Annotated in this window: 822 protein-coding genes, 35 tRNA genes, 10 rRNA genes, 4 pseudogenes, 3 CRISPR repeat arrays and 2 riboswitches (2 of these 876 cut by a window edge); of the genes and pseudogenes, 521 read left to right on the top strand and 350 right to left on the bottom strand. The window is 63.7% G+C overall.

What is annotated here, in order from left to right:
- The 24 genes and pseudogenes from rpsS to rplQ all read left to right on the top strand — a co-directional run.
- On the top strand, window positions 1-27 hold the 3' portion of the coding sequence (gene rpsS, locus U6115_RS21585; protein ID WP_011137729.1) for a 30S ribosomal protein S19. It extends 252 nt beyond the left edge of the window; the window shows 27 of its 279 coding nt (coding positions 253-279); its start codon lies beyond the left edge, outside the window; the stop codon is at window positions 25-27.
- A 9-nt stretch (window positions 28-36) separates the two neighbouring features.
- Window positions 37-366, top strand: a complete 330-nt coding sequence (gene rplV, locus U6115_RS21580) for a 50S ribosomal protein L22 (RefSeq protein WP_021478358.1) — start codon at window positions 37-39, stop codon at window positions 364-366.
- Window positions 367-376: 10 nt separating this feature from the next.
- Window positions 377-1,078 (top strand): 30S ribosomal protein S3, encoded by a 702-nt coding sequence (rpsC, locus tag U6115_RS21575; protein ID WP_043579382.1) that lies wholly within the window; start codon window positions 377-379, stop codon window positions 1,076-1,078.
- A complete protein-coding gene (gene rplP / locus U6115_RS21570) occupies window positions 1,062-1,478 on the top strand; it encodes a 50S ribosomal protein L16 (RefSeq protein WP_043579384.1) in 417 nt (138 codons plus the stop codon). Before rpsC ends, rplP begins: the two co-directional genes overlap by 17 nt.
- A complete protein-coding gene (gene rpmC, locus U6115_RS21565; RefSeq protein WP_021478360.1) occupies window positions 1,478-1,666 on the top strand; it encodes a 50S ribosomal protein L29 in 189 nt (62 codons plus the stop codon). The genes rplP and rpmC overlap by 1 nt, the downstream gene beginning before the upstream one ends.
- A 1-nt stretch (window position 1,667) precedes the next feature.
- A complete protein-coding gene (gene rpsQ / locus U6115_RS21560; protein ID WP_011137724.1) occupies window positions 1,668-1,931 on the top strand; it encodes a 30S ribosomal protein S17 in 264 nt (87 codons plus the stop codon).
- A 203-nt stretch (window positions 1,932-2,134) separates the two neighbouring features.
- Window positions 2,135-2,503, top strand: a complete 369-nt coding sequence (gene rplN, locus U6115_RS21555) for a 50S ribosomal protein L14 (protein WP_043579386.1) — start codon at window positions 2,135-2,137, stop codon at window positions 2,501-2,503.
- Window positions 2,504-2,512: 9 nt separating this feature from the next.
- Window positions 2,513-2,827: a 50S ribosomal protein L24 gene (gene rplX / locus U6115_RS21550; protein WP_043579388.1), complete on the top strand. Its 315-nt coding sequence runs from the start codon at window positions 2,513-2,515 to the stop codon at window positions 2,825-2,827.
- A 9-nt stretch (window positions 2,828-2,836) separates the two neighbouring features.
- The gene (rplE, locus tag U6115_RS21545; RefSeq protein ID WP_043579390.1) at window positions 2,837-3,376 is read left to right on the top strand and encodes a 50S ribosomal protein L5; all 540 of its coding nucleotides are present in this window, start codon (window positions 2,837-2,839) and stop codon (window positions 3,374-3,376) included.
- A 4-nt stretch (window positions 3,377-3,380) separates the two neighbouring features.
- Window positions 3,381-3,686, top strand: coding sequence for a 30S ribosomal protein S14 (gene rpsN / locus U6115_RS21540; RefSeq protein ID WP_076098371.1), 306 nt, complete (start codon window positions 3,381-3,383; stop codon window positions 3,684-3,686).
- A 14-nt stretch (window positions 3,687-3,700) separates the two neighbouring features.
- Window positions 3,701-4,096 (top strand): 30S ribosomal protein S8, encoded by a 396-nt coding sequence (rpsH, locus tag U6115_RS21535; protein WP_043579394.1) that lies wholly within the window; start codon window positions 3,701-3,703, stop codon window positions 4,094-4,096.
- Window positions 4,097-4,105: 9 nt separating this feature from the next.
- The gene (rplF, locus tag U6115_RS21530) at window positions 4,106-4,639 is read left to right on the top strand and encodes a 50S ribosomal protein L6 (RefSeq protein ID WP_043579396.1); all 534 of its coding nucleotides are present in this window, start codon (window positions 4,106-4,108) and stop codon (window positions 4,637-4,639) included.
- 13 nt (window positions 4,640-4,652) lie between these two features.
- Complete coding sequence (gene rplR / locus U6115_RS21525) at window positions 4,653-5,006, top strand: 50S ribosomal protein L18 (protein ID WP_043579398.1); 354 nt, start codon at window positions 4,653-4,655, stop codon at window positions 5,004-5,006.
- A gap of 13 nt (window positions 5,007-5,019) precedes the next feature.
- Complete coding sequence (rpsE, locus tag U6115_RS21520; protein WP_043579400.1) at window positions 5,020-5,538, top strand: 30S ribosomal protein S5; 519 nt, start codon at window positions 5,020-5,022, stop codon at window positions 5,536-5,538.
- Window positions 5,531-5,716 carry a 50S ribosomal protein L30 gene (rpmD, locus tag U6115_RS21515; protein WP_011137715.1) on the top strand — a complete coding sequence of 62 codons (186 nt, stop codon included), beginning with the start codon at window positions 5,531-5,533 and terminating at the stop codon, window positions 5,714-5,716. The genes rpsE and rpmD overlap by 8 nt, the downstream gene beginning before the upstream one ends.
- A gap of 3 nt (window positions 5,717-5,719) precedes the next feature.
- Complete coding sequence (rplO, locus tag U6115_RS21510; RefSeq protein WP_043579401.1) at window positions 5,720-6,151, top strand: 50S ribosomal protein L15; 432 nt, start codon at window positions 5,720-5,722, stop codon at window positions 6,149-6,151.
- An 11-nt stretch (window positions 6,152-6,162) separates the two neighbouring features.
- On the top strand, window positions 6,163-7,482 hold the full coding sequence (secY, locus tag U6115_RS21505) for a preprotein translocase subunit SecY (RefSeq protein WP_043579403.1): 1,320 nt from the start codon (window positions 6,163-6,165) through the stop codon (window positions 7,480-7,482).
- Between the two features lie 17 nt (window positions 7,483-7,499).
- Window positions 7,500-7,713, top strand: a pseudogene (locus U6115_RS21500) (S1 domain-containing protein).
- Window positions 7,714-7,750: 37 nt separating this feature from the next.
- Complete coding sequence (gene rpmJ, locus U6115_RS21495) at window positions 7,751-7,864, top strand: 50S ribosomal protein L36 (RefSeq protein ID WP_011137711.1); 114 nt, start codon at window positions 7,751-7,753, stop codon at window positions 7,862-7,864.
- A gap of 70 nt (window positions 7,865-7,934) precedes the next feature.
- Complete coding sequence (gene rpsM / locus U6115_RS21490) at window positions 7,935-8,297, top strand: 30S ribosomal protein S13 (protein WP_043579405.1); 363 nt, start codon at window positions 7,935-7,937, stop codon at window positions 8,295-8,297.
- Window positions 8,298-8,315: 18 nt separating this feature from the next.
- Entirely contained in the window at window positions 8,316-8,711 is a 396-nt protein-coding gene (gene rpsK, locus U6115_RS21485) for a 30S ribosomal protein S11 (RefSeq protein WP_011137709.1), read from the top strand.
- Window positions 8,712-8,729: 18 nt separating this feature from the next.
- Window positions 8,730-9,350 carry a 30S ribosomal protein S4 gene (gene rpsD, locus U6115_RS21480; protein ID WP_043579407.1) on the top strand — a complete coding sequence of 207 codons (621 nt, stop codon included), beginning with the start codon at window positions 8,730-8,732 and terminating at the stop codon, window positions 9,348-9,350.
- A 23-nt stretch (window positions 9,351-9,373) separates the two neighbouring features.
- Window positions 9,374-10,357, top strand: a complete 984-nt coding sequence (locus U6115_RS21475) for a DNA-directed RNA polymerase subunit alpha (protein WP_043579524.1) — start codon at window positions 9,374-9,376, stop codon at window positions 10,355-10,357.
- Window positions 10,358-10,382: 25 nt separating this feature from the next.
- Complete coding sequence (gene rplQ / locus U6115_RS21470; protein WP_043579409.1) at window positions 10,383-10,778, top strand: 50S ribosomal protein L17; 396 nt, start codon at window positions 10,383-10,385, stop codon at window positions 10,776-10,778.
- A 79-nt stretch (window positions 10,779-10,857) separates the two neighbouring features.
- On the opposite strand, the gene U6115_RS21465 is transcribed toward rplQ, so the two are convergent.
- Both U6115_RS21465 and U6115_RS21460 read right to left on the bottom strand, forming a co-directional pair.
- Window positions 10,858-11,772 carry a glutaminase gene (locus U6115_RS21465; RefSeq protein ID WP_043579411.1) on the bottom strand — a complete coding sequence of 305 codons (915 nt, stop codon included), beginning with the start codon at window positions 11,770-11,772 and terminating at the stop codon, window positions 10,858-10,860.
- A 33-nt stretch (window positions 11,773-11,805) separates the two neighbouring features.
- Complete coding sequence (locus tag U6115_RS21460) at window positions 11,806-12,603, bottom strand: MOSC domain-containing protein (RefSeq protein ID WP_043579413.1); 798 nt, start codon at window positions 12,601-12,603, stop codon at window positions 11,806-11,808.
- A 419-nt stretch (window positions 12,604-13,022) separates the two neighbouring features.
- Between U6115_RS21460 and U6115_RS21455 the strand changes: the two genes are divergently transcribed.
- Window positions 13,023-14,900 (top strand): methyl-accepting chemotaxis protein, encoded by a 1,878-nt coding sequence (locus U6115_RS21455; RefSeq protein WP_043579415.1) that lies wholly within the window; start codon window positions 13,023-13,025, stop codon window positions 14,898-14,900.
- A gap of 177 nt (window positions 14,901-15,077) precedes the next feature.
- Complete coding sequence (locus U6115_RS21450; RefSeq protein ID WP_230623427.1) at window positions 15,078-16,715, top strand: methyl-accepting chemotaxis protein; 1,638 nt, start codon at window positions 15,078-15,080, stop codon at window positions 16,713-16,715.
- Here U6115_RS21450 and lnt read toward each other — a convergent pair.
- The 10 genes from lnt to U6115_RS21400 form a co-directional block, all read right to left on the bottom strand.
- Window positions 16,712-18,202: an apolipoprotein N-acyltransferase gene (lnt, locus tag U6115_RS21445; protein ID WP_043579419.1), complete on the bottom strand. Its 1,491-nt coding sequence runs from the start codon at window positions 18,200-18,202 to the stop codon at window positions 16,712-16,714. The genes U6115_RS21450 and lnt overlap by 4 nt on opposite strands.
- Window positions 18,203-18,272: 70 nt before the next feature.
- Window positions 18,273-19,124, bottom strand: coding sequence for an HlyC/CorC family transporter (locus tag U6115_RS21440; protein ID WP_043579420.1), 852 nt, complete (start codon window positions 19,122-19,124; stop codon window positions 18,273-18,275).
- Between the two features lie 3 nt (window positions 19,125-19,127).
- Window positions 19,128-19,631, bottom strand: a complete 504-nt coding sequence (gene ybeY, locus U6115_RS21435) for an rRNA maturation RNase YbeY (RefSeq protein ID WP_043579422.1) — start codon at window positions 19,629-19,631, stop codon at window positions 19,128-19,130.
- The gene (locus tag U6115_RS21430) at window positions 19,618-20,577 is read right to left on the bottom strand and encodes a PhoH family protein (protein WP_043579424.1); all 960 of its coding nucleotides are present in this window, start codon (window positions 20,575-20,577) and stop codon (window positions 19,618-19,620) included. The genes ybeY and U6115_RS21430 overlap by 14 nt, the downstream gene beginning before the upstream one ends.
- Window positions 20,574-21,245, bottom strand: coding sequence for an HAD family hydrolase (locus tag U6115_RS21425; protein WP_052258315.1), 672 nt, complete (start codon window positions 21,243-21,245; stop codon window positions 20,574-20,576). Before U6115_RS21425 ends, U6115_RS21430 begins: the two co-directional genes overlap by 4 nt.
- Window positions 21,242-21,529, bottom strand: a complete 288-nt coding sequence (locus tag U6115_RS21420) for a YciI family protein (RefSeq protein ID WP_043579426.1) — start codon at window positions 21,527-21,529, stop codon at window positions 21,242-21,244. The genes U6115_RS21425 and U6115_RS21420 overlap by 4 nt, the downstream gene beginning before the upstream one ends.
- Before the next feature lie 82 nt (window positions 21,530-21,611).
- Complete coding sequence (gene miaB / locus U6115_RS21415; protein ID WP_043579428.1) at window positions 21,612-22,946, bottom strand: tRNA (N6-isopentenyl adenosine(37)-C2)-methylthiotransferase MiaB; 1,335 nt, start codon at window positions 22,944-22,946, stop codon at window positions 21,612-21,614.
- Between the two features lie 27 nt (window positions 22,947-22,973).
- Window positions 22,974-23,351, bottom strand: a complete 378-nt coding sequence (locus tag U6115_RS21410) for a hypothetical protein (RefSeq protein WP_043579433.1) — start codon at window positions 23,349-23,351, stop codon at window positions 22,974-22,976.
- A gap of 85 nt (window positions 23,352-23,436) precedes the next feature.
- Window positions 23,437-24,639 (bottom strand): cation:proton antiporter domain-containing protein, encoded by a 1,203-nt coding sequence (locus tag U6115_RS21405; protein WP_052258316.1) that lies wholly within the window; start codon window positions 24,637-24,639, stop codon window positions 23,437-23,439.
- A 233-nt stretch (window positions 24,640-24,872) separates the two neighbouring features.
- Window positions 24,873-25,574, bottom strand: coding sequence for a S4 domain-containing protein (locus U6115_RS21400; RefSeq protein ID WP_043579435.1), 702 nt, complete (start codon window positions 25,572-25,574; stop codon window positions 24,873-24,875).
- A 302-nt stretch (window positions 25,575-25,876) separates the two neighbouring features.
- Here U6115_RS21400 and U6115_RS21395 point away from each other — a divergent pair, with 302 nt between their 5' ends.
- From U6115_RS21395 to U6115_RS21365, 7 genes are all read left to right on the top strand, one after another.
- A complete protein-coding gene (locus U6115_RS21395) occupies window positions 25,877-26,398 on the top strand; it encodes a hypothetical protein (protein WP_043579437.1) in 522 nt (173 codons plus the stop codon).
- Window positions 26,399-26,434: 36 nt separating this feature from the next.
- Window positions 26,435-28,771 (top strand): glucosaminidase domain-containing protein, encoded by a 2,337-nt coding sequence (locus tag U6115_RS21390; RefSeq protein ID WP_052258318.1) that lies wholly within the window; start codon window positions 26,435-26,437, stop codon window positions 28,769-28,771.
- 107 nt (window positions 28,772-28,878) lie between these two features.
- Complete coding sequence (locus U6115_RS21385) at window positions 28,879-29,472, top strand: hypothetical protein (RefSeq protein WP_146008416.1); 594 nt, start codon at window positions 28,879-28,881, stop codon at window positions 29,470-29,472.
- A gap of 11 nt (window positions 29,473-29,483) precedes the next feature.
- Window positions 29,484-30,443 carry an XVIPCD domain-containing protein gene (locus U6115_RS21380; protein ID WP_146008417.1) on the top strand — a complete coding sequence of 320 codons (960 nt, stop codon included), beginning with the start codon at window positions 29,484-29,486 and terminating at the stop codon, window positions 30,441-30,443.
- A 143-nt stretch (window positions 30,444-30,586) separates the two neighbouring features.
- Window positions 30,587-31,453: an AraC family transcriptional regulator gene (locus U6115_RS21375; protein ID WP_043579442.1), complete on the top strand. Its 867-nt coding sequence runs from the start codon at window positions 30,587-30,589 to the stop codon at window positions 31,451-31,453.
- A gap of 138 nt (window positions 31,454-31,591) precedes the next feature.
- Complete coding sequence (locus tag U6115_RS21370; protein ID WP_043579444.1) at window positions 31,592-33,295, top strand: hydrogenase maturation protein; 1,704 nt, start codon at window positions 31,592-31,594, stop codon at window positions 33,293-33,295.
- Window positions 33,296-33,476: 181 nt separating this feature from the next.
- Complete coding sequence (locus tag U6115_RS21365; protein ID WP_043579446.1) at window positions 33,477-35,129, top strand: acyl-CoA dehydrogenase family protein; 1,653 nt, start codon at window positions 33,477-33,479, stop codon at window positions 35,127-35,129.
- Window positions 35,130-35,137: 8 nt separating this feature from the next.
- Here U6115_RS21365 and sbnB read toward each other — a convergent pair whose 3' ends face one another.
- From sbnB to U6115_RS21350, 3 genes are all read right to left on the bottom strand, one after another.
- Window positions 35,138-36,169 carry a 2,3-diaminopropionate biosynthesis protein SbnB gene (gene sbnB, locus U6115_RS21360; RefSeq protein ID WP_043579454.1) on the bottom strand — a complete coding sequence of 344 codons (1,032 nt, stop codon included), beginning with the start codon at window positions 36,167-36,169 and terminating at the stop codon, window positions 35,138-35,140.
- The gene (gene sbnA / locus U6115_RS21355; RefSeq protein ID WP_043579456.1) at window positions 36,162-37,151 is read right to left on the bottom strand and encodes a 2,3-diaminopropionate biosynthesis protein SbnA; all 990 of its coding nucleotides are present in this window, start codon (window positions 37,149-37,151) and stop codon (window positions 36,162-36,164) included. The genes sbnB and sbnA overlap by 8 nt, the downstream gene beginning before the upstream one ends.
- A gap of 70 nt (window positions 37,152-37,221) precedes the next feature.
- The gene (locus U6115_RS21350; protein WP_052258320.1) at window positions 37,222-37,653 is read right to left on the bottom strand and encodes a ParB N-terminal domain-containing protein; all 432 of its coding nucleotides are present in this window, start codon (window positions 37,651-37,653) and stop codon (window positions 37,222-37,224) included.
- Window positions 37,654-38,039: 386 nt separating this feature from the next.
- Between U6115_RS21350 and cysC the strand changes: the two genes are divergently transcribed.
- From cysC to U6115_RS21310, 8 genes are all read left to right on the top strand, one after another.
- Entirely contained in the window at window positions 38,040-38,657 is a 618-nt protein-coding gene (gene cysC, locus U6115_RS21345) for an adenylyl-sulfate kinase (RefSeq protein ID WP_080509572.1), read from the top strand.
- Between the two features lie 30 nt (window positions 38,658-38,687).
- Window positions 38,688-39,971, top strand: coding sequence for an MFS transporter (locus tag U6115_RS21340; protein ID WP_065202871.1), 1,284 nt, complete (start codon window positions 38,688-38,690; stop codon window positions 39,969-39,971).
- The gene (locus tag U6115_RS21335; protein WP_219945918.1) at window positions 39,968-41,419 is read left to right on the top strand and encodes an FAD/NAD(P)-binding protein; all 1,452 of its coding nucleotides are present in this window, start codon (window positions 39,968-39,970) and stop codon (window positions 41,417-41,419) included. Before U6115_RS21340 ends, U6115_RS21335 begins: the two co-directional genes overlap by 4 nt.
- A gap of 50 nt (window positions 41,420-41,469) precedes the next feature.
- On the top strand, window positions 41,470-47,013 hold the full coding sequence (locus U6115_RS21330; protein WP_193603933.1) for a non-ribosomal peptide synthetase: 5,544 nt from the start codon (window positions 41,470-41,472) through the stop codon (window positions 47,011-47,013).
- Window positions 47,003-47,785, top strand: coding sequence for a sulfotransferase family protein (locus tag U6115_RS21325; RefSeq protein WP_043579458.1), 783 nt, complete (start codon window positions 47,003-47,005; stop codon window positions 47,783-47,785). The genes U6115_RS21330 and U6115_RS21325 overlap by 11 nt, the downstream gene beginning before the upstream one ends.
- Window positions 47,772-48,641, top strand: coding sequence for a TauD/TfdA dioxygenase family protein (locus U6115_RS21320; protein WP_043579461.1), 870 nt, complete (start codon window positions 47,772-47,774; stop codon window positions 48,639-48,641). The genes U6115_RS21325 and U6115_RS21320 overlap by 14 nt, the downstream gene beginning before the upstream one ends.
- Window positions 48,642-48,726: 85 nt before the next feature.
- A complete protein-coding gene (locus U6115_RS21315; protein WP_043579463.1) occupies window positions 48,727-49,581 on the top strand; it encodes a class I SAM-dependent methyltransferase in 855 nt (284 codons plus the stop codon).
- Between the two features lie 46 nt (window positions 49,582-49,627).
- Complete coding sequence (locus U6115_RS21310; protein ID WP_052258324.1) at window positions 49,628-50,626, top strand: sulfotransferase family protein; 999 nt, start codon at window positions 49,628-49,630, stop codon at window positions 50,624-50,626.
- Between the two features lie 73 nt (window positions 50,627-50,699).
- Here the strand turns inward: U6115_RS21310 and U6115_RS21305 are convergent.
- The 3 genes from U6115_RS21305 to U6115_RS21295 all read right to left on the bottom strand — a co-directional run bounded on the left by U6115_RS21305 (window position 50,700) and on the right by U6115_RS21295 (window position 52,133).
- A tRNA-Met gene (locus U6115_RS21305) sits at window positions 50,700-50,776 on the bottom strand.
- A gap of 35 nt (window positions 50,777-50,811) precedes the next feature.
- Window positions 50,812-50,888, bottom strand: a tRNA-Met gene (locus tag U6115_RS21300).
- A gap of 87 nt (window positions 50,889-50,975) precedes the next feature.
- Complete coding sequence (locus tag U6115_RS21295) at window positions 50,976-52,133, bottom strand: class I SAM-dependent methyltransferase (protein ID WP_043579465.1); 1,158 nt, start codon at window positions 52,131-52,133, stop codon at window positions 50,976-50,978.
- An 81-nt stretch (window positions 52,134-52,214) separates the two neighbouring features.
- On the opposite strand from U6115_RS21295, the gene U6115_RS21290 reads away from it, so the two are divergent.
- The 19 genes from U6115_RS21290 (at window position 52,215) to U6115_RS21200 (ending at window position 70,387) form a co-directional block, all read left to right on the top strand.
- Entirely contained in the window at window positions 52,215-52,973 is a 759-nt protein-coding gene (locus tag U6115_RS21290; RefSeq protein ID WP_043579467.1) for a pteridine reductase, read from the top strand.
- 75 nt (window positions 52,974-53,048) lie between these two features.
- Window positions 53,049-54,020 (top strand): tRNA 2-thiocytidine(32) synthetase TtcA, encoded by a 972-nt coding sequence (gene ttcA / locus U6115_RS21285; protein ID WP_043579469.1) that lies wholly within the window; start codon window positions 53,049-53,051, stop codon window positions 54,018-54,020.
- 46 nt (window positions 54,021-54,066) lie between these two features.
- Window positions 54,067-54,810: a polyamine aminopropyltransferase gene (locus tag U6115_RS21280; RefSeq protein WP_047236471.1), complete on the top strand. Its 744-nt coding sequence runs from the start codon at window positions 54,067-54,069 to the stop codon at window positions 54,808-54,810.
- A gap of 233 nt (window positions 54,811-55,043) precedes the next feature.
- Window positions 55,044-56,348 (top strand): nucleotide sugar dehydrogenase, encoded by a 1,305-nt coding sequence (locus U6115_RS21275; RefSeq protein ID WP_043579544.1) that lies wholly within the window; start codon window positions 55,044-55,046, stop codon window positions 56,346-56,348.
- A gap of 3 nt (window positions 56,349-56,351) precedes the next feature.
- Entirely contained in the window at window positions 56,352-56,933 is a 582-nt protein-coding gene (locus tag U6115_RS21270; protein WP_043579472.1) for a YdcF family protein, read from the top strand.
- The gene (locus U6115_RS21265) at window positions 56,934-57,992 is read left to right on the top strand and encodes a Gfo/Idh/MocA family protein (protein ID WP_043579474.1); all 1,059 of its coding nucleotides are present in this window, start codon (window positions 56,934-56,936) and stop codon (window positions 57,990-57,992) included.
- A gap of 57 nt (window positions 57,993-58,049) precedes the next feature.
- Complete coding sequence (locus U6115_RS21260) at window positions 58,050-58,580, top strand: DUF4337 domain-containing protein (protein ID WP_043579476.1); 531 nt, start codon at window positions 58,050-58,052, stop codon at window positions 58,578-58,580.
- Between the two features lie 17 nt (window positions 58,581-58,597).
- Window positions 58,598-59,164, top strand: a complete 567-nt coding sequence (locus U6115_RS21255) for an acyltransferase (RefSeq protein WP_043579477.1) — start codon at window positions 58,598-58,600, stop codon at window positions 59,162-59,164.
- Between the two features lie 52 nt (window positions 59,165-59,216).
- Window positions 59,217-60,314, top strand: a complete 1,098-nt coding sequence (locus U6115_RS21250; RefSeq protein ID WP_043579479.1) for a DegT/DnrJ/EryC1/StrS family aminotransferase — start codon at window positions 59,217-59,219, stop codon at window positions 60,312-60,314.
- 4 nt (window positions 60,315-60,318) lie between these two features.
- On the top strand, window positions 60,319-61,590 hold the full coding sequence (locus tag U6115_RS21245; protein ID WP_043579481.1) for a lipopolysaccharide biosynthesis protein: 1,272 nt from the start codon (window positions 60,319-60,321) through the stop codon (window positions 61,588-61,590).
- The gene (locus U6115_RS21240; RefSeq protein WP_047236473.1) at window positions 61,587-62,168 is read left to right on the top strand and encodes an acyltransferase; all 582 of its coding nucleotides are present in this window, start codon (window positions 61,587-61,589) and stop codon (window positions 62,166-62,168) included. The genes U6115_RS21245 and U6115_RS21240 overlap by 4 nt, the downstream gene beginning before the upstream one ends.
- Window positions 62,161-63,252, top strand: a complete 1,092-nt coding sequence (locus U6115_RS21235; protein ID WP_043579483.1) for a glycosyltransferase family 4 protein — start codon at window positions 62,161-62,163, stop codon at window positions 63,250-63,252. The genes U6115_RS21240 and U6115_RS21235 overlap by 8 nt, the downstream gene beginning before the upstream one ends.
- Window positions 63,249-64,358, top strand: a complete 1,110-nt coding sequence (locus U6115_RS21230; RefSeq protein WP_043579485.1) for a glycosyltransferase family 4 protein — start codon at window positions 63,249-63,251, stop codon at window positions 64,356-64,358. Before U6115_RS21235 ends, U6115_RS21230 begins: the two co-directional genes overlap by 4 nt.
- Window positions 64,355-64,786, top strand: coding sequence for a hypothetical protein (locus U6115_RS21225; RefSeq protein WP_043579486.1), 432 nt, complete (start codon window positions 64,355-64,357; stop codon window positions 64,784-64,786). Before U6115_RS21230 ends, U6115_RS21225 begins: the two co-directional genes overlap by 4 nt.
- A 5-nt stretch (window positions 64,787-64,791) precedes the next feature.
- Window positions 64,792-66,021 (top strand): glycosyltransferase family 4 protein, encoded by a 1,230-nt coding sequence (locus U6115_RS21220; RefSeq protein ID WP_043579488.1) that lies wholly within the window; start codon window positions 64,792-64,794, stop codon window positions 66,019-66,021.
- 190 nt (window positions 66,022-66,211) lie between these two features.
- On the top strand, window positions 66,212-67,375 hold the full coding sequence (locus tag U6115_RS21215) for a DegT/DnrJ/EryC1/StrS family aminotransferase (protein WP_043579490.1): 1,164 nt from the start codon (window positions 66,212-66,214) through the stop codon (window positions 67,373-67,375).
- Window positions 67,372-68,040 carry a sugar transferase gene (locus U6115_RS21210; protein WP_080509629.1) on the top strand — a complete coding sequence of 223 codons (669 nt, stop codon included), beginning with the start codon at window positions 67,372-67,374 and terminating at the stop codon, window positions 68,038-68,040. Before U6115_RS21215 ends, U6115_RS21210 begins: the two co-directional genes overlap by 4 nt.
- Window positions 68,037-68,504 (top strand): GNAT family N-acetyltransferase, encoded by a 468-nt coding sequence (locus tag U6115_RS21205; protein ID WP_043579491.1) that lies wholly within the window; start codon window positions 68,037-68,039, stop codon window positions 68,502-68,504. Before U6115_RS21210 ends, U6115_RS21205 begins: the two co-directional genes overlap by 4 nt.
- Window positions 68,501-70,387 (top strand): polysaccharide biosynthesis protein, encoded by a 1,887-nt coding sequence (locus U6115_RS21200; RefSeq protein ID WP_425331985.1) that lies wholly within the window; start codon window positions 68,501-68,503, stop codon window positions 70,385-70,387. Before U6115_RS21205 ends, U6115_RS21200 begins: the two co-directional genes overlap by 4 nt.
- A 35-nt stretch (window positions 70,388-70,422) precedes the next feature.
- Here the strand turns inward: U6115_RS21200 and U6115_RS21195 are convergent, their stop codons facing one another.
- A complete protein-coding gene (locus U6115_RS21195; protein ID WP_043579495.1) occupies window positions 70,423-70,980 on the bottom strand; it encodes a hypothetical protein in 558 nt (185 codons plus the stop codon).
- 140 nt (window positions 70,981-71,120) lie between these two features.
- Here U6115_RS21195 and U6115_RS21190 point away from each other — a divergent pair, with 140 nt between their 5' ends.
- From U6115_RS21190 to U6115_RS21165, 6 genes are all read left to right on the top strand, one after another.
- Window positions 71,121-72,029, top strand: a complete 909-nt coding sequence (locus tag U6115_RS21190) for a LysR family transcriptional regulator (protein WP_043579497.1) — start codon at window positions 71,121-71,123, stop codon at window positions 72,027-72,029.
- A 151-nt stretch (window positions 72,030-72,180) separates the two neighbouring features.
- Entirely contained in the window at window positions 72,181-73,584 is a 1,404-nt protein-coding gene (aspA, locus tag U6115_RS21185) for an aspartate ammonia-lyase (protein ID WP_043579499.1), read from the top strand.
- Window positions 73,585-73,722: 138 nt separating this feature from the next.
- A complete protein-coding gene (locus U6115_RS21180; protein WP_043579501.1) occupies window positions 73,723-74,082 on the top strand; it encodes a hypothetical protein in 360 nt (119 codons plus the stop codon).
- A 229-nt stretch (window positions 74,083-74,311) separates the two neighbouring features.
- Window positions 74,312-75,283 carry a hypothetical protein gene (locus U6115_RS21175; protein WP_197465980.1) on the top strand — a complete coding sequence of 324 codons (972 nt, stop codon included), beginning with the start codon at window positions 74,312-74,314 and terminating at the stop codon, window positions 75,281-75,283.
- Window positions 75,284-75,378: 95 nt separating this feature from the next.
- The gene (locus U6115_RS21170; protein WP_043579552.1) at window positions 75,379-75,618 is read left to right on the top strand and encodes a DUF2164 domain-containing protein; all 240 of its coding nucleotides are present in this window, start codon (window positions 75,379-75,381) and stop codon (window positions 75,616-75,618) included.
- A gap of 81 nt (window positions 75,619-75,699) precedes the next feature.
- Window positions 75,700-76,299, top strand: coding sequence for a YdcF family protein (locus U6115_RS21165; protein WP_043579503.1), 600 nt, complete (start codon window positions 75,700-75,702; stop codon window positions 76,297-76,299).
- Between the two features lie 102 nt (window positions 76,300-76,401).
- Here U6115_RS21165 and U6115_RS21160 read toward each other — a convergent pair whose 3' ends face one another.
- Window positions 76,402-76,761 carry a YggL family protein gene (locus U6115_RS21160; protein WP_043579506.1) on the bottom strand — a complete coding sequence of 120 codons (360 nt, stop codon included), beginning with the start codon at window positions 76,759-76,761 and terminating at the stop codon, window positions 76,402-76,404.
- A 219-nt stretch (window positions 76,762-76,980) separates the two neighbouring features.
- Here U6115_RS21160 and U6115_RS21155 point away from each other — a divergent pair, with 219 nt between their 5' ends.
- From U6115_RS21155 to U6115_RS21145, 3 genes are all read left to right on the top strand, one after another.
- Window positions 76,981-78,660, top strand: a complete 1,680-nt coding sequence (locus U6115_RS21155; RefSeq protein ID WP_047244248.1) for a M30 family zinc metallopeptidase — start codon at window positions 76,981-76,983, stop codon at window positions 78,658-78,660.
- Entirely contained in the window at window positions 78,657-78,980 is a 324-nt protein-coding gene (locus U6115_RS21150) for a hypothetical protein (protein WP_146008419.1), read from the top strand. The genes U6115_RS21155 and U6115_RS21150 overlap by 4 nt, the downstream gene beginning before the upstream one ends.
- A 133-nt stretch (window positions 78,981-79,113) precedes the next feature.
- The gene (locus U6115_RS21145) at window positions 79,114-79,680 is read left to right on the top strand and encodes a HutD/Ves family protein (protein ID WP_052258325.1); all 567 of its coding nucleotides are present in this window, start codon (window positions 79,114-79,116) and stop codon (window positions 79,678-79,680) included.
- 54 nt (window positions 79,681-79,734) lie between these two features.
- Here U6115_RS21145 and ubiD read toward each other — a convergent pair whose 3' ends face one another.
- Entirely contained in the window at window positions 79,735-81,210 is a 1,476-nt protein-coding gene (ubiD, locus tag U6115_RS21140; protein ID WP_043579512.1) for a 4-hydroxy-3-polyprenylbenzoate decarboxylase, read from the bottom strand.
- A 144-nt stretch (window positions 81,211-81,354) separates the two neighbouring features.
- Here ubiD and U6115_RS21135 point away from each other — a divergent pair, with 144 nt between their 5' ends.
- From U6115_RS21135 to U6115_RS21110, 6 genes are all read left to right on the top strand, one after another.
- The gene (locus U6115_RS21135; RefSeq protein WP_043579514.1) at window positions 81,355-81,945 is read left to right on the top strand and encodes an OmpW/AlkL family protein; all 591 of its coding nucleotides are present in this window, start codon (window positions 81,355-81,357) and stop codon (window positions 81,943-81,945) included.
- 15 nt (window positions 81,946-81,960) lie between these two features.
- Window positions 81,961-82,317 (top strand): hypothetical protein, encoded by a 357-nt coding sequence (locus tag U6115_RS21130; RefSeq protein WP_146008420.1) that lies wholly within the window; start codon window positions 81,961-81,963, stop codon window positions 82,315-82,317.
- A 146-nt stretch (window positions 82,318-82,463) separates the two neighbouring features.
- A complete protein-coding gene (locus tag U6115_RS21125) occupies window positions 82,464-83,549 on the top strand; it encodes an ABC transporter ATP-binding protein (protein ID WP_043579516.1) in 1,086 nt (361 codons plus the stop codon).
- A 3-nt stretch (window positions 83,550-83,552) separates the two neighbouring features.
- On the top strand, window positions 83,553-84,446 hold the full coding sequence (locus U6115_RS21120; protein WP_172670362.1) for an ABC transporter permease: 894 nt from the start codon (window positions 83,553-83,555) through the stop codon (window positions 84,444-84,446).
- On the top strand, window positions 84,439-85,233 hold the full coding sequence (locus U6115_RS21115) for an ABC transporter permease (protein WP_043579518.1): 795 nt from the start codon (window positions 84,439-84,441) through the stop codon (window positions 85,231-85,233). Before U6115_RS21120 ends, U6115_RS21115 begins: the two co-directional genes overlap by 8 nt.
- 94 nt (window positions 85,234-85,327) lie before the next feature.
- Window positions 85,328-86,392, top strand: coding sequence for an ABC transporter substrate-binding protein (locus tag U6115_RS21110; RefSeq protein WP_043579519.1), 1,065 nt, complete (start codon window positions 85,328-85,330; stop codon window positions 86,390-86,392).
- Window positions 86,393-86,471: 79 nt separating this feature from the next.
- Here U6115_RS21110 and U6115_RS21105 read toward each other — a convergent pair whose 3' ends face one another.
- A complete protein-coding gene (locus tag U6115_RS21105) occupies window positions 86,472-87,152 on the bottom strand; it encodes a pyrimidine 5'-nucleotidase (protein WP_047236487.1) in 681 nt (226 codons plus the stop codon).
- 355 nt (window positions 87,153-87,507) lie between these two features.
- On the opposite strand from U6115_RS21105, the gene U6115_RS21100 reads away from it, so the two are divergent.
- The 5 genes from U6115_RS21100 (at window position 87,508) to rrf (U6115_RS21080) (ending at window position 92,705) form a co-directional block, all read left to right on the top strand.
- A 16S ribosomal RNA gene (locus tag U6115_RS21100) occupies window positions 87,508-89,043 on the top strand.
- A 92-nt stretch (window positions 89,044-89,135) separates the two neighbouring features.
- A tRNA-Ile gene (locus tag U6115_RS21095) sits at window positions 89,136-89,212 on the top strand.
- Between the two features lie 3 nt (window positions 89,213-89,215).
- Window positions 89,216-89,291 (top strand) — tRNA-Ala (locus U6115_RS21090).
- 282 nt (window positions 89,292-89,573) lie between these two features.
- Window positions 89,574-92,465: ribosomal RNA gene (locus U6115_RS21085) — 23S ribosomal RNA — on the top strand.
- A gap of 125 nt (window positions 92,466-92,590) precedes the next feature.
- Window positions 92,591-92,705: ribosomal RNA gene (gene rrf / locus U6115_RS21080) — 5S ribosomal RNA — on the top strand.
- The 16S, 23S and 5S rRNA genes sit together here with 2 tRNA genes alongside, the layout of an rRNA operon.
- A 211-nt stretch (window positions 92,706-92,916) precedes the next feature.
- Here the strand turns inward: rrf (U6115_RS21080) and U6115_RS21075 are convergent.
- Window positions 92,917-93,423 carry a 2-thiouracil desulfurase family protein gene (locus tag U6115_RS21075; RefSeq protein WP_043579845.1) on the bottom strand — a complete coding sequence of 169 codons (507 nt, stop codon included), beginning with the start codon at window positions 93,421-93,423 and terminating at the stop codon, window positions 92,917-92,919.
- Window positions 93,420-94,874: a MocR-like pyridoxine biosynthesis transcription factor PdxR gene (gene pdxR / locus U6115_RS21070; RefSeq protein WP_043579846.1), complete on the bottom strand. Its 1,455-nt coding sequence runs from the start codon at window positions 94,872-94,874 to the stop codon at window positions 93,420-93,422. The genes U6115_RS21075 and pdxR overlap by 4 nt, the downstream gene beginning before the upstream one ends.
- A gap of 94 nt (window positions 94,875-94,968) precedes the next feature.
- Here pdxR and U6115_RS21065 point away from each other — a divergent pair, with 94 nt between their 5' ends.
- From U6115_RS21065 to U6115_RS21050, 4 genes are read left to right on the top strand one after another with little or no spacing between them, the layout of a single operon-like run.
- A complete protein-coding gene (locus U6115_RS21065; protein WP_043579848.1) occupies window positions 94,969-95,361 on the top strand; it encodes a rhodanese-like domain-containing protein in 393 nt (130 codons plus the stop codon).
- Window positions 95,351-96,094, top strand: a complete 744-nt coding sequence (locus U6115_RS21060) for a GNAT family N-acetyltransferase (RefSeq protein WP_101527488.1) — start codon at window positions 95,351-95,353, stop codon at window positions 96,092-96,094. Before U6115_RS21065 ends, U6115_RS21060 begins: the two co-directional genes overlap by 11 nt.
- Window positions 96,091-96,912 (top strand): GNAT family N-acetyltransferase, encoded by an 822-nt coding sequence (locus tag U6115_RS21055; RefSeq protein ID WP_076097961.1) that lies wholly within the window; start codon window positions 96,091-96,093, stop codon window positions 96,910-96,912. Before U6115_RS21060 ends, U6115_RS21055 begins: the two co-directional genes overlap by 4 nt.
- A 12-nt stretch (window positions 96,913-96,924) precedes the next feature.
- Window positions 96,925-98,370, top strand: coding sequence for a hypothetical protein (locus U6115_RS21050; RefSeq protein WP_043579852.1), 1,446 nt, complete (start codon window positions 96,925-96,927; stop codon window positions 98,368-98,370).
- Window positions 98,371-98,417: 47 nt separating this feature from the next.
- Here U6115_RS21050 and U6115_RS21045 read toward each other — a convergent pair whose 3' ends face one another.
- The gene (locus tag U6115_RS21045; protein ID WP_043579854.1) at window positions 98,418-99,773 is read right to left on the bottom strand and encodes an aldehyde dehydrogenase family protein; all 1,356 of its coding nucleotides are present in this window, start codon (window positions 99,771-99,773) and stop codon (window positions 98,418-98,420) included.
- A 248-nt stretch (window positions 99,774-100,021) separates the two neighbouring features.
- On the opposite strand from U6115_RS21045, the gene U6115_RS21040 reads away from it, so the two are divergent.
- Window positions 100,022-100,675 carry an acyl-homoserine-lactone synthase gene (locus tag U6115_RS21040; RefSeq protein ID WP_047238289.1) on the top strand — a complete coding sequence of 218 codons (654 nt, stop codon included), beginning with the start codon at window positions 100,022-100,024 and terminating at the stop codon, window positions 100,673-100,675.
- On the opposite strand, the gene U6115_RS21035 is transcribed toward U6115_RS21040, so the two are convergent.
- Window positions 100,596-101,393 carry a LuxR family transcriptional regulator gene (locus tag U6115_RS21035; RefSeq protein ID WP_052257945.1) on the bottom strand — a complete coding sequence of 266 codons (798 nt, stop codon included), beginning with the start codon at window positions 101,391-101,393 and terminating at the stop codon, window positions 100,596-100,598. The two genes, U6115_RS21040 and U6115_RS21035, sit on opposite strands and share 80 nt — an antisense overlap.
- Window positions 101,394-102,134: 741 nt before the next feature.
- Here U6115_RS21035 and U6115_RS21030 point away from each other — a divergent pair.
- Window positions 102,135-103,100, top strand: a complete 966-nt coding sequence (locus tag U6115_RS21030; RefSeq protein WP_043573269.1) for a LysR family transcriptional regulator — start codon at window positions 102,135-102,137, stop codon at window positions 103,098-103,100.
- A gap of 42 nt (window positions 103,101-103,142) precedes the next feature.
- On the opposite strand, the gene U6115_RS21025 is transcribed toward U6115_RS21030, so the two are convergent.
- The 10 genes from U6115_RS21025 to U6115_RS20980 all read right to left on the bottom strand — a co-directional run bounded on the left by U6115_RS21025 (window position 103,143) and on the right by U6115_RS20980 (window position 110,666).
- Window positions 103,143-103,904 carry a GGDEF domain-containing protein gene (locus U6115_RS21025; protein WP_052257946.1) on the bottom strand — a complete coding sequence of 254 codons (762 nt, stop codon included), beginning with the start codon at window positions 103,902-103,904 and terminating at the stop codon, window positions 103,143-103,145.
- 69 nt (window positions 103,905-103,973) lie between these two features.
- Complete coding sequence (gene ubiT, locus U6115_RS21020) at window positions 103,974-104,402, bottom strand: ubiquinone anaerobic biosynthesis accessory factor UbiT (RefSeq protein WP_043573272.1); 429 nt, start codon at window positions 104,400-104,402, stop codon at window positions 103,974-103,976.
- On the bottom strand, window positions 104,389-105,321 hold the full coding sequence (locus tag U6115_RS21015) for a U32 family peptidase (protein ID WP_043573326.1): 933 nt from the start codon (window positions 105,319-105,321) through the stop codon (window positions 104,389-104,391). Before U6115_RS21015 ends, ubiT begins: the two co-directional genes overlap by 14 nt.
- 23 nt (window positions 105,322-105,344) lie before the next feature.
- The gene (ubiU, locus tag U6115_RS21010; protein WP_043573275.1) at window positions 105,345-106,361 is read right to left on the bottom strand and encodes a ubiquinone anaerobic biosynthesis protein UbiU; all 1,017 of its coding nucleotides are present in this window, start codon (window positions 106,359-106,361) and stop codon (window positions 105,345-105,347) included.
- Window positions 106,362-106,442: 81 nt separating this feature from the next.
- A complete protein-coding gene (locus U6115_RS21005) occupies window positions 106,443-106,811 on the bottom strand; it encodes a type IV pilus modification PilV family protein (protein WP_043573278.1) in 369 nt (122 codons plus the stop codon).
- On the bottom strand, window positions 106,808-108,619 hold the full coding sequence (locus U6115_RS21000; RefSeq protein ID WP_043573281.1) for a DUF4097 family beta strand repeat-containing protein: 1,812 nt from the start codon (window positions 108,617-108,619) through the stop codon (window positions 106,808-106,810). Before U6115_RS21000 ends, U6115_RS21005 begins: the two co-directional genes overlap by 4 nt.
- Window positions 108,616-109,224: a hypothetical protein gene (locus tag U6115_RS20995; protein WP_043573283.1), complete on the bottom strand. Its 609-nt coding sequence runs from the start codon at window positions 109,222-109,224 to the stop codon at window positions 108,616-108,618. The genes U6115_RS21000 and U6115_RS20995 overlap by 4 nt, the downstream gene beginning before the upstream one ends.
- Window positions 109,215-109,724: a GspH/FimT family pseudopilin gene (locus U6115_RS20990; RefSeq protein ID WP_043573286.1), complete on the bottom strand. Its 510-nt coding sequence runs from the start codon at window positions 109,722-109,724 to the stop codon at window positions 109,215-109,217. Before U6115_RS20990 ends, U6115_RS20995 begins: the two co-directional genes overlap by 10 nt.
- Entirely contained in the window at window positions 109,721-110,164 is a 444-nt protein-coding gene (locus U6115_RS20985; RefSeq protein WP_052257947.1) for a type IV pilin protein, read from the bottom strand. The genes U6115_RS20990 and U6115_RS20985 overlap by 4 nt, the downstream gene beginning before the upstream one ends.
- A gap of 115 nt (window positions 110,165-110,279) precedes the next feature.
- Window positions 110,280-110,666 (bottom strand): SirB2 family protein, encoded by a 387-nt coding sequence (locus U6115_RS20980; RefSeq protein WP_043573289.1) that lies wholly within the window; start codon window positions 110,664-110,666, stop codon window positions 110,280-110,282.
- 279 nt (window positions 110,667-110,945) lie between these two features.
- Here U6115_RS20980 and recC point away from each other — a divergent pair, with 279 nt between their 5' ends.
- The 8 genes from recC (at window position 110,946) to U6115_RS20940 (ending at window position 125,215) form a co-directional block, all read left to right on the top strand.
- Window positions 110,946-114,143 carry an exodeoxyribonuclease V subunit gamma gene (gene recC / locus U6115_RS20975; protein ID WP_043573292.1) on the top strand — a complete coding sequence of 1,066 codons (3,198 nt, stop codon included), beginning with the start codon at window positions 110,946-110,948 and terminating at the stop codon, window positions 114,141-114,143.
- 5 nt (window positions 114,144-114,148) lie between these two features.
- Window positions 114,149-117,706 (top strand): exodeoxyribonuclease V subunit beta, encoded by a 3,558-nt coding sequence (recB, locus tag U6115_RS20970; RefSeq protein ID WP_043573331.1) that lies wholly within the window; start codon window positions 114,149-114,151, stop codon window positions 117,704-117,706.
- A gap of 84 nt (window positions 117,707-117,790) precedes the next feature.
- On the top strand, window positions 117,791-119,275 hold the full coding sequence (gene pap / locus U6115_RS20965; RefSeq protein ID WP_043573295.1) for a polyphosphate:AMP phosphotransferase: 1,485 nt from the start codon (window positions 117,791-117,793) through the stop codon (window positions 119,273-119,275).
- Window positions 119,268-119,981 carry a substrate-binding periplasmic protein gene (locus U6115_RS20960; protein WP_043573297.1) on the top strand — a complete coding sequence of 238 codons (714 nt, stop codon included), beginning with the start codon at window positions 119,268-119,270 and terminating at the stop codon, window positions 119,979-119,981. Before pap ends, U6115_RS20960 begins: the two co-directional genes overlap by 8 nt.
- Before the next feature lie 39 nt (window positions 119,982-120,020).
- Window positions 120,021-121,715 (top strand): exodeoxyribonuclease V subunit alpha, encoded by a 1,695-nt coding sequence (gene recD / locus U6115_RS20955; RefSeq protein ID WP_043573299.1) that lies wholly within the window; start codon window positions 120,021-120,023, stop codon window positions 121,713-121,715.
- 112 nt (window positions 121,716-121,827) lie between these two features.
- On the top strand, window positions 121,828-122,709 hold the full coding sequence (locus U6115_RS20950) for an NUDIX hydrolase (protein WP_047236620.1): 882 nt from the start codon (window positions 121,828-121,830) through the stop codon (window positions 122,707-122,709).
- Between the two features lie 275 nt (window positions 122,710-122,984).
- Window positions 122,985-123,194 (top strand): hypothetical protein, encoded by a 210-nt coding sequence (locus U6115_RS20945; protein WP_043573301.1) that lies wholly within the window; start codon window positions 122,985-122,987, stop codon window positions 123,192-123,194.
- 158 nt (window positions 123,195-123,352) lie between these two features.
- Window positions 123,353-125,215: an ABC transporter ATP-binding protein gene (locus tag U6115_RS20940; RefSeq protein WP_043573303.1), complete on the top strand. Its 1,863-nt coding sequence runs from the start codon at window positions 123,353-123,355 to the stop codon at window positions 125,213-125,215.
- A gap of 663 nt (window positions 125,216-125,878) precedes the next feature.
- On the opposite strand, the gene U6115_RS20935 is transcribed toward U6115_RS20940, so the two are convergent.
- A tRNA-Arg gene (locus U6115_RS20935) sits at window positions 125,879-125,955 on the bottom strand.
- Window positions 125,956-126,164: 209 nt separating this feature from the next.
- Between U6115_RS20935 and U6115_RS20930 the strand changes: the two genes are divergently transcribed.
- The gene (locus U6115_RS20930; protein WP_369816071.1) at window positions 126,165-126,824 is read left to right on the top strand and encodes a c-type cytochrome; all 660 of its coding nucleotides are present in this window, start codon (window positions 126,165-126,167) and stop codon (window positions 126,822-126,824) included.
- A 284-nt stretch (window positions 126,825-127,108) separates the two neighbouring features.
- Here the strand turns inward: U6115_RS20930 and U6115_RS20925 are convergent, their stop codons facing one another.
- Window positions 127,109-129,133: a UvrD-helicase domain-containing protein gene (locus U6115_RS20925; protein ID WP_043573308.1), complete on the bottom strand. Its 2,025-nt coding sequence runs from the start codon at window positions 129,131-129,133 to the stop codon at window positions 127,109-127,111.
- Window positions 129,134-129,251: 118 nt separating this feature from the next.
- Here U6115_RS20925 and U6115_RS20920 point away from each other — a divergent pair, with 118 nt between their 5' ends.
- From U6115_RS20920 to U6115_RS20905, 4 genes are all read left to right on the top strand, one after another.
- Window positions 129,252-130,085, top strand: coding sequence for a symmetrical bis(5'-nucleosyl)-tetraphosphatase (locus tag U6115_RS20920; protein WP_043573311.1), 834 nt, complete (start codon window positions 129,252-129,254; stop codon window positions 130,083-130,085).
- Window positions 130,086-130,161: 76 nt separating this feature from the next.
- Window positions 130,162-131,562, top strand: coding sequence for an MBOAT family O-acyltransferase (locus U6115_RS20915; RefSeq protein WP_043573314.1), 1,401 nt, complete (start codon window positions 130,162-130,164; stop codon window positions 131,560-131,562).
- Between the two features lie 9 nt (window positions 131,563-131,571).
- Entirely contained in the window at window positions 131,572-132,558 is a 987-nt protein-coding gene (locus U6115_RS20910; protein WP_043573316.1) for an SGNH/GDSL hydrolase family protein, read from the top strand.
- The gene (locus U6115_RS20905; protein WP_052257948.1) at window positions 132,555-133,712 is read left to right on the top strand and encodes an SGNH/GDSL hydrolase family protein; all 1,158 of its coding nucleotides are present in this window, start codon (window positions 132,555-132,557) and stop codon (window positions 133,710-133,712) included. Before U6115_RS20910 ends, U6115_RS20905 begins: the two co-directional genes overlap by 4 nt.
- A 1-nt stretch (window position 133,713) precedes the next feature.
- Here U6115_RS20905 and U6115_RS20900 read toward each other — a convergent pair whose 3' ends face one another.
- Window positions 133,714-134,532 carry a lysophospholipid acyltransferase family protein gene (locus U6115_RS20900; protein ID WP_043573319.1) on the bottom strand — a complete coding sequence of 273 codons (819 nt, stop codon included), beginning with the start codon at window positions 134,530-134,532 and terminating at the stop codon, window positions 133,714-133,716.
- A gap of 41 nt (window positions 134,533-134,573) precedes the next feature.
- Window positions 134,574-135,389 (bottom strand): bifunctional DNA-formamidopyrimidine glycosylase/DNA-(apurinic or apyrimidinic site) lyase, encoded by an 816-nt coding sequence (gene mutM, locus U6115_RS20895; protein ID WP_047258355.1) that lies wholly within the window; start codon window positions 135,387-135,389, stop codon window positions 134,574-134,576.
- Between the two features lie 89 nt (window positions 135,390-135,478).
- Here mutM and U6115_RS20890 point away from each other — a divergent pair, with 89 nt between their 5' ends.
- The 11 genes from U6115_RS20890 to U6115_RS20840 all read left to right on the top strand — a co-directional run bounded on the left by U6115_RS20890 (window position 135,479) and on the right by U6115_RS20840 (window position 144,765).
- The gene (locus U6115_RS20890; RefSeq protein ID WP_047236614.1) at window positions 135,479-137,236 is read left to right on the top strand and encodes a tetratricopeptide repeat protein; all 1,758 of its coding nucleotides are present in this window, start codon (window positions 135,479-135,481) and stop codon (window positions 137,234-137,236) included.
- On the top strand, window positions 137,233-137,775 hold the full coding sequence (gene lolB, locus U6115_RS20885) for a lipoprotein insertase outer membrane protein LolB (RefSeq protein ID WP_172670367.1): 543 nt from the start codon (window positions 137,233-137,235) through the stop codon (window positions 137,773-137,775). The genes U6115_RS20890 and lolB overlap by 4 nt, the downstream gene beginning before the upstream one ends.
- A gap of 42 nt (window positions 137,776-137,817) precedes the next feature.
- A complete protein-coding gene (gene ispE, locus U6115_RS20880; protein WP_043579356.1) occupies window positions 137,818-138,672 on the top strand; it encodes a 4-(cytidine 5'-diphospho)-2-C-methyl-D-erythritol kinase in 855 nt (284 codons plus the stop codon).
- Window positions 138,673-138,678: 6 nt separating this feature from the next.
- Window positions 138,679-138,753, top strand: a tRNA-Gln gene (locus tag U6115_RS20875).
- Window positions 138,754-138,843: 90 nt separating this feature from the next.
- Window positions 138,844-139,827 (top strand): ribose-phosphate pyrophosphokinase, encoded by a 984-nt coding sequence (locus U6115_RS20870; protein WP_043579354.1) that lies wholly within the window; start codon window positions 138,844-138,846, stop codon window positions 139,825-139,827.
- Window positions 139,828-139,886: 59 nt separating this feature from the next.
- Window positions 139,887-140,174, top strand: a complete 288-nt coding sequence (gene rplY, locus U6115_RS20865) for a 50S ribosomal protein L25 (RefSeq protein WP_043579352.1) — start codon at window positions 139,887-139,889, stop codon at window positions 140,172-140,174.
- Window positions 140,175-140,265: 91 nt separating this feature from the next.
- Window positions 140,266-140,847: an aminoacyl-tRNA hydrolase gene (pth, locus tag U6115_RS20860; protein WP_043579351.1), complete on the top strand. Its 582-nt coding sequence runs from the start codon at window positions 140,266-140,268 to the stop codon at window positions 140,845-140,847.
- Window positions 140,848-140,917: 70 nt separating this feature from the next.
- Window positions 140,918-142,009, top strand: a complete 1,092-nt coding sequence (gene ychF / locus U6115_RS20855) for a redox-regulated ATPase YchF (RefSeq protein WP_043579349.1) — start codon at window positions 140,918-140,920, stop codon at window positions 142,007-142,009.
- Window positions 142,010-142,260: 251 nt separating this feature from the next.
- Window positions 142,261-143,097 (top strand): GumC domain-containing protein, encoded by an 837-nt coding sequence (locus tag U6115_RS20850; protein ID WP_146008421.1) that lies wholly within the window; start codon window positions 142,261-142,263, stop codon window positions 143,095-143,097.
- A gap of 147 nt (window positions 143,098-143,244) precedes the next feature.
- Complete coding sequence (locus U6115_RS20845) at window positions 143,245-144,030, top strand: transporter substrate-binding domain-containing protein (RefSeq protein ID WP_043579342.1); 786 nt, start codon at window positions 143,245-143,247, stop codon at window positions 144,028-144,030.
- Between the two features lie 72 nt (window positions 144,031-144,102).
- Entirely contained in the window at window positions 144,103-144,765 is a 663-nt protein-coding gene (locus U6115_RS20840; RefSeq protein ID WP_043579340.1) for an amino acid ABC transporter permease, read from the top strand.
- 65 nt (window positions 144,766-144,830) lie between these two features.
- On the opposite strand, the gene U6115_RS20835 is transcribed toward U6115_RS20840, so the two are convergent.
- Window positions 144,831-146,585 carry an AMP-dependent synthetase/ligase gene (locus U6115_RS20835; protein ID WP_043579338.1) on the bottom strand — a complete coding sequence of 585 codons (1,755 nt, stop codon included), beginning with the start codon at window positions 146,583-146,585 and terminating at the stop codon, window positions 144,831-144,833.
- A 232-nt stretch (window positions 146,586-146,817) separates the two neighbouring features.
- On the opposite strand from U6115_RS20835, the gene U6115_RS20830 reads away from it, so the two are divergent.
- Window positions 146,818-147,963 (top strand): trans-sulfuration enzyme family protein, encoded by a 1,146-nt coding sequence (locus tag U6115_RS20830; protein WP_043579333.1) that lies wholly within the window; start codon window positions 146,818-146,820, stop codon window positions 147,961-147,963.
- A 71-nt stretch (window positions 147,964-148,034) separates the two neighbouring features.
- Window positions 148,035-149,090 carry an NAD(P)H-dependent flavin oxidoreductase gene (locus U6115_RS20825; RefSeq protein ID WP_043579331.1) on the top strand — a complete coding sequence of 352 codons (1,056 nt, stop codon included), beginning with the start codon at window positions 148,035-148,037 and terminating at the stop codon, window positions 149,088-149,090.
- Here the strand turns inward: U6115_RS20825 and U6115_RS20820 are convergent.
- A complete protein-coding gene (locus U6115_RS20820) occupies window positions 149,087-150,022 on the bottom strand; it encodes an isoaspartyl peptidase/L-asparaginase family protein (protein WP_043579330.1) in 936 nt (311 codons plus the stop codon). The genes U6115_RS20825 and U6115_RS20820 overlap by 4 nt on opposite strands.
- An 82-nt stretch (window positions 150,023-150,104) precedes the next feature.
- Here U6115_RS20820 and U6115_RS20815 point away from each other — a divergent pair, with 82 nt between their 5' ends.
- Together U6115_RS20815 and U6115_RS20810 are read left to right on the top strand one after the other, a co-directional pair.
- Window positions 150,105-150,509 carry an NUDIX domain-containing protein gene (locus U6115_RS20815; RefSeq protein WP_052258311.1) on the top strand — a complete coding sequence of 135 codons (405 nt, stop codon included), beginning with the start codon at window positions 150,105-150,107 and terminating at the stop codon, window positions 150,507-150,509.
- A gap of 30 nt (window positions 150,510-150,539) precedes the next feature.
- Window positions 150,540-151,331, top strand: coding sequence for a ferredoxin--NADP reductase (locus U6115_RS20810; RefSeq protein WP_043579325.1), 792 nt, complete (start codon window positions 150,540-150,542; stop codon window positions 151,329-151,331).
- Window positions 151,332-151,391: 60 nt separating this feature from the next.
- On the opposite strand, the gene U6115_RS20805 is transcribed toward U6115_RS20810, so the two are convergent.
- Window positions 151,392-151,946, bottom strand: coding sequence for a GNAT family N-acetyltransferase (locus U6115_RS20805; protein ID WP_043579323.1), 555 nt, complete (start codon window positions 151,944-151,946; stop codon window positions 151,392-151,394).
- Between the two features lie 136 nt (window positions 151,947-152,082).
- Here U6115_RS20805 and U6115_RS20800 point away from each other — a divergent pair, with 136 nt between their 5' ends.
- The 3 genes from U6115_RS20800 to U6115_RS20790 all read left to right on the top strand — a co-directional run bounded on the left by U6115_RS20800 (window position 152,083) and on the right by U6115_RS20790 (window position 154,422).
- On the top strand, window positions 152,083-152,712 hold the full coding sequence (locus U6115_RS20800; RefSeq protein ID WP_043579321.1) for a LysE family translocator: 630 nt from the start codon (window positions 152,083-152,085) through the stop codon (window positions 152,710-152,712).
- 13 nt (window positions 152,713-152,725) lie between these two features.
- Complete coding sequence (locus U6115_RS20795) at window positions 152,726-153,400, top strand: hypothetical protein (RefSeq protein WP_043579319.1); 675 nt, start codon at window positions 152,726-152,728, stop codon at window positions 153,398-153,400.
- 98 nt (window positions 153,401-153,498) lie between these two features.
- Window positions 153,499-154,422 (top strand): sensor domain-containing diguanylate cyclase, encoded by a 924-nt coding sequence (locus tag U6115_RS20790; RefSeq protein ID WP_043579317.1) that lies wholly within the window; start codon window positions 153,499-153,501, stop codon window positions 154,420-154,422.
- A gap of 54 nt (window positions 154,423-154,476) precedes the next feature.
- On the opposite strand, the gene U6115_RS20785 is transcribed toward U6115_RS20790, so the two are convergent.
- The gene (locus tag U6115_RS20785) at window positions 154,477-156,735 is read right to left on the bottom strand and encodes an arginine/lysine/ornithine decarboxylase (protein ID WP_043579316.1); all 2,259 of its coding nucleotides are present in this window, start codon (window positions 156,733-156,735) and stop codon (window positions 154,477-154,479) included.
- Window positions 156,736-157,136: 401 nt separating this feature from the next.
- Complete coding sequence (locus tag U6115_RS20780; protein ID WP_043579314.1) at window positions 157,137-158,657, bottom strand: phospholipase D-like domain-containing protein; 1,521 nt, start codon at window positions 158,655-158,657, stop codon at window positions 157,137-157,139.
- Window positions 158,658-158,939: 282 nt separating this feature from the next.
- On the opposite strand from U6115_RS20780, the gene gltB reads away from it, so the two are divergent.
- Both gltB and U6115_RS20770 read left to right on the top strand, forming a co-directional pair.
- Window positions 158,940-163,388 (top strand): glutamate synthase large subunit, encoded by a 4,449-nt coding sequence (gene gltB / locus U6115_RS20775; RefSeq protein WP_043579312.1) that lies wholly within the window; start codon window positions 158,940-158,942, stop codon window positions 163,386-163,388.
- A gap of 65 nt (window positions 163,389-163,453) precedes the next feature.
- Window positions 163,454-164,872, top strand: a complete 1,419-nt coding sequence (locus U6115_RS20770) for an FAD-dependent oxidoreductase (RefSeq protein WP_043579310.1) — start codon at window positions 163,454-163,456, stop codon at window positions 164,870-164,872.
- A gap of 55 nt (window positions 164,873-164,927) precedes the next feature.
- Here U6115_RS20770 and U6115_RS20765 read toward each other — a convergent pair whose 3' ends face one another.
- From U6115_RS20765 to rfbF, 26 genes are all read right to left on the bottom strand, one after another.
- A complete protein-coding gene (locus U6115_RS20765) occupies window positions 164,928-165,593 on the bottom strand; it encodes a sugar transferase (protein ID WP_047238203.1) in 666 nt (221 codons plus the stop codon).
- 1 nt (window position 165,594) lies between these two features.
- On the bottom strand, window positions 165,595-166,785 hold the full coding sequence (locus tag U6115_RS20760; protein WP_043579309.1) for a UDP-N-acetylglucosamine 4,6-dehydratase: 1,191 nt from the start codon (window positions 166,783-166,785) through the stop codon (window positions 165,595-165,597).
- Window positions 166,786-166,928: 143 nt separating this feature from the next.
- Window positions 166,929-167,783: a GT-D fold domain-containing glycosyltransferase gene (locus U6115_RS20755; protein ID WP_080770318.1), complete on the bottom strand. Its 855-nt coding sequence runs from the start codon at window positions 167,781-167,783 to the stop codon at window positions 166,929-166,931.
- 33 nt (window positions 167,784-167,816) lie between these two features.
- Window positions 167,817-168,761, bottom strand: a complete 945-nt coding sequence (locus U6115_RS20750) for a glycosyltransferase family 2 protein (protein WP_080770317.1) — start codon at window positions 168,759-168,761, stop codon at window positions 167,817-167,819.
- A gap of 21 nt (window positions 168,762-168,782) precedes the next feature.
- The gene (locus U6115_RS20745; protein ID WP_122983733.1) at window positions 168,783-170,030 is read right to left on the bottom strand and encodes a lipopolysaccharide biosynthesis protein; all 1,248 of its coding nucleotides are present in this window, start codon (window positions 170,028-170,030) and stop codon (window positions 168,783-168,785) included.
- A 7-nt stretch (window positions 170,031-170,037) separates the two neighbouring features.
- The gene (locus U6115_RS20740; protein WP_080509335.1) at window positions 170,038-170,853 is read right to left on the bottom strand and encodes a polysaccharide deacetylase family protein; all 816 of its coding nucleotides are present in this window, start codon (window positions 170,851-170,853) and stop codon (window positions 170,038-170,040) included.
- Between the two features lies 1 nt (window position 170,854).
- Window positions 170,855-171,967 (bottom strand): hypothetical protein, encoded by a 1,113-nt coding sequence (locus U6115_RS20735; protein WP_146008422.1) that lies wholly within the window; start codon window positions 171,965-171,967, stop codon window positions 170,855-170,857.
- Window positions 171,964-172,656 carry a BUD32 family EKC/KEOPS complex subunit gene (locus tag U6115_RS20730; protein WP_146008423.1) on the bottom strand — a complete coding sequence of 231 codons (693 nt, stop codon included), beginning with the start codon at window positions 172,654-172,656 and terminating at the stop codon, window positions 171,964-171,966. Before U6115_RS20730 ends, U6115_RS20735 begins: the two co-directional genes overlap by 4 nt.
- On the bottom strand, window positions 172,653-173,354 hold the full coding sequence (locus U6115_RS20725; RefSeq protein ID WP_076097956.1) for a glycosyltransferase family 32 protein: 702 nt from the start codon (window positions 173,352-173,354) through the stop codon (window positions 172,653-172,655). Before U6115_RS20725 ends, U6115_RS20730 begins: the two co-directional genes overlap by 4 nt.
- A 26-nt stretch (window positions 173,355-173,380) precedes the next feature.
- Window positions 173,381-174,526, bottom strand: a complete 1,146-nt coding sequence (locus tag U6115_RS20720; protein ID WP_146008424.1) for a hypothetical protein — start codon at window positions 174,524-174,526, stop codon at window positions 173,381-173,383.
- Between the two features lie 79 nt (window positions 174,527-174,605).
- Window positions 174,606-175,538 (bottom strand): UDP-glucose 4-epimerase family protein, encoded by a 933-nt coding sequence (locus U6115_RS20715; protein WP_047238276.1) that lies wholly within the window; start codon window positions 175,536-175,538, stop codon window positions 174,606-174,608.
- Window positions 175,535-176,662, bottom strand: coding sequence for a glycosyltransferase family 4 protein (locus U6115_RS20710; protein WP_043579305.1), 1,128 nt, complete (start codon window positions 176,660-176,662; stop codon window positions 175,535-175,537). The genes U6115_RS20715 and U6115_RS20710 overlap by 4 nt, the downstream gene beginning before the upstream one ends.
- A 908-nt stretch (window positions 176,663-177,570) precedes the next feature.
- Entirely contained in the window at window positions 177,571-178,347 is a 777-nt protein-coding gene (locus U6115_RS20705; protein WP_080509334.1) for a formyltransferase family protein, read from the bottom strand.
- A 71-nt stretch (window positions 178,348-178,418) separates the two neighbouring features.
- Entirely contained in the window at window positions 178,419-179,504 is a 1,086-nt protein-coding gene (locus tag U6115_RS20700; protein ID WP_146008425.1) for a hypothetical protein, read from the bottom strand.
- A 34-nt stretch (window positions 179,505-179,538) separates the two neighbouring features.
- Window positions 179,539-180,579, bottom strand: a complete 1,041-nt coding sequence (locus U6115_RS20695; protein WP_043579303.1) for a glycosyltransferase family 2 protein — start codon at window positions 180,577-180,579, stop codon at window positions 179,539-179,541.
- 5 nt (window positions 180,580-180,584) lie between these two features.
- A complete protein-coding gene (locus U6115_RS20690) occupies window positions 180,585-181,058 on the bottom strand; it encodes an acyltransferase (protein WP_197465973.1) in 474 nt (157 codons plus the stop codon).
- A gap of 115 nt (window positions 181,059-181,173) precedes the next feature.
- Window positions 181,174-182,337 (bottom strand): glycosyltransferase family 9 protein, encoded by a 1,164-nt coding sequence (locus U6115_RS20685; protein ID WP_052258306.1) that lies wholly within the window; start codon window positions 182,335-182,337, stop codon window positions 181,174-181,176.
- Window position 182,338: 1 nt separating this feature from the next.
- Window positions 182,339-183,376: a glycosyltransferase family 9 protein gene (locus tag U6115_RS20680; protein WP_160310658.1), complete on the bottom strand. Its 1,038-nt coding sequence runs from the start codon at window positions 183,374-183,376 to the stop codon at window positions 182,339-182,341.
- Window positions 183,377-183,413: 37 nt separating this feature from the next.
- The gene (locus U6115_RS20675; RefSeq protein ID WP_255361858.1) at window positions 183,414-184,379 is read right to left on the bottom strand and encodes a glycosyltransferase family 2 protein; all 966 of its coding nucleotides are present in this window, start codon (window positions 184,377-184,379) and stop codon (window positions 183,414-183,416) included.
- A 1-nt stretch (window position 184,380) separates the two neighbouring features.
- Window positions 184,381-185,730 carry a hypothetical protein gene (locus tag U6115_RS20670; RefSeq protein ID WP_052878081.1) on the bottom strand — a complete coding sequence of 450 codons (1,350 nt, stop codon included), beginning with the start codon at window positions 185,728-185,730 and terminating at the stop codon, window positions 184,381-184,383.
- The gene (locus tag U6115_RS20665) at window positions 185,730-186,602 is read right to left on the bottom strand and encodes a transketolase family protein (protein ID WP_043579299.1); all 873 of its coding nucleotides are present in this window, start codon (window positions 186,600-186,602) and stop codon (window positions 185,730-185,732) included. Before U6115_RS20665 ends, U6115_RS20670 begins: the two co-directional genes overlap by 1 nt.
- A complete protein-coding gene (locus U6115_RS20660) occupies window positions 186,595-187,407 on the bottom strand; it encodes a transketolase (RefSeq protein ID WP_043579297.1) in 813 nt (270 codons plus the stop codon). Before U6115_RS20660 ends, U6115_RS20665 begins: the two co-directional genes overlap by 8 nt.
- A gap of 5 nt (window positions 187,408-187,412) precedes the next feature.
- Complete coding sequence (locus U6115_RS20655) at window positions 187,413-189,191, bottom strand: bifunctional GNAT family N-acetyltransferase/PLP-dependent aspartate aminotransferase family protein (RefSeq protein WP_043579295.1); 1,779 nt, start codon at window positions 189,189-189,191, stop codon at window positions 187,413-187,415.
- 10 nt (window positions 189,192-189,201) lie between these two features.
- The gene (gene rfbH / locus U6115_RS20650) at window positions 189,202-190,518 is read right to left on the bottom strand and encodes a lipopolysaccharide biosynthesis protein RfbH (protein WP_043579294.1); all 1,317 of its coding nucleotides are present in this window, start codon (window positions 190,516-190,518) and stop codon (window positions 189,202-189,204) included.
- 57 nt (window positions 190,519-190,575) lie between these two features.
- Window positions 190,576-191,661: a CDP-glucose 4,6-dehydratase gene (gene rfbG / locus U6115_RS20645; protein WP_197465974.1), complete on the bottom strand. Its 1,086-nt coding sequence runs from the start codon at window positions 191,659-191,661 to the stop codon at window positions 190,576-190,578.
- A complete protein-coding gene (gene rfbF / locus U6115_RS20640; protein ID WP_043579291.1) occupies window positions 191,658-192,431 on the bottom strand; it encodes a glucose-1-phosphate cytidylyltransferase in 774 nt (257 codons plus the stop codon). Before rfbF ends, rfbG begins: the two co-directional genes overlap by 4 nt.
- Before the next feature lie 1,932 nt (window positions 192,432-194,363).
- Between rfbF and U6115_RS20635 the strand changes: the two genes are divergently transcribed.
- The 9 genes from U6115_RS20635 (at window position 194,364) to U6115_RS20595 (ending at window position 202,496) form a co-directional block, all read left to right on the top strand.
- Entirely contained in the window at window positions 194,364-195,470 is a 1,107-nt protein-coding gene (locus U6115_RS20635) for an MraY family glycosyltransferase (RefSeq protein WP_043579290.1), read from the top strand.
- A gap of 156 nt (window positions 195,471-195,626) precedes the next feature.
- The gene (gene groES, locus U6115_RS20630) at window positions 195,627-195,914 is read left to right on the top strand and encodes a co-chaperone GroES (RefSeq protein ID WP_043579289.1); all 288 of its coding nucleotides are present in this window, start codon (window positions 195,627-195,629) and stop codon (window positions 195,912-195,914) included.
- Window positions 195,915-195,963: 49 nt separating this feature from the next.
- Entirely contained in the window at window positions 195,964-197,607 is a 1,644-nt protein-coding gene (groL, locus tag U6115_RS20625) for a chaperonin GroEL (protein WP_043579288.1), read from the top strand.
- A gap of 121 nt (window positions 197,608-197,728) precedes the next feature.
- Window positions 197,729-198,475: a Nif3-like dinuclear metal center hexameric protein gene (locus tag U6115_RS20620; RefSeq protein ID WP_043579287.1), complete on the top strand. Its 747-nt coding sequence runs from the start codon at window positions 197,729-197,731 to the stop codon at window positions 198,473-198,475.
- 114 nt (window positions 198,476-198,589) lie between these two features.
- A complete protein-coding gene (petA, locus tag U6115_RS20615) occupies window positions 198,590-199,174 on the top strand; it encodes a ubiquinol-cytochrome c reductase iron-sulfur subunit (protein ID WP_043579286.1) in 585 nt (194 codons plus the stop codon).
- A gap of 14 nt (window positions 199,175-199,188) precedes the next feature.
- On the top strand, window positions 199,189-200,532 hold the full coding sequence (locus tag U6115_RS20610; RefSeq protein ID WP_043579285.1) for a cytochrome b: 1,344 nt from the start codon (window positions 199,189-199,191) through the stop codon (window positions 200,530-200,532).
- 17 nt (window positions 200,533-200,549) lie between these two features.
- Complete coding sequence (locus U6115_RS20605) at window positions 200,550-201,314, top strand: cytochrome c1 (protein WP_043579284.1); 765 nt, start codon at window positions 200,550-200,552, stop codon at window positions 201,312-201,314.
- Window positions 201,315-201,464: 150 nt separating this feature from the next.
- On the top strand, window positions 201,465-202,067 hold the full coding sequence (locus U6115_RS20600; protein ID WP_043579283.1) for a glutathione S-transferase N-terminal domain-containing protein: 603 nt from the start codon (window positions 201,465-201,467) through the stop codon (window positions 202,065-202,067).
- A 9-nt stretch (window positions 202,068-202,076) separates the two neighbouring features.
- Entirely contained in the window at window positions 202,077-202,496 is a 420-nt protein-coding gene (locus U6115_RS20595; RefSeq protein WP_043579282.1) for a ClpXP protease specificity-enhancing factor, read from the top strand.
- Between the two features lie 121 nt (window positions 202,497-202,617).
- On the opposite strand, the gene U6115_RS20590 is transcribed toward U6115_RS20595, so the two are convergent.
- Both U6115_RS20590 and glnK read right to left on the bottom strand, forming a co-directional pair.
- Window positions 202,618-203,928 (bottom strand): ammonium transporter, encoded by a 1,311-nt coding sequence (locus U6115_RS20590; RefSeq protein WP_043579281.1) that lies wholly within the window; start codon window positions 203,926-203,928, stop codon window positions 202,618-202,620.
- A gap of 27 nt (window positions 203,929-203,955) precedes the next feature.
- Window positions 203,956-204,294, bottom strand: a complete 339-nt coding sequence (glnK, locus tag U6115_RS20585; RefSeq protein WP_021478498.1) for a P-II family nitrogen regulator — start codon at window positions 204,292-204,294, stop codon at window positions 203,956-203,958.
- A 337-nt stretch (window positions 204,295-204,631) separates the two neighbouring features.
- Between glnK and U6115_RS20580 the strand changes: the two genes are divergently transcribed.
- The 11 genes from U6115_RS20580 (at window position 204,632) to cyoE (ending at window position 213,949) form a co-directional block, all read left to right on the top strand.
- On the top strand, window positions 204,632-204,919 hold the full coding sequence (locus tag U6115_RS20580) for an accessory factor UbiK family protein (RefSeq protein WP_043579280.1): 288 nt from the start codon (window positions 204,632-204,634) through the stop codon (window positions 204,917-204,919).
- Between the two features lie 6 nt (window positions 204,920-204,925).
- Window positions 204,926-206,428, top strand: coding sequence for a YifB family Mg chelatase-like AAA ATPase (locus U6115_RS20575; protein ID WP_043579279.1), 1,503 nt, complete (start codon window positions 204,926-204,928; stop codon window positions 206,426-206,428).
- A gap of 63 nt (window positions 206,429-206,491) precedes the next feature.
- Window positions 206,492-207,250, top strand: coding sequence for an SPOR domain-containing protein (locus tag U6115_RS20570; RefSeq protein ID WP_043579278.1), 759 nt, complete (start codon window positions 206,492-206,494; stop codon window positions 207,248-207,250).
- 28 nt (window positions 207,251-207,278) lie between these two features.
- The gene (locus tag U6115_RS20565; RefSeq protein ID WP_043579277.1) at window positions 207,279-207,890 is read left to right on the top strand and encodes a thiol:disulfide interchange protein DsbA/DsbL; all 612 of its coding nucleotides are present in this window, start codon (window positions 207,279-207,281) and stop codon (window positions 207,888-207,890) included.
- 144 nt (window positions 207,891-208,034) lie between these two features.
- Window positions 208,035-208,111: transfer RNA gene (locus U6115_RS20560), tRNA-Met, on the top strand.
- Window positions 208,112-208,235: 124 nt separating this feature from the next.
- Window positions 208,236-208,312: transfer RNA gene (locus U6115_RS20555), tRNA-Met, on the top strand.
- An 824-nt stretch (window positions 208,313-209,136) separates the two neighbouring features.
- Window positions 209,137-210,030 carry a ubiquinol oxidase subunit II gene (gene cyoA / locus U6115_RS20550; RefSeq protein WP_230623425.1) on the top strand — a complete coding sequence of 298 codons (894 nt, stop codon included), beginning with the start codon at window positions 209,137-209,139 and terminating at the stop codon, window positions 210,028-210,030.
- Window positions 210,031-210,036: 6 nt separating this feature from the next.
- Window positions 210,037-212,082 (top strand): cytochrome o ubiquinol oxidase subunit I, encoded by a 2,046-nt coding sequence (gene cyoB, locus U6115_RS20545; RefSeq protein ID WP_043579275.1) that lies wholly within the window; start codon window positions 210,037-210,039, stop codon window positions 212,080-212,082.
- Between the two features lie 15 nt (window positions 212,083-212,097).
- Window positions 212,098-212,709 carry a cytochrome o ubiquinol oxidase subunit III gene (cyoC, locus tag U6115_RS20540; RefSeq protein ID WP_043579274.1) on the top strand — a complete coding sequence of 204 codons (612 nt, stop codon included), beginning with the start codon at window positions 212,098-212,100 and terminating at the stop codon, window positions 212,707-212,709.
- Window positions 212,709-213,029 (top strand): cytochrome o ubiquinol oxidase subunit IV, encoded by a 321-nt coding sequence (gene cyoD, locus U6115_RS20535; RefSeq protein ID WP_043579273.1) that lies wholly within the window; start codon window positions 212,709-212,711, stop codon window positions 213,027-213,029. Before cyoC ends, cyoD begins: the two co-directional genes overlap by 1 nt.
- Before the next feature lie 11 nt (window positions 213,030-213,040).
- Window positions 213,041-213,949, top strand: coding sequence for a heme o synthase (cyoE, locus tag U6115_RS20530; protein ID WP_043579272.1), 909 nt, complete (start codon window positions 213,041-213,043; stop codon window positions 213,947-213,949).
- Window positions 213,950-214,016: 67 nt separating this feature from the next.
- On the opposite strand, the gene U6115_RS20525 is transcribed toward cyoE, so the two are convergent.
- From U6115_RS20525 to tssJ, 9 genes are all read right to left on the bottom strand, one after another.
- Window positions 214,017-215,258, bottom strand: coding sequence for a hypothetical protein (locus U6115_RS20525; RefSeq protein ID WP_146008426.1), 1,242 nt, complete (start codon window positions 215,256-215,258; stop codon window positions 214,017-214,019).
- A gap of 72 nt (window positions 215,259-215,330) precedes the next feature.
- Window positions 215,331-215,906 carry a hypothetical protein gene (locus U6115_RS20520; RefSeq protein ID WP_146008427.1) on the bottom strand — a complete coding sequence of 192 codons (576 nt, stop codon included), beginning with the start codon at window positions 215,904-215,906 and terminating at the stop codon, window positions 215,331-215,333.
- A 9-nt stretch (window positions 215,907-215,915) separates the two neighbouring features.
- Window positions 215,916-216,446 (bottom strand): hypothetical protein, encoded by a 531-nt coding sequence (locus U6115_RS20515; protein WP_146008428.1) that lies wholly within the window; start codon window positions 216,444-216,446, stop codon window positions 215,916-215,918.
- Window positions 216,439-217,977, bottom strand: coding sequence for a peptidoglycan DD-metalloendopeptidase family protein (locus U6115_RS20510; RefSeq protein WP_080770315.1), 1,539 nt, complete (start codon window positions 217,975-217,977; stop codon window positions 216,439-216,441). The genes U6115_RS20515 and U6115_RS20510 overlap by 8 nt, the downstream gene beginning before the upstream one ends.
- Window positions 217,970-220,852 carry a type VI secretion system Vgr family protein gene (locus U6115_RS20505; protein ID WP_101527490.1) on the bottom strand — a complete coding sequence of 961 codons (2,883 nt, stop codon included), beginning with the start codon at window positions 220,850-220,852 and terminating at the stop codon, window positions 217,970-217,972. The genes U6115_RS20510 and U6115_RS20505 overlap by 8 nt, the downstream gene beginning before the upstream one ends.
- 19 nt (window positions 220,853-220,871) lie before the next feature.
- Window positions 220,872-221,351: a type VI secretion system baseplate subunit TssE gene (gene tssE, locus U6115_RS20500; RefSeq protein ID WP_043581363.1), complete on the bottom strand. Its 480-nt coding sequence runs from the start codon at window positions 221,349-221,351 to the stop codon at window positions 220,872-220,874.
- A complete protein-coding gene (gene icmH / locus U6115_RS20495) occupies window positions 221,348-222,049 on the bottom strand; it encodes a type IVB secretion system protein IcmH/DotU (RefSeq protein ID WP_043581360.1) in 702 nt (233 codons plus the stop codon). Before icmH ends, tssE begins: the two co-directional genes overlap by 4 nt.
- Before the next feature lie 7 nt (window positions 222,050-222,056).
- Window positions 222,057-223,403: a type VI secretion system baseplate subunit TssK gene (gene tssK / locus U6115_RS20490; RefSeq protein WP_043581355.1), complete on the bottom strand. Its 1,347-nt coding sequence runs from the start codon at window positions 223,401-223,403 to the stop codon at window positions 222,057-222,059.
- A 44-nt stretch (window positions 223,404-223,447) separates the two neighbouring features.
- On the bottom strand, window positions 223,448-223,981 hold the full coding sequence (gene tssJ, locus U6115_RS20485) for a type VI secretion system lipoprotein TssJ (protein WP_080770377.1): 534 nt from the start codon (window positions 223,979-223,981) through the stop codon (window positions 223,448-223,450).
- Window positions 223,982-224,426: 445 nt separating this feature from the next.
- On the opposite strand from tssJ, the gene U6115_RS20480 reads away from it, so the two are divergent.
- From U6115_RS20480 to tssA, 18 genes are all read left to right on the top strand, one after another.
- Window positions 224,427-225,008, top strand: a complete 582-nt coding sequence (locus tag U6115_RS20480) for a M15 family metallopeptidase (RefSeq protein ID WP_230623467.1) — start codon at window positions 224,427-224,429, stop codon at window positions 225,006-225,008.
- Window positions 225,009-225,041: 33 nt separating this feature from the next.
- On the top strand, window positions 225,042-228,839 hold the full coding sequence (gene tssM, locus U6115_RS20475; protein WP_043581352.1) for a type VI secretion system membrane subunit TssM: 3,798 nt from the start codon (window positions 225,042-225,044) through the stop codon (window positions 228,837-228,839).
- A gap of 15 nt (window positions 228,840-228,854) precedes the next feature.
- A complete protein-coding gene (gene tagF / locus U6115_RS20470; protein WP_043581350.1) occupies window positions 228,855-229,874 on the top strand; it encodes a type VI secretion system-associated protein TagF in 1,020 nt (339 codons plus the stop codon).
- A 36-nt stretch (window positions 229,875-229,910) separates the two neighbouring features.
- A complete protein-coding gene (gene tssB / locus U6115_RS20465; protein ID WP_043581348.1) occupies window positions 229,911-230,426 on the top strand; it encodes a type VI secretion system contractile sheath small subunit in 516 nt (171 codons plus the stop codon).
- Complete coding sequence (gene tssC, locus U6115_RS20460; RefSeq protein ID WP_043581347.1) at window positions 230,423-231,901, top strand: type VI secretion system contractile sheath large subunit; 1,479 nt, start codon at window positions 230,423-230,425, stop codon at window positions 231,899-231,901. The genes tssB and tssC overlap by 4 nt, the downstream gene beginning before the upstream one ends.
- 62 nt (window positions 231,902-231,963) lie before the next feature.
- Complete coding sequence (locus U6115_RS20455) at window positions 231,964-232,461, top strand: Hcp family type VI secretion system effector (RefSeq protein WP_043581346.1); 498 nt, start codon at window positions 231,964-231,966, stop codon at window positions 232,459-232,461.
- 77 nt (window positions 232,462-232,538) lie between these two features.
- Window positions 232,539-232,976: an OmpA family protein gene (locus U6115_RS20450; protein WP_157889412.1), complete on the top strand. Its 438-nt coding sequence runs from the start codon at window positions 232,539-232,541 to the stop codon at window positions 232,974-232,976.
- Between the two features lie 104 nt (window positions 232,977-233,080).
- Window positions 233,081-235,855 (top strand): type VI secretion system Vgr family protein, encoded by a 2,775-nt coding sequence (locus U6115_RS20445; protein WP_101527491.1) that lies wholly within the window; start codon window positions 233,081-233,083, stop codon window positions 235,853-235,855.
- Window positions 235,856-235,892: 37 nt separating this feature from the next.
- Window positions 235,893-237,164, top strand: coding sequence for a hypothetical protein (locus U6115_RS20440; protein WP_146008430.1), 1,272 nt, complete (start codon window positions 235,893-235,895; stop codon window positions 237,162-237,164).
- Window positions 237,142-237,618, top strand: coding sequence for a hypothetical protein (locus U6115_RS20435; RefSeq protein WP_146008431.1), 477 nt, complete (start codon window positions 237,142-237,144; stop codon window positions 237,616-237,618). The genes U6115_RS20440 and U6115_RS20435 overlap by 23 nt, the downstream gene beginning before the upstream one ends.
- A gap of 245 nt (window positions 237,619-237,863) precedes the next feature.
- On the top strand, window positions 237,864-238,331 hold the full coding sequence (locus U6115_RS20430) for a hypothetical protein (RefSeq protein ID WP_146008432.1): 468 nt from the start codon (window positions 237,864-237,866) through the stop codon (window positions 238,329-238,331).
- Window positions 238,332-238,568: 237 nt separating this feature from the next.
- Window positions 238,569-240,428, top strand: a complete 1,860-nt coding sequence (gene tssF / locus U6115_RS20425; RefSeq protein ID WP_047236374.1) for a type VI secretion system baseplate subunit TssF — start codon at window positions 238,569-238,571, stop codon at window positions 240,426-240,428.
- Window positions 240,392-241,408 (top strand): type VI secretion system baseplate subunit TssG, encoded by a 1,017-nt coding sequence (gene tssG / locus U6115_RS20420; protein ID WP_047236394.1) that lies wholly within the window; start codon window positions 240,392-240,394, stop codon window positions 241,406-241,408. The genes tssF and tssG overlap by 37 nt, the downstream gene beginning before the upstream one ends.
- Window positions 241,409-241,423: 15 nt before the next feature.
- Window positions 241,424-242,131 carry a tetratricopeptide repeat protein gene (locus U6115_RS20415; RefSeq protein WP_059184244.1) on the top strand — a complete coding sequence of 236 codons (708 nt, stop codon included), beginning with the start codon at window positions 241,424-241,426 and terminating at the stop codon, window positions 242,129-242,131.
- Window positions 242,132-242,167: 36 nt separating this feature from the next.
- A complete protein-coding gene (tssH, locus tag U6115_RS20410; RefSeq protein ID WP_047236376.1) occupies window positions 242,168-244,810 on the top strand; it encodes a type VI secretion system ATPase TssH in 2,643 nt (880 codons plus the stop codon).
- Between the two features lie 12 nt (window positions 244,811-244,822).
- On the top strand, window positions 244,823-246,256 hold the full coding sequence (locus U6115_RS20405) for a hypothetical protein (protein WP_059184243.1): 1,434 nt from the start codon (window positions 244,823-244,825) through the stop codon (window positions 246,254-246,256).
- Window positions 246,253-246,516: a PAAR domain-containing protein gene (locus U6115_RS20400; protein ID WP_059184242.1), complete on the top strand. Its 264-nt coding sequence runs from the start codon at window positions 246,253-246,255 to the stop codon at window positions 246,514-246,516. The genes U6115_RS20405 and U6115_RS20400 overlap by 4 nt, the downstream gene beginning before the upstream one ends.
- Before the next feature lie 40 nt (window positions 246,517-246,556).
- Entirely contained in the window at window positions 246,557-247,648 is a 1,092-nt protein-coding gene (tssA, locus tag U6115_RS20395; protein WP_047258038.1) for a type VI secretion system protein TssA, read from the top strand.
- Window positions 247,649-247,725: 77 nt separating this feature from the next.
- Here tssA and U6115_RS20390 read toward each other — a convergent pair whose 3' ends face one another.
- Together U6115_RS20390 and U6115_RS20385 are read right to left on the bottom strand one after the other, a co-directional pair.
- The gene (locus U6115_RS20390) at window positions 247,726-248,718 is read right to left on the bottom strand and encodes a M14 family metallopeptidase (RefSeq protein ID WP_231882432.1); all 993 of its coding nucleotides are present in this window, start codon (window positions 248,716-248,718) and stop codon (window positions 247,726-247,728) included.
- Entirely contained in the window at window positions 248,706-250,298 is a 1,593-nt protein-coding gene (locus U6115_RS20385) for an ABC transporter substrate-binding protein (RefSeq protein WP_059184224.1), read from the bottom strand. The genes U6115_RS20390 and U6115_RS20385 overlap by 13 nt, the downstream gene beginning before the upstream one ends.
- Window positions 250,299-250,452: 154 nt before the next feature.
- Between U6115_RS20385 and U6115_RS20380 the strand changes: the two genes are divergently transcribed.
- Both U6115_RS20380 and U6115_RS20375 read left to right on the top strand, forming a co-directional pair.
- Complete coding sequence (locus U6115_RS20380; protein ID WP_047249334.1) at window positions 250,453-251,064, top strand: M15 family metallopeptidase; 612 nt, start codon at window positions 250,453-250,455, stop codon at window positions 251,062-251,064.
- A 438-nt stretch (window positions 251,065-251,502) separates the two neighbouring features.
- On the top strand, window positions 251,503-252,792 hold the full coding sequence (locus U6115_RS20375) for a hypothetical protein (RefSeq protein ID WP_146008433.1): 1,290 nt from the start codon (window positions 251,503-251,505) through the stop codon (window positions 252,790-252,792).
- Between the two features lie 236 nt (window positions 252,793-253,028).
- On the opposite strand, the gene U6115_RS20370 is transcribed toward U6115_RS20375, so the two are convergent.
- The 11 genes from U6115_RS20370 to U6115_RS20320 all read right to left on the bottom strand — a co-directional run bounded on the left by U6115_RS20370 (window position 253,029) and on the right by U6115_RS20320 (window position 258,827).
- Window positions 253,029-253,298 carry a pyocin activator PrtN family protein gene (locus U6115_RS20370; protein ID WP_059184221.1) on the bottom strand — a complete coding sequence of 90 codons (270 nt, stop codon included), beginning with the start codon at window positions 253,296-253,298 and terminating at the stop codon, window positions 253,029-253,031.
- Window positions 253,295-253,570, bottom strand: coding sequence for a hypothetical protein (locus tag U6115_RS20365; RefSeq protein WP_047258045.1), 276 nt, complete (start codon window positions 253,568-253,570; stop codon window positions 253,295-253,297). The genes U6115_RS20370 and U6115_RS20365 overlap by 4 nt, the downstream gene beginning before the upstream one ends.
- Window positions 253,567-253,914, bottom strand: coding sequence for a hypothetical protein (locus U6115_RS20360; RefSeq protein ID WP_059184220.1), 348 nt, complete (start codon window positions 253,912-253,914; stop codon window positions 253,567-253,569). Before U6115_RS20360 ends, U6115_RS20365 begins: the two co-directional genes overlap by 4 nt.
- A 120-nt stretch (window positions 253,915-254,034) precedes the next feature.
- Window positions 254,035-254,316 (bottom strand): hypothetical protein, encoded by a 282-nt coding sequence (locus U6115_RS20355; RefSeq protein WP_059184219.1) that lies wholly within the window; start codon window positions 254,314-254,316, stop codon window positions 254,035-254,037.
- Window positions 254,303-254,632, bottom strand: coding sequence for a hypothetical protein (locus U6115_RS20350; protein WP_059184218.1), 330 nt, complete (start codon window positions 254,630-254,632; stop codon window positions 254,303-254,305). The genes U6115_RS20355 and U6115_RS20350 overlap by 14 nt, the downstream gene beginning before the upstream one ends.
- A complete protein-coding gene (locus U6115_RS20345; protein ID WP_193603934.1) occupies window positions 254,629-255,381 on the bottom strand; it encodes a nucleotide-binding protein in 753 nt (250 codons plus the stop codon). The genes U6115_RS20350 and U6115_RS20345 overlap by 4 nt, the downstream gene beginning before the upstream one ends.
- A 506-nt stretch (window positions 255,382-255,887) precedes the next feature.
- Window positions 255,888-256,067, bottom strand: coding sequence for a hypothetical protein (locus U6115_RS20340; RefSeq protein WP_043581370.1), 180 nt, complete (start codon window positions 256,065-256,067; stop codon window positions 255,888-255,890).
- Window positions 256,068-256,523: 456 nt separating this feature from the next.
- Window positions 256,524-257,051, bottom strand: coding sequence for a hypothetical protein (locus U6115_RS20335; RefSeq protein WP_043581371.1), 528 nt, complete (start codon window positions 257,049-257,051; stop codon window positions 256,524-256,526).
- Window positions 257,048-257,836 (bottom strand): hypothetical protein, encoded by a 789-nt coding sequence (locus U6115_RS20330; protein WP_043581373.1) that lies wholly within the window; start codon window positions 257,834-257,836, stop codon window positions 257,048-257,050. Before U6115_RS20330 ends, U6115_RS20335 begins: the two co-directional genes overlap by 4 nt.
- Window positions 257,833-258,162, bottom strand: a complete 330-nt coding sequence (locus U6115_RS20325; RefSeq protein WP_043581374.1) for a helix-turn-helix domain-containing protein — start codon at window positions 258,160-258,162, stop codon at window positions 257,833-257,835. Before U6115_RS20325 ends, U6115_RS20330 begins: the two co-directional genes overlap by 4 nt.
- 47 nt (window positions 258,163-258,209) lie before the next feature.
- Window positions 258,210-258,827 carry a hypothetical protein gene (locus U6115_RS20320; protein ID WP_059184217.1) on the bottom strand — a complete coding sequence of 206 codons (618 nt, stop codon included), beginning with the start codon at window positions 258,825-258,827 and terminating at the stop codon, window positions 258,210-258,212.
- Here U6115_RS20320 and U6115_RS20315 point away from each other — a divergent pair.
- The 30 genes from U6115_RS20315 to U6115_RS20170 all read left to right on the top strand — a co-directional run bounded on the left by U6115_RS20315 (window position 258,826) and on the right by U6115_RS20170 (window position 280,744).
- Window positions 258,826-259,065, top strand: coding sequence for a helix-turn-helix domain-containing protein (locus U6115_RS20315; RefSeq protein WP_059184216.1), 240 nt, complete (start codon window positions 258,826-258,828; stop codon window positions 259,063-259,065). The two genes, U6115_RS20320 and U6115_RS20315, sit on opposite strands and share 2 nt — an antisense overlap.
- A gap of 111 nt (window positions 259,066-259,176) precedes the next feature.
- The gene (locus U6115_RS20310) at window positions 259,177-259,749 is read left to right on the top strand and encodes a hypothetical protein (protein WP_146008434.1); all 573 of its coding nucleotides are present in this window, start codon (window positions 259,177-259,179) and stop codon (window positions 259,747-259,749) included.
- Window positions 259,746-259,922 carry a hypothetical protein gene (locus tag U6115_RS20305; RefSeq protein ID WP_155294758.1) on the top strand — a complete coding sequence of 59 codons (177 nt, stop codon included), beginning with the start codon at window positions 259,746-259,748 and terminating at the stop codon, window positions 259,920-259,922. Before U6115_RS20310 ends, U6115_RS20305 begins: the two co-directional genes overlap by 4 nt.
- 321 nt (window positions 259,923-260,243) lie before the next feature.
- On the top strand, window positions 260,244-260,684 hold the full coding sequence (locus U6115_RS20300) for a hypothetical protein (protein WP_043581387.1): 441 nt from the start codon (window positions 260,244-260,246) through the stop codon (window positions 260,682-260,684).
- Complete coding sequence (locus U6115_RS20295; RefSeq protein ID WP_146008435.1) at window positions 260,656-261,468, top strand: hypothetical protein; 813 nt, start codon at window positions 260,656-260,658, stop codon at window positions 261,466-261,468. Before U6115_RS20300 ends, U6115_RS20295 begins: the two co-directional genes overlap by 29 nt.
- Complete coding sequence (locus U6115_RS20290; protein ID WP_146008436.1) at window positions 261,468-262,379, top strand: hypothetical protein; 912 nt, start codon at window positions 261,468-261,470, stop codon at window positions 262,377-262,379. The genes U6115_RS20295 and U6115_RS20290 overlap by 1 nt, the downstream gene beginning before the upstream one ends.
- Window positions 262,369-263,181: a hypothetical protein gene (locus tag U6115_RS20285; protein WP_059184214.1), complete on the top strand. Its 813-nt coding sequence runs from the start codon at window positions 262,369-262,371 to the stop codon at window positions 263,179-263,181. Before U6115_RS20290 ends, U6115_RS20285 begins: the two co-directional genes overlap by 11 nt.
- A 153-nt stretch (window positions 263,182-263,334) precedes the next feature.
- Window positions 263,335-263,868, top strand: coding sequence for a hypothetical protein (locus tag U6115_RS20280; RefSeq protein ID WP_146008437.1), 534 nt, complete (start codon window positions 263,335-263,337; stop codon window positions 263,866-263,868).
- A gap of 219 nt (window positions 263,869-264,087) precedes the next feature.
- A complete protein-coding gene (locus tag U6115_RS20275; RefSeq protein WP_155294759.1) occupies window positions 264,088-264,258 on the top strand; it encodes a hypothetical protein in 171 nt (56 codons plus the stop codon).
- A gap of 1,373 nt (window positions 264,259-265,631) precedes the next feature.
- Window positions 265,632-266,228 carry a hypothetical protein gene (locus U6115_RS20270; RefSeq protein WP_043581400.1) on the top strand — a complete coding sequence of 199 codons (597 nt, stop codon included), beginning with the start codon at window positions 265,632-265,634 and terminating at the stop codon, window positions 266,226-266,228.
- Window positions 266,229-266,250: 22 nt separating this feature from the next.
- A complete protein-coding gene (locus U6115_RS20265) occupies window positions 266,251-268,206 on the top strand; it encodes a phage terminase large subunit family protein (RefSeq protein WP_043581401.1) in 1,956 nt (651 codons plus the stop codon).
- 1 nt (window position 268,207) lies between these two features.
- A complete protein-coding gene (locus U6115_RS20260) occupies window positions 268,208-268,408 on the top strand; it encodes a phage head-tail joining protein (RefSeq protein WP_043581402.1) in 201 nt (66 codons plus the stop codon).
- Window positions 268,409-269,857, top strand: a complete 1,449-nt coding sequence (locus U6115_RS20255; RefSeq protein ID WP_043581403.1) for a phage portal protein — start codon at window positions 268,409-268,411, stop codon at window positions 269,855-269,857.
- A 9-nt stretch (window positions 269,858-269,866) separates the two neighbouring features.
- Entirely contained in the window at window positions 269,867-270,976 is a 1,110-nt protein-coding gene (locus tag U6115_RS20250; protein WP_043581404.1) for a head maturation protease, ClpP-related, read from the top strand.
- Window positions 270,973-271,311: a head decoration protein gene (locus U6115_RS20245; RefSeq protein WP_043581406.1), complete on the top strand. Its 339-nt coding sequence runs from the start codon at window positions 270,973-270,975 to the stop codon at window positions 271,309-271,311. Before U6115_RS20250 ends, U6115_RS20245 begins: the two co-directional genes overlap by 4 nt.
- Window positions 271,312-271,373: 62 nt before the next feature.
- Window positions 271,374-272,366, top strand: a complete 993-nt coding sequence (locus tag U6115_RS20240) for a major capsid protein (protein WP_043581408.1) — start codon at window positions 271,374-271,376, stop codon at window positions 272,364-272,366.
- Window positions 272,363-272,704: a head-tail joining protein gene (locus tag U6115_RS20235; protein WP_052258460.1), complete on the top strand. Its 342-nt coding sequence runs from the start codon at window positions 272,363-272,365 to the stop codon at window positions 272,702-272,704. The genes U6115_RS20240 and U6115_RS20235 overlap by 4 nt, the downstream gene beginning before the upstream one ends.
- A 10-nt stretch (window positions 272,705-272,714) precedes the next feature.
- Entirely contained in the window at window positions 272,715-273,233 is a 519-nt protein-coding gene (locus U6115_RS20230; RefSeq protein ID WP_043581409.1) for a hypothetical protein, read from the top strand.
- Window positions 273,230-273,718, top strand: a complete 489-nt coding sequence (locus U6115_RS20225) for a hypothetical protein (protein WP_146008438.1) — start codon at window positions 273,230-273,232, stop codon at window positions 273,716-273,718. Before U6115_RS20230 ends, U6115_RS20225 begins: the two co-directional genes overlap by 4 nt.
- Entirely contained in the window at window positions 273,715-274,362 is a 648-nt protein-coding gene (locus U6115_RS20220) for a phage baseplate assembly protein V (protein ID WP_052258462.1), read from the top strand. The genes U6115_RS20225 and U6115_RS20220 overlap by 4 nt, the downstream gene beginning before the upstream one ends.
- Window positions 274,363-274,436: 74 nt before the next feature.
- Entirely contained in the window at window positions 274,437-274,754 is a 318-nt protein-coding gene (locus U6115_RS20215; protein WP_146008439.1) for a hypothetical protein, read from the top strand.
- Between the two features lie 53 nt (window positions 274,755-274,807).
- Window positions 274,808-275,005, top strand: coding sequence for a hypothetical protein (locus tag U6115_RS20210; RefSeq protein WP_146008440.1), 198 nt, complete (start codon window positions 274,808-274,810; stop codon window positions 275,003-275,005).
- Between the two features lie 4 nt (window positions 275,006-275,009).
- Window positions 275,010-275,345, top strand: a complete 336-nt coding sequence (locus U6115_RS20205; protein WP_172670401.1) for a GPW/gp25 family protein — start codon at window positions 275,010-275,012, stop codon at window positions 275,343-275,345.
- The gene (locus tag U6115_RS20200) at window positions 275,342-276,208 is read left to right on the top strand and encodes a baseplate assembly protein (RefSeq protein WP_043581411.1); all 867 of its coding nucleotides are present in this window, start codon (window positions 275,342-275,344) and stop codon (window positions 276,206-276,208) included. The genes U6115_RS20205 and U6115_RS20200 overlap by 4 nt, the downstream gene beginning before the upstream one ends.
- Complete coding sequence (locus U6115_RS20195; protein WP_043581413.1) at window positions 276,205-276,765, top strand: phage tail protein I; 561 nt, start codon at window positions 276,205-276,207, stop codon at window positions 276,763-276,765. The genes U6115_RS20200 and U6115_RS20195 overlap by 4 nt, the downstream gene beginning before the upstream one ends.
- The gene (locus U6115_RS20190; RefSeq protein ID WP_052258463.1) at window positions 276,766-278,025 is read left to right on the top strand and encodes a phage tail protein; all 1,260 of its coding nucleotides are present in this window, start codon (window positions 276,766-276,768) and stop codon (window positions 278,023-278,025) included. It begins immediately after the preceding gene.
- 10 nt (window positions 278,026-278,035) lie between these two features.
- A complete protein-coding gene (locus U6115_RS20185) occupies window positions 278,036-278,653 on the top strand; it encodes a tail fiber assembly protein (RefSeq protein WP_052258464.1) in 618 nt (205 codons plus the stop codon).
- A 55-nt stretch (window positions 278,654-278,708) separates the two neighbouring features.
- Entirely contained in the window at window positions 278,709-279,890 is a 1,182-nt protein-coding gene (locus U6115_RS20180) for a phage tail sheath C-terminal domain-containing protein (RefSeq protein ID WP_043581417.1), read from the top strand.
- 14 nt (window positions 279,891-279,904) lie between these two features.
- Entirely contained in the window at window positions 279,905-280,408 is a 504-nt protein-coding gene (locus U6115_RS20175; protein ID WP_043581419.1) for a phage major tail tube protein, read from the top strand.
- Window positions 280,409-280,480: 72 nt separating this feature from the next.
- Window positions 280,481-280,744 (top strand): phage tail assembly protein, encoded by a 264-nt coding sequence (locus U6115_RS20170; protein ID WP_181243171.1) that lies wholly within the window; start codon window positions 280,481-280,483, stop codon window positions 280,742-280,744.
- Between the two features lie 99 nt (window positions 280,745-280,843).
- On the opposite strand, the gene U6115_RS20165 is transcribed toward U6115_RS20170, so the two are convergent.
- A complete protein-coding gene (locus U6115_RS20165) occupies window positions 280,844-281,026 on the bottom strand; it encodes a hypothetical protein (RefSeq protein WP_043581421.1) in 183 nt (60 codons plus the stop codon).
- Window positions 281,027-281,065: 39 nt separating this feature from the next.
- Between U6115_RS20165 and U6115_RS20160 the strand changes: the two genes are divergently transcribed.
- The 7 genes from U6115_RS20160 to U6115_RS20130 all read left to right on the top strand — a co-directional run bounded on the left by U6115_RS20160 (window position 281,066) and on the right by U6115_RS20130 (window position 287,588).
- Entirely contained in the window at window positions 281,066-284,152 is a 3,087-nt protein-coding gene (locus U6115_RS20160) for a phage tail tape measure protein (protein ID WP_043581422.1), read from the top strand.
- Between the two features lie 8 nt (window positions 284,153-284,160).
- A complete protein-coding gene (locus tag U6115_RS20155; protein WP_052258465.1) occupies window positions 284,161-285,045 on the top strand; it encodes a phage tail protein in 885 nt (294 codons plus the stop codon).
- On the top strand, window positions 285,020-285,226 hold the full coding sequence (locus tag U6115_RS20150; RefSeq protein WP_043581423.1) for a tail protein X: 207 nt from the start codon (window positions 285,020-285,022) through the stop codon (window positions 285,224-285,226). The genes U6115_RS20155 and U6115_RS20150 overlap by 26 nt, the downstream gene beginning before the upstream one ends.
- 43 nt (window positions 285,227-285,269) lie before the next feature.
- A complete protein-coding gene (locus U6115_RS20145; RefSeq protein ID WP_052258466.1) occupies window positions 285,270-286,271 on the top strand; it encodes a phage late control D family protein in 1,002 nt (333 codons plus the stop codon).
- 63 nt (window positions 286,272-286,334) lie between these two features.
- Window positions 286,335-286,613, top strand: coding sequence for a phage holin family protein (locus U6115_RS20140; RefSeq protein ID WP_043581444.1), 279 nt, complete (start codon window positions 286,335-286,337; stop codon window positions 286,611-286,613).
- 52 nt (window positions 286,614-286,665) lie between these two features.
- The gene (locus U6115_RS20135) at window positions 286,666-287,190 is read left to right on the top strand and encodes an N-acetylmuramoyl-L-alanine amidase (RefSeq protein WP_080770379.1); all 525 of its coding nucleotides are present in this window, start codon (window positions 286,666-286,668) and stop codon (window positions 287,188-287,190) included.
- Window positions 287,190-287,588, top strand: coding sequence for a hypothetical protein (locus U6115_RS20130; protein WP_059184213.1), 399 nt, complete (start codon window positions 287,190-287,192; stop codon window positions 287,586-287,588). Before U6115_RS20135 ends, U6115_RS20130 begins: the two co-directional genes overlap by 1 nt.
- 144 nt (window positions 287,589-287,732) lie before the next feature.
- Here the strand turns inward: U6115_RS20130 and U6115_RS20125 are convergent, their stop codons facing one another.
- From U6115_RS20125 to U6115_RS20110, 4 genes are all read right to left on the bottom strand, one after another.
- Window positions 287,733-288,797: a hypothetical protein gene (locus U6115_RS20125; protein WP_146008441.1), complete on the bottom strand. Its 1,065-nt coding sequence runs from the start codon at window positions 288,795-288,797 to the stop codon at window positions 287,733-287,735.
- A gap of 110 nt (window positions 288,798-288,907) precedes the next feature.
- Window positions 288,908-289,426: a hypothetical protein gene (locus U6115_RS20120; protein WP_146008442.1), complete on the bottom strand. Its 519-nt coding sequence runs from the start codon at window positions 289,424-289,426 to the stop codon at window positions 288,908-288,910.
- Window positions 289,423-290,004 carry a lytic transglycosylase domain-containing protein gene (locus U6115_RS20115; protein ID WP_059184212.1) on the bottom strand — a complete coding sequence of 194 codons (582 nt, stop codon included), beginning with the start codon at window positions 290,002-290,004 and terminating at the stop codon, window positions 289,423-289,425. Before U6115_RS20115 ends, U6115_RS20120 begins: the two co-directional genes overlap by 4 nt.
- 2 nt (window positions 290,005-290,006) lie before the next feature.
- Window positions 290,007-290,558: a PAAR domain-containing protein gene (locus tag U6115_RS20110; RefSeq protein WP_080770335.1), complete on the bottom strand. Its 552-nt coding sequence runs from the start codon at window positions 290,556-290,558 to the stop codon at window positions 290,007-290,009.
- Between the two features lie 321 nt (window positions 290,559-290,879).
- Here U6115_RS20110 and U6115_RS20105 point away from each other — a divergent pair, with 321 nt between their 5' ends.
- Window positions 290,880-291,974, top strand: coding sequence for a competence protein CoiA family protein (locus tag U6115_RS20105; RefSeq protein WP_122983730.1), 1,095 nt, complete (start codon window positions 290,880-290,882; stop codon window positions 291,972-291,974).
- Between the two features lie 33 nt (window positions 291,975-292,007).
- Here the strand turns inward: U6115_RS20105 and U6115_RS20100 are convergent, their stop codons facing one another.
- The 3 genes from U6115_RS20100 to U6115_RS20090 all read right to left on the bottom strand — a co-directional run bounded on the left by U6115_RS20100 (window position 292,008) and on the right by U6115_RS20090 (window position 294,330).
- Window positions 292,008-292,322 carry a HigA family addiction module antitoxin gene (locus U6115_RS20100; RefSeq protein ID WP_197465988.1) on the bottom strand — a complete coding sequence of 105 codons (315 nt, stop codon included), beginning with the start codon at window positions 292,320-292,322 and terminating at the stop codon, window positions 292,008-292,010.
- Between the two features lie 181 nt (window positions 292,323-292,503).
- Entirely contained in the window at window positions 292,504-292,782 is a 279-nt protein-coding gene (locus U6115_RS20095; RefSeq protein ID WP_080770345.1) for a type II toxin-antitoxin system RelE/ParE family toxin, read from the bottom strand.
- 120 nt (window positions 292,783-292,902) lie between these two features.
- A complete protein-coding gene (locus tag U6115_RS20090; RefSeq protein ID WP_043580237.1) occupies window positions 292,903-294,330 on the bottom strand; it encodes a tyrosine-type recombinase/integrase in 1,428 nt (475 codons plus the stop codon).
- Window positions 294,331-294,479: 149 nt separating this feature from the next.
- Between U6115_RS20090 and dusA the strand changes: the two genes are divergently transcribed.
- From dusA to recG, 9 genes are all read left to right on the top strand, one after another.
- Window positions 294,480-295,469 (top strand): tRNA dihydrouridine(20/20a) synthase DusA, encoded by a 990-nt coding sequence (dusA, locus tag U6115_RS20085; RefSeq protein ID WP_043580239.1) that lies wholly within the window; start codon window positions 294,480-294,482, stop codon window positions 295,467-295,469.
- Between the two features lie 103 nt (window positions 295,470-295,572).
- On the top strand, window positions 295,573-296,646 hold the full coding sequence (locus tag U6115_RS20080; protein WP_080770336.1) for an ABC transporter substrate-binding protein: 1,074 nt from the start codon (window positions 295,573-295,575) through the stop codon (window positions 296,644-296,646).
- A gap of 67 nt (window positions 296,647-296,713) precedes the next feature.
- Entirely contained in the window at window positions 296,714-297,307 is a 594-nt protein-coding gene (rdgB, locus tag U6115_RS20075; protein WP_021476482.1) for an RdgB/HAM1 family non-canonical purine NTP pyrophosphatase, read from the top strand.
- Window positions 297,304-298,494 carry a radical SAM family heme chaperone HemW gene (hemW, locus tag U6115_RS20070; protein ID WP_043580242.1) on the top strand — a complete coding sequence of 397 codons (1,191 nt, stop codon included), beginning with the start codon at window positions 297,304-297,306 and terminating at the stop codon, window positions 298,492-298,494. Before rdgB ends, hemW begins: the two co-directional genes overlap by 4 nt.
- On the top strand, window positions 298,494-298,874 hold the full coding sequence (locus U6115_RS20065; protein WP_043580245.1) for a RidA family protein: 381 nt from the start codon (window positions 298,494-298,496) through the stop codon (window positions 298,872-298,874). Before hemW ends, U6115_RS20065 begins: the two co-directional genes overlap by 1 nt.
- Before the next feature lie 150 nt (window positions 298,875-299,024).
- Window positions 299,025-299,495 carry a DUF4124 domain-containing protein gene (locus tag U6115_RS20060; RefSeq protein ID WP_160309807.1) on the top strand — a complete coding sequence of 157 codons (471 nt, stop codon included), beginning with the start codon at window positions 299,025-299,027 and terminating at the stop codon, window positions 299,493-299,495.
- Window positions 299,495-300,334: a PhzF family phenazine biosynthesis protein gene (locus tag U6115_RS20055; RefSeq protein WP_043580248.1), complete on the top strand. Its 840-nt coding sequence runs from the start codon at window positions 299,495-299,497 to the stop codon at window positions 300,332-300,334. Before U6115_RS20060 ends, U6115_RS20055 begins: the two co-directional genes overlap by 1 nt.
- A 95-nt stretch (window positions 300,335-300,429) precedes the next feature.
- A complete protein-coding gene (locus U6115_RS20050) occupies window positions 300,430-300,861 on the top strand; it encodes a DUF2147 domain-containing protein (RefSeq protein ID WP_043580250.1) in 432 nt (143 codons plus the stop codon).
- 84 nt (window positions 300,862-300,945) lie between these two features.
- Window positions 300,946-302,994 carry an ATP-dependent DNA helicase RecG gene (gene recG / locus U6115_RS20045; RefSeq protein ID WP_047258077.1) on the top strand — a complete coding sequence of 683 codons (2,049 nt, stop codon included), beginning with the start codon at window positions 300,946-300,948 and terminating at the stop codon, window positions 302,992-302,994.
- Window positions 302,995-303,192: 198 nt separating this feature from the next.
- Here recG and U6115_RS20040 read toward each other — a convergent pair whose 3' ends face one another.
- From U6115_RS20040 to pstS, 5 genes are all read right to left on the bottom strand, one after another.
- Window positions 303,193-304,647: an inorganic phosphate transporter gene (locus U6115_RS20040; protein WP_043580252.1), complete on the bottom strand. Its 1,455-nt coding sequence runs from the start codon at window positions 304,645-304,647 to the stop codon at window positions 303,193-303,195.
- A 250-nt stretch (window positions 304,648-304,897) separates the two neighbouring features.
- Window positions 304,898-305,671 carry a phosphate ABC transporter ATP-binding protein PstB gene (gene pstB / locus U6115_RS20035; RefSeq protein WP_197465989.1) on the bottom strand — a complete coding sequence of 258 codons (774 nt, stop codon included), beginning with the start codon at window positions 305,669-305,671 and terminating at the stop codon, window positions 304,898-304,900.
- A 3-nt stretch (window positions 305,672-305,674) separates the two neighbouring features.
- Window positions 305,675-306,568 carry a phosphate ABC transporter permease PstA gene (gene pstA / locus U6115_RS20030; RefSeq protein ID WP_043580254.1) on the bottom strand — a complete coding sequence of 298 codons (894 nt, stop codon included), beginning with the start codon at window positions 306,566-306,568 and terminating at the stop codon, window positions 305,675-305,677.
- 34 nt (window positions 306,569-306,602) lie between these two features.
- Complete coding sequence (gene pstC, locus U6115_RS20025) at window positions 306,603-307,565, bottom strand: phosphate ABC transporter permease subunit PstC (protein WP_043580256.1); 963 nt, start codon at window positions 307,563-307,565, stop codon at window positions 306,603-306,605.
- An 85-nt stretch (window positions 307,566-307,650) separates the two neighbouring features.
- The gene (pstS, locus tag U6115_RS20020) at window positions 307,651-308,688 is read right to left on the bottom strand and encodes a phosphate ABC transporter substrate-binding protein PstS (protein ID WP_043580258.1); all 1,038 of its coding nucleotides are present in this window, start codon (window positions 308,686-308,688) and stop codon (window positions 307,651-307,653) included.
- 167 nt (window positions 308,689-308,855) lie between these two features.
- On the opposite strand from pstS, the gene tpiA reads away from it, so the two are divergent.
- From tpiA to U6115_RS19925, 19 genes are all read left to right on the top strand, one after another.
- The gene (tpiA, locus tag U6115_RS20015; protein WP_043580260.1) at window positions 308,856-309,605 is read left to right on the top strand and encodes a triose-phosphate isomerase; all 750 of its coding nucleotides are present in this window, start codon (window positions 308,856-308,858) and stop codon (window positions 309,603-309,605) included.
- Window position 309,606: 1 nt separating this feature from the next.
- Entirely contained in the window at window positions 309,607-309,957 is a 351-nt protein-coding gene (secG, locus tag U6115_RS20010) for a preprotein translocase subunit SecG (RefSeq protein ID WP_043580262.1), read from the top strand.
- A gap of 20 nt (window positions 309,958-309,977) precedes the next feature.
- Window positions 309,978-310,062, top strand: a tRNA-Leu gene (locus tag U6115_RS20005).
- A 91-nt stretch (window positions 310,063-310,153) separates the two neighbouring features.
- Window positions 310,154-310,510 carry an NADH-quinone oxidoreductase subunit A gene (locus U6115_RS20000; protein WP_043580265.1) on the top strand — a complete coding sequence of 119 codons (357 nt, stop codon included), beginning with the start codon at window positions 310,154-310,156 and terminating at the stop codon, window positions 310,508-310,510.
- Entirely contained in the window at window positions 310,501-310,977 is a 477-nt protein-coding gene (locus U6115_RS19995; protein ID WP_019103471.1) for a NuoB/complex I 20 kDa subunit family protein, read from the top strand. Before U6115_RS20000 ends, U6115_RS19995 begins: the two co-directional genes overlap by 10 nt.
- Before the next feature lie 11 nt (window positions 310,978-310,988).
- A complete protein-coding gene (locus U6115_RS19990; protein ID WP_043580268.1) occupies window positions 310,989-311,585 on the top strand; it encodes an NADH-quinone oxidoreductase subunit C in 597 nt (198 codons plus the stop codon).
- Window positions 311,578-312,831, top strand: coding sequence for an NADH-quinone oxidoreductase subunit D (locus U6115_RS19985; RefSeq protein ID WP_043580271.1), 1,254 nt, complete (start codon window positions 311,578-311,580; stop codon window positions 312,829-312,831). The genes U6115_RS19990 and U6115_RS19985 overlap by 8 nt, the downstream gene beginning before the upstream one ends.
- Window positions 312,831-313,331 (top strand): NADH-quinone oxidoreductase subunit NuoE, encoded by a 501-nt coding sequence (gene nuoE, locus U6115_RS19980; RefSeq protein ID WP_043580273.1) that lies wholly within the window; start codon window positions 312,831-312,833, stop codon window positions 313,329-313,331. The genes U6115_RS19985 and nuoE overlap by 1 nt, the downstream gene beginning before the upstream one ends.
- Window positions 313,331-314,626: an NADH-quinone oxidoreductase subunit NuoF gene (gene nuoF / locus U6115_RS19975; RefSeq protein WP_043580275.1), complete on the top strand. Its 1,296-nt coding sequence runs from the start codon at window positions 313,331-313,333 to the stop codon at window positions 314,624-314,626. The genes nuoE and nuoF overlap by 1 nt, the downstream gene beginning before the upstream one ends.
- 3 nt (window positions 314,627-314,629) lie before the next feature.
- Window positions 314,630-316,981 (top strand): NADH-quinone oxidoreductase subunit NuoG, encoded by a 2,352-nt coding sequence (gene nuoG, locus U6115_RS19970; protein ID WP_043580277.1) that lies wholly within the window; start codon window positions 314,630-314,632, stop codon window positions 316,979-316,981.
- A gap of 3 nt (window positions 316,982-316,984) precedes the next feature.
- Window positions 316,985-318,034 carry an NADH-quinone oxidoreductase subunit NuoH gene (gene nuoH, locus U6115_RS19965; protein WP_043580280.1) on the top strand — a complete coding sequence of 350 codons (1,050 nt, stop codon included), beginning with the start codon at window positions 316,985-316,987 and terminating at the stop codon, window positions 318,032-318,034.
- A gap of 29 nt (window positions 318,035-318,063) precedes the next feature.
- A complete protein-coding gene (nuoI, locus tag U6115_RS19960) occupies window positions 318,064-318,543 on the top strand; it encodes an NADH-quinone oxidoreductase subunit NuoI (RefSeq protein ID WP_197465992.1) in 480 nt (159 codons plus the stop codon).
- Between the two features lie 9 nt (window positions 318,544-318,552).
- Window positions 318,553-319,194 carry an NADH-quinone oxidoreductase subunit J gene (locus U6115_RS19955; RefSeq protein ID WP_043580283.1) on the top strand — a complete coding sequence of 214 codons (642 nt, stop codon included), beginning with the start codon at window positions 318,553-318,555 and terminating at the stop codon, window positions 319,192-319,194.
- 27 nt (window positions 319,195-319,221) lie between these two features.
- Window positions 319,222-319,527 (top strand): NADH-quinone oxidoreductase subunit NuoK, encoded by a 306-nt coding sequence (gene nuoK, locus U6115_RS19950; RefSeq protein WP_043580285.1) that lies wholly within the window; start codon window positions 319,222-319,224, stop codon window positions 319,525-319,527.
- 32 nt (window positions 319,528-319,559) lie between these two features.
- A complete protein-coding gene (gene nuoL / locus U6115_RS19945) occupies window positions 319,560-321,611 on the top strand; it encodes an NADH-quinone oxidoreductase subunit L (RefSeq protein WP_043580287.1) in 2,052 nt (683 codons plus the stop codon).
- 41 nt (window positions 321,612-321,652) lie between these two features.
- Entirely contained in the window at window positions 321,653-323,152 is a 1,500-nt protein-coding gene (locus U6115_RS19940; RefSeq protein ID WP_043580289.1) for an NADH-quinone oxidoreductase subunit M, read from the top strand.
- A 20-nt stretch (window positions 323,153-323,172) separates the two neighbouring features.
- On the top strand, window positions 323,173-324,627 hold the full coding sequence (gene nuoN, locus U6115_RS19935; protein ID WP_043580291.1) for an NADH-quinone oxidoreductase subunit NuoN: 1,455 nt from the start codon (window positions 323,173-323,175) through the stop codon (window positions 324,625-324,627).
- 13 nt (window positions 324,628-324,640) lie between these two features.
- Window positions 324,641-324,937, top strand: a complete 297-nt coding sequence (locus U6115_RS19930) for a DUF2818 family protein (RefSeq protein WP_043580293.1) — start codon at window positions 324,641-324,643, stop codon at window positions 324,935-324,937.
- Window positions 324,938-325,091: 154 nt separating this feature from the next.
- Window positions 325,092-325,826, top strand: coding sequence for a ribonuclease T2 family protein (locus U6115_RS19925; RefSeq protein ID WP_043580295.1), 735 nt, complete (start codon window positions 325,092-325,094; stop codon window positions 325,824-325,826).
- Window positions 325,827-325,896: 70 nt separating this feature from the next.
- Here U6115_RS19925 and U6115_RS19920 read toward each other — a convergent pair whose 3' ends face one another.
- Both U6115_RS19920 and U6115_RS19915 read right to left on the bottom strand, forming a co-directional pair.
- Window positions 325,897-326,763 (bottom strand): lipid A biosynthesis lauroyl acyltransferase, encoded by an 867-nt coding sequence (locus U6115_RS19920; protein WP_043580297.1) that lies wholly within the window; start codon window positions 326,761-326,763, stop codon window positions 325,897-325,899.
- Complete coding sequence (locus U6115_RS19915) at window positions 326,760-327,653, bottom strand: lysophospholipid acyltransferase family protein (protein ID WP_043580300.1); 894 nt, start codon at window positions 327,651-327,653, stop codon at window positions 326,760-326,762. The genes U6115_RS19920 and U6115_RS19915 overlap by 4 nt, the downstream gene beginning before the upstream one ends.
- Before the next feature lie 78 nt (window positions 327,654-327,731).
- Here U6115_RS19915 and metK point away from each other — a divergent pair, with 78 nt between their 5' ends.
- Window positions 327,732-328,901: a methionine adenosyltransferase gene (gene metK, locus U6115_RS19910; RefSeq protein ID WP_043580302.1), complete on the top strand. Its 1,170-nt coding sequence runs from the start codon at window positions 327,732-327,734 to the stop codon at window positions 328,899-328,901.
- Between the two features lie 61 nt (window positions 328,902-328,962).
- Here metK and U6115_RS19905 read toward each other — a convergent pair whose 3' ends face one another.
- Window positions 328,963-330,558 (bottom strand): histidine kinase N-terminal 7TM domain-containing diguanylate cyclase, encoded by a 1,596-nt coding sequence (locus U6115_RS19905; RefSeq protein ID WP_052258386.1) that lies wholly within the window; start codon window positions 330,556-330,558, stop codon window positions 328,963-328,965.
- 89 nt (window positions 330,559-330,647) lie between these two features.
- Window positions 330,648-330,746, top strand: a riboswitch (S-adenosyl-L-homocysteine riboswitch).
- 72 nt (window positions 330,747-330,818) lie between these two features.
- Here U6115_RS19905 and ahcY point away from each other — a divergent pair.
- The 3 genes from ahcY to U6115_RS19890 all read left to right on the top strand — a co-directional run bounded on the left by ahcY (window position 330,819) and on the right by U6115_RS19890 (window position 333,790).
- Window positions 330,819-332,219: an adenosylhomocysteinase gene (gene ahcY, locus U6115_RS19900; protein ID WP_043580304.1), complete on the top strand. Its 1,401-nt coding sequence runs from the start codon at window positions 330,819-330,821 to the stop codon at window positions 332,217-332,219.
- A gap of 134 nt (window positions 332,220-332,353) precedes the next feature.
- Complete coding sequence (gene metF, locus U6115_RS19895; RefSeq protein WP_043580555.1) at window positions 332,354-333,190, top strand: methylenetetrahydrofolate reductase [NAD(P)H]; 837 nt, start codon at window positions 332,354-332,356, stop codon at window positions 333,188-333,190.
- A gap of 54 nt (window positions 333,191-333,244) precedes the next feature.
- The gene (locus tag U6115_RS19890; protein WP_043580306.1) at window positions 333,245-333,790 is read left to right on the top strand and encodes a TIGR00645 family protein; all 546 of its coding nucleotides are present in this window, start codon (window positions 333,245-333,247) and stop codon (window positions 333,788-333,790) included.
- A gap of 63 nt (window positions 333,791-333,853) precedes the next feature.
- On the opposite strand, the gene U6115_RS19885 is transcribed toward U6115_RS19890, so the two are convergent.
- Window positions 333,854-334,339 carry an Lrp/AsnC family transcriptional regulator gene (locus U6115_RS19885; protein ID WP_043580308.1) on the bottom strand — a complete coding sequence of 162 codons (486 nt, stop codon included), beginning with the start codon at window positions 334,337-334,339 and terminating at the stop codon, window positions 333,854-333,856.
- A gap of 426 nt (window positions 334,340-334,765) precedes the next feature.
- Here U6115_RS19885 and hppD point away from each other — a divergent pair, with 426 nt between their 5' ends.
- The 6 genes from hppD (at window position 334,766) to U6115_RS19855 (ending at window position 339,202) form a co-directional block, all read left to right on the top strand.
- On the top strand, window positions 334,766-335,842 hold the full coding sequence (gene hppD / locus U6115_RS19880; RefSeq protein ID WP_043580310.1) for a 4-hydroxyphenylpyruvate dioxygenase: 1,077 nt from the start codon (window positions 334,766-334,768) through the stop codon (window positions 335,840-335,842).
- A 121-nt stretch (window positions 335,843-335,963) separates the two neighbouring features.
- Entirely contained in the window at window positions 335,964-337,097 is a 1,134-nt protein-coding gene (locus U6115_RS19875) for a homogentisate 1,2-dioxygenase (RefSeq protein ID WP_043580311.1), read from the top strand.
- Between the two features lie 175 nt (window positions 337,098-337,272).
- Complete coding sequence (locus U6115_RS19870; RefSeq protein WP_043580314.1) at window positions 337,273-338,250, top strand: fumarylacetoacetate hydrolase family protein; 978 nt, start codon at window positions 337,273-337,275, stop codon at window positions 338,248-338,250.
- Window positions 338,243-338,887 carry a maleylacetoacetate isomerase gene (maiA, locus tag U6115_RS19865; RefSeq protein WP_043580316.1) on the top strand — a complete coding sequence of 215 codons (645 nt, stop codon included), beginning with the start codon at window positions 338,243-338,245 and terminating at the stop codon, window positions 338,885-338,887. The genes U6115_RS19870 and maiA overlap by 8 nt, the downstream gene beginning before the upstream one ends.
- A 156-nt stretch (window positions 338,888-339,043) precedes the next feature.
- Window positions 339,044-339,119, top strand: a tRNA-Phe gene (locus U6115_RS19860).
- 7 nt (window positions 339,120-339,126) lie between these two features.
- A tRNA-Phe gene (locus U6115_RS19855) sits at window positions 339,127-339,202 on the top strand.
- 97 nt (window positions 339,203-339,299) lie between these two features.
- Here the strand turns inward: U6115_RS19855 and U6115_RS19850 are convergent.
- The 6 genes from U6115_RS19850 to U6115_RS19825 all read right to left on the bottom strand — a co-directional run bounded on the left by U6115_RS19850 (window position 339,300) and on the right by U6115_RS19825 (window position 346,010).
- The gene (locus U6115_RS19850) at window positions 339,300-340,835 is read right to left on the bottom strand and encodes a WD40/YVTN/BNR-like repeat-containing protein (RefSeq protein WP_146008443.1); all 1,536 of its coding nucleotides are present in this window, start codon (window positions 340,833-340,835) and stop codon (window positions 339,300-339,302) included.
- 428 nt (window positions 340,836-341,263) lie between these two features.
- The gene (locus U6115_RS19845; RefSeq protein WP_043580319.1) at window positions 341,264-342,451 is read right to left on the bottom strand and encodes an MFS transporter; all 1,188 of its coding nucleotides are present in this window, start codon (window positions 342,449-342,451) and stop codon (window positions 341,264-341,266) included.
- Window positions 342,452-342,608: 157 nt separating this feature from the next.
- The gene (locus U6115_RS19840) at window positions 342,609-343,997 is read right to left on the bottom strand and encodes a protein-tyrosine phosphatase family protein (RefSeq protein WP_052258388.1); all 1,389 of its coding nucleotides are present in this window, start codon (window positions 343,995-343,997) and stop codon (window positions 342,609-342,611) included.
- 70 nt (window positions 343,998-344,067) lie between these two features.
- Window positions 344,068-344,472: a CesT family type III secretion system chaperone gene (locus tag U6115_RS19835; RefSeq protein WP_043580321.1), complete on the bottom strand. Its 405-nt coding sequence runs from the start codon at window positions 344,470-344,472 to the stop codon at window positions 344,068-344,070.
- A 112-nt stretch (window positions 344,473-344,584) separates the two neighbouring features.
- Window positions 344,585-345,568, bottom strand: coding sequence for a hypothetical protein (locus tag U6115_RS19830; RefSeq protein ID WP_043580323.1), 984 nt, complete (start codon window positions 345,566-345,568; stop codon window positions 344,585-344,587).
- A gap of 1 nt (window position 345,569) precedes the next feature.
- The gene (locus U6115_RS19825) at window positions 345,570-346,010 is read right to left on the bottom strand and encodes an InvB/SpaK family type III secretion system chaperone (RefSeq protein WP_052258389.1); all 441 of its coding nucleotides are present in this window, start codon (window positions 346,008-346,010) and stop codon (window positions 345,570-345,572) included.
- Between the two features lie 194 nt (window positions 346,011-346,204).
- Between U6115_RS19825 and U6115_RS19820 the strand changes: the two genes are divergently transcribed.
- A complete protein-coding gene (locus U6115_RS19820) occupies window positions 346,205-347,002 on the top strand; it encodes a Cof-type HAD-IIB family hydrolase (protein WP_043580325.1) in 798 nt (265 codons plus the stop codon).
- Between the two features lie 76 nt (window positions 347,003-347,078).
- On the opposite strand, the gene ptsG is transcribed toward U6115_RS19820, so the two are convergent.
- The 3 genes from ptsG to U6115_RS19805 form a co-directional block, all read right to left on the bottom strand.
- The gene (gene ptsG / locus U6115_RS19815; RefSeq protein ID WP_043580327.1) at window positions 347,079-348,842 is read right to left on the bottom strand and encodes a PTS glucose transporter subunit IIBC; all 1,764 of its coding nucleotides are present in this window, start codon (window positions 348,840-348,842) and stop codon (window positions 347,079-347,081) included.
- A gap of 172 nt (window positions 348,843-349,014) precedes the next feature.
- Complete coding sequence (gene ptsP, locus U6115_RS19810) at window positions 349,015-351,528, bottom strand: phosphoenolpyruvate--protein phosphotransferase (protein ID WP_043580329.1); 2,514 nt, start codon at window positions 351,526-351,528, stop codon at window positions 349,015-349,017.
- A 445-nt stretch (window positions 351,529-351,973) separates the two neighbouring features.
- A complete protein-coding gene (locus U6115_RS19805) occupies window positions 351,974-352,372 on the bottom strand; it encodes a DoxX family protein (RefSeq protein WP_043580331.1) in 399 nt (132 codons plus the stop codon).
- A 102-nt stretch (window positions 352,373-352,474) separates the two neighbouring features.
- Between U6115_RS19805 and U6115_RS19800 the strand changes: the two genes are divergently transcribed.
- From U6115_RS19800 to U6115_RS19790, 3 genes are all read left to right on the top strand, one after another.
- Window positions 352,475-353,359, top strand: coding sequence for a LysR family transcriptional regulator (locus U6115_RS19800; RefSeq protein WP_043580333.1), 885 nt, complete (start codon window positions 352,475-352,477; stop codon window positions 353,357-353,359).
- Window positions 353,356-353,739, top strand: coding sequence for a hypothetical protein (locus U6115_RS19795; protein ID WP_146008444.1), 384 nt, complete (start codon window positions 353,356-353,358; stop codon window positions 353,737-353,739). The genes U6115_RS19800 and U6115_RS19795 overlap by 4 nt, the downstream gene beginning before the upstream one ends.
- A 124-nt stretch (window positions 353,740-353,863) precedes the next feature.
- Entirely contained in the window at window positions 353,864-354,184 is a 321-nt protein-coding gene (locus U6115_RS19790; protein WP_052258394.1) for a hypothetical protein, read from the top strand.
- A gap of 28 nt (window positions 354,185-354,212) precedes the next feature.
- On the opposite strand, the gene U6115_RS19785 is transcribed toward U6115_RS19790, so the two are convergent.
- From U6115_RS19785 to aroQ, 5 genes are all read right to left on the bottom strand, one after another.
- Window positions 354,213-355,301, bottom strand: coding sequence for a DUF3426 domain-containing protein (locus tag U6115_RS19785; protein WP_043580335.1), 1,089 nt, complete (start codon window positions 355,299-355,301; stop codon window positions 354,213-354,215).
- Window positions 355,298-356,194 carry a 50S ribosomal protein L11 methyltransferase gene (gene prmA, locus U6115_RS19780; protein WP_043580337.1) on the bottom strand — a complete coding sequence of 299 codons (897 nt, stop codon included), beginning with the start codon at window positions 356,192-356,194 and terminating at the stop codon, window positions 355,298-355,300. Before prmA ends, U6115_RS19785 begins: the two co-directional genes overlap by 4 nt.
- The gene (accC, locus tag U6115_RS19775) at window positions 356,194-357,549 is read right to left on the bottom strand and encodes an acetyl-CoA carboxylase biotin carboxylase subunit (RefSeq protein WP_043580339.1); all 1,356 of its coding nucleotides are present in this window, start codon (window positions 357,547-357,549) and stop codon (window positions 356,194-356,196) included. Before accC ends, prmA begins: the two co-directional genes overlap by 1 nt.
- Window positions 357,550-357,670: 121 nt before the next feature.
- On the bottom strand, window positions 357,671-358,138 hold the full coding sequence (gene accB, locus U6115_RS19770; protein WP_043580341.1) for an acetyl-CoA carboxylase biotin carboxyl carrier protein: 468 nt from the start codon (window positions 358,136-358,138) through the stop codon (window positions 357,671-357,673).
- A gap of 36 nt (window positions 358,139-358,174) precedes the next feature.
- A complete protein-coding gene (gene aroQ / locus U6115_RS19765; RefSeq protein ID WP_173427798.1) occupies window positions 358,175-358,645 on the bottom strand; it encodes a type II 3-dehydroquinate dehydratase in 471 nt (156 codons plus the stop codon).
- 269 nt (window positions 358,646-358,914) lie between these two features.
- Here aroQ and queA point away from each other — a divergent pair, with 269 nt between their 5' ends.
- From queA to U6115_RS19725, 8 genes are all read left to right on the top strand, one after another.
- Window positions 358,915-359,937 (top strand): tRNA preQ1(34) S-adenosylmethionine ribosyltransferase-isomerase QueA, encoded by a 1,023-nt coding sequence (queA, locus tag U6115_RS19760; protein ID WP_043580346.1) that lies wholly within the window; start codon window positions 358,915-358,917, stop codon window positions 359,935-359,937.
- Between the two features lie 62 nt (window positions 359,938-359,999).
- On the top strand, window positions 360,000-360,371 hold the full coding sequence (locus tag U6115_RS19755) for a gamma-butyrobetaine hydroxylase family protein (RefSeq protein ID WP_043580565.1): 372 nt from the start codon (window positions 360,000-360,002) through the stop codon (window positions 360,369-360,371).
- Between the two features lie 2 nt (window positions 360,372-360,373).
- The gene (gene ubiE, locus U6115_RS19750; RefSeq protein WP_043580348.1) at window positions 360,374-361,108 is read left to right on the top strand and encodes a bifunctional demethylmenaquinone methyltransferase/2-methoxy-6-polyprenyl-1,4-benzoquinol methylase UbiE; all 735 of its coding nucleotides are present in this window, start codon (window positions 360,374-360,376) and stop codon (window positions 361,106-361,108) included.
- The gene (locus tag U6115_RS19745; RefSeq protein ID WP_043580350.1) at window positions 361,108-361,623 is read left to right on the top strand and encodes a M15 family metallopeptidase; all 516 of its coding nucleotides are present in this window, start codon (window positions 361,108-361,110) and stop codon (window positions 361,621-361,623) included. The genes ubiE and U6115_RS19745 overlap by 1 nt, the downstream gene beginning before the upstream one ends.
- A gap of 13 nt (window positions 361,624-361,636) precedes the next feature.
- Window positions 361,637-362,221, top strand: coding sequence for a ubiquinone biosynthesis accessory factor UbiJ (locus U6115_RS19740; protein WP_043580352.1), 585 nt, complete (start codon window positions 361,637-361,639; stop codon window positions 362,219-362,221).
- A gap of 8 nt (window positions 362,222-362,229) precedes the next feature.
- On the top strand, window positions 362,230-363,756 hold the full coding sequence (ubiB, locus tag U6115_RS19735; protein ID WP_043580353.1) for a ubiquinone biosynthesis regulatory protein kinase UbiB: 1,527 nt from the start codon (window positions 362,230-362,232) through the stop codon (window positions 363,754-363,756).
- A gap of 175 nt (window positions 363,757-363,931) precedes the next feature.
- Complete coding sequence (locus U6115_RS19730; protein WP_043580355.1) at window positions 363,932-365,248, top strand: NAD(P)/FAD-dependent oxidoreductase; 1,317 nt, start codon at window positions 363,932-363,934, stop codon at window positions 365,246-365,248.
- 575 nt (window positions 365,249-365,823) lie between these two features.
- Entirely contained in the window at window positions 365,824-367,140 is a 1,317-nt protein-coding gene (locus U6115_RS19725) for an MFS transporter (RefSeq protein WP_230623444.1), read from the top strand.
- On the opposite strand, the gene U6115_RS19720 is transcribed toward U6115_RS19725, so the two are convergent.
- Window positions 367,137-367,505 carry an Mth938-like domain-containing protein gene (locus tag U6115_RS19720; RefSeq protein WP_043580357.1) on the bottom strand — a complete coding sequence of 123 codons (369 nt, stop codon included), beginning with the start codon at window positions 367,503-367,505 and terminating at the stop codon, window positions 367,137-367,139. The two genes, U6115_RS19725 and U6115_RS19720, sit on opposite strands and share 4 nt — an antisense overlap.
- 236 nt (window positions 367,506-367,741) lie before the next feature.
- Here U6115_RS19720 and U6115_RS19715 point away from each other — a divergent pair, with 236 nt between their 5' ends.
- The 4 genes from U6115_RS19715 (at window position 367,742) to thrC (ending at window position 372,138) form a co-directional block, all read left to right on the top strand.
- Entirely contained in the window at window positions 367,742-368,974 is a 1,233-nt protein-coding gene (locus U6115_RS19715) for a pyridoxal phosphate-dependent aminotransferase (RefSeq protein ID WP_043580360.1), read from the top strand.
- Window positions 368,975-369,093: 119 nt separating this feature from the next.
- Window positions 369,094-370,404 carry a homoserine dehydrogenase gene (locus U6115_RS19710; RefSeq protein WP_043580363.1) on the top strand — a complete coding sequence of 437 codons (1,311 nt, stop codon included), beginning with the start codon at window positions 369,094-369,096 and terminating at the stop codon, window positions 370,402-370,404.
- Window positions 370,397-370,732: a hypothetical protein gene (locus U6115_RS19705; protein ID WP_043580365.1), complete on the top strand. Its 336-nt coding sequence runs from the start codon at window positions 370,397-370,399 to the stop codon at window positions 370,730-370,732. The genes U6115_RS19710 and U6115_RS19705 overlap by 8 nt, the downstream gene beginning before the upstream one ends.
- A complete protein-coding gene (gene thrC, locus U6115_RS19700) occupies window positions 370,729-372,138 on the top strand; it encodes a threonine synthase (protein WP_043580368.1) in 1,410 nt (469 codons plus the stop codon). Before U6115_RS19705 ends, thrC begins: the two co-directional genes overlap by 4 nt.
- 68 nt (window positions 372,139-372,206) lie before the next feature.
- Here the strand turns inward: thrC and U6115_RS19695 are convergent, their stop codons facing one another.
- Window positions 372,207-374,330, bottom strand: a complete 2,124-nt coding sequence (locus U6115_RS19695) for an autotransporter outer membrane beta-barrel domain-containing protein (protein WP_080509617.1) — start codon at window positions 374,328-374,330, stop codon at window positions 372,207-372,209.
- Window positions 374,331-374,489: 159 nt separating this feature from the next.
- Between U6115_RS19695 and flgA the strand changes: the two genes are divergently transcribed.
- From flgA to U6115_RS19665, 6 genes are all read left to right on the top strand, one after another.
- Complete coding sequence (gene flgA / locus U6115_RS19690; protein WP_047236274.1) at window positions 374,490-375,152, top strand: flagellar basal body P-ring formation chaperone FlgA; 663 nt, start codon at window positions 374,490-374,492, stop codon at window positions 375,150-375,152.
- Between the two features lie 76 nt (window positions 375,153-375,228).
- Window positions 375,229-375,525, top strand: coding sequence for a flagellar biosynthesis anti-sigma factor FlgM (flgM, locus tag U6115_RS19685; RefSeq protein ID WP_043580371.1), 297 nt, complete (start codon window positions 375,229-375,231; stop codon window positions 375,523-375,525).
- 42 nt (window positions 375,526-375,567) lie between these two features.
- The gene (locus tag U6115_RS19680) at window positions 375,568-376,032 is read left to right on the top strand and encodes a flagella synthesis protein FlgN (protein WP_043580373.1); all 465 of its coding nucleotides are present in this window, start codon (window positions 375,568-375,570) and stop codon (window positions 376,030-376,032) included.
- A gap of 143 nt (window positions 376,033-376,175) precedes the next feature.
- A complete protein-coding gene (locus tag U6115_RS19675) occupies window positions 376,176-377,096 on the top strand; it encodes a CobD/CbiB family protein (RefSeq protein WP_043580375.1) in 921 nt (306 codons plus the stop codon).
- 124 nt (window positions 377,097-377,220) lie between these two features.
- Window positions 377,221-378,576 carry a DEAD/DEAH box helicase gene (locus tag U6115_RS19670; protein WP_043580378.1) on the top strand — a complete coding sequence of 452 codons (1,356 nt, stop codon included), beginning with the start codon at window positions 377,221-377,223 and terminating at the stop codon, window positions 378,574-378,576.
- A gap of 107 nt (window positions 378,577-378,683) precedes the next feature.
- Window positions 378,684-378,950, top strand: coding sequence for a hypothetical protein (locus U6115_RS19665; RefSeq protein ID WP_043580380.1), 267 nt, complete (start codon window positions 378,684-378,686; stop codon window positions 378,948-378,950).
- Window positions 378,951-379,014: 64 nt separating this feature from the next.
- On the opposite strand, the gene U6115_RS19660 is transcribed toward U6115_RS19665, so the two are convergent.
- The 3 genes from U6115_RS19660 to U6115_RS19650 all read right to left on the bottom strand — a co-directional run bounded on the left by U6115_RS19660 (window position 379,015) and on the right by U6115_RS19650 (window position 380,745).
- Window positions 379,015-379,296, bottom strand: coding sequence for a hypothetical protein (locus U6115_RS19660; protein ID WP_043580383.1), 282 nt, complete (start codon window positions 379,294-379,296; stop codon window positions 379,015-379,017).
- Between the two features lie 121 nt (window positions 379,297-379,417).
- Window positions 379,418-380,350, bottom strand: coding sequence for a cation diffusion facilitator family transporter (locus U6115_RS19655; protein ID WP_043580385.1), 933 nt, complete (start codon window positions 380,348-380,350; stop codon window positions 379,418-379,420).
- 134 nt (window positions 380,351-380,484) lie between these two features.
- The gene (locus tag U6115_RS19650) at window positions 380,485-380,745 is read right to left on the bottom strand and encodes a hypothetical protein (RefSeq protein WP_043580388.1); all 261 of its coding nucleotides are present in this window, start codon (window positions 380,743-380,745) and stop codon (window positions 380,485-380,487) included.
- Between the two features lie 125 nt (window positions 380,746-380,870).
- On the opposite strand from U6115_RS19650, the gene U6115_RS19645 reads away from it, so the two are divergent.
- A complete protein-coding gene (locus tag U6115_RS19645; protein WP_230623445.1) occupies window positions 380,871-381,848 on the top strand; it encodes a serine/threonine protein kinase in 978 nt (325 codons plus the stop codon).
- A 4-nt stretch (window positions 381,849-381,852) separates the two neighbouring features.
- Here U6115_RS19645 and U6115_RS19640 read toward each other — a convergent pair whose 3' ends face one another.
- From U6115_RS19640 to U6115_RS19595, 10 genes are all read right to left on the bottom strand, one after another.
- Window positions 381,853-383,031, bottom strand: a complete 1,179-nt coding sequence (locus tag U6115_RS19640; protein WP_043580392.1) for an EAL domain-containing response regulator — start codon at window positions 383,029-383,031, stop codon at window positions 381,853-381,855.
- An 11-nt stretch (window positions 383,032-383,042) separates the two neighbouring features.
- Window positions 383,043-384,140 (bottom strand): protein-glutamate methylesterase/protein-glutamine glutaminase, encoded by a 1,098-nt coding sequence (locus U6115_RS19635; protein ID WP_043580393.1) that lies wholly within the window; start codon window positions 384,138-384,140, stop codon window positions 383,043-383,045.
- Complete coding sequence (locus U6115_RS19630) at window positions 384,137-384,727, bottom strand: chemotaxis protein CheD (protein WP_052258398.1); 591 nt, start codon at window positions 384,725-384,727, stop codon at window positions 384,137-384,139. The genes U6115_RS19635 and U6115_RS19630 overlap by 4 nt, the downstream gene beginning before the upstream one ends.
- Window positions 384,728-384,819: 92 nt before the next feature.
- Entirely contained in the window at window positions 384,820-386,445 is a 1,626-nt protein-coding gene (locus U6115_RS19625) for a methyl-accepting chemotaxis protein (protein ID WP_052258400.1), read from the bottom strand.
- Window positions 386,446-386,497: 52 nt separating this feature from the next.
- Window positions 386,498-387,043, bottom strand: a complete 546-nt coding sequence (locus U6115_RS19620; protein ID WP_047236267.1) for a chemotaxis protein CheW — start codon at window positions 387,041-387,043, stop codon at window positions 386,498-386,500.
- Between the two features lie 19 nt (window positions 387,044-387,062).
- Window positions 387,063-388,655 (bottom strand): methyl-accepting chemotaxis protein, encoded by a 1,593-nt coding sequence (locus U6115_RS19615; RefSeq protein WP_043580396.1) that lies wholly within the window; start codon window positions 388,653-388,655, stop codon window positions 387,063-387,065.
- Window positions 388,652-390,787: a chemotaxis protein CheA gene (locus U6115_RS19610; RefSeq protein WP_043580398.1), complete on the bottom strand. Its 2,136-nt coding sequence runs from the start codon at window positions 390,785-390,787 to the stop codon at window positions 388,652-388,654. The genes U6115_RS19615 and U6115_RS19610 overlap by 4 nt, the downstream gene beginning before the upstream one ends.
- Window positions 390,788-390,801: 14 nt before the next feature.
- Window positions 390,802-391,077, bottom strand: a complete 276-nt coding sequence (locus U6115_RS19605) for an STAS domain-containing protein (RefSeq protein ID WP_043580400.1) — start codon at window positions 391,075-391,077, stop codon at window positions 390,802-390,804.
- Between the two features lie 25 nt (window positions 391,078-391,102).
- Window positions 391,103-391,471 carry a response regulator gene (locus tag U6115_RS19600; protein WP_043580402.1) on the bottom strand — a complete coding sequence of 123 codons (369 nt, stop codon included), beginning with the start codon at window positions 391,469-391,471 and terminating at the stop codon, window positions 391,103-391,105.
- A gap of 19 nt (window positions 391,472-391,490) precedes the next feature.
- Entirely contained in the window at window positions 391,491-392,405 is a 915-nt protein-coding gene (locus U6115_RS19595; protein ID WP_043580403.1) for a hypothetical protein, read from the bottom strand.
- A gap of 228 nt (window positions 392,406-392,633) precedes the next feature.
- On the opposite strand from U6115_RS19595, the gene U6115_RS19590 reads away from it, so the two are divergent.
- From U6115_RS19590 to U6115_RS19575, 4 genes are all read left to right on the top strand, one after another.
- Window positions 392,634-393,860: an aspartate kinase gene (locus U6115_RS19590; protein WP_043580405.1), complete on the top strand. Its 1,227-nt coding sequence runs from the start codon at window positions 392,634-392,636 to the stop codon at window positions 393,858-393,860.
- A gap of 61 nt (window positions 393,861-393,921) precedes the next feature.
- Window positions 393,922-394,015 (top strand) — tRNA-Ser (locus U6115_RS19585).
- A 6-nt stretch (window positions 394,016-394,021) separates the two neighbouring features.
- A tRNA-Arg gene (locus U6115_RS19580) sits at window positions 394,022-394,098 on the top strand.
- Between the two features lie 4 nt (window positions 394,099-394,102).
- Window positions 394,103-394,177 (top strand) — tRNA-Glu (locus U6115_RS19575).
- Window positions 394,178-394,332: 155 nt separating this feature from the next.
- Here the strand turns inward: U6115_RS19575 and U6115_RS19570 are convergent.
- Both U6115_RS19570 and U6115_RS19565 read right to left on the bottom strand, forming a co-directional pair.
- Window positions 394,333-396,996: a TonB-dependent receptor plug domain-containing protein gene (locus tag U6115_RS19570; RefSeq protein ID WP_230623446.1), complete on the bottom strand. Its 2,664-nt coding sequence runs from the start codon at window positions 396,994-396,996 to the stop codon at window positions 394,333-394,335.
- A gap of 227 nt (window positions 396,997-397,223) precedes the next feature.
- On the bottom strand, window positions 397,224-398,642 hold the full coding sequence (locus tag U6115_RS19565; RefSeq protein ID WP_043580409.1) for an aminotransferase-like domain-containing protein: 1,419 nt from the start codon (window positions 398,640-398,642) through the stop codon (window positions 397,224-397,226).
- Window positions 398,643-399,042: 400 nt separating this feature from the next.
- Here U6115_RS19565 and U6115_RS19560 point away from each other — a divergent pair, with 400 nt between their 5' ends.
- Both U6115_RS19560 and U6115_RS19555 read left to right on the top strand, forming a co-directional pair.
- Window positions 399,043-399,450: a hypothetical protein gene (locus U6115_RS19560; RefSeq protein WP_146008445.1), complete on the top strand. Its 408-nt coding sequence runs from the start codon at window positions 399,043-399,045 to the stop codon at window positions 399,448-399,450.
- A 124-nt stretch (window positions 399,451-399,574) separates the two neighbouring features.
- Complete coding sequence (locus tag U6115_RS19555) at window positions 399,575-400,192, top strand: LysE family translocator (RefSeq protein ID WP_043580411.1); 618 nt, start codon at window positions 399,575-399,577, stop codon at window positions 400,190-400,192.
- 61 nt (window positions 400,193-400,253) lie between these two features.
- Here U6115_RS19555 and U6115_RS19550 read toward each other — a convergent pair.
- From U6115_RS19550 to U6115_RS19535, 4 genes are all read right to left on the bottom strand, one after another.
- Window positions 400,254-400,328, bottom strand: a tRNA-Glu gene (locus tag U6115_RS19550).
- 8 nt (window positions 400,329-400,336) lie between these two features.
- Window positions 400,337-400,413, bottom strand: a tRNA-Arg gene (locus tag U6115_RS19545).
- A 5-nt stretch (window positions 400,414-400,418) separates the two neighbouring features.
- Window positions 400,419-400,493 (bottom strand) — tRNA-Glu (locus tag U6115_RS19540).
- 9 nt (window positions 400,494-400,502) lie between these two features.
- Window positions 400,503-400,579 (bottom strand) — tRNA-Arg (locus tag U6115_RS19535).
- A 184-nt stretch (window positions 400,580-400,763) separates the two neighbouring features.
- Between U6115_RS19535 and U6115_RS19530 the strand changes: the two genes are divergently transcribed.
- The gene (locus U6115_RS19530; RefSeq protein WP_043580413.1) at window positions 400,764-402,179 is read left to right on the top strand and encodes an exonuclease domain-containing protein; all 1,416 of its coding nucleotides are present in this window, start codon (window positions 400,764-400,766) and stop codon (window positions 402,177-402,179) included.
- Window positions 402,180-402,248: 69 nt separating this feature from the next.
- On the opposite strand, the gene U6115_RS19525 is transcribed toward U6115_RS19530, so the two are convergent.
- The 6 genes from U6115_RS19525 to flhB are packed head-to-tail and all read right to left on the bottom strand — an operon-like array spanning window position 402,249 to window position 409,416.
- A complete protein-coding gene (locus U6115_RS19525) occupies window positions 402,249-402,998 on the bottom strand; it encodes a flagellar motor protein (RefSeq protein WP_043580415.1) in 750 nt (249 codons plus the stop codon).
- Between the two features lie 59 nt (window positions 402,999-403,057).
- Window positions 403,058-403,798, bottom strand: a complete 741-nt coding sequence (locus U6115_RS19520) for an RNA polymerase sigma factor FliA (protein ID WP_043580417.1) — start codon at window positions 403,796-403,798, stop codon at window positions 403,058-403,060.
- Window positions 403,795-404,664, bottom strand: a complete 870-nt coding sequence (locus U6115_RS19515) for a MinD/ParA family ATP-binding protein (RefSeq protein WP_043580578.1) — start codon at window positions 404,662-404,664, stop codon at window positions 403,795-403,797. The genes U6115_RS19520 and U6115_RS19515 overlap by 4 nt, the downstream gene beginning before the upstream one ends.
- A 5-nt stretch (window positions 404,665-404,669) precedes the next feature.
- Entirely contained in the window at window positions 404,670-406,148 is a 1,479-nt protein-coding gene (flhF, locus tag U6115_RS19510; protein ID WP_043580419.1) for a flagellar biosynthesis protein FlhF, read from the bottom strand.
- 13 nt (window positions 406,149-406,161) lie between these two features.
- On the bottom strand, window positions 406,162-408,243 hold the full coding sequence (gene flhA / locus U6115_RS19505; RefSeq protein WP_043580421.1) for a flagellar biosynthesis protein FlhA: 2,082 nt from the start codon (window positions 408,241-408,243) through the stop codon (window positions 406,162-406,164).
- Window positions 408,244-408,249: 6 nt separating this feature from the next.
- Window positions 408,250-409,416 (bottom strand): flagellar biosynthesis protein FlhB, encoded by a 1,167-nt coding sequence (flhB, locus tag U6115_RS19500; protein ID WP_043580423.1) that lies wholly within the window; start codon window positions 409,414-409,416, stop codon window positions 408,250-408,252.
- A gap of 138 nt (window positions 409,417-409,554) precedes the next feature.
- Here flhB and U6115_RS19495 point away from each other — a divergent pair, with 138 nt between their 5' ends.
- Window positions 409,555-410,349, top strand: coding sequence for a thymidylate synthase (locus tag U6115_RS19495; RefSeq protein ID WP_043580579.1), 795 nt, complete (start codon window positions 409,555-409,557; stop codon window positions 410,347-410,349).
- The gene (locus U6115_RS19490) at window positions 410,346-410,843 is read left to right on the top strand and encodes a dihydrofolate reductase (RefSeq protein WP_043580425.1); all 498 of its coding nucleotides are present in this window, start codon (window positions 410,346-410,348) and stop codon (window positions 410,841-410,843) included. Before U6115_RS19495 ends, U6115_RS19490 begins: the two co-directional genes overlap by 4 nt.
- Before the next feature lie 82 nt (window positions 410,844-410,925).
- Here the strand turns inward: U6115_RS19490 and U6115_RS19485 are convergent, their stop codons facing one another.
- The 3 genes from U6115_RS19485 to U6115_RS19475 all read right to left on the bottom strand — a co-directional run bounded on the left by U6115_RS19485 (window position 410,926) and on the right by U6115_RS19475 (window position 413,981).
- Window positions 410,926-411,594 carry a GntR family transcriptional regulator gene (locus U6115_RS19485; protein ID WP_043580426.1) on the bottom strand — a complete coding sequence of 223 codons (669 nt, stop codon included), beginning with the start codon at window positions 411,592-411,594 and terminating at the stop codon, window positions 410,926-410,928.
- A 361-nt stretch (window positions 411,595-411,955) separates the two neighbouring features.
- Window positions 411,956-412,657: a bifunctional 2-polyprenyl-6-hydroxyphenol methylase/3-demethylubiquinol 3-O-methyltransferase UbiG gene (ubiG, locus tag U6115_RS19480; protein WP_043580428.1), complete on the bottom strand. Its 702-nt coding sequence runs from the start codon at window positions 412,655-412,657 to the stop codon at window positions 411,956-411,958.
- A gap of 4 nt (window positions 412,658-412,661) precedes the next feature.
- Entirely contained in the window at window positions 412,662-413,981 is a 1,320-nt protein-coding gene (locus tag U6115_RS19475; RefSeq protein WP_043580430.1) for a TRZ/ATZ family hydrolase, read from the bottom strand.
- Between the two features lie 257 nt (window positions 413,982-414,238).
- Here U6115_RS19475 and U6115_RS19470 point away from each other — a divergent pair, with 257 nt between their 5' ends.
- Entirely contained in the window at window positions 414,239-417,049 is a 2,811-nt protein-coding gene (locus U6115_RS19470; RefSeq protein WP_043580433.1) for an EAL domain-containing protein, read from the top strand.
- Window positions 417,050-417,202: 153 nt separating this feature from the next.
- Window positions 417,203-421,543, top strand: coding sequence for an EAL domain-containing protein (locus U6115_RS19465; RefSeq protein WP_052258402.1), 4,341 nt, complete (start codon window positions 417,203-417,205; stop codon window positions 421,541-421,543).
- 1 nt (window position 421,544) lies between these two features.
- On the opposite strand, the gene U6115_RS19460 is transcribed toward U6115_RS19465, so the two are convergent.
- The 3 genes from U6115_RS19460 to U6115_RS19450 form a co-directional block, all read right to left on the bottom strand.
- Window positions 421,545-422,552 carry a transporter family protein gene (locus tag U6115_RS19460; RefSeq protein WP_043580435.1) on the bottom strand — a complete coding sequence of 336 codons (1,008 nt, stop codon included), beginning with the start codon at window positions 422,550-422,552 and terminating at the stop codon, window positions 421,545-421,547.
- A 287-nt stretch (window positions 422,553-422,839) separates the two neighbouring features.
- Window positions 422,840-423,265 (bottom strand): hypothetical protein, encoded by a 426-nt coding sequence (locus U6115_RS19455; RefSeq protein WP_043580438.1) that lies wholly within the window; start codon window positions 423,263-423,265, stop codon window positions 422,840-422,842.
- Between the two features lie 213 nt (window positions 423,266-423,478).
- Entirely contained in the window at window positions 423,479-424,456 is a 978-nt protein-coding gene (locus U6115_RS19450; protein WP_043580440.1) for a hypothetical protein, read from the bottom strand.
- Window positions 424,457-424,733: 277 nt separating this feature from the next.
- Between U6115_RS19450 and U6115_RS19445 the strand changes: the two genes are divergently transcribed.
- From U6115_RS19445 to U6115_RS19425, 5 genes are all read left to right on the top strand, one after another.
- A complete protein-coding gene (locus U6115_RS19445; protein ID WP_043580442.1) occupies window positions 424,734-425,117 on the top strand; it encodes a c-type cytochrome in 384 nt (127 codons plus the stop codon).
- Window positions 425,114-426,496, top strand: coding sequence for a D-arabinono-1,4-lactone oxidase (locus tag U6115_RS19440; RefSeq protein WP_043580444.1), 1,383 nt, complete (start codon window positions 425,114-425,116; stop codon window positions 426,494-426,496). Before U6115_RS19445 ends, U6115_RS19440 begins: the two co-directional genes overlap by 4 nt.
- Window positions 426,493-427,782 (top strand): alanine racemase, encoded by a 1,290-nt coding sequence (locus U6115_RS19435; protein ID WP_043580446.1) that lies wholly within the window; start codon window positions 426,493-426,495, stop codon window positions 427,780-427,782. Before U6115_RS19440 ends, U6115_RS19435 begins: the two co-directional genes overlap by 4 nt.
- Before the next feature lie 78 nt (window positions 427,783-427,860).
- Entirely contained in the window at window positions 427,861-428,442 is a 582-nt protein-coding gene (locus U6115_RS19430; RefSeq protein WP_181243266.1) for a DUF3304 domain-containing protein, read from the top strand.
- Between the two features lie 25 nt (window positions 428,443-428,467).
- Entirely contained in the window at window positions 428,468-429,070 is a 603-nt protein-coding gene (locus U6115_RS19425) for a DUF3304 domain-containing protein (protein ID WP_146008446.1), read from the top strand.
- Here the strand turns inward: U6115_RS19425 and U6115_RS19420 are convergent.
- A complete protein-coding gene (locus tag U6115_RS19420) occupies window positions 429,067-430,035 on the bottom strand; it encodes a LysR family transcriptional regulator (RefSeq protein WP_076098058.1) in 969 nt (322 codons plus the stop codon). The two genes, U6115_RS19425 and U6115_RS19420, sit on opposite strands and share 4 nt — an antisense overlap.
- A gap of 95 nt (window positions 430,036-430,130) precedes the next feature.
- Here U6115_RS19420 and U6115_RS19415 point away from each other — a divergent pair, with 95 nt between their 5' ends.
- On the top strand, window positions 430,131-431,354 hold the full coding sequence (locus tag U6115_RS19415; RefSeq protein WP_043580449.1) for an MFS transporter: 1,224 nt from the start codon (window positions 430,131-430,133) through the stop codon (window positions 431,352-431,354).
- A 29-nt stretch (window positions 431,355-431,383) separates the two neighbouring features.
- On the opposite strand, the gene U6115_RS19410 is transcribed toward U6115_RS19415, so the two are convergent.
- Window positions 431,384-431,851 carry a GNAT family N-acetyltransferase gene (locus U6115_RS19410; protein WP_052258405.1) on the bottom strand — a complete coding sequence of 156 codons (468 nt, stop codon included), beginning with the start codon at window positions 431,849-431,851 and terminating at the stop codon, window positions 431,384-431,386.
- A 255-nt stretch (window positions 431,852-432,106) separates the two neighbouring features.
- On the opposite strand from U6115_RS19410, the gene U6115_RS19405 reads away from it, so the two are divergent.
- Window positions 432,107-434,074 (top strand): flagellar assembly protein A, encoded by a 1,968-nt coding sequence (locus tag U6115_RS19405; protein ID WP_080770339.1) that lies wholly within the window; start codon window positions 432,107-432,109, stop codon window positions 434,072-434,074.
- A gap of 16 nt (window positions 434,075-434,090) precedes the next feature.
- Here the strand turns inward: U6115_RS19405 and U6115_RS19400 are convergent, their stop codons facing one another.
- The 5 genes from U6115_RS19400 to U6115_RS19380 form a co-directional block, all read right to left on the bottom strand.
- Window positions 434,091-435,707 (bottom strand): methyl-accepting chemotaxis protein, encoded by a 1,617-nt coding sequence (locus U6115_RS19400; RefSeq protein ID WP_052258407.1) that lies wholly within the window; start codon window positions 435,705-435,707, stop codon window positions 434,091-434,093.
- Window positions 435,708-436,047: 340 nt separating this feature from the next.
- Window positions 436,048-436,665 carry a hypothetical protein gene (locus U6115_RS19395; RefSeq protein ID WP_080509403.1) on the bottom strand — a complete coding sequence of 206 codons (618 nt, stop codon included), beginning with the start codon at window positions 436,663-436,665 and terminating at the stop codon, window positions 436,048-436,050.
- A gap of 253 nt (window positions 436,666-436,918) precedes the next feature.
- Window positions 436,919-437,332 (bottom strand): GFA family protein, encoded by a 414-nt coding sequence (locus tag U6115_RS19390; protein WP_043580451.1) that lies wholly within the window; start codon window positions 437,330-437,332, stop codon window positions 436,919-436,921.
- A 490-nt stretch (window positions 437,333-437,822) separates the two neighbouring features.
- Complete coding sequence (locus tag U6115_RS19385; protein WP_181243305.1) at window positions 437,823-437,966, bottom strand: DUF1484 family protein; 144 nt, start codon at window positions 437,964-437,966, stop codon at window positions 437,823-437,825.
- Between the two features lie 150 nt (window positions 437,967-438,116).
- A complete protein-coding gene (locus U6115_RS19380) occupies window positions 438,117-438,533 on the bottom strand; it encodes a DUF1484 domain-containing protein (RefSeq protein WP_043580453.1) in 417 nt (138 codons plus the stop codon).
- 270 nt (window positions 438,534-438,803) lie between these two features.
- Here U6115_RS19380 and U6115_RS19375 point away from each other — a divergent pair, with 270 nt between their 5' ends.
- Window positions 438,804-439,067, top strand: a complete 264-nt coding sequence (locus U6115_RS19375) for a helix-turn-helix domain-containing protein (RefSeq protein WP_043580455.1) — start codon at window positions 438,804-438,806, stop codon at window positions 439,065-439,067.
- A gap of 377 nt (window positions 439,068-439,444) precedes the next feature.
- On the opposite strand, the gene U6115_RS19370 is transcribed toward U6115_RS19375, so the two are convergent.
- The 7 genes from U6115_RS19370 to U6115_RS19340 all read right to left on the bottom strand — a co-directional run bounded on the left by U6115_RS19370 (window position 439,445) and on the right by U6115_RS19340 (window position 446,331).
- Entirely contained in the window at window positions 439,445-439,780 is a 336-nt protein-coding gene (locus tag U6115_RS19370) for a hypothetical protein (protein WP_146008447.1), read from the bottom strand.
- 405 nt (window positions 439,781-440,185) lie between these two features.
- Entirely contained in the window at window positions 440,186-441,211 is a 1,026-nt protein-coding gene (locus tag U6115_RS19365; RefSeq protein WP_146008448.1) for a hypothetical protein, read from the bottom strand.
- Between the two features lie 382 nt (window positions 441,212-441,593).
- A complete protein-coding gene (locus U6115_RS19360; RefSeq protein WP_080770340.1) occupies window positions 441,594-442,004 on the bottom strand; it encodes a helix-turn-helix domain-containing protein in 411 nt (136 codons plus the stop codon).
- A complete protein-coding gene (locus U6115_RS19355) occupies window positions 442,001-442,354 on the bottom strand; it encodes a type II toxin-antitoxin system HigB family toxin (protein WP_197465990.1) in 354 nt (117 codons plus the stop codon). The genes U6115_RS19360 and U6115_RS19355 overlap by 4 nt, the downstream gene beginning before the upstream one ends.
- Before the next feature lie 181 nt (window positions 442,355-442,535).
- Window positions 442,536-444,044: a lysine--tRNA ligase gene (gene lysS, locus U6115_RS19350; protein WP_043580457.1), complete on the bottom strand. Its 1,509-nt coding sequence runs from the start codon at window positions 444,042-444,044 to the stop codon at window positions 442,536-442,538.
- 84 nt (window positions 444,045-444,128) lie between these two features.
- Window positions 444,129-445,236, bottom strand: a protein-coding gene (prfB, locus tag U6115_RS19345) for a peptide chain release factor 2 (protein ID WP_101527493.1) whose coding sequence is annotated in 2 segments (ribosomal slippage) — window positions 444,129-445,151 and window positions 445,153-445,236 — 1,107 coding nt in all. Because the reading frame shifts where the segments join, the coding sequence is not laid out codon by codon here.
- A gap of 114 nt (window positions 445,237-445,350) precedes the next feature.
- Entirely contained in the window at window positions 445,351-446,331 is a 981-nt protein-coding gene (locus tag U6115_RS19340) for a malate dehydrogenase (protein ID WP_043580459.1), read from the bottom strand.
- Between the two features lie 198 nt (window positions 446,332-446,529).
- On the opposite strand from U6115_RS19340, the gene U6115_RS19335 reads away from it, so the two are divergent.
- The 13 genes from U6115_RS19335 to sucD all read left to right on the top strand — a co-directional run bounded on the left by U6115_RS19335 (window position 446,530) and on the right by sucD (window position 460,474).
- Window positions 446,530-447,264: a GntR family transcriptional regulator gene (locus U6115_RS19335; RefSeq protein ID WP_043580461.1), complete on the top strand. Its 735-nt coding sequence runs from the start codon at window positions 446,530-446,532 to the stop codon at window positions 447,262-447,264.
- Window positions 447,265-447,484: 220 nt separating this feature from the next.
- Window positions 447,485-447,862 (top strand): succinate dehydrogenase, cytochrome b556 subunit, encoded by a 378-nt coding sequence (gene sdhC, locus U6115_RS19330; protein ID WP_043580463.1) that lies wholly within the window; start codon window positions 447,485-447,487, stop codon window positions 447,860-447,862.
- The gene (sdhD, locus tag U6115_RS19325) at window positions 447,856-448,200 is read left to right on the top strand and encodes a succinate dehydrogenase, hydrophobic membrane anchor protein (RefSeq protein ID WP_043580465.1); all 345 of its coding nucleotides are present in this window, start codon (window positions 447,856-447,858) and stop codon (window positions 448,198-448,200) included. Before sdhC ends, sdhD begins: the two co-directional genes overlap by 7 nt.
- Complete coding sequence (gene sdhA / locus U6115_RS19320; RefSeq protein WP_043580467.1) at window positions 448,200-449,975, top strand: succinate dehydrogenase flavoprotein subunit; 1,776 nt, start codon at window positions 448,200-448,202, stop codon at window positions 449,973-449,975. Before sdhD ends, sdhA begins: the two co-directional genes overlap by 1 nt.
- Before the next feature lie 14 nt (window positions 449,976-449,989).
- Window positions 449,990-450,700, top strand: a complete 711-nt coding sequence (locus U6115_RS19315; protein ID WP_043580469.1) for a succinate dehydrogenase iron-sulfur subunit — start codon at window positions 449,990-449,992, stop codon at window positions 450,698-450,700.
- Window positions 450,697-450,945: an FAD assembly factor SdhE gene (locus tag U6115_RS19310; RefSeq protein ID WP_043580471.1), complete on the top strand. Its 249-nt coding sequence runs from the start codon at window positions 450,697-450,699 to the stop codon at window positions 450,943-450,945. The genes U6115_RS19315 and U6115_RS19310 overlap by 4 nt, the downstream gene beginning before the upstream one ends.
- Window positions 450,946-450,995: 50 nt before the next feature.
- Window positions 450,996-452,285, top strand: a complete 1,290-nt coding sequence (gene gltA, locus U6115_RS19305; protein ID WP_043580473.1) for a citrate synthase — start codon at window positions 450,996-450,998, stop codon at window positions 452,283-452,285.
- 129 nt (window positions 452,286-452,414) lie between these two features.
- Window positions 452,415-455,243, top strand: a complete 2,829-nt coding sequence (locus U6115_RS19300) for a 2-oxoglutarate dehydrogenase E1 component (RefSeq protein ID WP_043580476.1) — start codon at window positions 452,415-452,417, stop codon at window positions 455,241-455,243.
- Window positions 455,244-455,295: 52 nt separating this feature from the next.
- On the top strand, window positions 455,296-456,540 hold the full coding sequence (gene odhB / locus U6115_RS19295; RefSeq protein WP_043580478.1) for a 2-oxoglutarate dehydrogenase complex dihydrolipoyllysine-residue succinyltransferase: 1,245 nt from the start codon (window positions 455,296-455,298) through the stop codon (window positions 456,538-456,540).
- 53 nt (window positions 456,541-456,593) lie between these two features.
- Entirely contained in the window at window positions 456,594-456,779 is a 186-nt protein-coding gene (locus U6115_RS19290; RefSeq protein WP_043580479.1) for a hypothetical protein, read from the top strand.
- A 15-nt stretch (window positions 456,780-456,794) separates the two neighbouring features.
- Window positions 456,795-458,228: a dihydrolipoyl dehydrogenase gene (lpdA, locus tag U6115_RS19285; protein ID WP_043580481.1), complete on the top strand. Its 1,434-nt coding sequence runs from the start codon at window positions 456,795-456,797 to the stop codon at window positions 458,226-458,228.
- A gap of 161 nt (window positions 458,229-458,389) precedes the next feature.
- Window positions 458,390-459,562, top strand: coding sequence for an ADP-forming succinate--CoA ligase subunit beta (gene sucC / locus U6115_RS19280; protein ID WP_043580483.1), 1,173 nt, complete (start codon window positions 458,390-458,392; stop codon window positions 459,560-459,562).
- Between the two features lie 27 nt (window positions 459,563-459,589).
- Entirely contained in the window at window positions 459,590-460,474 is an 885-nt protein-coding gene (gene sucD / locus U6115_RS19275; protein ID WP_043580485.1) for a succinate--CoA ligase subunit alpha, read from the top strand.
- Between the two features lie 109 nt (window positions 460,475-460,583).
- Here sucD and U6115_RS19270 read toward each other — a convergent pair whose 3' ends face one another.
- Window positions 460,584-461,228 (bottom strand): TetR/AcrR family transcriptional regulator, encoded by a 645-nt coding sequence (locus tag U6115_RS19270; RefSeq protein ID WP_052258408.1) that lies wholly within the window; start codon window positions 461,226-461,228, stop codon window positions 460,584-460,586.
- Window positions 461,229-461,271: 43 nt separating this feature from the next.
- Window positions 461,272-462,777 (bottom strand): MFS transporter, encoded by a 1,506-nt coding sequence (locus U6115_RS19265; protein ID WP_043580487.1) that lies wholly within the window; start codon window positions 462,775-462,777, stop codon window positions 461,272-461,274.
- Between the two features lie 87 nt (window positions 462,778-462,864).
- On the opposite strand from U6115_RS19265, the gene U6115_RS19260 reads away from it, so the two are divergent.
- From U6115_RS19260 to U6115_RS19245, 4 genes are all read left to right on the top strand, one after another.
- On the top strand, window positions 462,865-463,824 hold the full coding sequence (locus tag U6115_RS19260; RefSeq protein WP_052258409.1) for a LysR family transcriptional regulator: 960 nt from the start codon (window positions 462,865-462,867) through the stop codon (window positions 463,822-463,824).
- A gap of 112 nt (window positions 463,825-463,936) precedes the next feature.
- The gene (locus U6115_RS19255; protein WP_047236503.1) at window positions 463,937-465,823 is read left to right on the top strand and encodes a methyl-accepting chemotaxis protein; all 1,887 of its coding nucleotides are present in this window, start codon (window positions 463,937-463,939) and stop codon (window positions 465,821-465,823) included.
- Between the two features lie 308 nt (window positions 465,824-466,131).
- The gene (locus U6115_RS19250; RefSeq protein ID WP_043580604.1) at window positions 466,132-468,015 is read left to right on the top strand and encodes a methyl-accepting chemotaxis protein; all 1,884 of its coding nucleotides are present in this window, start codon (window positions 466,132-466,134) and stop codon (window positions 468,013-468,015) included.
- Between the two features lie 162 nt (window positions 468,016-468,177).
- A complete protein-coding gene (locus U6115_RS19245) occupies window positions 468,178-468,618 on the top strand; it encodes a hypothetical protein (RefSeq protein WP_043580490.1) in 441 nt (146 codons plus the stop codon).
- A 3-nt stretch (window positions 468,619-468,621) separates the two neighbouring features.
- Here U6115_RS19245 and U6115_RS19240 read toward each other — a convergent pair whose 3' ends face one another.
- From U6115_RS19240 to iscR, 18 genes are all read right to left on the bottom strand, one after another.
- Window positions 468,622-469,074: an LEA/WHy family protein gene (locus U6115_RS19240; RefSeq protein WP_043580492.1), complete on the bottom strand. Its 453-nt coding sequence runs from the start codon at window positions 469,072-469,074 to the stop codon at window positions 468,622-468,624.
- An 84-nt stretch (window positions 469,075-469,158) separates the two neighbouring features.
- A complete protein-coding gene (locus U6115_RS19235) occupies window positions 469,159-469,434 on the bottom strand; it encodes a hypothetical protein (protein WP_043580494.1) in 276 nt (91 codons plus the stop codon).
- A gap of 125 nt (window positions 469,435-469,559) precedes the next feature.
- Window positions 469,560-470,174, bottom strand: coding sequence for a uridine kinase (udk, locus tag U6115_RS19230; protein WP_043580607.1), 615 nt, complete (start codon window positions 470,172-470,174; stop codon window positions 469,560-469,562).
- Window positions 470,175-470,264: 90 nt separating this feature from the next.
- The gene (locus tag U6115_RS19225; protein WP_043580495.1) at window positions 470,265-470,900 is read right to left on the bottom strand and encodes a glutathione S-transferase family protein; all 636 of its coding nucleotides are present in this window, start codon (window positions 470,898-470,900) and stop codon (window positions 470,265-470,267) included.
- A 92-nt stretch (window positions 470,901-470,992) separates the two neighbouring features.
- Window positions 470,993-472,255, bottom strand: a complete 1,263-nt coding sequence (locus U6115_RS19220) for an ATP-grasp domain-containing protein (protein ID WP_052258411.1) — start codon at window positions 472,253-472,255, stop codon at window positions 470,993-470,995.
- Between the two features lie 118 nt (window positions 472,256-472,373).
- Window positions 472,374-473,951 (bottom strand): MBL fold metallo-hydrolase, encoded by a 1,578-nt coding sequence (locus U6115_RS19215; RefSeq protein WP_043580497.1) that lies wholly within the window; start codon window positions 473,949-473,951, stop codon window positions 472,374-472,376.
- A gap of 110 nt (window positions 473,952-474,061) precedes the next feature.
- Window positions 474,062-474,955: a DMT family transporter gene (locus tag U6115_RS19210; RefSeq protein WP_076098360.1), complete on the bottom strand. Its 894-nt coding sequence runs from the start codon at window positions 474,953-474,955 to the stop codon at window positions 474,062-474,064.
- 53 nt (window positions 474,956-475,008) lie between these two features.
- Window positions 475,009-476,127 (bottom strand): aspartate-semialdehyde dehydrogenase, encoded by a 1,119-nt coding sequence (gene asd, locus U6115_RS19205; RefSeq protein ID WP_043580501.1) that lies wholly within the window; start codon window positions 476,125-476,127, stop codon window positions 475,009-475,011.
- A 163-nt stretch (window positions 476,128-476,290) separates the two neighbouring features.
- Window positions 476,291-477,322 (bottom strand): fatty acid desaturase family protein, encoded by a 1,032-nt coding sequence (locus U6115_RS19200; protein ID WP_197465991.1) that lies wholly within the window; start codon window positions 477,320-477,322, stop codon window positions 476,291-476,293.
- A gap of 215 nt (window positions 477,323-477,537) precedes the next feature.
- Window positions 477,538-478,821, bottom strand: coding sequence for a type III PLP-dependent enzyme domain-containing protein (locus U6115_RS19195; RefSeq protein ID WP_043580503.1), 1,284 nt, complete (start codon window positions 478,819-478,821; stop codon window positions 477,538-477,540).
- A 305-nt stretch (window positions 478,822-479,126) separates the two neighbouring features.
- Complete coding sequence (gene iscX, locus U6115_RS19190; protein ID WP_043580506.1) at window positions 479,127-479,321, bottom strand: Fe-S cluster assembly protein IscX; 195 nt, start codon at window positions 479,319-479,321, stop codon at window positions 479,127-479,129.
- 15 nt (window positions 479,322-479,336) lie between these two features.
- Entirely contained in the window at window positions 479,337-479,678 is a 342-nt protein-coding gene (gene fdx / locus U6115_RS19185; protein WP_043580509.1) for an ISC system 2Fe-2S type ferredoxin, read from the bottom strand.
- Window positions 479,679-479,690: 12 nt separating this feature from the next.
- Window positions 479,691-481,550, bottom strand: coding sequence for a Fe-S protein assembly chaperone HscA (hscA, locus tag U6115_RS19180; RefSeq protein WP_043580511.1), 1,860 nt, complete (start codon window positions 481,548-481,550; stop codon window positions 479,691-479,693).
- A gap of 48 nt (window positions 481,551-481,598) precedes the next feature.
- Window positions 481,599-482,126 carry a Fe-S protein assembly co-chaperone HscB gene (gene hscB / locus U6115_RS19175; protein ID WP_043580513.1) on the bottom strand — a complete coding sequence of 176 codons (528 nt, stop codon included), beginning with the start codon at window positions 482,124-482,126 and terminating at the stop codon, window positions 481,599-481,601.
- A 95-nt stretch (window positions 482,127-482,221) separates the two neighbouring features.
- Window positions 482,222-482,545, bottom strand: coding sequence for an iron-sulfur cluster assembly protein IscA (iscA, locus tag U6115_RS19170; RefSeq protein ID WP_043580516.1), 324 nt, complete (start codon window positions 482,543-482,545; stop codon window positions 482,222-482,224).
- Between the two features lie 14 nt (window positions 482,546-482,559).
- Entirely contained in the window at window positions 482,560-482,943 is a 384-nt protein-coding gene (gene iscU, locus U6115_RS19165; protein WP_043580517.1) for a Fe-S cluster assembly scaffold IscU, read from the bottom strand.
- 60 nt (window positions 482,944-483,003) lie between these two features.
- Window positions 483,004-484,221, bottom strand: coding sequence for an IscS subfamily cysteine desulfurase (locus U6115_RS19160; RefSeq protein ID WP_043580519.1), 1,218 nt, complete (start codon window positions 484,219-484,221; stop codon window positions 483,004-483,006).
- Window positions 484,222-484,251: 30 nt separating this feature from the next.
- The gene (gene iscR, locus U6115_RS19155) at window positions 484,252-484,734 is read right to left on the bottom strand and encodes a Fe-S cluster assembly transcriptional regulator IscR (protein WP_043580521.1); all 483 of its coding nucleotides are present in this window, start codon (window positions 484,732-484,734) and stop codon (window positions 484,252-484,254) included.
- A 253-nt stretch (window positions 484,735-484,987) separates the two neighbouring features.
- Between iscR and U6115_RS19150 the strand changes: the two genes are divergently transcribed.
- The 18 genes from U6115_RS19150 (at window position 484,988) to U6115_RS19065 (ending at window position 503,629) form a co-directional block, all read left to right on the top strand.
- A complete protein-coding gene (locus U6115_RS19150) occupies window positions 484,988-486,109 on the top strand; it encodes a beta-ketoacyl-ACP synthase III (RefSeq protein WP_043580523.1) in 1,122 nt (373 codons plus the stop codon).
- 172 nt (window positions 486,110-486,281) lie between these two features.
- On the top strand, window positions 486,282-487,877 hold the full coding sequence (locus U6115_RS19145; protein WP_043580525.1) for an ABC transporter substrate-binding protein: 1,596 nt from the start codon (window positions 486,282-486,284) through the stop codon (window positions 487,875-487,877).
- A gap of 412 nt (window positions 487,878-488,289) precedes the next feature.
- A complete protein-coding gene (locus U6115_RS19140; protein ID WP_043580527.1) occupies window positions 488,290-489,318 on the top strand; it encodes an ABC transporter permease subunit in 1,029 nt (342 codons plus the stop codon).
- A gap of 13 nt (window positions 489,319-489,331) precedes the next feature.
- Entirely contained in the window at window positions 489,332-490,246 is a 915-nt protein-coding gene (locus U6115_RS19135) for an ABC transporter permease subunit (RefSeq protein ID WP_043580528.1), read from the top strand.
- A gap of 11 nt (window positions 490,247-490,257) precedes the next feature.
- Window positions 490,258-491,238 carry an ABC transporter ATP-binding protein gene (locus U6115_RS19130; protein WP_043580530.1) on the top strand — a complete coding sequence of 327 codons (981 nt, stop codon included), beginning with the start codon at window positions 490,258-490,260 and terminating at the stop codon, window positions 491,236-491,238.
- Window positions 491,231-492,202, top strand: a complete 972-nt coding sequence (locus tag U6115_RS19125; RefSeq protein ID WP_043580532.1) for a peptide ABC transporter ATP-binding protein — start codon at window positions 491,231-491,233, stop codon at window positions 492,200-492,202. The genes U6115_RS19130 and U6115_RS19125 overlap by 8 nt, the downstream gene beginning before the upstream one ends.
- A gap of 112 nt (window positions 492,203-492,314) precedes the next feature.
- Window positions 492,315-492,722: a VOC family protein gene (locus U6115_RS19120; RefSeq protein ID WP_043580534.1), complete on the top strand. Its 408-nt coding sequence runs from the start codon at window positions 492,315-492,317 to the stop codon at window positions 492,720-492,722.
- A gap of 100 nt (window positions 492,723-492,822) precedes the next feature.
- Window positions 492,823-493,344 (top strand): pantetheine-phosphate adenylyltransferase, encoded by a 522-nt coding sequence (coaD, locus tag U6115_RS19115; protein WP_043580536.1) that lies wholly within the window; start codon window positions 492,823-492,825, stop codon window positions 493,342-493,344.
- Between the two features lie 77 nt (window positions 493,345-493,421).
- Window positions 493,422-494,366 (top strand): class I SAM-dependent methyltransferase, encoded by a 945-nt coding sequence (locus U6115_RS19110; protein WP_043580538.1) that lies wholly within the window; start codon window positions 493,422-493,424, stop codon window positions 494,364-494,366.
- A 235-nt stretch (window positions 494,367-494,601) separates the two neighbouring features.
- On the top strand, window positions 494,602-495,804 hold the full coding sequence (gene gltS, locus U6115_RS19105; protein WP_043580540.1) for a sodium/glutamate symporter: 1,203 nt from the start codon (window positions 494,602-494,604) through the stop codon (window positions 495,802-495,804).
- A 126-nt stretch (window positions 495,805-495,930) separates the two neighbouring features.
- The gene (gene trxA / locus U6115_RS19100; protein WP_043580541.1) at window positions 495,931-496,293 is read left to right on the top strand and encodes a thioredoxin; all 363 of its coding nucleotides are present in this window, start codon (window positions 495,931-495,933) and stop codon (window positions 496,291-496,293) included.
- A 114-nt stretch (window positions 496,294-496,407) separates the two neighbouring features.
- Complete coding sequence (locus tag U6115_RS19095) at window positions 496,408-496,956, top strand: glutathione peroxidase (protein WP_043580543.1); 549 nt, start codon at window positions 496,408-496,410, stop codon at window positions 496,954-496,956.
- A 387-nt stretch (window positions 496,957-497,343) separates the two neighbouring features.
- Window positions 497,344-498,879 (top strand): 16S ribosomal RNA (locus U6115_RS19090).
- A 92-nt stretch (window positions 498,880-498,971) separates the two neighbouring features.
- Window positions 498,972-499,048, top strand: a tRNA-Ile gene (locus U6115_RS19085).
- 3 nt (window positions 499,049-499,051) lie between these two features.
- Window positions 499,052-499,127 (top strand) — tRNA-Ala (locus U6115_RS19080).
- Window positions 499,128-499,409: 282 nt separating this feature from the next.
- Window positions 499,410-502,301 (top strand): 23S ribosomal RNA (locus U6115_RS19075).
- A 125-nt stretch (window positions 502,302-502,426) separates the two neighbouring features.
- A 5S ribosomal RNA gene (rrf, locus tag U6115_RS19070) occupies window positions 502,427-502,541 on the top strand.
- A gap of 173 nt (window positions 502,542-502,714) precedes the next feature.
- Complete coding sequence (locus U6115_RS19065) at window positions 502,715-503,629, top strand: ion channel (RefSeq protein ID WP_043580888.1); 915 nt, start codon at window positions 502,715-502,717, stop codon at window positions 503,627-503,629.
- Window positions 503,630-503,665: 36 nt separating this feature from the next.
- On the opposite strand, the gene U6115_RS19060 is transcribed toward U6115_RS19065, so the two are convergent.
- Both U6115_RS19060 and pssA read right to left on the bottom strand, forming a co-directional pair.
- Window positions 503,666-505,456: an ATP-binding protein gene (locus tag U6115_RS19060; protein ID WP_043580886.1), complete on the bottom strand. Its 1,791-nt coding sequence runs from the start codon at window positions 505,454-505,456 to the stop codon at window positions 503,666-503,668.
- 103 nt (window positions 505,457-505,559) lie between these two features.
- Window positions 505,560-506,900 carry a CDP-diacylglycerol--serine O-phosphatidyltransferase gene (gene pssA / locus U6115_RS19055; protein ID WP_043580884.1) on the bottom strand — a complete coding sequence of 447 codons (1,341 nt, stop codon included), beginning with the start codon at window positions 506,898-506,900 and terminating at the stop codon, window positions 505,560-505,562.
- A 187-nt stretch (window positions 506,901-507,087) separates the two neighbouring features.
- Here pssA and U6115_RS19050 point away from each other — a divergent pair, with 187 nt between their 5' ends.
- Together U6115_RS19050 and parE are read left to right on the top strand one after the other, a co-directional pair.
- On the top strand, window positions 507,088-507,612 hold the full coding sequence (locus U6115_RS19050) for an RNA pyrophosphohydrolase (protein ID WP_043580902.1): 525 nt from the start codon (window positions 507,088-507,090) through the stop codon (window positions 507,610-507,612).
- A 115-nt stretch (window positions 507,613-507,727) separates the two neighbouring features.
- On the top strand, window positions 507,728-509,692 hold the full coding sequence (parE, locus tag U6115_RS19045) for a DNA topoisomerase IV subunit B (protein ID WP_043580881.1): 1,965 nt from the start codon (window positions 507,728-507,730) through the stop codon (window positions 509,690-509,692).
- A 63-nt stretch (window positions 509,693-509,755) separates the two neighbouring features.
- Here the strand turns inward: parE and U6115_RS19040 are convergent, their stop codons facing one another.
- From U6115_RS19040 to U6115_RS19030, 3 genes are read right to left on the bottom strand one after another with little or no spacing between them, the layout of a single operon-like run.
- Entirely contained in the window at window positions 509,756-510,469 is a 714-nt protein-coding gene (locus U6115_RS19040) for a substrate-binding periplasmic protein (RefSeq protein WP_043580879.1), read from the bottom strand.
- A 55-nt stretch (window positions 510,470-510,524) separates the two neighbouring features.
- Window positions 510,525-511,121: a short chain dehydrogenase gene (locus U6115_RS19035; RefSeq protein ID WP_043580877.1), complete on the bottom strand. Its 597-nt coding sequence runs from the start codon at window positions 511,119-511,121 to the stop codon at window positions 510,525-510,527.
- Between the two features lie 28 nt (window positions 511,122-511,149).
- A complete protein-coding gene (locus tag U6115_RS19030) occupies window positions 511,150-511,746 on the bottom strand; it encodes a short chain dehydrogenase (RefSeq protein WP_043580875.1) in 597 nt (198 codons plus the stop codon).
- Window positions 511,747-511,851: 105 nt separating this feature from the next.
- Here U6115_RS19030 and U6115_RS19025 point away from each other — a divergent pair, with 105 nt between their 5' ends.
- The 12 genes from U6115_RS19025 to U6115_RS18970 all read left to right on the top strand — a co-directional run bounded on the left by U6115_RS19025 (window position 511,852) and on the right by U6115_RS18970 (window position 522,335).
- Window positions 511,852-512,736 (top strand): LysR family transcriptional regulator, encoded by an 885-nt coding sequence (locus U6115_RS19025; protein WP_043580873.1) that lies wholly within the window; start codon window positions 511,852-511,854, stop codon window positions 512,734-512,736.
- A 68-nt stretch (window positions 512,737-512,804) separates the two neighbouring features.
- Entirely contained in the window at window positions 512,805-513,362 is a 558-nt protein-coding gene (locus tag U6115_RS19020; protein ID WP_043580872.1) for a chromate transporter, read from the top strand.
- Window positions 513,359-513,874 (top strand): chromate transporter, encoded by a 516-nt coding sequence (locus tag U6115_RS19015; RefSeq protein ID WP_043580870.1) that lies wholly within the window; start codon window positions 513,359-513,361, stop codon window positions 513,872-513,874. Before U6115_RS19020 ends, U6115_RS19015 begins: the two co-directional genes overlap by 4 nt.
- Before the next feature lie 54 nt (window positions 513,875-513,928).
- The gene (locus U6115_RS19010) at window positions 513,929-514,765 is read left to right on the top strand and encodes a transporter substrate-binding domain-containing protein (RefSeq protein ID WP_230623456.1); all 837 of its coding nucleotides are present in this window, start codon (window positions 513,929-513,931) and stop codon (window positions 514,763-514,765) included.
- Window positions 514,766-514,811: 46 nt separating this feature from the next.
- Entirely contained in the window at window positions 514,812-515,876 is a 1,065-nt protein-coding gene (gene hemE / locus U6115_RS19005; protein WP_043580866.1) for a uroporphyrinogen decarboxylase, read from the top strand.
- 11 nt (window positions 515,877-515,887) lie between these two features.
- The gene (locus U6115_RS19000; RefSeq protein ID WP_146008449.1) at window positions 515,888-516,109 is read left to right on the top strand and encodes a hypothetical protein; all 222 of its coding nucleotides are present in this window, start codon (window positions 515,888-515,890) and stop codon (window positions 516,107-516,109) included.
- 309 nt (window positions 516,110-516,418) lie between these two features.
- The gene (locus tag U6115_RS18995) at window positions 516,419-518,602 is read left to right on the top strand and encodes a primosomal protein N' (RefSeq protein ID WP_043580864.1); all 2,184 of its coding nucleotides are present in this window, start codon (window positions 516,419-516,421) and stop codon (window positions 518,600-518,602) included.
- 7 nt (window positions 518,603-518,609) lie between these two features.
- Entirely contained in the window at window positions 518,610-520,001 is a 1,392-nt protein-coding gene (gene dacB / locus U6115_RS18990) for a D-alanyl-D-alanine carboxypeptidase/D-alanyl-D-alanine endopeptidase (RefSeq protein WP_047244442.1), read from the top strand.
- A 52-nt stretch (window positions 520,002-520,053) separates the two neighbouring features.
- Entirely contained in the window at window positions 520,054-520,311 is a 258-nt protein-coding gene (grxC, locus tag U6115_RS18985; protein WP_043580863.1) for a glutaredoxin 3, read from the top strand.
- A 111-nt stretch (window positions 520,312-520,422) separates the two neighbouring features.
- The gene (gene secB / locus U6115_RS18980; RefSeq protein ID WP_043580861.1) at window positions 520,423-520,875 is read left to right on the top strand and encodes a protein-export chaperone SecB; all 453 of its coding nucleotides are present in this window, start codon (window positions 520,423-520,425) and stop codon (window positions 520,873-520,875) included.
- Between the two features lie 8 nt (window positions 520,876-520,883).
- On the top strand, window positions 520,884-521,324 hold the full coding sequence (locus tag U6115_RS18975) for an SH3 domain-containing protein (protein WP_043580858.1): 441 nt from the start codon (window positions 520,884-520,886) through the stop codon (window positions 521,322-521,324).
- A 9-nt stretch (window positions 521,325-521,333) separates the two neighbouring features.
- Window positions 521,334-522,335, top strand: a complete 1,002-nt coding sequence (locus U6115_RS18970; RefSeq protein ID WP_043580856.1) for an NAD(P)H-dependent glycerol-3-phosphate dehydrogenase — start codon at window positions 521,334-521,336, stop codon at window positions 522,333-522,335.
- 90 nt (window positions 522,336-522,425) lie between these two features.
- Here the strand turns inward: U6115_RS18970 and U6115_RS18965 are convergent, their stop codons facing one another.
- The 3 genes from U6115_RS18965 to U6115_RS18955 form a co-directional block, all read right to left on the bottom strand.
- Window positions 522,426-523,568 carry an alpha/beta hydrolase family protein gene (locus U6115_RS18965; RefSeq protein ID WP_197466007.1) on the bottom strand — a complete coding sequence of 381 codons (1,143 nt, stop codon included), beginning with the start codon at window positions 523,566-523,568 and terminating at the stop codon, window positions 522,426-522,428.
- A gap of 76 nt (window positions 523,569-523,644) precedes the next feature.
- Window positions 523,645-524,835 (bottom strand): FAD-dependent oxidoreductase, encoded by a 1,191-nt coding sequence (locus tag U6115_RS18960; protein ID WP_043580854.1) that lies wholly within the window; start codon window positions 524,833-524,835, stop codon window positions 523,645-523,647.
- A gap of 45 nt (window positions 524,836-524,880) precedes the next feature.
- The gene (locus tag U6115_RS18955) at window positions 524,881-525,846 is read right to left on the bottom strand and encodes a LysR family transcriptional regulator (protein WP_043580851.1); all 966 of its coding nucleotides are present in this window, start codon (window positions 525,844-525,846) and stop codon (window positions 524,881-524,883) included.
- A gap of 96 nt (window positions 525,847-525,942) precedes the next feature.
- Here U6115_RS18955 and U6115_RS18950 point away from each other — a divergent pair, with 96 nt between their 5' ends.
- The 6 genes from U6115_RS18950 to U6115_RS18925 all read left to right on the top strand — a co-directional run bounded on the left by U6115_RS18950 (window position 525,943) and on the right by U6115_RS18925 (window position 533,292).
- Window positions 525,943-526,080, top strand: coding sequence for a hypothetical protein (locus U6115_RS18950; protein WP_155294755.1), 138 nt, complete (start codon window positions 525,943-525,945; stop codon window positions 526,078-526,080).
- On the top strand, window positions 526,077-526,493 hold the full coding sequence (locus U6115_RS18945) for an ester cyclase (RefSeq protein WP_043580849.1): 417 nt from the start codon (window positions 526,077-526,079) through the stop codon (window positions 526,491-526,493). The genes U6115_RS18950 and U6115_RS18945 overlap by 4 nt, the downstream gene beginning before the upstream one ends.
- Before the next feature lie 90 nt (window positions 526,494-526,583).
- A complete protein-coding gene (locus U6115_RS18940) occupies window positions 526,584-527,447 on the top strand; it encodes a DMT family transporter (RefSeq protein WP_230623455.1) in 864 nt (287 codons plus the stop codon).
- A 118-nt stretch (window positions 527,448-527,565) separates the two neighbouring features.
- Complete coding sequence (locus tag U6115_RS18935) at window positions 527,566-528,624, top strand: carbonic anhydrase (protein WP_052258432.1); 1,059 nt, start codon at window positions 527,566-527,568, stop codon at window positions 528,622-528,624.
- Window positions 528,625-528,974: 350 nt separating this feature from the next.
- Window positions 528,975-531,638 carry a bifunctional acetaldehyde-CoA/alcohol dehydrogenase gene (gene adhE / locus U6115_RS18930; protein ID WP_043580844.1) on the top strand — a complete coding sequence of 888 codons (2,664 nt, stop codon included), beginning with the start codon at window positions 528,975-528,977 and terminating at the stop codon, window positions 531,636-531,638.
- A gap of 262 nt (window positions 531,639-531,900) precedes the next feature.
- Entirely contained in the window at window positions 531,901-533,292 is a 1,392-nt protein-coding gene (locus U6115_RS18925) for an amino acid permease (protein WP_043580841.1), read from the top strand.
- A gap of 47 nt (window positions 533,293-533,339) precedes the next feature.
- Here the strand turns inward: U6115_RS18925 and U6115_RS18920 are convergent, their stop codons facing one another.
- Window positions 533,340-534,242 carry a LysR family transcriptional regulator gene (locus U6115_RS18920; RefSeq protein ID WP_043580839.1) on the bottom strand — a complete coding sequence of 301 codons (903 nt, stop codon included), beginning with the start codon at window positions 534,240-534,242 and terminating at the stop codon, window positions 533,340-533,342.
- Window positions 534,243-534,341: 99 nt separating this feature from the next.
- On the opposite strand from U6115_RS18920, the gene U6115_RS18915 reads away from it, so the two are divergent.
- Complete coding sequence (locus U6115_RS18915) at window positions 534,342-535,331, top strand: aldo/keto reductase (protein ID WP_043580837.1); 990 nt, start codon at window positions 534,342-534,344, stop codon at window positions 535,329-535,331.
- A gap of 26 nt (window positions 535,332-535,357) precedes the next feature.
- Here the strand turns inward: U6115_RS18915 and U6115_RS18910 are convergent, their stop codons facing one another.
- Complete coding sequence (locus U6115_RS18910) at window positions 535,358-535,732, bottom strand: hypothetical protein (RefSeq protein WP_043580835.1); 375 nt, start codon at window positions 535,730-535,732, stop codon at window positions 535,358-535,360.
- 359 nt (window positions 535,733-536,091) lie between these two features.
- Here U6115_RS18910 and U6115_RS18905 point away from each other — a divergent pair, with 359 nt between their 5' ends.
- Window positions 536,092-537,297 (top strand): sensor domain-containing diguanylate cyclase, encoded by a 1,206-nt coding sequence (locus tag U6115_RS18905; RefSeq protein ID WP_160309863.1) that lies wholly within the window; start codon window positions 536,092-536,094, stop codon window positions 537,295-537,297.
- Here U6115_RS18905 and U6115_RS18900 read toward each other — a convergent pair.
- The 5 genes and pseudogenes from U6115_RS18900 to mfd form a co-directional block, all read right to left on the bottom strand.
- Window positions 537,294-537,791: pseudogene (locus tag U6115_RS18900) on the bottom strand (DinB family protein). The gene U6115_RS18905 and the pseudogene U6115_RS18900 sit on opposite strands and share 4 nt — an antisense overlap.
- 95 nt (window positions 537,792-537,886) lie before the next feature.
- Window positions 537,887-538,678: a substrate-binding periplasmic protein gene (locus tag U6115_RS18895; RefSeq protein WP_043580833.1), complete on the bottom strand. Its 792-nt coding sequence runs from the start codon at window positions 538,676-538,678 to the stop codon at window positions 537,887-537,889.
- Window positions 538,675-539,445 (bottom strand): substrate-binding periplasmic protein, encoded by a 771-nt coding sequence (locus U6115_RS18890; RefSeq protein ID WP_052258430.1) that lies wholly within the window; start codon window positions 539,443-539,445, stop codon window positions 538,675-538,677. Before U6115_RS18890 ends, U6115_RS18895 begins: the two co-directional genes overlap by 4 nt.
- Window positions 539,446-539,507: 62 nt before the next feature.
- Window positions 539,508-540,137, bottom strand: coding sequence for a Clp protease ClpP (locus U6115_RS18885; protein ID WP_043580831.1), 630 nt, complete (start codon window positions 540,135-540,137; stop codon window positions 539,508-539,510).
- A 1,325-nt stretch (window positions 540,138-541,462) separates the two neighbouring features.
- Window positions 541,463-544,858, bottom strand: coding sequence for a transcription-repair coupling factor (gene mfd, locus U6115_RS18880; RefSeq protein WP_043580829.1), 3,396 nt, complete (start codon window positions 544,856-544,858; stop codon window positions 541,463-541,465).
- 287 nt (window positions 544,859-545,145) lie between these two features.
- On the opposite strand from mfd, the gene U6115_RS18875 reads away from it, so the two are divergent.
- Window positions 545,146-548,415, top strand: a complete 3,270-nt coding sequence (locus tag U6115_RS18875) for a sensor domain-containing protein (protein WP_047244440.1) — start codon at window positions 545,146-545,148, stop codon at window positions 548,413-548,415.
- Window positions 548,416-548,474: 59 nt separating this feature from the next.
- Window positions 548,475-549,224 carry a 23S rRNA (guanosine(2251)-2'-O)-methyltransferase RlmB gene (gene rlmB / locus U6115_RS18870; RefSeq protein WP_043575725.1) on the top strand — a complete coding sequence of 250 codons (750 nt, stop codon included), beginning with the start codon at window positions 548,475-548,477 and terminating at the stop codon, window positions 549,222-549,224.
- Window positions 549,225-549,300: 76 nt separating this feature from the next.
- On the opposite strand, the gene U6115_RS18865 is transcribed toward rlmB, so the two are convergent.
- Window positions 549,301-550,191 carry a LysR family transcriptional regulator gene (locus U6115_RS18865; RefSeq protein ID WP_043575861.1) on the bottom strand — a complete coding sequence of 297 codons (891 nt, stop codon included), beginning with the start codon at window positions 550,189-550,191 and terminating at the stop codon, window positions 549,301-549,303.
- 104 nt (window positions 550,192-550,295) lie between these two features.
- Here U6115_RS18865 and U6115_RS18860 point away from each other — a divergent pair, with 104 nt between their 5' ends.
- Together U6115_RS18860 and U6115_RS18855 are read left to right on the top strand one after the other, a co-directional pair.
- Window positions 550,296-550,739 (top strand): CidA/LrgA family protein, encoded by a 444-nt coding sequence (locus tag U6115_RS18860; protein WP_043575722.1) that lies wholly within the window; start codon window positions 550,296-550,298, stop codon window positions 550,737-550,739.
- On the top strand, window positions 550,729-551,412 hold the full coding sequence (locus U6115_RS18855) for an LrgB family protein (protein ID WP_043575719.1): 684 nt from the start codon (window positions 550,729-550,731) through the stop codon (window positions 551,410-551,412). Before U6115_RS18860 ends, U6115_RS18855 begins: the two co-directional genes overlap by 11 nt.
- Window positions 551,413-551,484: 72 nt before the next feature.
- On the opposite strand, the gene U6115_RS18850 is transcribed toward U6115_RS18855, so the two are convergent.
- The gene (locus U6115_RS18850; RefSeq protein ID WP_043575717.1) at window positions 551,485-551,991 is read right to left on the bottom strand and encodes a Cd(II)/Pb(II)-responsive transcriptional regulator; all 507 of its coding nucleotides are present in this window, start codon (window positions 551,989-551,991) and stop codon (window positions 551,485-551,487) included.
- A gap of 80 nt (window positions 551,992-552,071) precedes the next feature.
- Between U6115_RS18850 and U6115_RS18845 the strand changes: the two genes are divergently transcribed.
- Window positions 552,072-554,507, top strand: coding sequence for a heavy metal translocating P-type ATPase (locus U6115_RS18845; RefSeq protein WP_230623374.1), 2,436 nt, complete (start codon window positions 552,072-552,074; stop codon window positions 554,505-554,507).
- Here U6115_RS18845 and U6115_RS18840 read toward each other — a convergent pair.
- Entirely contained in the window at window positions 554,498-555,205 is a 708-nt protein-coding gene (locus U6115_RS18840) for a putative metalloprotease CJM1_0395 family protein (RefSeq protein WP_052258090.1), read from the bottom strand. The two genes, U6115_RS18845 and U6115_RS18840, sit on opposite strands and share 10 nt — an antisense overlap.
- Window positions 555,206-555,301: 96 nt before the next feature.
- On the opposite strand from U6115_RS18840, the gene U6115_RS18835 reads away from it, so the two are divergent.
- Together U6115_RS18835 and U6115_RS18830 are read left to right on the top strand one after the other, a co-directional pair.
- Entirely contained in the window at window positions 555,302-555,781 is a 480-nt protein-coding gene (locus U6115_RS18835) for an acyl-CoA thioesterase (RefSeq protein WP_043575715.1), read from the top strand.
- 82 nt (window positions 555,782-555,863) lie between these two features.
- A complete protein-coding gene (locus U6115_RS18830; RefSeq protein WP_043575713.1) occupies window positions 555,864-556,538 on the top strand; it encodes a TIGR01621 family pseudouridine synthase in 675 nt (224 codons plus the stop codon).
- A 7-nt stretch (window positions 556,539-556,545) separates the two neighbouring features.
- Here U6115_RS18830 and U6115_RS18825 read toward each other — a convergent pair whose 3' ends face one another.
- From U6115_RS18825 to U6115_RS18800, 6 genes are all read right to left on the bottom strand, one after another.
- Window positions 556,546-557,346, bottom strand: a complete 801-nt coding sequence (locus U6115_RS18825; RefSeq protein ID WP_230623373.1) for a ChbG/HpnK family deacetylase — start codon at window positions 557,344-557,346, stop codon at window positions 556,546-556,548.
- Between the two features lie 66 nt (window positions 557,347-557,412).
- Window positions 557,413-557,802 (bottom strand): GtrA family protein, encoded by a 390-nt coding sequence (locus tag U6115_RS18820; protein ID WP_043575709.1) that lies wholly within the window; start codon window positions 557,800-557,802, stop codon window positions 557,413-557,415.
- Complete coding sequence (locus U6115_RS18815) at window positions 557,799-558,812, bottom strand: glycosyltransferase family 2 protein (protein WP_052258089.1); 1,014 nt, start codon at window positions 558,810-558,812, stop codon at window positions 557,799-557,801. Before U6115_RS18815 ends, U6115_RS18820 begins: the two co-directional genes overlap by 4 nt.
- Window positions 558,813-558,829: 17 nt before the next feature.
- Complete coding sequence (locus U6115_RS18810; protein WP_043575707.1) at window positions 558,830-560,299, bottom strand: ArnT family glycosyltransferase; 1,470 nt, start codon at window positions 560,297-560,299, stop codon at window positions 558,830-558,832.
- 125 nt (window positions 560,300-560,424) lie between these two features.
- On the bottom strand, window positions 560,425-561,801 hold the full coding sequence (locus U6115_RS18805) for a peptide MFS transporter (protein ID WP_052258088.1): 1,377 nt from the start codon (window positions 561,799-561,801) through the stop codon (window positions 560,425-560,427).
- 142 nt (window positions 561,802-561,943) lie between these two features.
- Window positions 561,944-562,222: a hypothetical protein gene (locus U6115_RS18800; RefSeq protein ID WP_146008450.1), complete on the bottom strand. Its 279-nt coding sequence runs from the start codon at window positions 562,220-562,222 to the stop codon at window positions 561,944-561,946.
- Window positions 562,223-562,375: 153 nt separating this feature from the next.
- On the opposite strand from U6115_RS18800, the gene U6115_RS18795 reads away from it, so the two are divergent.
- Complete coding sequence (locus U6115_RS18795) at window positions 562,376-563,764, top strand: tryptophanase (RefSeq protein WP_043575703.1); 1,389 nt, start codon at window positions 562,376-562,378, stop codon at window positions 563,762-563,764.
- Between the two features lie 48 nt (window positions 563,765-563,812).
- Here the strand turns inward: U6115_RS18795 and U6115_RS18790 are convergent, their stop codons facing one another.
- Window positions 563,813-564,433, bottom strand: coding sequence for a glutathione S-transferase family protein (locus U6115_RS18790; RefSeq protein WP_043575700.1), 621 nt, complete (start codon window positions 564,431-564,433; stop codon window positions 563,813-563,815).
- A gap of 122 nt (window positions 564,434-564,555) precedes the next feature.
- Window positions 564,556-565,131, bottom strand: a complete 576-nt coding sequence (locus U6115_RS18785; RefSeq protein ID WP_047257970.1) for a class I SAM-dependent methyltransferase — start codon at window positions 565,129-565,131, stop codon at window positions 564,556-564,558.
- 150 nt (window positions 565,132-565,281) lie between these two features.
- Here U6115_RS18785 and U6115_RS18780 point away from each other — a divergent pair, with 150 nt between their 5' ends.
- Together U6115_RS18780 and U6115_RS18775 are read left to right on the top strand one after the other, a co-directional pair.
- Entirely contained in the window at window positions 565,282-565,758 is a 477-nt protein-coding gene (locus tag U6115_RS18780; protein WP_043575698.1) for a YbaK/prolyl-tRNA synthetase associated domain-containing protein, read from the top strand.
- Window positions 565,758-566,102 carry a hypothetical protein gene (locus U6115_RS18775; protein WP_052258087.1) on the top strand — a complete coding sequence of 115 codons (345 nt, stop codon included), beginning with the start codon at window positions 565,758-565,760 and terminating at the stop codon, window positions 566,100-566,102. The genes U6115_RS18780 and U6115_RS18775 overlap by 1 nt, the downstream gene beginning before the upstream one ends.
- Window positions 566,103-566,108: 6 nt before the next feature.
- Here the strand turns inward: U6115_RS18775 and U6115_RS18770 are convergent, their stop codons facing one another.
- Entirely contained in the window at window positions 566,109-567,785 is a 1,677-nt protein-coding gene (locus U6115_RS18770; RefSeq protein ID WP_043575696.1) for an SgrR family transcriptional regulator, read from the bottom strand.
- A 90-nt stretch (window positions 567,786-567,875) separates the two neighbouring features.
- Here U6115_RS18770 and U6115_RS18765 point away from each other — a divergent pair, with 90 nt between their 5' ends.
- Window positions 567,876-569,081, top strand: a complete 1,206-nt coding sequence (locus tag U6115_RS18765) for an MFS transporter (protein WP_043575694.1) — start codon at window positions 567,876-567,878, stop codon at window positions 569,079-569,081.
- Window positions 569,082-569,118: 37 nt separating this feature from the next.
- Here U6115_RS18765 and U6115_RS18760 read toward each other — a convergent pair whose 3' ends face one another.
- The 6 genes from U6115_RS18760 to ccoN all read right to left on the bottom strand — a co-directional run bounded on the left by U6115_RS18760 (window position 569,119) and on the right by ccoN (window position 574,387).
- Window positions 569,119-569,649, bottom strand: a complete 531-nt coding sequence (locus U6115_RS18760; RefSeq protein WP_043575692.1) for a FixH family protein — start codon at window positions 569,647-569,649, stop codon at window positions 569,119-569,121.
- A gap of 3 nt (window positions 569,650-569,652) precedes the next feature.
- Complete coding sequence (ccoG, locus tag U6115_RS18755) at window positions 569,653-571,086, bottom strand: cytochrome c oxidase accessory protein CcoG (RefSeq protein WP_043575690.1); 1,434 nt, start codon at window positions 571,084-571,086, stop codon at window positions 569,653-569,655.
- Between the two features lie 122 nt (window positions 571,087-571,208).
- On the bottom strand, window positions 571,209-572,138 hold the full coding sequence (gene ccoP / locus U6115_RS18750; protein ID WP_043575688.1) for a cytochrome-c oxidase, cbb3-type subunit III: 930 nt from the start codon (window positions 572,136-572,138) through the stop codon (window positions 571,209-571,211).
- Window positions 572,135-572,326, bottom strand: coding sequence for a cbb3-type cytochrome oxidase subunit 3 (locus U6115_RS18745; protein ID WP_043575686.1), 192 nt, complete (start codon window positions 572,324-572,326; stop codon window positions 572,135-572,137). Before U6115_RS18745 ends, ccoP begins: the two co-directional genes overlap by 4 nt.
- Window positions 572,327-572,329: 3 nt before the next feature.
- Entirely contained in the window at window positions 572,330-572,944 is a 615-nt protein-coding gene (gene ccoO / locus U6115_RS18740; protein ID WP_043575683.1) for a cytochrome-c oxidase, cbb3-type subunit II, read from the bottom strand.
- Window positions 572,945-572,962: 18 nt separating this feature from the next.
- Window positions 572,963-574,387 carry a cytochrome-c oxidase, cbb3-type subunit I gene (gene ccoN, locus U6115_RS18735; protein WP_043575681.1) on the bottom strand — a complete coding sequence of 475 codons (1,425 nt, stop codon included), beginning with the start codon at window positions 574,385-574,387 and terminating at the stop codon, window positions 572,963-572,965.
- A gap of 456 nt (window positions 574,388-574,843) precedes the next feature.
- Here ccoN and U6115_RS18730 point away from each other — a divergent pair, with 456 nt between their 5' ends.
- Window positions 574,844-576,637: a M61 family metallopeptidase gene (locus tag U6115_RS18730; protein ID WP_043575679.1), complete on the top strand. Its 1,794-nt coding sequence runs from the start codon at window positions 574,844-574,846 to the stop codon at window positions 576,635-576,637.
- Window positions 576,638-576,731: 94 nt separating this feature from the next.
- Window positions 576,732-579,350, top strand: a complete 2,619-nt coding sequence (gene pepN, locus U6115_RS18725) for an aminopeptidase N (RefSeq protein ID WP_043575677.1) — start codon at window positions 576,732-576,734, stop codon at window positions 579,348-579,350.
- Between the two features lie 134 nt (window positions 579,351-579,484).
- On the opposite strand, the gene U6115_RS18720 is transcribed toward pepN, so the two are convergent.
- Both U6115_RS18720 and U6115_RS18715 read right to left on the bottom strand, forming a co-directional pair.
- Window positions 579,485-579,910, bottom strand: a complete 426-nt coding sequence (locus tag U6115_RS18720; protein ID WP_043575675.1) for an Hsp20/alpha crystallin family protein — start codon at window positions 579,908-579,910, stop codon at window positions 579,485-579,487.
- 115 nt (window positions 579,911-580,025) lie between these two features.
- Window positions 580,026-581,684, bottom strand: coding sequence for an SgrR family transcriptional regulator (locus U6115_RS18715; RefSeq protein WP_043575673.1), 1,659 nt, complete (start codon window positions 581,682-581,684; stop codon window positions 580,026-580,028).
- A 118-nt stretch (window positions 581,685-581,802) separates the two neighbouring features.
- Between U6115_RS18715 and U6115_RS18710 the strand changes: the two genes are divergently transcribed.
- Together U6115_RS18710 and U6115_RS18705 are read left to right on the top strand one after the other, a co-directional pair.
- A complete protein-coding gene (locus U6115_RS18710; RefSeq protein WP_047237287.1) occupies window positions 581,803-583,011 on the top strand; it encodes an MFS transporter in 1,209 nt (402 codons plus the stop codon).
- Between the two features lie 58 nt (window positions 583,012-583,069).
- On the top strand, window positions 583,070-583,990 hold the full coding sequence (locus tag U6115_RS18705) for an alpha/beta fold hydrolase (RefSeq protein ID WP_043575671.1): 921 nt from the start codon (window positions 583,070-583,072) through the stop codon (window positions 583,988-583,990).
- 167 nt (window positions 583,991-584,157) lie between these two features.
- Here U6115_RS18705 and U6115_RS18700 read toward each other — a convergent pair whose 3' ends face one another.
- Window positions 584,158-584,559 carry a hypothetical protein gene (locus tag U6115_RS18700; RefSeq protein ID WP_146008451.1) on the bottom strand — a complete coding sequence of 134 codons (402 nt, stop codon included), beginning with the start codon at window positions 584,557-584,559 and terminating at the stop codon, window positions 584,158-584,160.
- Between the two features lie 127 nt (window positions 584,560-584,686).
- On the opposite strand from U6115_RS18700, the gene U6115_RS18695 reads away from it, so the two are divergent.
- Window positions 584,687-585,961, top strand: a complete 1,275-nt coding sequence (locus tag U6115_RS18695; protein WP_043575848.1) for a RidA family protein — start codon at window positions 584,687-584,689, stop codon at window positions 585,959-585,961.
- Between the two features lie 227 nt (window positions 585,962-586,188).
- Window positions 586,189-586,818 (top strand): 2OG-Fe(II) oxygenase, encoded by a 630-nt coding sequence (locus U6115_RS18690; RefSeq protein WP_043575669.1) that lies wholly within the window; start codon window positions 586,189-586,191, stop codon window positions 586,816-586,818.
- Window positions 586,819-587,261: 443 nt separating this feature from the next.
- On the opposite strand, the gene eutC is transcribed toward U6115_RS18690, so the two are convergent.
- The 4 genes from eutC to eat are packed head-to-tail and all read right to left on the bottom strand — an operon-like array spanning window position 587,262 to window position 590,852.
- Window positions 587,262-588,059: an ethanolamine ammonia-lyase subunit EutC gene (gene eutC, locus U6115_RS18685; protein ID WP_043575667.1), complete on the bottom strand. Its 798-nt coding sequence runs from the start codon at window positions 588,057-588,059 to the stop codon at window positions 587,262-587,264.
- Window positions 588,056-589,438, bottom strand: coding sequence for an ethanolamine ammonia-lyase subunit EutB (locus tag U6115_RS18680; RefSeq protein WP_043575665.1), 1,383 nt, complete (start codon window positions 589,436-589,438; stop codon window positions 588,056-588,058). Before U6115_RS18680 ends, eutC begins: the two co-directional genes overlap by 4 nt.
- Window positions 589,435-589,602: a hypothetical protein gene (locus U6115_RS22860; RefSeq protein WP_230623372.1), complete on the bottom strand. Its 168-nt coding sequence runs from the start codon at window positions 589,600-589,602 to the stop codon at window positions 589,435-589,437. Before U6115_RS22860 ends, U6115_RS18680 begins: the two co-directional genes overlap by 4 nt.
- A 14-nt stretch (window positions 589,603-589,616) precedes the next feature.
- The gene (gene eat, locus U6115_RS18670) at window positions 589,617-590,852 is read right to left on the bottom strand and encodes an ethanolamine permease (RefSeq protein WP_230623371.1); all 1,236 of its coding nucleotides are present in this window, start codon (window positions 590,850-590,852) and stop codon (window positions 589,617-589,619) included.
- A 211-nt stretch (window positions 590,853-591,063) separates the two neighbouring features.
- Between eat and aroC the strand changes: the two genes are divergently transcribed.
- From aroC to galE, 3 genes are all read left to right on the top strand, one after another.
- Window positions 591,064-592,164, top strand: coding sequence for a chorismate synthase (gene aroC / locus U6115_RS18665; protein ID WP_043575663.1), 1,101 nt, complete (start codon window positions 591,064-591,066; stop codon window positions 592,162-592,164).
- 52 nt (window positions 592,165-592,216) lie between these two features.
- Complete coding sequence (locus U6115_RS18660; protein WP_043575661.1) at window positions 592,217-593,638, top strand: EAL and HDOD domain-containing protein; 1,422 nt, start codon at window positions 592,217-592,219, stop codon at window positions 593,636-593,638.
- Window positions 593,639-593,830: 192 nt separating this feature from the next.
- Complete coding sequence (gene galE, locus U6115_RS18655) at window positions 593,831-594,853, top strand: UDP-glucose 4-epimerase GalE (protein WP_043575659.1); 1,023 nt, start codon at window positions 593,831-593,833, stop codon at window positions 594,851-594,853.
- A gap of 93 nt (window positions 594,854-594,946) precedes the next feature.
- Here galE and fumC read toward each other — a convergent pair whose 3' ends face one another.
- Window positions 594,947-596,332 (bottom strand): class II fumarate hydratase, encoded by a 1,386-nt coding sequence (gene fumC, locus U6115_RS18650; RefSeq protein ID WP_043575657.1) that lies wholly within the window; start codon window positions 596,330-596,332, stop codon window positions 594,947-594,949.
- Window positions 596,333-596,529: 197 nt separating this feature from the next.
- On the opposite strand from fumC, the gene U6115_RS18645 reads away from it, so the two are divergent.
- A complete protein-coding gene (locus U6115_RS18645) occupies window positions 596,530-597,315 on the top strand; it encodes a 4'-phosphopantetheinyl transferase family protein (protein ID WP_052258085.1) in 786 nt (261 codons plus the stop codon).
- Window positions 597,316-597,372: 57 nt separating this feature from the next.
- On the opposite strand, the gene U6115_RS18640 is transcribed toward U6115_RS18645, so the two are convergent.
- From U6115_RS18640 to apbC, 6 genes are all read right to left on the bottom strand, one after another.
- Window positions 597,373-597,462: transfer RNA gene (locus U6115_RS18640), tRNA-Ser, on the bottom strand.
- A gap of 119 nt (window positions 597,463-597,581) precedes the next feature.
- The gene (locus tag U6115_RS18635) at window positions 597,582-598,826 is read right to left on the bottom strand and encodes a dicarboxylate/amino acid:cation symporter (protein ID WP_043575656.1); all 1,245 of its coding nucleotides are present in this window, start codon (window positions 598,824-598,826) and stop codon (window positions 597,582-597,584) included.
- 403 nt (window positions 598,827-599,229) lie between these two features.
- On the bottom strand, window positions 599,230-599,508 hold the full coding sequence (locus U6115_RS18630) for a barstar family protein (RefSeq protein ID WP_043575654.1): 279 nt from the start codon (window positions 599,506-599,508) through the stop codon (window positions 599,230-599,232).
- On the bottom strand, window positions 599,499-599,948 hold the full coding sequence (locus U6115_RS18625) for a ribonuclease domain-containing protein (RefSeq protein ID WP_043575652.1): 450 nt from the start codon (window positions 599,946-599,948) through the stop codon (window positions 599,499-599,501). Before U6115_RS18625 ends, U6115_RS18630 begins: the two co-directional genes overlap by 10 nt.
- A gap of 70 nt (window positions 599,949-600,018) precedes the next feature.
- Complete coding sequence (gene murI / locus U6115_RS18620) at window positions 600,019-600,795, bottom strand: glutamate racemase (RefSeq protein ID WP_043575650.1); 777 nt, start codon at window positions 600,793-600,795, stop codon at window positions 600,019-600,021.
- Window positions 600,796-600,803: 8 nt separating this feature from the next.
- Window positions 600,804-601,955 carry an iron-sulfur cluster carrier protein ApbC gene (gene apbC / locus U6115_RS18615; RefSeq protein ID WP_080770240.1) on the bottom strand — a complete coding sequence of 384 codons (1,152 nt, stop codon included), beginning with the start codon at window positions 601,953-601,955 and terminating at the stop codon, window positions 600,804-600,806.
- Window positions 601,956-602,228: 273 nt separating this feature from the next.
- Between apbC and U6115_RS18610 the strand changes: the two genes are divergently transcribed.
- The 5 genes from U6115_RS18610 to U6115_RS18590 all read left to right on the top strand — a co-directional run bounded on the left by U6115_RS18610 (window position 602,229) and on the right by U6115_RS18590 (window position 607,465).
- Complete coding sequence (locus U6115_RS18610) at window positions 602,229-603,488, top strand: MFS transporter (protein ID WP_043575648.1); 1,260 nt, start codon at window positions 602,229-602,231, stop codon at window positions 603,486-603,488.
- Window positions 603,489-603,631: 143 nt separating this feature from the next.
- A complete protein-coding gene (gene metG / locus U6115_RS18605; RefSeq protein ID WP_369816060.1) occupies window positions 603,632-605,701 on the top strand; it encodes a methionine--tRNA ligase in 2,070 nt (689 codons plus the stop codon).
- A gap of 293 nt (window positions 605,702-605,994) precedes the next feature.
- Window positions 605,995-606,180: a hypothetical protein gene (locus U6115_RS18600; RefSeq protein WP_043575644.1), complete on the top strand. Its 186-nt coding sequence runs from the start codon at window positions 605,995-605,997 to the stop codon at window positions 606,178-606,180.
- A gap of 130 nt (window positions 606,181-606,310) precedes the next feature.
- Complete coding sequence (locus tag U6115_RS18595; protein ID WP_043575642.1) at window positions 606,311-606,931, top strand: VC0807 family protein; 621 nt, start codon at window positions 606,311-606,313, stop codon at window positions 606,929-606,931.
- Between the two features lie 457 nt (window positions 606,932-607,388).
- Window positions 607,389-607,465 (top strand) — tRNA-Met (locus tag U6115_RS18590).
- A 177-nt stretch (window positions 607,466-607,642) separates the two neighbouring features.
- Here the strand turns inward: U6115_RS18590 and U6115_RS18585 are convergent.
- Window positions 607,643-608,107, bottom strand: coding sequence for a GTPase family protein (locus U6115_RS18585; protein ID WP_052258083.1), 465 nt, complete (start codon window positions 608,105-608,107; stop codon window positions 607,643-607,645).
- A gap of 13 nt (window positions 608,108-608,120) precedes the next feature.
- Window positions 608,121-608,351, bottom strand: a complete 231-nt coding sequence (locus U6115_RS18580) for a DUF932 domain-containing protein (protein WP_174459582.1) — start codon at window positions 608,349-608,351, stop codon at window positions 608,121-608,123.
- A gap of 134 nt (window positions 608,352-608,485) precedes the next feature.
- Between U6115_RS18580 and U6115_RS18575 the strand changes: the two genes are divergently transcribed.
- Window positions 608,486-608,716, top strand: coding sequence for a hypothetical protein (locus U6115_RS18575; protein WP_043575638.1), 231 nt, complete (start codon window positions 608,486-608,488; stop codon window positions 608,714-608,716).
- A 38-nt stretch (window positions 608,717-608,754) separates the two neighbouring features.
- Here the strand turns inward: U6115_RS18575 and U6115_RS18570 are convergent, their stop codons facing one another.
- Window positions 608,755-609,165 (bottom strand): hypothetical protein, encoded by a 411-nt coding sequence (locus tag U6115_RS18570; RefSeq protein ID WP_043575636.1) that lies wholly within the window; start codon window positions 609,163-609,165, stop codon window positions 608,755-608,757.
- A gap of 365 nt (window positions 609,166-609,530) precedes the next feature.
- Here U6115_RS18570 and U6115_RS18565 point away from each other — a divergent pair, with 365 nt between their 5' ends.
- The 4 genes from U6115_RS18565 to U6115_RS18550 all read left to right on the top strand — a co-directional run bounded on the left by U6115_RS18565 (window position 609,531) and on the right by U6115_RS18550 (window position 613,862).
- A complete protein-coding gene (locus U6115_RS18565) occupies window positions 609,531-610,826 on the top strand; it encodes an MFS transporter (protein ID WP_080770239.1) in 1,296 nt (431 codons plus the stop codon).
- Window positions 610,827-610,856: 30 nt separating this feature from the next.
- Window positions 610,857-611,552, top strand: coding sequence for a helix-turn-helix transcriptional regulator (locus U6115_RS18560; protein ID WP_080509639.1), 696 nt, complete (start codon window positions 610,857-610,859; stop codon window positions 611,550-611,552).
- Window positions 611,549-612,298: a class I SAM-dependent methyltransferase gene (locus U6115_RS18555; protein WP_076098378.1), complete on the top strand. Its 750-nt coding sequence runs from the start codon at window positions 611,549-611,551 to the stop codon at window positions 612,296-612,298. Before U6115_RS18560 ends, U6115_RS18555 begins: the two co-directional genes overlap by 4 nt.
- 70 nt (window positions 612,299-612,368) lie before the next feature.
- A complete protein-coding gene (locus U6115_RS18550; protein ID WP_043575634.1) occupies window positions 612,369-613,862 on the top strand; it encodes an aldehyde dehydrogenase in 1,494 nt (497 codons plus the stop codon).
- Window positions 613,863-613,936: 74 nt separating this feature from the next.
- Here the strand turns inward: U6115_RS18550 and U6115_RS18545 are convergent.
- A pseudogene (locus U6115_RS18545) lies at window positions 613,937-614,691 on the bottom strand (IS3 family transposase); the annotation flags it as partial.
- A 356-nt stretch (window positions 614,692-615,047) separates the two neighbouring features.
- Between U6115_RS18545 and U6115_RS18540 the strand changes: the two are divergent.
- Window positions 615,048-616,364, top strand: a complete 1,317-nt coding sequence (locus U6115_RS18540; protein ID WP_052258080.1) for an esterase/lipase family protein — start codon at window positions 615,048-615,050, stop codon at window positions 616,362-616,364.
- Here the strand turns inward: U6115_RS18540 and U6115_RS18535 are convergent.
- Both U6115_RS18535 and yaaA read right to left on the bottom strand, forming a co-directional pair.
- Complete coding sequence (locus U6115_RS18535) at window positions 616,282-616,809, bottom strand: GNAT family N-acetyltransferase (RefSeq protein ID WP_047243812.1); 528 nt, start codon at window positions 616,807-616,809, stop codon at window positions 616,282-616,284. The two genes, U6115_RS18540 and U6115_RS18535, sit on opposite strands and share 83 nt — an antisense overlap.
- Before the next feature lie 54 nt (window positions 616,810-616,863).
- Complete coding sequence (gene yaaA / locus U6115_RS18530; protein ID WP_043575632.1) at window positions 616,864-617,637, bottom strand: peroxide stress protein YaaA; 774 nt, start codon at window positions 617,635-617,637, stop codon at window positions 616,864-616,866.
- Between the two features lie 114 nt (window positions 617,638-617,751).
- Between yaaA and dtd the strand changes: the two genes are divergently transcribed.
- Together dtd and U6115_RS18520 are read left to right on the top strand one after the other, a co-directional pair.
- The gene (gene dtd, locus U6115_RS18525; RefSeq protein ID WP_043575630.1) at window positions 617,752-618,204 is read left to right on the top strand and encodes a D-aminoacyl-tRNA deacylase; all 453 of its coding nucleotides are present in this window, start codon (window positions 617,752-617,754) and stop codon (window positions 618,202-618,204) included.
- 4 nt (window positions 618,205-618,208) lie between these two features.
- A complete protein-coding gene (locus U6115_RS18520; protein ID WP_052258079.1) occupies window positions 618,209-619,264 on the top strand; it encodes an FUSC family protein in 1,056 nt (351 codons plus the stop codon).
- A gap of 81 nt (window positions 619,265-619,345) precedes the next feature.
- Here the strand turns inward: U6115_RS18520 and U6115_RS18515 are convergent, their stop codons facing one another.
- Window positions 619,346-621,124: a lytic transglycosylase gene (locus tag U6115_RS18515; RefSeq protein WP_230623370.1), complete on the bottom strand. Its 1,779-nt coding sequence runs from the start codon at window positions 621,122-621,124 to the stop codon at window positions 619,346-619,348.
- Between the two features lie 201 nt (window positions 621,125-621,325).
- Entirely contained in the window at window positions 621,326-622,093 is a 768-nt protein-coding gene (gene gloB, locus U6115_RS18510; protein WP_043575628.1) for a hydroxyacylglutathione hydrolase, read from the bottom strand.
- Between the two features lie 13 nt (window positions 622,094-622,106).
- Between gloB and U6115_RS18505 the strand changes: the two genes are divergently transcribed.
- From U6115_RS18505 to U6115_RS22835, 11 genes are all read left to right on the top strand, one after another.
- Window positions 622,107-622,874: a class I SAM-dependent methyltransferase gene (locus U6115_RS18505; RefSeq protein WP_043575626.1), complete on the top strand. Its 768-nt coding sequence runs from the start codon at window positions 622,107-622,109 to the stop codon at window positions 622,872-622,874.
- An 11-nt stretch (window positions 622,875-622,885) separates the two neighbouring features.
- Window positions 622,886-623,329, top strand: coding sequence for a ribonuclease HI (gene rnhA / locus U6115_RS18500; protein WP_043575624.1), 444 nt, complete (start codon window positions 622,886-622,888; stop codon window positions 623,327-623,329).
- Window positions 623,330-623,378: 49 nt separating this feature from the next.
- The gene (gene dnaQ / locus U6115_RS18495; RefSeq protein ID WP_043575825.1) at window positions 623,379-624,098 is read left to right on the top strand and encodes a DNA polymerase III subunit epsilon; all 720 of its coding nucleotides are present in this window, start codon (window positions 623,379-623,381) and stop codon (window positions 624,096-624,098) included.
- 2 nt (window positions 624,099-624,100) lie between these two features.
- On the top strand, window positions 624,101-624,787 hold the full coding sequence (ispD, locus tag U6115_RS18490; protein WP_043575622.1) for a 2-C-methyl-D-erythritol 4-phosphate cytidylyltransferase: 687 nt from the start codon (window positions 624,101-624,103) through the stop codon (window positions 624,785-624,787).
- A gap of 22 nt (window positions 624,788-624,809) precedes the next feature.
- Window positions 624,810-625,286, top strand: a complete 477-nt coding sequence (ispF, locus tag U6115_RS18485) for a 2-C-methyl-D-erythritol 2,4-cyclodiphosphate synthase (RefSeq protein ID WP_043575620.1) — start codon at window positions 624,810-624,812, stop codon at window positions 625,284-625,286.
- Window positions 625,287-625,387: 101 nt separating this feature from the next.
- On the top strand, window positions 625,388-626,047 hold the full coding sequence (gene rpiA / locus U6115_RS18480; protein WP_043575618.1) for a ribose-5-phosphate isomerase RpiA: 660 nt from the start codon (window positions 625,388-625,390) through the stop codon (window positions 626,045-626,047).
- Window positions 626,048-626,148: 101 nt separating this feature from the next.
- Window positions 626,149-626,853 (top strand): phosphate signaling complex protein PhoU, encoded by a 705-nt coding sequence (gene phoU, locus U6115_RS18475; RefSeq protein ID WP_043575616.1) that lies wholly within the window; start codon window positions 626,149-626,151, stop codon window positions 626,851-626,853.
- Between the two features lie 138 nt (window positions 626,854-626,991).
- Window positions 626,992-628,485 (top strand): exopolyphosphatase, encoded by a 1,494-nt coding sequence (gene ppx / locus U6115_RS18470; RefSeq protein ID WP_043575614.1) that lies wholly within the window; start codon window positions 626,992-626,994, stop codon window positions 628,483-628,485.
- A 7-nt stretch (window positions 628,486-628,492) separates the two neighbouring features.
- Complete coding sequence (gene corA / locus U6115_RS18465; RefSeq protein WP_043575612.1) at window positions 628,493-629,557, top strand: magnesium/cobalt transporter CorA; 1,065 nt, start codon at window positions 628,493-628,495, stop codon at window positions 629,555-629,557.
- A 78-nt stretch (window positions 629,558-629,635) separates the two neighbouring features.
- Window positions 629,636-629,869: a DUF1902 domain-containing protein gene (locus tag U6115_RS18460; protein ID WP_043575610.1), complete on the top strand. Its 234-nt coding sequence runs from the start codon at window positions 629,636-629,638 to the stop codon at window positions 629,867-629,869.
- Window positions 629,862-630,056 carry a type II toxin-antitoxin system HicA family toxin gene (locus U6115_RS22835; RefSeq protein WP_076098250.1) on the top strand — a complete coding sequence of 65 codons (195 nt, stop codon included), beginning with the start codon at window positions 629,862-629,864 and terminating at the stop codon, window positions 630,054-630,056. The genes U6115_RS18460 and U6115_RS22835 overlap by 8 nt, the downstream gene beginning before the upstream one ends.
- 46 nt (window positions 630,057-630,102) lie before the next feature.
- Here the strand turns inward: U6115_RS22835 and pncA are convergent, their stop codons facing one another.
- Window positions 630,103-630,735 (bottom strand): bifunctional nicotinamidase/pyrazinamidase, encoded by a 633-nt coding sequence (gene pncA / locus U6115_RS18450; protein WP_043575607.1) that lies wholly within the window; start codon window positions 630,733-630,735, stop codon window positions 630,103-630,105.
- 129 nt (window positions 630,736-630,864) lie between these two features.
- On the opposite strand from pncA, the gene U6115_RS18445 reads away from it, so the two are divergent.
- The 3 genes from U6115_RS18445 to U6115_RS18435 all read left to right on the top strand — a co-directional run bounded on the left by U6115_RS18445 (window position 630,865) and on the right by U6115_RS18435 (window position 634,593).
- On the top strand, window positions 630,865-633,204 hold the full coding sequence (locus tag U6115_RS18445) for a heavy metal translocating P-type ATPase (RefSeq protein ID WP_043575605.1): 2,340 nt from the start codon (window positions 630,865-630,867) through the stop codon (window positions 633,202-633,204).
- 35 nt (window positions 633,205-633,239) lie between these two features.
- Complete coding sequence (locus U6115_RS18440; protein ID WP_043575603.1) at window positions 633,240-633,449, top strand: heavy-metal-associated domain-containing protein; 210 nt, start codon at window positions 633,240-633,242, stop codon at window positions 633,447-633,449.
- 124 nt (window positions 633,450-633,573) lie between these two features.
- Window positions 633,574-634,593, top strand: coding sequence for a linear amide C-N hydrolase (locus tag U6115_RS18435; RefSeq protein WP_052258078.1), 1,020 nt, complete (start codon window positions 633,574-633,576; stop codon window positions 634,591-634,593).
- Here U6115_RS18435 and U6115_RS18430 read toward each other — a convergent pair.
- Together U6115_RS18430 and U6115_RS18425 are read right to left on the bottom strand one after the other, a co-directional pair.
- Entirely contained in the window at window positions 634,590-634,907 is a 318-nt protein-coding gene (locus U6115_RS18430; protein ID WP_043575820.1) for a DUF190 domain-containing protein, read from the bottom strand. The two genes, U6115_RS18435 and U6115_RS18430, sit on opposite strands and share 4 nt — an antisense overlap.
- A gap of 26 nt (window positions 634,908-634,933) precedes the next feature.
- Window positions 634,934-635,701, bottom strand: a complete 768-nt coding sequence (locus U6115_RS18425) for a 3',5'-cyclic-nucleotide phosphodiesterase (protein ID WP_043575601.1) — start codon at window positions 635,699-635,701, stop codon at window positions 634,934-634,936.
- A 182-nt stretch (window positions 635,702-635,883) separates the two neighbouring features.
- Between U6115_RS18425 and U6115_RS18420 the strand changes: the two genes are divergently transcribed.
- Complete coding sequence (locus U6115_RS18420; RefSeq protein WP_043575599.1) at window positions 635,884-637,749, top strand: S9 family peptidase; 1,866 nt, start codon at window positions 635,884-635,886, stop codon at window positions 637,747-637,749.
- Window positions 637,750-637,799: 50 nt separating this feature from the next.
- Here U6115_RS18420 and chrA read toward each other — a convergent pair whose 3' ends face one another.
- The 5 genes from chrA to lgt all read right to left on the bottom strand — a co-directional run bounded on the left by chrA (window position 637,800) and on the right by lgt (window position 642,407).
- Window positions 637,800-638,993, bottom strand: coding sequence for a chromate efflux transporter (gene chrA, locus U6115_RS18415; protein WP_043575598.1), 1,194 nt, complete (start codon window positions 638,991-638,993; stop codon window positions 637,800-637,802).
- A 60-nt stretch (window positions 638,994-639,053) separates the two neighbouring features.
- Window positions 639,054-639,761 (bottom strand): amino acid ABC transporter permease, encoded by a 708-nt coding sequence (locus tag U6115_RS18410; RefSeq protein WP_230623369.1) that lies wholly within the window; start codon window positions 639,759-639,761, stop codon window positions 639,054-639,056.
- Complete coding sequence (locus U6115_RS18405; protein WP_052258077.1) at window positions 639,743-640,483, bottom strand: amino acid ABC transporter permease; 741 nt, start codon at window positions 640,481-640,483, stop codon at window positions 639,743-639,745. Before U6115_RS18405 ends, U6115_RS18410 begins: the two co-directional genes overlap by 19 nt.
- 76 nt (window positions 640,484-640,559) lie before the next feature.
- Window positions 640,560-641,363, bottom strand: coding sequence for an ABC transporter substrate-binding protein (locus tag U6115_RS18400; protein ID WP_043575594.1), 804 nt, complete (start codon window positions 641,361-641,363; stop codon window positions 640,560-640,562).
- A gap of 192 nt (window positions 641,364-641,555) precedes the next feature.
- Window positions 641,556-642,407, bottom strand: a complete 852-nt coding sequence (gene lgt / locus U6115_RS18395; RefSeq protein WP_043575592.1) for a prolipoprotein diacylglyceryl transferase — start codon at window positions 642,405-642,407, stop codon at window positions 641,556-641,558.
- Between the two features lie 194 nt (window positions 642,408-642,601).
- Here lgt and ilvD point away from each other — a divergent pair, with 194 nt between their 5' ends.
- Window positions 642,602-644,455: a dihydroxy-acid dehydratase gene (gene ilvD, locus U6115_RS18390; protein WP_043575590.1), complete on the top strand. Its 1,854-nt coding sequence runs from the start codon at window positions 642,602-642,604 to the stop codon at window positions 644,453-644,455.
- 281 nt (window positions 644,456-644,736) lie between these two features.
- Here ilvD and U6115_RS18385 read toward each other — a convergent pair whose 3' ends face one another.
- From U6115_RS18385 to U6115_RS18375, 3 genes are all read right to left on the bottom strand, one after another.
- A complete protein-coding gene (locus tag U6115_RS18385) occupies window positions 644,737-645,057 on the bottom strand; it encodes an SMR family transporter (protein ID WP_043575588.1) in 321 nt (106 codons plus the stop codon).
- A complete protein-coding gene (locus U6115_RS18380) occupies window positions 645,054-645,422 on the bottom strand; it encodes a DMT family transporter (protein WP_043575585.1) in 369 nt (122 codons plus the stop codon). The genes U6115_RS18385 and U6115_RS18380 overlap by 4 nt, the downstream gene beginning before the upstream one ends.
- 165 nt (window positions 645,423-645,587) lie before the next feature.
- Window positions 645,588-646,676 (bottom strand): AAA family ATPase, encoded by a 1,089-nt coding sequence (locus U6115_RS18375; protein WP_043575582.1) that lies wholly within the window; start codon window positions 646,674-646,676, stop codon window positions 645,588-645,590.
- An 813-nt stretch (window positions 646,677-647,489) separates the two neighbouring features.
- Here U6115_RS18375 and U6115_RS18370 point away from each other — a divergent pair.
- The gene (locus U6115_RS18370) at window positions 647,490-648,572 is read left to right on the top strand and encodes a hypothetical protein (RefSeq protein WP_043575580.1); all 1,083 of its coding nucleotides are present in this window, start codon (window positions 647,490-647,492) and stop codon (window positions 648,570-648,572) included.
- Window positions 648,573-648,631: 59 nt separating this feature from the next.
- Here the strand turns inward: U6115_RS18370 and U6115_RS18365 are convergent, their stop codons facing one another.
- The gene (locus U6115_RS18365; RefSeq protein WP_043575578.1) at window positions 648,632-649,561 is read right to left on the bottom strand and encodes a LysR family transcriptional regulator; all 930 of its coding nucleotides are present in this window, start codon (window positions 649,559-649,561) and stop codon (window positions 648,632-648,634) included.
- A 168-nt stretch (window positions 649,562-649,729) separates the two neighbouring features.
- Here U6115_RS18365 and U6115_RS18360 point away from each other — a divergent pair, with 168 nt between their 5' ends.
- Window positions 649,730-650,431, top strand: a complete 702-nt coding sequence (locus tag U6115_RS18360; RefSeq protein ID WP_043575576.1) for a pirin family protein — start codon at window positions 649,730-649,732, stop codon at window positions 650,429-650,431.
- Window positions 650,432-650,555: 124 nt separating this feature from the next.
- Window positions 650,556-651,803 (top strand): serine hydroxymethyltransferase, encoded by a 1,248-nt coding sequence (glyA, locus tag U6115_RS18355; RefSeq protein WP_043575574.1) that lies wholly within the window; start codon window positions 650,556-650,558, stop codon window positions 651,801-651,803.
- Between the two features lie 63 nt (window positions 651,804-651,866).
- Here glyA and U6115_RS18350 read toward each other — a convergent pair whose 3' ends face one another.
- The gene (locus tag U6115_RS18350; RefSeq protein WP_043575572.1) at window positions 651,867-652,553 is read right to left on the bottom strand and encodes a hypothetical protein; all 687 of its coding nucleotides are present in this window, start codon (window positions 652,551-652,553) and stop codon (window positions 651,867-651,869) included.
- A gap of 169 nt (window positions 652,554-652,722) precedes the next feature.
- Between U6115_RS18350 and nrdR the strand changes: the two genes are divergently transcribed.
- The 5 genes from nrdR (at window position 652,723) to U6115_RS18325 (ending at window position 657,317) form a co-directional block, all read left to right on the top strand.
- Window positions 652,723-653,181 carry a transcriptional regulator NrdR gene (gene nrdR, locus U6115_RS18345; protein ID WP_043575570.1) on the top strand — a complete coding sequence of 153 codons (459 nt, stop codon included), beginning with the start codon at window positions 652,723-652,725 and terminating at the stop codon, window positions 653,179-653,181.
- 83 nt (window positions 653,182-653,264) lie between these two features.
- Window positions 653,265-653,798 (top strand): GNAT family N-acetyltransferase, encoded by a 534-nt coding sequence (locus tag U6115_RS18340; RefSeq protein WP_080770238.1) that lies wholly within the window; start codon window positions 653,265-653,267, stop codon window positions 653,796-653,798.
- Window positions 653,795-654,898: a bifunctional diaminohydroxyphosphoribosylaminopyrimidine deaminase/5-amino-6-(5-phosphoribosylamino)uracil reductase RibD gene (gene ribD / locus U6115_RS18335; RefSeq protein WP_043575567.1), complete on the top strand. Its 1,104-nt coding sequence runs from the start codon at window positions 653,795-653,797 to the stop codon at window positions 654,896-654,898. Before U6115_RS18340 ends, ribD begins: the two co-directional genes overlap by 4 nt.
- Window positions 654,899-655,016: 118 nt before the next feature.
- Entirely contained in the window at window positions 655,017-655,697 is a 681-nt protein-coding gene (locus tag U6115_RS18330; protein WP_047237551.1) for a hypothetical protein, read from the top strand.
- Between the two features lie 132 nt (window positions 655,698-655,829).
- Window positions 655,830-657,317, top strand: coding sequence for a carboxypeptidase M32 (locus tag U6115_RS18325; protein ID WP_043575565.1), 1,488 nt, complete (start codon window positions 655,830-655,832; stop codon window positions 657,315-657,317).
- Between the two features lie 40 nt (window positions 657,318-657,357).
- On the opposite strand, the gene U6115_RS18320 is transcribed toward U6115_RS18325, so the two are convergent.
- Complete coding sequence (locus tag U6115_RS18320) at window positions 657,358-658,224, bottom strand: alpha/beta fold hydrolase (protein WP_043575563.1); 867 nt, start codon at window positions 658,222-658,224, stop codon at window positions 657,358-657,360.
- Window positions 658,225-658,941: 717 nt separating this feature from the next.
- Here U6115_RS18320 and U6115_RS18315 point away from each other — a divergent pair.
- From U6115_RS18315 to U6115_RS18300, 4 genes are all read left to right on the top strand, one after another.
- Entirely contained in the window at window positions 658,942-659,469 is a 528-nt protein-coding gene (locus U6115_RS18315; protein ID WP_043575561.1) for a fimbrial protein, read from the top strand.
- Window positions 659,470-659,539: 70 nt separating this feature from the next.
- Window positions 659,540-660,289 carry a fimbrial biogenesis chaperone gene (locus U6115_RS18310; RefSeq protein ID WP_043575559.1) on the top strand — a complete coding sequence of 250 codons (750 nt, stop codon included), beginning with the start codon at window positions 659,540-659,542 and terminating at the stop codon, window positions 660,287-660,289.
- A gap of 48 nt (window positions 660,290-660,337) precedes the next feature.
- Complete coding sequence (locus tag U6115_RS18305) at window positions 660,338-662,914, top strand: fimbria/pilus outer membrane usher protein (protein ID WP_052258075.1); 2,577 nt, start codon at window positions 660,338-660,340, stop codon at window positions 662,912-662,914.
- A gap of 41 nt (window positions 662,915-662,955) precedes the next feature.
- Entirely contained in the window at window positions 662,956-663,918 is a 963-nt protein-coding gene (locus tag U6115_RS18300) for a fimbrial protein (protein ID WP_157889399.1), read from the top strand.
- Window positions 663,919-663,992: 74 nt separating this feature from the next.
- Here the strand turns inward: U6115_RS18300 and U6115_RS18295 are convergent, their stop codons facing one another.
- From U6115_RS18295 to U6115_RS18285, 3 genes are all read right to left on the bottom strand, one after another.
- Window positions 663,993-664,295, bottom strand: a complete 303-nt coding sequence (locus U6115_RS18295) for a fimbrial protein (RefSeq protein ID WP_043575557.1) — start codon at window positions 664,293-664,295, stop codon at window positions 663,993-663,995.
- Between the two features lie 383 nt (window positions 664,296-664,678).
- The gene (locus tag U6115_RS18290) at window positions 664,679-666,295 is read right to left on the bottom strand and encodes an MFS transporter (protein ID WP_043575556.1); all 1,617 of its coding nucleotides are present in this window, start codon (window positions 666,293-666,295) and stop codon (window positions 664,679-664,681) included.
- Window positions 666,292-667,944 carry a GMC family oxidoreductase gene (locus U6115_RS18285; protein WP_099049682.1) on the bottom strand — a complete coding sequence of 551 codons (1,653 nt, stop codon included), beginning with the start codon at window positions 667,942-667,944 and terminating at the stop codon, window positions 666,292-666,294. The genes U6115_RS18290 and U6115_RS18285 overlap by 4 nt, the downstream gene beginning before the upstream one ends.
- 131 nt (window positions 667,945-668,075) lie before the next feature.
- Here U6115_RS18285 and U6115_RS18280 point away from each other — a divergent pair, with 131 nt between their 5' ends.
- Both U6115_RS18280 and U6115_RS18275 read left to right on the top strand, forming a co-directional pair.
- Window positions 668,076-669,032: a LysR family transcriptional regulator gene (locus U6115_RS18280; RefSeq protein ID WP_230623368.1), complete on the top strand. Its 957-nt coding sequence runs from the start codon at window positions 668,076-668,078 to the stop codon at window positions 669,030-669,032.
- A 9-nt stretch (window positions 669,033-669,041) separates the two neighbouring features.
- Window positions 669,042-669,905, top strand: coding sequence for an AraC family transcriptional regulator (locus U6115_RS18275; protein WP_043575553.1), 864 nt, complete (start codon window positions 669,042-669,044; stop codon window positions 669,903-669,905).
- Between the two features lie 67 nt (window positions 669,906-669,972).
- Here the strand turns inward: U6115_RS18275 and guaB are convergent, their stop codons facing one another.
- Window positions 669,973-671,436: an IMP dehydrogenase gene (gene guaB / locus U6115_RS18270; RefSeq protein WP_043575552.1), complete on the bottom strand. Its 1,464-nt coding sequence runs from the start codon at window positions 671,434-671,436 to the stop codon at window positions 669,973-669,975.
- A 146-nt stretch (window positions 671,437-671,582) separates the two neighbouring features.
- Here guaB and U6115_RS18265 point away from each other — a divergent pair, with 146 nt between their 5' ends.
- The 8 genes from U6115_RS18265 to U6115_RS18230 all read left to right on the top strand — a co-directional run bounded on the left by U6115_RS18265 (window position 671,583) and on the right by U6115_RS18230 (window position 675,093).
- Window positions 671,583-672,014, top strand: coding sequence for a DUF4124 domain-containing protein (locus U6115_RS18265; RefSeq protein ID WP_052258074.1), 432 nt, complete (start codon window positions 671,583-671,585; stop codon window positions 672,012-672,014).
- A complete protein-coding gene (gene uvrC, locus U6115_RS18260; RefSeq protein ID WP_043575551.1) occupies window positions 672,015-673,820 on the top strand; it encodes an excinuclease ABC subunit UvrC in 1,806 nt (601 codons plus the stop codon).
- Between the two features lie 92 nt (window positions 673,821-673,912).
- Entirely contained in the window at window positions 673,913-674,494 is a 582-nt protein-coding gene (gene pgsA / locus U6115_RS18255) for a CDP-diacylglycerol--glycerol-3-phosphate 3-phosphatidyltransferase (RefSeq protein WP_043575550.1), read from the top strand.
- Window positions 674,495-674,596: 102 nt separating this feature from the next.
- Window positions 674,597-674,672: transfer RNA gene (locus U6115_RS18250), tRNA-Gly, on the top strand.
- Window positions 674,673-674,694: 22 nt separating this feature from the next.
- Window positions 674,695-674,770: transfer RNA gene (locus tag U6115_RS18245), tRNA-Gly, on the top strand.
- Between the two features lie 30 nt (window positions 674,771-674,800).
- A tRNA-Gly gene (locus U6115_RS18240) sits at window positions 674,801-674,876 on the top strand.
- Window positions 674,877-674,899: 23 nt separating this feature from the next.
- Window positions 674,900-674,975, top strand: a tRNA-Gly gene (locus U6115_RS18235).
- Between the two features lie 44 nt (window positions 674,976-675,019).
- Window positions 675,020-675,093: transfer RNA gene (locus U6115_RS18230), tRNA-Cys, on the top strand.
- A gap of 115 nt (window positions 675,094-675,208) precedes the next feature.
- On the opposite strand, the gene U6115_RS18225 is transcribed toward U6115_RS18230, so the two are convergent.
- Window positions 675,209-675,586: a hypothetical protein gene (locus U6115_RS18225; RefSeq protein WP_043575548.1), complete on the bottom strand. Its 378-nt coding sequence runs from the start codon at window positions 675,584-675,586 to the stop codon at window positions 675,209-675,211.
- 100 nt (window positions 675,587-675,686) lie between these two features.
- On the opposite strand from U6115_RS18225, the gene U6115_RS18220 reads away from it, so the two are divergent.
- The 7 genes from U6115_RS18220 (at window position 675,687) to U6115_RS18190 (ending at window position 682,081) form a co-directional block, all read left to right on the top strand.
- Window positions 675,687-676,007, top strand: a complete 321-nt coding sequence (locus tag U6115_RS18220) for a helix-turn-helix domain-containing protein (protein ID WP_043575546.1) — start codon at window positions 675,687-675,689, stop codon at window positions 676,005-676,007.
- 667 nt (window positions 676,008-676,674) lie between these two features.
- Window positions 676,675-676,759: transfer RNA gene (locus tag U6115_RS18215), tRNA-Leu, on the top strand.
- Window positions 676,760-676,939: 180 nt separating this feature from the next.
- Window positions 676,940-677,383 carry a ProQ/FINO family protein gene (locus U6115_RS18210; RefSeq protein ID WP_043575544.1) on the top strand — a complete coding sequence of 148 codons (444 nt, stop codon included), beginning with the start codon at window positions 676,940-676,942 and terminating at the stop codon, window positions 677,381-677,383.
- Window positions 677,384-677,502: 119 nt separating this feature from the next.
- Entirely contained in the window at window positions 677,503-679,398 is a 1,896-nt protein-coding gene (gene htpG / locus U6115_RS18205; protein ID WP_043575541.1) for a molecular chaperone HtpG, read from the top strand.
- A 103-nt stretch (window positions 679,399-679,501) separates the two neighbouring features.
- Window positions 679,502-679,918, top strand: coding sequence for a VOC family protein (locus U6115_RS18200; RefSeq protein WP_043575539.1), 417 nt, complete (start codon window positions 679,502-679,504; stop codon window positions 679,916-679,918).
- Between the two features lie 61 nt (window positions 679,919-679,979).
- The gene (locus tag U6115_RS18195; RefSeq protein ID WP_047238473.1) at window positions 679,980-680,579 is read left to right on the top strand and encodes a cysteine hydrolase family protein; all 600 of its coding nucleotides are present in this window, start codon (window positions 679,980-679,982) and stop codon (window positions 680,577-680,579) included.
- Between the two features lie 98 nt (window positions 680,580-680,677).
- The gene (locus U6115_RS18190) at window positions 680,678-682,081 is read left to right on the top strand and encodes a hypothetical protein (protein ID WP_047238472.1); all 1,404 of its coding nucleotides are present in this window, start codon (window positions 680,678-680,680) and stop codon (window positions 682,079-682,081) included.
- On the opposite strand, the gene U6115_RS18185 is transcribed toward U6115_RS18190, so the two are convergent.
- Window positions 682,076-682,501 carry a hypothetical protein gene (locus tag U6115_RS18185; protein ID WP_043575535.1) on the bottom strand — a complete coding sequence of 142 codons (426 nt, stop codon included), beginning with the start codon at window positions 682,499-682,501 and terminating at the stop codon, window positions 682,076-682,078. The two genes, U6115_RS18190 and U6115_RS18185, sit on opposite strands and share 6 nt — an antisense overlap.
- Before the next feature lie 101 nt (window positions 682,502-682,602).
- Between U6115_RS18185 and U6115_RS18180 the strand changes: the two genes are divergently transcribed.
- The 5 genes and pseudogenes from U6115_RS18180 to U6115_RS18160 all read left to right on the top strand — a co-directional run.
- A complete protein-coding gene (locus U6115_RS18180) occupies window positions 682,603-683,442 on the top strand; it encodes a segregation and condensation protein A (RefSeq protein ID WP_369816059.1) in 840 nt (279 codons plus the stop codon).
- Window positions 683,439-684,248: a carbon-nitrogen hydrolase family protein gene (locus U6115_RS18175; protein ID WP_146008452.1), complete on the top strand. Its 810-nt coding sequence runs from the start codon at window positions 683,439-683,441 to the stop codon at window positions 684,246-684,248. The genes U6115_RS18180 and U6115_RS18175 overlap by 4 nt, the downstream gene beginning before the upstream one ends.
- Before the next feature lie 68 nt (window positions 684,249-684,316).
- A complete protein-coding gene (locus U6115_RS18170; protein WP_043575532.1) occupies window positions 684,317-684,784 on the top strand; it encodes an OsmC family protein in 468 nt (155 codons plus the stop codon).
- 14 nt (window positions 684,785-684,798) lie between these two features.
- Entirely contained in the window at window positions 684,799-685,260 is a 462-nt protein-coding gene (locus tag U6115_RS18165) for a thioredoxin family protein (protein WP_043575530.1), read from the top strand.
- 78 nt (window positions 685,261-685,338) lie between these two features.
- A pseudogene (locus U6115_RS18160) lies at window positions 685,339-685,659 on the top strand (NUDIX hydrolase); the annotation flags it as partial.
- Window positions 685,660-685,663: 4 nt separating this feature from the next.
- On the opposite strand, the gene U6115_RS18155 reads toward U6115_RS18160, so the two are convergent.
- The 5 genes from U6115_RS18155 to U6115_RS18135 all read right to left on the bottom strand — a co-directional run bounded on the left by U6115_RS18155 (window position 685,664) and on the right by U6115_RS18135 (window position 691,494).
- Window positions 685,664-686,488, bottom strand: coding sequence for an undecaprenyl-diphosphate phosphatase (locus U6115_RS18155; RefSeq protein ID WP_043575528.1), 825 nt, complete (start codon window positions 686,486-686,488; stop codon window positions 685,664-685,666).
- A 153-nt stretch (window positions 686,489-686,641) separates the two neighbouring features.
- On the bottom strand, window positions 686,642-688,270 hold the full coding sequence (locus tag U6115_RS18150; protein ID WP_043575526.1) for a methyl-accepting chemotaxis protein: 1,629 nt from the start codon (window positions 688,268-688,270) through the stop codon (window positions 686,642-686,644).
- Between the two features lie 128 nt (window positions 688,271-688,398).
- On the bottom strand, window positions 688,399-689,820 hold the full coding sequence (sbcB, locus tag U6115_RS18145) for an exodeoxyribonuclease I (protein ID WP_043575524.1): 1,422 nt from the start codon (window positions 689,818-689,820) through the stop codon (window positions 688,399-688,401).
- Window positions 689,821-689,889: 69 nt separating this feature from the next.
- Window positions 689,890-690,678, bottom strand: a complete 789-nt coding sequence (locus U6115_RS18140) for an enoyl-CoA hydratase-related protein (protein WP_043575522.1) — start codon at window positions 690,676-690,678, stop codon at window positions 689,890-689,892.
- Between the two features lie 27 nt (window positions 690,679-690,705).
- Window positions 690,706-691,494: an alpha/beta fold hydrolase gene (locus U6115_RS18135; protein ID WP_043575520.1), complete on the bottom strand. Its 789-nt coding sequence runs from the start codon at window positions 691,492-691,494 to the stop codon at window positions 690,706-690,708.
- A gap of 157 nt (window positions 691,495-691,651) precedes the next feature.
- Between U6115_RS18135 and U6115_RS18130 the strand changes: the two genes are divergently transcribed.
- The 3 genes from U6115_RS18130 (at window position 691,652) to U6115_RS18120 (ending at window position 696,399) form a co-directional block, all read left to right on the top strand.
- Window positions 691,652-693,478, top strand: coding sequence for a GGDEF domain-containing protein (locus U6115_RS18130; RefSeq protein WP_043575518.1), 1,827 nt, complete (start codon window positions 691,652-691,654; stop codon window positions 693,476-693,478).
- 394 nt (window positions 693,479-693,872) lie between these two features.
- Window positions 693,873-695,048 carry an ABC transporter ATP-binding protein gene (locus tag U6115_RS18125; RefSeq protein WP_052258072.1) on the top strand — a complete coding sequence of 392 codons (1,176 nt, stop codon included), beginning with the start codon at window positions 693,873-693,875 and terminating at the stop codon, window positions 695,046-695,048.
- A 61-nt stretch (window positions 695,049-695,109) separates the two neighbouring features.
- A complete protein-coding gene (locus tag U6115_RS18120; protein ID WP_043575516.1) occupies window positions 695,110-696,399 on the top strand; it encodes an NAD(P)/FAD-dependent oxidoreductase in 1,290 nt (429 codons plus the stop codon).
- A 59-nt stretch (window positions 696,400-696,458) separates the two neighbouring features.
- On the opposite strand, the gene U6115_RS18115 is transcribed toward U6115_RS18120, so the two are convergent.
- The 7 genes from U6115_RS18115 to tgt all read right to left on the bottom strand — a co-directional run bounded on the left by U6115_RS18115 (window position 696,459) and on the right by tgt (window position 704,621).
- Complete coding sequence (locus tag U6115_RS18115; protein ID WP_043575795.1) at window positions 696,459-697,400, bottom strand: alpha/beta hydrolase; 942 nt, start codon at window positions 697,398-697,400, stop codon at window positions 696,459-696,461.
- Between the two features lie 102 nt (window positions 697,401-697,502).
- A complete protein-coding gene (gene mutL, locus U6115_RS18110) occupies window positions 697,503-699,398 on the bottom strand; it encodes a DNA mismatch repair endonuclease MutL (protein ID WP_043575514.1) in 1,896 nt (631 codons plus the stop codon).
- Window positions 699,399-699,468: 70 nt separating this feature from the next.
- Entirely contained in the window at window positions 699,469-700,113 is a 645-nt protein-coding gene (locus U6115_RS18105) for a DedA family protein (protein WP_043575512.1), read from the bottom strand.
- Between the two features lie 81 nt (window positions 700,114-700,194).
- The gene (gene secF / locus U6115_RS18100; RefSeq protein ID WP_043575510.1) at window positions 700,195-701,130 is read right to left on the bottom strand and encodes a protein translocase subunit SecF; all 936 of its coding nucleotides are present in this window, start codon (window positions 701,128-701,130) and stop codon (window positions 700,195-700,197) included.
- A 3-nt stretch (window positions 701,131-701,133) separates the two neighbouring features.
- Window positions 701,134-702,984: a protein translocase subunit SecD gene (gene secD, locus U6115_RS18095; protein ID WP_043575508.1), complete on the bottom strand. Its 1,851-nt coding sequence runs from the start codon at window positions 702,982-702,984 to the stop codon at window positions 701,134-701,136.
- 66 nt (window positions 702,985-703,050) lie between these two features.
- Entirely contained in the window at window positions 703,051-703,374 is a 324-nt protein-coding gene (gene yajC, locus U6115_RS18090; protein WP_043575507.1) for a preprotein translocase subunit YajC, read from the bottom strand.
- A 131-nt stretch (window positions 703,375-703,505) separates the two neighbouring features.
- Window positions 703,506-704,621, bottom strand: a complete 1,116-nt coding sequence (gene tgt / locus U6115_RS18085; RefSeq protein ID WP_043575505.1) for a tRNA guanosine(34) transglycosylase Tgt — start codon at window positions 704,619-704,621, stop codon at window positions 703,506-703,508.
- Window positions 704,622-704,745: 124 nt separating this feature from the next.
- On the opposite strand from tgt, the gene U6115_RS18080 reads away from it, so the two are divergent.
- The 13 genes from U6115_RS18080 to U6115_RS18020 all read left to right on the top strand — a co-directional run bounded on the left by U6115_RS18080 (window position 704,746) and on the right by U6115_RS18020 (window position 715,585).
- Window positions 704,746-704,822 (top strand) — tRNA-Val (locus tag U6115_RS18080).
- 193 nt (window positions 704,823-705,015) lie between these two features.
- On the top strand, window positions 705,016-706,917 hold the full coding sequence (gene thrS / locus U6115_RS18075) for a threonine--tRNA ligase (protein WP_043575503.1): 1,902 nt from the start codon (window positions 705,016-705,018) through the stop codon (window positions 706,915-706,917).
- Window positions 706,918-706,950: 33 nt separating this feature from the next.
- A complete protein-coding gene (gene infC / locus U6115_RS18070; protein WP_080509618.1) occupies window positions 706,951-707,478 on the top strand; it encodes a translation initiation factor IF-3 in 528 nt (175 codons plus the stop codon).
- A 154-nt stretch (window positions 707,479-707,632) separates the two neighbouring features.
- On the top strand, window positions 707,633-707,830 hold the full coding sequence (rpmI, locus tag U6115_RS18065) for a 50S ribosomal protein L35 (protein ID WP_011134904.1): 198 nt from the start codon (window positions 707,633-707,635) through the stop codon (window positions 707,828-707,830).
- Window positions 707,831-707,843: 13 nt separating this feature from the next.
- Window positions 707,844-708,203 carry a 50S ribosomal protein L20 gene (gene rplT, locus U6115_RS18060; RefSeq protein ID WP_043575501.1) on the top strand — a complete coding sequence of 120 codons (360 nt, stop codon included), beginning with the start codon at window positions 707,844-707,846 and terminating at the stop codon, window positions 708,201-708,203.
- Window positions 708,204-708,345: 142 nt separating this feature from the next.
- A complete protein-coding gene (locus U6115_RS18055; protein ID WP_043575498.1) occupies window positions 708,346-709,332 on the top strand; it encodes a phenylalanine--tRNA ligase subunit alpha in 987 nt (328 codons plus the stop codon).
- An 18-nt stretch (window positions 709,333-709,350) separates the two neighbouring features.
- A complete protein-coding gene (gene pheT / locus U6115_RS18050) occupies window positions 709,351-711,708 on the top strand; it encodes a phenylalanine--tRNA ligase subunit beta (RefSeq protein ID WP_043575495.1) in 2,358 nt (785 codons plus the stop codon).
- Window positions 711,709-711,777: 69 nt separating this feature from the next.
- The gene (locus U6115_RS18045; RefSeq protein WP_011134908.1) at window positions 711,778-712,080 is read left to right on the top strand and encodes an integration host factor subunit alpha; all 303 of its coding nucleotides are present in this window, start codon (window positions 711,778-711,780) and stop codon (window positions 712,078-712,080) included.
- Window positions 712,049-712,414, top strand: coding sequence for a MerR family transcriptional regulator (locus U6115_RS18040; protein ID WP_230623367.1), 366 nt, complete (start codon window positions 712,049-712,051; stop codon window positions 712,412-712,414). Before U6115_RS18045 ends, U6115_RS18040 begins: the two co-directional genes overlap by 32 nt.
- A 30-nt stretch (window positions 712,415-712,444) precedes the next feature.
- Window positions 712,445-712,521: transfer RNA gene (locus U6115_RS18035), tRNA-Pro, on the top strand.
- A gap of 182 nt (window positions 712,522-712,703) precedes the next feature.
- Window positions 712,704-713,084, top strand: coding sequence for a DUF1289 domain-containing protein (locus U6115_RS18030; protein WP_043575490.1), 381 nt, complete (start codon window positions 712,704-712,706; stop codon window positions 713,082-713,084).
- Window positions 713,085-713,099: 15 nt separating this feature from the next.
- On the top strand, window positions 713,100-713,705 hold the full coding sequence (locus tag U6115_RS18025; RefSeq protein ID WP_043575488.1) for a methyltransferase domain-containing protein: 606 nt from the start codon (window positions 713,100-713,102) through the stop codon (window positions 713,703-713,705).
- Between the two features lie 80 nt (window positions 713,706-713,785).
- Window positions 713,786-715,585 (top strand): methyl-accepting chemotaxis protein, encoded by a 1,800-nt coding sequence (locus U6115_RS18020; RefSeq protein ID WP_043575486.1) that lies wholly within the window; start codon window positions 713,786-713,788, stop codon window positions 715,583-715,585.
- Window positions 715,586-715,635: 50 nt separating this feature from the next.
- On the opposite strand, the gene U6115_RS18015 is transcribed toward U6115_RS18020, so the two are convergent.
- From U6115_RS18015 to U6115_RS17990, 6 genes are all read right to left on the bottom strand, one after another.
- Entirely contained in the window at window positions 715,636-716,202 is a 567-nt protein-coding gene (locus tag U6115_RS18015; RefSeq protein WP_043575484.1) for a TMEM165/GDT1 family protein, read from the bottom strand.
- A gap of 29 nt (window positions 716,203-716,231) precedes the next feature.
- Window positions 716,232-716,380, bottom strand: a riboswitch (yybP-ykoY riboswitch).
- Between the two features lie 31 nt (window positions 716,381-716,411).
- Complete coding sequence (gene mscL / locus U6115_RS18010) at window positions 716,412-716,873, bottom strand: large conductance mechanosensitive channel protein MscL (RefSeq protein ID WP_043575482.1); 462 nt, start codon at window positions 716,871-716,873, stop codon at window positions 716,412-716,414.
- 55 nt (window positions 716,874-716,928) lie between these two features.
- Window positions 716,929-717,786, bottom strand: a complete 858-nt coding sequence (locus U6115_RS18005) for a DMT family transporter (RefSeq protein ID WP_043575480.1) — start codon at window positions 717,784-717,786, stop codon at window positions 716,929-716,931.
- Window positions 717,787-717,871: 85 nt separating this feature from the next.
- A tRNA-Asn gene (locus tag U6115_RS18000) sits at window positions 717,872-717,947 on the bottom strand.
- A 26-nt stretch (window positions 717,948-717,973) separates the two neighbouring features.
- Window positions 717,974-718,049 (bottom strand) — tRNA-Asn (locus U6115_RS17995).
- 35 nt (window positions 718,050-718,084) lie between these two features.
- Window positions 718,085-718,160, bottom strand: a tRNA-Asn gene (locus U6115_RS17990).
- A gap of 220 nt (window positions 718,161-718,380) precedes the next feature.
- Between U6115_RS17990 and ygfZ the strand changes: the two genes are divergently transcribed.
- From ygfZ to U6115_RS17975, 3 genes are all read left to right on the top strand, one after another.
- Window positions 718,381-719,406, top strand: a complete 1,026-nt coding sequence (gene ygfZ, locus U6115_RS17985) for a CAF17-like 4Fe-4S cluster assembly/insertion protein YgfZ (protein WP_052258071.1) — start codon at window positions 718,381-718,383, stop codon at window positions 719,404-719,406.
- A gap of 96 nt (window positions 719,407-719,502) precedes the next feature.
- Complete coding sequence (locus U6115_RS17980; RefSeq protein ID WP_043575478.1) at window positions 719,503-719,808, top strand: H-NS histone family protein; 306 nt, start codon at window positions 719,503-719,505, stop codon at window positions 719,806-719,808.
- Window positions 719,809-719,969: 161 nt separating this feature from the next.
- The gene (locus U6115_RS17975; RefSeq protein WP_043575477.1) at window positions 719,970-721,691 is read left to right on the top strand and encodes a hypothetical protein; all 1,722 of its coding nucleotides are present in this window, start codon (window positions 719,970-719,972) and stop codon (window positions 721,689-721,691) included.
- 60 nt (window positions 721,692-721,751) lie between these two features.
- On the opposite strand, the gene U6115_RS17970 is transcribed toward U6115_RS17975, so the two are convergent.
- Window positions 721,752-722,885 carry a M14 family metallopeptidase gene (locus tag U6115_RS17970; protein ID WP_043575475.1) on the bottom strand — a complete coding sequence of 378 codons (1,134 nt, stop codon included), beginning with the start codon at window positions 722,883-722,885 and terminating at the stop codon, window positions 721,752-721,754.
- Window positions 722,886-723,015: 130 nt separating this feature from the next.
- On the bottom strand, window positions 723,016-723,570 hold the full coding sequence (locus U6115_RS17965) for a phasin family protein (protein ID WP_043575474.1): 555 nt from the start codon (window positions 723,568-723,570) through the stop codon (window positions 723,016-723,018).
- Between the two features lie 183 nt (window positions 723,571-723,753).
- On the opposite strand from U6115_RS17965, the gene phaR reads away from it, so the two are divergent.
- The 4 genes from phaR (at window position 723,754) to U6115_RS17945 (ending at window position 729,636) form a co-directional block, all read left to right on the top strand.
- Window positions 723,754-724,314, top strand: a complete 561-nt coding sequence (gene phaR, locus U6115_RS17960) for a polyhydroxyalkanoate synthesis repressor PhaR (protein ID WP_043575473.1) — start codon at window positions 723,754-723,756, stop codon at window positions 724,312-724,314.
- An 82-nt stretch (window positions 724,315-724,396) separates the two neighbouring features.
- The gene (locus U6115_RS17955) at window positions 724,397-725,719 is read left to right on the top strand and encodes a tetratricopeptide repeat protein (RefSeq protein WP_052258070.1); all 1,323 of its coding nucleotides are present in this window, start codon (window positions 724,397-724,399) and stop codon (window positions 725,717-725,719) included.
- A gap of 161 nt (window positions 725,720-725,880) precedes the next feature.
- Entirely contained in the window at window positions 725,881-726,972 is a 1,092-nt protein-coding gene (locus U6115_RS17950) for an RICIN domain-containing protein (RefSeq protein WP_181243264.1), read from the top strand.
- 141 nt (window positions 726,973-727,113) lie between these two features.
- Window positions 727,114-729,636 carry an EAL domain-containing protein gene (locus U6115_RS17945; protein ID WP_043575472.1) on the top strand — a complete coding sequence of 841 codons (2,523 nt, stop codon included), beginning with the start codon at window positions 727,114-727,116 and terminating at the stop codon, window positions 729,634-729,636.
- Window positions 729,637-729,685: 49 nt separating this feature from the next.
- On the opposite strand, the gene serS is transcribed toward U6115_RS17945, so the two are convergent.
- The 4 genes from serS to earP form a co-directional block, all read right to left on the bottom strand.
- Window positions 729,686-730,969: a serine--tRNA ligase gene (gene serS, locus U6115_RS17940; protein WP_043575471.1), complete on the bottom strand. Its 1,284-nt coding sequence runs from the start codon at window positions 730,967-730,969 to the stop codon at window positions 729,686-729,688.
- 15 nt (window positions 730,970-730,984) lie between these two features.
- The gene (locus U6115_RS17935; protein WP_043575470.1) at window positions 730,985-732,304 is read right to left on the bottom strand and encodes a replication-associated recombination protein A; all 1,320 of its coding nucleotides are present in this window, start codon (window positions 732,302-732,304) and stop codon (window positions 730,985-730,987) included.
- 210 nt (window positions 732,305-732,514) lie between these two features.
- Window positions 732,515-734,130: direct repeats of the CRISPR family, unit length 29 nt; unit sequence GTGTTCCCCACGCGAGTGGGGATGAACCG.
- A 69-nt stretch (window positions 734,131-734,199) separates the two neighbouring features.
- Window positions 734,200-734,763, bottom strand: coding sequence for an elongation factor P (gene efp, locus U6115_RS17930; RefSeq protein WP_031296347.1), 564 nt, complete (start codon window positions 734,761-734,763; stop codon window positions 734,200-734,202).
- A 61-nt stretch (window positions 734,764-734,824) separates the two neighbouring features.
- Window positions 734,825-735,970, bottom strand: coding sequence for an elongation factor P maturation arginine rhamnosyltransferase EarP (earP, locus tag U6115_RS17925; protein WP_043575469.1), 1,146 nt, complete (start codon window positions 735,968-735,970; stop codon window positions 734,825-734,827).
- 123 nt (window positions 735,971-736,093) lie between these two features.
- Here earP and U6115_RS17920 point away from each other — a divergent pair, with 123 nt between their 5' ends.
- From U6115_RS17920 to cas2e, 11 genes are all read left to right on the top strand, one after another.
- A complete protein-coding gene (locus tag U6115_RS17920; protein WP_236686526.1) occupies window positions 736,094-738,337 on the top strand; it encodes a glycoside hydrolase in 2,244 nt (747 codons plus the stop codon).
- A gap of 143 nt (window positions 738,338-738,480) precedes the next feature.
- Window positions 738,481-739,424: direct repeats of the CRISPR family, unit length 29 nt; unit sequence GTGTTCCCCACGGGCGTGGGGATGAACCG.
- A gap of 111 nt (window positions 739,425-739,535) precedes the next feature.
- The gene (locus U6115_RS17915; protein ID WP_052258067.1) at window positions 739,536-740,009 is read left to right on the top strand and encodes an antitoxin Xre/MbcA/ParS toxin-binding domain-containing protein; all 474 of its coding nucleotides are present in this window, start codon (window positions 739,536-739,538) and stop codon (window positions 740,007-740,009) included.
- Window positions 740,006-740,449 (top strand): RES family NAD+ phosphorylase, encoded by a 444-nt coding sequence (locus tag U6115_RS17910; RefSeq protein WP_043575468.1) that lies wholly within the window; start codon window positions 740,006-740,008, stop codon window positions 740,447-740,449. The genes U6115_RS17915 and U6115_RS17910 overlap by 4 nt, the downstream gene beginning before the upstream one ends.
- A gap of 211 nt (window positions 740,450-740,660) precedes the next feature.
- Entirely contained in the window at window positions 740,661-743,378 is a 2,718-nt protein-coding gene (locus U6115_RS17905) for a CRISPR-associated helicase/endonuclease Cas3 (RefSeq protein WP_043575780.1), read from the top strand.
- Entirely contained in the window at window positions 743,375-744,922 is a 1,548-nt protein-coding gene (gene casA, locus U6115_RS17900) for a type I-E CRISPR-associated protein Cse1/CasA (RefSeq protein WP_043575467.1), read from the top strand. Before U6115_RS17905 ends, casA begins: the two co-directional genes overlap by 4 nt.
- Window positions 744,915-745,448 (top strand): type I-E CRISPR-associated protein Cse2/CasB, encoded by a 534-nt coding sequence (gene casB, locus U6115_RS17895; RefSeq protein ID WP_043575466.1) that lies wholly within the window; start codon window positions 744,915-744,917, stop codon window positions 745,446-745,448. Before casA ends, casB begins: the two co-directional genes overlap by 8 nt.
- Before the next feature lie 27 nt (window positions 745,449-745,475).
- Complete coding sequence (gene cas7e / locus U6115_RS17890) at window positions 745,476-746,612, top strand: type I-E CRISPR-associated protein Cas7/Cse4/CasC (RefSeq protein WP_043575465.1); 1,137 nt, start codon at window positions 745,476-745,478, stop codon at window positions 746,610-746,612.
- A 1-nt stretch (window position 746,613) separates the two neighbouring features.
- A complete protein-coding gene (cas5e, locus tag U6115_RS17885; RefSeq protein ID WP_043575464.1) occupies window positions 746,614-747,300 on the top strand; it encodes a type I-E CRISPR-associated protein Cas5/CasD in 687 nt (228 codons plus the stop codon).
- Entirely contained in the window at window positions 747,275-747,874 is a 600-nt protein-coding gene (gene cas6e / locus U6115_RS17880) for a type I-E CRISPR-associated protein Cas6/Cse3/CasE (protein WP_043575463.1), read from the top strand. Before cas5e ends, cas6e begins: the two co-directional genes overlap by 26 nt.
- Window positions 747,875-747,884: 10 nt before the next feature.
- Complete coding sequence (gene cas1e, locus U6115_RS17875) at window positions 747,885-748,802, top strand: type I-E CRISPR-associated endonuclease Cas1e (RefSeq protein WP_043575462.1); 918 nt, start codon at window positions 747,885-747,887, stop codon at window positions 748,800-748,802.
- Window positions 748,783-749,085, top strand: a complete 303-nt coding sequence (gene cas2e, locus U6115_RS17870) for a type I-E CRISPR-associated endoribonuclease Cas2e (protein WP_043575461.1) — start codon at window positions 748,783-748,785, stop codon at window positions 749,083-749,085. Before cas1e ends, cas2e begins: the two co-directional genes overlap by 20 nt.
- Before the next feature lie 101 nt (window positions 749,086-749,186).
- Window positions 749,187-752,265: a CRISPR direct-repeat array (repeat unit 29 nt; unit sequence GTGTTCCCCACGCCCGTGGGGATGAACCG).
- 120 nt (window positions 752,266-752,385) lie between these two features.
- Here cas2e and U6115_RS17865 read toward each other — a convergent pair.
- Window positions 752,386-753,267, bottom strand: coding sequence for a LysR family transcriptional regulator (locus tag U6115_RS17865; protein ID WP_043575460.1), 882 nt, complete (start codon window positions 753,265-753,267; stop codon window positions 752,386-752,388).
- Between the two features lie 231 nt (window positions 753,268-753,498).
- Here U6115_RS17865 and U6115_RS17860 point away from each other — a divergent pair, with 231 nt between their 5' ends.
- Both U6115_RS17860 and U6115_RS17855 read left to right on the top strand, forming a co-directional pair.
- Window positions 753,499-753,906, top strand: a complete 408-nt coding sequence (locus U6115_RS17860) for a DUF2000 domain-containing protein (RefSeq protein WP_043575459.1) — start codon at window positions 753,499-753,501, stop codon at window positions 753,904-753,906.
- Between the two features lie 12 nt (window positions 753,907-753,918).
- On the top strand, window positions 753,919-754,506 hold the full coding sequence (locus U6115_RS17855; protein ID WP_043575458.1) for a LysE family translocator: 588 nt from the start codon (window positions 753,919-753,921) through the stop codon (window positions 754,504-754,506).
- 3 nt (window positions 754,507-754,509) lie between these two features.
- On the opposite strand, the gene U6115_RS17850 is transcribed toward U6115_RS17855, so the two are convergent.
- The 3 genes from U6115_RS17850 to U6115_RS17840 form a co-directional block, all read right to left on the bottom strand.
- Window positions 754,510-755,175, bottom strand: a complete 666-nt coding sequence (locus U6115_RS17850) for an HAD family hydrolase (RefSeq protein ID WP_043575457.1) — start codon at window positions 755,173-755,175, stop codon at window positions 754,510-754,512.
- A gap of 138 nt (window positions 755,176-755,313) precedes the next feature.
- Window positions 755,314-756,714: an L-serine ammonia-lyase gene (locus U6115_RS17845; protein ID WP_043575456.1), complete on the bottom strand. Its 1,401-nt coding sequence runs from the start codon at window positions 756,712-756,714 to the stop codon at window positions 755,314-755,316.
- Between the two features lie 208 nt (window positions 756,715-756,922).
- On the bottom strand, window positions 756,923-758,221 hold the full coding sequence (locus U6115_RS17840; protein WP_043575455.1) for an HAAAP family serine/threonine permease: 1,299 nt from the start codon (window positions 758,219-758,221) through the stop codon (window positions 756,923-756,925).
- 1,095 nt (window positions 758,222-759,316) lie between these two features.
- Here U6115_RS17840 and U6115_RS17835 point away from each other — a divergent pair.
- The 4 genes from U6115_RS17835 (at window position 759,317) to U6115_RS17820 (ending at window position 764,462) form a co-directional block, all read left to right on the top strand.
- Entirely contained in the window at window positions 759,317-760,099 is a 783-nt protein-coding gene (locus U6115_RS17835) for a formate transporter FocA (protein ID WP_047258338.1), read from the top strand.
- Between the two features lie 270 nt (window positions 760,100-760,369).
- The gene (pflB, locus tag U6115_RS17830; RefSeq protein WP_043575453.1) at window positions 760,370-762,697 is read left to right on the top strand and encodes a formate C-acetyltransferase; all 2,328 of its coding nucleotides are present in this window, start codon (window positions 760,370-760,372) and stop codon (window positions 762,695-762,697) included.
- Between the two features lie 116 nt (window positions 762,698-762,813).
- A complete protein-coding gene (gene pflA, locus U6115_RS17825; RefSeq protein WP_043575452.1) occupies window positions 762,814-763,593 on the top strand; it encodes a pyruvate formate-lyase-activating protein in 780 nt (259 codons plus the stop codon).
- A 125-nt stretch (window positions 763,594-763,718) separates the two neighbouring features.
- Window positions 763,719-764,462: a copper homeostasis protein CutC gene (locus tag U6115_RS17820; RefSeq protein WP_043575450.1), complete on the top strand. Its 744-nt coding sequence runs from the start codon at window positions 763,719-763,721 to the stop codon at window positions 764,460-764,462.
- 8 nt (window positions 764,463-764,470) lie between these two features.
- Here the strand turns inward: U6115_RS17820 and U6115_RS17815 are convergent, their stop codons facing one another.
- Complete coding sequence (locus U6115_RS17815; protein WP_043575447.1) at window positions 764,471-765,661, bottom strand: EAL domain-containing response regulator; 1,191 nt, start codon at window positions 765,659-765,661, stop codon at window positions 764,471-764,473.
- Window positions 765,662-765,866: 205 nt separating this feature from the next.
- Here U6115_RS17815 and ggt point away from each other — a divergent pair, with 205 nt between their 5' ends.
- From ggt to U6115_RS17800, 3 genes are all read left to right on the top strand, one after another.
- Window positions 765,867-767,540, top strand: a complete 1,674-nt coding sequence (ggt, locus tag U6115_RS17810) for a gamma-glutamyltransferase (RefSeq protein ID WP_043575446.1) — start codon at window positions 765,867-765,869, stop codon at window positions 767,538-767,540.
- Window positions 767,541-767,599: 59 nt separating this feature from the next.
- Window positions 767,600-768,034: a GNAT family N-acetyltransferase gene (locus U6115_RS17805; protein ID WP_043575444.1), complete on the top strand. Its 435-nt coding sequence runs from the start codon at window positions 767,600-767,602 to the stop codon at window positions 768,032-768,034.
- Between the two features lie 177 nt (window positions 768,035-768,211).
- A complete protein-coding gene (locus U6115_RS17800) occupies window positions 768,212-769,861 on the top strand; it encodes a methyl-accepting chemotaxis protein (RefSeq protein WP_052258066.1) in 1,650 nt (549 codons plus the stop codon).
- 3 nt (window positions 769,862-769,864) lie between these two features.
- Here the strand turns inward: U6115_RS17800 and U6115_RS17795 are convergent, their stop codons facing one another.
- The 5 genes from U6115_RS17795 to U6115_RS17775 form a co-directional block, all read right to left on the bottom strand.
- Complete coding sequence (locus U6115_RS17795) at window positions 769,865-770,611, bottom strand: LytR/AlgR family response regulator transcription factor (RefSeq protein ID WP_043575442.1); 747 nt, start codon at window positions 770,609-770,611, stop codon at window positions 769,865-769,867.
- A gap of 29 nt (window positions 770,612-770,640) precedes the next feature.
- Entirely contained in the window at window positions 770,641-771,543 is a 903-nt protein-coding gene (locus tag U6115_RS17790) for a sensor histidine kinase (protein WP_052258065.1), read from the bottom strand.
- A complete protein-coding gene (locus U6115_RS17785; RefSeq protein ID WP_146008454.1) occupies window positions 771,536-771,775 on the bottom strand; it encodes a hypothetical protein in 240 nt (79 codons plus the stop codon). The genes U6115_RS17790 and U6115_RS17785 overlap by 8 nt, the downstream gene beginning before the upstream one ends.
- Window positions 771,768-772,031 (bottom strand): hypothetical protein, encoded by a 264-nt coding sequence (locus U6115_RS17780; protein ID WP_043575438.1) that lies wholly within the window; start codon window positions 772,029-772,031, stop codon window positions 771,768-771,770. The genes U6115_RS17785 and U6115_RS17780 overlap by 8 nt, the downstream gene beginning before the upstream one ends.
- Window positions 772,032-772,186: 155 nt before the next feature.
- Entirely contained in the window at window positions 772,187-772,705 is a 519-nt protein-coding gene (locus tag U6115_RS17775) for a methylated-DNA--[protein]-cysteine S-methyltransferase (RefSeq protein WP_043575436.1), read from the bottom strand.
- Window positions 772,706-772,863: 158 nt separating this feature from the next.
- On the opposite strand from U6115_RS17775, the gene U6115_RS17770 reads away from it, so the two are divergent.
- The 3 genes from U6115_RS17770 to U6115_RS17760 are packed head-to-tail and all read left to right on the top strand — an operon-like array spanning window position 772,864 to window position 774,794.
- Entirely contained in the window at window positions 772,864-774,075 is a 1,212-nt protein-coding gene (locus U6115_RS17770) for an MFS transporter (RefSeq protein ID WP_043575434.1), read from the top strand.
- A gap of 38 nt (window positions 774,076-774,113) precedes the next feature.
- Entirely contained in the window at window positions 774,114-774,464 is a 351-nt protein-coding gene (locus U6115_RS17765) for a DUF1304 domain-containing protein (protein WP_236849613.1), read from the top strand.
- A gap of 39 nt (window positions 774,465-774,503) precedes the next feature.
- A complete protein-coding gene (locus U6115_RS17760) occupies window positions 774,504-774,794 on the top strand; it encodes a hypothetical protein (protein WP_146008455.1) in 291 nt (96 codons plus the stop codon).
- 10 nt (window positions 774,795-774,804) lie between these two features.
- Here U6115_RS17760 and U6115_RS17755 read toward each other — a convergent pair whose 3' ends face one another.
- Window positions 774,805-775,713 (bottom strand): LysR family transcriptional regulator, encoded by a 909-nt coding sequence (locus tag U6115_RS17755; RefSeq protein ID WP_043575426.1) that lies wholly within the window; start codon window positions 775,711-775,713, stop codon window positions 774,805-774,807.
- Window positions 775,714-775,812: 99 nt separating this feature from the next.
- Between U6115_RS17755 and aptA the strand changes: the two genes are divergently transcribed.
- From aptA to U6115_RS17735, 4 genes are all read left to right on the top strand, one after another.
- Window positions 775,813-777,150: an omega-aminotransferase AptA gene (aptA, locus tag U6115_RS17750; RefSeq protein ID WP_043575425.1), complete on the top strand. Its 1,338-nt coding sequence runs from the start codon at window positions 775,813-775,815 to the stop codon at window positions 777,148-777,150.
- A gap of 32 nt (window positions 777,151-777,182) precedes the next feature.
- On the top strand, window positions 777,183-778,676 hold the full coding sequence (locus U6115_RS17745; protein ID WP_043575421.1) for a CoA-acylating methylmalonate-semialdehyde dehydrogenase: 1,494 nt from the start codon (window positions 777,183-777,185) through the stop codon (window positions 778,674-778,676).
- An 82-nt stretch (window positions 778,677-778,758) separates the two neighbouring features.
- Window positions 778,759-779,331, top strand: coding sequence for a GNAT family N-acetyltransferase (locus tag U6115_RS17740; RefSeq protein ID WP_052258064.1), 573 nt, complete (start codon window positions 778,759-778,761; stop codon window positions 779,329-779,331).
- 55 nt (window positions 779,332-779,386) lie between these two features.
- The gene (locus U6115_RS17735) at window positions 779,387-779,830 is read left to right on the top strand and encodes an SRPBCC family protein (protein ID WP_043575419.1); all 444 of its coding nucleotides are present in this window, start codon (window positions 779,387-779,389) and stop codon (window positions 779,828-779,830) included.
- Window positions 779,831-779,897: 67 nt separating this feature from the next.
- Here the strand turns inward: U6115_RS17735 and U6115_RS17730 are convergent, their stop codons facing one another.
- Window positions 779,898-781,019 carry an MBL fold metallo-hydrolase gene (locus tag U6115_RS17730; RefSeq protein ID WP_043575418.1) on the bottom strand — a complete coding sequence of 374 codons (1,122 nt, stop codon included), beginning with the start codon at window positions 781,017-781,019 and terminating at the stop codon, window positions 779,898-779,900.
- A 149-nt stretch (window positions 781,020-781,168) separates the two neighbouring features.
- Here U6115_RS17730 and U6115_RS17725 point away from each other — a divergent pair, with 149 nt between their 5' ends.
- Complete coding sequence (locus tag U6115_RS17725) at window positions 781,169-781,729, top strand: murein L,D-transpeptidase catalytic domain-containing protein (RefSeq protein ID WP_052258063.1); 561 nt, start codon at window positions 781,169-781,171, stop codon at window positions 781,727-781,729.
- 42 nt (window positions 781,730-781,771) lie between these two features.
- Here the strand turns inward: U6115_RS17725 and U6115_RS17720 are convergent, their stop codons facing one another.
- Window positions 781,772-782,755 carry a zinc-binding dehydrogenase gene (locus U6115_RS17720; RefSeq protein WP_043575417.1) on the bottom strand — a complete coding sequence of 328 codons (984 nt, stop codon included), beginning with the start codon at window positions 782,753-782,755 and terminating at the stop codon, window positions 781,772-781,774.
- A gap of 100 nt (window positions 782,756-782,855) precedes the next feature.
- Between U6115_RS17720 and U6115_RS17715 the strand changes: the two genes are divergently transcribed.
- Complete coding sequence (locus tag U6115_RS17715; RefSeq protein WP_043575416.1) at window positions 782,856-783,764, top strand: LysR family transcriptional regulator; 909 nt, start codon at window positions 782,856-782,858, stop codon at window positions 783,762-783,764.
- A 138-nt stretch (window positions 783,765-783,902) separates the two neighbouring features.
- Here U6115_RS17715 and U6115_RS17710 read toward each other — a convergent pair whose 3' ends face one another.
- Both U6115_RS17710 and U6115_RS17705 read right to left on the bottom strand, forming a co-directional pair.
- Complete coding sequence (locus tag U6115_RS17710; RefSeq protein WP_043575761.1) at window positions 783,903-784,790, bottom strand: substrate-binding periplasmic protein; 888 nt, start codon at window positions 784,788-784,790, stop codon at window positions 783,903-783,905.
- Between the two features lie 127 nt (window positions 784,791-784,917).
- Window positions 784,918-785,916 carry an MBL fold metallo-hydrolase gene (locus U6115_RS17705; RefSeq protein WP_047258329.1) on the bottom strand — a complete coding sequence of 333 codons (999 nt, stop codon included), beginning with the start codon at window positions 785,914-785,916 and terminating at the stop codon, window positions 784,918-784,920.
- Between the two features lie 94 nt (window positions 785,917-786,010).
- Here U6115_RS17705 and U6115_RS17700 point away from each other — a divergent pair, with 94 nt between their 5' ends.
- The gene (locus tag U6115_RS17700; RefSeq protein ID WP_230623363.1) at window positions 786,011-786,940 is read left to right on the top strand and encodes a LysR family transcriptional regulator; all 930 of its coding nucleotides are present in this window, start codon (window positions 786,011-786,013) and stop codon (window positions 786,938-786,940) included.
- Between the two features lie 33 nt (window positions 786,941-786,973).
- Here the strand turns inward: U6115_RS17700 and U6115_RS17695 are convergent, their stop codons facing one another.
- The 3 genes from U6115_RS17695 to U6115_RS17685 all read right to left on the bottom strand — a co-directional run bounded on the left by U6115_RS17695 (window position 786,974) and on the right by U6115_RS17685 (window position 793,951).
- Complete coding sequence (locus tag U6115_RS17695) at window positions 786,974-787,252, bottom strand: hypothetical protein (RefSeq protein WP_043575415.1); 279 nt, start codon at window positions 787,250-787,252, stop codon at window positions 786,974-786,976.
- Between the two features lie 366 nt (window positions 787,253-787,618).
- Window positions 787,619-790,474, bottom strand: a complete 2,856-nt coding sequence (locus tag U6115_RS17690; RefSeq protein WP_043575413.1) for an adenosylcobalamin-dependent ribonucleoside-diphosphate reductase — start codon at window positions 790,472-790,474, stop codon at window positions 787,619-787,621.
- A gap of 165 nt (window positions 790,475-790,639) precedes the next feature.
- Complete coding sequence (locus U6115_RS17685; protein ID WP_047258328.1) at window positions 790,640-793,951, bottom strand: DUF748 domain-containing protein; 3,312 nt, start codon at window positions 793,949-793,951, stop codon at window positions 790,640-790,642.
- Window positions 793,952-794,313: 362 nt separating this feature from the next.
- Between U6115_RS17685 and U6115_RS17680 the strand changes: the two genes are divergently transcribed.
- Window positions 794,314-795,654: a glutamine synthetase family protein gene (locus tag U6115_RS17680; protein WP_043575411.1), complete on the top strand. Its 1,341-nt coding sequence runs from the start codon at window positions 794,314-794,316 to the stop codon at window positions 795,652-795,654.
- Window positions 795,655-796,116: 462 nt separating this feature from the next.
- The gene (locus U6115_RS17675; protein ID WP_076097984.1) at window positions 796,117-796,320 is read left to right on the top strand and encodes a cold-shock protein; all 204 of its coding nucleotides are present in this window, start codon (window positions 796,117-796,119) and stop codon (window positions 796,318-796,320) included.
- Between the two features lie 91 nt (window positions 796,321-796,411).
- Here U6115_RS17675 and U6115_RS17670 read toward each other — a convergent pair whose 3' ends face one another.
- Entirely contained in the window at window positions 796,412-796,564 is a 153-nt protein-coding gene (locus U6115_RS17670) for an H-NS histone family protein (RefSeq protein WP_080770242.1), read from the bottom strand.
- Window positions 796,565-796,963: 399 nt separating this feature from the next.
- Window positions 796,964-798,079, bottom strand: coding sequence for an agmatine deiminase family protein (locus tag U6115_RS17665; protein ID WP_043575399.1), 1,116 nt, complete (start codon window positions 798,077-798,079; stop codon window positions 796,964-796,966).
- Between the two features lie 127 nt (window positions 798,080-798,206).
- On the opposite strand from U6115_RS17665, the gene U6115_RS17660 reads away from it, so the two are divergent.
- Window positions 798,207-799,097, top strand: a complete 891-nt coding sequence (locus U6115_RS17660) for a LysR family transcriptional regulator (protein WP_043575397.1) — start codon at window positions 798,207-798,209, stop codon at window positions 799,095-799,097.
- Here the strand turns inward: U6115_RS17660 and U6115_RS17655 are convergent.
- Window positions 799,089-800,474 (bottom strand): aminotransferase-like domain-containing protein, encoded by a 1,386-nt coding sequence (locus tag U6115_RS17655; RefSeq protein WP_043575394.1) that lies wholly within the window; start codon window positions 800,472-800,474, stop codon window positions 799,089-799,091. The two genes, U6115_RS17660 and U6115_RS17655, sit on opposite strands and share 9 nt — an antisense overlap.
- 19 nt (window positions 800,475-800,493) lie before the next feature.
- Entirely contained in the window at window positions 800,494-801,834 is a 1,341-nt protein-coding gene (gene ccoG / locus U6115_RS17650; protein ID WP_043575392.1) for a cytochrome c oxidase accessory protein CcoG, read from the bottom strand.
- 244 nt (window positions 801,835-802,078) lie between these two features.
- Here ccoG (U6115_RS17650) and U6115_RS17645 point away from each other — a divergent pair, with 244 nt between their 5' ends.
- From U6115_RS17645 to U6115_RS17635, 3 genes are all read left to right on the top strand, one after another.
- Complete coding sequence (locus U6115_RS17645; RefSeq protein WP_043575390.1) at window positions 802,079-802,618, top strand: hypothetical protein; 540 nt, start codon at window positions 802,079-802,081, stop codon at window positions 802,616-802,618.
- A gap of 186 nt (window positions 802,619-802,804) precedes the next feature.
- A complete protein-coding gene (locus tag U6115_RS17640; RefSeq protein WP_043575389.1) occupies window positions 802,805-803,350 on the top strand; it encodes a hypothetical protein in 546 nt (181 codons plus the stop codon).
- 66 nt (window positions 803,351-803,416) lie between these two features.
- Window positions 803,417-804,082, top strand: a complete 666-nt coding sequence (locus U6115_RS17635; protein ID WP_043575386.1) for a tetratricopeptide repeat protein — start codon at window positions 803,417-803,419, stop codon at window positions 804,080-804,082.
- 6 nt (window positions 804,083-804,088) lie between these two features.
- On the opposite strand, the gene U6115_RS17630 is transcribed toward U6115_RS17635, so the two are convergent.
- From U6115_RS17630 to U6115_RS17605, 6 genes are all read right to left on the bottom strand, one after another.
- Complete coding sequence (locus tag U6115_RS17630; protein WP_043575383.1) at window positions 804,089-805,429, bottom strand: methyl-accepting chemotaxis protein; 1,341 nt, start codon at window positions 805,427-805,429, stop codon at window positions 804,089-804,091.
- Between the two features lie 328 nt (window positions 805,430-805,757).
- Complete coding sequence (locus U6115_RS17625; RefSeq protein ID WP_043575381.1) at window positions 805,758-806,387, bottom strand: MarC family protein; 630 nt, start codon at window positions 806,385-806,387, stop codon at window positions 805,758-805,760.
- A gap of 135 nt (window positions 806,388-806,522) precedes the next feature.
- Window positions 806,523-807,656 (bottom strand): succinyl-diaminopimelate desuccinylase, encoded by a 1,134-nt coding sequence (dapE, locus tag U6115_RS17620; RefSeq protein ID WP_043575379.1) that lies wholly within the window; start codon window positions 807,654-807,656, stop codon window positions 806,523-806,525.
- Window positions 807,653-808,003, bottom strand: coding sequence for an arsenate reductase (locus U6115_RS17615; RefSeq protein ID WP_043575377.1), 351 nt, complete (start codon window positions 808,001-808,003; stop codon window positions 807,653-807,655). The genes dapE and U6115_RS17615 overlap by 4 nt, the downstream gene beginning before the upstream one ends.
- A 9-nt stretch (window positions 808,004-808,012) precedes the next feature.
- Window positions 808,013-809,143, bottom strand: coding sequence for a PilT/PilU family type 4a pilus ATPase (locus U6115_RS17610; RefSeq protein ID WP_043575375.1), 1,131 nt, complete (start codon window positions 809,141-809,143; stop codon window positions 808,013-808,015).
- A gap of 117 nt (window positions 809,144-809,260) precedes the next feature.
- Window positions 809,261-810,940, bottom strand: coding sequence for a long-chain-fatty-acid--CoA ligase (locus U6115_RS17605; RefSeq protein WP_043575373.1), 1,680 nt, complete (start codon window positions 810,938-810,940; stop codon window positions 809,261-809,263).
- A 311-nt stretch (window positions 810,941-811,251) separates the two neighbouring features.
- On the opposite strand from U6115_RS17605, the gene rimP reads away from it, so the two are divergent.
- From rimP to U6115_RS17555, 10 genes are all read left to right on the top strand, one after another.
- A complete protein-coding gene (gene rimP, locus U6115_RS17600; protein WP_043575371.1) occupies window positions 811,252-811,677 on the top strand; it encodes a ribosome maturation factor RimP in 426 nt (141 codons plus the stop codon).
- Between the two features lie 51 nt (window positions 811,678-811,728).
- Window positions 811,729-813,207, top strand: coding sequence for a transcription termination factor NusA (gene nusA / locus U6115_RS17595; RefSeq protein ID WP_043575369.1), 1,479 nt, complete (start codon window positions 811,729-811,731; stop codon window positions 813,205-813,207).
- A 39-nt stretch (window positions 813,208-813,246) separates the two neighbouring features.
- Window positions 813,247-816,132, top strand: coding sequence for a translation initiation factor IF-2 (gene infB, locus U6115_RS17590; RefSeq protein ID WP_043575368.1), 2,886 nt, complete (start codon window positions 813,247-813,249; stop codon window positions 816,130-816,132).
- 169 nt (window positions 816,133-816,301) lie between these two features.
- Window positions 816,302-816,718: a 30S ribosome-binding factor RbfA gene (gene rbfA / locus U6115_RS17585; RefSeq protein WP_043575366.1), complete on the top strand. Its 417-nt coding sequence runs from the start codon at window positions 816,302-816,304 to the stop codon at window positions 816,716-816,718.
- Window positions 816,715-817,638, top strand: coding sequence for a tRNA pseudouridine(55) synthase TruB (truB, locus tag U6115_RS17580; RefSeq protein ID WP_043575364.1), 924 nt, complete (start codon window positions 816,715-816,717; stop codon window positions 817,636-817,638). Before rbfA ends, truB begins: the two co-directional genes overlap by 4 nt.
- 94 nt (window positions 817,639-817,732) lie before the next feature.
- Complete coding sequence (gene rpsO / locus U6115_RS17575; protein WP_043575361.1) at window positions 817,733-818,002, top strand: 30S ribosomal protein S15; 270 nt, start codon at window positions 817,733-817,735, stop codon at window positions 818,000-818,002.
- 195 nt (window positions 818,003-818,197) lie between these two features.
- Window positions 818,198-820,342: a polyribonucleotide nucleotidyltransferase gene (gene pnp / locus U6115_RS17570; RefSeq protein WP_043575359.1), complete on the top strand. Its 2,145-nt coding sequence runs from the start codon at window positions 818,198-818,200 to the stop codon at window positions 820,340-820,342.
- 191 nt (window positions 820,343-820,533) lie between these two features.
- A complete protein-coding gene (locus tag U6115_RS17565; protein ID WP_155294744.1) occupies window positions 820,534-820,695 on the top strand; it encodes a hypothetical protein in 162 nt (53 codons plus the stop codon).
- 158 nt (window positions 820,696-820,853) lie between these two features.
- A complete protein-coding gene (locus U6115_RS17560) occupies window positions 820,854-821,231 on the top strand; it encodes a hypothetical protein (RefSeq protein WP_043575357.1) in 378 nt (125 codons plus the stop codon).
- Window positions 821,232-821,418: 187 nt separating this feature from the next.
- Window positions 821,419-821,742: a hypothetical protein gene (locus tag U6115_RS17555; RefSeq protein WP_146008456.1), complete on the top strand. Its 324-nt coding sequence runs from the start codon at window positions 821,419-821,421 to the stop codon at window positions 821,740-821,742.
- Window positions 821,743-821,841: 99 nt separating this feature from the next.
- On the opposite strand, the gene U6115_RS17550 is transcribed toward U6115_RS17555, so the two are convergent.
- The 11 genes from U6115_RS17550 to U6115_RS17500 form a co-directional block, all read right to left on the bottom strand.
- Window positions 821,842-822,948, bottom strand: a complete 1,107-nt coding sequence (locus U6115_RS17550) for a 3-deoxy-7-phosphoheptulonate synthase (protein ID WP_043575354.1) — start codon at window positions 822,946-822,948, stop codon at window positions 821,842-821,844.
- A 145-nt stretch (window positions 822,949-823,093) separates the two neighbouring features.
- Window positions 823,094-823,858 (bottom strand): 2,3-dihydro-2,3-dihydroxybenzoate dehydrogenase, encoded by a 765-nt coding sequence (dhbA, locus tag U6115_RS17545; protein WP_043575351.1) that lies wholly within the window; start codon window positions 823,856-823,858, stop codon window positions 823,094-823,096.
- A 2-nt stretch (window positions 823,859-823,860) separates the two neighbouring features.
- Window positions 823,861-824,739 (bottom strand): isochorismatase, encoded by an 879-nt coding sequence (locus U6115_RS17540; RefSeq protein WP_043575349.1) that lies wholly within the window; start codon window positions 824,737-824,739, stop codon window positions 823,861-823,863.
- Between the two features lie 5 nt (window positions 824,740-824,744).
- Complete coding sequence (locus tag U6115_RS17535) at window positions 824,745-826,352, bottom strand: (2,3-dihydroxybenzoyl)adenylate synthase (RefSeq protein ID WP_043575347.1); 1,608 nt, start codon at window positions 826,350-826,352, stop codon at window positions 824,745-824,747.
- A complete protein-coding gene (locus tag U6115_RS17530) occupies window positions 826,349-827,527 on the bottom strand; it encodes an isochorismate synthase (protein ID WP_043575345.1) in 1,179 nt (392 codons plus the stop codon). Before U6115_RS17530 ends, U6115_RS17535 begins: the two co-directional genes overlap by 4 nt.
- 209 nt (window positions 827,528-827,736) lie before the next feature.
- Entirely contained in the window at window positions 827,737-831,639 is a 3,903-nt protein-coding gene (locus U6115_RS17525; protein WP_043575343.1) for a non-ribosomal peptide synthetase, read from the bottom strand.
- Between the two features lie 156 nt (window positions 831,640-831,795).
- Window positions 831,796-832,563: an ABC transporter ATP-binding protein gene (locus tag U6115_RS17520; protein WP_043575341.1), complete on the bottom strand. Its 768-nt coding sequence runs from the start codon at window positions 832,561-832,563 to the stop codon at window positions 831,796-831,798.
- Window positions 832,560-833,627, bottom strand: coding sequence for a FecCD family ABC transporter permease (locus U6115_RS17515; protein ID WP_047250105.1), 1,068 nt, complete (start codon window positions 833,625-833,627; stop codon window positions 832,560-832,562). Before U6115_RS17515 ends, U6115_RS17520 begins: the two co-directional genes overlap by 4 nt.
- Window positions 833,624-834,733, bottom strand: a complete 1,110-nt coding sequence (locus U6115_RS17510; protein ID WP_043575338.1) for an ABC transporter substrate-binding protein — start codon at window positions 834,731-834,733, stop codon at window positions 833,624-833,626. Before U6115_RS17510 ends, U6115_RS17515 begins: the two co-directional genes overlap by 4 nt.
- Before the next feature lie 10 nt (window positions 834,734-834,743).
- Complete coding sequence (locus U6115_RS17505) at window positions 834,744-835,025, bottom strand: DUF2218 domain-containing protein (RefSeq protein WP_043575337.1); 282 nt, start codon at window positions 835,023-835,025, stop codon at window positions 834,744-834,746.
- A 116-nt stretch (window positions 835,026-835,141) separates the two neighbouring features.
- Window positions 835,142-837,253, bottom strand: coding sequence for a TonB-dependent receptor domain-containing protein (locus U6115_RS17500; RefSeq protein ID WP_043575335.1), 2,112 nt, complete (start codon window positions 837,251-837,253; stop codon window positions 835,142-835,144).
- A 421-nt stretch (window positions 837,254-837,674) separates the two neighbouring features.
- Here U6115_RS17500 and U6115_RS17495 point away from each other — a divergent pair, with 421 nt between their 5' ends.
- The 4 genes from U6115_RS17495 to U6115_RS17480 all read left to right on the top strand — a co-directional run bounded on the left by U6115_RS17495 (window position 837,675) and on the right by U6115_RS17480 (window position 842,508).
- Window positions 837,675-840,311 carry a family 20 glycosylhydrolase gene (locus U6115_RS17495; RefSeq protein ID WP_043575749.1) on the top strand — a complete coding sequence of 879 codons (2,637 nt, stop codon included), beginning with the start codon at window positions 837,675-837,677 and terminating at the stop codon, window positions 840,309-840,311.
- 334 nt (window positions 840,312-840,645) lie between these two features.
- On the top strand, window positions 840,646-841,092 hold the full coding sequence (locus tag U6115_RS17490; RefSeq protein WP_043575333.1) for a lipocalin-like domain-containing protein: 447 nt from the start codon (window positions 840,646-840,648) through the stop codon (window positions 841,090-841,092).
- Between the two features lie 101 nt (window positions 841,093-841,193).
- Window positions 841,194-841,946, top strand: coding sequence for a substrate-binding periplasmic protein (locus tag U6115_RS17485; protein WP_052258061.1), 753 nt, complete (start codon window positions 841,194-841,196; stop codon window positions 841,944-841,946).
- A 208-nt stretch (window positions 841,947-842,154) separates the two neighbouring features.
- The gene (locus tag U6115_RS17480; protein WP_146008457.1) at window positions 842,155-842,508 is read left to right on the top strand and encodes a hypothetical protein; all 354 of its coding nucleotides are present in this window, start codon (window positions 842,155-842,157) and stop codon (window positions 842,506-842,508) included.
- An 83-nt stretch (window positions 842,509-842,591) separates the two neighbouring features.
- Here the strand turns inward: U6115_RS17480 and U6115_RS17475 are convergent, their stop codons facing one another.
- The 6 genes from U6115_RS17475 to U6115_RS17450 all read right to left on the bottom strand — a co-directional run bounded on the left by U6115_RS17475 (window position 842,592) and on the right by U6115_RS17450 (window position 850,401).
- Window positions 842,592-843,707: an ABC transporter ATP-binding protein gene (locus U6115_RS17475; protein WP_047258317.1), complete on the bottom strand. Its 1,116-nt coding sequence runs from the start codon at window positions 843,705-843,707 to the stop codon at window positions 842,592-842,594.
- Window positions 843,695-845,311, bottom strand: coding sequence for an ABC transporter permease (locus U6115_RS17470; RefSeq protein WP_047244331.1), 1,617 nt, complete (start codon window positions 845,309-845,311; stop codon window positions 843,695-843,697). The genes U6115_RS17475 and U6115_RS17470 overlap by 13 nt, the downstream gene beginning before the upstream one ends.
- A 76-nt stretch (window positions 845,312-845,387) precedes the next feature.
- Entirely contained in the window at window positions 845,388-846,389 is a 1,002-nt protein-coding gene (locus tag U6115_RS17465; protein ID WP_043575331.1) for an iron ABC transporter substrate-binding protein, read from the bottom strand.
- A gap of 51 nt (window positions 846,390-846,440) precedes the next feature.
- A complete protein-coding gene (gene efeB / locus U6115_RS17460) occupies window positions 846,441-847,721 on the bottom strand; it encodes an iron uptake transporter deferrochelatase/peroxidase subunit (protein WP_043575329.1) in 1,281 nt (426 codons plus the stop codon).
- On the bottom strand, window positions 847,718-848,836 hold the full coding sequence (locus U6115_RS17455; RefSeq protein ID WP_043575327.1) for an NHL repeat-containing protein: 1,119 nt from the start codon (window positions 848,834-848,836) through the stop codon (window positions 847,718-847,720). Before U6115_RS17455 ends, efeB begins: the two co-directional genes overlap by 4 nt.
- A gap of 56 nt (window positions 848,837-848,892) precedes the next feature.
- Complete coding sequence (locus U6115_RS17450) at window positions 848,893-850,401, bottom strand: carbohydrate porin (protein ID WP_080770230.1); 1,509 nt, start codon at window positions 850,399-850,401, stop codon at window positions 848,893-848,895.
- 466 nt (window positions 850,402-850,867) lie between these two features.
- Between U6115_RS17450 and U6115_RS17445 the strand changes: the two genes are divergently transcribed.
- The 9 genes from U6115_RS17445 (at window position 850,868) to U6115_RS17405 (ending at window position 861,434) form a co-directional block, all read left to right on the top strand.
- Entirely contained in the window at window positions 850,868-852,082 is a 1,215-nt protein-coding gene (locus U6115_RS17445; protein ID WP_043575325.1) for an aspartate aminotransferase family protein, read from the top strand.
- Between the two features lie 142 nt (window positions 852,083-852,224).
- Complete coding sequence (gene aruF, locus U6115_RS17440) at window positions 852,225-853,244, top strand: arginine/ornithine succinyltransferase subunit alpha (RefSeq protein WP_043575323.1); 1,020 nt, start codon at window positions 852,225-852,227, stop codon at window positions 853,242-853,244.
- A 12-nt stretch (window positions 853,245-853,256) separates the two neighbouring features.
- Entirely contained in the window at window positions 853,257-854,294 is a 1,038-nt protein-coding gene (astA, locus tag U6115_RS17435; RefSeq protein WP_043575321.1) for an arginine N-succinyltransferase, read from the top strand.
- A complete protein-coding gene (astD, locus tag U6115_RS17430) occupies window positions 854,291-855,751 on the top strand; it encodes a succinylglutamate-semialdehyde dehydrogenase (RefSeq protein WP_043575319.1) in 1,461 nt (486 codons plus the stop codon). The genes astA and astD overlap by 4 nt, the downstream gene beginning before the upstream one ends.
- A 151-nt stretch (window positions 855,752-855,902) precedes the next feature.
- The gene (gene astB, locus U6115_RS17425) at window positions 855,903-857,249 is read left to right on the top strand and encodes an N-succinylarginine dihydrolase (RefSeq protein ID WP_043575317.1); all 1,347 of its coding nucleotides are present in this window, start codon (window positions 855,903-855,905) and stop codon (window positions 857,247-857,249) included.
- 668 nt (window positions 857,250-857,917) lie between these two features.
- A complete protein-coding gene (locus U6115_RS17420; protein ID WP_043575315.1) occupies window positions 857,918-858,847 on the top strand; it encodes a branched-chain amino acid ABC transporter permease in 930 nt (309 codons plus the stop codon).
- A gap of 15 nt (window positions 858,848-858,862) precedes the next feature.
- Window positions 858,863-859,954: an ABC transporter permease subunit gene (locus U6115_RS17415; protein WP_043575313.1), complete on the top strand. Its 1,092-nt coding sequence runs from the start codon at window positions 858,863-858,865 to the stop codon at window positions 859,952-859,954.
- 2 nt (window positions 859,955-859,956) lie between these two features.
- Window positions 859,957-860,727: an ABC transporter ATP-binding protein gene (locus U6115_RS17410; protein WP_043575311.1), complete on the top strand. Its 771-nt coding sequence runs from the start codon at window positions 859,957-859,959 to the stop codon at window positions 860,725-860,727.
- Complete coding sequence (locus tag U6115_RS17405) at window positions 860,724-861,434, top strand: ABC transporter ATP-binding protein (RefSeq protein WP_043575309.1); 711 nt, start codon at window positions 860,724-860,726, stop codon at window positions 861,432-861,434. The genes U6115_RS17410 and U6115_RS17405 overlap by 4 nt, the downstream gene beginning before the upstream one ends.
- A gap of 119 nt (window positions 861,435-861,553) precedes the next feature.
- Here U6115_RS17405 and U6115_RS17400 read toward each other — a convergent pair whose 3' ends face one another.
- Window positions 861,554-862,270, bottom strand: a complete 717-nt coding sequence (locus tag U6115_RS17400; protein ID WP_181243176.1) for a substrate-binding periplasmic protein — start codon at window positions 862,268-862,270, stop codon at window positions 861,554-861,556.
- Between the two features lie 195 nt (window positions 862,271-862,465).
- Between U6115_RS17400 and U6115_RS17395 the strand changes: the two genes are divergently transcribed.
- On the top strand, window positions 862,466-863,236 hold the full coding sequence (locus U6115_RS17395) for a substrate-binding periplasmic protein (protein WP_043575305.1): 771 nt from the start codon (window positions 862,466-862,468) through the stop codon (window positions 863,234-863,236).
- 42 nt (window positions 863,237-863,278) lie between these two features.
- A complete protein-coding gene (locus U6115_RS17390) occupies window positions 863,279-864,037 on the top strand; it encodes a YdcF family protein (RefSeq protein WP_043575303.1) in 759 nt (252 codons plus the stop codon).
- On the opposite strand, the gene U6115_RS17385 is transcribed toward U6115_RS17390, so the two are convergent.
- Window positions 864,013-865,161 carry a Bcr/CflA family efflux MFS transporter gene (locus U6115_RS17385; RefSeq protein WP_043575300.1) on the bottom strand — a complete coding sequence of 383 codons (1,149 nt, stop codon included), beginning with the start codon at window positions 865,159-865,161 and terminating at the stop codon, window positions 864,013-864,015. The genes U6115_RS17390 and U6115_RS17385 overlap by 25 nt on opposite strands.
- Window positions 865,162-865,256: 95 nt before the next feature.
- On the opposite strand from U6115_RS17385, the gene U6115_RS17380 reads away from it, so the two are divergent.
- On the top strand, window positions 865,257-866,033 hold the full coding sequence (locus tag U6115_RS17380; protein WP_043575298.1) for an AraC family transcriptional regulator: 777 nt from the start codon (window positions 865,257-865,259) through the stop codon (window positions 866,031-866,033).
- Here the strand turns inward: U6115_RS17380 and U6115_RS17375 are convergent.
- The 7 genes from U6115_RS17375 to U6115_RS17345 all read right to left on the bottom strand — a co-directional run bounded on the left by U6115_RS17375 (window position 866,012) and on the right by U6115_RS17345 (window position 876,789).
- Entirely contained in the window at window positions 866,012-866,665 is a 654-nt protein-coding gene (locus U6115_RS17375; protein WP_043575296.1) for a hypothetical protein, read from the bottom strand. The genes U6115_RS17380 and U6115_RS17375 overlap by 22 nt on opposite strands.
- 63 nt (window positions 866,666-866,728) lie before the next feature.
- The gene (locus U6115_RS17370) at window positions 866,729-868,087 is read right to left on the bottom strand and encodes an alkaline phosphatase (protein WP_043575294.1); all 1,359 of its coding nucleotides are present in this window, start codon (window positions 868,085-868,087) and stop codon (window positions 866,729-866,731) included.
- Between the two features lie 20 nt (window positions 868,088-868,107).
- Complete coding sequence (locus U6115_RS17365) at window positions 868,108-869,532, bottom strand: alkaline phosphatase (protein ID WP_101527497.1); 1,425 nt, start codon at window positions 869,530-869,532, stop codon at window positions 868,108-868,110.
- Window positions 869,533-869,683: 151 nt separating this feature from the next.
- Window positions 869,684-870,751: an HD-GYP domain-containing protein gene (locus U6115_RS17360; RefSeq protein ID WP_160310656.1), complete on the bottom strand. Its 1,068-nt coding sequence runs from the start codon at window positions 870,749-870,751 to the stop codon at window positions 869,684-869,686.
- Between the two features lie 145 nt (window positions 870,752-870,896).
- Entirely contained in the window at window positions 870,897-874,832 is a 3,936-nt protein-coding gene (gene hrpA / locus U6115_RS17355) for an ATP-dependent RNA helicase HrpA (protein WP_043575288.1), read from the bottom strand.
- A 75-nt stretch (window positions 874,833-874,907) separates the two neighbouring features.
- Complete coding sequence (zigA, locus tag U6115_RS17350; protein ID WP_043575286.1) at window positions 874,908-876,119, bottom strand: zinc metallochaperone GTPase ZigA; 1,212 nt, start codon at window positions 876,117-876,119, stop codon at window positions 874,908-874,910.
- Between the two features lie 31 nt (window positions 876,120-876,150).
- Complete coding sequence (locus tag U6115_RS17345) at window positions 876,151-876,789, bottom strand: DUF1826 domain-containing protein (protein WP_043575284.1); 639 nt, start codon at window positions 876,787-876,789, stop codon at window positions 876,151-876,153.
- A gap of 121 nt (window positions 876,790-876,910) precedes the next feature.
- Here U6115_RS17345 and U6115_RS17340 point away from each other — a divergent pair, with 121 nt between their 5' ends.
- The 3 genes from U6115_RS17340 to U6115_RS17330 are packed head-to-tail and all read left to right on the top strand — an operon-like array spanning window position 876,911 to window position 879,364.
- Window positions 876,911-877,780, top strand: coding sequence for a metal ABC transporter solute-binding protein (locus tag U6115_RS17340; RefSeq protein ID WP_047258310.1), 870 nt, complete (start codon window positions 876,911-876,913; stop codon window positions 877,778-877,780).
- Window positions 877,777-878,571, top strand: coding sequence for a metal ABC transporter ATP-binding protein (locus tag U6115_RS17335; protein WP_052258059.1), 795 nt, complete (start codon window positions 877,777-877,779; stop codon window positions 878,569-878,571). Before U6115_RS17340 ends, U6115_RS17335 begins: the two co-directional genes overlap by 4 nt.
- Complete coding sequence (locus U6115_RS17330; protein WP_043575280.1) at window positions 878,564-879,364, top strand: metal ABC transporter permease; 801 nt, start codon at window positions 878,564-878,566, stop codon at window positions 879,362-879,364. The genes U6115_RS17335 and U6115_RS17330 overlap by 8 nt, the downstream gene beginning before the upstream one ends.
- Before the next feature lie 32 nt (window positions 879,365-879,396).
- Here the strand turns inward: U6115_RS17330 and U6115_RS17325 are convergent, their stop codons facing one another.
- Window positions 879,397-880,059 (bottom strand): hypothetical protein, encoded by a 663-nt coding sequence (locus U6115_RS17325; RefSeq protein ID WP_146008458.1) that lies wholly within the window; start codon window positions 880,057-880,059, stop codon window positions 879,397-879,399.
- Between the two features lie 315 nt (window positions 880,060-880,374).
- Here U6115_RS17325 and U6115_RS17320 point away from each other — a divergent pair, with 315 nt between their 5' ends.
- The 3 genes from U6115_RS17320 to U6115_RS17310 are packed head-to-tail and all read left to right on the top strand — an operon-like array spanning window position 880,375 to window position 883,414.
- A complete protein-coding gene (locus tag U6115_RS17320; protein WP_160310655.1) occupies window positions 880,375-881,649 on the top strand; it encodes a sensor histidine kinase in 1,275 nt (424 codons plus the stop codon).
- Complete coding sequence (locus U6115_RS17315) at window positions 881,646-882,776, top strand: histidine kinase (RefSeq protein WP_080509613.1); 1,131 nt, start codon at window positions 881,646-881,648, stop codon at window positions 882,774-882,776. Before U6115_RS17320 ends, U6115_RS17315 begins: the two co-directional genes overlap by 4 nt.
- Window positions 882,773-883,414, top strand: coding sequence for a response regulator (locus U6115_RS17310; RefSeq protein WP_043575278.1), 642 nt, complete (start codon window positions 882,773-882,775; stop codon window positions 883,412-883,414). Before U6115_RS17315 ends, U6115_RS17310 begins: the two co-directional genes overlap by 4 nt.
- An 18-nt stretch (window positions 883,415-883,432) precedes the next feature.
- On the opposite strand, the gene U6115_RS22830 is transcribed toward U6115_RS17310, so the two are convergent.
- The 3 genes from U6115_RS22830 to U6115_RS17295 form a co-directional block, all read right to left on the bottom strand.
- Window positions 883,433-884,077, bottom strand: coding sequence for a methyl-accepting chemotaxis protein (locus U6115_RS22830; RefSeq protein WP_407934673.1), 645 nt, complete (start codon window positions 884,075-884,077; stop codon window positions 883,433-883,435).
- A gap of 1,087 nt (window positions 884,078-885,164) precedes the next feature.
- On the bottom strand, window positions 885,165-887,240 hold the full coding sequence (pta, locus tag U6115_RS17300) for a phosphate acetyltransferase (protein ID WP_043575275.1): 2,076 nt from the start codon (window positions 887,238-887,240) through the stop codon (window positions 885,165-885,167).
- 15 nt (window positions 887,241-887,255) lie between these two features.
- Entirely contained in the window at window positions 887,256-888,449 is a 1,194-nt protein-coding gene (locus tag U6115_RS17295) for an acetate kinase (RefSeq protein WP_043575727.1), read from the bottom strand.
- A gap of 634 nt (window positions 888,450-889,083) precedes the next feature.
- On the opposite strand from U6115_RS17295, the gene U6115_RS17290 reads away from it, so the two are divergent.
- The 12 genes from U6115_RS17290 to putA form a co-directional block, all read left to right on the top strand.
- Entirely contained in the window at window positions 889,084-890,193 is a 1,110-nt protein-coding gene (locus tag U6115_RS17290; protein ID WP_043575273.1) for an aromatic ring-hydroxylating oxygenase subunit alpha, read from the top strand.
- A gap of 88 nt (window positions 890,194-890,281) precedes the next feature.
- On the top strand, window positions 890,282-890,809 hold the full coding sequence (locus U6115_RS17285) for a hypothetical protein (RefSeq protein ID WP_043575271.1): 528 nt from the start codon (window positions 890,282-890,284) through the stop codon (window positions 890,807-890,809).
- A gap of 92 nt (window positions 890,810-890,901) precedes the next feature.
- Window positions 890,902-891,714: a DMT family transporter gene (locus tag U6115_RS17280; protein ID WP_043575269.1), complete on the top strand. Its 813-nt coding sequence runs from the start codon at window positions 890,902-890,904 to the stop codon at window positions 891,712-891,714.
- Between the two features lie 42 nt (window positions 891,715-891,756).
- Window positions 891,757-892,113 carry a SpoIIAA family protein gene (locus tag U6115_RS17275; RefSeq protein WP_043575267.1) on the top strand — a complete coding sequence of 119 codons (357 nt, stop codon included), beginning with the start codon at window positions 891,757-891,759 and terminating at the stop codon, window positions 892,111-892,113.
- Window positions 892,114-892,172: 59 nt separating this feature from the next.
- Entirely contained in the window at window positions 892,173-894,485 is a 2,313-nt protein-coding gene (locus tag U6115_RS17270; protein WP_043575265.1) for a Tex family protein, read from the top strand.
- A 442-nt stretch (window positions 894,486-894,927) separates the two neighbouring features.
- Window positions 894,928-896,463: ribosomal RNA gene (locus U6115_RS17265) — 16S ribosomal RNA — on the top strand.
- A gap of 92 nt (window positions 896,464-896,555) precedes the next feature.
- Window positions 896,556-896,632: transfer RNA gene (locus tag U6115_RS17260), tRNA-Ile, on the top strand.
- 3 nt (window positions 896,633-896,635) lie between these two features.
- Window positions 896,636-896,711, top strand: a tRNA-Ala gene (locus tag U6115_RS17255).
- A gap of 282 nt (window positions 896,712-896,993) precedes the next feature.
- Window positions 896,994-899,885 (top strand): 23S ribosomal RNA (locus U6115_RS17250).
- Window positions 899,886-900,010: 125 nt separating this feature from the next.
- Window positions 900,011-900,125: ribosomal RNA gene (gene rrf, locus U6115_RS17245) — 5S ribosomal RNA — on the top strand.
- 81 nt (window positions 900,126-900,206) lie between these two features.
- Window positions 900,207-900,321, top strand: a 5S ribosomal RNA gene (rrf, locus tag U6115_RS17240).
- A gap of 408 nt (window positions 900,322-900,729) precedes the next feature.
- Window positions 900,730-903,282 carry the 5' portion of a trifunctional transcriptional regulator/proline dehydrogenase/L-glutamate gamma-semialdehyde dehydrogenase gene (putA, locus tag U6115_RS17235; protein ID WP_043574141.1) on the top strand. The gene runs 1,041 nt beyond the window's last position, so the window shows 2,553 of its 3,594 coding nt (coding positions 1-2,553); it begins with the start codon at window positions 900,730-900,732; its stop codon lies off the right edge, out of view.

Below are 903,282 nucleotides of genomic sequence, written 5' to 3'. Positions count from 1 at the left end.
GCCGATAAGAAGGCGAAGAAGAAGTAAGGTGAAGCGATGAGAGTATCTGCAAATCTGAAAAGTGTTCGCCTGTCGGCTCAAAAGTGCCGTCTGGTGGCCGATCTGGTCCGCGGTCAATCCGTAGCCCAGGCGCTGAATATCCTGGCCTTCTCCCCGAAGAAGGGCGCGGTAATCATCAAGAAAGTGCTGGAATCTGCAATCGCTAACGCCGAGCACAACGAAGGCGCTGACATCGACACCCTGCGTGTCACCAGCATCTTCGTTGACAAGGGCGCTAGTCTGAAGCGTTTCACTGCCCGTGCTAAGGGTCGTGGCAACCGCATCGAAAAGCAGACCTGCCACATCTCGTTGACCGTTGGCAATTAAGGGGTAAGAAATGGGTCAGAAGATTCATCCGACGGGATTCCGTCTTGCCGTTAACAAAAACTGGTCTTCCAAGTGGTTCGCGTCCTCGCAGAACTTCCCGGAAATGCTGAAGCAGGACATCGAAGTTCGCGAATTCCTGAAGAAGCGTCTGGGTCATGCTTCGGTTGGCCGCGTCACCATCGAGCGTCCGGCCAAGTCCGCCCGCATCACCATTCACAGCGCCCGTCCGGGTGTTGTGATCGGTAAGAAGGGCGAAGACATTGAAGTTCTGAAGCAAGAACTGCAAAAGCGCCTGGGCGTCCCGGTTCACGTGAACATCGAAGAAGTTCGCAAGCCGGAACTGGACGCGCAAATCATCGCCGACGGCATCGCTTCCCAGCTGGAGAAGCGCGTGATGTTCCGTCGCGCCATGAAGCGCGCCATGCAGAACGCCATGCGTCTGGGTGCCGAAGGCATCAAGATCATGTCGTCCGGCCGTCTGAACGGTATCGACATCGCTCGTAGCGAATGGTACCGCGAAGGCCGCGTGCCGCTGCATACCCTGCGCGCCGACGTGGATTACGCTACCTCGGAAGCCAAGACCACCTACGGTATCATCGGCATCAAGGTATGGGTATACAAAGGCGAGCTGAAGCCGGGCCAAGTTGTGGCCGCGCCGGCAGCTCCCGAGAAGAAAATGAGAAAGGGTGCCCGCAATGCTGCAGCCAACTAGACTCAAGTACCGCAAACAGCACAAAGGCCGTAACACCGGTATCGCCACTCGTGGCAACAAGGTGAGCTTTGGCGATTTCGGTCTGAAGGCTATGGGTCGCGGTCGCTTGACGGCGCGCCAGATCGAAGCTGCGCGTCGCGCGATGACCCGTCACATCAAACGTGGCGGTCGCATCTGGATCCGTATCTTCCCGGACAAGCCGATCACCTCCAAGCCTGCCGAAGTCCGTATGGGCGGGGGTAAGGGCTCTCCGGAGTACTACGTGGCTGAAATTCAGCCTGGCAAGATGCTGTACGAAATGGATGGCGTATCCGAGGAACTCGCTCGCGAAGCTTTCCGTCTGGCCGCAGCTAAGTTGCCGATCGCCACTGTGTTCGTAACCAAACAGGTAGGTCAGTAATGAAAGCGTCCGAACTGAAAGCCAAAACTGTTGATGAGCTGAAGGTGGAACTGCTGAGCCTGCTGAAGGCCCAGTTTGCGCTGCGCATGCAGCACGCTACTCAGCAACTCGCCAAGACCTCTGAACTGAAGAAAGTGCGTCGCGACATCGCTCGCGTTCGCACCGTTCTGAAAGAAAAGGCAGTTTAAGATGAGCGAAACCAAAGTAGTACGTACGCTGACCGGCGTTGTGGTCAGCGACAAGATGGATAAGACTGTAACCGTTCTGGTCGAGCGCAAGGTTAAGCACCCGATCTACGGCAAGATTATCCGTCGCTCCAAGAAGTTCCACGCACACGACGAGAACAACGAGTTCAAGGCAGGCGACCTGGTAGTCATCAGCGAGTCCCGTCCGCTCTCGAAGACCAAGTCGTGGGTGGTAACTGGCCTGGTTGAGAAATCTCGCCAGGTATAAAGCTTGCAGAGGACTTCGGTCCTCTGTATAATGGCCACCTCTTGCATCTACTTTGCAAGAGTTCCGCCCTTACGGGGTCCAAAACTGGCCGTTTGACACGCCACAGGTTGTCTGTGGCGTTTCGTCTGTTTGGTCTTGCTCTTATGCGAGAAACCGGCAGGTGAAAGTGACGGATAAAGTTGGATTAGAAAGGTAATCATCAAATGATCCAAATGCAGACCATGCTTGAGGTCGCTGACAACACTGGTGCGCGTCACGTTATGTGCATCAAGGTGTTGGGTGGCTCCAAGCGTCGCTATGCTAGCGTAGGTGACATTATCAAGGTGAGCATCAAGGATGCCGCTCCGCGTGGTCGCGTCAAAAAAGGCGACGTCTACAATGCGGTCGTGGTTCGCACTGCCAAAGGCGTGCGCCGTCCGGATGGCTCTTTGATCAAGTTTGACAGCAACGCTGCTGTTCTGCTCAACAACAAGCTTGAGCCGATCGGCACTCGTATCTTCGGGCCCGTTACGCGTGAACTGCGTACCGAACGCTTCATGAAGATCGTTTCGCTGGCTCCTGAAGTGCTGTAAGGAGGTCACATGCGCAAAATTCGTAAAGGTGATGAAGTCGTAGTAATCACCGGCAAAGACAAGGGTAAGCGCGGCACCGTCCTGCGTGTTCTGGATGAGAAGCTGGTTGTTGAAGGCGTTAACGTCGCCAAGAAACATCAGAAGCCGAATCCGGTACGTGGCGTGGCTGGCGGCATCGTTGAAAAAACCATGCCTGTGGACGCATCGAACGTCGCGATTTTCAATCCGGCAAGCCAAAAGGCTGACCGCGTGGGCTTCAAGGTTCTTGAAGACGGCCGTAAGGTACGCGTGTTCAAGTCCAGCGGCGAAGTTATCGGCGCCTAAGGAGCAAACATGGCACGTCTCTACGATTTCTACAAAGACAGCGTAGTGCCGGAACTGATGAAACAGTTCGGCTACAAGTCGATCATGCAAGTTCCGCGTATCGAGAAGATCACCGTGAACATGGGCGTGGGCGAAGCCGTTGCCGATAAAAAGGTAATGGAATTCGCCGTGGGCGATATGGAAAAGATCGCCGGTCAAAAGCCGGTTGTCACCACCGCTCGCAAGTCCATCGCCGGCTTCAAGATCCGCGACAACTACCCGGTAGGTTGCAAGGTAACTCTGCGTCGCGAACGCATGTACGAGTTCCTGGACCGCCTGGTAACCATCGCGCTGCCGCGCGTTCGCGATTTCCGTGGTGTATCCGCCAAGTCCTTCGACGGCCGCGGCAACTACAACATGGGCGTCAAAGAACAGATCATCTTCCCGGAAATCGAGTACGACAAGATCGATGCTCTGCGTGGTATGAACATCACTGTCACCACTACGGCGAAGACTGACGAAGAGGCCCGCGCACTGCTGGCCGCGTTCAAGTTCCCGTTCAAGGGTTAAGCACATGGCACGACTTGCACTGATTAACCGTGAAGAAAAGCGCGTCAAGCTGGCTGAGAAGTTCTCCGCCAAGCGTGAAGCCCTGATCGCCACCATCAACAACCAGAGCCTCTCGGAAGAAGAGCGTTTCGCCGCCCGCCTGCAACTGCAGCAACTGCCGCGCAATGCTTCCCCGGTACGCCAGCGTCGTCGCTGCGCCATCACCGGTCGTCCGCGTGGCGTATTCCGCAAATTCGGTTTGGGTCGCAACAAGCTGCGTGAGATCGCCATGAAGGGCGAGATTCCGGGCGTTGTGAAGGCCAGCTGGTAATAGGAGACACATAAATGAGCATGCACGATCCTATTTCCGATATGTTGACCCGCATCCGCAACGGCCAACGCGCTTCCAAGGTGGCTGTTTCCATGCCGTCTTCCAAGCTGAAGGTTGCGCTGGCGCAGGTGCTGAAAGAAGAAGGCTACATCGAAGACTTCGCCGTTGCCGGCGAAGCCAAGAAGCCTGTTCTCGATATCCAGCTCAAGTACTATGCTGGCCGTCCGGTGATTGAGCGCATCGACCGCGTTTCCCGTCCTGGCCTGCGCGTGTACAAGGGCTCCACCGAAATCCCGAAGGTCATGAATGGTCTGGGCGTGGCGATCCTGTCCACTTCCAAGGGCATCATGACTGACCGTAAGGCACGCTCCACCGGCATCGGTGGCGAGCTGCTCTGCGTCGTGGCTTAAGGGGGTCAAATGTCTCGCGTAGCTAAGAATCCCGTAGCCATTCCGGCTGGCGTTGAAGTTAAGTTCAATGCTGCAGAAGTGACTGTGAAGGGCGCCCTGGGCACCCTGAGCACCGCTCTGTGCGAAGAAGTTGAAATCAAGCTGGACAACGGCCAGCTGACTTTCGCTGCCAAGAACGACAGCAAGTTCGCACGTGCCATGTCCGGCACCCTGCGCGCCCTGTTGAACAACATGGTTAACGGCGTATCCAAGGGCTTCGAGAAGAAGCTGCAGCTGGTAGGCGTGGGCTATCGTGCCCAAGCCCAAGGCGACACGCTGAACCTGTCTCTTGGTTTCTCCCACCCGGTGGCCCACAAGATGCCCGAAGGCATCAAAGTGGAAACCCCGACTCAGACCGAGATCCTGGTTAAGGGCGCTAACAAGCAGCTCGTAGGCCAGATCGCAGCTGAAATCCGCGCTTACCGCGCTCCCGAGCCGTACAAGGGCAAGGGCGTTCGCTACGCTGATGAAGTTGTGGTTCTGAAAGAAACCAAGAAGAAGTAACTGAGGCACTGATATGGACAAGAAACAAGCTCGACTCCGCCGCGCACGTAAAACCCGTGCCCGGATCGCGGAGCTCAAGATGGTGCGTCTCACTGTGTACCGCACCAACAGCCACATTTACGCCCAGATCGTTGACGAGACCGGCAGCAAGGTACTGGCTAGCGCTTCCTCGCTGGAAGCCGACGTACGCGCTGAACTCTCCAACGGCGGCAACGTGGCAGCTGCGGCCGTGATCGGCAAGCGCATTGCCGAAAAGGCAAAGGCTGCTGGCATCGAGAAAGTGGCTTTCGATCGTTCCGGTTTCAAATACCACGGTCGCATGAAGGCACTGGCTGACGCCGCTCGCGAACACGGCCTCGTATTCTAATTCGGAGTGAAGAATGGCTAAGCACGAAATGGAAGATCGCGGCGACGGTCTGGTCGAGAAAATGATCAGCGTCAACCGCGTCACCAAAGTGGTCAAGGGCGGCCGTATCATGGCTTTCTCTGCCCTGACCGTAGTTGGTGATGGCGATGGCGGTATCGGCATGGGTAAGGGCCGTTCCAAGGAAGTTCCGGTTGCCGTACAAAAGGCAATGGAACAAGCCCGCCACACCATGGTCAAGATCCCGCTGAAAAACGGCACGCTGCAGCACACTGTAGTGGGTAAGCACGGTGCTACCACCGTCTTCATCCAGCCGGCTAAAGAAGGTACCGGCGTGAAGGCCGGCGGCCCGATGCGCGCGATCTTCGACGCAATGGGTGTTCACAATGTTTCGGCCAAGATTCATGGTTCCACCAACCCGTACAACGTGGTTCGTGCAACTCTGAACGGCCTGAGCAACATCAACACTCCGGCGCAAATCGCCGCCAAGCGTGGCCTGAGCGTCGAGGACATCCTGGGGGTGGGTCATGAGTAACGCCAAGACTGTCAAGGTCACTCTGGTAAAGAGCCTGATCGGTCGCCTGGAGTCTCACAAGGCCTGCGCCCGTGGTCTGGGTCTGAAGAAGATTCGCCAGACTGTTGAAGTGCTCGATACCCCTGAAAACCGTGGCATGATCAACAAGATCAGCTACCTGCTCAAATTCGAGGGCTAAGAGATGCTGCTGAACACCGTACAACCGGGCGTCGGCGCCAAGCATGCCAAGCGCCGTGTAGGCCGTGGCATCGGTTCCGGCCTGGGCAAGACTTGCGGCCGCGGCCACAAGGGTCAGAAGAGCCGCGCTGGTGGTTTCCACAAGGTCGGCTTCGAAGGCGGTCAAATGCCGCTGCAACGTCGTCTGCCGAAGCGCGGCTTCAAGTCGCTGACGGCTCGCTTCGTTTGCGAAGTTCGCCTGTCCGAACTGAACCTGCTGCCGGTCGATGAAATCGATCTGCTGGCTCTCAAGCAAGCCGGTCTGGTATCTGCCCAGGCACATGTTGCCAAGGTAGTGCTGTCCGGTAAGGTTGAGCGCGCGGTCAAACTGCGTGGTATCAGCGTTACCGCTGGCGCCCGCGCTGCCATCGAGGCTGCCGGCGGCAGCATTGAATAAGGCATAAATTTGTGGCGAATACTTCTCTAGTGGCAAATGCCAATAAGTTTGGTGATCTGAAGCGTCGAATCTGGTTCCTGATTGGAGCATTGATCGTTTACCGTATCGGTGCGCACATTCCGGTGCCGGGTGTCAGCCCTGCCGAGCTAGCGAAGTTGTTCCACACACCGCAGACGGGCCTGCTCGACATGTTCAACATGTTCTCGGGCGGCGCCCTGTCGAGGTTCACGGTGTTTGCCTTGGGCATCACGCCGTACATCTCGGCCTCCATCATTCTGCAGCTTGCGGCCGAGGCATTGCCCAGCCTGAAGCAGTTGAAGAAGGAAGGTGATGCGGGACGTCGCAAAATAACCCAGTACACGCGCTATGCAACCGTGCTGCTCGCGACTTTCCAAAGTTTCGGCATCGCGGCAATGTTGTATAGGCAGCCCAACCTGGTGATGACCGCTCAGTGGGAGTTTTACCTGACGTCGGTGGTGTCGCTGGTCACCGGAACGATGTTCCTGATGTGGCTCGGCGAGCAAATCACCGAGCGGGGCATCGGCAACGGTATCTCGCTGATCATCTGCGCAGGTATCGCTTCGGGCGTGCCGGGCGCCATCGGCAAAACCCTGACTCAAACGAGCCTGGGTGCGATGAACGCTCTGGTCGCCATCGCGCTGTTCGTCGGCGTGATCCTCGTCACCTACGTGGTGGTGTTTGCGGAGCGCGGCCAGCGCAAGGTGTTGGTGAACTATGCCAAGCGTCAGGTCGGCAACCGCGTCATGCAGGGTCAGAGCACGCATCTGCCGCTCAAACTCAACATGGCGGGCGTGATCCCTCCGATCTTCGCGTCGAGCATCATCCTGTTCCCGGCCACCATTCTTGGTTGGTTCGGTCAGGGCGAACATATGTCGTGGCTGAAGGGCGTGGCTGACAAGCTGCATCCGGGTCAGCCGATCTATGTGCTGCTGTATGCCGCCGCGATCGTCTTCTTCTGCTATTTCTACACGGCGCTGGTATTCAGCCCGAAGGAAACGGCGGATAACCTGAAGAAGAGCGGGGCGTTCATTCCCGGCATCCGTCCGGGTGAGCAGACTTCTCGGTACATCGAGAAGATCATCCTGCGGTTGACGCTGATCGGTGCGATCTACATCACGCTGGTCTGCCTGCTGCCTGAGTTCTTGATCTTGAAGTGGCACGTGCCGTTCTACTTTGGTGGTACGTCGCTGCTGATCATGGTGGTGGTAACCATGGACTTCATGGCGCAAGTGCAGTCCTATGTGTTGTCGCATCAGTACGAGAGCTTGTTGAAGAAGGCTAACTTCAAAGGCAACGCTCTCACCCGCTGACACATACACTGGGTTACATGGCTAAGGAAGACACTATCCAGTTTCCGGGCCCGGTTTGGTAGATTCGCTTCACGCGATTTTCCGGTCGGTTCGAAAGTGGACACGTGGTTCTGGGGCATATCTCCGGCACGGTGCGGATGCCTGGCATCCGCATCCTGTCCGGCGACAAGGCTGGCGCGGGGAAGCCCGCGCGATCCGTCCCAGGCATGGATTGTGTTCCGTGCGAAGTAACGCATTCGCTCTTTTTTGGATTTGAAAGGATCTGAACATGCGAGTACAGCCTTCTGTAAAGAAGATTTGCCGTAATTGCAAAATCATTCGTCGCAATCGCGTAGTACGCGTGATCTGCACGGACCCGCGTCACAAGCAAAAACAAGGCTAACATTTGTTAGACCTGGATTTGCGTGATACAATCGCAAACTTTTCAAGGTCTTAAGGCTTAAGGAAAGAGTATGGCCCGTATTGCAGGGGTAAACATCCCCAATCATGCGCATGCCGTTATCGGCCTGCAGGCAATCTTCGGCGTCGGTCAGACTCGCGCTCAGCACATCTGTGCTGCAGCCAGCGTGAATCCCTCCACCAAGGTGAAGGATCTGACTGAAGCTGAAATGGAAGCTCTGCGTGATCAAGTTGCGAAGTTCACCGTTGAAGGTGACCTGCGCCGCGAAATCACCATGAGCATCAAACGTCTGATGGACATGGGCTGCTACCGCGGCATGCGCCATCGTCGTGGCTTGCCGTGCCGCGGTCAGCGCACTCGCACTAACGCTCGTACCCGCAAGGGACCGCGTAAGGCGATCGCCGGCAAGAAGTAATCTTAAGGAACACAGAGAATGGCTAAAGCAAACACAGCTGTCCGTGTACGTAAAAAAGTGCGCAAGTCTGTTAGCGAAGGTATCGTGCACGTTCACGCTTCGTTCAACAACACCATCATCACTATCACCGACCGTCAAGGCAATGCACTGTCTTGGGCTACCTCTGGCGGCGCTGGTTTTAAGGGCTCGCGCAAGAGTACACCCTTTGCCGCTCAGGTAGCTGCAGAGCACGCTGGTAAAGTTGCCCAAGAATACGGTGTGAAGAACCTGGAAGTTCGTATTAAAGGCCCGGGCCCGGGTCGTGAATCCGCTGTTCGCGCACTCAACTCGCTGGGCTTCAAGATCACCAGCATCTCCGACGTGACGCCGGTACCGCACAACGGTTGCCGTCCGCCCAAAAAACGTCGTATCTAATTCGGAGAGTGTGAGAACATGGCACGTTATATTGGCCCGAAGTGCAAGCTCGCTCGTCGTGAAGGCACCGACCTTTTCCTGAAGAGCGCGCGTCGTGCACTGGATTCCAAGTGCAAGCTGGATACCCCTCCTGGTCAGCATGGCGCCCGTCGCGGTCGCCTGTCCGACTACGGCGTCCAGCTGCGCGAAAAGCAAAAAATCCGCCGCATCTACGGCGTACTCGAGCGTCAGTTCCGCAACTACTTTGCGGAAGCTGTGCGCCGCAAGGGCTCCACGGGCGAAAACCTGCTGAAGCTGCTTGAGTCCCGCCTGGACAACGTTGTATATCGCATGGGCTTTGGCTCCACTCGCGCCGAAGCGCGCCAGCTGGTTAGCCACAAGGCTATCGTTGTGAATGGCCAGGTTGTGAACATTCCGTCCTACCAGGTTAAAGCCGGTGACGTAGTGTCCGTCCGCGAAAAGGCCAAGAAGCAGGCCCGTATCGCTGAAGGCCTGGCTCTGGCCGAGCAAGGCGGCTTCCCGTCTTGGGTGTCGGTTGACTCCAAGAAAATGGAAGGCGTCTTCAAATCCGCACCGGAACGTTCCGAACTGTCTAGCGATATCAACGAACAACTCGTTGTGGAATTCTACTCCAAGTAATCGCTAGCTCTTAGGGAATGACTATGCAAAACAGCGCTTCGGAATTTCTGAAACCCCGTCTCATCGACGTACAGCCGGTTTCCGCAACTCACGCTCGTGTGTCGATGGAGCCGTTCGAGCGCGGCTATGCCCATACCCTGGGCAACTCGCTGCGCCGTATTCTGCTGTCGTCGATGCCGGGCTACGCTCCGACCGAAGTGACTATCGCTGGCGTTTTGCATGAGTATTCCGCGCTTGATGGCGTGCGCGAGGATGTCGTCGACATCCTCCTCAACCTCAAGGGCGTAGTGCTTAAGCTGCATGGTCGCGACAGTGTCGTGCTGACCTTGAAAAAGGACGGTGAAGGCGCTGTCTTGGCTAGCGATATCGAGCTGCCGCATGATGTGGAAGTGATCAATCCGGAACACGTGATTTGTCACCTCTCCTCCGGCGGCAAGATCGACATGGAGATCAAGATCGAAAAGGGCCGCGGCTATCAGCCGGTGTCCGTTCGATCCAGCCATGATGACAACCGTTCCATCGGTACCATCCAACTGGACGCTTCCTTCTCGCCGGTTCGCCGCGTGAGCTTCGCTGTGGAAAGCGCCCGTGTGGAACAACGTACCGACCTCGACCGCCTGGTTCTCGACATCGAGACCAATGGCGTCATCGAGCCGGAGCAGGCTGTGCGCAACGCAGCCCGCATCCTGATGGACCAGCTGTCGATCTTTGCTGATCTCCAGGGCACAGCGGTTGAAGAAGTCGTTGAAAAGGCGCCGCCGATCGATCCGATCCTGCTGCGTCCGGTAGACGATCTTGAACTGACGGTTCGTTCGGCCAACTGCCTGAAAGCTGAGAACATTTATTACATCGGCGATCTGATCCAGCGTACTGAAACCGAGCTTCTGAAAACTCCGAACCTCGGCCGCAAGTCGCTGAACGAGATCAAGGAAGTTCTCGCTTCCAAGGGCCTGACTCTCGGCATGAAGCTGGAGAACTGGCCGCCTGCTGGCCTCGAAAAGCCGTAAGGTTTGAGATAAAAGGACATTAACAATGCGTCATCGTTACAGTAATCGTAAACTGAACCGCACGACCAGCCATCGTCTGGCGATGCTGCGCAACATGGCTAACTCGCTGCTGAAGCACGAAGTAATCGTGACCACGCTGCCGAAAGCCAAGGAACTGCGTCGTGTGGCCGAGCCGCTCATCACGCTCGGCAAAAAGCCTTCGCTCGCCAACCGTCGTCTGGCGTTCGACCGCACCCGTGACCGCGATATCGTGGTTAAACTCTTCGACGTGCTCGGCCCGCGCTTCTCCGCCCGCAATGGCGGTTACGTGCGTATCCTGAAGTATGGTTTCCGCAAGGGCGACAACGCCCCGATGGCTCTGGTAGAGCTGGTGGACCGCGCTGAAGATGCCGTTGCCGTTGTAGACGACTCCGCCGAGTAATCGGCAGGGTTGAGAGAAAAGCCAGCTCGCAAGAGCTGGCTTTTTTCATTTGCGGCCGCTGCCGGCCGCGAGAATCAAATCAAAAGATGGATAGCCCGGTGCGGGTGGTGAAGCGATCCAGCGCCTCCAGCCCCAATACCGAATTGCCGCGCGAATCCAGTTGCGGGCTCCACACCGCGATGCTCATCTTGCCCGGTATCACCGCCAGCAAACCTCCTCCCACGCCGCTCTTCACCGGCAAGCCCACCCGATAGGCGAATTCGCCGGCCGCGTCGTAGGTGCCGCAGGTCAGCATGACCGCGTTCACCTGTTTGGCCTGGCTGCGGCTCAGGTATTGTCGCGTGGTGACGGGCGAGACGCCATGGTTGGCCAGGAACAGGCCGGCGCGGGCCAGCTGTCGGCAACTCATTTCGATGCTGCAGTTATGGAAGTATTGCTCCAGAACCTGCTCAACCGGATGTCGCAGATTGCCGTAGCTCTTCATGAAGTGCGCCAGCGCGGCGTTGCGGTCGCCGTGCTCGCGCTCGGAAGCGGCGATGCGCTCGTTGGCCGCCAGCCCGGGCGCGCCGCTTTCCTCGCGGAGCCAGTCCAGCAGCTGGCGGTGGGCGTCGCCGAAGTGGCGGATGGCGCGGTCGGTCACCACCAAGGCGCCGGCGTTGATGAAGGGATTGCGCGGAATGCCGTGCTCGTACTCCAGCTGCACCAGCGAATTGAACGGATTGCCGGAGGGCTCCTTGCCGACGTGCTGCCACAGCGCTTCGCCATCGACCTGCAGCGTCAGCGCCAGCATGAAGGCCTTGCTGATGCTCTGGATGGAGAATGGCTGTTCGGCGTCGCCGCAGGCGTAGTGCCGGCCATCCAGCGTGCTGATGGCCATGCCGAATTGGTGCGGCGGCACCGATGCCAGCGCCGGGATGTAGTCGGCCACCTGGCCGTGGTCGTAGAACGGCAGCGTCTGCTGCCGGATATCTTCAATGAGTGCTTGCAGATTCATTCAATGATTGTAAGCAGCGGCGATGGCATCAGTCTAGAAGCTATAGCGCTCCTGCAATACCTCCAGCGGCGCGCCGATTTCCAGCATGCCCTCGTTGCGGGCGCGCAGGTTCATGCCGAAGCAGACACCTTCTTCCAGCCTGCGGGTGCGCACCAGCGTGCGCAACGGTTCGCCGTCGGCATCCTTGCTGCCGGTGTCGGGGTCTACCGTAGTCAGCACGCAGCGGGTGCAGGGCTTCATCACATCGAATTCCACTTCGCCGATGCGGATGACTTGCCATTCGTCCTCCATCCACGGGTAGTCGCCGTCTATCACCAGATTGGGGCGGAAGTGGCGCAGCGTGACCGGGCGTTGCAGCTGGCGGTTCAGGTCGTCGAGCGAAGCCTGGTTGACCAGCAGGAAGGGGTAGCCGTCGGCAAAGCTCATTTTCTCCGCGCCGCCTTTGAAGGCGCGGCCGGATTGAGCGCCCAGCCACAACAGCCGGCACTCCTGGCCCAGTATGTCGGCGAACCAGGCATCCAGCCGTTGGTCGCCGTGCCAGGCCTGGAATTCGTCCTTCCATACCTGGGCGCGATGCGGTCGGGTGTAGGCGGTGGCCATCGCGAAGATCGGCGCCTTGCCCTCGTAATGCAGCAGGATGCCGCCAGGCATCAGCTCCACGCCGACGCGAACCAGCTGCGGGTGGGAGCGGGCGGTGATCTGGTCGCCGTCGGGGGTGGTCAGTATCCACTCGCGGTCGTGCAGCAGGCCGAGCTTGCCGGCGAAGGCGCGCTCGAAGGCGATGCCGCGGGTCGATTTGAGAGGATGAACGAACATGCTGGTCAATTGCATTGCTATCTCCACATTGCATTCCAGCGGGATGCTACCACCGCAAGGCCGTGGAGTGTTGCCGAGTGGGCGCCGAGTTGTCCGACGAAGCGGTTTTTAAGCGCTGGCCACAGTAAGCGCTGCGCTGTTTGTAAGGGGGCCATTGCATATATTCGCCCGGCAATTTAAATTGATTACCCAGCTGCTTATTGTCGGATTGTTTTGATGTTGTCCGAAATGCCGTCTCGCGCGGCGGCTTCGTGATCGGGATCAAACGTCGATGGCTGATGCCCTGGCAATGTGGAGGCGCGATGGAATTGGGCGTTGAGCTTTGTTTGGATAGAGACTACAACCTGAGTAGCAATACATCATAACAGTGCCTGACGCAGCGACGCTGGAGCTGTGATGGCGTCGCAAGTGATTGGGGATGAGGAGAAAGTGCTATGCGCTCTTTGCGTGTGAAACTGATTGCTTTTATTGCCTTGTTGTTGGTGGTGCTGGGCGTGGTGATTACGATTCTGGTCTACGGTCAGATGCGTAACGAGATCATCCATGGCGTGGAAAACGAGCTGGACGGCACTTCGAAAGGGTATGCCAGCCTTGTGAGCGGCTGGTACAAGAGCAAGGTGGGGGTGGTGATCGCGGCCAATCCTTTGGTTGGCGAAACCGACCCGCGCCAGACCCTGGCCCGGCTGAGCCAGGCTGGCGGCTTCGACATGACCTATATCGGCACCGCGCAGCACGTGATGCTGCGCTCCGACATGAAGCCGCAACCGCAAGGCTACGACCCGGTGGCGCGGCCGTGGTACCAGCAAGCGGCTGCCAGCGGCAATCCCGGCGTGTCTGACCCCTATGTCGATTTCGACACCAAGAAGCTGGTGGTGACCTTCGTGTCGCCGGTGAAAGACGGCAGCGGCCTGAAGGCGGTGGTCGGCGGCGACATCTTCATCGATGATCTGGTCAAGACTGTGCTGTCGGTGAAGTTGCGCGGCAACGGCTACGCCTTCCTCACCGACAAGAGCGGCAAGGTGATCGCCCACCCCGACAACAGCCTGACCTTGAAGCCGCTGACGGAGAAAGTGCCCGAGCTGACCGCAGACCGCCTGACGCAGCTGGCCAACAGCAACGAAATGGGCCGCATCAGCGTCGGCGGCGAAGAGAAACTGGTGGAAGTGCAGCCGGTTGACGGCACCAACTGGCTGCTGGGCGTGGTGACCGACGAGTCGGTGGTGTCCAGCCCGCTGCACACCTTGCTGATGACCATCGTCGGCCTGGGCGCGCTGTGCGTGCTGATTCTGATCCCGGTCGCCAGCGTGATGCTGAGCAAGATGCTGGCCGGCCTCGGCCGCCTGCGCAGCGCGATGCTGGAGATTTCCCAGGGCGAGGGCGACCTGACCCGCCGCATCGAGGTGACCGGCCAGGACGAGATCGCCGAAACCGCCACCGCCTTCAACCGCTTCATCGGCCAACTGCAGAAGATGTTCATCGCAGTGAAGGAAGAGGCCGAGAAAGTCACCGGCGGGGTGGAGAGCGTCACCCAGACCGTGGACAAGGTGGCGCACGATTCGCGCCAGATCGCCGACGTGTCCAGTTCCAACGCCGCTACGCTGGAGCAGATCACCGTCAGCATCTCGCACATCGCCGACGCCGCGCGGGAAGCGGACGGCCTGGTGACCCATACCGGAGACGTGTCCAGCGAGAGCGCCAGCGGCATGCAGCGGATCTCCAGCGAGATGAACAGCACGGTGGAGGCGGTGAAGGGCTTGTCCGGCATGCTGTCGTCGCTGGATCAGCGTTCGCAGCAGATCAGCGGCATCACCAATGTGATCAAGGACATCGCCGACCAGACCAACCTGCTGGCGCTGAACGCGGCGATCGAAGCAGCGCGCGCCGGCGAAATGGGCCGCGGCTTCGCGGTGGTGGCCGACGAAGTGCGCAAGCTGGCCGAACGCACCGGCCAGGCCACGGTGGAGATCTCCGGCATGGTCAGCACCATCCGTGAGGAAACCAGCCAGGCGGTCAGCAATATGCAGCGCACCGTCAACTCGGTGGATGGCGGCGTCGAGCTGACGATGGGCGCGGTGGAGCGCATCGAGCAGATCCAGAAGGCGATGGAAGAGGTGATGGCCAAGATGAACGAAATCACCTTGTCCACCAGCGAGCAGCACAAGGCCACCACGCTGATCGCGCAGAGCACCGAGCAGATCAACGGCCGCATCGTCGACAGCGACGATGCGCTGCAGACCGTCCGTGACACGCTGAGCGAGTTGTCGCATTCGGCCAGCAGCATGCGCCAGCTGTTCTCCAGCTTCCGCGTGTAAGCCAGCAGGAAATCCCCCAGCCCGGCAATGCCGGGCTTTTTATTGCGCGCCGCGGCCAATTCGGCATGGCGGCGGGGGGAGGCGCTTTCTAGAATAAGTCCATAGTAGAACTATCAGAATGAGCACATCTTAGACATGTGCCAGGGGAAGGAGCGGGAAATGGGAAGCATGGCGGGAATGAGCCTGAAGACCAGGCTGTTCGGCTTGATGGCGCTGGTGGTGCTGGTGGTGTGCGCATTGGGGGTGGCGACGGTGTTCAGCCAGCGCCAGGCGATGATGCAGGACCGCCAGGACAAGGTGCGCAATCTGGTGGAGAGCGCGGTGACCCTGGTGTCCACCTACGAGCGCTTGGCGCAAAGCGGCAAGATCAGCGAGGCCGACGCCAAGCGCACGGTGTCACAGGTGCTCAGTTCGATGCACTATGACCAGCGCGAGTATTTTTTCGCCTATGACGCCGACTGGAACTATGTCGCCCACGGCGCCAAGCCGGAATTGATAGGCAAGAACCTGGCCGGCGTCAAAGACCCCAACGGCGTGGAGCTGAAGGATCTGTTCGCCAGGGCCATCGCCTCGCCGGGCGGAGGCGGTTTCGGCGAATACGTGTGGAACAAGCCAGGCTTCGACAAGCCGCAGCCCAAGATGTCATACGTCACCACCACGCCGGGTTGGCATTGGGTGGTGGGCACTGGCATCTACCTGGACGACGTCAACGCGGCCTTCCGCGATCAGCTGCTGACCCTGGGCGTGGTGCTGGCGGTGGCGTTGCTGCTGCTGTTGGGGCTGGGCGGCCTGGTGCTGCGCAATGTGCTGGGGCAGCTGGGGGCCGATCCCTTGGAGACGGTGGCGGTGGTCAAGCGCATCGCCTCCGGCCAATTGGCCGAGCCGGTCAGCCTGAAGCGCGGCGACCAGACCAGCCTGATGGCCGCGGTCAGCGGCATGCAGGAGGAGCTCAGGCGGCTGGTGCGCGACATCGTCGCCGACGCCAACCAGCTGTCGCGGATGAGCGGCGAGGTGACCAGCGAAGCGGCGGTGGTCGGCAAGGGCTCGGAACAGCAGAGCGAGGCGGCCACCGCGATGGCAGCATCGATCGAGCAATTGACGGTCAGCGTCAATCACATCGCCGATCGTTCGCAGGACGCGCGCGACCTGGCCAGCGAATCCGGCAGCCGCTCCAAGAGCGGCAGCGCGGTGATCGCCGAGGCGGTGAGCGAGATGCGCCGCATCAACGAGGCGGTGGACCAGACCTCCGGCATCATCACCAGCCTGGCCGACAAGACCGATACTATCTCCAGCATCATGCAGGTGATCCGCGACATCGCCGACCAGACCAATCTGCTGGCCTTGAACGCGGCGATCGAGGCGGCGCGCGCCGGCGAGATGGGCCGCGGCTTCGCGGTGGTGGCCGACGAGGTGCGCAAGCTGTCGGAGCGCACCGCGCAGGCGACGCAGGAAATCGCCACCATGATCCAGGACGTGCAGCAGGGCGCGCAGAATTCGCGCAGCAGCATGGAGGAGGCGGTGGCGCGGGTGAAGGCGGGCTTGGGGCTGGCCGAACAGGCCGGCGACGAGATCGCCCGCATCCAGGACAGCGCCAACGGCGTGATCGCGGTGGTCGGCGACATCTCCTTCGCCTTGCAGGAGCAGAGCGTGGCCAGCCAGACCATCGCCCAGCATGTCGAGCAGATCGCCCACAGCGCCAGCAGCAACGCCGTCGCCACCCAGGCGGCGGCGCGCGCCATCCACAATATGGATCAGCTGGCATCGAATCTGCGCCAGCTGGTGGCGCGCTTCTCGGTGGGCGAGCGCTCCGCCTAGTGCTCGCCGCGGCGGCGCCAGCCCAGCGCCAGCGCCGCCAGCAGCAGCAAGCCGCAGCCCAGCGCCACCGGCAGGTTGCCGACGCGCATGTATGGGGTCAGGCCCTGGCGGCTCTGGGCGAAGCCGGTCAGCACCTGGGCGGTGAACGGCGCGGCGATGGCGGAAATTTCGCCGTCCGGCCGGATGATGGCGGTCATGCCGTTATTGGTGGCGCGCAGCATGTAGCGGCCGGTTTCCAGCGAACGGGCCTGCGACAGCTGCAGGTGCTGGCTCATCGCCTCGCTCTTGCCGAACCAGGCCAGGTTGCTGACGTTGGCCAGCATGCCGGCCTGCGCCGCCGGGCCGGACAGCTCTTCGCCGAAACTATCCTCGTAGCAGACGTTGAAGGCCACTTTCTGGCCGGCCAGCAGCAGCGGCGGCTGGTTGGCGCCGCCGCGGCTGAAGCCGGACAGCGGCATGTTCATATACTGGTAGATCCAGCCTATCAGGCCGGGCAGCGGGATGAACTCGCCGAACGGCACCAGGTGGTCCTTGGCGTAGTACGGCATTTTCGGATCGGACAACGCCACCACCGCGTTCAGATAGCCGCGGCCATCGTTGGTGCGGCGCGGAATGCCGCTGGCCAGCGCCATGCCGGCGCGGCTGGCCTCGCCGCGCATCATCGACAGATAGCCGGAAGGCAGGTCGTCCAGGAATAGCGGCAGCGCGGTTTCCGGCAGTATCATCAGATCGGCGCGGGTCATCGCCACCTGGCGGTAGTAAGTGAGCAGCGACTGCTCCAGGTTTTCCGGCGTCCACTTCAATTCCTGGGCGATATTGCCCTGGGCCAGCGCCACGCTGATCGGCTTGCCCTGCGGCGCGGTCCACTCCACATCGCGCAGCCAGAAGCCGCTCAGCCACAGCAGCGAGGTGGCGATCACGATGCCCAGCCGCAAGCGCATGCCGCTGCGCGCCAGCATCATCAGCGCGCCGGCGGACAGCGCCACCAGATAGCTGACCAAGTGGATGCCGCCGATCGGCGCGTAGCCGGACAGCGGGCTTTCGGTGATTTGCGAATAGCCGGCGGCGGCCCAGGGGAAGCCGGTCATCACCCAGCTGCGCAGCCATTCGCCCAGCTCCCAGGCGGCGGGGAAGGCCACCAGATAGCGCACCCAGGGGCGAGGGTCGACGCGGCAGGCCACCCAGGCGGCCAGGCCCGGGTACAGCGCCAGATAGGCCGGCAGCAGCAGCACCAGCGGCGCGGCGATCAGGGCCGGCAGGCCGGCGACATCGTGCAGGCTGGCGTACAGCCAGTGGAAGTTGCTGGTGTAGGCGGCCAGGCCCCAGACATAGCCTATCCAGAAGGCGCGGCGCGGCTCGCGCTGTATCAGCTCCAGCAGCGCGGCCAGGCACAGCGGCATCAGCCAGAACAGCCGGTAGGGCGCGAAGGAAAACACGGTGAGGGCGCCGGCTAGCGCGGCGGCCAGGAGCAGGATCAGTATTCGCATGGCTAGCGTGTCGTTTGCGGTAGTGGGAGGGCGGCAGCCGGCGCGGCGCAGGCTGCCTTCAGCATAGGCCTTATTCGGCCTGGCCGGCGCTCAGCTGGATGCGTTCCACCAGCAGGCTGTCCAGGCGGCGGCTGTCGGCGCGCAGCACGGTGAAGCGCAGGCCGGCGGCCTCGATTTTTTCGCCGCGCTTGGGCAAATGGCCGGTGAGCGAGATCACCAGGCCGCCGACGGTGTCGACATCGTCGTCGGCGTAGTCGGTGCCGAAGTAGTGATTGAAGTCTTCGATCTCGGTCAGCGCCTTGACGCGGTAACGCTCGTTGCCGCGCACCGGCACGATGTCGTCCTCGTCGTCCTCGATGTCGTATTCGTCCTCGATGTCGCCGACGATCTGTTCGATCACGTCTTCGATGGTGACCAGGCCGCAGACGCCGCCGTATTCGTCGACCACCACCGCCATGTGGTTGTGGGTGGCGCGGAAGTCGCGCAGCAGCACGTTCAGCGGTTTCGATTCCGGCACGAACACCGCCGGGCGCAGCACGTTCTTCAAATTGAAGGTGGCGGGCGCATGGAAGTAACGCAGCAACTCCTTGGCCAGCAGGATGCCTTGCACGTCATCCTTGCTTTCGCCTATCACCGGGAAGCGCGAGTGGCCGGAGTCGATGACGGTCGGCAGGAAGCGGGAGATCGGGTCGTCGATGTTGAGCACGTGCATCTGGCTGCGCGGGATCATCACGTCCCGGACGGTCAGTTCGCTCACTTCCAGCACGCCTTCTATCATGCCGAGGGCCTCGGCATCCAGCAGGTTGCGCTCGAAGGCGTTGTGCAGCAGCTCGATCAACTCCTCGCGGTCTTCCGGCTCGCGCAAGAGCATGGTGGACAGGCGTTCAAGCCAACTGGGCCGCGGTTTACTGGGGTCTTCCATTTCTTAGAACTGCTCCTCGTGGTAGGGGTCGGGATATCCTAGCTGTTTAACGATGACGGTTTCAAGCGCTTCCATCGCCTCGGCTTCGTCGTCTTCTTCGTGGTCGAAGCCTTGCAGGTGCAGCATGCCGTGCACCAAGAGGTGCGCGTAATGGGCCATCAGGTCCTTGTTCTGCTCTGCGGCTTCCTTCTCCACCACCGGCGCGCACAGCACCAGGTCGCCGAACAGCGGCAGGCCGGCCACCGGCTCGCCTTCGTTCAGCGCGAAGGACAGGACATTGGTCGCATAATCCTTGCCGCGGTAGTCGTTGTTGAGCTGACGGCCTTCAGCGGCGTCGACGATGACGATGCTGATCTGCGCTTTTTCGACGCCGCGCTGCAGCGCGGCCTGGCAGGCGCGGCGGATCAGCGCCGGCGGCGGCAGCGCGGCATCGCTGCGCACGTCCAGGGTCAGCTCCAGCCGCGCGCGCAGGCGGGCCAGCAGGGGGTGGCGTTTAGCTTGTTTCATCTTGCTTGCTTTGGTAAGTGTCGTAGGCGTCGACGATTTTCTGCACCAGCGGGTGGCGCACCACATCTTGGCTATTGAAATGATGGAAATGGATGCCGCGCACCTGGCCGAGGATGCGCTCCACCTCGACCAGGCCGCTCTTCTGGTGGCGGGCCAGGTCGATCTGGGTGACGTCGCCGGTGATCACCGCGCGCGAGCCGAAGCCGATGCGGGTGAGGAACATTTTCATCTGCTCCGGCGTGGTGTTCTGCGCCTCGTCCAGAATGATGAAGGCGTGGTTCAGCGTGCGGCCGCGCATATAGGCCAAGGGCGCGATCTCGATCAGGTTCTTTTCGAACAGCCGGGTGACGCGGTCGAAGCCCATCAGGTCGTACAGCGCGTCGTACAGCGGGCGCAGGTAAGGGTCCACCTTCTGCGCCAGGTCGCCAGGCAGGAAGCCCAGCTTCTCGCCTGCCTCCACCGCCGGGCGCACCAGCACGATGCGCTTGACCGCGTCGCGCTCCATCGCGTCCACCGCGCAGGCGACGGCCAGATAGGTTTTGCCGGTGCCGGCCGGGCCGATGCCGAAGGTGACGTCGTGTTGCAGAATGGCCTTGATATAGCGCGCCTGATTCGGCGTGCGGCCCTTGAGGTCGCCGCGGCGGGTGGCCAGCACCGGCGACTCTTCCTGCTCGCCGCTGGTCTGGCGCTGGCGCAGCTCCACCAGCGACAGCTGCACGTCGTCTATCGATACGTCCTGCTGGGCGGCCAGCAAGTAGAGCCGGGTCAGCGCCTCCACCGCCAGCTTGGCCTGTTCGCCCTGTACGCGGAAGGTTTCGCCGCGGCGTTGCACCACCACGTCCAGGCCGGTTTCGATCTGTTTCAGGTTTTCGTCCAGCGGGCCGGCCAGGCGGGCCAGCCGTTCGTTGTCCACCGGATTGAAGCTCAGGGGTTCGGTTGTGCTCATGCGTTTCGCAGCTGTTGGCTAAGCGTTGCAAAAATGGCGGCGTGGCTGCCGGGCGCGACATGGCGCACTGCCATGCCCAGCCGTCGCGCCGGTTCTATGTCGCGTTCGAGGTCGTCGCCCACCATCAGGCAGGCGCGCGCTTCTTGTCCAGCCAGCTCCAGCGCCCGGCGGAAGATGCGCGCGTCGGGCTTGGCGGCGCCGACGGCGTCGCAGGTGAGCAGGTGGCGGAAATGATGGGCGATGCCCAGGTGCTCCAGCTTGGCGCGTTGCTGCTCGGCGCCGCCGTTGCTGACCACGATGCGGACCAGGTGGCGGGTGGCGTCGAGAAAATCCGCCGCGCCGGGGGTGAGCCGGCGGTGGCGGCGGTAGGCGTCCATATAAGGCTGGAACAGTAGGGCGGCTTCGGCTTCGCTCATGTCCGGCTCGCCGAGGAAGTCGCGCAGGCGCTCGTGGCGTTGCTGCGCGAGGCTCAGTTCGCCCAGCTCGAAGCGGCGCCAGTGGCGGTCGATGCAGCCGCGCCAGCGCGCCTGCAGCGCGTCGGGCGGTTGGGAGAAGCGCGAGGCATGCGGGCCGATGAACGCTGCGAACGCCTGCGCGCTGGCGTAAGCGTCGTCGAACAGCGTGTCGTCCAGATCCAGCAGTATCGCCCGGATGCCCTGCGGCTTCATGCTTCCTTCAATCCTTCCAGTCCGGCGGCGGTCATGCTCGGGACGAATTCGGTGATGTCGTAGCGGGCCACGCCGGCTTTGGCGAACGGGTCGTCCGCCAGGCGGGCTTCCAGCGCAGCGCGCTCGCCACGGGCCAGGATCACGCCGCCGCTGCGCGGCACCTTGCGGCCGGAGGCCAGGAACAGCCCGTCGGCGTAAGCCTGGTTCAGCCATGCCACGTGGGCGGGCAGCAGCGCGTCGATGTCGGACAGCGAGGCGGTGTAACTCAGCGAGACGACGTACATCACGGTTTCTCCATGGCGGGACGATGCACAGCATACGCCCGGCGCCGCGCCGGCGATAGCATGGCGATGGTATGCACGCGGCTCAAACGCTTTCGTGAACCAGCGCCTCGCCGGCCAGCGAGTGCGGCCGCGCCTCGGTGATGCGCACGTCGATCATCTGGCCCAGCAGCCGCGGATGGCCGGCGAAGTTGACCACGCGGTTGTTGGCGGTGCGCGCCGCCAGCATGGCGTCGTCCTTGCGCGACACGTTTTCCACCAGCACCCTCTGCACGCTGCCGACCATCGCCTTGTTGATTTCGAAGCCGCGGGCTTCGATGACGGCGTTCAAGGCTTCCAGCCGGCGCACTTTCTCCGCGTGCGGGGTGTCGTCCGCCAGATTGGCGGCCGGGGTGCCGGGGCGCGGGCTGTAGATGAACACGTAGCTGAAGTCGAATGCCAGGTCGGTCACCAGCTTCAGCGTCTGTTCGAAGTCGGCCTCGGTTTCGCCGGGGAAGCCGACGATGAAGTCGGACGACAGGCACAGGTCCGGGCGGATCGCGCGCAGCTTGCGGATGATGGATTTGTATTCCAGGCTGGTGTAGCCGCGCTTCATCGCCATCAGCACGCGGTCGGCGCCGGACTGCACCGGCAGGTGCAGGTGGGAAACCAGTTTGGGCAGTTTGGCGTAGCAGTCGATGATGCGTTGGGAAAATTCGCGCGGATGGCTGGTGGTGAAGCGGATGCGCTCCACGCCCGGCACCTCGTGCACGTATTCCAGCAGCAGCGCGAAGTCGGCGATCTCGCCGTCGGCCATCAGGCCGCGGTAGGCGTTGACGTTCTGGCCCAGGAGCGTGATTTCCTTGACCCCCTGCGCCGCCAGGCCGGCGATTTCGGTCAGCACGTCCTCGAACGGCCGCGACACCTCCTCGCCGCGGGTGTAGGGCACCACGCAGAACGAGCAGTATTTGGAACAGCCTTCCATGATGGACACCATGGCGGCGGCGCCGTCTACCTTGGCCGGTGGGATATGGTCGAATTTCTCGATTTCCGGGAAGGAGATGTCGACCTGAGCGCGGCCGCTGTCGCGCTTGGCGCGGATCATTTCCGGTAGGCGGTGCAGCGTCTGCGGGCCGAACACCACGTCGACGTAGGGCGCGCGCTTGACGATGGCGTCGCCTTCCTGGCTGGCCACGCAGCCGCCCACGCCTATGATCAGGCCGGGTTTGGCTTCCTTCAGCGGGCGCACGCGGCCCAGATCGGAGAACACTTTCTCCTGGGCCTTCTCGCGCACGCTGCAGGTGTTGAACAGGATGATGTCGGCGTCTTCCGGAGTATCCGTCTTGACCATGTCTTCGGTGCTGCCCAGCACGTCCGCCATCTTGTCGGAATCGTACTCGTTCATCTGGCAGCCGAAGGTCTTGATGTATACCTTCTTCATTGCTACTCGGGTTTCCTGCGGTTCGGTTTAAGGGGTGGTCCGGGCCTGGCGCTGCTTCAGCGCCTCGATCTCATCGTCGCCCAGCACCCAGATGCGGTTGATGCTGCCTTGCGGATCGAAGGTCACGCCTACGGTTTTGCCCCTGAGATCATTCAATTGCCCGCTCAGCAGAAAGCGGTTGCCGCCATCGAAGATGCGCAGGCCGGGGGCCAGCGCGAAACGCGGCGGCGGCACGGCGATCAGCCCCCCTAGCCGCTGCAGGAAGGTTTGGTCGGCGCGGACGAAGGCGATGCCGGCGGCGTTCTGGTCGCCCAACTTGCCCATCACCAGGCTGTCGGGCAGCAGCCTGCCGGCGGCTGCGGGCAGGGCGAGGCATAGACAGAGGGCGGCGATGGGCTTTTTCATAGCAATTTGAACGCTTTGCGCGCGATTCTACCATAGACGGCCCGACTGGTCGGGCGGGGCCAGATGTTTATAGCATTTTTTCCGGCTACTCGGCCGCCAGCGCCGCAGGCCGAAAGCGTTCGGCCAACGCGAACATCATCGGGTTGAGCAGGATGGAAACGATGGAGCCGGCCAGGATCAGCGCCTGGCCGCGCGGGCTGAGCAAGCCCAGCGACATGCCCAGCCCGGCCAGGATGAACGAGAATTCGCCGATCTGCGACAGGCTGGCGGCGATGCGCAGGCTGGTGGCGCGGCCGCGGCGGAACAGCCGCACGATGCCGTAGGCGGCCAGCGATTTGCCCAGCACGATGATCAGCACGGTGGCCAGCAGCGTCGGCGCGTCGTTGAGCAGCACTTGCGGATTCAGCAGCATGCCGACCGACACGAAGAACAGCACCGCGAACGCCTCTCGCAGCGGCAGCGACTCCTCGGCCGCGCGGTGGCTGAACGGCGATTCCGCCATCACCATGCCGGCGAAGAAGGCGCCCAGCGCGAACGAAATCTGGAACAGCTGGGTGGCGCCGTAGGCCACGCCCAGCGCGGTGGCCAGCACGCCCAGGCGGAACAGCTCGCGGCTGCCGGTGTGGACGACGCGCTCCAGCATCCAGGGAATGAAGCGGCGCCCGACCACCAGCATCAACGCGACGAAGGCCGCCACCTTGCCCACCGTCAGCATCAGCGTCCAGCCCAGTTGCTCGAGCGACGGCGCGGCCTGGGCGCCGCCCAGCGCGCCGGCCACCGCCGGCAGCAGCACCAGGGTCAGCACCATCACCAGGTCTTCCACCACCAGCCAGCCGACGGCGATCTTGCCATCCTCGGTTTCCAGCCAGCCGTGCTCTTCCAGCGCGCGCAGCAGCACCACCGTGCTGGCCACCGACAGCGCCAGGCCGAACACCAGGCCTTCGCCCAGCGGCCAGCCCAGGAAGTGGGACAGCCCCATGCCCAGCAAAGTGGCCACCGCGATTTGCGCCAGCGCGCCCGGCACGGCGATGGCCTTCACCGCCATCAGGTCCTTGATCGAGAAGTGCTGGCCGACGCCGAACATCAATAGAATCACCCCCAGCTCGGCCAATTCCGGCGCCAGCGCGGTGTCGGCCTGGAAGCCGGGCGTGAACGGCCCCACCAGGATGCCGGCGCACAGATAACCCACCAGCGGCGGCAGGCGCAGGCGCAGCGCCAGCATGCCGAAGGCGAAGGCGAATACCAGGCCGCCGACGATGGTGGTGATCAGGGGGGTGTCGTGGGGCATGGGCGGAATTCCGGTTGAATGGCTGGATGGTATAAAGACGGAATATCAGGAACCGAGTTCCGATAAATTTATTATTTCATTCAGCTTTCATCATGGCGCGAAGCCAGGCCGCGAGCCTTGATCTGCTCGCGATGAGGCGTCCGCGGCGGCGGAGCAAGGCGCAGCGCCATCAAATGGAAAGCCGGAGGCGCCAGCCCGCGCGGCGGAGTCGGGCTGGCTGGCGCGGGCAAGGGTCAGAAGCGTTCGAACGGCTGCAGATAGCGCCATTGTCCCGGCTGCAGTCCGGCCAAGGCCAGGCGGCCGATGCGGATGCAGCGCGCGCTTTGCAGGCGGACGCCGAGCTGGCGGCTGATTTCGGCGAAGAAACCGGCGCGCGGCGCGTAAACCGCGCAGCGCAGCTGATGGTCGCTCTGGCGGCTGATCTTGCATTGGCGCAACGGTTTGCCGTCCAGGCGGATGGCTGCGACGCGCGCTTTAAGCTCGTCGGCCGCCGGCGCCTGCTCCACTTGCAGCAGGAATTCCATCTCGCACTCGGCCAGATGGCGGGGCAGTTTTTTATCCTGGGTCAGCACCAGCAGGCCGTGGCATTGCTCATCCACGGCGCCGAAGGCGCTCAGGTGCTGGCGGTGGCGCGCCAGCCAGACTTGCTCCGACGCGTCCTGCGGCGAACGGCTGTCTTGCCCCAGCAGTTGCGCCGGCGGCGCGTCCTCGCCTGCCGGGCGGTGCAGCAGCATCGTCACCGGCAGCGCGGCCAAGGCCTGCGGCTTGCCGGCCAGCGTGATCTCTTGCTCCGGCCGCACCCGCGCGCCCAGCGTATTGACGACTTTGCCATCCACTTTCACCAGGCCCTGCTCGATGCAGGCATCGGCCTCGCGGCGCGAGCACAGGCCCAGTTCCACCATGCGCTTGGACAGGCGCACGCTTGTATCATCCATTGGCTACATCCTTGCGTATGTGGCCGGCGATTATCCGTTGCCGGCGCGCGGCTGACAAATCCAGTGTAGCGGGCTGGGCAGGCCGGAGGATGGCTGGCGCGGCCGACTGCGGGGTAAAGGTAATTTGCCTTTTAAAATATTTGATATAATATATACTTTGATAAACATTTTATCAATTGGGTCGCGGTGGGCTCCTGCACGGAGCGTGAGGGCTGCGGCAGTCATGGGGGGGCACGATGTCGTGCGGGAAAGTTTTGTTGGCAGCGGCGGTATGCGCTGGGTTGTTGAGTGGGCAGCAGGCGATGGCCGCGGAGAATGAGGGGCCGGAAGTCACTTTCACCTCTCTGGGGCAGACGGCCTTGGCTGATGGCAGCGTTTGCGTGGCGGGCGGCGAAACCGAGGACTTCGTCGACAGCAAGTCGGTGGTGCTGGTGAAAAAGAACGGGGCGGTCCGGCAGAGAATCGCTCTGCCGTTGCCGGATCCCAATTACAGCGATGGGAGGGCCATGGCCTGCTTGCAGAAAGGCGCGGCCTTGTACGTCGTCGAAGAGCTGGATACCAGTTCCATCATGACCGACAAGCGGACATTGCTGTTTGTCGATCGCATCGAGCATGGCCGCCTGCAGAAGCGGGTCATGTTGCCGGTGCGATACAGCAGCCAGAATTTCGGCGTGGCCAGAGTGGGGGAGGGGCCTGCCGCCTTCATGTGGGACGGCGCGGGCCAACTGGTGGTGCGCGGCAAAGTTTATCGAGACGCGATGGGCGGCAAGCCGGGCAAGGCATTCTCCGTGAAATTGCAGGCTGATCTGACGGTCGCCAAGTAATCAGGCTGTCATTCGAACAATTTTAAGGAAACCGTGATGGCAGAAAAGAAGCATTACTCTCAACAGGACAAGATCAATTTCATCGTTTCCCTCTATCCGGCGGCGAGAGAGGCCTCGCGCAAGAGCGGCATGTCGTGGGAGCTGATTCTTGCCCAGGCGGCGCAGGAGACCGGCTGGGGCGAGAAGGTGCTGCCGGGCAGCAACAACGTCTTCAATATCAAGACGGGGTCGTCCTGGAAGGGCGACTCCAAGGTTTACCATGTCTGGGAAAAACAGAACGGCAAGAAAGTTTGGGTGGATGATGCTTTCCGCGTTTATCCCTCGGTAACGGATTCTCTGGCAGACCGGATGCAAATGTTGCAGAACAGCTCGCGTTATGCCAAGGCGGGGCTGATGGATCCCGGCGTGAAGGGCAATATGGAGAAGGAAGCCCATGCGTTGAAGAAAGGCGGCTACGCTACTGCAGAAAATTACGCGGAAAGCATGATCGAACTGTTCCATGGCCGCACCATGCGCCATGCGCTGGCTGAAGCCCGCAAGCGGCATCCGGAGTTTGACGCGGCGGGCCAGGCAAAGCCGGCCGTCGCCTCGCAGGCGCCGCATTCCAGCGCCGCGCAGGCCTCCCCGCCGCCGGCCAAAGCCGTTTCGGCATCTGTCGCGCATGATAAGCCGGCCCAGCCTGTCGCCGCGCATGCTGCTCAGCAGCAAGCGCAGCAACCGAAACAATCGCAGCCATCCGCCGCGGCGGCTTCCGCGCCCAGCGCGGAGCGGGTGCAGACCCTGTTGCCGGAGGCGCAGCAGCATCTGGTGCAGGAAGCCAAAAACGCCGTGCAGGCGCTGCAACAGCGCGACGCCCGCCTGCAGAAGCTGGACGCCGCGCAACTGGACAATCTGAGCGGCCAACTGGCGGTCGACGCCGCGCGCCAAGGCATGGCCAAGATCAACGGTGCGGTGGTCAACGCCGCCGATCCGGGCAAGATCAGCCTGGTGGGGCAGGATGCCGGCAACAAGCTGCAACAGGTCAGCGCGGAATTCGGCGCGGCGCCGGCCGCGCCCTCGCCAAACCAGCCGGCATCGACGGTCGCTGCCCAGCCCCAGTCCGGCGCCAGTCCGGCGCAGCCTACGCCAGCCAAGCCTGTGGAGCAGGCCGCGGCGGCCAAGCCGCAGATCGAGCAGGCGAAGCCCGCCGCGCCGCAGGCGGCTCATGTTTCGCATCCGCCAGCACAGGGTGCCCATGGCCCAGCCAAAGCGACGGCGCCTGCCGGGCCGGCGCAATCGGCTCACGCTCAGCATATGCCGGCACAGGCAGCCCATGCTCAAGCCAAAGCGGCGGCGCATGCCGGCCAGGACAAGTCGCAGCATCCGCAGCCGGTTGCCGGCAACGACCGCGGCTCGCGCATGGTCAACGCCGCGCTGGAGCATTTCGGCGACGGCACTTTTGAATATGGCCGCGCCGACATGGCGGGCCAGTTGGCCAACAAGAAGAAACCCAACGGCAATCGCATCGATGGCAGCCGGCTGGAGGCGGACACGGATCACGATGGCAAGAAAGGCGTGGATTGCTCATCGCTGGTATGGCGCACGCTGCAGCTGGGCAATACCAAGGTGACCGATGATTTCAAGAGCGCGGCGAACTTCACCACTCACACCTTGTTCAACGGCGGACACGGCGGCCAGCATCCCCACGCCAATATAACCGACTACGCCAAGCGCAACTTCAATGTGATCGACAACAAGAAAGACCTGCAGCCGGGCGACATCCTGATGTTCAAGATGGCGGGCGGCGGCCAGCACGTGGCGGTCTACAAGGGCAAAAACGAGAAGGGCGAGCAGATGTTCTACGGCTCGCAAACCTCCACCGGCCCGGCGGAAGTCAATCTGAGCAGCAATCCTTACTGGAGCAAGCAGGCCTTCCTGGGCGCGCTGCGGCCCAAGGATGACTTCTACAAGCCTGACGCCGCGCCGCAGGCGGCCCAGCACGCGGGCCTGTCCGACGGCAAGCAAAGCCTGCTGGAGCAGACGCGGCAGCACGTGGGTTCGCTGCAGCAGCGCGACGGCCGCTTGAAAGACCTGGCGTCGCACCAGGTGGACAACCTGAGCGCCGCCCTGGCGGTGGAAGGGTGGAAAAAGGGCATCGAGAAGGTGGGCGCGGTGATGGTGAACGCCGTCGACCCCGGCAAGATCAGCATGCTTTACAAGAGCGCGGCCAACAAGGTCGAGCACGCCGCGGTGGAGCTGAGGGATGCGATCAAGCAGTCGGCGCAGCACTCGCTGTCGCTGCTGGCGGCGGCGCCTGAGCATGGCCAGCCAGCGGCCAAGGCGCAGGCGCACCAGCCGCCGGCGCGCGCCAAGCAGCCGGCGATGGGGATGTGAGGGCGCGCATTTCGGGATTTTTGCAGCTTGTGCCGGATGGCTGCCGTGCTTGAGCATGGCGGTCTGTCACCAGCTCGCACCGGATGTGCGAAATGAAGGAGCGTTGAGTGTCCCATCCCCAAAGTCGTCGTGTTCTTTTGCTGATGATTTTTGTGCTGGCCATCGGTTTGGCGGTCAGCATGTTTTTCTATTGGCGGGAGCGCACGCAAGACCGCTATTGGTTTGTCCAGCCTCAGGCGCCGATGAGTTTTGACTTTCCAATGGATAGGCCTGGCCAAAAAGTAAGTTCAGTTTTTTGGATTGTTCCTGGAAAGTTTAACCCACACCTTAACCGCTATGGCGTGATTGCCCGGTTTGTTTTCAAACGGCCAGAGGATGTGGTTCCCGATTTGCTGGAGCAAGTTAAACTTGAGTTTCGGGTGCATGTCTCCCGTTTCGATGGGGTGAAGTGGTCGCCAGTTGTCTTATATGGCGAGAAACCTGAGAAAGGAGAGAGCGCTGTCGGAGATGTTTATCTGTCTGGGGACTTGTCCGGCAAGGGCAGCGAGGATGAAAAACAGGTGTATATTGATCTGGATGTGCTTGATTATAAATTTGAACCAGGCCAGTATCATGCCAGTGTCGAACTTGTGAAGGGCGATGCTCGTTTGAAGGGCTTGGACTCCAGAGTTGTATTTGATCATATTGTTTATGGGAAGTAGCGGGGAGAATCATGCCTTACACATTGAGCATTTATGTGGCAGCGCCAGGCACCAAGCTGATGGGCGACAAGAATGACCCGAATGCGACTTCTGCGGCTGGGCATGTGTGGTTTGGAATTTCTGATGGGAAAAAGGTTGATGATTATGGCTTCGCCCCTAAAAATCATGGAAGCACGCATGGGGCTGGCATAGTTGAGCATGGCGATACGAAGAGATATAGTTCTCCGTACTATGTCCGTACTATAGAAATAACTAAAGAGCAGTATGAAAAGCTGAAAGAGTATGGTGAGGCCGCTAAGAATCATTCTAACAAGTATTTCGACTTGAATTATAATGGACTTACCAATAGCTGCATCGACTTTACGTGGAAAGGTTTGAACCATGCAGGTTTGAATATGCAAGCGTATGGCCTGGCAGGCCAGCAAGCGCTTCCCAAGTACGAAGGCTCTCTCAAGCCGGTCAACAATGCCAATGATTTTGACTCCATTCCTGCACCTATTCCACATAGCCGATTGAATCATCGGCAAACCAACCCCTTGCCGGAAAACCGGACGTTGCTGCAGAAGCTGCTGACCGAAAACGACGCGCTGTCGCCGGAAAAGCAGAAATTCGCCACGCAAACCGCGCAGGCGGTGGAGGCGCTGCAGCGGCGCGAGCCCAAGTTGGCGGCGCTGCAGCCCGGGCAGATAGACAATCTGAGCGCGTCGCTGGCGCACAGCGGCTGGAAAAACGGCATGGCCAAGGCCGATGGCGCGGTGCTGAACGCCGCCGATCCGGGCACGGCCACGCTGATCGGCCGCGACGGCGGCCAGAAAATCCAGCATGCCAGCGTGGAGGTGGACAGCGCGATCCGGCAGCCGGCGGCGACGGCGCTGGCAGCGCTGGCGGCGACGCCGGACAAGGCAGCGCCCGCGCCGGCCCAGGCGGTGCGGACCGCCTCCCGTTCGGCTGGGGGCATGAGCCTGGGCTGAGCGCCGGCATTCTTTTTCTCTACCCTATTGGTCCGCGGTTTTACCCGCGGACTTTTTTTGCCTGCGGATTTGCCGCATCCAGCATTTCCGGTCAGGACGGCGATTGCCGTTTTTGGCATAGTCGGCGTGGCGAAGGAGGTGTCATGGGCAGATCCAGGGCCGGCGACTATGCGCGGCGTTTCACGCGGGTTTTCGATCATATCGATCAACATTTGCAACAGCCGCTCAATATCGAGCGGCTGAGCCAGGTCGCGCATTTTTCCCGCTTTCATTTTCAGCGCCAGTTTGCCGCTTATTGCGGCGTCAGCGTGGCGCGCTACATCCAGCTGCAGCGCCTGCGGCGGGCATCGTATCAACTGGTGTTCCAGCCCTTGTTGCGGATCACCGACATCGCGCTGGATGCCGGCTTTGAAAATCCGGAGTCGTTTTCCCGGGCTTTCAAGCACGCTTTCGGCCAGACGCCCAGCGCCTTTCGCCGCGCGCCGGATTGGGCGCATTGGCAAACCCGGTTTCCTGTTCCCGTCAGAGAGAGGATGGAGGATATGGACGTGAAGATCATGGTCGTGGATACGGTGCGGGTGGCCGCGCTGGAGCATCGCGGCGCGCCGGAGCGGGTAAACGACAGCGCCAGCCGCTTCATTGAGTGGCGCAAGGAGAGCGGCCTGTCGCCGTTGACCAGCAGCCAGACTTACGGCATCGCTTACGACAACCCGGATACCACCGCGGCGGCGGATTTCCGCTTCGACATTTGCGGCAGCGTGGCGGGGCCGGTGCCGGCCAACCGCCAGGGGGTGGTGGCCAAGGAGATTCCCGGCGGCCGCTGCGCGGTGCTGCGCCATGTCGGCTCGCATCAGCGGCTGGGCGAAAGCGTGTACTGCCTGTACCGGCAGTGGCTGCCGTCCAGCGGCGAGAGCCTGCGCGACTTCCCGGTGTATTTCCTGTACCTCAACCTGGTCGGCGCAACACCGGAACATTTGCTGCAGACGGACATTTATTTGCCCTTGAGCTGAGGGCGGCATCGACGCACTGGTATTTTGGCCAGGGCATGGTTCTCAACAGGATGAGACTTGGCGTCAATCAAATGTCATTGCGATGGCCCGGCCTAGCATCCCCGGTTTCGACTGATCGATCCCGTGGGGAAGAACGCAATGCAAGCCTTGAGAATCGTCCTGTTGTCCTCGGCCTTCAACGGCCTTACCCAGCGCGCCTGGTTGGAGCTGCGCGAATCGGGCCACGAGCCCAGCGTGGTGCTGTTCAACGATGCGGACGATGTCTGCCGGCAGATAGAGGCGGCGGCGCCGCAGCTGGTGATCTGCCCGTTTCTGAAAGACCGGGTGCCGGCGCGGCTGTGGCGCGACGCGCCTTTTCCGGTGGTGATCATTCATCCGGGCATCGTCGGCGACCGCGGCGCGTCGGCGCTGGACTGGGCGATCAGCCTGCAGCAGAAGCGCTGGGGCGTGACCGCGTTGCAGGCGGTGGAGGAAATGGACGCCGGCCCGGTGTGGTCCAGCAGCGAGTTCGATCTGCCCGCGGGGCTGCGCAAGTCCGAACTTTACAACGGCCTGGTCAGCGACGCCGCCATCTATTGCCTACGCGACGTGGTGGAGAAGTTCGTCGGCGGCTACCAGCCGCAAGCGGTCGACTATGCCGATCCGGCGGTGCGCGGCCGGCTGCAGCCGAATATGAAGCAGGCGGATCGGGCATTCGACTGGCGCGAGCCGGCGGAGGCGATCAAGCGCCGCATCGACGCCGGCGACGGCCAGCCCGGAGTGCTGGCGGATCTGGCCGGCGGCCGCTACTACCTGTACGACGCCCACCTGGATCATAGGCGCGGCAGCCCGGGCCAGATTCTGGCGGTGCATGACGACGCGGTGCTGGTGGCAACCGGCGACGCCAGCCTGTGGCTGGGCGCGCTGCGGCGCGCGCCCGAGGCCGGCGAAGAAACTTTCAAATTGCCGGCGCGCCATCTGCTGGCGGACCTGCTGGATGAGGTGCCAAGGCTGGAATGGTCTATCGCCACCCATCCGCATTGCGAAGAATCCTATCAGCCTATCCGCTACCGCCGGGTCGGCAAGGTGGGCGAGCTGACCTTCGAGTTCTACAACGGCGCGCTGAGCACCGAGCAATGCCGGCGCCTGCAGCGGGCGCTGCAATGGGCCAAGCGGCAGGATTGCGAAGTGCTGCTGCTGCGCAGCGGGCGCGGCAGCTTTTGCAACGGCATCCATCTGAACGTGATCCAGGCGGCGCAGGACCCGGGCGCCGAGGCCTGGCGCAATATCCAGGCGATAGACGATGTCTGCCTGGAGATATTGACCGCGCCGCAACTGGTGGTGGCGGGCGTGGCCGGCAACGCCGGCGCCGGCGGCGCGATGCTGGCGTTGGCCGCCGACGTGGTGCTGGCGCGCCAGGGCGTGGTGTTCAATCCGCATTACCAGACCATGGGGCTGTACGGCTCCGAGTACTGGACCTACACGCTGCCGCGCGCGGTGGGGGCCGAAACGGCGGCCAAGCTGTGCAACGACTGCCTGCCGCTGGGCGCCCGCCAGGCCTGGCGGCTGGGCATGGTGCAGGACATCGGGCCGCGCGACGAGCAGGAGTTCGGCCGCTGGCTGCTGCAAGCGGCGAAGCAGGCTTTGTTGACGCCGGCCTGGCAGGCCTGGCGCGAGCGCAAAGAGACGCTGGATCTGGCGCAGCTGGAGCGATGCCGGCAGGCGGAGCTGGGCGAAATGCGGCTGGACATGTTGCGCAACCGCCGCCAGTTCATCGAGAAATGCGGCAACTTCGTCCACAAGCGCCGGGCCTGCGGCACGCCGCAGCGCTTGGTCGCGCCATGGGCGCGGCAGGGAGGCTAGCTGGCGGAAAGCTTGGCGCGGACAAGCGGACTGCTCGTTTTTGCCGCGCGGACGCGCGATTCGCCTGGGCGGGAAACTGGCCTGAATCATGGATTTTCTGGCCGGACGACGCCCTTATACTGTGCGCATCGCCAGTTTGGCGGCGGCCAGCGCAGGCTGGCATTCATCTAGGAGTCGGGACATGGGCTGGCAAACGCATGAAGTGAGCAATCAGTTCGACGAACTGACGGACTACAAGCTGCTGGACAGCGACCCGGCCTTGGGCGAGGCGCTGAGTCGGGCCGGCGCCGAGTGGGCCGTGCCCTGGCTGCGGGGCTACGGCGAGACGCTGGGCCGCGCCGAAACCTTTGAACTGGCCGAGGAGGCCAATCTTTTCCCGCCGCGGCTGCGGGCGTTCGACCGGCGCGGCCGACGCGTCGACCAGGTGGATTTCCACCCGGCCTGGCACCGGCTGCTGCAGATGTACCGCGGCCAGGGGCTGGTGTCGCTGCCTTTCGCCGAGGAGCGGGGCGGGCGCTGGGCGGCCACGCTGGCCGGCAGCTATCTGCACGGCCAGGTGGAGGCGGGCACGCTGTGCCCGGCCACCATGACGCAGGCGGCCATTCCGCTGCTGCGCAGGGAGCCGGCGTTGTGGGAGGCGCTGCGGGACAAGCTGTTCAGCCATGTCCATGACGGCCGCGACCTGCCGCTGGCGCAGAAGGCCTGCGCCTGGATCGGAATGGGGATGACGGAAAAGCAGGGCGGTTCGGACGTGCGCGCCAACACCACCCGGGCCGAGCCGCTCGGCCATGGCGGCCGCGGCGGCGAATACCGGCTGCGCGGCCATAAATGGTTTTTCTCCGCGCCGACCAGCGATGCCCACCTGGTGGTGGCGCAGTTGGCGGACAGCGGGCCGTCGTGCTTTTATGTGCCGCGCTGGCTGCCGGACGGCAGCCGCAACGCGGTGGCGATCCAGCGCCTGAAGGACAAGGTGGGCAACCGCAGCAACGCCAGCAGCGAAGTGGAACTCCAGGACGCCTGGGGCGTTCTGCTGGGCGAGCCCGGACGCGGCATTCCCACCATCATCGAAATGGCCACCTATACCCGTCTCAATTGCGTGATCGGCAGCGCGGCGCTGTTGCGGCAGGCCGCGACGCAGGCGTTGGCGTACACCCGCCGGCGCATGGCCTTCGGCAAGGTGTTGGCGGAGCAGGCGGCGATGCGCGCGGTATTGGCCGACCTGGCGCTGGAAAGCGAGGCGGCGCTGGCGCTGGCGATGCGGTTGGCGCAGGCTTTCGAGCGTGACGGCGAGCCGGCCGAGCGGGCCTGGAAGCGCATCGTCACGCCGGCCGCCAAGTTTTGGGTGTGCAAGCGCGCGGTGGAGTGGAGCGGCGAGGCGATGGAGATCTTCGGCGGCAACGGCTATGTCGATGCCGGGCCGATGGCGCGCTTGTTCCGCGAGGCGCCGGTCAACTCCATCTGGGAAGGTTCAGGCAATGTGATGTGCCTGGATGTGGCGCGCGCGGTGCGGCGCGAGCCGGAAGCCTGGGAGCGGCTGCTGGCGGATCTGGCGGCGATGGCCGCGGGCGAGGCCGGGCTGACGGATGCGATCGGGGATTTGCGCGCGCAGGCGCAGGCGGGGCCGGAGCAACTGGAGGCGCGGGGCCGCCGTTTTGCCCAGCTGCTGGCCCTAACCGCGCAGGCTTGCCTGCTGCGCGCGCAGTCGCCGGCTTTCATCGCCGACGCTTTCATCGCCAGCCGCCTGCGCGACGCGGCATGGGGCCGGGTGGCTGGCGCGCTGGATGCCGGCGGGATGGATATGGAATCCATCCTGCGGCGCAGCCTGCCGGTTTGAGCCGCCGCTCAGCCGTTCCAGCGCTGGGTGTCGGCGAAGAAGCCCGGCACCGGATGGCTGGCGCCCTCGGTTTCGCTTTTCCGGTACAAGAACATCGCCAGGCACAGGTCCAGCACGCCCAGGCCGAAGGGCGAGAAGATGGTCGGTTTGGCGGGATCCAGGCGGATTTCGCCCTGCATCACTTGCGCCAGCGTGCCGTCGATGAAGCCGCGATGGCCGTAGCGCTGCTCCGCCAGGTGCGGCGAGGTGTTGGCTTTCATGCAGTGCTCGACGTCGTCCAGCACATTGTTGGCGCCGACGATGGTTTCCGGCGCCAGGTCGCGCAGCGAGACGTTGAGGATCAGCTGCGACGGCGCGAAGGCGTGGCCGGCGGGAATCCACGGCGTGCCGGCGGTGGTGGCGAGCACCACGATGTCGGCTTGCAAGGCCTCGTCCCGGCTGGCGGCGCGGATCGGGTAGCGCAGGCTCGCGCCCATATTGCGGGTGAAAGCCGCCAGGTGCGCATCGTTGATGTCGTAGGCGCGCACGTCGTCGAATTGCCAGCCGGCGGCATCGAAGAAGGACAGGATGCTGCCGGCGATCACGCCGCCGCCGATGATGGCCAGCGAGCCGGCGCGCCGGCCGTGGGGCCATAACTGCTGCGCGGCCAGCACCGCCGACGCCGCGGTGCGCGCCGAGCTGATCTGGGACGCTTCCAGGCAGGCGAACGGATAGCCGGTGCGGTAGTCGTTGAGCAGCACCACCGCCGAAGCCCGCTGCAGGTTGGCGTCGACATTGCCCGGATAGCTGGCTATCCACTTGATGCCGGAGACTTCCAGCGCCGAATCGGCGTCGCGGATCGCCGCCGGTAGCGCGATGATGCGCGCCTCGGGCCTGTCGGCGAAGCGGAGGAAATAGCTGTCCGGATTGACCGTCTTGCGCTGGTGGTGCAGCAAATAGGCCTGGCGGATGATGTCGATCACCTCGGTTTTGGCCTGCGCCAGCGCGCCATGGATGAAGTCGCCGGTGATCACGCTGAAATTCGGGGCGGAGTTATGCATAGGTCAGATTCTCGTTGAGCGGTTGGGAGGCTTGGCGCCATGCCGGGCCGAAGCGTTGATCGCACCAGTCGTCGTCGTAGACCGTGTCCAGGTAGCCGTTGCCCAGATCGGGCGAGATGGCCACCACCACGGCGTCGGCCGGCAGTTCGGCGTGCAGGCGCCGCACCGCGGCCAGCACCGTGCCGGTGGACGCGCCGCCCAGATAGCCGTAGCGCAGCGCGACATCGCGGCAGGCGGCGATGGTTTCGGCTTCCGGAATCTGGATCAGCCGGTCCACCGCGGCGGCGTCGAAGAAGTGGGGCTGCACGCTGGAGCCCAGTCCAGGCAGATAGCGCGCCTGCCCCGGCGTGCCGAAAGTCACCGAGCCTACCGAGTCGACGGCGATCAGCCGGGTTTGCGGCGAATGGCCGCGGAAGAACGCGGCGCAGCCCATCAGGGTGCCGGTGGTGCCGGCGCCGACGAACAGATAGTCGACGCTGCCGAACTCGTTCAGGATGGCGCGCGCGGTCATGTCGGCATGGACCGCCGGGTTGGCCGGATTCTGGTACTGGTTCAGCCAGATCCGCTCGGGGTCGCGCGCGATGGCCTGGCGGATGTAGGCGAGCCGGTTGCCCAGATAGCCGTTGTGCTCGTCGCGCTGCTCGATCACCACCACGGTGGTGCCCAGCGCGCGCATCATGCCGATGTTCTGGGCGCTGGTGTTCTTGTCGACGACGCAGACGAAGTCATAGCCGCGCGCCGCGGCGATCTGGCTTAGCGCCAGGCCCAGATTGCCGGAACTGGACTCTATTATCTTCTTGCGGGCCGCGAGCTGGCCGCGCTCCTCGGCGTCGCGGATCAGCGCCATCGCGGTCTTGATCTTGATCGATCCGCCCGGATTGAAGCCTTCTATCTTCAAGTGCACGTCGCCCGATGGGGAAAATTGCTCGAGCCTCAGGAAAATATCGTCGGAGACGGCTTGTTCGATGGAGTCGTATCGCATGCAAGATTCCTGCTGCAGGTGAAAGGAAAATACCGCCGGCAGGCGGGAAGGGCGCGGCCGGGCGCCTGGCTCAGGCCCGCGGCGGCAGCAGCTCGTCCAGCGCGAACCAGCAGCTGCAATCCAGCGCCGCCGCCGGCGTGTGCCGGGTGGATTTGGGCGGGTACGGCCGGCCTTCCAGGCCGCGCGCGATCACCTCTTCCGGCGTGACCAGCAGGTCGTCGCGGCGGGCCTCCAGCGCGACGTCGGCGTAGTCCAGCAACAGGCAGGGCACCAGCATCAAGCCGTGGCGCAGCGCGAATTCGCGGCGATGATGGCCGTCCATCACCACCAGCGTGCGGCGCTCGACCAGGATCGGCGTCTTCCATCCGCCATCGGCCAGCACCCGCGCGGCCACCTCCCCCAAGCGTTCCGGCAGGAACTCCTCGGTCGGCTTCAGCCGGTCCGGCGGCAGCAGCGCAAGCTTGGGCTTGGCTGCGGCGGTCTCGATTGGCCTCGGATTCATGTCACCCCTTGTGCGGAATATCTAAACCACCGGCCGGCCCCGCATGCGCTGGGCGGCCATGGATTGATCAGGGAAAGCGCTTATATGTTTTTTGCATAATCAAATGACATTAGACAATGCAGGTATGAGATTGTCAACTTAAGCTCACGCGCGTGATGCGCGATCGGGAATCCCTGCTAATGGCCAGTTCGAAGCTGCTCTTTGGGATGAATTTCCGGATTGAATTGTTTGAGGAAATTTTTATTCATAATGAATTGAATTTTTGATATATGTAATGTATAAGTTCGTCATATACCAAAGTCATTTGTTCATTTGCTGTGGCGAGGCGGCTGGTCCGGCGGCATCGCGGCGCCTTGCCCAGCCAAACCGAAATTTGCGAGGCATGGATGGGCAACCGCATTTCTCCCGATTACGCCACTCCCCACTCTCCCCAGCCGCTTACCGGCGCGCCGGCGGTGTTGTGGCTGACCGGCATTTCCGGCGCCGGCAAAACCACCATCGCCAGCCATCTCAAGCAATTGTGCCTGGCATCCGGCCATGCGGCGGCGATGCTGGACGGCGACGAGCTGCGCGGCCGGCTGAACGCCGATCTGGGTTTCTCTGAGAGCGACCGGGCCGAGAACGTGCGGCGCATCGCCGAAGTCGCGGCGCTGATGGCGGACGCCGGCCTGCTGGTGATCGTGTCCTGCATTTCGCCGCTGGCGTCTTTCCGCCTGGCGGCGCGCGACATCGTCGGCGCGCAGCGCTTCGTCGAGGTTTACATCGACACGCCGATCGATGTCGCCGAAGCCCGCGATCCCAAGGGCCTGTACCGGCTGGCCCGCGCCGGCAAGATCACCGGCTTCACCGGCCTGCACGCGGCTTACGAGCCGCCGCGGGAGCCGGCGATCCGGATCGATACCACGGTCACCGGCGTGGAGGCGGCGGCGGAGCGTCTGCTCGGCCATTACCAGGCGATGGCGCGCGCGGCGGCCACCCGCGCCGAGGCTGGCGTTTGTGGCTGAGCGCGGCGCCGGAACGAGGGAGCGCCGGCGATGGCCTTAGCTGCGCTGCGCGCCTGGTGGGCGGATCTGTCAGGCCCGTTCGCGTACCGAACCTTCACCGTCGTCTGGCTGACCAGCCTGGCTGCCAATGTCGGCTATACGGTGCAGGGCGTGGGCGCGTCCTGGGCGATGGCGTCGATGGCGCCGACGCCGACGATGGTGGCGCTGGTCCAGACCGCGGCTAGCGTGCCGATCGCCCTGTTCGCATTGCTGTCCGGCGTGGCGGCCGACGCCTGGGACCGCCGCGCGGTGATGCTGGCGTCGCAGGCGCTGGTGTTCGCCGTCGCCGCGGCCTTGACCGGCTTCAGCGCCGCCGGCTATCTGGCGCCGGCGATGATTCTGGCCTGCACCTTCCTCAATGGCTGCGGCGCGGCCTTGTTTCAGCCGACCTGGCAGTCGTCGGTGGCCGAACAGGTGCCGCGCAGCCAGCTGTCCGCCGCGATCGCCCTGGACAGCTTTTCCTTGAATTTCGCGCGCGCCGCCGGGCCGGCGTTCGGGGGACTGATCGTGGCCAGGTTCACCCCTGGCGCGGCGTTCTTGATCAGCGCACTGGCCGGCGCGGTGATGATCGCGGCGCTGTTGTCGTGGAAACGGCCGCCGCCGCGCCGGCACCCGCGCGAGAAGCTGTTGGCGGCGCTGGCCGGCGGCGTCGCTTATTGCTGGCGCGCGCGGCGGATGCGCGACGCGCTGTTCCGCAGCGCGCTGTTCGGTTTTCTCGGCAGCCCGGTCTGGGCGTTGCTGCCGCTGTTCGCCAAGCAGCAGTTCGGCGGCGCCGCCGGCACCTACGGCATGCTGCTGGCGGCATTCGGCGTCGGCGCCACCGCCGGCGCGCTGGGCGGAGCCGCGCTGCGGGCGCGCCACGCCAAGGAAACGGTGGTGCGCGGCGGCGCTTTCGCCTTTGGCCTGGGCATTATCGCCGCCGCCGTGAGCCCGGCGCTGCCGGGCACGCTGCTGGGCCTGTCCGTCGCCGGCGCCAGCTGGGTGGCGTCGGTGTCCACTTTCAATCTTTCGATTCAAACCGGCGCGCCCGACCGGCTGGCGGGCCGGGCATTGTCCCTGTTCCATTCCTGCATCATCGGCGGCATGTCGCTGGGCAGCTTCGCCTGGGGCTGCGTGGCGGAGCCGCTCGGCGTGGGGGCGGCGCTGCTGATGTCGGGCCTGTTGATGTCGGCGTCGTGCCTGCTGGGCTGGCTGCTGCCGCTGGCGGAGGCGGACGAGCCGGACGCGGTCCTGGCGGTGAGCGGCGCCGGCGGAATGGACGGCCACTGCAAATGAACAAGAGCGAAGCGATGAAGACGATTGCGATTATCGGCGCCGGTTTTTGCGGCGCGACTCTGGCGGCGCGGCTGTTGCGGCAGCCGCCGGCCACGCCGCTGCGGGTGGTGCTGATCAATCGGTCCGGGCCGATGGCGCGCGGCGTGGCGTATGGCAGCCGCACCGCGACCCAGGTGCTGAACGTGCCGGTGGGCAGGATGGACGCGCTGTCGGAGCGGGGCGACGGGTTTTACCGTTATGTCCGCCAGCGGATCGCCGACGCCGCGCCCGGCAGCTTCGTCGCGCGCAGCCTGTACGGCGATTACCTGGAGCAGCTGTTGCGGGACGCCGAGCGCGACGCGCCGGCGGGCGCGAGCTTGCGCACCGTGGTTGGCGGCGTGGCGGCGTTGCGGCCGCGCGCCGATGGCGAGGGTGCGCGCTTGACGCTGGATGATGGCAGCGTGCTGGACGCCGACCGGGTGGTGCTCTGCGTCGGCAACTACGCGCCGCTGGATCCGCCCATCGCGGCGGCGCAGCGCGGGTTTTACGCCAGCCGCCGCTACATCCGCGACCCCTGGGCGCCGGGCGCGCTGGCGCGTGTCGCGCCGGAGCGGCCGGTGCTGGTGATAGGCAGCGGCCTCACCATGCTGGACATCCTGCTGGAGCTGCGCGAGCGCGGCCATCGCGCGCCCATCCACGCGATATCGCGCCGCGGCCTGGCGCCGCAGGCGCACCGGGCGCTGGACAACCCGCCGCATTACGACGAGTCGCTGTTGCACGCGATGCTGAGCGAGCCGACCGCGCGCAATTACCTGAGCCTGGTGCGCGGCGCGGCGGCCCGCCATGCGCGCGGCGGCGGCGACTGGCGCGACATCGTCGGCGGCTTGCGCGCCCGCACCCCGGAGCTATGGCAGGCCTTGCCGCTGTCGGAGCGGCGCCGCTTCCTGCAGCGGCTGCGGCCGTTCTGGGAGGTGCATCGGCACCGCTGCGCGCCGCAACTGGGGGAAAGGCTGCGCGCCGAACTGGCGAGCGGCTCGCTGCGCCTGCTCGCCGGCCGGGCCATCGCCTACCGCGAGACCGACGACGGCGTGGAGGCGACGCTGCAGCCGCGCGGCGGCGGCGAGGCGCTGCGCCTGCAAGTGGGGGCGGTGATCAATTGCACCGGCCCGCGCGGCGATGTCCGCCGGCTGGACGAGCCGCTGCTGGACAGCCTGCAAGCCGACGGCCTGCTGGTGCCGGACGCGCTCGGCCTGGGGTTCGAGCTGGACGAGCGCTACGCGCTGCGCGACAGCGCCGGCGTCGCTTCCCGCTGGCTGCACTACGTCGGCCCTTTCCTGAAGGGCCGTTACTGGGAGGCGACCGCGGTGCCGGAATTGCGCGTTCATGTCGCGCGGCTGGCCGAGGCCTTGAGCCTGGACTGCGGCGATGAAACGCGGCTGCGGCAGCCGGCGCAACCGGCAAGCGCGTGAGCGCCGCCGACGACATTTTCCGAAGAGCGGCGATGAATTCAAGAATAGAGATGAGAGAGCCGATGCCGGCGCGGGAGGAAGCCCCGCCGGCGGACGCGGCCTGGACGCCGTTGCGCGCCGGCGCCGACGGCGTGCCGCGCGCCTGCGACATGACCGCGGACGACTGGCTGCTGGCTTACGACGTCGATGCCCAGCTGGCCGACGGCGGCGCGCCGGCAGCCGCCGGCCTGGAAAGCGCGCTGCGGGAGATCTGGCAGTCGGTGCTCGGCGTCGAGGGACTATCGGCGACCGACAATTTCTTCGCCGCCGGCGGAGACTCCATCGCCTCGGTGCAACTGGCGGCGCAGGCGCGCGCCAAGGGCATAGCCTTGTCGGCGCAAGACCTGCTCCGCCACCAGACCATCGCGGCGCTGGCTGCGAGCGCCAGCCAGGCTTCGCCCGAACGGCAGCCCAGCCAGGGGCGGTTGGCGCTGCGGCCCGCGCAGCTGGCGGCGCTGGATGGCGGCGCGGTGAGCCGCCGGTTGCTGCAAGTGCCGGAAGAGATGGACGAGCGTTTTCTGCAGGCCTGGCTGCGGGCGCTGCATGCCGGCCACGATGCGCTGCGGCTGCGGTTTGCGCGCCAGGGCGGCGAATGGCGCGCGGAATTCCGCGCCGATGCCGACGCGCTGGCGCGCGAGGCGCGGGATGGCCGCGCGGCGTCGTCGATGCCGCCGCAGCCGCAGGCCGATGCCGGTCCCGTGTTGATGGCGGCGCTGGAAAAGGGGCGCGATGGCGCGCGGCTATGGCTCAGCGCCCGGCAGGCGGCGGTGGATGCCGCATCGTGGCGCACGATTCTGGCCGACCTGCGCGCGGCCTTCGACGAATGGCGGCGGCGCGGCGCCATTTCCGCGCGCGGCGCAGCCGGGTTTGGCCGCTACCAAGAGTGGTGTGAGAAGCGGGAAGGCGAGCCGCGGCAAGCAGCTTGGCCGGCGGCGGGCGGCGAATGGGTCTTAGCGCCGGTTGCCGAGCTGGATGCGGCGCGCAGCGCCGCCATGCTGGAGAGCGGTTTGCGCAAGCATCGGGCGCGGCCGGAGGAGCTGTTGCTGGCGGCCGCGCTGTTGGCGGCTTGCCGCTGGTCGGGCGAGAGGGCGCTTACTCTGCGGCTGGCGCAAGATGGCCGCGCGGCCGACGCCGAGCTGGCGGCCACGGTCGGCCAGTTCGATGTCGAACGCGGTTTGACGCTGGCGCTGGCGGCCGGCGAGCTTGCGCCGGGGGCGGCGATCCTGGCGGCCAAGGAAGGCTGCCGCGCGCAGACCCAAGAGCTGGGCGACGCTGGCCGAACCGCGCGCCTGGCATTCCGTTACGACGGCGATTTCGACGCGCCGGCAGCGGCGCGCGCCGGCATCGCGCGGCTGGCGCTGCCGAACGACGATGACGACGCCGGCGGGCCGCCGTTGCGGCTGCGCGGCGAGCGGCGCGACGGCTGCCTGCGGCTGACGCTGAGCTGCCGCGCGGCGGCCGTGCCGGCGCAAGGGCTGGACGCGCTGGCGGCGCGGCTGGACGAGGCGCTGCGCGAACTGGCGGAGCACTGCGCCGACCCGGCGCAAGCCGCCAGCCTGAGTCCGTCCGACTTCCCCGGCCTGGGCCTGACGGCGGCCGAACTGGCCGGCTGGCGTCAACGCTTTCCGGCGCTGGAGCAGCTGAGCCCGGCCACCGGCATGCAGATCGGCATGGTTTTCCACAGCCAATTGCCCGGCCATGCCGACGCTTATACCAACCAGGCCTATCTGACCCTGGAGGGCGAGCTGGATGCCGGCTGGTTCCGCGAGGCTTGGCGCATCGTCATCGAACGCCACCCGGCGCTGCGCGCCGGCTTCGTCGGTTTCGAGCGCGAGCAGCCGCTGCAGCTGGCGGTGGCGGCGCCGGCGCTGGACTGGCGCGAGGAAGACCTCCGCGGGCAGGCGCCGGACGCGTTCGAGCGCTGGCGCCAGGCCGATCGCCAGACGCCGTTCGATTTCGGGCGGCCGCCGTTGATGCGCTTCCTGCTGGCGCGGGTGGACGAGCAAAGCCATCGTTTCTGCTGGACCCATCACCACAGCATCATCGACGGCTGGAGCGTGACGCTGGTGTGGGACGAGGTGTTCGAGGCTTACCGCGCCTTGCGGGCAGGGCAGGAGCCGGCGCTGCCGCCGGCGCCGTCTTTCGCCGAGGCGGCGTTCTGGCGGCATGGCCAGCCGCGGGAAGAGGGCTTGCGCTACTGGCGCGAGACGCTGGCCGGCATCGGCCCGCGCGCGGCGCTGCGGATAGAGCAGCCGGGCCTGCCGCCGCTGGGCGGCGAGGCGTCCAAGTCGCGGCGCCGGCTGAGCGAGCAGGCGACCCGCCGGCTGACGGAGATGGCGCGCGCCGGCCAGACGACGCTGGCCGCGACGATGCAGGCGGCCTGGGCGTTGCTGCTGGCGCATTACAGCGGCCAGTCCGACGTGGTTTTCGGCGTGACTTCGGCGGGGCGGACCATCGATCTGCCCGGCGTCGAGCGCATCGTCGGGCCGCTGATCAACACCGTGCCCGCCCGATTTGCGCTAGATCCCGGCGCCAGGCTGGGCGACTGGCTGCGGACCGTGCGCGACATGCATCTGCTGCGCGACCGGCATGCCAGCATCGACCTGATCGACATCCAGCGCCAGAGCGGCCTGCGCGCCGACCAGCCGCTGTTCGACAGCGTGGTGATCGTAGATAACTACCCGGCCGCCGATTACGGCGCGGCGACGGCCCTGCGCGTATCGGAACGCGGCTACGCCGGAGAAACCCATTACGGGCTCACCTTGTCGGTAATGCCCGGGGCGCGGCTGGCCTTCGACATTGAATTTGACTCATCGCGGTTTCACAAAAAGGACATTGACGCCATGGCCGATAAACTCGAATCGGTGCTTACCCGCATGCCCCAGAACCTGGCCGAGCCGCTGAGCGCGGCGGTCGGCGCCGCCGCGCGCGCTGAAGCCGCAAGCGACGCCGCCGGCCTCAGCATGGCGCGGCGCCAGGGCGACCTGCGGCTGGGACGGGATCTGGTGCCGCATCTGGTGGAAAACCACGCCCAGGACACGCCGAAGCAGATCGCGCTGATCTGCAACGAGCGCAGCTACAGCTACGAACAGTTGAACCGCGCCGCCAACCGGCTGGCCAATCACCTGCTGGAGCAGTTTCCGCAGTTGGGCGCGGACAGCCTGGTGGGCGTGCGCATCCCGCGCGGGGACAAGCTGGTCATCGCCATCCTGGCCTTGTGGAAGGCCGGCGCCGCCTATATCCCGCTCGACCCCGTCCTGCCGGCGCAGCGGGTGCGGGACATGCTGGAAACCGCCGGCGCGGCGTTCGTGATCGCCGACAGCGTCGAGGCGGCTGCCGACAACGCCGCCGCGCTGGGCATGCGCACGGTGTCTTACGACGCCGTCGAACAGTTGCCGGGGCTGGACGAGCGCAATCCGGATGTGCACATCTCCGGCAACGACCTGAGCTACGTGCTGTACACCTCGGGCTCCACCGGCAAGCCCAAGGGGGCGATGGTCGAGCATATCGGCATGCTCAACAACATCGTCAACAAGGCGATCGACTGCAAGGTGACCGAATCCAGCCGGGTGGCGCAGAACGCGTCGATGAGTTTCGACGTGTCGGTCTGGCAGATGTTCATCGCGCTGGCGCGCGGCGGCGCCACCGTGGTGTACGACGACCGCGCGGTCAACGATGTCGCCGGCCTGCTGGCGCGGCTCGCCGCCGACCGGGTCACCGTGCTGGAAGTGGTGCCGACCTATCTGTCGGTGCTGGTCGAGCATATCGAGGACAAGCACCCGGGCGGGCTGGCGCTGAGCGTCCAGTACCTTTTGGTGACCGGCGAGACGATAGAGGCGTCGCTGCTCAAGCGCTGGTTCAAGCTGTTCCCGCACACTCACGCGGTGAACGCCTACGGGCCGACCGAGGCGTCGGACGACATCACCCATCACCTGATGTCGGCGGGCGACGCGCTGGAGAATCCGGTGCCGATCGGCCGCGCGCTGGCCAACTTCGACGTGTACATCGTCGACGACGAATTGCGGCCGCTGCCGTACGGCGAGATGGGCGAAATCGTCGTCACCGGCGTCGGCGTCGGTCGCGGCTACGTCGGCATGGCCGGCGCCACCGCGCAGGCCTTCCTGGACAGCCCGTTCCCGGACAAGTACCGCGGCCGGCTGTACAAAACCGGCGACCTGGGCGTGATGCGGCCGGACGGCGTGCTGCTTTATCACGGCCGCAAGGACAAGCAGGTCAAGATCCGGGGTATGCGCATCGAGCTGGAAGACGTGGAGCTGGCGCTGCAGGCCTTGCCGGCGGTGCGGCAGGCGGCGGTGCTGGAAATCCGCCCGGCGGGGCGCGAGGCTTTCCTGTGCGCCTTCGCGGTGGCTCGCGCCGACGGCGAGCGCGAAGCCATCGTCGCCGAACTGAAGGAAAAACTGCCGCCCTATATGGTGCCGTCGGTCTTCCGCTTTGAAAGCGAGCTGCCGCAGCTGCCCAGCGGCAAGATAGACCGCCGCGCGCTGCTGGCCGGTTACGAAGAGACGGCGCCGCGCGCCGCCTGCGTCGAGCCGACCAACGAGGTCGAGCGCCGGCTGGCGGATATTTGGCGCGAGGTGATCGGCAGCCAGGCGATAGGCATCGGCGACGACTTCTTCGATGTCGGCGGCGACTCCTTCAAGGCGATCCGCATCGCGGCCAAGTACGGCGCGCCGCTGGAGGTCACCCATCTTTACGACTACCCGACGATAGCGGCGCTGGCCGAACATTTGGCCGGGCTGGACGGCGACGCGCAAAAGACGCTGACGCTGATAGCCGGCGATCCGGCGCAAGCCGAGGCGATGCTGCTGTGCATCGCCAATTCGGGCGGCGGACCGGTCAGCTTCATCGAGATGGGCCGGGCATTCTCCGCCGCCGGCGCGCCGCTGGCGGCATGCGCGGTGAACCTGCCGCGCAACGAGGTGGACGACGACGCCGCGATGGTGGCGGAGGTGGAGCGGCTGGCGGCGGAGGTCTGCGACGAATTGGGCCGGATGTCGTCTTTGCCGCTGATGGTGTTCGCGCAGTGCAACGGTTCGGCGCTGGCGCTCGGCGTCGTGCGCGAATGGAAGCGGCGCGGCGCCGACCTGCGCGCGCTGTGCATAGGCGGGGCCTTGCTGCGCACCGAGCCGACGCCGAAGGATGTGCGCAGCGACGAGCAGATCGTGGCCTTTCTCGGCTCCATCGGCTCCACGCTGCCGGCCGAGGCCGACGAGCGGGCGTTCTTCCTGCACGACTTCAGCTACGACTGCCACATGGCGGACAGCTACTACAACCACTTGGTGCGGGAGCGGGCCGCTGAGGCCGGCGAGCGCATCGGCGCGCCGGTGTTCTGCCTGGTGGGAACCGAGGACCCCATCGTGTCCGGCTACGCCGAGCGTTATCGCGACTGGGGCCTGCTCTCCGACGAGGTGAGCCTGATCGAGTATCCGGGCATCGGCCATTACCTGCTGCGCGATTGTCCGGCCGAACTGGCCGCCTCGCTGGCCGACATCTGGCGCCGCGTCGGCGGCAAGGAGGCGAGAAATGGCCGCTGAGCTGCCGAAACTGGCGTTCGTGCATATTCCCCGCACTGCCGGCACCGCGTTCGGCCATGCGCTGGACCAGCTGTACCAGGGCCGCCGGACGGCGAAGTTCTACGCCGACGAGGAGGTCAAGGTGGCCAATGGCAAGATCGAGGCCTTCTGCCGGCTGGATGGCGCGGACAAGCAGGGCTTCGATCTGCTGCGCGGCCATTTCGTCCACGGCTTCGACCCGGCGCTGCGCGGCTTCGACTACGTCGCGCTGCTGCGCGAGCCGGTGCGGCGGCTGATTTCCTATTACTTCTACGCGCTGAAGGACAAGCGCAACTACCTGCATTCCTATCTGCTGAAGCGGCGGCTGGGCCTGGAGCCCTTCCTGCTCAGCGACGCCAGCATAGACCTGGACAACTACCAGGTGCGGGCGATATCGGGCGCGCAATTCGCCTCGGTGCGCGAACCGGTGTCGCAGCGGCATTGTGACGAAGCCAAGCGCAAGCTGGCCGAGGAGTTCGCCGCCTTCGGCCTGACCGAGCGCTTCGACGAGTCGATGGTGCGCTTCGCGCGCAAGTTCGGCTGGAACTTGCCGGCGCCCGGCAAGATGAACGCCGGCAGCTACGGCCCCGAACTGGAGCTGTCGGCCGCCTGCAGGGAGCGGGTGCTGGAGAAGAATCGTTTCGACGTCGAGCTGTACCAGTTCGCCTGCCGCCTGTTCGAGGCCGGCGGCGCGGCGGCGGAACAGGCCGGGATACCCATTGCACAGGAGAGGACAGAAGATGGCTACGCTTGAAATTCGCCCGCTCAGCGGCACCATAGGCGCGGAAGTGCGCGGCTGCGACGTCAGCCTGACGCCGTCGCCGGAGTTGGCCGGCGAAATCCGCCGCGCGCTGCTGCAATACAAGGTGCTGCTGTTCCGCGGCCAGCCGGCCTTGTCGATGGCGCGGCAGATCGCCTTCGCCCAGGCTTTCGGCGAGATCGAGACCGAGTTCCCGTCGTTCGCGCCCAAACTGGCCGAGAACCCGGAAATCACGCTGTTCGACAGCCGCAACGGCAGCGGCCGCGCCGAAATGTGGCATACCGACCTGACGGTGTCGGAGACGCCGACCGCTTTCGGCGTGCTGTGCGTGAAGGAGCGTCCGGCGCGCGGCGGCGACACGATGTGGGCGGATTCCGAGGCCGCCTACGCCTCGCTGTCGCCCGGCATGCGCGCCTTTCTGGAAGGCCAGCGCGCGGTGCACGACATGTACTCGCCGGAGTACGCCGCGCGGCCGGGCGGCAACAAGCGCACCGATCTCGACATGTCGCGGATTTCCCGCGCCGAGCATCCGCTGGTGCGGGTCCATCCGGAAACCGGCCGCAAATGCCTGTTCGTCAATCCCTTCTTCACGTCCCACATCGTCGGCTTCAGTTCGGAAGAGAGCGCCAACATCCTCAACTTCCTGTACGCCCGGATGGAGCGGCCGGAGTTCATCGTCCGCTGGCATTGGTCGGAAGGCGATGTCGCGATGTGGGACAACCGCTGCACCACCCACGTGGCGGTCAACGACTACGGCGACGCGCATCGGCTGGCGCAGCGGGTGTGCGTGAAGGGCGACGCGCCGTTCGGCGTGGGCGAAGCCCGGCGCGCCGCGCTGGAAACGGCCTGACGGCCGGCGGCGCCGCCGCGGATAAAGAGCGGCCGGGCATCGCGCCGGCCGCGTGGTTTTCACTCACTTCAATATGGGTAGCAAGATGTCGAACCAAGCAGGCGTGGCAGTCGTTGACTTCAATGGATCGATATTCCTCGAATCCAGCAATGTGCGGGCGCAGGCCAATCGGTTGAATTGGCGCTCCGAGGTGTTGATGGGCCGCAACCCCGATTGTTTCAAGGGCAAGCGCGTGCTCGACCTGGCCAGCCATGACGGCCGCTTCATGCACGCGGCGCTCAAGCACGGCGCCAGCAAGGTGATAGGGGTGGAGGCGCGCGAAGAGCACGTGATCCACGCGCGCCACAATCTGAGCCGCGCCGGACACGCGCCGGACAGCTACCAGGTGCTGTGCGGCGACCTGGTCGAGCACCTGAAGCAGATCGAGACCGGTTCGGTGGACACCGTGCTGTGCTTCGGCGTGTTCAGCCACCTGATCGAGCAGGTGGAGATCATTCGCGAGATCCGCCGCATCGCGCCGGGCGCCTTCATTCTGGACACCTGGGTGGCGAAGGAGCAGTGGAACCTGCGCGAGCGGCTGCGCAACCACAAGGTCAACCTGTGGGTGCGCGACACCCAGCAGGGCGGCGACCGCGGCCTGTCCTTGCTGGCGCGCTTCAAGCGGCTGATGGCCAGCGTGTTGCCGGGGCCGGGCAGCAAGGTGGGCAGCATGGTGCTGCTGTACGAGGACCCGCAGGCGCCGGGCGCGACGGTGCGCCCCAGCGGGCTGATGGCCTGGGCCAACCGCTCGGCGCTGGAAATGCTGTTCGAGCACTTTGGCCTGGAGCATGCGCGGGTGGACTGGATGGCGCAGCGGGTCAGCGACTGGACCGACCTGGAAGACTACCGCAACGGCTCGCGCGAGAGCTGGGTGGTGCGGCCGGGACGCCGCGCGTCCTGAAGCGTTTGCCGCGCCCGCCGGGCGCGGCGCTTGAAAGAGCGATGGCATGAGAAAGATATACCTGCGCCGCGTGAGCGGCGTGACGCATGGCGAGAGCACCAGGATGGTGCGGCCGGACGATTTCGCCAGCGATATCATCGCCGCGGTGGATGCGGCGGCGCAGATAGAGGACTTCGGCCGCTACCTGCCGCTATGCGTGGACTGGCGCGCCGAGCGCCTGCGCTACAGCCGCTGGGAGGACGCGTCGCCGCTGTCGGACGCGCCGTTCCTGTACCAGCGGCAGCGGCGGCAGGCGGCCATGCTGGCCGACATCCCGTTCGAGCGGCTGCCTGAGCTCGGGCAGGCCGAAGGCATGACGCCGACCTTCATTTTCTCGATCGGCCGCTGCGGCTCCACGCTGCTGTCCAGGATGCTGGCCGCGGTCGGCGAGCAGGCGGTGTCGGAGCCGGACGCGCTGACCAATATCGCCCTGGTCGACAACGCCGAACAGGGCCGGCAGGCGGCCGAGGCGGGCGAGCTCATCGTGCGCAGCTGCGTCGAGGCGTTGCGCCGCGCCTGCGGCCCGTCGCCGGTGATCAAGCTGAGGGCGGTGTGCAATCTGGCGGCGGCGGCGTTTGTCCGCGCGCTGCCCAACGCCCGCTATGTGTTCATGTTCCGCGGGCGGGAGGACTGGGTGCGTTCCTATTCGCGCGCGTTCGGCGACAGCGCGGCCGAGCTGGAGGCCCTGCTGCGGCAGTCGGCGCAGGCGTTTCAGCACCTGCGCGCGGCCGGGGCCGAGCCGGAGCTGGTGTGGTACGAGGACCTGCTGGCCGACCCGGCCGCCGCGCTGCGGCGCATCTTGCCGCACCGCGCCGACCTGGCGGCGTTCGAGGCGCCATTGGCGGAGGCCTTGCGCGCCGACGCGCAGCAAGGCTCCATCCTGGCGCGCTCGACGCTGGCGGCGCGCCCGGTGGCGGATGGCATCGTCGAGGAGTTCGAGGATTTGTGGCGGCAGTCGCGGCCGGAAGGCTTGTTGCGGGAGGCGGGGCTCGCGCGCCTGCTGTGAGGGCGGGCCGGCTTGGAAGCTGGCCGGCGGAAAAGCAAAAAGCCAGCTCGGAGAGCTGGCTTTTTGACTGCGCTGGTGGCGAATCAGGGACTCGAACCCCGGACCTGCGGATTATGATTCCGTCGCTCTAACCGACTGAGCTAATTCGCCGCGAGAAATCGCTTGCGCGTTTTCTCATCAAACTGTGGTGGCGAATCAGGGACTCGAACCCCGGACCTGCGGATTATGATTCCGTCGCTCTAACCGACTGAGCTAATTCGCCACATTTCGATGCCTTCGCACCGAGACGCGAACTATACTTAGGCCCCCTCGGGCTGTCAAGCGCCTTTTGCGAGATTGTGGCGAAGCCTCACAGCGTGTAGCAGCGGTCGCCGCGGGCGAAGCCCTGCCAGTCTATGTCCACGCCCTTGCCGAAGCCTATCGCCTTGAAGGTTTCGCCCATTTCCTGCGGCGACAGCAGCCGCTGCACGGCCTTGGCCACCGGCAGGTAGGCCTTGACGTCGTTGGGATCCAGCCGCTGCAGCACCTCGACGATGCCGCAGTTAAGCAGGAACTGCGCCTGGCTGGCGTAGCCTATCAGGTCCAGCCCGGCGTCGATGCCGCTTTGCGCGACCGCGCTGAAGTCGACGTGGCAGGTCAGGTCCATCAGGCCGGGCAGGTAGAACGGGTCCTGCACCGTGTGGTGGCGGTAGTGGCCCAGCAGCGTGCCCATGCTGCGCTCCGGGTGATAGTACTCGGACGCGGCGTGGCCGTAGTCGATCAGCAGGATGGCGCCGCGACTCAGCGCGCCGGCCACGGTGGCGACGAAGGCGCGGTTGGCCAGGCTGATTTCGGTTTCGTAGCGCGGAATGTCCGGCACCAGCTGCGCGGCCAGCTCGGCCAGCCGGGCGTCGGCGAAGTCGCGGTCCTCGTAGGCCAGCGCGCCGTCGCGGACGGTGACGCCGCGCTGGCGCAGCCGGCGGCTTTCATCGCGGAACACCATTTCGCAGGGCATCGCGTCCAGCAGCTCATTGCCGATGACGACGCCGTCGATCGCGTCCGGCAGGCGGCTGGCCCATTCGACGCGGTCGGCCAGGTGAGGCAGCGCGGCGCGGATGTTTTGCCGTTGCCGCTCGATCAGGTCCGGCGACAGGTCTAGGATCACGTATTTTTGCGGCAGGCAGCCCAGCGCCTCCAGCTCGGCGAGCACGTCTATCGCCAGCTTGCCGGTGCCAGCGCCGAATTCGTAGATCGCGCCGGCGGTCTGCGGCAGCAGCTCGGCCAGCTGGCGCGCCAGCGCCTGGCCGAACAGCGGCGTCAGCTCCGGCGCGGTGATGAAGTCGCCGGCCTCGCCCAGCTTGCTGCTGCCGGCGGCGTAATAGCCCATTCCCGACGCGTACAGCGCCAGTTCCATATAATGCGAAAAAGGTATCCAGCCGCCGGCGTCGGCGATGGCCTGGCTGATGCGGCCGCTCAGGGCCTGGCTGATGGCCAGCGCCTCGGGGCTGGCGGCGGGTAGGGTGCTCATGGTGGTCGTCCTGCTACAATGTGGCGCGATTGTGGTGCAAAGCGCCGCGCCCGTGAAGAGGCAATTCTAAACGAGGAAACAATGCTGACAGAGCGACAACAAGATGAGCGCGTGATTCTGGTCACCGGCGCCGCGCGCCGGGTGGGGGCGGGCATTGTCAGGCTGCTGCATGCGCGCGGCTTGAGGCTGGTATTGCACTACCGCGGCTCGCAGGCCGATGCCGAGGCGCTGGCGGCGGAATTGAACGCGGCGCGGCCTGGCAGCGCCAAGCTGGTCCAGGCCGATCTGCTGGACACCGCGGCGCTGCCGGAGTTGGCGGCGCGCGCGCTGGCGGCGTTCGGCCGCATCGACGGCCTGGTCAACAACGCCTCCAGCTTTTCCCCGACCGAGGTCGGGCGGATAGACGAGGCCGCCTGGCACGACTTGATGGGCAGCAATTTGAAGGCGCCGCTGTTTCTCAGCCAGGCGTTGGCGCCGGAGCTGGCGCGCCGCGGCGGCGCCATCGTCGGCATCGCCGACATCCATGCGGAGCGGCCGATGGCGCGCCACGTGGTGTACAACCTGGCCAAGGCCGGCCACGCCCAGTTGATCCGCAGCCTGGCGATAGAGCTGGCGCCGGCGGTGCGCGTCAACGGCGTGGCGCCGGGCGTCAACCTGTGGCCGGAAGACGAGACGTCGTTCAGCGCCGAGGCCCGCGCCAGGATAGAGGAAACCATCCCTTTGCGGCGGGCCGGCGTGCCGGAAGACATCGCCCGGGCGGTGGCTTTCTTGCTGCTGGACGCGACGTATGTCACCGGGCAGATCCTGGCGGTGGACGGCGGCCGCGGCATCGTGTTGTGACGGTTTTGCGCCGGCATGGCTTTTGCCGGCGGGAAACGGTAAAATCGCCTGTTTTTCAATTTCTTAGCCGTACCCATGTCCGAACTGAACGCCGCGCTCGACGACAAGGCCAAGAAGGCCGCGTTTGAAGGCAACAAACTGGCCAAGCGCCTGCGCCACCATGTCGGTGACGCCATCAATGATTTCAACATGATCGAAGAGGGCGACCGCGTGATGGTCTGCCTGTCGGGAGGCAAGGACAGCTACACCCTGCTCGACATCCTGCTGGGCCTGCAGAAGTCCGCGCCGATCGACTTTTCCATCGTCGCGGTCAACCTCGACCAGAAGCAGCCGGGCTTCCCCGAGCATGTGCTGCCCGAATACCTCAAGTCCATCGGCGTCGAATACCGCATCGTCGAGGAAGACACCTATTCCATCGTCAAGCGCCTGGTGCCGGAAGGCAAGACCACCTGCAGCCTGTGCTCGCGCCTGCGCCGCGGCATCCTGTACCGCGTGGCGGACGAACTGGGCGCCACCAAGATCGCGCTGGGCCACCACCGCGACGACATCCTGCACACGCTGTTCCTGAACATGTTCTACGGCGGCAAGCTGAAGTCCATGCCGCCCAAGCTGGTGTCCGACGACGGCCGCCACATGGTGATCCGCCCGCTGGCCTACTGCCGCGAGAAGGACATCGAACGTTACGCCCAGCTGCGCGAATTCCCGATCATTCCGTGCAATCTGTGCGGCTCGCAGCCCAATCTGCAGCGCCAGGTGGTGAAGGAGATGGTCAACGACTGGGACAAGCGTTTCCCCGGCCGCGTCGAGAGCATGTTCCGCGCGCTGCAAAACGTCGTTCCGTCGCATCTGGCCGACACCAAGCTGTACGATTTCGCGTCCTTGACGACCGGCGACGCGCCGTTCGCCGGCGGCGATACCGCCTTCGACAAGGAAGAGTTCCGCGATCCGGCGCCGCACGAGGACGACGCGGCCGAGGCCGCGCCCAAGAAGCGCACCATCAGCATTCTGGACTCGCGCAAGCCGGAGGGCAGCGGCTGTGGCGCGTAGGGCGCTGCACCCGTTCCGCCGCCGCGTGAGGCCGGCGGTGGAGGCGATGCCGGAGGTGGAAATCTCGGAAGAGGGCAATATCCGCTCGCTGCACCTGGGGTCGGAAACCATCCAAAGCTCGATGGATCTGGACGATCCGCCGGAGCTGGTGCTCAGCTACAGCCGCGCGATGATGGGTTTCCTGCTGTGGAACGACGATCCCAAGCATATCCTGCAGATCGGCCTGGGCGGCGGATCGTTCGCCCGCTTCATCGACGAATACCTGCCGGACGCGGTCAGCGTGGCGGTGGATATCAATCCGCAGGTGATCGCGGTGGCGCGCGCCTTCTTCCAGTTGCCGGAGGAGGGCGATTTCTTCGAGATCGTCGAGGCCGACGGCGCCGACTATGTGAAAATTTTCCGCGGCTCCACCGACGCCATCCTGGTCGACGGTTTCGACGGCCTGCAGATCGTCGACGCGCTGACCACCGAGGACTTCTTCGAGGACTGCAAGCGGGCCTTGAGCCCCAAGGGCGTGTTCGTCACCAACTGGTGGAGCGGCGACAAGCGCTATCAGGCTTTCATCGAGCGTTTGTTGAACGTTTTCGAGGGCCGGGTGATCGAACTGCCTGCGGCCACCCATGGCAATGTCGCGGTGATCGCCTTCCGCCAGAGCCCGAGCCTGACGCAGTGGGAGGCGCTGAAAAAGCGCGCCGACGAGCTGGAATATCGCTTCGGCCTGGAGTTCGGCGAGTTCGTCAACCGCATCAAGCAGACCAACCAGCAGACCGCCGGCCACTTGCTGATCTGAGCGGCGGGCGGAATCCGGCGCGGAATCGTCGATGCGGTTACGTTTGCTTACCCAAAAACCGCGGCGACGGAGCGTATAATGGCCAGTTGCGCGCGCTTTGGGCGCTGTTGCGGGCTTAGGCTCCGGCGGCGGCGTCGCCGGGCGGCATCGAAGCTGGCGCAGTACCGAGTTACCGGGCGGCAGACGGGCGTCTGCCGCTCAAGCTTTTACATCCTGTTGGGACATTCATCGTGATCAAGCAGCAACTGCTCAATCGTATCGCGGACAAATCCGCTGTGATCGGCATCGTGGGCCTGGGCTATGTCGGCCTGCCCCTGATGCTGCGTTTCGCCGAAGTCGGCTACAAGGTGCTGGGTTTCGACATCGACCAGAGCAAGGTCGATGCCCTGATGGCCGGCAAAAGCTATATCGAGCACATTTCCGCCGACAGCATCGCCACCGCGCTGGAGCGCGGCTTCGAGGCCACCACCGACTTCAGCCGCGTGCCGGAAGCCGATACCCTGATCCTGTGCGTGCCGACGCCGCTGAACAAGTACCGCGAGCCCGACCTCAGCTTCGTGCTGGACACCATGGACAGCCTGGTGCCCTACCTGCGCGAAGGCCAGCTGGTGTCGCTGGAATCCACCACCTACCCGGGCACCACCGACGAAGAGCTGCTGCCGCGGATGGAGTCGCGCGGCCTGAAGGTCGGCGACAACGCCTTCCTGGTGTTCTCGCCGGAGCGCGAGGATCCGGGCAACCCGAACTTCACCACCCGCACCATTCCCAAGGTGTGCGGCGGCGTGACCGAGGCCTGCCAGGAAATCGGCGTCGCGCTCTACAGCGCGGTGATCGACAAGGTGGTGCCGGTATCGTCCACCCGCGCCGCCGAAATGACCAAGCTGCTGGAGAACATCCACCGCGCGGTCAACATCGGCCTGGTCAACGAGATGAAGATCGTCGCCGACAAGATGGGCATCGACATCCACGAAGTGATCCGCGCCGCGGCCACCAAGCCGTTCGGCTTCGTGCCCTACTACCCGGGCCCGGGCCTGGGCGGCCACTGCATCCCGATCGACCCGTTCTACCTGACCTGGAAAGCGCGCGAATACGGCGTCAACACCCGTTTCATCGAACTGGCCGGCGAAGTGAACAGCAATATGCCCGACTACGTGGTGTCCAAGGTGGCCGCCGCGCTGAACCAGCGCAAGAAGTCCATCAACGGCAGCCGCGTGCTGGTGCTGGGCATCGCCTACAAGAAGAACGTCGACGACATGCGCGAGAGCCCGTCGGTGTTCCTGATGGAAAAACTGCGCGACCTGGGCGCCGAAGTGGCGTACAGCGATCCGCACGTGCCGGTGTTCCCGAAGATGCGCGAGCACAAGTTCGACCTGAAGAGCGTGGCGCTGAACGCCGAAACCGTGGCCGGCTACGACTGCGTGCTGCTGGCCACCGACCACGACAAGTTCGACTACGCGATGCTGAAGGCCAACGCCCAGTTGCTGGTGGATAGCCGCGGCAAGTACCTGGAGCCGGCCGAGCACATCGTCAAGGCCTGATCCATGTGGCAGCGCTTTCCCCGTCTGGGCGCGTGGCTGGCGGCAGTGGGCGGCATCGCCCTGCTGGCCGCGCTGGCGCTGGCGCCGCTGATCCGCTATTCCAAGACCCTGCTGGTGGCGGAAACGCCGCAGCAGCGCGCCGACTGGATCGTGGTGCTGGGCGGGGAGAGCGGGCAAAGGGTAATCGGCGCGGCGGAACTGTTTCATCAGGGCCGCGCGCCGTTCGTGTTTGTCAGCGGCGAGGGCGATTGCAGGCTGATCGTCAAGCGGCTGGTGATGGCGGGCGTGCCGCGCTCGCGCATCGGCTACGAGTGCCTGTCGAAAAGCACTTACCAGAACGCGCAGTTCACCCGGCATTACCTGGCCGCGCAGCAACCCAGGCGCATCACGCTGGTGACCTCGTGGTTCCATTCCTGGCGCGCGCTGGAAACCTTCCGCCAGGCCTGGCCCGGGGTGGAGTGGGGCATGCACGCGGTGTACCCCGGCGACGACCTGTACCACAGCCTGGCGCTCAATGAAGCCGGCGCGGTGCTGTCCGAATATTTGAAGATACTGGTGTATTCAGTACGTTACTGGACTTTCTGAATGTTAGTGACTCCTCCGATTACCGATCGCAAGATCCGCTTCGCCCTGGTGGGCTGCGGCCGCATCGCCAACAACCACTTCGGCTCGCTGGAAAAGCACGCCGACCGCGCCGAGCTGGTAGACGTCTGCGACATCGACCCGGCCGCGCTGCGGGCCGCTGTCGAGCGCACCGGCGCCCGCGGCCACGACAACCTCACCGCGATGCTGGCGCAGACCAACGCCGACATCGTCATTCTCACCACGCCGTCCGGCCTGCACCCGCGCCAGAGCATCGAGTGCTCGGAAGCCGGCTTCCACGTGATGACCGAAAAGCCGATGGCCACCCGCTGGGAAGACGGCCTGGAAATGGTCAAGGCGGCCGACAAGGCGCAGAAGCACCTGTTCGTGGTCAAGCAGAACCGCCGCAACGACACGCTGCAGCTGCTCAAGCGCGCGATGACGGAAAAGCGCTTCGGCCGCATCTACATGGTCAACGTCAATGTGTTCTGGACCCGTCCGCAGGAGTATTACGACGCGGCCGGCTGGCGCGGCACCTGGGAATTCGACGGCGGCGCCTTCATGAACCAGGCCAGCCACTATGTCGACCTGCTGGACTGGCTGATCGGCCCGGTTGAGAGCGTGCAGGCCTACACCGCCACTTTGGCGCGCAATATCGAGGTGGAAGACACCGGCACCGTCAGCGTCAAGTGGCGCTCCGGCGCGCTGGGCAGCATGAACGTCACCATGCTGACCTACCCGAAGAACCTGGAAGGCAGCATCACCATCCTGGGCGAAAAGGGCTCGGTGCGCGTGGGCGGCATGGCCGTCAACGAAATCCAGCACTGGGAATTCGCCGAGCCGCACGCGATGGACGACGAAATCAAGAACGCCAGCTACGCGACGACCAGCGTGTATGGCTTCGGCCACCCGCTGTACTACGACAACGTGATCAAGACCATGCGCGGCGAAGCCACGCCGGAAACCGACGGCCGCGAAGGCCTGAAGTCGCTGGAGCTGCTGATCGCGATGTACCTGTCGGCGCGCGACGGCCGCCGCGTCAGCCTGCCGCTGGATTATTGATGATGGCATCCGGCCGGCCCGACTGGGCCGGCCTTGTTACGTGGATATTGGCTAGCGATGGCTGAAGAGAAAAAAGAACCCTGGCTTAACTATTTGGCGCTCACCACGGTGATACTCGCGGTGTGCGCCACGCTGTCGACCTTCAAGGGCGGCGGCTATTCCACCCGCAGCGTCATCGCCCAGGCCCAGGCATCGGACCAGTGGGCGTATTACCAGGCCAAGGGCATCAAGGGCAATCTGTACGAGATGGAGCGCGACCGGCTGCAGTTCGAGCGCGACAACCTGCCGGCGGGCGATGCGCAGCGCCGGCGCTACGATGCGGCCATCGACCAGGCGGCCAAGCGCGCGGAGCGCTACAGTGCAGAGCGCAAGGCGATCGAAAAGAGCGCCCGCCAGCTGGAGGACGAGCGCAACCAGGCGCAGCGCCAGGGCAAGCCGTTCGGCATGGCGGTGATCTTCCTGCAGGTGGCGATCCTGATTTCGTCGATCGCCGGCCTGTTCAAGCGCAAGCGCATCTGGCTGGCGGCGTTGCCGGTGGCCGGCCTCGGCCTGGTGTATTTCGCCGACGGCTTTTTCCTGTTTTTCTGAATTAGAGGTTTCGCACCATGGAATACACGGTCCATAGCTCCGCCATCGTCGACGAAGGCGCGCAGATCGGCGCCGGCACCCGCGTCTGGCACTGGGTCCACATCTGCGGCGGCGCCAGGATCGGCGCCGGCTGTTCGTTCGGCCAGAACGTGTTCGTCGGCAACGACGTGCTGATCGGCGACAACGTCAAGGTGCAGAACAACGTGTCGATCTACGACGCGGTGACGCTGGAAGACGACGTGTTCTGCGGCCCGTCCATGGTGTTCACCAACGTCAACAATCCGCGCAGCCACGTCAACCGCAAGAACGAATACCGCCGCACCGTGGTGAAGAAGGGCGCGTCGATCGGCGCCAACGCCACCATAGTCTGCGGCCACACCGTCGGCGAGTACGCGTTCATCGGCGCCGGGGCGGTGGTGACGCGCGACGTGCCGGCCTACGCGCTGATGGTGGGCGCGCCGGCCAAGCGCATCGGCTGGATGTGCGGCTGCGGCGAGCGCCTGCCCAACGACATCGGCACCCATTCCTGCGCGTCTTGCGGCATCCATTACGAAGTCGGCGGCAATCACTGCACGCCGGTGTGAGTTTTGTCCGGGCGGCCCGCCTGGCCGCCCTCATCCGAATATCGAGAAGACCATGTCCATCCAGTTTATTGATCTGAAAGCGCAGTACCAGCACCTGAAGGCCGACATCGACGCGCGCATCCACGCGGTGCTGGACCACGGCCAGTACATCATGGGGCCGGAAGTGAAGGAATTGGAGGAGCAACTGGCGGCCTACACCGGCGCCAAGCACGCCATCGGCGTCTGCGACGGCACCAAGGCGCTGCTGATCGCGATGATGGCGCTGGACATCGGTCCGGGCGACGAAGTGATCACCACGCCGTTCACCTTCATCTCCACCGGCGAGATGATCGCGCTGTTGGGCGCCAAGCCGGTGTTCGTCGATATCGACCCGATCAGCTACAACCTGGACCCGAACCTGCTGGAAGCGGCGATCACGCCGGCCACCCGCGCCATCATGCCGGTCAGCCTGTACGGCCAGGCCGCCGATTTCGCCGCCATCAACGCCATCGCCGCCAAGCACGGCATCGCGGTGATCGAGGACGGCGCGCAAAGCTTCGGCGCCAGCCAGCATGGCAAGAAGTCGGGCAATCTGTCCACCATCGCCACCACCAGCTTCTTCCCGAGCAAGCCGCTGGGCTGCTACGGCGACGGCGGCGCCTGCTTCACCAACGACGACGCGCTGGCGAAGAAGATGCGCGAAATCCGCATCCACGGCCAGGACCGCCGCTACCACCACCCGTCCATCGGCATCAACGGCCGGCTGGACACCATCCAGGCCGCGGTGTTGCTGGCCAAGATGCCCAGCTTCCCCGACGAAGTGGCCGCGCGCGAGCGCATCGGCGCGCGCTACAGCCAGCTGTTGAAGGATGTGGCCCGGGTGCCGGTGATCGGTGCGGGCAACACCCACGTCTACGCCCAATACACCATAGAAGTGGACGACCGCGACGCGGTGCAGGCGCGCTTGAAAGAGCTGGGCGTGCCCACCGCCGTGCATTACCCGATTCCGCTGCACCTGCAGCCGGCTTTCGCCCACCTGGGCCAGGGCGAGGGCAGCTTCCCGCTGGCCGAGGCCGCCGGCAAGCGCGTGATGAGCCTGCCGATGCATCCGTTCCTGACGGAAGCCGCGCAGGACGCCATCGTCGCCGCGGTAAAGCAGGCGCTGGGTTGAGGGGATGCTGACGCTGGCTTCCCTGCGCATGCCTAAAAGCGGCTTCATCCGCCACATCATCACCCTGGTCACCGGCGCCGCCGTGGCCCAGGTGGTGCCGCTGCTGGCGTCGCCGCTGATCACCCGGCTGTACAACCCGCACGAGGTGGGCATCCAGACCGTGTACGTGTCGTGGATGTCGACGCTGGCGGTGCTGGCCACCGCCCGTTACGAAATGGCCATCGTGCTGCCGGCCGACGAGAAGCGCGCCAGCAACCTGATGGGCCTGTCCTTGCTGTGCGCCAGCGCGCTGGCCCTGCTGATCGGCCTGGTGGTGCTGCTGGGCGGGCATTCGCACATCGCCGCCCATCTGGGCGCGCCGGAGCTGGAGTCCTGGCTGCTGTTGCTGCCGCTGTCGGTATGGCTGGCCGGGCTGATGCAGGCCTGGACCAACTGGAACAACCGCCACCGCCGCTACCAGGCCAACGCCAACGGCCGCATGACGCAGTCGCTGGGCATGGCCGGCACCCAGGTGCTGGCCGGCTGGCTGGGCGCCGGCGCTGGCGGGTTGATCCTGGGCCAGCTGGCGGGGCAGCTGGGCTCGCTGCTGTCGCAAGCCTGGGCCGACTTCAAGTCGCGCATGCCCTGGCGCCGCGAGCTCAGCCGCCAGGGCATGCGCGAGGCCGCCGCCGCCTATATCGAGTTTCCCAAGATCAACGCGCCGCACGCGCTGAGCACCGCGATGCTGGATTCGGTCACGCTGGTGGTGCTGGCGATGCTGGCCAGCACCTCGGCCGTCGGCTTTTACGGGCTGATGATGCGGGTGCTGAAGCTGCCGGCGGCGCTGATCGGCCAGGCGGTGGCTCAGGTGGCCTACCGCGAGCTGGCCGAGGCGCGGAACCTGGGCAAGCCCTTGCGCCCCATCCTGCGCAAGATGATGCTGACGCTGTTTGGCATGGCGCTGTTTCCCTTCCTGGTGATCCAGATCTTCGGCGAGCCGCTGTTCACGCTGGTGTTCGGCCACAATTGGTCCGACGCCGGCCGCTACGCCGAGGCGATGTCGCTGTACATCCTGTTCCACTTCGTCGCCTCGCCGCTGGGCATGGTGCCGCCGGTGATCAATCGCCAGCGCTTCGCGTTTTTCCTGTCCCTGGTGCAGGCCGTGCTGTTCCTGGGATCGCTGTGGCTGGGTTTCCACATCTGGCAGGATGCCGTACCCACTTTCCAGCTGGTGTCGGTGGTGATGGCCGGCTATTTCATTGCATATTTCACCTGGCTTTATAAGGCAGCTCGATGAACTGGAATGGATTTTTCAGCCGCATCCGCTTTCGGCTGTCGGCGTGGGTGCGGCCGCGGATGGTGTACGGCTTCCAGCGCGGCGACGGCGTTTTCCTCAAGCGCACCCGCGTCTCCAACATGACGCGGATCGAACATATCGACAAGCTGATGGTCGAGGACAATGTCTATATCGGCCATTTCAACCTGATCGACTCTTCCGGCGGCCTTTACATCGGCGAGGGCTGCCAGATCACCAACTACGTGTCTTTGCTGACCCACTCCAGCCATGTCGCCATCCGGCTGTACGGCCGCGAGTATCTGGACCGCGGCAACCACGCCGGCTACCTGAAAAAGCCCACCAAGCTTGGCAAGTACAGCTTTGTCGGCCCGCATTCGGTGCTGATGCCGGGCGTGACGCTGGGCAAGGGCAGCATCGTATCGGCGTACAGCTTCGTGCCGGCCGGCGAGTATCCGGATTTCGCCATCCTGGCCGGCAATCCGGCGCGGGTGGTCGGCGATACCCGCGACATGGACGCCGAATGGCTGGCGCAGCACCCGGACCTGCATCCGCTGTACGAGGCCTGGGCCGATGAGTGAAGCGATACGCCGCCTGCTGGTGGTGGGCTCGGCCTCGGTGCATACCTGGCGCTTCCTCGCCGGCATCGCGCCGCGCGTGGGCGAAATCTACCTGGCCTGCAACGGCGAGCCGCCGGCGGACAAGCGCCCGGCCAATCTGAAGGGCGAGCTGCGCGTCGATTTCAGCCTGAAGGCGCTGGGAAGCGCCGGCAAGCTCAAAGCCTGGATCCAGCAGATCCAGCCGGACGTGGTTCATGTCCACCAGGCCAACAGCGTGGCCTGGCACGCGCGCCGCGCGCTGGCGGGCTCGGACGTTCCGACGCTGCTGACCGCCTGGGGCTCGGACGTGCTGCTGCTGCCGCGGCAGAACCGGCTGCTGCGCGCGATGGTGCGCGGCAACCTCCAGGCCGCCGCCGCGGTGACGTCGGATTCGCTGTACATGGCGGCGCAAATCCGCGAGCTGGCCGGCGACTGCCGCATCGCGCTGCTCAATTACGGCATAGACGCGCTGCCGCCGGAACCCGCTGTCGCCGCCAAGAAAAAGCAGGTGCTGTCCTGCCGGCTGCACAAGCCGCTGTACCGGATAGACGCCATCCTCAAGGGCTGGGCCGAAGTGGAGAGGAGCGGCCGCTGCGCCGACTGGAACCTGGTGGTCGCCGCCAGCGGCGGCGAGACCGACAATTTGAAACAACTGGCGGCGGCGCTGGGGCTCAAGCGGGTCGAGTTCGCCGGTTTCGTCGACAGCGCCACTCTGGGCAAGCTGTACGCCGATTCCCGCGTGTTCGTCAGCGTGCCGCGCTCCGACGCCACCAGCATCAGCCTGCTGGAGGCGATGGGCCATGGCTGCCTGCCGCTGCTGTCCAATCTGCCGGCCAACGGCGAATGGGTGATAGACGGCCTCAACGGCGCCATCGCCGAGGACGTGAGCCGGCTGGGGCCGGAACTGCTGCGAGCGATGGCGCAAGCCGAAGACGACGCCGCCCTGCAAAGCCTGGCGGCGACCAATCGCGGCCTGGTGGCGGCCAAGGCGCTGCACCAGGCCAATATGGCCGGTTTCGCCGATCTGTACCGCGAGCTGGCCGCCGACAAGGGTAGAAAAATATGAAGATAGCCCATCTGACCTCCGCCCATCCGCGCCACGACATCCGCATCTTCGTCAAGGAGTGCAGCTCGTTGGCGGCGGCCGGCCATGAGGTGACCTTGATCGTCGCCGACGGCCAGGGCGAGGAAATCCGGGGCGGCGTGCGCATCCACGACGTCGGCCCCAAGACCGGCGGACGCCTGTCGCGCATGACCGGCACCGTCAAGCGCGTCTACCAGGCCGCGTTGAAGCTGCGTCCGGACGTGGTGCATTTCCACGATCCGGAGCTGATTCCGGCCGGCGTGCGCCTGAAGCAGGCCGGCATCAAGGTGGTGTACGACGTGCACGAGGATGTGCCGCGCCAGATTCTGGCCAAGCACTGGATACCCGGCGCGGTGCGCCCGCTGGTGTCCGGCGGCTTCGAGACGCTGGAGGACTGGGCGGCGCGCCGCTTCGACGCCATCGTCACCTCCACCCCGCACATCCGCAAACGCTTCGAGAAGCTGGGGGCCAACGCGCTGGACGTGTGCAACTTCCCGATACTGGAAGAGCTGGTGCGCGACACGCCGTGGGAAAGCCGCCGCAACGAGGTGTGCTATATCGGCGGCATCAGCCGCATCCGCGGCATCGAACCCATCGTCGCCGCTTTGCCGGGCACCGCCACCCGGCTGAATCTGGCCGGGCCGTGGAGCGAGAGCGATCTGCGCGCCAAGGTGCAGGCCGAGCCCGGCTGGGCGCGGGTCAACGACCTGGGCGTGCTGGACCGCAAGGGCGTGGCCGAGGTGCTGGCGAAAAGCAAGATCGGCCTGGTGACCTTGTTCCCCACGCCCAACTACGTCGACGCGCTGCCGATCAAGCTGTTTGAATACATGGCCGCCGGCATGCCGGTGATCGCCAGCGACTTCCCGGTGTGGCGCGAGATCGTCGACGACGCCGGCTGCGGCGTGCTGGTGGACCCGCAGGACGCCGCAGCCATTTCCGCCGCCATCAACGAACTGCTGGGCGACGAGGAACGGATGCGCGCGCTCGGCGAAGCCGGCAAGCAGGCGGTGCTGGGCAAATACAGCTGGGCGGCCGAGGCGGAAAAGCTGGTCGGCCTGTACCGCCAGCTGGAAGGCCGCGCGCAATGACGTGGCGTACCGCCGCGCTGAGCTTGCTGTTGGCGCTGCCGTTGGGCGCGCTGATGGCGGCGATCAACTGGCAATTCAAGGGCACGCCCTTTTCCGCGCAGACGGTATGGCTGCACAGCCTGGTGGCCTTGCTGGCGGCGGCGCCGCTGTTGGCGCAGAGCGTCTGGCTGCGAAGCATGCTGGCCAGCGGTCGCTGGCCGCAAGTGGCGGCGGGCGGGCAAATGCGCTTTTTGCTGCTGCATGGGGCGATAGGCCGGGGCGGACCGATGCTGGCTTTCGTGCTGGGTATGGAGTGGCTGGGCAGCGGGCGTTTGCCGTTGTTGAACGGCTCGCTGTTCACCCTGGCGTTCTGGATGGCCTTCGGCGCCTATTTCGCCAGCCGCGACTGGCGGCGGCTGCAACGCGCCGCAATGGAAAACAAGCAATAGAAACTATGCGCATTCTCTACATCAATCACTACGCCGGCAGTCCGCGCCACGGCATGGAATTCCGTCCCTATTACCTGGCGCGCGAATGGGTGCAGGCCGGGCACGAAGTCAACATGCTGGCGGCCGACGTGTCGCACCTGCGGCAGACTCATCCGCAAGTGGACGGCAAGTACCGCGACGAGGACATCGACGGCATCCGCTACACCTGGTGCAAGACCCGTCCCTACGCAGGCAACGGCTTGGGCCGGGTGTTGAACATCTTCAGCTTCCTCGCCAAGGTGATGGGCCTGTCCGGCCGCTATTTGAAACAGTGGAAGCCGGACGTGGTGATCGCCTCGTCCACCTATCCGCTGGACACCATCCCGGCGGCCTGGATCGCCGGCAAGACCGGCGCGCGGCTGGTGTACGAGGTGCACGACCTGTGGCCGCTGACGCCGGTGGAAGTGGGCGGCATGTCGCCGAAACACCCGTTCATCCGCCTGCTGCAGTGGGCGGAGGACTTCGGTTACAGAAAAGCCGACACCGTGGTGTCGATGCTGCCCTGTGCCAGGGACTACATGATGGCGCACGGCATGGCGCCGGAAAAATACGCGGTGATCCCCAACGGCGTGGATGTGGGCGAATGGCAGGGCGAGGCGCAGCCTTTGTCCGCCGAGCACCGGATGCGGCTGGCGGAGCTGAAGTCCCACGGCCGCTTCATCGTCGGCTACGCCGGCGGCCACGGCCTGGCCAACGCGCTGGATTACCTGCTGGAAGCGGCGGCCTTGATGCAGGACGCGCCGGTGACTTTCGTGCTGGTTGGCGACGGCCCGGACAAGGCAGCGCTGGTGGCGCGCGCCGCCGAGCTGAAATTGAACAATGTGATGTTCCTGCCCGCCATCGCCAAGCGCAGCGTGCCGGCCTTCCTGGCAGAATGCGACGCGCTGTACATAGGCTGGCGCAAGCTGCCGATCTACCGTTTCGGCATCAACCCGAACAAGCTGTTCGACTACATGATGGCCGGCAAGCCGGTGATCCACTCGGTGGAGGCCGGCAACGACATGGTGAAGGATGCCGGCGCGGGCTTGAGCATAGGCGTGGAAGACCCAGCCGTCATCGCCGACGCGGTCAAACGCATGGCGGTGCTGCCCTTGGCCGAGCGCGAAGCGATGGGCGCGGCCGGCAAGGCCTATGTGCTGGCCAACCACGATTACGCGGTGCTGGCGCGACGCTTTCTGGCGGCGGTGAAGCTGTGATTTTGGCGTAGGGCGGAAGCCCGCATAGCGGGCGTTCCGCCTCTGCCGTTGCAAGAGATAAATGGAATGGCGGAACGCCCCTTTGGGGCTTCCGCCCTACGCAAGATTTTGCAGGCCGCGCGCGCGAGGCGCGCGGCGATGGACATGGACGGCGGCCATGCTAGGCCGCGCTAAGACGAAAGACTGAGAAATGAGCGAACAGAAATTTTTGCCGTTTGCCTTGCCGGACATCGGCGAGGAAGAGATCAACGAAGTGGTCGACGCGCTGCGTTCCGGTTGGGTCACCACCGGCCCCAAGACCAAGCAGTTCGAGGCTGACTTCGCGCAATTCCTCGGCGACGGCGTCGAGGCGATCGCGGTGAACTCCGCCACCGCCGGCCTGCATCTGGCGCTGGAGGCCATCGGCATCCGCGAGGGCGACGAAGTGATCGTGCCGTCCTATACCTTCACCGCCACCGCCGAAGTGGTGCGCTATCTGGGCGCGCACCCGGTGTGCGTGGACGTGGACGCGGCCACCTTCAACATCCGCCCGGACGCCATCCGCGCGGCGATCACCGGCAAGACCAAAGCCATTATCCCGGTTCACTTCGCCGGCCTCGCTTGCGAGATGGACGAAATCATCGCCATCGCCCGCGAGCATGGCCTGAAGATCGTCGAGGACGCCGCCCACGCGATGCCCACCTACTACAAGGGCAAGCTGGTGGGCACGCTGGATTCCGACGTGACCGTGTTCAGCTTCTACGCCAACAAGACCATGACCACCGGCGAAGGCGGCATGGTGGTGTCGAAGAACAAGGACATCATCGCCCGCTGCAAGGTGATGCGCCTGCACGGCATCAGCCGCGACGCCTTCGACCGCTATGTGTCCAAGACGCCGGCCTGGTTCTATGAGGTGGTGGCTCCAGGCTACAAGTACAATATGCCGGACACCGCCGCGGCGATGGGCATTCACCAGCTGAAGAAAATCCGCGGCTTTTACGACAAGCGCGAAGTCATGGCCCAGCGCTTCGACCGCGAGCTAGCCGGCCTGCCGCTGATCCTGCCGGCGCGCGCCAAGGACGAGGGCAGCAACCACGCCTGGCACTTGTACCCGGTGCGGATCAAACCGGAAGCCGGCGTCAGCCGCGACGACTTCATCGCCAAGATGGCGGAGAAGGGCATCGGCTGCTCGGTGCACTTCATCCCGCTGCACCGCCAGCCGGTATGGCGCGACGGCTACCAGCTGACGCGCGAGCAATTCCCGGTGGCTGACGCCGCGTTCGAGGCCGAGGTGACGCTGCCGCTGTACACCAAGATGACCGACGACGACCAGACCCGCGTCATCGCCGCGGTGCGCGAGATCCTGGGCGCATGAGCGATCGGTTGGAAAAAGAGGGCGGCGAGTTGTTGCCGCCTTGCTGCCAGCCGCGCCGCCATGGCTCGCGTTTGCTGAAGCGGCTGTTCGACATCGCCGCTGCCGGCGCGGGTCTCGCCGTGCTGGCGCTGCCGCTTATGGCGGTGGCGCTGTGGGTGAAGCTGGATTCGCCGGGGCCGGTGTTTTTCCGCCAGGTGCGGGTGGGGCGCGGCGGCGCGCTGTTCCGCATCCACAAATTCCGCACCATGCAGGTGGATACCGAACGCCATGGCCAATTGACGGTGGGCGCCGACAGCCGCGTCACCGGCGCCGGCCGAGTGCTGCGCAAGACCAAGCTGGACGAGCTGCCGCAGCTGCTGGACGTGCTGTTCGGCGACATGAGCCTGGTCGGCCCGCGGCCGGAGGTGCCCAAATACGTCGCGCACTATCCGGCCGAGGTGAAGGACATCGTGCTGTCGGTGCGCCCAGGCATCACCGACTGGGCGTCGATAAAGATGATCGATGAAAACGAGATACTGGGCCGCGCCGCCGATCCGGAGCGCGCCTATATCGACGAGGTGCTGCCGGAGAAGCTGGGCTATTACGTCCGCTACGCCGAAACCCATAGCCTGCTCGAAGACATCCGCATCATTGTCGCCACCCTGATGAAGATCGTCAGCCGATGACCATCACGATTCGCGGCGCCATGCCCGCCGACGCCGAGGCGTTGGCCGGCATCTACCTGGATTGCCGCCGCGCGATGCCCTATGCGCCGTTGGCGCATGGCGAGGCCGCCGCGCGGACCTGGTTCGCCGAGGCCTTGCTGCCGGCGGGCGATGTCTGGCTGGCGGAGCGGGGCGGCGAGATCGCCGGCTTCGCCGCCTGTTCGGCGCAAGATGGCCTCAGGTGGCTGGATCAGCTGTATGTCGCCGCGCGGCATCAAGGCGCGGGCATAGGCGCGGCTTTGTTGCAGCGGGTTGTGGTGGAGCGGGCGCAGGCCTGCCGCCTGCATGTGTTCCAGGCCAATGCCGGCGCGCGGCGCTTTTACGAGGCGCATGGCTTCGCATTGCTGAGCCTGGGCGATGGACTGGATAACGAGGAACGCTGTCCGGACGCGCTGTATCAATGGCGGCCGGATAGGAAAGAATGACCATGTTTGAAAAACTGCTAGCCTTCTCCCGACACAACAAGATGGCGATGCTGGCGCTGATGGACGCGCTGCTGCTGCCGCTGGCGTTGTGGAGCGCGGTATTCCTGCGCCTGGGCGGTTATTGGGACCCCAAGCTCAATCCGCACCTGTGGATCTTCATCGTGCCGCCCTTGTGGGCGATTCCCATCTTCATCAAGCTGGGCCTGTACCGCGCGGTGCTGAAATACCTGGACGACAAGATCATCTTCACCGTGTTTAGCGGCGTGACGCTGTCGGTGCTGGTATTGCAGGCGGTGATCCAGATGGCCCACGTCTGGGCGATGCCGCGCGCGTCGGTGATCATCTTCTGGGTGTTCGCGATGGCCTATATTGGCGGCAGCCGCTTCCTGCTGCGCGGTCTGGTCAGGCGCATCGACGCCACCGAGGCGCCGCGCGATCCGGTGATCATCTACGGCGCCGGCCAGGCCGGCGTGCAGCTGATGCTGGCCTTGCAGGCCGGCCGCGAGTACCGGCCGATGGCCTTCGTCGACGACAACCCCGAGCTGCGCCGCCGCACCTATCGCGGCGTGGCGGTGCATGCGCCGGACGAGCTGCCGGCGCTGGTCAAGGATACCCAGGCCAAGTGCATCCTGCTGGCCATGCCTTCGGTCGGCCGCGGCCGCCAGCGCGAAATCCTGGAGTCGCTGGAGCGGCTGCGGGTGCCGATCAAGCGCCTGCCCGGCATGGCCGACCTGGTGTCCGGCGAAGCGCGGGTGGAGGAATTGAAGGAGGTGGAGATCGAGGATCTGCTGGGCCGCGATCCGGTGCCGCCGAAGGCCGAACTGTTGGCGCGCAACATCCGCGACAAGGTAGTGCTGGTCACCGGCGCCGGCGGCTCCATCGGCTCCGAACTGGCGCGCCAGATCGTCAAGAACCGCCCGGCGCGCATCGTATTGTTCGAGTTGTCGGAATTCGCGCTGTACAGCATAGACCAGGAACTGGCGCAGATCGCGCCGCGCATCCCGCGCACGCCGATATTGGGCTCGGTCACCGACTATGCGCGGCTGACCCAGGTGATGCGCGCCTTCCAGGTGGAGACGGTGTACCACGCCGCCGCCTACAAGCACGTGCCGATGGTGGAGCACAATCCGGTGGCCGGCATCGTCAACAACGCCTTCGGCACCGACACCACCGCCCGCGCGGCGGAGGACTGCGGCGTCGACACCTTCGTGCTGATTTCCACCGATAAAGCCGTGCGCCCCACCAATGTGATGGGCGCCACCAAGCGGCTGGCCGAGCTGACCCTGCAGACCCGCCACGCCCGCGGCAGCCGCACCCGTTTCGTCATGGTGCGCTTCGGCAATGTGCTGGGCAGCTCGGGATCGGTCGTTCCGCTGTTCCGCCGCCAGATCAAGGCCGGCGGCCCGATCACGCTGACCCATGCCGACATCACCCGCTACTTCATGACCATCCCGGAAGCGGCGCAGCTGGTGATCCAGGCTGGCGCGATGGGCGACGGCGGCGACGTGTTCGTGCTGGACATGGGCGAGCCGGTGAAGATCATCGATCTGGCGCGGCGCATGGTGCACCTGTCCGGCCTGGAGGTGAAGGATGCGGATCATCCGGGCGGCGATATCGAAATCCGCGTCACCGGCCTCAGGCCCGGCGAGAAGCTGTACGAGGAGCTGTTGATCGGCGACAACGTGCTGGCCACCGACCACGCCCGCATCCTGCGCGCGCAGGAGTACCACCTGTCCGACGCCGAAATGGCATCGTTGCTGCAGCGGCTGGCCGACGCCTGCCAGCGGCTGGACGCGCCGGCCGCCTTCGCGCTGATGCGGGAGGCGGTGCATGAGTTCCAGGCCGCCGAGGCCACCCAGGACTGGGTGACGCTGCAGCGCTGATCGCGCGCCTTCCCGCCCTTATCGACGGCTGCAAGCTACCACTTGCAGCCGTTGTCTTTATCCAGCGCGTCCTTCAGCAGCATCGGCGCGGCCAGCAGGCCCAGGCCGGCGTAGGCATGCTTGCAATCGGCGCGTTCCGCCTGCGCGATGCCGCGCGCGAGGCGGGCTTGCTGCGGATTTTCCGGCAAGGGTCTGGCGGTCGGGTTTTCCGGTTCGAGGTTTCGCATCTGCCGGTGCAGCCCCTCCAGGGTGAGGCGCGGCGTTTGGCCGGCCGCGCTGGCGCTCGCCTTGCCGGCGCGTTGCGGCGCGAGCGCGATCCGGGAGCGATGAGCGTCGGCGTGGACGGCTGGCGCGCGCGTGGCGGCTTGGCGGGTCGGCGCCGGGACGGGCGGCATCCTTGTGGCCTGCGCCGCGTCCGGCGTGATGGGCAGGATCCGCACCCGCAACGGTTGCGGCGGCAGGGGCGTGCGGACGGCAGTGGCGTCGAGCCGCAAGCAGAGCAGGGCCAGCAGGTGCAGCAAGGCGCTGATGGCCAAGGCGATGGCGCGGCCCGGCCGGCGCGCCGGCGGCGGGAGGGGGACGGCAATGGTCATCGTTTGAGTCTGAAAGGCCGACCGCCGGATAGCAATGGCGCGTTTGTTTGCGTTCTGTAAATCCATTGTGGCGGCCCGGGCTGCGGCGCAAGACGCCGCGCCGGTGTAACATCGGGCATCCGCAATCTGGACCTTGAGCGATGGAAACCCGCTGGCTGGAAGACTTTCTGGTGCTGGCCGATACCGGCAGCTTCACCCGCTCCGCCGAGCTGCGCCACCTGACGCAGCCGGCTTTCTCCCGGCGCATCCGCGCGCTCGAGAGCTGGCTGGGCGCGGACCTGATAGACCGCACCACTTATCCGACCAAGCTGACCGCGGCCGGCAAGCTGCTGCAGCAGCAAGCGGTGCCGCTGTTGGCTCAGCTCAACACCACCCGCACCATGCTGCGCGGCCTGCAGCCCTTGCCGCAGGGCACGCTGGAGTTCGCGGTGCCGCACACGCTGTCGTTCTCGTATTTTCCCAAGTGGCTGACCGCGGTGGAGGACGGTTTCGGCCAGTTGTCCTGCCGACTGCAGGCCAGCAATGTGCACGACGCGGTGCTGGCCTTCGTCGAAGGCGGCAGCGATTTCCTGATGTGCTACCACCATCCCAAGCAGCCGGTGGAGTTGCATGACGCGCGCTACGGCGGCTTGCGGCTGGGCGTCGAGCGCCTGCGGCCGTACGCCATCGCCGCGGACGGCGCGCCCGTGTATGCCCTGCCGGGGCGGCAGGAGGCGCCGCTGCCGTTTTTGGGTTACGCCAGCAACGCCTATTTCCGCTTGATGAGCGATTTGCTGCTGGTCAGCGGGCCGCAGCCGGCGCACCTGTCGCTGCGCTACGAAACCGATATGGCCGAAGGGCTGAAGCAGATGGCCTTGGCCGGCCACGGCCTGGCCTTCCTGCCGGAGAGCTCGGTGGCGGCGGAGTGCCAGGCCGGCTTGCTGCTGCCGGCCGGCGGCGACGAATGGAGCGTGGAAATGGAGATCCAGCTGTATTGCGATCTGCGCCACGCCAAGCCGGAGCAACAGGCTTTGTGGGCATATCTGGCGGCGCGCCACCCGGCGGTGTGAGGCGGTAAGCCCGCGCGGGCCAGGCTGTCGCAAGGTTATGCAATTCCTGCATAACCCCATCCCGATTCGGAATTGGCCAAGCAGGCGGGGCAGGCATACAGTGCGGGGCATTCCAGGCCGCGCATGACGGCCGCCCTGAGGAGACCCGCAGATGACCACCCGCATCGAACACGATTTGCTTGGCAACCGCGACGTGCCGGCCACCGCCTATTGGGGCGTGCACACCTTGCGCGCCATCGAGAATTTCCCGATCACCGGCCAGACCATAGGCAGCTATGGCGACCTGATCCGCGCGCTGGCCTGCATCAAGCAAGCCGCCGCCCAGGCCAACCGCGACCTCGGCATCCTCGACCCCAAACTGGCCCAGGCCATCGTCGATGCCTGCGAGGAAATCCGCGCCGGCAAGCTGCATGAGGAGTTTGTCGTCGACGTGATCCAGGGCGGCGCCGGCACCTCCACCAATATGAACGCCAACGAGGTGATCGCCAACCGCGCGCTGGAGCTGCTGGGCCACGCCAAGGGCGAGTACCAATACCTGCACCCGAACGAGCACGTCAACCTGTGCCAGAGCACCAATGACGTCTACCCGACCGCGCTGCGCCTGGCCGCCTTCTGGGGCGTGCTGAAGCTGGTGTCGCGGATGGAAACGCTGCGCAAGGCTTTCGAGGACAAGGCCGGGGAGTTCAAGGACATCCTGAAGATGGGCCGCACCCAGCTGCAGGACGCGGTGCCGATGACGCTGGGCCAGGAATTCCAGACCTACGCCGTGATGCTGGGCGAAGATGAACAGCGCCTGAAAGAAGCCAGCGCGCTGATGCTGGAGATCAACCTCGGCGCCACCGCCATCGGCACCGGCATCACCGCCCATCCGGATTACGCCAAGCTGGTTTGCCTGCATCTGTCGGAGCTGGTGGGCAGCCAGCTGATCACCGCGCCGAATCTGATCGAAGCCACCCAGGACTGCGGCGCCTTCGTGCAGCTGTCCGGCGTGCTCAAGCGCGTGGCGGTCAAGCTGTCCAAGACCTGCAATGACCTGCGCCTGCTGTCGTCCGGCCCGCGCGCCGGCTTCGGCGAGATCAATCTGCCGGCGCGCCAGGCCGGTTCGTCCATCATGCCGGGCAAGGTCAATCCGGTGATTCCGGAAGTGGTGAGCCAGGTGGCCTACGAAGTCATCGGCAACGACATGACCATCACCATGGCCGCCGAAGCCGGCCAACTGCAGCTGAACGCCTTCGAACCGGTGATCGCCTACAGCCTGTTCCGCAGCGCCGGCCACCTGGCCAACGCCTGCGACACGCTGACCGAGCATTGCGTGAAAGGCATCACCGCCAACCGCGAGCGCTTGCGCCAAAGCGTGGAGAACTCCATCGGCCTGGTGACGGCGCTGAACCCGGTGATCGGCTACGAAGCCGCCACCCGTGTGGCCGCCGAAGCGCACGCCAACGGCAGCAGCGTGGCCGAGGTGGTGCTGGCCCATGGCCTGCTGACCCGCGAGCAGTTGGACGACATCCTGCAGCCCGACATGTTGACCCGGCCGCGCTGGGTGACGCTGTAAACCGTTTCTCCTTTGTTTGACTCGTGATTCCCGGCGCCTGGTGCGCCGGTTTTTTTTTGCGCGCTCACATGCGGCTGGCGATGGCGTCCAACAGCGGGTATAACTTCATTGTGCACTGCACAAAAAAAGGAGCGCGCGATGAATCCGATGCTGTGGTGGAGCTGTGAATTCCCGGCCTGCGCCTGGTCCTGCCTGCAGGACGGCTGGCGCTGCCAGCAGCGCTATTGGCGCTCCAGCCTGTTTCACGGCGCTCGCGTTTGGCTGAGTCCGGCGCCCTTGCCGGACAAGCTGGCGCGTTTGGCGCGGCGCGGCTGCGCCGACGGCATCGCGTTATGGCACGACAGCAGCCCGGCTGGTTTCGCATGGCTGGAGCAGGCCGGCGCGCATGCGCTGCCATACGAAGGAGCGCGCCGCCAATGGCGGGACTGCCTGCGGCACAGGCAGCGGGTCTGGCAGCGCGGCTTGCTGCTGCTGGGGCGGGAATGGTCGAGGATATAGCGGCAGGTCGCCCGCGGCTTGTTTCCGGAAGCCAAGTCGACTGAAAATGTCAATGAGGTTAAAATTTTTAAAAATTAGCGTGTTCGCATCGTCAGCATTGTTATATGATGTTTGAATAATTTCTGAGAGAGAAAGTCTGTCGAAGACCACTCAGTCCGCCTGCGCGCCGATCCGGCGCGCGGGCGTTTGTCCACTTGAGGAAATATTCATGATGCGCAAGGCGTTTTTTGTGATTGGACTGTTTGCCGCTGGCTGCGCGCACGCTGATTGGTCGCCAACACTGGTGTCGGACCAGTATCGGGCAACCATCAATTACGGCGGCGGGTCGCTCAGCTACAGCGAGGATGCCAAGTCGATGGGGCAATTGCGGCAGACCGCCATAGATCTGCAAAGCGTGCCCTATACCTTGCAGCAGGGCTTGAACGGACGAGTGTCGCAACTGGTGGCGCAGAACGGCGCGGCCTTTCTGGGCGGGGTGGTCAGCGGCAACGCGTTGGCAACGATACGCCCGGATGCCAGCGGCGTGGTCTACATGACCTTGTCCGGGCTCAGTTACCAGGTGCGTAACCAGTATTCCGGCCATAAATGGGGCGTAATCAGCTATACCTGCACCAACACGCTGACGCTGAGCAATATTGTCATTACCGGCCAGTACGGAGCCGCGAATGGCGCCATCGCCGGCGACAAGACCGGCATGACGGCGACTTCCAGTTCGTCCACCGATTGCGACTCGAACTTGAGCTGGATTCTGCCGGTATTGGGCGACGCGCTGATCAGCAAGGCCGAAGGCAAGATAGACAGCACGGTGCAGAGCAGCGTGCAGGCGGCCCTGGCCAAGGTCAAGGATACTTTGCTGTACAAGCCCGACCAGAACTTGCTGATTGGCCTGAACCGGCTGGTTCCGCCCGGCAAGGTGGTGGCCTTGCCCGGCGGCGGCAGTTTTCCGTTGGGTCAGTACATCCAGAACAATATCGCTTACCTGCTGGCCAACAGCCAGTTGAGCATACAGCTGGGCAGTCCGATCGCGCTCAAGACGGTGGCCGGCACCAGCGAACCGATGACCACGAGCTTCAGCAGCGATTTGGCGACGATTTCCTTGTCATCGCCGGCGATGGCGTTTTCTATCAAGTTGGCTGAGACTGCCGAGGTCAACTGGTTGTGGCGTTGCCCGGCTGGCGCGCCGAGGTGCCAAATCCCCTAGACCTTCGGCCCAGGAGAGGGCGCGGGCGGTTTTTGCCTGGCTATCCGGCAGATGGCCGCCGCGCCATAATCACCCCTTTTGATCCGGACGCGACGATGGCCACCCAATTCCTTCTCAGCGAGCAGCAACTGCAACACCTGGCCCCGCAAGTGCAGGCTTATCTGGCGGACCAGCTCGGGCTGGAGATCGGCAGCTTCGACGCCCGCTTCCTGCTGGATTTCCTGGCCGACAAGATGGGACGCGACATCTACAACAAGGCCTTGCAGGATGCGCAGACCGCGCTGGCGGCGCGCATGGAAACCCTGCAGGCGGCGATCTGGGAGCTGGAGCGCTAGCGCCGCCGTTTGACGGCGGCTGCCGGCCGCCGCCGATTGCGGTTACAATCATTCATCCTTCCCCCTGATGCCGTTGTGCCGATGCTCTATTTGCGTTTGATGATGAAAGGCTTTTTGCTGGCGGTGCTGCTGGTGGTGCTCGGTTTCGCCTACATCGCCTGGACCATCGTCGACTACGGCGACGGGGACGAGCAGAACGGCGCCGACGCGGCGCTGGTGCTGGGCGCCGCGGCCTGGGGCAACAAGCCGTCGCCGGTGTTCCGCGAGCGCATCAACCACGCGGTGAAGCTTTACCAGGGCGGCAAGGTGCGCTGGATCGTGTTCACCGGCGGCACGCCGCAGCCGGGCTATCCGTCCGAGGCCGATGTCGGCCGCGAGTTCGCCGCGCGCCAGGGCGTGCCGATGACGGCGATGCTGGTGGAGACCGAGTCGCGCACCACCTGGCAGAATCTGTCCAACGCCCGCGATCTGGGCCGCCAGTTTGGCATCCGCTCCTATCTGCTGGTCAGCGATCCGCTGCATATGCGCCGGGCGGTGCTGATGGCCGCTGATCTGGGCCTGCGCGCCTACCCGGCGCCCACCCAGTCCAGCCGTTTCCGCACGCTGTCCAGCTGGTCGCGCTTCCTGGCGCGCGAGACCTGGCTATACGTCGGTTATCGGGCGTTTCGCCAGTTGTCGTGAAGATTGTGGATAAAAGCGAATTTTGCCGATGGCTGTGGATAAGCCGGGTGGGCAAGAAAAAAGCCGGCGTCAGCCGGCTTTTTTTCTGGGCAGCGTCCGCGTTCAGGCGGCGTGCCACAGATCGATCAGCTCGCTGGCTTCCAGCGATTGCACCTCGGCGCGCGCCTGCAGCCAGGCGACCAGCTCGCCGCGCACCGCATCGGTGATTTGGCTGCCGCTCACCGGGAAGGCCACGCCTTCCAATCGGCTCTTGCCGTCGAAATGGCCGCCGAAGCTGATGCCGGCTTCGTCGAAGCGGGTCAGCCAGCCATCCAGCAGCGCGTCGGTGTCCACGCCTTCGCGCAGTTGGGCCACCAGGTGGAAACCCAGTTCGCGGAACTCGCCGACGCGCATTTTCTTGCGCTGGCGGTTGTTGAGGCGTTTCAGGCGTTGGACGGAGTTGGGATTGCGCGGGAAGGCCATGTTCGATCCTTATTTCTAAACAACCGGATGATAGCAGGGGGCGCGGCCAGTGTCTGGAAAAAGGAAGCGCGGGCGGCAGGACAGGCGGGTAAATTGACTGGACGGATATTCCGTCTTTATTCTTGGCAATGTTGCGATCATTTTACAAATCCACGGTTTAATTTACACTTAATTAATAAAATGTTGAATAACAAGCAAAACATTCTCGTTCTGTCCGTGATGGCTGCGCTGCTTTCCGCCTGCGGCGGCGGCGGCGGCGACTCCTCTTCTTCCACGACGTCCGGCAATCAGGTGGCGACGACCCTCAATCCGCCGCAGAAGGCCGCCGTCACTGGCGACCTGAGCTGCCAGGCCGGCGTTTGCGCGCTGCCTGCCAGCGCCAACGCGGATGCGGTCGGCAAGGTATACCAGCTGCAGAACAATACCGGCCAGGACATGCAGATCACCGTCAACGGCCCGCTGACAGCCCGCTGGGACGCGGTGATGACCCAGGTGGACAGCGATCCCCTCGGTTACGGCGGCAGCAGCGGCGCCGCGCGCGGCAACAATGCGGCGGCGGAGGCAGTGCTGGAACAGAAGATGCAGCAGTTCTACGCGCATGCGGCAAGCTACGGCGCCGTCGCCAGCCGGGCGCAGGCGCGGATGCGCCTGGAGAAACGCGTCCAGATCGCCGCGCGGAGTTACGCGCTCAACGATAGCCGTTCGTGGTATGACAGCATCGGCAGCCGCGCGTTGAACGCCACGATGAAGGCAAGCCAGGCGCTGCCGAATGGCGGAACCGTCTATGTCTGGGCGCAAAACGACGCGGCCGCGGTGACGCAGCAGCAGGCGGCTTTCCTGGCCGAGCGCTTCGCCAACAGCGTGTTCCCGATCGAGGCGGCGGTGATCAGCGAGCCGTGGGGCCCGGTGCATTCGACCTGGCAGGGCATCACCCTGGATGCCGGCACCAAGGATGTGCATCTGGTGCTGGCGCAGCTGAATCAGCCGGCCAACGCTTTCCAGGGCTTGCTGGGCTATGCGTACCCTCTCAACGCCATCCTGAAGTCCGCTGCGTCGGACCCCACTTGCGGCAGCGATTGCAGCGAGTTCGCCAACAGCAATGAAGCGCTGGTGACCTTCCTCAACGTGGACACGCTGGTGGCCGCCGACGATGGCCAGAGCTGGAGCCCGAGCGGCAAAGGCCCGGCGCTGACGCTGTCGACGCTGGGGCATGAGTACCAGCACTTGCTGTACAGCTACAATAAGCTGTTCCGCCGCATGGTGGGCTCCCCGCGCACCACGACTTGGGAGAACGAGCTGGCGGCGCAGACCATGGGCTACCTGGTGGCGGCCGATACCTATGGCGGCGGCCGCGGCGACAGCGCGACCTCGCATCCCGATTTGCGCTCGGGCGGCGACTTCAGCCAGTTCCTGAAGCAGCCGGCTTGCGATTTGAAGCGCTGGTCGGCGATGAGCGGCGACAGTTTCGGCACCACTTGCTATCCGAAAGCGCTGGCCACTGGCATGTTGATGCTGCATCAGTACGGCGCCGGCGTGATGAAGCCCTGGGTCACCGGCGCCAATGTCGGCGAGCGGGCGTTGGACGACGGCCTGGCGGCGGTAGGCGGCGGCGACTACGGCAGCCTGATGCAGCAGCTGTATACCAGCCTGGCGCTGGCGGACTTCTCCACCTGGCCTGCCGGCTACGGCTTCCCGGCCAAGCAGCTGGGCTTGCCAGCCAGCCGCTATTTCCCGGCCGGCAAGACCATCGCGCTGCCGCAGATCAACATTAACCCCAGCGAAGTCCAGCTGTCGGCAGACTCCGCTCAGGAAGCATACCGCTTGACCCTGGCGCCGGTAGCCGGCCAGGTGAGCATCACGGTGCCTGCCAACTCGCGTCTGAGCCTGGTGAAGCGATGAGACGGCTGTTGGCGGGCGTCTTGGCGGCCTGCGGCCTGCTGGCCTCGCTGGCCTCGCTGGGCATGGCCAAGGTGCCGTGGGAACACGGCAAGCTGGTCAGCGTCGGCAACGCGCCGTTCAACCAGCTGGCGATCCAGCGCAGCGACGGCGCCTTGCTGACCATACTGCCGAGCGATGAAACCGGCGCGCTGGATAAGCGCCAGCTGGCGCCGTTCGCGGCGCGCGCCGGCGACAAGGTGCGCTTTCGCGCGCTGCGCAGCGCGCAGAGCAAGCTGTCGGGCGAAATGGTGGTCTTGAGCCAGATGGAGCTGGAGCGCTAGCCGCGTTTCTGGCGGACCAGCCCGGCATCGGCGACGATGCCGGGCTTTTTTCATCGGCGCGCCGCCGGGGTGTGGACGGCGGCGGCGCGTCTCTGCAATATGGCTGTCTTCAGCCTGGACAGGAGCTTGCCGCATGCGGCTATACACCCAAGATGCTTTCCGCCCGATGCCGTGGGCCAATGGCGGCGGCCAGACCTGCGAATTGTTCCGGCTGCCGCACCCGCGCCGGCAGGACGCCTTCGCCGCGCGGCTGTCCATCGCCGATGTGGCGCGGGGCGGGCCGTTTTCGCATTTTCCCGGCGTCGACCGGCTGCTGGGCCTGCTGGAGGGCGAGGGCATGGAGCTGCGCTTGGACGATGGCCGCCTGTTGCGGCTGGCGCAGGCCGGCCAGGTGGCGGCCTTTCCCGGCGAGGCCGGGGTGGATTGCCGTCTGCTCGGCGGGCCGCTGCGCGATTGCAACCTGATGCTGGCGCGCGACTGGGGCCGGGGAGAGCTGGAGCGCTTGCAACTGCCGGCCGGCGGCGTGTTGCGGGCGCCGGCGGCCGACTTGACCCTACTGTATCTGCAACAAGGGGAATGGCATTGCGACGGAAGCGCATTGCCGCCGGGCTGCCTGCTGGCGGCCGAGGACGAAGCGATGGAGTTGCGCGCCAGCGGCGGCGGCGTCGCCTGGCTGGCGCGGGTCAGCCGGCTGGATTGAGGACGAAAAAAAGCCAACCGCGAGGTTGGCTTTCGGGCCGCGTCGGCACGGCGCTTACAGCCCCAGTTCGCTCCAGATGGCGTCGACGCGCTGGCGGGTGGCGGCGTCCATCACGATAGGGGTGCCCCATTCGCGATTGGTCTCGCCCGGCAGCTTGTTGGTGGCGTCCAGGCCCATTTTGCCGCCCAGGCCGGAAATCGGGCTGGCGAAGTCCAGGTAGTCGATCGGCGTGTTGTCGATCAGCGTGGTGTCGCGCACCGGGTCCATCCGGGTGGTGATCGCCCAGATCACTTCCTTCCAGTCGCGGGTGTCGACGTCGTCGTCCACCACCACGATGAACTTGGTGTACATGAACTGGCGCAGGAAGCTCCAGCAGCCCATCATCACCCGCTTGGCGTGGCCGGGGTACTGCTTCTTGATGCTGATGATGGCCATCCGGTAGCTGCAGCCTTCCGGCGGCAGGTAGAAATCGACGATCTCCGGAAACTGCTTTTGCAGGATGGGCACGAACACCTCGTTCAGCGCCACGCCCAGGATCGCCGGCTCGTCAGGCGGCTTGCCGGTGTAGGTGCTGTGGTAGATGGCATTCTCGCGCATCGTGATGCGGTCTATGGTCAGCACCGGGAAGCTGTCCTGCTCGTTGTAATAGCCGGTGTGGTCGCCGTACGGGCCTTCCATCGCCATATCGTTCGGGTGGATGTGGCCTTCCAGCACGATTTCGGCGCGCGCCGGCACTTGCAGGTAGGAGCCGATGCATTTGACCAGCTCGGTGCGGCTGCCGCGCAACAGGCCGGCGAACTGGTATTCGGACAGCGTGTCCGGCACCGGCGTCACCGCGCCCAGTATCGTCGCCGGATCGCAGCCCAGCACCACCGCCACCGGGTAAGGCTGGTCCGGGTTCTGCTGGCGGAATTCGCGGTAGTCCAGCGCGCCGCCGCGGTGGGCCAGCCAGCGCATGATCACGCGGTTCTTGCCTATCACCTGCTGGCGGTAGATGCCCAGGTTCTGCCGTTTCTTGTTCGGGCCGCGGGTGACGGTGAGGCCCCAGGTGATCAAGGGCGCGACGTCGCCGGGCCAGCAGTGCTGGATCGGCAGCTTTCCCAGATCGACCGCGTCGCCTTCCCAGACGATGTCCTGGCACGGCGCCTTTTTCACTTCCTTCGGCGCCATCGACAATACCTGCTTCAACAACGGCAGCTTGTCCCAGGCGTCTTTCAGGCCCTTCGGCGGCTCCGGCTCTTTCAGGTAGGCCAGCGTTTTGCCTATCTCCCTGAGCTGCATCACCTCGCTGGCGCCCATGCCCATCGCCACGCGCTCCGGCGTGCCGAACAGATTGGCCAGCACCGGGAAGTCATAGCCCCGGTCCGGGCTGCGCGGCTGTTCGAACAGCAGCGCGGGGCCGCCGGCCTTCAGCACGCGGTCGCCGATTTCCGTCATTTCCAGATGAGGGGATACCGGCGAGGCGATGCGCTTCAGCAGCTGTTTTTGTTCAAGTTGGGCGATGAATTCCCGTAGATCGGCATATTTCATGATTTTTTCATGATCTGGCGCAAAGTGTGGAAGAGGGGGCTTGGATAATCTGCCTTCGAACGCCGCACGCTACTGCCGGCAGGGTTCGCTGTCAACGCCGGCAGGCCGCACGGCTGTTTTTTCAGCCCCATTGGAGAACAGAAAATGAAGAAGCTCGCTCTCGCCGCCGCGATCGGCATGATTTCCGCCAGCGCTTTTGCCGCCCAGGGCGACATTCTGGCCCGCTTCCGCGTGATCGACGTGGACCCGTCCGCCAGCTGGAGCAACGGCGCGGCCGGCACCCATGTGGACGCCAAATCGTCCGCCGCGCCGGAGCTGGATTTCACCTATATGATCACCAACAATATCGGCGCCGAGCTGATCCTGGGCACTTCGCGCCACAAGATCACCAATAACGGCGTCGATATCGGCAAGGTGTCGGTGCTGCCGCCGACCGTGACCGTGCAATACCACTTCGCGCCGGAAGCGACTTTCCGTCCGTACGTCGGCGCCGGCCTCAACTACACCCGTTTCTACAATGACGGGCTGGCCAACGGCGCGATCACCGTGAAGAAGAACAGCTTCGGCCCGGCGCTGCAAGCCGGCGCGGACATCGCGATCAACAAGAGCTGGTTCGTCAACTTCGACGTGAAGAAGCTGTGGGTGCAGACCGACGTCAGCGCCGGCAACGTCAAGCTGGGCACGCTGCATGTCGACCCGTGGGTGTTCGGCGTGGGTGTAGGCACCAAGTTCTGAACGAGACGTTCCATCGTGCAAAAAGGCGCCGCGAGGCGCCTTTTTCTTTTGCCGGCGGTCGGGATTCCGGCATTTGATGGCTTTGGCATGGCGCTGGCGATGACCGCCGCGCTTGATGCCGTCATAATGCGGCAAAAGGTGAATTTTTCCCGGCGGCGGCGGTCGATCCTGCAGGGCGCGAGGGCAGCAGCCTGCGCCAAAGCGCGGCTATCGCGCCATGCCATGGCGCCGAAGGCCGCCGCAAAAGCAGCTTTCGGCGCCGGAAAAGCCGTGCTGGGACAAGCTTGTTGTCAAAATACATCATTTGCAACAATGACAGTCCTGATATTTTTCACCGCGCCAGCCCTTGTCCATAAACGTTTTTTTCATTGAAAAGAGCAACTTATCCAGATGGCTTGCCAGCTTGGCGCGGCTAGGTGGGAAAATGCGCTGAGGTCTTGAATTTACAAGGGATTTCAGCGGACCCGGAAATTGTTTTTTTGTTAAACTGGCGCCCTTTTTCGTGGTGGGGAAGATCAATGGCTCTCCTTGAAATCAAAAACGTGGTCAAACGCTTCGGCGACTACACGGCGGTCAACGACGTCAGCCTGTCGGTCCAGGCGGGCGAGTTCTTCACCCTGCTGGGGCCGTCCGGTTGCGGCAAGACCACCTTGCTGCGCATGCTGGCCGGCTTCGAACAGCCGGACGCCGGCCAGATTCTGCTGGATGGCCAGGACATGTCGCAGGTGGCGCCGGAGAAGCGCCCGGTGCATACCGTGTTCCAGAGCTACGCGCTGTTCCCGCACATGACGGTGCGCGAGAACATCGCCTTCCCCTTGAAAATGGCCAAGTGGGACAAGGCGAAGATCGAGGCGCAAGTGGACAAGCTTCTGGCCGACGTGCGCCTGACGCCGTTCGGCAGCCGCTACCCGCACGAAATGTCCGGCGGCCAGCGCCAGCGCGTGGCCATCGCCCGCGCGCTGGTGGACCGCCCGCGCCTGCTGCTGCTGGATGAGCCGCTGTCGGCGCTCGACGCCAAGCTGCGCGAGGAGATGCAGATCGAACTGATCAATCTGCAGAAGGAAGTGGGCATCACCTTCGTCTACGTCACTCATGACCAGGGCGAGGCGCTGGCGCTGTCGCACCGCATCGCGGTGATGAGCCACGGCCAGGTGGAGCAATTGGATGCGCCGGAGCAGCTGTACAGCTACCCGAAGAATCGTTTCGTCGCCGACTTCCTCGGCCAGTGCAATGTGCTGGAGTCCACGGTCAAGTCGCTGGACGGCGGCGCGATGACGGTGGACATCAAGGGCTGCGGCGAGGTGAAGTGCCTGGCGGTCGACGGCGTCAAGCCCGGCCAGCAGGGCTGGCTGGCGCTGCGGCCGGAGAAGGTGCGGCTGGACAAGTCGCTGGCCGCGCAGCCGGACGAGGCGCATCTGAAGGGCCGCGTGCATGATTGCCTGTACCTGGGCGACGTCACCCTCTACGTGGTGGAAGTGGCCGACGGCGTGCGTATCGAGGCGATGCAGGCCAACAACATCCCCGGCGTCGCCAAGTTCTTCGACGACGGCGACATCGTCGAAATCGCCTGGCGCTTCGACGCCGGCAGCTTCCTGACGGAGTAAGCGATGGCCATCCGTGATCGTTTCGGCAAGTGGGCGCTATCCTGGCCCCCCTTGCTGTACTTGGTATTGTTCTTTCTGATTCCGTCGCTGATCATGCTGGTGGCCGCTTTCCGCCAGCCCGGCGACTACGGCGGCCTGGCGCCCCTGTTCACCATCGAGGACGGCCAGCGTGTCTGGCAGCTGACGCTGGACAACTTCCACCGCCTGGTGGAGGAGCCGCTGTACCTGGAGCTGTTCGTCAAATCGGCCGGCTACGCCGCCATCACCACCGCGGTGTGCCTGGTGATGGCTTATCCGCTGGCCTGGCTGATCGCGCGCTCCGGCAAGAAATACCGCGACCTGATGCTGCTGCTGGTGATCCTGCCGTTCTGGTCCAACTTCCTGATCCGCATCTACGCCTGGATGATCATCCTCGGCCCGCAGTCGGCGTTCACCAAGGCGCTGAACCTGGTGCTCACTTCGCTGGGCTTCGAGCCGGTGCGCTTGCTGTTCACCTCGTTCGCGGTGATCGTCGGCCTGGTCTACGTGCATCTGCCCTTCATGGTGCTGCCGCTGTACGCCAATCTGGAAAAGCACGACATGGCGCTGCTGGACGCCGCGCAGGACCTGGGCGCCAACGCCTGGCAGCGCTTCTGGCGCGTCACCTGGCCGCAGTCGCTGCCCGGCGTGTTCGCCGGCTCGGCGCTGGTGTTCATTCCGGCGCTGGGCATGTTCGCCATCCCGGACATCCTGGGCGGCACCGAATCCATCATGATAGGCAACCTGATCAAGCAGCAGATTCTGGATACCCGCGACTGGCCGTTCGGCTCGGTGCTGTCGATCATGCTGACCGGCGGCGTGCTGCTGATCGCCGCCTTGGGGGCCGTGGTGGCCAGAAGGGGGAAGGGCCGTGGCTAAGAAACAATCGAAGTGGCTGTGGGCGTCGGCTATCGTCACCTACCTGTTCCTGTACCTGCCGCTGGTGATCGTGGTGCTGTACTCGTTCAACGATTCGCGCCTGAACGCCGAGTGGGTGGGCTTCACGCTGAAGTGGTACGACAAGCTGTTCCATAACCAGAAAATGTTGACCGCCGCCGGCAACTCGCTGCTGATCGGCGTCATCGCCAGCTTCTTCGCCACCATTCTGGGCACGCTGGCCGGCGTCGCGCTGCATCGCTACAAGCTGAGGCTGCTGCCCTTCCTGGTGCTGACGCCGATCGCCATCCCCGAATTGCTGATGGGCGTGTCGCTGGTGATTTTCTTCGTCATCGTCAACCAGCTGATCGGCATTCTGGAGCTGGGCTTCATCACTATCCTGCTGTCGCACATCGCCTTCTGCATCGGCTTTGTCGCCATCGTGGTGCGTGCGCGGATGCAGGGCATGGACGACAGCCTGGTGGAGGCGGCGCGCGATCTGGGCGCCCCCCCGTTCCAGGCTTTCCGCCTGATCACGCTGCCGGTGATCAAGCCCGGCATCATCGCCGGCGCCTTGATGGCGTTCACGCTGTCGATCGACGACTTCGTGATCACCTTCTTCACCGCCGGCGCCGGCGCCAGCATGCTGCCGCTGGAGATCTACTCGATGATCAAGATCGCGGTGACGCCGGAAGTGAACGCGGTATCCAGCTTGCTGATGCTGCTGACGCTGGCGCTGATCGTCATCGCCTCCCGGGTGTCGCCCAGCGCGCTGCGCGCCAACGGCTGAGACGCGGGGCAAGACGGGGTTGGGCAGTCCAGAGGGGCGCTGCCCGGTCTTTCTCGTAGTACCACCATGCTGTGCAATACAAAGGAAGCAAAATATGAAGAAGATTCTCGCGATGCTGGCGCTGGCGGCCTCCACCCAGGCGTTCGCCGCCGATGAGCTGCATCTCTATAACTGGAACAACTATTTGTCCGAAGCGGCAGCCAAAAACTTTGAAGCCTACTGCAAGTGCAAGCTGGTGCAGGACTACTACGGCGACAACGAAGAAATGCTGGCCAAGCTGGCCGCCGGCGCCAAGGGCTACGACATGGTGGTGCCCACCGGCTTCGCGGTGGACGCGCTGATCAAGCAGGGCAAGGCCCAGCCGCTGGACAAGACGCAGCTGCCCAACTTCAAGAACCTGAACCCGGGCTATCTGAACAGCTTCTTCGACAAGGGCAACAAGTACTCCGCCCCGTACGCGTTCACCACCACCCTGATCGGCTACAACGAAACCAAGCTGAAGCAGCTGGGCCTGGGCGACAAGGTCAACACCTGGGCGCTGATCTTCGATCCGGCGCTGCTGGCCAAGATCAAGGGCAAGGTCACCGTGCTGGATTCACAGCGCGAGCTGGTGTCCGCGGCGCTGATGTACCTGGGCAAGCCGGCCAACTCCACCAATCCGGCGGACTGGAAAGCCGCGCGCGACGTGATCCTGAAGGCCAAGCCGTACTGGGCCGCCTTCAACAACCAGTCGTACATCAAGGAGCTGACTGTCGGCAACATCTACGTCGCCTTCGGCTACTCCAACGATATGTTCCAGGCGCAGCAGGACGCCAAGAAGGCCAAGCGCAACTTCGCGCTGAACTTCAGCCTGCAAAAAGAGGGCAACACGCTGTCGCTGGATAACTTCGTGGTGCTGAAGGACGCGCCGCGCAAGGACCTGGCCTACAAGTTCATCAACTTCATGTTGGACGGCAAGAACGCCGCCGGCCTGACCAACGAGCTGGGCAACGGCAACCCCAACGCCGCCGCCGGCAAGTTCGTCAAGACCGAGCTGACCAAGATCCCGGCCATCTTCCCGAGCGCCACCGATCTGCCGCGCCTGCAGCAGCTGCATGACCTGAACGCCAAGGACCGCCGCGAACTGAACAAGGTGTGGTCGGAGATCAAGCTGAAATAAGCTTACTCTATCGTGTGGCGCCAAAAGAAAAGGCCGGGAATCCCCGGCCTTTTTCGCGTCCGCATCTATATAGAGCGTTTCAGCCCAATTGCAGCCGCTTCAACTGGCTGATGCGCTCGATGCGGAAATCGACATGCGCCGGCCGGCGCGGCTCCTTGCTGACCCAGATCGTCGTCATGCCCAATTCCTTGGCGGTCAGCAGATTGGGCAGCGAATCCTCCACCATGATGCAATGCTCGGCGCGCAGCCCCTCGCGGGCCAGCACCGTATGGAAAGCGTCTACATGAGGCTTGGGCACGTAATTGAGATTGTCGACGCCGTATACCGATTCGAAATGATGGCGAATGCTCATTCGCTGCAAAATGCCTTCCACGTAATGGTTGGGGCCGTTGGACAGGATGATCTTGCGGCCGGGCAGCGCCGTCAGGCTGTCGGCCAGCCGGTCTTCAAACTGCAGCCATTGAGCCAGCACATCCACCGGGTGGGTATCCACCAGGAACTGCTGCGGGTCGATGCCGTGGTGGGTAGTCAGCCCGTGCATGGTGGCGCCGTACTGCGCCCAGTAGCGCGAGCGCAGCGCGCAGGCTTCTTCTTCGCCCACGCCGAGGTGGCGCATCATGTATTCGGTCATCAGCTTGTTGATGTGGTCGAAGATGCCGCCGCTGGCGTGGTGCAAGGTGTCGTCGAGATCGAAAATCCAGGTTTTATGGTTCACGTTGGGACTGCATGCGGTGATGAAGGTGGGACGCAGATTATCCATTCCCGGCGGCTCGGGGGCCAGAGGGAGACTTTTTGCGGCCTGCTGAAGTTATGGTTTTGTTACATATCAGCCACTTAGCGATTTCCGCCGAAAATCTTTCAATTTTTGTCGCGAAAGGTGTTGACGGGTGCGGGTCCCGGGCGTATAGTTCGCCTCCTCAGCTGACGCAGCGAACGAAACAGCGGAAACGAAACGGTTCCGCTGATGGCGACGCAGCGATCGGCATCGCTCTTTAACAGACAGAATAACCGATAGGTGTAAGTGTTTGGCGAAAGCCAAAAACTTGCACTGCAAGAGACAAGAGATACTTGTTTATTTCTTTGAACTTGCGTGCCAGAAAATTTGCTATGAGATTGAACTGAAGAGTTTGATCCTGGCTCAGATTGAACGCTGGCGGCATGCTTTACACATGCAAGTCGAACGGTAACAGGGTGCTTGCACCGCTGACGAGTGGCGAACGGGTGAGTAACGCATCGGAATGTACCGTGTAATGGGGGATAGCTCGGCGAAAGCCGGATTAATACCGCATACGCCCTGAGGGGGAAAGTGGGGGACCGTAAGGCCTCACGTTATACGAGCAGCCGATGTCTGATTAGCTAGTTGGTGAGGTAAGAGCTCACCAAGGCGACGATCAGTAGCGGGTCTGAGAGGATGATCCGCCACACTGGGACTGAGACACGGCCCAGACTCCTACGGGAGGCAGCAGTGGGGAATTTTGGACAATGGGCGCAAGCCTGATCCAGCCATGCCGCGTGTCTGAAGAAGGCCTTCGGGTTGTAAAGGACTTTTGTTCGGGAGGAAATCCCGCTGGTTAATACCTGGCGGGGATGACAGTACCGGAAGAATAAGCACCGGCTAACTACGTGCCAGCAGCCGCGGTAATACGTAGGGTGCAAGCGTTAATCGGAATTACTGGGCGTAAAGCGTGCGCAGGCGGTTTTGCAAGTCTGATGTGAAAGCCCCGGGCTCAACCTGGGAACGGCATTGGAGACTGCAAGACTAGAGTGCGTCAGAGGGGGGTAGAATTCCGCGTGTAGCAGTGAAATGCGTAGAGATGCGGAGGAATACCGATGGCGAAGGCAGCCCCCTGGGATGACACTGACGCTCATGCACGAAAGCGTGGGGAGCAAACAGGATTAGATACCCTGGTAGTCCACGCCCTAAACGATGTCAATTAGCTGTTGGGGGTTTGAATCCTTGGTAGCGTAGCTAACGCGTGAAATTGACCGCCTGGGGAGTACGGCCGCAAGGTTAAAACTCAAAGGAATTGACGGGGACCCGCACAAGCGGTGGATGATGTGGATTAATTCGATGCAACGCGAAAAACCTTACCTGCTCTTGACATGTACGGAACTTGGTAGAGATATCTTGGTGCCCGAAAGGGAGCCGTAACACAGGTGCTGCATGGCTGTCGTCAGCTCGTGTCGTGAGATGTTGGGTTAAGTCCCGCAACGAGCGCAACCCTTGTCATTAGTTGCCATCATTTAGTTGGGCACTCTAATGAGACTGCCGGTGACAAACCGGAGGAAGGTGGGGATGACGTCAAGTCCTCATGGCCCTTATGAGCAGGGCTTCACACGTCATACAATGGTCGGTACAGAGGGTCGCTAAGCCGCGAGGTGGTGCCAATCTCATAAAACCGATCGTAGTCCGGATCGCACTCTGCAACTCGAGTGCGTGAAGTCGGAATCGCTAGTAATCGCAGATCAGCATGCTGCGGTGAATACGTTCCCGGGTCTTGTACACACCGCCCGTCACACCATGGGAGTGAGTTTCACCAGAAGTGGGTAGGCTAACCGCAAGGAGGCCGCTTACCACGGTGGGATTCATGACTGGGGTGAAGTCGTAACAAGGTAGCCGTAGGGGAACCTGCGGCTGGATCACCTCCTTTCTAGAGAAGGCGATCGCCAAGCACTTACAGCCTATCGGTTATTCGCGTTAAGGGCAGCTGGATCGAAGAGATTCAGTGCTGAGAAGTTGACTGGGTTTGTAGCTCAGCTGGTTAGAGCACTGTGTTGATAACGCAGGGGTCGTAGGTTCGAGTCCTACCAGACCCACCAGTTGGGGGATTAGCTCAGTTGGGAGAGCACCTGCTTTGCAAGCAGGGGGTCGTCGGTTCGATCCCGTCATCCTCCACCACTTACAGTGCAAACAAAAACGAACTTGATCGAGTTTGATTCTGTTTGCGTTGTTCGCGTGCAGCGAAAGCTGCTCAGCAATACGCCCGATCTTTAACAAACTGAAGAAGCCGAATATATTAAGACGGCGAAACAAACAGCGAGAGTTAAGTCTTTCGTTGAATGAATCGTCATCTTGGGTATTTGATTGTATCAAAGGCTGCGTCGCCATATCAAAAGGGGCGGTGCAGTCGTCGCACAAACACACTTGTTGTTTTAGTGGCTTAGGCTGCTGAAATGATAGGGTCAAGCGACTAAGTGCATCTGGTGGATGCCTTGGCGATCACAGGCGATGAAGGACGTGTAAGCCTGCGAAAAGCGCGGGGGAGCTGGCAATAGAGCTTTGATCCCGCGATATCCGAATGGGGAAACCCGGCCCTTAGGGGTCATCCCTGACTGAATACATAGGTCAGAGGAAGCGAACTCAGCGAACTGAAACATCTAAGTAGCTGAAGGAAAAGAAATCAACCGAGATTCCGTAAGTAGTGGCGAGCGAACGCGGAACAGCCTGTATGTGATAGAGATTGCGTTAGTGGAAGGTTCATGGAAAGGACCGCCGTAGTGGGTGATAGCCCCGTACACGAAAACGCATTCTTGGTACTAAGCATACGAGAAGTAGGGCGGGACACGCGAAATCCTGTCTGAATATGGGGGGACCATCCTCCAAGGCTAAATACTCGTGATCGACCGATAGTGAACCAGTACCGTGAGGGAAAGGCGAAAAGAACCCCGGGAGGGGAGTGAAATAGAACCTGAAACCGGATGCATACAAACAGTGGGAGCGGACTTGTTCCGTGACTGCGTACCTTTTGTATAATGGGTCAGCGACTTACGTTCAGTAGCAAGCTTAACCGAATAGGGGAGGCGTAGGGAAACCGAGTCCGAATAGGGCGCTTTAGTTGCTGGGCGTAGACCCGAAACCGAGTGATCTATCCATGGCCAGGATGAAGGTGCGGTAACACGCACTGGAGGTCCGAACCCACTAGTGTTGCAAAACTAGGGGATGAGCTGTGGATAGGGGTGAAAGGCTAAACAAACTCGGAGATAGCTGGTTCTCCCCGAAAACTATTTAGGTAGTGCCTCATGTATCACTTCCGGGGGTAAAGCACTGTTATGGCTAGGGGGTCATTGCGATTTACCAAACCATGGCAAACTCTGAATACCGGAAAGTGCAAGCATGGGAGACAGACGGTGGGTGCTAACGTCCATCGTCAAGAGGGAAACAACCCAGACCGCCAGCTAAGGTCCCAAATGATCAGTTAAGTGGTAAACGAAGTGGGAAGGCATAGACAGCCAGGATGTTGGCTTAGAAGCAGCCATCATTTAAAGAAAGCGTAATAGCTCACTGGTCGAGTCGTCCTGCGCGGAAGATGTAACGGGGCTCAAACTGATAACCGAAGCTGCGGATGGGCGCGTAAGCGTCCGTGGTAGGGGAGCGTTCTGTAGGTCTGTGAAGGTGTCTCGTAAGGGATGCTGGAGATATCAGAAGTGCGAATGCTGACATGAGTAGCGATAAAGCGGGTGAAAAGCCCGCTCGCCGAAAGCCCAAGGTTTCCTACGCAACGTTCATCGGCGTAGGGTGAGTCGGCCCCTAAGGCGAGGCTGAAAAGCGTAGTCGATGGGAAACGGGTTAAAATTCCCGTACTTTTGTGCAGTGCGATGTGGGGACGGAGAAGGTTAGGTCAGCAGACTGTTGGAATAGTCTGTTCAAGCCGGTAGGCGTGAAGAGTAGGCAAATCCGCTCTTCTTTAACGCCGAGACGTGATAACGAGGGTCTACGGACCTGAAGTGACTGATACCACGCTTCCAGGAAAAGCCACTAAGCTTCAGCTGCACAAGAACCGTACCGCAAACCGACACAGGTGGGCAGGATGAGAATTCTAAGGCGCTTGAGAGAACTCAGGAGAAGGAACTCGGCAAATTGATACCGTAACTTCGGGAGAAGGTATGCCTGTTGAGGTGTAGGACTTCGCGTCCGAAGCTTTGACAGGTCGCAGAGAATCGGTGGCTGCGACTGTTTAACAAAAACACAGCACTGTGCCAACACGAAAGTGGACGTATACGGTGTGACGCCTGCCCGGTGCTGGAAGGTTAAGTGATGGGGTGCAAGCTCTTGATCGAAGCCCCAGTAAACGGCGGCCGTAACTATAACGGTCCTAAGGTAGCGAAATTCCTTGTCGGGTAAGTTCCGACCCGCACGAATGGCGTAACGATGGCCACACTGTCTCCTCCTGAGACTCAGCGAAGTTGAAGTGTTTGTGAAGATGCAATCTACCCGCTGCTAGACGGAAAGACCCCGTGAACCTTTACTGTAGCTTTGCATTGGACTTTGAAGTGGTTTGTGTAGGATAGGTGGGAGGCTTTGAAGCCAGGACGCTAGTTCTGGTGGAGCCGACCTTGAAATACCACCCTGACCCCTTTGAGGTTCTAACCTTGGTCCGTGATCCGGATTGGGGACAGTGCATGGTAGGCAGTTTGACTGGGGCGGTCTCCTCCCAAAGTGTAACGGAGGAGTTCGAAGGTTACCTAGGTACGGTCGGAAATCGTGCTGATAGTGCAATGGCAAAAGGTAGCTTAACTGCGAGACCGACAAGTCGAGCAGGTGCGAAAGCAGGACATAGTGATCCGGTGGTTCTGAATGGAAGGGCCATCGCTCAACGGATAAAAGGTACTCCGGGGATAACAGGCTGATACCGCCCAAGAGTTCACATCGACGGCGGTGTTTGGCACCTCGATGTCGGCTCATCACATCCTGGGGCTGTAGCCGGTCCCAAGGGTATGGCTGTTCGCCATTTAAAGTGGTACGTGAGCTGGGTTCAAAACGTCGTGAGACAGTTTGGTCCCTATCTGCAGTGGGCGTTGGAAGTTTGACGGGGGCTGCTCCTAGTACGAGAGGACCGGAGTGGACGAACCTCTGGTGTACCGGTTGTCACGCCAGTGGCATCGCCGGGTAGCTAAGTTCGGAAGAGATAACCGCTGAAAGCATCTAAGCGGGAAACTTGCCTGAAGATGAGACTTCCCTGGAGGCTTGACCTCCCTGAAGAGTCGTTCGAGACCAGGACGTTGATAGGTCGGGTGTGGAAGCGCTGTGAGGCGTGAAGCTAACCGATACTAATTGCTCGTGAGGCTTGATCCTATCATTTGAGTGGCTTGGGAAACTGAGACACAAGAGAGTGGATGTGCGACGTACGTCAAATACCGAATATATGCGAATCTGTCTGAGAGACGGGTTCGGGCTTCTTTAAGTTTGTACAGTTTATGTCTGGTGGCCATAGCGAGGTGGTCCCACGCCTTCCCATCCCGAACAGGACCGTGAAACGCCTTAGCGCCGATGATAGTGTGGCATTCGCCATGTGAAAGTAGGACACCGCCAGACGCCCCATACAGAACCCCAGCTCGATGAGCTGGGGTTTCTGCGTTTCTGCCCCGCCCGCCGGGCGGCGCCGTTTCGGCCTTGCCGCCCCCTCCCCGAACCCGCGCGGCGACCGTCCGTCGCCGCTGCCCATCCGCCAGTCCCCGCGAGGGGGCGCATCCCGCTGCCCGCCAGGCGCCTGGCGGGCTTGTGTTGGGAGGTGGTTCGGAGGACTTCAGGGCGCGGAAAGAGAGCCGCCTGCCTGCCATGCGAGCAAGTCTCCCATTTGGGTTTCGTTCCAGACGCGGATGCCGTGCTGTTCCAGCAGGCTGGCGGCCACGCCTTGGCCGTCGCTTAGTACGGCGGCAAAGCTGCCATCATAGATCTGAAGGTTGCCGCAGGATGGGCTGTTGGCTTTGAGGAGGGCGGCTTGGCAGCCTTGTCGGCGCGCGATCTCCAGCGCGCGTCGAGCGCCGTTTACGAAAGCCTGGCTGACATCCTGGCCCTGTCGGGTCTGAACGCTGGCGAGCCCTTGCAACACCGCGGTGCCATCGCCATGACGGATTTCGGCCGGTGGCCGTGGTGTCGGCAGGCCGCCCAGGCACTCGGGACAGGCCGGGACGATCTCGAAGCGCTGGCGCAGGGCTTCCCAGTCGGAGGGGGCCATGGCTTTGGCCTGGCCATCGTAACGGACTGGCTGCCCCAGCAGGCAGGCGCTGACCAGCAGGCGCGGTTTTTTCATTTCAGTCTTGTCTCCAATAACGCTGCCAATTGGCGCACGGCCGGGTGGATGGTGTGGTCGGCGATGCCGGCATAGCCCAGCACCAGGCCGTTGCGGTCGGGCATTTCCAGGAAGTGGCGCGCCAGCGGCCGCAGCCATAGCTGTTGTTCCGCCGCCGCCTGCTGCAATTCCCATTCGTCGAACCCCCGTGGCAGATCCGCCAACAGGTGCATGCCGGCTTCGCCGCCATGCAGAGGCAACGCCTCGCCCAGATGCTGTTGCAGCGCGAGGCGCAGCAGCTGCTGCCGGCGCAGATAGAGTTCGCGCATATTGCGGATGTGGCGCGCGAAGTGGCCTTGCTCGATGAAATCGGCGACGGCGGCCTGCTGCAGATAATTGCTTTCGCCCTGCAGTCTGGCCTGGCAGCGCCGGTACGGGTCGACCAGCTCCGGCGGCAACACCAGATAGGCGAGCTTCAGGCCGGGAAACATCACCTTGCTGAAGGTGCCGACATAGATCACCCGCTTGTCCTGATCCAGCCCTTGCAGCGCGGCCAGCGGCGCGGAGGTGTAGCAGAATTCGCTGTCGTAATCGTCTTCGATGATCCAGCTGTCGTGGCGGGCCGCCAGCGCCAGCAACTCCAGCCGGCGCGGCAGGCTCATCACCGCGCCGGTCGGATATTGATGCGAGGGGGTGACGTAGATCAGCCGCGGCGGCGGCGCGGCGCTATCCAGCACCATTCCCTGTGGGTCAACCGGCACCGGCTGGCAGCGCAGCGCCGCCGCCTGCATGGCGGCCTGCGCGCCGGTGTAGCCGGGCTCTTCCAGCCAGGCGGTGTCGCCGGGCTCGGCCAGCAATTGGGCTAAAAGGGTCAAAGCGTTTTGCGCGCCTGAGGTGATCACCAGCTGCTCCGGGCTGCAGTTGACCGAGCGGGTCAGGTGCAGGTATTGACTCAGGACGCGGCGCAACTGGGGCAAGCCGCCCTGATGCTGGTAATGCAGCCATTCCAGCGGCGCCTGTTTTTGCCGCCGGCTTAGGCATTGCCGCCATTGCCGATGCGGAAACTGCTCCAGTTCCGGCAGGCCGGGCACGAAGGCGCCCAGGCGGCCGGTGGGCAGCCGGCTGGCTTCGGCTAGGCGTTGGCCGCGCGCCGATAGTTGCCTCATTTGAGTGCGGGGCTGCGCGAGAGGAATGGCAGCGGCGCTGAAGGCTTGGCCGACATAGGTGCCTGAGCCATGGCGGCTTTCCAGATAACCTTCGGCGGCCAGCTGATCGTAGGCTGCCAGTACGGTATTGCGGCCGATCGCCAGATCGGCGGCCAGCGCCCGGCTTGCCGGCAGCGCGCTGCCGCTGGCCAGTTTGCGCTGGCGTATCAGTTCGCGCAGCAGCCGATAGAGCTGGCGCGCCAGATGGTCGCCGCCATCGCGGCGCAAGCGAGGCTGCAGGTACTCGCAGATCCAGGCGGAGTTCAAAGTGGTTCTATCCAGTGAATGAAAGTGGAGCTGTTTGGATGATGACTTTCTCCGTAGCATATCAGCATTGCTATCTGGAAAAGGAGACCGCAGCATGTTGAGCCAACAAGCGTTTTACGCCGCCAAGCTGGCGTATGAGATCGATGCCGCCGACGTGGCGCAGGCGCTGGCCAGCGGCGATCCATCCTTGGTGCTGATCGATACCCGCAGCGCCGGCGCGCATGCCGAGGAAACGATACCCGGCGCGCTCAGCCGCCCGCACCGCCTGATGACTGAGGAGAGCTGCGCCGATCTGCCGCGCGATGCGACGCTGGTGGCTTTCTGCGACGGCATCGGCTGCAATGGCTCCACCAAGGGCGCGCTGAAGCTGTCGCAACTGGGCTTCAAGGTGAAGGAGCTGCAGGGCGGGCTGGACTGGTGGAAACGGGACGGCTACGCCACAACCCGGGACGCCGGTTGCGGCAAGGAGGTGTGCGATGCTTGCTGATGCGCGCCAATTGATGCAGCCGGCCGAGCTCAATGCGCTGGGGCAGTCGGTGGGTTTGCCGGTGCCTGGCTGGGATGGCGCCTTGCATCCGCCGCGGCGCACGCTGGCCGGCGCTTGCTGCCGGGTGGAGCCGCTGGATGCGGCCAAGCATGCCGGCCAGTTGTTCGATGCCTTGCACCAGATGCCGGGCGGCGCCAACTGGACTTATCTTGGCCATGGACCATTCTTGGTCTTCGAGGACTGGCTGGCGTGGCTGGGCGACAACGTCGAACGCGACGATCCGCAGTTTTACGCCATCGTCGATCAGGCCGACGGCGTGGCGGTGGGCCTGGCCAGCTATCTGCGCATCGCCCCGGCCGATGGCTGCATCGAGGTGGGGTTTCTCAATTTCTCGCCGCGGCTGCAGCGCAGCCGGCAAGCGACCGAGGCGATGTATCTGATGATGCGCGAAGCGTTCGCGCTCGGCTACCGCCGCTACGAATGGAAGTGCGACGCGCAGAACGAGCCGTCTATCCAGGCCGCCCTGCGGCTGGGCTTCACTTTCGAGGGGCTGTTCCGCCAGGCGCGGACCAATAAGGGCCGCAATCGCGATACCGCCTGGTTCTCCATCCTGGACCACGAATGGCCGGCGCGGCGACAGGCGCTGGAGCGTTGGCTGGCTGCGGACAATTTCGATGAGCAGGGCCGGCAGCGTCAGTCTTTGGCCGACATCGCCGCTGGCGGCGGCGCATGAACGCGCAGGCCTGGCCGCGGGCCGAGTGGCGGGAGCTGTCGGCAGCCCGGAAGCGGAATGCGCTGGGGCAGGCGGTTGGCTTGCCGCTGCCGGATTGGGCGGGCGCCGCGCCTCTGCCGGGCGGCACCCTGGCTGGCCGTTACTGCCGGCTGGCGCCGCTGGATGCGGCGCGCCATGGCCGGGATTTGTTCGATGCCTTGTGCCGGAGCGAGGAGGCGGCCGGCTGGACCTATCTGAACCAGGGGCCGTTCGCCTGCCTCGAGGATTGGCTGGCCTGGCTGCGCGGGCAGCCGGCGCGCGTCGACGCCCGTTACTACGCGATTGTCGATGCGGGGGATGGGCAGGCGCTTGGCCTGGCCGGTTTTCTCGGCATCGCGCCGGCGGATGGCTGCATCGAGCTGGGCGGCTTGCATTTCTCCGCGCGCCTGCGGCGCAGCCGGCTGGCGACCGAGGCGATCTACCTGATGCTGCGGCATGTTTTCGAACTGGGCTATCGCCGTTGCGAATGGCGCTGCGACGCGCAGAACCAGGCTTCGCTGCGCGCGGCCCTGCGGCTGGGCTTCACGTTTGAGGCCTTGTGGCGGCAGCGGCGGGTGGCTAAGGGGCGCAACCGCGACGCCGCCTGTTTTTCCATCATCGACCAGGAATGGCCGGCGCGTCGGGCGGCGCTGGCGGCCTGGCTGCGGGAGGACAATTTTGACGGCGGCGGCGCGCAACGTTGCACTCTGGCGCAGATTGTTGCAATGCAGGAGCGAAATCGCGCCGCGGGCTTCATGCCGGCGGTGGGCGGCGCTACAATGGGTGCCTGTAACCGTTGATAGTGTCGCCTGATGAAATCTTTGCCGCGCAATGCCCGTATCCGGGGAGAGCCTTTCCTGCCCAACCGCTTCATTTTCGGCGACGCCGTCGATGAGCAAGGGTTGGAAGGCGCCGAGTACCTGGTGCATACCGAGTCCCCCGCCTTCATCTGCAGGCTGGTGGGCAATGACGATACCGACTTCCCCGGCCGCGAACGCGACGGCCTGGCGAGCGCGGTATTGTTCGATGAGGCGGAGAACCTGACCGTCTATGTCTGCAATCTGCGCTTGCGCCTGTTCGATTTCAATTTCTATGGCGAGATCGAGCCCAGCGTCGGTGAGTTGCAGGAAATCTGCGACGAGGCGATGCGGACCTACCAGAAGCTGCACAAGGCTTACGCCGAGCGCGACGCCGCCGGCCCGGAGCCGCGCGAGATGCGCACCGGCCCGACCAAGCCCTTGCCGCCGGCCGAGCGCCAGCAGGCTATCAGCCAGTTGGTGGACAAGGCGCGCCAGGCGGTGGGCAAGCCGATGGAAGGCATGCAATTGGCCGCCGCGGTGCAGATGGCCTTGATGGCCGGCGACCAGGCGGTGTTCACCGAGGCGCAGCTTTCCTTGCTGGCCGAGCCGGCTGCGCGCCAGCTGCTGGTGGACAGCGCGCGCGACGCGGTGGCCTTCCCCGAGGTGATCCGCCAGGATGGCACCGTGGTGTCGTTCGAGCTGTGGGCGCTGCCGTTCGCGTTTTCGCGCAGCCAAGGCGGCGTGTGGTGGCATTTCCCGCGGCTGGAGCAGCTGGAGGTGGCGCTGGCCGACGCGCTGGAAGTGCCGGAGAAATCGATATTGTGGATTTCGCCCACCTTGTTCACCGTGGACATGCTCAATGAGCGCGCCTGCCAGGACATGGTGCAACTGGCGCCCATCATGGATGCCGGCTGCGATTTCGCGCCGCTGAATCCCGAAGCTTCGCGCGCCACCTACGAGGCTGCGCGCAAGACCAGCGAGCCGCAATTGGTGATGGCCTGGATTCCCTTCCTGGTGGAGCGCGGCGCGCTGCCGCCGGACCGGGCGCGGCGCTTGGCGCGCAAGGCGCTGGACGCGTCGATGCCGCTGGTGCAGCAGGCGATCGCCGCCGAAATGGAATACGGCGAGGCCGAGCTGTTCGCGCCGCTGCCGTGGTGGGATGCCTTGGCCAGCGGCATGCACGCGTGGAACCGCAAGCGCCTGGGCGTGTCGGCGGCCTTGCTGGCCACCAGCCAGGGCGGCATAGACAAGCTGGAGGCGGTGGCCGAATACCAGCCGGAAATCCAGGGCTACGAAGTGGCGCTGCGGGTGAAGGGCAGCGAAGAGATCGCGGCGCGGGTGCCGTGGCTGCTGGTGCCCGATGTGGCGCCGGACCGTGACGCCAGCTGGAAGGATTTGTCCGACTGCCTGCGCGAGGCCGGCGTGCCGCTGTCGCAAAACGTGGCGCGGCTGCACTAGCGGCAGCATATGAAAAAGGGGCCTTGAGCCCCTTTTTTTCTTGCCGGCTATTTCTGCCAGTAGGTTTTCACGTTGACGAATTCATATAGGCCGAATTCGGACAATTCCCGGCCATAGCCTGAGGCCTTGACGCCGCCGAATGGCAGGCGCAGGTCCGAACTGGTGTGGCGGTTGATGAATACGCTGCCGGCTTCTATCTGGCGGGCCAATTGCCAGGCGCGCTCGCTGTCGGCGCTGTAGATGCTGGCGCCCAGGCCGAAAGGCGTGTCGTTGGCCAGGCGCAGCGCATCGGCTTCGTCGCGGGCGCGCAGAATGCTGGCCACCGGACCGAAGACTTCCTCGTGATAGACGCGGCAGGATGGGTTGACATGGTCTAGCACCGTGGCCGGGTAGAAGAAGCCCGGGGTATGCGGCATCTGGCCGCCTAGTTTCAGTTCCGCCCCATGCGCGCAGGCATCCAACACCTGCGCGTGCAGCGCTTCGCGAAGGTCGGCGCGGGTCAGCGGCGACAGCGTGGTGGCGGGGTCGTGCGGATCGCCGGCGCGGAGTTGGGCGGCTGCGGCGCAGAAGGCTTCGACAAACGCTTCGGCGACTTCCGGCACCACGATCATCCGCTTGGCGGCGTTGCAGCTCTGGCCTGCGTCGCGGAAACGGGAGTTGGCGGCATCGCGCGCGGCGGCGGCGATATCGGCGTCGGCCAGCACGATGAAAGGATTGCTGCCGCCCAGTTCCAGCACGGTTTTCTTCAGATGCTTGCCTGCCAGCGCGGCGATGACGCGGCCGGTGTGGGTGGAGCCGGTGAAGGCGACGGCATCGCAGCCGCGTATCGCCTCTTCCACCAGGTCTGGTTCAATCCAGGCCATCTCCAGCACCGACAGGCCGGCTTCGCGCGCGATATCCAGCAACAGCTGGCTGCATTGCGGCACCGAGGGGGCGGGTTTGACCAGGCAGGCATTGCCGGCCATCAGCGCGGGAATCGCGAAGCGCAATACCTGCCATACCGGGTAGTTCCACGGCATCACGGCAAGCACCAGCCCCAGCGGCTCAAACGCCACGCCGCTGCGGCTGGCCTGGGTGGGAATCAGCTGGGACTTGAGCAAAGATGGCGCCAATTCGGCGTAATAACGCACTAATTGCACGGACTTGTCGATTTCAGCCAGGCACTCGGGCGTGCGCTTGCCCACTTCCTGGGTGACGAGCTCGGCCAGGGCCTCGCGCTGGAGCGATAGCCGGTCGGCGAAGTGCAGCAGTTGGTCGGCGCGCTGGTCCACCGTCATGCGCGCCCAAGTTTGCTGGGCCCGGCGCAGCGCGGCCTGGCTGTGTGCCAGGGTGGTTTCGCTCCAGGCGGGGCGGGTGAAGGAGACTTCTCCGGTGGCGGGATTGCAGCTAGTGAAGGCGGTCATGGCCCTGCCGTAGGCAAAGAACTAAATGTAACAAAAAAAACGCTGCGGGACAGCCATTGCGGGGGATTTACGCCTGCTGCGGCATCGGCCGGCTAGAGAGCGGAATCACTAGGGGGATATTTTGGCAAATTTAATATTTATAGATTTATTTAATAGGGCAATAACTGTCCGATAGGACAGATTCAGTTCTTTCGTACTAGTTTTACATTTGCTCCTGCCTGACGGACAACCAAAATTAGGAGGCTTGAGTGAAAAAGTTCTACTCGTTGCAATTGGATGGTTTGGTGTTGGACCGGGTCGAAGACGAAAGCACGATGCTCGACCTGCTGGCGTTCAGACACAAGATTTTCCGGGAGAATCTGCGTTGGCTGCCGGTGTGCGGCAATGGCTTGGATAGGGATGAATACGACGCCATTTCCGATAATCTGGCGATCTGCCTGGATGGCCAGGTGGTGGGGTCGGTCAGGTTTACTCCGGGAACCGAGCGTTATATGTTGGAAAAGGACTTTTCCAGGCTATTGGTGCCGGACGAGATTTTGTACAAAGGGGGGGCAAGCGCGGAGATCTCGCGTTTCGCGGTGGACACGGAAACGCTGGGCAGGAAACTGACCGCTTCCGCTTCCCGATTGCTGTATCTCAGCTTGTGGCAATGGGCGGAGTGGAACGAGATCCGCTGGATGTATTTCGTGGTAGAGCCGTCTATGTACCGCCGGCTGGTCGCGCTTGGTTTCCCCATCCGGCCCGTGGGGGTCCCGCGACCGCTTGACGGCGGAGTGCTGTCCATGGCCGGCTATTTCGACTGGGGCCAGATCCGCGGCGAGGTCATTCGTTCGCTACGGTCGAGGGTGGCATTGCCAGATGCATGCCCAGCACAATGGCGTGAGTACGATTATTCGCATTGAGCTTGCGTATCACGTTGGCGACGTGAAACTTCACCGTCCTTTCGCTGATGTCCAGGATGGTGGCGATTTCCCAGTTGGTTTTGCCGCGGCTCATCCAGTGGAAAATGTCGTATTCGCGCTGGGATAGCGGCATGTTGCTGGGCGAGGCCGGCGGCAGGTTGGCGACGCGGATCGCCGCCTGGTGCAGATGGGGCGTCAGGCAGTTGAGCATGGCGACCAGCGCGGCGTTGCGGCCGGGCTCGCGTCCGGCGATGGACAGGATGCTGCCGATGTTGTTGCGTTCCGACGCGGCGCTGAAGGTGATACCGCTGCCCATGCCGTTTTGGGTGGCTTCGGCGATGAAGCGCTTTTCCTCGGCGCCTTTCGCGCGGTTGAAGCGTTCTTCCCACATGACCGGTCCCTGGCCGAGATGGATTCGCAGTATCGGGTCATGCTGGGCGTAGTTTTCCTTCATGTACTGGTCCAGCCAGTCGCTGGGGTAGCTGACGTTCAGCACGCGTTCCAGCCGCTGGATCTGGTTCTGGTTGTTGAGGCGGCCCAAGGCCAGCAGCAGCCGCTCGGAAGGGGCTTGGGACAACACCTGATCAAGGAAGGCCTTGAGTTCGTTCTCGGTCTCGATGTGACCGGCCATGTGGATCCACTCCAGCAAAGTCCATTGCTGCGACGCGGTCAGGCCGGCCGGGAGCGGTCTTGCGTTGATGGGTTTCGAGATCACCATGAGCGAGTCTTCCTTGGTCTTGTGGGTTTACACACGCAGATAGTAGCTTACATGCTCCTTGCATGTAAGACCGGGCTCATCAGAAGTCATTTGAATTGTTGTTTTTTTTCGTCATTGAGTATACCAAACTTGCAGCCGTAAAAATCCTAGGAAAATTACTGATAATTCATCATTTTATTTGTCATAAATTCATCCGTTACAAATGGAAACATGCGAATGGAGTAAATGATTTGACTTTTTGGATGAGTTTCGGCCTGGAAGAGGCATCTGGGGACAGGTTGCGGGGCCGCGGCTGAGAAGCCGCGAGCCGTTGTGATTGTGATTTCAGATGTTGAACTTTGTTCCAGATGAGGGGCTGCAAACGCGCTTATTCAGTGCAATTTCCATTATTGTCGCATGCCGTGCAACGCAACTGGCATAAATTGTAAGCAAAGGCTAATAAATTCTGGCAAGCAAACGCTTAAAAGCGCATAATTGCATCGCATAAAATATCGATAAAGCAGGGTCTGAGGCCGGTCTGCGCGACAGATCGGATGGCGGACCGGGGATGTGGGATTTGCAGATGGTGCGACCGGAGTTTTTGATCACGGTTTGTTTAAATATATCCTTTAATACTGTACAGAATTGATGTAATCTTTTTAAAGAAAATACATATAATTCTGCGGACGGTTGTGCTTGCCGCCCTCCGGCCATGCCCGGATACGCGCAGGCATACACGCCAGTTCAGGAATCGCCCCGCTTATGGATACCTTAAAAGCACTCATGGTCTTCATGACCACGGCCGAAAACGGCAGCTTCTCGGACGCCGCGCGCAAGCTCGGCGTCTCGCCCGCCGCCATCAGCCAGAGCATTGCCCGCCTGGAACAGGAGCTTGAAGTCCGCCTGTTCAATCGCACCACCCGGCAGTTGACGCTGACCGAGGACGGGCGCCGTTTCTACGCGCAATGCCGCGGCCCGGTCAACAATCTGGACTCGGCGATCAACCAGCTGAAGGCCAGCCGCGACGAGCCGGCCGGCCATCTGCGGGTCAGCATGCCGAACTCCTTCGGCCGCCGCTTCATTCTCCCCATCATGGGCGAATTTTGCGAGCGTTATCCCAAGGTCAGGGTGTTCTTCGGCCTGGACGACCATTTCAGCGACCTGATCGAGGACGGCTACGATGTCGGCGTGCGCACCGGCATGATGCCGGACAGCCGGATGGTGGCGCGCAATCTGGCGCAGATGCCGCTATACGTGGTGGCGTCGCCGGAGTATTGGGACCGCCACGGCCGGCCGTCGTCGCCGGAGGAGTTGGGCGGCTACGACTGCATCAACTTCCAGTTTCCGACTTCGGGCCGGCTGTTCAAGTGGGAGTTCGACCGCAAGGGCGAGCGCATCCCGCTGGAGGTCAACGGCACTTATACGCTGAACGACATGGAGGCGGTGGCCGAGCTGGCCCGCCTGGGCATGGGGGTGGCGCAGCTGCCCGGCCACGAGGTGGTGCACCTGATCCGCAGTGGCGAACTGGAGCCGGTGTTGACCGACATGGTGTCGCTGGAACGGTCGATCTACATCTGCTTCCCGCACCGCGACCACATCGCGCCGCGCACGCGGGTGTTTGTCGATTTCGTGGTGGAAAAGCTGGCCGATCATCCGGACATCATGGCCGATCTGCCAGGCCTGGATTTGTCGGCCAAGCGCAGCGCGCTGCTGCAGACGGTGGCCTGAACCAACCTCAAGCTGACGAAGCCGGCCCTGCGCCGGCTTTTTTCATGCCTGCAGCGGCGCAGAGGCGGTTTGGGCGTCGCCGACCACCCGGTTGCGGCCGGCCTGCTTGGCGGCGTAAAGATACATGTCGGCGCGGTGCACCAGGCTGTCGGGGGTGTCGTCGTCGGACAGCGTGGCCACGCCTATGCTGGCGGTGACCTGCGGCACCGGCGCGAAGTCGGTTTCCTTCAGCAGCTGGCGGATGCTTTCCGCCAGCGTCAGCGCGCCGGGCTGCTCGGTTTCCGGGCAGATCACGATGAATTCCTCGCCGCCCCAGCGAGCAATGGTGTCCAGCTGGCGCGCCCGCTTCTGCAGCACCTTGCCGAAGCGCTGCAGCACCGCGTCGCCTATCTGGTGGCCGTGGGTGTCGTTGATGCTCTTGAAATGGTCCAGGTCGATCAGCAGCACCGAATACAGCCGGTTGGAGCGATAGCTGCGCTCGGTTTCCCGCTGCAGCATCTGGTTGGCGCGGCGGCGGTTGGCCAGGCCGGTGATGTCGTCGCGCTCGGCCTGGCGGCGCAGCGCCTTGAGCAGGATGAGCGCCTCCCGCAGGCGACGCGCGGCGAACACCGACATGGAGATGGCCAGCGTGAATCCCACCAGCAGCACTTCGTCCAGCGCGCTGTCCGGATGGCTGTGGAACCAGTCGTCCAGCTTGTCGAACAGTTCGAAGTGCACGAACAGCAGGAAGCTGAGCAGATTGAAAAGCACGACCCAGGCCAGTTCGATCTTTACCCGCCGCGTGCTGAACGGCCAGTGCTTCATGGCGCCCCAACTTTGATGCCGGTCTTGCTTCTTGCTAGTCCATCCGGCGGCCCGGGGCAAGCGGCGGCCTCAGTTGGCCATCATGCCGGCCAGCGGGGTCTGGCTCCAATCTATGCTGTCCAGCAGGTTTTTGACGATCAGCCCCAGCTCGGTGTCGCCCTCGATGCGCAGTTTGCGGTGGAAAAACAGGGTGTCTGGATCTTCTTCCCGCAGCAGCATGCGCGCGAAATCACAACAGTTGGCGGCCAGGCTGAGGTCGGGCTCGCCGCGACTGGGGTGAAAGCGCCCCCCATCGGCGCGGAAGTCCAGCTGCAGCCCGGCGTCTTCCAGCCGGACGCGGAAACGCTTGCCGGCCAGCAGCGCCATATCGGCAGGCAGGATGCCGCGCCGGAGCAGCTGGTTGAGGCCGGCGGCCAGCAGCCAGGCGGGCGGCGCGGCGGGCAGCCGCGACAGCAGGGCGGCGGTGCCTGCGGGCAGGGTCAGTTCAGGGATGCGCATCGGAAGTCTCCAGGGGAAGGATGCCGGCCAGGCCGCGCCAATAGCCGTCCACCGGTGCGCCGGGGGCCTGCGGGGCCAGTTCGGCCATCAACGCCGCGGCGTCGCCGTGGCCGTCCAGCATGCGGCGGAAGGCGCTGACCACCGCGGCGGTTCCCTGCGCCTGCGGGCTGATCCGCACCCGGTCCACGCCCAGGGGCGGCATGGCGGGGAGGTGCGGCAGCAGCGCCTGGCAGCCGTCGGACAGCGTCTGGGTGCCGTTGATGGCGAGAAAGCCCTGGCCGTCGCGGGTGGCTAGCCGCAGGCCGTCCGGGTGTTCCAGGCAGCGGAAGCGGCAGTCGTCCTTGTTGAGGTTGTAGTGGCGGGCGGTGAAGCAGCGCGAGGACAGCGCCAGCGGCAGCCGGCCCCAGGCGAACACCTCGGTTTCGATGTCCAGTTGCCGACGCGCGGCTTCTGCCAGGACGGCCGCCAGCGCGTCGCGGCCCATTTCCACCGGCGGCAGCCAGCGGCGGGCGCCCAGGCGGCGCATCAGCGCCAGCGTGTCGGTGTTGTAGATATTGAGGTGATGGCCGGCGACGAAGGGCAGCTTGCGCTCGCTGGCCAGCCGCGCCGCGCCCAGGTCGTTGGCTTCGATCGTGAGCTGGCCGTTGTCGGCCAATCTGGCCAGCCGCTTGAGGTCGGATTCGCTCTCTATCAGCGCCTGGCAGGACAGCACCACTTCATGGCCGGCGGCGGCGAGGTCGGCGGCCAGCGCGATCCAGTCCTGGCCGCGCAGCTGCTGGCGGCGGCCGCACACCACTTCGCCCAGGTAGATGGCGTCCAGCGGCCATTCTGCGGCCTCGGCGTAAAAGCGCAGGATCTCGTCGCGGCTCCAGAAAAACAGCACCGGGCCGAGCGAGAGTTTCAACGGGAGGGGGGGCATGACGGTTTCCATGATGGGTGCGCTCATTTCCATGGCCGGTCGTAGGCGCCCAGCGTCTGCTGCCGCCCTTCGGCGACCTTGGCCAGGCCCTGCTGCCAGGACGGCTGCGGCGTGAAGCGCTGGCGCTCGCGGCCGGCGGCGTCCAGCGCCTCGCGCATGATGCGGGTGACCTGGGCGACATAGGCCGGGCTGCGTTGGCGGCCTTCCACCTTGATGGCGGCCACGCCGGCATCCAGCAGTTGCGGCAGCATGGCCAGCACGTTCAGGCTGGTGGGCTCTTCCAGCGCGTAATAGGTATCGCCCTGCACCGCGAAGCGGCCCTTGCACAGCGTCGGGTAGCCGGCAGGCTGGTCCGGGCCGTACTGGTCGATCAGGATGCCGGACAGCCGGGCGTCCAGACTGGCCGGCGTGTGCCGCCATTCGACGAATTTGGCCGGCGAGCAGACACCGTGGGAATTGGGCGACTCGCCGGTGGCGTAGCTGGACAGCAGGCAGCGGCCTTCCACCATCACGCACAGGCTGCCGAAGCCGAACACCTCGATTTCGACCTCGCTGCGCGCGATCACCTGGCGCACCTGTTCCAGCGTCAGCACGCGCGGCAGCACCGCGCGGCGGATGCCGAACAGCTCATGCGCCAGCCGGATGGCTTCGTGATTGGTGGCCGAGCCCTGCACCGACAGGTGCAGGCGCAGCGCGGGATGGCGGCGGCGGGCGTAGTCCAGCAGGCCGAGGTCGGCCAGGATCACCGCGTCGACGCCCAGGTCGGCGGCCTGGTCCACCGCGCGCTGCCAGCGGCTGATATCGCCGCCCTGCGCATAGGTGTTGATCGCCATCAGCACCTGGCGGCCGCGCTCGCGCGCGTAGCGGATGCCGATGCGGGCGGTATGGTCGTCGAAGTTGAGCCCGGCGAAGTTGCGGGCGTTGGTATCGTTCTTCAGGCCGAAATACACGGTGTCGGCGCCGTTGTCTACGGCGGCCTTCAGCGCGGGCAGGCTGCCCGCCGGGCACACCAGTTCCGGCAGTCGCTGACTGGCAGGCATGGGAAGTCGCTGGTTGAGGAAATGCGGCGACAGTAGCAGATGCGCCGCCGCCGGCCCTTGCTCTGGGTCAAGCGCGCCGGCTCAGTCTCCGGCCAGATGCTGCGGCGCGCTCAGGCTGAGGGTTTCGCCATCGCCTTGGCTGTCCCGCCATTGCACGTCGACGCTGACCGTGCCGCTGGCGACGCGGCTGCGGCACTGGAAGCGCGCCAGCGTGCCGCTGGCGGCGGCCGGGGCGAAGTCCGCCCGGCGGCAGTCGGCGCCGCCGCCGACATGCTGCTGCTCCAGCGCGGCCTGGGCCAGATTGGTGGCGGTGTTGTAGTCGTTGGCGGCGATCTGGCTGTGCAGCAGCTCGGTCTCCAGCCGCAGCAGGCCGAGCACGCCCACCGCCAGCACCAGCAGGCTGATCATCATTTCCAGCAGCGTGAAGCCGCGGTGCCGGCGCGCGCTCACGAGTCGGCTCCGCTGTCCATCCAGCTGTAGGGCAGCGCCTCCACGCCGCGCTTGCCGCTGCTTCCCGGATCGCCGGGCTGGCTGCCGGGCTGGAAGGTTTCGGGCAGGTCGCGCAGGTCTATGGTGGTGCTGGCGCCCCAGCGGTGAGGCTCGGCGGCGCTGGCCGCGCCCTGCAGCGCGGCGGCGACGTAGCCGTGTATAGTGGTGCTGCCGCCGGAAAACAGCATATTGCCGGCCCAGACGTTGCCGTGGATCTGGCTGGACGCGCCCAGCGTGATGTTGCCGCCCTGGTAGCGCCCGGCGGAATAGCCGCCGGCCAGCAGCGCCGCGTTGCCTATCGGCCGGCCCTTGAACAGGCCCTGGCGGCAGTCGTCTTCCGGATAGAGCGCGGGGAAGTCGCTGTTGCGGCAGATGCCCACCGCGCCGGCGTAGTTCACCGCGTAGCTGACATGCTGGCCGCTGGTGGCGATGTCGCCGCTGGAGAGGAAGCTGTTGTGGTAGACGCCGCTGCCCACCTCCAGATCGCCGTCGAACCACAGCACGCCCGGCGCCATGGTCTGGCCGTCCAGCTTCCAGTGGCCGGGGCGGCTGCCGGCGAAGCAGTCGTTCTGCGGCGAATGGCCCTTGCAGATCAGCTGCGCCGGCGCGCCGGCTTTGCAGCGGCCCTGGCTGTCGGCGTCGCGGCACAGGTAGTTGGGCAACTGGCTGTCGGGCGACAGCCCCAGCCGGTAAGCGCCGTCGGCCAGGCCGTGTATCTTGCGCACCGTCACCAGGATGCGGCCGGCGCGGTCGAACTCGAAGCGGTAATGCGCTTCGTTTTTGAAGTTGAACGCGTCGATGCGCGGCCGGCCCACCTGCAGCAGCGGCACCGGTTCCAGCTTCAGATGCAGCTTGGGGTCCTGATTGACGCGGATTTCCGGATTGTTGGCGTTGAAGTTGGCGCGGCCGGCGACGACGCCGGACAGCGGCGCGCCCCAGCCCTGGATGCTCAGGTCGCCCAGCGCCTGCAGCGCCTCCATGCCGCCGAACTGGCGGATGTCGACCTTGCCTTCGGTGTCCAGCCGGCCGAAGCGGGCGCCGCCCATATTGATTTCCACGTCGCCCTTCACCTCGGCCGCGCGCACGGCTGGCTCCGCGCCGGGGCTGGAGAAAAAGCGGGCGTTGCCGTTGACCCGCGCCAGCCGGGCGACGGCGGCGTCGCCGCGCAGCGTCAGGTCGCCCACCGCCGTCACCGTCTGATAGCTGCCGTTGGCCAGCTCGATATTGCCGTTGGAGTGCAGGATGCCGATGGTCTGCGGGCCGCTGACGAAGATGTCGCCGGTGCTTTGCAGCGTGCCGATGCCGTTGACCGAGCCGCTGAGCCTGACCTTGCCGTCCACCGTCATGTCCACCGGCTTGTCGCTGAGCAGATTCACCGCGCCGCTGAGGTCGAGATCGCCGACGATGGCCAGCGCCACCGGGGAGTCGCCGCCAGCGCGGCCCAGGCGGAGCATGCGCTGCACCGTGACGCGGTGCTGATCGTACAGGCCGGTGCTGGCCAGGCGCACCAGGTCAGGCGCGATGTCGGTCCGCTTCAGTTGGTAGCGCGGCGTGTCGAGCAGCGGCGCGCCGGCGGCCAGCGCCGCTTGCGCCTGGTTCAGCCCTTCTTCGGCGTAATCCAGCGCCTGGTGGTAGCGGTGCTGGTTCTGCGCGTTGGCGTGGGCCAGCAGCAGCTGGCGCGAAGCGGCGATCAGCGCCAGGCTGGCGATGGCCAGCAAGGTCAGCACGGTGAACAGCGTGGCTAGGCCGCGCTGGCGCGGGGCGGTCATTGGTTTTCCACCGCGGGATGGTTGCGCAGCGCGATGCTGGTGTGGATGTTCAGCGTTTCCTCCTCGCCGCCCGGCGGGGTGCGCGCCGCCACCTCCAGCGCGATGGCCTGGCCGGCGCCGTCCCGGCGGAAGCGCAGCGTGTCGATCACGCCGATGTCGGGTTTGCTCAGGTCGTCCCAGCCGGCGGCGTCGGCATCGCAGCTCCAGCCGGCCGCGTTCGACGCGCGGCGCTGGATGCGGCCGCGACCGGCGCTGTCGCTTGTTAGCCGGAAAGCGAAGTAGCGAGGGCCGCCGCCGGTCTGTCCCGGCGGGGTGTCGTAGCCGTAGCGCAGGCAGCCGCCTTTTTGCTCGATATAGATGCGGCCGTAGGGATTGACGCCGGTTTCGCCATTGCTGTTCCAGTAGCCGGCGCGGCGCAGCTCCATCGCCATCAGCGACAGCGAGGCGTCCATCATCGCGCCCAGCCTGGCCTGGCGCCGTTCGCGCGCCTGGTTGCCCAGCAGGCCGGCCAGCAGGCTGGACATCGCCAGCAGCAGCAGCAGGCTGACGGTCATGCCCACCAGCAGCTCCAGCAGGCTGATGCCGCGCGCAGGTTTCAGGAGCATGAGCCGGCCTCGCTGCTGATCAGCCCGGTGGCCAAGAGCCGCAGCCGGGCGGGGCGGCAGGCCGGCCGGCCCAGCTGCAGCACGGTTTCGCTCAGCAGGGTGCCGTCGGGGTTTTGCGGCAGGCCGCGCATCGGCGAGAAGGCCAGCTTCAGCGCCAGCGGCTTGCCCGGCAGGCTGAGGGCGATGCCGGCATGCTGGGCGCTGCCGACGCAGCTCAGGTCGCGGCCCGGCTCGCAGCCTTTGCCGTCGCGCAGCTCCGACACCCGCATCATCCAGCCGGGGCCGTCCTGGCTGAACTCCACCCACACCCGCTGCTGGCGGGTGGTGGCGGTTTTGCGCGCCAGCTCCAGCTGGCTGCCTACGTCGTCCAGCGCGCCCTGCAGCTGTTGGCCGGCGATCCAGCGCCCCAGCGCCGGCAGCGCCAGCGTCAGCAGCAGCGAGGCCAGGACGATCACCATCATCAGCTCGATCAGGGTGACGCCGCGCGCGGCCGCCCTCATCGCTTGCCCCAGCAGGGCAGCGGCGTCAGGCTCAGCGTGTGCTTGCGCTGGGTGAGGACGATCTGCCGGCACTCCCCGTCGCCGGCCTGGGCGCCGCCGGCGCGGACGGCGGCCTGGACGAAATAGCCGGAGGCGTCGTCGTCGACGATGCCGGTGCTCAATTGGTAGTAGCCCTGGCGGCTGAGGCCATTTCCGAACGGGGTGTTCAGTTCCGCCAGGCTCTTGGCGTAGCCGGGATGGAAGCCGCGGTAGCGCAGTTGCGCCTGCTGCAGCTGGTACAGCGCCTCCAGCGCGTCGCCGCGCCGGCTGCGCTGCATATGGCTTTGGTAGCCGGGCACGGCGAAGCCGACGATCAGCGCGGCCAGCGCCAGCGCGATCAGCAATTCCAGCAGCGAAAAACCGCGCGCGGGGGGAAGGAAGGGGCGTGCCGGGGAAATCATCTGGCCGCGGGCTCCGACGTCGATTACCGGGACGGGGCGCGGGATGGCCGGCGCGGACGCCGCGCCCCTACTGTGTCCTAGCGTCCGCATCGGGCACAGTCAAGGGCGGCGGCGCTTACAGCGTGGGCAGCGCCGTTTTGGTGGCGGCCACCAGCAGGATGTAGGCCACCACCGCCAGCGCGGCGACAAAGGCCAGCCAGCGGGTCTTGGGCGTGGCGCCGTAGCGCAGCGCGATGCTGCCCAGCGCGATGTAGGCGACTAGGCCGGCGATCTTGGCCAGCAGCCACGGGCTGTGCAGTATCGGCCAGCCGCCCATCACCACCAGCGCGATGGCGCAGGCCAGCAGCAGGGTGTCGATCAGGTGCGGCAGAATGCGCAGCGGCTTGGCCGCCAGCAGCTGTTGCCGGCCGCTCAGCACCAGTCCGCCGCGGGCAGCGAACAGCAGGATGGACAGAAAGGCGAAGCCCATGTGGGCGTGTTTGACGATCAGGTACGGATACATGGCCAGGAGCCCGGGGAGGCGCCGAGGGCGCCGATGCCCGCCATGGTACACGGCGGCGGCGGCGATTTATAGCCGAGGCGGCTGAGCTGCCGCGCATTGGATATGACTTTGGCATTTCCATCCGCCTATTGAATGCTTTCCGGCGCGGGCGGGCATTGATGGCCGTCAAGCGGCAAGCCCGATGGCATGGAAGGGCCGCCAGCGATGCGATGCGGGCGCGGGCGGCGCGCGATGCTACAATCGGGCCATATCCGCATCCGATGACTGCCGCCACCTTCCATGCTGTTTCTCTACCAATCCAACCGTCTGGAGCAACTGGGCGAGCTGTTCTGCGGCATGACCCAGGCGATGCCGCTCGCCGACCCGTTCGCGGCGGAGACGGTGATCGTGCAAAGCCGCGGCATGGGGCGCTGGATCACGCTGGACCTGGCGCGCAAGGCCGGGGTGGCGGCCAATGTCGATTTCGTGCTGCCGGCGGCCTTCGCCTGGCGGCTGATGCAGAAGGTGATGCCGGATTTGCCGAGGAAATCCGCCTTCGTGCCCGAAGTGCTGGCCTGGCGGCTGCTGGCGCTGCTGCCGACGCTGGACGGCGAGCCCTTCGGCCCGGTGCGCCATTACTTGGAAGGCGGCGAGAGCGCAGCTTTCGAGCTGGCCGGCAAGATCGCCGACATTTTCGACCAATACCTGGTGTTCCGCCCCGACTGGATCCGGGCCTGGGAGAGCGGCGCGCTGCTGGGCCTGGGCGAGGACGAAGCCTGGCAGGCGGCGCTGTGGCGTCGGCTGGCCGAGAGCGACCCCGGCCGCCACCGGGTGCGGATGCTGGACGAATTCTTCTCCCAGCTCAAAAGCGAGCACCTGCCGGCACGGGTGACGCTGTTCGGCATCGCCAGCCTGGCGCCGATGTACCTGGCGCTGGTCAAGCGGCTGTCCGAGCTGACTGACGTCTGCCTGTTCACCCTCAATCCCTGCGAGGCCTACTGGGGCGACATCGTCGACGCCCGCCGCAAGCTCAGGCTGCGCCAGGCCGGCGACCTGTTCGCCAGCGAAGGCCACCCGCTGCTGGCCTCGCTGGGCAAGCAGGGGCGCGATTTCTTCGAGCTGATCGCCGAGGACGCCGAGCTGGATGCCAAGCCGCTGTTCGCCGCGCCCAAGGGAAGCAGCCTGCTGGCGCGGCTGCAGCGCGACATCCTGGAGCTGAACGACCCGGCCGCCGCGCCAGCGCCGATGGCGGCGGACGATCACTCGGTGCAGCTGCACGCCTGCCACGGTCCGATGCGCGAGCTGGAGGTATTGAAGGACCGGCTGTTGGCGATGTTCGCCGACGACCCCAAGCTCAGCCCGGCCGACGTGGCGGTGCTGACGCCGGACATCAACCGCTACGCACCGTATATCGACGCGGTGTTCGGCCGCCGCGACGACGCCCCCAATATCCCCTACAGCATCGCCGACCGCCGGGTGGAGCGCGAGCAGCCGCTGCTGTCCACCTTCGCCGCGGTGCTGCGGCTGGCCGATTCGCGCTTCGCCGCCGACGCGGTGCTGGCATTGCTGGACAGCCCGGCGCTGCTGGCGCGTTTCGACCTCTCCGAAGCCGATCTGCCCTTCATCCAGGACTGGGTGCGCGACGCCGGCATCCGCTGGGGTCGCGACGCCGGGCACAAGGCGCAGCTGGGCCTGCCGGCCGACCCGCTCTACACCTGGCGCTGGGGGCTGGATAGGCTGCTGCTGGGCACGGTGCTGCCGCCGGCGCTGGCCGGCGACGCCGCCGGCCTGTTCGCCGGGCTGCTGCCCCACGGCGGCGCGCAGGGGCAGTTGGGCGAGGCGCTGGCGCGTTTCGCCAACTGCTACGACGCGCTGGACGCGCTGGCGCGCGAATGGCAAGCCCCGGCTTCGCCGCGGCAATGGGCCGAGCGCCTGCACCAGGCCTGCGAGCGGCTGTTCCTGGCCGATGGCGACGACGAGGCCGCGCTGGAGACGCTGCGCGGCGTCTTCGCCGAACTGGCCGAAGACGCCGAGCTGGCCGGCTTCGACGCCGCGGTGGGCTTGCCGGTGGCGCGCGACTGGCTGCTGCGCCAGCTGGGCGTGGCCTCGGCGCAGGGCTTCCTGTCCGGCGGCGTCACTTTCTGCGCGATGGTGCCGATGCGCTCCATCCCCTTCAAGGCGCTGTGCCTGATCGGCATGAACGACGGCGCCTACCCGCGCGACGAGCGCCCGGTCAGCTTCGACCTGGTGGCGCGCCACCCGCGCCGCGGCGACCGCTCGCGCCGCTTCGACGACCGCTACCTGTTCCTGGAAGCCATTCTGTCGGCGCGGCAGACGCTGTACCTGTCTTATGTCGGCCAGTCGGCGCGCAGCGGCGAAACGCTGCCGCCGTCGCCGCTGGTGGCGGAGTTGATGGATAGCCTGTCGGCGATGTGCGGCGAGGACCTGGCCGCCAGGCTGACGCTGCGCCATCCGCTGCAGCCGTTCGCGCCGCAAGCCTATGACGGCGCCGACGCGCGGCTGGCCAGCTTCGAGCCGGCCTTCGCCGCCGCGCTGGCGGCGCCGCAGGCCGAGCCGCGGCCCTTCCTCGCGCCGCTGCCGCCGGAGGAGCCGGCCAGTGTGCTCAACCTGCACGATTTCATCCGTTTCTGGAAACATCCGCCGCGCGCCTGGCTGGCCGAGCGGCTGGCGATCCGGCTGTCCGGCCGCGAGGACGAGCTGGCCGCGCGCGAGCCGTTCAGCATGGAGGCCGACGCCAGCCGGGCGCTGCGCCAGCAATTGGTAGAGGCGATGCTGCACCGCCGGCCGCAGGCCCCGCTGCGCGAGCGGGCCGCCGCCGCCGGCCTGCTGCCCTGCGGCGAGCTGGGCCAGGCCTGGCTGCAGGAGGAAGGCCGCGCCAGCGTGCGGCTGGCCGGCAGGCTGCCGCGCGCGCTGGCGGAGGAAACCCTGCCGCCGCAGTCGGTGCACCTGAGCCTGGGCGGCTTCACCCTGGTGGGGGAGCTGTACGGGCTGCGGCCGGAGGGCCGGCTCAGCTTCATCGTCGGCAAGCTCAACGCCGCCCAGCGCATCGAATTGTGGCTGACTCACCTGATCCTGTGCGCGGCGCGGCCGGCGGGCATCGCCTGCCACAGCGCGGTTTACGACGACGCCGGCAGCACCGCGCTGGCCGATGAGATCGACGCCGCCGGCCTGCTGGCGCCGTGGCTGGCGCGCTGGCGCCAGGGCCAAGCGCAGCCGCTGCCCTTTTTCGGCCGCACCAGCTGGGCCTACGCCGAGGCGCTGGCCAAGGCGCCGGACGCGCGCGAGGCGGCGCTGGCCGCCGCCTGGCAGAAATGGCAACCCGGCTTCGTGCTGGAGGGCGGCATGGCGCAGCGCGACGAGCCGGCGCTGGCGCTGGCCTTCCGCCATCAACAGCCGCTGGACGACCCGCTGTTCGCCCAGCTGGCGGAAACCCTGTTATTGCCGCTGGCCGAGCGCCTGGGCGGAAAAGAGCGATGACGAAGATGGAAGCCACGGCGCTGGACGCGCTCAATTGTCCGCTGGGCGGCGTCAACCTGATCGAGGCCTCGGCCGGCACCGGCAAGACCTGGACCATCGCCGCGCTGTTCGCCAGGCTGCTGTTGGAGGACAGCGACGGCCAGCCGCCGCCGACGATAGACCGGCTGCTGGTGGTGACCTACACCAAGGCCGCCACCGCCGAGTTGCGCGAACGCCTGCGCCGCCGGCTGGGCGAGATGCTGGCGGCGCTTGAGGACAAGGCCGGGGGCGACGACTTCCTGCGGGCGCTGGCCGCGCGCTTTCCCGCCGGCGCCGCGCGCGAACTGGCGCGGCAGCGGCTGGCCGCCGCCATCGCCGGTTTCGACGCCGCCGCCATCTATACCATCCACGGCTTCTGCCAGCGGGTGCTGACCGACGCGGCCTTCGAAAGTGGCCAGACCTTCCAGGCCGAACTGATGGAGGACGACGCCGGCCGGCTGGTGGAGATCGTCGACGACTTCTGGCGCCGCCGCATCGTGTCGAAGCCGCTGCTGGCGCAGGTGCTGGTGGAACAGCGCGCCACGCCGGAGCAGTGGTTGGCGGAAATCCGCCCCTATCTGTCCAAGCCCTACCTCAACTTGCAGGCGCCGGACGCCGCCGGCCTGGAGGCCGCGCAGCGGCTGGCGCAAAGCCGCTGGCAGGCGTTGGCGGCCGAACCCGAGCTGGCGGAGGAGGGGCTGCGGCTGTTCGCCGGACATGACGGCTACAAGGGCAATGTCTACAGCGCCGCCATTCTCGAACGCGCGGCGGCGGCGCTGCGCGGCTGGCTGGCGCAGCCGGATGGCCTGCCGGAGCTGGACAGCGACAGCCGCAAGACGCTGGACAAGCTCAGGCCGGAGGCGCTGGCCAAGGGCATGAAGAAGGATTGCGCGCCGCCGGCCCACCCTTTGTTCGAGCGGGTCGACGCCTGGCTCGCGGCCTGGGACGGCTATATGGCGCAGGTGGCCAACTCGCTGGCCGGCCTCAAGCTGGAGCTGATCGCCTGGGCCGATGAAGAGCTGGCGCGGCGGCGCGGCGTCGAGCGCAGCCGCAGCTTCGACGACCTGCTCACCGACCTGGGCGCGGCGCTGGCGCATCCGGACAGCGGCCCGCTGCTGGCGGCACAGGTGGCGCGCAGCTTCAGCGCGGCGCTGATCGACGAATTCCAGGACACCGACCCCACCCAGTACGCGATCTTCCGCCGCTGCTTCGTCGAGCAGGCGCGGCCGGTGTTCCTGGTCGGCGACCCCAAGCAGGCGATCTACAGCTTCCGCGGCGCCGACATCTTCGCCTACCTGGCCGCCCGCGGCGACGCCGAGCGCCATTACACGCTGGACACCAACCGCCGTTCCGACGCGCCGCTGGTGTCCACCGTCAACGCGCTGTTCGGCCGCGAGCTGCCTTTCCTGATCGAGGGCATCGCCTACCAGCCGGTGGCGGCGCAGCCTTCATCCGGCGGCCGCCTGGAGGTGGAGGACGACCGCGCGCCGTTCAACGCGCAATGGCTGGCCGCCGGGGACAAGGCGTTGAGCAAGGAGGCGGCCGAGGAGGCCGCCGCCGTCGCCTGCGCCAACGAGATCGCCCGCTTGCTGAGCCTGGCAGTCGCCGACCGCGCTTCCATCGTCAAGGGCGATGCGCGCCGGCGCTTGAAGGGCGGCGACATCGCGGTGCTGGTGGCCACCCACAAGCAGGGCGACCGGATCCGGCTGGCGCTGCGCGAACGCGGCGTGGCCAGCGTGGCGCTGACCCAGGAGAGCGTGTTCGCCAGCGTCGAAGCCGGCGAGATGCTGGCGCTGCTGCACGCCTGGGCAGAGCCGGCCAGCGAGTCGCGGCTGCGGCTGGCGCTGGCCACCGAGCTGGGCGGCCTGGATGCCGCCGAACTGAAGGCGCGGCTGGAGGACGAAGCCAGTTGGGAGGCGGAGCTGCTGCGAAACGCCGGCGACCATCAGCGCTGGCGCGAACACGGCTTCATGGCCGCCTGGCGCCATTATTTCGCCCGCGAACAGCTGGCGGCGCGGCTGCTGCCGCTTCCCGACGGCGAGCGCCGGCTGACCAATCTGGGCCACCTGGCCGAGCTGATCCAGCAGGAAAGCGAAAGCCGCCAGGGCATGGCGCCGCTGCTGGCCTGGTTCGCCGCGCGGGTGGCCGACCCGCCGCGCGGCGAGGAGGCGGTGCTGCGGCTGGAGAGCGACGCCGCGCTGGTGAAGATCGTCACCGTGCATACCTCCAAGGGCCTGCAGTACCCGGTGGTGTTCTGCCCCTTCCTGTGGCACGGCGCGCTGGAGCGGCGCGGCGCCAGCTTCTGGAGCTACCACCGCGGCGACGCGCCCTGGCTCGCGCCGGACGTGGTGGCGAACGAGGGCGTGCGGCTGGCGGCGCGCAGCGAGATGCTGGCGGAGAAGCTGCGCTTGCTGTACGTGGCGCTGACCCGCGCGCAGTACCGGCAATACCTGGGCTGGGGCTGGGTCAAGGACATGCAGACCGCGGCGCTGTCCTGGCTGCTGCACGCGCCGGGCGCGGCGGACCTGGCCGCGCTGGAGCAATTGAAGCTGGATGGTCCGGAGGTGGAGGGCCAGCTGCGCGCTTTCGCCGCCGGCCGCGGCGGCGCGATGGCGGTGCTGGCCGACGAGGGCTGGCACGCGCTGGCGGCTGCGGAGGCGGCCGAGCGTCGCTACGCCGCGCGGCCGTTTGCGCGCAAACTGTATACGCCGTGGAAAATCGCCAGCTTCACCTCGCTGACCCACGCGGCCGGCGGCCACCTGGCCGAAGCGCCAGACCACGACCGCGAGCCGCGGCCCGAGCCGGCGTCGCCGACCGAGGCGCCGGCGCGCGACCGCTTCAGTTTTCCGCGCGGGGCCAAGGCCGGCATCTGCCTGCACGAAATCTTCGAGCGCATCAGCTTCGGCGCCGATCCGGCGGCCATCCGCGAGGCGGTGGCGACGGCGCTGGCGCGCCATGGCTTCGGCGAGGAATGGCTGGACGCCGGCTGCGAGCTGATCGTTTCCACGCTGGAGGCGGAGCTGGCGCCGGGCGCGCGCCTGCGCGAGGTGGCGGACGGTAAGCGGCTGATCGAACTGGAATTCACGCTGCCGGTGACGCGGCTGGACGTGGCGGCGCTGATCGCGGCGCTGCAGGACCCGGCGCACGGCCTGGCGGAGCCGCTGCGCCAGGCGGCGGCGGGGCTGGATTTCGCCGCCGTGCAGGGTTTCCTCAAGGGTTTCATTGACCTGGTGTGCGAGATGGGCGGGCGCTTCTACCTGATCGACTACAAGTCCAACCACCTGGGCGGCGAGTTCGGCGATTACCGCGGCGACAGCCTGGCCGCCGCGGTGGCGCGCGAGCACTACTATCTGCAGTACCTGATCTACCTGGTGGCGCTGCGGCGCTACCTGCGCGCGCGCGGCGTCGATTGGGACAGCCGCTTCGGCGGCGTGCGCTACCTGTTTTTGCGCGGCATGGGCGCGGAGGGCGGCGGCGGAATATGGGCCGATGCGCCTTGCGCCGCGCTGCTGGACGCGTTGGACGGCCTGCTGGGCGGGCATTGAATCGTGGAAGGCTCGGTAGTTCTACGCAGTGTGGCCTACCGGGGACTGCAACTAAGCTAAGCAAGGGGATAAGGATGGTGACGCATGTTTGAATCCGCCGAGATCGGCCACCGCATCGACAAGGAAACCTTTCGCAAGATGATGCCCTCGCTGCGAGAGGCATTGCTGGATGTGCAGTACGATTTGAAGGAAAAGGCCGACTTCCCGGTATTGATCCTGATCCACGGTTTCGACGGCGCCGGCCGCGGCGAGACGATGAATTTGATCAACGAGTGGCTGGACCCGCGGCTGATCCATACCGTGGCCTTCGACGCCCCGAATGACGAGGCGCGGGCGCGGCCGTGGATGTGGCGCTACTGGCGCGAGCTGCCGGCCAAAGGCCGCATCGGCATGTTTTTCGGCTCTCATTATTCCGACACCCTGTTCGACCGGGTGTTCAATCGCAGCGACCGCGACGCCTTCGACCGGCAGATCTTCGACATTCTGCGCTTCGAGCGCATGCTGACGCTGGACGGCGCGGTGGTGTTGAAGTTCTGGTTCCACCTGAGCCGCGACAAGCAGAAACAGCGGCTGAAGCAGCTGGAGCAGGACCAGGCGACTAGCTGGCGCGTCACCAAGAGCGACTGGGAGCACTACGAGCGCTACGACAAGATACGCAAATACGGCGAGCACATGCTCAGGCTGACCAATACTTCGCACGCGCCGTGGATCGTGATAGACGGGGAGGACGCCAATTACCGCAGCCTGACGGTGGCCAACACCATCCTGGAAGCGATGCGCAACCGCATCGGCCAGCCGATGCTGAGCACCGACCGCGTCGAGGCGCCGCCGCTGCTGGCGCCGATAGACAACAAGCTGGTGCTGGACGCGCTGGAGCTGGACCGCAAGCTGGACAAGGACGCCTACCGCGCCAAGCTGGAGCAGCTGCAGGGCCGGCTCAACAAGCTGACGCGCGACGCCCGCTTCGCCCGCCACTCGCTGGTGCTGGTGTTCGAAGGCAACGACGCCGCCGGCAAGGGCGGCAGCATCCGCCGCATCACCCAGGCGCTGGACGCGCGCCGCTACCGGGTGGTGCCGGTGGCGGCGCCGACCCAGGAGGAAAGGGACAAGCCGTGGTTGTGGCGCTTCTGGCGCAATGTGCCGGGCAAGGGCGGCATCACCATCTTCGACCGCAGCTGGTACGGCCGGGTGCTGGTGGAGCGGGTGGAGGGCTTCGCGCCGGAAGCCGATTGGCTGCGGGCGTATTACGAGATCAACGATTTCGAGCACCAGTTGTCGGAAAACGGCGCTATCGTGCTGAAGTTCTGGCTGGCGATCAGCAAGGACGAGCAGCTGCAGCGTTTCAAGGGCCGGGAGGAAACCGGCTTCAAGCGCTTCAAGATCACCGACGAGGACTGGCGCAACCGCGACAAGTGGGATCTTTACCGCCAGGCGGTCAGCGACATGGTCGACCGCACCAGCACCAGCAAGGTGCCGTGGACGCTGGTGGAGGCCAATAACAAGTATTTCGCGCGCATCAAGATATTGACCACCATCTGCGACGCGCTGGAGGCGAGACTGAGTGAATAGGCTGTGCGGTCTGCTGCTGCTGTTGTCGTGCGCGTCGGCGCCGGCGCAAACCCTGCGCGCCGGCGTGGCCAACGACACCACCGAACCCCTGCGTCAGGCGGAGGAGGGCGGCTTGCTGCAAACCTACCGCCAGGCGCTGGCGCTGATCGCCCAGCAAAGCGGCATCCGCTTCCAGCTGGATTACTATCCGACCCAGCGGCTGGAGCAGCTGTTCCAGGTGGGGCGGCTGGACATGGAGGCCGGCGTCAATCCGGCCTGGCGCGCGTTGTCGCCGGTGGCCGGCTTCTACACCCAGCCGTTCGGCGAAGTGGAGTTCGTGTTGTGCCTGCCGCTGGCCAAGGGGAGGACGCCGGCCGCGGAGCTGAAAAGCGGAACGGTGGGCACCTTGCCCGGCCAGCAGTACCCTCTGCTGGAGCCGGCCTTCCAGAGCCAGCGTTTGCGGCGCGACGTGTCCGGCAACGAAGAGGAACTGCTGGACAAGCTGCGCGAAGGCCGGGTGCAGGCGGTGGTGCTGGAGCGCGGCCGCGCGCGCTACTGGAGCCGCCAGACCGAAGGCCGGCGCTGCCAGCCGGGCGAGTCGGCCGGCAGCCTGCCGGTGATGCTGCGCCTGCATCCGCAATACCGCGAGCTGCTGCCCAGGCTGAACCGCGCCATCCAGACCCTGAACGGCCAAGGCAAGCTCAAGCCGCTGTTCGCCGCGAAATAACCGACGCCTGCGCGCAGGCCGCCAACCGCTGACCGCCATATGAATTCCCCCATCTCCCTGTTGCCCGACCAACTCTCCAGCCTGTTCCTGCGGCTGTTTCCCGACGCCGACGACGCGGTGCTGGCGCTGGTGCGCGAGTTGAGCGCCGCCAACCAGGCCGGCCACGTCTGCCTGCCGCTCGCGCATCGCGCCGAGCGCAAAGCCCTGCAGCGCAGCCAGCTGGTCGGCAGGCCCGGCGATTACGCGCCGCTGATCCTGGACGACGCCGGCCGGCTGTATTTCGCCCGCCATTGGCACGATGAAGACATCCTGGCGCGGGACCTGGCCCGGCTGGCCGAGCCGCTGCCGCCGCCGGACGAGTCCGCGCTGGCGGCGCTGCTGGCGCGGCTGTTTCCCGGCGGCGACGCCGGGCCGGACCGGCAGAAGCTGGCCGCCGCGCTGGCGGCGCGGCAGCGGCTGATGGTGATTTCCGGCGGGCCGGGCACCGGCAAGACCACGACCGTGGTGCGCTTGCTGGCCCTGCTGGCGGCGCTGTCGCCGCGGCCGCTGGTGATGGCGATGGCGGCGCCCACCGGCAAGGCGGCGGCGCGGCTGTCCGAATCGGTGCGCGGCGCGCGCGACCGGCTGGACGTCGACGAGGCGGTGCGGCGCCAATTGCCGGCGCAGGCGGAAACCCTGCACCGCCTGCTGGGCCTGCGTCCCGGCGCGGAGGCGCCGCGCCATCACGCCGGCAATCCGCTGCCGCTGGATGTGCTGGTGGTGGACGAGGCGTCGATGATAGACCTGGCGCTGATGGCGCGCGCGGTGGCGGCGCTGCCGTCGCAGGCGCGGCTGATCCTGCTGGGCGATCGCGACCAGCTGTCGTCGGTGGAGGCCGGCGCGGTGTTGGGCGAGTTGTGCGGCCGGATCGCCTACCGCGAGGAGACGCGGCAATGGCTGCGGCGGGTGTGCGGCGACAGCCTGCCGGACGACGGCGCGGAAGGCGGACGGCTCACCGATTGCGTGGCCTTGCTGACCCACAGCCACCGCTTCGGCGCCGATTCCGGCATCGGCGAACTGGCGCGCCTGGTCAACGCCGGCGACGGGCGGGGCTCGCTGGATTTGCTGCAGGTGGGCGGCCATCCGGACATCGGCCTGCAGCCGGCGGTGGCGGCCGCGGCGCTATTGGACAAGCGCCGCGGCTATCTGCAGGCGGCGACCGCCGGCGCCGAGCCGGACGCGGTGCAGCGCGCCTTTTCCGCCTTCATGCTGCTGGCGGCGGAGCGGCGCCAGGTGGCGGACTGCAACCGCGAGCTGGAGCGGCAGCTGGAGCTGGCCGGATTGAAGCAGCCGGGACGGGACTGGTATGCCGGCCGGCCGGTGATGATAGGCGAGAACGATTACGGCCTGGGCCTGTTCAACGGCGACATCGGTTTCGCGCTGCCGCGCGCCCAGGGGCTGCGGGTGGTGTTCCCGGCGGGCGACGGAGGCTGGCGCGAATTCGCCCCCGGCCGGCTGCCGGCGCACGACACGGTTTTCGCGATGACGGTTCACAAGAGCCAGGGCTCGGAGTACGACGAAGTGTGGCTGCAATTGCCGTCGCAGCCGGGCGCGCTGCTGAACCGGGCCTTGTTGTACACCGCCATCACCCGGGCGCGCCAGCGCTTCGCCGCGGCGGGAAGCGGGGAGGTGTGGCTGCGCGGCGTCGAGCTGGCGCCGCAGCGCCATTCCGGCCTGGCCGACCGCCTGCGCTGAGGCGCGATGGCCGGAATGCAACACTTGCCGGCTTTGTGCGCCCAAGGATAGTCAAGCCGGATCAGACATCCTAATATGCAGCCTTCCCGGAAAAACCGCAGGGGGAGTCGTCATGCAGGTGGATGCCGTATTGGGCTATCTGGACAAGGTAAGCCGTTTCGATGCGCAACAGTTCACGCCGCTCTACATCGGCACCGAGCGCATGGGTTGCGTCAACGCGCAATGGAAGGAGCGCTTGCTCCGGCACGAGGCGGCGCTGTTCGAGGAAAACTATCAGGGCATGCTCTGCCGGCTTGACGGCAGCTACCGCAGCATCAGCCATGCGCTGGCGCAGGCGGCGCGGCGCTGGCAGCAGGCCGGCTGGCTCAACGGCTGGCGCAACGAGAATTTCACCGCCTTTCGCCATGACGGCTCCGCTTATTTCGAGCTGGAGCGCGCGGCTTTCCGCCCGCTGGGCCTGACCAGCCGCGCGGTCCACGTCAACGGTCTGTGCCGGCTGGACGATGGCGAAATCCGGATGTGGGTGGGGCGGCGCAGCCCGCACAAGGCGGTGGACCCCAACCGCATGGACAATCTGGTGGGCGGCGGCGTGGCCGCCGGCGAGACGCTGGAGCTGGCGTTGGAGCGCGAGGGCTGGGAAGAGGCCGGCATCGCGCGCGAGGCGTTGCTGGGCTTGCGGCCGGAGTCGCTGCTGCTGGCCGAGCGGCCGGTGGCGCGCGGGCTGCACCGGGAATGGCTGCATGCCTACGATCTGTGGCTGCCGCAGGGGCAGCGGCCGGCTTGTCAGGACGGCGAGGTGGCCGAGCATCTGTTGCTGCCGCTGGCCGAGGTGGAGCAGCTCTTGGTGGCGGAGCGCTTCATGATAGACGCCGCGCTGGTCAGCCTAGACTGTTTGTGCCGGCTGGGTTACTGGCAGCAGGGCAACGGCCAGGTGGCGGCGGCGCTCGCGCGGATACGCCACGGGCAGTCACGCGATCTGGCGACGCCGGCCTAAACGGCGCTTGTTCGGCGCGGTGTGATGCGCAACGAGAAAACCCGGCCGAAGCCGGGTTTTCGCTTATTCGGGCCTGGCATGCGCTTTGCTCACTTCCCCTGTAGGCAGGCGGGTTCGCCATCTCGCTGTTATGTATGAATTATTGACGTATTTTTCTGGTTTTTTACAGAAACATGACAATAGTTTCTGTCAAATAAACTCATGTAGAATGGGCTTGAGGAAATGCATTTAGTATAAAAACTTCAATCACGCCGTTTTATCTTGAGACAATAATAATGTATCGGTTGAAACTGATCTCTCCGGATTTCGGCATAGACGACAGCGGTCCGCTGCACCCCACCCAGGAGCAGGCGCGCAGGGCCGCCGAATTGATGCTGCAGGTCTACAAGGGGCGCGTGCGGGCCGAGGTGCACAAGGTGGACCTGAAGGCCAGGACCTCGGAGAAGCTGGAGGAGGTCTACGTCAAAATGGTGCCGATGGCATGATGCGCCGGAATGCGCCGCCGCCCAGCCGGAATCGGCGCTTTTTTTCGGCTCAAGGGCAACTTTCCCATTGCGAACCAGGCTAGGATACGCTACCGTCATCGCTCCACTTGAACCCCTTATCCGGAACCGGCTTGGTTCCAGACAATGGAGCGATCTTTATGTTTTCCTGGTTTGAACGCCGGATATCTCCCTATCCGGACACGCCTCCGGCCCAGCCTCCGCAGGGCTTCTTTTCCTTCATCTGGTTCTGCACCCAAGGTTTGCGCGGCCTGATCCTGTGCATGACGCTGCTGACCGCCTGCATCGGCGCTTTCGAAGCCTTGCTGTTCTCGATGCTGGGATCGGTGGTGGATTGGCTGTCCAAGGTCCCGCCTGATCAACTGCTGCAACGCGAGAGCGGCCACTTATGGCTGTTGGCGGCCATCCTGCTCGGCAGCGTGCTGCTGGTGGCGCTGCAGGCGATGAGCAAGTACCAGGGCCTGTTCTCCAACTTTCCGATGCGGCTGCGCTGGAATTTCCACCGCCACCTGCTGGGGCAGAGCCTCAGCTTCTACCAGGACGAATTCGCCGGCCGGGTGTCGGCCAAAGTGATGCAGACCGCGCTGGCGGTGCGCGACACCGTGCTGATCATCACCGACATCCTGGTGTTCGTGGTGATCTACTTCGTCACCATGATCGCGGTGCTCGGCCATTTCGACGCCCACCTGCTGCCGCCTTTCCTCGGCTGGCTGGCGTTCTACGTCGCCACGCTGTGGTTCTTCGTGCCGCGGCTGGGCAAGGCCGCCAGCCGCCAGGCCGACGCGCGCAGCCTGATGACCGGCCGCATCACCGACGCCTACACCAATATCGCCACCGTGAAGCTCTTTTCGCACGGCCAGCGCGAGGCGCGCTTCGCCAAGGGCGCGATGCAGGAGTTCCTGGCCACCGCCTACCGCCAGATGCGCCTGGTCAGCGGCTTCGAGATCGTCAACCAGCTCAGCAGCATGCTGCTGATCGGCGTCACCGCCGGCTCGGCCTTGTGGCTGTGGAGCCAGGGCCAGGTCGGCATCGGCGCGGTGGCCGCCTCCAGCGCGATGGCGCTGCGGCTGAACGGCATCTCGCACTGGATCATGTGGGAGATGTCCAGCCTGTTCGAGAACATCGGCACGGTGCAGGACGGCATCTCCACCTTGTCGCGCAAGGTGGCGGTGGTGGACAAGCCGGACGCGGTCAAGCTGCAGGTGCCGCGCGGCGAGATCCGCTTCGACAATGTCGACTTTGCCTATGGCGGCGCCAGGAACGTGATCAGCGGGCTGAACCTGACGATACGGCCGGGCGAGAAGATCGGCCTGGTCGGCCGCTCCGGCGCCGGCAAGTCCACCATCGTCAATCTGCTGCTGCGCTTCTACGATCTGGACGGCGGCCGCATCCTGATCGACGGCCAGGATATCGCCGACGTCACTCAGGACAGCCTGCGCGGCAAGGTGGGCATGGTGACTCAGGACACCTCGCTGCTGCACCGCTCGGTGCGCGAAAACCTGCTGTACGGCCGTCCCGACGCCGACGACGCGGACATGGTCGCCGCGGCGCGCCGCGCCGAGGCCGACGATTTCATCCAGACGCTGACCGATCCGAAGGGCCGCGTCGGATACGACGCCCATGTCGGCGAGCGCGGCGTCAAGCTGTCCGGCGGCCAGCGCCAGCGCATCGCCATCGCCCGGGTGATGTTGAAGGACGCGCCTATCCTGCTGCTGGACGAAGCCACCAGCGCGCTGGACTCCGAAGTGGAAGCGGCGATCCAGAGCAGCCTGTACCGGCTGATGGAAGGCAAGACCGTGGTGGCGATCGCCCACCGGCTGTCCACCATCGCGGCGATGGACCGCTTGATCGTGCTGGACCGCGGTTGCGTGGTGGAGGAGGGCAGCCATCAGCAGCTGCTGGCCCGCGGCGGCCTGTATGCCAGGCTGTGGTCGCACCAGAGCGGCGGCTTCCTCGGCGAAGAGGACGACGATCAGGACGAGCAAGTCTCGTTGATGGGATGATGTGAACCGACCCCTGCCGCAGCCGCCGCAGGGGTTTTTTCTGCATGGTCGAGAGGGGCGCGCGATGGACGGCGCGGGCTGAATGTGCCGGGGGAGAACATGTCGATCCTTGGTTCGAGGTCTGGAAACAGAAGTGAAGCTGCCGGACGCTAGCCTGATCGATGACTTTTCTACTCGGCGCCCGCGCCTGGCCGGCGCAACCACGCTGACGGGGGAAAGGGATTTTTTGCGGGGGACGGGTCATGCCGCCTGTCGCTTATGGCGATTCATCGCCTATCATCCGACATATGGCGGCAGCGATTAGCGCGTCGAGTTTTTCTGGCGGTGAGGGCCGCGTCGCAGCGCCGATGGCGGGATGTCGGACGATTTTTCGCTGGCGTCTGCCTGGCTGGTGACGACGCAAGGTTTGTCCAATGGGGCGGGGGGGCAAAAAGCGTTGCAGAACGACATCATTTAAGTTGGCGAATCGCGACGCCAAGCTGATCCAAATCAAGTTTCCGCTCAAAAAAAAGCTTGATGCGGATGCGTCAAGGCCGCTTCTGGCCAAAAGACCGGTGCTTCCGGCAATTTTGCGGTTTATGGACGGAAAGGGAAATGAAATGCGAAACGATGCGGAAAAAATAAAAGGTTTGCAGCGGTACGCTTGCAAACCCTTGATTTTGTTGGCGCACCCGACAGGGATCGAACCTGTGACCTTCAGCTTCGGAAACTGACACTCTATCCAACTGAGCTACGGGTGCGCTGCAGAACTGCTATCAACCGACGCATCATACCTCAATTAGTTAATCCGAGTCCAGAGTATGGTTTTTTGCCTTGCGTACATGCATACCTTATAATCAACCGGTTTTAATTGTCATTTTTTCAGGCGAGGCTTGGGATGAGTAATGAGAACGGAATGGCCCCCGGCCAGATCATAAAGGTTCTGGTCAGCATCGTTGTCTTTCTTGTCGTGGCGATTTGGCTTCTGGCCAAACTGGCGACCAGTGGTTTCAATGTGGATGCCGAGGTGATGACCAAGGAGGCGGTCGCCGCTCGTCTGAAGCCTGTCGGCGAATCCAGAGCCAGCGACGCGCCGCCGGGCATGCGCACCGGCGAGCAGGTGTACAAGGGCATCTGCATTTCCTGTCATGGCGCGGGCTTGGCGGGTTCGCCCAAGTTCGGCGACGCCGGCGCTTGGGCGCCGCATATCGCCAAGGGCTGGGAGACGCTGGTGGATCACGCGCTGCACGGCTTCAACGCGATGCCGGCCAAGGGCGGCGCAACCGACCTGACCGATGACGAAGTGAAGCGCGCGGTCGCCTATATGGGCAATGCCGGCGGCGCCAAGTTCACCGAGCCTGCGGCGGGCGCCACGGCCGCCGCCGACCCGGCGGTGGTGGGCAAGAAGATTTATGACACCGTGTGCACCACCTGCCATGCGGCAGGCATAGCCGGCGCGCCGAAGTTCGGCGACAAGGCGGCCTGGGCGGTCAGGCTGAAGCCGGGTTTGGACGAAGCGGTGAAAATCGCCACCAAGGGCCTGAACGCGATGCCGCCGAAGGGCGGCTACACCGGCAGCGACGCCGAGTTTCGCGCCGCGGTGGAGTATATGGTCAACAACTCCAAGTAAACCCGGCCGCCAGACGCGAAACACCCCGCCGCAGCGGGGTGTTTTTTTATGTCCGCTGGTTGGCGGAGAAATGTCAATAAATGTGACCGGATAGAAAGGACAGGTGGCAACCGGCCGGAGTTGCGGCATCATTAGCTCATCTGATTGACCGGTTAGCGGTTCAGGCTTGCCAGTCAGGTGAGGTTCCCCAGCCTCGCTTCACCCAGAGATGTTCCTCATTCTTCTTTATGGCGCCTTTCGGCGCCATTTTTCTTTTGGCGGACGCTGCGCGCTTCTGTTGGGGCTCACTGTGCCGGCGGCTCCCCGGACTTGTCCTTGCTGGCCAGCATCGCGGTCAGGCTGGCCAGCTTGCTCTTGCCCTCGCTCTTGCTGACCAAAGGCTCGGCGCCGGGCTTGCCGAAGTGGCGCAGATCCTCGCCGTCGATTTCGTTGATGAAGCGCGACGGTTCGATGAACTGCCATTCGCCGGCGCGGCGGCGCTTGACGCAGTAGCTCAATGTCAGGCTGCGCTGCGCGCGGGTGATGCCGACGTACATCAGCCGCCGCTCTTCCTCCACCATGCCGTTGTCCACCGATTCGCTGTGCGGCAGGATGCCTTCCTCGCAGCCGACCAGAAACACATGCGGGTACTCCAGCCCCTTGGACGCGTGCAGCGTGGACATCTTCACCGCGTCCACCTCGCCTTCGTCGCGGCCTTCCAGCATGGTGATCAGCGCGATGGTCTGGGTCAGCTCGATCAGGTTCTTGCCGTCGGCCTCGCCCTTTTTCGCCAGCCAGCCCACCATGTCCAGCATGTTCTTCCACTTGGTTTCGGCGATCTTGGGGCTGTCCTCGCTGTCGTACAGCCAGGCTTCGTAGCCTATCGCCTGCAACAGCTCCAGCGACAGCTGGCCTGCCGGCTCGCGGGTGGCGCGGTACTGCAGCTGGTTGATGAATTCGCAGAATTGCTCCAGCGGCGCCAACTGGGCGGCCTGGATCTGCACCCGCAGGCCGGCATCATGGGCGGCGGCGAACAGGCTCTTGCCGTACTGGCCGGACCAGGCGCCCAGCTTTTCCAGCGTGCCGGCGCCGACGCCGCGCTTGGGCGTGGTGATGGCGCGGATGAAGGCCGGGTCGTCGTCGGGGTTGGTGATCAGGCGCATGTAGGACAGCAGGTCCTTGATCTCCGGCTTGTCGAAGAAGCTCTGGCCGCCCGCCATCTGGTAGGGGATGCGTTGGTTGCGGAGCGATTGCTCGAAGATGCGCGCCTGGTAGTTGCCGCGGTAGAGGATGGCGTAGTCCTTGAAGTCGGTGCGGTGCTCGAACTTGTGGGCCAGCAGGCGCTGCACCACGGTTTCCGCCTCGTGCTCCTCGTCCTTGCATTGCACCACGTGTATTGGCTCGCCCAGGCCCAGCTCGCTCCACAGCTGCTTTTCGAACAGCTTGGGGTTGTTGGAGATCACGCTGTTGGCGGCGCGCAGGATGCGGGCGGTGGAGCGGTAGTTCTGCTCCAGCTTGATCACCTTCAATGCCGGGAAGTCCTGCTGCAGCAAGCGCAGGTTTTCCATATTGGCGCCGCGCCAGGCGTAGATGGACTGGTCGTCGTCGCCCACCGCGGTGAACAGGCCGCGCACGCCGGCCAGCAGCTTCACCATCTGGTACTGGCAGGTGTTGGTGTCCTGATATTCGTCCAGCAGCAGGTAGCGCAGCTTGCCCTGCCATTTCAGCAGCACTTCAGGGTGGGTGCGGAACAGCTGCACCGGCAGCCGGATCAGGTCGTCGAAGTCCATCGCCTGGTAGGCGGTGAGGGTGTCCTGATAGGCGAGGTAGGTGCGGGCGCAGACGCTCTCCCACTGGCCATCCGCGCTCACCATCATGTCGTCCGCGGTTTTCAGGTCGTTTTTCCACAGCGAGATCTGGCTTTGCACCTTGCGGATCTCGTCCTTGGAAGTGGTGTTCAGGATGTCGGCGATGATCTTGCCGGCATCGTAGGCGTCCAGGATGGAGAACTGGGTCTTGTAGCCCAGGTGCGGCGCCTCCTGCCGCAGGATGTGCATGCCCAGCGAGTGGAAGGTGGAGACGGTGATGCCGCGGATCTCGGCCGGCGTCATCAGCTTGCTCACCCGCTCCAGCATTTCGCGCGCGGCCTTGTTGGTGAAGGTGATGGCGGCGATGTGTCGCGCCGGGATGCCGCCTTCGCGCACCAGATGGGCGATCTTGTAGGTGATCACCCGGGTTTTGCCGGATCCGGCGCCGGCGAGCACCAGCAGCGGGCCGTCTAGGTAATGGATGGCCGCGCGTTGCGGCGGATTGAGCAGGGGTGCGGACATGGCGGTGGCGCCCGGGCGGGCGTAGCAAATCGGTAATCAGGACCGTGCATTGTAGCATGCGGTATCATGGCTCATCGCGGATGGGCGGCAATCCCGATCCGCTTCTCAGGGAAAGAACATGGCCATCTACGCAATCGGCGACATCCAGGGGTGTTTCGCGCCGTTCCAGCAGCTGCTGCGGCAAATCGACTTCAATCCCGGCAAGGATACCTTGTGGCTGACCGGAGACCTGGTCAACCGCGGCCCGCAGTCGCTGGACGTGCTGCGCTGGGTCTATCAGCACCAGGACCAGGTGGAGATGGTGCTGGGCAATCATGATCTGCATCTGCTGGCGGTGTCGGAAGGCTTCGGCAAGCTGCATCGCGACGACACCATAGGCGATATTCTCAATGCCGCCGACGGCAAGGTGCTGCTGGACTGGCTGCGTTGCCAGCCGATGATGCTGGAGGGACAGGGCTATGCGATGGTGCACGCCGGCCTGTTGCCGGAGTGGAGCATCTCCAAGTCGCTCCGGCTGGCGGAGGAGGTCGAGTTCGGCTTGTCCGGCGCGCGCCACCGCGAGTTTCTCGGCCGTTTGTACGGCAACAAGCCGGTGCGCTGGAGCGATGATCTGAAAGGGGCTGACCGCTTGCGGCTGATCGTCAACGTGATGACGCGGATGCGTTTCCTGACCCGCGACGGCGAGCTCGACCTGAGCTACAAGGGCGAGCTGGACGGCGCGCCGGCCAATCTGATTCCGTGGTTCGAGGCGCCGAACCGCCGCCATGGCGGCACGCCCATCGTCTGCGGCCACTGGTCGGCGCTGGGGGTGCATCTGGACGATGATGTGCTGGCGATAGACTCCGGCTGCCTGTGGGGCGGCAGCCTGTCGGCGCTGCGGCTGGATGACAGGCAGCTGTTTTCTCTGCCATGCCCGGCTTACCGGGAGATTTTGCTTCCCGCCGGCAGATAAATAAAGTTTTACGGAAGCTGGTGCGAGGCTGGCCTTGTTGTCATAATTGCGCCCTCCGCCAGCTTTCACCTTCAGCATGAGCTATCTGTCCATTGAATTCGCCCTGGCATTTGTCGGCTTTTTCGCCGCCTACTGGGGCTGCCGCCGCATGCCCAGCTTGCAGAACTTGCTGCTGCTGGTCGCCAGCTACCTGTTCTACATCAAGCTGGACTGGCGCTTCGCCGCCATCCTGGCCTGCTACACGCTGGTCCAGCATGCTCTGAGCCGCAAGATGCTGGCCTCGGCCCATCCGCGGCGCTGGCTGCAATTGGCGCTGGCCCTGGCGGTGTGCAATCTGGCCCTGTTCAAGTATTTCGACTTTTTCCGCGAAAGCGCGCAGGCCGGCCTGCACGCGCTGGGGATATCGGCGATGCTGCCGGCGCTGGACATCCTGATGCCGGTGGGAATCTCCTTCTATACCTTCCAGTCGGTCAGCTATCTGGTTTCGGTGTACCGCAAGGAGATGGCGCCGGCGCGCCTGCCGCAGTTCGCGCTGTTCCTGGTGTTTTTCCCCACCTTGCTGGCTGGGCCGATCTGCCGCGCGCGCGACCTGCTGGAGCAATTGCGCAGCCCGGCTCTGCGCCAGGCGGCGAATTTCGACCGCGCGCTGGGCCTGATCGTGCTGGCCTTGCTGAAGAAGCTGTGGCTGGCCGGCTGGCTGGCCAGCGCCTGGGTCGACCCGGTATTCGCCGCGCCGGACACTTTCCATACGCTGGAGGTGTGGGCGGCGTTCTACGCCTACGCGCTGCAGATCTACCTGGATTTCTCCGGCTATACCGACCTGGTCACCGCGCTGGCGCTGCTGCTGGGCATCCAGCTGCCGCGCAATTTCGACAGTCCCTACCTGGCGCTCAACCTGCGCGATTTCTGGCGGCGCTGGCATATTTCGCTGTCCAGCTGGATCCGCGACTACATCTATATCCCGCTGGGCGGGAACCGCGGCGGCTTCGCCCGCGGCCAGGCCAATCTGCTGGCGGCGATGCTGCTGTCCGGCCTGTGGCACGGCGCCAGCCTGAAGTATCTGGTGTGGGGCGCGATGCATGGCCTGGGCGTGGTGGGGCTGAACATCGGCGACAAACTGTGGCGGCGCGACGGCGTCAGCCAGCGCTGGCCGTGGCTGGCGCGGCTGATCACCTTCCACTACGTCTGCCTGGCCTGGGTGTTCTTCCGCGCCCAGTCGCTGGATGAGGCGATGGACTTTCTGCGCGCGATGGCTGGCACCGGCCAGACGCTGACGCTGAACGCGCCGGGCCTGCTGTTGCTGCTGGCCTTGTGGCTGGCGGCGCTGCCCAGGCTGGCGCCGCTGCGCGAGCGCTGCATCGTCCAGTTGGCGGCCTTGCCCTGGTGGGGCAAGCCGCTATTGCTCAGCGCCTGCGCGCTGCTGGTGATTTCGCTGGCGCCGTCGGGCATTCCCGCCTTCATTTACTACCAATTCTGATCGTCAGCCATGCTAGCCGCCTATCCGCACCGCCGCATCCTCGTCATCCTGCTCAGCTCCATGCTGCTGCTGTTCTGGGTGGAGCAGGCCGCCATCAATGCTTATTGGCGGCAGACTTTCCATAGTCCCAGCCTGCTGGAGAAGCTGGAGGAACTGTCGCCGTGGCGCGAGGGCGGCGAATTGGGCGGCGGCCTGCGCCAGCAAAGCGTGGCTTTGCAGCAACAGGTGGGCATGTGGGACCGCCGGATGGTGGAGCGCTTGAACGCCTGCTGCCTGGCCCAGACGCCGGCGCCGGTTGCCGCTGCCGCCAAGAAGCCGCCGCAGGCTTCGGCGCCGGCCGCCGCCGCCAAGGCGCTGGATCCCCGGCTGGCGTTGCAGCCGGGCCTGCCGGTGTTGCTGGCCGGCGATTCCATGATGCAGGGGGTGGCGCTGCATTTGCTGCCGCCGCTGTTCCGCCAGCACCAGGTGAAGGCGATAGACGTCAGCAAGCAGAGCACCGGCCTCACCTATCCGGACTTCTTCAACTGGCCGGCTACCATAGAGCGGCAATTGACGGCCAATCCCAAAGTACAGCTGCTGGTGATGTTCATCGGCGCCAATGATACTTGGGACATGGTAGGCGGCAGCCATTACATCCGCTTCGCCTCGCCGGAGTGGGAGCAGCGCTACCGCGAGCGCATCCGCAGCATTTACGCGAGCGCGAATAAACGCAAGATCAAGGTGTTGTGGCTGGGCCTGCCCAATATGGGCCGGGACAAGCTGAACGACGGCGCGCACTACTTGAACCGCTTGTACCGCGAGGAAGCCGCGGCCGCCGGCCAGCGCTTCATCGCCACCCGCGAGGTGCTGGGCAGCCGCGACGACAGTTTCAACAAATTCATGACATTGCCCGACCAGGGCGAGGTGGCGGTGCGCACCGCCGACGGCGTGCATTTCACCCGGCAAGGCCAGCTGCTGCTGGCGCGCCGCGTCCTGGCGGAATTGAGGTTTGAATGACAGCTAAATTCATTGCGGGCTGGCTGCTGGCCGGCGCGCTGGCGGGCCAGGCCCAGGCCGCGCCGGTGCAGGATTTCGGCGAACCCAACCTGAGCCGGCTGGCGGCGCGCCTGAGCTTGCAGGCTGATGCGCAGCAGCCAGTGCGCATCATCCAGTTCGGCGATTCGCATACCGCCGCCGACTACCTCAGCGGCGAGTTGCGCGCGCGGCTGCAAGCCCGTTTCGGCGACGCCGGCATAGGCTGGCTGCCGCCGCTCAACGTGCCGGGCCAGCGCAACGCGCTGGGGCTGGTGCGCAGCGAGGGCTGGAGCCTGCGTAACAGCCGCCGCGACGACGACCCCGACTTTCCGCTGGGCGGCTACATCGGCGCGGCGCAGCGTCCGGGCGCGCTGGTGAGCGTGCAGGCCCGCGCCGCGGACAATAGCTTGTGGCGGGTGCGGGTCTGGCTGCGCCAGGCAAGCGACGCGGCATCGCTGACTGTGGACGACGGCAATGGGCCGCGGCGCATCCAGGCCGCCGCCGGCGCCGGCTGGCAGCGGGTGGAAATGAAGCTGAAGCTGCCGTTCACGCTGCGGGCGGACAGCCTGCCGGCGCCGGAACTGGGCGGGTTCGAACTGGAAAAGCTGGCGCCGGGAGTGGTGCTGGACAGCGTAGGCAGCAATGGCGCCGAACTGGCGCTATGGCGGCGCTGGGGCGGAATATGGGGCCGGCAGATGGCAGCGCGCGACGCCGACCTGGTGATCCTGGCCTACGGCACCAACGAGGCTTTCGACGCCAAATTGGACCTGGACGAATACCGCACCACCTTGCAGGGCGCCATCGGCCTGGTGCGAGCGCAGCTGCCGCAGGCTGCCATTCTGCTGCTGGGCGCGCCTGACTCCGCGCGCCGCAAGGGCGGGGCGGTCAGTCAGGAATGCGCGGGGCCCAAGCGTCCGCTGATGCTGGCAGCGGTGCAGCAGACGCAGCGCCAGTTGGCGCGCGACAATCATCTGTTGTATTGGGATTGGGAGCAGGCGATGGGCGGGCCGTGCAGCATGCGGCTGTGGCAGCAGCACCAGCTGGGCCGGCCCGATCTGGTGCACTTCACCGCGCCGGGCTACACCCGCCTGGCTGACGACCTTTACCTGAACCTGATGCAGCGCCTGGGGCGCTGACTCAGGCCCGGCTGGTTTCCGCCGGCGCGGCGGCCTGCGGCGCGTCTTCCAGGCTGATGCGCAGGCCGCGGGCCACTTCGCGCCGGGCCTGTTCGGCCAGCAGGAAGCGGTTGTCGAGGCCGGCGTCGCCGGCGCGCAGCGCCTGGCCGTAGCAAATCTCCACTTCGATCTGCGGCACGCTCAGCACCTTGCCTATGCTCTGGAACAGCGAAATCTGGCCGATATAGGCCGCCTCCAGCAGCAGGCTGCCGTCTGGCCGCTGGTAGCGCAGCGACACCGGCTGCACCGTGCCGCCGGACAGCAGCGCGGCTTCGAACAGCGAGGCCTTGAACGGCAGCAGGCTGCTGCCGTCCGAGGTGGTGGACTCCGGGAACACCGCCATGCAGCCGCCGTTGCTCATCGCGTCGGCCAGGATCTGGTTGACGCGACTGGCGTCGCGGCGGTTGCTGCGATCGATGAACAGGGTGCCGGCGACATAGGCCAGCCAGCCTATCAGCGGCCAGCTGCGGATCTCGCGCTTGGCGACGAAGCGCGACACCGTGCAGCTGTTGAGCGCCGCGATGTCCAGCCAGGACACGTGATTGGCCACCAGCAGGGTGTTGGGCGGATAAAAGCCCGGATTGACGCCCTGCACCTTGATGCTGACGCCCAGGATCTTCAACGCCTGCTGCGCCCAGCGGCGGGTGACCACCGCGCGCTCGGCCTGGGCCAGGCGGGAGTAGCGGGTGGCGACGATGAGCACGCCGACGGCCAAGTGGCTCAGCAGGCGCAATACGCGGCCGCAGCGGGTTGGAAACGAGGTTGTGGCGGGTGACTTCAAGATTTTAAGATTTCATGTCTGAGAGATGACAGCCCGCCACTCTAACATGGCTGGCACAGTGGGCAATAGTAAGTGCTGCGCTGTCCCTGGCGAATTTGCCGGATCGGCGTGCCGCACTGGCGGCAGGGCTCCTCCTGGCGGTTGTACACCATATAGCTTTGCTGGAAGTAGCCGGGCTTGCCTTCGCTGTCGACGAAGTCGCGCAGCGTGCTGCCGCCAGCCTCGATGGCGCGGGCCAGCACCGCCTTGATTTCGGCCGCCAGCCGCTCGCATTCTTCGCGGCTGAGGCTGGAGGCCGGGCGGGTTGGGGCGATGCCGGCGTAGAACAGCGATTCGTTGGCGTAGATATTGCCGACGCCCACCACCACATGGTTGTCCATCAGCGCCAGCTTGATCGGGCTGCCGCGCTTGCCGATGGCCTGGTGGAGGGTGGCGCCGTCGAAATCGGCGGACAGCGGCTCCGGCCCCAGCGCTTGCAGCAGCGGATGCGTTTCTATCGGGCCGATGTGCCACAGCACCGCGCCGAAGCGGCGCGGGTCGCGGTAGCGCAGCAACTGCCCGTCCAACAGCAGGTCGATGTGGTCATGTTTTTGCGCCGGGGTGTCCGCCGCCAGGATGCGCAGACTGCCGGACATGCCCAGGTGGATCAGCAAGGTGCCGCTGTCGCACTCCAGCAGCAGGTATTTGGCGCGGCGGCTGACCGCCCGCACGGTTTCTCCGGCGAGGCGCGCGGACAGGTCCGGCGGCACCGGCCAGCGCAGGCTGCCGTTGCGCACTATGGCGCCGCGCAGGGCGCGGCCCTCAAGATGGGATTGCACGCCGCGGCGGGTGGTTTCGACTTCTGGCAGTTCTGGCATCGGGAAGCGTGGCTCGCAAATGGTGTAAAGATGAAAACCGGACATGCTATTCTACGCGTTCAACAGGCTTTGAGCAGGCAACTTACTCCATGCGAATGAAACCGCTGAAACGAACTCTCCCGTTGCTGCTGGCGCTGCTGCTGCCGGCTTGCGCCAGCGTCAAGCCGCCGCTGCCCCAGCCTGTCGCCGCCGCGCAGGACAACGCCGACGGCGATGCCTCCGCCAAGGCCGACGAGGCCAAGCTGCCCAAGCAGGAACTGACGCCCGAGATCCTTTACGGCGTGCTGGCCGGCGAGGTCGCCGCCCGCCGCGGCGGCGCCGGCTCCGCCGGCCTGACCTATCTGGACCTGGCGCGCCAGACCCGCGATCCGCGGATGGCGCAGCGCGCCGCCGAATTCTGCCTGCTGTCCGGCCAATTGAAGGAAGCCGCGGAGGCCTTGTCGCTGTGGATCCAGCTGGATCCGGATTCGCTGCCGGCGCGCGAGCAGCTGTTCATTACGCTGATGCGCGGCGGCAAGCTGGCCGAAAGCAAGCCGCTGATCGAGGACCTGCTGCAAAGGGAACCGGCGCGCGCGCCGGCCATCTTCGTGCAGCTGGCCAGGCTGAGCGCCCGCCAGGACGGCGGTTCGGCCGAGTCCTACAAGCTGGTGGCCGACCTGGCCAGCCGCTATCCCGACCTGCCCGAGGCGCGCTTCGCGGTGCTGGCCGCGGCGGCGGATAATAACGATCAAAAGGCGGTGGACCGCGAGTTCGACCGCCTGGCGCAGATCGCGCCGAAATGGGATCTGCCGGTGGCCTGGCAGGTGGATCGGCTGCGCCGCCAGGACATCCCGGGCGCGGCCGACTTCCTGCGGCGCGAATTGGCGCGCCGCCCGGACGCCGGCCTGGAGCTGCAGGCGGCCTATCCGCGCCTGCTGGTCGGCGCCAAGCGCTTCGTCGAGGCGCGGGTGGCTTTCGAGGCGCTGCTGAAAACCCATCCCGACAATCCGGACCTGCTGTATGCGACCGGCCTACTGGCCTACCAGATGCGCGACCTGAAGGTGGCGGATCAGCGGCTGCAGCGCGCGCTGGCGCAGCAATACCCGGACCAGGATTTTGTCCGCTACACGCTGGGCCAGATCGCCGAAGACGATCACGACGCGGCGCGCGCCGAGGGTTGGTACCGCCAGGTCGGGCAGGGCCAGCAATACCTGCCGGCGCAGTCGCGGCTGGCGCTGCTGGAAGCGGGCGAAGGACAGCTGGACCAGGCCTTGAGCCGGCTGGGCCAGCTGGGCGGCACCGAGCAGGAGCGGGTGTCGTTGGCGCTGCTGCAGTCGCAGCTGGCGCGCGACGCCAAGCAGCCGCGCAAGGCTTACGAATTGCTGACCAAGGCCTTGCAGAGCCATCCCAAGTCGGGCGAGCTGCTGTACGAGCGCTCGCTGGTGTCCGACCTGCTGGGCAATGCCGGCAACGCCGAGCGCGATCTGCGCTTGGTGCTGAAGGACAAGCCGAACGACACCCAGGCGCTCAACGCGCTGGGCTACACGCTGGCCAACCGCACCACCCGCTACAAGGAAGCTTACGGCTATATCGAAAAGGCGCTGAAGGCGGAGCCGGACAATCCGGTGATCCTGGACAGCATGGGCTGGGTGCAATTCAAGCTGGGCCGGCTGGAAGCCGCCCGCAAGAATCTGGACAAGGCCTACCAGGCGATGCCGGACCCGGAAGTGGCCGCCCACCTGGGCGAGGTGCTGTGGCGGCTGGGCCGCCAGGACGAGGCGCGCGCGCTGTGGAACAAGGAGCTGGCGGCGCATCCCGGCCATGAAGTGCTGACCGAAACCGTGCAGCGCCTGGGCGTCAAGCTATGATGGCGAGGTGCCTGGCCTTGCTGCTGGCGCTGCTGCTGGCCGGCTGCGCCAACGAGGCGCTGTTTCGGCCGCCGCAGTCGCCTGCCGCGGCGGCGGATCAGCCTTTCAATGTCAGCGGCAGGCTGTCGGCCAATCTGGACGGCAAGGGCCATGTCGCCAACTTCGATTGGCGGCATGAGCCGCCGCGCGACGAGGTGGCGATCAATTCGCCGCTAGGCAACACCGTGGCCAAGGTGCTGCGGGAGCCGGGCGGCGTCACGCTGCTGGCCGATGGCAAGAGCTGGCAGGCCGACGATGTTGAAAGCCTGACCCAGCAGGTGATGGGCTGGCCGCTGCCGCTGTCCAACCTGGTGTGGTGGATACGCGGCCTGCCGGCTCCCGGGGTCGACAGCAGCGTCGATGCCGACGGCAATCTACAGCAGCAGGGTTGGCATATCCGCTTCATCCGCGACGCCGATGTCGAGGCCGACCATCCCAAGCGGGTGGAAATGCAGCGCGAAGGGCTGACAGTGAAGGTCGTGGTGCAAAGCTGGCGCTAGCCGGCCGCGCGATTCCGCATTGCAAAGGTAATCATTCAGATCATGTCGTTCCAGTTTCAATCGTTCCCGGCGCCGGCCAAACTCAATCTGCTGCTGCACGTGGTCGGCAAGCGCGCCGATGGCTACCACCTGCTGGAGACGGTGTTCCGTTTCATCGATTTCGGCGATACGCTGGAGATCGCCGCGCGCGGCGACGGCATGATCGAATTGCTGACGCCCACCGACGGCGTGCCGGCTGAGCAGGATCTGACCGTCCGCGCCGCGCGGCTGCTGCAGCGCGAGAGCGGCTGCGCGCTGGGCGCCAGCATCCGCCTGGACAAGCGCATTCCGATGGGTGGCGGCTTGGGCGGCGGCAGTTCCGACGCCGCTACGGTGCTGATCGCGCTGAACCGGTTGTGGGGGCTGGGTTGGCCGCGCGAGCGGCTGCAGGCGCTGAGCCTGCAGCTTGGCGCCGACGTGCCGGTTTTCATCTTCGGCCGCAGCGCGCTGGCCACCGGCGTCGGCGAGGTTTTGGCGCCGATCGCCTTGCAGCCGGCCTGGTATTTGGTAATTCACCCACAGGTTCATGTGCCGACCGCGGCGATATTCCGCAATTTTTCGCAGAGCATGTTGACAGAGGTAGGGGTCGACGGCATAATGCGAATCCTCGAAACAACGCAGCAGCGACGAAACGATCTGCAAAACGTTGTTTCAGGCATGTTTCCAGCGGTGAATGAAGTACTGAGCGAGCTGAGAAAATATGGTTCGCCGCTGATGACTGGTTCCGGAGCCTGCGTGTTCATGGAATTCAAGTCGAAAGACGAAGCCGATAAAGTTTACCGGGTGTTGTCGGAAAAGTATCAGGGATTTGTAGCGCAAGGACTCGATGTCCACCCCCTGTTCGACAGCGCTGAATAAAGTTACTGGGGAGTCGCCAAGTGGTAAGGCACCGGATTTTGATTCCGGCATTCGTAGGTTCGATCCCTACCTCCCCAGCCAGGACTTTCTCCTTATGAAGAGAGAGCATGAAAAAAGCGTGTAAGAGTCCCTTACACGCTTTTTCTTTATCCAGCTAAGGCAAAGCGAATCATGGCGGCATACGACAGTTTGATGGTATTTACCGGTACGGCTAATCCGGAACTTGCTCAAAACGTAGTCAAACATTTGGATATCTCGTTGGGGCGCGCCGACGTCGGCAAGTTCAGCGATGGCGAAGTGGCGGTTGAGTTGCTGGAAAACGTGCGCGGCCGCGACGTTTTCATCCTGCAGTCCACCTGTGCGCCGACCAATGACAACCTGATGGAAATCCTGACCATGGCCGACGCGCTCAAGCGCGCTTCCGCCGGTCGTATCACCGCAGCGATTCCCTATTTCGGCTATGCCCGCCAGGACCGTCGTCCGCGTTCCGCACGGGTGCCGATTTCCGCCAAGCTGGTGGCCAATATGCTGACCAGCGCCGGCATCGACCGCGTGCTGACCGTCGATCTGCACGCCGACCAGATCCAGGGCTTTTTCGACATCCCGGTGGACAACGTCTACGCGACGCCGGTACTGTTGAAGGACATCCGCGCCCAGCGCTTCGACGATCTGATCGTGGTGAGCCCCGACGTCGGCGGCGTGGTGCGCGCCCGCGCGGTGGCCAAGGCGCTGAACACTGATCTGGCGATCATCGACAAGCGTCGCCCCAAGGCCAATGTGGCCGAGGTGATGAACATCATCGGCGACGTGTCCGGCCGCACCTGCCTGATCGTCGACGACATGATCGACACCGCCAACACGCTGTGCAAGGCGGCTTCCGCGCTGAAAGAGCGCGGCGCCCAACGCGTGCTGGCCTATGCGACCCACCCGATCTTCTCCGGTCAGGCGGTGGACCGCATCAAGAATTCCGACATCGATATGGTGGTGGTGACCGACACCATCCCGTTGACCGCCGCGGCCAAGGCCTGCCCGAACATCCGGGTGGCTTCGATCGCCGGCCTGCTGGCGGAGACGCTGCGCAGGATCAACAACGAAGAATCGGTGTCCTACCTCTTCAATGAGGAACTGGTTGCGACGGGCGCCTGCCTGCCGTAAACATCTGGCCTGCTGGTCGCGGCGGGCCGGGTGCTTCTAACTGAAACTGGAGTTTTACAATGTCTTTTGAACTGATTGCTAGCAAGCGTGTTGATCTGGGTACGGGTGCGAGCCGCCGCCTGCGTCACGCTGGCCAAGTGCCGGCCGTGGTTTACGGCGCCGGCAAAGAAGCCGTTTCCCTGGTGCTGGATCACAACACCATGTACTACGCTCTGAAGAACGAAGCCTTCCACGCCTCCGTGCTGGATCTGGTCATCGACGGTCAGAAAGAGCAAGTCAAAGTGGCTGCATTCCAGATGCACCCGTACAAACAGCAAGTCATGCACATCGACTTCACTCGTGTGTGATCCCTGCTGCCGTGCCGCCTGGCGGTAACGGTGAAGAGCCCGTTGTGCGCCCAAGTGGCGGGCAGCGGGCTTTTTAATTTGGAATGACGATATGTCCGGCATTCGCCTGATTGTCGGCCTGGGCAACCCGGGCCCCGAATACGAAAAAACGCGCCACAACGCCGGTTTCTGGCTGGTGGACGAATTATGCTGGCAGTTCAAGGGCAACTGGCGCAGCGAAGGCAAATTCCATGGCGACGTCGCCAGGGTGGACATCAACGGCCAGGACGTCTGGCTGCTGAAGCCGATGACCTATATGAATCTGTCGGGCCAGGCCGTGCTGGCGCTGGCGCAGTTTTACAAGATCCTGCCGGACCAGATCCTGGTGGTGCACGACGAACTGGACCTGCAGCCCGGCACCGCCCGCTTCAAGCAGGGCGGCGGCCATGGCGGCCATAACGGCCTGAAGGACATCGCCGCTCGTCTGAGCTCGCCGGCATTCTGGCGCCTGCGCCTGGGCATCGGCCATCCCGGCGACCGCAACGAAGTGGCCAACTTCGTGCTGAAGAAGCCGCGCGGCGAAGAGCAGCAGGCGCTGGACGAGGCCATCCTGGCATCGTTGCGCGAATTGCCGCGCGCGATCGCCGGCAAAATGGCCGAGGCGATGAAGGCCCTGCATACCGAGGCCAAGTGAAATCAGGGCGGGCGGCCCGCGCGGCCGCCGCCATAATGGATTGACTGTTTAGAAATTCAAGGAAGCGGACATGAGTCTGAAATGCGGTATCGTCGGTTTGCCCAATGTCGGCAAGTCCACCCTGTTCAATGCGCTGACCAAGGCCGGCATCGAAGCCGCCAACTACCCGTTCTGCACCATCGAGCCCAATGTCGGCATCGTGGAAGTGCCGGACCAGCGCCTGGCTGAACTGGCCAAGATCATCAATCCGCAGAAGATCCAGCCGGCCATCGTCGAATTCGTCGATATCGCCGGCCTGGTGGCGGGCGCCTCCAAGGGCGAGGGCCTGGGCAACCAGTTCCTGGCCAACATTCGCGAGACTGACGCCATTGTCAACGTGGTGCGCTGCTTCGAGGACGACAATATCGTCCACGTCGCCGGCAAGGTCGATCCGATCGCCGATATTGAAACCATCCTGACCGAGCTGGCGCTGGCCGACCTGTCCGCGGTGGAAAAGGCGATGCAGCGCGAAGGCAAGAAGGCCAAGTCCGGCGACAAGGACGCGCGCGCGCTGATCGAGGTGCTGGAAAAGCTGGCGCCGCATCTGGACCAGGGCAAGCCGGCGCGCTCGCTGGATCTGTCCGATGAGGAAAAGACGCTGATCAAGCCGCTGTGCCTGCTCACCATCAAGCCGGCGATGTATGTCGCCAATGTGGCCGAAGACGGCTTCAGCGGCAATCCGCTGCTGGAGCGGGTGCAAGCGCTGGCCGACAGCGAAGGCGCGCCGGTGGTGGCGCTGTGCGCGGCCATCGAGTCCGAAATCGCCGAGCTGGACGACGCCGACAAAGCCGAATTCCTGGAGACGCTGGGCCTGGAAGAGCCGGGACTGGACCGCCTGATTCGCGCCGGCTACAAGCTGCTGGGCCTGCAGACCTACTTCACCGCCGGGGTGAAGGAAGTGCGCGCCTGGACCATCCATGTGGGGGATACCGCACCGCAGGCGGCCGGCGTGATTCACACCGACTTCGAACGCGGCTTCATTCGCGCGCAAACCATCGCCTACGCCGACTTCATCGCGCTGGGCGGCGAAGCCAAGGCCAAGGAGGCCGGCAAGATGCGGGCCGAGGGCAAGGACTACGTCGTTCAGGATGGCGACGTGATGAACTTCCTGTTCAACGTCTAAAGCGGCAGATAAAAGTGGTGGCGATGAGCCGCCACTTTTGTTATATGCTCTGCCGTGGGCGACAGCTGTCCATCGCCGTTCATTCTTTTGTTTGACTACATGTTTGAATCGTTGCGGGTGATCATCTGGTGGAACGTGAAGAAAACGAAATTGCCTTGTTGAAAATCGGCCAGTTCGGTTCGCGCAATTGGCGAGTTTTGCTGGCCGGTTTTTGTTTGTCCGCGTTGTCGGGCTTGGCCGCGAGTCTGGCAATGCCCAATCTGTATACCGCCAGAACCTTGCTGACGATCGCCGCGCCGATCGGCGCCCAAGGGGGCGCCAGCGTGTTGCAGAGCGATGGCGTGCTGCAGCGGATGGTGGATAAGTTTGCTTTGGTCGATCATTATCAGTCGGCTTCGCCGCGGGAAGCCAAGCTGGAGTTGGTGAACAGCCGGCTGAAGCTCTCCCCGACCAAGGAAGGGCTGCTCGAGGTCTCGGTGACCGATGCCAGCCCGGAATTGGCGGCGCAATTGGCCAACGGCCTGGCGGAGATCAGCAGGCAGCAGATACTGGACGCGCATATTACCGAGCAAGGCCGGAAGCAGTATGTGCTGCAGGAGAAGCTGGCTGCGGCGCGGGCGCAACTGAAGCAGGCCGAAGCGGAAGTGGCGGCCAGGGTGCCGGGCGGCGAAGCGTCGCTGGACATGGCCACAGTCGGCATCATCAGCGGGTTCGCAGGACTGGAAGGGCAGCTGGAGGGCGGCCAGTCCAGCAATCTGGGCAGCGCGATCCTGCAAATGCGCAAGGAGCTGGAGGGAAGCAACCGCGTGATACGGCAGTTGCCGAGCGGGCAGATGCTGGCCCTGCGCAATCTTTACTTCAATCGGGCGCTGATCCGCGAGCTGCAGCAGCAGCTTCAGGTTGCCCGGGTGGTGGCGTCGCAGGATGTGCAGGTGGTGTTGCCCGCGGCGCCGCCGCTGGAAAAGTCGGCGCCGAAACGGATCATCATTGTCCTGTTGTCCGGCATGGCCGGTTTGCTGCTTGTCGCATTGGCCGTCATCGCGCTGCAGCACCGCGGCAGGAGTTTCAGCAGAAGAGCCGGCGCGTAGGCTGGTTTGGGGACGTGTCGTCGCGACGGTCCGCGCGGTTGGCGCCGCGCGGACCGTCGCGCATTTAGGCTTGTCTGATATCACGAATTACTGATATTCTTGCATCCAATATTTTTTCAATTCTAAATTCTTTTGGGTTATATTGATATGCGCAAGCTGATGACGGTATTGCTGCTGGCGGGGCTGAGCTGCCAGGCGCTGGCGGCGGATCTGCTGGATGCGGTGAAGCAGCGCGGCACGCTGAAGATCGCGCTGGAGGGAACCTACCCGCCGTTCAACTTCAAGGACGCCAAGCAACAGCTGACCGGCTTCGATGTCGAGATCGCCAGCGAGATCGCGCGCCGGATGAAGGTGAAGCCGGAGTTCACCACCGCGGAGTGGAGCGGCCTCTTGGCCGGCCTGCAAAGCGGCAAGTTCGATATCGTGGTCAACCAGGTGGGCGTGACCGAGCAGCGCAAGGCGGTGTTCGACTTCAGCCAGCCTTACACCTATTCCAGCGCGCAGCTGATCGTGCGCAAGAATGAAAGCCGCGCCTTCAAGGGCCTGGCCGACCTGAAGGGCAAGAAGCTGGGTGTCGGCCAGGGCAGCAACTACGCCGACATGGCCAAGGCCGCGGCCGGCGTGGAAGTGAAAACCTACCCGGGCGCGCCGGAATACCTGCAGGACCTGGCCACCGGCCGCCTGGACGCGGCGCTGAACGACAGCCTGCTGATCCCATTCGCCATCAAGCAGGCCAAGCTGCCGTTGAAGGCGGGCGCGCCGGTCGGCGAGGTGGCGACGATGGCGATTCCATTCGCCAAGGGCAATCCGCAGTTCAAGGCGGCCATCGACCAGGCGCTGTCCGGCATGAAGGCCGACGGCACCTTCAAGAAGATTTCGGTCAAGTGGTTCGGCATCGACGTATCCAAGGCGCCGGCGGCGGCCAAGAAGTAATCTGTATTGGAATCAGGATGGGAAGACGCCCCTGCCGCAGCGGGGGCGTAGTATTTTCAGGGAAGGGATGGCATGAGCGATTGGATGACGCTGTTCGAGTCGGCGTTGCCGGTGCTGCTGAAGGGCGCGGGCTACACGCTGGCCTTCGCCTTGGTGGCGATGGTGCTGGGGCTGGCCTTGGGCTTTGCGGTGGCGATGGTGCGGGTGGCGAAACTGCCGCTGCTGTCGCAGCTGGCCGCGTTCTACGTCAGCGCGATGCGCGGCACGCCGCTGTTGGTGCAGATTTTCGTCATCTACTACGGCCTGCCGGGCGTGGGGCTGGAATTGGATCCGGTGCCGGCCGGGGTGCTGGCGCTGACGTTGAACGTCGCCGCCTACCTGTCGGAAAGCCTGCGCGGCGGCATCGCCGGCGTTGCCAAGGGGCAGTGGGACGCCGCGTTCTCGCTGGGCCTGTCGTGGTGGCAGACCATGCGCCACATCATCGCGCCGCAGGCGCTGCGCTTGTCGGTGCCCAGCCTGTCCAACAGCCTGATCTCGCTGATCAAGGATACCTCGCTGGTGTCGGTTATCACAGTCACCGAGCTGATGCTGGCGACCAAAGAGGTGATCGCCCAGACCTTTCAGCCCTTGCCGCTGTACCTGGCCGCCGCCGCCATCTACTGGCTGCTGAGCGCCGCTTTCGAGCGCATCCAGCGCCGGGTGGAGGACAGGCTGGAGTTGGCGCACCGGCGCTGATCCTGGTTCGCGCGGCAAGAAAAAAGCCCCGCATCGGCGGGGCTTTGTCACATCTGGCGGCGGGCTCAGGCGTGCACGTACAGATTGTCGATCAGCGCGCGGCAGCGCTCGGCGATGACCTTGCGGCGCAGCTTCAGCGTCGGCGCCAGCTCGCCGGCGTCCACGCACCAGGGCTTGTCGACCAGCGCGAACTTCTTGATGTGCTCCCAGCTGCCGAAGTAGCGGTTGAAACGTTTCACCTCGCGGTCTATCAGATCGACGATCTTGGGGTGGCTGCGCATCTCGCTGTCGGTGGTGTAGGCGATGCCGTGTTCGCTGCACCATTCCTTCAGCTTTTCGTACAGCGGCACGATCAGCGCGGCCGCGTATTTCTGGCCGTCGCCCACCACCATGATCTGGTCGATGAAGGCTGATTCCTTCAGCTTGTTCTCCAGCGCTTGCGGCGCGATGTATTTGCCGTTGCTGGTCTTGAACATTTCCTTCTTGCGGTCGGTGATGCGCAGGTAGCCGTTTTCCAGCACGCCGATGTCGCCGGTGTGCAGCCAGCCATCCTGCAGCGCTTCCGCGCTCAGCTGCGCTTCCTTGTAATAGCCGACCATCACGTTGTCGCCGCGCACCAGGATTTCGCCGTCGTCGGCCAGGCGCACTTCCACGCCGGGCAGCGGCAGGCCGACGCTGCCGATGCGCACGCCGCGGGCGTTGAACGGATTGGCGGAAATCACCGGCGAGCTCTCGGTCATGCCGTAGCCCTCGGCCACGGCCACGCCGGCGGCCCAGAACATCCGCGCCAGCCGTGGCTGCAGCGCGGCGGAGCCGACGTTGATCGAGATCAGCTGGCCGCCCATCGCCGCGCGCCATTTGCTGTACACCAGCTTGTCGGCCAGCGCGTGCTTGATCGCCTCCAGCGGCGACAGCTTGCGGTTGGGATTGAAATTCTCGGCGCGAGCGACCGCCCACAGGTAGATGCGGCGCTTGGCGCCGGACAGGTCGCGGGCCTTGGCCACCAGCTTTTCATGCACCTTCTCCAGCACGCGCGGCACGGCGCTGAAGGTGTGCGGCTTGACGTCGGCCATCGCCGACGACAGGCACTCCACGCTGGAGAAGTAGATGCCGGTGCCGCTGTACAGATAGTAGTAGACGCCTGCTCGCTCGAAGATGTGCGACAGCGGCAGGAAGCTCAACGCGCGGCAACTGCCATGGGGCAGGCCGGTGAATTCGGCGGTGGCGGTGACGGTGCTGACCACATTGCGGTGCGACAGCATCACGCCTTTGGAACGGCCAGTGGTGCCGGAGGTATAGATAATGGTGTAGACATCGTCGGCGCGGATGCCGTCGCGCAGCGCTTCCAGTTCGGCCATGCGCTCGATGCGGCCCAGATCGCGGATTTCGCGCCAGGAGGGCACGCCGTCGATATCGGCCAGGCCGTAAATGGGGCAAGCGAGCTTGCCCAATGCCTCGTGCAGTTTTCGTTGCAATGCAGCACTGCCGGCAAAAGCCAGCTTGACCTCGGCATGAGACAGGATATAGCGTGCATCATCGAGGGTGATGGTGGGATACAGCGGCACGCTGACGGCGCCCACTTGCTGCAGCGCCAGGTCCGCCAGCACCCATTCGATGCTGTTGTCGGCTGCGATGGCCACCTTGTCGCCGGGGCCTATGCCCAGCTCAAGCAAGCCCAGACTGACGCGGTTGACCGTGTCCCGTACCTCGGTGGTGGACAGTTGCCGCCATGCCTTGCCGGATTTGGCGGCCAGGCAATCCTGGCGGGGATGGGTGGCCAACTGGTGATACAGGATGTCGAAAACGCGTTTTGTCTTCATGCAAACGTTAGTTTTAATGCGAAACGCAGCAAAATAGCCCTAAAGCGCGTCGGTGTAAAGTAAAAATCCGTGCAGGCTTGGCGAAGATCATAGCAATTTGCTGATATTTGTTCGCAATTGCGTTGAAGTTTTAGCTTTGTGATGAAATGGTCATGGCAAATGCATGCTTTGCCGGCCGTTTGCGTTCGATTGTCGGGCAATTTGCCCAAGTTGATGATTTTGAGGAGTTTTTGTGAAATTCGCGACCCGCGCCATCCATGTCGGCTACCACAGCGCCGATCACAACCGGGCGGTCATGCCTCCGCTGTACCAGACATCGGCGTTTGCGTATGAGCACATCGGCGAGAGCATGCCTTATGTCTACGCCCGCAGCGGCAACCCCACCCGCAGCGCGCTGGAGAGCTGCCTGGCCAGCCTGGAGGACGCCAAGCACGGCCTGGCTTTCTCCAGCGGCATGGCGGCGATAGACGCGGTGTTGCGGGCCTGCCTGAAACCGGGCGACGAGGTGGTGGCGGTGGCCGACCTCTACGGCGGCGCCTACCGGCTGCTGACGCGGCTGCTGGCGCCGGCTGGCGTCAAGGTGACCTTCGCCGACCTGCGCGAGCCGGCCGAACTGGAGGCCGCCATCACTGCGCAGACGCGCCTGCTGTGGCTGGAGTCGCCGACCAATCCGCTGCTGGGCATGGTCGACATCGCGGCCTTGTCGGCCATCGCCCATCGCCATGATGTCAAGGTGGCGGTGGACAATACCTTCGCCACGCCTTACCTGCAGCAGCCGCTGTCGCTCGGCGCCGACATCGTCGTGCATTCGGCCACCAAGTATCTGGCCGGCCATTCCGACGTGCTGCTGGGGCTGGTGGCGGTCAGCGACGACAAGCTCTACCACGATATCCGCTTCGTGCAGAACGCCGCCGGCGCGGTGCCGGGGCCGCAGGACTGCTTCCTGACCTTGCGCGGCATCAAGACGCTGGCCTTGCGGATGGAGAGACACTGCGACAATGCGGAAAAAGTGGCTGCCTGGCTGTGCGGCCAGGAGCGGATCGCCCAGGTGTTCTATCCGGGCTTGCCCGGCCACCCGGGCCATGAGCTGGCCAAGACGCAGATGAAGCGTTTCGGCGGCATCATCAGCATCCGCCTGCGCGACGACAGCCGCGAGGCCGCCAGCCGCTTCGCCAGCCGGCTGCGGCTGTTCGTGCTGGCGGAGTCGCTGGGCGGAGTGGAGTCGCTGATCAACCACAGCTATACCATGTCGCACGGCAGCATGCCGGCCGACAACAAGGCCGCGCTGGGCATCGTCGAGGGCGGCTTGCGCCTGTCGATAGGCATCGAGGACATAGACGACCTGCTGGCCGACCTGGAACAGGCGCTGCGCGACTGAGCCCGGCCAGCGGGATTGGCGGCACATCCGACACCACAGGCCGGCGCGGTGCCGGCGACAAGGAGAGCGTGATGTCTTCAGCATTCTGGCAGAAGTCGCAGCTCAAGCTGCCGGTGATACAGGCGCCGATGGCGGGCGGCGCGACCACGCCGCAATTGGTGGCGACGGTGTCCGGCGCCGGCGGCCTGGGCTTTCTGGCCGGCGCCATGCTGTCGCCGGAGCAGATCGGCGAGGAGACGGCGCGCATCCGCGCCCTGACCGACCGGCCGTTCGGCATCAATCTGTTCGTTCAGGCCCCTCCGGCGCCGGCGGTGGCCGAGCTGGAGCCGGCGCTGAAGCTGCTGGCGCCGTGGCATGCGGAGCTGGGGTTGGCGCCGCCATCGGTTCCGGCCAGTTTCTGCCAGCCGTTCGATCGCCAGTTCGACGCGCTGCTGGCGTTGCGGCCGGCTTTCGCCAGCTTCACTTTCGACATTCTGGACGCCGCGCGGATGCAGGCGTTGAAGCAAGCCGGCATCCAGGTGATAGGCACCGCCACCAACCTGGCCGAAGGGCTGGCCTGGGCGCAGCTGGGCGCGGACGCGGTGTGCGCGCAAGGGCGCGAGGCGGGCGGCCACCGCGGCACCTTCATCGGGCCGCAGGAGCAGTCGCTGCGGCCTATGTTGTCGCTGGTGTACGAGCTGGCGCAAAACCTGCCGGTGCCGGTGCTGGCCGCCGGCGGCATCATGAACGGCAAGGACATCGCCGGCGCGATGCGCCACGGCGCGCAAGCCTGCTTGCTGGGCACGGCTTTTCTGCGTTGCCCGGAGTCCGGCATTTCCGCGCCGTGGAAGCAGGCGCTGGCGGCGGCGCAGAGCGGGGCGACCCGGCTGACGCGCGCTTTTTCCGGCCGGATGGCGCGCGGGCTGGACAACCGCTACATGGAAGAGATGGCCAAGTCGCAGGACCAGTTGCCGGCCTATCCGGTGACCAACGCGCTGACCGGCCCGCTGCGCGCCGCCGCGGTCCAGGCCGGGCGCCGGGACCTGATGTCGCTGTGGGCCGGCGAAGGCGTGGCCCTGGCGCGCGAGCTGCCGGCGGCGGAATTGGTCGCCCAGCTGCTGGCCGAATGGCAGGCGGCTTACCGCTAGCCTTCCCCGCGGTAGATGGCCAGCGTGGCGCGGCCCTGGCCGTCGATGGCGGCGCGGTACATGCCTTCGCAATTGAAGGGCAGCGCCACCCGGCCGTTCTTGTCCACCGCCACTACCCCGCCGGTGCCGCCCAGCCGCGGCAGGTCGTCTTGCACCACCGCGGCGCAGGCTTGTTCCAGCGTTTCCCCCAGATAGCGGATCCGGGCCGAGATTTCATGGCCGGCGGCGGCGCGGACGAAGTATTCGCCATGGCCGGTGGCCGATACCGCGCAGTCGCCGTCGGCCCAGGTGCCGGCGCCTATCACCGGCGTGTCGCCGATGCGGCCCGGCCACTTGGCGGTGCGGCCGCCGGTGGAGGTGGCGGCGGCCAGGCGGCCCTGGTCATCCAGCGCCACCGCGCCCACCGTGCCGTGTTTGCGGTCTTCGGGAATGTCCTCGTCCTTGCCGCCGCTGGCCAGCCGCTCTTTCTCCAGCAGCAGCGCTTGCCAGCGCTTGTCGGTGTGGAAGTATTCCGGCGGCCGCATGTCCAAACCTTCCCGGCGGGCGAAGTCTTCGGCGGCGGCGAAGCCCAGCGTCACATGGGGGCTGCGCTCCATCACCGCGCGCGCCAGCAGCACCGGGTTTTGCACGCAGCCAAGGCCGGTGACGCTGCCGGCATCCTGGCGGCTGCCGTCCATCACCGCAGCCTCCATTTCCTGCTTGCCGTCCAGCGTGTACACCGAGCCGCGGCCGGCGTTGAACAGCGGATCGTCCTCCAGCGCGCAGACGCTGGCGCACACCGCGTCGAGCGCGCTGCCGCCGGCGCGCAATACCGCATGGCCGGCCTCCAGCGCGCGGGCTAGGCCGGCGCGGTAAGCTTGTTCGGCGGCGGCGTCCATTTCGCTGCGGCGCAGGGTTCCTGCGCCGCCGTGCAGGGCGATGGCGATGGGCATGGCTGGCTTCCTTGTCGGGTGGTTGTCTGCATGACATCCGCCTGGCAGGATGTGACGCTTTGCGCGACAGCATGGAGACAAGATGGATGTTGCAGCCACCAGTGTACTGATTTTCCTGCGCGACGATAGCCAATGCTGGTGGCAGCGCCGCGCCTGGGACGACGACAGCCATCCGGGGCGGCTGGATTTCGCCGCCGGAGGCGGCATCGAGGCTGGCGAGACGCCGGCGGCGGCCGCGGCCCGCGAATTGGAGGAGGAACTGGGCATCGCGGACCTGCCGCTCAGGCCTTTGGGGCGGATGAAGCTGGACGGAGAAGTCTGCGAATTGTTCGACGCGCCGCTGCCGGCGCGCTGGCGTCTCGGCCCGGAGGTGGCGGCGCTGCTGCCCTTGCCGCTGGCGGCCTTGACGGCGCTGGCGGCGGACGAGCTGCATCCGCAGCTGGCGGACTGGCTTGGCAGACAGGAGCCGGCGGCGCATAATTGTTGAGTAAATCACTCAACTAATGGTCGCCCTGAGATGAATGCCGAACTGGAAGCCGAGATCCAACAAAAATACACCACCGAAACCATACTCGACATGCGGCGCTGGACCGACAAGCTGATCAGCTTCCGCCTGACGCGGCCGGCCGGCTTCCGCTTCGCGGCCGGCCAGTTCGCCCGGCTCGGCCTGCCGCTGGCGAACGGCGGCCAGGTGTGGCGCGCGTATTCGATGTGTTCGGCGGTGTACGACGAGCATCTGGAGTTCTACTCCATCGTGGTGGAGGCCGGCCAGTTCAGCCCCTTGCTGGCCAAGCTCGCGCCCGGCGGCCAGGTGATGCTGGACAAGAAGGCGCTCGGCTTCTTCCAGGAGGACAGGCTGCCGGCCGGCCGCGACCTGTGGCTGCTGGCCACCGGCACCGGCATCGCGCCCTATCTGTCGATATTGCGCCAGCCGGACGCCTGGCAGCGTTTCGAGCGCATCATCCTGTCGCACTGCGTGCGCGATGCCGCGGAGTTGTCGTTCCAGCGCGAAATCGCCGAACTGCGCGAGCACCCGCTGTGGCGCGAGCACGGCCACAAGCTGCACTACCTGCCGGTGGTGACCCGGGACGCGCCGGCGGACATGCTGGACGCCCGCTACCCGCAATTGCTGGCCGACGGCCGGCTGGCGCGGCGGGCCGGGGTGGAGATGTCGCTGGAGCATAGCCGCTTCATGCTGTGCGGCAATCCGCAGATGGTGGAGGACACCCACCGCCAGTTGATGAAAATGGGCTACCGGATGACCCGGCAGAACGCGCCGGGCCACATCGTGCTGGAAAACGGCTGGTAGGCTGGCAACGCTCCGCGGCGGGACGCCGCCAGCCAAGCGAATCGTGATCGCTCGTCGCCGTTACGCGGTGGCCAGCGCGCTGTCCTCTCGCAACAGCGAGTGTGTGATCAAGTCCTGATGGCGGCCCAGCCAGAAGCCGGCCTGGCGCGCGCGGCCTTCCACCTTGAAATCCAGCCGTTCCAGCAGCGTGAGCGAGGCCTGGTTGTCGGGGTGCACCTGAGCCTCGATCCGGTTCAGCTCCATATGCTCGAAGCCCCAGGCCAGCGCGGCGCGCAGCGCCTCGCCCATCAGGCCCTGCCCTTGGCAGGCGCGCGCCAGTTCGTAGCCCAGCGTGCAGCTGCGCCAGCCCCGGTTCCATTTGAACAGGCCGAGGCTGCCGATCAGCGCGTCATCCTCCCGGCGCGCCAGTCCCCAGCGCACGCCGGGCGCGGGCAAGCTTCTCCAGCCGGCGAATGTCTCCACCATCGCGCGCGCTTGCTCCAGGCTGGAAATCGGGTCGGTGCCGTACCAGCGCATCGCATCGGCGTCGCCGTGGATGGCCAGCAGCGCGGGCGCGTCGCGCTGCGTGATCTCGCGCAGCGTCAGGCGTTCGGTGCGAAGCGTGGGAAAGTCCATCGTGGGCTCCATCTGGTTAGGACAAATAGCTATACCGGAAATGGCGATGCGTTTCAAACCGTATGCTCACGGTTGTTCGACTCCTGACGATGTCGGTATGATGAATGCCTTCGTGACCGATTGCGGAGCCTCGCCCATGCCCACCTTGTCCACCCTGCTGCTATTCTCCCTCGCCTGTCTCGCGTTGGCCGCCACGCCAGGCCCCGACATGCTGCTGATCGCCAGCCGCAGCGCCGGCCAGGGGCTGCGCGCCGGCTTCGCCACGCTGTTCGGCATTCAGCTCGGCACCTATTGCCACGCCCTGTTGGCGGCGCTGGGCCTGGCCCAGCTGTTCGTGCTGGTGCCGATGGCCTATGACGCGGTGCGCATCGCCGGCGCCGCCTATTTGCTGTACCTGGCCTGGACCACCTTGAAAAGCAAGAGCGTGCTGCGCGCGGCCGGCTCCGCCGAACCCGGCCGGCCGCTGGCGCGCATCGCGCTGCAGGGGCTGACCACCAATTTGCTCAATCCCAAGATGGCGCTGTTCGTGCTGGCGCTGTTTCCGCAGTTCGTGCAGCCGCAGGCCGGCCCGGTGGCGCTGCAGATCATGCTGTTGGCCACGGTGCTGAACGCGGTGGGTTTTGTCGTCAACGCGCTGGTGATCGTCGCCAGCAGCAGGATGGGCAGGGCCTTGTCGGGCCAGGGCGCGGGGCGCTGGCCGCAATACCTGCTGGCGACGGTGTTCGGCGGGCTGGCGCTGCGCTTGCTGGCGGCCGGCCAGCGTTGAGCTTGGGGGCGATATGGAAGAAGTCGAACGGCGCGAGCCGGCGCTGACGCCGCAGGACAAGGCGAAGCGGGCATTGCTGGCCGCCGCCACGGCTGGCTACGCCGGTTTCAGCTGCTGGCAGCGCGATTTCTACGTGCCCGGCAAACATGGGCCTGGCGTGCATCTGCATGGCTGGGCCAGCTATATGCTGGAGGCGGCCTTGCTGATCGCCGCGCTGCTCTTGCTGCTGCCCTTGGCGACGCGGCGGCCGGACGCGATGCGCTGGCGGCGGCCGTTGAGCACCCTGGCCTGGGGTTTGTTCCTGTACGGGCTGTTCGGCGGTTTGCTGCTGCAAGGCTTGTCCGGCAACGGCGCTTACGGCGTCAAGGCGCTGCTGCTGGTCCTGGCCCTGTTGCCGGGCGCGCTGGCCGTGCTGCTGGGACGGCTGCCGACGATTGAGGCGTATCGCGACACGCGCAAACGGATAGGGCAGCAGTCGAAGTCGGCGCAGACGCCGCTGCCGGCGGCGCTGGGATGGCTGGCTGCGGCGTTGCTGGGCCTGCTTGGCCTGATATTGACGCTGGCGGCGCTGCTGCTGTTGCTGGGAGGGACATTCGTCGCAGCCGCGGTGCTGCTGCTGATCGGCGCCGCGACGCTGGCGTGGACCTACTTCATCATCCAGCGCTTGCGCGCCGGCGCGCGCCGTTAGCCGCCGCGGTTTTGCGCTACCATGGCTTATGAGCGCCGTCCGCAACGGGCGGCGGCGGGCCGCGCCGCGCCGGCCCGGGTATTGCCGGATGCCAGTGTATGAAGCCTGCCGATGAAGACCAAGACATCGCCGCCCGCCTGCTGTCGTTGCAGCTGGACAGCCCGTTGCTGATCGCCCTGTTCGACGAACGCGATGGCCTGCGTTACGCCAATCCGGCCTTCTGCGCCGCGCTGGATGTGGCGCCGGACGAGCGCATTTGCTGGGTGGAGCTGATGCGGCGCAATTACCGCAACGGCCGCGGCACCTTGATCCAGACCCGGGACTTCGAAGCTTGGCTCGCTTCGGCGAAATCGCGGCGCGCCAAGCTGCCGTTTCGCGCCTTCGAGACCGACCTGGCCGACGGCCGCTGGATCTGGATGACCGAAACCACCCAGCCGGGCGGCTGGATGCTGTGCGTCGGCAGCGATATCACCGACCTGCGCGTCGGCGAGCGTGAGCTGAGGCAGGCGCGCGACCTGGCGCAGCGCGCGGCGCTGACCGACCCTTTGACCGGCCTGGGCAACCGCGGCCACATCCTGCAGCAACTGGAAGGCATGCTGGCGCAGTTTGGCCATGGCGCCTGCCAAGCGGCAGCCATTGCCATCCTGGACCTGGACCATTTCAAATTGATCAACGACGTGCAGGGCCATCTGGCCGGCGACGCGGTGCTGCGCGATTTCGCGCACCGGCTGCAGCCGCTGCTGAAGCCGCACGACAGCCTGGGCAGGCTGGGCGGCGAGGAGTTTCTGCTGCTGGCCCCGGGCAGCGGCCTGGAGCAGGCGGAGGCGCTGCTGCAGGCGATCTTGATCGAGGTGCAGGCCTCGCGGCCGTTGGCCGAGGCGCCGGCCTTTACCTATACCTGTTCGGCCGGCATGACCCTGCTGCGCGGCGGCGACGACCTGATGGCGGCGCTGGCCAGGGCCGACGAGGCGCTGTACCAGGCCAAGGCCGGCGGCCGCAACACCTGGCGCGTGCGGCTGTAGCGGGCATGAAAAAAGGCGGGATCGCTCCCGCCTTGGTCGTTTCTCGCCGCAGCCTTATTGCTTGACGCAGTCGACGCAGTAAACCTTGCGGTCCTGCACTTCCACCGCCACCAGGCCGTGGACATCGGTTTCGAAGCCCGGCAGCTCGCGGTTGAAGGCCTGGGCGAAGCGCAGGTAGTCGACGATGGTCTTGTTGAAGCGTTCGCCCGGGATCAGCAGCGGGATGCCCGGCGGATACGGGGTCAGCAGCACCGCGGTGACGCGGCCTTCCAGCTGGTCCACCGGCACCCGTTCGATCTCGCGGTGCGCCATCTTGGCGAAGGCGTCGGCCGGGCGCATCGCCGGCTCCATGTCGGACAGATAGATGTCGGTGGTCAGCCGCGCCACGTCGTGCTTGGCGTACAGGCCATGGATGCGCTGGCACAGATCCTGCAGGCCGACGCGCTCGTACTGCGGGTATTTGGCGATGAATTCCGGCATCACGCGCCACATCGGCTGGTTCTTGTCGAAATCGTCCTTGAACTGCTGCAGCAGCGAGATCAGCGTGTTCCAGCGGCCCTTGGTGATACCGATGGTGAACATGATGAAGAAGCTGTACAGGCCGGTTTTCTCCACCACCACGCCGTGTTCGGTCAGGTACTTGGTGACGATGGCGGCCGGGATGCCCATTTCCTCGAAGCTGCCGTCCACGTCCAGGCCCGGCGTCAGCACGGTGGCCTTGATCGGGTCCAGCATATTGAAGCCGTCTTCGATGCCGGCGAAGCCGTGCCAGCGCTCGTCGGGGCGCAGCGTCCAGTCGGTCTGGTCGCAGATGCCGTCGTCGGACAGATCGTCCGGGCCCCACACGCTGAACCACCAGTCGCGGCCGTATTCCTCGTCCACCTTGCGCATGGCGCGGCGGAATTCCATCGCCTCCACCAGCGATTCCTCCACCAGCGACTGGCCGCCCGGCTGCTCCATCATCGCGGCGGCCACGTCGCAGCTGGCGATGATCGAGTATTGCGGGCTGGTCGAGGTGTGCATCAGGTAAGCCTCGTTGAACCAGGCGGTGTCCAGCTGGCGGTTCTGCGGGTCCTGCACCAGGATTTGCGAAGCCTGGCTGATGCCTGCCAACAGCTTGTGGGTGGACTGGGTGGAAAACACCAGGCTGTCTTCGCAGCGCGGACGGCCTTCGCCGATGGCGTGGAAGTCGCGGTAGAAATCATGGAAGCAGGCGTGCGGCAGCCAGGCTTCGTCGAAGTGCAGCGTGTCCACCTCGCCGTCCAGCAGGCCCTTGATCTCCTCGACGTTGTACAGGATGCCGTCGTAGGTGGACTGGGTCAGCGTCAGGATGCGCGGCTTGCGGTTGGGGTGCTTTTCCAGCATCTCGCGCGCGAACGGATTGGCCAGGATCTTGCGCTTGATGGTGTCCGGCTGGAATTCGGACTTCGGGATCGGGCCGATGATGCCGTAGTGGTTGCGCGTCGGCATCAGGAACACCGGGATGGCCCCGGTCATGATGATGGCGTGCAGGTTCGACTTGTGGCAGTTGCGGTCCACCAGCACGATGTCGCCGGCGGCGACGCAGCTGTGCCAGACGATCTTGTTCGAAGTCGAGGTGCCGTTGGTGACGAAGAACAGGTGGTCGGCGTTGAAGATGCGGGCGGCGTTGCGCTCGGAGGCCGCGATCGGGCCGGTGTGGTCCAGCAGCTGGCCCAGCTCGTCCACCGCGTTGCAGACGTCGGCGCGCAGCATGTTTTCGCCGAAGAACTGGTGGAACATCTGGCCGACCGGGCTCTTCAGGAAGGCGACGCCGCCGGAGTGGCCGGGGCAGTGCCAGGAGTAGGAGCCGTCATGCGCGTAGTCGACCAGCGCGCGGAAGAACGGCGGCGCCAGGTTGTCCAGGTAGCTCTTGGCTTCGCGGATGATGTGGCGGGCGACGAACTCCGGCGTGTCCTCGTGCATGTGGATGAAGCCGTGCAGCTCGCGCAGGATGTCGTTGGGGATGTGGCGCGCGGTGCGGGTTTCGCCGTACAGGTAGACCGGGATGTCCGGATTGCGGCGGCGGATCTCGGCGACGAAGCCGTACAGATTGCCCAGCGACTCTTGGGCCGAGTCCTCGGTCTGGAATTCTTCATCGTCTATCGACAGGATGAAGCCGGCGGCGCGGCTTTGCTGCTGGGCGAAAGAGGTGAGGTCGCCGTAGCTGGTGTAGCCGATCACGCTCATGCCTTCCGCCTCCATGGCGGCAGCCAGTTCGCGGATGCCGGAGCCGCTGGTGTTTTCCGAGCGGAAATCCTCGTCGATGATCACGATGGGGAAATGAAAACGCATACCTGAGTCCTTGTTGCTGTTAACTCGGACACTGCGGCGGGGCCGGGTGGCGTCACCTGGCGGCCTGCATCGCTGCAGCGTCACTCGGTGCGCGTGGGGCGCAGATTCTGTACGCACGGGCTGAAGAACGGGTCTTCGCCGCCGCCCTGGAGGCTGGCCTTGAGGCGCGAATAAAACGGGTCGCTTTGCGCCGCGGTCCGTACATGGCGACCGTAGGTCGCTTCACGTCAGCCGGCCTGGAGAACATCCCAAGAAGCGCGCATTGTAGACCTTTTGCCTGTCATGTTGTTATGCAGCATGGCCGGATGCGCAAAAAACTTCGGGGTGTGACCAATTAGCCGCTTGCCGAAGCGGGGCGGCTGCCCGCCGCGGCGATCCTCTGGTCGGGTAAGCGGCTGTTTTCATTGGCAGTCGGGCGGCGGCGGCGATTGCGTTTGATCTGTGCCGGCGCGCGGCGCGGACTGTTGTTTTTTTCTCCGCTTGGCCAGGTACAGGCCGATGGCGCGGAATACCACCCCCAGGCCGCCTATGCCCAGCAGCAGGGTGAGCGGCGCGGCCGCCAGCCAAGGGAAATAACCTATCGCCAGCGCCAGCAGGCACAAGGCCAAGCCTATGCTGAGGAAGGCCGGCGCCTCGCTGCTTTCCACCATGCGGCTGCCGTGCACCACCGCGCCCAGCGCGTCGCCGATGCGCATCGCCTGGCGGGCGGCGGCGCTGGCGCCGCTGAGCGCCATCTCCTTGGGCGTGCCGCGGGGGCGTTTTTCCGGCTTGCCCACCGGCCGCGGCACCGGCCGGCGGCGCTCCTGGCGCAGCACGATTTCGGTGGATTGCTCCAGATCCCGCAGGAAGCGCTCCGCCAGCTCGCCGGCCAAGCCCTCGTCTTCCAGCGCGATGTCCAGCTCGCGGTTGACCAGCCAGCTCGACAGATTGAGGTTGGTGGAGCCGATGCGCGCCCAGCGGCCGTCGGCGACGGCGGTCTTGGCGTGGATCATCGGCCCGTTCCATTCGAACACCCGCACCCCGGCTTCCAGCAGCGGTCGGTACTGGGTGCGCGACACGGCGGCGATCCAGCGGATGTCGCTGGAGCGCGGCACCAAGAGGCGCACGTCGACGCCGTCGCGCGCCGCCTGCTTCAGCGCCGACAGATACAGGCTGGTGGCCATGAAGTAGGCGTCGGTCAGCCACAGCGTGCGGCGGGCGAAGCTGGCGACCAGCAGGTCCAGCCGCATCATCTTGGCGGTGGACGGCGTGGTGGCGATCAGCCGCGCCGCCGCCGCGCCGCCTTCGGCTTCCACCGCCAGCGGTTGCAGCCAGCGGTTGTCCAGCGCGGCGCCGCAGCTGGCCCAGCTGTCGGCGAAGGCGGCCAGCGCCGGCGCGAGCAAAGGGCCGCGCAGCGCCAGGCCGGTGTCGCGCCAGGGCGCCAGCCCCTTGTCCGGCCGGCCGCGCCAGCTGTCGCTGATGCACAGGCCGGACACGAACAGCAGCCGGCGGTCGACGATGATCATCTTGCGGTGGTTGCGTCCCAGGAGGCTCAGTCCGCCGCCCAGGCTGGGCGGATGATAGGCGCGCACCTCGGCGCCGGCTTCGTGCAAGGGCTTGAAAAAACTCGACAGATGCGCGCGCCAGCTGCCCAGCCAGTCGTAGAGCAGGCAAATTTGGATGCCTTGCTTGGCTTTATCTATCAGGATATTTCTGATTTTTCCGCCAAATTGGTCATTGGCGAAAATATACATTTCGATGAACACCGAATCCTGGCTGGCGGCGATGGCGTTTTCCCAGGCCGGGAAGTTGTCGGCGCTGTCGTACAGCAAATCCACCTGGTTTCCGCCGATCAGCGGCGCGCCGGCGGAGCGGGACAAGGCCTGTTCGGCCAGTTGGCGGACGAATTGCAGCGTGGATGCGGAGGCGTCGTCGTGGTTCATTTTATTTTCGAATTTTGTCTGACAAAATACAAAATATTGCGAAAAATACCAGTTTGTATCTGCTTTCAGACCTGATTGACTGTCGTTTTTTTGAAAATTCACGTCTCAAAAAATCAAGAATGCAGCTGTTTTTTGGTAGTGAAATTACATTTAAAATCAATCAATTGTTGATTAAGTGGTTGAAATTGAATGCTTGTTGCGCTGCGCCAAACGCGGTTGCGGCTGTCGCGATCTTGCCCTTAGAATCGAAGCCATCACTACAAAGTATAAATGGGCAGAGAAATGGACAGACAGAGCCGCCTGCAAGGCACATTGTATAAACCGGAGTTCGAGCAGGACAGCTGCGGCTTCGGCCTGATCGCCCAACTGGACGACAAGCCCAGCCACTGGCTGGTGGCCACCGCCATTTCCTCGCTGGCCAAGCTGACCCACCGCGGCGCGGTGGCCGCGGACGGCAAGTCTGGCGACGGCTGCGGCCTGCTGTTCAAGAAACCGGACGGCTTTTTGCGCGAGGTGGCCCTGGAGGCCGGCATCGCGCTGAAGTCAGTGTACGCCGCGGGTCTGGTGTTCCACCACCCGGAGCGGGCGCTGGGCGAACGCAGCCTGGCGCGTCTGCGCGAACAGCTGGAAGCTCAGCAACTGGAAGTGGCCGGTTTCCGCGTGGTGCCCACCGACGTGAGCGCCTGCGGCGAGGCGGCGCTGGCGTCGCTGCCGGCCATCGTCCAGGTGTTCGTGAACTGTCCGTTCGGCATGGACGAGCTGGCTTTCCAGCGTCGGCTCTACATGGGCCGCCGGCTGGCGGAGAAGGCCAACCGCCAGGACGACCCGCATTTCTATTTGCCCACGCTGTCGCCGCATACCATCTCCTATAAAGGCTTGGTGACGCCGGATCACCTGGCAGTGTTTTTCCCCGATCTCGCCGACCCGCGCTTCGAGTCCAGCCTGGCGGTGTTCCACCAGCGCTTCTCCACCAACACCTGGCCGCAATGGAAGCTGGCGCAGCCGTTCCGCTTCCTCGCCCACAACGGCGAGATCAACACCGTGCAGGGCAACCGCAACTGGGCGCGCGCGCGCGAGCGCATCATGGCTTCGCCGCATCTGGACATGGACGCGGTGCGGCCCATCGTCCAGACCGACGGTTCGGACTCGATGAGCCTGGACAATATGCTGGAAGGCTTGCTGATGGGCGGCATCCCGCTGTTCCGCGCCTTGCGCCTGTTGGTGCCGCCGGCCTGGCAGAACGTCGATAGCACCGACAAGGACCTGCGCGCCTTCTACGAATTCAACTCGATGCATATGGAGCCCTGGGACGGTCCGGCTGGCATCGTGCTGACCGACGGCCGCTACGCCGCCTGCATGCTGGACCGCAACGGCCTGCGCCCGGCGCGCTGGGTGCTGACCAAGGACAATATTCTCACCATCGCCTCCGAAGTGGGCGTGTGGGACTACCGCGCGCAGGACGTGGTGAAGAAGGGCCGGGTCAAGCCGGGCCAACTGTTCGGCGCCGACCTGGCCAACGGCGAATTGCTGCTGCCGGAAGAGATAGACGCCCAGCTGAAAAGCGCCAAACCCTATCGGCAGTGGATCAAGGACAGCGCCAAGTACCTGGAGCTGTCGATAGAGGACGACGCCGGCGTCGAGCCGCTGTCCAAGGATGAGTTGGCGCGGCTGCAGAAGATGTTCAACTTCAGCCGCGAGGAGCGCGACCAGATCCTGCGCGTGCTGGCCGAGGACGGCCAGGAGGCGGTGGGCTCGATGGGCGACGACACGCCGATGGCGGTGCTGAGCCAGAAGGCCCGCTCGCCGTTCGATTACCTGCGCCAGCAGTTCGCTCAGGTGACCAACCCGCCTATCGACCCGATCCGCGAGGCGGTGGTGATGTCGCTGAACACGGTGTTCGGTCCGGAACGCAATATGTTCGAGGAGAGCGCCGAACACGCGAAGCGGCTGGAGGTGCGCAGCCCGGTGCTCAGCCACGAGAAATTCACCCGCGTCACCACCCGGCCGGAGAGCTATCTGAAGGCCACCAATTTCGACCTGTGCTACGACCCGGGCGAGACCACGCTGCGCGAGGCGCTTTCCTGTCTGACCCGGCACGTGGTGGAGGCGGTGCAGGAGGGCACGGTGGTGGTGGTGCTGTCCGACCGCCACGCCACCGGCCAGCGCCTGCCCATCCACGCCTTGTTCGCCACCGGCGCGGTGCACCACGCCTTGATTGACGCCGGCCTGCGCTGCAAGACCAATATCGTGGTGGAAACCGCGGCGGTGCGCGACGCGCACCAGATGGCCTGCGTGCTGGGCTATGGCGCCACCGCGGTCTACCCCTACCTGGCCTACCAAAGCATCATCGACCTGGTGAACAGCGGCGAGGTGGCGCTGAAGGCCAACGAGGCGCTGCAGCACTACCGCAAGGGCATCAACAAGGGCCTGCTCAAGGTGCTGTCCAAAATGGGCATCTCCACCATCGCCTCCTACCGCGGCGCGCAGCTGTTCGAGGCGGTGGGCATTCACGAGGACGTGGTCGCGCAGTGCCTGAAGGGCACGGTGTCGCGGGTGTCCGGCGCCAATTTCGAAGACTTCGAGGCCGACCAGAAGCAACTGGCGCGGCTGGCTTTCAATCCGATGCGCGGCATCGCCCAAGGCGGCCTGCTCAAGTACGTGCACGGCGAGGAATACCACGCCTACAACCCCGACGTGGTGCAGCTGCTGCAAAAGGCGGTGCAGAACGACGACTACGACGCCTACCTGCAATACGCCGAAACGGTGAACACCCGCCCGGTGGCGATGCTGCGCGACCTGATGAGCCTGAAGCTGGCCGAGCAAGCGCTGGAGATCGACGCGGTGGAGCCGGTGGAGGCCATCGTCAAGCGCTTCGATTCGGCCGGCATGTCGCTGGGCGCGCTGAGCCCGGAAGCGCACGAGGCGCTGGCCATCGCGATGAACCGGCTGGGCGGCCGCTCCAATTCCGGCGAGGGCGGCGAGGACGCGGCGCGCTATGGCACCGAGAAGATGTCCAAGATCAAGCAGGTGGCGTCCGGGCGCTTCGGCGTCACACCGCACTATCTGGTCAACGCCGAGGTGCTGCAGATCAAGGTGGCGCAGGGCGCCAAGCCGGGCGAGGGCGGCCAGTTGCCCGGCGACAAGGTGTCCGGCCTGATCGCGCGGCTGCGCCATGCCAAGGAGGGCGTCAGCCTGATCTCGCCGCCGCCGCACCACGACATCTATTCCATCGAAGACCTGGCGCAGCTGATTTTCGACCTGAAGCAGGTGAACCCGACGGCGCTGGTGTCGGTGAAGCTGGTGGCCGAGCCGGGGGTCGGCACCGTCGCCGCCGGCGTGGCCAAGGCCTATGCCGACTTGATCACCATCTCCGGCTACGACGGCGGCACCGGCGCCTCGCCGCTGACTTCGGTCAAGTACGCCGGCTCGCCGTGGGAGCTGGGCTTGTCCGAGGCGCAGCAGGTGCTGCGCGCCAACGGCCTGCGCGGCCGGGTGCGGGTGCAGACCGACGGCGGCCTGAAAACCGGCCTGGATGTCGTCAAGGCCGCCATCCTGGGCGCCGAGAGCTTCGGCTTCGGCACCGGGCCGATGGTGGCGCTGGGCTGCAAATACCTGCGCATCTGCCACCTGAACAACTGCGCCACCGGCGTGGCGACACAGGAAGTCAAGCTGCGCTCCAAGTACTTCACCGGCTTGCCGGACATGGTGGTCAACTACTTCCTGTTCATCGCGCGCGAAACCCGCGAGTGGATGGCCAAGCTCGGCGTGCGCAGCATGGAAGAGTTGATCGGCCGCATGGATCTGCTGGAATTGCTGGAGGGCGAGAGCGACAAGCAGCACAAGCTGGACCTGCGTCCGCTGCTGTCGCAAGGCACGGTGCCGGACAGCGAGCCGCGCTTCTGCGTAGCGGACAACAATCCGTCGTTCGACAAGGGCGAACTGGCCGAGCAGATCCTGCAAGACGCGCTGCCGGCCATCCGCAACAGGCAGATGCTGGAGCTGGAATACCCGATCGAAAACACCCACCGCTCGATAGGCGCGCGGCTGTCCGGCGAGATCGCCCGCGTCCACGGCGCGGCCGGCTTGCCGTTCGGCTGTCTGAAAGTGAAATTCACCGGCAGCGCCGGCCAGAGCTTCGGCGTGTGGAACGCGGCCGGCCTGCACCTGGAGCTGGAGGGAGACGCCAACGATTACGTAGGCAAGGGCATGGCCGGCGGCCGCGTCACCATCTATCCGCCCAAGGATGCCGGCTACAAGGCCAGCGAATCCATCATCATCGGCAATACCTGCCTGTACGGCGCCACCGGCGGCCAGCTGTTCGCCGCCGGCATCGCCGGCGAACGCTTCGGCGTGCGCAACTCCGGCGCCTTGGCGGTGATCGAGGGCGCCGGCGACCACTGCTGCGAATACATGACCGGCGGCACGGTCGTGGTGCTGGGCGAAACCGGCTACAACTTCGGCGCGGGGATGACCGGCGGCTTCGCCTTCGTCTACGACCCGGGCGAGAAGTTCGCTTACCGCTACAACAACGAGCTGATCGACATCCACTTGATCAATGGCGAGGCGATGGGCATGTATCGCGCCTTCCTGCTGGAGAAGATCGCCAAGCACGTGGAACTGACCGGCTCGGAAACCGGCCGCGCGATGCTGCAGAACTTCGACGACTACGTCGACTACTTCTGGCTGGTGAAGCCCAAGGCCGCCAAGCTGGAAAGCCTGCTGAAAGACTAAGCGCCGGTTGAATCGATACGCGGCGGCGCAAGAAGGCGCCGCCCATCCCCGCGGGAGAGAACAAGATGTCCGATGTATTCCAGTTCATGAAGTTGTCGCGCAATCCCGGCGACAAGGTTGAAGCATCCGTGCGCAAGATTGAATTCAAGGAAATCTACCAGCCGCTGCACGTTGTGGACGCCGCCGACCAGGCCGGCCGCTGCCTGTCTTGCGGCAACCCCTATTGCGAATGGGAATGCCCGGTGCACAACTACATCCCCAACTGGCTGAAACTGGTGGAGGAGGGCCGCTTGTTCGAGGCGGCGGAGTTGTCGCACCAGACCAACAGCCTGCCGGAGATCTGCGGCCGCGTCTGCCCGCAAGACCGTTTGTGCGAAGGCGCCTGTACGCTGAACCAGGGCGGTTTCGGCGCGGTGTCGATCGGCAGCATCGAAAAGTACATCACCGACGAGGCGTTCAAGGCCGGCTGGCGGCCGGACATGTCCAGGGTGGTATGGACCGACAAGACGGTGGCGGTGATAGGCGCCGGGCCGGCCGGCCTGGCCTGCGCCGATGTGTTGGCGCGCAACGGCGTGAAGCCGGTGGTGTACGACCGCTATGAAGAGATCGGCGGCCTGCTGACATTCGGCATCCCGGAATTCAAGCTGGAGAAGGACGTGGTCCGCCGCCGGCGCGAGATACTGGAGGGCATGGGCGTGCGCTTCGTGCTCAATACCGAAGTCGGCAAGGATATTTCCATCGACAAGCTGCTCAAGCAGCACGACGCGGTTTTCATGGGCATGGGTGCCTACCAGTACATGAAGGGCGGTTTCCAGGGCGAAGACAGTCCGGGGGTGCTGGAGGCCTTGCCTTACTTGATCAATAACGTGCGGCAGAATCTGGGCACGCTGCCCAAGGGCGAGGCGCCGCTGTCCATGCGCGGCAAGCGGGTGATGGTGCTGGGCGGCGGCGATACCGCGATGGACTGCAACCGCACCGCGATCCGCCAGGGCGCCAAGCGCGTGATCTGCGCTTACCGCCGCGATGAGGCCAATATGCCCGGCTCCAAGCGCGAAGTCGCCAACGCCAGGGAGGAGGGGGTGGAGTTTCTGTGGAACCGCCAGCCCATCGCCATCGAACCGATGATAGGCGGCACGTTGGCGGTCAAGCTAGCGGAGACGCGCCTGGGCGCGCCAGATGCCAAGGGGCGGCGAAAGGCGGAGGTCATTCCCGGCTCGGAAGAAGTGGTGGAGTGCGATCATGTGCTGATTGCCTTTGGCTTTCAGGCTTCCGCGGCGCCATGGTTCTCCAGCCAGGGGATCGAGGTTGATGGCAGCGGACGGACGATGGTGTCGTCGCGAGTAGCCAAGGGCTTCAAATATCAGACAGCCAACCCCAAAATTTTCGCTGGCGGCGATATGGTAAGAGGCGCGGACTTGGTGGTGAGAGCGGTGTTCGAAGGCAGGGAGGCTGCTGAGGGCATCTTGGCCAGTTTTGAAAAGTGAGTTGTTCCGCGTAAAAAGGCTATGCCTGTATGGGCATAGCCTTTTTTTGATTAAATTAAATAAACTCTTTCAGCTCTTGCGGTGGTAAAGGCAAGTCTGGGAAGGTTTTCCAGATTATCTTTGAATTCGGAAATAATACGACCCACACGGTAAGGAAAATCAAAGTAAAGTATAAAATCCCATTCTTTTTCTCGGTATACCAGCGTTCCAGCTCGCCTTTGTAAGGAGCGATGAATTTACAGTAGTAATCCCGTGGATCTTCTCGATTGTCCAGCATGTTTTCTTCAGCTCGGAACACGATTGAACCAATTCCTGAAAGACCTGGCCGTATTTTATATAAGGCGGATTTTACCGACACAGGGTAAATATCAAAATTATCTTTAGTCAAAGGGCGAGGGCCGATAACACTCATGTCTCCAGTCAAAATATTAATTAGTTGAGGCAGTTCATTGATTTTTGTTTTTCTGAGAAAATTCCCCATCGGCAGCACTCTCGGATCATTCTTGAGAGTTATATTGCCTGAACCTATATTAGGGCTATTCTTCAACATGGTTGCAAACTTCAACAGGCCAAAGCTTTTCCCGCCGTGACCTATTCGGTTTTGCTTGTAAAAAATCTCACCTTCGCCTGTCAGCCGCAAAGCGATCATGATGGGTATCAGCAAGGGAGATAAAATCAGCAATGCTATTGCTGAAAAAAATATGTCAAAAAAACGCTGCATATTACATTCTTCCGTCCAGATATTTCCCAGTCTCCAAGTGTGAAAACTCAGGCAGGATTGCTTCAAAAAGCGATACGATTTCAATTTTTTCCCAGCGGCCGTTTTGATTCAATTTCTGGATACCATCCAGGAATGAATTCAGTGCCTGCTCATCGAAAGCGGGGTCATTTTTAATAATCCCAATGTTTTGGAATCGTGCCATGTCGAGAATTTCTCTTTCAGTGAAAAATTCTTCATAACTCTTTTCTCCGGTCGTATCGCTAGAGAAAAAGTAGCAGGGCCATTTCTTGTCAGCAATTAGCGCGGAGGCTTTCTCTCTGGCTTCTTCTTCCGAGCTGCATGGGTAGGGGGTGTATCCCAGCTGCTCCAGATATCGGCTTGCGATATCAGAAAAACTAGTCAGCTGAAGATCATGACTTGGTTTGGGAAAGAAAATCTCCCGGTTTTGACCTAGCAAGCAAGACATCAAGCAAAGCTCCCCAGATTCTTGCGGCGTGACGAAATATCGCTGAATATCGCTAGGTGCAGAAATAGGCTGGCGTTTTGTAAAGCGCTGATTGAATCCGTGCAGTAGCGACCCATCCGAAAATGCTACATTGGCAAAGCGGGCGGTAGAAATAGCTAGGTCAAGGCTCTCGCGCATCAAAAATTTTTCCATGATGCGCTTGCTGGCCCCCATCATATTGACTGGGTTAGCGGCCTTATCGGTGGACACGCAGAAATATTTTTTGGCGCCACTATTTTTAGCATGTTTCAACGTGCTGATAGTATTGAGGATATTGACCTTTATCAGCCTCATCAAGGTGAATGGGTCTTTTTCGCTACGGACATGCTTCAATGCCGATAAGTTGAGCACATAATCGTAGCCCTTTCCCCAAGACATCAAGGCATCAAATTCCGGCCCATTGCAGTCGATAGAGAAGGTGCGGAAGTCCCCATCGATATACCCAAGGGTGCTGCGTAGATCACGTACGAGCTCGACCATGTTGTTTTCACTGATATCGACAACATGCAATACTTTTGGATTACGTTTGAAGATCTCGCGTACTACGGCTTGGCCAATAGAGCCAGCTCCACCGATGACCAGAAAACTGCTTTCAGCAACGATTTCTTCCAAATCCTGCTTATGTTGAGTGATGTCCGCACCAAATAATGGCGCGGTACGTCCAATCAATTTTAGAGTGCTATCCATAGGAGTTGTCTTCTATAAATTAAGTTAGCACGCAGCTAAAATCACTTCCAAACCGGTTTGATTTTTATGCAAAACAGAGTGGTAGTGCATTATTTAGTGTTGGCAATTTTCTTTATTTGTTCGTTAAGAAATTAATTCACATGTCACGCAGAAAATTTTTTAGCTGCAAATTTAAACATATGACCGGTATCCCAAGCACAAATGTCATCATCAATAAATTCACGCGCCAAAATGCCAGCAGTGGGTCCTAGGCTCAATAAAACAAGTACATTATTTTTATCAAGCCCATTGTTCTTGATAAGATTCGATATATTATCTTTTATGATAGATTTTCGCTCGTAGGCATTTTCTGTGCCGCACTCTACGAAGTATGTTTTTAACCCTAAGTTAAGATCGCTTATTTTGTCGGTATTTCCTGTGGCAACAATGACATGTTTTTCGCGTAAATGGTCTTTAAATTGCGCCCAATTAAAGTCTGGGGAGTTGGCCTCTATGAATAAATGGCTATGGCCATATGACCTTCCCGGGCAGAGGAATGTCCACATCAGCCGGCGCATATCTACCCACATATTGTATTCAAAGCGAATGCTGTGAGTTGAATCCCGCGTCCCAAGGAATGTCGATGGTGGGTCTACGGCAACAAGTAAGCGATCATCCTCAGAGGAAAGGGTTTTCAGCATGTCATCAATTAATGGCTTGGACCATTTTTGACACCAGTCAGAATCAGGGGGGTACTCACCAGCGCCGACAATCTGTTCAAATTCACCATCGCTGAAACGTGCTAAACTTTTCTTATTTTTTATCAAGTCCTCAAGTGATTCTTGCCCACTCATAAAAGTGAATGCTGAATATTTATCGGTGTAGTCAATCTTGGATCTTTTATAAATTAAGTTTTTTTTAATTATGTGCAACAGATAGCGCGGGTTGTCGATTACTTGTATGAGTCTTACGAAGGGGAAGCGACCGAAGACGCTGATGCTGCGGAATAACAAACTCATGAAAAACTCCAATTAAAAGCAAATAAATATAACTTATTTACCAAAGATAAAATCATTGGCATGTTGCCAGGATATTTTTGGATTGCGATAAATAAATATCAATGACTGAAAGCACTCGTGCGCTACCCATAATGCACGCTCTTGTTTCAACATTAACAAGAGGTTTGCAACCATTCCGACTAAAAATGCAGGTAGAGATGGGGTGCAAACGCCATCAAGAAAATCACGCCAAAAAATATAGCGATATAATATACGCATACGTAGCGTTGATTTATTTATACTGCCAAAACTTGCTGGAGGAGCATGTCTCACTGCAAGAGTTGGCAATATTCGCAAGCACATGCCGTAATTTCGAGTCAGCATGGCTCCAAGTACGGCATCCTCTAGAAAAGACCATGTTGCCATATCTTTTTGAATGGATACTGAAGGAACTTTAAAAGCATCCGCGCGATATGCACCATTGCAACCAAACAGCCATTGCGCAGGCGTAATATCGTTTAAATATCCAGATCGAACATAATCAGCCCAACCAGACTTGAGAATGCGGTTACTGTGGCCATCTGCGTAAATGCCAAGCAGGCGGCCAACCCATAAACTTTTATCTACACGCTTGGTGACATTTTCGTCCGTGTATGTGCCACCTACACCCATTATATCTTGGTTTTCCAGCATGTAGGATGCGACATCTTCAATATAGGTATTAGGTATGATAATGTCGTCATCAAAGAAGACGATTACATCGCCTGTAGCGGTTTTTCTTCCAGACTCTCTAGAATAGGCAAGAGATGCTTGATATGGGTAAATTGTAACGATCAACTCTCTAATTGAGACTGGAATATCAGATGGCCCAAGATTTCCTGATCCAGCCTCTACAATTACAATTTCTTCTGGTAACCGTGTTTGCCGGGAGATGTTTTCTAGTAAACGAACTAGTGTTTCTTTTCGGCTGAGTGTTGAAATAATAACAGACAGGCGCATCAATAGCTCACTGTTTCAATATTAGAAAAATTTTCGACTGTCGAAATGCAACTTCGAGGTAATAGATACCCCAGAGTAGTAAAAAATAGGGAGTAGCAATTGCTTGAAGAGCAAAGCAAGCAGAAGGCCACTTAGACCGCCAAGCTTTATACCAATCGGGATGAAAATAGAACATAGAGCCAAGTTAAGCAATGTGTAAATAAATTGGCCACGAGATCCATGATGGGCAAAAATTTTATGGCTATTAAAGTATTCAAAGGCTTGCCCAAATATCAACATCCCGGATAATAAGCATAAATAAAATGGGTAACTATACTTTTCCCCGAATATCCATGGTGAAAAAAATTTGAACGTATTTGCGTAAAGAAGCAGCACAACTATCGCGGTTAGCAAGGAAAAAAACGCGCGTCCGATATGAATTTTCCTCTTTTCCGTATTTCGATCAAAAAATAAGCGTTTATAATACAAGGGAAAAGAGGTATCACATAATTTCGCTAATTCTTGAGGGACCATAACCAAAATAGAATATATGGCCAAGGCTTGCGCGCCGGATAAATTACGTATCCAGAGCTTATCCATCGAATAAGCGTATGTGTACGTTAAACTAGCTATGGTTGAGACAGCTGCTGGTAAAATGAGTGCGTGCCATTTTATCGGGAAGAAATTCTCCGCATGTCGGATTTTCCGAGCGATCAGGGAAAAAGTCCAGATAGTAGGCAATATAATAGCAAGCAAGTAGGATGGATAGATCCACAGAGGACTAAGGTAATGGGAGTAAATCAATAGTCCTAGCAAGAGGAACAGCAACATGCTAGTAAGCCTAGAAAAAAATACTAGGTTCAAGCTTTGATTACGTAGTCCAATGCCTATCAAGTAGTTTTTATATCCTGTTGCAGTTTCAAAGAAAGGCAAAAGTAGGGCGGTAATGAGGAGGAGAAATTTCAATGACGCACTGAGTGCAGGCGAAAAGAAGTACAGTGCAACGGAAACACTCAGTGCACCGACGCAACCTGTAACCAAGCGGATATAGAATATATTCCGCAATGGAACCTGCTCACGCAGGTTGGCTTTTCTAAGTATGATCGAATCGAATCCTGGCAGAGTACAAGCCATCAGTAATGGAAGTAATGTCATCATATAGCGAAGTTCGCCATAATCAGCCAAGCTCATCAAACGTGCGCCAGCAATAGTAAATACTAGGCCAAGTAAGGTATTTAGACCTTGCGCGGAAAAATTTTTGACAAGTAATTTCAAGCTGCCGGTTCTCATCAATTCATTATCTTTTTTTAATATACGCAAAAATGTCGGTTATCACTTCAAGCCAGCCTTCTGCTGCAGCGCATATGGCAATCGGAGGACGCATCCCGATATTCGTCCGCGGCAGCCGTAGCGGATCCACGGCATCTTCTAGATAGCCTGCTTCACAGGTAAATCCATACTGGTAGCCAATCTTGCTGACGCTCGCCACGCTTTCCGGTGTGTATCTGCCAAACGGATACGCAAAGCTTCGGATGTCATGATTTAGATTTTTCTCTATTCGGACTTTATCATTTTCAATTGCGCTATGTGCAGTTGCACCAGTTGAAATGGCGGACAAGTCAAGGTGCAGTTCGCAGTGTCCGCCAATCTCTGCTCCATAAGAAAATAGTTCTTGTACATCCTTCCAAGTAAGAGACGGTTCCGCCCATGTATGGATGACATTTTCACAATAGCGATGAGCATCTTCAATACCCAAATCTACAAAATCTGAATTCAGAAAAAATAAAGGCCGTACACAGTATTTTTTTAACACGGGGTAAGCATTAGTTTTCCATGACAAGTAGCCGTCGTCAAACGCCAAGATCAAATTCAGTTTTGATGGATTTTTTTTACCAGCCAAGTAATCATCAAATCCAATAAGGTTGTATTTTTCAGATAGTTTTTTTACAATTTTTTCAAACTGACGCTGCGTGTCTATGTGATGAAACAAAATCACTCTAGTTTTTCCTTTATACTCTTTCGAGTAAAAAGGAATAATTTTTGCAAGCGTGAAAAGTACTAGTGAAAGAAATACACGCAACCTGCTTTTAATGATACTGGGTTTGATAAACACATCATACCTCTATAAATTTTAATAGCTGATTCAATGCAGGATCCAGCTGTTCTGTATCTAGAAATAAATGCGGAGTATCTTTAAGCAATAGCTGTAGTTGATTTTGCATCTCTCGAATTTCTTCAACGGTCAGCTCCTGCTTTCTTGCATATACAACCTCAGGGCGAGCCAGCAATAATACGATCAAGTTTGGTTTGGGAAAAATTTTAAATGTAATTCGATTGATTTTCCCTAGTACACCTTGGTGAACGACATTGCGGTTTGTGCCTGGGAATCTGTCAATAAGAACTAACTTTCCAATCGATCGGAAAAAGAGAACCTTTAATGTCCTTAAATAATTCTCAATAGGATATATTAAATATACAACCCGGTTGTAAGGGGATGGTATTTTTATCAAAAAGCTATAAAATTTTTGAAAGAAGAAAAACCAATCCCCCATATAAATTTGTTTGCTAGAGGCTGCCTGGGATAGCTTGTCTATGATAAAAGACTTTCCAGAACCATCTGGTCCAACAAACGCTATAGAGAGACCTCTTCCAATCCTTTTATACCTCATGAGTATCGGATTTATTAACTTGGCGCGGATGAAATCTCGCGAGGTGTATCTGCCAAGCAATGAGCAGGCGAATACTTGGATCAGAGCTTCCGCTGAACCTGATGCAGCGCTGTTCAACACTTTGGGATGAAGCCATTCAAAGTTTGAAGTTTCTCGTAAAAAAGCAGCTATTTGAGTAATGTGCTGCTGTACAAAGTCAAATTTATCAATTCGATTGAGGCAAAGATATTTAAACGCTTTGTGCAGAACTGGCGATTTCCCTATCGCCTCATTACCGTTATTATTTAATTTTAAACATGTGATATAGCGCGTATAAACTTGAAATTCGCTTAATAGGTCAAGGATATACAGTTTTCCATCTTCATAAAGACGATAATCTAATTGGCCATGATCAACACCGCAGCGAATAAAACCATAAGCCTCTACTTTTCTGGCTACAGCATCACGATGCTCTATTGGCACAAAAATATCAATATCAGCAGGAGCAGGCCCGATCTCTGATAATAGCCGGCAGCCGAATTCACGCTGCAAGAGAGTACACAAGTCTTGGGCAATCATAATGCCTTCCATAAAACGAGGAGCGTCAGTATACTACCGGAAACACAATGCAGAGTCGCGTGTGTTAAAGGAAAACCTGCTCGTCGTTTCAATATATAGCTATCCTTGCACTTATAAAAAATAGGTCGGAAAAAATTGTGTATTCTTAGATTACTTTTCCCATATCCATCAAAAAAACTACTAGCATGGCTGACGTTCAGACCTAGCTTGGTTATTGAACGTTTAAAACCAACATCCGACATTAAGCAAAATATGAAATCCACGATTTCAGAATAGGGATTTCCATACAAACGGTCTGTAGAGAAATCAAGCTTCTCCGGCGGATGTGGATCAATCAGAGTAATTTTCGTTCCAGATATAAAAATATTATGCGGAACAAAATCACTATGAAGCAGGCTCCGAGTATTTTCGCTTAGTTGATATGAATGGATAGCTTTAAGCGCTTTTCCAATTCTAAATAGATAGTCATTGCTGTCCGTGTCGCCTGATAGTACATGGTGGAATGAATCACCTAATTCGAGATACTGATAATGTATGGATAGCCCGTCACATGCCAGAACCCGAGGGGTGGTTATATCACTAATACCATCGATGGATCTTTCAACGGCTAGACTATGGCGGTACAAGTGTTGCACATCATCAGGGTTAAGATAAGGAAAACTCTTTTCAAAAACTTCTGGCTTACTCACGCTAATGGGCCTGAATGAATGTGAAGATTAGATTTCAGGATACCCTTTTTCCGGGTGAATTTGTGATATATGCCCATAAGCCCGATTCTGCGTAGTACGCGGCGAAGGTGGACGTATGATCTCCAACTTTCACCCCAGTGATGAATTGTATATGATTCGATAAGTGACTGCTTTGTAATTTTTTCGCCTTCTTCAGTCGGGTAGAATGCTTGGGCTGGGTAAATTAAAAATGAGCTTTCCTGGATTTCTATATATGCTTGGGTTAAAATATCGGGTGATGTAGGATTAACTCCATCTGGAAGCTGATCATACTTTTTCAGTACGGCTGTCATCAATGGAAGACCCTTCATGCATCCTATTATTCCGCAATAAATTGCACTTTCTTGTCGATTGAGTCCAGCAAAGCCTGAACAATCCAATAGTTCATCAAAATTTTTTAGAACTTCCATATCGGTGTCTAGATAAATTCCACCTTCTTCGGAAAGTATTTTGAACCGAACATAATCAGAAACAAAGGCCCAGTTTTTAGCGGCATAATTTCTTTTTACAAATGGACTCTCTAAGTCGATATTACTTTCATTCCAGAGTTTAAATTCATAATCGGGCAATAGTTCACGCGCATCATCGATAAATTTTTTAAACTGAGCTGGTAAATCATTATCGCCAAGCCAGATATGATGAATGATCTTTGGGATCATGATGGTGCCCTCGACTTTTTATGAGCTTAATAGTTTTTTTGTAAATCAAAGTCAGTTAGCGAGTAAATAAGAAGCGAACTGAAAATAAGCGTGGCAGTGACTAGTTCTCCTTTGACGCTGGATAGCAATAACGCAAGCATCAACACCTTATTCACGAGTCCTTTTTTACTGCCAATTTTTAGACAAATTAATAGTGTTAGTAAGCTAACTAAAATAGCTGCTGGAGCACCTGATTGCTTTAGCCATCTACTTAGCATAGTGTCTAGGCCTCCTTCTTTAGAATACCTCGGCATACCATTTCCAAGTAGCAGCTGTTTATAAGGAAATTTATTCCCGGCTGCTATTGTATTCTCTACAGCCTCAGATTTTTTGTTTATGTCCTGAGGGGTTATTTGGTATTGGGTAAATGTGTCACTTGCGCTCTCGCTTATACCGGGGCGCAGAGTGTATACAGCATCCATTGCCGGGAAAACTCTGGTTTTTAAATGGGATACCATCATTTTCACATAAGCATGGCTGTCTAAAATGTTTGTCGTACCTAACAGCGCTATGTTAATGAATACAAAATAAGCTAAAATTCTTCTATTTATTAATGCAAACGCTGGTAGGAAAACAAGAAAAGTCCTTGCGCCAAAAAAAATTGTGAAAAAATTTATGGCTCCAAATATTCCAGTCTTGCTTTTTTCATACTGAATTAACAGTACAATTGCCATGAATGAGATATACGATGATGATTGAAATCCACTAAATAGCCCTGGCTTCCGGCTATATTCGTTTACTGGGAGTTTCCAAACATCCGTAATAATCTTGCTGAAGCCGATATCCAGATAGTTTAGGCCTTCCATTATCTGGAAAACAACAATGATACCATTGATAGTGCCAAGCCAGATTATGAATTTAAAGCACCATCTTGGCGTATTTTGTGGCTGAAATTTAATCAACGCAAAAACTAGCGAGGTTTCAACAAGCAATCGCGACGCGCTAATTATAGCTTCTTTTGACGATTGGAACGGACTTAGTAGTAAACACCACGTGAATAATGCAAGAGCAAGATATATGCAGTTGCGGCGGAAAATTTTATCGTCACGAAATAGCGGAGCTATCCATTTGTTAGCATAAAAAATGCTTTGTTTGTAGAGCTTATGGCCAGTACTATACAAAAAAACGCCCATTTATTGATTTCCATGTGGCAATGTGTGCGTTAATTGAAAGTAAGGTGCAATTTCTGTATTGATATAAATTCGCTACAGTTTATTTTTTTATTTGATTTGTGATCTGGTGAAGCTGCTGATCCATTGTCGCTATAGGCTGCCAGCCCAGCATAGATCTAGCTTTCGTAATATCTACTTGCAATGACCCGAGGAGGCGATCTGCAGCTGATTTTCTTCCCATAAATACCGCTACGAGCCTTAATAGGCATGGAGGAAAGCAAATCAACCTTGGTTTTAGCTGACATGCGGCGGATACCTTTTTTATCAACTCAGGAGTTGAAATGTCCGAGCCGTCAGAAATTAAAAAAACTTGGCCGGCGGCTTTGGGCGAGCGATTTCTATCAGCGCACAATATAATAAAATCGACTAAATTCGATAAGCCGATGAGAGAGCGGAGGTTTTTGATGGATTTAAATGGCAGCGGGATTCCATATTTTACTATTTGGATCAGTGAAGAAAAATTACCCTTTACGCCGGGGCCGTAAACTAGTGGCGGCCGGATGATAACAATCTCCATCGTGCTGTCTTTGGCAAGTTGAAGCAGGCCCTGTTCCGCTTCCCATTTGGATAAAGCATAAGGGTCTGATGGCTGTGGAGGGCTATTTTCGGAATAAGGTATGGCACTTTCCTCGCCATTCACCTTGATCGTGCTAATAAATACAAACCGTTTAACACCCGCAGAAATCGCTTGCTTCGCAAGATGAAGGGTTCCGCTAGTGTTGACGCGTCTAAATTCACTAAGAGGATCAGGTGCGGTATCGTGCATTTGATGCACTCGTGCAGCAAGATGGATAACGACGTCGCAATCAGCCAATATCTGATACCAGTTATAGTCTTCAGATAGATCTCCTGTTGCGATGCAGCCATTGTTCCCGTTTCTGGAGGTGGGAATGACTTCGTTATTTATATGCAAGAGATTTTGGACAAGGTGACGGCCAACGAAACCATCGGCTCCTGTAATTAGCGCTTTCATAGTTCTAGCAATTCTTTATATAGACATATGGTGTCTTTGATAACTATTTCCGAAGAAAATTCAGTTACTAGCCGTTCGTATCCACGTAGCCCCATTTTATGGCTTAATTCATGGTTTAGCAGCAAGGTTTCAATGGCCTTTGCTAAAGCGGCAATATTTTTTGGAGGAACCAAAAGACCATTGTCATTATGCCTGACAGCTTCACGACATCCCGGCACATCCGTTGTTACGCATGGCAACTTTGCTGCCATTGCTTCTATTAAAGATTTTGGTAAGCCTTCTCGATAGGACGGCAGGCACATGATGCTGGATTGAGCCAGAATATTCGGAATGTCTTCGCTAAATCCCCAAAGTTCTACGGCTCCTTCCTGGTGCCAGCTTGATAAAGTCTCTTGGTCGATAGATGCACGATTTCCTGGATCTTGGCCGCCAACGATGACAAAGCGCGCGTTGATGTTGCGCTGTCGCAGCAAGCGGGCAGCTTCAACAAACTCTCCAATGCCTTTATCCCAGAGAAGCCTAGCGGTAAGAAGAACGATAGGCTTAGAGGGCTTTGTTCGGTTGGTATGGAAAAGATTTGGATCCACACCTGCACCACGAATCAAGACGGCACAGTCTCTACGCACTTGACCAGATTTTGTAAACGTATCTAAATCATCGGTATTTTCAAATACTACTTTACTGCCAGCGGGATTAAGCAACTTGCCCAATGTAAAACGAATAATGGGGCGGAGCATTCTCATCGATATATCATTTGAGATGAATGCATAGCCACCGCCTACAATGGCGTTGATTACATTTCTAGTACTGGACATTCTGGCAGCCAAGCTGCCTAGTAAAATTGGTTTCAGCGCTATGTGATGAACGATGTCTGGTTTTACAGTGCGATAGACTTGGTAAACTTTTAATAAGGTTTGTAGCCACGAAAATGGATTTAAAGTCTTTCTATCAGTCTTTATATCAATAATATTTAATCCTGCAGCCAATATTTTGTCTTTATGTTTGTCAATATTGGTCAGTACATAGACTTCATACCCTTGTGCTTTTGCGGCGACTGCTCTAGCAAGAAAATGTGAACAAAAAAACCAATCAACTGTGACGAAATAAATAATTTTTTTATTCATTTATTGTTGGTCTATCCTGTCGGAAAATATCAAAAAATGACTATGGGATTGTATTTTTTATCAAATTACTAGGATCGATTAAATGGCCATTTCGATCAAATAGGGGTACTGCAATCGGCTAGCGTGATAGTACCGGAATGTGGCGGTGTTGCCCAACTTGACATGGTCAACTTGATGCTGTTCGTGACAAATGGGCTGCACAGTACCACTGCAATGCTTAAGGTTCGGCGCGACATCGCTGCGCTAAACCGTTCAGTCCGGCATCCGCTGGACGGCATCGCTTGGGCAGGCGTTGCGGGAAGCTGGTTCCCGCACTTGGCGAGCCCAGGCGTAGAGGCGTGTAGCCTGCGCGGTACGTGGATATGTAACGGGGGGTGAGCATGATGGTTGACTGTTGTTATCAGTCAGGAATGAACTTAGCTTGCACTTGCGTGGTGTTGCGCTGCAGATGCTCAGGATGGACCGCTGTCGTGCGGCGAGCTGCAGGATGGAAGAGCGCTGCGCCGACAGGGAGGGCCTGTTCGCGGAGTGCCAAGCGGGCAGGGCATTCGGCTGCAATGCAGGGTGCTCTGGTTGATGGTCGCCGGGGCGAGTCGTAGCGCTGCGATAAAACGCAATCGGCAAGGTCTGGCGATCATGCTAGCGGGCGCTAGCGTCGCGAAAGCGGGGTGATCAGTTCGGCGCGATGGTTTTGCTGTTGCACGTCGGTTTGCGGCGAGTTGAGCCTGATGACGGCAGACTGAGAGGCTATAGCATCTGAGTTGCCGCCTTGCGTGCATAAACATGAACCGTAGCGGTGCTGGCGACCGTGCATGGGGTGATCGCTAAGCAGCGATCCCTTAGAGCCTGTTTGACAAAACTGAGGTCCCTTGCAGGGGAGTGCAAGGGTCTCAGTTCTGTAAGCGCTGCTAAAATTTACTAGTACGCGATAGCGAAATCTTGATATAAACTTTTTCGCCATTTTCTTCATAATATGCAAAGCCTCGATTTCCGAATGTTCTGGCTCTTAGCTTATTAATCAACTCGCGAGCACTGTATTCCTTTTCAAGTTCAATAAAGTCTAGTTGTTCAATCTCTTTTTTTGCATGGTAGACTGCTTTTGATTCATCTTGTATCAAGGGAGTAATTCTCCCATTCTTGATGTCTGGCCATTTTTCCTTAAACAAATCAACAATTTCAAACTGCAATTTATCATAGATATCTTTTGCGGTATCCAGCGCTTGAATCGGGATTTCTTTTTGCGCCCAGATTGCACCGGTGTCGGCGCCATCCTCAATTTTATGCAATGTAACCCCAGTTTTGCTGCCATCTATCAGGCTATGAACGTGAGGGAACCAGCCGCGATTGATTGGCAGTAGTGCCGGGTGAAAATTTACAGTGATTGGTGATGCACTAAATATTTCTTTGTTCAGCAGCCATGGCCAATAGACAGTTATGATCGCGTCAAAGTCTTGTTCTCGGAACCATTGTATGTGGTCTGGATCTTTTACTATGTCTTTTCCTCGGAATATTCGATCTCTTGGCACATTTAAAGAGTTTATTATCGCTTGGTCATTTTCTTTTTGTTCATCGCTGATGTAAAGCGCGCTTACAGAATCCGTTGCCGCGCAACTGGAGAGATATTGAGCAATATGCAATCCAGGAGCATGGTTTGCAAATAGGGCAATCTTGAAATTGTTTTTCATGATTCAACCTCATGGCTGGTTGGGAAATGTATGCCGCTGTAATCAAAAATAAATCTTTGATAAATTTGTATTTATATGGGCTGAACGGAACTGTTTTGCTCAGATTTTTTAGCAATAAGCGTAGGTTTCGCTTCCTTTTCAGTTTGGTATATTTTGCTGAGTAGAAACAGAATGGCAAAACTAGGAAATGGAAACAAGAAGGGGGTGAAGATGCCCTGCAATAGTCCCAGCGCCAAAAAGATATCGATACCCAGTGCCAGGATGGCTAGCAGAAAAAGAGCCAATCCAAATAAACCGTGTTGCGAAATAATATTCAAATAGTCGCTTTCCGAAGTCAGCGTGGTGCCGAACAGCGCATTGCCAAGCGATGCATTGAAAGAGCGCCATATCAGCTGGATGTTTTCGAGGCGGTCGCTGAAGGTGCCGATGGTTTGCGAGTTATTGCTGAATAGATTGGCGAACTGCTCGACTTTGAACGAGATGAAGTCGCTGATGAAGTTCGCGGCGATCGCGGCGGGCGGCACCAATAGCAACAGTCGCGGCGACAGCGAAATCATGCAAAGCAGGAAAGCGATCAGTGCGCTCAGTGACCCGGTGAGCAGCACCAGCACCGAGCAGGCCAGGAAGTGGAGTAAATCGGCGATGCTGCGGGTTTTCCGCAGCTGCATGAAATGGTACAGCGCAAAACCGGATAAGATGATCGCGGCGTTATTGGGTCCGCCGAAAGTCGCGACGATGCGCAAGGTGCCGTCGTAGGAGTGAGGCGAAACGACAATCCCCAATATCTCGAGCAGAGCGGTCAGGTAGCCGATGCCGCTGGCTATGCCGATATGGCGTCTCCAATTGACGGCGCGGATATCGATTTTCAGGCAGATGGCGATGCAGACGATGAAGGTGATGGCATTGGTGATCGTGACGATATCCGGCGCGGAAAAGATGCAGTACAGCGCGAAAAGCAGCGGAAAGGCGATTTTCTTGCTGATGCTTGGCCGCGCGGCCAGCAATAGCAGCAGCAGCGCGACCAGGATCACGCGCAGGAGCTTGAACCATATGGGAGTGCTCTCTTCCACTGCGCCATAGCTGCCCCATTGCATGACGGTGACCGGATACCAGTACAGGCTGACGAAGTAGAAGTAGAACAACGCGATTTTTCTCATTTGCAGAGATCCTGATCGTGATGGTCGCGGGGCTTTACAGCTTTAGGCCGGCATGCTGCTCGATAGCGAATTGCAGGCGTCTGCTAAGGGCGAAGCCGATGCGGGCGTAGGGACCGAAAACCAGAATGTAGCTGGTTAGAAGCCACGGCATCGCCTTGTGGGTCAGCTTCAGTCTCCGGAGCTCGTGAAACAGGTCCAGGGTGGCCGCGCGGCCTTGCGCCGGCATCATTTCGAATATGTGGTAGGCCTGCCTGCCGGCTAGCTCGTTGCGGATGTAGGGATAAATGTTCGAACCATGGGCCTTGTCGATGTCCGCCGCGATGGCCAGCAGTCCCTGCCACATTTTGGCGCGGCCTTTGGGGCGGTACGACCCGGGAATATGGGTGTCCTTTTCGCTGTCGGCCGAGCCGAACAGAGGCGGATTGCCGGCGCGGCCGCCGACGATGGCGGCCGAGATATAGCCTATGCCATCGCCCAGGTAGGCGAGGCAGGCAAGATAGAACTGGTAGTACAGGTAGCCGTCGTATTCCTCTGTCGCCAGCTGCGATGCCCAGCGGCGATTGATCACCAGCCCCCCGACGAAGCCGCATAGGCGGAAGATGATGTTCGGATCGGCGTCGTCGCGTTTGATGACGCAATCGCTCGTGCGTATCCAGGTGGTGTTGATGATGTTTTGCGGTTGTTCGGCGAAGCGGCTGAAGGTGCGGGAGATGAAATTCGCTTGCGGATGCTGCTGCACGAACGCGCGTATTTTGGGGATGGCTTCCTTGAACAGGACGTCGTCGTCGCCCAGGATCAGCACGTAGTCCGAAGCGGACGAGGTGATGATCTTGCGGATATTGCCGTCATAGCCGAGGTTTTCCTCGTTTTCGATGTAAGTCAGCGCGCAGGCGCCGGCGGCGAAGCGCGGGCGCATGCTTTCAATCACGGCTCGGATCTCCGCGCGGCGAGGCGACTTGTCTTCGCAGATCAGCAATTCATCGGGCAGGACATCGGCGGACAGGACCGAATCGATCAGTTGGCCCAGCTCATCGGGGCGCGAATAGGCGGGCACGGCGACGGTTATTGTATTCATTATGCTTACCTGAAATAGTGTATGACTTTGGCCGGGTTGCCGGCGATCAACGCGGCTTCGTCGGTCTGCAAGCGGACGACGGCGTTGGCGGCGACGATGGAGCCCGGATGAATGCGGCTGCCGGCCAGGATGACGGCGCCGTCGCAGATCCAGCAGTTGGCGCCGATGTCGATTTCGGCGATGTTGGCTAGCGGGCGCTGCCCCGGCGGGGTCTGCAGCGATGCGGTGTCCAGCCGGCCGGTGCCATGCGAATGGTCGCCGATGTAGATGCGGCTGCCGAGCAGGCAATTCTCGCCGATGACGATGCGGGCAACCGCGCTGATGTGGACGGCGTCGGACAAGCTGGTCCCGGCGCGCAATTCCAGCCGGGGCGCGAATTGCTGGCCGCCATAGCGCTCGACGGCCTCCAGCCAGCAGAAGTCGCCTATCGATACCCTGCTGCCCAAGTGGATGTTTTCAACGCCGTAAACCTTGTTCATCCGGCCCATCCGAAAAAAGCGCAGCCCGGTCAGGCAATGGAACCAGCATGGCCGCAGCCTGGGCAGAGCGCGCCTGAGAAAGCGGGATAAGGGCAGATAGATTCTTTTCATGTCGTCAGGGACTGATCAGCATGTGTTGGCGCTGTTTCTTTTCCAGCATGCTTTCCATATTGGCAATGATGGTGGCCACCTCGATGGCGTCCAGGCATTTGACCGTGGAAAACTGGCAGCGGGTCGGAACGATGCCGAGATAGTTTTTCAGACATGGCCTGCACGGCAGATCGGTTTCGATGCCGCGCGATTCCGGGTTGATCGATCCCCATTTGCGGAACAGGCTGGGGCCGAAGATGGCCAGCATCGGCGTGGACTGGCTTTCCGCGACGTGCAGCAGGCCGCCGTCGTTGCCCAGCAGCAGGTCGGCGACATGGCGGAACAGCCAGGCCCACTCCAGCAGGTTCAAGCTGCCTATCAGTTCGTACACGTTTGGGTGCTGAAGCTGGAAATGCGTTTTCAGCGCCAGTTCATCCGGTCCGCCGGCGATCACGAAGGTATGGCGGTTGCGGGTCTGCTCGATGATGGCCAGATATTTGTCTATGTCCAGGCGCCGGAATGCGGCGTTGGCGCTGGAGCCGGCGTAGAGAACCACCACCGGCAATTGGTGTGTCTTGATCTCCGCTGCCAATTGCTGCAACGGCAATGAAGGAGTGAACGCATCCAGCAATTCGGGTAGATAAAAGTCGCGGGGAGGCGCGTGGGTCACGCCATAATGCTCCATCACGCGCTCGGCAAGCTTGTGGAACAGGACTTTTTCATTGAGCTGCGGATCATAGGGGATGGAGAGGGAAAACGTTTTCCCTTTCAGCGCGGTGCTGAAGCCCGCGCTGGTTTTGCCGCAGCGGGAGAGCAGTTCGGATAAATGGTAGTACTGATCGAAGTCCATCACGATGTCGTACTTGCGTATCGCGAAGAGCAGCCTGGGCAGCCATGCCAGCAAGGCGCGGACCTGGGTGGGAACAATCAGCGTGTCGTGCAGAAACGGCAAATTCCGGAATAGGCCAGGATTGGAGCGGCCGGTCGTCAGCCAGTCGATGCTGGCGGCGGGAAAGGCCGCGGCCAGCCTGCGGGCGACGGGGTGCAGGCAGAACGCGTCGCCCATCGCGGATAGTTTGATCAGCAATATCCGGCGAGGAGCTTGAGTCGATGGCTTGCGGCGGCGCGGCAGCCAGGCGATTGTGGTGGATAGCAGCTTGTCCAGGAATTTCAGCGTCTGTAATTTCATGTCAGGCCTGCTTTCCAAGGGTCAGGAGCTGTCTGGTTTTGGCCAGGACTTGTTCGGTGGAAATGCCTTGCATGCAAATATTGTTCACACATGAATACATAGGCGAGCGCGCGCCCTCCAGCGAGCTGTAGCATGGGGAGCACTCGGTTTTGCCGCTGAGATGATGCAATGGTCCGCCCAGCGGGAGAAAAGCATCAGCCGGGGTCGGCCCGTACAGGCCGATCAGCGGCACATTCAGCGCGGCGGCGATGTACAGCAAGGCGCTGTCATTGCCTATGTAGAGCCGCGATTGGCGAATGGCTTGCGCCGCTTCGTGCAGGTTCAGCCGATTGACCAGATTGACGGCGCGCGTGCCGCAGGCGCGGGCGATGGACGCGCAGATTTCCTGGTCCTTGCCGCCGCTGCCCAGCAATACGACCGGCAGGTCCAGCGCCTGTATCAGCCGGATATAGTTGTCGGCCGGCCAGATCTTGTTGTCGGCCGGCGCATGGGGATTGCCGCCGCCCGGGTTGATCGCGATGTAGTCGCGCGGCAGGCCGGCAAGCTTTTCCCGATCCACTTTGCCGGCGGCCAGATGAAACTCCAGACGATCGGGCATTTTGTCGATCAGGCCGGCGCGCTGCAGCAGGCGGGCTTCTTGCAGCGTGCGGTTGCCCTGCATCGTGAACGCCTGCCCATGTTGCAGCAGATCGAGCCGCGGCGCGGTGAAGCCCACCAGTTTGCCGATGCCCGCCGCTTTGCATAACAGTTGGAACAGAGCGTTGCGATGCAGGATGACGGCGATGTCGTAGCCGCCGGTCAGCAGCCGCCACCATAGCCGCAGCAGGATTCGGGCGTCCTTCAGGCGATTGCCGGACGGGATCAGATCGATGACGATCTGCCGGTCGATATGCGGGTTGCTTTCGGATGCCGCCGCGCATTGCCGCATCACCAGATGATGGATTTCGCATCCGGGATTGGCCTCCTTGATCAGCCGAAACAAGGGGCTGGTGGCGAGGATATCTCCCAACGCCGATAGTTTGATGACCAGTATCTTCATGGCGATATGCATCCTGCTGGTCGGTTGCGCGTGGCCGTCATGCTTGCTGCAGTATGTTTTTTCTAAAACGGCAGATCGTTTTTACGCATAGCTTGGACATGAGGTTCTGGTAGGTCAGCAAGGGGCGGACGATCAAACGGTAGACGCGCAATTCTCCAAAGGCCTGGTCGAATGCCGGTTTTGGGTTTTCCTGCTTGAAGTTGCCGCGGTTGCCATAAAAAAAGCTTGCCAGAAACCACATCGACGAACTGAGGATGGCTTTTCTCAGCCGGGGTTGGTCCGGCAGAAACGCGTCCACCAAGGCGCGCAGGTTGATGCCGAAAACCTCGAACAGCTTGTAGCCGGTGGTGTTGTTGGGTTCGGCCGCGATCAGGCAGGCCTGGCTGCTGGCGAAATGCTTGCCCTGTTTCAACAAAGGCAGCACCCAGGCCAGCTGGGGAATGAAGGTGCCATAGCGGATATTCGCGCAAAGCGCGTCATCCTGCATGGCTTGCTGCTTGTTGAATATGATTGCCGAGATGAATGTGAAGTAAATCCCTATCTTGCGGGAAAATTCCACATTGGACGTGTAATAAGACAGGGCTTGGCTGCGCGGTTTTTTTTGCGCGATGGCGCTGGCGGTGCAGGGCTCGCTTTTCAGATACAGCAAGGCCAGAGGCTGTTTGGTCAAGGTGGCGATGATGGTGTCGACGGTTTGGCCATAGACATATTCATCGTCGCCTAGTATCCAGCCATATATCCCGTTTACACATTCGAATGCTCGAACCGCATTGGCATCCGCGCCGATATTGCTTTCATTGCGGACGTAGTTCAAGGCATGGCCGGCTTGGATATAGCTATCGCACAACGCCGCCGTCTGATCGGTGGAGGCGTTGTCGATGATGAAAATGTTGATGAGTTGATGATGGCGCGCAATTGCCGGCAATAGATCGTCCAGCAACCTTTTCAAATAGGATGCCCGGTTGAACGTGGGGATGCATATCGATAATAACGCTTGGTTCATTTCATTGCCCCGCCATTTTTCTTTTATTGAAGCTTGCATAGATATAGCTGGAATATCCAACGCCTACCGTCCCGCAAATGATGGCGTAGAGGGCGAGCATTTCCCGGATCGAGTAATGCTGAATCAAATAATAGCTGGAACTGGAAATCAGCAGCGCCAACAGAATCGCATGCTTAAGATAGGGCTCGATCTTGTGGGCGCGGATATAGGCGGCCTGCAAAAACACGATGTGGCAGGCTTGGGCGGCGAGCAGCAGCCACAAGATGTCGATAGGCTCCAGCAGGCGGCTGGCGAAGGCGAACTGGTAATGGCGCATGGCCAGCAGCAGGATGAAAAACAGGCTGTGTTGGGCCAGCAGCACAGCGATGGACTGCAAGCTGCTCTTGCGGAACAGCGCCATCAATTGAGCGGCTTGGCGGCCGGCAATCAGCATGCCGAAGCTTGGCAGCTTGGTGGTTAGCCAGGCGCTGGCGACGGTGGACATAGTGGTGACGATGCTGAGCGACATGCCGAGCTGGCCGGCGGCTTCGGTGCCCTGGTAGCGGAAGGCCAGCGGCGTGAACAACTGGGAGATGAAGTAGCCGCTTAGCCAGCTCAACGCGATCCGCCATTGCATCGGCCAGATTTCGCGCCGCCAGCAAATGCCGGCATCGTCTTTGCCAGGCAGGTTTTGCAGCAAGGATTTGAGAAAGGCGCCGTAATGCTTGCCCAGCCAGTAAAACCCGACGGCGGCGGTCATGATGGAAATGGCCGCCGCGGTATACAGCTTGCCGTCATTGAGCAGCAACAGCCAGCCGCTGCTGTAGGCGACCATCGATTGCATCAGGCGCAGCGCGCTGACATTGGCGACCAGGCCGCTGCCTTCGAACAGCGCCAGCAGCGGGCTGAGAAACAGGTTCAAGGTCGCGCCCAGCGTCAGCAGCATCCAGGGAAGGTGCCAGTCGACGCCGGACTGCCTGGCGGAGCTGCTGAAGAAATAGAAGCCCGCGGTATTGAGCAGGAAAACGGTGAGCAGCGAAATCACGCCATACCATTTGATCGCCAGCCGGAATAGCGACAGCAGGCGCTGGCGGGACTGGGAGTCGCCGACGATGTCGCCGCCGCGCCAGTGGAGCTTCGCCATCTCGTGGCTGGCGAATTGGGCGATGATGCCGCTGAAGCCCAGCTCGAAAAAGATCTGCAGCGCCAGAATGCTGGAGAAGGTGTAGTAGTAGCCCTGTTCCGCCTTGCTCATGGTGGCGGAGATCAGATAGAGCGTGACGAAGCCGGCCAGCAGGGTCCAGCCGCGGTTGAGCAATACATACAGTATCGCCCTGTCCAGCCCCAGCGTCTTTTTCAGTGCCAGTATCACTACAGCCCACCCAGCTTGTTGAGGGTTTTTTGGCTGCCGACCTTGCCGAATATCTCGGTCGACAGCGCGCGGTTGCGTATCTTGCCGCTCATGCCGGCCGGCGCGGCTGCCTCCATCAGCCAGCTGCCGAAGCCGGCGTCGTGGATATGGTCTTCAACGGTGACGACCAGATCCCAGTCGGACAGCTGCTGCGGCTGCTTTTGTTTGGCGGCCATGCCCCACAGCGGCATCGTGTATAGCGAATGGGCGGCGAAATCAGGCGTGTCCAGCCATTCGATGGCGCTGCTGACGGCGGCTCCGGTGGTGAGCAGGGCGGCGGCGCTGTCGCGTTGTCTGATGGGCAGCCATTGGCCGGGGACGACATCCGGCACCTGCGGGTGCAGGCAGGGTTCGCCGGCCTTGCCTAGGCGCAGGTAGGACGGGCCGGGGTGGCTGGCCAGGTAACGCAGGCAGGCGCGGACTTCCATCGGGTCGCCGGGGGCGGCGATAGTCATGTTCGGCATCATCCGCATCAGGCCGTAATCCTGCACCGCATGATGGGAGTAGCCGAGGTTGCCGTAGGCCAGGCCGCCGCCGACGCTGACCACGGTCACCGCCAAATTGTGATAGTCGACATCGTTGCGTATCTGTTCCGCGCAACGGAAAGTCGGGAAGTTGGCGATGCTGTAGGTGAAGACGTGGCAGCCCTCGGACGCCATGCCTGCCGCCATGCCCATCATGTTCTGTTCGGCGATGCCGGCGTTGATGAAACGGTCGGGAAACCGCTCGGCGAACGGTTCGACTACTCCGTATCCCAGGTCGCCTACCATCAGCACGATGTCGGGATGGACGGCGGCGAGTTTGACCAGCTCATCGATGAAAGCGTTACGCATGCTGGACTCCCAGTTCTTCCAATGCCTGCCGCAGCTGCTGTTTGTCCGGGCTGCGGTAGTGCCAGTCCACGCTGTTTTCCATGAAGCTGACGCCTTTTCCCTTGACGGTGCGCGCGATCAATACCGACGGTTGGCCGCGGACCTCGGCGATGGCAAGCAAGGCCTGGTCCAGCGCCTGGTGGTCGTGGCCGTCGGCCTCGAATACGCGGCAGCCGAAGGCGGCCAGCTTTTGGTCCAGCGGCTCGATATTCAATGTCGCGCGCACGGTGTCCAAGCTTTGCAGATTGTTGCAGTCGATGATGGCCACCAGATTGTCCAGGCGGTGGTGGGCGGCGAACATCAGCGCCTCCCAGTTGCTGCCTTCGTCCATTTCGCCGTCGCCAAGCAGCACGTAGTTTTTCCAGGGCTGTCCTCGCAGCTTGGCGGCCATGGCCTTGCCGGCGGCGAACGGCAGGCCATGGCCGAGCGAACCGGTGGAAAACTCGACCCCATTCACCTTGTGGCTGATATGGTTCATCAGCGGCGAGAAATCCTGGCCGTAGCTGGCAATCTCCTCCGGACTCAGCGCGCCCAGCGCGCCCAACGCGGCGTAGAGCGCGACGCAGGCGTGCCCCTTGCTGAGAATGAAGCGGTCGCGCAGCGGATCCCGAGTCGCGGCGGGGTCGAAGCGCAGATGATTGCGATACAGCACCGCCAGGATGTCGGCGATCGACAGCGCGCTGCCGATGTGCGAAGCCCGCGCGTCATGCACCATTTGCAGGGCGGTGGCGCGGATGGCGCGCGCCAGCGTGATCGAGTTTTCCATTCGGCTTACCCCAGCAGAATGCTTCTGATCTGCTTGCAGGCGTAAGCCACTTCGTCGCGGCTCAAGCAGACGCCGCTTGGCAGATTGATCGCCTGCAGGCCGACATGCATCGCGTTGGGCTGCGGTTGCTGCTGCCTGGGCCAGATCGGATACTGGCTGATGGCGGGAAAGACCGGCCGGGTGTCGACGTTTCTGGACTTCAATTGCTGCATCAATTGATCGCGGCTGATGCGGGCGTCCTTGTCCAGCAGGATGCTGCTCATCCAGTAGATGCTGCGGGCGCCTTCCACTTCGCGGTTGAGGCTGAGATGAGGCACACCTTCCAGGCCTTCCTGGTACCACTCGAAAATGCGGCGCTTCATCTCGATCAGTTCGTCGACGCGCTCCAGCTGGCCCAGGCCGAGCGCGGCCTGGATATTGGACATCTTGAACTTGACGCCGTCCTCGTCGATCCAGAAGGTGCGCGACGGGTTGCGCCCTTGGTCCCAAACCTTGTAAGCCTTGGCGTACAGCGCGTCGTCATCGGTGACCAGCATGCCGCCTTCGCCGGTGACCATCAGCTTGGCGCCTTGGAAGCTGAAGGCGGCGAAGGAGCCGAAGCTGCCGCAACGCTTGCCCTGCCATTCGGCGCCGATCGCGGGGGCGGCGTCTTCCACCACCTTCAGGCCGTATTTCTCCGCCACCGCCAGGATGGCGCTCATGCGGGCCGGGTGGCCATACATGTGGACGGCGACAATGGCCTTGGTCTTGCTGGTGATCAGCGACTCCACCGAACGGGCGTCGATGTTCCAGGTGTCCAGCTCGATGTCGGCGAACACCGGGATGGCGCCGGTATAACGGACGGCGTTGGCGGTGGCGACCCAGGTCTGGTCCGGTACGATCACTTCGTCGCCGGGGCCGATGTCCAACGCCATCAGCGCGATCTGCAGCGCGCCGGTGCAGCTGGAGGTGGCCAGCGCGTATTTGACGCCGACATATTCGGCGAAGCTTTTCTCGAAGCGAGTCAGATATTTCGACCAATCGCTGTTCCAGCCGTTGAGCGCGGCATCGAACGAATAGGCGGCCTCCTTGGCGGAGATCGACGGACCCGCGGTGAGGATCATCTTCTCGCCCACCCCTTGCGACGGGGCTTTGTACGCCATGCGGACGAATTGTTTGCTGGCGGTTTCCGTCGGCAGCGCCTCGCGGTACTGGAGGCTGTCGCCGTTTTTCACCGCCACCAGCGGAATATTGGATTCGACCGTGAAATGGTTTTTCTTGTAGAAGGCGATCGCGTCGGGATTGTCGTCCAGCACGCGCAGGAAAAAGCCGTTGACGTTGATGGTTTTCCTGGCCCATTCGATCAACGCGGCCAGCGCGCGGGAGAACAGGCCCGGTTCGGCGTCGGCGGCGCCGCGCACCATATTGTCGATCTCGAACATCATGTCGGAATTATGGCAGCGGGTGAAGCCCAGGTGGCCCAGCGTCGCGCCGGTGGCGCTCACCACCAGGAACAGCATCCGGTCGTTGACGGCCAGCAGCTGCTGCTCCAGCCAGTCGCGGGTGCTTTGCTCAGTGGCGATGAATTGGGTCGGATAGGCCTGGACATTGCGGTTGCGCCATTCGGTCAAGAGCCGGATCAGGGCGGCATCCTGCTTGTGCATTTCGCATACCGGCAGCAGGTAGCCGCCGCCGGCGATCGGAATCGCGCGCAGGTAGGCTTCCTGAATGGTGGCAGCCCGCTTCAGGAAGGAGAAGTTTTCGCTGACCGCCGCGGTGTAGACAGAGAGTCTGGTCTTTTCCATTGCCTGCTCCTTAAAAATTCACGCCAATGATGGTTTCGATCTTCTCGACGGCGTAGTCGAGCATGTCGCGGGTCAGGCCTGGGTGCACGCCGATCCAGAAGGTGTTGTTCATGATCAGGTCGGTATTGACGAGTTCGCCGTGCACGCGGAAATTCTGCCCGTGCATATAGGGCTGGCGGGTCAGGTTGCCGGCGAACAGCAGCCGGGTGCCGACCTTGTGTTCGTCCAGGTACTTCAGCACGTCCACCCGTTCGATGCCGCTGCCGGGGCGGATGGTGATCGGGAAGCCGAACCACGACGGGTTGGCGCGCTCGGTCGCCTTGGGCAGGATCAGGAATTCCTCACAGGTCTTCAGCCGCTCGCTGAGGTAGCCGAAGTTGCTGCGCCGCGCGGCGATGAACTGTTCGAGCTTGCCAAGCTGCGCCAACGCGCAGGCGGCCTGCATGTCGGTGATCTTCAGGTTGTAGCCCAGGTGGCTGTAAGTGTATTTGTGGTCGTAGCCGTGCGGCAGCGAGCCGAGCTGCCAGTTGAAACGCTTGCCGCAGGTGTTGTCGCAGCCGGGCGCGCAGTAGCAGTCGCGGCCCCAGTCGCGGAAGGACTCCACGATTTTCTTCAATTGGTCGCTGTTGGTGAAGACCGCGCCGCCTTCGCCCATGGTGATGTGATGCGCCGGATAGAAGCTGAGCGTGCCGATATCGCCGAAGGTGCCGACCAGTTGGCCGTCGTAGGTGGAGCCCAGCGCGTCGCAGCAGTCCTCGATCAGCCATAGTCCGTGGCGGTTGCAGATGTCGCGCACCACTCGCAGGTTGTATGGGTTGCCCAGGGTGTGGGCCAGCATGATCGCCTTGGTTTTGTCGGTGATCGCCGACTCGATGCGCGCCGCGTCGATGTTGTAGGTGGGGATGTCTACATCGATCAGAACCGGCACTGCGCCGAACTGGATGATGGGGTTGACGGTAGTGGGGAAGCCGGCGGCCACGCCTATCACTTCATCGCCTTTGCGGATGGCGCGCTCGCCCAGCTGCGGGGAGGTCAGCGCGGTAAAGGCCAGCAGGTTGGCGGAGGAGCCGGAGTTGGTGGTCAGCAGGTGTTTGACGCCCAGGAATTCCGCCAGTTGTTTTTCGAATTGGGTGTTGAAGCGGCCAGTGGTCAGCCAGCCGTCCAGCGACGCCTCGACCATGTGCTGCAGCTCGGCGCCGTCTATCACCTTGCCGGACGGCGGAATCACGGTCTTGCCGGGCTCGAAGGGCTTGGGGGCGAGCGCGATTTCCGCGTATTCGGCCACCAGTTGGGCAATTTGCTGACGAAGCTGTTGAGTCTTTTCCATATCGCATCCAGATTCGGTGAAACTCCGCGCGCCAACTGTCCGCGCGGAAGGATCGTGTTATTCGGCTATGACGGTTTCTTGATAAGCGCGTATCTGCTGCAGGCATACCGCGCGCATGTCGGCGCCTGCCCGGTGCTGCAGGTGCCAGTCGCAGATGCGCTGCAAGGCCTCCCGCAGCGACCAGCGCGGTCGCCAGCCCAGTTCTTGATTGGCCTTGGAGCAATCCAGCTTCAGGTAGTGGGCCTCATGCGCGGCTCCGGCCTCGCGCTGCACCTGGTAACGGCTGCCTTGCCCCCACAGCTGGGTCATCTGCGCGGCTATCCATTCGACCGGACGCGCGTCTTGCTCATGCGGGCCGAAATTCCAGGCGGAAGAGAAGCTTGGGCCGGATTGATGCAGTTTTTCCGCCAGCAGAAGGTAACCGGCCAATGGCTCAAGCACATGCTGCCAGGGACGAATGGCGTTCGGATTGCGGATCGCCAGCGCTTCGCCGGCGGCCATGGCGCGGATGAAATCGGGAATCAGCCGGTCTTGCGCCCAATCGCCGCCGCCGATGACATTGCCAGCCCGAGCGGTGGCCAGCGCCACGCCGTGCCGCTCGTGGTCGGCCGGATTGAAAAAGGAATTGCGGTAGGCGCCGGCGACCAACTCGGCGCAGCCTTTGCTGCTGCTGTATGGATCGTAGCCGCCCATGGCCTCGTTCTCGCGATAGCCCCATGGCCACTCTCGGTTTTCGTAGCATTTATCGCTGGTGACGCACACCACGGCGCGTACTGTCGGCGTGGCCCGCACGGCTTCGAGCAGGTGGACGGTGCCCATCACGTTCGCGGCATAGGTTTCCACCGGATCGGCATACGAGCGGCGCACGATCGCCTGCGCCGCCAGGTGGAAGACGATATCCGGACGAGCGCGGTCAAGCGCGGCGCGCAGGCGGTCGGGGTCGCGAATGTCGCCGATGAACGAGGAGTGCATGGTTTGCGCGAGGCCGGCGGCGGAAAACAGGCTGGGCTCGGTCGCCGGTTCGCGCGCATAGCCGGACACCTCGGCGCCGAGCGCTTGCAGCCACAGCGTGAGCCAACTGCCCTTGAAGCCGGTATGACCCGTGAGAAAGACCCGCTTCCCCTTCCAGAAGTCGCGGTTCATTCCCATACTTTCCATGGCGCCTGGCCGGATTTCCACAGGTTTTCCAAGTGAAGCTTGTCGCGCAGCGTGTCCATCGGTTGCCAGAAGCCTTCATGGGAGAAGGCGGCCAGCTGGCCGCGCTGGGCCAGCGTTTCCAGAGGCTCCCGCTCCCATACGCAGCCATCGTCTGGGATCAGGTCGATGACCGACGGCGACAATACGAAAAAGCCGCCGTTGATCATGCCGCCATCGCCCTGGGGTTTTTCCTGGAAGTTCGACACCAGGTTGTCCTTGATGTCCAGCACGCCGAAACGGGCGGGCGGATAGACGGCGGTCAGCGTGGCTGCTGCGCCATAGGTTTTGTGGAAGTCGATGAGTTGGCCGATGTGGATGTCAGCTACGCCATCGCCATAAGTGAAACAGAACGCGTCCTCGCCCTGCAGGTATTTCCTCACACGTTTCAGGCGGCCGCCGGTCATGGTGTGTTCGCCGGTGTCGACCAGGGTGACGCGCCATGGTTCGGCGTAGCGTTGATGCACTTCCATGTGATTGCTCGACATGTCGATGGTGACATCGGACATATGCAGGAAGTAGTTGGCGAAGTACTCCTTGATCACGTAGCCCCGATAGCCGCAGCAAATGATGAAATCGTTTATCCCGTAGTGGGAATAGATTTTCATGATGTGCCACAGAATGGGCTTGCCGCCGATTTCCACCATCGGCTTGGGCCGAGCGGTGGTTTCTTCACTGATACGGGTACCCAATCCACCTGCAAGAATGACGGCTTTCATTTCAATATTTCCTCTTTGGCAAGCGTCCAAGAGACGGAGTGATTGAGGCGGCACATGGCCTGCGCTTTAGTCTTGCTGGCGCGAAGAAGAAGGTCGGGCGCTCAAGCAGCCGGCTGAATGCTGGGCAGCCGCGATGGCGCCGGTGCAGGCGGGCTGCGGCCGACGGTTTTTGGCGCGCGGACCGGCAGATCCTGCGCTACTGGGGCGAAGATGCGGCCGAGCGGCAGGCAGGCTTTGCGAAGCCGAGTGGAAAAGGGGAGCTAGCCCATGCCGCGACAGAGCGGATGCGGCTGAGAGTTTCGAGAGTTTTTTCGACGCGTGGTGCTGACCGACTGGCATTTTTTGCAAATCCCCCCTGTACTATTCAAGAAATCAGGCATTGGGTTCGTTGCCTCTCCGGGCAACGGGTAGTCGGGATGACCCGTTATATTTGCAACTGGTAAACCGTATCGTACTGCGCCGACCTTGCCGGGACTGCTGTGCCGCAGTTCTGAGGTGGGCGGATATCGCTTTCGCTGTCGAGACTTTCAAGTGTAGGGTCATGCTGCGCTGCGCCGGCAAGCGCCGCGACTTACTTCAATCTATAGTACCTATTGCGTTGTCTGTCAGCCGAACGTTACGGCTACATTTCAAAAAAAGGCCTTGCTGGACTGCCTGGGGCGCGTATCTCGAATTTTATCGCAGCTTGACCCAAAACACCGCCGCTTTGCAAACCGTGATTGTTAATGTTGATTGTCGCTCATTTGGCCGATGTTTCTTAATATCAACTGATCGCAACTGACTATTCCGATTCTCCATCTTGTTCCGGGTTGTTAATCTTTCCATTTGAAACAAAGTCGGAGGTGGGTGCCATTTACGACTTTGATGCGAAAGTCAGCTATCCTGTCCAGTGTTTTTATTTAACGACATGGCGAATCGCATTCTGCTTTTCGACGTGCCGGCAAGCTGAATTTTTTGGGCTCTTCTTTAAGAATCGCATCGCTCTCATGCCCAGATAGTGAACGGCGCGAGGCGAGTGCAACATCGTTAAATATTAGGCCTTGCTGATGGCTTCTGTCGTGGAGCTTCGCTGTCCGCTTGAATCCGCTCGTGAAGACCGGCGAAGCGGGATTAGAATAAATCGAGTCGGCGAGAAAGCGCAAGGGCGATATGGGGCTTGCGTTACGATGCCGGGCGGCGGTGCTGGACCAAGCGTTGCCGGTTTTCCGCATCGATATATTTGGGACAAGTTTTGTGACCTAAAGGGCGGGGGATGCGGGGGATTGCGGCAAGACATGTCGGGTTTTGCTATGTCTATTTGGCATTGCGGTCGCGCAAGGTCCGCAACAATGTTGCCCTGTTTCGCGAGCTATGGCAGTGTTTGACATGTTTCGGCCGGAGCCGTAGAGATATGAAATTAATGTGACGGTGCCGTGTCGTTGAATAAAAAATCACACAAAGAATTGACGGAAGGTTGATATATTTATAGTGAATGGTGATTTCTCCGACATTATTTTTTGTGATTTTAATTCTATGGGCGTGGACGCTTTTCGCATGATATTTTGTAAATGGCACGAGATTGGCTTTGGCCTGGCGTCGAGCCAGATGCCGATGGTTTGACGGCGGAATGGGGCGCAGCGTCTAGGCCGCAAGCTGCCGGCATCTGCGGCTGTGGGCGCAGCGCTTGGATTCTGTATGTTTTTTTCTCATCAGTTTGGCTTGGCTGCGACGCGGCTGGGCGTTCCGCGTGACGCATGCGGAGCGGGGGGGCGGGGCATCTTGCGATTGCTTTGAGATGGCCTGAGGCAGTGGTTGGCGTGGCAGTTTAAGTATCGATGTAACTGGTCATTGCCAAGAGCATGGCTTGGCAATGTGTTTGGGTGTTCGGCCCCCGGCGGCTCCGGCGAGGAGACTTCCGGTCTGGCGTTCTCAATCAAACAGTTGGCGAGGATTATGCTGCAGATCTTGATAATTTCAACTTTCCTGTCTCTGTTCATGGCGATGTTCCTGATCCACTTCAGCCATTTGCATGAGCGCTTCACGTCTGATCACGATCTTGGAGGAGTGCAAAAATTCCATGCGATGCCGGTTCCCAGGGTGGGAGGGGTTCCCCTGGCGGCGGGCTTGTTGGCCGGATGCGGTGTGCTGTCCTGGTCGCTGTCGGATGCCACGGCGCTGTTGCTGTTGTTGGTGTCCGTACCGGCGTTCGCGGCTGGACTGATGGAGGACATGACCAAGCAAGTGGGACCGCTGCCGCGTCTGCTCGCCACTTTTGTGTCGGCGGGACTTGGCTATTTTTCGTTGCAGGCTGGGCTCCATCGGCTGGACATCCCGGTGATTGACAGCCTTCTGGTCAATTTCACCCTGTTTTCCTTCGTCTTGACGGTGATAGCCGTAGGCGGCGTGGCGCACGCGGTCAACATCATAGATGGCTACAACGGCCTATCCGGTGTGGTCGCCGTCTTCATTTTCCTGGCGATGGCCTATGTCGCTTTCAAAGTGCAGGATACGATGCTGCTGGGGGTTTGTTTTGCGATGATCGGCGCCATCGCCGGTTTCCTGTTTTGGAACTTCCCGCGCGGGCTGATTTTTGCCGGCGACGGCGGCGCCTATCTGGTCGGTTTCATGATCGCCGAAGTGGCGGTGCTGCTGGTGACGCGGCATCCGCAGGTGTCGCCTTGGTTTCCCTTGCTGTGCGTGATCTATCCGGTGTTCGAAACCCTGTATTCGATCTACCGCAAGAAGATTCTGCGCGGCATGTCGCCTGGCCTGCCCGACGGCCTGCATCTGCACATGCTGGTGTACAAGCGGTTGGTGCGCTGGATGGTGGGTTCGAAGGATGCCGGCCACCTCACCTTGCGCAACAGTCTGACTTCTCCCTACTTATGGGCGCTGTCATCGGCTTCGGTGGCGCCGGCGATGTTGTTCTGGCGTCACACCTATGTGCTGATGGGGTTCTGCCTGCTGTTCGCCGTGGCATACGTGATGGTGTACCGGATGATCATCCGCTTTCGCACGCCGCGCTGGCTGGTGTTGCGCCGCTCGGCTCCCTCCCGTTGACTTTGCCTTGCGAGAGGGGCTTGTCCCCTCTTGAAAAGCCTCCCTGTCGTCCCTATTATTAGCACTCGCAAGCGGTGAGTGCTAATCCACCTATCCGCACACTTGAATATTTCTGGTTTTCAACTCTCAAACAGCCACTGTATTAGGAGAGATCTAATGGCAATCCGTCCCCTGCACGACCGTGTTGTTATCAAGCGCCTCGAGGCTGAAGAAAAGACCGCTTCCGGCATCGTTCTGCCGGGCGCCGCTGCAGAGAAGCCGGACATGGGCGAGGTTCTCGCTGTCGGCAACGGCAAGATCCTGGAGAACGGCGAGCGTCGTTCGCTGGATCTGAAAGTTGGCGACAAAGTGATTTTTGGCAAGTATTCCGGTCAGACCGTCAAGGTCGACGGCGACGAAGTCCTCGTGATGCGCGAGGAAGACGTAATGGGCATCGTTGAGTAAATCCGACCCTTACCCCCACTTCATATACTGAGTTCTGGAGAGTTAGAGAATGGCTGCTAAAGACGTAAAATTCGGTGATTCCGCGCGTAGCAAAATGGTTGCTGGCGTCAACATCCTGGCCGACGCCGTCAAGGTTACCCTGGGCCCGAAAGGCCGCAACGTGGTGCTGGACCGCTCGTTCGGCGCGCCGACTATCACCAAGGACGGCGTATCCGTCGCCAAGGAAATCGAACTGAAGGACAAGTTCGAGAACATGGGCGCGCAAATGGTTAAGGAAGTGGCTTCCAAGACTTCCGACGTGGCCGGCGACGGCACCACCACCGCCACCGTGCTGGCGCAAGCCATCGTGCAGGAAGGCATGAAGTACGTTGCCGCCGGCATGAACCCGATGGATCTGAAACGCGGCATCGACAAGGCTGTGGTATCGCTGGTCGGCGAAATCGCCAAGATCGCCAAGCCCTGCTCCACCTCCAAGGAAATCGCCCAGGTCGGCTCCATTTCCGCCAACTCCGACAGCGACATCGGCGAAATCATCGCCAACGCGATGGACAAGGTCGGCAAGGAAGGCGTGATCACCGTTGAAGACGGCAAGAGCCTGAACAACGAGCTGGACGTGGTGGAAGGCATGCAGTTCGACCGCGGCTACCTGTCCCCGTACTTCATCAACAACCAAGACAAACAGATTGCCGCTCTGGACAATCCGTTCGTGCTGCTTTTCGACAAGAAGATCTCCAACATCCGCGATCTGCTGCCGGTGCTGGAGCAAGTGGCCAAGTCGGGCCGCCCGCTGCTGATCATCGCTGAAGACGTCGAAGGCGAAGCGCTGGCCACCCTGGTGGTCAACACCATCCGCGGCATCCTGAAAGTGGTTGCCGTCAAGGCTCCGGGCTTCGGCGACCGCCGCAAGGCCATGCTGCAGGATATCGCCGTGCTGACCGGCGGCACCGTCATCGCCGAAGAGCTGGGCCTGACTCTGGAAAAAGCCACGCTGGACATGCTGGGCCAAGCCAAGCGCATCGAAGTGGGCAAGGAAAACACCATCATCATCGACGGCGCCGGCGAAGCTGCCGCCATCCAGACCCGCGTCGGTGAAATCCGCCGCCAGATCGAAGAAGCTTCTTCCGATTACGACCGCGAAAAGCTGCAAGAGCGCGTGGCCAAGCTGGCTGGCGGCGTTGCCGTGATCAAGGTTGGCGCCGCCACCGAAGTGGAAATGAAAGAGAAGAAGGCTCGCGTCGAAGACGCGCTGCACGCCACCCGCGCCGCGGTTGAAGAAGGCGTGGTAGCCGGCGGCGGCGTGGCTCTGCTGCGCGCCCGCGCTACGCTGGACAGCCTGAAGACCGACAACGCCGAACAGGAAGCCGGCGTGAAGATCGTGCTGCGCGCCATCGAGGCTCCGCTGCGCCAGATCGTCAAGAACGCCGGCGACGAGCCGTCGGTCGTGGTCAACAAGGTGCTGGAAGGCAAGGGCAACTTCGGTTACAACGCCGCCACCGGCGAATACGGCGACATGCTGGAAATGGGCGTGCTGGACCCGGCCAAGGTGACCCGCTCCGCTCTGCAGCATGCGGCTTCCGTAGCCGGCCTGATGCTGACCACCGACTGCATGATCGCCGAACTGCCGGAAGACAAGCCGGCTGCCGGCGGCATGCCGGACATGGGCGGCATGGGTGGCATGGGCGGCATGATGTAAGCTCGGCTTTTCCTGCTGAAAAACGAAACCCCGCCTTGAGCGGGGTTTTTTGTTTTTCGGCGGGAAATCGGCATGCATCTGGCAAAATAGGCGAAATGGTAGATATTGAAAGGAGAGCGCGATGTTGTTGAGCGAAATGCAGAGTCTGCTGGACGGCTGGCTGGAGCCGTGGCGTTACAAGGATTACGCGCCCAATGGCTTGCAGGTGGAGGGCAGGGCGGAAGTGGCCAAGGTCCTGACCGGCGTGACGGCGTCGCAGGCATTGATCGATGCGGCGGCGGCGCGCGGCGCCGACGCGATCCTGGTGCACCACGGCTATTTCTGGAAAGGCGAAGACGCGCGCGTTTGCGGCATGAAGAAGCAGCGCATCCGCACCCTGCTGCAGCACGACATCAGTCTGCTGGCCTACCACCTGCCGCTGGATGGGCACCTGTCGCTGGGCAACAACGCGCAGCTGGGGCAGGTGCTGGGGCTGGAGCCCGTCGGCCAGGCGGGGGAGCAGGGCCTGCTGTGGCATGGCGACTGGCGCGGTGGTGGCGCTGCCCAGGCCTTCGCCAGCCATGTTTCGGCGGCTCTGGGGCGGGATGCGCAGCTGTTGGGGCGCGGCGACAAGCCGGTGCGCAAAGTGGCCTGGTGCACCGGCGGCGCGCAGGGATTTTTCGCCGACGCCATCGCGCTGGGGGTGGACGCCTTCATTACCGGGGAGGCGTCGGAACAGAATTACCACATGGCGATCGAGTGCGATGTCGCATTCATCGCAGCCGGGCATCATGCCACGGAACGCTTCGGCATCCAGGCGCTTGGGCAGCATTTGGCGCAATTCTCTGGCATAAATGTCGAATTTATTGATGTTTTAAACCCAGTTTAAGCAAGTTGCTGGCGTCCTGGTCAATTTATTTGCATAGAAGCTTCAAGTCCCTACTAGTAATCGGGTAAAATCCAGCGGTTAAGGGCTCGATTTCCACGATTGAGGATGACTGTAATGAGTGAACAGCAAGTCGATACGGGGCGCCGTCGTTTTCTGACGGTGGCTTCCAGCGCTGTTGGGGGTGTGGCGGTGGTCGGCGCGGCCACGCCGTTTTTCCTGAGTTTCTTCCCGTCCGAGCGGGCCAAGGCGGCCGGCGCGCCGGTCGAGGTCGACATCGGCAAGATCGAAGCGGGACAGAAGATCAACGTCGAATGGCGCGGCAAGCCGGTATGGATTCTCAACCGCACGCCAGAGCAGCTGAAGAACCTGCCGAAGAACGACCCCAAGCTGGTCGATCCGCAATCCGAGGTGGATCAGCAACCTAAGTACTGCCAGAACGAGCATCGCTCGATCAAACCCGAATACCTGGTGGCTGTGGGCATCTGCACCCACCTGGGCTGTTCCCCCACTTTCCGTCCCGATCTCGCGCCCGCGGATCTGGGGCCGGAATGGCTGGGCGGCTTCTACTGCCCCTGTCATGGTTCCAAGTTCGACCTCGCCGCCCGCGTGTTCAAGGGCGTGCCGGCGCCGAAGAACCTGGAAATCCCCCCGCACAAGTATCTGTCCGACACCCGCCTGTTGATTGGCGACGACAAATAAGCTGAGGGCGAAAAATGAACAAAGCACAAAAGCTGCTCAACTGGGTGGATGCGCGGTTCCCGCTGACCGCCCTGTGGGAAAGTCAATGGGGCAAATACGTCGCCCCCAAGAATTTCAACTTCTGGTACTTCTTCGGCTCGCTGGCGATGCTGGTGCTGGTGCTGCAAATCGTCACCGGCATCTTCCTCACCATGAACTACAAGCCGGACGGCACGCTGAACGCCGCCGGCATCCCGGTCGCCTTCGCCTCGGTCGAATACATCATGCGCGACGTGGCGGGCGGCTGGATCATCCGCTACATGCACTCCACCGGCGCTTCGATGTTCTTCGTGGTGGTGTACCTGCACATGTTCCGCGGCCTGATCTACGGCTCGTACAAGCAGCCGCGCGAACTGGTCTGGGTGTTCGGCACGCTGATCTTCCTGTGCCTGATGGCGGAAGCCTTCATGGGCTACCTGCTGCCCTGGGGGCAGATGTCGTTCTGGGGCGCGCAGGTGATCGTCAACCTGTTCGGCTCCATCCCGGTGATCGGCCCCGACCTGTCGGTATGGATCCGCGGCGACTACGTGGTGTCCGACGCCACGCTGAACCGCTTCTTCGCGCTGCACGTGATCGCGGTGCCGCTGGTGCTGCTGGCGCTGGTGGTGGCCCACCTGATGGCGCTGCACGAAGTGGGCTCCAACAACCCGGACGGCGTGGAAATCAAGCAGCAACCCAAGGATCCGAACACTGGCCTGTATCTGGACGGCATCTACTCCCATCCTTATTACTCGATCAAGGACATCCTGGGCGTGGTGGTATTCATGATCGTGTTCTCCGCGATCGTGTTTTTCCTGCCGGAAATGGGCGGCTACTTCCTCGAGCACCCCAATTTCGACCAGGCTGACCCGCTGAAAACCCCGCCGCACATCGCGCCAGTATGGTATTTCACCCCGTTCTACGCCATTCTGCGCGCGGTGCCGTCGTTTGCCGGCACCCAGGTGTGGGGCGTGTTGGCGATGGGCGCGGCGGTGGTGCTGATCGCCTTCCTGCCGTGGCTGGACCGCTCGCCGATCAAATCCATCCGCTACCGCGGACCCAAGTTCAAGATCGCGCTGGCGCTGTTCATCGCCGCCTTCATCGGCCTGGGCATCCTGGGCGCGATGCCGCCGACTGGTTTGCGCACCGCGCTGTCGCAGATTTTCTCGGTGGTCTACTTCGCCTTCTTCCTGGGCATGCCGTTCTACACCAAGAACGATGTCGGCAGCATCCCGGTGCCGGAGCGCGTCACCGACACCAACGCCAAGCGGCAGATCCAGTTCGTGGTGCTGGTGCTGCTGACCGTGTTCCTGGCGGCGCTGTTCGCCATGAACGTGTAAGCAAGGGGATAAGGAAAATGAACAACACGATCCGCAACCTGATCGCCGCCGCCGCGCTGGCGCTGCCGTTGGCGGCGCCTGCGCTGGCCAACGAGGGCGGCCCGGCGCTGGCCAAGGCCGACATCGACATCCAGGACACCGAAAGCCTGCAGCGCGGCGCGCAGATCTTCGTCAACTACTGCCTGTCCTGCCACTCGGCCAGCATGCTGCGCTACAACCGGCTGCAGGACATCGGCCTGACCGAAGAGCAGATCAAGGCCAACCTGCTGCCGGAGGGCGCCAAGATCGGCGACCAGATGAATATCGCGATGGACAAGAAGGACGCCAAGAACTGGTTCGGCGCCACGCCGCCGGATCTGTCGCTGATCGCCCGCTCGCGCGGCGCCGATTACCTGTACAGCTATTTGCGCAGCTTTTATCGCGATCCATCCCGCCCCACCGGCTGGAACAATCTGGTGTTCGACAAGGTGGGCATGCCGCACGTCTTCTGGGAATGGCAAGGCGAGCAGGTGCTGAAGACCGAGAAGGACGCCGAGGGCAACGAGGTGCACAAGCTGCAGTTGGTGAAAGCCGGCACCCTGACCAAGCTGGAAAACGGCAAGGCCAACACCGTCGAGTACGACAAGCGGATGACCGATCTGACCAACTTTCTGGTGTTCATGGGCGAGCCCGCCCAGGTGCAGCGCCAGCAGATCGGCTACGTGGTGCTGATGTTCCTCGGCCTGCTGCTGTTCCCGCTGGTTTACCTGCTGAAGAAGGAATACTGGCGCGACGTGCATTAAGCGCGCGGCGGTAGAAGGAAAGGCGGAAGCGATTCCGCCTTTTTTCTTTTGTAATCATGATGTTGTATTGAAAAGCTGGCAAATGGGGGTGGGAAGGTGCTAGAATGCCCTGCTACATCAATTCATTGTTAGTCAAGGATTATTTCCGCCATGATGACCCTCTACTCCGGAATCACCTGCCCCTTCAGCCAGCGCTGTCGTATCGTGCTCTTCGAAAAGGGCATGGATTTCGAAATCATCGACGTGGATATCCACAACAAGCCGGAAGATCTGGCCGTGATGAACCCGTACAACGAAGTGCCGGTTCTGGTGGAGCGCGATCTGATCCTGCACGAATCCAACATCATCAACGAATACATCGACGAGCGTTTCCCGCACCCGCAGCTGATGCCGGCCGACCCGGTGATGCGCGCGCGCGCGCGCCTGTTCCTGCACCGCTTCGAGAACGAGCTGTTCATCTACGTGAAAACGCTGGAAGCCGGCGCCACCGGCAAGGAAGCGACCAAGGCGCGCGAAGCGATTCGCGACGGCCTGACCACCATCGCGCCTATCTTCTCCAAGCAAAAATTCATGCTGGGCGACGATTTCTCGATGATAGACGTGGCCATCGCGCCGCTGATGTGGCGTCTGGAGCACTACAACATCGATCTGGGCAAGAGCGCCGCGCCTATCCTGAAATACGCGGAACGCATTTTCCAGCGCCAGTCCTTCATCGACTCGCTGACTCCGTCCGAAAAGGCCATGCGCAAGTAAGGTGACGCGATGAGCTCCAGCACCAAGCCCTACATGATCCGCGCGCTGCACCAATGGTGCGGCGACAACGGCTACACCCCCTACGTGGTGGTGTGGGTCAACGAGCGCACCGACGTGCCGCTCGAATACGTGAAGAACAACGAGATCGTGCTGAACATCGCCGAAGGCGCCACCAAGAATCTGCGGATCGACAACGACTGGCTGTCGTTCTCGGCGCGCTTTGGCGGCGTGTCGCGCGATATCTGGGTGCCGATCGGCAACGTGATGTCGATTTTCGCGCGGGAAACCGGCGAGGGCATGGGGTTCGAGGTCGAGCCGTCGCCCGAGGCCGAGCAGGACGCCAAGTCGGCCGACGCCGATCCGCCGACGGGCGGGGACCCGGGGCCGGACCGGCCCAGCGGCAGGCCCAGCCTGCGCATCGTCAAATAAGCGGGCGTTTCGCCTGCGACCAAACCGGCCGCCGCGCCGGTTTTTCTTTGCTCGCGCAAAAAAAACGGGGCACGAATGCCCCGCAAGTCCCTTACACAACAATCTTGGCTTGGCCGGCGGCTTACTCCACGCGCTCGCCGTGCAGCACCAGGTCCAGCCCTTCGCGTTCTTCGTCTTCCGCCACGCGCAGGCCGATCACCAGGTTCACCAGCTTCAGCAGGATGAAAGTGACGATGCCGCAGTAGACGATGGTGACGCCGACGCCCAGCGCCTGGGTGGCCAGGCTGCCGTCGGCGCCGCCGATGTCCTTGACCGCGAACACGCCGGTCAGCAGCGCGCCCAGGATGCCGCCGACGCCGTGCACGCCGAAGGCGTCCAGCGAGTCGTCATAGCCCAGCGCGTGTTTCAGGCCGGTGGCGCCCCAGAAGCACACCACGCCGGCGGCTAGGCCGATGATCAGCGCGCCCTTGACATCGACGAAGCCGGCGGCCGGGGTGATGGCCACCAGGCCGGCCACCGCGCCGGAAGCGATGCCCAGCACCGACGGCTTCTTCTTGGTCGCCCATTCGGCGAACATCCAGGCCAGCGCGGCCATCGCGGTGGCGACCTGGGTGGTCACCATCGCCATCCCGGCGCGGCCGTCGGCGGCGCCGGCCGAACCAGCGTTGAAGCCGAACCAGCCCACCCACAGCATCGAGGCGCCCACCAGCGTCAGGATCAGGTTATGCGGCGGCATGGCCTCCTTGCCGAAGCCGACGCGCTTGCCCAGCACCAGCGCGGTCACCAGGCCGGCCACGCCGGCGTTGATGTGCACCACGGTGCCGCCGGCGAAGTCCAGCACGCCCTTGTCGCCCATCCAGCCGCCCGGCGCCCACACCCAGTGCGCCACCGGCACGTATACCAGCAACGACCACAGCGCCATGAACACCAGCATCGCCGAGAATTTCATCCGCTCGGCGAAGGCGCCGGTGATCAACGCCGGGGTGATGATGGCGAAGGTCATCTGGAAGGTCATGAACACCGATTCCGGTATGGTGCCGGCCAGCGGGTGCACGGCCAGCTTGCCGGCGTCCTTCATGTACACCATGCCGTCCAGCATGAAGCGCGACAGATCGCCCAGGTAGGGCGTGCCGACGGTGAAGGCCAGGCTGTAGCCGATCACCGCCCACAGCACAGTCACCAGCGCGGTGATGGCGAAGCTTTGCATCAGGGTAGCCAGCACGTTCTTCTTGCGGACCATCCCGCCGTAGAACAGCGCCAGGCCGGGAATGGTCATGAACAGCACCAGGGCGGTGGAGGTCAGCATCCAGGCGGTGTCGCCGGAATTGATCACCTTGGCGGCGGCCACGGCCGGGCCGGCGGGCGCGTCGGCCAGGGCCGGCAGAGACAGGGCGGCAAGGCCGCCGCACATTGCAGCGAGTATCTTTTTCATTATGGTTTCCCCAGTTTCACACAGCGGTCAGACCGCGTCGGCGCCGGTTTCGCCGGTGCGGATGCGGATCACCTGCTCCAGGTCGTAGACGAAGATCTTGCCGTCGCCGATTTTGCCGGTGCGGGCGGACTTTTCGATGGCTTCCACCACCTGGTCCAGCAGGGCGTCGTCAATGGCGATTTCCAGCTTTACCTTGGGCAGGAAGTCCACGACGTATTCGGCGCCGCGGTAGAGTTCGGTATGGCCTTTCTGGCGGCCGAAACCCTTTACCTCGGATACGGTGACGCCTTGCACGCCAATGGCGGACAGGGCTTCGCGGACTTCGTCAAGCTTGAACGGCTTGATCACGGCTGTGACGAGTTTCATGGCGGCTCCTTCTCGGACGATCAAGTGAGGGACAACGATTTGGCTGCCTGGCTGTTATGCATGAATCGTGCCAGGCGAGCGCGGGCGCAGATTGAATTGTTGTGCGCCGCAAAAAAAGCCGCTCTGGCCTTTCTGGCACTTTCCTTGTGCGCAGAGGCTGTTTAGTCTGCCCCGTTTTGGTGCGCCGTTGCGCCGCAGCATGCCTGCCTGCTGAGGGAGGGCGAGCCACGGCCAGCGGAAAGAGGGAATCGATGCCCATGGGGACAGGAAGACGCGAGTTCGGCGCGGCTTTTTGCTACACTCGCCATAGATCAAGACACACGCAGGAGCCGTCACCATGTTGAGCCAGAAACTGTTTGAAGAAATCAGCGCCAAGATCAGCGAAACCATCGCCGCCAGCCCGGCCAAAGACCTGGAAAAGAACGTGAAGGCCATGATGGCTTCCACCTTTTCCCGGATGGATCTGGTGACGCGCGAGGAATTCGATGTCCAGCAGGCGGTGCTGGCGCGTACCCGCGAGCAGCTGGCGGCGCTGGAAGCGCGCCTGGCGCGCGTCGAGGCGGCGGCCTTTCCCGATGAGGCGGCTGCCCGGGTGGAGGAGCAGTCGGAACTCGGCCACTCCTGAGTCGCCATGACATTGGCGGTGGTGGCGAGCAGGGCGCTGTCCGGGCTTGACGCCCCGGAGGTGGCCGTCGAGGTCCACCTCGCCAATGGCCTGCCGGCGTTCAATATCGTCGGCTTGCCCGATACCGAGGTCAAGGAAAGCCGCGACCGCGTGCGCGCCGCCATCTTGACCTCGGGCTTCGAATTTCCCGCGCGCAAGATCACGGTCAATCTGGCCCCGGCCGATCTGCCCAAGGATTCCGGCCGTTTCGACCTGCCGATCGCCATCGGCATCCTGCTGGCGTCCGGCCAAGTGCAAAATCCTGACATTTCCCGCTATGAATTCGCCGGCGAGCTGGCGCTGAGCGGCGCCGTGCGCCCGGTGCGCGGCGCGTTGGCGATGGCCTGCCAGTGCCATGCGGCCCGCCGCGCCTTCGTGCTGCCGGCTGCCAGCGCGGCAGAGGCCGCGGTGGTGGCGGAGGCGCAGATTTACGGGGTGCGTTCGCTGCTGGAGGCCTGCGCGTTTCTCAACGGGCTGCAAACCTTGCAGCCCTCGGTTCCGGCTGACGGCGGAGCCTGGCCGAACTATCCGGATCTGCAGGATGTCAAAGGCCAGTCAGCGGCTCGCGGCGCGCTGGAGATCGCGGCCGCCGGCGGTCACAGCCTGCTGCTGATGGGGCCGCCGGGCACCGGCAAGTCGATGCTGGCGGCGCGGCTGCCTGGCTTGTTGCCGCGGCTGTCCGAACAGGAGGCGCTGGAGTCCGCTGCGCTGCTGTCGTTGGGCTCGCAAGGGTTTCTGGCCTCGAACTGGCGTTTGCGTCCGTTTCGGGCGCCGCACCACACCGCTTCCGCGGTGGCGCTGGTGGGCGGCGGCAGCGACCCGCGGCCTGGCGAGATCAGCCTGGCGCACCACGGCGTGCTGTTTCTCGACGAGTTGCCGGAGTTCGACCGCCGCGTGCTGGAAGTGCTGCGCGAGCCGATGGAAAGCGGGGTGATCCATATCTCGCGCGCGGCGCGCCAGGCCAGCTTTCCGGCGCGCTTCCAGCTGGTGGCGGCGATGAACCCATGCCCCTGCGGCTATCATGGGCACCCATCGGGGCGCTGCCAGTGCACGCCCGAGCAGGTGGGGCGATATCGCGGTAAAATCTCCGGCCCCTTGCTGGACAGAATCGACCTGCATATAGAGGTGCCGGCGCTGACGGCGGCCGAATTGCAGTCGGCCAGTCCGGGCGAAAGCAGCGAGCAGGTGAGGTTGCGTGTGCATGCCGCCAGGACTTGCCAGCTGGGACGCCAGGGCGGCCTGAATTCGGCCTTGCAAGGCGCGGAGCTGGAGCGGCACTGCGAGGCGAGCGCGGATGCCTTGGCCGTGCTGGGCAAGGCTTTGCAGCAGCTTGGCTTGTCGGCGCGCGCTTATCATCGGATACTGCGGGTTTCGCGCACCATCGCGGACTTGCAAGGCGAGGCGAAGATAGGCCGCAGCCATGTATTGCAGGCGATCCAGCTCCGACGCGTGATGCAGGGCAACGCCTGATAGAATTCTCAATCCAACCCGGATGGCATGCTTGCCGTCCGTTTGACATAGCGGTAGTGGTGAATGGCTAATCGAGATCTGAAAAACTCCCCCCGTCCCTCTCGCGGACGCAGCAGTTCGTCCTCGTCGCGCAGCGGCGGCGGCGGCATGATGGCGGGCATCATCATCGGCCTGATCGTGGGCGTGGCGGTGGCGGTGGGGTTGGCGATGTATCTCAACCGCTCGCCGGCGCCGTTCCAGGCCAAGGGCGAGCGCAAGCCGGAGGCGGCTTCGCAGGCGCCGACCGAGCTGCTGGCTCCGGGCACCCGCATTTCCGATGCCGCGTCGGCTACCGCGCCCGCTGCCGCGCAGCCGCAGCCCAAGCAGGCGACGCTGGACTCCGACACTGTGGCGTTGCCGCCGCCGGCCGCGCCGGCGCCCGCGCCGCATGAGGCCAAGCCCAAGGCGGCGCCCGCCGGCCAGCAGGCCAAGAGCGACAAGAACGATCAGCGCTTTGATTTCTACAAGATATTGCCCGGCCAAGTGGATGCGGTGACGTCCGATGCCAAGGGCAGCCGTGCCGCGGAACCTTCCGCGTCGGCGCCTGCCAAAAAGGTCTATCTGCAATTGGGCGCGTTCCAGAACCAGGACGACGCCGACAACCTGAAAGCCAAGCTGGCGTTATTGGGGGTGGAGGCGAAGATCCAGTCCGTCAATGTGCCGGACAAGGGGATGGTGCACCGGGTGCGAGTGGGCCCGCTCAGCCGGCAGGATGAGGTGGATCGCGTGCGCGCCCAATTGAAACAGGACGGCATCAACGCCAATGTGGTGAAAGCCGAGTAGTCGTTATCTCCCAATACAGGAAAACAAAATGAAGAAATGGTTGCTGATGGTGTTGCTGGCGGTGAGCGGCGCGGCGAATGCCGCCATCGAGCTGGGCAAGGATTACACGCTGCTGAGCACGCCTCAGCCGGTGGCCAATCCCAAGAAGGTGGAAGTGATCGAGTTCTTTTCCTACCACTGCATTCACTGCTATGACGATGATCCGGCTTTCCAGGCCTGGGCGGGCAAGCTGCCTGCCGACGTAAGCTTCCGCAAGGAGCAGATCGTATGGCAGAAGTCGATGGAAGGCTTCGCGCGGATGTTCGCCACCTTCAACGCCACAGGCACCTTCGACAAGCTGCACCGTCCGGCCTTCGACGCGCAGATCAAGCAGCGCATCGATTTGTCCAACCCGGAGCAGTTCACCAAGTGGGTCAAGCTGCAGAAGGGCGTCGACAGCGGCAAGCTGCTGCAGACCTACAACTCCTTCGGCATCAATGCCCAGGTGGCGCGCGCGACCAAGATCACCCGCGATTACCAGATCCAGGGCACGCCGACCGTGATCGTCAACGGCAAGTACGTGGTGACCACCAGCACGCCGGAGCGGATGATCGTGGTGATGAACGAGCTGATCGCCAAGGCGCGCAGCGAGAAGAAGTAAGCGGCGCGGCCGCACTGTGGAAGGGGCGGCGATGGCCGCCCTTTTTCATTGACGGCGGCCCAGGCTTGCCGGTGCTGATTTTGCAGTTATTTTTAAATAAGTCTTGACGGATTTGAAGAGCCCGTTTAATATTGGTTCCTCTGACGCGGGGTGGAGCAGTCTGGTAGCTCGTCGGGCTCATAACCCGAAGGTCGTAGGTTCGAATCCTGCCCCCGCAACCAGGTTTCAGAAAAAGCCGAATCGAAAGCGATTCGGCTTTTTTCATGGCAGTTCGCTGCGAGTGAAAATATTTGGTCCAGGCTATTGACGCCGGCAAATGATTTCATTATTATTGCATCTCTCTGACGCGGGGTGGAGCAGTCTGGTAGCTCGTCGGGCTCATAACCCGAAGGTCGTAGGTTCGAATCCTGCCCCCGCAACCAAGTTTCAGAAAAAGCCGAATCGACAACGATTCGGCTTTTTGCATTTCAGGGCTGCCTTTCGAACACGGCCTCCGTGTGGCGCGGCTGGTTTTGCGCTGAAATATTGTTGCGTCATTTGCTGGATTTTCATGGGAAAGTTGTGTTGGCGCGGCGCAATTTTCTTTCTCGTTTTCCTGATTCTGTGCAATGAATAGCGATGCCCCCCCAGCGATTGTTTGAGCGAGAATATTTTTTGTAACAATTTGCAACGCCGCGCCGCGGCGGTTCATGTTAAGCACATTGTCCTAAACCATTGTCGCGGCTATAGATTTGCCGATCCGGCGTCCTTGATTACGGTCAATCATATTGCATATCAGATGGCGGGGCGGGCTTGATCCTGGTCAAGGGTCTTGAAATATCAGGCAAAACTGTTTTTAATACGCCCGCCCGGTGCATGTTGCCGGGCAGATGTTTGTGTTGCCGAATTCCTGTCTTCCCGCGCCTTTGCCGGCGTTTCACTCGGACAGTGAGCATTCAGCTGTCACGTCATCGTCCGGAAGCGATTGTGGAGTCGCTTCCATCCGGAGCGCAGCCGCCGTGGAAACGGATGCGGTCTGGCCAATCGCGGTTCCCGCGAGCCCTGAAAGTCTGTTGTTTTGCCGGGCGGTTCGACCGCCTCCCCGCCGACGGGAGGTTTGGGCCGGTTGGCGTGAACATTTCGCTGGCGTTGGAGCGTGGCTCGCAACGCCTGTTGCGCATCGGCGCGTTGAAGGATTTTTAACCCGAAAAGTCGTAAGATGAGAAACCATAGACCCTCCCGCTTGATGTGGGGGCTCTCTCCTGTGGTGTTAGCCCTGCTTTCGGGATGCCAAGGCGGCATTCTCGATCCCAAGGGCCATATCGCCGCTGAGCAGAAGTCCCTGATCCTGACGGCAACCGCGCTGATGCTGCTGGTGGTGATCCCGGTAATCGTGATGACCCTGGTATTCGCGTGGAAGTACCGCGCCAGCAACAAGGATGCCGCTTACGAGCCGAAATGGTCGCACTCGACCAAGATCGAGATCGTGGTATGGCTGATCCCCTGCATCATCATCGCCTTCCTGGCCGCGCTGACCTGGAAGAGCACCCATGAACTGGATCCGTATCGTCCGCTGCAGTCGGAGAAGAAGGCGATCCAGGTGCAGGTAGTCGCGCTGAACTGGAAATGGTTGTTCATCTATCCGGAGCAGCAGATCGCTTCCGTCAACGAACTGGTGTTCCCGGCCGATACGCCGGTGAGCTTCAAGATCACCTCCGACGCGGCGATGAACTCCTTCTTCATTCCGCAGCTGGGCGGCCAGATCTACGCGATGGCTGGCATGCAGACGCAACTGCACCTGATCGCCAACGAGCCGGGCACCTACAAGGGCTTCTCGTCCAACTACAGCGGCGCCGGCTTCTCGGGCATGAAATTCAACGCTATCGCCACCAAGACCCCGGCCGAGTTCGACGCCTGGGTGGCCAAGGTGAAGGCTTCCGGCCAAACCTTGGACGCGCCTGCCTACCTGAAGTTGCTCAAGCCTAGCGAGAACAACCCGGTGGCTCACTACGCTTCGACCACGCCTTACCTGTTCGAAGCCGTTGTGCACAAGTACATGGCCGCCCGTCCGTCGCTGGCTGACAGCGACGACGCCATCAAGCTGGCCAAGATGACCAAAGAACTGTGCGCCGCGATCACCCCGCCGGTTGTCAAGGAGTAACGATTAATGTGGTTAGGTAAACTGACTCTGGACGCGATCCCGTACCATGAGCCGATCATCATGGGGGCGCTGGGAGGCGCCGGCCTGATGGGGCTGATGCTGTTCGCGCTCATCACCAAGTTCGGCAAGTGGGGCTATCTCTGGAAAGAGTGGCTGACTTCGGTCGATCACAAGAAAATCGGCGTGATGTACATCATCGTCGCCATGATCATGCTGCTGCGCGGCTTCGCCGACGCGCTGATGATGCGTACCCAATTGGCAGTCGCCACCGGCGGCGGCCACGGCATTTTCCCGCCGGAACACTATGATCAGATCTTCACCGCCCACGGCGTGATCATGATCATCTTCATGGCGATGCCGTTCATGACCGGCCTGATGAACATCGTGGTGCCGCTGCAGATCGGCGCGCGCGACGTGGCCTTCCCCTTCCTGAACTCGCTGAGCTTCTGGCTGCTGGTTTCGGCGGTGATCCTGGTCAACCTGTCGCTGGGCGTCGGCAACTTCGCCCGCACCGGCTGGGTGGCCTATCCGCCGCTGGCCGAACTGGGATTCAGTCCTGACGTGGGGGTGGATTACTACATCTGGGCCTTGCAGTTGTCAGGCTTGGGCACGACGCTGACGGCCATCAACTTCCTGGTGACCGTGATCAAGATGCGCGCCCCGGGCATGAAGCTGATGGAAATGCCGATCTTCACCTGGACCTGCACCTGGGCCAACGTGCTGATCGCCACCTCGTTCCCGATCCTGACCGGCGCGCTGGCGATGTTGACGCTGGACCGCTACCTGGACTTCCACTTCTTCACCGCGGAAGCCGGCGGCAACGCCATGATGTACCTGAACCTGTTCTGGGCCTGGGGCCACCCCGAGGTTTACATTCTGGTTCTGCCCGCCTTCGGCATTTTCTCGGAAGTGGTGTCCACCTTCTCCGGCAAGCGCCTGTTCGGCCACAAGTCGATGATCTACGCCAGCGGCGCGATCTCGATCCTGGGCTTCATGGTTTGGCTGCACCACTTCTTCACGATGGGCTCCGGCGCCAACGTGAACGCCTTCTTCGGCATCGCGACAATGATCATCTCGATCCCGACCGGCGTGAAGCTGTTCAACTGGCTGTTCACCATCTACAAGGGCCGCCTGCGCTTTGAAACCCCGATCCTGTGGACGCTTGGCTTCATGGTGACCTTCTCCATCGGTGGCATGACCGGCGTGCTGCTGGCGGTGCCGGGCGCCGACTACGTGCTGCACAACAGCTTGTTCCTGATCGCCCACTTCCACAACACCATCATCGGCGGCGCGGTGTTCGGCTACCTGGCCGGCTTCGCCTTCTGGTTCCCGAAAGTGTTCGGCTTCAAGCTGGAGCCCAAGCTGGGCAAGGCTGCTTTCTGGTTCTGGCAGATCGGCTTCATGTTCGCCTTCATGCCGCTGTACGTGCTGGGCTTCATGGGCATGACCCGTCGCCTGAACTACACCACCAACCCGGAATACGAGCCGTGGCTGTACGTGGCCTTGTTCGGCGCGCTGCTGATCGCCGCCGGCATCGGCTGCCAGCTGCTGCAGATCGTGGTGAGCGTGATCAAGCGCAATGAGCTGAAGGACGAAACCGGCGACCCGTGGAACGGCCATACCCTGGAATGGTCCACTTCGTCCCCGGCGCCGTACTACAACTTCGCCAAGCTGCCGCAGGTGCACGACATCGACGCCTTCACCGATATGAAGGAAAAGGGCGTGGCTTACGCGGTGCCGAAGTCCTACGAACCCATCCACATGCCGAGAAACACTTCGGCCGGCGTCTTCATCGGCCTGTTCTCCACCGTGTTTGGCTTCGCGATGATCTGGCACATCTGGTGGCTGGCCATCGTCGGCCTCGTCGGTATCATCGGCTTCATGCTGGCGCGCGCCTACGACAACGACCTGGACTACTACGTGCCGGTTGACGAAGTGGAGGCCATCGAGCGCGCCCGCTTCGAGAAGCTGGGCATCGATGTCGACAACTACACCGAGCGTGATCAGCAGGCCAAGCCGAAGAAGGCCGCCCGTCCGACCACCACCGTGTAACAGGCTGGATCAAACATGACGACTTATGTAGAGCAAGCGCACGACGCGCATGACGACCATGAGCACCACGACAGCGGCAAGCAGACTGTCCTGGGCTTCTGGTTCTATCTGATGACCGACTGCATCCTGTTCGCGACGGCGTTCGCGGCTTATGCAGTGCTGTTCCGTAACGTGGCCGAAGGCGTTTCCGGCAAGGAAATCTTCGAGCTGCCGTACGTGCTGGTGGAAACCGCGGCGCTGCTGCTGTCTTCCATCACCTACGGCTTCGCGATGATCGCCGGCCACAAGGGCAACAAGTCGGCCGTTCTCGGCTGGCTGGCCGTCACTTTCCTGTTCGGCGCGGCGTTCATCGGCCTGGAAATCAATGAATTCCACCACCTGATCGCCGAGGGCCACGGCCCGCAGAAGAGCGCCTTCCTGTCGGCCTTCTTCGGCCTGGTGGGCCTGCACGGCCTGCACGTGACCGCCGGCCTGCTGTGGATGGGCGTGATGATGCTGGAAGTGGCCAAGACCGGGCTGACCGGCCGCGCCATGACCCGCCTGAACTGCCTGTCGCTGTTCTGGCACTTCCTGGACATCGTGTGGATCTGCGTGTTCACCGTTGTGTATCTGAAAGGAGCCATGTGATGAGCCAAGCGCATGAGCACAACAGCCACGGCAGCGTGAAAAGCTACGCCATCGGTTTCCTGCTGTCGGTGATCCTCACCGCTATCCCGTTCTGGATGGTGATGGGCGGCGCCTTCACCAAGCAGGCCACCTTCTTCGGCATCTTCGCGCTGGCGGTGGTGCAGATCATCGTGCACCTGAAGTATTTCCTGCACCTGGACTTCAGCAAGGAAGGCAAGCTCAACAGCATTTCCTTCCTGTTCACCGGCATGGTGATCGTGCTGCTGGTCGGCCTGTCGATCTGGATCATCTACACCGCCGACGCGCTGATGATGCGCTGAGTGAGAACGTCTTGAAGCTCAAGCGTTATCTTCAGGTCACCAAGCCCGGCATCATCTTCGGCAACCTGATCTCGGCCGCCGGCGGTTTTCTGCTGGCGGCGCAGGGGGCGATAGACTGGTGGCTGCTTGCGGCCACCGTCATCGGCCTGTCGCTAGTGGTGGCCTCCGGCTGCGCGATCAACAACTGCATCGATCAGGACATCGACGCCAAGATGGCCCGCACCCAGAAACGGGTGCTGGTCACCGGCGCGATGAGCACCAAGGCCGCGCTGGCGCACGGCGTGGTGCTGGGCCTGGCGGGCTTCGCCCTGCTGTGGTTCGGCACCAATCCGCTGGCCACCGGCTGCGTGCTGTTCGGCTTTGTGATCTATGTCGGCGTGTACAGCCTGTACATGAAGCGCAACTCGGTGTACGGCACCCTGGTGGGCAGCCTGTCCGGCGCGGTGCCGCCGGTGGCGGGCTACTGCGCCGTCACCGGCCGCTTCGACATGGGCGCTGCCATTTTGCTGGTGATGTTCAGCCTGTGGCAGATGCCGCACTCGTACGCGATCGCCATTTTCCGCTTCAAGGACTACGAGGCGGCCGGCATCCCGGTGCTGCCGGTGGTGAAGGGCATCTCCGCCGCCAAGCAGCAGATCGTGCTCTACATCCTGGCTTTCGCCGCGGCGACCGTGATGTTGGTGTACGGCGGCTACGCCGGCTACGGCTACCTGGCGGTGGCGGTGGCCACCAGCCTGTGGTGGCTGAAGATGGCGCTGTCCGGCTACAAGCGCGAAACCGACGACAGGGCCTGGGCGCGCCAAGTGTTCTTCTTCTCCATCATCACCATCACCTCGCTGAGCGTGATGATGGCGGTGGATGGGCAGACGCCGCCGCACAGCCGCGCGGTGGCTGCCGCGAATGCGGGCCACTACGGCTAAGATCGATACCGTCTGATGGCAAACGGGGAGCGGCGCAAGCGGCTCCCCGTTTTTGTTTGGCTGTTCGTCAGCGCGGCGGCCAGGCGACGTCTTGCCGGCCGGCGGGGCCATACACGCTGGGCCGATATCCGGCAGGGGAGAGGGCTAGCTGCAAGCGGGCGTAAGCGAAGAAGAAGTAAGCGCTGTCCTGCGGTTGCAGATAGGCTTTCTCCATGCCGTCGCGGCGGTTGGCCAGGAAGGCTTGGGTCAACGCCATCCCGGACCAGGCCCGCAACGCGCCCTGGCTGTCCCGGGTCAGTATCCATTCCTGATTCTGTAGATCGGCGGCGCTGACGCGCAAATGCCGTTCGCCGTTTGTTATTCGCGTCTGGCCATCGCGCAACGCGGTGGCGAAAGGAATTTGGTATTCGCCGCTGAGCGGGTCGCGGCGAGTGAAAAGGATATCGTCTTGCCCGTCATCAGCATGCTCGATCTGCACCCGGGGAGCGGAGCAGGCATGCCGCATCAGCATCGGCCATGGCTTCTGAGTCGAGTAGGTGAGGCACAGCGGGCTGCCATTGAGTCTCTGCAGCTGGGTATCCAGGTCGCGCTCAATATATTGCGCCAGCCGATACTCCGCCGACTGACCATCGGCCTGCCTATCCAGCAGCCTCAGCTTGCTGATGGCGGTATCGGTGTATTTGGCGCCAGCTTCAATCACCGAGACGCTCAACTCTACCTTGGCAACGGGCTCGTCGCCTGGGTTGATCAGCAGCAGCCGTTCGGCGGTGTTGAGCGCGCTATCGGACTTTCCGGTGATGAAGTCGTCGGTCTGATCGATAAAAGCGGTGTCGCCTAGCTGCCGGCGCAGCTGGGCAAGCGGATATTGGCGCGCATGGTAGGCCAGCTTGAACAGGCGGGCTTCAAACGGTTTGGCTTCTCCCGCGCGGTATAGGCTGATCTTGACCAGCTTGGGCGAGGCATTCTGAAACTGGGTGGCCGCCGACTTGGCGTAGCCCGGCGTCAGCGCGATGGCAAACAGCGAGCTTGGCCGCGTCAGTGTCAGCGTAAGCGCTACTGGAGTGATCTCTTCTGATTGCGTGTATCGCTGCTGGGCATGAAACACCCAGGCTTTAGCTGGATTCGGATCAAACAGGTTCTTTGCCGAGTACTGGCCGGCATTGGCGCCGGCCAGCGTTTGATCAGCATGCAAGTGCAGCGTGTTCCAGCTTAGAGCGATATTGGCATCCTCCTGATGGTCGGATGCCTCTGTTTGTGCGGCGGCGAAAAGACTGCCCAATAGTAGCAGCTGATAGCGTTGGATTCGCATAATGGCTTCAGTGCAGCATACGTGAATATATGGCACGTTTCGATGTGTGAGTTACATTAAGCGAAGAATATTCTATTTTTCACCGCAGGATTTGATGATTTTATGCTGAGCATCTTGGCCATTTTTTTGTGTGTAGTTCAACTGCAGCGTGCCATCCTGGTCGAATTTCGCATGAATGGTTGAAAAAATGACCGCGGACTGGGTGAAAAAATTGAATTTTCTATCATTGTATTTGGCATGCCAGAGAGAAGGCTCTTGGGTTTTGCCAAAAATTGAATAAGTGGCAATGCCATCCTCTACCGGGATGAGTACACATGATCGTTTGGGATTGACAGCCAAGACATCATGAATATCTTTTGAAACGCCTTTCCCCTTTGTATAGAAAAAGCTGACTGAGCAAGGGCTTCCGCAAGAAAATGAGACTTGGGCAAGATTTGGCGAAAGCCATTTCGCTGAAACTGTGTTGGTCGGGACGTCCTGAAAGAAAAAGTGCTTTTCTCCTCCAGTTTCAACCCATGCCGAGCAACTTGTGTCACCGCAGTTGTAAACAATAGTTTCTTTTCTATCAGGCGATGGTGTTCTATTTTCCTCTGCGAAAGCTGAGAAAGATAGCAATAGCATCATTGAAAACATTACTAGCGTTTTCATGTCCTCTCCTTATGGCGCGCCGCTGTCTTCTAGGTAAGATTGAAGAAATAACTTATTCTCTGCAACCAAACTCCCTATTTCAATACTGATGTTATTGTCGCTGTTTAAAGGTTTTGTCCATCCAACTCGTTTTGTCGTCGACTTTGTGCTGTCTAGCGCATAACCTTTTCCACTTGTCTTTTGTATGCTTTTTAATAGCACGAGATATTTATTGCTTGGGGCAAGTAGGCCAAAGTAATTGCTTGTGATTTTCTTGTTATTTCCTTCTTCATTGAATCCTAGCGTGTAGTCTTCATTGTTGATAGTGCAGTGGTAGATGTTTTGGTAGTTTTTTTGAGATAGATAACTATCTTTCCCGCTATCTGCTTTGCAGTTTTCTTTTATTTTTCTGATGAAGCTGCTGCTGGATTTTCCAACAGTGTTTTTCGACTGTGCGACTAGGGAGTAAAATTCTCCCTGGCTGAAATCAGCTGCCATTGACATGGTTGATGCTGAGAAAGTGGCGATTGTAATAAGGTAGGAGGTTATTTTGTTAATCATCTGCGGCATCCAGGGTTGCTGTTGGGTTAATTAAATCGCTTCTTCTGCGGAATGGTTTAGAGCTATTGGAGAGTGTCGCTTTGATAACAGAATCTGAGGAGTTATACATTTCAAAATGCAGCATGCATTGTTTGTATTTTTCTCCGCTCGGCATGATTAATTGGCCAACTTTGGCTATGGTTTGTCCACGTTTAACGGTGTCTCCAACTTTGACTGCAATACTTTCTGGATCCACCTCGCCATATCGTACGATGAAACCATCATGGTCAATACTGACTTCGTTGGTCTTCCAGTAAAAACCGTGAGTAAAGACTACCTTCCCGTCGGCCACTGCTCGAATTGGTGTTCCAACGGCTGCGTATATATCACAACCCGCGTGTTTTCTAGAGTTTGGTCGATTATGACCAAATTCTCCAGGAGTGCCTGGCTTGTAGCTTTTTCTATTGTGGCCAGCGATGGGGAATAGAATTTTCGCGATCGAGGTCGAGTCGGGTTTGGTTTTCCCGACAGTTTCATTCGGATGACCATCCTCATTTCGATGAGATAGCACCTCATGAGTGCTATGCGCAGTAGAAGGAGGGGCTATCTTCGCAGACTTTTTCTCTGGTGTTTCTTTATTTTTCTTCTGCGGTAGTTTTAGTTCTTGCCCAACTGCGATGCTATTCGGATTCTTGATTTTGTTTGCTTGGCATATCTCAGCAATGCTGGTGCTATATAACATAGCTATCTTGGAAAGCGTTTCTCCCTTTTTCACGATGTGCGACGTAGTGCTTTTAGGAATGGGCTTGCCAATGTGTTTTTCTGTTTGAGAATTGTGTGCAATTTTATTGCGAATGATGTCTATCGCAATTTCTGCCGCTGTGATGGCTTCATCATAAACTTTTACAAGCTCACCTTTTGAGTTTTTAACCCAAAGCTTGAATTGTTCGCCAATCTTGTCAGTCAGGATAACTGGCAATTCCCCATCTTTATTTGTCTTAAGATGTTTTTCAACCTTTCCGACGGTAAATTTTACCTCACGGTTGGCGATGGGATGGTCAACTCGACGGACGCGGACCTTTAACTTCGCGACATCTTTGTATCGGAAGAATTTGAAGTCGTCTTTTTCCGCGCCGGAGACTTGTACTTCTTCTAATAGTGAAAAATTCCAGGATGGAGCCTTTTTATAAAGCTTCTCTTGTGCTTTGGGACTGTAGTATAAAACTGCTCTTTGCGCGTTGTCTGCAGCATTGCCTGTATAGATAGGGGCAACTGTCGATTTTAGTAAATCAATCTTGCCAGAGTGCGGTGTAGACGTGCCATTGGCAAGATAGTTATATGCTTCTTGGTACGGTTTGTTTTTCTGAGTATAGGCATCAAAACCGGTGTTTTTGACAATGTCTGCGGGGGTTTTATATTTTTTCCACTCGCGGCCTTGCTTTATGCGGTTCATTATCACATTGGCTATGGCTTGCCATGATGCTGTACTTTGTCCGGCAGCTTCACCATAGATGGTGGCAACAAACACATGAAAGTCGTTATCTTCAGTCATGGCTATCAATCAGGTTAATGACTTCGTCTTCATCAGTATCTTCGGCAAAATAATGATGGTCTTTGATCACCGACCAGGGTTCTTTTACATTTTCGACAATGAGAGTGAGGTTCTGGTGTAGTTCTGAATAGACCCTGTCGGTTTCGCCGGTTTTGGAAAGCGTGCCTGTCAACAGCGTCTTATTGTTCGAGGGGTCGATATAGGTGTACTTGAGACTATCTGAATGATTGGAGCCGGATAGTTGATTCGTCATCAATTGGTTGATGGAAATTTGCTTGCTGGTTTTTTGCTCCTCCGCAAGCGACATGGCCGGGAATGGCATTTTCAACTGCGCAGGGCCGTTCAGAGAGTGGCTTGCTCCTTTCACCGTTACCGTTCCCGGACAGTGAACTTCGATATTGCCGCCCGAAATGCGAATGTAGCCGCCGCCGGCAGTCAGCAGGATTTCATTTTTGGCGTTGACGACAACTCTTTCCTTGCAGGACGTGATGGTCACATCCTTATCCGCCGTCAGCTCCATCGCGTCGCTCTGCGCCTGCACTTGCACCTTCCCCTTCGCCGCGATCAGCTTCAGCGCCACCCTGTCCTTCACCCCCGCCACGAACAGGCTGAGGTGCTGGCCGACGTTGTGGATCCAGCGCCGGCCGGTGGTGTGGTTGGCGTCGCGTTGGGCGATCAGGTTCAGGTTTTGCCCGGCGGAGACGGTTTGGCTCTGCTCGGTCAGGGAGGCGATGCCGGCCGGGCCGGACAGCACCAGCAGCGGCTGTTGGCCGGCTTGGTCCTGGGCGGTTTTGCCGTCTTTGTCGGTGTTGCTGCCGGCTTCCCAGGCCTTCAGCGCGTCGGCGTGGTGTTGCAGGTGGCCTTGGGATTTCTTGCCGGTTTTGGCGTTGTCCGCGCTGATTTCGTCGGGGCCGGTTTCCATGCTGTCGGCCAGTTGGCCGCTGGCGGTTTCGGCCAGCGCTTGGGATAGGCTGAGGGCGGCGTCGAGCTGGCTTTGGGCGTGCTCGCGCGCCAGCTGTTTGCCGGATGCGCCGTTTTGCGCTTCGGTGGACAGCAGCAGGCCGTGGGCGGCGCGGATGGCGCCGTGCTGGTCGGTTCTGAGTTCGAAGCCGTCGCCGCGCGGCTGGGCTTTGCCGTTGCTTCTTGGGTGGGCGAGGTAGCCCTGGTTGAGCTGGGTCTTGCCCGCTTCGCTGGATAGCTTGGCGCGCACTTCGCCGGGGGTGTCGTCGAACAGCAGTTCGTTGTAGCCGCCGCCCTGGTGTTCCTTGGATTTGATGCCGGACAGGGTCTTGTTGGCGGGCAGGCTGCCGGCGCTGCTGAAGTCGGGCGTGGGGTGGCTGCCGTTGTACAAGACGCCGGTGATGACGGGGCGGTCGATGTCGCCTTCGATGAAGTCGACCAGCACTTCCTGGCCGATGCGCGGGATGAACTGGTGGCCCCAGCCGGCGCCGGCCGAGGGCATGGCGACGCGCAGCCAGCAGGAGGATGTGTCGTCCATTCCGGCGCCGATGGTCGGGTGTTCGTCCGGCCGCTGCCAGTGGAATTGCACCTTGATGCGGCCCTGGGCGTCGGTGTGGACTTCTTCGCCGGCGGGGCCGACCACGGTGGCGGTCTGCACGCCGAGGCTGGTGGGCTTGGCCGATTCGGTGCCGGCGTAGGCCGGCGTCAGCGGGATGCCGCGGCGCTGCGCCTGGATCTGGCTGGCGAAGGGGGCGGCCTGGCTGTCGCTGTCGGCCAGCAGGCTGGGGGCGAGGGCGCGCAGTTGCTGGGTCAGCTCGCTGGGCAGGTTGTTGCGCGCTTGCAGCGTCTGGCCGGTGACGACGAATTCGCGCTGTTCGTGGCTGTCGGCTTCGTGCGCCGGGTGGTCGTCCAGGCGGAACCATTGGCCGGCGGTGAGGCCGCGGACGGCGCCGCCGCCTTCGAATTGTTTGGCCTGCAGGTCGTGCGCCTGCTGGCGCAGCCGGGCGTAGTGGCTCAGTTGGTCGGCGTCGCCGGCGTAGTACAGGCCCTGCGGGTCGTAGTCCTGCAGGCTGGATTGCAGCGCCTGGCCGCCCTGGCCCTGGTCGATCTGGCTGCTGTCGCCGCTGTGCTGGGTGGACACCGGCTGGTAGTCGAAGCTGGCCAGCGCGACGTTGCCGGGGACGATCTGGCGGCTGGCGTGCCAGGCGGTGAGGCCATCCTCGTCTTCGGTGGCGTCGCTGCGGTGGAAGCGCACGCGTTCCACCTCGGCCGGCGGCAGACTGTAGGCGTCGTCGAACACCACCAGCTTGACCTGGGGCGTGTCGCCGTCGACATGCTCGAAGCGCCAGGCGTAGCCTTCCTCGTGCAGCAGGCGGACGATGAAGTCATAGTCGCTTTCGCGGTATTGCAGGCAGTAGCTGCGCGGCTGCGCCGGGCCGACCTGGATTTCGATGGCCTGGCCGCGGGCGAAGGCCGGGTTGGCGGCCTGGTGCTCTTGCAGGATCTGCTGGACGATGTCGGGCACCGTCAGGTCCTGGAACACCCGCGAGGTGCGGCGGTGGCGCAGCAACGCGAACGGCGGCTCGATGGTCAGTTCGTAGCGGGCGAAGCCGCCGTCGGCGCCCAGCTGCCGGGCCTGGGACACCACGCCGCAGCGTATCGTCTCCTGGCCCTGGGCGTCGGCGATGCCGAGGCGGGCGGATTGACCGAGCAGGGTCTTGAGTGCGATGGCGCCGTCGGGCGACAGGCAGGTCAGGGTGAAGCGATAGGGCCGGGACACGCCTTCCTCGCCGTCCAAGCTTTGCGGCAGCAGCTGCTCGGCCGCGACATGGCCGTCGCCCAGTTGCAGGGTGAGCTGGCGGCGGTCCTGGGTGAAGGCGGAGGCGAAGGAGGACAGCAGGTTGGTGAGGTCCATGATCGAAAGAAGAGGGCGTTCAGCCCTGCACCTTGTAAACGTTGGAGGATAGTTGCAGGGTGGCGTCGAATGTCACCGGCGGCCGGTGCGGGTGCACTTTCAGCACCGCGTCCACGCGAAAGCGCAGGTGGCGCTCCAACTCGCGCGGCGCGTCCAGGTTGACGCGCACGCGCGACAGCCTGGGCTCGTGCAGTTCTATCGAGCGGCGCAGCTGTTCGCGCAGCGTTTCGCGGTCGTCCGGGTTGAGCAGGCTGATGCCGGACAGGTCGGGTATGCCGTAGCTGAGCAGGCTGTCGCGGGCCCGCGGGAAGGGCTCGAACAGCTCGTCCAGCGGCATCAGCCGGGTGTTGAGCAAGGCTTCCAGGTCGCGCGCCAACGCCTGCTTGAACTGCGAGAGCTCAAACAGGCTGATCGCTTCGATGTGGCTCAGGTCCGGAGCGTCGTCCAGCAAACGGTCCAGCACCGATGGCAGAATCTGCGCGTGGCGGTTGCTGCTCATAAGCCGAATACGGAAGCCGCCTGGCGCGCCAGCATCCAGCGGAAGGCGATGAAGATGCCGGCGCCTGCGACGGCCAGCAGCGCGAAATACAGCCACAGCGGCAGCTCATGGCGGACAAAGGCCTGGAAGCGTTGCGGCAGCTGCCAGTTGGGCGCGAAATCGGCCTTGCCGCCGCGGATTTGCTGGATTTCCTGGCCGAGCTTGTGCAGCAGGTAGCCCAGTTTCTCCTCGCCTTCCAGCAAGTACTTGCCCTGGAAGCCCAGCAGCAGGCAGGTGTAGAACACCTCCAGCGCCTCGATGTTTTCAGCCGGCGCGTCGCGCAGCTGTTCCAGGCGATTGAAGAAGCCCTCGCCGGCCAGGTGTTCGCCGAACAAGCGCAGCTGCAGCGGCATGCGTTCCCATTCGTCGCGCAGCGCGAAATCGGACGACAGGATGATTTCGTCCATCAGCGCGCAGAACGCGTATTTGGAATGGCTGATGGCGTTGCCGTCCTTGCCGAAATTGCGCGCGTTGCGCTCGAACTGGCCGAGGAAGTGGTCGACGCGGCGGTTGAACTCCACGGCGCTGCTGGGGGCGTTGCCTTCCTTCAGCAGGAACAGCAGATAGATGCCGTCTTCCAGCATTTCGCGCAGGCTGGGCGCGGCGGGGGCGGCTACGCTCAAGGCGCGTTCCGCGGTTTGGATGCTTGCTTGGTTCATGTCGATATCAGCGGAAGACCGCTATCAGTTCTATGGAAATATTGGCCAGCGTCTGCGGCACGTAGATGCAGATGCTGCGGGACTGCAGCATGCGGCTGTAGATCTCGCTGCCCGGCTCCAGCGCGAAGTAGTGGTTGCCCACGCGCACCGGGATGGCCGACGGCGTTTGCGCCGAGTGCGCCAGGCTGACGCCGCGCATCGCCGAGTTGAGGATGCGTTCGACATCGTCCGGCGCGCCGATCTTGAGCTTGAGCGGCACGTTGTCGAGGATGTAGCTGGCGGGTTGGTCGCTTTGCACCGACAGGTAGAAGTCGACATTGTCCAGCAGCCGGTCGCTTTCCAGCCGGCCGATATGGAAGGAGGGCCGCGGCGAGTGCAGCGGAATCACCTTGTAGCGGGCCGATACCACGGTTTCCAGCAGTTCGCGGATTTGCAGGTCCAGCGGCGGGAATACCAGGTGCAGCTGGTCGTGGCGGTAGGCCGGGATGTCGGACAGCGTGTACAGCGTGGCGAAAGTCTGCAGTTCGCCGCAGAACTCGGCCAAGGCCATGTACAGCTCTTCCGGATGCAGCGGCTGGCATTGCGACAGGTGGCGCAGGCGGGCGAAGTTGCGATTGACGGTGTGCAGCAGCCAGAACGAGCTGATGTCGGCCGAGCCGAACTCCATCACGCTCTTGGCGCGCTCGCGGTGGGCACCGGACAGTGCCTGGCTCTTCACCAGCAATATGTCGAGCAGCCGGCGCAGCATCTGCATCATTTCGCCGGAACCCTCGATCGCCAGCAGCGGCGGCAGGAACTCCTTGCCTACCGTCCATTGGCCGGTGGCGTCCTTTTCCAGCTGGCACAGCGGGATGGAGTCGTAGCCGTCGCGGTTTTCCTCCTCCAGCATCAGTTTGATGTCGAGCTGCAGGGTGGAGAGGTCGGCCGCCAGCGCCTGGGTGTACAGATCGGAGACTTCGCTGTGGTCGCTGTGGAAGCGGGTCGGCCGGGCGCTGGCCTCGCCGCCGCGGGTGTTGCCGCCATAGGGCTGCAGTTGCGCGAGACAGGCGTACAACGTGGTCTTGATGCCGATCTGCGGCATGGAGGCGAGGTCGCGGCTGAGCGGCAGCGGGGCGCTGGCGGGCGCCTGGCACAGCGAGCCGTCGCGGAACAGCGCAGTCAGCTCGTCGACGCGGATGATGCCGCCTTTCAGCGCCGCTTCATCCAGCGACAGCTTTTGGATGCCCCAGGCGTGGCGATGGGTCAGCCGCAGCAGGCTGGATTGGGCTTGCTCCAGAAATAAAGCCTGTTGCTGAAAGTGCTGCGGGCGAAGGAACATGCCTTCGCCCCATAATATTCTCTGTGCATGAAGCATTGCTGCTTGAACCTTGGCTGAATTGGGAGGTGATGGCCGCTATTCTAGTTGCGCGCGGTGGAACAATCGACTGCGCCGGTATTGGGCTGGTCTGGCAGCTGAATCGCTTCGGGTTTGATCGCCTGCAAATAGCAGTCGTCGACTTTGAATTTGAGGTCCTTGCTGCGCACGCGGCCGGCATCATAAAGCAAACGCCAGAAGTGGGGATTCGGCTGACGGAAATAACCGATTACGCCAACATAATTGGCGTCTTCCAGGATTGTCATATCCAGTTCCTGCTTGCCGCCCGGAACGAATATCAATTCTTTGCTGGATATTACCGAAGCGCCTAACACATCTGCTATCGGCTTTCCACTGGCCAAAAGGTCAGGTGTGAGTAGTTTAAATCCTTGGTCCGATTTCAATTGATAAACTTGTACTACCACAGACAATGGTTTGCCATGCTTGTCGCGGTTCAGCGCGGTGGTGGCTTCGCTGCTGAGAGTGATGTTTTTCGGGCCTGCGCAGCCGCCCAGCAGCGGCAAGGCCAGCGCCGCGATCATCAAGCAAGTTTTTTGCCAGCGTTTAGTTAAATCCATATAATCGGCACCTGAAATAAGACGGCATACAACGGTTCATTCTAAAGAATACGCTTGTCTCTGCTTGCATGTGCCGTATCGAATTCGACCCCGGCACTTGACTTCTTTGCAAATCAAATCAAGCATATCGCGTAATTTGCCGGTTCATCAATCGTTTGTATAAAAAATTCCAATGACGTTAATTGTGCCACTGGCGGTGGCTTGCATCTTATTGCTCATGTTGTGGTTGGGGTGGCGTTATTTTCTTGGCGGGGCAAGGCTTCGGGTGGTTCAGGCGCCGATTGAGATTCCTCAAAATCCGGCCTTTGCCGCAGTTGAGGAAAGCCGGAATGACGAGGCGTCTTCGCGTTTGTCCGGAACGGTTTCGGCTGCGCGCGGCTGGGTGAATAGACGCTCGCTGACGTTGTTTCTGCCTTTGTTGTCGCTAATGTTGGTCGGGGCCGTTGTGGCAATTACGCTGCACTTTGGCGGCTATCATCAGGACCCCCAATTCACCCCGAATGAATATGCCCACGGCAGCCAGATCCGGCAGGCGCTGCTGGAGGAAAAGCTCGTGCCGCCGCCGCCGCTGCCGCCCAGCGCCTTTGTCGACGCGGTGGCCGAGAAGCCGCAATTGGCGCTGGACAAGGCCGACCGCGATTGGAGCCGGATGGACCCCGCTTTCGTACAGGATGTGCTGCGGGTGATGGAAAAGATGAAGGCCCGCGGTTTTCCGATGGTGCTGCTGGAGGGCTATCGCAGCGCCGAGCGGCAGAACCGCCTGGCCGGCGGCAGCGCCAAAGTGACGCAGGCCAAGGGCGGGGAGAGCAAGCACCAGTACGGCCTGGCTGCCGACCTTGCCCCGGTGAGAAACGGCAAGGTGGTGATCTCGGAGCGCGATCCGTGGGCGATGCAGGCCTATACCGCGCTGGGCGAGGAGGCCAAGGCACAGGGGCTGGGCTGGGGCGGCGTGTGGAGCTTCCGCGACTACGGCCATATCGAGCGCACCGGCTCCTTGCGGGCATTGCTGGCGCACAAGAACAAATGATTGTCTTTTAGCTTCTAAGGGAAGGTAAATTCGGTGTTTAACAAAGGTTGGCTACGCAATGCCAAGGTGGCGTCCGCCATCGGGTTTTTGATCCTGATCGCCTTGATCTGGTGGCTGGGACCCTGGCTGGGCCTCAAGTCGCTGGAGGCGCGCTTGGGGTGGATCGTCGTGGTGATGATCGTATGGGTGCTGGCCTTGCTGGTCGGCCAGGTGTTGGCGCGCCGGGCGGGCGGGCTGCTGGAGGGCATGTTGCGGCGCCAGGCGGATGAGGCGGTGATCAACGCCAGCGCCGACAAGCGCGCCGAAGTGACCTTGCTGCGCCAGCGCATGCTGGGCGCGATCGACACGCTGAAAAAGTCGAATATCGGCAACGCGCGCGGCAGCGCGGCGCTGTATGAGCTGCCTTGGTACATGATCATCGGGCACCCGGCGGCGGGTAAAAGTTCCGCGATCCTGCAATCCGGCTTGAGTTTCCCGTTCAGCGACAAGAGCGGCATCCAGGGCGTGGGCGGCACCCGCAACTGCGACTGGTTCTTCTCCACCGAGGGCGTGCTGCTGGATACCGCCGGCCGCTACGCCACCGAGAGCGAAGACCGCGGCGAGTGGCTGGCCTTCCTCAAGCTGCTGAAGCAATACCGCGCCAAGGCGCCGGTCAACGGCATCATGGTGGCGATCAGCCTGCCGGAGCTGGCGCAGCACAATAGCGAAGGCTTCGTGCTGTACGCGCGCCAGGTGCGCGAGCGCATCCACGAAGTGTGCAATACCTTCGGCCTGATGGTGCCGATCTACCTGGTGTTCACCAAGCTAGACCTGTTGGGCGGCTTCGCCCAGTTCTTCAACGAGGCCGGCGAGGAGGAGCGCTCCCGCGTCTGGGGCGCCACGCTGTCGGCCGACCAAGGCACCGGCTTCGATGCCTCCGCCGTGGTGTCGCAGCAGTTCGAGCAGTTGTACCGCGGCTTGGTGCAAATGGGCGAGGAGCAGCTGTCGCAGGCGCGCGGCGACGCGGTCAAGTCGGCGCACTTCGCCTTCCCGATCGAGTTCCATGGCCTGCAGGAGGCGGTGGTCAAGTTCGTCCGCCTGCTGTTCGAGGAAGACCCGTACCATTCGCGCCCGTTGCTGCGCGGCTTCTATTTCACCAGCGCGCTGCAAGAAGGCGTGCCGCGCATCGTCACCGCCGGCCGCGTGCAGGGGCAGTTCGACCTGTCCGCCGGCGGGTTGGACAAGCATCAGGCGCCGGCTTCATACAGTTACTTCCTGCGCGGCCTGTTCCGCGAAGTGCTGTTCCCCGACCAACACCTGATTTTCCAGCAGACCAAGCCCAGCGGCAGCCGCTGGCGCCTGGCCGGCATGATCGCCGGCGTGGTCAGCCTGGCGGCGGTGGCCGGTCTGTGGACCTGGTCGTTCGTCGGCAACCAGCAATTGATCGCGCAGGTCAGCGCCGAGCGCGCGCAGGCGCAGAAACTGGCCGCTTCCGGCCAGCTGTACGACCGCCTGAAGGGCCTGCTGATCCTGCAGAACCGGCTGGAAGAGCTGCAGAACTACCGCCGCAACGGCGAGCCGTGGCAGATCGGCATGGGCCTCTACCAGGGCGAAGAACTCGAGCGCAATCTGCGCAAGGCCTACTTCGCCGGCGTCAAGGACGTGATGCTGCGCCCGGTGCAGAAAAACCTGGAAACCACGCTGGCGGCGCTTAAGCCCGGCGTGCCGCAGCCGGTGGCGGTCAGCGAGCCGCCGAAGCCGCAGCCCAAGCCGGAAGCCAAACCCGAGCCCAAGCCGCAGCCGGCCAAGCCGATCAAACAGTACAAGCCGCGTCCGAAGGGCCATGCGCTGCCCAATATCAACCTGAGCGCGCTGGAGCTGCCGCAACGCGCGACCACCGCCAAGCTGGACGCCTCGGCGCCGGCCATCGGCGGCGAAACCGCCGGCAAGCCGCAGAATCCGCAGCAGCTGGATGTCGGCTACAACGCGCTGAAAACCTATCTGATGCTGCATGAGCAGCGCCGTATGGAAGAGGCGCAGCTGGCCGACCAACTGCCGCGCTACTGGCGGCCGTGGCTGGAGAGCCAGCGCGGCGAGTACCCGGTCAACGAGGTGATGGGCCAGGCCGAGAAGCTGGTGGCGTTCTATGTCAGCCAGATCAAGGAGCCGGACCTGCCGCTGATCGACAACGATCCCAAGGTGGTGGCCGACGCCCGCGACGTGCTGCGCGGCTCGTTCAAGCGCCTGTCGGCGCAGGAGCGCGTGTTCAGCGAGATCAAGGCGCGCGCCAACACCCGTTTCGCGCCGTTGACCGTGGCCCGCATCCTCGACAACCGCGACATGGACATCATGGCCAGCAGCCAGATGGTGGAGGGCGCCTACACCCGCGAGGCGTGGAACACCTATGTGCGCGCCGCCATCGACGAGGCGAGCAAGGGCGAGATCCGCAGCGACGACTGGGTGCTGGCCTCCAGCAGCCAGGACAACCTGGGCAAGGACGGCGACGCCGAGAAGAACCGCGCCGCGCTGGAAGCGCTGTACCGCGCCCAATACATCGCCGCCTGGCACAAATTCCTGCAGGGCGTGGTGGTGCGCGACATCACCAATCCGGCGCAGTCGGCGTCGGCGATGACCCGCCTCTCCGACAAGCAGAACTCGCCGATCAGGCTGATCCTGGCGCGCGCGGCGCAGGAAACCGCCTGGGACAATCCGTCCGAGCTGAACCGCTCGCTGGAGACCGCCAAGCGCTCGGTGCTGGAAAAAACCACCGAACTGTTCAAGGGCGCGGATAGCCCGGCCGACGCCAAGAGCGACAAGCAGTTCGGCGTGGTGGGCGCGCAGTTCGCCGGCGTGGCCGCGCTGGTCAAGGGCGACAATCCGCCGATCAACGGTTACCTCGACCAGCTGGCCAAGCTGAAAGTGAAGATGGCGGCCATCGCTACCACCGACGAGCCCGGCCCGCAGGCGCGCACCGCGCTGCAGTCGACGTTGAACGGCTCCGGTTCCGAACTGGGCGACACGCTGTCCTATGTCGACAACACCCTGCTGAACGGCGCGACGCCGGACACCATCGAGATGGTGCGGCCGATGCTGGTGCGGCCGCTGTCGCAGTCGTACAGCGCCTTGCTGGGCCCGGTGGCGCAGGACATCAACCAGGCCTGGGCCAACGAAGTGCTGCCGCAGTGGAAACAGCTGGCCGGCAAGTACCCGTTCAGCGACTCCAGCAGCAGCGCCTCGGTGGCGGACATCAACCGCTTCGTCAAGGCCAATGACGGCACGCTGGACAAGTTCGTCAACAAATACCTGAACGGCCTGGTGCAGAAGAAGGGCGACAGCCTGGTGCCGCGCGCCTGGGGCAACCAGGGCGTGCGCTTCAATCCGGAATTCCTCACCGGCGTCAGCCGGCTGATGGCGCTGGCCAACAGCCAGTTGCAGGATGGCGAGAACAGCCGCTTCGAGCTGCAGCCGCTGCCGACCCCGGGCCTGTCCGAAACCGTGCTCAGCATAGACGGCCAGGAGCTGCGCTACCGCAACGGCCCGCAGCCGTGGCAGCCGTTCAACTGGCCGGGCAGTGGCGGCGGCGAAGGCGCCCGCATCCAGGTGGTCAACTACGCCGGCGCCAGCACCGTGGTGGGCAACCAGTCTGGCCGCATGGGCCTGATGCGCCTGCTGGCCAGCGCCAAGGTGCAGGACGGCGGCGACGGCTCGGCCCAACTGAGCTGGAACCTGCCCAAGGGCAGCGGCGCCGAGGCGCAAACCGTGCGCTTCAATTTCCGCATGCTGGGCGGCGTCAATCCGCTGCAGTTGAACCGGCTTTACAAACTGACGTTGCCCGAACGCGTGACGTTGTAATTGGAGATAAGCGGCATGGCGTTCAATTTCAAGCGCACCCAGGAAGTGCCCCCGCAGTTCTGCATTTTCGGCAAGCTGCCGCGGCGCGCCGACTTCGTGCGGGTCAATGCCACCCACCCGGCGGCGATGCAGCTGGATCAACTGCTGGCGCAGAGCCTGCAGCGGATGGAGTTCAACGAGGACAGCACCCGCCGCTATCTGGCGATGCCGGCCACCTCCTTCGTGCTGCAAAGCCGCGACCAGAACTGGCTGTCGCTGGGCGTGATCCAGCCCAGCCGCGATGAAGGCGGCCGCAACTATCCGCTGGTGGCGGCGTCGCTGGTGGCGATAGACACCGCCTTGCCGCCGACGGCGATCCTGCTGCTGGCCAACGAGCTGTTCTTCACCGGCCTGAAGGACCAACTGGCCAGCGCCATCGACAATTCGGTGGAGATGCTGGCCTGCAAGCAGTTTCTGGAAGAGCAGCTGCGCTTCGGCGCCTCGTCGGTGGCCGACATCGATCTGGCGCAGCAACTGCTGGAAAAACACCTGGCGGTGACGCCGGCGTCGGAGCTGGGGCGAAGCCTGAGCCAGGCGGGCAGCGGCGATCTGGAGTCGGTGCTGCTGGCCTTCGTGTTCCATCACCGCCTGCTGCGCAAATTCCGCGACAGCCTGCCGGTGCAGGCCTACTTCCTGCCGCTGCCGGCGGTGGAGGGCGAGAACGTGTTGGCCGCCGTCACCTGGCTGGCGCTGTATCACGCCGCCACTTACGACAACGGCGACGCGCAGGAGCAGTGCCTGATCCTGCGCCGGCCGGAAGGCCATTTCCTGGTGCTGCTGCCGGCCGGGCTCAACGAGCAGATCGCCAGCCAGTGCTGGGGCAGCCAGCCGGACGCCAAGTTCGTCGTCGACATCAACGACGCCAAGGCGCCGTGGCGCAGCCACCAGGCCTATGCCGAGGCGGCGTACGTGCTGGGCCGGCAACTGAACGATCCGGGCCTGTCGCTGGCGCAGCTGCGGACGGTTTTAACCAGTCTGTCGCGCAATATCGCGTAGTCATTTTTGAACCTTTTGAACATCTAGAGAAAAACCATGGGTAAAGAAAGCACTCAGAAAAAACTGTCGAGGGTACGTCCGCCGCGCGTGCAGATCACCTATGACGTCGAAATTGGCGACGCGATCGAAACCAAGGAACTGCCGTTCGTGCTGGGCGTGCTGGGCGACTACTCCGGCCACAGCAAGGAGCCGCTGCCGAAGATGAAGGAGCGCAAGTTCGTCCAGATCGACCGCGATAACTTCGACGAAGTGCTGAAAGGCATGGCGCCGCGCCTGACCATGAAGGTGGACAACGCGCTGAAGGACGACGGCAGCCAGCTGTCGGTGGAGCTGAATTTTGACAACCTGGCCGACTTCGAACCGCAGAACGTGGTGCGCCAGATCGACCCGCTGAACCAATTGCTGGAAGCGCGCACCCGCCTGGCCGACCTGCGCAACAAGCTGGCCGGCAACGACAAGCTGGAAGAACTGCTGGACGAAGTGGTGCGCGATACCGAGAAGCTGCGCCAGATCGGCCAGCAGGCCGGCAAGCAGGAAGGGGGCGAGCAATGAGCGCGGAACTGCAGCAACAGGCGGCTCCGGCCGCGGCGGAAGGCGGTAGCCTGCTCGACAGCATCATCGAGCAAAGCCGCATCGCCACCAATGACAGCGAAAAGAACCATACCCGCGACCTGATCGGCGAACTGGTCGACCAGGTGCTGAAGGGCAGCGTGACGGTATCGCGCGACCTGTCCGCCAGCATTGACGCCCGCATCGCCGAGATCGACCAGCTGATCACCGACCAGCTGAACAATGTGATGCATCATGGCGACTTCCAGAAGCTGGAAGCCTCCTGGCGCGGCCTGAAGTACCTGGTGATGGAGTCGGAAACCAGCACCCAGCTGAAAATCAAGGTGCTGAACGCGTCGAAGAAGGACCTGGTCAAGGACTTCAAGGCGGCGGCCGAGTTCGACCAGAGCGCGCTGTTCAAGAAAATCTACGAAGAAGAGTACGGCACCTTCGGCGGCGCGCCCTACGCCGCGCTGGTCGGCGATTACGAATTCACCCGCCATCCGGAAGACTTCTACCTGATGGACGAGCTGTCGCACGTGGCGGCCTCCGCCCATGCGCCGCTGATTTCCGCCGCCGCGCCGGGCCTGTTCGGCCTGGAAACCTTCGCCGACATCGGCAAGCCGCGCGATCTGGCCAAGATCTTCGACACCGTCGAATACGCGAAGTGGAAATCGTTCCGCGAATCCGAAGACTCCCGCTACGTCGGCCTGGTGCTGCCGCACGTGCTGGGCCGCCTGCCGTACGGCAAGGACAATGTGCCGGTGGAGGAGTTCGACTTCGAGGAAAACGTCGATGGCAGCAACCACGACAAATACCTGTGGACCAACGCCGCCTACGCCTATGCGGCGCGCCTGACCGACGCCTTCGCCCAGTACGGCTGGCTGGCGGCCATCCGCGGCGTGGAAGGCGGCGGCTTGGTGGAAGGCCTGCCGGCGCACACCTTCAAGACCGACGACGGCGAAGTGGCGCTGAAGTGCCCGACCGAAGTGGCGATCACCGATCGCACCGAAAAACTGCTGTCCGATCTGGGCCTGATCTCGCTGGTGCACTGCAAAAACACCGACTACGCGGCCTTCTTCGGCGGCCAGTCGGTGCAGAAGGCCAAGACCTACAACACCGATTCGGCCAACGCCAACGCGCGTCTGTCCACCCAGCTGCCGTACATCTTCGCGGTTTCCCGCATCGCGCATTACATGAAATCCATCATGCGCGACAAGATCGGCAGCTTCGCCTCGCGCCAGAACGTGCAGGACTACCTGAACACCTGGCTGGCCCAATACGTGCTGCTGGACGATTCCGCCAGCCAGGAAGCCAAGGCCAAGTATCCGCTGCGCGAAGCGCGCGTCGACGTGGTGGAAGTGCCGGGCAAGCCGGGCGTCTACCGCGCCGCCGCCTTCCTGCGTCCGCATTTCCAGCTGGACGAGCTGACCATTTCATTGCGTCTGGTAGCCGAGTTGCCGCAACCGGCGGGCTGACGCTTTGCTAGCTAGGGGGGTGGAACGCCCCCGTTTATCGACCCATGTAAGGAGAAGTACTAATGGCTTTTGATGCATTCCTGAAAATTGATGGCATTCCTGGTGAAAGCGGCGACGACAAGCACAAAGACTGGATCGAAATCCAGTCGTTCAGCCACAAGCTGGAACAACCGGCCCAGGCTTCCGCCAGCACCGCCGGCGGCGCGACCGCCGAGCGCGTGAACCATGGCGTGTACGAAATCACCCACTTCCTGGACAAAGCCAGCCCGAAGATCTACGAAGCTTGCTGCACCGGCAAGCACATCAAGGACATCACCATCGAGCTGTGCCGCGCGGGTGGCGACAAGGTGAAGTACATGGAAATCAAGATGGAACAAGTCCTGATCTCCAAGGTTGAGCCGCAAGGTTCCGCTACCGATTCCGGCTTCCCGTCGGAGAAGGTTAGCTTCAGCTACGGCAAGATCAAGTGGACCTACACCCAGCAGAAGCGCGCCGACGGCGCCGGCGGCGGCAATGTCAGCGCCGGCTGGGACCTGACCGCGAACAAAGTTATCGCCTAATTCCAGCGATGGAATGCCGACCCGCCCGTTCTCGGGCGGGTTTTAAGCCTTTTTTAGTCACTTGGGGAAGTGTAGCTATGAAACGTTTGTTGATAACCGTGGCTGTCGCCGTGCTGTGCAGCGCTTGTCAGACGGCACCCACCAAGGCTCAACAGGCCGAAATGCAGGCTGCAGCCGCCGCCAATGAGGCCAAAGCTGAAATCGCCAAAGCCGCCGCCGCCAATTACGCCGCCGACTCCACGCTGGTTCCGTTTGAGAAAATGAGCGGCAAGCTGACTCCCGTGGGCGAAGCCCAGCTGGACCTGCTGCTGCCGAGCTTGAAATCCGCCAAATCCATCATCATTCGCGGCCACTGCTACCGCAACGATATCGGCAACGCCAAGGCCGCCGCCCAGGCGCGCGCCGCCGCGGTAAGGCAATACCTGCTGATGGCCGACATCCCGTCCAGCAAGATCACCGTGCGCTTCGACACCGAACGCCCGCTGCACGCCGTCCGCCTGCTGGTCAGCAACTAAACGCGGTTGATCCGCACTGAAGCCGCTCCGTTGCCTATCGCCCCATCAGCCTGGCAAGCGATAGCCGGCGCGGCTTGTCATTATCGATTCGCACAAGAATGCCCATGGACCTCCTCGCCAGCTTCGCCTCCGCCTTCACCCAGGACCGCCGCCAGCTCACCCTGCAACTGGGCGACGGCCATGTCGCGGCCGAGCAGCTGCTGCCGCAAAGCCTGGACGGCGAGGAAGGCGTGTCCCGGCCCTATCGCTTCACCCTGACCTGCCTGTCGCCCGACGGCGCCATCGCACTCAAGACCCTGCTCGGTCAATCCGCCCGCCTCGGCATCGCCGACGCCCAGGGCCAGGAGACGATACGCTGCGGCGTGGTGTCCCAGGCCCGGCAGCTGGGCGCCGACGGCGGCTTCGCCCGCTACGAACTGACCATCGAGCCGCCGTTCGCGTTGCTGCGCCACCGCCGCACCTCGCGGGTGTTCCAGGACCTGACGGTGCCCGACATCGTCCAGCAGATCCTGCAAGAGCACCAGGCCGCCAACCCGGCCTTCGCCCGCGGCCAGGCCATCGAAATCCAGGTCGGCCCGGCGCAGCCGCGCAGCTACTGCCTGCAATACCGCGAAAGCGACTATGACTTCATCGTCCGCCTGCTGCACGAGGAAGGCTACGCCTGGCGCTTCGAGCATGTCGACGGCGACACGCCCCAGGTCAAGCTGGTGGTGTTCGACGACGCCTACAGTCTGCCGCCGGCCGAGGTGGAACGCGTGCGCTTCCACCGCAGCGACGCCACCGAAGACGAGGATGGCCTCACCGCCTGGCACGCCAGCCGCCAGATCGTCCCCGGCAACGTCGCGCTGGCCAGCTTCGACTACCAGCCGGTGTCCACCCAGCACAGCGGCGACAGCAGCCAGATCGACCAGGGCCAGGGCGGCCAGGCGCTGCAATCCAGCCTGCAGGACTACGACCCGCAGGGCCTGTACTACGCCGGCGACGCCGACCAACTGAGCCACTACGCCCGGCTGCGCCAGCAGGCGCACGACCTGCAGGCCAAACAATTCGAAGGCGGCGGCGCCGTCCGCGGCCTCACCGCCGGCCAATGGTTCCGCCTGGACGACCACCCGGCGCACGAAGCCGACAGCCACGAACAGCGCGAATTCGTCGTCACCGGCCAGACGCTGCAAGCGCGCAACAACCTGCCCAGCGAGCTGACCCAGCAACTGCGCGCCCTCGCCCCCAGCCTGCTGGCCGACAGCGACAGCCAGGCCGCCCCCTTCGCCAGCCAGATCCAGGCGCAGCGCCGCGGCATCCCGCTGACGCCGGCCTACGCCGGCACCGAATCGGCCAAGCCCACCAGCCTCGGCGTGCAGACCGCCACCGTGGTCGGCCCCGCCGGCGAAGAAGTCCACACCGACGCCCAGGGCCGCATCAAGGTGCAATTCCACTGGCAGCGGCCGGACGAACACCCGACCATCGGCGCCGGAATGGACGACACATCCTCCTGCTGGCTGCGCGTCGCCATGCCCTCGGCCGGCGCCGGCTGGGGCCACCAGTTCATCCCGCGCATCGGCCAGGAAGTGCTGGTCGACTTCATCGAAGGCGACATCGACCGCCCCGTCATCACCGGCGTCTTGTACAACGGCAGCCACCCCACGCCCGACTTCAGCAGCGCCGGCAGCCTGCCCGCCAACAAGACCCTGTCCGGCATCAAATCCAAGGAACACCAGGGCGGCGGCTACAACGAACTGCTGTTCGACGACACCCCCGGCGAAGTGCGCGCCAAGCTATCCAGCGAAGCGGGCAAGACCCAGCTCAACCAGGGCTACCTCGCCCACCCAAGAAGCAACGGCAAAGCCCAGCCGCGCGGCGACGGCTTCGAACTCAGAACCGACCAGCACGGCGCCATCCGCGCCGCCCACGGCCTGCTGCTGTCCACCGAAGCGCAAAACGGCGCATCCGGCAAACAGCTGGCGCGCGAGCACGCCCAAAGCCAGCTCGACGCCGCCCTCAGCCTATCCCAAGCGCTGGCCGAAACCGCCAGCGGCCAACTGGCCGACAGCATGGAAACCGGCCCCGACGAAATCAGCGCGGACAACGCCAAAACCGGCAAGAAATCCCAAGGCCACCTGCAACACCACGCCGACGCGCTGAAGGCCTGGGAAGCCGGCAGCAACACCGACAAAGACGGCAAAACCGCCCAGGACCAAGCCGGCCAACAGCCGCTGCTGGTGCTGTCCGGCCCGGCCGGCATCGCCTCCCTGACCGAGCAGAGCCAAACCGTCTCCGCCGGGCAAAACCTGAACCTGATCGCCCAACGCGACGCCAACCACACCACCGGCCGGCGCTGGATCCACAACGTCGGCCAGCACCTCAGCCTGTTCGTGGCGGGGGTGAAGGACAGGGTGGCGCTGAAGCTGATCGCGGCGAAGGGGAAGGTGCAAGTGCAGGCGCAGAGCGACGCGATGGAGCTGACGGCGGATCAAGACCTCTCCATCACCTCGGTGAAACAGAAGATCCACCTCAACGGCAAACAGGAAATCTTGCTGACCAGCGGCGGCGCTTACGTGCGGATCAAGGACGGCAAGATCGAGCTGCATGCGCCGGGCACGGTCAGTTTCAAGGGCGGCAGCCATGATTGGAGCGGAGGGACGAGCCTGGGGAAAATGTTTAACTCTATGCCAGATGCCAAGTTTGATAACAAATATCAAGTTCTTGACGAGCACACAGGCCAGCCATTGGCCAAGCAGAAGTACAAAATAATCCGCGAGTCAGGTGAGGTGGAACTGGGTATTACGGATGGTAGTGGTTTTACTCATGTCGTCAAAAATCCTGATGCGGCAGAGAAGTTGCATTTGCATTTGATTACGTCAAAAAGAAGAGTTAAATGCTAGATGCCTAGCATCGGTAAGCCATAAAGGAATCAATTGGATGAGTGCCACTACCGCTGAAGGACAGAGCTTGTATCAAGATTCTCTTAAGTCTTCTAACTCTGAAAAGCCTAACGTAACTGTTATTAGGGTCCCGCGTAAAATAACTCTGCTGACGCCACTATGTGACGGTTCAAGTAATGATGGGTCTGGAGAAAAGACTCAGAAGGCTATGATTTATGGAGAAAAGTATGAGTTTGCTATTACTTTGATGAATGGTGATGAGCCTGCTAATGGTAGCCAATATTGCTGGGCTATTGAGTATGAAAGTCCTGATACATCAAGAGATCAGATGGTTAGGAAAGATCTGGGTAACTTAGGTAGCAGGGCAAAGATAGAAATAGATAATCCAGATTTTTGTGGTTGTGATTTAAAGGTTAAAGCTTATTTGGATGATCCAGATCAGAGCTGTGAGTTAGTGCAGTTTGTGCATAATAGATTTCGTTGGTTTGATGCCAAGCGGGTGGAGTCCCAGGTTAAAGATAGAATGCAAGAACCATGGCGTATTGACCAAGGGCGTAGCAGTTTATGTGGGATGGCAGCGTTGTACTATGTGACGATTAAGCGAAGTCCTGATCGTTACAGAAGAATTGCACATGAGTTACATCGAACAGGCTTGTGCAAAATAGACGATTTTTCTATTGAACCGTCTAGTTCGATGTATGAGGTTAAGCCGAATAGTAGCAATTATGAAAATATGAGCATGTGGGAGGCCGATTGGATTGTGCTTGCAGGTACAAGAAGCTCGGAAAGTAATTTAGGATATCATGGTATTGAGACGGGAAATTGGGATCAGTTTACAGCGATTAACTGGCCTGGAATGATGGAAGGGCTCGTCAAAAAAATTGCTGGGTACGAGAATGTGAGTGCTGTTGGTATTAGCCTAATTGGAACTGTTGTGAAAAAGGCGCTCTCTTACAAGGGGGAGGATGTGCTATCAGCACTTGCTGATTTGAAAAGTATTGATGACATTAAAAACAAAGGACATCAGATTCTTTTAATGATAGATGCCAGAATGATTAAGAATGAATCAGGGTATAGCGTTGGTAATCTTAAAGACTCGCATTGGGTTGTATATGAGGGAGGTCTTTTGGATGGATCTGATCAGGTAAGTTTTAAATTATATACTTGGGGCTATAACCCTGAAACCATTAGGAAGTACAATTTGGATGGAGAGTTGGGGCGGCCGGCAAGTAAAACGGTGATGACTCCTAGTGGTATTGATAATAGTGCCTTTGAGAGTAATTATTATGGCTATATTGAAGCTTTCTAGATGGGTGATGTTTTGCTGCGGCAGCCTGTTGATGTCTTGTTGCGCTGAGGCTAGTGAGTGCGAAAATTTGGTAAATAATTTTTTCATCCAGCATTGGAAGGGAGAGGTGCCGAAAAAGGCAGTGTTATACCGCTATCCGGCAAATGGAAATTTTACTAATCCTATCCAGGTCAGCAAGGAGACTTATCGAGCCGATATTTGGTGGCCAAAGGAAAACAAGGCACCTACTTTAATTGTAAAATTTTCTGATTATGGTGAAAAAAATTTACCTGTTGATGCAGATTATAAACTGATACTGGGAGAAGGGTATCAATTTAAAATCTCGAAATTAGAAAAAACAAGAGTGTCGTTGGGATGTCAGCTTGGAGGGGGAAGAGTGAATAGCTGTAAAACAATATTCGGCGGTGAAGGGATAGCTTTTAATCGGGAATGTGCGGAGATGATTAAGGAGTAAGGCGCGGTGTTGGTGTCGGTTTGTAAGTAGTAGTTTGGATGGGTGTGTCCAGCGTGGAGTTGTTTTATGAATAGAACTCACGGATCTCAGGTATTGATTGCATTGTGTTTTGGTGAGTGTTGAACTTCGCAGACTTATCCTGAATTATAGTCTTTTCAGATTTTAGGGCTTAATCGGGTATTCTGCGGTGAAGAGCGAAATTGTCATTGTTGTTGATGCTTTAATTTTCTTCGAAAGTAATCGCTGTGAGTATGTTGAAATTTGCTAGCCATGTTTTAGTAGTTTCAATTACTTTTTTATTGGGGCATGCTCATGCGGAATCTTGTAAATACTTTGGAAATAGTGTGAATGTTGTCGGCTGGCACGGAGTATTGCCTCATCGAGTTGTTTTGTATCGATATGGAAAAGGTGGTGGTTTCATTGACCCGATTCAGATTAGCAGTAAGTTTAATTTGCATATATTTTCTCCACTAGAGAATACCGCACCCACTTTGATTATTCGCTTTGCTGATTATGAAGCGCATGGTCTTTTTTACGATGCGGATTACAAGCTTGTGGTGGATGACCAGTACGTCTATGAAATAAGCGAAATAGAGCCTTCGGAACCCAGGTGGGGTTGTCTGCTGTATGGCGGGAAAGCCAATGAGTGCAGGTTGTATGAAGGGATAGCAGGGTTGGGATTTAACAGTAAGTGTGCGGCGGTGCTGCAATAGGATGAAAATGGCTGCATATGGATAATGCTGCGGAAGTTATGCTTGGAGCTCGTCCATTTCGCACTCTTTGTACGGATGGAAAAGATAAAGAGTAAATTTCGATTGCGAGTGACTGGTTTGAAAAGGCTTGTTGCGAAGGAAGATATGCAATTTAGTTTGGCGGCTTGTGAGTATGAAATTGTTGCATTGCCACGGATAGGCTTGTAGGTTCACAAGTCAATACAATATAGAAATCATATGCTCGAATCCTTACTCCCCTACTACGAACGCGAGCTCGGCCACCTGCGCGAGCTGTCCGGCGAATTCGCGCGCCGCTATCCGAAGATAGCCGGCCGGCTGCAGATGGAGGGCGACCAGTGCGCCGACCCGCACACCGAGCGGCTGATCGAGGCGTTCGCGCTGCTGGCTTCGCGCGTCCACAAGAAGCTGGACGATGAATACCCGGAGGTGGCGGAAAGCTTCCTCGACGTGCTCTACCCGCACTATCTGCAGCCGATTCCGTCGGCCACCATCGTGCAGTTCGAGTGCGATCCGGCGCGGCCGGAGATCGCCAAGCGCTACCGCGTGGAGCGCGGCCAGCCGGTGCATGCGCCGGCCATCGGCGGCGTGGTGTGCAAATTCCGCAGCGCCTACCCGGTGGACCTGTACCCGCTGTCGCTGGAAAACGCCAAGCTGGAGCTGACCAGCGGCTCGCCCTACCTGCGCCAGCTGGCGCCGGACGCGGCGGCGCTGCTGACGCTGGAATTCCACACCCACGGCGGGCTGGCGGTGAGCGACATCGGCCTGGAGTCGTTGCGCTTCTTCCTGGACGGCGAACCGGCGCTGATGCATCTGCTGTACGAACTGCTGTTGTCCAAGGTGCTGCGCATCCGCGTCGGCGACGGCAGCGAGGATCCGGCGCGCAGCGCGCTGCTGCCGGCCTCGGCCATCCGCCCGGTGGGCTTCGGCCGCGACGAGGGCATGCTGGAGTATGACGAGCGCTCGTTCATGGGCTACCGGCTGCTGACCGAATACTTCTGCTACCCGGAAAAATTCCTGTTCGTCGATATCGGCGAACTGGCCAAGGCGGCGCCGCGGCTGACAGGGGAGAAGCTGGTGCTGCAACTGGTGCTGGCCGACTATCCGGACAGCGAGCGCCACCACCGGCTGCAGGCGCAGTTGCAGGCCCATCATCTGAAGCTGGGCTGCGCGCCCATCGTCAATCTGTTCAACCACCCGGCCGAGCCCATCCGCGTCAGCCACCAGAAGGCCGGCTACGCGGTGCTGGCGGATTCGCGCAAGCCGCTGGCCTACGAGGCGATCCAGATCCGCCGCGTGGTGCGGGTGGAGAAATCGGGCGAAGGCGAAAGCAGCGAGGAGGTGCCGCCGTTCTACGCCACCCGCCACGGCAGCGAAAAGCAGGCGCCGCGCTTCTACTGGCACGCCAGTCGCGAGGGCTCGCCGCGCGCCGGCGACAAGGGCACCGACCTGGAGCTGCACCTGGTGGACCTGGCGTTCAATATGGTGCGCCCGGCGGCCGAGGTGCTGAGCCTGGACCTGCTGTGCAGCAACCGCGATTTGCCGGAGCAGATTCCGTTCGGCGGCAGCCAGTCCACCCAGCGCACCGATTTTTCGCTGCCGGGCCATTCGGTGGTGAAGCGGGTGAGGCTGCTGCGCAAGCCGTCCGCCAGCCAGCGCAGCCCGCTGGGCCGCGCCGTGCAGTGGCGGCTGATCTCGCACCTGTCGCTGAATTACATGTCCATCGTCGACTCCGGCTGCGCCGCCCTGCAGGAAATGCTGGCGCTGTACAATCTCACCGCTTCTCCGGTGAACGTGCGGCAAATCCAGGGCATAGTAGGCATTCACAGCGAGGCGGCGGTCACCCGCGTCAGCGGCCGCGATTTCGCCGGCTTCGTGCGCGGCAGTGAAATCCGCCTGAAACTGGACGCCGATTATTATGTCGGCGGCAGCGTTTACCTGTTCGCGTCCATCCTGGAGCGTTTCTTCGCGCTGTACTGCGCGCCCAACAGCTTCACCCGGCTGCGGGTGGAAACCGTGCAACAAAACGAGGAGGTGGCGGTATGGCCAGCCCGAGCCGGCGAAGCCCTCGTGATCTGACGCGCGAGCTGGCCGCCGACGCCAGCCAGTTCGGCTTCTTCCAGGCAGTGCGCCTGCTGGGGCTGGCCGGGCGCAAGCGCGGCGCCAAGCGCGGCCGTTTGCCGGATGCGCTGCGTTTCCGCACGCTGGCCTCCTTGTCGTTCCCGGCCAGCGAGCTGACAACTTACCGCCAGGCGGAAGCGGGCAGCGGCGGCCAGGACGAGATGACCATCAGCTTCCTCGGCCTGACCGGGCCGAGCGGAGCCTTGCCCACCGCCTATACCGAGCTGCTGCTGGAGCGCAAGCTGCGCCACCGCGACAGCACCATGCATGCTTTCTTCGATCTGTTCAGCCACCGCGCCGGCGCGCTGTTCTTCGAAGCCTGGTGCAAATACCGCAGCTGGGTGAATGTCGAAGCCGGCGAGCGCGACGGCTTCACCCGCAATCTGCTGGACCTGGGCGGAGTGGGCCTGGGCCAGCTGCGCCAGCAGATGGGGCCGGGCGCCGAGCTGGACGAGCGCATGTTCGTCTACTACGCCGGCCTGCTCAGCCAAAAGCCGATGTCGGCGCAAGCCTTGACCACGTTGGTGGAGGGCTTCTTCGGCGTGACGGCCAGCCTGGAGCAGTTCGTCGGCCAATGGCTGCCGGTGCCGCGCGCCGAGCAGAGCCAGCTGGGAATGGAAGGCTGCGAGCTGGGTTTTTCCGCCTTTGCCGGCGAGCGCATCTGGGATAGGCAAACCAAACTCAAGCTGCGGCTGGGGCCGTTGCGGCGCGCGCAGTTCGACGCGCTGCAGCCGCACGCCGCCGGCGCGCAGGCGCTGCGCGCGCTGATGAAGTTCGCGCTCGGCCACGCGCTGGCGGTGGAGGTATGCCTGGTGCTGGACAAGCGCGACGTCGCGGCGGCGGTGCTGGGCGACGCGTCGCTGCGCCTGGGCGGCGATGGCTGGTTGGGCAAGCCGGCGGGCCATCCCGACGATATGCGTTACACCCTGTTGTCCTGATCGGAAAGAAACGCCATGAGCATTCTGTCGCGCATCCTGGGCCGCAAAGCGATGCCCATCCAACTGGCCGAGCCGCAGGATGCGCCGCCGCAGCTGCGCGCCGCGCTGGACGCGCTGCAACGCGAGGAATGGCAGCAGGCGTTGAAGCTGGCGCAGCCCCACCTGGAGGCGAAGTCCGCCAGCTTGCGCGCCGACGCCTACCGCTTGTGCGCGCTGGCCAGCAGCCGGCAGATGCAGTGGAGCACGGCGCTTTCCTGCTGGCAGAAGCTGTTCGAGCTGGAGCCGTCAGCCCGCAATGCGTTGCAATTGGCCAGTTGTTCGGTGATGGCCGGCGAGGTGGCGCGGGGCAAGGCCTGGTTGATGAAGTTCGATGAACTGAACCACGCCAGCCGCGAGGTGCCGTGCGCGGCGGCTTATGTCAATTTCATCGCGGCGCTGGCTCAAGCCGGCCATGCGCGCGAAACGCTGCCCTACCTCGCCTGGCTGCGCGAGCTGTACCGCCAGCTGAAGATCACCGACGACCAGTTTTTGCAGCAGCGCGGCGTGCCGTTTTTCCCGGTCTTCCTGGAGAACAGCTGGCCCTTGCTGCGGCAATGCTTGGATGACCAGGCGCTGCTCAACTGGTACGCGCCGATGCTGGCCGACCTGGACGAAAACGGATGCGCAGCGCTGCGAGGCTGGCTGGGCGAGATGATGCCGGCCGCAGCCGCCAACGACGAATGATTTGAATCCATACCTTTAGAAGACGAGTACAAGCCTATGTCCGTATCGCTGAAATCCCTGATAGGCCGACTGACGCCGACCGCGCGCCAGGCCATCGAGCAGGCCGCCAGCCGCGCGCTGGCCCGCACCCACTTCGAGATCGAGATCGAGCATGCGCTGCTGGCGATGTTCGATCAGGACGACAACGCCGCGCTGGCGGCCTTGCGCGCGCTGGGCGCCGATCTGGCCCGCGTCGAGCGCGAGCTGGACGCCGCGCTGGACAATTTCCGCAGCGGCAACACCCGCAATCCGGTGTTGTCGTCCTGGCTGCCCAAGTGGCTGGAGAAGGCCTGGTTGCTGGCCAGCGCCGAGCATGGCCAGGACAATGTCTCCACGCTGGACCTGCTGCTGGCGCTGTGGCAGGACGACGCCTTGCGCGGGGCGCTGCAATCCGGCGCGCCGGCGCTGGCGCGCCAGGATGCCGGCAGGCTGCAGGGCGCTTACGCGGCGCTGCGCCAGCACGGCGGCGAAACGGGCAACGGCGGCGCGCAGCCTGAGGCGGCGGATGACGCGGATGCCGGCGAGCAGCCGGCCGCGCCGCAAGGCAAGCGCGGCAGCCCGGCGCTGGACAAGTACACCATCGATCTGACCGCGCAGGCGCGCGCCGGCAAGATCGACCCCATCCTGGGCCGCGACGTCGAAATCCGCCAGATGATAGACATCCTGATGCGCCGCCGGCAGAACAACCCCATCCTCACCGGCGAGCCCGGCGTGGGCAAGACCGCGGTGGTGGAAGGCCTGGCGCGCAAGATCGTGCTGGGCGAAGTGCCGCCGGTGCTGGCCGGCGTGACGTTGCGCACGCTGGACCTGGGCCTGCTGCAGGCCGGCGCCAGCGTCAAGGGCGAGTTCGAGAACCGCCTGCGCCAGGTGATAGACGAGGTCAAGGCCAGCCCGGTGCCGATCATTCTGTTCATCGACGAGGCGCACACCCTGATCGGCGCCGGCGGCGCGGCCGGCCAGAACGACGCGGCCAATCTGCTGAAGCCGGCGCTGGCGCGCGGCGAGCTGCGCACCATCGCGGCGACGACCTGGGCCGAATACAAGAAATACTTCGAGAAGGACGCCGCGCTGGCGCGCCGCTTCCAGGTGGTGAAGGTGGAAGAGCCGGCGCCGGAGATCGCCGTGCAGATGGTGCGCGGCCTGACCGGCGCGATGGCCGGCCACCACCAGGTGGAAATCCTCAACGAGGCGGTGGCAGCCGCCGTGCATCTGTCCAGCCGCTACATCGCCGGCCGCCAACTGCCGGACAAGGCCATCAGCGTGCTCGACACCGCCTGCGCCCGCGTCGCGCTGTCGCGCGCCGGCAAGCCCGGCCCGATCGAGGACGTGTCGGTGCTGATCGAAAACATCGACCGCGAAACCGCGGCGCTGGAGCGCGAAGAAGGCCACGCCGAGCGCATCGCCGAGCTGCAGGCGCGGCGCGCCGAGCTGGAACAGGACCTGGCCGCGCTGCACCAGGCCTGGGAGGCGCAGCAGAAGCTGATCGCCGAGATCGACGCATTGAAGGCGGCCCAGGACGAAGCCAAGCCGGCCAAGGGCAAGAAGATCAGCCCGCTGCAGGCCAAGCGCAAGGAATTGCGCGAGCTGCAAAAGCACCAGCCGCTGGCTTTCGAATGCGTGGACGAGAGCGTGATCGCCGACGTGATTTCCGGCTGGACCGGCATCCCGCTGGGCCGCATGGTCAGCAACGAGCTGGAGCAGGTGCAGAAGCTGGCCCAGCTGCTGGGCGAGAGGGTGATCGGCCAGGACCACGCGCTGGAGCAGATCGCCGAGCGGGTGCAGATCGCCAAGGCCGGCCTGGAGGACCCGGGCAAGCCCAAGGGCGTGTTCATGCTGGTGGGCCCGTCCGGCGTCGGCAAGACCGAAACCGCGCTGGCGCTGGCCGAGGCGCTGTACGGCGGCGAGCGCAACCTGATCACCATCAATATGTCCGAATACCAGGAAGCGCACAGCGTGTCCGGGCTGAAGGGCTCGCCGCCGGGCTATGTCGGTTACGGCGAGGGCGGCGTGCTGACCGAGGCGGTGCGCCGCAAGCCGTATTCGGTGGTGCTGCTGGACGAGGTGGAGAAGGCCCACCCTGACGTGCTGGAGCTGTTCTTCCAGGTGTTCGACAAGGGCGTGCTGGAGGATAGCGAAGGCCGCGAGGTGGACTTCAAGAACACCATCATCCTGCTGACTTCCAACGCCGGCACCGATCTGGTGATGCGCGCCTGCGAGCACGGCGTGACGGTGGAGGATGTCAACCGCGACCCGACGGCGGAAGACCTGGTGGAAATCCTGCGGCCGACGCTGCAGAAGGCGTTCAAGCCGGCTTTCCTCGGCCGCCTGACCATCGTTCCTTATTTCCCTATCGGCGACGAGGTGCTGCGCGCCATCGTCGGCCTGAAGCTGGAGAAGATCCGCCAGCGCATCGCCGACAACCACGGCGCGCAGGTCGAGTTCCCGGCCGATCTGGCCGAGCAGATGGCGTCGCGCTGCCTGGATGTGGACAGCGGCGCGCGCAACGCCGACGCCATCCTCACCCGCACGCTGCTGGCGCAGATTTCCAACGACCTGCTGGCGCGGATGGCAAGCGGCCGTGCGGTGAAGAAAATCGCCGTCTCGCTGAAGGGCGAGCAGGTGAAAGTGCGCTTGAGCTAAGGAGTTATCCACATGTGGAGAATGTTGGGCCTGTTCGGCGGCATCACCCTGGGTTGGTGGGCTTTGCTGTGGCTGGTGCTGCCGGTGAGCTGGCAGCGCATCAGCCCGTCCGCCATCCTGATGCTGCACCTGGCGCCGCCGATGCTGCTCAGCGTCGGCATCAAGCTGTGGGCGCATCTGAAGGAAACGCGGGCCAAGGCCGAAGCGCTGCGGCAGGAGGAGGCGGCGCAGAGCGAGCGCGACGGCAAGCGCGCAGCGGCGCGCGCCCAGCATGAGGCGGCGCTGCGGGAGCGCCAGCGCGCGGTGAGTTGCCGCTGGCTGTGGGCCGCCGCGGTGCCGGCCAAGGACGAGCCGGCCTGGCTGGCCGAGACCGCCGACGGCAGCTACTGGCTGGCGCTGGCCAAGGACGAGGTGGAGCCGGGCGAAGCGCTGGACGCGCTGGAGCCCCATCTGGCCGAGCTGCTGGCCAGCCTATACGCCGAAGCGCCGGGCGCGGCCTGGCTGCCGTTATACCTGGAAGCGATGCCGCTGGTGCCCGGCGTGGAGCAGCTGAACCGGGTCAAGGCCTTGAAGCAGGCCGCGGTGGCCGACGCGCTGGGGGCCGATTGCCATGTCGCCGGCGATTGCCGCTTCCTGCCGGGCAGCGGGCCGATCGCCGACCGGGTGCTGCAGGCATTGCAGCAAGATCCGGAGCTGCCGGGCCTGTTGGTGCTGGCCGCCGACGCGCCGCTGGCGCAGCGCGACGATGACGAGGATTGGGGCGATGTCGACCCAGCCTTGCAGGCGCACCGCCGTTGGCATGGCGAGCCGGGCATGGCGGCGGTGGCGATGCTGTTCCTGCGCGATGGCCTGCCGCTGCCGCAGGAGATGCGGCAGGACGAGGGCGCCGACCCCTACCAGCCGTATTGGGAGAAGGAGTTTTCCGGACCGGCGGCGGGCTGGGGCGCGGTGCCGGCCAGCCGCCAGGCCAGCCTGGCGCAGTTGCCGCTGCTGGCGGTGATGGCGCAGTCCAGCTCGGCCGACCTGTCGCAGGACCGGGCGCTGCAACTGGCGCGCCAGCTGCAGCCGGTGCTGGACAACGCGCTGGTCAATGCCGGTTTGCTGGACTATCCGTTCAGCCCGGAAGAGGCCAAGCCGGATGGTGGCCAGGCCGCCACCCTGGCCTGGCTGTGCCACAACAGCGGGCAGATCGACGTCGGCGGTGTCAGGCTGGCGGCCATCGCCACCGCGTTGTCGCGGCACGAGGTGGAGCTGCACCCGATAGACGAGGCCAGCAACGTGGTGCGCGAATGGGGCGACGCCGGCGCGGCGACGCCGATGCTGCTGGCGGCCGTGGCTGCCAGCCACTGCGCGCGCCTGCAGGCGCCGGCCGTCCTTACCCAGTTTCAACACGACAGGGTGTCGCTGGCGCTGGCCAGGCCGCCCCTGGAGGAGGTTAGCGAATGAAAGCGGCAATCCGTTTGGGCGACCCCACCGACCACGGCGGCAAGGTGGTGAGCGCCGCCTCGTCCACCACGCTGTTAGGCAAGCAGGTGGCTTGCGTCGGCGACTCCGTCAGCTGCCCGCAGCAGGGCCACGTCAACTGCACCATCGTCGAAGGCGACGGCGGCTGGCTGGTGGGCGGCAAGGCGGTGGCGCTGGATGGCCACAAGGTCAGCTGCGGCGCCACCCTGATTTCCACCCTGCCGCAAGTCAGCAAGGGCTAGCCGGCATTGGGGCGCAGCCCCGCATAACAAAGACAGAGTCATGGAACACGAAATCGAACACTTGCTGCAGCCGATAGGCGGCGGCGCTCCGGCCGGCGAAGACCTGGCCTATTCCGCCACTTTCGACCAGATCCGCGAAGCGCGCCGCAGCGACGATCCGTCGCTGTCGCAGGGCGACTGGGAGCAGACGCTGAAAACGGCGGAATGGCCGCTGGCGATCCGGCTGTGCGAAGACGCGCTGCGGAACAAGAGCAAGGATCTGCAACTGGTGGCCTGGTACGCCGAGGCGCAGGTGCAGGCCAACGGCGTGGCCGGCCTGGCGCGCGGCCTGGCGCTGGCCGCCGGCTGGCTGGAACGCTATTGGGAAAACGGTTTTCCGGAGCTGGACCCGCAGGATCTGGACGAACGGGTGGCCAAGCTGGAGTGGCTGAACCAGCAGCTGGGCGGCGCGCTGCGCAATGTGCCGTTGATCAAGCCGGAGTTCGGCGCCTACAGCTGGAACCAGTGGCAGCAGTCGCGCGAGGTGGAAAACCTGGGCTTGAAGGACAGCTACGCCCGCGAGGCCGCCATCGCCGAAGGCAAACTCAGCGGCGAGGTGTTTGAAAAGGCCGCCACCCAGTCCGGCCACGGCTGGTTTCAGGCCAAGGCCGAGGAGCTGGTCAGCGCGCTGACCGCCTACGAGGCGCTGGACGCCCAGGTGGATCTGCGCTTCGGCGCCGCCGCGCCCAGCCTGGCCGACATCCGCAACGCCATCTACGCCTGCCAGGACCTGGTGCTGCGCTATCGCCAGCAGTTTGCCGTCAACAAGCCGGCCGCGGCTCCGCAGCCGCAGCCCGCCGCAGAGGAAAGCCGAACCGTGAGCCACGCCGCCCCCAGCCCGGTGTACACCGCCGCCCCCGCCAGCGCGTTTGATGGCCAGATCCGCAGCCGCGACGAAGCCGTGCGCATGCTGGGCGAGGTGGCGCGCTATTTCCGCCACAACGAGCCGCACAGCCCGGTTTCGCTGCTGGCGGAGCGCGCCGCGCGCTGGGCCGAGATGAGCCTGGAAGAGTGGCTGCAGCATGTGGTGAAGGACAGCGGCACGCTCAGCCAGCTGCAGGAGCTGCTGGACGTGCGCCAGGACCAGGACTAAGCCGTCAGGCTGGTCCGCGCAGCCCGGCCCGCCCCGTTGATCACGGCGCGGGCTTTTCTTGCGCCGCCGCGCCCCGCTCAGGCGGCCGGCGCCGATAGCCGGGACGAGGGGCGAGCCAGGTAGAACCATTCCTGGCCGACCGGCGCGCCGGGGCTGGGAAACACGATGCGGCCAGGGGCTTGGGCGCGCACCGGGCTGCCGTCGGCGCGCCAGCCTATCAATTCGTCCCGCTCCACCGGGTCGAAGCTGGCCCAGGCGCGGGCGAAGCGGTCGCCGTCGTCCAGCTTGTCCACCACCTCGTATAGGCTCAGCCATTCTTGCGCCCGCGGGGGCGGCGGCGCGGCGTCGCGCATGCCCAGGTGCGCCAGGGTGTCGAGAATGGCCTGATAGGCGATCTGCGGCGCGGCCGGGTCGGCGTGCTGGCCGCATTCCAGCGTCAGCGCCCAGCCGCCTTGCGAGCGCATGTATTCGGTGGTGCCCACGCCATAGCGCGGGTCGGCCCCCAGCGCGGCCAACTGCGGGTCGCCGGCCGGCGCCTGGCGGCGGCGCGCCACGCCCAGCGCGTAGGTGGCCAGCCAGCCGTCCACGGCGCGGCCCACGCCCAGCCGGCGCGCCAGCGCCTCTTCCTTGGCGGCGTGGACAAAGGGCTCCAGCTCGCCGGCGTTGTCGCGCGGCCCGAGAAACACGAAGGGTTGGCCGGGGGATTGGAAGGAATGCAGGTCGAGCAGCGCGTCGTGCTCGGCCAGCAACGGGCACAGCCAGTTGGCGACATGGTCCTCGTAGTCCTGCGGCGAGGCTGCCGGGGCGAGGTTGCGGTTCAGATTGCGCTCGCCGCCGCGCCGGCCCAGCTGGTAAGCCAGCGGGTTGGCCACCGGCACCAGGGTCAGCCGGCCGGCGGCAAGCGACAACGCGCCTTGCTCCAGCTCCGCCATCACGCGGCGGATGGCTTGGGCGCCGCAGGTTTCATCGCCATGCACCGCGCCGGTGACGATCAGCCGCGGCCCCGACCGCAACGCTTGGTAGCGGTGGCTGGCGAAGCCAGGCGGCCAGGCCGGGTTCATTTCAGCCATACATCCTCGAAATCGAATGAGCCATTCGGATTCATGATGAAGCCCTGCACATTGGCGCGCAACGGGATATAGATGCGCGAATGGGCGATGGTGATCCACGGCCGCTCGCGTTTGAAGATGTCCTGCGCCTGCAGATAGTACTGCGCGCGTTTTTTCTGGTCGGTGGTCTGGCGGCCTTGTTGCAGCAGGCGGTCGAACTCGGCGTTGCAGAAGCGCTGGCCGCCCTTGCTGACGCTGCAGGACAGGCTGTTCCACAGGAAGTCGTCCGGGTCGCCGGAGTTGCTCGTCAGGCCGGACATGTAGACGTCGTGTTCGCCGGCGCCGGCGCGTTTCAGGTATTCGCCCCATTCATAGGACTGGATATTGGCCTTGACGCCTATCCTGGCCCAGTCCTGCTGGATCATCTGCGCCATCAGCTTGCCGTTGGGATTGGTGGGGCGCTGCACCGGCAAGGCCCACAGGTTGACGGTGAAACCGTTGGGGTAGCCGGCCTGGGCCAGCAGCGCGCGCGCCTTGGCCGGGTCGTACTCGTTGCGGGTGCGCGGGTTCCAGCTCCAGGTGGACGGCGGGAAGGGATTCACCGCCTGGGTGGCGCCGCCCTTGGGGAACAGCGCCTTGAACAGCGCGTCGCGGTTGATGGCGATGTCCAGCGCCACCCGCACCTCGCGCTTGGCGAATTGCGGCCGCTTCAGGTTGTAGGCGAGGTAGGAGATGTTGCTGGCGCCGGTGGAGGCGATCTTGACGTTTTTGTCGGAGGACAGCGCGTCGAGGTCGGACTCGCGCACCGCGGCGGCCACCTGGCATTCGCCGGCCTTCAGCTTTTGGATGCGCACCTGCGGGTCGGCGACGATGGCGAAGATCAGGTCGCGGGTTTTCTGCGGTTTGCCCCAGTACTGCGGATTGGCCTCATAGCGGATGATGGAATCCTTGGCGTAGCTCTTGAAGCGGTAGGGGCCGGTGCCTATCGGCAGCTGGTTGATCTGTTGCGGCTTGCCGGCTTTCAGCAGCTGCTCGGCGTATTCGGCCGACTGCATGCCGGCGAAACCCATCGCGAAGAAGGTGAGGAAGGTGGCGTTGCGCTCCTTCAGCCGGATTCGCACGGTGCGGGCATCGACTTTCTGCACCGACTCTATCAGCTTGGACAGGCCGTAGCCGTCCGGCCCGGTCAACGGCGTTTTGAACGCCTGGTTGAACGGCAGGTCGGGGCGGATCCAGCGGCTGATGGTGAACACCGCATCGTCGGCGGTGAAGTCGCGGCTGGGGGTGAAATAGGCGGTCTGGTGGAACTTGACGCCGCGGCGCAGTCTGAAGGTGTAGTTCAGCCCGTCCGGCGACACGGTCCAGCTTTCGGCGAGGCCGGGGCGCAGCGCCACGCCGCCGCGCTGGAACTCGAACAGGCCCTGGAATACCGGCTTGGTGATGTTGTAGGTGGTGGCGCTGTCCCACAGCGCGGGGTCGAAGCCTTCCGGCGAGGCCTCGGCGCAGAAGACCAGCGGTTTGGCCGCCGATGCCGCCGCGGGCAGCGCGCCGGCCAGCAGCGCCGCCAGACACAGGGTTTTGAGGAGGGGGGGCAGGGTCATTTCCGCTTCCTGTTCAGGTTTCGCTTGCCGCGGATTATCATGATTTTGGCCTGCGGGTTTGCGCCCGGCATGGCTTGACGGCGCATCCGCATCGAATGCGCATGGAATTATCGCATACTACGCAATCGGGTTCGACTGGCGGGAGCGGAGGAAAATGACGGAAACGATGGCGATGGAAGCGCTGGCGGCGCATCCGGAATATGTGTCGATTGCCGGCATCGACGGTTTGAGCCTGGACCTGCGTTATGCCGGCAGCGACAACTTCGTGGGGCGCGATCTCTACGGCGGGACGGCCTGCGCGCTGTTGCACCGCCGCGCCGCCGGCAAGCTGGCCGCAGCCGCGCGCGAACTGCGGCGCCGGCTTCCCGGCCATAGGCTGCGCATTTTCGATGCCTTGCGCCCCGGGCGGGTGCAGCGCGTGCTGTGGGAGATCGTCAAGGACACGCCGCAACGCATTTACGTCGCCGATCCGGCGCGCGGCTCCATCCACAGCTTCGGCATGGCGGTGGATCTGAGCATCGAGGACGGCGAGGGGCGCGAGCTGGACATGGGCACCGGTTTCGACGATTTCACCGAGCTGGCGCAGCCGCAGCGCGAAGCCGAAATGCGGGCGGCCGGCCGCCTGAGCGAGGCGCAGCTGGCCAACCGCCTGCTGCTGCGCGGCTGCATGGAGGCCGCCGGCTTCCGCGCCATCGCCACCGAGTGGTGGCATTTCGAAGCGGACGACCGCGACTGGGTGCGCGCCCACATGCGGCTGATCGAGTGAGCGCGGGGAGATTTCGCCTTGACCCTGCCTTGGCGTAGGTAGGATAATTCCCAGTTTGATCAAACGCTTATGCGTCGCAGCGTGTCCGGCCAGGCCGCGCGTTTTGCCGCTGCGAAGAATTGGTTTTCCCGGATGAATCAAACGCTTGCCACCCGCCGCGCGTTGCCGCCGCGGCGTCTGTCCGTCGCTCCGATGCTGGATGGGATGGACTGGTTTTTAATCCGTTGAATTTTTTGGGAAATTATTAGAAGAAGCTTTTTTTCTGCATCAATGGTTGTGGATAACCGTTGTATCGCTGGTTGGTCGAGCATTGACCAGTGAGCCGACTCAGCGAAAAGTGGCCCCCCAAGAGCTGTTGGTAGTTCACATGAAGAATCCGACTGGAGTGCTATATAGCAGCCACCCAACGTACTACTCCTAACTACGTTAAGGTTTGAGATGAATACGTTCAAATCAACTACAGGAAAAGAAATCCCATTCGCATCATCAGAGGGGCAGTTGAAGATCGAGCACCTTCTACAAAGCCGGCGTGATGTGTGGAAAATCATTCCGACGTATCCTTACCTCGCTATTGACTGGGAGCGTGTGCAGTCGGAAATGCCTTCTCTAAAGACTTTTGTAGTGTTTTCTGAAGGGCAACTGTTGCAGAACATGCGAACCCAAGATCTAGGGGCTCGGATATTGGGTATGTTGGTTGGAGGGGGGGCGAACGCTGGCTTCGGGACGAACAGCAATGCATTCGTACGCGGCAAGGCCAACGCGAAGGCATGGCATCTCCACAACTGGAACCCCCTTCTATACATTGGAGCAAGCCCTTGGATTGCGGCAGGAACACATTTCATCATGGTGGATGACGATAGTATCTTTCAACACGAGTTTGCCGAACTGATCACTGTGAATGCTTACTCTCGTCCCCAGTCTGCACACTTCGACTTCACGGCACTGTGCGACCTGAGGGACGAGTACAATACGAAGTACCTCAACAATCGATCAGCGAGCGAGGCGGAACTGCACGCACTGGCCTTGTCACTGGACCGCGCGTTTCGAGAGAACAGTCGCGTACTCGCAGAGGCTGAGACACTCCACAATCGCTTATCAGTAGGTATGACATCGGTCGACTACGATGCTCCGACCCTCACAAAATACGACCGGCTCATCCATAACGCGGGAGGGGTGCCGCAGGTGGAAATCGCTTACGCCTTGCTTCACTACGAACGGGCGATAAAGGACTTCAACAGCCTGAAAGCGAGCCATGCTGCCGGAAATGTGGACGATGCGCTGTCATTGGGAATTAACTGTGTAGTGTCAGCAGCAGCTTGTGTAGAGGCTATTGCGAATCGCTTGGTTTATGAAGCTACCGGTATGCATCCCGATCGCAGAGACAAGCGCGAGCCCGTGTCTAAAATTAACGATGCTGGAGCCGCGTTAGCGATGTTGGATGGCAACTCCTTCAGTCCCTTGACGAGAGGTACACCTGTCTTCAGCTCATTGGATGAAATCCGCATTTTACGCAACGCATTCATGCACGCTAAAGAGCAGGAGACAGACATAGATCCCACCACGTCCACCTCCGAGATGCTCAACAAGGTAGATGAGGCTAACTGCCGGCGCTTTCTGGCTAGCGTTCGGGAATGTGCCGACAAAGTGTATTCTCAGCTTCCCAAGCTCACTCCACCCATTGTCATAATGAGAAATGTGACTTGGATGGGTGACTTGGAAGTGCCTTGAGAGATGCGATCGAGCAAATGAACCCTCATGTTGTGAACGCGACGTAGGTAGTTGCTGAAAGCATCGGAACTGCAGTTTGGCGAGCACTCGATCGCTGATCTTGTCGAGAGAAATGCGGTGCTTGCGTATGAGGTTTTCCAGCATGGCCACTGCATTCTCCTTCTCGCCGCCTATTCCCTACTGAGCGAGCTTGGAAATTCTCCTCTTCCTGCGTATTTGAGATTCATGGGGTGAACTCATGCTGCGTTTCCTTTCGGCTGGCTGCGGCTCCATGTGCTGGTTGCGGCTGCTCGCTGTTTGTCGATGTAGTCGGCCAGGTCGCTGATGTGGACCAGCCGCGGCGCTTTCTGGCTGTCGTTCATGCGGAACGTGGGGAAAGGTAGACGGTTGAGGCTGGCCATCTCCTGGGCCTTTTTGGTGGTGAGGTTCAGGTAGTCAGCGCACACTTTGTCCAGCGGAACCGCTGGCGATTCGTAGCGCGCCATCAGCAAAAAAATGGTATTCACGGCGTTTCCAGATTGAGCATGCCCTGATCCTGCGTACCTGGTGCAATCAGGTCGCAAGCTTGGGCGATGATGGTTTGATGGTTTGGCGCGTCGGTGAGGAGCATTGACACGCCATCAGGGAAAGCAAAGCCGCCATTGCGGCGGCGTGTTACCGGCTGGCCGGCGAGGTGTGGCCAGTCGCCAGCGGCGCCAATGACGAAAATCGTGTCAAACGGCAGCGCGCGGGCATCCTGGGCAGCGGCGGCCAGTTGCTCGCTGGTGCCGGGCGTCATGCGGGTGGGTGGCTGTGCATCACTCCGTCCAGCTGCAGCATGCTGGCGGTATGGTTGTATACGAAGACACACGGGTATGTTTTCGATGGGGATATGCGAAGCCCGCGGCGCTTGGCGAATTCGTCCAGTTCGTTCAATCGAATGCCGGCGACGATGGCCTTGATGTGCGCGCACGGTTCCGGCAACGAGGTCAGATACACGTTTTCTCGTTCGACGACTGAGTGCGGGTGGTTGTTGATGTCGTGGAGCAGCTCTACGAACTCGGCGCAGTCGCGTTTGATCTGCTCTTGCGCGTCGTGTATCGCGCCGGCCCGGCTGGTGATGGTGGCGAGGATGTCCATCATGCCCCCCTGATCTGGCGGCAGCGGCGGCCGCGCTGCGGTGGGTGGCTGGAGTGGATGACGCCATGTGCCAGGGTTGCCATGGTGGAGTTGCACAGCAGGACAAGCAGAGTCATAACCATTTCATTTTCTCCAATAGGTGGCGGTGGCATTGGCGTGGTAGACGCGTTCGGTGCGCAGCGCGCCAATCATCATCAGGCGGGCGATGTCGTTGCGGGTTTGATCCTGTTTGGGGTTGCCCGCCAGCGCATGCAATTCCACAAATTTGTATTTCTGCCGCGGCTCCATCCGGTCGAGCAGGGCCGCTTGTCGCTCGGACATTTGGCCGCGCAGCGGGTCGGCGGCCTGGCATGCGGCCAGCTGCTTGGCGAGGCCAGCCAGCGGCCGGAAGTTATGGGCGGGCATCGCGCGCCCTTTCAAACTCTTCGCTGAGCTGGTCCAGTGAAACGGGTTTGCTGTCTAGCTTCACGGCGTCAAGGGGGTCCCTGAACTCGTACCACTCTTCTTTAATGGTCAGAATTTGGCCGTCGCCCATGTCGATCACATCATCATGTTTCATGTTCGCGGCGCTGCATGCTTCGCCGTAGGCATTCAGGCCGGAGGTGATTCTTTCGCGGGCGGCCTCTTTGGTCTTTTGCAGCTGGCGTTCTGCGGCCAGGACGTCAGTCAATGCATTGCGGACGGTTTGCAGGTTGGTCGTGATGGGGTTTTGCGCGCTCATGCGGTGATGCCCTCCTGATTAGTGGCCCTGGCCACGCTGTCGATGATCTGGTTCCAAACTCGCAGAATGCGGAAGCCCGGCATGCCGGCAAATTGGGGATGCGCCATGGCCTCCTCGTAGGTCAGGCCGCGCTCTTTCATTTCGGCCAGGTCGCGGCCGGTGGTGGCGGGATCGTGGCGCGGCATGGTGACGATGCCGAAGATTTGCGGGGCGAACTCTTGATAGATGGCCGACTCTTCAAAGGTCTTGCCGTGCTTGATGACGGGGCCGAAATGCTCATTCAGCCAGACCACTGCGGGGGCGTTTACCAGGCGCATCATGGTCGCCAGTCCGGCGGATGTGTCCGTCAGCTCGTCGCCGCCGGCGACGATGATGTGCAGCAGTACGCGCACGCCGTTCATGGCCAGGAATTCGATAGCGCCGGATGTGGCCAGGTAGTGCATCAGCGGCAAAAATCCATTGCTGCCCACGTCGATGACTGCATCTATGTCGCGTTCAATCAGGTGGACCATCAGCGTGTCGAAGTTGCGCGGATTGATTTGCATGCCTTCGTCCAGCAGTTCAATGGCGACGGCGTTGAGGTCGCGGGTCCGGCTGAGGGTGCGGTTCACCGCGTCGGTGTCGTAGGCGGTGATCCTGCCTTTCAGGTGGCGCAGTGCTTGTGCCAGGTCGGCAGCGGCTTTGCTTTTGCCGACGCCACCCTTGCCTTGGGTGACGATGTGGGCGGTTCGGGTGTAGGTGTTCATCATGGTTTCCTTACCAGTTTGGCGGGTTGTCTCGGGTTTGCAGCCATAGCTCGGTGGTGCTGGCGGGGTGGCTGCTTGCTGGGGAAGGTGTTGTGCTATGCGCTGGCGCTGGCTGGGGCCGCGGCTGCGCGGGGGCTTGGGGTGTCTCATGCTGTGCCTTTCTCTGCTGGCGGCGTGCGCGGTATAGCGCGTTGCGCAGCTCGTCGAGCGTCATGTGAATCCCCGCGTTGGCCAGGGCGTTCACAATGTCGCTTTGGGTTATCCCTCGCTGCATCGCGCTTTCGATGTCTGGCAGTAGTTGCCGGATACGGCCCGCCTTGCTTTCGGTTGAGGATTGCGGTCGCAGGCTGCTGAGCTGCTGCCGCGCCTGCTCATTGCTTGCTGTTGTGTTGCTCATTTGGCGCTAACGTCCTGCTCATGGCTTGCTCATGTGTTGCTCATGAGCAGTGCGGGCAAAAAAATCAGCCAGGCGGGTTTGCGGCTGGCTGGTGGGGGGGGGTGGGTCGGGTTTAGCTCCACCCGTTGACAGTGTCTGCGCGTTGGTGCATTCGCTCGGCGCGGTCGTTGAGGCGTTGCCGGGTGCGGTTCTGGCGCGCGGCCATTTCAGGCGGCAGCGTCGGGGTGACGATGGCGCGCATCTGCTGGTCGCGGCGGTGCATCTGTTGTGTGATGTGTTGTCGCAAGCTCATGGGTTTCTCCTGTATGTGCATCCGACAGCGCCCGGCGTGGGCGCTCTTGGATGCAGCCCGCGATGACGGTTTCAGAGGGCGCGCAGACTGGTTGATCTGTGCGGCCATCGCGGGCGGCAGGGCTGTTGCCGCGTCGGGACGGACGCGGCTACGTGTTGCGGGTTGTTAAGGATCAATGGTTGGCGCTTGGTAACCAACTGGTATGTGGCAAAGAATAACCAAAAGGGTTTTTGATGTAAATACCCGGATGGTTATTTTTTTGGGGGGTGAGCTATCGGGAGGGGAGGAACGCGATTTGGTGGGATTGGTTGACGCAAAAACTGTACTTTTGGTCAGGGTAAGGGTTTTTACTTAGGAACTAGTTCTAACGAGTAGTTTAAAATTTCGTTATGAAACAAAAACAAAAAGCACCGCTCAGGGTGCCATTGTCTGTAAAGCAGCAGGTCAAGGAACTGGTCAGCGTGGTTGCGTCTCCCCGCCGCGTGTCGGGGGTATTAGCGCCTCCCCGCGTTGGGAGTGCATGACTTCATCGTGTTCTGGAAAAAAGCCCACTTCGCCGTCATGCGGTAAGTGGGCTTTTTTTTTACGCAGTGTCAGGGCGGGGCCGTGTCGCCATAGGTAGGCTAGGATTTCTGAGATGTTGTTGCCGGCGCTTTCACGCTCGTTGCGCAGAGACATGCCCATAGGCGCGGAGAGAGCGCCTGTTGTGAGCCTGTAGGCTAGTGCGTCGAGCTGGCTAGTCAGCATTTGCCGCTCTGCCACTGGCCACGCAAGCAGCATGTCCGGGCTGGGCAGGTTCCAGTAGAGCTTGTCGGCTATTTTCATAACGACGCCTACGCATTCGGTGTCATCGCTGGCCAAGTCATATTGCCAGTAAACCTGCCAGGATGTAGCGCGAATCATCGGCTGCTGATCGGTTTCGGGGGTGAGCCGTTTGCTTAGCTTGTTGACCAGTTTGGACTCTGGTTTCTTGCTCTTGCTCATGCCACTTTTCCTTTGATCCAATCCGCGCTGCTGCGAGACTCAATAAATTCGGCGGCGGCAGCTGCTTCCTTGCGCTTTAGAAGGTCGTCCCACCAGTCAATGATAGTTCCCTTTTCCTGCGCCCACGCCTGGCTTGCGAATTGGTGGCTTTCTTCTATGGCGTTTGCTGATGCCGGATCTGGCACGCCGCCATAGGCTAGATGCAGCAATTTGTTGTGGAGATAGCCGGCGGTTTTTAGGCTGTCGGCTGTCCAGTCTTGCCCGCCTAGTATATCCGCATAGTCAATTAGGGCGAAGTCGCTTTCCCCTAGCCATAGCAGGTTGCCCGCGTTGGCATCGATATTTTGCAGCCATTGATGGAATGTAATGGCGGCGGGTAGCTGGGTCCACTGTTGTACGCGCTGGCGCCAGGCAATGGCGTCCGCTTCGCTGACCAGCGTCAGTTTGCTGTCTTGCAATTCCTCTGTCGCCCATGTGGGGAATAGGTCGTCATCGCCACCCGGCCAGGTGTATTCAGGGAAAAGCTTGCGCAGCTTGCGGACATGGATGAGCAGAATAAAGGCGCGCGGGGCAGTGGAAAGGCCGCAGGCCCGTGCAAGCAGATAGCCGGCTATTTCGTTCGCCAAAGCTTTGCTTTCCTTGCTGGAGGGGAAGGCCTTGACGTAGGCGGTCAAGGTTCCGCCGTCCGGGGCGCGCAATTCTGCTCGATGGACGCAGGATGAATAGCCGTCGATTCGTCGCGCGGCGTGCAGGTGGTGGCCTGCGCCGAGCAGGGTAATACTCATTTGGTGTCGGACAGTAGGTTCAACAAGCTGGCGATAGTAGCAGCCAGGGCCGGGCTTGGCGACGAGCGGATAAATTGCTCCAAGCTGTCGCGCAAGGGGCTGGGGTCAAGCTGTTGCGGGGGGTGGGTAATATCCATCCAGCCGTTAGGCAGCGGGAGGGATTGCTCGATATGCCGGGCGAAGTTATGGCCAATCCTGCATCTGCCGCGCAAATACCTGGAAATCTGCGACTCGTCACGGTCAAGGGCCGTGGCGAAGGCTTGCTGGCTTTCGTAGTTGCCCGCAAGTGTCGTCAGGTTTCGTTGGCGAATGGCGAAGATGTCCATGGCTGGATGCTGTCGCATCTAGACTCAAGGTGGAATGACGCGAGAAGTCAATTCGCGTCAAGATCGCCGTTTTTATCGTCCTTGGGTGTCGGGGATGCCGGATTTACTCCGGACGGATTGTCCAGCTGCTTTGCCAAGCGGGAGGCAATCGACAGATTCCCCGCATGAACCGGCGCCGCCTTGTCGCTGGATGCGTGGCCGAAACTTTGGGTTAGGGTCCGCATGGTTTCTATCAGCTTGGGGCTCAAGGATTGGGCAAGGTAAGCCCTGTACAGGTCTTTGACCAGTTCTTGCAGCTCTGCCGGCAAGGCTTGCAGGTTGATATCTGCGTCGGCGCCGTCTCCGGCGGCGTCGCCTTCAAGTGGCTGGTCGAGCTGGAATTTGGCAAGGCCGACTTTCTCTTCAATCTCGCGTGCCATGTCCTCGCCAATGTCCCGGCGGTGTTCGCCTTCCGAAAACAAGCGATAGATCTGTGGCCGCGCTTTGCCCATGAAGTCGGCGAACTTGCCCTTATTGCCATTGAAGCGCTCGTTAATGAGCTGCTGCAGGCGTTCGCGTCTGATGGTGTGCTTCATGAGGGTGATTGAACCGCATGCATAACCCTTTGGTAAGTCTCCGTTGGGGTATTGATTATAAGAATCCATGTGGTTATCATCCTCTTCCATGACACTCAAAGACTTTTTGCGCGGCCTTGGCGATGACCAATGCCGTTCCGAATTTGCCGCCCGATGCGGCACGTCGCTGAACTACCTGAAGTCGATCGCCTACAACCGCAACGGCAATGGCAAGAGTGCCAAGGCCTGGCTTGCCGTTGCGGTTGATCGAGAGAGCCAAGGGGCTGTTTCGATGGAGGTGTTATGCCCCGAATTTGATTGGGGCTACTTGCGTCAGCGATTGAAATGATTTCCCCGCGCCCCGTCCCCCACGACGAGGTGCTTGGCCGGTTTTCCGGCGCTTTTTATTCGTTTCCGCCCGGTCTTATGCCGGGTGAGTCCAACTATAGCGAGGCCCAAAATGAAAAGCATGCGAAACAGTTCGCAGAAAACCGTGATTGGTGCGATTCGGGAGCATGTAGACCTCTGGCGTCGTCAGCAGGGCATGACGCATCAGGTTGCGGCGGCATGCGTGGTCGAGGCCTATTTTGCCGGGCGGTTTGACCGGGTATGGCCGATGGACTTTGTGATTGATGGCGATGATTACCGCCATTTGAAGAACAATTCTGATCGGGTTTGGCGCTGGCTGGATGACCAAACCAAAGGGACGGTATTGCTGCCCGCCAATCTGATTCCGGCGGTGTTGATGGCGCTGCCGCAAAACTTGCGCTTGCAGTGCGTGGCCGAGTTGCTGGCGCCGCTTGGCATGGCTCCGACGCTGCTGGTCCAGCAGGAAACCGATTCTTGTCACTCGGCGCTGATGGCTTCGGCGTGCAAGGAGTCGGGGGAGGGGCTGGCGGCATTTGCGCAGTTGTCCGAGGGCATGACGCCGGGGCAGTTGCGCGCGGCGTTGGCGGAGGTGGAAGAGTCGATCAGCGCGCAGCAAGAGCTAGTCCACTTCGTAAAAAGCCGCTTAGGCGAAGTCGCGGCATGACGGTCAGCGTCCGCCAAATGGTATTGCAGCGGCGCGCCTGGCGCGTGCGCAAGACGTCGCCAGATCGGCGGCGCGAAGAGGGGCGCGCTTTCCTGCAAGACCTGGCGCGGATGCTTGGCGAGATGGAGATAAGGCGGCGTGTGGACGGGGATGTGGTGCAAGGAGAGCGGTGATGTTTCCGCGGATGCGAGATATATCCGCCAGTTGCCGACCCCGGCAATGCGCCGCGCGGAACGGGCGCGCTTGGCTCTGGTGCATGGCAAGGGCTATTGCTGGGACGTCGAGCGGGCCGAGAAAGAAGGCGGGCTGGGCTCTGAGGCGAGTTTGCCGCCGTTGGTGTTGGAAACGCATGAAAACCCGCGTGAGGCCGCTTTGGCGGCGGCGCGCAGACGAGTGTAGGTGGCTTTGCAAGTTGTTGTAAGAAATGGCTTTGATTTGTGGAACTTGAACGGGATAATTACGCCCCCTTCGTTCTTGCAAATGGAATTAAAAAAATGAAAGAGCTTCATCAATTTTACGGAAATAGCGCGGCGAACATTCTGGATGTCACGCTTTCAGGCCGCGAGCTCCGCTTTTTGTTTTGTCGTAAGCCTTATGACGTGAAGGTCTATTTGGGGCTGCGGGCTTTCGCTCTGGACGGCGGAGAGGTGGTGGTTCGATACGGTGAGTTGGCGAATAAGGTTCGGGGCTGGCTCCGGTATTGCGAAGTGACCGGCGACCGTCTGGTGATGCGGAACTCGCTGGGTGAATCCAGCGCGCCACGTTATGCGGACGATAAAGAGCTGGAAGAGGTCCGAAAAGCGATGAAGCGACTTGAGGCTGACGGCTTGATTGCTGTTGGCCGACGTGAGGGGGCGGATGGCAGGCAGAGAGCCTTCTGCACCTTCCCGATGAGGGAAATGGAAAATGAACCAGCAGGGAACGAGTACCCATAAGGGATATCAGAAGGGCGGCGAGTGCGGTAAAATCGCGTCCCCTACATTGAGCGCGGCGATTGGCCGCGCTTCCGATCCATGCCGGGCGGCGGTTGCCATGCAAGACCCGAAAGGGGAAAGCAATCGGCCGACTCGTGGCGGCGTTCAACCGCCCGGCGCCCATGCATTGCGCGGCTGGGATGGCCTGCGCATTGATCGCAATTACGCAAACCCTTATACTGCTGAGCAGGTGCTGAACACACCTACTCGTAGCAGTGCCCCGCGACTGAATCGCGGTATTTTTGCGCCCACGTTTTCCAGTGAGGCGGCTTTGCGCCGCCTTGCCTCCGGTCAATGTCGGGTGGCGGTTGCCATGCAAGACCCGCAAGGGAAAAGCAATCGGCCGTCTACGAGCGGTGTTCAACCACCCGGCACCCTTTTGCCCTTGAACAAGGCAGAGGGGGACTTGAACAAATCTCGTAGGAGGACAGACATGTCCGCTATCTCCCCGCGCGCGTCTTCGGACGCCGACATTCTGGCGCGCCTGCGCCGTTTCCCTTCCATTGCTCCGCTGATCGACGCCGCTTTGCGCCCCGATACCTGCGCAGCGAATGCCCATGCCTTGAATACCGCAGCCGTCCGTTTGCAAGAGGCGCGGATGCTGCTGACGCTGGCTATGTCGTCCGGCGAGCTGCTGGCAGAAACGCCGGCCTGCAATGCCTTGATCGTGCTGGAGAGGCTGCTTGAGCAGGTGGATGACTTGCTGATGGTGGCTCTGGTAGATGGTCGGAAAGGCGGTGTGTGATGAAACGACCATCTTTCCAGTTCTACCCGGCGGATTGGCTGGGCAATTCAAATCTACGCCGCTGCACTCACGCCGAAAAAGGCGTGTGGATGGATATCATGTGTTTGATGCACGACTCCGAGGAGTACGGCATTCTCCGTTGGTCTTTAAAGGAGATCGCGCAGGCGGTTGGTTGTAAGTTGGCCGACCTCAAGTCGCTACAGGCCAAGGGTGTGCTCAAAGGCAGCGATACGTTGCTGGATGAAGCCCTCACTTATACCCCGGTATCAGGCCGCCGGAAAGGCCCAATGGTGACGCTGATCGACATCACTAAAGGCCCGCTTTGGTACTCATCGCGTATGGTGATTGATGAGCACAAGCGCATGGCAAGATCAGGTACTGAAGGCTCACCATCTGATGCACCAAAGCCCCCCTTTGGTGAAGACATAGGTGATGCACCAAACCCTTCACCCTCTCGTGCGCGTCCCCGCGCCGGCGGACGTCCATCTTCTTCTACATCTTCTTCTCTCTCTCAAGAACCTAGCGGTTCTTTCGCGAGAGAGGGTTTTCAAGAGCGAGCGGATGAGGCCGGCCTCACCTCTGCCCCTGTGGATTTAACGCCGAGCCTGCTGCACCGCGGTATCGCGGCAAACCAGCACCTAGACCTGGGGAATGAGTTGGCGATGTTCCTGGCCAATGCCCGCGCCAAAGGCCTCATGTCGGCTGACTGGGATGCTCAATTTGAATTGTGGCTGCGTCGAGCTCGTAGTTTCGGAAGCGGGAAGGACCAGCAGCAAGCTGGCCAGTGGTCTGGTGCTGGCCATTCCGGCGCGAAGCAAGCCGCCCTTGGCTCGGTTCTGAATCCCCCGCCGCGCGGCCTGCCCTCGTCCGAACGCGAAATCCACGGAGAGGTGATCCAGCATGCATCCTGACTTGATCCTGAATGCCACATGCAGCATTCCGTTGCGCTGGGTGGACGAAATTTTCCGTCGGCTGTCTGGTCGTTTTGGCGCGCAGTTCACCGAGAAATTTCGCAGTGGCGTGCTTGTCGACCATGGAGGCAATCTCATCTCGCTAGGCGGCGACATGTCCAGCGCGGTGGATGCGGGCATAGAGGCCGCCAAGCAGGTTTGGGCGGAGGAGTTGGATTTTGCTGGTATCACTCCGGACCAGATCAAGCGTGGGCTGCAAGAGCGCTATCAGTACCCGCCTAGCTGCGACGAGTTTATCCGCGGTTGCCAAGGCGGTGGAGGAGTAGGCCGCGACCCGGAAACGCTGTTCTATCGCGCTCAGGCTGAGATGGGAAATCGCCGTGCACGCAAAGCGCAGAATTGGCCCAATCGGCCCTTGTTTTGGGCTGCTGCAGCAATGGGTCAAGAACTTTTGAAACATGACTATCGTAATCAAGCAGGACGGTGGAGGGCCATGCTGGATGCAAATGCCGGAAATGAGCAAGCCATTCCGGATGTGTCGGATGAGAATGCCCTTCCGGCGCCGACTGCGGAGTTGAGTCGACAGGATGCTGAAAAGCGTCTGCAGAAATTGGGTGGCACTGTGAAGTCTATGTCTTCCGGGAACGCGAGCGGCATTGCATGGGCGCGCCGGATTGCGGTTGAGGTGGCAGAAGGTCGTTCTTCCACAAATGGATATGGCCGCAAGCTGGCAGCTGAGGCATTTATCGGACTGCACTTGGAGGTTCCTGATTCGTTGAGTGGATATTTGTCCAAGGCTTGACCTTGCCGTTGGCGGGCAGGTTTGTATAAAGGGTTTGGCAATCCCTTCGGGTTTGCCAGCCTTTACATGGTAAAATCGCGGCTTAAATAAAGCCTGGCGGTATGGCCGACCGGGCTAGGGGATTCCTCAGTGGGTTAATGAGGGGTTCATAAAGTGATTGAATGCGAAGTTGTGAATCAAAAAGTTGATGTGGTTTCTGTTGTACGCAAAGCATTGGAAGTTTTGTCTGCTGTTGGTGGTAAGGCCATCGATTACGGCAAGCAATCTGGAGGCGGCGAGTTTGCAGGTGCTGCGGTGATGGATTATGAGGCGGCGGTAGCCATTAACTTGGCCATGATCGAACTCAAGCCGGAATGGAACCTGGCGTTGATGTGGAAGGTGCTGAGCAATGACCCCCGCGATGGATGGGTGGTGTGCCAGGATTTGGCGTGCTTTGCATCGAACCACCTTGGTCCGTCTGGCGATAAGTTTGGCCGCGACGGCTTGCTTTATTGGGTGCGACACTGGGCGCGACGTGATGGTAGCTCACGCGAGGCGGCGTGGAAGTTTGGCCATGGGTACGATACGCACCAGCGATATTATCGAGAAACCGTTGAACCGTTGTTGTCTGGTTGGTTCATCGCCGCTAAGGGTAAGCTGGAGCCGGTTATCGCATGCTACTTTGAAAATCTTGTGGAGGCCGCTTGACAGGATGAAAATCGGTCACTAACATGTGTTTTGCAGCGACCCAAATTGCGTCCAAAGCCCAAGTTTAACGACTTGGGCTTTTTGCATTTCTAATGCTTCGGCGCTGGGTTGTGTGGTTGTTGTGCTTGATTTGACGTGCCTTGAGCGCCCTGGCCTTGCAGCCGGGGCGTTTCTTTTTGGGGGATGGGGATGCAAAGAAGCGTTGAGCGGATCGGGGAAATGTTCGGCGTGCTGCCGGAAGCGTTTCGCAGCGAGGTCAAAGAGACGGCCGGCCAGATCGCGGCCATTCTGGATGCGTTGCCTGAGTGTCAGCGTGGCTGGGTCGAGGCGTTGGTGATGGCGGATCGGCTGGGGCTGGAGCTGGAGGGTGGGGAGCCTGGCAAAGTCTGAGGCCTTCCGGGGCGAAGTGATTGGAGGTGGAAAGGGCTGTCGGGTCAGGGATCGACAATTGAGGGAGGGAAAATGGGTAAACGGCAGAGTTGTCAGGCGGCAGTCCTGGCACACAAGAAGGCCAGTGTAAATGCAGGCATGGTCTAGAGAACTGCCTGCATTGCGCTGCTATTTTTAGGTTATCGGAAATGCTAACGCATAACGTACACCATTCCCAAGTGCGCAGGGCCGCCAGAGGGAGGGGAGCATGCTCCACCTGAGCTAGCCCAAGCTCCTCCAACAAGCGAACCAATCATGGAGCCAGCATAGCCTACCAATACGGAGCCTGCAGGGCCGCCGAGCAGGCCTATTGCGGCTCCGGCCGAGGCACCAAAGCCCATCCCAAATGCTGCGCCGATCATGACTTGATTTCCGCAATCGGTAGCGCGACTGCCGCCCGAAACCTCTTCAACTTCACTTAATGACATTTCTTTCATTTTCGATCCCTTTTTTTTAAGAAAAAGAAAAGTGCTATGGTTGGTAAAATTGATGCTGGTATGGACTTTATAATTACATTGGAGATGTCAATCGCTGCATCATGTGGAGAGTAAAAGACAACGGTAAAGTAGAGAATGGTCGAAAATATTGCTAGTGAAACTAAAAAGGAAGCGACGGCTTTAATGATTAGTAATGCCACGATTGCTCCTGCTTTTAATTAAATATCCTCACGGGCTATTTGTATGCGTAAGGTAGTGCTCTTGTCAGCTATGTTGGATGGTGGGCGGGAGTCGTTACCCCGCTTTTAGACTCGCAAATAAGTAATTTGGTGTCAATATGACGATGATATTTTTATGGGATTGTGACGTTTAAGTAACAGCTTTGTTTGATTGGTGATGGTTGAAGGCGAGTCAATGTTGAATTGGTGGTGGCGTTAAGTTGTGGAATTTTCTGTCCCAAATTTCTTGCTTCAAGGTTTGATATTTCAGTTTTTTGAGATGGAGTGGTGGTAGTGAATAAGGGAGAGCGATCTGTACTGACTGTACTATACGTAGTTTCGGTCCTTGTTCGGTGCTTGAGTAATTCCTCACTAACATGCCGTCAACGCCGCCACGGGTACGTCTGAAGCTCAAGCAAACCGCTTTGGCTTTTTTGCATTGGCGGAGTTAGTCATCACAGTTTTCTTTTAGCAGCGCCCCGGTCTTTGGCCGGGGCGTTGTCGTTTTGGGGGGATGGCAACAACGGGGCGGGTGAGACGGTCAGTGGCAAAACGCGGGGGACCCTGGCAAAGTCTGAGGCCTCACGGGGCGGTGGACCCTCGAGACTTTTTTAGCGGCAGGTTCTGAAAGTTAGTGAAATTTCACCGGATGGGGGGTGGGTGAAATCGAGGTGAAAAAATGACTTACCTGAGCAAAAAGGCCTTTGCGGATTCGCAGGGTTGGGCGCCCAGCTACGTCAGCAAGCTGGGCAGTCAGGGCCGGCTAGTGATGGCGCCGGACGGCAAGAAAGTGGATGTAGAGGCCACGTTGGCCAAGATCGGTAAGACGGCGGACCCGTCGAAGGCCGGGGTGGCGGATCGCCACCGAGCTGCGCGGGTAAAGCGCGAGGTCTATGCGAGCGAGGACGATGAAGCGCCGCAGGATGCCGCGCCGGTTCAGCCTACTGGTGGCTCGCCGCCACCGCTGACGGGGGCGGTAGATTTTCAGGCCGCGAGGGCGGCAAAAGAATACTACTCGGCGCTGACGATCAAGGCCGAGTATGAGCGCACTTGCGGCAATACGGTGGAGCGCCAGGCGGTGGAGGCGGCGGCGTTTCGCGGCGGGCGTATGGTGCGAGACTCGCTGTTGGGCTTGCCGCCGCAGATCGCCAGCGAGCTGGCGAACATGACGGACTCTTGGCAGATCGAGCGCTATTTGGCGGATCGCCTACGCCAGGTGTTAACCGATGCGACCCGACTAGGGGAGGACGAATTGAAGAAGGCCATGACGGCCTGACGAGTGACTAGGAGTAACCGCCATGTATGCAGACGGACACGCCGCCTACATGGCGGGTTGGCGCGCCGGGATGACGCCTGATCCGGCGCTATGGGTCGATGACTGGTCGGAAGAATTCCAGCGCATCAGCCCGGAAGCCGGCGCCGCCGAGCCCGGCAAGTACCGCGTAGAGCGGACGCCGTATGCGCGGGAAGTGCTGCGCAAGCTGTCGCCTGAAGATCCGTGCCGCCGCGTGGTGGTGATGGGCGCATCGCAGATGCTCAAGACGCAGGTGGCCTTGAACTGGATAGGCGCCTTGATCCACATGGCGCCCGGCAACATCCTGGCGCTTGAGCCGTCACTGAGTGTGGCCAAGCGGCTGTCAGACCGGATCGAAAAGAACATTGACTGTGTTCCGGAGCTGCGCGCCAAGGTGCCGCCGGCCCGCTCGCGCGATAGCCGCAACACGATGGACACCAAGCAGTTTCCCGGTGGCTCGCTATTCATCACCACGGCCGGCAGCGCCGCCAACCTGGCGGAAGTCTCGGTGCGCTATCTGTATGGTGACGAGGTGGATCGCTGGGATGGTGACGTCGGCGGCGAGGGCGACCCGGTCGAGCTGGCCGAGGCCCGAACAACCACGTTCGGCCGCAATGCCAAACTCTACTATTCCAGCTCGCCCACGGTGGAAGAGGCGAGCCGGATTCACAAGCTGTTTCTCGATGGCGACCAGCGTTATTACAACGTCGCCTGTCCGCATTGCGATGAACGCCAGGTGCTGGAGTTCGAGAACTTGCGTCGGTCGGAAGATGACCCGAGCGCAGCGGTCTACGTCTGCAAGCATTGCGGCGTCCATATCGACGAGCATCACAAGACAGCCATGCTGGCCGGTGGCCAGTGGGTGGCCACCGCCAAAGGCGACGGCAAAACCGTGTCCTATTGCATCAGCGCGCTCTATAGCCCGCTGGGCTGGCTGAGCTGGGGAGAATTGATGAGTCAACACGACAAGGCAAGTATTGCTTTGAACGCGGGCGATCCTGGCCCGATGCAGGTTTTCTATAACACGCGCCTGGCCAGGCTGTGGAGCAACACGCAGGAGCGGACGCGCGGCGCGGATCTGAAGGCCCGTGCCGAGGACTACGCCTTGCGCAGCATCCCCAGGGGGGTCTTGATGCTGACTGCGGCGGTGGACACGCAGCATAACCGGCTGGAAATGCTGGTGAGGGGCTGGGGCGTGGGGCTGGAAAGCTGGGTGATCGATCATCAGGTCATCATGGGCGACCCGGCCGAGGAGCAGACGTGGCAGGCGCTTGATGAGGCCTTGCTGTCGGAGTTTGTTCACCCTCACGGGCAGCGGATGAAGATCGCGGCGGCGGCGGTTGACTCGGGCGGCCATCACACGCAAGAGGTCTACCAGTTCTGCCGCGTGCGGCGCTGGCGCAATGTATTCGCGGTCAAGGGGGCGAGCAAGCCGGGTAAGCCAGTGATCGCCGCGGCCGCGAGCAAGGTCGATGTGACCTGGCAGGGGCGGACAGAGGCCGGCGGCGCTGAGCTGTGGCATGTCGGAACCGACACGGCAAAAAACTGGATCTACAACCGTTTCCAATTATTGGAAGGTCCGGGCGCGATGCACTTCAGCCGCGACTTGCCCGACGATTTCTACGATCAGCACACGGCTGAGCGCAAGCTGGTTCGCTTCGTGAAGGGCCGCCGCGTCGAAGAGTGGGTGAAGCCCAACGCCGCGCGTAATGAGGTGCTGGACCTGTCCGTCTACAACCTGGCGATGGCGCATTACATGGGCCTGCACAAGTATGGCCTGGCCGATTGGGAGCGGCTGCAAATGCGCTATGCGCAAACCGGGCTGTTCGATAGCGGCCCGCCTGAAACCGACAACACGGCAATATCCAATGAAACCCCGGCCTCAAGCGCCGGGGTTTCTGTTTCTAACCCTGTCCCGCCGCGCCGCGTCGCGCGGTCGGGCTATTTGAAGCGGCGCTGACATGGCATTTTCGCAAGCAGATTTGACGGCGGTAGAGACGGCGCTGGCGCTTGGAGAGCGCGTGGTGCAGTACCAAGACCGCCGGGTTGAGTATCGCAGCGTGGACGAACTGATGCGGGTAAGGAACCAGATTCAGCACGAGCTGACGCGACGAGCCGGCGGCGGCTATGTCCGTTTCTATCACGCCGGCAAGGGGTTCTAAATGGCTTATCCGACTCTGGCCGGGCGCGGCTTTCAGCTGCCTGTCCGGCTTAAGGCCGCCTATGACGGCGCAGGCCAGGGCCGGCGGTCTATCAACTGGCAGCCCAGCGGCGGCGGGCCGGCGCAGGCCAGCACAACCGGCTTGCAGACGTTGCGCAACCGCAGCCGCCACGCGGTGCGCAATGATCCCTATGCCGGCGGCGCCATCGACAAGCAGGTATCGAACCACATTGGGACCGGCATCGTGCCGCGGCCCAGCAATGCCAATCCGGCTATTCGCGCCGCCATCAGCGAGCTGTGGGAGGACTGGTGCGAGGAGTCGGACGCTGACAACGTGCTGGACTTCTACGGGCAACAGGCATTGGCTGCGCAGGGTACTTTCGAGGGCGGCGAGGTGTTTGCGCGGCTGCGGCCCCGCCGGCTTGAGGATGGTTTATCCGTGCCGCTGCAAGTGCAGCTGCTGGAGGCGGAGTTTGTGCCGCACGACAAGAGCGGCCAGGCGCCGAATGGCAACCGCATCCGGCAGGGCATCGAGTTCAACGGCATCGGCCAGCGGGTGGCCTACTGGATGTATCGCAGCCATCCCGGGGAGGGGGCTGGCAGCGGCGAATATAACAGCCTGGTGCGGGTGCCGGCGGAGCAGGTCTTGCACGTTTACGATCCGACCCGGCCGGGCCAGCTGCGCGGCGTGCCGATGCTGCATCGGGTGTTGCATCGCCTGAAAAGTCTGGATGAGTTCGACGATGCGGTGCTGTTCCGTCAGGAAGTGGCCAATCTGTTCGCTGGTTTCATCCGCCGCAACCCCAGCGCCCAGCAGTATCCGGGTGAGCCTGGCATGCAGGGGGAGCGGGACTTCGCGCCCATGGTCGGGCTGGAGCCCGGCACGATGCAGGAGCTGGGACCGGACGAGGATGTGGTATTCAGCCAGCCGCCGGACGCCGGCAACAACTACGACGAGTTCATGCGCCAGCAACTAGCCGCCGCCGCTGTCGGCAGCGGCGTGCCTTACGAGCTGTTGACCGGCGATCTGCGCAACATCAATGACCGGGTGATTCGCGTCATCCTCAACGAGTTCCGGCGCCGAGTGGAGCAGCGGCAGCATGCCGTTTTCGTGCATCAGTTCTGCCGGCCGGTGTATCAGGCCTGGCTGCGGATGGCGGTGTTGTCCGGCGCGTTGGATCTGCCTGGCTTCGCTACCAATCCGCGACGCTATCAGCGCGCGCGCTGGGTGCCGCAGGGCTGGGCCTACATTCATCCGGTTCAGGATGTGCAGGCCGACCGGATGGCGGTGCGTAGTGGTTTCGACAGCCGGACCGGCGTGCTGCTGCGGCGTGGCCGCGATCCCGACGCGATAGACCGGGAGGCGAAAGAAGACAACGACCGCGCGGATGCGCTGGGGCTGCATTACGACTCCGACCCGCGTGAATTGGGGCAAGAGCGGCTTATCTGAGGAAGAGAAATGACGAGACAAGCGAGAGTGGTGAATATGGCCACGCCATCGGCGCACCCCGAAGGCGATGGCTGGTATCGAATCAGCAATCAGGCGGCCGGGGCCGGCCAGCCGCTGGAGGTCGAGCTATACGACCAAATCGGCTTCTGGGGCATCCGCGCCGCCGACTTGCTGCGCGAGCTGAAGGCGGCCGACGACGGCCTGCGGCCCATTGAGGTCGGCATCAACAGCATCGGCGGCGACGTGTTCGACGGCCTGGCGATTCACAATGCCTTCCGCCGTTACGGCGAACGGGTGACGGTGCGGATTGACGGCGTGGCCGCCAGCATTGCTAGCGTGATCGCGGTTGGCGCGCATCGCGTGGTGATGCCGGCCAACGCCATGATGATGATCCACAACCCCGGCATCGAGTACGCCAGCGGGGAAGCCGACGACCTGCGCACGCTGGCCGACATGATGGACAAGGCCAAGGCCAGTTTGATCGCAGCATACCGCGCCAAGGCGCCGAGTCTGGCTGAAGACGAGTTGAGCCGGATGATGGACGCCACGACCTGGCTCACGGCGCAAGAGGCGTTGGCGCTGGGCCTGGTGGATGAGGTGACGGACAGCGTCAAGCTGACTGCCAGCGCCGGCCAGCGCGCCAGCATCGGCCGCATGCGCAATGCGCCAGCGGCTTTACTGGCGGCGCTGCAAGGCGAAACGCCGCCGGCGCCGGTTGTGCCGGCAGATCCGGCGGCGGGCGGTGTCGAGCTGGTCAACCTGCTGGCGCGGCTGTGCCTGGAGGCGAAGTTGCCGACCGAAGCGGTGGCGGCGGTGGCAAGTGCCAGCCGCATGGCCAATGAGGCTGAGATTCGCCGCGGCGTAGAGCAGGCGGTGGCGGTACGCAATCTGTGCTTGACCGCCAAGCTGCCGGAGCTGGCCAACAGCCTGATCGCGTCCGGCGTGTCGGAGGATGCCGCGCGGGCGCGGTTGTTCGACAAGCTGGTAATCAATGCCGGTGAGGAGTTGGACAACGTAGTGCCGGAGGCCTCGCCGTCGCCGGTTGCCGTCAACCGCGGCCCGTCCGCATCGCAGATTTACGCAAAGCGCCAAGGCGCAAACAACAAGGTGTCACGATGATTGCAAAGAACCAAGCGCCGCGAGCCGGCGAGTTTCTGTTGTCCACGGTGGGCAATCTCAGTATGGACATGGTGAAGCTGGCCGCCGGCCCGGCGTTGCCTGCCGGCCAGCTGCTGGCGCAAAACCCCGATACCAAGGAGTTCGAGCCCTACGATTCGGCCAAGGCGAAAGCCAAGCCGGCGGCGGCCGTGCTCTATGCCCCGCAGCCGGAACGCGGCGTGGCAGAAAATGCCGGCGCCGTGGCGCGGCTGGCCGAAGTGGTCGGCGCGCAGCTGACCGGCCTGGATGCAGCGGCCACGGCTGCGCTGGCCGCGCTGTTCATCGTCATTCGCTAAGCGCGCATTTCCCGACATTCCAAGCCCCGCCCTGGCGGGGCTTTTTCATTGGAGCCTGACACATGGCCAGTATCGATATTTTCAACGACGACGCATTTTCCATGGCCAGCCTTACGGCCGCCATCAACGAGCTGCCGCACACGCCGAGCCGGCTGGCGAGCCTGGGCCTGTTCCATGAAGAGGGCATCACCACGCTGACTGCGCAGATCGAAAAGGATGGCGACACGCTGGCGCTGGTTTCGGCTGGCGAACGCGGTGTGGCTGGCCAGGTGGTCGGCGGTTCCCGCCGTACCCTGATCCCGGTCAACACTATCCATTTGCCGCAACAGTCCACCATCAAGGCGGACGAGGTGCAGAGCTTGCGCCAGTTCGGCAGTGAAACCGAACTTGAGTCGGTGCTTGGCATGGTAGGCAAGCGCCAGGCCAAGCATCGCCGCCAACTTGATGTGACCAACGAGTATCACCGCATCGGCGCCATCAAGGGGCAGATCCTGGATGCGGACGGTAAAACGGTACTGCTGGACGTATACCAAACCTTCGGCCTGAAACAGCGATCCATCGAGCTGGACCTGGGGAAGGATACGCTGCGCATTCAGTCACTGGATGTGCATGAAGCTGTCGAGGATGCGTTGGGCGCGACGCCGCATACCGGCGTGCGCGCGTTGTGTGGCAAGACCTTTTGGGCCAAGCTTCAGGGGAACAAGGCATTTTCCGATTCGGCGCGAGACGCGGCGCTGGCAGCGGCGTTGCGTGGCGATCCGCGCGATGCTGTCGAATACGCCGGCATCGTGTGGGAGCGCTATCGCGGCAAGGTCGGCTCGGTTGGTTTCATTGGCGATGATGAGGCCTATGCGATTCCGGAAGGCGTGCCGGAGCTGTTCATTACCCGTTATGCGCCGGCCGACCATATCGACACGGCTAACACCAACGGCCTGCCGTATTACACCAGTCAGGAAGTCATGAAGCACGGCAAGGGCGTGGAAATCGAATCGCAGTCCAATCCCATCAACCTGTGCACCAATCCCGGCGCCGTCATCAAGCTGACCGCGAAATGACCGATTTTCGCGCGCTGGTGGCCGGCATGGACGCGGTGGTGCTGGATCGGCTGGGGGATGTCGCCTATGTCGGCGCGCGCGAGCTGCGCGGCATGTTCTATGCGCCGTGGCTGGCGCCGGCCTTGGGCGGTAGCCGCGCCAGCATCCGCGAACCGCATTTCAGCGTCCGCGACGGCGATGCGGCCTTTGCCCCGCAAAAGGCGGTGTTGATGGTGCCGCGGGAAGGTGAGTTTGATGTGGTGAACCATCACCCGGATGGGTCGGGCTGGACCGCCTTGATACTGCGGCAGCGCGGCCCGGCCGGTGCCGAGGATGGTTCAGTCTACAACCTGAAATAGTGAGGGCGCGATGCTGAGCATGAAATCAGAGTTCGACATTCGGCCGGTGCTGGTCCTATCGGCCGGCTTGCGTGAAGAGGCCATCCGCCAGGCTTGGCGGCGGGCCTTACGCAAAACGGGCGAGTGGATCAAAACCCACGTTGCTCGCCAGCTGTCCGGCGAACTCAAGATTCCGGCCAAGGTGCTCAAGCAGCGCCTTTACTTTTTCTTGCGCGGCCTGATGCAAGGCAAGGTCTGGTTGGGCATCAATCCACTGGAGGCGGCCCGCCTGGGGCGGGTGCGGCAGACGCGAACCGGCGTTACTGCTGGCCGCCATCGCTTCCCTGGCGCCTGGGTGATGAAGTACCGCGATCCGAATGGCGTTTATCGTCGGACGGGGCGTGATCGCGGCGAATACGCGAAGGTGATGTTCGAGTGGGATGAGGCGGCGGAGCGCGTGTTTCGGCAGGTGGCGGCACAAGCGGAAGCTCGCCTGCTGGTGGTGCTGGAACAAGAAATCCGCTGGGAACTACACAAGGTGACGGGATGATTGCACTTCAAAAAACGATAGAAGACCGGTTGCGGGTGGCATTGGCGCCGGCCGTCTCGGTGGCGCTGTATCCGGCGTTGGAAGATGGCATGCAGTTGCCTATGGTGTCGCTGGAGCTGGACGAGTTTGCGCCGGGCATCGATCCTGGCAACAACCAACTAGGCTTGGTGGCCACCATGCAGGCCCGCGTCATTCTGGACCCGAATCTGGTGGATGCGGAATTGCTGATTCGCCAGTTGGCGGCGCGGGTGGCGCTGGAGGTGCATCGAGCCCATGGCTTCGGTCTGGAGTCTGTTGCGCCGGCCAAGATTCGGCGCCTGGTGCCGGACGGCTTCAGCCGGCCGGAGCTGGAAGGTTATCTGGTGTGGCTGGTGGAGTGGACCCATGAAGTCGACATTGGCGAAGAAGCGGATTTGACCGAGCCGCGGGCGCCAGTGTGGGGCGGCGGCCCGGCCGGCGATACGCCGCCTGCGGAGGGGGTATGAGCTACGAGATGTCGGAGCTGGACCGCCAAATGTCTAATCTGGTGATGCCGGGTTCGGTGTGCGCGGTACAGCTGAAGCCGCCGCGCGTGCGGATCGAGGCGGACGGCTGGGCATCGGATTGGGTACCGTGGTTGGCGTTGGCCGCAGGCAAGGCCCGCCACTGGCGCCCGCCCAGCGTGGGAGAGCAGGCGGTTTTGCTCAATCCGTCCGGCGATCCGGCGCAGGGCTTCGCCCTGGTCGGTTTTTACACGGACGCCTTCCCGGGTGACGGTCGGCCGGATGTGGTGGGCTGGCTGATGCCAGATGGCGCGGTGCTGGAGTACGACCACGCCGCCGGCTCGCTGCTGGTCAACGGGACCAAGACAGTGACGCTGAAGAATGCCGAGGCGGTGGATATCGAAAGCGGCGGGGCGGTGACGATCAAGGCAGCAAGCATCAAGCTGGATGCCCCAGAAGCGGAAGTGACCGGCAATCTGAAAATCGGCGGTGGTTTGTCGCAGGGCGCTGGTGGCGGCGGTGGAAATGCCTCGTTTGGAGGATCGGTGCAGGCGGCTGGAGATGTGACGGCTGGCGGCATCAGCCTGCAAGGCCATACGCATATGGAACAGGGGGATGGGGAGAGGACGAGTGCTCCTGTTGGGTGAGGCGGAGTGTTGATACTAGTTTACTAGTCCATACTGTAACGGCATGCATTTGCATGAAGTTAGGAGGGCTGCGTATGTCTGGGACTTTGCAGTGTAGTGATTCAGTAACCATGACTAATGAAAAGGGTACTGGAGAGGATGACTGTCCGTGTGGTTCCTGGATAGAGCATTGGAGTAATCATTCCGGGGTCTCTGGTGTTATTACTTGCTTTGTTTTGGGCTGTAAGAAAGTCGCAACAGATGGCGCGCACGTTACATTAGATCATGTCGCCAAGAAAAGTGGTGGATTTCGGACGTTTATTGCGCCAATGTGTCATGAGCACAATTGCCAATTTGGACAAGATTTTCAGGCTAAACCAAATTCTGTATTTGTTAGAGTTGGTAGTGATTGATAGATTTATTCTAAAAGGCCCCGCAGGTGCGGGGCTTTTTTATTGGGGGTGTCGTGAGTAAAGTCAAAGGTCAAGTTGTATCTCTGCCGGTGGTTTTTAAAGACTTGGTTTTTAAATCGCGAACGTTGGTAATGCCAAGTGGTGAAGTGCTGAGTGTGTCGGGTGGTCAGGCTGTAGCCATGACGGATGAGGCGTTGCAATTCCTAACGGATCATGCGGATTTTGAATCTGTAGCCGTTCCGGTGGGGTAAGGCTATGTCGCTGCTGGGAATGAATCGTGAAACCGGCCAGCCGCTTTCCGGCATCGCGCATTTGCAGCAGTCGATAGCGGACATTCTTTCTACGCCGCTTGGCACGCGGCGCCAGCGGCCAGACTACGGCAGCCAGTTGCCGCGCATGGTTGACCAGCCTGGCGGCGCCGGCTGGGTGGCCGCGGTGCAGGCTGAGGCGGCCCGGGCATTGGCGAGGTGGGAGCCGCGGTTGAAGCTGCGGCGCGTGGTGCTGGTTTCGATTCTGGATGGGCGGTTCACGGTGCGCATCGAGGGCGATTATCAGGACATTGGCGAAGTGACGGTTGAGGTGACCACATGATTGATTTGCCGCAGTTGCCGCCGCCGCAGGTGGTTGAGGCGTTGGATTATGAGGCGATCTACGCGGCCAAGTTGTCGAGGTTTCAGGCGCTGTATCCACAATATACGGCGGTCTTGGAGTCCGACATGGTGGTCAAGTTGTTGGAGCTGTCCGCCTATGACGAGTTGATGGGCCGGGCGCGGATCAACGACGCAGCCACGGCGAGCATGCTGGCCTATGCGCGCGGTGACGACTTGGACCATCGGGCGGCTGACTTCGGCGTGTCGCGGCTGCTGGTGCAGCGCGGCGACCCGGACGCGGAACCGCCGACCGATGATGTGTGGGAAGACGACGAGCGCTTGCGCTATCGGACACAGATGGCGCCCGAAGGCTTGGCGGTTGCCGGCCCTCGCGGCGCGTATCGCTATCACGCGCTGAGCGCGTCGGCTGAAGTGGAGGATGTCGAGATTGAGACGCCAGAGCCTGGCCGGGTGCGTGTCTGGTTGCTGGCAAGAGATGGTGTTGCCGGCCCTGCGTTGCTGGGGGCGGTGGAGGCGGCGCTCAATGCCGAGAATGTCCGGCCGCTGTGCGATACGGTCGAGGTAGCCGCCGCGCAGCCGCGGCCATACGCCATTGTCGCCAGCATTGTTTATCAGCCGGGCGGCGAGGCCGTGAGTGGCGGGCTTGCCGGCGCGCGCAAGCGCCTGGCCGAGGTGCAGGCCAAGCGCCGAAAAATCGGAGGCAGCATGCCGCGGTCGGCCATTAGCGCCGCCCTGCATGTCGCGGGCGTGGACCGCGTCAACATCGTGAGCCCGGCTGAGGATGTGATGTGTCAGGTTGGCCAGTATCCCGACTGTGCGTCGGTCGAGGTGACGCCGCCATGAGCCGTCATCTGTTGCCACCGAATAGGACGGCGTTGGAGGCAGCGTTGGCCGATGCGTTGGCGCTGAATCTGGATGCGTCGGCATTGCGTGGTTTGGCTGACAGCGCGCGCTGTCCTGCTGTGGTGCTGCCGTGGTTGGCCTGGGCGCGCAGTGTCGAGCAATTCGACGCGGCACGGACGGAAGCGGAGCAGCGGGCGCTGATTGCCTCGTCGTTCGATGTGCATCGCCGGAAAGGGACTATTGCCGCCGTGCGCCAGGTGTTCCGGGATTTGGGCTTGGGCGAGGTGGCGATTGACGAGGGGACGGGCGGCTACCGCTATGACGGCACTGGCGCATATGACGGTTTCGCCAGCTACGGCGATCCGGATGGCTGGGCGGAATACCGCGTTCGCATCGACAAGCTGCTGAGTGTTGAGCAAGCCGGCGTGGCCCGCGCGCTTTTGGCGGATATCGCGCCCGCGCGCTGCGTGCTGTTCGGCCTGGACTTCTCTGCGGCGGATCTGATTTACAACGATATGGCGTCCTATGACGGCGCTTACACCTTCGGAGTAGCATAGATGGCTGACCTAATAGAGCCTGCTAACCCGGGATTTCCCGGTGTCTATCAGCTGGAATTGACCGATCGCGTCAAGGCTGGCGCTGGTGGTATCTCGAACCGTCAGGCTGAGCAGTTGGTGGAAAGGACAGGGTTTCTCAAGAAAAAAGTTGACGACCTGGTATCCGGCGCGCTGACTGCGAAGAGCGCCGAGCACCTGGCCGCGCCGCGCAATCTGGCCATGACGGGCGATGGCGCATGGTCCGTGACGTTCGACGGCAGCGGCAATGCCAGTGCCGCAATGACGCTGGCCAATACCGGTGTGGGCGCCGGCAGCTATGGCGTGGTGACGGTCGATGCCAAGGGCCGTGTCATCGCCGGCCGGCCGCTGGAGGCGGCGGACGTGCCATGGCTACGCGAGAAATTTGCGGCGGCATCGGCGGTAAACGAACTGGCGGCCCAGGTTGCAAACAAGGCTGACAGAGGTGCCACCCTGGCCGGATATGGCATTACGGATGCACTGCAACTGCAGCCAGATATTGCGGCGCCGGTGGATCTGGACACCATCATCGCCAGTGGCAGCTATCCCAACCCGGCCAACGTCAACGCCGCCAATGGCAAAAACTGGCCCTGCCCGCAGGCTGGCAATTTAACGGTGCGCCAGGCCGGCGAATTCGTTTATCAGGTCTATCAGGCGTTTGCGGATGGCGGCTTCTGGCACCGCTGCCGCTATCAGGGGCGATGGAACCCCTGGCGGCGCCTGGCAGATGCGGCCGCCATTCAGGATGGCATTGCCGCCGCGACGCCGCCTGGTCAGATCGCCTATTTCGCCCGCGATACGCCGCCGCCTGGCTGGCTCATCTGCGCCGGCGCTCAGGATGTCGCGCGGACTGCCTATGCCGCGTTGTTTGCGGCCATTGGTGATAGGTTCGGAGCCGGCGATGGCCGGACTACGTTTGGCGTCCCTGACCTGCGAGGGGAGTTCGTCCGCGGTTGGGATGCTGGGCGCAACGTCGATGCCTCCCGTGTGTTCGGGTCCGGCCAGGCGTCTCAAAACCTCTGGCACGATCACGCCATCCCGACACCCGGCTCGACAACGGGTGGGGATACCGTGCGCACCGACAACGGCGGCACCGGCTTGGATGCCGGCGCCAGGCACACATCCAATGAATTTTTGACCGAATTCGGCACGGGCCGGCAGCTTCGTTATGCCACGTATGGCTCCGGCGGCAGTGAGTCCCGCCCCCGCAATATCGCGCTCCTGGCCTGCATCAAAATCTGAGGAGAACCCCATGGCTGATAAAAAAATCGTGTATTGCTATAGCGCCGATACTGGCGAATATGTCGGGCAAACGACTGCGCAACGCTCGCCGCTGGAGCTGGAGGAGGAGGTCTATCTTGTCCCTGCCTGGGCTGCTGCGGATGCGCCGCCGCCGGCCGCCTCACGTCAGGCGGCGGTGTGGCGTACCGACGATGGCCGCATCCCCGCCCATTGCATCCTGGGCGGCAGCTGGCAGCTGCTGCCGGACTGGCGCGCGGTACCGCTGTGGGATACCGCCACGGCGCAGCCGATTGCCGCGCAGCTGGGCGACACGCCGGAGGCGCTGGGCGCGACTGAGTTGGCGCCGCCGCCGTTTGGCGTGTGGGATGGCGCAAGCTGGCGCGTTGACCACGCCGCCGAGGCGGCCGCACAGCGCGCCGCGGTGGAAACGGAAATCGCCGCCCGGCGCGGCCAGGCGGACGCCGCCATCGTGCCGCTGCAAGACGCCACCGATCTGGACATGGCGACGCCGGCCGAGTCCATGCTACTGGCAGCCTGGCGACGCTATCGGGTGGAGTTGTCCCGAGTGCCGCTGCAGCCTGACTACCCTGCGACGATAGCCTGGCCGCCGGAGCCATCAGCTCAATAACAAGCCCCGCAAATGCGGGGTTTGTCGTTTCTATTTCCTTGAACTGGAGTAAGTAATGCCCAAGTCTGATCTTTACCATGGTGTCACGGTAACGCTGGTGGAAACCGGGCCGCGCACCATTGCGCTGCCGTCGTCGTCCATCATTGGTCTGGTGGATCTGTTTGAGCCCGGTGCCGGCCTGGCGCAGCCGAATACGCCGGTCAAGCTGACCAACAAGCGAGAGGCGGCTGAAGCCTTTGGCGAAAACAGCCCGATTTTCCGCCAACTCAAAACCATCTTCGACAAGACCGCCGCCGCGGTGGTGGCGGTCGGGGTGACTAAGGCCAAGACCGATGCTGAGCAGATGAGCGCGGTGATTGGCGGCGAGTTGGCCGGCGGCGGCCGGACCGGCTTGCAAGCGCTGCTGAGCGCCAAGAGCGAGCTGGGTTTGCATCCGCGTCTGCTGGTGGCGCCGGGCCATTCGTCCAAGCAGCCTGTCGCGGCGGCGCTCGATGTGCTGGCGAACCGGCTGCGGGCCGTCGCCATCATCGATGGCCCGAACACGACCGACGACGAGGCGATCAAGTATGCCCAGCTGTTCGGCAGCAAGCGGCTGTACATGGTGGACGCGGGCGGCATCAAGGTATGGGACAGCATCACCAGTTCCGAAACCCTGCTGCCGGCGTCGGCCGCCGTCGCTGGCCTGTTCGCCGCCAAGGATGGCCAGCGGGGCAGCGGCAACGGCGGTTTCTGGTGCTCGCCGTCGAACACCGAGTTCGCCAATGTGCTGGGAACCGGCCGCGCTATCGAGTACCTGTACGGCGACGAAACCTGCCGCGCCAATCTGCTGAACCGCGAGAGCATCAGCACCATCATCCGTGAAGGCGGTTTCCGGCTGTGGGGCAACCGCACGCTTAGCGCCGACCCGAAGTGGTCCTTTGTCACCCGCGTCCGAACCACGGACATGGTGATGGACGCGATCCTGGCCGGCCATCAATGGGCGGTGGATCGGGGCATTACCAAGACCTATGTGCAGGACGTGACGGAAGGCCTCAATGCGTTCATGCGCGATCTGAAGGCGGAAGGCTGCGTGATTGACTTCGAGGTGTATCCGCACCCGACCAAGAATACGGTCAGCCAGCTGGAAGAAGGCAAGGTGCGCTGGGTGATCCGCTTTACCGACGTGCCGCCGGCCGAGAACCCGATTTTCGAGGTGGAAGTAACCAATCAATGGCTGACCGAAGTGTTGGCGGCCTAAGCGAGGATGACTGAATGATTCCGCAAATTCTGACGAATATGAATCTGTTCTTGGCCGGCGACAGCTACGCCGGCCGGGTGGCCAAGCTGACTTTGCCGAAGCTGAAGCGCAAGACCGAGGCGCACCGCGGCGGTGGTATGGATGCTGAAATCGATATGGCGGTAGGCCTGGAAAAGCTGGAAGGGGATTTCTCCCTGGTCGGCTTCGATGTGAAGTCGCTGTCCTGGTTCGGCATCGCCGATGGCAGCGCCTTCAATGGCAGTTTCCGCGGCAGCTTTACCGACCGCAAGGGCAAGGTGCTGGCTGCGACGGTTCACTTCCGCGGCATGCTGACCGAGCTGGATATGGGCAGCTGGGAGGCCGGCAAGAAGGATGAAACCAAGTACGCCATCGGCCTGGACTATTACAAGCTGGAAGCAGACGGCCAAGTCGTGTTTGAAATCGATCCGGTCAACTGCATTCGCATCATCGATGGCAAGGATGAGTTGGCGGCCGAGCGCGCGGCGCTGGGCATCTAATCACTACTCAACATCAAACCGGCGGCCCCGATTGGGGCCGTTTTTCATTGAAAGAAGACCATGAACCAAACCGTGAAACTGACCAGCGCCATCACGCTGAATGGCGTCAAAACCGACACCATGACTATGCGAGAGCCCACTGTGGGCGATCAGCTGTCTGCCCGCAAGGTGGCCGGCGCCGATGATGGCGAATACGAATTGCACATGTTCGCCAGCGTGCTGGGTTGTGCGCCGAGCGATCTGCATCAGCTGACGATGTTCGATTACGCGGAGCTGCAAAAGGCCTGGTTTCGGCTGGTTAGCCGCGATGAATCTGCCGGAGGCGAGCCACGCTGAATGGTGGCGGGCGGCGCGCGGCTTGGCGAGGCGCTACGGCTGGAGCCCGGACGTGATCCGCGCTTTGCCAGTGTCAGAGTTGGCGAACTGGCTGGCGGATTAGCGGACGCGCTTGCTGCAGATGGCCATCAGGATGGCAAACACCAGAATCGGCACGCAAAACACCAAGATGCCGGCGATGGCGCCATAGAACAGGTTGGCCAGGCTGAGGCCGTGCGTGTAAGCCGAATGGCCGGCGCCAATGGCGGCAAAGCTGAAAACGACCGCCAAGCCGAAGGCCATGAATTTATCTTCTGTGGAAAGATGCATTTGAGGTGAATTATGTCCCGTGATGTTGCGATTGGTATTGTAATCGGTGGGGCGGTTTCTGCAACCCTGGGGCATGCGGTCGGCAAGGCCAAGCAGTCTATCGACGGGCTGCAAAAGGGGCTGGGCGATACCAAGTCTATCAAAGCGTTGATTGGCGAGACGCAGCGGCTACAGCGCGAGCTGGCGGCGGCTGACAAGGTGACGCGGCGCGCCGGCCTGGAGGGCGTTCGTCAGATGCGGGGCGAGGTGCGCCAGCTGGAAGGCGATTGGAAGCGCGCGACAGATCGGGTTGGCGATCTGACGCGGCAGCTGTCCAAGGCCAAGGCTGAGGCGGCCAAGGCGGGCGGCGCGCTGCCGGATATGGAGCAGGCGTTGCGCCGGCAGCAATCTAGCGTCAAGGCTGCCGAGGATGAGGCTGCCAGGAAGCGGGCGCATTGGCAGGATGGGAAGGCGGGTGGTTTACCTCGCCAGCAGGTCTTGCAGTTGAAGGCGGAGGCGGCTGCGGCTGGCGAAGCCGCCCGGGCGGCGAGGGCCAAGGCCGCGGAGCAGCGCGGCGAGATTGCTACGCTGAAGGCCTCGATGTCGGCCGAGGCCGGGCTGGCCAGCGAGTTGAAGAAGGCGGCGGCTGAAGCTGGCCGCGCCAAGCGCGCATTTCAGGATAAGCGCGAGGCGGTGCAGCAGGCGCGCGCCAGCCTGCAAGGTGCGGCCGGCGCCGCTGAGGTGACGGCGGGGAAGCTGGGGCAGGCGGCTAAGCAGGCTGACGGCCTGGGCGGCGCGGTGCGTAAGGCAGCGCAGGCCCAGCAGCAGCTTGCAGGCAGTCCGCTGCGGACGGCGCTGGATGCCAATATCGCCCAGCTCAAGGCGATGGGCATTCACGTTGGCGATCTGGACCGCGCGATGCGCAAGCTTCAGCAAACCGAGAAGGGTATGCAGTGGAAGGATGCCGGCGCCGCGCGGATGAAAGAAGGTTTGCAGATGGGCGCGACGGTTGGAACCAGCGTCATCGGCACGACGGCCATTCCGACCAAGATCAGCGGCGATTTTCAGGCGGAGATCCGTGATATCGCCATCAAGGCCGGCATTGCGGGCAAGGGCGACGAGGCCGAGCTGAGCGCGACGATTCGGCGCACGGCCGCCGATGAGAAGATGGACCGCACCGCGCTGGCGCAGGCAATCAATGGCCTGGTGACGCAGGGCATGGACGCGAAAGAGGCGACTGGCCACGGTCAGTTGCTGGCGCAGCTGATAAAGGGCCAGCAGATGGACCCGGGCGACGCGGCCAAGCTGATTTTCTCGTTTGGCCAGAATGGCGTCTCGCCCGAGCAGATGATAAAGGCGATGGGAAGCGTCGCCATTGCCGGCGACATGGGAGCGTTCGAGGCCAAAGACATGGCCAAGCATATGCCCGGGCTGTTGGCCGCGTCGGGGGCGATGGGCTTCAATGGGCCGAAGGCGGTTGAGTACATCGCCGCCAGCTTGCAGGCGCAGCAGAAGCTGACTGGCAATGCGGATGAAGGCGCCAACAACTTCAAGAACCTGCTGGCCAAAATCGTGGCGCCCGATACTACGAAGGCCTTTAAAGATGCCGGCGTGGATCTTCAGGCCTCGATGCAGGAATACATCAAGGCCGGCTACAACCCGATTGAGGCGTTTATCTCGCTGACGGAGCGCTTGCAGGCGGATAAAGACCCGGCCAAGGGCAAGAACCTGCAAGGCCTCAAGCAGAAGATCAAGAGCAGCAAGAAAGGCTCTGCGGAGGAAAGCCAGGCGCTGGAGGCCTATCTGAAGATGGCGGGGCTGTCCGAGCTGCTGGGCGACCAGCAAGCGCGGATGGGCGCCCTGGCGCAAATCAAGTATGGCGGCCAGATCAAGGAAGATCTGGACACCATGCATAAGAAGGACGGGGCGGCCAAGCTGAAGCAGGACAAGCAAGACCGCGATGCCACGTCTAACGCGAAATGGGCTGCGGCTTCGGCTGACTTCAATGCCGCGATGATAAGCGTGGGCGATGCAATCCGGCCGGTGACGGATCGAGCGGCGGAGCTGGCGAGCGCGGTTTTGCAGATCGGCGCCAGCTTCTCCAGCGCGCACCCTGAAGCCGCCATGTTGGGCTTGGCGGCCGGGGCGGCGACTATGGCTTATGCCGGCGCGAAAGTGGTGTCAGGGGCTGGGCAGTGGATCGGCGGCAAGGCGCTGGGGCTGCTGGCTGGCCGCTTGCCAGGCGGCGCTGTTGCCAAGGCGGCGGCGTCGGCCGGCGGTAAGTCTGGTGCGGGTGGCAAATTAGCCTCGTTGCTGGCCGGCGAGGTCGGTGTGCAGCGTGTGTTCGTTACCAACTGGCCGGGAGGTGGTTTGCCGGGCCTGGATGTTGATGGCCCGGGCAAGTCTTCGGGTAAAGGCCGCGCGGCGGCGAAGGGCGGACGCTTGGCGCGCATCGGCCAGGCAGTCAGGGCTGGAGGTGGGCGCCTGGGTGATTTGGCGCGGGGTGTCCGTGGTGCGGGGTGGGCTGGAGCCGCCCGAGGGGCGGTGGGAGTGGCGGGCCGCCTGGGCGGTGCGGCGTTGGCCGTTGGGACGGCTGGCGTGATGGCTTACGACACGTACCGGCATGCCAAAACCGGCGAGGAGAAAGGCGCAGGCTACGGCGGCGCCGCGGGTGGTTTGGCTGGCGGTTTGGCGGGGGCAAAGCTGGGCGCGCTGGTTGGCACGATGGTGATGCCTGGCGTGGGGACGGTGGTTGGCGGCTTGATCGGGGGCGCGGTGGGCTCGTTGGCCGGCGTCGCGCTGGGCAAGTCGGCGGGTGGCGCGGTGGGGCGGACCATATCGCCAGGCGCCAGCCAAAGCCCCTTGCCGGGCCGTCCGGCGGCTGACGCCGCCGCGGTGGCGCCGGCATTGGCGGGTGTCGGAAAGCCAGGCAGTCCCGCCGCGCCGCCCGTGCAGCATTTCACGTTTTCGCCGCAGATTAACGTCAAGGTCTTGGGCGATGTCAAAAACCCGGCGCAACTCGCCCAAGAGTTGCAGCCGCATCTGAAACGGCTATTCGATCAGTGGGCTATGCAGAGCCGGCCGGCGGGCGGTGGCCAGCTATATGACCCGGTGGGCTAAGGAGAAATATGGAAGCAGTGGATTGGCTGAGGTTGGGGGCGGAGGGGGCTGCGCGTGCTGCCGGCGTGGCTCGTCTGCCCGGGGCGGCCATCGATGTGGCGGGCGCGGTCAAAGAGGCCGCATCGGCCGGCGAGATGGTGGGGAAGGCCGCGGCGTTGCTTAGCGCGGGCGCGCCGTTGATCGGTGGCCAAGTGCGGACGGTGCAGCGCTTGGCCGGGGTGCTGTCCATGGCGTCGAAAGACATGACGGGTTCCAGTCATGAGCTGCTGCGGGAGGCCGGCCGGGAGTTGACGCAAAGCCATAGCCGTTTGGTGCAGGCGGTAGGGCATACCGTTAACAGCTGGTTGAGTCAGGCGCCGCAAGCCACGAAGCAGGTCACGCAGCAAGTCAAGGCGTTGGCTGGCAAGGGGGCGGTGCCGGTGGTGTCGTCGGGGGCGTTGTTGGCGGGTAAGGCGCTGAAACTGGCGCCGCATGTCGGCGGCGGCGGGTTCCTACTGGAGGTCTCAGGGCCGCGGGGCGTCACCTTCCGCTTTGCCATTCGTCGCGCTAGTTACGACAGCCTGGTGCGCGATACCAGCTTCAATATCGCGGATCAAGAGCGCTTGACGCGGCGGCCGGCGGAGCAGGCTGTTGCCAAGGGTAAAGACGCTATCACGCTCAAGGGCGCGATCTACCTGGCCAAGCATGGCGCCGGCCATATCGACAAGTTGCGCGCCATTGGCGATGCGATGGAACCGGTGATTTTGACGACCGGTTACGGCGAGCACCTGGGGCGCTGGTATTTAACGCGGGTGCAGGAAGAGCAGAGCCATTTGTTTGCGGATGGCGCGCCACGCAAACAGGGATTCACTTTGGAGTTTACGCGCTATGGCGAGGATTATCGTCACGTCTGATGGCGACATTTTGGACCAGCTATGCCACGCCAATTACGGCCATTTGGCCGGCGTGGTCGAGGCGGTGCTGGCGGAGAATCCGGGGTTGGCAGAGCGGCGCCAGCCATACACAACCGGCATTGCCATTTTGATGCCGGATCTGGAAGCGCCGGATAACGAAACGGTGACATTGTGGGAGTGAAGAAATGAGGCCGGATTTCAAGATACTGGCGAATGGGGCTGATATGACCCAGTTGCTGCGGGACCGCTTAATCGGCATCCGGGTAACGGATAAGGCGGGTGTCGATTCCGATGAGCTGGAAATCACGATTGACGACCGCGATGGCGCCGTTGCGCTGCCGCCGCTGGGCGCCATGCTGCAGGCCTGGCTGGGATACCGGGAAACCGGTTTGACCCGCATAGGTGTTTATCGCGTCGATGAGGTGCAATCCAGCGGGCCGCCGCAGCGCATTGTTGTGCGTGGGCGGCCGGCCAATATGGCAGGCAAGATCAAGCAGGCGCGCCGTCATGCCTGGGAGGGGGTGACGCTGGCGCAAATCGTCAAGGACATCGCCGGGCGCAACAAGCTGAAGGCGGTTTGCAAGGTCAAGGCCACCGTCGCCCGGGCGGACCAGATGAATGAATCAGATCTGCATTTTTTAACCCGTATCGCGGCGCAGTACGACGCCACGGCCACGGTCAAGGGGGGGCAAATTCTGGTGCTGCCGCGCGGCGGCCAAGCGGCCAGCGCCAGCGGCAAGCGTCTGCCTACCCTGGTGATTCATCGGCGGGATGTGTCGAGCTGGGATTACAAGAACGGTGATCGTCAGGCGGCCGGCGGCGCGGTAGCGCGTCATCACGATAAGAATACCGGCAAGACGCTGGCTACCTATATCCCTAATCCGGATAACCCGGATGCGCCGCCGCGCGTGGTGCGGCATCCGGTTGCGAGTAAGGGCGGGGCCGCCGCCAAGGCAAAAGCGGCCGGCGCGGCGGCGAAGCGGGCGGAGCGCACGCTATCGCTCAACCTGCCCGGGCGCGCGGATGTTGTGGCTGAGCGGCTGCTGAGAACGCAAGGCATCAAGGCGGGCGTCGATCATCTGTGGTCGGTGGATAGCGTCACGCACGACTTCAGCGCCAGCGGCTGGCAGACGTCGCTTGAGCTGGTGCTGAACAAGAAAGCGAAAGGCAAGAAGGGGAAGAAAGGCAAACAAGCCAAACCTACGCGGGTGCTCAAGCCGGAGTAAGCCGCGAGCAAACAAGGAAATGACAACGAGGACCGAGCGGTCCTTTTTTATTTGGAAGAAGGCATGCAGGAACACGAGAAGGGGCTGGCGGCGCTGCTGGTGGTGGGCGCCGCAATCGGGCTGGGCAAGTTGCTAGTGAGTCAGGAGCGCATTACCACGCGCTTGGCAGTCGGGCGCGCGATCTTAGGCGGCGCCACATCCGCGGTGGCCGGCGTCGCGCTGACGCAGTTCCCCGAGTTGCCGCTGCCGGCGCTGGTCGGCGTCGGGGCTGGTCTGGGCATCCTGGGCGCGCAGTACCTGGAGGCCTGGTTGAAGCAGAAGGCCGACAAGATCGGCCGATGAGTCGGATGAATAACAAGCCTGCAGCCGCGGGCTTTTTTTATGGGGTGAGGATATGAAGATTTTGGTTTCGGCTGGGCATGGTGGTGGTGATCCGGGCGCGGTGGCGAATGGCTTCCGTGAGGCAGACATTGCGCTGGAGTTTCGCAACCTGGTTGCCGAGCGATTGCGGGCCGCTGGGCATGAGGTGGTGACGGATGGCCAGGGGCAGGAAAACAAGCCGCTGGTCGAGGCGCTGCGCTTCATTCCTGGCCGGGATATCGCCGTTGAGTTCCATTGCAATGCCGCCATCAATCCGCTGGCGCGCGGCGTGGAGTCGATTGCGCTGCCGGCGCTGCGAGGCCTCAGCCAGCGCATCAGCGCCGCCGTCGCGGCTGTGCTGGGCAGTCCGCTGCGTGGCGCGGGCGGCTGGATCGATCAAAGCGCCAGCGCGCGCGGCCGGCTGGCCTTCGTCAATGCCGGCGGCGTCATCGTGGAATTGTTCTTCATCACCAATCCGGCCGAGCTGGCCGCGTATCAGTTGAGCAAGGGGCAGCTGGCGCAGGCGGTGGCCGATGCTATCGCCGCGGGGCGGCCGTGATGCCGGGGCGTATTTATGCCCTGGGCTGTCTGTTGCTGGCCGCGTTGTGGGGTGGGTCGGCTTGGTGGGCGTATGGCCACGGAGTGGACGTTACGCGCCGGGAGTGGGCGCTGGCGGATGCCCAGCGAGGCGCGACGGAGGCGCGCACCGATCTGGCCGGCTACCGGGCGGAGGTCGAGCGCTTGCAGGCGCTGTCGGTGCTGATCGAAAACAAGCTGGATGCGCTGCGCCAGGCGCAGCCAAAAATCATAGAGAGGTATAACCGTGTTGTTGAAAACCAGCCTTTGCCCGCTGATTGCCGCCCTGGTCCTGAGCGGCTGCGCGAACTCAACGCCGCCATCGAGGCCGTTAATGCCGCCATTGCCGGTAAATATGGTGAGGGAATGCAAGCAAATTGATAGAGTGGTGACTGATGATTGGGATCAAATTATGCGCGCTTATATCATGCTGATTTTTCAATATGGACAATGTTCTGTAAGAAAATAAATGATAGAGTGGCGGGCGTAATTCGCCCTGCCACTCTATAGGTTATTGGTGGATGGCTATTTTTTTATGAAATAGAATGCAATCATTAGTAGGATGCTGGTTATGCAAATTGCTATTGTTAGCATCTCTTTTTGCTTTTTCAAATCCTCATTTTGTTTTTTTAATGTAAGAATATCACCCTCGTAGCTATCGTTTCTTTGGGTGAGCATCTTTGTCGATGAGGCATTTTCTTTTTCTATTTTTTTTGATGCATTAATTTGGTCTTCTAGCTGTTCTTTTAGTTCTTTCTCTTTGGAGATTTGTAGTGCTATCTTTCTATTTTTATCTGATATTTCTTCGGTTAGCTTATGTAGTGCACTGTCCCTGTCTTTGATCGTTGTTTGTAGCTTTTCATTCAGTTCTTCTAGGTATTCGATTGAGCTTGGGTTGCTTATTATTGTGGCAGAAAGAAACCCATTTTGGCTTTCTGCAATTCTTTTTACTCTTTGGAAGTATTCAGCGATGTCTTTGTCGGTTGCTTGCTCTTCAGGAATGTTAAATCTATAGATATCATTTATAGATATTTCTATGGTGGGGAGTCTTTCTTTTATAAGCCTGTCTCGTTTTTCTTTTTCAACTAGGTGTGTATTGTGTACTTCGATATAAATTCTCCCGGACCATTTTTTTTCCAAGAAGGTTTCTGATTGGAAGTTGCGGAATGCATCTATCTTGTATTCGTTGTTTCCAACGACTACTTCAGTATCTCCCCCGTGGAAAGATACACGAAAATCCCCTAGGTTCTTTATCTTCAATGTGGTTTCATTTATTTGTAATAGCGCATCCTTAAAAAGACGGTGAGCTAAGGACTCCCCCCCGCCACCTCCCTCCCTATCGGCTGCATTTATGTAAGAGAAAAATGGGACTCCATTGGCAGATATTTTGTGAGACATTCTTTTTCTGGGCCATCCGGAACTATAGTAAATGTCGCCAAGTGGGTTGCCATCATTTTCATTGTCGCGTCTTCTTTTAATCGTCTCGGCAGAAACCCAATCTTTTCCGGTTGGATTGATATATGCCCATCTTTTAGTTTCTGCTTCAGTTGATTTTTCTTTTTTATCTATTGATTTCTTGGTCGTGTCCATCATTTCTCCTGCGGATTTTAAGTTTTGTGGAATTGTTTTTATGCGTTTGGGTTGTGCTGCGCACTTAATCCAGCTATGGATGATGAGTATCTTTCTTTGTGCTGGTTAAGTTATTCTTTCAAGCTGCTTACTTCGTAGTCATTATTTTTTGGTATCTCGTTGGTGCCATAGCTTTCATCTGTATGCATCTTTCCTTTTTCTAGCTTGTATATGGTGTATATGGTATTTGAATCCCATTTTCTGTTTGTCTTGAAAATCACCATCGTTGAGCTTGCATTACTGTATATTGTGGAAGGGCGTATTTTTTCTGAAAAATCTATCCTGCCTAAATTGTTCAGTGTAAACCCTTGCATGAAGTTGGATGAGAATTCTCCTGAAAGCACAGTCGTTTTCCACTTTATTCCAGTGCATGCAACCTTGACATTACTTCCTCTTGAACTTTCTTCTGTGCCGAATATGGGTACTGGTTTTTTTTTGTTAATTTGCAGGTGGTAGATATAGGTGTCTGCGATTTTTTGATTGCGACTGATGGTGATTTTTTCGTTGGCGTTGGTCTGGCAGGTTGAAATTATTTCGGCATTGGCAACGCCCGGAATCAAGAGCATAGCCAGTAAGATTGTTGACTTCATTTGACGCCGTCCCTGAGAATTTGCATTGAGTCAGGATTGTTTTTTAGTTGATCTGCCATTGATTTTATTTTCTTATAATAAATGCCGTTTCTAACGCCCCTGTAGTCCTTGTAAGCTTCCGCTACGGGGTCCGCTGCACCTTTCTTTTTCTCATTGTCGATGAGTAACTGTAAGTATTTTGTCCCTGTTTGGATGTTGATGGCTTCGTTTAGTAGTGAGGGGCTGTCATGGAAGCTGTCGGCTTTTTTGAATACTTTATCGTCTGTTAGTTTTTCGCTTCGCGGTTTTTTTAGATTCTCAATTCGATACATTTCTCGTATCGGGGCTTTGAGTAGCTGCATAAGCCCTTTGGCAGAGCTGCCGCTGGTATGAGGATTGGCGTCGAAGCGTGACTCCATGTAAATGTGGCAGATGATTAAGTCTGTTGGCATGGATGACTGGTTGTTTTCTTCGACTAGTTTTCTGATTTCTTTTAACCGAGCGGAGTCATCTACCTGGACTTTTTCGGGCGATGTTTTCGACTTCGGTGTTAGCTTTCCGTTATGGGTGTGAATCTTCTTTTTCTGAACGGTAGCCATCGCTATTGATCCCAGAATGGATTAATCGGAACCGGGGCTGGCTCATATACATGTAGGGTGGCGGTGTCTGCGGTGTCGGATGAAACCTTCGCAGTTTTACCATCTTTGTCCGTTTTGCCGTTGATTGTTTTTCCGCCGGGCAGCTCTATCGTATACGGCCAGTTTGCAAGGGGCTTCCCGTCTTTGTCATGGACGACAAAGTGCTGGTCAAAAAGCTGGGCAATAGTGCTGGCCGCGGCCAGGGCAGGGGCTGCTATGGCTGTTGCGCTGGCCCCGGCAGAGCCGCCCGCGACGTCTATTGTTGCTTGCCCTTGTGATGCAATGAGCTTGGCGCCGCAAGAGGTTGTCATGCCTTCTATGGCGACATTCTTGCCCATGAAAGTTGTGTTTGCTGCGCCTTCGACGATGACGAAGGTGCCTTTGCACTTGGGGCAGCTGACTTTATGACCAACTCCGGCGGCAGGTTTGCCAAAGACGATAGGGGAGGAGAACGCTTCAAGTACCGTTCCACCATGGTCGGTTTTGTCGCCTAGGCGGATGATTGGTTTGCTCATGATCTAGATGGTGAGAGGCAAGCGAGGTGACTATTTTCATTCAAGTCAGACAGAGTATTGCCTGTTCTTTTGTTCAGGTTGCGTAGGTTTTGTATGCCTGAGCCCGCGTGCGTGGGGTGCTGCGGGTTTGGTCGACTTGTTAGTTATACGGTCATGGTAACGAGGGGCCGTAAGGATTCATGCAAAAATCGGCAGTACACCTGTTTCCCGCACGGCCTTGGGGTCGATCAATGAAGTATCGTAACCTCACTGTACACAGCATAATCGTGGTCATTACTATTCGTCACCACTAGACTGCATCTTCTTGACAGGCATAGTTCTATGAATAACGTACGCCTTTCGTTTGCCAGGAACCAGTTTGGTCGCGTTGCCAGCATTCACGAAGTGCCGAATGGCCTGGCTTGTAACTGTAATTGCCCTAGTTGTGGTGCCCGACTTGTCGCCAAGCAGGGGGCTGAGAGTGCTTGGCATTTCGCACACTACGGAGTTACTCCCTGTGCTACCGGCTATGAGACCGCGTTACATTTGGCCGCCAAGCAACTCATCGCAGACGCCTCGACATTGCAGTTGCCGCCGTGCTGGATCGCCCGCTATCCAAAAGGCACGCGCGCTCCGGACTCGACCATAGCAGGGTACTGGTATCTCCATGGTCTGCCGAGTAGCGAATATATCGCTATGTGGCGCGAAGCCTATGTTGGCTTTGCCAATGCCGAGGCGGCGTCGGTACGATTCGACCGGGTAGAGTTGGAAACTGCACTGGGAGACATTCGGCCGGATCTGATTGGCTACTGCGGCGGTCGCCGCTTGCTGATAGAAATTGCTGTCTCACACAAGGTGGACGCTGCCAAGCTAACGAAAATCCGTGCGCTGGGCCTGCCGGCGATTGAGATTACGTTGCCGCAGGATGGCGATATGCTTGATTGGGACAAGCTACGCGAGCGCATATTCGATTCGACTAGCTATACCCGCTGGCTCTACCATCCCAAGCTCGAAGCTCTGGTTGATGCTGCTTTGGAGAGGGCAACGGGTGAGAAGGCGGTGGCAGAGCGGCGGCGCAGGGAGCGCGAGGCATTCTACCGTGACAATTACGCCCCAACGCATGAGGTGCGTTTCTTCCTCGGCAATTGCCGCAGTAACTCAAAAGTCTACCTGCGCTTATGCCCAAGTCACGTGAGCATCAGCCTGTGGCCTGAGCAGAGTGACGAAGTAATGCGCATAGTCAAGGAGGCGCTCGCGGTTGCTCCTGACAAGCTTTATAATCAACGCCGACAGCAATGGACAATACCCACGGAGCTTCCTCGGTTCTTAGTGTTGGCGAAAGCACTGAGGGAGCAGGGATTCTTTCCTGACCGGATAAAGGCTCCTCCAGTTGATGAGCTGGCGCTCTTTGCTGCATTAGGTTTTGTGTTGCAATGAAGAAAGCCCCGCATAAGCGGGGCTTTTCTCAGTTCAAGCTACCATTCTATGTGTTTCGATTCTTTCCAGAATGGCGGATAGCGCTTCTTTTTCCATTTCTAAATCATAATGGCTTTGAAGGTTTACCCAGAACTGAGGATCTACGCCAAAGAATGTTCCAAGGCGAAGCGCGGTGTCAATCGATATGGCGCGCTTTCCATGTACGATTTCATTAATTCGACGAGGTGGAACTTCTGTCGCTTGTGCTAAGGCGTATTGGCTAATTCCCATTGGTTCCAGCCAGTCGAGTAACAAGATTTGGCCGGGATGTACGAGAGCGACTTCGCGTGCCATAACTTTACCTTCCATTAAATTTCGATTCATTAGGTGCTTTATTTAAAAGACGTAATAGTGCAAGCTTTATTATTGAATAATATTTTTGAATATAAAATTGCACGAATGTATTTATTCGCGCGAGATTACCACTTGTGCTTGGCGGGACGTCCGAATTATGCCTAGGCAAATAGCCGGGACTTTCGTCCCGGCTTGGTCAGTGGTAATCAACAATTTCAACGTCTTGGGCATTGCCCCCCTGGAATTTAAAGCAAACGCGCCACTGATCATTTATACGTATGCTGTATTGGCCAAGGCGATCACCCTGTAGAGGTTCCAGCCTGTTGCCTGGAGGGATTCTAAGGGCTTGTAGATTGGTTGCTGCGTGAAGCTGCTGCAACTTTCTGACCGCGACGCTCTCGATGTTTTGAAATCGAGGGACTCTGATGCCGTTGAGTAGAGCCTCAGTGTCTCGACAGAGAAACGATGTGATCATGAGAAGGATAGTAACGTGCTGCGTTATTAACGTCAAGCGTTATCAAGTGGCGGGGCTTGCGGAGGTGGCTAAGTTCCGCATGTTGTTGAAGAGAGCGACCGGCTGTAACGGCCTGTTCGTTCAGCTTGCGACCATCTGAGCAATGATTTCCACCAGCTGGCGGGCATATGTGTTTGTCCCATCTGGTCGTTTGCCGATTCTCCCTGTCATTGCTCGGTGACGCAGTTTATTTGCATTGGTAGGCTCGGGGAGCCAATCGCGAGCAGCGCCTGGGCAGATGGAGGCGAACAGGCTCCCATTGTCGACGAAGACCACGCATGAGCCATCCTCGCCGCAGTCGGCCGCGAAAATTACATCCACTCCGGCGAGGTCGTCATTGTCTAAATGAAATGCGGCAGCCATATCATGAGCGTTTTGCCATCCGCCCATGTAGAGCGCGCCGCTAGAGTGACTCGTGATTAGCGGCAGCCGTGAGGGTTCTGCGCTGGCCCTGGGTAGTTTGTCGTGTAACGACTCCGGCCGAAGGTTGGTGTAGCGCTTTAGATTGGTCCATGTCTTGTGTCCCGAAACCATCGCAACTTCTTGAATGGCTAGACCCTGTTCAAACAGTATGGACACGCCATGGTGCCGAAGGTCGTGGAATCGTAGGTTATTGATCCCTAGCGCTTTGCATCCGCGCTCCCATGCCGCGCTGACGGACTGCATGTTGTAGGGGAAAACCCGCTCGTCAATGCGTGGCTGTGCTTGCAGGATGTCCCACGCAACGCCCAGCAGCGGCAACCATTGGTCGTTGGTGTACTTGTTGGATGGGTCTTTGCGCTCACGCACCAGCACCAGGCGTTTTTGCTCGTCCACGTCTGCCCAGCATATGCGGCCGATTTCAGACAGGCGCATGCATGTTGCAATGGCAAAGCGCACAATGTCGCAGTGCGGGATGTGGCCGTTCTGATGGGCCTGGCGGCTGGCCAACCATTCCAGCATTTTCAGCAGCTCGTCTTCTGTAGGGCGGCGGTCGCGTTGGCGGCTCTTGCCGACTATGCCAGCGCTGCGCAGCTGGGCGAGGGCGGCTTCTAGTCTGGTGGTGTCTATCGGCATGCGCCAACTGGTTTTGGCATGGGTTAGAGCAGTCTGGATAGCGCTGAAGTCTTGAAATATCGTGGCCGGGCTGACGCCTTCGGCTTGTCTGGATCGGCCATAGTCCAGATAGTCTTCAGTTTCGATTTCTGCTGGAGGGCTATCTGCAAGGGATGTCCGGAGCAGGGATTGCAGGGTGTAGCCTTTTGAGCGGCCCAATCGCTCGCTTCGTTCCATCTCGTCTCTATACCTGGCCAGTATCTCGCCCAGCGTGATGCCAGCCGCTGCTTGCTGCTCAATGAAGCCGGGTGCGGCGGCGGCGATTTCAGTCCGTTTTGCCCAGTCCTTGGCCAAACTTTCCTTTGGAAATGAACGAGATGCGGAGAAAACAACCTTGCCGCCTTGCTTGACCCGGACGGTGGCAGAGTAGGATAATTCCCCGTTTTTCTTGCGGTACTTTGTGATGGTGGCCATGTGGTGCAGAAATCCATTTTTGGCGGTGCAGAAACGCGAAAATTCTGCACTATTTTTTGCACTGAGGCCAGAAAAACAAGGTTAAATGGGGTGTGATGGTGGGAAATGTTTTGCATAGTAGTCAGGCGGAAAGCCTTGCCAGTCAAGGAATGTCGATGAAATTGCCGCCGCGCCGTCTGTCCGTCGCCCCGATGCTGGACTGGACCGACCGCCACTACCGTTATTTCGCCCGCCAGATCACCCGCCACACCTGGCTGTATACCGAGATGGTGACTACCGGCGCCTTGCTGAACGGCGATGTCGCGCGCCATCTGCGCTTCGACGAGGCCGAGCATCCAGTCGCGCTGCAGCTGGGCGGCTCCGAGCCTGCCGAGTTGGCTGCCTGCGCCAAGCTGGCGGAGCAATGGGGCTACGACGAAGTGAACCTTAACGTCGGCTGCCCGTCGGAAAGAGTGCAGAAGGGCGCTTTCGGCGCCTGCCTGATGGCTGAGCCCAAGCTGGTGTCCGATTGCGTGAAGGCGATGCGAGATGCCGTGGACATCGACGTCACCGTCAAGCACCGCATCGGCATCGACCAGATCGAGCATTACGATTACCTGCGCGAATTCGTCGACACCGTGGCCGAGGCCGGCTGCCGCACTTTCATCGTCCATGCGCGCAACGCCATCCTGAAGGGCCTGAGCCCGAAGGAAAACCGCGAGATCCCGCCGCTGAAGTACGACTACGTCTACCGGCTGAAGCGGGAGCGGCCGGACCTGGAAATCCTGATCAACGGCGGGGTGAAGACCAATGCCGAGATCGCCGAGCACCTGCAGCACGTCGACGGCGTGATGGTGGGCCGCGAGGCGTATCACAACCCGTGGTTGATGGCCGAGTGGGACGCGCAGTTCTACGGCGACGCGGCCGCCGGCCCCGAGCGCGCGGCGGTGGTGGAGGCGATGATGCCCTATGTGGCGGCGCGTCTGGGCGACGGCAGCAATGTCCGCCATATCGCCCGCCACATCCTGGGCCTGTTCCAGGGCCTGCCCGGCGCGCGCAACTGGCGCCGCATGCTGTCCGATTCCAAGCTTTTGGACGGCGCCGACGCCGGCCTGCTGCGTCAGGCTTACGAGGCGACGCTGGCGGGCCGTCGCGCCTGATTAGCCGACGGCCGCCGACGGGCGGCTGTCTTTGCCAGGCGGCCCCGGCCGCCTTTTGTCATTGTTGTCATGCCCGGCCTGACCGTCTGGAGGTGAGTCCCAAGTGAAAAAGTTGCAAAAGTTGATGCTGGCCCTGAGCATGTCCACCAGCCTAGCTTACGCCGGGCCTAGCGACGTGCTGCACATCTACAACTGGAGCGGCTCGCTGTCCGACAACATCGTCAGACAGTTCGAGAAGCGCTGCGGCTGCAAGGTGGTGCAGGACTACTACGGCGACAACGAGGAAATGCTGGCCAAGCTGGCCGCCGGCGCCAAGGGCTACGACATGGTGTTTCCCTCCAGTTTCGTCGTGCAGGCGATGACCAAGCAGAAGCTGCTGCAACCCTTGGACCACCGCCAGATTCCGAATCTGAAAAACGTGGCGCCGGCGTATCTGTCGCAAAGCTACGATCCAGCCAATCGCTACACCATTCCCACCGTGCTGTCGCTGACGTCGGTGGGATACAACGTGGAGAAGCTGAAGCAGTTGGGCGTGGACCCAACTAGCTGGTCGGTGATCTTCGATCCCAAGGTGCTGCGGAAGATCAAGGGCAAGGTGACGGTGCTGGACAGCTCGCGCGAGGTGTTCGCCGCCGCCTTGTTCTACCTGGGCAAAGATCCGAATACCGCGACTGACGCCGACATGCGCGCCGCGCGCGACGTGATCAAGCAGGCCAAGCCGTACTGGGCCGCCTTCTCCAACGCCAGCTATCTGAAGCAGCTGGCGGTCGGCAATATCTGGGTGGCGCTGGGTTATTCCACCGAATTCTTCCAGGCCAGCGAGGACGCGCGCCAGACCAAGCGGCCCTTCCATATCGGCAATGCGCCGCAGCGCGAAGGCAACGAGATTGGCGTGGACACCATGGCGATCACCGCCAGCGCCAAGCGGCCGGATTTGGCGCACCAGTTCATCAATTTCATGCTGGACGGCCAGAACGCGGCGCAGTTGACCAACCTCAATGGCGCGACCAACCCGGTGGCCACCGCCAGCGGCTACTTCCGCGCCGATCTGAAGGCCAGCCCGGTGATCAATCCGACGGCCGAACAGGCGAAGAGATGGACGGTCTTGCGCGAACTGACGCCGAAAGAACGTCGTTCCTTGGCGCGGATGTGGACGGAAGTGAAGGTCAGCCGCTAAGCTGGCGTCCTGGCCGGACGCCATTGGGCTGGTTCGGCCGCACCCACAAGATAGAAAGAGCGAAGAAATGTTCGATCAATTGGTTCTCGCCAGCAATAACGCCGGCAAGCTGAAGGAGTTCGGCGCGCTGTTCGCCGAACTGGGCGTCACCGTGCGCCCGCAGCGCGACTTCGATGTGCCGGAGTGCCCGGAGCCGCATCACACCTTCCTGGAGAACGCGCTGGAGAAGGCGCGCCACGCCAGCCGGCTGACCGGCCTGCCGGCGCTGGCCGACGATTCCGGCATCTGCGTCGAGGCGCTGGGCGGCGCGCCGGGCGTGTACTCGGCCCGCTTCGCCGGCGAGCCCAAGTCCGACGCGCGCAACAACGCGCTGTTGGTGGAAAAGCTGCAGGGCGAGGCCAACCGCCGCGCCTGGTACTACTGCGTGCTGGTGTTGGTGCGCCATGCCGATGACCCGCAACCGCTGGTGGCCGACGGCATCTGGCTGGGCGAAGTGCGTGACGAGGCGGCCGGCGAAGGCGGCTTCGGCTACGACCCTTACTTCTTCCTGCCCAGCCACGGCGTATCGGTGGCCGAGCTGGACGCCGCCGAAAAGAACCGCGTCAGCCACCGCGGCCAGGCGCTGGCCGCACTGATGGCCAAGCTGAAGGCGCTGGCATGAGCGTGATCGATCTGTCGGCGCTGACGGGCGGCCTGCGCGAGCTGCCGCCCCTGGCGCTGTACGTCCACTTCCCGTGGTGCATCCGCAAGTGTCCGTATTGCGACTTCAATTCGCACGAGCCGAAGAACGGCTTCGATGAGATGGCCTATGTCGACGCGCTGTTGCGCGATCTGGAATTCAGCCTGCCCGAGGTATGGGGCCGGCCGCTGACCAGCATCTTCATGGGCGGCGGCACGCCCAGCCTGTTCAGCCCGCAGGCGATGGATGCCTTCCTGGCCGGGGTGCGCGCGCGGATGAAGCTGCATCCGGACGCCGAAATCACGATGGAGGCCAATCCCGGCACTTTCGAGATCGAGCGCTTCCGCGGCTACCGCGAGGCCGGCATCAACCGCTTGTCCATCGGCATCCAGAGCTTCGATCCCAAGCACCTGCAGGCGCTGGGCCGCATCCACGACGGCGACGAAGCCAAGCGCGCGGTGGAGATCGCGCTGAGCCACTTCGACAACGTCAATCTGGACCTGATGTACGCGCTGCCGGGCCAGACCCTGGACCAGGCGCTGTCCGACCTGAACACCGCGCTGTCCTACGGCATCACCCATCTGTCGGCCTACCATCTGACGATAGAACCGAATACGATGTTCGCGGCGCAAACGCCGAAGAACTTGCCGGACGACGAGGTGTCGGCCGATATGCAGGAGGCGATAGAATCCCGCCTGGCCTCCGCCGGTTTCGATCACTACGAAACCTCGGCCTTCGCCAAGCCCGGCCGCCACAGCCGCCACAATCTCAACTACTGGCAGTTCGGCGACTACGTCGGCATCGGCGCCGGCGCCCACGGCAAGATCAGCAGCCACGCCGGCATCGTCCGCCAGATGCGGCACAAGCAGCCGGCCGCCTATCTGAAGGCGGTGGCGGATGGCGCGCCGTTGCAGAGCAGTCAAAAGGTTGCCCGCGCCGACCTGCCGTTCGAATTCATGATGAACCTGCTGCGCCTGACCGGCGGCTTCGAGAGCCGCCTGTTCCAGGAGCGCACCGGGCTGCCGCTGGCGTCGATCCGCCGCCAGCTGGACGAAGCCCAGGCGCAAGGCCTGCTGGACGATGACGGCGCGATCCTGCGCCCGACGCTGAAAGGCCAGCGCTTCCTCAACGATTTGCTCACCCTGTTCCTCAAAGAAGGAGATGAATAATGGCTAAAGAAATCATCCACACCGACAAAGCCCCGGCCGCCATCGGCGCTTACTCGCAAGCCGTCAAGGCTGGCAATACCGTCTACCTGTCCGGCCAGATCCCGCTGGACCCGGCCAGCATGACCGTGGTGGAAGGCGGCTTCGCCGCGGAAACCCACCAGGTATTCAAGAATATGAAAGCCGTGTGCGAAGCCGCCGGCGGCAGCCTGGACCAGATCGTCAAGCTCAACGCCTACCTGACCGACCTGTCCAACTTCGGCACCTTCAACGAAATCATGGCGCAATACTTCAGCCAGCCTTACCCGGCGCGCGCCGCCGTCGGCGTGGCCAGCCTGCCCAAGGGCGTGCTGGTGGAAGCCGAAGCGGTGATGGTGCTGTAAGCGTTTCCTTGATCCGCAAGTCTCGAGCCCCGGGCCAACGGTCCGGGGCTTTTTGCTGTCCGGATGGCCTGGCGGCCTTGACCGAGTAGCCAGTGTCCGACGCCGCCGGGATTTGGCATGTTGCCCGGAACGAATAGCCGGGAGCGCGCGATGAAAGCAGTCTTGCTGGTTTGCCTGGGATGGACGGCGGTGTGCTGCCAGGCGCAGGTATTCAAGTGCCGCGATGCGGACGGCGGCACCAGCTACAGCCAGCAGCCATGTCCGGCGGGCAGCCGCAGCTTGGCGATGGATGGCAGCGCGCCGCTCAGCGTGATCGACGGCGGCGACAGCCAGCGCGCGGCGCGGCAGCAATACCGCCAGTCGCTGCGGGATTGGTCAGGCCGGCGCGACAAGGCGCGCCAGGCGGAAGAGCTGGCCGCGCAGCGCGAGAGGCTGGCCGGGCGCAAGAAATGGCTGGCGGAGCGCCAGCATTGCCAGCGCTTGGCGGGCAAGCAGGCGTCGTTGCGGCAAGGCCTGCGCCAGGGGCAGACGGCTAGCGAACTGGAGCGCTTGAAGTTCCGCCTTGCCAAGGTGGAAGATCAGATGCAGGATCGCGCATGTCATTTATATAAGGACGATTGATGGCGACTTACCGTTTCGAGTTGGTCAATGTGTTCGCCGAGCAGCGCTTCGGCGGCAATCCGCTGGCGGTGTTTCCCGAAGCGGCCGGGCTGTCCGACCAGGACATGCAGCTGATCGCGCGCCAGTTCAACCTGTCGGAAACCGTGTTTCTGTTTCCCGGCGACGCCGAAGCCGCCGCCAGCCTGCGCATCTTCACGCCCAGCTACGAGCTGCCCTTCGCCGGCCACCCGACGCTGGGCAGCGCCGCGGCGCTGCACGCCCGCGGCGGGCTGGGCGACAGCTTCGCGCTGCGCACCCGTTCCGGACTGATCCCCATCCGGCATCAGGACGGCCTGTTCCGCCTGAGCGCGCTGCCCGCCAGCGCGCGGGCCGCCGGCTTCGGCAGCGACACGGCGGCCGCCATGCTGGGTTTGGCGCCGGAGGATATCGCCCAGCAGCCGCAATGGCTGAACGCCGGCAGCGAGCAGCTGCTGATCGGCCTCTCCAGCCGCGAGGCGGTGCTGCGCGCGCGGCCGGAGCCGGAGCTGTTCCGCCGCCACGCCACCTTGCACCCGGGCCGCAGCATCGCCTACCTGTGGCACCAGCAGGGCGGCGTCGCCACCGTGCGCTTGTTCTTCGACCAGCAAGGCTCGGTGATAGAAGACCCGGGCACCGGCAGCGCCTGCGCCAACTTGGGCGGCTGGTGCGCGCTGAACGGCCTCGCGCCGCTGTCCTGGCGGCTGGAGCAGGGCGAGGCGATAGGGCGGCCCAATGTGCTGTACCTGGATGTCGACGCCGCAGGGCGGGTCGAGGTGGGCGGCCGGGCGCAGGCGGTCGGCAGCGGCGAATTCACGCTGTGAAGCGCGCGGCGGCTTGACGATGCGGCCGGCTGTTGGCATCCTAGAGCCGCTGCTCCAAACTGCTGTTTCATAACAAACAAGACGAGGAAAACATCATGATTCGAATCGCCAAAGCCGCTTGCCTGGCTAGCGCGCTGGGCCTGGCCAGCCAATTGGCTCTGGCTGGCAGCGCCGCCGGCCTGTGGAAGACCATAGACGACGAGACCCACCAGGCCAAGGCGCTGGTGCAGATCAACGAAAGCCCCAACGGCGAGCTGACCGGCAAGGTGATCAAGCTCTACCTGCACCCGGAGGCGGTGTGCGACAAGTGCGACGGCGCCAACAAGGGCAAGCCGGTCAACGGCATGCAGATCCTGTGGGGTCTGAAAAAGAGCGGCGACGAATGGAGCGATGGCCAGATCCTGGACCCGAAGTCCGGCAAGATCTACACCTCCGGCGCCAAGCTGATGGAAGACGGCAAGAAGCTGCGCGTGCGCGGCTACATCGGTCCGTTCTTCCGTTCCCAGGTGTGGGAGCGTCAGCAATAAGCTGACGGCTTGCTGGCCAAACGACAAGGCGGAAGCGGCGCGAGCCGCTTCCGCCTTTTGCATTCTTGAGTACAATCTGTCCTCATGACTCCGCCGATCGATCTCGCCAACCAGCCGCCCGCGGTGCCGGCTGCGTTGGCCAAAAAGCTGGAGAAGCTGGGCATACGCCGCCGCTTCGACCTGGTGCTGCATCTGCCGCTGCGCTATGAGGATGAAACCCATCTGTACCCGATCGCCGACGCGCCGTACGGCCAGCCGGTGCTGGTGGAGGGCACCGTGGTGTCGCACGAGGTCAGCTTCCGGCCGCGCAAGCAGCTCAGGGTGCAGATCGAGGACGGCAGCGGCGCGCTGCTGTTGCGCTTCATCCATTTTTATCCCAGCCAGATCAAGCAGTTCGCCGAAGGCAGCCGGGTGCGGGCGCTGGGCGAGATCCGCCGCGGCTTCGCCGGCGACGAGATGGTGCATCCGAAGACGCGGGAGGTGCGCGAAGGCGCGCCGCTGGCGGAAAGCCTCACCCCGGTCTACCCGACGGTCAACGGCCTGACCCAGCCTATGCTGCGCAAGCTGGTGCACGGCGAGCTGCGCCTGCAGACGCTGGACGAGCTGCTGCCGCAGCCGCTACTGGAGCCGCTGGCGCTGCAGCCGTTCGCCGAGGCGATCCGCCTGCTGCATCAGCCGCCGCCGGAGTGGTCGGCGCAGCAACTGGCCGATCCGCGGCTGCCGGCCTGGCAGCGGCTGAAATTCGACGAATTGCTGGCGCAGCAGCTGTCGATGCGGCTGGCCTACCGCGCGCGCCGGCTCGGCAGCGCGCCGCGCGTCGTCGGCGACGGCAGCCTGAGCGAGCGCCTGCTGCGCAATCTGCCGTTCCCGCTTACCGGCGCGCAGCGCCGGGTGCTGGCGGACATCCGCGCCGACCTGGCGCTGCCGCACCCGATGCACCGGCTGTTGCAGGGCGATGTCGGCAGCGGCAAGACCATCGTCGCGGCGCTGGCGGCGCTGTCGGCGATCGAGGCCGGCTACCAGGTGGCGCTGATGGCGCCGACCGAAATCCTGGCCGAGCAGCACTATTTGAAGCTGTCCGGCTGGCTGGCGCCGCTGGGCATAGGCGTGTCCTGGCTGTCCGGCAGCCTGCGCAAGAAGGCCAAGCAGCAAGCGCTGGATGAGATCGCTTCCGGCCAGTGCCGGCTGGCGGTGGGCACCCACGCGCTGTTTCAGGACGACGTGGCGTTCCAGAAGCTGGGCCTCGCCATTGTCGACGAGCAGCACCGCTTCGGCGTCGGCCAGCGGCTGGCGCTGCAGGACAAGGGCGAGGAGCCGCACCAACTGATGATGTCGGCCACGCCGATTCCGCGCACGCTGGCGATGAGCTTTTACGCCGATCTCGACGTGTCGGTGATAGACGAATTGCCGCCGGGGCGCACGCCCATCGTCACCAAGCTGATCGGCAATCCGCGCCGGCCCGAGGTGGTGGGGCTGGTGGAGCGCACCTGCGCCGAAGGGCGGCAGGCGTATTGGGTATGCCCGTTGATCGAGGAATCGGAGGCGCTGCAGCTGCAGACGGCGGTGGACAGCCACCAGCAATTGCAGCAGGACTTGCCGGGGCGGCGCATCGGCTTGGTGCACGGCCGGATGAAGGCGGCGGAGAAAGCGGCGGTGATGGCGGCCTTCGCGGCGGCGGAGCTGGACGTGCTGGTGGCCACCACGGTGATCGAGGTGGGCGTCGATGTGCCCAACGCCAGCCTGATGGTGATAGAGCACGCGGAAAGAATGGGCCTGGCCCAGCTGCACCAGCTGCGCGGCCGGGTAGGGCGGGGCAGCGCCAGGAGCGTGTGCGTGCTGCTGTTCGACAGCCCCTTGTCCGACCTGGCCAAGGCCAGGCTGAAGGTGATCTACGAAAACGTCGATGGTTTCGAGATCGCGCGCCAGGATCTGCAGATCCGCGGTCCCGGCGAGTTTCTCGGCGCGCGCCAGAGCGGCCTGCCGATGCTGCGCTTCGCCGACCTGGAGCAGGACCAGGCGCTGCTGGAGGCGGCGCGCGATCTGGCGCCGCAACTGCTGGAGCGTTGGCCGCGCGAGGCGGAGGCGCATCTGGAGCGCTGGCTGGCTGGCCGCGAGCAATTTCTCAAGGCATGAAAAAATCCGCCGCGATTGGGGGAAATCGCGGCGGCGAGGGAGGGTTGCTGCAAACAAAAGAAACCATTAATGAAGCCGAATCATATTAGCAATTTATGAATTAATGGCTCAAGCGCAGCCAGCGCTCCCCTTGACGCAGATCAAGCATGAAAAAAGCCGACGCGGGCGCGTCGGCTTTTTGTCGGACATCGGCGGGGATCAGAACCACTGCGCCGCCAGGTAGTACAGGCCGCCGGCCAGCGCCATCGACGCCGGCAGCGTGAACAGCCAGGCCAGCGCGATCGAGCGGATGGTGCCCATCTGCAGGCCGGCCTTGTCGGCGATCATGGTGCCGGCCACGCCGCTGGACAGCACGTGGGTGGTGGACACCGGGAAGCCGAACCAGCTGGCCAGGCCGATGGACACCGCGGCGGTGGCTTGCGCCGCCACGCCCTGGGCGTAGGTCATGTCCTTCTTGCCTATGCCTTCGCCGACGGTCTTCACCACGCGCTTCCAGCCGATCATGGTGCCGATGCCCAGCGCCAGCGCCACGGCGACGATCACCCAGGTGGGCGCGTATTCGGTGGTGGTGGTCAGGTCCTTGCGCAGATTGTCCAGCAGCTGCTTGTCGTCCGAGCTCAGCTTGGGCAGGGTGGACGCCTTCTTGGCGGCGTCATCCAGGCACAGCAGCTGGGTGCGCACGTCCCAGCGTTGCGAAGCGCTCAGCTTGTGGTAGTCGGAACCGTCGCCCATCAGGGTCAGCAGGTTCTGCGCGGTGGCCACGGTTTGCTGCGGGTGGCATTCGTACTGGCTGGTGCTGGTGGATTTGACGATGATCTTGGACAGGTCCGCCTCGTGGCGTTGGTAGAACTGCTGCAGATGCTGCGCCGCGTCGCGGGTGCGCTCCAGCTGGTACGGGGTGCTGTCCAGGTTCAGCACGAACTTGGCGGGCACGATGCCGATCAGCACCAGCATCACCAGGCCGACGCCTTTCTGGCCGTCGTTGGAGCCGTGGGCGAAGCTGACGCCCATCGCCGACACGATCAGCATGAAGCGGGTCCAGAACGGCGGATGCTTGCGGCCTTCCACCTGCTGGCGCTGGTACGGGGTTTTGTGCACGTTGCTGTGCGGGCGGAAGCGCCGCAGCAGGATGACGATCAAGCCGGCGACCAAGGCGCCCACCAGCGGCGAAACCAGCAGCGAGGCGCCGACGTCCACCGCCTTGCCCCAGTTGATGCCGTGCGACAGCGAGGTGTGGTTGATCAGGCTGTTGGCCACGCCGACGCCCAGGATGGCGCCGATCAGCGTGTGGCTGCTGGAGGCCGGCAGGCCCAGATACCAGGTGCCCAGGTTCCACAGGATGGCGGCCGCCAACAGCGCGAACACCATCGACATGCCGCGGGTGGTGTTCACCGAAATCAGCAGATCCACCGGCAGCAGGTGGACGATGGCGTAGGCGACGGCCAGGCCGCCGCTCATCACGCCGAGGAAGTTGCAGATGCCGGAATAGAACACGGCAAGGCGCGGCTTCATCGACTGGGTGTAGATGACGGTGGCGACAGCGTTGGCGGTATCGTGGAAACCGTTGATGAACTCAAATGCGAGCACGAAGCCCAGCGAAAGCATCAAAGTGATGGCTACATGGGTGTCGAGCCCGGAGAACAGGTCCAGCATGGCGAGTCTGCGATAATCGTAAAGGCGGGATTGTTGTGTTCCAGGCCAGTGGCGTCAAGTGTTTATAAAAAAAAAATAAACCGTGTGGTTTTGCCTGCGAAAACGGCAAAATCAACTTGACAGCGCGGGCTTGCCAGCCGGCTAAGTCCATGATTTTTCATCATGTCGCTGGCATTGCGCGCGGGCCTGGGCGTAGGGTAGGCGGCGGGCGGCATGGCGATTCGTCATGCGCGTCCCGCCGCCTGCGGCATCAGCCGAACTTGCCGGTGATGTAGTCTTCGGTCGCCTTCTGCTGCGGCGTGGTGAAGATGGTGTCGGTCTTGCCGAACTCCACCAGTTCGCCCAGGTACATGTAGGCGGTGAAGTCGGACACCCGCGCCGCCTGCTGCATATTGTGCGTGACGATGGCGATGGTGTAGTCCTCTTTCAATTCATGGATCAGCTCTTCGATATGGGCGGTGGAGATCGGGTCCAGCGCCGACGTCGGCTCGTCCAGCAGCAGCACTTCCGGCTTCGATGCCACCGCGCGGGCGATGCACAGCCGTTGCTGCTGGCCGCCGGACAGCGAGTGGCCGGACTGCTTGAGCTTGTCCTTCACCTCATCCCACAGCGCGGCCTTGCGCAGCGCCCATTCCACCCGGTCTTCCATCTCGCCTTTGGACAGCTTTTCGTACAGCTTCACGCCGAAGGTGATGTTGTCGTAGATCGACATCGGGAACGGGGTGGGCTTCTGGAACACCATGCCCACCTTGGCGCGCAGCAGGTTGACGTCGATGTCGCGCGCCAGGATGTTCTGGCCATCCAGCAGGATGTCGCCATCGGCGCGCAGGCCGGGGTAAAGCTCGTACATGCGGTTGAAGGTGCGCAGCAGCGTGGACTTGCCGCAGCCGGACGGGCCGATGAAGGCGGTGACCTTGTGCGGCGCGATTTCCAGCTGGATGTTTTTCAGCGCGTGGAAGTTGCCGTAGAAGAAGTTGAGGTTGCGGACCTCGAGCTTGGTGGAGGGGCTTGCCATGGTCGTCATGCCTTAATTCGATTGATTTTTGCTGCCGCCCATCCAGCGGGCGACGATGTTCAGGGTCAGCACGCTGAAGGTGATCAGCAGCGAACCCGCCCAGGCCAGTTTGTGCCAGTCCTCGTAGGGGCTCATGGCGAACTGGAAGATCACGATGGGCAGGTTGGCCATCGGCTGGTTCATATTGCTGTTGAAGAACTGGTTGTTCAGCGCGGTGAACAGCAGCGGCGCGGTCTCGCCGGAAATGCGCGCCACCGCCAGCAGAATGCCGGTGAGCACGCCGGCCTTGGCCGAGCGCAGCGTGACGGTGAGGATCACCTTCCATTGCGGCGCGCCCAAGGCGATGGCCGCTTCGCGCAGGCTGTTCGGCACCAGGCGCAGCATGTTCTCGGTGGTGCGGACCACCACCGGGATCACCAGGATGGCCAGCGCGAAGGAGCCGGCCCAGCCGGAGAAGTGGCCGACCGACACCACATACACCTCGTAGACGAACAGGCCGATGACGATGGACGGCGCCGACAGCAGGATGTCGTTGATGAAGCGGGTGGCCGGCGCCAGCCAGCCGCGCTGGCCGTACTCGGCCAGGTAAATGCCGGCCAGGATGCCGATCGGTGTGCCGAACAGGGTGCCGAAGCCGGTCATCACCAGGCTGCCGTAGATGGCGTTGGCCAGGCCGCCGGCGCTGCCCGGCGGCGGCGTGCTTTCGACGAACACCCGCCATTCGATGCCGGACAGGCCGTATTGCAGCAGGGTGGCCAGGATCCAGAACAGCCAGAACAGGCCGAAGGCCATGGTGAACATCGAGCAGGCCATGGTCACCCGGTTGACCAGCCGGCGGCGGCGGTAGGTGAGGCTGTCCTGCTTCAGGCTGACGGGCGCGCTGGCGCGCGGAAGGGCTTCGCTCATGGGGCTTGGACTCATCGGTGTGGCGTCTTTCATATCAGGAAGGCTGGCCTTCCTGCTTCTTCAGGCGCAGCAGCAGCAGCTTGGAGCAGGCGAGCACCACGAAGGTGATGAAGAACAGGATCAGGCCCAGCTCGATCAGCGAGCCCATGTACAGGTCGCCGTTGGCTTCGGCGAATTCGTTGGCCAGCGACGAGGCGATGGAGTTGCCCGGCTCGAACAGGCTGGCGGCGAAGCGGGTGGAGTTGCCGATCACGAAGGTGACCGCCATGGTCTCCCCCAGCGCGCGGCCCAGGCCCAGCATGATGCCGCCGACCACGCCGGTCTTGGTATAGGGCAGCACCACGTAGCGCACCACTTCCCAGGTGGTGGAGCCCAAGCCGTAGGCGGATTCTTTCAGCATGGTCGGCACTACTTCGAACACGTCGCGCATCACCGAGGCGATGAACGGAATCACCATGATGGCCAGGATCAGGCCGGCGGTGAACAGGCCGATGCCCATCGGCGCGCCCTGGAACAGGAAACCCACCAGCGGGAAGGCGCCGAGGTGGTCTATCACCCACGGCTGAATATGGTCGGCGAAGAAGGGCGCGAACACGAACAGGCCCCACATGCCGTAGATGATGGACGGGATGCCGGCCAACAGTTCGATGGCGATGCCCAGCGGCCGCTTCAGCCAGGTGGGGCATAGCTCGGTCAGGAACAGCGCGATGCCGAAGCTGACCGGTACGCCAATCAGCAGCGCGATGATGGAGGTGGCCAGCGTGCCGAAGATGGGCACCACCGCGCCGAATTTCTGCTGGACCGGATCCCAGTCGGTGCTGGTCAAAAAGCCCAGGCCGAAGCCTTTGATGGCAGGCATCGCGCCGATCAGCAGCGAAATGAGGATGCCCACCAGCAGCGCCAGCACCAGGAAGGCGAAGCAGCGGGTGGTGATGCGGAACAGCTTGTCCAGCAGCATCTGGTAATTCATCTGCTGCTCATTGCTCAGTTTTTGCATGTGTCGATTCTTGATGGTTCAGACACAAGGCCGGAGAGAGTCGACTCTCCCCGGCCTGGGTGACAGCTAGTATGGTTTCGGCTTGTCAGTTCCAGACAGTCTTGCCGCTGGCGTCGGTGATCTGCTTCCAGCTGGTGCGGATGACGGTCTTGACGTTGTCCGGCATCGGGATGTAGTCCAGCTCCTGCGCGGTCTTGTCGCCGTTCTTGTAAGCCCAGTCGAAGTATTTCAGCACTTCGGCGGCCTGGGCCGGTTTGTCCTGCTTCTTGTGCATCAGGATGAAGGTGGCGCCGGCGATCGGCCAGCTGGCCTTGCCCGGCTGGTTGGTCAACAGCAGGTAGAAGCCCGGGGCCTTTTTCCAGTCGGCGTTGGCGGCGGCGGCCTTGAACGATGCCTCGTCCGGCTTCACGAAGGCGCCGGCCTGGTTTTGCAGCAGGCCGTAGGCCAGCTTGTTCTGCTTGGCGTACGCGTATTCGACGTAGCCGATGGCGCCCTTGATGCGCGACACGTAGTTGGCGACGCCTTCGTTGCCCTTGCCGCCGACCGAGCTGCCCTTCCAGCTGACGGCGGTGTTGGAGCCGACATCCTTCGCCCATTCCGGCGAAACCTTGGACAGGTAGTTGGTGAAAATGAAAGTGGTGCCGGAGCCGTCGGAGCGGCGCACCACCGAGATGCGCTGGTCAGGCAGCTTGACGCCCGGGTTCAGCTTGGCGATGGCGGCGTCGTTCCACTTGGACACCTTGCCCATGTAGATGTCGGCCAGCAGCGGGCCGGTGAACTTGATCTGGCCGGCGGCGATGCCCGGGATGTTGTACACCGGCACCACGCCGCCCATTACGGTTGGGAATTGGGTCAGGCCGGATTTCTCCAGCTCTTCGGGTTTCAGCGGCATGTCGGACGCGCCGAAGTCTACAGTCTTGGACTGGATCTGCTTGATGCCGCCGCCGGAACCGATGGACTGGTAGTTCATGTTGTTGCCGGTGTTGCCCTTGTAGGTGGCGGCCCACTTGGCGTACAGCGGGTAGGGGAAGGTCGCGCCGGCGCCGGTGATGTCGGCCGCATAGACCGAACCCGCGATCATGACGGAACCAAGAGCCGCTGCCAGACGTACAGACTGTTTCATGCTTAACTCCCGAACGATGTAATGGGACTGCTGTTGTGATGGCCGCCATCGTATAGCCGAAATCTTGCAGTAATATTACAAGTCGTAAATAGCTTGAGCTGAAGACGTTGGTGCGCTTTCCGCGGCGAGGTATAATCCGCCCCGACAACCATTTCGTGGAGATTTCGATGTCCGGCAAGTTGGTGATTGGCAACTGGAAGATGAATACCCGCGGCGACAGCGCGGGCCGGCTGGCGGCGGAGCTGCTGGCGGATCAGGACACCAATCGCGAAGGCGTCGGCATCGCCGCGCCGGCGGTTTACCTGGCCGCGCTGGCCGCGCAGCTGCGCGGAAGCCACATCGCCTTGTCGGCGCAGGATGTCAGCCGCTACGACGCGGACGGCGCCTTCACCGGCGAGGTGAGCGCCGCGATGCTGGCCGACGTCGGCTGCCGCTATGCGCTGGTGGGCCATTCCGAGCGCCGCCAGTATTTCGCCGAGGACAACGCCTCGCTGTTGAAGAAGATGCGCCACGCGATCGCCGCCGGCCTAGTGCCTGTGCTGTGCGTGGGCGAAACCCTGGAACAGCGCGAGGCGGGGCAGTATCTGGAAGTGGTGCGCGGGCAACTTGCGCTTCTGGCTGAGATCGGCCATGGTGATGAATACGTCGTGGCTTATGAGCCGGTATGGGCGATCGGCACCGGCAAGGTGGCAACCCTGGAGCAGATCGCCGAGATCCATGCATTCATCAAAAATTGGTGCTTGCAAAACGCGGGAGGCTCGGCTAAGATTCGCGTCCTCTACGGCGGCAGTGTCAAAGCAGAGAACGCCGAGTCCATCCTGGCGACGGAAAACGTCGACGGAGCATTGGTCGGAGGGGCCTCTCTGGACGCCCGTTCATTCAGAGTGATTTGCCAAGCCGCAGGAAAAATGATATAGTATGGAACTTCTCAAGACGCTTATTTGGATTGTAAACCTTCTGTCCGCAGCGGGTATCATCGTCCTTGTTCTGATGCAGCACGGCAAGGGCGCCGATATGGGCGCGGCTTTCGGTAGCGGATCGTCCGGCAGTCTGTTCGGTGCGTCTGGTTCTGCGAATTTCTTGAGTAGAACAACCGCGATTGCAGCGGTGGTGTTCTTCTCGACGTCCATGGCGCTGGCTTATCTTTCCGGGGGTGGAAAAGATAATCTGGGCGTGATGGGTGGCAAGATTGAACAGGTTGCGCCGCAAATCCCGGCAGGCGCGCCTAATAACAAAGCTTCGGGCCCAGCTTCCAAGATCCCGGAGTAACAATTTAAAAGCTTTGCTGTGCCGACATGGTGAAATTGGTAGACACGCTATCTTGAGGGGGTAGTGGCGAAAGCTGTGTGAGTTCGAGTCTCACTGTCGGCACCACCATTCAAAAACAGGCCACCGGGACTCCGGTGGCCTGTTTTATTTGGAGCCTAGGGGGGGTGACCCCTCTTTTTTTGGGGGTGTACGGGAAATGCTGCAAAACTACTTTCCCATTCTGATGTTTGTCATTGTCGGACTTCTGGTCGGCGTGGGCCCTATCGCATTGGGCAAATTGCTGGCGCCGAATCGTCCCGACTCTGAGAAACTTTCTCCATACGAATGCGGCTTCGAGGCCTTCGAAGATGCCCGCATGAAGTTTGACGTCCGCTATTACCTGATCGCCATTCTCTTCATCCTGTTCGACCTGGAAATCGCCTTCCTGTTTCCGTGGGCCGTGGTGTTGAAGGATCTGGGCGTCTATGGTTTGGGCGTGATGGTCGAATTTCTCGCCGTGCTGACGCTCGGCTTCGTCTACATGTGGAAGAAGGGAGCTCTGGAATGGGAGTAGAAGGGATTCTGGAGAAAGGCTTCGTCACCACGACGGCCGACAAACTTATCAACTATACCCGCACGGGTTCCTTGTGGCCGATGACTTTCGGCCTCGCCTGTTGCGCGGTGGAAATGATGCACGCCGGCGCGGCGCGCTACGACCTTGACCGCTTCGGCATCGTGTTCCGCCCCAGCCCCCGCCAGTCCGACCTGATGATCGTCGCCGGCACGCTGTGCAACAAGATGGCGCCGGCGCTGCGCAAGGTCTACGACCAGATGGCCGAGCCGCGTTGGGTGATTTCGATGGGCTCCTGTGCCAACGGCGGCGGGTATTACCATTATTCCTATTCTGTAGTTCGCGGCTGCGACCGCATCGTGCCGGTCGATGTCTATGTGCCGGGCTGTCCTCCGACGGCCGAGGCGCTGCTGTACGGCATCATCCAGCTGCAGAACAAGATCAAACGTACCAATACCATCGCCCGCTAAGGTAGAAACTTATGGCCTCCAAGAAAATGGAAGCGCTGGGTTCGGTCGTTGCCGCGGCGCTGGGCGACAAGCTCGTGCGCAGCACGCTGGCCCTGGATGAGCTGACCATCGTGTGCAAGGCCGCGGACCTGCTGTCCGTGGCCGAGACGCTGCGCGATCACGCCGAACTCGCTTTCGAGCAGTGCATCGACTTGTGCGGCATGGACTACAGCGCCTACCGCGACGAGCCGTGGGACGGTCCGCGCTTCGCCGTGGTCTATCACCTGCTGTCGGTCAAGCTGAACCACCGCATCCGCCTGCGCGTCTTCGCCGAAGACGACTCCTTCCCGGTCGTCGCGTCGGTCAACGGCATCTGGAACGCCGTCAACTGGTTCGAGCGCGAAGCGTTCGACCTGTACGGCATCGTGTTCGAAGGCCACCCCGACCTGCGCCGCCTGCTGACCGACTACGGTTTCGTCGGCCACCCGTTCCGCAAGGACTTCCCGCTGTCCGGCCATGTGGAAATGCGCTACGACCCGACTCAGCAGCGCGTGATCTATCAGCCTGTCACCATCGAACCGCGCGAAATCACGCCGCGCATCATCCGCGAGGAGAACTACGGTGGCTGAGATCCGTAACTACACCCTCAACTTCGGCCCGCAGCACCCGGCCGCGCACGGCGTATTGCGCCTGGTGCTGGAGCTGGACGGCGAAGTCGTCCAGCGCGCCGACCCGCACATCGGCCTGCTGCACCGCGGCACCGAGAAGCTGGCCGAGCACAAGACCTTCATCCAGTCGCTGCCGTACATGGACCGTCTCGACTACGTGTCGATGATGTGCAACGAGCACGCCTACTGCCTGACCATCGAAAAGCTGATGGGCATCGAGGTGCCGGAGCGCGCGCAGTACATCCGCGTGATGTTCGCCGAGATCACCCGCGTGCTGAACCACCTGCTGTGGATCGGCGCCCACGCGCTGGACATCGGCGCGATGACCATGTTCCTGTACGCGTTCCGCGAACGCGAGGACCTGATGGACTGCTACGAGGCGGTTTCCGGCGCGCGGATGCACGCGGCTTACTTCCGCCCGGGCGGCGTGTACCGCGACCTGCCTGACAGCATGCCGCAGTACACGGTGTCCAAGATCAAGAACGCCAAGGAGCTGGCGCGCCTGAACGAAGGCCGCAAGGGCTCGATGCTGGACTTCATCAGCGATTTCACCGACCGTTTCCCCGGCTACATCGACGAATACGAAACCCTGCTGACCGACAACCGCATCTGGAAGCAGCGTACCGTGGGCATCGGCGTGGTGACGCCCGAGCGCGCGCTGAATCTGGGTCTGACCGGCCCGATGCTGCGTGGTTCCGGCATCGCCTGGGATTTGCGCAAGATGCAGCCGTACGACGTGTACGACAAGATGGACTTCGACGTGCCGGTGGGCGTGAAGGGCGACTGCTACGACCGCTACCTGGTGCGCGTGGAAGAAATGCGCCAGTCCAACCGCATCATCCAGCAGTGCGTGGCCTGGCTGCGCGCCAACCCCGGCCCGGTGATCACCGACAACCATAAAGTGGCGCCGCCTTCGCGCGAAGGCATGAAGTCCAATATGGAAGACCTGATCCACCACTTCAAGCTGTTCACCGAAGGCATGCACGTGCCCGAAGGCGAGGCCTATGTCGGCACCGAACACCCGAAGGGCGAGTTCGGCGTCTATCTGGTATCCGACGGCGCCAACAAGCCGTACCGCCTGAAGATCCGCGCGCCGGGCTACGCCCACCTGGCGGCGCTGGACGAGATGGCCAAGGGCCACATGATCGCCGACGTCGTCGCCATCATTGGTACCCAGGACATCGTATTTGGGGAGATCGACCGCTGATGCTGTCCGCACAATCGTTAGCATTGATAGACCGCGAGGTCGCCAAATATCCCGCAGACCAGAAGCGCTCGGCCGTGATGGGCGCGCTGCGCATCGCGCTGGAGGAACGCCGCGAGAGCGGCAGCACGCCGGAAGAGCGCTGCCTGAACACCGGGATCATCGAGTTCGTCGCCAACTACCTGGGCATCGCCCCGGTGGCGGCCTACGAAGTCGCCACGTTCTACAACATGTACGACATGAAGCCGGTGGGCCAGTACAAGATCACCGTCTGCACCAATCTGCCCTGTGCCTTGCAAGGCGGCGTCAACGCCGCCCAGTACATTTCGCAGAAGCTCGGCATCGCCATCGGCGAGACCAGCGCGGACGGCAAGTACACGCTGCTGGAAGGCGAATGCATGGGCGCCTGCGGCGACGCGCCGGTCTTGCTGGTCAACAACCACAAGATGTGCAGCTTCATGACGGCCGAAGCCATCGATAAAAAACTGGCGGAGTTGAAATAATGGCAGTCTTCGTCAATGGCGTAATTTTCGACGGCGTCGATACCAGCCAGCCCGACTGCTGGCGTCTGGACGCCTATGTGGCCCGCGGCGGCTACCAGGCGCTGCGCAGCATCCTCGAGCGCAAGATGGCGCAAGAGGACGTGATCGCCGAAGTGAAGAACTCCGGCCTGCGAGGCCGCGGCGGCGCTGGCTTTCCCACCGGCCTGAAGTGGAGCTTCATGCCGCGCTCGTTCCCGGGCGACAAGTACGTCGTCTGCAACACCGACGAGGGCGAGCCGGGCACCTTCAAGGACCGCGACATCATCCGCTACAATCCGCATTCGCTGATTGAAGGCATGATCATCGCCGGTTACGCGATGGGCACCAAGGCCGGCTACAACTACATCCACGGCGAAATCTTCGAAGACTACGTGTTGTTCGAAGAAGCGCTGGAAGAGGCGCGCAAGGCGGGCTTCCTCGGCGAGAACATCCTGGGTTCCGGCTTCAGCTTCGACCTGTTCGCCCACCACGGCTACGGCGCCTACATCTGCGGCGAAGAAACCGCGCTGCTGGAGTCGCTGGAAGGCAAGAAGGGCCAGCCGCGCTTCAAGCCGCCGTTCCCGGCCAGCTTCGGCCTGTACGGCAAGCCGACCACGATCAACAACACCGAGTCGTTCGCCTCGGTGCCGTTCATCATCCGCGACGGCGCGCAGAAGTTCCTGGAAGCCGGCAAGCCGAACAACGGCGGCACCAAGCTGTTCTCGGTGTCCGGCCACGTCAACCGTCCGGGCAACTACGAAGTGCCGCTGGGCACGCCGTTCAGCGCGCTGCTGGAAATGGCCGGCGGCATGAAGGACGGCAAGAAGCTGAAGGCGGTGATCCCGGGCGGCTCGTCCGCTCCGGTGCTGCCCGCCGACGTGATGATGCAATGCACGATGGATTACGACAGCATCGCCAAGGCCGGCTCCATGCTCGGCTCCGGCGCCGTCATCGTAATGAATGAAGACGTGTGCATGATCAAGGCGCTGGAGCGCCTGGCCTACTTCTATCACGAGGAATCCTGCGGCCAGTGCACGCCGTGCCGAGAAGGCACCGGCTGGCTGTACAAGGTCATCCACCGCATCGCCAACGGCCAGGGCCGCAAGGGCGATCTGGAGCTTCTGGATTCCGTGGGCAACAACATGGCCGGCCGCACCATCTGCGCGCTGGCCGACGCCGCGGTGTTCCCGGTTCGCAGTTTCACCAAGCATTTCCGCGAGGAGTTCGAGTACGCGATCGAACACGGAAAGACCTTGGTGGACCACAAATGGTGTTGAGCGATGCTTGAAATCGAAATCGACGGTAAAAAACTGACGGTGCCGCAAGGCAGCACCGTCATCGAGGCGGCCCACTCGGTGGGCACCTACATTCCGCACTTCTGCTACCACAAGAAGCTGTCCATCGCGGCCAACTGCCGGATGTGCCTGGTGGAAGTGGAAAAGGCGCCGAAGCCGCTGCCGGCCTGCGCCACGCCGGTGACCGACGGCATGAAGGTCCATACCGCGTCGCCGCTGGCCAAGAAGGCGCAGCAGGGCGTGATGGAATTCCTGCTGATCAACCACCCGCTGGATTGCCCGATCTGCGACCAAGGCGGCGAATGCCAGCTGCAGGATCTGGCGGTCGGCTACGGCAACTCCACCTCGCGCTACGAGGAAGAGAAGCGCGTGGTGGTGGGCAAGGACATGGGGCCGCTGGTCTCCGCCGAGGAAATGTCGCGCTGCATCCACTGCACGCGCTGCGTCCGCTTCACGGAAGAAGTGGGCGGCTTCCAGGAAATCGGCATGGCCAACCGCAGCGAATTCTCGGAAATCCTGCCCTTCCTGGGCAAGACCGTGGATTCGGAAATCTCCGGCAACGTCATCGACCTGTGCCCGGTGGGCGCGCTGACCTCCAAGCCGTTCCGCTACAGCACCCGCGCCTGGGAGCTGTCGCGCCGCAAGTCGGTCAGCCCGCACGACGGCCTGGGCTCCAACCTGGTGGTCCAGGTGAAGAGCAACGAAGTGATGCGCGTGCTGCCGCTGGAGAACGACGCCATCAACGAATGCTGGATCGCCGACCGCGACCGCTTCTCGTATGAAGGCCTGAACAGCGCCGAGCGCCTGCAAAAGCCGATGATCAAGTTCGACGGCAAGTGGCACGAGACCGACTGGGAAACCGCGCTGGAATACGTGGTGAAGGGCCTGAACGGCGTGTCCGCCGATCACGGCAAGGACGCCATAGGCTTCCTGACCAGCCCTCACTCCACCGCCGAGGAGCTGTTCCTGGCCCAGAAGCTGGCGCGCGCCTTCGGCGTCAACAGCATCGACTACCGCCTGCGCCGCAGCGACTTCTCGGCCGACAGCGCCAAGCAGGGCGCCGAATGGCTGGGCTCCACCATCGCCGAACTGGCCGCCGCCAAGTCGGTGCTGGTGGTCGGCTCCACGCTGCGCAAGGAACAACCGCTGCTGGCTTCCCGTCTGCGCCAATCGGTGAAGAAGGGCGGCGAGCTGAACATTATCCATGTCGCCGACGACAATCTGCTGACCCAGATCAAGGGTAAGCTGATCGTGTCGCCGCTGGCGCTGGTGAACGCGCTGTCGCAGGTGCTGAAGGCCGTGGCCGAGATCAAGTCGGGTTCGACCGGCATCGATCTGGCCGCAGTTGAAGCATCGGCCGAAGCGCGCCGCATCGCCGAAAGCCTGACCGGCGCGGAAACCGCGTCCGTCGTGCTGGGCAACGTCGCCCAGCATCATCCGGCTTACGGCCAGCTGCTGTCGCTGGCGCAGGAAATCTCCCGCCTGTCGGGCGCGCGTTTCGGCATTCTGGCCGAAGCCGCCAACAGCGTGGGCGCCGAACTGGTCGGCGCGCTGCCGACCCGCGGCGCGCTCGGCTCCGCCGTCAACGCCGGCGACAACGCCGCCGCGATGATCGCCAAGCCGCGCAAAGCCTATGTGCTGCTGAACACCGAAGTGGAATTCGACAGCTACGACAGCCAGGCCGCCGTGGCCGCGATGAAGCAGGCCGCCACCGTGATCGCGCTGACCGCCTATAAGGGCCAGGGCCTGCTGGATTACGCCGACGTGCTGCTGCCGATCGCGCCGTTCTCCGAGACCGCCGGCTCCTTCGTCAACATGGAAGGCAAGCTGCAGACCTTCAATGGCGTGGTGCGTCCGCTGGGCGAAACCCGCCCGGCCTGGAAGGTGCTGCGCGTGCTGGGCAATATGCTGAGCCTGCCGGGCTTCGACTACAACAGCGCCGAAGAAGTGCGCGCCGAGTTCGCCGCCGGCAACCTGGCGGCCGCGCTGAACAACGCGCTGTCGGCAGTGGCCGCGCAACCGGCCGCCGCGGCCGGCATCGTCCGCGTCGGCGAAGTGCCGATGTACCAGGCCGACGCCATCTGCCGCCGCGCGCCGTCGCTGCAAGCCACCAACGAGGCCAAGGCCCCGGTGGCACGCGCGCACGGCAGCCTGCTGCAGAAGCTGGGCATCGCCGCCGGCAGCACCGTGGTGCTGAAGCAGGGCGCGGGCGAGGCGCGCGTCGCGCTGGAAGCCGACGACAGCCTGCCGGCCGACGTGGTACGGGTGGCCACCGCGCACGCAGCGACGCTGCAGCTCGGCGGCATGTTCGACGCAATCGAGATCAAGCAGGGGTAAGCCATGGAGTTCTTGCAAGGTATTCTTGGCAATGAAGCGGGGCTCCTGGTCTGGACCCTGCTGAAGATTGTCGCCATCGTTCTGCCGATGTTGGGCTGCGTCGCCTACCTGACGCTGGCCGAGCGCAAGGTGATCGGCTACATGCAGATCCGTATCGGCCCCAACCGGGTCGGTCCGTTCGGTCTGCTGCAGCCCATCGCCGACGCGGTCAAGCTGCTGATGAAGGAAATCATCCTGCCGACCAACTCCAGCAAGGGCTTGTTCCTGCTGGCGCCGGTGCTGGCCATCGGCCCGGCGCTGGCGGCCTGGGCGGTGATTCCGTTCACCGAGCATCTGGTGGTGGCCAACGTCAACGCCTCGCTGCTGTACATCCTGGCGCTGACCTCGATGGGCGTGTACGGCGTGATCATCGCCGGCTGGGCGGGCAACTCCAAGTACTCCTTCCTCGGCGCGATGCGTTCCGCCGCCCAGATCGTTTCGTACGAGCTGGCGATGGGCTTCGCCCTGGTCGGCGTGCTGATGGTGTCCGGCAGCCTGAACCTGGTCGACATCGTCAAGCAGCAGTCGTTCGGCATGGGCGGCGGCTCCATCGTGTCCTGGAACTGGATTCCGCTGTTCCCGCTGTTCATCGTCTACCTGATCTCCGGCGTGGCGGAAACCAACCGCGCCCCGTTCGACGTGGCGGAAGGCGAGTCGGAAATCGTCGCCGGTTTCCACGTGGAATACTCGGGCATGGCCTTCGCCATCTTCTTCCTGGCCGAATACGCCAACATGATCCTGGTCGCCGCGCTGACCGCCATCCTGTTCCTGGGTGGCTGGCTGTCGCCGTTCCCGGCTTCGTGGGGCCTGCTGGGCGCCGGCGGCTTCCACTGGCTGGCGATCAAGGTGTCGCTGGTGCTGTTCTGCTTCCTGTGGTTCCGCGCCACTTTCCCGCGCTACCGCTATGACCAGATCATGCGCCTGGGCTGGAAGGTGTTCATCCCGGTGACCCTGGTGTGGATTCTGGTGGTGGGCGTGTGGATGTTTACCCCGCTGTCCATCTGGACTCATTGAGACAGGGGATAGGTGAAAAAATGAATTCGATCCGCAACTTTTTCAAGACCTTCCTGCTGGTGGAGCTGGTCAAGGGCCTGATGGTCACTGGCCGCTACTTCTTCGCCCGCAAGATCACGGTGCAGTTCCCGGAAGAGAAGACCCCGTTGTCTCCGCGCTTCCGCGGCCTGCACGCGCAGCGCCGCTACGCCAACGGCGAAGAGCGCTGCATCGCTTGCAAGCTGTGCGAGGCGGTGTGCCCGGCGCTGGCCATCAGCATCGAATCGGAGCAGCGCGAAGACGGCACCCGCCGCACCTCGCGCTACGACATCGACCTGACCAAGTGCATCTTCTGCGGCTTCTGCGAGGAAGCCTGTCCGGTGGATGCGATCGTGGAAACCCACATCTTCGAATACCACGGTGAAAAACGTGGCGACCTCTACTACACGAAGCCGATGCTGCTGGCGATCGGCGACAAGTACGAGGCCGAGATCGCTGCCAACAAGGCAGCCGACGCCAAGTATCGCTAAGGGGAGGCCATGAACCTTACAACGGTAATTTTCTACGTTCTGTCCGCCATTCTGATCTTCGCCGCGCTGCGCGTGGTGACGGCCAAGAACCCGGTGCACGCCGTGCTCTACCTGGTGCTGGCTTTCTTCACCAGCGCCGGCCACTGGCTGCTCTTGGAGGCGGAGTTCCTGGCGATCACGCTGGTGCTGGTATACGTCGGCGCGGTGATGGTGCTGTTCCTGTTCGTGGTGATGATGCTGGACATCAATATCGAGAAGCTGCGCGAAGGCTTCTGGAACAACCTGCCGGTGGCCGCCCTGGTCGGCGCCATCATGGTGTTCGAGATGGCGCTGATCCTGATGAGCCCGGCAACCGGCCTCGGCCAGTTCAAGGCCGCCGCGCCGCTGGCCGCCGACTACAGCAACGTCAAGGTGCTGGGCCATCAGCTCTACACCACCTACCTGCTGCCGTTTGAAATCGCCGCCGTCGTGCTGCTGCTGGCCATGGTGGCCGCCATCGGCCTGACCATGCGCGCGCGCAAAGACAGCAAGGCGATCGATCCGGCCATCCAGGTGAAGGTCCGCCGCGAAGACCGCGTGCGCATCGTCAAGATGGACGCCGTAAAACAAGTGGAAGAGGCCGCGGCCGATTCCGGTGAGCAACAGGCCTGACGGCCAATCAACCACAAGGGAGGAAACGTGCTGACACTGACTCACTTTCTGGTGCTGGCCGCCATCCTGTTCGCCATCAGCGTGTTGGGGATTTTCCTGAACCGGAAAAACCTGATCGTGCTGCTGATGGCCATCGAGCTGATGCTGCTGGCGGTGAATTTCAACTTCATCGCGTTCTCGCATTACCTGTCGGATTCGGCAGGCCAGATCTTCGTATTCTTCATCCTGACGGTTGCCGCCGCCGAGTCCGCCATTGGTCTGGCGATTCTGGTGGTGCTGTTCCGCAACCTGCAGAGCATCAACGTTGAAGACTTGGGCAGCCTCAAGGGCTAAGGCAAACCGGAACCTTTAAAAAGCACAAAAGCATGGATATGAAGAGCTTATACCTGCTGATTGCACTCGCTCCGCTGGCGGGTTCCATCATTGCAGGCCTGTTTGGATGGGCGATCGGACGGCGCGCTTCGCACGTCGTCACGATAGCCGGCGTGGCGGTTTCCGCCGCGCTGTCGCTCAAGGTGCTTCTGGGCTTCCTCAATGGAAGCGCGGAAGTGTTCAACGGACCGGTCTACACCTGGCTGACGGTAGGGGGCTACGAGTTCTCGGTAGGCTTCCTGGTGGACGCGCTGACCGCGATGATGCTGGTGGTGGTCACCAGCGTGTCGCTGATGGTGCATATCTACACCATCGGCTACATGCAGGAAGACCCGGGCTACCAGCGCTTCTTCAGCTACATCTCGCTGTTCACCTTCTCGATGCTGATGCTGGTGATGAGCAACAACTTCGTCCAGCTGTTCTTCGGCTGGGAAGCTGTGGGCCTGGTGTCCTACCTGCTGATCGGCTTCTGGTTCAAGCGCCCGACCGCGGTGTTCGCCAACCTGAAGGCCTTCCTGGTCAACCGCGTCGGCGACTTCGGCTTCCTGCTGGGCATAGGCATGGTGCTGGCCTACTTCGGCGGCTCGCTGAACTACAGCGATGTGTTCGCCGCCGCTCCGGCGCTGGCGCACAAGACCATCGAAATCATCCCGGGCCACGAATGGTCGCTGCTGACCGTCACCTGCATCCTGCTGTTCATCGGCGCGATGGGCAAGTCGGCGCAGTTCCCGCTGCACGTGTGGCTGCCTGACTCGATGGAAGGCCCGACCCCGATCTCGGCGCTGATCCACGCGGCCACCATGGTGACCGCCGGCATCTTCATGGTGTCGCGGATGAGCCCGCTGTTCGAGATGTCCGACACCGCGCTGAACGTGGTGATGGTGGCAGGCGCGATCACCGCGCTGTTCATGGGCTTCCTCGGCATCGTCCAGAACGACATCAAGCGCGTGGTGGCTTACTCCACGCTGTCGCAGCTGGGCTACATGACCGTTGCGCTGGGCGCGTCCGCCTACTCGGTGGCGATGTTCCACGTGATGACCCACGCCTTCTTCAAGGCCCTGCTGTTCCTGGGCGCCGGTTCCGTGATCATGGGCATGCACCACGATCAGGACATGCGCAATATGGGCGGCCTGCGCAAGTACATGCCCATCACCTGGATCACTTCGCTGGTGGGTTCGCTGGCGCTGATCGGCACGCCGTTCTTCTCCGGCTTCTACTCCAAGGACTCGATCATCGAAGCGGTCGCCACTTCGCATCTGTCCGCGGCCGGTTTCGCCTATTTCGCCGTGGTGGCTGGCGTGTTCATCACCGCCTTCTACTCGTTCCGCATGTATTTCCTGGTCTTCCACGGCAAGGAACGCTGGATGCAGAACCATGGTTCGCACCACGAGCATCATGGCGACAGCGATGAAGAAGAGGTGTCGCATGACCACCATCATGGCCTGGGCCCGAACGACAAGCCGCACGAAAGCCCGTGGGTCGTGACCCTGCCGCTGGTGCTGCTGGCCATCCCGTCGGTGTTGGTAGGCTTCTTCGGCATCGACAAGCTGGTTTACGGCGACTTCTTCAAGGGCGTGATCGCAGTCAACGAGACGCTGCACCCGGGCATGGAAGAGCTGCACAACGAGTTCCACGGCGCCGTCGCCATGGCGCTGCACTCGTTCACCACCTTGCCGCTGTGGCTGGCCATCGCCGGCGTCGTGGTTGCCTGGTACTTCTACATGAAGGCGCCGCACATCCCGGCCGCCATCAAGGAAAAGTGCGCGCCGATCCACAAGCTGCTGGAAAACAAGTACTACCTGGACGAGATCTACTTCGCCGTGTTCGCCAAAGGCTCGCGCGCGCTGGGCACCTTCTTCTGGAAGATCGGCGACATGCTGCTGATCGACGGCCTGCTGGTGAACGGCACGGCCAAGCTGGTTGGTTGCTTCTCCGCCGTGATCCGCCGCCTGCAGACCGGTTTCATCTACAGCTACGCCACCGCGATGATCATCGGGGTGCTGGCGCTGATGACGATATCGTTCTGGCAGCTGATCTGGCGTTGAGCGCTGGCCCTCGCGATTGAAATAACAATATAGGTTTGATTATGTTCACAAATCTGTTAAGTCTGGTGATCTGGACGCCGATACTGGCCGGCTTGGTAGTGCTGGCCACTGGCGGCGACCAGCGCGCGCCGCTGGCGCGCTGGCTGGCGGTGGCGGGCGCCCTGGCGGGCTTCCTGCTGTCGGTGCCGCTGTTCACCGAATTCAACAACCTCAACGGCGGCATGCAGTTTGTCGAAAGCAAGCCGTGGATCGCCTCGCTGGGCATCAACTACCGCCTGGGCGTGGACGGCATCTCGATGCTGTTCGTGGTGCTCAACAGCTTCACCACCTTGCTGGTGGTGATCGCGGGCTGGGAAGTGATCCAGAAGCGCGTCGCGCAGTACATGGCCGCCTTCCTGATCATGTCGGGCCTGATCAACGGCGCCTTCGCCGCGCTGGACGCGATCCTGTTCTATGTCTTCTTCGAAGGCATGCTGATCCCGATGTACCTGATCATCGGCGTCTGGGGCGGTCCGCGCCGCGTGTACGCGTCGATCAAGTTCTTCCTGTACACGCTGCTGGGCTCGCTGCTGATGCTGGTGGCGCTGATCTACCTGTACTTCCTGGCCGGCAAGAGCTTCGACATCCAGGCTTTCCATCAGATCGCCAAGATCCCGCTGACCGCGCAGCTGCTGCTGTTCGGCGCGTTCTTCCTGTCGTTCGCGGTGAAGGTGCCGATGTGGCCGGTGCACACCTGGCTGCCGGACGCCCACGTCGAAGCGCCGACCGGCGGCTCGATGGTGCTGGCCGCGATCACGCTGAAGATCGGCGCTTACGGCTTCCTGCGGTTCGCGCTGCCCATCCTGCCTGACGCCTCGCGCGAACTGGCCCCGGTCATCGTCGGCCTGTCGCTGGTGGCGGTGGTCTACATCGGCCTGGTGGCGCTGGTGCAGTCGGACATGAAGAAGCTGGTGGCTTATTCGTCCATCTCCCACATGGGCTTCGTCACCCTGGGCCTGTTCATGTTCACCGGTTCGGAGATGAACCAGTGGGCGGTGGAAGGCGCGCTGGTGCAGATGGTGTCCCACGGCTTCGTCTCCGCCGCGATGTTCTTCTGCATCGGCGTGATGTACGACCGCGTGCACAGCCGCAACATCGCCGACTACGGCGGCGTCGCCAACAAGATGCCGATCTTCGCCGCCTTCATGATGCTGTTCGCGATGGCCAACTCCGGCCTGCCGGCTACTTCCGGCTTCGTCGGCGAGTTCATGGTGATCATGGGCGCCGTGCAGGTGAATTTCTGGTTCGCCTTCGCCGCCGCCACCACGCTGATCTTCGGCGCCGCCTACACCCTGTGGATGTACAAGCGCGTGATCTTCGGCGATGTGGCCAACAGCCACGTGGCCGAGCTGTCCGACGTCAACAAGCGCGAGTTCCTGGTGCTGGCCATCCTGGCGCTGATGGTGCTGGGCATGGGCCTGTATCCGCAGGCCTTCGTTTCCAAGATGCACCTCGCGGTGAATGATCTGATCGCGCATGTTGCGCAGACCAAGCTGCCGTAAGGACGGAAGGAATAAACACAATGAATTGGGCTGATCTCAACCTGATACCCGCCTTGCCGGAGCTGTTCCTGATCGGCGCGCTGCTGGTGGTGCTGATGCTGGATCTTTTCATCCCCGATGAAAAGCGCTGCATCACCTACGGCCTGACGCTGCTGACTCTGGCCGGCACCGCCGTCGCGCAGGTCTACACCTTTACGCCGTACCCGGTGACCACCTTCTCCGGCATGTACGTCGCCGATCCGCTGGCGGCGCTGGTCAAGCTGGCGATGTACGGCGCCACCGCGGTGGTGCTGGTCTACAGCCGCCAGTACACCGCCGACCGCGGCCTGTACAAGGGCGAATACTTCTCGCTGGCGCTGTTCGCGCTGCTGGGCATGAACCTGATGGTGTCGGCTTCGCACTTCCTCAGCCTGTACATGGGCCTGGAGCTGCTGTCGCTGGCGCTGTACTCGCTGATCGCGCTGCAACGCGATTCGGTGGCCGCCACCGAGTCGGCGATGAAGTACTTTGTGCTGGGCGCGCTGGCTTCCGGCCTGCTGCTGTACGGCATCTCGATGATCTACGGCGCCACCGGCACGCTGGAGCTGGCCGGCGTGGCCAAGTCCATCAAGTTGCACGCCGCCAACCCGATGCTGCTGCTCTTCGGCCTGGTGTTCATCGTGGCGGGCCTCAGCTTCAAGCTGGGCGCGGTGCCGTTCCACATGTGGGTGCCTGACGTCTACCAGGGCTCGCCGACTTCCGTCACGCTGATGGTCGGCGCGGCGCCCAAGCTGGCCGCCTTCGTGTTCGTGCTGCGCATCCTGGCCCAAGGCCTGGACGTGCTGGTCGGCGACTGGCAGGGCATGCTGGTGATCGTGGCCGTGCTGTCGATGGCCATCGGCAACATCACCGCCATCGTGCAGACCAATATCAAGCGGATGCTGGCCTACTCCACCATCTCGCACATGGGCTTCCTGCTGCTGGGCGTGCTGTCCGGCACCCAGCAGGGCTACTCCGCCGCGCTGTTCTACGCGGTGGTGTATGTGGCCATGTCGATGGTCGGCTTCGGCATCATGCTGGCGCTGTCGCGCAAGGGCTTCGAGTGCGAGAAGATCGACGACCTGAAGGGCCTGAACAGCCGCAACAGCTGGTACGCGCTGTTGATGCTGCTGGCGATGTTCTCGATGGCGGGCATCCCGCCGCTGGCCGGCTTCTACGCCAAGTTCGTGGTGATCAAGGCCATCCTGGACATCGGCATGGTCAAGCTGGCGGTGTTCTCGGTATTGATGTCGGTGATCGGCGCGTTCTACTACCTGCGCGTGGTGAAGGCCATCTACTTCGACGACGCGGCTGACAACAGCCCGATCGCCGTGCGTGCCGACATGAAGCTGGTGCTGTCGCTGAACGCGCTGGCGCTGCTGGCGGTGGGCGTGCTGCCGGAATCGCTGCTGGAGCTGTGCCTGCAAGCGATGCGCCAATCGCTGACCGTGATCTGACAGGACAAGACCCATGCAAAGCAGCATCACCATTCTGCTCCTGCTGGCCTTCGCGGCCGCCAACCTGCCGTTCATCACCACCCGTGTGGCCGGCTTCGTCAAGGTGGCGCGCAAGCATTTCGGCTGGCAGGCGCTGGAGCTGGCGGCGCTGTTCTTGCTGATGGGCGGCCTGGCCAGGCTGCTGGAGTCGCGGCAGATGCCGGTGCACGAGCAGAACTGGCAGTTTTACGTCACCACCTTCTCGCTGTTCCTGGTGGCGGCCTTTCCGGGCTTCGTCTACCGCTACTTCTGGCGCAAGCCAGGCCAGTAGATCCGTTCGCCCCCACAAAAAAGCACTGCCTCGGCAGTGCTTTTTTATTCAGATTTGTTGCCGCCGCTTGCGTGGCGGCCGGATATGGTTGACATTGGCATGCCTTGTGCGCGCCGCCCGCACGCGATGCGGGCCAACTTCATCCACAGATCCCATGCTCAAATTCCTATTGTCTTCCCTTGCCGCGCTGCTGTTGGCCGGCGCGGCGCAGGCCAAGCCGCTGCAGCCCGCCCGGCACGGCGATTTCGCCCATTACACCTTCGCGTTGACCTGGCAGCCCGGCTTTTGCGCCATCGGCGACGGCTGTCTGCCGGAGCAGCCCAAGCAGCCGCTGATCGGCCTGCACGGCTTGTGGCCGTCGCTGCCGCAAAGCCTGATTCAGCAGGGCGTGCCGGTGCAGCAGTGGTGGGCCAAGGGCTGCGCTTTCTTCCCGCACGCGCTGGCCATCGCGCTGCCGCCGACCGAGCTGCGGCAGCGTTTGAGCCAGGTGATGCCGCAGCTGAAGGATGATTTGTACACCCACGAATACGTCAAGCACGTGCAGTGTTTCGGCTACAACGGCGTCGACTTCTTCTCGACGGCGATGGACATGCGCCAGGCGGTGGCCGACAGCGGCTTCGGCGCCTATCTCTTGGCGCAGGCCGGCCAGGTGCGGCGGCGCGAGGAGTTGGAAGAGGCCTTCGTCAAGGCCTTCGGCACCGATCAGGCGCGCTCGCTGCAGCTGCAGTGCGGCAAGGACAAGCAAGGCCGCAATGTGCTGACCCAGGCCTGGTTCACGTTGAAGGCGGACAGGCTGGCGGACTTCCCGAAGGCCGGGGCTTTTGTGAATACGCCGGACGGCGAGTACGAGGATACCTGCAAGGAGCCTTTCCTGTTGCCTGCTTGGTAGCCGAGGAGGGGCTGATGGCAAATAGGCCGTCCGGCATCGGGCGGGACGGCCTGCGGCTGGCGGGCGGCGCTCAGTAGAAGCGAGGCTCGCCTTGCGGGCGGTTCTTGAAGCGCTTGTGCAGCCAGAAATACTGGTCGGGGATTTCGCGCACGCGCTCTTCGAGGAAGGCGTTCATGCGGCGGGTATCGGCTTCGATGTCTTCGCTCGGGTAGTTGTCCCAGGGGGGATAGAACTCCAGCTCGAAGCGGTCGCCGACGCGGCGGGCGATGGCGGGCACCACTTTGGCGCGGGCCAGCTTGGCGATGCGCGACATGCCGGTGATGGTGGCGGCCTTGACGCCGAAGAAGTCGACGAACAGCGAGTCGCGCACGCCGAAGTCCTGGTCCGGCAGATACAGGAAGGGCGCGTGGTCCTTGCGCATCGCCTTGATGATCGGGCGCAGGCCTTCCTGGCGCGACACGATGTAGGCGTTGTCGTAGCGCTGGCGGCCGGCGTAGATCTGGCGGTCCAGCGTGTCGTTTTTCTGGTGCGAATAGACGCTGACCAGCGGAATGTATTGGTTCAGCGCGTACACGCACATCTCGAAGCCGACGAAATGCGGATAGAACAGGATCACGTCCTCGCCCTTGTCGCGCAGTTCGGTGACGTAATGCAGGTTCTTGATGTCGACCAGATTGTCGATGCGCTTGGCGGAGCTCCACCAGCAGACGCCGTATTCCAGCACCAGCCGCATCATGTGCTGGCAGTTCTTGCGCACCAGCCGCCTGCGCTCGGCCAGCGGCATGTCGGGGAAGCAAAGCCGGAGGTTGATCAGGCCGACGCGGCGGCGGCCGCCGGCCAGCAAGTAGGCGATATTGCCCAGGCCGGCGGCGATCAGGCCGATGGCCCGCATCGGCAACAGGCGGATCAGCCACAACAGGGCGAAAGCGAGTCTCATGCGTGTCCTTGTGCATCGTCCGGCCGGGTGACGCCGGCCGGGCATTTATAACGGTTGTAGCTCCACAGGTACTGGCTGGGGAAGCGGCGGATCAGGTTTTCCACCTGGGCGTTCATCAAGGCGCAATCCGCTTCCTTGTCGCCGGTGAACGGCTGGGCCAGCGGTTCGATGTGGACGGCGAAGCCCTGGCCGCGCGGCAAGCGCTCGCCGACGAAGAACAGCGTGGCCACGCCGCTCATCTGCGCCAGCCGCGGCACCAGCGTCATGGTGTAGGCCGGCCGGCCGAAGAAGGGCGCCCAAGCGCCTTCGCCGTTGCCGGGGGCCTGGTCGGGCAGGATGATGGTGGCTTCGCCGGATTTCAGCGCCTTCATCAGCACCCGCACGCCGGCGGCGGTGGCCGGCGCGGTCTTGCCCTTGCCGCGCGAGCGGCCGGCTTGCATCACCGGCTCCAGCCAGGCGAGCTTGGGCGGGCGGTACATCGCGGTCAGCGGGAAGGGCAGACGCGAACTTATATAACGTCCGGCGATATCGTAGCTGCCCAAATGCGGAGTTACGAATATAATGCCATTGCCTTGAGCCAGCGCCGACTCCACGTGATGCCAACCGTCGCAGCTTTTGACCATCGCGGCGATGTCTTCCGGACTGCGGCACCAGGCGATGGCCAGCTCCAGCGCGCCTTTGCCGGTTTCCGCCGCGCTGCGTTTGACTTCGCGTGGTAAAACCTGATAGTTTTCGAAGATTTTACTAGAACTTAGATTCTCCCGCAGCCGCATCGCGAAGCGGGGGGATGCATGATAAGTCAATCGTCCGAGAACGGCACCCAAACCTTGTAGCCAGGAGAGGGGTAGGTGCGCCAGGAAAGACAGCAGTAAATGGACTAGCTTTGACATATGGAAGCGCAGTCTTGGTCTCAAAGCGGCCTATTTTATCATCACAAGGTTTTGTATTTTTTTGGGAACGCAGAATAAATGAGTGAATACCTGTTTACCTCGGAATCCGTATCCGAAGGCCACCCCGACAAGGTCGCCGACCAGATCTCCGACGCCATCCTCGACGCGATCCTGCGCGAGGACAAGCACGCGCGCGTAGCGGCCGAGACCCTGGTCAATACCGGCCTGGTGGTGCTGGCCGGCGAAATCACCACCACCGCCAATGTCGACTACATCAAGGTGGCGCGCGAAACCATCAAGCGCATCGGCTACGACGACTCCGAACTGGGCTTCGATTTCCGCGGCTGCGCGGTGATGGCCTGCTACGACAAGCAGTCTCCGGACATCGCCCAGGGCGTCAACGAGGGTGAGGGCATCGACCTGAACCAGGGCGCCGGCGACCAGGGCCTGATGTTCGGCTACGCTTGCGACGAAACTCCGACGCTGATGCCGTTCCCGATCTACTACGCGCACCGCCTGGTGCAGCGCCAGGCCGAACTGCGCAAGGACGGCCGCCTGCCGTGGCTGCGCCCGGACGCCAAGAGCCAGATCACCTGCGTGTACGATGCCGCCACCGGCCTGCCCAAGCGCATCGACACCGTGGTGCTGTCCACCCAGCACAGCCCGGACATCGACCACAAGACGCTGACCGACGCGGTGATCGAGGACATCATCAAGCCGGTGCTGCCGCCGGAGATGATCACCCCGGAAACCAAATTCCTGATCAACCCGACCGGCCGCTTCGTCATCGGCGGCCCGATGGGCGATTGCGGTCTGACCGGCCGCAAGATCATCGTCGACACCTACGGCGGCGCGGCGCCGCACGGCGGCGGCGCGTTCTCGGGCAAGGATCCGTCCAAGGTTGACCGTTCGGCGGCGTATGCCGGCCGCTACGTGGCGAAGAACATCGTCGCCGCCGGCCTGGCGCGCCAGTGCCAGATCCAGATCTCCTACGCCATCGGCGTGGCCGAGCCGACCTCGATCGCAGTCGACACCTTCGGCACCAACAAGGTGCCGAACGAGAAGATCGTCGAATTGGTGAAGAAGCATTTCGACCTGCGGCCGAAAGGCATCATCCAGATGCTGGACCTGCTGCGTCCGATCTACGGCAAGACCGCCGCTTACGGCCACTTCGGCCGCGAAGAGCCGGAATTCAGCTGGGAGCGCACCGACAAGGTGGAGGCGCTGCGCGCCGACGCCGGTCTGTAAGGACTCGGGCATCGCCAGAAAAACCGCCGGTTTCGACCGGCGGTTTTTTCATGGGCGCGGCTCAGGCGGGGGCGCGCACGCTGCAGTTCTTGCCGGCGGCCTTGGCCTGGTACAGCGCGCGGTCGGCATGATGGTAAAGTTCGGACAGCGCGCGGCCATGGCGCGGCAGCGCGGCGATGCCGCAGGAGAAGCTGGCCTGGAATGGATGATCGCGGCCGGCATGGCTAAGCCGGGCGAAGCCGCCGCGCCAGCCCTCCACCCTCGCCTGGGCCTGTTCGGCGTCGCTGCCGGGCAGCAATACCAGGAACTCCTCGCCGCCCAGCCGGCAGACGATGTCGGTGGCGCGGCATTCGCGCTGCAGCAGGCGGGCCAGCGCTTGCAGCACCCGGTCGCCGACCTGGTGGCCATGGCTGTCGTTGATCTGCTTGAAGTTGTCCAGATCGAGTATCGCCATCGCGATCGGCTGGCTTTCGCGTTCGGCGCGCCGGCTTTCGCGCTCGAAGGTTTCGTCCAGGTAGCGGCGGTTGTACAGGCCGGTCAGCGGATCGCGCAGCGCCTGTTCGCGCAGCGCCGCCTGCAGCTGTTCGATCTGAGCCAGCCGTTCCACCAGTTGCTGGTTGGCGTTTTTCAGCGCGTCCTCCGCCTCGCGGCGCTGGGTGATGTCGCGCATCACCAGCATCAGGGTGTGGCCGGGATGCCGGCCTTGGTCGATGGCGTAGGCGCGGATATCCAGGATCTTGCCGCTGGCCGGCGCCATCATCTCCAGCAACTGGCCTTCGCGCCGCAGCCTGGCGCTGTCCAGCCAGGGCGCGGGCAGCGCACTGCCTTGCAGCTGTCCGGCCGGCTGGCCCAGCATCCGCGCGCCGGAAGGATTGATGTCGAGAATGCGCAGTTGCTGATCCACCACCACGATGCCGTCGCCCATCGCCTCGAAGGCGCGGGCGCGCGCCACCGGCACCAGATAGAGCTGGCGCAGGTAGAGCAGGTCGATCGCGAAGACGATGCCGGTGAAGGCGAAGGAGTGCGGGGTTGGATCCAGCCCCTGCAGGGGGAACAGGCCGCTCAGGTAGAGGATGTTGCCCAGCCAGGGCGCCAGCGCGCTGAGCATCAGCGTGATGGACTGGCCGCGGAAATGCGGCGGGTAGTAATGCAGCGAGCGGATCAGCAGCAGGCTGCCCAGCAGCATCATCAGGTAGGAATAGCCGGCGACGCCCAGCCAGAACGCCGGTCCGTGGCCGTAGATCAGCAAATTGTAACCGGACGGGCTGGGGCGGTAGCTGGTCCAGACCAGCTGGTGGTATTCGTTGCTGGCGGCCAGCAGCAGGCATAGCGCGGGAATCGCGAACAGCACCGGCAGCCAGCGGCGGCGGCGCATCAGGTCGATGTGGTTGTAGTCGAGCGCCAGCAGCAGGAACAGCACCGGGGTGGAGAGGGTGCCCAGATATTCCACCTTGGACCACAGCACTTTGGCGGACAGGCTGGTGGCCGACAGTTCGCACATCGCGCCGGCGGCCCAGAACGCCACCGAGGCCATCAGCAAGGCCAGCCAGCGCACGCCGGCGAACTGCCTGCGGTTCCAGGCGATGACGCTGATGGCGGCGGACAACAGCGCGGCGAGGCCGGACAGCGCGGCCAGCGGTGTGAACACGAAGGGCATGGGCGGCGGCGGGATGGAAAGACCGCCAGTTTATCGCCTTGACATGACTTGTCCTATCCTTTCTCGCCTGACTAGGTATAATTACTCGGCATCCCGAGGAGCGCTGCGAGGAGCGGTTCAGCAACCGCATCCCCAGGCTCGGGAAGCGTGGAGACGCAAAGTCTGCGACACAACGGCGCTCACCTGACTCATGACCGTGGCTGGCACGGAATGGCGGGTGAGCCCCATTCCTCCTGCCGCGTGAACAAGGATGGCTCACGATGGCTGATTTTTCCGATTTTCACGTAGCTGACATCAACCTTGCCGGCTGGGGCCGCAAGGAACTGAACATCGCCGAGACCGAAATGCCCGGTCTGATGGCGACCCGCGACGAATTCCGCGCCAGCCAGCCGCTGCGCGGCGCCCGCATCGCCGGCAGCCTGCACATGACGGTGCAGACCGCGGTGCTGATCGAAACCCTGACCGCGCTGGGCGCCGAAGTGCGCTGGGCGTCGTGCAATATCTTCTCCACCCAGGACCACGCCGCCGCCGCGATTGCCGCCGCCGGCATTCCGGTATTCGCCTTCAAGGGCGAGAGCCTGGACGAGTACTGGGAATTCAGCCACAAGATCTTCGAATGGCCCGAGGGCCAGCCGGCCAACATGATCCTCGACGACGGCGGCGACGCCACCTTGCTGCTGATGCTGGGCAGCAAGGCGGAAAAGGACATCGGCGCGATCGCCCATGCCACCAATGAGGAAGAGACCGCGCTGTTCGCGTCGATCAAGCGCCACCTGGCCATCGATCCGCACTGGTATTCGAAGCGCCTGCAGCACATCCAGGGCGTGACCGAGGAAACCACCACCGGCGTGCACCGTCTGTACCAGCTGGAAAAGGACGGCCACCTGCCGTTCCCGGCGATCAACGTCAACGATTCGGTCACCAAGTCCAAGTTCGACAATCTGTATGGCTGCCGGGAATCGCTGGTCGACGGCATCAAGCGCGCCACCGACGTGATGATCGCCGGCAAGGTGGCGGTGGTGCTGGGCTATGGCGATGTGGGCAAGGGCTGCGCGCAAAGCTTGCGCGGCCTGGGCGCCACGGTGTGGGTGACCGAGATCGACCCGATCTGCGCGCTGCAGGCGGCGATGGAAGGCTACCGCGTGGTGCGGATGGACGAGGTGGCCGGCGAAGCCGACATCTTCGTCACCGCCACCGGCAACGTCGGCGTGATTTCCCACGAGCACATGAAGAAGATGCGCAACAACGCCATCATCTGCAATATCGGCCACTTCGACAGCGAGATCGAAGTCGCCTCCCTGCGCCAGTACCAGTGGGAGAACATCAAGCCGCAGGTCGACCACATCATCTTCCCCGACGGCAAGCGCGTGATCCTGCTGGCCGAAGGCCGCCTGGTGAACCTGGGTTGCGCCACCGGCCACCCGAGCTTCGTGATGTCCAACAGCTTCACCAACCAGGTGCTGGCGCAGATCGAACTGTTCGCCAACGGCCAGAAGTACGACAAGAAAGTGTATGTGCTGCCCAAGCATCTGGACGAGAAGGTGGCGCGCCTGCACCTGGCCCGCATCGGCGCGCGGCTGACCGAGCTGTCCGATCAGCAGTCGGCCTACATCAGCGTGCCCAAGCAAGGCCCTTATAAGCCGGATCACTATCGTTATTGATTATTGAACCAAGGCGAAACGGACAGCCCCCATAGAATGGAGCTGTCCGTTTTTTTCGGGCAGCGGCAAACGCGCAACGGCACAAAGAGGCCGGCGACGACAAGATAGCCAGGACAGCGATAGAGAGGATCATGATGACGCAGACGCCACGCACCTTCAGTTTCGAGTTTTTCCCGCCCAAGACGCCGGAAGGCATCGCCAAGCTGCGCACCACGCGCCAGCAGCTGGCCCAGTTCAAGCCGCAGTTTTTCTCGGTGACTTTCGGCGCCGGCGGAACTACCCGCGACGGCACCTTGTCCACCGTGCTGGAGATCCGCAGCGAGGGGCACGCGGCGGCGCCGCACCTGTCCTGCATCGGCTCGACCCGCGAGAACATCGCGGCGATCCTCGACGAATACCGCAACAACGGCATCCGCCACTTGGTGGCGCTGCGCGGCGACATCCCGTCCGGCATGGTGGCGGCCGGCGAATTCCGCTACGCCAACGAGCTGGTGTCCTTCATCCGCGAGCAGCACGGCGAGCACTTCCACATCGAGGTGGCGGCCTATCCCGAATTCCACCCGCAGGCGCGCTCGGCCGAAGACGACATCAACAACTTCGTGCGCAAGGTGCGGGCCGGCGCCAACTCGGCGATGACCCAGTATTTTTTCAACGCAGACGCCTATTTCCGCTTCGTCGACGAGATCCAGGCGCGCGGGGTGGACATTCCGGTGGTGCCCGGTATCATGCCGATCTCCAATTTCGGCCAGCTGTGCAGATTTTCCGACATGTGCGGCGCGGAAGTGCCGCGTTGGCTGCGGCAGCGGATGCAGGCCTATTATGACGACACCGCTTCCATCCGCGCGCTGGGGCTGGATGTGGTGACCGAGCTGTGCGACCGCCTGTTGCAGGGCGGCGCGCCCGGTCTGCATTTTTACACTTTGAACCAGGCGGGCCTGGTCTCCACCATCTGGCAGAGGCTGGGCCTGTGACGGCCGGAGGCGTTCCCGCGGGAGCGCCTCCGGCTTGCAACATCAGGAAGCCTCATGCAAGAAAACATAACGAATCGCCGGGAGCCCAGGAAGTCGCTGCTGGGCCAGGTCATCTTCAGCAGCCGCTGGCTGCAGCTGCCCATCTATCTGGGCCTGATCGTGGTGCAGGGCGTGTACGCGTGGAAATTCCTCGCCCAGCTGTGGGAGCTGCTGGAGGGGCTGGACCACCTGACCGAGACCGACATCATGCTGGCGGTGCTCGGCCTGATCGACGTGGTGATGATCGCCAACTTGCTGGTGATGGTGACGGTGGGCGGCTACGAGACTTTCGTGTCGCGGCTGCGCATCGACACCCACCCGGACCAGCCGGAGTGGCTGGACCATGTCAATGCCTCGGTGCTGAAGGTGAAGCTGTCGATGGCCATCATCAGCATCTCGTCGATCCACCTGCTGCAAACCTTCATCAACGCCAGCCGCATCGACGAGCACACCATCAAATGGCAGCTGTTCCTGCACCTGGCCTTCCTGCTGTCGGCGGCGGCCATCGCCTATACCGACAAGCTGCTGTCCAGCACCGCCGCCCACCATCAGGGGCATTGAGGCGGCGCGCTTCTCCATGAAAAATGGCCCTCTCGGGCCATTTTTTCCGTCTTCCGCCAGCGCTTACATGCTGCGCAGCTGTCCCAGCGGCAGCGCGGTGGTGCGCTTGATCTCCTTCAGCACGAAGCTGGACTTCACGTCTTCCACGCCCGGGTGCTGCAGCAGTTCGTCCATCACGAAGCGCGAGAAATGCTCCATGTCTTCGAAATACACCTGCAGCAGATAGTCCATCTCGCCGGTCATCGCGAAGCAGTTGATCACTTCCGGCCAGCTCTGCACCGCCTCGATGAAGCTTTGCAGATGCAGATTGCCGCGTTTTTCCAGCGTCACGCGCACCCAGGCCTGCAGGCCCAAACCGATATGCGCAGGATCCAGCAGGGCGACATATTGGCGGATCACGCCCGACTCTTCCAGTTGCTTCAGCCGGCGCAGGCAGGGCGATGGCGACAGGGCCACGCGCTCGGCCAGCTCGACGTTGGTCAACCGGCCGTCAAGCTGCAGCTCGGCCAGAATACGCAAGTCTGTCTTGTCCAATGTGAGACTTGGCATATTTTCTCCTGATTATCGGTTAGTTGAGACATTTTATTCTTCAATATTGCTTAAGTTAAGCCATTTAGCAAGATAATTGCTGCGGGCTTTCCATAGAATAAAAAGCCTAAATCAAGCAAACGGCAGCATCAGACTGCCGATGCGTGTCGATGGTGTGTGACAGCAGATAACGATTCGTTCGGAGGAGAGTTTGCCGTGCCGCCATCGGCGTCCGGCGCCAGTTCGCGTGTCCCTGCGCGAGCCGCGGTTTTCCTCTCCCTGCCTCGTCCCGCCCTGTCGAAACTGCCATCCTCCCGCCGCGCGGGAGGGAAGGCGGCCTGCTTACATAACGCGGTCCGCCTGCAGACGTTTACAAGTAGCGCTCATGCCGAGTCGATTGTCTGCGCAAGAAAATTCTTTCGCCAGACTATAACAGAGGAGAAACTGATGAAAATGGAAGCCATGCTGCAAAATCCGCTAGCCACCGACGGTTTTGAGTTCGTCGAATACACCGCCCCCGACGCCGAGGGCGTGGAGAAGCTGAACCAGCTGTTCCTGTCGCTGGGCTTCACCGAGGTTGCCCGCCACCGCAGCAAGGACGTGCGCCTGTATCGCCAGGGCGACATCAATTTCATCCTGAACGCCGAGCGCAGCCAGCCGGCCAGCGAGTTCGCCAAGGCGCACGGCCCGTCCGCTTGTGCGATGGCCTGGCGCGTCAAGGACGCCGCCAAGGCGTATGAATACGCGCTGTCGCACGGCGCCAAGCCGTATCAGCGCCCGGTCGGCGCGATGGAGTTGAATATCCCGGCGGTGCAGGGCATCGGCGGTTCCGCCTTGTACTTCGTCGACCGTTACGGCCAGGGCAAGGACATCTACGAGATCGACTTCGTGCCGCTGGAAGGCGTGGACCAGCACCCGTTCGGCGTCGGCCTGACCCTGATCGACCACCTGACCCACAATGTGGCGCGCGGCAATATGGCCACCTGGGCCGACTTCTACACTGGCATCGCCAACTTCCGCGAAATCCGCTACTTCGACATCGAAGGCAAGCTGACCGGCCTGGTGTCCAAGGCGATGACCAGCCCCTGCGGCAAGATCCGCATCCCGATCAACGAGTCGTCCGACGACAAGAGCCAGATCGAGGAATTCCTGCGCCAGTACAACGGCGAAGGCATCCAGCACATCGCGCTGACCACCGACGACATCTACGCCACGGTGGAAACGCTGAAGGCGCGCGGCACCCGCTTCCTCGATACGCCGGACACCTATTACGAAAAGGTGGACACCCGCGTGCCGAACCACGGCGAGGACGTGGCCCGCCTGAAGAAGAACAGCATCCTGATCGACGGCGCGCCGGTGGAAGGCATCCTGCTGCAGATCTTCACCGAAACCGTGATCGGGCCGATCTTCTTCGAGATCATCCAGCGCAAGGGCAACGAGGGCTTCGGCGAAGGCAACTTCAAGGCTCTGTTCGAGTCCATCGAGGAAGATCAGATCCGCCGCGGCGTGCTGAAGGCCGATTGATCCTACGCTTTGCCGCGCCAGCCCGTCCGGGAGCCTCCCCGACGGGCGCGCGGCGTCGCGCCGCTTATACCTTGCAATGCGCCGGCCAACGCGGCATGGCCGGACGGACAGGACATCAAACATGCGTAAATGGATCAGTTACCCGCACCGCGAAGGCACCATCTCGCGGCAGGCCCACGCCGACTTTCCGGCCGAGGCCATATACGAGCGCGAAGTCGGCCGCAGCGGCTTCTTCGGCCCGGCCACCCATCTGCACCACAAACACCCGCCGACCGGCTGGAGCGCCTGGGAAGGCCCGCTGCGTCCGCGCGCCTTCGACCTGAACGAGCTGCCGCACGGCGCGCCGGCGCCCTGGGACGCGCCGCTGGTGTTGCACAACGCCCAGTGCAAGCTGCGGATCTGGCGCTGCGAGCAGGCGATGAGCCAGCTGTTCCGCAACGCCGACGGCGACGACCTGCTGTTCATCCACGCCGGCAGCGGCGAGCTGTTCTGCGACTACGGCCACCTGAGCTACCGCGACGGCGACTACATCCTGGTGCCGCGCTCCACCAGCTGGCGCATCGAGCCGGCCAGCCCGACCACCATGCTGCTGGTCGAGACCAGCAACGGCGCTTACCAGCTGCCGGAAAAAGGCCTGGTCGGTCCGCACGCGATCTTCGACGAGGCGGTGCTGGACGTGCCGGCGATCGATGATGTCTTCAAGGCGCAGCAGACGGAGGACGAATGGCAGGTGGTGATCAAGCGCCGCGGCGCGCTGTCCATCGTCACCTATCCGTTCAATCCGCTGGATGCCATCGGCTGGCACGGCAACAATTCGGTGGCGCGCGTCAACTGGCGCGACATCCGCCCGCTGATGAGCCACCGCTACCATCTGCCGCCGTCGGCCCACACCACCTTCGTCGCCGACGGCTTCGTGATCTGCACCTTCGTGCCGCGGCCGATCGAGTCCGACCCGGGCGCGCTGAAAGTGCCGTTCTATCACAACAACGACGATTACGATGAAGTGATCTTCTACCACGCCGGCGACTTTTTCAGCCGCGACAACATCAAACCTGGCATGCTGACCTTCCACCCGGCCGGCTTCACCCATGGCCCGCACCCGAAGGCCTTCGCCAAGGCGATGACCGAGCCGAAGAAATTCACCGACGAAGTGGCGGTGATGATAGACGCCCGCGACGCCCTGGAGCAGGGGCCGGGCCTGGCCAGCGTCGAGTGGCAAGGATACGTGGACAGCTGGAAGCCCAAGCCGGTTTGAGGCCAGCGCCGCAGAGCGGCCCGACCTTGGCGCCGAGAGGCTTGCGGTACGATGGCTACCGCTGAGCTTCTCCCGCCGACCGAGGCCCGCTCGCGGCGCAAGCGCGCTCAGGCCAAGCCGGAAAATGGATATAGAGGAACGGCCCGCAGCGGCCGCTAGCAGAAAGAACATCAAGATGAAATTAGCCACTTATCACAACCACACCCGCGACGGACAGCTGATGGTGGTCAGCCGCGATCTGACCCGCGCGGTGGCCGTTTCCGCCATCGCCGCCACGCTGCAGGGCGCGCTGGACAACTGGGCGCAGGCCGCGCCGCGCCTGCAGGAAGTCTACGCCGCCCTGAACCAGGGCAAGGTGCCGGACGAGGTCGCCTTCGACTCCGGGCGCTGCCTCAGCCCGCTGCCGCGCGCCTACCAGTGGGCCGACGGCAGCGCCTACCTGAACCACGTCGAGCTGGTGCGCAAGGCGCGCGGCGCCGAGGTGCCGGAAAGCTTCTACACCGACCCCTTGATGTACCAGGGCGGCTCCGACGCCTTCCTCGCCCCGACGGCCGGCATCCCGCTGCGCGACGAGGCCTGGGGCCTGGATTTCGAGGGCGAGGTAGCGGTGGTCACCGGCGACGTGCCGCTGGGCGCGCCAGCCGATGAGAAGCACATCCGCCTGCTGATGCTGGTCAACGACGTGACGCTGCGCAATCTGATCCCGCCTGAGCTGGCCAAGGGATTCGGCTTCTTCCAGAGCAAGCCGGCCACCGCCTTTTCACCGGTCGCCGTCACGCCGGACGAGCTGGGCGACGCCTGGCAGGGCGGCAAGGTGCATCTGCCGCTGTTGGTCGACTACAACGGCGCGTTCTACGGCAAGCCCGATTGCGGCGTGGAGATGCAGTTCAGCTTCCCGCAGCTGGTGGCGCACGTCTCCAAGACCCGCGAGCTGGTCGCCGGTTCCATCGTCGGCTCCGGCACCATCTCCAACAAGGACCGCAGCGTCGGCTCCTGCTGCCTGGCCGAGCAGCGGATGATAGAAACCATCGAGCAGGGCGCGGCGAAGACGCCGTTCATGAAGGTGGGCGACACGGTGCGCATCGAGATGAAGAGCGCGGCCGGCGACAGCATCTTCGGCGCCATCGAGCAAACCGTGGTCGCCCATGGCTGAACGCGTCCTGTACGGCTACTTCCGCTCCAGCGCCGCATACCGCGTCCGCATCGCGCTGAACCTGAAGGGACTGGCTTACCAGTATCGGGCGGTGAACCTGCTCAAGGGCGAGCAGCGCAGCGCCGACTATCTGGCGATCAACCCGTACGGCCTGGTGCCGCTGCTGGACGATGGCGGCGTGCAGATCACGCAGTCCTTGGCGATCTGCGAATACCTGGACGAAGCCTATCCGGACACGGCGCGGCTGCTGCCGGCCGAGCCGGCGGCGCGGGCGCGGGTCCGTTCGATCGCGCTGGCCATCGCGGCGGACATCCACCCCTTGCAGAACCCTAGGGTGGGCAAGTTCCTGCAGGCCGAGCACGGCGCGAGCGAAGAGGGCAAGACCGAGTGGATCCGCCACTGGATCCGCACCGGCTTCGACGCGCTGGAGCGGCAGCTGGCGCAGACTGCCGGCCGTTATGCGGTAGGCGACGTGCCGACGCTGGCTGACGTGTGCCTGCTGCCGCAGGTATTCAGCGCGCGCCGCTTCAGCGTGGACCTGGCGCCGTATCCGACCATCGTCCGCATCGCGGAGGCGTTGGAGGCGTTGCCGGCATTTGCCGACGCGCATCCTGCCAAGCAGCCGGACGCGGTGTAAGTGTTTGATCCGGCAGCCCGGGCGCGTTGAGCGGCCGGGCTGTTTGTGTTTTCAGGCGGAGGGCGAGCCGTTTTTTGCAATTATGCCTTGACTCAAAAGCCGTCCTCTGATTAAATGCATGGCTCTGACAGCGCGACAGCGCGGGCAGACAGATGTGGCCAGTTAGCTCAGTTGGTAGAGCAGCGGATTGAAAATCCGCGTGTCCGTGGTTCGATTCCGCGACTGGCCACCACAACTTAGGCCAGTTAGCTCAGTTGGTAGAGCAGCGGATTGAAAATCCGCGTGTCCGTGGTTCGATTCCGCGACTGGCCACCAGATTACGACGCCCAGCAAGCAATTGCTGGGCGTTTTCCATTTGGGATCGGCTTAATTCGAGGCGGACCGAAACGGTCCGCTTGGCGCTGCTTAACGGTCAGTCCTTTGTGTTATTTTGCCTTGAGTCGTAGCTCGTGACTTCAGTACTCCAGGTAGCTCCTCCATCATTCGAATATTGGATGTCCTCAACTCCGTTAATGCTATTCGATACGCTGATCAGGCCTGCCGTCGGCATGACCCAGATGTGATCGCGCAATATCAGCTGATCGCTGTAAATCTTGCTCCAGTTGCTACCATCGTCACTGCGGTAAATGCCGGTATCGCCGAATACGCCACCGCTTTCCAAAATCTGGCCTGATGGCAGAATGATGGGAGCGGAAGCTTTGACGGTATAGGGGGAGTGAGTTTCTTTCCAGTTGGCTCCGCAATCTGAGCTGTAATGGGTTTTGGCGAATACTCCCGCAATTCCTAAGCCTACCTGAGTTAGCACGCCGACCGACTTTGTCGGTCCACCGGCCACTGCGATGATATAACGCTTTTCAGGAGTATCATTTTGGCACCATTGCTTTTGCGCATAGTCATAGCAGGCAATCACTCGGACCGAGCTTGATGCATAACCAATACCGCCAGGATAGTGCCATAGCCATAATATTCCTGCCGGATTTTCTCTTGCAATTTTCCAGTTTCCATTTTCCAATTGATTGGATTCATACAAGGATACTTTTCCAGGCAGCTGGACTCCGACAAACCAGTGTTTTTGATCTGGAGAACTGTCTATGAAGAAATAATTTCCAAGAGGAAGATTTCCTCGGTCGATAGGCAAGGTTTTGCCATCCATGCGCACTTTGAAAAAACTACCGAACTCACCGACGGCAACCGCCATATAGGGCTGGATGGGATAGGGAGTGGTGAATAGAATGGAATTGAGTTCGCCAGTTCTTCCAATCAGTTTCCAGTGGCCAGAATCTTGGCGTACCAATATGCTGCCAAACCTTGACCCGCCTATTATCCTATGATCAGCTAATTCGCTAAAGCCGCCAGCCCCTTGCGGTCTGCTGAGCGCGTATGCCTCAATGCGGTCTGTTGGCTCGGTTTTCAGCCAGCCTGTTGATGAGGCTTGTTGATAGAGACTTTGGTATGACGGCGCCGCAAGCGCTACTAATTTTCGGTTGTCTTTTTCATGAAGACTGCGTCCAAAGGCTACTTTGTAGTTGATCGCTGTCAGAATAAGTCGACCAAGATCTGAGGTTTTCCCTGGTTCAACGCGAAAATCTCCAACTAGCTCTCGCTGTCCTGGAGATACTGACAAAAATTTCAATTGAGCACGCAAGTAGTCAAGCTTATAGGTTCCAGCTGGAAGGGTGCCAATATAAAGTGCAGTATCTTTTGAGAGGCCTGGAACGATATTCTTGAGCTGATATTTTTTATTAAATCCTGATGTGGGATCCTCATTTCTGGTCAGTTCAATAAGCTCAATGGGCGGTACTTCACCAGTATTGATTGTGAGCGATAAGATGACAGTTCCAGATTGGCTATCTGGTTTTTCATTTAAAGGATCGCCAGCGAGCTGTGTGCTTGTGCATGCGCTCAATAAGGTTAGAGTCAGAAGACTGGCTAATAAACGGGTTTGCATGTCAATATCGCTTTCTTCTATGTTTTGACTAGCATGGATAGGCTAGTCTGATGTGCGAATTCACGGTTATGGGCTACACGCTACTGGAGTAGTCCGCTGAGTGGATGAAATCCCGCGGTTTAGGAGTTTCATGAAAATTGTATCGTATTGTCGCATCGGATTGCGGGGCAGATCCGAGGTGATATCGAGTGGTCCACGTGTCGGTCGTGAGTATGGATATTCGTGAGGGATTGGACGTATCGATGCAATGTGTAAGCGAGGACGGAGCTGTATGCGCCTCGTGGGCTGCAAACTATGCTTGTGCAGGCTTGTGAGAGCATTAAAATTTCTCAGTGTGAAATTCTATATACAGACAGGATGGATTTGCCAGAGTCAAAAAGCCACAACTCATGCGGGTTCGGCCTTTAACATTGCTTCAGGCAGGACTTTCAGCAAGCGCTTTTCGTGGGTACTACGCGCGGTTGCAAGGCTGCGATCGATAGCGAGGCGAGGCCAGCCGCCAGCGCCAGGCTCAGGCCGGCCCGGGCGCCGTAGGCGTCGGTCGCCAGGCCGCACAGCGAGGCGCCGCCGGCGACGCCCAACTGGATGCCGGTGACCAGCCAGGTCAGGCTTTCGGTCAGACGCGCGCGCGGCACGGCCTTTTCCACCATTTCCATCGCGACGATCAGCGTCGGCGCGAAGGACAATCCCGACAACAGCATCACCGCCGCCAGCCATATCACATTCGGCGCCAGCGCGATCAGGGTGGAACTGGCCGCGGTGGCCAGGCAGCAGCCCAGCAGCAGCCTACCCAGCGGCAGAGCCGGCTTGAGCGCGCCGAAGGCCAGTCCGCCTATGCCGGAGCCCAGCGCGTACAGCGCCAGCACCCAGCCGGCTGCGGCGGGCTGGCCCTGCGCCTTGGCGAAGGCCACCGAGGCGACGTCTATGGTGCCCGCGATGGCGCCCAGCGTGCCCATCAGCAAGGCCAGAACCGGCACCGGCCGCAGGAAGAGCGCCGGACGGCGGCTGTCCGACGTGATGGGATGGGGCGGCGGCTCGGTGGCTTTCTGGCGTAGCAGCGCGGAAACACTGAACAGGATCAGCAGCGCGGCCAACAGCGGGCCGGCTTCGGGAAACCAGGCCATGCACAGGCCTATCGACAACGGCGGACCCATGACGAAGGCGGTTTCGCTCAAGACGCTGTCCAGCGCGAACGCTGTCGGCAGCAGCGGCTGGCCTTCCAGCAGTCGCGCCCAGCGCGCGCGGGTCATCGCCGGGATGCTGGGCAGGCAGCCAGCCGGCGCCGCGCACAGGTACAGCGTCCACGCCGGCGCGTGCAGATGGTTGCACAGAATCAGCGCCAGCAGCGCGCAAGCGCCGATGCCGGTGGCCGGCGGCAGCACCCGGCTTTGGCCGTAGCGGTCGGCCAGCCGCGATACCTGCGGCGCCAGCAGCGCGGAGGCCAGCGTCAAGGTGGCGGCGACCGCGCCGGCGAGGCTATAGCTGTTACGGCTCAGCGACAGCATGGTGATGACGCCGACGGCCACCATGGTGCCGGGCAGGCGCGCCACCCAGCCGGCCAGCGCAAGCTCGGCGACACCCGGCGTGCGGAACAACTGGCCGTATCGATTGCTCATGGATTCTCCTTGCGGCGCGGCGGCGGGATGTGGGGGGCAATGGGTCAAGCTATCCGTCCCTTATGTCTTTGTCAATTTGCGGATGATAGGCATTAGGCTGCCGGCAGCCATGAAAAAAGCACGCCAACAGGCGTGCTTTTTCCGTTTGCCGGCAGGCTTAGCGCGGATGGCGGGGCGGCAGCGGCGGGGCGGTATTGGCGTATATCGGCTGATTGCCGGCGGCGGCCGGCTGGGAGGCGACGACGGCGCGGCCCTGTTGTTGGGCCAGGTCGGCCAGCGTATTCAGCTGCTCCGCCGTCTGCACCATCAGGTGGTTGCGGCTGCGGCGCATGTCGCCGACGATGGACTCCAGACTGGACGCGCCGGGCTTCAGCAGCTCGGTGGCGGCGATCAGCTGGCCGGTACGGCCGACGCCGGCGCGGCAGTGGATCACCGGCAGCAGCTTGTCCGGGTCGTTCAGCGCGCTGCTGTTGCCGCGCTGGTAGACGCCGATCTGCTTCTCCTTCACCGCGTTGACGTGTTCGGCCAACGCTTTCAGAGCGACCGGGCCTTGGGCGCCGAAATCAGCCCAGTTGGGCACGTGCAGCACCGGGATGGAGATTTTCTTGCCGCCGCCGTCCTGCACCGCCAACTGGTAGGCGCGCACTTCCAGGCCGCCCGCCAGTTGGCTATGGCTGCCTTCGCGCGCGCTGACGGCCACCTTGCCGTATTGGCCGCTTTGCGAGAAGTAAGGCGGCAGCGGATTGCCGCCGCCCTGGCTCTTGGCGATGTCGTGGTCGGAGGCCAGCACCACCAGCACCGGAGTGCGGTTGGCGGCCAGCATGCCGAAATAGCTCTCCAGCTGGCCCGCCGTCGGATATTGGCTGGCGATGGCGACATTGGCGCCGCCCACCTGCACGCGGTTGGCCGGCAGCTGCGCGCCGTCCGGCGCCCGCACCAGGGTGGCGGCGGCGGTGGGGATGTCGCGGAAGCGCGCGCCGGCCAGGTCATTGATGAAGGCCGCGCCGCTGGCGGCCGGGCCGGCTTGCTGTTGCAGCTGGCTGAACAGGCCGACGCGGTTGTCGCTGCTGCCCAGCGCGCGCGCCAGCGCGGCCTGCGGGTTTGCCGGCGCGGCGGCGGGCTGCGGCGCCAGTTTCAGATGCTGCAGGCCGCGGCGCTGGCTCAGCGAGGCGGCTTCCTGGCGCGGCGGCTGCTGGTCAGCCCAGCGCAGATGCGGCTTGGCGCCGGCGTCGGTCCGCTGCGCCAGATCCTGCGGGCTGGGACGGGTGTGGCTGTTGGCGCGGGTGTTCAGCCGCGTTACCAGGTCGAGCAGGCGGATGTCGCGCGGGCGCTCTTGCGGCTCCAGCAAGTGGTTCTGGCGCAGGAACTGCTGCGCGCGGCGGGTCTGGTCCGGGTGCAGCAGGTAGGAGCGGCCGGTGTAGACCACCAGGCTGCCGTCCTTGCGGATGCCGATGCGGGCGCTGTCGGCCTGCAGGCCGGCGCCCAGTTCGTTCAGCTGGGACAGGTTGGGTCGGATCATGTGAATGCCGGTGTGGATGGTGCTCATCTGGCTTCTTTCTTAGCGGATTGCCCAAAGGGCTTATGGCGGCGCGGGCGAGCGGCCCGGCGCCGGAGATTCAGCGCGCGGCGGCGGCGCTGTCCAGCAGCGCTTCGGCGCGGGCGATCAGCGCGTCGAAGGCGGCGGCGAGCTGCGGCAGGTCGAGGCCGCGGCACGGCAGGCGCAGCCAGCAACACAGCCGCTGTTCGGCATCCAGCGCCGCTACCGGCTGCCAGGACTGGCCGCACAGCTGGTTGCCGCGCAAAGCCTGCGCCAGCAGCGGGTCGGCGTCACGCAGCGGATGTTCGCCCAGCTCGGCCTGCATGAACCAATGGTCTTGGTCGATGGCGCCCAGGTGGACGGCGAAGCGCTGCTCCACGGTCAGGCTGATCACTTCCTGATGGCTGGCCGGCACGATGGCGTCGAAGCCCAGGTGTTGCAGCAGTTCATTGGCGCAATGGTGGAAGGCGGCGAGGTCTGGCATGGTGCGGAATCCTGGCCCGGTACTGGCGGGCGTTATCATGTAAATGAGCGAATTCTTATTCAGCCGACCAAAGCCGGCTTCCAGAATTCGCTCATGACGACGCAGACGCGGCTTATTTGCGCGGAGTGAATACCTGCTTCAGCTCCGACGCCCGGCTATCGGCGGCGCCAGGCAGGCGGCGCGAGCTGTGGCCGATCTGGCTGAAGGTCACGCCGGCGCCGTGGTAGCCGGCGACCTCCGGCTGTTTGAAGCCCTGCTTGGCCAACTCGTCGCTCAGCGATTGGGCGAAAGGCTGGCTCAGCACCGGCCGTTTGCCGAACAACTGCAGGAAGCCCGGGCGCGGTCCCAGCGCCGGCGCGGCGGCGCGGCCCAGGTCTGCCGGGTGGAAGGAGGTCGGCTCGCGGGTGTCGGCGCTGAAGCAGGCGGTGGCGCGGAAATCGCGGAAGGCGCGGTCCAGGCCGCCGGCCGCCAGCTGTTGCGCCACATCGGCGGACGTGGCCTTGCCCTGGGTCACCTGCTGGTCGGCCGCCAGGATGTCCATGCCCGGGCCGCCGTGGCCGACGATGTAGATCTTGTCGCGCTGCGGCTGCAGCCGGCCCAGCTCCGCGCCGTGCTCGTTGCTGCGGATCTCCATCCGCTGCAGCACGTCGGCCTGGCGGGCGAAGGTGGCAGAGGCCTGCATCGCCTTGTCGAATTCGGCCGGGCCGATATGCTGGCGCAGGACGTCTTGCGACAGATTGTGCTGTTGCTGCAATTTGCGGATTTGGTCGGGAAACAGCGAGCCCTTGCCGCGCAGATCCTGAACCTGCTGCTGCTGCAGCTGCTGCAGCCGGACCTGGGCCTGGTCGTCCTGCGCGATCAGCGGCAGCAGTGGTTTGCCGTTTTGCTCGCGCACCAGGTTCTTGCCCAGGCTCTGGGTCACCACGTCGCCGGCGGCGAACGGCGCGTAGATCACCGCCTGGCGCGACGATGTCGGGCCGGGGAGCGGGCTGCTTGTCAGCCCGGTTGGCTGGCCGGCGCGCGGCGCGGCCGGGGTGGAGGGCGAGGCGGCGCGCTGGGCGCCGCCGGCGTGGGAAATCGTGGTGATGCCCGGCATGTCATTCTCCCGTCAGGTTCAGCGTCTGGTACAGCGCGCGCAGCCGCTCGATGAAAGCGGCCAGCACAGGCTGCAGCCCGCCATCGCGGCTCAGGCAGTCCAGCCTCACCAGCGCTTTCAATTCATAACCGTGCTCGCCGCGTCCCAGCGCGAGCTGGCCGCTTTCCACGTCTTCCACCGGCTCCAGCAGGATGGCCAGCGTCTCGGCCGCCATCGCGTGCAGCCTGGCTTCGGACAGGCCGGGCAGAATGCTCCATACCCACAGGCGGTCGTCCAGCGCCGACACCATCACGTCGGGCAGCGCTTGCAGCTGGATGGCGAGGGTGGCGTGCTGGTCCAGGTCGGCCAGCCGTTCTTCGGGGCAGCCAAGCTGGATCACGGCCTGGCGCAGCAAGGCGTCCAGGCTGGCACCGCTGTGGGCGGCAAGGGAAAGCGGGTTCATGCGGCGGGCTCCTGGCCGGCGCGAAAGGGCCGGCACGGTTGCCAGCTTGCCCGCGGCGGCGGGCGCCGGCTTGCAAAAAACGTCCGCGCCAGAATGGGCCGCATTGGCGTTTACGCAACTCGCGGCGCTGCCGTCAGTCTGATTGTTAGCGCTATCAGCGTATAATCAAACACTTCCGCCGCACCGGAGTTCGCATGTCTTACCGTTTCATCGCTTCAGATCTCGACGGCACGCTGCTGGACCAGCACCATGCCGTCAATTCCCTCACCGCCGCCACCTTGCAGAGCCTGGAAGCCCGCGGGGTGCAATTCGCGCTGGCCACCGGCCGCCATCACCTGGATGTGAAGGGCATCCGCGACGCGCTGGGCGTGCGCGCCCACCTGATCACTTCCAACGGCGCCCGCATCCACGACCCGGACGGCAGGCTGATCCACCGCCAGGACATCGCGCCGCAGCTGGTGCGGGCGCTGGCGCAGCCGGAATACGCCGCCGGCTCCATCCTCAATTTCTATCTGGACGACGAGTGGCTGATCGATCAGCCCTGCCAGTCCTTCCTCGACATGCACCGCGATTCCGGCTTGAGCTACCGGGTAGACAATCTGGCCGAGCATGACGGCGTCGGCGTCGGCAAGGTGCTGTACATTGGCGAGCACGCGCACCTGCTGCGGGTGGAGGAGGCGTTGCAGCGGCGCTTCGGCGACCAGCTCTACATCACCTTCTCGCTGGAGAACTGCCTGGAAGTGATGGCGGCGGACGTCTCCAAGGGCCACGCGCTGCGGCTGGTGCTGGGCCGGCTGGATATCGATCCGGCGCATTGCCTAGCTTTCGGCGACGGCCAGAACGACGTGGAGCTGCTGCGCGCCGCCGGGCATCCGCGCCTGATGGGCAATGCCCATCCGCGGCTCAGCAGCGAAATGCCGGACGCCCATCGCATCGCCAGCAACGCTGAATCCGGCGTGGCGCAGCACCTGCGCGAATTGTTCGCGCTGTGATCCCGTCCGCGCCGGCCGGCGCGGCAAAAAAAACGCCAGCGCGAAGCTGGCGTTTTTGTTGGCGCTAAGACCGGTTTCAGGCTAGCAGCGCTGCGGCCAGCGCGGCCGCCTGATCGCCGACGATCAGGTGCAGCGTGCCCGGCGCGACCTGCATCACCGCCATGACGCCGGCGGAGCGGGCCGCGGCTTCGTCGAAGCGGGCGGCGTCCTTCAGTTCCACCCGCAGGCGGGTGTGGGCGATGGCTTCCACCTTGCCGAGGTTGGCGTTGCCACCCAGCGCCTGCTTCAGCGCGGCGATATCTGCCTTGGCGGCAGCCGCCGGCGCGGCGGGAGCCACCGCGACAGGCGCGGGGGCCGCAAGCGGGGCGGACGACAGCTCGGCATCGCTGCCGGCGCTGCGCAGATATATGTCCATATCGGTTTTCAGGTTTTCCGACAGCGGCCCGAAAATGGCCTGGATGCCGTTGCCGACCACCACCACGCCGGAGGCGCCCATGGCTTTGAGCTTGGCTTGGTCAACTTTGGCGGTGTCCTGCACCGAGATGCGCAGACGGGTGATGCAGGCGTCCAGCGTGCGGATGTTGGAGCGGCCGCCGAAGGCCAGCACCAGTTCGCGCGCGCGCTGGTCTTCGCTGACGGCGCCGGCGGTTTCCAGGCTTTCATCTTCGCGGCCCGGGGTTTTCAGGTTGAACTTGGCGATCACGAAGCGGAACACGCCGTAGTAGATCACGAAGTAGATCGGGCCGAGGATGAACACATAGCCGGCGTGCTTGGCCTTGTCGCCGATCAGGTTGAACAGCACGAAGTCGATGCCGCCTTGCGAGAAGGTGAAGCCCATGTGCATGTCCAGCGTGTTGGCGATGAACTGGGCCGAGGCCACCAGGCAGGCGTGGATGAAGTACAGCACCGGCGCGACGAACAGGAAGGAGAATTCGATCGGTTCGGTGATGCCGGTGAGGAAGGACGCCAGCGCGGCGGAAATCATCATGCCGCCGACCTTGGCGCGGTTTTCCGGCTTGGCCGAATGCCAGATGGCGATGGCGGCGCCGGGCAGGCCGAACATCTTGAAGAAGAAGGCGCCGGCCAGTACGCCGGCGGTGCTGTCGCCGGCGAAGAAGCGGTTGATGTCGCCATGCACGTGCTTGCCGGTGGCGTCGACGAAGTCGCCCATTTCAAAGAAGAACGGCAAATTCCAGATATGGTGCAGGCCGAAAGGGATCAGCATGCGCTCGACGAAGCCGTACACGGTGGCGGCGGTGCGCGGGTCGCTGACGGCGGCCCAGTGCGAGAAGGTGGCGATGCCTTCGCCGATCGGACGCCAGATCACCGACAGCACCGCGCCCAGGCCGATGGCGCTGATGGCGGTGATGATGGGCACGAAGCGCTTGCCGGCGAAAAAGCCCAGGTAGGTGGGCAGATTGATCCGGTAGAAGCGGTTGAACAGATAGGCCGCCATGCCGCCGGCCAGGATGCCGCCGAACACGCCGGTCTGGATCGACGGCAGGCCCATGATGGTGGCGGTTTTCACGCCCATCAGGCCGGCCATCACGCCCAGGGTGACGGTGGTGACCAGGTGGCCGATCACCGCGGCGATGGCGGCGACGCCATCGTTCTCGGTGAAGCCGAGCGCCACCGCGACAGCGAAGATCAGCGGCAGGTTGCCGAAGATCACGTCGCCGGAGTTCTTCATCAAGGACAGGATCGCCAGAGCGACGCTGTTCGTGGTGTGGAAGTCGGTCGCGCCGATGCCGAGCAGCAGGCCGGCGACAGGCAGCACCGCGACCGGCAGCATCAGCGATTTGCCTATCTTCTGCAGAAAAGCGAATGATTGACTAAACATGATTATTATCCTGCTTTGACATGCTTATGGAATGTCGAGCGGCTGTGACGCCGTCCCCTCTATAAAGCCCTAGGCGCGCCAAATCCGCTGGCATGGCGCCGGACGGCACCGGGTCGCCCCGATGGTCTCCCCGTCCGGCGCCGCGGACTTTGCCGCGCCGAGGCTTATTCTTTTAACGAGCGTGTTGGTTCAGGTGGTGGCGGACGTCGGTGACGGTGGACAGCGCCAGCACGGCGCGGGCCAGCTCGCGGCACTCGTCCAGGCTCCAGCGCGCCAGCGTGGCTTTCACCGAGGCGACGGCCGGAGTGCTGACCGACAGCTCGGTGACGCCCATGCCCACCAATAGCGGCGCGGCGCGTTCGTCGGAGGCCAGGCCGCCGCAGACGCCCACCCACTTGCCGTGGGCGCGCGCGCCGTCGCAGGTCATCGCTATCATGTTCAGCACCGCCGGGTGCAGCGCGTCGGCCTGCTTGGCCAGCTGCGGATGGCCGCGGTCCATCGCCAGCACGTACTGGGTCAGGTCGTTGGTGCCGATCGAGAAGAAGTCCACCTCGGGCGCGAAGCGCGCGGCCAGCACCGCGGCGGAAGGCACTTCCACCATGATGCCGACCTTGACGTCGGCGACGCCCAGCGCGGCTTGCTCTTCGGCCAGCACCGCCTTGGCGGCGCGCAGCTCTTCCAGCGAGGCCACCATCGGGAACATGATGTGCAGCTGGGTCAGCGGAGCCGCTTGCAGAATGGCGCGCAGCTGGGTGCGCAACAGGTCGGGACGATCCAGGCTGACGCGGATGCCGCGCAGGCCCAAGAAGGGGTTGTCTTCCTTCGGCAGCGGCAGGTAGGACAAGGGCTTGTCGCCGCCCACGTCCAGCGTGCGCACCACCAGCGGACGTTCCTTGCCCAGCGCCTCGGCCACCGCGCAGTATTCGGCGGCCTGCTCGGCCTCGGTCGGCGCGGTGTCGCGGTTGTCGAACAGGAATTCGGAACGCAACAGTCCCACGCCCTCGGCACCCTTGGCCACCGCTTCGCGCGCGTCGGCGGCGTTGCGGATATTAGCCACCACGTCGATGCGCGCGCCGTCGCGGGTTTGCGCCGGCTGCATCGAGCCCTTGGCTTCGGCGGCGCGGCGCTCGGCCAGGCGGGCGATCTCGCGCTCGGCGGCGGCCAGGTCGTCGGCGCTAGGCGCGATGGCCAGCGTGCCTTCGCTGCCGTTGAGAATGACCTGGCGGCCTTCCGGCAGTTTCAGCGCGGCCTGGGAGATGCCGCAGATCGCCGGAATGCCCAGCGAGCGCGCCAGGATGGCGACGTGGCTGGTGGCGCCGCCGGTGCGGGTACAGAAGCCCATCACCTTGGACGGATCCAGCGCGGCGGTGTCGGAGGGCGCCAGATCCTCGGCGATCAGGATGGAGCCGGCCGGCAATTCCAGCGCGGCCTGCTTGACGCCGGCCAGCAGCGCCAGCACGCGGCGGCCGACGTCGCGGATGTCATTGGCGCGTTCGCGCAGCAGCGGGTTGTCCTGCGCCTCCAGGCGGGCGGAGTAGGCGCTGAAGGCGGCGCGCCAGGCCCAGCCGGCTGACTTGCCTTCGGCCAGGCCGGTATAGGTCAGCGCCAGCAGGTCGGGGTCCTGCAGCAGTTCCTGGTGCATGGACAGGATGGCCTGCTTGGCCGGGTCGGACAGCTGGGCCTTGACCAGCTCGATCTGGGCCGCGGCCTCTTCGGCGGCGCGGGCGAAGGCCTGCTGCTCGACATTGCCGCCCTTGCCCTGCTCGGGCACGTCGAATTCCTGCAGACGGTGATGGACGATGCGGCCGATGGCGATGCCGGGCGAAGCGCCGACGCCGGCCAGCTGGCTATCGCTATCCTGTTGCTGGATGGCGATCGGCGCGGCGGCCGGGGCGGTCGGCGCCTCGTCGGCCTTCTCGCCGCAGCGCTCGTTGAGCAATTGGGTGAGTTCGGCGATGGCGATGGCGGCGTCGGTGCCCTGCGCGCGGATGCGCACCGCGTCGCCCAGCTTGGTGGCCAGGCCCATCACGGCCACCACCGATTTGGCGTTGGCCTCCTTGTCGGCGAGGATCAGCTGGATGTCGGAGGAGAAACTCTTGGCCTTGCTGGCGAACACCGCGGCCGGGCGGGCGTGCAGGCCGGCCGGGTTGCCGATGGCGATGGCGGCCGACAGCTGCGGCTCGCCGCTCTGGACTTGCGCCGCGGCCTGGCCATTGGCCAGCGTCAGGCTGAGCACCACGTCGCGGCCGGCGTTCACCATGCCCTGGGCCGGCTGCATGCTGTGCACGCTGTCGCCATTGGTGACGATGATCTGGGTCAGCAGGCTGGCGGCGCGGCGGCCCACCTGGTCGATGTCGAAGTCGATCACGGCCTGGCCGGCGCTGACCTGCTGGCCCTGCTCGACCAGCGGGAAGAAGCCTTCGCCCTTCAGCATCACGGTGTCGATGCCGATGTGCACCATCACTTCCACGCCTTCGGCGGTGGTGATGGTCAGCGCGTGATGGGCGGAATGCAGATTGCTGACCACGCCGGCCACCGGCGCCAGCAGGCTGCCGGAGGTGGGGTCGAGCGAGATGCCGTCGCCGACCATTTTGCCGGCGAATACCGGGTCCGGGACGCTGTCCAAGGGGACCAGCCACCCGGAAAGGGGGGCCAGAACGTCGAGTCTTGGTGCGGTGGTGCCCATGAGTCACTCCTCAATTCGTGGATAATTCCAGTCGTTTTATTACGAGCGTCAATCAAGCCGATTAGTTTTGTTCCAGCGGGCGGCCCCTTGAGCTTCTACTGGGGCCTTGGCTTGTTCTGACAAGATTCCGACAATTATATACAGGCTTTCGCCAGGCAGCCGCGGCGACCTGGCTGATGCGTATCTTGCCAACTTTGTAGTTAAACTACAGACAAATCACGCAGCAGCTTGATGGCAATCAAGAAAATGTGCAAGTCAGAATTGTCCGGATTGCATGCTGCGGCGCAACATCCATTTCGGCTCTATGGAAATAGCGCTTGATTCTTGCGGGCTTGGCGAAAATGCGGGTCGGGAAGGCGTTGTTGCATTTTTGTATGGCAACTCTAAAACGGCGGCGGCAATGCGAAAAGCCCGCCTGGACGGCGGGCCTTGGGGGATGGATTGCTTATCGGGCGGCGGATTGGCTGCGGGCCGGTTCGCCCAGCAGGAACAGCGCCAGCGACGCGGCGATCAGGAAGGCGGGATATTCCCAGCCGCCGCCCTCGTTGGTGAACATCCAGCCCTTGGCGCCGTGCACCAGCGCGATGGCGCCGAGCAATTGCGGGATCAACAGCAGCGCGACCCAGCGCGCCTTGACGCCTGCCAGCAGCAACAGGCCGCCGCCGATTTCGATCACGATGGCGACATAGCCGAAGAAGCCGGGCAGGCCCAGGCTGGCGAAGTACTCGGCGGTGCCGGCGGGAGTGAACACGAACAGCTTCAGCGCGCCGTGGGCGAGATACATCAGGCCGAGGGACAGGCGCAGCAGCAGGGCGGCGAGCGCGGGGTTTTGCAGTCGATTCATGAAAAGCTCCAGGTCAGATTGGGTATGGCGTTATTTGACCATCGGCTTTATATTCAATAAATACGGCAAATTGAAAATCATTGTTCATTTTTAAGAAATAATATGGACCGCTTCTCTGAAATCCGCGCCTTCGTCGCGGTGGCCGAGCTGGGCAGCTTCGTCGCCGCCGCCGACAGGCTGGAGCTGTCGCGAGCGATGGTGACCAAGCTGGTGGCTTCGCTGGAAAACCGGTTGGGCGCTCGGCTGATGCACCGCACCACCCGCAAACTGTCGCTGACCGAGGCCGGCGAAACCTATCTGTCGCAGGCGGGCAGCCTGCTGGCGGAGCTGGACGAACTGGACGCGCTGCTGTCGCACGGCGCCAGCGAGCCGGTGGGGCGGCTCAGGGTGTCGGCGCCGGTGTCCTTCGGCATGCGCTACCTGGGCCGCATCATCGGCGGCTTCCACCAGCGCCATCCGCAGATAGAAGTGGAGCTCAGCCTCAACGACCGGCGGGTGGACCTGGTGGAAGAGGGCTTCGATCTGGCGCTGCGGGTGTCCAACCTCAGCGACTCCACGCTGGTGGCGCGCCGGCTGGCGCAGATCGACGATCTGCTGGTGGCTGCGCCGTCCTACCTCGCCCGCCACGGCGCGCCGGCGCATCCGTCGGAGTTGGCCGCGCATCAATGCCTGCTGTACGCGCTGACGTCGCAGCCCAATGTCTGGGACTACCAGGCGCCGGATGGCAGCCGCGACAAGGTGAGGGTGAAGGGGCCGCTGAAGGCCAATAACGGCGATGTGCTGACCGATGCGGCCATCAACGGCATGGGCATCGTGCTGCAGCCGCGCTTCCTGGTGGAGCAGGCTTTGGCCGAGGGCAGCCTGGTAGCCATCCTGCAGGACTACAACTGGCATTGCCTGGACCTGTCGGTGGTTTACCCGGTGCGTCGGCATGTGCCGGGCAAGGTGCGGGTGTTTGTCGATTATCTGGCGGAGTTCTTCGCTTGAAAGGCCGAGGAGGCCGCGAGCAAGGCAGGAAAGGAAGGACGGCGGTGCGCAGGTTTTGCTTGTTGGCGGTGGCCGCGGCGGGCTTGAGTCTGCCGGCATTCGCCCTTGAGGCGAATTGCCGGCACATGGCGGCGCCGGCGTATCCGATACGGGCCGAGATGGACAAGATCGCAGGCGACGTGACGCTGGTTTTTCACACCGATGCCCGCGGCCGTTACGACGGCCGGGCAAGCATGGTGTTTTCCGCGACGATTCCCGAGGCTTACCGCGAGGATTTTCGTTTGGCGCTCGACGCCATGCTGGAGGAATATCGATGCCGGCCCAATGCCAACCTTCAACTCAAGTTGAGATTCGTGCCGGATGACGGCGCGCAGCGATAGCCGGCTCGCCGCGACTGCGGGAGGGGCGGGGTGTTGAAAATGTTCTAATAGAAAATATCCATATCAGTTCCATAACGGAAGCCGGCGCGGCGATTGCGCCGGACGGTATGGGAAGGAGATGGATATGCGGAAAACGAAATGGCTGGCCGGCCTGTTGGCCGCCGGAATGGCGGCCGGCGCCGTTGCGGCGGGCTGCTCGCATCAGGAGGCGCCGGATTACCCGTTGAAGGCATTGCGCGACGAGGTGGGCGGCGTGGTCAAGGTGATGTTCCAGACCCGGGCCGACGGCACGGTGGCCGGCATCCAGAGCGCGGATTGGCGCCAGATTCCGCCGCAGTACCGCAGCGGCTTTCGCTACGAGATCAATAAAGCCTTGCGCGAATACCGCTGCACGCCGGGCGCCAGCCTGACGCAGGAGTTCGCATTCCGGATGGAGGAGGAGTGAGGCCTGGCGGCGCCGGGAGGCGCCGCTGTCAGGGATAGAACCAGTACAGGCTGTAACCCATCGCATGCACCTTGCCGGCATCCAGCCGCATGGTGATCTTCGCCTCGCTGTTGGGGTTGAAGCGTCCCAGCTTCAGATCGTCCGGCTTCAGATATTCCTTGGGCGCGAACACTTTGCGGATCAGCACCTGGTCGTCGCTGTCCTTCAGCGTCACCTCCAGCATCGGGAAGGCTTGCGCGTACTGGGCGTGGTTTTTCAGCGTGGCCGACAACTGGATCAGGTTGGGGTAGTCCGGCACGAAGGCGAGCTCGGACCATTCGGTGCGGATCAGCGCGATGTCGGTCGGCCAGGGCACCTGGCAATCCAGCGCGCGGCACATGCTTTCCAGCGCCGGCCGCATTTCCGGCACTTCGGCGGCGATGCGGGTGCGGTTGATGTAGACCAGCTGCGCGGCGAGGAACAGGATGCCGATCACCGCCAGCACCGCCAGCACGCCGTTGAGCCAGGGGCCGGCGGGTTGGTGGCTGGCGGCTTCCGCTTCTTCCTCGGCGTCGGCGTCGGTGAACAGCGGCTCTTCTTCGATAGGCGCGCGCGCCGGCTTGCTTTCCGGCTCCGGCAGCGCTTCCGCGCGGCGGCGGCGGCCGAAGACTTCCGGTTCGGCGGCGGCGATCGGCTGCGGATCGTCGAAGGGGTTGCCTATCGGCGCGGTGGCCTGGCGGTTTTGCATCGCCTCGGCCAGCGCGCGCTGGAATTCTTCCATTTCCGCCTGCGGCGCCGCTTCGGGTTCAGGCTCGGCCGCCGGCATCGCGGACGGCGGCGGGGCGATCAGCGGATTGTCGGCGGGGATGTCGATGTCGGGATGATTGCCTTGCGGATCGAAATCCGGCACTTCCAGCTCGAAGTCGTCGATGGGGTCGCGTTCGGCGGCCGGCTCCGGAGCGGGCGCCGGCTGGGCGACAGCCGGCTCGGGAGCCGGCTGCGTGACGACGAAATGATCCGGCGCCTTGAACACATGCGAACAGCGCCCGCACCGCACCAGGCCGTTGGCAGCGGCTAGCTGGTTGTCATTGACCTTGAAACGGGTCTGGCAGTTGGGGCACTGTGTCGTATATGTCATACCGTGGCGCGTCGGGTTCCTGTCAATCGAGTCCATCCTTCGTCGAACACCGGCGCGTCCATCTCGAACCACTGGCTGTAGATGGCGGACAGTTCGTCGGCCTGTTCGGCGAGGATGCCGGAAAGGACGATTCTACCACCGGTTTTGACATGGCTAGACAGCAGCTCGCCCAACATGCGCAGCGGATTGGCCAGGATGTTTGCCAGCACCACGTCGTACTGGGCTTGCGGATTGGCGTCCGGCAGGAAGAAATCGGCCTTGACGCCGTTTTGCGCGGCGTTGTCGGCGCTGGAGCGAACCGCCTGGGCGTCGATGTCGATGCCGACGGCGGAGGCCGCGCCCAGCTTCAGCGCGGCGATGGCCAGAATGCCGGAGCCGCAGCCGTAGTCGAGCACGCTTTCATTGCCTTGCAGCTGCTTGTCCAGCCACTGCAGGCACAGCCGCGTGGTGGGGTGGCTGCCGGTGCCGAAGGCGAGGCCCGGGTCCAGCTGCAGATTGACCGCGTCGGGCGCCGGCGCGTCGTGCCAGGTCGGGGTGATCCACAGCCGGTCGGAGATGCGGATGGGTTCGAACTGCGACTGCGTCAGGCGCACCCAGTCCTGCTCTTCGACGCGCTCCACGCTGTAGCCGGGCATCGCCAGCTGGCAGGCGTTGGCGGCGGCGGCGATCAACAGCGCGACGTCGGCGTTTTCGTCGAACAGGGTGATGATGCGGCTCTGGCTCCACAATTGGTCCACCGGCTCGCCGGGCTCGCCGAAGATCGGCTGCTCGCGGTCGGTGCCGGCCCAGGCGTCTTCAATCGCGGTGGACAAGGCGCCTGCGTCCATCAGCGCGTCGGCCAGCTTTTCCGCGACGGCGGAGTCGGAATCAATGGTGGCTTGCAACCAGGCCATCAGGCTTCCCCTTTTTTCTGCTGCAGGCGGTGCTCCAGATAATGGATGCTGGTGCCGCCGCGCTGGAAGGCCGCATCGAGGAACAGCTCCTGGTGCAGCGGGATATTGGTCTTGATGCCGGAAATCGCCATTTCCGACAGCGCCACGCGCATCCGCGCCATCGCCTGCTCGCGGGTGTCGCCGTAGGCGATCAGCTTGCCCACCATCGAATCGTAGTGCGAGGGCACGGTGTAGCCCTGGTAGATGTGCGAATCGATGCGGATGCCGGGGCCGCCGGCCGGGTGGTAGCTCTCGATCTTGCCCGGGGAGGGCACGAAGGTGAACGGGTCCTCTGCATTGATCCGGCATTCCATCGCGTGGCCGTGCAAAACGATGTCTTTTTGCTTATAGCGCAGTTTTTCGCCAGCGGCGATGCGGATCTGTTCCTGGACGATGTCGACGCCGGTGATCATTTCGGTTACCGGATGCTCCACCTGCACGCGGGTGTTCATCTCGATGAAGTAGAACTCGCCGTTTTCGAACAGGAATTCGAAAGTGCCGGCGCCGCGATAGCCGATGCGGCGGCAGGCTTCGGCGCAAGCTTCGCCGATCTTCTCGCGCTGCTTGTCGGTGATGCCCGGGGCCGGCGCTTCTTCGATGATCTTCTGGTGGCGGCGCTGCATCGAGCAGTCGCGCTCGCCCAGATAGATGGCGTTGCCGTATTCGTCGGCCAGAATCTGGATTTCGATGTGGCGCGGTTCCTGCAGGAACTTTTCCATGTATACGGTGGGGTTGCCGAACGCGGCGCCGGCTTCGGTGCGGGTCATCTGCACCGAGTTGATCAGCGCGCCTTCGGAGTGGACCACGCGCATGCCGCGTCCGCCGCCGCCGCCGGAGGCCTTGATGATCACCGGGTAGCCGATCTTCTTGGCGATCTTGGAAATTTCAGCCGGATCGTCCGGCAGCGCGCCGTCGGAGCCGGGCACGCAGGGCACGCCGGCTTCAATCATCGCGTGCTTGGCCGACACCTTGTCGCCCATGGCGCGGATGGTTTCCGCGCGCGGGCCGATGAACACGAAGCCCGATTGCTCGACGCGCTCGGCGAAGTCGGCGTTTTCCGACAGGAAGCCGTAGCCGGGGTGGATGGCCTGGGCGTCGGTCACCTCCGCCGCGGCGATCAGCGCCGGCACGTTCAGATAGCTCTTGCCGCTGGGCGCGGGGCCGATGCAGACGGATTCGTCTGCCAGCTTCACGTATTTGGCTTCGCGGTCGGCCTCGGAGTGCACGACCACGGTCTTGATGCCCATTTCACGGCAGGCGCGCTGGATGCGCAACGCGATTTCACCACGGTTGGCGATCAGAATTTTTTCGAACATGGAATTTCTCCGCGATCTGGCCCCGGCCGGACGCTTGCCCGGGGAGCCGTTGCTGTCACGTCAAACGACAAGGGCACAGACCTTGGCCGTGCCCTGAATCTCGCGATGTCGTCCGAGGGTTTTACTCGATGACGAACAGCGGTTCGCCGTATTCCACCGGCTGGCCGTCTTCCACTAGGATGGCTTTCACCACGCCGGAGCGGTCGGCTTCGATCTCGTTCATCAGCTTCATCGCTTCGATGATGCACAGAGTGTCGCCGGCGTTGACGCTCTGGCCCACTTCGACGAAGGACTTGGAGCCCGGGCTAGGCGAGCGGTAGAAGGTGCCGACCATCGGCGACTTCATCGCGTTCTTGTCGCTGGCGGCGGCGGGAGCCGCGGCCGGGGCGGCATCGGTTGCGGCGGCGGCGGCGGGAGCCGCGGCGGCCGGGGCGGCGTACATCTGGGGCATCGGCTGCGCGTAAACCTGCTGTTGGCTGGCGGATACGCGGGTGATGCGGACTTTTTCCTCGCCCTCGGTCACTTCCAGTTCGGCGATGCCGGACTCTTCGACCAGGTCGATCAGTTTTTTCAGTTTACGCAGGTCCATTGTCAATCCTTCGAATGGGATGTTCTGTAACGGTGGTCAGGCTTGCGCGGCAAGATGCCGTACGGCGTGCGCAAGCGCCAGCTCGTAACCGTGGGCGCCCAGCCCGCAGATGACGCCGACCGCCAGGTCGGAAAAATAGGAATGCTGGCGGAACGGTTCGCGGGCGTGAACGTTGGATAGATGTACTTCAATGAACGGCAGCTTGACCCCGGCCAGCGCGTCTCGCAGCGCGACGCTGGTGTGGGTGAACGCCGCCGGGTTGATCAGGAGGAAGGCGGTGCCGTCATCCAGACATTGGTGTATGCGTTCTATCAATACATGTTCGGCATTGCTTTGCAGCGCCGACAGGGAAAAACCGGCGGCCTTGGCCTGTTTGGCCAAGCGCTGGTTGATGTCGTCAAGGGTGTCCCGGCCATAGTGTTGAGGTTCCCGCACCCCGAGCAGATTGAGGTTAGGGCCGTGCAGCACAAGGATGGATCGGCTCAAAGCCTGACTCCTGTTTTTCATCTTGGCCGCGAGTTTGCCGCAATTCGCCGCAAAATGTCCAGCATTTGCGGAATTTAAAACGGCTGTTTAAGCGAGGCGGACAACGGCCGAGAACTGGTTTTAGAGTGAAAGCATTAGATTTTAAGGGGAAAATCGGTGTGGCATGTTTGCAATATGTAAATGGAATATCGGCATGGGTCAAGCTGTGTGCGTCGGCGATGTGACGCGCGGCACTGTGCCGGGAAGGTGGGCGCGGGTATAATTTGCCGATTCTGATTGATTGTTTCCGTATGCAGCTCTCCGACTTCGATTATCACCTGCCTGAGGCATTGATTGCCCAGCATCCGCCCGCGGTGCGCGGCGCCAGCCGCCTGCTGCACGTGGACGGCATGAACCTGTCCGACCAGACCTTCGCCGATCTGCCGACCAAACTGCAGGCCGGCGACCTGTTGGTATTCAACGATACCCGCGTGATCCGCGCCCGCCTGTTCGGCGAAAAAGCCAGCGGCGGCAAGATAGAAGCGCTGATCGAGCGCGTGCTGGACGACCACACCGCGCTGGCGCACGTGCGTTCGTCCAAATCGCCTAAGCCGGGCAGCCGGCTGATCTTCGCCGGCCGCTGGGAGGCCGAAATGCTGGAGCGCCAGGGCTCGCTGTTCAAGCTGCGCTTCCTGGCCGAGGACAAGCTGTTCGACATCCTGGAGGCTTCCGGCAAGTTGCCGCTGCCGCCTTATATAGAACGCAGCGCCGAGGGCGACGACGACGAGCGCTACCAGACCGTTTACGCCCGGGAACAGGGCGCGGTGGCGGCGCCGACCGCCGGCCTGCACTTCACCGACGCGCTGTTGGAGCAGCTGCGGGCGCAGGGCGTGGAAACCGCCTTCGTCACGCTGCACGTCGGCGCCGGCACCTTCTTGCCGGTGAAGGTGGAGAACGTGGCCGAGCACAAGATGCACAGCGAGATCTATGAGATCCCGCAAGCGACGGTGGACGCCATCGCCCGCGTCCGCGCCCGCGGCAACCGCGTGGTGGCGGTGGGCACCACCAGCGTGCGCGCGCTGGAATCGGCGGCGCGCGGCGGCGAACTGGCCGCCGGCCGCGGCGAGACCGACATTTTCATCACGCCGGGCTACCGCTTCCGCGTGGTGGACCGCCTGCTGACCAATTTCCACCTGCCGAAATCGACGCTGCTGATGCTGGTGTCGGCCTTCGCCGGCTACGACGAAATTTTCCAGGCTTACCGCCACGCGGTGGAGAAGGAGTACCGTTTCTTCAGCTACGGCGACGCGATGCTGCTGGAGAAAAAGGGCTAAGGTTTCCTTGTATGCAAAGCGCGGCGCCTGGCGCCGCGGCAGAACCCATAGAAAGCAAGACCATGTCCGGAGTCGCCCCCCAAGCCGCCCAGCCGGTGGAAATCCAGCTGCACCAAGTGTCGAAGATGCTGGAAATCGCCTTCGACGACGGCGCCCGTTTCGAATTGCCCTGCGAATACCTGCGCGTCCATTCGCCGTCGGCGGAAGTGCGCGGCCACGGCGTCGGCCAGGAAACGCTGCAGGCCGGCAAGAGGCAGGTCGGCATCACGGCGCTGGAGCCGGTCGGCCACTACGCGCTGAAGATCACCTTCGACGATGGCCACGACAGCGGCCTCTACAGCTGGACTTATCTATACGAACTGGGCGCCAAGCGCGACCAGTACTGGCAGGAATATCTGGACAAGCTCGCCGCCGCCGGCGCGAGCAGGGAGTGAGCATGGACAAGACCACGCATTTCGGTTTCAAGACCGTCGATGAAAGCGAGAAGGCCGGCAAAGTGGCCGAAGTCTTCCATTCGGTGGCTGGCAAGTACGATGTGATGAACGATCTGATGTCGGGCGGCCTGCACCGGGTGTGGAAGCATTTCACGCTGACCACCTCCGGCGTGCGCGCCGGCGACAAGGTGCTGGACATCGCCGGCGGCACCGGCGATTTGGCGCGCGGCTGGGCCAAGCGCGTCGGCAAGACCGGCGAAGTGTGGCTGACCGACATCAACAGCTCGATGCTGACCGTGGGCCGCGACCGCCTGCTGGACGAAGGCGTGATCCTGCCGGTATCGCTGGCCGACGCCGAGAAGCTGCCCTTCCCCGACAATTACTTCGACGCGGTGTCGGTGGCCTTCGGCCTGCGCAACATGACCCACAAGGATGCGGCGCTGCAGGAAATGTGCCGGGTGCTGAAGCCGGGCGGCAAGCTGTTCGTGCTGGAGTTCTCCAAGGTGTGGAAGCCGCTGTCGCCCCTCTATGACTTCTACTCGTTCAAGGCGCTGCCCATCATGGGCAAGCTGGTGGCGAACGACGCCGACAGCTACCAGTACCTGGCCGAATCCATCCGCATGCACCCGGATCAGGAAACGCTGAAACAGATGATGCTGGACGCCGGCTTCGGCAAGGCCGACTACCATAATCTGACCGGCGGCGTGGTGGCGCTGCACAAGGGCTTCAAGTTCTGATGCAGGCCGAGCTGGCGGCGCGTCTGGCTGAACTGGGGATAGATCCCGCCAGCTTGCTGGCGCGGGGGCTGGAGACGCATCCCGAGCCGGCGGAGCTGGCGCTGGCGGAAACCAATGCCGAGGGGCGCGAGTTTCACCTCACGCCCGCGGCGGCGCAAGCTTGGACGGCGATGCGACGCGCGGCGGCTGAGGATGGCGTGGAGATGTTTCTGCTGTCCGCTTTCCGCAGCGTGGCGCGGCAGCATGAAATCGTCGCCGCCAAGCTGGCGCGCGGCTTGAGTTTGGACGATATCCTGCAAGCCAGCGCCGCGCCGGGTTTCAGCGAGCACCATACCGGCTGCGCCGTCGATATCGGCGCGCCGGGATCGCCGCCGCTGGAGGAAACGTTCGAAACCACCGCCGCTTTCGCCTGGCTGAACCGCCGCGCCGCGGTTTTCGGCTTTCATCTGAGCTACCCGCGCGACAATGCCTGCGGCTATCTGTACGAGCCCTGGCATTGGCGCTGGCGGGTTTAGCGGGAGGATATCCATGGCACTGACCATCGCCGCCTTCAATCATCTTTTAAACCAGCATCCGGCGCGGCGCGCCGAGCTAGCCGCCCATGCCGGCCGCCGCGTGACGATCGCCTTGCCGCCCTTGCATGTGGCAGGGGTGATCACCGACGATGGCTGGCTGGCCGCCTGCGAGGGCGAGCCGGAGGCTAGGCTGAAGCTGCGCCACGGCGCGGTGCTGTCGCAACTGAGCGGGCAGCCGCCGCAACTGTCCGACATCGCGCTGGAGGGCGACGCCGAGCTGGCCGCCGCGCTGGGCCGCATCGTCGGCCAGTTGCATTGGCATGCGGGCGAAGACCTGTCGCGCCTGTTCGGCGACGTGGCGGCGCAGCGGATGGAAACCCTGGCGCGCGGCCTGTTCGGCGTCAAGGGCCAGCTGGCTTTCCGCCTGGCGGAAAACTGGGTGGAACACCTGCGCGAGGAAGCGCCGGTGCTGGCCAGCCGCCGCCTGGTGCAGCGCTTCGTGTCCGAAGTGGACCATCTGCGCGACGACGCCGGCCGGCTGGATAAGCGGCTGGCGCGGCTGGAGGCCGCGCTCAATAAACCGAATACCCCGACCTGACGGACTTTATGTCGATATCGCGTTCGCTGAAGATAGTTGCCACCCTGTACCGCTACGGTCTGGACGATTTCCTCGAGGGCCATTCCAAACTGGCCTTTTTGCACCGCTTGTTCGCGTTGTGCCCGGTGGGCCGCGACATCCGCGCCCCGCTGCCCGAGCGGGTGCGCTTGGCGCTGGAGAGCCTGGGGCCGATCTTCGTCAAGTTCGGCCAGGTGCTGTCCACCCGGCGCGACCTGCTGCCGCCGGAGTACGCCGACGAACTGGCGCGGCTGCAGGACCGGGTGCCGCCGTTCGACGGCGACATCGCCCGCCAGGTGGTGGAAAACAGCCTGGGGCGCAAGGTGGAGGAGCTGTTCGTCGATTTCGACCTCAAGCCGGTGGCCAGCGCCTCGGTCGCCCAGGTGCACAAGGCCTGGCTGCGCCAGCCCGATGGCAGCCGCGGCCGCGAAGTGGCGGTCAAGGTGCTGCGGCCGGGCATCCTGCCGGTGATCGAGCAGGATCTGTCCTTGATGCGCACGCTGGCCGGCTGGGTGGAGAAGCTGTTCTCCGACGGCAAGCGTTTGAAGCCGCGCGAAGTGGTGGCCGAATTCGACAAATACCTGCACGACGAGCTGGACATGATGCACGAGGCGGCCAACGCCTCGCAGCTGCGGCGCAATTTCAAGGGCTCGCAGCAGCTGATCGTGCCGGAAGTGTTTTATGACTACTCCAGCCGCGACGTGCTGACGCTGGAGTGGATGCACGGCATCCCGGTGGGGCAGGTGGAGCGGTTGCGCGAGGCCGGCGTGGATCTGCAGAAGCTGTCCCGCTTCGGCGTGGAGATCTTCTTCACCCAGGTGTTCCGCCACGGCTTCTTCCACGCCGACATGCACCCGGGCAATATCTTCGTCGCGCCGGATGGCCGCTACATCGCGCTGGATTTCGGCATCGTCGGCAGCCTGACCGACACCGACAAACATTATTTGGCGGTCAACTTCCTGGCCTTCTTCAACCGCGACTACCACCGCGTCGCCACCGCCCACATCGAATCGGGCTGGGTGCCGAAGGATACCCGCGCCGAAGAGCTGGAAGCGGCGGTGCGCACCGTGTGCGAACCGATCTTTGAAAAGCCGCTGAGCCAGATTTCGTTCGGCATGGTGCTGCTGCGCCTGTTCGAGACCAGCCGCCGCTTCAATGTGGAAATCCAGCCGCAGCTGGTGCTGCTGCAAAAGACGCTGCTGAACATCGAAGGCCTGGGCCGCCAGCTGGATCCGGAGCTGGACTTGTGGGACACCGCCAAGCCCTTCCTCACCAAGTGGATGAACGAACAGGTGGGTTGGCGCGGCCTGCTGCGCACGCTGAAGAATGAAGCGCCGCAATGGGCGACCACGCTGCCGACGCTGCCGCGCAAGTTGAATGAGGCGCTGGGTTCGGCCAAGACCGAGCTGTTGGTGGAGGGCTACATCCAGCTGATGCGCGAACAGAAGCGGCAGAATTTCCTGCTGATGCTGATCGCCATTTTGCTGGCGGGATTGCTGGCCAAGGTATTGTGGTAAACCTGCCATGCCGACCGTGAACAAGCCGTCCATTCCGCGCCGAATGGGCGGCTTTTTCTTTGGGATGGATCGGCAGGATACTGCCATGGCGACGCGCTAATTATCGCGGTAGGCGTCTGGCGATGGGGAAAATGCGGTAACCTTGGCAAAAAATACCACTAATAAGGAGTTGCTTATGCTAAGCCGAAACGCGGCGCTGCCGCGCATCGTCATCGTCGGCGGCGGGGCCGGGGGGCTGGAGCTGGCCACCCGGCTGGGCCGCACGCTGGGCGCCCGCCACCGCGCGCAGGTCGTGCTGGTGGATGGCTCGCCCACCCATATCTGGAAACCGCTGCTGCACGAAGTGGCCACCGGCGCGCTGAACACCGGCGAGGACGAGGTCAACTACTTCGCCCACGGCTACCGCAACGGCTACGACTTCGAGTTCGGCTATATGCAGGGGCTGGACCAGGCGCGCCGCAGCATCCGCCTGGCGGCGATACCGGGCAGCGACGGCCAACAGCTAAGCCCGGAGCGCGAGATAAGCTATGACTGGCTGGTGATCGCCGTCGGCGCCGAGGCCAACGATTTCGGCACCCCGGGCGTGGCCGAGCACGCGATGTTCCTGAACACGCCCAACGACGCCGAAAAGCTGCGCCACCGCGTGTTGGAGCAGGCTTTCCGCGCCAGCAGCGGCGATGCGCCGGCGCGCGCGCTGTCCATCGCCATCGTCGGCGGCGGCGCCACCGGCGTGGAGCTGGCGGCCGAGCTGAACCACACCATGTGCGAATTGCACCACTACGGCGCGCGGCTGCAGCCGGAGCGGGTGAGGATCAGCGTGATCGAAGGCGCGGAGCGCATCCTGGCCGCCGCGCCGGCGACGCTGTCGGCTTACGCCGAGGAGCAGTTGGCCGGCAAGCGCATCCAGGTGCTGACCAACAGCCGGGTGGCGGCGGTGGAGGCGGACGGCGTGGCGCTGGCAGACGGCCGCAAGGTGGACGCCGACATCACGGTGTGGGCGGCCGGGGTGAAAGCTCCGGGCTGGCTGGCCGGCCTGGACGGCCTGGAGACCAACCGCGTCAACCAGCTGGTGGTGGATACCCGGCTGCACTGCGCCGGCGGCGACTGCGTATACGCGATGGGAGACTGCGCGGCGGCGCCGGACGGCGACAGCGGCCGCATGCTGGCCGCCACCGCCCAGGTGGCGCACCAGCAGGCGCGCTATCTGGCCGACGAATTGGCGCGCAGGCTGGACGACAAGCCGGCGCGGCCGTTTGTCTTCAAGCCGCAGGGCATGATGGTGTCGCTGGGCAAGCACACCGCGGTGGGCAGCCTGGCGGCGGTGGTGGGGCCGAAGCGCGACTACCACGTGGAAGGCCGCGGCGCGAAGCTGATCTACGCGTCGCTGTACCGGATGCACCAGGCGGCGGTGCACGGCTGGGCGCTGGCGATCCTGCTGTTCATCGGCGACAAGCTGCGGCGCGCGGCGCGGCCGGCGTTGAAGCTGCACTGAGGCTGATCCGAGGAGGGGGGCGGAGCCCGTCTGCATCGATGCCGTTTGCCTATTTGGCGAGCGGCATTTTCTTTGGCGACAAAGCAGCGGACGTTTGCCGGTTTTGGCGTTCGGGTAGATGGCTGATCGGCGACCATACCCCCTTCGGCACGCGCCGGCAAAAAAGCGTCTGGCCAGGTTTTAAGCCGCCGATTTGTTCGACGCCGCGCGACGTTAGCGCGTACCGCTGAGCGAATCAAAGATGCGCACGCATGTAGTTTCGGCGGCTCCTGGCCAGGCGTTTTTTGCCGGGGGTTCGCGGACTGAGGGGCGGCCTGGGATCGCCTCTGCGTGCGAATCTTCGATTCGCTCAGCGACAGGGCTGGCCGCACAGCCCCTGGCCTGTTTGGCGGGCGGAACCGCCACCTAAAATATTATCCGCGCAGCGGATGCAACTGATGATTTGCGATGGCGTGGCCATTGCTTTGTCATTCATGCATGGATAGCATCCGCTTGAGTGTGTGCTGCGCCGCAACTTGACCCATCCTCGCCTTTCTTCGATGCTGCTTTGACATTCGCATATTGAAGGGGCGGGCATGGAGATGGAGTTGGGCAAGTGGCTGGACGAGCGGCCGCTGGGCGGGTTTCAGTACCGGCTGTTGGTTTTGTGCGGGCTGTGCATGATCCTGGACGGTTTCGATGTGCAGGCGATGGGTTATGTCGCGCCCGCGCTGCTGGAGGACTGGGGCATCGCCAAATCGGCGCTGGGGCCGGTGTTCGGCGCCGGCTTGCTTGGCTTGATGCTGGGCGCCTTGCTGTTCGGCGCCTTGGCCGACCGCATTGGCCGCCGCCCGGTGCTGCTGGGCTGCGCGCTGCTGTTTTCCGCCGGCATGCTGCTGACCGCGGGTGCCGCCAATCTGCCGCAGCTGATTGCGCTGCGCTTTGTCACCGGGGTGGGACTGGGCGGCATCATGCCCAACGCGATGGCGCTGGCCGGCGAGTACAGCCCGGCGCGGCGGCGCGCCAGCCTGATGATGCTCATTTCCTGCGGCTTCACCGCCGGCGCCTTGCTGGGCGGCTTGCTGGCGGCCTGGCTGATTCCCGCGCACGGTTGGCGCTCGGTGTTCATCGTCGGCGGCGTCGCGCCGCTGCTGCTGTGGCTGCCGATGTGGCGCGGCTTGCCGGAGTCGGCCAAATTTCTGCTGCTGCGCGATCGGACCGGTCAGGCCGAGGCCTGGTTGCGCAGGATGGAGCCGTCGCTGCCGGCGGGTATTCGGCCATGGCTGGCGGAGCGGCCGGCCCGCAGCAATCCGGTGGCCGAGCTGTTCCGCAACGGCTTGGCCCGGCGCACGCTGCTGTTGTGGCTGCTGAGCTTCCTCAATCTGATCGTGCTGTATTTCCTGTCCAACTGGATGCCGTCGCTGTTGCGCGCGCAGGGGCTGGACATGCGCCATGCCTTGCTGGCGGGCAGCATGCTGCAACTGGGCGGGGTGATAGGCACGCTGGCCTTCGGCTATTGGATAGACCGGGCCGGGTTTCGCCGCGCGCTGCCGCCTTGCTTTCTGTTGGCCGCGCTGGGCTTATGGCTGTTGGGCAGGGCGCAAGGCGAGGCGCTGTGGCTGCATATGCTGCTGTTCGGCGCCGGCTTCTGCATCATAGGCGCGCAGCCGGCGGTGAACGCGCTGGCGGCCAGCGCTTATCCGACCAGCCTGCGCGCCACCGGCGTAGGCTGGAGCCTGGGCATCGGCCGCATCGGTTCGGTGCTGGGGCCGTGGCTGGGCGGGGTGCTGATCGGCCTGGCCTGGAGCCAGGCGGCGCTGTTCGCGTTGCTGGCGCTGGTGGCGCTGGCCGCCGCCGCCGTGGTGCTGGCCTACCACCGCGAGCCGGCGCGGCGGGTAGGGGAAGCGGTTTAGATCGCCAGCAGCGCGGCGACCACGCGGCGGTCTTCGGCCAGCAGGATGTTGAAGGTGCGGCAGGCGGCCTGGGTGTCCATGCATTCCACGCCGATGCCGGCCTCGGTCAGCGCCGCGTACAGCCGCGGGTGGACGAAGCGCTGGCTTTCGCCGGAGCCGAACAGCACCACTTCCGGCTGGTAGGCCAGCAACGCGTCGAAGTGCGCGGCGGCGAGGCCGGAAAAGTCCGGCGCGGCCCAGGCGGCCACCTCGTCGGCGCTGACGATCAGGTTGCCGTCGTGGCGCTGGGCATTGATCAGCACGTGGCCGTCGCCGTAGCCGGTGAACAGGTTTTTGCCCTGTCCCAGCGACTGGTGCATTTTCATCGGAATGGCTCCCTTGGCAGTGGTTGGCGGCCACCGCGCGGCGCATCGGGCGGCGCTCGTGCAGTGCACCAAAGATTGGGATAGGATTATACCCAGACCCGGGGCTCAAGCGACCACGCCCTGAATGTGGCTTTAGCCGCCGGGCGGAATACAGAGATCCCATGAAACAGCAACCACACCGCCACAAGCATGCCGTCCCATCCGGCGGGCGGCCTGAAACGGAAGCCGTCGCCGCCATGCAGCCAGTCCACAAATCGCAGAAACTCGCCAACGTCTGTTACGACATCCGCGGCCCGGTGCTCGAGCACGCCAAGAGGATGGAGGACGAAGGCCACCGCATCATCAAGCTGAACATCGGCAATCCGGCGCCGTTCGGCTTCTTCGCCCCGGACGAGATCATCGAGGACGTGATCGTCAATCTGCCGGCGGCGTCGGGCTATTCCGATTCCAAGGGCCTGTTCGCGGCGCGCAAGGCCATCATGCATTACGCGCAGCAGAAGCATCTGCCCAATGTGGCGATGGACGACATCATCGTCGGCAACGGCGTGTCCGAGCTGATCGTGATGGCGATGCAGGCGCTGCTGGACAATGGCGACGAAGTGCTGGTGCCCGCGCCGGACTACCCGCTGTGGACCGCCGCGGTGGGGCTGGCCGGCGGCAAGGCCGTGCACTACCTGTGCGACGAGGAGCAGGGCTGGTTCCCCAGCATCGCCGACATCCAGGCCAAGATCACGCCGTCGACCCGCGCCATCGTCATAATCAATCCCAACAACCCGACCGGCGCGGTGTACCCGCCGGCGCTGCTGCAGCAGATCGTCGAGGTGGCGCGCCAGCACCAGCTGATCATCTACGCCGACGAAATCTACGACAAGGTGCTGTACGACGCCGCCAGCCACACCTCGATAGGCTCGTTGGCGCCGGACCTGTTCGTGGTGACCTTCAACGGGCTGTCGAAGAATTACCGCGCCTGCGGCTACCGCGCCGGCTGGATGGTGCTGTCCGGCGAGAAGAAGCACGCCAAGGACTACATCGAAGGCCTGAACATGCTGGCCTCGATGCGGCTGTGCGCCAACGTGCCGGCGCAGTACGCGATCCAGACCGCGCTGGGCGGCTACCAGAGCATAGACGACCTGGTGGCGCCGGGCGGCCGGCTGGCGCGCCAGCGCGACCTGGCCTACAAGCTGCTGACCGATATTCCGGGCGTGTCCTGCGTCAAGCCGCAGGGCGCGCTTTACCTGTTCCCCAAGCTCGATCCCAAGATCTATCCGGTGGGCGACGACCAGCAATTCATCCTGGAATTGCTGCAGCAGGAAAAGGTGCTGCTGGTGCAGGGCAGCGGCTTCAACTGGATTGCGCCGGATCACTTCCGCGTGGTATTCCTTCCTAATACGGATGATCTGGTGGAGGCTATCGGCCGCATCGCCCGTTTCCTGGAGAACTACCGCAAGCGTCACGGCAGCGCCGACTAAGCGCCGGCAGCGGCGGCGGGACAGATTCCCGCCGCCCGAGGACCGCCCGGACAGGACGCGCCTGTCCAGACGGCCTTTGGCCTGAATAAAAAATCAAGGGACTGAACGGAGACAGATTTATGAAACCGATCCATATCGGCCTGCTAGGCGTCGGCACCGTCGGCGGCGGCACCGCCACCGTGCTGAAGCGCAACGCCGGCGAGATTACCCGCCGCGCCGGCCGCGAGATTCGCCTGATCCAGGCTGCCAGCCGCGACCTGGCCAAGGCGCGCGCCGCGCTGGGACCGGAGGTGGCGCTGGTGGACGACGCGCGGCGGATCGTCGACAACCCGGACGTCGACATCGTGGTGGAGCTGATCGGCGGCGACGCCATCGCCAAGGAGCTGGTGCTGAAGGCGATCGAGAACGGCAAGCACGTGGTCACCGCCAACAAAAAGCTGCTGGCGCTGCACGGCACCGAGATCTTCGCCCGCGCGCAGGAAAAGGGCGTGATGGTGGCGTTCGAAGCGGCGGTGGCCGGCGGCATCCCCATCATCAAGACCCTGCGCGAAGGCCTGGCGGCCAACCGCATCGAGTGGATCGCCGGCATCATCAACGGCACCTCCAATTTCATCCTGACCGAGATGCGCGACAAGGGCGCCAGCTTCGCCGACGTGCTGGCCGAAGCGCAGAAGCTGGGTTATGCCGAGGCGGACCCCACTTTCGACATCGAGGGCCATGACGCCGGCCACAAGCTGACCATCATGGCGGCGCTGGCCTTCGGCATTCCGATGCAGTTCGACCAGTGCTATCTGGAAGGCATCAGCCAGCTGGACGGCCGCGACATCCGCTACGCCGAGGAACTGGGCTACCGCGTCAAGCTGCTGGGCCTGACTCGCCGCACCGACAGCGGCGTGGAGTTGCGCGTGCACCCGACGCTGATCCCGGAAGGCCGGCTGATCGCCAATGTCAACGGCGTGATGAACGCGGTGCTGGTCAAAGGCGACGCGTTGGGGCCGACCTTGTACTACGGCGCCGGCGCCGGGGCTTTGCCCACGGCCTCCGCGGTGGTGGCCGACATCGTCGACGTCACCCGCCTGCTGACCTCCGATCCGGAACACCGGGTGCCGCACCTGGCCTTCCAGCCGGACCAGTTGCAGGACTTGCCGATTCTGCCGATCTCCGAGGTCACCAGCTCCTACTATCTGCGCATCGGCGCGATAGACCGCGCCGGCGTGCTGGCCAGCATCACCCGGCTGTTGGCCGAGAACGGCATCTCGATCGAAGCGCTGATCCAGAAAGGCTCGGTGTCCGACGGCACCGCCGAAGTGGTGATCCTCACCCACCGGGTGCAGGAGAAGGCGATCAACCATGCCATCGCCGGCATCGAAGCGCTGGACAGCGTGGCCGGCAAGGTGGTGCGACTGCGCATGGAAGAATTGAATGACTAGGCATTGGCAAGCCGGCCTGTGCGCCGCGCTCTTCACCGGTTTCGCGGCGGCCACGCCGCTCAGCCCCGGCCAGCACCAGCTGCTGCAGGGCTTCTTGATGCGCGGCTGCGTCAAGCGCACGCCGGCGTCCGACGGCGTCGGCCTGCCCGGCAACGAGCAGGTGCAGCGCTACTGCCAGTGCGCCAGCGAGAAGCTGGCCAGCACTTTCACCGCGGAAGAGGTGATGGGCGTGGTGACCGGCCAGATCAAGAAAGACGATCCGCGCGGCAAGCAGCGCCTGAAGGAAGCCTCCGCCGCCTGCGGCCAATACCTGGAACCACAGCAATGAAATATGTCAGTACCCGCGGCGGCATGGCGCCGCTGCCGTTTTGCGAAACCGTGCTGATGGGCCTGGCGCCGGACGGCGGCCTGCTGCTGCCGGAGCGCTATCCCCGGATAGACCGCGCCACGCTGGACGCCTGGCGGCAGCTGGGCTACGCCGAGCTGGCGTTCGAGATCATCCGCCTGTTCGCCGACGACATTCCGGCGGATGATCTGAAAGGCATCGTTTCGCGCGCCTACCGGGCCGAGACCTTCGGCAGCGAAGCCATCGCGCCGCTCAAGCGCCTGCATGACGGCCTGGCCATCCTGGAGCTGTCCAATGGCCCGACGCTGGCGTTCAAGGACATGGCGATGCAGTTCCTCGGCCAGCTGTTCGAATATGTGCTGGAGAAGCGCGGCGAGAAGCTGAACATTCTGGGCGCCACTTCCGGCGACACCGGCTCCGCCGCCGAATACGCGATGCGCGGCAAGCGCGGCATCAATGTGTTCATGCTGAGCCCGGACGGCAAGATGAGCGCTTTCCAGCGCGCGCAGATGTACAGCCTGCAGGACGAGAACATCCACAACATCGCCATCCAGGGCATGTTCGACGACTGCCAGGACATAGTGAAGGCGGTGCAGAACGACCACGTTTTCAAAGCGCGGCACAAGATCGGCACCGTCAACTCGATCAACTGGGCCCGCGTCGTCGCCCAGGTGGTGTACTACTTCCACGGCTATTTCCGCGCGACGGCCAGCAATGACGAAACCGTAAGCTTCTGCGTGCCGTCCGGCAATTTCGGCAATGTCTGCGCCGGCCACGTGGCGCGGCAGATGGGCCTGCCGGTGGAGCGACTGATCGTCGCCACCAATGAAAACGACGTGCTGGATGAGTTCTTCAAGAGCGGCCGCTACGCGCCGCGCGGCAGCGAGCGCACCTACGTCACCTCCAGCCCGTCGATGGACATTTCCAAGGCATCCAACTTCGAGCGTTTCGTGTTCGACCTGGTCGGCCGCGAGGGGGCGAAGGTGAAGCAATTGTGGGCCGAGGTGGACGCGGGCGGCGGTTTCCAGCTGGATGGAGAAACCATGCGCCAGGTGCGCGACGCGTTCGGCTTCGTCTCCGGCAAAAGCGCGCATGCCGACCGCATCGCCACCATCCGCCTGGTGGACGCCGACGATGGCGTGGTGGTGGACACCCATACCGCCGACGGCATCAAGGTGGCGCGCGAACTGCGCCGCGAAGGCGAAACCGTGGTGTGCCTGGAAACCGCGCTGCCGGCCAAGTTCGCCGAAACCATACGCGAGGCGCTGGACCGCGAACCGCCGCGTCCGGCGGGCTTCGAGCGTCTGGAGTCGCTGCCGCAGCGGGTAGTGACCTTGCCAGCGGATGCCGGCCAGGTGAAGGCGTTGATGGAGAAGGCGCTGGGCTGATCCGCTCCGCGCCGTTCAGGCAAAAAAACAGGCTCCCTCGGGAGCCTGTTTCGTTATGGCTGCAACGATCAGAACGACACGGCCACGCCGAGGTTGCCGCCGGTCTGATTGCCGCCGCTCCTGCCGCTGGTGACCGAGAACTGGCCGTAGGCGGTGACGGTTTTGCTGAAGTTGGCGCTGACGCCGGCGGTCCACTCCATCCAGTTGGCGTCGGCCTTGCCGATGTTGGTGGTCCAGTCGCCCAGCGTGCTGGTGAGGCCGGCGGTGATGTTGCGGTCGTCTTGCTGGAACTCGTGGGCGAAGCTCACCTTGGCGTAGGGGCTGAACTTGCCGACGTCGGCGTCAAGCTGCCAGCCGACGCGTCCCACCAGCGAGCTGGCGTTCTGGCCGCCGAAGGCCATGCTGCTGCTGCCGCCTTGCTCGGCGAAGCCGGCCACCTTGACGTGGGCGTAGTCGAGGCCGGCCACCGGGCCGGTGGTGAAGTTGCCGTACTGCAGCCGGTAGCCGCCGCCGATGCGCAGGCCGTACTGGGTCTGGCGGGTGCTGCCGTTGATCTGCACCTGGGTCGGCCCCAGGGTGACGGCGCGGCTGGTGTCCAGATCGCCGGAGCCGATGTGAACGTCGCCGTCGATCCAGAACTTGTCCTGGTTGTAGCTGACCAGGCCGGACATCAGCGTGGTGCGGTCGTCCACGCTGCCCGGGGTGCCTGTGCTGGAGATGTCGGTCTTGCCCTGCTGGCGCGACATCGCCACGCCTATGCTCAGCGCCGGGCTGGCCTGGTAGTCGAGGCCCAGCGTGTACAGCTGGCCCTTCGGTTTGGCGGCCAGGTTGTTGTAGCCGATCTTGTCGTCGTTGAAGGCGCCGTCGACAAAGGCGCTGACGGTGCCGACCGCGCGTTTTTGCGAGCGGATGGCCTGGTAGCGGCTGTCCAGCGCGCCGCCCAGCTGGCGGGCGTTGTTCAAGGCGGAGTCAGGCAGCGCCGCGGCGTAGTAAGGCGCTTGAAGCAGGCCGTAGACGTAGTCGCCGATGATTTGCTGGGCCGCCGGAGTGGGGTGCAGCTGGTCGGTGAAGACGTAGCTTTGGCCAGGCAGCGTATTGGCCGCGCACTGGATGGCGGAGGTGGCGCAGGCGGAGCCGATGGTATTGGTGAAGCCGTATTGACCGGGGTTGGCCAGGATTTCCTGGAACAGCAGCGAGATATTCGGGCGAACGATATTGTGCTGCACGCCGGCGCCGGACAGCGTCATGTCGGTGAGCTGGTTGTAGCCGGCGGCCAATTGCTGCAGGCTGGGCTGGACGCCGGGGTTGGCAGCCGTGCCGTTGCCATTGTAGGCGGTGGCCACGCTGCCGGCCGGCACCGCGCCGCCGGTGGCGGTGGAGAGCGAGGTGTTGGCGGCGGTCAGCGCGGCCTGGATGACGGCGGCGGAATTGCTGGGGCCGACATTCTGCGCGCTGATGACTTGCCAGGCCGCTACCCAGGCGTTGTTGACCGCGGTGGTGGTGACGAGGCCTGGAACCTGCGCGTTGACGGTTTGCTGGACTGCGGTCAGCGAAGCGTAAATCGCCAGCGGCGCGGCGCCCATATTGGGAAGGTTGGGCACGATGACGGTTTTGGCGCCGGCCTTGACCAAGGCCTGCACGCTGGCGGCGGTGTACTGGGCCGAAGCGCCGAGCAGTTGCTGGCCGCTGGTGCTGGAGGCCGTGCCAAGCGCGGCGATCACGTCGTTGCCGCCGATCCAGACCGAATAAACGGCGTTCGGATCAGCCTTGCCGCCGGTGCTGGCGAGATAGGCCGCGGTCTGTTGCGGCAGTTCCTGGATCAGCAGGGTGCCGCCCGGGCCGTATTGCTCGACAGAGCCGCTGCTGCCGGAGGTGTTGGGATACTGGGTGATGGCCTGGTAGGTTTGGGCGACGGCGCCGCCCTGGGCATAGTTGTTGCCGCTGCTGCTGGTAGTGGCGTTGAGCGGGTTGTTGGCGACTGATTGCAGGCCGAAATGGCCGCTCAGCACATTGGTCCAGTTGGGACCGTAGCCGGTGGTCCAGCGGGCGCCGGCGGGCAGGCCGGATTGGCCGCCGAAGGCGCCGACATCGGACAGGCTGTCCCCAAAGTAATAGATGTTGCTGTAAGCGTTGGCTGCGGCCGGCAGGGCAAGGGCGGTGGCCAGGGCGAGAGCGGTCAAGCGACTACGCATTGTGTTTCTCCTCGGGCGAACGATTTATGTTTGCGTATTATTTAGTGTCAAGAGTCTAAGCTCTATTCAAACGATTATTCGAATCTTGCCGGCGCTTGTCAATCGCCATCGCTGCATTGGCTCGCCTTGCGCTAAAATGCAGGGATGCGAAGATCAATTATGTGGTTTTGCGGCTTGTTGGCGGCCATGCCGGCCTGTGCCGACGGCATCCAGAACCTGGCCCAGTTGGAGCGGCTGGCCGATCAGTTTCTCAAGCATGAGCTGGAGTTGCGCGCCGCCACCTGGCGGCTGGGACAGTTGGACAGGAGGCTGGCGCTGCCCGCCTGCAGCCGTCCCAAGGCGGATTGGGCGACGCCGGGCGTCACCACCGGAGCGACTTTCGTCGCGGTGTCCTGCCCGGATCTGGGCTGGTCGCTGCGGATTCCGGTCAGCATCAATGAAAAGCGGATGGGTGTGGCGCTGAGCCGGCCGATGGCCGCCGGCGAGACGATAGGCGCCGCCGACGTCCGGTTGGTGGATATCGCCAACCCCGCGCTGGCGAGCAATGTGCTGGACGATCTCAACCTGGCGGTCGGCCAGGTGTTGCGGACCGGCGCGCCGGCGGGCGCGTGGCTGCGCACTTTCATGGTGCGCGCGCCGTATCTGGTGCGCAGCAACCAGCAGGTGAAGGTGCTGGCGCAGGGCGACGGCTTTTCCGCCGAAGCCGAGGGCATGGCGATGGGCAACGCCGCCCAGGGCGAGCAGGTGATGGTCAGATTGAGCAGCGGCAGGGTGGTGCGGGGCACCGTGCAGGCCGATGGCAGCGTGGCCGTGATTTTTTGATGAGAAAATAGTTCAAGAGATTGTTTTTTCGGTCGATAATAGGATCAGTTGAGATTAGCTACGGGAAGGCCAGGCCATGAAGATCGACAATTCGGGCAAGCTGTCGGGAACCTACAGCACCCAGAGCAAGACCACTGCCCGTGCGCCGTCCAGTTCGACCAGCAGCCAAGGCAGCAGCAGCGACAGCGTGCAGATCAATTCCGTCGCCAGCCGTCTGAGCGCCATCGGCAATGATCCCAGCCAGCAGCCGGCCTTCGATGCGGCCAAGGTCGAATCGATCAAGTCCGCCATCGCCAATGGCAGCTTCAGCATCAATCCGGACAAGATCGCCGACGGCCTGATTTCATCGGCCCAGGAGCTGTTGCAGGGTTGAGCCTGAGCCGGAAGTGGACAAGCAGCGCAAAGAAGCAGGGATATGTCTGTCATTGATGAGTTCGCACAGCTTTGCCGGGACGAGGCCGACCTCGTGTCCCGGCTTGTCGTTTTGCTGGAGCAGGAGCAGGCCCTGCTGATACAGGGCGAGGAGCACAAGCTGGAGGCGCTGGCCGACAACAAGAGCGCCGTGCTCGACGAACTGGCGCGGCAGTCCTCCGTCCGCGGCCGGCTGATGACCACGCTGGGCGTGCAGGACCGCGACACGCTGTATATCTGGCTGGCGGACAAGCCTCCGGCCTGCGAGGCCTGGACCAGTCTTGAGGACGCGGTCAACCGGGCGCAAAGCATCAATCAGCTGAACGGCAGTTTCGTCAGCGAGCGGCTGGCCATGGTGGAGGAGTCGTTGCTGGTGCTGCGCACTGCCGCGGCGTCCACGCTGGGCTATGACCGTGGCGGCAACCAGCCGGAGGTGGTGACAGGCCGCCGCCTGCTGGGTTCGGCTTGATCCGGCCGCTCAAACAGTCCGCAAGGGCGCCCATCGGGCGCCTTTCGCCATTTTGGCGGCGCGCCGGCATCACTTCGGTGGGCGGGGCGAGCGCCTTTATGGTATCTTCCCCAGCGGTCCCGTGAAAATCACATCCAGAAACCATGACCCTGATTTCCCTGATTCTCGCTCTGGCTTTGGAGCAACTGCGACCGCTCGGCAATCGCAACCGGGTGTGGTTGTTGTTCACCCGCTACGCCAACCATCTTGAGCGCAACCTGAATGCCGGCGCCGAGCGCCATGGCGTGCTGGCCTGGCTGGTCGCCATCGTGCCGGTGCTGCTGCTCAGCCTGTTGCTGTTCTATTCGCTGAAAGCCGCGAGCCCGCTGCTGGCGCTGGCGCTCAATGTGCTGGTGCTGTATCTGACCATGGGCTTCCGCCATTTCTCCAGCGCATTTTCCGAGATATCGCAAGCATTGGCCGAGGGCCGGGATCTGGATGCGAGAGTGGCGCTGTCCAACTGGACCGGCCTGCCGACGGCGGAGCTGTCGGTAGAGGAGATCTCGCGGCTGGCGATCGAGCAAGGCGTGCTGGACAGCTACCGCCATGTGTTCGGCACCATGTTCTGGTTCGTGGTGCTGCCGGGGCCGTCGGGAGCGTTGTTGTTCCGCCTGTGTTCGATGCTGAACCAGAAGTGGGGCAGCCGCAATGCCGCGGAAGACCCGTTCGGCGTGTTCGCCGCGCGCGCGGCGGCCTGGCTGGACTGGATTCCCGTCCGGCTGACGGCGGCGGCTTTCGCCATCATGGGCGACTTTGAAGACGCGATCTATTGCTGGCGTTCGCAAGCCAGGACTTGGGGCAACTACGCCAACGGCATCCTGCTGGCGTCTGCCGCCGGCGCCTTGGGCGTGAAGCTGGGCGACCCGCTGCGGCAGGACTATTCGGTGAAATACCGGCCGGAGCTGGGCCTGGGCGACGATGCCGATCCCAGTTTCCTGAAAAGCGCGGTCGGCCTGGTATGGCGTTCGGCGCTGCTGTGGCTGGCCGTCACCCTGTTGATCAGCGTGGCCAGCCATATGGGCTGACGATGGAGCTGCCGCCCGCCCCGGGCGGCATTTGATTTATCTGCCGCCGGTTTACTTAATGAACATCGGGGCGCGTTGACGGATAGACCGCAACGTGCCCCTACGTATTGCAGGAGTGTGTTACATGTTGTTTTCCGAACTCGGCCTGTCGCCGGAAATCCTGCGCGCCATCGAAGAGCAGGGCTATAGCCAGCCGACGCCGATCCAGGGGAAGGCAATCCCGCTGGTGCTGTCCGGCCGCGACCTGCTGGCCGCCGCGCAGACCGGCACCGGCAAGACCGCGGCCTTCATGCTGCCTATCCTGGAGCGCTTGAAGAAATTCGCCAATACCAGCGTGTCGCCGGCGATGCACCCGGTGCGCGCGCTGGTGATTTCGCCGACCCGCGAGCTGGCCGACCAGATCGGCGAGAACGTCAAAAGCTATACCAAGTATCTGCCGCTGCGCGCGACCACCGTCTACGGCGGCATGAATATGGATCCGCAAACCCAGGAGCTGCGCCGCGGCGTGGAAATTCTGATCGCGACGCCAGGCCGCCTGCTCGACCACATCCAGCAGAAGAACGTGCAGCTGGGCAAGGTGGAAGTGCTGGTGCTGGATGAGGCCGACCGCATGCTGGACATGGGCTTCATCCAGGATATCCGCAAGATCATGGGGCTGCTGCCCAAGGAGCGCCAGACGCTGCTGTTCTCGGCGACGTTCGCGCCGGAGATCAAGCGTCTGGCCGCCGATTTCATGCATTCGCCGCAGACGGTCGAGGTGGCGCGCCAGAACGCCACCAACGACCAGGTGGAGCAGCTGGTGTTCAAGGTGGACGCCTTCCGCAAGCGCCAGGTGCTGGCGCAACTGATCCGCGCGCGCGACATGAGCCAGGTGATCGTGTTCTGCAAGACCAAGATCAGCGCCGACCAACTGGCGCGCGACCTGAAGCGCGATGGCCTGGATGCCGAGGCCATCCACGGCGACAAGACGCAGGGCGCTCGCCTGGAGACGCTGGCGTCGTTCAAGGACGGCGAACTGCGCGTGCTGGTCGCCACCGACGTGGCGGCGCGCGGCCTCGACATTTCCGAGCTGCCCTACGTGGTCAACTACGAAATGCCGAACTCCCCGGAAGACTACGTGCACCGCATCGGCCGCACCGGCCGGGCCGGCGCCAAGGGCGTGGCCATCTCGCTGATGAGCCCCGATGAAACCCGCCAGCACGAGGCGATCGAAAAGCTGACCCGCCAGACGCTGACGCCGCAAAGCGTGGACAGCTTCATGCCGGCGCAGCCGCCTGCGCGCGCCAAGCCGGCCGCGCGTGAACGCGAACAGGGCGGCGCCCGCGAGCCCGCAGCCATGCGCGAGCGCGAAGTGCCGGCTCTGACTGGCAATGGCGAAGGCCTGAAGCAGGCCCGTCCCGCCAGGCGCAACCGCAAGGCCCGGCGCGAGGTTCCGGCATTGTTGTTGCCGCCGCGCTACAAGGTGGAAATCATCCGCTAAGTTTGTTAACAAACCCCGCCGCCGGCGGGGTTTGTTTTGGCTGTCGTTGCGCTAATCTTGCAGGGATGAGACCTGCCGGCACCATGGCCGGCAAAGGAGAGTCGACGATGAAAAGAAAATGGATCGCCGCGCTGGGCGCGGGCGGCGCGATGCTGGGAGTCGGTGCGATTTGCCAGGCCTCGCCGCTGCCGATGTCGGCGGGCGAGCCGACGCTGGACAGCCACGGCAGCGCCAGCCTGGCGCAGGGCAAGCAGGGAGCGCAAGGCGAGGCCGACAGGCTGAGCCGGCTGCGCGCGCTGGTGCACAATAGTTCGATCCACTGCAGCAATCCCGGCTGCCCGATCTGCCACCCGCAGCCAAGCGCGTCGCTGTAAGCCGCGCGCGCAAAGAAAATGCCGGCCTGTGGCCGGCATTTCGCATTCAAGACCGGGGGGGCGCTCAGCTGGCGTCGCTGGGGCGCGGCATGGCGGCGACATCGCGGACCGGCGTGCCGGCATCGCGTTTGGCGTCTGCGTGGCGCAGCTGGTCGCGCACTTCCTGCACCAGCAGGAAAGGCGTTTCCGCCGGCCAGTGTTCGGTCCAGGTGCTGATGGTGGCGGGCTGGGGGTTGCCGTTGAACGGCGCGCGGCTGACGGCGTAGTTTTCAAACTGCCACAGCAGCGGCAGCAACAGCAGGGCGTGCAGCAGCCAGCGCGGAATGGATTGAAATGGTATCGTCATAGTATGTGTAGACTACGCCGACTATGGAAAAGTTGCACGTAAAAACTTCATTTACGTACAAAAGCAGCCGACAAGGCTATTTGGCGGCTGCATTTATCTGAAATATCGCGCCTGCGCGCGCTTAACCGGCAACGGGCATGTTGCCGTCGCGGTAATGCTCGGCCGGGTCGACGTGGGTCATCACGTCCAGCACAGGGTGCTGGCGCAGCACGCGCTGCTGCGCTTCTTCGGTGATGGCGTGGGCCTGGTAGACATTGATGTTGCCGTCCACTTCCAGGTGCACGTCGACCAGGATCAGGTCTCCCATTTTGCGGGTGCGCAGATCGTGGATGCCGACGATGCCCGGGGTGGCGAGCAAGGTGGCGCGAATGGCGGCGATGTCGTCCTCGCTGGCGGCGCGATCCATCAGGTCGCTCAGCGCGTCCCAGGCGAAGCGCCAACCCATGCGGCCGACCAGCAAGCCCACCACCAGCGCCGCCACCGGATCCAGTATCGGATAGCCCAGCAGATTGCCCGCCACGCCGGCGGCCACCACCAGCGAGGAGGCGGCGTCGGAGCGCGCATGCCAGGCATTGGCCACCAGCAGGCTGGAGCGCACTTTCTGCGCGGCGGCCAACATGTAGCGGAACAGGCTTTCCTTGGCGACCAGCGCCAGCGCGGCGATCCACAAGGCCAGGCTGTGGACTGCCGGAATATCGGCGGGGTGGATGAATTTGTTGGCTGCCGAATACAGCATGCCGGCGCCGACGGCCAGCAGCAGCAGGCCCAGGGCCAGCGAGGCGGCGTTTTCGTAGCGCTGATGGCCGTACTGATGGTCGTGGTCGGGACCCTTGCCGCTGTGGCGGCCGGCGACCAGCACGACGAAGTCGGAAAGCAGGTCGGACAGCGAGTGGATGCCGTCGGCTATCAGCGCGGAGGAATGGGCCCAGACGCCGGCGATGATCTGCAATGCCGACAGCAGCACATTGACCGCCACGCTGACCAGCGTGCTGGCGCGCGCGGTTTTCTGGCGTTCAGCGCTGTCTCCGCTTTCTGTTGCGTGTGGGTGTTTCATCGCGGACTTCCGGTCTAGGGGGGACAGCCGCCATTTTCTCATTATTTTCGCTATTGGTCATTAAAAGTTGATTGCAAAAGTAAATGATAATGAAAACGAGAATGAGCTGCAGAGTCCCTGCCCGGACAAGGGGATTACCAACGCGTGGAAACCAGATAGAGCAGGTAGGCCAGCGCGAGCAGCACCAAGCTGCCGCTCAGCCAGCAGGCGAATCCTTGCAGCAGCTGCCGCGCGTTCAACCGGTGTTCAAGCAGGCGCCGCCAAGCCTGGCGGCGGGCGCCGCGGTCCAGCAGCACCAGCCAGCCTTGCAAAGTCAGGTCGGCCCAACGCTCGGAGCCGTGCCGCAGCTGGTCTCCATCGAGGTGGAAGGAAAGAGGGGGGAGGAGCGGTTTCATGGCTTTCCTTTCCTGCGCCGGCGGTTTTCACTTTAGGCTTAGCAGATGGCGCGGGCGTTTGCGGGCTTATCTGCCGCGCTGAACGCCGGCCTCGTTGCGCGTATAATCGGCGGATGGATACCACCTTGCCTCCCCCTTTCGCCGCGCTGACGCCGGACGCCATTCTCGACGCGGTCGAGAGCCTGGGCCTGCGCGCCAGCGGCAGCCTGCTGGCCTTGAACAGCTATGAAAACCGCGTCTACCAGGTCGGCATCGACGACGGCGCGCCGCTGGTGGCCAAGTTTTACCGGCCGCAGCGCTGGAGCGACGACGCCATCCTGGAGGAGCACGCCTTCTCCTGGCAATTGGCCGAGCGCGAAATTCCGGCGGTGCCGCCGTTGCGGCTGCAGGGACGCACGCTGCACGAACACGGCGGCTTCCGTTTCGCGCTGTTCGAGCGCCGCGGCGGCCGGGTGCCGGAACTGGACCGCGACGACACCTTGCAGTGGATAGGCCGTTTCCTCGGCCGCATCCACGCGCTGGGACGGGTGGAGGATTACCGCAGCCGCCCGACGCTGGACCAGCAAAGCTTCGGCCGCGAGCCGGCGGACTTTCTGCTGCAGGGCGGATGGCTGCCGCCGGAGCTGGGCAATGTCTACCGCGGCGTGTTGGAGCAGGCCTTGGAAGGGGTGGCGCGCTGCTTCGAGCGGGCGGGCCAGGCGAGCCAGTTGCGCCTGCATGGCGACTGCCATGTCGGCAACCTGCTGTGGACCGACGCCGGCCCGCATTTCGTCGATTTCGACGACAGCCGCATGGGGCCGGCGGTGCAGGACTTGTGGATGCTGCTGTCCGGCGAGCGCGCCGAGCAGTCGCGGCAACTGGCCGAGGTGCTGGCCGGCTATGAAGACTTCTGCGAGTTCGACACGCGCGAGCTCTATTTGCTGGAAGGCCTGCGCACGCTGCGGCTGATCCATTACAGCGCCTGGCTGGCGCGGCGCTGGCACGACCCCGCGTTTCCGGCTGCTTTCCCGTGGTTTGGCGGCCAGCGCTATTGGGAGGAGCAGATTCTGGCGCTGCGAGAGCAGATCGCGCTGATGGACGAGCCGCCGTTGTGGTCTTGCTGAGCTTTCATTTAGACGCCGCGGCGGTGCGGGCGCGGCTCCAGGCCAGGAGTTCGTCCGGCGGCAGCGCTTTGGCGAAATAGCGGCCCTGGCCCAGCTGGCAGCCGCGCTCGGCCATCAACTGGCAGTCTTCCTGGCTTTGCACGCCCTCGGCCACCGTCGCCAGCTTCAGCCGGCGCGCCAGCTCGACGATGCTGTTGAGCACCGCTTGCAGATGGGGTTTGCCGCCGATCGAGCTCACCAGCGAGGGGTCGATTTTCAATTCGGTGAATGGAAAGCGCTCCAGTTGCTGCATGGCGGCGAAGCCGGTGCCGAAATTGTCCACCGCCAGGCCTACTCCGGCCATGCGCAAGCGCACGGCGCAGCCTATCGCCCGCGACAGATTGTCCGCGATCGCAGTTTCCGTCACTTCGAAGCTGATGAAGCGGACCGGCACATGGCTGTCGGCGATGATGCGCTCGATCTGCTCGACCAGGCCATCCTCTTGCAGCGAGCGCGGCTCCAGATTGAGGGACAGCGGCAGGCGCAGACCCTGGCGCGCCCATTCCCGCCATTGCCCCAAGCCTTGTGTCAGCATCTGCATGGTCAGTTCGGTGGCCCAGCCGGATTGTTCTATGACCGGCAGAAAGCTGTCGGCGTCGATTGCGCCCAGTTGCGGGTGCCGCCAACTGGCCAGCACCTCGGCGCCTTTGAGCGCGCCGTCGGCCAGATCGACCTTGGGCTGGTAGCTGGGGCGGATCTGGTCCGCGTCCAGTGCCGCGCGCAACTCCGCCGGCGCGAACTCGCGGCCGTCCATCCGCGCATCCGGCGTCCAGGCTCTTTGCGCCAGGTCGCGCAGCGCATCCAGCCGCAGCGGTTTTTGCAGCGCGCCCAGCACCGGCAGGCCCAGCTCGCGGCCCATCATCTCCACTGTGGAAATCAGCAGGTAGTCCTTGCTGGAGGCGACCACCACTGGCGTATGCAGGCCGGAGGCGGCCATGCCCTGCATCACCCGCACGCCGTCCATGCCGGGCATCTCCAGATCCAGCAGCACCAGGCTGGGGAGGCGCTCCCGCATCATGGCCAGCCCTTGCCCGCCGTCGGCGGCCTCGCGCACGCTGGCGGCGCCCAGCGCGCGGCACAGTTCCAGCGCATGCTGGCGCTGCACCTTGCTGTCGTCGATCACCAGGATGTCGTCCAGTTCCATGGGCGGCCCGATCAGCGGCAGATGGCCTTGGCTATCATGTCCAGCGCCATCACTTCGTCGGCGGCGCCCAGCTTGATCGCTTCCTTGGGCATGCCGAACACCACGCAGCTTTCTTCGTCCTGGGCGATGGTTTTGGCGCCGCAGTCGTGCATTTCCTTCAGACCCTTGGCGCCGTCGTCGCCCATGCCGGTCATGATGATGCCCAGCGCGTTCTTGCCGGCGAACTTGGCGGCGGAGCGGAACAGCACGTCCACCGACGGCTTGTGGCGGCTGACCAGTGGGCCGTCGACGACTTCCACCTGGTAGAAGGCGCCGCTGCGCTTGACCATCATGTGCTTGCCGCCGGGGGCGATCAGCGCGCGGCCGGGCAGGATGCGGTCGCCGTTGCTGGCTTCCTTCACCTCGATCTGCGACAGGCTGTTCAGCCGTTCGGCGAAGGAGCGGGTGAATTTCTCCGGCATGTGCTGGACGATGGCGAGGCCGGGACAGGTGCGCGGCAGCTCGGTCAGCACGGTTTCCAGCGCCTGGGTGCCGCCGGTGGAGGTGCCGATGGCGATGATGCGCTCGGTGGTGGCGAAGACATTGCTGCCGGTGGGCGCGGACAGGATGGCGTCGGCCGACAGCTTGGGACGGGTTTCCAGCGGATTGGAGCCGGACGGCGCGGCCGTGGGCGAGCCGCTGGCCGACGGCATCACCCGCACCCGGTTCATCCGCGCGGCGGCGGCGCTGCGCACCGCCATCACCAGCTGGGCCGAGCTTTCCTCCAGGAAGCCCTTGACGCCGGAAGTCGGTTTGGCGATCACCTCCACCGCGCCCGCCGCCATCGCCTGCATGCTGATGTCGGTGCCCTTTTGCGTCAGCGATGAGCAGATCACCACCGGGGTGGGGCGGCTGCTCATCAGCTGCTTGAGGAAGGTGATGCCGTCCATGCGCGGCATTTCCACGTCCAGCACCACCACGTCGGGCCAGCGCAGCTTCATCTTGTCCATCGCCATGTAGGGATCGTTGGCGACATCCATCACCTCTATGCCGCTGGCCTCGGTGAACACCTGGCTCAGCACCTGCCGGACCACGGCGGAGTCGTCTACGATCAGAACCTTGATACTCATGTTCGCATCCTTGTATTTTTGGGCGGAACCAGTTCCAGCTCGGCCTCTTGCGATTGCTTGATCCAGACGTTGCCGCTGGCGACATCGAACAACACCAGGCGCGGACAGTTGCCGCCCAGGTCTTCCGCCTGCAGGCGCAGGCCAAGCTGCTTGACCATGGCGCGCGCCAGGCTGATGTTGCGCGCCGGCACGTCATGGGTGAGTTTGCGTTCGCGGCTGATCAGCATCGAGGCGCCGCCTATCAGCCGGGCGTGGAACTCCTGCAGCGGCAGGCCGCAGGCCAGGATTTCGCGCAGCAGCAGCAGCATGGCCTCGTCGCCGTAGCGGCCGGACAGGGCTTCGCCGCGGCGGTTGGTGCGCTGGGCCAGCAGGTAGTGGCACATGCCGCCCACCTGGGCCTGGGGATGCCAGAGGATGATGGAGACGCAGGAACCCAGCAGCGTGCGGATGCGGGTGCCGCGGCCGCCGAAGTGCCAGTCGCCTGGGTGGAGGAAGATGGCGTCGCCGGCGGCGTCGGCGGCCGCCGTTGCGCTTGGCCGGCTGTCGGGCGCGGGCGCCGCCGCCGGTAGCGGCGGAGTCAATGCCATGGTCTTGGCTTTCCTTAATCAGCGCCGGGCGGACTGCCGGCGACATTCACATGTTTCAATCTAGTACAGTGCGCCGGCGCCGCGCGCGGCTTTCAAAAGCGGAACATGTCGTCCAGCTGTTCCTGATCGTGGGCCGGAGGCTCGGCCGGCAGCGGCGCCGAGTCTGCGCGGGCTGCGGGCGCGGCCGCAACGGGCAGGGCGGCGGTGCCGGCCGCCAGCCGGAAGAAATCCATTGCCTGCTGCAGCCGGTTGGCCTGCTGGGTCATTTCCTCGGCCGTCGAGGCCAGCTCCTCGCTGGCGGCGGCGTTCTGCTGGGTGGAGTGGTTCAGGTGCAGGATGGCCTGGTTGATCTGGCCGATGCCGCCGGCCTGCTCCTTGGTGGCGGCGGCGATCTCCTGCACCAGGTCGGCGGTGCGGCCGCTGGAGCGGACGATCTCCTTCAGCAGCCGCCCGGCGTGCTCGGCCACGGCGACGCTGCGCTCGGCCAGCTCGCCTATTTCCTGCGCCGCCACCTGGCTGCGTTCGGCCAGCCTGCGCACTTCGGCCGCCACCACCGCGAAGCCGGCGCCGTGCTTGCCGGCGCGGGCGGCCTCGATGGCGGCGTTCAGCGCCAACAGGTTGGTCTGGTAGGCGATTTCATCGATGATGCCCACCCGGTCGGCGATCTGGCGCATCGCCTGCACCGTCTGCTGCACCGCCTGGCCGCCTTCGGTGGCTTCGGCCGAAGCCTGTTCGGCGATCGCTTCGGTGGTGTGGGAGTTGTCGCTGGTCTGGTTGATCGACGCCGATACCTGCTCTATCGAGGCCGAGCTTTGCTCCAGGCCGGCGGCGGAAGAGCTGGCTCCCTGCGACAGCGCCAGCGCGGTGGAGCTGATCTGCTGCGCGGCGCTGGCCACGCCGTCGGAGGCGGTCTTCACTTCGCCGATGATCGCCCGCAATTGCAGGCACATCAGCCGTATCGCTTCGCTGAGGCTGCCTTCCGGCGCCGGCGCCAGCTCGATGTCCAGCCGGCCCGCTGCCACCTCGCGGGTGGCGCGCGCCACGTCGCGGGGCTCGCCGCCCAGCCGGAGGATCAACTGGCGGTAGATCAGCAGCAGGAAGCCGGCCAGCAGCAACAGCACCGTCAGGCTGACGCCGGCCAGCCAGGCGAAGGTCTGGCTGGTGATGCGCTGCGCTTCGTCCTCCATCTGCCGTTGCATCCGGCTGGTTTGTTCGATCAGCGGCAGGATGGTCTGATGGTTGCGGTCGTACTGGGCGGCCAGCCGGTCGAAGGACAGATTGATGGCCAGTTGGTCGTGCGCGTCCAGCGCCGGCAGGAAGCGGGTGTCCACTTCCTGGAAGAAGGCGTCGCCGCTGGGCTGCACCTTTTGCGCCAGGGTGGCGCGCATCTCGGCCGGCAACGGATTGGCTTCCCATTTTTTCAGCCCGTCGTAGAATTCGGCGCGTTGCGCCTGCATCTGGTTGAGCAGTTGCTGGCGGATGGATGGATCCATGGCGCCGCGCAGCTGGTTGGCCAGCAGGAAGCTGGCTTGCAGCTCCAGCGTCGGCGGATCCAGGTCGTTGATGAAGTCCTTGCCAAGCACCACCTGGCGGTACATGTCGCCGTTGATCATCACCGTGCGCAAGCCCTGCCAGGCGGTGGCGGTCAGGCAGCCCAGGCCCAGCAGCACGCCGGCGGTCAGCAGGATGAACTGGTGTCGAATGCTGAAATGCTTCATCGGGATTCTCCGCGGCCGTCGCCGGTTTGCCGGCGCGCATGGCGTGCCGTCATCATTCCTCCTCCGCCTCTTCCTGCCGGCTCAGCTCCGACAGCAGCGACATCTCGTGCACCGACAGCACCTTGTCCACGTTCAGCAGCACCACGAAGTGGTCGTCCAGCCGGGCCATGCCCTCGATGAAGTCGACGCGGATCTTGCTGCCGAACTGCGGCGGCGGCTCGATGGCGTCGTCGGGAATCGCCAGCACCTCGTGCACGGCGTCCACCAGCACGCCGATCAACTGCCACTGCTCCTCATGCTCCACTTCCATGATGACGATGCAGGTGCGGCGGTGGATCGCGGTTTCGTCGCGGGCGAAGCGCAGCGACAGGTCTATCACCGGCACCACCGCGCCGCGCAGGTTCATCACGCCGCGGATGAACGGCGGCATCAGCGGCACCGAGGTCGGCCGGATGTATTCGAGGATTTCCCGTATCCGCAAAATGCCGATGGCGAAGGTTTCCCCCGCCAGCTGGAATGTCAGGAACTGCCGGAGTTCCGCCGCTTCCGCTTCGGCGGCGTCGCTATCGGCGCGGCGCAGGATATTGAGTGCGGCCATATTGATGTCTCCCGCCGGTTCAGAATGGCATTCGGCCGCGCGCGGCGGCTTCCGGCGCCGCCGGCGTCCCGCGCGCGTCCACGCCGGCGCGCAGGGCGCCCAGATGAAAGAAGCCGATCAGGTCGTGCAGGTTTTCGGCCTGGCGGTTCATTTCCTCGGCGGTGGCGGCCAATTCCTCGCTGGCGCTGGCGTTCTGCTGGGTGGTCTGGTTCAGCTGCTGCACCGCCAGGCTGATCTGGCCGACGCCGTCCGACTGCTCGTTGGACGCGGCGGCGATTTCCTGCACCAGGTCCGAGGTGCGGCGGCTGGAGCGGACTATCTCTTCCAGCAGGCCGCCGGCTTCGTCCACCAGCAGCACGCTGTCGCGCGCCAGCGCGCCGATTTCCCGCGCCGCGACCTGGCTGCTTTCGGCCAGCTTGCGAACTTCGGCCGCCACCACCGCGAAGCCTTTGCCGTGCTCGCCGGCGCGGGCGGCCTCGATGGCGGCGTTCAGCGCCAGCAAGTTGGTTTGGTAGGCGATGTCGTCGATGATGCCGATCCGCTCGGCGATCTCGCGCATCGCGCGTATGGTCTGCTGCACCGCCTCGCCGCCCTGGCCGGCCTCCCGCGACGCCTTTTCCGCCATGCTTTCCGTCAGCCGGGCGTTGTCGTTGGTCTGGTTGATCGACGCCGACATCTGCGCGACCGACGACGAGGTCTGCTCCAGGCCTGCGGCTTGCTCGCTGGCGGAGCGCGCCAGCATCTGCGAGGTGGCGTGGATGTGCTGGGAGGCGACGGACAGGCTTTCCGAGCCGTTCTTCACCTCGCCGATGATGGCGCCCAGCGTCTGGATGGTTTGGGCGATGGAGGCGGCCAGGCTGGTCTGATCGTCGGGGCGCAGCGCGATGCCGCACTGCAGGTTGCCGTTGGCCACTTCGCGCATCACGCCGGCCACCGCCTGCGGCTCGCCGCCCAGCGTGCGCAGCAGATTGCGGCGGATGGCGGCGGCGATCAGCAGGCTGGCGGCGACCGCCAGCGCGGCCAGCAGCAGCATCCGGCCGCGGCTGGCCTGGTAGGCGGCCGCGCTTTGCCGCGCCAGCTCCTCGTTGAGTCCGTCCTCGACATCGGCCAACGCGCTGATCTGCTCGTTCAGCCGGCCGCCCTTGCCGGCCAGCAGCGCGCGCGCGTCGCGGGGTTTCTGCTGTCCGACCAGCGCCAGCGCCTGCAGGTAATCCTGATGGGCGTCGCGGCTGCCGTTCTGGATGGCGGCCATCAGCTCCCGCTCGCGCGCGTTGGTGCCGGCTTCGCGCTGGAACATCTGCGCCAGTTGCCGCTCGGCTTCCTGGTAGCGGCGCAGCGCGTCCTGCAGATTCCGTCCGGCGCGTTCCAGCTCGCCGCGGTTGCCGGCCAGCAGGCCGTTGCGTATTTCCAGCCGCGCCAGCTGGTTGGACTCCAGCAGTTGGTGGGCGAGGCGGGCTTCGACATTGTTGACCCGGGTGATGTTGTGGACGGCGCTGTTGATATTGCCGAAACCCTGCAGCGCCACCGCGATGCACAGCAGCATCAGCAGGATGACGGCGCCGTAGCCCAGCGCCTGCCGGGTGGCGATGCGCATGCCGGAGAAGGCGGTCATCGCGCGTTTCCCGGCAGCGGGGCGTGGGAGCGGGCCGCCGCGCCATCGGGCGGCGGAAAATGCTCAGCCTCCTTGCGGCAGGCATGGCGGAGCAGCGACGGCACGTCCAGGATCAGCGCCACCTCGCCGCTGCCCAGTATGGTGGAGCCGCTGATGGCCTTCAGCGTGCTGAACAACGCGCCCAGCGGTTTGATCACGGTCTGGAATTCGCCTTGCAGCGCATCCACCACCAGGCCCGCCTTGCGGTCGTCGTAGTGGACCACCACCACGTTGCGGCGCGGCGCGGCCTTGGCGGGCAGTTCGAAAAAGGACGACAGGTGCAGCAGCGGCAGCAGCTCGCCGCGCAGATTGATCCAGTCGTGCACGCCGTTGGCAGGCAGGCCGTCCGGCAGTTCTATGCATTCCACCACCGCTTCCAGCGGCAGCACGAAGGTGGAGGCGGCCACTTCCACCAGGAAGCCGTCGATGATGGCCAGCGTCAGCGGCAGGCGGATGCGGAAGGTGGTGCCGCGGCCGGGCTCGCTGTCGATGTCTATCGTGCCGTGCAGCTGCTGGATGCTGCGTCTGACGACGTCCATGCCGACGCCGCGTCCGGACAGATTGGTCACCTGTTCCGCGGTGGAGAAGCCCGCCGCGAAGATTTGCTGGAACACCGCGCTGTCAGGCGGCTCGTCGTCCGGGCCCAGCAGGCCGCGTTCGCGCGCCTTGGCCAGGATGCGCCGCCGGTCCAGGCCGCCGCCGTCGTCGGCCACCTCGATCACCACGCTGCCGGATTCGTGATAGGCGTTGAGCCAGAGGTTGCCCTGGGCCGGCTTGCCGTGGGCCTGGCGCAGATCGGTGGCCTCTATGCCGTGGTCGATGGCGTTGCGCACGATGTGCAGCAAGGGATCGCCCAGTTTTTCCACCATGGACTTGTCCAGTTCGGTTTCGGCGCCGACGATGTGCAGGTGGATGTCCTTGCCCAGCTCGCGCGACACATCGCGAACCACCCGCGGGAAGCGCTGGAAGATCTCGCCTATCTGCACCATCCGCATCGACAGCGTGCCGGCGCGGATCTGCTCGATCAGGCTGGCGATGGTCAGCGTCGCCTCCACCAGCGGCGTTTGCTGCGCGCGGCGGGCGATCAGGTTGGCCGCCGCGCCGGCGATCACCAGCTCGCCGATCAGATTGATCAGGTTGTCCAGCTTGCCGGCCTCCACTTTGATGAAACGGCTCTCCGCCGGTTTGGCGCTGCGGGCTTCGCCGTCCGCTGCGGTTTCGGCGGCCGCCGGGAGCGGGGCATGGCCGGGCGGTTCGGGCTGGGCGTCAGCCGCCGCGTCGATGGGCTCCAGAACGCCGAAGCGCGTCCAGGCCTGCCGCACCGCCGCCGTCTCTTCGGCGCCGGCGTTCGCGCAGGCGTCGGGCAGGCTGGGCTGGACGAGCGCCAGCGGCCAGAGATGGATGGCGCTGTCTTCGCGCGCGAATTCGAATACGTCCAGCAGGCTTTTCTCATCCTGCTCGCCGTGATACAGCGCCTCCAGCCGCAGATAGTTGGATTCGGGGTCGAAGGCGTCGCCGTCAGGCAGCGCGCAGCAGATGGCCTCGATCTGCTCGATCCGGCCTATCGAGGCCAGATAGCGGATGAAGGACGAGGGATCGAGGCCGTTGCGCAGCGCGTCGGGGCCGAAACGCAGCGATAGCAGCCAGCGGCTGCTGGCCGGCGCCGGCGGCGGCTCAATGTCGGCAGAGTCGGCCGCGGGCGGCGCCTGCGGATGCGCCAGGTAGTCCCGCAGCGCCGCCAGCAAGCCTTCGTCGCGCAGCGCCGTCAGATCCTGCTTGGCGGCCAGCGCCTGTATCATCAGCTTCACATGGTCGTGGCAGCGCAGCAGCAGGCCGACCAGCTCGTCGTCCAGCCTCAGGTGGCCGTCGCGCAGTTGATCCAGCAGGTTTTCCGCCTGGTGGGTGAAATTGACGATTTCCTCCAGGCCGAACAGGCCGGCGGAGCCCTTGATGGTGTGCATGGCGCGGAACAGCGCGTTCAGCTGCTCGGCGTCGGCATGTTCGGCCTCGATGTCCAGCAGGGTGCTTTCCATGTCGGCCAGCAGTTCGCGCGATTCCTCCAGGAAGGTTTGCAGCGCCTGTTCCAGATCCATCGCCTCTCCTCTAGTCAGGGCTCCAGCCGCAGTTCGCGCTGCAGCCCCATCAGCTGGACAAAGTCGCGCACGGCCCGGCTGGGCGACAGCAGCGCCACCGGCTGTCCCAGGCGGATGCCTTCGCGCTGCAGCCATAGCAGGACCTGGGCGCCGGCGCAGTCGATCTCCTCCACGGCCGACAAGTCCAGCGTAACGCCGGCGCCGTCCCGCAGCGCGCCGGCCAACTGCGCGCGCAACTGGGCCGCCTGGTAGATGGTTTGCTCGTGGCCGGCGCGGATCGCAAGCGGCATGTCGGCTCCTGGCTGCGGCGCCCGCTCAGGGCAGGATCAGCTTGGCGACCGCCGTCAGCAGCACCGGGGGTTGGAAGGGCTTGACCACCCAGGCTTTGGCGCCGGCCTCCTTGCCTTCGCGCTTTTTCTCTTCGGCCGACTCGGTGGTCAGCATGATCACCGGGGTGAACTTGTAGCTGGACAGCTGCTTGATGTGCTTGAGCAGGCCGATGCCGTCCAGCAGCGGCATGTTGACGTCGGAGATGATCAGATGGATTTTGCGCCCATCCAGGATGTCCAGTGCCTCCTTGCCGTTTCCGGCCTCCAGCACTTCATAGCCGGCGCCGGCCAAGGTCATTCTCACCACCTGCCGCAAGGTGGTGGAGTCGTCGACTATCAATATGGTCTTGGCCATCTGCCGCGTTCCCAGTGATTCAGAAGAAGGTGATGTCGCTAGGCCCGGGAGGGCGGTCGCCGCCGTCCCGGTTGTGCAGCGCGCGCTGCTCGTGCGTGGTGTAGCTGCTTTTGAGCGCGCTGAGCCAGGCTTCGGTATCCGGCGGGGCCGGCAGCTCGTCCTCGCTGCTCAACGCCTCGTGCAACATGGCTTCCAGCTGCCAGATATCGTTCTGGACGTGGGACAGGATCTGGTTGACCCGGTCCTGGAACTGCAACTGGGTCAGCGTGTCCTCGGCGGCGGCCCGCAGATCGAAGCCGGCCGCGTTGCCGTCGCGCTTCTGGCCGGGCGGAGGCTGGGAGTCGCGCTCCAGCGTTTCCAGCTGCCGCAGCAGATTGCCGACCTGGCTGGCGATCTGCCCATCCGGCTGGCTGTTTTCCCGCGCCTGAGCCAGCGCTTCCAATTGCAGGGCCGATTGCTGCAGTTGCTTGAGCATGGGCATCAGCATCCTGTCCGGCGGCGATAGGCCGCTTGGCGCGCCCAGCAGGGGGGCGTCGGCCGTTTTCTGCTCCGCGGCGGCATCCGCCGGCTCCGGCGCCTGGTATCCAAGCTGGCGCAGCATATTGTCGCAGTGCCCGGTCAGCCGGCCGGCGGCCTCGTCTATCTGTTCGCGCCCCAAGGCGATGTGGCCGGCCCACAGCGGCAATAGCGCGTAAACATGGCCGGCGACATCGCGCCAGTATTGCGCCTGCGAGCCGATGTCGCGCGGCGGCGGGCGGGAGGCGGCGGGCAGGCTGCGCGGCCACAGCAGCAACAGCAGCAACAGCAGGGTGGTAAGGCCGAGAGCCGGCCAGAACAAGGGATGGTCGATGAACAGCGCGTACTGGATTCCCCCGTTGACGACCAGGCCGATTTCCAGCCGGATCCAGCGCCAGGGTTGAACAGGGGCAGTCATGCATGGGTCCCGTCAGTCGGATCGTGATCTCTCTCTGTTTTGTAGCCTTTAGGCTTAGGGGATGCAAACAGCCAGCCAGTTGTCTTAGCGCGATGGCGTGCGCCAGGGGATGCGAGGCGCGGCGTGGGCCGGCATGTTCGACTTTGCCAATTCAGCCTTGCATTTATCGACATTCTGTGGTCAGAATCGAAGCTCGACATTTCAACCATTTTGAAACAAGAAGCACGTATGGCACTCATCGTACAGAAGTACGGCGGCACCTCGGTCGGGACAACCGAGCGCATCAAGAATGTGGCCCGTCGCGTCGCCAAATGGAAGGCCCAGGGGCATGATGTGGTGGTGGTGGTTTCCGCGATGAGCGGCGAGACCAACCGCCTGATCGCCCTGGCCAAGGATATTCAGGATTACCCGGACCCGCGCGAGCTGGACGTGATCGTTTCCACCGGCGAACAGGTCACCATCGGCCTGTTGGCGATGGCGCTGAAGGAAATCGGCGTGCCGGCCAAGAGCTATTGCGGCTGGCAGGTGAAGGTGGTGACCGATCAGTCGCACACCAAGGCCCGCATCCAGTCGATAGACGAGGAGGTGATGCGTTCCGACCTGAAGGAAGGCCGCGTGGTCATCGTCGCCGGCTTCCAGGGCGTGGATGAGGAAGGCAACATCACCACGCTGGGCCGCGGCGGCTCCGATACTTCGGCGGTGGCGCTGGCCGCCGCGCTGAAGGCCGACGAGTGCCAGATCTACACCGACGTCGACGGCGTCTACACCACCGATCCGCGCGTGGTGCCGGAGGCCCGCCGCCTGAAGACGGTCACTTTCGAAGAGATGATCGAAATGGCGTCGCTGGGCTCCAAGGTATTGCAGATCCGCTCGGTGGAGTTCGCCGGCAAGTACAAGGTACGCTTGCGCGTGCTCTCCAGCTTCGAAGACGAAGGCGAGGGCACCCTGATTACGTTTGAGGAAGATGAGAGCATGGAAAAGGCGGTAGTGGCAGGCATCGCATTCGATCGCAACGAGGCCCGCATCAATGTCAAGGGCGTGCCGGACAAGCCGGGCATCGCTTACCAGATCCTGGGCCCGATCGCGGATGCCAACATCGAAGTGGACATGATCATCCAGAATGTCGGCGAAAACGGCACCACCGATTTCTCCTTCACCGTGCCGCGCGGCGAGTTCCAGCGCACGCTTGCCATCCTGCGCGAGGTGCAGACCCATATCGGCGCGGCCAAGATCGATGCCGATGACAAGGTGGCCAAGATTTCCATCGTCGGCGTCGGCATGCGTTCGCACTGCGGCATCGCTTCCACCATGTTCCGCACGCTGGCCGAAGAAGGCATCAACATCCAGATGATCTCCACTTCGGAAATCAAGGTTTCGGTGCTGGTGGACGAGAAATATCTGGAGCTGGCGGTTCGCGTTTTGCATAAGGTTTTCGGCCTGGACCAGGCGGCATAAATAATTTTGCATTTATGCTTGACAGCAAGAGCGCCCCTATTTAATATGGCGCTCTCTGAACGGAGAAATGGCCGAGTGGTCGAAGGCACTTCCCTGCTAAGGAAGCATACGGGCTTAAACCTGTATCGAGGGTTCGAATCCCTCTTTCTCCGCCAGAAACTGCACCCGTAGCTCAGTTGGATAGAGTATCTGGCTACGAACCAGAGGGTCGGGCGTTCGAATCGCTCCGGGTGCACCAAGACGTCCCTATAGTTTAGCGGTTAGAACACCGCCCTTTCACGGCGGTAGCCGGGGTTCGATTCCCCGTGGGGACGCCAGGATTCAGAAAAAGCCCAGCATGAAAATGCTGGGCTTTTTCTATTTTCTTCCATCGCATTCAGGCCGCCTTTTCCACGGGAAGCGGCTTGAATGCCGATTCATGCAAAACGGGATGCAATGCATCCCGTTTTTTCATTTTCCGCGCGGTGCGATTTCAGAAGTGGTGATTCAGCTCCAGCCAGGCCTGGCGGCCGTAGGGTAGGTAGGTGCCGACCGGATAATACGGCGCGCCGTCGCTGTAGTCTTTCTTGATGAAGTCCTGCAGGTTGTTGACGATCAGGCCTAGCGAAGTCTGCTTGCTTAGCTGATAGCCTAGGCTCAGATTGGCCAGGATGGTGGGCGTCAGGTAGCCGGTTTGGGCGTTGTTGGGCACCTTGCCGTAGCGCGTCAGTTGCAGGGTGGACGACCAGTTGCCGATGCTCCAGCCCAGGCTGGCGCTCAGCTTGTTGCGCCAGTCGCTGTTGCTCAGGTCTTGCAGCCTGTCCTGGGTGGGGTCGCCGGCGAATTGCTGATAGGTGAAGGTCAGCACCTGGGAGTAGCTGGCCTGCAGCTGGAAGCGGCCCCATTTCGCGGTCCGCCAGCGCAGCTTGCCGTTCAGGTCTATGCCGCTGGTGCGTTCGTTGGCGGCGTTGATCGGATTGGTCAGGATCTGGTTGATGGCGCCCGGGTCCAGCACGGCGTTGGCCGGGTTGCGCTGCACCCGTCGCAGCGCGTCCTGGCACAGGCTGGAGTTGCTGTCCAGCTGGCCGCTGCGGCAAGCCGCCTCGTCGCGCAGAATCTTGTCCTGATCCAGGTCGGTCACCAGGTCGTTGATGCTGATGTTCCAGTAGTCCAGCGACAGGTCGGCGTCGGCGCTGGGCGACCAAACGAAGCCGAAGCCGTAGGATTTGCCGTTTTCCGGCTTCAGGTCCGGATTGCCGCTTTTGACGAAATTGGCTGTCAGGTCCTTGTAGTCGCAAGTGGCGGTGGGCTGGCCCGCCTGCTGGCAGCGCCAGTAGTCGGTCACGCTGGGATAGTAGCCGCGGCTTTGCGTCAGAAACAGGTAGTTCATGTCCGGCGCGCGGAAGCTGGTGGCGTAGTTGCCGCGCAGCAGCAGCGTGTCCAGCGGGCGGAATTCCAGGCCGCTGCCATAAGTGAACTTGCCGACGCTGCTGTCGGCGATGGCCAGGCGGTCGTAGCGGCCCGATAGGGTGACGTTCAGGCGCTTATGCAGCGGAATGAACAACTCCGCGCCGGCGGCTTGGCGCGCGCGGGTGCCGCCGGCATGGCTGCCGGGCGAGGCTCGATAGAACACGCCTTGCCCCAGCTGGATGTCGGGATCGTTGCTGAAGCCCTGGCTGCCCCATTCCAGCGCCCCGGCCAATTTGACCGCGCCTGCGGGCAGCTTGAACAGGTCGCCGCTGCCGCTGAGGCTCAGCGCCTGCAGCCAGGACTTGTCCTGCTCGAAGCTTCTGCCGACGATGCTGTTGAATTGGGCCGGCGTGATCGGGGCGGCGAAGTGCGCCGCGTTGGGCGCGTAGATGCCTATGCCGTTGCTATCGGTGCCAAGCTGCGGGCCAAGGAAGAAGCTGTCGACGTTGGATAGCAGCCTCGGCGCGGCCTGCTGGCTGGTGTAGATCGAGGCGTTGTACGCGGCTTCATAGTTCCAGCTGGTGCCGGGCAGGTCGCCGCGCACGCCGAAGGTGAGGTTGGCGGACAGGTCGTCCCATTTGCGGTTGTAGACGGTGGCGCCGCCGATTTCCTCCGGCGCCAGCCGTCGGGTCCATTGCTCGTATTGGCCGGTGTTCTGGTTGAGGAAGTATTGGCTGGATCCGCCCAGCGAAGTCCAGGCCGGGCCGCGGGTGTTGTTTTCGGTGTGATTGAAGCCGAGCAGGGCATCGCTGAACAGCTCGGCGTGCTCGTTGAGCTGGTAATTGGCGCTCAGGTAGCCGTTCTGGCTCTGGTTGGCGGTCTGGATGGTCCAGTAGTCCGGGCTGGCCTGGCCGCTGGCGCAGACCACGCCGTTGCCGGTCCGGCTATTGATCGTGTAGGGGCGGACGCTGCCGTTGAACAGGCTGGAAAAAGCGCTGCAATCGCCTGCGCCTATGTATTTCCCCTTGTTCGGCCCCTGTTTGATCTGTTGCGACCAGATGGTGGTTGGGGCGGAGCCGTCCGAGCTGTTGTCGGCCATGAAGCCGCGCTGGTTGCTCCAGATGGCGTTGCGCTGGCTCAGCTCCAGCCCGTAGACCAAGCTGAGTTGATCCCAGCTGTGGCCGCCGCTCAATTGCAGCCTGCCATTCTCGCCGCCATGGTGCTCGCTGGCGCCGACCTTGACGTTGACGTCCACGCCATCGGTCTTCTTTTTCAGGATGACGTTGACCACGCCGGCGATGGCATCGGAGCCGTAGATGGCGGAAGCGCCGCCGTTGAGGATTTCTATCCGGTCTATCATCGCGGCCGGAATATTGGCCAGATTGACGAAGTTGACCGAGCCGTCGTACGCCGTCGGGTAATCGGCGACCCGGCGGCCGTTGATCAGCGTCAGCGTGTGGTTGGGCCCCAGGCCGCGCAGGCTGATGGCGTTGGCTGCCGGTGTGAAGGTGTTGCCGAAGTCGGCGCCCTGGGTAAAGCCGGTGTTTTGCGGCAGGCTGTTCAGCGCGTCGTAGACATTGGTGTAGCCCTGTTTTTCGATGTCGCTGCCGGTCAGCACGGTGACGCTGGTCGGGCCTTCCTGGGCGGAGCGGGAAATGCGCGAGCCGGTAACGGTGACGCGCTCCAGCGCCGCGCTGTCGGCATCGCCGGCAGCGGCCATCGCCGGAGCGGCCACGAGGCCGAGCAAGGCGGGAATGACATATGTGTTTATCTTGTGTTGGATTCTCACAGAAATTCATCAGACAGGGTCTGATCCCATAGAAATTTCGGAGAATACAATCTAACACCATGTCATTTTCATGCTTTCAAGAAAAACAGAAGTATTAATGCTTTAGGCATATATGCCGGTCGCGGGGTGTGGCATCTTTGCCGGGAGGGTTGAAGGGCGGCGCTTCCTGACCGCTCGGCGGAACGTCAGACCCTGCTGGCGGCGCGGGCTTGGCTCAGCAGCATGGCGAATCTGTGGGCGACGCCGGCATCGTCGCTGCTGGCGACATTGAAGCGCATGAAGCGGCGCGCGTCGGGATTCCGGCTGAACAGCGTGCCCGGCGCGAGCACCAGATCTTGTTCCAACCCGCGTTGCGCCAGTTCTTCCGCATCGATGCCGGCGGGAAGCCGCGCCCAGATGAACATGCCGCCGTCAAAGGAGTGGGCCGGCTCGCAGCCGCTCTGCCGCAGCCACTCGGCCACCCGGGCGCCGGACTCCAGCAGGCGAACCACCAGGCGATTGCGGTGCTTGCCGTAGCTGCCCTCGGTCAGCATGCGGCAAAGCAGTTGTTCCAGCAGCTCCGACGTGATGCCGCCGCTCATCAATTTCAAATGGCACAGCTTGGCCGACAGGTCGGGCGTGGCCACCACGTAGCTGGCTCGGGTGTTGGCGCTCAGCACCTTGGAAAAGCCGGATAGGTAGCTGACATGATCAAAGCCGGCCAGGGCGGCCAGCCGCGGCGGCGGCGAGCTGTGCAGGTCGCCGTATAGGTCGTCTTCCACGATGTGGCAGCCGTATTGCTTGGTCAGCTGCAACAGGCGGTAGGATTGGGCGGGTGTGAAAGAGTGCCCGGTGGGATTGTGCAGCAGGGAGGTGGTCAGGTAGATGCGCGGCTTTCGGGCGGCCAGCAGCGTTTCCAGCTGATCGAAATCGATGCCGCCGGTGTTGCGGGCGATGGTGACGACGCTGGCGCCATGCAGCGCCAGATTGGCGTGAAAGTTGAAATAGCAGGGATCGTCCAGCAGCACGGTGTCGCCGGGGCGCAGCAGCAGGCGCAGCAGCATGTCTATCGCTTGCACGGTATTGGCGGTAGTGACGATCTGCTCCAGTTGGACGGTCATGCCTTGCAAGCTCAGCCGCTGCTGCAACGCTTGCCTCAGCGGCAGATAGCCGGCCGGGCTGCCGTAGCCGGATATCCTCAGCAGCGGCGAACGCACGGTTGCGCGCATCGCCTGGCGGTAGGCGTCGGTATCCAGCCAGCTTTCCGGCAGGTGGCCGCTGCCGGGGCGCATGGCGCCGTTGTCGGCGATCAGCGAGCGGCGCAGGATGCTGATCAGGTCTTGCGGCATCAAGTCGGCCAGCGGCGCCGCAGTCGGCGCCGCGTTGAGCGGGGAGACGAAAAAGCCCCGGCCTTGCCGGGATGACACCAGATGGCAGCCGCGCAGCCTATCCAGCGCGTCGATGACCGTGAATTTCCCCACTCCAAATAGGCGCGTCAGCTCGCGGATCGATGGCAGCTTGCTGCCCGCAGGGATGGTGCCCTGCAGGATGGCTTCGCTCAGGGATTCGACGATTTGCTGAACCTTGGGACTGCCTGGATGAAAGGCGATCGGGGAGATTGGCATCGTGGTCCTTTTGACTTTGCCGGGGATTTTACCGGTAAAGTCCTGTCATTTGAAGCCAGGCTTTATCTGTTATGAATCAATCCCGAGACCTATTCTGTGCGCATGTGATCGCTGATGGACTGCTTCGTCTTGTCTGGGTCAATTCTGAGTAGGTCATTAAAAATCTTTAGCTAAATATTTTCCGCTGCAGTACGTGGGAGAAATTAATCAGATCATGTGGAGCGTTATGCCATTTTGAATGGTATTCATTCTTTCAGGCGTGCATGATAGCTGTGTTTTGATCTAAAAGTAACGCTTGCTCAGAATTTATTCTACTTCGTGTGAATTTGGGGTTTGTGGTTAATCTGATTTGCGGAGATCAATCGGTTGGCGGGTTGAAATTAATAAAACGAGGTGAGCAATGAGTACGCAGGAGCTTAACTTAACAAGCGAGCTGGCAAGGCTTTTGTACTATGCGGCTCACGTTGCAACTACGATTCGGCAGCGCAGCGAGAAAATAGATAGCCGGGGCTGTCGCTTGCTGAATGGCAAGGGTATTTTTCAGCTGGCTGATGCTTTGCATAATTTTGACCTGTTGGGGCATGCTGTCCTGACTAATAATCCAAGAGCAATGTTGCGAGTTTGCAATTTGCTGCTAAAGGATTATCAACGCTATATTCAACGCTATGCGATTCCGCTTGATGATACGAAGACTTCCGGGTTTGGAAAGCCTGGGATTCATATGGTGGATTTGCAAGAGGGAGTGAAAATCATTACAGAAATACAAACCAGAGTTAGACTTTTAACTAAAGCAGCATGTGTGAGTTAAGATGAAAAGATTGGATTTACTTCACCGGCACTCAGAATTTGGCAGCTAAAACATACTACCCTTTCTACCCTTTCCCCATTGCCATGCATGGGGTTTTTTTCAAGCTTACCATTTTGAGAGGCAAGTGCAGCAATTTTCTTATTTCCTGATTTTCTGCGCGACGATGACGTTCAGTCCTGGTCCCATGACGGTTTTCTTGATGAGTCTTGGGTTGAGGAATGGATTGCGTAGCTCCATTCCCGCGCAGTTGGGTGCTTCGGCTTCGTACCTGGTTTCCATTTTGATATTCGCCATCGGCTTGTCCGAACTGCTGAAAAACGACCCGTTTGTCATGCGTGCGATCCAGATCGCCGGCGTGGGCTATATTCTTTACCTCGCGTATCGGCAATGGACCAGCAAGGGCGTGCGGATGGAGGTGGCGGGCTTGTCGAGTGATATGAGATTCGGCCAGTTGTTCATCAAGGGCATGCTGACCGGATTTTCGAATCCCAAGACGATTCTGATGTTCAGCGCGGTTTTCCCGCAGTTTGCCGGGCGGGCGGGCAGCCGGGCGGCAGACATCGCCATCTTGGGGCTGACTTTTCTGCTGCTGCAGTTCGCCAGCGGGTGTTCCTATTGTTATTTCGGGCAGCGGATCAAGCATGTGCTGGATCAGCCGAGAAGACAGCGCCTGATGCAGAGGGTCACGGCGCTGCTGCTGCTGGGAGTGGCGGGAATGCTGGTGAATAGCTTTGCCGCCTAGAACGGCGGATCGGGAATGAAGAAAGCCCGTCATGCTGAGATGACGGGCTTGCTTTTCATGCTGGCGTCCCCACGGGGAATCGAACCCCGGCTACCGCCGTGAAAGGGCGGTGTTCTAACCGCTAAACTATAGGGACTGAAACTGTGGTGCACCCGGAGCGATTCGAACGCCCGACCCTCTGGTTCGTAGCCAGATACTCTATCCAACTGAGCTACGGGTGCAGCTTTGGCGTCCCCACGGGGAATCGAACCCCGGCTACCGCCGTGAAAGGGCGGTGTTCTAACCGCTAAACTATAGGGACGCTGATTTTTGGTGCACCCGGAGCGATTCGAACGCCCGACCCTCTGGTTCGTAGCCAGATACTCTATCCAACTGAGCTACGGGTGCACTGCCTTGCGAGACGTTGTGTCTTGCGAGGAGGTGAATAATATAGAGGGCCATTTGGCCTGTCAACACCTCGTGGGACTTTTTTTTGCAAAGCCGGTAAACTGGCCCGCAATTGCTGTCGCGGCCTTCCAACATGGCCTGGCGAATGGCATGTCCGGCGCGCGGCGCCGCACGACTGAAAGCGATGGATAGATTGAATACCCTGTTTGAACAACCCTGCGCCATCGTCGATCTGGAAACCACCGGCGGCAATATCAGCCGCGACCGCATCACCGAGGTGGGGGTGATCCTGATCGACGGCGAGCGGGTGGAGCGCCATGCCTGGCTGGTCAATCCCGGCCAGCCGATTCCGCCGTTCATCGAAAACATGACCGGCATCAGCAATGAGATGGTGGCCGCGGCGCGGCCATTCGCCGAACTGGCCGAGGAGCTGCTGGCGCGGTTGCAAGGCCGCCTGTTGTTGGCGCATAACGCCCGCTTCGACTACGGGTTGCTGAAGAACGAATTTCGCCGCCACGGCCTGCGCTTCCAGACGCGGGCGCTGTGCACGGTCAAGCTGTCGCGCCGGCTGTATCCGCAGCATTTCAAGCACAGCCTGGATAGCCTGGTGGCGCGTCACGGCATAGACATGCCGGAGCGGCACCGCGCGCTGGCCGATGCCGAGGCGGTGTACCGCTTCCTGCGGATCGCGGAAGGGGAGCTGGGACAGGGGCGCCTGGCGCATGAGGCGGAGCAACTGTTGTCGCAGCCGGCCGAACTTGGCGATCTTGCGCCGCAGTTGCAGCAACAGATCGAGGAGCTGCCTGATTCGGCTGGCGTCTATGCGCTGTTCGGCGCGGCGGGCGAGGCGCTGTATGTCGGCCGCGCCGCCAATCTGTACCGCAAGGTGCTGGGGCATTTCGCCAAGGCCAAGCCCGGACACAAGAGCCACGAGGTGCGCATCGACGAGCCGGTGGCGCGGGTGGAGTGGCGGGAGAGCCTGGGCGAATTCGGCGCGCATCTGCAGGAGCTGCAGTGGCTGCGCGCCTATCAGCCGCTGCATAACCCGCGCGCGCGGATGTTGAGCGAGGCCTGTTCGCTGCAACTGCGGGTGGAGGAGGACGGTTTCGCGCGGCTGCGCGCGGTGTCGGCGCAGGATATCGATTTCAGCCGCACCACCGATCTTTACGGCCTGTTCCGCCACGCGCGCGAGGCGCGCAAGGCGCTGGCGCAGATCGCGCTGGCGCAGGGGCTGTGCCAGGCGGTGCTGGGGGTGGAGCAGGTGACCAGCCGCAAGGGCGTAGCCTGCAACGCCTACAGCCTGAATCGCTGCCGCGGGGCCTGCGTCGGCAAGGAGGGCGCGGACAGCCATAATCTGCGCCTGGTGTCGGCCTTGCAGCGCCTGAAGGTCAGGCAGTGGCCGTTCGAAGGGGCGGTGGCGGTGGTGGAGCGCGACGAGGTGTGCGGCGACGTGGTCGAGCATCTGTTCGACCGCTGGTGCTACCTCGGTTCGCGCCGCAACGGCGGCGAACTGGATGGCGAGCCGGCTTTCGATCTGGACTACTACAAGTTGCTGGAGAGCGAGCTGCGCAAGCCGGAGCGGGAACTGGCGGCGCAGTGAGCTGACAGCGCAAAGCCAAAAGGCAAGCCCCCTTGGCTTGCCTTTTTTGCGAGCTAACGCGGGAGCGGTTTATTCATGCATCGCCAGGAAGCCGCGCAGCCGGCTTTCGATGATGCGCGGGTTTTCGCCGTTGGCGATGGCGACTATGCCCTCCACCACCAGCTCCTTCATCGCCAGCTCCGACGCCACCAAGTGTTTGAGCTTGTTGCCCACCGGCAGGAAAAACAGGTTGGCCGAACCGACGCCGTAGACGGTGGCGACGAAGGCCACCGCGATGCCGCCGCCCAGCTTGGATGGGTCGGAGAGGTTTTCCATCACGTGGATCAGGCCCAGCACCGCGCCCAGAATCCCCATGGTCGGCGAATAGCCGCCGGCCGATTCCCAGATCCGCGCCGCCTGCTTGCGGGCGTGCTCGAACATGCTGATTTCCACGTCCATCACCGCGCGCAGCGTGTCCGGCTCGGTGCCGTCCACCAGCATCTGCAGCGCTTTCTTGGTGAAGGGATCGCGTTGCTGGTTGATCACCCCTTCCAGCGCCAGCAGGCCGCCCTTGCGCGAGGTCTGGCTCCAGTTCACCACTTCGCGGATCATTTTCTCGTGGTCGAAATTGGGCGGGCGGAAGATCCAGCGCACCATGCGCAGGCCGGCCATGAACTGCTTGGGCGTGCTTTGCAGCATCACCGCGCTGGTGGTGCCGCCGATGACGATCATGAAGGCGGTCAGCTGCATCAGCGAGCCGAGGCTGCCCCCTTCGATGGCCTGGCCGGCGACGATGGCGGTCAGGCCCAGGATGATGGCGATAAGACTGATCTTGTCCACAAGGTGTTTCCGTTATTGATCTGGTCTGAAGCCCGGCATCACGCAAACCGGGCCTTCCCTTACAGCCAGTCTTTCAGTTTTGCCCGCAGCCTGGCGATGGCCTGGCTGTGCAGCTGACAGACCCGGGACTCGGTGACGCCGAGCACCGCGCCGATTTCCTTCAGGTTCAGCTCCTGCTCGTAGTACAGCGCCATCACCAGCTGGTCGCGCTCGGGCAGGAATTTGATCGCGCTGATCAGATGCTGGCGGAAGCTGTCGTCGGCCAGCGTCGCCAGCGGGTCCGGCGAATCGTCGTCGGCGACGTTGGCCACCGGGTTGTGCGGGTTCTCGTCGTCGCTGGCGAAGTCCTCGAAGTGTAGCAGGGTGGTGCCCTTGCATTCTCCCAGCATGTCCTGGTACTGCTCCAGCTCCACGCCCAGCTCGGCGGCGATTTCCGACTCCAGCGGCGCGCGGCCGAGCTGCTGTTCGAGCCGGGCTATCGCTTCTTCGATCTGGCGGGCCTGGCGGCGCGCTTGGCGCGGCAGCCAGTCCTCGCGGCGCAGTTCGTCCAGCATCGCGCCGCGGATCCGTTGGCTGGCGAAAGTTTCGAACATCACGCCCTGCGCCGGGTCGAACTGGCGCGCGGCTTCGATCAGGCCGATCATGCCGACCTGGATCAGGTCGCCCAGATCCACCGAGGCCGGCAGCCGGGCGATCATGATGCTGGCCAGTTTGCGTACCAGCGGCGCGTGGGCCTCCACGTCTATCTCGACGCTGGGGGCCGCATTGGCGTAGCCCGATCGGCGAAAGGACGGGTTCATAGGGGTTTGGCTCCATCTGCCTCGGCCCAGTCGCGCGAGGCGGCAATCAGCAAGTCCATGTATCCGGTATTGTCACGTGTGGTTTCCGGCGCGTCCCAATGCAGCAGCACCGCCGCCAGCTGGGAAAACGCCGCGGCGGCCTCGCTGTCGGGGAAGGCTTCCATCATCGGACGGTGCAGCGTCTGGCTGCGGCGCACGGCGCTGTCCTGCGGCACGAAGCCCACCCAGCGCAGCGACACCGTCAGGAATTCGCTGGTGACGGCCGACAGCCGGGTGAACAGCTCGCGCGCCTCGTCCAGATGGCGCGCGCGGTTGATCAGCACATTGAAGCGCTGGCGGCCGTACAGGCTGGCCAGGCGCTTGATGTTGGCGTAGGCGGCGGTCAGCGATTCGGCGGCCGGGGTCAGCACCAGCACCAGGTTGTCGGCCACGCTGGCGGGGATGGCGTCCAGGCCGGGGTTGGGCACGTCGATCAGCAGCGCCGAGGCGTCGCGCTCCTGCGCGCCGAATTCGCTGCCTAGCCTGAGCCACAGTTGGGCGGAGAACAGCGCGCGCTGTTCCGGCCGCGCATAGAGATTGACCAGCTGTACCCCCTGGCGCGAGGTGATCATCATGTCGTCCAGCCCGCCGGCGTTGACCACCTGGCTTTCCAGCGTGGCGGTGGCGGGGACGCCCAGGCGGCGCGTCTGCACCTGCCCCAGGCAACAGTCTACCACCAGCGGCCGCAGCCCGGCATAGGCCAGGCCCAGCGCCAACTCGGTCACCACGGTGCTGGTGCCGGAGCGCTCCGAGCCGATGAAGGCGAAGCTGGGAGCGCGGTTCTGCTGCGCGGCGAGCAGGCGGAGGCTGGCGGCTTGATCCGTCATCGCGTTCACAGCCATCCGGCCTGAGCCGCCTGCATGATGGGCAATTCATCGGCCTGCAGCGAAAACGGCGAGCCTATCTGCTGCGCGCGCATCGCGCGGTCCACCAGGAAGGCGGCGTTGGCCGAGTGCAGGTCTTCCGGCACGCGCTGGCCGTTGGTGATGAAATACAGCTTGAGCCGGTTGCGGATGATCACATCCAGGCTGGGACCTTGCGCCACCGCTTCGTCTATCTTGGACAGGATGCAGCCGGCCAGGCCGTCGCCGCGGTAGCGTTTCACCACGTCTTCCAGCGTATGGCCGTCGGTGTTGGCGGCCAAGAGCAGCAGCCGCTCTATCGGCCGGCCGGCGGTGCGCAGCATGTCGATCTGCGCCAGCACGCGCGCGTCGCGCTGGCCCATGCCGACGGTGTCGATGAACACGATGTGGCGGTTGGACAGGTCGGCCAGCGTCAGCTGCAGGTCGCCCTCGTTCTGGATGGAAAATACCGGCACGCCCAGGATCTTGCCGTAGATGCGCAACTGGTCCTGCGCGCCGATCCGGTAGCTATCTGTGGTGATCAGCGCCACGTGCTGGGCGCCGAAGCGCATCGTCGCGCGGGCGGCCAGCTTGGCCACGGTGGTGGTCTTGCCGACGCCGGTGGGGCCGACCAGCGCGAAGATGCCGCCGCGGTCCATCACCTCGCGGTCGGCGTCGGCGCATTTCAGATTGTGCACCAACGCCGAGCGCGCCCATTTCACCGCCACTTCGGCTTGGTATTGCGCCGGCATTTTTTCAATCAGTTGGCGGATCAGCTGCGCGGAGAAGCCCATCGCCAGCAGGTGCTTGAACAGCTCGATGCGATTGGGCGCCTTGCCCTCCATGTCGGACCAGGCGAAGCTGGCCAGCTGGCTTTGCAGCAGGCTTCTGAGCAGCTTGATCTCGTCGCCTATCTGTCTGAGTTCCTGCGCCATTTGTTCCGGCTCCTCGCCATTGGCGTGGGACAGCGTCGGCGGCGGCGACGCCGGCATTTGCGGCGGCCGCGCCGCCGGGCGCGCTTGGGCCGGCTGGGGCGCGGCGGCTGGACGGACCGGTTGCGCGCTTTGGCGCGGCGGGGCCTGCGCCGGCTCGGGCGGCGCGTAGACCGGCTCCATCCGCGGCCGAGGGGCGCTTTCCAGACGCGGCGCCGCCGGGCTTTCCAGCGGCTCCACCGGCATCGCGTAGGTGCGGGCGATGGCGCGGTTCACCGCGCTGCCGTTGGGCGGGATGGGCGCGGGCTGCTGCGGGCGGTTCACCGCCGGCGGCGCGTTGCGCGGCGGGTGCTTGCTGCTGGAGGTGGAAAGCGTGCTGGCCAGGTTGGCGACGTCGGCGTCGGCCACCGCCATGATTTCGACGCCGCCGCCCATGGTGGGCCGATTGGACAAAATGAGGGCGTCCGCCCCCAGTTCTTCGCGAACTTGCCTGAGTGCGTCTCGAGTGGTCTTCCCGAAGAACTTTTTCACCACCATTATTGATTAGCCCTTAGCCCTTGCTGCCGCCGATTACCGCAATTATACGAATGGATTTATTGTCCGGAATCTCATTATGCGAAATCACACGCAGCTGCGGCAATGCCCGGCGCAGGAAACGCGCCAGCAGCGGCCGCAGGCCGGGTGCGGTCAGCAGTACCGGATTGTAACCCTGAATCTCCACCTGTTCGGTCTGTTGCGCCGCGCTGGACAGCAGGTTTTCCGCCAGGCCGGGCTCCAGTCCGCCGCCGGCCTTGGACTGCACCGCCTGCATCAGCACGTTTTCAAGCTGAGGCTCCAGCGTCATCAGCGGCAGTTCGGCTTCGCCCGGGAAGAGCTGCTGCACGATCACCCGCGACAGCGCGGTACGGACGGAGCCGGTCAACTCGTCCACATCCTGGGTGACGCCGATATGGTCGGCCAGCGTTTCCACGATGGTGCGGAAGTCGCGGATGTGGATGCCGTCGTTCAACAGCTGTTGCAGCACTTTCTGCAGCGTGCCGACCGGCACCACCTTGGGCACCAGGTCTTCTATCAGTTTCGGCGATTCCTTGGCCTGGTGGTCTATCAGCGCCTGCACTTCTTCGCGGCCCAGCAGCTCGGCTGAGTGGGTTTGCAGCAGGTTGGAGATATGGGTGGCCACCACGGTGCTGGCATCCACCACGGTATAGCCCAGAGATTGCGCTTCTTCCCGCTTGCCGGCCTCTATCCATACCGCCGGCAGGCCGAAGGCTGGGTCGGTGGTGGCGTTGCCGGCGATCTCCTTGCTGACCCGGCCGGGGTTGATCGCCAGGAACTGGCCGATATAGGCCTCGCCCTTGCCCAGCTCCACGCCCTTGAGCAGGATGCGGTAGGCGTTGGGCTTGATTTCCAGATTGTCGCGGATGTGGACCGGCGGCACCAGGAAGCCCAGATCCTGCGCGATCTTCTTGCGGATGCCGCGGATGCGGCGCAGCAGCTCGCCGTCCTGGGTGCGGTCCACCAGCGGAATCAGCCGGTAGCCCACTTCCATGCCGAGCTGGTCGACGTGCTGGACGTCGTTCCAGCTGACTTCCGCGCCTTGCTGCTCCGGCGGCGCCGGCGGCTGGGCGGCCTGCTGTTCGCGGGCCAAGTCGCGCAGCCGGCGTTGCTCCATCATCCGGGCCAGGAGCAGCAGCGCGCCGGCGATCAGCAGGAAGGACAGATGGGGCATGTTGGGGATCAGGCCTATCATGCCTATCACCGCCGAGGTGATGTACAGCACCTGAGGCTTGGTGAACAGCTGGGTCAGGAACTGCTCCGACATGTCCTGTTCGGTGCCGACGCGCGACACCACGATGCCGGCGGCGGTGGAGATGATCAGCGCCGGGATCTGCGCCACCAGGCCGTCGCCTATGGTCAGCAGCGTATAGGTTTCGGCCGCCTGGCCGGCCGGCAGGTCGTGCTGCACCACGCCGACGATCAGGCCGCCGATGATGTTGATCAGGATGATCATGATGCCGGCCATCGCGTCGCCGCGGACGAATTTGGAGGCACCGTCCATCGCGCCGAAGAAGTTGGCTTCCTCGGCGATGGTGGAGCGGCGCTTGCGGGCCTCGTCCTCGCCGATCAGGCCGGCGTTGAGGTCGGCGTCGATCGCCATCTGCTTGCCCGGCATCGCGTCCAGGGTGAAGCGCGCCGACACTTCGGCGATCCGGCCGGCGCCCTTGGTGATCACCACGAAGTTGATGATGGTGATGATGACGAACACCACGATGCCGATGGCGACGTTGCCGCCCACCAGGAAGTGGGAGAACGATTCGATCACCTTGCCGGCGGCGTCCGGGCCGGTATGGCCTTCCAGCAGCACTACCCGGCTGGAGGCGACGTTCAGCGACAGCCGCAGCAGCGTGGTGACCAGCAGCACCGAGGGAAAGGACGAGAAATCCAGCGGCTTCCTGACATTGATGCCGACCAGCAGCACGATCACCGACACCGCGATGTTGAAGGTGAAGAAGATGTCCAGCAGCACCGGCGGCAGCGGTAGCACCATCATCGTCAGGATCAGGATGATGAGCACCGGCCCGGCGAGCTGGGAGATCTTGAGGCTGCGGAGGATCTGTAGGATGGAGTCCATGCTGGCTTATAGGCTTTCTTCAGGCGCCGAATCTTGCGGACGTTTGCTGTAGGGGTCAAGCTCGGCGGGCACTTCCAGCTTGTCCGGGAACACCGGCGCGAGGCCGCCGACCGCCTGGTATTGCTGCAGCTGGAAGATATAGGCCAGCACTTGCGCCGCCGCCGCGTATAGCGGCGCCGGAATGTCCTCGCCCAGCTCGGCGTTGAAGTACAGCGCCCGCGCGAAGCTGGGGGAGCGCATCACCGGCACATGGCTGCCCTTGCCGGTGTCGACGATTTTTTCCGCCAGCTTCAGCGAACCCTTGGCCACCACCTGCGGCGCGCGCATGGTGTCGTCGTATTTCAGCGCCACCGCGAAGTGGGTCGGGTTGGTGACGATCACGTTGGCCTTGGGCACCTCCTGCATCATTCGCTTGCGCGCCGCCTCGCGCTGCATCTGGCGGATGCGGCCCTTCACTTCCGGCGAGCCTTCGGCTTCCTTGTATTCCTGCTTGACCTCTTCCTTGGTCATGCGCAGCTTCTTGTAGTAGCTCCACAGCTGGTAGGGCACGTCTATCGCCACCAGCAGGATCATCGCCGAGGCGACGATGAAGAAGGTGTGGATGATCAGGTCGGTCATCTTCAGGATGGCCGATTCCAGCGGCATCGCCAATAGACCGATGACTTCGCCGCGCTCGCGCCAGATGTACCAGGTGGCGATGCCGCCTATCAGCAGGCTTTTCAGAATGGCTTTGAAGCCTTCGGTGACGGCGTTCAGCGAAAACAAGCGCTTGATGCCGGGCAAGGGGTTGAGCTTGCCGAAATTGGGGCCGATCGCTTTCAGCGTCAGGTTCCAGCCGCCTACCAGCATCGGCGTGAACAGCGCCACCAGCGCCAGGCCGGCGAAGAACGGCGCCAATTGCCACAGCGCGCCGAAAATGGCTTCCTTGAAGCGCAGCAGCACCGGCTCGGTGCTTTGCACCGTGCTCTGGTCGAAGGTCAGCAGGTGGCGCATGGTGTCGCCGAGGAAGGTGCCGATCTTGCCGCCCAGGTTCATCAGCAGCGATACCCCGGCCATGGTGACGGCGAACGTCGACAACTCCCGCGAGCGGGGGATGTTGCCGTCTTCCCGCGCCATGGACAGCCGTTTGGCTGACGCGGGTTCGGTGCGTTCGAGGTCGGAATCTTCTGCCATGGGCTCGCTTTAATAATGCTTTTGTCTTGATTTTAAACTGAATGGTAGCCTATGCCGGGCTGTTCCGGCCAGCGCCGCAGCCTCGCCTGCCGGCGGCGCAGGCGGTACAATGCAGCGATTATCGATGGGATCGCCAACATGCAACAGTACCTCGACCTGATGCGCCATGTGATGGAGCATGGCCACGACAAGGCCGACCGCACCGGCACCGGCACGCGCTCGGTGTTCGGCTACCAGATGCGCTTCAACCTGGCCGACGGTTTTCCGCTGGTCACCACCAAGAAGTGCCATCTGCGCTCCATTATCCATGAACTGCTGTGGTTCCTGTCCGGCGACACCAATATCCGCTATCTGAAGGAAAACGGCGTGTCGATCTGGGACGAGTGGGCCGACGAAAACGGCGACCTCGGCCCGGTGTACGGCTACCAGTGGCGTAGCTGGCCGGCGCCGGACGGCCGCCATATCGACCAGATCAGCCAGCTCCTGGACATGATCAAGAAGAATCCGGACTCGCGCCGCCTGATCGTATCGGCATGGAACCCGGCTTTGGTGGACCAGATGGCGTTGCCGCCGTGCCACAGCCTGTTCCAGTTCTACGTGGCCGACGGCAAGCTGTCCTGCCAGCTGTACCAGCGTTCGGCCGACATTTTCCTCGGCGTGCCGTTCAATATCGCCAGCTACGCCTTGCTCACCATGATGGTGGCGCAGGTATGCGGGCTGCAGGCCGGCGATTTCATCCACACGCTGGGCGACGCCCACCTGTACAGCAACCATCTGGAGCAGGCGCAATTGCAATTAACGCGCGAACCGCGTCCGCTGCCGACAATGAAGCTCAATCCGGCGGTGACGGATCTGTTCGCCTTCCGTTTCGAAGACTTCGAGCTGCAAGGCTACGACCCGCATCCCCACATCAAGGCGGCGGTGGCGGTATGACGGCGCAGAATAAACCGCGGCTGACCCTGGTGGCGGCGATGGCGTCCAACCGCACCATAGGCGTGGACAACCAGCTGCCCTGGCATCTGCCGGAAGACCTGAGGCATTTCAAGGCGGCCACGCTGGGCAAGCCGGTGATCATGGGCCGCAAGACCTGGGACTCCATTGGCAAGCCGCTGCCGGGCCGGCGCAACATCGTGGTGACCCGCCAGGCCGATTGGCGGGCGGACGGCGCGGAAGCCGCCCACTCGCTGGAGGAGGCGCTGGCGCTGGCCGGCGCGGTGGAGGAGGTGTGCCTGATCGGCGGCGCCGAGCTGTACCGGCAGGCCATCGCCGTGGCCGACCGCTTGTGCCTGACCGAAATCGCCGACGCCTACGACGGCGACGCCCACTTCCCTGAATTTTCCGCCGCCGACTGGCGGCAGGCCTCGCGCGAGGAAGCGGTCAGCGCCGGCGGCCTGGCTTACGCCTTCGTCGATTACCTGCGGCGTTGAGCCGCAGCGACAAAAAGCCGCCGGTTTCCCATTGGAAGCCGGCGGCTTTTTTCATGGGCGGCGGGTGCCGGCAAGCGGTGCCTTAGCGGCGGCCTTCCAGCGCCTCGGCCGCGGTTTGCGCCAGCTGGCTGTATTCCTGGCCGAAAGTGGCCACCATTTGCTTGAGCCGGCTGGTGTCGCGCGCGATCAGCGTCTTCAGCAGGCTTTCCAGGAAACGGTAGGTGTTGTCCATCTGGCTCTTGCCGGCGCGCAGTATCGCGTACAGGCAGCGCTGGGTCAGCGGCAGCATGTCGTTCAGGGTATCGGTCAGGTAGCGGTTGTCGGCATGGTTGTACAGCGCCGACAGGAATTCGATGCCGTGCTCGTAGAAGGCCTGCAGGTCATCGCGGCGGTTGTCTTCCTCCAGCTGGGCCATCAGCTCGATGAAGCGCGCCAGGTCGTCGTTCTGCCAGCCAGCGGCCAGGTTTTGCGCCACCCGATCCAGCAGCAGGAACCACAGGTCGAAGAAATCGCGCACGTCGCGCGCGCCTATGCTGGCCACCACCGCGCCGCGGCGCGGGAAAATGTCCACCAGATGGCGGCGCTGCAATATCAGCAAGGCCTCGCGCACCGAGCCGCGGCTGACCTCCAGTTCGGCGGCGATCCGCAATTCCTGGATGCGCTCGCCCGGTTGCATGTCGCCCTGGATGATCTGTTTGCCTAGGTATTGGGCGATCTGCTCGGTCAGCAGGTCGTTGGCCTTGAAAGTCATGAATCATCTCCGGAAAGCGTTTTTTTCGTTTTCATAAGTATTGTACGGCATGGCCATGCAGGATTGTCCGGCAATATTTTGTTGGTCAGCCTGTTTGTATCCAAATGCCGCGGCCAAGCCTGGCCCGCGGCACTGCCATGCCGCCGGGCGCGTGTCGAGCCGCCTGGCTTGGGGCGGTCATGATATCAACCAGAGGGTTAAAACGCATGTTTTGATGTTGTGTTGACGGGCTGGCCTGGATTTTTATGCTGTTTGACACGCTTTTTGCGAAAAAGCCTGCCTGAGGGCAGAAAAAGCCAAACTTGGACGCGGAATGAAGAAAGCCCGGCGCGGGGCCGGGCTTGGCGGAGTCGGTCCCGTTTCAGGCGGCCGGCAGGCGGGTGGCCATCAGGTAATTGACAGCGGTGTCGTCGTTCAGCGAGTAGATGCGGGTGAGCGGGTTGTAGCCCATGCCGCTCAGCGTCTGCAGGCTGAGGCCGGCATGGCGCGTCATCCGGCCCAGCTCCGACGGCTTGAGGAAGCGCGCGTACTCATGGGTGCCGCGCGGCAGCATGTTGAGCACGTACTCGGCGCCGACCACGGCCAGCAGATAGGCCTTGGCGTTGCGGTTCAGCGTGGAGAAGAACACCCAGCCGCCCGGCTTCACCAATTGGGCGCAGGCGCGCACCACGCTTTGCGGATCGGGCACGTGCTCCAGCATTTCCATGCAGGTCACCACGTCGAAGGCGCCCGGCATCTCCGCTGCCAGATCCTCCACCGCCACGCAGCGGTAGTCGATGGGCACGCCGGACTCCAGGCTGTGCAGCTGCGCTACCTTCAGCGATTTCTTGGCCAGGTCGATGCCGGTCACCTGCGCGCCTTTTTGCGCCATGCTCTCGGCCAGGATGCCGCCGCCGCAGCCGACGTCCAGCACTTTCTTGCCGGCGAGGGAGGCGTGGCGGTCGATGAAGTCCAGCCGCAGCGGGTTGATCTCGTGCAGCGGCTTGAATTCGCTGTCCTTGTCCCACCACTTGTGCGCCAGCTGGCTGAATTTGTCGATTTCGAGTTCGTCTACATTGCTCATGCGTTTACTTCGCCAGGATGCGGTTGCGCCAATCGTCGGCGCGGGCTTTCAAGTTGGATTCGTCCAGGGTGGTCAGCTTGCGGCCGGCGAGCAGCGCGCGGCCCTTGACCCAGACGTGGCTGACCTGCTCGCGGCCGGCGGCGTACACCACGTGCGAGATCGGATCGAAGGCCGGCGCGGTCTCCAGCGCCGACAGGTCGATGGCGATCAGGTCGGCGTCCTTGCCTTCCTTGACCGAGCCTGTCTTGTCGGCGATGCCGAGCGCGCGCGCGCCGTTCAGCGTGGCCATGCGTATGGCGGCGGCGGCCGGCACCGAGGTCGGGTCCAGCGTGCCCACCTTGGCCAGCAGCGCGGCCAGGCGGGTTTCCGCCAGCATGTCCAGCTTGTTGTTGGAGGCGGCGCCGTCGGTGCCGATGCCGACCGCGATGCCGGCCTGCAGCATCTTGGGGATGGGGGCGATGCCGGAGGCCAGCTTCATGTTGGAGGCCGGGTTGTGGGCGGTGGAGAGACCGTGCTTGGCCACCAGTTCGATCTCGGCGTCGTTCAGGTGCACCATGTGGGCGGCCACCAGGCGCGGCGACAGCAGGCCCAGCTGCTGCAGGCGGGCCAGCGGGCGCTGGCCGTGTTCCTTGACGCTGTTGTTCACTTCGTCCGCGGTTTCGTGGATGTGGCAGTGGATCAGCATGTCTTCTTGCTCGGCCAGCGTCACAACCTTGCGGAAGGTGTCGTCCGATACGGTGTAGGGCGCGTGCGGCGCCAGGGTGAAGGTGACCAGGTCTTCGCCCAGGAACTGGCTGCGTTCGGCCATGCCCTTGGCGATGTAGTCGTCGGCGTTGGCCGCGTAGTTGGTCGGGAATTCCAGGATGGAACAGCCGACGAAGGTGCGCATGCCGGACGCCAGGCCGGCGCGCGCCATCGCGGCGTTGTAGAAGTACATGTCGTTGATGGTGGTGGTGCCGCCGCGTATCATCTCGCCCATCGCCAGCAGCGCGCCGTCGAACACGAAGTCGTCGTGGACGTGCTTGCCTTCGGCCGGCCAGATATGGTTGGTCAGCCAGTCCATCAGCGCCTTGTCGTCGGCCAGTCCGCGCAGCAGCGTCATCGCCGAGTGGCCGTGCAGGTTGACGAGGCCGGGCATCAGCACGTGATCGGGCAGCTCCAGCCGTTCGTCCGCATCCAGGCCGGCGGCCTGCGCCGCTGGAATAATGGCGGCAATCCTGCCATCCTTGATCGCGACTGCGTGGTTTTCCAGGACTTCGCCGTCAGTTTCCACGGTGATGATCCAGCGGGCGGAGATAATCTTTTCATAACGTGACTGCGGCATGGTTCATATCCTGAATGCTTGGTCAAAAAGTGTCGTGGATTTTAGGCCCAGCGGCAAGGCAAGGCAATGCGCGGCGCCGATTCCTTAATATCCGCCGCGCGCCGGCCGCGGATGTGCTTGAAAATGGCGAGGAGCGATGACTGGTGAATATTCCGGCCAAAAGCCGGCGGCGGCCGGTGTATACTGCTGATTGCACAAACGAATTCAACTCAGGGCATTCGATCACCGACTTTTCGGCGAACAAAGACTAGCGCGACATGGCTCAACAAGCAGACGATAAATCCACCGCCAGCTCTGGCTTGAATCTGAGGGATGTGTTTCTCATCGCCGTGATACTCGGCTTGCTGATTCCGGCCTCCATCATCAGTTATCTCAGCTTCAACATTCAGAAGGACAACCTGACCACCCAGCTGGAAACCGACCAGCGCCGTCTGCTCGACATCGTCGCGCTGGGCATGCAGGAGCCGCTGTGGAACCTCAGCCGCCAGGCCGGCAATCCGCTGATCTCGTCGGTGATGGAAGACCCGCGCGTGATTTCCATCCGCGTCACCGACACCCAGTCCAACCAGGTATTCCTGTCCTCGGTGCGCAGCGAGCGCCGCATCGGCAGCGTGTCCTACGTCGAGAAGCCGGTGATCTACCGCGGCGAGGCCATCGGCCAGGTGACGATGGAGTTCGACAACGAGAACCTGGCCATCGCGCTGAGCAACCAGGTGAAGAACATCCTGATGATACTGGCGGCGCAGCTGGTGCTGTCCATCATGCTGATCATGAGCATCCTGCACTCGCGCTTCCTCAGTCCGATGCGGCTGTTGACCGAGCAGGCGCGGCTGTTGGCCGAGCTGAAGCTGGATACGCCGTTCGAGTGGTCGCGCCGCGACGAGCTGGGCCGGCTCGGCACCCACCTGGAGTGGACCCGCTCCGAATTGAAGCGGCTGGTCGACGAATTGCGCGCCAAGACGCTGGCGCTGGAGGCCGACATCGCCCGCCGCCGCGAGGTGGAGGACGCGCTGCGCCGCTCGGAGAACAAATACCGCGAGCTGTTCTGGTCCAATCTTGACGGCATCGTCATCAGCTCGCTGGACGGCCAGGTGATAGACGCCAACCCGGCCTTCCTCAATCTGATGTGCTACAGCCTGGACCAGCTCAAGCAGCAGAACTTCTGGAGCCTGGTGGCCGAAGAGAGCGAGGCGCTGGAGCGCTTCAACCTCGACAACAAGGTGCTGCGCTTCGGCTATTGCGACGAATTCGAAGCCACCTATCTGAACCGCTTCGACAACCAGGTGCCGGTCAGCGTCAAGACGGTGGCGATGCGCGACGCCTTCGGCCGCATCAACGCGGTGTGGCGGATGGTGCGCGACATCTCCGAGAAGCGCGCCGCCGAAGAGCGGGTGCAGCTGGCGGCCAAGGTGTTCGAGAACACCGTCGAAGGCATCATGATCACCGACGCCGACCGCCGCATCCGCAGCGTCAACCGCGCCTTCACCGAAATCACCGGCTACACCCAGCACGAGGTGCTGGGGCAGAAGACCAGCATCCTGTCGTCCGGCCGCCACGACCAGCCCTTCTACGACCAGATGTGGCAGGCCATCGCCGAGGACGGCTCCTGGCAGGGCGAACTGTGGAACCGCCGCAAGAACGGCGAAGTGTATCCGGAATGGCTGGCGATCAACGCGGTGCGCAACAGCCTGGAGGAAATCACCCATTACGTGGCGATCTTCAGCGACCTGACCGAACGCAAGGCCGCCGACGAGCGCATCCAGTTCCTGGCCCACTTCGACGTGCTGACCAGCCTGCCCAACCGCATGCACATGCAGGACCGCGTCGAGCTGGCCATCCACAACGCGGTGCGCGACAACCAGCGGCTGGCGCTGCTGCTGCTGGATCTCGACCGCTTCAAGACCGTCAACGAATCGCTGGGCCACTCGGCCGGCGACACCTTGCTGCAGGTGGCGGCCGACCGCATCCGCACTGTGCTGGGGCCGGGCGAAATGCTGGCGCGCCAGGGGGGCGACGAATTCATCGTGCTGCTGCCGCTGGTGTCCGATCCGGGCGAGGCGGCGCTGGCGGCCGAGCGGGTGCGCGAGGTGTTCGCCAACCCGATCGAGCTGCACAACCATGTGATCACCATCACGCCGTCCATCGGCATCAGCGTCTACCCGGACGACGGCCGCGACTACGAGACCCTGGTGCGCAACGCCGACGCGGCGATGTACCACGCCAAATCGTCCGGCCGCAACAGCTACAAGTTCTACACCGCCGATCTCAACGCCCGCGCCCGCGAAATCCTGGCGATTGAAAGCCAGCTGCGCTTCGCGCTGGAGCGCGACGAGTTCGTGCTGCACTACCAGCCGCAGGTGGAGATGCAAAGCGGCCGCATCGTCGGCGCCGAGGCGCTGATCCGCTGGAACCATCCGTCGCTGGGCCTGCTGGGCCCGGTGCGCTTCATCCAGGTGGCGGAGGAGCGCGGCTTCATCGTGCAGATCGGCAACTGGGTGATCGGCGAAGCCACGCGCCAGCTGGTGGCCTGGCGCCAGGCCGGCCTGCCGGAGCTGACGCTGGCGGTCAATCTGTCGGCGCTACAGTTCCGCCAGCCCGATCTGGCCGAGCAGCTGCAGCACGCGCTGGCCTCCAGCGGCCTGCCCGGCCACGCGCTGGACATCGAGGTGACCGAGAGCATCATCATGGAAGACGCGCAGGCCACGATCCAGGCCATAGACAATATGAAGAACATGGGCCTCAGGCTGTCCATCGACGACTTCGGCACCGGCTACTCCAGCCTGTCCTACCTGAAGCGCTTCAAGGCCGACAAGCTGAAGATCGACCGCTCCTTCGTGCGCGACATCCCGCAGGACGCCGACGACAGCGCCATCGCCCGCGCCATCATCAATATGGCCAAGAACCTGAACATGCAGGTGGTGGCCGAAGGCGTGGAGACGATGGAGCAATGGCAGTTCCTGGAGCAGGAGGGCTGCGATTTCGTCCAGGGCTACCTGATCGCCAAGCCGCTGCCGGCCGACGACTTCGCCGCGCTGCTGACGCGAGACAGCTTGCTGCCGCAAAGCTGACGTCATCAGGCATCCGCCTGCCCGCCCGCGGCTAGCCCCCGCGGGCTTTTTCATGCGGGAAATCGCGCGTGGAACCAGTGAAATTGCGCAGCTCTGGCCGGCAATGCTTGCCATACTCAGAAAGACCTATCAACGGACGGGTATGGGGGGAGGATGACGGCGCGCAAGGACAGGTTGAACTGGGTGGCCACGCTGGCTTATGCATTGATCGCCTCGATCTGGGTCATCGTGCCCGACCTGCTGGTGGATACCGACAGCGCCAGAGGGGGGCAAGCGGGCGGCCTGGCCTGGGACGCGCTGTTCACCTTCGTCTCGGCGGCGCTGCTGTATCTTGCCTTGCGGCAATTGCCGGAAGAAAGCCTGTCCAGACTGGCCGCTCCTGGCCGCTTGCCGCGCTGGCTGGCCGCGCGCCCGGGCCATCAGCCGGCGGCGCTGGCGCTGCTGTATGCGTTGTTGACTCTGCTGATGATGACCGCGCCGGATTGGTTGCTGGGCGGGATGGCGAGTCGGCAGTGGCAAGTCTGGTTGATCCTGTGCTGGGGCGGGCTGTATGTGGCGGCCACTTCCATTCTGCTGTTCCATGGCTTGCGCCGCCTGCGGCTGCCCGGCGATGAGGAAGCCGGGCGTCGCCATGGTTCCGATTATCTGTTCGCCATCGTCAGCTCGCTGCTGGTCATCGGCATGCGCGGCCAATTGCATCCGGAATTCGGCAAGCACCATCTGATGTTGCTGTTCCTGATTCCGATAGGCTTGAGCGCGCTGCTGGGCGGGCTGGGCCCCGGCTTGCTGTCCACCGGGCTGATCACCGCCATCATCGGCTGCCTGTTTTTCACCTCGACTCCGGATATGGCGGGCAGCCCGGTGTCGTTTCTGCTGTCGCTCAGCCTATTGGCGCTCAATGGCGTGCTGCTCAGCCTGATCAGCGAGATCCACCTGCTGGCGAAGGCCAAGCTGGAGGCAGCCTTGCGCCGGCAGAACCATGACGCCGAGGCGCTGCGGCAAAGCGACGAGCGCTTTCGCGCGCTGTTTGAGGGCAGCCCGGTGGCGATGGCGATTTCGCGGCAGGCCGACGGCCGCCTGGAGGAGGTCAACCAGGCCTTCCTGGACATGTTCGGCCTGGAGGCTGCTTCGGTGCTGGGGCATGGCACCAGCGAGCTTGGCATCTGGCAGAATGTGGACGACCGCGAGGTGGTGTTGTCCTTGCTGAAGACGCAAGGCTGCGTGCAAGGCGCGCCGGTGCGCTTGCGCCGCGCCGACGGCAGCGAGCTGCACGCGCTGCTGTCCTTTCGCCAGGTGCGCTTTGGCGAGGAGGAGCACATACACGGCGTGGTGCTGGACATCAGCGCCCAGCACCATGCGCAGCAGGCGCTGTTGCGCATAGAGCATGAATTCCGGCTGCTGATCGACTCCATTACCGACTACGCTTTTTTCCTGTTGTCGCCGGAAGGCCTGGTGCTGAACTGGAGCAACGGCTCGCAGGGAATCAAGGGGTATACGACCGAGGAAATCGTCGGCCGTTCTTTCGATTGTTTCTATACCGCAGAAGACCAGGCGGCCGGCGTGCCGCAGCATTTGCTGGCCACCGCGGCGCAGCAGGGCCGCGATGTGCACGAGGGCTGGCGGGTGCGGCGCGACGGCAGCCGTTTCTGGGCGCGCGCCATCCTGTACGCGATCCGCGGCGACGACGGCGAGTTGCAAGGCTATGCCAAGATTACTCAGGACCTGACGCAGCAACGGGCGGCGGAGCGGGAATTGCGCGACAGCGAGGCGCGCTACGCCGGCATGATACGTTCGGCGATGGATGGGGTGATCAGCATAGATTCCTCTCAGCGCATCACTTTGTTCAATCCGGCCGCCGAGCGGATGTTCGGCTATCGCGCCGAGCAGATGCTAGGCCAGCCGCTGGACAGCCTTATGCCGTCAGCGGTGCGGTCGCCGCACAGCCAGAAGGTGGCGGCGTTTGTCGATAAGGGCTTGTCCAGCCGAAGGATGGGGCGCTTGGGCAAAGTGCAGGGCGTGCGGGCGGATGGCGCCGCTTTCGACCTGGAAGCCTCCATTTCCAAACAGGAACTGGGCGATGACTGGTCTTGCACGGTGATTTTGCGCGACATCAGCGAACGCGAGAAGATGCTGGCGGCGCTGCAGCGCAATGTGCAGCAGCTGGAGTCGCTGAACGAGCTGGCGCGGGCGATCCTGTCGGCGGTCACGCCGGTCCAGGTGGCGCAGATCGGCCTGCGCTACATGCGCCGGCTGGTGCCGTTCTGGAGCGCGGTGGCCTTGATCATAGACTGGGAATCCTTCAGCGCCAGGGTGCTGGCGATCGAGCGCGCGCCCGGTTCGAACAGCGACCCTGGGCAAAGGATGAGCCTGATCGGATATGGCCTGGACGACCTGGAAAAACTCAAGCAGGGCAAGGTGTGCCGGGTGGATGACCTCAGCCTGCTGCCCAAGCGCTCGTCTACGCTGGAGCGCCTGTACCAGCAGGGCATGCGTTCGTATCTGCGGATTCCGATGCTGGCGGAGGGGAAGCTGCTCGGCATGCTGAATCTGGGAGCGGATCACGAGAACGCCTTCAGCGACGAGCAGCAAGAGGTGGCGGAAATCTACGCGCAGCAACTGACGATAGCCATGCAGCAGTCGCTGCTGCGCCAGCAGGTGGAGCGGATGAGCCGCGTGTATGAGGTGCTGAGCCGGGTCAATGCCTTGATCGTGCACTGCCGGCAGCGCAAGGAGTTGTTCGACGGCGTGTGCCGGATCGCGGTGGAGGACGGCGCCTACCGCATGGCCTGGGTCGGGGTGATCGATCCGCAAAGCGGCGACGGCGAGGTGGCGGCTTTTTGCGGCGAAGACAGCAGCTACCGGGCGCAGATCCGCCTGAGCGCGCGCGCCGATTCTCCGTTTGCCGACAGGCCGGCTTGCCGGGCGGCGCGCGAGCGGGAAATGGTGGTATGCAACGATGTGCAGGAGGACGCGTCGTTGGGGGCGTTGATGCCGGAGCTGATGGCGCGCGGCCTGCGCGCGGTGGCCTGCCTGCCGATTGTGATAGACGGGCAGGCGCAGGCGGTGTTGGCGTTGTTCGCCGAGGAAGCCGGCGCTTTCGACCGCCAGGAGGTGCAGCTGCTGCGCGAGTCGTCCGGCGATATCGCCTTCGCGCTCAGCCACATCGGACAGTCGGAGCGATTGGACTACCTGGCCTATTACGACAGCCTGACCGGACTCGCCAACCGCGGGCTGCTGGCGGAGCGGCTGGCGCAGCGCATCACCGACGCGGCGGAACGCCGCTTCGCCATCGCGTTTCTCGATCTGGAGCATTTCAAGTCCATCAACGACGTGTTCGGCCGCGTTATCGGCGACCAGGTGCTGCAGTGTTTCGCCGACCGTCTGCGCCGCCATGTGCAGGATGCTTCGCAGCTGTCGCGCATCGGCGCCGACCAGTTCGCGCTGATTCTGCCGCAGGCGGCTGGGGAGGAGGAGGCTGCCCGCCAGTTGCAGAAGCTGCAGCTTGAATGCCTGGACGCCCATATGGAAATTGGCGGCGCCGAGCTGCGGCTGTCGGCCAAATTCGGCATCGCCATGTACCCGGACGATGGCGCCCAAGCCGCGGATCTGATGGAGCATGTCGAGTCCGCGTTGAAGCGGGCCAAAGCCGCCGGCGCCAAGAGCCTGTTCTACCGGCAGGAGATGACGGAGCGGGCGGCGGCGGCGCTGGAGTTGGGCAATCTGCTGCATGCCGCGTTGGAGCGCGGGCAGTTCGAATTGCACTACCAGCCCAAGGTCGAAGCCAACAGCCATCAGCTGGCGGGGGTGGAGGCGCTGCTGCGCTGGCGCCATCCGGAACGCGGCCTGGTGTCGCCGGAGCAGTTCGTGCCGTTGCTGGAGGAACTGGGCATGATTGTCGAAGCAGGGCGCTGGGCGCTGGAGCAGGCCGCGCGCGACCATCGCGGCTGGCGCGAGGCGGGGCTGGCGTCGCCGCGCGTCGCCGTCAACGTTTCGCCGCGGCAGCTGGAGCAAGCGGACTTCGTGGCGATGCTGGCGCAGGCGCTGGCGCCGTATGGCGCCGACCACGGCATAGATCTGGAAATCACCGAAAGCCAGATCATGGCCGATGTCGATGGCAGCATCGCCAAGCTGCGCCAGGCGCGCGAACTGGGCGTGGCCATCGCGGTGGATGATTTCGGCACCGGCTATTCGTCGCTGGCCTATCTGGCGCGCCTGCCGGTGCAGGCGCTGAAGATAGACCGCGCCTTCGTCAGCGGCATGCTGGACGAGCCCGAGTCGATGACGCTGGTGGAAACCATCATTTCCCTGGCCCACGCGATGCAGCTGGAGGTGGTGGCCGAAGGCGTGGAGAACGCCGAGCAGGCCAGGGTGCTGGCCGGCCTGAATTGCGATGTGCTGCAGGGCTACTGGCTGAGCCGCCCGCTGTCCGCCGACCAACTGGCGGACAAGCTGCGGCAGGAGCGGCGCTGGGCCAGCCCGCTTAAGCGCGGATGACTCAGAACGCGTAGCGCGCGCCTATCGACGTGGTGTAGCGCGGCGCCAGCTGCACGCCGTTGACGTGCTGGTACAGCGGCAACTGCACGAAGCCATAGACCGAGGCCTGTCTGGTCAGCGGCACGGTCAGGCCGGGGCTCAGGTAGACCAGCGTGCCGCCGGTGCTGACGGTGTCGGCGTTGTCGCCGACGTCGTGCTGCACGTAGCGGGCGTTGAGCTGCAATTGCGGCATCCAGCCGGAGAAGCCGGCATAGCGCACGCCCAGGTTCAGGTTGACGCCGGTGCCGGGCCGGTACTGGTTGGCGCTGTCCAGCGCGCTTTGCACGGTGGCCTGGGTGAAGTAGCTCCAGCTGCGGCCAAGGTCGCCGAAATAGTAGGCGCCGACGATGGCGTCGGTGGTGCCGGTGCCCGGCTGCAGGCCGCGGTCTATCGGCGCGGCGGCGCCCGGATTGGCCGGATCGGTGGAGACGCCGGTTTCGCTATGGCTGCCGGTGGGCAGCTTCAGGCCGAACAGCAGGCCGAAATTGCGCGCGGCGGCGAAGCCCTGATAGCGGCCTATCACCTTGATGTCGCCAAGGCCGGAGGTGCTGGAGTCGTACGCGCCGCCGCCGCTGGCCGCGTTGGCGCCGTCGGAGCCGGTGCCCAGCGTGCTGTGGCTGCGGTCTATGTACGGGACCTGCACATTGACACCCCAGGCTGGAGAGAAGGCATAGTCGAAACCCAGCGTCAGGTAATGGTTGCGGGTGTACTGCTCCACTTCCTGATTGCCCTGGTTCAGCTGGCTGGCGGCTGCCGGCGTGATGGTGCCGCTGCCGCTGCGCAGCTGGTTCTGGTTCAGGTAGTCGTAGCGGATATCCATTTTCAGCCCGGGTTGGGTGGCGAAGCCCTGGCTTTCCCAGTCGGAGCTCAGCGTGCAGCCGCAACTGGCGCAGGCCAGCGCGGACGCGGAAGGCGCCAGCAACAGCAGCGCGGGCAGCAGGCGGCGATGGACAGCATGGCGAGTCGGCATGGTTTTCCCCCTTTTTAGATGTCATGCGCAGCGCAAGTATGCGCATCTGTTCCAGCGCCGGCCTGCGGCAAAACGCCGCACTCCCGCCGTCGGCAGCGGCGGTTTGGCATGAACTCGGCGATGGCGGCGCGGATTGGGCGCGATGCTTCGGCTTTGGCGCGCTGGCGGCGGGTTCATGCCAATGCGGCGTGGTTAATTTCTATGAAGCGCGCGCCGTCCGTACGATGAAAAGCCGGACGGCCGCCAGCGGGACTGGGCGGCGGTCCGGCTGGACGGCGCGGCGGGGCTTAGCGGTCGCGCGGGTAGTCGCGATGTTCGTCGCGATGCTCTTCGTGGTGGTCGCGGTGCTCGTAGCCGTCATGATGCGGGAAATGGCGCTGCTGGTAGTGCGGCACGTAGACGCGGTTGTACCAGTCGTCGCGGACGAAGAAGACGCGGCGGCCGCAGGCATGGTATTCGCGGCAGTAGCGGCTCCAGTGCTGCATGTGGCCGGGCGGCACTCGCAGGTACAGCGGCGGCAGGCCGACTGGCACCGGCTGTATGATTACCGGCTGCGGATAGACCACTTGCGGCGGCGGGTAGCCGCCGATGTCGATCTGGCCGTAGAAGCCGGGCTGGCCGACGCTGATGGAAACGCCGACATCGGCGGCCTGGCTGGGCAGGCTGGTCAGGGAGGCGGCGATCAGCGCCGCGGCTGTCATCACGTGTTTCATGGCATGCTTCCTTTTGTTGGAACGCGCATTGCGTATGCTTGCACTATGGCGGCATTTTGTTTCGCAGCCGCAAAGAAACCGCGACGACTGATTGCTGTTTGTATCTGTTCATAACCGTAACAGCATGTACGGCGGCGCGGCCGCGCCGGCTTTTAGGGATGGGGGACGGACACGGCGGCGCTCGACCCGGCCCCGGGCGGGGCCGGATGCGGCTCAGCGCGACAGGTGGGGGCAGACGGCGGTGCCGCCCGCGCCTTCGGCGATGGCTTTTTCAATGGCTTGCGACAGCAGGTCGCGCTTGGTGGACAGCGAATAGATGTTTTCCTTCTCGGTCTCGGTGCCGTGCGGCGAGAACACCATCTCCGCCATGATGCGGTCGCCGACGATGCGGCCCAGCAGCGCCTGGGCGTCGTCCACCGAATGCGGCGTCTCCGAAACAATCATGTGGGTTTCGCGGCGGTCTTCGTCCATGAAGGCGCCGATGATCTCCTCGTGCGCGCTCTCCTGCGACAGCGTCCACAGCGCCGACACCACCACGTAGAGATCGCGCCACCGGTCGCCCAGCATCGCCTTCCATTCGCGCAGCGTGTCGGACATCACCCGCACCTGGTTCTGCGCGGCGGTGGTCTGGTTCAGCACGATTTGCGCGGTGAGCTTGCGCGAGTAGTGGCTGAACTCCTCCATATCGTAGCGGCCGCGCTCCAGCGTGTGGCGGATGAAATGCAGCGACGCGTGCAGGATCTCGCGGTTGGCCTGCCTGATGCCGGCATCCGGCCATTCCAGCTCGTCCAGATGGTCGTGCACATGCTGGATCTGGTCATGGTAGGCGGCCAGCGCCGGCGCCCACTGCTGCAGGGTGGAGTCGCACTGGTAGGCGGACAGGATGGAGTAGATGCCCAGCGGAATGTGCGAGATCGCCTTGCACTGGTCGTAGATCGGACAGACGTTTTCCTTGACGTGGCGGATGTCGGGATTCACCACCAGCGTGTAGCGGCCGCCGTCGAAGGTGGATTCGGCGAACAGGATGGGATAGATGTTGCGGCCTATCGCTTCGATATTGGCGGAATAGTTGGCGCGCATCGCGGCGTCGATGTCGCGGACGAACTGGAAGCACTGCCTGGCCCGGTCGCCGGCGGAATAGGCGTAATGCTTGCTGGTGTGCGGGTAGCCGTCTGCGGGATGGATGGTCATGGCGCGGGATCCTTTGCATGGTGGTGGCGGCGACGGAGGAGGCTGGCCCGGCTGGCCGCCGGAGCCGGGCAAAAGGGCGAGGGTGGGCGATGTTAACTGGAGTGTAAGCGGCGGCCTGCGGATTGTTATCGGCGTATCTACCTAGGACGAATACGGGGTGGACGGGCCGGGAGGCGGACGGACCTGTCCCTTGTGCTGGGGGCCGGCTGGCGCGGATGCGCGATGCTCTGGTTTTTTCAGGGAGCGCTGCGCTCCCGCCATCCGGAGCGAGTTCGATATGCCCATTCCATTCGCGCTTGATGCGCGGCGCGCGCTGTCCGTCGGCGCGCTGCTTTGCCTGGGGGCCTGCCAGGACGGCAAGCCGCAATCGGCGGATCTGCAAAAAGCCGAAACGCTGCGCCCGGCCGATGCCCGGCTGGCCGAAAAGTACGAGCGCTCCTGCCTGGGCTGCCATGGCGCGGCGGCCAGCCAGGCGCCGCTGACCGCCTTCGCCGCGGCCTGGGCGCCGCGGCTGCGGCAGGGCATGCCGGTTTTGCTCGCGCACGCGCGCGACGGTTTCAAGACGATGCCGGCGATGGGGTATTGCAACGACTGCAGCGACGAGGAGCTGCGGCGCCTGATCGTCTTCATGGCCGGCGCGGCGGCGGGAGCGCGTTCATGAAGCCGGCCGCCGTCACTCGCCGCCGCTGGCTGCAGCTGGGCGGCGCCGCCATGCTGGCCGGGCTGACGGCTCGCCCCGGCGCGCCAGCCGCGGCCAAGCCTGCCGGCGCTTATCTGTGGCGCAGCTGGAGCGGCCTCAACCAGTGCCGGGCGCAGGCGCTGGCCACGCCGGCCGACGAAGCCGAACTGGCGGCGCTGCTGCGCGGCGGCGGCCCGCTGCGCTGCGTCGGCTCCGGCCATTCGTTTTCGCCGCTGGTGCCCACCGGCGGCCGGCTGGTGTCGCTCGACCGGATGTCCGGCCTGAAAACGCAGGACCAGCAGGCGCTGACCGCCACCGTGCTGGCCGGCACCCGGCTGTCGCAGTTGTCGCGCCAGCTGGATGGCCATGGCCTGGCGCTGCGCAATCTGCCGGACGTGGACGCGCAGACTTTCGCCGGCGCCATCAGCACCGCCACCCACGGCACCGGCGCGCAGCTGCCGGCGCTGCATGCCGACGTGCTGTCGCTGCGGCTGCTGACTCCGGCCGGAGAGGCGCTGGCATGCAGCCTGGAGCGGCAGCCGGAGCTGCTGCAGGCGGCGCGGGTGTCGCTGGGCTGCCTGGGGGTGATAGTCGAGGCCGGCATCCGGGTGGTGCCGGCGTATTCGCTGCGGCGCCGGCTCTGGCTGAAACCGGTGGGCGAGATGCTGGAGGCGGCGCCGGAACTGGCGCGGCGGCACCGCCATTTCGAATTCTTCTATCTGCCCTTCACCGGTTACGCCGCCGCCATCACCCACGACATCAGCGCCGATGGCGCGGTATCGCATCCGGATTCGCAGGATGAAGACATGCTGCGCGAATTGCGCCGGCTGCGCGACTGGCTGGGCCGCGCGCCCGAGCTGCGGCGCTGGGTGGCGCGCAAACTGATAGACCCAGGGCTGGTCGAGCAGGCGCAGGACAAGTCCTGGCGGCTGCTGTCCAGCGCCCGGCCGACGCTGTTCAATGAATCGGAATGCCACGTGCCGCGCGAGGACGGCATCGCCTGCGCGCGCGAGGTGATCAGCCGGCTGGAGCGTCGCAACGAGGTGTTCTTTCCCATGGAGTTTCGCTTCGTCCAGGCCGACGACGCCTGGCTCAGCCCCTTTTACCAGCGCGACTCCTGCTCCATCGCCGTGCACGCGGCGGCCGGCGAGGCTTGCGACTACCTGGTGAGCGACATCGCGCCCATCTTCCGCCAATACCAGGGCCGGCCGCACTGGGGCAAGCTGCATGCGCACCAGGCGGCGGATTTCGCCGCCCTCTACCCGCGCTGGAACGACTTCTTGCAGCTGCGGCGTGAGCTGGACCCGGACGGACGGCTGCTCAATCCGCACCTGCGCCGGGTGTTCGGGATAAGGGCATGAAGCCGCCGCAGTGGAGCCGGCGCCAGCTATTGGCCGCAGGCGGCGCGGCCGGCGCGGCGGCGTTGCTAGGTTCGTTGCGCCCCGGCGAGCGCGGCAGCCCGCACGATGGTTATTTCCGCCAGTTGCCGGCCGCGTTGCGCGCGGCCGGCATCGCCACGCCGACGCTGGTGCTGGACCGGGAGCGGCTGCGCGCCAACGTCGGCCAGGTGCTGCGCAATCTGAACGGCCGCATCCCGCTGCGGCTGGTGGTGAAATCGCTGCCGTGTCCGGCGCTGTTGCGCGAGGCGGCGGCGCTGGCCGGCACTCGCCGGCACATGTTGTTCAGCTTGCCGCAGCTGTTGGCGATGGCGGAGGGCGACCACGACATTTTGCTGGGCAAGCCGCTGCCAGCCGCCGCCGCGCTGGCCTTCTACCGCGGTTTCCCGCCCGGCGCTTTTCAGCCCGAGCGGCAGCTGCAATGGCTGGTCGACACCCCGCAACGGCTGGCGCAATACCGCGAGCTGGCGCGGGCGCAGCGGCTGCGGCTGCGCGTCAATTTCGAGATAGACGTCGGCCTGCACCGCGGCGGCATCGCCGGCGGCGACGAGATGCGGGCGATGCTGGACATCCTGCGTTCCGAGCCCCGGCTGCAATGGGCCGGGTTGATGGGCTACGACGCCCACGTCGCCAAGCTGCCCGATCTGCCCGGCCTGCGCGCTCGGGCGCACGCCCATGCGCGGCAGGCGTACGCCGGCTTCGCCGAGCAAATCAAGGCCTGGCCGGGGCTGCTGGCCGGCTCCGGCAGCCCTTGCTTCAATGCCGGCGGCTCGCCGACCTACCGGCTGTACGACGGCTCCGGGGTGGAGAACGAGGTGGCGCTGGGCTCGGCGCTGGTGAAGCCCGGCGATTTCGACAGCGCGCTGCTGGCCGACCTGCTGCCGGCCTGTTTCATCGCCGCGCCGGTGCTGAAGGCGTTGCCGCGTTTCCAACTGCCCTACGGCGTCGAGTGGCTGGGCGGGCTGCTGCGCGCCTGGGACGTCAACGCGCGGCGCGCCTACTTTCTCTATGGCGGCAACTGGCTGGCCGATCCGGTTTCGCCGCCGGGGCTGGCCGGCAGCGCGCTGTATGGCGCGTCGTCGAATCAACAGGTGTTGCTGGGTTCCGGCCGGCAGGCGCTGAAGGTCGACGACACGGTGTTTTTCCGCCCGCGCCAGAGCGAGGCGGTGCTGCAGCAGTTCGGCGCCATCGCCGTGTACCAGGACGGCCGCATCGTCGAGATGTGGCAGCCGTTTCTGGCGACGGCGTGACGGTGCCGCCAGCGGCGCTTTGGATTATCATCGGGCGCTGGTTTCAGCCGGCTGGCGGCGATGAAGGGGAGGGCGGTTTTGCCTGATTGGAAAGCGTTTGCGAAAAAACTATTGTGGCTGACGGTCTGCGCCGGCCTGGCGGCGTGCCAAACGCCGGAATCGGCCAAGCGCAAGCTGGTTTCCGCCACCTTCGTCAATGTCGATCCGTCTTCCCAGGTGCGGTTCGCCAGCTTCGACGGCAACAGCGTGTGCAGCAGCAGCGGCGACACCTGCAGCGTGTGGCTGCCCGAGCAGTGGCAGCCGGGTCGGCGCGCCATCGTCAAATGGACGCAGGACCCCAGCCCCGAACGCAATGCGGATGGCAGCAAGCGCCCGCCTTACGGGCCGGGCGGCACGACCACCCGCGAGCTCGATCACTGGCGCGATATGCATGACAACAACCGCGTGCTGCTGGCGCTGAATGTCGAGGTGCCGCGCTACGCCAGCCCGTATGATTTGGAGCTGGTGTTCCTGCCATGCAAGCGCGTCGCCGTGCTGATCGACGCCGCAGACATTCGCCGCGTGATGGGGAATTTGCCCGGCGGCCAGGAGTATGAGGCGGAAATCCGCCGCCGCTTGGGCGCGGCCGGCGATTGCCAGCCGCCGCGGGTCGGCGAGTGATAGGGAGCTTGGGCGAGGAATGAGCATGCGATTCGGATGGGTGGTTTGGTGTTTGACGCTGTGGCTGACCGGCTGCGTCGGCTGGCCGGCGGATGGCGGCGGCTATATCGTGATAGCCGACAAGGAGATCGCCCCCGGCGAGATCGGGGTGGGCGGCGCGGCGATTTCAACCGACCCCGAGGTGTGGATCCGCGATGTCTATTTCAACGGCTCCTACATGATGGTGGTCAACCGCTACGCCGATGAGCAAGAGAACGCCGACGTCTACGATATCCGCGACAGCAAGTCGTTCAACGGCTCCACTTTCCAGCGCATCCACACCGACACCTGCTGCTACGGCCTGCCCCGGCAGTGGCGCCCCGGGCTGCAGGCGCTGGTGGAGTGGACGCAGAGCCCGGCGCGGCCGGGCTGGCAGCCGCAGGCGCCCACCCCGCACCGGGTATTGTTGAACTTGCCCAAGTACGACGATCCGGCCTCATTGCGGCTGGTGTTCCTGCCCTGCGGCGACCTCACCGCGGTCATCGATTACCAGCTGCGCGCGCGGGTGTTCCTGACCGATCCGCCGAAGGGGCCGGCCGAGCTGGCCAGGCGGCTGGGCGGCCGGACGCGCTGCGAGGCGGGCGGCTAATCGCGGATCGCGTCGGGCAGCGCGGCGCGCATCACCTCCACGAAGCCGCGCAGCCGCGCCGGATAAAAACGGCTGTACGGATACACCAGGCTGACCGGCAGCGGCGCGGCCTGCCAGTCCGGCGTCAGCTGGATCAGGCGGCCGGCGGCCAGGTCTTCCGTCATCACCCAGGCCGAACCCACGCCGACCCCCAGCCCCATCAGCGCCGCGCTGCGCAGCGCGTACAGGCTGTCGGTGCTCAGGCGCGGCTCTATCGGCAGGCGCGCCTCTTCTTCGCCGTCGACGCGGCGCAGGCGGATTTCGTGGCGGTAGTAGGTGCGCAGCGCCAGCCACGGCAGGCCGGCCAGCTCGGCCGGGGTTTGCGGGATGGGTCCGCCCGCCAGCAGCGCTGGCGACGCCACCACGATGCGCGGCACTTCCGCCAGCTTGATCGCCACCAGCGACGAATCGGTCACCTCGCCGACCTGGATCGCGCAGTCTATGCCGGCGGCGATGAAGTCCTGCGCCGCGCTGTCGTCGTGCAGCAACCACTCCACCTTCATGCGCGGATAGCGCTGCAGATAATCGGCCAGCGGCCGTACCAGCCTTTCCTGGCCGAAGGCGTGCGGCGCCACCACCCGCAGCATGCCCTCCGGCTCTTCGCGCGCGCCCCTGAGGTCGGATTCGAAGGCGGCCCAGCCGGCCAGCAGCTCCTTGGCGCGGGCGAAGCAGCGTTCGCCGTCGTCGGTCAGCCGCATGCTGTGGGTGGAGCGCTGCAACAGCTTCATTCCCAGCGATTTTTCCAGCGCCTGCAGCCGGCGGCTGATGGTCGGCTGGGTGGTGCCCAGTTGCTGGGCCGCCGCCGACAGATTGCCGGCCTCGACGATGCGGACGAAGGTCTGCATCAGTTCCAGCCGGTCGCCGGCGCTGGCCGGCAGGCTGACGCCCGGCTGCGGGTACAGATCGCTGATGATGGGTTTTTTCATACGTAAAATGTATAACAAATCTGCGCGGCGGCCCACTACCATCGCAGCGCGGCGGCATGCACACTGCGGGCATTCGTGAAACGGAGCCCACCCCGATGACTTCCATCCAAAAAACGCATGACCAGATTTTGGCCGCCGCGCCGTCGCGCGCCGACCAGCCTGGCAAGGCGCTGACTTTCCTGCTGGCCGCCGGCGCGGGGCTGTCGGTGGCCTCGTTGTATTACAGCCAGCCCATGCTGGGCATTCTGGCCGCCGACATCGGCGCCGGCAGCCGTGAGATCGGCCTGGTGCCGACGCTGACGCAGCTGGGCTACGCCTTGGGGATTTTGCTGCTGGCCCCGCTGGGCGACCGCCACGACCGGCGCGCCATCATCCTGGCCAAGGCGGCGCTGCTGGTGCTGGCGCTGCTGGCCTGCGCAATGGCGCCGTCGCTTCCTTGGCTATTGGCCGCCAGCCTGGCCATCGGCCTGACCGCCACGCTGGCGCAGGACATCGTGCCGGCGGCGGCTACCCTGGCGCATGAACAGCGGCGCGGCAAGGTGGTGGGCACGGTGATGACCGGCCTGCTGATGGGGATCTTGCTGTCGCGGGTGGTGAGCGGCGTGGTGGCCGGGCATTGGGGCTGGCGCAGCATGTTCATGCTGGCGGCCGGCGGGGTGGCGCTGATCGGCGTGTCCGCCTGGCTGTGGCTGCCGAAGTTCGCGCCGACCACGGCCCTGCCTTATCGCCAACTGCTGGCTTCGCTATGGGCGCTGCTGCGCCGCCACGCCAGCCTGCGGCAGGCGGCGCTGGCGCAGGGCTTGCTGTCGATGGGCTTCAGCGCCTTCTGGTCCACGCTGGCGGTGATGCTGCACGCCGCGCCGTTTCATCTGGGCAGCGCCGCCGCGGGAGCGTTCGGCCTGGCGGGCGCCGCCGGCGCGCTGGCCGCGCCGATGGCCGGCCATCTGGCCGACCGCCGCGGCCCGGCGGTGGTGGCCCGGCTGGGCGCGGGGCTGAGCGCGCTGTCCTTCGCCGCCATGTGCCTGATGCCGCTGCTGGATCCGGTCGCCCAGTTGTGGCTGCTGGGCCTGGGCACCGTGGGTTTCGACCTCGGCGTGCAGGCTTCGCTGATCGCGCACCAGACCATCGTCTACGGCATCGACCCCGGCGCGCGCAGCCGCCTGAACGCGGTGCTGTTCGTCAGCGTGTTCATCGGCATGGCGGGCGGAGCGGTGTGCGGCAGCATGTTGCTGGCGCAATGGGGCTGGCTGGCTGTGACCACGCTGGCCGCGCTGCTGGCGCTGGCCTCGCTGGCGGTACGCTGGGGGCGCTGGCAGTAAAGCGAGCGGCGGGGGAGGGCCGGCGGCGCTTAGGCCGGCAGCTCCAGGCCGTAGATGATGAAGCCCTTGTTCTCGCCCATCTTGTCGTACAGCGCGCGCGCCGCGCGGTTGCTGTCGTGGGTTTGCCAGTAGACGCGGTTGCAGCCGCGCGCGGCGGCCTGCCGATACACCGCCTCGATCAGCGCGCGCGCCGCGCCGCGGCCCCTGGCCTCCGGCGCGGTGAACAGGTCTTGCAGATAGCAGACGTCCGCCAGCCGGGTGGTGCTGCGGTGGATGACGGTGTGGACCAGGCCGATGATGTTGCCGTCTTGCTCGGCGAGCAGCGCGTCCACCGGCTCGGCCGGGTCGAAAAAGCGCGCCCAGGTCTGCGCGGTGATGGCCTCCGGCAGCGCGGTGTCGCCGGCGCGGCCGTAAAACGCGTTATAGCCGTCCCACAATGGCCGCCAGCCGGCGTAATCGCCTGTTTGCGCGGCTCTGATGACAAAATCCTGTTTCATGCGATACCTCAATCCCTGGTGATGGGGTTGGCCAGCCTGGCGGCGTCTGCGCGGACTGTGCGCCTGATGATCATTTTAATGCAAAAGGAATGCCGCAGGCTGGCGAGGTGGACGGCGCCGCGCGCCGGGCGCGCAAAGCCGGCATGAGTTTGCTACCTTGGTAGAAAGGGGGCGCGGCTTCCTTTCTCCGCGGGCCGTGCTTGCGCGCAAGCCGGGGGCTGCGGCCGGCAATCAGCTGTTCAGGCAGGCGCGATCATGGCAAGCACGACAGATCTCCCGCAATACCCGCCTTCCGGGTCCGGCTCGGCGCCTGAGCCCGGCCAGCCGTTCACTCTGCCGGATTTCATTCAGCTGCGTGCCGATGGTTTTTTCGTCGCGACCGAACTATTGAGCGGGGCCGAAGCCTTCCGCCAGGCGATAGACCAGATCTTCGCCGCCGGTTTTTTCCTGTCCGGCCTCGATTACCCGAAACTGTGTTACTACCTGTACGACTTCGATGCGGCCAACGCCGGCCCTGGGCAGCGGATCGCGCAATGCATCCTGTCTTTCGCCGAGGAACGGCGCGCGCTGTATCACGCGGTGATCCAGGTGGAGGCCGGCGTTGAATACCTGTTCGAGCAGGTGTTCCTGACCAGAAACGTCGCGACGCCGGTCTACGGCCGCGACCCGGCGGGCCAGCCGACTGTCGTCGGCCAGCGCGAAGAGTCGCAAACCCTGCCTTCCCGGCTGGAGTTCGACGAGATGGTCGCCCATCTGTGGCAGCAGGGCATTCGCTTCGGGCTGAACCGCGCCGTCATCGACGACTGCCTGGCCCAGCGCAAGGTGGGGCGTTTTCTGATCGCCTGTCCGCAGCCGCCGGTGCCCGGGGTGGACGCCGGCGTGCAGGAGAAGACGGCGGCGATCCGCCGCGACGACCACCCGCGCAAACTGTCCGGCGGCCGGGTGGACCTGACCCAGTTCCAGAACCGCTACCCGCAGATCAAGGCCAATACGGCGCTGCTGATGAAGACGCCCAGCGTGCCCAGCCGGCCGGGGCGCGGCCTGGATGGCTGCGTGATTCCCATCGCCGCCCCGCGCGATTTCGACCTGGCCACCCTGGCCGGCGAAGGCACCGAGGTGCGGGAAATGGAGGGCCAGGAGTTCATCGTCGCGGTGCGCGACGGCTTTCTCAGCATCGATGGCGAAACCAACCTGATCGCCATCGTCGACAAGATCGTCAACCGCGAAGGCGTCAGCGTCCGCACCACCGGCGACCTGGCCTTGCAGGGCGACGAATACGAAGAGCACGGCGAGGTGCAGGAACGCCGGATCGTCACCGGCAAGAACCTGACCCTGTGCAACGACGTGTACGGCACGGTCCGCTCCACCGGCGGCCGCATTCTGCTGAAGCAAAACCTGGTGGGCGGCGCCGCGCTGAACGACGATGGGCCGATCGGCGTCGAGGGCATGGTGTCCAACGCCCAGGTGCGCGCCGAGCGCGGCGACATCACCATCCAGCGCGCGGAAAACGCGCTGGTGATCGGCCGGCAGGTGCGCATCGCCGAGGCCAGCCGCTGCGTGATCGTCGCCGATGAAGTCGATATCGACAGCGCGATGGGTTGCGCCATCGCCGCCAGGTCGGTGCGCATCGCCCGCGTCGGCGCGCGCGCCAGCCAAGAGACGGCGATTTCCATCTTGCTGCCGGACTTGTCGGCTTTCGCCGCCCGGCAGGACTGGCTGGAAAAGCGGCAGCAGGAGGGGGCGCAGAAAACGGCGACGGCGCAGCAGGCGGTGGCGGCGCTGATGGGGGATGAAACCGTCAAGCGTTACGTGGGCCTGGCGGCGCGGCTGAAAAAGGGCGAACTGCAGCTATCGGCCGAGCAGCAGGCAGGCTGGAAGCGGTTGTCGGAACAGGCCGCCCCCAAGCTCAAGCAGCTCAACCAGCTGAACGCGATGCTGAAAGCGCTGCAGGACGAGCAGGCCGACTTCCGCGGCCAGGTGGGCGCGCTGGCCGAGGAGCGCAATGACGCGATTTCCGGCATACGCTGCCGACTGGAGGAGCTGAGCGGCGAAACCGTGGTGCGCTCGCTGATCCGTCCGCTCAACGCTCCGGCGCTGGCATCGCTGCCGCTGGAACAACTGCGCACCCGGCTGCGGGCGGCCGACGACCAGACCAAGGAGTTGTTTTCAGACAGCAGCGGCTGCTTCACCTGGCAATACTCGGCGCGCTTCGCCAGCCCTTGACGCCGGCCGCCTGGCCTCACAGCGTGTAGCGTTTGACCGCCTCGTTCATCGCCAGCACCGCCTTGTCCAGCTGTTGGGCGGTGGTGGCGGTTTGCTGCGCGGCCGCGCTGGACTGGGTGGCCATCTGGGCGATCTTTTCCACCTGGTTGGCGATGCTGTTGCAGGCATTGGCCTGTTCGCGGATGGCGTCGGCGATTTCGCTGACCATCTGCATGGCGGTGCCGGATGATTTGCCTATTTCGTCGATGGCTGTCATCGCCTCGTCCGCGCACACCACGCCGGAAGCGACCAGTTGCTGGGTTTCGCTCATCCGGCTGGTGGTTTGCCGCGAGGTGTCGGTGACGCCGCGTATCACTTGGTCGATCTCGCTGGTGAGGATGGCGGTGCGCTCGGCCAGTTTTCTCACTTCATCCGCCACCACGGCGAAGCCGCGCCCGGTTTCGCCGGCGCGCGCCGCTTCTATCGCGGCATTCAGCGCCAGCAGATTGGTCTGATCGGCGATGTCCTTGATGCTGCCCACCGAGTTGGCGATGCGGCTGTTTTGCGCCTCCAGTTCGGTGAGGCTGGTATTGGCGTGGCCGACGGTATCGGAGATGGAACGGATTTCCTCCACGGTCTTGGCGATCACCTGGTGGCCGTTGCCGGCGTGGCGGCTGGCCTCTTCGCTTTGCTGGTTGCTTTGCTCGGCGCGGTCGCCGACGTGGTTGATGCTGACGGTCAGCTGCTCCATGGTGGCGGCGATGGAAGCGGAGGCCTGGTTCTGGTTTTCCGCCGCGGTCTGCACGTGGTTGGCGGCCTGGCCGAGGTCGGCGCTGTAGCCCGCCACTTTGCCGCAGTTGTGCAGGATGTCGCGCAGGCTGTGGCGGATGCGCTGCACCAGCTGGTTGAAGGCGGCGGCGGTATTGCCGATTTCGTCCTTGGCGTTATGCACCTTGACCTGGCGGGTGAAGTCCAGGCGCTCGCCGATCTGGTTCATCGCGTGGTTCAGCTCATGCAGCGGGCGGGTGATGGATAGGTAGGTGCGCAGGCCCAGCGCCCCCAGCAGCAGGGTGAGCACCGCGGTGGTGGCCAGCGTGATGACGCGGGTGCTGCCGATCAAGGCCTGGGCCTCGGCCACTTCCTTTTCGACATAGCGCTTGTTGTAGTCGATGTGGGCGCTGATCGCCTTGGTCAGCGCATTGCCGGCCGGCGTCACCGCATCGGCGCGAATCTTGAGCGCGTCTTCCAGATTGTTGCGCTCCGCCGCTGCCAGCATAGGCTGCATTGCCGCGTAGTATTGGTCCAGCAGGCGGCCATCGTCGTTGAAGTGCCCGCGGTCTTCATCGTCGTTGATCATTTTCTGGTATTCGCCCAAGGCCGCCTTGGCGCTCTGGTAGGCGTCGCCGACTTTGCTTCTGGCCGCTGCGCGGTCGGCGGCGGTGGTGGAGGTCAATTCGTGCAGGCCGGCCAAGCGCAGCGTTCCCACCGCATTGCTGAACTGCCCTAAGTTAATCAGGCTGGGATAGTCGACGTTTGCGAAGCTGGTGGCGGTGTCGGCCAGCTGGGACTGGGTATGGAGGCTGTAAGCGCTGATGCCGATCTGGGCCAGGATGGAGAGCAGAATCAGCAGAAGGATTTTCTTGGACACAGTCATGGCGATGAGTTCCGTCAGTAGGCTGGCTGAGATTTGAGTATTAGTGTTGTTTTTTTATATTTCACCCTTTTTTGAATAAAAACTAAGTGTAAATACGGATTATTTTCAATAGCTTATGATGGTTTGCCATATGTCGGAGGGAGAGGCTTGGCATGAATCGATAAAATTAAGCGTAAATACGAATGATTCGACATTACCAATAAGAAGGCGTCTTAATTTGATTCGCAATGCGTGGAAATATCGCGCGGTTGATTATTTCCGATTGGATCACGGCGACTGCGGGGCGGAATGGCGGCTAGAAAACACGGCGGGATGGCGCAGGCCATCCCGCCGTCTGCGGCTAGTTGGGGCCGGGGCAGGCCGTGCTCTGGCCGTTCAGGCCCTGGGCCTGGATGGAAAACGAGGCGGTGCGGCGGCTGCCGGAGCTATTGATGGTGATGACGTAGATGCTGTCGAAGTCCGATCCCGACCAAGCCGGAATATTGGCGGATTGGTTGAGGTTGGCGAAGATCTGCTTGGCCAGCGTGACGATCTTCTTGTGCTCCCAAGCCACGAACACGGTGGAGCCGGCATAGTCGGAGGCCAGCAGCCGCGAGGCCAGGTCGGCGGTCTGGGTGAAGCCGTAAGCGGTGTTGACCGGCAGGCCCAGGCTGATGGCGGTGGGCTCTATCGTCGCCAGCGGCCGCACATAGTAGTAGTTGGCGCCGGAATCGGACACCTGGGTGGCGGGATCGGGCGCGAAGATGGCGTCGGGCGCGCCGAAGGCGCTGGTCAGCACCCGCGGCAACGCCAGCGCGCGGTTCAGGCCCTGGCAGGTCAGCTGGCCGAGGCCCTGGTCCGGTTTTTCGCCGTGGCGGATCATCACGATGGTTTCGGTGGCGGCGCCGGCGTGGGCTGCCAGCAGCAATAAGGCTGCCGGCGCGAGGCGGCGCATCCAGGCCGCGAATGGCATGTTCATTGGACTTCTCCTGGGGGTGGGCAATCGCGCGCCTGGTGCATGGCGCGTCAGCCGGCTATTTATAAAGCCGATTGATGTCATTGGCATTAATAGGCGAGTGGAGAGCCTGCCGCTGACGGTGAGGCCGGCAGGAAAAGCGTGCTCATGGCCAGGCGCTGCCACGGCGCTGGAAAGGCTGCGAATGAAAACAGCCAGCCGGGGGCTGGCTGTTGATTGAGGCTAAGAGGCCGGGTGTGGACTGGTTATTGGCTTGTTAGCCTTGCGCCGGCCCCGGCTTCTTCGGCAACTGCGGATTCATGTAGTCCCAGGCCGCGGCGCTGGCCACGTGAAAATCCAGCTTGGGCGCGTAGCGCGAGGTGTCGTGCAGCGTGCCGGCCTTGATGCCCAGCAGGCCGGGCATGGCGCTGAATCTGGCGAACAATTGCGAGCCGCAGTTCGGACAGAAGCCCCGGCTGTGGGTATTGCCGCTATCGGCGGTGGTTGCGAAGTATTTGGCCTGGCCGACAATTTCCACCGCCGCTTCGGGAAAAACCATGGCTGGAATATAAGCGCCGCCCGAGCTGCGCTGACAATCCTGGCAGTGGCAGTTGCCGGTGAACAGCGGTTCGGCGGCGACGGCATACTGGATTTCGCCGCAAAGGCACTGCCCGGTGTATTTCTCGCTCATCTGCATCTCCATGTGGCGCCAAGAAGCGCAGCCGCGCGCGGCGCGGCGACCGGCAGACTATATCCATACGGAATGGATGTGTGAAGCGCTTTGACCTGGCGCGGGGCAGGGCGGCAGGCGCATGGCGGGATTGGCGTACCGGCTTCACCACCGGCGCATCGGCATGATGCTCCCGCCACGGCCCGCCATAGCTTGCGCGCGGCATGGAGTCCGCTGCGCGGACGATGTTTAAGTGCCGGTTCCGCCCGGCAAACGGGAAAGGGGGCTGCGCGGCCAGCCCCCTTTCGACCCCAGGCCGCCCCAGCAGCCCGCGAAACCCCGGCCAAAAAGCGCCGGGCGAGGAGCCGCCGGAACTAGCCACGCGCGAATGTCGCGCGGCGTCGAACCGCCGGCGTCTTAAAACCCCGCCCAACGCTTTTTGCCCGGCGCGTGCTGAAGGGGAATAGGGCGCATCGTATACGTTTTAATGCTTGTGCGAGATATGTAGGGCTTACAGCACGCGGGTGAGCAGTGTCAGCGACTCGTGCATGCGCTTGCCCAGCGGCATCAGCAACTCGGTGATACGGCTGGAGGGCTGGCGGGCGTCGCAAGCGTAGGGTGCAATACCCGGCTTGAAATGATTGGATGCAGCCATTGTTCAGCCGGGCATTGCACCGCCATATCGCAGTGAATCGCATTGCGGTGGAACTCCCGGCTTTGCCGGGATTCCACCCTACAAAATCCGCCGAATCCAAAACAGCCTGCCGCTGGGCAGCGGACAGGCTGTTGGCTCATGGAGCAGGGCTTACAGCACGCGGGTGAGCAGCGTTAGCGACTCGCCCATGCGCTTGTCCAGCGGCGACAGCAACTCCGTGATGCGGCTGGAAGGCAGGCGTACATCGTCGCCCAGGCAAGCCAGCAGCTCGATCACGGACTGCAAACCCAACTGGCCATGGGCGAGGTGGCAGATGGACTCCACCACCGCCTGCTCGATGTCCTGGCACAAATGCGCGACGCGCGCGGCCGGCTCTCTTACCTTTGCTTGGTCCTTGTTGGCCAATTGCTCCTGCAAGGCGGCAAAGGCTTCGTGCAGCCGGGTCATGGCCAACAGGCTGGGCGGATGGGTGGGGACTTGCTTGTTCAGCAGCCAGCGGCTGCGGGCGGGATGACGGTTCTTCAGGGAAACGGCAAGGTGAGACGAACTGCGGGTGATGCTAGGCATGGCAAAACCCTCATTTTGATTGAGCGTTGTCGTGGTCGGGTGGGCAACGCTCTGGATATGGTCAAGGCAGAGCGGCAGCGGCAGAGCGCCGTAGATCACGGAATGGGAATTTTCTGTATAAGCACCTCCATGTGTGGCTCTCAAAGCAGCGCATAGCACATAATGAGTGTCATGAAGATATCAATAATAATCAAAAAGTCACTTATAGTTAACATTTTGCAAATCATACCGTGTGGCTTGAGCGCTAGCAAGCGCTGATGCTATCGGGGTATGGAAAACACAACAAAACCCTTAACCGCGCGAGCGGTTTTCGCCCGCAACCTGCGGATTGCCAGACGCCTGCACGATGTGTCGCAGGAGGCATTGGCCTTGCAGGCGGGTATGAGCAGAACCTATGTGTCGGAGATCGAACGCGGGGAGCGCAATGTCTCCATCGACAACATGGGCGCACTGGCTGACGCCTTGGGCGTGGCGCTGAGAGACTTGGTTGACCCGGAGATGTTTGGCGGCTTGCTGGAGAAAACAGGCAAGTAGGCAGGCAAGCGGTGCGTCGCCCCTGCGGGGTGACGGCACCCTACGCTTAGAACCGAACCGATTTGCCAATATCCCATCAGCGCAAGCCGACTCCGAAGCCCTTTCCAAGGTTTTAAGCCGCCGCCTGTTTGAGCGGAGCGACGTTAGCGCCCCGCGAGTTCGGCGGCGCCTTGGAAAAGGCTTTGGAGGCGGGGTTACGCAGCGCTGCTGGGTCGCCTTTTCTTTCGTCTATTTCTTTTGGCGAGGCCAAAGAAACGGACCCGTCTCGCCGGGCGGAACCGGCACTTAATGATCTGTCCGCGAAGCGGACACAAAACCAATCAGCATTGCTCGGTAAGCGTAGGGCTTCGCGTGAATTTTTCCAACTTACGGTTCTATTAAATAATGCGGGGGACGCCGGGTGTCCTGTCCGCCGGCTCCTCATTTATCGCAATCATCTCAAGCAAAAATAGGAATTTATTAGCTAAGTCAATGTTTTTATGTGCATCAATATTTGTCGAGGAGTTGTTTTCAATGGTTTGTTTCGCCGAAAGTATTGTTGCAATAACCTGCTTAGAAACAACGTGTTCGCTTCTGATTTCTACAGCCTTTTGACAAAGATATTGATAGAGGTCATTAAACGCAGTTAAGGAGAAGTCTTCTCTGCATAGTAATCGGTCAACAGAGTTCTTTTTGAGTTGATCTAGATGAAGGTCGTAATCTGATGGTTTCATGGAGTATTTTATATGCACAAGGTTGTATAGATTTTTTTCATGTCACTTCTGAATTAAAACTAGATAGTGGGTTAGATTCGAACCGACTTGCCCCTATCCCATCAGCGCAAGCCGACTCAAAAGCCCTTTCCAAGGTTTTAAGCCGCCGTCTGCTTGAGCGGGGCGACGTTAGCGCCCCGCGAGTTCGGCGGCGCCTTGGAAAGGGCTTCGGAGGCGGGGTTTCGCAGCGCTGTTGGGTCGCCTTTTCTTTCGTCCATTTCTTTTGGCGAAGCAAAAGAAATGGACCCGTCCCGCCGGGCGGAACCGGCACTAAAATATCTGTCCGCGGAGCGGACACAAAACCAATCTGTATTGTTTGGTAAACGTTGGGCTTTTCGTGGTTAAACTCAACGGGTCTATTCAATTTTATTTTGCCAACTCTTGCAAAATAAATCGTCCACGTTCAGCTAGAGATGGGGAAGAGTCTGATGCCAATTGCTCCGCAAGAGGTAGGGCCGCATCGCCGAGTCTGTCTAGATTGAAAATAAGAATTTCGCCGGCTACGCGCCTGACTATTGGCGAGCGATCTACAGATGCGGACTGCAAGGTTTCCAAGAATGGTGTTACGATAGTTAAGGTTCGATGACATAGTATGGGGTTGAGTCGTCTCTTTCCGTAGCGCTGATCGATCCATTGCCATTCTTTGCCAGTGCACCAAGTAATCTTTCCTTCGAGTAAGCAGCGATAGGCTTTTGCTCGAACAGATGGTTGTAAGGCTTTTTTTGCAATGTCGTTGAGGTGACTGTCAAACGCACTCCTGCGGCCTAACTGTGTCAGTACAGATGCCATTGGGCCAGATGTGGCTGATATGATTTTTTCTTTGAGGGATTCGCTCACCTGATTGATAGAGGCTATTTCCAGTAGAACTTGTCTGTCTCCCTCTTCTATGCGTCCCCAAGAAACCCAATTCGGCAAGGTGGCACATAGAACATCTGCCACAAATTCTGGATTTGTATTTTCTGCTATAGCGGGCAGTCTTTCACGGGCTGCCTCTCTAACTTTGGGAGCCCAGTCATTAAGCCGACGCGTGGCAATAGCAAAGAGAAAAGCATTGGGGGCGGGGCCAAGTGGAGCGCGTAAAGCTTTTTCTCGCTGAAACCCACTTCCGTGACATAAATCCAACCAGCTTAAAGGACAGCTAATTGGTTTGACAGCACTTGAGTGAGGTGTCGTGGGTGTTTCGATTATTTCAGAGTAGCCCCAGCGGATAGTCCGCTCTAACCTCTCCAGGTTTGTTAGTGAGAGCTTGGATGTTGCAGTAATCAGTATCGAGATGTCGATCTGGCTGGTTCCATCTAAGGAGGTGGATTGGGGAGGCTGCCTTATTATGGATAGCAATTCTTTTTCATGGTTTTTTAGAGGCATAATTTTAATGTCATCATTGTAAAACAATGTGGGAATGCTGTCTGAGAGACTGTTACGAGATTTGAATAATGTTAATCCTAATATTTTACAGAGAATATATTTGAGAGTAATATTTACTCTCTTTGTGAGCTTTTAGTATTAATTCGCGCGGCCATTTCTATTGGCTGAGTCGAACCGGCATATCTATGTTTATCAGCTCAAGCTGGTCTCGGAAGCTAGCTCAAGGTTTTAAAATATCAGTTACTCGGCGCTGCGTGGAGTGGAAATTTAGTAGTTTTCCACAGACAGAGGGCGTACTTGCATGTCTTGTGTGTAAGTTTTAAGAATTGTATAACTTAGACTTGTCAGTCTATAGTTAAATTTAAATAAAAATGCTTCCTGTCATGGAAGCATCTCAAGAGGCACTTTATTAGCTAATGAACGTATCAGTGCTAACTCCAAAACGTTCTGCTAAGTTTTTCACTTGGCGCAAGTTAAGTTCACGGTGACCGTTTAATATTTCAGATACTACACCTTGGCTTCCAATTTCAGGTAGATCACCTTGGCAGAGTCCATGCTCTTGCATAAGAAAGCGAAGAGCATCAACTCCTGACGCTTCGGGAATTGGATGATGCTCAGTTTCATAGCAATGCACAAGCTCACTCATTAACTCGGCAAGCTCCCACAGTGGGTGGTTTTCGTCACCATTAATACTGGTTAGAGATTCATCGAGTTTTGATAGCATTGATTCGTAGTGCTGCTCATCTCGAATCGGACCGATTTGAGTTTCTTTGGCAAAAACTTCCCATGCGGTTTGAATTTTTTTAAGGTAGGCGCTCATGATTTCCAGCCTCCTTGGTCATATTCTCTATGAGTTAAAATATGCTTTACGTATATCGTTTGTTTTTTAAACATGACAAAGGCGATGAGTCTATATTTGTTGCCTCCAATGTTGAAAACATAAAGTTCATCTACTTTATCGACACTATTGAAGGTGTTCTTAAGTTCAGAATGGTTTGCAAATGAGTTCTTCTCGATGATGCGCCGCCATGCTTGCAATTGGATGCGTGCACTCGGATGATGAGTTGAAAAATCGAGCAGTTTTTTGTTGCTGATCAGGCGCATGGCGTCATCGTATCTCAAGTTGAGATATTTGCAAGGATTCTTGTGATCATAGAGGAAGGTACGCATGAATGCACTCAACAGATGCACCCATTGTTACTTGATTGTCGTATTGAGTGTGGCCGTAGTCACAGACACTGTTGGCCTAGTGCTGACCTGCAAGGTTTCTGTTGAGTATGGGGCAGGGGGATAGAAAAAGCCGCCCACCTTGCAGTGAGCGGCTTTTCTGTATCAAGAGCAAGATAAACGCTTACTCAGGCCTCATATGCGGGAAGAGGATAACATCGCGAATGGAAGGCGCATCCGTCAACAACATCACCAAACGGTCGATGCCGATGCCGCAACCGCCGGTCGGCGGCAGGCCGTATTCCATCGCGCGGATGTAGTCGGCGTCGTAGTGCATCGCCTCATCATCGCCCGCATCCTTCTGCGCCACTTGCGCCTGGAAGCGCGCGGCCTGGTCTTCCGGATCGTTCAACTCGGAGTAGCCGTTGGCGTGCTCGCGGCCGACGATGAACAGCTCGAAACGCTCGGTCAGGCCCGGCTGGGTGTCGGAGCCGCGCGCCAGCGGGGACACTTCCACCGGGTAGTCGATGATGAAGGTCGGGTTCCACAGCAGGGACTCGGCGCATTCTTCGAACAGCGCCAGCTGCAGGCTGCCCAGGCCGGGGGCCGGGGGCAGCTTGCCGCCCAGGCGCTTGATTTCGCTGGCCACCCAGGCGGCGTCGGACAGCTGCGCGTCGGTGTATTGCGGGTTGTAGTGCTTGATCGCTTCCACGATGGTGAAGCGGTCGAACGGCTTGCCCAGGTCCACTTCCTTGCCTTGATAGGTCACGGTGGTGGCGCCGCAGGAAACCAGCGCGCATTCGCGGATGATGGTTTCGGTCATCTCCATCATGCGCTGGTAGTCGCTATACGCTTCGTAGAACTCGATCATGGTGAACTCGGGGTTGTGGCGTGTGCTCATCCCCTCGTTGCGGAAGTTGCGGTTGATTTCGAACACGCGTTCCAGGCCGCCGACCACCAGGCGCTTCAGGTACAGCTCCGGGGCGATGCGCAGGTAGAGCGGCATGTCCAGGGCGTTGTGGTGGGTGACAAACGGCTTGGCCGACGCGCCGCCCGGGATCGGGTGCATCATCGGGGTTTCCACTTCCAGGTAGCCTTCGCCCACCATCACGTCGCGCACCTTTTGCACGATCTTGGAGCGCTTGACGAAGGTGTCGCGCGTTTCCTCGCTCATGATCAGGTCGGCGTAGCGCTGGCGGTACTTGGTCTCCTGATCGGCGATGCCGTGGAATTTTTCCGGCAGCGGACGGATGTTCTTCGACAGCATGCGCACTTCGGTCGCCTGCACCGTCAGTTCGCCGGTCTTGGTCTTGAACAGCACGCCCTTGACCGCGATGATGTCGCCCAGGTCCCAGCGCTTGAAGTCGGCGTAGACGTCTTCGCCCACGTTGTCGCGGGAGATGAAGGCCTGGATGCGGCCGCTCACGTCCTGCAGGGTGGCGAAGCTGGCTTTGCCCATCACACGTTTAAGCATCATGCGGCCGGCGACGGCGACTTCGATTTTCTCGGCTTCCAGCGCTTCCGCTTCTTTGGCGGCGTGGTCGTCCTGCAGCGGTTTGGCGAAGTGGCTGCGTTTGAAGTCGTTGGGGTAGGCGATGCCTTTTTCGCGGATCGCCTGCAGTTTCAGGCGGCGTTCCGCCATGATCTGGTTTTCGTCTTGGCTTTGCGCCGGTGCTTGTTCGTGATCAGACATGATGACTCCGTGCCGGGTTGGGTTCCTGCGGCAAAACAATAAAAACGGCTTGGCCGGCTCCCGCGGGGAGCCGGCCGGTTTGGCTTAGACGCCGTGCTTCAGGCTGGCTTCGATGAAGCCGTCCAGGTCGCCGTCCATGACGCCCTTGATGTTGCCCACCTCGTGGCTGGTGCGCAAATCCTTGATGCGGGACTGGTCGAACACGTAGGAGCGGATCTGGTGGCCCCAGCCCACGTCGGTCTTGGTGTCTTCCAGCGCCTGCTTGGCTTCGTTGCGTTTTTTCAGTTCCAGCTCGTACAGCTTGGCGCGCAGCATCTGCATCGCCTCGTCGCGGTTGCGGTGCTGCGAACGGTCGTTCTGGCACTGCACCACGGTGTTGGTGGGGATGTGGGTGATCCGCACCGCCGAGTCGGTTTTGTTGATGTGCTGGCCGCCGGCGCCGGAGGCGCGGTAGGTGTCCACGCGCAGGTCGGCCGGGTTGATGTCGATCTCGAAGCTGTCGTCCACTTCCGGGTAGACGAAGACGGAGGAGAACGAGGTGTGGCGGCGGGCGTTGGAGTCGAACGGCGACACGCGCACCAGGCGGTGCACGCCCACTTCGGTGCGCAGCAGGCCGTAGGCGTATTCGCCTTCGATCTTCAGCGTGGCGCTGGTGACGCCGGCCACTTCGCCTTCGGACACTTCCAGCACGTCCACCTTGAAGCCCTTGCGCTCGGCGTAGCGGGTGTACATGCGCAGCAGCATGCCGGCCCAGTCCTGGGCTTCGGTGCCGCCGGCGCCGGCCTGGATGTCCAGGAAGCAGTTGTTGGGGTCCATCGGGTCGTGGAACATACGGCGGAATTCCATCTTCGCCACTTTCTCTTCCACGCCTTCCAGGTCGGCTTGCACGGCGAGGATGGTGTCGTCGTCGTTCTCGCTCTTGCCCATGTCGAACAACTCGCGGCTATCGGCGATGGTGGCGTTGATGCTGTCCAGCACCAGCACCACGTCTTCCAGCTGTTTGCGCTCGCGGCCCAGGTCCTGGGCTTTTTTCGGGTCGTTCCAGATATCGGGATCTTCGGTCAGGCGGCTGACTTCTTCCAGACGGTCTTTTTTGCCGTCGTAGTCAAAGATACCCCCGAATATCGGCGGCGCGGGCGGCCAGGTCTTCGATCTTGGCCGCGATTTGGTTCAGGACTTCAACTTCAATCATGCTCTACTCCAAATGGCAGTCGATGGTAATCAATAAATGCAAATGCGGAATGGCGGTTTGACCAAAGACAAAAAGCGCACCTTGCGGTGCGCTTTCTTCGATCCGGCTCGGGTATCAGCCAAACAGGTGAGCGATGGCTGCGCGCTCTTCTTCCAGTTCGGCCAGGGTCAGGTCCATCCGCTCGCGGCTGAACGCGTCGATTTCCAAGCCTTCAACTCGTTTGTATTCGCCATTTTCGCATACTACCGGCACGCCGTACATCACGCCTTCCGGGATGCCGTAGGAGCCGTCGGACGGCACGCCCATGGTCACCCACTTGCCATTGCTGCCCAGCACCCAGTCGTGGATGTGGTCGATGGCGGCGTTGGCGGCGGAGGCGGCGGAGGACAGGCCGCGCGCTTCGATGATGGCGGCGCCGCGCTTGCCCACGGTGGGCAGGAACACGTCGCGGTTCCACACATCGTCGTTGATCAGGGTTTTAACCGATTGGCCGTCGATGGTGGCGAAGCGGTAGTCGGCGTACATGGTCGGCGAGTGGTTACCCCACACGGCCAGCTTCTCGATCGCGGCCACCGGCTTGCCGGTTTTGGCGGCGATCTGCGACAGCGCGCGATTGTGGTCAAGACGCAACATGGCGGTGAAGTTTTTCGGATCCAGGTCCGGAGCCGATTTCATCGCGATCCAGGCGTTGGTGTTGGCCGGGTTGCCGACTACCAGCACCTTGACGTCGCGGGCGGCGTGGTCGTTCAGCGCCTTGCCCTGCACGGTGAAGATGGCGCCGTTGGCTTCCAGCAGGTCCTTGCGCTCCATGCCCTTGCTGCGCGGGCGGGCGCCGACCAACAGGGCAACCTTGACATCCTTGAAGGCCACGTTCGGGTCGTCGGTGGCCACCATGCCGGCCAACAGCGGGAAGGCACAGTCTTCCAGCTCCATCATCACGCCCTTCAGCGCGGTTTGGGCTTGCGGCAGATCCAGCAGATGCAGAATGACCGGCTGGTCCTTGCCCAGCATTTCGCCACTGGCGATACGGAACAGCAGGCTATAGCCGATCTGGCCGGCAGCGCCGGTTACGGCAACGCGAACGGGGGCTTTCATTGGCGGACTCTCCTTTGACTTATCCGATAATGAGCTGCAGATGTTGCCCTGCAGTATAGGTGTGGCCTGAGTGTATCACGGCTGTTTATCGATTTGGACTAATCAGTCAAGAATATGGCATCAAACACTCGTTTGAGTCTTATGTCTTATATAAGACTTGACTTTACGCTTGATTTGTTTGGTGTTAAAACACAGACCATGACGGCCAATACCCTGAAAAGACAGCCGCTTTATGCTCAGGTCAAACAGCTGCTGCTGGAAAGAATGGGCGAGGGCGAGTGGCAGGCGCATGAGGCGCTGCCCAGCGAATGGGAGCTGGCTGGCGAGCTGGGCGCGAGCCAAGGCACGGTGCGCAAGGCCTTGTCCGAACTGGAGGCCGCCGGCCTGCTTTACCGGCAGCAGGGGCGCGGCACCTATGTGGCCCCGGTGCCGGGCGACTGGGGCGACGCCGCCTTGCTGACGCCTGGCTTGTTTTCCGAGCGGCCGGACGAACTGGTCAGGGAGTTTCTCGGCATGTCCAGGCTGAACGCCAGCGAAGACATCGCCGACGCGTTGCAATTGCGGCGCCTGGCGCCTTTATTGAGAATTCGCCAGCTGTGGCGCTGGCACGGCGCGCCGGTGGCGCTGGACGACGTGCTGCTGCCGGCGGAAAGATTCGATGGCATGGAGGCGCGCTGGCTGCGCAATTCGGCCGGCGTCTACGCCACCTTGCAGCAGCGCTTCGGCGTGCGCGTGCGCGTGCGCAGCGAGCAGTTCCGCGCCGAGATGCTGCCGCGGGAAGAGGCGGGGCTTCTGGGCGTGACCGGCATGGTGGCCGATGTGCCGGCGCTGTGCCTGCTGCGCTTGTCCGAAGGCATGGACGGCAGTCCGCTGGAATGGCGGCAGCGCTACTGCCTGACGCACCAGCTGGCTTATACAGTGAAACACGGCTGAAGGTGGGCCGCTTTGACGCAGATTAAAAGACTCGGAAGCAGTACGGGGTAGTCCGAGATTTGTTAGAATCCCCGGCGCATATTGCAAATGAATCGTCGGCAATGTGCCAGGTAAAGGCAGGCATCGCCCGACACAAGGGCAGAGCCGGCCGGGCGGCCTCCCGTGGTGGGCGGTCGCCATGTAACCCTCTTGGTCACAAAAAACATCCAAGGAAAGCCTTATGCAGAAGCAAAGACCGAAGCATCTGGACTTGGCCAGGATCAGACTGCCCGTGCCGGGCTTCGTCTCCATCCTGCACCGGGTCAGTGGTGTGGCGCTGTTCTTCTCCCTCCCGCTGTTGATCTATCTGCTGCACGGTTCGCTCAGTTCGGCCGAATCGTTTGAAACCTACCGCGCCGTGGTCGCCCACCCGCTGATGAAGCTGGTGCTGCTGGGCCTGATCTGGGCTTACATGCATCACTTCTGCGCCGGCATCCGCTTCCTGTTTCTCGATATTCACAAAGGTCTGGAACTTGAGACCGCCCGCGCCACCGCCAAGACCGTGCTGGTCGTCAGCCTGGCGCTGACCCTGGTTCTGGGAGGCATCGCTCTATGGTAAACCGCAATGTTGTCGGCGCCGGCTACGGCCTGCGCGATTGGGTGATGCAGCGCGTCACCGCCGTGGTGATGGTGATCTACACCGTGGCCCTGGCGCTGTTCCTGTTGGCGCTGCCGTCCGGCTATGAAGGCTGGAAAGACCTCTTCAGCCATACCTGGGTGCAGGTGCTGACCCAGACCACGCTGCTGGCGCTGTTCCTGCACGTATGGGTGGGCATCCGCGACGTGTGGATGGACTATGTGAAGCCGGTGGGCATCCGCCTGGCGCTGCACATGTTCACCATCGTCTGGCTGGTTTCCTGTTTCATCTATTCCGTTAAAGTGGTTTGGGGGCTGTAATGGGTATTCCTGTTCGTCATTTTGATGCGGTAGTCGTGGGCGCCGGCGGCGCCGGCATGCGCGCCGCGCTGCAACTGTCGGAAGCCGGCCTGAAGACCGCCGTGCTGTCCAAGGTTTTCCCCACCCGCTCCCATACCGTGGCCGCCCAGGGCGGCGTGTCCGCTTCGCTCGGCAACTCCGAGCCGGACAACTGGCACTGGCACATGTACGACACCGTCAAGGGTTCGGACTGGCTGGGCGACCAGGACGCGATCGAATTCATGTGCCGCGAAGCCCCGAAAGTGGTGGTGGAGCTGGAGCACTACGGCATGCCGTTCGACCGCAATCCGGATGGCACCATCTACCAGCGTCCGTTCGGCGGCCACATGTCCGACTTCGGCGAAGGCAAGCCGGTTCGCCGCGCTTGCGCCGCGGCCGACCGCACCGGCCACGCGATGCTGCACGCGCTGTACCAGCGCAATGTGCGCGCCAACACCCACTTCTTCGTCGAGTGGATGGCGCTTGACCTGATCCGCGACGCCGAAGGCCGCGTGCAGGGCGTGGTCGCCATGGAAATGGAAACCTCGGAAATCGTGGTGTTCCAGGCCAAGGCCACCTTGTTTGCCACCGGCGGCGCCGGCCGCATCTTCGCTTCCTCCACCAACGCCTTCATCAACACCGGCGACGGCGTGGGCATGGCGGCGCGCGCCGGCATCCCGCTGGAAGACATGGAATTCTGGCAGTTCCACCCGACCGGCGTGGCCGGCGCGGGCGTGCTGATCACCGAAGGCGTGCGCGGCGAAGGCGGCATTCTGCGCAACGCGCAGGGCGAGCGCTTCATGGAGCGCTACGCGCCGAACGCCAAGGACCTGGCTTCCCGCGACGTGGTGTCGCGCGCGATGGTGACCGAGATCAACGAAGGCCGCGGCTGCGGTCCGAACAAGGATCACGTGCTGCTGGACATCACCCACCTCGACCCCGAGGTGATCATGTCCAAGCTGCCGGGCATCCGCGAGATCTCGATCAAGTTCGCCGGCGTGGACCCGATCAAGGCACCGATTCCGGTGGTCCCGACCTGCCACTACCAGATGGGCGGCATCCCCACCAATTACCACGGCGAAGTGGTGATCCACGGCGAGGCGGTGCATGGCTTCTACGCCGCCGGCGAATGCGCGTGCGCGTCGGTGCACGGCGCCAACCGCCTGGGCACCAACTCGCTGCTGGACTTGCTGGTATTCGGCAAGAGCTCGGCCAACTCGATGATCGAATTCATCAAGCAGCATCCGGAAGACCTGCCGGAGCTGGCTATGGCCGACGTCGAGCGTTCGGTCGCCCGCGTCGCGCGTCTGGACAACCAGACCAACGGCGTGCAGGTGCACGAGGCTCGCGCCGCGCTGCAGCGCACCATGCAGGCCCACTGCGGCGTGTTCCGCTTCAAGGACATGCTGGCCGAAGGCGTGGAAAAGATCCTGGAAGTGGCCGACATGGTCGCCAAGACCGAAATCGGCGACAAGTCCAAGGTGTTCAACACCGCCCGCATCGAGGCGCTGGAGTTGGAGAACCTGATCGAAGTGGCTAAGGCCACCATGGTTTCCGCCAATGCCCGCACCGAAAGCCGCGGCGCCCACGTCCGCGACGACGCGCTGGACACCGAGGCCACCCCGAACGGCCGCGACGACGTCAACTGGCTGAAGCACACGCTGTGGTTCCGCGACGGCAACCGCCTGGAGTACAAGCCGGTGAACATGCAGCCGCTGACCGTGGACACGATCAAGCTGAAGGCCCGCACCTACTAAGGGTTGAACCAGAGATGACTACCGAAACCATCAAATTCCGCATCTACCGCTACAACCCGGACCAGGATGCCAAGCCGTACATGCAGGACATCAGCGTGGAGATGGACGCCACCGAGCACAAGCTCTTGGACGCGCTGGTCAAGCTGAAGATCAAGGACGACACGCTGAGCTTCCGCCGTTCCTGTCGCGAAGGCGTCTGCGGCTCCGACGCGATGAACATCAACGGCAAGAACGGCCTGGCCTGCGTCACCGACTTCCGCGGCCTGAAGCAGCCGATCGAGCTGCGTCCGTTGCCGGGCCTGCCGGTGGTGCGCGACCTGATCGTGGACATGGCGCTGTTCTTCAAGCAGTACCACTCGATCAAACCGTACGTGATCAACGACACGCCGCCGCCGGAACGCGAGCGCCGCCAGTCGCCGGAGGACCGCAAGGAGCTGGACGGCCTGTACGAGTGCATCCTGTGCGCGTGCTGCTCGACGTCCTGCCCGTCGTTCTGGTGGAACCCGGACAAGTTCGTCGGCCCGGCCGGCCTGTTGGCCGCCTACCGCTTCATCGCCGATACCCGCGACGAAGCCACCAGCGAGCGTCTGGACAATTTGGAGGACCCGTACCGCCTGTTCCGTTGCCACACCATCATGAACTGCGTCGACGTCTGCCCGAAGGGCCTTAACCCGACCAAGGCGATCGGCAAGATCAAGGACCTGATGGTCAAGCGCGCGGTATGACGACTTACGATCCGATAGAACTGAAGCGGATGCGCTGGCGCTCGCGCCGCGGCCTGCTCGAACTGGACCTGGTGCTGGAGAAATTCCTGGCCGGGCCGTTCGGGCGGCTGGCCCCGGCCGAGATCGAGGCCTACCGCCGTCTGCTGGATCTGGCCGACACCGATTTTCTGGATATCGTCAGCGGCAAGGCCGATCTCGAGGATCCGGAAGAGATGGCCATTGTGGCGATCCTCCGATCGCTGTAAGGCCGAAACCACTCCAACAACAACGATATAAACCGACTGGGAGTATTGCTGTGGAAACTAATCGCAAAGTCACGCTCAGCTACAACGAGGGTAAGGACTCCATCGACCTGCCGGTCCTGGGGGGCTCGCTGGGTCCGGACGTCGTAGACATCCGCTCTTTCGGCAAGACCGGGATGTTCACGTTCGACCCGGGCTTCCTCGCCACCGCCAGCTGCGAATCCGGCATCACCTTCATCGACGGCGACCTCGGCCATCTGTACTACCGCGGCTACCCGATCGAGCAGCTGGCCGAGAAGAGCGACTATCTGGAAGTGTGCTACCTGCTGCTGAACGGCGAGTTGCCGACCGCGGCGCAGCGCAAGGAATTCGAACGCGGCGTGATGCGCCACAACATGCTGCACGACCAGCTGATGAGCCTGTTCAAGGGCTTCCGCCGCGACGCGCATCCGATGGCCGTGATGGTGGGCGTGGTGGGCGCGCTGTCCGCGTTCTACCATGACTCGCTGGACATCTCCAATCCGGAACACCGCCGCATCTCGGCCCACCGCCTGGTGGCCAAGCTGCCGACCATCGCCGCCCAAGCCTACCGCTACAACAAGGGCCTGCCGTTCTCCTACCCGAAAAACGGCCTGAACTACGCGGAAAACTTCCTGCACATGATGTTCTCCACCCCGTGCGAAGAGTACAAGGTGAACCCGGTGCTGGCCCGCGCGATGGACCGCATCTTCACCCTGCACGCCGACCACGAGCAGAACGCCTCCACCTCCACCGTGCGTCTGGCCGGCTCCTCCGGCGCGAACCCGTTCGCATGTATCGCCGCCGGCATCGCCTGCCTGTGGGGCCCGTCGCATGGCGGCGCCAACGAAGCCGTGCTGAAGATGCTGGACGAGATCGGCTCGGTGGACAATGTGGCCGACTTCATGCAGGGCGTGAAGGACAAGCGCTACAAGCTGATGGGCTTCGGCCACCGCGTGTACAAGAACATGGACCCGCGCGCCGCCATCATGAAGCAGACCTGCGACGAAGTGTTGAAGGAACTGGGCCTGGGCGACAGCCCGAAGTTCAAGCTGGCGATGGAGCTGGAAAAGATCGCCCTGAACGACCCGTACTTCATCGAGCGCAAGCTGTACCCGAACGTGGACTTCTACTCCGGCATCGTGCTGTCCGCGATCGGCATCCCGGTTTCGATGTTCACCCCGATCTTCGCGCTGGCCCGCACCGTGGGCTGGATCGCGCACTGGAACGAGATGATCGGCGACCCGGGCATGAAGATCGGCCGTCCGCGCCAGCTGTACACCGGCGCTCCGCGCCGCGACTTCGTGGAAGTGGCGAAGCGCTGATGTGAAACACCAGGGTTGGTTGAAGCGGGGGCTTCAGCCAGCCCTTTTTTACAGAGCGCTGGGGCAAGGCCGCCTTGCCCAAGCGCTTTGAGTGAATGCTGCAACGTAAAGACAAAGGGTAGCCAGATCATGATGCAATCCATGTACAGCCATTCTTACCTGTTCGGTGGGAATGCACCGTTCATCGAGGAGCTGTACGAACAGTACCTCGCTGACGCCAATTCGGTTCCGAACGAGTGGCGCGACTACTTCGACAAGCTGGCGCAGGCGCCGGGCGCCGCCGAGCGCGACGTGCCGCACCAGCCGATCCAGGAGTCGTTCATCCAGCTGGCCAAGAAGCCGCTGTCCGGCCAGCGCAGCAGCGCCGCCGCCGACTGGGACGCGATGCAGAAGCAGGTGGGCGTGCTCAAGCTGATCTCGGCCTACCGCGTGCTGGGCTCGCGCCAGGCCAACCTCGACCCGCTGAAGCGGATGGACCAGCAGACGCTGCGCGAACTGGATCCGGCCACCCACGGCCTGACCGACGCCGACATGGCGGTGCAGTTCAACGTCGGCTCGCTGGTGGGCCCGCAGAAGCTGCCGCTGTCCGACATCCTGGCGCGCCTGAAGCAGACCTACTGCGGCAATATCGGCGTCGAGTTCATGCACATCACCCAGTCCGATGAAAAACACTGGGTGCAGAAGCGCTTCGAGGGCGACCTGTCCACCCCGCGCTACGACGCGGCCAAGAAGCAGCGCATCCTGAAGCAGATCACCGCGGCGGAAACGCTGGAACGCTACCTGCACACCAAGTACGTCGGCCAGAAGCGCTTCTCGCTGGAAGGCGGCGAATCCGCGATCGCGGCGCTGGACCACCTGATCCAGAACGCCACCGCGCAAGGCGTGCAGGAACTGATCATCGGCATGGCCCACCGCGGCCGCCTGAACGTGCTGGTCAACACCCTGGGCAAGCAGCCGCGCGACCTGTTCGCCGAATTCGAAGGCAAGGCCGCCCAGCAGATGGCTTCCGGCGACGTGAAGTACCACATGGGCTTCTCGTCCGACATCCCGACCGCCAACGGCCCGATGCACGTGTCGCTGGCGTTCAACCCGTCGCACCTGGAAATCGTCAACCCGGTGGTGGAGGGCTCGGTGCGCGCGCGCCAGGAGCGCCGCAAGGACGCGGAACGCAAGACCGCTGTTCCGGTGCTGATCCACGGCGACTCCGCCTTCGGCGGCCTGGGCGTCAACCAAGGCACCTTCAACCTGTCGCAGACCCGCGGTTACGGCACCGGCGGCACCATCCACATCGTCATCAACAACCAGGTGGGCTTCACCACTTCGGACACCCGCGACATCCGCTCGACGATGTACTGCACCGACGTGGCCAAGATGATCGAAGCGCCGATCCTGCACGTGAACGGCGATGATCCGGAAGCCGTCTGCTACGTGATGCAGGCCGCGCTGGATTACCGCATGACCTTCAAGAAGGACGTGGTGATCGACCTGGTGTGCTACCGCAAGCTCGGCCACAACGAAGGCGACGATCCCTTCCTGACCCAGCCGATGATGTACAAGAAGATCGCCAAGCACCAGGGCGTGCGCGCGATGTACGCCGAGCGCCTGGTGCAGGAGGGCGTGCTGAAGGCGGAAGAAGGCGACGCGCAGATCCAGGCCTACCGCGACGCGCTGGACAAGGGCGAGCATGTCGAACAGACCGCGCTGACCAACTACCGCCGCGAACACGCGCTGGACTTCAGCCAGTACCTGGGCACCCACTGGGCGCACCCGACCGACACCTCGCTGCCGCAGGCCGACATCCAGCGCCTGACCGACAAGTTCACCTCGCTGCCGGAAGGCTTCAAGCTGCACCCGACCGTGCAGAAAGTGCTGGCCGCGCGCAAGGCGATGGCCGCCGGCGAGCAGAATGTCGACTGGGGCATGGCAGAGACGCTGGCCTACGCCAGCCTGGTGACCAACGGCTTCGGCGTGCGCATCTCCGGCGAAGACTCCGGCCGCGGCACCTTCAGCCACCGCCACGCGGTGCTGCACGACCAGAACCGCGAGCGCTGGGACCAGGGCGCCTATGTGCCGCTGCGCAATATGTCCGACAACCAGGCCGATTTCCTGGTGATCGACTCCATCCTGAACGAGGAAGCGGTGCTGGCCTACGAATACGGCTACGCCTGTTCCGCTCCCGACCAGCTGGTGATCTGGGAAGCCCAGTTCGGCGACTTCGCCAACGGCGCTCAGGTGGCCATCGACCAGTTCATCTCTTCCGGCGAAACCAAGTGGGGCCGTCTGTGCGGCCTGACCACCATCCTGCCGCACGGCTACGACGGCCAGGGCCCGGAGCACTCCTCCGCCCGCCTGGAGCGCTGGCTGCAGCTGTGCGCCGAGCACAATATGCAAGTGGTGATGCCGTCCGAAGCCGGCCAGATGTTCCACATGCTGCGCCGCCAGGTGCTGCGCCCGTACCGCAAGCCGCTGGTGATCTTCCTGTCCAAGCGCCTGCTGCGCTTCAAGGATTCGATGAGCCCGATCGAAGACCTGACCAGCGGCAGCTTCCGCCCGGTGATCGGCGACGCCATCGTCAAGGATCCGAAGAAGGTCAAGCGCGTGGTGCTGTGCGCCGGCCAGGTGTATTACGACCTCGCCGCCGGCCGCAAGGAACGCGGTCTGGAAGATGAGATCGCCATCGTCCGCATCGAGCAGCTGTACCCGTTCCCGACCGAGCAGGTGGCCGCCGAGCTGGCGCGCTACACCCAGGCCAAGGAAGTGATGTGGGTGCAGGAAGAGCCGCGCAACCAGGGCGCCTGGTACCAGATCCGCCACCGCCTGGAAGGCCTGTTGTCCGCCAAGCAGCAACTGTCGTTCGCCGGTCGCCCGTCGTCGGCGTCGCCGGCGGTCGGTTATATGAGCAAGCACGTCGCCCAGCTGAAAGCCTTCGTCGAAGAAGCGATGTCGGTCGCCCGCTGAGCCAACGAGAAAGTCAGGGGCGGCCGGCCGCCGTCCCGCCATGGAGAAGAACATGCTGATTGAAGTCAAAGTCCCGCAACTGCCGGAATCCGTATCCGAAGCCACGCTGATGAGCTGGCACAAAAAGGTCGGCGAATTCGTCAAGCGCGACGAAAACCTGATCGACCTGGAAACCGACAAGGTGGTGCTGGAGCTGCCGGCCCCGCAAGCCGGCGTGCTGGTTGAGATCATCGAGCAGGACGGCGCCACCGTGGTGTCCGGCCAGCTGATCGCCAAGATCGACACCGCAGCCCAAGCCGGCGACGCCGCTCCTGCCCCGGCAGCCGCCGCTCCGGCAGCCGCGCCGGCTCCGGTTCAAGCTCCGGCCGCCGCGCCGGCGGCAGGCGCCGCCGCCATGCCGTCCGCCGCCAAGCTGGCCGCCGAAACCGGCGTGAACCTGGCGAATGTCGCCGGTTCCGGCCGCGACGGCCGCATCCTGAAGGAAGACGTGCAAGCCGCCGCCAAGCCGGCCGCCCCGTCGCAAGCCGGCCCGGTGTCCTCCGGCGCGGCGCTGTCGTCGACCCCGGCCGCCGTCAACATCGCCGGCATCCTGTCCGGCCGTCCGGAACAGAGCGTGCCGATGTCGCGCCTGCGCCAGCGCGTGGCCGAGCGCCTGGTGATGAGCCAGCAGACCAACGCCATCCTCACCACCTTCAATGAAGTGAACATGAAGCCGGTGATGGACCTGCGCAACAAGTACAAGGACAAGTTCGAGAAAGAGCACGGCATCAAGCTGGGCTTCATGGGCTTCTTCGTCAAGGCTGTGGTTTCGGCGTTGAAGAAGTACCCGATCGTCAACGCCTCCGTCGACGGCAACAACATCATCTACCACGGCTACTTCGACATCGGCGTGGCGGTAGGCAGCCCGCGCGGCCTGGTGGTGCCGGTGATCCGCAATGCCGACCAGCTGAGCCTGGCGGACATCGAGAAGCAGATCGCCGACTTCGGCAAGCGCGCCCAGGAAGGCAAGCTGACCGTGGAAGAGCTGACCGGCGGCACCTACACCATCTCCAACGGCGGCACCTTCGGTTCGATGATGTCCACCCCGATCATCAACCCGCCGCAATCGGCGATCCTGGGCATGCACGCCACCAAGGAGCGCGCCGTGGTTGAGAACGGTCAAGTCGTGGTGCGCCCGATGATGTATCTTGCCCAGTCCTACGACCACCGCATCATCGACGGCCGCGAAGCGGTGCTGTCCCTGGTGGCGATCAAGGACGCCATCGAAGATCCGGCCCGCCTGATCCTCGACCTGTAACGACAAGGGCCGGCGCGAGCCGGCCTGTCTGAATCTGCAAGAACGGAGCGAGAATGAATCTGCCTGACTGGTTTTACGGCGTGGCCTCGGTGCTGGCCGGCGTGGTGCTGCTCTTCCTGACCTGGAAGAAGCATCAGCGCGGCGTGCGTGAGGACAGCTACAGCCGGGTGGGCAAGATCGTCATCGCGCTGTTCATGATCGCTTTCGGGGCCTTGCTGTTCAAAGTCGGCAAGGCCTGATCCCAAGGGAATACCATGAGCCAACAGTTTGATGTGGTAGTGATCGGCGGCGGCCCAGGCGGTTACGTTGCCGCCATCCGCGCGGCCCAGCTGGGCTTCAGCGCCGCCTGCGTAGACGCGTTCAAAAACCCGGAAGGCAAGCCCAGCTTGGGCGGCACCTGCCTGAACGTAGGCTGCATTCCGTCCAAGGCGCTGCTGCAGTCGTCGGAAAACTTCCACGCGGTGCAGCATGATTTCGCCAAGCACGGCATCAGCGTGTCCGGCGCCAAGATGGATGTCGGCCAGATGCTGGCCCGCAAGACCGACATCATCACCAAGAACGCTTCGGGCATCAGCTTCCTGTTCAAGAAGAACAAGGTCGCCAACATCCACGGCCTGGCCGCCTTCAAGGGCCGCCAGGGCGACAAGTGGGTGATCGAAGTCACCGACAACGGCGCGGTGGTGGACACCCTGGAAGCCGGCCACGTGATCGTGGCCACCGGCTCCAGTCCGCGCGCGCTGCCGGGCCTGGCCACCGACAACCAGCTGGTGCTGGACAACGAGGGCGCGCTGGCGCTCTCCGCCGTGCCGAAGCGCCTGGGCGTGATCGGCGCCGGCGTGATCGGCCTGGAAATGGGCTCTGTCTGGAAGCGTTTAGGCGCTGAGGTGACCATTCTGGAAGCGATGCCGACCTTCCTGGCGGCCGCCGACCAGCAGATCGCCAAGGAAGCCTTCAAGACGCTGACCAAGGATACGGGCCTCGACATCAAGCTGGGCGTGAAGATCGGCGAAGTGAAGGCTGGCAAGAAGAGCGTCACCGTCAATTACGAATTGAACGGCGAAGCGGTGAAGGCCGAATTCGACAAGCTGATCGTCTCCATCGGCCGCGTGCCGAACACCCAGGGCCTGGGCGCCGAGACTGTTGGCCTGCAACTGGACGAGCGCGGCTTCGTCGCGGTGGACGAGCACTGCCACACCAATCTGCCCAATGTCTGGGCGATCGGCGACGTGGTGCGCGGCCCGATGCTGGCGCACAAGGCGTCGGAAGAGGGCGTGGCCGTGGCCGAGCGCATCGCCGGCCAGAAGCCGCATGTCGATTTCGGCGTGATTCCGTGGGTGATCTACACCTCGCCGGAAATCGCCTGGGTCGGCAAGACCGAAGAGCAGCTGAAGGCCGAGGGCGTCGAGTACAAGAAGGGCACCTCCGGCTTCGGCGCCAACGGCCGCGCGCTGGGCCTGGGCCAGGCGCAAGGCACGGTGAAGATCCTGGCCGACGCCAAGACCGACCGCATCCTGGGCCTGCACATGATCGGCCCGATGGTGTCCGAGCTGGTCAGCGAAGGCGTGGTGTCGATGGAGTTCAAGGCCGCCAGCGAAGACCTGGCGCGCATCGTCCACGCTCACCCGTCGTTGTCCGAAGTGATCCACGAAGCCGCGCTCGCCGCCGACAAGCGCGCGTTGCACGGTTGAGTGAACACGGGTCGTGTACAATGCGCACGACCCGACCGGTAACGGACCGTAGCTCCAGCCGGGGGGCTGGAGCGGTCCGAGCCAACCAAGGTTTGGCAAGCGATCAAGGAATAGAGGCAGAGGCGCATGCCCGCCATCATTTCCCCGAAAGGAAACCATAGATGAACCTGCATGAATACCAAGCGAAAGAGCTGCTGAGCCGTTACGGCCTGCCGGTGCAACAAGGCATTCTGGCCAAGTCGCCGGAAGAAGCGGCTGCCGCTTACGACAAGCTGGGCGGCAAATTCGCCGTCGTCAAGGCCCAGGTGCACGCCGGCGGCCGCGGCAAGGCCGGTGGCGTCAAAGTGGTGAAGAGCCGCGAAGAAGCCGCCGAAGTCGCCAAGACCCTGATCGGCACCAACCTGGTGACCTACCAGACCGACGCCGCCGGCCAGCCGGTGAACAGCGTTCTGGTCTGCGAAGACATGTACCCGGTGCAGCGCGAACTGTACCTGGGCGCCGTGGTGGACCGCGGCAGCCAGCGCGTCGTGTTCATGGTTTCCACCGAAGGCGGCGTGGAAATCGAGAAGGTGGCTGAAGAAACCCCGGAAAAGATCATCAAGATCGAAGTGGACCCGCTGGTCGGCATGCAGCCGTTCCAGGCGCGCGACGCCGCGTTCGCGCTTGGCCTGTCCGGCGCGCAAGTCGCCGCGTTCTCCAAGCTGATGCTGGGCTCCTACCAGGCCTTCGTCGAAAACGACTTCGCCCTGTTCGAAGTGAACCCGCTGGCGCTGCGCGAAAACGGCGAGCTGGCCTGCGTCGACGGCAAGATCAACCTGGACTCCAACGCCCTGTACCGCCACCCGGAACTGCTGGCCCAGCGCGACAAGAGCCAGGAGAACGAGCGCGAAGTGAAGGCTTCCGAGTTCGACCTGAACTACGTGGCCCTGGAAGGCAATATCGGCTGCATGGTGAACGGCGCCGGCCTGGCGATGGCCACCATGGACATCATCAAGCTGAAGGGCGGCCAGCCGGCCAACTTCCTGGACGTGGGCGGCGGCGCCACCAAAGAGCGCGTGATCGAAGCGTTCAAGCTGATCCTGGCCGACACCTCGGTGCAAGGCGTGCTGATCAACATCTTCGGCGGCATCGTCCGCTGCGACATGATCGCCGAAGCGATCATCGCCGCCGTGAAGGAAGTGAACGTGACCGTGCCGGTGGTGGTGCGTCTGGAAGGCAACAACGCCGAGCTGGGCGCCAAGATCCTGGACGAATCCGGCCTGAAACTGACTTCCGCCCAGGGTCTGAACGACGCTGCCGAGAAGATCGTCGCCGCCGTCAAGGCCGTGGCCTGAGACCCGCACTGAGCTGAGGAATACAAAATGAGCGTATTGGTAAACAAAGACACCAAAGTGCTGGTGCAAGGCTTCACCGGCAAGAACGGCACCTTCCACGCCGAACAGGCGCTGAAGGTCGGCACCAAGGTCGTAGGCGGCGTGACCCCGGGCAAGGGCGGTTCCGAGCACCTGGGCCTGCCGGTGTTCAACACCATGAAGGACGCCGTGCGTCAGACCCAGGCCGACGCCTCGGTGATCTACGTGCCCGCAGCCTTCGCCAAGGATTCCATCCTGGAAGCCATCGACAGCGGCGTGAAGCTGATCGTCTGCATCACCGAAGGCGTGCCGACTCTGGACATGCTGTACGTGAAGAAGGCCGTCGACGAAGCCGGCATCCGCCTGATCGGCCCGAACTGCCCCGGCATCATCACCCCGGGCGAGTGCAAGATCGGCATCATGCCGTGGCACATCCACAACCCGGGCCGCATCGGCATCGTGTCCCGCTCCGGCACCCTGACCTACGAAGCCGTGGCGCAAACCACCGCGCTGGGCCTGGGCCAGTCCACCTGCATCGGCATCGGCGGCGACCCGATCCCGGGCACCAGCCACATCGACGCCTTGCGCCTGTTCCAGGATGATCCGGACACCGACGCCATCGTGATGATCGGCGAAATCGGCGGTTCCGCCGAGGAAGAAGCGGCCGAGTTCGCCAAGTCCTACGTGACCAAGCCGGTAGTCGGCTACATCGCCGGCGTCACCGCGCCGAAGGGCAAGCGCATGGGCCACGCCGGCGCCATCATCTCCGGCGGCAAGGGCACGGCGGAAGAGAAGTTCAAGGCTTTCGAGAAGGCCGGCATCGCCTACACCCGCAGCCCGGCCGAAATCGGCAAAACCATGTTCGAACTGCTTAAAGCTAAAGGCATGATCTAAGCCCGGTTTTCCTGGCCTGAGCGAAAACACCCCGCGAGCGATCGCGGGGTGTTTTTTTATTGGCTACGCCGTAGCGCCGTGGCGCGGGTTTACCGGCGGCGAGGCCGTGTCAGGCGAAGCGCGCGCAGGCGCGCTCGAACGGCGACTGGAAGCGCGGGCTGACGTAGGGCGTCAGCAGATACATCAGGCTGCGGCAGCCGGACTGGATCAGTTTTTCCAGCTCGGCCGGGCTGGCGTTCTGCTTGATGGTGTTGATCCAGCCGGTCTGCACCATCTGGAAATGCTGGACCAGGTGCTGCAGCTGGCTGTCGTCGCCTTGCAGCATGCCCTGTTCGCGCAGGCGGGCGAACAGCTGGGCCAGCTTGTCGCTGAGCTGGCCACGCGAAATCTGCTGGTGGTTCTCGGCCAGCGTCGGGTTGACGCAAAACAGGCTGGGCAGGCTTTGCGGCAGGAAGCGGAAGCTCCAGATGTGGCGCAGCGTCTTTTCCATCGCGCCCACCATCGCCTCTATCGAGTTGCAATGGTTGATGGCGGCGGACAGTTGTTCACCCATGCCTTTCACGTAGCGCTGGTACAGCTCATTGACTATCTCTTCCTTGTTGCGGAAGTGGTAGTAGAGCTTGCCGGTGCTGATGTTCATCCGCTCGGCGATGTGGTTGGTGGTGATCACCCGCTCGCCCTCCTGGTTGAACAGCTGCAGGCTGGCTTCGATGATCTTGTCAAAGGTCGGCGATTGGCTGCCGCTTTTACGCATGATGATTCTTCCTGATGACACGGACACAGTCGGGAGCCGGCGCTCACATCCGCTTGCGCAGGCAGGCGATGGCAGCGGCCAGGCCCAGCGCGATGCCGCTTTCCAGCCGGAAAAAGTCCAGGCAGGACAGCAGCGTGGCCTGCCGGGCGAGTTCGCCGGCCAGCACTCCCAAGCGTTGAGTATCGCTCAATTCGGGCATCAATTGTCGCATTTGATGCAAAACCTCGACAAACTGTGGCGTATTCCAAGAAAAATTCTCGCCCAGCCGGCTGTAGTGCAGCGCGTTGCGCGCCTGCAGGAACACGGTGGCCAGCGCCACGCCGGCGGAGATGGACACCTGGCGCACGATGTTCTTGGTTTGATACGCGTGGCCGAAGGCGGCCGGCGCGATGTCGCGGAACGCGCGTTGCGCGGTGGCCATGATGAACAGCGACATGAAGCCGCCGTTGAGCAGCAGCGTCAATGTCAGCCGCAGCTGGCTGGCTTCGGCGTTCAGCGCGCTCATCCGCCAGCCGTACAGCGCCAGCAACAGGCAGCCGCACAGCATGGCGGCGGCGAGGCTGGGCGGGCGGCGCGAGCGCAGCAGGACGGCGTACAGCAGGGACGCGGCCATGCCGGCGAAGAAGCTGACGGCCAGCAGCGCGCCGCTGGTCGGCACGTCGAAGCCCAGCGCCTGGATGGCCACCGCCGGCAGGATGTAGCTATTGGCCGAAACCAGCAGGTAGCAGCAGGCGTAGCAAAACAGACCCAGCAGGTAGCCCGGCTGCTTCAGCGCCCGCCAGCGCTCGCGGTCGCTGGCGCCGCCGGGATGGCGCAGGCGCAGGGCGGCGCAGCAAGCCAGCGCGGCCGCCAGCAAACCCAGCAGCCATTGCGGATGGCCGAACAGCTGGTAGGGCAGTTGCTGGATCAGCCACTGCAGCAGAAAGGCCGCAGCCACCAGCCAGATGAAAGCCGCGGGGTGATAGCGCGGCGCTTGCGGCGCCGGCGGGCGCAGGGGCAGTTGCCGCGCCGCCCACCAGGCGGCCGGCAGGCAGGGCAGGATGGCCCAGAAGATGCCGCGCCAGCTGCCGGCGCGCAATATCATGCCGCCCAGCAGCGGCCCCAGCGCCGAGCCGAGCAATAGCGCCTGGCCGAAGGCCACCAGCCCGGCCGCGCGCCAGGCCGGCGGCAGCTGGGCAGCCTCCAGCCTGGCGGCGGTGAAGAAGGCCGCGCCGCCCAGGCCCTGCACTGCCCGCCCGGCGATGAAGGCGGCCGGAGTCTGGGCATTGGCGGCCAGGAGCGCGCCCAGGCCGAACAGCAGCAGGGAGATTTGCAGATGGCGGCGCGAGCCCAAGCGCTCGACGCACCATTGGTGGTTGAACAGCGCCACCACCGCGCACAGCGCGTAAGCCATGGCCGCCAGGCTGAACTCCTCCGGCCCGGCGCCGACGCCGCCCATCACGTGGGAGGAGGCGAAATTGAGCATGCCGTTCTGCAGGAATTCCAGCCAGGCGATCAGCATGATGGCGAGCAGCCGCGGCAGCGGGCGGGCGGAGGGGGCTTGGGACATGAAGGCGAATCCGGCGATGGGGATGCGCCCAGTGTAGAAAGCCCGATTTATTTAATAAAATCGATGTTTTTCATCTAAAATATTACTGTGAATAATATTGATGCGGTCCAGCTGCGCAAGCTGGACCTGAACAGCCTGGTGGCGCTGCATGCGCTGCTCAGCACCCGCAGCGTCAGCCAAAGCGCCGAGCGGCTATGCCTGGGCCAGCCGGCGGTCAGCCACATCCTCAAGCGTCTGCGCGCGCTGACCGGCGACGAACTGTTGTGCCGACATGGCCGGCGCATGGAGCTGACGCCGCTGGCGGAGGCCTTGCTGCCGCCGCTGGAGGCTTGGCTGGAGCAGGGGCAGCGGCTGTTGCGGCCGCAGGTTTTCGATCCGGCCGCGCTGCGGGCCGAATACCGGCTGGCGATGCCCGATTTGCTGGAGGCGGCCTTGCTGCCGGCGCTGATCGTCGCCCTGCAGGGGCAGGCGCCGGGATTGAGCCTGCAAGTGGTGGCGATGCCGGCCGGCGAGGTGGAAGACGCGCTGGAGCGGCGGCGGATAGACGGCGCGATAGGCTATTTTCCGCATGCCTCCGCGCGGCTGGGCCGGCAGGCGCTGTTCGTCAGCCGCTTCGTCTGTTTCTACCACGCCGCGCAAATCCGGATGCCGCAGACGCTGCGGGCCGAAGACTTGGCGCGGCCGCCGCACATCCATACTTCCTACGCCGGCGACAGCGCCAGCTTGGTGGATGATTATCTGAGCGGGCAGGGGCTGAAGCGGCGGGTGATCGCCTCCACCGCCAGCCTGTTGGCGATTCCGGCCGTCCTGGCGCAGCTGCCGGCGGTGGCGGTGCTGCCGGACCTGATCGCCGGGGTGTTGCGCAGGGGAGACAACGGCCTGGCCGCGCAGCGGCTGGCCGACGCCGAATTGCAGATCGGCATCGAGCACTTGTGGCATCCGCGCCGCAATGCCGATCCGCTGCAAAACTTCTTCAACGCGCTGGTGCGGGATCAATCCGCGCGGCTGGCCGAGCGCTGGCAGCAATCATTCGGCGATATTTTCTGAGTAATTTGATTTAAAGACCGCAATATTATTTAAATATAATGTTATTTTTAACGATGCATGTTGTTGGCTATGACGGATAATAGCCCTTTTATCAGCATCGGCTAATCATCTTATGCGCTCCATCCGACACAAGCTCATCTTGCTGACGGCGGTTTCCATCCTGGTCGCCACCCTAAGCGTCGCCATCATCGCCTGCCTGAATATCCGCAACCACGCTTACGACGAAGCCAAGCGCGAAGTCACCCAGGTGCTGCAACTGCAGGGCGGACTGGTATCGGAATGGCTGGGCGTGCGCAAAAGCCTGATCAGCGCCAGCCTGTCGAAGGCCGGCGATCCGCAGGCCAGCTACTATCTGCAACAGATCGCCAAGGGCGGCGGCTTCAACATCATCTACGCCGGCCATGGCGACAGCGGCGAGATGTTCTACTCTGTGCCGGGCCGGGTGAAGCCGAGCGCCGACTATCAGCCGGCGCAGCGCCCCTGGTATCAGCAGGCCAAGGCGCAGGGCGGGCTGATCGTCACCGATCCGTATAAGGATTCCGAGCCGGAAACCAAGGACAAGCTGGTGATCACCATCGCCGACAAGGCGCAGGGCCAGGAGATCGTGGTCGGCGGCGACATCCTGATCGACAAGCTGGTGAAGTCGGTGCTGGACATCAAGCTGGCCGGCGACGGCCATGCCTTCCTGCTGACCCGCCAGGGCAAGGTGATCGCCTATCCGAAGCCGGGCCAGGAGTTGAAGCCGGTGAGCGAGCTGATCCCGGCGCTGGACGACAACCGCTTCCAGCAATTGGTGGCCAGCGGCGATGTGACGCCGATGGAGATCGATGGCAAGACCTTCCTGGTGGACCTGCGCCAGGTGGAAGGCACCGATTGGGTGCTGGGCGTGGCCGCCGACGAAGACGCGGTGCTGGCGCCGGTGACCCAACTGATCTGGCTGATCGCCGGCGGCGTGGCGGTGGTGCTGCTGGTGCTGGTGGCGCTGAGCTCCGGCTACCTGACCCGCCTGCTGCGCGGCCTGATCCAGGTGCGCGACGCGATGCGTGAAATCTCGCAGGGCGAAGGCGACCTGACCCGCCGCATCGAGGTGCATGGCGAAGACGAAGTGGCGCAGACCGCCGAGGCCTTCAACCAGTTCGTCGGCCGCCTCAACGGCATGTTCCGCGAACTGCGCGGCGAGGCCGAGCAACTGGCGCACGGCGTGATCGAAGTGGGCGGCGCGGTGAAGCAGGTGGCCAACGATTCGCACCGGCTGGCCGACATCTCCAGCTCCAATGCCGCGGCGATCGAGGAAGTGACCGTCAGCATCTCGCACATCGCCGAAGCGACGCGCGAAACCGACACGCTGGCGCGCAACACCGGCGAGCATTCGCGCGAGAGCGCCGGCGACATGCAGCGCATCAGCAGCGAAATGGAGCAGACCAGCCAGGCGGTGGGCGAGCTGTCCGGCCTGCTGGCGTCGCTGGAGCAGCGTTCGCAGGAGATATCCAAAATCACCAATGTGATCAGCGACATCGCCGACCAGACCAATCTGCTGGCCTTGAACGCGGCGATCGAAGCGGCGCGCGCCGGCGAGCAGGGCCGCGGCTTCGCGGTGGTGGCCGACGAGGTGCGCAAGTTGGCCGAGCGCACCGGCAAGGCGACGGTGGAAATCAGCCAAATGGTGGAGAACATTCTGTCCGAAACCGGCAAGGCGGTGGGCAATATGCAGCGCACCGTGTCGGCAGTGGATACCAGCGTGGACCTGACCAGCCAGGCGCGCGGCCGCCTGATCGCCATCAGCGACGCGATGCAGCAGGTGATAGACAAGATCGGCGACGTCGCCTTGTCCACCAGCGAGCAGCACAACGCCACCACCGCGATGGCGCAAAGCACCGAATCCATCAATAACCAGATACTGGATTCCGACTCGGCGCTGCAAGGCGCGATGCAGACGCTGGAAGCGTTGAATCAGCTGGCGCGCAGCATGCAGGGCGCGTTTGGCCGCTTCAAGCTATAAAGACCAGGCAGGCGGATTTGCCGCGCCGGCTGTGGCCGGTGTGGCGAAAATGCCATGTCGGGTCACTATTATTGGTATGACAATCAGGCTGTTCGAGTATTTGTGTTTTAATCTATCGCGGTATTTGTAAGCGTTGTTTACAATCCCTCGGTCTAAAAACGCCAACTCGCCAAACGACAGTCTATCAAGCTCCAGGCATGGACTTGGCCCCCAGCGATGCGTGGGCGGTTTGCTGCGAAAAGGGCCTGGCGCACCGGCCCTGTTTCGCGCGCAGCGGGTTGGCAACAGTCGATGAGAAGCTGATTGCCATGAAATCCATCCGTAGCAAGATCGCCCTGCTGCTGGCGCTGGCCATCCTGGTGGCTACCTGCAGCACCGCCGTCAGCGCCTATTACAAATTCCGCGACAGCCTGTCCGACAGCGTGGATACCCAACTGGACCTGGCCATCACCGGCCAGCAGCGCTTCGTGTCGGCCTGGCTGGAACAGCGCCGGCAGATCATCTCCAGCGCCTTGCGCCACGGCAACGAAGCCGATCCCACTCTCTATCTGCAGCAGCTGGCCGAGGCCGGCGGCTACACCCAGCTCTTCGTCGGCGACGGCGACACCAAGGGCATGGTCTACTCCATTCCCGGCAAGCAAAAGCCGACGCCGGAGTACGATCCCGCTTCACGCGGCTGGTTCAAGATGGCCAAGGCCAGCGGCCAGACCATAGTCACCGCGCCTTACCAGCCGGCCAGCGCGTCGATCAAGGATCTGGTGATCACCATCGCCCAGGCGCTGCCGGGCGGCAACAAGGTGGTCGGCGGCGACATCGCCATCGGCCAGTTGGTGAAGTCGGTGCTGTCGGTATCGCTGCCGGGCAACGGCTTCGTGTTCCTGATGGGCAAGGATGGCAAGCTGATCGCCTACCCGAAGGCCGACACCGCGCTCAAGCCGCTGTCCGACCTGATGCCCGGCATGGACGCCGACCGCATCGGCAGCCTGCTGGACAAGCAGCAACTGGCGACGGTCGAGCTGGAGGGGAGCAGCCGGTTGCTGCGCCTCAGCTCGGTGGCCGGCAGCGACTGGGTGCTGGGCGTGGTGGTGGACCGCGAATTGCTGGACGCGCCGCTGCGCCAGATGATGGTGGACATGCTGCTGGCGCTGCTGGCGGTGCTGGCGCTGACCCAGCTGCTGGCCGGCGCCTATCTGCGCCGCCTGCTCAAGGGCCTGCTGCAGGTGCGCGACGCCTTGCGCGAGATCGCCCAGGGCGAAGGCGACCTGACCCGCCGCATCGAAGCGGCCGGCGACGACGAAGTGGCGCAAATGGCCGAAGCCTTCAACCAGTTCGTCGGCCGCCTGAACCGCCTGTTCCGCGAATTGCGCAGCGAGGCGGTGCAGCTGGCCGACGGCGTGATCGCGGTCGGCGGCGACGTGGAGCGGCTGGCTGAGGATTCCCACACGCTGGCCGACATTTCCAGCTCCAACGCGGCGGCGATCGAGCAGGTGACGGTGAGCATCTCGCACATCGCCGACGCCACCCGCGAAACCGACGAACTGGCGCGCGACACCGGCGCCAACTCCCAGGCCAGCGCCGAGGAGCTGCAGCGCATCAGCGGCGCGATGGCGCGCACCAGCCAGTCGGTGGGCGAACTGTCCGGCCTGCTGGCGTCGCTGGAGCAACGCTCGCAGGAGATCTCCAAGATCACCGGCGTGATCAGCGACATCGCCGACCAGACCAATCTGCTGGCCTTGAACGCGGCGATCGAAGCGGCGCGCGCCGGCGAGCAGGGCCGCGGCTTCGCGGTGGTGGCCGACGAAGTGCGCAAGCTGGCCGAGCGCACCGGCTCGGCGACGGTGGAGATCGGCAAGATGGTGGAAAACATCCTGTCCGAAACCGGCAAGGCGGTGGGCAATATGAACAGCACCATCGGCGCGGTGGACAGCAGCGCCGCGCAGACCGAGGCGGCGCGCGAGCGGCTGGTGGACATCACCCGCGCGATGCGGCAGGTGGTGGAGAAGATCGGCGACGTGGCGCTGTCCACCGGCGAGCAGCATAACGCCACCACCGCGATGGCGCAGAGCACCGAATCCATCAACAACAAGATTCTGGATTCCGACGCCGCGCTGCAAAGCGCGCAGCAGACGCTGAAAACCCTGGACGGCGTGGCGCGCAGCATGCAGGAGGCCTTCAGCCGCTTCAAGCTGTAAGCGCTTGCCGATGTCTTGCCCAACCCCGCTGCCGTCAGGCGCGGGGTTTGGTTTTGGGCGGCGCCGTCGACGCCGGCGGCAGCGATGGCGGATTGCCGGCGCTGGCGTTTTCGCGCAACAGACGTGACAATGGCCGAATCTGCTAATCAGACGAGGCAAACGATGAAGAAGCTGTGCTTACCGCTGCTGGCTTTGCTGGCGGCCGGCTGCTCGATGATTCCCACCCAGCAGGGCTATGCGCAAAAGGTGTACCGCTGGCAAGGCCGCGACGTCAACGAACTGCTGGCCGAGTGGGGCGCGCCCAGCAACAGCCTGAAGATGCCCAACGGCAACACGCTGTATACCTATGTGAAGGAAAGCACCCAGCAGCAGCCGCTGACCCAGAACACCCGCTACGAGCCCGGCACCAAGCTGAGCGTGACCGACAGCAACGGCCAGACCAAGGTGGTGGAAACCCCGGGCCGTTGGGTCAGCGACGGCGTCAGCGGCGGCGGCACCATTCACTACAAGTGCACCACCAATTTCGTGGTGGACAAGAAAACCCAGGAAGTGCTGAGCGTCAGCTTCGACGGCAACGACTGCGTGGCGTTGCCGCGCCAGTGAGGTTTAGCGGCCCAGGGCTGGCAGCTTCCATTCGCCCTTGTTGTCGAAGGGCAGGGTGGCCAGGCCGTTCAGGCCTTGCAGCTCGCCGCGGATTTGGTAATCCAGCTTGCCGTCGGGCAGCTTTTGCCAGTTGGCGAGCTGACGGATCCAGGCGGCCAGCGAGGTGTGAACCTGCAGCGGCACCAGGCTCTCGCCCTGGGCCGGCACGCTGAAGGCCTGGTTGCTGGCGCCGCCGCCCAGTTTTTCGCCGCCCAGCATCAGTTCGAAATTCAGCCCGCTGGCGCTGAGCGGTATCGGATTGGGGTTGCGGATGCGCAGGGTTACGGTGAAGTTCTGTTCGAATAGCGTGCTGTTGCCGGGTTCGATATTGCTGAGGCCGACTTGCGGCTTCTTCAGGCCCAGCGAGCCGCAGCCGGCCAGCAGCAACATCAGCAGGGTGGTGGCGATCCATTTCATGGCGGTATGTCCATCTTGAATGAGGCGATGCCGCATTTTACCGGCGCGGCGTGTGATTCTGTGTAAACGAAGTGTGCCGGATTGTCAGGCGGCATGCGCCCAAAAGAAACAGGCCATCTTGCGATGGCCTGTTTCTTTTGGGGCTTGGCGCGGCGAAAAAGCCTCGTCGGCGTCTTGGCCGGCGCGAGCCGCGAGCGGCGATGGCGGAAGATCGGCTTCCAGATTCCAGTCTTGATCCAGTTCGGCCCATAGCGCCTGTTTTTGCGATTGGCGCTGGCCGGAGCGGCTGCGGCCGTGGGCGCCGCCCTTTTTCAGGATGGCGGCGCAAGCCAGCGGATTGCGCGGTTTGATGGTGTGCATGTTTGTCTCGGTGTGGAAGCGCCGGATGGCGCGAGCGGCGATTGTCCGCCTGCGCGGCCCGCGGCGTCAATCGGGCAAGCAAAAAGCCGCCCTTGGGCGGCTTCATGGCTTGGCGCGCGGGGCCGTCACACCATCAGGCTGGCGACCTTGGTGGTGATGATGTCCACCGCCGGATCATTGGCGCCGTGCGGCAGGATCACGTCGGCGAAGCGCTTGGTCGGCTCGATGAACTGGTTGTGCATCGGGCGCACGGTAGACAGGTATTGCTCGATCACGTTTTCCATGGTGCGGCCGCGCTCGGCGATGTCGCGTTTCAGGCGGCGGATGAAGCGCACGTCGGAATCGGTGTCGACGAAGATCTTCAGCGACATCATTTCGCGCAGCGCGGCGTCGTACAGCGGGAACAAGCCTTCGATCACGATCACCGGCGCCGGCTGCACGGTGATGGTCTGGTCGGAGCGGGTGTGGTTGGCGAAGTCGTACACCGGCATCTCGATGGCGCGGCCGTTGCGCAGATCGTCGATGTGCGAGATCAAGAGCGGCCAGTCGAAGGCTTGCGGATGGTCGTAGTTGGTGCCGAGCCGCTGTTCGAAGGTCAGGTGGCTCTGGTCGCGATAGTAGTAATCCTGGATGATCACCGCCGCCATCTCGGAACCAATGGTTTCCAGCACCTTGTTGGTAACCGTGGTTTTGCCGCTGCCGCTGCCTCCGGCCACGCCAATGATGAAGGGGGTGCTCATGTCGGATTCCTCGGTGTAATGAAAAAATAAAAAACGCGCCATTCTAATGACTTATGGCGCGTTGTTCCACTCGATTTGCGACAGAATTGACTAAGCTTGCCGCTGCCTTTCCTGGCGGGCAGCCCGATACCATTCCTGCATGGCGGGCAGCGACAGGATATGGCGGACGTAGGCCTGCGATACCGGCGGCAGCTTGACGTTGTAGGTTTCGAAGCAGGTGCAGATCGGCGCGAAAAACGCGTCGGCGATGGAAAAGCGGCCGAACAGGAATTCGCCGTCAGCCACATGCCGCTGTCTATGCTCTTCCCAGAGCGACACGACGCGCGCGATGTCCGATTCCACCGCGGGCGAAGTTTCGTAGTCTATTTGCCTGAGCGAGATGTCCATCGACAAGGAATGCCGCAAAGCGGCGAATCCGGAGTGGATTTCCGCCATGATGGACCGGGCGACGGCGCGCAGCTTGCCGTCGTCCGGCCATAAGCCGGCGGCGGGAAAACATTCTGCCAGGTATTCGCAGATCGCCAGCGAGTCCCAGACCCGCAGCTTGTCGTCGACCAGCACCGGCACCTTGCCGGCGGGGTTGGCGGCGAGAATGCGGGCCTTGCTGTCGGATAGGTAAAGATCGATCTGCTGTTCCTTGAACGGTTCGTCCAGCATTTTCAGCACCAGCCAGGGGCGCAGCGACCAGGGCGAGAAGTTCTTGTTGCCTATGACCAGCGTGAACATGTCCACCTCCGCAGGGCTATCCGGCCATTTGACGCCAATTCCCGGGCGGGAGCAAGAGGCGCGCCGGGCGGCCCCTTGCGCCAGATCATCGCCTAGGCAAACTGCAGATGCCGCGCGAGCAGATGCTGAATGTGCTGGTAGTCGGCCTGCAGCGTGGCCTGGTCGTCCGCGGCGAGGTGGACGATGCCCAGCGAGCTGCTCAGATCTATCGTTTTCGCCAGCGTATCGCCTACCTTGGGTTTCAGGTTGTAGTTCACCACGCTGGCGATCCGCGACAAATGTTCCGGGAAGTCGAATGCCGTCACGACGCCGGCCTGGCTGGACGACAGGAACAGCTGCAGCCCATGCTTGCGGATCTGGTAGCGCTGGCCGATGCGCTGCAGGAAGGCGTCCGGCCGCAGATAGCTTTCCAGGGTCAGCGTGATCTGGTCATGGCTCAGGCAAAGCTGGTTGAATTCCGGATCGACGCCGCCGCTGATGCGGGAAGCCACTTCCACCAGCACCGGCCCGTCCGGCGTGATGATGACCTCGGCGTGGGCGGGGCCATAGCGGATATCCAGCGCGTCCAGCACCGTGAAGACGTAGTCGCGCAGCAGCGCGTATTCTGCCGAGCCGCTGTCGATCAAGTGGTTTTTGTCGTAGATGTAGGCATAGCCGGAGATCCGGGTCTTTTCGGCAAACCAGATATCCGTTATCAGGTGCCGGCCGTCGCGGCTGACGGTGTTGACCATGTACTCCTTGCCTTGCAGGAAGCTTTGCACCAAGACCGCCTGGTTGATCAGGCCCATATTGTTCTCGGCGCCCATCACTTGATCGAAGGCGTGGGCCAGTTCCTGTTCGGAATGGCAGAAGAACACCCCGTTGGTGCCCGCGCTGTCCAGCGGTTTGAGCACCAGCGGCCATTGCTGGCCGCGGGAAAACGCCAGCGCCTCGTCTAGGCTGGCGGTGCGGCAATACGATGGCACCTTGACGCCGGCGGCGGACAGGACATCCGCCATGACGGATTTGTCGCGCCGCGCCAGGCTTTTCGCGATGCCGTTGCTGCGCAGCTGGAAGCGATGGCTGAGCTGGTCCGCCAGCAGCACTCCGGGTTCCACGCCCGGCAGAATCTCCTGCAGTTCCGCATCCAGTTCCTGCGCCAGCTCCTCGATGCGCCGCGCGGTGGCGGCGAGGTCGCCGTGATGGATCAAGGCCGCATCGTAACGATCCAGCTCGGTGAGCTTCAGCCGCGGCAGCGGTTGGGGGGTGCCGAGCAGGTGCGCGCACAGATAGCCCTGCTGCTGCAAGTAGTGGCGGAAGTGGCGGGCGGGGCCATAGGCATCCACGATAATGACGAGTTTGTTGCGTTGAGGCATGGGCAACTCCTTATTGTTTTGTGGAAGTGCGGAAGCGTTTCCGTCGCGGCCGCGCAAAGCGTCCGTCAGCGAGCCAGGCCCGACCGGGCCCGGCGGGCCGCCGTGGCAGGTGAGGCCGTCAGGAGAACAGCCACTCGTCCTTGCCGAACAGGCGGCGTGAGTGCAGCCCGTTCTGCTGGTTTTGCCGGATGAAACGGTCCGACTCGATGATTTGCAGTGCTTCCGGGGAGTAATTGATGTTCATGATGTAGTTCAGCCAGGGCTCCTCTCCCATGGAGTAAACGTAGGCATGCTTGGCGCCTATGCTTTCGATGAGCGCGCTGGCTTTGGCGCAGTCGGAGCCGGACAGCGTGCGGCTGCGGGTGGCTTCCTTGTCATAGCCGCGGGTGATCAGCGGCCCGTACAGCCAGTGGATCGGGCCGCCGTCGCACTCCATGCCGATGAAGACGACTTCTATCTCGCCCAGCTTGCGGAACGAGCGGCGGTAGACATCGCCGTCGAAATTGTTCAAGTCCGCGCCGGCGAAGTAGGAGCGGCCATGCAGGCGGACGTTGTAAACCAGCTTGGTCTGGATATCCAGTTCGGCGTGCTCGCCGATGAACGGTATGGCGGTAATTTCGCCATGCGGCAGCGGCACCTGGTCCATTTCCTCCAGTTCGATCACATTGGCGAAGCCCATGTGCTGCAGGATGCGCTTCAGCGACGGATCGACCAGGTCGCCGCGGTTGTTGCGCGGCACCACGATGTTCTTCACGCGGTGGCGGATCTTGAGCAAGGTCTCGATGGAGAAATGGTCCTGGTGGGCATGCGTGATCAGCACGTAGTCGATCTGATCCGGCAGGTCGCTGTAAGTGAAGCGCTCGATCTCGGCCGGGTAGTCATAACTGATCAGCGGGTCGATCAGGATGGCGGTGTCCTTGCTCTCGATCAGCAAGCAGGCGTGGCCGTAATAGCGCACTCGCACGCCTTCGCCGTCGTAGCGCTTGTGGCGGGTGGCGATCGGCTCGGTGCTGAAAAAGCGCAGCAAGGAGTCCAGCTGGGAGGGATCGAGCTGCAGCTGGTCCAGCAGCGTCTGCCGCTCAATGCCGTGCTGGGTGGAGCGCTGGATGTCGTCGATGATGGACGAGGCGAACGGCAGCGGCAGAACGAGATTGTCCGCGGTTGACAGCACCGGCGTGCCGAGGATGAAAGGACGCCGGTCGGAGTGGATCTGGGAGAGGGCGATCGCCTGCGGCTGGGTGGAGTAATAGTCTTGCCACACCAGTGATTCGTAAAATTTCAGGCCAGGCTGGAAGTCGAGGTTGTATACCAGCTCCAGCAGGCCTTTGACCGCCGGCTGCAGCGAGTCGTACAGCGGCTCCAGGGTTTTCCCGGCGGGCTCCAGCACTTTTTGCGACGCGTCTTCGATGCCCTCCGCCAGCGCGATCAGGTCCTGGCATTCGTCCAGGGTCTTGTTCAGCAAGCGCTCCACATCGCGGGCAAAGGAGCCATCCAGCTGCACGACTGGGCCGCCTTCGAATTTCTGGTTCTTGACCTGGGGCTTGCTGCCGGTTTCGACAAAGCGCTGCATGATGCGCAGATGGCGGTTTTTGATGTGCATGGAGGCGGTCAGCGGGCTCATCAGATGCGACCATGCGTGCCAGTTCCACAGCAAGGGTTCGAGGATGGTATTGGGCTTCAAATACAATTTCGACATTTACGGCATCCTTTGCGACGATAAGAGAATCATCCGGGGCCGCCGAGCCCGCATCGTCTTGACACTGCGGTCTGGCGAGTCGCCTGGTTTGCGCCAGGCGTTCGGAACGGTCAGTTTTTCTGCATGGCCCAATAGGTGCCCAACGATACGAGCAGCCAGGTGGCCAGCGCGGCGCCGATGGCGGCGGCGGAAAGGGCGGCGATATTGCCATACAGTTGCATCAATACCACCAGCACCGGCATCAGCGGCGAGATGATGGCGACGCGCAGCGGATCCAGCTTTTTCAATGCGATCTGCAGCAGGATCAACGGCACCACCACGAATACCAGCGTGGTTTGCAGGATGGAAACCGCCAGATCCTGATTGAGCGCCACCTGATGGCTGGAGAAGCCTATGACGCCGGAAATCAGGATGGTGAAGTAAAAACGCATGCACATCACATCGATGATGCCGAAAGCATTCGACATGATTCTTTTGGTCAGGATGTTGTTGACCGAGGTGGCGATGCCGGAGAGCACGCAGCACAGCAGCGAGAGCGCGATTTGCTGGTGAGGCGTGCCAGGGATGCTGTTTTCGCCTTGCCAACTGCGGTAGGAAAGGAAAACGATCACCGCGAACAGGGCCAGGCTGGTGACCACCAGCTTGTCCGGCGAGCGCTGTTTGAGAAACAGGCGGGTAATCAGGGCGGTAGCCAACGGATTGATGCCGAGAATCATGGTGGCGACCAAGGTGGGCTGCAGATAGGTGAGCGGGTAGATCATCAAGCCCCAGCTGGCGAAGCTGCTCAGATTGATGGCCAGCACCGGGCCCTGCACGCGTTTTTCGCGGATGCGGCGCCAGAGGGATCCGAGATGGCGCGCGTTGTAGGACAGGAAAATGGCTGTCGCCAGCGCGAAAGTGAAAAAGCAGACGATGAAAGGACTCAGCCGCTGGCTGACTTCGCCGGTCAACAGCATCGAAAAGGCGGTAACCAGGCACCATCCGTAAGCAGCGAGGTATCCCATGAAGATAATGCTTCCTTAAGCGGGCGGCGCGGCAGGCGCCGCCCTGGTTGTCATCACGCGCGGCCGAGGAGGATGTTCAGCATGCGGCGCAGCGGCTCCGCTGCGCCCCACAGCAGCTGGTCGCCGACGGTGAGCACCGAATAGATAGGCTCTTGTCCAAGCGACATTTTCTTGTAGCGGCCGATGCCCACCTTGAGCGAACCGCTGATCGCGGCAGGGGTCAGCTGCGTGACGCTCTGCTGCTTGTTATTGGGCACGTAGCTGACGAACGGATGCGCGTCCTTCACCAGCGCGGCGAATTCCTGTTCATTGACCTCGCGCTTCAACTTCATGGTGATGGCCGCGCTGTGGCAGCGGATCACGCCGACGCGCACGCACAGGCCGTTGACCGGAATCGTGCCGGGCGCCAGGCCGAGAATCTTGTTGGTCTCCACCTCGCCCTTCCATTCCTCGCGGCTATTGCCGTCGCCAAGATCGCTGTCGATCCAGGGGATGATGCTGCCCATCAGCGGCGCTCCCAGCGCTTCGGTCGGGAGCTCCGGGCTGGAGATCAGTTCGCAGACGCGTTTGACCAGCGGCAGAATCGAATCCTGCTTCGTCAGGCCTTCCTGCTCCAGGCGAGAGCTGATGTAGCCGCTCTGGGCGATCAACTCGCGGACCTGTTTGGCGCCGGCGCCGGAGGCGGATTGATAGGTCATCAGGCTCATCCATTCGATCAAGTCGGCCTTGATCAGGCCGGCAAGGCCCATCAGGCTCAGCGTGATCGAACAGTTGCCGCCGACAAACAGTTTGAGGCCATCTTGAATGGCTTGGTCAATCTGCGGACGGTTGACCGGGTCGAGGATGATGCAGGAGTCTTTGTCCATGCGCAGCGCCGAGGCGGCGTCGATCCAGTAGCCTTGCCAGCCGCTGGCCTTGAGCTCCGGGTAGATTGCCTTGGTGTAGTCGCCGCCCTGGCAGGTGATGATGATGTCCATTTCCGCCAGCGATCGGATATCGTTGGCGTCCTTCAGCAGGTGGGTGGCGCCATGGATGGCGGGACCCGCGGCGCCGGCGTTGGATGTGCTGAAAAAGTGAGGATCAATGCCATGGAAATCGTTCTCTTCCTGCATGCGTTGCAGCAGGACCGAGCCGACCATGCCTCGCCAACCGACCAAACCAACTTTCTTCATGAGCCTGTTTCCATTCAAGTTAGGGTGTTGCGAATTATTCAACTCAACTTCTTATACCTCAGCACCCGATCGACTGTCATTAGTCATCGGGCGCCGGGCAAAGTTATTTATAAGAAATATTCATTGAGCCGAGTTGCATGATCGGCAACGCTAACCATCATCCTCATCTGGCCATGCAAGTCGCGTCGTAGCGGTGGCTGATTCGTCCGCGGATCACATCGCAATAAAACGCGAAGTACGAGGTTTCCACGACTTGCAATTGCGGCTTGATCAGCGCGTTCAGCTTTTTGACGTTGCACATGGGCACGCCTTGGTGAAAGTGGTGGGCGGTGTGGGTGTGGTTGCCGTTCACGTACCAGGCGATGATGGGGTTGGTGCGGATGGTGCGGGTGTTTTCCAGCACATCGGGCGCGGTTTGGGTATTCAGCCCGTAGTGTTCGGGCATCTCGATCATGAAGTGGGCGCCTTCGGCGATGATCAGCGTCGGCAGCCACCAGGCCAGGGCGAATAGCCAGGTGTGGAAATGCAGCGAGGCGATCACGCTGGCAACGAAGGCCAGCGCGTAGATCAGATACTCCTGCTTGATGTGGCGTTGGGCTTCCTCTTTGGCGACCCCGGCTATCGGCTTGCCGGTCAGGGCGGCGGCCAGGATGTTGAATACGCGCTTGTAACGGTTCAAGTCGAAGAAGGCGATGGCGAAGCCGGTCAGCGAGTTGAGATCATTGAAGCGGTAGTCGAAGTGCTCCAGATTGCGTTCCGTGCCAAGGTAGGCATGGTGGCGCAGATGGTCGTAGCGGTAGTGCGAATGGGAGCTGAACATGAATACGCCGGCGAGAGCGCCGAACAGACGGTTGAGCTTCACCGACTTGAAGGCGTGGCAGTGCAGGCATTCGTGCTGCAGCTCGATCAGGTGGGCGTAAATCAGGCCGTTCAGGAAAAAGCCGCCAACCGCCGCCAGTATCGAAACGGTGGTGACGGGTGTGGTCAGCGCGTACCAGACGCCGTACCAGCCCAAGGCGATCAGGGCGAAGGCGAACAGGATTTTGGCGGTGAACAGGGCGGGGCGCTTAACGAAGTATTCGCGCGGCAGGTTGCGGCGCAAATCCTGGCCCTTGACCGGCGCGAGCTGCACATCGGTGCTGCCTTCCAAATCGCCGGCCAGAAGATCGTATGCGGTCGTATTCGTCGTACTCACATTTGCTCCTAAAGTGACAGCGTTTCCTGAACCTGAACTCTCCGCGAGGGAGTGGGGGAAACTGAGTTGGGCCATGCAAAACTAAGTTGCGGGTGTGAAACCGGATCCGCCGGGCAACAGTCTCCCCGCCGCCGGCGATGCCTGGCTTGCCGGCGGCTCATAGGCAAGCTTGGCGCTTGCCTGGAAAGGGAGGGGTTGTTGGCGGCTGGGCGGGCTCAACGCTCCAGAGGCAGGTCGCGCTCGTTCTGCGTCATCTGCTCCAGGGTCTGGCGTTCCCGAATCTTGTGATAACTGCCTTTGCCGGCGCGGCAGACCTCGGCGGCCTCAGGATAGGAGTTGAAATTCTTCACGCTCATGCTGGCGGCGTAGCCGCCGGTGCGTTCCACCACCAGATAGTCGTTGATTTCCGCGCGGGCCAGCGGCACCGGCGTGAAATCTTCCGTATTGCCCGCTACCGGCGTCAGGCTGTCTCCGGCGATGCAGCAGTGGCCGCAGACCATCTGCGGAGTGACGTCATGGGTTCCCAGCGAGCCATCCTTCTTGACCACGACCAATGGGTGCAGCGCGCCGTAGTAAGACGGGCGCATCAGTTCGGTGAGGCCGCCGTCAATCTTGATGAAGCGATAGCCATCGCCGCCGGTGTTGACCACGTCGATGACCCGGGTGATCAGTGAGCCGGCCAATGCCATGGCGAAGGTGCCGGGCTCCATTTCCAGATGCAGTTGGCGTCCGGTTTCGCGGTGGAACTGCTCCAGCGAAGCGCTGATGCGAGCGCCTACCGCGTGGTGATCGTATTGGGGGTCGCTGTTCAGCGCGGTGACCTTGTAGCCGCCGCCCAGGTTCAGATGGGTGACGCCAGGCGCGCGGGCGCATAGTTCCAGCGCGCGATTGACCGTTTTTTCCAGGATGCCGGAATCATGGCCGGAGCCGATGTGCAGGTGGATGCGCTTGATGGAAAGGGAATAACGCTCGGCCAGCGCGAGGGCTTCGTCAAACTGGGCGTACCACAGGCCGAAGCTGGAGTGGTCGCCTCCGCTGGTGAGCTTCTTGACCAGGCCGGAGCCAAAGCCCGGATTGATGCGCAGGGAAACCTGGCCGCCCGGGAATTTCTCGCCGTAAGCGCGCAGCTGCTGCAGCGAGCCGGCATCGAATTCCATCCCCGCTTCGCACAGTTCTTCCCAGCCTGCGGACACCTCCTGCGCCGTGATCAGGATTTTGCTCGCATCAATGCCGGCATTGACGCAGCGGCGGGCTTCCCACACCGAGCTGACATCGAACGAGGCGCCCAGCCGGTTGAAATAGGCCAGGATGGCGCGAGTCGGATTGGCCTTTACGGAATAGCGCACGGTAAGGCCGTACGGCGCCGGTATTTGGCTGAAGTAGTCGTAGTTTCTCTTGATGGTGTCCAGATCGTACACAAAAAGAGGCGTGCCATAGCGTTCTGCCAGATGAGGGATTTCTTCCGGCGACAAGAATTTCAATGCTTCAACTGTTTCCACAGAGGTTCTCCGCTTGCGTCACTATGAATTTGTCATTTTAGACAATGTTTGACATTGGTCAATCCAAATTAATATTTATTTTGGATTTTTTAGAGAGCGGATTCGGCGCGCAGGAGCGGAGCGCGAGCGCTGACGCTGCCGGAGGGCGGGGCGGGAGTCGGCTGACAGGAGAAACTTGGGTTGGTGGCGTGGCTGCGGCGCGCTGCGCGATGCGGAAAGGGGAGTGTCGAGCGGGAAGGGAAGGCGCCGGCGCGAGCTATGGCTGGGGCGGGGAGCGCCGCTCGCGGCCGGTCAGGAGGATGGGATTATTCCGCCTCGTCTATCCAGGCTTGCTGGATGGCTTCCAGCACGCGTTCTCCGCCGCGGCTGTGGTCGTCATCGAAACCGGGCAGCTCCACCACCCAGTTGTGCAGGTCGACGAAGCGGACGGTTTTCGGGTCCACTTCCGGATGGGCATCGGCCAGCTCGATGGCGATGTCGTTGACGTCGGTCCATTTCATTGCGCGTCTCCTGGCTCAGTGATGTTCGCGGGCGTGGTTGATGGTGTAGCGCGGAATCTCGATCACCAGGTCCTCGTCGGCGACGATGGCCTGGCAGGACAGGCGCGACTGGGCTTCCAGGCCCCAGGCCTTGTCCAGCAAGTCTTCTTCCAGTTCGTCGGCCTCGTTCAGCGAGTTGCCGCCTTCGCGCACGATGCAGTGGCAGGTGGTGCAGGCGCAGGACATCTCACAGGCGTGCTCGATCTCGATGTCGTGGGCCAGCAGCACGTCGCAGATGCTCTGGCCGGTTTCGGCGTTGTCTATCACGGCGCCTTCCGGGCATAGGTCGGCGTGGGGCAGTACGATGATGCGCGGCATGGGGGCGTATCCTTACAAATCGGTAATCTTGTGGCCCTTCAGCGCGCGCTGGATATTGCGGTCCATGCGGCGGGCGGCGAAGGTTTCGGTGGCGTGGTTGAGCGCGGCGGTGGCCTCGTTGATGCGGCGGGTCACATTGCCGGCGATCGCCTGGGCGATGGCGGCGACCGCGGTTTCCACCTCGGCGCGCTCGGCGTCGGAGAGCAGGTCGCCGTCGGCGGCCAGCGCGTTGCGGGTGGCTTCCGCCAGGCTGTCGGCGTCGACGATGGCTTCGCGCAGCTTGCGCGCTTCGATGTCTTCCTGCACATGGCTCATCGATTCGGTCAGCATGCGGCTGATCTCGTCGTCGGACAGGCCGTAGGACGGCTTGACCTCGATGCTGGCCTCCACGCCGGAGGTTTGCTCGCGCGCGGTGACGGCCAAGAGGCCGTCGGCGTCCACCTGGAAAGTGATGCGGATGCGCGCGGCGCCCGCCACCATCGGCGGAATGCCGCTGAGCACGAATTTGGCCAGGCTGCGGCAGTCGGACACCAGTTCGCGCTCGCCCTGCAGCACGTGGATCGACATCGCGGTCTGGCCGTCCTTGAAGGTGGTGAAGTCCTGCGCGCGCGCCACCGGGATGGTGCTGTTGCGCGGGATGATCTTTTCGGTGAGGCCGCCCATGGTCTCGATGCCCAGCGACAGCGGCAGCACGTCGAGCAGCAGCCACTCGTCGTCCTGCTTGTTGCCGGCCAGCACATTGGCCTGGATGGCGGCGCCCAGCGCGACAACCTTGTCCGGGTCCAGATTGGTCAGCGGCGCGCGGCCGAAGAAGTCGGCGACGGCTTTTTGCACGTGCGGCATGCGGGTGGCGCCGCCCACCATCACCACGCCTTGAATGTCTTCGGGCGTGATCTTGGCGTCGCGCAGCGCCTTGCGCACCGGCAGCAGCGTCTTGTCCACCAGCGTTTTGGTGATGGCGTGCAAGGTGGCTTGGTCCAGTTCCAGATCCAGCGTCTGGCCGTCGGACAGTATCGCGGTGATGCGGGTGCCGGCGTGGTCGGTCAGCGCTTCCTTGGCTTCGCGGGCGCGGGTGTGCAGCAGGCGCATGTCGTGAGCGGACAGGCCGGACAGGCCGGCGCTTTCCAGCACCCAGCAGAACACGCGGTGGTCGAAGTCGTCGCCGCCCAGCGCGGAGTCGCCGCTGGTGGCCAGCACTTCGAACACGCCGCGGCTGAGCTTGAGAATGGACACGTCCAGCGTGCCGCCGCCCAAGTCGTACACCACATAAGTCCCTTCGCTGCCGTTGTCCAGGCCGTAGGCGATGGCGGCGGCGGTCGGTTCGTTCAACAGGCGCAACACGTTGAGGCCGGCCAGGCGGGCCGCGTCCTTGGTGGCCTGGCGCTGGGCGTCGTCGAAATAGGCGGGCACGGTGATCACCGCGCCGGTCAGCTCGCCGGCGAGGCTCGCTTCGGCGCGGACCTTCAGCGCGCGCAGGATGTCGGCCGACACTTCCACCGGGCTCTTCACGCCGGCGCGGGTGTGCAGTTGCACCATGCCGGGGGCGTCGACGAAGCGGTAGGGCAGGCTGCCGGCGTCTTTCAGGTCGGACAGGCCGCGGCCCATGAAGCGTTTGACCGAGACGATGGTGTTGTGCGGATCGCGGTTTTGTTCGCGCTGCGCCTCGTAGCCCACTTCCGGCTCGCCTTCGTCGACGTAGCGCACCACCGACGGCAGCAGGCTGCAGCCGTGCTCGTCCGGCAGCACGACGGCGGAGCCGCTTTTTACGGTGGCGACCAGCGAGTTGGTGGTGCCCAGGTCTATGCCCACGGCCAGACGGTGTTGGTGGGGAGCGGCGGAGAGGCCGGGTTCGGCGATTTGCAGTAGAGCCATGTCGTGGTGGTCTTTGTGTCGTTGCTCAGGGCGGCGTCGCGGCCGGTTTCAGTCCAGCAGGCTTTCGATGGCGTCGCCGATTTCCTGGTCCAGCTTTTCCATGAATCGCAATTTTCGCACCAGAACCGTGGCGCCGTCCAAGTCGGCGCGGCTGTCCAGCGCCTGTGCCAGCGCCGCCTGCAGCGCATTGGCTTCGGCGCGCAGCCGGCTGGACAGCGCTTCCAGCCGGGCGAGGTCGCGGCGGGCATCGTCTATGTCTTCGCGCCACTCCATCTGGGCCATCAGGAAGTCGCCCGGCATTGCGGTATTGCTCTCTTCCTGTGTGTCCACGCCGGACAGTTGCAGCAGGTAGCGGGCGCGCGACAGCGGCGATTTCAGCGTGCGGTAAGCCTCGTTGACGCGGGTGGACAGCATCAGCGCGCTGCGCTTCTCGGCATCGGGGCTGGCGGCGTAGCGGTCGGGATGCACCTGGGCCGCGGCGGCGCGCCAGGCGTTGTCGAGCAGGGCGCTGTCGATGGCGAAGCGGCGCGGCAGGCCGAACAGGCTGAAGAAGTCTTGGCTGAAATCGGTGTTCATCAGGCTTCCAGAAAGGCAGGGGGCTGGGCGGCCGGCAAAAGCGCAAGGCGGAGGATGACGCGTGCCGCGCCAACGCTCCGCCCGGCCGCGAGGGGTCAGACGTTGAAGCTCTCGCCGCAACCGCACTCGTTCTTGACGTTGGGGTTGTGGAACTTGAAGCCCTCGTTCAGGCCTTCCTTGGCGTAGTCCAGCTCGGTGCCGTCCAGGTAGGCCAGGCTCTTGGCGTCGGTGAAGATCGAGACGCCGTGGCTGTCGAAGCGCACGTCGTCGTCGCTGGCGACATCGACGAATTCAAGCTTGTAGGCCATGCCGGAGCAGCCGGAGGTTTTCACGCCCAGGCGCACGCCCAGGCCTTTGCCGCGCTTGGCGATAAAGGCGCTGATGTGGGCGGCGGCGCGTTCGGAGAGAGTAAGTGCCATGACCGTTCCCCGGTTTACTTGCCGTGTTTCTGTTTATAGTCTTCCACCGCGGCCTTGATCGCGTCTTCGGCCAGGATGGAGCAGTGGATCTTCACCGGCGGCAGCGCCAGTTCTTCGGCGATGGCGGTGTTCTTGATGGTCAGCGCCTCGTCCAGCGACTTGCCCTTCACCCACTCAGTCACCAGCGACGAGGAGGCGATGGCGGAGCCACAGCCGTAGGTCTTGAACTTGGCGTCTTCGATCACGCCGTCCGCGCCCACCTTGATCTGCAGCTTCATCACGTCGCCGCAGGCCGGCGCGCCGACCATGCCGGTGCCGATGCTGTCGTCGCCTTTGTCGAAGGAACCCACGTTGCGCGGGTTCTCGTAGTGGTCCATTACCTTTTCGCTATATGCCATGTCTTTTCTCCTGCGGGCCGCGGCGGTTGGAGTTGCCGCGGCCGATAATCCGTTATCGGCTCAGTGGGCCGCCCATTGAACGCTATTCAGGTCCACGCCGTCCTTGAACATCTCCCACAGCGGCGACAGCTCGCGCAGCTTGCCGATCTTGGACTTCAGCAGGGCGATGGTGAAGTCGATCTCTTCCTCGGTGGTGAAGCGGCCCAGCGTGAAGCGGATCGAGCTGTGCGCCATCTCGTCGTTGCGTCCCAGCGCGCGCAGCACGTAGGACGGCTCCAGCGAGGCGGAGGTGCAGGCCGAGCCGCTGGACACGGCCAGATCCTTGATGGCCATGATCAGGCTCTCGCCTTCGACGAAGTTGAAGCTGACGTTGAGGTTGTGCGGCACGCGCTGGTCGATGTCGCCGTTGATGTAGACCTCTTCCATGTCCTTGATGCCGTTCCACAGGCGGTCGCGCAGCATGCGGATGCGTTCGCATTCGCCGTCCATTTCCTCGCGGGCGATGCGGAAAGCTTCGCCCATGCCGACGATCTGGTGGCTGGCCAGGGTGCCGGAGCGGAAGCCGCGCTCGTGGCCGCCGCCGTGCATCTGCGCTTCCAGGCGCACGCGCGGCTTGCGGCGCACGTACAGCGCGCCGATGCCCTTGGGGCCGTAAGCCTTGTGCGCGGACAGACTCATCAGGTCCACTTTCAGCGTGTTCAGGTCGATCTTGACCTTGCCCGGCGCCTGGGTGGCGTCGACGTGGAGGATGATGCCTTTTCCGCGGCAGATTTCGCCGATTTGCGGAATATCCTGGATCACGCCGATTTCATTGTTCACATACATCACCGACACCAGGATGGTGTCCGGGCGGATGGCGGCCTTGAAGGCTTCCAGGTCGAGCAGGCCGTTTTCCTGCACGTCCATATAGGTGACTTCGAAGCCCTGGCGCTCCAGTTCGCGACAGGTGTCCAGCACCGCCTTGTGTTCGGTCTTGACGGTGATGAGGTGCTTGCCCTTGCTCTTGTAGAACTGGGCGGCGCCCTTGATCGCCAGGTTGTCGGACTCGGTCGCGCCGGAGGTCCAGACGATTTCCTTGGGATCGGCGCCAATCAGCTTGGCCACTTCCGCGCGCGCGTTTTCCACCGCTTCCTCCGCTTCCCAGCCGAAGCTGTGGCTGCGCGAGGCGGGGTTGCCGAACTTCCCGGTCAGGTAGGGAATCATTTTTTCGGCGACGCGCGGGTCCACCGGCGTGGTGGCAGAGTAATCCAGATAGATCGGCAGCTTGGGCTGGCTCATTTGCATAATCTCCACAAGATTTCGGGGCGCTTACAGGGCTCGGCTGGCAGCGGCAAGGTGAGGGGTGCTACAGCTATCGCGCTTGTCCTGCACCACGCTGGTCTCCTTGGCGTGCTGCTCGGCGACCAGGCTGGCCAGGCTCACCTTGGAGAGGTAGTCGAATATGGTGACGTTGAGGTTGGTCCACAAGTCATGGGTCATGCAGCGCTGGCTGCCGCGGCAGTTTTCGCGTCCGCCGCACTGGGTGGCATCCACCGGTTCGTCCACGGCGACGATGATGTCGGCCACCGTGATTTCGTGCGTCTCCTTGGCCAGCGTGTAGCCACCGCCGGGACCGCGCACGCTGTCGACCAGCTCGGCGCGACGCAGCTTGCCGAACAGCTGCTCCAGATAGGACAGCGAGATGCTTTGGCGTTCGCTGATGCCGGCCAGCGTGACCGGGCCGCCTTCCTCGCGCATGGCGAGGTCCAGCATGGCTGTGACGGCAAAACGTCCTTTGGTGGTGAGGCGCATGATGTTTTTCGTTCCGGTGGGTGGTGGTACTGTACGGATTATACCCAATATCCGACTAAATTAGTCAAGTATTTGTCAGGCGCAACCGCCACCGCATGCCGCAAAGTCGAGCATTTTACTAGGTTTAACTTGTTGCGGGCTATGGATTTCTTACTTTTTGCGGGGGCTTGTGTAAAATCGCGGCAATATTCGGCCGCATAGGCTGGCCGCCATGTTTGCTCCCGCGCCCGCGGGTGAAAAAGGACAAATCAACATGCATAAGGTTGTTATCAGCGGGACTGGCCTGTTCACCCCGCCCCATGCCGTCGGCAATGCCGAGCTGGTGGAGGCGTTCAACGCCTACGTCCGCGACTTCAATGCCGCCAACCGGGCGGCCATCGACGCGGGAGAGGTGGCGGAACTGGCCGAATCCAGCGCCGAATTCATCGAAAAGGCCTCCGGCATCAAGCAGCGCTTCCTGATGGACAAGGGCGGCGTGCTGGATCCGGCGCGGATGGCGCCGCATCTGCCGGAGCGCGGCAATGACGAAGTGTCGCTGCAGGCCGAGATGGCTGTGGCCGCCGCGCGCCAGGCGCTGGAAGCCGCCGGCCGCGCCGCCGCCGACATCGACATGGTGATCGTCGCCTGCTCCAATATGCAGCGCCCGTATCCGGCGATGGCGATCGAGGTGCAGCAGGCGCTGGGCATCGCCGGCTTCGCCTTCGACATGAACGTCGCCTGCTCGTCCGCCACCTTCGGCATCCAGACCGCGGTCGGCGCCATCGCCACCGGCCAGGCGCGCGCGGTGCTGATGGTGAACCCGGAGATCTGCTCGGCCCACCTGAACTTCCGCGACCGCGACAGCCACTTCATCTTCGGCGACGCCTGCACCGCGGTGGTGCTGGAGCGCGCCGACGCGGCCACTTCGGCGCAGCGTTTCGAAGTGCTGGGCTGCAAGCTGGCCACGGTGTTCTCCAACAATATCCGCAATAACTTCGGCTTCCTGAACCGCTGCGACGAGGCCGGCGTCGGCCAGCCGGACAAGCTGTTCATTCAGCAGGGACGCAAGGTATTCAAAGAGGTGTGTCCGATGGTGGGCGAGCACATCGTCGCGCATCTGGGCAGCCTGGACATCGCGCCGGAGGGCGTGCGCCGTTTCTGGCTGCACCAGGCCAACCTGGCGATGAACCAGCTGATCGCCAAGCGAGTGCTGGGCCGCGAGGCCGACAATGTGGAGGCGCCGGTGATTCTGGATCGTTATGCCAACACCAGTTCGGCCGGCTCCATCATCGCCTTCCATCTCCATTCGCATGATCTTGCGGCTGGGGATGTCGGCGTCATTTCTTCTTTCGGCGCGGGCTATTCCGTCGGGTCGGTGGTGCTGAAGAAGCGATAGTCCGCCGCCTTGGCTGCCGCGATCGCGGCTGCCGTCCGCATAAAAAAGCCAGAGGGCGCTTGTCAAAAGCGCCCTCTGTGCATAATGTATCCCCCACCAGCCAAGTCTCAAGGCTCAGGTTGACTATCAGAAAAAGACTTTAACGGTCTGTACAAAGGAAAAGGGAAACATTATGCAAGCTTTCAAGAAGCTGCTGGTTGCTGGCGTGGTCGCGGGCTCTTCATTGGCGGCGCATGCCGCGGGTACTCTGGTGTTCTGCTCGGAAGGCAGCCCGGCGGGTTTCGACCCCGGCCAGTACACGACCGGCACCGACTTCGACGCCTCGGCCGAAACCGTATTCAACCGGCTGGTGCAATTCCAGCGCGGCGGCACCAAGGTAGTGCCGGGCCTGGCCGAAAAATGGGATGTTTCCGCTGACGGACTGTCCTACACCTTCCATCTGCGCAAGGGCGTGAAGTTCCAGACCACCGACTACTTCAAGCCGACCCGCGATTTCAACGCCGACGACGTGCTGTTCACTTTCAACCGCATGATCGACAAGAACCATCCGTTCCGCAAAGCCTACCCGACCGAGTTCCCGTACTTCTCCGACATGAGCATGGACGTGAACATCGTCAAGATCGAGAAGCTGGATCCGTATACCGTCAAGTTCGGCCTGAAAAAGGTGGATGCCGCCTTCGTGCAGAACATGGCGATGAGCTTCGCCTCCATCCAGTCGGCCGAGTATGCCGACAAGCTGCTGAAGGACGGCAAGCCGCAGCTGATCAACCAGCAGCCGGTCGGCACCGGCCCGTTCATCTTCAAGCGCTACCAGAAGGACGCGCAGATCCGTTTCGTCGCCAACAAGCAGTACTGGGACAAAGTGGATGGCCCCAAGGTTGACAACCTGGTGTTCGCCATCACCACCGACGCCTCGGTGCGCTACCAGAAGCTGAAGGCCGGCGAGTGCCAGATCACCACCTTCCCGCGCCCGACCGACATCCCGGCGATGAAGGCGGATCCGAAAATGCACGTGATCTCGCAAGCAGGCTTCAATCTGGGCTATCTGGCTTACAACGTCCGGCATAAGCCGATGGACAAGCTGGAAGTGCGCCAGGCGCTGGACATGTCCATCAACAAGAAGGCCATCCTGCAAGCGGTGTACCAGGGCGCCGGCCAAGCCGCGACCAACCCGATGCCGCCGACCCAGTGGTCGTACAACAAGAGCCTGAAGGACGCGCCGTACGATGTGGCCAAGGCCAAGGCGCTGCTGGCCAAGGCCGGCTACCCCAATGGTTTCGAGATCACCTTGTGGGCGATGCCGGTGCAGCGCCCGTACAATCCCAACGCCAAGCTGATGGCCGAGATGATCCAGTCCGATTGGGCCAAGATCGGCGTCAAGGCCAAGATCACTTCCTATGAATGGGGCGAATACATCAAGCGCTCCAAGGCGGGCGAGCATGACGCGATGCTGATCGGCTGGACCGGCGACAACGGCGATCCGGACAATTGGCTGAGCACCCAGCTGGGCTGCGAGGCGCTGAACGGCAACAACTTCACCAAGTGGTGCTACAAGCCGTTCGAAGACCTGATCCAGAAGGGCAAGACCACCGCCAACGTCGCCGAACGCACCAAGCTGTACATGAAGGCGCAGGAGATCGTGAAGCAGCAACTGCCTTACACCACCATCGCGCACTCCACCGTCAACCAGCCGATGCTGAAGTCGGTGCAGGGCTTCAAGGTCAGTCCGTTCGGCATGAACTCCTTCTACGGCGTCAGCATCAAGTAAGGCTGGCCTGAAAAAGGCGTTATTTCAGAACGAGGCGGCGGGGAGCGCGCTCCCCCCGCCTGGCGACAAGTGTAGGCGTTGACAGCCGTCCGGCAGAGAGGGCGCCGGCGCCGACATGGCAGTATCTGCACAGGAATGGAGTGGAACGCGGGAGGGGCGGCTTGCAGCCGGCTTGACCTGCGTCAAGCCGCGGGAAGAGGGACGCTGATATCGTTTTCCTCGCCGCGGCAGTGGCTGCAGCTAAGGCTGGTGGGTGGTTTAGTTGCCTGTCCGCTGCCCGGCACCCTTTTTTCTCCCTTCGCCGAGAGGCGATCCGTTTTCCTTTCCTGTGTCGATTCCTTGCACGCGATGTCTGGGTTAGATGGCGCGCGCGGCGTTCGAGGCCGCGCCTGCGTCCAGGAGAGGTTTATCCATGTTTGCATTCATTCTGCGGAGGCTGGGCTTGCTGGTGCCCACCTTCTTCGGCATCACGCTGCTCACGTTCGGCCTGATCCGCATGATTCCCGGCGACCCGGTGGAAGTGATGGTGGGCGAGCGCACGCTCGATCCCAAACTGCACGCCGAGGCGCTGCATCGTCTGGGGCTGGACAAGCCTTTGTACGCGCAATATTTCGACTATGTCACCAACCTTCTGCACGGCAATCTGGGTGAATCGCTGGTGACCAAGGTGGGCGTCTGGACCGAGTTCAAGACCCTGTTCCCGGCCACGCTGGAGCTGGCGCTGTCGGCGCTGTTGTTCGCCGTCGTCTGGGGCTTGCTGGCCGGCGTGCTGGCCGCGATCAAGCGCGGCTCGCTATTCGATCACGGCGTGATGGGCATTTCGCTGACCGGTTTCTCGATGCCCATCTTCTGGTGGGGCCTGATCCTGATCATGTTCTTCTCGGTCAAGCTGGGCTGGACGCCGGTGTCGGGCCGCATGGACCTGATGTTCGACATCCATCCGCGCACCGGCTTCATGCTGATCGACAGCTATCTGGCCGAGATGGCCGATCCGGAAGGCAACGCCGGCGCGTTCAAGAGCGCGCTGAGCCACCTGATCCTGCCGTCCATCGTGCTGGGCACCATTCCGCTGGCGGTGATCGCGCGGATGACCCGCTCGTCGATGCTGGAAGTGCTGCGCGAGGACTACGTCCGCACCGCGCGCGCCAAGGGCCTGTCGCCCGCCCGCGTCATCTTCATCCATACGCTGCGCAACGCGCTGATCCCAGTGCTGACCGTGATCGGCCTGCAAGTGGGCACGCTGATGGGCGGCGCGGTGCTGACCGAGACCATCTTCTCCTGGCCCGGCATCGGCAAATGGCTGATCGACGCCATCGCCCGCCGCGACTACCCGGTGGTGCAGAACGGCATTTTGATGGTGGCCACGCTGGTGATCGTCACCAACTTCATCGTCGACATCCTGTACGGCATCGCCAACCCGCGCATCCGTCACGCCAAGTAAGCAGGGACGCATTATGAGCCAAACCAAGCAAAACGCGGCCCCGGCCGACCTGGCGCTGTCTTATCCGTCTCCGCTGAAGGAGTTCTGGCAGGGCTTTTCCCACAACAAGGGCGCGGTCGCCGGCCTGATCTTCGTGCTGTTCATCGTCGCCTGTGCGCTGCTGGCGCCTGTCATCGCGCCATACAGCCCGATCGAGCAGTACCGCGACCACATGCTGACCCCGCCGGCCTGGGAGGCCGGCGGCAGCGTGCAGTTCCTGTTCGGCACCGACGAGTTGGGCCGCGACATCCTGTCACGCTTGATCCACGGCGCCAGACTGTCGCTGTTCATCGGCCTGATGTCGGTGCTGATGGCGCTGATCCCCGGCGTGGTGCTGGGGCTGTTGGCCGCCTTTTTCCCGAAGGCGCTGGGCGCTTCCATCATGCGCTTGATGGACATCATGATGGCGTTGCCGTCCCTGCTGCTGGCGGTGGCCATCATGGCCATCCTCGGCCCCGGCCTGACCAACGCGATGATCGCCATCGCCACCGTGTCGTTGCCGGCTTACGTGCGGCTGACCCGCGCCTCGGCGATGACCGAGCTGAACCGCGACTACGTGGTGGCTTCGCGGGTGGCGGGCGCCGGCCTGTTCCGGCTGATGTTCGTCACCGTGCTGCCCAACTGCATGGCCCCGCTGATCGTGCACGCCACCATGAGCTTTTCCTCGGCCATTCTCGAAATCGCCGCGCTGGGCTTCCTGGGCCTGGGCGTGCAGCCGCCGACCGCCGAGTGGGGCACCATGCTGGCCTCGGCCCGCGATTACATCGAGAGCGCCTGGTGGGTGGTGACGCTGCCAGGCCTGACCATTCTGCTGTCGGTGCTGGCGATCAACCTGATGGGCGACGGCCTGCGCGACGCGCTGGATCCGAAGCTGAAGCGCGCCGCCTGAGGATAAGAAACATGAGTCTGTTGCGAATCAAGAATCTGTCGGTGGAGTTCGGCGCCGAGAAAAATCCCTTCCGCGCGGTGGAGGGGCTGGACCTGACTGTGGCGCAAGGGGAAATCGTCGGCATCGTCGGCGAGTCCGGCTCCGGCAAATCGGTCACCATGATGGCGATGATGGGCCTGTTGGAAGGCCAGGGCCGCATCGTCGCCGACGAGCTGAGCTTCGACGGCAAAGACTTGCTGACCATCTCCGCGCGCGGCCGCCGCAAGATCGTCGGCAAGGATATCTCGATGATCTTCCAGGATCCGATGACGGCGCTGAATCCCAGCTATACCGTCGGCTACCAGATCATGGAAGTGCTGAAAGTGCACCAGGGCCTGCGCGGCGCCGCCTTGAAGGCGCGCGCGCTGGAACTGATGCAGCAGGTGGAGATTCCGGCCGCGGCTTCGCGGCTGGACGCCTATCCGCACCAGCTGTCCGGCGGCATGAGCCAGCGCGTGGCCATCGCGATGGCCATCGCCTGCAACCCCAAGCTCCTGATCGCCGACGAGCCGACCACCGCGCTCGACGTCACTATCCAGGCCCAGATCATGGAGCTGCTGGTGAGTCTGCAGAAGAGCCAGAACATGGCGCTGATCCTGATCACCCACGATCTGGCCGTGGTGGCCGAAGTCGCGCAGCGCTTGGTGGTGATGTACGCCGGCCAGTCGGCGGAGGTGGGCGGCGTGCCCGGCATTTTCCGCCAGCCGGCCCATCCGTATACCGAGGCGCTGTTGTCGTCGATTCCGGAGCACAGCAAGGGCGCGCGCCGGCTGGCGACGTTGCCCGGCATCGTGCCCGGACAATACGACCGTCCGAGCGGCTGCCTGTTGTCGCCGCGTTGTCCGTATGTGCAGGAGAACTGCCGCAGCCAGCGGCCGGGACTCACGCCGCAGCCGAATGGCGCGGTGCGTTGCCACTACCCGTTGCTGGCCAAGGAGAAGCAGCATGACTAGCGTTTTGCAAGCGCGGGACCTGACCCGTTACTACGATGTGGCGCAGGGCTGGCTCAAGCCCAAGGCGCAGGTGAAGGCGCTGGGCGGCGTATCGTTCGAATTGTCGGCCGGCCGCACGCTGGCGGTGGTCGGCGAGTCAGGCTGTGGCAAGAGCACGCTGGCGCGCCAATTGACGCTGATCGAGCAGCCGACTTCCGGTTCGCTGATCCTCGACGGCCAGGATGCGGCCAAGGCCGGCGGCGCCGAGCTGAAGGCGATGCGGCGCAAGGTGCAGATGGTGTTCCAGAACCCGTACGGTTCCCTGAACCCGCGGCAGAAAATCGGCGACCAGCTGTCCGAGCCGCTGCTGATCAATACCGAGCTGTCGGCGAAGGAGCGGGAAGAGAAGGTCAGGGGCATGATGGCCCGCGTCGGCCTGCGTCCGGAGCACTACTTCCGCTATCCGCACATGTTCTCCGGCGGCCAGCGCCAGCGCATCGCCATCGCCCGCGCCATGATGCTGAACCCGAAGATCGTGGTGGCGGATGAGCCGACTTCGGCGCTGGATGTATCCATCCAGGCGCAGGTGTTGAACCTGTTCATGGACCTGCAGGAAGAGTTCAACACCGCCTATGTGTTCATTTCGCACAACCTGGCGGTGGTGGAGCACGTGGCCGACGACCTGATGGTGATGTATCTGGGCCGCGCGGTGGAGGTGGGCGCCAAGGACCGCGTCTACGACCGGCCGCTGCACCCGTACACCCAGGCGCTGCTGTCGGCGACGCCGTCCATCCATCCGGAGGACCGCCGCGTCAAGATCAAGATCGAGGGCGAGCTGCCCAGCCCGCTCAATCCGCCGTCCGGCTGCGCCTTCCACAAGCGCTGCCCGCATGCCAACGAGCGCTGCAAGAGCGAGGTGCCGCAGCTGCGCGAGCTGGATGCGCGGATGGTGGCCTGCCACCGCGCCGAGGAGATCAACGGCTAGGCCTTGGCCCTGCCGACAAGCAAGCCCGCGCGGCCAAGGCGCGGGCTTTTTTCATTTCATTGTCGTAAGCGCGGGCGTACACTGGCTTTCCCACCACTGACGGAGGCTTGCCATGCATGTGTATCCGTATCTCAATTTCAACGGACGCGCCGAAGAGGCGCTGCAGTTCTACCGCGAGGCCCTGAACGGCGACATCGCGATGCTGATGCGTTATTCGGACGCGCCGAAGGACACGCCGCCGATGGGCGATATCGACCCGAACTGGGTGATGCACGCCCGGCTGGCGTTCGGCGCCAATGTGCTGATGATTTCCGACACCGACCGGCCGGCGCCGCCCAGCCAGCAGATTGTGCTGTCGATCAACCTGGACGGCGACACCGCGGCGGCGGAGAAGGCTTTCGCGGCGCTCAGCGCCGGGGGGCAGGTGACGGTGCCGCTGGGCAAGACTTTCTGGAATGCGCTTTTTGGCTGTTTTAGTGATAAATTCGGCGTCAACTGGATGATCAACTGCCAGTTGTGACAGAATTTTGACAATGTGGGCGGTGCGGCGCCGTTTTGCCGCATCGCACAAATATTCCTTTACCCTCCCGCCTTCGCAAGATACATTCGCCATGGAACTCATGCCAAAATCCAAAGGAAAACGTCAATTGAAGAGAGCCGTGTATGCCGGAAGCTTCGATCCGGTGACCAACGGCCACCTGTGGATGATTCGCGAAGCCGTGGAACTGTTCGACGAACTCATCGTGGCGGTCGGGGTGAACCCGGACAAGCATTGCACCTTCGATGTCGAACAGCGGGTGGAGCTGCTGCGCGAAGTCACCGCCGGCTTCAGCAAGCTGCGGGTGGACGTGTTTGAAAACCAGTTTCTGGTCAACTACGCGCAAAGCGTGGGAGCCAATTACATCGTGCGCGGCATCCGCACCGCCAGCGACTATGAATATGAACGCACGATGCGCTACATCAACTCCGACCTGCACCCGGACATCACCACGCTGTTCCTGCTGCCGCCGCGCGAATACGCCGAGGTGTCGTCCACCATGGTCAAGGGCCTGGTGGGGCCGCGCGGCTGGGAAGGGATGATCCGCCAATATCTGCCGGAGCCGGTCTATCGCAAGATGCTGGCGATGTATTCGCAGCAATAGCGCTTATAATGCAGTTTTGAATCACCAGCCGCGCCAGACTCGTCTGGCGCGTTTGTTTTGCCGTCTCGAGGATAGCCATGCAGGATGTCAGCGCCTTCGCCAACCGTCTGGCCAAGAATTACAAGCATTACGCCAAATGGGCGCGCCGCCAGGGGCTGGACGCCTGGCGCGCCTACGACAAGGACGTGCCGCAGTTCCCGTTCGCGGTCGACATCTACGGCGGCAAGGTTCACCTGCAGGAGTACGACACCGGCTGGGACATGGCCGACGACGATTACCGCGCCTGGATAGACGCGGTGGTGGCGGCCATCGAGCAGGTGACCGGCATTGCCGCCGCCGCCGTCACGCTGAAGAACCGCCGCCGCCAGAAGGGCGTCAGCCAATACGAAAAGGTGGGCCGCGAGGGTGACGATTTCATCGTTGAGGAATTCGGCCAGCGCTTCATCGTCAATCTGGACCGCTATCTGGACACCGGTCTGTTTCTCGACCACCGCAACACCCGCAAACGGGTGCGCGAAGAGGCGGCCGGCAAGCGCTTCCTCAATCTGTTCGCCTATACCGGCAGCTTCACCGTCTACGCCGGCGCCGGCGGCGCGGCGTCGTCCGAGACGGTGGACATGTCCAATACCTATCAGGACTGGTCGCGCCGCAATTTCGAGCTGAACGGCCTGGACTCGTCCCGGCACAAGCTGGTGCGCGCCGATGTGTTCCAGTATCTGGAAGAGGCGGTGGACGCCGGCAAGCAGTTCGATCTGATCGTGATGGACCCGCCCACCTTTTCCAACTCCAAGAAGATGCGCGACATCCTGGACGTGCAGCGCGACCACGTCTGGCTGATCGACTACGCGATGGCGCTGCTGGCGCCGGGCGGCAAGCTGTACTTCTCCAACAACCTGCGCAGCTTCGCGCTGGACGAGCGTCTGCGCGGCGATTATCAGATCCGCGACATCAGCGAGCAGTCGGTGCCGGAAGATTTCCGCAACCGCAAGATCCACCAGTGCTGGCAGATCAGCCGCGGCTGACGAACGCATGCCGCTGATTGTAAAAAGTTTTTACGCGAACTTTTTCTCCGCTTCCGCTCTCCTATAAGAAAGCGCGTTTCCGCATGGAGTCGCCGACCAGCCAGCCGGCGGCCTTCGCGCCGCCTCGCCGCGCCAGCGGCGGGATGTGGAGCGCCTCCATGCCTTCCTGATTCATCGGTTTGTCTGCGTTGCGCCGCGGACGCGTTTTCGCTCGAAAACGATAAAGGGAGAACCGATGATCCAACTCGACTTCTACGGCACGCTGGTGGCCGCCTCGCTGGTCCTGCTGCTGGGGCGCAAACTGGTCGCCCATAGCGGCGTGCTGCGCACCTATAACATCCCCGAACCGGTGGCCGGCGGCCTGGTGGTCGCGGCAGCTTTGCTGGCCTGGCGGCAGTTTTCCGGCGTGGAAGTGCGCTTCGACGCCTCGCTGCAAACGCCGCTGATGCTGGCCTTCTTCGCCGCCATCGGCCTGACCGCCAACCTTGCCAGCCTGAAGCAGGGCGGCAGGGCGGTAGGCATCTTCCTTGGCGTGGTGGTGGGCCTGCTGCTGGTGCAGAACACCTTGGGCGTGGCGGTGGCCAGCGCGCTGGGGCTGGACCCGCTGATGGGCTTGCTGGCCGGATCGATCACGCTGTCCGGCGGCCATGGCACAGGCGCCGCCTGGAGCGGCACCTTCGCCGCCAAGTACGGCCTGGCCTCCGCCGCCGAACTGGCGATGGCCTGCGCCACCTTCGGCCTGGTGTTGGGCGGCCTGATCGGCGGGCCGGTGGCGCGCTTTTTGGTCAAGCGGGTGAATACGCCGGGCGCCGAGCACAACGCCGACCAGCCGCCGCAAGGCTTCGAGCAGCCGGACGCGCAGCGGCTGATCACGCCGCATTCCTTCATCGAAACGCTGGCATTGATCGCGGTCTGCCTGTTGGGCGGCACGTTTCTTGGCGGCTTGCTGAAAGGCACGGCTTTCGAGCTGCCGACTTTCGTCTGCGTGCTGTTCGTCGGCGTGCTGATCAGCAACGGCCTGGCGGCGCTGGGTTGGTACAAGGTTTTCGAGCGCGAGGTATCGGTGGTGGGCAACGTCAGCCTGTCGCTGTTCCTGGCGCTGGCGCTGATGTCGCTGCGGCTGTGGGACCTGGCGGCGCTGGCCTTGCCTATCTTTGCTCTGTTGCTGCTGCAGACGCTGGCGATGGCTTTGTACGCCGTGTTCGTCACCTTCCGCGTGATGGGGCGCAACTACGACGCAGCGGTGCTGGCGGCCGGCCATTGCGGCTTCGGCCTGGGCGCGACGCCCACCGCCATCGCCAATATGCAAGCGGTGACCGAGCGCTTCGGCCCCTCGCATCTGGCCTTTCTGGTGGTGCCGATGGTGGGCGCTTTCTTCATCGACATCGTCAACGCCATCGTGATCAAGCTGTACCTGGCTTTGCCCTTCGTCGGCTGAGCGGGCTATCGGCCGGATTGAAAAATACAACCGGGGCCATGGCTTGCAATGGCCCGGGGCCGCTCATATCTTGATGGCAGACAGCCCGCCGCTGGCGGGCCACCCAGATTACGAAAGAGAGCCGCCATGTCTTATATCAATCTCACCGCCGACAACTTCAACGCCAATATGAAGGAAGAAGGGTTGGTCATCCTGGACTTCTGGGCGCCGTGGTGCGGCCCGTGCAAGATGTTCGGCCCGGTGTTCGAGGCGGCGGCGGAAAAGCACGCCGACATCGTGTTCGGCAAGATCAATACCGAAGACGAGCGCGACCTGGCCGCCCACTTCAATATCCGCTCCATTCCGACGCTGATCGCCATCAAGGATGGCATCATGGTCTTCAACCAGGCCGGCGCGATGATGGGCGCGCAGTTCGAGCAGCTGCTGCAGAGCCTGCGGGACTTGGACATGGACAAGGTGCGCGCGGAAATCGCCAGCCAGCCGGAATGACAGGCCGGCGGCGCGTGCCGCCGCGATGTGAGACGATGGGGCAGTGCGCGGGCGCATTGCCCTATTCTTATATCTGGAGCAAAGCCGGGTGGCGCATCCGGCGGGGAGGTCGTCATGAAACGTTGGGGATATCTGCTGTTGCTATGGGGGCAGGCCGCCTTGGCCGCGTGCCCGCCATTGCTCAATTACAAGGTGCCGGGCTTGATGGGCGGCGAGATCAATCTGTGCCAGTACGCGGAGCAGCCGGTGCTGGTGGTCAACACCGCCAGCCATTGCGGCTTCACGCCGCAGTTCACCCAGCTGGAGTCTCTATATAAGCAATACGGTCCGCGCGGCCTGGTGGTGATCGGTTTTCCCAGCAACGATTTCTTCCAGGAACTGGACCAGCCCAGCGAGATCGGCGCGTTCTGCCAGGCCAATTACGGCGTGACCTTTCCGATGGCCGGCAAGGGCCACGTGCGCGGCGGCGACGCGCAGCCTTTCTTCAAGGCGTTGATCGCCGCCACCGACGACGCGCCGGTGTGGAATTTCCACAAGTACCTGATCCTGCCGGGCGCGAGCAAGGTGGTGAGCATCTCCACCCGCACGAAACCGGACGCGCCGGAAGTGGTGGACGCTTTTCTGCCCTATCTGAAGCCGCCGGCCGCTCCTGCGCAGCCTTGAGGCCGCGTAGCAGGGGACGGAGTGCAGCGAAAACGCCGCGGATCGCGGCGTTTTTCATGAAGAGCTGAAATTCTTTTTGCGCCATATTGATGGTTTATCAATGGTTTGCGTGTTCTTCCGCCATCTTTTTGCATTTTTTGTGGCGAAAGGTGTTGACGGGTGTGGGTCCCGGGCGTATAGTTCGCCTCCTCAGCTGACGCAGCGAACGAAACAGCGGAAACGAAACGGTTCCGGTGATGACGACGCAGCGATCGGCACCGCTCTTTAACAGACAGAATAACCGATAGGTGTAAGTGTTTGGCGAAAGCCAAAAACTTGCACTGCAAGAGACAAGAGATACTTGTTTATTTCTTTGAACTTGCGTGCCAGAAAATTTGCTATGAGATTGAACTGAAGAGTTTGATCCTGGCTCAGATTGAACGCTGGCGGCATGCTTTACACATGCAAGTCGAACGGTAACAGGGTGCTTGCACCGCTGACGAGTGGCGAACGGGTGAGTAACGCATCGGAATGTACCGTGTAATGGGGGATAGCTCGGCGAAAGCCGGATTAATACCGCATACGCCCTGAGGGGGAAAGTGGGGGACCGTAAGGCCTCACGTTATACGAGCAGCCGATGTCTGATTAGCTAGTTGGTGAGGTAAGAGCTCACCAAGGCGACGATCAGTAGCGGGTCTGAGAGGATGATCCGCCACACTGGGACTGAGACACGGCCCAGACTCCTACGGGAGGCAGCAGTGGGGAATTTTGGACAATGGGCGCAAGCCTGATCCAGCCATGCCGCGTGTCTGAAGAAGGCCTTCGGGTTGTAAAGGACTTTTGTTCGGGAGGAAATCCCGCTGGTTAATACCTGGCGGGGATGACAGTACCGGAAGAATAAGCACCGGCTAACTACGTGCCAGCAGCCGCGGTAATACGTAGGGTGCAAGCGTTAATCGGAATTACTGGGCGTAAAGCGTGCGCAGGCGGTTTTGCAAGTCTGATGTGAAAGCCCCGGGCTCAACCTGGGAACGGCATTGGAGACTGCAAGACTAGAGTGCGTCAGAGGGGGGTAGAATTCCGCGTGTAGCAGTGAAATGCGTAGAGATGCGGAGGAATACCGATGGCGAAGGCAGCCCCCTGGGATGACACTGACGCTCATGCACGAAAGCGTGGGGAGCAAACAGGATTAGATACCCTGGTAGTCCACGCCCTAAACGATGTCAATTAGCTGTTGGGGGTTTGAATCCTTGGTAGCGTAGCTAACGCGTGAAATTGACCGCCTGGGGAGTACGGCCGCAAGGTTAAAACTCAAAGGAATTGACGGGGACCCGCACAAGCGGTGGATGATGTGGATTAATTCGATGCAACGCGAAAAACCTTACCTGCTCTTGACATGTACGGAACTTGGTAGAGATATCTTGGTGCCCGAAAGGGAGCCGTAACACAGGTGCTGCATGGCTGTCGTCAGCTCGTGTCGTGAGATGTTGGGTTAAGTCCCGCAACGAGCGCAACCCTTGTCATTAGTTGCCATCATTTAGTTGGGCACTCTAATGAGACTGCCGGTGACAAACCGGAGGAAGGTGGGGATGACGTCAAGTCCTCATGGCCCTTATGAGCAGGGCTTCACACGTCATACAATGGTCGGTACAGAGGGTCGCTAAGCCGCGAGGTGGTGCCAATCTCATAAAACCGATCGTAGTCCGGATCGCACTCTGCAACTCGAGTGCGTGAAGTCGGAATCGCTAGTAATCGCAGATCAGCATGCTGCGGTGAATACGTTCCCGGGTCTTGTACACACCGCCCGTCACACCATGGGAGTGAGTTTCACCAGAAGTGGGTAGGCTAACCGCAAGGAGGCCGCTTACCACGGTGGGATTCATGACTGGGGTGAAGTCGTAACAAGGTAGCCGTAGGGGAACCTGCGGCTGGATCACCTCCTTTCTAGAGAAGGCGATCGCCAAGCACTTACAGCCTATCGGTTATTCGCGTTAAGGGCAGCTGGATCGAAGAGATTCAGTGCTGAGAAGTTGACTGGGTTTGTAGCTCAGCTGGTTAGAGCACTGTGTTGATAACGCAGGGGTCGTAGGTTCGAGTCCTACCAGACCCACCAGTTGGGGGATTAGCTCAGTTGGGAGAGCACCTGCTTTGCAAGCAGGGGGTCGTCGGTTCGATCCCGTCATCCTCCACCACTTACAGTGCAAACAAAAACGAACTTGATCGAGTTTGATTCTGTTTGCGTTGTTCGCGTGCAGCGAAAGCTGCTCAGCAATACGCCCGATCTTTAACAAACTGAAGAAGCCGAATATATTAAGACGGCGAAACAAACAGCGAGAGTTAAGTCTTTCGTTGAATGAATCGTCATCTTGGGTATTTGATTGTATCAAAGGCTGCGTCGCCATATCAAAAGGGGCGGTGCAGTCGTCGCACAAACACACTTGTTGTTTTAGTGGCTTAGGCTGCTGAAATGATAGGGTCAAGCGACTAAGTGCATCTGGTGGATGCCTTGGCGATCACAGGCGATGAAGGACGTGTAAGCCTGCGAAAAGCGCGGGGGAGCTGGCAATAGAGCTTTGATCCCGCGATATCCGAATGGGGAAACCCGGCCCTTAGGGGTCATCCCTGACTGAATACATAGGTCAGAGGAAGCGAACTCAGCGAACTGAAACATCTAAGTAGCTGAAGGAAAAGAAATCAACCGAGATTCCGTAAGTAGTGGCGAGCGAACGCGGAACAGCCTGTATGTGATAGAGATTGCGTTAGTGGAAGGTTCATGGAAAGGACCGCCGTAGTGGGTGATAGCCCCGTACACGAAAACGCATTCTTGGTACTAAGCATACGAGAAGTAGGGCGGGACACGCGAAATCCTGTCTGAATATGGGGGGACCATCCTCCAAGGCTAAATACTCGTGATCGACCGATAGTGAACCAGTACCGTGAGGGAAAGGCGAAAAGAACCCCGGGAGGGGAGTGAAATAGAACCTGAAACCGGATGCATACAAACAGTGGGAGCGGACTTGTTCCGTGACTGCGTACCTTTTGTATAATGGGTCAGCGACTTACGTTCAGTAGCAAGCTTAACCGAATAGGGGAGGCGTAGGGAAACCGAGTCCGAATAGGGCGCTTTAGTTGCTGGGCGTAGACCCGAAACCGAGTGATCTATCCATGGCCAGGATGAAGGTGCGGTAACACGCACTGGAGGTCCGAACCCACTAGTGTTGCAAAACTAGGGGATGAGCTGTGGATAGGGGTGAAAGGCTAAACAAACTCGGAGATAGCTGGTTCTCCCCGAAAACTATTTAGGTAGTGCCTCATGTATCACTTCCGGGGGTAAAGCACTGTTATGGCTAGGGGGTCATTGCGATTTACCAAACCATGGCAAACTCTGAATACCGGAAAGTGCAAGCATGGGAGACAGACGGTGGGTGCTAACGTCCATCGTCAAGAGGGAAACAACCCAGACCGCCAGCTAAGGTCCCAAATGATCAGTTAAGTGGTAAACGAAGTGGGAAGGCATAGACAGCCAGGATGTTGGCTTAGAAGCAGCCATCATTTAAAGAAAGCGTAATAGCTCACTGGTCGAGTCGTCCTGCGCGGAAGATGTAACGGGGCTCAAACTGATAACCGAAGCTGCGGATGGGCGCGTAAGCGTCCGTGGTAGGGGAGCGTTCTGTAGGTCTGTGAAGGTGTCTCGTAAGGGATGCTGGAGATATCAGAAGTGCGAATGCTGACATGAGTAGCGATAAAGCGGGTGAAAAGCCCGCTCGCCGAAAGCCCAAGGTTTCCTACGCAACGTTCATCGGCGTAGGGTGAGTCGGCCCCTAAGGCGAGGCTGAAAAGCGTAGTCGATGGGAAACGGGTTAAAATTCCCGTACTTTTGTGCAGTGCGATGTGGGGACGGAGAAGGTTAGGTCAGCAGACTGTTGGAATAGTCTGTTCAAGCCGGTAGGCGTGAAGAGTAGGCAAATCCGCTCTTCTTTAACGCCGAGACGTGATAACGAGGGTCTACGGACCTGAAGTGACTGATACCACGCTTCCAGGAAAAGCCACTAAGCTTCAGCTGCACAAGAACCGTACCGCAAACCGACACAGGTGGGCAGGATGAGAATTCTAAGGCGCTTGAGAGAACTCAGGAGAAGGAACTCGGCAAATTGATACCGTAACTTCGGGAGAAGGTATGCCTGTTGAGGTGTAGGACTTCGCGTCCGAAGCTTTGACAGGTCGCAGAGAATCGGTGGCTGCGACTGTTTAACAAAAACACAGCACTGTGCCAACACGAAAGTGGACGTATACGGTGTGACGCCTGCCCGGTGCTGGAAGGTTAAGTGATGGGGTGCAAGCTCTTGATCGAAGCCCCAGTAAACGGCGGCCGTAACTATAACGGTCCTAAGGTAGCGAAATTCCTTGTCGGGTAAGTTCCGACCCGCACGAATGGCGTAACGATGGCCACACTGTCTCCTCCTGAGACTCAGCGAAGTTGAAGTGTTTGTGAAGATGCAATCTACCCGCTGCTAGACGGAAAGACCCCGTGAACCTTTACTGTAGCTTTGCATTGGACTTTGAAGTGGTTTGTGTAGGATAGGTGGGAGGCTTTGAAGCCAGGACGCTAGTTCTGGTGGAGCCGACCTTGAAATACCACCCTGACCCCTTTGAGGTTCTAACCTTGGTCCGTGATCCGGATTGGGGACAGTGCATGGTAGGCAGTTTGACTGGGGCGGTCTCCTCCCAAAGTGTAACGGAGGAGTTCGAAGGTTACCTAGGTACGGTCGGAAATCGTGCTGATAGTGCAATGGCAAAAGGTAGCTTAACTGCGAGACCGACAAGTCGAGCAGGTGCGAAAGCAGGACATAGTGATCCGGTGGTTCTGAATGGAAGGGCCATCGCTCAACGGATAAAAGGTACTCCGGGGATAACAGGCTGATACCGCCCAAGAGTTCACATCGACGGCGGTGTTTGGCACCTCGATGTCGGCTCATCACATCCTGGGGCTGTAGCCGGTCCCAAGGGTATGGCTGTTCGCCATTTAAAGTGGTACGTGAGCTGGGTTCAAAACGTCGTGAGACAGTTTGGTCCCTATCTGCAGTGGGCGTTGGAAGTTTGACGGGGGCTGCTCCTAGTACGAGAGGACCGGAGTGGACGAACCTCTGGTGTACCGGTTGTCACGCCAGTGGCATCGCCGGGTAGCTAAGTTCGGAAGAGATAACCGCTGAAAGCATCTAAGCGGGAAACTTGCCTGAAGATGAGACTTCCCTGGAGGCTTGACCTCCCTGAAGAGTCGTTCGAGACCAGGACGTTGATAGGTCGGGTGTGGAAGCGCTGTGAGGCGTGAAGCTAACCGATACTAATTGCTCGTGAGGCTTGATCCTATCATTTGAGTGGCTTGGGAAACTGAGACACAAGAGAGTGGATGTGCGACGTACGTCAAATACCGAATATATGCGAATCTGTCTGAGAGACGGGTTCGGGCTTCTTTAAGTTTGTACAGTTTATGTCTGGTGGCCATAGCGAGGTGGTCCCACGCCTTCCCATCCCGAACAGGACCGTGAAACGCCTTAGCGCCGATGATAGTGTGGCATTCGCCATGTGAAAGTAGGACACCGCCAGACGCCCCATACAGAACCCCAGCTCGATGAGCTGGGGTTTCTGCGTTTCTGCCCCGCCCGCCGGGCTGTGTCGTTTCGGCCTTGCCGTCCTCTCCCCGTTCCCCCGCGGCTTGCCATTGACCACTGCGCGCATCCCGCACAAAATCAGCCCTTTACCGACTGGAAGGTGGCAGCCGATGGTTTCTCGCAGCAGCAAGCCCGTCCGGCGAATTCTGGCGGGCGATCGCAGCCTGTTCATCCACAGCATGCCGCGGCATTCGCTGCATGACCTATACCATTACTGCATGACCATCAGCTGGCCGCGTTTTTACCTGTTCATCGCGGCGGCTTTCCTGGCCTTGAACCTGTTGTTCGCCGGCTTTTACCAGTTGCAGCCAGGCGGTATCGCCAACCAGTTTCCACAAGGTTTTCTCGGAGCATTCTTCTTCAGCGTCGAGACGCTGGCCACCGTCGGCTATGGCGACATGCATCCGCAAACCCTGTATACCCACTGGATTTCCATGCTGGAAATCTTTATCGGCATGATGAGCATAGCCTTGATCACCGGCGTCACCTTTGCTCGCTTTTCGCGGCCTAGGGCGCGCATCGTTTTCACCAGCCTAGCGGTGGTGAGGCCGTTGAACGGCGAGCCGGCGCTGATGCTGCGCGCGGCCAATGCCAGAAACAATGTGATCATCGATGCCAGCGCCCGTCTGCGTTTGTTGCAACATGAAGTTACGGCGGAAGGGACGGCGTTTCGCAAGCTCTACGACCTGGAACTGGTGCGCGACGAGCACCCGATGTTCGTGCTGGGCTGGACGCTGGTGCACAAGCTGGATGAGCGCAGCCCGCTGTATCGGCGCGATGCCGAGTCGCTGGCGGCGGTGAAGGCGCAGTTGATCCTGTCCATCAGCGGCATAGACGAAACCACCATCCAGCCCATGGTGGCGCGTCATACCTTCTCGCATCTGGATATCCGCTGGAATCATGTTTTCGCCGACCTGATCTATACCGACGAAGAAGAAAACGACCATGTCGATTATCAGTTGTTGCAAGAGGTGAGGCCGCTGCGCGCCGATGGCGGCCAATCGGACGAGGCTGAGCGGCGCTAGGCTGCATCCGGCCGGCATTCGAAACCATGCCATCCGTCAGGCGGGATTCGGCGGGAAGGTGATGATGAAGGCAGTGTTGTGGCCCGGCTCGCTTTCCAGCCGGATCTGTCCCTTCAGGATCACCTGCACGATATTGTGCACCATCGCCAGGCCCAGCCCCACGCCGCCTTGCCCCATGCGGGTGGTGAAAAAGGGATCGAACACCTTGCCGTGCAACTCCGCCGGAATGCCTTTGCCGTCGTCCTCGTAGCGCAGCGTGATGTCGCCCTGCGATTGGCTGATGGTGATGGCTATGCAGCCCTGGTTGCGCCCTTCGAAGCCGTGGGTCAGCGAGTTGGCGACCAGGTGCGAAACCAGCTGCTCCAGCGCGCTGGGATAATTTTCTATCATCAGGTGGGCCGGCGCGTGCATCTCCACCAGCAGATGCGGGTGATGCTCGGGCGGCAGCAGCGCTTTCAGCAGCTGGCCGATGACTTCGCCGGGGCTGAACACGCGTTTGGGCTGGTCCAGCTGGTCGACGGCAATCTGCTTGAAGCGGCCGATCAGATCGCCGGCCTGTTCGCTGTTGCGTTGCAACAGTTCACAGGTTTCGCCGGCCTTCAGCAGGAAATCCTGCAGTCCCTTGCGCGACAGCTGCTTGTCGGCGTCGGCGCGGGCGATGTCGGCCACGTCGGCCTGGATCTGCGACGAGCATAGAAGGATGTTGCCTATCGGGGTGTTGAGCTCGTGCGCCATGCCTGCCACCATCCGGGCCAGCGCCGTCTGCTTTTCGGCGATGCTGATTTGGTGCATCGCTTTCTTCAGCTCGGCGGTGCGGCTGGCCACCCGTTCTTCCAGATGGCTGTTCAATAGCTGCAGCTCGCCTTCCGCGTGCTTGCGGCGGCTGATGTCGGAGTAGGTGCCTATCATTCGCAGCGGCTGGCCTTGGGCGTCGTGGCTGACCACCATGCCGCGGCCCAGCAGCCAGATCCAGTCCTGGTCCTTGCGGAAGCGATGCTCGGTGACGAAGGAACCCTGGGGTTGGCGCAGATAGCTGGCCAGGTCGGCCAGCACGGTCGGCAGGTCGTCGGGGTGGATGCCGGTTTGCCAGAGCTGGAAATCGGCGATGTCGGCCGGCCGCGACAAGCCCAAGAGTTGCTGGCAGCGGCTGGAGAAAAAGATTTCGCCATTGGCGATGTTCCAGTCCCAGACGCCGTCGCCGGCGCCTTCCAGCGCGAAGTGCCAGCGCTCCTCGCTCTCGCGCAGCGCGCGCAAGGCTTTCTGCTCGCCGGCGCGCAGCAGTTCGAACTCGCGGCGCACCCGCTCGGCCTCGTCGGCGCGCAGGGCGGCGTCTTCCTGCGCGCGGGCCTTGTCGTTGTAGATCTGCTTGAGGTCGCGCTCCACCATGCTGCGGAACTGCGCCAGCAGCTGCCGGTAGATGGGGGTGTAGGCGTTTTCGACGCGGTCGAGTATGCAGATGGTGCCGAAGATGTCCTGATTCGGCCAGGTCAGCGGCATGCCCATATAGGAGATCATGCCCAGCTTGATATCGGGGTTGTCGCACCAGTCCGGATCGGTCAGCGCATTGGGCACGGTCAGCTCGTTGCGGGAGCTCATCACGGTTTCGCAGTACAGGCCGGTGCCGAGGTCGGCCATTTCGTCTTCCTCGTAGGGGTTGCCGGCGCTGTGGCTGGAGAGGAAGACCTTGATGCGCGGCGGCTGCACCTGCATGATCAATGCCGCCGGAATGCTGACTATCCTGGCCAGCAGGTCCAGCACTTGCTGCCATTTTTCCGCGTAATCGTGGCTGACGTCTAGATTGCGGGTTTCTACCTTGGGGGTGGCCATGCGGCAACTCCGCTGCGTGCATATGCTTAGTAGTTTTAGCATATGGCGGCGCGGCGTTGGGCAATGAAAAAGCCCCGCGGCGGCGGGGCTGGGAAGCAAGGTCTTACAGCATCAGGTTCAGCATGCGGTCTATCCGCACCCGGCTCAGGCGGGTCAGCAGCTTCTTGATCTGTTCCGGGTAGTGGCGGACGTCTTCCAGCTGGCGATAGTGCTTGAGCAAGGTGGTGTGGCGCAGGATGCTTTGTTGTTCGGCCTGGCTCTGAGCCTGCAGCTGGCGCTGCGGATCGCGCAGCAGCAAGGCGTTTTCCAGATCCAGCCGGAAGGCGCGCGGATTGAGGTTGTTGCCGGTCAGCAGGATGTAGCGCTCGTCGCCCCACATGCCCTTGAGGTGGAAGGTGTTGTCGCCGTCCTTCCACAGGTGGACGCGCAGTTCGCCGCGGTTGACGAACTGGCGCTGGCGCTTGGCGAAGCGGCGCAGGTTCATCTCGTACAAATAAGGCAGAGCGCCGATCACCCGGAACGGCTGTTCGGGCGGGATGTAGAAATCGTTGGCGGTCTTGTCGCCGACCACGATGTCGATCTCCACGCCGCGGCGCAGCGCGCGGTTGATTTCCAGCACCACCGAGCGGGGGAAGTTGAAATAGGGCGTGCAGATGAAAAGCTTGCGCTCGGTGCTGGCGATGACGTCCAGGATGGCGCGGTTCAGGCGGTTGCCCTTGCCTATGCCGACGATGGGGCTGACGCTAAGCTGATCGGGCGCCGCCTGGCCGCCGGCCAGCCGGTATTGGCTATGCACCAGCTTGTCGCGCAGCTGGCGGATTTCCTTGCGTATGCTGCGGGTGGACGGCGCCGGCTTGTCCAGGCGGAACACCGCCGGGTCGTTGAAGAACTGTTCGGCCATGAAGCCGGCCATCGCGTCGGCCAGCTCCGGATTGCGGATCAGGTGGTAGCGGTCGAAACGGTATTTGTCCAGCTTGTGCAGGTAGACATTGTTGAGGCTGGCGCCGCTGTAGTAGACGGTATCGTCGATGACGAAGCCCTTCAGGTGCAGCACGCCGAACAGCTCGCGGGTTTGCACCGGCACGCCGTAGATCGGGATGTCCAGCTCCCGGCGCGCCGCCTCGTCGCGATACCAGGCGGCGTTGCAGTGCGACTGGTCTTCGCCGATCCTGCCGCGCTGGGCGCGGTGCCAGTCCACCATCACCCGGATGTCCAGGCTTGGGCGGCGCTGCTTGGCTTGGTAGAGGGCGTCCAGTATTTCGCGGCCGGCTTCCTCGTTCTCCAGGTAGAGCGAGCACAGATAGATGCGTTGCTCGGCGGCGGCGATGCCGGCCAGCAGGCGCAGGCGGAACTCGCTAGTTTGCAGCAGCGTGGAGAAGTCTTCCGGCCGCAGAGGCAGCCAGGGCAGACGGGAAAGCGTTGGTCGGGTAAGCAGAAATGCCATGAATGCGCAGTTGAATGACGTTCAATCGACGCATCGTAGCACCGTTTGGCTGGTTTGGGGGAGACGGCGGCGCGCGGGCGGCGGCGCTCAAGTTTTTAAAGTGTCGGCGGGCCGGAGTTTCGCGCATGGCAAGGCAGACGGAAATGTGCAAAAATTCCGGTAACTAGACGAATTGCAGGTTTTTTCCATGCTGGACCGGGACGGATACCGCCCAAATGTCGGAATCATCCTCACCAACTCCAGGAATGAGGTGTTCTGGGGCAAGCGCGTGCGCGAACACTCTTGGCAGTTTCCGCAAGGCGGCATCAAGCCGGGCGAAAGCCCGGAAGCGGCGATGTACCGCGAGCTGCTGGAGGAGGTGGGCTTGCTGCCTCAGCACGTGAAGATCCTGGGACGCACCCGCGACTGGATGCGTTACGAGGTGCCGACGAATTGGGTACGCCGCGAATGGCGCGGCAGTTACAAGGGCCAGAAGCAGATCTGGTTTCTGTTGCGGCTGGTCGGGCGCGACAGCGACGTCTGCCTGCGCGCCACCAGCCATCCGGAGTTCGATGGCTGGCGCTGGAATGATTACTGGGCGCCGGTGGACGCGGTGATCGAATTCAAGCGCGACGTGTACGAGCGGGCGCTGTCGGAATTGTCGCGCTTTTTGCGCGGCGTGGAGAGCCACCACGCCTACCAGGCGCGCACCGGCGCGCAGAGCGAGCATTGACGGCGGCGCCGTTTCAGCTATACCCACACGGCGGGCCGATGCCCGCTGTCTTTTTTCCCGCCGCTCTTGCCGGAGCGGCGCAGGCGCGAGTCGCGGATAAAGCAAGACCAAGAATATGAGCCAACAATACGACGAATCCTCGGTACGGGTGCTGAAGGGGCTGGAGCCGGTGAAAGAGCGGCCCGGCATGTACACCCGCACCACCGACCCCACCCACATCTGCCAGGAAGTGATAGACAACGCCGCCGACGAGGCGCTGGGCGGCTACGCGCGCAAGATCGCCGTCACCGTGCATCAGGACGGCTCGCTGACGGTGGAGGACGATGGCCGCGGCATTCCGGTGGGCCTGCATCCGCAAGAAGGCGTGCCGGTGGTGGAACTGGTGTTCACCCGGCTGCACGCCGGCGGCAAGTTCAACAAGAAGGACGGCGGCGCCTACGCCTTTTCCGGCGGCCTGCACGGCGTAGGCGTGTCGGTGACCAACGCGCTGTCCACCCGCCTGGAAGTGGAGGTCAAGCGCGAGGGCGGCGTGCATCGCCTGGTGTTCTCGGGCGGCGATGTGATCGAACCCTTGGCCCGCATCGGCGACTGCGGCCCGCGCACCAGCGGCACCCGGGTGCGGGTGTGGCCGGACGGCAAATATTTCGAAAGCCCGCGCTATTCGATGCAGGAGCTGGAGCGCCTGCTGCGCGCCAAGGCGGTATTGCTGCCCGGCGTGGCGGTGACGCTGACGGTGGAAAAGTCCAGCGGCGACGAGGTGAAGGTGTGGCAGTACCCGGAAGGCCTGAAGAGCTATCTGGCGGAGCTGTGCGGCGACGACGAGCCGGTGGCGCCGCTGTTCGCCGGCGAAGCGTATATCGGAGACGACCACGAGCAATTCGCCAAGGGCGAGGGCGCGCAGTGGGCCATGGCCTGGTTCGAGGACGGCGCCAGCGGCGAGAGCTACGTCAACCTGATCCCCACCCCGGTGGGCGGCACCCACGAGGCCGGCTTGCGCGCCGGCGTGTTCGACGCGGTGAAGAGCTTCGTCGATCACCACAACCTGTTGCCGCGCGGCGTCAAGCTGATGGCGGAGGACGTGTGGAGCCGCGTGCGCTTCGTGCTGTCGGCCCGGGTGCTGGACCCGCAGTTCCAGGGCCAGACCAAGGACAAGCTGACCAGCCGCGACGCGCTGAAGCTGATTTCCGGCCTTGCCCGCGATCCGGTGGAGCTGTGGCTGAACCAGCACGTGGAAGCCGGCAAGAAAATCGCCGAGCTGGCGATCCGCCAGGCGCAGAGCCGTCTGAAGTCGGTCAAGAAGGTGGAGAAGAAGAAGGGTTCCGGCGTGGCCGTGCTGCCGGGCAAGCTGACCGATTGCGAGAGCGAGGACATCGAGCGCAACGAGCTGTTCCTGGTAGAGGGCGACTCCGCCGGCGGCTCGGCCAAGCTGGCGCGCGACAAGGAGTACCAAGCCATCCTGCCGCTGCGCGGCAAGGTGCTCAACAGCTGGGAGACGGACAAGGACCAGCTGTTCTCCAATGCCGAAATCCACGACATTTCCGTGGCGATAGGCGTCGACCCGCATGGCCCGAACGACGCGCCGGACTTGTCCGGCCAGCGCTACGGCAAGATCGCCATCCTGTCCGACGCCGACGTCGACGGCTCGCACATCCAGGTGCTGCTGCTGACGCTGTTCTTCCGCCATTTCCCGCGGCTGGTGGAGAACGGCAATGTCTACATCGCGCAGCCGCCGCTGTTCCGCGTCGACGTGCCGGGCCAGGGCAAGACCCGGCCGCCGCGCAAGCTGTACGCGCTGGACGAAGGCGAAATGGCGGCCATCCTCGACCGCCTGCGCAGCGAAGGCGTGCGCGAGAACGCCTGGAGCATTTCGCGCTTCAAAGGCCTGGGCGAGATGAATCCGGAGCAGCTGAAGGACACCACGATGAACCCGGACACCCGCCGGCTGAGCCAGGTGCGGGTGCGCGAGGGCCAGCTGCAGCAGACGCTGGACACTTTCGTGATGCTGATGGGCAAGGGCGAGGCGGCCAGCCGCCGCAGCTGGATGGAAGCCAAGGGCAACGAGGTCGAGGCCGACATCTGATCCGGTCCGTGCCGATGCCCGGCAGACCCGCCCGCCTGCGAAGGCCGGCGGGTTTTTTCATGGCTAATCGTAGCGCGCCAGCAGCGCCGCCATCTCGCGCCGGCCGGCGGCGGAAACGCAGGCCGCGCGCAGTTTTTCCAGCGTCGCCGCATCGCGCGCCAGCGGGTGGGCGCGCGACACGTATACCGCCATCGGCTCGCTGCTGATCGGCAATTCGGTCCATTTGTCGGCGGGGGAGGACAGTTCGCGCAGCACGCGGCCGCAGCCGGGCCGCACGCACATCATCGCGTCCAGCCGGCCGATGCGCAGCATGCCGAAGCCCTGGCGCATGTCGGCCACCCGCACCGGGGCGGCGGCGGAAGCCGTCAGAAAGGCGTCCAGCGTATGGGTGCCGCGCAGTATGCCCACCGGTCGTCGCCGGAAGTCCTCGGGCCGCAGCGGGCGGCTGGCCTGGCGGTGGATCAGCGACAGCCGGATGGCGGCGGGACGACACAGCTCCAGGCCGAAGGCGTCGCGCTCCGGCGAGGCGGTGATCAGCGCCAGCGCGTCGCGGCCGGCTTTCAGGTCTTCCACCAGGCGCGGCAGCGGCCGGGTGTCCTGCGCCAGCCGCAGCCCGCTTTGCGCGGCCAGCCAGCCGAGAAAGCGCGGCGTCAGGCCGTCGCCGCTGGCCGGATCGCCCCAGGGCTCTATCGCCTGGCTGTACGCCGGTATCGGCTCGGCATGGGGAAAGAGCGGGCATAGCAGCAGCGCCAGCCCGCCCCACAGGATAGCTTTCATCGCGGCGTCCGGTGTTTGGCGGCTGTTGCAGTATAGGTTGGCCGCGCGCCGGGCCTTACCAGACCTTGAAGACTTGTCCGGTCTCCACGCCTTCGACGCTGCGTTGATAGGCGCGCGCGGCTCTGGCGGCCGGCACGGCCTCGAAGCCAGGGAATAAGTCCTTCAGAGCTTCCCAGGACTCTTGCAAAACGCCGGGGCTGACGACGTTGATCCTTTGGCCGGCTGCCAGCTCCACTGCGGCACCCCGGACGAAGCCTTCTATCGCGGCATTGACGGCGCAGGCGTTGCTGCCGTGTCGGATCGGTATTTCATTGCCCATGCCGCTGGTCAGCGTGATCGAACCGCCATCGCTGAGAAAGTGCTGGCCGATCAGGGCCAGGTTCACCTGCCCCAGCAATTTGCCGTCCAGGCCGATGCGGAACTGCTCGGACGACATTTCGGTCAGCGGGCCCAAGTGCAGGCTGCCGGCCGCGCTGACGATGGCGTCCACCTTGCCGATGCGTTCAAACAGCGCGCGGATGCTGGACGGCTCGGAGAGGTCGACGCGGACCTCCCCGCCGCTGCGGCTGGCTGCGATGACTTGATGATGTGACAGCGCTTGCGACACGGAACGTCCTATGGTTCCGCCGGCGCCGACTAGCAGTATCTTCATGGCCTGTCTCCTGCCCTGGTTTGGGGAATCACCACACGGTCAGCGTCTGGCTGTTGGCGATGCCCTCCACGCTGCGCACATAGGCCAGCGCCGCGCGCGCGGCCGGCACCGGCTCGAAGCCGGGGAAGAAGGGCGCGTAGCCGTCCCAGGACTCTTGCAGCGCGTTGGGGCTGACCACATTGATGCGGCGGTCGCGGCCCAGCTCCAGCGCAGCGGCGGCGGCGAAGCCTTCCAGCGCGCGGTTGACCGCGGTGGCGTTGGCGCCCTGGCGGATGGGTTGGGCGCTGATGATGCCGCTGGTCAGGGTGATGGAGCCGCCGTCATTCAGATAATGCTGGCCGGTCAGCGCCAGGTCGATCTGGCCCAGCAGCTTGTCGTTCAGGCCGATGCGGAAGTCGGCGGCAGTCATCTCGGCCAGCGGGGCGAAGTGCACGCTGCCGGTGGCGCTGACGATGGCGTCGAGGCGGCCGGCCTGCTCGAACATCCGCTGCACGCTGGCGCTGTCGGTGATGTCGACGCGCAGGTCGCCGCTGCCGCGGCCGGCGGTGATGACTTGATGGTGGGACAGCGCTTGATGCACGGCGCGGCCCAGCGTGCCGCTGGCGCCTACGAGCAGAATCTTCATGGATGTTCTCCGTTATGGGTTGCGATGTCCGCAGTGTGCATGGATTCGCTGGTTTGATTAATCCGCTATGATGAACAAAATTGATAACTTGGAGTTTCTAATCTCGTGGACCGGCTGCTCAGCATGGAATTGTTCGTCGCGGTGGTGGAGAAGGGCAGCTTCACCGCGGCGGCCGACGCCCACCGGTTGTCCCAGCCCATGGTCGGCAAGCATATCGCGGCTTTGGAGGCGCGGCTGGGCGGCAAGCTGCTGGTGCGGACCACGCGCCGGCAGCAGTTGACCGAGCTGGGCCAGCATTACTTTCAACGCTGCCGCGCCATCCTGGCCGAATTGGCGGCGGCCGAGGACGCGGCGGCGCTGCTGCGGGCGCAGCCGCGCGGGGTGCTGCGGATCAATGCCTCGGTTACGTTCGGCACGCTGAGGCTGGCGCCGCTGTTGGCCGATTTCATGGCGCGCTATCCGGATATCGGGGTGGAGCTGGAACTGAGCGACCAGCTGGTGGATCTGGTGGCCGACGGCTATGACGCGGTGTTCCGCATCGGCCATCTGGCCGATTCCGGCATGGTGGCGCGGCGTTTGCGGCCGTACCGGATGATGATCGCCGCCTCGCCCGCCTATCTGGCCGCGCGCGGCACGCCGGCGACGCCGGCCGATCTGGCGGAGCATGACTGCCTGGGCTTCAGCCGCTGGCGGCGCGACGACGGCTGGGAGGCGCTGGCGCAGCGGCATGGCCTGCGGATGCGCGCCAGCCGCTTCCTGTGCAATCAGGGCCAGGCTTTGCGCCAGCTGGCGCTCTCCGGCGCAGGCATCGCGCTGCAGGCGGAGGCGTTATTGGCCGGGGATGTGGCGGAGGGCAGGCTGGTGTCGCTGCTGGACGGCTATCTGCCCGATCCCAAGCCCATGCACCTGATTTACCCGGCCGACCGCCAACCCTTGCCCAAGCTGCGGGTTTTCGTCGATTTCATAGCCGAGCGGCTGGGCGAACTGTGAGGGCAGGTGACCGCCCCTGTCAGAATTTCTCGTTTGTATAGTCCTGCGGCGGCGAGTAGTGTCAAGGCATGAATAGCGATCTGATTCTTCCCAGCCGGCGCGAGCTGTTCGCCGGCTTCTTCTCCATCGGCGTCAGCGGTTTCGGCGGCGTGCTGCCGCAGGCGCACAGCATGCTGGTGCTGAAGCGGCGCTGGCTGTCCGAGGCCGACTTCGCCGAGCAGCTGGGGCTGTGCCAGGTGCTGCCCGGTCCCAATATCGTCAATATGGCGGTGTCGATAGGCGCGCGCTTCCACGGGCCGAGCGGCGCGCTGGCGGCGGTGTGCGGCCTGCTGTTGGCGCCCATGGTCATCGTACTGTTGTTGGCTTCCGTTTACGGCCGCTACCGCCAGCTGCCGCTGGTGGAGCATGTGATGCATGGCCTGGCGGCGGCCGCCGCCGGCCTGTTACTGGCGATGGCGCTGCGTTTGCTGTCCAGGCTGGAGCGGCGTGTCTGGAGCGCGCTGGTGGTGGCCGCCACCTTCGCCGCCATCGCGGTGTTCCGCCTGCCTTTGCTGTGGGTGCTGCTGGCCTCGGCGCCGTTGGCGCTGGCGCTGGCGTGGCTGAACAGAGGGAGGGCGGCGACATGATTCTGTTGGTGCTGCTGTGGCATTTCAGCCTGATGTCGCTGCTGGCGGTGGGCGGCGCCAATGTGCTGTTGCCTGAGCTGCAGCGGCTGGTGGTGGCCGAGGGCTGGATGAGCGCCGGCCAGTTCGCCGAGCTGTTCGCCATCGCCCAGGCCGCGCCGGGCCCCAATGTGCTGGTGGTCAGCCTGATAGGCTGGCATGTGGCCGGCCTGGCCGGGGCGCTGGTCTGCATGCTGGGCATGTGTCTGCCGTCGTCGCTGCTGAGCTTCTATGTCTCCCGCTGGTGGGAGGCCAACCAGGGTGGCGAACTGGCCCGGCTGCTGGCGCGCGCCTTGCTGCCTCTGACGGTGGGCCTGGTCGGCGCCAGCGCCTGCCTGTTGCTACAGGCGGCCAACCGCGACGCCGCCGGCTGGGGCGTGAGCCTGGCGGTGGCCTGGATCGCCTGGCGGCGCAACTGGAATCCGCTGTGGCTGCTGCTGCTGGGCGGGCTGGCGGGCAGCTTGGGCTGGCTCTGATCCGCGGCCATAATGGAGGCATCGGGGCGACGGGGTGCTTCCATCATGGCGAGGGTGTTGAGCATATGGCTGCTGTGCTGCCTGCTGCCGATGGCGCAGGCGGCCGGCATGTCCATCAACTACGCGCTGGTGTCCGGCGACAACGACCCGCACTGGCCCTACATGCAGGCGCTGTTGCAGCTGGCCTGCAGCCAGATGCGCGAGCGTTGCGTGCTCTTGGCGGCGCGCGACATGAACCAGGGGCGCGCCACCGAGCAGATGCTGCGCGCCGGCGGCAGCGTCGACTTGTTCTGGGGGATGACCAGCCGCGAGCGCGAAAGCAAGCTGCTGGCGGTGAAGGTGCCGCTGGACAAGGGGCTGATAGGCTGGCGGGTGCCGCTGATCAGCGCCGACCGGCCGCAGCTGTTCAAGGGCGTGAAAACCCGGCAGCAATTGATGGCGTTTCGCGCCGGGCAGGGACAGGACTGGCCGGACACCCAGATCCTGCAGCATGCCGGCCTGCCGGTGGTGACCAGCGTCGATTATCCCAACCTGTTCTCCATGCTGCGCCAGCGCCGCTACGACTACTTTCCGCGCAGCGTGATCGAGGTGCGGCAGGAGCTGGAGTCGCCGAACAGCAAGGGGCTGATGCTGGACCCCTACCTGCTGCTGCACTACCCCACCGCCTTTTATTTCTTCGTCTCGCCGAAGCGCCCGGAGTTGGCCAGGATGCTGGAGCAGGGCCTGGAGAGGAGCGTCGCCGACGGCAGTTTCGAGCAGCTGTTCAAGTCTTTCAACGGCGATCATCTGCGCGGACTCAATCTGGCGGCGCGCACCATCATCGAACTGGACAACCCGCTGCTGCCGGAGGACACGCCGCTGCGGCGGCGCGAGCTGTGGTTTCACCCCTGAGGCCGGGTGGGTATAATGCCGGCTGATTCCCATAGCGTGTGCCGACATGACCCAGCTGAGCAACGATACCTTCCTGCGGGCCCTCTTGAAGGAGCCGGTTGAATACACCCCGATCTGGATGATGCGCCAGGCCGGCCGCTACCTGCCGGAATACCGCGCCAGCCGCGCGCGCGCCGGCAGCTTCATGGACTTGTGCACCAGCCCGGCCTTCGCCACCGAAGTGACGCTGCAGCCGCTGGACCGTTTTCCGCTGGACGCGGCGATCTTGTTTTCCGACATCCTCACCGTGCCCGACGCGATGGGCCTGGGCCTGTATTTCGCCGAAGGCGAGGGGCCGAAGTTCGAGCGCCCGCTGCGCGACGAAGCCGCCATCCGCGCGTTGCGCCCGGCGCCGCTCGACAAGCTGCGCTACGTGTTCGACGCGGTGGCCAGCATCCGCCAGGCGCTGAACGGCCGCGTGCCCTTGATCGGCTTTTCCGGCAGCCCGTTCACGCTGGCCTGCTATATGGTGGAAGGCGGCGGCTCGGATGACTTCCGCCATGTGAAGGCGATGCTGTACAGCCGTCCGGAGCTGCTGCACCACATCCTGGAAATGAATACCCAGTCGGTGATCGCCTATCTGAACGCGCAGATCGACGCCGGCGCGCAGGCGGTGCAGATTTTCGACACCTGGGGCGGCGCGCTCAGCCATGCCGCCTATCGCGAATTCTCCCTCTCCTACATGCAGCGCATCGTCGCCGGCCTCAAGCGCGAGGCCGACGGCCGGCGCGTGCCGGTGATCGTGTTCACCAAGAACGGCGGCCAGTGGCTGGAAGACATCGCCGGCATCGGCGCCGACTGCGTCGGCCTGGACTGGACCACCGACATCGGCCTGGCGCGCGCGCGCGTCGGCGCCAAGGTGGCGCTGCAAGGCAACTTCGATCCCAACGCCTTGTTCGCCTCGCCGGAAGCCATCGAGCGCGAAGCGGGGCGGATCCTGGCCAGCTACGGCCAGGGCAGCGGCCACGTGTTCAATCTGGGCCACGGCATCTCGCAGTTCGTCGACCCGGCCCACGCCGGCGCGCTGATCGAGGCGGTGCACCGGCTGTCGCGCCCCTATCATTCCCAGTGAGATCCCGGACTATGCTGGTGCCGCGCCCGGTGCGCGGCGCACCAGCGTGGTGCGCGCGGATGTTGCTGAATGAATTCTTGTTTCTGTTTAAACAGAATTCTTATCTTTTATGCAGAAAACCTGTGGAAAAAAACCGCGGTTTTTTAAGAATTTATTGCGCTTGTCGTATCGAAGCCTTGGGCGGCCGCCAGGGTATCGACGCCCGTCAGACCGGCTTTCGTTTCTGTTTTTAGATGGATATTTGCAACTTGAAAAATGTCTATTGACAGCGGACGCGGCTGGTGTTTCTGAAGTTATGCACACGGCCTAGTCGCTGTGGCTTCTCTTGTCAAGCGCGCAAGGCAAAAAATAAATAACTTTATAAGCCATTGAAAATAAAAGAGTTTTACATTTGATTAATTTTTGTGCAATCCAACGGAAACACTGATTTCATGGCTTTTTGCCAGCGATCAGCATGGTTGTTCACAAAGTTATCCACAAGATCTGTGCACAGCGGATGCAAAGCCTTGTCGCAGCAGGGTTTGCCTGAGGAAGGCATGTAAATGGATGGCAAGGACTTGGTCCAGGTGGTGGTGGATCTGCCATTGCCCGGAACGTTCAGTTACCTGACTCAATCACCCGTCATGGCGGGCGCGAGAGTCTGCGTACCCTTCGGCAATCGGCGGGTGTGTGGCGTGGTTGTCGCGCCGATACCGGGGGAGGGTGTCGCCGAGGTCGACGCCGCCAAGCTGCGATGCATCGAAAGCGTGCTCGACGGACTGCCGGCGCTGCCGGAAGAGTTTCTGGCGCTGGCGCGCTTCGCCTCCGGCTATTATCACTATCCGCTGGGACCTACGCTGTTCACCGCGCTGCCCACCGGCTTGCGCGAGCCGCGCGACGTCATCCGCCCCGACCGCCGGTCATTCCTCCTGACCGCCGCGGGCTTGGCCGAGGCGCCGCCGGCGCGGCAGCGGGCCAGGCTGGCGTTGTGGCAGGCGCTGCAGGACGGGCCGCTGGACCTGGCCGCGGCCAAGGCGGTGACGCCGCAGGCCGGCAAGCTGCTGGCCGATTGGCTGGCCGAGGGCAAGGCGGCGCGCGCGACGCCGGAGCCGGCGCCGCTGCGGCTGGGCGAAGCGCCGGCGCTGAACGCCGAGCAGCAGGCGGCGCTGGACGCGCTGCGCGCCAGCCAAGGTTTTCAGCCCTGGCTGTTGCACGGCGTGACCGGCAGCGGCAAGACCGAAGTCTATCTGCAGCTGATCGCCGATCATCTTGCCGCGCGGCGGCAGGTGCTGGTGCTGGTGCCGGAAATCAATCTGACGCCGCAGCTGATCAACCGTTTCGCCGACCGCTTTCCCGGCAGCCGCATCGTGGTGCAGCACAGCCACCTGGCCGATGGCGAACGGATGCACGGCTGGCTGGACGCCTGGCATGGCGACGCCGAGGTGGTGATAGGCACCCGGCTGTCGGTGTTCACGCCGCTGCCCAGGCTGGGCTTGATCGTGGTGGACGAGGAGCACGACGGCTCGTTCAAGCAGCAGGACGGCCTGCGCTACCACGCGCGCGATCTGGCGGTGTGGCGCGCGCGCCGCGCCGGCATTTCCATCGTGCTGGGCTCGGCTACTCCCTGCCTGGAAACAGTGGCCAATGTCGAGGCCGGCCGTTACCGCAAGCTGGCGCTGATCCGGCGCGCCCACGGCGCGGCGCGGATGCCGGACGTGCGGCTGGTGGACACCCGGCGCCGGCGTCTGGCCGAGGGCCTGGACGAAGGCGTGGTCGAGGCGTTGCGGGCGCGGCTCGCGCGGCGCGAGATGAGCCTGGTGTTCATCAACCGCCGCGGCTTCGCCCCGGTGGTGGCCTGCACCGCTTGCGGCTGGCTAAGCGGCTGCCCGCATTGCTCGGCCAAGCTGGTGGTGCATTTGCTGGAGCGCAAGCTGCGCTGCCACCATTGCGGCTGGGAAGAGCCGGTGCCGCGCGCCTGCCCGGATTGCGGCGACCCCGACATCAAGCCGCTGGGCGAGGGCACGCAAAGGCTGGAGGCGGCGCTGCAGCGGATGCTGCCGGAGGCGCGGGTGCTGCGGATAGACCGCGACACCACCAGCCGCAAGGACGCCTGGGACGAGGTGTACCGCAAGGTGCATGGCGGCGAGGTGGACATCCTGGTCGGCACCCAGATGCTGGCCAAGGGCCACGATTTCGGCACCCTGTCGCTGGTGGCGGTGCTGGGGGCTGACGGCGGCCTGTATTCGGCCGACTTCCGCGCTTCCGAGCGCCTGTTTTCGCAGTTGATGCAGGTGGCGGGGCGCGCCGGCCGCGCCGAAGCGCCGGGCGAGGTGCTGATCCAGACGCAATGGCCCGAGCATCCGCTGTACCAGGCGTTGGCGGCGCATGACTTCGACGGTTACGCCTCCAGCCTGCTGGACGAGCGCCGCCAGGCCGGCTTCCCGCCCAGCGTGTTCCAGGCGCTGCTGCGCGCCGACAGCCCGGAGTTGGCGCAGGCCGCCGCCTTTCTCAAGGAGGCGCGCGCGCTGCTGGAGCCCTTGGCCGACGGCGTATTGATTTCCGGCCCGGCGCCGGCGTTGATGGCGCGGCTGGCGCAGCGCGAGCGCGCGCAGCTGGTGCTGGAGGCGCCGCGCCGCGCCGCGCTGCACAGCCTGCTCGCGCAGGCGCAAGCCTTGCTCGACCCGCTGGCGCGCCGCCATGGCCGCGGCTTGCGCTGGTCGCTGGATGTCGATCCGCAGGAATTATGAGGTGAACATGACGGGTAAACTGATTCTGCTGGCTGCTTTGACGGCCAGCGCCGCGCCGGTCCAGGCGCTGGACCTGCATGGCTTCCAGCCGGATGAGATCGCGGTGTGGGCCGCGCCGGTGGAAGGCGGCAGCCCGGTGGCCGAATACCGCGCCGACCAGGCGGTGAATCCGGCCTCCACCATGAAGCTGCTCACCGGCTGGGCGGCGCTGAACCAATTGGGGCCGGACTACCGCTGGAAGACGGCGCTGCTGTCCGAAGCGCCGGTGCGGGGCGACACGCTGAAAGGCGATTTGTATTGGCTGGGAGGCGGCGATCCGCGCTTCGACAACGGCAATCTGCTGAGCCTGCTGTACAGCCTGCGCCTGCGCGGCATCCGCCAGCTGGACGGCAGGCTGCTGCTGGACAAGCGCGCGTTCAGCCGGGTGGGCGGCGCCGACGACTTCGCCGGCGACGCCGGCAAGGCCTTCATGGTGAGCGCGGACAGCCACCTGACCAATCTGAAAGTCGCCTGGCTGACTTTCTACAACGACGACAAGGGCGCGCGGGTGGTGCTGGACCCGCCGCTGGCCGGCGTCAGCCTGCAGGCCGAGCTCAAGCCCGGCGGCGACGAGCCCTGCCCGGACGTGCGCCGTTTCGTCGCCATCCGCAACGATGGCCGCCATGTCGGCGTGCAAGGCAGCGTGCCGGCGGCCTGCGACGGCGCTCGCGCCTTCGTCAGCGTGCTGGAGCACGATGACTTCGCTGGCCAGGATTTCACCGCGCTGTGGCGGGCGCTGGGCGGCGTGGGGCCGCTGGCGGTGGGACTGGGGACGGCCCCGGCTGCCGCGCGCGAACTGGCGGTCTGGCAGTCGCAGCCGCTGACGGTGGCGCTGTCCGACACCAACAAGTACAGCAACAACACCATGGCGCGCACGCTGTTCCTGACGCTGGGCCGGGAGGCGGGCGGCGAGGACACCGCCGCCGCCGCCGAACGCGCGCTGCGCGGGCAATTGGCGCAGAAGGGCATAGCCGACGCCGGCGCGCTGGCGCTGGAGAACGGCTCCGGCCTGTCGCGGCGCGAGCGGGTAAGCGCCCGCCTGATGGGCGAGGTGCTGCTGGACGCCGCGCGCGGGCCTTACGCCGGCGAGTTTCTGGCCAGCCTGCCCATCGCCGGCGAGGACGGCACGCTGAAGAAGCGTTTCGCCGGCCTGGGGCCGCGGCTGCGCTTGAAAACCGGCACGCTGCGCGACGTGAGGGCGGTGGCTGGCTACTGGCTGGCGGCGGATGGGCACCGGCTGGCGATCGTCGCCATCGTCAACAGCCCGCGCGCGCCGGAGATGGCCAAGGCGCTGGACGCGGTGGTGGCCGACGTGGTCGGCGCTTTCGACGCGGCGGCGCGATCCAGCGCAAACCGCTGAGCGCCAGACTCAGGCTATAATCGACCCCGACAGACCCCATCAGGCGAGGAATATGAAACCGGTTACCATGTACACCACCGCGGTATGCCCGTACTGCGTGCGCGCCAAGCAGTTGCTGGCGAGCAAGGGCGTGAGCGGCATCCAGGAAATCCGCATTGATCTGGACCCGGAGCAGCGCGACAAGATGATGGCCATCACCGGCCGCCGCACCGTGCCGCAGATCTTCATCGGCGACACCCATGTCGGCGGCTGCGACGACCTGGTCGCGCTCAACCACGCCGGCAAGCTGGACACGCTGCTGGCCGACTGAAACCGGGGCGGGCCGCGCCGGTTGGCCGCCGCCGGCTTTCATGCGATGATGCCCGCCGCTGTATCCAAACAATTCAACCGTCATCCAGGCGGTTATTAGCGAGAAAGAATCATGAGCGAACAACAAGAGCTGCAACCGGCGTTTTCCATCGAGAAAATCTACGTAAAAGACCTGTCGCTGGAGGTGCCGAACGCGCCGCAGGTATTCCTGGAGCAGGCTCAGCCGGAAATCGACATGCAGCTGGCCAGCGCCGGCCAGCAACTGGACGATGGCTTCTACGAAGTGACCCTGACCGTCACCGTGACCGCCAAGCTGCCGGAAAAAACCATGTTCCTGTGCGAAGTCGCCCAATCCGGCATCTTCCAGATCCGCAACGTGCCGGGCGAAGACCTGGATCCGATCCTGGGCGTGGCTTGCCCGAACATTCTGTTCCCGTACGCCCGCGAAGCGGTGTCCAGCGTGGTGAACCGCGCCGGCTTCCCGCCGGTGCTGCTGGCGCCGATCAACTTCGAAGCCCTGTACATGCAGCAGCGTGCGCAGCAGGCTGAAGCCGGCAACGCCTGAGGCATCGCATGAAGCGCCTCGTCATTACGCTGCTGTTGGCCCTGGGCGTTGCCCAGGCCGCCCAGGCCCTGGAATTCCGCTCGGTCAAGGAAACCGGCGTCGCACTGTACGAGGCGCCGGCGCTGTCCGCGAAGAAGCTGTTCGTGGTCAGCCGCTATTACCCGGTGGAAGTGCTGCAGAGCCAGAAGGAATGGGCGCGCGTGCGCGACGCCACCGGCGGCATCGCCTGGATTCCGGCCGCGGCGCTGTCCAAGCAGCGCTGGCTGCTGGTGGTGTCGACTCAGGCCGGCGTGCGCGACAAGGCCGGCGAAGACGGCAAGCTGCTGTTCACCGTGCCCAAGGATGGCGTGCTGGAGCTGATGGAAGCGCCGCAGGCCGGCTGGGCCAAGGTGCGCCACCGCGACGGCAGCGTCGGCTATGCTCGTATTACCGATTTGTGGGGTTTATAAGGGCCTGGCATGAAACTGGCGATATTGGGAGCCGGCGCCTGGGGAACCGCGCTGGCGATAGCTTTTGCCCGTCACCATCAGGTGACGCTGTGGGCGCGCGACGCCGGCCAGGCGGCGCAGATGGGCGAGGAGCGCGTCAATCGGCGTTATCTGCCCGACTGTCCGTTTCCCGAAGGCTTGGCGTTGACCGCCGATCTGGCGGCCGCGCTGCAGGACGCGGAGCTGGCGCTGATCGTCACGCCGATGGCCGGCCTGCGGCCCACGCTGAAGGCGTTGAAGGCCTTGAAGTCGCTGCCGCCGGTGTTGTGGGCCTGCAAGGGCTTTGAGGCCGGTTCCAGCCTGCTGCCGCACCAGGTGGTGGCGGAGGAGTTGCCGGCCGACCATCGCTGCGGCGTGCTGTCCGGCCCCAGCTTCGCCCGCGAAGTGGCGCAGGGCCTGCCGGCCGCGGTGACCATCGCGTCGGACGACGCCGAGTTCGCCGCCCGCGTGGCGCGCGAGCTGCACAGCCCGCTGCTGCGCCTGTACGCCAACGACGACCTGGTGGGCGTCGAGGTGGGCGGCGCGGTGAAGAACGTGATGGCGATCGCCACCGGCGTCGCCGACGGCCTGGATTTCGGCCTGAACGCCCGCGCGGCGTTGATCACCCGCGGCCTGGCCGAGATCAGCCGGCTGGGCGTCGCCCTGGGCGCCAGCCCGCAAACCATGATGGGCTTGTCCGGCATGGGCGACTTGATCCTCACCTGCACCGGCGCCTTGTCGCGCAATCGCCAGGTGGGCCTGAAACTGGCCGAGGGCAAGCCGCTGGAACAGGCGCTGCGCGAGCTGGGCCATGTCGCCGAAGGGGTGGCCACCGCCCGCGAAGTGCTGACCATGGCCGAGCGTCTGGAAGTGGACATGCCCATCACCGCCGCGGTGTGCGGCCTGCTTTACCAGGGCAACGACCCGCAGCAGGTGGTGGCCGGCCTGCTGGGCCGCTCGCCCAAATCCGAATCCGGCGCGATGCTGGATTGATCCCTCCCGCGGCGACGGCGCGCCGCCGCCGCGGAACATCCTGTCTTTCCCGTTTGCTTCATGCGCCTGCTTGGCCCGCTGCCGGGCCGCTCAAGGCTGGCCGCCCGGCCACACCACGTCCTGGTCCACCGCGTACAGCGAGCAGGGGCTGGGGCTATGGTTCTGGCAGAAGCCCAGCGCCCGGCCGGCGGCGTCGCCGCCGTGGGCATAGCCCCAATGGCCGTCCGGGCTGATGGCGAAGGCGCGCGGAAAGGGGCTGGACAGAAAGCGGGCGTAAGCGTCGCGCCTGTCCTCGGGCTTCAGATAGGGAATGCGTTCGCTGTCGTTCAGTGCGGCGAAGCCGTTGGGCGCCGGCCGCGGCGGGATGTCGGGTTGGCGAAAGCCCAGGCTGCCCAGATAGGCCTCCAGCAGCGGCATCCAGATGTCCGGACCGTCGGCGAACAGCAGGTGGCCGTTGTCGCCGAAGGCCGGCAGCAGCCGGTAGTCCAGCCGGGCGCCCGCCTCGCGGTAGGCGCGCGCCCATTCCTGCGTGTATTCCGGGCCGAAGAAGCGGTCATTGCGGGTGTAGACCCACAGCATCGGCGTGCGGGACTGCGCGCCGAACTCGGCGAACAGCCGCCGCAGCTGGGGCTCGGCGCAGGGGATGCCGGGATGGCTGGCCGGGTCGCCGCCGGCGCCGCCGGCGAAATTGATGGCCGCCATCACGCCGGGAGGGTTTTCGGCGGCGGCGGCCACCGTGCTGATGCCGCCGACCGATTGACCCAGCAGCAGCATGCGCTGGCTGTCCACTTCGTCGAGGCGGCGGCCGTAGTCTAGCGCGGCCAGGATTTCGCTCACGGCGGGGCGCAGCGAGTCGGCATAGTCCTTGTCGCGGCAGGGGCCGGAGTCTTCCGGATCCGCTCCGCCGGCGCTGGCGCCGTAGCCTTGCCGGGTCGGCACGATCACCACGAAGCCTTTGCGCACGAAATAGCGGGCGGCGTCCAGCATGCGCACCCGGGATGGACGGGCGCGCTCCGCCGGGGTCGTGGCGCGGCCGTGGCTGAGCACCGCCAGCGGGTGGGGGCCGGGGCCGGACGGATGGTAGACGGTGATGGTCATGGCGTGGATGCCGCCGGGCAGGCGCACCGGCAATTGCAGCACTTCTTCGCCCAGATCGCGCGCCAGCGTTTCATCTGCGCGGACGCCGCCGGCCAGGACAAGGGCCAGCAGGGCCGGCAGAATGGGAAGTTTCATCGAGGCCGCTTTCCAACGGAGGTGGTCGCAAGCGGAGCCGCCCGCGGCGCGGCCGACTGCCTCGATGCTTCAGGCCTCAGCGGCGCAGCGGCCCCAGTCCCAATGCGTAACGGATCGCCCCGCGCTTGAGCGGGCCGGCCTTGTCGGCCAGCCGCAGCCCCAGGCCGCGCAGCAGCCTGAGCGGGGCGATGTCGTTGGAGAAACCATAGCAGAAGGCGTCCATGCCCGCCTGCATCGCCAGATTGGCCGGCTTGCGGGCGCGGGTGTAGCGGGCCAGCGCGGCGGCGGCGGCCCAGTCCTCGCCTTGGCCGCGGGCGGACAGGATGACGTCGGCCAGCGCGGCGGCGTCCTGGAAGCCCAGGTTGACGCCTTGCCCTGCCAGTGGGTGGATGGTGTGGGCGGCATCGCCGGCCAGCGCCACGCCGTCCCGGACATAGCGCTGGGCATGGCGGCGGGTGAGCGGGAAGCTGCCGCGCGCCGCGATGCGGACGATGCCGGGCAGCTTGCGCGGAAAGGCCTGGGCGACGGCGGCGATCAATTCCGCCTCCGGGAGCGCGAGCAGGCGCTTCACTTCCTCCGGGCGGTGATACCACACCAGCGAGGCAGCGTCGCCGCACAGCGGCAGGAAAGCTTGTGGGCCGTCCGGCGTGAAGCGCTGCCAGGTGATGTCCTGCTGGCCGCCATCGGTTCGGCAAGCCAGCACCAGCGCGTGCATCGGGTAGTCCCAACCGGTGATGCCGATGCCGGCCGCCTCGCGCACCAGCGAGCGCGCGCCGTCGGCGGCGACGACCAGCCGCGCCTGCAGTTGGCTGCCGTCGCTCAGCGTCAGTTGCGTGGCCTGCGGGCGGTAGACGATGCCGCTCACCGCCGCCGGGCAGCGGTAGTCGACATCGCCCTTGTCCCGCAGCGCCGCGGTGGCGGCCAGCTGCGCCACGCGGTTTTCCACGATATGGCCCAATTGTTCGACATCGGCCTCGGCGGCGTCGAACAAGGCGGCGCGGTTTTCCTCCCCCTCCCACACCTGCATGCGGCGGTAAGGCGCGGCGCGCATCGCCAGCACCTTGTCCCAGGCGCCGATTCCGGCCAGGAAGCGCGCGGAGGCGGGGCTGATGGCCGATACGCGCAGGTCGGGGTCTTGCGCCGGGTCGAAGGGCGCCGGCGCTTCGCGCTCCAGCACGCAGATCGACAGGCCGTTGCCGGCCAGCGCCGCCGCCAGCGCGCTGCCGACCATGCCGCCGCCGACGATGACGATGTCGCGGTGTTCCATTGAGTTCTCCTTGTCAGGCCGGGCCAGCGCCGGCGCGAATGGCCGTCATTCTGACGATGGCGCCGCCGCGCCGCCTTGGCCTGGATCAAGGCTGTTCTCCAGCAGCGCGCGCATCCGCGGCACCACGTGCTGGATGAAGGCCTCGTATTTGCGCGGCAGCGGATGGCGGTAAGGGTAGACCAGGAATACCGGCCAGCAGTCGTGGCTCCAGCCCGGCAGCACCGGCGCCAGCCGGCCGGACTTCAGGTGCTCGGCCGCTACGTAGGGGGGCAGCAGGGCGATGCCGCTGCCGGCGATGGCGCCGGACAGCAGCGGCGCGTACTGGTGGCTGGACAGCACCGGCTGCACCCGGATCAGTTTCTGCGCGCCGTCCTTTTCCAGCAGCCATTCCGGCGCGTCGCGCAGCTTGGGGCGGCTGGTGTCCAGCAGGATGCGGTGGTGGATCAGGTCGTCCGGCGCTTCCAGCGGCGGCGCCTTGGCCAGATAGTCCGGCGAGGCGAACGCCCATTCGCGCACGAAGCCCAGCGGTTTGGCCACCAACGCGTCGTCATGGACGTTGCGGGTGCGGATGCAGAAGTCCAAGCCTTCCGCTATCGGGTCCTGCAGCCGGTTCTCAACTTGCAGCTTCAACTGCAGGCCGGGCTGCAGCACCGCCAGCTCGGCCAGGATGGGCGCCAGCAGGTATTGCGCGAAGGAGGTGATGGAGCTGATCACCAGCGGACCGCTGACTTCGCCCTCGGTTTCGTTGACATCCAGGCGGGCCCGCTCCAGCAGGCCGCGCAATTCGCGCGCGTGCGCGGCCAGCCGCTGCCCGGCCTCGGTGAGCGCCACGCGGCGGGTGTTGCGCAGCACCAGCACGCTGCCCAGGTCTTTTTCCAGCGCTTTCACCAGTTGGCTGACCCGGCTCTTGGTGCAGTCCAATTCTTCGGCGGCCGCAGTGAAGCTGCCGCGCCGCACCAGCGCGTCGAAGGCCAGCATCGCCTGGGCATCGGGTAGGTGATTTGTTCTCATTTCATGAACAGTGTGTCATGACGAATGGGCTTTTTCAATAAAACCAGCGTGTATACGATACGCCTCATGATGAATGATTGAACAGTGGAGGCGAAAATGAGCACGTTGCTGATCATGCTCAGACAGTGGCGGGACTGGTGGTGGCAGGGCATGGCCATCCATGCCCGGCATGTCTGCCGGGATGAGATGGAAGCGCTGCAGCGCATCCGCAACCTTATGGAGGGAAGGCGATGAGTCGGGAGGAAACGAGGGCGGTGGTGCTGGGTTTTTTGCAGGAGGTGCGTTCGGGCGTCAATCCTGACGCCGTCAGCCGCTATATGGCGACCAGCGTCGCCGCGCATCAGCTGGAGTCGGAAAATCCGCGCACCCTGGCGCGCAGCCCGGCCAATTACGCCGAGCACGTGCGCGAATTCAAGCGCCTGTTCGGCGATTTCCAGCTGCGGATAGACGAACTGCTGGTGGATGGCGACCGCGCTTATGCGCGCTGGACCCAGCTTGGCCGCCATTTGGGCGAGCTGGACGGCCATGCGGCCAGCGGCAGGCCGCTGGCATTGGTGGACAGCGCCTGCTATCGGGTGGCGGACGGCAAGATCGTCGAGTACTGGATACAGGCCGACCGCATGGGGCTGGCGCGGCAATTGGAATGACGCGGCGTTCGACAGCCGCCGTCTTCTTCTGAAACAATGTCTGCCGCATAGGGCCGCGCAGACGGCCCGCCAACCGCATCGGGAGACATCTTGCCTTATCTCGCCCTGACGCTGGCCATGTTCCTGTGGTCCAGCGCCTTCATCGTGCTCAAATACGTATTCCAGTTCTATCATCCGCTGGCGGTGCTGTTCGCCCGCATGCTGATCGCCAGCCTGTGCCTGTTGCCGCTGGCGATGAGCGGCCGCATCCGTTGGCGCTACCGCCGCGGGGACTGGCGCTGGTTGTTGGCGATGGGGCTGGCCGAGCCCTGCCTGTATTTCCTGTTCGAAGCCAATGCCTTGACCTATACCAGCGCGTCGCAGGCCGGAGTGATCACCGCCACGCTGCCGATGCTGATGGCGGTCGGCGCCAGCCTGTTCCTCGGCGAGCGCCAGCCGCGCCAGGTATGGTTGGGCATCGCGCTGTCTTTCGCCGGCGTGATCTGGCTGAGCATGGACAGCCGCGCCGGTCCGGGCGCGCCGGACCCGCTGCTGGGCAACGCGCTGGAGTTTTGCGCGATGGTGTGCGCCTGCGGCTATGTGCTGATCGCCAAGCGGCTGTCGACGCGCTACTCGCCGCTGGCCATCACCGGCATTCAGGCGCTGGCCGGCAGCGCCTGGTTCGGTTTGGCGATGCTGACGCCATGGGGGCAGTGGCCGCAGCGGCTGCTGCTGGCGCCGAGCTTGTGGGTGCTGTACCTGGGCGCGGTCATCACGCTGGGCGCTTACGGCCTCTATACCTGGGCGGTGTCGCGGATTCCAGTGGCTCGGGCAGGCGCCTTCAACAATCTGATCCCGGTTTTTACCGTCCTGCTGGCCTGGTGGCTGTTGGGAGAGCGCTTCGAGGCCTGGCAGGGTCTGGCCGGCGTGCTGGTGTTCGCCGGGGTGTGGCTGAGCCAGCGCAAGCAGGCTTGAGCCGGCGCATGCCGACTGGTGCCTTTTCCGGCTATAGTCGATGATGCAGAATAGAATGAATATTTCCTTTGATGACCTTAAGGACTCGAGCATGAACTCTCGGCATATCAGATCGTGCATGGCGTTGCCGCTGCTGCTGGCGTTGCAGTCTGCATGGGCGGACGATGCGCCGGGAGCGCCGGAGCCGCAGGTGCAGCAGGTGATCAAGCTGCCGTTGCGGCCGGGCAAGCCGGCGCAGGCGCCGGATGGCGCCGCCGCCGCGCCGCCGCAGTCGGCGTCGCCATCCGGCGCGAATTCGCCCAAGCCGGGCAAGCCCGCGGAGGCTGGCAAAAAGATGGATGCGGGCAAGGGCGGCGCCAAGGCTGACGTCCAGGCGGCGCCGGAGAAAATGGCGCCGTCGGTGCCGATGGGCAAACCGCCGGCGCGCGACCTGAGCCAGCCCAGTCCGGAAGTGACGGCGCCGGGAGGCAGGCCGCACGCCGCCCGCAAGGCGCGCGCCAAGGCCAGGCATCCGGCGCGCGCGGCGGCGGCGGTCGCGGCAGGGGAGGCCGGCCAGGTGAAAAGCGTGGTGGGCAGCATATTGAAGGCCAACGGCGCCTATATCGCCAAGCATTCGCCGGGCTATCTCGCCAAGCTGGGCGGCCGCCAGACGCCGCGCGCCACGGTGGTGACCTGCTCCAATCCGGGCGGCCAGGTGGGCATGCTGGGCGGCGACGCCGACGGCGAACTGTTCGTGATCAGCAATCTGGGCAACCAGCTGGCCACCTCCGAGGGCTCGGTGGAGTACGGCGTCCGCCATCTGCACACGCCGCTGCTGATGTTCATCAGCCATACCGGCTGCGGCGCGATCAAAACCGCCGCCGGCGATTACAGCAATATGGAGCCGGCCATCCAGCGCGAGCTCGACAATATCGAAATTCCCAAGGGCATCGACGCCACCAACGGCGCGCTGATCAACATCAACAACCAGGTGGAAGGCTCCATCCTCAAGTTTTCCGGCGAGGTGGAGGCCGGCCGGCTGGCGGTGCTGGGCGGTTATTACGACTACAACAACGATCTGAAGCAGGGCCGCGGCCGGCTGGTGATCACCAATATCAACGGCGAGACCGATCCGGCGCGCATCCGCGAGCTGACCCGCAGCGGCCAGTATTTCAAGTACGGCTTCATGGGCCGGTAGCATCGTCGTTACAGATGTTTTGACCAGGACCTTTTGCAGAGCGCCTAAACGGCGCTCTTTTTGTTGGCGAAGCGGCAATTGTTTGGCTAGGCGCAAAAACGAATATCCGAAAACAGACTAGCATGGTGGTGAGTCTGGCGAGGCCGGGGCAAAAAGCTTGAAAAGCCCCAATTTTTATAAGGTTATCTGAGTCGCCTTGTAATGGCCGCGCTACACAAGCTTGAATGGCGTCCGCGCCGTTTGCGCGTCGGCAGCTGGTTTTTCTGCCAATTTTTTCGTTTTCGAAAATAAATAGCTGAAAACGAATAAATAGATGCCCGGCAATTTCATTTGGTTTCTGGAGAGACACTATGGCCGTTAGCAATCAAATCGAACTCGACGCCCTGGTGGCGCGCGTCAAGAAGGCGCAGCAGGCCTTCGCGCAGTTCACGCAAGAGCAGGTCGACCACATTTTCCGCAGCGCCGCGCTGGTAGCCGCCGACGCACGCATCCCGCTGGCGCGGATGGCCGTGGCCGAAACCGGCATGGGCGTGATGGAAGACAAGGTGATCAAGAACCACTTCGCTTCCGAATACATCTACAACAAGTACAAGGACGAGAAGACCTGCGGCGTGCTGTCCGAGGATGACACTTTCGGCACCATCACCATCGCCGAACCGATAGGCGTGCTGTGCGGCATCGTGCCCACCACCAACCCGACCTCCACCGCCATCTTCAAGGCGCTGATCTCGCTGAAAACCCGCAACGGCATCATCTTCTCGCCGCATCCGCGCGCGCGCCGCTCCACTTGCGAAGCCGCCCGCCTGGTGCTGGAAGCCGCCGTCGCCGCCGGCGCGCCGCAAGACATCATAGGTTGGATAGACGAGCCGTCCGTCGCGCTGTCCAACCAGCTGATGCACCACCCCGACGTCAACCTGATCCTGGCCACCGGCGGCCCGGGCATGGTGAAGGCGGCTTACTCTTCCGGCAAGCCGGCCATCGGCGTCGGCGCTGGCAACACGCCGGCGGTGATAGACGAAACCGCCGACATCAAGCGCGCCGTGGCCTCCATCCTGATGTCCAAGACCTTCGACAACGGCGTGGTGTGCGCGTCCGAACAGTCGGTCATCATCGTCGATGAAATCTACGACGCGGTGCGCGAACGCTTCTCCAAGCATGGCGGCTACATCCTGTCCAAGAGCGAAGCCGAGGCGGTGCGCAAGGTGATCTTGAATGACGGCAGCCTGAACGCCGCCATCGTCGGCCAGAGCGCCGCCAAGATCGCAGCGATGGCCGGCATCGAAGTGCCGCCGACCACCAAGGTGCTGATCGGCGAAGTGACGGAAGTGTCCGAAAACGAAGCCTTCGCCCACGAGAAGCTGTCGCCGACCCTGGCCATGTACCGCGCGAAGGATTTCCTCGACGCCTGCGACAAGGCGGCCGCGCTGGTGACCATGGGCGGCATCGGCCACACCTCGGCGCTGTACACCGATCAGGACCTGCAGGAAGAGCGCGTGCGCTACTTCGGCGACAAGATGAAGACCGCCCGCATCCTGATCAACACCCCGTCCTCGCAGGGCGGCATCGGCGACTTGTACAACTTCAGCCTGGCGCCGTCGCTGACGCTGGGTTGCGGCTCCTGGGGCGGCAACTCCATCTCCGAGAACGTCGGCCCTAAACACCTGATCAACAAGAAAACCGTCGCCAAGAGGGCCGAGAACATGCTGTGGCACAAGCTGCCGAAGTCCATCTACTTCCGCCGCGGCTCCCTGCCGGTGGCGCTGGAAGACCTGGCCGGCAAGAAACGCTGCCTGATCGTCACCGGCCAGTATCTGTTCGAGAACGGCTTCGTCGACGAGCCTATCCGCCTGTTGAAGAAGATGGGCCTGGAAGTGGAAACCTTCTTCGAGGTGCCGGCCGATCCGACGCTGGCGGTGGTGCGCAAGGGCACCGATCTGGCCCACGCCTTCAAGCCGGACGTGATCATGGCGATAGGCGGCGGCTCGCCGATGGACGCGGCCAAGATCATGTGGGTGATGTACGAGCATCCGGAAGTGCATTTCGCCGACCTGGCGCTGCGCTTCATGGACATCCGCAAGCGCATCTACCAGTTCCCGAAACTGGGCCAAAAAGCCATGATGGTGGCGGTGCCGACGACTTCCGGCACCGGTTCCGAAGTGACTCCGTTCGCGGTGGTGACCGATGAAGTGACCGGCGTGAAGTATCCGATCGCCGACTACGAATTGACGCCGAACATGGCCATCGTCGACGCCAATCTGGTGATGGACATGCCCAAGTCGCTGACCGCTTTCGGCGGCATCGACGCGGTGACCCACGCGCTGGAAGCGTATGTGTCGGTGATGGCCAACGAGTACTCCGATCCGCAGGCGCTGCAAGCCTTGAAGCTGCTGAAGGAATACCTGCCGTCGTCCTACCAGAACGGCGCCAAGGACCCGAAAGCGCGCGAGCAGGTGCACAATGCCGCCACCATCGCCGGCATCGCCTTCGCCAACGCTTTCCTGGGCGTCTGCCACTCGATGGCGCACAAGATCGGCGCCGAGTTCGGCTTGGCGCACGGCCTGGCCAATGCGCTGCTGATCAGCAACGTGATCCGCTACAACGCCGCCGATGTGCCGACCAAGCAAACCGCCTTCAGCCAGTACGACCGGCCGAAGAGCGTGGCGCGCTACGCCGAGATCGCCCGCCACCTCGGCCTGGAAGCCAGCCGCGACCACGAAAGGGTGGAAAAGTTGATCGAGTGGGTGGATGAGCTGAAGAAGACCTTGGGCATCCCGGCGTCGATCCAGGCCGCCGGCGTGGCCGAATCGGACTTCCTGGCCAAGGTGGATGAACTGGCCGAAGCCGCCTTCGACGACCAGTGCACCGGCGCCAATCCGCGCTATCCGCTGATCAGCGAGCTGAAGCAGCTGCTGCTGGACAGCTTCTACGGCCGGCCGTACAAGGAAGCCTGGGAGCGCGAGGAAGATGCCGCGGAAGCCAAGCCGGCCAAGGGCAAGAGCAAAGCCAAGGCCTGACCGCCGCGCGGAATGCCGCATCAGCCAAGCCCGGACGCGAGTCCGGGCTTTTTTGCGTCCGCCGCTTAGGCATGTGCGTCATTTCTATTGACGCTTATGGCGAGTGGTTTGAATTTTTATGCGCTTGAAAATGTTGAATCAAGGTTTTAATGTGCTCAAATATTCATATTGATATGAATATATGTAAAATGCTTTGTCATTAACCGGTAAGAAAACAGCAAAACGGCAACCGGGATTTCCACGCTTACACAAGGAGCATTGCATGCCAGGAGAACAACAGACCCTGCACCGCGGGTTGGAGGAGAGGCATATCAACCTGATGGCGCTGGGCGCGACGATAGGCGTCGGCCTGTTCCTGGGGTCGGCCACCGCGATCAAGATGGCCGGCCCGGCCATCATGCTGGCCTACGGCATCGGCGGCCTGGCCATTTTCATGATCATGCGCGCGCTGGGCGAAATGGCCATCCACAATCCGGTGGCCGGCTCGTTCAGCCGCTACGCGCAAGACTACCTCGGCCCCTTGGCCGGCTACCTCACCGGCTGGAACTACTGGTTCCTGTGGCTGGTGACCTGCATGGCGGAAATCACCGCCGTCGGCGTCTACATGGGCATCTGGTTTCCGGACGTGCCGTCCTGGTACTGGGTGCTGGCGGCGATGCTGGCGATGGGCGGCGTCAACCTGATCGCGGTGAAGGCCTATGGCGAATTCGAGTTCTGGTTCGCGCTGATCAAGATCGTCACCATCGTGCTGATGATAGCCGGCGGCTTCGCCATGATTATTTTCGGCTTCGGCAATCACGGCGTCGCCACCGGCATCGCCAATCTGTGGGCGCACGGCGGCTTCATGCCGCATGGCTTCTCCGGCGTGCTGATGTCCTTGCAGATGGTGATGTTCGCCTACCTGGGCGTGGAAATGCTGGGCCTGACCGCCGGCGAGGCGAAGAACCCGAAAAAGGCGCTGGCGCGCGCGGTGGATTCGGTGTTCTGGCGCATCCTGATCTTCTACATCGGCGCCTTGTTCGTGATCCTGTCCATTTACCCGTGGAACGAGCTGGGCACCCGCGGCAGCCCCTTCGTGATGACTTTCGAGAGCCTGGGCATTCCGGCCGCCGCCGGCATCATCAACTTCGTGGTGCTGACCGCCGCGCTGTCCTCGTGCAATAGCGGCATCTACAGCACCGGCCGCATGCTGTTCAACCTGGCCGAGCAGAAACAGGCGCTGCCGCTGTTCGCCAAGGTTTCGAAAAGCGGGGTGCCGCTGCCGGCGCTGCTGCTGTCCATCGCCGCGCTGCTGTTGGGCGTGCTGCTGAATTACCTGGCGCCGAAGGAAGTGTTCACCTGGCTGACCGCCATCTCGACCTTCGGCGCGGTGTGGACCTGGCTGATCATCCTGCTGGCGCAGCTGCGCTTCCGCCGTTCGCTGTCGGCCGAGCAACTGGCCGGCATCAGCCATCGCATGCCGCTGTGGCCGTATGGCTCCTATCTGACGCTGGGCTTCCTGGCGCTGGTGATAGCCCTGATGGCCTACTTCCCGGACACCCGCGTGGCGCTGATCGTCGGCCCCGGCTGGCTGGTGTTCCTGGTGGCGGTGTACTACTTGCTGGGCTACCACAAGCAGGATGCCGCCTGGCGGCTGGCGCAGCAGGGGCGCTAGCTTCAGGCTTGCCGCGCGCAACCCGCCGTTTGGCGGGTTTTGTCATTTCAGACGACGCCGTTGGCTTCGCGCAGAAAGTCTATCAACACCCTGAGCCTTGCCGGCAGGCGGCGCTGCTGCGGGTAGAACAGGTACAGCGCCTCGGCCGGCGGCAGGTAGGACTCCAGCACCGGCAGCAGCCGGCCGGCGGCGATGTCATCCCTCACCAGCGTTTCGGCCAGGTAGGCGATGCCGATGCCGCCGCGCGCGCCCAGCAGCCGGGCCTGGTTGTCGTTGGTGAGCAGCGGGCCGCGCAGCGCCAGCTGGCGCGGCTGGCCGTCCTCGACGAACTGCCAGCGGTACTGCGGCCCGCTGGCGCCGAAGCGGTAGCCTATGCAGGCGTGCCGCAACAGATCATCCGGCCTTTGCGGCGCGCCATGGCGCGCCAGGTATTCGGGCGTGGCCACTGCGACGAAGCGGAGCGGGCGGCTGATCTGCGCCGCCTGCATGCCGGGTTGCAAGCGGTCGCTGAAGCGGATGCCGGCGTCGAAGCGCTGGCCGACGATGTCGACCAGGCCGTCGCTGATGTCCAGCTCCAGCGCCACGGCCGGATGGCGGCGCTGAAAGCCGACCAGATGGGGATAGAGCGCGATTTGCGCCGCGCTGTGCGGCAGCGTCAGCCGCAGCGTGCCGGCGGGCTGGCCCTGCAGCTGGCGCGCATCTTCCAGCGCCTGGCGGATTTGCTCCAGAGCCGGCGCCAGCCGCTCCAGCAGCGCGTCGCCGGCCTCGGTCGGCGCGACTTGGCGGGTGGTGCGGATCAGCAGCGGCACGCCCAGCTCCGCCTCCAGCTGGCGCATGGTCTGGCTCAAGGCGGAAGCGGTGACACCCAGTTCGGCGGCGGCTTGGGTGAAGCTGCGTAGGCGGGCGATCAGGGCGAAAGTTTGCAGGGCATCGTGCTGGGGACGCGACATTGTTAAGCTCAGCTACATAATGTTTGTCATTTTGGCCCATTTATCGGCGGCTGGCCATCCCTTATGCTGATGTCACTTTCCACTTCAGGAGCGATGGCGATGCAAAAACGCACTCTGGGCCGCAATGGCCCGCAGGTTTCCGCGCTGGGCCTCGGCTGCATGGGCATGAGCGCTTTTTACGGCCCGCATGACGACGCCGAGTCGCTGGCGACGCTGGACGCGGCGCTGGATCTGGGCGTCAATTTTCTCGATACCGCCGATATGTACGGCCCGCACACGAATGAGCGGCTGTTGGCCAAACTGCTGGCCCGCCGCCGCGGCGAGGTGGTGCTGGCCACCAAGTTCGGCATCGTGCTGGACCCGGCCGATCCGATGAAGCGCGGCGTCAACGGCCGGCCGGAATACGTCCGCGCCAGCTGCGAAGGCAGCCTGCAGCGGCTGGGCGTCGATCATATCGACCTTTATTACCAGCATCGCATCGATCCCGCGGTGCCGATCGAGGAAACCGTCGGCGCGATGGCCGACCTGGTGCGCGCCGGCAAGGTGCGCTATCTGGGCTTGTCCGAAGCCTCGCCCGCCACGCTGCGGCGCGCGGCCGCCGTCCATCCCATCCACGCGCTGCAGAGCGAATATTCGCTGTGGACGCGGGATCCGGAAGACGGCGCGCTGGCGGCTTGCCGCGAAGTGGGCGCCAGCTTGGTCGCCTACAGCCCGCTGGGGCGCGGCTTTTTGACCGGCGCCATCCAGAGCCCGGATGATTTCGCGCCTGACGATTTCCGCCGCCACAACCCACGTTTCCAGGGCGAAAACTTCCAGCGCAACCTCGACCTGGTGGCCAAGGTGAAAGCGCTGGCCGCCGACAAGGGCTGCAGCCCGGCGCAGCTGGCGTTAGCCTGGCTGCTGGCGCAGGGCGAGGACATCGTCGCGATTCCCGGCGCGCGCAAACAGGCCAATCTGCGCGACAACCTGGGAGCCTTGTCTGTCAGCCTGGATGGCGGCGAGCGGGATGCGCTGGCGGCGGTGTTCGCCGACGGCGGGGCCAGCGGCGCGCGCTACGCGCCGGACGTAATGCAGTTGATCGACCGCTGAGCGCGCCGGCCGCTTGCGCGTGGCGCTCAGCGGCCGGGCAGCTTGGGCAGCTCGTGCATCGGGATGGCGCGGGGTTTGCCGGTTTGCGGGTCGAAGCGCGGCAGCGGCTGGGGGCGCTCCCAGGGCGCGCGCGGCGGCTGGCCGGGCAGCGCCTGCGGTTGCCGGTTTTCCATCCGCTGCAGCATTTCCTGCTGTTGGCGCGGCGTCAGCTGGAGCGGGGCGTCCAGATCGCGCAGCTGCAGCGCGGGCTGGACTTGCAGCGGCTTGGCCGGCGCGGCCATATTGATGCGCGGCGCCGCCGCCGGCTTGGCCTGCAGCGCGAAATCATAGGAAGGCAAGGTCTTGGCTGCCAGCGGCGCGCTGCAAAACGCCATGGGCAGCAGGAAACGGCGAAAGCGCATAAGGATTCCTGCGGCGCCGGCCAAGGCGGCCGGACGATGGTTTGGGAAGAAAAGCTGGCTGGCGCGGCCGATTAAGAGGGGCCGCGTGGCTGGCAAGGGCCGGCGCGGAGCTAGCCGCGCGCAAGCGCCTGAAGAGATGGATATTTTATCCAATATGCGGCAGCCAGGGCAAGCCGGCTGGCCGCGGGCGGCGTTGCGGCGACGCCACTAGGCCTGTTTTTTCATGCGCAAGGCATCATTCAACGCCATGCGGGACGGCGGCGATCTGCTATGGTGTCTGCGATTCCATGGCCGACAATCCCGCGGCGCCGTGGCGGGCCGAGCCCGCTGGCGCGGCGGCAGCGCTGCACCCGACCTCCATGTCAAACCAAACCATACAAAACATACAAAGCATTCTGGATTTCAAGGCGACCTTGCTCAGCACCACCGGCTACACCGTCATGCTGACGGGCGTGGCGGTGTTGTTCTGGTTATACAACCGGAAGGAGCGCGCGCTGCTGACTCTGGGCATGGGCGGCGCGTTTGCCGTGTGTGGAACCCTGCTGGCCTACCTGCCGCCGATTTTGCCGCCCTGGCCGATGCTGATGCTCGACACCCTGTTGCTGCTGCTGTTCCACCCGCTGGCGTTGATCGCCACGCAGCAGATGTTAGGCCGCTCCGGCAGTTGGGGATACGCCGCCTTGTCGGTGGCGCTGGTGATGGCGGCGTTCGCGTACTGGGGTGGGGTGGAGAACTATGGCCGCCGGGTGATGGTGACTTCCGGCTCGCATTTGTTGTACTGGGGGCTGATTTTCCGCTTGCTGCTGCAGGAGAGGAAGCAGGGGACGCCGGCCGGCCACCGGTTGGCGATGGGCTTGGCCGCGGTGATGCTGACGATTTCGGCCAGTCGCTGGAGCGTGGCCTGCTATGCCGGCGATCCGGATTTTGGCCGGCATTGGTCGATGTTCAACCTCTTCAGCAGCCTTGGATTGTTCTGGTGCACGTTCTGCTTCAGCCTCAACATGCTGCTGATCAGTTACGAGCGCCTGCTGCTGCAGGTCCGGCTGCAGGCCCAGCAAGACGGGCTGACTCGGCTGTACAACCACCGCGCCTTCCATGAGAAGGCCGAAGGCCTGTTTCTGCGCGCGCTGGAGAAACGCGCTGAATTGGCATTATTGCTGATAGACCTGGATCATTTCAAAAGCATCAACGACCGCCACGGCCATCAGGCCGGCGACGAAGTGCTGCGCCAGCTGGCCGACTGCCTGCGCGGAGAGGCGCGGCATGGCGACCTGCTGGGCCGGCACGGCGGCGAGGAGTTCGTGGTGCTGCTGCCGCAGACCGGCCGGATCGACGCCTACAACACCGCCGACCGGCTGCGCGGCGCCATCGCCAACCTGGCGCCCCAGGTGAATGGCCAGCCGCTGCGCATCAGCGCCAGCATAGGGGTGGCCTGCCTGCGTCCCAGCGAACATTCCAACCTGGCCAGCTTGTTTCTGGAGGCAGACGTGCTGCTGTACCAGGCCAAGCACAAGGGCCGAAACCGGGTGGAAATCGAGCGCGAACGGGTGGTTGAACCGCTTTAGCCCAGGAGCCCGGCTTCATCATGGGCATCGCGCAGATAGACCGGCAGATCGGTGGCCGGCGGCGGGGCGGGAATCTGGTACAGCATGTCGGCGACGAAGCCGCGATGGTAGTTCTTGTGGTTGACGATGTGCAGCAGCATGTCGCCGCGGCGCATGCTGCCCCTGCCGCCGTCGACGAAGGCGAAATCCACCACCTGGTCGTGGGCTGCCGGGTCCAGCGCGTCGGCGTAATCGATCTACCAGCGGTCCAGCTCGGCCTGATCGACGGCAAGTTCGGCGAGGCTGGGCGTGCGCTCGGTGTTGCGGCTGGCGTAGCCGTGCGCGCGTCCCTGCAGATGGGCCTGCCAGATGCGGTCCACCACCAGATTGTGGTTGAGGGTGCTGAGTATGTTGCCGAAGACGGTGGCGCGCGGTTTGAGCAATTCGGTTTCGGGCAGCGTGGCCAGCGCGCCCAGCAGGCGCTGGTTGGCCCAGGCGCTGTAGCGGACCAGCATGCGGATATCGCGTAGCGGCATGGCGGTGGCGGGTCGGAACGATGATATGCCAGTGTATGGATAATGACTGTCGGCCGCAATGCTTTCGACATGGCTCAGTCGCGCTCGCCGGAGCGATAGCGTCGCTCGATGCGCTGGTAGTCGCCGTTTTGCCGCAGTTGCCGCAGCGCCAGGTTGAAGCGGTCGCGCAGCGCGCGGTCATGGAAAACCGCCGGATAGCCGGTGGTTCGCGGGAAGATGTCGTAATACCTGACTGCCTCAGCGGTGGGCAGGCTGGCGGCGAGCTTGCCGCGAAACCAGTCGAACACCGCGCGGTCGATGATCAGCAGCTCCACCCGGTTGGCCCAGAACATCCGGCACTGGTTTTCCTGGCTGGCGCTCTCGTGATAGTTGTGGCGGAAGCGCCCGGAAGGGTCGGGCTGGTAGATGGCCTGGAACACGGGGCCCAGATCGCGCCAGCCGTTCTGCCAGATGGCGAAGCTGTGGCCGCCAAGGTCCAGCAGCGAGCGGATATCCAGCTGCCGGCCCTGCTTGCCGATGGCGACATTGCGGTATTCGATGAAGTCGTCCGAATAATAGACGCCCTTGCCGTCGGGGCCGCGCTCGTGCACCGCCGAGGCGATGTCCGCGCTGCCGGCGGCGACGGCGCGCCGCAGCCGCGAATTGGGCACGATCATGATTTTCATCGCATAGCCCATCCGCTCCAGCGCCGCCCGCATCAGGTCCACCTCGATGCCGGTGTCGCCCAGCTTGTCGTCGTGGAAGGAAAACGGCGGCCGGCTGGAGGAAAAGGCGACGCGCAATTCGGCCGCGCCGGCCTGGGCCGTCAGCAGCAGGGCGCACGTCAGAACCGGCAGGCTGGCAAGGCGGGCGGACAGGGTTTTCATCGGCTGGGGGGCTGCTCGCGGTATTGCCGCAGCAGCAGCTGATAGCGGCCGCTGTCGCGCAGCGCCGCCAGGCCCTGGTTGAATTGGCGGATCAGCCGCTCGGCGTCGGGGCGGCGGCGGCTGACGATCAGGTACAGTTCGCTGCTCTGCGCCTTGCCGATATCGGCGATGGCGAAGGGCGCGCGCGGGCCGAATAGCCGGCGCATCGCGTAATCGGCGACGAAGTCGTTGCAGGACACCAGGTCCACGGTGTCGCTGTTCAGCATTTTCAGGCAGTTTTCCAGCGTCGGCGGCCGCTCCAGCCGCAATTGGTATTTGCGCACGTCGGCGTCGACATAGGCGGTGGTCCAGCCCAGCGGCAGGCACAGGCGTTTGCCTTGCCAGCGTCCCTTGCGCGCATCCTCGTCGTCCTGGCGGGCGAAGTAAGAGAAGCGGTCCTGATGCAGCGGTTCGGAATACAGAAAGGCTTTCTCGCGGTTTTCATCGCGGGTATAGGGAAAGCTGGCGGCGAAGCGGCCCTGCTCGGTTTCCGAATAGGCTCGCTTCCACGGCAGGAAAACGATGCTGGGGGCGGGCTGGCCAGCCGCCAGAAAGGCTTCGCGCACCAGCACCGCGCTGATGCCGCCCTGGGGCAGGGCCGCGCCGGTATAGGGCGGAAACTCGCCGGTGACCAGCGCGAGCGCATCCGCGTCCGGCTCGGAGAAACCGTAGCCGGCTGCGCCGCAGGCCAGCAGCGCGGCGAAGGCAAACTTGGGAATGGCGCTCATCAAGACAGGCCGGAGTGGGTGTGTCTTGATTATCGGCCAAGCCCGAGGCAAGGCAAGGCGGCTCAGCCGGCGTCCGGCTCTGCCCGGCCGCCGCGTTTGGCTGGTTTGCGCGGCTGCGCGGCCGGCTCGCCCTTGCGGATGTGGTTGAGGCGGCGGCGGATGTTGTCGCTGTCCAGCCAGATGTCCTCGCCTTTCTGGATGCGGTCCAGCTCCTCGTCGGTGAGGAAGGGGCGGCAGATGTGGCGCATCACCTTCTCGAACCACTTGCCGCTGGCCATCACCTGGGCCTGTTGCTCATTGCCCTTGCCTATCAGTGCCGATGAATAGTTGTGGAACATCAATTGGCAGGTGTCGTGGACGATCAGCTCGTCGCCGGCGAGGAAGATCAGCGCGCCCATCGAATAGGCTCGCGCTTCCAGGATGGTGACCACGTGGGCCGGGCTGGCGGTGATGTTGTTGATGATCTGCAGGCCGGCGTCGAAATTGCCGCCCGGGGTGTTCAGATGGAGGAACACGATGTCGGTGCTGCTGGCGGTGCGCAGCGTGTACAAGAGGTCGGTGTAGTGGATGGCGGCGCCGATCTCGTCGGACAGGTAAAACGATATCTGCCGCACCGTGCCCTGGGTTTCGTATTGGCGATACAGCGGGACGGGCTTGTCGTCGTCGTCCGCGTCGGGGTTGTGGCGAGGCATGGCGTTTCTTCCTTGTGCTTGTCTTTCCAATCTAGCCGGGGAGAGGAGGGCTTGCCTTGCAATGGCGCAAGTTGAGGGGCCAAGGAATCCGCTTCGCGGATGATGATTCGCATGGCGGGGCTGCCCGCCGGGCAGGTCAGGGAGCTGTCTCGCCAGCTCCCCGACACCCCTAGGCGACCCCAACAGCGCGGCGAAACCCCGTCTTCCAAGCCATCTCCGGGGAGCTGCCGGAACTAGCGGGGCGCTACCGTCGCCCCGCGTCGAACAGCCGGCAGCTTAAAATCCCGGAGATGGCTTGCAAGCCGGCTTGCGCTGATGGGGAAGGGCGAGTCGGTTCGGTTCCACGCGATTGGTAGAGGGTACGCCACATGGGGTTCAAGGCAAATTCAAGAGGCAAAGCCAGGTAAGGCTATGGATGGTGGAATGCGGGGAAAGGCCGGGCTTCCTCCCTACAAGAGGTTGAGCGTGAGTGACGCGCCCCTTCCCCTTTCAGCACGCGCCGGCAAAAAAGCGCTGGGCAAGGTTTTAAGCCGCCGCTTGTTCGACGCCGCGCGACGGTAGCGCGTACTGCTGAGCGAATCAAAGATTCGCACGCATGTAGTTTCGGCGGCTCCTGGCCCAGCGGTTTTTTGTCGGGGTTTCGCGGGCTGCAGGGGCGGCCCGGGGTCGTGAGGGGGCTGGCCGCGCGGCCCCCTCACCCGTTTGCCGGGCGGAACCGGCATCTAAATCATTATCCGCGGAGCGGATTCAAGAGCGTGAGAAGGTATTAGTTTTAATTTTGAGGGTAAACTAAGCGAGTAATTGGCTTGCGGCCTGCGGTATATATACGTATGAATATGCGTCGGCCTCGTAAGGATGTCGCTCCCCAGTCAAAGTGGCTAATGTCAGAAAATGTTAATGTGTGTGAGGAGTTTGCTTTTATTTCTATATCGTTGAAATCATATTCAGGACTGGCCATGGGTGTGTAATGACGAGTTGGCCATTTTCCCGAAACATAAATCAAGCTCCAATGTGTCAGAGTGATTGATTTGGGAGACAAGTTGCGAATGGTAATGTCGTTGCCAATGTGAGGTAAACTTCTGAAGTTATAAGATATTTCAATGCGAAACCTATCTCTCCACATTTCATATAACTTAATAATGGCTGAGGCTGATACTGAAATGGTCAAGAAGGATACTCCAATTTGGATGGAGGATGGCATAGGGTTGATTGGGTAGCGATTTACCTTCATTACAGCAAAAATAGGATATGGGACGCCTGAAGCAAAGGAAAAAGGCCAACTCCGAGGTGGCCTTTTGTTGAGTGCGTTATGAAAGTCGTTGAGCCTACGCGCTCAACTCCTTCAACACCTCCTTCACCTTCACGATCCGCTGCGCCACCTCCGGCAGCGCCTGCTCCACCCGCAACTTGTCCTGCCCGGCCAGGCGGTAATTCTTCTTGCTCTGGATCAGCATGATGATCTTCACCGGATCGATCGGCGGATTCTTGATGAAGGCGATCTGCACCGCCACCTCGCTGGCGTCCAGCTTTTGCACGCCCAGCTCCTTGGCCACCAGGCGCAGGCGGTGGCTTTCGATCAGCGTCTTCACGCTCTGCGGCGGCAGGCCGAAGCGGTCGATCAGCTCTTCGTGGATGCCGTCGATCTCGGCCTCGGTCTCGCAGCTGGCCAGGCGCTTGTAGATCAGCAGCCGTTCGTGCACGTCCGGGCAGTAAGCGTCCGGCAGCAGCGCCGGGCTGTGCAGATTGATCTCGGTGGTGACGCCCAGGGGGGCGTCCAGGTCGGGCGCGCGGCCCTTTTTCAGGTCGCGCACCGCCTGTTTCAGCATTTCGGTGAACAGGCTGAAACCCACTTCCTGCATCTCGCCGGACTGGCCTTCGCCCAGCACTTCGCCGGCGCCGCGGATTTCCAGGTCGTGCATCGCCAAATAAAAGCCCGCGCCCAGCTCGCCGGACAGCTGGATCGCCTCCAGCCGCTTCTGCGCGTCGCGGGTCATGCCGTCCGGCGTCAGCAGGTAGGCGTAGGCCTGGTGGTGGGAGCGGCCGACGCGGCCGCGCAGCTGGTGCAGCTGAGCCAGGCCGAACTTGTCGGCACGGTTGATCAGGATGGTGTTGGCGTTGGGGATGTCGATGCCGGTTTCGATGATGGTGGAGCACAGCAGCAGATTGAAGCGCTGCTGCAGGAAGTCGCGCATCACCTGTTCCAGCTCGCGCTCGCGCAACTGGCCGTGGGCGACGCCGATGCGCGCCTCCGGGATCAGCTCGGCCAGCTTTTCCCGCATGTTTTCGATGGTGTCGACTTCGTTGTGCAGGAAGAACACCTGGCCGCCGCGCTTCAGCTCGCGCAGCACCGCCTCGCGGATCACGCCGTTGGAGAGCGGGCTGACGAAGGTTTTCACCGCCAGCCGGCGGCTGGGGGCGGTGGTGATGGCGGAAAAGTCGCGCAGGCCTTCCAGCGCCATCGACAGCGTGCGCGGGATCGGCGTGGCGGTCAGCGTCAGTACGTCGACATTAGCGCGCAGCCGTTTCAGCTGCTCTTTCTGGCGCACGCCGAAGCGGTGTTCCTCGTCGATGATGACCAGGCCCAGATTCTTGAATTCGATATCCGGCTGCACCAGCTTGTGGGTGCCGATGACGATGTCGACGCTGCCGTCGGCCAGGCCGGCCAGCGCGGCCTTGGTTTCCTTGCCGCTACGGAAGCGCGACAGCTCGGCGATGCGCACCGGCCAGTCGGCGAAGCGGTCGGAGAAGTTCTGGAAGTGCTGTTCGGCCAACAGCGTGGTGGGCACCAGCACCGCCACCTGTTTGCCGCCCATCACCGCGACGAAGGCGGCGCGCAGCGCGACTTCGGTCTTGCCGAAGCCGACGTCGCCGCAAACCAGCCTATCCATCGGCTTGCCGGAGCACATGTCCTGGATCACCGCCTCGATGGCGCCGGCCTGGTCGGGGGTTTCCTCGAAGCCGAAGCCGGCGGCGAAGGCGGCGTAGTCGGCGTGGGACAGCTGGAAGCTGTGGCCCTCGCGCGCCGCGCGCTGCGCGTACAGGTTGAGCAGCTCGGCCGCGGTGTCGCGCGCTTTTTCCGCCGCGCGCTTCTTGGCCTTTTCCCAGGCCGGGTTGCCCAGCCGGTGCAACTGGATGTCGTCGGTGGCGCCGCCGGCGTAGCGCGAGATCAGTTGCAGCTGCGATACCGGCACGTACAGCGTGGCGCCGTCGGCGTACTCCAGCTGCATCAGTTCGGTTTCGCCTTCGCCCAGGTCCATGGTCACCAGGCCGACGTAGCGGCCGATGCCGTGCGCCTCGTGCACCACCGGGTCGCCGGCTTTCACCTCGGCCAGGTCGCGCAGCATCGCGTCGGAGCCGGCGCGGTTGGCCTTGCGGCGGGTGTGGCTGCGCGCCACGTGCTGGTACAGCTCGCTTTCGGTCACCACCGCGATGCCCTGCTCGGGCAGGGCGAAGCCGGAATAGAGCGGGGCGACGGCCAGCGCCAGCGCGGCTTTGCCGCCGGCGAAGTCGGCCCAGTTGTCGACCGGCGTCGGTTTGATGCCGTTGTCGGCCAGGAAGGCCAGCATGGTTTCGCGCCGGCCCAGGCTTTCCGCCGCCAGCAGGATGCGGCGTCCGCCCTGGGCGATATAGCCTTGCAGCCGGTGCAGGGGGGCGTCGGCGCGGCGGTCCACCGCCAGGTCGGGCAGGGCGAGGCCGGGGGCGGCTTCGTCGGCGGACAGTTCGATGCGGGCGTAGGGCTTGAGCCTGGCCATCAATTCGTCCGGGCGCAGGAAGATGTCGGCCGGCGGCAGGATGGGGCGTTCCAGATCGCCGCGCGCCATGTCGTAACGACCTTGGGCGTCGCGCCAGAAGGTTTCGGCCGCGTCCTGCACGTCGTGGTGCAGCACCAGCAGCGCGTCCTCGCCCAGGTAGTCGAACAGGGTGGCGGTTTCGTCGAAGAACAGCGGCAGGAAGTATTCGATGCCGGCCGGCCACAGGCCCTGCGACACGTCCTTGTAGACGCGGCTCTTGCTCGGGTCGCCTTCCATCTTTTCGCGGTAGCGCTGGCGGAAGGCGGTGACGCCGCTTTCGTCGGCCGGGTACTCGCGCGCCGGCAGCAGGCGGATTTCCGGCACCGGGTACAGCGTGCGCTGGGTGTCGGGGTCGAAGGTTTTCAGGCTGTCGATCTCGGCGTCGAACAGGTCGATCCGGTACGGCAGCGGCGAGCCCATCGGGTAGAGGTCGATCAGGCTGCCGCGCACCGAGAACTCGCCCGGCGCCATCACCTGGGTGACGTGCTGGTAGCCGGCGGTGACCATGTCGCCGCGCAGCTTTTCCACGTCCAGCTGCTGGCCGGCCTTGAGGAAGAAGGTGCGGCCCAGCAGGTAGCTCACCGGCGCCAGCCGCCCCAGCGCGGTGGACACCGGCGCGATCACCACCTGGCATTCGCGCTGGCGGATCTGCCACAAGGTCGCCAGCCGTTCGCTGACCAGTTCGCCGTGCGGCGAGAAATGGTCGTAGGGCAGGGTTTCCCAGTCGGGGAACAGCGCGATGGAGAGTTCCGGCGCGAAGAAGGGCAGCTCGGCCTGCAGCCGCTGCGCGGACTGGGCGTCGGCGGTGAGGATCAGCAGCGGCTGGCGTTGGCGCGCCAGCGCGGCGACGGTCTGGCTGTCCAGCCCGTCCGGCAGGCGAACGCAGCGGGTTTTCTGGCCGCGGGGCGGAATGATCGGGAGCGTATCCAACTTGATCTGGCTTCTACGAGGTTGAGCTTGCCGCGATTATAACAGTCCGCCGGCCATGCCCATGGGCTTTACCTGCGATCGGAAGCTGGCGGGCGGCGGGAATCCCGGCTATCGTATGCGTTTGGCTCAAGCTCGCTGTATTTTGGCATGAAGAAATACAAAGTGTAATGCCATTGTGGTATCAAAAATAAGAATGTATCCATGGCGGCCGCCCGCGCGGCGGCGGCGGTGGAGCGGCGATCGGCAAGATCCGGCATACCGGACGACAAGAAATAGAAGGATGGAGCGTGAGAGCCACACCTTGGGTGGAGGAGTTGCTGGTTTTCCTGGGGTTTGCCGCCTGCCTGGCCCTGTGGCCGCGCAGTCCGCAGGCCGTGTTGTCTTTGGCCAGCTTCGCGCCGCACGGCCTGTTCTGCTGGCAGCTGCTGGCCCGCGGCGCGCGGCGCAGCTGGTGGTGGCCGCTGGCGGCGGCGCTGATCGCCAGCGAGGCGGCTTCGCCGCTGTGGGCGCTGGCGCTGGCCGGCTCGCTGTTTCTGATTCTGCCGGGTTTGCGCCTGGGCGGCTTGCTGCGCGCGCGCGCGCGGCCGGCCACGCCCGGCGAGCTGAGGCATCTGCTGCTGACGCTGATAGCGTACCCGGCTTTGCTGGTGGCGTTGCTGCTGGGCGCCGGCGCGTGGCTGGCGGGCGGGCAGCGGCTGCCGCCCTGGTCGTGGACCTGGCAGTGCTGGGCGGCGGCGAGTTCGGCGCTGTTCCTGTGTGCGCCGCTGGCCTGGCCGCCGCGGCAACGCTTGGTCCTGCCGCTGCGCATCGAGCTGGCGCTGATCCTGGCGTTGGTGGCGGGCGGCGCCATGCTGTTGCTGTCCAGCCAGGCGGCCTTGAACATTCCCAGCCAGCTGCTGTTTTTCCCCCTCATCCTGTGGGCGGCCTGCCGCACCGGCCTGGGCGGCGCCGCGCTGACCGCAGGCATGGTGACGCTGGCCTTGTCGCTGGCGGCGCTGTCGTCGGACTGGCCGCTGCATCCGGGCATGGGCAACGCCTCCACCGATCTGCTGTTGGCGCTGGCGCTGAACGTGTCCGGCCTCCTGGTGGCGATCCTGATGGACGGCCACCGCGCGGATGAAGAGACGCTGCGCACCTTCCGGGCGCGGATCGAGTCGCTGGTCAACAACAGCCCCACCATGATGTCGTTGAAGGACATGGAGGGCCGCTACTTGCTGGTGAACGCCGCCTATGCGCGCCGGGTGGGCGTGTCGGCGCAGTCGCTGCTGGGCCGGCGCCCGGAGGACGTGTTCGACCGCGCCGACGCCGCCCAGATCCGCGAGCAGGACCAGCAGGTGCTCAACTTGCTGGCGCCGCGCCAGTTCGAGGAGCATTTCAGCCTGAACGGCCTGGAAACCTATCTGCTGGCCTCCAAGTTTCCGCTGTTCGACGCCGCCGGCCGTCCGGCCGGCGTGGGCAGCGTCGATACCGACATCACGCTGAGCAAGCGCGAACAGAAAGCCAAGCGCGAAGCCGAGGAGCGCTATCTGGCGCTGGTGGAGCAGTCGCTGGTGGGCATCTACATCCTGCAGGACGAGCGGCTGGTCTACGTCAATCCCAAGCTGGCCGACATCCTCGGCTACGAGCAGGAGCAGATGACGGGCATGACCATGGGCCAGGTGCTGGCGCCGGGAGAGGCCAACCGGCTGCGCCAGCAGGTGCTGCGCCGCTTCCGCGACAATATCGCGGTGATGCACTACTCCACCCGGGCGCTGCGCCGGGACGGCGTGCTGGTGGACATGGAGGTGCACAGCCGCCTGTTCGAGCTGGAGGGGCGCAAGGCCATCATCGGCGTGGTGATGGACATTTCCGAGCGCCTGCTGGCCGACACCAACCTCAGGCTGGCGGCCAAGGTGTTCGAAAACTCGGCCGAAGGCATCCTGATCCTGGATGCGGCGGCGCGCATCATCGCCGTCAACGACGCCTTCACCCGCATCACCGGCTATGCCGAGGAGGAGACGCTGGGCCGGGCTTCGCGCATTTTCAGCCTGGGCCAGCGCGAACGCGAGGCGATGCAGGAGGCCCTGGCCACGCTGGGCCACTGGCAGGGCGAGATGCAGGACCGGCGCAAGAACGGCGAATGGTATCCGGCGGAGCTGTCGATCTCGGCGCTGCGCGATGAAGATGGCCAACTGTCCAATTACGTGGCGGTGTTTTCCGACATCACCCAGCGCAAGGAGGCGGAGGAGCGGCTGCAGTTCCTGGCCAACCACGACCCGCTGACGCGGCTGCCCAACCGAAGCAGCCTCACCGCCAGGCTGGACGAGGCGCTGGCGCAGATGGCCAGCCAAGGCGGCCAGCTGGCGGTGATGTTCATCGACCTGGACCGCTTCAAGCTGATCAACGACTCCTTCGGCCACCAAGCCGGCGACCAGCTGCTGTGCGAGATCGCGCTGCGGCTGTCGCGGGTGGTGGGCGAGCGCGGCCTGCTGGCGCGGCTGGGCGGCGACGAGTTCACGCTGTTGATGAGCGGCTTCGACAAGCACAAGCAGCTGGCCGAGATGGCCGGCGACATCCTGGCCGAATTGGGGCGGCCGCTGAGCCTGGAAGCGCACGAGGTGTTCATCACCGGCAGCATAGGCATCAGCGTGTTCCCGCACGACGGCCAGGACGCGCGCACGCTGCTGAAGAACGCCGACGTGGCGATGTACCGCGCCAAGGATTCCGGCAAGAACACCTATCAGTTCTTCGACATCGGCATGAACACCCAGACCTTCGAGCGCCTGCTGCTGGAAAACGGCCTGCGCATGGCGCTGGAGCGCGGCGAGTTCGAGCTGCACTTCCAGCCGCAGTTGGGCGCCGGCAGCCGCCGGCTGGAGGGCGCCGAGGCCTTGATCCGCTGGCGCCATCCGCAGCTGGGCCTGGTGCCGCCGGTGCGCTTCATCGCGCTGGCCGAGGAAACCGGCCTGATCAAGCCGATAGGCGACTGGGTGCTGCACGAGGCCTGCCGCCAGCTGGCAGCCTGGGACCGAGAAGGCGTGCGGGTGCCCAGGCTGGCGGTGAACCTGTCGCCGCGCCAGTTCGGCCAACCCTCCTTGCCGGCCAAGGTGGCCGGCGCGCTGCAGGCGGCGGGCCTGGCGGCGGAGCGGCTGGAGCTGGAAATCACCGAGAGCATGATCATGCAAAGCCCGACCGAGGCGGTCAGCCTGCTGTCGGAACTGAAGGCGCTGGGGGTGTGGCTGTCCATCGACGACTTCGGCACCGGCTACTCGTCGCTGTCGCACCTGAAGCGTTTCCCGCTGGACACGCTGAAAATAGACCAGTCCTTCGTCGACGGCCTGCCGGCGGACGAGGACAACGCCGCCATCGCCGAGGCGATACTGGCGATGGCCAAGAAGCTGAAATTCCACGTCGTCGCCGAAGGGGTGGAAAACGAGGAGCAGGCGGCATTTTTGCAGAACAAGGGCTGCCACACGCTGCAGGGCTATCATTTCAGCCGGCCGCTGCCGGCGCAGGAGTTCGCGGCGCTGGCCGCCGGCTGGCAGCTGCGCGACCAGGCGGCCGGCATTCCGGCGTGAGGCTGGGCCTGGGCCCGGCTTGGCGCTAGAATGGCGGGATTCTGAATCGAGACCCCGCCATGAGCAACAAACGCCTGATACACGGCTTCCACGCCATCAACGCCCGCCTGTGGCAGAACCCGAAGAGCCTGCTGGAAATCTGGCTGGCCGGCGGCCGCCACGACGCCCGCGCCAAGGCGGTGCTGGACAAGGCCGGCGAGGAAAAGATCAAGCTGCACATCGTCGACAAGGAACGCCTGGACAGCATGAGCGGCAACGCCCGCCACCAAGGCGTGGTGGCGATGATAGACGCCAGCATGAACTACGTGGACCTGGACGACGTGCTGGAAAACCTGTCCGAGCCGCCGCTCTTGCTGATCCTGGACGGCGTCACCGACCCGCATAATCTGGGCGCCTGCCTGCGGGTGGCCGACGCGATGGGCGCGCACGCCGTCATCGCGCCGAAGGACCGCTCCGCCACGCTGAACGCCACCGTCTCCAAGGTGGCCTGCGGCGCGGCCGAGGTGGTGCCTTACATCACCGTCACCAATCTGGCGCGCACGCTGCGCGAGCTGAAGGACCATGGGGTGTGGATCGCCGGCACCACGATGGAAGCCGATACCGACCTCTACCATTTCGAAGCCGCCGGCCCGCTGGCCTGGGTGATGGGCGCCGAAGGCGAGGGCATGCGCCGACTGACGCGCGAGCACTGCGACGTGTTGGTGTCGATCCCGATGTTCGGCACCGTCGAAAGCCTGAACGTGTCGGTATCGTCCGGCATGGTGCTGGCGGAAAGCCGCCGCCAGCGCGTGGTCAAGGCGCAGGGCTGATTCGATCCGGCGCCTGCCGCCAGGCGATGCCGCTCCCCCGCTTGCGGGCGGGCGGCATTTTTCATTCGGTCGCGGGCTACTCTTGTCCGCCCAGCACATCCCGCGTCAGCGCGAGCCAGGCGCGCGCCGCGTGCGACAGATAGCCGCCGCGCTGCCAGATCAGCGCCAGGTGCCAGTACAGCTTGGGGTCGTACAACGGGATCACGTCGTACTGCTCCGGGTTGAGGCGGCTGACGATGCAACGCGGCAGCAGGGTGATGCCCAGGTTGGCCGCCACCAGCTCGACGATGAAGTCCCAGTGCGCGCTGCGGCCGACGATGTTGAGCGGCTTGCCCAGCTCGCGGAAGGCGTCGCCGATGCGGCGGCTCAGCGTGAAGTCGTCCGGGTACAGCACCAGCGGCTGGTCGGCGATGTCGGTCAGTTGCACCAGCGAGCGGCCATGCCAGCGCGAGCCGGCCGGCGCCACCAGGCACAGCGGGTCGCGCACCACCGAATAATGGTCGAACAGCTGGCTGTCCACCGGCAGCACCGCCACGCCGATTTCCAGGTCGCCGCTCTTGATCCGGCTTTCTATGCCGAGCGCGCCGTCCTCCACCATTTTCAGCTCGATCTGCGGGTAGCGGCGGCGGAAATGGCTGACCACCGGCGCGAAGAACGCCACGCCCACCATGGGCGGCAGGCCCACCACCAGTTCGCCGCTGCTGAGCGAGGCCAGGTCGGCCAGCTCGTGTTTGAGCTGGTTCATCGCCGACAGCACGTCCAGGCCGCGCTCGTAGGTGACGCGGCCGGCATCGGTCAGGCGGAAGCTGCGGCCTTCGCGCAGGATCAGCGGCATGCCCAGCTCCTCCTCCAGCTGCTTCACCATCTTGCTGATGGTGGGCTGGGTGACGAACAGCGCGTCGGCGGCCTTGGTGAAGCTATGGCATTTCACCAGTTCGACAAAATAACGCAGCGCGCGGATGTCCATTTCCATTCCTGTTTGGAATCATGTCGATAATTTTAATTCATTTTTAGAATGCATGCCGGCTGGCTATACTTTCACCAACTCCTAAGTTTTGATGGAAGCCGATCATGGCCAGCCGCTTGTTTCACCGCCTCGCGCCCTTGCTGCAGACTTTCAGCCAGGTGTTGCTGCTGAGCCTGGTGTGGCTGGCGGCCAGCCAGCTGAGCCAGCGCTTTCTGCCGGCGATGCCGGCCGGCGTGCTGGGCATGCTGCTGGTGCTGGCCGGATTGTGGTCTGGCCTGCTACCGCTGAAATGGTTCAAGCACGGCGCGCGCTGGCTGCTGGCGGAGATGCTGCTGTTCTTCATCCCGGCGGTGGTGGCGGTGGTGCAATACCCTCAGCTGGTGCTGAGCTCCGGCCTGCGCATAGTGCTGGTGATCGGCCTGTCCACCATGCTGGTGATGGCGGTGACCTCGCTGGTGGTGGACCGCTGCTACCGGCTGGAACTGATGTTGCGGCGGCGCGGCAGCAATCGCAAGGCGCAGCTGAAGGCGGAAGTCCATGGAGCATGAAATCGCATTGGTCTCGTTCGTACTGACGGTGGTCTTGTACGGACTGGTGAAAAAGTATTACCTGAAAACCCGCAGCTGGTGGAGCACGCCGATTCTGGCGGTGCCGTTGCTGGTGATCGGCCTGGTGGTGCTGGCCCGCGTGCCTTATCCCACCTATTTCGCCGATACCCGCTGGCTGACCTGGCTGCTGGGGCCGGCGACGGTGGCGTTCGCGATACCGATCTACGAGCAGCGCGCCTTGATCCGGAAGCACTGGCTGTCGCTCAGCTGCGGCGTGCTGGTGGCGATTCCGGTGGCGGTGTTCAGCTCGGTGTGGCTGGCGCGCTGGCTGGATCTGTCGGAAATGATGCAGAAAAGCCTGGCGCCGCGTTCGATCAGCACGCCGTTCGCGCTGGCGGCCTCGCACACGCTGGGCGGCTCGGCCGACCTCACCGCCTTGTTCGTGGTGGTGACCGGGGTGTTCGGCATGATGGCCGGGCAGCTCATGCTGGCGGTGTTGCCGGTGCGCTCGGCATTGGCCCGCGGGGCCTTGTTCGGCGCCGCCGCCCATGCGGCGGGCACGGCCAAGGCGGCGGAGCTGGGCGCGGAAGAGGGCGTGGTGGCCAGCCTCACCATGATGCTGGCTGGCGTGGCCACGGTGTTCGCCGCGCCTTTGATCGGATATTGGATTTAACGGTTCTTGTTGTGAGCCGGCCGTCGGTGGGGTGGCGGTCGGTGGGTTTCTCCTCCCCGAAACGAGCGTTGATTAGGGCCGGCCCTTGTGGGGTCGGCCGTTTTTTTTGCCCGCGTGGTCGTAATCGTGGCTGTGGCCGTGATTGTCCTGGCCGAACGGCGTGTGGCAGACGCAGGGCGAGCCTTCGGCGGCCTCCACCAGTGTCTGCAAAATGCCGCAGTCGGCGGCTGGATGGCTTTCGTGGCACTTGTCGCGCAGGGCCAGCAATTGCTGCTCCAGCAGGCGCAGCGCCTCCACTTGCTGGTGCACCTTGACGATCTGCTGATCGATCAGCTGGTTGATGTCCTCGCAATCGTGCTGGTGGTCGGCCTTGAACGCCGCCAGGTTGCGGATGTCGGCCAGCGACATGCCCAGCGAGCGGCAGTGCAGGATGAAGTTCAATTCGCCCAGCTGCTCCGCGGTATAGCAGCGGTAGCCGGAAGCCGAGCGCAGCGGCGCCGACAGCAGTCCCTCGCGTTCGTAATAGCGTATGGTTTCCACTTCGCAGCCGGTCTGGCGCGCTAGTTCCCCGATCAACATGATGCCTCCCGATAGAATCCGCTTGACCCTGTAGTGGCTACAGGGTGTGCAATGTGCCCAGACTATCAATGGAGGCGCATATGTCAAGCGCGACGCGTTACCGCAAGGCTGCACCGCACCAGAACCGCCAGCATGCCCACGGCGGCGATTGCTGCTCGGCCAAGGCCGAAGCCGCGCTGGCTTTGGAACCCAAGACGCATGGCCACGCTGGTGGCGCTTGCGGCCAAGATCATGGCAAGCAAGCGCCTCAGCCCGGCGCGGCGTGTTCCCACGATCACGGCGATTCGCATGATCATGCCCACGACCACGACCACGACCACGACCACGACCACGACCACAAACACGCCGCGGGCTGCTCGCATGGCCATGGTCACGCCGCCCCGGCGCGCGTGCAATTGGGCCAGGGACGCGGCGCCATGCGCTCTCGGCTGCAGATCCAGGCGATGGACTGCCCGACCGAGGCGAAGCTGATCGAAAAGGCGTTGGCCGGCATGGACGGCGTGGTGGCGCTGGAGTTCAACTTCATCGAGCGGGTGTTGCTGCTGCGCCACGACCTGCCGCAACTGGACGAAGTGAAGCGGGCGATCGCCAAGGTGGGCATGCAGGCGATGGAGTTGGAAGCCGACGCCAAGATGCTGGCGCCGCAAGGCCACGGCCGCCGCGCCAACCTGCTGCTGCTGGTATCCGGCCTGAGCGCCGCCGCGGCCGAAGCCGCCGCCTGGAGCCTGGGCGACGGCAAGCCGGTGGTGGCCGCGCTGGCGCTGGCCTCCATTCTGCTGGGCGGCATTCCCACCTTGAAGAAGGGCTGGATCGCGCTGTCCACCCGCACCCTGAACATCCATTTCCTGATGTCGGTCGCCGTGATCGGCGCGATGCTGATCGGCCAGTGGCCGGAAGCGGCGATGGTGTTGTTCCTGTTCGCCATCGCGGAAAGGCTGGAGGCGATGTCGCTGGCCAAGGCCGGCGAGGCGGTGCGCGCGCTGATGGCGCTGGCGCCGGAAACCGCCTGGGTGGCGGCGGCTGGCGGCTGGCGCGAAACGGCGGCCGCCGAAGTGGCGGTTGGCAGCCGGGTGCGGGTGCGCCCGGGCGAGCGGGTGCCGCTGGACGGCCGCATTGCCGACGGCCACAGCAGCTTCAACGAGGCTAGCATCACCGGCGAGAGCCTGCCGGTGGACAAGGGACCCAGGGATGCGGTGTTCGCCGGCAGCATCAACGGCGCGGGGGTGGTGGAAATCGAAACCACGGCGCCGGCGTCCGGCTCGGTGCTGGCGCGCATCATCGCCACCGTGCGCGACGCGCAGGCGTCCAAGGCGCCGACGCAGCGCTTCATCGACCGCTTTGCCGCGGTCTACACCCCGGTGGTGCTGGTCTTGGCAGCGCTGTTCGCCGTCGCCGCGCCGCTGTCGGGGCTGCAGCCCTGGCACCAGGCCATTTACAGCGCGCTGGTGATGCTGGTGATCGCCTGCCCGTGCGCGCTGGTGATCGCCACGCCGGTGACGGTGGTCAGCGCGCTGGCTTCGGCCGCGCGCCACGGCTTGCTGGTGAAAGGCGGCGCGCCGCTGGAGATGGCTGCCCGCATCGACACGGTTTGCCTCGACAAGACCGGCACGCTGACGCAGGGCGAGCCGCGCGTCACCCGGGTGACGGCGCTGGCCGGCCAGGATGAAGACACCGTGCTGGCCTGGGCGGCGGCGCTGGACGGCCATTCCACCCACCCGCTGGCGCGCGCGGTGCTGGATGCCGCCGCGGCGCGCGGCGTGAGCGCGCCGGCCGCCAGCCAGGTGAGCGAGCTGATAGGCCGGGGCGTCAGCGGCTGGGTGGCGGAACGCCATTTGCAACTGGGCAGCCGCCGGCTGGCGGACGAGCAGGGCGCGATGACGCCGCTGCTGGAGCAGACGCTGCAGGCGCTGGACATGGCCGGCGAGGGCGCGCTGGTGTTGCTGGACGGCGGCCAGGCGCTGGGCGTGCTGGCGGTGGCCGACCAGGCGCGGCCGGAAGCCGCGGCCACCCTGGCGCGCCTGAAGCGGATGGGGGTGGAAACGGTGATGCTCAGCGGCGACAGCCCGCAGGTGGCACAAGCGGTGGCCAGGCAAACCGGCATCGGCGCGGCTTACGGCGGCCTGCTGCCGCAGGACAAGTTGCGCCATATCGAGCGGCTGCAGCAGGGCGGCAAGGTGGCTATGGTGGGCGACGGCGTCAACGACGCGCCGGCGCTGGCGCGCGCCGACCTGGGCATCGCGATGGGAGCGGCCGGTTCGGACAGCGCGCTGGAAACCGCCGGCGTGGCGCTGATGGACGACAAGCTGTCGCGGCTGGCCGACCTGATCGCCCACGCCCGCCGCACCGCGCGGGTGCTGAAGGCCAATATCGCGGTCGCGCTGGGCATCAAGCTGCTGTTCTTCGGCCTGGCGCTGGCCGGGGTGGCCAGCCTGTGGATGGCGGTGTTCGCCGACGTCGGCACCAGCCTGATCGTGATCGCCAACGGCCTCAGGCTGGCGCGCCGGGTTCAGGCGTAAGTGTCGATATTGCCGCCCTTGGCCTGCGGGCTGCCGCCCGGGGCGGCGGCTTGCTGGGCTTTCTGCAGCGGGCTGAGATGCTGATTGCCGTTCTGCTGCAGCAGCAGCTGCGTCCGCGCTTGCTGTTCCATCTGCGAGGCTTCGGCCGCCACCGCGCGGTCCTGGCCTGAGGGGTCGGACGGCGCCAGCGCGGCGGCCCGCACCGTTTGGGCGTTCTGTATGGTTTCCTGAGGCGTGTTGCCCTGGCTCAGGCGGATCGGCACTTCGCCGCCTATCGCGTACTGTTTGCCGTCGGGGCCTTGTTGGTAGGTGAAGCTGGCCGCGCCGGCCAGCGCGCCGCCGGCGGCCTGGTGGGCGGCCTCATGGCGGCGCACGTCGGTATCGCGCGCCTTCAGGTCTTCCACTTCTTTCTGTTGCGCATCGTTCAGCGGCTTGCCGTCCGGCGCCTTCGGCGCGGCTGGATTGGCTTGCTGGGCGTTTTTCGCGTTGCCGGAGCCATTCTGGCCGGAGGCGTCCGCGCCTGCCTGGCCCCCGGCGGCGGGCGCCGCGGCATTGGCGGTTTGGGCGGGAGAGGAGGGCGCGGAGGCAACGGCGGCGGCCTGCGAGCGCAGGGCTTGGCAGGCGGGGCATTGGCAATTGGCGCCATGCATGCTGATTCCGTAGCTGGAAGAGCCGCCGGCTACACTGGAAATGGACATGAAACGCGTTCCTTCTGTCGTTTCAGTATAGAAGCGCCTGCCCGCTATTCCAATCGGCGTGGCAGAATGTCCGCTTGTACACAGCGGGAGCAGACCATGAATGAACAGGCCCAGGGGCAAAGAGAACTGGTGATGTCGGTGTTGATGACGCCGGACATGGCCAATTTTTCCGGCAACGTGCACGGCGGCGTGCTGCTGAAGCTGCTGGACCAGGTGGCCTATGCTTGCGCCAGCCGCTACGCCGGCCGTTATGTGGTGACGCTGTCGGTGGACCAGGTGCTGTTCAAGCAGGCCATCCATGTCGGCGAACTGGTGACTTTTCTCGCCAGCGTCAACCATGTCGGCCGCACCTCGATGGAGGTGGGCATCAAGGTGGTGGCGGAAAACATCCAGCAGCGCAGCCAGCGCCATACCAACAGCTGCTATTTCACCATGGTGGCGTTCGAGGACGGCAAGGCGGTGGCGGTGCCGCCGCTGGCGCTGGACACGCCGGACCAGCAGCGCCGTTTCCGCGGCGCGGAGATGCGCAAGCAGCTGCGCATCGAGATGCAGCAGCGCAAGGACGCCATCGCGTGATCCCGGCGGGCTCCGCCCGCTGTTCCGGCGGCGGCGCCTGCTCTACAATCGCCGTTTGTTTTCCCGCGGCCGATTGCCCCCCATGTATACCCTGATACACCAAGATCCCCGTTTCTACCTGGTCGACAAGCGCGCCGGCGCCAGCTTCCACCGCGAAGGCGAAGAGGACGGCCTGATGGACGCGCTGCGCGCCGGCTTGGGCGACGACGCGCTGTGGCCGGTGCATCGGCTGGACCGCATCACTTCCGGGTTGATCCTGGTGGCGCGCTCCGCCGAGACGGCGCGGCAACTGGGCGAGGCGCTGGCCGGGCGCGAGGTGGAGAAATACTATCTGGCGCTGTCCGACCGCAAGCCGCTGAAGAAGCAGGGCAAGGTGAGCGGCGACATGGCCAAGGGCCGCGGCGGCGCCTGGCGGCTGCTGGCCAGCCAGGACAATCCGGCGGTCACCCAGTTTTTCAGTTATTCGGTGCAGCCGGGGATCCGGCTGTTTTTATTGCGCCCGCGCACCGGCAAGACCCACCAATTGCGGGTGGCGCTGAAGTCGCAGGGGGCGCCCATCTTGGGCGACGCGCTGTACGGCGGCGGCGCGGCCGATCGCGGCTATCTGCACGCCTACGCCTTGCGCTTCGCGCTGGATGGCGAAGCGTTCAGCTTCGTCTGTCCGCCATCGCAGGGCGAGCGTTTCGCCGATCCGGCCTGCCGCGCCTTGCTGGCTGAGCTGGCCGAGCCGTGGACGCTGAGCTGGCCGGGAGCGTGAGGCGGGATCAGGCGGCGGCGACGGCGGCCGGCTGGAAGCGGACGATCTCCACTTTGTGCTGTCGGCAGTGCTCGGCGAAGGCGTCGCCGGAGAGGTAGTCGAATTCGCGGCTGCGGCTGGCGGCGATCGGATCGTCGGCGTCGCTGGCCGGCAGGCCTGGGTGGCACATGATCAGCGCCTGTTCCGGGCTGCGCGCCAGCCAAGCTTGCATCAGGCCGGAGAAGTCCGCTTGCGGGGTCAGCGAATACATGCCGCCGAACCACGGCGTGGTGGCGAAGCCGGCTTCCTGCGCCTGCTCGTCGAAATTGATGCAGACGCTGCGCAGGATCAGCGACTTGAGGCGGTTGTCGCCCGGGTGGCCCAGCTTGTCCGGCGCGCGCAGATAGGGCAGCGGCAGCTGTTGCCAGCGCCGCTGTATCGCGTCGAACAGCGCGTCGCGTATCACCGGCAGCGCGTGCACGTGCTGGTGGCCGTCGACGAAGTCGGGCAGCCGGCCGAAATGCTCGGCGAAGCGGTCGATCTGCGCCAGCGCCTCGTCGCGCAGCGCCGGCAGCGACAACTGGCGCAGCTGGCTCTTCATCAGCCAGTGCGACAGCGGCTTGGCCGGCGCGTCGAAGCTGTGGGTGAGATTGAAGTGCAGGCCTATATCAGCGCGCTGCGAACGGGCCTTGAGGTCGGCCGCCAGCGACGGCCAGTGCGGCGACTGGCTCATCACGCTGGTGGCGGACAGGCGGCCGGCGTCCAGCAATTGCAGGATGCCGGCGCTGATGCTGCCGGACTGGGCGAAGTCGTCGGCGCAGAGTGTCAATCGTTTTGTCATGGACAGTACGACCGTCCGGCGGCCGGAAAGTTTAGCGATCCGGCATGCCAGACGTTAATTTGTTTGCGGAGAAGCGGCGAAGGCCCACAGCTTGCCGAGGACGAAGGTGAGCACCGCCACGCTGAACAGCACGATGCATAGCGACAGCCGGTAATCCAGCGTGGTGAAGCGCAGCAGCAGGAAATACATCGCCTCGTTGACGCAGAAGCTCAGGCAGGATACGCCGAAGAAGCGCGGCAGCGCCTGGCGGTGCGGCACGTGGCGCGCCTCGAAGGTGAAATGGCGGTGGCCCCAGTAGCTGAGCTGGAAGGCCGCCAGGAAGGCCAGCACATTGGCGGCCAAGGGCGGCAGCCCCAGCGGCACCATCACCAGCGCCACCAGCATGAAGTGCAGCAGCATCGCCGACACCCCCACCACGCCGAACCAGAACAATTGCCGGCTCATGCGCCGCGCCCGGCCTGCGGTTTGCTGATGCGGCTGATCAGGTAGGTGGGGCGGCCCTTCACTTCATTGAAGATGCGGCCGACGTATTCGCCCAGTATCCCGATCGACAACAGCTGCACGCCGCCGAGGAAGGTGACGGCGACTGCCAGCGTCGGCCAGCCGCTGACGCGGTTGCCGTACAGCAGCGTGTGGATGAATTCCCAGATCGCGTAGCCTATCGACAGCATGGAAATCACGCAGCCCACCAGCGTCCAGATCCGCAGCGGCATGTTGGAGAAGGCGGTGAGGCCGGTGAGGCCCAGGCCGAACAGGCTGCGGAAATTGAAGCTGCTCTTGCCGGCGCGGCGCTCCTGGGTTTCGGTTTCCATCGCCAGCTGGGTGAAGCCCACCCAGTTGTACAGGCCCTTCATGAAGCGGTTGCGCTCCGGCATCTGGCGCAGCGCGTCGAGGATGCTGCGGTCCAGCACGCGGAAGTCCTGGGTGTTTTCCGGGATTTTCAGCGGCGCGCCGCTGTTGAGCAGCGCGTAGAACACGCGGGTGAAGGCGCGCTTGGCCAGGGTTTCGTTGTCGCGGTTGGCGCGCACGCTGTACACCATATCGTAGCCTTGGCGCCATTTTTCCAGGAATACCGGCACCATTTCCGGCGGGTGCTGGAAGTCGCCGTCTATCAGCACCGCCACGTCGCCGGCGATATTGTCGATGCCGGCGGTGAGCGCGATTTCCTTGCCGAAGTTGCGCGACAGCTGTATCAGCGTGACCGGCAGCCGCTGGCCAGCCTCCAGCACCTTGGGCACGGTGTCGTCGCGGCTGCCGTCGTCCACCACCACCAGTTCGTGGCGCAGGCCATGCTGCGTCAGCAGCCGATGCAGCGTCTCCAGCATCGGCACGATGTTTTCCGACTCGTTGTAGGCCGGGATGATGCAGCTGACCAGCGGGTCGCGCGGGCGTTCCGCCGCGTGCAGTTCCAGCAGGTAAGGCGGGACGAAGCCGGGTTTGCGGGTGTCAGTCATGATTCTGTCCTGGGCGTTCAGCGGCTGGCGGCGGGGCGCAGCAGCAGCATGCGGTCCTTCATCACCGGGAATTCCGCCGCCTTGGCGTAAGCGGCGGCGACCGCGGCCGGCAGGCTGGCGTAGTCGCGCTGCTCGGTGACGATGAAGCTGCCGGGGTGGGCGGCCAGCAAGGCGGCCAGGGCCTCCGGTTTGGCGGTGGTGCGTACTTTGCCCTGGCTGTAGAACTCGGCGGAGAATTCGCGGCGGCTGTCCCAGTAGATCAGGATGGCGCCGGCCGCGGGGCTTTGTTGCTGCCAGGCGGCGATCACCGGCTTCTGGGTGCGGAAGTATTTGGCGCCATCGTAGCGCTGCAGGCCGATGCCGGCCAGCACCAGAATGCCGGACGACAGCGCCAGCCAGGGCAGCGCGCGGCCGGCGCGCTCGCCGCGGCCGCGGCGCCACAATTCGGCCATCAGCAGTGCCGCGCCGGGCAGCATCGGCAGCGAGTACGGGAAAATGATGTTGCCGGACAAGGTGAAGAACAGCAGCGTCATCACCGTCCACAGCGAGAGGTACAGCAGCCAGCCATCGTTCTCGCCGGCGCGGACGATGGCCGGCAGCCGGCGCGCCTGGCTAGCCAGCCAGGCCAGCATGGCGATCGACCACGGGAACAGCGCGCCGAAGGCGTAGGGCCAGATCATGCCGCGCGGGGTGGCGTGGGCGAAGCCGTATTTGTCGCCTTTCCAGCCGGAGTCGAGGAAGCGGCTGACGTGTTCGCCCATGATGAAGTAGTTGAGGAAGCCCGGGGTGCGGATTTCAGCCCAGACATACCAGGGCAGGGCGATGGCGGCGGCCAGCAGCGTGCCGGAGATCCACGGCAGCTCGGTCCATAGCCGTTTCCATTCGTTGCGGATCAGCACCCAGAAGAAGATGGGCATGCCCACCAGCACCACGTCCAGCGGCCCCTTGGCCAGGAGGCCAAGCCCAAGGCCGACGAAGAAGGCGTAGCGCCAGGCCTTGCCGCCGCCGTGCAGCGCATGCCAGAAGGCGACCTGGCTCAGCGTGACGCAGAACAGCAGCGATGGGTCGGTCATCACGGTGCCGGCGGCGCCGTAGAACAGCAGGCCGCCGCCCAGCAGCAGCGCGGCGGCGGTGGCGGCTTCGTCGCCGCCGCGGCGGCGCATCAGGCCGGCGGTCAGCCACAGCGCGCCCAGCGCCAGCAGCAGCGCCGGCAGGCGGGCGGCGAATTCATTGACGCCGAACAGCCCCATGCTGGCCGCCGACAGCCAGGTGGACAGCGGCGGCTTGGCCCAGAACGGCACGCCGTAGTCGTGCAGCGGCGTCACCCAGTTGCCGGTTTCCAGCATCTTGCGGGCGATTTCGGCGTAGCGCGCCTCGGTGGTGTCGGTCAGCGGAATGGCCCACAGCGCCGCGAGGCGTATCAACAGCAGGGCGATCAGCGCGTAAACGGCGTGTTTCCGCCAATTGGAGCTTGCAGCGTTTTTCATCCAGAGTCTTGTTTCAGAGCGCGATTGTTCCGGCGCAAGGCTATCACAGAGCGGGCCCGGCGTCTGCCCCGCGCCGGAACGCAAAACGCCACCCGAAGGTGGCGTTGGCGCGATCAGGCGATACCTTACTGGCGGCCGTGCATCATCTTTTTCAGCACGGAGGACAGCGCGAACAGGATCAGCGAGCTGGCGCCGGCCATGAACACGAACAGCATGAAGAAATCGTGCAGATTGTTGACCGCGTAGCCGAGGAAGTGCGGCACCGGCTTGGCCGGGTCCGGATACAGCTCGGACAGCGTGCCGGCGAACTTGTTGGCGGCGGCGTTGGACAGGAACCAGATGCCCATCATCAGGCTGGTGAAGCGGGCCGGCGACAGTTTCACCACCAGCGACAGGCCGATGGGAGACAGGCTCAGTTCGCCGAAGGTGTGCAGCATGTACAGGCTGACCAGCCACAGCATGCTGACCTTGACGCCCGGCTGCAGGCCGTCGACGCCGAAGGCGATCACCAGGTAGCCGATGGCCAGGAAGAACAGGCCCAGCGCCATCTTGGCCGGCGACGAGGGTTCCATGCCCTTGTTGCCCAGCTTGGTCCAGATCCAGGCGAACAGCGGCGCGAACAGCACCACCGAGATTGGGTTGATCGACTGGAAGAACGAGGCGGGAACGGTGTAGCCCAGCAGGTTGCGGTTGGTCTGCTCTTCGGCGAAGAAGGTCAGCGAGGCGCCGGCCTGCTCGAAGGCGGACCAGAAGAAGATCACGAAGGCGGACACGATCAGGATCACAGCCAGGCGCTGTTTCTCGATGCTGGTCAGCGGCGCGTGCACCACTTTTTCGCCGCTGTCGTGGTGGCGCTTCGGCGCCAGGCCGATAGGCTTGCCTTCCGGCGTCACCAGATACTGGTTCTTGAACAGGCTGAAAATGACCAGCGACAGCAGCATGCCGCAACCGGCGGCCATGAAGCCCCACTTGAAGTCGGCCGGGTTGCCGGTGTCGCCCAGGGTGCCGCACACCAGCGGCGCGAACAGCGAGCCGGCGTTGATGCCCATATAGAAGATGGTGAAAGCGGAGTCGACGCGTTTGTCGCCCGGCGCGTACAGCTGGCCCACCATCGACGAGATGTTCGGCTTGAACAGGCCGTTGCCGGCGATCAGGAAGCCCAGGCCGCCGTACAGCAGCCAGGAGGCGGCGCCGACGTTGGTCTCATGCAGCGAGCCGGAGAAGAACAGCATGAACTGGCCGATGGCCATCAGCACGCCGCCCAGCAGGATGGAGCGGCGGTTGCCCCAGTAGCGGTCGGCGATGTAGCCGCCCACCAGCGGCGTCAGGTAGACCAGGCCGGTGTAGGTGCCGTAGATGTCCGAGGCATGGGCCTTGTCGAACAGCAGAGCCTTGATCATGTAGAGCGTGAAGATGGCGCGCATGCCGTAGTAGCTGAAGCGCTCCCACATCTCGGTCACAAAGAGCAGGTAGAGCCCCTTGGGATGCGATTGTGTCGACATAGAGATTTTTCCTTGTGTGACTTGAGACATCGCCTCAACGAGCGGTGTTGTTGTTTTTTATGTATGCCTTGGATTTTGTAGGCAGCGCACGATCATATCGACTAAATGTTGAGATGTGAAAATTTTTTTAGCGAATTGTTAATTACATTGTAATAATTAGAGCATTTGCCTTGTTTTTTTGATGATTTTTATTGGGCGATTTAATTGGTTGCCATGCTTTTTCTTCATGATGGCTATCGTTTACTGTATACAATTGATTGGTCAATACCTTTTCTGTATCGATATTCCACGGTTGAATGTCTGTCGCGGCGCGGCTATCTTGGGCTGACAGGCCCGCTCGATCAGGGCCGGTTTTCCGCCAACGGCCCAAGGCGCAGCGATGAATATTCCGCCCTTTGCTTGCCCGGCGCAGACCCTGCATGGGGGGCCGCGCCCCAATTGGTACACCCTCGACATCATCCTGACGTTCGACTTTCCGCGCGCCTGAGCGCTCCTTCGCCGGTCTTCCCCTTTTCCCCGGTTTCAGCGCGGATGTCCGTGCGCGCCGCCGCGCGCCCGCGCCAGGAGACGCACCATGGCACGACGCATTCCCGAGCCCTACCGCATCAAGATGGTGGAGCCCATCCACCAGACCACTCCGCAATACCGCCGCCAAGCGCTGGACGCCGCCGGCTGGAATCCCTTTTTGCTCCGCTCCGAAGACGTGTACATCGACCTGCTGACCGATAGCGGCACCGGCGCGATGTCAGACCGGCAATGGGCCGGCCTGATGACCGGCGACGAAGCCTATGCCGGCAGCCGCAGTTTTTTCCGCCTGGCCGACACCGTGCGGGAGTTGTTCGGCTACGCCCACACCATCCCCACCCACCAGGGGCGCGGCGCCGAACAGATCCTTTTCCCGGAATTGGTCAAGCGTTGCCGCGGCGCGCGGCCGCTATTCCTGTCCAATTATCATTTCGACACCACCAAGGCCCACGTCGAGCTGGCCGGCGCGCGGGCGGTCAATGTGCTGACGCCGCAAGCGCTGGACACCGCCGCGCCTTACGACTGGAAGGGCAACTTCGACGTGCCGCGCCTGGCGGCGATCATCGCCGATGAGGGTGCCGCCAATGTCGCCGGCATCATCGTCACCATCACCTGCAACAGCGCCGGCGGCCAGCCGGTGGCGATGGACAATATCCGCGCGGTGGGGAAGCTGGCGCGCGAGCACGGCATTCCGCTGGTCATCGACGCCGCGCGCTTCGCCGAAAACGCCTGGTTCATCCGCGAGCGCGACCCGGCCTACGCCGGCAGCAGCATCGCCGCCATCGTGCGCGAGATGTTTTCGCATGGCGACATGTTCACCATGTCGGCCAAGAAGGACGCGTTGGTGAACATGGGCGGCTTGTGCTGCTTCAAGGACGACGAGGCGCTGTTCCGCGCGGTGCAGGTGAACTGCGTGCCGATGGAGGGCTTCGTCACTTACGGCGGCCTGGCCGGCCGCGACATGGAGGCATTGGCGATAGGGCTGCGGGAGGGGATGGACGACGCCTTTCTCGGCTACCGCATCGGCCAGGTGGCATATCTGGGAGAGCGGCTGCGCGAAGGCGGGGTACCGATCCAGACCCCGACCGGCGGGCACGCGGTGTTCGTCGACGCCGCGCGCCTGCTGCCGCACATCCCGGCCGAGCGCTTTCCGGCGCATGCGTTGGCCTGCGAGCTGTATCTGGAGGGCGGGGTGAGGGCGGTGGAGATCGGTTCCTTGCTGCTGGGCCGCAACCCGGCTAGCGGCTTGCAGGAGCCGTCGCCGTTCGAATTGATGCGGCTGACAGTGCCGCGCCGGGTCTACACCAACGACCATATGGACTACATCGCCGACTGCCTGGTGGAGGTGAAGCGGCGCGCCGCCGAAGTGCGCGGGCTGGCGTTCGATTACGAGCCGGCGATACTGCGCCACTTCATGGCGCGGCTGAGGCCGGCGTAGCGCGGATTGGCAGAGGCGGCGGCCGAGGCCGTCGCCGTCGGGCAAAGCTTACGGCTGCTGCGCTTGCCAGCGCTCGGCCTGTTCGCTGGCGCGCAGCAGGGCGGGGCGATCCTTCAGGCTGTTCCAGTAGGCGACCAGCTCCGGCCTGTCGCGCATATTGCCGAACTCGATGCCATAGCCTATGGTGCGGCCGACATACACGTCGGCGGCGGAAAAACGGTCGCCGGCCAGGTAGCGGCGGCCGGCCACCGCCTTGGCCAGGGTGTCCATCGTCGCCTCGTAGGAACCGTAGCCGAACATCCGCTGCTGCTCCGCGCTGGGGGTGAAGCCGGCGGCCTGGTTGGTCCAGGCGTGTTCGACGCAGCTGGCGACGAAAAACAGCCAGCGGTAGTAGTCGCCGCGCGCCGCCGGAGCCGGGGCCAGGCCGGCCTCGGGGAAGGCGTCGGCGAGATAGGCGCAGATGGCCGCGCCTTCGGTGACGATCTGTTCGCCATGGCGGATGGCCGGCACCTTGCCCATCGGGTTGACGGCCAGGTATTCGGGCGCCTTCATCGCGGCGCCGTATTCCAGCAGCACCGGGCGGTAGGGCGCGCCCACCTCCTCCAGCATCCAGTGCACGATATTGGCCCGCGATTGCGGGTTGGTATAGAAGACAAGCTCTTTCGACATGGACTGGCGCCTTTCTGTGCGGAGATTGCGGCGGGAGCGGACATGGCCGGAGAGGGAGCCGGCGCGCGCCGTTCATGCATGATGCATGGCCGGGCGAGGGGCGGCAAGCGCGCGGGAGGGTGTCAAATGGCGGTGGCGGGTTTGTGGATGCGCATGTGGAAGGTGCATTCGCCTATCACATTGAAGAAGTTCTGCACCGCCATGCTGATGTCGCCTTCATTGACCTGGCCGCTGTTGAAGCGGGTGGCCCAGGGCTCCAGAATCTTCACGTCCGATGACTCCATCACCCAATCCACGCCCAGGTAAACGCCGAGCGGCGTGTTGGAGCTGCCTTCGGCCATCCATTGCCGGTTCAGCTCCTGGTTGAACATGTGCAGGCCGGCCGCGGTGATGGGGCGCACATGGGTGGGGTCGGCCAGGTAGTTGTCGCTGCGCGGGTGCGGCACGATGATGGTGACCAGCGCGCCGGGCGCGCATACCCGGTACAGCTCCTTGATGATGCCGAGATAGGTTGCGCTGCTGGCGCCCAGGTGTTCCAGCACATGGCTCATCAGGATCTCGTCCACCGAGTTGTCGTCCCAGGGCCAGGGAAACTGTTCCAGATCCGCCACCAGATCGGGGTGGCAGGCCGCCTGGGAGTCGACGTTGAGGAAGCCGGGGCGCCGGTCGTGGCCGCAGCCGAGATTGAGTTTGAGCATGCCGATTACCGCTGGAGTCGGGGTGATTGGCAGTGTAGCCGCGGCCGAGGCCGCCGGCAAAATTTCGCGGCGGCCGGCTTGCGGATGCCAGCTGCCGGCACCATCATCTGGACAATGAGCCGGGCGTGGCCCGGCGAAGGGAGGGCAGGCATGTTTGAACGTTTGCGGCAGCTGTTGACGGCAGGGGGCGCCCGCTACCGGGTGATCGAGCATCCGGCCGAGGGCAATTCGCGCAAGGTGGCCGATGTCCGCGGCACCGAGGCGGGTCAGGGGGCCAAGGCGATGTTGTGCAAGGTGGCGGATCAGACCGGCCAATTCGTGCTGGCGGTGCTGCCTGGCGACGAACGGGTGGATTTCGCCAAGGTGGCCGCCGCCATCGGCGCGCGCAAGGTGAAGCTGGCGGACGCGGCCGAGGTCGAAGCGGCCACCGGCTGCGTGATCGGCTCGATTCCGCCGTTCAGCTTCAGCCCGGTCATCCGGCTGGTGGTGGATCCGCAGCTGCTGGCGCGTTATTCGGAGATCGCCTTCAACGCCGGCCGGCTGGACGCGTCCATCGTGCTGAACGGCGACGATTACCGCCGGCTCGCGCAACCGCTGCTGGCCGACATCCGCAAGGAGAGCGCCTGATGACCGGCGCGAGCGAGCCGCTGGCCGGCTACGCGCGGGCGATCATGGGCGGCGCCGGCGCCGAGCGCATCGTCGGCCGCGAAGATAAGCAGGACAGCTGGCGCGAGGCCGACTGCGAGGTGACGCTGCGGGAGCGGGTGTACCGCTTCGACAACGGCGTGGCGATCCGCCGCAGCATAGAGGTGGACGATTACCCCAGCGAGCTGGTCTGCGCCGAGAGCTGGATTACCTATGAAGTATTGGAGCTGGGCGGCTCGCCCGGGATAGAGCCGATGCGCAAGAGTTTCGACAACGGCTGCCGCGAGGCTTTCTGGCTGCGCTACCACGCGGACCTGTCGATCTGAGCCGGCTCAATCCGGCGCGGCCAGCCAGGCCTGGTCGAAATCCATCCAGCCGCACTGCGCCAGCGTGACGTCCTGCAATTGCGGCGCGAACGCCATCGCCTGTTCATGGTGGCGCAGCGGAATCAGGCTGGCTTCCGCCACCAGCGCGCGCGCCAGCGCCTCATAGCCCTGCCAGCGCCGTTCGGCGTCCGGCTCCATCGCCAGTTGTTGTTCCGCCGCGCGCATTCTGTGCCGGGCCGCCGCTTCCAGCCAGCAGTGGTAGCCGGCGTCCTGGCACAGCCATTGATAGACGCCGAAATCCACGTCGTCGGCCATCGCTTCGCCGCTTAGCAGCAGGTCGGCGCCGTCCAGCCAGTCGCAGCGGGCGAAGTCGGGGTAGGGCATCACCGTCAGCTCGATGCGGCAGCCGGCGTCCCGCAACCGGCGCGCCACCGCCTCGGCCAGCTCGATATGGTCGGGCAACTGGTAGGTGGCCAGCCGCAGCGTCGCCGGCAGCCGAGGCGCCGGCGGCTGGATGGGCGCCGGCCGGTGCCGCCATTGCGGCAGCATGCCCAGCGCCGCTTCGCCGGGCAGCGGGGCCTGCCAGACGGCCGGATGCAGCCAGTCGGCCAGCGCCCGCCGTTGAACAGAGTCCAGCCGGGCCGGATTCGCCGCCAGATAGCTGCAGCCAGCCTCCAGCCGGCGCAGCGACGGTTGGCCGCCCGGTTCGCCGGGATGGCAGAAGCGCGCGTCCAGCCTGGCCTTCACCTCGGGATCGTCCACCACCCAGATATCCACCGCGTCCAGCAGCGGCCTTTCCTTCCAGTGGCGGTCGAAGGCGCGCAGCGTGGCGCGATAGTCGTTGTTGGCCTCCAGCCGGAATGCGCCGGTGCCGATGGGGAAGCGGCCGAAATCGGCTTGCGGCCAGCATTCCCGCGGCAGGATGGAGGCGGCGCTGTCGGCCAGCCGCCGCGGCAACAAAGCATCGGGGCGGGTCAGGCGGATGTGGACGGTCAGCGGCGCCGGCAGGTTCACATCAGCCAGATGCGCGAACAGGCGCTGATGCGGGCCGGCCTCGTCGCGCAGCCGCAGCAGCGTCTGGCGGACGTCTTCGCCATCCAGCGCGCGGCCGTTGTGGAAAACGACGCCGGGGCGCAGATGGAAGCGCCAGTTTCGCCATTCGCCGTCATGGCGCCAATGATGAGACAGCGCTGGGACGATTTGCCCCCGCGCGCGGTCGTAGCGTGTGAGTCCGTCGAAAATCTGGCGGATCAGGTGGCACTCGGTGCGGCGGTTGATCTGGACCGGGTCCAGGCTGTGCAGCGGCCGGTAGAAGGGCAGGCGCAGCGTCTGCGGTTCGGACGGGGCGACGCCGAGATAGGCCGGCAGCAATTCGGTGATTTGGCGGCGCGCGGCGGCGGGCAGCAGCCGCATCGCTTTTTCGATGTCGCCGTTGGCCAGGAACCCGCGCGCCGCTTCCCTTTCCAGCTGGCTGGCCGGCGCCAGCAGCCGCAGCCGCGACGCATGGCCGCGCCCCTGGCCGGGCTGCCATCGCAGCCAGCCGTTATCCGCCATGCTCTGTAGCAGTTCGCGGGCGTGGCGCGGGCTGCAATGCAGGGCGGCGGCGATGTCGGCCAGCCGCGCCGGGCCGTCGTGGGCGGGGTAGGCCAGGCTCAGTCGCTGGTAGTGTTGGAGCAGGCGCATAAAAGGGGAGGAATGGTTTTGATTTGTTCCATTTTTATTCCCGCTTTTGTGCCGGATACTGCCGCTTCTGTCAAATGTCATGGAGCGCGCATGTCCGCGGTTTCTTCCCTTTCTTTATGGCGGCAGCCGGTGTTCGCCGGCCTGTTCGCTTCCACCGCGCTGCTGGCGCTGGGCGGCCAGATCTATCAGCTGGCCCTGCCCTTGATCCTGTACGAGCTGACCCATTCGCTGGCGGCGATGAGCAATCTGCGCGCGGTGGAGTTTTTGCCCAATCTGCTGCTGGCGGCGGTGATCGGCGTGTGGGTGGACCGGGTATGCCGCCGCCGCTGGGCGCAGCGCGCCTTGCTGGCGATGGCCGCGCTGCTGGGCGTTTGCGCGCTGGCGCTGGCCGGCGGCTGGATGGCCGCATGGCTGTTCTATCCGCTGACCTTTTGCGTGATGCTGTGCAACTACGTGACCGCCATCTGCCGGATGGCGCTGGTGAAGGAGAGCGTGCCGCCGGCGCAGCTGGTGCAGGCCAATGGTTATCTGGGCAGCTTGTTCGACGTGTTCGCCGTCAGCGGTCCGGTGTTGTCCGGACTGTTGATCGCCTGGGCGCGTCCGCATTGGAGCCTGGGCGTGCCGGCGCTGATGTTTTTGTTGTCGGCGCTGCTGATGGCCAGGGTGCCGGCGCCAGGGCCGGGACAGGCCGGCGAGCGGCGTTTTGGGGCGGAATTGGCCGCCGGCTGGCGGGCGCTGCGCGGCAATTCGGCGTTGTGGCAGCTGAGCTGGGTGGTGGTGCTGGCCAATGGCGCGGCAGGCGTCGCCGAGGTGTTGTTTCTGTTCCGCGCCCGCGACCAGCTGGGTTTTTCGCCCGGCCAGTTGGGGCTGCTGTTCGGCTGCGCCGGCGCGGGCGGCATCGCGGCGGGCTTGTGCGTGGCGCGGGTGCGCAAGGCGCTGGGCCTGGGGCGGATGATCTGCCTGGCTTTGCTGTTGGAGGCGGCCGGCATGGCGGCGCAGGCGTGGCTTGGCGATCTGCGCTGGCTGGCGGCGGCGATGGCGCTGCAGAGCTTCGCGGTGGTGTGCGGCAATGTCGGCGTGTGGAGCTACCGCCAGGAGGCGACGCCGACAGCGCTGATCGGCCGGGTGTCCGGCCTGACCGGTTCCTTGTTCAAGCTGCTGATGCCGCTGGCGCTGGTTTTGGGCGGCGCGCTGTCGGCGGACATGCCGCTGCGGGATTTGATGCTGGCGACGGCGGTCTGGCAGGCGGGGGCGGCGCTATTGTGCGGGCTGAGCCGGGTAAGGACGCTGGTCTGAGCGCCGACGGCCCGCTGGCGGGCGGTCCGCCCGGCGCTTAATTGGCGGCCGGCTCCAGCTTGGGCTGGCCCAGCTGCACCATCGGGCCTTCGCCGGGCTTCCACTCGCCCTGGATGCGCCAGGTCTTGGCGTGGTCTTCCAGCTGGATGTACCAGTGGTTGGCGATGACCGGCGTCTTGGGCAGGATGCCCTGGTACAGATTGGGGCCGGCCAGCGTCATTTCGGCGGACAGGTCGTAGTCGTCCTGCGCCGGGTGGATCATGCTCAGCGCGATGGTGTCTGGCAGCGGCGCCTTGCTGCTGGTGACCAGGCGCAGGCTGCGGCCGTCGCTGCCCAGCATCAATTGCGCGGTCAGCCCCATCCGCGCGGCGGCCTTGTCGCGCCGCAGCTCCATATTGATGGCCTTGCCCTTCTTGTAGTAGTCGTCGGTCACCAGGCCGTCGTCCGACTTGATGGCGGCGGCGAGGAAGCCGATGCCGACGATGATGGAGACCAGCGGGATGCCGAACAGGATCCACGGCCAGGGTTCGCGGTACCAGGGGCGGGGCGGGTGGGCGGTGTGTTGCATGTCTTACTCTCCGATGAAGCTGGACTTCTCTTCCACGCGCAGGGAAGGGTTGTTGATGGACTGGATGGCGAAGCGGATCGGGTGGCTGCCCTTGGTCGCGTACTGCGGGTCGGCCTCCACGTGGACGGTGACGGCTTCGGTCTGGGTGGCGTCGACGCGGATTTCCGGCTTTTCCGCCTTGGCGCGGATGCCGGGCAGGCCTTCGGCTGTGATGCGGAAGCGCTGGCTTTGTTCCGTGGTGTTGATGATCTTGACGATATAGGTGTTCTCCAGCCAGCCCTCGTCGGTTTCGCGCACCAGCGAGGCGCGGTCGCGGATGATGTCCACCTTGAACGGCTTGCGCAGCGCCAGCGAGGTGATGGCGGCGGTAAATATGATGAGCAACACCAGGCTGTACAGCACCACGCGCGGGCGTTTCAGCCGCGAGGGGATGGCTTTTTCCGGATATTTGCCTTCCAGCGCGTTTTCGGTGGTATAGCGGATCAGGCCGCGCGGGTAGCTCATCTTGTCCATCACGTCGTCGCAGGCGTCGATGCAGGCGGCGCAGCCTATGCACTCGTATTGCAGGCCGTTGCGGATATCGATGCCCACCGGGCACACCTGCACGCAGATGCTGCAGTTGATGCAGTCGCCCAGGCCCTGCTCTTTCGGATCGGCGCCTTTCTTGCGCGAGCCGCGCGGCTCGCCGCGGGCCTCGTCGTAGGAGATGATCAGGGTGTCGGCGTCGAACATCACGCTCTGGAAACGGGCGTACGGGCACATGTATTTGCACACTTGCTCGCGCATGAATACCGCGAACAGATAGGTGAAGCCGCCGTAGAAGAACATCCAGAAGGTTTCCCACGGTCCGTAGCCGAAGCTGGGAATGGCGGCCACCAGGCTGCGTATCGGCGTGAAATAGCCGACCAGCGTGAAGCCGGTCCACAGCGAGAACGCCAGCATGATGAAATGCTTGGTGAACTTCAGCCGGAATTTGGCCAGGCTCATCGGCGCGGCGTCCAGCTTCATGCGCTTGCCGCGGTCGCCCTCCACCCATTGCTCTATCCACAGCATGATCTCGGTGTACACCGTTTGCGGACAGGAATAGCCGCACCACAGCCGGCCGGCGATGGTGGTCCAGGTAAACAGGCCGAAGGCGCAGCACATCAGCAGCGCGGCGAGATAGACGAAGTCCTGCGGCCAGATGGTGAGGCCGAACAGGTAGAATTTGCGGCCGACCATGTCGAAGAATACCGCCTGGCGGCCGTTCCATTGCAGCCAAGGCAGGCCGAGGTACAGCAGCTGGGTGCCGACGACGAACAGGATGCGGAGGTTGTTGAACACGCCTTTGACCGCGCGCGGGTAGATTTTCTTCTGAGCCTCGTACAGCGAGACGGTGGCGGTGTCCTGGCCGCTGTTTTCAACCTTGATCGGGATTTTCTTCAACGAGTCTGACATGTCGCGTTCCTGAAGAGGACTTGGCGAAGCTCACCGTGCGATGCGCTCTGCCAAAGCCTCTGGGGGTGGGGAGGCGGGTCGGGAAACGCCGTCCGCGCGGGCGGACGGCGCCTAGACCCGGCTTATTGCGGGGCTTTGGGGTTGTTGGACAGGCTCCAGACGTAGGCGGCCAGCAGGTGGACCTTGCCTTCGCCGAGGAAGTCTTTCCAGGCGGGCATCTGGCCGTTGCGGCCATTGGTGATGGTTTCGATGATGGCCTTCTCGGTGCCGCCGTACAGCCAGCTGCCGGATGGGTGGGTCAGGTTGGGCGCGCCCATTTCCTGCTTGCCCTTGCCGTCCACGCCGTGGCAGACCGAGCACAGCGCGGCGAAGGTTTCCTTGCCGCGGCTGGCGCGTTCGGCGTCGTACTTGCGGGCTTTGGCCGAGATCGACAGCACGTAGTTGGCCACGTCCTTGACCTTTTCCTCGCCCAGCGTCGCGCCCCAGGCCGGCATCTGGCCGTGGCGGCCGCCCATGATGGTGGTCTTGATGGTGGCCGGTTCGCCGCCGTACAGCCAGTCATGGTTCACCAGGTTGGGGAAGCCCTTGGCGCCGCGCGCGTCGGCGCCGTGGCACTGCACGCAGTAGGTCTGGAACAGGCGTTTGCCCATTTCCTGCGCCTGCGGGTCGGCTGCCACCGTTTTCAGGTCCTGTTTCAGGTACTTGTCGTACAGCGGGCGGTATTTGGCTTCGGCCTTGTTGCGCTCCACCGTGTACTGGTCCACCGATGTCCAGCCGAACAGGCCCTTGAAGTTGCCCAGCCCCGGGTACAGCACCAGGTAGACGATGGCGAACAGCAGCGTGATGTAGAACATCAGCATCCACCAGCGCGGCAGCGGATTGTTGTACTCGGCCAGGTCGCCATCCCAGACGTGGCCGGTGATTTCGACTTCTTCCCCCTTCTTGACCGTGGTCTTGGACTGGGTGAACACCAGCAGGGTCAGCCAGATCAATCCCCCCAGCACGATCACGGAAATCCAGATGCTCCAGAAATCACTCAGGTATTGATTCATTTTCTTGCTCCGTTGGAAGCCTGCTCCTGGCCGGCTTCCTGCACCTTGTCGTCGTCGAGGAAGGGCAGGTTGGCTGCCTCCTCATAGCGGCCTTTGGAGCGTTTGCTATAGGCGATGATCAGCACCACGATGAAGAACGCGAAGCAGACCACGGTGAACAGCGAACGTCCTAACGTAACCCAGTCCATGGCTCAGCGCTTATTCGTCAGCGCAAGGCCCAGGCCTTGCAGGTAAGCGACCAGCGCATCCATTTCGGATTTGCCCTCGACCTGGGCCTTGGCCTCGGCGATGTCCTTGTCGCTGTACGGCACGCCCACTTTGCGCAGCGCCTCCATCTTCAGCGGCATCACCTCGGCGTCTACCAGGTTCTTGGCCAGCCACGGGAAGGCCGGCATATTGGACTCCGGCACCACGTCGCGCGGGTTGTTCAGGTGCACGCGGTGCCATTCGTCGGAATAGCGGCCGCCCACGCGGGCCAGATCGGGGCCGGTGCGCTTGGAGCCCCATTGGAAGGGATGGTCGTACACCGACTCGCCGGCCACCGAGTAGTGGCCGTAGCGTTCGGTTTCGGCGCGGAACGGGCGGATCATCTGCGAGTGGCAGTTGTAGCAGCCTTCGCGCACGTAGATGTCGCGGCCGGCCAACTGCAGCGCGGTGTAGGGCTTGACGCCGGCGACAGGCTCGGTGACGGACTTCTGGAACGCCAGAGGCAGGATTTCCACCAGGCCCGCCACGCTTACCACCAGCAGGGTCAGCACAATCAGCCAACCCACGTGTTCTTCGATCAGTTTCTGGATTTTGTCCATGATTTTTCCTTCGCCTTCTTAGTGGGCTTCAGCGGTGAGGGCCGGAATCTTGGCATCCACGGCGCGGCCGGAGGAGACGGTGCGGAAGGTGTTGTAAGCCATCAGCAGCATGCCGGACAGATACAGGGCGCCGCCGAGGAAGCGCACGAAGTGGTAGGGGTAGGTGGCTTTCACCGCTTCGACGAAGGCATAGGTCAGCGTGCCGTCCGGGTTCAGCGCGCGCCACATCAGGCCCTGGGTCACGCCGGAAATCCACAGCGCGGCGATGTACAGCACCACGCCGACGGTGGCCAGCCAGAAGTGGGCTTCGATCAGCTTGACGCTGTGCATGGAATCGCGGCCGAACAGGCGCGGAATCAGGTAGTACATCGAGCCGATGGTGATGAAGCCCACCCAGCCCAGCGCGCCGGAGTGCACGTGGCCGATGGTCCAGTCGGTGTAGTGGGACAAGGCGTTGACGGTCTTGATCGACATCATCGGGCCTTCGAAGGTGGACATGCCGTAGAACGACAGCGACACCACCAGGAATTTCAGCACCGGGTCGGTGCGCAGCTTATGCCAGGCGCCGGACAGCGTCATGATGCCGTTGATCATGCCGCCCCAGGACGGCGCCAGCAGCACCAGCGAAAACACCATGCCGACCGATTGGGTCCAGTCCGGCAGGGCGGTGTAGTGCAGGTGGTGCGGACCGGCCCACATATAGGTGAAGATCAGCGCCCAGAAGTGCACCACGGACAGGCGGTAGGAGTAAACCGGGCGGCCGGCCTGCTTGGGCACGAAGTAGTACATCATGCCGAGGAAGGCGGCGGTCAGGAAGAAGCCCACCGCGTTGTGGCCGTACCACCACTGCACCATCGCGTCGACGGCGCCGGAGTAGACCGAATAGGACTTCCACAGCGTCACCGGCACGAAGGCGGAATTGACGATGTGCAGCAGCGCCACCGCCAGGATGAAGGCGCCGTAGAACCAGTTGGCCACGTAGATGTGCTTGACCTTGCGGATGGCGATGGTGCCGAAGAACACGATCGCGTACACCACCCAGGTGACGGCGATCAGCAGTTTGATCGGCCATTCGAGTTCGGCGTATTCCTTGCCGAAGGTGAAGCCCAGCGGCAGGGTGATGGCGGCCAGCACGATGACCAGCTGCCAGGCCCAGAAGGTGAAGGCGGCCAGCTTGTCGGAAATCAGGCGGACGTTACAGGTGCGCTGCACCACGTAATAGGAAGTGGCGAACAGGCCGCAGCCGCCGAAGGCGAAGATCACGGCGTTGGTGTGCAGCGGGCGCAGGCGGCCGAAGTGGAACCAGGGCCCGAAATTGAGCTCGGGCCATACCAGCTGGGCCGCAATGATGACGCCCACCAACATGCCGACTATGCCCCAAACTACGGTCATGATGGCAAATTGGCGCACCACCTTATAGTTATAAGTGGATTGCGTTTCCATTTAAGGTTTTCTCCAAGGTTGCTAACTCAGAACATGACAAACCGTGGCGACTTGAACTTTTTCCCCGCATCCCAATCTGCAGAGAAGAAGTCAGCCGCGGGGAACCGATCTATTTCAAAGTTGAACCAGGTGCTTGACCTGTACTGATAGGCTTTGATGTCTGTATTAGCATTTCGCCAGCCTTTCCGACAGCACCAAATTTCCACTCGAACAATGCCGTTATTCTAAATCAATTGCCATATGCGAGCCAGTTGCATAGCCGGCATGGATCGGTCCCTGCATGTCTTACGCGCGATGTTTCAAGGGTAGCAATGTGAACAGTTCATGTTGCCACTCATGCAATTGTATTGTCCTGTCGGCAACGCTCATTGACATGGATCAATGCAGCACGAGTGACGCCGCGAAATCCGCGGTAATGCTAGAATCATCAAGTTTTGCAACGCTTGCAGGCCGATCATGACCCAGTCCCTACCCGTGCATTATTCGCTGCGCCCGGTTTCGCCGGCCGCGCACCTGTTTGAAGTGAGCCTTACCGTGACGCACCCGGCCAAGAACGGCCAGGTGTTTTTTTTGCCGGCGTGGATTCCCGGCAGTTATATGATTCGCGAGTTTTCCAAGCACATTAGCGGTTTGTCCGCCGCGTCGGCCGGCAAGCCGGTGGCTTTGCGGCAATTGGCGAAAAACCGCTGGCAGGCCGACCCGGTCAAGGGGCCGCTGACGCTGAGCTATCAGGTTTACGCCTACGATCTGTCGGTGCGCGGCGCCTACCTCGACAGCGAGCGCGGCTTCTTCAACGGCACCAGCGTGTTTCTGGCGGCGGAAGGCTACGAGAACGACGCCTGCAGCGTGGATATCCATGCGCCGGAAGGCAAGTCTTATGCTGAATGGAAAGTGGCCACCAGCCTGCCGGCCGCCGACGTGAAGAAGAAATCCGGCTTCGGCCGCTACCAGGCGTCCAGCTATGACGAATTGATAGACCACCCGGTGGAGCTGGGCGATTTCCACAAGGTCAGCTTCAAGGCCTGCGGCGTGCCGCACGAATTCGTCGTGTCCGGCCGCTTCCAGGGCGACCTCAAGCGCCTGGCTGACGACACCAGGAAAATCTGCGAATACCAGATCGGCATGTTCGGCAAGCCGGCGCCGTTCGACCGCTACGTGTTCATGCTGTTCGTCGGCAAGGACATCTACGGCGGCCTGGAGCACCGCGCGTCCACCGCGCTGGTGGCCAACCGCGACGATCTGCCGGCGCCGGGCGCGACCGAAATCAGCGACGGCTACCTGAAGCTGCTGGGCCTGATCAGCCACGAATATTTCCACAGCTGGAATGTCAAGCGGATGAAGCCGGCGGTTTTCGCGCCGTATGATCTGAACCAGGAAGGCCATACCCGCCTGCTGTGGGCGTTCGAGGGCATCACCTCGTACTACGACGACCTGGCGCTGGTGCGCAGCGGCCTGATCGACGAGAAACGCTACCTGGGCCTGCTGGCCGAAACCATCACCGGCGTGCAACGCGGCGCGGGCAGAATGAAGCAGACGCTGGAGCAATCCAGCTTCGAAGCGTGGACCAAGTACTACCGCCAGGACGAGAACAGCCCCAACAGCATCGTCAGCTACTACACCAAGGGCTCGCTGGCGGCCTTGGCGCTGGACCTGCTGATCCGCCGCGACAGCCAGGGCAAGCAGTCGCTGGACGACGTGATGCGCGCGCTGTGGGCCAAGTGGCTGGCCGACGGCAAGGGCCTGGAAGAGGACGAGTGGGAGAAGATCGCCATCGAAACCTCCGGCCTCGACCTCAAGCCCTTCTTCGACCTGGCGCTGCGCTCCACCGCGGAGCTGCCGCTGGCTGAACTGCTGGCCAGCCAGGGCATCGAACTGCAATTCGAGGCGGCGCAAGGCGGCTCCGACCGCGGCGGCGTGGTGGAGGCTTTCGCCGCCAAGCCGGCGCCGCTGGCGCTGGGCGTCAAGACCGCGGCCGATGCCGCCGGCGTCAAGCTGGTCCAGGTGCTGGACGGCGGCGCGGCGCAGGCGGCCGGCCTGTCCGGCGGCGACGTGGTGGTGGCGGTGGACAAGCTGCGCGCCGTGGATCTGGACAAGCAGATCGCCCGCTACCAGGCCGGCGACAAGATCAAGCTGCACGCTTTCCGCCGCGACGAATTGATGGCTTTCGAGCTGACGCTGCAGGCGGCACCGGCGGATACCTGCCGCCTCAAGCCGCAGCCGCAGGCCGGCAAGTGGATAGCCGGCCGTTGAGCCGGAAATAGAGAACAAGCGAAAGCGGCGCCCTGCCCGGCGCCGCGGCGTCTATGAATGAGACCGGCGGCGACGCCGGCGCAAAGGAGGTTTCATGGCCCAGCAGCCAGAAGTGAAGTACCGCAAGGATTACCAGGCTCCGGCTTTCCTGATCGACCGCGTCGACCTGGTGTTCGACATCGAGGACAACGCCACCCGCGTGCATTCGCGGCTGGTGATCACCCGCAACGGCCAGTCGCAGGCCGCCGACCTGGCATTGAGCGGCAGCGCCAAGCTGCTGAGCGTGACGCTGGACGGCGACCGGCTGGACGACAGCCGCTACGCATTGGCCGACGACACGCTGACGGTGCGCGGCGTGCCGGACAGCTTCATCCTGGAGGTGGAGACCGAGCTCGATCCGGCCGCCAACACCAGCCTGATGGGCCTGTACGCGTCCGGCGGCAATCTGTTCACCCAGTGCGAGCCGGAAGGCTTCCGCAAGATCACCTACTACCTGGACCGTCCGGACGTGATGGCCAAGTTCACCACCACCATCAAGGCCGACAAGCAGAAGTACCCGGTGCTGCTGTCCAACGGCAACAAGGTGGGCGAGGGCATGGTGGACAAGAAGCGCCACTGGGTGAAATGGGTGGATCCGTACCGCAAGCCGGCGTATTTGTTCGCGCTGGTCGCCGGCAAGCTGGTGGCCTTGAAGGATAAGTTCACTACCATGCGTGGCCGCGAAGTGGCGCTGGAGATCTGGACCGAACCGGCCGACCAGGACAAGACCCAGCACGCGATGGACTCGGTCCGCCACTCGATGAAGTGGGACGAGGAGCGCTACGGCCTGGAGTACGACCTCGACATCTACATGATCGTCGCGGTCGGCGACTTCAATATGGGCGCGATGGAGAACAAGGGCCTCAACATCTTCAACACCAAGTATGTGCTGGCGCGCCAGGACACCGCCACCGATACCGATTTCGAAGGCATCGAGCGGGTGATCGGCCACGAGTACTTCCATAACTGGACCGGCAACCGCGTCACCTGCCGCGATTGGTTCCAACTGAGCCTGAAGGAAGGCCTGACCGTCTACCGCGACCAGGAATTCGGCGCCGACATGAACAGCCGCGCGGTCAAGCGCATCGAAGACGTCAAGGGCCTGCGCGTGTCGCAGTTCCCGGAGGACGCGGGTCCGACCGCGCACCCGATCCGCCCGGACAGCTATATCGAGATGAACAACTTCTACACCATGACCGTGTACGAGAAGGGCGCGGAAGTGGTGCGGATGTACGAAACCCTGCTGGGCCGCGACGGCTTCCGCAAGGGCATGGACCTGTACTTCAAGCGCCACGACGGCCAGGCTGTCACCTGCGACGATTTCCGCGCCGCCATGGCCGACGCCAACGACGCGGATCTGGAACAGTTCGCGTTGTGGTACAGCCAGGCCGGCACGCCGCGCCTGGCGGTGTCGTCCAGCTACAATCCGGCCGAGCGCAGCTACACCTTGACGGTGAAGCAAAGCTGCCCGGCCACGCCGGGCCAGGAGCGCAAGCTGCCGTTCCACATCCCGCTGGCGCTGGGCCTGGTGGGCGCAGACGGCAAGGACCTGCCGCTGCGCCTGAAGGGCGAGGCCGAGGCGGCCGGCGCTTCGCGCGTGCTGGACGTCAAGGCCGCCGAGCAGAGCTTCACCTTCGTCGACATCCCGGCCGAGCCGGTGCCGTCGCTGCTGCGCGGCTTCTCGGCCCCGGTCAAGCTGGAATACGACTGGCGCGACGACCAGCTGGTGTTCCTGATGGCCAACGACAGCGACAGCTTCTGCCGCTGGGAGGCGGGCCAGACCTTCGCCGAGCGCCTGTTCAAGCAACTGATCGCCGACGCCGCCGCCGGCCGCGAATTGAAGCTGTCGGAAACCTTCGTCGCCGCCTTCCGCGCGGTGCTGAAAGACCATGCCGCCGATCCGGCCTTCAAGGCGCTGATGCTGACGCTGCCGAGCGAGGCCGAAATCCTGGAAATGGTGGATGTCGCCGATCCGGCGGTCATCCATCAAGTGCGCGATTTCGTGCTGGACCAGCTGGCGCAAGCGCTGCGCGGCGAATGGCGCGAGGCTTACGAGCTCAACCTCACCCGCGACTACAAGCCGCAGGACGCCGGCAAGCGCAGCCTGAAAAACCGCGCCTTGTGGATGCTGAACCGGCTGGACGACGCCTGGCCGGCGGAGATGGCGGCCAAGCAGTGTCTGGACGCGGACAATATGACCGACCAGATGGGCGCGCTGCTGGCGCTGCGCGACCGCGACGGCGAGGAGCGCGACGCGTGCTTCACCGCTTTCGCCGCGCGCTGGAACGATGACGCGCTGGTGATGGACAAGTTCTTCAGCCTGATTGGCGGCAGCCAGCTGCAGGGCACCTTGCAGCATGTCGAAGCGGCATTGGCGCATCCAGCCTTCAGCATGAAGAACCCCAACAAGGTGCGGTCCTTGCTGGGCGCTTTCGGAGGCAATATGGCGGTGTTCCACGCCGCGGACGGCAGCGGCTATCGCTTCCTGGCCGACCGCATCCTGGAGCTGGACCCGATCAATCCGCAGGGCGCCAGCGGCCTGACCCGCGCCTTCCGCCGGCTGAAGAAGCTGGAGCCGGGCCGCCAGGCGCTGATGCTTGAGCAATTGCGCAGGATGGAGAAGGCCGAATTGTCGAAGGACGTGTACGAGATCGTATCCAAGATCTTGGCTTGATCTCGCCGGGTGTTCCAGCGCGCATAGGGCAGAATGCCTCTCTGGGCCTTCCGTCCGGCGCGAGCTGGAGCGTCAGCCGCGCCATGAAAAACGCACCGGTCGCCCGGTGCGTTTTTTCATGGCGGCAGGCGCGCTTATTCGATGCGCAGCCGCTGGCCGCCGCCGTCGTTGCGGCGCTTGGGCAGCGTCAGGTTCAGCACGCCGTTTTCGTAGCGGGCCGCCGCGGCTTCGCGGTCGATTTCCTGCGGCAGCTGGAAGCTGCGCGACACCAGGCCGTAGTAGCGCTCGCTGCGCAGCGCGCGCTCGTCCTGGCCTTGCTGGTCGAACTGCTTGACTTCGGCCCGGATCGTCACCAGCGCGCCGTCGATCTCGACATGGATGTCCTCCTTGCCGACGCCGGGGAGTTCGGCCTCCACCTGGTAAGCCTCGCCGGTTTCCCTGACGTCCATCTTGATCTGCGCCGGCGGCGCGTCGCCATGCAGCGGCTTGATGAAGAAACCCGGGGTGAAGTCGCGGAAAAACTCGTCAAACAGGCTATGGCGGGCAGGCAGCATGCTCATTTGCTTCTCCTTTCGGTTCAGTGGCTTACGGCGGTTTGCCGTCCTGGAGGCAAAGATGAGGCGCATGGCCGCGGTTTCAAGAGGGGCGACGCGTTCAGGTTTGACGCGGGTCAACTCAGCCGCGCAGCCACAGGCCGGCGAAGTCGGTCCAGCCGTTGCCGCCCAGCTGCAGGCCGGCCAGTTGCGGGCTGGCGTCGTGGCCCAGCGTCTCGTGCGACAGCGGCAGCAGCCAGCCTTCGGCCACCAGCCAGTCGCCGGCGCGGTGGTAGCCGTCCTCGCGCGCGGCGAACGCCGCTTCGCCTTGCAGGCCGCGCATGTCGCCGGCCAAGCGGCTTGAGGCGGCGGGGGACAGGCCAAGCTGCAGCGTGCTGCAGCCGCTCAGCCATTCGAACATGCCGTAGTCGCGGTCGTCGTGCAGCAGCTCGCTGCACAAGATCAAGTCGGCCTGTTCGAGCCAGGCGGCGGAGTTGAAGAAGTCGCGGCGCGTCAGGCAGCGGATGTCGAGCTTGATCTCCAGCGCAGACAGCCGTTCCGCCAGCGCCGCCGCCAACGGCGGGAAGCAAGGCAGATCGTAATGAAACAGCGTCAGCTTGCCGCGGCTCAACCGGGGCGGCGCGGCAGCGGCCGGGCGTGGATGGATCCAGCCTGGCTGCAAGCCCAGCGCCGGCGCGCGCTCCTCGCTGGCGGCGACCGGGTGCGGCGCGGCGAGGAAACTCATCAGCGGCAGGCGTTGGCCGTCGGGAATGCTCGCGCCGCCGGGACGCAGCAAAAGATAGGTGCAGGCCGATTGCAGCATGGTGGCGCCGCGCTGGTTGCCGTATTCCAGCCGCAGGTGGAAATCCTGCTCGTCCGGCGATGGGATGATCCACAGCTCGATCGCGTCCAGCAGCGCGCGCTCGCGGTAGTGCTGCTCGTAAGCGGCCAGCTTCAGCCGCTGCGGGCTGTGCAGCTCGACACGGAACGGGCCGCTGCCCACCGGCAGGCGCGCGAAGTCGGCGTCGCGCCGCAGCGGCACGATGGACGCGTTGGCGGCGGCCAGCCGCTGCGGCCATAGTTGGTCGGGTTCCGCCAGCTGGCAACTGAACGACAGCGCGTCGTGGACATCCACTTGCAGCAGATGGGCGTACAGCGCCTGGCAGGGATTGTCCGCTTGCTTGAGCCTGAGCAGGCTTGCGGCGGCGGTGTCCGCATCCAGCGCGGAGCCGTCGTGGAAGCGCAGGCCAGGGCGCAGCCAGAAGCGCCAGCGCCGGCCTGCCGCGTCGCTTTCCCAGCTGTGGGCCAGCGCCGGCCGCAATTCCCGGCCCTGCTTGTCGTGGCGGCACAGGCGGTCGAAGATCTGCCGCACCAGGTGCGCTTCCAGCCGGGAGTTGACCTGCTGCGGGTCCAGCGTCAACGGCGCGTGCGGGATGGGGATGCGCAGGCTGCGGCCGCTGTCGCTGGCGCCCAGGTGGGCGGGCAGGGCGGATAGCAGTTGCTGCTGCCGCGCCGGCTCCAACTGGGAGAAGGCTTGCTCCAGCTGGCCGCGCGCCAGCAGCCGCTGCAGGCGCTGCCATTCCAATTCGTCGGGCCGCCGCAGCAGCCTGAGGGTGGAGCGCTTGCCGCGGCCACGGCCGGGCTGCCACGCCAGCCAGCCCAGCTCGCGCATCCTGGCCAGTTGCAGCCGCGCATTGCGCTCGCCGCATTGCCACAGTTCGGCCAATTGCGGCAGGCCGGGCTGCGCCGGCGTGTCGCCATAGGCCAGGTAGAGCCGCTGGTACTGTTGTTGCAGCCTCATGCTTGTTCCTGGTGATGGGAAGATAAAGCGGAAGTATTTATTATGGATTTCATCCATTTTTATATTCCGCTTTTTTGGCAATACTGCGCAGGTTCCCATCATTTGACAAGGTACCGCCGTGCCGCCGCATGCTCCCGTTGTTCGCCGCGTCTTGCTGTCGTCTTTTTTATTGTCTTTGTCGCGCGCGGTCATCATGCCGTTGCTGGTGCTGACTTTGGCGCGCCAGCTTGGTTTGTCCTTGCAGGCCACTGGCGGTTTGCTGGGAGCGGTGTTGCTGGCTTCGGCGCTGTTCGGGCTATACGGCGGCTACTGGCTGGACCGGCTGCCGCGCGGCCCGGCCTTGCGCGCGGCGGCGGTGCTGATGGCGCTGGGCAGCGTGCTGCTGCCGTACGGCCGGGGCTACACGCTGGTTGTGGCGGCGCTGGCGGCCGGCGAATTGGCGATGACCCTGTACGGCATCGCGGTGAAGGCGATATTGAGCGATCTGGTGGCGGCGCCGCAGCGCGCCAGGGCGTTTTCGCTGCGCTACACGCTGGCCAATGTGGCGTGGGCGGTGGGGCCTCTGTTATGCAGCGGCATGCTTATGTGGCGGGAGCTGGCGCCGTTCTGGCTGGGAGGCGCGCTGGCGCTGGCCGGATTGCTGGTTCAGCCCAGGCTGCCAGCCGCGGCCAGGGATGCGTCCGAGTTGCCCGACGGTTTTGCCGCAACCGTGCGCACGCTGGCCGGCGATCGGGTGCTGGTGTGGTTTACTTTGAGCAGCTTGCTGGCCTACGTGGTGTATGGGCGCTTCTCCAGCTATCTGCCGCTATATCTGCTGACGCGGATGGGCGAGGCCGAGGCGATGCGCTGGATGTCGGCGCTGATCAGCTGCAACGCGGTCGTGGTGGTGCTGCTGCAATATCCGCTGGGACGCTGGCTGCAACCCAAGCGGCTGGTGCGCGCGGTGGTGGGGGGCTTTCTGCTGATAGGCGCCGGCATGCTGTGGCTGGGCGGCGTGGACAGCTTGCCTTGGATGTGCGCGGCCATCGCGCTGTTCACGCTGGGCGAGGTGGTGCTGGTGCCGGCCGAGTATCTGTACATCGACGCCATCGCGCCGGAAGCCTTGAAGGGCAGCTATTACGGCGCGCAGAATCTGGCCTCGCTGGGCGGCGCGCTTGGGCCGGCGCTGGCGGGCGCGTTGCTGGCGCATGGGCCGGCCTGGACGCTGTTCGCCTCGCTGGCGCTGTTGTGCGGGCTGGGCGCGGGACTGGCCGTCTTCAGCGAACGGTTGCGCTTGCGGCGGCAGGATGCGGGTGCGGCTTTTCCTTTGCCGGGTTCTTTGTCATGATCAAGCGTTTGCTTGAATCGCTGCGCAGACAGCGGCGGCATCACCTTGCGAGGACAAAATGGAGAAACTGCAGCAAGACCTGTTTGTGCCGGTGGGAGACGGCGAGCGGCTGTATCTGAAGCGCATCTGCGGCCGCGAAGGCGGCGCGCCGGTGCTGATGGTGCACGGCGTGATGGCCAATGGCCGCACCTTTTATACTGAATCCGGCAAGGGGCTGGCCCATTTCCTGGCCGATGCCGGCTACGACATCTATGTGGCCGACCTGCGCGGCCGCGGGCGCAGCACGCCCAAGATCGGCCCGGACAGCCGCCACGGCCAGACCGAAACCATTTGCGAGGACCTGCCGGCGCTGCACGATTTCGTCCGCAGGAAAAGCGGCGGCCAGCAGGTGCATTGGATCGCCCACTCCTGGGGCGGCGTGCACATGACGAGCTGCCTGGTGCGCTTCCCCGACATTGCCGCCCAGGTGGCGAGCGCGGTGTATTTCGGCTCCAAGCGCAGCGTGCGGGTGCGCAACCTGAACAAGCTGATCGAGGTAGACTTCATGTGGAGTACCGCCGCGCGTTGGCTGATCAAGGCCTGCGGCTACCTGCCGGCGCGGCGCATCCGGTTGGGGGCCGACGACGAGAGCGACAAGAGCCATCTGCAGAGCAAGCTGTGGGCCGAGCCCAAGCCGTGGGTGGATAGCGACGACGGCTTCGATTACGCCGCCGCCGCGCGCGCCGGCCATCTGCCGCCGGTCCTGTATTTTGCCGCCGCCAACGATCCCTGCCGCGGCCATCCGGAAGACGTGCGCCGCTTCCGCGACGAATCCGGCCCGCATCTGTCGCGGCTGCACCTGTTGGGGCGGCGCGCCGGCCATCTGCACGATTACAACCACGTGTCGCTGCTGACCCACCCGGACGCGCCGCGCGACCATTTCCCGCTGGCGCTCGACTGGCTGGCGGGCCGCTATGACGCGGTGGCGGAGAATTATTGAGCCTGATCGGGCGGGATGGCCCAGATCGTCGTCGGTCTGGATCTCCCGCCATTCGCCCGGTGTTTGGCTTCGGGCACATGGTTTGTGAAGCGGCGCGAGCAGGCGCCTGATAATCCTTTGTCCCCGCAGCGCTCTGCGGCAGATGGATGTCCCCATTTTGAAGCCGGCTATGATATGGCTAGGCTTCTGCCTATTTTTCCTTTCGATTTTTCGCGCAACAGGCTGGCTAATATCATCCTGTGTCGCCTGTCAATCTTGATCGGCGTCAAATCCTGCCCTTTGGAAATATGTTCGGTTTTGTATTTGCCGAATGTGTAGATGAGATGGGCATTGTCATTCAATGAATGGCATGGGTCTGAAAGCGCGGTTTTATTCAAAAATGAGACATGCAGAATAAGTAAGCCCTGTCGTGGCAATGTTCTATTGATTCCGAGTTTTCGGTTTGATTTTATTTGTTGAGAAACCGCATTGACAGTCCAGGGCGGCTCCTCGATAAAATCGCTATTGTGATTGCGTTGCTTCCGGCGCTCCGCTAAGCCAGCCCTGATCAAGTTTGTGATTTTATCCATCGTATTTTTAAATCAGCGCGGTAATGGTTAAAGCGTCGCATGGATAAAGCAATGGCAACTATCGATGGCGAAGCGATATGCATGCGGCGACGCTGCGGGTTGAATTCAAACTGAACAGGTAATGATCATGACGAGCAGTTTTAATGCCGTATTGGCCCGGAATACGGAAAAAGCGCCCATGGGAGTTGGGCCGTATTCCCAAACGGTCGCTTTCTCACATTACAATAATCTGTCGGCGCAATTGCCGGTGGATCCGATGACCGGGAAGCTGGTGGCTGGCGGCGCGAAAGAACAGGCTGAACAGTGCTTCAGGAATATCAAGGCGATTATCGAAAGCATCGGCCATGTAATGGATGATGCGGTCAGAATCACCATTTTTCTGAAGGATATCTCGGATATGCATAGCGTAAGTGATGTCTATTCGACTTTCTTCCAGAATTATGTCCCCACTCTGACGGTAGCCGCGGTTGCCGCCTTGCCTTTGGATGCCTTGGTGCAAGTCGAAGCGTTGCTTTCCAATGGCGAGGGCACCATTCCCAATGCGCCGCAGGCTGGCGATCTGGTCAAAATCGCCAGCAATACGAACCAGGCGCCGACCAGCGCGCTATCTACTCAATCGGTGGCCTTTTCCCATTACAACAATATCTCGGCGCAATTGCCGATTGATCCCCAATCCGGAAAGCTGGTGGCCGGCGGCGCCAGGGAGCAGGCTGCCCAGTGCTTGCAAAACATCAGGGCGATTCTGGAAAGCATCGCCGTTCCGTTTGACGACATCGTCAAAATCAATATCTTCCTTAAGAACCTGTCGGATATCGAGCAGGTCAACGCGGCTTACCGCGCGTTTTTCCCGGATTCGGCTATCGCCCGGGCGGTGGCTTATGTGCCGGCTCGCACCGTGGTCGAAGTCGCCGCGCTGCCGATGGACGCCCTGGTTCAGATTGAGGCGGTTGTGTCGCATGGCGACGGCACGCCGCCGCAAGCGGTTGAAGATCGGCACGGCATTGTGATCAAGGCGCATAACACCGAAAAAGCTCCCCGATGCGCGCTTGCCATGCAAACGGTGGCTTTCTCTCATTACAACCATCTTTCCGCTCAGCTGCCTTTGAACGCAGAGACGAATGAAATGGTGGTCGGGGATGTGAGAGAGCAGGCCAGACAGTGTCTGAAAAACATCAAAGCCATCGTGGAAAGCGTGGGCCACGCGATGAGCGATGTGGTGAAGATCAATATTTTCCTGACGAACATCGCCGAGATCGATGCGGTCGACGAGGTATACGCGGCATTCTTCCCGGGCGGCGTTCCCGCGCGGAGGACCGTGGGCGTTTCGGCTTTGCCGCGCGGCGCGATGATTCAAATCGACGCGGTGGTAGCCAATGCCGAGGGCACGCCGCCGCAAGCCTAAAGCGTCGCCATGCGAGAAAGGGAGCTGTGATTGGGCTCCCTTTTCCTATGGCGCTATCCGCGTTGCCGAATGCCCCGTCCGCCATTTCGTCATCGCGCCAGCTGGGCTGAGAGGGCGCCGCAGGCGCCATGGCGATCCGGAAGAGCGGAAAGGATTGATATCCGGCATTGGCCAGCGGGGGCGGCCTGTGGTAGAAAGCGTCTGCCCATTTTTTCAGCAAGACCGACATGACTGCGCTGCAATTCGAACTCGAAGCCGTACTCGACACCCTGGCAGATCAGGGCTGGATCGTCATTCCCCATGCCTTGTCGGCCGAACTGGTCGCCAATCTGCGCGACGCCTGCCTGCAGGTGTGGGACGAGGGACGCTTCCACGAAGCCGCCACCGGCCGCGCCGGCGGCCAGGCGCGCCGCGCCGAGATCCGCTCCGACTCGGTGCTGTGGCTGGACCAGGTGGCCGACCTGCCGGCGGTGCTGGCCTACAACGCCGCGATGGATGAGATCATGCTGGCGGTGAACCGCGGCCTGTATCTGGGCCTGGTCGAGTTGGAGTCTCACTTCGCCGTCTATCCGGAAGGCGCGTTCTACAAAAAGCATCTGGACCGTTTCCGCGACGACGACGCCCGCGCGCTGACCACGGTGTTTTACCTGAATGAAAACTGGCCGGCCGATGGCGGCGGCCAGATTCGCCTGTACCTGGACGACGCCTGCGAGCGGTTCATCGATGTGGAGCCGGAAGCCGGCACCCTGGTGCTGTTCCTGGCCGACCGTTTCTGGCACGAGGTGCTGCCGGCCAAGCAACAGCGTTTGTCGGTCACCGGCTGGTATCGCCGCCAGGGCGGCAGTTTGCCCTGGTGAGGATTATGGCAAGCCTTGATGTTGGATTGCGCCTCTTAAATTGCATGTTTGATAGAGCTCGGTCGTAGCGGCAGGTCATCGACTTGGATTTTCCTGCTTTAGGCAGATCCATTTTCGCGCGACCATATTCCCCTTCAGCGCACGCCGGCAAGAAAGCGTCTGGCCGGGTTTTAAGCCGCCGACTTGTTCGACGCCGCGCGACGTTAGCGCGTACTGCTGAGCGAATCAAAGATTCGCACGCATGTAGTGTCGGCGGCTCCTGGCCAGACGCTTTTTTGTCGGGGTTTCGTGGGCTGCAGGGGCGGCCTGGGATCGCCTCTGCGTGCGAATCTTTGACTCGCTCAGCGACAGGGCTGGCCGCACAGCCCCTGGCCCGTTTGCCGGGCGGAACCGGCACTTAAAATGCTGTCCGCGCAGCGGACACATACGAGCTGTGCTAGCGCTCAGTCTTTGACTAGGCAGGCCTGTCTCGCCAACAGCGCCGTCCAGCGCGGATCTGTTGCGCTGCCATCCTTCAGCGCCACTCCGGTGGGCTGGCGCAGCGCGGCGTTTATCAGCCAGGCCAGCTTGAAGGCCGCCAGCGGGTAGGGAAGGCCGTCCGGCCGCACATTGGACACGCAGTTGCGCTCGGCGTCGCTGCGGCCGGCGCGCGGCGCGGCGGTCAGATAGAGGCCCAGGCTGTCAGGCGAACTCAGGCCGGGGCGTTCGCCTATCAGCATCGCCGTCATCTTCGCCTGCATGATCTCCCCGGCCTCGTCGCCCAGCGCCACCCGCGCCTCGCGCGCGATCAGCAGCGGGCCGACGTTCAGGCCCAGCTCCCGCACCCGCGGCAGCAGCTCGCGCAGCAGCGGAACCGCGTGTTGGGCGGGCGCGCGCGAGGATAAGCCGTCGGCGATGAGAATCAGCAGGTCGCAGCCTTTGTCCTGCTCCGCCAGCAGCTGTTCGCGGCTGGCGTTGTCCAGCCTGCGGCCCAAGTCCGGCCGCTGCAGGTATTCGGCGCGGCTGCTTGCCGCGCTGTGGATTTCGACAACGCGATGGCCGTCGGCCGCCAGTTCGCCAGCCAAGGCCGACACATCCAGCGGCGTGTGCACCGCGTCGCGCGCCTGGGCGTGGGCCAGGGCGAAGCGCAAGGTTTCGCGGCAGGGCAGGCTGTTGCCGGCTCGGCCTAGGGCGATGCGGGCGGCGGTCAGCCGAGACAGCTCGCCCCAGCCGTCCTCGGTGATCGGGTTCTTGTCCTTCATGCCACGCTCTCCATCAAGGCCAGCAGCCGCTGCCGTTTGTCCTGCGGCAGCAGCTTGCCGCCGCGGGTGATTTCCATCGTCTCCAGCCAGTCTTCGAATTCCGGCGCGCGCTTCAGGCCCAGGACATTGCGCAGGTAGAGCGCGTCGTGGAAAGAGGTGCTCTGGTAGCCCAGCATGATGTCGTCGGCGCCGGGCACGCCGATGATGAAATGCACGCCGGCCGCGCCCAGCAGCGTCAACAGCGCGTCCATATCGTCTTGGTCGGCCTCGGCATGGTTGGTGTAGCAGATGTCGCAGCCCATCGGCAGGCCCAGCAGCTTGCCGCAGAAGTGGTCTTCCAGGCCGGCGCGGATGATCTGCTTGCCGTTATAGAGATACTCCGGGCCGATGAAGCCGACCACGGTGTTGACCAGCAGCGGCGAGTAGCGGCGCGCCACCGCGTAGGCGCGCGCCTCGCAGGTCTGCTGGTCCACGCCCCAGTGGGCGTTGGCGGACAAGGCGCTGCCCTGGCCGGTTTCGAAATACATCACGTTGCCGCCCACCGTGCCGCGCTTCAGCTCCCGCGCCGCCTGATGCGCTTCGTCCAGCACGGCCAGGCTGACGCCGAAACCGGCATTGGCTTTCTCGCTGCCGGCGATGGACTGGAACACCAGATCCACCGGCGCGCCTTGGCGGATCAGCTCCAGCGTGCTGGTGACGTGGGTGAGCACGCAGCTCTGGGTGGGGATGGCGTAGCGCTGGCGCACCTCGTCCAGCAGCGTCAGCAAGCTCCGGATGTCGTCCGGGCTGTCGCCGGCCGGGTTGATGCCTATCACCGCGTCGCCGGCGCCGTAAAGCAGACCGTCCAGCGTGGCGGCGGCGATGGCGCGCGCGTCGTCGGCCGGATGGTTGGGCTGCAGCCGCACCCCCATGCGGCCGGGCAGTCCCTGGGTATTGCGGAAGGCGGTGACGACGCGGCATTTCTTCGCCGCCTGCACCAGATCCTGGTTGCGCATCAGCTTGGACACCGCCGCCGCCATTTCCGGCGTCAGCCCCGGCGCCAGCGCCGCCAGCGTTTCCGCGGTGGCGGCGTCGGACAGCAGCCAGTCGCGCAGGCCGCCCACGGTCAGATGCGATACGGCGGCGAAGGCGGCCGGGTCGTGGCTGTCCAGGATCAGCCGGGTGACTTCGTCTTCCTCGTAAGGGATCAGAGCCTCGTTGAGAAAGACGGTCAGCGGCAGGTCGGCCAGGCACATCTGCGCCGCCACCCGCTCCTCGGCGCTGGCGGCGGCGACGCCGGCCAACTGGTCGCCGGAGCGCAGCGGGCTGGCGCGCGCCATTAGCGTCTTCAGGTCGGCGAAGCGGTAGGTCCGCGGTCCTATGGTGATGGCGTGGCTCATGTCGTGGCCTTGACGGGATCGGGTTGGGTTTCGGATGGCGCGCCTTGCAGCAACGCGTCCTGGGCGGCTTCGGCGCGCTGGCGGGCGGTGGCGAGGAAGTACAGGTAGCCGGCGGCCAGCATCGCGGCGAAGATGCCGGCCAGCAGCCGGTTGTAATAGACCATGGCGACCAGGCAGATCAGCGAACAGCCCAGCGCCAGCGCTGGCAGCCACGGATAACAGGGCGCGGAGAACGGCCGGGGCAGCGCCGGCTCGCGGCCGCGCAGCCGGAACAGCGCCAGCATCGACACGATGTGTACATGACGATGGCGCCGAACACCGACAGCGTGACGATGTTGGCGGTCAGCGGCTGGCCGGCGATCTGCACCAGATCGTCGCTGAAGATGGCGGCGATGCCGACCGCGCCGCCGGCTAGGATTGCGCGGTGCGGCGTCTTGAAGCGCGGATGCACCGCCGCCAGCCAGGCGGGCAGGTAGCCGGCGCGCGCCAGCGCGAAGATCTGCCGCGAATAGCCCATGATGATGCCGTGGAACGAGGCCACCAGGCCGAACAGGCCCAGCCACACCAGCATGTGCAGCCAGCCGCTGTGGCCGCCCACTATCATCTTCATCGCCTGCGGCAGCGGGTCGTTGATATTCGCCAGCCGGCGCCAGTCGCCGGCGCCGCCGGCCATCACCATCACGCCCAGGGCCAGCGCCACCAGGGTGAGGATGCCGGCGATGTAGGCGCGCGGAATGGTGCGGGCCGGGTCCTTGGCCTCTTCCGCCGCCATCGCCGCGCCTTCTATCGCCAGGAAGAACCAGATGGCGAACGGCAAGGCGGCGAACATGCCGCCGACGGCGCCCCAATGGAAGGCGTCCTGTCCGGCCCAGCCGTGGCGCATGAAGTTGTCCCAGCTGAAGCCGGGCGCCACCACGCCCATGAACACCAGCAGTTCGAAGATGGCCAGCAGCGTGACGCACAGCTCGAAGGCGGCGGCGATGCCGACGCCGGCGATGTTGAGCGCCATGAAGGCCAGATAGGCGCCGCAGGCGGTCCACTTGGCTTGCAATCCGGGGAACTGCACGTTCAGATAGGCGCCGATCGCCAGCGCGATGGCGGGCGGCGCGAACACGAATTCGCACAGCGTGGCGAAGCCGGCGATGAAGCCGCCCAGCGGACCGAAGGCGCGGCGCGCATAGGCGAAGGGGCCGCCGGCATGCGGGATGGCGGTGGTCAGTTCGGTGAAGCTGAAGATGAAGGCGGTGTACATCAGGGCCACGAACAGCGAGGTGCAGAGAAATCCCAGCGTGCCGGCCTGGGCCCAGCCATAGCTCCAGCCGAAGTATTCGCCGGAGATCACCAGCCCCACCGCGATCCCCCATAGTTGCCAGCCGCCCAGCTTGCGGGCCAATGCTTGTGTCGATGCGCTCATGGCTTTATCCCGTTGATTGTCTTGTTTGCGCTCAGAAAGTGCGGCTATGCCGTCTGATTTAAGTATGCAAAAAGAATGCCAGCCTTGCCGGCTGTTTTGCCGGGCGCGTCGCGGGGCGGGCCTGATTCCGGCGCGGGTCAGCCGGAGGCGTGCACCGCGATGGGCCGTGCTAGAATCGATCGCAATACGCAATGACGCAGGGGAAATGCAGATGTCTGGCAATAGCATGGGGCGCTTGTTCACGGTAACTTCCTTCGGCGAAAGCCACGGGCCGGCCATAGGCTGCGTGGTGGACGGCTGCCCGCCGGGCCTGGCGCTGACCGAAGCCGACATCCAGCTGGAGCTGGACCGGCGCAAGCCCGGCACCAGCCGCCACGTCACGCAGCGGCGCGAGCCGGACGCGGTGGAAATCCTGTCCGGCGTCTACGAGGGCAAGACCACCGGCACGCCGATCGCGCTGTTGATCCGCAATACCGACCAGCGCAGCAAAGACTACGGCAATATCGCCGACACCTTCCGCCCCGGCCATGCCGACTACTGCTACTGGCATAAATACGGGGTGCGCGATCCGCGCGGCGGTGGCCGCTCGTCGGCGCGCGAGACGGCGGTGCGCGTCGCCGCCGGCGCTATCGCCAAGAAATGGCTGAGCGAGAAATACGGCATCGTCATTCGCGGCCACATGACCCAGATCGGCGAGGTGGCCATCCCGTTCAAGGGGTGGGAACATGTCGGCGGCAACCCCTTCTTCAGCGCCGATCCGGACATCGTGCCGCGGCTGGAGGATTACATGGACAGCGTGCGCAAGAGCCTGGACTCCATCGGCGCGCGCTTGCGCGTGGTGGCGGACAATGTGCCGGTGGGCTGGGGCGAGCCGGTGTTCGACCGCCTGGACGCCGACATCGCCTACGCGATGATGAGCATCAACGCGGTCAAGGGCGTGGAGATCGGCGCCGGCTTCGGCTGCGTGGCGCAGCGCGGCAGCGAGCACGGCGACGAGTTGACGCCCCAGGGCTTCGCCAGCAACCACGCCGGCGGCGTGCTGGGCGGCATCTCCACCGGCCAGCAGATCGACGTCTCCATCGCCATCAAACCCACGTCGTCCATCGCCCAGCCGCGCCGTTCGATCAACAAGCAAGGCGAGGCGGTGACGATGGAAACCCACGGCCGCCACGACCCTTGCGTCGGCATCCGCGCCACGCCGATCGCCGAGGCGATGCTGGCGCTGGTGCTGATCGACCACGCGCTGCGCCACCGCGCGCAGTGCGGCGATGTGCGGGTGGAAACGCCCAGAATTGCCGGGCGCATCGGCTAGTATTGATATACCGGCCGGAAGTCGACCAGGCCGCTCCCGATAGGATGGCACCATGCTGAAAAGTCTGATTGATGGCTTGGCCGGACGCCTGAAGAAAACGACGACAGAGGAAGAGACGCCGGCCGCGGCGGCCAAGCCGGACAGAACCCTGCTGGATCCGCCGCCGCCCGACGACGAGCCGGTGGATCTGCCGCCTACCCTGGGCTTTGTCTCCCACCAGCCGGTGATGGACAAGCAGCAGCGGGTGGTCGCCTACGACTTTTTCGTCCGGCAGGGCAAGCGCAATGTCGAGGCCGGCAAGCAGCAGGAGTTCGACCGGCTGCTGCTGGCCACCTTGCAGAATATGGACATCTTCCGGCTGCTGGCCTACCGCCGCGCCTTCGTGCACATCTCGATGACCTCGCTGGACGAACCGCTGCTGCGCGACATGCCCGCCGGCAGCGTGATTTTCGTGCTGGAAGCGGGGCCGGGCATGATAGTCAACGAATACATGCTCAATCAGCTGGACCAGCTGCAGAAGCTGGGCCTGCGCTTCGCGGTGGAGCCGGCGGCTTACGAGCAGGGCGCGCTGAGCGCCGCCTTGCAGGCCGACTTGTTCGGCCGGGTCGACTTCATGGTGCTGGACTTCGCCGGCCCGTCCACCCGGGTGCTGGCGCCCATTCTGGACCAATTGCCGAAGCGCTATCCGGGCGCGCGCTGGATGGCGCGCAATGTCGGCACCGCCGAAGATCTGGATGTCTGCCTGCGCGCGCCGGGGCATAACCGCTTCGCGCTGTTCCACGGCCCCTTCGTCACCACCGCCCGCGCGCTTGAAGGCGGCAAGGTGGACACCAGCCAGACCCGCGTGCTGCAGATCATGCGGCTGTTGCGCGCCAATGCCGACCCCAAGGAAGTGGAGGCGCAGTTCAAGCTGGATTCGGTGCTGCTGTTCAAGCTGTTGCGCTTCATCAATTCGCCGATCCACGGCCTGGCGCGCAAGGTGCAGACCATAGAGGAAACCCTGCTGCTGCTGGGCCGGGAAACCATGTTCAAGTGGCTGTCGATGCTATTGTTCACTTCGCGCAAGGAGGACGGCACCGCGGTTTCCCTGCTGGAAAAGTCGCTGATCCGCGCGCGTTTCCTGGAAAAACTGGGCAGTTACCGCGGCAACAAGCTGGAATCGGAACACCTGTTCCTCACCGGCATGTTTTCACTGCTGGACGTGCTGCTCAATGTTCCCTTCCCCGATGTGCTCGACCCGCTGGAGCTGCCGTTGACGGTGCGCGAGGCGGTGGTCGAGCAAAAGGGCATCTTCGCTCCCTATCTCGCGCTGGCGTTGGCTTGCGAGCATGGCGACAACGTCCAGATCGAGGCCCTGGCCAGGGTGCTGGATTTCGACCTCGACCTCGCCAACCAGTACTACCTGGACTCGGTGGTGTGGGCGCAGGTGGTGCTGCGCGACAGCGAGGTCCACAACAACGTCGAAGCCGTTTGACGCTTGTCCCGCTTGGCTCGGCCCCGGCGCGCCGGCTCCGATGTGTTACCATCGGGCGCTATGCCGAATGGCCTCTCCCGCCAGCGGTCTGCCGGCTGATTATCCCTTTTGCTGACATGAATGCGGACAGGCATGCCCTGGCCGGCGGAGCGCCGCCGGCTTCGCAGCTGAAAACGGACTGAACAGATCATTATGAGCGCAACCATTCTCGTCACCGGCGCCGCCGGTTATATCGGATCCCACACCTGCGTCGAGCTGCTGGCGGCCGGCTTCGACATCGTCGCGGTGGACAATTTCTGCAATAGCAAATTCGAGGCGATCCGCCGGGTGCAGGAGCTGGCCGGCCGCGAGCTGGCATTCCACGAAGCCGATGTGCGCGACCAAGCCGCCCTCGACGCCATCTTCTCCCGCCACCGGATCGACGCAGTGATCCACTTCGCCGCGCTGAAGGCGGTCGGGGAGTCGGTCGCGCAGCCGCTGCGCTATTACGAGAACAATGTGGTGGGCACGCTGACGCTGCTGGAGGCGATGCGGCGCGCCCAGGTGCGCCAGATCGTGTTCAGCTCGTCGGCCACCGTGTACGGCGATCCCGCCTCCGTCCCTATCCGCGAGGATTTCCCGATCGGCGCGATCACCAATCCTTATGGCCGCAGCAAGCGCATGATGGAAGAGATTCTCGAAGATCTGGCCCGCGCGGAGGCCGGTTGGAAGATAGGCCTGCTGCGCTATTTCAACCCGGTGGGCGCGCACGCCAGCGGCCGGATAGGCGAAGACCCCAATGGCGTTCCCAACAACCTGATGCCCTATATCAGCCAGGTGGCGGTGGGCAAGCTGCCGCGCTTGAGCGTGTTCGGCGGCGATTATCCGACGCCCGACGGCACCGGGGTGCGCGACTACATCCACGTGGTGGATCTGGCCATCGCCCATGTCAAGGCGGTGCAGGCGCTGCCGGGCGTGGACGGCGTGCTGACGGTGAACATCGGCACCGGACAGGGCTATTCGGTGCTGGACATCATCAAGGCTTTCGGCCGCGTCAGCGGACGGGAGATTCCTTACCAGGTGGCGCCGCGCCGCGCCGGCGACATCGCCTGCTGCTACGCCGACCCGGGCAAGGCCGCGCAGGCGCTGGGCTGGCAGGCCGAACGCACGCTGGACGACATGTGCCGCGACAGCTGGCGTTGGCAGCAGGCCAATCCGCGCGGCTACGAGTCCTGAACGCCGCCATATCGCATGCCAAGGGGCGGGTCCGTTTGGATCCCGTCCTTTTTTCTTTGCCGCCGGCGTCTTCCCGCTGAATTCGGCGGACGCTTAAATCATGCTCTCCGGCCTGACCCAGGCGTCGAATTGCTCGGCGCTGACATGGCCCAGCGCCAGCGCCGCCTGCCGCAGCGTGCCGCCATGCTGATGCGCGTGCTTGGCGATGGCGGCGGCCTTGTCGTAGCCAATGTGCGGGTTGAGCGCGGTGACCAGCATCAGCGACTGCTCCAGCAATTGGGCGATGCGGTCGCGATTAGGCTGCATGCCCTGCACGCAATGCTCGGCCAGGCTGGCCATGCCGTCGCTCAACAGGCGCAGGCTTTGCAGGAAATTGTGCGCGATCAGCGGCTTGTACACGTTCAATTCGAAATTGCCGGAGGCGGCGCCGATGGCGATGGCGGCGTCGTTGCCCAGCACCTGGCAACACAGCATGGTCACCGCCTCGCACTGGGTGGGATTGACCTTGCCGGGCATGATGGAGCTGCCCGGCTCGTTTTCCGGCAGAGTCAGCTCGCCCAGCCCGCAGCGCGGGCCGGAGGCCAGCCAGCGGATGTCGTTGGCTATCTTCATCAGCGCGGCGGCCAGGGTCTTCAGCGCGCCGTGGGCGGCCAGCAAGGGTTCGTGGCCGGCCAGCGCGGCGAACTTGTTGGCGGCGGACGCGAAGGGCAGGCCGGTTTGCTGCGACAGCACTTCCGCCACCCGGGTGCCGAAATGCGGATGAGTGTTGAGGCCGGTGCCGACCGCGGTGCCGCCCGCCGCCAGCTGGCACAAGGCCGGCAGGCTGGCTTGCAGCGCCTGTTCCGCCAGCTGCAGCTGCGCCGCCCAGCCTGAGATTTCCTGCCCGAGCGTCAGCGGCGTGGCATCTTGCAAATGGGTGCGGCCTATCTTGACGATGCCGCCGAATTCGCGCGATTTGGCTTCCAGCATCTGGCGCAGCGCAGCCAGGCTGGGCAGCAGCCGTTCGCTCAGCCCCAGCGCGGCGGCCACGTGCATGGCGGTGGGGAAGATGTCGTTCGACGACTGGCCGCGGTTGACTTCGTCGTTGGGGTGCACCAGCCGGCGCACGCCGCGCTCGCCGCCCAAAAGCTCGGATGCGCGGTTGGCCAGCACCTCGTTCATGTTCATATTGCTCTGGGTGCCGGAGCCGGTCTGCCAGACCGATAACGGAAATTGTCCGTCGTGGCGCCCCGCCAGCACCTCGTCGGCGGCGGTGACGATGGCCTGGGCCTTGGCGCCGTCCAGCAGGCCCAGCTCCAGGTTGGCGAGCGCGGCGGCGCGTTTCACCCGCGCCAGCGCCAAGATCAGTTCTGGCGGCATCTTTTCGCTGGAGATGGCGAAGTGCGCCAGCGAGCGTTGGGTCTGCGCGCCCCACAGGGCCTGGCCGGCCACGTCTATCGGGCCGAAGCTGTCGGTTTCCACGCGTTGCGATTTGCTCATGCGGCTCTCTCCGGGTTGTTTGGCATTCCAAATGCATTTGCCCGTTCATCCTAGCATGCCCGCTCCGGGCGCGGCGCCAGGTCCCCACTGGCGGCGGGCCTGGATTTGATCGGCGGCGTTTCCCTGCGGTACGCTTGCCGGCTTTATCGTGTTGGCGGCGCAGGCAAGCGCCGGTTTTGAATTTCAGGCGGAATGGAATGGCTGAGGGTATCCAGATATGGGCGGCGCCTACCGAGCGCTGCGATGACGCTGCGCTGCGGCAGGCCTACATCGCGCTGCTGTCGGATGAGGAGGCGGCGCGCTGGCGCGCTTTCGCGTTCGATCGCGACAGGCATGTCTACCTGGTGGCGCGCGCGCTGGCGCGAACGGTGCTGGGAGAGGCGCTGGGTATGAATCCGGCCAGCATCGAGTTTCAGCACGGCCCCTACGGCAAGCCCAGCCTGCGCGGCGCGGCGGCGGGGGCCGGCCTGCGTTTCAATCTGTCGCACACCAAGGGCATGGTCGCGCTGGCGCTGGCGCGGGACCGGGAGCTGGGGGTGGATGTGGAGGGCGTCGAGCGGCGGGCGGCGCTGGATGTCGCCTGGGAAAATTTCTCGCGCGACGAGGCGCGCGAGCTGTCGGCGCGGCAGGGGCAGGCGCAGGCCGACCGCTTCTGGACGCTGTGGACGCTGAAGGAGGCGTATCTGAAGGCGCTGGGTTGCGGATTAAGCGCGCCGCTGGACTGCATTTCTTTCGTCGACGACGATCAGGGCGGGCTGCGGTATGCGCGGCGGGGTTCGGGCCATGCCGATGATGGGCGCTGGCATTTCTGGCACGGGGTGCTGGCGGGAACGCATGCCGTATCGCTTTGCGCCGGCGCGCGGGAAGGCGAGGAGGCGCCTGAACTGATTCTGCACGAGACGGTTCCGCTGCTGGCCGCGCGCGAAGTGCCGTTCCTGCCGGCGTTGGGGCCGATCCGGGAAGAGGGGACTGCGTCATCCTGAACGAGTGCGATAGGCAACAAAAAAGCCCTTGATCGCTCAAGGGCTTGTTTGCGTTGCTGGCGGAGAGGGAGGGATTCGAACCCTCGGTACGCTCGCACGTACGCCTGATTTCGAGTCAGGTACATTCGACCACTCTGCCACCTCTCCGGCGCCAGACAAGAAGGGCATTCTAGATGTGATGGGCTGGCTTGTCAATACCAAGTTGCAGAATTCCGCGCATGAAAAACGCCACCCGAAGGTGGCGCGGTAGCGGGGCGGCTGCGGCCTCAGGCGTGCTTGCCCGGCTTCAGCTCGCCTTCCCATTTGGCCACCACGGCGGTGGCGATGGAGTTGCCCACCACGTTGGTGGCGGAGCGGCCCATGTCCAGGAAATGGTCGATGCCGAGCAGCAGCAGCAGGCCGGCTTCCGGGATGTTGAACTGCGACAGCGTGGCGGCGATCACCACCAGCGACGCGCGCGGCACGCCGGCCATGCCCTTGGAGGTCAGCATCAGGATCAGCAGCATGGAGATTTCCTGCGCCAGCGTCAGATCGATACCGTAGGCCTGAGCGATGAAGATCACCGCGAAGGTGCAGTACATCATCGAGCCGTCCAGGTTGAACGAATAGCCCATCGGCAGCACGAAGCTGGCGATCTTGTTGGACACGCCGAAGCGTTCCAGCTGTTCCAGAGTTTTCGGATAGGCGGCTTCGGAGCTGGCGGTGGTGAACGACAGCAGCAGCGGTTCCTTGATCATGCCCATCAGGTGCAACAGGCGCGGGCCGACGATCAGCACGCCCACGGCGATCAGCAGCACCCACAGGATGCCGATGGACAGGTAGAACTGCGCCATGAACTTGCCGTAAGTGCCGAGGATGGACAGGCCTTCCTTGGCGACGGTGGCGGCGATGGCGCCGAACACGGCCAGCGGGGCGAAGTTCATCACATAGCTGGTGACTTTCAGCATCACGTGGGCGACGACGTCGATCACGTCGATCAGCGCCTTGGAGCGCTCGCCCAGCGCGGCCATCGCGCTGCCGAAGAACACCGAGAAGATCACGATCTGCAGGATTTCATTGTTAGCCATCGCCTCGAACACGCTCTTGGGGATGGCGTGGGTGACGAAGTCCTTCAGCGAAATGGCGCTGGCCTTGATGCCGGAGTCGGCGTGCAGGTCGGGCAGCGGCAGGTTCAGCGCCACGCCCGGCTTCAGGATGTTGACCATGATCAGGCCCAGGGTCAGCGATACCAGCGAGGCGCTGACGAACCAGCCCATGGTCTTGCCGCCGATGCGGCCCACCGATTTCGCGTCGCCCATCTTGGCGATGCCGACCACCAGCGTGGAGATCACCAGCGGGGCGATGATCATCTTGATCAGGCGCAGGAAAATATCGGTGAGGATGGACATGCCATCGACGAAGGACTTGATCGCGGCGGCGTCATTGCCGGCGTGCTGACGGAATAGGTAGCCGACCAGAATGCCCAGCAGCATGCCGACCAGAATCAAGGCCGTGAGTTTTTTCGACTTCATTGAGTTGTTCCTGCCTGAGTTTGAGACGATTCAAAACGAGCGGCGCATTTTCGATTGCATGACATTGTGTTTTTTTGTGATCATGCGTGGCGCCGTGTGTCCGGCATGCTTCGCCATGTAGCGGCCTGGCTACTTAATTGTTTTTAGCCTTGATTTCAGGCTTTTTTCCTGTTTCTGTCGGACAGGTGCGGCAGGCCGAAGCGCAGAATTATAGTGAGTTAGCGGGTGGTTGTCTTGGCAGGATTTCGAGAATTGCCATTCATATTCGAATGTGCTTGTTGGATTGTGATGATTTTTGGATTTAAATTGCCAATAATTTTGCTTTTGGCATTTTATTTCCATGCCGCAAGGATGAAAAAAAGCAGCCGGATGGCTGCTGGCGTAGCGGCGCGACAACGCGCGGCTAGTGGTGGATGTCCAGGGTGACGTCGCCGCGCGCTTCGGCGACGGTCTCCAGAATCTCCAGCACGGTGGCGTAAAGGTCGGCGCCCAGCGCCTGTTTCGATTCGGCGGTGTCGCGCCAGACCAGCTCGAACGGCCCGGACGCGTCGTTGGCCAGGCAGTCGTACAGCGCGTCCAGATTGCGGCCGAAGTGGGGCGGCAGCCGCAGCTGGCGGCTGAGTTCGTCGAATAATTGCTCCTGGCTGACGATGTGGCGCAGTTCGCACACTTTCACTGGCATGGCGGCACCTCGATGAAGCGGTTGTAGTGATCTACGCTGACGTAGCGCTGCCCCTGGCGGCTGAACACCAGCCGGTAGGCGCCGCGCTTGCCGCCTTTATAGCCCAGATCCGCCTCCTGCCACTGGCCAGCCGGCAGCCGCTTTTCGTAGTTGCCGAAACGGTCGCCGCCCATCGATTTTCCCTGCAGCGCCGGCACGCTCCACAGGCTGCGGCCGGGTTGCCAGCCGGCTGCGCGCGCCTGCTTCTTGTTGACGAATTTGGGCGGCAGCTGGCCGCTGCGGGATAGCGACTGCAGCACTTCCGTCAGTTCCTGGCGATCCAGGCGGTTGCCGGTCTGGCGCGCGATGTCGCCGGCGACATTGAAGCAGCCGGGCGCGGCATGCGCGTTCAGGCTGATGGCCGCGAGCAGCGCGGCGAGCAAGGACAGCGGGCGTTTCATGAGGAATGTCCCGGGCAAAGGTTTGGATCGCGCATTGTAACCGCGGCGCGCCGCGGCGCAAGGCGGCGTTTCAGTCCAGCGGCACCGACTCCACCGGGTCGCTGCGGCCTATCAGCTGCGGCAGGCGCAGGGCCATGTCGTTGCCGTCGGCGGTGCTGATGAAGCGGCAATAGCCGTCGCCCTGGCTGTCGCAGCCGTGTTGGCGCAGCAGGTCGCAGACGCGGCGGGCGATGGCCTCGGCGGGGTCGTACAGCTGGATGCCGTCGCCGGTGAGCTCGCGGATCAGCGGGGCCAGGAAGGGATAGTGGGTGCAGCCCAGCGCGATATGGTCGATGCCCTGGCCCAGCAGCGGAGCCACCACCTGGCGCACCAGCTGGCGGGTGCGCTCGCTGTCCAGCTCGCCGGCCTCCACTTGCTCCACCCAGCCGTGGCCGGGGCGGCGCAGCACTTCCACATCGCCGGCGTGGGCGTCGAGCAAGGCTTTCACCCGGTCGCTGGCCAGCGTGTACTCGGTGGCCAGCACCGCGATGCGGCCGGTGCGGCTCATCGCCGCCGCCGGCTTGATCGCCGGTTCGATGCCGACGATGGGGATGGGCAGCTGTTCGCGCATGCTGGACACCGCCGCGGTGGTGGCGGTGTTGCAGGCCACCACCAGGATGGTGGCGCCCTGGCTGACCAGGTAATGGCCGACTTTCAGGCTGCGTTCAATGATTTCCTGCCGGCTGCGCTGGCCATACGGGCAATAGGCCTGGTCCGCCAGGTAGGTGATCGGCCAGGCGGGCAGCGCGGCGCGCACCGCGCGCCACACCGACAGTCCGCCCAGGCCGGAATCGTACATCGCAATCATGGTGCCGCTCAGTTGTTCTGGATGACGATCTTGGGGAATTTGCCGGAGAAGTCCTGCGCTTTTTCGCCCACTTTCACCGCCACGCGGCGGGCGATGGCGCGGTAGAGCTCGGCCGGTTTGCCGGCCGGATCCGCCGCCACGCTGGGGGCGCCGGCATCCACCGCCAGGCGGATGGCCAGCTCCAGCGGCAGCGAGCCCAGCAGCTCCACGCCGAAATCGGCGGCCATGCGCGCCGCGCCGCCCTCGCCGAAGATGTGCTCGGCGTGGCCGCAGTTGGAGCAAATGTGGATGGCCATGTTTTCCACCAGCCCCAGAATGGGCACGTTCACCTTCTGGAACATGGTGACGCCCTTGCGCGCGTCCAGCAGCGCGATGTCCTGCGGGGTGGTGACGATCAGCGCGCCGGTGACCGGCACTTTCTGCGACAGCGTCAGCTGGATGTCGCCGGTGCCCGGCGGCATGTCGATGACTAGATAATCCAGATCGTCCCAGCGGGTGTCGTTCAGCAGTTGCTGCAGCGCCTGGCTGACCATCGGGCCGCGCCACACCATCGCCTGGTCGGCGTCTACCAGGTAGCCGATGGACATGGTCTGGATGCCGTGGCCGATCAGCGGCCGCAGCTTGCCGTCGGCCGATTCGGGCCGCTGGCCCTGCAGGCCCATCATCAGCGGCTGGGACGGGCCGTAGATGTCGGCGTCCAAGAGGCCGACGCGCGCGCCTTCGGCCGACAATGCCAGCGCCAGGTTGGCGGCGGTGGTGGATTTGCCGACGCCGCCCTTGCCGGAGGCGACGGCGATGATATTCTTCACGCCCGGCAGCAGCGGCACGCCGCGCTGGGCGGAGTGGCTGACGATCTGGCTGTCGACCCGCACTTCCACGGCGCGCCCTTCGGCCAGCGGCGCCAGCGCGGTTTCAAACTGTTGGCGCACCGCGTCGAACTGGCTCTTGGCCGGGTAGGCCAACGTCACGTCCAGGCGGATGGCCTTGTCGTCGATCTGCAGGCTCTTGACGTTCTTGGCCGCCACATACCCTTTGCCGGTATTGGCGTCGATCAGCGGTTTGAGGGTATCGAGGATCTGGGATTCGAGCTGTGCCATGGTTTCGTTTTGCGTGGCCTGGTCGGCTTGACCACCGAACAGGCGGGTGAGTTTGGAGAACATGCGGCGTTCCGGGTGATGATTTCCGAGTATTTTAGTCGGATTCGCTGCGGCGCGCATCGCGCCGGCCAAGGGCCCATCTTACTCCTGTGCGCCGGCAAAGGGCAGGGGAAGGGGAGATGGCGGCGCGCCGCGCGGCAATAACTTTTGATGAAAGTCCTTGAAAAGAGTACAATTGTCGGTTTTTCTCGGTTGCGGCGCTGCCGCAGCGCCAAAGGCTCGGCCCTGTCAGGCCGCGGGCCCTGTTCTTTGTCGACGAAAGGTTTTCCCCGCTTTATGCAGTCCAAACACGCCAAACTTACCTGGTCCAATCTGCTGTTCCCGCTGGCCCTGGTGCTGTTCGAATTCGCCGTCTACATCTGCAACGACATGGTCCAGCCGGCCATGCTTTCCGTCACCCGCGAATTTCTGGTCGACGCCTCCTGGGCGCCGACGTCGATGACCGCCTTCCTGGTGGGCGGCGCGCTGCTGCCGTGGCTGACCGGCCCGCTGTCCGACCGCATCGGCCGCCGCCCGGTGCTGCTGTTCGGCGTCGCTTACTTCACCATCGCCTGCCTGGCCACTTACCTTGTCAGCTCGATCGAGGCCTTCATCGCGCTGCGCCTGCTGCAAGGCGTGGGCCTGTGCTTCATCAACGCCGTCGGCTACGCCTCGCTGCAGGAGTCGTTTGAGGAGACCGCCGCGGTGCGCGTCACCGCGCTGATGGCCAATGTGGCGCTGATCGCGCCGCTGGTCGGCCCCTTGGCCGGCGCGGCCTTGCTGGAGCTGGCGCCGTGGCGCAGCGGCTTCCTGTTCATCGCCGGCCTGTCTTTCCTCGCGCTGGTGGGCTTGTATTTCCGCATGCCGGAAACCGTGGCGCCCAGCCATGAGAAGCTGCCGCTGTCCAGCATGGGGCGCGACTACCTGAAAGTCTTCGGCCACAGCCGTTTCGTGCTGGCCGCGCTGTGCATCCCGCTGCTGGCGCTGCCGCTGATGGGCTGGATCGCGCTGTCGCCGGTGCTGCTGGTGCGCGACCTGCACATGAGCGCCGTCGCGTACGGCCTGATGCAGATTCCGGTGTTCGGCGGCCTGATCGCCGGCAACCTGGCGCTGGCCGTGATCGCCGACCGCTGGCCGCTGGGCCGCTCCGCGTTGGTGGGCATGTGGCCCATCGTCGGCGGCCTGGCGGTGATGGTCGGCGGCGTGCTGGTTTCGTCGCTTCCCCAATACTGGATGGTGGCTGGCATGAGCCTGATGGCCTTCGGCGAGGGTCTGGCCTTCGGCGTGCTGTACCGCTTCGCGCTGATGTCCTGCGACGTGGCCGGCCGCGGCACCATTTCCGCCAGCATGAGCATGATCTCGATGGCCGGCTACGCGGTGGGCATCGAGCTGTTCCGCCAGGTTTACCAGGCCTCAGGCCTCACTGGTTTCGCGGTGCTGGCGCTGTGCTTCTCGCTGGCCTACGTGCTGCTGGGCCGCAAGATGGTGGGCATCGCCATGGCCGAGCGCGCCGCGCCGGCTGTCGAAGACGGCAGGCTGGCCAGCCAGGGCGCCTGAGCCGCCTGGCTGACTTCACAAGCCCGGAAACGCCGCGTTCCGGGCTTGTGCTTTTGTGCGGGGCAATATTTGGCGCGCAAGCCTGATGACCGCCCGCCTCTTCTGTCTCTATAATCGATCGCTTGAGATTGCCAATCCAGGGAATGATCCGAATGACCAAACGCAAGATTCTGGTGACCAGCGCGCTGCCTTACGCCAACGGCGCGATCCACCTCGGCCATATGCTGGAGCAGATCCAGACCGATATCTGGGTGCGCTTCCAGAAGATGCGCGGCCATGAGTGCTACTACGTCTGCGCCGACGATACCCACGGCGCCCCGATCATGCTGGCGGCGGAAAAGCGCGGCATCTCCCCGGAGCAGCTGGTGGACGAAGTCCGCGCGCTGCATGTGGCCGATTCGCAAGGCTTCCTGATCGGCCATGACAACTACTACAGCACCAACAGCCCGGAAAACAAGGAGTTGGCGGAGCAGGTGTACAAGGCGCTGCGCGCCGACGACAAGATCGCGGTGCGCACCATCGAGCAGCTGTACGACCCGGAAAAGCAGATGTTCCTGCCCGACCGCTTCGTCAAGGGCGAATGCCCGAAGTGTTCGGCCAAGGACCAGTACGGCGACAACTGCGAAGTCTGCGGCGCCACCTACAATCCGACCGAACTGAAGAACCCGTATTCGGCGGTGTCCGGCGCCAAGCCGGTGTTGAAAACCTCCGAGCACTACTTCTTCCGCCTGGGCGAATGCGCCGATTTCCTGAAGCAGTGGACCAGCGGCGCCAGCAAGCGCGCCGACGGCGTCGAGCAGCCGCACCTGCAGCAGGAATCGCTGAACAAGATGAACGAGTGGATCGACGGCGGCCTGCAGGACTGGGACATCAGCCGCGACGCGCCTTACTTCGGCTTCGAGATTCCCGACGCGCCGGGCAAATACTTCTACGTGTGGCTGGACGCGCCTATCGGCTACATGGCCAGCTTCAAGAACCTGTGCGACCGCTCCGGCCTGAAGTTCGACGAATGGTTCGCCAAGGACAGCCAGGCAGAGATGTACCACTTCATCGGCAAGGACATCCTGTATTTCCACGCGCTGTTCTGGCCGGCGATGCTGAATTATTCCGGCCTGCGCGCGCCGACCGGCGTGTTCGCCCACGGCTTCCTCACAGTGGATGGCCAGAAGATGTCCAAATCGCGCGGCACCTTCATCCAGGCCAAGAGCTACCTGGACTGCGGCCTGAACCCGGAGTGGATGCGTTACTACATCGCCGCCAAGCTGAACGGCCGCATCGAGGACATCGACCTTAACCTGAATGACTTCGTCGCCAGGGTAAACTCCGACTTGGTCGGCAAGTTCGTCAACATCGCCAGCCGCTCCGCGGGCTTCATCGCCAAGCGCTTCGACGGCCAGCTGGCGGCCAGCGTGTCGGATCTGGACATCCTGGCCAAGTTGCAGGCGGCCGCCGAGGATCTGGCCGCCGCCTTCGAAGCGCGCGAATACGCGAAGGCCTTGCGCGACGTGATGGCGCTGGCGGACATGGTCAACGTCTATGTCGACGCCAACAAACCGTGGGAACTGGCCAAGCAAGAGGGGCAGGACGCGCGCCTGCAGGAAGTCTGCACGGTGCTGATCAACGCTTTCCGCCTGCTCACCATCTATTTGAAGCCGGTGCTGCCGAAGCTGGCCGAAGGGGTGGAAGCCTTCCTGGAGGTGGCGCCGCTCGCCTGGAGCGATGCGCAAACCCTGCTGTTGGGCAAGAAAATCAACGCCTACCAGCATCTGATGCAGCGCATCGACCCGGCGCTGATCGACAAACTGATAGAGGCGAACAAGGAAAACATGCAAGCGACTCAAGACACGCCGGCCGCCGCCGCGCACGAGCCTTTGGCCGAAACCATCAAGATCGACGACTTCGCCAAGGTCGACCTGCGCGTCGGCAAGGTGCTGGAATGCGGCTTCGTCGAAGGTTCGGACAAGCTGCTGCAGTTCAAGGTGGATCTGGGCTTTGAAACCCGCAACATTTTCTCCGGCATCCGCAAGGCTTATCAGGAGCCGGAAAAACTGGTCGGCCGCCATGTGATCGTGGTTGCCAACCTGGCCGAACGCAAGATGCGCTTCGGCGTGTCGCAGGGCATGATCGTCTGCGCGTCGGGCACCGACGATAGCGAAGGCCTGTACCTGCTGGATGTGGACGCAGGCGTCAAGCCGGGCATGCGCATCGGCTGATGTCTGGCCGCCATGGCTTGATTTTTATCATGGCAAATAAGTAGTATTACCAAGTAACTTGATGAGACTTGGATAACAAGACCCCGGCGACCATAGTGGTAGCTGGGGTTTTGCTTTCGGATGGCGGACGATACTGGCCTTTCGACCACTCGTCACTGTTCTGTCATCCGCATCTGCTACAGTTTTCGCAAGATTGGACGACATATTTTGGTACCGGAACTTTTTTCCGGTTGCGGCGACTAACATCAGATATGTATATGTTTTTAGTAAAAAAATAACAAAGGACGTGAATCATGAAAATTTCGCAATTGAAGCCGGGCTACAAAGTTTTTGAGCACAAGGACAGCGGCAGCGTGGTCCACTATGAAGTGGTCAGCATCCGCCAAGTCGGCAAAATGTTTGAAGTGACTTTCAAATCGGCTTTGGGTTTGGCCAGCGCCATGTATCCTGCCAATGGTTTCATTCAGGCGGCAGCCTGACCGGTTTCCGAATGCCCGGGCCTTGGCGGCTCCGGGCTCGCAGCCAAGCCCCGCGCCGTGCGGGGCTTTGTTTTTCTTGACGACAGTCGCATGCTGCGGCAGTTTTGCGGTTTGATTCCGGGAGGCCGCCATGTCGAGAAGAATGACGCTGTTGTTGGAGTTGCTGGTCAATTTTCTGCTGCCCTGGCTGTGCTACCGCTGGGCGCGGCCACATTGGGGAGAGATGGGCGGCTTGCTGCTGTCTGCAGCGCCGCTGCTGATGTGGAGCGGCTGGGAGCTGTGGCGCAGCCGGCGGGTAGACGCGATGAGCATGCTGGTGCTGTTGGGCATCGCGCTGTCTCTGCTGGGGATGGCGCTGGGCGGTGGAGAGAAGATGCTGCTGCTGCGCGAATCGTTGTTGTCGGGGCTGTTCGGCGCGGCGTTTCTCTTGTCGCTGCTGTTTCCCCGTCCGCTGGTGTTTTTCCTGGCGCGGGCCGCGCTGGAAAGGCAGCGGCAAGATGGCCGCGAGCATTGCGAGTGGCTTTGGGCGCAAGCTGCCTTTCGGCGCGGCATGCGGTTCATGACGGCGATGTGGGGCTTGGGCCTGGTATCGGAGATGCTGTTGCGCAGCTGGCTGGCATGGCATTGGCCGGTTGAACGCTCCGTGCTGTTGCTGCCCTGGATCAGTTATGGGGTGATGGGCTTGCTGTGCGGCGCCACTTGGCTGTTGCGCAGGCGTTTGACCGTCGCGATGCAGCTGGCCGCGGCATAGTGCCGCGAGGCAGTGGTATGGGATTGGCTTCGGATATTGAATTCGGGTATCATGGGGAATCCTAAGCCGCAAGACAAAAAAAGTGGGCCGCACAAGGCGGCCCGAAGTTCCGTGATGAACACTTAGGAGAACAGGCATTACCTTGGCTGTTAGCGCTGGCAGTCGCTTGCAGATGGCAACACCCGTCAAAATGCACAGGTCGATTTCGCATCTTGAATCCGATTGGCAGACCGGTTTCCGTTTGCGTGACACCTCCGCTTCCGCTTCGGTACCGACCACGCTGTCAATGTAGCGGTCTTTTGTTGATGGCTTATGTTTTTGCAGTCGGCATCTGTTAAAGAGTATGAACAGGCATTTTCGCTGTTTTTGATATGGTTTCCGGCAAAGTCTTGACGGAAGGCTGTCATGGGTATATAGTTCGCCTCTCTGCAAGAAACAGCGCAGAACAGAATTCAGACGCGGGGTGGAGCAGTCTGGTAGCTCGTCGGGCTCATAACCCGAAGGTCGTAGGTTCGAATCCTGCCCCCGCAACCAAATAAGCATTAGGCCAACTTCTTTCTAGAAGTTGGCCTTTTTGCTTTTCTAGACCGTGTAACCGCTGTGTAAGCGGATTCGATCCGTCTCGGTCGCTGTGAATCAACGCAGTCAGAAGGCGGTGCCTGCAGGATGCGATGCCAAGCATCCCCTTCCCAAGCTACCTGTTGTTCTCTACTACCAGCCGAACCGTTTGCTGAACCAGCTTTCCACGCGATGTGAGATCGTGGTCCAGGTTTCGCGCAAGATCGTCTTGGCGGCTTCTTTGATCGTATCCCACAGCCCACCTATGGATTCCCGCTGCATGGCAGGCGTCACGTACTCGGCGCGGGTCTCTCGCGTGACGCTCCACTTTTTTTCTTTGGGCAGCCTATGGATGATTTGCTCGATCAGGATCTGCAGGCCGTAGCCTTCCATGGCTGAAATGATGAAGATCTGGGTTACTGGCGCGTTGAACAACTGGCTGATCTGCATCTGCTTGCGGCTGATGTGGGTCAGCTGTTGCGGACCAGGCATGCTGTGGATGAAGTCCCATTCCCGGCACGGCTCGATCTTGTCTACCTGATTCACCACGAATAGCAATGGAATATCGTGCTCGATCAGATAGGGCAGGATCAGGCGCTGATAGCACTGCTCGTCCACGCTCAGCGCGCGATCAGCGGCGCCAGCGTATCCGACGATACAGCACCTTGGCATCGCTGTGAGCGCGGATATGGATGGCATCGGCAGCGGTGTTGTTGAACAGCACCTCCGCTTCCTGGATCGACCAATCCAGTCCCGCCTCGCGCTGCCAGACCTCGACAGGCTGCCCAGCCGGCAGGCAGTTGCCCAAGCCATGCCAAGGGATTTGGCCGACATAGGCCATGGTTTCCACTAGATGCGACATATCGAACTCCATGAGGGGAGGCTTCATCATTTCAAATGGATGAAGGGGAGGATCAGAACGATTTTGACAAAACAAGCCCAGCTCAAGTCGATGATATGTAGTTGAAAAAATCTAGATTCGATTAGGAGCGCACAATGAAAGTCATATTTGAAAAAGCCATTAGCCGAGTGACGCGGATTTTAAAAGGGAAAAGTGCTGAAGCGAAAAGGGCGGAAAGGAGAAAGTACCTGGCTTCGGTTTGTAGCGATGGCGTAACTATTTCATCGGAGGTGGAGGAACTGCTAGAGCAGCTTTTTGAGCAGATGAGCAGAGAGGAAAAAAGCCCCATGTGCAGCAATGGGGCAAGGGTAGAAATCAAAATGTGATTCAGATGGGTAAGCGTAAGACTTTAAGATCGACCACCTTAGTGCGCGCTTGCCATCTTGGTGAATGGTCTAACCCTGGTTTGTATTTCCGTAATAATTTCCATGCCTTCCTGCAAATCCACCATATAGTTGCCTGCTTTTATATTTCCGGAAGTTTCTACATTGGCAAGCGCGACTGCATAGCGCTCAATGTAGCGTTGGTAGTCCTTTAGCAGTAGATCGCAAACCCTCAGCATGGTTTTCGGATTGTTAGCCAGGATGGCATGGCCCAGCAGGTCAAAGTTGTGCAGCGTGTCCGCGAGTTGACAAATGTCTTTACCGTTTCGTAAGCGGTGAGTGCGGCCAGTCGCTTGCTTACTATGCTGCCGGATAGTGGTAGCAATGTGAGCCGTATAGTACAAAAGCCGTGCCAGTTCGCTTGTTAAATTCAGTTCCTGTGTGTTCATCATCCGCACCTCGTTTTATTAGTTTTTAATCCGTTTTTCTGCACGGTTGCCGTCAATCAAGCTGGCTGCGCTTGCTAAAGCCATCAGTGAGTCTAGTTAAGTGATTTAATGCGAAATATTATTGTCAAGCCAATATACAGTCGTGATGAAAACTGATAAGGTGTCGAGTAATATTCAAACGACATTGCATTGGTTTGCGCATAATGCAAACGATGAGGCGTTGCCTCAAGGAAAATAATTTTCCTTGACAGTGTTTTGTGGTCATGAGTCACTTTCGACTCGAGATGAAGATCAATATTAATCACATTGGTTTTTAATAGAACAATCCTAATATTGATACGCCTGCTTAATTCAATCAGAGGCTCCCAATGGAAAGCGTACCAGCGATTGCAGCAAAGAAGATCACAGTTAGAATTGTGCCCTGGCTGATCATTTGCCTAACCATGGCCTACATCGACAGAACCAACCTGGCTTTTGCACAGTTCTCTTTAGCAAAATCATTCGGTATTGATCCATTGGTTTTTGGGACGGCCGCAGGGGTATTTTTTGCCGGATATATTGCCGCAGAAATTCCCAGTAATTTATTGTTGCTAAGATTCGGCGCACGGAGGTGGTTGGCAAGAATTATGATCAGCTGGGGCGTGGTCACGATGTCAACTTACTACGTCCACACAGATACTCAGCTGTATATTGTCAGATTTCTGCTTGTAGTGTGTGAGGCAGGGTTTTATCCCGGAGTGCTGTTTTATTTGACACGCTTCATTCCAATAGAGAATCGTGCAAAAACCAATTTCCTTTTCATCTCCGCCATCCCACTATCTGCAGTGATTGGCAGTATATTTTCGGGCTGGTTGTTGGAAACGATCTCTAAATCGCACTACTTAGGCTTGGCTGCATGGCAGTGGTTGTTCTGGACAGAAGGTCTTATGACCATTTTTATTGGTATTGCACTGCTCTATGTGCTGCCGGAGAGCATCAAGTCTGTAAAGTATTTAACTGATGCTGAAAAATTGCAGTTAAGCGCCCACATACAAGCACAGGAAGAAACCAAAGCTGTGATTGGGTCGCCGCTGAAAGCGCTGTTGGACTTAAAAGTTTGGATATATGCAATCGTGACTTCTGCCTCAGCCTTTTCCATGTATTGCATTTCATTCTGGCTCCCGCAGATCATCAAATCCTTTGATGTTGCCGATACATTGCATATCGGCTTGATCAATGCCATCCCATGGGGCTTGGCACTGATCGCGCTAGCGACGTCATTTTTGATGATCGGAACCATAAAACGGCCAGTTTTTGTCTTGTCCCTGTTGTACGGGGTTGGGTGCTTATCATTTTCGGCCATCTTGATTAATGGCATAAGCGTGACAACAAAGCTTGGCTTAATTTCGATTGCGACTACTGCGATTATGCTGACCTATCCAGTATTTTGGTCGCTAGTCAATTTCCTTAAAGGCAAGGCTGCGGCAGTTATTTTTGCTGTGATCAATTCCATTGGCAGCTTGGCTGGGTTTGTGTCGCCCATCATGATGGGATACGTCATCAAGGCAACGGGGAGTCCGCAGCTTGGCATCGTAATCATGTCCAGCTTTATGGGGTTGGCTGTGATTTTGCTTTTTGTGATTCACATTGCTTTTACAGAAAACAAGCGTGCCGCAGCTTTCTGATATTAATGATATCAATGGAGATTCATTACAATGTCAGATTTGCCAGATCTCATAAAAACACAAATAGACTCCTCAAGGCATAGCTGTGGTGTCAAGAATAAAACGCACCAGTTTCTTTATGCGCATAGCCAATACCTTTCTGTTGTGGGAGCTTCATGTCTAGAGGAGATTTTAGGCAGGCACACGTATGACCTGCCTATCAACTCTGTTTCGGAAGGGCACGATTATGATGCTGAAGATGGGATTGTGCTGAGAGAGGAGCGGCCCGTTATTTCCTTGCACTGCTTCCGGAATGGATCGGTATACAATGAAATTACCTATATCAAAGAGCCATTATATTCCTCTTCAAATAAATTGGAGTGGGTTTATTTTAGGACGTTGAACTATTTGAAGGTAGATACATCAAGTCAAGTTGATGAAGGCAAGCAGGGCAGCGAGAGTAGTCGCGAAAAGATACTGAAGTACCTATCTAATCTAACCGACAAAGAATTCAAGATTCTAGAGCTTTTTTGCGCAGGAAAACAACCAAAGGAAATTGCTTTTGCTACCAATACTTCAGTTTCCACTATTTCCAAAGCGCTAGCAAGAATAAAGTCTTCGCTCAATATTAGCAATAACTTCGATATTATCAGAACAATGAATGCCAACAATATGCAGCCATTTCTGCATAGTCGTGCCTCGGATAACTTTGGTGTAGTTTACATGGACATAATGAGGTTGCCATGATGATATCTGATAGTCATGCCCTGTTTGAAGCTGCTGGCTGTGCGATGACCCTCAACAACACGGGCGTCATCACCGACAGTAAGGATTTTGTTTCTACTGCTTTTTGCAATCAGTCGGTATCTGCCTTTCCTCTACTTGAGATCGGTGCGGGATTTGGTTCGAATTCCATTTCAGCTTTAAAAAATGGACATGCAGTCATATGCAATGACTTAAGCAAAGAGCATTTAGAGATTGCTAGCAGGAACGTGCCTGCTGAAATGTTGCAACGGATTACATTTCTAGATGGTAGCTTTCCTGATGAAATTGATCTGACAGAAAACTCCATTGCATCCATTCTGTGTTGCCGGGTTTTGCACTTCTTCAATGGTCAAAGCATTGATAAAATGCTGAATGCCATGTCTAGATTGTTAATTCCCGGTGGGCGAATTTATGCAACTGTCGAGACGCCGTTCATCGGTAATTGGAAGTCTTTCAGGCCGGAATATGAAGCAAGGCTTGCCGCCGGCCATCCTTATCCTGGCTTGATCGAAAATCATCGCATGCACGATAGCATAGCGTTTTCGAATCAAATTCCTGATGTTTTGCATCTGTTTGATCTTGATAGTTTTAAAAAACTATTCACTGACCATGGCTTTATGGTTGAGCAAGCCGCATACATCAATCGACAAGGTGTTTTCCCCGCTGAGTGCTTGTCTGATGATGGTCGGGATAGTGTTGGGGTGATTGCTGTAAAGCCGACGAACTAGAAAGCACACCATCTAGATTTGTGATTTTTTGCACGTAAACCAGAGATAGTACAAAAAAAGGAAAGCATACATGTCTACCGGTACGATCAATTGGCAGAAAAAAGCAGAGCAATTGCATTTCGAAGGCCGCGCTTACATCGATGGCGCTTACCGGAAAGCGCTGAGCGGCAAAGAGTTCACAACGATCAATCCCGCAACCGGCAAGGTGTTGGCATCTATTGAGTGGTGCGGTGAAGAGGATGTGGAGCTAGCGGTGCGTGCAGCGAGGCGGGCATTCGATGGTGGCGCATGGTCCGAGCTGGCGCCGCGTTCCAAGATGGAAATACTGAAACGATTTGCTTCGCTCATCCAGGACAATATTGAAGAATTAGCGCTCTTGGAATCATTGGATGTTGGCAAACCCATCGCCAACGCTCTAAGCGTTGATATTTCCAATACGGCTTACTGCATCAGTTGGTTTGCCGAGCTGATTGACAAGGTTCCGGGTGAGGTTGTGCCTGTCGATCCGGCGTTGCTTGGCATGGTGACGCGCGAGCCTGTCGGCGTGGTGGCAGCTATTGTGCCGTGGAACTTCCCTTTGCTGATGGCAAGCTGGAAGTTTGCTCCGGCGTTAGCCGCAGGCAATGCGGTCATTCTGAAGCCCTCTGAGAAGTCGCCCCTTACCGCAATCCGTATTGCCGCTCTCGCTGAAGCAGCGGGCATTCCGCCTGGTATTTTTCAGGTCTTGCCGGGGGCGGGGAACGTTGGCCAGGCCTTGGCATCACATCTGGATGTGGATTGCGTCGCCTTTACCGGATCGACGGCGGTTGGCAAGCAGATCGCCAACTATGCGGCACAAAGCAATCTCAAGCGCGTGTGGTTGGAGTTGGGCGGGAAAAGCCCGAATATTATCTTGGCAGACTGCAAGGATCTTAAGGCAGCTGCGAGAGCGGCAGCTGGTGCTATTTGTTATAACGCTGGTCAAATGTGTACGGCAGGGTCTCGTGTCTTGGTGGCTAGAGAAATACGCGAAGCCTTCTTGTCTGAACTGAAAGTGGCGATGGCTGATTATCGTCCTGGAGATCCATTGTCACCTGAAACGAACTTGGGTGCAGTTGTCGATCAACGGCAGTTTGATAAAGTCCTGTCATATATAGCGCAAGGACAAAAAGAAGGCGCTACGCTGCTACAAGGTGGTGCTGCTGTCCAAGCTATCCACCCAGATGGTTTGTTTATTGAGCCTGCTATTTTTGATTGCCCGCAGCCAAACTTGACGATTTGCCGTGAAGAAATATTTGGCCCCGTTTTATCAGTGATTACCTTTGATGATGTGGATGAGGCCGTGCGGATTGCCAACGATAGCCAATATGGACTTGGGGCGGCAGTGTGGACTCAGGATGTCTCGACAGCGCATAAAGTGGCGCGTCAGCTTCGTGCGGGTACGGTTTGGGTCAACTGCTATGAGGAGGGTGGGGATATGAACTTGCCGTTTGGCGGCTATAAACAGTCTGGCAATGGTCGCGACAAGTCATTACACGCGCTTGAAAAATACACAGAGCTGAAGAGTACTTTGATCAAGCTATAACGATATTTTTTTACAGGATAAAAAGGAGTGGAAAAAGAGAGGCTAAGCCTCTCTTTTTATTTTGAATGGATACTAGCAACCACGTCCGCAGCTTTCAGCGCGAAATCCACCGTGATCGCCAGACTCTCCCAGCTAAAATTATCCACCACAGTTAAGGGCCGGATTTTCTGGCCGTTGAACAGCGGATCGGCGACGAAATCCATGCTCCAGCACGCATTCAAATTGGAGACGGCCGGCCGAGCGTGGCGATGCGCCGCTGCCACTCGCCGTTTGGGCCGCTTGCGCCGCAGATTCAGACCTTCTTCGCAATAGATCCGGCAGGTCTTCTTGTGATGGATCCGCCAGCCTTCCCGCCGCAGCAAGATGTGGATGCGGCGCGCGCCATAACAAATGCGGGTGGCGGCGATCTCGCGGATTCGCTGCCGCTCCGCACGATCGTCTCGAGGGTGAGGGCGGTAAAAATAGGTAGCTTGCCGCAGCTGAATGACCGCGGTGGCGCGACGGATGCTGACGCGGTACGCGTCGATCAGGAAGTTGGCCAACTCGCGTTTGCGGGCCGGCCTCTCAGCTTTTTTTGGATGACTTCCTGCAGCATCTGCTTGTCCAGGCTCAGGTCGGCGACCATGCGCTTGAGGCGGGCGTTCTCCTCTTCCAACTGCTTCAAGCGGCGCAGCTCGCTGACGCCCAAGCCGCCGTATTTCTTCTTCCAGTTGTAGGGGGTGGCTTCGGAAACACCCATCTTGCGGCAGACCTCGGCGACGGTGGTGCCGGACTCCGCCTAGCGCAACGCGAAGGCAATCTGTTCTTCGGTGAACTTCGATTTTTTCATGACAAATCTCCTGCCCGGATGGGCTTAAATTTGCTAGAAATCTCTACTTTCGCCGCTACGTTTTTGCGGGAGGAGGTTACAAGGCCTGAATGCGCTCCTGCTCGTTGCTGGGGAGAAGAGGGCTTTGCATCTAGATTCCGTGATGCGGTATACAAATATAGTATCGATTCGGGTTTGCCGGTTTCATAATCCGGGCCGCCGAATTCCGGCAATCGCCCCGGCAGCTTCCGCCGGGTTTTTTTCTTGGCGGCTGGAGAGGCGCCGGGATGTCTCGCCGTGCGGTAGTGTCGTCGCAGCGCTAGTGGTATGGTTTGTTTTGACGTTGTCATTTTATGGCGCGATCGGGAGGAGGCGGAGTGACGAATTCGCGGGTGGGCCGTTTCTGCCATGCCCTGGCGCTGTGCGCCGCGCTGGCCGGGTGCGCGATGTCGCCGCGGGGGGGCGAGCTGTGCAGCTTCTCCGGCGCGGCGCAGTCGGCAAGGCCGGGGGCGGTGATCGTCAATCTGTACGCTTTGGGAGAGGGCCTGCCAGAGCTGGCCGCGCAGCAAGTGTTGCAGCAGGGTGGGGAGTGGCGGCTGGCGGCCGCGCCGGGGCGCTATCTGGCGTTGGCGTTCCAGGACGAGGCGGGCGACCAGCAATGGAGCGGCGGCGAGTCTTGGGGCGAGGCCGGCGGCGGCGAGCCGCTGGTCTGCGCGGGAGGCAGGCCGCTGCGCGGATTGGATATCGATCTGGGATCGCGGCAGCCAGGCGGCGAGGTGCGCAAGATGCTGCAGGAGTCACGGCCTGGGCCGCTTGCTCTGCCGCAGGGCCGCGCGTTGAGCGTGGGGGAGGTCGGCAGGATGGATGATCCGCTGTGGACGTCGGAGTATGGGCAGCAGGGCATCTGGCATCCAGACCTGTTCATGCGCCAGGCGCATCCCGGCATTTATTTCCTGCATCCGTACCAGGAGGGCAAGATCCCGGTGCTGTTCATTCATGGCATGGGCGGGACGCCGCGCAACTTCGACACGTTGGTCCAGGGTTTGGACGTCAGCCGTTTTCAGCCATGGCTGGCGTTTTATCCCAGCGGGAGCGATTTGACGGTTTCGGCGCAAATGCTGCACGTGGTTTTGCTGCAATTGCAGCGGCGCTTTCATTTTCCGAGTTTGGTGGTGGTCGCGCACAGCATGGGCGGGCTGGTGGCGCGCCAGTTGCTGCTGGACATGGCTGTGGATCGGCCGGCGGTCACGGTGCCGCTGCTGTTGACACTGGCGACGCCATGGGCCGGGGATGGCGGCGCAGGCGTGGGGGTGAGGCGCACGCCGGCGCCATGGGTAGTGGACAGCTGGCGCAATCTGGCGCCGGACAGCGCTTTTTTGCGGCAATTATTCGTGCGCGCGGACGGCTCGCCCAAGACACTGCCGGCGGCGACCCGGCATGTGTTGCTGTTCGGCTTTCAGCGCGGCAGATGGATGTCGCGGGAACCAGGGGATGGCCGGGTGGCGCTGAGCAGCCAACTGCGCGACGAGGCGCAGAGCCAGGCTTTCCGCATCAAGGGTTACCAGCAATCTCATGCCGGCATTCTGCATGCGGATGAAGTGTCGCGCGATGTCAGCGCGGCGCTGGCCAGCTATGCGCTGCCGGCTGCTGGTCAGCCGGATGGCGGGCGAAGGCCGCCAATGCTGCGCCGCTGATGCGGTAATACACCTTGTCCTCCACCACGCCGGCGCCTATTCGGTCATAGAAGGCGAGGGCTGCCTGGTTGCCGCGCTCGGCGGTCCAGTCCAGCCGTTGGCAGCCGCGCTCCAGCGCCAAGCTGGCTAAGGCTCGCAGCAGGGTCTGGCCGGCGCCGCTGCCGCGGGCTTCCTTGCGGGTGAACAGATCCTTCATGAACAGCTGGCCGCTGTACTCCGGCGCGGGGTAGAGCAGGGAGAATGTCGCCAGGCCTAGCGTTTGGCCATCGCGCTGGGCCAGCATGGTCTGCACGCCGCAGTGCGGCTGGAACAGATTGGCGGCGACATAGCGTGCCGAGGCGTCCAGATTGGCGCGGTCGGCGCCGAAATAATGCCGGTCTATCAGGTAAAACAGCTCGGCCAGCACATCGCAATCGGCCGGTGTGGCCAGTCGGGTAGTGATCATGTCTTTATCCTGTCGGGCCGGGTGTTGCCGGCCATGGCTCGGATGGCGCGGAGGTTATTCCAGATCGCGGCGGAACACCCAGGTCAGCTCGCTGGAGGCTGAGGCGTCGAAAGCGTAGCCTTCGCTGTCGAAGTCGCGCAAAGCTTCCGGCTGCAGCACGCGATGCTCGGCGGCCCAGCGCGCCATCAGGCCGCGCGCGCGCTTGGCGTAGAAGCTGATGATCTTGTACTGGCCATTCTTGCGGTCCTGGAATACCGGCGTCACGATGGCGGCGTTCAGCTGCTTCGGTTTGACCGACTTGAAATACTCTTCCGATGCCAGGTTGACCAGGACGCTTTGTCCCAGCTGTTCCAGTTGCGCGTTCAGCGCGTCGGTGACGATCCGTCCCCAGAACTCGTACAGGTTCTTGCCGCGCGGGTTGGCCAGCCGGGTGCCCATTTCCAGGCGGTAGGCCTGCATCAGGTCCAGCGGACGCAGCACGCCGTACAGGCCGGACAGGATGCGCAGGCGCTGCTGCAGGTAGCCGGTGGCGTCGGGACTCAGGCTACCGGCGTCGAGGCCTTCGTAGACATCTCCCTTGAAGGCGTACAGCGCCTGTTTGGCGTTGTTCGGGGCAAATGGCGGCTGCCAGTCGGCGTAGCGGCCGACGTTGAGGTTGGCCAGCGCGTCGCTGATGCTCATCAACTGGCTGATTTCCAGCGGGCTTTTGCGTCGCAGCTCGCTTATCAGTTCGGCGCTGTGCTCCAGCAGGCCGGGCTGGCTGAATTGCGCGGAGGCGGGGGGCGTCTGGTAGTCCAGCGTCTTGGCCGGCGAGATGACCATCAACATGCGGCAAATCCTTTTGATGAATAGCCGGCTATTGTAGCAAGCTTGCCGCCGCGGGCGGCGTGCGGCGGCGGGATTGGATAGAATGAACCGTGTGTGATGACGAGGAGGAGCCGGATGCGGGTGTTGGTGCAGAGAGTCAGCCAGGCGGAGGTGACGGTTGCCGGCGAGGTAAAGGGGCGTATAGGCGAAGGCTTGCTGCTGCTGGTGGGCGTGGAAGAGGCGGATGGCGGCGACGATATCGGCTGGCTGGTGCGCAAAATCAGCCAGCTGCGCATTTTCGGCGACGAGAACGGGGTGATGAACCGTTCGCTGCTGGAGAGCGGCGGGCAGGCGCTGGCGGTCAGCCAGTTCACCTTGCACGCCAGCGTGAAAAAAGGCAATCGGCCATCGTATTCGCGCGCGGCGCGCGGCGAGATTTCGCAGCCCTTGTTCGACCGCTTCGTCGCCGAACTGGCGGCGGCGCTGGGCAAGCCGGTGCCTACCGGGGTGTTCGGCGCCGACATGCTGGTGAGCCTGGTCAATGATGGTCCGGTGACCATCTGGCTGGATAGCCGCAATCCGGAGTGAGGCGATGAACAAGCTGCCGTGGCGGGTGCTGGTGGTGCCGTATTACCTGAACCGCTACGCGCGCCAGGTGCATGTGTTGCGGGTGGCGCTGGCGTTTTTGTTCGGCTTGCTGCTGACGCTCTGGTCCGGCATGCCGCATGGCGGCTGGATGCTGGTGACGATTTTGATCGTGTTGGGCGGCGCGCCGCACTGGGGCGGCGTTCAGCGCAAGGCCTTGGAGCGTATGGGCGGTTCGCTGCTGGGGGCGCTGGCCGGCCTGGCCGCCATCGTGCTGCATGGCTGGTCGCCGTATGCCTGTTATGCATGGATGGCGGCGGTGGTGGGTCTGAGCACCTGGCACGCCCAGGGCCGCGGCGGTTACCTGGCCTTGCTGACCGGCATCACGCTGGTGATTGTCGGCGGCCTGGGCGACGAACCGATCGCCGAAGCGCTGTGGCGCAGCTGCAATGTGTTGATCGGCTCGCTGATCGGCATGGCGGCGGCGGCCACGCTGCCGTTGCGGGCGATAGACAGCTGGCGCTTTCTGCTGGCGGACAATCTGCGCGAGGCGGCGCTGCTGTACAACCGCATCGCGCGGCGCCTGCCGGTGGAGGGCGATGCCGCGCTGGCGGAGTTCAACGCTCGGTTGATCCTGATGCGGGGCTTGCTGCCGGCGGTGACGCAGGAGTCGTCGCTGGCGCACGGCCGGCTGGAGCAGGTGCAGCGTTGCCAGCGCGGCATGTGGACGCTGCTGGACCGGATGGCGGAAGTGGCGGCGGCGACGCCGGCCTTGGCGGAGGAGCGTTCGCCGCGGCGCGCCATCGTGCGCACCTTGCTGCGCGCGGCGCATGCGTTGCGTTTCAACCAGCCGCAGCTGCTGGAGCAGCCTTTGCCGGCGGCTGACAATCCGTCGCGGATGCAGTGGCCGTCGCATTGCCATTGGCTGGTGGCGGAGTTGACGCTGACGGTGGAGGAGTTGCGGCAAAACCTGCGCCAGACGCTGCCGCAGCTGATCGCGGTGCCGCCGCCGGCGCGCAGCCTGGTGCGGCGCATGCTGGGTTTGGGGCGGGGGATGAAATAGCCCAAGGACGCGCGCCATCGGATATGAAAACGGCCCGGAATGTTCCGGGCCGTTCATCGTTCAGCTAGGTGGCGGCGGTGCTCACAGGCCGACGATCTTCACCTTTTGCCCCGGCTGCAGGCGACTGGCCTGGCGGCTGCCATTGAGGCGCTGGATGTCGTCGTGCTTGACGCCGAAGCGGCGGGCGATGCTGAACAGGGTGTCGCCGCGTTTCACCGTGTATTCGGTGGAGTGGCGGGCCGGCGCGGGCCGGCTGTCGCTGACCTGGATCAGGGCCGGGTCGGCGTCGCGGTCGGACGGGCCGGCGCTGGCCAGCTGAGTCTCGCCTTGTTCGACGGATTGCAGCTGCAGTTGCTGGCCGACTTGCACGATATTGCCGTCCAGCCTGTTCAGCGACTTGAGTTCTTCCACGGCCAGATTGTTGCGGCGGGCGATGCTGTACAGGGTGTCGCCGCTGGCGACGGTATAGCTGCCGAGATCGCGGGTGGCCAGCGACTTGGCGGCGCCGTCCTGAACTCCGGCGCTGGCGATCACCACGGTTTGACGCGGGACGGCATCCTGCGCCTGGGGCGCCGCGGGGGCGGCGGTAGCGGTCATGATGACGGGGGCGGGAGTTGCCTGAGCAACTGCGGGCGCCGGCTGCGGCGCGGCGGCGGCGTCGGCCTTGGCCAGCAGGGTGGCGCCGGCCGGCGCGTCGCCGATCTGCGCATCGGTGGACTCCAGCGGCTGGCCATCGTTCAGGGTTTTGTTCATCGCCACCAGAACCGGTTGGCCGGCCTTCAGCGTCGGGCTGTTCAGGCGATTGGCCGCTTGCAGCTGGCCGGCGCTCATGCCGTGGCTGCTGGCGATGCTATTGGCGCTTTCATCGGTTTTGGGGATGTAGACTTCCCAAGTCAGCAGCGGCTGGTTCCATTTGTCCAGATTGGCCTGGAACTTGTCGGCCTTGGCGGCGGGCAGCAGCATCTGCCGGCCGGCCTTGTAGGCGAACACCGGCAGGTTGAAGGCCGGGTTCAGCTCTTTGAACTCCGCCACCGATATGCCGGCCAGCCGGGCGGCGATGTCGATGTTCATGTGCTTGCTGGCGGAAACCGCGACGAAGTAGGGCTTGTTGGGAAACTTGTCCAGCCGCACGCCGAATTTTTCCGGATTCAGCAGGATGTTGCGCACCGCCAGCAGCTTGGGCACGTAGTTGCGGGTTTCGTTGGGCAGGCGGATGCTTTCGTAGGTGGCCGGCTGGCCTGCGGCCTGCGCTTTGGCAAGCGCGCGGGCGACATTGCCTTCGCCCCAGTTGTAGGCGGCCAGCGCCAGGTTCCAGTCGCCGAACTGGGCGTACAGGTTTTGCAGGTAGTCCAGCGCGGCGCGGGTCGACTCCATCACGTCGCGGCGGCCGTCGTACCACCAGGTTTGCTCCAGGCCGTATTGGCGGCCGGTGGCCGGCATGATCTGCCACAGCCCGGACGCGCCGGTGGGGGAGATATAAGCGGGCACGCGCGACAGCGCGGTGGGAACGAAGGCGCTTTCCACCATCGGCAGCAGCGCGATTTCGGTCGGCATGCCGCGGCGCTCCACCTCGTTCATGATATGGAACAGATATTTGCGGCTGCGGTCCAGCGTGCGCTTGAAGTATTCCGGGCGGCTGGCGTAGAAGCGCTCCTGCCGGCGCACGGTGTCGGCGTTGACCTCGTCCAGCCGGAAACCTTCCCTGGCCCGTTTCCAGACGTCGTCGCCATTGCGCAACAGGCTGGAGTTCTGCAGCATCATATCCAGGCCGGCGGCCATCCCTTCATCTACGCCGGGAGCGCGAACGACGGGGTCGGCGCCGGCGATGGCCGGCGATGCGGATAGCAATGCTAGAGACACGGTTAGTGCCAACGGGGTGAGGCGTTTCATGCAGACGGGCCCATAATTCAGATTCCGGCTGATCCTAAACATGCGCATATGGGGTGTCAATTGAAAAAACCACATATTTTCATGCGCTTTCATTGTTAATAGCCTATTTGCCAGGCGTGTGAAGTCGATTGGCGTCCGGCCTAGGGAATTTACTTATCCTGCATGGGGTTTTTAGCGGAAATCGTTCTTCCAGGCGCGCAGGCGAGCGAAGCTGTCGGCCTCTGCGTCGTCGGCGCGGCCGCCTTGCGCCAGCAGGGATGCGCGGATGGCCGGCTCCTGGCAGCGCAGGAAGGGGTTGCTGGCCAGTTCGACGGCGATGGTGCTGGGCAGCGTGGGCAAGCCCTGCTCGCGCAGCGCCTGGTCGCGGCTTTGCCGCATCGCCAGCACTGGGTTGAGGGGGTCGGCGGCTAGGGCGAAGCGCAGATTCGACAGCGTGTACTCGTGGGCGGGGTAAACTTTGGTCCGGGGCGGCAGTTGCGCCAGTTTTTTCAGCGAAGCGAGCAGTTGCGCGGGCGTGCCCTCGAAAACCCTGCCGCAGCCTGCGGCGAACATCGTGTCGCCGCAAAACAGGTGGTCGCCGATCCGGTATGCCAGGTGGTCCAGCGTGTGGCCAGGCACCGCCAGCACCTCGGCCGGTCCGAACGCGAGCGGCACTTCATCGCCTTCCTTGACCGCCGCCGTCACGCCGGAGATGCCCGGCGGGCCGTATACCGGCGCATCCGGCCAGTCGCGGGAGAGTTCGGCCAGGCCGCCGCAGTGGTCGGCGTGGTGGTGGGTGATCAGGATGGCCTCGAGCCGCAGCTTTTCCCGGCGCAGGAACGCTAGCAACGGCGCCGCGTCGCCGGGGTCGACGGCAACGGCGCGATCGTCGAGCCGCAAAACCCAGATATAATTGTCTGAGAACGCCCCGACCGGGGTGACGCTGAACTTGGCTGGCATAAGGCCTTCCTCAATGAAAAATTCGTTTGGCGGCTGGCTGACCGGCACCGAACTGGGCCGTTATCTGCTGGCGCGCGAGCAAGATTACTTCGAACGGGCGGTGGCCGACGTGTTCGGCTACCACGCGGTGCAGGTGGGCGTGCCGGAGATGGACTGCCTGCGCGGCAACCGCATCCCCTGGCAATGCCGGGTGGCGGAGGCCGGAGAGGTGGATGTCCGCTGCGATCCGGCCTTCCTGCCTTTCGAGAACCGCAGCCTCGATCTGCTGGTGATGCCCCATGTGCTGGATTTTACCACTCTGCCGCACCAGGTATTGCGTGAAGCCGACCGGGTGCTGATGCCTGAGGGGCGGTTGATCCTCACGGGCTTCAATCCGCTGTCGCTGTGGGGCGTGCGCCGCTTGATCCAGGGGCGCGAGTCGGTGCCGTGGAACGGCAGCTTCCTGACCCAACTGCGGGTGAAGGACTGGCTGACGCTGCTGGATCTCGAACTGGAAGAGGCGGCCTTCATGGCCTATGCGCCGCCGTTCGCGCGCGGCGACTGGCTGTGCCGCTGCGACTTCATGGAAGACGCCGGCGAGCGCTGGTGGCCGCTGGCCGCCGGGGTGTACGGCATCGAGGCGGTGAAGCGCCAGCGCGGCATGCGGCTGATCACCCCAAACTGGAAGCAGAAGCAGGCCAAGAACAAGGGCGCGCTGGGAGTGGTGGCTGGCAATGAGCGCCAGCACACCCACAAGCGCCCCGACGCAACCGAGCGGGACGGCGCGCCGTCCTGCCATTGACTAGAGACAGCATGACAACGGAAGACAAGGTCGAGATTTACACCGACGGCGCCTGCAAGGGCAATCCCGGGCCCGGCGGCTGGGGCGCGCTGCTGCGCTACAAGGGGCGGGAGAAGGAGATATTCGGCGGCGAGCGCGGCACCACCAACAACCGGATGGAGATCATGGCGGTGATCCGCGCGCTGGCCTCGTTGAACCGGCCGTGCCAGGTGGTGGTCTATACCGACTCGCAGTATGTGCAGAAGGGCATCTCCGAGTGGATACACGGCTGGAAGGCGCGCGGCTGGAAGACCGCGGCCAAGGAGCCGGTGAAGAACGCCGACCTGTGGCAGCAGCTGGACGCCGAGCGCAACCGCCATCTGGCGGTGGAGTGGCGCTGGGTGAAGGGCCACGCCGGCCACGAATTCAACGAAAGAGCCGACCAACTCGCCAACAAGGGCGTGGAGACGGTCTGAGCAAGACAAGTTGCGGCCGCCCGCCATGGAGCGGCCCGCGGGAAGCAGCATGAGACAGATTATCCTCGATACCGAAACCACCGGTCTCGATCCGAACCAGGGCCATCGCATCATCGAATTCGCCGGCCTGGAAATGGTCGGCCGCAAGCTGACCGGCAAGCACCTGCATCTTTACATCCATCCCGAGCGCGACATCGATCCGGACGCGCAGCGGGTGCACGGCATCTCGCTGGAGTTTCTCGCCGGCAAGCCGGTATACCGCCAGGTGGCGCAGGAAATCGCAGATTTCCTGCGCGGCGCCGAACTGATCATCCACAACGCGCCGTTCGATGTGGGCTTCCTCAACGCCGAATTCGCCAAGCTGGGCCTGGAGCCGATCGACAAGCTGTGCGCCAGCGTGATCGACACGCTGCGCGAAGCGCGCGACATGTTCCCGGGCAAGCGCAACAGCCTGGACGCCTTGTGCGACCGCTTCGAGATCGACCGCTCCAACCGTACCTTGCACGGCGCGCTGGTGGACTGCGAGCTGCTGTCCGAGGTGTACCTGTGGATGACGCGCGGTCAGGAAAGCCTGGCGATGGACATCGACGTGGAGCTGCCCGGCGACGCCGGCGGCGCCATCCAGTTCGAGCGCAAACCGTTGACGGTGCTGGCCGCCAGCGAAGCGGAGCAGGCCGAACACCAGGCCTACCTCGACGCGCTGGACAAGGCGGTGAAGGGACAGTGCCTGTGGCGCAGCCTGGAGCAGCCGGCGCAGGCGGAGGGCTGAGCATGGCCAGGTATATCGCCCTGGTGCCGGCGGCCGGCTCCGGCAGCCGTTTCGGCGCGGCCAGTCCCAAGCAATACCTGCAGCTCAACGGCAAGCCGCTGATGTGGCACACGCTGGCCACGTTGGCGGCGGTGTCGGCGATAGACGAAGTGGCGGTGGTGATTTCGCCGCAGGACGAATGGTTCGACGACTTCGCCTGGGATCTGCCCAAGCTGCGGGTTTGCCGCGTGGGGGGGGCTTCGCGCGCCGAAAGCGTGGGCAACGGCCTGGCGGCGCTGGGATGCGATGCCGACGACTGGGTGCTGGTGCACGACGCCGCTCGCTGCTGCCTGTCGGTGGCGGCGGTGGAGCGCCTGATCGCCACCCTGTCCGGCCACCAGGTGGGCGGCCTGCTGGCGCTGCCGGTGCCGGACACCGTCAAGCGCGCGGACAGCGAAGGCCATGTCGGCGCCACGGTGCCGCGCAACGGCCTGTGGCTGGCGCAGACGCCGCAGATGTTCCGCGCCGGGGTGTTGGAAAAGGCCTTGCGCGAGCAGCCGGCCGACGACATCACCGACGAGGCGTCGGCGGTCGAGCGCGCCGGCCTGAAGCCGCTGCTGGTGGAAGGCGACGCGCAGAATTTCAAAGTGACCTACCCGCGCGACCTGGCGCTGGCGCGCGCCATCCTGGCGGCCCGCGCCGGCCAGTAAACTGCAAAACCAAAGGAAGAAGATGTTCCGTATCGGACAAGGCTACGACGTGCATCAACTGGTGGAAGGCCGGCCGCTGATCCTGGGCGGAGTGCGGGTTCCGCATGAGAAGGGCCTGCTCGGCCACTCCGACGCCGACGCGCTGCTGCATGCGATTACCGACGCGCTGCTGGGCGCGGCCGCGCTGGGCGACATCGGCCGCCATTTCCCGGATACCGCCGCCGAGTTCAAGGGCGCGGACAGCCGCGCGCTGCTGCGCGAGGCCGCCGCCCGGGTGCGCGCCGCCGGCTGGCGGCCGGTCAACGTCGACAGCACGCTGATCGCGCAAAAACCGAAGCTCGCGCCCCACATCGACGCGATGCGCGCCAATATCGCCGAGGATCTGGGGCTGGAGATCGGCGCGGTCAACGTCAAGGGCAAAACCAACGAGAAGCTGGGCTATCTGGGGCGCTGCGAGGCGATAGAGGCCCAGGCCATCTGCTTGCTGATGCCGGCTTGAGCCGCGCCGGGCCGGCATGCCATGGCCGGCCCGTTATGGGATAATCGCCTATCATTGCTCATGCCCGCCATGAGCCCTCACACTTGCCAGGAGGCCTTACCATGCTGACCCAGGATCAACTGAAGCTCGCCGTCGCCAAGAAGGCGCTGGAATTCGTGCCGGACGACGCCATCATCGGCGTGGGCACCGGCAGCACCGTCAACCTGTTCATCGAGGAACTGGCCGGCATCAAGGGCCGCATCAAGGGCGCGGTGTCGAGCTCCGAGGCGTCCACCGCCCGCCTGAAAGCCCATCACATTCCGGTGTTCGACCTGAACGAAGTGGAAAAGCTGACGGTGTACATCGACGGCGCCGACGAGATCAACCACCACCTGCACATGATCAAGGGCGGCGGCGCGGCGCTGACGCGCGAGAAGATCGTCGCCGGCGTCGCCGACGAATTCATCTGCATCGCCGACGAGAACAAGTACGTGGCCATGCTGGGCGCCTTCCCGCTGCCCATCGAGGTGATTCCGATGGCGCGCAGCTATGTCGCGCGCGAGCTGGTGCGCCTGGGCGGGCACCCGGAGCTGCGCCAGGGCGTGACCACCGACAACGGCAACGTGATCATCGACGTGCACGGCCTGCAGATCATGAAGCCGGTGGAACTGGAGGAAACCATCAACCACATCGCCGGCGTCGTCACCTGCGGCTTGTTCGCCCGCCGCCGCGCCGACGTGCTGGTGCTGGGCAAGCAGAGCGGCGTGGAAGTGCTGCGCTAAGCCCGTCGCCGCGGCCGGCTAGATGTCATGTCACGGCACTGTCATCTAGCCGGCTTACTATTGCTGTTTATCCCGATTACTCGCAACACTCAGAGGCGAACATGGCAGATCACATTTCCAAACAGTTCGATCTGGAGCTGGAAACCATCCGGACCCGCGTATTGCAAATGGGCGGGCTGGTGGAGCAGCAGATTCTGTCCGCCATCGAAGCGATGATGTCCGGCGACATCGCCCGCCTGGACAAGGTGATGGCCGAGGACGCGCTGGTCAATGCGATGGAAGTGGGCATAGACGACGACTGCCTGCACATCATCGCGCGCCGCCAGCCGGCGGCCAGCGACCTGCGCATCGTCTTCACCGTGATCAAGATCATCACCGACCTGGAGCGCATCGGCGACGAAGCGGCGAAGATCGCGCGCATGGGCAAGACCATCCATCAGGCGGAACGCTACCAGATGCCGCGCTTCCGCGAGATCGAGAAGATGGCCGCCGTGGCGTTGGCGATGCTGCGCCGCGCGCTGGACGCCTTCGCCCGGCTGGACACCAGCGCCGCGCTGGAATTGGCGGAAGAGGACGAGCGGCTGGACGAGAATTTCGCCGCCGAGCTGCGCCAGCTGATCACTTTCATGATGGAAGACCCGCGCACCATCAGCATGTCTATCGACACGCTGTTCATCTCCAAGGCGATCGAGCGCATCGGCGACCATTCGAAGAACATCTCCGAATACGTGGTCTACCTGGTGAAGGGCAAGGACATCCGCCACACCACGCTGGAAGACAAGAAGCGCGAGACGCTGGGACGCTGATCGAGCTTCGGACATGACGCTGGATGCAAAATGGCGGTAACATTTCGCGGTTACCGCCATTTTGCTTGCCGCGCGCGCCGGTGCGCGTTTGTCCCCAGGCTGCCCGGCAGGCGCAACCGAACAAGAAAAGGGGTGTCCTTGACACACGCCACGCCCCCCCACACCGTACTGGCCACCATCGACCTGGGCTCCAACAGCTTCCGGCTGCAGGTTTCCCGCGTGGTGGACGACCAGCTGTACACGCTGGACGTGATGAAAGAGACCGTGCGCCTGGGCGCCGGCCTCACCGCCGACAAATACCTGAACGACGACACCCGCGAGCGGGCGCTGGCTTGCCTCGCGCGCTTCGGCGAGCGCCTGCGCGGCTTCGTGGCCGGCCAGGTGCGGGTGGTCGGCACCAATACCCTGCGGGTGGCGAAGAACGCCGCCGGCTTCATCGCCGAAGCCGAAGAGCGGCTGGGCTTCCCGATAGAAGTGATCGCCGGCCGCGAAGAGGCCCGGCTGATCTATCTGGGCGCCGCCCACTCGCTGCCGGACACCAAGGAGCGGCGAATGGTGGTGGACATCGGCGGCGGCTCCACCGAGTTCATCATCGGCAGCCATTACAAGGCGCTGGTCACCGAAAGCCTGCCGCTGGGCTGCGTCAGCTACACGCTGCGCTTCTTCCCGGACGGCAAGCTGACGCGCAACAACTTCCGCGACGCGGTGCTGGCGGCGCGCAACGAGATCCAGCGCATCCGCCACGAATACCGTCCCAGCGAGTGGCAGCTCGCGGTGGGCACTTCCGGCACCGCGCGCTCGCTGCGCGACGTGCTGGAGATCAACGACTGGAGCCGCGCCGACATCACGCTGGCCGGCATGGAGCGGCTGCGGGCGGTTCTGATCGAGCAGGGCAGCATGGACGCGATAAAGGTCAACGGCCTGAAGGCCGACCGCGCGCCGGTGCTGGCCGGCGGCCTAGCCATCATGATCGCGGTGTTCGAGGAGCTGCAGGTCGAGAAGATGATCGTCACCGAAGGCGCGCTGCGCGACGGCGTGCTGTACGACCTGCTGGGCCGCCAGCGCGAGAAGGACATGCGCGACAGCACGGTGGCGCTGTTCAAGCGCCGCTACCACGCCGACACCCAGCAGGCCGAGCGCGTCAACCTGCTGTCGGAACGGCTTTACCGGATGGTGGCCGGAGAGGACGTCGACCAGGACATGCTCAAGCGCCTCTCTTGGGCGGCCAAGTTGCACGAGATCGGCCTGACCATCGCCCACACCGCCTATCACAAGCATTCCGCCTACATCCTGCAGAACGCCGACATGCCGGGCTTTTCCAAGCGCGAGCAGGCGACGCTGGCGACCATCGTGCTGGGCCACCGCGGCGACATGGGCAAGATGGCGCAGTACATCGGCCAGCCCGCGCTGTGGCAGGCGGTGGTGGCGCTGCGCCTGGCGGTGCTGTTCTACCGCAGCCGCATCAATGTCGAGCTGCCGGGCAGGCTGGACCTGCGCCAGCACGCGCGCGGCTTCACGCTGTCGCTGAGCAAGAGCTGGCTCAGCGACAATCCGCTGTCGGCCAGCAGCTTCCGCCAGGAAGTGGGGCAGTGGAAAAACGTCGGCTTCCAGCTGGACATCGTGCAGGAATAGGCGGCGGATGCGGCACCCGGAATTGAAGGAGCGGCTGCCCACGCTGGGCGAACAGGCGGGGACGCTGCTGTCGGTGGGCGAGGCCAAGCATGCCGGCACCAAACTGTCCTTGTTCGATTTTTGCGCCGATGAGGCGATCGAGCTGGCCGAGCTGCCGCTGGCCAATCTGGCGAGCTACCGCCGCCGCGGCGAGGTGCTGTGGCTCAACGTCTACGGCCTCAGCGACGCCGCCGCCATCCAGGCGATAGGCGAGCGCTTCGGCCTGCACCCGCTGGTGCAGGAGGACATCCTCAATGCCCGCCAGCGGCCCAAGCTGGAAGACTACGACGATTACCTGTTCCTGGCCTGCCGGGTGTTCGACTACCAGCAGGGCGGGCGGCTGCAGTCCGACCAGATGTACCTGGTGCTGGGCGACGGTTTCGTGCTGTCGTTCCAGGAAAAGCCGACCGGGGTGTTCGAGCAGGTGCGCGAGCGGCTGCGCAAGGGCCGCGGCGCGCTGCGGCGGCGCGGCGCCGACTACCTGGCTTATTCATTGCTGGACGCCATCATTGACGACTACTTCGGCGTGCTCGGCCAGTTCAACGACAAGGTGGAGCGCACCGACGGCCAGCTGCTGGCCGGCCGCGACAACGGCGTGCTGCGCCAGATCCAGCGGCTGAAGCGCGATTGCCTGAAGCTGAGGCGCGCGCTGCTGCCGCTGCGCGAGGTGCTGCTGTCGCTGAACCGCGGCGACGAGGAGCGCTTCGGCGAGGATACCCGCGTCTACCTGCGCGATGCCTACGACCACGTGGTCCATGTGCTGGAATCGCTGGAGATGAACCGCGAAATGGTCGGCGACATGATGGACCTCTATCTGTCCACCCAGTCGCACCGGCTCAATCTGCAGATGCGGGTGCTGACGGTGATCACGATGATCTTCATGCCGCTGACGCTGATCGCCGGCATCTACGGCATGAACTTCGAGTACATGCCGGAGTTGAAGTGGCACTACGGCTACTTCATCGTGCTGCTGGCGATGGGCGGGATTTCCGCCGGCATGAGCTGGTGGTTCTGGAAGCGGCGGTGGATTTGACGCCCCATCTTCGCGGTGCCATGATGAAGCTACGCCTTGGTAGGCTATTGATTCAAATGAGAATGGCAGGAGAGCGACATGAAGCCGTTTTCGGTTCATGCGATCTGGGATGGCGAAGCCGGGGTCTGGGTCGCGAGCAGTAAGGATGTGCGTGGGCTGGTTGCAGAAGCGTCGACTCGGGAGGAATTGGTCGCCATGCTCAAGGCACGCATTCCAGAGCTGCTGGAGTTGAATGATCAACCATTGCCAGAGGGAGAGATTCGTTTTCGTCTGAAATCAGAACAAGTCTCGACCGAGGTCATTTGTGACTGACTTTACCGCTGCGGTAAAGAAAAAGCTGAAGGAGTATGGCTGCAGTTTTGATCGCCAAGGGAAAGGTGATCATGAAATCTGGTACAGCCCTATCACTCAAACGAAATTTCCGGTGGATGGCAGCATCAGATCGAGGCATACCGCCAACGAGATCATGAAACAGGCCGGAATCCCCCACCATTTCTGAGCGAGATCCATGCACATCAGCCGGCATTGTGCCGGCTGATTTCATTTTACACCTCGTCCGATCGCAGCCGTTTGACGCCGGCCTGGCGCATCTTCATCCAGGCGTCGGCCAGCGAGCCGTCTATGTCTATCGCGCGGCAGGCGTCTTCCACCACGAAAGTCTCGAAGCCGGCGGCGCGGGCGTCGATGGCGCTCCAGGCCACGCAAAAATCGGTGGCGAGGCCGGCCAGCCAGACCTTTTTCACCCCCAGCGCGTCCAGATAGCCGGCCAGGCCGGTGCGGGTGGCGCGGTCGGCCTCGACGAAGGCGGAGTAGCTGTCCACCTGCGGGTTGCCGCCCTTGCGCACGATCAGCCGCGCGTGCTGGGTTTCCAGTTCCGGGTGGAAGTCGGCGCCGACGCTGCCTTGCACGCAATGCGCCGGCCACAGCGTCTGCGGGCCGTAGGGCAGGTCTATCGTCTGAAAAGGCTTGCTGCCCGGGTGGCTGCCGGCGAACGATACGTGGCCGGCCGGGTGCCAGTCCTGGGTCAGCACCACGTTTTCGAACAGCAGCGCCAGGTGGTTGATCAAGGGCACCACTTCGTCGCCGCCGGGGACGGCCAGCGCGCCGCCGGGACAGAAGCTGTTCTGCACATCCACCACGATCAATGCGCAGTCGGCACCATAACGTTTCAGGGGCATGAGGCTACCTTGTTGTTGCAGGTTCAGTTGTCTTGTTAACACGCCAACGGCGACGGGTAAAGAGCCCGAGGCGCGTCTGGCTTGCGCTTTATACCCCTTGGGGGTATATAATCAGGGCAGGAGGACACGATGACCCAGTCCCTGCTTACCCTGCCGGTAGCCGGCATGAGTTGCGCCGCCTGCGCCGCCCGCATCGAGAAACAGCTGAACCGCCTGGACGGCGTGCAGGCCTCGGTCAGCTTCGCCAATGAAAGCGCGCAGCTGCGCTACGACCCCGATCAAACCCAGCCCGGACAACTGGTGGACGCCATCGTCCGCTGCGGCTTTGAGGTGCCGCGCCAGACGCTGCTGCTCGGCATCGGCGGCATGAGCTGCGCAGCCTGCGCGGCCCGGCTGGAAAAGGCGCTGGGCCGATTGCCCGGGGTGGAGGCCAGCGTCAACTTCGCCGCCGAGTCGGCGAGGATCGATTACCTGCCGGGGCTAGCCGACCGCGACCGGGTGCTGGACGCGGTGCGCAAAGCCGGTTTCGAGCCTTCTTTGCGCGAAGACGGCGGCGGCGAAGCCGAGGCGCGCTATCGCCGCGAGCTGGCGTGGTTCGCCGCGTCGGCGCTGCTGACGCTGCCTTTCATGGTGGAAATGGCGGCGATGTTCGCCGGCGGCCACCACGGCTGGCTGCCCAGGCTGTGGCAGCTGGCGCTGGCGACGCCGGTGCAGTTCGTCGTCGGCTGGCGCTTTTACCGCGGCGCCTGGCAGGCGCTGCGCGGCGGCGTCGCCAATATGGACGTGCTGGTAGCGCTGGGCACCAGCATGGCCTGGCTGCTGTCGGCCGCGGTGACCCTGCTGGGTCTGGAGGGCGAGCACGTGTATTTCGAGGCCAGCGCGGCGGTGATCACGCTGGTGTTGCTGGGCAAGCTGCTGGAGGCGCGGGCCAAGGGCAAGACCTCGGCGGCGATCGCCGCGCTGGCGAAGCTGGCCCCCCGCACCGCCCGCGTCGAGCGCGATGGCGAGCTGTTCGAGGTGGCGGTGGAGCAACTGCAACGCGGCGATGTGGTGGTGGTGCGCCACGGCGACCGCCTGCCGGTGGATGGCGAGGTGGTGGAGGGCCAGGCCTGGCTGGACGAGAGCCTGCTGACAGGCGAGAGCCGGCCGGTGGCCAAGCAGGCCGGCGACAAGGTCTACGCCGCCACCCGCAACCAGGACGGCATGCTCAAGGTGCGCGCCACCGGCGTAGGCGGCGACACCCAGTTGGCGGAGATCGTGCGCATGGTGGCGGCGGCCCAGGGCAGCAAGGCGCCGATCCAGCGGCTGGCCGACCGTATTTCCGCCGTCTTCGTGCCGGCGGTCACCGCGCTGGCGCTGCTGACCTTCGCCTTGAGCGGCTGGCTGTTCGGCAGCTGGACGACGGCGCTGATCCACGCGGTGGCGGTGCTGGTGATCGCCTGCCCGTGCGCGCTGGGCCTGGCCACGCCGACCGCGGTGATGGTGGGCGTGGGCAACGGCGCGCGCCGCGGCATCCTGTTCCGCAACGCCGCCGCGCTGGAGCAGGCCGGCAAGGTGGACGTGCTGCTGGTGGACAAGACCGGCACGCTGACCGAGGGCCGGCCGACGCTGCGCCACGCGTTGGCGCTGGACGGCGACGAGAACCGCTTGATCCAGCTGGCCGCCAGCGCCGAGGCCGGCTCCGAGCATCCGCTGGCCCATGCCTTGCTGCAGCGGGCGAAAGAGCGGGAACTGCCCTTGCTGGCCTGCGAGCGCTTTCGCGCCGATGTCGGCAGCGGCGTCGAGGCCGCGCTGCCGGGCGTGGGCACGGTCAAGGTGGGCGTGCCGTCCTGGATCGGTCTGGATCTGCCGGCAGAGGCGGCTGACTGGCCGCAGGAAGGCAATACCGTGGTGGCGGTGAGCCTGGACGAGCGGCCGCTGGGTCTGTTGGCCTTGGCCGATCCGCTGCGCGACAGTTCCAAGGGCGCGGTGGAAGCGCTACGGAGCTTGGGCATCAAAGTGGTGATGCTGACCGGCGATCATGAGAGCACCGCGCGCGGCATCGCCGCCGAAGCCGGCATTGACGAGTGGCGCGCCGGCATGAAGCCGCAGGACAAGGCCGATGTGGTCAAATACTGGCAACAGCAAGGCCGCAAGGTGGCGATGCTGGGCGACGGCGTCAACGACGCGCCGGCGCTGGCCGCGGCCGACGTCAGCCTGGCGATGGGCGCCGGCTCCGACGTGGCCATCGCCGCCGCCGACATCACGCTGATGCACGGCGACCTGGCGCACGCGGCGGACGCCATCCGGCTGTCGCGCGCCAGCCTGGCCAAAATCCGCCAGAATCTGGCCTTCGCTTTCGTTTACAACGTGCTGGGCATTCCGCTGGCGGCGCTGGGCATGCTCAACCCGGTGATCGCCGGGGCGGCGATGGCGGCCAGCTCGGTGTCGGTGGTATCCAATTCGCTGTTGCTGCGCCGCTGGCGCTGAGCGCGGCGGGGTTGACGATTTTCAAGGAGAGAAGCATGACTGAACTGGTTTTGAACATTGACGGCATGACCTGCGGCGGCTGCGTCAAAAGCGTGAGCGGCATCCTGGGAACCATGGCCGGCGTCGCCGAAGTGCAGGTCAGCCTGGAAGAGAAGCGGGCGACGGTGGATTACGACGCGGCGGTGGTGTCGCCGCAGGAGCTGGCGGCGGCGGTGGCCGACGCCGGTTTCGACGTCAGCTTCTGAGGCCTGGGATTTAGGCCAGTTTTCCCGCGGGGCGAGACGCGTTTTGCTAAGCGTCTTGCCCCGCAGTCCGTCGCGTCGACGGCGCCGCGGCCGCGGTTTGCGCGGGCATGCCGGGGGGACGGACATGTGCACGCATTTTCTGCTGCAGTCGCAGGACAAGCAGGTCGTGGTGGGGCGTTCGATGGATTTCTCCCGGCCGCTGACGCCGGCATTCTACGTGCAACGCCGCGGCGAGCGCTTTTCGCAGCCGGTGTGGGCCGGCGCGGAGTTCCGCAAGATGGCCGACGCCGAGGCCTGGCGGGTCCGCCATGGCTATGTCGGCGTTTGCTCTTCCCACTTGCCGCTGCCCGGCATTTCCCAGCGCATCGTCACCGACGGCCTGAACGAGGCGGGGCTGAGCGTCAGCTTGCTGTGGCTGCCGAATGCCCGCTACCAGGAATTTTCCAGCCTGGGCACCACGGTGCTGGCGCCCTTGTTCGCCGACTGGGTGCTGGCGCATTGCGCCAGCGTGGCCGACGTCTGGGAGATGCTGCCCAGCCGGCAGTTCTGGCTGCCGGCCTGGCTGGCCAAGTCGCTGCCGTTGCATGCCGCCATCGTGGACAAGGACGGCCGTTCCATCGTGGTGGAGTTCCAGGATGGCCAGCAGAAGATCTACAGCAATCCGGCGGGCGTCTGCGCCAATGCGCCGTGGTTTCCCTGGCATCTGGACAATCTGGGCCATTACCTCGGCCTGACGCCCGACGATCCGCCGCCGCGGGAGTTCGGCAATCTGCAGCTGCAAGCCAGCGGCGGTGGCGGCCTGGCCAATCTGCCCGGCGGCTATTCCTCGCCGGCGCGCTTTGTCCGCGCCGCCTATCTCAAGCAGTTCGCCGATCCGGCGGCGGATCTGGGCGCAGCCTATGCGCTGGCCGCCCAGCTGCTGGGCGCGGTGGAGACGCCGCGCGGCGCCATCCGCGACGGCGCCGCGCGCGAGCACACCCAGTGGACGGTGCTGACGGGGCTGGCCAGCGGCGAAATCGCGCTGCGCGCCTATGGCGGCATGCGTTATTGCGGCCTGAGGCTGGCCGATATCGATTTCGCCGCGGTGAAAAGCGGCGAAATCCCGCTGCCGGGGCTGGACGACATCGCCTTCATGCGCGCTTAGTCCGCGCCCAGCGTGCCGTACTCCACCGGCGTTTTCACGTAGAACACTTTGACGCCTTCTTCGCGCAGCCGCTCCAGCAGGCGCTCGGCCTCGTGCGCGCTCAGCGCCATCGTCACTTCCTCGGGCTGGTCGGCCAGCTCGAAAAAGCGGGCGGCGTGGATGCGGCGGTCGTTGCCGAAGCCCTCGCTGGCGGCGAACAGGGTGGCGCCGCCTATGCCCAGGCGGTGGGCTTCCTGTAGTATCCATTCGGCCAGCGGCACGCCGTGATGACGGTGTCCCTGCTGGGTGAAAAACGACAGCTGATAACCTTGCATGGCGGGCTCCTTCCGGCGGATGCGGCTCACAGCTCGATCAACGTGCCTTCCTTCAACGGGCATACGCGCAGGCCTGCCGGCGCGCCGCCCTGCATCTCCTGCAGCAGCATGTCGCGGCAGCAGGGATAGGCGTGCGATATCCACAGGTGAACATTGGCGGGCAGATTGGCCAGCAACGGCGCCAGCGTGGCGGGCGCCATATGGCTCTGCTCGTCGGCCTCGTGCTGGCGGTCGTTGCTGTAGGTGACTTCGCAGATCACATCGGTCAGCGACGGCACGCCGCATACCCAGTGCCAGAAGGCAGGGCAGGGCGCGGAGTCGCCGCTGAAGGCCAGCGCCCGCCACGGGCCTTCTATCAGCCAGCCCATCGCCGGCACGTGGCGCTGGGCTGGCAGGGCGGTGGCCAGGCCGTCGACGAGGGGAACGGTGTCGCCGACCTGCACCGGCATCATGCGCAGCCATGGGCATTCCGGCGAGGGCAGGCGGGTGTAGTCCGGCCAGATGGCGCCGTTGAAGAGGTGCTGGCGCAGAATGTTCAGCGTTTCCGCCAGTCCATAGACTTCCAGGCCGCTGCCGCGGTAGCCGGCGTGGACGTCGGCGAGCAGCGGCAGCAGCGCGCAGTGGTCGATGTGGCTGTTGGTGAGCAGCACGCGCCGGATGGCGAGCATCTCTTCGGTATCGAGGCTGCCGCAGCCGGTGCCGCAGTCTATCAGCGTGTCCTGGCCCACCTGAAAGCAGGTGGTCTGGCCAGGATGGCCGACGCAGGCGGAGGCGCCCAGGATTCGGATATGCATGCAGTGCTCCCTTGGCGGTGTTGATTTCATTGTAGATCAAGGCGTTATTTGCGGGTCGCCCGCCATTTTCTGTAGATGATGTGGGCATATTGTGGGCGAGGGCGGCCGGGATTATCATCGTGGCTTCCGCCTGCAAAGCCGGCTTGGCTCGGGCGGCTACAAAGAGATAAGGGGAACGAACAATGCAGAAGCAAATTCTGACCGCGCTGGCGGCGTCGCTGTTGGCCGGTTCGGCGCTGGCCGCGGATATTCCGCTGCGCGACTTTTTCCGCAACGCCGAGCAAAGCGGCTTCAGCCTGTCGCCGGATGGCCAAAGCGTGGCTTTCCTGTCGCCGTGGGAGAGCCGCAAGAACATCGTGGTGCGCCGCCAGGGCAAGCCCGACCAGCGCGTCACCGCGATCAAGGACCGCGACCTGTCCGGCTATTTCTGGAAAGGCAACGACCGGCTGGTGTATGTGAAGGACAACGCCGGCGATGAAAACTTCCACCTGTACAGCGTGGATCTCGCCAGCGGCGAGAGCAAGGACCTGACGCCGTTCCCCGGCGTGCGCGTCGACATCGTGGACGGCCTGGTCGACCGCGACGACGAACTCCTGGTGCAGATGAACAAGCGCAACCCGGAGCTGTTCGACGTTTACCGCGTCAATCTGAAAACCGGCGAGTTGAAGCTGGAAGCGGAAAATCCGGGCAAGGTGGCCGGCTGGCTCACTGATCACGACGGCAATATCCGTTTGGCGATCGAAAGCGACGGCGTCAACAACACGGTGCTGTACCGCGACGAGCCGGGCGGCCCCTTCCGCAAGCTTTTCACCACCAATTTCCGCGAGAACTTCACGCCGCTGTTCTTCACCTTCGACAATCAGCGCTTCTACGCGGCCAGCAGCCTGGGCCGCGACAAGGCCGCCATCGTCGAATACGACCCGAAAACCGGCAAGGAAGTGAGAGAAGTCTACGCCCGCCAGGATGTCGACGTCGCCGGCCTGGGCTTCTCGCACAAGCGCAAGGTGATCACCTGCGCCGACTTTGAAACCGACAAGCCGGGCCGCCAGTGCTTCGACGCGCAAAGCGAAGCCTTGCTATCCGGCCTGGAGGCCAAGCTGCCGGGTTACCAAGTGGACATCACCTCCAGCAACCGCGATGAAACCCGCTTCATCGTGACCGCCTGGAACGACCGCACCCGCGGCAAGAGCTATCTGTATGACAAGAGCAGCGGCAAGCTGGAACTGCTGGCCGAGCTGGCGCCGTGGCTGCCGGAAGACAAGATGGCCGTCATGAAGCCGATCCAGTACCAGAGCCGCGATGGCCTGACCATCAACGGCTACCTGACACTGCCGCAGGGCAAGGAAGACGCCAAGGGCCTGCCGGTGATCATCAATCCGCACGGCGGGCCGTGGTATCGAGACAGCTGGCATTTCAACCCGGAAGTGCAGTTTTTCGCCAGCCGCGGCTGGGCGGTGCTGCAGATGAACTTCCGCGGCTCCACCGGCTATGGCCGCCAGTTTTGGGAGGCCTCGTTCAAGGAGTGGGGCGGCAAGATGCAGGATGACGTCAGCGACGGCGTCGACTGGCTGGTCAAGCAGGGCGTGGCCGATCCGAAGAAGGTGTGCATCTACGGCGGCAGCTACGGCGGCTACGCCACCTTGTCCGGCATCACCAAAACGCCGGAGCTGTACCGTTGCGCGGTGGATTACGTCGGCGTGTCCAACCTGTTCACCTTCATGAAGACCATTCCGCCGTACTGGAAGCCGTTCCTGGATTCGATGTACGAGATGGTGGGCAATCCGGAAAAGGATAAGGATCTGCTGCGCGAACGCTCGCCGGTGTTCCATGTCGACCGCATCCAGTCGCCGCTGCTGGTGCTGCAGGGCGCCAAGGACCCGCGCGTCAACATCAACGAGTCCAACCAGATCGTCGACGCGCTGAAGAAGCGCGGCGTGGAGGTCGAGTACATCGTCAAGGACAACGAGGGCCACGGCTTCCACAACGAGGAAAACCGCTTCGCCGCCTATGGCGCGATGGAGCAATTCTTCAAGAAGTACCTGGACTGATTCCACCAGCCAGACGTTTACACAGCCCGCCGCATGGCGGGCTTTTTCGTTTACAGCGCCAGCCAGCCGGCCGCCGCGCACAAGCCCACCACCAGCCAGGGCGGCAGTTTCCATGCGGCCAGCGCCAGCAAGGCCAGCAGGACGGCGGCGAAATCGGCCGGCGCGCGCACCGCGCTGGTCCAGGCCGGGTGGTACAGCGCGGCGAGCAGCAGGCCGACCACGGCGGCATTGACGCCGGCCAGCGCCGATTGAGCGCCGGGCGCGGCGCGCAGCCGGCGCCAGAACGGCAGCGCCCCGGCCAGCAACAGGAAGCCGGGCAGAAAGATGGCGACCAGCGCCAGCGCGCCGCTTTGCCAGCTGCCGTCGCCGGCGGCGCCGAGAAAGGCCGCGAAGGCGAATAGCGGTCCGGGCAAGGCTTGCGCCGCGCCATAGCCGGCCAGGAAGGCGTCCCTGGGCACCCAGCCGCTGGCGACGGACGCGGTTTCCAGCAGCGGCAGCACCACGTGGCCGCCGCCGAACACCAGCGCGCCGCTGCGGTAGAAGGCGTCGAACAAGGCCAGCCGGTAGCTTGGGCCGGCCGCGGCCAGCAGCGGCAGGCCTGCCAGCAATGCGAAGAACAGCGCCAGCCACAGCGCGCCGCGGCGGCGGCTGGGCGCGGTGGCGTCGTCGAGCCCAGGCGCGCTTTGGGGCGGGGGCGTCAGCCACTGGCGACCGGCCGCGCCAGCCAGCGCGATGACGGCCAAGGACAGCCAGGGCGCGGGCATCAACAAGGCCAGGCAACAGCTTGCGCCCATCAGCGTCAACCGCGGCCGGTCTGGGCACAGCTGGCGCGCCATGCTCCACACCGCCTGCGCCACCACCGCCACCGCGGCCAGCTTCAGTCCATGCAAGGCGCCGGGCGGCACGGCCTGGGCGTGATGCGACAAGCCCAGCGCCAGCGACAGCATCAGCAGCGCCGACGGCAAGGTAAAGCCCAGCCAGGCCGCCAGCGCGCCGGCGAGTCCGCCCCGGCCCATGCCCAGCGCCATCCCGACCTGGCTGCTGGCGGGACCGGGCAAAAATTGGCATAGCGCCACCAGGTCGGCGTAGTCGCGTTCCGGCAGCCAGCGCCGGCGCTCGACGAATTCGGCGCGGAAATAGCCGAGGTGGGCGACCGGGCCGCCGAAGGAGGTGAGGCCCAACTTCAGGAAAACCAGCAGGATGCGCCAGAAGCCGCGGTCGTTCGCCGCATGGGTTGGATGCATGGCATGAAAGGGGTGGGGAAACAGCGCCACCTTAGCGGAAAACCCGCCCGGCTTGAAGCGCTACGGCTGCGACAGCGGCTGCCGCCAGCGCCGCGCGCCCCAATGCCCCAGCAACTGCAGCAGGCCGCACAACAGCAGGTAGCCGACGGCGATGGCGCTGAAGATCTCCAGCGGATACACCTGCTCGCGGTTGTTGACCTGAGTCGCGACGAAGGTGAACTCGGCGACGCCGACGATATAGGCCAGCGAGCTGTCCTTCAGCAGCGACACCCATTGGTTGACGAAGGAGGGCAGCATGATGCGCAGCGCCTGCGGCAGGATCAGCCAGCGCAGCGTCTGCCAACGGGTAAAGCCCAGCGCCAGCCCGGCGTGCCATTGGCCGCGGCCCACCGCCGTCAGGCCGGCCAGCACCGCCTGGCCCAGATAGGCCGAGTGGATCAGCGCCAGCGCCAGGATCACTGTCGCTAGGCCGGGAATGTCTATGCCGAACAGCAGCGGCAGCAGGAAATAGCACCAGAAGATCAGCATCAGCACCGGGATGGCGCGCAGCACCGCGGTGGCGGCCATCAGGCCGCGCCTAAGCCAGGAGGCGCCCAGCAATTGGGCGACGCCCAGCGCCAGCCCCAGCAGGCTGGCCAGCAGCGCCGCGGCCAGGCTCAGCAGCGCGGTCAAGAGCAGGCCGCCCGGCTCGCCGCCGGACAGATTGCCCCACAGCAGGTAGTCGAGATTGTCCTGTATCACCGGCGGAATCATCGCAATGTCCTGCATTCAGGCTCCGGCCTTTGGGCCAGCAGTTGGGTGATCAGCACCAGGATCAGATACAGCGCGGTGGCGGCGGCGAATGACTGGAAGGCCAGCAGCGTTTCGGTTTCCACCTGGCGCGAGGCGTAGGACAGCTCGGCCAGGCCGATGGCCATCGTCAGCGAAGTGTTTTTGACGATGGCGGTGTACTGGCCGACCAGCGGCCGCTTCACCAACTGCCAGGCCTGCGGCAGCACCACCAGGCGCAGCGCCTGCCAGCCGCTCATGCCCAGCGCCTTGGCCGCCAGCCGCTGCCCCTTGGACACCGCGTTCAGTCCGGCCTGCAGCTCGCCGCTGATGAAGGCGGCGCTGTACAGCGTCAGCGCGGTGAAGGCGGCCAGGAATTCGAACGACGGCCACGGCAACGCCAGGCCAAGGGGCAGCTCAAGCGCGCGCGGCGTGTTCAGCCAGATCTTCGCCTCGTCCGGCAGCAGGCCGGACACGCCGAAATACCACAGCAGCAATTGCACCATCAGCGGCGTATTGCGGTGCAGGCCGACGAATAGCCGCGTCGCTAGCCGCAGCGGCCGCGGCGCGCCGTCCAGCAGCGCGGTGAAGGCGACGCCGAGCAGGCTGGCGGCGGCGATGACCAGCAGCGACAGCCAGCCGGTCAGCAGCGCGCCCTTGCCCAGCCAGATCAGGTAATGCGGCTCCAGCCAGTTGTGGCCGAGCCAGGCGGGTGGGGTCATGCGGATGTCTTTCTACAGCGGTGAAACGGCAAAACCGCCGGGGACGCCGGCGGTTGCGAAGCGGAACGGGCTGGGGTCAGACCGCGTCGCCGATCTTGAAGTCGCGCGGCAGCGGGGCCTTGGTCTTGGGACCGAACCAGCGGTCGTAGATCTTGGCGGCGTCGCCGCTCTTTTCCAGCTGCTGCAGCGTGTCGTTCACTACCTTGGCCAGGCGCGCCTCGCCCTTGGGCAGGCCGATGGCCTGGTATTCGCGGGTCAGCGTGAACGGCGCCAGCTCGTACTTGGCCTTATCCGGCGCGTTGGCCAACAGCGCGGCCAGCTTGGAGCCGTCCTGGGTGATGGCCTGGACGTTGCCGTTGCGCAGCGCGGTGAAGGCCAGCGGGGTGTCGTCATACGCCACCACGGTGGTCTTCGGGTATTTTTCGCGCAGGTACACTTCCTGGGTGGTGCCCTTGTCCACGCCTACGCGCAGGCCGGCCAGCTGTTCCGGCTTTTGCAGCGTGCCCTTGCGGACGATGAACTGCTGGCCGGAGGCGAAGTAGGGCAGGCTGAAGTCCACTTGCTTCTTGCGCTCGTCGGTGACGGTGAAGTTGGCGGCGACGATGTCGGCTTTGCCGGATACCAAGAGCGGCACGCGGTTGGCCGGGTTGGTGGCGACCAGTTGCAGCTTCACGCCCAGCTTCTTGGCGATGTGCTGGGCCACGTCGACATCCAGGCCGGAAATCTGGCGGGTTTTGGCATCGAGGAAGCCGAACGGCGGGTTGCTGTCGAAGGCGGCGACGCGCAGCACGCCGGCTTTCTTGATGTCGTCCAGGCGGTCGGCCAGGGCGGCGGTGGAGGTCAGGGCGACGGCGAGTGCGAGGGCGAGTGTCTTTTTCATGGCGAGCCTTAGTCTGATGATTTGCCGATGTGCAGCGGATGGCAGTCATCTTACCCGGCTTTGTTAATGCCCATAAATTATAAAAAATTAGTTATATATTCCATTTTTTAGTTTTCATGAGGCGCATCCGGCCTGATGGACGTGAAAAAGGCCGGGTTGCCCCGGCCTGTCGGTTGCGTCGCGCCGCTGCGGTCAAGCGGCCTTGCGCTTGCCGAAGAATACGAACAAGGCGACGCCGATGATGATCATCGGCAGGCTCAGCCACTGGCCCATGCTGATCACATCGGACTTGCCGAAGATGCCGGCGTCTGGATTGCGGAAGAATTCGCTGCAGAAACGCGCTAAGCCATAGCCGATCAGGAACAGCGCCGACACCTTGCCGGTGGCGCGCGGTTTGGCGCTGTAGATCCACAGCGCGGAAAACAGCGCGATGCCTTCCAGCGCGAATTCGTACAGCTGCGACGGATGGCGGGCGAGGCCGCCGTACTGCATCAGCATGTTCATCAGGTCGGCCGATTGCTGCGCCTCGGCGACATCGTCCAGCCGCGCCTGCGGAAACAGCATCGCCCACGGCAGGTCCGGGCTGGCCACCCGGCCCCACAGCTCGCCGTTGATGAAGTTGCCGACGCGGCCGGCCGCCAGGCCCAGCGGCACCAGCGGGGCGACGAAGTCGGTCAGCTGCCAGAAGGAGCGGCCCACCTTGCGGCCGTACAGCGCCACCGCGACCAGCACGCCGATGAAGCCGCCGTGGAAGGACATGCCGCCCTTCCACACCATGAAGATTTCCAGCGGATGGCTGAAGTAGAAGCCGGGCTGGTAGAACAGCACCTCGCCCAGGCGTCCGCCCAGCACCACGCCGACGGCGCCGTACATCAGCATGTCGTCCAGCTGGGCGACGGTCAGCACGTCATTGCCTTTTTTCAGGCGGTATTTCCCCATGACGAGGAACAGGGTGAAGCCCAGCAGGTACATCAAACCGTACCAGTGGACCGCCAGCGGGCCGAGATGGACGGCGACCGGGTCGAACTGAGGATGAATCAGCATTTGTCAGGGATGTGCGTTTGCGGTAAAAGAAATGTGACGAGATTATACGGAAAGCGTTCCCCGCCGTCGCGCCGCTCACCCGCGGCGACTCGGCTTCTGGTTTGGGCCACCCGGCACCCATGGGCCAAACGCCGCCAGCTTACCCTGCTGGCGTGACGGAACGACGACCGGCTTTAACAGATAAAGGAAGCCTCATGCCTCAATACCGCTCCCGCACCTCCACCGCCGGCCGCAATATGGCGGGTGCCCGCGCGCTGTGGCGCGCCACCGGAATGACCGACGCCGACTTCGGCAAGCCCATCATCGCCATCGCCAACTCCTTCACCCAGTTCGTGCCCGGCCACGTGCATCTGCAGAACATGGGCCAGCTGGTGGCGCGCGAGATAGAAAAAGCCGGCGGCGTGGCCAAGGAGTTCAACACCATCGCCATCGACGACGGCATCGCCATGGGCCACGGCGGCATGCTGTACAGCCTGCCTTCCCGCGATCTGATCGCCGATAGCGTGGAGTACATGGTCAACGCCCACTGCGCCGACGCGCTGGTGTGCATCTCCAACTGCGACAAGATCACGCCCGGCATGCTGATGGCGGCGATGCGCCTCAATATCCCGGTGGTGTTCGTCTCCGGCGGGCCGATGGAGGCCGGCAAGGTGCAGTGGGGCAATGAGGTGCGCAAGCTGGACCTGGTGGACGCGATGGTGGAGGCCGCCAACAGCGCGGTGTCCGACGAAGACGTCGATCGCGTCGAGCGTTCCGCCTGTCCCACCTGCGGCTCCTGCTCCGGCATGTTCACCGCCAACTCGATGAACTGTCTGACCGAGGCGCTGGGCTTGTCGCTGCCCGGCAACGGCAGCCTGGTGGCCACTCACGCGGACCGCAAGGAACTGTTCCTCAAGGCTGGCCGCCTGATCGTCGAGCTGGCCAAGCGCCATTACGAGGGCGAGGACTATTCCATTCTGCCGCGCGGCATCGCCACCAAGGCGGCCTTCGAGAACGCGATGAGCCTGGACGTGGCGATGGGCGGCTCCACCAATACCGTGCTGCACCTGCTGGCCGCCGCCAGCGAGGCTGGGGTGGACTTCAAGATGGCCGACATCGACCGCATCAGCCGCGGCGTGCCGTGTTTGTCGAAGGTGGCGCCGGCGACGCAGAAATATCATATGGAGGACGTGCATCGCGCTGGCGGCGTGATCGGCATCCTGGCCGAGCTGGACCGCGCCGGCCTGATTCACCGCGACGTGCCTACCGTTCACAGCCCGACGCTGGGCTCGGCGCTGGAGCAGTGGGATGTGATGCGCCATGGCGAAGGCAGCGAGCCGCACCGTTTGTTCCGCGCCGCGCCCGGCGGCGTGGCCACCACCATCGCCTTCAGCCAGAGCATGCGCTACCCGACGCTGGACGACGACCGCGCCGACGGCTGCATCCGCGACAAGGCGCACGCCTATTCGCAGGATGGCGGTCTGGCGGTGTTGTACGGCAATATCGCCGAACGCGGCTGCATCGTGAAGACGGCGGGCGTCGATGATTCCATCCTGAAATTCACCGGCCGCGCCCGCATCTTCGAAAGCCAGGACGCGGCGGTGGAAGGCATCCTCGCCGACCAGATCGTCGCCGGCGATATCGTCATCATCCGCTACGAAGGGCCCAAGGGCGGGCCGGGCATGCAGGAGATGCTGTACCCGACCTCCTATCTGAAGTCCAAGGGCCTGGGTAAGGCCTGCGCCTTGCTGACCGACGGCCGCTTTTCCGGCGGCACCTCCGGCCTGTCGATCGGCCATGCTTCGCCGGAAGCGGCCGAGGGCGGCGCCATCGGCCTGGCGCAAGAGGGCGACACCGTGGAGATCGACATCCCCAACCGCCGCATCCATCTGGCGGTGCCGGACGAAGAATTGGCGCGCCGCCGCGCGGCGATGGAGGCCAAAGGCCGCGACGCCTGGAAGCCGGTGGGCCGAAATCGCGTGGTCAGCCCGGCCTTGCGCGCCTACGCGGCGATGACCACCAGCGCCGACACCGGCGCGGTGCGGGATGTGTCCCAGGTCGAGAAATGACCTATCGGGATGGCATGAAAAAGCAGCCGCTTGCGGCTGCTTTTTTTATTTTCCTTAACATGTATTCAACGACTGTTCATACATCCGGCTATCTGTTTGATTATGATGCCATTTGATTGAGAGGGTGTCCGCGCGCAATTCGCCGCGACGCATGGGTCGGTATAGGCCGGCACGGATGTCCGTTCTGCAGTCCAAAACAGGCCGCCCGCGCGGGCGGCCTGCCTGGGGCAGCCGGGCCTGAGAATTTCACCGTGCGGTGAAATTTTCGGGCCTGGCTGTTATTACACGGTGGAGAGCGTCACCACCGCGGCGGAGACGATGGCGATGCCGGCCCAGCCTATCGGTTTGAGTTTCTGCTTGTAGAGCACGCGCGCGCCCAGCGCGGTGCCGAGTATGCCGATGGCGCCCCACAGCGCGTAGGCTATCGCCAGATCCATGCCCTTCACCGCCTGGCCCAGCAAGGCGAAAGCCAGCCACACCAAGGTGATGGCGCCGAAGCCCCAGGCCTTGCGGCGGAAGCCGTCCGATTTTTCCAGCATCAGGTTGGCCCCCACTTCTATCAGCGCCGAAGCCAGCACGAACAACAGATAGATGGTTTTCATGCGGCGGCCTCCTCGTCATGGGTTTCGCCCAGCGTGACGCAAGCCAGCCCCAGCAGCGCGAGTCCCAGGCCCAGCCATTCCTGCGGCACCAGCTTTTCGCCGAACAGCCAGACGCTGACCGCGGTCAACCCTGCCAGGCCCAAGCCTTCCCACACTGCGTAAGCGACGCCGACCGAAATGGCGCGCAAGGCCAGAGACAGCAGGTAATAGGACAGGGCCAGCGCGGCGGCCATCCAGATGTAGCCCAGGTAGCTGCCGCTGCGGGCGGCCATGGCCATCAGCGAAGTGCCGACGATTTCGCAGCCGATGGCGGCCATCAGCAGCGCCCAGGCGATGAATAATGGGGAGGATATTTTTTTATACATAGCGTCCAATAAATTAAACAAGACAAGGGTCAGACTCGGCCCCAATCGGCCGAGTTCCTGGCCGTCTCGATAAATAAAACCGGCATATCGGCGGAATTGGGCGCATATGGGTGAAAAAGGCGTAAAAAAACCGCCAGAGGCGGTGTTGGACTTTGCGGACGATTCTCACTGCAGCACGGTTTCGCCATCCTGCAAGGCCAGCGCGAACTGTTTGATCGGGCGTCGCCGCTCGATCAGTTCGGCCAGTTGCGGCGAATGGCTGGTCACCCAGAGCTGGCTGTAACGGCTGGCTTCGGCGATTAACCTTGCCAGCGCCGGCAGCAGCGCCGGGTGCAGGCTGTTTTCCGGCTCGTTCAAGGCCATGAAGGCGGGCGGGCGCGGGCTGAGCAGCGCCACCGCCAGGCAGAGGAAGCGCAAGGTGCCATCGGACAATTCGGCGGCTTCCAGCGGACGCAGCAAGCCGTCGCGCCGCATCAGCAGCTGGAAGCGTCCGTGCTGGGCATCGGCCTGGAAGCGGCTGTCGGGGAAGGCTTCGGACAGGATGCTGCCCAGCAGCTCGCCATCGCCGATCTCGACGATGGTCTGGTAGGCGGCGGCCAGGTTGGCGCCGTCGTGCGACAGCACCGGCGAGCGGATGCCGACCTGGAGCGCGCGCAACGGCGAGCCCGGCCAGACGGCGAATTCGTGGTAAAAGCGCCAGTTGCGCAAAGTCTCGCGCACTTGCGACAGTTCCGGGTAGCGGTGAGGCTCGGCCAGTTGGCCGAAGATGGATTCCTCGGCGCGCAAGCTGGCGGGATAGGCGTTGCGTTCCCCTTCAATGCCGGTCAGGAAGGCGGCCTGGTTGCGCCTTTCCAGCAGCAGGGTGGACGGACGGCGGCCCTGGCCGGCCAGCCACAGGCTTTCCTCCTTGACCAGGGGGTCCAGCGCGAACAGGCTGAGGCTGGGCTCCGGATACCCTACCTGCAGCTCGTAGTCGAAATCGCTCAGCTTGGCCGACAGCGCCATCCGCCTAGGCGCGCCGGGGCGGTCGCCGCGGCGCGGGCCGCCGGCCCACATCGCTTTTTGCGCGCCGCCCTCTTGCGCCAGCGCCGGCGACAAGCGGCCTTCGGCGGCGTCGTGCAGCAGCTTGATCGCTTTGTAGAGATTGGACTTGCCGCAGCCGTTGGCGCCGACCACCACATTAAGCGCATCCAGCTCCAGCGTGAGTTTGCGGATGGAGCGGAAGCCGGACAGGCTGAAGCTGTGTATGGGCATGGCGGACCGGAGTGAAGAGGGGCGGAACTGCTTTAGACTGGTGCGCGCGCCGGCGGTTCTTGGCTGCGGCCGGCGGCGGGGCCGGTCAATTGATTAGGTCTTGATGTTTGTCATAATCAAGTCAGGCGGCGGTGATAACATGGTCATCGTTCCTGTCCGACAGTCGGGAAAGCGGCTGGATGGCGCCGCTTCCCATCCTTGCCGCGCGCGCCTGCGCGTGTCCCCAGTATTCGGTTCGTTTTGTGAAAAACCGAATCATTCTTTCATCTTAATATTCGTTTTGTTTCGCAAGTGAAATATTTGCTAAATGACAATAGAATTATGAATTCTATGTAACCTCCCTTTTGGGATGCCGTGCAGGCTTGCGGCTGGGTGATTGCAGCGGCTGGCCTCGGCAGGTTTTGGCGTGGGAATCGCGTTTGTGAAGCTGAGATGAATTGTGAAGAGACTGTGTCTATCGCAATGATTCGTAAGATTTTTGTCCGAATGAACACGGCGGGAAGGCAAAAAAAATGCGCGGTGCCTTTCGGCCCGCGCCAAGTCTACAAAGGAGAAATAGAGGAGAAACTATCAAGAAGCAATTGCTGCATCTCAACGAGAACGGATTATCCGGATTGCGGTAGCGAGTGTCAACATGTGCGTTTCCGAAAATGTCGAGAAATGTAAGTTTTTGTCGCGCTTCGATACATAGGGGCGGGAAAAAGGCTGAAACGGCAGACCTTCAGCATGTCGTCATGCCCGGCGCGCCGCCGCCCCATAACGTGGCAGCTGTGCCACAATACGTTTTTTCCGTTTGCAGCAGGATGTCAGCACATGGACGCCGTCCGCCATATTCTTCCCGATCCGCGCCAGTACCACCCGCAGGTTTCCCTGACCAACCGCCTGATCCACCACGCTCAGTCGGCGCTGGACGCCGCCGATGCCGGCGAGCGCGACATGTGGCGCCAGGCCTTGGTCGGGGCCATCGATGAAATGTTGCAGCGCGGCGAGTTGTTGTCGATTTCGGTGGCGCTGGCCATGGTGCCGACCCAGGCCTGCTACCAACTGGTATGGGACGCGCTGCGCCAGGCGGTGGAGGAAACCGGCGGCGCGCGCGCGCAGGTGTTCGCGATGCCGCTGGTGCTGGTGGCCGGCAGCCGCAATGAAGCGACGCTGCCGGGCGAGATCGCCGATGTCGCGGGCCTGAACGCGCTGCTGCGCCAGCATGGCGTTTTCGCCGCCGATGGCGATGTCGCCGTGTCCGGCGCGTTGCTGCATCCGGACAGCGTAGTAGGCTTGGACGCCATCCGGCTGCATCAGCTGACCCGCCAGGATGGCGCGTCGGCTCGCGCCGGCTTGCCGAGTCAGGCCGCGCCGATCACGGTGAAAGAAGAAGGCGTGTTCCTGCGCTACCTGATGGGCGTGGCGGCGCAGCGCGACGGCGAGGCCTCGCCGCTGCGCCACGGCGGCTCGGTCGGCGCCTGGGGGATGCCGCTAATGAAGTTTCTGGGCGAGCAGCTCAAGACCGAGGGCGTGACGCTGTTCCCCATCGCCCGGCCGCCGCTGCCGGCGATGCAGGCGCTGGTGGCGGGCAACTTCGCCCGCTTCGAGGTGGCGCTGCAGGTGTTCGCCAGCAGCCAGATCCGCCGCCTGCGCGAACTGGACAAGGAACCGGTGGCGATTGTCTCCGCCCATGAAAACGGCGAATTGCATTTCACCTTGTCGGCCAAGGGCGACGAGCGCAATTGGGAGGCTTTCGTCTGGCCGCTGGCGTCGCTGGACAACGTCAAGCTGATAGAAGAGAACTTCCGCGAGCTGATGGCTGAGTGCCACGTGCGCGAGGTGCATGTGATGGCCGAACTGCAGCCGGAAAGCCGCGATGGCATTCCGCTGTTCTTCACCGCCGACGATTTATAAGCCAGCGCGCGTTCGCCGGCCAGACAGCCCCGCCGCGAGCGGGGCTTGTTTTTGGTGTTTCAGTCGGCGGCGCTTGGCGTGCGCGCCCAGGGCGAGTCTGCCAGGCGGCGGGCCAGGTAGTCGATCAGCGCCTGCACCCGCGCCGGGCGGCCGCGGCCCGGCGGCGTCAGGATGTACAGCGCGATGGGGTCGACCTGCCAATCGGGTATCGCGGTTTCCAGCCGGCCGTCCTGCAAATCCCGCCAGACCAGGAATTCCGGCTGCAGCGCCAGCCCTAGGCCCGAGTGCAGCGCCGGCGCCAGCGCGTCGGCGTTGTTGACGCGCAGCGGCGCGTGCATTTCCAGCGAAAACTCTCCTTCATCGGCGTGGCGGAAGCGCCAGTGGCGGCCGCCAGGCGCGTTGCTGTATTGCAAGGCGCGGTGCCGGGCCAATTGCGCAGGGTGCTCCGGTTTGCCGTGGCGCGCGAAGTAGGACGGCGCGCCCACCAGCAGGATGCGCACCGCGCACAGCCGGCGCGCCAGCAGGCTGGAGTCGGCCGGCGAGGCGATGCGCAGCGCCAGGTCCATCCGCTCCGCCACCAGGTCCGATTGTTCGTCGCTGAAGCGCAGGTCCAACTCCACCTCCGGATGCCGCGCCATGAAGTCCGGCAGCAGCGGCGCCAGATGCGACAGGCCGAAGGACATCGGCGCGGCCATGCGCACTGGGCCGCGCAGCGCGCTGGATTGTTCGGCGATGTCCGCTTCCACCGCCTCGCCCTCCGCCAGGATGCGCGCGGCGCGCTCCAGCGCGGCGTCGCCGGCCGCCGTCAGCGACAACTGGCGCGAGGTGCGATGCAGCAGCACGGTTTTCATCCGGTCTTCCAGCCGCGATACCGCCTTGGATACCGTGGCCTGCGACAGGCCCAGTTCTTCCGCGGCGCGGGCGAAAGCGCCGCATTCGGCCACCTTGGCGAAGATGGCCCAGGCTTCCAGGTCGGGCAGGCGTTTCATGATGGCTCCGGAGAAGAGGGGGAACTGCCGATGCTAGCATTCCGGCTAGCCGGTTCGCCCTGGATTATCTAAAAAATGGAAATCATGGTATTCGATATATTCCATTAACGCGATGCTGGTGGCAGCTTATAGTGGCGGCATCACTATCGACAACAGCAGGAGCGCGCCATGATCGAACGCCGTCCCTACGCCAGCCTGGGCGCAGCCCAGCACGGCTGGCTGGATGCCAAGCACCACTTTTCCTTCGCCGAATACCGCGATGCCGAGCGCACACGCTGGGGGCGGCTGCGGGTGTGGAACGACGACACCATCGCCGCCGGCACCGGCTTCGATCCGCATCCGCACGCCGACATGGAAATCATCACCTATGTCCGCGAAGGCGCGATCAGTCACGAAGACAGCCTGGGCAACCGCGGCCGCACCGAGGCCGGCGACGTGCAGGTGATGAGCGCCGGCAGTGGCATCACCCACTCCGAGTACAACCGGGAAGCCGTCGCCACCCGCATCTTCCAGATCTGGATCTACCCGGACCGCCACGGCGGCGAGCCGGCCTGGGGCAACAAGCCGTTTCCCAAGGCCGATCGCTCCGGCGCTTTCGTCGCGCTGGCCAGCGGCATGGACGGCGACGCCGACGCCTTGCCGATACGGGCCGACGCCCGGGTGCTGGGCGCCACCCTGAAGGCCGGCGAGAGCGCGGGCTACCGCTTCGGCGCGGCGCGGCGCGGTTATCTGGTGTTGTCCAGCGGCGAGGCGCAGGTGAACGGCGTCGCCCTGCAGGCCGGCGACGGCGCGGCCATCGCCGGCGAAGCGTTGATCGAGGTGTCGGCCAGCCGCGACGCCGAACTGATCCTGGTGGACACCCGCGAGTAAGCGTTCGCCGCCGCTCTGGCCTGCGCCGGGCGGCGCGCCAGAGTTGCCTTCACGTCAAGGTTCCGCCGCAGGCATTTCGTGTAGAATGGCCTGATCGTTAACCTATTGATGGAAGAGCCAGACGATGTTTGCTGCCGACCAGACGATTGCCAAATTCGACCCCGAACTCGCCGCCGCGATTGCCGCCGAGTGCCAGCGCCAGGAAGATCATATTGAACTGATCGCCTCGGAAAACTACACCAGCCCGGCGGTGATGGAAGCCCAGGGCTCCCAGCTGACCAACAAGTACGCCGAAGGCTACCCGGGCAAGCGCTTCTACGGCGGCTGCGAGCATGTCGACATCGTCGAGCAACTGGCCATCGACCGCGTCAAGCAACTGTTCGGCGCCGAATACGCCAACGTGCAGCCGCACTCCGGCTCGCAGGCCAACCAGGCGGTGTACTTCTCCATCCTGAAGCCGGGCGACACCGTGATGGGCATGAACCTGGGCCACGGCGGCCACCTGACCCACGGCTCCCCGGCCAACCTGTCCGGCAAGATGTTCAACATCGTCGCCTACGGCCTGAACGACAAGGAAGAAATCGACTACGACGACATGGAGCGCGTGGCGATGGAAACCAAGCCGAAGCTGATCATCGGCGGCGCGTCGGCTTACGCCTTGCGCTTCGACTTCGAGCGCATGGGCCAGATCGCCAAGAAGGTCGGCGCTTACTTCATGGTGGACATGGCTCACTACGCCGGCCTGGTGGCCGCGGGCCTGTACCCGAACCCGGTGCCGCACGCCGATTTCGTCACCTCGACCACCCACAAGACCCTGCGCGGCCCGCGCGGCGGCATCATTCTGGCCAAGGCCGAGTTCGAGAAGAGCATCAACAGCAATGTGTTCCCGACGCTGCAAGGCGGCCCGCTGGAGCATGTGATCGCCGCCAAGGCCGTCGCCTTCAAGGAAGCGCTGCAGCCGGAATTCAAGGAATACCAGCAGCAGGTGCTGAAGAACGCCGCCATCATGGCCAAGACCCTGGCCGAGCGCGGCCTGCGCATCGTGTCCGGCCGCACCGAGAGCCACGTGTTCCTGGTCGACCTGCGCGCCAAGGGCCTGACCGGCAAGCAAGCCGACGCGCTGCTGGGCCGCGCCCACATCACCGTCAACAAGAACGCCATCCCGAACGATCCGGAAACGCCGTTCGTCACTTCCGGCATCCGCATCGGCTCCCCGGCCATCACCACCCGCGGCTTCAAGGAAGCCGAGGCCATCGAAGTGGCCAACCTGGTCGCCGACGTGCTGGACAACCCGAACGACGACGCGCTGATCGCCCGTGTCGCCGAGAAGGCCACTGCGCTGTGCCACCGCTTCCCGGTGTACGCCAAGTAAAACCGGCCGCGCCGCAAAAAAAGCCGCTCCTTGGAGCGGCTTTTTCTTTGCGCGGCGGCGGTGTCAGAACGCGTAGTTAAGAGTCAGGCGGGCCACCGGCCAGAAGTTCAGCTTGTTGGTGTCGTCGCGCAGCTTGTTCTGTTCGACGCCGACATCGTTTTGCAATTGCTGGCATTGCGCCGCGCTCAGCGCGCTGGTGCAGCTGGCGGTCAGGGTGGTATCCGGCTTGCCGGTCAGCAGCACGCCGAAGTCGCCGCTCAGGCTCAGGCCCTTGTTCTTCACGCTGTTGCCGAAGCCCAGGCCCAGGTACAGCGCCGGCTTGTTCCATTTGGCTTCGCCGTCCAGGTCGCCGACCTGGTTGGAATAGTAGGTGTTGCCGTTGAGGCGGTAGGTGGTGCTGCTGCCGGCGCTGGCTTGCAGGCCCAGCTTGGTCTGGTTCAGCGCCAGGCCGCCGCTCATGCGGAAGCTGTTGCCGAACGGGAAGTAGTCGGCCAATACGCCGGTCTGGAACAGCTTGAACTTGCCGTTGTAGTGGGTGTCGGTGTTGTAGTCGCCGTCGCGGCTGTAGTTCAGGCCAGAGAGGGTGCCGCGGACGTTGAGATTGTCCAGCACTTTGTAGCTGGCCATCAGATCGTAGCCGGTGGTGCCGAGACCGGCGCCCACTGCGAACTCGGCATCGTCGCTCTGGGCGAAGGCGGCTGCGGGGAGGGTGAGGAGGGCGAGCGCGACGGCGCGTTGAAACACTTGCATGAAAATCTTTCCAGCTGTTCTTGTAATGATTAATAAAGTACTAATCATAAAATTTCATTTTATAAAGAGCCTGTGAAAAATACGCTTGCGGCATGCGCGGGAAGGCTCCGATGCCAGAAGCGGACTTTGCTGATAACATTCAACTATTACAACCTTCAGGACTATTGGCATGAAATGCGCGTTTTGCGGCAACGCCGATACCCAGGTGATCGACTCCCGCGTCAGCGAGGATGGGGCCAGCATCCGGCGGCGGCGCCGCTGTCCGGTATGCGATAAACGCTTCACTACCTTCGAAACGGCCGATGTGCGCATGCCGCAGGTGGTGAAGACCGCCGGCCATCGCTCCGAGTTCGATATCGAGAAAGTGCGCACCAGCTTCCTGCGCGCGCTGCACAAGCGGCCGGTGTCCACCACGCTGGTGGACGAAGCGATAGACCGCATCTGCCACAAGCTGCTGCAGCTTGGCGAGCGCGAGGTGAGCAGCCGGCAGATCGGCGAGATGGTGATGAACGAGCTGGCGCGGCTGGACAAGGTGGCCTATGTCCGCTTCGCGTCGGTTTACCGCAGTTTCCAGGATATTTCCGAATTCACCGATGCGATCAAGGAAATCCAGAAGTCTGCGCATTGACGCAGCCGGCGCAGGCCGAGCATGAGCACGGCCGTCCCGAGGAGCGCCGCGCCGCGGCCTGATGTCGCCCGCGGGGGGCGCGCATGAGCCGAGTGGGCATTCGCGAGGCCGATCCGGCGCGCGACGCACCGGCCTTGTTCGCCTTGATGGCAAGCAGCCGTCCGACGTTGGCGCAATGGCTGTCCAGCACGGTCAGGCCCCAATCGGCGGCGGATATGGCCGCCTTGCTGCTGGCGCAGGCGCGCAGCAACCAGGAAGGGCGCGCCGCCCACAGGCTGATTGAGGTGGACAGCGAGGTGGCCGGCGTCTGCTCGCTGCATGGCATCAATCTGGCGCATGGCTACGCGCGCCTGGGCTACTGGCTGGCGGATCATCACGTCGGCAAAGGGACGATGGGCCTCGCGTTGTGGCTGTTGCTGGCGTACGCGTTCGACGAACTGGGCCTGCACCGGCTGGAACTGGGCTGCGCGCCGGAGAACCTGCGCAGCTGCCGTGTCGCCGAACGCCTGGGTTTCAAGCTGGAGGGAGAGCTGCGCGACGCGCAATTTCTCAATGGCCGTTTCTGGAACATGCGTTGTTACGGGCTGTTGGCCGATGAGTGGAAGAATCGAACATGACGGACTATAGCGCCGACGATCACCTGCACATGCAGCGCGCGCTGCGCCTGGCTGAAGCCGCCACCCGCCGCGCCGCGCCCAATCCCGGCGTCGGCTGCGTGCTGGTGCGCGATGGCAGGGTGATAGGCGAGGGCGCCACGCTGGCGGTGGGGTCGGACCACGCCGAAATCCAGGCGATCAAGGATTGCCTCGCCCGCGGCGATACCCCCCACGGCGCCACCGCCTACGTGACGCTGGAGCCCTGCAGCCACCACGGACGCACGCCGCCGTGCGCGGAGCGCCTGGTTGCGGAGGGCGTGGCGCGCGTGGCGGCGGCGATGGTCGACCCCTATCATGAAGTGGCCGGGCGCGGCATCGCCATGCTGCGCGCGGCCGGCATCGAGGCATCGGCCGGGCTGATGGAGACGGAGGCGCGGCGCACGCACCGGGGCTTCCTGTCGCGTGTCGAACGCGGCCGGCCGTGGGTGACGCTGAAGGCCGCGGCCACGCTGGATGGCAAGACCGCGTTGCTCAACGGCTGCAGCAAATGGATCACCGGCGCGCAGGCGCGGCTGGATGTGCAGCGCCTGCGCGCCGAGAACTGCGCCATCCTTACCGGCAGCGGCACCGTGTTGGCCGATGACCCGCAACTGACGGTGCGCGAGGTTCCGGTGGCGGCGCAGCCGTGGCGGGTGGTGCTGGACGGCGCGCTGAAAACCGATCCCGCCAGCCGCATTTACCAGGGCGGACGGACACTGCTGGCCAGCTGCGTAAGCGATGCCGGGCGGCTGGCCGCCTACCGCGAGCGCGGCGTGGAGACGCTGGCGCTGGCAGGCTGCGCCGGCGAAGCGGATCTTGGCGATCTGTTGCGGCAACTGGCGGCGCGCGGCGTCAACCAACTGATGGTGGAGGCCGGCGCCGGCTTGAATGGCGCCTTGCTGCGAGCCGGGCTGGTGGACGAGATCGTGCTGTACCTGGCGCCGTCGCTGGCGGGCGATGCGGCGCGCGGCCTGTTCGCCTGGCCGGCGTTGACAGACCTGGCCGACAAAGTGAGGCTGGACATCGTCGACTTCGGCAAGGTCGGCGATGATTTGCGCCTGATCCTGCGGCCGGCGGCCTGATCCACCGCGCATGGCCGCCGCCCGTTCGGGCGCGGCGTCATGTATGCTGGAAGCAGGCCATGCGGGATGGCCTGAGAGCGTGTCCGCCGGGGCGGGATGCGGTTGGCTGGAGGGTGGCATGGCGGATGTGGCATCGGCGCTGGGCGCGTATCTGCACCTGATTGACCGTTTGGGCGCGAAGGCCGAGGTGGTCGAACAGCGGCGGGCGTTGTTGCTGCGCCTGCTGAAGCGGCTGGAGAGCCAGGCGCGCAATGCCGAAGCCTATCATGCCGCGGTAGAGCTTTTCGTCGCCGATTGCCCGCCGCGCGAGCGGGTGCTGGCGATGACCTGCGGCCGCGAATTCTACTGCTTCTGGCTGGACGACATGAAAAAGGTGGTGGAGATCACCGCCCGCAACGGTTTTTCGCTGCACAATCCGCAAATGCTGAATGTCGGCACGTTCGATCATCTGGTCGCGCAGATGCGGCAAAAGCGCTTCCGCCATTTCCCCCCTTCGCTGGGCCTGTATCTGGGCAAGCTGTTCGAGGACGGCCATCCCGAGGAGGGCATACGCCAGCGCGACATTCTGCTGAAGGCGCTGTTGTTCCTGCTGTCCCCCCATCCCTTTCATTCCACCAGCTACCGGATGGCGGTGGACGCCTTGTTGCTGCACTTGCAGGATCGCGCCGAGCGCCAGCTGCTGTTGCCGGCGGTGCGCGAATACTTTCCGTACTGGCAAGCTTTTCCCTTCGCCCGGCAGCGGGCGCAGGCGGAGCGGGAGGCCGGCGGCGAGCCCGGCGCCGCCCAGGATAAGGCATGATCAAATATCATTTGATATAAGTTTTCATAGCGTTTTCCCCTTTATTTCCATGCGCTTATTGTCGATCTTCCTTGTCTTGCCGATTATTTATTCTCATGAGAATATGTTTTCTCCATTACAAGGGAGAATGCCATGGGGAATCAGACGGCCTATCAGAGCCTGACCCAAACTTTCCAGCGTTTGCATCGTTTCGGCCACCTGTCCGCGATCGCCAGTTGGGACCAGGCGGCGATGATGCCGGCCAAAGGCAACGAGGCGCGCGCCGCCGCCCAGGCCGAATTGCAGGTGCTGATGCACCAGCTGATCACCGCTCCGGAATTGAAAACGCAGCTGGACGCCGCCGCACAAGAAGAACTGGACGCGGCGCAACGCGCCAATCTGCGCGAAATCGGCCGCGAATGGCGGCAGGCGAATTTGCTGCCGGCCGCGTTGGTGGAAGCCAAGGCGCTGGCGGCGGCCCGCTGCGAGCACGCCTGGCGCAGCCAGCGCAAGAACAACGACTGGCAGGGGTTTCTGCCTAATTTCCGCGAGGTGCTGCGCCTGGCGCGAGAAGAGGCGACGCTGCTGGCGGAGGCGACAGGCGTCAGCCGCTACGACGCGTTGCTGGACAAGTACGAGCCGGGGATGACCAGCGCCAATCTGGAGCGCATTTTCGGCGACGTCAAAACCTGGCTGCCGGGCTTGATCGCCCAGGTGCGGGACAAGCAGTCCGGCGAGCGCGTGATCCAGCCGCAAGGCCCTTTCCCGGTGGAGAAGCAGCGCCAGCTGGGCCTGGAGGCGATGGGGCTGCTGGGTTTCGATTTCGATGGCGGCAGGCTGGATGTCAGCAGCCATCCTTTCTGCGGCGGCGTGCCGGAAGATGTGCGCATCACGACCCGCTATCGCGACGACGATTTCGTGCAAAGCCTGATGGGCATCGTCCACGAAACCGGGCACGCCCGCTACGAGCAGGGCCTGCCGCGCGACTGGCTGTCGCAGCCGGTCGGCCGCGCCCGCTCGATGGGCATCCATGAAAGCCAGAGCTTGTCGTTCGAGATGCAGCTGGGCCGCAGCCGCGGCTTCCTGCAATTGATCGCGCCGCTGATCCGCAAGCATTTCGGCGACCAGCCGGCTTTCGACGCCGACAACCTGGCACGCCTGTACACCCGGGTGCAGCCCGGCTACATCCGCGTCGACGCCGACGAGCTGTGCTACCCGGCGCACGTGATCCTGCGCTTCGAGATCGAGCGGGCGCTGATCGACGGCGAGATCGAGGCCGAGGACGTGCCGGCGCTGTGGGACGAGAAAATGATGGCGTATCTGGGCGTGGATACCCGCGGCAACTACCGCGACGGCTGCCTGCAGGACATCCACTGGACCGATACCTTCGGCTATTTCCCCAGCTATACCCTGGGGGCGATGTACGCGGCGCAGTATTTCTCGGTATTGCGCAAGCAGACGCCGGATCTGGACAGCCGCATCGCGAAGGGCGATCTCGCGCCGGTGTTCGATTGGCTGAACGCCAATATCTGGAGCCAGGGCAGCCGCTGGAGCACTGACGAGCTGGTGGCCCGGGCCACCGGCGAGGCGCTGAACCCGGCGCACTACCGCGCGCATCTGGAAGCGCGTTACCTGGGTTGAGGCGGTATGGCCGGCCGGGCCGTGGCGGTCCGGCCGGCGCTTATTCGCCGCGCAGCAGGAAGCGTTCGACTTCCGCCGCCATTTGTTCCGGTTTTTCCCATTGCAGCATGTGGCCGGCGCCGGCGATCTTGACTTCATCCAGATGGGCGAAGCAGGAGCGGCGCTGATCCAGGGTGTCCATCACGCCGCTGATCGCCGGATGCTCGAACGAGCGCTCTCCCAGCAGCCACAGCGTCGGCGCGGCGATGCGGCGCCAGCAGGCCATCGCTTCCTCCAGCCGGTACAGCACCGGATTGACCATCTTGTGGCGCGGATCGGCGCGGTAGATCACGCCGCCGTCAGCCGGGCGCGTCAATTCAGCCGCCAGCCAGCGCGCCCTTTCCCCGGTCAGCAAGGGGTTGCGCGCCATCAGCTTGTCCGCCGCCTGGGCCGGCTCCATCGGCTCGAAAGCCATAGCCTGGCTGGTCTCGCGCAGCCAGCGGCCGTAGCGGCCCGGTGCCTCCGCCGGACGGGTGGCACCGAGGCCGAAGCCTTCAGCCAGCACCAGTCGATGGATCCGTTGCGGACAGACGCCGGCGTAGATGCCGGCGATCATCGCTCCCATGCTGTGGCCCAGCAGGTTCACCGGTTGTTGCGGCGACAGTTGCCGCAGCAGATCGTCCAAGTCTGCCAGGTAATCGGGGAAATAGTAGCTGCCGTCATTCCATTGGCTGTCGCCGAAGCCGCGCCAATCCGGGGCCGCCACCTGCCAGTCGCCGGCCAGCGCGTCCACCATGAATTGAAAGGTGGCCGAGCTGTCCATCCAGCCATGCAGCAGCACCAGCAGCGGCGCCTGTTCCGGCCCCCAGCGGCGGATATGGCAGCGGCGTTGATTGAGCGTGAGGTATTGGCTGCGGGAGGGCTTCATGATCGGCGGATTCCTGATGGGCGGGCATCCAGTGTAAACGCGCGGGGAGCGGGAGGGTAGCGGCTGGAGCGGTGGGCATGAGCGGATTTATGCCTTTGGCTTTTTTTGTTCGGTTTGATTTTGAATTTGGCGTTATTTGAAATGTTTTGATTTAAAATGTTATCAATGTGATGCAATAATGCCACATGCGAGTTATGTGCGAAAAATGAATTTTCCACTAATGAATTCATTTTTTATCAGCATGTTATGTTTGTTTTTGCCACGGTTTTGCGGGCGCGCAGCTGTTGAAGACTATGGGCGGTTTACTTTAACCTTGCGCTCAATCACTTCTGAACCGGTAGCGAAAAGCCTTGTCGAAGGCTGGTTTGCCGGGCGGAAGGCGATTGGCGCTGAGCATCGTCCAGCCATGGCATCACGGTCTGGCGCAGCTTTTCCGCACCGAATCTCTGGCCGGATTTCGGCCAATTTTTAAACCATATGACGCTTCAGTTTGAAGTCTTTCGTTTTTATTTGATGGACTTTGTTTTATCTGATTATGGTTTTGTTGATTGGTTGCGGAAGGTGGGATGAATTCGGCGCTGGAGCGCCCGAGGCGCGGGCAGATCGCAGGACTGCCGAAGCCGCTCCGGCGCGATGAACGACATATCAATTTCAGCCCTTTCGCGAGGGCGAGCAATCGGGCAGACCACTGCCTGCAACTTCAACGGAGACTTTGTAATGAAACAGATCGTAACTGCCGCGCTGATCGGACTGGGTTTGTATTCCACGGGCGCCATGGCCGCTGACGGCACCATCACCGTCAATGGAAACGTCGTTGCCCAGACTTGCACGGTTTCCGGCAATGGCGCCAGCGCCAATGTGACTGTGACGCTGCCGACCGTCGGCGCGTCCGCGCTGGCCAGCCAAGGCCAAACCGCCGGCGCCACGCCGTTCACCATCCGTCTGAGCAGCTGCCCGTCCGGCCTCAACAACGCCCAAACCCGCTTTGAAGTGGGTCCGAACGTCAACTCGGTATCCGGCAACCTGCTGAACGCCGTCGGCAAGACCTACGCCTCCAACGTGGAAGTGCAGCTGCTGAACAACAGCTTCACCGCCATCAACCTGAACAACAACGCCAATTCCCAGATCGTGTCGATCAACAACGGCTCGGCCACGATGAACTACTACGCGCAGTACTACGCCACCGGCGCCGCCACCGCGGGTTCGGTGAACAGCTCCGTTCAGTACTCGATGACCTATCAGTAATCGGTTCGGTCGTCCGGCGGTTTCTTGCGAGGCCGCCGGACGGTTTTCTCGACTCGGAAGCGGATTGAAAATGAAACAAGCAGTAAGGCGAGCGGCGCTGGCGCTGATGTTGGCGGGCGCGGCACTGAGCGGCGCGGCCCAGGCGGGCGTGGTGATTTCCGGCACCCGCGTGGTGTACAAGGCGGATGACCGCGAGGTGACCGTCAAGGTCAACAATCCGGGCAAGGAGCCCTCCCTGGTGCAGGTATGGGCCGACAGCGGCAATGAGAAGTCGGTTCCCGATACCGCCGACGCGCCTTTCCTGATCATGCCGCCGATTTTCCGCGTCGACCCGACCAAGGGCCAGACCCTGCGGCTGACCTTCACCGGCGCCGATCTGCCCAAGGACAAGGAGTCGGTGTTCTGGCTGAACGTGCTGGATGTGCCGCCGTTGCCCAAGCTGACCGCGGAGCAGCGCAATTTCATGCAAGTGGCCTTTCGTTCGCGCATCAAGCTGTTTTACCGGCCCGCCGGGCTGGCGGGCACGCCGGACGATGCCGCCGACAAGCTTTCCTGGACTTTGCTGCCGCAGGCCGGCGGCAAAGGCTATACGCTGCGGGCCACCAACCCGGCCGCGTACCATGTTTCTCTGAATCGGGCGATTCTCTTGTCCGGCAAGCATGAGTTCGACACGGATGGCGGCATGGTGCCGCCGGGCGGCAGCAAGGATTTCGCGCTGAAGGATGCGAAGTTCAAGCCGGAAGGCGGCCTCAAGCTCAATTACGAAAGCATCAATGACTACGGCGCTCCGGTGATGCATAGCGCGCCGCTGGCTCCCTGATCCTATTCCCTGCGCCAGCCCGCGCGGCGCGCTCCGGATTCTCTAGCGATGAAGCACTTGACTACACGGCGGCACGATCGCCGCTGGGCGCTCAGCCCGCTCAGCCTGTTGATCTGCGGCCTGTTCGGCGGCCAGGCCGCCTGGGCCGACGCGCCCGCGGCGGCAAGCGCCCCTGCCGACGACGTCCAGTTCAATCCGGTGTTCATCAATCAGAACTCCAACGGCCAAAAGGTGGATCTATCCCGCTTCAACCAGACGGGTGGCGCTCTGCCCGGCAACTACCGCGCGGATGTCTACGTCAATGATGTCTGGCTGGGGCGTCGCGACGTGCTGATGAAGGAGATGGCCGAGCGCAAGGTGCTGGCCTGCTTCAACCGCGCGATGCTGGACGAGCTGGGCGTGGATTTCGCGCGCTTGGGAGAAACGGCCGAACTGCCCGGACGGGACGAGCCCGGCCGCTGCGCGGATATCGCCGCGGTGGTGCCGGGCGCGCGTTCCAGTTTCAACAGCACCGATTTGCGCCTGGATGTCAGCCTGCCGCAGAAGTATCTGCGCGCCCAGGCGCGCGGCTATGTCGCGCCGGAATACTGGGATGCCGGCGCGCCGCTGGCCGGCTTCCTCAATTACAACGCCAATGGCTACCGTTACGACAACGGCGCCTCCGGCAAATCCACGCAGTTCTATTTCGGCGCCAACGCCGGCCTCAACGTCGGCTTGTGGCGGCTGCGCTACGACGGCGCGCTGACGCAACAGAACAGCGGCAACGGCCAAAGCCAGCGCAACTACCAGCACGCCTCGACTTATGTTCAGCGCGACATCACCGGCTGGCGTTCGGTGTTGACCGTGGGCGACTACTTCACCCCGTCCGACCTGTTCGGCAGCGTGGCCTTCCGCGGCGTGCAGCTCAGCTCCGACGACCGGATGCAGCCGGAGTCGCTGCAGGGCTATGCGCCGGTGGTGCGCGGCGTGGCCGAGACCAATGCCAAGGTATCGATCCGCCAGAACGGCAACCTGATCTACGAAAACGCGGTGCCGCCGGGCGAGTTCAGCATCGACGACCTCTACAACACCGGTTTCGCCGGCGATCTGGAAGTGACTGTAGCCGAAGCGGACGGCCGCGTGCGCAAATTCGTGGTGCCTTACGCGGCGGTGCCGCAGCTGCTGCGCGACGGCCAGTCGCGCTATGCCGTGATGGCCGGACAATGGCGCGGCGCCTCCTTGAGCAAGCTTCCCGTCTTCGCGCAGGCAACCTACCAGCGCGGCATCAGCAACGGCCTGACCTTGTATGGCGGCCTGATCGCGGCAGACCATTACCAATCCGCGCTGTTCGGCTCCGGCATCAATACGCCGCTGGGCGCGCTGGCGCTGGATGTGACGCAGTCGTGGGCGAGCGGCTTGCCTTACGGCGGGGCGGACAGCGATATGCAGGGCCAAAGCTACCGGGTCACCTACAGCAAGCTGATCGAATCCACCCGCACCAATTTCACGGTGGCAGCGTATCGCTTTTCCACCGCCGGTTTTCTCGAACTGGGCGACTACGTCAACCTGATCAACCAGCAGGGCGCGGTCTTCCGCGCCAAGAACAAATTCCAGCTCAACGCCGACCAGGCCCTGGCCAAGGGCTGGGGACATATCTTCATGGCCGGCTCGTCGCAGGATTACTGGAATCAGCAAGGGCGAGATCTGACCTATCAACTGGGCTACGGCAACAGTTTCCAGTCAGTGAGCTTCAACCTGAGCGCGGGCCGGACTCACGATGCTAGCGGACGCAATATCAATCAGTACATGCTAAGCGTATCGATGCCGCTGGGGCGCGAGCCTTATGCGCCGCTGTTGAGCGCCAGCGCGAGCAGCAGCAGCGACCGCAGCGCCAGCGGGCAGCTCAGCTTGAGCGGCTCGGCCGGCGAGCTGCGCAATCTCAGCTACAACCTGTACGCCAATACCAGCCGCAACAGCGCGGGCGGCAACAGCAGCGGCGGCGGCGGCAGCGTGCAGTACGCCAGCTCGATCGCCACGCTTACCGCGGGGGCCAGCTCCGGCGGCGGTTCGTCGCAAGCCAATGTCGGCTTGAGCGGCGCGCTGGTGTTCCATCCCGGGGGGGTGACGGCGGCGCAGTCGCTGGGCGAATCCTTCGCGGTGGTGGAGGCGCCGGGCGCTGAGGGCGCGGCGGTCAGCAATACCAGCGGCGTGCGCGTCAATAGCCGAGGCTACGCGGTGGTGTCCAGTTTGATGCCGTATCGCCAGAACGAAATCACGCTGGACCCCAAGGGCATGAGCCAGGATGTGGAACTGCAGGAAACCAGCGTGCAGGACGCGCCGCGCGCAGGCGCCATCGTCATGCTGAAGTTCAACACCCAGCAGGGCAAGCCGGTGATCGTGACGCTGCGGCGGGCGGACGGCAGCCATTTGCCGGTGGGGGCCACCATTGCCGCCGACGGCGGCGAAGACGCGCTCGCCATGGTGGGGCAGGGCGGGCGCGCCTTCCTGCGCGGGCTGGAGGGCAAGCCGCTGGTGGCGCGCTGGGGCGGCGAACCGGACCAGCGCTGCCATTTCCGTTACGCGCTCCCGCAAGCGACAGGCGGAGCGGCGTATCTGCAGATGGACGCGGTCTGCGCGCCGCAATGATATTCAACCGTGGCGGCATCGCCCGTCGGGAAACGATGACAATGAAAAAATGGATCACTCAGGGATTGCGCGGATGGTTGCTGGCGCTGTGTTTGGCCATGCCGCTGACCAGCCATGCGCTGGGTTGCTGGAATGGCGACGACGGCTCGGGCGGCGTGACGTCGACCTTCAACCTGCCCGGCAATCTGTACGTCGCCGCCAATGCGCCGGCAGGCACCATCATCTGGCAGTCGCCGCTGCAGAACCTCAAACTGTATTGCACGCAGAGCATAGGCGAAAACGTGTATTTCTGGGTGAACCCGCAAAGCCAGGCGCTGGCGCCGGGCTTGCAGATCGGCATCCTGTTCAAGGGCCGGACCTATACCCAGAGCAGCGGCGCCATCGATACCGGCATCTATGTGCCGTGGAACGGCTGGATCAATACCACGCTGCAGTACTCCATCGTGTTGCTGAAGACCTCCGGCGCGCCTTCCAGCGGCACCGCCACGGTCAGCCAGTACTCGGTGTTCCAATTGGACGGCATCGGCGGGATCAACGCCACGCCCAATATCAACTTCAACCAGCTGATCAACGGCACGGTCACCTTTACCCCCGGCGGCACTTGCAATCTGAGCGCGAACGGCCAGTACACGGTCAATCTGCCGACTGTCGGCAGCGGCCAGTTCGCGGCGGTGGGCAGCGCGGCGGCCCGCACCGGCTTCACCATCAGGGCCACCGATTGTTCGGATGGCGTGAAGACGGCCACCTTCCGTTTTTCCGGCGCGCAGGACAAGAACAACGCGGTGTTGTTCGCCAATAGCGGCTCGGCGCGCGGCGTGGCGATCAATCTGGGGAGTTCGGACGATGGCGCGAATATCGGCGCCAACAAGACCAACAATACCCGGGTAGTCAATGTGCAGTCGAAGTCGGCGCAGCTGGGGCTGTTCGTCGAGTACATGCGAACGGCCGCCATTGTGCCGGGCAGCCTGCAAACCGCGATTACGATAGACATGTTGTACCAATGACCTGGCGCCGCCGCGCCCGGAACGCAAAAAAGCCTTCGGCCGTTTGGCCGAAGGCTTTTTTGTCAGTGTTCGGATCAGTTGTAAACGATGGTAACCAGTTGGCCGCTGGCGGAGGCGGTGGCGCCTGCCATATTGACCGAGGAAACGCTCAGCGACTGGGTGCTGTCCATGCCGGAGCAGGCATTGCCGGACGCGATCTTGCGGGCGGCCTGGTATTGGCGCGGATTCGTCGCGTAGCTCAGCAGCGTGCTGCCAGCCTCGGCGCACGGTTCCTTGACGATGGAGCCATTGAAGTAAACGGTGCCGCCGTCGGAGGCCAGAGCCAAGCCAGATTGCAGAGCCGCCAGCGCTGCCAGGGTGATGATGACTTTTTTCATTTGGGCCTCCCGGGTTGGGTGATTTCGTTCTGAGTGGAATTGTTACGAAATCTTTAAACCAAAAATTTAAATTAATTCGGTTTATATGTAACCGCTTCTGTTAAGCCAAGTATAGGCGGCCATATTGTAAACAGCAACACCTGGTTTTATTGAATTATTAATAATAAAAATTAAACAATAACGATGACCTGCCGGCAGCGCGAGGAGGCTGCGGCCAGCGGGGGACCGGAGGCGGTTTGACCGGAGATAATTTCAACTTATTGCATTTTTCCGGGATCGCCTGGTTTTGTGGCGGCAGGCGCCGAATGAAGGGGATTCGAGGGGAGGGTGTGGCGGAAATGAAAAGCCCCCTCGCTAGGAGGGGGCTGCGGCGGGCGCGAGTTTCAGTGTTTATGGATGTCGTTGCGGAAGGTTTCGCGCAGAAACAGCAGGCTCACCACCAGGCTGACGCCGTAGACGATGATCGGATACCACAGGCCGTAGAGGATGTCGCCGGTGTACACCACCAGCGAGAACGCCACCGTGGGCATCAGGCCGCCGATCCAGCCGTTGCCCAGGTGATAGGGCAGCGACATCGAGGTATAGCGGATGCGGGTGGGAAACAGTTCCACCATCATCGCCGCCAGCGGGCCGTAGGTCAGCGCCGAAATCACCGACAGCAGCACCAGCACCAGAATCACCATCAGGTGGTTGATCTTGGCCGGATCGGCCTTTTCCGGATAGCCGGCCTGTTTCAGGCCGTCTTGCAGCGCTTTCTTGTCGAAGCCCTGCAGCACCGTCGCGCCGATGTGGATTTCGGTCACGCCGGCGGCGGCCGCTTGTTGCTGGTAGGGCACGCCGTTCTTCGCCAGCAGCGTCTTGGCCTGGTCGCACGGAGTGTTGAGCTTGGCCTTGCCGATGGGGTCGAACTGGAAGTGGCAGCTGGCGGGGTCGGCCACCACCGTCACCGGCGCGCTGGCCTGGGCGGCGGCGACGTCCGGGTTGGCGTAGTCGGTCAGCCAGCGGAAGGCGGGGAAGGTGAGGATGAGGCCCAGCACCAGGCCGGCGATCAGCACCGGTTTGCGGCCGACGCGGTCGGACAGGTGGCCGAAGTACAGGAACAGCGGCGTGGTGACGATCAGAGACGCGATCAGCATCAGGTTGGCGGTCTGCGGGTCCACTTTCAGGATCTGCGTCAGGAAGAACAGCGAATAGAACTGCGCGCAGTAAAAGGTGACCGCCTGGCCGCCGTTGAAGCCGAACAGCGAGATCAGCACGATCTTCAGATTGCTCCAGTTGCCGAAGGCTTCGCTGATCGGCGCCTTGGAGTGCTTGCCTTCCGCCTTCATTTTCAGGAAGGCCGGCGATTCCTGCATCGACAGCCGGATCCAGGTGGAAATGGCCAGCAGGAAGATGGACAGCAGGAAGGGCAGGCGCCAGCCCCAGTCGTTGAAGGCGTCGCCGGTCAGCTTGCGGCAGGCCAGGATCACCAGCAGCGACAGCAACAGGCCGGCGCCGGCGGTGGTCTGAATCCAGCTGGTGTAGCCGCCGCGCTTGTGGTCGGGCGCATGCTCGGCCACATAGATCGCGGCGCCGCCGTATTCGCCGCCTATCGCCAGGCCCTGCAACATGCGCAGCGACACCAGGATCAGCGGCGCGGCGATGCCCAGCGTCGAATAACCGGGCAACACGCCCACCAGGAAGGTGGACAGGCCCATGATGACGATGGTGGCGAGGAAGGTGTACTTGCGGCCCACCATGTCGCCGAGGCGGCCGAATACCAGCGCGCCGAACGGCCGCACCAGGAAGCCGGCGGCGAAGGTCAGCAGCGCGAAGATGAAGGCGGTGGTTTCGTTGACGCCGGTGAAGAACTGCTTGCCGATGATGGCGGCCATCGCGCCGTACAGGAAGAAGTCGTACCACTCGAAAACCGTGCCTAGCGACGAGGCCAGAATCACCTTGCGCTCGGCGCGGCTGATGCCGGCTGCGCCGGCGGCCGACGATGCGATGCTGTTGCTCATGCCGAAGTCTCCTTTGCTGGGGTGGCCGGCGTCGCGAACGCGCCCGGCTGTTTGTTGTCCTGCGCGATCATCTGCGCCGCCTTGGCGGCGATCATCAGGGTGGGGCTGTTGGTGTTGCCGGAGGTGATGGTAGGCATGATGGACGCGTCGGCCACCCTTAGGCCGGCGATGCCGCGCACCCGCAGCCGGGCGTCGACCACGGCCAGCGGGTCGTTGCCCATCTTGCAGGTGCCGACCGGGTGGAAGATGGTGGTGCCGATCTGGCCGGCGGCCTCCACCAGTTCGTCTTCGGTCTGATAGCGGAGGCCGGGCCGGTATTCCGCCGGCAGGTAGCGCGACAGCGCCGGCGACGCGGCGATGCGGCGCGTCAGCCGGATGGCGGCGGCGGCGGCGCGCTGGTCTTCCGGGTGGCTGAGATAATTGGGCTGGATCAAGGGCGGCGCGTCGAGCGGCGCGCCGCCCAGCTCGACATGGCCGCGGCTATGCGGCCGCAGCTGGCAGACCGAGGCGGTGAAGGCGGGAAACGGGTGCAGCGGCTGGCCGAAGCGTTCCAGCGACAGCGGCTGCACGTGGTATTCCAGGTCGGGCCAGCGCACGTCCGGCGCGCTGCGGGCGAAGGCGCCCAACTGGCTGGGCGCCATGGCCATGGGGCCGCTGCGCCGCCACAGGTATTCCCAGGCCATCGCCAGCTTGCCGCGCCAGCTGGCTGCGCGCTGGTTCAGCGTGGGCGCGCCCGCTATCTGGAATACCAGCCGCAGCTGCAGGTGATCCTGCAGATTGGCGCCGACGCCGGGCAGGATGTGGCGCGGCGCGATGCCGCATTCGGCCAGCAAGCGGGCCGGGCCGATGCCGCTGCGCTGCAGCAAAAGCGGCGAGCCGATGGCGCCGGCGGCGAGGATGATTTCGCCGCGGCAGCGCGCTTGCAGTCGCTGCCCCTGTTGCAAAAAGGAGATTGCGCGGGCGCGCTGACGCTCGACGACCAGGCTTTCCGCCTCGGCGCCGGTCAGCACTGTGAGATTGGGGCGATGGCGGACAGGGTGCAGGAAGGCGCGCGCGCTGCTCCAGCGGCGGCCGTTTTTCTGGTTCACTTCGAAATAGCCGCAGCCGGCATTGTCGCCGCGGTTGAAGTCGTCTACCGGCGCGATGCCCTGCTCGGCGGCGGCGGCGCGGAAGGCGTCGAGGATCTCCCACGACAGCCGCTGCTTGTCCACCCGCCATTCGCCGCCGTGGCCGTGCAAGGGCCGCGCCGGGTCGAAATGGTCTTCCATCGCGATGAAGTGGGGCAGCGCGTCGCGCCAGCCCCAGCCGGGATTGCCCAGCGCTTCCCAGTGGTCGTAATCGGCCGCCTGGCCGCGCATGTAGATCATGCCGTTGATCGACGAGGAGCCGCCCAGCACCTTGCCGCGCGGGTAGCCCAGCGCGCGGCCGCCCAGCCCGCTTTCCGCCGCGGTCTGATAGCACCAGTCGGTGCGCGGGTTGCCGATGCAGTAGAGGTAGCCCACCGGGATGTGGATCCACGGGTAGTCGTCGTTGCCGCCGGCTTCCAGCAGCAGCAACCGCTTGTCGGCGTCGGCGGACAGCCGGTTGGCCAGCAGGCAGCCGGCGCTGCCGGCGCCGACGATGATGTAATCGAACTCCCCGCTCAACATGCCGCCACGCCCATTCATGTCGTTGTCGTAGCAGCCATCTAAACTGAAGCGGGGCTGGCTGGGAATAGCCAGCGGGAAACAACGTATGTTAATTTTTTAACAACAGGCGGCGTGATTGGCGCGCTATTCGTGTGCAAACGCACAATGACCATCCGGATGCGACGATGTTCGACTGGAACGATGTCCGTTATTTTCTGGCGCTGCAGCGCAGCGGCAAACTGCTGGGCGCGGCGCGCCAGCTCGGCACCACCCACGCCACGGTGGCGCGCCACATCGCCGCGCTGGAGGCGGTGCTGGGCCAGCCGCTGTTCATCCAGCAGGCCGACGGCTACACGCTGACCGCCGCCGGCCGTCAGCTGCTGCCGCTGGCCGAAGCGCTGGAGAACACCGCTTCGCAGATGCTGGACAGCGGCTGCAAGGGGCATGCCGAAGTCAGCGGCGTGGTGAGGGTGGGCGCGCCGGAGGGGTTGGGCGCCTTATTTTTGGCGCGCCACATGCCGGCCTTGATGGCGCGGTATCCCGGGCTGGAGATCGATCTGGTGGCGGTGCCGCGCTTTGTCAGCATCACCAGCCGCGAGGTGGACATCGCCATCGCGCTGGAGCGGCCGCAGGCCAATCTGGTGGTGACGCGCAAGCTGACCAATTACTGCCTGGGCCTGTACGCGACGCCGGGCTATCTGGCCGGGCATCCGCCTATCGCCGAGCGCGAAGACCTGAACGGCCACGCCATCCTCGCCTATGTCGACGACCTGCTGTTCACCCGCGAATTGATGTACCACCACGGCCTGTGCCGCCATCCGCGCATGCCTTTGCGCAATACCAGCGTGGTGGCGCAAAAGGAGGCGGCGCTGGCGGGCGGCGGCATCGCGGTGCTGCCTTATTACATGGTTTACGACGATGCGCGGCTGGTGCAGGTTTTGCCGGAATTGCGCATCGTCCGTTCGTACTGGATCAGCGCGCGCAGCAACATCCGCCGCACGCTGCGCTACCGCGTGGTATGGGATTACGTGGTGGATTTGTGCCAGCGCATGCAATGGCTGCTGTTGCAACAGCCAACTCAGCAAAACGAATCAATCGATGCGGGATAAGCTCACTTCATGAGAACGCTCTATCGCAACGGCGGCCCGGATTCGCCGTATTTGTGGCGGATGCTGCGGGCGCTGGACTACCTGTGGCGCCATCTGGACGGGCCGCTGCCGCTGGAAAGGTTGGCGGAGGAGGCCTGCTTGTCGCCCTTTCACTTTCACCGCGTGTATCGCGGCCTGATGGCTGAAACGGTGGGAGAGACCCGGCAGCGGCTGTTGCTGCACCGCGCGGCCGGACAGTTGGACGGCGGCTCGCTGCCTTTGTCTAAGGTGGCGGCGCGCGCCGGCTACGGCGGCACCGCGGCCTTCGTCAGGGCCTTCGCCAGGGCTTACGGCGAGAGTCCGGGCCGCTACCGCCAGCGCAGAGCGTTCATTTCTAGGCAAGACTGGGAGACCGTGATGCATGAAGTGACATTGCTCAAACAGGATAAGGGGCTGACGGTGCTGATGCGCCGCCATGCCGGCAGTTATATGGAGATCGGCCAGGCCTTCGGCGCCTTGCAGGCCATCAGCCCGGCTTGCGCAGTCGGCGACGCGCCAGGCCGCGCATTCGGAATATATCTGGATGATCGGGAGCAGACGGAAGAGGCCAAGCTGCGCGCCATCGCCTGCGTGACGGTGCCGGATGCCTGGCAGGGGCGGCCGCTGCCGGATGGGTTTGAGTGGGGAGAGATTCCCGCCGGAGAGTACGCTTGCGTGACGCATCTGGGACCGTACGCGGAGCTGTCCACGGCCTGGTCCTGGTTGTACCGGCACTGGCTGCCCGGCAGCGGGCGCGCGCCCGGCGGCGTGCCGTGCGTGGAAGAATATTTGAATTCGCCGTACGACAATCCGCCCACCGCCTTGCGCACCCGGCTGATGTTGTCGCTGGCCTGACTGGCCGGCGCGCAAAAAAAGCCCGCGTTGCGCAACGCGGGCTTTTGTTCGACCAGGCGAAACCAGCTTAGCGGTCGACGTGGTAGTTCGGCGCTTCCTTGGTGATCTGCACGTCGTGGACGTGCGATTCGCGGATGCCGGCCGAAGTGATTTCGACGAACTGCGCCTTTTCGTGCAGGTCGGCGATGGTCGGGCAGCCCAGGTAGCCCATCGACGAGCGCAGGCCGCCCACCAACTGGTGGATCACCTGGCCGATCGGGCCCTTGTACGGCACGCGGCCTTCAATGCCTTCCGGCACGAATTTGTCGGCGGCGTTGGAGCTGTCCTGGAAGTAGCGGTCTGCCGAGCCCTGGCTCATCGCGCCCAGCGAGCCCATGCCGCGGTAGGACTTGTACGAACGGCCCTGGAACAGTTCCACCTCGCCCGGCGCTTCTTCGGTGCCGGCGAACATGCCGCCCAGCATCACCGCGTTGCCGCCTGCCGCCAGCGCCTTGGCGATGTCGCCGGAGAAGCGGATGCCGCCGTCGGCGATCATCGGCACGCCGGTGCCCTTCAGCGCTTCGGACACATTGTGGATGGCGGTCAGCTGCGGCACGCCCACGCCGGCCACGATGCGGGTGGTGCAGATCGAGCCGGGGCCGATGCCGACCTTGACGCCGTCGGCGCCGGCCTTGACCAGGTCCAGCGCCGCCTGGGCGGTGGCGATGTTGCCGCCGATCACGTCGACTTGCGGGTAGGTTTGCTTGACCCAGCGCACGCGGTCCAGCACGCCCTGGCTGTGGCCGTGGGCGGTGTCGACCACGATCACGTCGACGCCGGCCGCCACCAGCGCGGCTACGCGCGCCTCGGTGTCGGCGCCGGTACCGACGGCAGCGCCTACGCGCAGACGGCCTTGGCTATCCTTGTTGGCGTTCGGGTGTTCGCTGGTCTTGATGATGTCCTTGACCGTGATCAGGCCCTTCAGCTCCCAGGCATCGTTGATCACCAGCACGCGCTCCAGGCGGTGGGTGTGCATCAGCTCGCGGGCTTCGTCGATGCTGGCGCCTTCCTTGACGGTGATCAGGCGCTCGCGCGGGGTCATGATGGAGCCGACGGTCTGGTCCAGACGGGTTTCGAAGCGCAGGTCGCGGTTGGTGACGATGCCCACCACTTTGCCGGCTTCGATCACCGGCAGGCCGGAAATCTTGTATTGGCGGGTCAGCAGCACCAGGTCGCGCACCAGCATGTCCGGGGCGATGGTGATCGGATCCTTCACCACGCCGCTTTCATGGCGCTTCACCTTGGAGACCTCGGCGGCCTGTTTTTCGGCGTTCATGTTTTTGTGCACGATGCCGATGCCGCCTTCCTGCGCCATGGCGATGGCGAGGCGAGCTTCGGTCACGGTGTCCATGGCGGCGGAAACCAGCGGCAGCTTCAGCGTGATGTTGCGGGTGAACTGAGTGGTCAGGGTAACGTCGCGCGGAAGAACTTCCGAGTGGGCTGGGACGAGGAGAACGTCGTCGAAAGTATAGGCTTTCTCGATGATACGCATCTTCGCGTTTCCTTAGGCGGCAAAGCGGCATTATACCGAATCATGCGGCGCACTGCAAAAAGAGCGCGAAGATTCGCGCTTTTTGCGCGGCGCTGGGCCAGGCCTTACAATCGGCGGCACCGGGACCAAGCTTGGGGATGCCAATCATGCAGTCATCTATAGTATGGACGTTTTTGCTGGCATTGCTATTGCCGGGCGCCGCCGCGGCCGAGGTCTATACCTGGACCGACGCCAACGGCAAGACCGTGTATTCCGACCAGCCGCCGCCGCATGTCAACGCCCGCAAGCTGAATGTGCGCGCGCAGCGGCCAGCCGGCGCGTCGGCGCCGAAGGCGGAGAAGAAGGCCGACAGCAAGCCGGCCGCCAACAAGCAGGTGGCGTCCGACAACGCCGCCGTCGCCGCCGCCAATGCCAAGGTCAAAGCGCAGAACTGCAGCGCGGCGCAGGCCAATCTGGCCACTTTGCAGCAAAACGGCCGCATCCGCATGCCCGGTTCCACCGCGCTGGCCACCGACGCCCAGCGCAACGAGCTGATTCGTCAGGCCCAGAAGGATGTTCAAACCTGGTGCAATAAATAAGTGTCCAAACCCGAATTCGACTACCAGAACGTATTGCAGAACCTGCCGGCCTTGCCCGGCGTCTACCGGATGTTGGATGCCGAGGGCAAGGTGCTGTATGTCGGCAAGGCGATAGACCTGAAGCGCCGCGTCAGCTCGTATTTCCAGAAGAACGACCTGTCGCCGCGCATTCGGCTGATGGTGCGGCAGATCGCCAGCATAGAAACCACGGTCACCCGCTCCGAGGCCGAGGCGCTGATCCTGGAGAACAACCTGATCAAGGCGCTGGCGCCGCGCTACAACATCTTGTTCCGCGACGACAAGTCCTATCCCTACCTGATGCTGAGCGGGCACGATTTCCCGCAGATGGCTTATTACCGCGGCGAGCCGAAGAAGCCCAGCCAGTATTTCGGCCCTTATCCCAACGGCTACGCGGTGCGCGAAAGCATTCAGATCCTGCAGAAGGTGTTCCGGCTGCGCACCTGCGAGGACGCGGTGTTCGCCAACCGCTCCCGCCCCTGTCTGCTGTACCAGATCAAGCGCTGCTCCGGCCCGTGCGTCGAGCATATTTCCCGCGACGAATACGCGGCCGATGTCGCCAGCGCTGTGGCTTTTCTCAGCGGCAGGCAGAGCGAGCTGATAGAGGAGCTGAACCGGCGCATGATGGCGGCCGCCGACTCGATGGAGTTTGAACAGGCCGCCGAGCTGCGCGATCAGATCCAGGCGTTGTCGCGGGTGCAGGAAAAGCAGTTCGTCTCCAGCAACCAGAGCCAGCAGGATTGCGACGTGGTGGCCGCGGTGCTGAAGGATGGCATGCCTTGCGTCAATCTGGTGATGGTGCGCGGCGGCCGCCATCTGGGCGACAAGAGCAACTTCCCGGTGGGCGGCGAGGCCGATACCGCGCAGGAAATCCTGGAGGCTTTCCTGGCGCAGCATTATCTGACCGCCGGCGTGCCGCCGGCCTTGCTGGTGAACGGCCAATTGAGCGACGCTTTGCAGGAATTCCTGCAGCAGCAGGCCGGACGCAAACTGGCGATCGCCAGCAATCCGATAGGCGAGCGGCGAGTGTGGCTGGAAATGGCGGAGAAGAATGCCGAACTGGCCATCCTGCAGCGGCAGGGCAGCAAGGCCACCCAGACCCAGCGGCTGGCGAAGCTGAACGAGGCGCTGGAACTGGACGACGCCGGCCGTTTCGAATGCTTCGACATCAGCCACACCATGGGCGAAGCCACGGTCGCCTCTTGCGTGGTGTACGACAAGGGCGCGATGCAGCCGTCGGAATACCGCCGTTTCAACATCACCACCGCCAAGCCCGGCGACGATTACGCGGCGATGCGCGAAGTGCTGTCGCGCCGCTATGGCAAACTGGCGGACGGCGAAGGCAAACTGCCGGACGCGGTATTCATCGACGGCGGCAAGGGCCAGGTGGGGGTGGCGCTGGAGGTGCTGGCGGAACTGGGGCTGGCCTTGCCCATCGTCGGCATCGCCAAGGGCGAGGAGCGCAAGCCGGGTCTGGAAACGCTGATCCTGCCATACTTGGAAAAGACGTTACAATTGCGCCAGGACCATCCGGCGCTGCACCTGATCCAGACCGTGCGCGACGAGGCCCACCGCTTCGCCATCACCGGCCACCGCGCCCGGCGTGCCAAGGCGCGCACCGCCTCCACGCTGGAAGAGATACCCGGCATCGGAGCCAAGCGGCGCCAGCAGCTCTTGATGCGCTTCGGCGGTTTGCGCGGGGTGGCGGCGGCCAATGTCGATGATTTGTGCCAGGTGGAAGGCATCAGCAGGACGCTGGCGGAAAAGATCTACAATGCCCTGCATTGATTGAATGACTGAAAGCGGCGGGCTTCCCTGATTCAGGCTCGGGATGGCCGCCGGCGATGTTTACGAGCCTGATTGCGACAAGACCAAAACCAATGCCCTTCAATTTGCCGATATTCCTCACCTGGCTCCGGGTTGCCCTGATCCCGATCTGCGTGGCGGTATTTTTCCTGCCGGACTCCATTCTGTTGCTGCACAGCCGCAACGTTGTGGGGGCCGGCATTTTCGCATTGGCGGCCGCCACCGACTGGCTGGACGGCTATCTTGCCCGCAAGCTGGGGCAGACCTCGGCGTTCGGCGCCTTCCTCGATCCGGTGGCGGACAAGTTGATCGTGGCCGCCGCGCTGATCCTGCTGGTGCAGCTGGGCCGCACCGAGGGCTGGATGGCGATGATCATCATCGGCCGCGAGATCACCATCTCGGCGCTGCGCGAGTGGATGGCCGGCATGGGGACGCGCGGCAGCGTCGCGGTAGCTTATATCGGCAAGCTGAAAACCGCCGCGCAAATGCTGGCGATTACCCTGCTGCTGTACGATGGCGCGTTGATTCCGGGCCTGAATGCGCGAATCGCAGGAAATTTTTCCATGTATATCGCGGTGATTTTGACTTTATGGTCAATGGTTTACTATCTGCGCATGGCCGCCAAAGAGTTCGCCGGCAAAAAAATCGATGTTTGAAGTGTTGACAGGCCTGAATAAATCTCTATAATTCGCAGTCTCTCGCCGCTACTGACGAAGCAGCAGCGAGATGCAGTAGAAAGTTTTGCAAGTTTCAGCGGTGCGGGAATAGCTCAGTTGGTAGAGCGCAACCTTGCCAAGGTTGAGGTCGCGAGTTCGAGCCTCGTTTCCCGCTCCAAACAAATTTGCAAGCATGCGACGCGGGAATAGCTCAGTTGGTAGAGCGCAACCTTGCCAAGGTTGAGGTCGCGAGTTCGAGCCTCGTTTCCCGCTCCACCCCTTTCACTGCAGATTGTTTTATGCGACGCGGGAATAGCTCAGTTGGTAGAGCGCAACCTTGCCAAGGTTGAGGTCGCGAGTTCGAGCCTCGTTTCCCGCTCCATCTACAATCCAGGTTTTACCCATGCGGGAATAGCTCAGTTGGTAGAGCGCAACCTTGCCAAGGTTGAGGTCGCGAGTTCGAGCCTCGTTTCCCGCTCCAAATTTTTGTTGACCAGTTTATGCAAATTGGTTAGAGTTGCAAATGGCGGGGTAGCAAAGTGGTTATGCAGCGGATTGCAAATCCGTCTACGCCGGTTCGATTCCGACCCCCGCCTCCAAATTCAAGCCCGTAAATCTCAGGATTTACGGGCTTTTGTTATTTATTTCACAGAATCGTAGCAATCTCACAATTCTCCTGCCGCGCCACATTTGGCTTTGCCGTCTGGCGGCCGCTTATCCTGTTGGAAGGACCACGCTTTGCGCGGATTCCACCAGCAAGGGCAGTCGGGCCTGGCCGGTGTCGCCGCCGGGCGGAATCAGGAAGCAATCCAGGCCGTCCCGGCTGCCGTTTTCTTCTATCTGGCATTCCAATACATTGCTTACGTATAGCAGCACGGTCTTTTGCAGCGGCTGCAGTTCTTCGGATAGTTGCAGCAGAATGAAAGGATGGTAGCAGTCGTCCGCCTGGGCCTTGGCCTGCAAGCCGGCTTTGAGAAGCAGGCCGGCGATATGGTCGGCTCGATTGATGAGCTTCTGCTGGGCGTATATCGCGTCCAGCTGGCTGCGGTATTGATCGGCGGCTTTTCTTACCAGTTCGGCGTAAAGGCTCATCGCAATCTCCCGTGGCAATGAAGAAGCGGGCGCCGAATGGCTGTTTGGCAGGCGCTTTAGCTAGGTGTAGCTGGAAAAGCGGACGCGATGGACGGTCCGCTTGGCCAGTTTTCCCGGCATGGCGGGAGAAGGCCGGCGTCATAGCCGGGCGGCGGCCTGGATGATGGCGGCTTCGCGCTGGTCGCGCAGCGCGTCCAGCCTGGTCCTGGCCGCTGCGAGTATGGCTGGGCTGGCATCCTCGGGACGGCCGCCGGCCAAGGCGGTGGAGCGCTTGCGGGTCGAGGCCGCGCGCGGCGCGCTGGAAAGCGGTGAGGCTTCCTTGCAGCGCCTGGCGCGGCAATGCGGCTTCGGTGAGGTGGAGCGGATGCGGCGCAGCTTTCTGAGGATATTGGGCGCGCCGCCATCCGCGCTGAAACGGTAGGCGGTTGGCCTGCCTGGCGCGGAGTGCAAGTGCTTATTGTTTGACAATGATGGTTTTGATTGTGGCGCGGCGTGATGGAAATGAACATGAAGGATTTTCAGCGTGCCGGCCTCGGTAAGATATGGAATTCCATGCGATTTACCCGTTTTTCGTCGCCGGCATGCCGATCGAGGGGCTGAAGGCTCCGCAGATGTCGAGCATGCTGACCAGCATGTGAAATGGCGGGTGAGGATTGGGTTTTTATTTGAATAACATCGCGCAATATCTTTTGCGATCAAGTAAATAGTGTTTTATTGATAAAACATCAAGATGGACGAATAAAGTCGATGCGCATTTCCATTCTCATGGCATCACAATATTATTTCCTCTTAATACAGTGATTTTATGTTTTCGACATCCGTTGCCGGCAAGCTCGCCAGCCTGGGGCGTCGTTGACAGCGTTTTGCTTTGTCGATAAAGTGCTGGACTTTCTCGCAGTGGCCGAAGCTTTAAAATCAAGCTGTTGCCGCTGAACGAGAAGCCGCTGCCAGCGGCGCGGCTCGTGAAATCCCTCAGGATTGGCGATGCGCCCTGGCAATACGCGAATCCGCTGATTTTTCATGGATTTGCATTATTTAAAATGCATTGTCAGCATGGGCCCTCTGGGCTACAATCGCCTGCTCTGTTGGCCCCGGTGGTGAAATTGGTAGACACAAGGGACTTAAAATCCCTCGGCTTAGGCTGTGCCGGTTCGACCCCGGCCCGGGGCACCATCAATGGCGGAGCGCGTGGCTTTTCCTACGCGCATGGCGGATGGCGGCGTGAATCTCGCTGTATTAAAATGACATTACTCGCGACGCCTGTCGTCTAACTGGACAAGTGGCCGGTTGCATCACGCCTCTTGATTGGGCAGCATTTGCTGTCTTTGCATTAATGGATCTAGATAGAAGTTCATGAAGCCAAATACTGAAACGGCACTCGGTGCTGCTCTCAAGTCTGCTGTTCAAAGCCTGTCCAAGAAAAAGCAGACCGAGATGATCGCGGATCACATCTACGGCAAGTTCGACGTGTTTCGCCAGTTCCGGCCGCTGGCTCTGGGCATCCACGAGAGCCTGATCGCAGCCTTGTCGCAGTTCGAGCCGGCGCTGATTTCCCGCGTCGTCGCCAATCACTGCCGCAAGCCGCGCTACCTGAAATCGCTGGCCCGCGGCGGCAAGCGCTTCGACCTGAACGGCAAGCCGCAGGGCGAAGTCAGCGCCGAAGAAAAGCGCGCCGCCGAGCTGCAGATGCAACCGAAAAACCAGCCGGCGGCCGATGCCGCCGTTGCGGAGCCCGTTGCGGCTCAGGTCGAGATGTCCGCCGTAGCCGCGGAACAACCGGGCCAGGCCGAATCCTGATCGCCCCTCGATCCCGACAAAGCCCTGCGATATGCAGGGCTTTTTGCATTTCCGGCACTTGAAAACGCCTGGCCAGCCTCCATTTCACAGGCATTGCCAACCTCTTTTCATTGCCGACCATGAGTGCACAGAAAGAAACCCTGGGTTTTCAGACCGAAGTCAAACAACTGCTCAAGTTGATGATCCACTCCTTGTACTCCAACAAGGAAATCTTCCTGCGTGAACTGATCTCCAATGCCTCCGACGCCGCCGACAAGCTGCGTTTCGAGGGCCTGGCCAAGCCGGAGCTGTTCGAGAACGATGCCGAGCTGAAAATCCGCATCGGCTTCGACCAGGATGCCCGCACCCTCACCATCGCCGACAACGGCATCGGCATGAGCCGCGACGAAGTGGTGTCGCACATCGGCACCATCGCCAAGTCGGGCACCAAGGCCTTCTTCGAACAGCTGTCCGGCGACGAGAAAAAAGACGCCCATCTGATCGGCCAGTTCGGCGTGGGCTTCTATTCGGCCTTCATCGTCGCCGACAAGGTGACGCTGACCACCCGCCGCGCTGGCGAAACCGAAGCCGTCCGCTGGGAGTCGCAAGGCGAAGGCGAGTACACGCTGGAAACCGTGGAAAAGGCCGAACGCGGCACCGAGATCGTGCTGCACCTGAAGGAAGGCGAAGACGAGCTGCTGAACGACTGGAAGCTGAAGGGCATCGTCCGCAAGTATTCCGACCACATCTCCATCCCGATCGAGATGAAGAAGGGCAATAGCTACGGCGAAAACGGCGAAGTGATCGTCAGCGACGACATGGAGGCGGTCAACTCCGCTTCCGCGTTGTGGACCCGCGCCAAGAACGACATCAGCGACGAGCAGTACCAGGAATTCTACAAGCACGCCGCCCATGACTTCACCGAGCCGCTGGCCTGGAGCCATGCCCGCGTCGAAGGCCGCCAGGAATACACCGAGCTGTTGTACATCCCGTCGCGCGCGCCGTTCGACCTGTACGACCGCGAACGCAAGCAGGGCGTGAAGCTGTACGTGCGCCGCGTCTTCATCATGGAAGACACCGAAAAGCTGATGCCGCATTACCTGCGCTTCGTGCGCGGCGTGATCGACAGCAACGACCTGCCGCTGAACGTATCGCGCGAAATCCTGCAGGAAAGCAAGGACATCGACGCCATCCGCAATGGCTGCGTGAAGAAGGTGCTGGGCCTGCTGGAAGATCTGTCGGCCAACCAGCCGGAAAAATACGCCGCGTTCTGGAAGGAGTTCGGCCAGGTGCTGAAGGAAGGCGTAGGCGAAGACCACGCCAACAAGGAGCGCATCGCCAAGCTGCTGCGTTTCACTTCCACCGCGTCGGAAGGCAGCGAGCCGACGGTATCGCTGGCCGACTACATCGGCCGGATGAGAGAAGGCCAGGACAAGATCTACTACATCACCGCCGACACGCTGGCCGCCGCCAAGAACAGTCCGCACCTGGAAGTGTTCAAGAAGAAGGGCGTGGAAGTGCTGCTGCTGGTCGACCGCGTCGACGAGTGGGTGACCGGCTCGCTGTTCGAATTCGACGGCAAGGCGCTGCAGTCGGTGGCCAAGGGCGCGCTGGATTTGGGCGCGCTGGAGGACGAAGCCGACAAGGAAGCGCAGAAGCAGGTGGAAGAGGCGTCCAAGCCGGTGGTGGATAAGGTGCAAAAGGCGCTGGGCGAGCAGGTGAAGGAAGTGCGCGCCACCGCCCGTCTGACCGAGAGCCCGGCATGCCTGGTGGCGGGCGAGCATGACATGAGCGCCCATCTGGAGCGGATGCTGAAGGCCGCCGGCCAGAAGGTGGAAGGCAGCAAGCCGACGCTGGAGATCAACCCGGAGCACGTGCTGGTGAAAAAGCTGGCCGGCGAAACCGACGAGGCCCGCGCCGCCGACTTGGCCCAGGTGCTGTACGACCAGGCGCTGCTGGCCGAAGGCGGCAAGCTGGAAGACCCTGCCTCCTTCGTCAAGCGCATCAACAAGCTGATGCTGGAGCTGTCGGCCTGAGTCAGGCTGAGCCGGAATGACAGGCAAACCGCCCTTGCGAGGGCGGTTTTTTATTGCCATTGTCCTAAGGTGGGAATTTCCCAAGCGGGTCGCGGAGGACGAAATGAGCGAGATCAGAGCCTTGCCTGGCGCATACCCTTGCCTGTGCTACGACGACGCGGTGGCGGCGCTGGCGTGGCTGGAGCGGGTGTTCGGTTTCCAGCGCCGTTTCGCGGCGATCGAGAACGGCCGGGTTCATCATTCGGAACTGAGCCTGGGCAACGCGGTGGTCATGGTGTCCAGCCCCAATCCCGACCGCAACTGGATCGGCGCCGGCAGCCTGCCTGGCCTCGCCCAGGCGCTATGCGTTTACGTGGCGGATCCGGCCGCGCATTACGCGCGCGCCAGCGCGCAAGGCGCGGAAATCGTGCAGGGGCTGAAAAAAGAGGATTACGGCGCGCACGGTTATCTGGCGCGCGATCTGGAAGGCCAGCAATGGTATTTCAGCGATTATCTGCCGGGCGAATACTGGGAATCCTGAACCGTTGATGCGGCGGCATCCGCGTCATGGCATCATGCCGTTTTCATTACGGGAGCGAGCGATGCCCGCGCTGTTGAAATTCGCCACCGCCGAGCCGCTGCTGCTGCTGATAGACATGCAGCAGGCGGTGGATCACCCCAGCTGGGGGCCGCGCAACAATCCGCAGGCGGAGCAGGTGTGCGCCAAGCTGCTGGCCGCCTGGCGCGAACGCGGCCTGCCTATCATCCATATCCGCCACGACTCCACCGAGCCCGACTCCACTTTCCGGCCGGATCGGCCCGGCCACGCCTTCAAGACGGAAACCTTGCCGCTGGCGGGCGAAACCGTGGTCGCCAAGCAGACCAACAGCGCCTTCATCGGCACCGGCCTGGAGGCCATGCTGCGCGAGCGCGGCTGGCGGGAGCTGGTGGTGGCCGGCGTCAGCACCAGCAACTCGGTCGAGGCGACGGTGAGGATGGCCGGCAATCTCGGGTTTGCGGTCAGCCTGGTCGAGGATGGCTGCTTCGCCTTCGACAAGACCGACTGGCAGGGAAGGCCGCGCCGCGCGGAGGAGGTGCATGCGATGAGCCTGGCCAATCTGCACGGCGAATACTGTCGGGTGTGCGCCAGCGCCGACGCGCTGGCCGCGCTTGGTAATAATGCCGAGGCCGGCCTGTCGTAAGCGCCATGCCAAAAGGCTAAGATGCGCACCCTGTCCGATTTGTCATTGTCATTATGCTGAAATTGACTGCCTCCCGCGATTCGGCTCCCGGAGCGGAGATGGATCTCCATGGTTTGGGCGGCGAGCTGCGCCGGCTGTCCGGGCTGGAGACGGCTGAAGCGGCGGCCGCGCTGCTGCGCCTGCTGGCGCGCTGGGAAGAGGCGGCGCCCAATACCGCCGCGCTGCGCGCATTGCTGCTGGCTGGCGTGGATTTGCAGCGGCGCAGCGAAGACGCCGGCGGCCATGGCGCTTTGACCTGCCCGTTGTGGCGGCGGCTGCATGAGGCGTGCAAACGCTTGGCGGCAGCGGCCGGCGCGCAGCCGGCCGGCTTGTTCGATCATGGCAGGCCGCAGCAGGAGGCGCTGGCGCTGGCTTTTTCCAGCGCCTGGCAATCGCTGCGCGCCCACGTTCTCGGCTATTCGCCTTTGTGCGCCGGGTTTTGGCGCGATTGCCACCGCCTGTTCGCCATGGCGGGCCAGCGCGGCTGGGAGCGGCGCGCGCCCGGAGACGGCGCCGTCGCGCTGGGCGATTGGTACCGGCGCTTGCTGTTACTGGGCATGAGCGCCAGCAACCGGCTGGATGCCCAGCGCCAGCATCTGCTGCTGGACTGGGTGGAAACATGCGGTTCCGCCTTGAAACTGACGCCTTGGCGCGGCGAAGCGCCGGAACAGCCCTGCTGGCTGGTGCCGGCAGAGGCAGACATGCCCGGACGCTTCGTCGATGGCGAAAGAGAGGCGCCGGGCGACGCGCGCTGGCTGGCAGATGCCGGCCCCGCGCTGGAGCGTCTGCGCGGGCAAGCGGAACGGCGCCGGCAGCAGCTGGGCATGGTCGAATGGCAGATGCTTGCGCGGCTGGAAGCGGAGTGGCGCAGTCCGCCGCAACGCCGGCATCCGCGGCTGAACCAGCGCAACGGCCAGCGGGTGGCCTTGCTGGCGGGCTTCGATGCTTGCTGGCGTCTGGCGCGGGCAGGGCTGCCGCCGGACGCCGCAGAGGCGGCGGATCTGTTGCTGGGCAATCTGAGCGCGTCCGGCATGCGGCTGTGCGGCGATTTCGGCCCGCAGGAGGTGCAGGCCGGCAGCATCGCGATGGTCAAGCGCCGCGGTTTCGGCTGGCAGCTGGGCCTGGTGCGCTGGATCAGCCTGCCGGGCGGCGAGCAGCCGGCCGAGTGCGGGATAGAGTTCGTCGGCAAGCGGCCGATGGCGGTGGAGGCGGCGGCGGTGACCAGCCACCCGGACGGCGGCATGGAAAACGGCCTGCTGCTGCATGGCGAACGCGATTTCCGCCAGCGCGGCGTGCTGGCGCTGGCCGGGCGGCGCTATCAGGCGATGCGGCAGTTCAAGGTGCGCGGCGCCGGCGGCGAATGGCTGGTGCGGGCGCAACGGCTGCTGCAGCAGACCGGTAGCTGCCAGCTGATCGAGGTGCGGCTGGAGGAAACGCTGGCGCGCCGCGACGCCGCATCATGAGCGCGCGGGATCGCGGTAGGGATAACACATCCGCTGGCTGCCGTCGTTTTGGCGGCAGTGGATGCTGATGATCCTGCCGTTGGCCAGGTCCGCCTGCACCGCGAAGGCCGCTTCGTCGCTGGCAAAGCCCAGGCGGCCGCGCGGCGGGGCGATCAGGCGGAAACGGTAGCGGCCGTCGCCGCCGTCGCGGTCGGCGGCGAAGCGCAACGCTTCCCGATGCCCCAGCTCCCGTTCGATGATGCGGCGGCTGACTTCTTCGATCTCGCGCTTGCGCCAGAAGTGGCGGCGGTCCGGCTCCGCCGGCCGCGGCTGATCGGCGGCAAGCTCGGCGACGCCGGGCGCGGAATCGGTGTGGCAGCCGGCCAGCAGGCTCAGCAGGAAAAACAGGCAGGGCAGAAGTGGCGGTTTGTGTGGCGGCACGCTGGCGTTGTCTGAAGGGAAAGCCTGTTGGTGCGCGCGGCGGATGAAAAGTTCAACCGCCGCGCGCGGCGCTAGCTGGTATCCTTGTCGCCATGAATGCCGTGCCCGATACCCCCGCGTCCGCCGATGGCCCCGATTTCCAGCTGACCGCGCCCGAACTGCCGCCCAGCGTGCCGATCGCCCATGTGTTCGGCCAGCCGGTGCTGGAAGTGCCGCAAGACCTGTTCATCCCCCCCGACGCGCTGCAGGTGATCCTGGAAAGCTTCGAAGGCCCGCTGGATCTGCTGCTCTACCTGATCCGCAAGCAAAACCTCGATGTGCTGAACATTCCGATGGCGGCCATCACCGTCCAGTACATGTCCTATATCGACGTGATGCAGCAGGGCCGGCTGGAGCTGGCGGCGGAATACCTGCTGATGGCGGCGCTGCTGATCGAAATCAAATCGCGGCTGCTGCTGCCGCGCCCGCAACTGGACGAAGAGGGCGAGCCGGACGACCCGCGCGCCGAACTGGTGCGCAGGCTGCTGGAGTACGAGCAGATGAAGCTGGCGGCGCTGGAGCTGGACAAGATCCCGCAGGCCGACCGCGATTTCGCCTGGCTGGCGGTGCTGGTGGAGCAGTCGGCCGAGCAGCGGCTGCCCGATGTCAGCGCCGGCGATCTGCGCCAGGCCTGGATGGCCATCCTGTCGCGCGCCAAACACCACCGCCACCACAAGGTGGAAAAGGACGAGTTGTCGGTGCGCGAGCAGATGAGCTGGATCCTGCGCTATCTGGATGGCCGCGAATACGTGCCGTTCGAGGAGCTGTTCGACATCGCCAAGGGCGTCGCCCACCTGGTGGTCAATTTCATCGCCGTGCTGGAACTGGTGAAGGAGGGGCTGGTGAAGGTGAGCCAGGATGCGCCGTACCAGCCCATCTATGTGCGGATCGCGCTGGCGTGAGCCGGATCCGATTGGTCCTGGCCCAGCAGCCCGCGCCGGAAGACGCCTCCCGCCGCATGCCGCTGCTGCGGCAGTGGTGCGGCGAAGCGGCGGCGGCGGGCGGCCATCTGCTGCTATTGCCCGAGCTGTGGTCTACCGGCTACGCGCCGGAGAAAATGCATGAGGTCCACGCCTGGGATGACGATGCGCCGGACTTGGACGGCGTCGCCCGGCTGGCCGCCGATTTTGGGCTCGCCATCGGCTTCACGTATCTCGCCCGCCGCGGCGGCGCGCTGCGCAACCGCTTGCGCCTCTATGGCGCCGACGGCCGGCTGGCGCTGCAATACGACAAGGTCCACATCTGCGGCTTCACCGACGGCGCCGAAACCGCGCTGCAAGGCGGCGACGGCTTCGTCTGCGCCGATATCGCGCTGGGCGGCGAAACGGTGCGCGTCGGCGCGATGATCTGTTTCGACCGCGAATTTCCCGAGGCCGGCCGCGCGTTGATGCGGCAAGGGGCGGAATTGGTGCTGGCGCCCAATGCCTGCCCGATGCGGGACGATGCCGAGCTGGGCGACGCGCGCCTGCAGCAGCTGCGCGGCCGGGCGCTGGAAAACCGCTTCGCCGTCGCGCTGTGCAATTACCCGGCGCCGCAATACGATGGCGGCAGCGGTTTGATCGACGCGCGCGGCCGCCTGCTGGCCTTGGCGGGAAGCGAGCCGGCCTTAACGTTGGCCGAGCTGGACCTGGCGGCTTTGCGCCGCTGGCGCGCCGAGCAGGACGAAGTGTGGGGAGAGGCCGCCTTGCGGCCGGACTGCTACCGCTGAGCGGCGATCATGTCTTTGTCATCGCCGTGCTATGATTTGCGGCAATGGCCCATTGCGGAGATGAGGATATGGCGCAGCATCAAGCGGAAGTGATCTGGCGGCGCGGCGAGCAGGATTTCCTGGACCGCCGCTACAGCCGCAAGCATGTGTTGAAGTTCGACGGCGGCGCTCAGGTGGCCGGATCGTCGGCGCCGCAAGTGGTGCCGCCGCCGTATTCCGACCCGGCCGCGGTGGACCCGGAAGAGGCTTTCATCGCCGCCTTGTCCAGCTGCCACATGCTGTGGTTTCTGGATATCGCCGCCCGCGCCGGTTTCCGCGTCGACGAATACCATGACGTCGCCGTCGGCGAGATGGGCAAGAACGAGGCCGGAAAGGCCTGGGTGGCCAGGGTGACGCTGCAGCCCGGCGTCTCGTTTTCCGGCGACAGATTGCCGACGGCCGAGCAGTTCGAGCAGCTGCATCACGCCGCCCATGCCGAATGCTTCATCGCGCATTCGGTGAAGACCGAAGTGCTGTGCCGGCCCCGGCTGGCCTGATTGCGGAGATTCCCATGAAAAAACTGTTGATCCTGCTGACGCTGCTGTTGGGCAGCGCCGCCGCGCTGGCCGGCGATTGGCCGTACGACGAAAAGGCCGACGCCCAGGCGGAATTGCGGCAGACTCTGGCGGCCGCGCAGCAAAGCCATCTGCCGGTGCTGCTGATCCTGGGCGCCAACTGGTGTGAGGACTGCCGCGCGCTGGACGCGGCGCTGAAAAGCGGGAAGAGCGCCGAACTGATCGCGCGCGCCTTCAAGGTGGTGAAGGTGGATGTCGGCAATTTCGACCATAACCTCGACATCGACGCCGCTTACGGCCACCCGATCGCCAAGGGCATTCCGGCCGCGGTGGTGCTGTCGCCCGACAACAAGGTGCTTTACGCCACCCGCGCCGGCGAACTGGCCGACGCGCGCCGGATGAGCGAAACCGGCATTTATGAATTTTTCGAACGGGTCAGCCGTCAGGCCGCGCAGTAAGACGGTGGCGTTCGACGATACTTTTCGCCTTAGCGCCCACGCGGTGATCACCGACGCCGCCGGGCGGGTGCTGCTGCTGAAGGCGACCTAGCCTGGGGTCTGCCGGGAGGCGCGCTGGAACCAGGCGAAACCATTCATGAATGCGTGGCGCGCGAGTGCCGCGAGGAACTGGGTTGGGAAGTGTCGCCGCGCTATCTGAGCGGCGTCTATTACCACAGCGCCTACCATTCGCAGGCCTTCGTATTCCGCTGCGAGGCGCCGGCGGGCGCGGAGCCCAGCCTGAGCGCCGAGCATTCGGCCTGGCGCTATTTCGCGCTGGACGAGCTGGGCGCGGTGCAGCGCCGCCGGGTGGAAGACTGCCTGAACTACGCCGGCGCGGCGGTCAGCGGCCGCTTCTAAGCGCTCAGGCGCTCCAGTTCACCCAGCCGGTTTGCCAACTGGCCAGCACGATCAGGCCGAAGGCGATGCGGTACCAGGCGAATACCGCGAAGCTGTGTGTGGAGATGAAGCGCAGCAGCGCGCGGATGGCCAGGAAGGCGAACACGAAGGATGCGGCGAAGCCGACGGCGAACACGCCGATATCGTCGGCGCTGAGCGCGTCGCGGTGCTTGAAGAGGCTGTACAGCGAGGCGGCGCCCAGCGTCGGGATGCCGAGGAAGAAGGAAAACTCGGTAGCCGCCTTGCGCGACAGGCCGAGGAACAGCCCGCCGATGATGGTGGCGCCGGAGCGGCTGGTGCCCGGTATCAGCGCCAGGCACTGGCACAGGCCCACTTTCAGCGCGTCTTTCAGGCTCAGATCGTCCACCGTTTCCACCGCTATCTTATGTTCGCGCCTCTCCGCCCACAGAATGATCAGGCCGCCGACGATGAAGGCGATGGCCACGCACACCGGGTTGAACAGCGCGGCCTTGATCTGCTTGGAAAACAGCAGCCCGGCGATGGCGGCCGGGATGAAGGCGATGACGATGCCGAGCAGCAGGTTGCGCTCGCCGCCTGGACGTGCCGCGCCGGCCACGGTGCGGCCTATTTTGGCGCGGTATTCCCACACCACCGCCAGCATCGCGCCCAGCTGGATGAAAATCTCATAGACGTCGCGCTTGTCCTTGTCGAGGAAATCCAGCAGGTCGCCGGCGAGGATCAGGTGGCCTGTGGACGAGATGGGCAGGAATTCGGTGATGCCTTCCACCAGGCCCATGATCAGGGAATGCAACAGCAGGATGGGGTCCATTGCGCGCTCGCGGGGATGAGAGTGGCGCGATTATAAATGCAAATGGCAAAAATCGGGCGGTTTGTGCTGGGCAGTCTCCTCTGATCGCGCAAATGTTGCGGGAAAAACGATGCCGCGCCTAAGGGCGCGGCGTAAAGAGGAGAGCATTGTGATTTACAGCCGGAAGCGGGTGGTCACGTTTTGCAGATTGGCGGACAGCGTGCTCAGCTGGCTGGAGGTGGTGGCCAGTTCCTGCACGGTGGCGTTGTTTTCCTCGGCCATCCGCGACACTTTTTCCATGTCCTGCGCCAGGCTCAGGCTGGTGCTGCGCTGTTCGGTCAGCGCGCCGGTGATGCTGTGGATGGTGCGCATGATGGTGTCGGCGCTGTTTTCTATCTCGCGCATCGAGTGCGAGGCCTGCTCGGCGGTGCCGGACACGCCTTCCACGCAGTCCAGGCTCTGGCCCATGCTGTGCACCACCTGGCCGACGCCTTGCTGGATCGAGCCTATCATCGTGGTGATTTCCTGCGCCGAGGTGGTGGTGCGCTCGGCCAGCTTGCGCACTTCGTCGGCCACCACCGCGAAGCCGCGGCCCATCTCGCCTGCTCGCGCCGCTTCTATCGCCGCGTTCAAGGCCAGCAGATTGGTCTGATCGGCGACGTCGCGGATCACCGTGACGATATTGCCTATCTGCTGCACTTCCTTGGTCAGGCTGTTCATCTGCTTGGCGGTGTCGTCTACCGAGGTAGTGACGAAGCGTATCTTGCCCACCGACTCCAGCACTTCGCTGCCGCCGCGGTTGGCCAGCTGGCCGGCGGTCTGCGCCTGCTCGGATGCTTCGCTGGAATTGTCGGCCACCTGGTTGATGCTGACCGTCAGCTGTTCGATCGAGGCGGCGGCGGAGGTGGTGGCTTCCGCCTGGGTCTGGGCGCCGGTGGCCACCTGCTGCGCCATGCCGGACAAGGCGCGCGCCGAATCCGACACCTGGTGGGCGTTCTCCTGGATGCTCAGCACCACCGCGCGCAGGCCCTCGCGCATTTCCTGGATGTCGCGGGCGATGACCATGGCTTCGTCGCGCGCGTCGGGGATCGGTTCGGAGACGCCGGACAAATCGCCTTCGCGGATCTGATGCACCAAGCTGGCCGACTTGCGCAGCGGCGAGGTGATCAGGTCGGAGATGAACAGCGCGACGGCGATGGCAAGCAATAGCGAAACCAGAGCGGTGGTGAGCAGGATGTTGATCGCCTGCTGGCTGGAGTCCTGCGCGATGTCCATCGATTTTTCCAGCCGGCCCTGCTGCCGTTCGCGCAGCGATTGCAGCGCAGAGATGAAGGCGTTGTTGGCCGGCGCGAACTTGCCGTCCAGCAGCTCGCGCGCGGCGTCGCTCTGGTGGCTGCGCATCAGCGCGTACAGCGGTTCGAACAATGGGCGTTGCTGGTTTTGGGCATCGCGGATCTTGGCGAACAGCGCGCGGCCTTCGGGTTGGCCCAGCAGCGGCTCCATCTTGTCCAGATCGGCCTGGTTGGCGGCGCGGATGGCGTCGACATTGCGGATGTGGCGCTCTATGGCCTGGGGATCGCGGGCCAACACGCCGTCGCGCACTTCGCGGCCGATTTGCAGCAGGTTGAGCGACAGGCGGTTGGACAGCACGATCTTGGGATAGCGGTCCTCCTTGATCTCGCTGACATTGTTCTGGATGGTGACCAGCTTGCTATAGGCGATGAGAACCACGGCGCAGAGCAGCAGGATCAGCAAGGCGAAGCCGCTGAGAAGTTTTTGGCGCACGGTAAGCTGATGCAGCATGCGTGTCTCCCGAGTGCATTGCGTAATTACATATAAATAGTTCTAGATCATCGCATTGTGGAAGTTCATACGCATAAACGCGTATCGGGAGCGGGGGAGGAGCCGGCGGCGGCCGGCTCCGGAGGGGGTCAGGCTTGCAGCGAAGCCTGCAGGCTGGCCGCGTAGTCGGCTACCTGTTGCAGCAGCTGCCGTTGGGCGGCGGAAAGGTCGGATGCCTGCAACGCCGCCAGCTCCTCATGGAAGGCCGGGGCGGCGCGCTGGAGGCGTTCCCGGCACCACTGCCGCCAGCGCGCCTGATCGGCGCCGGACAGCGTGGCGGGGAAGTTGCGGGCGCGGTAGCGGAACAACAGCTCGGTGAGCTGCGGATCTTCGAACAGCCCCATTTCGCCGGCCAGTTGCAGCGCCGACAGCCGGCGCATTTTCTGCAACACCTTGCGGTCGTTGTTGGAAACGAAGCCGCCGTACAGGTTTTCGTCGACGTCGCGCGCTTCGCCGGCTTCGCGCTGGAACACCCCGCGCCACAGCGGCGCGAGGTCGGGCAGCGCGCGCGCGGCTTCAGCGTGGCGCGCGATGGCGGCCATGTCCACGCCCCAGCGCTCGGCGCGTTCCGCGCTCAGCACTTTGAGGTTGGCCACCACGAACGGCGACTTGTTGATGTGTATGGTCTTGATCGGCAGCCGCGCCACGCCTTCGGGCAGGTCTTCGCCGCGGCTGAATAGCCGTTGGCGCATGGCTTCCGCCGTCAGGCCGCGCAGCTCGGCCGGGTCGTGCGCCAGGTCCCAGACGATGACTTCGTTGGCGTTGGTCGGGTGGGCCGCCAGCGGCCAGACCACGGCCAGGTTGCCGCGTTCGGCGCCGTACATGCCGGAGATGTGCAGCACCGGCTTCGGGGCGTGCAGCGATAGCTGGACCTTGACCGCGTCTTTCTTGCGCAGCGTCAGGTAGTAGTCGAACAGCTTGGGCTGGCGCTGGCGGATCAGCCGCGCCAGCGCGATGGTGGCGCGCACGTCGGACAGCGCGTCGTGGGCGGCATCGTGCGCCAGGCCGTTGGCGGCCGACAGGTGCTCCAGCTTGAAGCTGGTCCGGCCATCCTCGTGTTCGGGCCAGACGATGCCTTCCGGGCGCAGCGCATAGGTGGCGCGCACCAGATCCAGCAAGTCCCAGCGGCCGCAATGGTTCTGCCATTCGCGCGCGTAGGGGTCGATCAGATTGCGCCAGAACAGGAAACGGGTGACTTCGTCGTCGAAACGCAGCGAATTGTAGCCGACGCCGATGGTGCCGGGGGTAGCCAGCTCCCGTTCGATCACGCCGGCGAATTCGTGCTCGTCGACGCCGCGCTGCTGGCACAGCTGCGGGGTGATGCCGGTGAGCAGGCAGGCCTGCAGCGTCGGCAGGTAGTCGGGCGCCTGCCGGCAGTACAGCATCACCGGCTCGCCGATTTCGTTCAGTTCGGCGTCGGTGCGGATGCCGGCGAATTGGGACGGCCTATCCCGGCGCGGCACGGCGCCGAAGGTTTCGTAGTCGTGCCAGAAGAATGTGTGATTGGACATGGGCGGGGCGGCGTACGGTGAAGCCGCCATTGTCGCATCGCCGCCGCCGGTTCGGCCAGCCGGACGGGCTTATTCCATCCAGGCCGGCTTACGCATTTCGATCAGGGCGAGCATGCCTTCGCGGCCTTCGTCGCTCATCCGCACCGTCAGGCTGTGCTCTATGCACTGCTGCATCACCTGCGGCGTGATGTCGTGCTGGCCGATCTCGCCTATCAGGTGCTTGGCGGCGCGCATCGCCGCCGGGCTGTTGAGCAGCAACTGGCCCTGCATGTGTTCGACCGCCGCGTCCAGCTCGTCGTTTTCCACCACCTGGTGGATCAGGCCCAGCCGCTTGGCCTTGCCGGCGTTGAAGCGCTCGGCGCTGATGCAGTAGCGGCGGGTGGGGCGTTCGCCTATCGCGCGGATCAGGTAGGGCGCGGCCAGCGCCGGAATCTGGCCGAAGCGGACATCGGACAGGCTGAACAGCGCTTCGGACACGCTGATGGCGATGTCGCAACAGGCCACCAGCGCCATGCCCAGGCCGAAGGCCGAGCCCTGCACTCTGGCCAGCGTGGGCTTGGGCAGGGTGTCCAGGGTGTGCAGCAGGCGGGCGGTCTGCTGCGCGTAGCGGTTGAGCTCGCTGGCGGAAAACTGCGACAGCCGGCGCAGCCAATCGGGGTCGTGTCCGGCGGAGAAGCTGATGCCCTGGCCGGTCAGCACCACCGCCCGCACGTCGTTGTCCTCGGCCAGGGTTTCCAGCGTGGCGGCCAAGAGGCTGATGGTTTCGTCGTCCAGCGCGTTGTGCAGGTCGGCGCGGTTCAGCGTGACGGTGGCCACGCCCTGTTTGTTGACGCTCAGCAATACGGCTTCGTTGCCCATGAGTTCTCCCCCTGATGGATGGCCGCGTCAGCGCGGGCTGAATTGAATGATGCCGCGGGCGAAAGCCTCCACGGCTTCGATGTGCAGTACATGGCCGGCGCCGGGAAGGATTTCCAGTTCGGCGTCCGGAATCAGACTGTGCAGCAGCCTGGCCTGGTACAAGGGCGTCAGCCGGTCTTCGTCTCCGACCAGAATATGCACCGGTAGTTGCAGCTCGGGCAGCCAGGTGCGGGCATCGTGCTGGCGCACGCCGTCGATCAGGCGGATCACCGCGTCCCAGTCCACCATGCCGGCCAGCATTTTCAGATCGTCCAGCATCGCGGCGTTGCTGGCCAGAAAGCGGCTGGAAAACAGCCAGGGAATGCTGACCTGGTAGCGCAGGTCCAGTCCGCCTTGTTGATTGGCGGCGATCCAGCTGTCGCCGATATGGCCGTTGACGCTGTCGGCCCAGGCCAGCGTGCCGGCGAGAAACAGCCGGCTGGCTCGTTCCGGGTGGCGATGGACGAAGTGCTGCGCCACCATGCCGCCGTAGGACAGGCCCACCAGGTAGACCTGTTCTATCCCCAGCAGCTCCAGCAGGGCGGCGGCGAGGTCGGCCTGCTCTGTCAATTGGTAGTACTCGGCCGGCGGATGGTCGCTCTGGCCCTGGCCGAGAAAATCCATCCGCAGCAGGCGGAAGTGGGGCTCCAGCTGCGGCAGCATCAGCGTCCAGCCCACCGTGGACATGGTGATGCCGTTGAACAGCAGCAGCGTCTGGCCGCCATGGCCGCTTTCCTCATAGTACACCTGGCGTCCGTCTATCTGGGCGTACGGCATGGCAAGCTCCTGTTTCTGGCTGCGGTGCTATTCATTCTAGAACCCGTCCGGCATCGCTGAACAGGTGGGGCGCGCAAATCGCGCGATGTAATGTCTTTGACATTTTTCTGGCTTAGATTATCGCGGTTGAACGAAATCAGGCTGTTTTCCCAAGATCATGCAAAGTTGCGTCGAGCCGCTCCTGTCCCCGGGGGCGGCGGGCTGGTGTCAGGAGCTGGAGGAAATCATAGGCCGGCGCAGGCTGCAGCCGGTATTCCAGCCTATCGTCGATCTGGACGCCGGCAGCATACTGGGCTACGAAGGCCTGATACGCGGACCGTCCGACAGCGCGCTGCATTCGCCGATGATGTTGTTCGAGGCGGCGGAGCGCTGCCGGATGACGCTGCCGCTGGACCTGGCCTGCCTCAGGGCCTGCGCCGAGCGCTTCGCGGAACTGGCGCTGCCGGGCCTGCTGTTCGTCAACCTCCACCCGGAGACGTTGTTGCTGCAAGGGCAGCGACCGGCTTCCATCCTGGGATTTCTCGGCCAGATCGGCCTGGACAGCAAGCGCGTGATCCTGGAGTTGACCGAAACCCGGCCAAACGGCGGCTATCTGGCGCTGCGCGAAGTCACCGCCGCCTGCCGGCAGGGCGGCCTGCGCATCGCCTTGGACGACCTGGGCGAAGGCTTCTCCAATCTCAGGCTGTGGTCGGAGCTGCGGCCGGATTTCGTCAAGCTGGACAAGCATTTCGTGCAGAACATCCATCTGGACCCGCTGAAGGAGCAGTTCGTCCGCTCCATCGCCGACATCGCCCGCCAGTCCGGCGCGCTGCTGGTGGCGGAGGGGATAGAGTCGGCGGCGGAGCTGCGCACGCTGTGCCGGCTGGGCGTCCGCTACGGCCAGGGCTATCTGCTGGCCCGGCCCCAGGCCAATCCCGCCCACGCGTTGCCCTTGCCGGCGCACGCGCTGCCATGGGCCGGCAACCGCCGCCAGGGCCTGCGCAACCAGCCGCTGGCGCGCGACCTGCTGCTGGAGGTGGCGCCGCTGGAGGCGCGGGTGCCCAATGAAACCGCTTACCGCCGTTTCGCCGACCACCCCGACTGTTTCGCCATTCCGGTGGTGGAGGATGGCGTGCCGGTGGGGCTGCTGCGCCGGCACCACCTGCTGGAAAGCTTCGCCAAGCCGTTCAACCGCGAGCTGTACGGCAAGAAGCCCTGCCACCTGATGATGGACAAGCAGCCGTTGGTGGTGAGCGCCGACTTGAATGTGCATGAATTGTCCAGCCTGGTGGTGGCGGCCGAGCAGCGCTATCTGGTGGACGGCTTCATCATCACGGAAAACGGTCGCTACCTGGGCATGGGCACCGGCTTCGCGCTGATGCGCAAGATCACCGAGCTGCAGCTGTCGGCAGCCCGCTACGCCAACCCGCTGACCGGCCTGCCAGGCAATGTGCCGATCAACGAGGCCATCGACCGCCTGCTGGGCATGAAGACGCCGTTCGTCGCAGCCTACGCCGACCTGGATCATTTCAAGCCGTTTAATGATTTATACGGCTATGCCGCCGGCGACAGCCTGATCGAACTGGTGGCCCACCTGTTGCTGGAGCATGCCGACCCGGAACGCGATTTCGTCGGCCACGTCGGCGGCGACGATTTCGTGGTGCTGATGCAGGCGGACGACTGGGAGGCGCGCCTGCAATGCGTGCTGGAAGCGTTCGGCCGGCTGGCCGCGCCGCATTTTTCCGACCGCCACCGCGAGGCCGGCGGCTTCGAGGTGGCGGCGCGCAACGGAGAGACAGTGTTCCAGCCGCTGACGACGCTGTCCCTGGGCGTGGTGCGGGTGAAGCCGGGGCAGTTCGGCAGCCATCACGAGATCGGCGCGGTGACCGCCGAGGCCAAGAAGCAGGCGAAGAAAATCCCCGGCAACAGTCTGTTCGTCGAAAGACGCCAGCCCGCCGCGACGGTTGCCGGCTGCCGTTGCGGCCTGGCCGAGGGCGGCGGCTGAGGCGGGAAAACGACAGCGTTGTCAGACAATTACTACGGCAACTATCGCCGCCACTTGTCAAATTTATTAAACATGGCATAGGCTGTCCCCAAAAGCCGCCGCAACCGACGACGGCCGCGCTGTCCGTAGGACGGCAGACAAAGAGGAGACATCATGGCCCGTTCCATTCGTTTGCTCGCGCCGTCCCCGCCGCGCCTTCCCGCTCGCTTTTCGCTTAACTTCGTTGCATCTTTATCAGGCAGGGCTGGCCGCGCTTTGCCATGCTGGTAGCGCGTAGTCCGTCGCTGCCCGCCGCGGCATAGCCCGTTTCTTGCCCGGTTCCATTCATTCGCAGGCCGCGTGCCATCCATCGGCATCGCGCCTGCCCGGGGTTAGAGTTGGAGGGAGTCAGATCATGTCGGAAGCCATTGCGGCCACGAAACACGCAGCAGCCATTCCCGCCGTCGGAGCCGTTTCCGGCGTCAGCGGCAACGAGGAGGCCCCGTATCTGAAGATTGCCGGGGTGGTGAAGAAATTCGGCGAACACCTGGCGGTGGATCACATCGACCTAGATATCCGCAAAAAGGAAATCTTCGCCCTGCTGGGCAGCTCGGGCTGCGGCAAGTCCACGCTGCTGCGCATGCTGGCGGGGATGGAGACGCCAAGCGCCGGCCGCATCATTCTTGACGGCCAGGACATGCATGGCCTGCAGCCCTACCAGCGCCCGGTCAACATGATGTTCCAGAACTACGCGCTGTTTCCGCACATGACGGTGGAAGAGAACGTGGCCTTCGGCCTGAAGCAGGACAAGGTGCCGAGGGACGAAATCGCCGAGCGGGTGGCGAAAATGCTGGACCTGGTGCAGATGCGCAAGTTCGCCGGCCGCAAGCCGCATCAGCTGTCCGGCGGCCAGCAGCAGCGGGTGGCGCTGGCGCGCAGTCTGGTGAAGCGGCCCAAGCTGTTGCTGCTGGACGAGCCTTTGGGCGCGCTGGACAAGAAGCTCAGGCAGCAGACCCAGCTGGAGCTGGTCAACACCATCGAGGCGGTCGGCGTCACCTGCATCATGGTGACCCACGATCAGGAAGAAGCGATGACGATGGCCAGCCGCATCGGCATCATGAGCGAGGGCAAGCTGCTGCAGGTGGGCTCCCCGACCGAGATCTACGAATACCCGAATTGCCGCTTCACCGCCGAATTCATCGGCGAGACCAATATGCTGGAGGGCGCGGTGGCGGTGGACGAGCCGGACTTGGTGGAGATCCATTCGCAGGAGCTGGGCGGCGTGATCCGCATCGAGCACGGCATCACAGGCCCCAAGGGCATGCACGTGTGGGCCAGCGTGCGGCCGGAGGACGTTCGGCTGGACAAGCAGCCCTTGCCGCCCGGCCCCAACCGCGCCGCCGGCACGGTGCAGGATATCGCCTACCTGGGCAGTTATTCCATCTATCACGTGAAACTGGCGGGCGGCAAGGTCGTCAAATCCATCGTGCCGTCGTCGCGCTGGTGCGACGCCAATGAAACGCCGCCCACCTGGGGAGACCCGGTGCATGTCAGCTGGCGCTCCGACGCGCCGGTGGTGCTGACCCAGTAACACGCCTGCCTGTCCGGCCCCGGCTTGCCGGGGCCTATCCGCAATCGACATCGAGGAATCCATGCTGCGCTTCGCTCATCAGCCGCATCCGCCATCCTATTACGCCGCCACCGCCCACGCCTGGGATCCGCAGCCGCCGCTGCGCGGCGAGGCCAGCTGCGACGTATGCGTGGTGGGCGGCGGGCTGGCCGGCCTGTCGGCGGCGCTGAACCTGCGCGAGAAGGGTTTCTCGGTGATTCTGCTGGAGGGCTCGCAGGTCGGCTTCGGCGCCTCCGGCCGCAACGGCGGCCAGGTGATCGCCGGCTATGCCGGCGATATCGACGGCATCCGCCGCCAGCTGGGCGACGAGGCGGCGCGGGCGCTGTGGGACATGTCGGTGGAGGCGGTGGAGATCATCGACGAGCGCGTGCGGCGCCACGCCATCGCCTGCGACTGGCAGCGCGGCTACGTCAACGTGGCGGTGAAGCCCCGCCATCTGCGGGAATTGGAAGACTGGCAGCGCGAGGCCGAGCAGCGCTACGGCTATGGCGGCCAGCAGCTGTGGGACCGCGCCGCGCTGCGCGGCAAACTGGCCAGCGAACGCTACCAGGGAGGGCTGTTCGACCCGCGCTCCGGCCATCTGCACCCGCTCAACTATACGCTGGGCCTGGCCCGCGCGGCGCTGGGGGCCGGCGTGGCCATCCATGAGCAGACGCCGGCACTGCGCATCGAGCAGGGCGACGCGCCCAAGGTATTCACCGAGCACGGCGTGGTCCGCTGCCGCCAACTGGTGCTGGCCTGTAATTCCTACATCGGCGCGCTGGCGCCGCAGCTGGAGCGGCGCATCATGCCGGCCGGCACCTATGTGATCGCCACCGAGCCGCTGGGCGAGGCGAGGGCGCGCGCGCTGATCGCCGACAATATGGCGGTGTGCGACACCAATTTCGTGCTCGACTACTACCGGCTGTCGGCCGACCACCGCTTGCTGTTCGGCGGCAAGGTCAGCTATTCCGGCCATGAGCCGCGCGACTTGGCCGGCGCCATGCGCGCCGACATGCTGCGCGTGTTCCCGCAGCTGGCGGACGCGCGCATCGATTACGCCTGGGGCGGCTTCTGCGACATCACCGCCAACCGCGCGCCGGACTTCGGCCGCTTGTCGGGCAACGTCTATTACCTGCAGGGTTTCTCCGGCCACGGCGTCAACATCACCGGCCTGGCCGGCAAGGTGGTGGCGGAGGCCATCGCCGGCACCTCGTCGCGGCTGGACCTGTTCGGCAAGATCCGCCACCGCGACTTTCCCGGCGGCAAGTTGTTGCGCACCCCGGCGCTGGTGTTAGGGATGGCTTACTACCGGATGCGCGACTATCTGTAGTCTCGGCTTCGCTGGTCTTGGCGCGGCTGGGGAGCGCCCGGCAAGGCCGGGCTTCTTCCCTACAGGGCCTGTTTCAGAAAGCGAATGACCGATGGCGCCAGCGTTGGCGACAACGGCTGCGGCGTTGCGCCGTAGGAGGCTTGATGCTGCGGATCGTCGTCGCGCAGCAGGTGATTCATGCCGGGGATGTTTTGCAGCAGGCTGTCCGGCTTGGCCGCGTGCAGCGTTTCGCCTTCCGCCTTCGGCACCTGATGGTCGGCGCCGCCCTGCACGATCAGCGTCGGCGCTTTCAGCGCGCGGATGGCCTCGGTGGGAGTGTAGCGGAACCACGAAATCAGATAGGGCTGGATGCTGGGGCGGTACACCACCAGCAGCGGGCCTGGAACGTTGTCGGCTTCGCGGCCCTGCCGCAGCGCTTGCAGAATCCGCTCGCTCTGCTTGGCCAGATCTTCCGGCAGCCGCGGCGCCAGCTGGGCTCGCAGGAAATCGGCCGCGTTGCGCGCCGGGCCGTCCAGCGAAACGAACGCGGCGGCGTTCTGCTTCTGCGCGGCCAGCATGCCGATCAGCGAGCCTTCGCTGTGGCCGATCACCGCGACCTTGGAGAAGCGCGGGTCGGTTTTCAGCTTGGCGATCCAGCCGGCCGCGTCGTCCACATAGTCGTCGAAATGCAGCGCCGCCTCGTCCAGGCCGGCGGCGCGGCTTTCGCCTATGGCGCGTTTATCGTAGCGAACCGAAGCGATGCCGGCGTCGGCCAAGGCCTGAGCCAGCTGTTTCAGATAGCCGCCGCTGCCGTAGGGCAGGCCCGGATTGTCGCCGTCGCGGTTGGTGGGGCCGGAGCCGGCGATGATCAGCGCGACCGGCGCTTTGCCGGAGGGCTCCGGCAACAGCAGCGAGCCGGCGATGCGGCCACTGGCGGTATCCAGCGCGATGGGCAACTCGTTCGCGGCCTGGGCGGGCCTCGCCAGCGCGGCAAGCAGAACGGCGTAAGGGAGTAGACGCATGATGGGCTCCTGCAGGGAAACATCCATCATATGGCGCGAGGTATTGCTACGTCATGAAGCGTCGCCGCCGCAGACGCCGGCCGTGGCTGCGGCGCGACAATCTCACTGCCCGCGCATGAACAGCTTGTCCAGGTCGCGCATGGTCAGCCGGCTCCAGGTGGGGCGGCCGTGGTTGCACTGGCCGGAGCGCTCGGTGGCTTCCATGTCGCGCAGCAGCGCGTTCATTTCCGGCAGGGTCAGCTGGCGGTTGGCGCGCACCGCGCCGTGGCAGGCCATGGTGGCCAACAGCTCGTTGCGGCGTTCGGTCAGCACTTGGGTCAGGCCGAACTCGCGCACGTCCTTCAGCACCGCGCGCGCCAAGTCCACCGGATCGCCATCCTTCAGCCACACCGGCACGCCGCGCACGGCGATCTGGGTCGGCGACAGCGGCGCCAGCTCCACGCCCAGCCGTTTCATCTCTTCGCCGTGCTCGTGGGCGGTGGCCACCTCCATGCGGTCTGCGGCGAACGACACCGGCAGCAGCAAAGGCTGCAGCGGGATGGCGTCGGTTTCCAGCGCGGTTTTCAGCCGTTCGTAGACGATGCGTTCGTGCGCCGCGTGCATGTCCACCAGAATCAGCCCTTCGGCGCATTGGCTGAGGATGTAGACGCCGTGCAATTGCGCCAGCGCGAAGCCCAGCGGCGGGATGCCGTTTTCGTCGTGCGCCGGCATGGCCAGCGCCGCCGGGTGCGGCAGCGGCGCGGCGGGGGAGGGCATGGCCGGCTCGGCGCGCGACAGCGCCCGTTCTTCCTCGCGCAGGCCGCCGAACATCTTGTCATAGACGCCCACCGCTTCGCGGGCGACATGCAGCGGGATGGACTGCTGCTGATACTGGAAGGGCTGCGGCGCCGGCATACCGGACGTGGCTGGCCGGGGAGCGGGGCTGGCGAACAGCGGGGCCGATTCGCCGCGCGGCAGCGGCGGCGCGGCCGGTTCCGCGCCATCCACCTGCACCGTCGGCGCGGCGCCGGCGCTGGTGCCGGCCAGCGCCTTGTGCACGCTGTGAAACAGGAATTGGTGCACGGCTTGCGATTCGCGGAAGCGCACTTCGATCTTGGTCGGGTGCACGTTGACGTCCACGCCGGACGGCTCAAGCGTGAAGAACAGCGCGTAGGCCGGGTGGCGGTCGTGGTGCAGCACGTCGCGGTAGGCCTGGCGCAGCGCGTGCTGGGCGGTCTTGTCGCGCACGAAGCGGCCGTTGACGTAGAAGTACTGGGCGTCGCGGCTGGCCTTGGAGTAAGTGGGCGAGGCGACGAAGCCGGTCAGCGCCAGCGGGCCGGCCTGACTGTCCAGCGGAATGGCGGCGGCGACGAAGTCCTTGCCCAATAGCGCCGCCACGCGGTCTTCAGCGCTTTGCGACGGCAGCCGCCACGCTACCTTGCCGTTGTGGCGCAGCAGGAATTCGACATGCGGATGCGCCAGCGCGATGCGCTCGAAAGTGGCCGCGCAGTGCGCGTACTCGGTGTTCTCGCTTTTGAGGAATTTGCGCCGCGCCGGGGTGTTGAAATACAGGTCCACCACTTCCACGCTGGTGCCGTGCGGATGTGCGGCCGGCTCCACCGGGTGCAGCGTGCCGTCTATCGCGATGATCTGGTGCGCGTGATCGGCGTCTTGCGGCCGGCTCACCAGCGTCAGCCGGGACACCGACGCCACGCTGGCCAGCCCCTCGCCGCGGAAGCCCAGCGTGCCCACCGATTCCAGGTCGTCCAGCGAGGCGATCTTGCTGGTGGCGTGGCGATCCAGCGCCAGCGGCAGATCATCCGCCGCGATGCCGGCGCCGTTGTCGGTGACGCGGATCAGCTTGATGCCGCCCTGGGCCAGATCCACGCTGATCCGCGTCGAGCCGGCGTCCAGGCTGTTTTCCAGCATTTCCTTCAGCGCGGAGGCGGGGCGTTCCACCACTTCGCCGGCGGCGATCTGGTTGACGAGGTGGTCGGGCAGGCGTTGGATGCGTTTCATGGGCGGCGTTGTGGCGTGGTATCAAAGCGAAAGGCCGCCCTTGGGGCGGCCTGGTCGATTTTACTACGGATTACGACCTGGCGGCCGCGCGCTTGTGGCGCGCGAATTCGATGATGGCCGGCAGGAAGGAGACGAAGATGATGCCCAGCACCAGCAGTTCCAGGTTCTTGCGCACGAAGGGCAGATTGCCGAAGAAGTAGCCGGCGTAGACGAAGCTGGCCACCCAGATCACCGCGCCGGCGACGTTGTAGACTGTGAACTGGCGGTAGCCCATCGCGCCGATGCCGGCGACGAAGGGGGCGAAGGTGCGCAGGATGGGCGCGAAGCGGGTGAAGATGATGGTCTTGCCGCCGTGGCGCGCGAAGAAGGCGTGGGTCTTGTCCAGGTAGTCCTGTTTGATCAGGCGCGGGTAGCGCTGCAGCAGCGCTTTGCCGAGGTAGCGGCCTATGGTGTAGTTGGCGGTGTTGCCGAGCACGCCGGCGACGATCAGCGTGGCGGTCAGCGCGTGCACATCCATCTTGCCCATCGCGGCCAAGGCGCCGGCGACGAACAGCAGCGAGTCGCCGGGCAGGAAGGGCGTCACCACCAGGCCGGTTTCGCAGAAGATGATCAGGAACAGGATGGCGTAGATCCACGGGCCGTAGTCGGCCACCAGTTGCGCCAGGTGGGTGTCGATGTGCAGGATGAAATCGATCAGGAATGTCAGAACTTCCATGAGGGTTCCAGTGCGTGTTGCGGGGTGGGCGGGACAAAAAACTGGCCGGACAAAGCCGGCCAGTCGTTCAGTGGGCGGTGGTCAGACCACCGCTTCCTCTTTTGGTTTCACCGGCTTGATCATGTGCTCGCGCGTCACGCCCAGCCACAGCGCGATCGGGCTGGCCACCAGCACCGACGAGTAGATGCCGAACAGGATGCCGATGGTCAGCGCCATCGCGAAGCCGTGCAGCGCCGGGCCGCCGAAGACCAGCATCGACACCACCATCATCTCGGTGGAGAAGTGGGTGATGATGGTGCGGCTCATCGTCGAGGTGATGGCGTTGTCGATGACCGAGGCCACCGCCTGGCCGCGCATGCCCGGCTTGCGGAAGTTTTCGCGGATCCGGTCGAACACCACCACCGACTCGTTCACCGAGTAGCCCAGCACCGCCAGGATGCCGGCCAGCACGGTCAGCGAGAATTCCCAGCGGAAGAAGGCGAAGCAGCCGAGGATGATCACCACGTCGTGCATGTTGGCGATGATGGCCGCCACCGCGAAGCGCCATTCGAAGCGCAGCGCCAGGTAGGCCATGATGCCCAGGCACACCAGGATGACGGCGGTCAGGCCGCTGGACACCAGTTCGGCGCCGACGCTGGGGCCGACGAAGTCCACCTTGCGCAGCTGCACGCTGCTGTCGGCGGCCTTGAGCTGGCCCATCACCTTGTCGGACAGTTGGGCCGAGCTGGTGCCCGGCTTGTTCGGCAGGCGGATCATCACGTCGCGGCTGCTGCCCAGGTTCTGCACGGTGGCTTCGCCCAGCTTCAACTGGTCGACGGTGTCGCGGATCTTGTCCAGGTCGGCCGATTGCTGGTATTGCACTTCCAGCACGGTGCCGCCGGTGAATTCCACGCTGAAATTCAGGCCGCGGGCGGCCAGGAAGAATACCGCCACGATGAAGGTCACCAGCGAGATCGCCGTGGTGAGCCTGCCGTAGCTCATGAACGGGATGTCCCGTTTGATGCGGAAAAGCTCCATGATTTAGCCCTTGTTTTCCGGTTTCCACACCTGGCCGATGGCCAGCGAGGTCAGTTTGCGGCGACGGCCGTACCACAGGTTGACCAGACCGCGCGAAACCAGCACCGCCGAGAACATCGAGGTCAGGATGCCGAGGCAGTGCACGATGGCGAAGCCGCGCACCGGACCGGTGCCGAAGATCATCAGCGCCAGGCCGGCGATCAGCGTGGTGACGTTGGAGTCCAGGATGGTGGCCCAGGCGTGGCCGTAGCCGGCCTGGATCGCCGAGTGCGGCGGCACGCCGTTGCGCAGCTCCTCGCGGATGCGCTCGTTGATCAGCACGTTGGCGTCAATCGCCATGCCCAGCGCCAACGCGATGGCGGCGATGCCGGGCAAGGTCAGCGTGGCCTGCAGCGCGGACAGGATGGCCACCAGCAGGAACACGTTGATCGCCAGCGACAGGCCGGAGAACACGCCGAACAGGCCGTAGTACAGCACCATGAAGGCGACGATGGCGGCGAAGCCCCACAGCGTGGCGTGGAAGCCCTTCTCGATGTTTTCCTGGCCCAGGCTCGGGCCGATGGTGCGTTCCTCGATGATGTTCATCGGGGCGGCCAGGGAGCCGGCGCGCAGCAGCAGCGCGGTGTCGTTGGCTTCGGCGGCGTTCATGCTGCCGGAGATTTCCACGCGGCCGCCGCCGATTTCCTGGCGGATCACCGGCGCGGTCACCACTTCCTTGCGGCCCTTTTCCACCAGCACCATCGCCATGCGCTTGCCGACGTTCTCGGCGGTGAGCTGGCGGAAGATGGCGGCACCGGCGCTGTCTAGCGTGATGCTGACGGCGGGCGCGCCGAACTGGTCGAAGCTGGGGTTGGCGTCGTTGATGTTGTCGCCGGTCAGCTCCACGTCGTTCTTCAGCAGGATCTTGCTGTGGCCGCGCGAGCTGACGTCGTCCAGCAGTTCGTAGCCAGAGGGAACGTTGCCGTTGACGGCGTCGCTCAGCTTGCCTTGGTCGTCTTCCACCATGCGCACCTGCAGCGTGGCGGTGCGGCCGATGATGTCCTTGGCGCGGGCGGTGTCCTGGATGCCGGGCAGCTGCACCACGATGCGGTTGGGGCCCGCCTGCTGGATGATGGGTTCGGTGGTGCCCAGCTCGTTGACGCGATTATGCAGCGTCATGATGTTCTGCTTGACCGCGTCGCTCTGGATCTTGGTGATTTCTTCCGGCTTCAGCGTCAGCAGCAGGCGGTTGCTGGCGTCGTCGGTTTGCACCGCCAGGGTCGGCAGCGTGCGGTAGGCCACGTCCTGCGCCGATTTCAGCGTGTCGCCGTCGCGCAGCTGCACTTCCAGCGTATTGCCGTTGCGCTTGATGGCGCCGTAGCGCACCTGCTTGTTCTTCAGCTCGCGGCGCAGATCGCCTGCGTAGCGTTCCATGGTCTTGTCGGTGGCGGCCTTCATGTCGACTTCCAGCAGGAAGTGGACGCCGCCGCGCAGGTCAAGGCCCAGGAACATCGGGTTGGCGTGCAGCGCGGTCAGCCAGGCGGGGGAGGCCGGCAGCAGGTTCAGCGCGATGATGTAGTTGTCGCCCAGCGCGTGCTGGATGGCGTCGCGCGCCTTCAACTGGGTGTCGGTGTCCTTGAAGCGCACTTTCAGGCTGTTGGCGGCGTCGAGGAAGACGCCGTCAGGACTGATGTTCTGCGCTTTCAGCGCCTCTTCCACCCGCGCCATCACTGCGGTGTCCACCGGGACGGACTGGCGCGAACTGGAGACCTGCACGGCGGGGGTTTCGCCGTAGAAGTTGGGCAGCGTGTAGATCGCCGACAGGATCAGCGCCACCACGATGACGAGGTATTTCCAGAGAGGGTAGCGGTTCATGTTCTAGTTCTGGGGAGGGAAATGAACAGGCCGCCGCGGACGATGTCCGGGGCGGCCGGGGCTTGCTTACAGGGACTTCATCGTGCCTTTTTCCAGCTTGGCGCTGACGGCGCCGCGCTGCACGGTGATTTCCACGCCGTTGGCGATTTCCAGGGTCAGGTACTGCTCGCTGGTTTTCGCCACGCGGCCGACGATGCCGCCCTGGGTGACGACTTCATCGCCCTTCTGGATTTCCGACAGCATCTTCTGGGTTTCCTTCATGCGCTTCTGCTGCGGGCGCACCATCAGGAACCAGAACAGCACGAAAATCACGATCATGGGCAGGAAGCCCATCAGGTCGAAACCGGCGGGGCTGCCGCTGCCGGCGGCGAAGGCGGGGGAGATGAACATCAGGATGACTCCTAGTTGTTATGGCTGCTGATTCAAACAGGGCATTGTAGCCATGCTCCATGGCTTTTCCAACCATGGAGCGCGGCAGCGGCGTGGGACCGTTTCCGGCGCCGCCTGGTTCCCTGCTTTAATTAATTGACGCCGCGCGCGCGGTTGGCGGCGAACTCCAGGCGGAAGTCCTCGAAGCGGTCGTCTTCGATGGACTTGCGCACCTGGCGCATCAGTTCCTGGTAGTAGAACAGATTGTGGATGGTGTTCAGGCGCGCGCCCAAAATCTCACCGACGCGGTGCAGGTGGTGCAGGTAGGCGCGGCTGAAGTTCTTGCAGGTGTAGCACTCGCAAGCCTCGTCCAGCGGGCGCTTGTCGTCCTTGTAGCGCGCGTTCTTGATCTTGACGTCGCCCCATTGGGTGAAGATCCAGCCGTTGCGCGCGTTGCGGGTCGGCATCACGCAGTCGAACATGTCGACGCCGTTGGCCACGCCGTGCACCAGGTCTTCCGGCGTGCCCACGCCCATCAGGTAGTGGGGCTTGTCGGCCGGCAGCATGTCCTTCAGTTCGGTCAGCATTCGGTACATTTCAGGCTTGGGCTCGCCCACCGACAAGCCGCCGATGGCGATGCCGTCGAAGCCAACCTGCAGCAGGCCTTCCAGCGACTCCTGGCGCAGGTCGGTGTACAGATTGCCCTGCACGATGCCGAACAGCGCGTTCGGGTTTTTCAGGTCGTCGAAGGCGCGGCGCGAGCGCTCGGCCCAGCGCAGGCTCATCTGCAGCGATTTCTGCGCGGTGGCGTGGTCCACCTGGCCGGGCGTGCATTCGTCCAGCTGCATCACGATGTCCGAATTGAGCACGGTCTGGATTTTCATCGAGATTTCCGGACTCAGGAACAGCTTGTCGCCGTTGATCGGGCTCTGGAAGGTGCAGCCTTCCTCGGTCAGCTTGCGCATGTCGGACAGGCTGAACACCTGGAAGCCGCCGGAGTCGGTGAGGATGGGGCGGTCCCAGCCTATGAATTCGTGCAGGCCGCCGAATTGCTCGACGATCTCAAGCCCGGGGCGCAGCCACAGGTGGAAAGTGTTGCCCAGGATGATCTCGGCGCCGATATCCTTGAGCTCGACCGGGCTCATCGCCTTGACCGAGCCATAAGTGCCCACCGGCTGGAAAACCGGGGTTTCCACGGTGCCGTGGTTCAGTTCCAGCGTACCGCGCCGCGCGCCGCCGGAGGTCTTGTGTACGGTAAACTTCAGCATTCTGGATATGTTTTTTTAGCAAAATCAGTCCGCTAGTATACAGGAAGCGCGGCATGTGCGGCGCATCTGGAAAATTGTTCTTGCCAAGAGAGGCGCCTTTCTTTATTATTCATCACTCGACGACAGGCACGTAGCTCAGTTGGTTAGAGCACCACCTTGACATGGTGGGGGTCGTTGGTTCGAATCCAATCGTGCCTACCAAATTCAATGCATGGAGTTGCCAAGTGAATTTCTTGCGAACTACCACCACCCGACATACTCACCAAAGCTGAGCCTTGCGGGTTGTACCATGCGAAAAAGAAGTGCGGCTCAGGCCGCACTTTTTTTTTACCCTTTTTTTCTGAATTCGTTTTAGATTCGATCACACAAAATACTCGCCCTCGTTGGAGTTGATATGCCAGACATTCGCTTGCCGGACGGCTCTATCCGTTCTTTCGACAAACCGGTAACGGTCCATGAAGTGGCCGCCTCCATCGGCGCCGGCCTCGCGCGCGCCGCGCTGGCGGGCCGCGTGGACGGCAAGCTGGTGGATACCAGCTTCCAGATCGACGGCGACGCCGATCTGGCCATCATCACCGACAAGGACGCCGACGGCCTGTCCGTCATCCGCCACTCCACCGCTCACTTGCTGGCTTACGCTGTCAAGGAGCTGTTCCCGGAGGCGCAGGTGACCATCGGGCCGGAGATCGAAAACGGCTTCTACTACGACTTCGCCTACAAGCGTCCGTTCACGCCGGAAGACCTGGTCGCCATCGAAAAGAAGATGGCCGAACTGGCCAAGAAGGACATTCCGGTGGAGCGTTACGAGCTGCCGCGCGACGAGGCCATCGCCTACTTCAAGTCGATCGGCGAGGCGTACAAGGCCGAGATCATCGAATCGATCCCGCAGGGCGAAGTGCTGTCGCTGTACCGCGAGGGCGAATTCACCGACCTGTGCCGCGGCCCGCACGTGCCGTCCACCGGCAAGCTGAAGGTGTTCAAGCTGATGAAGGTGGCCGGCGCCTACTGGCGCGGCGACAGCAAGAACGAGATGCTGCAGCGCGTCTACGGCACCGCCTGGGCCAAGAAGGAAGATCTGGAAGCCTACCTCTATATGCTGGAAGAGGCGGAAAAGCGCGACCACCGCAAGCTGGGCGTGCAGCTGGACCTGTTCCACCTGCAGGACGAAGCGCCGGGCATGGTGTTCTGGCATCCGAAAGGCTGGCAGCTGTGGCAGAGTGTCGAGCAATACATGCGCGACAAGCTGAACCGCGAAGGCTATAAGGAAATCCGCACCCCGATGATGATGGACGCCCATCTGTGGGAGCGTTCCGGCCACGCCGCCAACTACCGCGAGAACATGTTCATCACCGAATCGGAAAAGCGCGACTATGCGGTCAAGCCGATGAACTGCCCGGGCCACGTTCAGGTATTCAACAGCGGCCTGCGCTCTTATCGCGACCTGCCGCTGCGCTACGCCGAATTCGGTTCCTGCCACCGCAACGAGCCGTCCGGCGCGCTGCATGGCATCATGCGCGTGCGCGGCTTCGTGCAGGATGATGGCCACATTTTCTGTACCGAAGACCAGATCAACCAGGAGGCCAAGGACTTCCACCGCCTGGTGATGGAAGTGTATGACCGCTTCGGCTTCGACAAGGTGTCGATCAAGCTGGCGCTGCGTCCGGAAAAGCGCATCGGCGAAGAGTCCACCTGGGACAAGGCAGAGGAAGGCATGCGCGAGGCGCTGCGCGCCTGCGGCGTCGAGTGGGAAGAGCTGCCGGGCGAGGGCGCTTTCTACGGTCCCAAGATCGAATACCATATCAAGGACGCGCTGGGCCGCTCCTGGCAGTGCGGCACGCTGCAGCTGGACTTCATGCTGCCGGAGCGCCTGGATGCCGAATATGTGGCCGACGACAACAGCCGCAAACGCCCGGTGATGCTGCATCGCGCGGCGCTGGGCTCGCTGGAGCGCTTCCTCGGCATTCTGATCGAAAACCACGCCGGCGCCTTCCCCTTGTGGCTGGCTCCGGTGCAGCTGGTGGTGATGAATATCACCGAAGCGCAGGCCGATTATGCTGTTGAAGTGGCCAAATCTCTTGAGAAACAAGGCTTCCGTGTCGCGCTTGACTTGAGAAACGAGAAGATCGGCTATAAAATTCGCGAACACAGCCTGCAGAAGTTGCCGTATCAGATCGTGATCGGCGACAAGGAAAAGGCAGGCGGTCTGGTTGCCGTGCGCGCCCGGGGCGAAGATCTGGGCCAGCTCACGCTGGATGCGTTCATCGCGCGCCTCAAGGCTGAGATGCCTGAGGCCTGATCCAGCGGCGGCATACTCATCATTTATTAGGAGATTTCAGCTATAGCTCAGGAACGCGAAGCACGGATCAACGGCGAGATTACCGCTCGTGAGATTCGTCTGGTAGGTAAGGAAGGTGAGCAGATTGGCATCGTCAGTCTGCGTGAAGCAATGGCTCTGGCCGAAGAGGGTGATGTGGACCTGGTGGAGATTTCCCCGACCGCTCAGCCTCCGGTGTGCAAGCTGATGGACTACGGCAAGTACAAGTACGAAATGTCCAAGAAGCGCCACGAAGCCAAGCAGAAGCAGAAACAAGTTCAGATCAAGGAAATCAAGTTCCGTCCGGGCACCGACGATGGCGATTACAACGTCAAGTTGCGCAACCTGGTTCGTTTCCTGACTGAAGGCGACAAGGCCAAGGTCACTCTGCGCTTCCGCGGTCGTGAGATGGCGCACCAGGATATCGGCCTCGCGCTGCTCAAGCGCGTGGAAGCCGATCTGGCGGAAGTGGGCACGGTGGAGCAGTTCCCGCGCCTGGAAGGCCGCCAGATGGTGATGATGATTGCACCGAAGAAGAAATAATCGGTATAATCGTTTTTCCGACACGGCAGACTCAGCTCTGCCGTGTCGGTTTTGTAGGTCGGCAACGATCTGCTCAAAAGCGTGACGCAGTGGTTTCAAGAGCTTTCGGGCCACCCTGTGTCTAATCTAAACAAAATTCAGCAGGAGCATTTCCATGCCGAAAATGAAGACCAAGTCGAGCGCGAAAAAGCGTCTCAAAGTACTGGGTGGCGGTGGTTTCAAGCGTGCACACGCCTTCAAGCGTCACATCCTGACCAAGAAGACCACCAAGAACAAACGCCAGCTGCGCGGCACCTCCATGGTGGACGCGACCAACGTGGCGTCTGTTCGCGCAATGATGCCCTACGCTTAAGGAGACCTGAAATATGCCACGCGTAAAACGCGGTGTAACCGCACGTGCTCGTCACAAGAAAATCCTCGCACTGGCGAAAGGCTATCGCGGCCGCCGGAAGAACGTCTATCGCATCGCCAAACAGGCGGTGATGAAGGCGGGCCAATACGCCTACCGCGACCGTCGTCAGAAAAAGCGTCAGTTCCGTCAACTGTGGATCGCTCGTATCAACGCAGCTGCCCGTGAAAACGGCCTGCCGTACAGCAAGTTCATGAACGGTCTGAAGAAAGCCGGCATCGAAATCGACCGCAAGGTCCTGGCCGATCTGGCCGTGTTCGAAAAGGCCGCTTTTGCGCAGATCGTCGAAAAGGCGAAAGCAAGCCTCGCTGCTTAATCGTCTGGACGGATCTAAAGGGAGGCTTCTGCCTCCCTTTTTTTTGCCATCGGCGCCCTGGCGCCGCAAGAACGCTGATTAGACCGGGTGTGGCAAGCGCCTGCTGTGGTCAGCCTTCTTTTCGCATACGGTGTGGAACACGATGAACAACGTCGACGCGATTCTCCAAGCCGGCCAGGCGGCAGTCGCCGCCGCGGCCGATCTGATAGAGCTCGAGCAGGTCAAGGCGCGCTACCTTGGCAAGAGCGGCGAGCTGACCGAACTCCTCAAGCAACTGGGCAAGCTGGCGCCGGAAGAGCGCAAGGCTGCCGGCGCCACCATCAATCTGGCCAAGCAAGCTTTTGAAACCGCGCACAACGACAAGCGCGATCAGCTCAACGCCGCCAAGCTGGAAGCCCAGCTGGCCGCCGAGTCGCTGGACGTGACGCTGCCGGGCCGCGGCCTGGTGGGCGGCGGCCTGCACCCGGTGGCGCTGACGCTGGAGCGCATCGCCGGCCTGTTCCGCACCATGGGTTTCGAAGTGGCCGACGGCCCGGAAATCGAAAGCGATTTCTACAACTTCCAGGCGCTGAACATTCCGGAAAACCATCCGGCGCGCGCGATGCAGGACACCTTCTACGTTGAAAACGGCGACGTGCTGCGCACCCATACCAGCCCGATCCAGGCGCGCTTCATGGAAAGCCATCGCCCGCCGATCAAGATCGTCGCGCCGGGCCGCGTCTACCGCGTGGATTCCGATGCGACCCACTCGCCGATGTTCCACCAGATGGAAGGCCTGTGGGTGGATGAGGGCGTGTCCTTCGCCGACCTGAAAGCGGTGGTCACCGACTTCCTGCGCCGTTTCTTCGAGCGCGACGATCTGCAAGTGCGTTTCCGTCCGTCTTTTTTCCCGTTCACTGAAACTTCGGCCGAAATCGACGTGCTCGACGAGCAGGGCCGCTGGCTGGAAGTGGGCGGTTGCGGCATGGTGCACCCGAATGTGTTACGTATCGCCAACATCGATCCGGAAACCTACACCGGCTTCGCCTTCGGCATCGGCCTGGATCGTTTTGCCATGCTGCGCTACGGCGTCAACGACCTGCGCCTGTTCTTCGAGAACGATCTCAACTTCCTGAAGCAATTCAACTGATCGCGCACGGAGCCGACTATGCAATTTTCCGAACAATGGCTGAGAAGCTGGGTCAATCCGGCGCTGACCACCGATGAACTGTCCCACCTGCTGACGATGGCGGGTCTGGAAGTGGAAGAAACGCAAGCCGCCGCGCCGGCGTTCTCCGGCGTGGTGATCGCCGAGGTGAAAGAGTGCGTCAAGCACGAAAACGCCGACCGCCTGCGCGTGACCAAGGTTGACGTCGGCAGCGGCGAGCTGGTGCAGATCGTCTGCGGCGCGCCCAATGTCGCCGTCGGCGTGCGCATTCCCTGCGCGCTGCCGGGCGCGGTGCTGCCGGGCGACTTCAAGATCAAGCCGACCAAGATGCGCGGCGTGGAATCGGGCGGCATGCTGTGCTCCGGCAAGGAGCTGGGCGTGCCGGATGATGTGGACGGCCTGATGCTGCTGCCGGACGACGCGCCGATCGGCCAGAACATCCGCGAGTACCTGGGCCTGGACGACCAGCTGTTCACGCTGAAGATCACCCCCAACCGCGCCGACAGCTTGTCGATCCGCGGCATCGCCCGCGAAGTGGCGGCGCTGACCGGCGCCGAGCTGCGCCCGGTGGCGATCGAGGCGGTGAAGCCGTCCATCGATGACGTGCGTCCGGTGAAGATCGAGGCGCGCGAGGCCTGCGGCCGCTACCTGGGCCGCGTGGTCAGGGGCGTCAACGCCGCCGCGGCGACGCCGGCCTGGATGCGCCAGCGCCTGGAGCGTTCCGGCCTGCGTTCGATCTCCGCCATCGTGGACATCACCAACTACATCCTGCTGGAGCAGGGCCAGCCCATGCACGCTTTCGACCTGGCCAAGGTCGAAGGCGGCATCGCCGTGCGCATGGCGCGCGCGGGCGAAAGCCTGCTGTGCCTGAATGAGAAGACTGTCGAGCTGAAGCCGCATCATCTGGTGATCGCCGACGACGCCAAGGTATTGGCGATGGGCGGTTTCATGGGCGGCGAGCACAGCGGCGTCACCGCCGCGAGCCAGGACATTTTCCTGGAGTCGGCGTTCTTTGCGCCGGCCGCCATCGCCGGCCGCGCGCGCGAGCTGGGCTTCGGCTCCGATTCGTCCTACCGCTACGAGCGCGGCGTGGACTTTCAGCTGCAGCGCGAGGCGATCGAATGCGCCACCCGCCTGGTGCTGGACATCTGCGGCGGCGCCGCCGGCCCGGTGGTGGAAGAGGTTGCCGAGCTGCCGCAGCGCCAAGAGGTGAAGCTGCGTGTCGCCCGCGTGGCCAAAGTGCTGGGCGTGGCGCTGAGCGCCGAGCAGATCGCCGACATCCTGTCGCGCCTGAGCCTACCGCACACGCTGGAAAACGACGTGTTCACCGTGCAGGCGCCATCGTTCCGCTTCGACATCGAGATCGAGGAAGACCTGATTGAGGAAGTGGCTCGCGTTTACGGCTACAACAGCATCCCGTCCGACGCGCCGCGCTCCGGCATGAGCATGCTCAAGCAGCCGGAAGAGCAGCGCCCGGTGGACCAGCTGCGCCACTTGTTGGCGGCGCGCGACTACCAGGAAGTGGTCAGCTACGCCTTTGTCGACGAGCGCTGGGAGCGGGATTTCGCCGGCAACGACAAGGCCATTCGTCTGCAGAATCCGATCGCCAGCCAGATGAGCGTGATGCGCTCGACGCTGATCGGCGGCCTGGTGGACACCTTGGCCGGCAATATCAATCGCAAGCATCCGCGCGTGCGCTTGTTTGAGGTGGCGCGAGTGTTCCTGCGCGGCGAGCAGGGCTTCGAGCAGCCGGAAAAAGTGGCGGGCCTGGCCTGGGGGCCGCGCCTGGCCGAGCAGTGGGCGGCCAAGGCCGAGCGCGTCGATTTCTTCGATGTGAAGGCCGATGTCGAGGCGCTGCTGCATCCGCTCAAGGCGGAATACCGCAAGGCGGCCCATCCGGCCTTCCATCCCGGCCGCTGCGCCGAGGTGCTGGTGGATGGCAAGCTGGCCGGCGTGATCGGCGAGCTGCACCCGCAATGGGTGCAGGCTTACGATCTGCCGAGCGCGCCGGTGCTGTTCGAGCTGGATCTGGCTTGCGCCATCGCCCGCGACCGCATCAAGGCCAAGCCGGTGAGCAAGTTCCAGCCGGTGCGCCGCGATTTGGCGCTGGTGGTGGACGAGCAGGTGACTGTGGCGCAGCTGATGGCAGCCTTCGCGCCGAAACGCGCGCAAATTGTCACCGATATCGCCTTGTTCGATGTGTATCGTGGCAAAGGCGTGGCGGAAGGCAAGAAGAGTCTGGCCTTTAGCGTGCTGATGCAGGACAATAGCCGCACTCTGACCGACGAGGATGTGGAGCCTGCGCTGCAGGCGCTGCTGGATGCCGTGTCGGGACTGGGCGCGCAGCTGCGCGTTTGATTATGAAGTGAGCGGGGAGCCATTGATGGCTGCCCGCCGTTTGCTGCTTAGAAGTTTGAGGGGAATGTCATGACTTTGACGAAGGCTGAACTGGCCGATTTGCTGTTTGACCAGGTAGGTCTGAACAAACGCGAAGCCAAGGACATGGTCGAGTCGTTTTTCGAAGAGATCCGGCTGGCTCTGGAGTCGGGAGATTCGGTGAAATTGTCCGGTTTCGGCAATTTCCAACTGCGCGACAAGCCGCAGCGTCCGGGACGCAACCCCAAGACCGGGGAAGAGATTCCCATCACCGCGCGTCGTGTGGTAACGTTCCACGCAAGCCAGAAACTCAAGGGAATGGTTGAGCAATACCATGCTAACAAGCAAGGCTGATCTGCCGTCAATTCCATCCAAGCGTTACTTCACCATCAGCGAAGTCGGCGAGCTGACTGGTGTGAAGCCGCATGTATTGAGATATTGGGAGCAGGAATTTTCCCAGCTGCGCCAGGTGAAACGGCGCGGCAATCGCCGTTATTACCAGCATCATGAGGTTTTGCTGGTAAGGCGCATCCGCGCCTTGCTTTACGACGACGGTTTCACCATACAGGGCGCGCGCCAGCGCTTGGGCATGGGGGAAGTTTCCGAGCGTCCGATCACGGCGCAGGAAGTGCGCGCCGAATTGGAATCCATCCTGAATTGGCTGGATTCGGGTATTGGCAAGCCATAATAAATCGGTTAGAATACGTTTCTCTTGAGTCGGGGTGTAGCGCAGCCTGGTAGCGCACCTGCATGGGGTGCAGGGGGTCGGAAGTTCGAATCTTCTCACCCCGACCAAAACCAAATTCAGTTTGATGAAAAGCCCGGATCATTCCGGGCTTTTTGTTTTCCTCCCGCGGTTTCTCCGCGTCGTTTGATTTTCTCCGCAACTGATATATTCTGCTATTCCGCCTTTTTGAATAAACGGGCGGTTATTTCCGCAAGATTTTGTTTTCATTTGTGTTGAGCAATGGATTTCCATGAGTACGACCCGTCCCGATTCGCCTTGCATCGCCCTGTGTTCGACCGCGCTTGGCGACAATGTCTGCCGCGGCTGCGCCCGCACTTTCGGCGAGATCAGCCAGTGGTGCTTCATGGGCGCGGATGAGCGCGAAGCGGTATGGAGCCGCCTGCCGCAGCGGCAGCGGCTGTTGCAGCTGGCGGCCGCGTGTTCGGCGCTGCTGGAGCTGGACAGCCTGGATGGCGTCGAGTGGGGCAGGTTGCCGGACGGCTCGCACTACCGGCTGGAGGAAGGCGGCGGCGCGCTGCTGCGGCGTGATGCCGCGGGGCGGGACGAACAGCTGTGTTGCGAGGGCTTGACGCTGGAGCGGGCGGCCAGCTGGCTGCTGGCGCAACGTTGATTTTCTGGAGGACGCATGCAGGATAGTTCGCAGCCGCAGTTTTGGGAGCAGCGCTACCAGGAGGGCGTGATGCCTTGGGAGGGGGCGGAGCTGCCAGCGCCGGCCCGGGACTTCTTTTCTGGCCAGGTGCCGATGCGGGTCTTGCTGCCCGGCTGCGGCAGCGCGTCGGATATGCCGCCGCTGCACGCCATGGGCCATCAGGTGCTGGCGGTGGACTTCAGCCAGTCGGCGCTGGATCTGGCGCGCAGGCAATGGCCAGGCCTGGCGGACAAGCTGATGCTGGCCGATTTTTTCCAACTGGATTTGCCCGCTTTCGACTGTGTGTTCGAGCGGGCTTTTTTGTGCGCTTTGCCCATTGCCATGAGAAAGGGATATGCTGATGGCGTGGCGAGGCTGGTGGCGCCTGGCGGAGCGCTGGCCGGGGTGTTCTTCCTGGCGCAAACCGACCGCGGGCCGCCGTTCGGCATCGCGGAGGCGCAATTGGAAGCGTTGCTGGGCAATTGGTTTTCGCTGGAGGAAAAGCAATTGTTGCCGACTGGATTGCCAGTGTTCCGCGGCCAGGAGCACTGGATGGTCTGGCGCAGGCGCAAGCTTGATCTGGATCAAGCTTTGACGGCGTGAGGTTCTGGCCATTCGAATCGTTTTAAGAAAAAATACCGACCAATAAAAATAATGATGCGGACTGTTCAGGAGGAGAGCAAATGGAGTGGTTTTGGCGTCTTTACACGTTTTCGGAAAAAAACTTCTGGAATACCCTCAGCAGAAAATTATGCAGCTTCTTCTTCATCAGCGGCTTTCAGCTTTTGATGGTGGGATATTGCTATTACGCGCTGTCTGATATCCGCGCGACTCTGCGGACGGCCGGGGTGGCGCCGCAGGTGCTGGCCAGCGTGGAGGGAAATATCGACAGCGCGTTGTCCTGGACGCTGGGCTTGTGGCTGGTCAGTTTCGTCTTCATCGCTTTCATGGTGTGGTATCTGCGTTATCTGATCGTGCGGCCGCTTAACATGATCATCCAGATCTTCAATGAAATCGGCGCCGGCGCCGGCGACCTGTCGCGCGAGATTCCCACGGTGACTTACGATGAAATCCGCGATCTATCGCTGTCGTACAACCGTTTCCTGTTGAAGATGCGCGAGATCATCAGCAACGTCCGCCTGATGACGGTGCGCATCGCGATGGACTCGGCGGTGACGCGGCGCAACGTCAGCGAATCGCTGGGCAGCGCGCGCCAGCAAGACGAGCTGGCCAGGCAGGTGAGCCAGGCCAGCGAGCAGAGCACGCGCGGCGTGGAGCAGGTGACCGAGCAGACCGAGGCGATTTCCGCCACCACGGCGGAAAACTTGAAGGTGGCGCAGGAGTCTTGCGAGGAATTGCGGCTGGTGACCGGCAGCATCCACGACATCAGCCGCAAGGTGGGTCATTTCAATCTGACGGTGGGGGATCTCAGCCAGCGTTCGGCCAGCATCAAGACCATCGTCGATCTGATCAAGGACGTGTCGGAGCAGACCAATCTGCTGGCCTTGAACGCGGCGATCGAGGCGGCGCGCGCCGGCGAAAGCGGCCGCGGCTTCGCGGTGGTGGCGGACGAGGTGCGCAAGCTGGCGGAGCGGGTGAAAAAGGCCACCGACGAAATCTCGCACAATATCGACGGCATGCTGGGCCTGGTGGCGGAAACGCAGCAGGAGACGGCGGCGATCACCCAGGATACCAATCAGGCGCGCGACGTGATTTCGCGCGCTTCCGAGCACTTCAGCAAGATGATGGGCGACTTCGAGGCCACCTCGACCAGCCTGAGCCAGATCGCGGCGACCATGCACGATTTCTCCGAGTCCAATCACCAGGTGAACGAGCACGTGGCGGAAATCCACGTGTTGGGGCGGCAGGTGAGCGGCCGCCTGGGCCAGACCGAGAGCGCGGCGGCGGAGTTGACCGCGGCAGCCGAGCAGGTGCAGGAACTGGTGTCGAAGTTCGTGATCGGCGACGGCGTGTTCGATCAGGCGGTGAATCAAGCGCGGGGAGTGCGCGACGAGGTGCAGCAGCTGCTGCAGGCCGAATTGCAGCGCGGGGTGGATCTGTTCGATCAGCGCTACCAGCCCATCGCGGGCACCGCGCCGGTCAAATACCGCACCGTTTACGACGGCAAGCTGGAAAAACTGTTGCAGCCGATGCTGGACAAACTGGTGGGCTTGATTCCGGGAGGCAAGTTCTGCGTGGCGGTGGATGGCAACGGTTACGCGCCCACCCATAACAGCTGGTACAGCCGGCCGCTGAGCGGCGACGCGGCGCGGGACTTGGCCGAAAGCCGCGACAAGCGCATCTTCAACGATCCAGCCGGTTTGCGCGCGGCGCGCAACAATCAACCGTTCCTGCTGCAGACTTACAGCCGCGATACCGGCGAAGTGTTGTCCGAAGTGGTGCTGCCGCTGCAACTGCGCGGGCGGCATTGGGGGGCGCTGCGGGTGGGCTTCGACCCCAACAGCCTGCTGGCTCAAGGCTGAGCCGAGGGTGATGAGGCGGGGAGGCGGAAGCCTCCCTTTTTTTGGGTCGCTTAGAGAGTCAGCGGCGACATCAGCGTGATGACGCCCAGCACCACGAACAATACCGCGGCGATGCCGTGCATCAGTTTTTGCGGCAGCTTCTTGGCGGCCACTTCGCCCAGCAGCACGGCGGGCACGTTGGCTATCATCATGCCCAGCGTGGTGCCGGCCACCACCATCGGCAGCTCGTGGAAGCGGGCGGCCAGCGCGACGGTGGCGATCTGGGTCTTGTCGCCCATTTCGGCCAGGAAAAAGGCGATGACCGTGGTGCCGAATACGCCGAAGCGTTCGCGCAGGCCGCCGTCTTCATCCAGTTTGTCCGGGATCAGCATCCAGACCGCCATCATCACGAAAGAGATGCCCAGGCCCCAGCGCATGAAGTCGGGGCCGATCTTGGTCATCAGCCATTGGCCGACGGCTGCCGCGGCGAAGTGGTTCACCAGCGTGGAGACGAAAATGCCGAGAATGATGGGGATGGGTTTCTTGAAGCGGGACGCGAGCAGCAGGGCCAGCAACTGGGTCTTGTCGCCGATTTCGGCCAAGGCCACCACGCCGGTGGAAATCAGGAATGCTTCCATGGGAACTCCAGGGGCCGCGCGTGCGCCATGACAAACCTGCGCCGCGGCCCCGCGATACGCAAGCATGTCATGGGTCTTGCCAAACGGAAGCTCGTCGCAAGCGCCATGGCCGAAGCCAAGCATGTTGACGCTTGCCGGCGCTGTCGCGCGCCGAGGCTACTCCCCCAGAACGAGCCGGATTGTAGGGGAATTGCCCGGCGTCGGCAAGCTTAGTCGAGCTGAGAGGTGCAGCAAGGACAGCGGGTGGCCTTGTCCGGGATGGACGATAGGCAGTAGCGGCATTCCTTGGTGGCGGGCGCAGCGGGCGCCGGAGCGGCTTCCTCGCGCTTGAGGCGGTTGATGGCCTTGACCAGCATGAAGATGGCGAAGGCGACGATGGTGAAGCTGACCAGCGCGTTGATGAACAGTCCCAGGTTCAGCGTGGTGGCGCCGGCCTGCTTGGCGGCGGCAACCGATACATAGGGGCCGGCTTGCTTGGCGCCGTCTTTCAGCACGAAGAACAGGTTGGAAAAATCGACATTGCCGATCAGCAAGCCGATCGGCGGCATGATGATGTCGTCGACCAGCGATTTGACGATGGAGCCGAAAGCGCCGCCGATGACCACGCCGACCGCCAGGTCGATGACATTGCCTTTGACGGCGAATTCCTTGAATTCTTTCAGAACGGACATGCAACCTCCTTTTTTGATTTAAATAATTTTAACTGTTTTGTTGTTTTGTGAAAACTCAGGCCGCTTGATCGGCAGGCTTGCGGTTGTCGGACAACGTGCCTAGCAGCGCGCCTCCCAGGATCAGCAGGATGGCCAGCAGCGCCAGCGGGTTCAACTGGCCCTGGCCGCTGACGGCCAGCAACAGGGTGGACAGCAATGGCGTGACGTAGGAAAGCGAGCCGATCTGGCGCGGGTCGCCATGCTTCAGCGCGCGCTCCCACAGGAAAAAGGCGCCGCCCATCGGGCCTAGTCCCAGCAGCAGCAAGGTGGCCCATTGCAGGGCGCTGGGCTGGGCCGCGGGCTCGAACAGCGCATGGCACAGCAGCGACAATAGGCCGGAAATCAGGCAGAAGCCGCCGACGGCGCTGCCGGGAAAGTCGGGGAGCCTGCCCAGCGCCAGGCTGAAGGTCGACCATACGATCGCGGCGGCCATGGCCAGCAGGTAGCCGGGTAAGTATTGTTGGGACAAGCTCAGAGAGCCGCCGCTGACGATGAGCGCCGCGCCGGCGAAGCCCAGCGCGCCGCCGATCAGGTGGCGGGCGCCCAGGCGCGAGCCGGGGCGGAACAGCGGCGTCAGCATCACGATCAGCAGCGGCCACAGGTAATTGAGCAGGTTGGCCTCCAGCGCGGGGGCCATGCGGAAGGCGAAGAACAGCAGGAAGTGGTAGCCGAACAGGCCGTAGACGCCGACCAGCAGGGTGGGGATCGGCACGCGCCACTCGCGGATGCGGGGCAGCGCCAGTAGGCTGCCTACGGTCAGGCTGACGCCGACCACGAAGAAGGGCGGCAACGAGCGGGTCAGCGCGCCCAGGGTGGCGAGCGAGGCCCAGAGCGCGATGGCTCCGGCGGCGAGCAGGGTGGGTTTGCTGGGCATGGCGTCTCCAAGGATGGAGATTGATTGTAAGTGGGAAACGCCAAACGAAAAAGCCGCAGCGTAGGCTGCGGCTTCTCGTGCAATCTGGCTCCCCGAGCAGGGCTCGAACCTGCGACCTGCGGATTAACAGTCCGTCGCTCTACCGACTGAGCTATCAGGGAACAAAACTTTGAAATCGGGCGGCGTGTGGCTCCCCGAGCAGGGCTCGAACCTGCGACCTGCGGATTAACAGTCCGTCGCTCTACCGACTGAGCTATCAGGGAACACGCGTCTCAAATTGTCCAACCTTAGGATGGGTTGGCTCCCCGAGCAGGGCTCGAACCTGCGACCTGCGGATTAACAGTCCGTCGCTCTACCGACTGAGCTATCAGGGAATTGAGAGGGCGAACTATATACGCGGCAGTCAGGCGTGTCAACGGTTTTCGCGGCGACAGGGGCGATTTTCTTTGGGGTTTTGGGTGGGGAGCGGGTAGGCTCTTGTTATGGAATGAAATTTTCCGCTCCCCGGCATTGGCATGGTTTGCGCTGCTGGCGACGGCGCATCGCTTGGCGTTAAGATCGCGGATGGAAATAACGATTCAAAGGATGGGAAGCATGGACGCGTTCTGGAATGAATGGCTGGGACAGAAGGGCCTGGCGAGCGACGGCGAGTTGCCGCTTGGCGAGCGATTGAGCCAGGTCGAGGCTTTGCTGCGGCAGTCGGTGTTGGCGCCGTTGGCGAATTTCGCCGTGATAAAAGCGGAAGGCGAAGACGCCGCTGCCTTTTTGCAAAGCCAATTGTCCAGCGATATTCGCGAGCTGGTAGAAGGCCGGGCGCAGTACAGCACTTACTCCAGCGCGAAAGGCCGCATGCTGGCGAGTTTTATGATTTGGCAGCATCAAGGCGCCTATTATCTGATGGTGGCGGCGGATATTGCGGCTGCGATAGTCAAACGCCTGACCATGTTCGTGCTGCGCTCCAAGGTGAAGATATCGCTGGCGGACGAATGGTCTTTGCTGGGAATGTCGGGGCCGCAGGCGGTTGAAACTTTGCGCAAATATTTCCCGGGCGTGGCTGGATTGGAGAGCTTGCAAACACTGAGCGCCGATGGCGCGGTGCTGCTGGCCCTGCCGGAGGGGGGCTTTATGTTGGCGTTGGGCGAAAATGCGTCGCTGCGGCAGGATATTGCCGCAGCCGAGCTGCGCCCGCTTGCGCCTGAGATCTGGGCGCTGCGCGATATCAATGCAGGCATTGCCTGGGTGTCGCAAGCCACTCAGGAACAGTTTGTTCCCCAAATGGCCAATATGGAATTGATCGGCGCGGTAAATTTCAAGAAGGGATGCTATCCGGGCCAGGAAATCGTCGCGCGCAGCCAGTATCTGGGCAAGATGAAGCGCAGGATGTTCTTGGTGGAGTTCTCGCAAGCGCTGGCTGTCGGCTCCAAGCTATATAGCCCGCAATTGCCGGATCAGAGTATTGGCATGCTGGCTGCGTCGTGCCAGGTGGCTGAAGACCGTTATCGCGGCCTGGCAGTGGTGCAATCGCAGACCTGGTCGTCTGGAATATTCGGCGATGAAGCGGGAACTATTGCGCTGACGGCTTTGGAATTGCCATATGCGCTGGAATCCGTAACAGAATAAGGGGTAATGCGTTTTCTTTTTAATTCTTGACTTGTCCCAATTGCATTGGCTACATTACATCCTGTAATCGGTAAACCAATAATCAAGGAACATGTTATGGATCTGTCCAAGCTGGAATTCACCGAACTGGTCACGCTGAAAGCTGACGTTGAAAACGAAATCAAGCGCCGTGAAGTTGAAGAAAAATCCAAAGCCAAGAAGCAGATTATCGAACTGGCCCGCGCTTACGGTTTGAGCGTTGAAGACGTATTGAGCAAGACCGTCGCCGTGCGCAAGCCGGTGGAGGCCAAGTATCGTCACCCGTCCAACAACGAGTTGACCTGGACCGGCCGCGGCCGCAAGCCGGCATGGGTTCAAGCCTGGATCGACAGCGGCAAGTCGCTGGAACAACTGGCTATCTGAACTTAGTCATTCGCATTACAAAAAGCGCCGCCATGGCGCTTTTTTTTCGGGTGCGCCAAGCGGCCTGCGATAGCGTTTTACGCTTGCTATAAATACTTGTAGCATTGCTCAGGGCAGTGCTGCGACGCGGCACCGGGTTTTGAACGAGACTGGACAAGCGCATGCTGGATTTCTTTTCAAGGGGGTCCAAGGGCAAGCCGGATCCCTTGGCCAATGCGGCGGCGGCCAAGGCTTATGTCGATGCTTTGCGCATGGAGTTTGGCGCGTCCGCGCACGATAAGGTGGCCGAACTGCTGGGCGGCCTGAATTCGCCTTCGCTGGAACTTTCCGCCGACCTGCTGGAGGCAGTGCTGACCCTGAATCTGGAGACGCAGGCGCTGCATGATACCTTGTGCGTCCAATACCTGATGAACACCCGGATGCCCAAGGTGCTGGAAAGCCAGTTGCGCGGGCAGATCCTTAATTATGGCAAGCAGTTTACCGATTTTTATCAATATGCATTGCCGGCCTCAGCAGATAATCCCAATGGACTGAAAATACGCAGCCATCTGCCGTTGGTGCTGGCTCGCATGCTGCATTACCTCACCGAATATGCCAGATGGCAATATATTCGCAACTTTCAGCCGGACGAAGTTTTCTGGATGAATGCCAATCAGCTTTATCGTTTTGCCGAGCAGCGCGGTTTCGACTCCCAGCCGGTATTCCTGTTCGGCGAGAAATCCGCCGCCACTACCGTCCAGGACCTATACCTGGCGTTGCAAATGTTGTCGGTGCTGTGCACCGGCAACCTCAGCGTCCGGCAAATCAACTTCTCTTATGAGTTGCTGTCGCTGCTCAGCAACCGGATGACGATGACCAAGGCCTATTTTGCCGAGGCCAGCTTCTCTGTCACCTTGACCGATCCCAAACCCGCCGCGAGGGCGCGGAGCGCGGGGGGAGGGGAGCAGACCCGCTATTGGAATACCGCGGATATGGTGGAGATCCTGCACGGCTGGGCGATCGTAATGGAGGGCGGGCGCATTCCGCCGGAGTTGAAGCGCCTGGTGGAGCCGGGCATAGACGCCGGGCTGCTGCGGGTGCTGACGCGGGAATGGGCGGCCAAGCCGGTGGTGTTCGAGCGGGCGGAGCGGGTGGCGGTCAGCAACCGCCATGTCGAGGTCGCGCACCGGCTGACCATATTGCACAAGCTGATCCGCAAGCCGGACGAAGAGTCGATGCAGCAGCATCGCGGCGTCGACAGCGACAGCTACGACGATGCGGCCAATATCCGCATTTACGGCTTCGTCACCAGCCGCAAGCGCGACAAATCGCTGTCGCCGCTGCCGGCCGGCTCGCTGTCGATGGCCGGAGAGACCGCCGAGGCCGGCACGCCGCAGGAATTCCAGAAGTGGGCGCTGGAAAATATCAGCCAGACCGGCTTGGGGGTATCGCTGGATGTGATGGGCAACGAATGGGTGAGCCTGGGCAGCCTGATAGGTTTTCACGAGGCGGATGGCGAGTCCTGGAATCTCGGCATCATCCGGCGCGTCAAGCGCACCAGCCGCGAGCGCATCTACCTGGGCATAGAAACGCTGAGCACCCGGCCGCTGGCGGCATCGCTGCGGCCGACCGACGCCAGATTGATCGACCCCACTCTGCCGCCCGACCAGGTGTGGCTGGCCGGCCATATCAGCCTGTTCATGCCTTACCGCCGCAGCGGCAAGCTGGTGAACGCGCTGATCCTGCCCTTGTCGCTGTACATGCTTGGCAAGCAGTTCTACATGAGCGCGCGCGGCAAGCATTTCCAGATCGCGCTCGGCAAGGTGCTGGAAAAAGGCAGTGACTGGTGCATGGTGGAGGTGGAGCTGGTGAAGACGCTGGACAAGTTGCCGGTGGTGCTGTGAGGCCGCCGCCGGCATGAAAAAAGCCGACCCCGGGGTCGGCTTTTTGTTGGCTGGCGTTGCTTATTCGCCGGTCAGATCGTTCAGAACCGCGTAGATCGGCGACAGCAGGGCTTCGCCCAGGCGCAGGCTGCGCTGGCCGTTCCAGCCGAAGTCGTCGTCCGGCAGGTTGTTGTTGTCCTTGAACGGCATTTCCAGCGTGAAAGCCAGGCAGCCGAACTGTTCGCACACCCAGTTGGTGGCGATGCCCATATTGGCTTTGCCGGCCTCGTTGCGCGGGTAGCCGTGTTCGGTCTGGTAATCCGGGCTGGCCAGCAGCAGGTGGTGGCGGAAGTTGTCGGCCAGCGCCTCCAGCTTTTCGCTCCAGGACGGCACGCCTTCGGTGCCGGCCAGGAAAACGTAGGGGAGGTTTTCGTCGCCGTGGATGTCCAGGAACAGGTCGACGCCGGTTTCCAGCATCTTTTCCCGCACCAGCAGCACTTCCGGGCTGCGCTCCAGGCTGGGTTCCGACCATTCGCGGTTGAGGTTGGCGCCGGCGGCGTTGGTGCGCAGATTGCCCAGCACCGAGCCATCGGGGTTCATGTTCGGCACCACGTAGAAGGTGGCGCGATCCAGCAGCGCGCGGCTGGTCGGGTCTTGCGGGTCCAGCAGGCGGTTCAGCAGGCCTTCGACCAGCCATTCCGCCATGGTTTCGCCCGGATGCTGGCGCGCGGTGATCCAGATCTTCAGATCGGATTCGACTTCGTGGCCTATGGTCAGCAGGTTGATGTCGCGTCCCTGCACGGTGGAGCCTAGGTCGGAGACCTGGCACAGGCCGGAGCCCTGCGCCTGGCCGATCAGGTTCAGGTGCTGCTCGTAGGAGTAGGGTTCGAAGTAGGCGTAGTAGATGCTGCCCGATAGCGGGACATGCTCTATCGTCATCACGCCGTCTTCGTAGCGGGTGGGCACCCGGAACCAGTTGATGCGGTCGTAGGAGGCCATCGCCTGGTAATCGACCCAGCCTTGCGGGTACGCGCACTCCCCGGCATTGAGGAAGCGGAAGTTGCAGTGCTGGTAGGCAGCGCCCTGAGCGCGGAAGTAGAACCATTGCGCGAATTCCGCGGCGTTGTCGCGGCGGATGCGCAGTTGGATGTCCTCGGCGGTGTCGGCGGAGACGATTTCGATGCTGCCGGCGTCGAAGTTGCTGCTGATTTTCATGCGTGGAACCCGTAGTGCTTGCTGAATCTCTAGAACCCGGATTGTAAACCTGTCGCGGGGGCTGCGCATCCTTTAATAAAGGAAAAGCCCCACCGGTGCGTGGCGGGGCCTGGATGGCGGCGGCGGGCGCTTAAACGGTGGCGCCGCGCTTGGCCGAGTTCTTCACCGCGTCGGCGGTGGCGCTGGTGGCGGCCTTGACGCTGCTGTCGGTGAATTCTGCAACTTGCTGGGCGGCCTTGCTGAAGGTGTTGACGGCGGCGGCGGCGGCGGCGAACGAGGTTTTCACCGCGTTCAGCGTGGCGTCGGAGCCGGCCGGGGCGTTCTTGGCCACCGATTCGATCGAGCTGATCAGCGATTTGTTGAAATGGCCGACGCTTTCCTCAACCAGCTTGCTCAGCTCGCTTTGCGCGCCGGAAACCACTTCGTACAGATTGCGGGAATGGCTGACCGCCTTGTCGATGGATTGGGTGGCCAGTTTGTTCAGGTGATTGACCGCTTCTTGCGGATCCTTCAGCTCGGTCAGCTGCTTGGCGGCCTTGGTGTTGTCTTCCAGCGATTGCTTGGACGCGTCCAGCTGCAGTTTGACCAGGCGCTCGGCGCTGTCCAGCGCGATTTGCGCGAAGCGCAGCGTGGATTCGAAGCCAGCGAGGGAAAGTTTGTTCAGCTGTTCATTGTTGTAGGACATGGTGTAAAACCTCCATTGCGTGGAAAATGGGGCCAACGATTTCCGTAAAGATGATTGTGCGCCGCACAATGACGTGGAAATGTAGCACGCCGCGTCTGGAGGTGGTAGAAGATTTACTCTAGTCTGTTGTATTTATGTTAGATTGCCAGCGCACAACGCCACGACAATAACCAGGAGCGTTAAATGAGTGTTGAGAAACGGGTCATCAAGAAGTACCCGAACCGCCGTCTGTACGATACCGCCACCAGTTCCTACATTACGCTGGGAGACGTAAAGCAGCTGGTATTGGACAATGTCGACATCCAGGTGCAGGACGCCAAGACCCAGGAGGACATCACCCGCGGCGTGCTGCTGCAGATCATTCTGGAAGAGGAAAACGGCGGCATGCCGATGTTCAGCTACGAAGTGCTGACCCAGTTCATCCGTTATTACGGCCAGGCGATGCAGGGCATGATGGGGCCTTTCCTGGAGAAAAACCTGCAGCTTTTCTCGCAACTGCAGCAAAAAATGCAGGAACAGACGCGCGCGATGTATGGCGACAACGCCATGCTCAACACCACGCTGTGGAGCGAGTTCATGAATCTGCAGGGGCCGGCCATCCAGAACATGATGGCTAACTACATGGAGCAGAGCACCGGCATGTTCCTGGAAATGCAGAACCGCATGCAGGAGCAGACCAAGCAGCTGTTCGGCGGCTTCGGTTTCCCCGGCTACCCGGGCGTGGAGCCCAAGGACAAGCCCTGAGCCGCAGCTTGGCGGCGCGCGGCACCGATACCGGCCGGAGGCGGATGCGTCTCCGGCTTTGTCGTTTGACGACGGAGCAACGATGAGCCAGGAAGGCGGACAGCGCTTGCGGCAGGCCCAGCGCCGGCATCTGGCCGGCGAAACCGCTGGCGCCGAGGCGGATTACCGCGCCTTGCTGGCGGATGCGGCGATCGGCGTCGCTGCGCGGCATTGGCTGGGTTTTCTATTGCTGCAGCAAGGCCGCCTGGAAGAGGCGCGGCGGGAGCTGGCGCAGGCGGTGGCAATGGATGGCGGCCATGCCGAGTGGCATTTCAACCTGGGGCTGGCCTGCGCCCGGCTGGGACGCCGCGACGAGGCCATCGCGGCGTTGAGGGCGGCGGTGGCCGGGGATGGCGGCCGTTACGCTTATTGGACGAATCTGGCGGCGCTGCTGGACGAGGCAGGGGACGACGCAGAGGCCGAACACGCCTGCCGGCGCGCCATCGCGCTGGAACCAGGCAGCCCGGACGCGCATCACCTGTTGACCGCGCTGCTGCTGCGGCAGGGCCGCTTCGACGAGGCCAGGCGCAGCAATGCCGAAGGCGTGCTGGCCGAGCCGCCGGGCAAGATGGCGCCGATCGCGGTGGGACAGGCGCTGTGCGAACTGGGCCGGCGCGACGAGGCGCAGGCGCTGGCGGAGAGCTGGCTGCGGCAGCAGCCCGGCCATCCGGTGGCGCTGCACATGCTGGCCGCTTTCGGCAAGGGCGAGCCGCCCCTGGTCTGCGACGGCGCCTATGTGGGCCGGGCTTTCGACGCCGCTGCGGCCGATTTCGAAGCGGCGCTGGCGCGGCTGCGCTACCGCGGGCCGCAATGGCTGGCCGATTGCCTGGCAGGCCAGGGCATCGCGCCGCGCTCGCTGTCCGCGCTGGACCTGGGCTGCGGCACCGGCCTAGCCGGCGCGGCGCTGCGGCCTTACGCCAGCCGGCTGGATGGCGTCGACCTGAGCGCCGGCATGCTGGCGCAGGCGCGCGGCAAGGCGCTGTACGACGCGCTGTCGCAGGCTGACTTATTGGACTTTCTGCGTGACGGCGGCGACTGCCGTTATCAGCTGATCGCCTGCATGGACACCCTGACTTACCTCGGCGAGCTGGCGCCGCTGTTTGGCCTGCTGCGCCGACGGCAGGCGCCGGGCGGGCTGCTGCTGTTCTGCACCGAAAGGCTGGACGATGGCGACGACGCCGATTACCGGCTGCATCACAGCGGCCGCTACCGCCATCACGCCCGCTATCTGGAGCGTCTGCTGGCGGACGGCTGGCGGGTGCTGGCGCGGGAGCGGCTGCCGGTGCGCGACGAGGGCGGTTGTCCGGTGGCCGGCGAATTCATTTGCGCGCAACGCGTGGACAGCGTGGGCGAGCCGGGCGCCTAGGGTTGTAGTTTTAAAAAATACAAATATATGCGGCGGCTATTTGTAATTAATTGTGATTGAAGCGCCGCCAGAGTTTGGTTATTGATATAGCCGCCGCCATGCGCAGGCAGCCGCCATCGCCAGCGCAGGCCTTCCGTCAATCGATGCCAAGGATGACCGCGATGCGCGCCAAGACCACGCTGCCCCTGCTGTTGCTGCTCTCCCTCTCGCCGCTGGCCCATGCGCTGGGCAAGACGCCCGGCACTTACACCCACTACCGCTTCCCGGCGGCCGCGTCGGCCGGGCTGGACGCGGTGGACTTCACCATCACCGTCAAGCGCGATCCGGGCTATTCCGCCAATGTGTACTGGGCCAACCAGTTCGACCTGGTCGGCACTTCCGGCGCCTACACCGGCATGCAAAGCAATGGCGGCGGGGCGCGCACCTTCCTGTTTTCCGCCTGGGACACCACCGACGCCAAGCCAGGCAGCGCCGGCAGCTACTGCACCACCTTCTCCGGCGAAGGCACCGGCCGCAGTTGCCGCATCCATGTGGACTGGAAGCAAGGCCATAGCTACCGCTTCCGCGTCGCTTACGAACCGGGCGGCTGGCTGGGCGTGACCGTTACCGATCAGGCCGACGGCAGCTCGTTCAAGCTAGGCAGCATCAAGACCGCCGCCAGCAAGATCTCGCCGCGCAATATGGTGAACTGGACCGAGTATTTCGAGTGGAACAACAGCCGCTCCACCTGCCTGGGCCAGCCCTACAGCCTGGCCGCCTTCGCCGCGCCGGTCGGCAGCGCGGGTGGCAAGACGATGACGGCCGCCATCAGCGGCAGCTCGGTCAGCGATGCCTGCCCGGCGTATTCCAAAGTCACGGTCTACAGCCAATCCAGCGAGCAGGAAAACGGCATCGGCAACAGCGCGCGCGCGCCCATCGCCAACGCCGGCCAGTGCCTGGACGCCAAGGGCGGCCTGGGCGACGGCGTCGCGGCGATCACCTACGCCTGCAACGGCGGCGCCAACCAGTCCTGGGTGCATGCGGCCGACCAGTCGCTGCAGCTGCAAAACAATTATTGCTTGGAAGAAACCGGCAGCGGGGTGGAGGTGCGCAGCTGCAGCGGCAAGTCGCGCTGGGCGCTGGCGGCCGGCCATGTCCGCAGCCTGCGCTCCGGCTTGTGCCTGAGCGCCAATCGACCGGGGCAGCCGGTCAGCCTGCTGCAATGCGGCGGCCCGGGACAGCAGTGGTCGCTGCCGGCGGCTGCCGCGCATTAGACCGCGGCGGGCCTGAGCGAAACGGCGCGCGATGGGCGCGCCGTTTTTCATTCTGCATGGACTTTGACCTGGCAACCCTTTCATTGGCATGGTTGCGGGTATAATGGCCGCCACCGTTTATGACGAAGCCATTTCAACGCCATGTCCCATCCGCCACAGACGATAGCCGGAATCGCTTCCTGCGATCTGCTTTGCTGCCCACCGTCGTTCAGTCTGCGCGAAGCCGCCGCCCGCATGGTGGCCGCCGGCTGCAGCTCCATCCTGGTTCGCGATGACGACGGCGCCATCCACGGCATCTGGACCGAGGCCGACGCGCTGCGGACGGCGCTGACGCCAGCGGACGCCGACGCGCCGGTGTCGCGGGCGGTGGGCGAGCCGCCGGCCACGCTGCCGCACGACATGCCGCTGCCGGACGCGGTGGCGGTCTTCCGCAGCCGCCAGCTGCGCCACGCGCTGGTGTTGGAGCATGGCCGGCCGCTGGGCATGCTGACGCTGACCGATATCGTCCGCAACCAGGGCGTGGAGTCCTTCCTCATCGTCAAGCGCGTCAGCGACTTGCCGGGGCCGCCGGCGGTGGTGCTGGCCGGGAGCCAGGCGCCGGCCGAGGCGCTGCGGGTGATGCGGGAGCAGGCGCTCAGCGCCCTGGCGGTGGCCTTGCCGCAGGGCGGCTTCGGCATCCTCACCCAGCGCGACGCGCTGCGCTGGCTGGCGCTGGGCGGGTTCCCGGCCACGCTGGCCGAGGGCTGCCGCCAGCCCTTGATAGGCGTGCCGCGCCATGCCAGCCTGCTGCAGGCGCGGCAGCTGATCCAGCAGCACGACATCCGCCACTTGGCGGTGTTCGGCGACGATGGCGCGCCGTTGCGGCTGCTGGGTTTCGACGACATCGTGCGCGGAATCGAGCACGAATACCAGCATGAGCTGAACGCGGCGCTGCGCCAGCGCGACGAGGCGCTGCAGCAGTCGCGCCACAGCCTGCTGCTGGCCGACAAGGTGTTCGAATCGACGATGGAGGGCATCGTCATCACCGACCGCAACGGCCTGATCCAGTCGGTGAATCCGGCTTTTTCCCGCATCACCGGCTATAGCCGCGAAGAAGCGCTGGGGCAGACGCCGGCGATGCTCAAATCCGGCAAGCAGCCGCCGGAGTTCTACCAGCAGCTGTGGCGCAGCCTGCTGCGCGACGGCCGCTGGCAGGGCGAGGTGGTGAACCGGCGCAAAGGCGGCTTGCTGTACACCGAACACCTGAGCATCACCGCGATACGGGACGCCGCCGGCGAATGCCTGCATTACGTGGCGGTGTTCTCCGACATCACCCAACGCAAGCAGGCGGAGGAAAGGCTGCACTTTCTGGCCAACCACGACGCGCTGACCAGCCTGCCCAACCGCACGCTGTTCCTGGAAAAACTGCAGGGCGCGGTGGCGCGCGCCGCCGCCGACCGCCGCGGCCTGGCGCTGCTGTTCATCGACCTGGACCGCTTCAAGCTGGTCAACGATACCCTGGGCCACCACGCCGGCGACCAGTTGCTGATCCGCATCGCGCGCCAGCTGCAGGCGCGGCTGCAGCCGACGGAAACCGTGGCCAGACTGTCCGGCGACGAATTCACCGTGCTGCTGGAAGGTGTTGACGGCGTGGCGCAGGTGGCAGGCCGGGCGCAGGCGCTGCTGGACGCCATCACCGAATTGTCCGGCGCCGCCGGCCAGCAAGTGTTCGTCTCCGCCAGCATGGGCATCAGCATGTTCCCGGACGACGGCCGCGAGGCCGACACCCTGCTGGTGCATGCCGATACCGCGATGTACCGCGCCAAGGAGAGCGGCAAGAACGGTTTCCAGTTCTACACCGCCGACATGAACGCCCGCGCGCTGGAGCGGCTGAAGCTGGAATACAGCCTGCACCGCGCGCTGGCGCAGCGCGAGCTGGAGTTGTGGTATCAACCCAAGGTGGCGCTGGACAGCCGGCGCATCATCGGCGCCGAGGCGCTGCTGCGCTGGCGCCACCCCGAGCTGGGCCTGGTGGCGCCGGACCGCTTCATTCCCATCGCCGAAGAGAGCGCGCTGATCGTGCAGATGGGCGCCTGGGTGTTGGACGCCGCCTGCGCCGACATCCGCCGCTGGCGCGACGCCGGGCTGGACGCCGGACGGCTGGCGGTCAACGTGTCCGGCCGCCAGCTCAAGCATGGCGATTTCGTGCGGCAACTGGAGCAGGTGCTGGCGGAGTACGGGCTGGACAGCGCGGCGCTGGAGCTGGAAATCACCGAGAGCGTGGCGATGGAGGAGGGTGGCGGCATGGTGGAGACGCTGCGCCGGCTGCAGCGGCTGGGGGTGTATCTGTCGATAGACGACTTCGGCACCGGCTATTCCTCGCTGGCCTATCTGAAGCGGCTGCCGGTGCGTGGCCTGAAGATAGACCGCTCCTTCATCGCCGATTTGCACTGCGACAGCGATGATGCCGCCATCACCCGCGCCATCGTCTCCATCGCCCGCAGCCTGGGCCTGGATATCGTCGCGGAGGGCGTGGAGCGCGAATCGCAGCGCCGTTTCCTGCTGGAGCAGGGCTGCAACTGCGCGCAGGGCTATCTGTTCAGCCAGCCGGTGCCGCGCGAGGCGTTCGAGGCCTTGCTGGCGGCGCAGGCGCGGCCGCGCGCGCCTGCGTTGCTGCAGAAATGAAAAAAACCGGCATCGCGAGATGCCGGTTTTTGCAAGACGCGGACGGGAATCAGCTGCCGATCTTGTCCTTGCCCATGAAGGGGCGCAGCACGGTCGGCACGGTGACGCTGCCGTCGGCGTTCTGGTAGTTTTCCAGCACCGCCACCAGGGTGCGGCCCACCGCCAGGCCGGAGCCGTTCAGCGTGTGCACCAGCTGGTTCTTGCCGTTTTCGTCCTTGTAGCGCGCCTTCATCCGGCGGGCCTGGAAGTCGGTCATGTTCGAGCAGCTGGAGATTTCGCGGTAGGTGTTCTGCGCCGGCAGCCAGACTTCCAGATCATAGGTTTTGGCGGCGCCGAAACCCATGTCGCCGCTGCACAGCGTCACCACGCGGTAGGGCAGCTCCAGCGCCTTCAGGATGTTTTCGGCGTGGCCCACCATTTCTTCCAGCGCGGCGTACGAGTGTTCCGGCTTCTCCACGCGCACCATCTCCACCTTGTCGAACTGGTGCTGGCGGATCATGCCGCGGGTGTCGCGGCCGTAGCTGCCGGCCTCGGAACGGAAACACGGCGAGTGCGCGGTCATCTTCAGCGGCAGCTCGTCTTCCTTCAGGATGGTGTCGGCGACGGTGTTGGTCAGCGTCACTTCCGAAGTGGAGATCAGGTATTGCGGCGCGGCGCTTTCATCGCCGCCGCGAGTCACCTTGAACATGTCGTCGGCGAATTTCGGCAGCTGGCCGGTGCCCAAGAGCGCGGTGTCGTTGACGATGTAAGGGGTGTAGTGCTCGACGTAGCCGTGGCTGCCGGTGTGGGTGTTCAGCATGAACTGGGCGATGGCGCGGTGCAGGCGGGCGATGTCGCCCTTCAGCACGGTGAAGCGCGCGCCGGACAGCTTGGCGCCAGTGTCGAAATCCAGGCCCAGCGGGGCGCCGACATCGACGTGGTCCTTCACTTCGAAGTCGTACTGGCGCGGCACGCCGACGCGGCGCACTTCCACGTTCTGGCTGTCGTCCTTGCCGGCCGGCACCGATTCGTGCGGCAGGTTGGGGATGGTCATCAGCCAGCCGTCCAGTTGCTTCTGCACGGTTTCAAAAGCCTGTTCGGCCGCCTTCAGCTCGTCGCCCAGGGTGGCGACCTCCGCCATGATCGCGGAGACATCCTCGCCCTTGCTCTTGGCCGCGCCGATCTGCTTGGAAGACGCGTTGCGCTTGGCCTGCAGCTCCTGCATGCGGGACTGCAGCGATTTGCGGTCGGATTCCAGCTGATTGAAAGCCACGGTGTCCAGGGCGTAGCCGCGCGCGGCCAGACGGGCGGCTACGGCGTCGATGTCGTTGCGAAGCAGAGTAATGTCGAGCATGGTTATTCCTGTTTTTTACTTGTCGGGATCTTGCTGGGCGTCGGCATCCAGCCGGCGCAAAAAGGCCAGTTTATCCTGAATCTTGCTTTCCAGTCCGCGCGGCACCGGGCGGTACCAGCGGATGTCCTCCATCCCTTCGGGCAGGTAAGTTTCGCCGGCGGCGTAGGCATGGGGTTCATCATGGGCGTAACGGTAGGCGTGCCCGTAACCCAGCTCCTTCATCAAGCGAGTGGGGGCATTGCGCAAGTGTACCGGCACCGGGCGCGATTTGTCCTGTTTGACGAAGGCGCGGGCCTCATTATACGCGTTGTATCCGGCATTGCTCTTGGCGGCCACCGCCAGATAGATCACCGCTTGTCCCAGCGCAAGCTCGCCTTCCGGGCTGCCCAGCCTCTCGTAGGTGGCGGCGGCGTCGTTGGCGATCTGCATCGCGCGCGGATCGGCCAGGCCGATGTCCTCCCAGGCCATGCGCACGATGCGGCGCGCCAGGTAGCGCGCGTCGGCGCCGCCGTCCAGCATGCGGCTGAGCCAGTACAGCGCCGCATCCGGATTGGAGCCGCGCACCGATTTGTGCAGCGCCGAGATCTGGTCGTAGAAGGCGTCGCCGCCCTTGTCGAAGCGGCGCGCGTTCAGCGTCAGCACTTCCTCCAGGAAGGCGGCGTCGATGTCGGCCGCGCCGCGCGCCTGCGCCGCGGTGCGGGTTTGCTCCAGCAGGTTCAGGAAGCGGCGCGCGTCGCCGTCGGCATAGCCGGTCAGTGTGGAAACCGCGGCATCGTCGAAATTCAGCCCGTCCAGCGCGTGTTCGTGCCGGGCGCGCGCCAGCAGCTGCTTCAGCTCGTCCTCGCTCAGGCTGTTCAGCACATACACCTGGGCGCGTGACAGCAGCGCGGAGTTCACCTCGAACGACGGGTTCTCGGTGGTGGCGCCGATGAAGGTGACCAGGCCCGATTCGACAAAGGGCAGAAACGCGTCCTGCTGGCTTTTGTTGAAGCGGTGCACCTCGTCGACGAACAGAATGGTGTGGCGGCCGTCGCGCTGCAGCACCGCGTGCGCGCGCTCCACCGCCTCGCGGATGTCCTTGACGCCGGCGAAAACGGCGGAGAGCGGGATGAACTCGGCATCGAAGCTGGCGGCGAGTATGCGCGCCAGCGTGGTTTTGCCGACGCCTGGCGGCCCCCACAGAATCATCGAATGCGGCTTGCCGGCCGCCACCGCCAGGCTCAGCGGCTTGCCCGGCCCGATCAGGTGCTGCTGGCCGATGACATCGTCCAGCCGCGCGGGGCGCAGCGCTTCGGCGAGCGGCTTCTGGGGTTCGGCGGCGAACAGGTCGGGCATGGCGGGCTTCGGGCGGGATATTGCGGAGCAACAGTATAACAGTTGGCGGCAGGCATGAAAAAAGCGCCAGCCAGGCGTTTTGGGCGTGCATGCTTGCGGGATGGCGGCAGGCTATGGATCTGGGCGATTTGAGCGAAGTATTGTTCCGGAAAAATCGGTAGAATTTGGGAGTGGTTTTTTATCTTTAAAAATCAGTGGATTGAAAATGGTGTGTTCCCCACGCGAGTGGGGATGAACCGAAGCTGAACCCCTTGTGCCTGCCCTCCTCCTTGTGTTCCCCACGCGAGTGGGGATGAACCGGGATTTAACCAGTTTCTTGGGGTCGGGGTCTGGTGTTCCCCACGCGAGTGGGGATGAACCGCGCGGCACGACGCTCGTTCAGCGTGCCGCAGAGTGTTCCCCACGCGAGTGGGGATGAACCGGACGTCTTAAACATGATGCTGGGATCTTTGGGCGTGTTCCCCACGCGAGTGGGGATGAACCGGTAGTGTCGTGGTTTGAGAGAAAGGCCTCCCAGTGTTCCCCACGCGAGTGGGGATGAACCGGTCCGCGACGACTAACTTTTTGCCGGGGGGGCGTGTTCCCCACGCGAGTGGGGATGAACCGGTCAGGGCGCACATCCAAGGGCAGTACTCGGCGTGTTCCCCACGCGAGTGGGGATGAACCGGCGTGATGATGAACGCCGACTCTCGCCAGAATGTGTTCCCCACGCGAGTGGGGATGAACCGCGGATGCTGGGGCCGGTTACGCTGCTCTTGCCGTGTTCCCCACGCGAGTGGGGATGAACCGGCAACTGAGCCACGCCGACAACCGTGCCGCACGTGTTCCCCACGCGAGTGGGGATGAACCGGTTCATGTACAAAGGGGTCGAATGTAGAGAGAGTGTTCCCCACGCGAGTGGGGATGAACCGTCCTCTGGATTTCAGGCGAATGGGATGCAGGTGTGTTCCCCACGCGAGTGGGGATGAACCGTTCCCGGATGGCCTGAAATGGATTTGCGGCTTGTGTTCCTCACGCGAGTGGGGATGAACCGTTACCTCCGGGCGCGATTTTTGTTTGTGACGAGTGTTCCCCACGCGAGTGGGGATGAACCGCAGTTCCTTCCGGTGAACCACGATGGCGATGTGTGTTCCCCACGCGAGTGGGGATGAACCGTTCCTTTCGCCTACGATCAGCGCGGAGGAGATGTGTTCCCCACGCGAGTGGGGATGAACCGTAGCCGGAGTTCGGCACCGTCGGATCGGCCGTGTGTTCCCCACGCGAGTGGGGATGAACCGGAGCAATCAGCCATGCGCCTCTACCTCTCCGCGTGTTCCCCACGCGAGTGGGGATGAACCGGCGGGATCCGATGTACTGCTGTTCCAGGGCGAGTGTTCCCCACGCGAGTGGGGATGAACCGATAAACCGCGCTTCTGATGATTGCGGTCAGGTGTGTTCCCCACGCGAGTGGGGATGAACCGGTGCCGATGCCGCGCATGCACTTCGCCATCATGTGTTCCCCACGCGAGTGGAGATGAACCGCCGGCGATGTACTGGTTCTGCACGTCGAACCCGTGTTCCCCACGCGAGTGGGGATGAACCGGCCGTGGCGTCGCCGCCGGTTACCACCAGGGCGTGTTCCCCACGCGAGTGGGGATGAACCGGCGAGTGGTTTTCAGGCGAATGGAATGCAGGTGTGTTCCCCACGCGAGTGGGGATGAACCGTGGGGGTCCGGTGTCAGGCCGTAATAGGCGGCGTGTTCCCCACGCGAGTGGGGATGAACCGTGGCTGGTGGGGTTGGGGGGAAACAGGCCACTGTGTTCCCCACGCGCGTGGGGATGACTCGCCTGTATCGAATGCCGGCATGAAAAAAGCGCCCTTGGGGCGCTTTTCGGCATCACGAGCTGAAGAAGGCTTAGGCGCGCTTCTTGAATTCGTTGGTGCGGGTGTCGATTTCGATCTTTTCGCCGGTGTTGACGAAGGCCGGAACCTGTACTTCGAAGGTGGTGCCTACCAGGCGGGCCGGTTTCAGTACCTTGCCCGAGGTGTCGCCGCGCACGGCCGGCTCGGTGTATTCCACTTCGCGGACTACGGTGGTCGGCAGTTCTACGGAGATGGCCTTGCCATCGTAGAAGGTGACCTGGCAGATGTCTTCCATGCCGTCGACGATGAAGTTCAGGGTGTCGCCCAGGTTGTCGGCTTCCACTTCGTACTGGTTGAACTCGGTGTCCATGAACACGTACATCGGGTCGGCGAAGTAGGAGTAGGTGCAGTCCTTGCGGTCCAGAACCACCACGTCGAACTTGTCGTCCGCGCGGTATACGGCTTCGCTGCCGGCGCCGGTCAGCAGGTTCTTCATCTTCATCTTGACGACGGAAGCGTTGCGGCCGGATTTGCTGAATTCAGCCTTTTGCACGACCATCGGGTCGCTGCCTACCATGAATACGTTGCCAGCGCGCAGTTCTTGTGCGGTTTTCATGCTTGTCTAATCCCAAACTCTTGATTGAAGCCGGGAAAGATTCCCGACAAAACGCAGTATTCTAGCCGATATCGGCGATAAAGTGCAGCAGTCTCACGACGAGATCGCCCGGTTGCAGCAGCGCCTGTTGCCAGTTTGTCGCATGTTGCCGCCAGGCGGGCAGGCAGGGCGCGGCGCGGCGCCAGGCCGCGGCGATGTCGCCGCCCTGGTTCCACGCCAGGTTGAGCGCGCGCGCGGCTTGCGCCGCCTCGGCGGGCAGGCCTTGGCAGTAATGGTCGAGAAAAGCCCGCAGCTTGTCGAGGTGGGCGTCGTCGTCCTGCGGGTAGATGTGCCAGGCCAGCGGCCGCGCCGCCCATTGCGCGCGCACCAGGCTGTCCTCGCCGCGCACGAAATTGAAATCGCAGCCCCACAGCAGGCGGTCGTAGTCGTCCTGGCCGCTCAGCGGCAGGATATGGACTGTCAGATTGCCCAGGTTGGCGGGTTCTCCCGGCCGCAACGCCTTGCCGAACACCCGCTCCACATCGGCCTGCACCTTGCCGGCCGGCACCAGGCAGGAGACCGGTTGCGCGCCATCGGCCCAGGCCCGCAGCAGCGCCGTCGCCGCCGGGTTCTCATAGGCGAACAGGCTGACGCGCAGTTCGCCGGCTTGCGGCGGCGGCAGGCCGCGCCGCCGCCAGTAGGCTTGTTGCGCCGCCGGGTCGGCCTGCCAGGCCTCGCGCGCGGCGATGAGGCCGTCTTCGCAGATCAGCCCGCCGCTGGCGGCGTCGAAGCCGGGGAAGAAGAAATGCTTGGTCAGCGGCAGCCTGGGATGGGGCGAGGGCAGCTTGTGATGGCTGAGAGTCCAGTCCTCGGCCGACAGGTATTCCAGGTTGATCCACGCCGGTTTGGCCGGCTTCGCCGCCATCGCTTCTTCAAAGCTGTCCGGCAGCCGGCAGGCGAAGGCCTCTACCACCACGTCGCCGGGGACGACATCGGGGGGGAAGCCGGCCAGCGGCCACTGGCGGATGTCGATGCCGGCCAGCGTCTGTTGCGGCAGCGCCGGGTCCAGCCCCGGGGCGATGCGCGCGAAGCTGGCCAGGTCGTCCACCCACAGCCGCACCGCCAGGCCGCGATCATGCGCCAGCCGGCGCGCCAGCCGCCAGGCGACGCCGATGTCGCCGTAGTTGTCGATGACGGTGCAGAAGATGTCCCAGTGTTGGCGTGTCATGGCTAGGCTAAAGATGAAAACCGCGCGAGCTTATCACGGGCGGCGCGGCAATATCACCGGTTGCGAATTTTTAGCGGCCGGGGGAGTCGATACAAGCGACGATAGATATATAAAGGTATGCCTGTGCGCAAGAAAGCATGGACATGGCTGCTGGCGGCGCTGCCGCTGCCAGCCTGGGCGGGGGTGTTGTTGCAGAATGGCTTGTGGCAGGTGGAGCTGGAGCCGGCCACGCTGGCCATCGCGGCGAAGCCGGCGGGAGCGATGGCGCGGCAACTGTCGCAAGGCGCGGCGCCGCATGCGGTGTCGGCGTTGAGCCAGGATGGCCAAACGGCGCAATGGCAATGGGACGATGGCAAATACAGCTGGCGCGCCAGCTTGCAGGGCCGCGATCTGCAGCTGACGCTGACGGCCCGCGAGGCCGGCAAGGTGGAGCTGTTGCGCCAGCCCGCCGCCGCGATGGGGCATGGTTTGCTGCTGCCGCTGGCCGAGGGCAGTTACATCCCGGCGGGAGACAAACTGTGGCAGGACTTTCTGCCCGGCTTCGCCGGCGACGGCCTCAATACTTCGGAAAATCTCAGCCTGCCGCTGTGGGGCATGGATTATGGCCATCACAGCCTGAGCTGGCTGCTGCTCAACCCGTTCAACAATGCGCTGGCCATCCGCGCCGAAGGCAAGGGGCTGGCCCTGTCGCTTAGCCACGAGTTCAACGCGCTCAATCAGCAGCAGCCGATGACGCTGTTGCTGCACCTGGGCGAAGCCAACCTCCTGTCCGGCGCGCAACGCTACCGGCAATGGCTGGAAGACGAAGGGCGCTACCAGACGCTGGCGGACAAGATCCGGGCGCAGCCCGAAGCTGCGCGGCTGATCGGCGCCAGCCATGTTTACCTGTGGGGCAATAACCTGCTGGATGCCGACGACGTGGCCGACTGGCCCGGCTTTGTGCAGCGGCTGCGCGGCGGCGGCGCGCTGGCGCGCAAGCTGCGCGGCCGTTTCGACGCCGAAGCGCGGCAACTGCTGCAGCAAGTCGGCTCCCGGCCTGACCGTTACCAGAAGAAAACGCTGATCGAGGCCTTCAACCAAGCGCTGACCGCCGAGGCCCGCGCCGGCTGGCTGGGGCCGCAGCCGGACTGGGAAGGCATGGCCGAGCCTTACCGCCGGCTGCGCGGACAGGTGGAGCGCGACTTCGGCCCGGCGCTGGCCGCCGACTCCACGCGCTGGGGCGGCGGGCTGTCGCGCAAAACCGTGGACGCGCTGGCGGCGGCCGGCCTCAAGCGGCTGTGGCTGGGCGCGGACAATTGGGAAGGCGGCCTGTGGCAGCCACAGGCGGTGGCGGCCGGCATCAAGGCGGGCTACCTGATGGCCGCCTACGATTCCTACGAAACCGCGCTGCCGCCCGGTCAGCATGTCGACTGGCTCACCGCCCAGCAAGGCGCGGCAGTCTACCGCGACTGCGGCGTCACGCTGGCCAGCGGCAAGAAGAAAACCGGCTTCCAGCAAGCCGGCTATTACACCAATCCGGACTGCGTGCGCGCCACGCTGCGGCGGCGCGCCGAGGCCCTGCAAACCGCCGCCGGCTTCAACAGCTGGTTCCTGGATGCCTACGCCACCGGCATGGTGTTTGACGACTACAGCGCCGGCCATCGCGGCAGCCAGGCGCAACTGGCCGCCGGCAACGAGCAAAGCATGCGTTGGCTGGCCGACCGCTTCAAGCAGCCGGTAGGCTCGGAAATGGGCAACGCCGCCACCAGCGGCGGCATCGCCTTCGCTCACGGCATGCAGGTGCCGGTGCTGGGCTGGGGCGACGCGGACCTGCAGAAAAACCGGCAGTCGCCGTATTTCCTCGGCCGCTGGTTCCCGGCTGACCAGCCGGAAATCTTCTTCCGCCAGGCGCCGCTGAAGCAACCGTACCGCGACCTCTACTACGCGCCGCAGTACCGGCTGCCGCTATACCAGGCGGTGTTCCACGGCTCCATCATCACCACCAACCACTGGCTGTACGACAACCTGAAGTTTTCCAACGCCTACGCCGACAATCTGCTGGCGCAGTGGCTGTACAACGTGCCGCCGCTGTTCCACCTGTCCGCCGCCAGCCTCAAGGCCAGGCTGCCGCAGCTACAATGCGCCGACCGCGCCTTCCGCCCGGTTCACCTGCAACTGGCGCTGCAGGCGCTGACCGGCTTCGTCTGGCTGAACGCCGAGCGCACGGCGCAGCAAACCCGCTTCGCCGACGGCAGCCGCCTGAGCGCCAACTTCGGCGCGACGGCGGTGGGCGAGGGCGATCAGGCGCTGCCGCCGCAAAGCCTGAGGCTGGAGCTGGCTGGCCAGCCGCCGCGGCTGCTGCGGGTGGCGGATTGCGGCGGGGGCTGATGCGCGGCGATAATGCCGTTGTCGTTTTGCGGGCGCTGTGCCTGCGGTGACCTCCGCCGCGCTGGCCGCAATTTGGGTACGGAATTCTCGGTAGGATTGGGATGCGCTTTTTTGTTTTGAAAAATCAGTGAGTTGAATTTGGTGTGTTCCCCACGGGCGTGGGGATGAACCGTAGGAGGGCGGACATGACAGATCGCAGAATTGGTGTTCCCCACGGGCGTGGGGATGAACCGTTCTTGTACTGGATGTCGAACACCACCCCACGGTGTTCCCCACGGGCGTGGGGATGAACCGTCATCGATCAGTACCTCGAGGAACGATCGTTCGTGTTCCCCACGGGCGTGGGGATGAACCGGATGCGCATCCGCACCGATTCGATTTCACCTAGTGTTCCCCACGGGCGTGGGGATGAACCGCGATGGTCGAGTGGTTGGCTTTAACGGAACGCGTGTTCCCCACGGGCGTGGGGATGAACCGGAGGCCGTGCATTTCGGCAACGTGCTGGAGGGGTGTTCCCCACGGGCGTGGGGATGAACCGCTCATCGAGCGATTCGTTGGTACTGACGCAGCGTGTTCCCCACGGGCGTGGGGATGAACCGCGGGTGCCATTGAGCAGAAATTGCTGGGTCGGGTGTTCCCCACGGGCGTGGGGATGAACCGGCGATGATCCGGACGATGATGACGACGACGGCGTGTTCCCCACGGGCGTGGGGATGAACCGAGTTGCGAATCACCGCCAATTTCCTCCGTTTCGTGTTCCCCACGGGCGTGGGGATGAACCGAAAAAGGATTAATCAAAGCCGGCCCAGCTGGAGTGTTCCCCACGGGCGTGGGGATGAACCTTCTCGTCTCCAAAATGGTAATGATCCCAGTACGTGTTCCCCACGGGCGTGGGGATGAACCGTCTAACAGAGCAGTTACGCCAACGAAGCCAAAGTGTTCCCCACGGGCGTGGGGATGAACCGCCGAATCCGCCCAACTGCTGGCCCATGTAGCTGTGTTCCCCACGGGCGTGGGGATGAACCCGCTGGGCATGGGTTGCCCCGAGATCCGACGCGGTGTTCCCCACGGGCGTGGGGATGGGCCACGGCTTGCAAACGTGATGTGCGGCTTGTTTTTCTGGATGGAATGTCTCGGCTTGTGCCTGCCTGGCAAAATGCCGATAATGATTGAGCAAATTGCCTGATTGGAGATTGCCATGCCCGCACGCGCCGCATTCCGGCCCGACCCCGTTCTCATCCGCCGCGCCACGGTCAGGGAGGGAGAGCGCCGCTCCCGCCAGTCCGACTTGCTGGGCGCGCCGGTGAGCAGCGATTACGACATCGTGAAAGAGGTAGCCAAGGGCTTGGATCCCGGCGTGATCACTCGCCTGACCGATGAGGGGCTGACCCGGCGCGAGCTGGAGTTCGTCATTCCGCCGCGTACGCTGACCCACCGCATCAAAAACGGCGAACGCCTGAGCACCGACGAATCCGAACGCAGCGTGCGGCTGGTCAACCTGCTGCTGCAGGCCGAGCAGCTGCTGGGCGGCAAGGAGGCGGCAACCGCCTGGCTGCGCCAGCCATTGCGCCGTTTCGATGGCCGCAGCGCGCTGGAAGTGGCCAGAACCGAGCAGGGCGCGCGGCTGGTTGAAGAGCTGCTGATCCAGATCGAGGAAGGCTATGCGGCATGATCGCCTGGCGGATCAGCCGCTTTGAAGACTTGCGCGGCCTGGGCGGCATCCGCGCCCGCGGCCGCTGGCACAATGCCGGCCAGCCCATCGTCTACCTGGCCGACCATGCGGCCAGCGCCATGCTGGAAATGCTGGTGCACAGCGAGTTCGCCGTGTTGCCCAACACCTTCACTCTGCTGAAGGTGGATATCCCTGATGGTCTGGTGCAGGCGCTGGATCCGGCCCAATTGTCGGCAGACTGGCGCGACGACCAAGAGCAAACCCGCGCGCTGGGCGACACCTGGCTGGCCCAGGCGCCCGGCGCGGTGCTGCGGGTGCCCAGCGCGCTGGCGGTGGAGGGCTGGAACTACCTGCTCAACCCCGTCCATCCCGATGCCGCCGCCTGCAAGATACTGGCGGCGATGCAAGCCCCGCTCGATCCCCGCTTCCGGCCCGGCTGAGCCGCCGTTTGCCTCCCCCTCCCTGAAGTCGAACGTCGCCGTTCGGTTTTTTACTTTGGCGATGCTGCCGCGTAATGCGCGCCATGACATTTTCAATGTGAAATGACGAATGATTTTCCTGCTGCTAATCTGCGCGCTTGGGTCGGGTCCAGCGGGCTGACCGGTTTTTGCCGGAGGAGCGATGCAGGCTGAGCGGGGCTGCAAAAGCAAGATCACTGAAACTTCAGGGAAAGGCGGGCAGCCGTTTAACGGCCTATCGTTATCCGTCCGGCAACTCTGGGCCAAAAGCGGCGATCCCCATGGCCATGGTTTGCTATGCCATATGCTGGATGTGGCGGCGGTGACGCTGGCTTTGCTCGACTACTGCGGGATTTCGGCCAAGGTGTTGGCGCAGCGCTTCGGCTTGCCGGAGCATGCGGTGTTTTCATGGTTGGCCAGCTTGGTGGGTTTGCATGATCTGGGCAAGGCGACTCCCGGCTTCCAGGCGAAATGGGATGAGGGCCGCGCGCTGGATGAGCGCGCGGGCCTGCCATTCATGCCGGAAAAGGCGTTGGAGCAAGATCGTCACGATTTGGCCACCGCCAGCCTGCTGCCGCCCTTGTTGCAGGCGCGCAATGCGCCTTTTGCCTGGGCCTTGTGCGTGGCCCAGGCGGTCAGCGCCCATCATGGCTTCAACTTCGTCGATATGCGCAAGGGTGCGCCTCTGCGCGAACCGGATACCTGGAAGCAGGCGCGGCAGCAGCTATTCGACGTCTATTGGGATACGGTTGCGCCGCTGGAGTGGCCGCAGGATCGCGATCTATCGCTGATCGCGGTGGAGTGGCTGGCGGGTCTGACCAGCGTATGCGACTGGATAGGTTCCAACGCTGAGTGGTTTCCGCCTGGCGAACGCGGCGCGACGCCGCTTGAACATTTTCAATGCGCTCAAAAAATAGCGCGCGCAGTTTTGGTCGATGTCGACAAGCTGGGTTGGCCAGCCCAACACGCCTTGCTCCCACAGCCCGACCTTGCCTGCGATGAGCTGCTGACTCGCATTTTGAACGCGCAGCAACCGCTTGCCGCCCGGCCGCTGCAACGCGTCGCGGACGCGTTGCTTGCCGAAGGGGCCGGCCCCAGCTTGATGGTGGTGGAAGCGCCGATGGGAGAGGGCAAGACCGAGCTGGCGTTTCTGGCCAGCCTGCGGCTGCAGGCCAGGCTGGGCCATCGCGGCATCTATTTCGCCCTGCCGACTCAAGCCACCGGCAACGCGCTGTTCGAGCGCGCGCTGGTGTTTTTGCGAGCGTTCGCAGACGGCGTCCGCTTGGACATCCAGCTGGCGCATGGCGGCGCGGCCATGAATGAAACGGTGGCCAAGCTGCGCAATGTCTGGGGGGATGAGGGCGACGACTCAGTCGGCTCGTCAGCCTGGTTCGGGCAGCGCCGCCGCAGCTTGTTGTCGCCGTATGGCGTGGGCACGGTGGATCAGGCGCTGTTTGGCGTGATGAACGTCAAGCATCACTTTGTGCGCTTATGGGGGCTGGCGGACAAAGTGGTGGTGCTGGACGAGGTCCATGCTTACGACGCTTATACCAGCACGCTGATAGAGGCCTTGCTGCGCTGGCTCAAGGGCATGGGTTGTTCGGTCATATTGATGAGCGCCACCTTGCCGGACGCCCGGCGGGCCCGCTTGTTGAATGCCTGGGGCGTTGATTCCTCGGACATCCCGGCATTGTCCTATCCCAGAGTCTTGCTGGCGGACCACGGCGGAGTGCGTGGAGAGACATTCAAAGTACGTGAACAGCAGCCGATTGCGGTATCCGGCCTGGATGAGTCGCTGGAGAGCATAGCCGCCGCCGCGTTGGACGCGTTGGACGATGGCGGCTGCGGCGCGGTGATCGTCAATACCGTGGACAGGGCGCAGCAGTTGTATTCCATGTTGGCGGGAAGACTGGGGGATGGCGTCGAACTATTGCTGTTCCACGCCCGTTTTCCTGCTGATGAACGGCTGTTGCGCGAGCGGCAAGTCTTGCAGACTTTTGGCGCGCCTGGTGCCTCCGGACAACGGCCAGACCGAGCCCTGCTGCTTGCAACCCAAGTGGCCGAACAAAGCCTTGATATCGACTTCGACTTCCTGATTTCCGACCTCGCCCCGGTGGATTTGCTGTTGCAGCGCGCCGGCCGGCTGCATCGCCATCGCCGCGACCAGCGGCCCGCTGCTCATTTAACGCCGCATTTGCGGGTTGCCGGCTTGTTGCCGGACCGCCTGCCGGAGCTGAAACAAACCAAGTGGGGAAGCATCTACGGCGATTATCTGTGCGTGGTGACTTGGGCCGTTTTATTGAATGACCCCACCTGGCGCTTGCCGCTGGATATCGACCGGCTGGTGCAGGCGGTTTACGCGCCGTGGCCGGATTTGAGCCATCTGCCGCAGGAGCTGCAGGACCGGATCGAGATGGTGGACAAAACCCGCCACGGTGCCAAGACGACCTTCCAGGCCCAGTTGGCCAGCCATATCGCCATCGACCCCAGCGCCGAGCCCGCCTATGCCTATGCGGACAAACCGCATGGCGCGGATGAGGACGACATTCTGGGGCTGCGCAACAAGACGCGGCTAGGCGAGGACAGCGTCACCGCGCTACCGCTGTGGCCGGATGGCGAAGGCCATTGGCGGCTGGCGCCGGATGACGCGCCATTCAATCCGCAGCAGCCGGTAGACGACGCGCTGGCCAAGCGCTTGTACTCGCGGCAGATCAAGCTGTCCCGCAAGGATGTGGTTCAGGCGCTGTTGCAGCAGCCTTTATTTCCCGCGCTGCAGGAGCATGCTTTGCTGACGCATTGCCAGCCATTGTTGTTGCAGGCCGATGGCAGCCTGCTGGGCAATACGCTGGTGAGTCTCGATTCTAGGCTGGGCTTGGTATACGGCCCGGCGCCGAAACAGGAGATGGCATGAACGCAAGATTCAATCTGCTGGACGAGCCCTGGCTGCCGGTGCGCGGGCTGGATGGCCGGGTGGAGGCGGTCGGTCTGCTGGAGCTGTTCGCCCGGGCGGGCGAAATAAGCGGTTTGGCGGAAACCGATCCGCCCAATCTGATCGCGCAATACCGGCTGCTGCTCGTCATCTTTCATCGCGCTTTGTCGCAGGGTAAAGGGCAGTGGCGCTTGCGCGACATGGCGGGCTATTACCGCGATGGACTGCCGCTCCAGCTGATTCATGGCTACCTGGAGCAATGGCGGGAGCGCTTCTTCCTGTTTCACCCCGAGTTTCCCTTCATGCAGGTGGCGGCATTGGCCACTGCGGAGGAAACCCGGGACAAAACCAAACCGTGGACGCAGATCGCTTTGTCCAGCAGCACCGGCAATGCGCCGGTGGTGTTCGACCACGCGGTGGATACCGTACCCGTTGCCATCGCCGCGCCCATGTTGCTGAGACAGTTGCTGGGCTTCTTGCAATTCACGCCGGGCGGTTTGGTGAAGACGCTGCGCGATTCGGACAAAGCCGGCCCGCTGGCCAATACCGCGGCGGCCATGCCGCAGGGCGATACCTTGGCGCAAACCTTGTGCCTGGCTTTGCATCCCGCGCCAGTACAAACCGAGCAGGACAGGCCCGCGTGGGAGAAAGGTGCTGTCGCCATTGCTGCCTTGAAGGGCGAGCCTACCTTGGCGACGGGGCCGAATGACCGCTATACCCGTTTGAGCCGGGCGGTGTTGCTGCTGCCCGAGGATGACGGCCTGGCTGTGGCGCGCATCCGTTTCGCCGCAGGCGTGGCTTTGGCCGACGACGAGCATGCGCCGGACCCGATGGCTAGTTACCGGATGGGCAGCGTCGGTCTGGTGCGCTTGAGTTTTACCGAAGGACGGGCGCTGTGGCGCGATCTGGCGACATTCTTGCCTGACGCCAGCGGCAAGCATGCTGTAGCGGCAGCCGTGTTGAGCTGGGCGGAAGCATTGCGACAGTCGATGGGCGAAACGGCCTCCATGCCTATCCTGGTGGCCGGTCTCGCCAGCGATCAGGCCAAGCTGTTGCGCTGGCGCGCGGAGCGCTTTCTATTGCCCCGCCGCTTATTGGAGCAGGCCGAGGCTTCCGATGAGCTGCGCGGTTTCCTGCGGCCGACGGAAGAGGATTTTTCCCATTTGCGCCAAACGGCGACAACGATGCTGGCGCGCTCCATGCCGGACGAATCGCACAAAGATACCCGCAGCCGGGCGCGTAGCTTGTTCGAGAACGGTCCGGCCGGCGCGCTGTATTTTTCAGCGCTGGAGCGCCAATTGCCGCGTCTATTGGATTTGATAGGCGAGTCGCGCCTGGACGAGGCGGACGCGCATTGGCGCGATGCCCGGCACGCCGCTGTGGTTCAGGCCTGGTCTGCCGCGTGCAAGCAGTCAGGCTCCACGGCCAAGGCGCTCCGCGCGCAGACGCGGGCGGAGCCGGCTTACCACTCGTTGTTGAAACCGCTTAAGTCCCCATCGTCTGTCGAGGAGCAAGCCCATGTCTGAACACGCGCAGGACTTCATCCTGCATCTGCAGCAATTGGCGGAACACGATAGGGGCGCGCTGGCCGCCTTGCGCCGCAGCGTTGGTTTCCCGCCCGGCGCATACCCGCCGGCTTTTCCCCATGTGGAGCGCTTTGTGCCGGCGGACAGCCATGCCGAAGACAGCTTCCGGCTGGCGCTGTATGTCGCGGCCGGCCTGTTTGCCTTGCTGCCCAGGCATCAGCCGGGACAGAGCTTGGCCGCCGCCTTGGGCAAGCTTTGGCAGCACCGGAAAAGCGACAGCGTGGAGAAGCGTTTCATCGCGCTATTGGATGCCGAGCCGGAGCAACTGCCCAACTATCTGCGCCAAGCGGCCGCGCTGTTGGCGGCGGATGGTTACGGCCTGGATTACCAGGCTTTATTGCGGGATTTGAATGATTGGCTGTCGCCCTGGCAAAGGGAGCAATACGACGGCACCACCTCGCGCGACAAGGCGCGCCGCAATTGGGCGCGGGATTTCTATCGCCAGCATGAAACCGAGCAGGGCTGATTTTTTCCATTTACCCGAGAGATAGCCATGAGCCTGTTTGTCGAATTCCATCTGATCCAGAATTTCGCGCCGTCCAATCTGAACCGCGACGATACCGGCGCGCCCAAGGACGCCATGTTTGGCGGCTACCGCCGAGCGCGGGTCAGCAGCCAGTGTTTCAAGCGCACCATTCGGCTGGGCGCGGATTTTCCGTCGCAAAACCAGGGCGTGCGCACCAAGAAGCTGCTGGACCTGCTGCGCGCGCAATTGAGCGAACAATACGGCCGGGAGAGCGAGGATGTGAATGCCCGCATCGAAGCCGCCTTGGCGGCTGCGGGCCTCAAGCTGAAGGATGACGGCAAGACCGAGTACCTGCTGTTCCTGGGGCAGCAAGAGATTGATGCCTTCGCCAAGCTGGTGAACGAGCATTGGGAGGCCTTGGCCGCGCCGGCAAGCGGCGAAAAAAAGAGCAAGAAGGACGCCAAGGCCAGCGCGCCGGCCGAGGTGGTGAAGCAGGCAAAGTCCATCATGAATGGCGGCAAGGCGTTGGATGTGGCCTTGTTCGGCCGCATGTTGGCCGATATGCCGGAGGTGAATCAGGATGCCGCCTGCCAGGTGGCGCACGCGATCAGCACCCACCGGGTAGAGCGCGAGTTCGATTACTTCACCGCGGTGGACGACATGGGCGGCGCGGACGAGACCGGCGCCGGCATGATCGGGCAGGTGGAATTCAATTCCGCCACCTTCTATCGCTATTCAGTAGTCGACCCCGTCAAGCTGGCGGCTAATCTGCAGCAAGACAAAGACCTGGCCTTGACCGGCCTGCGCGCCTTGACCCTGGCGACGGCGCGCGCCATTCCCACCGGCAAGCAAAACACCTTCGCCGCGCACAACCCGCCCAGCTTCATCGGCGTGGCCATCCGCCACGCGAGCCCGTTGAATCTGGCCAATGCTTTCGAAAAGCCGGTTTACGCGCGTGGCGGCGATGCGCTGACCTCGCCCTCGGTAGCCGCGTTGGCTGACTACGACAGCAATCTGTCCGGCATTTACGGCAATGCGAACGATGCCTGGGCCTATATCGACTTGTCCGGCGCCTGGCCTGCGGGCAAGGGCGAAAAGCTGCCTAGCCTGAATGCGCTGGCCGATTGGGTGGCGGCGCAGGTCAGCGCCAAGCTGGAGCAATGAAATGGCCACGCTGCTGCTCAGGCTGGCCGGCCCCATGCAGGCCTGGGGCACGACCAGCCGTTTTGATGAACGCGACAGCGGCCTGGAACCGTCCAAGTCCGGCGTGCTGGGGCTGGTATGCGCGGCGCTGGGGCGGGACCGTTCTGAGCCGCTGGATGATCTGGCCACGCTGAAAATGAGCGTGCGGGTGGACCGTGAGGGGTTGCTGATGCGGGACTACCAAACGTTGGGGGGAGATCGAGACCCTGAAAAAGTTAAGAAATCGATACGCACAGCGAGTGGAGGATTTAAAAAAGACCCTGTGATCAGCCCGCGCTATTACCTGGCCGATGCGGCGTTTCTGGTGGCGCTGGAGGGAGAGCATCGTTTGTTGGCAACCATGCAGCAGGCCCTGCAGCGACCCGTTTGGCCTTTGTCGCTGGGCCGCAAATCCATGCCGCCCGGGCTGCCGGTTTGGTTGCCGGAGGGCATTCAGGATGAAACCGCCCAAAAGGTGCTTTCTTCTTGGCCGCGCATCGCGCCATGCCGCGCCGAGCATAAGGGCCAGCCCTTGCGTTTGATGAGCGAGCATCCAAGCGAAGGCGCGGTGCGCTTGGATCAGCCGGCGGCTCCCTTTGCCGAGCGGCGTTTCGGACCGCGGTTTGTAAAGCCGGAGGTGGTGGATGTACCTGACACAACTGAAGCTTGACGCCAGGCAGGCCGCCGCGCGCCGCGATCTGGCCAACGCCTATGACATGCATCGGAGTTTGTGCCGGGCATTTGCCGTGGATGAGCAGACCAAACCTTCGCGTTTCCTGTGGCGGCTGGAGCGGCATGATGCCGCGCAGGGTGAGGCGATGGTGTTGGTTCAGTCGGAACAACCTGGCAACTGGCAGCCTTTAGGCCATCTGCTGGATATCGCCTGCAAGCCTTTGCCATTGGAAACGCTGGTGCAGACTGACAAACGCTACTTCTTTCGCTTGCTGGCCAATCCCACCGTGACGCGGGAAGGCAAGCGCTACGGCTTGCAAAGGGAAGAGGAGCAGTTGGCATGGCTGGCGCGGCAGCTGGAGAGGTCCGGTGCGGTGGCCCAGCATGTGCAGCGTGGCCTGAGCCAGCAATGGCGGCTGCGCAAGCCGGGCTGCCTGATGACCTTGCAAGCGGCGCGTTTCGACGGCGTGCTGGCGGTGGACGACGCGCAGAAATTGCGGCTGGCGATGGCTTCCGGCCTGGGGCACGCCAAAGCCATGGGTCTGGGCCTGCTCTCTCTGGCTCAACTGTAAAGGAATCGGGATGAGCCAACCCCTCCCGCCCTTGAAGCCGCTTCCCATCAAGGAGCGGCTTTCCGTCTTGTTCGTCGAGCGTTGCCAGCTGGATGTGCTGGATGGCGCTTTCGTCGCGGTGGATGTGACAGGCGTGCGCACCCACATCCCGGTGGGCGGCGTGGCCTGCTTGATGCTGGAGCCCGGCGTGCGGGTATCGCATGCCGCCTGCAAGCTGGCGGCCCAAGTGGGTACTTTGTTGGTGTGGGTGGGCGAGGCTGGGGTGCGGCTGTATTCGGCCGGCCAGCCCGGCGGCGCGCGGGCGGACCGGTTGCTGTACCAGGCGCGGCTGGCGCTGGATGAGGACGCGCGGCTGAAGGTGGTGCGCGAGATGTACCGCCGCCGCTTTGGCGACGAGCCGCCGCAAAAGCGCAGCGTGGAGCAGCTGCGCGGCATCGAGGGCGCGCGGGTGCGGGCCATGTACCAGCAGCTGGCGCAGCAGTACGGCGTCAAATGGCAGGCGCGCAATTACGACCGCGAAGACTGGGACCAGGCCGACATCCCCAACCGTTGTCTGTCCGCGGCCACCGCCTGCCTGTACGGCGTGACCGAGGCGGCGGTGCTGGCGGCCGGCTACGCGCCGGCCATCGGTTTCATCCACAGCGGCAAGCCGCTGTCCTTCGTCTACGACGTGGCGGACGTCTACAAATTCGAAACCGTGGTGCCGGTGGCCTTCGCCGTCGCCGGCAAGCCGGTGCACAACGTGGAGCGCGAAGTGCGCCAGCGCTGCCGCGACATGTTCCGCAAGACGCGGCTGCTGGAGCGCATCATCCCGGACATCGAGACGATGCTGGACGCCGGCGGCCTGGATAAGCCGGAGTCCCAAGGCGTGGTGGACGCGGCGTTTCCGGAGGACGAGGGGCTGGGCGATGCTGGTCATCGTACTTGAAAACGCGCCGCCCCGGCTGCGTGGCCGGATGGCGATCTGGCTGCTGGAAATCCGCGCCGGCGTTTACGTCGGCACTTACAACCGGAAAATCCGCGACTACCTGTGGCAACAGGTGGAGGAGGGGCTGGAGGACGGCAATGCGGTAATGGCCTGGCAGGCCGTCACCGAGGCAGGCTTCGACTTCGTCACCCTAGGCGCCAACCGGCGGATGCCGGCCGAGTTCGACGGAGCCAAGCTGGTGTCTTTTTGGCCTCCACCCGGGGCGGATGGGGCTGGCGAATAGGATGTTGTCGGCTTGGGCGGAAAGGGGAGTTGGGTTCTTTAAAAATCGGTAGATTTTTTGGAGGTGTTTTTGTTTTTAAAAATCAATTGCTTGCAATTGGTGTGTTCCCCACGCCCGTGGGGATGAACCGATGGCGGCGCAGCGAGCGCGTTCGCGCCGGCGGTGTTCCCCACGCCCGTGGGGATGAACCGTCACGACAAAATAGGAAAAAATAATATGCCTAGTGTTCCCCACGCCCGTGGGGATGAACCGGCTTACCTTAAATTCTATCGTTTTGGTCCTATGTGTTCCCCACGCCCGTGGGGATGAACCGTGACTACCGAAAATGCGGCGTTTACCGCTGTCGTGTTCCCCACGCCCGTGGGGATGAACCGCCGGCAGTCTTTGCTAATTCGCAGCGGGAACGGTGTTCCCCACGCCCGTGGGGATGAACCGCTCAGCGAGGTCAACGCACAACTCGCGCTATTGTGTTCCCCACGCCCGTGGGGATGAACCGTGGGAAAACAACGTTACCCGCTTCTTCCGCTTGTGTTCCCCACGCCCGTGGGGATGAACCGCCCTAGCTAGCCAGAATGGCGCAGGCGCTTTCGTGTTCCCCACGCCCGTGGGGATGAACCGGAAATTCCGCGACAGGGCTTCAGATACAATACGTGTTCCCCACGCCCGTGGGGATGAACCGGTTGAGCCGAACGTGCAATATTTTGCAGTTTTGTGTTCCCCACGCCCGTGGGGATGAACCTCGAACCGCACGGCTACCAGATGCTAATCATCCGTGTTCCCCACGCCCGTGGGGATGAACCGTCCTGGCGCATTTCCAGCGCGGCGAACAGTGGGTGTTCCCCACGCCCGTGGGGATGAACCGGAGATTGAGATGTTTGAAGTCACTCTGAAGCAGTGTTCCCCACGCCCGTGGGGATGAACCGGCGATTTGCTCTGGAGCGCGCCGAACTCAATGGTGTTCCCCACGCCCGTGGGGATGAACCGGGCGCTCCAGGGTGGGGCCGCCCCGTCGTAGAGTGTTCCCCACGCCCGTGGGGATGAACCGGCAGCCGACAAACTGTCCAAACTGGACAGTAGGTGTTCCCCACGCCCGTGGGGATGAACCGGTCCGCGATTACGCACGACTACAGGCGGCCTAGTGTTCCCCACGCCCGTGGGGATGAACCGGCGGAGCGTTGGGCGTCGAATTTTTTCGTTCTGTGTTCCCCACGCCCGTGGGGATGAACCGTCAGAGTCAGGAGGCCCGGCTTGCCCGACTCGGTGTTCCCCACGCCCGTGGGGATGAACCGCCCCACGTAGTCGCGCCGGCGGGCGCGCTGGAGTGTTCCCCACGCCCGTGGGGATGAACCGATGTGGTTTGGCAATATGATAGCGTGATCACAGTGTTCCCCACGCCCGTGGGGATGAACCGACTTTTTTCAACTTTTAGGTGACTACGTATTTGTGTTCCCCACGCCCGTGGGGATGAACCGTCCGACCTCGCCCGGCTACAGCGTGCGTTTCCGTGTTCCCCACGCCCGTGGGGATGAACCGCAAGAAGTAGCGCCATGGCCAAGAACTGGATCGTGTTCCCCACGCCCGTGGGGATGAACCGCTAAGGAAAACCGGCCGGCTATCTCTGTTATCGTGTTCCCCACGCCCGTGGGGATGAACCGTACCAGCGCACCCTATGCTTCTTCACTCTGCGGTGTTCCCCACGCCCGTGGGGATGAACCGATGCGGTGGCCACCGTGAATGCGGTTGTAACCGTGTTCCCCACACCCGTGGGGATGAACCGTCATTTCTCGCCCTCGATATTAGCGCTTCCTTGTGTTCCCCACGCCCGTGGGGATGAACCGGACCACGCCTCCTGCTGCTTCTCGCTTCGCGTGTGTTCCCCACGCCCGTGGGGATGAACCGACGAAACCGAATCGCGCGTCAGAGCCGTCTTCGTGTTCCCCACGCCCGTGGGGATGAACCGGAGCTGAAGAATGGAATTCCCGACGCAACCTAAGTGTTCCCCACGCCCGTGGGGATGAACCGGGCGCAGATCCTCGCCCGGTCCACCACGCAAGGTGTTCCCCACGCCCGTGGGGATGAACCGATGGGCATCGGTTACGAGGCCGTCGAGCTGCCGTGTTCCCCACGCCCGTGGGGATGAACCGCCGCCTATCAGGACGCGGACACCCAGATGAATGTGTTCCCCACGCCCGTGGGGATGAACCGTTGGGTACCAATCTAGCGCGTCCAATTCCGTGGTGTTCCCCACGCCCGTGGGGATGAACCGTGGTCCGATTCTGCCGACCGTCGACACCAACAGTGTTCCCCACGCCCGTGGGGATGAACCGGCATGGCGACCTTGGTTCGAGGCGCGCCCGGAGTGTTCCCCACGCCCGTGGGGATGAACCGTGCTCATCGATATCCTCCAGCAACCCGGCATGGTGTTCCCACGCCCGTGGGGATGAACCGTCATCGATGCTGATACGGAGCTGAAACGCAATGTGTTCCCCACGCCCGTGGGGATGAACCGTCGCGCCTATAACCGTGCCGAGGATCATTGCGGTGTTCCCCACGCCCGTGGGGATGAACCGGCGGCCTATGAGGAGTTCTAGCCCCCCCGCCTGTGTTCCCCACGCCCGTGGGGATGAACCGCCGATTTTGTCCTGACTGGCCCGGATAACCTTGTGTTCCCCACGCCCGTGGGGATGAACCGTTCGGTGTAGGCAGCCTGCAGCTGCTCACGCAGTGTTCCCCACGCCCGTGGGGATGAACCGTTTTGTCCATGAGAATGCATGAATATCTCCGAGTGTTCCCCACGCCCGTGGGGATGAACCGTCGAGTACCATCACGCGGTCTGCGAATATGCTGTGTTCCCCACGCCAGTGGGGATGAACCGCTGCAGTTGGATTTCGAGCAACAAACCTACGCGTGTTCCCCACGCCCGTGGGGATGAACCGTGCCGGCCGCCCTGCAGCCGTATTTGCCAAAAGTGTTCCCCACGCCCGTGGGGATGAACCGAGTTCGCGCGCTCGATTGCGAAATGGGGGTATGTGTTCCCCACGCCCGTGGGGATGAACCGAGGGCGTGGCGCTGGGCCGTGCGAAGTACCGCGTGTTCCCCACGCCCGTGGGGATGAACCGCCAATACCGTTTTGCCGGCTCCCGTTGGCGCTGTGTTCCCCACGCCCGTGGGGATGAACCGATTCGCGAACAACTGAATAGCAACGGCCCCGAGTGTTCTCCACGCCCGTGGTGACGGTCGGACTAAAATTCGGCAAGTTACGCTTTGCACTGGGTGTCCCGCACTCCGCGTACCTCCTACCTACTGTTGCATCTCGCTTAGATATTGCGTCAGCCGCAGCGTCAGGCTGGCGCGGGCGGCGTTGGCTGGCCATACCGCGTACACCCCCAGAGCTTCCACCTGCCACTCGGGCTCGACTTCGCTCAGCCTGCCGGCTGCGATGTCGTCCGCCGCCAGGAAGGCCGGCGGGGTGGCCAGGCCGCAGCCGGCGATGGCCAGCTGGCAGACGGCATCCAGGCTGTTGGCGCGGATGGCTGGCTGGATGGAGAAGCTGTGCGCCTCGCCGGCCGCGTCTAGCAGGGTTTTGTGGTCGGGCCGCATGCGTATGCCCAGCCAGGGCCAGTCGGCCAGCTCTTGCGGATGGCGGGGCGCGGGGCGCGCCGACAGCAAGGCGGGCGCGGCCACCAGCAGGCGCGGCATGTCGAACAGGCGGCGCGATTTTAGCGCGCTGTCCGGCAATTCGCCGATGCGGATGGCCAGGTCGATGCCGTCGCGCACCAGGTCGCGCTTCTCGTCGCTGTAGTCCAACGCCAGCTCCACTTTGGGATGGCGGCGGGCAAAGCCGGCCAGCCGGGCGGTAAGCGGCGAACGGGCGAAAAAGGCGGGCAGGGTGAGGCTGAGCCGTCCGGTCGGTTCGGTGGCGCGGCCGGCCAGGGCGTCAAGCCCGCTTTCCGCCGCCCGCAGCATGGCCTGGGCGTGTTGGAACAGCGTTTCGCCGTCCGCCGTCAGCGACAGCCGGCGGGTGCTGCGGTACAGCAGCGCCGCCCCCAGCCGGCTTTCCAGCTGCGACACATGGTGGCTGACCACCGACGGCGACAGCTGCAAGGCCCGGGCGGCGGCGCGGAAGGAGCCGGTTTCCACGGTTTTGGCGAATACCGCCAATGCGCGCAATTCTTCTATCATTGTTCTATTTTTTCGATCAGTTAGTTTCAATTGCTCTGAATTGTAGATTTCCTGGCCTTGGCGCACAGTGGCAAGACTTGAATCATCGCCCGGATTGCTGACCTTCGCCCTTTCGCAGGGCAGGGGGCGGGATGCGAATCGGCAGGCGCGGAATGGGCCGCAGCCGCCGCGCCTTCCCGCTTCGCGGTGTCGGCAGCCTGGCAAGACCTGGTCATTGCCTGGAGAGAAAACATGGAAGAACGCCGCTGCGCCATCATCGTCGACCCCGATCTGCCCGCCGGCATCGCCGCGAATACCGCCGCCGTGCTGGCGATGACGCTGGGCCGCCGCCACCCGGAGCTGGTGGGAGACGACCTGGCCGACGCCGCTGGCAGCGTGCGGCTGGGCATCGTCACGACGCCAATTCCGGTGCTGCAAGGCGGCGCGGCGTTGCTGCGCGCCTTGCGGGCGCAGGCGCTGGAGGCCGGATTGACGGTGGTGGAGTTGACGGACGCCACCCGCAGCACCCGCAGTTATCAGGAGTACGCCACCGCCTTGCGCGGCACGCCCGAGCCAGACTTGCGTTACCAAGGCCTGGCGCTGTGCGGCCCGGCTAAGCAGGTGCGGCGGCTGACCGGCAGCCTGGGCCTGTTGCGCTGAGGAGGGGGGAGAATGGTCTGGAGCTTTATCGCCGCCACCGCCTTGATCACGCTGTTGCCGGGGCCGTCGATGCTGGTGATCGTGGCCTGCGCGCTGGGCCAGGGCTGGCGCGCCGGGGCGGCCGCCACCGGCGGCGTGGTGCTGGCCGACGCCATCTTGATGGCCATCGCGCTGAGCGGCGTGGGCGCGCTGGCGCAGGCTTCGCCCTTGGCGCTGCTGGGGCTGAAGTGGCTGGGCGCGGCGTATTTGACGTATTTGGGCGCGAGCGTGTTGCGGGCTGGAAATAAAGGGGCGGCGGCGGAAGCGAGCGGCCGATCGGGCGGCGCTTTTCGCCGCGGATTGGCGGCGACGCTGCCCAATCCCAAGATCATCGCCTTTTTGATTATCTACTTTCCGCAATTCATCCAGCCGGGGCGCGATACGGCCGGCCAGCTGCTGCTGGGGCCGCTGTTTTTGCTGACGGTGGGCGCGGTGTTTCTGCTGTGCATGGCGGCGGCGCTGACGGTGGGCCGCGCCATGCCGCGCGGCCGGGCTGGCTGGCTCAGTCGGGCGTGCGGCTGCTGCCTGATCGCCTGCGGCTTGTATTCGGCGCTGGCTTGAGGCTTAGGCCAGCGCGCGCTCCAGCCAGCGCCACAGTTCGGGCGCGGCGAAGTCGGCGATGACGGCTGCCGCGCCGGCGTCCAGCAGTTTTTGCGGCGGCAGCGCGCCGGCGATGCCATAGCTGTGGATGCCGGCGGCGCAGGCCGCGCGCATGCCGGACGGCGAATCCTCGAAGGCGCAGGCGCGCTCGGCGCGGCCGCCCAGGCGGGCCAGGCCGGTCTGGTAAGGCAGCGGGTGCGGCTTGCCGTGGGCCAATTCGTCGCCTATCACCAGCGCGTCTATCCGCTGCGCCAGGCCCAGCCCGCCCAGCATCAGCTCGGCATTGGCGCGCGGCGCATTGGTGACCACGGCGATGCCGACGCCATGGCGTTCCGCCCAGTCGAACAGTTCCCGCGCGCCCGGCGTGGGGACGAGCCGGGTGACGGAATCGCGGAACAGCTGCTCCTTGCGCGCGGCCAGGGCCAGGTGTTGGGCGGGCTGGTCGGGAAACAGCCGGGCCATGATGGCTTCGTTGGCGGCGCCGACGATGTGGTGCAGGAAGGTGTCGTGATCCAGCGCGCGGCCGTGCTCGGCCATCAGGGTGCGGAAGGCGTCGAAATGCAGGTCGTCGGTATGGGTCAGGGTGCCGTCCAGGTCGAACAGCAGGCTGAAATCGGCTTTGGCTTTCACGGCTGGGCCTTTGTTGTCAAACGCATCGGCCGTTTTCTTAACTGTACCGATGCGTATGGTTTTGCGGAGAGGCCATGATGGCACTCTCGAAACAAAAACGCCACCGCGAGGGTGGCGTCTTGCGTCATGCGGCAGGGTTCAGGCGGCGTCGTCCACCCAACGGATGGCCTGGCTGGGCACCACCTTGCTCTCCACCTTGATCTGGATGGCCAGGCCGCCGCAGGAGGTTTCGCGGTACTTGGCGTCCATGTCCTTGCCGGTTTCGTACATGGCGGCGATCACCTTGTCCAGCGACACCTTGGGGCTGCTGACGCGGTGCATCGCCATGCGGGCGGCGTTGATCGCCTTGACCGCGGCGATGGCGTTGCGCTCGATGCAGGGAATCTGCACCTGGCCGCCCACCGGGTCGCAGGTCAGGCCCAGGTTGTGCTCCATGGCGATTTCGGCCGCCATGCACACCTGGGACGGGCTGCCGCCCATCAGCTCGGTCAGGCCGGCGGCGGCCATGGAACAAGCGACGCCCACCTCGCCCTGGCAGCCCACTTCGGCGCCGGAGATCGACGCATTCAGCTTGAACAGGCAGCCGATGGCGCCGGAGGACAGGAAGAAGCGCAGACAGCTGTCGTCGTCCAGCGGCTGGATGAAGTGGTTGTAGTAGGCCAGCACCGCCGGCACGATGCCGCAGGCGCCGTTGGTGGGCGCGGTCACCACGCGGCCGCCGGCGGCGTTTTCTTCCGACATCGCCATCGCGTACATGTTTACCCAGTCCATCACGCTCATCGGGTCTTTGGCCACGGTCAGCGAGCTGGTCAGCATCCGGTGCAGCGCCGGCGCGCGGCGCGGAATGCGCATCGGGCCGGGCAGGTTGCCTTCGGTGCGCATGCCGCGCTCTATGCTGCCCTTCATCACTTCCCACACGCGGCGGAAGTGAGCCTGGGTGTCTTTCACGTCATGGAAGGCCTTCTCGTTTTCCATCACCAGCGCGGCGATGGACAGGCCGGTTTCTTCGCACATGTCGATCAACTGCTGGGCGGTGACGAAGTGGTATGGCACCGGGGTGTCGCTGCAGCTGGATTGATTGAAGTGCTCCTCGTCGACGATGAAGCCGCCGCCGATCGAGTAATAGGTTTTGGTCAGGACTTTTTCGTCGCCGACGAAGGCGTGGATCTGCATGCCGTTTTCGTGCAGCGGCAGGTTGGCGGTGTGAAAGTCCATGCCGAAGGCCACGCGCTGGTGGGTGCGGCCCAGCGTCAACTGGCCGGTTTGCTCGACGTCGGCCAGCAGGCTGGCGGAGTTGTCCGGGTCGACGGTGTCGGGCAGGTTGCCGGCGAGGCCGAGGATGATGGCCTGGTCGGTGCAGTGGCCCTTGCCGGTGAGGGCCAAGGAGCCGTAGCAGTCCACGTGGACGCGGTTGACCTGGTTGAATTTGCCGGTTTCCTTGAGCGCGCCGAGGAACTGGTGGCCGGCCTTCATCGGGCCGACGGTGTGGGAGCTGGAGGGGCCTACGCCGATTTTGTAGATGTCGCTCATGCTGAACATGATGCTGCCTCTTTGAAGCGGGTGCGGCAGGAAGGCAGGCGCGATCCGCGGCCTGTCAGGCTGCCGACACGTGAGTGGGGGCGATTCCGGAGGGCCCGGCGCGGCCGGGCCTCCTGATGGCTGTGTTAGGGTCCGCGGGCGCCCCTGCTGGCCCGGCAAGGCGGTATCGCCGGGCGGAGAGGAGCGGGCGCGGCCCGCTGGCTTACGATCAGGCGATCAGATCGTAGAAGATGGCGGAGATGGCGATCAGGCCGATCAGCGTCACGAAGATGTTGCTGGCGGCGCCGGAGTATTTCTTCATCGCCGGCACTTTCTGGATCGCGTACATCGGCATCAGGAACAGCAGCATCGCGATCACCGGGCCGCCCAGGGTTTCGATCATGCCCAGGATGGACGGGTTGATGGTGGCGATGATCCAGCAGGTCACGATCATGAAGATGGCGGTGTAGCGGTCCAGCTTCGACGATTCGATGGTCTTGCCGCTTTGGCGCAGCTGCTTGATCACCAGGCCGTTGAAGCCTTCCTTCGCGCCCAGGTAGTGGCCCAGGAAGGACTTGCTGATGGCGACCATGGCGATGATAGGCGCTACCCATTCCATCACCGGGTTCTGGAAGTGGTTGGCCAGGTAGGACAGGATGGAGATGTTCTGGGCCTTGGCGGCGGCCAGGTCGGCCGGGCTCAGGCTGAACACGCAGCTGAACACGAAGAACATCACGGTCAGCACCATCATGGTGTGGGCGCGGATCAGCACGCGGCTGGAAGATTGCTCGGCGTCATCGCCGTGCAGCTTGCGCTGGTCGACGGAGAAGGACGAGATGATGGGCGAGTGGTTGAACGAGAATACCATCACCGGGATGGCCAGCCACAGCGTCTTGTAGAAGGCGCCGCTGGACACGGCGTCGCCCAGGCTGCCGGCGTGGCGGATGGCGGTGTCGCTCCATTGCGGGATCAGGTACAGCGCCAACATCATCAGCACCACCACGAACGGATACACCAGGATGCTCATCGCCTTGACGATCATCTGGCCGCCCAGGCGCACGATGGACATCAGGCCCAAAATCAGCGCCAGCGAGAACACCGCGCGGGTGGCGATGCCGGTGCCCACTTCGATGTGCAGCTGGTTGTTCAGGAAGGACAGCACCGTGTTGGTGATGGCCACGCTGTACATCAGCAGGATCGGGTAGATGGCGAAGAAGTACAGCAGGGTGATGATTTTGCCGGCGCCGGCGCCGAAGTGCTCTTCCACCACTTCGGTGATGTCCGCGCCTTCCTTGCTGCCGGACAGCACGAAGCGGGTCAGGCCGCGGTGCGCGAAGAAGGTCAGCGGCAGGGCCAGGATGGCCATCAGCATCAGCGGCCACAGGCCGCCGATGCCGGCGTTGATCGGCAGGAACAGGACGCCGGCGCCGATGGCGGTGCCGTACAGGCCGAGCATCCAGGTGGTGTCGTGCTTGGTCCAGCCGGAGGAGCCGGATCGCGGGGCGGTTGAAGCAATGGCTTGAGACATGATGTGGTGCCTTCTAAAGACAAGTTTTTGCAATTACCGAGTCGATTTCCCGCAGTCGTTTCAGGCTGCCGGCCATCGAGAGAAGCTTGGTGCTTGCCGGGGAGCGATTGAGCGGATCGCGCTGTGTCCGGCTGACTTGCTGCTCATCGTAAGTGCTTTGTAATTAACAAGGTACACATTTAAGAACATCAGTTGATTCTAATCAAGTTAAATTTGTATCTAAACGAACAAGCGAACATGGATTGCGGCCGGCGTGGATGCTGGTTTTAAAATGCTAAAAAGATAAATTGGCAATTTTGTTTCAAAAACCAGTAATTAAGTTTTATTAATCTTGGTTTTTGGCATTAAATTTTAATAAAATTCCTTGTTGTGAAAATTTACAGCCGTGATGGTGGGGTTCGGCGTTGAGGCATTGCTTCGAGTTTTTGCTCGATTTTGGCGCGGGGCGGCTGGAAGAGAGCGGGGCAGGCTGGCTTCGACGATTTCGGCATGGCCGCATCCGGCGGCGCGGATCCGCGTCCAAATGGCTGGCGATTGTGAATGGATTGTATCTTGATGAAATTAAAAGACTATTATCTGACGGATTCGGATGGGGGGGGCGGCGCGCTGGGTTCCAGGCGAGCGGAACCTGGCAGGGCGATTTCGTTGTTGGAAATTGTTCGGAGTAGGATTGAATATGAAGAATACTGGCTATTTAATGTTCGAATGTGAAAATATTTTGTTTCAAATGAACATTTAATGTTTCGTATGCGAATTTTCCGTGGGGTGCGGGGAAAAATGAGCCGAAAGTGGTGACGCCGCCGCTGCCGCCGGCAAGCCAATGAAAACGACGGCACCGGCGTTTTCGCGGCGGCCGCATGGCGGCGTTTCGCCCGGCGGCGGGCGGATTGGGCGGCATGGGCGCGGGGAAGTCGTGGCGGCTGGCGGGTTTATCCAGAATGGGAAGGCGGGCTTGTGTTGATGGTTATCAAACACGAATTTACGGAAACGAACATAGAATTTTCCTAATTTGCAAGGAATGCGAATGGCTGCCGCCAGATGGGAACCGGTTCGCCCCTTGCCTGCCGCTTTTCCATATTGATAGAGACAAACGCCATGAGTCATTCCTCCACTCTCGCCTACGTGGCCGACGAGGCCGCCAGCAAGCAACAGGCGCTGCGCAGCGAGCCGGGCCGCTACCTCCTCAGCGCCGCGATGGCCGGCGCGCTGATCGCCGTGGTGCTGGCGGTCAGCCTGAAGCTGGGCCAGGTGTTTTTCGCCGCCGGCGACTCCGGCTATTACATCGCCACCGCCGGCTTTTTCGGCGTGGCGCTGGTCAGCATCATCGTCTGCAAGGTGGAGTTGTTCACCAGCAATGTGATGTACTTCACCGTCGGCGCGCTCAGCGGCCGCTGCCGGCTGTGCTATCTGCTGCGCAGCTGGGCGATGGTCTATCTGGGCAATCTGGCCGGCGTGCTGTTGTTCGTCGCCGTGCTGGCGGGCGCGGGCGGCATGGGCGCGCTGCCGGCCGACCACCTGCTGTTCAATGTGGTGCAGCACAAGGTGCATGCCCCGGCGATGGAGATCTTCTGGAAAGGCGTGCTGTGCAATTGGATCATCTGCCTGGCGGTATGGGTGCCGATGCGGCTGGCCAACGAGGCGGCGCGCATCCTGGTGATCATGCTGCTGGTGTTCGTGTTCTTCTTCTCCGGTTTCGAGCACAGCATCGCCAATATGGCCTTTTTCGCGCTGGCGAAGATGCAGGGCATGGCCGGGTTGGCGTGGGGCGACATCCTGCACAATATGCTGCCGGCCACGCTGGGCAATATCGTCGGCGGCGCCATCGGCGTCGGCCTGGTGGTGTTCCGGCTGGAACGTCACACCTTGCGGGCGGTCTGATGCCTTAGGGAAGCATCCCTGCCGGTGGATGGCATGTGGATGTTCGGTTTCGAATGTAGTCGGCGCGGTACATGGCGTACTGCGCCGATTTTGCTATAAACCATTGAGAAAATAAGGATATTTGACGCATCCGGCATGTTGCGCCGCGGGATCGAAACCGCGCCGAAAGCGATGGCTGACTTGACTAAGATCAAGCGAAATTTTCGAATTCGAATGTACGATGTGTTCAATATCTAACACTTACTGGATCAGCCAAGAAGGAGGCACCAGATGGACGCCATCACTCAAAATGCTACCCAAGCCAACCCGTGGCGCGATTTCGCCGCCGGCGACTGGCAGAGCAAGGTCGATGTCCGCAACTTCATCCAGCTGAACTATCAGCCGTACGAAGGCGACGACAGCTTCCTGGCTGGCGCGACCGATCGCACCAAGAAACTGTGGGACGCGCTGGGCGAGCTGCTGAAGCAGGAACGCGCCAAGGGCGTGCTGGACGTGTCCGCCGACCGCGGCTCCTCCATCACCGCGCACGACGCCGGCTACATCGACCAGGCCAATGAAGTGATCGTCGGCCTGCAGACCGACGCCCCGCTGAAGCGCGCCATCATGCCGAACGGCGGCCTGCGCATGGTCGAGAACGGCCTGGAAGCTTTCGGCTTCAAGCTGGACCCGATGATCAAGGAAGTGTGGGAAAAGTATCGCAAGAGCCACAACCAGGGCGTGTTCGATGTCTACACCCCGGAAATCATGGCTTGCCGCAAGTCCGGCGTGATCACCGGCCTGCCGGACGCCTACGGCCGCGGCCGCATCATCGGCGACTACCGCCGCGTGGCCCTGTACGGCACCGACTTCCTGCGCGCCGAGCGCCAGCAAGTGTTCCATGAACTGGACAACGCCACCTTCACCGACGATGTGATGCGCCAGCGCGAAGAGCTGTCCGAGCAATTCCGCGCGCTGGACGAGCTGAAGCAGATGGCCGCCAAGTACGGCTACGACATCAGCCGCCCGGCCGCCAATGCCCGCGAAGCGGTGCAGTGGGTGTACTTCGCCTACCTGGCCGCCGTCAAGGAACAGAACGGCGCCGCCATGTCCTTCGGCCGCGTGTCCACCTTCCTGGATGTCTACATCGAGCGCGACATCGCCGCCGGCGCGCTGACTGAGGCGCAAGCTCAGGAAATGATCGACGACCTGGTGATCAAGCTGCGCATCGTCCGCTTCCTGCGCACGCCGGAATACGATCAGCTGTTCTCCGGCGACCCGACCTGGGTGACCGAATCCATCGGCGGCATGGGCGAAGACGGCCGCACCCTGGTCACCAAGAACAGCTTCCGCTTCCTGAACACCCTGTACAACCTGGGCCCGGCGCCGGAACCGAACCTGACCGTGCTGTGGTCGGTGAAATTCCCGCAAGGCTTCAAGAACTTCTGCGCCAAGGTGTCCATCGATACCAGCGCCATCCAGTACGAAAACGACGATCTGATGCTGCCTTACTGGGGCGACGACTACGGCATCGCCTGCTGCGTGTCGGCGATGAAGATCGGCAAGCAGATGCAGTTCTTCGGCGCCCGCGCCAACCTGGCCAAGGCCATGCTGTACGCGATCAACGGCGGCCGCGACGAGAAATCCGGCGCGCTGGTGGCGCACGGTTTCGAGCCGATCACCAGCGACGTGCTGACCTACGACGAGCTGATGCCCAAGTTCGAGAAGATGATGGACTGGCTGGCCGCCACCTATGTCAAGGCGCTGAACTGCATCCACTACATGCACGACAAGTACGCCTACGAGCGCATCGAAATGGCGCTGCACGACCGCGACATCGTCCGCACCATGGCTTGCGGCATCGCCGGCCTGTCGGTGGCCGCCGACTCGCTGTCCGCGGTCAAGTTCGCGAAGGTCCACATCATCCGCAATGAAGACGGCCTGGCCGTCGACTACAAGATCGAAGGCGACTACCCGGCTTACGGCAACAACGACGACCGCGTCGACGACATCGCGGTGTGGCTGACCCAGTCCTTCATGGACAAGATCAAGGCCCAGCCGTACTTCTACCGCGATTCCAAGCCGACCCAGTCGGTGCTGACCATCACCTCCAACGTGGTGTACGGCAAGAAGACCGGCAACACCCCGGACGGCCGCCGCGCCGGCGAACCGTTCTCCCCGGGCGCCAACCCGATGAACGGCCGCGACGTGAAGGGCTTCGTCGCCGCGGGCGCCTCGGTGGCCAAGCTGCCGTACGATTCGGCGCTGGACGGCATCAGCTGGACCGCTTCGGCCACGCCTGACGCGCTGGGCCACACCGCCGAAGAGCGCATCCTGAACCTGGCCAACTGCCTGGACGGCTTCTGCTCCGCGCACCCGACCGAGTTCAGCAGCGCCAACTGCACGCCGTTCGACTGCGAAGGCGAGCGCCACATCGCCGGCGGCGGCTTCCATGTCAACGTCAACGTGTTCAAGCGCGAAACCCTGCTGGACGCGATGGAGCACCCGGAACTGTACCCGCAGCTGACCATCCGCGTGTCGGGCTACGCCGTGAACTTCATCAAGCTGACCCGCGAGCAGCAGATGGACGTGATCAACCGCACCTTCCACGGCAAGATGTAAGACGCGTAGGGCGGGCAGGCTCTTGGGCTTGCCCGCGCGGAAACACCATCGCATCAATGGCGGGGCGGTCCGGAAGGAAAGCCCCGCTTTTTCACAAGATTCACCGGAGAAACGGCATGATCCCACCTATTGCCGCAGACCACACCGAAGCATGCGTTAAGGCCGAAACCATAGGCTATCTGCACTCCACCGAAAGCGGCGCCGGCGTCGACGGCCCCGGCATGCGTTTCGTTTTTTTCACCTCGGGCTGTCAGTTCCGCTGCCTGTACTGCCACAATCCGGATACCTGGAAGCTGCACAATGGCCGCCAGGTGACGGTGGAGCAGGCGCTGTCCGAAGTCGCTTCCTACGCCCGTTTCCTCAAGTTCGCCGGCGGCGTCACCATCTCCGGCGGCGAACCGCTGATGCAGCACGAGTTCGTCGGCGAGTTGTTCCACGCGATCAAGCAGCGCTTCGGCCTGCACACCGCGCTGGACACCCAGGGTTTCCTGCACGAGCGGGTGCCGGATGAATGGTTCGACGATGTCGACCTGGTGATGCTGGACATCAAGCACTCCGATCCGGAAAAGTATCTGGCCCTCACCGGCCAGCCCTTGCAACCGACGCTGGACTTCGCCCAGCGCCTGCAGCGGCTCGGCAAGAAGATGTGGATACGCTACGTGTTGGTGCCCGGCCTCACCGATGGCGACGCCGACATCGAGCGCCTGGCCGATTTCATCGCCACGCTCGGCGACGTGGTGGAGCGGGTGGAAGTGCTGCCCTTCCATCAACTGGGCAAGGACAAATGGGCGCAGCTGGGGATGGAGTACCAGCTGAACGACACGCCGATTCCCACCGCCGGGCAAGTGGCGCATGCGCGCGCGCTGTTCGCCAGCCGCGGCATGAAGGTAACCTGAGGCGGGCTGGACCGCGCCGCCATCGACGCATGCCGCCGGCCTCGGATGGGGCCGGCGGCATTCGCGTTATGGCGGCCAGGCATGTCCCGCCGCGGCGCAGGTCATTCAATAAGCAAAGGCAAGCGATGGATATCGTTCTGGAAATCTGCGCCGGCTCGCCGGCGTCGGCGCTGGCGGCGCAGGAAGGCGGCGCGCAGCGGGTGGAGTTGTGCGACAACCTGCTGGAAGGCGGCACCACGCCGTCCTACGGCGCGTTGGCGCTGGCGCGCGACCGGCTGGCGATCGGCCTGCACGCGCTGATCCGGCCGCGCGGCGGCGATTTTCTGTATTCGGAACTGGAATTCGAACAGATGGCGCGCGACATCGAGCTGTGCCGCCGGCTGGGCGTGGACGGCGTGGTGTTGGGCCTGCTCACCGCCGACGGCGATGTCGACGTCGAGCGGACCCGGCAACTGGCCGGCCTGGCCGGGCCTCTGGCGGTGACCTTTCACCGCGCTTTCGACATGGCGCGCGATCCGGCGCGGGCATTGGAAGACGTGATCGCGGCCGGTTGCCGCCGGCTGCTGTCGTCCGGCCAGGCGCCGGCGGCGCCGCAGGGCGCGGCCTTGCTGCGCGCGCTGCGCGAACAGGCCGGCGCGCGGCTGGCGGTGATGCCCGGCGCCGGCGTGCGGGCCGACAATATCGCCGCCTTGCGGCGGCAGACCGGCTGCCTGGAGTTTCACGCCTCGGCGCGGGCCGCGGCGGCCAGCGGCATGCGCCATCGCCAGTCGGGCTTGTCCATGGGCGCGCCGGGTGCCGACGAGTACGCGCGGCAAGAGACGTCGGCGCAGCTGGTCCGGGAACTGGCGCGCCAGGCGGCGCAGGCCTAGGCCGGCTGTCAGGCCGAGGCGGAATCGCCGTCCGGGCTCCAGCTGAGGTGCAAAGGCAGCTCGGCGGCTGACATCGGCCGGCTCAGGTAGAAGCCCTGCATCTCCAGATCGGGATAGTGCTGGCGCAGATAGGCGAAGTCCTGCGGGTTGTCTATGCCTTCGGCCACCATTCTCAGGCCCAGCCGGCGTCCCATCTCCACGGTGCTGGCCAGGATGCCCTGGCTGCGCCGGTCGCGGTGTATGTCCAGAATCAGGCTGCGGTCCAGCTTCAGCTCGGTCAGCGGCAGATCGCGCACATGCTCCAGCGTGGTGTTGCCGGCGCCGTAGTCATCCAGCGACAGCTCGAAGCCGCGCATGCGCATCCGCAGCAGCGAGGCCAGGGTGTTGCCCAGATTGTTGAAGGCCAGCGTTTCGGTGATTTCCAGCACCACCTGGCCAGGCGCTATGCGCCGCAGCTCCACTTCCTGCTGCAGCCAGTCGAAGAACTCCCGGTCGTGCAGCAGGCTGCGCGACAGATTGATGGATACCCGCATGCCGCCGGTCCAGCTGTTCAGGCTGAGCAGGTCCAGGCTGGTCTGCGCCATGCGCCGGGTCAGCAGCATGATGGTGCCGTCGTGCTCCAGCCGGTCGATGAAATGCTGCGGCCCCAACAGGCCGTGCAGCGGATGGCGCCAGCGCGCCAGCGCCTCCATCTGGCCCGCCCGGTGGTTTTGCTGGTTGAAGATGGGTTGGTAGAACGCGCAGAACTGGTTGTGCGCCAGCCCGGTCATGATTTCGGTCAGCGCAATGGCGATGTCGGGCCGGGACGGGGGGCGGCAGCCCTGCAGCAGGCGATGGACGCGGGCGAGCAGCCGGTCCGGGTCTATCGGTTTGGCGCAGCTGTCGATCTGGGAGAAGCCCAGCGCCTCGGCCGCCCGGGAACAGCCGGCCAGCAGCTCCGGCACATCGCCGCTGAGGAACATCAGCGCCGGCAAATGTATCCGGTGCGACAGCGCCTGCGCCAGTTCTATGCCGTCCATGCCGGGCATGTTGAGGTCGGTGACCACCAGGTCCAGCTGCGGATGCCGCTGGGCGATCTGCATCGCCCAGCGGCCGTCCGACGCCTCGAACACTTCGGTGTCCGGCAGCTTGCGGCACAACTCGGCCAGCAGCTGGAGCTGGCCCGGGCTGTCTTCGGCGATCAGTATCTGGCGGGGCATCGCATACTCCGGCGATGGTGGAGGGCGGCGGCATGGGGATGGCCGGCCGGGCGGGGCGTCCGCTATCTGAGTTATAAGGCGCGGCGGCGTGCCGCCACCAGATTTTTCGCCGGCTTTTCGTCGCTGCGCTCAAGCGCGGGGCTGGAATCTTGACGCGATAAATGGCATAAGCATGATATTGCCTGTTCGATCCCAAGGAGACGCCATGCTTGCCCGTTCCCCTGTCCGCTGGTTTCACATCGCGGCGCTCGGCCCCTGCCTGCTGCTGGCCGCCGGCCCGGCTCTCGCCGCAGAGGCCGCGGTGGCGGCGCCGGACGCATACGGCGCGGCGGTGGCGGCGCAAATCCTCAAGGACGGCGGCAACGCGGTGGATGCCGCGGTGGCGACAGCCTTCGCGCTGGCGGTGACCTATCCCGAAGCCGGCAATATCGGCGGCGGCGGCTTCATGACGCTGTACCAGGGCGGCAAGCCGTATTTCCTCGACTACCGCGAAACCGCGCCCAAGGCCGCCAGCCGCGACATGTACTTGGACGACAAGGGCCAGGTGACGGCCAATCTCAGCCTGGTGGGCGCGCGCGCCGCCGGCGTGCCGGGCACGGTGATGGGCATGTGGCAGGCGCACCAGCGCTTCGGCAAGCTGCAATGGCGGCAGCTGCTGGCGCCGGCGATCAACTACGCCGAGAACGGCTTCACCGTCGCGCCGCGGCAGTACCAGTACCGCGACGAGGCGGCGCAGCTGTTCGCCGGCAAAACCAATTTCAACCGCTATTTCGGCAGCCTGAAGGCCGGCGAAACCTTCCGCCAGCCCGAATTGGCGGCCACCCTCAAGCGCATCGCCCGTTACGGCGCGGCCGATTTCTACCAGGGCGAAACCGCCCGGCTGCTGGTGGCGCAGATGAAGCGCGACAAGGGCCTGGTTGACGCCGACGACCTCAACGGCTACCGCGCGCGCTGGCGCGAGCCGATCCGGATAGACTGGCGCGGCAATGTCGTCTACACCGCGCCGCCGCCCAGCTCCGGCGGCATCGCGCTGGCGCAGCTATTGGCCATCAAGCAGGCGCGCGCCGCCGATTTCGCCGGCGTCGCGCACAACTCCGCCCGCTACATCCACCTGCTGGCCGAAATCGAAAAGCGGGTGTTCGCCGACCGCGCCGACTACCTGGGCGATCCCGACTTCAGCAAGGTGCCGACCGCGCAGCTGACCGACGCCGCCTATCTGCAGCGCCGCGCCGCCGAGATCAACCCGCGGGCGATCTCGCCGACGCCGGACGTCAAGCCGGGGTTGGAATCGCGCCAGACCACCCATTTTTCCATCGTCGACAAATGGGGCAACGCGGTGGCCAACACCTACACGCTGAATTTCGACTTCGGCAGCGGCGTGGTGGTGCAGGGCGCCGGCTTCCTGCTCAATGACGAAATGGACGACTTCAGCGCCAAGCCCGGCGTGGCCAACGCTTTCGGCGTGGTGGGCAAGGACGCCAACGCCATCCAGCCGGGCAAGCGCATGCTGTCGTCGATGGCGCCCACCATCGTCACCCGCGACGGCAAGGTGACGCTGGCCATCGGCACGCCGGGCGGTTCGCGCATCTTCACCTCCATCTTCCAGGTGCTGAACAATCTGTACGATTTCGACATGCCGTTGAAGCAGGCGGTGGCGGCGCAGCGCGTCCATCACCAGCTGCTGCCCAAGGACACCATCTTCTACGACGACTACGCGCCGCTGGCCGGCGCGGCGGCCAGCGAGCTGAAAACCATGGGCTACACGCTGAAGGACCAGGGCTGGCGCATGGGCGACATCCAGGCGGTGAGAATGAACGGCGACGAGGCGGAAACCGCTTCCGACCCGCGCGGCCGCGGCGTGGGCGTGGTGGTGAAGTGACAGCCGGCGCCAAAGGCGCGAGTGCGATAGATTGACTGGGCAAACGAATGGAGCGGGACATGCGGTACCGGACGGTTTTGAGCGATGTGGCCGACGAGGCGGCGAGGGCGGCGATCGTCGCGCCATTGATCGCCTACAATCAGGCGCAGGCAGGGGCGGGCAACAACAGGCCGCTGGTGATCACGGTGGAGGACGAGGCCGGCCAAGTGGCGGGCGGGCTATGGGGCCATACCGGTTTCGGCTGGCTGTACGTGCAACTGCTGGCGGCGCCGGCGGAAGCGCGCGGCCAGGGCCTGGGCCGGCGTCTGATGGAGGAGGCCGAAGCGGAAGCCCGCGCGCGCGGCTGCGTCGGCGCCTGGGTGGATACCTTCACCTTCCAGGCACCGGCGTTCTACGAAAGCCTGGGCTACCGGCGCTTCGCCGAACTGGCCGATTATCCGCCCGGCCACAGCCGGGTGTTCTTCCACAAGCGTTTCGACGCGGAGCCGGGCTGAGCCTCTGCCGGCCGGTGGCGGGGCCGGCTCGCAATCAGCCTGGATAAACGGCGCGGCCAGCCATGCCGCGCCGCTTTCATTCGGCAAGAGAAAGTCCGGGTAAGTAATGCTTGGTGATTGGTTCTAGCTTCAACTAAAACACTTAAGTAAATCTACATTAAGTGGTTGGAGCGTATCGTGACTCACCTGCTTGCCCAGTTCAGCATCCGCGCCAAAATCTTCGGACTGATCCTCCTCGGCATCGCCGCGGCCCTCATCATCGGCGTCAATGGCATCACGGGCGCGAGCGGCATGTTCCAGCTGACCATAGACATGCACGACAATATGCTCAAACCGGTGTACTTGTTGGGGCAGGCCGGCAAGCAGGCGGCGTATGTCAACCGCTCCGACTACCGCTACATCGCAGAAAGCGAAAAATCGCAGATGGACCAGGTGCAGGTCAACCGCGACAAGTTCGAGGCCAATATGAAGGGCTTTCTCGACCAATACCGCAAGACCGAGCTGACGCCGCCGGAAGTGGACGGGCTCAAGCGCTTTGACGCCGCCTGGGACGCGATGAACGCGCCATGCAAGAAAGTGCGCGAGCTTAGCTACACCGATACCGGCAACGGCGAGAACAACAAGAAGGCGCTGTCAATCATGGCCAAGGAGTGCCGTCCGCTGTTCACCGCGGCCGACGACATCCTGAAGGAACTGTCCGACATCAACATCAAGCTGGCCGACAAGGCGCTGGACGACGCCCAGGCGCAATACCAGCGGGTGCGTTCGATGGCCATCGGGGTGCTGGTGGTGGGCCTGGTGCTGGTGACCGGGCTGGGCCTGGCGATCCAGAACGGCATCGTCGGCAGCCTGAAAAGCGCCGGCGAGGCGATGGTGCGGATAGGCAATGGCGACCTGAACGGCGAAATCCGCCCGCAGGGCAAGGATGAGATCGCCGGGATGATGCAGTCGCTGGCCGATACCCAGCAGCGGCTGCGCAAGACCGTCGGCGACATCATGCGCGCCGCCACCAATGTCGCGGCCACGTCCGAGCAACTGGCGGCGTCCACCGAGCAGGTCAGCGCCAGCATCGGCCAGCAGGTCAACGCCACCTCCAGCGCGGCGGCTTCCATTGAGGAGCTGACGGTCAGCATAGACTTGTGCTCCAGCAACGCCGGCCAGGCCAACGAGCAGGCCAGCCAGGCCGGCCAGCAGGCCAAGGCCGGCAACCGCGACGTGCAGGATTCCACCGTGCAGGTGAAGAAGGTCAACGAGAGCGTCAGCCGTTCGGCCGACAGCCTGGAGTCGCTGTCCGATCAGGCGCAGCAGATCGGCAGCATCGCCACCGTGATCAAGGACGTGGCCGACCAGACCAATCTGTTGGCCTTGAACGCGGCGATCGAGGCGGCGCGCGCCGGCGAGCAGGGCCGCGGCTTCGCGGTGGTGGCCGACGAAGTGCGCAAGCTGGCCGAGCGCACCACGACGTCGGCGCAGGAAATCACCGTCATGATAGGCAAGATCCAGGACGGCGCGCGGGTGGCGGTGGACGGCATGCGCGGCAGCCGCCAGATCGTGTCCGACGTGGTGGTGGCGGCGGAGAACGCCTCGGCCACCATCAGCACGGTGGAGTCCAGCGCGGCGGAGGTGGTGGGCGCGATAGGCGAGATCGCCTCGGCGATGCGCGAACAGCGCCAGGCCAGCACCGAGCTGGCGAGCCGGGTGGAGGCCATCGCCCAGATGTCCAAGGAAAACGGCATCGCGGTGGATGTGTTCTCGCAGGCTACCCGCGAGCTGGCGATGGTGGCGGAGCAACTGCAGCAGACCACCATGGCCTTCAAGCTGGACTGACGGCTACATGCGCTGGAACAGGTGGGCGTAGCTGCGGCTCACCTCCAGCGGCTGGTCGTGGCCGCGCAGCTCCAGCAGCAGGCCGCGCTCGTCGCGGCGCACCTGATCGATGGCGTCCACCCGCACCAGGGTGGCGCGGTGGATCTGCCAGAATTCCTCCGGGTCCAGCTGCGGCAGCAGCTCCTTGATCGGCATGCGGATCAGCGCTTCGCAGCCGACGGTCTGCACCCGGGTGTATTTCTCGTCCGACTGGAAAAACAGCACTTCGCCTATGCTGATCATCCTGAGGCTGTTGCCGACCGACGCGCGTATCCAGCGCAGGTAGTTGGGCTTTTCCAGCTGCCGGCCCAGCAGCCGCAGCGTGTCCTGCCATTGCGGCGGCAGCGCGATCTGCCTTTGCTGCCAGCGCTGGCGGGTGCGCTCCAGCCTGTCGTCCTCCACCGGTTTGAGCAGATAGTCGACCGCGCCTTCCTCGAAAGCCTTGATCGCGTACTGATCGTAGGCGGTGACAAACACCACCGGGCAGGCGCCGTCCAGCTCCACCGCGGCGGCGAGGCCGCTTTGCACCGGCATGGTGATGTCTAGAAAGGCCAGGTCGGGGCGGTGGCGGCGCGCCAGCTCCACCGCTTCGGCGCCGTCGCGCGCCTCGGCCACCACCTGCAATTCCGGCCATACCCGCGCCAGCGCCATTGTCAGTTGTTCGCGCATCAGGCGCTCGTCGTCGGCGATCAGGGCGGTGACAGGGGGCATGCGGGGTCTCCAGTGTTTCGGGGCAAGGGTCAGGCCAGCACGAACGGCAGCGCGATGGTGGCGCGGGTGCCGCCTTCGGGCCGCACTTCCAGCAAAAGTTCCGCCTCCGCGCCGTAGCGCAGCGCCAGCCGCTCGCGGATATTGGCCAGGCCCATGCCTTGGCCGGGCTCGTCGGGAAAGCCGACGCCGTCGTCGCACACGGTCAGCCGCAGCTTGCCGTCCAGCACCTTGGCCCGCACTTCGACGAAGCCGCCTTCGGCCTTGGGCTCCAGCCCGTGCTTGATGGCGTTTTCCACCAGGGTTTGCAGCATCATCACCGGGAACCTGGCTTGCAGCAGCGCTTCGGGCACTTCCAGCCGCACCAGCAGCCGCTCTTCCATCCGCAGCTGCATGATGTCGAGAAAGGCGCGCGACAGCTCCAGTTGCTGGCCCAGGCTGGTTTCGCCCGGCGATTCGCGCCATTCCGGCAGCGAGGAGCGCAGGTAGCGGATCAGCGCCTTTTGCATCGACAGCGCGCGTTCCGGCGCGGTTTCCATCAGCTGGCACACCGAGGACAGGGTGTTGAACAGGAAGTGCGGCTCGATTTGCGCTTGCAGCGCGCCCATCCGGGTTTCCGCCAGCTGGCGCTGCAGCGCTTCCAGCTCGGCTTGCTGTTCGGCCCGCTCGCTGCGGGCGATGGCGCGGTCGGCGATCTGCTCCGCCTGGCGCTTGCCGCTGGCCAGAATCTTGACCAGCACCGAGACCAGGACCAGCGTCAGGGTCAGCAGCGGGACGTTCAGGATGCCGCCCAGGGTCTGCACCAGCAGCGAGGCGATGAACAGCCTCCCCCACCCCAGACGCGCCACCTGGTCGACGAACAGCCACCAGTAGTGTTCGATGCCGCGCAGCGCGCTGTCGCCGTCGGTCGGAGCTGCTTGTGCTCGTTCATTCATGATGGGCCTCTTGTTTGCTTTGCTCATTCTTGCCGGCCTGGAGCTTGGCCAGCAGGGTGGCCAGAATCAAAATCAGCGTCAGCGCGGGCACCCGCAGCATGCCGCCCAGAATCTGCACCAGCAGCGCCGTCAGCAGCAAGCGGCCCCAGCCGGTGCGCGCCGCGTAGCCGGCGAGGTGTTCCCAGCCGCGGCGCAGCGCGGCGCCGGCGGCGTGCAGCATCGGCTTAGCCATGATGCGCCTCCTTGTGTTGCGACAGGCGGTGCAGGCGGGCCAGCGGCTTGGCGACGCAGTAGTCCAGCGCCTGCCAGGCCAGCACGACCGGCACGATCAGCGCGCCGCCAGCGAGAGAGGCCAAGAGGGCGAACAGCGTGAAGCGGCCCCATTCCAGCTGCGACAGCCAGTCCAGGACTTGGGTGAAGTACAGGGGCATATGATGGCAGAGCTGGATCAGCGAGTCCAACAGCGCGGCGATGGCTTGGTAGTTCATGGTGCTCTCCTGGTTGGTTTGTGTTGTGACTGTAGGCGAGCGGGAATCGGGGCGATATCGACATGCGACGGACTGCGCGGCGGTGGGGATGAACTGCGTTTGGCGTGGATGAAATGCGCGCCGCGGCGGGGTGAGCCGCGGCGCGCGCGGGACGTTCAGTCGGCGAACAGGCCGGGCGGAGCGCTGCGCTCCAGCTCGAAACGCAGCAGCGCGGCCTTCAGCGGCAGTCCGCCGGCGTAGCCGGTGAGGCTGCCGTCGGCGCCCAGCACGCGGTGGCAGGGCACGATCAGCGCGATGGGGTTGGTGGCGTTGGCGCGGCCCACCGCGCGCGCGCCGCCGGGCAGGTCCAGCAGCAAGGCCAGCTCGCCGTAGCTGACGGTGCGGCCGTAGGGAATGCGCCGCAAGGCGGCCCACACCTGCTGCTGGAACGGCGTGCCGGCGGGGGCCAGCGCCAGCTCGAAGCTTTGGCGCTCGCCGGCCTGGTATTCGGCCAGTTGGCGCGCCACTTCGCGCAGCGCGCCGTCGTCGCGGCGGCAGGCGTGCTCGGCCAGTTGTTGCGGCGTCGGGTTGAACAGCAGCCGCAGCAGCGCGCCGTCGGCGTTCAGCCAGGCGGCCGCCGGGCCGAAGCGGGTGTCCAGCAGGCCGTGGCGGGAGGCGGGGAAGGTGGTGGTCATGGCGAGTCCGGTTTGTCCTGTCGCCATTGGAATCCAAATCCGGCGAAGAATAAATAGCAGCATGCGATGCCTAGCGCCGGCGAGCAGCGAAATGTCATCTTTCCCGCCGCGGGCGGCTCTGATTAAATGGCGGTGTCTTTCCCCTCGCCATCTCTGGAATGAACGATACGAAAAGCGCCGCTTTGGCCGCCGAGTCGCCGCCGGCCGATGACCCCAGCCGCTCCCGCGCCTTGCTGGCCGCCTCCAGCGCCCATGCGGCGCACGACGGATTGACCGACCTGGTGTACGTGCTGCTGCCGCTGTGGCAGGCGCAGTTCGGCATCAGCTACGCGCAGGTCGGTCTGCTGCGCGGCGCTTACTCGGGGATGATGGCCGGCTTTCAATTGCTGGCCAGCCGGGCGGCGGCGCGCTGGGGGCGCAAACGGCTGCTGGCGGCGGGAACGGCGCTGGCCGGCATCGCCTACTTGGTCGCCGGCCAGGCCGGCGGCCTGGCGGTGTTGCTGGCGGCCTTGCTGCTGGGCGGGCTGGGTGCCAGCGTCCAGCATCCGCTGGCGTCGGCGATGGTGGCGGATTCCCACGAGGCCGGCGGCGGCGTCAAGCAGGCGCTGGCGCAGTACAACTTTGCCGGCGATATCGGCAAAACGCTGATTCCGGCGCTGGCCGGCCTGCTGCTGACGGTGGCGAGCTGGCGCGCGGTGGTCAGCCTGGCCGGCCTGCTGGGCCTGGCCGCGGCCGCCGCGCTGTGGCGCTTGATCCCGGCGCGGCTGGATGCCGCGCGCCGCGAGGCCAAGGCGGCCGCGCCCGCGGCCGGCCAGGGCTCGGCCGGTGCCATGCGCGCGCTGCTGTTCACCGGCGTGCTGGACAGCGCGGCGCGGATGGGTTTTCTCACCTTTCTGCCTTTCCTGCTGAAGAGCAAGGGCGCCGGCAGCGCCGGCATCGGCCTGGCGCTGGCGCTGTTGTTCGTCGGCGGCGCGTTCGGCAAACTGTTTTGCGGCTATCTGGGCGCGCGCATCGGCATGGTGAGGACGGTGTGGCTGACGGAGACGGCCACCGCATTGCTGATCGCGCTGGCGGTAGCGCTGCCGCTGTTCGGCGCGATGGCGATCCTGCCGCTGCTGGGCCTGGCTTTGAACGGCACATCGTCGGTGCTGTACGGCGCGGTGCCGGAGCTGGCCGGCGCGGGGAGCCGGCGCGACCAGGCTTTCGCGCTGTTCTATACCGGGACGATAGGCGGCGGTGCCTTGTCGCCGGTGCTGTTCGGCCGGCTGGGCGACGCCGTCGGCGTGCCGGTGGCCTCGCTGTGGCTGGCGGCGCTGCTGTTGCTGACCTTGCCGCTGGCGTGGCGGGCGGGCAAGGGATTGCGGATTTGAGAGGCGGAAATTGACGACGATAGGGGGCGGATATGGCGATGGCGGCTGATGCGGTGATCGCGCTGGTGGCGCTGCTGCATGGGTATTTTCTGGTACTGGAGATGTTTCTGTGGGACAAACCGCTGGGCATGAAGACCTTTCGGCTGACGCCGGAGCGGGCGCGCGACACCAAGGTTTTGGCCGCTAACCAGGGGCTGTACAACGGCTTTCTCGCCGCCGGCCTGGCCTGGGGACTGTGGCTGGGCGCGGGCGGCTTTCAGATCAAGCTGTTCTTCCTGGCCTGCGTGCTGGCGGCCGGCGCGTTCGGCGCCGCCACCGTCAACCGGCGCATTTTGTTGGTGCAGGGGCTGCCGGCGGCGCTGGGCATCGCGCTGTTGTGGCTGGCTTGAGCGGCGAGCGCGTCGCGGGGAGGGCGGATGGTTCCGGAAATGAGCATCTTGGGGCGGTTTTCAGGCAGAAGGCTCAAGCCGGCGCGCGTCGTGTTTGATGAGCAGGGCTTGTCTGTGCTCCGAGGCGATGCCTTGCGATGGCGCGTGCCGCTGGATGAGATCGCGTCGGTTAGCCTGAGGCGGGGGCGGCGTCTGTTCGGCCTGTTTTCGTTCGGCCGGTGGCTGGTGGCGGAGTCTCGCGGCGGCAAGCTCTATCTCGAACCCACCCTGGAGTATAAGACGGAGGACCTGGAGCGCTTGGTCGCGCGAATCTGCCAGTTCATCGCTTGATTTCGCAGGATCAGCTTGTGTGTTCCAGCTCCTGCAAAAACCGCTCCAACACCAAATTGGCGCGGCGCCCCTTGCGCACCGCCAGCGCCAGCGGCGCGTCGTAATGGCAGATGTCCGGCAGCAGCGGCCGCATCTGTCCTTGCGCCACCCAGCCGGCGGCGAAGTGATCCGGCAGGTAGCCGATGTAGCGGCCGCTGAGGATCAAAAAGGCGATGCCTTCGCGGTCGGACGCGGTGGCGGCGGCGCGTAGCCGTTGTTGCAGCGCCTGCGCTTGCGGCGGCAAGCGGTAGCCGGGCGCGACGGCGTTGGCGGCGGCCAGGTCCACCTCGCTCAAGTCATTGTCGGGCCGGCTGAACAGCGGATGTTCGCGGCTGCAGTACAGCTGCGAGCGCTCGTCGTACAGCGGCAGGTAGTCCAGCCCGGACAAGGGCTGGATCAGCGGCACCACGCCGGCGTGCAGCTGGCCGTCCAGCAGGCCGGTTTCGATGTCGCTGGGCGTCATCATGCCGATGGAGATCTTCACTTCCGGACCTTGCTCGCTCAGCGCTTTGAGCGCGCCGGTGACGCGCATCCTGGGCAGCGTCACCAGGTTGTTGACGATGCCGATGTTCAACTCGCCGCGCAGTTGGCGGTGCAGCAGGTTCACTTCGCCGCGGAAATCCTCCAGCGCCGCCAGCAGCGTGTGGCTGGCGCGCAGCACTTCGCGGCCTTCGTCCGTCAGCGCGAAACCGGCGCGGCCGCGCTGGCACAGCCGGATGCCCAACCGTTTTTCCAGATCGCCCATCTGCAGGCTGATGGCGGAGCGGCTGATGCCCAGCACGCCCTCGGCGGCGGAGAAGCCGCCGCATTCGGCCACCGCGCGGAACAGCCGCAGCAGGCGGATATCGAAATCGCTGACTTGTCCCAGCGCGGGTTTCATAAGTTGAGTTTTTATTTATCTGAACATAAGAAAGATAGCATTTAACTCACGCAATGTCCGCGGCATGCTGTGTCCATACTCCCGCCACAGGTGCCCGACATGAACCCGCTCACCACCCGTTCCGAATACGCCCATCTCGACCTGCGCGCGCACTGGATGCCGTTCAGCGCCAACCGCAGCTTCCAGCGCGATCCGCGGTTGATCGTCGCCGGCGAAGGCAATTATCTGGTCGATGACCAAGGCCGCCGCATCTTCGACAGTCTGTCCGGCCTATGGTGCTGCGGCGCCGGGCACAGCCGCAAGGAGATCGCCGAGGCCGCCTATCGCCAGCTGTCGACGCTGGATTACTCGCCCGGCTTCCAGTTTGGCCATCCGCTGTCGTTCCGGTTGGCCGAGCGGGTGGCGGCGATGGCGCCGGGCGCGCTGAACCACGTATTCTTCACCAACTCTGGCTCCGAGTGCGCCGACACCGCGGTGAAGATGGCGCGCGCCTACTGGCGGCTGAAGGGCCAGGCGTCCAAAACCAAATTGATCGGCCGCGCTCGCGGCTACCATGGCGTCAACATCGCCGGCACCAGCCTGGGCGGCATGAATGGCAACCGCAAATTGTTCGGCCCGCTGATGGACGCGGACCATCTGCCGCACACCTTGCTGCCGGCCAACGCTTTCAGCCGCGGCTTGCCGGCGCAGGGCGCGGAGCTGGCGGACGACTTGCTGCGGCTGATCGAGCTGCACGACGCGTCCAATATCGCCGCGGTGATCGTGGAGCCGATGGCGGGCTCGGCCGGCGTGATCGTGCCGCCGCAGGGCTATCTGCAACGCCTGCGCGAGATCTGCACGCAGCACGGCATCCTGTTGATCTTCGACGAGGTGATCACCGGCTTCGGCCGCACCGGCAAGCTGTTCGGCGCCGACTATTTCGGCGTGACGCCGGACATCATGAATGTCGCCAAGCAGCTGACCAATGGCGCGGTGCCGATGGGCGCGGTGGTGGCGACCAGCGAAATCTACGAGGCCTTCATGGCGCAGGCGACGCCGGAGTACGCGGTGGAGTTCGCCCATGGCTACACCTATTCCGCCCATCCGGTGGCTTGCGCGGCGGCGCTGGCGGCGCTGGACGTGCTGGAGAACGAAAACCTGGTGGCCAGGGCCGCCGAACTGGCGCCGCATTTCGAGCGCGGCATTCATGGCCTGAAGGGCTTGCCGCACGTGGTCGACATCCGCAACTGCGGGCTGGCCGGCGCGGTGCAGATCGCGCCGCGCGGCGGCGACGCCATCGTGCGGCCGTACGAGGCGGCGATGGCGTTGTGGCGCAAGGGCTTCTATGTCCGCTACGGCGGCGACGCGCTGCAGTTCGGCCCGCCGTTCACCACCACGCCGCAGGAGCTGGACAGCCTGTTCGACGCCGTCGGCGAGACGCTGGCCAAGCTGGCCTGAAATGATTGTCACCAATAAAACGAGATCCTGAAATGACGACTTTGCAACACCTGATCCACGGCGAGGCTTGCGACGGCGGCAGCCGCCGCGCGCCGATCTTCAATCCATCCACCGGTCAAGCCATCGCCGACGTCCAACTGGCGGACGCCGCCACCGTGGCGCAGGCGGTGGCTGCCGCCCAGGCGGCGTTTCCGTCCTGGCGCGATACGCCGCCGGCCAAGCGGGCGCAAGTGCTGTTCCGTTTCAAGCAACTGCTGGAGCAGCATGAGGCGGAGATCGTGCCGCTGATCAGCCGCGAGCACGGCAAAACGCTGGAGGACGCCGCCGGCGAGCTGAAGCGCGGCATCGAGAATGTCGAATACGCCTGCGCCGCGCCGGCGCTGCTGAAGGGCGAGTACAGCCGCAACGCCGGCCCCAATGTCGACGCCTGGAGCGATTTCCAGCCGCTGGGCGTGGTGGCCGGCATCACGCCGTTCAACTTCCCGGCCATGGTGCCCTTGTGGATGTATCCGCTGGCCATCGCCTGCGGCAACACCTTTATCCTGAAACCGTCGGAGCGCGATCCCAGCTCGACGCTGCTGATCGCCCGTTTGCTGCACGAAGCCGGCCTGCCGCGTGGCGTGCTCAACGTGGTGCATGGCGACAAGGAGGCGGTGGACGCGCTGCTGGCGGCGCCGGAAGTCAAGGCAGTCAGCTTTGTCGGCTCCACGCCCATCGCCGAATACATCTACGCCGAGGGCAGCCGCCGCGGCAAGCGGGTGCAGGCTTTGGGCGGCGCCAAGAACCACGCGGTGGTGCTGCCGGACGCCGATCTCGACAACACCGTCAACGCCTTGATGGGCGCGGCCTACGGCTCCTGCGGCGAGCGCTGCATGGCCATCTCGGTCGCCGTCTGCGTCGGCGATCAGGCGGCCGACGCGCTGATCGCCAAGCTGACGCCGCAGATCCAGGCTTTGAAAGTGGGGCCGGGCACCTCGCCGGGCCTGGACATGGGCCCGCTGGTGACGCGCGCGCATCTGGACAAGGTCAGCGGCTATATCGCCGACGGCGTGGCGGCCGGCGCGGAGCTGGTGGTCGATGGCCGCGGCATCGCGGTGCCCGGCCATGAGGGCGGCTTCTTCCTCGGCGGCTGCCTGTTCGACCGAGTGACGCCGCAGATGCGCATCTACCAGGAAGAAATCTTCGGCCCGGTGCTGTGCGTGGTGCGGGTGAACAGCCTGGAAGAGGCGATCGCGCTGATCAACGCCCACGAATACGGCAACGGCACCTGCATCTTCACCCGCGACGGCGAGGCGGCGCGCCTGTTCGCCGATACGGTGGAAGTGGGCATGGTGGGCATCAACGTGCCGCTGCCGGTGCCGGTGGCCTACCACAGCTTCGGCGGCTGGAAGCGGTCCTTGTTTGGCGACTTGCACGCCTACGGCCCGGACGGCGTGCGCTTCTACACCCGGCGCAAGGCAATCACCCAGCGCTGGCCGCAGCGCGCCAGCCACGAGGCCTCGCAGTTCGCCTTTCCCAGCCTGTAAATCAACAGTGGCGGATGGGCCGCTCGCGAGGGCGGCCCGTTTCGCTGGCATAATGGCAATGTCCTGATCCTGTCTGCTCGCCATGAAACTGTCTGCTTCCGCAACCATCGTTTCTTCCCCTTGGTCCATCCGCCGCCTGAGCGCGGCCGATATCGGCGCGGATTGGCTGGACGATTTCCAGCGCCGGCAGGAGGTGACGCTGGTGTATCGCGGCGCGCCCGGCGACAGGCGCATCGCAGCCGAGCCCTTCATCGACGACTGGTCGGCGGACGAGCGGCGGGCGCTGTGTCGCGAGCTGGCGGCGATGGCGGATGCCGGGCGGGTGTGGGCGGCGCTGGAAGGCGCAAGCCTGGCCGGTTTCGCCGCCATCTCCCCGGCGCCGCTGGGGCCGGATGGCGAGTATCGACAATTGAAGGAGCTGCAGGTGGACGCCCGCTGGCGCGGCCGAGGCCTGGGGCGCGAGTTGATGCGGGAGTGCGCCGCCGGCGGCAGGCAGATGGGCGCGGGCCGGCTGTACATTTCCTCGCACTCCGCCATTGAAACGGTGTCGTTTTACGAGCGCTGCGGCTGCGCGCCGGCGCGCTGGCTGCATGGCCCCCAGATCGAACGGGAGCCGTTTGATTGGCAGATGGAGTACGACCTAGCGCTCCAGTGAAATGTCATTGTGCTATCTTGCTTAAGCCAGCTTTCCCGCCGCCAAGGAGCCAGCCATGCCCAACACCATACGCCTGCACCGCGTGCTGAACGCGCCGCCGGAGCGCGTCTACCGCGCCTTCATCGATCCGCTGGCACTGGCCAAGTGGCTGCCGCCAGACGGCTTCGTCTGCCAGGTGCTGGAGCAGGACGCCACCGTGGGCGGTGGCTACCGGATGGCCTTCGTCAATTTCTCCGGCGGCCAGCGGCACGAGTTCGGAGGCCGCTATCTTGAGCTGGTTCCGGGCGAGCGCATCCGTTACACCGACCGTTTCGACGATGCCAACCTGCCCGGCGAAATGACCACCACCATCACGCTGGCGCCATTGTCCTGCGGCGCCGATCTCACCATCGTGCAGCAAGGCATCCCGGACGCGATTCCGCCCGAGAACTGCTATCTGGGCTGGCAGCAGTCGCTGCGGCAGCTGGCGGCCTTGGTGGAGCCGGACATTCCGGGCTAGGCCGGACGAAGCGCAACAAGCCGGGCGCATGCCCGGCTTGGTTTTTGCGGCCAGCGCGCCGGCTTTGTCAATCCAGCGGCCAGGGAATGGTTTTGGCCTGATCGGCGGCGGCATCGGATGCCGGCACGGCAGGCGCGGCGACGGTATCCACCGCGCGCCACCACGGCTCCGCCCGATCGGCGTGGGCGGGCTCCAGCGCCTGGCCCTGGCGCGGCATCAGCAGTTGGACATTGCTTTGCTCGGACAGGGCCAGCAGGGTGTCCGCCGGTTCGTCCCAGGCGTGCATCGCCAGGTTGAAGGTGCCCCAATGCACCGGCAGGAAAGCGCCGCCGCCCAGCAGCTCCAGGGCTTTGAGCGCGTTGTCCGGCCCCAGGTGGATATCGCCCCAGGCGGGGTGGTAGGCCCCCACTTCCAGCATCACCAAGTCGAATGCGCCGATCCGTTCGCGGATTTCCTCAAACTGGCCGGTGAGGCCGGTGTCGCCGCTGAAAAACACCGAGTGCCGCGGCGTGCGGATGGCCAGCGACGACCATAGCGTGGCGTTGCGGTCTTTCAGGCCGCGGCCGGAAAAGTGCTGCGACGGGGTGGCGGTGATGGTCAGGTCGGCGCTGGGGTGGCAGTAGCTTTCCCACCAGTCCAGCTCGGTGATGCGCTGCGGCGCCACGCCGAACGCTTCCAGATGCGCGCCGACGCCCAGCGAGGTGACGAAGGGCACCGGCGTTTTGGCGAGTTCGCGTATCGTGGGGTAGTCCAGATGGTCGTAGTGATCGTGGGAAACCAGCACCAGGTCCAGCGGCGGCAGCTCCTTCAGCCGCACTGGCGCCGGCTGGAAGCGTTTGGGGCCGGCCAGCCGCGTCGGCGAGGCGCGCGGCCCCCATACCGGATCGGTCAGCACGCGCAGGCCGTCTATTTCCAGCAGCACCGTCGAGTGCCCAAGCCAGGTGGCGCGCAGGCCGGACTCCGGCGGCTTGCGCCAGGCATGCCGCGGGTCCGCTACGGGCAGCGGGCCATTCGGCGTCCGCCTTTCGCCGCCGCACAGAAAGTCTTTCAGCGACGGCATCTTCACCGCCGGGTCGCGCAGGCCGGGAGCGATCGGATAGATGTTGCGGAAGCCGTCGTCCGCCCACATCGGGGAGGCGCGCATCCTTTCCAGCCGCGCGCCGGCCGCTTTCTTGCCCAGTGCTTTCATCGCCATCCTTCCCATGCGTGTTGACGTGTTGCCCACACTGTAAATAAGCGCGTCCGCCGCGTCGAGCTTGGTGCGCGCGCGGCTCGCTTGCGACGGATGGCCGGCTGGCTAGAATGAAAAGCTGCGGGTCGCTTGGCTGGGGGTGTGGCGTGGACGCATTGGATGAAGTGCTGCTGCAGTTATGCCGGCAAGAAGGCCTGCCGGATCATGCCGTGCTGGATATGCGGGTGGTGCAACGCCAGCGCTATCCTCGCGCCAGCCTGCTGTATTGGGCCGTGGTGGACTTCAGCCTGCCGTCCACGGAGGCCAGGCTGTTCGTTTTCGATACGCTGGAGGGTTCGGTGCAGCGTTTTCTGGTGGCGCATGGCCGGGGAGAAGACCCGGCCGGCCATGCGCATTACGCCCAGCACTTTTCCGATGCGCCCGGCTCCCTGGCTTCCTGCCTGGGCGTGTGCCGGGCCGCCGACACCTGCTTCGGCCCGCACGGCCTGGCGTTGTGGCTGGACGGCATGGGGCCGGGCAATGCCAATATGCGCGCGCGCCGGCTGACCCTGCATGGCGCGCAGTACGTGGCGCCGGACTACATCCGCCAACACGGCGCGCCGGGATGCTCGGACGGCAGCCTGGCGATAGACCCGCAATACAGCGTGGGCCTGATCAATATGCTGCAGGGCGGGTCGTACATCAATTGCATCCGCTCGCGCATTTGATCGTTGCTGACGGCGCGGCCTCCGCGCGCGGCGTTGTTTTTCTCAGTCCAGCGTGACGACGATCTTGCCGCCGGCCGATTGCGCGTCCAGCACGCTATGGGCCTCCTGGATCTGCTCGAAGGCGAATACCCGCGCCGGCCTGGCGGGAATGGCGCCGCTTTCCGCCCATTCAATGATGTTTTGGAACGGGATGTCGCCCAATGGATAGTCGCGGCTGCCAAATACCAGGGCGCTGGCGAAGAAGCTGAGCTGCCGCCCGCTGGGCAGGTGGGCCATGGGATCGAAGCCGGCCAGCGGTTCGTGCCCGCCCAGAAAGCCGGCCACGCAGACACGGCCGTCGCGTTTGGCCAGGCGCAGCGAATCGAGCAGGGTCGAGGTGCCGACCAGATCCAGCACTTTATCCATGCTGCAACCGGCGATTTCCGCCAATTCCGCGCCAAGTTCGGCGGACTCCACGCGCGCGATGTCCGCGCCCAGCTGGCGCGCCGCTTGCAGCCGGGATGCCTGGCTGACGGTGGCGATGACGCGCGCGCCATGCAGCTTGGCCAGCGCCATCGCGGCTTGACCCAGGGCGGACAGCGCGCCGCGGATCAGCAAGGTGTCGCCGTTTTGTAGCGCCAGGTTGCCGTGCAAGCAGGTCCAGGCGGTGGCGTAGGATTCCGGCAGAGCCGCGAGCGCGCTCCAGTCCAGCGTGGTGCGCACCGGCACCACATTGGCGGCCGGCACGCTGACGAACTCCGCATAGCTGCCATTGCGGCTGCGGCCCATGCCGCCCATCAGGGCGATGACGGTTTGCCCGGGCGGCAAAACGCCGCCGGGGTCATGGGCCACCTCGCCGGCGCACTCTATGCCGGATACCGCCGCCACTTCTCCCCACAGGCCTTGGCGGAAATACTGCTCGGCCCGATTCAAGCCGAAGGCGCGGACGCGCACCAGCACTTCGTCGGCGCCGGCTTGCGGCGCGGGGATGTCCTGGATTCTCAGCTGCTCCGGGCCGCCATATTGTTGTCTGACGATTGCGCGCATGGGATTCGCTCCTGTTTGGTGGGTGACAGCGGCAGTTTAGCTAGCGGAGCATGTTGAAAAAATTCAAAAGATTAACAAAAGATTGTAAGATTAAATAACAATGGACTTTACACTGCATGAGTTGGTCTGCCTGGATGCCGTGCTGAGAGAAGGCAGCTTCCAGGCGGCGGCGCTGAAACTGCACCGCAGCCATCCCGCCGTCCACGCGGCGATCAAGAATCTGGAGGCGCGTCTGGGCTTGAGCTTGCTGGACCGCGCGTCTTATCGCGTCCGGCTGACGCCGCAAGGCGAGGCGTTCCATCGCCAGGCCCAGGCCTTGCTGGCGCAGGCGGCTAGCCTGGGCACGATGTGCGGCCAGCTGCGGAGTGGCGAAGAAACGGACTTGCGCGTAGTAGTGGGCGATCTCACGCCCAATGCGGAGGCGCTGGATTTGCTGCGGCGCTTTTTCCGGAACTGGCCGCATACCCGGCTGCACCTCCACTTCGAGGCGATAAGCGGTCCGTGGGAGAGGCTGCTTGCCGAGGACGCGGACTTGATCCTGCATCACGTCGATAATTCGAACACGCGTTTCGAATGGACGGATGTCTGCCGGGTGGAGCTGGTGCCGGTGGCGGCGCCGGGTTTTCTGGATGGCCCCATTTCCCGCGATGTGAGCCCGGAGCAGATGGCGCGTCATGTTCAGGTGGTGATACGGGATTCCGCGCAGGCGCCGGGGCGCGATTACTTTGTGGTGAAGGAGGCGCCGAGTTGGACGGTGGCGGATCAATACACCAAGAAAGACTTGATCGTGCGCGGCATGGGCTGGGGCCATATGCCCTTGCATCTGGTGGCGGAGGAGCTGCGCAGCGGCGCGCTGCTTTCGCTGGAGGGGCGGCATTTCCGGCGCAGCGCGCTGGACATCGTCGCCGCGCGCTTGCGCGGCCGTCCCGCCGGCCCCGTGGCGTCCGCGCTCTGGTCCTTCCTGGCGGCGGAGGGCGAAGGGCGGCCAGGCGGCGCTCAGCTCCGCTGAGCGTCATGCGGCAGGGCCGCTGGTTTTCTTGAGCGCGGCGGCTAGGCGCGGAGCGATGCGAAAACGCGGCCTATGCCCTATTTGTCCAGCATCAATCGCAGCCGCAGCCGGGGTTGGGGGCTGCGCCTCCTGGCGAACTTATCGGTACGCCGCGCCGCGCGGGTCGAACCAAAGCTGGGAATCCTTGAGAACCTTGCGCGGCGTCAGCGTATCGTCGGATGGGATTTCTATGATGCCGCGGTGCGCCAGGTCCGCTTGGCGTATCGCCTGGCCGTTATAGCGCCAGAAGATTTCGTCGAAGCTGCCATCGCGCATCATCAGGCGCAAGCCCTGTTCCAGCCGCTGCGCCAACGCGGCGTTGTCCTTGGCTACGTAGAAATAGTAGGGGTTGGCGTAATGCAGCGCTAAATGCGCTTCCACCGCCAAAGACGGCGTCTGGTCGCGATGCGCTGCGTATTCTGCATACACTTCGTTGATGCCGCGAGGAAATAGATCGATCCGACGAGCTTCTATCATGCCGAACAGCTGTGGATATTCGTTGGTGATCACATGGAATCCGGCCCCTCGCAGAATATCGACATCCGCCCAGCCGCGCCCCTGGCCAAGGCTGAACTTTTTCAGATCGGCGAGCGAGGCTGTCCGGTTGAACTCGTCTTGACGGTCTCGTCGAATCAGCGCGATGCGGTAGCCCAGCAGGCCTTTGCGTAGCGGAATGTATACCGGCAAAGTCTTTTGCTGCAGTTCGCGGCTGATTGAGCCCCACATCAGCGTGAGCCCCTGGCCTTGCGTCAGCGACAGCAATTGGCGGTTCTTGTTCATCGGCTCGAGCGATGGCCTGGCGAGCGCCGGACCATAGCGCTTATCCGTATGGGCCAGCGCGCCGTTCAACAATTCCAGAATGTCGGCATGTCTGACATCGCGTGGCGATTCCGGCGCCGGATAGACGATCTCGGTTTCCGCCATGGCCCGCAGTCCGCAGCAGGCTTGCAGAATGAGGGCGAGGAGGCGGCAGGTTTTTGCGTTCATGAACAAAGAATAGGACAGCGGATGGAAGAGAAAATAGGGGCAGGCCACGGTTAAAAGAAAACCGCGGCCTGTTTTCTATTTGCCCCTTCTTTCCCTTCCCGGTTTGCCGGGGCGCGGCATCGTGGGCTCAGTTTCCCATGTCCTCGCTGTAATTGGCCGGAATCCAGGCGTAGGCCTTGGCGTCGCGGCGGACATGGCCGATGCCGGGGAAGGAGATGTGCGCGGCGGCTACCCAATAGCCATGGGCCGCGGCGTCGGCAAAGGCATGGCGCCGCAGTTTGACCGCGCCGGAGGAGTCGACATCGAAGTCTATATTCACCTGCGGCTGAGAGAACTGCACCACTTGGGCATGCACGGTATCGCCCCAGAACTGCATGCGCTGGCCCTGGCTCTGCGCCTCATAGAAGGTGTGCCCCGGCGTGTGCCCAGGCGCGGCGATGGCGCGTATGCCGGGGAACAGCTCGGCGCCGGCGGCGAAAGCCTTCACGCGATGGGCGGCGAGATAGGGCGCCAGCGAAGCCTGGGCCTGGGCGAAACCTTTGCTTTGATCGAAGCCGGATGGCTGCGCCGGCGCCACCTTGGCGCGGTTGGCCGGGTTCAGCCAGAAGTCTTCCTCCTTTTGATTCAGATAGACGTCGGCGTTCGGGAAGACTGCCTTGCCGGCCACGGTGAGGCCGCCGGAGTGGTCCAGGTGCACATGGGTGAGCAGCACGGCGTCGATGTCTTCCAGCCGGTAACCGGCGGCGCGGATATTGGCGGGCAGCTTGCCGGCGCTGGGGCCGAACAGGTCGCCGGCGCCGCTGTCCACCAGCAGCAGCTTGGAGCCCGTGTTGATCAGGAAGGCGTTGATCGAGGTTTCCGCATGGCCCGGCGTCTGGAAGCCGTTTTCCAACTGCTGCCGGATCTGTTCCGGGGACTCGCCATGCAACAGCTTGTCCAGCGGCACTTTGACGGTGCCGTCGGACAGCGCGGTGATTTCGAACCGGCCCAGCATCATCCGGTAATAGCCCGGCGCCTGGGCATGGATTTGCGGCGCGGCGGCCAGGCTGGAGGTTGCGGAGAGCAGGGTTGCCGCGCTGATGGCGGCGGCGGCGGCGATGGCTTTCAATTGGCGGAGCTGAGGCATGTTGGTTCCTTATCAGGCGGTAGCGCAAGCGGTTTGCTCGCGTGGCCTGATCATGTTCCAATACGCAGTCATATCATTCAAATCGATTGAAAAGATGATGACTATCAGCGAAAGAGATTTTCGCGCGGTTGATCTCAACCTGCTGGTGACTTTCCTGGTGTTGATGCGCGAACGCAGCGTATCGCGCGCGGCCGAGCGGTTGTTCATCGGCCAGCCGGCGGTGAGCGGCGCGCTGGCGCGGCTGCGCAGCCTGTTCGACGACGAGCTGCTGGTGCGCGGCGCCGGCGGCATGGAGCCGACTGCGCGCGCCTTGCGGCTGGAGGCCGAGCTGTTGCCGGCATTGCAGGATGTGCAGGCAGCCTTGTTTCAGTCCGAGCGTTTCGATCCGGCCGGCGCCGAACGCGCTTTCACGCTGGCGATGCCGGACTGGGTGGAGGTTTGGCTGATGCCGCGGGTGTTCGCCGAACTGCGCCGCCAGGCGCCGCGCGTCCGCGTCGCCGTCAAGGCCACCGACCCCTTCCAGGGCGCGGCCATGCTGGAGAGGCATGAAATGGAGCTGGGCGTGGCGACGCTGCCGGACAAGCCGGCTTGGCTGCGCAGCGTTCCGCTGGCCAGGATGGGGTTCAGCTGCGTTCATCACGGAAAGAGGCTGCCGCTGGCCGGCCCGCTCACCCTGCGGGATTATGTGGCCCATCCCCATGTGCTGGTCACTTATCGCGGCGCATTCCGCAGCGGCATAGACAAATTGCTGGAAGCGCGCGGCCTGCAGCGGCAGGTGCAATACACCACCCAGCAGTTCAGCACCCTGCCCAGCTTGCTGCGCGAAGTGGCGGCGCTGTCCAGCGTGCCGGCGGCGCTGGCCGATCATTGGGCGTATTGCCAGGATCTGCATGCGCATCCCTTGCCGCTGCCGTCGCCGGAAATCGAGTTGTCGATGTTCTGGCATGCGGCCAAGGACAAGGACCCGGCATTGGAATGGCTGCGCGGCGTGGTGGCGGAGGCGGCGCGGACGCCGCTGGTTTGACGGGGGCGGGGTTCTGGCGCGCCGAGGTCTGGCTCAGGGTTCCATGGCGCGCCACAGCTTGGTCTGGCACTGCGCGCATTGGTAGATGCGGCGGTATTCCACCGGCCGCAATAGTCCGACGGAGAGAATGTCGCTGCCGCCGCAAACGTGGCAATGCGGGACGCCATGGCTATGGCTGGCTGGATGGTCTTGCCGGTATTTCTCCAGCGTGGGGAATCGCAGCCAGTACTTCTGCGCGGCCGGCTGGTAGGCCAGAAAATAGAATGACGCGGCGCCGATCGGCAAAACCGCGATGACCATCCAGACGTTCATTTTTTTCTCTGGTGTGGTTTTGCGTGTTGCGGACATTCTTCCACCGAAAGCGAGAGGCCGTCTAATAAAACCATGCTTATTTAAAAGTCGGGCGGTTGGATTACGTCAAATCAGGTTTTAAGTAAAAACGAGGCCATTTCGCCATTAAGCGGCCAACACGCTGGGGGATGGCGCGTTGGCGCTGTTTGGCAGAGGGCGATGTGGATCAAGTGCCGCGGAGCGCGGAGTCCATTGGCGCGGCCCCGCGTGGATGGGATGGCCGGGATCGTGGCGGGGGCCGTGGTTGTTTTCCCGCGCGGCGACGAAAAAGCCCCGCGGCTTGAGGCCGCGGGGCGGAGGAAAAAACTGCGCAGCATCGCGCTTGACTCAGCCGCATGCCCCCACATGGCCGCAGGCGGTGCAGAACTCGCAGCCGTCTTTTTTTATCAGCGCGTGGTTGCCGCATTCCGGGCAGGCCTTGCCGGCCAGCGGCTTGAGCTGGGCCGGCGCTTCTAGCGCGAACAGGTCGCTCTGCTCCGGCGCCATCACGCCCATTTCCTCCAGCGGCACGCCTTCCTCGGTCAGCACGCCCAGCATCGCGTAGCGGTGGATGATCAGCCGCGCCAGATACGCGACGGTGGATGGCCAGCTTTGCGATTTTTCCAGTCCGGGAATGCGGGCGAAGAAGTCGCCCTGCGGCTCGGCGTAGTTGAGCAGCTTGCGCAGCTTCAGGCCTATCCAGGCCGGGTCTATCACCCGCATGTCCAGCGACAGCATCTTGCACAGGCCGTCCAGTTCGCGCGGGTAGGCGCCGGCCAGCCATACCGAGTACGGCCGGCGCTTGCCGTTGGGCAGGATCAGCTCTTTGATGAACAGCACGAAGTCGTCGCCGGTTTGCGGATTCACCACGTCCACCGACCAGCTCATGGTGCCGTCGCTGCCGGATTTCGGCTCCTTGCGGGCGAACAGCGCGTCCATCACCGGCGTGGCTTCGCCGGCGTCCAGCCGCAGCGCGCCCAGTTGCTCGACGCGGTGGCGCACCACCTGGCCCAGCGCGGCGGCGGCCGAGGTGGCGTGGATGGCCTTGTCGCCCAGCGTGAACTGGTAGCGCTTGTCGCCGTTGGTTCGCGACAGCGCGTCCAGCTTGGCGGCCAGCCAGGCGCGGTCGCGGCAGCGCATGTCCATCGACAGCGTTTTGGCGATGGCGGACAGGCCGCGCTGCACTTCGGTGGCGTTGACCCAGCATTCAAACGGCTGGACGCGGCCGTTTTCCATGTGGCCGACCACCACGGCGAAATCGCCGGCGTCGCCTTCCACCATGAAGGTCCACGACGGGTTGCCTTCCTTCAGTTTGGGGCGGTTCGGCCATTTCAAGCTGGATAGCGCCGGGGTGGGCGCGGTGTTGAGCACTACGCGGCGGTCCGGGTCGTTGGCGGCGCCGGACAGGTCTTCCGGCGCGGCGGCGGCGGCTTGCGCCGGCTCCAGCGACAACACCGAACCCAGCACATTGTTGGGGCGGTAGGTGGTGATGCCTTTCAGCCCGTTGCGCCAGGCTTCCAGGTACAGGCTTTCGAAGTCGGCGAACGGGTAGTCGGCCGGCACGTTGACGGTCTTGGAGATGGCGGTGTCGACGAAGGGCGCGACGGCGGCCACCATCCGCATGTGGTCCAGCGCGCTCATTTCCAGCGCGGAGACGAAGTAGTCGGGCAGGCGCGCGGTGTCGCCGCCCTGCATCCGCCACACGCGGTAGGCGTGGTCTTCCACCAGGTATTCCTGCTGCGTGTCGTCGGCCATCCGCTTTTTGCGGGTGTAGAACCAGGAGAACGGCGGCTCGATGCCGTTGGAGGCGTTGTCGGCGAAGGCCAGCGAGATGGTGCCGGTGGGGGCGATCGACAGCAGGTGCGAATTGCGGATGCCGTGCTTGCGGATGCGCGCCTGAATCTTGTCCGGCAGCCGGCTGGCGCAGTGCGGCGCGGCCAGGTAGGCGTCGGCGTCGAACAGCGGGAAGGCGCCTTTTTCGATGGCGAGATCCACCGAGGAGTCGTAGGCGGCGTCGCGCATGCTCTGGGCGATGCGGGCGGCGAAGCGGCGGCCTTCCTCGCTGTCGTAGCGTATCTTCAGCATGATCAGCGCGTCGCCCAGGCCGGTGAATCCCAGGCCGACGCGGCGCTTGTTCTGCGCCTCGCGCTCCTGCTCAGGCAAGGGCCACACGGTGAGGTCCAGCACATTGTCCAGCATGCGGATGGACATCCGCACCACCTTCTCGAACGATTTGAAGTCGAAGTGGGCCTTGTCGCCGAACGGCGCGCGCACGTGGCGGGTCAGGTTCACCGATCCCAGGTCGCAGCAGCCGTAGTCGGGCAGCGGCTGTTCGCCGCAGGGATTGGTGGATTCGATCACCTCGCAGTAGGACAGGTTGTTGTCCTGGTTGATGCGGGTCATGAACAGCACGCCGGGTTCGGCGTGGTCGTAGGTGGATTCCATGATCTGCCGCCACAGCTCGCGGGCGCGCACGGTGCGGTACACCCACAGGCCGTCTTCGCGGCGGAAGCTGTCGGGGAAGGCGTCGGACGCCGGCTCCACCGCGTGGGTCAGCTGCCAGTCGGCGTCGGCTTCCACCGCCTGCATGAAGGCGTCGGAGACGCCGACCGAGATATTGAAGTTGCGCAGATCGCCCTGGTCCTTGGCGTGGATGAAGGCTTCCACGTCCGGATGGCTGACGTCCAGCACGCCCATTTGCGCGCCGCGCCGCGCGCCGGCCGATTCCACGGTCTCGCAGCTGCGGTCGAACACGCGCATGTACGACACCGGGCCGGAAGCGCGGCTGTTGGTGCCTTTCACGTGCGCGCCCCTGGGGCGGATGCGGCTGAAGTTGTAGCCGACGCCGCCGCCGCGGCGCATGGTTTCCGCCGCCTGCAGCAGCGCCTGGTAGATGCCGGCCTTGCCGTGCTCGGTTTCTGACACCGAATCGCCGACCGGCTGCACGAAGCAGTTGATCAGCGTGGCGGACAGCTCGGTGCCGGCGGCGGAATTGATGCGGCCGCCGGGGATGAAGCCGTGGTCCAGCGCTTCGAAAAACAGCGGCTCGAAACGGGCCGGGTCTTGTTCCAGTCCGGCCAGCGCGCGCGCGACGCGGCGGCGCACTTCGCTGACGCTTTGTTCGCCATTCTTGGCGTACTTTTCCAGCAACACCTCGCGCGAGATGTCCTGTTCCGCCATGGCGGCGATGTTTTCCTGCTGCATGGAGCGCTCATCCTTCTGAAACGGTGTTCAACGACGATGGCATGGCCGGCTGCGCATGAAAAACGGCGTAGCACACTATATGTTGTTACGCCGTGATGGGGTGAAACGCAAGTTGTTGTGTTCCGGCGCCGTTTGGGATTGTACTCCGGATGCGGCGCCGGGGGGCTATTTCGCGGTGATTTTCACCGCCAGCTCCACGCCGTCGCGGTTGGCCGAGGTTTTTTGCGGCGCGTCCAGCGTCACGCGTTCGGCGAGGTCGGGCGCATGGCGCAGCATCACCTTGCGGGCGTTGGCGCCACGCAGTTCCGCCAGCTTGACGAGATCGGCCTGGCTGACTTTTTCCGCCGCCAGCATCTCGTCGCGCAGCAGTTTGGCCAGTTCGGCGCCGGACGGGCCGCCGGGCTTCAGCGTGTGGCCCAGCAGCTTCAGCCGGCCGATGCGCTGGCCGTAGACGGTTTTGATCGCCGACTGAATCTGCGCGTCTTTCAGGTCCAGCGAAGCCAGCGGCTCGTCATCCATCGGCGCGTGGCCGGCGGCGGCCAGCACCGCGGCGTCGACGCGCGCGCGCGCCAGCTGCTTGCTGTCCTCGTCCGGCGCGTAGCCGCCGGAAATGGCCAGCTGCATCTTCGGCCGCTTGGCCATCAGCGCCGCCACCTTGTCCAGCTTTTCGCGCTCCGGCGGGCTGACGTGGGCTTCGCCGGCGACGAAGCGGATGTCGTCGAAGCCGTCGCCGCCCAACAGCGCGCCCAGCGCGCGGAACGGCGCGGTGACCACCTTGGTGACGATGTTGACGAGCGCCTTCCACACCACTTGTCCGTAGCTGAACTGCGGGTCGTCCAGGCTGCCGGCCACCGGCAGATCGAGGTCGATGCGGCCGTTGCTGTCTTCCAGCAGCGCCACGGCGAGGCGCAGCGGCAGGTGCGGCGACTTGTCGCCCTGCAGTTCCTCGCCCAGCTGGATGGAATCGATCACGATGCGGTTCTCGCCCTTCAGCTGGCGGTGCTCCAACAGATAGCGCAGCTCCAGCGACAGGCGGCCGTCCTTCACCTGCCAGCCGGCGAAGTTCATCGAATACGGATTCAGGTTGTTCAGCGCCAGGTTGTGGAAGTCGAGATGGATGTCGGTGCTGTCGGTCGGCGACGTCGGCGACAGCGCGCCGCGCACCTTCACCTCGCCGTACTGGTCCACCGCGCCGTCCAGCGTGATGCGGCCGCGGCCGCCGGCGCGGGTCGACAGGTTCTGGATGCTGCCGCGCAGATGGTGCATGCGGGTGGCGAAGTCTGGAGTCATGCCGTGGTCGGCGAACTCCACCGCGCCGTTCTGCACGTGGATGCTGTGCACGTCCACCTGCGGCAGCGGCGCGCTCTTGCCGGCAGGCTGCGCGGGTTTGGCCGCCGGCGCGCCGGCGAAGATCTTCTGCCAGTTGAGCCGGCGCTGCGGATCCAGGATCAGCCGCGCGCGCGGCTGGTCCAGCCGCACGTCGTTGATGCTGGCCTTCAGCGGCATGCCCTGCACTTGCAGCCTGCTGAGGCTGAGGCTGTTCCAGCCCAGCAGCGGCAGCGCTTCGCCCGGCTCCTGCAGCGCCATTTTCGCCAGTTTCAACTGGCCGGCCAGCTTCCACTGGCTGGCGGAGGCGGCGTCCAGCTGCAGGTCGGCGGACAGCGCGCCGCCGGAGAGCTTGAGCGGGGTGCCGGCCAGCGCGTACGGCGCCAGCGGGGCGATGGGCAGCGCGTCAAGCTTGACGCTGCCGCGGGCGGCCAGCTTGTCCGGGTTCAGGTCCAGCTTGGCGGCCAGCTTGCCGCCGCCCATCCGGCCGGCGATGTCCAGCGCCAGCTGCTGGCCGTCGCGGGTGGCAAGCTGGCCGGACAGCTGGTCCATGCTCAGCGCCAGCGGCTTGGCCAGGGTCAGGTCGCGCCAGTTCATCCGGCTGTCTTCCAGCCGGATGGCCGGATAGCTGAATTTCCAGGCCGGCGTCTTGGCGTCGCCGTCGGCCTTTGCCTTGGCCGCTTTTGGCGGCCGCTGCGCCAACAGCTGCTGCAGTTGCAGCTGGCCGTTGCGCTCGCGCTGCAGCGCCACTTGCAGGCCGCGCAGGGTCAGGTCGCCGGGTTTCAGCTGCTGTTGCTTGAGGTCGATCTGCGACGGCGCGAGCTCGGCGCCGTCCAGCGTCAGCCAGTCAGGCGCGCCAGCCGAGCCCAGCTTGACGCCGGCCAGGCTGAGGCCCAGATCGCCCAACTGCAGGCCGTGTTCCGGGCTGAGCGAAATCCTGGCTTGCATGCGCGGCATGTCGGCTTGCAGCGCCATCGGCTTGACGAAGACGTCATCGCGCCACTGCGCATGCCATTGGTTCAGACGCAGGCTATCCACCTTGACCAGCCAGGGCGACGGTTTGGCGGCTTGGACCGGTTTGGCGGCGGCGGGCGCGGCGGGGAGCGCGCGCAGCCAGTCCACCATGCCGTCGGCGCCGCGGCCGGCGCTGACGCGGCCATGGTTCAACTCCACCTTGGCGATGGTCAGCAGCGAGCGCGACAGGTCCAGCGCGCCGCCTTCCACTGTCAATTCCGGCAGCGACAGCTCGCTGGCGCCGCCCGGCGCCGCCAGCTTCAGGTCTTTCAGGCTGGCGCGGATCGGCGACACGGTGAGGTCGGGCCGGCTGCTGTTCATTTCAAACTGGTAGCGGGCGTTGACCGACAGCGCGCCCTGCGGCTTGGCCGTCGCGAAATAGGGATGGACGTAGTCCCAGACCGTCGCCAGCGGCAGGTCCTGCATGCTGGCCTCGCCGCTGGATTGCAGCGGCTGCAGCCGCATGCTGCCTTTCCAGTCGAAGCGGCCGCCGCCTTGCAGTTCGGCGTGCAGCGCGTAGCGGCCGTTTTCGGCCAGCGTGGACAGGTCGGCCAGGTTGAGGTTGATCGGCATCAGCCGGAAGCGCTCGTGCTGGCCGTCGTTATGGTCGCTCAGGCGGATCTGGCCGCTGCGCAGATTCAGCGCGGCGATCTTCAGCCGCGGCAACTTTTCCGGCGCGGTGCCGTCTTCCAGTTTGGGCGGGCCGGATAGGTCGGCCGCCAGCTTTTCCCAGTTCCACATGCCGTCGGCGCCGCGCTCCAGCCACAGCTGCGGGCTGTCCAGCGTGAATTCGCTGGCTTGCCAGCGCCCCAGCAGCAGCGCGTAGAGGTCGGCGTTCAGGTATAGGCGGCGGGCGAGGAACAGCGGGCGGCCGTCGCCTTCGCGCAGCGCCACGCCGTCGAGCGCCAGCTCCATGCTCCAGGGCGTGATGCGCACCTGCTGGATGCTGAGCTGGCGGCCATGCTTGCCGGCCCAGTCGGCGGCGGCCTTTTGCAGCAGGCGCGGCCCGGCCAGGCCGAGAAAGGCCCAAAACGCCAATAGCAGCGCGAGGGCGACAGCCAGCCAACGCAGCCAGCGGCGGGGTTTGCGGGGAGAGGGGGAAGGGGCGGCCGCGTCGGCCTGAACATGGGTATTCATATCGATTAATTCTAATACACTTTGGCCCTGCCGTCCTGTTGCGTTGTTTGTCCTATTGTTGACCAAAGTTGACGGCGGAATGGGGGCGAACCGTTGCCGACGGCGCCGACTGCTGGCTAGGATGGACAGGTGTTCAAGATATTGAACGCAAAATTTGCCAAATTTTTATCAGGAAAGGTTGATTATCTTGCAACAAAGCTACCGGCCACGCCGGTCATTCATCTTATTTTCAACAGACGCGGCCACGCCGCTGCTGGCGGACCGCTGCCTGTTCCTGCTGCAGGCCGGGCGGCGCCACACCCTGGCCAATCCGGCCAGGCTGCTGGGCAGCTCCGGTACCCATACATAAGACAGAGGTTTCAATGGATAGTGCCAATGCAATCAATCAATGGCTGGACGAACACCATATCACCGAGGTGGAGTGTCTGATCCCGGACATGACCGGCCTCGCCCGCGGCAAGATCGTGCCGCGCCACAAATACAACCCCGCCGAGGGGTTGCGCCTGCCGGAAGCGGTGCTGTCGATGACGGTGACCGGCGATTACCCCGACCGCGACTTCACCTCGGTGGCCGACCCCGACATGAAGCTGATCCCCGACGCCAGCACGCTGCGCCCGGTGCCGTGGAACAAGGAGCCCACCGCGCAGATCATCCACGACTGTTACTCCTTCGCCGGCGACGCGGTGGACCTGGCGCCGCGCAATGTGCTCAAGCGCATCCTCAAACTATACGAAGACAAGGGCTGGAAGGCGGTGATCGCGCCGGAGATGGAGTTCTACCTGGTGGAAATCCAGCCGGACGAGGACCTGCCGCTCAGGCCGCCGGTGGGCCGCACCCGCCGCACCGAAGCGGGCATGCAAAGCTTCAGCATCGATGCGGTCAATGAATACGACGACATCTTCGACGTGATGTACGACTGGTGCGAGGCGCAAGGCCTGGCGCTGGACACGCTGATCCACGAGATGGGCACCGCGCAGATGGAGATCAACCTGGACCACGGCGACCCCTTGCAACTGGCCGACCAGGTGTTTCTGTTCAAGCGCACCGTGCGCGAGGTGGCCATCCGCAACAATATGTACGCCACCTTCATGGCCAAGCCGATGCAGGGCCAGCCCGGCAGCGCCATGCACATGCACCAGAGCGTGGTGGACATCGCCAGCGGCCGCAACATCTTCAGCCTGCAGGACGGCGGCCCGTCGCCGGATTTCCTGCATTTCATCGGCGGTCTGCAGCGCTATCTGCCGGCGGCGATGCCGTTTTTCGCCCCCTATGTGAACTCCTACCGCCGCCTCAGCCGCTACACCTCGGCGCCGATCAACCTGTCCTGGGGCTATGACAACCGTACCTGCGGCCTGCGGGTGCCGCATTCCGGGCCGGAGGCGCGGCGGGTGGAGAACCGGCTGGCCGGGGTGGACGTCAATCCGTATCTCGCGATGGCGGCCAGCCTGGCCTGCGGCTACCTGGGCATGCGGGAAGGCATCCAGCCGTCCGAGCCATTGACCGGCAGCGCCTACGAGCAGCCGCACCAGCTGCCGCGCCATCTGGATGACGCCATCGACATGCTGTTGCGCTGCAAGCCGCTGGCCGAGTTGTTCGGCGAGCATTTCGTCGAAACCTACGCCGCGATCAAGGAGGTGGAGTACCGCGAGTATTTCGACGTGATCAGCCCCTGGGAGCGGCGGTTTCTGCTGTTGCACGTCTAATCGTACCTGCTGTGTGTCCACGCCTTCCCGCCTTAATCGGCTGGAAGGCATTTTTGTGTCAGGCGGCGGAAGGGGGAGGGCGGCAGGAGCAAGTGCGCGTCGCGCCTCCGCCCTGGGCAGTGCGATTTGGCAGGCGACATCATGGAACGGATTGGGAAACGCTATAAAAATAAGGCTCAAATATGAGCCTAATGTGCAAAAGAAATAGATCAGTTGGTTTCAATGGATTTTAAAATTATTTATGCATTTTGCTGTGGATGTGGGGAGTCTAAATTTTCAACTGCAAAATTATGTTGACAATTGAAAAGTAACCTGTGCACAATCAAAAAGCAGGATCTTCAAGCGTCATATCTATCGACACCTCGTTGCCCACCCAGTTGGTCTACATAGTTTCCTTATCTATTCCTTGATTATCATGCTTTTGGCGATTTTATTGCCCTTTACAAACACAAGGAGTGCATTATGGAAACGGGTACCGTTAAGTTTTTCAACGACGCAAAAGGTTTTGGTTTTATCACGCCGGACAATGGTGGTGATGATCTGTTCGCTCATTTTTCTGAAATTCGTGCTGATGGTTTCAAATCCCTGCATGAAGGCCAAAAGGTGAGCTACACCCGAGGTATGGGCCAAAAGGGTCCGGCAGCAACTGGCATTCAGCCTCTTTAATTTATCGCTGCTATCAAAAAAGCCCTGTAGGGGCTTTTTTTTTGTCTAGGCCTTCCATTTCGGCATTGCTGGATGTCTACCGAGATAGCGATTAAATAGCCAGCTCTTCCTGCGTCTTGCCTTGATCCAGCAGTGCTTGCCCCCACAGCGGCTTACGACCGCGTCCACACCAAGTTAGGGAAGCATCAGCAGGATGGCGGTACTTTTCCTCTACCGGCTTCTTAGGCCTGCTAGCAAAACCTATCGATAAATCGCATGCAGATCAATGAGAAAGCCAGCTTGAGCAAAGGACCGTTGGGCTAAGCTTGCGAAGCCCAACCTTCTTGGTCCGGAGTTCTACGGCCGTACGGTGCAATCGTAGGGTGCGATACCCGGCCTCGACCTTTCCGCCACGCTGCGTCATTCGCCGGGCGTCGCGCCGCTTCTGCCCAACACGCCAATCGGTGCGATGCCTGGCGGTTGGGTTGGCCTCATGCATCCGGTGAAGGCCGGGTTCGCATTCTACGATGCTTGGCATGCGTTTGACATGTCGGTCAAGGTTGCTATGGCCTTCGGCTACCGCTGGGGGGCCCGCAATCGGGCGGCCCTTCGCATCCGGCAAGGACAGTTTGCCTCATCACTTAAGTGGCCATCCAGCGCAGACCTACGCCGGCTGCTGCTGCGTCGTGCAGTGGATGCCGCCGCCGCCTGCCGCTACCGCGTCGATGTCCAGCTGCACCACTTCGCGGCCGGGGAATAGTTCGCGCAGGATGGCGCGGCAATTGGCGTCGGCGCGGGAGTCGCCGAATTGCGGGGCGATCACCGCGCCGTTGCAGACATAGAAGTTGACGTAGCCGGCTGCGAATTCGCGGTTTTCGAAGCGCGGACGCACGCTGGACGGGCCTTCCAGCTCCACCACTTCCAGCGGGCGGCTCCGGGCGTCGCGGGCGGCGCGCAGGATGGCCAGATGGCGCCGCGTCACCGCGTAGTCGTAGGACGACGGGTCGCTGTCCAGGCCGGCCACCACCACGCCGGGCGCCGCGAAGCGGGCGTAGAAGTCGGTGTGGCCGTCGGTGATGTCGCGGCCGGCGACGCCGGGCAGCCAGATCACCTTGTCCACGCCCAGCAGCCGCTTCAGTTCGGCTTCGCAGGCAGCCTTGCCCAGGCCAGGGTTGCGGTTGGGGTTGAGCACGCAGCTTTCGGTGATGATGGCGGTGCCCTGGCCGTCCACTTCGATGCCGCCGCCTTCCAGCACCAGGCGGCTGGAGAGCAGCGGCCGGCCCGATTGCGCGCAGACCGCGGCCGCCACCCTGGCGTCGCGCCCATGCGCCTGCTTGCCGCCCCAGCCGTTGAAATGGAAGCCGACGCCGGCGGCGCGGCCCTGGGCGTCCTTGACGAACACCGGCCCGGTGTCGCGCATCCACAGGTCGTCCAGCGGCTGTTCGATCAGGCGCACGCCGTCGCCGCACAATTGACGCGCCAATTCCAGGCTGTCTTTCGGCGCCAGCATCGCCACCGGTTCGAACGCCGAGATGGCGCGGGCGATGCCGGCCAGGTTTTGCCGGACCGGGCCCAGCAGACGCTCGCCCCAGATGTCCGCGCGCGCGCCGAAGGCCATCCAGGTGGCTGCGTGCGGTTCGCCCTCATCCGGCATGCGCCAGCCGGACTGTGCGGGGCGCGGCGGGGCGGCGAGGGCGGTCTCGGCGGCGAGGGCGCCGCCCAGCAGCAGGGCGCTGCCGGACAGCAGGGAGGCGTGTCGCAAAAAACGGCGTCGATTCATGGCGTACTCCGGAAGGCGGCGGGCGCCGCTGGTTTATCAAATAGTCGTCGCCATTGTCCGTGTTGGCCGCTATTTTGAAAATTGATGATAATTGCGGCTATTAATCAACTTTTTTCATGATTCGGCGATGCGCATTCCTTCCCTGAAACTGCTGCTGGGCTTCGAGGCCGCCGCCCGGCACGGCAATTTTTCCCGCGCGGCGGACGAGCTGTGCCTGTCGCAATCGGCGATCAGCCACCAGGTGCAGCAACTGGAGGCGCAATTGGGCCAGCCCTTGTTCCGCCGGGTGGGGCGCGGCGTGGAGCTGACGGTGGCCGGCGAAGTGCTGCAGCAAAGCGTGCGGCGGGCGCTGGACAATCTGCAGGGCGGCCTGGGGCGGATCGCCGGCTATATGGATCCGGGCCTGGTGGTGCTGGTGTGTCCGGCGGGGCTGGCGCACGGCTGGCTGCAGCCCCGGCTGGCGGATTTGCAGCGGCGGCTGCCGCAATTGAGCCTGTTGCTGTCCACCGACGAGAGCGCGCGCTTCATCGATGAAATCGACGTCGACATCGTGATCGCCGACCGGCCCTTGCAGCAGGCCGGCGTCGCGGAGCGGCCCTGGCTGCGCGACGAGTGGGTGGTGGCGGCCCCGCCGGAGCTGGCGCGGCGGCTGGAGGCGGCGCCCATCGAGCGGCATCCCGAGCTGGCCGGCTTGCTCTGCCTGGAGGACGGCTTCACCGACGCGCGCGCCGGCGGCTTGTTTCGCGGCCACCTGGCCGGCTTTCGCCGCGCCGGCGTTTACGACGATGCCCGGCTGCTGCTGGACGCGGCGCTGCGCGGACAGGGGGCGGCCTGTCTGCCGGCGCTGCTGGCGGATGAAGCGCTGGCGGATGGGCGGTTGCGCCGCCTGGCGGGCTATCCTGCCGCCGCCGGCGCGCAGTACTGGCTGGCACGCGCCGACGGCGAGCCGCGCGCCGCCATCGTGGCGGCGGTGGCGGATTGGCTGCTGGCCGAGGCTGGGCTGGCGGCTTCAGTCTAGCGCGGCCAGCGCTTCGGCCAGCATCGCCACGCCGTTGTGCTGCTGCAGCGGGTCGTAGAAGCTGAAGTTGAGCCGCATCGCGTTCAAGCGCGGCTGATTGTCCTGGAAGAACAGCGGCGCCGGCGCGAAATGGATGCCTTGCTGCATCGCCTGGGCCAGCCGGCGGCGGCAGTCCGTGCCTTCCGGCAGCTCCAGCCACAGGAAATAGCCGCCTTGCGGCGCGATCTGGCGGCTGCCGGCCGGCATGTGGCTGTCCAGCTGCTGGCGCATCGCCAGCCAGTTGGCCTGCAGCCGGCTGCGCAGCAGGCTGAGCATGTCCTCGTGGTGGCCGCCGGCCAGCAGCCGCGACAGCGCCATCTGGCTGGGCAGCGGCGTGGACAGCGAGCTGCACAGCTTGAGGCCCAGGATGCTGTCGCGGTAGCGCCCGGCGGCGATCCAGCCGACGCGGTAGCCCGGCGCCAGCGATTTGCTGAATGACGAGCAGTACAGCACGCTGCCTTTCTGGTCGTAGGCCTTCAAAGGCAGCGGCGCGCTTTCGCCGAAGTACAGCTCGCGGTAGGTGTCGTCTTCGATGATCGGCAGGCGGTGCCGGTCCGCCAGCGCCAGCAGCGCCGCCTTGTCATGGTCGCTCATCGTCAGGCCGGTGGGGTGCTGGAAGTTGGCCATCGCCAGGATGCCGGCCGGCTGGTGCTGGACGATCAGTTGCTCCAGCCGTTCCAGGTCCAGCGCCTGGCCGGGCGGCGTGGCCAGCGTGTGCGCCGCGATGCCCAGTTGCTCCAGTTGGTCGAACAGCGCCGGGAAGGCCGGGGTCAGCACCAGCATCGCCGCGCTGCCGGACAATTTGGTCACCGCCCGTATCGCCAGGTTCAGCGCTTCCATGCCGCCGCAGGTCACCAGCAGCTCGTCGCCGTCCAGCTCCACGCCCTGCGCCAGATAACGCAGGGTCAGCTCGCGCCGCAGGCCTTCGTAGCCGGTGCTGCCGTTGCCGGACAGCGCGTAGCGGTAGTCGCGCAGCGCGCGGGTGAGGGCGCGGTTGAGCGGGGTGGTGTTGATCAGCGCCGGGTTCATGTACGGACAGCCCCAGGGCATGGGCAGCGCGCTGGTCAGGTGTTCGATGCGGATGCCGCTGCCGTCGCTTTGCAGCGGCAGGTTGCTGGGCAGGACGGCGCTGCGCGCCAGCACCCGGAAGCCGGAGCGCGGCAGCGATTCGATCAGCCCCAGTTTCTCCAGTTCGGCGTAGGCGCGCTGCGCGGTGGTGATGCTGATCTTGTGGTCCTGGCATACCTTGCGCAGCGAGGGCATGCGGTCGCCGGCGCGCAGGTGGCCCTGTTCTATCGCGTGGCGGAAACGTTGGCTCAATTGCCCGGTCTTGTTCATGTGCTGATTCCGATCCGCCTCATTCTCCGATGAAGCTGGACTTTTCCTTGATGGTGACGTCATCGCCCAACGAGCGTATCACGAAGTGGATGGGGTGGGCGCCGCGGCCGGCGTGCTCCGGATCGGCCTGCACCCGCACTGCCACGGTTTCGGTTTGCGCCGGCTTCACCGCGATGATCTGGTCCGGCTGGTCCAGCCGGATGCCGGGCAGGCCTTCCACCGCCAGGCTGTAGCGCTGGGTTTGTTCCGTGGTGTTGATCAGGCGCAGGTTGTAGCGGTTCTGCAGCAGGCCGTCGTCGGTTTGTTCCACCAGGCTGGCGCGGTCGCGCAGCACGTCCACCTTGAACGGCTTCTTCAGCGCCAGCGCGGTGGTGGACAAGGTGATGATGCCGGCCAGCAGGCAGGAGTAGACGACGATGCGCGGCCGGTGCAGCGACTTGGCCGGCGCGGGCTGGCCCTGCTGCGCCTGGGCGCTGGTGTAGCTGATCAGCCCGCGCGGCGCCTGGATCTTGTCCATCACCTGGTCGCATGCGTCGATACAGGCGGCGCAGCCTATGCATTCGTATTGCAGGCCGTTGCGGATGTCGATGCCGGTGGGGCAGACCTGCACGCAGATGCCGCAGTCTATGCAGCCCTTGGTCTTGGCCTCGCTGCGCGCCTGCTGCTTGCCGCGCGGCTCGCCGCGGCGGGCGTCGTAGGAAATGACCAGCGTGTGGTCATCGAACATCGCGCCCTGGAAGCGGGCGTACGGGCACATGTGCAGGCAGACCTTTTCGCGCAGCACCCCGGCCAGCAGCCAGGTGAAACCGGCGTAGAACAAGGTCCAGAACAGGTCCCACGGCCCCATGTTCAGCGTCGCCAGCTCGCGCATCGGGGTGAAGTAGCCGACGAAGGTCAGGCCGGTCCACAGCGAAAACGCGCCCATCAGCAGCTGGGTCAGCCCCTTCTTGGCGAACTTGCCGGCGCTCATCGGCGCCGCGTCCAGCTTGCGGCGGGCGTTGTGGTCGCCCTGCACCAGTCTTTCTATCCAGATCATGATCTGCGTGTACACGGTTTGCGGGCAGCTGTAGCCGCACCACAGCCGGCCGGCCAGCGTGGTCCACAGGAACAGGCCCAGCGCGCACACCACCAGCAGCGCGGCCAGGTAGATGAAGTCTTGCGGCCACAGGCTGATGCCGAAGATCAGGAAGTGGTGCTCGGCCAGGTTGAAATGCACCGCCTGGCGGCCGTTCCATTGCAGCCAGGGCAGGCCGAAGAATACCAGCTGGGTCAACGCCACCATCGAGACGCGCAGCGTGTTGAAGCGCCCGCTGGTCAGGCGGGGATAGATCTTGATCGGTTTGGTTTCGAGCTTGGACATGGCTGCCATCGCATGATGAAGGATGGGTCATTTGTACTGCCGGGCATCGGTACAAACAATGCACAGAACCGAGTCGGATTATGTGCACAGATGCGGCTGTATACCTACAGCGGCAGGCTAGGCTTGGCGCGGAACCGCTTCCTGCAAGGGTTTGGCCGGCTGCGGCCGCTTGCCGGCGCGGCGGCCGGGATGGCGGGCATGGTATATTTGCGCCGCATAGGGTTTTGAACGAAGTGGAAATTTCATGATTTATATCAATGATCAGCCCGCGCCCGGGCAAGACGGCGTGGAAGACGCGGATCAGCAGCCGGCGTTTTTCGCCGTTTCGCCGCAGAAGCTTTTCGTCATGTCGCTGAGCACGCTGGGGATGTACCAGGTCTACTGGATGTATCGCCACTGGCAGCGGGTGAAGCAGCGGGAAGGCAGCGATATCTGGCCTTTCTGGCGCGCGCTGTTCGGCTATTTCTTTTGCTACGTGCTGTTCCGCCGCATTCACGACGATTGCGAGCGCGCAGGCGTGGAAGGGCTGGCCGCCGGGCCGCTGGCGGCGGGCTGGGTCGTCATCTGCCTGCTGTGGAAGCTGCCCGAGCCTTACTGGCTGGTCAGCCACGCCGCGATCCTGCTGCTGTTGCCGGTGCAGGCGGCGGCGTGCCGGGCCAACGAGGCGCTGGCGCCCGGCCATGCGCGCAACGACGGCTACAGCGGCTGGAACATCGCCGCGATCGTGTTGGGCGGCATACTCTGGCTGCTGGCCATCTACGGCATGTTTTTCATCAAGAACTGAGGCGCCTGCCGCGCCCATCACTCTCCCGGATCCCGCCAGTCCTGCGCCTTCCCATGCTCCCATCCTGCTGCCGGCGGGTCGCTTCGGCGCGCCCGCCGCCGGTGCTATGTTGGCAAGCAACTGAGCAGCGTGATGAGCGGCGGGATGCCGAGCCCGCATCGCCATCGCATTCTGGGAGGGGGAAATATGTGGTGGCCGTTTTTATTGCTGGGTTTGATCTATTGCGCGGTGGGCCTGCTGCCGCGCGAGGCGTTGCCGGGTCCGAAAAGGTTTTCGTCCAGGATTCGCGCGCCGGAAACCGGATTCAGCCGGATCGAGGCCAGCAGCCGCGGCGCTTGCCTATGCTTCGCGATAGTGGGCGTTTTGATGCCTGCCGCGGTACTGCTGCTGGCGCCGTCTCAATCCGAGGAGAGCAGGCCCTTTGTGCTGTACCTTGTCATGCCGATGGCCATGCTTTTTGCATTGCCGCCCGCTTGCCTGGCAGGGTGGCTTTTTACTCGCGTGATCCGCAAAGTGATCGCGGGCAGCGGCTACGAGCGGGCGCGAGCCGTAGCGCCCAGAACCGGCTGTTTGTGTGGCCTGCTGGCGATATTGGCGTGCGGCGGATTTTTGTTCTGCATCGGTGGCGGCCAGAGTGACATGATAGTCATCATGTTGATCTTGTTTTCCGTCGCCGGCTTGCCCGGCGGGGCGCTGTCCGGTTTGCTGTGCCGGAAATTGTTGACGTTTTAACCCGGCAAAGGGCCTGCGCGTCCTGTGGGCGCATGGCCGGCTTCCGTGATGAGTGGAAAATACGATATGAAAAACATGATTGTCGCTTGTAGTTTGCTGTTGGCCTTCGGCACGGCCCAGGCCCAGCCCTACGGCCACTTCGACATGCGCCAGGTGTTGATGCCGCATGCAGAGGGCGATGCGTCGTACCAACTGAACCTGGAGTATCTGGACCGCGTGCTGGACGATCTGGCCGGACACGCGCGCAACTATCCGCCCGCGTTCGACAACCAGGGCGACAAGCGCCAGGCCCTCAATGACGCCAAGAAACTGTCCGACATGCTGGAGATCGTCGCCGGCGGCGGCCAGGCCGACACCGAACTGCTGATGCGGGCAGGTTTCCTGAACAGCATGGCTTACAATTTGGACGTGCCGAAGTCCGGCGAGCGGGCCCAGGCAGCCTTCGCCGCCGTACTGCAAAGAGAGCCGGACAACGCCAACGCCCACTATCTGTACGGCAGCTTCCTGGCGGGCATGGGGCATGCCAAAGAGGCGCTGCCGCATCTGGACCGGGCAGTGGAGTTGGGCCAGCAGGAAGCGCTCTACTCGCTGGGCATGGCCTACCTGACGCTGGGCGACAAGGACGCCGCGTTGCGCGAGCTGGAAGCCTATCAGGCCGGCCATCCGAACGACCGCAGCGTAGGCGGCCTGATCGAGGCCGTGCGCAGCGGCGCCGGCTCGGTGCAGCGCTAGCGCGGGCTAGCCGCCCCGCGGCGGGTGGGTCGAGTTGGCTTGCACCGCGGAGAAATGGTTGACCACGTCCGCCAACTGCGAAGTGCTGGCGCGGATCTCGTCTATCGAGGTGCTGGCCACGCTGGCGTGCTCCTCGCCCAGTTGGGCCTTGACCAGCATTTCGTGGATGCTGTCGGTGGCGCTGCCGGTGCCGGTCTTGATGTCGTCTATCATCTCGGTCACCTCCTTGGTGGAGGCGCTGGTGCGTTCGGCCAGCTTGCGCACCTCGTCGGCCACCACCGCGAAGCCGCGGCCTTGCTCGCCGGCGCGCGCCGCTTCGATCGCCGCGTTCAGCGCCAGCAGATTGGTCTGGTCGGCGATCTCATGGATGGTGTTGACGATGGTGGTGATGCGGCCGGTTTTCTGTTCCAGGTCTTCGATCAGCCGGGCCGACTTGCCGGCGCTGTCGGCGATCACGTTCATTGCCCGGATGGTGTCGCGGATCACCTGCTGGCCGTCGTTGGAGGCGCTGTCCGACGCCGCCGACAGCCGGTGAGCCTCCTGCACCAGGCGCAGGTCTTCCTGGCGGGCGGTTTCCTGGTCGGAAATGTCGGTGGCGAATTTGATCACCTTGCATACCGCGCCATCGTCGTCGAAGATCGGGTTGTAGCTGGCTTCCAGCCAGACCGGCCGGCCCGATTTGTGGCGGCGCTCGAAGCGCCCGGTGACGAACACACCCTGTTTCAGCGTGCGCCACAGTTCCTCGTAGGCCGGGCTGTTGACGAAGTCGGCGGGGCAGAGGATGCGGTGGTGCTTGTCGACGATCTCATCGGCGCTGTAGCCAGTGGCGGCCAGGAAATTGGCGTTGGCGGCGAGAATCACGCCGTCCGGCGTGAACTCGATCACCGCCATCGAGCGCCCCACCGCTTTCATGGTGTTGCTCGCCTCGTGGGCGATCTTGACTTCATGCGTGATGTCCAGCGCGAACTTGACCACCTTGACCACCTGGTTGTTGTGGTCGCGGATGGGGTTGTAGCTGGCCTCCAGCCAGACGGTGCGGCCATCCTTGGCGATGCGCCTGAACTGATCCTTGACGAAGCGCCCCTCGCGCAGCATTTGCCAGAAAGCTTGGTATTCCTGGCTGGCGGCGAGCTGCGGCGGGCAGAACATGCGGTGATGCTTGCCGATGATCTCGGCGGCGGCATAGCCCATGGTCTGTTCGAAATTGGCGTTGGCGGCCAGGATGATGCCGTCGGGGCTGAATTCGATGATGGCAGTCGACCGGTCCAGCGCATCCAGCACGCTTTTCTGCCCTTCCAGTTGCGACAGAGCGTGACTCAGGTCGGACTTCAGCTTTTGATTGAACATGCTCAGATATCCTCAACGGATAGATGGTGTGCGCGCTTGTGTTTATTCGGTGTATGAAAGCCGCAACTGCTTAGTCAAGTGGCAAATGCGAGAGGCTGGCTTGTAGACAGGAGCGTGCATTCGGCGCCGCGGCGGATTTTGAAATCAGGCGGCGCCGGCTGGCGGCGAGCGCAGAGGGCTATGGATTTTCTGGTTCATCAGCGGAACGGGGGCTGCGTGGTGCGGCGCGGGACCCCGCTGGATGGCGTCAATCAGGCGGTCGATCCGGCGACGGCATGCGTTGAACGCGGCGGCCGCCGGCCCTATGCGCCGGCGGCGGCGCCGGTGTTCAGCGCGTCAGCTGCGGAAACAGCCGGTAGACGCCGTCGACGATGATTTCCACCGATACCGCCGCCAGCAGCATGCCCATCACCCGGTTGACGATGTTGATGCCGGTCTGGCCCAGCAGGCGGGTGAGCGGCGAAGCCAGCACCAGCGCGCCGTAGCAGGTGATGGCGACCAGCAGGCCGCTGATGAGCAGATAGACCACCTGCACCCAGGAATGGGCGGTGGTGGCGTAGATGATCACGGTGGAGATGGTGCCGGGGCCGGTCATCAGCGGGATGGCCATCGGCACCACCGCGATATTGGTCTTGTGGCCGGCTTCTTCTCTTTCTTGCTTGGTGGTTTTGGTGGGGCCAGGCTTGGCGTTCATCAGCGCGATGGCGATCAGCATCAGCAGGATGCCGCCGCCCACCTGAAACGAGCCTATGCTGATGCCGAGAAAGCGCAGCAGGGTCTGGCCGACCAGCGCGAACAGGCACAGCACCACGGCCACGGCGATGGCGGTGGTCTTGGCTATCTTCTGGCGTTCTTCCTGGCTGGCATTGGGCGTCAGGCTGATGAAAATGGGGATGGCGCCGAGCGGATTGACCAGCACCAGCAGGGCGATGAAGATTTTGGCGATTTCGATTTCCATGTCGCGGAGCTTACCTGTTAGCGTTGTCGGGCACATTCAAAGGGGGGACGCAAACCACCACGGCTGCGCCAGCGGCGCGGCGAAAAGAAAAAAACCGGCATCCCTGCCGGTTTCAGCATAGCGAAGCGGCGGCGCTCACGCCTTGGCCAGCAGCAACTCCAGCGTGCGCCGGTAGATATCGGACAGCGGCTCCACGTCTGCCACTTCCACGCACTCGTTCAGCTTGTGGATGGTGGCGTTGACCGGGCCGAACTCCACCAGCTCGCGGGCGATGCGCTTGATGAAGCGGCCGTCGGAGGTGCCGCCGGTGGTGGACAGCGCGGCCTTGGCGGCGGCTACTTCCTCTATCGCCTGGCCCAGCGCCTGGGTCAGCGCGCCCGGCGGCGTGATGAAGGGCTGGCCGGACAGCTGCCAGTGCAGCTCGTAGGCCAGGTGGTGCTTGTCCAGTATCTGGCACACCCTTTCCTTCAGGCTGTCCGCCGGGCTTTCCGGCGAGAAGCGGAAGTTGAACAGCAGCTCGCAGTGGCCGGGGATGACGTTGGTGGCGCCGGTGCCGGCCTGAATGTTGGACACCTGCCAGCTGGTGGGCGGGAAGAAGTCATTGCCCTCGTCCCAGCGGGTGGCGGCCAATTCGGCCAGCGCCGGCGCCATCAGGTGAATGGGGTTCTTCGCCAGCTGCGGGTAGGCGATGTGGCCCTGGATGCCGTGCACCACCAGGCGGCCGGACAGCGAGCCGCGGCGGCCGTTCTTGATGGTGTCGCCCAGCCGCTGCTCGGAGGTCGGCTCGCCGACGATGCAGTAGTCTATCGTCTCGCCGCGCGCCTCCAGCGCGTCCACCACCTTCACCGTGCCGTCCACCGCCACGCCTTCCTCGTCGGAGGTGATCAGCAGCGCCAGCGAACCCTCGTGGTCCGGATGGGCGGCGACGAAACGCTCGCAGGCGGTGACGAAGGCGGCCAGCGACGCCTTCATGTCCGCCGCGCCGCGGCCGTACAGCAGGCCGTTGCGCACGGTGGGCTCGAACGGCGGGCTGTCCCATTTTTCCAGCGGGCCGGTCGGCACCACGTCGGTATGGCCGGCGAAGCAGAACAGCGGGCCGGCGTCGCCCCTGCGCGCCCAGAAGTTGTCGACGTCGCCGTGGCGCATCTTCTCCACCTTGAAGCCGATGGCCTCCAGGCGGTCTATCATCAGCGCCTGGCAGCCTTCGTCGCGCGGAGTGACGGAATCGCGGCGGATCAATTCGCGGGTCAGATCCAGCGTCGCGCTCATTTGCCGAAGCGCTCCGCCCAGTCAGCCTCGGAGAAGCCGACGCCGACCTTGCCGTCCCACTCCAGCACCGGACGCTTGATCACCGAGGTTTGCTCCCGCATCAGCGCGATGGCGCCGTCGCGGGTGTCGGCGGCGGTTTTGGCCGCGTCCGGCAGCGCGCGCCAGGTGGTGCCCTGGCGGTTCACCAGCTTGGCCAGCGGGACTTGCTCGGCCCAGGCCGACAGGCGCTCGGCGTCTATGCCCTGTTTCTTGAAGTCGTGGAAGGTGTAGTCGATGCCGTTGTCGGCCAGCCATTGGCGGGCCTTCTTCACGGTGCTGCAGTTGGGAATGCCGTACAGGGTAATCATGGGGTGGGTTTACAGGTCCAGTTTGATGCTGTCGAAGCTGGCCGCGCTGTCGGGGCCAGATTTGTTCTTGTCCGCGGCGCCTTCCTTGGACTGATTGACCAGCCAGTACAGATTGGTCGGCGAATCGGCGTTTTTCAACGCCTCGTCCAGGCTGACGCGTCCGGCCTTGTACAGCTGGAACAGCGCCTGCTCGAAGGTTTGCGAGCCATCGCTCATGCTGCTCTCGATGGCCTCCTTGATTTTGTCTATCTCTCCGGTTCGAATCAACTCCGAAATGTGCGGCGTGTTGATCATCAGCTCGATCGCCGGCACCCGGCCGCCGTCCAGCGTGGCGATCAGCCGTTGCGACACCACCGCCCGCAGCGAGGCCGACAGGTCCATCAGCAAGGTATTGCGGCTTTCCGGCGGGAAGAAATTGATGACGCGGTTCAGCATGTGATAGCTGTTGTTGCCGTGCAGCGTGGAGATGCACAGGTGGCCTGACTGGGCGTAGGTGATGGCGTGGCCCAGGGTTTCCGCGTCGCGGATCTCGCCTATCATCAGCACGTCCGGCGCCTCGCGCATCGCGTTTTTCAGCGCGCGGGCGTAGGACAGCGTGTCGAAGCCGACTTCGCGCTGGTTGACGATGGATTTGTCGTGCCGGTACAGGAATTCGATGGGATCCTCGACGGTGAGGATGTGGCCCTTCATGGTCTGGTTGCGCGTTTGCAGCATCGCCGCCACGGTGGAGCTCTTGCCGGAGCCGGTGGAGCCGACCACCAGGATCAGGCCGCGCTTTTGCTGGATCAGGCTCGCCAGCATGGGCGGCAGCTGCAGCTGCTCCAGCGAGGGAATGCTTGGCAGGATGTAGCGCACCACCATGCCGACCGAGCCGCGCTGCCAGAAGATGTTGACGCGGAAGCTGCCGAGGCCGGGCACCGGGTGGCCCAGGTTCATCTCGCGCTCGCGTTCGAAAACCGCGATTTCTTCTTCGCTCATCAGGCTGTAGGCCAGCTGTTTGACCATGTCGGCGGTCAGCGGCTTGTCGTTGACCGGCTGCAGGTCGCCGTCCAACTTCAGCATCGGCGGCGAGAAGCTGGTCATGAACAGGTCGCTGGCCTTGCGCTCGGCCATCAGCTTGAAGAAGGGCAGCATCAGCATCGGTGGCTCTCCCGCGCCGGTCGGCGGCGCCTGTGCTTCAGTGTAGCCGCGCCGGCGGCGGGCAACAAAAAACCGCCGGGCGGGGCGCGGCGGTTGCTGGGGCGGAGGATGCGTCCGTCAGGCCGGTTTGGCGGTTTCCTGGTCGCGCAGCGCGCGGCGCAGGATCTTGCCGACGTTGGTCTTGGGCAGCTCGCTGCGGAACTCCACCAGCTTGGGCACTTTGTAGCCGGTGAGGTTTTCGCGGCAGTGGCGGATGATGTCCTTGTCGGTGAGGGCGGGGTTCTTCTTCACCACGAACACCTTGACCACCTCGCCCGATTTGTCGTCGGGCACGCCGATGCAGGCCACTTCCAGCACGTCCGGGTGGCTGGCCACCACGTCTTCGATCTCGTTCGGATAGACGTTGAAGCCGGATACCAGAATCATGTCCTTCTTGCGGTCCACCAGCTTGACGAAGCCTTCCGGCGTGACCATGGCCATGTCGCCGGTGGCGAGGAAGCCGTCGGCGCCCAGCACCTTGGCGGTTTCATCCGGGCGCTGCCAGTAGCCGCGCATCACCTGCGGGCCGCGGATGCACAATTCGCCTTGCTCGCCCTGGGCCACCGGATTGCCTTCGGCGTCGCGGATCTCGATGTCGGTGGACGAAATCGGCAGGCCGATGGTGCCGTTGTATTCCTTCAGGTCCATCGGATTGATGCAGGCGGCCGGGCTGGTTTCGGTCAGGCCGTAGGCTTCGGCCAGCGTCACGCCGGTCACGGCCTTCCACTTGTCCGCCACCGCTTTTTGCACCGCCATGCCGCCGCCCAGCGTCAGGCGCCAGGTGGAGAAGTCCAGCTTGGAGAATTCCGGGTGGTTCAGCAGCGCGTTGAACAGGGTGTTGACGCCGGTGATGCAGGTCACCGGGTATTTCTTCATCTCCTTGATGAAGCCCGGGATATCGCGCGGATTGGTGATCAGCAGGTTGAGCGCGCCCATATTGGTGAACACCATCAGATTGGCGGTCAGCGAGAATATATGGTACAGAGGCAGCGCGGTGACGATCACTTCCTGGCCTTCGCGGATCAGCGGTTTGACCCAGGCGTTGGCCTGCAGCATGTTGGCGACGATGTTCTTGTGCAGCAGCTCCGCGCCCTTGGCCACGCCGGTGGTGCCGCCGGTGTATTGCAGGAAGGCGATGTCGTCGTGGGTCAGCGCCGGCTTGACGTAAGGCTTGGCCGCGCCGGCGGAGAGGGCGTCGTTGAAGCGGATGTGGCCGGGAATGTGCCACGGCGGCACCATCTTCTTCACCTTGCGCACCACGAAGTTGACCAGCGCGCCCTTGGCGAAGCCCAGCATGTCGCCGATGGAGGCGATCACCACGTTCTTCACCCGGGTGCGCGGCAGCACCTGCTCCAGCACGCCGGCGAAGTTCTCCAGAATGACGATGGTTTCCGCGCCGGAGTCCTTCAATTGGTGCTCCAGCTCGCGCGGGGTGTACAGCGGGTTGACGTTGACCACGATGCCGCCGGCGCGCAGCGTGCCGAACACGGCGACCGGGTATTGCAGCAGATTGGGCATCATCACCGCCACGCGGTCGCCCTTCGCCAGGCCCAGCTTGTGCTGCAAGAAGGACGCGAACTGGCCGCTGAGCGCGTCCAGCTCCGCGTAGCTGAGCACCTTGCCCATGCAGGCGAGGGCGGGCCGATCGCTGAATTTCTTGACGCTGCGGTCGAACACCTCGGTCACCGACTGGAACTGATTGATGTCGATTTCGTGGGCAACCCCAGCCTGGTAGTTTTTAAGCCACACCTTGTCCATAAATCCGGGTTTCTCCGTCGTGCAGGTTGTTTTAGCGAGCATCGCCCCCGGCGGGCCGGAGGCGAATCGGTTTAGCGTGTCGCTATTTTTTTAGTCGTTGTCTTGGCGGCTTCGGGCCGCTGCGCTCAAACTTGGGTTTGATCCGCGGTAATGTACCGTAACTGAAATCGTCTCGCAAAAATTGTCTGGCATAGCCCTGCCTCCGGCTGGAGGCGGGAGGGGCTACAAGGTTTTCTTTTCTTTGGAAATAGGTTACAATCGCAGCGGTTAGGGATGGGCGTTTCGCCCATTTTTTATTTGTGGAAAAAGCAATGGATGTTCGTTTGCTGCTGGAAAACACCCTGCAGGGGTTCGGCTACGAGTTGGTCGATTTTGAAATCACCCCGGGTGGCGGTTTTCGCGTATTTATCGACAAGCCCGGTGGCATCACCGTGGAAGACTGCGTGCTGGTGAGCAATCACCTCACTCGACTCTTCATGGTCGAGAACGTGGACTACGAGCGGCTGGAAGTGTCTTCGCCGGGCCTGGATCGTCCTCTGAAGAAGGAAGCCGATTTTGTCCGTTTCGCAGGTCAGCTCGCCAAGATCAAGACGCGCATGCCGATCGAGCAGCAGAAGAAATTTACCGGTCGTCTTGCCGGGGTCGAAGACGGCTCCGTGAAGCTTGAGGTGGATGGCCGCATCGTGGCGATACCGTTTGCCAATATCGACAAGGCCAGGATTGAGCCTGAGTTTTGAGGTCGGCGCGGCACTGGGCCACGTAAAAGGACAAAATTCGGAGAGGAATGCATGAGTCGCGAGATTTTGTTGCTGGTGGATGCCCTGGCGAGCGAAAAGAATGTCAGCAAGGATGTGGTGTTTTCCGCCCTTGAGATGGCGCTTGCTTCGGCAACCAAAAAGAAGTTTACCGATGACGAGATGGATGTGCGCGTCGAGATCGACCGCCACACCGGTCAGCATCAGACCTTCCGCCGCTGGACGGTGGTGGAGGACGACCTGCTTGAGTCCGAGAGCAAGGAAATCGGTCTGACTGACGCCCGCGAGCGCGATCCGCGGGTGGAGGTCGGCGCCGTCATCGAAGACGCGATGGAAGCGGTCGAGTTCGGCCGCATCGGCGCGCAGACCGCCAAGCAGGTGATCCTGCAGCGCATCCGCGACGCCGAGCGCGAGCAGCTCCTGAACGAGTTCCTGCAGCGCCGCGAGCACCTGGTGATCGGCACCATCAAGCGCATCGAGCGCGGCAACGCCATCGTCGAGTGCGGCAAGCTGGAAGCCGTTCTGCCGCGCGACCAGATGATTCCGAAGGAAAACCTGCGCGTGGGCGACCGCGTGAAGTCCTACCTGCTGCGCATCGATCGCCAGGGCCGCGGCCCGCAGCTGATCCTGTCGCGCACCGCGCCGGAATTCCTGACCAAGCTGTTCGAGCTGGAGGTGCCGGAGATCGACGAAGGCATGTTGGAAATCCGCGCTGCCGTGCGCGACCCGGGCATGCGCGCCAAGATCGCCGTCAAGGCCAACGACGCGCGCATCGATCCGCAAGGCACCTGCATCGGCATGCGCGGCTCCCGCGTACAGGCCGTCACGCAGGAACTGGCGGGCGAGCGGGTCGACATCGTGCTGTGGGCGCCGGAACCGGCCCAGTTCGTGATCAACGCGCTGTCGCCGGCTGAAGTGAGCCGCATCATGGTGGACGAAGACAATCACAGCATGGACGTGATCGTCGAGGAAGAGCAGCTGGCGCTGGCCATCGGCCGCAGCGGCCAGAACGTCAAGCTGGCTGCAGAGCTGACCGGCTGGTACCTGAACATCATGACCGTCGCCGAGGCGGAAGAGAAGAACCAGGCGGAAGACGCTGCGTTGCGTCAGCTGTTCGTCACCGCGTTGAGCGTGGACGAAGAGACCGCCGCGAAGCTGGTCGGCGAAGGTTTCGCCGCGTTGGAAGAAGTGGCCTATGTGCCGCTGGAAGAAATGCTGGAAATCGAAGGCTTCAACGAGGAGCTGGTGGGCGAGCTGCGTAGCCGCGCCCGTGATGCGCTCCTGACGCAGGCCATCGCGTCCGAAGAGCAGGTTGAAAATGTATCCGACGACCTGAAGGACGTTGAAGGCCTGGATGCCGAGCTGGTTCGCAAGCTGGCCGCAGGCGGCGTGTCCACCCGCGACGATCTGGCCGACCTGGCCGTTGACGATCTGGTGGACATGACCGGCATGGAAGCGGAAGCTGCACGCGCCATCATCATGAAGGCGCGCGAACACTGGTTCAACCAGTAAGGCTTTCTCGGGAAGTATTTACGGAATTTGGGAAGACGCATGGTTTTGACGAATGTAAAACAATTTGCCGGTGAGATGAATCTCACGCCGGAACGCCTGCTGGAACAGCTGAAGGCTGCCGGTGTGAGCAAGCGCTCGCCGGAAGACACACTGTCGGCGCAAGACAAGTCCCAGCTCCTGGACTACCTGAAGCGCTCTCATGGCGCCCGCGAGGATTCCAACATCACGCTGACCCGCAAGTCCACTTCCGAAGTGAAGAAGGCGGACGGCGGCACCGTGACCGTGGAAACCCGCAAGAAGCGCGTGGTCGTTCGCCCGGAAGAGGCGCCGAAGGCGGCTGCTCCGGTGGAGGCGAAGATCGAGCAGCCCAAGGTTGAGCCCAAGGTGGAAGCCAAACCGGAACCGAAGCCGGAGCCGAAACCGGAGCCGAAGGTAGAGGCCAAGCCTGAGCCGAAGCCGGAACCCAAGGTCGAGCCCAAGCCGGAACCGAAGCCGGCGCCGGCGGCCCGCACCGTGGCCTCCATCCTGTCGCCGGAAGAAATCGCCGCGCGTGAAGCCGAGGAAAAGCGCCAGGCGGCATTCCGCGCCCGTCAGCAAGAGCTGATGCGCGAAAAGATCGAACGCGAAGAGCGCCGTCAGGCAGCCAAGCTGGCCGCATCGCAGCCGGCTCCGGTGGTGGAGGCCCCGCGCGCGCCGGAACCGCAACGAGAGCAGCGCGATGAGCGCGGCCCGCGTCCGGCTGGCGACAACCGTGGCCCGCGCCCGGCTGGCGACAACCGCGGCCCGCGTCCGGCTGGCGACAACCGTGGCCCGCGTCCGGCTGGCGACAACCGCGGCCCGCGCCCGGCTGGCGACAATCGCGGCCCGCGCCCGGCTGGCGACAACCGTGGCCCGCGCCCGGCTGGCGATAACCGCGGCCCGCGTCCGGCTACGGCTGGCGCGCCCGGCGCTCCGGCGATTCCGGCTACCGTCGCCGGCCGTCCGGATGCTAAGAAAGGCGGCAACAAGAAGGGCGGCGACCGCTGGGATGACAACAAGAAGGGCGGCCGCGGCGGTCTGAAGACCAAGGGCGGCGACGCCGGCAACGATTGGAAGTCGCGCGGCGGCAAGGGCAAGCACAAGCAAAGCAACAATCAGCACGCTTTCCAGGCCCCGACCGAACCGATCGTCCATGAAGTGCTGGTGCCGGAAACCATCACGGTGGCCGAACTGGCCCACCGCATGGCCGTCAAGGCCGTGGAAGTGATCAAGGCCCTGATGAAGATGGGCATGATGGTGACCATCAACCAGGTGCTGGACCAGGAAACCGCGATGATCGTCGTGGAAGAAATGGGCCACAAGCCGAAGGCCGCCCAGGCGGACGATCCGGAAGCCTACCTGGAAGTGACCGATGGCGAAGCTGTCGAAGTGGTGGAACTGCCACGTTCCCCGGTGGTGACCGTAATGGGCCACGTCGACCACGGCAAGACCTCGCTGCTGGACTACATCCGCCGCGCCAAGGTCGCCGCGGGCGAAGCCGGCGGCATTACCCAGCACATCGGCGCCTACCACGTGGAAACCCCGCGCGGCATGATCACCTTCCTGGATACCCCGGGCCACGAAGCGTTTACCGCGATGCGTGCCCGCGGCGCCAAGGCCACCGACATCGTCGTGCTGGTGGTGGCTGCCGACGACGGCGTGATGCCGCAAACGATCGAAGCGATCCACCACGCCAAGGCCGCCAAGGTGCCGATGGTGGTGGCGGTCAACAAGATCGACAAGGTGGGCGCCAACGTCGAGCGCATCCGCCAGGAGCTGGTGTCGCACGAAGTGGTGCCGGAAGATTGGGGCGGCGATACCCAGTTCATCGAAGTGTCCGCCAAGATGGGCACCAATATCGATGCGCTGCTGGAAGCCATCCTGCTGCAAGCCGAAGTGCTGGAATTGAAGGCTCCGGTCGACGCGATGGCCAAGGGCATCATCGTCGAGGCCCGCCTCGACAAGGGCCGCGGTCCGGTCGCCACGCTGCTGGTTCAGTCCGGCACCCTGAAGAAGGGCGACGTGGTGCTGGCTGGCACCGCCTTCGGCCGCGTCCGCGCGATGATGGACGAAAACGGCAAGCCGATCGACTCGGCCGGCCCGGCCATCCCGGTGGAAATCCTGGGCCTGTCCGACGTGCCGCAAGCGGGCGAGGACACCATGGTGCTGGCCGACGAGAAGAAGGCGCGTGAAATCGCGCTGTTCCGCGCCGGCAAGTTCCGCGACGTGCGTCTGGCCAAGCAGCAGGCTTCCAAGCTGGAGAACATGTTCGCCCAGATGACCGAAGGCGAAGTGCAGACCCTGTCGTTGATCATCAAGGCCGACGTTCAGGGTTCGTACGAAGCGCTGGCGGGCAGCCTGCAAAAGCTGTCCACCGACGAAGTGCGCGTCTCCATCCTGCACTCCGGCGTGGGCGGCATCTCGGAATCGGACATCAACCTGGCGATCGCCTCCAAGGCCATCGTGATCGGCTTCAACACCCGCTCCGACGCCGCCGCGCGCAAGCTGGCCGAAAACGAAGGCGTGGACATCCGCTACTACAGCATCATCTACGATGCCGTGGACGAGGTGAAGGCTGCGTTGTCCGGCATGCTGGCTCCGGAGAAGAAGGAGCAGATTCTGGGTACCGTCGAGATCCGTCAGGTGATCTCGGTGTCCAAGGTCGGCAACATCGCTGGTTGCATGGTCACCGACGGCATGATCAAGCGCACCGCTTCGGTCCGTCTGATCCGCAACCACGTGGTGGTGCATACCGGCGAACTGGAATCGCTGAAGCGCTTCAAGGACGACGTGAAGGAAGTGCGTCAAGGCTACGAATGCGGCCTGATGCTGAAGAACTTCAACGACATCCAAGAAGGCGACCAGCTGGAAGCGTTCGAGATCGTGGAAGTGGCGCGCTCCCTGTAAGGGGAACGCCAGGGGCGGGTGCCGGTTGGCCGAAAGGCCGGCGGGCGCTCGCCCTTTTTCATATCGATGCTGCAAAAACCCGCAAAGCGCATGCCGACAGGCGTGCGCTTTGCCGGGGTTTGCGGCCAGGCGGCCGAACCGGCCGCGACAGAACAGAATTGGAAGTGACATGGCAAAAGCCAAAAAAGGTTTCTCCCGCGCCGACCGCGTGTCCGAGCAGATCCAGCGCGAGTTGGCAGAACTGACCCGCACCGGCCTGAAAGACCCGCGCGCGGGCTGGATCACCATCACCCAGGTGGAAGTGACCCGCGACTACTCGCACGCCAAGGTGTATTACACCGTGATGGTGGAATCTACCCGCGCGGCCACCCAGGAGGCGCTGGAAAGCTCCGCCGGCTACCTGCGCAACGAACTGGGCCGCAGCATCAAGATGTTCAGCATGCCGCAGCTGCATTTCGTCTACGACGAGTCGGTGGAGCGCGGCATGCACCTGACCAGCCTGATCAATCAGGTGGCGCGCGAAGACGCGGAAAAATTCGGCACCGCCGCGCCTGGCGAAGAAGCGGGCGAAGGCGACAAGGAATGAGCAAGCCGCGCAGCACCAAGCGCCAGATCGACGGCGTGCTGCTGATAGACAAGCCTTACGACATCTCCAGCAACAACGCGCTGCAAAAGGCGCGCTGGCTGCTGAACGCCGCCAAGGCCGGCCATACCGGCGTGCTGGACCCGCTGGCCACCGGGCTGCTGCCGGTGTGCCTGGGCGAGGCCACCAAGTTTTCCTCGTATCTGCTGGACGCCGACAAGGGCTACCGCGCCACGGTGAAATTCGGCGCGGTGACGACGACGGGCGATGTCGAGGGCGAAGTGGTGTCCGAGCGGCCGGTCAGCTTCAGCCGCGAACAGCTGGAAGCCGCGCTGGCGTCGTTCCGCGGCGAAATCAGCCAGGTGCCGCCGATGTATTCGGCGCTGAAACACCAGGGCAAGCCGCTGTACGAATACGCGCGCGCCGGCATCGAAGTGCCGCGCGAGGCGCGCCGGGTGACCATCCGCAAGCTGGAGCTGCTGGCCTTCGACGGCGTGTCTGCCGAAATCGACGTGCTGTGCACCAAGGGCACCTATATCCGCACCCTGGCTTGCGACATCGGCGAAGCCTTGGGCAGCGGCGCGCATTTGACCGCGCTGCGCCGCACCGCCACCGGCGGCTTCGGCCTGGACGAAGCGCACACGCTGGCGGCGCTGGAGGCGCTGGAGATGGCCGGGCGCGAAGCCTTGCTGCTGCCGGTCGACGTGCTGGTGCAACATTTTCCGGAAACCGAGCTGGCCGACGGCGAAATCGGCAAGTTCATGAACGGACAAGCCGTGCTTTTTGCTGAAAAGTGTGAGAAAATGCAGCGCTTCCGGGTATACCAAAAGTCTACCCGGCGCTTCATGGGGCTGGGCGAGGCGCGCGACGATGGTCGCCTGCATCCGATCCGGCTCCTGGCCAACCAGGCGGCAACGTCCTGAGCGGCAAACTACCGGAGTGTGGAATGGGTTGGTTTTCCGGCTCGCCGCACTTGTCGGGTTTTCAAACCCCCTAAATGAAACTGGAGTAATCCAAATGGCAATGACCGCCGAACAAAAAGCTGAAATCGTCAAGAGCTTCCAACGCGCTGAAGGCGACACCGGTTCGTCCGAAGTGCAGGTTGCCCTGCTGACCGCGCGCATCAACGACCTGACCCCCCACTTCAAGGCCAACACCAAAGACCACCACAGCCGTCGTGGTCTGCTGAAGATGGTTAGCCGTCGCCGCCGTCTGCTGGACTACCTGAAGACCACCGACGCTGACGCTTACCGCGCGCTGATCGCCCGCCTGGGCCTGCGCAAGTAATCGGCAACGGTTCTGAAAAAGTCGCAGCTTGCTGCGACTTTTTCACACCGGCAGCAAAGCGGGCCATATTGTCGTAACAACGGGGGGAGCCTCTAAGAATTCCGATCTATCGTGCAGGTCAGAATTTTTAGGGGTTCCCGTTGTTTTTTCCGGCTCGCGTGTTTTTATAATCGAACTCAAGATAGGGAAACCCTCGTGTTCAACAAGATCACCAAATCGTTCCAGTACGGCCGCCACACCGTCACCCTGGAGACCGGCGAAGTCGCCCGCCAGGCATCCGGCTCCGTCATCGTATCCGTAGACGACACCGTAGTGCTGGTGACCGTGGTTGGCGGCAAGTCCGTCAAGCCGGGCCAGGACTTCTTCCCGCTGACCGTAGACTACCTGGAGCGCACCTACGCCGCCGGCAAGATCCCGGGCGGCTTCTTCAAGCGCGAAGGCAAACAGTCGGAAAAAGAAGTGCTGACCAGCCGCCTGATCGACCGTCCGATCCGCCCGCTGTTCCCGGAAGGCTTCTACCATGACGTGCAGATCGTCGCCACCGTGATGTCGCTGAATCCGGAAGTGGATTCCGACATTCCGGCGATGATCGGCGCTTCCGCCGCGCTGGCCATTTCCGGCCTGCCGTTCGCCGGCCCAATCGGCGCCGCCCGCGTCGGCTACGCCGATGGCGAATACATCCTGAACCCGACCAAGACCGAACTGCAATCGTCGCAGATGGACCTGGTTGTCGCCGGCACCCAGCGCGCCGTGCTGATGGTGGAATCCGAAGCCAAGGAACTGTCCGAAGCCGTGATGCTGGGCGCCGTGGTGTTCGGCCACGAGCAGATGCAAGCCGCGATCAAGGCCATCAACGAACTGGCCGACGAAGTGAACCCGGTGATGTTCGACTGGGCCGCTCCGGTAGCCAACGAAGAGCTGATCGCCCAAGTGCGCGGCATCGCCGGCGCCAAGCTGGCCGACGCTTTCCGCCTGCGCCAGAAGCAAGCGCGCACCGTGGTCATCAACGAAGCCTGGGCCGAAGTCAAGGCTGCGCTGATCAACGAAACCACCGACACCCTAGTGGCCAACGAGATCAAGGGCATCTTCAAGGGCCTGGAAGCTGAAATCGTCCGCGGCCAGATCCTGGCAGGCGAAGCGCGCATCGACGGCCGCGACACCCGCACCGTGCGCCCGATCCGCATCAGCAACAACGTGCTGCCGCGCACCCACGGCTCCGCGCTGTTCACCCGCGGCGAAACCCAGGCGATGGTCGTGACCACGCTGGGCACCAAGCAGGACGAACAAATCATCGACGCGCTGGCCGGCGAATACACCGAGCGCTTCATGCTGCATTACAACTTCCCGCCGTACTCCACCGGCGAAGCCGGCCGCATGGGTCCGCCGAAGCGCCGTGAAATCGGCCACGGCCGCCTGGCCAAGCGCGCGCTGGTAGCGGTGCTGCCGCCGGAAGACGAATTCGGCTACTCGATGCGCGTGGTGTCGGAAATCACCGAATCCAACGGCTCCTCGTCGATGGCTTCCGTGTGCGGCGGCTGCCTGTCGCTGCTGTCCGCCGGCGTGCCGCTGAAGGCGCACGTGGCCGGCATCGCCATGGGCCTGATCCTGGAAGGCAACCGCTTCGCGGTGCTGACCGACATCCTGGGCGACGAAGACCACCTGGGCGACATGGACTTCAAGGTAGCCGGTTCCGCTTCGGGCATCACCGCGCTGCAGATGGACATCAAGATCCAGGGCATCACCAAGGAAATCATGCAGGTTGCGCTGGACCAGGCCAAGGAAGGCCGTCTGCACATCCTGGGCCTGATGAAGGAAGCCGTGGACGGCCCGCAAGAGCTGTCCGCCCACGCTCCGCGCCTGTACGTGATGAAGATCAACCCGGAAAAGATCCGCGAAGTGATCGGCAAGGGCGGCGAAACCATCCGCTCCATCACCAAGGACACCGGCTGCGAGATCAACATCGAGGAAGACGGCACCATCACCATCGCTTCGATCAGCAACGAGGGCGCGGAAGCGGCCAAGAAGCGCATCGAAGAGATCACCGTTGAAGTGGAAGTGGGCAAGGTGTACGAAGGCACCGTGGTCAAGATCCTCGACAACAACGTCGGCGCCATCGTTTCCATCCTGCCGGGCAAGGATGGTCTGGTCCACATTTCTCAGATCGCCAACGAGCGCATCAAGAACGTGGCCGACTACCTGAAGGAAGGCCAAGTGGTGAAGGTCAAGGCCATCGAAATGGACGACCGCGGCCGCATCCGCCTGTCCATCAAGGCCCTGCTGGAAGAAGAAGCGAAAACCGCCCAGGCGACCGCTGATTCGTTCGGTCTGAAGACCCAGTAAGCAGTTTGCCGCCATCCTGCGGGGTGGCCGGACTCAAACGACAACCCCCGCCCCGGCGGGGGTTTTTTCGTGCGTGGGCTGGGATGCGGCGATGGGCGGATTTCGAAAGCGCCATGTTAAAATGCCGAAAATAAATTTTATCGTATGATTTTGGTATTAAGTGGCGGGCCGGAGGCAGAGAGAAAGACGCGATGAATGTGGCGGAGCCTGAAAAATACTTGCGCGAGCTCGGATTGTTCAAGCAAATGCTGGCGCGCATCAGCTGGAAAACGCGCGGTAGCCCGATCTACATTTCAGCCAGCATGGGTTTTGACGAGCTGACCACTGTATTCGAACAGTACTATGCGGCATGAGGCGCGCCATCTCGGCGCTAGTAAGCGCGGCTAGGCTGGCGACTGCGCTGTGGCGGCACGCTCGGATCTGGCTTGCCGATCAATTTGTTTGTTGCTTGGGCCTGCTTGTCAGGAATGGCGGGTTGGGATGGAATGGCGGGTTTGGCGCGGGAGATGCGATGCGGGTTGAGGATGCGGAGAAAGCTTGCGCTGAGGGCAGGTCGCTGGCGATGCGCATCATTGTATGTGTGCCTGGCGTGGTTTTCGCTTGGTGTTTTTACGGTTTTGTCCTGTTCGTGATCGGCATCGGCTATATGAATCCGCGTTTGCCCCAGTATTATGGGGCGATCTCGCTGTTCACCCAGTTCCTGCCCTTGCTGGTCAGCATCGGCAGTTGGCTGGTCTGGATATTGACGCTGCGGCTGCGCTGGCTGAAACGATGCGTCGCCGCATTGGCTTTGCTGGCGGCGGGAACGGTTTTCCTGCAGCAGATCCAGCATTATCTGCCGCCGGGGCCGGATAGGGAGCAGGCTCAGCTTCAGCAAATGGAGCCTTAGAGGATTAGCCTCGTTCGCTGCATGAGTTGGCTAGCGACCATCGCAGTGCAAGGAAGAGGTGCATCTTTGGAGGAGGCAACCATTGTGGCGCGGATTTGGCCGCAGGTGAGTTAATTTGATAATTTTAAACCGCGCTTTGTTTGGCCTGCATGTATATCTGGGGTGTGCTGAAGCGAAGGAGAATGATATGAGACACTCGGCGGAAAGTGTACTCAGGACTCTTGCGGATCACGTTCGATCAACTTCTGGATGCTTTATCAAAATTGGGCCAGAGTTAGCGGGTACCAATGAGACGCAAGAAAAGCAAGGTCAAATATTACTGCTCGCGACCGAGTTGGAGAATCTTGCCAACAACGCAGCGGAAGGTCATGCAATTTCTTACCGCCAATTTGAAACGGTACTGCAGCAGTTGCATAAGCTTGGCTTCTTTCCAGAGGCCGGACTTGTTTCACAGATTGCCCAAGCCCTAGTAAGTTCAGGAGCTTTTGACGATGGGCAGCACTTGTCCTGAGGGTTGACCGGCGGGTGAGCCTGGCATGTGACCGAGAAGGAATGGTTAAGGTTAGCGAGGTAGCAGGCCATGTTGGCGACATGGCCCGCAAGCGGTCGCTCAATGTTTTAGCAGCGGCCGCAGCTTGGCGCGGGCGTCGCGCAGGATGTCGGCGGTGGTGTGCCAGTCCACGCAGGGATCGGTCACCGAGCAGCCGTAGCGCAGCTCGGACAGATCGGCCGGGATGGACTGGTTGCCAGGCTCGATGAAGCTTTCCAGCATGAAGGCGCGGATGCTGCGGTTGCCGTGGCGGATCTGGGACACCGCGTCGGCCAGCACGCGCGGCTGCAGCGCGTGCTGCTTCCACGAGTTGGCGTGCGCGCAGTCCACCATGATGGCCGGCGGGATGTCGTGCTTCTTCATCGCCTGTTCGGCCAGCGCGACGCTGACGGAATCATAGTTGGGCCGGCCGCCGCCGCCGCGCAGCACCAGATGGCAGTGCGGGTTGCCGCGGCTGTTCACCACCGCCACCCGTCCATCCTTGCCCATGCCCAGGTAGGCGTGCGGCGCGCTGGCGGAGACGATGGCGTTCAGCGCCGCGTCCAGCGAGCCGTCGGTGCTGTTCTTGAAGCCCACCGCGCTGTCCAGCGCCGACGCCAGCTCGCGGTGGATCTGCGATTCGGTGGTGCGCGCGCCGATCGCCATCCAGCTATAGAGGTCGGCTAGGTACAGCGGCGACATCGGGTCCAGCGCCTCGCCGGCTAGCGGCAGGCCCAGCTCGGCTGCGGCCAGGAGGAAGCGCCGGGCGATGTGCATGCCCTCGTCCACGCAGTAGCTGTCGTCCATGTAGGGGTCGTTGATCAGGCCCTTCCAGCCCACGCTGGTGCGCGGCTTTTCGAAGTAGGCGCGCATCACGATCAGCAGCGTGTCGTCCAGTTCGGCGGCCAGCTCCGCCAGCCGGGCGGCGTAGTCCAGGCCGGCGCGCGGGTCGTGGATGGAGCAGGGGCCCACCACCACCAGCCAGCGCGGGTCGCTGCCGTTCAGCACTTTCTTCACCGCGTCGCGGCCGGCATGGACCGAGGCGCTGGCGCGCGCGCTGGCCGGCAGGCTGCGCAATAATTCGGCGGGGCTGGCCATCGAGCGGTAGTCGGCCTGGCTGGACGGCGGCGACGCGTGGCCGTGTTCGGGCGCGAGTAGGCCGTGTTCCGGCCTGGCAAGCGTAGTCATGATGTTCTCCACAGGATGATCCGCAAACGAGCCGCGGATTCAGCCCGTCGTTTGCGGCAGGGCCGGCGCGCGGCCCCGGTGTCGGCGACAGGGCGGCCGCGCGCCGGCGGCGCGCAGGCCTGCTTTTCGTCGCGGCGGCCGCATGCTAGGCGGCCAGGGTGGCGCCGCCGTCCACCACGATGTCCTGCATCGTGACGTGGCCGGCCAGGTCGGAAGCCAGGTACAGCACCGCGCCGGCGACGTCGGCCGGGGTGGCCAGCTTGCCCAGCGGGATGCCCAGGCGGAACGCTTCCGGCTTGCCGGCGATGGTGCGGGCGGCGCCGTGCTCGTCCTGCCACATGCCGCGCAGCATCGGCGTGTCGGTGGAGCCGGGCGACACCACGTTGCAGCGCACGCCGTACGGCGCCAGCTCCAGCGCGGCGTTGTGGCTGAGGCTGGCCATCGCCGCCTTGGACGCGCCGTAGGCGGCCATGGCTATGCGCGGCACGTGGGCGGCGTTGGAGGCGACGTTGACGATGGCCCCGGCGCGGCGCGCCTTGAAGTGCGGCATCAGCGCGCGCAGCAGGTAGAACGGTCCGCTGACGTTGACGGCCAGGCACTGCTGCCAGTCGTCGACCGACAGCGCGTCGAACGCGCCCAGGCGCAGCACGCCGGCGGCGTTGACCAGCACGTCCGGCAGCGCGTCCTCTTCGGCCAGGCGGCGGCACAGCGCGGCCACGGCGTCGGCGTCGCGGATGTCCAGCGGCAGCTCGCGCATCACGCCGCAATGCGCGGCCGCTTGTTCGAACTGCAGGTCCAGCGCCACGACGCGCGCGCCGGCCTCGACGAAGCGGCGCGCCACCTCCTGGCCTATGCCCTGGGCCGCGCCGGTCACCCACACGCATTGGCCGGTGAAATCCAGTCCGACCATGATCAGGCCTCCTGCGGCAGCTTGGCCTGGATGGCGGCCCACCAGCCGTCCAGCGTCAGGTCCTGCGCCAAATCTTCAAAGCCGATTTCCAGGCCCAGCTTCTGCCATTGCGCCACCAGCTCCATCACGCGGATGGAGTCCAGGCCGTAGTCCAGCAGGTTGTCGCCGCCGGCCAGGCTATCGTCGCCGTCTTCCAGCACGGTCAGCACCTGGGCCTTCAGCCATTCGCGCGTCAGCGCGGCGTCGCCGCCGGCAGGGGCCAGGTCGGACTGCGCGATCACCGCGCCGCAGCGGGTGGCCACGTAGCGCAGCGCCATCTTGTGCTCTTCCTCGCTGAAGTCCGCCACCGCGTCGCCGACCATGAAGGCCTGGATGTCGCGCATGAAGGCGTCGCAGGCGGTCATCATGCAGCCGATGTGGGCGTAGACGCCGCAGATCACCAACTGGTCGCGGCCCCAGGCTTGCATTCTTTCCTGCAGGTCGCTGCGCTGGAAGGCGCTGTAGCGCCATTTGACCAGCACGGTGTCCTGCTCGCGCGGGGCCAGCCGCGGGGGCACCACTTGCACCGCCGGATCGGCGGTGGTCAGGCCCGGGCCCCACATATCGTTCAGCAGCGCGCGGTCTTCCGGCTTTTGTTCGGTGGGCTGCGCGGTGTAGATCACCGGCACGCCGTGGCTGTCGGCCCAGCGGCGCAGCGCGTCCACTTTGGATACCAGTTCATTGACCAGCGCGCTGTCCTCGCCGTAGAAGGCCAGGAAGTAGCGCTGCATGTCGTGGATCAGCAGCGCGGCGCGCTTGGGCTCCACGCGCCAGTCGGTCTTGTTGGCGGGGAAGTCGGCCGCCTGCGGCAGCGGGTAGGCGTTCAGCTTGGGAATGCTCATGGTGTTCAGGCTCCGGCCGCGGCGGCCAGCATGCCGCGCAGCGCTTGTTTGTCTATTTTGCCGACATGGGTCAGCGGCAGGGTGTTTACCAGTTCGAAACGATCGGGCAGCTTGTAGTCGGCCACGCCCTGCTCGCGCAGGAAGCGGCGCAGCGCCACCGATTTCAGTCCGTCCTCATGCGCCACCACGTAGGCGCAGCTCTTCTCGCCCAGCATCGCGTCGGGCATCGCCACCAGCGCGGCCTGGGCCACCTGCGGGTGTTGCAGCAGCAGGTGCTCGATCTCCTCGGCGGCGATCTTCTCGCCGCCGCGGTTGATCTGGTCCTTGACCCGGCCGACCACGCGCAGGTAGCCGCGCTCGTCGGCTACCACCACGTCGCCCGAGTAATAGAAGCCTTCGTTGTCGAACACGCGGGCATTGTGTTCCGGGGCCAGGTAGTAGCCGCGGAAGGTGTAGGGGCCGCGGGTGGCCAGCATGCCCGGCGAGCCGATCGGCACCGGGTGGCCGGCTTCGTCCACCACCTTCACTTCGTCGGCGTCGCTCATCGGCCGGCCCTGGCAGCCGTAGACGATGTCGTCGCCGTCGGTCAATCGGGTGTAGTTGACCAAGCCCTCGGCCATGCCGAACACCTGTTGCAGCTTGCAGCCCAGCACTTCCGGCACCTGGCGGGCGGTGGCTTCGGCGAAGCTGGCGCCGCCGACCTGCAGCAGCTTCAGGCTCTTCAACTGGGATTCGCGGCCGGGCGCGGCTTGCAGCCACAGCGCGACGGCCGGCGGCACCAGCGCGGCGATGTCCACCTGGTGGCGCTGCACCAGCGCGAAGCAGGCCAGCGCTTCCGGATTGGGCGCCAGCACCACCGCGCCGCCGGCGTGGAACACGCCGAGCGCGCCCGGCGAGCTGAGCGGGAAGTTGTGCGGCGCAGGCAGCGCGCACAGGAAGCGGGTATGCGGGCCGAGCTCGCAGATTTCGGCGCTGCGGCGCACGCTGTAGAAGTAATCGTTGTGGGTGCGCGGGATCAGCTTGGGCGTGCCGGTGCTGCCGCCGGACAGTTGGAAGAACGCCACTTCGTCGGCGGCGCTGGGGCCGGCTTGCTCCGGCAGGCCGCCGCAGTCCCGCTCCAGCACGGCTTCCAGCTCGTCGTTGGCGAACAGGCGCACGCTCAGCGCCGGGGAGATGGCCGCCAGTTCGTCCGCCATCGCGTCGTCGCCGAACAGCGGGTGGCGGCGGTCGGCGATCAGCAGCTTGGGCTGGATCTGGCGGGCATAGGCCGACAGCTCCAGCTTCTGGTGGCTGAACAGCGCGTTGACCGGGGCGGCGCCGATCTTGAACAGCGCGAACAGCGCGATGTAGAACTCGGCGACATTGGGCAGCTGCACCAGCGCGGTGTCGTGGCGGGCCACGCCGCGCGCCAGCAGCCAGGCGGCCAGGTTGCCCGAGCGGCGGTCCAGCTCGGCGTAGCTGATCTCGCGCTCGCCGCACAGCACGGCCGGCGCATCGGGACGCTCGCGGCATTGCCGCGCCAGCATCTCGGTCATCGGCTGGTCGTTCCAGTAGCCGGCGGCGCGATAGCGCGCCGCCAGGTCGTCGGGCCAGCGGGTGAAGGCTACGCTCATGCCGCCGCCTCCTGGCCGGACAGGCCGAAGGCGCCCAGCATGGTGCCCAGCTTGGCCTGGGTTTCCGCCCATTCCGACTCCGGGGTGGACGCGGCGACGATGCCGGCGCCGGCGAACAGCCGCACGCGGGTATCGGCCACGGTGGCGCAGCGTATGGTCACCGCCCATTCGCCGTTGCCATGCTCGTCGCACCAGCCGACGATGCCGCTGAACACGCCGCGCTCGAACGGCTCGATCTCGCGGATAAGCTGGCGGGAAGCCTGGGTGGGGAAACCGCAGATGGCCGGCGTCGGGTGCAGGCGGCAGGCCAGCTGCAAAATCGGCAGCGAGGCGTCGGCGAGCACGCCGTCTATTGGCGAGCCCAGGTGCCACATAGCGCGGGTGCCCAGCAGCGACGGCGCGGACGGGATGGACAGCTCGGCGCAATAGGGGCCCAGCACGTTCTGGATGTCGTCGATGACCAGGCTGTGCTCGTAATGGTCTTTGGACGAATCCAGCAGCTTGGCGCTGGCGGCGGCGTCGGCCGCCGGGTCGCTCTGGCGCTTGGCGGAGCCGGCCAGCGGGAAGGTGCGCACGCGCGCGCCTTCCTTCTGCAGCAGCAGCTCGGGGCTGACGCCCACCAGGCGGCCGCCGCCTGCCAGCGGCAGCTGGAACTGGTAGCCGTTGGGGTTTTGCGCGCAGACGGCGTCGAACACGCGCTCCGCCGACACCGGGCGGTCGAAGTCCACTTCCAGCACGCGCGACAGCACCGCCTTGCGGATTTCGCCGCGGCCGAAGCGCTCTATGGCCTGGCTGACGGCGGCCTTGAAGCCTTGCTCGTCCGGGATGCTGCGCGAGCCGACCACCTTGCCGCCGTCGCCGGCGCGCTGGGCGGCCGCCTGCAAGCGTTCTTGGCGGTCGAAGAAGGCGTGGCGGGCGGGGATGAAGAGTTCGGACGGTTGGTCGATGTCGAAAGGAATGGCGCCCATCAGCACCGGGGAGGCGATGCCGTCGGCGCGGGCGCGGGCGAAGGCTTCGGCCACTTCGCGGGAAAAGGCGCTGCCGGCGTCGAGCGCGCCGCGCGCGGGAGTATCGATTCGGGAGTGTATGCCGCCGGCCTTCAGGCTGCGGTGGGACGACAGGAAATAAAACTCGCCGTCTTCGGCGTTGCCGGTCGCGGCCGACTGGGTGTGCATGGCTTAACTCCGATGATAATGATAATAATTATCGTTCAAGGTATATTCAAAGCAGAAGGTTGTCAACTGGATGCTGCCGATTCCATGCGTTGGGAATAGCGTAAAGTCAGGATATTTGGGGGTTGATGGGCGTGAAAAAGCACGATCATGAATGGATTTGGCATGATCGTGCGGGGTGGCGCGGCGGCGGCCGCGCCGGATTGACCGCGTTAAATAGATTGCAAGCGGCGGGCCAGCTCTTCTCCTATGCGGCGCATCGGTTCCGGATCGCTCATGCCGAAGTGGTCGCAGTCCAGCTCAACGCAGTCCAACCGGCCTTGCAGATAGGGCTGCCAGTCGGCCGGCGTCGGCGCGTCGCCGGGGTGGCGGCCGGCGCGGAACAACAGCACGTCGCCGGCGTAGGCCGGCGTGCGGCTGTCGCGGAACAGGCGCATGCCGTGCAACGAGGCCTGGCCCAGTTTTTCCAGCGCGGCGCGGCCCAGTGGCGCCAGCGGGCTGCCGGGACGCAGCAGGCGCTGGTAGATGGCCTCGTTGTCCAGCGGCAGTCCGTCGGCGTCGGCGTCCACCTCGCCGTTGACGCTAAGCACCGTCACCAAGGCGTCGTGCAATTGGGGTTGCGGCCGCTTTTCCCAGCAGGCGGCGGGGTAGCTGTCCATCAGCGCCAGCAGCTCCACGGTTTCGCCGGCGGCGGCGAGCGCGGCGGCCATCGCCTGCGCCAGCGCGCCGCCCAGCGACCAGCCCAGCAGCCGGTACGGGCCGCACGGTTGGACGGCGCGCATGCGGGCGACGTAATCGGCCACCATGGCGTCGAAGCTGGCGGGCGCCTCGCCCTGGATGCCGGTGGCCTGCAGGCCGTAGATGGCGGTGTCCGGCAGGTGGCGCGCCAGTCCCAGATAGCACCAGGACAAGCCTTCCGCCGGATGCAGGCAGAACAGCGCCGGCAGCTTGCCGGGCTGGATGGTCAGCAGCGGCGCGAACTCGCCGCCCTGGCTCGCTGATGGCGGACGGTGGGCGGCCGGCGCGCTCAGCGCCTGCGCCAGCGCGGCGACGGTGTTGTAGCTGAATAGCGCCGATACGGCGACTTCGCGCTGCAGCAGCTGGGCCAGCCGGTTGGCGGCCTGGATCGCCTGCAGCGACTTGCCGCCCAGCGCGAAGAAGTTGGCGTGAGGGCCTTCCGGCATGCGGCCCAGCACCTGGCTCCACACTTCCATGATCTGCCGCTCCAGCGGCGTGGCCTCGGCGGCCGGGGATGCGTCGCGGGCCGGGGCATCGCTTAGCGCGGCCAGTTGCTTGCGGTCTATCTTGCCGTTGACGTTGCGCGGCAGCTGTTCCAGCCATTGCCAGCGGTCGGGAATGGCGGCGGCGGGCAGCCGTTCGGCCAACTGGCGCCGCAGCGCGCCGGCATCCGGCTCCGCGTCGGCGGAGAGGAAGGCGGCCAGCGTGTAGCCGCCGCCGGCCAGCGGCAAGCCGATCACCGCGGCCTCGCGCACGCCGGGGCAGGCCAGCAGCGCGTTTTCCACTTCGGTCGGGTCGATGCGCAGGCCGCTGATCTTCAGCTCGTGGTCCAGCCGGCCGAGGAAGCTCAGCTGGCCGCCCTGCCAGACGGCGCGGTCGCCGGTGCGGTAGGCGCGCGGCGCGCCGGGCAGCGCGTCCAGCGCCACGAAGCGGCGGGCGGTCAGCTCGTCGCGGCCCAGGTAGCCGATGGCCAGCGCGTCACCCAGCAGGCACAGCTCGCCTTCCTCGCCCTGCGCCACCGGTTGCAGGCCGGCGTCGACGATGGCGGCGGCCACGCCGGGGCGCGGCAGGCCGATGGGAATGTCGTCGCCGCCGTCCCACACCGCGTCCGGGCCGGACAGCGCGGCGCCGGTGGCGATGATGGAGGCCTCGGTGGGGCCGTAGCTGTTGAGCAGCGTGGCATCCGGCAGCAGCTCGCGCCAGCGGCGCGCGCGCTCGGTCAGCGCGGCCTCGCCGCCGATGATGGCGAGGCGGACGCGGGACAGCCGGCCGGCCAATTCCGGCGTCAGCGCGTAAGCCAGCTCGTGCCAGAAGGCGGTGGGCAGGTCCAGCACGTCTATCTTCAGCCGCGCGACGGCGTCGGCGAAGGCCGGCATCGATTCCAGCATCGCGTCGTCGCGCAATGCCAGCGTGCCGCCGTGGCACAGCGCCAGGAAGATTTCCTCGATGCTGGCGTCGAAATGCAGCGGCGCGAACTGCAGGATGCGCTCGCCGGCCTGGACGCGGTAGAACTGTCCGGCGCTGGAAACGAAGTGGGCCAGAGCGCGGTGGCCGACCAGCACGCCGTTGGGCTTGCCGGTGGAGCCGGAGGTGTAGAGCAGATAGGCCGGGCTGTCGACGCCGGCGGCGCAAGCGTCCAGACGCGGCGCGTCTTCGCCCGGCGCTTCGTCCAGGCACAGCGCCGGCGCGTCGCCGCACAGCGCGGCCCAGCGGCGATGGGTCAGCGCCAGCCTGGGGCGGGCGTCGTCCAGCACCATGGCCAGCCGGGCCGATGGGCCGAGCGGATCGAGCGGGACATAGCAGCCGCCGGCCCACAGCGTGCCGAGGATGGCGACGATGGCGTCCACCGAGCGCGGCAGCAGGATGGCGACGCGATCGCCGTCTTCCAGGCCCTGGGCCTTCAAGCGGCCGGCCAGCGCGCGCGCGCGGTCCAGCAACTGGCGGTAGCTGAGGGCCTGGCCTTCGCCTTCCAGCGCGACCGCGTCGGGCTGCGCGACGGCCTGCGCGGCCAGCCGCTCCATCACCGGGACAGCGGGCCGTTCCAGCGCCGGGCCTTGCAGAATGGACAGCGGCGGCAAGTCCGGCAGCAAGCTCGCCAGCGGCGTGCCGGGCTCGGCATGGGCCAGTTGGTCCAGCCATTGCGGCAGCTCATGCCACAGCGCGTCCAGCCGCTCGGCCGGATAGGCGTCCGGATGGGCTTCCAGGCTGAGCCGCCATTCGGTGTTGAGCAGGCTGATGTTGATCGACAGATCTTCCACCGGGCCGGAGCTGATCGGCCGGATGCGGGTTTTCAGGCCGTCGAACGGCGCGTGGCGGTCGAAGGGCATCAGGTTGAGCACCGGGCCGAACAGCCGCTGGCGGCCGTCCAGCCGGCCCAGATCGCCGCGCAGCCATTCGTAGCGGTAGCGCTGGTGGGGGCGGATGTCGCGCAGGCCGGCGGCGGCCTGGCGGGCCAGCTCTCCCAGGCTGGCGGCCGGGTCCAGCCGCAGGCTGAACGGCGCGATGTTCATCGCCATGCACGGCACGGCCAGCGCGGCCGAGCCCATGCGGTTCATCACCGGCAGGCCCAGGGTGATGGCGCGCCGGCCGCTGCGGCGCGCCAGCCAGGCAGCGGTCGCCGCCATCAGCCAGGCGGCCCAGTTGACGCCGCAGGCCTTGGCGGCGCGCTGCCAGGCGTCGATCTGGCTTGCGGTCAGCGCGCGGCCGGCTTTGCGCACGCTGTCGGCCAGCGGTTGCGGCGGCGCCAATGTGGCGGCGGGAGGGAAGGCTTGTTGCCGCGCGGTCCAGAACGCGCGGTCCCGCTCGCGCTGTTCGGACGCTTGGTAAGCTTGGTCTTCGGCCAGCACCTGCTCCAGCCGCCAGTCGGGCAGCGGCGGCGCGTCCTGGCCGCGTTGGGCGGCGTTGTAGCGCGCGGATACGGCCTTGGCCAGCAGGCCGTAGGCGAAGCCGTCCAGCGCGATATGGTGGGTTTGCACATACCACAGAAAACGATGAGGTCCCAGTTGCAGCAGCGCGCTGCGATGCAGCGGGCCCGCCGCCGGGTCGCAGGGGCGGGACAGCGCTTCGCGCATCCAGGCATCCGCCGCGGCTTCGGGATCGGCCGCGCCGCTCAGGTCGTGCCAGGGCAGCGCTTGCGCGGGGGCGGCTTGCGGGCGTTGCCACAGCTGTTCGCCGTCGAATTCGAAGCGCATGCGCAGCGCCGGGCAGTGCGCCAGCGCGGCGGCGGCGGCGGCGCGGAAGGCGTCGATGTCCAGCGGGCCGTCAAGCTCGGTGGCTTCGGCGGTCCAGTAGCCCGGATTGTCGGGCGCCAGCCGCTGCCCCATCCAGATGCCGTGCTGGGCGTAGCTGACGGGAAGGCGGGTGGAGGTCTCGGTCATGAGGATGTCTGCCTGTTATTGGTTTCGGCCGCCTGGGCGGCTCCTGAGCGGAGGCTGACATCATAAATGCGATTGAATATCAATTTCAATCGCATTGCGTGAGAAAAAGGGAGAATTCAATCAGGCGGGACGGCGCTGGCCGTCCCGCCGGGAGGGTCAGCCTGCGGCCAGGCCGTCCACCAGCACGTGGGGCACGCCTTGCGAGCAGCGCTCCACCCGGCCGTTGACGCCGTAGACCGCTTGCAGCGTGACGGCGTCTATCACCTGGTCCGGATCGCCGTTGGCCAGCAGTTGGCCGGCCTTCAGCATCAGCACCCGGTCGGCGTGGCGCAGCGCCGCGTTCAGGTCATGCAGCACGATCACCGTCACCATGCCGCGGCGGCGGGTTTCGCGCCGCAGCAGGTCCATCACGTGGAACTGGTAATTCAGGTCCAGCGCCGACAGCGGCTCGTCCAGCAGCAGCACCGCCGGCTCGCGGATCAGCGCCTGGGCGATGCCCACCAGCTGGCGCTGGCCGCCGGAGAGCTGGTCGAGGAAGTGCAGCGCCAGGTGGTCGATTCCCAGCGACTGCAGCAGCGCGAATACCTGCTGGTCGTCGTGGCGGCGGAACAGGCCGGCGGCGGTGGCCTGGCCGGCCACCATCAGCGATTCGAACACCGTCAGATGCACGCAGGGCGGCAGCGTCTGCGGCAGGTAGGCCACCTCGCCGCGTTGGCGGCTGAGCGGGCGGCCGCGCAGGCGGACCAGGCCGTCGCCGCCCTGCAGGCCGGCCAGCGCGCGCAGCAGGGTGGACTTGCCGCTGCCGTTGGGGCCGAGCAGGGCGGTGACCTCGCCCGCCCGCATACAGGGCACGGACAATTGATGGATGACGCGGCGCTTGCCGTAGCTGACCGACAGGTTTTCGATGGACAGCTGCTCGCTCATGTCCGGCCTCCGTTGCGCAAGACGATGACGATGAAGAAGGGGATGCCCACCAGAGCGGTGACGATGCCCACCGGCACGATGACGCCGGGAATCAGGTTCTTGGTGACCACCGAGGCCATGGACAGGATGGCCGCGCCGGTCAGCGCGCTCACCGGCAGATAGAAGCGGTGATCCTCGCCCACCAGCCTGCGGGCGATGTGGGGCGCGATCAGGCCGATGAAGCCTATGGTGCCGACGAAGGCCACCGCCAGCGCGGTGAGCAGGCTGGCGCGCAGCAGGGAGGTCAGCCGCAGCCGGCGCACGTCGATGCCGAAGCTGGCGGCGCGGTCCTCGCCGAGGCGCAGCGCGGTCAGCCGCCAGGCGTTGGCCAGCGACCACGGCAGGATCAGCGCGAAGGCGGCGAAGATCAGGCCGATCTTGGGCCAGTCGGCGCGGGACAGGCTGCCCATCAGCCAGAACACCAGGTCTTGCAGCGCGTCGGCGGTGGAGACGAATTGCAGCAGCGACACCAGGGCGTTGAAGCTGAAGAACAGCGCGATGCCGAACAGCACCACGCCGCTGGCAGCCATCCGCGTCCAGCGCGCCACCAGGTCCAGCAGCAGCGCCGAGCCCAGCGCGAACACGAAGGCATTGACCGGCAGCATCCACGACGCGGGAATGCCGGGCAGGCTGATGCCCAGCAGCAGCGCCAGCGCCGCGCCGAAGGCGGCGGCCGGCTGCAGGCCCAGCGTGAACGGGTCGGCCAGAGGGTTGTGCAGCACGGTCTGCATCTCCGCGCCGGCCAGGCCCAGCGCCAGGCCGGCGCCGACGGCGATCAGCGCGTAGGGCAGGCGGATGTCCCAGACGATGACGGCGGTGGCCGGATCGGCTGCGGACGGTTCCAGCAGCGTGCGCCAGAATTCGGCCAGCGGCATGCCGCTGGCGCCGGTGGTGACATCCAGCGACAGCGACAGCGCCAGCAGCGCCAACAGGCCGGCCACCAGCAGCAGCCGGCGCAGCAGCGCGCGGCGGTAGTCGCCGCTCACCGCGGCGGCGGTGAGCGGGGGCAGGGCGGAATCGTTCATTTGCCTCCCTTGACCCAGTAGGTGCCCTGCGGCGGAATCGCCAGGAAGTCGCGGTGCAGCTGCTGCCAGCTGGCGTCCGGGTCCAGTTTGGCGAAGCGCGCCGGCTGCAGCGTCTTGGCGAAGGCTTCCAGCAGCACGATGTGGTAGGGCGTGTTGTAGAAGTGGTGCCAGGCGCCGAAGGTGCGGCCGTCGCGCACGGCGGCGAGCGCGCCCACCGGTTTGCGCGCGGCGGCGCGGGCCAGCGATTCGCGGGCCTGGGCCGGCGAGATGTCGGCGCCGAACTGGATGCCGATCTTGTCGGCCACGTCGGCGGTGCCGGTGCCGATGTACCAGTCGGGTTTGGAGGCCAGCACGTGTTCCATGTTCACCTCGCCCACCGCGCCGGGAATCAGCTTGTCGCCGATATTGACGCCGCCAGCGGCATCCACCAGCTCGCCCAGGCTGCCTTTGCCGGCGCTGGTGACGTTGGGGAAGGCGGCGGCGCGCAGATCAAGGAAGACCTTGGGCTTCTGCTGTGCCGGGATGGCGGCCACCGTCTTGCGGATGGCGTCTATCCGGCTTTGGTAAAAGCGGATGAAGCGCTCGGCCTCGGCCTCGCGCTGCAGCGCCTTGCCCATGATGCGCAGGCTGGGCACGGTGTGCTCCAGCGGCGCGTTGCGGAAATCGACGAACACCACCGGCACTTTGGCCGCCTGCAGCTGCTGGACGATGGGATTGTTCAGGCCCGGACCGTGGCCGGAAATGCTGAAGATGGCGATGTCCGGCTTCAGCGTCAGCACCTTCTCGGCGCTGACCGAGTTTTCGCTGGTCTTGCCGATCAGCGGGATGCGGTCGATCTCCGGGAAGCGTTTCTTGTACTGGGCGTAGGTTTGCGGGTCCAGCTGGCGGAAATCGCCCTGCCAGCCGGCGACGCGGGCCAGAGGCTGCTTGCCTTCCAGCAGCGCCAAGGAATAGAACAGCCGGCCTTCGCCCAGCAGGATGCGGTTCACCTTGGCCGGCACTTCCACCTTGCGGCCGGCGATGTCGGTGACGATGGCGGCCTGGGCCGACAACGCGGCGGCGGCGAGCAGCGCGGCCGCCAGCAGGCGGGATAATACGGTCTTCATCGGGTATTCCTTACTTTTGCCAGTCGAGCTTGAGTTCCGGTTGCTTGGCCATCAAGCCCAGGTGCTCGTCCATGATGAATTCGATCTTGGCCAGCTTGTCGGCGGCGTCGGCCGCGCACACCATGTCCAGCGTGTCGCCCGCGCGCTGGATGTCGCAGGTGCCGATGGGAAACTGGACATGGGCGCGTTCGGTGTCGAAATCCACCGGCACTTTCAGCGCGTAGTGCTTGCACAGCTTGTACAGCACCTTGTCGGCGTTGGCGGTGGTGAGGGAAGCGCGGCTGCTCAGCATGATGATTTCTCCATTCTTCTAAAACGGGAACAGGCAGTTGGCGGACCGATAGGGTCCGGCAACTGCCGTGCGTAGCTTCCCGCCCGCGTTTGCGGCGCGGACGGGGAGCGCGGGGTTTAGAACTTGCCGCTCAGGGTCAGCCAATAGCGGCGGCCCTCGTCGACCATCCAGTTGCCGTCCAGGCCGTTGTAGCGGCCGCGATCGTCGATGGCCACCTTGCGGTCGCCGACGTTGAACACGGCGAAGTTGACGTCAAAAGTCTTGTTGATGTGGTAGGTGCCGCCCAGGTCCCAGGTGCTGGAGCCGGGACGGGTGCGCACATTCATCGCGCCGTTGCGGAAGCCGGTGTAGTACTGCTTGCCTTCGTAGTTCAGGCGGGTGTACAGGCCGAGCTTTTCCATCGGCGTCCAGTCCAGCTTCACGTTGCCGGCGTGCTCGGGTGTCTTGTCCAGCGGGAAGCCGTCCAGCGAGTGGCCGTCGAAGGTGGTTTCCGTGCCGCCCTCGCGCTTCGATTTGGTGTAGGTGTAATTACCGGATACGGTCCATTGCGGCGCAAACGCCCATTTGCCGGACAGCTCCAGACCGCCGATGTTCACATTGTCCACGTTGCCGTACACGTAAACGCGGGCCGGTTTGCCTTTGGCGATCAACTCGTTGGTAAATTGATCGGTGCCGAAGCTGACCACCTTGTTGCGGAAGCGGTTGTAGAACGCGGTGGCGCTGCCGCTCAGGTTCCGGTTGTTGTCGAACTGCAGGCCCACTTCATACGAGAGGCTTTCTTCCGGCTTCAGATTGGGGTTGCCGCACAGCAGGCCGGTTTCCACCTGGCTGCCGGTGCGCATGCAGTAGCCCGCGGTGCTCTGGCGGATGGTCGGCGCCTTGAAGCCGGTGCTGGCGCCGGTTTTCAGCGTCAGGTACGGGGTCAGGTGCTCTACCAGGTACAGGCGCGGCGTGAAGTGGGTGCCGAAAGTGCTGTGATGGTCGACGCGGGCGCCGCCGGTGATGGCCAGCGTGTCGGTCAGGTCGTAAGTGTCTTCCGCGAACAGCGCCCAGGTATTGACGGTGACCTTGTCCGGATTCGGCGCGCCGGTGTATTTGAACGGCGGCTTCAGCGCTTCCTGCGCTTGCATGCCGGTGCCTTGTTGCTGGCCGACCTGAACGCCGGTTTTCAGCGTGTGGCGGTCAAACAGGAAAGACAGCTGGCCATCCAGCGTGGTGTTGGTCAGCTTCAGATCTTTGCCGTCGTTGACATTATTGATGTCGGTGCGGGTCTTCTCGATTTCCTGATACAGGGCGAGAGAGGAACGGACGTTGCCGTACTTGCCGGCGTGGCTCAGGCTCCAGTGGTCGCGGGTGTCGTACTGGTCGGTCTTGTCGTCGTCGGGGGCCAGGCTCATGCCGGGAGTGGTGGTTTGGCGCAGCGCGTTGTGGCCTGCCTCAAACACGAATTCGTTGGCCTGGTTAGGCGTGTAGCCGAGCTTGGCGTTGATGTCGCCGACGTGGCTGGTGTTCTTGCCGCCAGCCATGCTGTTGGCGTAGTAGATCTTGTCTTCGGCCTGATTGTTCAGCGCGCCGTACAGCTGCAGCGACAGCAGGTCCTTCACCAGCGGGCCGCCCAGCCAGAAACTGCTCTGGCCGGTGTTGCCTTCGTTGGAATGTTCGGTGATGGTGCCGCCCAGCGTCATCGCGCCGTGCCATTCCTTCGGCGCCTTGCGGGTGATGATGTTGATCACGCCGCCCATCGCGTCGGAGCCGTACAGCGACGACATCGGGCCGCGCACCACTTCGATGCGCTCGATCGCTTCCAGCGGCGGAATCTGGAACTGCTGGAAACCGCCGGTGCCGCGGCTGCGGACTTCGCGGGTGCTCTGGCGGCGGCCGTCCACCATGATCAGCGTGTATTCGCCGGGCAGGCCGCGGATGGAGATGTCCTTGTCGGTAGGGTCGGAGCCGTTGATGTTGACGCCTTCCAGGTCGCGGATCGCATCGGTCAGATTGGTGAACGGCTTCTTTTCCAGGTCTTCGCGGGTGATCACCGAGATGCTGGCCGGGGCTTCCTTGATCTTCTGCTCGTAGCCGGAGGCGGTCACCACCACCGACGGCAGCACCGCTTCGGATTCGGCGGCGAAGGCCGCGGGAATGTGCAGGCTGCCTGCCGCGGCGGACAGCAGGGCGAGACGGAAACCATGCCTGGCGACGGCGCGAGGCGGGAGGCGATTTTTTTTCATTTTGATTACCCAGAGTTCATCACGGAACGTATGTCCACTTGGCAGGCGCGCTGCGGCGATCGTTGCTGCGTTTTTATGGAATGAATGCGCAATAGAATGTCAAATGGCCCGCTATTTTCGCATTAAGTCTATTTTGTGTAAATAGGAATTGTTTTCATTATCGTTGGCGCGACGTAGTGGCGAGGTTCGCGCGCGTGAAAACCGCCGCCATCCAGGACACCGGCGGCGGCTGTCCGCCGCGCGCCGCAAATCTGGATGCGCTTGCCTTGCATCAAGCAGGCGTGTCGATACCGCTTGCATACCACCTCTAATACCACTTAAATGCCAAATGTCATTCGCATGATGGTCGCGAGTGGAAATTCCAGTGGGACGCCGCATGGCGGCCCAGCTCATGGCGCAGTGCATAAACGGGGAGTGGATGATGAGCGTGAAGCGATTGCTGGGCGCGGCCGCGCTGGCCGCGGCGACAACGGCGGCGTGGGCGGCGCCGGACGCGGCGGCTTTGGGGCAAAGCCTGTCGATGCGGGTGGCGGTGGACAGCAACAGAGGCGCGGCGGCCGGCGCGCCGTGTTCCGACCTGGGCGCGGACTGGGCGTCCTGCCTGAAAGGGCGGCTGATTCTGGAAAACCAGGGCGGCCAGGCGGTGCCGGCCGGCGGCGGCTGGAGCCTGTACCTGCACAGCATCCGCCGCATCCTGAAGCTGGACACGCCGCAGTTCGCCATCCGCCACATCACCGGCGACCTGTACCAGCTGACGCCCACCGCCGCTTTCCAGGGCCTGGCCGCCGGCCAGCGGCTGGAGCTGCCGCTGATAGACGAATACTGGATCCTGCAGGAAAGCGATGTGCTGCCGCGCCCCTACGTGGTGGTGGACGGCCAGGCGCCTGCCTTGTTGGCGCACGATGGCAGCGACGAGGCCAGCTACCTGCTGCCGTTGCGCGGCGACAACTGGAAGAACCCGGCCGGCGAGCTGCGGCCGCTGGCCACGCCGCAGCAACGCTATCTGACATTCACCCAGCGCGGTCAGCAGCTGTCGGCCGCCCAGGTCGCCAACCGCGTCATCCCGGCCGCGCTGCGGCAGCAACTGGGCGGCGGCCAGCTGGAGGTGAAAGGGCTGACCCTGAATCTGTTCGGCCTGAGCCCGGCGCAAAGCCAGGCGCTGTCCCAGCGCGCGGCGCAATTGGGATTGCGGCCGGCCGGGGTCAGAGTGGCGGGCGGCGTGGTCGGTACGCGGCTGCCGGCCGATATCGCCGTCTCCGGCGGCTACCGGCTGCAGATCGGCCGGCAGGGCGTGAAGGTGGAAGGCTACGACGCCGCCGGCGTGTTCTACGGCGTGCAGACGCTGCTGGGCCTGCTGCCGCAAAACGGCGGCAAGGCGCAATGGATGACGGTGGAGGACGCGCCGCGCTATGCCCACCGCGGCATGATGGCCGATCTGGCGCGCAACTTCAAACAGCCGGCCACCGTGCGCCGCCTGATCGACCAGATGGCCGCCTACAAGCTCAACAAGCTGCATCTGCATCTGTCCGACGACGAAGGTTGGCGGCTGCAGATTCCCGGCCTGCCGGAGCTGACCGAGGTCGGCGCGCGCCGTTGCCACGACCTGAGCGAAACCCAGTGCCTGGTGCCGCAGCTGGGCTCCGGTCCGGCCAACCAGTCCGGCGGCGGCTACCTGACCCGCGCCGCCTACATCGATCTGGTGCGCTACGCCCAGGCCCGCTTCATCGAGGTGATTCCGGAGTTCGACATGCCGGCGCACGCCCGCGCCGCCGTGGTCTCCATGGAGGCGCGCTATCGCAAGCTGGTGGCGCAGGGCCGGCCGCAGGCGGCGGCCGAATACCGGCTGCTGGATCCGCAGGACCAATCCAATACGTTGTCGGTGCAGTTTTACGACCGCCGCACTTATTTCAATCCCTGCGTGCCGGGCAGCGCGCGCTTCGTCGCCAAGCTGGTGTCCGAAGTGGCACAGATGCACCGCGAGGCCGGCCAGCCGCTGCAGATCTGGCATTTCGGCGGCGACGAGGCCAAGAACATCCTGTTGGGCGCCGGCTTCCAGGACGCCAGCGGCGGCGACCCGTCCAAGGGCAAGGTGAACATGGCGCAGCAGGACAAGCCATGGGGCCGCTCGCCGGCTTGCCTCGCGCAGATCGCCCAGGGGCAACTGAGCAGCGTGGACCAGCTGCCGCTGAAGTTTGCGCAGACGGCCAGCCGCATCGTCGCCGAGCAAGGCATCCCGACGATGGCGGCGTGGCAGGACGGCGTGGCCGGCGCCAGCGGCGCGTCGGACTTCGCCACCCGCAACACCATGGTCACCGAATGGGACACGCTGTACTGGGGCGCGGCGCAGGCGGTGAACGGCTATGCCGCCAAGGGCTTCCAGACCGTGCTGGCCATGCCGGACTACCTGTATTTCGACTTCCCCTATGAGCTGAACCCGCGCGAGCACGGCTACTACTGGGCCTCGCGCGATACCGACAGCTACAAGGTGTTCAGTTTCGCGCCGGACAACCTGCCGCAAAACGCCGAAGTGATGCCGGACCGCCAGGGCCAGCCGTTCGCGGTGACCAGCGCCGCCGCGCCGGCGCGCTACGCCGGCATCCAGGGCCAGGCCTGGACCGAGGTGATGCGCACCGACGCCGAGTTCGAAACCATGGTCTATCCGCGCCTGCTGGCGCTGGCCGAGCGCGCCTGGCACAAGGCGGCGTGGGAGCGGCCCTACACGGTGGGCGAAACCTACCAGCTGGGCGTGACGCACCTGGTGGACAAGGCGGCGCTGAACGCCGACTGGCAGCAGTTCGCCGCGGTGCTGGGCTGGCGCGAAGCGCCGAAACTGGAACATGCCGGCGTCGGCTACCGGGTGTCGATGCCGGCGGTGCGGACCGGCAGCCAGGGCCAGACGGCGACGACGGAATGGCCGGGCGCGCGCCTGCAATATTCGTACGACGGCCATGGCTGGCAAACCTACCAGCCCGGCCAGCAGGTGCAGGCGAATTACTGGCGCGGCGTCTCGCAGGACGGCCGCCGCGCCGGCCGGGCGGAGAGCCTGTCCGGACAGTGAAGGGGGCGCGGGCCAGATGCGGGTCCGTGCTATGAAAACCGCGATGTCTTGTGCGGGTGCGTTTGGAATGCCAGATCGGTTTGGCAAAGAAACGGCGGGCCTTTGGCTCGCTGTTTTTATTGGCATGAATCTTTAAAAGGCATGGGCGCGGACGCTTGTTGAATAGCTGGCGCCTGCTTCATCCGGCATGGCTATGCCCTTGTGCTAGCATGGTTGTAGTCTGCGGATTCGCGCGATGCCGAGCATCCCGCGGAGCTGCTTACGGCGGTGGAAAGTCGGCTTGCCTTGCAGCCAGCAGGCAGAACCATTCAGGCAAATGGCGACAGGATGGAATATGTCAGAGCGCGATAGCAGGCTTCACGGCAGTTGGCGGCTGCTTTCTTTTGAGCTGGAGCTGCAGGAATCGAAAGCGCGTACCCAGCCATGGGGAGCCGACCCAAATGGCCGCCTGATTTTCGGCGCCGACGGCCGGATGATGGTGCTGGTGACCGCCAAGGCGCGCGAACCGGGCGGCACCGACGCGCAACAGGCCGCGCTCTATCGCACTGTGATGGCCTATACCGGACGATATAGGGTGGATGCGGACAGCTTCATCGTCCAGGTGGACAGCTGCTGGAACGAAGCCTGGAACGGCACCGAGCAGCAGCGTTTCTACCAGTTGGATGGCGATGCGCTGGTCGTCTTCACCGCCTGGATGCCGAACCCGTTGGCGGCGGACAATGCAATGGGACGAGGAGTGCTTGGGTTGGTGCGGGAGTCGTCCGGGCTGTGTTCGCAATGAGCCTCTGGTCTGCCAGAGCCACCTTTTCAAGCAGGAGGCTTCGCTCATGTTTTTCAATGCATGTCGATGTGATTGCGTGGTGTGAAATGAGACTGGCATCAATGGTGACGGCGCTTCTTTGCACGGCATTCATTGGCAGCGCCGCTGCCGATTCCTTTGTCGTAGGTGTGGAAGAAATTGACTATTACCCGCTGCATAGTTACGCCAATGGAAAATTCTCCGGCTATGGCAGAGACTTGCTTGACGCATTTGCAAAACAATCCGGCCATTCATTTACTTACATGCCGCTTCCAGTTTCAAGGCTGTTCCATACATTTCTGAATGACAATTCGATTGATTTCAAATATCCGGACAACCCGCATTGGCAAGCGGACATGAAAAAAGGGAAATCCGTCCTCTATAGCGATCCCGTAGTCAATGTCAGCGAAGGATTGCTGGTGAAGCCGGAGAAGATAGATCAATTGTCCGAGGATTCGCTTCAGGCTATCGTGACCATGCGAGGGTTTACGCCTTGGCCTTTTGATCAGACCATGCGGCAAAAGATCAATAATGGAAGCATTCGGGTTTATCAGGAGGATTCGTTCGGCAAGGTGATCGCTTTGGGGATGACGGGGCACTACGACGCGGTCTATGCCAGCCCGATAGTCATCAACTACTACCTTGATGTGGTGATTCACAAGCCGGGCGCGCTAGTTTTTGATAAAAAGCTTCCCTTTGAAAGCAATGATTTTTCCCTTTCCAGCATCCGCCAAGGAGAGGTGATCAAGCAATTCAATGAATTCCTTGCTAAAAACCAGCCTTTGGTTATGGAGCTCAAGAAAAAATACAGGCTGACTGACAAGGCGGTTCAATGAATTAAAGAGATAGGATGTAGGTTAGTAGGATGGATTCCATTCTTTTTTGACTGGCGGTTTGGCTCGGTTATAGATTGGGCTGAATCCAATAAATTCAGTGTTTACTTTGGGATTTATAACGCTCATAATGATTTTCTTGGTAAGCGTTGAGCTTCATTCTATTCAGCCTAGCCTAGGGCCTAGTTAACTCTGCGTTAAAAAACATTACATGCATTTTGTTCGTTTTGGTGAATTTATAGCTGCTTTTATGATTACAGGTCCCAAGCATAATCTATTGCAGATCCGTTTAGGTGCCGGAGTGCAAGATAAGCCGGCTTGCGAGTGTTTGCCGCCTAAAGGGGGATGCTGTCATGAGCCGTTAGTCGAAGCAGAGGTTATTGCTAGCGTCGTGAAGGGCGTAGTTGAGGCCAATCTGCGGCTAGGCACAGCTCACACGGTTACACATATTCGGTATGTTCAGAATGACACTAAACCTGAGATTGTTTATGGCTACTTGGCGTTGAAAATCCTCGAGCATCTGAAGTCTGGTGGTGTGTTTGCTGAGGGTAAGGATGAGTTCTAGCAGTAACGGAAATGAAAAAGCCTTCCCATATCGGGAAGGCTTTTTTACGAGAGTGGGCTTTGTTCTCTGCTGAAGATAAAGGTTCACTTCTCCTGTCTAAACAGCGCCGGGCTGTGCTGTAGGCGGGTGGTGGCGATATTGCCGCCGCCGCTGCTGGCGCTGCCGGGCGCGGCGAAACAGGCGACAGCGCCTTCCACTTGCAGCGCCATCGTCTGGCCGGGCTGCGGGCAGCGGTGGCCGGGGACGCGGGCGGCCAGCAGGCTGCCGTCGTCCAGCATCAGCCGCACGCTGGCGTCGTGGCCGCTGAAGCTGACGTCCAGCACTTTCGCCTGACGCGCGTGGTCGGGCGATGCCGGCAGCAGGCGGATTTGCTCCGGCCGCAGCAGCACATTGACTTCGCCTTGCGGCATGCCGTCCAGCAGCGGCAGCCGTCCCAGCGCGCAGTGGGCCTCGCCGCCCTGGGCGCGGCCGGGCAGCAGCACCGCGTCGCCGACGAAGTCGGCCAGTTCCGGGCTGGCCGGGCGCTGGTACAGCGTTTGCGGCGCGGCCACTTGCAGCAGCTTGCCCTGCCACAGCACCGCCACCTGGCGGCCCATGGTCAGCGCTTCGGCCTGGTCGTGCGTCACCATCAGCGCGGTGGTGCCGCTGGCGGAGAGCGCGTCGGCCACCGCCTGGCGGGTTTCGGCGCGCAGCGCGGCGTCCAGCGCCGAGAACGGCTCGTCCAGCAGCACCAGCGCCGGCTTGGGCGCCAGCGCGCGCGCCAAGGCGACGCGCTGTTGCTGGCCGCCGGACAATTGCTGCGGCGCGCGGGCGGCGAAGTCGGCCGGCAGGCCCACCATGTCCAAGAGCTCCGCCACCCGGCGGCGTTCGCGGCGCTCGGCGCGCGGCAGGCCGAAGACGATGTTGTCCGAGACCGACAGGTGCGGGAACAGCGCGCCTTCCTGCGGCACGTAGCCGATCTGGCGCTTCTCCGGCGGCAGGTACAGCTGCGGGCTGCTCACTAGCCGGCCGCCGATGTGGATGCTGCCCTCGTCGCAGCGCTCGAAGCCGCACAGCAGCCGCAGCAGCGTGGTCTTGCCGCTGCCGGACGGCCCCAGCAAGGCCAGCAGCGAGCCTTGTTCGACGGTCAGGGTGATGTCGTCCAGCACCCGGTGCTCGCCGAAGCGCTTGCCCAGCTTCTCTATTTTCAGTTCCGACATGGCGGATCTTCCTGTTGATTCCATGGTTGCGGCTGGCCGCCCAGCACCGCGCCGCGTCCCAGGCAGGACATCAGCAGCCAGGTGGCGAGAAGCGACAGCGCGATCAGGATGGCGGCGTACGGCGCGGCGGCGGCGAAGGCCAGCGCGGCGGTGTCGGCCCATACCTGGGTGGCCAGCGTCTCGGTGCCGATGGGCGCCAACAGCAGCGTGGCGGTCAGTTCGGTGATGACGGAGACGAATACCAGGCTGGCGGCGGCGCCTAGCCCGGGGGCCGCCAGCGGCAGCACCACCCGCCACAGAGCCTGCCACCAGTTGAGCCCCAGCGAACGCGCCAGCTCTTCCAGCTTGTTTTCCGCCTGCATCAAGGCGCTCCTCACGCTGACCAGCGCCAGCGGCAGGAACATGATGGCGTAGGCCAGCGCCAACATCAGCGCACTCTGGTACAGCGGCTTCAGCCACTCGATGGCTAGGTTGACCAGCGCCAGCGCGATGACGATGCCCGGCACGCCCTGAGCCAGATAGACCACCCGCTCCAGCAAATGGGCCAGCCGGCCGGGATGGCGCGCCAGCAGATAGCCCAGCGGCAGCGCCAGCACCGTGGTCAGCGCGGCGGCGGCCAGGCCCAGGCCCAGCGAGGTGGCGGTGGCCGACAGCAAGAGCTGCGGCGATACCTCGGCCGGCGTCACCGCGTCCGCGCCTGGTTGCAGGGTCCAGTACAGGATGGTGGCGATGGGGGCCAGCAGCGTGACCGAGCCTTGCAGCGCCAGCCACAGCAGCGCCGGCCAGCGTTTCCAGCCCAGTTCCAGCCGGCCGGCGGCGCGGCGCGCGCCGCGGTCCAGCCGCTGGTAGCGGCTTTCGCCGCGCACGCGCAGTTCGGCCAGCAGGATCAGCACGCCGGCGGCCATCAGCACGCTGGCCAGCAGCGACGCGCCGGCGCTGTCGAAGCTGGCGCGGTATTCGGCGTAGATTTCGGTGGTGAAGGTGTGGAAATGCAGCAGCATGAAGGCGCCGAATTCCGACAAGCTCGACAGCGCCACCAGCAGCATGCCGCCCAGCAGCGCCGGCTTCAGCTGCGGCAGCGTCACGCGCCGGAAACAGGACCAGGCGGACAGGCCCAGCGAGCGCGCGGTTTCCTCCAGCGCCGGGTCCATATTGCGCAGCACCGCCGACACCGGCAGGTAGACCAGCGGCGTGTAGGCGGTGGTCAGCACCAGCCAGGCGCCCCAGAAGCCCTGCAGATCCGGGCTGATGGACACCCAGGCGAAGCTGGTGATGAAGGGCGGAATGGCCAGCGGGGCCACGCACAGCAATGCCCACAGCCGGTGGCCGGGCAAGCGGGTGCGCTCCACCAGCCAGGCGGAGGCGGTGCCGGCCACGGCGCAGCTGAAGGTGCTGGCCAGCACGATCAAGGCGGTGTTGCCGGCCAGCCGGGCGACGATGGGGCGCAGCAGCAGTTCGGCGGCGTCGCCGGAGCCGACGCTGGCCGCCTGCCACAGGGTAAAGCCTAGCGGCAGCAAGGCCAGCAGCGCCACCAGGGCGGCGCTGACGATGAGGCCGGCGGGCCGCCGGCTGCTGCCGCCAGCCAGGCGCATGGCGATGTTCATCCTGAAAACCTCATTGGAAAAGCCTGATGCGCCGCGAAAGCCCCAAGCTGCGCGGCTTTCGCGGCCGGCGCGGGCGTTACAGCAGGCCCGCCTGGCGCAATAGCTTGGCCGACTGGCTGTCGTCGCCCAGCTTCTGCATGTCCAGCGGCGGCGGGTTCAGCTGGTTGAAGGGCTTCAGCTGCGGGGCCGGCGCCACGCTTGGCAGCAGCGGGTATTCGAAGGTGATGTTGCTCTTGGCGATCAGCTGCTGCGCGCGCGGGCTCACCAGGTAGGCGAGGAACTTCTGCGCCGCGTCGGCGTTGCGCGCGGTTTTGAGGATGCCGGCGCCGGAGACGTTGATCAGCGCGCCGACGTCGGCGTTGCCGAAGTGGTACAACTGGCTGTGCATGCCCTTGCTGCCCAGCTCCACCTGCAGGCGGGTCCAGTAGTAGTTGTTGATGACGCCGACGGCCACGCCGCCGCGGTTCACCGCCGCCACCACGCCTTCGTTGTCGTCGAAGGTCTGGGCGTTGTCGCGCAGGCCCTTCAGCCAGGCCAGCGTCGCCGGCTCGCCCTTCAGCGCGCGCACCGCGCTGACCAGCGGCAGGAAGTCGCCGTCGGACGGGGCGATGGCCAGCTTGCCCTTCCATTGCGGCTTGGCCAGGTCCAGCAGCGAGGCCGGCATCTGGGCGCCGGCGGCCAGCTTGGTGTTGAACACCAGCACGTTTTCACGCGCCATCACGCCCACCCATTCGCCCTGCGGCGAGCTGTAGCGCGCCGGGATGGCGGAGAAGGTGGCGGCCGGCAGCTTGGCCAGCATCTGCTTGCCTTCCAGCAGCATCAGCTCGGGCGAGTTGGAGGCGAAATAGACGTCGGCCGGCGAGGCCTTGCCTTCGGCCAGCAATTGGGCGGACAACTCCGGGCCTTCGCCGGAGCGGACCTTGACGCTGATGCCGCTCATCTTTTCGAAGTCGGCGGTCAGGAGCTTGATGGTTTGCGGATGCTGGGCGTTGTACAGCACTAGGCTGGCGGCCGTGGATAGCTGGCTGGCGGCCAGCAGCGAGCCGGCGAGCAGGGCGGAGATCAGTTTGCGTTTCATGGCTTGGTGGCTCCCTTGTGGACGCCGCCGGGCGGCGTCCGGTTGGATGGTTCAGAGCTGGAACAGGGCTTCGCCGATGTAGCCGCCCGGGCGCGCGCCGGGCGGGCAGGCGAAAACGGCGCTGCCGACATGGGTGATGTACTGATTCATCATATCCATCGCCGCCAGCTTCTTGTTGATGCGGATGAAGCCGGTGCGCGGGTCGCGCTGGTAGGCGATGAAGAACAGGCCGGCGTCGTATTCGACGCCCTGGCGCCAGGGCGGCCAGCGCTCGGCGTAGAAGTTGGCGCCGTCGTTGTACGAATACGCGCGGCGCAGGATGCGGGCGCCGTCGTTTTCCTGCGGCGAAGCCACGCGCGAATGGGCGGTGTCCGGAATCAGCGGGTTGCCGTCTTTGTCCGCCGCGGCCAGGTTCATCGGCTCGAATTCGTGTTTCTGTCCCAAGGGCGCGCCGCTGTCCTTGTAGCGGCCGACCACTTCCTGCTGGAAGCCCAGCTCGGTCTTGTCCCAGTGCTCCAGCGCGATGCGGATGCGGCGCACCACCAGGTAGCTGCCGTTCTTCATCCAGCCGCCCTCGTCGCCGACCCAGATGAACTGGTTCATCAGCGCCGGGTCCTTGGTGGACGGGTTGTTGGTGCCGTCCTTGAAGCCCATCAGGTTGCGCGGGGTGCCGCCGCCGGGCGCGCCGCTGGCGAAGCCGGTCTGCACCCAGCGCACGCTGGCGATGCCGTCGGCGATGGCGGCCAACTGGCGCACCGCGTGGAAGGCCACTTGCGGGTCGTCGGCGCAGGCCTGGATGGACAAATCGCCGCCGCTCTTTTCCGGCACCAGCTGGTCGCCGTTGAACTTGGGCAGGTCCACCAGCGCTTCCGGCCTGTGCTTGGCCAGGCCGTAGCGGTCGACGCCATCCTTGCTGAACAGGCCGGGGCCGAAGCCGAAGGTGAGGGTCAGGCGGGCGGCGGCCAGGCCGACGGCTTCGCCGGAGTCCAGCGGCGCCTTGTCGCTCTGGCCCGACAGCGCGCGCGCCGGCAGGCCTTGGCTCAGCCGCCGCGCGGCCTCGGTCCAGGCCTTGAGCAGGGCGATCACGTCTTCGCGCTTGGCGGTTTGCAGGTCGAAGGCGGCGAAGTAGCTGTTCTGCTGCTGCGGGGTGAGGATGCCGCCTTGGTGGACGCCGTCGAACGGCTCGCGGCCGGCCGACGCCGCCGCTTTGGCGTGCGGGGTCGGGCCGGCCAGCGCCTTGCCGGCGCCCAGCCAGCCGGCCATCGCCAGCGCGCCGCCGCCTTTGAGGAAGCCGCGCCGCGAGGGCTGTTTCGGCTTGTCGCGGTTTGTCATTTCGCCAATACCAGGTTGTTGTTGTCGTCGGCGACGAAATAGAAGCCGTCGCCTTCCGGCGTCATGGCGATGCCGAACAGGTCGCCGTTGCCGGGCGGGGTTTGCGCCTTGTTGGCGTCTATCCAGCGCGCGCCCAGCTGCTCGCCGTTGGCCGGGTCGATTTCCACCACCTTGCCGTTGGAGCCGTTGGTGACCAGCAGGTGGCCCTGCGGCGTGGTGGCCAGCGCCAGCGGACGCAGCAGCAGGCCGTCGTGGGTCAGGGTGCGGCCGATGCCGGCGCTGGTGGTGCGGGTGGTGGCGTCCCAGATCTCGCTGATGCGGTTGCCCAGCGCGTCGGATACGTAGAGCTTGTCGTCCTTGCCGTAGGCGAGGCCGGTGGGGCCGATCAGGAACACGCCCTTGTCGGCCTGCTCGCCGAAGCCGCTGGCCACCACGGTGCGGCTGACGATCCTGGGCGGCTGGCCGGCGGGGATGTCCAACTCCAGCCGCAGCACGGTGGCGAGGTTCACCACCGGCGGCGTGCCCTTGGCGCTGCCGACGCCGAAGCCGGCGTTGCTGACGAACAGGGTCGCCTTGTCGCCGTTGTCTATCACCGCCATATTGCCCCAGGGGTTGTTGATGTCGGCGCCGACCCAGGTGTCGACCAGCTTGCCGGACGAATCCAGCACCATCAGGCAGCCGGCGCCCTTGGTATCGGTGGTGCCGTCGTTGCTGGGCGTGCTGCCCACTATCACCCAGCCGCTTTTCAGCACCGTCATCGCGGTGGACAGGCCGACGCCGCCCGGGCACTGCGGCAGCGTGCGCGGGATTTGCGCGAACAGGGTCAGGCTCTTGCTGTCCGGGTGGTAGTTGACGATGGTGCTGCCCAGGCCCTGCAGGTTGGCGGCGTTGTTGAAGTTGTCCACCAGCACGTCGCCCTGCTTGAGTTTGCCGGCGCTCACCGGCGACACCGCGATCGCGTATGGGTTCTGGTCGCCGTTGTCGGGCACGGTGTTGGCGAGGATGGTGTGGCGCTTGATGCCGGCGAGGAAGGCGCCGTCGGCATGGGCCGCGCCGGCCAGGGCCAGCAGGGCGGCGGCGGCGGCCAGGCCGCGGCGCGAGAAGTTCCGCTTCATCTTTACTCTCTCCATTGCGGCCGGATCGGTGGTCCGGCCTGTCTGCAGGTTCTGACTCAGAAGGTGATGGTGGTCTTCAGGCCCACCACCCAGTTGTTGGGAATGCGCTGGGTCTGGGTCGGGTCGTTGGGCGACACCGCGCCGGCGCCGACGTTGCGCACGTACTGCAGGTCGGCCTGCCATTGCCACCATGGCGTCAATTGATAAATGTAGGTGGCTTCGACCTGGGTTTCATCGCTGCGCACCGGATAGGCCAAGTTGCCGTTGGCGATGCCGGTGTCGGCGTCGTTGCCGGCGGCGTGGTTGCCTACCTTGACATAGCCGACCGCCAGGCCGACGGTGTCGTTGTCGCGGCCGGCGAACGGCGCGGTCAGCGTGACGCCGGCGTTGGCGGAGAAGCTGACCAGGTTGCGGTCGCCCGGCGCGCCCATCAGCCGGGTGAACACGTTCAGCGTCTGGCTGCTGTCCTCGGCCGGACGCCACACGGTCTGGTCGGCTACCGCGTAGATGCTGTAGTTGCCGCTGTGCAGCTGCGGGTTGGCGCCGGTGAGGGCGATGGGCTGGCCGTTGACGTCCATCCGGGTGTCGGCGGTTTTCTGGTTCAGGTACCAGAAGCCCAGCTTGTAGGTGCCGGGCAGGCCGCCGACGCCGGCCGCGCCGCGCGGCGCTTCCACCGCGCCGTTGGACGGCAGGTTGCGGCCGTACTGCATCTCGCCGATGAACAGCGTGCCGCCGTGGCGGCTGAAGGTGGTGCCGTACTTGTTCAGCTGCTGCGGGTCGTTCGGGTTCTGGCTGACGTCGCGGGTGGGGTCGCCGGCGAAGGCGCCGCCCAGCAGCGTGATGTTGTCGCCCAGCTTGCCGCGCAGGCGCACCCCCAGGCCGGACAGCGGGTAGGCCGGGCCGCCGGCCGGCAGGTCGGCCGACGGCACCGCCGGCCAGCCGAACATGGTGCCGATGAAAGCGCCGCCGTACTGGGTGACCATGAATTCCTGGTCCAGGCTTTGCTGGCCGATCTTCACGTCCAGCCGCTCGCCGTTCAGCTGCTGCTGGAACCAGGCCTCCCACAGCCGGGTGGCGCGGTCGGCCTCGATGCCGCTGGCGCTCTGGATGCTGCCGACGTGATCGGCGGTGAAGGCCTTGCCGTGGATGTCCAGCACGCTGACATTGAAGCTGCCGCCGTTCCACCAGCCGGCGCGCTGGGTGTCCAGGCCCAGGGTCAGGGTGGCCAGGCCCTGGTAGTCGCCGCCGTACTTGACGCCGCCGCTGACGTTGCGCAGGTATTCGCTGGCCTCGGTCAGGCCCAGGGTGACGCCCTGGCGGCCCAGCGCCGAGCGCAGGCCGCCCATGTCGCCCAGCAGGGTGGAGCGGTTCCACCAGCCGGTCCACTGGTTGTCGGGTTTGGCTTTGATCGCCTGGTCGGCCTCGGGCAGGTCGGCCGGGTTGGCTGCGGCGTCGGTTTCCTCAGCGTGGGCGGCCTGCAGGCCGCAGCCCAGCAGCACGGCCAGCGCCAGCGAGGAGATCCGGAGCGGCTTGGCGGCCGCGTTCGGCAGGAAGGGGCGTTTCACGTTGTCGATTCTCCATTCTTCGGCCGCCTGGCGGCACTGTTCTAATTGATTCTTATTATTGTTATATCCCGTGGCGCGATGATTGCCAGCGCCAAGCGGACGAGCGGCGTGCTATTTCGCAATGAATTCGCATAAAAAGCGAAATCAGCGCGCCGCAGCTGGAGCCGCAAGGCGTTTGTGCGCTATGCTGCTCCGCAGCATCCGGTGGTTTTGCCGGGATCGCCGCGCATTCCTCTCAATAAACGACAATCATTCTTGTTTGGTTGACGAGATCTCTGCATTTTTTGCAGCAGGCATAACTGGATGGGAAAGAACGGGCTGTATTTTGTCTGACAATTTAAATCGGGCAGCGTAAAACTTTCTATACGCCCATGTCGCATCCCGGATAGTGGGGCGCGGCCGGGTTAATTTAGAATCGATCGACAGCATAAAAAAACGCACGACAGAACAAGGAAGGAAACCATCAATGAGCAATACCGTATCCCGCGCTGATTTCGATCAGGTCATGGTGCCCAACTACGGCCCGGCCGGCTTCATCCCGGTCAAGGGTCTGGGTTCCCGCGTGTGGGACCAGGACGGCCGCGAATTCGTCGACCTGGCCGGCGGCATCGCCGTCAACTCGCTGGGCCACTGCCACCCGGAGCTGGTGGCGGCGCTGACCGAACAGGCGAACAAGCTGTGGCACGTGTCCAATGTGTTCACCAACGAGCCGGCGCTGAAGCTGGCCAGCCTGCTGGTGGAAAAAACCTTCGCCGAGCGCGTGTTCTTCTGCAACTCCGGCGGCGAGGCCAACGAGGCCGCGTTCAAGCTGGCGCGCAAGTACGCTCATGATCATTTCGGCGCGGACAAGAACCAGATACTGTCCTGCGTCAATTCCTTCCACGGCCGCACGCTGTTCACCGTCAGCGTCGGCGGCCAGCCCAAGTACACCGAAGGCTTCGGCCCGGTGCCGGGCGGCATCGCCCACTTCGAATTCAACAATATCGAATCGCTGAAGGCCGCCATCTCCGACAAGACCTGTGCGGTGGTGATCGAACCGATCCAGGGCGAGAGCGGCGTGCTGCCGGCCGACCCGGCCTTCCTCAAGGCCGCGCGCGAATTGTGCGACCAGCACAACGCCCTGCTGATCTTCGACGAAGTGCAAAGCGGCATGGGCCGCACCGGCGCGCTGTACGCCTACCAGCAATACGGCGTGACGCCTGACATCCTGTCCTCTGCCAAGGGCATAGGCGGCGGCTTCCCGATCGGCGCGATGCTGACCACCGAGAAGGTGGCCAAGAGCTTCGTCATCGGCACCCACGGCTCGACCTACGGCGGCAACCCGCTGGCTTGCGCGGTGGCGCACAAGGTGGTGTCCATCGTCAGCTCGCCCGAAGTGCTGGCAGGCGTCGAGGCGCGCCACCAGCGCCTGGTGGCCGGCCTGGAAGCCATCAACGCCAAGCACAAGGTGTTCAAGCTGGTGCGCGGCAAGGGCTTGTTGATCGGCTGCGTGCTGACCGACGAATACAACGGCCGCGCCCGCGAATTCCTGAAGGCCGCGGAAAAGCAGCAGCTGATGATCCTGGTTGCCGGCCTGAGCGTGTTGCGTCTGGCGCCGTCGCTGGTGATCAGCGACGCCGACATCGACGAAGGCCTGAAGCGCCTGGAGGCCGCCGTCGCCGAAATGGCGGCCGCCAAGTAAGCGCCGCGCCGCATGGACCACTTCATGCGGCGCCCCCCAAGCTACCCCGATACCATCGCCACGACCCCGTTTTGCGCCGGGTCGCGGCTGCGGCTGCGCCCGGTTTTCGGGCCGGCCATTGCGCAACGAGGGAGGATTTCCCATGTTTACCGTGCGTCCCATCCGGACTTCGGACCTGCCGGCGATAGAGAGGCTGGCCCAGGCCAGCGGCATCGGCGTCACCAGCCTGCCCAGCAACCGCGAGAAACTGTTCGAGCGCATCCAGCAATCGATCCGCGCTTTCGAGCATGAAGCCATCGGCGATGCCGGCAGCGAATACTATATGTTCGTGCTGGAGCATGGCGGCGCGGTGGTGGGCACCGCCTCCATCTGCGCGTCGGCGGGCTTCGACGAGCCCTTCTACAGCTACCGCAGCGAAACGGCGGTGCATGCGTCGCGCGCGCTCAAGGTCAACAACCGCATCCACGTGCTCAACATCTGCCACGACCTGACCGGCACCGTGCAGCTTTGCGGCTTCTACGTGGAGGGCGGGCTGGATCAACTGGCCGCCGAGCTGATGTCGCGCGCCCGGCTGCTGTTCATCGCCGGCGAGCGCGAGCGCTTCGGCCGCCGCATCATCGCCGAAATGCAGGGCATCCACGACGAGGCCGGCCAGTCGCCGTTCTGGAACGCCATCGGCCGCCGCTTCTTCAATCTGGACTTTCTGCAGGTAGAGCAGGCCTTCGTCAGCCACAGCAAGACCTTCATCGCCGAGCTGATGCCCAGCTACCCGATCTATGTGCCGCTGCTGCCGGACGAGGCGCAGCAGGCGATAGGCCAGATCCATCCCGATTTCGAGCGGGTGTGCCGGCTGTTGTGCAACGAAGGCTTCGAGGCCGACAACTACCTGGACATCTTCGACGGCGGCGCGGTGCTGACCGCCGAGCTCGACCGCCTGAAAACGGTGGAGCAAAGCCGCAGCCATCCGGTGGAAATCCAGGCCAGCCTGCCGGCGCAGGCCAGCCTGCAGCTGGTGAGCAACCAGCGCCTGTCGGCTTTCGCCGCCACCGCCGCCCGCGTCGCCGTAGTCGACGGCGTGGCCTTCATCAATCCCGACGCCGCCAGGGCGCTGGGCGTGACCAGCGGCGACCGGGTGCGCGTCGCCGGTCTGCAGGCAGAGTGAGGAGAACCGGCCATGATGTTTATTCGTCCCGTTGAACACAAGGACCTGGACGGCTTGATGAACCTGGCGCGCAGCGCCGGCATCGGCCTGACCACGCTGCCGGTGAACGAGGAGCGGCTGTCGCGCCGCATCGCGCGCTCGGTGCTGTCTTTTTCCGGCGAGCTGGACAAGGCGGACCACTGCTATGTGTTCGTGCTGGAAGATTCCGACACCGGCGCGGTGGCCGGCATCTGCGCGATCGAGGCCGCGGTGGGGCTGAAGGAGCCCTGGTACAACTACCGCGTCGGCACCATCGTCCACGCCTCGGAAGAGCTGGGCGTGTACAGCCGCCACGAGACGCTGTTCCTGTCTAACGACCATACCGGCTATTCCGAGCTGTGCACGCTGTTCCTGCACCCGGACTACCGCGTCAAGCGCAACGGCGGCCTGTTGTCCAAGTGCCGCTTCCTGTTCCTGGCGCAGTTTCCGCAGCTGTTCGGCAAGATGGTGGTGGCCGAAATGCGCGGCGTGTCCGACGAAGCCGGCAACTCGCCGTTCTGGGAGGCGCTGGGCCGCCACTTCTTCTCCATCGATTTCGCCAAGGCCGACTACCTGACCGGCGTCGGCCAGAAGGCCTTCGTCGCCGAGCTGATGCCCAAGCACCCGGTGTATGTCGACTTCCTGCCGCCGGAGGCGCAGGCGGTGATCGGCCAGACCCACGAGGGCACCCGCCCGGCGGTGGCGCTGCTGGAGTCGGAAGGCTTCCGCTATGAAGGCTATGTCGACATCTTCGACGCCGGCCCCACCATCCAGGCCTATGTCAGCGATATCCGCGCGGTGAAGGAAAGCCAGCGGCTGCCGGCCAAGGTGTGCGACCCGCTGCCGCAGGGCGAGCGCGAATGGTACTTGGTATGCAACGACGCGCTGGCGGGTTTCCGCAGCGTGCTGGTGGAAGCGGTGCGCCCGCAAGGCGAATTCTGCCTGACGCCTGAGCTGGCGCGGGCGCTGGATGTGCAGGACGGCGGCCATGTCCGCTGCGTGACCTTGACGCCGAAGGAGGCAGTGCAATGAGCAGTCTGTTCATCGATGGCAAGTGGCTGGCCGGCGACGGCGTAGCCATGGCCAAAACCAATCCGGCCGACAATGCGCCATTGTGGAGCGGCCGCGCCGCCAGCGGCGCCCAGGTGGACGCCGCGGTGCAGGCTGCGCGCGCCGCTTTCCCGGCCTGGGCGCGCGCCGGTCTCGACGCGCGCGCCAAAGTGGTGCGCCGCTTCGGCGAATTGCTGACCGAGCGCAAGGCCGAGCTGGCCCGCGTCATCGCCCAGGAAACCGGCAAGCCGCTGTGGGAGGCGACGACTGAAGTCGCCACCATGGTCGGCAAGATAGACATCTCGCTGAAGGCGCTGGCCGAGCGCACCGGCGAGCGCGCCGCGGCGATGGGCGACGCCCAGGCGGTGTTGCGCCACAAGCCGCACGGCGTGGTGGCGGTGTTCGGTCCGTACAACTTCCCCGGCCACCTGCCCAACGGCCACATCGTGCCGGCGCTGTTGGCCGGCAACGCGGTGATCTTCAAGCCATCGGAACTGACGCCGTGGACCGCCGAGATCACCGTCAAGCTGTGGGCCGAGGCGGGCTTGCCGGCCGGCGTGATCGGCCTGGCGCAAGGCGCCAAGGACACCGGCGTGGCCTTGGCCGGCCATGAGGGCTTGGACGGCCTGTTCTTCACCGGCAGCTCCGCCACCGGCGCGCTGTTGCACAAGCAGTTCTCCGGCCGCCCGGACAAGATACTGGCGCTGGAGATGGGCGGCAACAACCCGCTGATCGTCGGCCCCGTGGCCGATGTGGACGGCGCGGTGCATCACGTGATCCAGTCGGCCTTCGTCTCCGCCGGCCAGCGCTGCACCTGCGCGCGCCGCCTATTGGTGCCGCAAGGCGAGTGGGGCGACGCCTTCGTCGCCCGCCTGGTCGAGGTGGCCGGCAAGCTGCGCGTTGGCAAGTTCGATGCCGAGCCGGCGCCGTTCCTGGGCGCGGTGATTTCCAATGCCGCCGCCGACGCGCTGCTGAAGGCGCAGGACGCGCTGCTCGCCGCCGGCGGCAAGCCGTTGCTGGCGATGCGCCGGCTGGAAGCGGGCGCGGCGATGCTGACGCCGGGCATCATCGACACCACCGCCGTGGTCCGCCCGGACGAGGAATTCTTCGGCCCGCTGCTGCAGGTGATCCGCTACGGCGATTTCGACCAGGCCATCGCCATCGCCAACGACACCCGCTTCGGCCTGGCCGGCGGCGTGCTGTCCGACAGCCGCGAGCTGTACGACCGTTACTGGCTGGAATCGCGCGCCGGGGTGGTCAACTGGAACAAACCTTTGACCGGGGCCTCCAGCGCCGCGCCGTTCGGCGGCATCGGCGCGTCCGGCAACCATCGCCCCAGCGCCTACTACGCGGCGGACTACTGCGCCTACCCGGTGGCGTCCTTGGAGTGCGACACTCTGGCGCTGCCGGCCCAGCTGTCGCCGGGCATCGTGTTGTAAGCGCGCCTTCTCCCCCAAGCGCTCTTCCTCGCGGGAGAGGGGGCGGCGCCGACAGGCGCCGTCTGATGGCGGGACATGAGCAATATGGCGAGGCGATCCGGCGGACCGTCCTCGCCATTCAGATGGATTGAGGCAAGGGAGCATTCTCCAAATGAACGCCTATGAAGTGAATTTCGACGGCCTGGTCGGCCCGACCCACAATTACAGCGGCCTGTCCTTCGGCAATGTCGCGTCCACCAGCAACGTCAGCGCGGCATCCAATCCCAAGCTGGCGGCCAAGCAGGGCCTGCAAAAGATGAAGGCGCTGCACGACCTGGGCTTCAAGCAGGGCGTGCTGGCGCCGCAGGAGCGGCCGGACGTGGCGTCCTTGCGCAAGCTGGGCTTCGGCGGCAGCGACGCCGAGGTGATCGCCCGCGCCGCCAAGGAAGCGCCCGCCATCCTGGCGGCGGCGACCTCGGCGTCGAGCATGTGGACCGCCAACGCCGCCACGGTCAGCCCGTCGGCCGACACCGCCGACGGCCGCGTGCATTTCACGCCGGCCAATCTGAACAACAAGTTCCACCGCTCGATCGAGCATCCGACCACCGGCCGCGTGCTGCGGGCGATGTTCGCCGACGAGGCGCGCTTCGCCGTGCACGCGGCGTTGCCGGCGCAGATGCACTTCGGCGACGAAGGCGCGGCCAACCATACCCGCTTCTGCGCCGGCTATGGCCAGCCGGGGGTGGAGTTCTTCGTGTTCGGCGCGGCGGCTTTCGACATGCGCTACCCGAAGCCGGCCAAGTTCCCGGCGCGGCAGACGCTGGAGGCCAGCCAGGCGGTGGCCAGGCTGCATGGCCTGGACGAGGCCGGCGTGGTGTACGCGCAGCAAGACCCTGACACCATCGACGCCGGCGTGTTCCACAACGACGTGATCTCGGTCGGCAACGGCGAGGTGCTATTCCATCACCAGCAGGCCTTCCTCAATCAGGCCGACGTGCTGGAGGAGCTGGCCCGCAAGCTGGCCGCCCGCGGCGGCCGCTTCGTGCCCATCGAGGTGCCGCGCGCCGAGGTGACGGTGGAGGAGGCGGTGAAGAGCTATCTGTTCAACAGCCAGCTGCTGTCCAAGCCGGACGGCAAGATGCTGATCGTGGTGCCGGAAGAGTGCCGCAACATCGAACGGGTATGGCGTTATCTGCAGAAGCTGGCAGCCAGCGGCGGGCCGATCGATGAAATCCGCGTGTTCGATCTGAAGCAGAGCATGCAGAACGGCGGCGGCCCGGCCTGCCTGCGGCTGCGGGTGGCGTTGAACGAGGCCGAGCTGGCGGCAGTGAATCCCAAGGTGTTGATGAGCGACGCCTTGTTCGCCGAGCTGAACGGCTGGGTGGACCGCCATTATCGCGACCGCCTGGCGCCGGCCGACCTGGCCGACCCGCAGCTGCTGTCCGAATGCCGCGGCGCGCTGGATGAGCTGACCCGCATTCTGGGCCTGGGCAGCGTCTATCCCTTCCAGCTGGCTTGAGTCCGCATTCATAGCCAGCAGGCTTGGCACAACGGCCCGCCGCGCGAAAAGCGCGGCGGGCCGTTCGCATTGCGCGCCCCACGGCTGTTAACAAATTGCGGCCGCGCCATACCAAATGCGGACTATGGTGAGAATTGGCATGGTTGTTGCATACGCTTGGCTGGTGTGGGGTGGGCGTCACAACTGGCAACAATCTGCGCAGATTAATTTTTCTGGCGGCAGCGCCTTGGCCGAATAGATAGCGGCTAATACTGTAGATTGTATGCAAGTGAACGAAGCTCATGTCTGATTGTTCGCAAAGCTGGCTTCAGGCGGGCAGGGCATGTTCGAATGTGAATAAAAAGAATGGGAATTATGACCGAAATGTAAAAACGGCATGGAAAGGGAAAGAGTTTTGTCAAATCATCAGCCTGGAAAAATTCCACCTGGAGAGGTGTTGATAAAGTCCATATTAATCAATGATATATATTGAATTAAATGCTTTTTGCGCAGCTGTTTTTTTGGCGAATCTTCGCAATTGACAGTCGATTGGATACATGGTGATAATCGGTTCGCCTGTCGGACAGAAGCCAAGAAAAAGGCCCGCCGCGGGTGCTACAACAGGCAGCAGTCAATAAGAGGATTCATCCCGCAAGCTGCCGGTCGACAATCAGAGGAGATCTCCAAACGTGGACATTTTTCTGCAACAAATCCTGAACGGACTCGTTCTGGGCAGCATCTACGCGCTGATCGCGCTGGGTTACACCATGGTGTACGGCATCATGGGCCTGATCAACTTCGCCCACGGCGAAGTGGTGATGTTCGGCGCCATGGTCACCATCACCGTCATCACCACCCTGATGGGCATGGGCGTCAACCTTCCGGGTCCGGCGCTGGTGCTGATCGGCCTGCTGGTGGCCATCCCCGCCTGCATGCTGCTGGGCTTCGCCATCGAGCGCATCGCCTACCGGCCGCTGCGCGGCAAACAGCGCCTGGCGCCGCTGATCACCGCCATCGGCGTGTCGATCGTGCTGCAGCAGGTCGCCATCCTGATCTGGGGCCGCAACTACATCCCCTTCCCGCAAATCCTCGACCATGACGTGGTTACCATCTTCGGCGCCAGCATCACCAAGCTGCAGATCGTCATCGTCGTGCTGTGCCTGGCCATCATGGCCGGCCTCTTGCTGATGGTGGAAAAGACCAAGCTGGGCCGCGCGATGCGCGCCACCAGCCAGAACCCGGCGGTGGCGGGCCTGATGGGCGTCAACGTCAACACCATCATCTCCACCACCTTCGTCATCGGCTCCGGCCTCGGCGCCATCGCCGGCGTGATGGTGGCCACCAACTATGAGCAGGCCCACTATTACATGGGCTTCATGATCGGCCTGAAGGCGTTCACCGCCGCGGTGCTGGGCGGCATCGGCAACCTGGGCGGCGCGGTGGCCGGCGGCATTCTGCTCGGCATCATCGAAAGCCTGGGCGCAGGCTACATCGGCACGCTGACCGGCGGCTTCCTCGGCTCCAACTACCAGGACATCATCGCCTTCATGGTGCTGATCGCGGTGCTGATCTTCCGTCCGTCCGGCCTGCTGGGCGAAAAAATGGCCGATCGCGCCTGATCCGGAGAGAGAAACATGAATCTGAATACTCTGGACACCAACAAGAAGATGGGCCTGTTCGCCCTCAGCGCCATCGCGCTGCTGGTGCTGCCCTTCGTGGTGGGCGGCGCGCTGGGCAATTCCTGGGTGCGCATCATCGACTTCGCGCTGCTGTACGTGATGCTGGCGCTGGGACTGAACATCGTGGTGGGCTTCGCCGGCCTGCTGGACTTGGGCTTCATCGCTTTCTACGCGATCGGCGCCTATTCCTACGCGCTGCTCAGTTCGCCGCATTTCGACATCCACTGGCTGTTCTTCCTGACCATCCCTCTGGGCGCGGCGCTGGCCTCGCTGGGCGGGGTGCTGTTGGGCACGCCGGTGCTGAGGCTGAAGGGCGACTACCTGGCCATCGTGACGCTGGGTTTCGGCGAGATCGTGCGCATCTTCATGAACAACCTGAACGCGCCGATCAACATCACCAACGGTCCGCAGGGCGTCAACCTGATCGATCCCATCCATGTCGGCAGCGTCAGCCTGGGCCAGACCATCGAGCTGTTCGGCCTGAGCTTCCACAGCGTGTACCTGTATTACTACCTGTTTCTGGCGCTGACCGTGGCGGTGGTGATCATGGTGTGGCGCCTGCAGCACTCCCGCATCGGCCGCGCCTGGGTGGCGCTGCGCGAGGACGACATCGCCGCCGCGGCGATGGGCATCAACATCCGCAACATCAAGCTGCTGGCCTTCGGCCTGGGCGCCTTGTCCGGCGGCGTCGCCGGCGGCCTGTTCGCCTCGTTCCAGGGCTTTGTTTCCCCTGAGTCGTTCAGCCTGCTGGAGTCCATCATGATTCTGGCGATGATCGTGCTGGGCGGCATGGGCCATATCCCGGGCGTGATCCTGGGCGCGGTGGTGCTGACCATCGCCCCGGAAATCCTGCGCGACGTGATCGGCCCGCTGCAGATGAAAACCGTAGGCCGCATGCTGATCGACCCCGAGAACGCCCGCATGCTGCTGTTCGGCCTTGCCATGGTGGTGATGATGCTGGTCCGCCCGGAAGGGATGTGGCCGTCCAAGCGCCGCAAGGCTGAATTCCAGCACGCCAAAGAAGAAGCGGCTGCGCAGAAAGGTTAATCATGGCTGAAGTTTTGCTGAAAATCGAAGGCATTCATAAGCGTTTCGGCGGCCTGCACGCGTTGAGCGACGTCGGCCTGACCATCAACAAGGGCGAAATCTACGGTTTGATCGGGCCGAACGGCGCCGGCAAGACCACGCTGTTCAACGTGCTGACCGGCCTGTACGTGCCGGACGAGGGCAAGTTCGAGTTCGACGGCCACAATCTGTTCCAGCAGAAGCCGCACGTGGTGGTGGCCGCCGGCATCGCCCGCACCTTCCAGAACATCCGCCTGTTCGCCGAAATGACGGCGCTGGAAAACGTGATGGTGGGCCGCCACATCCGCTCCAAGGCCGGCGCCCTGGGCGCGGTGCTGCGCGACCCCGGCACCATGGCGGAAGAGCGCGCCATCGAGGCCAAGGCCTGGGAGCTGCTGGAGTATGTCGGCATCGCCGACGTGGCCGAAGAGCGCGCCCGCAACCTGTCCTACGGCCACCAGCGCCGGCTGGAGATCGCCCGCGCGCTGGCCACTGAGCCCAAGCTGCTGGCGCTGGACGAGCCGGCCGCCGGCATGAACCCGCGCGAAACCGAAGAGCTGAAACAGCTGATGAGCAAGATCCGCGACGGCGGCGTCACCGTGTTGCTGATCGAGCACGACGTCAAACTGATGATGGGCCTGTGCGACCGCATCGCGGTGCTGGACTACGGCAAGAAGATTGCCGAAGGCGTGCCGGAAGAAGTGCGCCGAAACCCGAAAGTGATTGAAGCCTACCTGGGAGCGGCCCACGCATGAGCATTCTGGAAGTCAAAAACCTGCAAGTGGCCTATGGCGGCATTCAGGCGGTCAAGGGGATAGATTTTCACATCGACCAGGGCGAGCTGGTGACGCTGATCGGCGCCAACGGCGCCGGCAAGACCACCACGCTGAAGACGCTGGTGGGCATGGTGAAGAAGTCGGGCGGCAGCATCGTCTACGACGGCAAGGACGTGGCGTCGATTCCTTCCTACGACTTCGTCCGCCATGGCCTCGCCATGGTGCCGGAAGGCCGCGGCGTGTTCGCCAAGCTGACGGTGGAGGAAAACCTGCAGATGGGCGCCTACTACCGCAACGACAAAGAGGCGATCCAGAGCGAAATCGAGCATGTCTACGAGCTGTTCCCGCGGCTGAAGGAACGCCGGCTGCAGCTGGCCGGCACCTTGTCCGGCGGCGAGCAGCAGATGGTGGCGATGGGGCGCGCGATGCTGTCCAAACCCAAGCTGCTGCTGCTGGACGAGCCGTCGATGGGTCTCGCGCCCATCATCGTCGAGAAGATCTTCGAGATCATCCAGATGGTGGCCAAGCAGGGCGTGACCATGCTGCTGGTGGAGCAGAACGCCAAACTGGCGCTGGAAGTGTCGCAGCGCGGCTACGTGATGGAAAGCGGCCGCATCACCATGAGCGGCGACGCCAAGGAGCTGCTCAACGACGAGCGCGTGCGCAACGCCTATCTGGGCGAATAAGGCGATTCGCTCGCCGATATCGCAAATCCCCCGCCGGCCTGCCGGCGGGGGATTTTTGTTTGGCTTCCCGCCAGGAAATCCTGGCAATGCAAACCCGCGGCTGGGCGGGCGGCGGGCGCTCAGATTTTGGCCTCTTTCAGCATCTTGTCCAGCGTGCCGTCCTGCCGCATCGTCTCCAGGCCGCGATTGAAGTCCTGGATGCGTTTTTCCGCCTGCGGCAGCCGTTTGGAGATGCCCAGGTGCATCGGGTAGACGACGACGGGCGGCGGCAGCCATTCCAGCTTGGGCGCGAGCGCGGCCAGGCTGCCGCCCAGCAGGTAATTGGCGACGCCGCGGTCTATCAAGGCGAGGTCGATGTGATGGGCGGCCAGCTTGGACAGATTGCTGGCGTCGCTCAAGGTTTCGTCGGTTTGCAGGCGGGCGGCGTCGAAGGCCTCGGAGTTGGCGTAGCCGCGCACGATCCCTATGGTGTAGGGCTTGAGGTCGGCCAGCGCGCGGTAGCGGATGGGGTCGCCGCTGCGCTTGAAAAAGCCGATGTGGTTGTCGAGGAAGGCTTGGGAAAACAGGAAGCGCTGCAGGCGTTCGGGCGTGGTCCACAGGCCGACGATGCCGTCCAGATGGCCGTCGCGAGCTTCGTTGACGGCGCGCGCCCACGGCATGTAGACCGCTTTGGCCGAATAGCCGGCGCGGCGCAGGGCTTCGCGGACGATGGCGACGGCGACGCCGCCGTTCGCCATCTGCGACGACATATAGGGCGGGTATTCGGAAGCCGCCAGCGTCAGCGTTTCGCCGGCGCAAGCCGCGCCGGCGCGGAGGGACAGGGAAACCACAAGCATGAGCGCGTATTTCCAGCTGGCCATCGTCTCTCCCATGTTTGCCGCCATGCGGCGGCGGCGTCTGCCCTATTCGAGTATAACGACAAAGCCCGGATGCGCATGCTCGGCCGCTAGGCCTGATTGGCTCGGCTCCGATTGAGTAAAGGCGGCGATTTCGCTAAATTCAGGGTAAGCCCCTTGCTGGCGCAGACTGCCATGAGCCGTTATTTCCCGCTGTCCGCCGCACTGTTCGTCCTGCTGTTGTCGCAGTCCGCCGCGGCGCAGCTGCCGGCGCTGCATATCCTGACCGAGGACGATCCGCCGCTCACCTTCAGCCAGAACGGCCAGCCGGCGGGGCTGGTGGTGGAGGTGGTGCGGGAGATCCAGCGCCGGGTCGGCAGCCACGACCCGATCACCGTGATGCCCTGGGCGCGCGGCTATCTGCTGGCGCAAACCCAGGCTAACACAGCTTTGTTCAACACCAATCGGATCGCCGAGCGCGAGCATCTGTTCAAATGGGTGGGACCGGTCACCGCCACGCTGGGCAGCTTCTTCGTCCGCCGCGACAGCAAGCTCAAGCTGGTATCGCTGGACGATGCGAGGAAGCTGGACCAGATTCTGGTGGTGCGCGACTGGTATCTGCAGCTGACGCTGTCGGCGCAGGGTTTTTCCAATCTCAGCGCCATCGCCACGCCCAACCAGATGGTGTCGATGCTGATGCGGGGGCGCGCCGACGTCATCGCCAGCGAGAACACCACGCTGCCGACGCAATTGGCGCAGCTGGGGTATCAGCCGGCGGATGTGCGCAAGGCCTACACCTTCATCCGCACTTCGGGCTACATCGCCTTTTCGCCGCAAACTTCCGACGCGGTGGTGGCGGCGTGGCAGCGGGCGCTGGACGACATGAAGCGGGACGGCAGCTTCGCCGCCATTTACCGCCGCTGGCTGCCCGGCGAGCCATTGCCGGCGGCGGCCGGAGAAAAATGAAATGGGCGGCGGGGCCGCCGCGCAGTCTTGCAAGGGGAAACCATGTATAGCGTCACCGTTTTGGCGCATCGGCTGCTTGGGGCGCTGCTGCTGCCGCCGATTCTCAATCTGCTGCCCATCATCGCCGGCGGCATGCTGATACGGCGTTGGCCGCATGCCGGCCGGCTGCTGCTGGCGTCCGGCGTGGCGCTGACCTATTTTCTTTCGATACCGCAGACCGCCATCTGGCTGGCGCATGGACTGGAGCGCTATCCGGTGATCGACGCCGCGCAACTGGCGGACGTGGACGCCATCGTGGTGCTGGGCGGCGGCAAGCGTCCGGCGGAAGAGTTCGGCGGCAACGCTCCGGGCGGCGACACGCTGACGCGGCTGCGCTACGGCGCCTATCTCGCCCGCGCCAGCGGCAAGCCGCTCTTGGTGACCGGCGGCGCGCCGAGCGGCGGCGAGGCCGAAGGCGCGGTGATGGCGCGGGCGCTGCGCGAGGATTACGGCCTCAAGCCGCGCTGGGTGGAGCTGCGCTCCAACACCACGCTGGAAAACGCGCAGCTGTCGGCACCGATGCTGCAGGCCGCCGGGGTGAAGCGCATCGCGCTGGTCAGCCAGGGCTGGCACCTGGCGCGGGCGGTGCCGTTTTTCCAGCGCCAGGGCCTGCAAGTGCTGCCGGCGCCCACCGGGCTGATCCGCTACGACGGCGCCGCCGCTTTCCTCTACATTCCCAGCGGCAACGCGATGGCGGAGTGCCGCACCTTGTTGAGCGAACGCCTGGGCCTGCTGTTTTACCGCATCCGGCCGACGGGCTGAGCCTGGCGCCGCTGGCAGGCCAGCGCCAGCAGGGCGGCCAGCGTCAGCGTCATCCCCAACTGCTGCGCCAATCCGGCCAGCGCCAGTCCCAGGCTCAGCAACAGGTAATAGGACAGGCCGAACAGCGCGCCGGCGGCGCCTGCCTGGTCGCGGTAATGGCGCAGCGCCCGGCTCAGCACATTGGGAATGGCGATGCTGAAGGCTATCACCGCGCCGGCGGCCGGCAACAAGATCCAGGCCGACGCCTGCAGCAGCCAGGCCGCCAGGCCGGACAGCAAGGCCAGCCGGCAGGCGGCCCGCACCAGCTGTTCTGACTGGAGGCCACGTCCCAACAATCTGCGATTCAGCAAGCTGCCCGCCAATGACGCCGCGGCCAGCGCCGCGCCTGAGCCGCCGAACTGCTCCGGGCTCCAGCCCAGCCGCTGAAACAGGAAGGGCGCCAGGCTGTAGTAGCTGAACAGCATGGTGTTGAACAGCGCCACCAGCATCGCGTCGCGCCATAGTTCGGCGTCGCGCAGCATCTGGCCGGCCAGCCGGGCCATATCGGGGCGGGCCGTGCCTATCGGGCGGGTTTCCGGCAGCAGCAGGGCAGTCAGCGCCAGCAGCGCGACGGCAAGCAGCAGCAAGGCGGCGAACACGCCGTGGTGGCCGAAGCGGCCGGCCAGCCAGCCGCCGCTGAGCAGGCCCAGCACTGGGCTCAAGGCCAGCGTCGCGCCCAGCAGCGAGAACACGCGGGCCAGCCGGGTGGAATCGTAGCTGTCGCGCAGCATGGTCTGCACCACTACCGAGCCAGCCGCCGCGCCCAGCGCGGAAATCATCCGCGCCAGCAACAGCATGTTGAAATCGTTCGCGGCCAGCGCCAGCGCGGAGCCGGCGCCATAGCAGGCCAAACCCAGCAGCATCGCCGGGCGGCGGCCTATGCGGTCGCTCAGCCAGCCCCACAGCGCCACGCCGGCGGCGAAGGCCAGGAAGTAGACCGACAGCGTTTGCGATGCCTGCGCCTGGCTGACGCCGAAGGCGAAGGCGATGTCGGTCAGCGCCGGGCTGTAAATGGTTTCCACCAGCTGCGGGAATGTGATCAGCGCCGTCAGCAGCCACAGCGCCGGACGGGTCGTCGTTTTCATGGTTTTTTCCTTTCTTTCTTGACGACCGGCAGTCTAGAGAAAGGAGGTTTGTCTGATTACAATGATAAGGACTTTATTTATTTAAAATCGGACATATGGCTTGGATTCCCGCTGATCAGGCATTCGACGCCGACGGCTTCGACGCGCCGATGATAGGCATCGCCGCCGACATGGGCGTGCATGACTCCGGCCGCCACTGCCACCGCCGCCATCAGCTGCTGTTCGCCGCCGCCGGCTGCATCACCATCGAGTTGGCGGATACGCTGTGCCTGCTGCCGCCCAGCCGCGCCGCCTGGATTCCGGCCGGTACCGCGCACCGGGTGCGGATGCGCGGCGTGGTCGCTTACCGTTCGCTGTATTTCGCCGTCGACTTGCCTTTCCCCGCGCCGCCTTTGCAGGTAGTGGAGGTCAATCCGCTGCTGCGAGAGGTGATAGAGCGGATGGCTTGGTGGCCATGGGATTTGCCCGCGGAGCGGCAACGCAGCCTGTTGGCGGTGTTCGGCGAGGAATTGCAGGCGGCGCGGGGAGAAAACTGGCGGCTGCCGTTTCCGGCGGATGCCCGGCTGGCCTCATGGCTGGATGGCGTGCGCGGCGGGGCGCAGCCGCCGCGGCTGAATCAACTGGCGGACGCGGTGGGGGCCAGCGAGCGCACCATCAGCCGCATCTTCATCCGCGACACCGGCATGAGCTACCAGGCCTGGCGCCAGCAGTGGCGCCTGCTGCGGGCGATGGAAATGCTGGCCGACGGGATGGGGACGAGCGAGACGGCGCAGCGGCTGGCGTTCGCCAGCGACAGCGCCTTCATCGCCTTTTTCCGCCAGCATACCGGCGCGACGCCGGCGCGCCATGCTCAGTCCAGCGTGTCCAGGTAGTCGCGGGCGGGCCAGCGCGCGTATTGCCGCCAAGGCGGAACGGTGCCGGCGGCCAGAGCCTGCGGGCTGACCCGTATGGTTTCGCGCTGGCGGCCGTCGGCCGAGCGCACTTCCACTTCCAGCGGCAGCTGCCAGCGCTGGCTCCAGCGCAGCGTCTTGCTGCCCTGGGCGCTGGTTTTGCTGTAGCGCGCGACGTCTTTTTCCTCCTGCCGCAGCGAGAAGCCGCGCAGCTGGCTGATGTCCACCAGCTGGCTGGCCTGCGCCCAGGAGCCGTTGAAGCCGACATCGCTCCATTCGCGCGGCGCGGCCTGGATCCTCTCTTTTTTGCCGGCGTGGATGAACTCCAGCTGCGGCCGCCCCTGGGCGTCCAGCCAGACATGGCGCGGCGCGGCGGCGAAGTCCAGGTGCTGGTGGCCGTCGTCGTCGTGGCGGTGCGGCGCGCCGGCGTTCAGGCGCTCGCGCCAGACATGTCCATTCTGGCGCACCAGCTTTTCGCGGTAGCGGATGGTTTTCTCGACGCCGTCGGCGCCCAGGCTGACGGTTTCGTAATGCACCACGGCCTGCAGGTCGGGGGCCGCGGCGCGGGCGGGAGCTGCCAGCGCCAGCAGCAGGGAGAGCAACAGCATTTTCATCGGCATTCCATTCGATAAAGGAAAAGCCGCGCGGCAGGAGCCGCGCGGCGATGGCGCGGCGGTTTACAGGCCCAGCGCGGTTTTCACCAGGCCGAACACCCTGGTGTTGTCCATCACGCCCTTGAAGCCCTTGCTGCCGGCGCCGCCGGACATCAGCATCACGTCGCCGCCGCCATGGGTTTCGCTGGACAGGCGGATGCCGGTCTCCTGCTGGTAGTCGTCGGCGGTGGCGGCGGCCGAATCCACCGACACCCGGGTCGGTTTGCGGTTGGGGCCGTTGCCGAACACCAGAGTGGTGTAGACGGCGCCGTCGGCGTCCTTCGCCGGCTGGCCGTCGACATAGCTGCGCGAGATGTCGTGAATGGGGTTGCCGCGCTTGGAATAGCCGTTGATGGTCATGGTGTGGTCGTGGTCGGCGGTGACGACGATCAGCGTGTTGCTCAGGTTGGCCTTGGCCAGCGCGGTCTTGATCGCGTCGTCGAAGGCGATGGCGTCGGTCAGCGCGCGCTTGGCGTTGGTGCCGTGCAAGGCGTGGTCGATGCGGCCGCCTTCCACCATCAGCACGTAGCCGTTGCTGTTTTTGGACAGCACGTCTATCGCCGCCGCGGTCATCTGCGCCAGACTGGGCTGGTCCACCTTGTTCTTGACGCGGTCCAGCTCGTATTCCAGGTGGTCCTTGCCGAAGATGCCCACTACGCGGCTGGCGGACTTGGCGTCGAAGGCGGCCAGGTCGCTGCCGGTCTGCAGCACCGGGTAGCCGGTGGCGGCGAATTCCTGCAGCAGGTTGCGGCCGTCGGCGCGCTTGCCGCCGCTGGCCTTGGGCAGCAGGAACTTGCCGCCGCCGCCCATCAGCACATCCAGGCCGCCGCCCAGCCTGGCGTTGTAGCCGGCGCCGCCGGGCACCGCCTGGGCGATGATGTCGGATTCGGCGTCGCGGTGGCAGACGTGGGCGTAGGTGGCGGCCGGGGTGGCGTGGGTGACGCGGGTGGTGGTGACCGCGCCTATGGCCTTGCCCTTGGCCTTGGCGAGCTCCAGCAGCGTGGCGGCCGGCGCGCCGTTGTTCGCGCCGCAGTTGCCGGTGCCGTCGCTGTTGGGTTCGATGGCGCGGGTGTCGGACGACATCGAGATCACCTCGTTGTTCATCTTCACGCCGGTCATATAGGCCGACATCGACGGCGCGCTGTCGGTGGTCTGCGCGTCATTGGAGAAGGTCTTGATGCGAGCGGTGCGGTCAAGCTTCTCCATATTGAGTTTGCCGCCCTCGCCGTACTGGTAGATGCGGGCTGCGGTGACGGTGGCCGGGCCCATGCCGTCGCCGAGAAAGAAGATCACGTTCTTGGCTTCGCCGGCGGCGCGGGCGGGGGCGGAGGACAGCGCCGCCAGCGCAGCGGCGGCCAGCAGGGTTTTCATCACGGTTTGCATATTGTTTTTCTCCAGAGCGCTTACAGGCCGGCGGCCTTTTTGACCAGGCCGAACACTTCGATGTTTTCCAGGAAGCCGTGGACGCTGTCAGCGCCCTGGCCGATGGCGGCGATGTAGACGTCGGTGCCGCCGTGGGTTTCGCCGCCGGCCGGCATCCGTATCGCCGCTTCCTGGTGGTAGTCGTTGGCGGAAGCCGCGTCGTCGGTCAGCGCGGTGGCCGCGCTGCGGTCGCCGGCGACGCGGTTTTCGCCGTTGCCGAAGCCGATGATGGAGTAGGGCATGCCGTCGGCGTCGACTAGGTTCTTGCCGCTGACGTAATCCTTGGCTAGGCCCAGCACGCCGGGGTTGCCCGGCGCGGTCTTGCCGGTGCGCTTGGCGTAGCCGTTCAGCACCAGGGTGTGGTCGTGGTCGGCGGTGACGACGATCAGCGTGTTTTTCAGGCCGGGGTCTTTCTGCTGCATCGCGTTGATCGCGGCCTGGATCGCCTGGTCGAAGGCCACGGTGTCCTGCAGCGCCTTCTTGGCGGTGGTTTCGTGCAGGGCGTGGTCGATGCGGCCGCCTTCCACCATCAGGAACATGCCCTGCTTGTCGCTGCGGCCGGCCAGCATGGCGATGGCCTTGCTGGTCATCTCGGCCAGGCTGGGCTCCTTGGCGGCGTCGCGGTCCAGGTCGTAGCTCATGTGGCTGGCGGTGAACAGGCCGACGGCGCGGCGGGTCCGGACCGGATCGATGGCGTCGAAGCCGGCCTTGTCGGCGGCGTAGCCGTAGCCGCGGGTTTTCAGCTCCGCCACCAGGTCGCGGCCGTCGGCGCGCTTGCCGCCGGCGGCCTTGGGCAGGAAGAATTGGCGGCCGCCGCCGAACACCACGTCCACGCCGTCTTTCAGCGCGGCGTTGTACAGCGCGCTGCCGGGCACCAGCTGGGCGGCGATGTCGGCTTCGGCGTCGCGGTGGCAGACGTGTGAATAAGTGGCGGCCGGGGTGGCGTGGGTGACGCGGGTGGTGGTGACCACGCCGGTGGCGCGGTTGCCGGCCTTGGCCAGCTCCAAGAGCGTGGACACCGCTTTGCCGTTGCCGGCGCCACAGTTGGATGTCAGGTCGGCGTTGGGTGATTTGGCCACGGTGTCGGTGGACATCGAGATGACTTCGTTGTTCATCTTGACGCCGGTCATGTAGGCCGACATCGACGGCGCGCTGTCGGTGACCTGGGCGTCGTTGGAGAAGGTCTTGACGAAGCCGGATTCCGGCAGCGTGTCCATCGTCAGCTGGCCGTCTTCGCCGACGGAGTAGATGCGGGCGGCGGTGGTGGTGGCGATGCCCATGCCGTCGCCGAGGAAGAAAATGACGTTCTTGGCGCTGGCCGCCGGCGGACGGCTTTCCGCGTTGTCCTGCGGCCGGTTGGCGGCGCTGCCGCCGCCGCTGTTGCAGGCGGCCAGGCTGATGGCCATGAGAAATGGAAGGCTGAGACTGAAAGTGCGCATTTGAATAACCTTTTTTATTAAAAAATGCGCACAAATATTATTTTTTGCTGGTTTCTGCCCAAATAAGCTGAGGTTAAGCTTTGAATAAGAAAATGTTAAATGTCATGCGGCGGGCGCGTCAGCATTTCCACAGGTGGGCGAGGAAGGACACTCTCACCTTGGCGTCGCCGGCGGGGCAGGGCGCGAGAACTTTCAGCCCCGGCTTGTTGGTGTCGCGCAGCAGCGGTTCGCCGTAGGGCGGGCCGTCGGCGCGGCGGATGGCGGCGACGATGGGCGCGCTGGGCTTGGCGCCGGCCGAGATCACCACGCAGATTTCCTCGCTGGCGATGCGCACGAAGCTGCCGGGCGGGTATATGCCCAGCTCGCGGATCAGCAGCGTGGTGAAGGACTGGTCGAACTCGCTGTCCTTGCGCTGGAAGATCTGCCCCAGCGCGGTGGCCGGCAGCAGCGCGGAGCGGTAGCGGCGCGGCAGCAGCTTGGCGCAGGTGATGTCGGCCAGGCGCAGCATGTGCGCCGGCGGCAGGATCTGTTCGCGGGACAGGCCGTGGGGGTAGCCGTTGCCGTGCCAGGATTCGTGGTGGGTTTGCACCAGCGTGTGCCACAGCTGGTCGTCGACGCCGGCTTCGCGCAGGATGGCCGAGCTCATCAGCGGGTGGTCGCTGATCGCCTGCCTCTGTTCGGCGCTGAGGCTGCCCGGCTGGCCGAACAGCTCGTTCTGCAGCTCGATCTGGGAGATGTTCATCGTCAGCGCCGCGCAGATCAGCGTTTCGCGGTGGCGCGGCGGCAGGGCGATGCTGCGCGACAGGATGGCCAGCAGCGCGGCGGTGTGCAGCGAATGGGCGACGCTGTATTCGGCGAACGGCACCAGGAAGATGGAGGCGATCAGCGCGTCCGGGTGGGTTTCGGCCAGCCGGATCAGCGTCAGCGCGATCTCCATCGCCTTGGCCTCGAAACCCGGGGTGGCCAGCGCGTAATACAGCATGCTGCGCACGCGCTGCTGCAAGAAGGCGATGTCCTCGAACAGCGAATGTTTCCTGCTGTCGTTCAGAATGGGCTTGTCCACCGGCCTGGCCTCGGACTTGCCTTCGGCGAAGCCCATATTGACCAGTTTTTGCTTCAATTCCGGCGTCAGCACGTAATGGCCGCGCTTGAGCAGCAAAAAGCCGTTTTTGGAATAGACGTCCATCGACAATTCCTTGCCGATGTCGACCATGGACGAGTAGACCCTGGTTGGTTTTTTTGTGGAATCCAAAGGCATGATGGGCCCGCTTGCGACGTCAATGTTTACAGGATGATAATCTATTGTCATCGCAAGCTGGTAGTTTTCACACCTAGCGCGGCAGGTCTGCCCATGCTTTCAGCAAGCGCTTCACCGAAACCGGATAGGGGGTCTTCAGTTCCTGGGCGAACAGGCCGACCCGCAGCTCTTCTATCATCCAGCGAAATTCCAGCAGCGCCGGCGCCGCTTCTCCCTGCTCGCTCTGCTCCGCCACCCGCTGTTGCCATTTCTGCCATAGGTCGCGGATTTCCGCCGCGCGCTGGCCGTCGCGCTGCGGGTTGGCCGGCTGCTTGTCCATGCGCAGGCTCATCGCCTTCATGTAGCGCGGCAGCTGCGGCAGCTGGCTCCACGGCGTGGCGGCGAGAAAGCCCTTGTAGACCAGGCTGTCCAGCTGCGGCTTCAGGTCGTAGCCCAGCTTGTGCTTCTGCATTTTGTTGCCCAGCGGCGTGTATTCGGCGGCGATTTGCTGCAGGTATTGCGAAACCGCCTGGATCACCGCCGGCAGGCGGGTGCGGGCGCGGTTCTTCTGCTCGTTGAAGGCTTTCTCATTGCGCGGCAGCGCGTCCTCGCCGATGAAGGCGCGGTCGCAGATGCAGGCGATGGCGTCGGCCATCAGCTCGTCGACATTGGCCACCGCGCGCAGCTGGAGGCCGATCTGGGTGATGCCGGGCAGGCCTTTGGACAGCTGCTTCATCTGTTCCTTCAACTGCAGCTGCAGCAGGCGCACCACGCCCTGGCGGTGGTGGCGTTCGGCGGCCAGCTGGGTGTCGAACAGGCGGATCGCCACCTTGTCGTCCTCCAGCGTCAGCGCCGGGTAGCCGGTGAGCTGCTGGCGGCCGCGGGCGAACTGTATGCTTTCCGGCAGTTCGCCGAAGTCCCAGGTCTTGACGTCGTCGCGCTCGAAGTCGGCGCTAGTGTCGCGGAAGGTCAGCTGCGCCGCCTGGCCGAACTGCTTCTGCAGCGCCGCCAGGTCGCGGCCCAGGCCGATTTCCTGCTTGCCGTCGTCTATCACCCGGAAGTTGAACAGCATGTGTTCCGGCAGCTCTTGCGCGTTGAATTCGTCGATGTCCACCTTGACGCCGCCTGTCTCGCGCAGGATGAAGCGCGCCAGCTGCGGCGCGATGGGTTGCTGCAAGTCCGGATTGCTCAGCAGGAAGCGGGTGACGAAGTCCGGCACCGGCACGCAGCAGCGGCGGATCTGCTTGGGCAGGCCCTTGATCAATTGCTGCAGCTTGTCGCGGATCATGCCCGGCACCAGCCATTCGAACGCCGCAGGCGTCAGGCGGTTCAGGATGGCCAGCGGCACGTCGATGGTGACGCCGTCCAGCGGATGCTTGGGTTCGAAGCGGTAGCGCAGCTTCAGTTTGCCGTCGTCCAGCTCCAGCCATTCCGGGAACTGGTTTTCGGTCACGTGCTGGGCGGCGTGGCGCATCAGCTCGTCGCGGGTCAGGTGCAAGAGCTTGGGCTCGGCCTTCTCGGCTTCCTTGCGCCAGGCTTCGAAGCTGGCGGCGTCCACCACTTCGGCCGGGATGCGCTCGCTGTAGAACGCGTACAGCGCCTCTTCGTCCACCAGCACGTCCTGGCGGCGCGCCTTGTGCTCGAGTTGCTCCACTTCGCGGATCAGCTGCTGGTTGCGCTGGAAGAATGGCGCGTTGCTGACGTATTCCATATTCACCAGCGCGCCGCGGATGAACAGTTCGCGCGCCTCTTCCGGCGCGATGCGGCCGTAGCTGACGGCGCGGCGCGGAATCAGCGTCAGGCCGTACAGCGTCACGCGCTCGCTGGCCACCACTTCGCCGCGGCTCTTTTCCCAGTGCGGCTCGAAGTAGTGGTATTTGACCAGGTGCGGCGCCAGCTTCTCCACCCATTCCGGCTCGATCTTGGCCACGCAGCGGGCGTAGAGGCGGGTGGTTTCCACCAGTTCGGCCGCCACCAGCCATTTCGGCTTGGCTTTCTTCAGGCCGGAGCCAGGGAAGACGTGGAAGGCGACGCCGCGCGCGCCCTGGTAGTCGTCGCCTTCCTGGTTTTTCATGCCGATGTTGCCGATCAGGCCGGTCACCAGCGCCTTGTGCAGGTTTTCATAGGCTACCGCGTCCAGCTGCTGGCGCTTTTTCTGCGTCATCTGCGCGTCGGGCTGTTCGGCGTCGGCGTGGGCTTCGTCGCGCTTGATCAGTCCCAGCTCGCTGGCGATCTCGGCCAGCTGCGCGTGCAGCTCGCGCCATTCGCGCAGCCGCAGGTAGGACAGGAAGTGGTCGTGGCAGGTGTTGACCAGCAGGCGGTTGGACTTCTTGTGCTTGAGCGCGTCGGAGAAGAAGTCCCACAGGTGCAGGAAAGACAGGAAATCGGACTTCTCGTCGTTGAAGCGGGCCTGGGCCTTCTCCGCCGCGTCGCGCGCTTCGAACGGCCGCTCGCGCGGGTCTTGGATCGACAGCGCCGCGGCGATGATCAGCACCTCGCGCATGCAGTGGAAGTCGCGGCCGGCCAATAGCAGGCGGCCCACTTTCGGGTCCACCGGAATGCGCGACAACTCCTTGCCGACCGGCGTCAGCTCGCCCTTGTCGTCCACCGCGCCCAGCTCGGTCAGCACCTGGTAGCCGTCGGCGATCAGGCGGCTGGACGGCGCTTCCAGGAAGGGGAAGGCATCCACCTTGCCCAGGCGCAGCGCGGCCATGCGCAGGATCACCGCCGCCAGGTTGGAGCGGACGATTTCCGGGTCGGTGAACGGCGAGCGGGCGTTGAAGTCGTCCTCGGCGTACAGGCGCACGCAGATGCCGGCGGCCACCCGGCCGCAGCGGCCGGAACGCTGGCGCGCGGCGGCCTGCGAAATCTTCTCCACCTGCAACTGCTCCACCTTGGCGCGCGGGCTGTAGCGGTTGAGCCGGGCGAGGCCGGTGTCGATCACGTACTTGATGCCGGGCACCGTCAGCGAGGTTTCCGCCACGTTGGTGGCCAGCACGATGCGGCGGCCGCCGGACGGCTTGAAGATCTTCTGCTGGTCTTCGTTGGACAGCCGCGCGAACAAGGGCAGGATCTCGTAGCCGCGGATGCCGGACTTGCGTAGCTTTTCCGCTGTCTCGCGGATTTCGCGTTCGCCGGGCAGGAAGACCAGCATGTCGCCGGGGCCTTGGCGCGACAGCTCGTCCACCGCGTCGACGATGGCGTCCTCCATCTCCATCTCGCGCTCGTCTTCATCGCGCTGCTTCAGCGGCCGGTAGCGCACTTCCACCGGGAAAGTGCGGCCGGAAACCTCGATCACCGGCGCGCCGTCGAAATGGCGGGCGAAGCGGTCGGCGTCGATGGTGGCCGAGGTGATGATGACTTTCAGGTCCGGCCGGCGCGGCAGCAGCTGCTTCAGATAGCCCAGCAGGAAGTCGATGTTCAGGCTGCGCTCGTGCGCCTCGTCGATGATGATGGTGTCGTACGCTTCCAGGTGGCGGTCGGTCTGCGTCTCCGCCAGCATGATGCCGTCGGTCATCAACTTGATCACCGACTTTTCCGACAGTTTGTCGGTGAAACGGATCTTGAAGCCGACGTGCTCGCCCAGTTGCGAGCCCAGTTCCTGCGCGATGCGCGTCGCCACCGAGCGCGCGGCCAGCCGGCGCGGCTGGGTGTGGCCGATCAGGCCGAACACGCCGCGGCCCAATTCCAGGCAGATCTTGGGAATCTGCGTGGTTTTGCCGGAGCCGGTTTCGCCGCAGATGATCACCACCTGGTTCTTGTCTATCGCGCTCTTGATGTCGGCGAGCTTCTGGTTGACCGGCAGCGCGTCGTCGAACTCCGGCTTGGGCAGGTGCGCGCGGCGGGCGTCGGCGCGGCTGCGCGAGCGCTCCACCTGGTTGGCGATGTCCGTGAGCAGCTTGTCGGCGGACTGGTTTTTCTTCAGCCGGTCGGCGGCGTCGGCCAGCTTGCGGCGCAGGATGTGGCGGTCGCGGATCAGGCAGCAGGACAGGGCGGATTTCAGGTCGGCGAGGCTGGCGGCAGGTGTCATCGGCTAAAGAACGGAGAATTGCGGAAAGCGCAGATTATAGCAGAGCGGGCGGCGGCGAGCCGCCCGCGCTTGGCATCAGGCCTCGGCTTCCTCCTCGCGGATTTCCCAGCGCGGGAACGGGTCCTCCAACGTTTGCCAGGTCTCCATGCCGCCGGCCAGTTCGGCATCGTTCAGCAGGCAGGCGTCGAAGCCGGCCGTCAGCGCCTGCTTGTCCATATCCATGCCGATCAACACCAGCTCCTGCTGGCGGTCGCCGAACGGCTCTTGCCAGCGCGCGCGGATCAGCGCCAGGCTGTCTTCGTCCTGGGGCCATTCCGCGCGGTCCAGCGCCGCCCACCACAGCCCGGCGCAGGAATGGCGGGCCACCGATCCGGCTTGCGACCACAAGGCGGCGAACTGCGGCCGGCTGGCCAGCCAGAAATAGCCCTTGGAGCGCACCACGCCCGGCCATTCCTGCCGCATCCATTGCCACAGCCGCTGCGGATGGAAGGGACGGCGCGCGCGGTAGACGAAGCTGCTTATGCCGTAGGCCTCGGTTTCCGGCACATGCTCGCCGCGCAGTTCGGCCAGCCAGCCCGGCGCTTCGGCCGCGGCGTCGAAATCGAAGCGGCCGGTGTTTAGCACCCTGTCCAGCGGCACGCGGCCGAACTCGCTGCGCGCGATGTCGGCGCGCGGGTTCAGCGAGCGCAGAATGCCCTCCAGCTCGGCCAGCGCTTCGGCGCTGATCAGATCGGTCTTGTTCAGCACGATGACGTCGCAGAACTCCACTTGTTCGATCAGCAGATCCACCACGGTGCGCTCGTCCTCCTCGCCCAGGCTGGCCTGGCGATCGGTGAGGCTGTCGCGCGAGGCGTAGTCGCGCAGGAAATTGCAGGCATCCACCACCGTCACCATGGTGTCCAGCCGCGCCAGATCAGCCAGGCTGCGGCCATCGTCGTCGCGGAAAGTGAAGGTTTCGGCCACCGGCAGCGGCTCGGAGATGCCGGTGGATTCGATCAGCAGGTAGTCGAAGCGGCCTTCCGCCGCCAGGCGGCGGATTTCCAGCAGCAAATCCTCGCGCAACGTACAGCAGATGCAGCCATTGCTCATCTCCACCAGCTTTTCCTCGGCGCGCGACAACTGGGCGCCGCCTTCGCGCACCAGGCGGGCGTCGATGTTGACTTCGGACATGTCGTTGACGATCACCGCCACCCGCTTGCCTTCGCGGTTGGCCAGGATGTGGTTCAGCAGCGTGGTCTTGCCGGCGCCTAGAAAGCCGGACAGCACCGTTACCGGCAGCTTGTTCATGTGTGCTCCTTGAAATGAGGGAAAGAGGGGGCTACCACACCGCGTCCAGCGCCAGCAGCACGCGGGCTTCTCCGGGATGCGGGGCGGGCGAGCGGTGGATGACGCCGCCCTTGGATTCCGGCCATTCCGCGCCCTTGAGCAGCAGCACGGCGAACGGCGGCGCGCTGCCGATGGCGGCGGCGTCGAGGATCAGGCCGGATTCCGCATCGGGCAGGCCCTGCGCGGCCGAACCCAGCCGAGAGCGGTTTGCCGCGGAGGAAGGCAGCCATTCGGTGCCCGGCCCCTGGTAGCAGCACAGCAGGCGCAGGCCGACGCGGTCCACGTGGAAGCGCGGGCACATCGGGCGGCTCAGCACCTCCAGCCGGGCGCCCACTTGCGGACAGCCGGTCAGCGTGGCGTACAGCTCGCACAGCCAGTCGATGTCGGCTTGCAGCGCGTCGCGGCCGGGCAGGTCGGCCAGCGGCAAGTCGGCGCTTTCCCCAGGCGTCACTATCCGCCGCCAGCCCAGGCCCAGCAGGCCGTTTTGCTCCGCGCGGCGCAGATAGCCGGCGATGGCGGCGTTGGGCGGGCGGCGGTACAGGCACAGCTCGGCGTCGGCGTCGAAGATGGCCGCAAGGCTGGCCAAGTTATCGGAAAGGTGGATGGTTTCGGCGGTGGCGTCGGCGGTCATGGCGAGGAATGATGCGAATGATTTGCAGAATGTTATAGCATTACATAAAATAACGGGCAAGTTATAACATAACAAAAAAGCACCGGCGCCAACCGCCCCCTTAATCATGGAGATTGCAAAGATGAAACGATTCCCCCGCCTCGCGCTTGTTGCCGCGCTCGTTTGCTCGCCGTTGCTGGCTCATGCCGCGGTCAATGTCGTCGCCGGCGAAAACTTCTACGGCGATGTGGCGCAGCAGATCGGCGGCAGCCATGTCCGCGTCACCAGCATCCTGAGCAATCCGGACCAGGACCCGCACCTGTTCGAGGCCAGCGCATCCACAGCCAAGGCGCTGAGCGATGCCCGGCTGGTGGTGTACAACGGCATAGACTACGACCCGTGGATGGACAAGCTGCTGTCCGCCGCCAAGGCTCCGCAGCGCAAGACCGTGGTGGCCGGCGAGCTGCTGAAGCGCAAGACTGGCGATAACCCGCATCTGTGGTACGACCCGGCCACCATGCCGGCAGTGGCCAAGGCGATCGCCAGCGGGCTGGAAAGCGCCGATCCGGCGCACAAGGCCGATTACGATCACAATCTGCAGCATTTCCTGGCCTCGCTGCAGCCGCTGAACGCCAAAGTGCAAGCCTTGCGCGGCAAATACGCCGGCAAGCCGGTGACCGCCACCGAGCCGGTGTTCGGCTATATGGCGGAGGCGCTGGGCTTGAAAATGCGCAATGAAAAATTCCAGCTGGCGGTGATGAACAACACCGAGCCGGCGGCCAGCGATATCGCCGCCTTTGAAAACGATCTGAAAACCCATGCGGTGAACGTGCTGTTCTACAACAGCCAGGCATCCGACCAGTCCGCCAAACGGGTGCAGAAAGTGGCGCGCGCCGCCAAGGTGCCGGTGGTGGGCGTGACGGAGACCGCGCCGGCCGGCAAGCATTACCAGGAGTGGATGCTGTCGCAGCTGAACTCGCTGGACAAGGCGCTGGGCGGGTCCGGCAAGTGAGCGCGGTGTCGCTGGCCGGCGTCAGCGTCGGCTATGGCCAGCGCCAGGTGCTGGCCGATGTCAGCCTGGAGATCGGGCAGGGGCTGTTCATCGGCGTGCTCGGCCCCAACGGGGCCGGCAAAACCACGCTGATGCGGACCATGCTCGGCCTGCAGGCGGTGGACCGCGGCAGCGTGCGGGTGCTGGGCCAGCCGGCCCGGCGCGGCAACCCCGCGGTCGGCTACATCCCGCAGCTGCGCAGCCACGCCGCCCATCTGCGGCTGCGCGGCTGGGACTTCGTCGCCAGCGCCTGCCGCGGCCACCGCTGGGGCCTGCCGCTGCTGGACGCGGCGACGCGGCGCGAAGTGGACTGGGCGCTGGAGACGGTGGACGCCGGCTCGCTGGCGGGGCGCCCGCTCGCCGAGCTGTCCGGCGGCGAGCGCCAGCGGCTATTGCTGGCGCAGGCGCTGCTGGGGCGGCCGCGGCTGTTGTTGCTGGACGAGCCGTTGATCAGCCTGGACCCGCACCACCAGCGCGGGGTGGTGGAGCTGGTGTCGCGCATCCAGCGCGATTTCGGCATCACCGTGCTGTTCAGCGCGCATGAGCTTAACCCGCTGCTGCCGGCCATCGACCAGGTCTTGTACCTGGGCCGCGGCCAGGCGGCGCTGGGCACGGTGGACGAGGTGATCACCCGGCCGGTGTTGTCGCGGCTGTACGGCTCGCCGATAGACGTGGTGAGAATGAGGGACCGCATCTTCGTGATGTCGGGGGAGGTGGAAGTGGAGCGGGAGGCGCACTGTCACGATGTTTGAATACGATTTCATGATCAACGCCTTCATCGCCGGCGGCCTGGTGGCGCTGGTGGCCGGGGTGACCGGCTATTTCCTGGTGCTGCGCGGCCAAACCTTCGCCGGCCACGCGCTGTCGCACGTCGGTTTCGCCGGCGCCACCGGCGCGGCGCTGCTGGGGCTGCCGCCGCTATGGGGCATGACGCTGGTCACGCTGTGCGGCGGGGTGGCGATGGGGGCCTTGGGCGAGCGGCTGCAGGGCAGCGACATCGCCATCGGCACCATTCTGTCGCTGGCGCTGGGACTGGGCATGCTGTTCCTGCATTTTTTCACCGCCTATGCCACGCAAGCCACGGCGCTGCTGTTCGGCAACGTGCTGGGCGTGGACACCGCCACGCTGTGGACGCTGGCCGGTCTGGGCCTGCTGTGCCTGGCGGCGCTGGCTTTCATCTCGCGGCCGCTGGTGTTCTGCAGCCTGCAGCCGGAGCTGGCCGAGGCCAAGGGCGTGTCGCTGCGCCGGCTGTCCATGCTGTTTCTCGCTATCGTGGCGCTGGCCACCGCCGGCTGCATCCAGATCGTCGGCGTGCTGCTGGTGTTCACGCTGATGGTGGGGCCGGCAGCCACCGCGCAGAAGCTGACGGCGCGGCTGGGCGTCGGCGTGGGCCTGGCGGCGCTGCTGGCGCTGGGGGAGGCCTGGGGCGGCATCGCGCTGGCTTACTACACCGACTGGCCGTCCAGCTTCTGGATCACCACCCTCAGCGGCGCTGCCTATCTGGCAGCGGGCGGCGCGCGAGGCCTGCGCGTGATGCGCGGATAGCACCGCCGGGGCGCTCGCCCCGGCGTTTGCCATCAGAACGCGTAAGACAGGCCCACCCCGGCGCTCAGCCGGAAGCGGGTGCCGCCCAGGTCGTGGTCCAGCTTCTGTTGTGCCGCCGCCAGGTCCTGGGCGCTGACGCCGGCCGCCGGACTCAGCGTAGCTTTGCCGCCAAACTGAAGCTGCGCGCCCAGGTCGGAGGTGATGCGCCAGGCGGATGCGCCCTGCACGGCGAAATCCCAGCCGATACCCAGATAAGACCCGAGTGGCTGGTATTCCATCTTGCCGGTCAGCGGCCCGACGGCGGACGCGGCATAACGGTTGCCGCCCAGCGTGTAGTTGCCCGCGCCATTGGCCGCGAAGTTCAGATCCTCCCTGGGTTTGCCGGACAAGGTCAGGCCGCCGCTCAACCTGAAGCCGCTGTCGCTGAGCGGGCGCCAATCCAGGCTGGCCGCCAGCGCGGGATTGGGTTTGGACTTCAACTGATAGGGCGTGCCGTCCAGCGCCTTGTCGTGCTTGTAGCGGAAGGTGTCGGCGATGCCCAGGCGCAGCGCCAGGCCGTTGTCCAGGGCGCGGCCGACGCCGAGCTCCACGCCGGTGCCTAGCTTGGCGTAGCCGAAGGTGTCGTCGGCGTGCGCGGCTGCCAGGTGCAGCATGGCCAGCGCGCCGCAGGCCGTCATCGCGAATTTAGCTTTCATGGCAATCCTCTTCGTTGATTGAAGGCTCAGGCGAGCCGGGTGTGCGCATTGTCGCGGCTGGCCATGCTGTCCGCATGTGCCGAAAGATAGACCCGGCGCGCATGACTAACGGCACTCCCGGCGCGCGGCGGCGAGCGGCAGACTTGTTTTCAATGCAAGCGGGAGAGCGCGATGCTGGAAGGATTGTGGTGGGCGGCGCGGCCGGTGTCTTCTATCAAGAGCGCAGGCTTGATGACATATGGCTTGTGTTACGCTGGCGCATATTGCGCGGCATGGGCCGCGCTTTTCATATTGACGCGGGAAAAAGCCTTCTCCATGCGACCTTATCTCCATGCCATCGGCTCCGGTTCCGCCTGGTTCCGGCGCGCGCTGCTGCTGGCTTGCGCGCTGATGCTGGCGTCTGGCGGCGCTGACTTATGGCCCCTGCCGGAAGCGGCGCTGCGCGAGCAGGCCGCTGCCTGGTTGTGGCCTGCCTGGCTGGCGCATGGCTTGCGCGGTTGGCTGAGCTTGCGTGACGCGGCTTTGCTGGTGTTCGCCGCGCTGATGCTGCTGTTCATGATTGCGCTGCGGCGCGGCTTGTCGAGCGAGGCGCCGCCACGGCGATGGTGGCCATGGCTGGCGGGGCAGATGATCATCGCAGCCGTGCTGGAACCATGGACCGAGCCGGGACTTGGATATCTGGTGGCGGCCGAACTGGCCTTTCTGTTGCCCTGGCGCGGCGCGGCGGCCGGGGCGTTGCTGCAGGCGGCCTTGATCGATGCGGCGCTGTTGCCTTATCTGGCGCGCGTGGGCAACGGCCATCCGGCCTGCAATATCGCCGGCGCGCTGCCGCCGCCGTTCTGGACGGTGGCCGCGCTGGACTGGCTGCAAGGACTGGTTTTCCAGGCTTTCGCCTTCTGTGTGGGCTATGGCTGGGCGGAAGCGTTGCGGGGGCGGCATCGGCAGGCGCAGGCCAATGCGGAGCTGCAGGCGACGCAATTGCTGCTGACCGAGGCGGTGCGCGAAGCCGAGCGCGCGCGCATCGCCGAGGGAGTGGCGCGGCTGGCGGCGGATCAACTGGCGGCCTTGCAGCTGCAGCTGAGATTGGCTGAGGCTAAGTTGGGCGCTGAGGCTGACACGCTGATCGCCGCGGCGCGCGAGGGCGCTAGCCGGCTGGCGGAGGAGCTGCGCGGCGTCGCGCGCGGCGATGCCCTGGCAACCTTGGACTTGCGCGAGGCGCTGAATACCTTGTGCCGCGGCATCCCGATGCCGCTGGTCAGATTGGATATGGAGGATGCGTTGACGTTGAGCGAGCCCACGCTGGCGCATGCGATATTCCGCACGGTGCAGGAGGCCTTGAGCAATGCCTTGCGGCATTCCGGCGCTGCCGGCGCGGTGGTGAGGCTGGAGCGATCGGGCGCCGGCGTGGCGGTGACCGTCAGCGATAACGGCAAGGGGCTGGCTGCGCCAGAGGCGAAGCGGGCAGGTCATGGGTTGATCGGCATGCGCGAGCGGGTGGAAGCGCGCGGCGGCACGCTGGACATCCTGTCGCCGGCATCCGGCGGCTGCTGCCTGCGCATCTGGCTGCCGTTGTCCGGAGAGGCGTCATGAGCGCGAACTCGACACCATCGCCGCTAACCCTGTTGCGGGTGGTCGGCTTGGCCGCTTGTCTAGCTTTGGCGCTGCAGCAGATCGCCATCCTATGGCCCATAGGAGACGCCGGATTGGCGCATATGCGCGAACGACTGCCGCTGTTGACGGGACCGGCCATCGGCCTGCCCGGCGCGATGGCGGCCTACGGTTTGGGTTTTGCGGCGTTTGGCTGGGCCTTGTGGCGGGCCAGCGCGGTTGGCGCGCGCGCGCCGGGGGCGACGGCGAAAGCCGGCCTGGTCGTTTTGCAGATCGCGCTGGCCTTGCTGACAAACGACAAGTTGCTATTGCTGACCGCTGCCGAGCTTGCGTTATTGTTCCCGCCGCGCGCGGCCTGGCTCGGCTTGGGCGGGCAAGTGCTGGCGCTGCTGCTGGCGTGCGCCTGGCAGCTGCAGCGTCTGCCGGCGAAGGAGCTGATGTGCAATGTCAGCGGCTCCAATGTCCAGGCCCCGCCGTTGGAGCAGCGGTCTTGGTTGTTGTGGCAGGACGCTGTCGTCGGCGGTGGCTTCCAGCTGCTGACCTTCGGCATTGGTTGCCTGGGCGCGGCGGAACGCCGCCGCCGCGCGCAACTGGAAGCGACCCGCGCCAGCCTGCTTGCCGCCCGGCAACTGTTGGCCGGCGCGGCCGGAAATCGCGAGCGGGTGCGGGTAGCCCGCGAATTGCACGACGGCATCGGCCATCATTTGTCGGCCTTGAATCTGCAACTGGAGCTGTTGTTGCGGCGCGGAGCAGGCGAGGCGGATGCGCCGCTGCGCGCGGCGCAGCAGGCTGCGCGGCAGATGCTGGCCGAGGTGCGGACCCTGGTGGGAATGGAGCGGCGGCAACAGCAAGCCCCATTGGCGGAGGCGCTGCGTTTGTTGTGCGCCGGCGTCCGGCCGCAAGCGGAGTTGGTGTTGGAGCCGATGCCGGCGCTGGCGGACGATGCGGCGTGGCGGGCGTTTTCCGCGGCCCGCCAGGCGCTGGAGCGCGCCGGCGGCCGGTCTTGCCGCCTGTGGCTGCGGGGGCAGGGCGAAGGCGGCGCGGAGCTGCGCCTGTCGATGAGCGGCGAAGGCGAATGGACGACCGTGTGGCAGGAGGCGGCGCGATGATACGCGTGGGATTGATTGACGATCAGATACTGGTGCGCAGCGGCATTCGCGGTTTGCTGGAGTTGACCGGCGACATCCGGGTGGCGCTCGAGGCCGCGGACGGGGCCGAGGCGCTGGCGCTGTTGCAGGGGGAGAGGCCCGATGTGCTGTTGCTGGATGTGCGCATGCCGGTCATGTCTGGGATAGCGCTATTGCAAGCCCTGCAGACTCGCGGCGGCATGCCCCCGACCTTGCTGCTGACCACGTTCGATGACGACGAGGCGCTGTTGGCCGGCATGCGTTTGGGCGCGCGCGGATTTCTGCTGAAGGACATCTCGCTGGAGCGGCTGGCGCAGGCGATCCGCAACGTGGCGGCGGGGGCGACCTTGTTTCGTCCGGGGCTGACCGAACGCGTGCTGGACGGCGTGCGCGGCGGCGGGGCAAGCTTTCCCTCCCTCGATTTGCCGGAAAGGCTGACTGGCCGCGAGGTGGAAGTGCTGGCGCTGATGGCCGGCGGTTTCAATAACCGCGAGATCGCGGAAGCGCTGGGGCCAAGCGAGGGCACGATCAAGAATCACGTCTCCAGCATCTTGTCCAAACTGGGCGTGCGCGATCGGGTGCGCGCGGTGTTGCGCGCCTTGGAGCTGGGCTACATCTGAACCCAGCTCCCTCTCTGCTCAGGCCCGGCTCGGTTCGCGTCTCGTCGATGCCGGCGCGTGTGCCGGCTGGCTCACCGCCTGGTGCAGGGTTTCCATCTGCGCGTCCAGCCGGCGGATGGCTTCGGCGATGTTGTGGGTTTCGCCGGACAGGCTGCGGGTGGATTCGCCGACGGCGACGATATCGCCGGCGAACTGCGCGAAACCTTGGTTCTGGCAGGTTTCCGCCTGCGACACCTGGCTCAGCAGGCCGGCCAGCTCGCCGGTTTCGCGGATGATGCCGGACAGCTTCTGCTGCGCGTCCTGCGCGTTGTCGCGGCCGGCCTGCATCTGGCGGTTGCCGTCGCGCATCGCCACCATGGCCTGGTTGGTGCCGTCGACGATCACCCGGATTTTGCTTTCGATGTCCTGGGTGGCGTTCTGGGTGCGCTCGGCCAGCTTGCGCACTTCGTCGGCCACCACCGCGAAGCCGCGGCCCAGCTCGCCGGCGCGGGCGGCCTCGATCGCCGCGTTCAGCGCCAACAGATTGGTCTGGTCGGCGATGTCGCGGATCAGCTGGACGATGCCGCTGACTTCGGCGCTGCGCTGGCCCAGCTCTTCCAGCCGGCCGGCCGCGTGTCCTATCACTTCGCCGGCGCGGCCCAGCTGCGCCACCGCCTGGTCCATCGCCTCGCCGCCGGCCAGCGCGGCGCTGCCGGCGGTTTGCGCCAGCTGGGTGGCGGTGCTCGACTGCTCGGCGTTCTGGCTGGTGACCACCGCCATCTGCTGCGCCACCACCACCATGTTTTCCGAACGCTGGTGCTGATCGGCCATGGTGCGGGCCATGCTGCCGGTGCTGTCGGCTATCTGTCGGCTGGCGCTGGAGGCGTCGCGGATGGAGCGGCTGATCTGCTCCATCATCTGCGACAGCGCCAGGCTGGCGCGTTCGGCGTCCTGGCGCGCGCTTTCCAGTTTTTCAAAGCTCTTGCTCTTGGCCTTGTCGAAGGCCAGCGCCAGCACCAGCACCACCAGCGACAGGCCGGCCAGCGACTTGGCCTGCAGCTTGGGCAAGGCCTCGCGCGGCAGCGGGCTGGTCGGAATGCCGCCGGGCGTCGCCGACAGCCACATCACGACGCCGACGGCGGCCAGCGACATCGCCAGCCAGAACATGCCGGAGCGGCGGGTGCCGATGAACACCGCGGTAAAGGGGATGGCGGCGAACCACATCAGGCTGGTGGAGAGGATGCCGCCGTTGACATATACCATCCAGCACACCATTGCGTACATGCAGCTGGTGATGAATTCGGCGGTGAAGCGCACCGCGCCGCAAAGCTTGAGCAGCAGAGGGCCGCACAGCAGGCCCAGGCCGCCCAGCGCGATGCCTTCGGCCATCGGATAGTGGCCCAGCTCCAGGTATTCGACGGCGAACAGCGGCGCCATCAGGCCGGCGAGCAGGCCGACGCCGACCACGGTGCGGGCGCGTATCGCCTGCTCCGGAATCTGCCGGACCGCGTCCGGGATGAACCATTCTGTGATGGCCTGTATAGACATGGATTCCCCTCCAAGGATGTCCCAGATTGAATCGCCCTGATTTGTAAGGTTTTATTGCCAGGGCGCGATGGCAGCCACTTTAAAACAAATGTTTGATCAGCGGCAATATGCACATCGGGTCCGCGCGCGAAAAACGCAGGATGCGACGGGAAGGAGAGGGTTGGAGCGAAAAAAATGCCGCCCGCGGCGGGCGCGGGCGGCATCGGGAACGGCAGGCCGAGGATCAGCCTTGCTGTTCGGCCTGCAGCGCGGTCAGCGCGATGGTGTAGACGATGTCGTCCACCAGCGCGCCGCGCGACAGGTCGTTGACCGGCTTCCTGAGGCCTTGCAGCATCGGGCCCACCGACACCACGTTGGCGGAGCGCTGCACCGCCTTGTAGGTGGTGTTGCCGGTGTTCAGGTCCGGGAACACGAACACGGTGGCGCGGCCGGCCACCTGGCTGTCCGGCGCCTTCTGGCGGCCGACGGATTCCACCGAGGCGGCGTCGTACTGCATCGGGCCGTCGATCAGCAGGTCCGGGCGCTTTTCCTGGGCGATGCGAGTGGCTTCGCGCACCTTTTCCACGTCGCTGCCGCTGCCGGACGAGCCGGTGGAGTAGGAGATCATCGCCACGCGCGGGTTGATGCCGAAGGCCACGGCCGAGTCGGCGGACTGGATGGCGATGTCGGCCAGCTGTTCCGCGGTCGGGTCCGGATTCACCGCGCAGTCGCCGTACACGTACACCTGCTCCGGCATCAGCATGAAGAAGACGGACGACACGATGCTGGAGCCCGGCGCGGTCTTGATCAGCTGCAGCGCGGGGCGGATGGTGTTGGCGGTGGTGTGCACGGCGCCGGAAACCAGGCCGTCCACTTCGTTCATCGCCAGCATCATGGTGCCCAGCACCACGGTGTCTTCCAGTTGCGCCAAGGCCATCGGCTCGTTCAGGCCCTTGCCCTTGCGCAGCTCGACCATCGGCGCGACATACTGGCCGCGGATTTCGTTCGGATCCAGGATCTCGACCGATGCCGGCAGCGTCACGCCCTGGGCTTCGGCCACTTGCAGGATTTCGGCGCGCTTGCCCAGCAGCACGCAGCGGGCGATGCCTTTCTCCTGGCAGATGGCGGCGGCCTGGATGGTGCGCGGCTCGTTGCCTTCCGGCAGCACGATGCGCTTGTTGGCCTTGCGCGCCTTTTCCATCAGCTGGAAGCGGAAGGCCGGCGGCGGCAGGCGGATTTCGCGCGGCTCGCCGACGCTTTGCTTCAGCGTCGACACGTCGAGGAACTCGGCGACATGATCGATCACCTTGCCCATGCGCTCCAGGTCGTCGGACGGCACCTGGTGGCTCATCGCGTTCAGCGCGCTGGCGGTTTCCATCGAGTTCAGCGAGGTGGCCAGCACCGGCAGGCCGCCGGTGAAGGCTTGCTGGCACAGCTGCTGGATGCGCGGATCCGGCTCGGAGTCGCAGGTCAGCAGCAGGCCGGCCAGCGGCACGCCGTTCATCGCGGCCATCGAGGTGGCCATCACCACGTCTTCGCGCTCGCCCGGGGTGATGATCAGCGCGCCCGGCTTCAGCAGGTTGACGATGTTAGGCGCGGTGCGGGCCGCCACCACCATATTGCGCACGCGGCGGCTGGCCTGCTGGCCGGCGTGCACCACGCTGGCGTTCAGGTAGCGGGCCACGTCCTGGGTGCGCGGCGCCAGCAGCTCCGGCTGGTACGGGATCACGCCCAGCAGCGCGAGGCCGGTTTTTTTCAGATTGCCGGACTGCTGCACCTCGCGCGCCAGTTCGGCGCGGTCGGCGCCGGGCAGCACATGGTTGAGGATGTAGCCGGCGATGGATTGGCCGCCGAAGGCCTGGATGTTCATTTCCAGCTGTTCGGCGATTTCCGCCGCGCCCAGATCCTTCACCGAGCTGACCAGGATGGTCTGCGCTTGCAGGTTGCGGGCGATCTTGGTGTTGAGGAAGGTGGAGAACACCTGCTTCTGGTCCGGCACCAGGCCTTCCACGATCACCACGTCGACGTTTTGCGCGGCTTGCTGGTAGAGGCTGACCACCTCTTCCATCAGCTGGTCGACCTGGCCTTGCGACAGCAGGTGCTCGACGCGCTCCATGCTGATCGGCTGCGGCGGGTTCAGGCGGCAGATGGCCTGGGCGAAGTGGGTGGAGCGCTCGACTTCGCCATCCTTGGTGTCCTGGGCGATGGGCTTGACGAAGCCTACGCGCAGGCCGGCTTGTTCCAGCGAGCGGATCGCGCCCAGCGACACCGAAGTCAGACCGGCGTTGAAACCGGTTGGGGCAAGAAAGAATGTCTGCATGATCGCTTGCTTTCCTTACTTGACCAGACCGGCCAGTTCGGCGGTGTCCATGGCGATCATCAGTTCTTCATTGGTGTTGATCACCAGCGCCGGCACGGAGTCGGCGGCGGTGATGCGGCCGGCGTTGCCGCGGATGCACGCTTCGTTGGCGGCGGCGTCCAGCTTCAGGCCCAAGAAGCCCAGCTGGTTGATGACTTCGGCGCGCAGGAAGGACGAATTCTCGCCGATGCCGCCGGTGAACACCACGGCGTCCAGACGGCCCGCGCCCACGCTCATCGAGGCCACGTACTTGGCCAGGCGGTAGGCGAACACTTCCAGCGCGCGCTTGGCGCCTTCGTGGCCCTTGGCGGCGGCGTCTTCCAGCTCGCGGCAGTCGTTGGACAGCTCGGACAGGCCCAGCAGGCCCGATTCCTTGTTCAGCATATTGGTGACGGCCTGCACGTCCATGCCGCGCTCGGTAGCCAGGTAGCCGAATACGCTGGGGTCGATGTCGCCGGAGCGGGTGCCCATCACCAGGCCTTCCAGCGGGGTCAGGCCCATCGAGGTGTCGGCGCATTTGCCGTTGCGGATGGCGGAGATGGAGGCACCGTTGCCCAGGTGGGCGATCACCAGGCTGGTTTCATCGGCCGGCTTGCCCAGCATCTTGGCGGCTTCTTCGGCGACGAAGCGGTAGCTGGTGCCGTGCATGCCGTAGCGGCGCAGGCTGTTCTCGCGGTACAGCTTCATCGGCACGGCGTACAGATAAGCCTTTTCCGGCATGGTCTGATGGAAGGAGGTATCGAACACGGCCACTTGCGGCAGGCTCGGGAATTCCTGGATCGCGGTGCGGATGCCCAGGATGTGGGCCGGATTGTGCAGCGGGGCCAGCTTGATGCAGCGTTCGATTTCGTTGATGGCGTTTTCGTCCAGCAGCGCCGATTGCTTGAAGTGTTCGCCGCCATGCACCACGCGGTGGCCGATGGCCTTCACGCTGTCCAGCAGCGACACTTGTTGCAGTTTCTCGATGATGGCGTGCATGGCCGCGGCGTGGTCCGGAGCGGACAGCAGGGCGGTTTGCTTGTCGCCATTGTGTTTGAAGGTGATGCAGGCGTCGGCCAGGCCCAGTTTCTCAGCCAGGCCGGTCATGACCGCTTCGTGGCTGGCGCTGTCGATCAGCGCGAATTTCAGGGAAGAGCTGCCGCAATTGATGACGAGGATGCTGGAATTCATAGGCTTGAACATGTAATTTGAAAAAAATGAATGAAATCGGTGAAAAAATCCACGGCGAAGTGTTTGCGCTCAATTAACTGCCGCTGGCGGCCTGGCCGGCCGCGGCGTTTCCGAGGCGGGCTTCTTACCGTGTGGTAGCGTATCGCGGCTGCTTTGGCTAGCCTGACATGCAGGGGGCGCGCTTCGAGGGCGCCGCAGCCCGCAGCCGCATTACATCAAGGGCTTAGCTTGTCCGGAGCCGGTATTTTCGGACCGGGCGCCGCTTGCCGGCCCGTCTGTGATGGAATTCTGACAGTCGATGTAGTAAGGACATGGACCAGAGTATACCACCATAAATTAATAGCTTCTAATGTTGCACTGCACTCAAAGTGGCAAGTCTTTGATTTGCATTAACTGCCGCGCAGATTGTTTGCGATGAGGACGCTTGACAGCGATATCGCCCCGCAAGCGGGGGCTTGGCGCGGATTGTCACATAGAATTAACGCTTGCCCCGGGGGAGGGGCGAGGGCATAATTCCGCCCTCGTAATGCAAGGTTCGGCCTTGTTTTGATTGATTGTTTTTGATAGTCCCGCAAACTCGTCCCGAGCGAGATTCGGCTGGTCTTATATCTTCTTCCACGGAGGTGTGGGAATAATGTCTGATCTGGCTTCCGCGCAGCTGCTCCAAGCATCTGCAGCCCAGCTGCCCATTCATACCTATTTCGATCCCGGGTTCTACGCCAGGGAGCAGGAGCTTCTGTTCGCCGACGCTCCCCAGTACTACGGCCACGAATTGATGGCGCCCAATGCCGGCGACTATCACACGCTGGAATGGCTGGGGCACGGCAAGATGCTCAAGAACGTCGACGGCGAGATCAAGCTGATCTCCAACGTCTGCCGCCATCGACAGGCGATCATCTATAAAGGCCGCGGCAACGGCAACCATATCGTCTGCAATCTGCACGGCTGGACCTACGATGCCGCTGGCACGCTGGTGGGCGCGCCGCATTTTCCGGAAACGCCGTGCCTGAACCTGGGCCAGACCGAGCTGACGCGCTGGAACGGCCTGCTGTTCGACGCGCGCCGCAACGTGGCGGCGGACCTGGCCAAGCTGGGCGTGGCCAAGCACATGGCTTTTGACGGCTACGCCTTCCATTCGACGCAGTCCGCCGAGTACGACTTCAACTGGAAAACCTTCATTGAGGTGTATTCCGAGGACTACCACGTCGATCCCTTCCATCCCGGCCTCGGCAATTTCGTCGACTGCGGCGATCTGAAGTGGGAATGGGGCGACAGCTACCACGTGCAGACCGTGGGCGTGAAAAACCGCCTGGCGCGCGCCGGCTCCAAGGTGTACGGCAAATGGCACGAGGAAGTGCGCCGCCGCTACGCCGAGCAGCAGCCGGAGTTCGGTGCCATCTGGCTGACCTACTACCCCAATATCATGGTGGAGTGGTATCCGCACGTGCTGGTGGTGAGCGTGGTGATTCCGCGCGGCCCGGAGAAGTGCACGGTGATCACCGAGTTCTACTACCCGGAAGACGTGGTGTGGTTCGAGCCGGAATTCATCGAGGCCGAGCAGGCCGCCTACTTCGAAACCGCCAAGGAAGACGACGAAATCTGCATCCGCATGCACGAGGGCCGCAAGGCGCTGTGGATGGCCGGCGTCAGCGAGGTGGGGCCGTACCAGTCGCCGACCGAGGAGGGCATGCAGCACTTCCACGAATACTATCGCCGCCAGATGGGGTTGGCATTGGCTGGTTAAAGTGGCAAGTTGAATGCCATAATGCAGGGGCGCGGAAGATTCCGCGCCTTTTTTTATCCTCTTCAATCTTCAAACAACGGCCAGGACGATGTCCGCAATTCTCCGCATGGTTGTTTTCGGCGCGCTGCTGCTGGGCAGCACGATGGCCCAGGCTGCCAGCTATGCCGATCCGGTCAGCAAAGTCCGCTTCACGCTGCCGCCGGGCTGGAAGGTGCGCCCCAGCATCACCGACGGCGTGCGCGTGCTGCGGGTGGTGCCGCCGAAGGCCGATCAGCGCGAGCGCGCCGCCATCGAGGTGCAGATCGGCGTGCGCAAGCCGCGGCGCGGCGACACGCTGCCGCGGCTGGCGGCGGCGTTCCGCAATGAGGACGGCGACCGCGAGGCCGCCAACTTCGTCCGCGTCAATCCAAAAGCCGGCCGGCTGGTGACCGAATACCGCGACGGCCGCTTCGTCTCCAACCGGCTGTGGATTGTGCGCCATAATCTGCATGTGATTCAGCTGGTGGACCGCAATCGGCTGCTGGAGGCGCGCTGCACCGCCAACGCGTCGGAATTCAAGACCTATCGCCGGCAGATGGAGGCCATCTGTCTGAGCGTGGCGCTGGCCAGGAAGTGAAGTCGTCGATTTTCCCCGCGGGGATGGGAAGCAAAGGTAAGGATGTGGTAGCGCAGGGTAGGCAGGGCGGATTCCGGCTGGGGTCCGGCTGGATGGTGGTGGCGGCGGCGTTGTTCGCCTTGATGGGGTTGTTCGTCAAGCTGGGCGCGCAGCAATTCTCGTCCACCGAACTGGTGTTCTGGCGCACGCTGATCGGCGTGGTCGCGCTGGGCGGCGCGGCGCTGTGGCGGCGCGAGCGTTTCGCCACGCCTTTGCTGCGCTACCATCTGCAGCGCGGGGTGATAGGCTACAGTTCGCTGCTGATGTCGTTCTACGCCATCGCCCATCTGCCGCTGGCGACGGCGTCCACGCTGACCTACACCTCGCCGATGTTTCTGGCGCTGCTGTCAGTGGTCTTGCTGCGGGAGCGCTTGCCGGCGCAGGCGATGGCCGGGCTGGCGCTGGGCTTCGCCGGCGTGGCGCTGCTGCTGCGGCCCACGCTGTCCGGCGACGCCTGGTTTGCCGGCTTGATGGGCCTGGCGTCGGGCTTTCTGGCCGGCTGGTCCTACCTGCATGTGCGCGAACTGGGGCGGCAGGGCGAGGCCGAGTGGCGGGTGGTGTTCTATTTCGCGCTGATCTCCACGGTCGGCGGCGTGCTGCTGATGTGCCTGGAGCGCTGGCACCCGGTGACGCTGGACAATGTCGGCCTGTTGCTGGGCCTTGGCGTCAGCGCTACGCTGGCGCAATTGGCGATGACCCGCGCCTACAAGGTGGGGCGCAAGCTGGCCGCGGCCAACCTGTCTTATCTGACCGTGGTGTTTTCCAGCCTGATCGGCGCGCTGGTGTGGGGCGACGCGCTGTCGCCGGCGTCGCTGCTGGCGATGGGCTTGATCGTGGTCAGCGGCATGTTGGCTAGTCGGCGCTAGAATACAGTCAAGGTTGCCATCACCGTTTGAAGGGAGAAGTGGATGATCTCGATTCGCGAGCAGGATTATGGCCTGGACGTGGCCTTGTTCAATGAATTCACGCTGGCCGATTTCCAGCTGCTGGAGCAGGCGCTGCTCAAGCGGCTGGAAGAGCGCGACAAGCCGGACATGCTGCTGGACCTGTCGGAGTTGAAGGACTTCACGCTGGACATGGCGCTGGAAGAGGTGAAGTTCATGCGCGCCCACGAGGAGAAGCTGGGCCGCGTCGCCATCGTGGTGGGCGACGTGTGGATCCGGCTGGCCACCCATATCGCCGGCCTGCTGTCGCATACCCATGTCCAGTATTTCGATCTGACCGAAGAGGCTCAGGCCTGGCTGGCGCGGCCGGTCGCCGCTTGATTTTGGCGCGGATGGCGCTACAGTAGCGGTTTTTGTTCCATTCGAAAGAATAAGAACCGATGCTGAAAAGCCTTTCCAGCCGCCTGGCAGCTGAGCTTGCCGTCCGCGAATCCCAGGTGGCCGCCACCATCGAACTGATAGACGGCGGCGCCACCGTTCCCTTCATCGCCCGTTACCGCAAGGAAGTCACCGGCGGGCTGGACGACACCCAGCTGCGCAACCTGGCCGAGCGCCTGGTCTATCTGCGCGAACTGGACGACCGCCGCGCCAGCATACTCAAGAGCATCGCCGAGCAGGGCAAGCTCAGCCCCGAGCTGGAAGCGGCGCTCTATGCCAGCGACAACAAGACCACGCTGGAAGACATCTACCTGCCCTACAAGCCCAAGCGCCGCACCAAGGCGCAGATCGCCCGCGAGGCCGGCCTGGAGCCGCTGGCCGACAGCCTGCTGGCCGATCCGACGCAAGACCCTAACGCGCTGGCCGAAACCTACCTCAACGCCGAAGCCGGCGTCGCCGACGCCAAAGCGGCATTGGACGGCGCGCGCGCCATCCTGATGGAGCGCTTCGCCGAGGATGCCGAGCTGCTGGGCCGCTTGCGCGAAAAGCTGTGGAGCGAGGGCGAATTGGCGGCCACGGTGGTGGCCGGCAAGGAAACCGAGGGCGCCAAGTTCTCCGATTACTTCGATCACCGCGAGGCCATCAAGGCCATTCCGTCGCACCGCGCGCTGGCCTTGCTGCGCGGCCGCAACGAAGGCGTGCTGAATGTCGCGTTGAAATACCAGCCGGATGAAACGCCGATCACCGAGCGTTCCGGCTATGAGCTGCTGATCGCCGACCGTTTCGATATCCGGGACGCCGGCCGCGCCGCCGACAAGTGGCTGCTGGACGGCGTGCGCCTGTGCTGGCGCGCCAAGATCTTCCTGTCGCTGGAGCTGGAGCTGGTGTCGAGGCTGAAGGAAGCCGCCGACGCCGAAGCGATCAAGGTGTTCGCCGCCAACCTGCATGACCTGCTGCTGGCGGCGCCGGCCGGCCGCCGCGCGACGCTGGGTCTGGACCCGGGCCTGCGCACCGGCTGCAAGGTCGCCGTCGTCGACGATACCGGCAAGGTGCTCGATACCACCGCCATCTATCCGCACGAGCCGCGCCGCGAATGGGACAAATCCATCGCCATCCTCGGCGCGCTGTGCGCCCGCCACAAGGTAGACCTGATCGCCATCGGCAACGGCACAGCCAGCCGCGAAACCGACAAGCTGGCGCAGGACCTGATCAAGGCCTTCCCGCAACTTTCCATGACCAAGATCGTGGTGTCGGAAGCCGGCGCTTCCGTTTATTCCGCCTCCGAACTGGCGGCCAAGGAATTCCCTGACATGGACGTCAGCCTGCGCGGCGCGGTGTCGATCGCCCGCCGCCTGCAAGACCCGCTGGCCGAACTGGTGAAGATCGACCCCAAATCCATCGGCGTCGGCCAGTATCAGCACGACGTCAACCAAAGCCAGCTGGCGCGCGCGCTGGACGGCGTGGTGGAGGATTGCGTCAACGCGGTGGGCGTCGACGTCAATACCGCTTCGGCGCCGTTGCTGACGCGCATCTCCGGCCTGAATGCGACGCTGGCGTCCAATATTGTGTCCTACCGCGACCAGAACGGCGCTTTCCGCACTCGCAAGGAGCTGCTGAAAGTGCCGCGTCTGGGCGACAAAACCTTCGAGCAGGCGGCCGGCTTCCTGCGCATCGCCGGCGGCGACAACCCGCTGGACGCGTCGTCGGTGCACCCGGAAGCGTATCCGGTGGTGGAGAAGATCGTGGCCAAGGCCGGCCGCGAGGTGAAATCGCTGATCGGCGACTCCGCCTTCCTGAAGTCGGTGCGCGCGACCGACTACACCGACGAGCGTTTCGGCCTGCCGACCGTGATGGATATTCTTAAAGAACTGGACAAACCGGGCCGCGATCCGCGTCCGGAGTTCAAGACCGCCGCCTTCCAGGACGGCATCGAGGACATCAAGCATTTGCAGCCGGGCATGGTGCTGGAGGGCGTGGTCACCAACGTCGCCAACTTCGGCGCCTTCGTCGATATCGGCGTGCACCAGGATGGGCTGGTGCATATCTCGGCGCTGTCCAATAAATTCATCGACGATCCGCGCAAGGTGGTCAAGGCTGGCGATGTGGTCAAGGTCAAGGTGCTGGAAGTGGATGTGGTGCGCAAGCGCATCGCACTGACGATGCGGCTGGACGACGAGGTCGGCGCGGGTAATAGCCGCAGCGGCCGAAGCGACGCCCGCGCCGACAGCCGTCCGCGCCAGCAGCGTGGCCAGTCTGCCGCGCCGCAGGGCGATACCGCGATGGCGGCGGCCTTCGCCAAACTGCGCAAGAGCTGAGTTTGACTATATAGAGCGATTGGAACAGGCCGGCGGGTGCGCCGGCCTGTTTGTTTTCGGGGTTTGGGGGCGGGGCGGGCGGCGCGCCATCCGTTTTGTCGATGGCTTTTGCAAATACCCTGTGTTCATATCTTCAGCCAGATCATGGGCTTGGCGGCGCGCGGGGCGGTTTGCGATGAATTTTTCTGATTTTTCGCAAGCAAGGTGTTGACGGGTGCGGGTCCCGGGGGTATAGTTCGCCTCCTCAGCTGACGCAGCGAACGAAACGGCGGAAACGAAACGATTCCGGTGATGACGACGCAGCGATCGGCACCGCTCTTTAACAGACAGAATAACCGATAGGTGTAAGTGTTTGGCGAAAGCCAAAAACTTGCACTGCAAGAGACAAGAGATACTTGTTTATTTCTTTGAACTTGCGTGCCAGAAAATTTGCTATGAGATTGAACTGAAGAGTTTGATCCTGGCTCAGATTGAACGCTGGCGGCATGCTTTACACATGCAAGTCGAACGGTAACAGGGTGCTTGCACCGCTGACGAGTGGCGAACGGGTGAGTAACGCATCGGAATGTACCGTGTAATGGGGGATAGCTCGGCGAAAGCCGGATTAATACCGCATACGCCCTGAGGGGGAAAGTGGGGGACCGTAAGGCCTCACGTTATACGAGCAGCCGATGTCTGATTAGCTAGTTGGTGAGGTAAGAGCTCACCAAGGCGACGATCAGTAGCGGGTCTGAGAGGATGATCCGCCACACTGGGACTGAGACACGGCCCAGACTCCTACGGGAGGCAGCAGTGGGGAATTTTGGACAATGGGCGCAAGCCTGATCCAGCCATGCCGCGTGTCTGAAGAAGGCCTTCGGGTTGTAAAGGACTTTTGTTCGGGAGGAAATCCCGCTGGTTAATACCTGGCGGGGATGACAGTACCGGAAGAATAAGCACCGGCTAACTACGTGCCAGCAGCCGCGGTAATACGTAGGGTGCAAGCGTTAATCGGAATTACTGGGCGTAAAGCGTGCGCAGGCGGTTTTGCAAGTCTGATGTGAAAGCCCCGGGCTCAACCTGGGAACGGCATTGGAGACTGCAAGACTAGAGTGCGTCAGAGGGGGGTAGAATTCCGCGTGTAGCAGTGAAATGCGTAGAGATGCGGAGGAATACCGATGGCGAAGGCAGCCCCCTGGGATGACACTGACGCTCATGCACGAAAGCGTGGGGAGCAAACAGGATTAGATACCCTGGTAGTCCACGCCCTAAACGATGTCAATTAGCTGTTGGGGGTTTGAATCCTTGGTAGCGTAGCTAACGCGTGAAATTGACCGCCTGGGGAGTACGGCCGCAAGGTTAAAACTCAAAGGAATTGACGGGGACCCGCACAAGCGGTGGATGATGTGGATTAATTCGATGCAACGCGAAAAACCTTACCTGCTCTTGACATGTACGGAACTTGGTAGAGATATCTTGGTGCCCGAAAGGGAGCCGTAACACAGGTGCTGCATGGCTGTCGTCAGCTCGTGTCGTGAGATGTTGGGTTAAGTCCCGCAACGAGCGCAACCCTTGTCATTAGTTGCCATCATTTAGTTGGGCACTCTAATGAGACTGCCGGTGACAAACCGGAGGAAGGTGGGGATGACGTCAAGTCCTCATGGCCCTTATGAGCAGGGCTTCACACGTCATACAATGGTCGGTACAGAGGGTCGCTAAGCCGCGAGGTGGTGCCAATCTCATAAAACCGATCGTAGTCCGGATCGCACTCTGCAACTCGAGTGCGTGAAGTCGGAATCGCTAGTAATCGCAGATCAGCATGCTGCGGTGAATACGTTCCCGGGTCTTGTACACACCGCCCGTCACACCATGGGAGTGAGTTTCACCAGAAGTGGGTAGGCTAACCGCAAGGAGGCCGCTTACCACGGTGGGATTCATGACTGGGGTGAAGTCGTAACAAGGTAGCCGTAGGGGAACCTGCGGCTGGATCACCTCCTTTCTAGAGAAGGCGATCGCCAAGCACTTACAGCCTATCGGTTATTCGCGTTAAGGGCAGCTGGATCGAAGAGATTCAGTGCTGAGAAGTTGACTGGGTTTGTAGCTCAGCTGGTTAGAGCACTGTGTTGATAACGCAGGGGTCGTAGGTTCGAGTCCTACCAGACCCACCAGTTGGGGGATTAGCTCAGTTGGGAGAGCACCTGCTTTGCAAGCAGGGGGTCGTCGGTTCGATCCCGTCATCCTCCACCACTTACAGTGCAAACAAAAACGAACTTGATCGAGTTTGATTCTGTTTGCGTTGTTCGCGTGCAGCGAAAGCTGCTCAGCAATACGCCCGATCTTTAACAAACTGAAGAAGCCGAATATATTAAGACGGCGAAACAAACAGCGAGAGTTAAGTCTTTCGTTGAATGAATCGTCATCTTGGGTATTTGATTGTATCAAAGGCTGCGTCGCCATATCAAAAGGGGCGGTGCAGTCGTCGCACAAACACACTTGTTGTTTTAGTGGCTTAGGCTGCTGAAATGATAGGGTCAAGCGACTAAGTGCATCTGGTGGATGCCTTGGCGATCACAGGCGATGAAGGACGTGTAAGCCTGCGAAAAGCGCGGGGGAGCTGGCAATAGAGCTTTGATCCCGCGATATCCGAATGGGGAAACCCGGCCCTTAGGGGTCATCCCTGACTGAATACATAGGTCAGAGGAAGCGAACTCAGCGAACTGAAACATCTAAGTAGCTGAAGGAAAAGAAATCAACCGAGATTCCGTAAGTAGTGGCGAGCGAACGCGGAACAGCCTGTATGTGATAGAGATTGCGTTAGTGGAAGGTTCATGGAAAGGACCGCCGTAGTGGGTGATAGCCCCGTACACGAAAACGCATTCTTGGTACTAAGCATACGAGAAGTAGGGCGGGACACGCGAAATCCTGTCTGAATATGGGGGGACCATCCTCCAAGGCTAAATACTCGTGATCGACCGATAGTGAACCAGTACCGTGAGGGAAAGGCGAAAAGAACCCCGGGAGGGGAGTGAAATAGAACCTGAAACCGGATGCATACAAACAGTGGGAGCGGACTTGTTCCGTGACTGCGTACCTTTTGTATAATGGGTCAGCGACTTACGTTCAGTAGCAAGCTTAACCGAATAGGGGAGGCGTAGGGAAACCGAGTCCGAATAGGGCGCTTTAGTTGCTGGGCGTAGACCCGAAACCGAGTGATCTATCCATGGCCAGGATGAAGGTGCGGTAACACGCACTGGAGGTCCGAACCCACTAGTGTTGCAAAACTAGGGGATGAGCTGTGGATAGGGGTGAAAGGCTAAACAAACTCGGAGATAGCTGGTTCTCCCCGAAAACTATTTAGGTAGTGCCTCATGTATCACTTCCGGGGGTAAAGCACTGTTATGGCTAGGGGGTCATTGCGATTTACCAAACCATGGCAAACTCTGAATACCGGAAAGTGCAAGCATGGGAGACAGACGGTGGGTGCTAACGTCCATCGTCAAGAGGGAAACAACCCAGACCGCCAGCTAAGGTCCCAAATGATCAGTTAAGTGGTAAACGAAGTGGGAAGGCATAGACAGCCAGGATGTTGGCTTAGAAGCAGCCATCATTTAAAGAAAGCGTAATAGCTCACTGGTCGAGTCGTCCTGCGCGGAAGATGTAACGGGGCTCAAACTGATAACCGAAGCTGCGGATGGGCGCGTAAGCGTCCGTGGTAGGGGAGCGTTCTGTAGGTCTGTGAAGGTGTCTCGTAAGGGATGCTGGAGATATCAGAAGTGCGAATGCTGACATGAGTAGCGATAAAGCGGGTGAAAAGCCCGCTCGCCGAAAGCCCAAGGTTTCCTACGCAACGTTCATCGGCGTAGGGTGAGTCGGCCCCTAAGGCGAGGCTGAAAAGCGTAGTCGATGGGAAACGGGTTAAAATTCCCGTACTTTTGTGCAGTGCGATGTGGGGACGGAGAAGGTTAGGTCAGCAGACTGTTGGAATAGTCTGTTCAAGCCGGTAGGCGTGAAGAGTAGGCAAATCCGCTCTTCTTTAACGCCGAGACGTGATAACGAGGGTCTACGGACCTGAAGTGACTGATACCACGCTTCCAGGAAAAGCCACTAAGCTTCAGCTGCACAAGAACCGTACCGCAAACCGACACAGGTGGGCAGGATGAGAATTCTAAGGCGCTTGAGAGAACTCAGGAGAAGGAACTCGGCAAATTGATACCGTAACTTCGGGAGAAGGTATGCCTGTTGAGGTGTAGGACTTCGCGTCCGAAGCTTTGACAGGTCGCAGAGAATCGGTGGCTGCGACTGTTTAACAAAAACACAGCACTGTGCCAACACGAAAGTGGACGTATACGGTGTGACGCCTGCCCGGTGCTGGAAGGTTAAGTGATGGGGTGCAAGCTCTTGATCGAAGCCCCAGTAAACGGCGGCCGTAACTATAACGGTCCTAAGGTAGCGAAATTCCTTGTCGGGTAAGTTCCGACCCGCACGAATGGCGTAACGATGGCCACACTGTCTCCTCCTGAGACTCAGCGAAGTTGAAGTGTTTGTGAAGATGCAATCTACCCGCTGCTAGACGGAAAGACCCCGTGAACCTTTACTGTAGCTTTGCATTGGACTTTGAAGTGGTTTGTGTAGGATAGGTGGGAGGCTTTGAAGCCAGGACGCTAGTTCTGGTGGAGCCGACCTTGAAATACCACCCTGACCCCTTTGAGGTTCTAACCTTGGTCCGTGATCCGGATTGGGGACAGTGCATGGTAGGCAGTTTGACTGGGGCGGTCTCCTCCCAAAGTGTAACGGAGGAGTTCGAAGGTTACCTAGGTACGGTCGGAAATCGTGCTGATAGTGCAATGGCAAAAGGTAGCTTAACTGCGAGACCGACAAGTCGAGCAGGTGCGAAAGCAGGACATAGTGATCCGGTGGTTCTGAATGGAAGGGCCATCGCTCAACGGATAAAAGGTACTCCGGGGATAACAGGCTGATACCGCCCAAGAGTTCACATCGACGGCGGTGTTTGGCACCTCGATGTCGGCTCATCACATCCTGGGGCTGTAGCCGGTCCCAAGGGTATGGCTGTTCGCCATTTAAAGTGGTACGTGAGCTGGGTTCAAAACGTCGTGAGACAGTTTGGTCCCTATCTGCAGTGGGCGTTGGAAGTTTGACGGGGGCTGCTCCTAGTACGAGAGGACCGGAGTGGACGAACCTCTGGTGTACCGGTTGTCACGCCAGTGGCATCGCCGGGTAGCTAAGTTCGGAAGAGATAACCGCTGAAAGCATCTAAGCGGGAAACTTGCCTGAAGATGAGACTTCCCTGGAGGCTTGACCTCCCTGAAGAGTCGTTCGAGACCAGGACGTTGATAGGTCGGGTGTGGAAGCGCTGTGAGGCGTGAAGCTAACCGATACTAATTGCTCGTGAGGCTTGATCCTATCATTTGAGTGGCTTGGGAAACTGAGACACAAGAGAGTGGATGTGCGACGTACGTCAAATACCGAATATATGCGAATCTGTCTGAGAGACGGGTTCGGGCTTCTTTAAGTTTGTACAGTTTATGTCTGGTGGCCATAGCGAGGTGGTCCCACGCCTTCCCATCCCGAACAGGACCGTGAAACGCCTTAGCGCCGATGATAGTGTGGCATTCGCCATGTGAAAGTAGGACACCGCCAGACGCCCCATTTCAACGCCAAGTCGATGACTTGGCGTTACGCCTGAAAAAGGCAATAGAATTACGCAGCAGCGTTACCGTTTTATCTGGTGACAATAGCGAGGTGGTCCCACGCCTTCCCATACCGAACAGGACCGTGAAACGCCTTAGCGCCGATGATAGTGTGGCATTCGCCATGTGAAAGTAGGACATCGCCAGATTCCCCATAAAAAGCCCCAGGCATCAGCCTGGGGCTTTTTGCTTATCTCTCTCCCAAGCATGTCCCGCTGTTGTGTCATTTTCCAGTCAGCTTCATGACAGTTATTTGCGATTAAAATTAAATGTACTAGGCTGACTTGTCATTTTCAGACAGCGCTTGTTCGCTATCCGACTACGTTTGCGCGTGACAGACAACGCAATGTTGCCAAGCTGCAAAGCCTTATCTATGCGATTGGGGTGATTTTCGTCCGGATGGAATGCGAACTCATGGCCTGGCCTGCTATCGTTTTGGTAGTGTTTGGGCGCTAAAGAATATTTTATATTGTCGAACAAAACGGGATGTCCTTGTATACAATAGACGGCTTACCCGGACGCGAGGCCGGGGCTGCAAACAATATTCGGAGAAACCCATGCAATTTGAAGCTTTTGCTCATCATCAAACCGCTTTGCGCGATGCGATCACCGCCGCCTACCGGCGCGACGAACGCGAATGCGTGCAGGCCTTGCTGGCGCAGGCGGCGATGAGTCCGGAACAGGTGAAGTCGGTGCAGCAGCTAGCCAGCCGCTTGGTGACCGAGGTGCGCCGCGAGCGCACCCGCTCCAGCGGCGTCGATGCGCTGATGCATGAGTTCTCTCTGGACAGCAGCGAAGGCATCGCCCTGATGTGTCTGGCGGAGGCGCTGCTGCGCATCCCCGACCGCGTAACCGCGGACAAGCTGATTCGCGACAAGATTTCCCGCGGCGACTGGAAGGCCCACCTGGGTAACAGCTCGTCGCTGTTCGTCAACGCCGCCGCCTGGGGCCTGCTGGTGACCGGCAAGCTGGTTTCCTCGCACAGCGCCTCCGGCCTGTCGGCCGCGATGACCCGGCTGATCGCCAAGGGCGGCGAGCCGCTGATCCGCAAGGGCGTCGACATGGCGATGCGGATGCTGGGCAAGCAGTTCGTCACCGGTGAAACCATTGGGGAGGCGCTGGCCAACGGCCGCGAGCGCGAGGCGCGCGGCTATCGTTTCAGCTACGACATGCTGGGCGAAGCGGCGATGACCGAAGCCGACGCGCAGCGCTATCTGAAAGACTACGTCACCGCCATCCACGCGATCGGCAAGGAGTCGAACGGCCGCGGCATCTATGAGGGCCCGGGCATTTCGGTGAAGCTGTCCGCCATCCACCCGCGCTACGCCCGTCTGAAGCATGAGCGGATGATGAGCGAACTGCTGCCGCGCCTGAAGGATTTGTTCCTGCTGGCCAAGCAGTACAATATCGGCCTGAATATCGACGCCGAAGAAGCCGATCGCCTGGAAATTTCGATGGACCTGGTGGAGGCGCTGGCCAACGATCCGGATCTGAACGGCTTCGAAGGCATAGGCATCGTGGTGCAGGCCTATCAGAAGCGCTGTCCTTATGTCATCGACTTCCTGATCGACCTGGCGCGCCGCACCAGCCACCGCTTCATGGTGCGGCTGGTGAAAGGAGCCTATTGGGACGCCGAGATCAAGCGCGCCCAGGTGGATGGCCTGCCAGGCTACCCGGTGTATACCCGCAAGGTGTACACCGATGTGTCCTACCTCGCCTGCGCCAAAAAACTGCTGGCCGCGCAGGACGCCATCTACCCGCAATTCGCCACCCACAACGCCTACAGCCTGGCGGCGATCTATGACCTGGCCACCGGGCTGGATTATGAATTCCAGTGCCTGCACGGCATGGGGGAAACGCTGTATGACCAAGTGGTGGGCAAGGACAAGCTGGGCAAGGCCTGCCGCATCTACGCGCCGGTGGGTTCGCATGAAACCCTGCTGGCCTACCTGGTGCGCCGCCTGCTGGAAAACGGCGCCAACTCCTCCTTCGTCAACCGCATCGTCGACGAAGCGGTGTCCATCGCCGAACTGGTGACCGACCCGGTGGCCGAAGCGGCCCGCCATGCCGGCGCGCCGCACGGCAAGATCGCGCTGCCGGCCGAGCTGTACGGCAATGGCCGCCGCAACTCCAAGGGCCTGGACCTGTCCAGCGAGCACGTGCTGGCTACCCTGCAGCTGGGCCTGCAGGCGTCCGAGCAGCAACGCTGGGCGGCTTTCCCGATGCTGGGCGACGGCGATGTCAGCGACGGCCAGTTGCTGGAGGTGCGCAATCCGGCCAATCACGCCGACATCGTCGGCAAGGTGATAGAGGCCAGCCCCGCCGATGTGGAGCGCGCGCTGACGCAATCGGCCGGCTACGCCGCCGCCTGGGCCGCCACGCCGGTGGCGGAGCGCGCCGCCTGCCTGAACCGCATGGCCGACCTGATGGAAGCCAATATGCCGGCGCTGATGGGCCTGGCGGTGCGCGAAGCCGGCAAGACGCTGAACAACGCCATCGCCGAAGTGCGCGAGGCGGTGGACTTCTGCCGCTACTACGCCGCGCAGATCGCCGCCGAATTCGACAACGCCAGCCATCAGCCGCTGGGCCCGGTGGTGTGCATCAGCCCGTGGAATTTCCCGCTGGCCATCTTCATCGGCGAAGTGGCCGCGTCGCTGGCCGCCGGCAACACCGTGCTGGCCAAACCGGCCGAGCAGACCAGCCTGATCGCTGCTTACGCCGTGCGCCTGCTGCACGAAGCCGGCGTGCCGCGCGCCGCGCTGCAGTTCCTGCCGGGCCGCGGCGAGGTGGTGGGCGCGGCGCTGACCGGCGACGCGCGCATCCAGGGCGTGATCTTCACCGGCTCCACCGAAGTGGCGCAGATCATCAACCGCACGCTTGCCAAGCGCAGCGACGACACCGTGCTGGTGGCGGAAACCGGCGGCATGAACGCGATGATAGTCGACAGCTCGGCGCTGCCGGAACAGGTGGTGACCGACGTGTTGAGCTCGGCCTTCGACTCCGCCGGCCAGCGTTGCTCGGCGCTGCGCGTGCTCTACCTGCAGCACGACATCGCCGACAAGGTGGTCAAGATGATCAAGGGCGCGATGGACGAGTTGACGGTGGGCAAC

It is taken from the genome of Chromobacterium subtsugae (assembly GCF_035919665.1).
GTDB classification, from domain to species: domain Bacteria; phylum Pseudomonadota; class Gammaproteobacteria; order Burkholderiales; family Chromobacteriaceae; genus Chromobacterium; species Chromobacterium subtsugae.
The sequence above is the reverse complement of the archived record's forward strand: the minus strand, read 5'-3'. Positions and strand labels throughout refer to the sequence as shown.

What these genes read in the sequence shown, in the direction of transcription:
- rplV (WP_021478358.1), top strand. Translation starts at nt 37, where the DNA reads ATGAGAGTATCTGCAAATCTGAAAAGTGTTCGCCTGTCGGCTCAAAAG.
- rpsC (WP_043579382.1), top strand. Translation starts at nt 377, where the DNA reads ATGGGTCAGAAGATTCATCCGACGGGATTCCGTCTTGCCGTTAACAAA.
- rplP (WP_043579384.1), top strand. Translation starts at nt 1,062, where the DNA reads ATGCTGCAGCCAACTAGACTCAAGTACCGCAAACAGCACAAAGGCCGT.
- rpmC (WP_021478360.1), top strand. Translation starts at nt 1,478, where the DNA reads ATGAAAGCGTCCGAACTGAAAGCCAAAACTGTTGATGAGCTGAAGGTG.
- rpsQ (WP_011137724.1), top strand. Translation starts at nt 1,668, where the DNA reads ATGAGCGAAACCAAAGTAGTACGTACGCTGACCGGCGTTGTGGTCAGC.
- rplN (WP_043579386.1), top strand. Translation starts at nt 2,135, where the DNA reads ATGATCCAAATGCAGACCATGCTTGAGGTCGCTGACAACACTGGTGCG.
- rplX (WP_043579388.1), top strand. Translation starts at nt 2,513, where the DNA reads ATGCGCAAAATTCGTAAAGGTGATGAAGTCGTAGTAATCACCGGCAAA.
- rplE (WP_043579390.1), top strand. Translation starts at nt 2,837, where the DNA reads ATGGCACGTCTCTACGATTTCTACAAAGACAGCGTAGTGCCGGAACTG.
- rpsN (WP_076098371.1), top strand. Translation starts at nt 3,381, where the DNA reads ATGGCACGACTTGCACTGATTAACCGTGAAGAAAAGCGCGTCAAGCTG.
- rpsH (WP_043579394.1), top strand. Translation starts at nt 3,701, where the DNA reads ATGAGCATGCACGATCCTATTTCCGATATGTTGACCCGCATCCGCAAC.
- rplF (WP_043579396.1), top strand. Translation starts at nt 4,106, where the DNA reads ATGTCTCGCGTAGCTAAGAATCCCGTAGCCATTCCGGCTGGCGTTGAA.
- rplR (WP_043579398.1), top strand. Translation starts at nt 4,653, where the DNA reads ATGGACAAGAAACAAGCTCGACTCCGCCGCGCACGTAAAACCCGTGCC.
- rpsE (WP_043579400.1), top strand. Translation starts at nt 5,020, where the DNA reads ATGGCTAAGCACGAAATGGAAGATCGCGGCGACGGTCTGGTCGAGAAA.
- rpmD (WP_011137715.1), top strand. Translation starts at nt 5,531, where the DNA reads ATGAGTAACGCCAAGACTGTCAAGGTCACTCTGGTAAAGAGCCTGATC.
- rplO (WP_043579401.1), top strand. Translation starts at nt 5,720, where the DNA reads ATGCTGCTGAACACCGTACAACCGGGCGTCGGCGCCAAGCATGCCAAG.
- rpmJ (WP_011137711.1), top strand. Translation starts at nt 7,751, where the DNA reads ATGCGAGTACAGCCTTCTGTAAAGAAGATTTGCCGTAATTGCAAAATC.
- rpsM (WP_043579405.1), top strand. Translation starts at nt 7,935, where the DNA reads ATGGCCCGTATTGCAGGGGTAAACATCCCCAATCATGCGCATGCCGTT.
- rpsK (WP_011137709.1), top strand. Translation starts at nt 8,316, where the DNA reads ATGGCTAAAGCAAACACAGCTGTCCGTGTACGTAAAAAAGTGCGCAAG.
- rpsD (WP_043579407.1), top strand. Translation starts at nt 8,730, where the DNA reads ATGGCACGTTATATTGGCCCGAAGTGCAAGCTCGCTCGTCGTGAAGGC.
- U6115_RS21475 (WP_043579524.1), top strand. Translation starts at nt 9,374, where the DNA reads ATGCAAAACAGCGCTTCGGAATTTCTGAAACCCCGTCTCATCGACGTA.
- rplQ (WP_043579409.1), top strand. Translation starts at nt 10,383, where the DNA reads ATGCGTCATCGTTACAGTAATCGTAAACTGAACCGCACGACCAGCCAT.
- U6115_RS21465 (WP_043579411.1), bottom strand. Translation starts at nt 11,772, where the DNA reads ATGAATCTGCAAGCACTCATTGAAGATATCCGGCAGCAGACGCTGCCG.
- U6115_RS21460 (WP_043579413.1), bottom strand. Translation starts at nt 12,603, where the DNA reads ATGCAATTGACCAGCATGTTCGTTCATCCTCTCAAATCGACCCGCGGC.
- U6115_RS21455 (WP_043579415.1), top strand. Translation starts at nt 13,023, where the DNA reads ATGCGCTCTTTGCGTGTGAAACTGATTGCTTTTATTGCCTTGTTGTTG.
- U6115_RS21450 (WP_230623427.1), top strand. Translation starts at nt 15,078, where the DNA reads ATGAGCCTGAAGACCAGGCTGTTCGGCTTGATGGCGCTGGTGGTGCTG.
- lnt (WP_043579419.1), bottom strand. Translation starts at nt 18,202, where the DNA reads ATGCGAATACTGATCCTGCTCCTGGCCGCCGCGCTAGCCGGCGCCCTC.
- U6115_RS21440 (WP_043579420.1), bottom strand. Translation starts at nt 19,124, where the DNA reads ATGGAAGACCCCAGTAAACCGCGGCCCAGTTGGCTTGAACGCCTGTCC.
- ybeY (WP_043579422.1), bottom strand. Translation starts at nt 19,631, where the DNA reads ATGAAACAAGCTAAACGCCACCCCCTGCTGGCCCGCCTGCGCGCGCGG.
- U6115_RS21430 (WP_043579424.1), bottom strand. Translation starts at nt 20,577, where the DNA reads ATGAGCACAACCGAACCCCTGAGCTTCAATCCGGTGGACAACGAACGG.
- U6115_RS21425 (WP_052258315.1), bottom strand. Translation starts at nt 21,245, where the DNA reads ATGAAGCCGCAGGGCATCCGGGCGATACTGCTGGATCTGGACGACACG.
- U6115_RS21420 (WP_043579426.1), bottom strand. Translation starts at nt 21,529, where the DNA reads ATGTACGTCGTCTCGCTGAGTTACACCGCCTCGCTGTCCGACATCGAC.
- miaB (WP_043579428.1), bottom strand. Translation starts at nt 22,946, where the DNA reads ATGAAGAAGGTATACATCAAGACCTTCGGCTGCCAGATGAACGAGTAC.
- U6115_RS21410 (WP_043579433.1), bottom strand. Translation starts at nt 23,351, where the DNA reads ATGAAAAAGCCCATCGCCGCCCTCTGTCTATGCCTCGCCCTGCCCGCA.
- U6115_RS21405 (WP_052258316.1), bottom strand. Translation starts at nt 24,639, where the DNA reads ATGCCCCACGACACCCCCCTGATCACCACCATCGTCGGCGGCCTGGTA.
- U6115_RS21400 (WP_043579435.1), bottom strand. Translation starts at nt 25,574, where the DNA reads ATGGATGATACAAGCGTGCGCCTGTCCAAGCGCATGGTGGAACTGGGC.
- U6115_RS21395 (WP_043579437.1), top strand. Translation starts at nt 25,877, where the DNA reads ATGGCCGCGGAGAATGAGGGGCCGGAAGTCACTTTCACCTCTCTGGGG.
- U6115_RS21390 (WP_052258318.1), top strand. Translation starts at nt 26,435, where the DNA reads ATGGCAGAAAAGAAGCATTACTCTCAACAGGACAAGATCAATTTCATC.
- U6115_RS21380 (WP_146008417.1), top strand. Translation starts at nt 29,484, where the DNA reads ATGCCTTACACATTGAGCATTTATGTGGCAGCGCCAGGCACCAAGCTG.
- U6115_RS21375 (WP_043579442.1), top strand. Translation starts at nt 30,587, where the DNA reads ATGGGCAGATCCAGGGCCGGCGACTATGCGCGGCGTTTCACGCGGGTT.
- U6115_RS21370 (WP_043579444.1), top strand. Translation starts at nt 31,592, where the DNA reads ATGCAAGCCTTGAGAATCGTCCTGTTGTCCTCGGCCTTCAACGGCCTT.
- U6115_RS21365 (WP_043579446.1), top strand. Translation starts at nt 33,477, where the DNA reads ATGGGCTGGCAAACGCATGAAGTGAGCAATCAGTTCGACGAACTGACG.
- sbnB (WP_043579454.1), bottom strand. Translation starts at nt 36,169, where the DNA reads ATGCATAACTCCGCCCCGAATTTCAGCGTGATCACCGGCGACTTCATC.
- sbnA (WP_043579456.1), bottom strand. Translation starts at nt 37,151, where the DNA reads ATGCGATACGACTCCATCGAACAAGCCGTCTCCGACGATATTTTCCTG.
- U6115_RS21350 (WP_052258320.1), bottom strand. Translation starts at nt 37,653, where the DNA reads ATGAATCCGAGGCCAATCGAGACCGCCGCAGCCAAGCCCAAGCTTGCG.
- cysC (WP_080509572.1), top strand. Translation starts at nt 38,040, where the DNA reads ATGGGCAACCGCATTTCTCCCGATTACGCCACTCCCCACTCTCCCCAG.
- U6115_RS21340 (WP_065202871.1), top strand. Translation starts at nt 38,688, where the DNA reads ATGGCCTTAGCTGCGCTGCGCGCCTGGTGGGCGGATCTGTCAGGCCCG.
- U6115_RS21335 (WP_219945918.1), top strand. Translation starts at nt 39,968, where the DNA reads ATGAACAAGAGCGAAGCGATGAAGACGATTGCGATTATCGGCGCCGGT.
- U6115_RS21330 (WP_193603933.1), top strand. Translation starts at nt 41,470, where the DNA reads ATGAGAGAGCCGATGCCGGCGCGGGAGGAAGCCCCGCCGGCGGACGCG.
- U6115_RS21325 (WP_043579458.1), top strand. Translation starts at nt 47,003, where the DNA reads ATGGCCGCTGAGCTGCCGAAACTGGCGTTCGTGCATATTCCCCGCACT.
- U6115_RS21320 (WP_043579461.1), top strand. Translation starts at nt 47,772, where the DNA reads ATGGCTACGCTTGAAATTCGCCCGCTCAGCGGCACCATAGGCGCGGAA.
- U6115_RS21315 (WP_043579463.1), top strand. Translation starts at nt 48,727, where the DNA reads ATGTCGAACCAAGCAGGCGTGGCAGTCGTTGACTTCAATGGATCGATA.
- U6115_RS21310 (WP_052258324.1), top strand. Translation starts at nt 49,628, where the DNA reads ATGAGAAAGATATACCTGCGCCGCGTGAGCGGCGTGACGCATGGCGAG.
- U6115_RS21295 (WP_043579465.1), bottom strand. Translation starts at nt 52,133, where the DNA reads ATGAGCACCCTACCCGCCGCCAGCCCCGAGGCGCTGGCCATCAGCCAG.
- U6115_RS21290 (WP_043579467.1), top strand. Translation starts at nt 52,215, where the DNA reads ATGCTGACAGAGCGACAACAAGATGAGCGCGTGATTCTGGTCACCGGC.
- ttcA (WP_043579469.1), top strand. Translation starts at nt 53,049, where the DNA reads ATGTCCGAACTGAACGCCGCGCTCGACGACAAGGCCAAGAAGGCCGCG.
- U6115_RS21280 (WP_047236471.1), top strand. Translation starts at nt 54,067, where the DNA reads ATGCCGGAGGTGGAAATCTCGGAAGAGGGCAATATCCGCTCGCTGCAC.
- U6115_RS21270 (WP_043579472.1), top strand. Translation starts at nt 56,352, where the DNA reads ATGTGGCAGCGCTTTCCCCGTCTGGGCGCGTGGCTGGCGGCAGTGGGC.
- U6115_RS21265 (WP_043579474.1), top strand. Translation starts at nt 56,934, where the DNA reads ATGTTAGTGACTCCTCCGATTACCGATCGCAAGATCCGCTTCGCCCTG.
- U6115_RS21260 (WP_043579476.1), top strand. Translation starts at nt 58,050, where the DNA reads ATGGCTGAAGAGAAAAAAGAACCCTGGCTTAACTATTTGGCGCTCACC.
- U6115_RS21255 (WP_043579477.1), top strand. Translation starts at nt 58,598, where the DNA reads ATGGAATACACGGTCCATAGCTCCGCCATCGTCGACGAAGGCGCGCAG.
- U6115_RS21250 (WP_043579479.1), top strand. Translation starts at nt 59,217, where the DNA reads ATGTCCATCCAGTTTATTGATCTGAAAGCGCAGTACCAGCACCTGAAG.
- U6115_RS21245 (WP_043579481.1), top strand. Translation starts at nt 60,319, where the DNA reads ATGCTGACGCTGGCTTCCCTGCGCATGCCTAAAAGCGGCTTCATCCGC.
- U6115_RS21240 (WP_047236473.1), top strand. Translation starts at nt 61,587, where the DNA reads ATGAACTGGAATGGATTTTTCAGCCGCATCCGCTTTCGGCTGTCGGCG.
- U6115_RS21235 (WP_043579483.1), top strand. Translation starts at nt 62,161, where the DNA reads ATGAGTGAAGCGATACGCCGCCTGCTGGTGGTGGGCTCGGCCTCGGTG.
- U6115_RS21230 (WP_043579485.1), top strand. Translation starts at nt 63,249, where the DNA reads ATGAAGATAGCCCATCTGACCTCCGCCCATCCGCGCCACGACATCCGC.
- U6115_RS21225 (WP_043579486.1), top strand. Translation starts at nt 64,355, where the DNA reads ATGACGTGGCGTACCGCCGCGCTGAGCTTGCTGTTGGCGCTGCCGTTG.
- U6115_RS21220 (WP_043579488.1), top strand. Translation starts at nt 64,792, where the DNA reads ATGCGCATTCTCTACATCAATCACTACGCCGGCAGTCCGCGCCACGGC.
- U6115_RS21215 (WP_043579490.1), top strand. Translation starts at nt 66,212, where the DNA reads ATGAGCGAACAGAAATTTTTGCCGTTTGCCTTGCCGGACATCGGCGAG.
- U6115_RS21210 (WP_080509629.1), top strand. Translation starts at nt 67,372, where the DNA reads ATGAGCGATCGGTTGGAAAAAGAGGGCGGCGAGTTGTTGCCGCCTTGC.
- U6115_RS21205 (WP_043579491.1), top strand. Translation starts at nt 68,037, where the DNA reads ATGACCATCACGATTCGCGGCGCCATGCCCGCCGACGCCGAGGCGTTG.
- U6115_RS21200 (WP_425331985.1), top strand. Translation starts at nt 68,501, where the DNA reads ATGACCATGTTTGAAAAACTGCTAGCCTTCTCCCGACACAACAAGATG.
- U6115_RS21195 (WP_043579495.1), bottom strand. Translation starts at nt 70,980, where the DNA reads ATGACCATTGCCGTCCCCCTCCCGCCGCCGGCGCGCCGGCCGGGCCGC.
- U6115_RS21190 (WP_043579497.1), top strand. Translation starts at nt 71,121, where the DNA reads ATGGAAACCCGCTGGCTGGAAGACTTTCTGGTGCTGGCCGATACCGGC.
- aspA (WP_043579499.1), top strand. Translation starts at nt 72,181, where the DNA reads ATGACCACCCGCATCGAACACGATTTGCTTGGCAACCGCGACGTGCCG.
- U6115_RS21180 (WP_043579501.1), top strand. Translation starts at nt 73,723, where the DNA reads ATGAATCCGATGCTGTGGTGGAGCTGTGAATTCCCGGCCTGCGCCTGG.
- U6115_RS21170 (WP_043579552.1), top strand. Translation starts at nt 75,379, where the DNA reads ATGGCCACCCAATTCCTTCTCAGCGAGCAGCAACTGCAACACCTGGCC.
- U6115_RS21165 (WP_043579503.1), top strand. Translation starts at nt 75,700, where the DNA reads ATGCTCTATTTGCGTTTGATGATGAAAGGCTTTTTGCTGGCGGTGCTG.
- U6115_RS21160 (WP_043579506.1), bottom strand. Translation starts at nt 76,761, where the DNA reads ATGGCCTTCCCGCGCAATCCCAACTCCGTCCAACGCCTGAAACGCCTC.
- U6115_RS21155 (WP_047244248.1), top strand. Translation starts at nt 76,981, where the DNA reads ATGGCTGCGCTGCTTTCCGCCTGCGGCGGCGGCGGCGGCGACTCCTCT.
- U6115_RS21150 (WP_146008419.1), top strand. Translation starts at nt 78,657, where the DNA reads ATGAGACGGCTGTTGGCGGGCGTCTTGGCGGCCTGCGGCCTGCTGGCC.
- U6115_RS21145 (WP_052258325.1), top strand. Translation starts at nt 79,114, where the DNA reads ATGCGGCTATACACCCAAGATGCTTTCCGCCCGATGCCGTGGGCCAAT.
- ubiD (WP_043579512.1), bottom strand. Translation starts at nt 81,210, where the DNA reads ATGAAATATGCCGATCTACGGGAATTCATCGCCCAACTTGAACAAAAA.
- U6115_RS21135 (WP_043579514.1), top strand. Translation starts at nt 81,355, where the DNA reads ATGAAGAAGCTCGCTCTCGCCGCCGCGATCGGCATGATTTCCGCCAGC.
- U6115_RS21125 (WP_043579516.1), top strand. Translation starts at nt 82,464, where the DNA reads ATGGCTCTCCTTGAAATCAAAAACGTGGTCAAACGCTTCGGCGACTAC.
- U6115_RS21120 (WP_172670362.1), top strand. Translation starts at nt 83,553, where the DNA reads ATGGCCATCCGTGATCGTTTCGGCAAGTGGGCGCTATCCTGGCCCCCC.
- U6115_RS21110 (WP_043579519.1), top strand. Translation starts at nt 85,328, where the DNA reads ATGAAGAAGATTCTCGCGATGCTGGCGCTGGCGGCCTCCACCCAGGCG.
- U6115_RS21105 (WP_047236487.1), bottom strand. Translation starts at nt 87,152, where the DNA reads ATGGATAATCTGCGTCCCACCTTCATCACCGCATGCAGTCCCAACGTG.
- U6115_RS21075 (WP_043579845.1), bottom strand. Translation starts at nt 93,423, where the DNA reads ATGAAAAAACCGCGCCTGCTGGTCAGCGCCTGCCTGCTGGGGCAGCCA.
- U6115_RS21065 (WP_043579848.1), top strand. Translation starts at nt 94,969, where the DNA reads ATGTTGAGCCAACAAGCGTTTTACGCCGCCAAGCTGGCGTATGAGATC.
- U6115_RS21060 (WP_101527488.1), top strand. Translation starts at nt 95,351, where the DNA reads ATGCTTGCTGATGCGCGCCAATTGATGCAGCCGGCCGAGCTCAATGCG.
- U6115_RS21055 (WP_076097961.1), top strand. Translation starts at nt 96,091, where the DNA reads ATGAACGCGCAGGCCTGGCCGCGGGCCGAGTGGCGGGAGCTGTCGGCA.
- U6115_RS21050 (WP_043579852.1), top strand. Translation starts at nt 96,925, where the DNA reads ATGAAATCTTTGCCGCGCAATGCCCGTATCCGGGGAGAGCCTTTCCTG.
- U6115_RS21045 (WP_043579854.1), bottom strand. Translation starts at nt 99,773, where the DNA reads ATGACCGCCTTCACTAGCTGCAATCCCGCCACCGGAGAAGTCTCCTTC.
- U6115_RS21035 (WP_052257945.1), bottom strand. Translation starts at nt 101,393, where the DNA reads ATGGTGATCTCGAAACCCATCAACGCAAGACCGCTCCCGGCCGGCCTG.
- U6115_RS21030 (WP_043573269.1), top strand. Translation starts at nt 102,135, where the DNA reads ATGGATACCTTAAAAGCACTCATGGTCTTCATGACCACGGCCGAAAAC.
- U6115_RS21025 (WP_052257946.1), bottom strand. Translation starts at nt 103,904, where the DNA reads ATGAAGCACTGGCCGTTCAGCACGCGGCGGGTAAAGATCGAACTGGCC.
- ubiT (WP_043573272.1), bottom strand. Translation starts at nt 104,402, where the DNA reads ATGCGCATCCCTGAACTGACCCTGCCCGCAGGCACCGCCGCCCTGCTG.
- U6115_RS21015 (WP_043573326.1), bottom strand. Translation starts at nt 105,321, where the DNA reads ATGCCCCCCCTCCCGTTGAAACTCTCGCTCGGCCCGGTGCTGTTTTTC.
- ubiU (WP_043573275.1), bottom strand. Translation starts at nt 106,361, where the DNA reads ATGCCTGCCAGTCAGCGACTGCCGGAACTGGTGTGCCCGGCGGGCAGC.
- U6115_RS21000 (WP_043573281.1), bottom strand. Translation starts at nt 108,619, where the DNA reads ATGACCGCCCCGCGCCAGCGCGGCCTAGCCACGCTGTTCACCGTGCTG.
- U6115_RS20995 (WP_043573283.1), bottom strand. Translation starts at nt 109,224, where the DNA reads ATGCTCCTGAAACCTGCGCGCGGCATCAGCCTGCTGGAGCTGCTGGTG.
- U6115_RS20990 (WP_043573286.1), bottom strand. Translation starts at nt 109,724, where the DNA reads ATGAGGGCGGCCGCGCGCGGCGTCACCCTGATCGAGCTGATGATGGTG.
- U6115_RS20985 (WP_052257947.1), bottom strand. Translation starts at nt 110,164, where the DNA reads ATGATTTCCCCGGCACGCCCCTTCCTTCCCCCCGCGCGCGGTTTTTCG.
- U6115_RS20980 (WP_043573289.1), bottom strand. Translation starts at nt 110,666, where the DNA reads ATGTATCCGTACCTGATCGTCAAACACGCCCACATGGGCTTCGCCTTT.
- recC (WP_043573292.1), top strand. Translation starts at nt 110,946, where the DNA reads ATGCTGTTTCTCTACCAATCCAACCGTCTGGAGCAACTGGGCGAGCTG.
- recB (WP_043573331.1), top strand. Translation starts at nt 114,149, where the DNA reads ATGGAAGCCACGGCGCTGGACGCGCTCAATTGTCCGCTGGGCGGCGTC.
- pap (WP_043573295.1), top strand. Translation starts at nt 117,791, where the DNA reads ATGTTTGAATCCGCCGAGATCGGCCACCGCATCGACAAGGAAACCTTT.
- recD (WP_043573299.1), top strand. Translation starts at nt 120,021, where the DNA reads ATGAATTCCCCCATCTCCCTGTTGCCCGACCAACTCTCCAGCCTGTTC.
- U6115_RS20950 (WP_047236620.1), top strand. Translation starts at nt 121,828, where the DNA reads ATGCAGGTGGATGCCGTATTGGGCTATCTGGACAAGGTAAGCCGTTTC.
- U6115_RS20945 (WP_043573301.1), top strand. Translation starts at nt 122,985, where the DNA reads ATGTATCGGTTGAAACTGATCTCTCCGGATTTCGGCATAGACGACAGC.
- U6115_RS20940 (WP_043573303.1), top strand. Translation starts at nt 123,353, where the DNA reads ATGTTTTCCTGGTTTGAACGCCGGATATCTCCCTATCCGGACACGCCT.
- U6115_RS20925 (WP_043573308.1), bottom strand. Translation starts at nt 129,133, where the DNA reads ATGTCCGCACCCCTGCTCAATCCGCCGCAACGCGCGGCCATCCATTAC.
- U6115_RS20920 (WP_043573311.1), top strand. Translation starts at nt 129,252, where the DNA reads ATGGCCATCTACGCAATCGGCGACATCCAGGGGTGTTTCGCGCCGTTC.
- U6115_RS20915 (WP_043573314.1), top strand. Translation starts at nt 130,162, where the DNA reads ATGAGCTATCTGTCCATTGAATTCGCCCTGGCATTTGTCGGCTTTTTC.
- U6115_RS20910 (WP_043573316.1), top strand. Translation starts at nt 131,572, where the DNA reads ATGCTAGCCGCCTATCCGCACCGCCGCATCCTCGTCATCCTGCTCAGC.
- U6115_RS20905 (WP_052257948.1), top strand. Translation starts at nt 132,555, where the DNA reads ATGACAGCTAAATTCATTGCGGGCTGGCTGCTGGCCGGCGCGCTGGCG.
- mutM (WP_047258355.1), bottom strand. Translation starts at nt 135,389, where the DNA reads ATGCCAGAACTGCCAGAAGTCGAAACCACCCGCCGCGGCGTGCAATCC.
- U6115_RS20890 (WP_047236614.1), top strand. Translation starts at nt 135,479, where the DNA reads ATGCGAATGAAACCGCTGAAACGAACTCTCCCGTTGCTGCTGGCGCTG.
- lolB (WP_172670367.1), top strand. Translation starts at nt 137,233, where the DNA reads ATGATGGCGAGGTGCCTGGCCTTGCTGCTGGCGCTGCTGCTGGCCGGC.
- ispE (WP_043579356.1), top strand. Translation starts at nt 137,818, where the DNA reads ATGTCGTTCCAGTTTCAATCGTTCCCGGCGCCGGCCAAACTCAATCTG.
- U6115_RS20870 (WP_043579354.1), top strand. Translation starts at nt 138,844, where the DNA reads ATGGCGGCATACGACAGTTTGATGGTATTTACCGGTACGGCTAATCCG.
- rplY (WP_043579352.1), top strand. Translation starts at nt 139,887, where the DNA reads ATGTCTTTTGAACTGATTGCTAGCAAGCGTGTTGATCTGGGTACGGGT.
- pth (WP_043579351.1), top strand. Translation starts at nt 140,266, where the DNA reads ATGTCCGGCATTCGCCTGATTGTCGGCCTGGGCAACCCGGGCCCCGAA.
- ychF (WP_043579349.1), top strand. Translation starts at nt 140,918, where the DNA reads ATGAGTCTGAAATGCGGTATCGTCGGTTTGCCCAATGTCGGCAAGTCC.
- U6115_RS20850 (WP_146008421.1), top strand. Translation starts at nt 142,261, where the DNA reads ATGCCCAATCTGTATACCGCCAGAACCTTGCTGACGATCGCCGCGCCG.
- U6115_RS20845 (WP_043579342.1), top strand. Translation starts at nt 143,245, where the DNA reads ATGCGCAAGCTGATGACGGTATTGCTGCTGGCGGGGCTGAGCTGCCAG.
- U6115_RS20840 (WP_043579340.1), top strand. Translation starts at nt 144,103, where the DNA reads ATGAGCGATTGGATGACGCTGTTCGAGTCGGCGTTGCCGGTGCTGCTG.
- U6115_RS20835 (WP_043579338.1), bottom strand. Translation starts at nt 146,585, where the DNA reads ATGAAGACAAAACGCGTTTTCGACATCCTGTATCACCAGTTGGCCACC.
- U6115_RS20825 (WP_043579331.1), top strand. Translation starts at nt 148,035, where the DNA reads ATGTCTTCAGCATTCTGGCAGAAGTCGCAGCTCAAGCTGCCGGTGATA.
- U6115_RS20820 (WP_043579330.1), bottom strand. Translation starts at nt 150,022, where the DNA reads ATGCCCATCGCCATCGCCCTGCACGGCGGCGCAGGAACCCTGCGCCGC.
- U6115_RS20815 (WP_052258311.1), top strand. Translation starts at nt 150,105, where the DNA reads ATGGATGTTGCAGCCACCAGTGTACTGATTTTCCTGCGCGACGATAGC.
- U6115_RS20810 (WP_043579325.1), top strand. Translation starts at nt 150,540, where the DNA reads ATGAATGCCGAACTGGAAGCCGAGATCCAACAAAAATACACCACCGAA.
- U6115_RS20805 (WP_043579323.1), bottom strand. Translation starts at nt 151,946, where the DNA reads ATGGACTTTCCCACGCTTCGCACCGAACGCCTGACGCTGCGCGAGATC.
- U6115_RS20800 (WP_043579321.1), top strand. Translation starts at nt 152,083, where the DNA reads ATGCCCACCTTGTCCACCCTGCTGCTATTCTCCCTCGCCTGTCTCGCG.
- U6115_RS20795 (WP_043579319.1), top strand. Translation starts at nt 152,726, where the DNA reads ATGGAAGAAGTCGAACGGCGCGAGCCGGCGCTGACGCCGCAGGACAAG.
- U6115_RS20790 (WP_043579317.1), top strand. Translation starts at nt 153,499, where the DNA reads ATGAAGCCTGCCGATGAAGACCAAGACATCGCCGCCCGCCTGCTGTCG.
- U6115_RS20785 (WP_043579316.1), bottom strand. Translation starts at nt 156,735, where the DNA reads ATGCGTTTTCATTTCCCCATCGTGATCATCGACGAGGATTTCCGCTCG.
- U6115_RS20780 (WP_043579314.1), bottom strand. Translation starts at nt 158,657, where the DNA reads ATGAACCACGACGACGCCTCCGCATCCACGCTGCAATTCGTCCGCCAA.
- gltB (WP_043579312.1), top strand. Translation starts at nt 158,940, where the DNA reads ATGGACAGACAGAGCCGCCTGCAAGGCACATTGTATAAACCGGAGTTC.
- U6115_RS20770 (WP_043579310.1), top strand. Translation starts at nt 163,454, where the DNA reads ATGTCCGATGTATTCCAGTTCATGAAGTTGTCGCGCAATCCCGGCGAC.
- U6115_RS20765 (WP_047238203.1), bottom strand. Translation starts at nt 165,593, where the DNA reads ATGCAGCGTTTTTTTGACATATTTTTTTCAGCAATAGCATTGCTGATT.
- U6115_RS20760 (WP_043579309.1), bottom strand. Translation starts at nt 166,785, where the DNA reads ATGGATAGCACTCTAAAATTGATTGGACGTACCGCGCCATTATTTGGT.
- U6115_RS20755 (WP_080770318.1), bottom strand. Translation starts at nt 167,783, where the DNA reads ATGAGTTTGTTATTCCGCAGCATCAGCGTCTTCGGTCGCTTCCCCTTC.
- U6115_RS20750 (WP_080770317.1), bottom strand. Translation starts at nt 168,761, where the DNA reads ATGCGCCTGTCTGTTATTATTTCAACACTCAGCCGAAAAGAAACACTA.
- U6115_RS20745 (WP_122983733.1), bottom strand. Translation starts at nt 170,030, where the DNA reads ATGAGAACCGGCAGCTTGAAATTACTTGTCAAAAATTTTTCCGCGCAA.
- U6115_RS20735 (WP_146008422.1), bottom strand. Translation starts at nt 171,967, where the DNA reads ATGATTGCCCAAGACTTGTGTACTCTCTTGCAGCGTGAATTCGGCTGC.
- U6115_RS20725 (WP_076097956.1), bottom strand. Translation starts at nt 173,354, where the DNA reads ATGATCCCAAAGATCATTCATCATATCTGGCTTGGCGATAATGATTTA.
- U6115_RS20720 (WP_146008424.1), bottom strand. Translation starts at nt 174,526, where the DNA reads ATGGGCGTTTTTTTGTATAGTACTGGCCATAAGCTCTACAAACAAAGC.
- U6115_RS20715 (WP_047238276.1), bottom strand. Translation starts at nt 175,538, where the DNA reads ATGAAAGCGCTAATTACAGGAGCCGATGGTTTCGTTGGCCGTCACCTT.
- U6115_RS20710 (WP_043579305.1), bottom strand. Translation starts at nt 176,662, where the DNA reads ATGAATAAAAAAATTATTTATTTCGTCACAGTTGATTGGTTTTTTTGT.
- U6115_RS20705 (WP_080509334.1), bottom strand. Translation starts at nt 178,347, where the DNA reads ATGAAAAACAATTTCAAGATTGCCCTATTTGCAAACCATGCTCCTGGA.
- U6115_RS20700 (WP_146008425.1), bottom strand. Translation starts at nt 179,504, where the DNA reads ATGAGAAAAATCGCGTTGTTCTACTTCTACTTCGTCAGCCTGTACTGG.
- U6115_RS20695 (WP_043579303.1), bottom strand. Translation starts at nt 180,579, where the DNA reads ATGAATACAATAACCGTCGCCGTGCCCGCCTATTCGCGCCCCGATGAG.
- U6115_RS20690 (WP_197465973.1), bottom strand. Translation starts at nt 181,058, where the DNA reads ATGAACAAGGTTTACGGCGTTGAAAACATCCACTTGGGCAGCAGGGTA.
- U6115_RS20685 (WP_052258306.1), bottom strand. Translation starts at nt 182,337, where the DNA reads ATGAAATTACAGACGCTGAAATTCCTGGACAAGCTGCTATCCACCACA.
- U6115_RS20680 (WP_160310658.1), bottom strand. Translation starts at nt 183,376, where the DNA reads ATGAAGATACTGGTCATCAAACTATCGGCGTTGGGAGATATCCTCGCC.
- U6115_RS20675 (WP_255361858.1), bottom strand. Translation starts at nt 184,379, where the DNA reads ATGAACCAAGCGTTATTATCGATATGCATCCCCACGTTCAACCGGGCA.
- U6115_RS20665 (WP_043579299.1), bottom strand. Translation starts at nt 186,602, where the DNA reads ATGCGTAACGCTTTCATCGATGAGCTGGTCAAACTCGCCGCCGTCCAT.
- U6115_RS20660 (WP_043579297.1), bottom strand. Translation starts at nt 187,407, where the DNA reads ATGGAAAACTCGATCACGCTGGCGCGCGCCATCCGCGCCACCGCCCTG.
- U6115_RS20655 (WP_043579295.1), bottom strand. Translation starts at nt 189,191, where the DNA reads ATGGAAAAGACCAGACTCTCTGTCTACACCGCGGCGGTCAGCGAAAAC.
- rfbH (WP_043579294.1), bottom strand. Translation starts at nt 190,518, where the DNA reads ATGGAAAAGACTCAACAGCTTCGTCAGCAAATTGCCCAACTGGTGGCC.
- rfbG (WP_197465974.1), bottom strand. Translation starts at nt 191,661, where the DNA reads ATGAACCGCGACTTCTGGAAGGGGAAGCGGGTCTTTCTCACGGGTCAT.
- rfbF (WP_043579291.1), bottom strand. Translation starts at nt 192,431, where the DNA reads ATGAAAGCCGTCATTCTTGCAGGTGGATTGGGTACCCGTATCAGTGAA.
- U6115_RS20635 (WP_043579290.1), top strand. Translation starts at nt 194,364, where the DNA reads ATGCTGCAGATCTTGATAATTTCAACTTTCCTGTCTCTGTTCATGGCG.
- groES (WP_043579289.1), top strand. Translation starts at nt 195,627, where the DNA reads ATGGCAATCCGTCCCCTGCACGACCGTGTTGTTATCAAGCGCCTCGAG.
- groL (WP_043579288.1), top strand. Translation starts at nt 195,964, where the DNA reads ATGGCTGCTAAAGACGTAAAATTCGGTGATTCCGCGCGTAGCAAAATG.
- U6115_RS20620 (WP_043579287.1), top strand. Translation starts at nt 197,729, where the DNA reads ATGTTGTTGAGCGAAATGCAGAGTCTGCTGGACGGCTGGCTGGAGCCG.
- petA (WP_043579286.1), top strand. Translation starts at nt 198,590, where the DNA reads ATGAGTGAACAGCAAGTCGATACGGGGCGCCGTCGTTTTCTGACGGTG.
- U6115_RS20610 (WP_043579285.1), top strand. Translation starts at nt 199,189, where the DNA reads ATGAACAAAGCACAAAAGCTGCTCAACTGGGTGGATGCGCGGTTCCCG.
- U6115_RS20605 (WP_043579284.1), top strand. Translation starts at nt 200,550, where the DNA reads ATGAACAACACGATCCGCAACCTGATCGCCGCCGCCGCGCTGGCGCTG.
- U6115_RS20600 (WP_043579283.1), top strand. Translation starts at nt 201,465, where the DNA reads ATGATGACCCTCTACTCCGGAATCACCTGCCCCTTCAGCCAGCGCTGT.
- U6115_RS20595 (WP_043579282.1), top strand. Translation starts at nt 202,077, where the DNA reads ATGAGCTCCAGCACCAAGCCCTACATGATCCGCGCGCTGCACCAATGG.
- U6115_RS20590 (WP_043579281.1), bottom strand. Translation starts at nt 203,928, where the DNA reads ATGAAAAAGATACTCGCTGCAATGTGCGGCGGCCTTGCCGCCCTGTCT.
- glnK (WP_021478498.1), bottom strand. Translation starts at nt 204,294, where the DNA reads ATGAAACTCGTCACAGCCGTGATCAAGCCGTTCAAGCTTGACGAAGTC.
- U6115_RS20580 (WP_043579280.1), top strand. Translation starts at nt 204,632, where the DNA reads ATGTTGAGCCAGAAACTGTTTGAAGAAATCAGCGCCAAGATCAGCGAA.
- U6115_RS20575 (WP_043579279.1), top strand. Translation starts at nt 204,926, where the DNA reads ATGACATTGGCGGTGGTGGCGAGCAGGGCGCTGTCCGGGCTTGACGCC.
- U6115_RS20570 (WP_043579278.1), top strand. Translation starts at nt 206,492, where the DNA reads ATGGCTAATCGAGATCTGAAAAACTCCCCCCGTCCCTCTCGCGGACGC.
- U6115_RS20565 (WP_043579277.1), top strand. Translation starts at nt 207,279, where the DNA reads ATGAAGAAATGGTTGCTGATGGTGTTGCTGGCGGTGAGCGGCGCGGCG.
- cyoB (WP_043579275.1), top strand. Translation starts at nt 210,037, where the DNA reads ATGTGGTTAGGTAAACTGACTCTGGACGCGATCCCGTACCATGAGCCG.
- cyoC (WP_043579274.1), top strand. Translation starts at nt 212,098, where the DNA reads ATGACGACTTATGTAGAGCAAGCGCACGACGCGCATGACGACCATGAG.
- cyoD (WP_043579273.1), top strand. Translation starts at nt 212,709, where the DNA reads ATGAGCCAAGCGCATGAGCACAACAGCCACGGCAGCGTGAAAAGCTAC.
- U6115_RS20525 (WP_146008426.1), bottom strand. Translation starts at nt 215,258, where the DNA reads ATGCGAATCCAACGCTATCAGCTGCTACTATTGGGCAGTCTTTTCGCC.
- U6115_RS20520 (WP_146008427.1), bottom strand. Translation starts at nt 215,906, where the DNA reads ATGAAAACGCTAGTAATGTTTTCAATGATGCTATTGCTATCTTTCTCA.
- U6115_RS20515 (WP_146008428.1), bottom strand. Translation starts at nt 216,446, where the DNA reads ATGATTAACAAAATAACCTCCTACCTTATTACAATCGCCACTTTCTCA.
- U6115_RS20510 (WP_080770315.1), bottom strand. Translation starts at nt 217,977, where the DNA reads ATGACTGAAGATAACGACTTTCATGTGTTTGTTGCCACCATCTATGGT.
- U6115_RS20505 (WP_101527490.1), bottom strand. Translation starts at nt 220,852, where the DNA reads ATGGACCTCACCAACCTGCTGTCCTCCTTCGCCTCCGCCTTCACCCAG.
- tssE (WP_043581363.1), bottom strand. Translation starts at nt 221,351, where the DNA reads ATGAGCAGCAACCGCCACGCGCAGATTCTGCCATCGGTGCTGGACCGT.
- icmH (WP_043581360.1), bottom strand. Translation starts at nt 222,049, where the DNA reads ATGAACCAAGCAAGCATCCAAACCGCGGAACGCGCCTTGAGCGTAGCC.
- tssK (WP_043581355.1), bottom strand. Translation starts at nt 223,403, where the DNA reads ATGCTTCATGCACAGAGAATATTATGGGGCGAAGGCATGTTCCTTCGC.
- tssJ (WP_080770377.1), bottom strand. Translation starts at nt 223,981, where the DNA reads ATGGATTTAACTAAACGCTGGCAAAAAACTTGCTTGATGATCGCGGCG.
- tagF (WP_043581350.1), top strand. Translation starts at nt 228,855, where the DNA reads ATGGCGTTCAATTTCAAGCGCACCCAGGAAGTGCCCCCGCAGTTCTGC.
- tssB (WP_043581348.1), top strand. Translation starts at nt 229,911, where the DNA reads ATGGGTAAAGAAAGCACTCAGAAAAAACTGTCGAGGGTACGTCCGCCG.
- tssC (WP_043581347.1), top strand. Translation starts at nt 230,423, where the DNA reads ATGAGCGCGGAACTGCAGCAACAGGCGGCTCCGGCCGCGGCGGAAGGC.
- U6115_RS20455 (WP_043581346.1), top strand. Translation starts at nt 231,964, where the DNA reads ATGGCTTTTGATGCATTCCTGAAAATTGATGGCATTCCTGGTGAAAGC.
- U6115_RS20450 (WP_157889412.1), top strand. Translation starts at nt 232,539, where the DNA reads ATGAAACGTTTGTTGATAACCGTGGCTGTCGCCGTGCTGTGCAGCGCT.
- U6115_RS20445 (WP_101527491.1), top strand. Translation starts at nt 233,081, where the DNA reads ATGGACCTCCTCGCCAGCTTCGCCTCCGCCTTCACCCAGGACCGCCGC.
- U6115_RS20440 (WP_146008430.1), top strand. Translation starts at nt 235,893, where the DNA reads ATGAGTGCCACTACCGCTGAAGGACAGAGCTTGTATCAAGATTCTCTT.
- U6115_RS20435 (WP_146008431.1), top strand. Translation starts at nt 237,142, where the DNA reads ATGGCTATATTGAAGCTTTCTAGATGGGTGATGTTTTGCTGCGGCAGC.
- tssF (WP_047236374.1), top strand. Translation starts at nt 238,569, where the DNA reads ATGCTCGAATCCTTACTCCCCTACTACGAACGCGAGCTCGGCCACCTG.
- tssG (WP_047236394.1), top strand. Translation starts at nt 240,392, where the DNA reads ATGGCCAGCCCGAGCCGGCGAAGCCCTCGTGATCTGACGCGCGAGCTG.
- U6115_RS20415 (WP_059184244.1), top strand. Translation starts at nt 241,424, where the DNA reads ATGAGCATTCTGTCGCGCATCCTGGGCCGCAAAGCGATGCCCATCCAA.
- tssH (WP_047236376.1), top strand. Translation starts at nt 242,168, where the DNA reads ATGTCCGTATCGCTGAAATCCCTGATAGGCCGACTGACGCCGACCGCG.
- U6115_RS20405 (WP_059184243.1), top strand. Translation starts at nt 244,823, where the DNA reads ATGTGGAGAATGTTGGGCCTGTTCGGCGGCATCACCCTGGGTTGGTGG.
- U6115_RS20400 (WP_059184242.1), top strand. Translation starts at nt 246,253, where the DNA reads ATGAAAGCGGCAATCCGTTTGGGCGACCCCACCGACCACGGCGGCAAG.
- tssA (WP_047258038.1), top strand. Translation starts at nt 246,557, where the DNA reads ATGGAACACGAAATCGAACACTTGCTGCAGCCGATAGGCGGCGGCGCT.
- U6115_RS20390 (WP_231882432.1), bottom strand. Translation starts at nt 248,718, where the DNA reads ATGGCTGAAATGAACCCGGCCTGGCCGCCTGGCTTCGCCAGCCACCGC.
- U6115_RS20385 (WP_059184224.1), bottom strand. Translation starts at nt 250,298, where the DNA reads ATGACCCTGCCCCCCCTCCTCAAAACCCTGTGTCTGGCGGCGCTGCTG.
- U6115_RS20380 (WP_047249334.1), top strand. Translation starts at nt 250,453, where the DNA reads ATGACGGAAACGATGGCGATGGAAGCGCTGGCGGCGCATCCGGAATAT.
- U6115_RS20375 (WP_146008433.1), top strand. Translation starts at nt 251,503, where the DNA reads ATGAATACGTTCAAATCAACTACAGGAAAAGAAATCCCATTCGCATCA.
- U6115_RS20365 (WP_047258045.1), bottom strand. Translation starts at nt 253,570, where the DNA reads ATGACGCCCGGCACCAGCGAGCAACTGGCCGCCGCTGCCCAGGATGCC.
- U6115_RS20360 (WP_059184220.1), bottom strand. Translation starts at nt 253,914, where the DNA reads ATGATGGACATCCTCGCCACCATCACCAGCCGGGCCGGCGCGATACAC.
- U6115_RS20355 (WP_059184219.1), bottom strand. Translation starts at nt 254,316, where the DNA reads ATGCCCGCCCATAACTTCCGGCCGCTGGCTGGCCTCGCCAAGCAGCTG.
- U6115_RS20350 (WP_059184218.1), bottom strand. Translation starts at nt 254,632, where the DNA reads ATGAGCGCGCAAAACCCCATCACGACCAACCTGCAAACCGTCCGCAAT.
- U6115_RS20345 (WP_193603934.1), bottom strand. Translation starts at nt 255,381, where the DNA reads ATGATGAACACCTACACCCGAACCGCCCACATCGTCACCCAAGGCAAG.
- U6115_RS20340 (WP_043581370.1), bottom strand. Translation starts at nt 256,067, where the DNA reads ATGAGCTTGCGACAACACATCACACAACAGATGCACCGCCGCGACCAG.
- U6115_RS20335 (WP_043581371.1), bottom strand. Translation starts at nt 257,051, where the DNA reads ATGAGCAAGAGCAAGAAACCAGAGTCCAAACTGGTCAACAAGCTAAGC.
- U6115_RS20330 (WP_043581373.1), bottom strand. Translation starts at nt 257,836, where the DNA reads ATGAGTATTACCCTGCTCGGCGCAGGCCACCACCTGCACGCCGCGCGA.
- U6115_RS20325 (WP_043581374.1), bottom strand. Translation starts at nt 258,162, where the DNA reads ATGGACATCTTCGCCATTCGCCAACGAAACCTGACGACACTTGCGGGC.
- U6115_RS20315 (WP_059184216.1), top strand. Translation starts at nt 258,826, where the DNA reads ATGACACTCAAAGACTTTTTGCGCGGCCTTGGCGATGACCAATGCCGT.
- U6115_RS20320 (WP_059184217.1), bottom strand. Translation starts at nt 258,827, where the DNA reads ATGGAAGAGGATGATAACCACATGGATTCTTATAATCAATACCCCAAC.
- U6115_RS20310 (WP_146008434.1), top strand. Translation starts at nt 259,177, where the DNA reads ATGAAAAGCATGCGAAACAGTTCGCAGAAAACCGTGATTGGTGCGATT.
- U6115_RS20305 (WP_155294758.1), top strand. Translation starts at nt 259,746, where the DNA reads ATGACGGTCAGCGTCCGCCAAATGGTATTGCAGCGGCGCGCCTGGCGC.
- U6115_RS20300 (WP_043581387.1), top strand. Translation starts at nt 260,244, where the DNA reads ATGAAAGAGCTTCATCAATTTTACGGAAATAGCGCGGCGAACATTCTG.
- U6115_RS20295 (WP_146008435.1), top strand. Translation starts at nt 260,656, where the DNA reads ATGAACCAGCAGGGAACGAGTACCCATAAGGGATATCAGAAGGGCGGC.
- U6115_RS20290 (WP_146008436.1), top strand. Translation starts at nt 261,468, where the DNA reads ATGAAACGACCATCTTTCCAGTTCTACCCGGCGGATTGGCTGGGCAAT.
- U6115_RS20285 (WP_059184214.1), top strand. Translation starts at nt 262,369, where the DNA reads ATGCATCCTGACTTGATCCTGAATGCCACATGCAGCATTCCGTTGCGC.
- U6115_RS20275 (WP_155294759.1), top strand. Translation starts at nt 264,088, where the DNA reads ATGTTCGGCGTGCTGCCGGAAGCGTTTCGCAGCGAGGTCAAAGAGACG.
- U6115_RS20270 (WP_043581400.1), top strand. Translation starts at nt 265,632, where the DNA reads ATGACTTACCTGAGCAAAAAGGCCTTTGCGGATTCGCAGGGTTGGGCG.
- U6115_RS20265 (WP_043581401.1), top strand. Translation starts at nt 266,251, where the DNA reads ATGTATGCAGACGGACACGCCGCCTACATGGCGGGTTGGCGCGCCGGG.
- U6115_RS20260 (WP_043581402.1), top strand. Translation starts at nt 268,208, where the DNA reads ATGGCATTTTCGCAAGCAGATTTGACGGCGGTAGAGACGGCGCTGGCG.
- U6115_RS20255 (WP_043581403.1), top strand. Translation starts at nt 268,409, where the DNA reads ATGGCTTATCCGACTCTGGCCGGGCGCGGCTTTCAGCTGCCTGTCCGG.
- U6115_RS20250 (WP_043581404.1), top strand. Translation starts at nt 269,867, where the DNA reads ATGACGAGACAAGCGAGAGTGGTGAATATGGCCACGCCATCGGCGCAC.
- U6115_RS20245 (WP_043581406.1), top strand. Translation starts at nt 270,973, where the DNA reads ATGATTGCAAAGAACCAAGCGCCGCGAGCCGGCGAGTTTCTGTTGTCC.
- U6115_RS20240 (WP_043581408.1), top strand. Translation starts at nt 271,374, where the DNA reads ATGGCCAGTATCGATATTTTCAACGACGACGCATTTTCCATGGCCAGC.
- U6115_RS20235 (WP_052258460.1), top strand. Translation starts at nt 272,363, where the DNA reads ATGACCGATTTTCGCGCGCTGGTGGCCGGCATGGACGCGGTGGTGCTG.
- U6115_RS20230 (WP_043581409.1), top strand. Translation starts at nt 272,715, where the DNA reads ATGCTGAGCATGAAATCAGAGTTCGACATTCGGCCGGTGCTGGTCCTA.
- U6115_RS20225 (WP_146008438.1), top strand. Translation starts at nt 273,230, where the DNA reads ATGATTGCACTTCAAAAAACGATAGAAGACCGGTTGCGGGTGGCATTG.
- U6115_RS20220 (WP_052258462.1), top strand. Translation starts at nt 273,715, where the DNA reads ATGAGCTACGAGATGTCGGAGCTGGACCGCCAAATGTCTAATCTGGTG.
- U6115_RS20215 (WP_146008439.1), top strand. Translation starts at nt 274,437, where the DNA reads ATGTCTGGGACTTTGCAGTGTAGTGATTCAGTAACCATGACTAATGAA.
- U6115_RS20205 (WP_172670401.1), top strand. Translation starts at nt 275,010, where the DNA reads ATGTCGCTGCTGGGAATGAATCGTGAAACCGGCCAGCCGCTTTCCGGC.
- U6115_RS20200 (WP_043581411.1), top strand. Translation starts at nt 275,342, where the DNA reads ATGATTGATTTGCCGCAGTTGCCGCCGCCGCAGGTGGTTGAGGCGTTG.
- U6115_RS20195 (WP_043581413.1), top strand. Translation starts at nt 276,205, where the DNA reads ATGAGCCGTCATCTGTTGCCACCGAATAGGACGGCGTTGGAGGCAGCG.
- U6115_RS20190 (WP_052258463.1), top strand. Translation starts at nt 276,766, where the DNA reads ATGGCTGACCTAATAGAGCCTGCTAACCCGGGATTTCCCGGTGTCTAT.
- U6115_RS20185 (WP_052258464.1), top strand. Translation starts at nt 278,036, where the DNA reads ATGGCTGATAAAAAAATCGTGTATTGCTATAGCGCCGATACTGGCGAA.
- U6115_RS20180 (WP_043581417.1), top strand. Translation starts at nt 278,709, where the DNA reads ATGCCCAAGTCTGATCTTTACCATGGTGTCACGGTAACGCTGGTGGAA.
- U6115_RS20175 (WP_043581419.1), top strand. Translation starts at nt 279,905, where the DNA reads ATGATTCCGCAAATTCTGACGAATATGAATCTGTTCTTGGCCGGCGAC.
- U6115_RS20165 (WP_043581421.1), bottom strand. Translation starts at nt 281,026, where the DNA reads ATGGCCTTCGGCTTGGCGGTCGTTTTCAGCTTTGCCGCCATTGGCGCC.
- U6115_RS20160 (WP_043581422.1), top strand. Translation starts at nt 281,066, where the DNA reads ATGTCCCGTGATGTTGCGATTGGTATTGTAATCGGTGGGGCGGTTTCT.
- U6115_RS20155 (WP_052258465.1), top strand. Translation starts at nt 284,161, where the DNA reads ATGGAAGCAGTGGATTGGCTGAGGTTGGGGGCGGAGGGGGCTGCGCGT.
- U6115_RS20150 (WP_043581423.1), top strand. Translation starts at nt 285,020, where the DNA reads ATGGCGAGGATTATCGTCACGTCTGATGGCGACATTTTGGACCAGCTA.
- U6115_RS20145 (WP_052258466.1), top strand. Translation starts at nt 285,270, where the DNA reads ATGACCCAGTTGCTGCGGGACCGCTTAATCGGCATCCGGGTAACGGAT.
- U6115_RS20140 (WP_043581444.1), top strand. Translation starts at nt 286,335, where the DNA reads ATGCAGGAACACGAGAAGGGGCTGGCGGCGCTGCTGGTGGTGGGCGCC.
- U6115_RS20135 (WP_080770379.1), top strand. Translation starts at nt 286,666, where the DNA reads ATGAAGATTTTGGTTTCGGCTGGGCATGGTGGTGGTGATCCGGGCGCG.
- U6115_RS20130 (WP_059184213.1), top strand. Translation starts at nt 287,190, where the DNA reads ATGCCGGGGCGTATTTATGCCCTGGGCTGTCTGTTGCTGGCCGCGTTG.
- U6115_RS20125 (WP_146008441.1), bottom strand. Translation starts at nt 288,797, where the DNA reads ATGGACACGACCAAGAAATCAATAGATAAAAAAGAAAAATCAACTGAA.
- U6115_RS20120 (WP_146008442.1), bottom strand. Translation starts at nt 289,426, where the DNA reads ATGAAGTCAACAATCTTACTGGCTATGCTCTTGATTCCGGGCGTTGCC.
- U6115_RS20115 (WP_059184212.1), bottom strand. Translation starts at nt 290,004, where the DNA reads ATGGCTACCGTTCAGAAAAAGAAGATTCACACCCATAACGGAAAGCTA.
- U6115_RS20110 (WP_080770335.1), bottom strand. Translation starts at nt 290,558, where the DNA reads ATGAGCAAACCAATCATCCGCCTAGGCGACAAAACCGACCATGGTGGA.
- U6115_RS20105 (WP_122983730.1), top strand. Translation starts at nt 290,880, where the DNA reads ATGAATAACGTACGCCTTTCGTTTGCCAGGAACCAGTTTGGTCGCGTT.
- U6115_RS20100 (WP_197465988.1), bottom strand. Translation starts at nt 292,322, where the DNA reads ATGGAAGGTAAAGTTATGGCACGCGAAGTCGCTCTCGTACATCCCGGC.
- U6115_RS20095 (WP_080770345.1), bottom strand. Translation starts at nt 292,782, where the DNA reads ATGATCACATCGTTTCTCTGTCGAGACACTGAGGCTCTACTCAACGGC.
- U6115_RS20090 (WP_043580237.1), bottom strand. Translation starts at nt 294,330, where the DNA reads ATGGCCACCATCACAAAGTACCGCAAGAAAAACGGGGAATTATCCTAC.
- dusA (WP_043580239.1), top strand. Translation starts at nt 294,480, where the DNA reads ATGTCGATGAAATTGCCGCCGCGCCGTCTGTCCGTCGCCCCGATGCTG.
- rdgB (WP_021476482.1), top strand. Translation starts at nt 296,714, where the DNA reads ATGTTCGATCAATTGGTTCTCGCCAGCAATAACGCCGGCAAGCTGAAG.
- hemW (WP_043580242.1), top strand. Translation starts at nt 297,304, where the DNA reads ATGAGCGTGATCGATCTGTCGGCGCTGACGGGCGGCCTGCGCGAGCTG.
- U6115_RS20065 (WP_043580245.1), top strand. Translation starts at nt 298,494, where the DNA reads ATGGCTAAAGAAATCATCCACACCGACAAAGCCCCGGCCGCCATCGGC.
- U6115_RS20060 (WP_160309807.1), top strand. Translation starts at nt 299,025, where the DNA reads ATGAAAGCAGTCTTGCTGGTTTGCCTGGGATGGACGGCGGTGTGCTGC.
- U6115_RS20055 (WP_043580248.1), top strand. Translation starts at nt 299,495, where the DNA reads ATGGCGACTTACCGTTTCGAGTTGGTCAATGTGTTCGCCGAGCAGCGC.
- U6115_RS20050 (WP_043580250.1), top strand. Translation starts at nt 300,430, where the DNA reads ATGATTCGAATCGCCAAAGCCGCTTGCCTGGCTAGCGCGCTGGGCCTG.
- recG (WP_047258077.1), top strand. Translation starts at nt 300,946, where the DNA reads ATGACTCCGCCGATCGATCTCGCCAACCAGCCGCCCGCGGTGCCGGCT.
- U6115_RS20040 (WP_043580252.1), bottom strand. Translation starts at nt 304,647, where the DNA reads ATGCTGGACCTGTTCTCCGGGCTCGACACCCATGTAGCCATCACTTTG.
- pstB (WP_197465989.1), bottom strand. Translation starts at nt 305,671, where the DNA reads ATGACGACCATGGCAAGCCCCTCCACCAAGCTCGAGGTCCGCAACCTC.
- pstA (WP_043580254.1), bottom strand. Translation starts at nt 306,568, where the DNA reads ATGAGCGAAGCCCTTCCGCGCGCCAGCGCGCCCGTCAGCCTGAAGCAG.
- pstC (WP_043580256.1), bottom strand. Translation starts at nt 307,565, where the DNA reads ATGCAAAAACTGAGCAATGAGCAGCAGATGAATTACCAGATGCTGCTG.
- pstS (WP_043580258.1), bottom strand. Translation starts at nt 308,688, where the DNA reads ATGAAACAGTCTGTACGTCTGGCAGCGGCTCTTGGTTCCGTCATGATC.
- tpiA (WP_043580260.1), top strand. Translation starts at nt 308,856, where the DNA reads ATGTCCGGCAAGTTGGTGATTGGCAACTGGAAGATGAATACCCGCGGC.
- secG (WP_043580262.1), top strand. Translation starts at nt 309,607, where the DNA reads ATGGAACTTCTCAAGACGCTTATTTGGATTGTAAACCTTCTGTCCGCA.
- U6115_RS20000 (WP_043580265.1), top strand. Translation starts at nt 310,154, where the DNA reads ATGCTGCAAAACTACTTTCCCATTCTGATGTTTGTCATTGTCGGACTT.
- U6115_RS19995 (WP_019103471.1), top strand. Translation starts at nt 310,501, where the DNA reads ATGGGAGTAGAAGGGATTCTGGAGAAAGGCTTCGTCACCACGACGGCC.
- U6115_RS19990 (WP_043580268.1), top strand. Translation starts at nt 310,989, where the DNA reads ATGGCCTCCAAGAAAATGGAAGCGCTGGGTTCGGTCGTTGCCGCGGCG.
- nuoE (WP_043580273.1), top strand. Translation starts at nt 312,831, where the DNA reads ATGCTGTCCGCACAATCGTTAGCATTGATAGACCGCGAGGTCGCCAAA.
- nuoF (WP_043580275.1), top strand. Translation starts at nt 313,331, where the DNA reads ATGGCAGTCTTCGTCAATGGCGTAATTTTCGACGGCGTCGATACCAGC.
- nuoG (WP_043580277.1), top strand. Translation starts at nt 314,630, where the DNA reads ATGCTTGAAATCGAAATCGACGGTAAAAAACTGACGGTGCCGCAAGGC.
- nuoH (WP_043580280.1), top strand. Translation starts at nt 316,985, where the DNA reads ATGGAGTTCTTGCAAGGTATTCTTGGCAATGAAGCGGGGCTCCTGGTC.
- U6115_RS19955 (WP_043580283.1), top strand. Translation starts at nt 318,553, where the DNA reads ATGAACCTTACAACGGTAATTTTCTACGTTCTGTCCGCCATTCTGATC.
- nuoL (WP_043580287.1), top strand. Translation starts at nt 319,560, where the DNA reads ATGGATATGAAGAGCTTATACCTGCTGATTGCACTCGCTCCGCTGGCG.
- U6115_RS19940 (WP_043580289.1), top strand. Translation starts at nt 321,653, where the DNA reads ATGTTCACAAATCTGTTAAGTCTGGTGATCTGGACGCCGATACTGGCC.
- nuoN (WP_043580291.1), top strand. Translation starts at nt 323,173, where the DNA reads ATGAATTGGGCTGATCTCAACCTGATACCCGCCTTGCCGGAGCTGTTC.
- U6115_RS19930 (WP_043580293.1), top strand. Translation starts at nt 324,641, where the DNA reads ATGCAAAGCAGCATCACCATTCTGCTCCTGCTGGCCTTCGCGGCCGCC.
- U6115_RS19925 (WP_043580295.1), top strand. Translation starts at nt 325,092, where the DNA reads ATGCTCAAATTCCTATTGTCTTCCCTTGCCGCGCTGCTGTTGGCCGGC.
- U6115_RS19920 (WP_043580297.1), bottom strand. Translation starts at nt 326,763, where the DNA reads ATGAGACTCGCTTTCGCCCTGTTGTGGCTGATCCGCCTGTTGCCGATG.
- U6115_RS19915 (WP_043580300.1), bottom strand. Translation starts at nt 327,653, where the DNA reads ATGTCAAAGCTAGTCCATTTACTGCTGTCTTTCCTGGCGCACCTACCC.
- metK (WP_043580302.1), top strand. Translation starts at nt 327,732, where the DNA reads ATGAGTGAATACCTGTTTACCTCGGAATCCGTATCCGAAGGCCACCCC.
- U6115_RS19905 (WP_052258386.1), bottom strand. Translation starts at nt 330,558, where the DNA reads ATGCCCTTCGTGTTCACACCGCTGGCCGCGCTGTCCGGCCTCGCCGCG.
- ahcY (WP_043580304.1), top strand. Translation starts at nt 330,819, where the DNA reads ATGGCTGATTTTTCCGATTTTCACGTAGCTGACATCAACCTTGCCGGC.
- metF (WP_043580555.1), top strand. Translation starts at nt 332,354, where the DNA reads ATGACGCAGACGCCACGCACCTTCAGTTTCGAGTTTTTCCCGCCCAAG.
- U6115_RS19890 (WP_043580306.1), top strand. Translation starts at nt 333,245, where the DNA reads ATGCAAGAAAACATAACGAATCGCCGGGAGCCCAGGAAGTCGCTGCTG.
- U6115_RS19885 (WP_043580308.1), bottom strand. Translation starts at nt 334,339, where the DNA reads ATGCCAAGTCTCACATTGGACAAGACAGACTTGCGTATTCTGGCCGAG.
- hppD (WP_043580310.1), top strand. Translation starts at nt 334,766, where the DNA reads ATGAAAATGGAAGCCATGCTGCAAAATCCGCTAGCCACCGACGGTTTT.
- U6115_RS19875 (WP_043580311.1), top strand. Translation starts at nt 335,964, where the DNA reads ATGCGTAAATGGATCAGTTACCCGCACCGCGAAGGCACCATCTCGCGG.
- U6115_RS19870 (WP_043580314.1), top strand. Translation starts at nt 337,273, where the DNA reads ATGAAATTAGCCACTTATCACAACCACACCCGCGACGGACAGCTGATG.
- maiA (WP_043580316.1), top strand. Translation starts at nt 338,243, where the DNA reads ATGGCTGAACGCGTCCTGTACGGCTACTTCCGCTCCAGCGCCGCATAC.
- U6115_RS19850 (WP_146008443.1), bottom strand. Translation starts at nt 340,835, where the DNA reads ATGCAAACCCGTTTATTAGCCAGTCTTCTGACTCTAACCTTATTGAGC.
- U6115_RS19845 (WP_043580319.1), bottom strand. Translation starts at nt 342,451, where the DNA reads ATGAGCAATCGATACGGCCAGTTGTTCCGCACGCCGGGTGTCGCCGAG.
- U6115_RS19840 (WP_052258388.1), bottom strand. Translation starts at nt 343,997, where the DNA reads ATGAGCACCATCCACACCGGCATTCACATGATCCGACCCAACCTGTCC.
- U6115_RS19835 (WP_043580321.1), bottom strand. Translation starts at nt 344,472, where the DNA reads ATGCCAGACCTCGCCGCCTTCCACCATTGCGCCAATGAACTGCTGCAA.
- U6115_RS19830 (WP_043580323.1), bottom strand. Translation starts at nt 345,568, where the DNA reads ATGCCGGGCATCACCACGATTTCCCACGCCGGCGGCGCCCAGCGCGCC.
- U6115_RS19825 (WP_052258389.1), bottom strand. Translation starts at nt 346,010, where the DNA reads ATGAACCCGCTTTCCCTTGCCGCCCACAGCGGTGCCAGCCTGGACGCC.
- U6115_RS19820 (WP_043580325.1), top strand. Translation starts at nt 346,205, where the DNA reads ATGTCTTACCGTTTCATCGCTTCAGATCTCGACGGCACGCTGCTGGAC.
- ptsG (WP_043580327.1), bottom strand. Translation starts at nt 348,842, where the DNA reads ATGTTTAGTCAATCATTCGCTTTTCTGCAGAAGATAGGCAAATCGCTG.
- ptsP (WP_043580329.1), bottom strand. Translation starts at nt 351,528, where the DNA reads ATGGGCACCACCGCACCAAGACTCGACGTTCTGGCCCCCCTTTCCGGG.
- U6115_RS19805 (WP_043580331.1), bottom strand. Translation starts at nt 352,372, where the DNA reads ATGAATCGACTGCAAAACCCCGCGCTCGCCGCCCTGCTGCTGCGCCTG.
- U6115_RS19800 (WP_043580333.1), top strand. Translation starts at nt 352,475, where the DNA reads ATGGACCGCTTCTCTGAAATCCGCGCCTTCGTCGCGGTGGCCGAGCTG.
- U6115_RS19790 (WP_052258394.1), top strand. Translation starts at nt 353,864, where the DNA reads ATGCGGAAAACGAAATGGCTGGCCGGCCTGTTGGCCGCCGGAATGGCG.
- U6115_RS19785 (WP_043580335.1), bottom strand. Translation starts at nt 355,301, where the DNA reads ATGACATATACGACACAGTGCCCCAACTGCCAGACCCGTTTCAAGGTC.
- prmA (WP_043580337.1), bottom strand. Translation starts at nt 356,194, where the DNA reads ATGGCCTGGTTGCAAGCCACCATTGATTCCGACTCCGCCGTCGCGGAA.
- accC (WP_043580339.1), bottom strand. Translation starts at nt 357,549, where the DNA reads ATGTTCGAAAAAATTCTGATCGCCAACCGTGGTGAAATCGCGTTGCGC.
- accB (WP_043580341.1), bottom strand. Translation starts at nt 358,138, where the DNA reads ATGGACCTGCGTAAACTGAAAAAACTGATCGACCTGGTCGAAGAGTCC.
- aroQ (WP_173427798.1), bottom strand. Translation starts at nt 358,645, where the DNA reads ATGAAAAACAGGAGTCAGGCTTTGAGCCGATCCATCCTTGTGCTGCAC.
- queA (WP_043580346.1), top strand. Translation starts at nt 358,915, where the DNA reads ATGCAGCTCTCCGACTTCGATTATCACCTGCCTGAGGCATTGATTGCC.
- U6115_RS19755 (WP_043580565.1), top strand. Translation starts at nt 360,000, where the DNA reads ATGTCCGGAGTCGCCCCCCAAGCCGCCCAGCCGGTGGAAATCCAGCTG.
- ubiE (WP_043580348.1), top strand. Translation starts at nt 360,374, where the DNA reads ATGGACAAGACCACGCATTTCGGTTTCAAGACCGTCGATGAAAGCGAG.
- U6115_RS19745 (WP_043580350.1), top strand. Translation starts at nt 361,108, where the DNA reads ATGCAGGCCGAGCTGGCGGCGCGTCTGGCTGAACTGGGGATAGATCCC.
- U6115_RS19740 (WP_043580352.1), top strand. Translation starts at nt 361,637, where the DNA reads ATGGCACTGACCATCGCCGCCTTCAATCATCTTTTAAACCAGCATCCG.
- ubiB (WP_043580353.1), top strand. Translation starts at nt 362,230, where the DNA reads ATGTCGATATCGCGTTCGCTGAAGATAGTTGCCACCCTGTACCGCTAC.
- U6115_RS19730 (WP_043580355.1), top strand. Translation starts at nt 363,932, where the DNA reads ATGCTAAGCCGAAACGCGGCGCTGCCGCGCATCGTCATCGTCGGCGGC.
- U6115_RS19725 (WP_230623444.1), top strand. Translation starts at nt 365,824, where the DNA reads ATGGAGATGGAGTTGGGCAAGTGGCTGGACGAGCGGCCGCTGGGCGGG.
- U6115_RS19720 (WP_043580357.1), bottom strand. Translation starts at nt 367,505, where the DNA reads ATGAAAATGCACCAGTCGCTGGGACAGGGCAAAAACCTGTTCACCGGC.
- U6115_RS19715 (WP_043580360.1), top strand. Translation starts at nt 367,742, where the DNA reads ATGCAGCCAGTCCACAAATCGCAGAAACTCGCCAACGTCTGTTACGAC.
- U6115_RS19710 (WP_043580363.1), top strand. Translation starts at nt 369,094, where the DNA reads ATGAAACCGATCCATATCGGCCTGCTAGGCGTCGGCACCGTCGGCGGC.
- U6115_RS19705 (WP_043580365.1), top strand. Translation starts at nt 370,397, where the DNA reads ATGACTAGGCATTGGCAAGCCGGCCTGTGCGCCGCGCTCTTCACCGGT.
- thrC (WP_043580368.1), top strand. Translation starts at nt 370,729, where the DNA reads ATGAAATATGTCAGTACCCGCGGCGGCATGGCGCCGCTGCCGTTTTGC.
- U6115_RS19695 (WP_080509617.1), bottom strand. Translation starts at nt 374,330, where the DNA reads ATGCGTAGTCGCTTGACCGCTCTCGCCCTGGCCACCGCCCTTGCCCTG.
- flgA (WP_047236274.1), top strand. Translation starts at nt 374,490, where the DNA reads ATGTGGTTTTGCGGCTTGTTGGCGGCCATGCCGGCCTGTGCCGACGGC.
- flgM (WP_043580371.1), top strand. Translation starts at nt 375,229, where the DNA reads ATGAAGATCGACAATTCGGGCAAGCTGTCGGGAACCTACAGCACCCAG.
- U6115_RS19680 (WP_043580373.1), top strand. Translation starts at nt 375,568, where the DNA reads ATGTCTGTCATTGATGAGTTCGCACAGCTTTGCCGGGACGAGGCCGAC.
- U6115_RS19675 (WP_043580375.1), top strand. Translation starts at nt 376,176, where the DNA reads ATGACCCTGATTTCCCTGATTCTCGCTCTGGCTTTGGAGCAACTGCGA.
- U6115_RS19670 (WP_043580378.1), top strand. Translation starts at nt 377,221, where the DNA reads ATGTTGTTTTCCGAACTCGGCCTGTCGCCGGAAATCCTGCGCGCCATC.
- U6115_RS19665 (WP_043580380.1), top strand. Translation starts at nt 378,684, where the DNA reads ATGAAAAGAAAATGGATCGCCGCGCTGGGCGCGGGCGGCGCGATGCTG.
- U6115_RS19660 (WP_043580383.1), bottom strand. Translation starts at nt 379,296, where the DNA reads ATGACGATACCATTTCAATCCATTCCGCGCTGGCTGCTGCACGCCCTG.
- U6115_RS19655 (WP_043580385.1), bottom strand. Translation starts at nt 380,350, where the DNA reads ATGAAACACCCACACGCAACAGAAAGCGGAGACAGCGCTGAACGCCAG.
- U6115_RS19650 (WP_043580388.1), bottom strand. Translation starts at nt 380,745, where the DNA reads ATGAAACCGCTCCTCCCCCCTCTTTCCTTCCACCTCGATGGAGACCAG.
- U6115_RS19640 (WP_043580392.1), bottom strand. Translation starts at nt 383,031, where the DNA reads ATGGAACTGGACGACATCCTGGTGATCGACGACAGCAAGGTGCAGCGC.
- U6115_RS19635 (WP_043580393.1), bottom strand. Translation starts at nt 384,140, where the DNA reads ATGAGTATCAAGGTTCTGATCGTAGACGACTCCGCCGTGGTCCGGCAG.
- U6115_RS19630 (WP_052258398.1), bottom strand. Translation starts at nt 384,727, where the DNA reads ATGGCATTGACTCCGCCGCTACCGGCGGCGGCGCCCGCGCCCGACAGC.
- U6115_RS19625 (WP_052258400.1), bottom strand. Translation starts at nt 386,445, where the DNA reads ATGAAGCATTTCAGCATTCGACACCAGTTCATCCTGCTGACCGCCGGC.
- U6115_RS19620 (WP_047236267.1), bottom strand. Translation starts at nt 387,043, where the DNA reads ATGGCCGCACTCAATATCCTGCGCCGCGCCGATAGCGACGCCGCCGAA.
- U6115_RS19615 (WP_043580396.1), bottom strand. Translation starts at nt 388,655, where the DNA reads ATGACCGCCTTCTCCGGCATGCGCATCGCCACCCGGCAGGCGCTGGGC.
- U6115_RS19610 (WP_043580398.1), bottom strand. Translation starts at nt 390,787, where the DNA reads ATGGATCTGGAACAGGCGCTGCAAACCTTCCTGGAGGAATCGCGCGAA.
- U6115_RS19605 (WP_043580400.1), bottom strand. Translation starts at nt 391,077, where the DNA reads ATGCCGCTTGCGATCCGCGCCGGCCACGAGCAAACCATCTACCAGGCG.
- U6115_RS19600 (WP_043580402.1), bottom strand. Translation starts at nt 391,471, where the DNA reads ATGGCCAAGACCATATTGATAGTCGACGACTCCACCACCTTGCGGCAG.
- U6115_RS19595 (WP_043580403.1), bottom strand. Translation starts at nt 392,405, where the DNA reads ATGACTGCCCCTGTTCAACCCTGGCGCTGGATCCGGCTGGAAATCGGC.
- U6115_RS19590 (WP_043580405.1), top strand. Translation starts at nt 392,634, where the DNA reads ATGGCACTCATCGTACAGAAGTACGGCGGCACCTCGGTCGGGACAACC.
- U6115_RS19565 (WP_043580409.1), bottom strand. Translation starts at nt 398,642, where the DNA reads ATGCCAATCTCCCCGATCGCCTTTCATCCAGGCAGTCCCAAGGTTCAG.
- U6115_RS19560 (WP_146008445.1), top strand. Translation starts at nt 399,043, where the DNA reads ATGAGTACGCAGGAGCTTAACTTAACAAGCGAGCTGGCAAGGCTTTTG.
- U6115_RS19530 (WP_043580413.1), top strand. Translation starts at nt 400,764, where the DNA reads ATGGATAGATTGAATACCCTGTTTGAACAACCCTGCGCCATCGTCGAT.
- U6115_RS19520 (WP_043580417.1), bottom strand. Translation starts at nt 403,798, where the DNA reads ATGAACCCGTCCTTTCGCCGATCGGGCTACGCCAATGCGGCCCCCAGC.
- U6115_RS19515 (WP_043580578.1), bottom strand. Translation starts at nt 404,664, where the DNA reads ATGACGGATCAAGCCGCCAGCCTCCGCCTGCTCGCCGCGCAGCAGAAC.
- flhF (WP_043580419.1), bottom strand. Translation starts at nt 406,148, where the DNA reads ATGGTGGTGAAAAAGTTCTTCGGGAAGACCACTCGAGACGCACTCAGG.
- flhA (WP_043580421.1), bottom strand. Translation starts at nt 408,243, where the DNA reads ATGGACTCCATCCTACAGATCCTCCGCAGCCTCAAGATCTCCCAGCTC.
- flhB (WP_043580423.1), bottom strand. Translation starts at nt 409,416, where the DNA reads ATGGCAGAAGATTCCGACCTCGAACGCACCGAACCCGCGTCAGCCAAA.
- U6115_RS19495 (WP_043580579.1), top strand. Translation starts at nt 409,555, where the DNA reads ATGCAACAGTACCTCGACCTGATGCGCCATGTGATGGAGCATGGCCAC.
- U6115_RS19490 (WP_043580425.1), top strand. Translation starts at nt 410,346, where the DNA reads ATGACGGCGCAGAATAAACCGCGGCTGACCCTGGTGGCGGCGATGGCG.
- U6115_RS19485 (WP_043580426.1), bottom strand. Translation starts at nt 411,594, where the DNA reads ATGACTTTCAAGGCCAACGACCTGCTGACCGAGCAGATCGCCCAATAC.
- ubiG (WP_043580428.1), bottom strand. Translation starts at nt 412,657, where the DNA reads ATGAGCAATGTAGACGAACTCGAAATCGACAAATTCAGCCAGCTGGCG.
- U6115_RS19475 (WP_043580430.1), bottom strand. Translation starts at nt 413,981, where the DNA reads ATGCCGCAGTCACGTTATGAAAAGATTATCTCCGCCCGCTGGATCATC.
- U6115_RS19470 (WP_043580433.1), top strand. Translation starts at nt 414,239, where the DNA reads ATGGCTCAACAAGCAGACGATAAATCCACCGCCAGCTCTGGCTTGAAT.
- U6115_RS19465 (WP_052258402.1), top strand. Translation starts at nt 417,203, where the DNA reads ATGACGGCGCGCAAGGACAGGTTGAACTGGGTGGCCACGCTGGCTTAT.
- U6115_RS19460 (WP_043580435.1), bottom strand. Translation starts at nt 422,552, where the DNA reads ATGCCGACTCGCCATGCTGTCCATCGCCGCCTGCTGCCCGCGCTGCTG.
- U6115_RS19455 (WP_043580438.1), bottom strand. Translation starts at nt 423,265, where the DNA reads ATGAAACACGTGATGACAGCCGCGGCGCTGATCGCCGCCTCCCTGACC.
- U6115_RS19450 (WP_043580440.1), bottom strand. Translation starts at nt 424,456, where the DNA reads ATGACCATCCATCCCGCAGACGGCTACCCGCACACCAGCAAGCATTAC.
- U6115_RS19445 (WP_043580442.1), top strand. Translation starts at nt 424,734, where the DNA reads ATGCCCATTCCATTCGCGCTTGATGCGCGGCGCGCGCTGTCCGTCGGC.
- U6115_RS19440 (WP_043580444.1), top strand. Translation starts at nt 425,114, where the DNA reads ATGAAGCCGGCCGCCGTCACTCGCCGCCGCTGGCTGCAGCTGGGCGGC.
- U6115_RS19435 (WP_043580446.1), top strand. Translation starts at nt 426,493, where the DNA reads ATGAAGCCGCCGCAGTGGAGCCGGCGCCAGCTATTGGCCGCAGGCGGC.
- U6115_RS19425 (WP_146008446.1), top strand. Translation starts at nt 428,468, where the DNA reads ATGCGATTCGGATGGGTGGTTTGGTGTTTGACGCTGTGGCTGACCGGC.
- U6115_RS19420 (WP_076098058.1), bottom strand. Translation starts at nt 430,035, where the DNA reads ATGAAAAAACCCATCATCAGCGATCTGTACCCGCAGCCGGGCGTCAGC.
- U6115_RS19415 (WP_043580449.1), top strand. Translation starts at nt 430,131, where the DNA reads ATGACTTCCATCCAAAAAACGCATGACCAGATTTTGGCCGCCGCGCCG.
- U6115_RS19410 (WP_052258405.1), bottom strand. Translation starts at nt 431,851, where the DNA reads ATGAAACAGGATTTTGTCATCAGAGCCGCGCAAACAGGCGATTACGCC.
- U6115_RS19405 (WP_080770339.1), top strand. Translation starts at nt 432,107, where the DNA reads ATGGCAAGCACGACAGATCTCCCGCAATACCCGCCTTCCGGGTCCGGC.
- U6115_RS19400 (WP_052258407.1), bottom strand. Translation starts at nt 435,707, where the DNA reads ATGACTGTGTCCAAGAAAATCCTTCTGCTGATTCTGCTCTCCATCCTG.
- U6115_RS19395 (WP_080509403.1), bottom strand. Translation starts at nt 436,665, where the DNA reads ATGAACATGCCATTCGCGGCCTGGATGCGCCGCCTCGCGCCGGCAGCC.
- U6115_RS19390 (WP_043580451.1), bottom strand. Translation starts at nt 437,332, where the DNA reads ATGAGCGAGAAATACACCGGGCAGTGCCTTTGCGGCGAAATCCAGTAT.
- U6115_RS19385 (WP_181243305.1), bottom strand. Translation starts at nt 437,966, where the DNA reads ATGGCTGCATCCAATCATTTCAAGCCGGGTATTGCACCCTACGCTTGC.
- U6115_RS19380 (WP_043580453.1), bottom strand. Translation starts at nt 438,533, where the DNA reads ATGCCTAGCATCACCCGCAGTTCGTCTCACCTTGCCGTTTCCCTGAAG.
- U6115_RS19375 (WP_043580455.1), top strand. Translation starts at nt 438,804, where the DNA reads ATGGAAAACACAACAAAACCCTTAACCGCGCGAGCGGTTTTCGCCCGC.
- U6115_RS19370 (WP_146008447.1), bottom strand. Translation starts at nt 439,780, where the DNA reads ATGAAACCATCAGATTACGACCTTCATCTAGATCAACTCAAAAAGAAC.
- U6115_RS19360 (WP_080770340.1), bottom strand. Translation starts at nt 442,004, where the DNA reads ATGAGCGCCTACCTTAAAAAAATTCAAACCGCATGGGAAGTTTTTGCC.
- U6115_RS19355 (WP_197465990.1), bottom strand. Translation starts at nt 442,354, where the DNA reads ATGCGTACCTTCCTCTATGATCACAAGAATCCTTGCAAATATCTCAAC.
- lysS (WP_043580457.1), bottom strand. Translation starts at nt 444,044, where the DNA reads ATGTCTGATCACGAACAAGCACCGGCGCAAAGCCAAGACGAAAACCAG.
- U6115_RS19340 (WP_043580459.1), bottom strand. Translation starts at nt 446,331, where the DNA reads ATGAAAGCCCCCGTTCGCGTTGCCGTAACCGGCGCTGCCGGCCAGATC.
- U6115_RS19335 (WP_043580461.1), top strand. Translation starts at nt 446,530, where the DNA reads ATGACGGCCAATACCCTGAAAAGACAGCCGCTTTATGCTCAGGTCAAA.
- sdhC (WP_043580463.1), top strand. Translation starts at nt 447,485, where the DNA reads ATGCAGAAGCAAAGACCGAAGCATCTGGACTTGGCCAGGATCAGACTG.
- sdhD (WP_043580465.1), top strand. Translation starts at nt 447,856, where the DNA reads ATGGTAAACCGCAATGTTGTCGGCGCCGGCTACGGCCTGCGCGATTGG.
- sdhA (WP_043580467.1), top strand. Translation starts at nt 448,200, where the DNA reads ATGGGTATTCCTGTTCGTCATTTTGATGCGGTAGTCGTGGGCGCCGGC.
- U6115_RS19315 (WP_043580469.1), top strand. Translation starts at nt 449,990, where the DNA reads ATGACTACCGAAACCATCAAATTCCGCATCTACCGCTACAACCCGGAC.
- U6115_RS19310 (WP_043580471.1), top strand. Translation starts at nt 450,697, where the DNA reads ATGACGACTTACGATCCGATAGAACTGAAGCGGATGCGCTGGCGCTCG.
- U6115_RS19300 (WP_043580476.1), top strand. Translation starts at nt 452,415, where the DNA reads ATGATGCAATCCATGTACAGCCATTCTTACCTGTTCGGTGGGAATGCA.
- odhB (WP_043580478.1), top strand. Translation starts at nt 455,296, where the DNA reads ATGCTGATTGAAGTCAAAGTCCCGCAACTGCCGGAATCCGTATCCGAA.
- U6115_RS19290 (WP_043580479.1), top strand. Translation starts at nt 456,594, where the DNA reads ATGAATCTGCCTGACTGGTTTTACGGCGTGGCCTCGGTGCTGGCCGGC.
- lpdA (WP_043580481.1), top strand. Translation starts at nt 456,795, where the DNA reads ATGAGCCAACAGTTTGATGTGGTAGTGATCGGCGGCGGCCCAGGCGGT.
- sucC (WP_043580483.1), top strand. Translation starts at nt 458,390, where the DNA reads ATGAACCTGCATGAATACCAAGCGAAAGAGCTGCTGAGCCGTTACGGC.
- sucD (WP_043580485.1), top strand. Translation starts at nt 459,590, where the DNA reads ATGAGCGTATTGGTAAACAAAGACACCAAAGTGCTGGTGCAAGGCTTC.
- U6115_RS19270 (WP_052258408.1), bottom strand. Translation starts at nt 461,228, where the DNA reads ATGCGTAAAAGCGGCAGCCAATCGCCGACCTTTGACAAGATCATCGAA.
- U6115_RS19265 (WP_043580487.1), bottom strand. Translation starts at nt 462,777, where the DNA reads ATGTCCCAAGCCCCCTCCGCCCGCCCGCTGCCGCGGCTGCTCGCCATC.
- U6115_RS19255 (WP_047236503.1), top strand. Translation starts at nt 463,937, where the DNA reads ATGCGCTCCATCCGACACAAGCTCATCTTGCTGACGGCGGTTTCCATC.
- U6115_RS19250 (WP_043580604.1), top strand. Translation starts at nt 466,132, where the DNA reads ATGAAATCCATCCGTAGCAAGATCGCCCTGCTGCTGGCGCTGGCCATC.
- U6115_RS19245 (WP_043580490.1), top strand. Translation starts at nt 468,178, where the DNA reads ATGAAGAAGCTGTGCTTACCGCTGCTGGCTTTGCTGGCGGCCGGCTGC.
- U6115_RS19240 (WP_043580492.1), bottom strand. Translation starts at nt 469,074, where the DNA reads ATGAAATGGATCGCCACCACCCTGCTGATGTTGCTGCTGGCCGGCTGC.
- U6115_RS19235 (WP_043580494.1), bottom strand. Translation starts at nt 469,434, where the DNA reads ATGCACACCATCAAACCGCGCAATCCGCTGGCTTGCGCCGCCATCCTG.
- udk (WP_043580607.1), bottom strand. Translation starts at nt 470,174, where the DNA reads ATGAGCACCCCCTTCATCATTGGCGTGGCCGGAGGCAGCGGCAGCGGC.
- U6115_RS19225 (WP_043580495.1), bottom strand. Translation starts at nt 470,900, where the DNA reads ATGTTCACGCTGGTCATAGGCAACAAGAACTTCTCGCCCTGGTCGCTG.
- U6115_RS19220 (WP_052258411.1), bottom strand. Translation starts at nt 472,255, where the DNA reads ATGCCTCAACGCAACAAACTCGTCATTATCGTGGATGCCTATGGCCCC.
- U6115_RS19215 (WP_043580497.1), bottom strand. Translation starts at nt 473,951, where the DNA reads ATGTCGAAATTGTATTTGAAGCCCAATACCATCCTCGAACCCTTGCTG.
- U6115_RS19210 (WP_076098360.1), bottom strand. Translation starts at nt 474,955, where the DNA reads ATGGGATACCTCGCTGCTTACGGATGGTGCCTGGTTACCGCCTTTTCG.
- asd (WP_043580501.1), bottom strand. Translation starts at nt 476,127, where the DNA reads ATGAAGAAAGTTGGTTTGGTCGGTTGGCGAGGCATGGTCGGCTCGGTC.
- iscX (WP_043580506.1), bottom strand. Translation starts at nt 479,321, where the DNA reads ATGAAATGGACCGACGTCAACGACATCGCCATCGAGCTGGCCGATGCC.
- fdx (WP_043580509.1), bottom strand. Translation starts at nt 479,678, where the DNA reads ATGCCGCGCATCATCGTACTGCCCCACGCCGACCTATGCCCGGAAGGC.
- hscA (WP_043580511.1), bottom strand. Translation starts at nt 481,550, where the DNA reads ATGGCTCTACTGCAAATCGCCGAACCCGGCCTCTCCGCCGCTCCCCAC.
- hscB (WP_043580513.1), bottom strand. Translation starts at nt 482,126, where the DNA reads ATGAACACCGATTTCAGCCAAGACTTCTTCAGCCTGTTCGGCCTGCCG.
- iscA (WP_043580516.1), bottom strand. Translation starts at nt 482,545, where the DNA reads ATGGCACTTACTCTCTCCGAACGCGCCGCCGCCCACATCAGCGCCTTT.
- iscU (WP_043580517.1), bottom strand. Translation starts at nt 482,943, where the DNA reads ATGGCATATAGCGAAAAGGTAATGGACCACTACGAGAACCCGCGCAAC.
- U6115_RS19160 (WP_043580519.1), bottom strand. Translation starts at nt 484,221, where the DNA reads ATGAGCCAGCCCAAGCTGCCGATCTATCTGGATTACTCTGCCACCACG.
- iscR (WP_043580521.1), bottom strand. Translation starts at nt 484,734, where the DNA reads ATGCGCCTCACCACCAAAGGACGTTTTGCCGTCACAGCCATGCTGGAC.
- U6115_RS19150 (WP_043580523.1), top strand. Translation starts at nt 484,988, where the DNA reads ATGCATAAGGTTGTTATCAGCGGGACTGGCCTGTTCACCCCGCCCCAT.
- U6115_RS19145 (WP_043580525.1), top strand. Translation starts at nt 486,282, where the DNA reads ATGCAAGCTTTCAAGAAGCTGCTGGTTGCTGGCGTGGTCGCGGGCTCT.
- U6115_RS19140 (WP_043580527.1), top strand. Translation starts at nt 488,290, where the DNA reads ATGTTTGCATTCATTCTGCGGAGGCTGGGCTTGCTGGTGCCCACCTTC.
- U6115_RS19135 (WP_043580528.1), top strand. Translation starts at nt 489,332, where the DNA reads ATGAGCCAAACCAAGCAAAACGCGGCCCCGGCCGACCTGGCGCTGTCT.
- U6115_RS19130 (WP_043580530.1), top strand. Translation starts at nt 490,258, where the DNA reads ATGAGTCTGTTGCGAATCAAGAATCTGTCGGTGGAGTTCGGCGCCGAG.
- U6115_RS19125 (WP_043580532.1), top strand. Translation starts at nt 491,231, where the DNA reads ATGACTAGCGTTTTGCAAGCGCGGGACCTGACCCGTTACTACGATGTG.
- U6115_RS19120 (WP_043580534.1), top strand. Translation starts at nt 492,315, where the DNA reads ATGCATGTGTATCCGTATCTCAATTTCAACGGACGCGCCGAAGAGGCG.
- coaD (WP_043580536.1), top strand. Translation starts at nt 492,823, where the DNA reads ATGCCAAAATCCAAAGGAAAACGTCAATTGAAGAGAGCCGTGTATGCC.
- U6115_RS19110 (WP_043580538.1), top strand. Translation starts at nt 493,422, where the DNA reads ATGCAGGATGTCAGCGCCTTCGCCAACCGTCTGGCCAAGAATTACAAG.
- gltS (WP_043580540.1), top strand. Translation starts at nt 494,602, where the DNA reads ATGATCCAACTCGACTTCTACGGCACGCTGGTGGCCGCCTCGCTGGTC.
- trxA (WP_043580541.1), top strand. Translation starts at nt 495,931, where the DNA reads ATGTCTTATATCAATCTCACCGCCGACAACTTCAACGCCAATATGAAG.
- U6115_RS19095 (WP_043580543.1), top strand. Translation starts at nt 496,408, where the DNA reads ATGAAACGTTGGGGATATCTGCTGTTGCTATGGGGGCAGGCCGCCTTG.
- U6115_RS19065 (WP_043580888.1), top strand. Translation starts at nt 502,715, where the DNA reads ATGGTTTCTCGCAGCAGCAAGCCCGTCCGGCGAATTCTGGCGGGCGAT.
- U6115_RS19060 (WP_043580886.1), bottom strand. Translation starts at nt 505,456, where the DNA reads ATGGCCACCCCCAAGGTAGAAACCCGCAATCTAGACGTCAGCCACGAT.
- pssA (WP_043580884.1), bottom strand. Translation starts at nt 506,900, where the DNA reads ATGGCATTTCTGCTTACCCGACCAACGCTTTCCCGTCTGCCCTGGCTG.
- U6115_RS19050 (WP_043580902.1), top strand. Translation starts at nt 507,088, where the DNA reads ATGCTGGACCGGGACGGATACCGCCCAAATGTCGGAATCATCCTCACC.
- parE (WP_043580881.1), top strand. Translation starts at nt 507,728, where the DNA reads ATGAGCCAACAATACGACGAATCCTCGGTACGGGTGCTGAAGGGGCTG.
- U6115_RS19040 (WP_043580879.1), bottom strand. Translation starts at nt 510,469, where the DNA reads ATGAAAGCTATCCTGTGGGGCGGGCTGGCGCTGCTGCTATGCCCGCTC.
- U6115_RS19035 (WP_043580877.1), bottom strand. Translation starts at nt 511,121, where the DNA reads ATGAAGATACTGCTAGTCGGCGCCGGCGGAACCATAGGACGTTCCGTG.
- U6115_RS19030 (WP_043580875.1), bottom strand. Translation starts at nt 511,746, where the DNA reads ATGAAGATTCTGCTCGTAGGCGCCAGCGGCACGCTGGGCCGCGCCGTG.
- U6115_RS19020 (WP_043580872.1), top strand. Translation starts at nt 512,805, where the DNA reads ATGAATAGCGATCTGATTCTTCCCAGCCGGCGCGAGCTGTTCGCCGGC.
- U6115_RS19015 (WP_043580870.1), top strand. Translation starts at nt 513,359, where the DNA reads ATGATTCTGTTGGTGCTGCTGTGGCATTTCAGCCTGATGTCGCTGCTG.
- hemE (WP_043580866.1), top strand. Translation starts at nt 514,812, where the DNA reads ATGACCCAGCTGAGCAACGATACCTTCCTGCGGGCCCTCTTGAAGGAG.
- U6115_RS19000 (WP_146008449.1), top strand. Translation starts at nt 515,888, where the DNA reads ATGCTGGTGCCGCGCCCGGTGCGCGGCGCACCAGCGTGGTGCGCGCGG.
- U6115_RS18995 (WP_043580864.1), top strand. Translation starts at nt 516,419, where the DNA reads ATGGATGGCAAGGACTTGGTCCAGGTGGTGGTGGATCTGCCATTGCCC.
- dacB (WP_047244442.1), top strand. Translation starts at nt 518,610, where the DNA reads ATGACGGGTAAACTGATTCTGCTGGCTGCTTTGACGGCCAGCGCCGCG.
- grxC (WP_043580863.1), top strand. Translation starts at nt 520,054, where the DNA reads ATGAAACCGGTTACCATGTACACCACCGCGGTATGCCCGTACTGCGTG.
- secB (WP_043580861.1), top strand. Translation starts at nt 520,423, where the DNA reads ATGAGCGAACAACAAGAGCTGCAACCGGCGTTTTCCATCGAGAAAATC.
- U6115_RS18975 (WP_043580858.1), top strand. Translation starts at nt 520,884, where the DNA reads ATGAAGCGCCTCGTCATTACGCTGCTGTTGGCCCTGGGCGTTGCCCAG.
- U6115_RS18970 (WP_043580856.1), top strand. Translation starts at nt 521,334, where the DNA reads ATGAAACTGGCGATATTGGGAGCCGGCGCCTGGGGAACCGCGCTGGCG.
- U6115_RS18965 (WP_197466007.1), bottom strand. Translation starts at nt 523,568, where the DNA reads ATGAAACTTCCCATTCTGCCGGCCCTGCTGGCCCTTGTCCTGGCCGGC.
- U6115_RS18960 (WP_043580854.1), bottom strand. Translation starts at nt 524,835, where the DNA reads ATGGAACACCGCGACATCGTCATCGTCGGCGGCGGCATGGTCGGCAGC.
- U6115_RS18955 (WP_043580851.1), bottom strand. Translation starts at nt 525,846, where the DNA reads ATGAGAACAAATCACCTACCCGATGCCCAGGCGATGCTGGCCTTCGAC.
- U6115_RS18950 (WP_155294755.1), top strand. Translation starts at nt 525,943, where the DNA reads ATGAGCACGTTGCTGATCATGCTCAGACAGTGGCGGGACTGGTGGTGG.
- U6115_RS18945 (WP_043580849.1), top strand. Translation starts at nt 526,077, where the DNA reads ATGAGTCGGGAGGAAACGAGGGCGGTGGTGCTGGGTTTTTTGCAGGAG.
- U6115_RS18935 (WP_052258432.1), top strand. Translation starts at nt 527,566, where the DNA reads ATGGCGTTGCCGCTGCTGCTGGCGTTGCAGTCTGCATGGGCGGACGAT.
- adhE (WP_043580844.1), top strand. Translation starts at nt 528,975, where the DNA reads ATGGCCGTTAGCAATCAAATCGAACTCGACGCCCTGGTGGCGCGCGTC.
- U6115_RS18925 (WP_043580841.1), top strand. Translation starts at nt 531,901, where the DNA reads ATGCCAGGAGAACAACAGACCCTGCACCGCGGGTTGGAGGAGAGGCAT.
- U6115_RS18920 (WP_043580839.1), bottom strand. Translation starts at nt 534,242, where the DNA reads ATGTCGCGTCCCCAGCACGATGCCCTGCAAACTTTCGCCCTGATCGCC.
- U6115_RS18915 (WP_043580837.1), top strand. Translation starts at nt 534,342, where the DNA reads ATGCAAAAACGCACTCTGGGCCGCAATGGCCCGCAGGTTTCCGCGCTG.
- U6115_RS18910 (WP_043580835.1), bottom strand. Translation starts at nt 535,732, where the DNA reads ATGCGCTTTCGCCGTTTCCTGCTGCCCATGGCGTTTTGCAGCGCGCCG.
- U6115_RS18905 (WP_160309863.1), top strand. Translation starts at nt 536,092, where the DNA reads ATGTCAAACCAAACCATACAAAACATACAAAGCATTCTGGATTTCAAG.
- U6115_RS18895 (WP_043580833.1), bottom strand. Translation starts at nt 538,678, where the DNA reads ATGAAAACCCTGTCCGCCCGCCTTGCCAGCCTGCCGGTTCTGACGTGC.
- U6115_RS18890 (WP_052258430.1), bottom strand. Translation starts at nt 539,445, where the DNA reads ATGAGCGCCATTCCCAAGTTTGCCTTCGCCGCGCTGCTGGCCTGCGGC.
- U6115_RS18885 (WP_043580831.1), bottom strand. Translation starts at nt 540,137, where the DNA reads ATGCCTCGCCACAACCCCGACGCGGACGACGACGACAAGCCCGTCCCG.
- rlmB (WP_043575725.1), top strand. Translation starts at nt 548,475, where the DNA reads ATGAGCAACAAACGCCTGATACACGGCTTCCACGCCATCAACGCCCGC.
- U6115_RS18865 (WP_043575861.1), bottom strand. Translation starts at nt 550,191, where the DNA reads ATGGACATCCGCGCGCTGCGTTATTTTGTCGAACTGGTGAAATGCCAT.
- U6115_RS18860 (WP_043575722.1), top strand. Translation starts at nt 550,296, where the DNA reads ATGGCCAGCCGCTTGTTTCACCGCCTCGCGCCCTTGCTGCAGACTTTC.
- U6115_RS18855 (WP_043575719.1), top strand. Translation starts at nt 550,729, where the DNA reads ATGGAGCATGAAATCGCATTGGTCTCGTTCGTACTGACGGTGGTCTTG.
- U6115_RS18850 (WP_043575717.1), bottom strand. Translation starts at nt 551,991, where the DNA reads ATGTTGATCGGGGAACTAGCGCGCCAGACCGGCTGCGAAGTGGAAACC.
- U6115_RS18845 (WP_230623374.1), top strand. Translation starts at nt 552,072, where the DNA reads ATGTCAAGCGCGACGCGTTACCGCAAGGCTGCACCGCACCAGAACCGC.
- U6115_RS18840 (WP_052258090.1), bottom strand. Translation starts at nt 555,205, where the DNA reads ATGTCCATTTCCAGTGTAGCCGGCGGCTCTTCCAGCTACGGAATCAGC.
- U6115_RS18835 (WP_043575715.1), top strand. Translation starts at nt 555,302, where the DNA reads ATGAATGAACAGGCCCAGGGGCAAAGAGAACTGGTGATGTCGGTGTTG.
- U6115_RS18830 (WP_043575713.1), top strand. Translation starts at nt 555,864, where the DNA reads ATGTATACCCTGATACACCAAGATCCCCGTTTCTACCTGGTCGACAAG.
- U6115_RS18820 (WP_043575709.1), bottom strand. Translation starts at nt 557,802, where the DNA reads ATGAGCCGGCAATTGTTCTGGTTCGGCGTGGTGGGGGTGTCGGCGATG.
- U6115_RS18815 (WP_052258089.1), bottom strand. Translation starts at nt 558,812, where the DNA reads ATGACTGACACCCGCAAACCCGGCTTCGTCCCGCCTTACCTGCTGGAA.
- U6115_RS18810 (WP_043575707.1), bottom strand. Translation starts at nt 560,299, where the DNA reads ATGAAAAACGCTGCAAGCTCCAATTGGCGGAAACACGCCGTTTACGCG.
- U6115_RS18805 (WP_052258088.1), bottom strand. Translation starts at nt 561,801, where the DNA reads ATGTCGACACAATCGCATCCCAAGGGGCTCTACCTGCTCTTTGTGACC.
- U6115_RS18800 (WP_146008450.1), bottom strand. Translation starts at nt 562,222, where the DNA reads ATGCAGGGTCTGCGCCGGGCAAGCAAAGGGCGGAATATTCATCGCTGC.
- U6115_RS18795 (WP_043575703.1), top strand. Translation starts at nt 562,376, where the DNA reads ATGGCACGACGCATTCCCGAGCCCTACCGCATCAAGATGGTGGAGCCC.
- U6115_RS18790 (WP_043575700.1), bottom strand. Translation starts at nt 564,433, where the DNA reads ATGTCGAAAGAGCTTGTCTTCTATACCAACCCGCAATCGCGGGCCAAT.
- U6115_RS18785 (WP_047257970.1), bottom strand. Translation starts at nt 565,131, where the DNA reads ATGCTCAAACTCAATCTCGGCTGCGGCCACGACCGGCGCCCCGGCTTC.
- U6115_RS18780 (WP_043575698.1), top strand. Translation starts at nt 565,282, where the DNA reads ATGTTTGAACGTTTGCGGCAGCTGTTGACGGCAGGGGGCGCCCGCTAC.
- U6115_RS18775 (WP_052258087.1), top strand. Translation starts at nt 565,758, where the DNA reads ATGACCGGCGCGAGCGAGCCGCTGGCCGGCTACGCGCGGGCGATCATG.
- U6115_RS18770 (WP_043575696.1), bottom strand. Translation starts at nt 567,785, where the DNA reads ATGCGCCTGCTCCAACACTACCAGCGACTGAGCCTGGCCTACCCCGCC.
- U6115_RS18765 (WP_043575694.1), top strand. Translation starts at nt 567,876, where the DNA reads ATGTCCGCGGTTTCTTCCCTTTCTTTATGGCGGCAGCCGGTGTTCGCC.
- U6115_RS18760 (WP_043575692.1), bottom strand. Translation starts at nt 569,649, where the DNA reads ATGCAACACACCGCCCACCCGCCCCGCCCCTGGTACCGCGAACCCTGG.
- ccoG (WP_043575690.1), bottom strand. Translation starts at nt 571,086, where the DNA reads ATGTCAGACTCGTTGAAGAAAATCCCGATCAAGGTTGAAAACAGCGGC.
- ccoP (WP_043575688.1), bottom strand. Translation starts at nt 572,138, where the DNA reads ATGAATCAATACCTGAGTGATTTCTGGAGCATCTGGATTTCCGTGATC.
- U6115_RS18745 (WP_043575686.1), bottom strand. Translation starts at nt 572,326, where the DNA reads ATGGACTGGGTTACGTTAGGACGTTCGCTGTTCACCGTGGTCTGCTTC.
- ccoO (WP_043575683.1), bottom strand. Translation starts at nt 572,944, where the DNA reads ATGGACAAAATCCAGAAACTGATCGAAGAACACGTGGGTTGGCTGATT.
- ccoN (WP_043575681.1), bottom strand. Translation starts at nt 574,387, where the DNA reads ATGGAAACGCAATCCACTTATAACTATAAGGTGGTGCGCCAATTTGCC.
- U6115_RS18730 (WP_043575679.1), top strand. Translation starts at nt 574,844, where the DNA reads ATGACCCAGTCCCTACCCGTGCATTATTCGCTGCGCCCGGTTTCGCCG.
- pepN (WP_043575677.1), top strand. Translation starts at nt 576,732, where the DNA reads ATGGCCCAGCAGCCAGAAGTGAAGTACCGCAAGGATTACCAGGCTCCG.
- U6115_RS18720 (WP_043575675.1), bottom strand. Translation starts at nt 579,910, where the DNA reads ATGAGCATGCTGCCTGCCCGCCATAGCCTGTTTGACGAGTTTTTCCGC.
- U6115_RS18715 (WP_043575673.1), bottom strand. Translation starts at nt 581,684, where the DNA reads ATGAGGCTGCAACAACAGTACCAGCGGCTCTACCTGGCCTATGGCGAC.
- U6115_RS18705 (WP_043575671.1), top strand. Translation starts at nt 583,070, where the DNA reads ATGGAGAAACTGCAGCAAGACCTGTTTGTGCCGGTGGGAGACGGCGAG.
- U6115_RS18700 (WP_146008451.1), bottom strand. Translation starts at nt 584,559, where the DNA reads ATGGATAAAATCACAAACTTGATCAGGGCTGGCTTAGCGGAGCGCCGG.
- U6115_RS18695 (WP_043575848.1), top strand. Translation starts at nt 584,687, where the DNA reads ATGACGAGCAGTTTTAATGCCGTATTGGCCCGGAATACGGAAAAAGCG.
- U6115_RS18690 (WP_043575669.1), top strand. Translation starts at nt 586,189, where the DNA reads ATGACTGCGCTGCAATTCGAACTCGAAGCCGTACTCGACACCCTGGCA.
- eutC (WP_043575667.1), bottom strand. Translation starts at nt 588,059, where the DNA reads ATGAAGGACAAGAACCCGATCACCGAGGACGGCTGGGGCGAGCTGTCT.
- U6115_RS18680 (WP_043575665.1), bottom strand. Translation starts at nt 589,438, where the DNA reads ATGAGCCACGCCATCACCATAGGACCGCGGACCTACCGCTTCGCCGAC.
- U6115_RS22860 (WP_230623372.1), bottom strand. Translation starts at nt 589,602, where the DNA reads ATGGTCTATTACAACCGGCTGCTGGCCGGCATCTTCGCCGCGATGCTG.
- eat (WP_230623371.1), bottom strand. Translation starts at nt 590,852, where the DNA reads ATGAGCGCATCGACACAAGCATTGGCCCGCAAGCTGGGCGGCTGGCAA.
- aroC (WP_043575663.1), top strand. Translation starts at nt 591,064, where the DNA reads ATGTCTGGCAATAGCATGGGGCGCTTGTTCACGGTAACTTCCTTCGGC.
- U6115_RS18660 (WP_043575661.1), top strand. Translation starts at nt 592,217, where the DNA reads ATGCTGAAAAGTCTGATTGATGGCTTGGCCGGACGCCTGAAGAAAACG.
- galE (WP_043575659.1), top strand. Translation starts at nt 593,831, where the DNA reads ATGAGCGCAACCATTCTCGTCACCGGCGCCGCCGGTTATATCGGATCC.
- fumC (WP_043575657.1), bottom strand. Translation starts at nt 596,332, where the DNA reads ATGAGCAAATCGCAACGCGTGGAAACCGACAGCTTCGGCCCGATAGAC.
- U6115_RS18645 (WP_052258085.1), top strand. Translation starts at nt 596,530, where the DNA reads ATGGCTGAGGGTATCCAGATATGGGCGGCGCCTACCGAGCGCTGCGAT.
- U6115_RS18635 (WP_043575656.1), bottom strand. Translation starts at nt 598,826, where the DNA reads ATGAAGTCGAAAAAACTCACGGCCTTGATTCTGGTCGGCATGCTGCTG.
- U6115_RS18630 (WP_043575654.1), bottom strand. Translation starts at nt 599,508, where the DNA reads ATGCCAGTGAAAGTGTGCGAACTGCGCCACATCGTCAGCCAGGAGCAA.
- U6115_RS18625 (WP_043575652.1), bottom strand. Translation starts at nt 599,948, where the DNA reads ATGAAACGCCCGCTGTCCTTGCTCGCCGCGCTGCTCGCGGCCATCAGC.
- murI (WP_043575650.1), bottom strand. Translation starts at nt 600,795, where the DNA reads ATGATTGCGATGTACGATTCCGGCCTGGGCGGACTGTCGGTGTGGCGC.
- apbC (WP_080770240.1), bottom strand. Translation starts at nt 601,955, where the DNA reads ATGTTCTCCAAACTCACCCGCCTGTTCGGTGGTCAAGCCGACCAGGCC.
- U6115_RS18610 (WP_043575648.1), top strand. Translation starts at nt 602,229, where the DNA reads ATGCAGTCCAAACACGCCAAACTTACCTGGTCCAATCTGCTGTTCCCG.
- metG (WP_369816060.1), top strand. Translation starts at nt 603,632, where the DNA reads ATGATCCGAATGACCAAACGCAAGATTCTGGTGACCAGCGCGCTGCCT.
- U6115_RS18600 (WP_043575644.1), top strand. Translation starts at nt 605,995, where the DNA reads ATGAAAATTTCGCAATTGAAGCCGGGCTACAAAGTTTTTGAGCACAAG.
- U6115_RS18595 (WP_043575642.1), top strand. Translation starts at nt 606,311, where the DNA reads ATGTCGAGAAGAATGACGCTGTTGTTGGAGTTGCTGGTCAATTTTCTG.
- U6115_RS18580 (WP_174459582.1), bottom strand. Translation starts at nt 608,351, where the DNA reads ATGTCGCATCTAGTGGAAACCATGGCCTATGTCGGCCAAATCCCTTGG.
- U6115_RS18575 (WP_043575638.1), top strand. Translation starts at nt 608,486, where the DNA reads ATGAAAGTCATATTTGAAAAAGCCATTAGCCGAGTGACGCGGATTTTA.
- U6115_RS18570 (WP_043575636.1), bottom strand. Translation starts at nt 609,165, where the DNA reads ATGATGAACACACAGGAACTGAATTTAACAAGCGAACTGGCACGGCTT.
- U6115_RS18565 (WP_080770239.1), top strand. Translation starts at nt 609,531, where the DNA reads ATGGAAAGCGTACCAGCGATTGCAGCAAAGAAGATCACAGTTAGAATT.
- U6115_RS18560 (WP_080509639.1), top strand. Translation starts at nt 610,857, where the DNA reads ATGTCAGATTTGCCAGATCTCATAAAAACACAAATAGACTCCTCAAGG.
- U6115_RS18555 (WP_076098378.1), top strand. Translation starts at nt 611,549, where the DNA reads ATGATGATATCTGATAGTCATGCCCTGTTTGAAGCTGCTGGCTGTGCG.
- U6115_RS18550 (WP_043575634.1), top strand. Translation starts at nt 612,369, where the DNA reads ATGTCTACCGGTACGATCAATTGGCAGAAAAAAGCAGAGCAATTGCAT.
- U6115_RS18535 (WP_047243812.1), bottom strand. Translation starts at nt 616,809, where the DNA reads ATGATCACTACCCGACTGGCCACACCGGCCGATTGCGATGTGCTGGCC.
- yaaA (WP_043575632.1), bottom strand. Translation starts at nt 617,637, where the DNA reads ATGTTGATGGTCATCTCGCCGGCCAAGACGCTGGACTACCAGACGCCC.
- dtd (WP_043575630.1), top strand. Translation starts at nt 617,752, where the DNA reads ATGCGGGTGTTGGTGCAGAGAGTCAGCCAGGCGGAGGTGACGGTTGCC.
- U6115_RS18520 (WP_052258079.1), top strand. Translation starts at nt 618,209, where the DNA reads ATGAACAAGCTGCCGTGGCGGGTGCTGGTGGTGCCGTATTACCTGAAC.
- gloB (WP_043575628.1), bottom strand. Translation starts at nt 622,093, where the DNA reads ATGCCAGCCAAGTTCAGCGTCACCCCGGTCGGGGCGTTCTCAGACAAT.
- U6115_RS18505 (WP_043575626.1), top strand. Translation starts at nt 622,107, where the DNA reads ATGAAAAATTCGTTTGGCGGCTGGCTGACCGGCACCGAACTGGGCCGT.
- rnhA (WP_043575624.1), top strand. Translation starts at nt 622,886, where the DNA reads ATGACAACGGAAGACAAGGTCGAGATTTACACCGACGGCGCCTGCAAG.
- dnaQ (WP_043575825.1), top strand. Translation starts at nt 623,379, where the DNA reads ATGAGACAGATTATCCTCGATACCGAAACCACCGGTCTCGATCCGAAC.
- ispD (WP_043575622.1), top strand. Translation starts at nt 624,101, where the DNA reads ATGGCCAGGTATATCGCCCTGGTGCCGGCGGCCGGCTCCGGCAGCCGT.
- ispF (WP_043575620.1), top strand. Translation starts at nt 624,810, where the DNA reads ATGTTCCGTATCGGACAAGGCTACGACGTGCATCAACTGGTGGAAGGC.
- rpiA (WP_043575618.1), top strand. Translation starts at nt 625,388, where the DNA reads ATGCTGACCCAGGATCAACTGAAGCTCGCCGTCGCCAAGAAGGCGCTG.
- phoU (WP_043575616.1), top strand. Translation starts at nt 626,149, where the DNA reads ATGGCAGATCACATTTCCAAACAGTTCGATCTGGAGCTGGAAACCATC.
- corA (WP_043575612.1), top strand. Translation starts at nt 628,493, where the DNA reads ATGCGGCACCCGGAATTGAAGGAGCGGCTGCCCACGCTGGGCGAACAG.
- U6115_RS18460 (WP_043575610.1), top strand. Translation starts at nt 629,636, where the DNA reads ATGAAGCCGTTTTCGGTTCATGCGATCTGGGATGGCGAAGCCGGGGTC.
- pncA (WP_043575607.1), bottom strand. Translation starts at nt 630,735, where the DNA reads ATGCCCCTGAAACGTTATGGTGCCGACTGCGCATTGATCGTGGTGGAT.
- U6115_RS18445 (WP_043575605.1), top strand. Translation starts at nt 630,865, where the DNA reads ATGACCCAGTCCCTGCTTACCCTGCCGGTAGCCGGCATGAGTTGCGCC.
- U6115_RS18440 (WP_043575603.1), top strand. Translation starts at nt 633,240, where the DNA reads ATGACTGAACTGGTTTTGAACATTGACGGCATGACCTGCGGCGGCTGC.
- U6115_RS18435 (WP_052258078.1), top strand. Translation starts at nt 633,574, where the DNA reads ATGTGCACGCATTTTCTGCTGCAGTCGCAGGACAAGCAGGTCGTGGTG.
- U6115_RS18430 (WP_043575820.1), bottom strand. Translation starts at nt 634,907, where the DNA reads ATGCAAGGTTATCAGCTGTCGTTTTTCACCCAGCAGGGACACCGTCAT.
- U6115_RS18425 (WP_043575601.1), bottom strand. Translation starts at nt 635,701, where the DNA reads ATGCATATCCGAATCCTGGGCGCCTCCGCCTGCGTCGGCCATCCTGGC.
- U6115_RS18420 (WP_043575599.1), top strand. Translation starts at nt 635,884, where the DNA reads ATGCAGAAGCAAATTCTGACCGCGCTGGCGGCGTCGCTGTTGGCCGGT.
- chrA (WP_043575598.1), bottom strand. Translation starts at nt 638,993, where the DNA reads ATGCATCCAACCCATGCGGCGAACGACCGCGGCTTCTGGCGCATCCTG.
- U6115_RS18410 (WP_230623369.1), bottom strand. Translation starts at nt 639,761, where the DNA reads ATGCAGGACATTGCGATGATTCCGCCGGTGATACAGGACAATCTCGAC.
- U6115_RS18405 (WP_052258077.1), bottom strand. Translation starts at nt 640,483, where the DNA reads ATGACCCCACCCGCCTGGCTCGGCCACAACTGGCTGGAGCCGCATTAC.
- U6115_RS18400 (WP_043575594.1), bottom strand. Translation starts at nt 641,363, where the DNA reads ATGAAAAAGACACTCGCCCTCGCACTCGCCGTCGCCCTGACCTCCACC.
- lgt (WP_043575592.1), bottom strand. Translation starts at nt 642,407, where the DNA reads ATGCTGATTCATCCTCAGTTCGACCCGGTCGCCGTCCATCTCGGCCCG.
- ilvD (WP_043575590.1), top strand. Translation starts at nt 642,602, where the DNA reads ATGCCTCAATACCGCTCCCGCACCTCCACCGCCGGCCGCAATATGGCG.
- U6115_RS18385 (WP_043575588.1), bottom strand. Translation starts at nt 645,057, where the DNA reads ATGAAAACCATCTATCTGTTGTTCGTGCTGGCTTCGGCGCTGATAGAA.
- U6115_RS18380 (WP_043575585.1), bottom strand. Translation starts at nt 645,422, where the DNA reads ATGTATAAAAAAATATCCTCCCCATTATTCATCGCCTGGGCGCTGCTG.
- U6115_RS18375 (WP_043575582.1), bottom strand. Translation starts at nt 646,676, where the DNA reads ATGCCCATACACAGCTTCAGCCTGTCCGGCTTCCGCTCCATCCGCAAA.
- U6115_RS18370 (WP_043575580.1), top strand. Translation starts at nt 647,490, where the DNA reads ATGGACGCCGTCCGCCATATTCTTCCCGATCCGCGCCAGTACCACCCG.
- U6115_RS18365 (WP_043575578.1), bottom strand. Translation starts at nt 649,561, where the DNA reads ATGAAACGCCTGCCCGACCTGGAAGCCTGGGCCATCTTCGCCAAGGTG.
- U6115_RS18360 (WP_043575576.1), top strand. Translation starts at nt 649,730, where the DNA reads ATGATCGAACGCCGTCCCTACGCCAGCCTGGGCGCAGCCCAGCACGGC.
- glyA (WP_043575574.1), top strand. Translation starts at nt 650,556, where the DNA reads ATGTTTGCTGCCGACCAGACGATTGCCAAATTCGACCCCGAACTCGCC.
- U6115_RS18350 (WP_043575572.1), bottom strand. Translation starts at nt 652,553, where the DNA reads ATGCAAGTGTTTCAACGCGCCGTCGCGCTCGCCCTCCTCACCCTCCCC.
- nrdR (WP_043575570.1), top strand. Translation starts at nt 652,723, where the DNA reads ATGAAATGCGCGTTTTGCGGCAACGCCGATACCCAGGTGATCGACTCC.
- U6115_RS18340 (WP_080770238.1), top strand. Translation starts at nt 653,265, where the DNA reads ATGAGCCGAGTGGGCATTCGCGAGGCCGATCCGGCGCGCGACGCACCG.
- ribD (WP_043575567.1), top strand. Translation starts at nt 653,795, where the DNA reads ATGACGGACTATAGCGCCGACGATCACCTGCACATGCAGCGCGCGCTG.
- U6115_RS18330 (WP_047237551.1), top strand. Translation starts at nt 655,017, where the DNA reads ATGGCGGATGTGGCATCGGCGCTGGGCGCGTATCTGCACCTGATTGAC.
- U6115_RS18325 (WP_043575565.1), top strand. Translation starts at nt 655,830, where the DNA reads ATGGGGAATCAGACGGCCTATCAGAGCCTGACCCAAACTTTCCAGCGT.
- U6115_RS18320 (WP_043575563.1), bottom strand. Translation starts at nt 658,224, where the DNA reads ATGAAGCCCTCCCGCAGCCAATACCTCACGCTCAATCAACGCCGCTGC.
- U6115_RS18315 (WP_043575561.1), top strand. Translation starts at nt 658,942, where the DNA reads ATGAAACAGATCGTAACTGCCGCGCTGATCGGACTGGGTTTGTATTCC.
- U6115_RS18310 (WP_043575559.1), top strand. Translation starts at nt 659,540, where the DNA reads ATGAAACAAGCAGTAAGGCGAGCGGCGCTGGCGCTGATGTTGGCGGGC.
- U6115_RS18305 (WP_052258075.1), top strand. Translation starts at nt 660,338, where the DNA reads ATGAAGCACTTGACTACACGGCGGCACGATCGCCGCTGGGCGCTCAGC.
- U6115_RS18300 (WP_157889399.1), top strand. Translation starts at nt 662,956, where the DNA reads ATGAAAAAATGGATCACTCAGGGATTGCGCGGATGGTTGCTGGCGCTG.
- U6115_RS18295 (WP_043575557.1), bottom strand. Translation starts at nt 664,295, where the DNA reads ATGAAAAAAGTCATCATCACCCTGGCAGCGCTGGCGGCTCTGCAATCT.
- U6115_RS18290 (WP_043575556.1), bottom strand. Translation starts at nt 666,295, where the DNA reads ATGAGCAACAGCATCGCATCGTCGGCCGCCGGCGCAGCCGGCATCAGC.
- U6115_RS18285 (WP_099049682.1), bottom strand. Translation starts at nt 667,944, where the DNA reads ATGTTGAGCGGGGAGTTCGATTACATCATCGTCGGCGCCGGCAGCGCC.
- U6115_RS18275 (WP_043575553.1), top strand. Translation starts at nt 669,042, where the DNA reads ATGAGAACGCTCTATCGCAACGGCGGCCCGGATTCGCCGTATTTGTGG.
- guaB (WP_043575552.1), bottom strand. Translation starts at nt 671,436, where the DNA reads ATGCGTATCATCGAGAAAGCCTATACTTTCGACGACGTTCTCCTCGTC.
- U6115_RS18265 (WP_052258074.1), top strand. Translation starts at nt 671,583, where the DNA reads ATGCAGTCATCTATAGTATGGACGTTTTTGCTGGCATTGCTATTGCCG.
- pgsA (WP_043575550.1), top strand. Translation starts at nt 673,913, where the DNA reads ATGCCCTTCAATTTGCCGATATTCCTCACCTGGCTCCGGGTTGCCCTG.
- U6115_RS18225 (WP_043575548.1), bottom strand. Translation starts at nt 675,586, where the DNA reads ATGAGCCTTTACGCCGAACTGGTAAGAAAAGCCGCCGATCAATACCGC.
- U6115_RS18210 (WP_043575544.1), top strand. Translation starts at nt 676,940, where the DNA reads ATGAAGCCAAATACTGAAACGGCACTCGGTGCTGCTCTCAAGTCTGCT.
- htpG (WP_043575541.1), top strand. Translation starts at nt 677,503, where the DNA reads ATGAGTGCACAGAAAGAAACCCTGGGTTTTCAGACCGAAGTCAAACAA.
- U6115_RS18200 (WP_043575539.1), top strand. Translation starts at nt 679,502, where the DNA reads ATGAGCGAGATCAGAGCCTTGCCTGGCGCATACCCTTGCCTGTGCTAC.
- U6115_RS18195 (WP_047238473.1), top strand. Translation starts at nt 679,980, where the DNA reads ATGCCCGCGCTGTTGAAATTCGCCACCGCCGAGCCGCTGCTGCTGCTG.
- U6115_RS18190 (WP_047238472.1), top strand. Translation starts at nt 680,678, where the DNA reads ATGGATCTCCATGGTTTGGGCGGCGAGCTGCGCCGGCTGTCCGGGCTG.
- U6115_RS18170 (WP_043575532.1), top strand. Translation starts at nt 684,317, where the DNA reads ATGGCGCAGCATCAAGCGGAAGTGATCTGGCGGCGCGGCGAGCAGGAT.
- U6115_RS18165 (WP_043575530.1), top strand. Translation starts at nt 684,799, where the DNA reads ATGAAAAAACTGTTGATCCTGCTGACGCTGCTGTTGGGCAGCGCCGCC.
- U6115_RS18155 (WP_043575528.1), bottom strand. Translation starts at nt 686,488, where the DNA reads ATGGACCCCATCCTGCTGTTGCATTCCCTGATCATGGGCCTGGTGGAA.
- U6115_RS18150 (WP_043575526.1), bottom strand. Translation starts at nt 688,270, where the DNA reads ATGCTGCATCAGCTTACCGTGCGCCAAAAACTTCTCAGCGGCTTCGCC.
- sbcB (WP_043575524.1), bottom strand. Translation starts at nt 689,820, where the DNA reads ATGTCCAATCACACATTCTTCTGGCACGACTACGAAACCTTCGGCGCC.
- U6115_RS18140 (WP_043575522.1), bottom strand. Translation starts at nt 690,678, where the DNA reads ATGGGCAACGAAGCCGTATTGCTGAGCGTCAACAAACAGGGCGTGGCC.
- U6115_RS18135 (WP_043575520.1), bottom strand. Translation starts at nt 691,494, where the DNA reads ATGCCGTACGCCCAGATAGACGGACGCCAGGTGTACTATGAGGAAAGC.
- U6115_RS18130 (WP_043575518.1), top strand. Translation starts at nt 691,652, where the DNA reads ATGCAAAGTTGCGTCGAGCCGCTCCTGTCCCCGGGGGCGGCGGGCTGG.
- U6115_RS18125 (WP_052258072.1), top strand. Translation starts at nt 693,873, where the DNA reads ATGTCGGAAGCCATTGCGGCCACGAAACACGCAGCAGCCATTCCCGCC.
- U6115_RS18120 (WP_043575516.1), top strand. Translation starts at nt 695,110, where the DNA reads ATGCTGCGCTTCGCTCATCAGCCGCATCCGCCATCCTATTACGCCGCC.
- U6115_RS18115 (WP_043575795.1), bottom strand. Translation starts at nt 697,400, where the DNA reads ATGCGTCTACTCCCTTACGCCGTTCTGCTTGCCGCGCTGGCGAGGCCC.
- mutL (WP_043575514.1), bottom strand. Translation starts at nt 699,398, where the DNA reads ATGAAACGCATCCAACGCCTGCCCGACCACCTCGTCAACCAGATCGCC.
- U6115_RS18105 (WP_043575512.1), bottom strand. Translation starts at nt 700,113, where the DNA reads ATGGAAGTTCTGACATTCCTGATCGATTTCATCCTGCACATCGACACC.
- secF (WP_043575510.1), bottom strand. Translation starts at nt 701,130, where the DNA reads ATGGAGCTTTTCCGCATCAAACGGGACATCCCGTTCATGAGCTACGGC.
- secD (WP_043575508.1), bottom strand. Translation starts at nt 702,984, where the DNA reads ATGAACCGCTACCCTCTCTGGAAATACCTCGTCATCGTGGTGGCGCTG.
- yajC (WP_043575507.1), bottom strand. Translation starts at nt 703,374, where the DNA reads ATGTTCATCTCCCCCGCCTTCGCCGCCGGCAGCGGCAGCCCCGCCGGT.
- tgt (WP_043575505.1), bottom strand. Translation starts at nt 704,621, where the DNA reads ATGCTGAAGTTTACCGTACACAAGACCTCCGGCGGCGCGCGGCGCGGT.
- thrS (WP_043575503.1), top strand. Translation starts at nt 705,016, where the DNA reads ATGCCAGACATTCGCTTGCCGGACGGCTCTATCCGTTCTTTCGACAAA.
- rpmI (WP_011134904.1), top strand. Translation starts at nt 707,633, where the DNA reads ATGCCGAAAATGAAGACCAAGTCGAGCGCGAAAAAGCGTCTCAAAGTA.
- rplT (WP_043575501.1), top strand. Translation starts at nt 707,844, where the DNA reads ATGCCACGCGTAAAACGCGGTGTAACCGCACGTGCTCGTCACAAGAAA.
- U6115_RS18055 (WP_043575498.1), top strand. Translation starts at nt 708,346, where the DNA reads ATGAACAACGTCGACGCGATTCTCCAAGCCGGCCAGGCGGCAGTCGCC.
- pheT (WP_043575495.1), top strand. Translation starts at nt 709,351, where the DNA reads ATGCAATTTTCCGAACAATGGCTGAGAAGCTGGGTCAATCCGGCGCTG.
- U6115_RS18045 (WP_011134908.1), top strand. Translation starts at nt 711,778, where the DNA reads ATGACTTTGACGAAGGCTGAACTGGCCGATTTGCTGTTTGACCAGGTA.
- U6115_RS18030 (WP_043575490.1), top strand. Translation starts at nt 712,704, where the DNA reads ATGAGTACGACCCGTCCCGATTCGCCTTGCATCGCCCTGTGTTCGACC.
- U6115_RS18025 (WP_043575488.1), top strand. Translation starts at nt 713,100, where the DNA reads ATGCAGGATAGTTCGCAGCCGCAGTTTTGGGAGCAGCGCTACCAGGAG.
- U6115_RS18020 (WP_043575486.1), top strand. Translation starts at nt 713,786, where the DNA reads ATGGAGTGGTTTTGGCGTCTTTACACGTTTTCGGAAAAAAACTTCTGG.
- U6115_RS18015 (WP_043575484.1), bottom strand. Translation starts at nt 716,202, where the DNA reads ATGGAAGCATTCCTGATTTCCACCGGCGTGGTGGCCTTGGCCGAAATC.
- mscL (WP_043575482.1), bottom strand. Translation starts at nt 716,873, where the DNA reads ATGTCCGTTCTGAAAGAATTCAAGGAATTCGCCGTCAAAGGCAATGTC.
- U6115_RS18005 (WP_043575480.1), bottom strand. Translation starts at nt 717,786, where the DNA reads ATGCCCAGCAAACCCACCCTGCTCGCCGCCGGAGCCATCGCGCTCTGG.
- ygfZ (WP_052258071.1), top strand. Translation starts at nt 718,381, where the DNA reads ATGGACGCGTTCTGGAATGAATGGCTGGGACAGAAGGGCCTGGCGAGC.
- U6115_RS17980 (WP_043575478.1), top strand. Translation starts at nt 719,503, where the DNA reads ATGGATCTGTCCAAGCTGGAATTCACCGAACTGGTCACGCTGAAAGCT.
- U6115_RS17975 (WP_043575477.1), top strand. Translation starts at nt 719,970, where the DNA reads ATGCTGGATTTCTTTTCAAGGGGGTCCAAGGGCAAGCCGGATCCCTTG.
- U6115_RS17970 (WP_043575475.1), bottom strand. Translation starts at nt 722,885, where the DNA reads ATGAAAATCAGCAGCAACTTCGACGCCGGCAGCATCGAAATCGTCTCC.
- U6115_RS17965 (WP_043575474.1), bottom strand. Translation starts at nt 723,570, where the DNA reads ATGTCCTACAACAATGAACAGCTGAACAAACTTTCCCTCGCTGGCTTC.
- phaR (WP_043575473.1), top strand. Translation starts at nt 723,754, where the DNA reads ATGAGTGTTGAGAAACGGGTCATCAAGAAGTACCCGAACCGCCGTCTG.
- U6115_RS17955 (WP_052258070.1), top strand. Translation starts at nt 724,397, where the DNA reads ATGAGCCAGGAAGGCGGACAGCGCTTGCGGCAGGCCCAGCGCCGGCAT.
- U6115_RS17950 (WP_181243264.1), top strand. Translation starts at nt 725,881, where the DNA reads ATGCGCGCCAAGACCACGCTGCCCCTGCTGTTGCTGCTCTCCCTCTCG.
- U6115_RS17945 (WP_043575472.1), top strand. Translation starts at nt 727,114, where the DNA reads ATGTCCCATCCGCCACAGACGATAGCCGGAATCGCTTCCTGCGATCTG.
- serS (WP_043575471.1), bottom strand. Translation starts at nt 730,969, where the DNA reads ATGCTCGACATTACTCTGCTTCGCAACGACATCGACGCCGTAGCCGCC.
- U6115_RS17935 (WP_043575470.1), bottom strand. Translation starts at nt 732,304, where the DNA reads ATGCCCGACCTGTTCGCCGCCGAACCCCAGAAGCCGCTCGCCGAAGCG.
- efp (WP_031296347.1), bottom strand. Translation starts at nt 734,763, where the DNA reads ATGAAAACCGCACAAGAACTGCGCGCTGGCAACGTATTCATGGTAGGC.
- earP (WP_043575469.1), bottom strand. Translation starts at nt 735,970, where the DNA reads ATGACACGCCAACACTGGGACATCTTCTGCACCGTCATCGACAACTAC.
- U6115_RS17915 (WP_052258067.1), top strand. Translation starts at nt 739,536, where the DNA reads ATGCCCGCACGCGCCGCATTCCGGCCCGACCCCGTTCTCATCCGCCGC.
- U6115_RS17910 (WP_043575468.1), top strand. Translation starts at nt 740,006, where the DNA reads ATGATCGCCTGGCGGATCAGCCGCTTTGAAGACTTGCGCGGCCTGGGC.
- casA (WP_043575467.1), top strand. Translation starts at nt 743,375, where the DNA reads ATGAACGCAAGATTCAATCTGCTGGACGAGCCCTGGCTGCCGGTGCGC.
- casB (WP_043575466.1), top strand. Translation starts at nt 744,915, where the DNA reads ATGTCTGAACACGCGCAGGACTTCATCCTGCATCTGCAGCAATTGGCG.
- cas7e (WP_043575465.1), top strand. Translation starts at nt 745,476, where the DNA reads ATGAGCCTGTTTGTCGAATTCCATCTGATCCAGAATTTCGCGCCGTCC.
- cas5e (WP_043575464.1), top strand. Translation starts at nt 746,614, where the DNA reads ATGGCCACGCTGCTGCTCAGGCTGGCCGGCCCCATGCAGGCCTGGGGC.
- cas6e (WP_043575463.1), top strand. Translation starts at nt 747,275, where the DNA reads ATGTACCTGACACAACTGAAGCTTGACGCCAGGCAGGCCGCCGCGCGC.
- cas1e (WP_043575462.1), top strand. Translation starts at nt 747,885, where the DNA reads ATGAGCCAACCCCTCCCGCCCTTGAAGCCGCTTCCCATCAAGGAGCGG.
- cas2e (WP_043575461.1), top strand. Translation starts at nt 748,783, where the DNA reads ATGCTGGTCATCGTACTTGAAAACGCGCCGCCCCGGCTGCGTGGCCGG.
- U6115_RS17865 (WP_043575460.1), bottom strand. Translation starts at nt 753,267, where the DNA reads ATGATAGAAGAATTGCGCGCATTGGCGGTATTCGCCAAAACCGTGGAA.
- U6115_RS17860 (WP_043575459.1), top strand. Translation starts at nt 753,499, where the DNA reads ATGGAAGAACGCCGCTGCGCCATCATCGTCGACCCCGATCTGCCCGCC.
- U6115_RS17855 (WP_043575458.1), top strand. Translation starts at nt 753,919, where the DNA reads ATGGTCTGGAGCTTTATCGCCGCCACCGCCTTGATCACGCTGTTGCCG.
- U6115_RS17845 (WP_043575456.1), bottom strand. Translation starts at nt 756,714, where the DNA reads ATGTTCAGCATGAGCGACATCTACAAAATCGGCGTAGGCCCCTCCAGC.
- U6115_RS17840 (WP_043575455.1), bottom strand. Translation starts at nt 758,221, where the DNA reads ATGTCTCAAGCCATTGCTTCAACCGCCCCGCGATCCGGCTCCTCCGGC.
- U6115_RS17835 (WP_047258338.1), top strand. Translation starts at nt 759,317, where the DNA reads ATGAGTCATTCCTCCACTCTCGCCTACGTGGCCGACGAGGCCGCCAGC.
- pflB (WP_043575453.1), top strand. Translation starts at nt 760,370, where the DNA reads ATGGACGCCATCACTCAAAATGCTACCCAAGCCAACCCGTGGCGCGAT.
- pflA (WP_043575452.1), top strand. Translation starts at nt 762,814, where the DNA reads ATGATCCCACCTATTGCCGCAGACCACACCGAAGCATGCGTTAAGGCC.
- U6115_RS17820 (WP_043575450.1), top strand. Translation starts at nt 763,719, where the DNA reads ATGGATATCGTTCTGGAAATCTGCGCCGGCTCGCCGGCGTCGGCGCTG.
- U6115_RS17815 (WP_043575447.1), bottom strand. Translation starts at nt 765,661, where the DNA reads ATGCCCCGCCAGATACTGATCGCCGAAGACAGCCCGGGCCAGCTCCAG.
- ggt (WP_043575446.1), top strand. Translation starts at nt 765,867, where the DNA reads ATGCTTGCCCGTTCCCCTGTCCGCTGGTTTCACATCGCGGCGCTCGGC.
- U6115_RS17805 (WP_043575444.1), top strand. Translation starts at nt 767,600, where the DNA reads ATGCGGTACCGGACGGTTTTGAGCGATGTGGCCGACGAGGCGGCGAGG.
- U6115_RS17795 (WP_043575442.1), bottom strand. Translation starts at nt 770,611, where the DNA reads ATGCCCCCTGTCACCGCCCTGATCGCCGACGACGAGCGCCTGATGCGC.
- U6115_RS17790 (WP_052258065.1), bottom strand. Translation starts at nt 771,543, where the DNA reads ATGAATGAACGAGCACAAGCAGCTCCGACCGACGGCGACAGCGCGCTG.
- U6115_RS17785 (WP_146008454.1), bottom strand. Translation starts at nt 771,775, where the DNA reads ATGGCTAAGCCGATGCTGCACGCCGCCGGCGCCGCGCTGCGCCGCGGC.
- U6115_RS17780 (WP_043575438.1), bottom strand. Translation starts at nt 772,031, where the DNA reads ATGAACTACCAAGCCATCGCCGCGCTGTTGGACTCGCTGATCCAGCTC.
- U6115_RS17775 (WP_043575436.1), bottom strand. Translation starts at nt 772,705, where the DNA reads ATGACCACCACCTTCCCCGCCTCCCGCCACGGCCTGCTGGACACCCGC.
- U6115_RS17770 (WP_043575434.1), top strand. Translation starts at nt 772,864, where the DNA reads ATGAACGATACGAAAAGCGCCGCTTTGGCCGCCGAGTCGCCGCCGGCC.
- U6115_RS17765 (WP_236849613.1), top strand. Translation starts at nt 774,114, where the DNA reads ATGGCGGCTGATGCGGTGATCGCGCTGGTGGCGCTGCTGCATGGGTAT.
- U6115_RS17760 (WP_146008455.1), top strand. Translation starts at nt 774,504, where the DNA reads ATGAGCATCTTGGGGCGGTTTTCAGGCAGAAGGCTCAAGCCGGCGCGC.
- U6115_RS17755 (WP_043575426.1), bottom strand. Translation starts at nt 775,713, where the DNA reads ATGAAACCCGCGCTGGGACAAGTCAGCGATTTCGATATCCGCCTGCTG.
- aptA (WP_043575425.1), top strand. Translation starts at nt 775,813, where the DNA reads ATGAACCCGCTCACCACCCGTTCCGAATACGCCCATCTCGACCTGCGC.
- U6115_RS17745 (WP_043575421.1), top strand. Translation starts at nt 777,183, where the DNA reads ATGACGACTTTGCAACACCTGATCCACGGCGAGGCTTGCGACGGCGGC.
- U6115_RS17740 (WP_052258064.1), top strand. Translation starts at nt 778,759, where the DNA reads ATGAAACTGTCTGCTTCCGCAACCATCGTTTCTTCCCCTTGGTCCATC.
- U6115_RS17735 (WP_043575419.1), top strand. Translation starts at nt 779,387, where the DNA reads ATGCCCAACACCATACGCCTGCACCGCGTGCTGAACGCGCCGCCGGAG.
- U6115_RS17730 (WP_043575418.1), bottom strand. Translation starts at nt 781,019, where the DNA reads ATGAAAGCACTGGGCAAGAAAGCGGCCGGCGCGCGGCTGGAAAGGATG.
- U6115_RS17720 (WP_043575417.1), bottom strand. Translation starts at nt 782,755, where the DNA reads ATGCGCGCAATCGTCAGACAACAATATGGCGGCCCGGAGCAGCTGAGA.
- U6115_RS17715 (WP_043575416.1), top strand. Translation starts at nt 782,856, where the DNA reads ATGGACTTTACACTGCATGAGTTGGTCTGCCTGGATGCCGTGCTGAGA.
- U6115_RS17710 (WP_043575761.1), bottom strand. Translation starts at nt 784,790, where the DNA reads ATGAACGCAAAAACCTGCCGCCTCCTCGCCCTCATTCTGCAAGCCTGC.
- U6115_RS17705 (WP_047258329.1), bottom strand. Translation starts at nt 785,916, where the DNA reads ATGCCTCAGCTCCGCCAATTGAAAGCCATCGCCGCCGCCGCCGCCATC.
- U6115_RS17700 (WP_230623363.1), top strand. Translation starts at nt 786,011, where the DNA reads ATGATGACTATCAGCGAAAGAGATTTTCGCGCGGTTGATCTCAACCTG.
- U6115_RS17695 (WP_043575415.1), bottom strand. Translation starts at nt 787,252, where the DNA reads ATGAACGTCTGGATGGTCATCGCGGTTTTGCCGATCGGCGCCGCGTCA.
- U6115_RS17690 (WP_043575413.1), bottom strand. Translation starts at nt 790,474, where the DNA reads ATGCAGCAGGAAAACATCGCCGCCATGGCGGAACAGGACATCTCGCGC.
- U6115_RS17685 (WP_047258328.1), bottom strand. Translation starts at nt 793,951, where the DNA reads ATGAATACCCATGTTCAGGCCGACGCGGCCGCCCCTTCCCCCTCTCCC.
- U6115_RS17680 (WP_043575411.1), top strand. Translation starts at nt 794,314, where the DNA reads ATGGATAGTGCCAATGCAATCAATCAATGGCTGGACGAACACCATATC.
- U6115_RS17675 (WP_076097984.1), top strand. Translation starts at nt 796,117, where the DNA reads ATGGAAACGGGTACCGTTAAGTTTTTCAACGACGCAAAAGGTTTTGGT.
- U6115_RS17665 (WP_043575399.1), bottom strand. Translation starts at nt 798,079, where the DNA reads ATGAATCGACGCCGTTTTTTGCGACACGCCTCCCTGCTGTCCGGCAGC.
- U6115_RS17660 (WP_043575397.1), top strand. Translation starts at nt 798,207, where the DNA reads ATGCGCATTCCTTCCCTGAAACTGCTGCTGGGCTTCGAGGCCGCCGCC.
- U6115_RS17655 (WP_043575394.1), bottom strand. Translation starts at nt 800,474, where the DNA reads ATGAACAAGACCGGGCAATTGAGCCAACGTTTCCGCCACGCGATAGAA.
- ccoG (WP_043575392.1), bottom strand. Translation starts at nt 801,834, where the DNA reads ATGTCCAAGCTCGAAACCAAACCGATCAAGATCTATCCCCGCCTGACC.
- U6115_RS17645 (WP_043575390.1), top strand. Translation starts at nt 802,079, where the DNA reads ATGATTTATATCAATGATCAGCCCGCGCCCGGGCAAGACGGCGTGGAA.
- U6115_RS17640 (WP_043575389.1), top strand. Translation starts at nt 802,805, where the DNA reads ATGTGGTGGCCGTTTTTATTGCTGGGTTTGATCTATTGCGCGGTGGGC.
- U6115_RS17635 (WP_043575386.1), top strand. Translation starts at nt 803,417, where the DNA reads ATGAAAAACATGATTGTCGCTTGTAGTTTGCTGTTGGCCTTCGGCACG.
- U6115_RS17630 (WP_043575383.1), bottom strand. Translation starts at nt 805,429, where the DNA reads ATGTTCAATCAAAAGCTGAAGTCCGACCTGAGTCACGCTCTGTCGCAA.
- U6115_RS17625 (WP_043575381.1), bottom strand. Translation starts at nt 806,387, where the DNA reads ATGGAAATCGAAATCGCCAAAATCTTCATCGCCCTGCTGGTGCTGGTC.
- dapE (WP_043575379.1), bottom strand. Translation starts at nt 807,656, where the DNA reads ATGAGCGCGACGCTGGATCTGACCCGCGAATTGATCCGCCGCGATTCC.
- U6115_RS17615 (WP_043575377.1), bottom strand. Translation starts at nt 808,003, where the DNA reads ATGATTACCCTGTACGGCATTCCCAACTGCAGCACCGTGAAGAAGGCC.
- U6115_RS17610 (WP_043575375.1), bottom strand. Translation starts at nt 809,143, where the DNA reads ATGCTGATGCTGCCCTTCTTCAAGCTGATGGCCGAGCGCAAGGCCAGC.
- U6115_RS17605 (WP_043575373.1), bottom strand. Translation starts at nt 810,940, where the DNA reads ATGGACAAGGTGTGGCTTAAAAACTACCAGGCTGGGGTTGCCCACGAA.
- rimP (WP_043575371.1), top strand. Translation starts at nt 811,252, where the DNA reads ATGGATGTTCGTTTGCTGCTGGAAAACACCCTGCAGGGGTTCGGCTAC.
- nusA (WP_043575369.1), top strand. Translation starts at nt 811,729, where the DNA reads ATGAGTCGCGAGATTTTGTTGCTGGTGGATGCCCTGGCGAGCGAAAAG.
- infB (WP_043575368.1), top strand. Translation starts at nt 813,247, where the DNA reads ATGGTTTTGACGAATGTAAAACAATTTGCCGGTGAGATGAATCTCACG.
- rbfA (WP_043575366.1), top strand. Translation starts at nt 816,302, where the DNA reads ATGGCAAAAGCCAAAAAAGGTTTCTCCCGCGCCGACCGCGTGTCCGAG.
- truB (WP_043575364.1), top strand. Translation starts at nt 816,715, where the DNA reads ATGAGCAAGCCGCGCAGCACCAAGCGCCAGATCGACGGCGTGCTGCTG.
- rpsO (WP_043575361.1), top strand. Translation starts at nt 817,733, where the DNA reads ATGGCAATGACCGCCGAACAAAAAGCTGAAATCGTCAAGAGCTTCCAA.
- U6115_RS17565 (WP_155294744.1), top strand. Translation starts at nt 820,534, where the DNA reads ATGAATGTGGCGGAGCCTGAAAAATACTTGCGCGAGCTCGGATTGTTC.
- U6115_RS17560 (WP_043575357.1), top strand. Translation starts at nt 820,854, where the DNA reads ATGCGGGTTGAGGATGCGGAGAAAGCTTGCGCTGAGGGCAGGTCGCTG.
- U6115_RS17555 (WP_146008456.1), top strand. Translation starts at nt 821,419, where the DNA reads ATGAGACACTCGGCGGAAAGTGTACTCAGGACTCTTGCGGATCACGTT.
- U6115_RS17550 (WP_043575354.1), bottom strand. Translation starts at nt 822,948, where the DNA reads ATGACTACGCTTGCCAGGCCGGAACACGGCCTACTCGCGCCCGAACAC.
- dhbA (WP_043575351.1), bottom strand. Translation starts at nt 823,858, where the DNA reads ATGGTCGGACTGGATTTCACCGGCCAATGCGTGTGGGTGACCGGCGCG.
- U6115_RS17540 (WP_043575349.1), bottom strand. Translation starts at nt 824,739, where the DNA reads ATGAGCATTCCCAAGCTGAACGCCTACCCGCTGCCGCAGGCGGCCGAC.
- U6115_RS17535 (WP_043575347.1), bottom strand. Translation starts at nt 826,352, where the DNA reads ATGAGCGTAGCCTTCACCCGCTGGCCCGACGACCTGGCGGCGCGCTAT.
- U6115_RS17530 (WP_043575345.1), bottom strand. Translation starts at nt 827,527, where the DNA reads ATGCACACCCAGTCGGCCGCGACCGGCAACGCCGAAGACGGCGAGTTT.
- U6115_RS17525 (WP_043575343.1), bottom strand. Translation starts at nt 831,639, where the DNA reads ATGACCGAGACCTCCACCCGCCTTCCCGTCAGCTACGCCCAGCACGGC.
- U6115_RS17520 (WP_043575341.1), bottom strand. Translation starts at nt 832,563, where the DNA reads ATGAGCGAGCAGCTGTCCATCGAAAACCTGTCGGTCAGCTACGGCAAG.
- U6115_RS17515 (WP_047250105.1), bottom strand. Translation starts at nt 833,627, where the DNA reads ATGAACGATTCCGCCCTGCCCCCGCTCACCGCCGCCGCGGTGAGCGGC.
- U6115_RS17510 (WP_043575338.1), bottom strand. Translation starts at nt 834,733, where the DNA reads ATGAAGACCGTATTATCCCGCCTGCTGGCGGCCGCGCTGCTCGCCGCC.
- U6115_RS17505 (WP_043575337.1), bottom strand. Translation starts at nt 835,025, where the DNA reads ATGCTGAGCAGCCGCGCTTCCCTCACCACCGCCAACGCCGACAAGGTG.
- U6115_RS17500 (WP_043575335.1), bottom strand. Translation starts at nt 837,253, where the DNA reads ATGAAAAAAAATCGCCTCCCGCCTCGCGCCGTCGCCAGGCATGGTTTC.
- U6115_RS17495 (WP_043575749.1), top strand. Translation starts at nt 837,675, where the DNA reads ATGAGCGTGAAGCGATTGCTGGGCGCGGCCGCGCTGGCCGCGGCGACA.
- U6115_RS17490 (WP_043575333.1), top strand. Translation starts at nt 840,646, where the DNA reads ATGTCAGAGCGCGATAGCAGGCTTCACGGCAGTTGGCGGCTGCTTTCT.
- U6115_RS17485 (WP_052258061.1), top strand. Translation starts at nt 841,194, where the DNA reads ATGGTGACGGCGCTTCTTTGCACGGCATTCATTGGCAGCGCCGCTGCC.
- U6115_RS17480 (WP_146008457.1), top strand. Translation starts at nt 842,155, where the DNA reads ATGCATTTTGTTCGTTTTGGTGAATTTATAGCTGCTTTTATGATTACA.
- U6115_RS17475 (WP_047258317.1), bottom strand. Translation starts at nt 843,707, where the DNA reads ATGTCGGAACTGAAAATAGAGAAGCTGGGCAAGCGCTTCGGCGAGCAC.
- U6115_RS17470 (WP_047244331.1), bottom strand. Translation starts at nt 845,311, where the DNA reads ATGAACATCGCCATGCGCCTGGCTGGCGGCAGCAGCCGGCGGCCCGCC.
- U6115_RS17465 (WP_043575331.1), bottom strand. Translation starts at nt 846,389, where the DNA reads ATGAAACGCAAACTGATCTCCGCCCTGCTCGCCGGCTCGCTGCTGGCC.
- efeB (WP_043575329.1), bottom strand. Translation starts at nt 847,721, where the DNA reads ATGACAAACCGCGACAAGCCGAAACAGCCCTCGCGGCGCGGCTTCCTC.
- U6115_RS17455 (WP_043575327.1), bottom strand. Translation starts at nt 848,836, where the DNA reads ATGAAGCGGAACTTCTCGCGCCGCGGCCTGGCCGCCGCCGCCGCCCTG.
- U6115_RS17445 (WP_043575325.1), top strand. Translation starts at nt 850,868, where the DNA reads ATGAGCAATACCGTATCCCGCGCTGATTTCGATCAGGTCATGGTGCCC.
- aruF (WP_043575323.1), top strand. Translation starts at nt 852,225, where the DNA reads ATGTTTACCGTGCGTCCCATCCGGACTTCGGACCTGCCGGCGATAGAG.
- astA (WP_043575321.1), top strand. Translation starts at nt 853,257, where the DNA reads ATGATGTTTATTCGTCCCGTTGAACACAAGGACCTGGACGGCTTGATG.
- astD (WP_043575319.1), top strand. Translation starts at nt 854,291, where the DNA reads ATGAGCAGTCTGTTCATCGATGGCAAGTGGCTGGCCGGCGACGGCGTA.
- astB (WP_043575317.1), top strand. Translation starts at nt 855,903, where the DNA reads ATGAACGCCTATGAAGTGAATTTCGACGGCCTGGTCGGCCCGACCCAC.
- U6115_RS17415 (WP_043575313.1), top strand. Translation starts at nt 858,863, where the DNA reads ATGAATCTGAATACTCTGGACACCAACAAGAAGATGGGCCTGTTCGCC.
- U6115_RS17410 (WP_043575311.1), top strand. Translation starts at nt 859,957, where the DNA reads ATGGCTGAAGTTTTGCTGAAAATCGAAGGCATTCATAAGCGTTTCGGC.
- U6115_RS17405 (WP_043575309.1), top strand. Translation starts at nt 860,724, where the DNA reads ATGAGCATTCTGGAAGTCAAAAACCTGCAAGTGGCCTATGGCGGCATT.
- U6115_RS17400 (WP_181243176.1), bottom strand. Translation starts at nt 862,270, where the DNA reads ATGCTTGTGGTTTCCCTGTCCCTCCGCGCCGGCGCGGCTTGCGCCGGC.
- U6115_RS17395 (WP_043575305.1), top strand. Translation starts at nt 862,466, where the DNA reads ATGAGCCGTTATTTCCCGCTGTCCGCCGCACTGTTCGTCCTGCTGTTG.
- U6115_RS17390 (WP_043575303.1), top strand. Translation starts at nt 863,279, where the DNA reads ATGTATAGCGTCACCGTTTTGGCGCATCGGCTGCTTGGGGCGCTGCTG.
- U6115_RS17385 (WP_043575300.1), bottom strand. Translation starts at nt 865,161, where the DNA reads ATGAAAACGACGACCCGTCCGGCGCTGTGGCTGCTGACGGCGCTGATC.
- U6115_RS17380 (WP_043575298.1), top strand. Translation starts at nt 865,257, where the DNA reads ATGGCTTGGATTCCCGCTGATCAGGCATTCGACGCCGACGGCTTCGAC.
- U6115_RS17375 (WP_043575296.1), bottom strand. Translation starts at nt 866,665, where the DNA reads ATGAAAATGCTGTTGCTCTCCCTGCTGCTGGCGCTGGCAGCTCCCGCC.
- U6115_RS17370 (WP_043575294.1), bottom strand. Translation starts at nt 868,087, where the DNA reads ATGCAAACCGTGATGAAAACCCTGCTGGCCGCCGCTGCGCTGGCGGCG.
- U6115_RS17365 (WP_101527497.1), bottom strand. Translation starts at nt 869,532, where the DNA reads ATGGCCATCAGCCTGGCCGCCTGCAACAGCGGCGGCGGCAGCGCCGCC.
- U6115_RS17360 (WP_160310656.1), bottom strand. Translation starts at nt 870,751, where the DNA reads ATGGACGTCTATTCCAAAAACGGCTTTTTGCTGCTCAAGCGCGGCCAT.
- hrpA (WP_043575288.1), bottom strand. Translation starts at nt 874,832, where the DNA reads ATGACACCTGCCGCCAGCCTCGCCGACCTGAAATCCGCCCTGTCCTGC.
- zigA (WP_043575286.1), bottom strand. Translation starts at nt 876,119, where the DNA reads ATGAACAAGCTGCCGGTAACGGTGCTGTCCGGCTTTCTAGGCGCCGGC.
- U6115_RS17345 (WP_043575284.1), bottom strand. Translation starts at nt 876,789, where the DNA reads ATGACCGCCGACGCCACCGCCGAAACCATCCACCTTTCCGATAACTTG.
- U6115_RS17340 (WP_047258310.1), top strand. Translation starts at nt 876,911, where the DNA reads ATGAAACGATTCCCCCGCCTCGCGCTTGTTGCCGCGCTCGTTTGCTCG.
- U6115_RS17330 (WP_043575280.1), top strand. Translation starts at nt 878,564, where the DNA reads ATGTTTGAATACGATTTCATGATCAACGCCTTCATCGCCGGCGGCCTG.
- U6115_RS17325 (WP_146008458.1), bottom strand. Translation starts at nt 880,059, where the DNA reads ATGAAAGCTAAATTCGCGATGACGGCCTGCGGCGCGCTGGCCATGCTG.
- U6115_RS17320 (WP_160310655.1), top strand. Translation starts at nt 880,375, where the DNA reads ATGCGACCTTATCTCCATGCCATCGGCTCCGGTTCCGCCTGGTTCCGG.
- U6115_RS17315 (WP_080509613.1), top strand. Translation starts at nt 881,646, where the DNA reads ATGAGCGCGAACTCGACACCATCGCCGCTAACCCTGTTGCGGGTGGTC.
- U6115_RS17310 (WP_043575278.1), top strand. Translation starts at nt 882,773, where the DNA reads ATGATACGCGTGGGATTGATTGACGATCAGATACTGGTGCGCAGCGGC.
- U6115_RS22830 (WP_407934673.1), bottom strand. Translation starts at nt 884,077, where the DNA reads ATGGACCAGGCGGTGGCGCAGCTGGGCCGCGCCGGCGAAGTGATAGGA.
- pta (WP_043575275.1), bottom strand. Translation starts at nt 887,240, where the DNA reads ATGCAGACATTCTTTCTTGCCCCAACCGGTTTCAACGCCGGTCTGACT.
- U6115_RS17295 (WP_043575727.1), bottom strand. Translation starts at nt 888,449, where the DNA reads ATGAATTCCAGCATCCTCGTCATCAATTGCGGCAGCTCTTCCCTGAAA.
- U6115_RS17290 (WP_043575273.1), top strand. Translation starts at nt 889,084, where the DNA reads ATGTCTGATCTGGCTTCCGCGCAGCTGCTCCAAGCATCTGCAGCCCAG.
- U6115_RS17285 (WP_043575271.1), top strand. Translation starts at nt 890,282, where the DNA reads ATGTCCGCAATTCTCCGCATGGTTGTTTTCGGCGCGCTGCTGCTGGGC.
- U6115_RS17280 (WP_043575269.1), top strand. Translation starts at nt 890,902, where the DNA reads ATGGTGGTGGCGGCGGCGTTGTTCGCCTTGATGGGGTTGTTCGTCAAG.
- U6115_RS17275 (WP_043575267.1), top strand. Translation starts at nt 891,757, where the DNA reads ATGATCTCGATTCGCGAGCAGGATTATGGCCTGGACGTGGCCTTGTTC.
- U6115_RS17270 (WP_043575265.1), top strand. Translation starts at nt 892,173, where the DNA reads ATGCTGAAAAGCCTTTCCAGCCGCCTGGCAGCTGAGCTTGCCGTCCGC.